The following is a 910,774-nucleotide window of genomic DNA, read 5'->3' as shown; positions in this document are numbered from 1 at the left end:
CGATGTTCGCCAATTACGGGGTGCTCGCGAGCGCGGGGCTCGTGTGCGACAAGGTAGTGAGCCGCCTCCTTACTCGTGCCGACGAAGCGCACTTTGCCGCGTGGGAACTTGCAGATGCCTTCAAATTCGACGATCTCATCCGTGATCGCTTCGACGACGAGCCACTTCGCGGTTGGCTCAATATACCCGCCGATGGCATGATCGCCGTGACCGTAAAGCCAACCACGAAGACCGCCAAAGCGGAGCGTTGGCTCCCAGCAGGGCGCTTCCGCAATCGCGCCTATACGCGGCCATGTGTATCCATAGTCGGTCGACATGTCAGCGCGAGATATGCAAAGCAGCAGCGACTTATTCAGATGGACTTGTTTCGGCGGATCGTCTTTAAATGGGAAACCAAGTCGGATGGCGGTTTTGGGATACTGCAGTCGGGGGAAGATTGTCTCTATCATTGGACGCCCAGTTAGTAGACCATAATTTAAAAGATGCTTGATGCAGGTGGAGATCGACGAGTCAGCGCATTATCGCCAGAGCGCGCCCGCTGGTGCCGCTAAGCAGAGGAACCAGATAACCGCAATGCCGACCGCGTACAGCACTATAGAGATGCTTTCCTTGATGCGCGTGTGTGCCTTGACGGAAACGGTTCGGGTGTCGACTTGCAAGATGTTGCGGAGAAGAGCGTTGTCTTTGGCAGCGCGGTTCATTGCGGTCCTCGCATTGATGACTATGTGTATTTCGCAAGGCACAGCCTCTTGCACATTAATTCGAAGCCAGCCGATGAAGAAGTTACTACGCGAAGTCAAATGCCTTGACTGCGAACCGGACAGGCGCATGGACAGTGACAAAAACATCAATCTGGAGGAAAGCTCACAGACCGATAGTCAAGTAAATAACTTCGAGATGTTCATTACTTACTTTGGCGTCAGATCTTCGGTGTGCTCTCATTGAGGCAAGTCCGTTGACGCACTGACAAGTCCCAAAGGTTAACGCGGGACAGGGCGCTTCAAGGATTGCCCGCTGCTTCAAAGCTTGGCGAGACGCCTCGTCACGTTCAAGTGACGCCAATACCTCGTAATCAGTCCATGCCGAAGATTAGCGTAGCGCGAACACGCATGTCAATAGCGTTACGCGAACTCTAAGTCTGGTTTTATCGGAACAATGAATGTGGGCTTTTTGGCTGACTGTATGGATATACAGTATTATTGTCTGAGGAAATATTACCGGAGACGTCAGTGAAGCAAAATCCAACGCGCGAGGAACCCGACGCAGTTTGGTCCCTGTCCATCTCAAAGAGAAACGCGGCCCGCCTAAACGTTGTGGACGCGTCAGATAGATTCAAGCCGAGAGGGTTGTCTACGCTGTCGATTTCGTGGGGGGACGGCGAGATGTCGCAACGGGTAGAAATACGACCGGAGCATCGCAGGGAAATCGCCTTTTGGCTAACTAACCTCGCCAGACGGATTGGGGCGCCCGACTAGCATGCTTTACTTCTTCTGGTCCACGCTTTTGATTGCGCAGGTGCTGGAGTCTCTGTGTTCTCTATGAATGCTTCTGTATGAGAAACGTGCTGCGCTTGCGCTAAAAGTCCTTGAATAAAGCCGATCACTTTCGCTTGCTGCATGGACCCCAGCTCATCCCATCCAGGAACTTCACAGCGGGCGGGGTCGTTGTCCATCCATCCTACTGGCTTGCCAGTCGCCTTTTCAATATACCGTGCCATGTCATCGGCGATGCCGCGCGGCTTCCCTGTTCGCGAGTCTTTTGATGCGTTCAGCCATTGGCGAACTTGAGTTTCGCTTCTTGAGATTATCGAGGCGAGTTCGATGACTCCTCCTACCTCCTCCGCAAGGACGCGTAGCTGATCTTTTCTAATTTCGTGACATGTTTTCATAGGCGTATTGCAACCCATTCCATGCACTGACGGAATTCGCGTAACGCTATTGACACCGTCGTTCGCGATACGCTATTGTTGGCCGATGGACCTTGACGCATTCTTATCTTGTTCTCGCTCGCCAAAAGCCAAGCATTTCGCCGAGATGCTTGGCGTCCCGTCGACGCTTATAAGCCAATGGCGTAACAGGACGCGAGAAATACCAATAAAGCGCTGCGTGGTCATTGAAAGAGCAACGGGTGGGCTAGTGAGCAGACGCGATCTTCGACCTCACGATTGCGAAGAAATCTGGCCGGAACTTTCAGACTGTCCAGGACAAGATAGAACCTATGAAAGCCGCATCAATAACGTTTGAAGCACGTCCGGATGGCGACGATCTCGTGGACGCGGCAGATCGCGCGGCTATCGACGGCAACAAGATTGCCGGCGTTTCGCGCGCCCAAGGTGTCTCGGTCGATGACGTACCTGTGGTGCCTCTGGTTTTGTGTTTCGGTCGCGATGTGGCGATGCAAAAGCGTTCAATCAACGTTAGCGTGAAACGGAGATGCCGCCAATCGTGGACCTTGCCCTGTCGAAACAAGTATGTTGCAGGCACGGCCTACAGATTGACGGCGCAACGCTTCAGTCCATTGAGATGTGTAGGTGGGGTGCGATGATCAGATCCTAGTGATTTGAGTGCCGCTCGCGACAATCAAAAAGGTGTTGTCGGAGAGGGGCAATAAATCGCCACCATCGATGAGTCGAAAATTTTTTGAGCCTAGTCTAGGCTGCGCTGAAAACGGCGACGACCCATAAATCGAATCCTGCGTCACGACAACTCGATAGACGTTACCAGCTCGGTCCCTTGCGTAAAACAATTCGGTGAACATGCGCCTGCACTTTTTTGAGGTTTGGGGGACCCAGATTTTGCTGTGTATCAGAAGGCATTTGGATCGGCAAGCTGATCGATTGGTGCGACTGCTGCGAATTATTGGTTCGATTGGCGGCCTTCGGCGAGCATAGCGGCCGGTGTTTTGGTATGCCATGAAGACCGCGCCATTTTTTGGTGTTTTTTGAGCGTTTGGTCATAACCACTTGAGGTGGCGTGACAGCATGAAAGGACAAAATATGAACTCTGAAAGTGACGATTGAGACCACTGGGCTGGGCCAAGGTCCCGCCACGACCATGGGTCGTGTTGCCATTCACGTAAGTAAATGCTAGGCGTGCGTCGTGTAACGACGCTCGTATCAGTCGATGAGGCGCCATGTTAAGGACCGACTTGTGCCCAGGTCACGAGGTGACAAGCGAGATCGGCTCGATCCACGTAAGCGATGCAGTGATGCCGCCGAGGGAACAAGGCCTGTGGGAGCACCTGCGACTGAAGTACGGCAGTGAGATTGACATCACAACGCTTTGCTCGCGAAACCGTCGATGAGCGCGGCGCCAAACAAATCAGACGGCACTATCAAGTTTTCGTCTGTCTTTCAATCGAACTCGCACATCGTGCAAGCGAGATCTTGCTTATGAAGAGGAGAAGCAAAGATGCATATTGAGAAACACAAGCAGATGCTTAAGCAAGCGACCAGCGAGACGCTGAACGAAGTTGTAACGCAGATCAAAGAGGAGCGCCCGAACGCCTTTCATGTCGAAGCCGGCGCGAACGAAACAGTGTCGCAACGGCGCTTTGCCTATGAACCGGCAACACCATTGCCGATGGCGGGCTTCAATGTCCCACGCAGCGAAGCAGCGGCGGCGATTCAAACCGCTATGCGGAAGTCGTCGGACCAAGGGGCGAAACGGTAGTAGCTATGCAAAGCAGTCTCCAAGATAGCTTTTTGATTTAGTCGTACTACAGACAGGCACGAACGCTAGTGTGCGTCATCAACGCAGTAGACCTTGCGTTTAGATGTCTGCCTAAGAGCGAGAACTGATCGACACGACCTATGGCAAAGAATTCAATTGACGCTTATGGCGCGGCGGGGAAGACAAACCCTGCTGTTCTTCGACCCGGACAAGCTGGTGCTGGTCACGGATACGGATTCACCGTTGTACGACCCACGCGTTGATTTACCCGTGAACGTCGATCTTGCACGGAACATCGACTTCCAAGGCGTGCTTCAACCAATCTCGGTGATGAAGAACACCGAGACCGGCGAAACGGAAGTCGCGGTCGGTCGCCAGCGTACCAAGGCAGCTCGACTCGCCAATGAGTGGCGACGATTGCGTGGGGAGCAACCCATCCAGATCCCTGCACAGGTCTATCGCGGCGAGCGGCGAACCGCGCTCACCGCGATCATCGGCGAAAACGAGCTGCGCGACGCTGATACACCGCTCGGTCGAGCGGAAAAGATGCGGCGTGTGATGGCACTCGGCTATAGCGAGGGTGAAGTGGGGACGATATTCGGATGCTCGACGGCTACTGTTCGCGCCACGATCGCTCTTCTCGAATGCTGCGGCGATGTCCGTCGAGCGGTCGAGAGCGGGCGCATCAAAGTCACCCACGCTCGCCAGCTGTCGCGCCTAGAGCCGGATGCACAGCGTGAAAAGGTGCGGGAATTGATTGCCGCTGGCGAGAATGTGACGGGCCATGCGCGCGCTCGCGCTCAACGCGCCGCTATTGGCGAGCGCTCAACTCGGATGCGAAGCCGCAAGGAAGTCCTGAAGGAACTGCAGGTTTCGTCGGGTGAGCGTGCGGAAGCGTTGCGCTGGGTGATGCAGGTTGCACAGCAGGAGGACGGTGAATGACGACATTGGAGCACGAAGCCCAGTCCAACGTGCAGTCAGAGGCCGAGACCCAACGAGACCAGCGCGCGTCGGAGCCTCGAAAGATTTGCATTAGCTGCGGAGCAAAGCAAAACGACGACGGCTCTCTGCCGTGCGGTCACGACAACAACCTGTGAGGTCATCGATGACTCAAGTCACCCCGTTCATCTTCGATGGCGCGCCTGTGCGCGTCGTCCCCATCGACGGAGAAGCTTATTTTGTCGCACGCGACGTCGCGTTGACACTGGGCTACGTTAAGCCAGAGAACGCCATTCCGACGCATTGCAAGGCTACCCTGAAACGGGGTATCCCCACGCCGGGCGGTATCCAAGAGATGACGCTCATTCCCGAGCGCGATGTCTACCGTCTGATCATGCGCTCACGACTTGCGTCTGCCGAGCGATTTGAGGAGTGGGTCGTAGGAGAAGTTCTCCCGTCAATCCGCAAGACGGGGGTTTACTCACACGAGGCAACCACTTCGGCAAAGCTGGCCGGCGAGTTGGCGATCGCCGAATGCTTCACACGGCTTCTTAAGCCGTCTCCGTCCAGCCAGATCGCAATGCTGTCTCATATCGCAAAGAACCACGGCCTGGAGCCGGCATTCCTTCCTGCCTCCGCCGTTGACGCTACCCCGGATTCGACAATGGGCAGTTCGATGGAGACGAGGCCAATAACGGATTTGCTCGTCGCGCATGGAATCTCAATCTCGCCTCGCACGTATAACCGTCTCTTGGCGGATGCTGGGATGCAAGCCGAGCGCACGCGCCGCAGCTCCTCTTCTCGTGCAGTCAATGGAACGAGGCGCTTTTGGGCGATCACCGAGGCGGGGCTGTTGTACGGCAAGAACATCACCAACCCGAATAGCCCGCGCGAAACCCAGCCGCATTGGTACGTGGATCGGTTCACCGATTTGCATGCGCTCGTCTCGTCACGGGTCGTTGGAGCTTCCACGTGAGTATCAAAGTTCAAACAATGGTCTGGGATCGTTACCCGGGCGAGGATCACGAGCTCCTACTCGCTCTGAAACTCGCGGACTACTGCGACGACAACGGCGAGCATATTTTCCCGAGCATCGAAACGTTGGCTCAAAAGACTCGTCGTTCAGCACGGGCGGTTCAATACCAGATAAAGAGCATGGTTCAGCGCGGTTGGTTAGTTCAGGTCGCGAACGCTGGCGGAGGTCGGGGAAAGACATGCGAGTACCGCATTAGTCCTGGTTGGATAAACGGTGCAGAGATTGCACCCTTAGTCGGCCCCAAAAAGGGCGCAACGGTTGCATCGTTTTCAAAGGGTGCAAAGGATGCACCCAATGCAAAGGGTGCAATGAGCGGCAAAAAGGGTGCAACGAACGACGTAAAGGGTGCAACGAACGACAGTAAAGGGTGCAACGGGTTGCACCCGATTCACCAAGAACCATCAGAACCATCAGAGAACCACCAACCTGCGCGACGTGCGTCGCGAGTTGCGTCGCATGAGCAGATCCGAAATCTCGAACTGCCCGACGAGATCCCATCGGCCGTCTGGGCAATGTGGTGCGAGCACCGCGAGGCGAAGCACAAGGACGCCCCATGGACGCGAGTAGCGGCTGCTGTCTCGGTCAAACGTTTGCTTGCGCTCGCAGCGGGCGGCCAGTCGCCCGAGGTGACGGTCGAGGAGGCTGTGCTTCGTGGCTGGACGGGGCTCTTCCCCGTGCGAGCTGAGACGCTCACGCAGGCATCGCCCGGCGGCGCGAGAACGATCGCTGCGGACTGGTGGCGAACATCAGGGGGCATCGAGGCGCGCGCCGAGCAGCTTGGCGTACGGCAGGGCGATGGTGAACTGTTCATGCGCTTCAAGGCGCGCGTGTTCAAGGCGGCCGGTCCGGGCGAATGGATGGAGGACATGCTGCGGACAGTGGGGCGGGAGAGCGAGGAGCGCTACGAGGCGCTTTACGCTTACTTCAATGATATCCCGCGCGATCGCAATGGCAACACGGAGGCGGCATGAGCGAGTCCGGCCAAGACCGCTCCGCCATGGATCCGCAGCGTGACCTCCTCGGGGCAGAACTCGGTGCGAACCAATGCCAAACCTGCCGATTCGCAGTCACGAATTCGGCCCGCGAGCGCATGCATCAACTGGCCTTTCAAAACTGTTTGCTACTGCCCGACTGGCACTACGTGTCCGGACATTCGACGTGTCGTTTCAATCCTGTTCGTTGGAGTTCAACATCATGAACGCTCAAAAGCTCGCGCGCGCGGTCGTGTTCGACGTGTTGCTCGTCATCTGCCTGTACCTGTGGATCGAGGGTGGTCATGCTTTCGCACGGGATGTCGCCATCGCCTATCTTTGCGTCATCGCTGAAATCATGTGGATCGCTGCCTTGCTCGTGCCTGCGACGGATTACGAGCACGGCTATCCCGTAAATGCCTTCTACGACTTCGTGTCGACGACGGCCATCTTGGGCATTCTCGCCTGGCAGCGCGAATTCATCGTAGCGATGCTACTCGGCATCCCGTACTTTCTCACCTTGGCAAAGCGGGAGGTGGCGCAAGCATGGTGAAACGCTGCTCATCCTGGCCCGTGTACGTGCCCGCAGGTACAAAGAACGTCGGCACGGCGCGCGTACGCGAGGACATGACTGTCGGTCGAGATTCGCAGCAGCGCGCACTTGCGCAGAAGTACGGCACACAGCCAAACAGCGAAGTCGACGAGATCATGTCCGGTTTCGATCCGGTAGTGTCTCAAGTATTGGCGGCGCGCGGCGCGGCGACATCAGGCGAGGCCGCAAGAAAGGCACTCCAGGCGCTGGGCCGGCTTCGCGACGGCGAGCAGAACGCAACCGAGCGCCGTTACGAGGCGCATCTTGAACAGCAACGGCGCTCAGGCGAAATCCAGTGGTACATGTTTGAGGGCATCAAGCTGAAACTTGCGCCGAGGACCTTTCTGACTGTGGATTACGTGGTGTTGCCTGCGTCCGGGGTGTTGGAGATGCACGACGTGAAGGGTGCGCGTGCCATCTTCAGCGATGACGCCAAGGTCAAGATGAAGGTCGCTGCATGGATCTTCCCCCTCGTTTTCAAGGTGGTATATCCGAGAAAAGCGCGCGACGGCGGCGGTTGGGATGTGGAGGAAATTTGATGAACAACTCGCAACCGGAAGCGTTCTGCATACGCAAACACGGTGGTTTGCGCATCCAAAGGATGGAATCGGTGCGCGCAGTACGAATGGGTTTGGCAGAGGAAATCGCATGAAAGCGATGCAAGCGATGGTACTGACGGTACAGATTCCCGTTGTCGGTCTCGTAACAGAAAAGGGAATGCGCGGCCGCTACACCTATATGACGAACAAGACGTCATTAGAAACGATGGTGCATGGCTTGCGCCGTGTGCGGCATCTTGATCACAGCGGTGAGGAATACAAGGTCAAGGCGCTGGCTTTTATTCCTGTGGGATACCGCGGCTCGATCCAAAGATCTGATTGGGTCAATCACGAATACGCATGGGTCGATTGCCTTTATGCGAGTAACTGGAAGTCGCTTGAGGCGTTTCGCGATAGCGGCGATCACACATGGATGGCGCCGGATGCGCCGATATCGGAAGGAAGCAAGGTATGACACCAGCAAGATTTCAAGCGGCGCTGAGCGGGCAATCTGCGATTGCGAAGAAAGTGCTGGAGATGGTGCCGAAGCAAGACGCATGGTCGCGCAACGAGATCGCGATGCATCTGCGGCGAGTGACGAAGAGCTCGCCTGATGTCGCGGTGCTCGATGGGTGCTTGCTTCGGTTGCAGGAAGCTGGTTTGGTCCGTGAGAAGTTCAAGGGGCGCTTTCAGCGCGTGGAAGTAAGAGAAAAGGAGAGCATGGTGACCGTAGCAGCGAAACAAATCGAATCCAGTTCAGCGGGTAGCGTGCCGAGCCATTCGGTGCTCGACATTCTGTCCGCGCTTTCCGGTCGCGCGCGCAAGCTCGCCGGGGATCTGACGGAGCTAGCCTCTGACGTGGAGACCGCGGCGCTGACGATCGAACAGCGGCAAGCACAAGACAGCGCCGACCTGGCGAAGCTGCGTCAGTTTCAGGCGCTCTTCAAAAGTCTCGCCTAGGAGCCGCCATGAAGACGCCGCACACCTGCTGCGCCCGAGGGACGCGCGTTCGCGTAGTGCTGCGCAATGGAGACGTGATCGTCGATCGCTTCGTGGAACGCACGGGCAAGTTCGTCGTGCTGGCCAAGCACCGGATTCGTGGGGGTGAATTGAAGTCGTTCGGGATCTATAAAGGGGCGAGCCGGTGAGCTATCAATTATTCCGCGTTGGAAAATGCTGGCATTTCCGCTTCCAGGTGAACGGCGCGCGGGTGCAACGCAGCACACGCGAGAGCGTCAAGCACAAGGCCGAAGTCGTGGCGGCGCGCGCCTACCACGACGCCAAACTATGGTCGAGAGGACGCGAGCCGGTGCCGACGCTGCGCGAGTTGTTTGTGAAATGGATCGGGGCTAACGAGCCGATCGTGAGCGGCGCGCATATTAAATCGATGCGAACCGTCGCCCGTTTGCATCTGTATAAGCTCGGCGATGTTTCAATCGATCAGTTGACGAACGAGGCAATCGAGCAGGCGCGTCTTGAGTATTTGAAGACGCACAGCCGGGCAAGCGCGAACCACTGGCTCAAGTCGATCAAGGTCGTGTGCAACTGGGCGGTTCGGCGCAACATCCTGCCGATGGTGCCGTGGTCGGTGAAGCTGATCAAGCTGCAGAAGCGGCCGCGTACGACTTTGCCTATTTCGATGACCGCGAAGTGGCTGATCGAAGTCGATGCTGCGGCCGCTCGGCGGCCGGGTGTTTCGTTCGCCGTGCGGTTGATGCTCGGACTAGGGTTGCGCGAAATGGAGACCATCACGGCGCGTTGGGAGTGGCTCGATTGGGAGCGCGGCACCTATACGCCAGGCCGGACCAAGGGGCGCGAGGCGGACCCCGTGCCTGTCCCGCAATGGTTGCTCGACTATCTGCAACCCACGCGCCAGGCGTGCGGACTGATCGTCACGCGCACGAACGGCGAGGCGTTCAAGCCGGGTTTTACGCGTCGAGCGATGTTCGCCGCAAACGCCGCATGTGAAGTGGTCGGGCTCACACCGCACCGACTGCGAGGCACGTTCGCCACGCTTTTGAGCGAACAGGGTGTTCCCATCCAAACCATCCGGCGCGTGATGCGCCACAAGGATGCGCGTACGACGATGGTGTACCTGGAAGCTGACCTGGGCTCGGTTGTCGATGCGCAAGCACGATTGAGCGAACGAATGGGCTTGGTCGATCTCGCGAAACGCAAAGTAAGTGGCGAAAAAGTGGCGAAGAGCATCGCTCAAACCCTTGTCGTTACTGAGTTGTCGAATTCCTGTGAGTCATCCGCTCAGGGTGCGCACGACGAGACTCAAGCCATCACGAGGTCGTCGACAACATGAGCGCATACACATACATTGAAATGTCTGCGATTCCGCAACCGCTTCTGCGGATGGCCGTGCGACGGCTGGAAGGATCGCAGAGTTGGATCTCAATTCCAGGCTGCCCATTCGCTGGAATCGAAGAAGAAGGTCAGATCCAGTTTCCGTATCCGCGCAACCGGGAACTGCGCAAGCAGTTGCTTGCCTGGTTAGATCACTGGAACATTTCTTACGGCGTTGAGCAATAGCGAGATCGGTGGAGAGGCTATGAGTGAACAGGGCTTGAATGAAGGTGCGCGAAACGCGGCAGACGACAAGGTTCATCGTTGGGTTGCTTGGTGTCTGACACGCCGCATCTTCGCGCCGTATGTAAAGTCGAATGTGCTTGCACGTCTGCAGCCCGCCCGTCGAGCAATGGCGCGCGAGCCGGACTCGTTTTTGGATCCTGAGATGCCGTTCTTCAATATGGCGATCCATGCGCTATGCGAACAAGGCGGTCGCGCGCACGAGGCGGAGTGCTTCCTTGGAGTCTATTGGTACAACGCGAACATTAAGACATTGGCCTACGAGCAGAATTGCGCTCGCGGCACGATCTATAACCGCGCCCGTCGGTTTGCGGAACGCGCCGAATCGCTCAGCAAATCAATCCGCCGGGCAAGTGAAAGCTTCATGTCCGAAAAGTGTTCAAGAATTATTGAACAAAATAGTTCTACTGCTGATTGAACACTTTCATATAAAATCGGCTCTTAATCGATAGGCTGCATCACTGTCTTCAAAGCCCGCATGGCTCAAACCGTGTGGGCTTTTTGCATTGGTGCGCGTCTTGCGCGATAGCCTCGTTCGAGGCTAGTTCATCCATCTCTGTGTTGCAACCTGCGAATGGCGAGACTGAGGACCCTTAAGCTCCGACTGAGTAACGTGAAGGCCAATAGGCTTTCGTTGTTAAAGGTGAAAGCTGGATCCACGGTGCGCATTCGTGGGCGCAGATGGATGACGACGCGCATGCGCATCGCCGCGCGTGACAGCTTTTGCTGCGCGCAGTGCGGCCGAGCTTGGAACGAGCATATCGATCACGTCGATCATCGCGTTCCGCTCGAAGCTGGCGGCAGTAACGACGACGCCAATCTGCAGTTGCTCTGCGTTGACTGTCATGCGCGCAAGACGGCGGCGGAGGCTGCGGGGCGGTTTGGACGTTGAGCAAGTGTTTGGGGGGGAGGGGGTGTCGAAAGTCTGGTGGGTTCGAGGCTCGGACACCGAGCGTTCTCTCACGCGCACAAAATTTCCCCTTTTACGAGAGTTGCTAATGTCGCTAACGAATAAGCAACGGCTGTTCGTAGAGGCGTATCTCGTTGATGGAAAAGGGAAAGACGCCGCAGTCGCAGCCGGATACAGCCAACGTACCGCTAGCATCGAAGCTAATCGGTTGCTAAAGAACCCGCGGGTGTTAGCGGAGATCGAGCGTCGAAAAAAGTTGCTTGATCGTCCCGCGAAGGTCGATGCGAATTTGGCAAGTGTGGCCGCGGCCGCAGGATTCGACATATCTAAAGCGGTCGCGACGCGCGACGCGCTGGAGTTTTTAATCGCCGTGTTTAATGATCCGATGACCGAGCCGAAACTACGCGTTGATTCGGCGAAAGCGGTTGTTCCGTATCAACACGCGAAGAAGGGCGAGGGCGGGAAGAAAGAGCTGCGTGATGAAGCCGCAAAGAAGGTCGCGAGCAAGTTTGCACCTGCCGCGCCGCCCAAGCTCGTCGCGGCAGGCGGCAAGAAGGTGTAAGTATGGAGTGGACGACAGCCTGTCCCGATTGGGAAGCTCGTTTGATCGACGGGAGGTCGATCATTCCGGCTCCGATCTTTCCTGATGAAGCAGAGCAGGCGCTGGCGATCTTCAAAGAGCTGCGCGTTGTCGATCTGCCGGGCAAACCGACGTTCGGCGAATGTAGTGAGCAGTGGGTCTTCGACTTTGTCTCTGCCATTTTCGGAGCCTACGATGCGCAGAGCGGTGCGCAGTTGATTCGCGAGTTCTTTCTGCTTATCAGCAAGAAGAACACGAAGTCGACGATCGCTGCCGGGATCATGTTGACGGCCGTTATTCGCTGCTGGCGTGAAGAGGAAGAGCATCTGATCCTGGCGCCCACGAAGGAAGTCGCCGACAACAGCTTCAAACCGGCCGCCGGCATGGTTCGAGCCGATGATGAATTGTCGACGTTGTTTCACGTCCAAGACCATGTTCGAACCATCACACATCGCGTGACGCGTGCGTCGTTGAAGGTCGTCGCTGCCGATACTGACACGGTTTCCGGCAAGAAATCAGGACGCGTTCTCATCGACGAGCACTGGTTGTTCGGCAAGAAGTCGAACGCTGAAAGCATGTTTATGGAGGCGACGGGTGGTCAGATCTCGCGCGACGAGGGATGGGTCGTCATCCTGACCACGCAGAGCGACGAGCCGCCGGCGGGTGTGTTTCGCGAAAAGCTCAACTATTACCGCGACGTGCGCGACGGAAAGATAGTTGATCGCAAGTCGTTGGGCGTGCTTTATGAGTTTCCGGAAAAACTGATTGCATCGAAAGGCTATCTTGACCCGGCGAACTTCTATGTCACGAACCCCAACATTGGGCGCTCAGTCAGCGCCGAGTGGCTCAAGGACCAGCTACGCAAGATCCAGCACAAGACGGACGGTAGCTTTCAGCAGTTCGTTGCGAAGCATCTGAACGTCGAGATAGGCCTGAACTTGCGCTCCGATCGGTGGGCGGGCGCAGATTTCTGGGAAAACGCTGCGCGCGCACGTGGCATCACGCTCGAAGAGGTGATCGAGCGAAGCGAGGTGATCGACGTCGGAATTGACGGCGGCGGACTGGACGACTTACTCGGGCTTGCTGTGATCGGGCGCGAAAGACAAACGCGTAACTGGCTTGCCTGGACGCACGCGTGGGCGCATCCGTCCGTTCTCGATCGTCGAAAGGAGATCGCGCCGCGGCTGCACGATTTTGAGGCTGAGGGTGATTTGACGATGGTCGCGCAGATTGGCGATGACGTGCGAGACGTTGCCGACATCGTTGCCACGATCTATCAGGCCGGGCTGCTCGACAAAGTCGGCGCTGACCCGGCCGGTATAGGCAGCGTTCTTGATGCACTCGCCGAGCTCGGCATTCCCGAGGACAAGGTGATAGGTATCTCGCAGGGCTGGAAGCTCTCCGGCGCGATCAAAACCGCTGAGCGGCGCCTCGCTGTTGCAGGAAACAGCAGAGTGAGCGCAGATGACGTTGTGCCTGACGGCGTGCTGATGCATGGCGGTCAGCCGCTAATGGCGTGGTGTGTGGGTAACGCGCGCGTCGTACCGGTCGGGAACGCTGTCAATATAACGAAGCAGGCCAGTGGATCAGCAAAGATCGATCCATTGATGGCGCTGTTTAACGCCGTGACACTGATGGCACTTAATCCCACAGCGCTGTACGGCGGTTCCGTTTATGACCAAGGGGTAGGCGTTTGAGTGTGATTGGACTTGCTGGCTGGATCGCTGGATTGGTCGGCTTCGGACTGCTTGTTTCCGGTGTGGCACTCTTAAGCGTGCCAGCGGGATTTATCGTAGCGGGACTGCTCCTTTTGTTCTGGGCATACCTTGCCGACCGTGCCGCGGCTCGCATCGGGCAGGCGGCGCAGGCAAAGGAGTAGGTAGTGTTTTTTAGCAAGCATCTATTGCCTAGCGCTGGTCTCTCGCAGACAGGGTCAGGCGGATGGATCTCGTCGCTTCTGGGTAGCGTGCGCTCCGAGTCGGGCCAGACCGTTACCAAGCAAAGCGCGCTATCACTCACGGTGCTGCAGGCCTGCGTCACCTTGTTGGCCGAAAGCATTGCGCAGTTGCCGATCGAGCTGTATGAGCGATTCGGCGATGATAGGAAGCCGGCGGTTGATCACCCGTTGCATTCGATACTGAAGTACGAACCGAACCCGTGGCAAACCCCGTTCGAGTACCAAGAGCAGTCGCAGCTTGCCGTCGGACTTTGCGGAAATAGTTATAGCTTTATTGATCGCGACTGCGATGGGGTTGTTCGGGGGCTCTATCCGATGCCAAGCGAATCGGTGGTAGTTATGCGCGGTGGGGATCTCAAGCCTTTTTACTTCGCCTTCGGCAGGGAGCTGATGCCCCAGCGCCTGATCCATCATGTTCGCTGGATCACGCTCGATAGTTATACAGGGCTGTCCCCAATCATGCTCCATGCGAATGCGATTGGGCATTCTCAGGCGATACAGCAGTATGCGGGAAGGTCGTTTCTGAATGGCACGGTGCTCTCCGGCGTGATTGAACGACCGAGTGCAAGCCCGCCCATCAAGGATCAGGCAGGTGTCGATCGCATTACCGAAAGCTGGAACGCAAAGTTCGCAGGCTCCGGCAATGCCAAGAAGGTCGCGCTCCTGCAGGAGGGCATGACCTTTAAGCCGCTGTCGATGACTAACGTTGACGCGGCTTTGATCGACGCGTTGCGGCTCTCCGCGCTCGACATCGCCCGCATCTATAAGATTCCGGCGCACATGGTGAACGAACTTGAGCGGGCCACGTTCAGTAACATCGAGCATCAGGAGATCCAGTTTGTGATCTATACCTTGTTGCCATGGGTCAAGCGGCATGAGCAGGCGAAAACGCGTGATTTACTGCTGCCGTCCGAGCGCAAACGGTACTTTATCGAATACAACCTGGCAGGGCTGCTGCGGGGTGATCAGGCGTCGCGGTACGCAGCTTACGCGGTCGGGCGTCAATGGGGCTGGCTGTCAAGCAATGACATTCGGCGCTTGGAGAACATGCCGCCAGTGGACGGGGGAGATACCTATTTGAGCCCGCTCAATATGGTGGACGCATCCAAGCCGCTGCCCATGCCGCCGAGCAAAGCTCAGCCCACTAAAGCGCAAGTTGCAGACGTCGAAAGGATTCTGTCTTGAAGTCACATCTCAGACTCGCGAGCCTAATTTTCAATCAGCCGCAACTCGTTAGTGATCACATGATGTCGCTGGCGGTCCAATGGGCTAATCAGGCCCTGTATCTGAATATCGTGAATTTGAGCGTGCACGGCACGCAGCCGAAAGTCACCGACGACGGAGACTTTGGCGGCAGCGCGCAGATGGCGGCGGCATCCGAGCGCCGACGCACAGTGGTTGCCGATACTGGTCTGGACATCATTCCGGTCGCCGGCATCCTTGTATCGCGCTCCGCGCACATGAACCCGTGTGAGCCGATGACGAGCTATGAAGGACTGCGCGCGTCGCTGAACCAGGCTGTCAGCGATCCCGCGGTCGAGCACATCATTCTTGACATCGACAGCAACGGCGGCAGCGCGACGGGTGCGTTCGAGTTAGCCAACGACATCCGTGCTGCCACGAGAGTGAAGCCGATCACGTCGATCGTCAATTTCTCCGCGTTCTCGGGCGGCTACCTGATCGCGGCGGCCGCGTCGAACGTGATCGTCAGTCAGAGCTCTGGTGTCGGTTCGATCGGCGTAATCGCCAAGCATCTGGACATGTCCAAGCGCGACGAGCAGCAGGGCATCAAGGTTACCTCGGTGTTCGCTGGCGACCGCAAGAACGATCTTACGCCCCACGAGCCATTGAGTGACCAGTCACTCCAGCATCTAACTAGCGTAGTGCAAACAAACTACGCGCAATTCGTCGATGCAATCGCGAACTTCCGAGGCCTCACCACTCAGGCGGTCAAGGACACGCAGGCGGGAATTTTCTTTGGGAAGCAAGGAGTAGAGGCGGCACTGGCCGACAGTATCGAAACGCCTCAGTCTGCTGTGAATCGGATAGCCGCAGAGATACGAGCGTCGCGTGGCGAGCGCAAGGCGAGCACGGCTTCACGGCGAAGCGTTGCCGCGCAGGCCGCTGCGATGAGGATGCGAAGTACCTACTGACATACACGAGTTTCGCACGTCAGCGCGTTCGCGGCTGAACGAGTACTGCCGCCTTCAGGCGGCTTTTTTTGGAGATCGATCTTGAATATCAACGAACTTCGCCGCGAACGCGCGAACATTAACCAGCAGGTCCAAGCGCTTGCGGCGAGCGAAGCGGGAGGCGTTGCGCTGTCTGCCGAGCAACATGTCGAATTTGCTAGTTTGAGTACGAAGTTCAGCGAGATCACCGCACAGATCGAACGGGCAGAGATGGCCGAGCGCATGGCGGCCGCGGCGGCAGTTGCAATCGATCCGACGCCGGCAGCGGTGGCGAGCGGCGGGGCACCGAGCGTTCCGGCGCAGCCGAAGATGCCGGAGGTGAAAGGCGCGAAGGTGGCGCGTATGGTGCGCGCGCTGGCCGCAGCGCGTGGCGACACGCAGTTGGCTTCCAAGTTGGCGCTGGAGCGCGGTTTTGGTGAAGACGTCGCCATGTCGCTAAACACCCTCACCTCGAGTGCGGGTGGCGTCCTGGTGCCGACAAACCTCTCGAGCGAAGTGATCGAGTTGCTGCGTCCGAAGTCGGTTGTTCGCTACCTAGGAGCACGCACGCTGCCGCTGTCGAACGGCAACATTACGATTCCACGCTTAAAGGGCGGTGCTGTAGTCGGCTATATCGGCGCAGACACGGATATCCCGGCCGCACAACCGAAGTTCGACGACTTAAAGCTTACGGCGAAAAAGCTTGCCGCGCTGGTGCCGATCGCAAACGATCTGCTCAAGTATGCGGGCGTGAATCCAAATGTCGACCAGATCGTTGTTAGTGACTTGACCAGTGCTATCGGCTCTCGAGAGGATAAAGCATTCATTCTCGACGACGGAAATTCGAACACACCGAAGGGCCTCCGTCACTGGGCGGTTCAGACAAACAAGATCGCCGCAAGTGACGGGTCGTCCGTGCAGAAAGTCGACATCGACTTGAATAAGGTAATTCTGGCACTCGAGGGTGCGGACGCAAACATGATCACGCCGGGATGGATCATGGCGCCGCGCGTGTTCCGGTTTCTGACGAGCTTGCGCAACGAAACCGGTAATAGGGTCTATCCGGAGCTCGACAAGGGCATGTTGAAGGGTTATCCGGTCGGGCGGACGACGCAAGTTCCGATTATTGGCGATCCTGATGGCAAGCCGGCCGATAAGACCAATGCGTCGGAGGTCTACTTCGCTGACTTCGGCGACCTGTTCATCGGCGAAGAAGATTCGCTTGAGATCGACTACAGCAAGGAGGCCACCTACAAAGATTCGGATGGTCAGGTAGTCAGCGCTTTTCAACGTGACCAGACGTTGATCCGGGTGATCGCCAAGAACGACTTTGGTCCGCGCCACGTCGAATCTATTGCCGTGCTCATCGGCGTACGCTGGGGTTTGTAACAACCCTCGATGAGTTCACTCGCCGGTTAAACTGAATGGCCGCTTTGCTGCTTAAATACTTGGATGCCGAACCACTGACGTTCGAAGATGTCGCTGCGCAATGCCGAATTGACGACGAGGATGAGCGCGATTTCATTGAGCGAACTGTGATCCCAGGCGCGCGGCAGGCGGCGGAAAGTAAGTCGGGCGCTGCGATTCGCCACGCGCGGTACGTCGAGCGTTTTGCTAGCTTCCCGCGAGGCGAAATCCCGTTGTCAACTGGACAGGTCCTAACCGTCGAAAGCGTGCAATCGCGCATTGCTTCGGAAGAGTTGACAACTCTGGATAGCAATACCTATGAGGTTGTGCAGCTGGGTCGTGAGACGCTTCTCGCGCCCAAGGCCAATAGAGCCTGGCCCGATGCCAGTACGGTTTTGATCACCTACCAAGCGGGCATCGACCTGTCGCGCTATCCATCGGTGCGTTCGTGGATGCTTCTGGCGGCCGCATGGGCATATGACCATCGCGAACTGTATGCACGGGGACAAGCCATCGGCGAGATGCCAGGTGGCTATGCCGACGTGCTGCTCGCGCCGATTTGCGTGCCATCGAGATTTTGATGCCGGCAGGAGTGTTCAATCGGACCGTGCGCATCGAGCGCCGTGTACGAGATCCAAATCGTGAATCGATCGCGTGGGAGCTTGTCATTAAGACGCGCGCGTTTGTGATTATGCAAAGCGGCAAGGAGATCATTGCGGCCGATGCGCCCGTCAGCATCACGCGAGCAAGCGTGCGTATTCGGTATAGCCGGATAGCTTGCAAGGCCATCCGGCAGGGCATGTGCTTGACGGTTGATGGCCTCGTCATGCGCATTGAGCAAGTGCAGCCGGATGTTGCTCGGCGCGAGTACATCCAACTTATCTGCGTCACCGATGAGCGCCGGGAAAATCGTTCGTAATGCGCTCGCGCATCTGGCCGACGGGCGCGTGTTCGAAGACGTGGTGGATGACGATGTTCGCCCCCCGTGGATCGTTTATCAGATGGCCGGCGGACGTTTTCCCGTCGGTCTGAGCGGCAAACCTTTGGGCGTAATCCGAGCACGAGTGCAGATTTCCGTGTGGAGTACTACGTCTGAGGGTCGCGCGAAACTGATGCATCAAGTCGTCTCGGCGATCGTCAACCCTACGGTTGGCGCGGTGCCTCTAGGCGCACCTGAGGATGTCTTTGAACACGAGACCCGCCTCTTTGGAAGTCATCTTGATGTGAGTATCTGGGGCAAGTTTTATTAGAACGTGATGCAGGACCGCCGCGGCGATTTTTGAATAACGGAGTAAAGGCAATGGCAGAGAAAACCACGCCGGAAGATATTTTTCGCGCAGATAACGACTCAAATAAACAGCAGTCGACCGCAGTTCCATCGCAAGGCACCACGCTGGCGTATAAGGACGCAAGCGATGACAACGCTTCGTTTGCCGAAGTAGCAAATTTCACAGACATCTCAAGCTTCACGGGTTCGGCAAACCTGGTTGACGTCACGCGTTTGAATAGCACCGGTCGAGAGAAAAAGCGCGGTATGCAGGATTGGGGGCAAGTGACGCTCGCACTTCACGTGAATATGACCGAGAAGTCGCATCAGGCATTGTTCAACGCGAGAAAAAACGGAACGCTGCTTGAGTTTCAACTCACTTTGTCGGAAGGAACGGTGATCAATTTTAAAGCGCATGTGAAGGATTTCCCGATCGCGGCGAAGGTCGATCAAATGCTGACCAGCTCCGTCAACTTGGAGGTGAGCGGCGAGATCGTGATTGCGTTCGGTAAAAAGTCGAATTCGCAGTAAGGCTCTATCTAACGTTTATCTCATTCGCAAAACCAATCGAAAGAGGCATGACATGCAACGAGAACAAATTTTATCGGCTCTTCAGCCCAATATCGTCGATGAGAACGTCATGGCACTCGGAGGTGAGCGAGTACGCTTTCGCGAGCTCACGGGCGCGGCGCGCGACGCGCTTTACGACAGCGTTAAAGATCGCGCTGGAAACAGCGCATTTGAAGCGACGCTGATCGCCGCCACTGTGGTTGATGAAGCCGGTGAGCCGCTGTTTTGTCGAGACGACATTGAAGCGCTTCGTGCGGGGCGCAAGCCGCTCCTCGAAGAACTCGCGCAGATCGCGATGCGGCTGAACGGTCTCGGTAACCGCGCCCAGGAGGAAGCCACAAAAAACTGAAAGCCAGCCCGCAGAAACTGATGTGGATGCGCATTGCCATGGTATTGGGTATGTCGGTGCGGCGCGCCAAGCTCGAGGTGTTCAGTGCCGAATATTCGGATTGGGTGGCGCTGTTCGAACTCGAACCGTGGGGCGGCCACATTGAAGATCTGCGGGCCGGCACACTTATGAGTCTGTTGTACAACATCCATCGTGGCAAGGAAGCACCGCTCGCGACGGCGGCAGAGTTCACGCCTTGGTCTGGTTGGAGCCGCGAAAATTCAAAGCCTAGTGGGCGCAGCGCCGAGGAGATTGTGGCCAACACGTTTGGTGTCAATCTGGACGCAGCCAAACGCTTCGGCGCAAAGCGCCTCGTCGTGCGCAATGGGGAGGTGCTTGAGAGTGAGTAAAAACTATCGTGTTGAGAATCTTGAGGCGTTGACTGAGATGTTCGCCAAGCTCGATGACGCGGCAAGTGAAAGCACGCTCCGCCAAGCGGCGGTGTCCGGCGCTCGCGTGATTCATGACGAAGCGAAACGGCGCGTGCCGGTAGGCGATCGCATCGGCACGCGTTTCGGCCGCCCCCATTCTCCTGGATTCCTGCGAGACCATCTTCTGATCGCATACGATCAAGAGGAATCAGTGCCCGGCAAGCTTGCCTCCTACATTGTCACCTGGAGCTCGGATGCCTTTTATGGCCGCTTTGTGGAACTGGGCAAACGGAACGCGGTGCCGTTGACGAAGCGCACGCTCGCGCGCGCCATTCACGACATCGAGTTCGGTAGTTCGCGAACGCCAGCGCAGCCGTTCATGCGACCCGCGTTCGACGCCAAGAAGTCAGAGGCGGCTCGAAAGATGGCTGAGGTCGTCGAGCAGAAGCTGATGGAGGCAAATCGTGGCTAATGAGGTCGTCACTCGCATTAGCGCCGATGCGTCCGGTTTCGAAACGGGCATGGAGCGGGTAAAACGAGCGAGCAAGGGCTTCGTCGCTGATCAGCAAGCGAGCGCCCGAAGGTTCGAAGCCTGTCAGAAGGATATGGCTGCAAACAGCACGCTTGTAGCACGTGCGCTTGAGGAGGCGGCCAATAGCGGCGCTGCGGCGAGCGTGCGTCAGGTGAATGCTGCGGTGAAGGGCTTTCAGAAAGTGGCCGAGACCGCAGGTAAGACACGGTTCGATCTGATGCGATTGAGGGCAGCGAATCTTGGAATTGCCGAGTCCGCGGAGCCATTGATTGCGAAGGCCGAGGCGGCATCACGCGCCATGAATCACCTCGGAGCTGGATCGGCGGCTGCTCGGCGTGAAATATTTGTGCTTGGGCACGAAGCCATGCAAGGTAGCTGGAAGAATTTCATGGGCTCGCTCATGGTGCTAGGTGAGCGCATCGATGTCCTGCCGATGCTGTGCGGGCCGGCGGGCATCGCCTTAGGCGCCTTTTGTGCAAGCGCATACGTTGCTTATCATGCCATCCACGCACTCAGCGAGCAGCAAGAGAAGCTCGATCATGCGATGGTTGTTACTGGCGACTATGCAGCGCTCACGCAGGGCAAATTGCTGGTGTATTCCGATACTCTCTCGCACCGCGTAGGCGTGTCGACGAACGACGCACGCCAGGCGTTGATGACTCTCGCGCAGTCTGGGCGCGTCGCAGCGGCAGATCTCTTGCAAGTCGCCGAGGGTGTGGCGGCCTATGCAAAGGTCTCGGGGCACTCGACAGAGGACGTAGTGCGTCAATTCGAGCAGGCGTATGGACATGCTGCCCAAGCCGCGCGGAACTGGGCTGACACGCACCACGACCTGAGCCGGGCGCAGATCGAGCAGATCCGTACAGTCGAACAATCCGGCGACAAAGCGGGCGCATGGGCGCAGTTCGTACAAGCGGCGAGCGAACGCGCGCGAGAAGCCGTCGTGTCCGACAACAAGGCAATGACGGATAGCTACGAGACTCTTGGCCAACGGTGGGAGCGTTTTTGGCGGGGTGTGACAGGCAAGGGCGACGAGCTCGCGAAGTTGCAGGATGCGATCGCTTCCCAGCGAGGCATGCTGTATGACGCCGATGCTAATCCGTTCGGGACGAACACGGAGGCGATTGAAAGGGAAATCGCGGCGCTTGAGCGCCGCAAGCGTGCTCTGCTTGACCAAGCATCTAAAGCAGACGCGCACAAGAAGAGTGTCGACACGTTGGGATCCATGATGGCGCATCACGACGAAGAGATGAAGTCAATGCGCTCGTGGAAGGAAAAGCTTGACGATGCGAACGCCAGCGCACGCGCAGCCAAGGATGCGATCCTGGGCGTCGCCAGAGCGGCTGGCAAGAGTCATCAGGAGCTTCGCGAGCTTGGGGCACGGCTCGATGCGGATCTGAAGAAGACGCTTGCTCACAATGAGTCGCTCTACCATGCGCCAACGGCCGACAGGCGGGCGTCACACACAGATGATGCCGCAAGGCGTTATCTCGATCGGCTTCGTGAGCAGGCTGCTGCGCTTCGGGCGCAGATGTCGACGACCGGCAAGCTTAGCGACGCGCAAAAGGAGCTCGCGCGATTCAACGAGAAGATGGCCGCATTAAAGGCCCACGCCGCGAATAGGGAAGAACAAAGTCTCGCGCATGCCCAATCAGCCATTCGATTACAACTTGAGCGCAATATTGGCATCGAGAAAGAATTGAAGCTGCGCGAGGCGACAGCGAAGATTGCCGTGCAGGCGCGGCATGCGCGTGAGAGCCTACGCGAGTACGGCGAGGAGCAAGCTGGCCGTTACGCGCGCGCGCTCAGTGAGCGCGACGCGGCTCCAGTGCGCCAAGACGAGCAAGCTGATCTGAACGAAATCACGCGCAAGCACCAACGCGAGCTTGATGAGTTGCGAAGGAGCGCAAGCTCAGACGTATTAAACAGCGATGGGTATCGACGAGCGGTGGCGGATGTTCAAGCGAGTCTCGTCGCATCGATCGCGAACCATGACCGGTATTACGCGGAGCTCAGGAGGCACCAAACCGATTGGCTCGAAGGTGCAAACCACGGCATGGCGGAGTTCTTCAAGGACACGCAAGCTCACGCGGAAACTGCACGCCACGCGGTGGTCAACGTCATGAGCCGGATGGAAGACGCGGTGACGAAGTTCGTGACAACGGGCAAGCTCGGTGTGAGAGAGTTTGTCGCCAGCGCGCTCGCTGATCTGTCGAAACTTGCATTGCACCAGGCAATGGGCGGAATTCTTGCAAGTCTCATAGATTGGTCACCGACCACAGGGGTGGTTGCGCAGCTTCTGAAGCTGCTGCCCCACCGCGCACAGGGCGGATCCATCTCTGGGCCGGGCACGGGCACAAGCGACAGCATTCCTGCGATGTTGTCCAACGGAGAGTACGTGGTGAACGCCGCCTCAGCACGTCGGCATTATGCGCTGCTCGAGGCAATCAATTCCAATCACTTGGCGCATTTCTCCTCGAGCGGCCTCGCGGGCGGGTCGACCGCGGTCGCGGCGCGATCGGAAGGCGCACAGGTTCACTTGGCTGTTCACCATCATGGAGGCTTGAGTCTGAGCGATCATGACCTTCGCGCGCTGCAGGAATGGGTGGGGGCGTTCTTTGACCAGAAGCTTGCGCGCAAAATGGGCGGGCAGGGCGGAGTCGGTTATTTGATGTCGCAAGGGGTGCTTGCGTGAGCATATCAGCTATGCATCGCACCTTTACCTGGTCACCTTCTGTTGGTGCGGAGGGAATCACGCACTTTCGAGTGCACACGGTGCAGTTCGGCGACGGCTACAGCCAGGCGTTGGCCGACGGCGTGCGTAACGTCACGGAGTCGTGGCCGCTTCGGTTTGTTGGTGACGGGCAAGAAATCGGCGCAATCCGCGCGTTTCTCGAAGCCACGCGCGGTAGTGCCCCCTTTTACTGGACACCGCCATTACGCACGCGTGGTCTTTTCAGGCTCGACGCGCAGCAGGGTGTGCAAACCCGCGCGCTCGGCGGCGATCTTTACGCATTGAGCGTGACATTCAAAGAGGTCTTCGACGCATGAGTGAAGTGATCAATGCTGCACGTGCGGATGTGCAGCGACTGGAGCCGGGTGCGTTGATCAATCTATTCGAGCTCGATCTGACAAGCCGAGGCGGTGAAGTTCTGCGGTTTCACGCGCATCAGCACGGTGGCTTAATCAAATGGCAAGGGCAGCAGTACCATGCGTTCCCCGTGCAGATTATGGGCTTTGGACGAACGGGGGGCGCCGCACAACCCACGCCTACGCTGAGCGTTGCAAATCTGGATGGCGCGATCTCGAAGTTGTGCGAGCGGTTTGCCGATCTCGTGGGCGCGCCGGTGCGACGACGCAGAACGCTTGCGCAGTATCTTGACGATAGCGCGCAGGCAGACCCGCATGCGGAGATGCCCGTCGAGGTGTGGCTAATTGAGCAAAAGACGCTTGAAACGGCGGCGGTGGTCGAATTCTCTTTGAGTTCACCCTTGGATCTGTCGGGGCGCAAACTGCCTGCACGCCAGATTATCAGTGCGGTGTGCGAATGGGAGTACCGCGGTGCTGAATGCGGTTATCGTGGAACGGATTACTTCACGCGCAACAACATCAACACGAAGAATCCGGAAGAGGATAGGTGCGGTAAGCGATTGTCGAGTTGCCGAAAGCGCTTTAAGGACGTGCCGCTGCCTTTTGGCGGCTTTCCCGCTGCGGGCGCGGATGGCGCGCTTTCGCGAGGCGGATAGGTGATGCTTGCCGGGTGCACGCGTGCGGCAATTGAATCGCACGCGCTTGCGTGTTATCCAAACGAATCGTGCGGGCTAATCGTGAACGGCGATTACCTGCCGTGCGCCAATGTTTCGAATCTTCCGTCTGAGCACTTTTCCATTTCAGCGGCCGCCTATTCTTGCGCAGAAGATGTGGGGTCCGTGCAGGCCATCGTTCATTCGCATCCTGATGCGAGTGCTCTGCCAAGCCTTGATGACCTGTTGGCATGTGGGGCGTCAGGCGTTCCAGTGTGGTTTATTCAAAGCGTGCAGCGCGACCAGCACGGGGCCGTCCACGCTGGCCGCCTTCATCACATCACGGCGCAAGTAATCGCCCGAGCGACTGCCACAGCGCCGCTGATCGGCGCGCGCTTTGTGCACGGCATGGACGATTGTTACGGCGTCGTGCGTCGTTATTATCACGCCGCACTTGGGCTGGAGTTGCCGGACTTCGAACGCGCCGGAAAGTGGTGGACCGATACTGCGTGCTCGCTGTATCTCGACAACTACGAAGCGGCGGGCTTCATCAGCCTGGGGTTCGACGCGCGTTTGCATACGGGCGACGTCTTACTTATGGCAATTGCGAGCCGATACGGCGTGCCCAACCACGCCGCGGTCTATCTTGGGAACGACGAGATACTGCATCACCTTTGGGGTCAGCTCTCGCGACGCGAGCTGCTGCCACGCTACCGCAAACACGTGACGCATGTGCTGCGTCATCGGGAGACACTCAATTGGAAGATGTAGTGCGCCCAATCAGGCTCTATGGGAGTCTGGGGGCCAAGTTCGGTCGCGACCACGCCTATGTTGTGCGTTCTCCTCGCGAAGCCTTGCGAGCGCTCAGCACGATGATTCCCGGATTCTGGCAGGAGCTCGTCAGAAGCGGCCAGCGGGGCGTGCGTTATGCGGTATTCGTGGGCCAACGCAATGTCGATAAGACGCAGCTCGATTGGCCCTCGGGCGGCGAGCCGATCCGCATCGCTCCGGTGATTGCGGGCAGTAAGGCCGGCGGGATATTCCAGACGATCGCAGGCGTGGCGCTTGCCGCCGCCGGGGCCGCCTCGATGTGGCTCATCCCGGGCAATAAATTTGGCATCGACATGATGCTCATGGGCGGCTCCTTGGCGCTGGGGGGAATTGCGCAGATGCTCTCGCCGCAGACGCCGACTCCGAGCCCGGTAAGTCAACACGGGATGCCAGGCATCCAGAACGTCGTCGCTCAAGGTGGTCCGGTGCCTTTGCTATACGGGCGCATGCGCGTTGGATCAACAGTGATCAGTGCGGACATCCAGGCCATCGATGCTCCGGCGCGTGCGGCCGAGCAGGACATTGCGCCGGTCGCGACGCAGACGTCAGGCGGCATTGAAGGGCAAGAGAAGACGGTTATCAACAGTCGCCTTTGCTGCACCATTGTCGATCTTATTTCGGAAGGAGAGATAGAGGGATTGGCCAACAACGTTGGTCCATTTCCCGCTAAAGCTGTTCAGCGTCGCTCTGTGTATCTGGACGGCGTTCGAGTCGAAAATGACGACGGGAGCTTGAATTTCGAAGTTGAAAAATTCGATTTTGTCGAGGGGAAGGTTCGGCAGGACTCCATCAAGTGGGTCACGGCGGCTTCAAGTGAGGTGCAAGTGGGCGTCGAGCTTCAGCGTCGTCTTGCCGACGATTATAAGGACGGAAAGAAGATCAAGGTTACGCAATTCACGCCCTGTAAGATCGAGGTCGCAGAGCCGGACGTGGATGAGGTGGATGTTACTGTCCGGGTAAATGATCTGTGGTGGGATTCGAATAAGGGGCACACCAACGCGACGATCAAACTTCAGTTCGCACCATCGTACGAACCGGCGAGCGAGAACGTTCCTGCGCCCGAACCAGAGATTAGAGAGATTACTGGCATCTGCCAGAGCTATTGCAAGACATTCACGTTTCCAGTAAAGCTGGTCGGAAGTGCGCGTTTTGTGCTGAAGATCTCGCGTGCGGACGAGATCAATCAAGATAAAAACCCCGGAAAGGAGCACGGTACGGCACATGTAGTGAGCTACACAAAAAAGCGAACCGGCGAGTTCAAATATCCCACTAGCGCAGTGGCGGCGATGCGCATCACCTCCGATAAATTCGACCGAATTCCAGCCCGCTCATACGACGTGAAGGGGTTGCTGGTTGAAGTACCGGACAACTACGATCCGGTCGACCGCAAGTACGGCGAGGAGTGGACCGGGAAGTTTAAGCGCGCGTGGACAGACAATCCGGCATGGATCTTTCGAGATCTCCTTCTCAATGGCCGCTACGGCGCTGGTGCCTGGCTGCGGGATTCCCATGTCGATCGCTTCGCGTTATATGCGATTGCGAAGTACTGCGACGAGAAGGTTCCAAGTAGTGGCGGCGGCACAGAGCGGCGGTTCACCTGCAATTGCTACATCACGACACGTTCGCACGCGTTCGCCTTGTTGCAACAGCTTGCGAGCGTATTTCGCGGCATTGCCTACTGGAGCGCGGGCAGTGTGCTGACGTCGGCAGACATGCCGTGCGATCCGGCATATATCTACAACCCGAGCAATGTAGTGGAAGGGGTGTTCAAGTACACCGGGAGCACGCTGAAGTCACGCTACACGGCCGTGATGGTCACATGGTGTGACCCGAACAATGGCTTTCAGCGCGCCGTCGAGAGCGTCGAAGACCTTGATGGCATCGCTCTATACGGTTACAACACGGCAGAAATCACAGCGTTTGGCTGTACCAGCCGATCGCAGGCGCAACGGGCTGGGCATTGGCTTCTTGAGACCTCGCGCTTGGAGACCGACACCGTGACATTCGGTGTCGGTCTGGATGGAGCGCTTGCGCTTCCAGGACAGGTGATCGAGATTGCCGATCCGTTGCGCTCGCAGCGTTCGATAGGTGGGCGAATTAAGGGTGTGACGGATACAGGCCGTGTGATCCTGGACCGGGAGGTCGAGGCCCTTCCTGGGAGTTACCTTACGTTGATGCTGCCGGATGCGCAGATTCAGCGCGTGGAAATTGAGAGTGCGCACGGCGCGGAGGTTACGCCTTGCAGGCCACTCTTGCAGACGCCGGTTTGTGATGCCGCATGGACGATTCAGCCGGCAGCCGAGGTACGGCAGTTGTATCGCGTGGTCAGCATATCTGAATCGCATGACGGAACGTCTTTCACGATCACGGCGACGCGGCACGCGCCAGAAAAGTTTGCGCTCGTCGACAATGCGGCGTCGACTGACATGACCGATCAAGCTTACGTGCCGATTGCCGCGCCAAGCGCGCCGCGCATTGAAGCACTCGCGGACTACGGTGCCAGAATGTCGGCCAAGATATCGTGGGGCGCGGTGGCCAGCGCCAAGCAGTATTTGATTGAATGGCATGAGCCGGGTCACGAAGTAAAGAAAGAACGGCTTGCAAACACGAAGTGCGAGTGGGTCGTGCACGACTTAAAGCCCGGCAACTACAAAGCGCGCGTTCAGGCCGAGGTGTGGGACGGTCGCTTGTCGGAGGTGGCTGAGGTGGGCCGGACGCTCAATGGATTGGTCTCAATCAAGGACCTGCGCCTGGGACGAGATCGTAGAGCGTTGAGGATCGACTGCGAGCTCGAAGGCGCAACGAACACACTGCAATGGCGCGTTGAGGTTCGCCTAGGTGAGACGGACAAGTTCACTGATGCCAGGGGCAACCTATACGGCGAAACTGGCTCCGCACGGATGCAGATACACGCGCGCCGTTCAGGATATTGCTGGGTCCGGGTGATCTATGCGATCCCCTCTCCATCTGGCGACTTCGATAGCCCTCATTCAAGCGCCTGGTTTCCGAGTGAAGTCGGGCCTGGCATGCGATACGAAATGGATTGACGCGATGAAAGCGAACGGGACCGGGTGGGATCTTTTACCTTGGAATAAAGGTTTCGACTATAAGAATCGCCGAACGGGCAAACTGATCCTCACGCAAACCGACAGTGAATTTCGAGATTCGCTGCGTGAGGCTGTTTCCAAAAAGCGTGATCTCAGCCATATCGACTTGGGTAGAACAACAATATTTAGTGGCGCTCCGCTATCAAATTCGCAGCTGCGCGCAGCGCGCCTGGCCGACGCAAATTTGGTGGGGGCGAATCTGGAACGAGCTACGATTGAGCAAGCCGATATGCGCAGTGCCGATCTAGAGGAGGCAGTGCTCGTTGGCGCGCAATTGAGCGGTTCCGTTCTGTGCGGCGCTAATTTGGTCAATGCCAAGATGGCTGGGGCTGTATTGCGTGGCGCGGATTTGACGGGCGCTAACTTGTACGGCGCTGACTTGAAAGGGGCTGATTTGCGCGATTGCAACCTGAGCGGCGCGATGCTTGAGGGCGCGAACCTCGACGGCGCAATTCGCAGCGACACGTCATGGAAGGGTGGTACTGAGATCAAAAACCGTCATACCGGCGCGGTCATACTGACCACGCAGAGCGACAACCTTGCTGACGATCTCAGTCATGCCGCGAACAGGAATTTAAGTCACGCAGATCTTGGCGGCGAGCATCGGGGCAGTGCGCCGCTCGTGAATGTGAAGCTCGCGAACGCCTCGCTTTGCGATGTCGACTTCACTGGAGCAAAGCTCACATGCGCGGACCTAAGTCGGGCCGATATGCGGGGTGCGATTCTTGTGCGAGCTGCGCTTGAGGGCGCGAATCTGAGCGGAGCATGTCTGCGCAGCGCGGACCTGTCCGAAGCTGACTTGCGCGGAGCGGACCTAAGCGGCGCGGACCTGGACGGAGCGCGTTTTGAAAAAGCGAAGCTTCGGGGAGCGGACCTAGCAGGCACGAATCTGCGCGGTGCGCACATGGAAGGCGTTGTGCGATAGCGATCAACGTTCACAAATCTCTTAGCGGGATATCCAATGAAAGACGAGTGGGGCGCCAGCGCGGCGAAGGCTGTGCCCGTGGCGGGCGGAAACTTTTGGTTGTGGCTGAGCAGTCACGACATCAACTGGTGGGTCGCGGTGGCGACGCTTGCCTATATTGGCGCGAGTTTCGTGTTCGCCTGGAGAAAAGACCGGCGCGACCAACGCGCGCGCGAACGCGAGTCGGCTCACGCCTGATTTGCCTGAGCATGGATGAAGCCCCGCTTGCCATCGGCAGTCGGGGCTTTGTTGTTTCTGGAGATCATTGAATGGCAAACCTTGGGAAAGCAGCGCTCGCGGGCATAGTTGGCACCGTAGCTGCAACCACGCTGTATTGCATCGTGCCTCGCTTCGAAGGGGTTGTGCATCGCGGTTACCTCGACCCTGTGGGCGTTGCGACGAAATGCAGCGGCGACACGCATGACGTCGTTGTCGGCCAGTCGTACAGTCCGGACGAGTGCTGGGAGTCGTTGAACCGCCAACTTATGACGCACGCCGATGATGTGCTTCGATGCACGCCGGGCCTCAAGGACCATCCTAACCAACTCGCGGCCGCGGTGAGTTTTGCCTACAACATAGGCAGTCGCAACTATTGCGCGAGCGCGACTGCAAAGCGATTCAATGAGCACGATTGGAGGGGCGCTTGCCGGGCGATGAACGAATCGGACGATGGTCGCGCGCAGTGGGTGAGCTCGCGAGGGAAAGTGCTTCCCGGCCTCGTGAAGCGTCGCGCCGAAGAGCGTTCGCTTTGCGAGCGGGACCTGTGAGTCACGCACCGTACCTCATCATATGTGTGGTCGGCGTCGCAGTCGGCGGCGCTGCCGTCCACGTATTTGATCGCAGCCAACTTGCCAAGGAGCAGGCTGCTCACGCGCGCGACAACGAGGCGAACGTACGAAATATCGCGACCCTCTCGGAGCGTGCCGCGAAGGCAGCGAGCGACGCGATCGCGGCTCACAACACGGCAGCCGCCCGTATCGCAGCGCTCGACGAACAGTTCCACCGTGAGAGGATTTCCCATGAAGCTGACAACGCCAAAAATCGCGCCGCTATTGCTGACGGCACTCGTCGGCTGCGCATCGCAATCGCCGACGCGGGCTCCACAGACCACAGCGGTGCCGCAAATCCAAGCTCCGCCGCCGGCGGCATGGGCGATGGAGCCAGTCGCTACGCCGAGCTATCACCGACGGTTGGAGCAGCTCTTTTTGAAATAGTCGACGATGCTGATGGCGACGCCCGAATGAAAGCAACTTACTTGCAGCATTACGTGCTCATGCTGCAGCGGCGAGGTCTGATCACCGGAGGCGAGCCGTCGGGTAACGCGGCCAAGAATTTGATTAGCGAGGCGGGATACTCGGTATTCCTCCGTCAATAATGCGTCGATCCGCCGGGGCGCTGAACGACGGGTCAGGTTCTAGCGAATAACTAACCAATTCAGGTTGTATTGGCGAATGTGGTGTTCGGTCGTTCCGGAGGGACGCTTGCTCGACGACACCGTTCGCGCACAAAATTGAACGTCACGGAAAATGACAACACGGCTTTGCTTTTGAACGACCTACACGACGTTGTTGTCACGTCAGACGAGGCGCAGACATTCGAGATTTCATATGGATCAAACGGCATCAGGCAGCACACGGAATGCAGACAGAAAACTCCCGGCATTCGGCGGGGAGCGGCACGATGCATTTAGCAACGCCTACCACCTGGGTAACGGGTACAGAGCCTACGCAATGAGTCGCAGCGCCACGTGTCCGATCAGGATTGAGTCTACTAACTGAGGAAGGACGCACTATGGAGCAGAACGCAGCCTGGGAACAGGTCACAGCCCTTACCACTCTCAATATCGTGTCGCACGACACGAGTCAGCCTCAAATCTATGCCAACGGCAGGCATCAGGCTGTTGTTGACGTGTTCCTAACTCCCATTAACGTGGATCGGGAGGTCATCGAGATCAGCTCTAAGGAACTGCTCGATCATGTCACGCTGGTGGATTACGAGACCGGCGGGCGACTCGGCGGCTCCTCCAGTGAAGGGTGGGGCTGGTCGGCGAAAAACGGAAATTATCCGGTACTTAATACGCGCGGCGATGTGGGTGTTGCTGAATCGATTGATGCAGACAGAGGCAATTTCGTCAGGTTGTACGTGACATGCTCGAACTCCGCTCAGATGCAGAGTATGGACGTGGCTGTGACGATCACTCTGTCAAACGGCAAACAGGTCTCGACTCGCCGTGGAGAAATGACGGGAGATCGCAATAAAGTACATGTAGCAACGATCCCCCCGGTCGACTATGGCCGACCGGAAATATGGGATATCCAGCAAGGAAGCTTTGACGTCGTAGCAAAAGATATCAACTGCCTCTCATATCAAGCATCGCCAGTCGATCCAACCCCTACATGGGTTGATGACTGGATAGGCGAAAGTCGCTGGAAAAAGATCGCGGTCAAACTTATACAGGCGCCCACCCGCTTCAAGCTATCAGCAACGCCCGATCCGAAGCACCTTTTTGAGAAGATTCATTCGGAGATGTTCCGTAGGGGGGCCAGTTTGCCGCTGCTTGGCAAGGCTCAAGCTTACGCCGGATGTAATCGCGGAGAAGCATTCGACGTGTTGATCTGGTACATCGACCCGGACAGTCCCTTTGGGATCAAACCCAACGCTGACTTGCTGCTGAAGAGATCGAGCCTAGCCAGCACAAACCGCTGGATACATATCGATAAAAATGACCTCTTGCACAAGGCGTCGCCGTCCACGCGTCATAAAGGGGAATTTCACATTTACCTGTGGAATCTGCGCGTCCCAGTTTCCGGGCTCGAGCATTCCGGCTGGAACAACGAGGACGGAGTGAGGAAAGTGTTGGTCAGTGACAATTTTGGAAACCAAAGCATCCTGAAGATGCGGTTCGACTACGACAGTCTGCTTCCAGCGCTTATCGATTGATTGGATAGCCGATAACGCTGTGGAAAGATCTCAGGAATTGATTTTTGGTTGAATTTTCGAGGGCGTATGAGCTCAGGTTTTACAACACAAGCGCAAAATTTTGGTAGCGCCGTGAGTGGTGGAGTAGATCCGCGCACCGGGCTGTTCAATGTACAACTGGTCGTGGGTGAACTCACGGGAAATCACAATCAGGGCCCCTGTTTCAAAGCCACATTAGGGTACTCCCCGCTTCAGCGCCATAACCTCGGATATGGTATCGGATTCTCTCTGGGGTACTCCCATTTTGACTCCGACGGGGGAGTGCTCGTTCTTTCAAACGGCGAGCAGTATCGGGTCGCGGGCAAAGAAGATCCCGTCATCCTGCAAAAACACACAGACCACTTTCGGTTTGATTGTGTGGTTCTTGGGGGTAAGCGTTTCTACCGCATTCGCTGGAAGGACGGGTCCGTAGAAATCCTAGCGGGTCCTGATGTAGGCGACGTGCTCAAGATGCCCCTTCATACGTTCACGCCAGCTGGTCACGGGTTGACTTGGACATGGAGCTCGGTCGAGGTTAATCAGTCCCCTCGGCTAGAGGCAATCACCGATGACACGGGCGCGAGCTTAATGGAGGTGGCATACAAGAACAATGTTTCCTCGACATTGACGTTATGGCCGCGCACGCCTGATCAGTTCGAAGTCGTTCTCTCGTTCACCAACAATTATTTGACGGAGATCCTACGAGCTGATTTGCGTACGATACTGGGCTATGACGCAGTCGGCTCGTCTGCCGACAGTGAAACGATGAGTTACCTGAATCGCATTGAGCACTCAACGGGTTTGGTTGAAGAGGTGACCTATCTTAGTGAGGCGATGCATTTCCCGCAGGGAGCTCAGTTGACGGCGCTCCCTGCGGTCGTAAAACACACTCTAATGCCGGGGGCAGGGCAGCCTGACATCAACCGGGAGTTTGCATATTCAGAAAATAACTATCTCGCCGGCGGGTCCGGCGGCGATTGGTCATCCGAACTTGACGCGCTGTACGGCGTGGCCTCCGAGTATGAATACTGGAGCCAGGAAAAATTAATGGTTGACGGAGAGGAGCACACCGCCACCACCCGAACTTACAATCATTTCCATCTGCAAACGCGGGAAGAAATTCGTAGCGGACATTGTGTCACCCTCCATGATACGAAATATAACGTGCGGCTTGGTCAGCCACTGGAGCAACAGCCAAAAACTTTCCTGCTTCCAATGCAGCAAATCGTTACTTGGAGAGACGAGTCGAATCCTCTCGAAGAGCAAAGCCGTTCAGAGACGATCACCTCGACGTTCGATGACGCGGGAAATCCGCTCACACATGTCCGGCCCGATGGCACTAGGACGGAATATACGTATTATCCCGCTGGAGGTGAGAAGGATCAGAATGGAGAAGAGCTTTGCCCTGGGGAACCCAATGGTTTCGTGCGCCTGCTCAAGAGCGTGACGGTGCATGCACCGGTCGTGATGGCAAACGCCGGCAAACTTCCCTTGAGTGTACCGGTTACCCAAACTCGGTATACCTATTGCTCGCATCGCACGCGTAAGGGCGCTCCTTTGACCTCAGTCGTGTTGCAGTCGAGCGAGCAGCATCTTGTCGACGGCCAACTAATTCGGAAGATTGAGCGCGAGTATGTCGACGACCCGAGTAAGGACGAACACTGTCGACTAAAAAACGAGGCGGTCGCCCTCTATCATTACAGCGCTGAAGGCCAGCATGTGTACGAAACTCGGCGGACATTTGATTTTGCAGTGCGGCCACATGATCAGCATGTATTGGCGCAAACCGTAACCTCAGTTGCACACGATGGTTTGCAGATTTGCGAAAAACGCATTCAGTCACTTCAAAGCGGCAGGCTTCTCGAAAAGGAAGATCACCAAGGGCTGCGAACGACCTATGTGTACGATGCGCTCGGCCGGCTGGTGTGCGAAACCCGAAACGCGGGCACTACTTATGAGCTCGTCACGCGATATGCCCACGAGAAGACCGATGAGGGTTTATTTACTACACACGAGGATGCGCTTGGCAACAAGACGAAATCGAGATTTGACGGACTGGGTCGCGTCGTTCAATCGTGGCAATGGGATATTGATGGTCCGTCGAGGCGGTGGGTGGAAATTGGTAAGTGCGGCTATGACGCCGCTGGTCGGCTTGCGATGCGAGAGGCGTACGACTGGACCGTGCATGATGCAGACCGTCCGGGCATCAACCTAACAGAACGGTTTGCGTACGATCAGTGGGGACAAGCTGAAACTGTAAAAACGGGCGATGGATTGAGGCACGTACGTCAGTATGATCCTGTTACCCGCACGCAAACAGTCTATGTGCAAGGTACAGATGGTACGCAAACTGCGATCCATGAGACCGTGTACGACGTGCATGGTCGACCTCGACAGGAGTGCCTATATCTCGTTGACGGCGCGGCGCGGACGTTATACAGCGAACGCCAGCACATGCACGATGCTTGGGGGAGGCTGCGACAGGATGTCGACGAACTCGGCCAAATGACGCTCTATGAATACGACGCACACAGTCGCGTGAGTCGGATTAAGCTCGCCGACGGAACCGTGGTATTTAAAAATTACGGATCGTTTTCGGAGCAGACGCTCGTTCGAGAAATCGGCGTAGAAATCGGGGAGCCGCCAGATGTTCGACGTATCACCTTGGGTGAGCAAACATTTGACGGCCTGGGTAGAGTGACGCACAGTCAATGCGGCCCTCGCTCGTGGTTCTATGAGTATATGAATCCAGGAGCCGCGACTCCTTCGAAGGTCACGGCACCCGATGGGGTGACGCTAGAGTACACGTATATTCCGGAACTCGATAACGCAGTTTCTCGTGTTCGCGCAAAACGCGAGCGGTGGCATATTCTCAGCCCTGGCATTGAACAAAATTTCAAGCACGATCGACGAAGCGGCGCGGTCACTGAAGCTCAGGCGACGCCAAATCCAGTCCTAACCCGTCTGGAATATCACCCGTCCGGCCGTCTTAAAGGCGAAGCGCAAACCGGTGTCGATGGGCGGACGCGTTCCACCGTGCACGACTTTTCGTCGGGCGGCAAACTCATGCATTGGACGGACGTCGCAGGCGCGCAGCAAAAGTACGATTACGACGAGCACGGCCGTCTGATCACAATTGCGGATCCGGCGGTACGAGTTAACCTAAGTTACGACGTCTTCGGGCGCATAGAGAGATGGGTCGCCACAGACCTATCGTCAACCCAATGCCATACGCTCACAACGATCTTGAGGTTGGACGCGCTTGGCCGTGAGATTGAGCGAACGATTAGCAGCAGTCGGGGACAGACATGGGCGATCGCTCAGACGTGGAAAGCCAATCATCAAGTGCGCACGCGCACATGGAGTATTGGCGGGCAGACTCGACGAAAGGACGCTTATGAATATGACGCGCGTAACCGGCTTGTGACCTATACCTGTTCCGGAGCCGACGTACCCATGAACGAATTCGGTAAGAGGGTCACACGGCAGACGTTCGCGTTTGATGCGCTCGACAACATCACGCAGTGCGTCAGTGAGTTCGAAGGTGGCGCTAATATCGCGACCTTTGACTATGACAAGAAGGATCCGTGTCTGCTTGTAGGCGTCGCCAACACGCATGATGGGTGGCCTCGGCGGCTCCGCTTTGAATATGACGATGCTGGACGAATGCTCCTCAACGAGTGCGGTCAAGAGCTCTCATACGACGAGCTTGGACGACTTGTGTCGACGGAATCGGGCGAACAAAAAAGCGAATACGGTTACGATGCGTGGGATCGGTTGGTCTCACAAAAGACGGGCGACGAAACCGAAATGCTCTACTACCGGGCAGAGAAACTTGTAAATCGGATTCCAGACGCCGCCGCAGAGCAGCAGCGACTTGTGCGCCTGGGTTCGGTCACTTTGGCTCAGGTTAGCGAAGGCGCGCAGCAGACGACGTGGCTCACTGGTACTAGCGATGGCCATGAAGTCGTTGCTGCGTTTAATGGAACTGAACATGTGGAGTATGTATATGGCCCGTATGGTGAAAAGAAGTGAGGCGCCGGGCCTCCCGGGTTATGGCGGAGAACGTCGAGACGCCGTGAGCGGCGCTTACCATCTTGGTAACGGGTACAGAGCCTACAGTCCCAGCTTGATGCGCTTCACATGTCCAGATAGTTTGAGCCCTTTTCAAGCGGGTGGCATTAATCCGTACGCATATTGCGCGGGCGACCCCATTAACAGGCTGGACCCTTCCGGGCATCTCAGTTGGCAGGCGTGGATGGGTATCGGTTTGGGGGTAGTGGGACTAGGGCTCGCGGCATTCACCGCAGGCACTTCCATCGCTGCTGCAGGCGGCGTCATAGCCGCAATCGAAAGCGCTTCCGCCGTGGGACTGGCTGTTGGAACGGCGGGAGTGTTTGCAGACCTTACGGCAATCGCGAGCGGCGCTTTTGAGGATAGCCATCCGAAAGCGTCAGCCGTCCTAGGTTGGTTGTCGTTGGGAGCCGGGGTGTTTGGATTTCTAGGTTCATCGGCAATCGCGATACGGAGGCGGGCTGGCTATGGCCGAGTTCGAGCAATGTCAATAGAATTGCATGACTTAAGTTCTGTTCCTGGTTGCTTCGTGGAACATGGCACGGCGTCCATAATTCCATCTTTTAGTCCGTTTGTTTATGTCGATCTCTGCCGGCGGATGCATCGGCTGAATGTTGTTGCGCAGAGCCGTATTGTAAAAGGGAAGGTCTGGCTACAAGCGTCTGGGACGAGGTTTGTGAATCCAAGAGGCCTAGCTGAAGCATTGAGGAGCTCGAAAGATTTCGAGGTACCAGAGTTTGCGCGCTTTCGACTGGTAGCGGGGTACACTGCTTTGCACGGGAGTGCTTCTTTTGCGGCTCGGCTGGCACGAGATATCCAAAGGCCAGTAGAAGGTTATGAAGGCACTGTGCGTCTAAGCCGCCCCTTAAGCCAAGGTAAGTTCAGGGATATAATGGAAGCCTTCTGGAATCGTTCAGAGGGCATAGAGGAACTAGAGCCTTTCAGATTTATAGGGGAGGCCGAAGAGGGTCACGAAATTCTCGATGTTTGCTGTTCTAGTTACGCGGAAGCGAAAACATTCTACCCATAAACACGGCGCGGTATTCCTTACCTTCGCCGCTGAAAGAGTTGGATCACGACTGCAGACGGCGGGAAGCCAGCATGTGGCGACTCCAGCGTCGCACCAAGCGTAGGGCTAACCTGCGTATTTCGGCGGACGTGATCACGTATTCCGACGGATCGTGATCATAGATTCCGAATGATCGTGATCACCCGTTTCAGTTCATCGTGATCGCCGATCACAGGTTTCCGAAATGCGTGATCGCAATGCCGGAATGAGCGATCACGGGACCGAAACGGGTAATCACGTAACCGGAATGTAATCCGGGTTTAAGTCTAGCGGTGGGTAATAGTCCGATCGACACCGTGTTGACAATGCAGCGGCTTTAATCAGCATCCACGGACTAGCAAAAACTATTGACCCTCAGGTCAGTGATAGTGAGGGCTCCGATTGGTGGGCATCCACCGAAGTGCAGGAAGTCTTTTCTACCGAGAGCGACGGCACGTAAAGCGCGTTCGGCTGCGTTGTTGTCAATTTCCACAGCACCGTCATCGATGTACAGCGTGAGCGCTGCCCACTGATTCAAAGCGTAGTTGATGGCTTTGGCGGTGTCGCCTTTCTGCGAAACCGTCGCCAACGTCGAGCGCAGCCAGATCTCGAAGGCATCGAGTAACGGCCGCGCCTGCTCCTGCCTGACACGTCTTCGTTCGTCCGGTGGCTTACCTCGAACTGCGGCCTCAATTGCGTACAGTTCGCCGATCCGGCGCAACGCTTCAGTGTTGACTTCGTTTTTGCGCGCGACGAACAAATCGTGGAATTTGCGACGTGCATGCGCCATGCACGCAGCCTCCCGCACATCACCGCTTTCGTAGATCGCGTTGTACCCCGCGAACGCATCGGCCTGCAACGTTCCCCTGAAGTCCTTCAGATGGGCCTGCGGATATTCTCCAGCCCTTGTAGGACTGTATGCAAACCAGACTGCTGGCGCGTCCTTGGAGCCCGCTGGCCGGTCGTCCCGAACGTATGTCCAGAGACGTGCGGTATGGGTCTTGCCATTGCCGGGCTCGAGCACCGGTACCGGGGTGTCATCCGCGTGGATCTTCGAGGCGCCATCACGTATCGGCGAACGACATCTACTAGTGGCCGGAGCAACGCACTGCACTGGCCGACCCAGTCCGCGAGTGTCGAACGGCTGAGCTGCACGCCGTCGCGCGCGTAAATCACTGACTGTCGATACAAGGGGAGGTGGTCACAGAATTTAGCGACCAAGACATGCGCGAGCAACCCCGGACCCGGCATGCCGCGATCGATTGGCCGGCTGGGCGCAGCCGCCTGCACGATGCAGTCGCAACAGGTACAGGCCTTCTTGAGTCGGCGGTGACGAATCACTCGCCAATGCCCCGGCACATAGTCGAGTTGCTCGGAGACGTCCTCGCCGAGGTCGCCAAGCGCACCGCCGCATTGCGGACAGCACGCGTCCTCGGGCTGATGTATAACGTCTTCGCGCTGAAGATGTTGCGGAAGCGGCTTGCGTCCCGTCGACTTGCCGGTCTCAGAGCGAGGCCTTGTTGGTGCGTCGACCGTTGCCGCGCCATCGTCGGCCTGCAAATCTTCGAGACGCAATTCGAGTTGCTCGATCTGACGATCAATCTTCTCCGACTTGCGCCCGAACTGCAGGCGCTGCAGCTTCGCAATCCACAGCTTCAGGTGCTCGATCTCGAGCGCCCGGTCGGAGAGTGTCTTCCGGAGCATCGTTACAGTGTCGCGCAGATCCGTAAGCTCGCCTTCGTGCTCACGTAACGCCGCCTCGCGCTCGATCAGGAGCGCCTTCAAAGCCTCGATATCGTCCGGAAGGATAGCGTCGCTGGATGCCATGCACGCAGTTTACGCGCGTGCATTGCCCCATGCGTGCGTTGTCACATACGTTTACAAAGCGCTGGAGGGTCGCGCTGCATCGACGGGCTGTCGCCAGTCGAAACCTTCAAGTAGGAGGCCAAGTTGAGCGCTGGTCAGCGAAACAACACCGCCGTCAGCACGAGGCCACGCAAAGCGCCCGTGCTCCAGGCGTTTGGCGAAAAGGCATAGGCCGCCGTCGCGCCAGTACAAGCATTTGATGAGGTCGCCACGTTTGCCCCTGAACACGAAGATGTGACCAGAGAATGGATCCTTCGCCAGCACAGTCTGCACCTTCGCGGCCAGGCCGTCGAAGCCGCAGCGCATATCCGTAAATCCGGCGGCAACCCAGATGCGCGTGTTTGTCAGCGGACCAATCATCGGCTAAGGCACTGGATCACAACGCGCAGCGCGTCGGGATCGACGCTCCCTTCCACGTGTACCTCGCCTCGTGGCAACTGGATCCGGATCGTGCCGAGCGCCTGTGTCAAAGGCGTAGAAGCGGCCTGTTCGGCCGCGCCGCTGTCGCTGGCCTCATTCAAAGTGATCGGCAGCAAGGCGCATTCGCGATCGTTCACACCAAGGCGTCCCTCCAGATACTGCTTGCGCCAGTCAAACAGCTGATTCGCGTTCACTTCGTGACGGCGTGCAATCTCCGCCACCGAACGTTTACCGGATAACGTCTCTTCGACGATCCGGCGTTTCTCGTCCACGGTACGCCGGTGATATTTCCGGGCGCCTTTAACTTCGGTGAATTCAGTCACTGTGTCCATGATTCCCTTATGGACACAGTCACATCTGTGCCCCGGGAAAGCATGGCTTCGCCTTCATCAGCCGTCTATACGGTCAGGGTCGGACGGTTACAGCGGTGCGTTGCGCATGTATTCACCGGCGGCGTTAACCTGCTCCCTTTCTTGCGGGGGAAGCGCTGATGCCGACACCTCGGATGAGCATGCGCAACTTGAAGGAAGTCCTGCGACTCAAGTGGGCGTGTGGCCTGAATGCGGTCGCAAGCGCGCGCGACCTCAGTCACATTGGGCTAGAGCCGGACAGGTTGAATAGTGGCGCGCCGCTCGCGCGGGCGCGGCTGCCGAAAGCGCTACTCGCCGATGCCAATCTAACGGGCGCGATCCTTGAGCAGGTTAATCTTGAGAAGGCGGACTTGCGATGCGCATGTCTGGATGAGTCGAATCTCCAAGATGCGCAGCTTAGCGGTGTGCGCTTGTCTGGCGCGAGTCTAGTTAAGGCAAAGATGGCTGGGGCTGTCTTGAGCGGTGCGGATCTGACCGGTGCCAACTTGTATGGAGCGGACTACTCGTGTCCTCAACTTTCGGCGGCATAACTCTCCTTTTGGTCTTTGGCGTCGCAATCGGTGCGACGGCAATGCATGCATTCGACGGTCCTCAACTCGTTCTCGAGCAGGCTGCGCATGCACGCGATAACGAAGCGAATGCGCAAAAGCTTAGCGCGCTATCTGATGCTACGGAAAAGGCCGCAAGCGGGGCGATCGCCTCGCATAACGCAGCGGCCGCGCAAATCGCAAAGCTCGACAAACGATTCTTTAAGGAGGTTGCATCTCATGAAGCTGATAACGCGAAAAGTCGCGCTGCTATTGCTGACGGCTCTCGTCGGTTGCGCATCGCAACCGCCAATGCCTCCGCAAACCATAGCGGTGCCGCAAATCCAAGCCCCGCCACCGGCCGCGTGGGCGATGGAGCCCGTCGCTACGCCGAGCTACCACCAGAGATTGGAAGAGATCTTTTTGCAATAGTTGACGATGCTGATGGCAACGCCCGAATGAAGGCAACTTACTTGCAGCACTACGTGCTCATGCTGCAACGGCGAGGTCTGATCACCGGAGGCGAGCCGTCTAGTAACGCGGCCAAAGAATTTGATTAGCGAGGCGGGATATTCGGTATTCCTCCGTCAATAATGCGTCGATCCGCCGGGGCGCTGAACGACGGGTCAGGTTCTAGCGAATAACTAACCAATTCAGGTTGTATTGGCGAATTCGGTGTTCGGTCGTTCCGGAGGGACGCTTGCTCGACGACACTGTTCGCGCACAAAATTGCACGTCACGGAAAAGGACAACACGGCTTTGCTTTTGAACGACCTACACGACGTTGTTGTCACGTCAGACGAGGCGCAGACATTCGAGATTTCATATGGATCAAACGGCATCAGGCAGCACACGGAATGCAGACAGAAAACTCCCGGCATTCGGCGGGGAGCGGCACGATGCATTTAGCAACGCCTACCACCTGGGTAACGGGTACAGAGCGTACAGTCCCGCATTAATGCGCTTCCGATGCCCGGATAGCTTGAGCCCGTTTGGAGCGGGCGGCATTAATCCCTACGCATATTGCGCGGGCGACCCCATTAACAGGCTGGATCCCTCCGGGCATCTTAGTTGGCAGGCGTGGATGGGTATCGGCTTGGGCTTCGCGGGATTGGGACTGGCGGGCTTTACAGCAGGCGCATCAATCGCGGCTGCGGGTGGTATCTTGGCCGCGATAGAAAGCGCGTCCGCAGTGTCGCTTGCAGTTGGGACCGCTGGTATTGTTGCAGATGCAGCTGCGATCGCGAGCGGCGCTGTCGAAGATTGCGATCTGAAAGCTTCGGGCGTTTTAGATTGGGTGTCGCTTGCGGCAGCCGGGATCGGCTTGTTATCCGGTGGCATCAGAGCTGCAAAATTGAGTGGTCCGAAGACCCGGTACCGCAACGCGTCAATCACTTGGGGCGGTCCCATGCGACTAAAAGGAGTCGGCCCTTCAAGTTATATCTTTGAAGATACATACAAGGGGGAGGCCCGACTCAATGTTATTGGTCACTCGCGTATTGTCGCCGACACCCTCTATTTAGATGTGACCCACGAATATGCCGCATCACCTCTCGGGTTAGCAAATTTCCTATATGAGCGTTTTTCTCTGAACCGCTTTAGCACGGTACGTCTTATTACTTGCCACGGAGCAAATGGCGGCGAGCATTCCTTTGCCGCGCAATTCGCGCGAATAATCCGTAAGCCTGTAAAAGCGTATGAGGGTTGTGTCAGTACGACAATCGGTTATCTACCGATGGCTATGGTCAGTTTATTCAAGGGGGATATTGGACTGACCTTGTGGCCCCATTACAACTTAACGAGAAGGATCGCAATTTTCAACAACGCTGAATTCTCTTTCTTAATGAACAAGGCAAATGGGTTCTACCATCCTGTGCGATTTGATAGCGGAGGAAGGGTATGGAATCAGGCGGAGGCCAGCCGATTTCCGATGCCTTAAGCTTGACACCGCGGGCGGCTGTTCCGAAGCAATCAACAACGATGTCAGCGCTTGCAACATCACCGTGTCACCCAGAGAGCGCAGCCGCTTGCAGCTGGCAACGCGCTCAGCTTTCTTCGTATTCAGAAGACGTTCGCGGATGTCCTGCGGCGCGCTCACCAGCAAGCTCCGCAACTGGTTGATGGCCTGAGTCCAGGCCTTGATGGCACTGCGATGAACAACGCAAACGGCTCGCATCGCTTCGGCTGCGCCAGATCGCTCTTTGGGAAGCGCGGTTGCTTTTCCGGCGAAAACCGCATGCGCTGCATTTTCCGCATCGATCGGATCAGACTTCCCCCGTGATCGACGGTAAGCGCGAATTTACGTAAACATAGCGTCTGGGTTGAGAACAAGGCAAGCTGCGTCCACTGATATTCTGTGGACACATCATATAACTCAGCCTCGCTCAGATACGGCGCTTCTTGCGGTGGCCCACGTCGGATGCTCCTGCAAGCGTCGCTACGACGCGCAATCTAAACATAGGCTTATCGAGCCCTGCCATTGAAACACCGTAAGCGCAGATTAACACGCACCACGCGGACCACTTGATGATCTGTGCTCGATCACGTTGACGCGAATGCGTCGTTCGACTTCACGAAGTTGAATAGGAGCAGGTTACGGACATCGTGATCCGCTGCGCGTTGCGGAAGCTTCGTCAGCACGCGTAGCGAAACGCATACACGAAACGTCAGCATCATGCTGCATGTCGCGCTCGAGCAGATTGTTGTCAATGGATAAGCTGCCATCATCGACGTAGCGTTGCAAGTAATGCCACCGATTGCGTGTATAGCTGCCATCACTACATAGACCGCTTTAGTTCTTGACTCGTTGATTTCGTTTCATTGACGTTAGTGCAGTTATACCGGCGCATCGATCATGCGCCGCCGACGCCTTGTGCGTTTTGCGAGTTTTCGCACCCAAACTCGGCATGGGAAAGTCGGGTGATCTGCTCCCCGAGGTTAGGACGCTAAAGATGTCGAGTCCTTTGCATTAACGAGCGGTCATGAAAAAGCGATTCACCGAACAGATTATTGGTGTTCTCTAGGAAGGCGAGGCAGACTTGAAGCACAGCGGAACTGTGCCGCAAGTACGGCCTCTAGGAGGCGACCACTTTAACTGGAATGCGAAATGGGCCTAGACGGTGTTCGACGTAAAGCGCCTAAAGGGGCTGCGACGAAGCAGCAACAAGAACGTGCGATCCCATATCATTCGAAGAACAAACACACCGTCTACGCCTTGTTGTCGCGGGCAGGGGCCGTTCCACCTGCGCGCATGCCAGAACTCTGAGTCCGCCACTCTTGCTTAGGCTTCTGTCCGCACTTGTCGTTATCGACGACAGTCGGTTTGACGTAGCCGTGTGATCGCAAGCCGACAAAGTACAGCCGCCGTCAGCAGCATTCCGATGGCAATCGAGAACCAATAAAGAAAGACCACACTTGATGACGACGGCTGGATGTCAGAGGGGAAAGCGACCAATAGGCTTCCCAAAAAGACACCGCAGAGCCATAGACCGAAAATTTGTATGCAAGTTGGAAGCAGGTTAAATCCATTTGCGCGAAGTATCGACGCCGCGGTCGACTGTAACGAATCGAACAAAAAGACGCATGCCACAATTGGAAGCACTCGATTCCCTATCGCCGAAACAGTGACCACCGACGTATAGGAAGATACGATAACAGGCCGCACGGCTAGGCATAACGCCATCAAAATCAATCCCAGGCCTGCAGATAGAAACAGTGCATGAACGATCCGATCATCTAACATTGCCGCTATTGCGACACGACGTGACCGACTAATGTAGACCGAGGTCACGATAGCGAACGCCGATATGAATGAGTATCCGACGTTCATAACGTTGCTAGCAATCTGATGTGCCGCAAGCGCTACAGCTCCACGATGGCTAATTTCCCCAGAAATGAAAGCAAACGCAGAGAGTTCTGCGAACGCTGAAAGGCCGAATGGGATGCCGCTGCGAAGGAAAAGTGCATAGCTTCGCAAACGGAGTAATTCCTTTATCCATCTTGGTCGATAGCTATGAAACCGCGATCGTCTGTGAAGCAAGACTACACCCAGTAAGCCAATGAGGAGAAAGCTGCCCGCGGTTGATATTCCGCAAGCATCGATCACGGTAAGCCTATCAGGTAGCTTGATCAACTCGCGCAAAATGATGCACTTCGTGACTAAGCCGAGCGCCTGAAGCGCTGTGCCGTATCGAGAGAGAAGCGCTCCATGGCATATCGCAGCAGTAACGCGGAACAACATTGAGGGCAACACGCCGATAGAAAGCCAATTCAAATACATACTTGCGCTAACCTGCAAGTGTAAAGGCGCTCCTCGCCAGATGCTTGCATGGGCAGCCATCTGTAGTATGGCGATATCAAAGGCCCCAAGTACGATCGCGATCACAAATGATCGTGCAACGAGTGCGCCCAGGCTATCACTGGTCGCCCGATGCTCTCGTGCAATCAAGAAAGTCGTCCCAGACAACACAGCAGTCGATGTGACCATAATTGGAACATAGAGGGAATTTCCAAGCGTTAAGGCACCTAGATCGAGCGGAGCCACATGTCCAACGACAAGCGAGTCTAGTAATGCATAACTAATCAAAAGCAATTGTCCAAGCCATACGTTTAGGTATAACCATAGCGCTGCTAGCCGCGGTGACGCGCTTATTCTCCGCCTTTGAGCTAATAATCTCATACTTCAGTAATTCGATATCCTCGCGAATGGAATGCCGCTTCCAATCGATGGCGGTCATGGTTTCCGGTCAATATTAGATATGGCGTTGGCTGATCACGCGGCTCTACGCTTGGCAGCGGTGCGAGCAGCTGCAAGAGTTCGTCCGCCACGGCCATAGCGGGATCATAGACCGCCGACGTCTCCAATCTTAGGAGACGACATATTTCATGACGTATGGCCCAGAAATGCGTGCATGCAAGAACCACGGTGTCGATAAGTTGAGCCGCCGAATTGTTCATGAGCGAAGACATTTGATGTGCAATAGCCGATTCACTGATAAATCCAGTAAGCATTTTTTCCTGAGATGATGCGACAAGACCGATCGATGCATGACAGATAACATTGGCGTGCTTCCTATGTTCATGGATGGACTTCCTTATGAAATCTCTTTGCAGCGTCGATGGAGTAGCTATTAGTGCTATGTTCTTGGTATGCGATCTAACCACTGCAGGTCCGAGATCGGGAATCACACCATAGACTGGCACCGGACTCAATTTCCGCATTTCTGATAGACATGCTGTCGCGGCAGTATTACAGGCAATGACTATGAAATCTGCGTTGTACTTAGATTGCAGCGGCAACAACGTTGAAATGCAACGGTCGCGCACTTGGGCTTCAGTAAAGCGGCCGATCGGGAACACCGCATTATCTGCTACAAATATTTTTTTAATTTTTTTTGCACTTATTCCTAAAAGATCGATGACGTTTAGTCCCCCAAGTCCGGAGTCGTAAAAGATGATTGACAGCGGTTGCCCGCAGTTCATGCCGCGTTGACTCATATCTTTTTCTTAAAACTTTGTTTTATTTCTATTTCCGTAGTTAGCGCTCTCGAAAGCCGAGCAGAGCAAACGGTGCATTTGCTCTTGTCGGTTAATTCCGCTCTCTTCGAATAATCGCGGGAAGTTGCTTTCTCGGCCCTGCCCGGGAAGGCAATTAATTTCGCCAACAAGAATGGTATTGTCGGCTGTCACGAAAAAATCTAATCGCAAAGCGCCACTCGCCCCCAGTCGGCGAGTGAGTTCGCGGGCGAGAGCTTGCAACTGCTCACATACTTCAGCGGAAAGGTCGCTGGGCACAATTATTCGGGAGAGATCCTTTGCGGCGTACGTGTGCCAGCGTACCTCAGGCGGGAGCTTTACAATTCCTGGCTGGCTCGCAATGACTTCGGTGGCACCCGCAATGACTGCTACCTCTGCCTCGTGCCCGACGACGGCTTCTTCAATGACAAGCTCCGAATCAAACTCTCTTACGCGCGCGATGACCGATAAAATCTCTGTCGAGTCTTCGACCTTCTCGATACCGAGGGACGCGCCTAGCCGCGCAGGTTTTACAAATAGTGGGTACTTAAGATGTTCAATGCTTTGAGCGCTAAATGATTCGCTTCCGAGTAGACGCGCATACCTGGTTTTCCCGAAACCCCAGACGACAAGAAGATCATTGAGAATCCCTTTATTCGCCGCGATACCTGCCGCGGTAGAGTCGGACCCAATATACGGAATACCGATCGCTTCTAAGAGGCCCTCGATACCGGAGATCAGCGGAAATGCCGCTTGGCATGAGCATAGCTCTGCGAGGCATTGCGGAGCATCGCTTAACGTTGGATGCCAATGGATAATTGTTGTGCTGTGGTCGAGCTGACACAGCGTAGTTTCGATGAGTCGCGCCGAGCTCATGATATCGCTTGCCTCGGGGGTGCCAGAGCCAACGATAATTGCTACTTTCATAAAGGCTTCCTGGAGATGGCCATACCGCGTCCGGCCGAAAATCGGTAAAGGGTTTCGTAATCGAGTTTGACCCAGCTTTGGTAGGGTTCGATACCTGAAGGGTTATGAAAAATACAGGCATCGCGATCAGCGGCCATAACAAGTATCAGATGACCACCGGTACGTTGATTGGGCAGATGCGGCGACCGTATTTCACTGCTCACTGACCATATAACGAAACCGTCCGAAGGTAGAACCGTTGCAATTCGTGATGCGGGCGTGTCGACGACTATTTTGCCGCTTAGACCGAATTGACTGTCGATCATCTGCACGAATGGTTCGTAGAGCAGGCCTTCCACCGTCCCGTCGCCTCGTTTTCGATATGAACCCGACTCAAGAGCCAGCTCTAACAACTGAAACGTAGTAGGCACATGCACGCGATAGGCAGACAAAATCGATTTAAGACAAGCAATACCGCACAGTCGTCGAGCCCAGAAACGGTAATCGTCCGCGTCAGCAAATCCGGATGCAGACCAGGTAGGATCGAAACATGGGTCCTCTCCTTCAATGATTCTTCTGTTATACAAGGGGTCAGCCCATTGACTAAAATAGCGGACATCATTGAGAGAAACCATGATGATTTCTAAGGCTGATAGGAAAGAGCAGCGCTTGACGTCTCCAGCATTGTGTCTATCAGCTGTGAATATGACATTCCGTAACTCGCTGCCATCGTTGCAAAGTTGCCAGCCTCAGAAAGACCGGGAAGCGTATTAGCTTCAAGGAACCATTCACGCCCCTGCCGATCTACGATGTAGTCGAAGCGAGCAAAGCCGCGACACAGAAGCATCTGGAACAACTTTCGAGAATGATGCTCTAACCTTTTGGCCGTCTCGCGAGGAATCGCCGCCGGGCACTCATGACGTCGTAAGTGTGTAGTGTGCTTCACATCATAGTCGTAGAAAGGTGCGTCGTAATACGTGGCTAATGGTGGCAAGCAGCATAGTTCGCCGTTTATTTCGAGAATACCTACTGTCACATCTGTTCCGCGTATGTACTCAGACACGACACAGGGCTGATCGCGCTGGGTGGTCGCGATCATGGATGCCAATTTAGCAGCGCTTTGCGCGATGCCAGCACCAATGCTCCCACCGCCAGAAGCGGGCTTGATGAAGATGCATGGTTCAAGCTCATCATAAATTTCGCCAGTCGTCTCGGACTTAACGGGGCCCGCTTCTAGAAGTCTCCACCTAGGGTGAGGGATGCCCAGCAGATGCGCCAATCGCAGAGTTGCTGGCTTATACATTGCGGTAGCACTGGCTAAAGACCCCGAACCGAGATAAGGAATACCTAGAATATCAAGCGCACCTTGAAGCTTACCGTCCTCACCGAACCACCCATGGGTGGTAAGGAATGCGACATCGCAGTCGTGGACTTCCGTCAAAAATTTCGGGGATACAAGGTCAAAAACCACTACTTTGTGCCCGAGCGATTCCAGCGCGCGCTTGACATCTCGCCCGGACGCTAATGAGCCTTCTCGTTCGGGGCCTGGGCCTCCAGTTATGAGATTTATAAGCATAGTTTAAATTTTGGGTAGCAACTGGAAATCAGTTTAGCAACCGTTAAGTCTTAGCGTAATCGGACGGATACGAAAGTGCGTTTTGTGTGCGATGTAAGCGTCACCCCGCCGAGAATTTAGCTGTCTTGAAGGAGGTTGTTGACATTCTGGACATTTGGTCGTTTCTGGAGGCGGCCTTTGAGAAGTTGCCGCCGGCAGATAAGGAGAAGGTGGCGAAAGACGGGGTCGTCTACGGTGACACCGTCGAATTTGCCGGGTTTGATAGCAACAACGGGGATCATTACTCGGTTGCCCCGTTCTTGGTCCCCGATCTTGGACGGTTTCAGCAGTTCGCCGGCGTGAGTTGAACTCTCATAGCGAGTCCGTCCCCAGCTACAAAAGAATGCTCCGGGTCTCCCTGCCAATTCGCAAGAATCGCCACATCGGCATAATGACCGCCGATCAGATCATCGAAGTGATGAAGGCGCGGTTCGTTCGCTAGACAGGCATCTGCACTGCCGGAAGTAACCGCGCTTTAGGTTGCGCAGGGTGTCTGGAGTAGCGTGCGCGCCGGGCTCAGGACGTTTCGGCGCGTCGTCGATTGTCCCGATGCGTTCGGTCTCCCGCAGGGCCAGTCGCTCGGCTCTCTGGAAAGGCGAGTGCTTCTCGCGCAGATCGTCGAGGCCGAGGTGCCGCAGCTTCTTATCGTGCTCGGCCAACAGCGCTCGCACTTCGTCGAGCCGAATGCGCGCGTGTTGCACTTCCGGGATCAGGCGGCGTAGGTCTTCGATCTCGGGCGTCCGTCTCAACCACAGTTGCCGAAGCTCGTCGAGGGTGGGCGGGTTCGGCGCCAGCGGCTTCACGACACTTCGGCGCGTTCGATCCAGTCGGGCTGCTCGTACTCGTCGTCGTGTTCGTTGACCGCGCAATTACAATCGCCGCACATCCACCGGTTCGGCATGTCGCCCACCGCCGGCTGGAACTCGTCGCGCTCGAGCCGCCGCGCAGAGCGGGCACCACATCGACGTCTCCGCCAATTCTCGCCAACTTCGAGATACTGTATCGATGTACAGTATAGCGCGGAGCGTCAGCAAGGTCGGTTGTCCCCCAGGCGAGGCTCTCGTACGTTCTCGCTGCCGCACAGTAGCAACTGTGGGTAGCAATGGGGGTAGCCGATTGGTGTCTCCGTGGGATCCTTACCTAGCAACGCATTCAGCCGATAGATAGAGTCGGCTGCCTTCCGCCAATGCCTTTCCTCGCGCCTCTTTGCGTGCCGTTAGCGACGCTCGTACGACAACGTCGCCGGATCGCTGTTTCTGAAGACCGCAAACCACGGATCGACGAGGCCTCCGCCAACCGGAACGACGACGTCGCATTTCTTCGTGCGCGTGTCGCATCGGCGCAATTCGCCTGTCGTCTCCGCTGCGCTCCCAGAGATCGGAATGTACAGCTTTCCTTCGGGACCGAAGATCAGTGCCTGCGCGGATGCTCGCGGTTTATCGAAGTCGGATAGCGGCAAGGAGTCGACGACTTTCCCGCTCCTCACGTCGAACTTCAGAATGCGGTCGACGTTGTTCTTATCCAGCGGATCAGTGCTGCTGGTGGTATCGCGAAAACTCGTGACCCAAAGGTAGCCCTTGTCGTCGAACACCAAGCCTTCTGGCCGATGGAATCCGAACTTCAAGCCCTGACTTTGCACCGATGCATTGGTCGCAATTACCTTGTCCAGTTTATGGGTGTAGGGATTGAAGCGAAGGATGTACGCGAGCAGCGATAAGGGGTCCGTCGGCGCCACCGCCGGACAGCCGTGCGCCGCGACATACAGCATGCCGTCCGGCCCGAACACGACGCCACGCGGATAGAAACCCGCCGAGAATCCGACACGGTCCAGCGTGCGAACGAACGCGCCCGATTCGCTGTATTCCCGCACATCGCCTTCGTCCACCTTCGTGCAGGTTTGCCCGCTCTTGATGACGTTCGCGACGTAGTAATGGTCCGGCTGATAACCGTAATGCCAGTCGCGCGTGCCGCCGCCGAAAACGATGCCTTGCGGCGCATAAGGTACGTTTCGCGATTTTGGATTCACGAGGTACTGCTCGAACATGCCCGTGCGCCCATTCAGCTTGATGACGTCGCCGCTCGCCGTAGGATCGATGCTGAAGTTTTGAATGCTTGCGATCAAGGAGGCGTCGTTGAAGATGATGCCCATGACGCCGTTCAACTCGCCACCGAAGGTAGAAGATGCGAAAACGCGCACGGCTCCGGTACGGAGGTCGACCTGCTTGATGGTGTCGTCGTTCGTGTCATTCGGGTCGCCGATATCGCCGACGAAGATGCTCTCACTTCTGTTGCCGCCTCCTCGCGAGAACGAGTCATCGGCTTGCGCCCAATGCGTCGTGAACATGCCGCCCGCGACGGCCGCACCCAAAAATAATGAACGAAGAATCTTCGACGCGAATACCGCTCTTGCGTGCCGTGTCTCGCTTGAGACCGGGAAAGCTGGTTTCATTGCCGCCTCCATGGATGAGCTTGATGTGTTCCTCGTATGCGCCACGGTCCGATCGCGCATCTGTGTCGTGACATGTGTGTACGGCCGTGGCTTTCATCGACGTCGCGTGCGGCGTCTGGTCTTGCTGAATTGCGCGGACAAAAGGAGAGGCGTGCTCGTGTCCGTCGAGCAGCATGAATTCGTTTGGAGTCGGAAATATACCGAACGGTCGGATGCGCGATTGCTTTCTGGCGCGCGCTGGGACGCTGGCGATGACCTGACTTAGCATAGTCGGAACGAAGCGGAATGCAAGGCAATGACAAGACGCTCGTCGGATGCGTCCGGTGGGTTTCGGGCACAGCCAATTCAGCGCGAATCTTCGAGCCATGCGGAATTCACAATTCAGACTTGCTTTGACCTCTGTATAGATTTTGGCTAACATCCAATCACTTGGTGTGTTCGTTTCGGGTTTTTGCAGCTCTTGCCCGCGCTTAAAAGTGCATATGCACTTCAGCCGGCCAACCTGGAACGGACGTGCTTAACCACGAAACAGGAGAGGCATCATGGGACAGCAACGAATTTTGGTTACGGCAGCGGCGGGCAAGACGGGCGTGCATACCGTTCAGAACCTCCTCGACAGCGGACATGCAGTCCGCGCGCTCGTGCGAACAGTGGATGCGCGCAGCGAGGCGCTTCGGCAGGCCGGGGCGGAAGTCGTCGTCGGAGACTTGCTCTCGCACGACGACGCCATTCGTGCGACGGATGGCGTCTCTGCCGCGTATCTCTGTTTTCCCGTGCGTCCGGGCTTCATCCAGGCGACCGCGTATTTCGCCGATGCAGCGCGTCGCAACGGACTCGATGTCGTCGTCAACATGTCGCAAATCTCCGCGCGAGAAGATTCGAAGAGCCACGCTGCGCGCGACCATTGGATTGCCGAGAGAGTGCTCGACTGGTCGGGCGTGCCGACGGTGCATATCCGTCCGACGTTTTTCTCCGAGTGGATGGTTTTTCCGTGGGTGCGCGATACGATCGTGCAGGACGGCAAGATTGCGCTGCCATTCGGCAACGGACGTCACGCGCCGATTGCCGCCGAAGATCAGGCGCGCTTCATCGCGACAGTGCTCGCGAAACCCGCAGGTCATATCGGCAAGACGTACGAGCTTTGCGGTCCCATCGAGCTGAGTCAGAAGGAAATTGCCGAGAAGATCGGCACGGTGCTCGATCGCAAAGTCGTCTACGACCCGATGACGCTCGACGCTTATCGCGAGCATCTGAGCCAATACAAGCTGCCCGAATTCATGATCCAGCATTTCATCGAAGTGGCGGTGGACTATCAGAACGGCGTATTCGAAGGGCGCGGCGAGATCATCGGCCGGGTCACCGGGAAGGCGCCGCAGACCGTCGAGGAGTTTGTGGAAGCCAATCGGGCTGCGTTCGAAAAGCGCGGCATTTAAGGCGCGTGCTCTGTAGCGTTGCCGTGGCGCGTTTAGTGTAAGAGCGCGTCACCGGCCCGCTTCAGCATCACGGACGTGTGCCGTTTGCAGATGTTCTCTGCATTAACGCGTCGCATGCGTTCCGACCCGTAGCGGTCTTTGGGTACGCTGGCTTATTCGCTGCAGAGCGCGTACCGCGTCGTCCGCGCCATGTACGGCCGAATAGCTTGAGTTTTGCAACCGGTCTAAATCGTTACCGGCCGACTGGCAGCGCAACGTATATGCGTCTTGCCAAACGACAGACATATTTAGGACGTTTAATAAAGTATCTTTCGTGCAGCTTGGTTACGATTGGGGTTCCGCTTGCTTTCGAACGACCGAGCCTGGTGGCTCCGGTTGTCGACAGCTTAAGTATCTGGCGACAGCATGTTTGCTGAAAGCGGACTGTCGCCCCACATAACCAGAAAAGGTTTGAAATGATCAAGATCGATCGCATTGCACTGGCACAATCGAATATCGCTGGCGGCGCTGTGAAGCAGGGAACGGGCACCGGCCCGTACTCGCCGAGCACGCCTGCCGCACCGACGCAAACGGGCACTGCCAGTTCCGTCATCATCGTCAACGGTCAGACGGTCATCAGTCAAAGCGTCACGTTCTAACGAACGCTGCGGCTGACAGTCGACAAAGGCGGATCGCACGATCCGCCTTCCTTCGAGTGTGTAACTGCCGTTCAACCTGCCTGCGCGGGTTGCACGCTGTCTTTCTGCCTGCGCTGCAGTTCCTGCGTCGTCTCGCCTTGACCGTTCGGCAACCAACCCGGCGGGCGAAGCACGAAGGAGACAGCATCCGAAACACGCTTTGCACCGGCCATGTCTTTTGCAAGGCTCACCCAGTGCTCCGTCTCCACGACGATCGGGTTATGCGAAGTGGTCGGCGTTGTCAGGCCGTAGCGGCAGGGTTCATCGGCGCGTTCCTCCACGTAAGTGCCGAACAGCCGGTCGAAGATAATCAGCACACCGCCGAAGTTGGCATCGAGGTAAGTGGCATTCGAAGCATGATGAACTCGGTGTGAAGAAGGCGTGTTGAACACGTATTCGAGCCAGCCGAGCTTGGGTATCCACGTAGCGTGCAACCAGAACTGATAGAGCAGATTGATGGACACGACGGCTATCACCACTTCCGGTTTGACGCCGAGCCACGAGAGCGGCGTGAAGAAGATGGCCGAACCCGTGAGCTTGGTGGTCCAGCCGAGCCGATAAGCGGATGACAACGTCAACTGGTTCGGCGAGTGATGAACCGCGTGGCTCGCCCAGAAGAAGCGCACCGTATGCGCTATGCGGTGATACCAGTAGTAGCAGAACTCCTGGCCAATGAAGAGCAGGAAGATCGTCAGCATGTCGTTGGTCGCGACGGTATGAATACGGTGTTCCCACGCGAAATGAAACACAGGCGTTGCTAGCGAAAGCGGCAAGAACGCGAGCAGCTTTCGGCCGATCAGATCGGCGAGCGAAATCCAGAACTCGTGCCAGTCAAACGCGCGGTCGGTGCCTTTGTACTTGCCATGCAGCACGAACGCTTCGGTCATCGATGCAACAAGCACGATGGCCATCATGTACGTCGTGATTTTGCCGATCAATTCCATGATTTCACTCGGTTCCAGTGGGTTGCGAATGAAGTCACTTTAGCGATCGACTTCGTTGAAAACCATGCAGAAGTTATTTCGCGGGATGTCACGTCAACGACCTGCACCGGGCCTGCCGAAAAATCGAATTTAGATGCGCTTGCCTTTGGACAGCCGTCTGAATGTTGCGTCGCTACAAATTTTCCATGCGGTTAATGATAACGAATCGCATTTACACTATAATGCCGGCGACAATAGAACAGACCGAACGTGCGTGAGCCTTTCGGCGTTCGCCAAAATAATCCCGCCCGGATTCCCCTTGCCCTGGGACGGTAATCGACCATCACCGACGTTCTTCCGATTCATGCCCGTGTTCCGTTCGAATTCCGCGCAGGCCTTGCCTGCCAAGGCGCTTGTTCATCGCGCCGCTATCGTTGCCGCTATCGCCGTCGTGTTTTCCGTGTCGGCCCAAGCTCAAACTGCCGACGCTCCATCCAGCACCGATAACAGTGCTTCTACCGCCAATACTTTGCCTGCGGTCAAGATTCAGGCATCGAAAGAAGCGTTGCCCGGTTCGCTCGAACCGACTTATGCAGGCGGCCAAGTCGCGCGCGGCGCAAGTTTTGGCGTGCTCGGCCAGCAGAAGATGCTCGACGTGCCGTTCAGCATGACGACTTACACGTCCAAGCTGATCGAAGATCAACAAGCGCGCACTATCGGCGACGTGCTGATGAACGACCCGTCAGTGCGCACGTCTTACGGCTTCGGCAACTTCGCCGAGACCTACGTCATTCGCGGCTTCCAGTTGCAGGGCGACGATGTGTCGCTCAACGGTCTCTATGGCATCACGCCGCGCCAGCTCGTCGCGACCGACGCGCTCGAACGCGTCGATGTCTTCAAGGGCGCAAATGCGTTTCTGAATGGCGCATCGCCGGGCGGTTCGGCGGTGGGCGGTGGTTTGAATCTGCAGTTGAAGCGCGCGGACGATAAGCCGCTTACGCGCGTGACGGTGGAGGAAACCGCTTCGGGCGATTTCGGCGCGCATGTCGACGTGGGTCGCCGTTTCGGCAGCGAAGGGCAGTTCGGTATTCGCGTGAACCAGGCGAATCACGACGGCGAGACGAGTATCGACGGCGAACATCGGCGCGACAATACGACGGCCGTGTCGCTCGACTGGCGCGGCGAAAAGCTGCGTCTCTACGGCGATTTTCTGTATCAGCGCCAGCGCGTGAACGGCGGCCGGCCGACGGTCAACGACTCGGCGAACTACATCCCCGAGCCGCCCTCGGCCACGTATAACTATGCGCAGACGTGGAGCTATTCATCGCTCGAAGATACCGTCGGCATCCTGCGCGCGGAATACGATTTTCTGCCTGGCTGGACGGCTTACGTGACGGGCGGCACGCGTCACACCAACGAGCACGGGGAGTATTCGTCGCCCACGGTGAGCGCGACTGGCGTGACGGCCACGCGTCTCGGCGTGCCGCACCAGGAGGACAACACGTCGGCGGAAGCGGGTGTGCACGGTCATTTCAACACGGGACCGGTGTCGCATTTCGTGGCGGCGGGCGCGTCGATCGTACGGACGGATTCGCAGTCGGCCTACACGCTTTCCGGTTCGTTCCCGACGAGTCTGTATGACACGCCGCAAGTCGGCTATCCGGCTAACGCGTTCACGGGCGGCAATCTGCAAGATCCGCAGACCACCGCGCTGAATCTGCTGCGCAGCATTTCCGTGTCGGATACGCTCGGCTTCCTGAACGATCGCGTGCTCTTCACCATCGGCGCGCGGCACCAGGAATTGCTGTCGAATTCTTACTCGTACACCGGAGCGCAGACGGCGAACTATAACCAGTCGATCACGACGCCGGTCTTCGGCCTGGTCGTGAAGCCGTGGGAAAACGTGGCGCTGTTCGCGAATCGCAGCGAAGCACTGACCATCGGCGACACGGCGCCCAACACCGCGCTCAACTTTGGCCAGCAACTCGCGCCCGAGAAGTCGAAGCAATACGAAGTCGGCGCGAAGTACGACAACGGCAAGTACGGCGCATCGCTCGCGCTATTCCAGATCGAAAAGCCGATGACCTACACCAACACCGCGGGCTTCTTCGTCGCGGACGGTGACGAGCGCCATCGCGGCGTGGAGGCATCGGTGTACGGCGAGCCGGTAAAGGGCGTGCGCCTGATCGCGGGCGCGACTTACATCAACGCGACGCAGCAGGACACGGGCACGGCCGTGACCAACGGCAACAAGCCGATCGGCGTGCCGACCATGATGTTCAACCTGAACGCGGAATACGATGTGCCGATGCTGAACGGCCTCACGCTGACGGCGCGCTGGATCCACACGGGCTCGCAGTATCTGAACGTGAACAACACGTTGTCGATCCCGGCGTGGGATACCTTCGACCTCGGCGCGCGCTACTCGACGGCGGTTTTCGGCCGTCCGACGACCTTCCGCGCAAGCGTGCTCAACGTGGCGAACAAGTCTTATTGGTCGTCGACGAGCGGCGGGTATTTGCTGCAAGGCGCGCCGCGCACGGTGCTGTTGTCGGTAACGACGGATTTCTGATGCTCACGTAAAAACGCCGCCGGTTCGCAGGGAGACCGGCGGCGTTTTCGTTTGCGCGATACACGTCAGGCAATCAGGCGTTCAGGCACTTATGCAGCGAAACCCGGCGTAGACGTACTGGTAATGCCCTTGAAACCAGTTGCGAAAACTTGGTCTCAACATGCATGCCGCGGTACGCGGTGAGCCGCCCTTCATGATGAAGTGCTTGCCGTCGAAGAAATTGGCCGAATAGCCGAGATAGAACGGGAAGGGCTCGAAGCCTTCGAGCGGCCCGAATACCGTCGAAGTCCATTCCCAGCCATTGCCGAACTGGCCTTCGACGCCAAGGCCGCTGCGATTCTCCGGATAGGCCTGCACGGGTGAGGGATCCCAGCGCCGGAAGTCGAAGTTGCCTTCTACTTCGTGCGGCGCGCCTTCCGCCGCGCGCTGCCATTGCGCCTCGCTCGGCAGCGCCTTGCCGGCCCAGCGCGCATAGGCGTTCGCCTCGGCATAACTCACGTACACCGGCCAGTCGAGCGGCAACTCGATTTCCTCGAACATCGTGCGCAGTCGCCAGCCATCGGAGCTGTCGCTTTCGGCGGGAATCCAGAACGCCGGATGCGCCACGCGTTGCTCCTCCTTCCACGCCCAGTCGGCATCGGTCCAATAGGCACGATTCCAATAGCCGCCGGCATCGATGAAGCGCAAATAGTCGCCGTTCGTCACCATGTGGCGGTCGATCTCGAACGCAGGCACGTCCACGCGAACCTGGCCGAACTCGTTGTCCCAACCGAACATGCCGCCTTCGCGTGTCAGCCCCAGTGTCGCCGTTCCGGCCGGCACGCTCACCGTCTCGTGGGAAAGTTCACGTTCGGAGTTTCGCTGCGAAATCGCATTGGCCGGCGCGATTTTTCTATCGACTGGCAATTGATGCAGCATGTAGGCAAGCGTTTCGGCGTGCATCAGCCGATGTTCGATTGCGACTTCCAGCAACTGCGCGGGCGACTCGTCGGCGGAAAGCGGCCGTGCGGCAATGGTCACCGGGTCGAATTGCGCGTCGATATCCGCGCGCACGCGGTCGCGATACGCCCGCACTTCGGCGAGCGTGGGCCAGTCGGCGGGCTGATCGGTCGGCAAGCCGCCATCGACCGGATCGATGCCGAAAGCAAACAGTTGGTCGTAGGCAGGATTGAAGTCCGGCAGGTCGAAGAGCCGTTTGTCGAGCAGATTACGGTCGAAGGCTTCGAGATGCCCGATGTAGAAAACGATGCGATGCCGTTCGGCAATCGGCCGGTCGTAAAGATGCTCCGGCTTGACGATATCGAACAATTCGTCGGTCACGCGACGCGCCTCGGCGAGCCGGTCGAGCAACGGGTGACGCAGGGAAGGTTCGCGATTCATGTCGCCCAATCTCCGTGGCTTGGCCAATCAGAAAGATTAAAGCGTAGCGAACCGCGTGCCAACTGAAAAATCCACGCGGTTTATGCGCGTTTTGTCTAACAATCGCGGCGCAAGGCGCGCCGCGTAAGGCTTTGGCGTCAGATGCTGCGCAGGCGTTCGAAATCGTTGATGCGAATGGACTTGCCCTTCGCTTCGATGAGGCCGAGCTTGTCGAAACGCGAGAGCGTGCGGCTCACGGTTTCAAGCGTCATGCCGAGATAGCTGCCGATATCGTCCCGCGTCATGCGCAACGTGAACTCCGCCGTGGCATACCCCCGCTTGGCGAGCCGCATGGATAGATCGAGCAGCAAGCGTGCAACGCGCTCTTCGGCGCGCAGCAGGCCGAGTTGCAGGACATGATCCGCCTCGCGATTGATAGCCTGTCCGAGCATGCGAAGCATCCGCTTTTGCAGAGTGTCGGTTTCGCGGCACATGCGCTCGAAAAGCGCATACGGAATGACACACACGGAACTGTCTTCGAGCGCGATCGCGTCGCAGGCATGCTCGCCTTCGCCGATACCGTCGAGCCCGAGCGCGTCGCCCGCCAGCAAGAGGCCCGTGACCTGTTCGCGTCCGCCTTCGCGGATGACCACGGTCTTGATCGACCCCGAGCGCAACGCGAACAGCGAATCGAACGGAGTGCCCGCCCGGTAGAGCGCTTCGCCACGCCGCACCGAACGCGTAACCGAGATCACATGTTCGAGCTTGGCGATGTCACGAGCGTTCAGGCCTTCGGGCATGCAGAGATGGCGCATGGCGCAGGTCGAGCACTGAGCCAGATTGCGCCGTGAGGGAAAAATGTCGGACATGGCGGCCGCTTTTGTTGATGGATGACAAAAACCATTGTCCCATCGCGGGATTGTTAACCCTGGCGACAAAATGCCGCGCATCCGTTTGCGCTAGTCCATGGTTAGGCGCTCTCGTCGCCTTCCGGGCTGGCTGCCGAGGGAATCAGCAGAACGGGCAGCGTGGCTTGCCGCAGGCATCGCTCAGCAACGCTGCCAAGAAGCAGGCGCTGAAAGCCTTTGCGCCCGTGCGTGCCCATGATCAGCACATCGGCGTTGAAGTCGACGGCGGCCTTGGTGATAAGCATCGCGATGTCGTCGCTCGCGGTGGCCTCGACGGTCACGACCTGCCCTTCGATGCCGCGTTGCCTGAGCGCGTCCGCCGCCTGTCGAGCAAGGTCGGAGCTTTCCTCCGCCAGCGTTTTCTGCAACTGGCTCGGATCGTAGCCGGGCACGTCGAAGTACACGGCCCCGCTCTCGACGACGTAATACGGCTGCACGACGGCCTGATGCGTGACAGCGAGATCGAGCGCGATTTCGAAGGCGCGCTGTGAAGTGCGGCTTCCGTCGATGGCGACGACAATGCGTTTGAACATGACGTTTTCCTCATTCCCGGTCGATGTTTCACCGTGGATTGCACGGCGAGAAGGCGCTTCCAGCATAGCGCGCGAGTAGTCCGAAGACGTGCGGTTAATTTTGCGCTGAGTCGATCTGCCGCAAGCTAACCCGTACAATTCGTCTTTCTGACATCAGCGCCCGCTTAAAAATTCCATGGGCGTTCCTCCGACTCGTTTTCCCAGCCCGCCGCATGACCGAAACCCAGCCGCCAGCACTCGCCTTCAGAACCGCGCTTTACGCGATGCTCGGCATCGGACTCGTCAACATGCTCGTGGCGCTCGATCAGACCGTGGTGAGCACCGCGCTGCCGTCTATCGTCGCGGAACTGCACGGCTTCGAGTATTACGCGTGGATCGCGAGCGCGTATCTGCTGGCGTCGGTGGTGACGGTGCCCGTGTTCGGACGTCTCGGCGATTACTTCGGGCGCAAGCGTTTCGTGATCGCCGCGGTGATCACGTTCACCGTGGCGTCGGTGCTGTGCGGACTCGCGCCGGACATGCTGTTTCTCGCGCTTGCGCGCGGCTTGCAGGGCGTGGGCGGCGGCATGATGGTCGGCACCGCGTTCGCCGCGATCCCCGATCTCTTCCCCGATCCGCGTGCCCGCGTGCGCTGGCAGGTGGTGCTGGCGGCGGCATACGGCATAGGCACGGCGGCGGGGCCGTCGCTCGGCGGCTGGATGAGTCAGCACTGGGGCTGGCGCTCGACCTTTCTCGTGAACTTGCCGGTCGGCGCGCTGGCGCTGTACTTCATCTGGGCGCATTTGCCGAATCTGCATCGGCCGCGTGAAGGTGGCGTGAAGATCGACTGGCCCGGCGCCGTGCTCGTCGCGCTCGTGCTCGGCGGTTTCCAGGCGTTGATCGAGGCACTGCCGAAGGGCGGACTGTCGGCTGGCAATCTCGCGCTCGGCGGCGCGGTGATCGTGGGCGCGGCGGCGCTTCTGATTTGCGAGCGGCGCGCGACGCATCCGATCATCCCGCTCGATATTTTTCGTGAGCCACAACTCGTCACGTTGTTCACGCTGTCGTTCCTCGCCGGCTTCGTCATGTTCTCGCTGATCTTCTTCGCGCCGCTTTTGCTGCAGGGCGGCTTCGGCCTTTCGCCGCAGGAGGCGGGGTTGCTCGCCACGCCGATTGCCGCGTGCATTGCGCTTGGCAGCTTCATCAACACGCGTATCGTCATTCATTTGCGCAAGCCGACGATGATCCTCACCATCGGCTTCACGCTGCTGATGCTGGCGTCGGTGGCGCTTGCCTTCGCGCAGGAAACGACGCCCTATTTGTATATCGAGCTGCCAATGGGCGCGGTCGGCATTGGTTTGGGCTTCGTGCTCAACAACATGAATATCTTCGGGCAGGAGATCGCGGGGCGCGAGCGTTTCGGCATCACAACGGCGCTCTTGCAGTCCACACGCATGGTCGGCGGCATGCTCGGAACGAGTATCGTCGGGACGATCGTCGCGCATCATTACGCGAGCGTGGTTTCGCGCACGATCAGCGTTCTGGGTACGAGCGCGGCGTCGCAGTGGCGGCCGCGTTTTATCGACCCGCGCATTCTCGTCGATGAAGCGTTGCGCGACACACTGCTGTCCGAACTGCGCACGGCCGGGCTCGATGCTCCCGCGCTCTTCGATGCGGCCCGCGATGCGCTCGTGCAGTCCATTCACATCGGCGTGATGTTGACCGCAGTGGCCGCGCTGGTGGCGGCGTTGCTCGTGCGGCGGATTTCGCATATCACTTTTCGGCGGGCTGGGGCTTCGGCGAAAGACGCGGCGTAAGGCGCGGCGGTCAGGCTGAACGGCTGCCGCGCTTTAGTACGATCGGCTGCGCCTTCCACGGTTTGGTACCTTTCTGGCGCCAGTGTGCTAGCTTTTCGACGCGATCACCGCAGCTACGACACGCGTCGCTCATGCATTCGCGGAACGCTTCCCTCGCGTCGCCGGTCACTGAAATCAAGACGCGCAGCGCCGCACGCGGCACGCTTACTGCGCCCGTTCGTCGACACGTTCATTGCCGCGCGCCCTCGGATTTAGTGAACGAAGGCGCATCCGGCCTCATCGATACAAGGAGCTGACATGAAGATCACCGGCGAAATGCTGATCGGTTCATCGGCCGTACGAGGCACCGACGCCACGCTGCGCGCCTTCGATCCCGCACGCGACATCGAACTCGAACCCGTCTTCGGCGGTGGCGGCGACGCCGAAGTCGCGCGTGCCTGTGAACTCGCGGATGCCGCATTCGACGCGTATCGTCTCGCGCCGCTGGAAACCCGCGCGCAGTTTCTCGAAGCGATCGCGGACAACATCATCGCGCTCGGCGATACGCTGATCGACCGTGCGCACGCGGAATCCGCGTTGCCGAAGGCGCGAATCGAAGGCGAACGCGCGCGCACGGTCGGACAACTGCGGCTCTTCGCGTCGCTCGTGCGTGAAGGCCGATGGCTTGCCGCGACGCTCGATTCCGCCCAACCCGACAGAAAGCCGTTGCCGCGCTCCGATCTGCGTTTGCAAAAGATTCCGGTCGGTCCGGTTGCCGTGTTCGGCGCTAGCAATTTTCCGCTGGCGTTCTCGGTCGCGGGCGGCGACACGGCGTCGGCGCTCGCGGCGGGGTGTCCTGTCGTCGTCAAGTCGCATCCGGCTCATCTCGGCACGTCGGAACTCGTGGGACGCGCGATCCAGAAAGCCGTTGCCGACAGTGGCCTGCCCGAAGGCGTGTTCTCGCTGGTGGTCGGCGCGGGCAATGCCATCGGCGAGGCGCTGGTGGCGCATCCCGCGATCAAATCGGTTGGTTTCACGGGCTCGCGCCGCGGCGGCCTCGCGCTCGTGAACATCGCGGCGAAGCGCCCCGAGCCGATTCCCGTTTTCGCCGAAATGAGCAGCGTGAATCCGGTCTTCGCTTTGCCGGGCGCGCTCGCCAAGCGCGGCGATACGCTCGCTTCGGGCTATATCGATTCGGTGACATTGGGCGTCGGCCAGTTTTGTACGAATCCCGGCCTCGTGATCGCGCTGGCGGATTCCGATCTCGACGACTTCATCGATCACGCGGCGGCCGCGCTCGAAAAGAAGGGCACGCAGACAATGCTGACCGCGGGCATCGCCGACGCCTACGCGAACGGCGTGAAGGAACGCGACGCGACGGGAGCGGAACGCATTGCAACGGGCAAGCAGGAAGGTGGCGCAGGTGGCAAGGGCGGCGCGTTGCCGGCGCTGTATCGCGTGACGGCGGAGCAGTTCTTGACCGTGCCGCAGCTCGCCGACGAGATTTTCGGGCCCACGTCGATCATCGTCGTGTGTCAGGGCGAGGACGAGATGATCGACGTCGCGCGTCGTTTGGAAGGCCAGTTGACCGCGACCTTGCTGATGGACAACGACGACATCGAGCTCGCGCGCCGGCTCATGCCCGTGCTCGAACGCAAAGTGGGCCGCATTTTGGCGAACGGCTTTCCGACCGGCGTCGAGGTGTCGTATGCGATGGTGCACGGCGGCCCGTACCCGGCGACTTCCGACAGCCGTGCGACTTCGGTCGGCGCGATGGCAATCGAACGATTCCTGCGGCCGGTCTGCTATCAGGATTTGCCGGCAGCGCTCTTGCCCGAATCGCTTGCCGATGACAACCCGCTCAATCTCTGGCGCCTGCGCGACGGCGAGCTGGGACCGAATTGATCCACTTGAGCCAAACCGAGGAGACCCCAAGCATGACAAGCAACGAGCGCCGCTATCCCGACCCTGCCGTCCGTGTGCTGGACCCGCGCTTCAATGCGTTGAGGCTGGCATCGGCGTCGGTGGAATGTCTGTATCAGGGCGCGCGATGGTCGGAAGGCCCGGTCTGGTTCGGCGATGGCCGCTATCTGCTGTGGAGCGACATTCCGAACAACCGCATCCTGCGCTGGGACGAAGAAAGCGGGCAGGTCGGCGAATTCCGCAAGCCGTCGAATAATGCCAACGGCAACACGCGCGATCGCGAAGGGCGGCTCGTCACGTGCGAGCATCTCACCCGGCGCGTGACGCGCACCGAGTACGACGGTTCGATCACCGTGCTCGCGGATCAATACCAGGGCAAGCCGCTCAATTCGCCGAACGATGTGGTCGTGAAGTCGGACGGCTCGATCTGGTTCAGCGATCCGCCTTTCGGCATCGACGGCTATTACGAAGGCGAAAAGCAGACGGCGCAATTGAAGCCTGCGGTGTATCGCGTCGACGGCCAAAGCGGCGAGGTCACGCTTGTGTTCGATGGCTTCATCGGGCCGAACGGGCTGGCTTTTTCGCCCGATGAGTCGGTGCTGTATGTCGTCGAATCGCGTTCGTCGCCACGCACGATTTACGCGTTCGATGTGCTCGACGACGGCCGGAAGCTAGGCGAACCGCGCCTCGTCATCGACGCCGCACGCGGTACGCCGGATGGTTTTCGCGTGGATATCCACGGCAATCTGTGGTGTGGCTGGGGTATGGGCGACGCGGAACTCGACGGCGTGCGCGTCTTCACGCCGCAAGGCGAGGCGATCGGACATATCGATTTGCCGGAGCGTTGCGCGAACGTGTGTTTTGGGGGAAGGCATCGCAACCGGCTGTTCATGGCGGCAAGTCACGGCCTGTACGCGCTTTATGTGAATACGCAGGGCGCAAAAGGCGGTTAAGCCATTCAGAATGCGCCGTGTGTGAGCGCGGCGCGTTCAAACCGATGCTTACTTGAAACCTGAACGGGTTCCGGCATCGAGCGCAGGGCCTACGCAATTCAGGCTGTAGCGCGCAGCGGCATCCGCGAGACGAGATAGAGCGATGCCGCGAGCTTGCATACCAGTGCCGCACCGCAAATGATTGCGCCGGTCGGCAACGCATGCCATTGCAGGGCGATGGTCGGCGCCACGAACATGACGGACACGAAGCCGAGCGCGACAGTCATCCAGCGCGCCCACTGCAGTCGCGCGGCGACGCACAGATAAAGCAAGCCGACAAGCAAGCGCGAGACAATCGATGCAGCGAGCGGATGACTCGACGCATCGCCGGGAAATCCAATCGCGATAGCTAGCGCGAGTTCGGCCCATGACAGCGCGTACGCCGCGCCAAGGCACACGAGCGCGGATCTGAAGCGCTGTTCGGCCGCCGTGCGCGGCTCAGGACGACGCGTGTTATCTGTTGGGACGGATGCGGCGGTGTCGCTCGCGTAGCTTTCGTAGGCTTCGATCGTGGCCATTTGTTCTTCCCCTTGGTCGCGCTTCAGTCGATTAACGCGGTATCCGCGCTGTCGTTCTCATACCTGTTCACAGGCGTTTTTTTGCTGTGTGACTTGAGCATACGGCGTGCCTGAGCGATCATCGTTCGTCGGAGGAACACGCGTTGCTCGTTGAACATCAGCTTTCACCACGACAGGAGCCGAACATGAGCAACCAGAAAGAGCAAAATCCTCACTCCGAGCGCGACGAGGAAGACGTCGACAAAGCCGTGGAAGATACTTTCCCGGCGAGCGACCCGCCAGCGACTGGCGGCGTCACGCGTATCGAGCCGGATGAAGAGAAAGATCAGAAGAAATGAAAAAAGCCACGCTTCGCGCGTGGCTTTTAGTGGCGTCACGCCAGCGTGGCGTCGCGCTACGTTACGACTTGTCGATTTCGAAAAGCCGCGAAGGCCGCATGTGATTCAGGGCGTAATGCTTACGGCCACGCAAGGTGTTGCCATGCGCGTCGCCGCTTACATAAACCTGATTTTCCTCGACGGCGCGAATGCTTGGCGGCACCATCCCGCGGTCGATCACGCGATAACCGTGATCTAGCGCCAGCAATATTCCGTTGCGACCTGGCCGGCTGTCGAACCCGCCAAAGCCGTCGCCTTGCTCGGCGACATGGTTAGCATGCGTCGCGTTCGAATTGATGACGGCATCCGGATCGGTGGCCTGCATCTGCTCAAAGCGCTTCGCCTGGATGTTCTTGCCATCGGCATCGACGGTGTCGTCGAGGGTCTCGTCGTTGGCGACGTCGATGCCGCGCGGCCGCGACTCCGGCGTGCCGAGCGGTCCGATATTGCGGTCGGCCTGGCCCGCGCTTTCCTGCTTCGCGCCCGCGCCCGCGCCTGCATGCGCCTCGCGGCCGGACTCGGCCTTCTTCGCATCGCTCATGTTCACGCGCGCAGTCTCTGTGCTCGGCGTCTTGATCGGGCTGTCGGCGGCGCGATCCGCTTGCTTGTCTTGCGACTCGTTGGATTCGGCGTTATTCATTTCCTGCTCCTTGGGAACTGGCTAAACCGTTTTTCCTCACGCAAGACTCGTTCCGGAAATTTGGCGACGGAACTCCAGCCCTTGCAGGCGGGACACTCAATCGTCATCGAATTTTTAAGGCTTTTTTTTTCAATGCCAAGCGGATTTCCTGCAAGTATTATTTGGAACCTGCTGGCAGCAAAGCGCGAATGCGGGACGCGAGCAACAAGGAGGGCGTGTCCAGTACGGCTGCTGGTTGAGCAAGTCATACGAACGAGCAGGGCACTTCACACAGGTGACTCATGCAACAAGATGCAGCCTTTTCACATCGAGGCTATCTACTCAACTGTGCGCCAGCCAGGACGGGGGATGGCAATTATCAGCCGTACGTCGTGATTTCGCGATCCAGCGACGGCGAGCTCGTTGCGAACCGATTCTTCCCTGCGGACTTGCGATTTCGCAACGAGGGGGAAGCCATCGCGCACGGCCGCGATTGGGCCGTCCGATGGATTGACGCAAGTCACGTTACCGTTTAATCCGCAGGCCGTACACGCAGCACGCTTGCGCAAAACCGTTTACGCTTAGTGTTCATCCGCCGCCACTGCGCGGCCTCCGAACGCCAGCCCAGAAGACATGCAGAACAAGTCCTTACCCGAGCAGGCAGCGCCATCCGATTCTTCCACTCACGCGCCCCACGAATGGGGCTTGTCGCGCATCGTCGCCGACTTACGCCAATCGCGCGAGGAACTGCATCGCACGCGGCATCCGCTTGGCATACGTGAGTTGCCTTCGCGCGAGGCGATCGTGAGGATCGTCAACGGCCTGCGCTCCGCGCTCTTTCCCACGCACTACGGCGCGCCCGATCTGACCGATGAAAGCGTCGACTACTATGTCGGCCAGACGCTGGAAACCACTCTGCGTCTCTTGCATGAGCAGATTCGCCGCGCGCTGCGCTTCTTGCCCGAGCATCGTGAGACGGGCGAAGCGGAGGTCACGGCGCAAGCGTTCGCCATTGCGCGCGAGTTCGGCTCGCAGTTGCCGGAGATTCGCGCGCTGCTCGTCAGCGACATTCAGGCTGCCTTCACGGGCGACCCCGCCGCGCAGCACATCACCGAGATTCTGCTGTGCTATCCCGGCATCTGGGCGATGACGCATCACCGGCTCGCGCATGCGTTGCATCGGTTGGGCGTGCCGCTGCTCGCGCGCTTCATCAATGAGATCGCGCATTCGCTGACGGGTATCGACATTCATCCGGGCGCGACCATCGGGCCGAGCTTCTTCATCGATCACGGAACGGGCGTGGTGATCGGCGAAACGGCCGTGATCGGCCGGCATGTGCGCGTGTATCAGGCCGTGACGCTGGGCGCAAAGAGCTTTCCCTCCAGCAGCGACGGCGTGCTCGTGAAAGGCAACGCGCGGCATCCGGTTGTCGAGGACGATGTCGTGATCTACGCGGGCGCGACCATTCTCGGGCGCGTGGTCATCGGCAAGGGCTCGGTAATCGGCGGCAACGTTTGGCTCACGCACAGCGTGCCGCCGGGCAGCAGCGTTTCGCAGGGCAAGATCCGCGAAGGCAGCGGCGCCGATTCACCGGGCAACGGTTACGGCGCCTGATAGCTCTAAGTGTTCGAGACGTTGAACACGCTTTGAGTGCCGACGATAGACAAGAACTCACGCCGCGTCGATGGGTCGTCGCGGAACGAGCCGAGCATGCGCGACGTAACCATCGACACGCCCGCCTTGTGCACGCCGCGCGTCGACATGCATTGATGCGCGGCTTCCAGAATCACGCCGACACCGAGCGGTTGCAGCACTTCGTTGAGCGTATCGGCAATCTGCGCGGTCATCTTCTCTTGAATCTGAAGGCGCTTGGCGAAGGCGTCGACCAGACGCGCGAGCTTGGAAATGCCAACCACGCGTTCTCGGGGCAGATACGCGACGTGCGCCCGCCCGATGATCGGCACCATGTGATGCTCGCAATAGCTCTCGAAGCGGATGTCCTTCAGGACGATCATCTCGTCGTAGCCCTGCACTTCGGAAAAAGTGCGGGCAAGGATTTCATGCGGGTCTTGCTGATAGCCGGCGAAGAACTCTTCATACGACCGCACGACACGCGCCGGGGTGTCGAGCAGGCCTTCGCGACGCGGATCGTCGCCCGCCCAGCGCAAGAGAACGCGCACGGCGGCTTCGGCTTCCTCGCGGGACGGACGATCGGCCGGTTTAGCGTGGATGTCCGAATCGGAAAAATGGGTTTTGCGCGGGGCGCTCATTATTAGCTCCTTTCACATCGAAAGTGCGGATAGCACCCCTGTATTGTTCCATGTTTTCGGACCCTATCAGGGGTCAGGTCTTTCCTCCACCGTCGATGCCTGAGCCCGTCCGCCAGACTTGCTTGCCGTCTTCGGTGAGCGTGCCGCTACTGTTGTCTTTGTCAGGCTCGGTGCCCGGTTCGGCCAGATGGCCGCCCGGTTGCTCCTGCGCAGGCTGCTTCTCGCCCTTGCGCTGCTCGATGCGCTCCTCTTGCGAACGCCCCGCGTAATTGTTGCTGCCTGCATTAGTCATGGCGCTTCTCCTCGATTAAGTTACGACCAGAGGCGCGCAAGAGCTATACCTAAGCGGGTTTGTTTTCCGCGCCGCCAACCACCATCCACGACACGCCGAACTTGTCCTGCACCATGCCGAAGCGCTTGGCGAAGAACGTCTGCGTGAGCGGCATCTGCACCTGTCCGCCGTCCGATAGTGCGTGGAAGAACTTTTCGGCTTCCTGCTCGTCTTCCGTGGAAATGGACAGCGACACGCCCTGGAAATTCGGCTTGCCGCTGCACATGCCGTCGGACGCCATCAGCATGGACTGGCCCACGGTGAAGGCCACATGCATGACCTTGTCTTCCGACCCAGGCGGCATGCCGCAACCGCTCGCGGCCTCGTTGCCGCCACCGGATTTTCCGGCGTCAGGGTTGTCGCGAAAGCGCATCATCATCAGCACTTGTGCGCCGAGACTCTCGCGATAAAACGTGATCGCTTCTTCGCAGCGGCCTTCGAAGAACAAATAGGGTTGCACTTGCATGTCTGCTCCTTGAGTAATGCGTGAGTTGCCAGGTGAATTACTGGGACTCGTCGGGGTCCATATCCATTGTCAATGGCACCGACGCGTGTTCGTGCACGACGCGCCAGTCGCCGTCGATTCTTCTGAAGCACACGGTTGCACGCACGACGTCGTCGCGCCCGCCCGCGGCCACGCGATTCACCGCATGCGCGAAGGCGAGATCGCCGCTCACCGCCACGTGCAGATCGCGCACCTCGAACACGAGCGGGCCGCTGATGCTGTCGAACCACCGCTGCCAATGCTCGCGATACAGCTCGACGCCTTTGAAGGATGCAGGCGGCACGACATCGAACACGACGACATCCGTCGCGTAATGAGTCACCAGCGCAGCCGCGTCTTTTGCAAGCACAGCCTGACGCCACGATTCCGTGAGTTCACGGATGCGTGCTTCATCTTGCGCACGTTCGTTCTTGACGACCATGACCTTCTCCTCGATGACGTTGAACCTGAGTCGTGACAATGCAACGACACAGCCTTTGTTTCAGGCGATATTTTTGTTTGTGTACACCGTCCACAAAAAATAGCAGAGATAATGGACAGTGTCCACATAGGTAAAGCCTCGCTTATAAAAATGACAAAAGCCAAGCCGCGCAGCACGTATCGACATGGCGATTTGCGCCGCGCAATGATCGATGCCGGCATTGCGCTCGCACGCGACGGCGGGCCGGACGCCATCGTGCTGCGCGAAGTCACGCGGCGCGCGGGCGTGGTGCCGAACGCCGCGTATCGTCACTTCGGAAGTAGACAGGAGTTGTTGACGGCCGTGCGTTCCGCGGCGTTATCGGCGGTCGCGCAAGCAATGGAGGAAGAACTCGCCGCGCGGCCAAAAAAGCGCAAGCGTGCCGATGCCGCGAAGGCGGGGCTACGCGCGGTCGGCGTGGGTTATCTGCGTTTCGCGCAGACCGAGACGGGTCTCTTTCGCACCGCGTTCACCGCGCCGCCAACCGAGTGGGGCGAGCATGAAGCCTCGTATGGCGTGGGGCCGGGCGGGCTCGATCCCTTTCAGTTGCTGAGCCGCGCACTCGATGAGATGGTGGATGCCGGCGCGCTCGATCCGTCAAGCCGGCCAGAAGCCGAGTATCTCGCGTGGAGCGCGGTGCATGGCTTCGCGCTCTTGCTGATCGAAGGGCCGTTGCAGGGATTGCCCGGCAAAGCCATCGAACCGCTTGCCGAGCGCTTGCTCACGATGGTGGAGAACGGTTTGTAATCGCCATGAAAAAGGCCGCGAGACAATCGCGGCCCTTGGCAGAAGCGAACGCTGGTTACACTCGTTCTATCTTTCCGGACGCAGGCTCGACCACGCTGAACAGCAGCAACAGACAAAGCAGCGACGTTCCGAGCATGTAAAGGAATACACTGGTCCAGCTATAGCTGTCGAGCAGGAAGCCCACCGCGAGCGGTGCGCACGCGCCGCCTATCTGCCCGAGCGAATTGACGATACCGAATGCAGTCGGATACGTCGCCTTGCTTGCAAGTCCCATGGGATACGCCGAGTATCCCGCGAAGCCGATGCCGAGCATGAGGCCCGAGAGAATCAACGCTGCGCCGAGATAGACCACGCTGTCCGGCGCGTCGATGAGCGCGAACATCATGAGCATGGTGCCGAGCGCGCCGAGCATCATCATCGGCTTGCGGCGGCCGCCGAGCAGACGGTCGGAGATCAGGCCGCCGAGCATGTTGCCCGCCACCGCGCCGATGAACGGCGCCGAAGCGAGAAAGCCCATCTTCACCGAGGCAAAACCCTTCACGGTGACGAGATACGTGGGGATCCACGAGATGAAGATGTTGCTGATGCCGATCATGCAGCCATAGCCCAGCGCAATGCCGAAGATATTCCACGAGCGGAACACTTGCCCGACCGTTTCCAGCGGCGCCACGCGCTTCGTGCGATTGATGCCGTCGAGCCAGGGCATGGGCTCCATTTCGCCACGGCGCACGAGCTTGCCGGTCGAGCCATCGGTGGCGGATTCATCGAGAATATAGCGGCGTTCCGCAGGCGAGCAGAAGCGGTTTTCGCTCGGCGAATTCGTGACGAGAAACATCCATGCGACGGCAAAGAGAATGCCCGGAATGGCGAACACATAAAAGATTTCGCGCCAGCCCCAGAGCTGGATCACGATGATGCACACCGAAGGCACGATCAACGGCCCGAGCTTCGATGCGGCGATCCAGAGTCCTGCTGCCGTGCCTTTTTCGCGCGTCGGGAACCAGCGGTTGATGACGTTCGTGCAGCCAATGCCGAGCGGCCCTTCCGACAGCCCCAGACCCACGCGATACGTCATCAGAAGCAATACCGAGGACGTCGTTCCCATCAAGCCCGTGAAGACCGATGTCAGCAGCATGAAGACGGAAAACAGAATGCCCGTGGTGCGTTCACTGAGCCGTTTGTAAAGCAGGCCAACCGGAATCTGCACGAAACCGTAAGCGAAGGAAAAGAGACTGACGATCATCCCCGCTTCCGAATTGGAGATGTGATATTCCTTCTTGAGATACGGCAAAGCGAAGCCGAAGTTGGCGCGGTCCGCGCACGCGATGGCCCAGATGCAGAAGATCAGGCCCATCACTACCCAGCGATGGCTGGTTCGCTTCTCCGCGATCGGTTCTGCTTTCGCCGCGCCCGCGACGCTGTCAGCATTGTTCATTCGTCTTCCTCCGGTTCATACGGCTTCAGCGCTTCGACGCCTTTTCCGCGCGATGCTGCAACAGATGAATTTCAGCGCGCGTTGCCGCCGAGATGGACCGACTGGGTGGAATGCGATGCAGAAGGGGAAAAGAAGCGGCGTGTTTTCAAGCTGTGTCTCCGATCTGTATGCAAGGCTTTTTTATGGTGTTCCTGCCGGTGAACCCATTGTCGGGGTGGTGATTTTGGGCGTCCAATCTTTTATTGCTATTACCTGATTCCCGGATTGAATCGATCGAGCGATACCTCTGAGAGCACGCCAATAACGGTATCAGTTGATAGCGCTTTGGGATTGGACGCGCCATGCAAAAGACGACATGATCCGTCAACATCGCGGCCTGGCGCATGGCAGGCGAGACACGACCCAAAGGAGCCACCCAATTGAAGCCGACGAAGCCGAGCATTCTGCAACTGAACCCCATCCTCGTTCCCGCGATCAACGAGACGCTGGAGTCGCTCTACATCATGCATCGTCTCTTTCAGGTGGACGATAAGGACGCGTATATCCGCGAGCATGGCGCTGCGATCGAAGGCGTCATCACGGGCGGCCATACGGGCATCTCCAACGATCTCGTCGACAAACTGCCCGCGCTCAAGGTGATCGCGGTCAATGGCGTGGGCACCGATGCCGTCGATCTCGCGTACGCCCGTTCGCGCGGCATTCCGGTCACAGCCACCTTCGGCGCCTTGACCGAGGACGTCGCGGATCTCGCCATTGGCCTGATTCTCGCGGTGTTGCGTGAAATCTGTCCGGGCAACGACTTCGTGAAGACCGGCAAGTGGCCTGAAAACCCGAGCCCCGCTGCGATTCCGCTGTCACGCCGTTTCAGCGGCAAGCGCGTGGGCATCGTCGGCATGGGCAAGGTCGGACGCGCCATCGCCGTGCGCGCCGCGGCGTTCGGCTGTCCTGTCGCCTATACCGATGTACGCGCCATGGACGACATTGCGCATCGCTTTGTGCCCGACCTGCTGCAACTTGCGCGCGACAGCGACATCCTCGTGCTTGCCGCAGCCGCCGATAAAGCGCAAGGCATCGTCGATGCAGCCGTGTTGGACGCCCTGGGCCGCGACGGCTATCTCATCAACATCGCGCGCGGCAAGCTCGTGGTGGAAAGCGATCTCGTGCAGGCGTTGCAGGGCGGCGTGATCGCGGGCGCGAGTCTCGACGTATTCGTCGATGAACCCAACGTGCCCGCCGAACTCTTCGGCATGGACCGCGTGGTGTTGCAGGCGCATCGCGCGAGCGCGACGGTGGAATCGCGCACGGCCATGGGCGAGATGGTTCTGTCGAGCATCGCGCAGGCGCTTGCCGGGCAGCGTCCCGAAGGCAGCCTGACGACCTGATGCATGCACGGCCGTAAAGCAACGCAGGAGCCACTCGCGAGCCTCGACCTATAATGATCGGCTATTTCGTCAAAGTCGATTCCGCATGCTCGATCTCGGACAAGTGCGTTGCTTCGTCGCCGCCGCGACGGAACTGAACTTCAGGCGTGCGGCTGCGCTGCTCAACATGACGCAGCCGCCGCTTTCCAGGCAGATTCATCTGCTTGAAGAGAATCTCGGCGTCATGTTGTTCGAACGCGTTGGCCGCACGGTCAAGCTGACGCCGGAAGGGCGCGTCTTTCTTGCCGATGCCGCGCGTCTGCTCAATCTCTCCGAGCAAGCGGAAAGCACGGTGCGGCGCGCGAGCAAGGGCAAGACGGGACGCGTGCGGCTCGGCTTCACGGGCGCGGCCGGCTACGAGTTGATTCCGCAACTGCTCGTCGCGGCCAAGCACGCGCTGCCCGATATCGATGTCGTCCTGCTCGAACTCGTTTCCGTCGCGCAGATCGAGGCCTTCGCGGCCAATACCATCGACCTCGGCTTTCTGCGGCCCTTGCCTTCGCGGCAACAGCTCGAATTTCTGCTCATCGACAGAGAGCCGCTGATCGTCGCGCTGCCCGCCGGTCACGAGCTATGCGCTTATGACGAGATCGCCCTGCCGCAACTCGATCAAGAGCCGTTCATCATGCACTCGCCGGTGCACGGCAAATACTTCTGCGACCGCATCATGGGCATGCTCGCGAGGGAAGAAGTGAACCCGCATTTCACGCAATATATCGACCAGACGCCCACCATTCTCTCGCTCGTGCGCGCGGGGCTTGGTCTTAGCATCCTGCCGGCGTCGGCGCAGCGCTTTCATTACGACAACGTCGAGTTCAGGCATATCGCCAACAATCACGTGCAGGCGGAAATGAGCATGGCATGGCGCGTGGATCAGGATAATCCCGCTGTGACGGCCTTCAGACTCATGGCCGCGGATCACTTCGCGAGCCGGGTGCAGGACTGATCGACGCTTGCGCCCCAAGCGCCCATGCGAGCTTCAAAAGCAGCGCTCGAACCGGTTTCCCGCGCGCTGCTTTTTGATGCAATAAGGCCGAAGCGTGCATTTCATCGATAATGACGGCTCGCTCGCCCAACGCACGACTCAGCCCGATTCAAGCCGACTCCCGACCGCGCCCGATGCTCGCCAACTTGCTCGTCCAACTCGTCAACGGTCTCGCCGATGCCTCCGCGCTCTTTCTCGTCGCCTCGGGTTTATCGCTGATATTCGGGGTGACGCGCATCGTCAACTTCGCGCACGGCTCGCTCTACATGCTCGGCGTGTACGTCGCGTACAGCCTGACGAGCCGCTTCGGACAGAGCGTCGCGGGCTTCTGGATGTCGGTGCTGGCGGCGGCGCTCGTCATCGGCGTGCTTGGCGCGCTGATCGAAGTCGGCGTGTTGAGGCGCATCTATCGCGCGCCCGAGTTGTTCCACCTCCTCGCAACCTTTGCGCTTGTTTTGATCTTTCGCGATGCCGCGCTCTATCTCTGGGGCCCCGAAGACCTGTTCGGTCCGCGCGCGCCGCATCTCGCGGGCGCCGTGCAATTGCTCGGTCACGCGTTGCCTTCGTATGACATCGCGCTGATGTGCATCGGCCCGCTCGTGCTCGCGGTGTTGTGGTGGGCGCTGACGCGCACGCGCTGGGGCACGCTCGTGCGCGCGGCAAGCGCCGACCGCGAGATGCTCGGCGCGCTCGGCGTGAATCAGGCGTGGCTTTTCACCGGTGTCTTTTTCGCGGGCGCGTTTCTCGCGGGGCTGGGCGGCGCGCTGCAAGTGCCGCGCATGTCGGCGAATCTCTCGCTCGATCTGGAGACTATCGGCAACGCGTTCGTCGTGGTGGTCGTGGGCGGCATGGGTTCGATACCCGGCGCGTTCGTCGCTGCCTTGCTGATTGCGGAGATCAAGGCGCTATGCATTGGCATCGGGCATGTGTCGCTCGGCGGTATCGACTTTTCCCTGTCGAAGTTCACGCTCGTCGCGGAGTTCGTCGTGATGGCCGTGGTGCTCGTGTTGCGTCCGTGGGGACTCTTCGGCCGTCCGCAAGCCATCGCGCGCACTGCCGCGCCCGCCGATACGCCGCTTCGTCCCGCCACGCGCCGCCTGAAAATCGCAGCAGCGGGCGTCATCGTCTTGCTGGCGCTTGCGCCGCTCGCCGCTGGCGCGTTTCCCTACATGCCCGTGTTGCTCGTCGAAATCTTTATCGCCGTGTTGTTCGCCGCGAGCCTGCATTTCATCATGGGACCGGGCGGCATGCATTCGTTCGGGCACGCGGCTTATTTCGGCTTAGGCGCTTATGGCGCGGCCCTTTTCCTGAAGCTCTTTTCGTGGCCGATGGAAGTGTCGCTCGTGCTCGGCCCGCTCATGGCAGGCGTCGGCGCGCTCGTGTTCGGCTGGTTCTGCGTGCGCTTGTCTGGCGTCTATCTCGCCATGCTCACGCTCGCGTTCGCGCAGATCGTGTGGTCCGTCGTGTACCAATGGGATGAAGTCACCGGCGGCAGCAATGGTGTGCTCGGTATCTGGCCAGCGGCGTGGCTGGCGTCGCCGGTTGCGTTTTACTATTTGACGCTCGGGTTCGCGATCATCGGCGTATGGCTGTTGAGGCGCATGCTGTTCGCGCCGCTCGGCCTCGCCATGCGCGCCGGCCGCGATTCGCCGTTGCGTGCGGAAGCAATTGGCATCGACGTCATGCGCGTTCAATGGATGGCGTTCGTCGTCGCGGCGCTCGTGTGCGGTCTCGCCGGATCGCTCTATGCCTTTTCCAAAGGCAATATCTCGCCGGATGCGATCAGCGTCTCCCGATCCGTCGATGGTCTCGTCATGGTCCTGCTCGGCGGCATACAGACGCTATCCGGGCCTGTCGTCGGCGCCGCGCTCTTCACGTGGCTGCAGGACACCGTCGCGCGTCAGACCGACTACTGGCAGGCGCTGCTCGGCGGCGTGATTCTGCTGCTCGTGATCGCGTTTCCGCAGGGCATCGTGGGCTTTGCGCGCGAACGTTTCGGGAAGGCGCAATGATGCTCTTGCGCATCGAGCATCTTTCGAAAGCGTTCGACGGCGTCAAGGCTGTCGATAGCGTGTCGTTCGATCTCGCGGCGGGCCAGTTGCTTGCGCTCATCGGGCCGAATGGCGCGGGCAAGTCGACGTGCTTCAACATGATCAACGGGCAGTTGAAGCCTTCGTCGGGATCGATCCGTTTCGACGGTCACGAGATCGCGGGCAAGCGTCCGCGCGATATCTGGCGGCTGGGCGTCGGGCGCACGTTTCAGATTGCCGCCACGTTCAATTCGATGACGGTGCTCGAAAACGTGCAAATGGCGTTGTTATCGCGCGAGCGTCGCGTGTTCAATCCGTTTGCGCGCGTGGCCGCGTGGCGCGAGGATGAAGCGCTCGCACTGCTCGAACTCGTCGGCATGACGTCGCACGCGAACCGTAGTTGCGCGGTGTTGGCGTATGGCGATGTGAAACGCGTCGAACTGGCGATCGCGCTTGCGAATCGACCGAATCTGCTGTTAATGGATGAGCCCACCGCAGGCATGGCGCCGCAAGAGCGTCACGCGCTAATGGCGTTGACGGCGCGGCTTGCAAGGGAGCGCGATATCGGCGTGCTGTTCACGGAGCACAGCATGGACGTGGTGTTCGAATATGCGGACCGGTTGATCGTGCTGGCGCGCGGCAAGCTGATCGCGGCAGGCGACGCGCGCACCGTACGCGACGATCCGCGCGTGCGCGAAGTCTATCTCGGGGAGGGCAGCGAATGAGTCGATCGAACGCGCTCCTCAAGGTCGAGGCTTTGAACGCATACTATGGCCGCGCGCGGATTCTGTTCGATGTCGGCTTCGAAGTGGGGCGCGGCGAAGTCGTCGCGTTGATGGGCCGTAACGGCGCGGGCAAATCCACGACGATGAAAGCGGTCATGGGCATGCTCGCGCGGACATCGGGCACCATTCGCTTCATGGGCGAGGACATTGCGGGCGTGGCGCCTTACCGTATCGCGCGCTTGGGGCTTGGCTACGTGCCGGAAGACCGGCGCGTGTTCGGCGATCTCACGGTGATGGAAAATCTCGACACGGGACGCCAGCCGGCGCGCGAAGGTGCGCCGCAGTGGACGCCGGACAAGCTTTTTCGCGTATTTCCGAACCTCGGCGAGATGCGCGAGCGGCGCGGCAGCCGCATGAGCGGCGGCGAGCAGCAGATGCTCACGGTTTCGCGCACACTGATGGGCAATCCGCGCCTCGTGTTGCTCGACGAGCCATCGGAAGGCGTTGCGCCGGTGATCGTGCGGCAAATGGCCGACATGATCCTCGAACTGAAGCGCGAGGGCTTGTCGATCCTGCTGTCCGAGCAGAATCTGAACTTCGCGGAACGCGTCTGCGACCGCGCGTATGTGCTGGAGAAAGGGCAAGTGCGCTATGCGGGCGCGATGCGCGATTTCGTGCGCGACGGCACCGCGCGACGCGACTTGCTCGGCGTCTGACGGAATGAATCGACCAAAGGAGAACGCTTGATGATTACCCGAGCAGGCACGCTGATTCGCCTGACCCTGACTTCCGCCGCCGTGAGCGTGACCCTCGGCGCGCACGCCGACACCATTCGCATCGGCGAGATCAATAGCTACAAGGCGCAGCCTGCGTTCCTCATGCCTTACAAGAACGGCTGGAATCTGGCGCTCGACGAGATCAACGCGGCGGGCGGCATCAACGGCAACAAGCTCGAAGTCGTCTCGCGCGACGACAACGGTAATCCGGGCGATACGGTGCGCGTCGCGCAGGAACTCATCGCGCGCGAACAGGTGCAACTGCTCTTCGGCGGCTACTTGTCCAACACTGGCCTCGCGCTCTCGGACTTCGCCAAGCAGCGGCGCATTTTCTTCCTCGCCGCCGAGCCCCTGACGGACAAGATCGTCTGGCAAGATGGCAACAAGTACACGTATCGGCTGCGGCCATCGACCTATATGCAAGTGGCGATGCTCGTGCCCGAAGCCGCGAAGCTCAAGAAAAAGCGCTGGGCGCTGGTGTATCCGAATTACGAGTACGGACAATCGGCCGTGGCGACCTTCAAGCGTCTGCTCAAGGCCGCGCAGCCGGATGTGGAGTTCGTCGCCGAACAAGCGACGCCGCTCGGCAAGGTGGATGCCGGCGCGGTGACGCAAGCGCTCGCCGACGCCAGGCCCGACGCCATCTTCAACGTGCTCTTTAGCGCCGACCTCGGCAAGTTCGTGCGCGAAGGCAATACGCGTGGCTTGTTCAAGGATCGCGCGGTGGTGTCGTTGCTGACGGGCGAGCCTGATTATCTCGATCCGTTGGGCGCTGAAGCGCCGGTCGGTTGGGTGGTGACGGGCTACCCGTGGTATTCAATCGATACCCCCGCCAACAAGAAGTTCGTCGCGGACTACGAGGCGAAGTATCACGACTATCCGCGGCTCGGTTCCGTGGTCGGTTATACCGCGATGATGTCGCTTGCCAACGGCCTGAAGAAAGCCGGTTCCGCCGATCCCGACAAGCTCGCGGCCGCCTTCAAGGGCCTTGGCGTCGATTCGCCGTTCGGACCGATCACCTACCGCAAGCAGGACAATCAATCGACGATGGGCGCGTATGTCGGCGTCACCGCGCTCAAGGACGGCAAGGGCGTGATGACGTCGTATCGTTATATCGACGGCGCGAGCGTGCAGCCATCCGACGACGAAGTGAAGAAACTGCGGCCCGCCGACTGACGCATCGACATTAAAAATGGACTACCTGACAAGCCTGAAGATCTTTCGCACGGTAGTGGAGGCGCGCAGCTTCGCGCGCGCGGCGGATATTCTCGGCTTGTCGCCGCCGGTCGTTTCGCGCGCGATCGCGGGCCTGGAGCAGCGCCTGGGCAGCAGGCTTTTCAATCGCACGACGCGGCAGATATCGCTGACCGAAACCGCCGAGCGCTTCTTCACCGACTGCTCGCGGCTTCTCGACGAGCTTCAGGCAATGGAGGAACGCGCGTCCAATCGCGCGAGCGAGGCGACAGGCCTCTTGCGGCTCGTCGCGCACACCACGGTGATGATGAGCCGCTATGTCCCGCTGATCGCGAGCTTCAGACGCGAGCATCCGCAAGTGCGGCTCGATGTGACGCTGACCGAGCGTCCCGTCGATCTCGTCGGCGAAGGCTACGATCTGGGTATCGTCATGCCGTTCATGTTGTCGAGCGATACCGTGGTCACGCGTCTGCTCGAAACCATTCCGCTTGCGCTCGTCGCCAGTCCCACGTATCTTGCGGCTCATCCGGCGCCGCGTCATCCATCCGAACTCATCGATCACGACTTCGTGCCGATGTCCGCGTCCATCCGCAAACCGGCGCTGACGTTTCGAATCGGCGGCGAGGACGTGATCGTGCCGCTGCGTTACGATACCTCGTCGAACAGCGCCGTCTTCAATCGCGCGATGGTGCTGGAAGGCTTCGGCATCGGCATGTTGCCTGTCGCGCTCGTGCACGAGGAAGTGCAAGCCGGCCGGCTCGTGACGTTACTCGATGCCTACGAACTCGTCGATGGCGCCATCGAATTCAAGCTTGCCTTCAGCACGCGTACGCTCTTGCCCGCCAAGGTGCGCGCCTTCGTCGAACATGCGGTGCGTTTCTGCTCGGACCAAAGCGCAACAGCCCGCCCGCACGCCTGATCCCCGATTCTTTCTCTCCGCGTTATTCACTCATGTCGGCCGCGCAGGTTGACCGGGTGCATATGCACATATAGTCTTTCGAGTCATCATGCGCGGCTCGAAACGCGCGCTATTCCATTCACTTTCGTGCATATGCACAACGACTCGCAAATGACGACTCCATCGACCAATCTTCCTTCGGCCACTTCGCCCGCAGCGGCCGCGAAGCCGCGCCGGATACCGTGGATGCTGCTCTCGCTAGGGCTTGTCGCGATCATCGTGATTGCGGCTGCGGCGTACTGGGCGCTCGTGCTGCGCTTCGTGCAGACCACCGACGACGCTTACGTCGGCGGCGATGTCACCGTGCTCGCCCCGAAGGTCAACGGCTTCGTGACGGATGTGCTCGTCACGGACAATCAGCCGGTGAAGGCAGGCCAGGTGCTGATTCGCCTCGATGCGCGCGACTACGACGCCCGCCTGGCGCAAGCGAACGCGGAAGTGTCGAGCGCGCGGGCCGCGGTCGATGAACTGCGCGCCAAGGACGCGTTGCAGGCGGCGGTCATCAACCAGCAGCAGGCGGAAGTGCGTGCTTCGTCGGCGGAATTGTCGCGCAGCACGTCCGACCGTTCGCGTTATCGGGAACTCGTCAAGGACGACGCGGTGTCGAACCAGATCGTCGAACGCGCCGATGCCGACTATCTCAAGGCGCAAGCGGCGATGGATCGGAGCGGCGCATCGCTCGTCGCGGCAAAACGCCAGTTGACGGTGATCGAAGCGCAGATTGCAGACGCGCAAGCGCGCGTGCAGACCGCCGAAGCCGCGCGGCGCGTGGCCGAACTCAACGTCGAATACACGACGATCCGTTCGCCTGTCGATGGCTACGTGGGAAATCGCACGGCGCGCGTCGGCGTGCTCGCGAACGTCGGGACATCGTTGTTGACCGTGGTGCCCGCCACGGGCCTCTGGGTCGACGCCAACTTCAAGGAAGACCAGCTCAAGAAAATGCGCGCCGGCGATGAAGCCGATGTGAACCTCGACGCATCGAGCGTGCCGCTGACGGGTCACATCGAAAGTCTCGCGCCGGCCACGGGCGCGACCTTCAGCGTGCTTCCCGCCGAAAACGCCACCGGCAACTTTACCAAGATCGTTCAGCGTGTGCCGGTGCGCATTCGTCTGGACGTACCGAAAGGCATGGAGCACGTGTTGCGGCCCGGCCTTTCCGCGACGGTGAAGGTTCATCTCGACAAATCGCGCGGATAAGACGATGACACAGACCGCTCCCTTGGACCCGGCAAGTCAGCCCACGCGTCAGCGCGTGCTCGCGTTCGCGCTGATGTGCCTCGGCTTTTTCATGGCGACGCTCGATATTCAGATCGTCGCGTCATCGCTCAAGGATATCGGCGGCGGTTTATCGGCGAGTCAGGACGAGCTTTCGTGGGTGCAGACGTCGTATCTGATCGCGGAGATTCTCGTCATTCCGATGTCGGGCTGGCTCTCGAAAGTGTTCTCCACGCGCTGGCTATTCGTGGCATCCGCGGTGGGCTTCACCATCACGAGCATGTTGTGCGGCATGGCGTGGGACATCAATTCGATGATCCTCTTTCGCGGCATGCAGGGCGCGCTCGGCGCCGCGATGATCCCGACCGTGTTCACGACCGCCTTCGTGCTGTTCCCCGGCAAACAGCGACTGATTGCATCGACAACTATTGGCGCGCTGGCCTCGCTCGCGCCTGCAATCGGACCGGTGATCGGCGGGTGGATTACCGATCAATGGTCATGGCACTGGCTCTTCTATCTGAACGTCGTGCCGGGAATCGTGGTCGCGGTGCTGGTGCCGAAATACGTGCATATCGATTCGCCCGATCTTTCGCTGCTCAAGAAGGGCGATTACGTCGGCATCGCGCTGATGTCCGGCTTCCTCGGCTGTCTGGAATACGTGCTTGAAGAAGGGCCGCGCAAGAACTGGTTCGGCGACAACGTAATCGTGGCCTGCACCTGGATTTCGGCGATCTGCGGTTTCCTGTTCCTCGTGCATGCGTTCACCGCGAAAGAACCGATCGTCGATCTGCGCGCGCTCGCGGTTCGCAACTTCGCAATCGGCAGTCTGCTCTCGTTCGTGACGGGCATCGGCATCTTCGTGTCAGTGTTTCTGACGCCCGTGTTCCTGAGCCGCGTGCGCGGCTTCGACTCGTTGCAGACGGGTCTCGCGCTGCTTTCCGTCGGCTGCTTTCAGTTGATCGCGCTCGGGGCTTACGCGTTCGCCACGCGCTTCTTCGACATGCGCATCTTGCTGGTTTTCGGGCTCATCTGCTTCGGCGCGGGATGCTTTCTCTATACGCCGCTCACGCATGACTGGGGCTGGCAGGAACTGCTTCTACCGCAGGCGTTGCGCGGCATCGGGCAACAGTTCGCGGTGCCGCCCATCGTGACGATGGCGCTCGGGTCGTTGCCACAGTCGCGGCTCAAATCGGCGAGCGGACTGTTCAATCTGATGCGTAATCTGGGCGGCGCGATCGGCATTGCAGTGAGTGCGACCATGCTCAACGACAGGCTGAACCTGCACTATCTGCGGCTGAGCGAGAGCGTGACCGTTGGCCGGCCCGTCATCGAGCAGATGCTCTCGCGCAGTTCCGCACATCTCGCCGCCGCCGCCGGCGATGCGCTCGATGCATCGCAAGCCGGGCTCGCTTCGCTGCATGCGCTCGTGTTTCGCGAAGCACTCGTTCTGACTTTCGCCGACTGCTTCTATCTGCTCGCGCTGTGCTTTCTCGTCGGTATCGTCAGCGTGATTTTTTCGAAGCCGATTGCAAGCGCGCCGCCTTCGTCCGATGCGCATTGAGTGAATACGACCATGAAGAAGCTTCTCATCGAATTTCTGGCCTTGAGCGCGTTGAGTGCTTGCGCCGTGCAACCCGCGACGCACGCCGATCTTCCGGCGACGGTTCAGACGACGGCTCCTGTCGATTGGAACGTGGAAGTGCCCGCCAATACCGCCGATCCAGCCGCATGGTGGAATCAGTTCAACGACCCGGTGATGCATGAACTCGTCGCGTCGGTGCTGAACGGCAATCTCGACCTCCAGGCCGCAGTGGAGCGCGTGAAGCAGGCCGAGGCGCTCACCACGCAACGCCGCGCTGCCTTGCTGCCGCAACTCGATGCGAACGCCACGGCGTCCGATACGCGCCAGAACACGCCGCCGCCGCTTGGCTATGTGCGTCAGGCGGGCGTCGGTCTCGCACTGAGTTGGACGCCGGATGTGTTCGGCGGCGAGCGGCTCGAATTGCTGGCGGCGCAGGCGCAACTGGTCGGCCGCGAACACGCGTCGGATCAACTGCGTCTTGCACTCGCTGCCGATACGGCCGCCGCTTACGTCGACTTACGTTGGGCGCAGGCCGAACTCAAGATTCTGCAAGACAACGAGGCGATCCGCGAACGCGCGCTGAAGCTCACGCAACGCCGCCTGCAATTCGGCTTGTCGACGAAACTCGACGTGGCGCGCGCGCAGAATCAGCTCAGTGATCTGCAATCGCGCATGCCGCGCACGCAGTCGACCATTCAGCATCAGTTGAGCCTTATTGCCGTGTATTCGGGCCGCACGCCGGAGTCCATCGACCAACTGATGCTCGCCAATCCCGGCGCATTGCCCGCAATTCCCGTCCCTGCCGATGGCGCGCCGCAATTGCTGCCTTCCGAAGCGCTGCTGCGTCGACCCGATGTGCTGGTGGCCTACGCGACGCTTCAGCAACGCGCGGCGGAAGTGGGCGTGGCGCGCGCGGAGCGCTATCCGAAGTTCTCGCTGCGCTTGTCGGATGGCTTGCTTGCATCGTCTTATCTCGGCTTGCCGACGCTCACCGACAACCTGTTTTTCGGCCGCGCTCAACGCCACGAGTCCGATCTTCAACGCGGGGCGTATCACGGCCGAGATCGAACAGAACGAGAGCAGGATGCGCGAGTCGGAACTGCATTTGCGGCAGACCCTGCTCGAAGCGCTCAAGGACGTGGAAGATACGCGCAGCGACCTCGTCAGCACGACCGAGCAGAGCGCGAGATTGACCGACGCGCTCGGTGCATCGGGGCAGTCGCTTACGCTTTCGACGCAGCTCTACAAGGGAGGCGCGGCAAGCTTTCTGGATGTGCTCGATGCCCAACAGTCCTATCTGCGCGACGCCGATGCGCTGAACCAGGCAAAGCGCGAGCACGCGCTCGCGGCGGTGGCGCTGTATCGGTCGCTCGGCGGCGGCTGGAGCGTGACTAACGATGACGATCCCATCAAGACAGCGAGTCTCAAGGAGAACACGAAATGAGCTTGATCGACGAAACCGCACCCGGCCTCGACGGCCTCGCTCAATTGCGCCGGCTGATCGCTAGCGGCCGCAAGCCCGGCATATTCGAGTCGCTCAGGCTCGACTTCGTGGAAGTGGAAGCGGGCAGGGCCGTGTTCGAAGGCATACCGGGCGATCATGCGTATAACCCGATCGGCACGGTGCATGGCGGCTACGCGGCCACCTTGCTCGATTCGGCATGTGGATGCGCGGTGCATTCGTGTCTGACCGCGACACAGGCCTATACGACGCTCGAGCTGAAAGTGGCCTATCACAAGGCCGTGACGCGCGATTCCGGTTTGGTGCGCGCCGAAGGACGCGTGCTGACGATGGGGCGGCGCGCGGCGTTTGCCGAAGCGACGCTCAAGGACGCGAGCGGAAGGTTGTTGGCTTCGGCGACATCGACGCTGCTGGTCATCGAGCGGTGAGAAGGCCCGGCATCCTCGAATCGGGATGCCGGGCAATGGCGCTTACTTCACGCTCTGCAACACCTTGCGCACCGTGCCGAAGATATGATCGATCTGATCGTCCTCGACGATCAGCGGCGGCGAGAACGCGAGGATATCGCCGGTGTAGCGCACGAGCACGCCTGCCTCGAAGCACTTCACGAACACTTCATAAGCACGCGCACCCGGCGCGCCTTCACGCGATTCCAACTCCACGCCCGCGACGAGTCCGAGATTGCGGATGTCCTTCACATACGGCGCATCGCGCAACGCGTGCACGGCGCTTTCGAACTTCTCCGCCTTCGACGCCGCGCGCTCGAACAACTTGTCACGCGCGTACAGATCGAGTGTCGCGACAGCCGCCGCGGTTGCAACAGGGTGTGCCGAATACGTATAGCCGTGGAACAGTTCGATCGCGTTCGCCGCGCCTGCATCGACGATTGCGTCGTGCACCTTGCGATGCGCCGCGACCGCGCCCATGGGAATGGTGGCGTTGTTGATGGCTTTCGCCATGGTGATGAGGTCCGGCGTCACACCGAAATACTCGCTCGCCGTGGCCTTGCCCAGACGCCCGAAGCCGGTGATGACTTCGTCGAAGATCAGAAGAATGCCGTGCTTCGTGCAGATTTCGCGCAGCTTCTGCAAGTAGCCCTTCGGCGGCACCAGAACGCCAGTCGAACCCGCGAGCGGCTCGACGATGACCGCGGCAATCGTCGATGCATCGTGCAGCGCGACGATACGTTCCAGTTCTTCCGCGAGATGCTCACCCCACGCGGGCTGACCCTTGGAAAACGCGTTGTGCGCGAGGTCGTGCGTATGCGGCAAGTGATCGATCGACGGCAACAGCGCGCCCGAGAACGTTTTGCGATTCGGCGCGATGCCGCCCACCGAGATGCCGCCGAAGCCGACGCCGTGATAACCGCGCTCGCGGCCGATGAGACGCGTGCGCTGACCTTCGCCGCGCGCGCGATGGTAGGCAATCGCGATCTTCAGCGCCGTATCGACGGATTCGGAACCGGAGTTCGTGAAGAAGATGCGATCCAGTCCTTCGGGCATCAGGCCCGCGACCTTGGTGGCCGCCTCGAAGGCAAGCGGATGGCCCATCTGGAAGGTCGGCGCGAAATCGAGCGTCGAGAGCGCCTTCTGCACCGCTTCGACGATCTCGTCGCGGCAATGGCCTGCGTTCACGCACCAAAGGCCCGCGCATCCATCGAGAATTTCGCGGCCGTCCGTCGAGCGGTAGTACATGCCTTTCGCGCTTTCGAGCAGGCGCGGTGCGGCCTTGAACTGGCGGTTGGCGGTGAAGGGCATCCAGAACGACGAAAGGTCTTCGATGACGGGGCGGGCATTCATATCAAGTCTCCTCAAGGAACGGTCACTCTATTCCTCGACAAAATGGCGAGGCATAGACAGTTGGTTCACTGCATTGCCAACTGTGCTGGCAAAATGATGCAAACTGTAGTGGCGAGCGCGGCGCATATTCATCCAGTCCCGCGTGTTTCGACTATCCATACACATGATAGAACTCAGGCTCGAACGCGGCTCGCGTCATGCGCCGACGCTCGTCGAACAACTCGTGCAGGCTTTTTCGGGCGCTATCGAGGCCGAGACGCTGCGCGCGGGCGCGCTTTTGCCCTCGGTGCGCCGGCTCGCCGAGTCGCACGCGCTCAGCACGTTCACGGTGACCGAAGCGTATGGCAGGCTCGTGTCGATGGGTCTTGTCATCGCGCGGCGCGGTTCGGGGTATCGCGTGGCGGTGCGCCAGAAAAGCGAGCGCGTGCGGGCCGTCGAATGGCAGCCGCCTAGTCTCACGGCGACCTGGCTGCTCTCGGATGTCTTCGCGGATCATTCCGTGCCGATTAAATCCGGCTGTGGCTGGCTGCCGAACGAATGGGTCAACGAAAGCGGTTTGCAGCACGCGTTGCGCGCGGTGAGCCGCGTGCCGGCGGCGCGCATTGCCGATTACGGGCGGCCTTATGGATTTGCGCCTCTGCGCGAACGCATTGCGGAGCAGCTCGACCGGCACGGTTTGCCCGTCGATGCCGCGGCGAACGTACTGTTGACGGCCGGCGCCACGCAGGCGCTCGATCTGATCGTGCGCACGCTGCTGCGACCGGGCGATGCGGTCGTCGTCGAAGATCCCGGCTACTGCAATCTGCTGCAGATTCTGCGGCTCGCGGGTCTCGACGTGCATGGCGTGCCGCGCACCGTGGCGGGCATCGATACGGAAGCGTTCGAGCGGATTGCAATCGAGCATCGGCCGAAAGCGGTTTTTCTCAATACGACTCTGCAGAACCCGACGGGCGCGACGTTCAGCATGGCGTCGGCGTTTCGTTTGATGCAGATTGCGGAGCGCCACGGCATGTGGGTCGTCGAGGACGATGTCAATCGTGAACTTGCGCCGCCGGGCGCGCCCTTGCTCGCGGCGATGGAAGGGTTGCATCGCGTGCTGTATGTCGGCGGTTTCGCGAAGACCATCACGCCTTCGTTGCGATGCGGTTATGTCGTCGCCGAGCGCGAAGTGCTGCGCGAACTCGCGCGCACGAAGATGGCGGTGGGACTGACATCGTCGGAGACGACTGAACGAATCGTCGAGAAAGTGCTGACCGAAGGCCGCTACGCGCGGCATGTCGAATTCGTCGTGGAAAAACTGAAGGACGCGCACGCGCTCGTGGAGGAGCGCATGGATGCGCTCGGCATAGCGCTGTTCCGCCGGCCGCGCGCGGGGCTGTTCGTATGGGGCGAATTGCCGATCGATCCCGCCGATGCAGGCGACATCGCAACGCGCGCGTTATCGCATGGAATCTGGCTCGCGCCTGGCTCGTACTTTCGCCCGGGCGACGCCGAGAGCGCGTCGTTCCGCTTCAACGTCCCGTATTCGATGGACGATTTGCTGTGGTCGTTCCTAGAAGGCGCGATTACGTAGGCACCCGCGATGCAGCCTCAAGCACTTCCGCTGGACTCATGCGTGCGCTGCCTCGCGATGTTCGCGTTGCGTGGCGGCGTCACCGCTGCGCTTACGTCGGAAGGATTGCGCAGACCATGCCGTGTCTCGCGCGACGCGGCCAAATGCGCCTGTAGCCGCTCACACACGTCTTTTCTGCGTACGGGATTGAGCGGATCGCACAGACGAATGGTGAGCGTGCAAGCGTCGATATGCTTGAGACGATTGGTGGCGTGCTCGGGCGCCTCCCACAGCACGACGGTGTGCGTGCCATCGGAAACCTGCACGACCTGAAAACGTGCAAGATCGATCTTGGTCAATTCATGCGGTTCGATCGCCTGATGCATGGTGTCCTCGACATTAGCCGGCTGGGTGAGCGAGAGCAATGCAAGCACCATGCCGAGATGCGCAAAGCACGTCGGATGGTCGAGCGCGTTTCGAGGCGCATTCGCCCGCGTGCAAAAAGGACAATGCGCGCTTCAAACTACGCGCCCCGTCTTCGTGCACGCGTCATTTCCTGACCGCAACGAAGGCCGCAGTCGTGTAGGGCACGGTGACGACATCCTTGCCGCGCAACTCCGGTTCGGCTTCGATCAACGCGCGTACTTCATCGTCGATGAGCACGCGTTCCGCTTCCGGCAACGCCGCGATAAAACTGGTCGAGCGCACGCGATGCACGATTACATCGTCGGGGGAACCGGTGTGTCCGATCGAAAAATGGGTTTCGGCGAGCGCGTCGAAACCTTTATGCGGAAACGCGTGGCGCCATTCGCCTGTATAAAAGCGCGGCGCATCGCCCTCGTAGCGGTTCACGATGGCGTCGAGCTTCGCCACCCACGGCACACGAAAGTCGCGCAGATTCCAGACGAGGCCGAGCTTTCCGCCCGGCTTCAACACGCGATGAATCTCGCTCAACGCTTCGCCGTTCGCAAACCAGTGGAACGACTGTGCGCACACGACGGCATCCACCGATGCATCGTCAAGCGGAATGGCTTGCGCGGCGCCTTCGAGCACTTCCACACTCGGCTGGGCGGCGGCGAGCTTCGCGCGCATCGAAGCGACGGGTTCGACGGCAATCACGCGCGCGCCGGTTGCAACGAGGCGCGGCGTGAACTTGCCCGTGCCCGCGCCCAGATCGACGACGCTCGCGCCCGGCCGCAAGCCGAGCGTCTCGGCGAGCCAGCCCGCGAGTTCGGGCGGATAGTCGGGCCGTCCGCGCACGTAGCTATCCGCGTTCGCCGTGTAGCCGACGCTTGCGGCCTGATGAACGTTGGTCATGGCAGCTCCTTCATTCGCCATAGATATCGAAATCGAAATACTTTTGCTCGATGCGCTTGTACGTGCCGTCCTTGATCATCGCGGCGATGGCGCCATCGAGCTTCTCCTTCAAGTCGGTGTCTTCGCGACGCAAGCCGATAGCCGTGCCCGGTCCGAAGATCGCGGGGTCTTCGAGCGCGCCGCCTGCGAATGCGTAGGGCTTGCCGCGCGGGGTATCGAGAAAGCCGCGTTCCGCTTGCACCGCGTTTTGCAGCGACGCGTCGAGCCGGCCCGTGAGCAGATCCGCATAGACCTGATCCTGATCCGCATACGACACGATGGTCACGCCCTTCGCGCCCCAATGCGCCTTTGCGTATGTCTCTTGCATCGACCCTTGTTCGACGCCCACGGACTTACCCGCGAGCGATTCGGCCGTAGGCTGGATGTTCGCATCGCGCTTCGAGACGAGACGCGTGGGAACGTGGAAGAGCTTGCTGGAGAAGGCGATCTGCTTGACGCGCGCGGGCGTCATCGACATGGTCGAGAGCACGCCGTCGAACTTGCGCGACTTGAGGCCGGGAATCATGCCGTCGAAGGCGTTTTCGACCCACACGCATTTTGCTTCGAGCCGCCGGCAGAGTTCGTTGCCGACATCGATATCGAAGCCGACGAGCGTTCCATCGGGCGCTTTCGATTCGAACGGCGGATAGCTCGCGTCCGTGCCGAAGCGAATGGTCGACCAGTCTTTCGCATGCGCGCTGACGGCTACAGTCAGCATGGAGCCCAGCAACACCGTCAACAGCCTCTTCACGATTAAGTCCCTTGTTTGAGTTTGATTGCTTGTGACCGCCCTGGGATTATAGAGGCTCGTGCAGGCGAAAAAACGGCCGCGTGATAGCGGCCGTTCGTTATTGCTGAGACATCGAAGCGCTCAACTCGCGCGCACTTCCACGCGACGCGGACGCGCTTCTTCACGACGCGGAATGGTCAGCTTCAGCACGCCGTTCTGCAGGTTGGCATCGATCTTCGCGGTGTCGAAGTCGTCGCTTATCGTGAATGCGCGTGCAAAGCGCGGCACGCGCAATTCGGCGTGATGCACACGCAGCGACGCCGTGACAGGGACGATTGCCTCGGCTTCGATGGTGAGACGCGAGTCATGCACTTTCACATCGAGTTTCTCGCGGGGCACGCCGGGCAGGTCGGCCCACAGCGTGATGCCCTGACTATCCTCGACGATATCGACCGCAGGCGTGACCGTCGTGCGGCGCACGGTGTCTTCCTTCTTGCGTGTAACTTCGTTTGCCTGACGCTCGGTGATTTGCGTGGTGTCGTTCATCATTTTCTCCCTGTGCCTTACTGAATGGTGATGGCGCGCGGCTTGGATGCTTCGCGCTTGCCGATGACGATAAACAAGGTGCCGTTTTCATAACGCGCTTCGACCTTGTCGGCATCCGCGTTTTGCGGCAGTTCGATCACGCGGCGAAACGCGCCCGTGAAGCGTTCCCTCGCGTAGGTGCGCGAGCCTTCGGTCAATGCTTCGGCGCGCCGTTCGCCGCTGATGGTGAGCAGGCCTTTGTCGACCGTCACGTCGAGCGATGCCGGCTCGACGCCCGGCACGAATGCCACGACTTCGATGGCTTCGTCGGTGCTGCCGACGTTCAGCGAGGGAAACGCATCCGCGCGGCTGGCACGAATGCTGGAAGGCAGATTGCCGAGAAGCGAAGACATCTGCCGTTGCACGCGGTTCAGATCGCTCAGGAAGTCGCCGCCAAAATAAAAGTCACTCATGATTCGGTCTCCGATGTTACGGCCGTCAAGCCGGCAGCAGGAAGTTGAGATATGTCACCATGACAGCGCGCTGGTTCGCTGCCTCTGCATGCAAGGTAGGTGCGACGGCTATCGTTTCAATATCGAAAAGCGTATTTTGGACGGGAATATTTATTCGTTTTCGTGCTCTTGAAATGCGCGTCGGCGCGCCTAGATTGAATCGTTTCGGCATGCGCCAAGCTCTTACAATGAAGTCCGACAGTTCAGACGAGGAGACGAGACATGAAGGTGTGCATTTATGGCGCAGGCGCGATCGGCGGCTGGATCGGCGTGAAGCTCGCGCAGGCGGGTTGCGATGTCAGCGTGGTCGCACGCGGCGCGACACTAAACGCCATTCGCGCGCACGGTCTGCAACTCGTCGAGAAAGATGCGACGCATGCCGTGAAGGTCGCGGCGAGCGCATCGCCCGAAGAACTCGGTGCGCAGGATCTCGTCGTGGTGGCGGTGAAAGCGCCCGCGATGGAAGCCGTGGCCGTGCAGATCGCGCCGCTTTTGAGCGAAAAGACCACGGTTCTGAGCGCGATGAACGGCGTGCCGTGGTGGTTCTGCGAAGGCCTGGGCGCCGATTTCGCGGGCAAGCGGCTGAGCTCGATCGATCCGCACGGCGCCATCGCCGCCGCCATTCCGGCCGCGCAAACGGTGGGTTGCGTGGTCCACGCGAGTTGCTTGGTCGAAGCGCCGGGCGTGATCCGGCATCATCAAGGCAAGGGTCTCATTCTCGGCGAGGCGGCGGGGCAGTCGGGCACGCGTGCCGAAGCGCTCGTTTCGCTCTTCACGAAGGCCGGTTTCGACGCGACGCTCTCGCCGCAGATTCAGCGTGACGTGTGGTTCAAGCTCTGGGGCAACATGACGATGAACCCGATCAGCGCGATCACCGGCGCGACCACCGACCGCATCCTGAGCGACGATCTCGTGCGCGGCTTCGTCACGAACATCATGCTGGAAGCGAAGGAAATCGGCGCGCGCTTCGGCATTCCGATCGAGCAGAATCCGGCGGATCGCCATGCCGTGACACTCAAGCTCGGTGCAATGAAAACCTCCATGCTGCAAGACGTGGAAGCGCGCAAGGCCGTCGAACTGGATGCGCTCGTGGCGTCGGTACGCGAACTGGGCGCCATGACCGGCGTCGCCACGCCTTTCACCGACGCCTTGCTCGGCCTCGCGCGTCTGCATGCGCGCACGCTGGGCCTTTATCCCGCATAACGACACAACGGCATAACGGCATGACGACACGTCAAAGGATGGCGATGGATCAGCACAACGCGCCGGAAGGCCGAAGCGAACTCACCGAACTGCGCGACATGCTGCGCGAGTTCGTGCGCGAGCGGGACTGGAGCCGCTTTCACTCGCCGAAGAATCTGGCGAGCGCGCTTTCAGTCGAAGCGAGCGAATTGCTCGAACCGTTCACATGGCTGGCCAGCGGCGACAAGAGCGAGCTGGACGAGACGAAGCTCGTGGCGATTCGCCACGAAATGGCCGACGTGCTCGCGTATCTCGTGATGCTCGCCGATTCGCTCGACGTGGATCTGCATCGCGCGCTCATCGAGAAGATGGCGTTGAATCGCGCGAAGTATCCGGCGGACATGGTTCGCGGCGATGCCCGCAAATACTCCGAGTACAAAGCCGCAGATAACAAAGCGGATAAAAACAAAGCGGCCGGGTACAAAGCCTGATGACGCGCCGTTTCGCGCGCGGTTAAGCTTGTGGATCACCGCCTTCAAAGGATTTGCCGATGGACTTCTCCCTCACGCCCGAGTTGACCGAATTGCAGGCGCGCGTGCGTGCCTTCATCGCCGAAGAGATCGTGCCGCTGGAAAGCGATGCGCGCTGCACGCCGCATGGCCCGGACGAGGCGCTGCGCGCGGAACTGATCGCCAAGGGCCGTCGTGCGGGACTTCTGTCGAGTCACGTATCGCCGGAATTCGGCGGCCTTGGGCTCAATCATGTCGCCAAGGCGATCCTTTTCGAGGAAGCGGGTTATTCGCCGCTCGGCCCGGTCGCGCTCAATATCGCCGCACCGGACGAAGGCAACATGCATTTGCTCGAAGCCGTCGCGACGCCCGAGCAGAAGGAGCGCTGGCTGCGTCCGCTCGCCGCGGGCGAGATTCGTTCGTGCTTTTGCATGACCGAACCGCCGCCGGGCGCGGGCGCCGATCCTTCCATGCTGCAAACGCTTGCCGTGCACGATGGCGACGGCTACGTGATCGACGGCGGCAAGTGGTTCATCACGGGCGCACATGGCGCGTCGGTCGCGATCATCATGGCGCGTTTCGAGGACGGCCCCGCGACCATGTTCCTCGCCGATATGAGGAGCCCCGGCATCGTGGTCGAGCGCGCAATGGATTCGCTCGATACATGCTTTCCCGGCGGCCACGGCGTGGTGCGTTTCGAAGGCTTGCGCGTGCCCGCGCAAAACGTCCTTGGCGAAGCGGGCGAGGGGTTCCGATATGCGCAGGTGCGCCTGTCGCCCGCGCGTCTCACGCATTGCATGCGCTGGCTCGGCGCGGCCCGGCGTGCGCACGATGTCGCCACGGCGTATGCGCGTCAGCGTCAGGCGTTCGGCAAGTCGCTCGGCGAACACGAGGGCGTTGGCTTCATGCTCGCCGATAACGAAATGGATCTGCACATCACGCGCCTTGCCATCTGGCATTGCGCGTGGGTGCTCGACCAGGGCGTGCTCGGCAAACACGAATCGAGCGTCGCGAAAGTGGTGTCGTCCGAGGCGTTATGGCGTGTCGTGGATCGTTCGGTGCAAGTGCTCGGCGGACAAGGCGTCACGCACGAAACGGTCGTCGCGCGCATTTTCAGCGACATGCGCGCATTTCGCATTTACGACGGTCCGTCCGAAGTGCATCGCTGGAGCATCGCGCGGCGTATCTTGCGCGGTCAGCGGCCGCGCGCGGAGTAACGCGCGAGTACCGTGCTCAGGCAGCAGAAACGCTACCTAGTTCGCACCGGTCGCGCGTTGCGCTTGCCGTTGCTGGGAGACAATCTGTCCCGCGCGCATGGCATTGTCGGGATAGTTCAGCCAGTCGTTGGGATCGTAGCCGGCCGCGCGCCAGGCGAGAAACTCCTGCTTGACCTGAGCGCGTGTCTTCGGCGCGGAAGGGTCGCCGATCGGCGCGACCGGCTGGGCGAGCGCGCTCGCGGCACATGAGACGACGGTCGCAAAAAGTATCAGATGGGAAAGACGAAATTTAGATGCCATGGCGATCACCTCGCATCGCGTCGAGCGGTTATTCCATTCTAGGCGACGGACACACGGCGGACACGTTAGAAGCGCCACTTATCCGCATCGAATAGAGGTGTTTTTGGCGAGATAGCCTTGAGTCAATACGGGTGCTTCATTGTCGATCTTCCGTCTATCTCGTGTAAAAGGTTCCGCAATGATCGGCCTCGTCGGATCGGTACCACGCCTCGGGAAACCCCGTGTTGCAATGCAGCATCCCATTGCGTATGCTGTTCTGAGCGGGGCGGCTCACAGCCGCTCAAGAATATCAACAGACATCGACGCAATAACAAAGCGCCCGTTTTCGAGGGCGTTCGTCGAGGAGGCAGGTTAGCCTTACGAACGTCAGCTTGAAGGAGCCGCAAACATGGACTTGACCTTATCGTCTCTGCCGACGCTGCATGTTTTTTATCAGGAAGGCGGCTGGCATTGGGCCATCACCGTCGAACGTGCCGCGGGTGTCGGCATGAAAATCGCCGCTTATAGCGACGAAGGTTTTGATACGGAAGAGGAAGCGCGCGAGGACGGCGAGCAAGTGCTTCGCTCCGACGACTGGCGTTCGCGTCAAATCTTCAGCCGCGGTGAGCGGCAGCAGGGTTGCACATAACGGACAATCGTCGGGCCTCGTTGCTTCTCTGTCTTCTAGCTTCTCTGCGTTTTATCTTCGGCCGCGTTATGCGTGACACGCTGCGCGTCGTTATCGACACGAATCGCATGGGTCGATGTCTCTCTGCTTCTCTCTCTCGATGCACTCCGCTTCGCGATGCCTTTCATGAATTCGCTTCGCCGTGCGGTAGTCTGCGTTTCATCGATCCGCCAAGTCGAGCGCGGTAAAGTTCAAGATGCAACGTGCGTCTTCAGCGCATGCTTTCTCAGCCGCCGATTCGCGGATTACCTACATGAACCACGACGAGCACCAACGGATTCAGCCCAGCCCGAGCCTTTTGGACGCGACGCGAGATAGTTACCGCGAGGCGATTTATCGCATCGATATCGAGCCGGTCGTGGAGATGAAAATCGGCGAGCATAATGCCGATGTTGCTTCACTTCTTTCAAGGCATCATGTCTTTAGCGCGGTGTTCGTGACGGCCTTCAATCCATTCGGACACGTGCTTGAACCGGCGCATAACGCAAAGCGGCAGTGCTTGCTGATTGACCATATCGAACGAGCGGGCTTGCATGCGCTGCCCGGAGCCGGCATCGATCCGAAGGGAAAGTGGACCGCCGAAGCAAGTCTCTTCGTCCTCGGCACGACACCCCAATTCGCAGATGCGCTTATGCAAAAGTTCGAGCAGAACGCCGTGGTTTATGTCGATGCTGCAGGTCTGCCTTGTTTGCTGTGGCATCCGGTTTATCGTTGATATCGGTATTAGCGGTTGATCTCCATCACTGGGTTTTCTGACTGACCACATCGCATGATTCGGACAGGTGGTGCTATGTGCACGCGCCAGTTGCTAACGTGATCGTCCATAAGACACGCAACGCAATTGCAAGTAATGCGTGGCACGCGCGACAAACGTAGACAGTTTTCGACACCTTCGTCGACGATGTCTGCGTGCCTTCTGCCCGATCGATTTGCCAACACTACCGAACGCTTCGGACCCGATACCGCGTTTGCAATCCGCGTCTTGCAAGCGTGTGACTTTGTTCTGCTTTTCGTTCGCGACAAGTCCTTTTGTCGAATGTCCGGCGTCCCATCAAAGTAGGAACATTCTGATTGTTACGAACGGTTAATCCGCGAGTAAATAGCGGCCTTCCGCTTCGGGCGTTACCTGCGTTTTGAAATCTTTATAAAACTATAAGAAAATGAATAAGCATTCCTACCGGCTGGTTTTCAGTCGCGTGCGACGTATGTTGGTGGTAGTAGCTGAGTTTGCATCGGCCCACGGTAATGGTGCTGCACGGGGAGAAGGTCTTGCACGGCGCACTCCCGTCGCCTCGATGTTTCAAACAGCTTTTAGCGCAATGGCTTGGGCGGCCGTGCTGCTGCTCGGTTCGGCTTCCGGGCTGACGTTTGCACAGATCGTCGCAGCGCCAGGCTCCGGCGCGCAGGTCATTCAAACTCAGAATGGTTTGAATCAGGTCAATATCGCAAGACCGTCCGGCAGCGGTGTTTCCGTCAATAATTTTTCACAATTCGACGTACCTGCGAAGGGCGCGATTCTCAATAATTCGCCGGTCAATATCCAAAGCCAGCTAGCGGGATATATCTCGGGTAATGGGAATCTGACACCCGGCAATTCAGCGAAGATCATCGTCAATCAGGTGATGAACAATGCGCCTTCGCAGCTGCACGGGTATTTGGAAGTTGCGGGGCCTAAAGCAGAGGTGGTCGTCGCCAATCCGAATGGCTTGGTAGTCGACGGCGCGGGCTTCATCAACACTTCGCGCGTCATTCTCACCACCGGCACGCCGAATTATGGCCCGAACGGCAGTCTCGCGGGCTTCAATGTCACGGGCGGCAATATCACCGTGCAAGGCGCGGGGCTGAATGCGACGAACATCGATCAAGTTGATCTTCTGGCTCGCGCGATTCAAATCAATGCGGCGGTGTACGCCAACAATTTGAACGCCATCGCAGGTTCAAATCAGGTTGATCACGACACCCTTGCCGCCCATGCGGCCCGCGCTTCTTCTACTTCTCTACTCCAGATTCATTCTCCATACTGCTGCGCCTGAGCCAGCACGGTGTCCAACATCTCGAACACGAAACGTTGCCGCGCCTTCGGTAGCTGACTGGTGGTTATGCTGGTGGAATGAGTGGCGCCTATGATTTATTTGGTGGCGGTTTGATGTATTCGCCGGGTAACGGGGGCGCGACTGTGATTGGTGTCGGTGCCGGGGTGAATGCCGGTAAGACCAATAATATCGGCACGGTTGGAGGCGGATATACGGTGGACCAAGGAAAAACTGGAATCACATGCCAAGCTTCCCATTCTCGTCATCGGCTAAGACTCGTCGAAGCCGCGTTGTTGCTGCAATCGGATTTACGATTGTCTTCGGTTTCATTGCGTACATATTGATAAAGAACATCTTCTTCCGCTAAAGCAACGAACCCGGCTGAGGCCGGGTTCGTTGCTGGGAGCTGTTCAAGCAGGCGTAATGATGAGCTTGCCGTCGTGCTGCACGCGCCGTCAGACACGGCTAGTCGACAACACTTCGTCATGCCATGTATTTGAGATGAGGGCAGTTCGTCATCTGGCACAATCGCGTCTTTAGGGCAAGAGTCGCGTCAGGGCAAAATGCTGTTGGGTCAGAAATGTGTCGGGCGAAATTCGGTTGCAAGTGCTTGGCGCGCAAAGCGGCATCTTCGCGGGCAGTGGGCTGTTTGTGCTGTCTTTTGGATACATTTTCTTTTACGACGTGTTGCTTACGAATCCAACGGATGTCTCGCGTAAGTTCAATATGATGAAGTCTGACATGGACTATATGCTTGGGATTGGCGGAAACATTGTATTCCGAAAGGATGTGAATCGCGGAAGCGTGGCGTCCCTAACGCGCAACATCGCTGCCGACTCATGGACGGATCAATTATTTGATAACTACCAGACAGCGCTTCAGAGCCGGGGATGGGAAGAGAGGTCGCACACCGACAACGAAAAGTGGGAGGCCTGCAAACTCGGTGCACTAGCCACGCTCGACAAAAAGGCAGAATTTTTCCCAGCGCTTTCCGCCACGACGTATGGAGTGCGCTTTGAGTACAGCGCAGCATCGATTAATGAGTGTGGTCCGTAAGCAATAACCGTCCGACATGTACATTCGGCATTAGCAATATCAAGAGCGGTATGGCTCAGTCTATTTGTAAGTGAGGGGCTTACCGAAATGAATTTGCGTACACGAATTTTTGCGATGAGCGCAGCTTTTTCAGCTTCGCTGACTGTGCTTGCTGCATTCTTTTTCAAAGAGACGTTTAACGCAATAAGTTCTGTGCCAATCAGAGTGTTTGTCAGCGCTGCAACGTCTGTCTTCGTTATTCTTTGTGCGCTAGCCGCCGGAGCACTCTTCACGGCAGCCTATTTCTTCCTGCAAATGGTAAATAATCCGCAACCAGGGCAAACCGTTTTCGACGCTCGATTGCTAAAGAGAAAGTCGCTAGTCTCTGAACGTTACCTAAGTGAGGAAGGCAAGAAAGCTCGATTTCGTTTGTTTCGAGCACTTCGATGGTTCGGAGCGTGCTGGGTGGGCTGTTTGTGCTTTGGCCTATTCGCAGGCTGGCTGGTCAAGATTGGTTGAAGTCGTGGATTTGTACAATCGGCAGTTGCATCCGGGTGAGAAGAAGGCCATCAAGGATTTAGCCAACGGCGACGCTGACAAAGAACATCGACTAGAGGCGGCTGGCTGCGCTCTTGTTCACTGCGCGGCCGAATACGCACCGGGCACCGCTGATTACACGAAGTTGGCAGAAGCATTTGCTGATAAGGCCGACCTAACTAACCAATTTCTTGGAGGGTATTCGTATGGCGGAAACGGATGCCTTTTTGGAATTTGCGGCGGGCTTAACCACGCTGTCGGAGGTCAGACGGCTATCGAGGCCGGGCTTGGAGTAGGGGCGTGACCAAAACGCCCAGTCCCGATGGAAACGCGAGCGGCGGCGATAGCTTTCCTGTCTATACAATTTTAGGAATGGGAGGCACAAATGCATAGCGGTAAGTGGAACGCCCGGAGGACGACATGTGTGGCACTTATGGTTGTCTTTGGTTTAACAGCGATGATTGTCGCCGACATAAAGAATCCCTCGAAAGGACAGAGTGAAGACCATCTAGCCGTAATGGCTGCGGATATGAGTCATGCTCTTGTGGCAGGCGGTGACGTCAATTCAGTCTATTCAAATGCGAAATCCGGAGGGGCGTTGCTGATTAAGAACATTACCGCAGAATCATGGACGCCGGAATTAACTGTCGAGTATCAGAAAAAATTAAGAGAGAGCGGTTGGGCTACTTTGGAATCGAAAAAACTGAGAGAGGTCCTGCTTTGCAAGAATGGGATGCTTGCGCGGATCGATACCAAGCCATCAACCGATGCGTCACATGGAATACCCCGAATGATCTACGGATTTTCTATGTCATATAGTGCAAATTCGCTTAGAACCTGCGGCTCCTAGGAGTTTGCGCACGGGCAGCCACTCCATCAATCAGGTTCAGACCTCGAGTCTGGACACCAGCAGTGTGAAAGTGACGGCAGTTAAGAATAGCTCGCAACGACAATTAGGCAGGCATCGCGTACGGCTAAATACATTGGTTTGGCAAAAGCAATATCAAGAGCGGCGATGTTGGACTCAACAGTACCACGTCTCGGAGTAACCAGCCCGGAACACGGTTGCTTTACTCAAGTGACGGGCTGCTGTACATAACTACCAATCACTACAAAACTGCCGCGCCAGTGGGAAATGGAAGTAACTATGAAGATCGAGCTTGATGGCGAGAGGGTACTGAGTGAGCAGGATTTCCATCAGCAGTTGGCGTCAGCTCTCGATGTGCAAGCGTTTTATGGGTGCAACTTGGACGCACTGTGGGATTTGTTGAGCACAAGTGTGGAGCGGCCCGTTACCCTGGTGTGGAACAACTCGCAGATATCGAAGACAAGTATGGGGAGGGCGTTCGAAGAGGTTCGAGGGATTCTTGAACGTGTAAAGCAACAAGATGAGAAGTTTGGGTGGGAGGATAAGTTCACTTACCTACTATGCTAGCAACAAACCCGGCCGCGGCCGGGTTTGTTGCTAGGGGAGTAATCAAGTAGGCGCTAGATCGCCACCTCCAAGACACAACATACGAGAGCCATCGTCCGACGAAGTGATTTCGAGCTTAAATGGTGAGCGAAGAAAGCTTGCGAAGGCGAAGGCATGCGAAGTAAAAGTGAGTATTTGAGCATTATGAGAATCAGAAAGTGGCTGACGGCTTTGCCGCTTACAGCCTTCGCATCACTAGGGATACACGCACAGCAAGCACCAAACTCCGCAAATGAAGCGGCAGCAGCGCGCGCCAACGCCCAGCAAGAACAACAGGTCCAGCAGCAACGCGAAGCGCAGCAACGTGAGACGTCAGTTCAAACGCCCGCCGTGCGCTCAAGTGTTCCCGGCGATCAGGGCTTTCCAACCCTGCCAACCGAATCGCCGTGCTTCCGCATCGACGCGTTCACGCTCGACGTTCCACCAAGCCTGCCCGACGCAATACGAGCCAAAGGCGCATCAGCCTTACCGCTCGATCCGTTCGCGTTCGCGCGTGAATGGCTCGGCCACTACACCGATCAATGCATCGGAAAAGAAGGCGTGAACGTGCTGACCAAAGGCCTGCAGCAAGCGATCCTGAGTCGCGGCTACATCACCACGCGCGTGTTGTTACCCGAGCAAGACCTGTCGCATGGCACGCTCAAGTTCGCGCTGGTCCCCGGCGTCATTCGTGACATACGGTTCGCCGAACCCATGTCACGGGGCTCGTGGAAAACCGCTTTCCCCACAAGACCCGGTGACGTCCTCGACTTGCGCGATCTTGAACAAGGCATCGAACAGATGAAGCGCGTCGCCAGTCAAGATGCGGACATGAAGATCGAGCCGACCGACATCCCCGGCGAGAGCGATGTCGTGCTCACGGTCAAGCGCGGCAAGCCTTATTCGTTCGTCGCATCGGTCGATAACTCAGGCAGCCGCGCAACGGGCAAGCTGCAAGGCAACCTCAGTCTCGGCATCGACAATCTCCTTGGCCTGAATGACGTCCTCACTGTCGGCGCAAATCAGGACCTCGAATTCGGCGACAAGGGCCTGGGCTCGCATGGCTTCAACGGATCGTATTCGATGCCATGGGGCTATTGGACCGCGACCGTCTTCGGCAACACCAACACGTACTATCAACAGATCGCGGGCGCCAACCAGACCTTCGTGTCGAGTGGCAACTCACAGACCGCCGGCGTCAAACTCGCGCGCGTCTTACATCGCGGACAAAGCGACGTGTTCGGCACCTACGTGCAACTGTCGAAGCGCTTCGGCGCGAGCTTCATTGACGACACCGAGATCGAACTCCAGCACCGCAACAACACGTTCCTGGAACTCGGTCTGACGGATCGGCATTACCTGGGTGGCGCGCAGTTCGACGGCACGCTTGCGTTTCGCCAGGGCATCGGCGCATTTGGCGCGACGCCCGATCCATCCTTGCCGCCCGACCCGAATATCGCACCGACGCCGGCGACCAAGCCGAGCGGCCCGACTTACCGCTTCCACATGGCCGTGCTCGATGCGAACCTCTCGGTGCCGTTCGCCATCGCAAATCAAGCGCTTCGCTACGTGACGACGATCCACGGCCAGTACACGAACGACACGCTCAACTACATCGACGATCTGACCATCGGCAGCCGCTATACGGTGCGTGGCTTCGACGGTGAACAGATGCTCGCGGCCGAGCGCGGTTTCTACTGGCGCAACGAGTTGCAAGCGCCGATCGGAAAGACAGGACAAGCGCTCTATGCCGGCATCGACTATGGACGCGTGTTTGGCCCGAACACGGCATTTCTCGCGGGTACGCAGCTCGTGGGCGCGGTAATCGGCATTCGCGGCGGCGTCCCAACGAAATATGCTGGATTGAGTTACGACCTTTTTGCCGGCACGCCAATCTACAAGCCGTCACGGTTTCCAACCTCACGCGTAACGGTTGGATTCCAGATGACGGCCCAACTCTAAGTCATCGCGAAGGGGCGTACTTGAAAGTACGCCCCCTCGCTCGGGCACTGAGCGAGCAGGCGTCGCACCCTTAGCCTTCTTCCTGATCATCCTCCCCGCACCAAATCCCGATGCGTCAAATAAAGCCGTAGATCGAACTCGATTTGGTGATACCCCGGCTGCATCAATTCGCAAAGCCGGTAAAACGCCTTGTTGTGATCGTTCTCTTTCAGGTGCGCGAGTTCATGCACGACAATCATCCGAAGAAACTCGGGAGCCGTATCCTTGAAGAGCGATGCGATCCGTATCTCTTTCTTCGCCTTGAGCTTGCCGCCCTGCACACGTGAAATCGCCGTATGGAGTCCGAGCGCATGACGCAGCACATCGAGCTTGCTGTCGTAGATGACCTTATCGATGGAAGGCGCCACGCGCAGAAACTCGCTCTTGAGTTCCGCACAGTATTGATAGAGCGCGCGGTCGGACTGCACCGCGTGCTTTTGCGGATAACGCGCTTCGAGATAGCTGCCGAGCTGTTGCTGGGCAATCAATCGGCGCACTTTGTCCTGTAGCGTATTCGGATAAGCGCTCAGGTATTTCAGCTGTTGCATGACGATAAAAGTCGATAGATAAAGATGCACGAAGGCGCGCACGCGCAGCGTTGTTTTATTCATTCTAGTCAACGCTGCGCCATCTCGCCGCCGAAAGAACCATGAGCGGTGTTGCAGGTCCCGCATTTACGTAAGTTTCTGTATCCGCCCGCTCCGGCAGACGCGCGCCATGCGAACATCTGCGCTCTTCATTGCAAGCAGGACAAGGCAGTCATGGCATCGAGCAAGGCCCATCACGCGACCGGGTGGGCTGCGGGAATCATCGCGGCGGCAATCGTTGGCCATATGGGCAACATCGGCAGCGCGCAAGGCATCGACAAGACCAGCGGCGGCATGTATTACCTTTACCTTGCGCTGGCGTTACTCGCTGGGGTAGCCGGTGCAACCGCGCCGGACTGGCTCGAAGTCGCCTGGTGGAGCAAGAGGCGCAAGCTCTGGATCACGCATCGCACGCTGACGCATTGGGGCATCGGCTGGGTCGCCTTGCTCGCGCTTTCGTGGCATCTGCTGAGACAACATCCCGCCGCGGCGGTCGGCGTCGGGTTCGCGTGCGGCGGCATCATGCATTTGCTCGCGGACTGGCCCAACCCGCTCGGCGTGCCCTGGATCGGTCCGCGTCATTCGCTCAATCTCTGGACGAGCGGAACCTGCGACCTGATCGTGGTCGGCTTGTCATGGGTTGCCGCGTTCTATGTCGTGGACGATCTCTGGTTCCATCACGCGCATGTTCGCATGCTGCTGAACGCGGTGCATGTGCTGACCGGTCCGGCATGAAGGCATCACCCCGTTAGAATGTCCGTTGCCTAATCTCTCGCAACAGGAGCCCTTGCCGATGCAACCGAATCACGCGCGAAGCCGTTTCCTTTTCCTGATCACCGCTCTCGTGATGCTGTTCGCCTTCTCCGGGTGCGCGAGTCTGCTCAACCGCGACAGCCTGCGCGTGAGCGTCGCGGGCATCGAACCGCTCGAAGGGCAGGGGCTCGAAATGCGCTTCGCCGTGAAGCTGCGCGTGCAGAATCCGAACGATACCGCCGTGAACTTCGACGGCGTCGCGCTCGATCTCGATGTCAACGGCCGTTCCTTCGCAAGCGGCGTCAGTCCGCAAAGCGGCACGGTGCCGCGCTTCGGCGAAGTCGTGGTGTCGGTGCCGGTGACGGTGTCGGCGGTATCGGTGGCGCGTCAGGCGCTCGGCTATGCATCCGGCGACTCGGTCAGCAAGGTCTCCTACGTCGCGCGCGGCAAGCTCGCGGGCGGTCCATTCGGCGGCACGCGTTTCTCCGACTCCGGCACCATCGACTTTCCCGGCGGCAACGGCGCGTTGGGTTACTGAGCAGCCCGTCTTCGGGCTGTCGCGCGTTCGTCATCGTGACGGAATAAGGTGCCCTGACGAGCGCTCGCGCATTGTGCATCCGCACATGGTCCATCCAAGGCTTCCGCACGACGGGGCGCATAATCCTGCAGAGCATCCGACAGACTCGAAAAGACTGAGGAGGGCACCATGCTGGTCAGGAACGAAGCGCAGGTCGAACATCTCATCAAGGATCTGCTCGAATTCGCACACGGGCGTCTGCCTGACGCCGCCTTCCAGCTCATCGAGCCTTTCCTGCGTCATTACTACGACCAGGTGGATATCGAGGATATCGCGAGCCGCGATATCGCCGATCTCTACGGCGCGGCCATGGCGCACTGGCAAACGGCGCAGCAGTTCGCGGGCGGGCGCGAGGTCCTGCGCGTCTACAACCCCAATCTCGAACAGCACGGCTGGCATTCCGACCATACGGTGGTCGAGATCGTCAACGACGACATGCCTTTCCTCGTCGATTCCGTGACCATGGAGCTGAACCGTCTCGGTCTTGCGCTGCATTCGGCCATTCATCCGGTGTTTCGCGTGTGGCGCGCGGATGCCGGGCCGCACGCCGGCGACATCGTGCGTATAGGACAAGGTCACGCCGATGCAGGCGATGGCCGCTCGTCGCTCGAATCGTTCATTCATTTCGAAGTGGACCGCTGCAGCGAAGGCGAGCGGCTCGAAGAAGTGCGCGAGAGCATTGCGCGGGTGCTCGGGGACGTGCGCGAGGCGGTCGAGGACTGGCCGAAAGTGGTCGATGCGGCGCGCGCGTCCATCGCCGATCTGAAAACGCGCGATACGTCTCCCGACGGTCTCGAAGCGCGCGCCTTTCTCGAATGGATGGTGGCCGATCACTTCACGTTCCTCGGCTGCCGCGATTACGACCTCGTCGAGCACGAAGACGGTCTCGCGCTGCGCGGCGTGCCGGGTTCGGGCGCGGGCATTCTGCGCGAGCCGGCGGGCGGCGATCTCACGCCGCTGCCACCGGGCGCGGCCGCTATCGTCGAAGGCGCGGCGCCGATCTTTCTGACCAAGGCGAATTCGCGTGCCACGGTGCATCGGCCGGGCTATCTGGATTACGTCGGCGTGAAGCGCATCTCGCCCGACGGCAAGGTCACGGGCGAACGGCGCTTTCTCGGGCTTTACACATCGACGGCTTATCTCGTGCCGACCTCCGAGATTCCTATCGTGAGGCGCAAGTGCGCGAACATCGTGCGGCGCGCGGGCTTCCTCGAAAAAGGGCATCTCGCGAAGTCGCTCATCTCCGTGCTCGAACAATATCCGCGCGACGAACTTTTCCAGGCCGATGAAGACGTGCTCTTCGACATCGCGCTCGGCGTGCTGCGTCTGCAGGAACATCAGCGCACGCGTCTGTTCGTGCGGCGCGATCGCTTCGACCGCTTCGTGTCGTGTCTCGTGTTCGTGCCGCGCGACAAGTTCAACACCGACCTGCGCCGCCGCATTTCGAAAGTGCTGATGGAGGCGTTCAACGGCAAGAGCATCGAGTTCACGCCGCTGTTGTCGGAGTCGCCGCTGGCGCGAATTCATATCGTCGTGCGCGCGGATCGTGGCGCAATGCCCGAAGTCGATACGCGCGAACTCGAAGCGCGCGTCGTGCAGGTCGCGCGCCGCTGGCAGGACGATCTCGCCGATGCGCTCATCGACAGTCACGGCGAGGAAGAGGGCAACCGGCTGTTGCGCCGTTATGCGGATTCGTTTCCCGCCGGTTATCGCGAGGATTATCCGGCACGCACGGCGGTGCGCGACATCGAACTGATCGAGGCGACGCATTCGCGCCCCGGCGGTCTCGCAATGAGTCTTTATCGGCCGATCGAAGCGGCCATAGAACCGGGACGGCGCGCGTTTCGCTTCAAGGTGTATCGCGTGGGCGAGCCGATCGCGCTGTCCGCAAGCTTGCCGATGCTCGAACATCTCGGCGTGCGCGTGGACGAGGAGCGGCCGTATCTGATCGAGCCGAACGGCGCGCCTACCGCGTGGATTCACGATTTCGGTCTCGAATTGCAGGACGACGTGGAGTTCGATATCGACCGCGTGAAGCCGCTCTTCGAAAACGCGTTCGCGAGCGTCTGGACGGGCGAAACCGAGAGCGACGACTTCAATCGCCTCGTACTGCGCGCGCAGTTCGGCGCACGCGACGTGACCATCATGCGCGCGTATGCGAAGTATCTGCGGCAGGTCGGCTCGAATTTCAGCGACGCGTATATCGAACGCGCGCTCACCGGCAATCCGAAAATCGCGACGAAGCTGCTCGAACTTTTCATGGTGCGTTTCGATCCCGCACGCGGCGGCTCGGCCGAAGAGCGCGAACCGCACGTCGAACGCGTGCTCGCCGATATCGAAGCGGCCCTCGACAAGGTGCCGAATCTCGATGAAGACCGCATTCTGCGGCAGTTCCTCGGCGTCATCACGGCGACCGTGCGCACGAATCATTTCCGCCGCGAGCCGAACGGAGAACCGCGTCCGTATCTGTCGTTCAAGCTCGATCCTTCGAAAGTGCCGGGTCTGCCCGAACCCAAGCCGATGTTCGAGATATGGGTTTATGCGCCGCGCGTGGAAGGCGTGCATCTGCGCGGCGGCCGCGTGGCGCGCGGCGGCTTGCGCTGGTCGGACCGGCGCGAAGACTTCCGCACCGAGGTGCTTGGCCTCATGAAGGCGCAGATGGTGAAGAACGTGGTGATCGTGCCGGTCGGTTCGAAGGGCGGTTTCGTCGTGAAGAATCCGCCGCCGCTCACCGACCGCGAAGCGTTTCTCGCGGAAGGCGTCGCGTGCTATCAGATGTTCCTGCGCGGCCTGCTCGATGTCACCGACAACCGCAAGCCCGATGGCATCGTGCCGCCGCCCGATGTCGTGCGCCACGATCCCGACGATCCGTATCTCGTCGTGGCGGCGGACAAGGGCACGGCCACCTTCTCCGATTATGCGAACGCCATTGCGCATGAATACGGCTTCTGGCTCGACGATGCCTTCGCCTCGGGCGGCTCGGTTGGTTACGATCACAAGAAGATGGGCATCACGGCGCGTGGCGCGTGGGAGTCGGTCAAGCGGCATTTCCGTGAGATGAACTTCGATACGCAGACCACCGACTTCACCGTGGTCGGCGTCGGCGACATGTCGGGCGATGTGTTTGGCAACGGCATGTTGCTGTCGCGGCATATCCGCCTGATCGCGGCGTTCGATCATCGGCATGTGTTCCTCGATCCGAATCCGGATGCGGCCACGAGCTTCGAGGAACGTCAGCGTCTCTTTGCGTTGCCGCGTTCGAGCTGGGCCGATTACGACACCGCGTTGATCTCGGCGGGCGGCGGGATCCATGCGCGCACGGCGAAGGCCATTCCCGTGTCGCCGCAAGTGCAGAAGGTGCTGGGCATCACGGCATCGAGTCTTGCGCCAGTCGAACTGATCCGCGCGATTCTGCTCGCCGAAGCCGATCTGCTCTATAACGGCGGCGTCGGTACGTACGTGAAATCGAGCATCGAGACCAACGCGCAAGTCGGCGATCGCACCAACGACGCCGTGCGCGTGAACGGTGCGGAACTGCGCTGCAAGGTCGTCGCGGAAGGCGGCAATTTGGGCTTCACGCAACTGGGGCGCATCGAGTTCGCGCAGCGGGGCGGACGCATCAATACGGATGCCATCGACAATTCGGCGGGTGTCGACTGCTCGGATCACGAAGTCAACATCAAGATTTTGCTCGGCCTCGTGGTCGCGGACGGCGAGATGACCGAGAAGCAGCGCAACGTGCTGCTCGCGGAAATGACGGACGAAGTGGGCCTGCTCGTGTTGAAAGACAACTACGCGCAGACGCAGGCGTTGTCGATTGCTAACCGTCACGTTGCTGAAACGCTCGATGCCGAGGCGCGCATGATGCGTTATCTCGAACGCGCGGGCCGGCTCAAGCGCAAGATCGAGTTCCTGCCATCCGACGACGAAATCGCCGAGCGCGCCGCTGCAAGGTTAGGACTGACATCGCCCGAGCGCGCCGTGCTGCTTGCCTACGGCAAGATGTGGCTCTACGACGAATTGCTCGAATCCGACGTGCCGGAAGATCCGCTCGTCGCCGATCTGCTGCCCGCGTATTTTCCGAAGCCGCTGCAGCGCCGTTTTAGCGCGACCATGCAGCATCATCCGCTCAAGCGCGAAATTCTCGCCACGCATCTGACCAACGTGCTCGTGAATCGCACGGGTTGCACGTTCGTGCATCGGCTGATGGAGGAAACCGATGCGCGGCCGAGCGATATCGTGCGCGCCGCATTGATGGCGCGCGACGTCTTCAGCCTCGATGACTTGTGGCGCAATATCGACGGACTGGACAATCTCGTCGCGGATGAAGTGCAGGCACGCATGTTCGTCGATGTCGTGCGTCTGCTCGACGACACCGCACTCTGGTTTCTGCGAACGCTCGAACAAAGTCCGAACGATACGGCGGGCGTGCTCGCGCGTTGCCGTGAAGCCGCGCATAGGCTCGCGCCGCAACTGCCCGCGCTCTTGCCGGCCACGCAACTCGATGCCTGGTACGCGCGCCGTCGTGAACTCGAAGACGCCGGCGTGGAAAGCAGTCTCGCCGCACGTGTCGCGAGTGGCGAGATTGCCACGGCGGTGCTCGATAGCGCGGAAGTGGCCGCCTGCTCGGAGCGTGGTCTCGAAATCGTGGCGAGCGTCTACTTCGGCATCGGCACGTTGCTGGATTATCGCGGTATCGCCGAGCGCGCGATGGCTTTGCCCATCACCACGCACTGGGACTTGTTGGCCCGCGCCGCCGCGCTCGAAGAGCTCGGCCGGCTCAAGCGTGCGCTGACGGTGAGTGCGCTCGAACAGTCGAGAGGCATCGACAATCCGGATGTGATCGTGGAGAGTTGGCGCGCCAAACGCGAGGCGGCGCTCGACCGCTACACGCGCTTGCTCACCGAGCTTCGAGCGAGCGGCGGCACGAGTCTGTCGATGCTGCTCGTCGTGGTGCGCGAAATGGCGGTGCTCGAACGCGCCTGAATCAGCGGCGCTTTTTCCTGGTGGCTTTCGGTGGCGTGAGCGCGGCGGTCCAGAAGTCGGCTACTTGCTTCTGGCTGCGGCGCGTCGCCGTTTTCGTCTGTCGCCTGGCGGCCGCCGTTGCGTGGCCGCGCACCGATCCGGCCACGGCATTGGCGCCGGACAACCACATGCTCAGAAAAGGGTTCTTCATGGCGTTTGCCTGATGGTTGCGTTCGTTGATTCGTTTTTAACGCATCTCGAACGCACGGGACGTGCCCGCGCGGTGCGGTTGTGGTATTGCTTGGACGAAGCCTTGACGATCGAGGTTTTCGGTGAACGCAACATTCGCGCTGCGCCTTGCAGATGGCGGGTTGGCGCTGCGACCTTGATCGGCAAGAGAAGAAAGTAGCGACGCGCTTGGCAAATGCCGGGGCATCGTCTACGTCCTGCATGCCATTTCACGCCGCCGCGTTTGTAACGGGCGACGGACTGACAGGAGCACGGGGTCATGGCTATCGTGCACGCCACAGCGGCCTTCGCGGCCGCGTTGATGGGACTGACGCTCGCGCCCTTCGGCAAGCGCGCGCCGGCGCGGGACATTCGGGTGGCGCGCGCGTCGCTCTCGCTTCGTTTCAGCTCGCTGTTCTCCGTGCCGCCGTTCAAGCGGCATGCGCATGGTGCCGCATCGCAAGCCATTGCAGTGCCCGCGAGCATCGAACCCAATTCGTCCTTGCGCGATACGCTCGAATGCCTTCCGCTCGCGATCCTGATTCTGCAAGCCGATGGCCGTATCGAGTTCGTGAACGGCAGCGCCGAAAAGCTGCTCGGTTATGCGCGCTGCGAGCTGATCGGCGAACTCGCGGAACTCGTCGTGCCCGGCTTGCAGATGGCGAGCCTGCAGCAGCCTGGCGATATCGGCACGACCGTCGCGCAACTCTTCGCACGCCGCAAGGACGGCACGCAGTTTCTGGCCGATGTCGCCCTCAACGCGATGCACGGCAGCGACGCCTGCCTCACGCTTGCGGTGGTCATCGACCGCACGGACCGTTACGAGCTGCAGCGCAATCGCCAGGAACTCGCGCATATGACGCGCGTGTCGATGCTCGGCGAACTTGCAGCATCGCTTGCGCATGAATTGAATCAGCCGCTCACAGCCATACTCAGCAACGCGCAGGCGGCGCAGCGCTTCATGAGCCGCGAGCCGATCGACCTCGACGAAATGCGCGAGATTCTGCGCGATCTCGTCGCCGACAACAATCGTGCGAGCGAGATTTTGCGACGCATTCGCGCGCTCGTGAAAAAGGGCGAGCTGGAAGTCACGCCCTTGTCGATGGCTGGCGTGATCGGCGATGTCGCGTTGCTCGTGCATAGCGACGCCATCGTGCGCGGCATTCGCGTCGTGCTCGAATTGGCGCCCGACTTGCCGCAGATCCACGGCGACAAGATTCAGCTGCAACAGGTTGTGCTGAACCTGCTGCTGAACGCCTTCGACGCGATGAACGATTGCACCGGCAAGCGCGTCGTGACCGTATCGGCTGCGCGTGATGGCGATGCGTGGCTGCAAGTCACCGTGCGTGATGAAGGCGAGGGCTTGCCCGCTGCTTTCACGGACGAACTCTTCAAGCCGTTTCATACGTCGAAGCGCGATGGTCTCGGGCTTGGGCTTTCCATCAGCCGCACTATCGTGGAGATGCACGGCGGGCGCATCTGGGCGGAGAGCAACAGCGGACATGGGGCGGCGTTTCATTTCAGGTTGCCGATTCGGGATCACGTAAGGACCGCGCCATGAGCGAAGTCTTCATCGTCGACGACGATGCTTCCGTGCGCCGCGCGCTCGAGCGTCTAGTGGGCGCGGCGGGTTATCGCGTGGAGGCGTTTGCATCGGCGCAAGCGTTTCTCGATCGTGCGCGCAAGCGCGCGGACCCCGCCTGTCTCGTGCTCGATGTGCAGTTGCCGGGCGTGAGCGGACTCGACTTGCAACGCGCGTTATGCAACACGAGCGAGACCTTGCCGATCATCTTCATCACCGGTCACGGCGATATTCCGATGACGGTGAGCGCCATGAAAGCGGGCGCGACGGATTTTCTGTCAAAGCCCGTTGGCGATACGGCCTTGCTCAATGCAATCGATGCCGCGCTGCTTCGTTCGGCCGCGGCGCTAGCCAGCCGCGATGAAATGGCCGGAATTCAACGCCGTATCGAACGACTCACGCCGCGCGAACGCGAAGTGCTGATACTCGTGGTGAACGGCTGGCTAAACAAGCAGGTGGCGAGTGAACTTGGCACCGTCGAAAAGACCGTGAAGGTGCATCGCGCACGTGTGATGGAAAAGATGGAAGCGCATTCGCTCGCGGAACTGGTGCGTCTGTCCGACAAGGCGGGCATCTTCGCTTCGGTCGGCGCATGCGCGGGGTACGCGAGCCGTGATCGTGGCGAGCGTGGCGCTGGCAATGCAGAGGTTCATTGAGCCGCGCCGGAAACTCAGGCGCGACTTCTTGCCGTTACGGCTTAGTGCGGGAAAGCGCCGTGTTCCGGTGCTTGCATCGGCGCGTGCTCGTGGTCGCGATTCTGCTCCATGCCGCGGTTGTCGGCGTGAAGCTCGTCCCGACGGCGTGCGTCCGGACGGCGTTCGTCGTGACGACGCGAATCGACGCGGCGTTCGTCGTGACGCTCTTCGTGACGGTACTCGTGCTTTTCATGCTTGTCGTGCTTGTCGTGCTTGTCGTGCGCGGCGAACGCGCTCAGCGACAGCGAAGCCATGACGATCGCGGCGAAAATCTTCTTCATTTAAAGCGCTCCTGATTCCATGACCGCAAGCCGGATGGCTCGCGTTGCGGAATCAACGTGCGCTTGGGTCTTTCGTTGACCCTTAGTATGCCGTTGTAAGGACTTTCAACATTTGTTCACAGATGTCGGCATGAGCGCGCGCCGTCAGAAGGGGCGGCGCGCGCTCATGCCGGCTGAGTCTTCGCTGGCATCTTCATGGACGAGCTTTTGAATCTCGATGCTCAGATACTCACGCAAGGTGCCGAGAAAACGCGGTTCCACTGCCAGCCGCAAGCGATCGAAGCGATGATTCACACGGCTGCGTTCGAGCATTTCGGCAACGGTTCGGGCGAATTGCCGGTCGCGTTCATTGGACTGCGGGGCGCGAGGCGCCGGGTTACGAAGCTCCTCGATTTGCCTGAGGTCAAGCTTGAGCCCTCTGGTTTCGAAGATCCGGGCACGGCTGTCATCGGCGGCCAGAACCCAGGTGATGGCGGTCATGTTGCTCCTCCTCCTCGCGGCCTTGAGCGCGAAGTCCCGACATTGTGCGCTTTCTCTCGCGCGTCGTCAGACATGTCTGTCACGCAGTGCAGCAAAGCGCGCGGCGGGTTCCAGGAGGAGCAACGATGTGAGGCAGCGTCATGCAATTTCGATGCGCCATGCACCGCAACGTAGGCGCATGGCGTCGAGTCCGCATCAATTCGCGAACGACAAATACGGCGAGCTGAAAGCCTGCGGCGGGAAGAGCGGCTGCACGCTGGTTTGCCGCGTGAAGCTGTATCGAACGTACACGGCAGCGAGCCATTCGCGATACTGATACGCGTTGCCGAACGAAGCCGTCGCGCCGATGGCGAGTTGCGGCGCAAGCTGGTATTCGCCCGTCGCGTTGAGCGAGTAGGACACGCCCGTCTTGCTCTGACTCGGATAGACCGCGCCGGCATCCGGTGCAAGGTTGGCCGCCGCGAACGCCGCCTGATAATTCGGCTCCGTCGGGAAGTAGTTCGACGCGTCCTGCCGATAATGCTGCACGCCGATCGAGCCCTTCAGGTCGTATGTGAAAAGCCCGGTGCGGCCCATGTATTCGACCGGAAAGTTGAGAATGACGTACTGCTGCGGACTGAAGTAGCCGCCTTGTCCGTAGGTGAAGTACGAAAGGTTTTTGTCGTAGTGCATCAAGGTGGTATTCGCGCCGATGGTCAGCGCCTGATCCGCGTCCTTGATGATGCGCGTGTACACACCGCCGCCGCCCTTGACCGCGTTGTTCGTGGCGACGTTCTTGCCGTCGAGGAACTGGTACATCGCGTTGACATAGACACCGCTCGTGCCGTCGTCCCAGGCGAGGTCGCCGCGCGCACCGCTCGATGTCACGCCGCCCCAGGTCGCGCCCGCAAGCTGATCGCGCGCGCCGGCATAGGACAGCAGGCTGTCCGTGACCGCGCGTCGTGCGACGGCGAGCGAGTACGAGACTTTATCGGTGATGGCGTTCTGATACTGCAAACCGCCGACGACGTTGGTCTCGCGAAAGCCGAGCGGCGTCGTGCCGACGTCGCCCTTGAAGTTGCGGTTCTCGTAACCGACCGCGAGTCCCACGCCGGTCGCCGTCTGAGAGCCGTACTGGTTGCCGGCGGCCGGAGCGATCGCGTTGATGCCGGAGCCGAAGCGCGCGAGCGTGTTCTGCTCGCTGCTGGCGGTGCCGGCGTCGAGCGTGACGGGCGTCGCGCGCACGATCACGTGGCCGTTGCCGGCCTTGATGCGGCCTTCGATGGGCGCTTCGATATCGGTGAGGTTCGAGAGACCGTCCTCGCCGTTTCGATTGCGGAAGATGATCCCGCCCGACACCGTGCTGGCCTGTTCCCGCTCGATCTGCGCGAGTTCATCGGCGACGCCTGCCGTCTGCGGATTCGCGACGGGCGCGGGCATGCCGCCTGTGTTCATCGTGGCGGCGGACGCGGCGCGCTGCCCGGCTTGCGCGGCTTGCGGATAATACGGCTGCGGATAACCGGCGGGTGGTTGCGGCACGTACTGTTGCTGGGCGTATTGCGGTGGATAGGGTTGTTGATATTGCTGTTGCGGATACTGTTGCTGCGGGTAGGGCTGCTGATATTGCTGCTGCGCATAAGCTTGCTGCGGATACGCTTGCTGATACGGCGGCTGATATTGCTGCTGCGGATAGCCTTGCTGCGCATAAGCCTGCTGACCATACGACGCCTGCGCGTACTGCTGCTGCGGCGCGTTGGCGGCTTTACGCGATGCCGAGCGCTTCGCCGTCGATGTACCCGCCCGAGTGCTCGCGCTTTGCGGCGCATAAGCTTCCGACTGCGCGGCTTGCGCCGCGGGCGACATCGGCCAGGGCGAACTGTTATACGCGTCCTGAGCGGCAGACGGCGCGCCTTGATACATCAGCGCTTGCTGCGGATACGGCGCGGGCTGCGCGTATTGACCTTGTTGCGGATATGAAGCGGGTTGCGCGTACTGCGCTTGCTGAGGATACGAAGCCGGCTGCGCATACTGAGTCTGCTGACCCGGATAAGCCTGCTGCGCGCCACCCGCGCCCTGATCCTGTCCCGGGTACGGCTGCAACGGCGCACCGGATTGCCCCGAGCCATAACTGTCGGGACCATAGCCGCCCTCGACCGGACGCGGCACCCTGACAGGGACGACCCCGCCACCCGACTCCCCCGACCCATCCGCCGCACCGCCATACCCACCGCCCGCAACCGGACGAGGCACATTGGCAGGCGCCCCCGGCGCGCCGTTATAAGGACTCACATAAGGCGCGGAATAAGGCACGGTCTGAGGAGGCGGCAAATAGTTCGGCACGGGCTGCGAATAAGTCGGTGTGATGTTCTGGCGATACCCCGGAAACGCGTTCGATCCGGCGGCAAGCGCGGACGGCGCCGTATCGACGGCGGTCTTGCCTTCGAATGGATTGGTGCCCGGCAACGGCATCGTGCCGATACGGCTCATCGCGGTCTGCCAGTCGCGCGGCAGGTTGCTCGCTGGCTGACCGGGAGCAGGCGCGAGCGGCGTATTGGCCGCAAGCAGCGAGCGCTGCAGGAACTGCGCGGCGAGATCGAGCTTGCCTTCTGCCCGATACATCCTCCCGATCGATGCAAGCACGCCCGGATCGTTCGGCGCGGTGTCGTACGCCTGTTTGGCGAGCGTCTCCGCCAGCTTGAAATCGAGCACGCCGGTGGCGGCCGACATTGCGGCGGCTTGCAGATTCACGTCGTCCGGACGGCGCGCGAGCGCAGTTCGATAGCAGTTGAGCGCGCTGCGGTCGTCGCCCGCCGAGGTGTACATGCGGCCGAGCGCGGCCTGCAAGTCGGCGTTGTCGGGCATCGCGGCGAGCCAAGGTGCGATCACGTCGTAAGCCGCCGCGAGATTGCCGCTCTGGCGCACGTTGTCCGCCCGCGCGATCACGATTCCGACGTTCAGATTGTTGAAGTCGGCGCGTTGCTGCGCGGTGAGCGGCATCGACTGCAGCCGGCGCATCACGGAACCGAGTTCGGCGTCCTGCTGGGTCTGCGAGAGAATGCCCGCGTATTGCAGCAAGAGACCGGGATCGTTCGGCGAATTGGCGATCGCGCCGCGCGTGAGCGAGAGTGCGCGCGATGCATCGCCCGCTTTCAGATACGCCGACGCTACCGCGCCCGTCAGTTCCGCGTTGCCGGCAGCAAGCGGCTCGGCGCGACGCAGAATCGCATAGGCCTGCTGGCGCTGACCGGCCGCGGCGGCGCGCGTCGCGAGTTCGGTCTGCTGATGCACCCAAAGACGATGCTGCAACGCGCCCATCGCCGGCGTGCGCTGCGCGGCAGGAATCCGGTCCAGTTGAGATAGACCCGTCGACCAGTCCTGTGTTTCGGCGGACAGAAGGGCGCTCGCGTAGAGCGCGTCGGTCATGTCGGGGTGCGCCGCGAGCAAGCCGTCCATCATGCTGCGCGCATTGCCGACCGCGCCCTGACGCACGTAAATGCGCGCGAGGTCGAGCCTAAGCCACGGATCGTCGGGGCTATTGAGCAGCGCGTCCTCGAAGAGACTGCGCGCCGTACCCAGATCGCCGCGTGCTTCGGCGGCGCGTGCCTGCGCGGCTTGCGCATCGCCACGCAGCTTGTTGATGCCGCCGGCTTTCGCCTGTTGCTCCGAGTTCAGCTTGTTGGCGAATTCGAGCGCTTCATCGCCGCGCCCCTGCGCCGCGAGCGCGCCGACGAGTCCGCGAATGGCATCGGGATTGTCCGCCTGACGCCGCAACGCCATGCGGTACGCCGCTTCCGCGCCCTTCGGATCGCCATTCGCGAGCAGCATTTCGCCGAGCAGCGTCTGCGCGGTGACATCGGCGGGACTCGTCGCGATGGCGCGTTCGAAGAGCGCTTTGGCCTTCGCGATCTCGCCGTTGCTGCGTGCGCCGATGGCATCGCTCGTATAGGTCCAGTACGTCGCGCTCGTCAGCGCGTCCTTCCAGCGCGCCGGATTGCCCGGCCCGCGACGCGCGTTCGAGATAGCTGCGCGCTTCCGCGAAACGCTCCTGTTTCAGCGCGATGACGCCGAGGCCGCCGAGCGCGTCGGCATCGTTCTGATCGCTTGCGAGCACCGACGAGAAACGCGCCTGCGCCGCGACCAGATCGCCGCGATCCACGGCAGCGAAACCTTCTGCGACAGTGCGACCGCGTGCATCGACGACTGCGCCCGCCTGCGCGCGTTCGCGTGCTTCCTTGTCCTGCAGCACCATCGAATCGAAACGCGCCTTGACGGCGGCATCGTCGGGCGAACCTTGCAGATACGCCTGAAACAGCGGTGCGTCCGATGCGCGCGCGCCGAGCCACAGCAGCGCCTGCCGCCAGCTCTTCTTCGCCTGCGCGCCGACCGTGCTGTCGTTCGACAACGCCGCCAGCCGGGCGATGCCATCGCGCCGCGTCGAATCGCGATACGTCAGATGCTGCGCATAGGCGAGGGTGTAGCGCGGATCGTCGGCGTTCTGGCGCGCGAGTTGTTCGAGGCCGCGTCGCGCTTCGTCCCAGCCTTGCGGCGTCGCGGCGAGCGCCTGGTAATACTCGAGCTGAAGTTCGGGCGTCGCGGGCTTGCCTCCGATGGCACGCTTGTATTCCTGCACCGCCGACGCGCTCTGTCCGCTCTGCGCGAGACGGCGCGCGTCGTTGACGGTCTGATCGCGCGCGCTGGTTTCGCCGAGCCGCCGCCCCAGATCGTCGATGTTCGGATAGTTCGGCGCGACCTGACGCAGTTGCGCGAGATACTGCTGCGCGCCGCTGCCGTCCTTGCGATCGGCGAGCACCATGCCCATGCCGAAGAGCGCATCGGGCTGCTTCGGGTCGAGGCGCAGCACCTTCTGCCACGCCTGCTCCGCGAGGTCGCCGCGCTTGTGCGACTGCCAGTATTTGCCCTGGTCGATCAACACGTTGAGCGGATCGGCACTCGTCTGCGCGATGGCGATGGCCGGCGCCGCCGCCGCGAACAATGCCGCGATGCGGATGGCCAAGGTACGTTGTCTGGCCCGCATCAGCATGCGCTTCTCCAGTTCGGCACGAGACGGCCGGATTCGTCGAAGCGATAGCGGCCTTCGACAAAGCCGCCACCGAAGAGACCGAGCACGCGGTCGTAATACACCGGTTCGCGGCCCGCGCCCGGCGGCGCGACGAGTGCTTCGAGATGCGTGCGCGCGAGGCCCAGGCCGTGCTGGTCGTTCAGCGCCTTGAAGTATGGCGCGAGCGCGCCCCAATACGAGAGCGGGCCTTCGCCGCTGGCCGTACCGGTCGTCGAAGAAACCTTCTCCGGCGGAAATCCCGTCTGCGCCACGCTCTGGCGCATGCCGCCGAGCGCGTCGAGCCAGGGCTTCGCGAGCGGATCGCCCGCTGCCGTCATGCCGGCCCAAAGATAGACGCGGATCGCGTCGTAGCTGCCGGTATCGCCGCTTTTTGGATCGACCACGAACTGGCCGTTCTGACTCGTTTGATACGCCGCCCAGTCGGGCGCATAGCCGCGCGGCGCGGTGATCTTGATCATGCGCGCGGCGCTTTGCGCGAGCTTCGCCCACGGGCCGTCGGGCATGTCGCGAGCCAATGCGCGCAGGAGCGGCAGCGGCAGATAGCTCGGGTTCAGACGCGTGACATCGCCCGTGCGAAAGCCTTGCGGACCGGGCAGCAGCATCGGCCCGAGGCCCGGCAGATCGACCACTTCCTGCTTGGCGATCTGCGCCGCGAGCGCCTGGCCGAGCTTCGTATAAGCCGGCTCCTTCCACAGCCGTCCGGCTTGCAGCAAGTCGTATGCAATCCACAAGTCCGAATCCGATGCCGAGTTCGGGTCCATCACGCCATAGCTGCCGTCCGGCTTCTTGCCCCATTGCCACGAAGGCAGACGCACGTTGTTCGCATCGAACTGATTGCCGGCCAGATTGGCGCGCGTCCAGTCGAGCAGACGGTCGAAAGTCGCGCGGTCGTTGGCGACCAGCGCGAAGAAGAGAGCGTAGGACTGGCCTTCTGAGGTGGTCTGCTGCGCGTCGGTGGAATGGTCGACGACTCTGCCATCAGCCTGCACGACGCGCTCGACGAACAACCGATACGCCGGCCATTCGCATTGCTGTGCAGCTTGTGAACTCAACGCCGCGCCGGCAAGAACACCCGCGACGGCGGCCTTCGAAATTGAACCCCGCATGTCAGTCCCTCAGACGCCGCGCGGCGAGCGAGCGCAGCGCACGATAAAAGACGGCAGCGATGATGAGCGCGGCGATCACGGCGGAAAACACCAGCAGCACCGGATGCGCGGACAAGGCCCAGCGCATGTAGTGCATGGGCGAAAGCTGGCCGACGTAATAGGCTTCGCCGTTGGACGTGACCGCGACCGTGCGGCCGTGAATCACCGCCATCGCGCCTTGAATGGATGGCAACAAGTCGTTGTCGAGCAGGGCGGCGGACAAATCCGCATCCGACTGTCCCGCCGCGCTGATGAGCGCCACCGCGCTGCGCCCGCTCTTCAACGGCGACTCGAAGCCGGTGAGAAGCGCGTCGCCGTTGGAGCTCACGAGCGACAGATCGGCGCGCGCCGGAGAACGTTCCGGGCCATGCTCGCCATGCCACCAGTCGACCAGCTTGAACGCGACATCGCTCAGCTGGAAGGTGCGCGCGTCGCCGTCGCCGGAAAAGGGCATGTTCTTCGCCCAGCGTTGCAGAAGCGGCTGGCGGCCCGGCGAGCCGAGGACCAGCAAGTCCTTGTCGGCGAAGCGGTCGACATCGTTCGCGCTCGTCACCGTGACGCCCGTGACCGGATAACCCGTCGACGCCCCCATGCGGCCCATCTCCAGCAGAAAGAGACTGTAGTCCGCCGAGTTCGGATCGTTCGGCAGCACGACCGCCGTCTGCGACAAGTCGGCCATGCGCGTGAACGGGAAACCGCCGTTGGCGAACGCGGCCAGATCGGGCAGCGCCATGTAATGCGGGAAGCTCGAAAGATCGATGGTCGAATTCGGATCGATGGCGCCGACGACGTTATCGAGCAGACGGCCGGTGCATTCGCCGGTCTTCGGAATGTCGTAGTAAAAGTGCATGCGCAACTGCGCGCGCGGCGAGATCAGAAGCGGCGGCAGATAAACCTCGCGGCGCGCGGCCACGGTCTTGTCCGGCATCACGCGGCTGAAGTACTGGCCGAGATCGAACGTCGAAGTCGATACCGCCGGGATGCGCAGCGACTGCACGAAGCCATTGTTCACGCTGATATTGAGCGACGAACGGTCCGGCGCCGGACGCACGGTGTAGCGATAGCTCAGATCGACCGGCACGCCCTTGGTCTGCCACATGAAGAGATCAGGCGGCACACGCAGGTTCACGCGCACGGCGTCGGCGTCGTAACCGCGCGCGGTCAGATCCTGCGCTTCGGCCAATTCACCGAAACGCACGGCGCGGTCGGACGGCAGCCAGTTCGGCGCATCGTAGGGGCGGCGCGGTTGCAGATCGGCGAATTGCGTGATCGTCGCGCTCGTGCCGGAGAACGCGTTGCGACCGACACCCAGCGCTTTCGCGGCGGTCTTCAACTCGTTGTCGTCGCGTCCCATCACGAGCAGCAAGCGGCCGCGCGCGGCGGCATCGCGTTCGACGACCGCAATGGTCGGACCGGAAACCGGCGGCAGATCGACGCCCGCGATTTTCGTATCGCCGGTGGCAAACACGACGGCGTTGCCCGCGAGCGGGACGTTATCGGACTGTGCCGGGAAGATCGCGCCGCGATAGCCCGCGAGCGAGCCGAAGTACGACGCCACGGTGCCCGCCGCTTCGAGCGCGGGCAGGCTCGGCTTGCCCGCGAAGACAAACGGCAGTTCCAGGCGACGCACGTCGCGCCGGTCGAAGAACGGCGCGGGCAGCGCGGCGAGATCGGGCTTGCTGGCAAGCGACGCATAAGTGAGATCGAGCGAACTCGCGTTGCTGACCGTCGCCCACAGCGTCGAATTCGACGGGTCCTCGCACTGCTGCGTGTAATGGCCGATCAGCTGAACGTTGAGGTGATTGAACTCGGTGATGAAGCGCGGATCGATGGCGATATCGCGCGCCACGAGCGTGCCGGCCTGATCGCGCGGCACGGGCAGGGTCGCCGCGACTTCGCCGTTGACGAGCACCTTCAATTGCGAGATGGACGGCAACAGCGACGGCGAATAGCTATAGATCAGATGCAGGACCGCGGCCGTCACGACTTCGTCGCCGCGCACGGAAAACGCCACGCCGTTCTGGCCATCGGTGCCGCGCATTTGCAGCGGGTCCTGCGCGCCGAGGTCCACGAAGGTAAGCGTCTGACGACGGCCGCCGGGAACGAGCGTGCCCGGATCGGCGGTAGTCGGAAGACGCGCGGCGAGCGGCGAGGACGGCTTGCCGGAGAACGCGGGAACCGGCATGGCGAGCGCGGGCTGGACGATCGTCGCGGAGTTGTAGATCACGGCCGGGCTTGGCGCGGGCACGCTGCCGACGCCGGTGGCCTGCTGCGTCGGCGCACCGTTGGCCGCGACGGCATCCGCCGCTGCCGCGATGGACGCGAGCAGGGCCGGCAAGCGCGGTCTGCAGTGCCGCGAGGAACGCCAGCGCCCGCACCAGCGGGCGTTCGCAAAAACGCGGCGCGCGCTCGCCCGCATCGTGATCAACACGCAACTTCGCCATGCCGGTGCCTTTATTGGTCTTTGGTGTTCAGCTTCTTCATGTCGACTGAACGCTTGCTCGTCCAGGTCCGAAGGTCGCTGTAGAGATGCTCGAAAAGCCCCGCGATACCGCGCGTGCCTACCAGCAGCACGTGCGAAAGGCCGCGCAGCGGCGTATCGGGGCGGCGTCCTTCGGACCAGCCGGTCCACGCGTCCGCGCGCGCAAAAGTGGTTTTCACGAAGTCGTATTCCTGCTCGCGCGTGAGTTGCGAGAAGCGCAGGCCAACGCGGCCCTTCGCCGTGAAGCCGACCGTGGCCGGGAATGCGTATTCCTCGTCGCCTCGAAAGAGCGAGACGGTGACGCGTTCGTGCATCGGCACTTCGATGTCGTTCGGCAGCTTTACGCCGACGCCGCCTTCCGAATAGTCGATGGTCTCGCAAGCCAGCGTGCGCCCCGTCGAGAACTTGAGCATGACGGGCATCTTCATCGTCACGCGATGCGTGCTGCGCACCTGACGCCGCTCGCTAGCCGCCGCCACGCTCGCGCCGAGAATCAGCATGTTGTAGACGGTCCAGCAGAGATTCAGCACGGTGGTCTGCACTTCGCTGCGGATATGCCAGTTGATGACGATATGCACCACGCCCGCGATGAAGCCGAGCAGGTTCAGCAGCAACAAGAACAGATACGGACGCGAGATGCCCCAGTCGAAGTAATCCTTCGCGATCTGGCCGCCCTTGGCCGTGACGTTGAACTTGCCGAGCTTCGGGTTGATGACGGCCAGCAGCGTCGGCGCCGTGATGTACGACGCCAGCACCGACTCATACACTTCGGCCCAGAACGAATGGCGGAACGAACGCTGCATGCGCGAATTGGTGATGCTCGCGTGCATCATGTGCGGCAGCGCGAAGATGGCGATGGTGCCCGCCGCCGCCTCGATCACGTGCGCGCCGAAGAACAGATACGAGAGCGGCGCGGTAAGGAACACGAGACGCGGCACGCCATAGAAAAAGTGCAGCATGCCATTGAGATAACACAGCCGCTGGCCGAGCTTCAAGCCCTTGCCGGTGAGCGGATTGTCGATCCGGAAAATCTGCGTCATGCCGCGCGCCCAGCGAATGCGCTGACCGATGTGGCCCGAAAGACTTTCCGTGGCGAGTCCGGCTGCCTGCGGAATCGCGAGATACGCCGTGGTATAGCCCAGCCGATGCAGCTTGAGCGCGGTATGCGCGTCTTCCGTCACGGTCTCGACCGCAATGCCGCCGATCTCTTCGACCATCGAGCGGCGCAGCACGGCGCACGAGCCGCAGAAGAACGTCGCGTTCCACAGGTCGTTGCCGTCCTGCACGAGACCGTAGAACAGTTCGCCTTCGTTCGGCACCTTGCGGAACGTGCCGAGATTGCGCTCGAACGGATCGGGCGAGAAGAAATGGTGCGGCGTCTGCAGCATCGACATGAGCTTGTCGCGCAAAAACCAGCCGAGGCAGATTTGCAGGAACGAGCGCGTCGGAATGTGATCGCAATCGAAGATGGCGAGGTATTCGCCCTTCGTGATCTTGAGCGCTTCGTTGATGTTGCCGGCCTTCGCGTGGCGGTTATGCGTGCGGATCGTCCAGTTGACGCCCACTTCCTCGCAGAACGCCTTGAACTCGGGACGGCGGCCGTCGTCGAGCACGTGGATCGCGATCTTGTCGGTCGGATAGTCGAGCGCGAGCGCCGCGTAGATGGTCGGCTTCACCACCGAAAGCGGTTCGTTATAAGTCGGAATGAAGACGTCGACGGTCGGCCAGTCGTTGCGATCGGCGGGCAGCGGCAGCGGCTTGCGCTTGAGCGGCCATGCGGTCTGGAAGTAGCCGAGCAGCAGCACGAGCGTGGCGTAGACCTCGGCTGCGACGAGCAACAGGCCCCACGCGGCGTCGAGCGGACGCTCCCAGTAGGTCGTCTCGGTCAGACGCCAGAACATGTAGCGTCCCGACGATACGACCGACAACATGATCATGACGAGCGTCGCGTACTGGCCTTGCAGACGCCGGAAGCCGAGCGCGCAGGCAAAGCAAACGGTTGCGAAAGCGAGCTGCTGACCGAACGCGAGCGGCACCGTCACCACGAAGTAGAGCGAGAACAGCGCGAACAGCGTGAGCAACACCGTGAGGATGCGGCTGCCCCAGATGCGCGCATCGACGAAACGTTCCAGCCGCGACGTGGCGACGCTGACTTCCGTTTCCTGCGAGGGAATCTTGGCGGAGCTCATGCGACGTTCCTCGAAGCGGCCATGGAATCGACGGTGGCGAGAAGCCAGTCGCCGCACGCGCGCAAATCGGCGGCGGCTTGCGAGAGCGGGTCGTAGTGGATGAGTGTCGTGTCGCACGCAAGCGACTCGGAGACGCCTTCGTCCTGATGGATCACGCCCGGAAAGAGCTTCGTGCCGAGCATGTTGCGCAAGACCTTGAGCACGTCCTTGCTCAACTGGCGCGATTGGTCAACCTGATTCACCACGTAGCCCTGTCCGCCGAAGTCCTGACGCGGCGCGGCGTAGGCGTCGATCATGCGCTCCATGCCGGGAATCGCGGCGTAGGAAGCGGCATCCGCGAGCACGACGTTGAGCGCGAAGTTCGCGGCGCACAGCGCGGTGCGCGTATAGACCGACGAGCCCGGCGGGGTATCGACGATAACGATGTCGTTGATATCGAGCGCAAGCGATTCGAGCGAGCGCGCGAGCCACGCGGGGTCCTGGTCGACGAGCGCCTCGAAGCGGCGGCGATCGTCTTCCAGCACCGCGCCGTAGGGCAGCACGGTGACGCCGTCGACGCCATCGAACATCACGGTCTGCCACGGGTCGCCCGCGAGCGTTGCACGCGAAATGCCGTCGATGCTGTCGAGCGGAATGCCGAAGTGCAAGCGCAGCGCGTTTTGCGGATCGAGATCGACGACGATCACGCGGCGATGGCGCGCGGCGAGCACCGAGGCGAGGTTCGCGGCGAGTGTGGTCTTGCCGACGCCGCCTTTCGCGGAAACTACCGTGATGACTTTCATGAGCGTGTGAGGCGGGCAGCGAAGAGGGCGCGGTTCGGCTGCGCGGCATCGGATGCGCCGGATGACGGGCTCGGTTGGCGCAGGCGGTCGAACATCGCGGTGAGCGAGCCTTCGGCGGCTTGCGGTGCTTGTGGCTCTTGTGGCTTGAAGAGCTTGCCGAGAATGGAAGGCGCGGTGCTTTCCTGTTCGCGCGGGCCGGTGCGGGTTTGCACAGCCGGGTCGAGCGCGGCGGGTATTTCGCGTGCGCGGAAGGTCGAGGCGCCTTCCTGAGCAAGGGAGTTCGAAGCGGTTTTGATGCTGCCGCTCGCTTCCGCCGCAAGAATGGCCGGAGGTGTCACGGCACCAGCGTTCCCCTGTTCAGACGCTAAGGGCGACGCCGAAAACCGCGCCGGCGCGCTCGGACGCGCAAAGACAGGCGCTGGAGCGGAATCGGGAATCGGTGCCGCGCTTTCGGGCTTCGCCTCGACGGCAACCGGCGCGGCGTCGGCGAGCGCCGAAAAGCGCAAGGCGCTCAGCGAATCGAGCGCGGCGGGCGGCGTGACGGGCGGAATCGTGCGGCGATGCGCACGCGCGAAAAGCGGCGGCTTGGCGCGATTGATCGGCATTGGCGTGGGCGCGGCCGTGGCACGGTCGGTATCCGCTTGTGCCGCAAACTCGCGCTTGTGCACCGGACTCGCCTGCACATCACGACGCGGCGCGATTTCCGGGATGGCCGGTTGCGCGAAATCGAGCGTGGCCAGGAGCGGCCAGCGCGTGCGGGCATTCCTGGCCTCGTTTTCGCGGCCGATTTCCTGGTAGTCGCCTGCATTGCCGCCGAAATGATCGAACAGCTTTTCGATGTCGCGTGATGTATTCATGTTGCCGCATCCTCGTCGTGCCTTGCGTCGAACTGGCCTGATGCAATATTTTTGGCGCTGTCCGTTGCATGGACAGTCGATATCGCCGTTGCCTTCCTATTTAACGGCGGTCGTTGAAATTGATTGAATCCTTGCAGCGCCGCTTCAGTTGCGTCGCTTATCTCGTTGCGGCGCGCGCGAGCCGGAACTCGACTGCACCCTCACTGCTCAATTCGCTTGCCTGGGAAATAGCAAGCCCTTGCGCGCCCAAACCGCTCAACCAGTGCTGATACGCGCCTTCGAGAAAAGCCGGTGTCCATGCAAGCGCGCTTTCTCCGAACGCCGGCAACGGCGCGCAGTAGTGAACGATGCTCAGATACTCGCGCTCGTCGGCTAATTCGACGAAGCCCCATTCCGAATCACGCCACAAAACATTCAGCGCGTGTGCGAGGTCGGCGGTCGAATCGCATTGAGGAAGCGGCCGGGCATCGGCGAATCGGCTGCCGACTCGATGCATCAACTGTCGAAGTTCCGCACGACCGATCTGCGCTTCGAACTCCTCGGCAAGCGCGCCAAGAAATCCACGCCATTGCCTGGAAATCGTGTGGTCGAAGAGGTAATCGAAAGTAGCTGACATGGTTGCCGTTCAGAATGGCCTAAGGGAGTCTGCAAGAATTCTTGCAATGTCGTCGGTTCTTTTTACCTGGAACGCTGCGACTGTTTAACTGCGCGAGAGAGCACCGATCCGGTGGTTTGTCCAGTCGATAACACACGTCTGAAGGTATCCCACTGGGTTTTTTTTCGCCAGTGGAAAGACTATCAGCGCATTTTTTTATCGCATTGAGCGAATAGGCATGCGATTGCGGCTTAGTTCGAGCATTCGAATAAACCTGCCCTTATTGACAAAATTTAGACAGGCTCGGGCGGAGGCCCGCCCGCTATGGCTCTGCGGTCGCGGACGCGAGAGTGTACCATCTTGTTAATATTATCAAACGACAAAAGTCAGGCCTGATTCATACGGATTGACAATCACAGGAATGGTTAATCCTCTTATTAATTGCGTTGAGACAAAATGCATCTTTTTGTCTGACATTAGTGTTTCGAGGCAATTAAAAATGTCTGTAGATTGAATTGATTTCGGTCAATGTGACCGATTACGACGCGGCTCAACGCAAGCCTCTAAGGCGCAACAGGCGAAAAAAAACGCCCCGAGCGGGGCGTTTTTTTCTTGGCCAATCAACGATCACGGATTTGCGCGCACTGCGTCTCGAACTGCATCCATGACGATGCCGTAGTCGAGCGGAATGTCTAGCGCATCGGAATAACCGTTTTCGTCGGCGGACTCTTCGGGCGCGGCACTGACCGGAAGCGACTCGTAGGCGGTTTCGCCAGACGGATTGTCGCGTCCTTCGATGGCACCCTGTAATTGCGGATTCTTCACGATTAACTCCTTCCGGTAATGGAGCGGCGAGGAAATGCAATATAAACCAATGACATGACAAATTGACGAATCGATGGAAGCTCTCGATGAGCGTGCTTCGCGCGGTGCGCCGATGACCGCTGCAGTTGCATGTTCCCAAGAGCACGGGGCCCTACAGTGTAAGGGCGACGCGCTCGTGTGAATGTGCGTTCTGATTATGACGAAGCATGTTCTGAATTGTCTTGCAAATCTGTTTTTCGGCTCGAAACTTGCGTCCTTTTTAGCGAGAAAAATGTAGCTAAACACGCGGCGAAAAACGAGATCGCCGTGTGACGCGACTATGATGAAGAATCGTTGCGAAACGCCTTGCGAATGAGCGATTTATTGCGAAGTGGGGTAAGTTAAACGCAGGCTCGATCGCCGGCGAAAGCGGTGTCACAAAGGAGAACCAACAATGAGCAAAATAGCGATCATTGGCGCGACCGGACATGCCGGCAGCAAGTTGCTGGAGGAAGCGTTGCGGCGCGGACACACGGTGACGGCGCTTGAACGCAACACGTCGGAGATCGCCAAGCGTCCTGAAGTCACCGCGAAGAATGTAGACGCATCGGATGCGGCCGCGCTAAGCGAAGCCGTCGCCGGTCACGATGCCGTCTTCAGCGCCGCGCATTTCGCTTCATTGTCGGAGAGTGCGATCACCGAGCCGCTTCGACGCGCGGGCGTCAGGCGCTTGCTCGTGGTGGGCGGCGCGGCGAGCCTTTATGTCGGGCCAGGCCAGCGCGTGTTGGATCTGCCCGATTTCCCGGAAATGTACCGTTCAGAGGCAGCCGCGGGCGCGGCATTTCTCGACGCGCTGCGTCGCGAGCGCGAACTCGAATGGACGTTCGTTTCACCGTCGGCGGAATTCGTCGACGGTCCGCGCACGCGCAAATTCCGTATCGGCGTGGACGAATTGCTCGTCGATAACAATGGCCGAAGCTGGATCTCTTTCGCTGACTTTGCCATCGCGTTTCTCGATGAATTCGAGAGCGGAGCGCATATCAAGCAGCGTTTCACCGTCGGTTACTGACAGCAACCAATAGACGCAAGGCGGCAACGATCCCGACACCCTGGGGTGCCGGAACCCGTCGCCGTCGTCGCTGCGCGACCGAGCGGTCAGCTTAGTCGTGCACGTCGCATTCGACTTCCTCGCTGTTGGCCGGCATGGCTGCGGCGAGAATCATCGCGGAGGCATTCTGCGGTTTCGGATCGCGCTGTGACGGGCGATACACCTGATCGCCGCGATGAATCGGCATCCCCGAGAGCGAGCAGATGCCTTCGGCGCTCGCCGTCGTCGCGCGCCAACCTTGATAACCATAGTGGCAGGTACCTGGGTCCGACCAGTAGACGAGCGCCGTCGCGCTGGACGGCCGCTCGATCACGCGCACGACTGCCTGTGGGAAAGGCAGGCGGTCATCCGACGGGCGCGGATGCGGGTGCGCGCGGTTCCAGTCGCGCGTCAGGCGGTCGAGGAAACTATCTTCGATACGCGCGGTTTTTTGCGAGGGGCTGGTGTGGGCGGCGTCATGCGGCGCGGCCTCGAGCAGGTGAACCGTCTGTGACCACGGGTCTGCAATTTTCGAAAAAGCTGTCATGGCATTGTTCCAGGCTTTGACTCGACCTAGAACGTACGCTATTAAGCATATTCCGATAAATAGTGCATCGGTGAAAACACTGTCCCGTTGCCGCGAATAATCGCGCGCTGGCGAAGCGAAGGCTTGCTGGATATGGGTTTGAGCGCCGGACGTTTGCGATCGCGGACCGCCGGTATTGTACGATCGTTTTCCGAAGTGGCGGCCTTGGCGGCTTAATTGGCCGACATAGCAATGAGGCAAGCGGGTAAGCGGGCGCTTTACGCGTCCTTCGTCCCGGAAGCGACGATGCGCCGGGCACGCGCTTCCACGCGTCGCGCTAAATGCGAATCTGCCGGAAAGCGACAGCTTTATCTGACGGTCGGCGAAGCGTCAACACGCCGGAAGTGGCCATCTTTGGGTCTGTGGCGTGGCGCAATGAAGCCGGCGTGGGACGCAAGCAGTGCGTGCCGCGTCTCACGTTGCCGTTGTCGCTGTCGCACGACCATCGTGTCACATTTTCACGCGCGCTGTGAGTCAGTTGCCGCGCGATGAATGAAGTATCTACAAGCAGCGCCTCGGCGGAAAGGCGTTCAGCGTTAGCAAACTGCATGTCGTTCGGCGGTCGCGGGCCCAATCGAAGGCGCAGCCCGCAAGCGCCTCACGCCAACCGTGGGCACGCTTGCGGACTGGCGTAGCAGCGAAAACATTGCGGATAAAGCGTCGACATTCATAGAAGCACACCGAACTCTCGCTTATCGCCGACCGAAACCTGAAAATACGGAGTTCGGCGATATCGCATTGCAGTGCTTTTCGCGGCCGAGGCCCCACTCGAAGCCTCAGCCGGTAATGCTTTGCCTCGATCTGGCGAGCCATCTCGGACCGCTTGCAGATCATCACTCCGCAACCGCACGCGCCGCCGCACGACCCCGCAACCACTCCAGCGCCAGCAATAAACTCGTCGAAAACACGATCAGAATCGTGGCCAACGCGGCGATCGTCGGGCTGATGTTCTCGCGGATGCCCGTGAACATCTGACGCGGTAGCGTCGTCTGATCGGCGCCAGCGAGAAACAGCGTGACGACCACTTCATCGAACGATGTCGCGAACGCGAACAACGCACCCGAAATCACGCCCGGCGCAATGACCGGCAGCGTCACGCGAAAAAACGTCCGCAGCGGACTTGCGCCAAGCGACTGACTCGCCCGCACGAGATTCATGTTGAAGTTTTGCAAGGTCGCCGCAACCGTGGTCACGACGAACGGCACGCCCAACGCCGCATGCGCCAGAATTAACCCAAAATATGTGTTGGCGATGCCGAGCGGCGCAAAGAACAAATACATGCCGACGCCGACGACGATCACCGGCACGATCATCGGCGAAATGAGGACGGCCATGAGCACGCTCTTGCCGGCGAAATTCGCCTTCGTCAATCCAACCGCCGCGAGCGTTCCAAGAATAGTCGCGACGAGCGTTGCCGAGGGCGCGACGATAAAGCTGTTCTTTGCCGCCATGCGCCACTCGTCCGACATGACGAGATTGTGATACCAGCGCATCGAATAGCCCGGAATGGGATAGACGAGAAACGTGCTCGACGAAAACGAAAGCGGCACGATGGCAAGTACCGGCAGAATTAGATAGAGCAACGTCAGCACGCAAATGATGCGCAAAGCGAAATACCAGATGCGCTCGATAGCGGACGTATGCGGCGCGAACATCGGTTTGGCGAGTTTCATGTCTTACCCCAGGCTTACGTTCGAGCGCGTGAATCGACCGTAGACGACATAAAGCACGAGCGTCGCGGCAAGCAGCAGCGCGCCGAGCGCGCAAGCCATGCCCCAGTTGATCGTTACGTTCGTGAAATACGCGATGTAGTAGCTGACCATCTGGTCGTTCGGCCCGCCGAGAAGCGCCGGCGTGATGTAGTAACCAATCGCCAAGATAAACACCAGCAGCACGCCGGCCCCGATGCCTGGATAAGTCTGCGGCACATACACGCGCCAGAACGCCGCGAACGGATGACTGCCGAGCGAAACAGCCGCGCGCTGATAAGTCGGCGGCACGGACTTCATCACGCTATAGAGCGGCAAGATCATGAAGGGCAGAAGAATGTGCGTCATCGAGATATAAACGCCCACGCGATTGAACAGCAGCGCGAGCGGCGAACCAATCAGCCCGCTCGCGAGCAGCGCCTTGTTGACGAGCCCTTCGCTTTGCAACAGCACGATCCACGCGGCGACACGCACCAGCACGGAGGTCCAGAACGGAATCAGCACGAGCACCATCACGAGATTGGCACGGCGCGCGGGCAGCGTGGAAATCCAGTACGCGAGCGGATAACCGAGCAGCAGCGCGAAAAACGTCACCGCGACGCCGATCACGAACGTGCGTCCAAAGACATTCAAATAGATGGATTGATCCGGACCTGCATGCTCGATGTCACCGAAACCGTCCTGCCGGTGATCCAGCGAAGCGAGCAAATAAAACGGCGAATATCGACCGGCGTTTTTCGCGATTGCCTGCCAATACGCGGGATCGTTCCAGCGCTCGTCGAGTTCGACGATCTTCGCGCGAATCTGCGGTGCGGCGAGCGACGTGCCGTCGTCTGCGGCGAGCGGCATCGCGCGGGCAGTTTTTGCAACCAGCGAGCGATAGCCCGGAATCTCGGTGTTGAGCCGGCGAGCGAGCGCGCCCATCGATTCGCCGTCCTGTATCGCGGTGAGATCTTGCGCGAGCGCGGCATAAGCGGCATCGGGCGGCGCGGTTTTGCGATCCCAGTTTGCGAGCGCCGCGCCCGTGTGCGGCAGCGCGTTCGCGACTTCGGGGTTCTGCACGGCGCGCGTGAGCAGCGCACCGATTGGCACCACGAAGATCAGGAACAGAAAAATGGCGAGCGGCGCAATCAGCGCGAGCGCCATTGCGCGCTTTTTCGCATCGACGAGCTTCAGTTCGCGCTTGAGTCGCGCGCTCGATTCGCGCGTGTCGTCCGCGGCGATCGTCAAGGTGTTCACGCTTTCTGTCTCCTATCCATGCAAAGGCTTGGCGTTGGCTGCGGTTCGCATTGCACGAAACGCAGCCGTGCTTTCACCAAAAAACGCTTACTTCGACGACCACGCCGTGAAGCGCTGTTCGAGCTCGTCGCCGTGATCGGTCCAGAACGCCATGTCCTGCAGCACGGCATTCTTCGCGTTGGCGGGCGAATTCGGCATGTCGGCCTGGATCTTCGGATCGAGCGCCGCGATGGCCGCCTTGTTCACCGGACCATAGGCGATGTTCTTCGCGTACGTTTCCTGCGGCTGCTGCGACACCGAATACGCGATGTACTGCGTCGCGACATCCTTGTTCGGCGATCCCTTCGGAATGGCCCAGTAATCGAGGTCGTAAATGCTGCCGTTCCAGACGACCTTCAGATTCTTGCCTTCCTTGCGCGCGGCATCGATACGTCCGTTATAGGCCGTCGACATCACGACATCGCCCGCGACGAGGAATTGCGGCGGCTGCGCGCCCGCTTCCCACCACTGGATATTCGGCTTCAGTTCTTCGAGCTTCTTGAACGCACGATCGGCGCCGGCTTTCGTGCCGAGCACCTTGTAGACATCCTTCGGCGGGACGCCGTCGGCCATCAGCGCGAATTCGAGGTTGTAGCGCGCACCCTTGCGCATGCCGCGTTTGCCGGGGAATTTCTTCGTGTCCCAGAAGTCTGCCCAGCCGCGGCGCGCCCTTGAGCTTGTCGGCGTTATAGGCGAGCGCCGTCGACCAGACGAAGAAGCCGGCTCCGCAAGTTTGCGGCGATTCGGTGACGAGTTCCGACTTCTTAGCGATCTTCGACCAGTCCAGCTTTTCGTAGAGACCTTCGTCGCAGCCGCGTCCCAGATCGCCCGATTCGACTTCGACGACATCCCAGTTGACGTGCTTCGCTTCGACCATCGCTTTGACCTTGGCCTGCTCGCCGTTGTATTCGACGGCCGTGACCTTGTTACTCGATGATTTTTCGTAAGGCTGATTGAATGCGGCCTTTTGCGCATCGCCGTTCGCGCCGCCGAAATTGACGACGGTCAGTTCCGCCGCGAATGCGGATGCGCCCGACATGCACACGAGCGCCGCCGACGCCATGGAGCACAGTGCGAACTTCTTCATGGTGGTTTCCTCTCTTCCTTTTTGGCTTGGTGTTAGCAGTGGACTTGCGAGTAGACAAAGCAAAAGCGATGAAGCGCGCCGCTTTAGGCAAACACGCGCAAATGCTCGGGAGCGAATTCAAGCGCGACGGGCGCGCCGGGCGTGAAGGTATCGAGCAACGCATTGCCGAGTGGCACTTTCACGAAGCATTCGTCCTGTTCGCGCACGCCGCAGCGCATGCGTACGTGATCGCCGAAATAGATGAGGCTCTTGGCCTCGCCAGCGAGCGCGTTATGTGTCGCATGGTTCTGTTCGCGGATGGCCGCGAGCTTCATGCGCTCCGGCCGGATGCAGGCAATAGCCGACGCACCCGCCTTCGCCTTCGCGACATTCAGCCCGGAAAGCCGCGTGCCGTCGGCTAGGCGGATATCGCAGAACTCGCCTTGTGTTTGCTCGATGGTGCCGCGCAAGCGGTTGCTATCGCCGATGAAGTTGGCGACGAACTCGTTGCACGGCGCTTCGTAGAGATGGTCCACGGTATCGAGTTGCTGCACGATGCCTTTGTCGAATACCGCGACGCGGTCCGACATGGTGAGCGCTTCGCCCTGATCGTGCGTGACATATACGAAGGTCACGCCGAGCTTCTCGTGCAACGACTTCAGTTCGTACTGCATGTGCTCGCGCAGTTGCTTGTCGAGCGCGCCGAGCGGCTCGTCCATCAGCACGAGCTTGGGCTCGAATACGAGCGCGCGCGCGAGCGCGATGCGCTGCTGCTGACCGCCCGACAATTGCGCCGGGTAACGTTTCGCGAAGCTCTCCATGCGCACCATCCTGAGTGCGTTGTCGACGCGATGCGCGCGTTCCTCGGCGGACATCTTGCGAACCGTCAGCGGATATTCCACGTTCTGCTGCACGGAAAGATGTGGAAACAAGGCGTAGTTCTGAAACACCATGCCGATGTCGCGCTTATGCGGCGGCACCTTGTTGAGCAACTTGCCGTCTAGCCAGATCTCGCCGCCAGTCGGGAATTCGAAGCCAGCGAGCATCATCAGGCAAGTGGTCTTGCCCGAACCCGATGGCCCGAGCAGCGTGAGGAATTCGCCCTGGTAGATGTCGAGGTCGAGCGATTTGACGACTAGGGTTTCCCCGTCATAAGTCTTTCTAACGCCGCGAAAACTGACGATCACCTGATCGGATTTCATCTTCCGTGTCTCCTTCGGAAATCGATGCGTTGTAGCTGGGAGCGGCCTGTATGAAGCCTCTACGGCGCCTGACCGGCGCCTTTGCGGCGCTCGGAAATTCTTCCACTGCCTGCGATGACTATAGCCCGTGACGGTTCTACAATGTGGAGCCATTTCAATATTCAACTTGGAACCACTTTGCCTTCTGGCGAGGTTCCTGAGGGCTCGGGGAAATTCATGGATACCATCATCCTCGCGGACTGGCTGAGTACGCGACTCGTCGAACGCTCGCAGGCGGAGCCGATGTACCGGCAGATGCTGGAACTCATGCAGCAGGCCATCCTGACCGGTCAACTTGCGCCCGGCACCAAGCTGCCGAGTTCGCGCATGCTGGCAAGCGATCTCGGCATCGCGCGCAATACCGTGCTGCACGTGTACGACCAGTTGACGGCCGAAGGCTATGTCACGTCGACGACCGGCAGCGGCACCTATGTGGCCGATACGGCGCCGCGCGAACGCGCCGCTGCGAAGCCGGGCGCCAAGTCGAGCGCCGACGCCGCTCAGAAGCCCTGCGCGATTTCGCAACGCGGCGCGCGCTTGATCTCGCAGGCGGGGGTATCGCCGAAACAGTGGGGCGCGTTCATGCCCGGCGTGCCCGATGTACGCGAGTTTCCCGCGCAAACTTGGAGCCGCTTGCAAGCGCGGCTCTGGAAGCGCGCGAATCCCGATTTGCTGACCTATGCGCCCGGCGGCGGCTACCGGCCGCTGCGGCGCGCGTTGTCGGACTATTTGCGTGTCGCGCGCTCGGTCAAGTGCTCGCCCGATCAGATCATCATCACGACGGGCATCCATCAGTCGATCGATCTGACCGTGCGTCTGCTCACCGATTTCGGCGACCGCGCGTGGGTCGAAGAACCGTGTTACTGGGGCGTGCGAAGCGTCCTGCAGTCGTCCGGGCTGTTGCTCGTGCCCGTGCCCGTCGATGACGAAGGCTTGAATCCGAACGCGCGTGACATGGCCACGCCGCCGCGTATCGCGCTGGTTACGCCTTCGCATCAGTATCCGCTCGGCATGGTGATGAGTCTCGCGCGGCGTCGCGCTTTGCTCGAGTTCGCGCGGCAACATGGCACGTGGATCATCGAGGACGATTACGACAGCGAGTTTCGCTATGGCAGCCGGCCGCTTTCGTCGCTGCAGGGACTCGACGACGCCGGACAGGTGATCTATGTCGGCAGTCTCGGCAAGATGCTGTTCCCCGGTTTGCGCATGGGCTATATGGTGGTGCCGGAAAATCTCGTCGATACGTTTCGCACGGGCGTCGCGGAGCTGTATCGCGAAGGGCAACTGATGCAGCAGGCCGTGCTCACCGAATTCATTCTCGACGGGCATCTCACCTCGCACGTGCGGCGCATGCGCGGGCTATACGGCGAACGAAGGGAATTGCTCATCAACGCCATTCGCGCGCGGTTCGGCAATACGCTCGCGGTGCACGGCGATCAAGCCGGACTGCACTTCGTCCTGGGCATGCCGGAACACGTCGACGACCGCGAAATCACGCGTCACGCAATGACGGCGGGCGTGGTGACACGGCCGCTAGCCAATTACTACATGAACGCGGATGCCGCGCGTTCCGGTCTCATGCTCGGCTACGCGTGCGTGCCGAACGATGAGATCGCGCCCGCGTTTGCGAAGCTCGCCGAATCGATCGAGATGGCGCTCTCGCTGGCGATGCAGCTGTGATGACGGCTCGTTGGCACCATTGCGCCGCGTTACCGCGGCGGGGCGGTCAAGATAACTGCTGAAGCGCAATCGAAGCAGGCGAGCGCCTTGCATGCCGTCGGATGTTCGCTGACTAAAGTCACGTCGAAGATAGCTGCTGCTTGCGTCAGGCAGCATTTATCGCATCACTAACTATTCCCTGACAAATTAGGAAAAATCGAGTGCCGTTTCTCGACTGTCTCGATTATCGTTGCGCTTCGCATTTCAACCAGACGAGATAAACGTAGCGCGCAAGCGGATGTCTATCTGTAGCAAACCTGGAAGCCGAGATGCGGCATTTGGGCGTCAAGTTCGAGGAGTGGGCGACCGCCTTTCGCGGCCGAACGTTCAGCTTGATCTGACGACCCATCCTTGTCAATTTTTATAAGCACATCCAAATGAAAAAATCCTTGATCTCGGCGATGGTCGCCGCAGCACTGGGCCTCGTAGCAAGCGCCGCGTTCGCGTCGGACGGCACCATCACGTTCAATGGCGCGCTGACGGCCACGACCTGCACGATCAACGGCAACGGCACCAGCAGCAAGGACTTCACGGTCACGCTGCCGACCGTTTCCACCTCGACCCTGACGGCATCGGGCCAGACGGCCGGCACGACTTCGTACAACATCGCGTTGACGGGTTGCGCGCCGGTTACGGCAACGAGCGAAGCGGGCGTGTTCTATGAAGCCGGTGCAACGGTCGATGCGAACGATGGCCGCCTGATCGTGGCCACGGGCGGCGCAGGCAACGTCAAGCTGCAACTCTTGAACGCCGATGGTTCGATGATCAAGGCAGGCTACTCGCGTGAGCTGCAGAACGTGAAGTCGGCCGACATCTCCAGCGGCGCGGCATCGCTCAGCTATCAAGTTCAGTATTACGCGACGGGCGCGACGACCGCTGGCGCAGCCAACTCGTCCGTGATCTACAGCATCGACTACATGTGATCTTGCGGTAGTGGAACGGGGTCTTCGGCGCGATCATCGGTTGAAGACCCGTACATATGCGGGCGCGAGCCCGCTTTATCTTTACACTCGCGCTCCGTTTCGGGCATTACGTCAACATGAAAGTGGCAAAGAGACTCATAACGACCGCGGCATTTATCGTCGCGATGCAAGGGTTCATTCCTACCGCGAATGCGTCGGTGGTGATTGCCGGCACGCGGGTCGTCTTCAATCAAAGCGATTCCGAAGTCACGGTGAAGCTGACCAACAACGGCAAGCTTCCCGGCCTGACCAAGGTGTGGATGGACAAGGGCGATCCGAATATCAAGCCGGACGCCATCGACGTGCCGTTCACCATCACGCCGCCGATCATGCGTATCGATCCGAGTAAATCGCAGACCTTGCGGATCATGTCGACGGGCGAGCCTTTGCCTGCGGACAAGGAGAGCATCTTCTATTTGAACGTGCTCGAAGTGCCGCCGAAACCCACGGGCGACGAAGCGAGCGCGAACCAGCTGCAGCTTGCATTTCGCACGCGCATCAAGTTTTTCTATCGCCCGAGCGGCCTCAAAGGCCAGGCAACGGACGCGCCAGGACAGATCGTGTGGCATCTCAAACACGATGGCGGCAAGAACTCGATCGAGGCGAGTAACCCCACGCAGTATCACGTGTCGTTCGACCGCGTGCAGGTTAGCAACGGCGCGAGTGCATCGGAGTTCACTGACGGCGGCATGGTAGGCCCGGGCGAAAGCAGGGCTTTCCCGCTCAAGGGCGAGGTGCCCGCGAACAGCACGAAGATTCGCTATACCGCGATCAACGACTACGGCGGCCCGCAGGACGGCGATGCCAGTTTGGCGCCCTGAGTCATTCGCAGGCTTTTCGGCGGGCCTGCCCAGCAGGCCGATTCCCCGCGATAGCGCAGCGTTGCGCTGAACGTCGCCATCACTCGTTAAGGATGAACTCGGAGCATGCCGCATAGCGTGCCGAGTCACGCTGTTGCCGTAATTTCGGAACACTAAATGAATATGCAATACCGAAGCGCTCATGTGTCCGGCATGCGCCTGAGACCCATCAGCCTGTTCACGCTTCAGGCATTGGCCGCAATGGGCGTGAGCGCTCACGCATGGGCCGATTCCACCCAGCAGATCGCGGCCGTCGAATTTAACGAACAATTCCTCGAAAACGGCAGCGGCGAAAAGCTGGACATATCGCGCTTCAACAAGGGACAAGAGATTCTGCCCGGCACGTATCGCGCGGATACCTACGTGAACGCCGTCTGGAAAGGCAAGTTCGATATCGATATCCGCGAGGCGGGCGCAGGCGCGGGTGTTGTCGCCATGCAGCCTTGCGTGAATGCGGACCTGCTCGATCGCATGGGTGTCGATCTGCGCAAGCTCTCGCCGGAGGCATCGGCGAAGCTCGATAACGCGGGCGATGCCTGCCTTACGTTGCCCGATCTCATTGCTGGAGCAACCGCGTCGTTCGACAACGGCGAGCAGCGTCTCGACGTCTCCGTTCCGCAAATCGCGATGAATTCGCGCGCACGCGGCTACGTCGATCCGAAGTACTGGGACGACGGCATCAACGCGGGCACGCTGCAGTACAACGCGAACGTTTATCACAGCTCGTCCGGCGGATACAACAACGACTCGCAGTATCTCGGGCTGATCGGCGGCATCAATGCGGGACCGTGGCGCTTTCGCTATCAGGGCAACCTGACGCACAACACCATCGGCGGTCAGCACTATCAGAGCGTGCAGACTTACGTGCAGCGTTCGTTCAGGGACATCAAGAGCCAGCTTACCGCCGGCGATACCTTCACGGACGGCGCGCTGTTCGACAGCTACGGAGTGCGCGGCGTCACACTCGGCACCGACGACCGCATGTATCCCGAGTCGCAGCGCGGCTATGCGCCCGTGGTGCACGGCATTGCAAACAGCAACGCGCGGGTGCAGGTCAGGCAGAACGGCAACATCATCTACGAGACGACCGTCGCGCCCGGCGCATTCGAGATCAACGATCTTTATCCGACGGGTTACGGCGGCAATCTCGATGTCATCGTCACGGAAGCCGACGGCTCGCAGCACATTTCCACCGTGCCTTATGCGGCGGCGGTGAACGCGTTGCGACCCGGCGTCACCCGCTATAGCGCGACCATCGGTCAGTACCGCGATCCGAGCATCGATATTCATCCGTTCGTCTCGCAGGCAACGGTGCAGCACGGCGTCAACAATCTCGTGACGCTCTACGGCGGCATGATCGGCGGAGATATGTATTTCTCCGGCATGGTCGGCGCCGCGCTGAATACGAGCGTCGGCGCATTCGGCCTCGACGTGAGCCACGCCACCGCGAGCTTCAAGGGCTACGGCACGCACAATGGCGCGAGTGTGCGCTTGAGCTTCAGCCGTCTGTTCGAGCCGACGAATACGAATATCGCGGTCGCGGCCTATCGCTATTCGACCAATGGCTTTTACACGCTGCAGGATGCCGTCGCGCTGCGCCAGTTGTACGAAGACCATCAACCAGGTTTTCTCGATGCTCGCCAGAAGTCGCGCGTTCAGTTCGTTCTGAATCAGAGTCTGGGCGAGGGCGGCAAGTACGGCTCGGTGTATGCCGTGGGATCGATTCAAAACTACTGGAACCGGTCCGATCACGACACGCAATTTCAGATCGGCTACAGCAATAGCTGGCGACGCCTGACGTATGGCGTATCGGCGGTGCGTCAGTATCAAGTGAACACGAATCGCTGGGATAACCGCATCATGCTCAACCTCATGGTGCCGCTCGGCTTCGGCGCGCACGCACCGCAATCGTCCACGACCTTCCAGCACGATACGAGCGATAGAAGCTCCACGTTGCAGGAATCGGTGACAGGAACGCTCGGCGCGGACAACGCGTTCAGCTACGGCGTCAACGCCAACTACAGCGACGGCGGAAATGGCTCGGGCAGTTCGACGAGCGCTGGCGGCAACGTCGGCTACATGTCGCCATTCGCGTTGATGACCGCAAACGCCAGTACCGGACGCCACTATTCGCAGGTCGGCGCGGGCATTTCCGGCGGAGTGGTCGCGTGGCGCGACGGCGTGGCGTTCACCCCGAATATGGGCGATACGGTCGCCGTGGTCGAAGCCAAGGACGCGGCAGGCGCGCGCCTCGCGAATGGTGCGGGCTTGCGCGTCGACCGTTGGGGGCATGCGGTCATCTCGGGCATGCAGCCTTATTCGAACAACGAGGTCGAAATCGACCCCAAGGGTCTGCCGCTCAACATCGCGCTGAAGTCGACGGTGCAGCGCACGGCGCCGACCGCCGGTGCGGTGGTCGCCCTGAAGTTCGAAACCGAAAACCTGGGCAAGCCAGCGGTCATGCGCGTGACGCAGGCCGATGGCACGCCGCTGCCGTTCGGTGCCGAGGTATTCGACGGCGACGCCCACACCGTCGGTACCGTGGCGCAAGGCAGCCGCATCATCGCTACCGGGTTGAAGGCGGACGCGGGCGCGTTGAACGTGAAATGGGGCGACGGAGCCAGCCAGCGTTGCGTGGTGCGTTATCAGCTGCCGCAGTCCGTCGACGCAACCAAACCCAATTCGATCTCCATCGGCGATGGCGTGTGTCAGTGAGGAGAAGACGCGATGATTAATCAAGAAAACCATATGGGTACGATCGACAAGGTCGCCTCGGCGCTGGTGCGCGCTCTGCTGTGCTGGCTCGTCGCGTGGGCGCTGTTACCGGCGAATGCATATGCGGATTCCGCTACTTGCCGGTCGAACTACAGTGCGTTCACGCTTTCGATGCCCGCCGCCGTGGCCGTGGCGCGGGATCTGCCAAATGGGTCGATCTTGACCGCATGGTCACTGTCGCCATTGAAGAGCGACTATTACACGTGCACCGTGGTTGGCTCCGTGTACACGGGGACCGACTTCGAGACCGCGGGAGTGACGACGGACAGTCGAACCACATATACCGTGACCTACAACGGCGTTGCGTTCGCTGTGTACCCGACAACTGTGCCGGGTATAGGCATCGCGATGGGCGGTTACGTCGTCCCCGATGGCAGACAGACGAACCTTCGCTCGTTCGAAAAGATGGGTTCGCAGTGGAACTACCCGGGCACGATCTACAACGGCGGGCAATTGATCGTGGCTTTGGTGAAGATCGGAGACGTGACACCCGGCACACTTTCGGGAACGATCGCCCAGGCTTTCTCCTGGCAGACCTTGACACCACCGCCCGCTGGCAACGTGCTGTCCGCCGGGGTGATCGACTTCAACATCACGCCGGTCGTGATCACCGTTCTGACCTGCGAGACACCGGACGTGACCGTGCCGATGGGAACGCAGGGACCAGCCGACCTGCCATCCGTCGGAGCCGCGCCTAGCAAGGTCATCGGCTTCAATCTGAGCTTCAACAATTGCCCGGCCGGTGCGGCGGTGCCGAATACGTCGGCTGGATTGATCCACAGCGTGCAGTACCGGATCGATCCGACTAACGGAACCATTGCCGGCTTCACCGACGTGGCGGCGCTGAATGGCAGTCCGAGTGCGGGCGGCGTGGGCATCCAGCTGTATGACAGCACGGGCTCGGTATTCGGCTTTGGCGTCAATCGGACGTTGAGCGGATTCGACGGCACGCGCAATGGCAGTTACTCGCTTCCCATGACGGCCCGTTATTACCGCACCGGCGCGCTGAGTGCGGGACCCGCCAACGCCACGATGACCTTGACCGTGCTCTATCTGTGACAACGCGCGGCGAATTGCCTGAGATTTCGCCGCGCATTGTCTGACCGCTCATCAACACAAAGGAGAAACTCGAATGAAGCTTTTGAAAACCGGCGTGGCCGCGCTTGCACTCGTTGCCGCGCATTCGTCATTTGCCGCCGATGCCACGCTCAATTTCACCGGAACGATCATCTTGCCGACATGCACGGTGGATACGGATTCCGTTAATCAGACAATCACGCTTCAACAGGCTAAAACGACCGACTTTGCAGCCGTTGGCGCAACCAACTCCGCGCAGGCGTTCAATGTCAAGCTGGTCAGTTGCGCGGCCGGCACGAATATAGGAATGACCGTCAATGGAACCATCGACACGGTGGCAAGCGTCCTGAAAAACACGGGTACTGCTGCGCAAGTGGGCGTGCAATTGCTCAAGGCCACGAATGTGGGTGACAGTACGGGTTCGCCTCTCGCGTTGAATAGCGCGCTCACGCTGGGCGCAGCGGACGCTTCGGGTTCGATGACCGTTCCGATGGTCGCCCAATACTATAGGCTCGGCACGATGACCGGCGGCACGGTGACGGCATCGGCTACGGTGAACTTCACTTATAACTAAGGTTTCAATCGCTTCGTTAAACATAGCTGGCAAAACTACTTATTTGATTCCGCGGAGTCTGTATGTAGTCTCTGATTGCCGGATAAAGCCGGCTCAAAGAAAACCCTCTACTTAGCAACAAGCAGGATCATATCTATGCACAAAATCGATCGAGCAGCGTTGAGCGAATGCTACGTCGCCGGTGGTGAAGCCAAGGCGTCGAGCAACTCCAGTTCAAATACTAACGTTTCTATTTCCATTACGTCTGGGAACCATAACGACAAGGCAAGAATCTCTGTTGCGGCCAACTAACGTTTCCAGTCTGTCCGAAGAAGCGATTGAACGACGGGGCCAGTGGCCCCGTTGTCGTTTGCCTTTAAAAAACAGTCCACGATGACAATGAAAGCTCAATTGAAGCAACTGATAAGGGCTTCTCGGCAATCACAAACTTTATTTGATTGCCTGTGGGCATGTATATACTCCTATGACCAGTTTTATTTTTCGGAATTATCGAAGTTTAAATTCGTTTCGGGATGCCGTATCATTCGCCTTCCTTTGATATTCAGCAAGATTCGGATATCAAAGGCAATGTAATTCGCAAGAACCTCATACTTGAATTCTTGCGCGTATCGTCAATCTAAAAATAGTTTCAAGGCAATCATGCAAAAAATCGAACGTAACGCACTCCAACACGCTGACATCGCAGGCGGCTGCAACAAGGGTTCGTCGGCTCAGTCGCAAACCGTGATCAACATCTACATCACGGGCTAAATCGAATATCCGCTTAGCACTTCCCGGACGGCGGTAAGTGGTGGCCAACAGGGTAGTGCTGGCGGTTGATCGCTTGGCTTTTGACCTCTCCTGGTTTGCTCTCCGCGAGAGGTCATCGCAAGGGTAAAGAACGGATTATCCGCGCTGTATCCAATCTCGCCGAAGAGTGCGAGATCCGCTTTCTCATTATCTGACAGAAAATACCATGGCATCGTTGCGCCCAATGCTGAGAAAGTGGCTCGCGGTGTGTCGACATCGCGTAAAGCGCGCGGTGATTGGACGTATCCCGATGACCAAAGCGGAACAGCTCGCGAATATCATGCTGCGCGTCAACGGTTTATTCAATGCCGTCTGCCGCGCGCACGGAAACATTCGCGCAGAGATTGCGCGCGATATCCTGCATTTGCCAGCCGCGCAAATAAAGCGTTCACGCGCGGCAGCGCAACTGGAAAAGTTGATCGACCAGCGCATTTATTTCGGTCGCGATATTCGCAAGCACGAAGCCCTGCCCGAGTTAGACGCAATCGCGGAGAAGTTGGCGGCGCGAATCAGGCAACTCAAACGCGATGTGCCGAATCAGCCCGTGTTTGTCTCGCCCTTTCACTATGTCTCGCAATACGCGAATATCTATATCGTCGAGCGGCTTGTCGCCTTGCTCGACCTGAAGTCGCTTTCGGTGGTTTCGGGCGTGCCAAGGAATCAATATGGCGACGATCACAAGCTCATTCCCGGCATTAAAGTGCTTTACACCTATGGTGATGCGAATCGCAATGGACTTGGCGTGCGCGTGGCGCGTGCGCTGAAACGCGATGGCGTCGTCGTGCTGTTCTCCGACGTGCCGCCATTCACCATGCATCGTTATCCCATGGAGACCGCCGAGGTCAGAATGTTCGGACGCAGCGCGCGTATTCATAACGGCGTGTTCCGCATGGGCGAGAGTTTCAATGCGCTGTTGCTGCCGTTTTATTTGCGCTTCGAGCGCGGACATTTCGAGGCGCATATCTTCGACCACATTCCGCTCGCCGCGCCCGACGCGCCCCAGCGGCTCGCAAATTACATCGAAAGCGCGCTGACCGATAACTATCAGCAGTGGACTCCGGGCGGTCATCCCGCCATGTATTCGTTCGCTCCCAATCGCTAATCAGCGCAACCGAATCTGCGCGTCACGCACCCGGTGCAGACCGGGCCAGACCACGCAGCGAAGCCAGCCTTCATTCTCATGCAGCCGACCGATCTTCCCGAATTCAAAGACGTCCCGTGGCGATGGATAGCCTACGCGACGTCCATTTTTACTGTCGCCGCCGTCGCTTTCGCGTTCTTCCATCAGGTCGAACTGAAGCAGGATGTCAGTGGCGAAGTCATGTCTCCGTCCGAGGTCAAGATTCAAGGCTTGAGTGGACTGGTGTCGGGCATCTACGCGCGCACGGACGAAAAGGTGCAGCCCGGCACGCCGCTCTTTCGGCTGCAGCGGGATTTCTCGCTGACGACAGACGGACGTCGCCGACAAGTATTCGACGAGCAAATGCGCGATGACCAGATTCGCTCCATCGACGCGCAGTACAACGAGCGCCGCATCCAGTTGAATGCGCAGCGCGAATCGGCGCGCCTGACAGCAGTAAGCCGCCGCGCCGAGCTTGGGGCGCTCAACGCGCAGATCGCGCAGAACAATCAACTGGTCGGCGAGTTCCAGCAGCGGCTGGCGCGTCTGGATTCGGTGGCGGATTACGTTGCCGCCGACAAGGTCGAACAGGCTCGCGCGGATGTTCATCAGGGCAAGGCGACGGCCGCGCAAAGCGTCGCGCGTCAGCAGCAACTGGCGGGCGAAGTCAGCGCGTCGAGCAGCACGCAAGCCGATCTCGAAGCGCAATTGCGCGGCCTCGACGCGCAACATGAGCGCGACGTGCAAGACGTGCGCACGCGCTTCGAACGCGAACGTCAGGACGCGACCGTGTCCGCGCCGAAGGGCGGCACGGTCACGTTTTCGGGCCTCGTCGCGGGCCGCATGTTGACGACGGCCGACGTGGCGATGGTCATCGCGACAGACGAGAGCGGGCCCTTGCGCGCCGCGTTGAGCATTCCTTCTCGGCGTCGCGGTTTCGTGCGCGAAGGCCAGATCGTGCGGCTCAAGTTCGATGCATTCCCGTACGCCAAATTTGGCACGTACGAGGCGCGCATCGACTCCATCTCCGGCACCACCGTGCTGCCGGCGAGCCCGCCCAGTCCACCCGGCACACCAGGCGCGCCCGATCCGACCGAACAGACGGATAGCTCGAAAGAAGGCGAAGGCGATTACCTCGCATGGGCCACGCTGCGCGGCAATACCTTCGACTTCGAGGGACAGCATTTCAAGATTTTGCCGGGGATGCGGGCGACGGCGAGCATCGTCGTCGAGCGAAGGACGATTGCCGAATGGGTGCTGGCGCCCTTGTTCCGAATGCTGAGAGGTTGATGGTGCGGGTTATTTATCAGAATGAAGTGGCCGAATGCGGCTATGCGTGTCTGGCCATGGTGCTGTCGCATCTCGGCCGGGCGACCGAAGTACGCGAGTTGTCGAGCTACAAGCCCATTTCGGCGAACGGGCTGAGCTTGATGGACCTGTACGATGTCGCCACCGATTTCGGCCTTGCAGTGCAGGCATACCGGTTCGATCCCAACGATCTCTCGCAGGTCAAGAGGGGCTCGCTCATGCATTTCGGCGGCTCGCACTTCGTGGTGTTCGAAAAGGCGAGTCACGGCTACGTGCGCGTGCTCGATCCGGCAAGCGGCCGCCGGCGTATCTCGATGGACACGTTCCGCTCCGCCGTCTCCGGCTTTCTGCTGGAGTTCGCGCCTACGCCGCAAATGCCGCGCATCCGCGCGAAATCGCGCGTGCCCGCAGCGTTGAAGCGCGTGCGCGCACTTAATCCGGACCTCACGGCGCTCATCGCCAAGGTGCTGTTCGTCGCGCTCGGCAGTCAGTTCGCCATTCTCGCCGCGCCGTACTTCGGCAATCTGGTGCTCGACTACGTGGTCGCCGCGGACAATCGCAACTTGCTGAACGTGCTGATCATGACGTTCGCAAGCATCTTCGTGCTTGGCGCGCTGAGCGAATTCGTGCAGAAGTATCTGACCGAATTGCTCTACAACGTCACGCAGATCAACATGACCGAAGGGCTGATCGGCCATTTGCTGCGCAATCCCATGTCATGGTTCGAGAAGCGTCACGTCGGCGACGTCTTCGCGCGCGTGAAGGCGCAGGACGAGATCAGCGTGTTCGCCACGCGCTCCGCCATTTCCTTGCATATCGATCTGGCAGTCGGCGCACTCGCGCTCGTGCTCATGTTCATTCAGAGCCGCCAGCTTGCCGTGGTCGCGCTCGTCGTTTTCGCCGTGTATGTGGCGGTTGCGCTCAGCATGTTCGCGGCCATGCGCGACAATCACGCGCTCGTGCTCGAAACCTCGGCCCGTTGCGACGACTCGCTGATCGAGACCATCCGCGCGGCTTCGCTGCTCAAGCTCGCGCAAGGCGAGACCCGCCGCACGGCTATCTACATGACCGTCTACAAGGCTTACGCAGCGGCGCTTCTCAAGAGCAGCCGGGCTGACCTGCACGCGCGACGGCATGCTCAAGCTCGTCAATTATGCCGATACCATCATCATCACGTATCTGGCGGCGCGTCTCATGCTGGGCGGCAAGGTGTCGGTCGGCGTGTTCTATTCGTTTCTGATCTACAAGTCGCTGATGTCGGAGCGCTTTGCGAGCGCCATCAACGCGATGTTCCAATACTTCATGCTGAGCGTGCCGACCGCGCGGGTGGACGATATCGCCGAGAACGAGAACGAACGCTATACGCCGCTCGCGGATGCGCAGCGTGCCACCGAAGTGCGTCATTTCGAGCGTATCGACGTGCGCGATGTGACGTTTAGCTATGGCATTTCGGACCAACCGGTTCTGAAGAACGCGAGCTTCGAAGTGCGCAAGGGTGACAAGATCGTCATCACGGGGCCGTCGGGTAGCGGCAAGTCCACGCTCTTCAAGTTACTGTCGGCGGCCGAGCCGTTGCAGGAAGGGCATATCGCGCTCAACGACATCGCCTGGCCGAATCTCGCCGTCGATGAAATCCGCCGGCATCAGGCGCATATGCGTCAGGGCGACATCATCCTGCACGGATCGATCGCGGACAACATCACGCTCTTCACGGGCCAGGCGGACGAGGAGCGCATCCACAAGCTGCTCGACGACGTCGGCTTGTTACCCGACATCATGCGTTTGCCAATGCGAACGCGCACTGTCATCAGCGACACCATCGCGAATATTTCAGCGGGGCAGCGGCAGCGTCTGTTGCTGGCGCGCGCGCTCTATCAAAATCGAGAGTTATTGCTACTCGACGAACCGACCTCGAATCTCGATCCTGCATCGGTGAAGCATATCGCCGGATTGTTGCGCAATCTCGATCGCACCGTCGTCGTGATTACGCACGATATGTCGCTGGCTTCGGCTTTCGATACGCGCTATCGCTTCGAGGATGGTGGACTCGTGCGCGAAGGCCAAGCGCCTGTGGTTGCGACGCCGGAAGAAGAAGCTCATGCATAAATCGTTGAAGCGCAGCTTGCTGCTCGGTATGTTGATACACGCGTCGTTCGCCCATGCCGACGATCTCATGGCGGTCGTTCAACAATCGCTCGGTCACGACGCCGAATTCGCGCAGGCGCGCGCAAGCTTCGAGGCCGCGAAGCAAGCGGTGCCGATCGCGCGCGCCGCATTGCTGCCGCAAATTGGAGGTGGCTGGGGACGCGCGTATAACCGCATCGTCATGGACGGTTTTCCGCGTCAGGACTATTGGCAGAACGGCTGGATGGTGACCGTCTCGCAACCGCTCTTCGACTGGAGCAAGTGGACCGCGTATCGTCAGGCGGATTTCACGGTGGCGCAAGGCGCGGTGGACTTCGCGGGGGCGCAACAGGCGTCGATCCTTCGCGCGGTGCAGGCTTATTTCGATGAACTCGCCGCGGAAGACGAGCAGAAGCGCACGGCGGACTATCTCGCGGCCATCGACTTGCAGCTCGATCAGGTGCGTCGCAAGCGGGCGGCGGGTGAGGCCACGCTCATCGACCAGCGAGAAGCCGACACCGCGCGCGAACAAGCCCAATTGCAGCAGGCGGATGCGCAGGAAGATGTATCGACGAAACGCCGCGCGGTCGAGCAAGTCACCGGCCAGCCGTTCTCGGCGTTACTTGCGTTGCCCCCAGGCATGACCTTGCCCGCCCTTTCCGACGGCGAAGAGTCGTGGACCGAGCAGGCGAAGGCGTCCAACTATTCGGTACAGTCGAAGCAACTCGGCTGGGAGATCGCGAAGTTCGATACCGCGAAGGCGCGCGCCGCGCATTATCCCGTCGCAAGCATTACGGGCACTTATCAGCCTGCGGGCGCTGCATCCGGCTACTCACGGCCTACGACTACCACCACGGCCATGTTTCAGGTGCAGATACCGTTGTTCTCGGGCGGCGAGGTTCAGGCGCGCGTGAAGCAGACGCTCGCGCTCGCGGACAAGGAGGAGCAGGCGTATCTGCTGGCATCCAGGCAAGCAGAAGCGTCCGCGCGCGACAACTTTGCTCGCTATACGCGTCAACGGATTCGGGTGGATTCGCTCACGCATCTCGTGCAATCCTCGCGAGACACGCTGGATGCCACGCAGATCGGCTACAAGGTCGGCAGCCGTTCGGGCACGGATGTGCTTCGATCCATCGACGCGCTTTACACCGCGCGCCGCGATCTGCTGCGCTCTCGCTACGATGCCATCGTCGCGTTCCTGAAACTGAAGGCCGATGTCGCGACCTTGAGCACGAACGATATCGAGGCCATGAACGCGAAGTTGTGTTGCAGCGCGCAGACGGCGCTCACGGAATCGGCGAAAGCGAGCGGCGGGTCGTTCTAGTCCGCGCTCGCTCCGCGTTTCACCGCTCGCACCACGCGTGCGAGCGCCTTCAATGCATCGGCGGGGGAGTCGGCGAATTGCGCGGCGACTATGGCGCCATCCACGGCGAGCGCCAGCGCTTGTGCATCGGCCTTGGCTGTGCGCGATGCCGGCATGAGTGCGCGAATTGCCGCTGTCATATCCCGCTTGTGCCGCCGCGCGATATCCACGGCCGGCGGCAACGTGCCGCCCACTTCCACCACCGAATTGATGAACGCGCAGCCGCGATACGTGTCGCCGCCGAACCACTCGGCAAGCGCGGGCACGAGCGCTGAGAGCGAGCCGCCGTGACGCGCGAGCGCGTCGCGAAACCACGTCATCCAGTTCTCGTGACGGAACGCGAGGAACGCGACGATCAGATCGTCCTTGCTCGGAAAATAACGGTAGAACGTTTTCTTCGCGACGCCCGATTCCGCAATCACCCGGTCAATGCCGGTCGCGCGAATGCCGTCGCGATAGAAGAGATCGTGAGCCGTTTGCAGGATGCGCGCGTCGGGCGTGAGTTCCGTGACTTCGTTATGCGTGTTCATGCAATCGATTGTAGACAGGTTCGTCTACCTGCGCTAGAGTAGGCCGCAGGTAGACAGACCTGTCTCCCTATATCGACTACACGTCAGAGCGCAAAGGAGAGTTCGCCATGGAAAGCAAACCGCCGTTCCCGCCGTTTACCGCCGAAACCGCCGTGCAGAAAGTCCGTGCCGCCGAAGATGGCTGGAACACGCGCGACCCGAAGAAAGTCGCACTGGCTTATAGCCAGGACACCCGCTGGCGCAATCGCGCGGAATTCGTCGACGGGCGCGCTGCCGTGGAAGCGTTCCTGCAGCGCAAGTGGGATCGCGAACTGGACTATCGACTCATCAAGGAACTGTGGGCGTTTACGGGGAATCGCATTGCCGTGCGTTTCGCTTATGAATGGCACGACGATTCGGGCCACTGGCATCGCAGTTATGGCAACGAGAACTGGGAATTCAACGAGGCGGGTCTCATGACGCACCGCCACGCGTCGATCAACGACTTGCCGATTCGGGAAGCGGATCGCAAATATCATTGGCCGCTCGGACGTCGGCCGGACGACCATCCCGGCCTGAGCGATCTCGGCTTTTAACACGCGCGTACGCTCACATGTTGCGACGGCGGCGAAACGCCCACCATCCCGCGAGCACGGTAAAGCTCGCGACGATCAACACGAGCAGCCAGAAGCCGTGATGATTTTCCGCGAGCGGAATGCCGCCCACGTTCATGCCGAAAAAACCCGCGACGATATTGATCGGCAACGCGAGCACGGTCACGAGCGTCAGCGTGAACAGCGTGCGATTGCTCTGCTCGTCCATGCGCGTCGCGATCTCTTCCTGCAAGAGCTTGATGCGCTCGACGAGTCCCGCGAGATCGTTGAGCACGAGCGAAAATTCCTCGGTGGCGTCGCGCAATTCCTGAATGTCCTGCGCGTGCAGCCAGCGCGGCGGACGCGCAAGCAGCCGGAATACCGAGCCCGGTTCCGGCGCGAGCAGGCGTTGCAGCCTGACGAGCACGCGTCGCAACGCGCCGAGATCCGAACGGCTCGTGGGCGAATGCAGCGACAGAAAGCGGTCTTCTATGCCGTCCACTTCCACGCTCGTGCGCCGCACGATCTGCACGAGCAATTCCGCCTGATCGCGCAGCAGATGCGCGAGTAATTCCGCGGGCGAACGAAACAGCTCGCCACGTCGCACCGATTCGCGCAGGGAGTCCACGGAACGCAGCGGCTTCATGCGCGCGGTGACGAGAATCTTGTGATGCGTGTACGCCCACAAGGTGGCGATCTCGGACGGCGTCAGTTCGAAGTTGAAGATCACATCGTTGATGACGGCGAACAACGCGCCTTCCTTATGCTCGATGCGCGTCGAGTGCGAGCCTTCGCTGAGCGTCTCGAAGAACGCGTCGGGAAGGCCGAGCCGCGTGCGCATCCAGCGTTCGCACGCGCTATTGGCGAGATCGAAGTGCAGCCAGATGAATTCCTTCGACGTATCGTCGCGGGCGAGCCAGGCGCTCGCGGTGTCGGCGTCGATGGCAACGCCCGGCTGGTCGAGATGAAACCGGAAGCCGCAGACGAGGCCGGAGAAGTCAGAGCCGTAGGACGGTCTATGCAGGGTAGCGGGATTCATGCGGGCGGTCGGTGGCAGTGGCTAAACGGCGTCATCGATATCGACTGGCGTGACAGGGCGGCAGGCGTTAGTGTGCCATTGCTCGCGCGTCTGTCGATTGGGGCGCGCGAGCCAGGTTCTTCATACCCGTGCAAATATGGCTGTCACAAAGCGGGCGTATCATGGCGCAACGCAAGAAGGGCGCGGCGCGCCCTCGCATCGGACGATATCGACGCGAATCATTTGCCCAAACCGGGGAGAGGCAAGAGTGGACGACCGTGATGAACTGGATGGCGATACGCAAACCACGGCAGCAGGCGTGGTCCGGCTGGCTTCGGTGATCGCTGTTCTCGTGCGCGAAGGCGCGGTGGATACGCGCTTTGGCGGCAAGCTTTTCAAGCGGATCGACAAGGAAGCCCGGCGCGTGGCGGAAAACGAAGAAGCGGAGCGGGACGCGGTTTTCGCAGCGCTCGGCGAACTCGATCTGGCCTTGCGTCAGCACGACGCCGCATCGCTCGTGGAAGCAAACGCGCGCCTGCGTGACCGCGAAGAAGTGGTCGCGGGCAAGCGTCGCAAAAGCAAAAAAGACTGACCGCGCACGCCGAGAAGCGGCGGCGCGCGTCTCTGGTCCGAAACCTGCTGGCTGTTCGGCAAAATGAATTTGCCGGATTGCCATGCCTCTGACTTCGCTGACCTCGTCTTCTCAACCGTGTTCGCTGTGGACCAACCGCAGCGTCGACGTCGACCGTAAGCAATGGCGCATTCTTATCGTGGATGACAACGCCACGAGCGCCGAGGCACTCTCCGCCGCCTTTCTCGCCGATGGCTTCGACACGCGCGTCGCGCTCGGCGGCCTGGAGGCGCTGCACGCGGTGGATCGTTGGAGCCCGCACATCGTCATTCTCGATATCACCATGCCCGAGCACGACGGTTTCGCCACCGCCCGTGTCTTGCGCCGCGTGGCTCAGACGCGCGACGCCGGGATCATTGCGTTTACCGCGCTCGGTGAAGAACTCGTCAGGACGCAAGGGCTTCACGCCGGCTTCGACGGATATTGTCAGAAGGGCAGTTCGCCGGCCGCGCTCGTACGGCTCATCGAAAAGCTCGTGCAGGTGCATTGAGAGATAACGCCGGAAATCAGCCCGAGTTACCCGCTTATTGCACGCTCGTGCGATAAATAATCGTTTTGCCCCCGCTAAACAAAGCTCGCGCCGCTGCTGGACTGCATCGTCCGCAAACCCTTGTCCGAAAAAGCTGCTCAGAACTTAAGCACAATCGTGCTGCCAGCGATTGTTGGTTCAGCGTGAAAAGTGTATTGAAAGATATCGAGATAAAAAAACGATAGTAGGGGTATACACTGCATTTCATCGACGTAGCAGACAGTTTCTCGCAAGACCGCTGCGGCGCTTTCTGATTGAACGTCAACCGTCTTTGGAGCTCACCATGAAACGCAATCTTATCGCTACTCTTTTGATCGCCGCTTCCGCCACGCTCGCAGCACCCGCATTTGCAAGCGGCTACGGCCCGGCTCCGTTCTACCGTCCGGCAGTCGGCGCGCCGAGCTCGCAACAAGGCCCGAGCGCACAAACCATTGCTGCTGAAGAAGCGGCTCATGGCGACAACCGCGCTTTCGGCGGTTCGCGTGACTCGCTGGCTCAATCGGGCAATCGTGCGCAAGCCAACGGCGATAACAACGCAAACTCGGTTTTCTTCGGTCACTGATCGAAGCAGTCCGGCCGGATTATCATTCGGCTGAACGGACTGACCAGTACGCAATAAGCAAAGAAAACGGCGCCCGGAGAAACAGACTCACAAGGTCTGTTTTCTCGGGCGCCGATTTCGTTTGATCGCTCGGTTTTCAGGCCGCGTTGGCCAATGCGCCGCGCATGACGGTTGCGAGTTCGGAAGCCTCGAACTTCGACACATACGCATTCGCTCCGACTTTGCGAACGTGCTGCTCGTTCGCGGAACCCGAAAGCGACGAGTGGATCACCACCGGAATATGCTGCAAACCGGATTCCGCCTTGATCCGTCGCGTGAGCGTGAAGCCGTCCATTTCCGGCATTTCCAAGTCCGTCAGCACGAGCGCGATCTGATCCGAAACTTCCGTGCCGTCCTTCTGCGCCTTTCTGAGCGCCGATTCCAGCACGTCCCACGCTTCCTGACCGGTCTTGGTCATGACGAAGGGCACGCCCATCGCGGTGAGGCTCTGTCCGATGAGCGAGCGCGCCACGCCCGAGTCGTCCGCGGCGAGCACGCGCGCGCCGGGCTTGAGCCGCAGGCGGCCGGTGCTTTCCTCGGTGATATCCGATTCCTGCCCCGGCAGCACTTCTCGCACGATGCGCTCGACATCCAGCACTTGCGCAAGACGCGATCCGTCGACGTTGCCGTCCAGCCGCGCGAAGCTCGTTACCGTGCTGCCGCCCGAATGCGATTCCGCCGACAGCACCTGATTCCACTCCAGCCGCACGATGTCATCGACTTCCTCGACCGCGAAGCCCTGCGTGGTACGCGCGAACTCGGTGACGAGCAGGATCTTCGGACCGTTTTTCGGCCGGCATCCGGTGATGCGCGCCAGATCGATCACGGGAATGATCTGCCCGCGAATGTCGGCGACGCCGAGAATTTCCGCGCTCGATCCCGCGACGGCGGTGATCGTCGGCATCGCGAGAATCTCGCGCACCTTGAACACGTTGATGCCGTAGAGCTCGCGCTGTTCCGAACCCGGCGCCTCGCCGAGCCTGAACAGAAGCAGCTCGAACATGTTGCTGCCCGCGAGCCGCACGCGCTGCTCGATATCCTGTTGTGAACTGCTCACCTTTGTCATCTCCATGAGCGGCGCCTCATTGCGCCGCTTGATGCGCGCATCGCGGCGCGCGTGTCTGATTAGCGGCACGAATCGACAAAACTGAAGGCGACGCGGCTTGCGTGCGCAAACGCAAGTCCAGCGGGCCTGCAAAAACATGCGAGCGGACGGGCGCATATCCGCGAGCCGGGGTTGATCTATACTTTTTCCACGGTCGGACTTTCGCCGATGCAGCCGGTCACTTTTAAGCCCGCGCTACATGTCGCACGACGAGCTGCCTCGCCCGTTACGCGCAACATCGGTTCCGCACAACAAAAGCGCGTGTTCATCGGCCGGTGAGCCGCGCGAAGCCAGACGGAGGCGCTCGATGGCAACAGTCGCACAGGTACTCAGTTCCAAACCCGATCAGACGGTCATCACGATCGCGGCAACTGCATCGGTCTACGATGCAATCAGATTGATGGCCGACCGCCATATCGGCGCGGTGATCGTCACGGAGAACGAGGAGATCGTCGGGATCGTGACCGAGCGCGACTATGCGCGCAAGGTCGTGCTGATGGACCGTTCGTCCAAGCAGACGCCGGTGCGCGACATCATGACCTCGCACGTGCGTTACGTCCGCCCCGACCAGACCACGGACGACTGCATGGCGCTCATGACGGAAAAGCGCATGCGCCATTTGCCGGTGATCGAAGACGGCAAGCTGACCGGCATGATTTCCATCGGGGACTTGGTGAAGAACATCATCTCCGAGCAGCAGTTCACCATTCAGCAGCTCGAGTACTACATTCGCGGCGGCGAACATACCTGATCTGCCTTGAGCGATGGCGCACGCTTGCGCGTGCGTCTCGTCATGCAGCTGTAAGCATTTTGTTATGATTCGGCAGATACTCGCCGGGCTTAGTTGCGTGCGTGTCGGCGGGACGTGGCGTCTTAAGCGCGCTTCCACGGCACGTCGGCGGCCAGGCGGGACGAATCGCACGATGCCAGGAGCGCTGCCGATGACCCCGACCGCCACACCCGTCATACCCGCCGAACCTGCTCGAGGCGCGGAACAAGGGCAGACACTTGCGCCGCACGCGCCGTTTTTTATCGTGATGAACGCGGGATCGGGCCGCAAGCAGGCCGATGAAACTCGCGCCGTGCTGGACCGCGAACTTGGCGCGGCGGGCCGGCGCTTCGAAATGTGCGTCGTCGATGACCCCGGCCGTCTGCCCGCCGCCGCGCGCGAGGCGGCACAACTGGCGCTCGATCAGGGCGGCGTGCTGGTCGGTGCCGGTGGCGACGGCACGCTATGCGCCGTGGCCGAAGCGGCGCTTACGCGCGGCGTGCCATTCGCGGTGCTGCCGCGCGGCACGTTCAATTACTTCAGTCGCGATCACGGTATTCCCGCCGATCTCGAGCTTTCCACCCGCCTGTTGCTCGAAGCGCGCGTATTTCCCGCGCAGGTGGGCTACGTGAACGGCCAGATGTTCATCGTCAATGCGAGTCTCGGGCTTTATCCCAAGCTGCTGGAAGATCGCGAAACCTACAAGCAGCAATTCGGCCGCAGCCGTTTGGTCGCGCTGTGGTCCGCGCTCAACACGCTATTGCGGCGGCATCGGCATTTGCGGCTGCATATCGAGCATGAAGGGCAAGTGCGCGACATCCGTTCATCGACGCTCTTCGTCGGCAACAACCGGCTGCAACTCGAACAGATCGGCATGGCCGAAGCCGGCGCACTGGAACATGGCTTGCTCGTGGCCATTGCGCCGCGCCCGGTCGGGCGGCTCGCGCATCTGCTCCTGTCCTTGCGCGGCGCGGCAGGGCGGCTAGCCGACTCCGATCACGTGACAAGTTTCACATTCGAGCGCATTACGGTGACGCATCCGTCCGGACGACGCCGTCGCGTGAAGATCGCAACCGATGGCGAAGTGGCGTGGCTGCAGATGCCGCTGGAATTCCGCGTTTCCGACAAGCCATTGCTGCTGCTCAAACCCGAGCCGGCCGTGGCCGAAGCCAATCGCTCATGAACGTTTTGCTGCAAATATCCGATCCGCATTTCGGCACCGAACGCCCGACGGTGGTGGCGGCGCTCTTGCGGCTTTCCGATGCCATCTCGCCCGATTTAGTCGTCGTCTCGGGCGACATCACGCAGCGCGCGCGGCGTTATCAGTTCGCGCTGGCGGGCGCCTTCTTCGATGCCCTCGGCACGCGGCCCCGGCTCGTCATTCCCGGCAATCACGACATTCCGCTCTTCAATCCGCTCGCGCGGCTTTTTCGTCCGTATGCGAATCATCAGCGCGTGTTCGGCGCGGAGCTCGAGCCGTCGTTCGAATCGGACACGCTGCTCGTGCTCGGCGTGAACACCACGCGTCCGTTCCGACACAAGGACGGCGAAATTTCGATGCAACAGGTCAAACGCGTTTCCGCGCGGCTCGAAGCGGCAAGCGCGAAGCAATTGCGCGTGGTGGTCACGCATCAGCCGGTCGCGGTCACGCGCGCGAAAGACGAGGCCAACCTTCTGCATGGACACGAGCGCGCCGTGCAGCGCTGGGCGCGTGCGGGCGCCGATCTCATTCTCGGCGGGCACATTCATCTGCCCTACGTGTTGCCGCTGCACGATACCTTCGCCGGCCTGCCGCGCAAGCTGTGGGTGGTGCAGGCGGGCACGGCGCTGTCCCGGCGCACGCGCGGGACCATCGACAATTCGGTGAACGTGATTCGCTACGACGGGTCTTCGGGTACGCGCAGCACGACCGTCGAGCGCTGGGACTATGTGGAAAAGAGCGAGCGCTTCGAGCTGATCGCGCGTCACGATCTCGCGCTGGATAGCGCCGCCGCCGAACCGGCAACAGTCGCATCCGCCTGATCGACGCTCTTGGAGCGCTTAGTGCTGCTGCAACTCAGGAAGCTATGTACGCCGGATGACGAGTTCCGCGAAACCTGTCGCGGGATCGTGCTCACGCGTGTAGCGTTCGTCCGGCAACTTTGCGATCAGCACTTCCGCCGTCGTGCGCACGATGCATCCCGCCGTGACGTGGCCGCCGAAGACGCGGCCATCGGCATCGGAGATGCTCATGTGCAGATGCGGCCCATCCGCCGATAGCGATCCCGCCAGCGTCAAGATTTCGAGGTCGCCGCGCAGAACGGTTGCCTCGTCGCGCCCGGCATAGCGCAAGGCAGCCACGCTCAAGCTGCCAATGCCTTGCAGGACGAACGCCGCGCCCGCTTCTTGCGCGCTTTTTTGCGAGCGTACTGCGAGATCGAGCGCGAGGCGCAGGTCATCGCCGGGAGAAAGACGCAGGGTAAGCGTGTGCATGGAAGATTCACCGCGAGCTTGAGCGTGAGAACGAGCGTAAGTCGAAGGAATGCCAACAAGCGTACACGTTCGCACGGCCCGATGGCATGATGGACCGTCGCTTGCATCGCCAACAAACCGATTGGAGACGCCATGAGTTTCGAACTGACGATGCTGGCCTGGACGCTCATCCTCGCCCTCGTGCAAGTGCTGCTGCCCGCGTTCTTGCGCAACAAGGAGACGGGCCTCAGATACAACGCCGGTCCGCGCGACGGCCCGGCGCCGCCGCCGCGCAAGCTCACCGGGCGTCTGATGCGAGCGCAATCGAACCTTTTCGAGACCTTGCCGATCTTCGCTGTCGCGGTGCTGATCGTGCATGTCGCCGGGCGCGAAAATGCGCTTACGCACTATGGCGCGCTCATGTATTTCGTCGCGCGCCTGTGCTACGTGCCGCTTTATGCGGGCGGTGTGCCGTTCGTGCGCTCGCTGGTGTGGCTCATTTCCATCGTGGGTATCGTGTTATTGCTCGTGCCCATCATCTGACGCGTGATTGAAACGTGATCGACCTCAAGGGAGTGATTGCATGTCCGCACAACCGTACGATCCATCGGTAGTGGAAGTCGAAACCGCGCCGGACCCCGAGTTCGCGGTGATCCTCATGCACGGACTGGGCGCGGATGCCAACGACTTCGTGCCGCTCGTGCCCGAACTGCGTCTGGCCGATGCCCCCGCCATGCGCTTCGTGTTTCCGAACGCGCCGGAGATTCCCGTAACCGCGAACAACGGCTACGTGATGCGCGCGTGGTACGACATCCTGTCGTTCGAAGGTATCAACCGGCGCGTGGACGAGGCGGGCATCGAGACGTCTGTGGCCTTCGTGCGCGAACTCGTCGCGCAGCAGAACGCGCGCGGCATCGCCTCCGAGCGCATCTTTCTTGCCGGCTTTTCGCAGGGCGGCGCGATGACCTATCAGGCGGGACTCACGCATCCGGAAAAGCTCGCGGGGCTGATCGTGCTGTCGGGTTATATCCCGTCGAAAGGCTTGATCGATGCCTCGTTCAGCGAGGCGAACCGCGACACGCCGATCTTCGCCGCGCACGGCAGCTTCGACGACGTACTCAACGTGCGGCTAGGCGAGGAAGCCGTGGAATTCGCGCGCGAGCAGGGCTGCACGGTTGAATGGAATACGTATCCGATGCCGCATTCGGTCTGCATGGAGGAAGTGGAAGCGCTGCGCGAGTGGCTGGGTGCGCGGTTGCGCGAGGGTTGAAGCGCCGCGTTGGTATGCCCGCCGATCCGCTTCGGCAAGGTGCAAGCCGCAGCGCGTCGGCATTGCCGCGGCGCGCGCCGGTTGCATGAAAGAAGCGGCGCACTAGACGAGCACGTCAGCCGCGCAATGTCCGAGCAAAGAGTTCGAGCACCGCGTCCGCATTGACGCCGATACACGCGTCGCACGATGGCCGCGTGTCCCAATCCGGCGCGCTGGCACGCATCGACGTGGGCTTTTGCACAGTCAAACCCGCCGCGATACCTTCGGTCAGCACGCGCACCGGCCCGCTTCTCGTCGTGAACAGTTCGCGCGCGACGACGAAAGCGGCCGCCGAATAATCGTGCGCGTAGATGCCGCGCGTCTCGCCGTCGTTCGCGTGAAAGCGCTCGTAAAAGCGCGAGACGTTCCATACGAACCGGCCGGCATCGCCTGCGCTGTCCCGCACATCGGCGAGAAACGCGTTCGTCATCACGGTTTCATGCGTTACATCGAGCCCGACGATCGACACCTTCCACGGCGCGCCGAAGACGATATCGGCCGCTTCCGGGTCGCCATGGATGTTCGCCTCGGCGGCGGGCGTCACGTTGCCGAGCGCGCCGTTGTAACCGAACGCGCCGCCCATGACGACGACCTCGCGCACGAGCGATGCAATCTCCGGATCGTCTCGCAACGCGAGCGCGAGATTCGTGAGCGGCCCGACCGCGAGCAGCGTGATTTCGCCCGGCTCCGCGCGCACCTTCTCGATGATGAACCGATGTGCCGCGCGCCCGTCCTCCTTCACCGTGACGGCTTCCGTGCGCTCGACGTTGCCGAGCGCATCGTCGCCGTGGATATGCGGAATAGGTTCGGGCGCGGCGCGTTGCAAAGGCGCCGCCGCGCCGCGCGCGACCGGCACGTTCGGCGCGAAACGCGATGCAAGATAGAGCGCGTTGGCGGTCGTCGTATGGATGTCGGCATTGCCGAACACGCTCGTGATGCCGATGAGTTCGATCCGCGGATGCAACGTCTGAAACAAGAGCGCGATAGCGTCGTCGATACCGGGGTCGGTGTCGTAGATGACCTTGTGCACACTCATGCGATGGCTGCCTCGCAAGCGCTCTGGCCGGCGGCTGCGTTCGGCATCAACGCGACCATGCCGCGGCGCAATTCCGCCGGGCTCACGGGCTTGCTCAGCACATCCTGCTCGCACGCGAGCGGCACGATGGTGGCCGACGGTTCGCCCGTCACGACCAGACACGGACACGGACGGCCGAGCCTTGCGGTGCCCAGCATGGCCACTTCGCGCGCGGTCTTGGAGTCGCGCAGGCGGTAGTCGGTGATGATGAGATCCGGGAAGCGCTCGATGTCCGCGAGAATGGTTTCGAACTCGTCGAAGGTCGCGGCGGAGTCGTAAAGCACGCCCCATTGCGAAAGCAGCGCCTCGGTGGATGCGCGCACGAGGCCGTCGTCTTCCACGAGCAGCACGTAGCGCCCGCTCAGCGCCGCCGCTTCGTTCGCCTCGGACAATGCAGGCGCGCGCGTGGACGGCTTGTCGAGCGTCGGTCCGCACTGCGGCATTTCCAGCGAGAAACGCGAACCGCGCCCTTCGGTGGACTTGAGCTCGATGCGGTGTTCGTCCAGCATCGAAATGACCGCATTGACGATAGACAGGCCGAGTCCCAGCCCCTTGTCGCGATCTTGCTCCGGGTTGTCGACCTGGAAGAAGGGCTGGAAGATGGCGTCGAAATAATCGGCCGGAATGCCGATGCCGTTATCCAGCACGTCGATGCGCGCCCGCGTCGGCGAGCGCACCACGCCGACGATCACGGTGGGCTTGGCGGTCTTGCTGGCGGTCTTGCTTTGATCGGCGTACTTGATGCCGTTCGAGATCAGATTGGCGATGGCGCGTCCGAGCCAGTGCGCGTCGCTTCGCACGCAGACGACTTCCGACTTCGGCAGCCGCAGCCGCAAGTCGACGCCACGGCTCATGGCGAACGGACGCAATTGTTCGACGGCTTCCTCGATGGTTCGCCGCACGTCGAACACGTGATAGCGCGGCACCACGCGGCCCGATTCGAGCCGCGAGAGATCGAGCACGGCATTCAAGAGCCGCGCCAGAATGATCGACGAGCGCCCGCATTCGTCGATGAGCCGTTCCGCCTGCTCGAACTCGCCGTTGCGGATGGCCTCGGCGGCGGCTTGCAGGAACAGGTTGAGCGCGTGCATTGGCTGGCGCAGATCGTGGGTCGCGGCGGCGAGGAAATTGGACTTCTCGCGGCTCGCGGTTTGCGCGGCGATCATCTGCTGTTCGCGCAACGCGAGCAATGCCGTGGTCTTGTTCTCCTGGTCCTTCCTGGAGATCTCCAACTCGTCGTTCTTGCGCGCGAGCGAGCCGTTCGCGGCGCGCAGTTCGTCGTTGAGCGAGGCAAGCGCGCGTTCGGCGGAAAAGCGTTCGCGCGAGACGCGTTCGGCGTGCACGCAGACGCCGTGGCCGACCACGATCACGTTGAACATATAGAACAGTCCGGCAAAGAAATTCTCCGGATTGAGCAGATGCGCGGTGAGCTGCAGCACCACGATCGACGCCATGGTGACGATGCCCGCCGTCAGCACGACCCGCGAGCGCAGATAGAAGAAACTGAACTGCACGAAGAGCGCGAGGCACAGCCCCGTGAAATGCTGCGTGTAGTTATAGGGCGAGGGCGTGATCGCGAAGAGCGCGAGGATCAGACACAAGAGCCCGTAGATGCCCGTGAGGATGACCTTCTCGGACATCGCGTGCGAGCGGAACGAGGGCCGCAGGACGAGACAGCATTCGAGAATCAGCAACACGATGCCCGCAAAGCGGATTGCCAGAATGTCGGACAGGCGCCCGTTCAGCGCGCTGTTGCCTTGCGAGAAACTGAAGTCCCACCAGAGGAAGCAGGTCCAGATGACGAGCGCGAGCAGCGCGGATGCGCGCCTGAACGCGCAGAAGCGCTGCGCGTGATCTTCGAGGAATTGCGCTTCCAGCGCGCGGTCGGCGAAAGCGGCCGGAATGGAAAGATTGCGAACGAGACTGAGCCCCGCTTCTCGCGCGGCGGAGAAAATCTCGGGAGTGCGCACACGTTCGGCGCGTTGAGGGACGGCCATCGCTTGTTCGAGTCGCGGTTTCGGGGATATCTACTGTAGGCCAACTTGGTCTTACCAATACGCCTTTTTTTAGGCATCAACCGTTAAAAACGGAAATTAATGCGAGCTTTTGGCGGGCAGACGCTGAAAAAAGATGGCTTTGGACGGCAGCGGCGGGGAAGGAGAAGAGAGTCGACGCGCAAAGCAACCGGTGTATCTCGAACCGGATCAGTCGAACGGCGAGCCGGGCATGCCTGCTCGCCGTATCGAAGGACAGCCACGACCGATGCCCCCCGCGCGATGACCAGGGCTATCCGTACCGCGCGAGAGTGCGCGATACCGCGCCTCGCGCATTCACGATTTCGGTTTGGCCTTGGTACTGCGTTTGGCGACCTGCGTTTCCTTGGCGCCCGCTGCCTTGGGCGGCGATGCTTTAGGACCGGCCGTTTTCTTGCGGCTCGACATTTCGGTTTCGGCGGGATTGCTCGCTTGAGCCTTGCGTGGGGATGGCATGATGACCTCCTTCAGTGTGTGTCCAGGACGAACACACTGATAACCATAGGACGCGCATAGCCGGGAATCAAGACGGCGCAAGGCTTTCGCGCCGTCTTTCGCAAAAAGCTTCTGAGAGCGAAGCAATTCGCGGTCTCGACGCGCCGCATCGACGCCAGTTCAGCCGATGAGCTTGAGCCCCGCCGGCAACGCCTCGCCGAACACACGGCCTTCGTCGGCACGATCGAGCGTGACGACTTCGCGGACCATGGCGATCCACGCTTCCGCCGCGCCCATCGTCTCCAGGCGCTGCACGACGGCGGCGCGGATGTCGTCGGGAAGGTCGCGCGAACGGTCGCCCGTCATGCGCGCGATCTGCACGGCCGCGAACGCCGCCGGATCGACCTTCTTCCAGTCGAGCGCGAGGATCGCGCCGAGCCAGGCGGTCGCCGTCTCGGGCGGCACGACGCCATGCGCGCTGCCGTAGAACGGCTGCCGCGCGCCGATCCGCCCGACCGCCCACCAGCTCTGCACGTTCTCCGAAGGCTTCTTCAGCCGCGTGAGCAGCCATTCGCCGGTTTCGATCTTGCGCGCGACCGGCACGCGTTCGAGCGATGCCGCGAGCCGCACCATGTCTTCATAGCCCGCGCGCGCAGCGCCCGCCGCGCGCCGATAGCGGCTCGTGCCGGGCGGCTGAAGCACGAAGGCCATGTCGTCGAGCAGGCGCAGTTGCGCGGCTTCGGGCAGACCGCCTGCCGCGCGCCGCCATAGCGTCCACCATTCGGACCAGATCTGGCTTTCGTTGCCGTACTGGATGCCCTGGTCGAAGAGCGTCCACAATTGCTCGACGCGCCAGCCATCCAGCGGATGACCGAAGCCCGGCCGCAAGCAGTAGCCCGTCAGGTTGAGCCACAGCCGTTCGTGATCGGCGGAGCGGCGGCGGCGTTTCGCGCGGTTCCACAGCGCGCCGTAAAGCTCGCGCAAGAGCGCGAGATCCCAGCTATCGCGCGGGCCGAGCGCCTGTTCGAGCAGCGCGCGCAGGCGCTTGATCTCCTTCGGGCTGACGTCCTGCGAACGCGCGCCGAAAGTGCGGTCGATCAGATCGATGGCTTTTGGCAACGCAGGATGCGTTTCGCTTGCCGCCGCGTCGTTCGACGCATTCTCCCGGCGCAATTGAAATTCGAGCAGCCAGCGTTTGGCGGGATCGTCGGTGGCGATGCAGTGCATCTCCAGCGTGCCGACTTCAGTGAGCGAAGTCGTCAATTGCACGGGCGTCTCGTTGGGCTTGTGCGCGTGATTCGCCTCCTGGCCGCGCGGATCGACGACCGTGGCGATGGGCGGCAAGCGCACGAAGTCGCCGGCCGAGGCGCTGACATCGGCGATCTCTCCTGCCTTGAACGTCGCATCCGCCACCGAAGACACCAGGTGAAAGCGCACCGGCGCGCCGAGCCGCAACGCGAAGGTGCGGTCCGCCAGATGGATGGCCTGACCTTCCTCAGTGCCGCGCGGCAGCACGCAGACGCCGCGCTCGCCAGCGTCGCTCGTGTCTTCGTCGAGCAGCAGGAAGTAGCTGCGTGCAGAGCCGCCGCCGATCTTCGGTGCGCGGCCCGCGCGCGCGAGCGCATAGGCGACCGCGCCGCGCGCCACGGCAACGTCCGGATCGTGATTGGCGAGCACGTGGACCGGCGCGCCGCGCCATGAACCGAGCGCCTCGGCGATACGGCTCGCAAGCGGTTCGGCGCGAAACACGCCGCCGTTCAGGAGCAGCGTGTCGGGAACGGGCAAGCTGGCTTGGTCAGATGCCGCTTCGCCCAACGCCTCGCGCGCCTGCGTGGCGTGTTGTGCGAGAAACGCCGCGACGTGCCGCGTGACGCCGGCATCGCTTGCATAAGGCAGCCCGAATTCGACGATACCCCCGCGCGCGCGACGCGGACGCTCGTCGGGCGCGACCATCGGAAAGAAGCCATCGACGATGATCCGCGCGATCTCCTCGCGCGTCACTTCCGTGGAACGCGCGCCGCCTATCAGCTTCGAGCCCGCGCCGAGCAGCGTGATCGTGGCCTTGTCCGGCGCGTTGGCGCCGAGCAATTGCTCCTTGGCCGCGCGGCAACGTTCGACGAGTTGCGAAAGACGCGCGGCGGAGAGGCGCTCCTGATCGTTGCCGGCAAGGCGCCGCTCCACCAGATGCGCAAGCGCCAGGTCCATGTTGTCGCCGCCGAGCATCAGGTGGTTGCCCACGCCGATGCGCGTCAGGCGCGGCTCCGGGCCGTCCATCGCGACCTGGATCAGCGTGAGGTCGGTCGTGCCGCCGCCGACATCGCAGATGAGCACGAGCCGCGTGGCCGCGAGTTCATCGGCGAGCTTTTCGCGATGGTGAAACAGCCAGTCGTAGAACGCCGCCTGCGGTTCCTCCAGCAGGCGCAGCGCCGTAAGCCCGGCCATGCGCGCCGCTTCGAGCGTGAGGGCGCGCGCGCCTTCATCGAACGATGCGGGCACGGTGAGCACGAGGTCCTGCGCTTCGAGCGGCGAGCCCGGAAAGCGATGGTTCCACGCCGCGCGCACATGCGCGAGATAACTTGCGCTCGCGGCGACGGGCGAGATCTTTTCGATGTCGTCGCCCGCGCCCCACGGCAGAATTGGCGCGACACGATCCACCGAAGCATGCGACAGCCAGCTTTTCGTGCTCGAAACGAGCCGGCCCGGAACCTGCGCGCCGAGCACGCGTGCGAGCTGGCCGACCACTTCGGGCCGTGCCCCGGCGTTTGCGTCACGGGGCCACGGCAACTGCAAGTCGTTCGCGTTCAGTTCTCCCGCTGCCGCGTGATACCGCAAAGACGGCAGGAGCGGGCGCGCTGCCACTTCGCCCGGACTCACGAGCTGTTCCATCTCGAAGACGCGAATCTCGTCCGAGCCCGCTTCGGCATAGGCGACGACGGTATTGCTCGTCCCCAGATCGATGCCGACGCGATAGCGCGCGCCCGCCGCCCTCTTGCGCGCCGGCACTTACAGGCCCATGCCCGAGTCGGCGCTCACGCCGCCGCGCATGTCGAACTCGACCTTCCAGCGCTCGGACGATCCGCGCGGCACGGCTTCGAGTTCGAGCGTGCCGGCCTCGGTGATGCGCGCGTGTAGCTTGACCGGCACGACTTCGCCGGGCGTGCGCCCTTCCGATGGCAGCGATGCCTCGATCTCCTCGAGTTCCTGCAGTTCGTCCGGCTGCCAGTATTCGAGCAGCGTGCCCACCTCGTCCTGACGGCGCACCGACGAGCCGAAGAAGCGGAAATGCACCGGCTCTCCGACCACGAGCCCGAACTCCTGCGCGGGCAGCGCGGCCTCCGTGCCTTCCTCCATGCCGAAAGGCGCCACGCACAGTGCCTGCACGGGCGGTTCGAGTCCGGGCACGGCAGGCATTGCCGACTCGACCGCGACGTAGTATGCGCGTGCCGTGCCGCCACGAATGCGCACGCCCTTGCCGCGCCGAACATAGCCGTAATAGGCCGCGCCGCGCGCCACCGCCAGATCGAGGTCCGCGCCTTCGAGCAGACGCGCGGCGGGCGCGTTCTCGGCGGCGAGCCATGAATTGAGCGTGGACATGACGCGCTCGACCAGGAGCGGCGACTTGAACACGCCGCCGTTGAAGAGCACCGCGGTCGGATGCAGCAGCGTCGCGCCTTGCGGGGCTTCGTGCTGCAAGCCTTCGATTTCCGCGAGCGCGTTCACCTGACGGCCAAGGAACGCGGCGAGGTGACGCGTCACGGCGGCATCCTGCGCATAGGGCAGACCGAGTTGCGTGAGACCGGCGCGTGCGCGGCTGACCGGGCGCGCGCTGCCATCGACTTGCGGGAAGAAGCCTTCGAGCAAGATCTGCGTGAGTTCGGCGCGCGTGAGCTCGGTGCGCAGCGAGCCGCCGATCAGCTTCGAGCCACGGCTCGGCACGACGAGCGGCACGGTTTCCGTGTCCGGATGGGTGAGCAGCGTTTCCTTGGCCGAACGGCACGCATAAGTGAGCGCGCGCAGTTGCCACGGATCGGGTTGCGTGCCGGCGGCCGCGAGCTTGCGCGCGACGATATGCGCGAGCGCCAGGTCCATGTTGTCGCCGCCCAGCAGGATGTGTTCGCCGACCGCGACGCGATGCAGTTCGAGATTGCCTTCACGCTCAACCACGGCGATCAGCGAGAGATCGGTGGTGCCGCCGCCGACATCGACGACGAGAATCACATCGCCCACTTTCACTTGCTTGCGCCAGCCGCCCGTCGACTTCTGAATCCAGCTGTAGAGCGCGGCTTGCGGTTCTTCGAGCAGCGTCATGCGCGCGTAGCCGGCCGCCGCCGCAGCTTCGGCGGTGAGTTCGCGGGCGGCGGGGTCGAAGGAGGCGGGAATCGTCACGGTGACGTCCTGCTGATCGAAAGGCGCGTCCGGATGCGCGTGATTCCATGCCTCGCGCAAGTGCGTGAGATAGCGCACCGAGCTTTCGAGCGGCGAGACGCGTTCGACTTCCTCGGGGGCATCGGCGGGAAGGATGGCCGCGCGACGATCCACGCCCGGATGGCAGAGCCAGCTTTTCGCGCTGGAGACGAGGCGGATGGGCGTGCCAGCGCCCCGGCTGCGCGCCAGCTCACCGACGATAAACGGCCGCTCCTGCGTCCACGGCAAGGTCAGATCGCCGGGCGCGAGTTCGCTCGGATGCGGCAGATACAGAAACGAAGGCAGCAACTCGCGCTCCTCGGCCGCGCCAGGCGCCGTCAATTGCGCGATGGACAGCACGCCTTGCGCGGTCTTCTCGCCGTCGCTTGCGGACAAGTCGACGTAGGACAGCGCGCAGTGCGTGGTGCCGAGATCGACGCCGATGGAATAGCGCGGCGCGTTCTCTTCGTGATGATCGCTCATAGCTCCACCTCGGCCGGTGCGACGATGCTCGCGTCGTGTTGGTCCGCGAGCTTCGGCAGACGTGTTTCAGCGACCTTCCAGCCGCGATGGCTGAGATTGCCCGAGAACGGCGGCTTGCCGACGACGTTGCCGGTCACCCGCACGGCGCTGGCGTCGAAACCTTCGGGCAGCGTGATGCGGCTGCCTTCGGCTTCGTTGCGCACAGGCTGGACCGTGAAATGTTCGCGCAGCACCGAGCGGCAGCCGTCGTGCACGAGACGCGCGGCCGCGCCGATATCGGCGTCGCTGTAGTTGGCGATGTCTTCCTCGACGAAATCGATGAAGCGGGCGTCGCGCTGCAAAAGGCCAAGCAATTGCAAGGCGGCGACGGGGCTCGATTCCTTCAGCGGCGACGGCGCGGGCTTGGGCGCGACCGGCGCGGTTGCCACCGGCGCGGTTGCCACCGGCGCGGCGGCGGGCACGGGCGCTTCCGGCGCATGCGGGGCTTCGCGCAGGCGCTGCACGCGGCCGGCGAACGCGCCGTTGCCGAGCACGCCGAAGAACGCTCCGAAGGCAATGCCTATCCTGCCGAAGAAGGACGGATTCATGTCGGTCATGTGTTTGATGCTCCTTGTGGCTGCTTGCGAGGACGACCTATCCTCGGCGGCGCTGGTGGCCGGTGGCGGCGCGGTTCTGGTGTGCGGAAAGCGGCAGCCGATGCCGCGAGCGGCGCACGGCAGGCCGTTTGAGCGCGGTTGCGTGAGCCGAAGCACGCGACGAGAACGTCAGCGCGTTTCGATCCGTATCCCGATATTGTCCATGATGTTGGCGCCGGGGCGCTAAAACCCGCCCGCGAGGGTCGCGCGGCGGCGCCCATTCTCTTGATTTAGGCGCTTAAGTCAAGGCTTGGCGGGATCGAGACGGCTTGATCGTGGCGCGGAGGCCGAGTCGCCACTGAACCTTGCGTTGGCTGGCGTGCTCACGACCGGGTCGAACCGACGTGCATGCAAGCTGGCGTACGGCGTGTCTTGGTCGCTTGCGACGTTTGCGCCTGGCCCTCGCACCGGCCGATGCAGTTTCGCGAGACGAGACAACAGCCCGCGCTCAAGCCTTCACATCGAAGCCCGCGAGATAACCGGCCGTATCGCCGCCATCCCAAACGCGTCCATCGCACAAGGTCGCTTTCCGATACTCGTCCGGCACACTTACGCCTGCCGCCAGCGCCGCCTCGCGATACAACGCCGTCTGGTTCACTGCCGACGCAATGGCGGCATCGTCGTGTTCACCGGAAAGCATGCCCCAGCGCCGATACTGCGTGATGAACCACGAGCCATCCGACACGCGCGGAAAGTTCACCGCGCCATTGTCGAAGAAGCGCACGGGAAGCGCGCGCGCGTCGCCGCCATCGGCAGCAGCCAGCCGGCTTTCGATGAGCGCCGCCGGGACGCCAAGCAACTCCGCCGAAGCCAGCGCCTGCGAAATCTCCACGCGATGCTCGCGCGCGTCGAGCCACGCGCATGCGTCGAGCATCGTACGCACCAGCGCCCGCGCGCTATTCGGATACAGCGCGACGAAATCGCGCCGGCACGCAAGGACCTTCTCCGGATGATCCGGCCAGACTTCGCTCGTGTACGCAACCGTGCGTCCCACGCCGCGCGCTTCGGCCACCGCATGCCACGGCTCGCCCGCGCAGAAGCCGTCGAGCATGCCTTCGGCCATCGCATCGGCCATGCGCGGCGGCGGAATCACGACGCTTTGCACGTCGCGCAGCGGATGCACGCCATTCGCCGCCAGCCAGTAATACAGCCACATCGCATGCGTGCCGGTCGGGAAAGTCTGCGCAAGCACCGGCGGGCGGTCGAGCGACGCCAGCGCATCTTTCACGCTCGCGCCATTCCGAATGGCATCGGCGAGCGGGTTTGAAAAGGTGATCGCCTGACCGTTGCGGTTGAGGACCATCAAGACGCCCATGTCCGCCTGCGGCCCGCCGATGCCCAGTTGCACGCCATACACGAGCCCATATAGCGCGTGCGCGGCGTCGATCTCGCCGGAAAGCAGCTTGTCGCGCACGGCGGCCCACGAAGGCTGACGGCACAGTTCGATACGGATGCCGTGGCGCCGCCCCATCTCGTGGATGGCCGCGACGGCAAGCGGCGCGGCGTCGCTCAACGCGACGAAGCCGAGCCGCAAATGCGTGCGTTCGGGCAACGCGGACGGGGATGTATTCGTTTCGGGCAAGTTCATGGTCTGTGCAATGTGCTTGGTCAGGGCAGCAAATCCGCGACCGAGAGAAGCTGGCGCGCGATCTCCGCGACTTTCACGCCCTGGTCCATCGCGCGTTTGCGCAGCATGGCGTAGGCGTCGTTCTCGGACAGGCCGCGGCGATCCATCAGCAGCCGCTTCGCGCGGTCGATGATCTTGCGCTCCGCAAGCTCGTTCTCCACTTGCGCGAGCCGCTGCCGCAACTGCGCCTCGTGTGCGAAGCGAGCAAGCGCGACTTCGATGATCGGTGCGAGCCGCGCGGGTGCGAGCCCTTCCACGGAATACGCTGTCACGCCCGCGCCGACGGCGGCGCGAATGAACTGCTGATCGGCGTCGTTGCTGAACATGAGCACGGGACGCGGCGCGGCCTTGTTCATCACCGCGAGCTGTTCGAGTGTGTCGCGCGAAGGCGAATCGGTATCGATGATGACGACATCCGGCTTCTGGCTCTCCACGGCCGCATGCAGCGCGGAAGGCGCGGCGACCTCGGCGAGCATGTCGTAACCGAGACGCGCCAGCTGCTCGCGCAAGTCGCCGATGGGCTTGGCGGTGTCGGTGACGAGCAAGACGCGCAACATGGATGGAGCAGGAGTCATGCGGGAAACGGTCGGAACGAAGGCATACGCGATACCTTCGACTCTAACGTGCGCCAGGCCGCTTGAGAACCTGGCCGAATGGCATAGGCAATACGGCGTGCGAATGTGCGCGACCAGCGTCTTTCGTTGCGACGAACGCGCGGATTCAACGTTGCATCGCGAGCTATTCGTTCAAGCGGCATGCGCGAGACCTTGCTTGGAATAGCACGCGAATTCGACGGCTTCGCCTATCGCGCCGCCAATCAGAATGACGGCGGGGCTGCCGAGTCCGGCGGCGGTGGCGTCGGCGGCGAGACGATCGAGCGTGGTGACGAGGCGCTTCTCATCGGGCGATCCCGCGTGCTGCACGACCGCGGCCGGTGTATCGGCTCGCAGCGCCAGGAGCAACGCCTGAGCGATGCTCGCAATGCGGCTCATGCCCATGTAGATGGCGAGCGTCGTGCCGGTGGCGGCGAGCGCGGCCCAGTCCGGTTGACTGTGATCCTGCATGTGCGCCGTGACGAAGGTCACGCCCTGACAATGATCCCGATGCGTCAGCGAAATGCCGAGCCCCGCTGCCGCCGCGAATCCCGACGACACGCCGTTCACGATATCCACGGCAATGCCTGCATGGCGTAGCGCCGAAATTTCCTCGCCCGCGCGGCCGAACAGCAGCGCATCGCCGCCCTTTACGCGCACCACGTGCAGGCCCTTTCTCGCATAACGCTGCATCAGACGTTCGATGAACGCTTGCGGTGTCGACCGGCAACCGCCGCGCTTGCCGACGCGAATCACGCGCGCGTTGGGCGCAAGCGTGACGATCTCTGGATTGGCGAGGTCGTCGAGCATGAGGATGTCGGCGGCGGCGAGCGCCTTGGCCGCGCGCAAGGTCAGCAAGTCGAGATCGCCGGGACCCGCGCTCAGGAGGGTGACTTTGCCTTCAACGTGATTCATCGTGTTCTCTTTCGGCTTGGGGCGAGATGACTCGCCTGTATCGGTGGGGCGCATCGGCGCGGCGGGACGAAATGCAAAAAGCGTCCGCCCGTGTCGTTGCACGAGGGGACGCCGTTGTCCTTGGGCCTTGGTCGATGCACGCATCGGTCGATGTATGCATGCTTTGCGCTGCTGCCAGCGCCGTTGCCGGCAGCGCTTCGAGCAATGCAATAAGCGGGCCATTTGCGCCGGGAACGCGCTTGCGTAGATGTCGCAAGGGCTTGCGCCTCGACGCGCGCATCACGTCGCACCGCAAGAAGGCACTGTCGATGTGCAGCCGGCACCCGAACAGCGCGCGCATGCTTCGATGCGTTGCCAAACGCATGGCGTGCATGGCGTCCCGCGTTCATTCGCACGATTAACCAGACGGTTCAAATATAAGCGACGTTAGCACGCCATCAGTGCTGCGCCGCACCAGCGATGTGCCCGCACGCATCAAAACGCGACGCAGAGCCAATGCGCGTTGCCGGTGCAGGATCGCTCGAACGCTTATGCCGCATGGTTGTGAGCTGCACGCGTTCAACATGGCATATCCCTTGCCTTATGTCCCGCCATCGGATCAACGGCGATCCGTCCTGATTACAGCGCCCGGCAGGTTAAAGCCATGCGGGCATCGGACAACGGCGTCCCCCGCATCGGCTTTCCGGCTGATGCGCGGGACGCCTTTCTTTTTTGGCGGAAAGACGATGGACAAAGCCACCCGGATCGATCTCTTCAGCATGCGCACGGCGCCGATGCGCGCCTTCCATCTCACATGGATGGCGTTCTTCGTATGCTTCTTCGCATGGTTCGCTTGCGCGCCGCTGATGCCGCTCATCAAGCGCGAATACGGCCTCTCCAACGACCAGGTCGCCAACCTCAATATCGCGGCCGTGGCCGTGACCATTCTCGTGCGTCTGATCGTGGGCCCGATGTGCGACCGCTTCGGCCCGCGCAAGGTCTATAGCGCGCTGTTGCTCGCAGGCGCGGTGCCGGTGTTCGGCGCGGCGCTTTCCACGGGCTACGACAGCTTCCTGTGGTGTCGTCTTGCCATCGGTGCAATCGGTGCGAGCTTCGTCATCACGCAATACCACACCTCGGTGATGTTCGCGCCGAACGTCGTCGGCACCGCGAACGCCACGACCGCGGGCTGGGGCAACGCAGGCGCAGGCGCGGCGCAAGCTCTCGTGCCGATGCTGGTTGCCGCCGCGATCGCGTTGGGCGCAGGCGCGGCATCGTCGTGGCGCATCGCGCTGATCGTGCCGGGTATCGCCATGCCTGTGATGGCGTACTTTTACTGGCGCTATACGCAAGACTGTCCGCAAGGCAACTTCACGCAACTGCGCGAACTGGGCGTTGCCATCGACGGCGGCAAGAAGGGCGGCTGGCAGAGTTTCGTGACCGCATGCTCGAACTATCGCGTGTGGATGCTGTTCGTGACCTACGGCGCGTGCTTCGGCGTGGAAGTGTTCATCCACAACATGGCGGCCGTGTATTACGTCGATCACTTCAAGCTCTCGCTCGGCGCGGCAGGACTGGCGGCAGGCAGCTTCGGTCTGCTCGCGCTCTTTGCCCGCGCGCTCGGCGGCTGGCTTTCCGATAAAGCGGCCGCGCGCCGCAGCCTCGATATTCGCGCGACCTTGCTGTTCGTACTGATCGCGGGCGAAGGCATCGGTCTCTATGCGTTCGCGCATGCCGAAGGCGTCGCGCTCGCCATCGTATCGATGCTCATCTTCGGGCTCTTCACGCATATGGCTTGCGGCGCGACCTACGCGCTCGTGCCGTTCATCGACCGCAAGGCGCTGGGCGGCGTGGCTGGCGTGATCGGCGCGGGCGGCAACGTCGGCGCGGTCGCGGCGGGCTTCCTCATGAAAGGCGTGGGCAATGCGCAAGCCACGCTCTCGATGCTCGGCGTGATGGTCGGAGGCGCTGCACTGTGCGCGCTGGCCGTGCGCTTTACCCCGGAACACAAGGCACGCGAAGCCGCGTTGCGTGAAAGCGCGCTCGCGGGCAACAACCGTGTAGCTGGTTAAGTCATCACTCAGGCAGAGTCCCCATGAAAATCGTCGTCATCGGCCACGGCATGGTCGGCCACAAGTTCCTCGAATGTCTCGCCGAAAGCGGGCATGACACGCTGCAAGTCACCGTGCTCTGCGAAGAACCGCGCGCGGCCTATGATCGCGTTCATCTGACCGAATTTTTTTCGGGCAAGTCGGCCGATGAGCTTTCGCTCGTGCAGGAAGGCTTCTTCGATCGCTCGGGCTATGCGCTTCAGCTCAATGCGAAAGCCGTCGCGATCGATCGCGCGGCGCGTACCGTGACGGCATCCACGGGCGAAGTGCTGCCCTACGACAAGCTGGTGCTCGCAACGGGTTCGTATCCGTTCGTGCCGCCCGTCGAAGGCAAGGAGCGCGCGGGATGCTTCGTGTATCGCACGATAGAAGATCTCGAAGCGATGCGTGCCTTCGGTGCGAAATCGAAAGTCGGTACGGTCGTCGGCGGCGGTTTGCTTGGTCTCGAAGCGGCGAAGGCGTTGCGCGATCTCGGGCTCACCACGCATGTCGTCGAATTCGCGCCGCGTCTGATGGCCGTGCAAGTGGACGACGGCGGCGGACGCGTGCTGCGCAGCAAGATCGAGGAACTGGGCGTGACGGTGCACACGGGCCGCAACACGCTTGCCATCGTCGATGGCGAGGGTGCTGCGAATCGCATGAATTTTGCCGATGGCGCGCATCTCGATACCGACATGATCGTGTTCTCCGCGGGCATTCGTCCGCGTGACGATATCGCGCGTGCGGCCGGTCTCGAGATCGGGCCGCGCGGTGGCATCGTGATCGACGACGCATGCCGCACGAGCGATGCGGATATCTACGCCATCGGCGAATGCGCGCTGTGGCAAGGGCAGTTGTTCGGCCTCGTCGCGCCGGGTTACGACATGGCGCGCATCGTCGCGAAGCAGGTCATTGGCGCGGACGACGCCATGTTCGCGGGCGCGGACATGAGCACCAAGCTCAAGCTGATGGGCGTGGACGTGGCGAGTATCGGCGACGCACATGGCAAGACGCCGGGCAGCCGCTCGTATCAGTTCAGCGACGAGCGCAAGCAAATCTACAAGAAGCTGGTCGTGTCGGATTGCGGCAAGTTCCTGCTGGGCGGCGTGATGGTTGGCGACGCCACTGAATACGGCACGCTTTTGCAGATGATGCTCAACAAGATCGAGCTGCCGGAAGCACCCGAATTCCTGATCCTGCCGCAAAGCGACGGCAAGGCGAAGCCCGGCCTCGGCGTCGAAGCCTTGCCCGATGCCGCGCAAATCTGTTCGTGCAACAACGTGAGCAAGGCGGAAATTTGCGCGGCGGTGTGCGCGGGCGCGACCAGCATCGGCGCGTTGAAGAGCGCATGCAAGGCGGGCGCATCGTGCGGCGGCTGCGTGCCGCTCGTTACGCAGGTGCTGAAGAGCGAGATGAAGCGCCAGGGGCTCGCGGTCAACAACCATATCTGCGAACACTTCCCGTATTCGCGCCAGGAGCTTTATCACATGGCGCGCGTGGAAGGACATCGCACGTTCGGCTCGATGCTCGCGAAGCATGGCAAGGGTCTGGGCTGCGATATCTGCAAGCCTGCCGTGGCCAGCATTCTCGCTTCGTGCTGGAACGAGTTCGTGCTGAAGAAGGAGCATGCGGGCCTGCAGGATTCGAACGACTACTACCTCGCCAACATTCAACGCGATGGCACGTATTCCGTCGTTCCGCGCATGCCGGGCGGCGAAGTCACGCCCGATGGTTTGATCGCGGTCGGACAAGTGGCGAAGAAGTACGGGCTCTATACGAAGATCACGGGCGGCCAGCGCGTCGACATGTTCGGGGCGCGCGTGGAGCAGTTGCCCTTCATCTGGGAAGAGCTGATCGCCGCGGGCTTCGAATCGGGACATGCCTATGGCAAGTCGCTGCGCACGGTGAAGTCGTGCGTCGGTTCGACATGGTGCCGCTATGGTGTCGGCGATTCGGTCGGTCTCGCCATCGCGCTGGAAAACCGCTACAAGGGGCTGCGCACGCCGCACAAGATCAAGTTCGGCGTCTCGGGTTGCACACGGGAATGCGCGGAAGCGCAGGGCAAGGATATCGGCGTCATCGCGACGGAGAAGGGCTGGAATCTCTACGTCTGCGGCAACGGCGGCATGAAGCCGCGTCATGCCGAACTGCTCGCATCCGATCTCGACGAAGTCACGCTCATTCGTTACGTCGACCGCTTCCTGATGTTCTACGTGCGTACGGCGGACCGCCTGCAACGCACGAGCGTGTGGCGCGACAACCTCGAAGGCGGCCTCGATTATCTCGTCGATATCGTCGTGAACGACAAGCTCGAACTCGCCGCCGAACTCGAAGCGGAGATGCAACTCGTCGTCGATACGTACGAAGACGAATGGAAGAAGGCCGTCACCGACCCCGAAACGCGCAAGCGCTTCCGTCACTTCGTCAACAGCGACAAGAGCGACGAGAACGTGACCTTCGTGGAAGAGCGCGGCCAGATTCGTCCCGCGACGCCCGAGGAACGCAAGCTGAAGCTGATCGACATTCCTGTCGTCGTCGAAACCGTTTGAGCGCTGGAGACCACCATGAATGACCGCATTGAACAGGACTGGACCGAGATCTGCGAACTCGATGACATCGTGCCCGACACCGGCGTCTGTGCGCTTTTCAAGGGCGCGCAGGTGGCCGTGTTTCATGTGGCGGGCGACGAGCAGAGCGTCTTCGCCATCGACAACTTCGATCCGCATTCGCAGGCGGCGGTGCTCTCGCGCGGTATCGTCGGCAGCTTGGGCGAGCGCATTGTCGTGGCATCGCCGATCTACAAGCAGCACTTCGATCTGCGTACCGGCGAATGCCTCGAAGCGCCGGAGCGCTCCGTGACCGCGTATCGCGCACGCGTGGCGGGCGGCAAAGTGTGGATTGCCGCATGAAGACGGAATATGCGGTTGCGGCTGGTGCGGCCGATGTACCGATGGTGCAGGCGCGTCAGCGTCTCGTCGTGATCGGCAACGGCATGGCGGGCATGCGCACGGTCGAGGAATTGCTGAAGATCGCGCCCGAGCTGTACGACATCACCGTGTTCGGCGCCGAGCCTTACGGCAACTACAACCGCATTCTGCTTTCGCCCGTGCTTGCAGGCGAGAAGAGCGTGGACGACATCATCCTCAACACGCGCGAATGGTATCGAGCCAATGACATCACGCTGCATGCAGGCGACGCCGTGGTCCAAATCGATCGCGTGCGGCGCATCGTGCGCTCGGCAAGCGGTATCGAGGCGCGCTACGACCGACTTCTGATAGCGACGGGTTCGAAGCCTTTCATCATTCCCGTGCCGGGTTGCGATCTTCCGGGCGTGATCGCGTTTCGCGACATTCAAGACGTGGAAAAGATGCTGGCGGCATCGCGCGATCATCGTCACGCGGTGGTGATCGGCGGCGGCTTGCTCGGTCTCGAAGCGGCCAACGGTTTGCAACGTCAGGGCATGTCGGTGACGGTCGTGCATTCGAGCGAAAGCCTGATGGACCGTCAACTCGATGCGAGCGCGTCCACGTTGCTCAAGCGTTCGCTGGAAGCCAAGGGTCTGCGTTTCGCGATGGCCGCTAAGACGACGGAGATCGTGGGCGATGAACGCGTGACGGCGGTGCGTTTTGCCGATGGCCGCGAGATCGAAGCCGATCTCGTCGTGATGACCGCGGGCGTGCGTCCCAACATCGCGCTCGCGAAGGAAGCGGGACTGCACTGCGAGCGCGCGATCGTCGTCGACGACACCTTGCAGACTTACGATCCGCGCGTCTATGCAGTGGGCGAATGCGTGCAGCATCGCTCGGCTACATTCGGTCTCGTGGCGCCGATCTGGGATCAGGCGCGTGTGGCCGGCGCGCATCTCGCGGGCGCGGGACATCGCCGTTATGTGCAGCGCGCGACCGCGACCAAGCTGAAAGTCACGGGCGTCGATCTTTACTCGGCGGGCGATTTCATCGGCGACGATTCGTCCGAAGACCTCGTGCTGCGCGATCCGCGTCGCGGCGTCTACAAGCGTCTCGTGTTGCAGGCGGGCTGTGTGATCGGCGCGGTGCTGTATGGCGACGTGAAAGACGGCGCATGGTATTTCGAGTTGATTCAGAACCGCACGGATGTCTCGCATCTGCGCGGACGTTTGTTGTTCGGCAAGACGCTTTGCGAAGCGCAAGCATAGATATGAACGCGAGAATCCCCATCATTCCGGTTCAGGCCGCTGCCGTTCGCACGACGTGTCCTTATTGCGGCGTGGGTTGCGGCGTAATGGCGACACCGCGCACGGCTATCGACGTGGCGATTGCTGGCGACGAAACACATCCGGCCAACTTCGGCCGCTTGTGCGTGAAAGGCTCGGCACTCGGCGACACGGTGAGCCTCGAAGGACGTCTGCTCAAACCGAAGCTGCGCGAAGGTAAAACCGGCGCGCTCGCCGATGTCTCCTGGAGCGATGCCATCGGCACCGTGGCGAGCGGATTCGCTCGCATCGTCGAACGTCACGGTCCGGATGCGGTCGCCTTCTACGTATCGGGGCAATTGCTCACGGAAGACTATTACGTCGCCAACAAGCTGATGAAGGGCTATATCGGCAGCGCGAACATCGATACGAACTCGCGGCTTTGCATGTCGTCGTCGGTGGCGGGACACAAGCGCGCGTTCGGCGAAGACCTCGTGCCGCTGAATTACGAAGACCTCGAACTCGCCGATACCATCGTGCTCGTCGGATCGAATACGGCATGGTGTCATCCAATCCTGTTTCAGCGCATCGTGAAGATGAAGGAAGCGCGGCCAGACGTGAAGATCGTCGTGATCGATCCGCGCCACACGGCAACGTGCGAGATGGCCGATCTGCATCTGCCGCTCAAGCCCGGCAGCGATGTGCGGCTGTTCAACGGCCTGTTCGCGTTTCTGGCGGAGCATGGCGCATCCGATTCCGCTTTCGTCGATGCACACACCAACGGCTTCGATGCCGCGCTCGCGGCAGCAGGACCGTCCGATCTCGCGCAGACCGCGAAGGACTGCAAGCTCGACGCGCACGATCTGATGACCTTCTATCGGCTCTTTGCGCGCACCGAACGCGTGGTGACGGTTTATTCGCAAGGCGTGAATCAATCGAGCGCGGGGACGGACAAAGTCAACAGCATCATCAACTGTCATCTGTTGACAGGACGCATTGGCAAGCCAGGCATGGGACCGTTTTCCTTCACGGGACAACCGAACGCGATGGGCGGGCGCGAAGTGGGCGGCCTTGCCAACACGCTGGCGGCGCATCTCGAACTGGATAGCCCGTTGCATCGCGAGATCGTGCAGACGTTCTGGGCGTCGCCTGCGATTCCCGAACGCGCCGGATTGAAGGCTGTCGATCTGTTCGACGCCATCGAAGCCGGCCGCGTGAAAGCACTGTGGATCATGGGCACGAATCCGGTCGTGAGTCTGCCGGACGGCGACCGCGTGAAGCGCGCGCTTGCAAAGTGTGAACTGGTGGTGAGCTCGGACATCATCGAGCATACGGATACCAACGCTTGCGCCGATGTGTTGCTGCCCGCGCTCGGCTGGGGCGAGAAGGACGGCACCGTGACCAACTCGGAGCGCCGTATCTCGCGGCAGCGCGCATTTCTGCCGGCACCGGGCGAAGCGCGCGCCGACTGGCGGATCATGTGCGATGTCGCGCGTCGCATGGGCTTTGCGGGCTTCGACTTCCAGGCGCCGCATGAAATTTTCGATGAACACGCGCGTTTGAGCGCGTATCGCAACGACACGGAGACGGGCGTTTATCGCGCATTCGACATCGGCGGACTAACGCAACTCGGAGAGCAAGGTTACGACCTGCTCGAACCCGTGCAATGGCCGCTGCGCTCGAAAGACGACACCGGCAGCGCGCGCCTTTTCGAGCAACGACGCTTCAGTCATGCCGATGGGCGCGCGCGTTTCATCGCGACGCCGCCGCGCGATCCGGTCAACGCGCCCGATGCCGACTATCCGCTCATTCTCAACACGGGCCGCGTGCGCGACCAATGGCACACGATGACGCGCACCGGGCGTTCGGCGAAGCTCGCCGGGCATATCAGCGAATCGTTCATCGACATGCATCCGCAGGACGCGCTTGCATACGGCGTGCGCGAAGGAGAGCTCGCGCGCGTGACGAGCCGCTGGGGTTCGATGATCGCGCGTGTTCAATTCGGCGGCGGCATGTCGCGCGGCAGCGTGTTCGTGCCGATCCACTGGAACGATCAGGTTGCCTCGGATGCGCGCGTCGGCGCGGTGGTGAATCCGGTCGTCGATCCGGTATCGGGCGAGCCCGAGTTCAAGCACACGCCTGTGTCGATCGAGCAATTCCACGTGACATGGCACGGCTTCGCGCTTTCGCGACGCGCGCCCGCGCTCGATTCCGTTACGCAATGGACGCGCGTGCACGGCGCGCGTTTCGTGCGCCATGAACTGGCAGGACGCAATCGTTTCGATGCCGCGCATGACGATCATCACGACTGGGCGCGCGCGCTCTTTCGCATTGACGATCCGCATGCGGACTGGATCGAATACGAGGACAAAAGTGCGGGCGTGTATCGCGCGGCGCATGTGGTGAACGATCGCATCGAGAGCTGCGTGTTCGTTTCCGAGCGCCCCGACTTGCCTGCGCGCGCTTGGCTTGCGAGTCTCTTCGATAAAGAGCGTCTCGACGATGAAGACCGCGCGAGCCTTTTGCTCGGCCAGCCGATAGGCAAGGGCGAGGACACAGGACCGACAGTCTGCTCGTGCTTCGGCGTCGGGCGCAATACGATCTGCAAGGCGATTCAGGACAAGGGTCTGAAGACGGCCGCGGAGGTCACCGCTTGCGTGAAGGCCGGCGGCAACTGCGGATCGTGCGTGCCGGAGTTGAAGAAGCTGATCGTCGAAACGGAGATGGCTCGGTTGAGCACGGGTTGATTTGTCATTGACGGCTGCGGCAAGAAGCGGGCGCCTCGGCGCCCGTTTTTACTTCATGCCGTCTTCCAATAAGCGCCCTGTGAGCGTTGTCGAACCAAACATCTGATAATCAGCTCGATTTCAGCGCATATGTTGGTTCCCCCGCCAATTCCTTTCGCGATTCTCCTTACAGTCCTTTCCCACAGGCGCATCGACAAAAATGAGCGTCAGCGGGCATCGTCGAATGGCTATAGGGATTGAAACGAAGGCACGGTTATTTCGGATGGCGAATGAGTTTCTTGGTGACGCTTCCACGCTATAGGGCACACGAAGCGAAGCTTGCCGCCATTGCAATAGCCATTGCCATTGCCATTGCCGCGACGAAACCGACGTCGCAAACCGCTCAGTAACACCGTTGGAACTCCGGAGGCAACCAGGCAAGGTGGCGTTTCTGGAGCATGGAGATGTGCTTCACAGCCGTCTCTTCTTTTTGGGTTGGCTCGGATGTGGATACATCGGAAGGGCCAACCCTTTTTTTTGACATCGCGGGAAAGCACCGCGAGAACAATCAGCCCGTGGAATGCCGCTCCGAAAGGCCCATCGCAATGCGCGCCTGCTGCGCATGCTCGGCGGATAACGGCGCCCCGGCCGATGCCCCGCCTTCGCTCATGGGCCGATGCTCATTGCCGAATCGCGCCACCGAGAACGCGAACGTGTTGATGCCCTTGGCACTCGTCGCCGATACCGTGCCGCGATGCATTTCCGCCACGGCCTTCACGATAGCCAGTCCCAGCCCGTGATTCTCCCGGCTGTTGGTGCGCGAGCTTTCGGCGCGATAGAAACGATCGAACAGATGCTGCATGACAGGCGGCGCGATCTGCTCGCCGGGATTAGCCACCGCGATCCGCACGCGCCCATGCTCGCGCGCGATGTTGACCGAGATAGTCGCGCCCGGCGCGCAGTGCTGAATGGCGTTCATCACGAGATTGGAAAGCGCGCGGCCGAATAGCGACGTGTTGACGAAGGCGCGTGCATCGCCGCTTGCCGTCGCGCGCACTTGCGCTTCTTCGAGCGGTATCTCCAGAAACTCCAGCGTGCGGCTCACTTCCGCCGCGAGCGACACTTCGACGAGTCCCGTTGCGCGTTCGCCCTGATCGGCACGCGCGAGGAACAGCATGTCGTTGATGATCGCGCGCACGCGCTCGAACTCTTCGAGATTCGACTGCAACGTATGACGCAATTCTTCGATCGGCCGGTCGCGCGTGAGCGCCACTTCCGTCTGGCCGATGAGAATGGTGACGGGCGTGCGCAACTCGTGCGCGACATCCGCATTGAACGATTCGAGCCGTCCATACGCGTGATCGAGCCGTTCTAGCGCGCCGTTGAATGACTTCGCGAGGTCTTCGAGTTCAAAGGGCAACGAGCGCGTGTTGAGCCGCTGCGAGCGATTGTTCGGACTTACGTTCTGCGCGTCGCGTGTCAGACGCGTCAAGGGCGCAAGGCCCAGTCGCGCCACCGAATAGCTGAGGAACAACACGGCGACCGTGGCGAGCGCCGTCAATGCGGCAAGCGCAAGCCCGAAGGCGCGCATGGTCCGCACGTTCGGCGAACAGTCCACGGCCACGAAAAGCTGCAACGGCGGACGGTCCATATACGGCGGAATGGTCAGCGTGGTCATGAGCATTTCATACGCGCGGCCTTCGGGCTGGAAGTGCCCGTAATGGTCCTGCACGCGCTTGATCTGATCGCGCAAGGGCGGTGCGCCGTAGTTATAAAGGCCGTCGTTGCTGGCCACGGCGAACATCGTGGAGCCGTCACGCGGCGTGATGTCCGCGAGCTTCTCCTTGGCCATCTTCCACTTGTCGGGGTTCGATACGTGCGAGACGATCAGCCGTGCGATCTCCGCGCGATTGTCGAGCGAGTCGCGCAGATGCTGTTCGAGCTGCACACGCAGCACGAGAAAAAGCCCGGTGCCCACGAGCGCGAACACGAACAACGCGACGACCGCGAACATGACCGCAAGCCGCCGCGCAATGGATCGCTGCGAGCGCGGTTCGCCGTCGCCGGATTTGGCCCACTGCACGTTCATGATGTTCTCGCGTCTTCCCTGGTTTCCCGCGTGTCGCGTGCTTCGCGCACTTCGAGCACGTAGCCCATGCCGCGCACGGTATGCAGGAGTTTGGTGCGAAACGGCCCGTCGAGCTTGGCACGCAGCCGCTTGATGGCGGTTTCCACCACGTTGGTATGACTTTCGAAATCCACTTCCCAGACGAGTTCGGTGATGGCCGTCTTCGACAGGATATCCCCATGACGGCGCGCGAGCACGCTCAGCAGCTGAAATTCCTTCGCGGTGAGATCGAGGCGCACGCCGTCACGCGTGGCGCGTCTGCCGATCAGATCGACGTAAAGATCGCCCACGGAAATGAGCGTGGATTCCTGCGCGCGCGTGCGCCGTGCGAGCGCGTGCAGTCGCTCGACGAGTTCGAGAAACGAAAAAGGCTTGGTGAGATAGTCGTCCGCGCCCTCGCGCAGACCGCGCACACGGTCATTGATATGATCGCGCGCCGTGAGCATGATGACCGGCGTCGACTTCTGCAGACGCAGCGCCTTCAGCACCGCGAAGCCATCGCGGCGCGGCAGCATGACATCGAGCACGACCACGTCGTAATCGTATTCGATGGCCAGATGCGTGCCTTCCTCGCCGTCCATCGCCACATCGACGACCCAGCCTTGCTCGGTCAGTCCGGAACGCAGGTAATCGACTACCTTGTGTTCGTCTTCCACTATCAGGACTTTCATGCCTGCCTCTTCAAGGGGTTTGCTTACCGCTCGCTTGCTTATTGTTATAGGTGATTACTATACGATCCTCACGTCTAACATGCTTGCATCGAACCGCCATTCAACGCGATGATTCCTCGACGCTCTGATTCGATGCACCCTGTTCCTGCGCCGCGTCATGCACGTCCCATCCGCCGCCCAGCGCCTTGACGAGCGCGACAGACGTGGTGTGTTGCTGGCCACGTATCTGCACATCCTGGCGCTCGCTCGTGAGCAATTGCTGCTGTGCGGTGATCACGTCGAGATAAGCGACGAGGCCGCCCGAATATCGATCATTGGCAAGCGAAAGCAGACGCTGCGAGTCGACGACGGCTGCATGCGATTGCTTCGCCGCGCCATCCAGCACCGATAACCCGACGATACCGTCCTGCACCTGCTGGAACGCGCCGAGAACGGTCTGACGATAATTCGCCTCAGCCGCCACGTAGCCTTCGCTCGCGAAGTCGACGGCAGCGGAACGCCGGCCGCCATCGAACACGACCTGGCTCGCCATGGTGCCGATGGTCCACAAGAGGCTTGGCGCGGAGATGAGACTCGAGAACGCCGTGCTCTCCCAGCCGACGTTACCGTTCAAGGTCAGGCTCGGAAAGAATGCAGCCTTCGCGACGCCGATCTGCGCATTCGCCGACGCCATCGAACGCTCCGCCGATGCCACATCCGGCCGGCGTTGCAGCACGTCACTCGGCAGGCCGAGCGGTATCGACGGCACCGGACGATCCTTGATGTCCGCCGCGATGGAGAACTGCGGCGCGGGCGTGCCGACGAGCGCCGCAATGGCGTGTTCGTATTGCGCGCGCTGGTTCAGCAGCAGTTGCGCCTGCACGCGTGTCGAGTCGAGTTGCGACTGCTGTTGCAGTACGTCGAGACCGGATACCGCGCCCAGATCGTGCTGCGAGGTCACGTAATCGAGCGCTTTCTTCTGCAGCCCCACGGAGCGATTCAGCACGTCGATCTCGGCATCGAGTTCGCGCATCGAGAAATAGCTGCTCGCGAGTTCCGTGGTGAGAACGAGCCGCGCGTTGGCGAGGTCGTCGCGCGATTGTTCCGCCGTTGCCTGTGCGCCTTCCACTTCGCGGCGAATGCGTCCGAACAGATCGAGGTCATAGCTCACGGAAGGCGCGAGCTTGATGTCGTTCTGAACCGTGCTCATGACCGGCGTGTTGTAGCTCGTGACCGGACGATTCTTCGATACGCGCAGACGGTCGGCCTGTGCGCCGAGATCCACCTCGGGCAGCGCGAGCGATGAGGTTTGCGCGAGCGTTGCGCGGGCCTGTTCGTAATGCGCGACGGCGGCCGCGAGCGTCTGATTCTGCGCGAGTGCTTGCGTCTCCAGCGTGTTCAGCGTGGCGTCGTCATAGCTCGTCCACCAGTCGAGCGCGAGCGGCGCGTGCGAAGGTTCGCCGACTCGCCAGTACGAGTCGGTTTGCCAGTCGGGCGGCGTCTCGGCGACGGGGCGCTTGTAATCGGGGCCGACGGTGCACGCCGCAAGCATCGTCAACATGCCGATGGCAACGATGCCTCTCATGACGCGGCCTTCTGATTCGGAGTCTGCGGATCGTGCTGATTCTGCTGCTTCTGCGGCTGGACCACGACATGATCGCCGTCCGCAATGGAATCGCTCGGATTGATGATGATCTTGTCGGTCGGCTCGATACCGCTCTCGATTTCGAGCGACTGCCCAAGATCCTGCGCGATCACGATCTTGTTCAGATGCACATGGCCGTTCGAGTCGACCACCGCGACGCGCGGTCCTTCCGCACGGAAGAGCAACGCATTGCCCGGCACGAGCAGGCGTGCATGGACGACGGCTGGCACCGCGACCTGCACATAGGCGCCGGGACGCAGGCGCTGATCGGCGTTGGGCAGCGTGACTTCGACTTGCAGCGAACGCGTGGGCACGTCGATCGCGCCGGAGATATGCGTGATCTTGCCGTGGAACTGCTGACCGGGAAGCTCGGCCTGCATCACGACCACCGACTGACCGACCGACACGTTTTGCGCATACGCCTGCGGCAACTGCACGAACACGCGCAGCGGGTCTGACTGCGCGAGCGCAAAGAGCGCGCGGCTCGCGCCACTGCCCGCGTCGATGAGATCGCCGACATCGACGTTGCGCTGCGTGACCACGCCTGCAAACGGCGCGACGATGCGCTTGAACGATTCGAGCTGACGCAGACGCTTCACGTTGGCGTCCGCGGCGGCGAGATTGGCCACGTCCTGGTTATACGTGCTCTGACGTTCGTCGAGTTCCTGCTGCGAGACGGCATCGCGCTGACGCAGTTGTTGCCAGCGTTGCAGCGAGCTTTTCGCAAGGCCCAGGCTCGATGCTGTCTGATCGCGTTGCGCGACCGCCTGCGCGAGCTCCTGATCGATTTCAGGGGTATCGAGATCGGCGAGCAACTGGCCTTGCTTCACGCGTGTGCCGATATCCGCATACCAGTGCAGCAGATAACCCGTCGCGCGCGCATAAATCGGCGATTCGACGAAGCCGCGCAGCGTACCCGGCAAGGTCGTGTTGCCGCCGCCATCGGTCTGCGTCGGCGCGACCACGTTGACGTATTGCTGGGCGTTCTGTTGCGTGCGCGTGACGACCGAGCGGTTGTGGATCATGTCGCTGATCACGGTGCGCGCCGCGCCGAGCGCGAGCAGCGCAAGCACGATCACGAGCGCGATCTTCGCGCGTTTCCATTCGACATGGCGCGGTGGCAGCGCGGGTCCTTCATTCGGATCACGCGCGGGAATCGCGAGCGAGGCGTGGTTCTTTTCAGTCATGTTCGTCGGAGTGCCTGGATTGAATTCAGTGCTGCGTGTTCGTGTCGTCGGACTGCGCTTCGCCGTGCGGTTTCTGGCCTTTGCGTTCCGCGCGTTTAGCAAGGCGCGCGTGAATACCCGCGAAGACGAGCGGCACGAAGAACAGCGTGGAAACCGTGGCAAACAGCAAGCCGCCGATCACCGCGCGGCCGAGCGGCGCGTTCTGTTCGGCGCCTTCGCCGAGACCGAGCGCCATCGGAATCATGCCGATGATCATCGCGAAGGCCGTCATCAGCACCGGGCGAATACGGCTTGCGCCTGCTTCGAGCGCGGAGGCGAGCGGCGGCACGCCCGCTGTCAGACGTTGCCGCGCGAACGACACCATCAAGATACTGTTGGCGGTGGCGACGCCCATCGTCATGATCGCGCCCGTGAGTGCGGGCACGGACAGATGCGTGCCGGTGAGAAATAGCATCCAGACGATACCCGCGAGCGCCGCCGGCAACGCGCTCACGATGATGAGCGGATCGACCCACGACTGGAAGTTGACGACGATAAGCAAATACACCAGCACGATCGCCATGGCCACGCCAACGCCCAGCCCGAAGAACGATGTACGCATGGTCTCGACCTGACCACGCACATTGATCTGCGTGCCGCGCGGAAGCGTGCGGCGCGCTTCATCGACGAGATGATTCACCTGACGCGCCACGCTGCCGAGATCGTTTCCTTCCACGCTCACGAAGAGATCGATCACGGGACGGATGTTGTAGTGCGAGACTTCCGCGAACTGATTCTGCGGCGAGACACGCACGAGGTTGCCGAGCAACTGCGTCGGTCCCGTGAGCGAGGCAGACACAGGCGTGCGCAAGAGTTCGTCGACCGATGAAACCTGATACTGCGGCGTCTGTACCGCGAGGTTGTATTCCACGCCATTCTTCGGGTTGAACCAGAATCCCGGCGACGTTTGCGAACTGCCCGATAGTGAAACGAGCACGTTCTGCGCGACATTGCTTGCCGAGAGATTGAGCTGCTGCAGACGCGTGCGGTCCATGGTCAGGTTGATGACGGGTTCGTCGAGCTTCTGCTGGATGTGCGTATCCACGTTGCCGGGAATCATGCGGATCTGCTTCATCAGCTTGGCCGCGACCTGAAAGTTAGCTTGCTGATTTTGGCCTTGAATCTGCACGTCTACGGCGGCGGGCAAGCCGAAGTTCAGAATCTGCGTGACGATATCCGCGGGCTGAAAGAAGAACTCCACGCCGGGGAATTTCTGCGGCAAGAGCGCGCGCAGTTCATCGATATATTTTTCGGTCGGCGCGTGATCTTCTTTCAACGCGACCTGTATCTCGCCGTCGAGCGTACCGATGGTGCCCGAGTTGCTGTACGAGAGATTGATACCGCTATAGGGCAGGCCGAGATTGTCGAGGATGGTATCGAGCTCATCGGCGGGCACGACCTGACGCACGACCTTCTCGACTTCATCGGCGAGACGCGCGGTTTCCTCGATACGCGTGCCCGTTGGAGCACGCATGTGCATGCGGATGTCGCCGGCATCGACCGTGGGAAAGAAGTCCTGGCCGAGCACGAACACCAGCGCGGTGGAGATGAGACAGAAGCCGAGAAAGAGCGAACCGTAGAGCCGCCGCTTCACGAGCAGGCTGCTCAGAATCACGATGTATGCGGCGCGCATGCGCTCGAAGCCGTGATCGAACCGGCGATGCAGCCGCATGAAGAGATTCGGCTTCTTCTTGGCATCGGGTGCATGCGCGTGGCCCATCAGCAGCATGGCGAGCGTCGGCACGAGCGTCCGAGAAAGAATGTACGACGCGATCATGGCGAACACCACGGCTTCCGCGAGCGGCACGAACAGGAACTTCGCCACGCCGGTCAGGAAGAACATCGGCACGAACACGATACAAATACACAGCGTCGAGACGAGCGCGGGCACGGCAATTTCGCCCGCGCCTTCGAGAATCGCTTCGTGCAGATCGGTGCCCATGTGCAGATGGCGTTCGATGTTCTCGATGGTGACGGTGGCGTCGTCGACGAGAATGCCCACCGCGAGCGCGAGCCCGCCCAACGTCATGATGTTGATGGTTTGCCCGAGCGCATGCAGCACGATCAACGACGAGAGAATGGACAACGGAATCGAGATCGCGATGATGCAGGTGCTGCGCCAGTTGCCGAGGAAGAGCAGGATCATGGCGGCCGTGAGCGCGGCGGCGATCAGCGCTTCGCGCACCACGCCCTGCACGGCGGCTTTCACGAACACCGATTGATCGAAGAGCGCGGTGATCTTGATGTCTTCCGACAACGACGAACGCGCTTGCGGCAAGAGACCCTTCAACGTGTTGACGATAGAGAGCGTCGATGAATCGCCGTTCTTCAGCACCGAGATCAGCACGCCGCGCCGGCCATCCTGACGCACGACGTTGGTCTGCGGCGAGAAGCCATCGCGCACGTGCGCCACTTCACGCAGATAAGTCGTCGCGCCGTTCACGGTTCGCACGGGCAGGTCGTTGAGGCCTTCCACGGTGGTCGGTGAACCGTTCATGTTGATGGTGAATTCTTTCGGCCCGATCTTCGCCGTGCCGGTCGGCAGAATCAGGTTCTGCGCGTTGACGGCGCTGACCACATCGGTTGGCGTCAGGCCTTTGGCGAGCAGCGCGCGCGTGTCGAGGTCGATGGAGATGAGACGCGACTTCCCGCCATACGGATACGGCACCGATGCGCCGGGAATGGTCACGAGCTGTGGGCGCAGGAAGTTGAGCGCCGTATCGTTGAGCGATTGCTCCGACTCCTTAGGACTCGACAATCCAAGCTGGATCACCGGAATGCTCGACGCCGAATAACTGATGACGAGCGGCGGCGTTGCGCCGGGCGGCATCTGCTTGAGCTGCGCCTGTTCGACGGCCACCGTCTGCGCGATCGCCGTCTGAATGTTCGCGGTCGGCTGCAAAAACAGCTTGATGATGGCGATACCCGGCAACGACTGCGACTCGATATGCTCGATGTTGTTGACGGTGGTCGTGAGACTGCGTTCGTTCACGGACGTGATGCGGTTGGCCATGTCCTCGGACGAGAGGCCCGTGTACGTCCAGATGATGCTGACAACCGGAATGTTGATCTCCGGAAGTACGTCCACCGGCGTCGTCAGAATGACGAATGGCGTGGCCAGCAGGATCATGATGGCCATTACGATGAACGTATAAGGCCGCTTCAGCGCTACGTTGACAATCCACATTGAGGCGTTCGGAAGAGCGAGGGAGGGACGCAGGTGCTTTCACGCGCGGGACGAGTCTCGAAGGCGGGTCGGTGAGTCGCCTTCGGTGCCCTATGGTAGTGGCAACGTACCAACGAGATAATGACGCGAAAATGGCGATTTCGTCATCTTGCGTGAAATGAAAGGCGTGTGTAATCCTAAGCGCTCGAAAGGAAAGCCGGCAGCGCGCAATGGAAGGTGAACGTAATCGGAAAGTACGTCGATGCATCGCGCGAAAGGCAATGCGAGTACCGCAGTGAGACGGCGCGGGATCGCTTCAATTCAGCGGAAGCCGCGCTGGCCTCGTTCGGAATGGCGTGACTGTTGAATGACGTTATTGCGGAGTCTGGCCGAGCGGCGTGGTCGTCATGGTCGGTTGTCCCGACGCGGACGAGCCTTCCGACGATGCGCCATACGACGGGTTCGAGACCTTCTGTTCGGCGGCCTGGATATCGTTCGGGTAAAACGCATCGCGCTCCGACGGGTTGTAGCCGGCTTGTTCGACCTTGACGAGATCCTGTCTGACCTGTGCACGGGTGAGTCCTTCGCTTTGAGCAAAGGCGGCAAGTGGCGCTGCGGCCAACGTAACGATAGCGATGCGAGCGAGTAGTTTCATGGCGAACTCCCTGAAAAGTTAAGGACGATTCGCGGCGTGCGGTTTCGTGGTTTCGAGCGTCATGAAGCTCGTTACACCCACCACCGCCACGGCACCGATTCTATGTCTGGCACCGTGACGAGATGCTGGCGGTCAAATGGCGCTTTGGTCAGATTGAAGCGGGCGCTGTCACAAACGTTTTCGCCTGTGGCGGCAAGCGCCCGATGATAGACTCGCGAGCTTCGAGCGTCCTGTAAGACAAAGGCATGATTCGTTTCAGTGACGCTCGCTTTCGTTCAAACATCTTTCGTTCAAACATCGACACCGGGACCGTCAATTGCCGTTCAAGCTGCCGACCACGGCCACCGCGCCATTCTGTCCGTCTGAAGTCAAAGGCTCCGTCGCCGTCGCGCCTGGCGCGTCGTTCTGGAAAAAGCTGCTGCAGTTCGCGGGGCCGGGGCTGCTCATCTCCATCGGTTATATGGACCCGGGCAATTGGGCCACCGATATCGAAGCCGGATCGCGCTATGGCTACGACCTGCTTTTCGTCGTCGTGCTTTCGAGCCTTGCGGCGATGGTGCTGCAATGTCTGTCGATGCGCCTCGGCATTGTCACCGGACGCGATCTCGCGCAGCTATCACGCGAACGCTACGCAAAGCCCGTCGCTCATGCGCAATGGGCGCTCGCCGAACTCTCGATCATCGCGTGCGATCTCGCCGAAGTGCTCGGCGGTGCGCTCGCGTTTCACTTGCTATTCGGCTGCTCGCTGATGTGGGGCGTGATCTTCACCGCGTTCGATACGCTCATCGTGCTCGGTCTCAAGGGCAAGAACTTTCGCGATCTCGAAGCCATCATGCTGGGTTTGATTGCGACCATCGGGCTTGGTTATATTGTCGAGCTCGTGCTCGTGAAGCCGCATTGGGCTTCGGTCGCCGCAGGTCTCGTGCCTTCGATCAGCCTCTTCTCGCAGCGCGAGCCGCTGTATCTCGCCATCGGCATTCTCGGGGCAACCGTGATGCCGCATAACCTCTATCTGCATTCGTCGATCGTGCAAACGCGCGTGGTTCAGCGCGATAAGAAGAGCCTGGCGTCGGCGATCGGCTTGTCGCGCATCGACACTATCGTCGCGCTCGTGCTTGCGTTGCTCATCAACGCGGCAATTCTGATTCTCGCGGCATCGGCGTTTCATGCGACAGGGCATACCCAAGTCACCGAGATCGAAGATGCCTACAAGCTGCTGGCGCCTATCGTCGGCACCGGGCTGGCCGCGGTTCTATTCGCGGTGACGCTATTCGCTTCGGGACAAAGCTCGACGTTTACCGGCACCATCGCGGGCCAAGTCATCATGGAAGGCTTCCTGCACTTGAAGATTCCGTGCTATCAGCGGCGTTTCATCACGCGTGCGCTCGCGCTCGTGCCCGCGCTGATCGGCGTGTATGCGATGGGCAACGGCGCGGTCGGCAAGCTGCTGGTCGCGAGTCAGGTCGTGCTGAGCCTGCAATTACCGTTTGCATTGTGGCCGCTCATTCGCATGACGAGCGATCGGACGCTGATGGGCGAGTTCGCCAATGCCATGACCACGAAGCTGCTGGCGTGGCTCTTGTTCGTCGTGATCAGCGTGGCGAATGTGTGGCTCGTCGTGCAGACCGTGAGCGACTGGCTTTCCTGAGCGCACAAAAGAAAGCGCCATGCACGCGTGATTCGTGCATGGCGCATCTGTCGATGAAGGCTGGAGGTTACTTGACCACCGCTGCCGGTGCGGTCGATTTCGCCGCCACGGCCGCCGGAATCGCGGTTTCGGGAGGCAAGGTCTGATCCACCGTCGTGCGGCCGCCATCGCGGAAGAATGCCTGTTCCGCAGCCTTGTTCAGCACGAGAATACTGATACGGCGGTTGGTCGGTTCGTCGGCAACGTCCTTATTGAGCGGCAGTGCATCGGCGAGACCGCGCACCTGAAGAATCTTGCTTTCCTTCATGCCGCCGCTGACCAGCGCCCGGCGCGCGGAGTTGGCACGCTCGCTCGACAGCTCCCAGTTCGAGTAGCCCGTCTGATTGCCGGAATAGGGCACGGCGTCCGTGTGACCGGCGATAGACACGCGGTTATCGACGTCATTCAACGACGCGCCGATATTCGTGAGAATCGTCGTCACGTAGCTTTCGAGCTTGAAGCTGCCCGACGCGAACATGGGCCGCTTGAGCGAATCGACAATCTCGATACGCAAGCCTTCGCTCGTGATCGCGATCCGAATCTGATCCTTGAACGCTTTCAATGCAGGCGTCTGTTCGATCAGCGCTTGCAGCTTCTGCTTCAGTTGCTGCAGGCGCTGCATGTCGTCCGCGGCGACGGCGGCACGCGCGATTTGCGGCGGCACTGGCTGCGTCTGGCTCTTCTTGCCTTCGCCGGGACGCGTGCTCGACAGATCGCGTCCGCCGCCTGGAATCACGCTCGTGTGCGCGGATGCGCCGCCGTCGTTGCCGAAGAGCGCGGAGAGCGGTGTGTTGAAGTAGTCCTCGATGCCTTCCTTGTCGTACTTCGACGTGGAGCCCAGCAGCCACATCAAGAGAAAGAAGGCCATCATCGCGGTGACGAAGTCGGCGTAAGCAATCTTCCATGCGCCGCCATGATGACCGTGTCCGTGCGCCTTCTTTTTGCGGCGCACGATGATGGTCGGCGCGAGCACGGATTGCAGCGGATCGCGTGAAGGTTTCTCAGCCATGAACGTGTTTTCCGGTAATGAGCGCGAGCGGCTTTAAGCGGACTTCGGCATCTTGGTGGCGCGCACGGCGTCGTCCAGTTCCTTGAAACTCGGACGGTCCGCCGTGAAGAGCACCTTGCGGCCGAACTCGACGGCGATGGTCGGCGCGTAGCCGTTCATCGACGCGAGCAACACGGACTTCACGCACTGGAACGGCTTGGCTTCGGCCGCGCCCTTTGCGTTGAGCAAGTCAGCGAGCGGTCCGAAGAAACCGTATGCGAGCAAAATGCCGAGGAAGGTTCCGACGAGCGCACCCGCGATCATCTCGCCCAGCACGGCGGGCGCGGCGCCGACCGAGCCCATGGTGTGCACCACGCCCATCACCGCCGCGACGATACCGAACGCCGGCAAGCCGTCCGCCATCTTCTGAATTGCGTTACCGGCAATCGCGCTTTCGGTGTGATGCGTTTCGAGTTCTTCGTCCATCAGGTCCTGCATTTCCATCGCGTTGACGTTGCCTGCGGACATCATGCGCAGATAGTCGACGATGAATTCGAGCAGATGATGATCGTTCATCACGTGTTCGTACTTCTGGAACACGGGGCTGGCTTCGGGAGCATCGACGTCGGCTTCGAGCGCCATCATCCCTTCCTTGCGGGCCTTTTGCAGCAGCTCATAGAGCAGCGCGATCAGCGCAAGGTATTTTTCTTTCGTGTAGGCGCCGCCCTTAAAGGCCTTCGGCAGACCTTGCAAGGTCTTCTTGAGCGTTGCGGTCGGATTGGACACGACGAACGCGCCGATTGCCGCCCCGAAAATACACAGCAACTCGAACGGCTGAACCAGCGCCGCCAGATGCCCGCCGACGCCGATAAAACTCCCGATCACCGAACCGATGACCACTACCCAACCGATAATGACAAACATGATCTCTCCGCAAGAAGTCAGGGCGTCGCGAGCACTGCGAGCTCGACATGAGACACGCACGGCACGCGAAACTTTATTGGCTTGTTGATGGCTTTTAACGGCGCGGACCACCCGAGATTTAGGGTTACGCGCGCAAAGATTTCTGCGCAATGGTTTGCGAGGTAAATGTTACGACCGCATTCGACGCAACTTTGACCGGTCATTACGCGTGAGGTAATGGATCGCGGATGGACGAATCGACTAACATCGGCGGCATGAATTCGACTTTTGCGTTCGTTGCATCGAGTGTTGCGCCGCCCGCGACGGTCGGCACGCTGTTGCGTGAATGGCGCCAGAAACGGCGCATGAGCCAGCTCGACCTGGCTGGCGACGTTGAGGTGTCGACGCGTCATCTGAGTTTCATCGAATCAGGGCGATCGTTGCCGAGCCGCGAGATGCTCATGCGCCTGGCCGAGCAACTCGATGTGCCGCTGCGCGAGCGCAATACGCTTCTGATGGCGGCGGGTTATGCGCCGCTATATCGCGAACGCCCGTTCGCCGATCCGCAACTCGATGCCGCGCGCCGTGCCGTCGAACTTGTGCTCAAGGGACACGAGCCGTATCCGGCGTTGGCCGTCGATCGTCACTGGACGATGATCGCTGGCAACGCCGCCGTGTCGGCGCTGGTTGCGCTCGCGGCGGATGCGTCGCTACTCGCGCCGCCCGTGAACGTGCTGCGCTTGTCGCTGCATCCGCAAGGCTTGAGTCACGCAATCGAGAACTGGCACGAATGGCGCGCGCATCTACTGGCGCGTGTGCGTCGGCAGATCGAGGTTTCTAGAGACGCCACGCTCGCCGCGCTGCTCGTGGAACTCGAGGCGTATCCAACGCCGCCGCATGCCGGTAAGGCGAGGAGTGCCGAAGTCGATCCCGTGGTCGTGCCGCTGCGCCTTTTGACGCTGCACGGCACACTGTCGTTTCTGAGTACGACGACGGTATTCGGCACGCCGGTGGACATCACGCTATCCGAGTTGGCAATCGAGGCCTTTTTTCCCGCCGACGAATTTACGGCTACCGCGCTCGCGGAGATGTCGTTGCGCTCACGGCCATCAGCTTACAAAATTGAACCTGACGACGCGGCGCGAATCAATGAATGAGCACGCGGCGTTTTAGCGAAGCGGCTAACCATGGCTTTTGTCCAACCAACGCGGAAGACAGCGATGATTCAAACATTCGAACAAGTAATCGGCGGGCAAAGCATGCAGTTCTGCGCGAGTATCGCGGACGGCGGCGGTCCCCGGCGCGTCATCATCAGCCGGGCGGATTCGGCGGAATCGCTCGTGATCGTGGAGGCGGGCGGCATTATCGGTGCCATCAAAGCGGAAGTCGAGGCGCCGGATACGTTCGTCGCGGATGCCGTGAAGCGGGCGCAGGAGGAAGGCTTGATCGAGCGCGCCCTGCAGACGGGTGCCGTGCAAACTACGAATTTGTAATTCTGGTTTAGACGGCAACAACGCCCGCGCGGCGATCTTCGGTCGCGCGGGCGTTGTGCTTTCTGTGTTTGGATGATAGTGCGAGCCACATAGCGCGCTGCTTAGGCTCTCGGCCTGCCGTCTCTGCGGTCAGTTAGGCGTGACCTCGACCGGCGCCGGAATTCAGCGGATCCGCGCGGTCCGTTTCACGAAAGCAGCGCCGCTCGAACAACGCGCGTGTTCAAAGGCGCGGCTGCCCATTCCTCGGATCGGCGGGAACCAGTGGCGTCGCTGAATCCGGGCCATCGGGCATGTCCGGATCATCGGGATTCGGCGCCGCGTCGGGGTCGAGCAGCTTGTCCGGGTCTGGTTCCATCGGCTCTTCGGGTGAGCGGGGCATCGTCGACATGATGGGGTGTTCTCCAGAGTATGCAGTTCGTGTGTGACCGGCACGGTTTCGTCGATGCCGGGCGTCCCTCATGCGTCTGCAACGCGCGTTCCCGAGTCTCGTCGCATTATTCCGTCGCCTGCCGAGCCGCGCTCATAGGGCGATTGCCACGCGCATCGCGCACGAGAAACCCGCTGAAGCAAGCGCAGACTAGAAGCGCCACGGATATGCCCGCCGACCAGTGCACCGCGTCGACGATCTGCGCCGTTGCCGCGCCGCCTTCGCCATGTCCCGCGAGCGCGCCGAATGCCGCCACGCCGATTGCGCCCGCCGCCTGCCGCGCCGTATTCAATACTGCGGACGCCGTGCCCGCGCGCTCCTGCCCGACCGTGCCGAGAAGCGCGGTGGTCATTGCCGGAACCGCGACGCCCATGCCGGTTGGAATCAGGAGGAACGGCACGATGAGCGCGAGCGTGGGCGTGTGGGCATCGACGAAAACGAGCGCCGCGAAACCGGCGGCGTCGATAAGCGCGCCGGCGATCATCGGCGCACGCGAGCCGAAACGCGCGACGACCGGCCCGCTCGCCAGATTCGACAGCAGAAAGCCGCCCGTCAGCGGCAGAAAAGCGAGACCGGTCTGCAACGGCGTATGTCCGAGCACGCGCTGCAAGTACAGACTCAGCACGAACACCATCCCATAGTAGGTAAGATTCACGCCGATACCGAACACCACCGCCGCGCTGAAGGTGCGCTCCTTGAAGAGCGCGAGCGGAAGCATCGGCGAGCGTGTGCGGCCTTCGATCACGACGAACGACGCGCCCGCCAGCAACGCCAGCGCAACCCCGCCGAGCACGAGCGGATGCGTGAGTCCGAGCGGCCGCATCTCGATGACCGCGCCGACGAGCGCCGTGAGCGCGATCACGGCAAGCGCCTGACCGGGCAGGTCGATACCGCGCGCGCCGCGACCGGTTCCAGGTTGCGCGGGTGTTTCGCGGACCCACGCGAGCGTCGCCGCTATGCCCGCCGCGCAGATCGGCACGTTCACCCAGAAGATGCTGCGCCAGCCGAACGCCGCGATCAGCACACCGCCGACGATCGGCCCGGCCGCGATCGAAATCGAGCCCGCAGCCGTCCACAGACCCACCGCGCGCGCCCGCAAACGCGGATCGTGACCGCAGGCTGCGTTGAGCAGCGCGAGCGAATTGGGCAGCATCGCCGCCGCGCCGATTCCTTGCAGCGCGCGGGCCGCGATCAACTGCGGGGCATCGCGCGAGAACGCGCACGCGAGCGACGCCAGCGCGAACAAGGCGAGCCCGCCCGCAAACAGCCGCCGCGCGCCGATGCGATCGCCGAGCGAGCCGGCGGAAAGCATCAGCGCGGAAAAGGCGAGCGCGTAGCTGTCGATGGTCCATTGCAGACTCGCGACGTTCGCGCGCAGGTCGTGACCGATGCTCGCCAGCGCCACATTGACGATGGATACATCGAGTTGCGAGACGACGAAGCCGACGCTGGTGGCGGCAACGATGAGCACCTGACGCGCGCTCAGGCGCGCCGTTTTGGGATCGAGATCGAGGTTCGAGTTCATGCCCTCAATGCTAGACGCGGCGCGCGCTCGATGTTTCAGGCACGGGTGAAACGTGGCGGTTCAAGGCGAAAAAAGCGCACTCACGGGGAGTGCGCGTTGCGTGATCGGATCAGGCCCGCCGTTCAGGCCTCGACCGCCGCTTCCCGGATAAACAGCGTAGTCACCGCGCCCACCGCGCACAGCGCGCAGACGTAGATCACGGGCGCCATCGGACTGGATTTCATCATCAGCGAAACGACGATCGGCGTGAGTCCGCCGAAAACGGCATATGCGACGTTGTACGAAAACGAGATGCCCGAAAAGCGAATGGCGGGCGGAAACGCTTTCACCATGACGAACGGAATCGCGCCGATCACGCCAACCGTGAAGCCCGCGCACGCGTACCACGGCAAGAGCACGGACGTATCGAGCGAGACTTGCCGGAACAGCAGGTAATACGACACGCCGAGCGCAATCGCGCCGATGAAAATCGTCCTGCCCGCGCCGATGCGCCCCGCAATCGCGCCCGCCAGCACGCAACCGATGGTCAAGAACAGCGTCGCCACGCAATTGGCCGCGAGCACGGTCGCCGGCGCGATGTGGAATTGCTTCTGCAGAAGCGTCGGCGTCATCAGAATGACCACGACGATAGCCGCGGAAAGCATCCACGTGAGCAGCATCGACACGATCACGGCGCGGCCATGATCGCGCAGCACGGCTTTGAGCGGAATCTCGGCGGCAAGCGACTTGCGCTTTTGCAGTTCGGCGAACACGGGCGTTTCATGCAGCCAGCGTCGCAGATACACCGAGCACAGCCCGAATAATCCGCCGAGCAGGAACGGCAGACGCCACGCGAAGTCCGCGACTTGCGCCGGCACGAAGCTCTTGTTGATCGCGGTCGCGACCAGCGAACCGAGCAGAATGCCGGCCGTCAGTCCCGCCGTGAGCGTGCCGCACGCGTAGCCGACATGACGACTCGGCACGTGCTCCGACACGAAAACCCACGCGCCAGGCACTTCGCCGCCGACGGCCGCGCCTTGCATCACGCGAAAGAGGAGCAGCAGAACGGGCGCCATCATGCCAATCGAAGCGTAAGTGGGCAGCAGGCCCATCAGGAGCGTCGGCACCGACATCAGCAGCACGGAGAGCGTGAACATGCGCTTGCGGCCGAGCAGATCGCCGAAATGCGCCATGACGATACCGCCCAGCGGCCGGGCAAGATAACCCGCCGCGAAGATGCCGAAAGTCTGCAGTTGCCGCAGCCAGTCAGGAATCGTGGCGGGAAAGAACAGCTGGCCGATCACCGGCGCGAAGAACACGAAAATGATGAAGTCGTAGAACTCGAGAGCGCCGCCAAGTGCGGCGAGGGTGAGCGTTTTATAGTCGCCGCGCGTGAGACGGCGGCCCGCGGCGCTCGTGGTGTCCGAGGCGCCGGGCAGAGGTGTTGCGTGCATCGAAAAAAGAACCCGTAAATGAAAAGAGCCGCGCACGTGTCGGGACGTGCCGCGCAAGAAGAGGCGTTGTCCTGCGGCTTTTCAAGACGCGCCGGGTGAGCGCGAATCAAGGACCGGATGATGAGCCCGACGGACGCATTGTCCTATCGCGCCCGGCGGCCGCGCTGCGCGAACGACTCGGAGTCGCGCGGCAGCGTTCCTTTGCGAGGCATCGGTAAGAGCTCGCAAACGGGGACGTTCAAGCCAGACGCGCGATGTTACAGGATGAAAGGCCACCTCCGGCAGAACGGCCGATCTATTTTCGAGATGGTTGTGCGTGCGACACGGTGTCGAAATCGTCACATGCGTTGACAAATTCGGATGAGTCCGATGGGAAAGGGAAACAGGTCTGCCCAGAATGCCGCCTGTATTTAACCGTCTCAGTCTGTAACGAGACGTCCTGCGGTGCCCGTTCGACAAGGCATCTGCTTATTGCCCCTCAGACTCATCAGGCCAGACCCTATGCGCGTCGCCGTTTTGCAAACCGACCCAAGTTATAGAAATCTCATCAGCGACGTCGTCAAGCGGCTTGGTCACGCGTGCGTGACCTTTGGCGACGGCCTTCAGTTGTCCAAGGCGCTCTCGCGTTCCACGGTCGATCTGCTCATTCTCGACTGGAATTCATCCGGTCTGTGCGGTCTCGACCTGCTCAAATCCGTGCGCTCCAGCTTCGGCGAGCGCGTGCCGGTCATGTTCGCCACGCCCGACGGCGCCGAACACAACGTCGTTTGCGCGTTGACGGCAGGCGCGGACGATTACGTCGTTTATCCGGTGCGCCCGGGCGAATTCGGCGCGCGCATCGAAGCGCTGATCCGCCGGGCGTATCCAACCACGTCGAGCGCTTGCCTCGAAGTCGGGCCGTATCGCTTCGACTCGCGTCAGCAAGCCGTCACGGTGCGCGGCCGTCCGGTGCAGTTGAGCGGCGCTCAGTTAAATCGGCTGCAAACCCAATACCAGCAAGGCGCTTCTAATATTCCTGACTTCGTTTCTAATATCAGGCGGTTTTTGGAAGCTTCAGATGAATGTTGCTGAGCGGCGTTTTACGGTCTTTCATATAGACCTTCGTCGTCGCAATATCGCTGTGCGCGGCGGCAATCATCAGAGCATCCATCTCGTATCCCTGAGCCTTCGCGTCGGTCATTGCCTTGGCCCGAATGTCCTTGATGGTGTAGCCGTACTCTGCCAGGCCAGCAGCGCGGCAGGCGCGCTGCCATATCCTGAGCGCGTGGTTGTTTATGTAGTGACCCCCGGAACGGTTATGCACCACGTAGGGCGACTTGACCTTGCCTGTCGTGCGCGCGCGCTCGAGCACGGCTTCGATTTCGTCGGTGATCGGCCAGTCAATGGCGATGCCGCTCGACTCTCGGGTCTTCGAAGGAATGAAGTGGATGACGCCATTCTCGCGGTCTACCCAGTTCGCTGTCTTGTCGTCAGTCTTGCGCCAGCGCAAATCTCGAATCTCAGTCGAACGCTGCAACGTCAGATAGCACAGATCGACCAGGCATAGAATCATCGGCGTGTCGATCTTCGCCCGAATGGCTTCGAAATGATCGTTCGGGATATACACCTGACGCGGGCGCGGCGAGACAATGCGCATGCCCGTGAGGGGATTGGGCTGATCATAGTAGCCTTCTTCCCGGCACCATTGAAAGAACCCGCTCATGAATGCGCGCATCGCCCGCTGCATTGAGAGCTTGTCAGCCCAATTGTTCCGAAGGAATCGAGCGACGGCAGAAGTGTCCGCGTCCTCGATGTCAGCATTCGCGAAATCCTTCTTTACTGGGTTTCCGTAATTGGGCCATCCCCTCTCGCGATGTTCTACCTTTTTGGCCTCGATGTAGAGGTCAACGAGCGCGGGGATATTTCCTGTCCCCTTGTTACCTTCTCGCTTCTTCATCTCGGCCGCTAGACGCTCATGCATCTTGCGCGCGCCTTCGTCGACGCGGCAGAGCTTAATCCACGGGCCATGCTTCGGGTACCAATACCAGCTCCCGCTCTTTTGGTAGACGCGGTTTGGAAGACCGTCAGGGACGGTGCGGCGGCGTGCGTTCATGTTCAGAGTTTGCTATCGGATACGAGGACGAGGCGCTTCTTGGGAGGCTGGCCACCGGATGATAAACCAGCACGCTTGTCCATCAGTGCCTGGAACGTGGCCCACGTCATGACAGGGCTACCATCGCCACAGCGCACGATGCGCACGCCGAATTCCTCGAAAAACCATTCAGCCTGCTTGTTCGAAGTCTTCTTGCCGGTCACGCGCGCGAGGTCTTCGGCGCTCATTAATCGATCGCTCATGTCTAACCCTCTTTGCTCTCATTCAAAGCGCGGATTGCGTCAATACATTCGTCAGCACCAACGAGGTCAATTTGATCGCATGCTGCAATTGCTCTTGCGAACGCTTGTCGCTCGGCTGCTTGCCATGTGCTCCAGTGCGTCGGCATATGGCCCGTCGTGAGAAGGTGCTGGTTCATCCATTCTTGATAGGTCATCTACTTCTCCTTCGTGTCGGTGGATGCGCTCAATTCCCCGCACTCGATACATACGCCGTCCGACCGCTTATAGTCGTGCGAACCCCCTTCCTCGGATGCGCGGTTAGCTGCGATGGCGGCGTCATATTCTTTCCCGGATGAAAAAAATGTCCCATTTTCTCGGAGCAACTTTTCCAACTTGCGTTCGTTATATGTCTCAGCTTTGAAGTCCCCATAAGCAAAAATGCTCGCAATCAACCATGCAATTTTTCGCAGTCGATCAATCTCCCTTTCCTCATCAGCGGATGCGATGGGGTGGGCGACAATAATTCGGGCTTCCCTCATCGTAAGACCGCACGAAGAGCACGCAATCTCGTTATCATCCGCCTCTTGCTTGTCGCTCGTTTCGAATGGTCCACACGGATCGTTGCAGTTCTCAGGATCACCGCAGCAATGCGGAACGTCCGTTGTGAATGGCGCGCTATACGGAGCCTCTTGCTTGTCGCTCGTCTCGGCAAGGATGGACTCGATATGCGGAATGTATTTGCGCATATCAGCGATTTGGAAAGCCGCTATTGCCATTCGCAACGCATATTTCTGCTCTTTAGTCATTTCAAATCCTTGTCGGGAGATGTGACAAGTGCACGTCGGTTTGCTCGAACGAATGCTTCCTGTACGGCGCTGTCGTTGAGAACGACCCGCGCATATCCGACGACCTTGTCGTTCACTTCCTTTACGCTGTACGCGCCGATAAGACCGCACATGTTCGCCAGTTCGAACAGGTGTTCGTAGCTGATGCCGTCAGGCGATTTCGTTTCCGCTTTCGGGACATATACAAGCATGTGATCCCACGCGCGCGGATCGACGTTCTTAGCCTCGCTGCCGAGCCGGTCTACTAAATCCATCATGGCATCGCTTATCGGCTGTGCCGCCTCTTGCTTGTCGCTCTGTGCGAACTCGCGGGCCGTCTTTACAAACGACTCCCAGGAGCCTTGATAACGAGCGACGTTCCATAGCTTGCCAAGCTGCTCATCAGTCATTTCGAATCCTTGTCGAAAGCGTAGAGCGGCCGAACGTCGGCCCACTCTTTAACCCATCTATCAGCTTCTTCTGCATCGGTCGTGACATATTTCGCGTAGCCGTTTTTGCTAAACACAGCCCACGCCACCACCTCTAGCTTGTCGCTCTCCTGCCGATCTTCGATAGCGTGAATCGCACGAAATATCGGATTGTTATTGCTAGTCCATTCGCCCACGTCGACGCCAAGGAGTTCGCTAACCCGGTTAGCCAGCACAGTGCCCATATGTTCGAAGCTGTCACGCTCGTCAATCAACTGCGTGATTTCCGCCTCTTGCTTGTCGCTCTCAGCAATACCACCGGCCCCAATTTCATGGCTGGACTCTTGACGCATCAAATCGAGTAGCTTCGGAGCCACCTCTTGCTTGTCGCTGTTTTCGACATAACGACATGCTCCGCCCTTGTCTTCGCACGTAGGACCGCAATCGCAACCGGCTTGCTTGCCGCTTTTAGCCATTTTTTCGGCTCCCTTGGCGATAGCGGCGTCGATAGCTCGTTTTTCAAGGTCGGTGACGTATTTGTACTTCCTCGCCATTTTCCACCGCTTTGCATCGCGAACAATGCGCCATAAAAAATCGATCTGTTCGTCAGTCATTTATTCATCTCCGTAATGATTGCGTGTGCGAAACCAAGTGTTCTACTTTCAGACCATAATTCATGATCAATTGCATAGTGCCGAACTAGCGCTAAGATTTTTTCGTTGCTCAACGTCTTTTCCTCTGGTGTGCATATCTTCTGTATCGCCAAACGGAATGTATCTTGGCACTGTTTAGCGAAATTCTCGGGCACCATGCGAGCGCTTGATCCGTCCGGGCAGCAGTCTCGAAATTTCGGGCTTACTTCACCGACACTGCCGCATCCTGGGCAGTAACGAACCATTGGCTCCGCGCTCACTGCCTGCATAACTTCAAGCGAACGACGCGGCTTCGCCTCTTTCTTGTCGCTCATTACGCGCTGATTCCACAAGGCCATCGAGGTATCCATGTCGTCGCTCGTTACGCAAGGGCGAACGTGGCAACCTTCGTTTTCGCAACGAACGATTTCCTCGCCAGCGTAGATATGCAGACATTCGGCATCACGTCCGCAGAACGGGCAGGGCTTTAGGTCTTTAGTCATTTATTCATCTCCGCAATTGTTGGATGCGCTCTCGTCTTCCGGAATGTCTGAAACGTCAGATAGCTCGAACGTTCCAAGGTCTTCAACGCTGAATTCTTCGAATACAAAAACACCGCCGCCTTGTTGAACTTCTGTGCGCGCATCATCCTCGTTGTCCGCGTCTACGTAATAAACTTGATAGCCGCTAACGGAAGTCACATCGACGGTAAATGTGTATCTCTTCACGATTTCTCTCCTTCCTCGGATGCGCGGTTAGCTGCGATGGCGGCGTCAATTTGCTCCACATCTTCAAACTCAAGCAGACCAAGCTGAACTGCCATATGGAATCGTTTTGCTTGCAACTCATCCGCACTTCCTTTGGCTCGATGCCGGATCAATTCATCGCTAGCCCAACTTACCCAACTTTGCTTAGGGGTCTCCGCATCGCGCACATCAGCGGATGCGATGGGGTGGGCGTAGAGCTTTGTTCCGACAGGCGGCATCTTGCCCTTGCGCCACGCGACTTCCTTCAGGTCGGCATCCTTTCCGATTAGCAAGACTTCGCCAACCGCCTCTTGCTTGTCGCTCTCTGCTAGTACGCGGGATTCGATGGCTGCTTTGAATCCCTCCTGAAAGAATGTCTGAACGTTCATATCCAGCCAATCGTTGGATTCATGGTCGTAACGATTCGCAAAGGCGTCAAACGCTTTCTCGGCGGTTTTGTCTTTGTTAGTCATTTGCTCGCTCCCTTGGCGATCTGCACCAGATAGTCAAAAGCGGCAGGGGCTTCAGTAACGCTCACGACCCGATAGGTCATCGCCGCATCGTGGAACTGCTCTAGCCAATCCTCATCGATCCTGTCTTGCTTGTCACTCGTCACGTCCGGATCGCCTTTCCAGCCATCCTCGCGGGGTTTGGTTGCGTCTTGCTCTCGCAAACGACGCATTTGATCGTCTAGGCCGCGCTGCTTCATTGCGTCCCGTTCCGCTTCTTGCTTGTCGCTCTCCTTGGAAATACCTGCGCCATTGTTCCAAAGCATCATGCAGAAGTTAGCCACGTCGCGCGGGTCGCCTTTTTCGACGTGCTCACGGAGCATGCGTGACAAATCATCCGGCGAGCATTGCTCCCATCCGCCGCGACCTTTAGCGCGTGCTGCTGCCATCTTCTCTTTCATTGCTTGGGCGAAGCGGTCGACCGATTTATCGTCTGTATGCATCGCCTCTTGCTTGTCGCTCGTCGCTCGAATATCGCTAAGAGCCTCAAGCACGTCGTGGTATTGGCCGATGGGTACCACGCTAAACAGAAGTTGTCGAACCTCTTCAAATTCTCGGTCAGTCATTTATTCATCTCCGCAATGATTGCGCGTAGTCGCTCGGCATGCTTGCGATTGCCAATGTCTTCTGATCGAGACAGCCATTCGGCTGCATAGATAATCGATTCCTCTTGCTCATCGCTCAACGTCTTCTTATTTGTGCGAGTGAAGAGCGGTTCAAACTTACGCCCGTAAAGCGATGCGTGATAAACGCTCGAATCGCTTGGAGCATCTTCGCAATACTGATAATTTCCTTCCCCATCGAAATATCGCCAAACCACAGGCTCCGCGCTCGCGTCTAGGGCAGCGCGGCCTCTAGAGGCCAGTTCCTTCGCATCGCTTTCGTAACCTTTCAAAGCAAGCCACCCAATGGCGATTTTAAAAACATCGAGCAGCGTTTCCCGCTCTGCGTCTTGCGTCTTCTCGCTCGCGTCTAGGGCGTACTTCTCTGCTAACGCATACGCTTCATCGACCTTCTCTTTAGAGACGTGCCCCGCTGCAATTAGCGCATCAATCACGTATGCATCTTGCGTCTTCGTGTTCATCTTGTTCTCCTTAGGCAATAAGGCCTATTTGCTTCAGCCGCTCTCGCAGCTCAGATGTGTCTTTCAAAAGCCACGTTGGGCTGCACCATATCTGTCTTACCTTGCGCTCTCGCCCCCGAGGTTGACACTCGATCAAAACGAGCGACGGATGTGGATGCTCTTGCTGGATTACGACGCCAAACCTCCACGCGTCGGGATGCCCCTCTCGAAATTGACGGCCATCGATAACTACGCTGGCACTCATTTCTCACCTCGTGCAATAAAAGCTTGTCCGATCACGTTCTTCTCCTTTATGGGCGCGGGTGCGATACGCGCCCGGTGGTCTTAGGCTTCTACCTTGTCGCCCTTCGCCAAGCCAGGTGCGGACAGGCATTGGTTCAATCCATTGTTAGCAAACTCGCCATGAAAATTAGGCGCTGCTTTCGAGTAAGCTTCATGCGCAGCGGCGGCAGTGTCGAAGTACCCAAGGTGGATTTGCTTCGATCCTGAAACGTTGATGGTTGCTCTATAACGTCCGGTGGCTTTGCAAAGGCAAACGCCCTTAAAACCAGTTTTGTTGTTCTTTGGCGCTAATCGGTTTCTGCTGTTTTCAGATTTGTTGCATATCCGAAGATTTGATTTCTGATTGTTCAACCTATTCCCATCACGATGATCGATTAGTCTTTTGTCATCGGAGGGGAGGCGAAGTATTTCTCGATGCATGAGCCGTTGAACAGTGTGTCCTGCGACGGTAGTGCCACGGAGGGCGTAGCCACAACTCATACACCAGCGATGTTTTGCTATTCGCTCATAGTCTTCGTCATCAACCAAGGCGATTGCCCCCTTGGTCAGTCGTATCTCTTTCATACTTCAACCCCCAATTCGGTTTGAGCCCAAGCACGGACTATTTCGATAAGGTTGGAAAAGTCCCCAACTCCAAGCGTTTTTGTACTCATGCCACGCTCGATACGCGTTCCATCTGGAAGACTTATTTCTTCGGTGCCGATGAATTTGCAACGTACGATCTCTTTCCAGACATCGACTTCGTATTGCTTGCCGCCGATGACGGCTTGCTGCGCAATGTCATTGAGTAGAGCATGCAGAAGTCGGTTCTGATCTGCAGACCTGGCTTGCTTATGCGTGGCAACCGTCACTGCAAGCGGATGCCCCGCGCTTGCATTCGGACCGGCGTGAGCCTTCAGGAACGCGATCAACTCATGCGCGATGTCCGGATTCCTGAGGACGAACGTCTTACTCACGCTGGCACCGCTTCGCGCAACACGCTCTCGTTCTCATCGACGAGTTTTGCGAAGCTGACCAAGTCTTTTTCGAGCTGCTCGATGAATGCTTCATCACGCTCGACGCGACGGTGGAAAATCTGCTTGCCGATCGATTCGAGTTGCGGGCAGTACATAACGAAGTCGGCCCATTTGCGACCAGTGATCCACAGGCCGCCCTGAATCTGATGCATGTAGTCGGACATATCGCCGTCGCGCCACATCGCAACGATCTTTTCGGCGCTCGCCAGGCTCTTGATTTCGATCAATCCGTCGTCGCCAATGAACCCATCGGTTGAGTATCCGAAGAGGCGATCGTCGGTGAGCACAACGCCGGACTCAGTTGCGAAGTTGCCGGTGAGTGCTTCGTACTCCATGCGTGCGGCCGGCTCTAGCTCGGTACCGCGCTTCATCTGCCACGTGACAAAGGTTTCGTCGTTGGCAACGCCGCTGATGCGCTCAAGCGCAACTTGGGCGGCATACAGCGTCGATTTCGCAGTGCGCTCGCCTTTCTTCGTGACGTCGACCGCGCCGCGGAATTTGCTGGCAGTGATAACGCCGCAGCGCGCCTTGTGCCATTCCTCTGTGCCTTGCATGCATTCGATCAGGATCATTGCTGTTCTCCCGGTTGCTCATCGTCCGAGCCAGGCTCACGTCCTGGCATGTCGATCGTGTTGCTGTCTTGCGCCTTCAGTTCGCTTCCTCGTGCCGCCACGGTCGCCTTGAAGCGCTCATAGGCCCGCATGTCTTTCGTCGGCTTGATGGCGGCCAAGCCTTGCGTCCATACGCTTTCGAGATCGGAGGAACTCTGTGCGGTCTTTGCCTTTGAACACCATGACGACAGAATGTCTTCGGGGCAGCCAGTCTGTGCCTGCTGGCGAATCGATTCGAGCCCTTCATTTCCTTCCGTGTTGAGAAAGTCGACTGCTTGATCAAGACGCTCAGTCTTAGGCCACGTCTTATAAGCGCGCTTGATAACAGTCTTTTTCGCCATCTCACCCGGATCGGTTACCCAAGGGCAGGACTTTTGTTTGGTAATCCATGCCTTCCATGCGCTCGAACGGTCACGGATGGCATTGACTTCGTCGATCGTCATTGTTTCTGTCAGATAGTCGCTGCTATGCGTCTTGACGACGACGTACACGCCGATGACTTCGCCGCGATCCTTGGCGAACGGGTTACGCTCGTGCGCAGGAGGCTTGTCAAAACCGTTCAGACGGAAGTCGTCAGATTCACGAACGAGCTCTGCCTTACCCCACATGATCGAGCCTGATGCGACAGCAAGATCCAGCAAACCCATGTAGCTGATATCGAGGCAAATCTTGCGATCGCGTGGCACCAGATACGCTTGCTTCTTGGCCGGATTTAGGCTGATGCCGATTGCCGAAATATTCGTCACGGCATCGATAACGGACTGGCGATTGTTCATCGCGACGCCAAGCGCGTATTCGTTGGCGCCGAGAATCTGGATTGCGAAACCCGCTTCGCGTTCGAAGTTGATGGAACGATCGACCGACACCGACTCAAAGTCGGCACGCACGCCGTAGATGTCGTTGCTGATCGTGGTGATTGCGGTGCTCATGCTTCTACTTCCTCGCCGATTGGTTGTTGTTCTGTCGGCGAGTGGGTCGCGCCGCGAATGAAGAGGAAAAGAGAGCACGGCGGCAGCCAGCCAAGCGCTCAGAACGATTTGAAAGGTACTCATGCTGCTCTCCTCAAGGTCATGCACAGGGCCGTCCTGCGCTCAAATTCGGCCACGTAGCCAGTCAATTCGCCAGTCATCGTGATGCCGATTAACGGTGTTGCAACTTCGAATTCACCGTTTGCGATCTGCTCTTGCTTCGTCGGCAGGAAGTACTCGAAAAACGAGTTCGAGTTGTTCTCACGCTTCCTGGCCACCTTGCCGTGCGACAACATGCGAATCAGCTTTACGCGCACGCGGTCATCGGTTTCTTGAAGACGGTTCGCTAGTTGATGAACCGTTGCTTTGCCGATGATCTGCAGGCGAGCGATAATATGGTCATCGGTTATTTCGGGCTTGTAAGGGCGGCTCATTTGGCGCTTCCGTAAGGAGTCGTGCGGCGTTGCACGCGGTTGCTAGGGTGGAGCAGCCACTTGCTACCGAGCTGCTTGATCGCTTCTTCCCGAGCGATCATGTGCGGGTCAAACTCGGCTGCATCAACCAAGCGCGCCATCTCGCGCAGGGCTAGCTTCCGTTGCTGTTCGTAGGCGTCGCGCATGGTCGGTCTCCTTAGTTGCCAGCGATGCGGGTGGATTCGGGTTGCGTATCAGTGCGGCTCTCGTCGGACTTTGGCTTGCGTTTGCAAACAAAGCCCGCATCCATCATCGCGTTGTAGACCTCTTCACTTACTTGGCAACGCACTCCGATTGATGCATTCATAAGCTTCTGGCGATTCTCGGGATCGTTGAAAGCCTGGCGCGCCATCTCAGCTGCAGCGACTTCCAGCACGCACGACTTGCTTTCAGTAGACGTCCCGCCTGCTACGCTGAAGCCGGCGATTGCAAAGCCTCCTTGCGTCGTACTGGAGCAATTCATTTGTGAAAATGACGAGGCGTAGGCGCCGAGAACCGGGGCAGACACATTGCGAACCGTCTCGCTAAGGTGCTGATCGGCGGGCGACTGAGACATGTTGAGCGTCCCGAAACTCGCAGCTTGCGACGTGCTTTGCTGCGTCGCTGATGCGTTGCTTTGCGCATATGCATGGCTGATACTGAGTGAGAGTAAAATCACTGCTGCCGTGGATTTATTCATGGCGACTTCCATCCTGAGTGGGGGTCTGGCCTTGGGTGTTGGTAGCGCCCAAGGCCTCTCTTGCTTCAAAAGATTTAACGAGACAGCAAGCTTCAAAAAAGTCGTGGGTCGTGACATCAATCAGCTTGATGTCGTGGCGACGAAGCACGACGCGGAAAGCGCCGCTCTCCGGTCGACAGAAGATGCCGGTGATTCCGATCTTGTTAGATCGACGTACGCGCTGGTTAATCCTCTGTTCGAATGAACTGGCCCACCGGCAGTTTTCAGGCGAATAGCCTTTGTCGTTGTCGATACGGTCCATGCTCATGTCAGAAGGAGCTTCCCCCATATCAGCTAGGAAGTTTTCGAAGGACTTCCAGCGATCGCATACGTCTATTCCACGCCCACCGTACGACGCGTAATGAGCCACGCGCGGGTTTGTGCAACGGGTAAGCATGTTTTGCCAAATGCGGTAAGTCCTTGTTGATGACATACCGTGAGACCTTCGACTGTCGCCCTTTACTTCTTCACGGAAACATCCGCAACTTCTCGTGTCGCCTCGGCTTAAATCTGATCCCATTACTTCTTTCTCGCGTCCGCAGTCGCAGCGGACAGCCCAGTTCACGAGCCGCCGCCCAGATGACAAAACACGATCAGGCGCACGGTGCAATACGACTAGTCGCCCGAACCTCTGACCAGTCATCTCTTTGACTGTGGACATGTCGAACCTCAGTAGGCGTAAGAGCCGTTCAGGCCAGACCAGCCGCCGGCCGAGTAGTCAACTCCCGACCCCCCTTTGGTAGCGCCGTACCCGTCGCCAGACGTGTAGCCGTTGCTCGTCGACGTCGTGTTGCTTCCGCCGACCGCACCCGAGAACGAGCCGCCCGCGCCGATAGCGCCAACGCCGTTGTACGCATACGAACCGACTGCGCCGCCGCCCATCGCCGTGCCGCCAGCGGCGTAACCCGATGCGGCGCTGTTCGACGACTGCTGCGAGAAGCCATTTCCGTTCGAGCCGCTCGATGCCATTGAACCGCCCGAGAGCGTGACCGAGCTGCTGAAGCCGGCGCCAACGTTGAAGCTGTCGGTTGCGTGAGCAACGTTGAAGGTCGATGCGACTGCCAGTACCACGATTGCTTTGCGAAACATGTGAATCTCCTCGTTTGATGCGCGAAACCGTCGCGCTGCGGTTAATTCAAGAAAGCCGCGATCAAGCCAGCGAAGAAGACAGCAGCGACGCTGACTGTTACGTAAGCCGCAATGCGGTGAGCGTCTTCAAGTTCCTTTTCGGTGACGGCTCTCATGCGATCACCCTTTGCGCTTCACGAAGGTCAGTGCGGATCATTGCAAGGCGAAGAGGAATAACGACCTTCCTTAAAAGCTTTGTTTCCTCTTCTCCCAAATCTCCTTTGAAGTACTGATCCATCATTTCAAGCGCATCGATCATTGCCTCCATCATTCGAATCTGTTTCATTTCAATCTCCGTCTTTCGGTAAGCAGACACGGCAGATCGGAAGACCGCATATGCCGTAGTAGAAAAGTCTGTGAGCTCTGCAGTCCTCGCACCAATAGCGCGGAGGTTCAGCAAGGTCGTCGAAGTCGTTCTCGTAGTCGGGGGCTAACACCAGACCACCTCGTCGTAGTGAATCGTGCGAAAACGTTCATGAATCGCGTGCCCTGTAGTGCAGATGAAGTCGAGCGACTCGACGATTCCGTACTTGAAATCGTGATAGGTGTGCTTCCACATGGCGTCACACCTTCAAGGCACGCCACACGGCGCCGAGGACTACGAAGGGAAGCGAAAACAGCCATACAACTGCGCCCATGAGAAACGCACCGATCCAGAACAGCGTGCCGATCGCTGCGGGCAAGAGAGCCAGAAAAATCACAAGCTGGAGCATTTGGTCACCTCAGGTCTGTGGTCGACTTGTTCTGCGACCGTGAAGTGATGATAGACAATCTGTCGCGACGATGCAAGAGAATCTGTCGTCAACGATAGAAAAAATATCCACGACCTTGCGGTGGTGGATATCGGTGTCTTGCTAAGGTAGAGCCGTCAGTGGCAGGGGAAGGCTTTGATGAAGGCGGACCATACTAATTGAGCTCCCGCGAAAGCTCGTTCTTCAGGGTGATCCCGGAGGTATTTCACCACGACGTCTACGCCCTGAGCGGCGGTCGCGTTTTTGGGTAGGCAGTAGCGTGGGACCACGCTATTTTCGCCAACAAGGCCCTGTGATCGTTGTTGGAAAAACCCATTTTCAACGGCGCCTGATATGTACCCCAACAACAAGCCTTTTTCCACAGGGCTATCTGAGGTACCCCATTCGTACAGCGTGTTTCCATCTGTCGCTGAAGCCGTCGAGGAAGCAAGCAGCAATGCCGTAGCAACCAATTTTTTGGGGTTCATTCGTCGAGGTCAGTTTCCAACCGTGTCCGAATTGATGCTTCGGTAATGAAGCCAAGCATTATCAGCTCTAGTTCTCGCATGCGATGAGGCGGAACTTTATCCAGGACCGATCGAGGAAAACTAAAGGGCCAATCAGTCACCTCTCGTGCCGGCTTTTTGGTTTGGGTGAACGCGGAGGCGATGAGAGGACTTCGGGTTGCTCATCTGGCTCCGGGGTATCCCAATCGAATCCCGGTGGAGCGTCACCATGGGCATTCGACATCAACATATGCCAGTCGATATTCAACAGCTTCGACAAACGGAAAAGCTGTTTGATGTTCGGACGATGTAGGCCGTTCTCCCACGCAGAAATATTTGCTCGTGTTAGGTCCATCGCATCAGCCAACTGCTGCTGCGTCAGGTGACGTTTCCAACGTGCGTCTTTGAGCAACGTTCCAAGCGGGTCATTTTTACTCATCTCTGAATTGTAAAGATTATCTATCTTGCGTTGTGACAGAAAAGCTTGCGTTTCAGCGACAGAATTTCTATCATTACCGTCAGGCTCATTCTTAACGGAAACAGACATGGAACATCCCCTCGACCGCGCAATTAGGGCGGCCGGCCTGACGGTCAAAGGCCTCGCCGATAAGTTGGGCGTTTCTCGCGCAGCCGTCCAGCAATGGAAGGATGCGGATCGACGTGTGCCTGCTGAACATTGCCCAGAAATTGAAAAGCTCTGCCATGGCGCAGTGCGCTGTGAAGAGTTGAACGAACGAGTTGACTGGGCTTTTTTGCGCTCAACAACTCACGAAATACAGGTGACGGCATGAAAAAGACCATGCCGCGTCTTGACCGTCGTTGCGTCATGTGTGAATGCGACATCAGCGCCCAACACGTTCAAGCCGCGTTTTGTTTCGACTGTCGCGCTAAGCGCAACGCACAACGGGCGAAAGATCGAATCAATGCGCTCAAGCAAATCCAACGTGAGTTAGCCAAAGAGCTGACCGCCTAAATCAAAACCACCGAGACAAGAACAACACCGGGGTGAACCGTGGAAGCAGTTTCCAGTGAAGTGAACACAAAGGCACGCATCTTCATGTCGCTCGCTATGCAACGCGCTGCACGCATTGGACAAAACGACATTGCTCTTGCAGTGGGCGTGGACGGATCAACCGTCTCTCGCTTCATGAGCGATGAGAAAGACATGACGCGCGCGCTGACGATCATTGCCGCGCTCGGGCTGAAGGTAGTCCCGAGCGAGATGCAATGTTTTCCGCCGCGCAAGGTTCAGCTACTTCTGGAACTGGCCCGCGACCATCTCGCACAGCTCGAAAACGTCGAGCAACTGACGTGGGATTGAATGTGAAGACGATCTTTAAGCGCGATGCGATTTGGTCGCACCTCGGCAAGCTATTCGGCCTGTCGAATCGCATTGAAGGCATGGCCGAGAAATGAAATGGACGACTGGATAAAAATGAGCACAGACCTTTCAGAAGACCCGATCGTCATCACGATCGCGGCACGTCTCAACGTCGACGAATTCAGCATAGTCGGTCGTCTTCACCACATTTGGAGTTGGGCCGATCGCCATCTCTCGGATGGGCTCGCGCTTGGCATCACGTGTGAATGGATCGACAACTTCGTTCGTCTCGAAGGTTTCTCGAAAGCGCTTCTCGATGCGGGTTGGTTGGTGAAAATCGAGAAAGAAATCGAGAAAGGTAGTCTTCTCGAATCCAACGAAAATCTTCTCGATTCCTTCTCGGAAACCTTTCTCGATTCTTCTCGATTCCTTCTCGAAAAAACGGATGGGGGGGGGTTTGGGGGGGGTTGTATTTCCAAGGTTTTTTAGGTTTTTAGGTGGTAAAACAACCAAAACCAATACAAAAACCAAAACCAAAACCACATCAACGTGCGCGCGAGAAAACCCGATCGAGAAAGAATCGAGAAAGGAAATCGAGAAAGAAATCGAGAAGAAACCTTCTCGAATCGAGAAAGAAGAAGCCTTCTCGATTTTCTGGAAAAACTACCCTCGCAAGGATTCAAAGGTGCCTGCTCAAAAGGCGTTCGAGAAGGTCGTTGTCTCTGAAGACATGCTTCAAACCGTGATGGCTGGATTGGATAAGTTCAAGGTCTGCGAGCAGTGGGTTCGTGATGGAGGCAAATTTATTCCGTTCGCTTCGACGTGGCTTAACCAACGACGGTGGGAAGACGATCCATTGCCAGCATCTGCTGCTTCTCGTTCTGCGACATCTTCGGATGCAAAAAGCGACTCAAGACGCAATGCCTATGAAGTTCTCACCGGCCGATCGGTCGCCCGCGAAACCCAGTTCCCCGAGGTCATAAATGGACATGTCAAATTCCTCGGCTGAAACGTGGCCGGCAGATGCTGCCCCTGAGCATTGGGTTACAGCGTTGTTCGAAAAAATGTCTCGTATGTGGGGGAACACCTTTCTCGATAAGTGGCGCGACGTCGATCTAGCTGGCGTAAAGGTGGAGTGGGGAAAGGGCTTGAGACGGCTTTCGAACGCCGAACTTAAAGCAGGCGTGGATGCCATGCTGACTCTGAAATTCCCGCCAACCCTGCCAGAGTTTTTTGCGCTGTGTAAGCAGATGCGTGCGAACGAAACTCCGGTCGCGCCGGTTCTTACAGATCAAACCAAGGCAGAGGCAGCGGTTGTCCAGGCAAACATGCGGCGGATGCGTGCGCTGATAGCTGATGCCATGGCGCCAAAGGAACGAACAGCAGAGTGGGCTTATCTGGTCCTCATGCGAAGCACATCCAGATCTGGATCTGCGTTGCCGTTCGAAGTAATTCGATGCGCTACGGACGCGATTTCTTCGAAAGAAGGGAAGCTGGTAATTGACACGTGCGAAGACGATGAACTTCGTGGCGCATACGCAAAGATCCGGGCCGGTGTTCTTGAAGGTTATAGAAACGCCGGCCGCAAACCTTGGGAGACGAAATGACGTCAGGAGAAATGAGACGCTGCGCAAATTCCGGGATTCGTACAGTGGACTGGTCAAAAGTTATGCGGCACTTCGAGCGCGGATTCGAATATCAGCCAATTTCTGCGCATATGTCATTGAGTGAGCGCTTTAAAGCTATCAGGGCGAATTACAAGACATATCAACTTGAGGTCGACGAGGGATTTTCTTCGTGGATGGACTGTGATCCGTACCGTATAGCTGACTGGATCCATCTCTTCACGCCGATCGAAGCGGATCTTTGGTGTGACATTCGAGCTAACGGCCTGCCTCTATGGCCTCAATTTCCGGTCGGTCGGTATTTTGCGGATTTTGCAAATCCTATTGCGCGTGTCGCCATCGAATGCGACGGCGCGGCATACCACGACGCAAAGAAAGACGCCGTTCGCGATCGCGATTTTGCACGCATGGGCTGGCGCGTCATTCGCATTCCAGGTTGGCGCTGCTCGAAGATCATCGATTCACCTTCCGATCTCATCGAGAAGGGCGAAGAGATGCCTGAGGACTATGAGAACTATTGGTTGCAAAACACCACGGCTGGTGTCATGCGACAGCTTCGTGACGAGTTCAAGGATCTGCAAGAGGAGACCGCGTAATGCTGCCCGAAAACTTCGATGCCTATTTCGCCGTCATGGGCGTTCCTCGTCGGCAGTGGGTGCCGCCGCAACCGCAACCCGTGAAGGTGGCGCGATGACCCTGATCGTTGCCGTAGACCCGGGAGTCCGTGGCGCCATCGCTTTCATGCACGGCGAATCGCTCAAGGTTGACGACATGCCGATCCGGCAGGCGATGCGCACCGGCAAGGTCAAAAATGAAATTGACCCGGTGGCGCTGCAAAAGCTGATCCGAGCGCGCGTGCCGGCCGATGAGACGGCGCTCGTGGTTATGGAAGACCTGAACACGTTTGCGGGCGGCAGCGTTCAGACGATGGGCTCTCTCGAAGCCACGAAGGCGGTTATCCGCACGGTCATGGAGTTGAACCGGCTGGACGTCGCGTTCATCTCGCCGCGCGCTTGGCAGGCGACGTACGGCATCAAGAAAACGGCCGCGTCGAACACGAAAGAGCAGAGCCTGAAGATCGCACGCGAGCTGTATGGCCGCGATTACTGCCCGCTTGCCAAGCATGACGGACGGGCCGACGCAATTCTGATTGCACGCTACGCCGCGAGGAACCTCGTATGACTCTCTGCATGCCAGAAAGAAAACCTGCGATTCGAAAAATCGGCGGAGTTTGGTATTGCAGTACGGGGCTGATCACCGGGCAAGGCCCCACGCCGTTCGTCGCTTACCTGATGTGGAGACGGGACAAGACAGTTATGGACCGTTGGCATCACACCGACCCTCACACCTACGGAAGGAATTGACCATGCCAGACACCGTTCTTTACTTTGACCCGACCAAGAACCGCATCACGGCCGTTTATACGCCGCAGTCGCACGAAATCACCAAGGCTGAAGTGCCGGCGCTCGTGCGCAAGGGTGCTGAAGTCGATCAATCCGCGCGCGATCTGAACGATTTGATGCGGCGGGCAGGTCAATGATGACCTATCAGCAAGCTCGGCAGATTGTGGATGCTTTGCCAGTCTGGCATCCGCTGCGAAAAGAAGCACAGAAGACGCTTAACGAGTTCTACAGAAACGTCTTGGAAAAGATGGTCGCCAGATAACAACCAGGTCCGCGCACGTCGCGGCGAGTCGTTCACGAAACGAGCGCTTTCACGCAGGGCGGTTGATGCCGTGCTAGCCGGTAGGAGCGATCCTCCCAGCCGCCCGCCGTGAAGGTTCCCGAATCCCCTCACTTATCCGGAAAGACCATGAAAATCATCAAAACACGCCGTGGCGAAGAGATCAAAGTGGACGACGCTGACTTTGAGGAACTCTCGGTATTCACGTGGTCGATCAGCTCTCGCGGTTACGCGCGGCGCAATGTGAGGTCAAACCGGAAAAACGGCGTTGAATACATGCACCGGCGACTTATGTGGCTTACCCCCGGCGGTAAGGTCGAAGTCGATCATATAAACGGAGACCGGTTAGACAATCGCCGGGAAAACATGCGGCTCTGTACGCGTCAGCAGAACTTGTGGAACAGAGGGCGACTTTCGACCAACACCAGCGGCTTCAAAGGCGTGACTCGTGCGTCTTATGGCAGTCGCTGGGTGGCACAGATCGATGCCCATGGAAAGCACTATTACATCGGCACCTACGACACTCCTGAAGAAGCTCACTTGGCATATTGCAGTAAGGCACGCCAGTTCTTCGGGGAATTCGCGTACCCCTCGGCACAGACTTCCGTGTGAATGTGGTGGATGACCTCGATCAGGCGGTCGACTGGTTCCGTGTTCTCACTGATCTTTGTGAGAGCGGCGGGTCGCTTTATCAAATCTCTCGAATCACATCTATCCCGCGCAGCACTCTCCAGAGCTATCGCATGGGGGTAGAGCCATCTCATCGAATCGGCGTATGTCTCTTGCGACTTTGGTCTATCAGAACGGGTAAGGATCGAGATGACGCCCCGATGGTTGAAAGAACTCCTTCTTTGTCCGTCTTCAAGCGCTTATAAATTTCACGAAAAGTACAATTAGCCAATATTTCGTCTAATAAAAACCGAATAATGCGTGTCAAGCGCATATCGCGCAATTTTCGACAGTAGCGCAACGGTAGAAATGGACGACGCGACTCAGCAGCCTAAGAAACGAGGAAGAAAGCCAGGCACGCCGAAAACAGGTGGCCGTCAGAAAGGCACGCCGAACAAAGCCACGGCTGAAGTCAAATCGCTCGCGCGCCAATACGGGGCAGACATGATCGACGTGCTCGCCAAGATCGCGATGGATGACGAAAGGCCTGAGTCGGCGCGTGTATCGGCCGCCAAAGAGCTGCTCGATCGCGGGTATGGCAAGTCGATCCAGCAAATCAGCGGACCGGATGAAGGCCCGATTCAGCAGCACATCGAACACTCCTACGCACAAGACCTGACTGACGATGAACTCGCCAATATCGTTGCCCGAGGCGGCCGCTGAGCTGCTCGCGCGTCGAATGGCGCGCAAAAACCTCATCGACTTCACTGTCTACACGAAGCCGGACTTCGAAGTGGGCGAGCATCACCGCATCATTGCGCGCGAGCTTGAGGCTGTTGAGCGTGGCGAGGTCGATCGGTTGATGGTGTTCGCACCACCGCGTCACACGAAGTCTGAGCTTTCGTCACGACGCTTCCCTGCCTGGTATCTCGGGCGCCATCCAAATCACCAGCTGATCTGCGCGACGTACTCGGGGGAGTTCGCGCTTGACTTCGGGCGTGACGTTCGGGGGATCGTCGCCGCACCGATGTTCCGTAACGTGTTCCCGGAAGTGTTCCTGCGTGGTGATTCACGCGCGGCGAACGTCTGGCGCACGTCGCATGGCGGCATTTCGGCATACGTGGGTGTTGGCGGCGCAATCACTGGTCGCGGCGCGCATCTGACGATCATCGACGACCCGTTCAAGAACCGCGAGGAGGCCGACAGCGAGGTTCGCAGAGAAACGGTATGGCGTTGGTATTCCTCGACCCTTCGTACCCGTCTGATGCCAGGCGGCAAGATCGTGATGGTGCTCACGCGCTGGCACGAAGATGACTTGGCAGGGCGCATTCTCGCGCAGCAAGGTCGGATCGAGGACGGCGGCCAGTGGAAGGTCGTAGAGCTGCAGGCAATCGCCAATGAAGGCACGGATGACGAGCAAGCCTTGTGGCCAAGCTGGTATCCGCTCGAAGACTTGCGTCGTGTGCGGCAAGACATCATGCCGCGCGACTGGTCGGCGCTCTATCAGCAGAAACCGTCGCCCGACGAAGGCACGTACTTCCAGCGCTCGTGGATCCAGCATTGGCAGACGCTGCCGACCAATCTCGCCATCTACGGCACGAGCGACTACGCCGTGACCGAAGGTGCAGGCGACTTCACCGTGCATCGCGTGTGGGGCATTGATCCGCACGGCGACATTTACCGCATTGCTGGCTGGCGCGGTCAAGGCACGGCCGACGAGTGGATCGACAAGAAGATTGACCTGATGGCGCGGTGGAAGCCGATCGCGTGGTTCGGTGAGTCTGGCGTGATCCGCCGTTCAATCGAGCCGTTCCTGATTCGTCGCATGCGTGAACGCAAGGTGTTCTGCCGCGTCGAGTGGATCACGCGCACGGCCAACAAGACCGCAAGTGCTCGTGGCTTTCAAGCACGCATGGCAATGGGCGGCGTGTATTTCGAGCCTGGCGCGAACGTCGACGAGTACCTCTCTTTCCCGACTGGCAAAGACGACGATGACGTCGACACAGGCGCGCTGCTAGGCATGGCGCTCGATGAAGCGCATCCGGCGATTGCTCCCATCAAAGACAAGCAACCCGTCATTCGCGACAGATGGGCGGCTGCCTTCGCGCGCGGCGATAACGAAGAAGATTCACACTGGAAAACCGCATGAGCACCGTTCTCGCCCAACCCGCGCAACCTGTCGTCGCTGTCGAAGTGGACGTGATCGAAGCGCCGGACGTCTCGCGTCTGTGCCGCTGGTTCGAAGAAGCCGAAGACATGACGCGCGAGGCTCGTGAGTTGTCGGAGCGCGACCGAGACTATTACAACGGCTCGCAGTGGACGGATTCAGAGTTGGCGACGCTCAGAAAGCGCGGGCAGCCTGCGCTGACGATCAACTACATCAAGCGCAAGGTCGAGTACCTGCGAGGCTTCGAGCGCCGCATGCGCAGCGATCCGAAGGCTTTCCCGCGCAATCCGGACGATGACCAGTTGAGCGAGGCTGCGACCGACGCGCTGCGTTACGTGGCCGATCGCAACGACTTCGACGTGATCCGATCGGACGTGTACGAAGACATGCTAGTCGAAGGCTACGGCGGCGTCGATGTGACGGTCTACAACGGCGTGGACGGCCCGGAGATCGATCTGACGCGCGTTCCTTGGGATCGCATCGTCTATGACGCGTACAGCCGCGAGAAAGACTTCAGTGACGCGATGTACATGGGAATTGTCATCTGGATGGACAAGGACGAGGCACTCGAAACGTTCCCAGGCTACGAATACGCCATCGAAGGCACGCTCAATAGCGCGTCGTTTAGCCAGACCTACGATGACCGGCCGAAGTTCTCGACGTGGAGCGACAACCGCCGTACGCGTGTTCGCATCGTGCAGATGCAATTCCAATGGAAAGGCACGTGGATGATCGCCACGTACACGAAGGGCGGTTATCTGACCGAGCCGATTCCTTCGCCTTACGTGGACCGCGAGAACAAGCCGGCATGCTCGCTCAAGCTGCGTAGCGCCTATGTGGACCGCGAAAACAACCGCTACGGCCACGCGCGCGACATGATCAGCCTGCAAGACGAGGTCAACAAGCGACGCTCGAAGGCGCTGCACCTGATGAGCGTGCGTCAGACGTTCGGCAATCGGCAGGCTATCTCGGACGTGGACAAGGCTAAGCGCGAGCTTGCAAAGCCTGACGGTCACATCGAGATCGAAAACGCCGGCGTGCTGAATCAAGACTTCGGCATCTTGCCAACGGGTGACATGGCGCAATCGCAAATGGCGTTACTGCAGCATGCGACTGGCGAATTGCAGGCAAGCGGCCCGAATGCGGCGATGGCAGGAAAGGATCCGCGAATCCAATCCGGCCGAGCAATCCAGTCTCAGCAAGCCGGTGGCGCCATCGAAGTCGAGCCGATCATCGACGACCTTCGCCAGTGGACGAAACAGGTCTATGAGGCTGTGTGGCTGCGCGTGCGCCAGTTCTGGACCGAAGAGAAGTGGATTCGCGTGACCGACGACGAGAAGAACGCGAAGTGGGTCGGTCTGAATCAGCCGGTGACGCTGAGTCAAGCGCTCGGCGAGTTGCCGCCCGAAGAAGCCGCGCAATACGCGCAGCAGATGGGATTGCAGCCTGGTGATCCGCGCCTCGATCAAATCGTGCGCGTCGACAACGACATAGCCGGTCTCGATGTGGACATCACCATCGAAGAAGGTCCGGACGTCGCGAACATTCAAGCCGAGCAATTCCAGATGCTCACGCAGCTCGCGCAGTCGGGAATTCCGTTCCCGCCGAACGTGCTAATCGAAGCATCGCAACTGCGCAACAAAGACAAGCTGATCGAGATGCTTGAACAGGCGCAGCAAGGTCAAGCACAGGCGCAACAGCAGGCCGCGCAGCTTGGACAAGCCAAGGCTCAAGCAGACATTCAGAAGACGACGGCTGACGCTGAAAAGAGCCATGCAGTGGCAATGAAGACGATGACCGAGGCGCAGCAAGGACCGGCACCTGTGCAGGCCACGCCGCAAGACACACCGAGCGAACTTGAACAACTCAAGACGGCGGCTGAGATCCGGAATTTGAATCAGAAGTCTGGGCTTTTGCAAGCGCAAGCGATCAAAACAATTTCTGACGCACAGCAGCCGCCGCGCGTCGCTGACTACGGGTGATCACATGGACGAACAAGACAAGCAGGCCCTTCTGGCAGCGCGGAAGAACCTCATGGTTTTCAACATGAGCACGAAAGAGATCGACGGGTTGCTGAAGAAGTATTTCGGCATCGAAATGCCCGAATTTGACGCCACCGCAAGCGCTTACGAGCGGCTGCACAGCAACCAACAGTCGGGCGACTGACATTGATCTGAAGTAGGCATCACGGGCCGCCGCCGATTCGGGCGTTTGTTGGACCTGCCGCCGAGGGTATCGGGCGTTTTGTAAAAGGGGATGACAGATGAGCAGCTTGGACGAAGTTCTACGTGGGGAGACGAGCGATGACGCTACCGCTAACGCAGCAGCTGATTCGGGAGAAGCAAACCACACGGGCGAAACGCAGCAAGAGGCGCAGCCAGCAGGCGAAAGCCAAGCGGCAGCACCTGAGGCTGGAAACGATGCGCCGCCGGCATCCGAACATGACAAGTTGGTCCCACTGAAAGCCCTTGAGGAAGAGCGTAAAGGCCGTCAGGACTGGAAGGAAAAGGCGATCCGCTTTGAGGAAGAGTTGAAGCACATGCGCGCGCAGCAGTCGCAACCGCAGGCACAGCAACCTCAACAGCCGTCGCAGCCGTTATCGACGGAAGTGGCAATGCTCAATGAGCGCTTCAATTTCTCGGAACTGTTGGCTCGGCAGCAGTATCCCGACCTCGACGAGAAGTTCGAAGTGTTTCAAAAGGCAGCCGCTGACAATCCGGCGCTCGGTGCCGAACTCGCGCGTCAAAAGCATCCGTACGACTGGATGTACAAGCACGCGCAGAAGCTTCAGGCACTGGCAGAGATCGGAGATGACCCGACCGCGTATGAGCAGAAGATGCGCGAAAGGATCATGGCCGAGCTGCAAGCTGCGCAACCCGCCGAAGCCCAACAGCCCGCGACACCAGCCGCTGCGCCCGTCCTGCCGAAATCACTTGCAACGAACCGATCCGCCGCGCCGCGTAGCGCGCCCGTGTGGACCGGTCCGACACCACTCGACAATATCCTGAAGAGGTAAGAAATGGCAGATACCCCAGTCCAGAAAGGCTTGACGCCCACACAGTGGGACGATCAATTCTTCGCTGAATATGTCCGATCCAATCAGTTCGCGCGCTATCAAGGTACGGACGAAGGCTCGATCATCCAACTGAAAGACGCGCTTCAACGCAAGGCTGGTGACTCAGTCGTGTTTGCAGCTGTGCGCAAACTGCGCGGCTCCGGCGTGCGTGGCAATGAGGTTTTGGAAGGAAACGAAGACGAACTCGATTCGCGTTCGCTGAAGGTTGTCGTGCAGCCGATTCGTAACGCTGTCGTGCTGACCGATTGGGACGAGCAACGTTCTGTGATCGACATGCGCAACGCCGCGAAGCCTGCGCTGCAAAACTGGATCATGGAACTGTGGCGAAACGACTTGATTTCGGCCCTCGGCCAAGTCGCGCTCAACGCCAACGGTCTACCGATTCCGTTCATCAACGCAACGGCCACGCAGCGCAACAACTGGCTGGCAGCGAACTCGGATCGCGTGTTGTTCGGTAATTCGGTGAGCAACAACACCGGTGACGCTGCAGCATCTCTTGCGACGATCAACAACACGACCGGCAAGATGACGGCCGCGACCATCACGCTCGCGAAACGTCGTGCTCGCTTGGCTGGTTCGGTGATCGGCAGCGACGGCTTCAACCGTCCGGCGATCCGCCCGTATCAGGTCAAGGAAGGCGCGAACCTCGGGCAAGAGTGGTACATGATGTTCACGAACAGCTATGCCTTCCGCGATCTGCAAAACGATCCGGTGATGGCCCAAGCGAACCGTGACGCCCGTGAACGCGACGTTGCGACCAACCCCATCTTCACCGGCGGCGATCTCGTCTATGACGGCGTGATCATCCGCGAAATTCCCGAACTGAACCAATACATGGCGGCAGGCGCGAGCGGCATTCAAGTTGGCCCGTCGTATATGTGCGGCGCGCAGGCAATCGGTGCTGCATGGGCTCAGCGCACGAAATCCACCACCGACGACCGTGACTACAACTTCCGCCACGGCGTTGGTGTTCAGGAAATTCGTGGCATGTCGAAGCTTCAGTTTGGCGTTGGCATCAATGACACCGACACCCTCGTGGATGCAGGCGTGTTCACCATCTACACGGCCGCTGTGCCGGACGCTTAAGGAGAAATCGACATGACAACGTACCAACTTCAACCGCCGGCAGGCGTCACAAGCAACAAAGCCGGCCCCGGTCCTGGTCAAGGCAGTAAAACGACCATTCGCCAGATTACTCTCACGGCCGCGCTCGCTTCCGGCGATGTGCTCGTCGGGCCGCGTCTTCAGGCAGGCGCGATTATCACTGGCGCATACAAGGTGAACGGCCCGGCTGGAAACCTTGGCACGCAAAGCACTCCTTCTGCGTTCAACACGACGCCGTTTACGCCGTATGTCGTACCGGCTGGTGGTGAAAACGTGCAGTTCGTCGCGACGGCAGCAGGCGGCGCAGCGAACGACGTGGTTTCGATCGTCGTTCACTACGTCCCGCTCAACACCTAAAACGGCGCGCGGGCGGCTTCGGCTGCCCGCCTTCAGGAGAAATCATGGCAAAGGCAAAGAAACCAGCGACCGCCACGCTGACCTATAACGGCGATCTGCCGTCGGTCATGCTCAACGACGGCCAGTACGTGCTGCCGAAGGGCGAAGCGGTCGAGGTCGATATGGATACCGCGAAGCGATTCGCGGACAACCCGTTCTTCGACGCATCGAACGTGACGACCGACGATCCGGCAACGAGTGTGGCGCCGGAAGACGCATTGGCCGCCGAGCGCGCGGCGCATGCGGCTGAACTCGACCAAGCGAAGAAGGATTACGCCGAGCAGTTGCAGAAGGCAACCGATTCGCTGAAGGCGGGTTGGGAAGAGCAGCACGCAGCCGATCAGGCGGAAATCGCGCGCCTGAATGGCTTGCTGAACAACCCGGCACCGGCTCAACCGCAACCGATCGCACCGGCACCGGATGCCGCTCAATCTGACGCCGACAAGGCAGAGGGGCAGTAATGGCCGCGACGCAGACCGATCTCGCTATCCGCGTGCTTCAAAAGCTGAAAGTGCTCGGCGTGGGTCAGTCTGCGTCCGCCGAAGACCTTCAGGTGGCGAAGCAGGCGATCAACGAAGCGCACGCAAGCTTGCGAAAGGATCGACGCGTGCGGTGGACACTTCAAGAGTTGCCCGAAGCGGCTGAGCTTCCCTATGTGATGTTGGCGGCGACGATCTGCGCGGCCGATTTTGGCGCAGCAGCGGACCCAGGCTGGGGCAGTTGGGCCGAGAAAGAAATCACCGGCGTCATTTATACCCCGCGAACTGACGCGCCTACGCGCACGGAGTATTTCTGATGGACATTCAGCTATCCGTCGCGCTCAACACGGCCACGCAACAGCGGGACTTGGAAGTTCAGGCCGGAGACAACTATCGCGTGATCGTCGACGTGTTCGCCGATGAAAACGATTCGACGGTCGATCCGATTTCACTCACCGGCAAGACGCTGACCTTCGAGCGCGTGCGCTACCCCACGACCGACGCAATAGCTGTCGGCAATACCTTCACTTTCGACCCTGGCGCGCCCGCATACGCATGGCCTCGCGTCCCCTATCGGATCGTGATGACCGATGCGGACGGCCTTCGCACCACGTTGTGCTATGGAAACATCGTCACGCGCGGCGCAAGCCTTTATGCATGGGGTCTGTACGGGAATGATTACGGCTGGGGCTGGGGGTATCCAGTATGAAGATGCCCTTGCTCGCCGGCGCATACGAAGCCCGAAGCATTATTGCCTCGGCGCAGCGGTGCGTTAATTGTTATCCGGAGCAAAATCCGAGCGACTCTGAGTTTCCGACGACTCACTATCCTCGCAGTGGTCTGATTAAACTCTCGACCGCGCCGGAAGTCGGCTTTCGGAGTATCTACCTAGCGACTGACGGAGCGTTGTATGCAGTCGTGGGAGAGACGCTTTACAGCATTGATAAAGACGATTGGTCGTTTGCGACGATCGGAACGTTGACGACGCGATCAGGCCCAGTGTCGATAGTAGATAACTCGATCACGCTGGTGATCGTCGACGGTTCGTCAAACGGCTATGTCGTCGACTTGACGACCAAGACGTTTTCGGTGATCTCGGATTCAGCCTTCTACGGTTCGAACCGGGTCGACATACTGGATGACTTCCTCATCTTCAATCAGCCCAGTACGCGACAGTTCTATGTGAGCGGCGCGCTCGCGGTGACGTTCGATCCGCTCGATATCGCATCAAAGAACGGCGCGCCTGACAAGACAGTGGGTTGCGCAGTCTCAAACCGCCGCATCTGGGTGTTTGGCGAGCGCACAACCGAGGTTTGGTACAACGCCGGCGCTGCTGATTTCGCGTTTCAACGCGATCCGGGCGTGTTCATTCCGCACGGATGCGTGTCTGCTGCTTCGATTGCGACGTCGGACACTTCCATTTACTGGTTGTCACCGCAAGGCATCGTTTTTCGTTCAAGCGATATGAGCGCGCTTCGCATCTCGACGCATGCGATGGAGAACGAGATCAGGAAGTACGCGGAAATAAGCGACGCATGGTCCTACACCTACGAAGAAAACGGGCATTTCTTCTACGTGCTGACATTCCCGACGGCCGACAAGACGTGGACCTTCGACTTGGCTACGGGGCAATGGCATGAGCGCATGTTTTTGGATCAGCAGGGCCAAGAACATCGCGACCGTCTTGCTTGTGTGATTGACATTGACGGCAAGCGCATTGGTGGCGATTGGGAGACGGGCGACCTGTACGAAGTAAGCCCCGATGCGTTCGACGATGCCGGGGCGCCAATGCTCTGCATTCGCACCTTCTCGGCCTTGTCCAATGAGAAAAAGAACGTTTTTTTGACGCGCTTCTTTGCAGATATGCAGGTCGGCGAAATTCCGGTGAATGAGGAAGAGCCGGTTGCGCGCCTTCGTTGGTCGGATACACGCGGCCGGACATGGGGCAATGCTGTATCACGCGGCCTTGGTGCGCGCGGTCAGTTCGGCGAATTGGTGCAATTCAATCGTCTCGGGCGCTCACGCGAACGCGTGTTTGAGCTGGCCTGGTCGGCCAACGTGCGAACGGCTTTAAACGGTGCCTATGTCGCGGCTGAGGGTGAGCAGTAATGGCAACCAAAACGCCTATCCCCCTCGCGCAGATCGCTTTCCTTACGCCTTCCGGGCGTGTGAGTGATCCCTGGCGGCAATACCTGCTTGCGCTTGGTGACGCAGACGGGAATGCAGGCACTGGCGATTTCGGTCCGATTCTGATTGCCCTTGCCGAACTGCGCCAACAGGACGCAGCGACCGTGAGCGTGCCATCGTTGCCGGCTGGCCGCCTCGACGAAATTGTCGCGAGCGTTATCGCGAACGCACAGCGCTCTGAACAGCGCGATTCGAGTGCTGATCTCGCCATGACTCACGGCATTCAGGATCAGTCGGACCTTCACGCAACGGCCACGCAAACAGACGCCGGATTTATGTCCGCTGCAGACAAGGCCAAGCTTGATGGCGTGAACGCAATCCCTGCGCAGTCTCTGACGGCGGATGTGACCGCGTCGAACACGGCGAGCGACGTTACGGTGCTGACGGAGACGCTGCCAGCGAATGCCGCGCGCGCGGGCATGCAGCGACGCTTCTCGATGTACTGCCTCGTGAGCAACGGCACGACGGCTGGCACGCTTCAGATATGGGTCAAGCTAGGCACGACGAAGGTATTTACGCACGCGTTCACGTCACCGACGACCGCAGCGACCAACAAGGGGCTATTCGTCGCGTTTGAATGGTGCTTTCGAACGATCGGTGCGAGCGGCTCGCTGCAAGTTTCGGGAACGCTCTTCACGAACGATACGCCTGCCGTGACGCTCACGCCTGATTCGCTTGTCACGCCCGCGTCGATCAATACGACGATCTCGCAGACGTTCACGTTTGGATTCAACTGGCTCGCGGCGAATGCCTCGAATTCCGTCACGGCGAAGTCGGCCTCTCTTGTTGGGGTGGTGTGATGGCAACAACAAACATGACCGAATTTCGTTGCGTGATCTGGCGCGATCCGACGACAAATCGAGAGGTGAAACGCGAGTTCCAGTACCGCACGCAAGCGGCAACAGTGACCGCTGGTGTTGGCAGTCTGCTGACGCTCTCTGCATTGAACGGATTCGGTGCATGGACGCCTTTCCCCATCATCGAAACCACTGCATCAACCGACACGAACCCGAGCTAACGACATGGCGACGAAATACAAAGAGATGGTGAAGGCGGCGACCCTGACGGGCACGGCTGCGACCTACTACACGGCGCCGGTTCTCACCTATGCGGCGATTCATGCGGTGAGCGCGAACAACCCGACAGCCGGCGCCGTAACGGTCAACGTCTATAAGGTTCCAACGTCGGCCGCCGCAGACGGTACAACGCGCCTCGCGAGCAAGATCGTTCCGGCCGGTCGCCCAATGCAGTTCCCCGAACTCGTCAATCACAAGCTGGAACCCGGCACGCAAATCTATGCCGACGGTAACGGCTGCTCGCTGAATATCAGCGGCATCGAGTACGTACCCGAATGAGCGCCGATATTAGTTTCATTCGTGAAGTAATGCGTGATCCGCGCGTGTGGCGTGCGGTAGCAGAAGACGGCATCGACCGCGATACGTTTCAGCCCGACCCGTCTGCGCACTACTTCCAGCATGCCAAAGGGTTCTTGATGTTCAGGCAAGTGAGTACGTGCATGTATGAGATTCACATCGCAATGCTTAGGGGCGCTCGCGACGTTGATCGGTTTGTGGCTGAGTCAATGCAAGCAATGCGCGATCGAGGTGCGGAAAAGTTTCTCGCAACGATCCCGGAATGGAACCGCGCGTCGATTGCGATCGCCAGAACGGACTGGCTTCAAGAAAGAAGGGTGCGTCGAAGATGCCTATCGGCGCGATGGCAAGTTACACGCAATGATTTTGATGGGGTCGCGATGAGCTTCATTACAAAAACTGTCGGCGGGATTCTCGGCAGCGTGACGGGTTCTACCCAAGCGGACGCCGCTAAAGATGCTGGCAATACGCAAGCTGCTGCTGCCAATCAGGCCGCCCAGGTCGCTCAACAGCAATACCAACAAACGCGCAGCGACCTTCAGCCATATCGTGATCTTGGGTCTAGCCTCGTTCCCGCGCTCCAAGATTCTCTCGTGAATCCGTGGCTTGGCGCGCAGTTCAGCTATGGAGACTATCAAGCGCCTGCGGCGTTCACCGCTCCGACTCAGTCCGAGGCAGAAGCGACGCCTGGGTATCAGTTCACTTTGCAGCAAGGATTAAAAGCAGCGCAGAACAGCGCATCTGCGAGAGGGCTTGGTTCTTCTGGAGCCGCATTAAAAGGTGCATCGACGTACGCAAATGGGCTTGCGGACAGCACTTACAACGATGTCTATAACCGGGCTCTACAGACGTACGACACCAACGCAAACAATGCGCTCACGTCCTATACGACCAATCGGAATAATGCGCTGAGCAACTTCACGACGAACTACGGCGTGGCGAGTGACGCGACGAATCGCTTGCTCGGATTGGTGAATTTAGGTCAGAACTCGGCGGCCATGACCGGGAATCTCGGCGCTCAAACCGCCTCTACCGTTGGCAACGACATCACTTCAGGTGCTGCCGCTCAAGCTGCCGGAACGGTTGGCGCAGCCAACGCATACGGTGGCGCACTGAACAACGCGCTGAGTCTCGGCACGACGCTTTACGGCATCAACACGATTGGAGCGAAAAAATAATGGCCGTCGATCCTTCTATCGCTCTTGGCGTTCAGACGCCGCAGTTCAATCCGCTCGCACAGCTTGCGCAAGTCGCTGCGCTTCGAGATGCGCAACAACGCAACCAGCTTTACGATCTTTCGATTCAGGATAAGCAACGTGAGGTTGCGCAAAACGCGGCTTTGAATAAGGCGTATGCCGACAACCTCGGGACAAACGGCACGATCAACGGCCCTGGTTTGGTGACGTCGCTTGCTCAAAACGGCGCTGGCGCGGCGATCCCGGGCGTTCAAAAGTCGCTTAGCGACGCCGCCACCGCGCGTATTGCGCAGCAGAAATCCCAAGTCGAACTTGGCCTACAGCACGTCAATGCCATCGGTCAGATTCTTGGCAGCGTGAAAGATGAGCCGACGTACCAAGCAGCGTTGCGTACGGCGGCCAACACGTTTGGCCCGGATTCGATCTCCGATCTGCCAGCGCAATACGACCCGAATGTCGTCAATCAGCATCTTGCGCAGACACTGACGTACAAGGATCAGCTCGAACAGGCCAACAAGCACTTCGACCAACAATTGCAAACGGCGCAGTTTGGCGAGACGCAGCGGCACAACACCGCGACCGAAGACAGCACCGTTCGCGGCCAAAACCTCACGGCGGCAACGGAGACGCGGGGCCAAGATCTGCGCGCAAATGAGTACGATCCAAAAACAAACATGATCGTCAACAAGGCGACTGGTCAAGCGCGGCCGGCGACAGGCCTTGACGGGCAACCGATTGCAACGCCGACTGGCAACTTGACAGGTGAACAATCGAACGCTGTTGCCTTTGGCGCTCGTGCGCTTGACGCACAAAACACGCTGCGTCAGCTTGAAGCGGGCGGGACTAACAGTGGAGGCCGCTTCGCACAGGGCCTTGAAAACCTTCCGTGGGTTGGGGGCGCACTTAGTAACGGCGTGCGTTCGACAGCAACGCTTCCGCTTGGAATTGGCGCGGCAGCGCAGGCGACGATTGCACCGAACGAGCAGCAACAAAGCTACGAGCAAGCGCAGCGTAACTTCGTGTCGGCCGTCTTGCGGAAAGAATCCGGCGCGGCAATCTCGAATGACGAATACGCGAACGAGGCAAAGAAATATTTCCCGCAACCGGGCGATACACCAGCCACGATCGAGCAAAAGGCTCGCGCACGCGACCTCGCTATTGAAGGATTGAAGGCGCAAGCAGGTCCTGGTTCATCGCTTATCGGCGGAATCATCTCTAACGCGAATCAGGATTACAGCAACCAACCGCGCCCGCAAACGCAGCAGTCTTCGCAACCAGCACAACCATCGCAATCGCAAGCGACGTTGTCCGGTTTATCAGACGAGCAGCGTATGGCACTTGCGCAACAACGTGCCGCTCGCGATCCAGCTTTTGCAGCGCGTCTTCGCGCATTGGGGCATTAAATGGCTGGCTACGACTCGATCTCTGACGATGCTCTGCTGGCCTCACTTGGGCCAGATCCGAAGGTCGCTGGCACACCTGCCGCGTTCATCGCGCAGCATCAGGGCTCAGCACAAGCTGCCGGGCAGCAACTTGGCGTTGATCCGAACTTGTTGCTTGCACAGTGGGGGCTTGAGACTGGATGGGGAAAATCCATTGTTCCGGGCACGAACAATCTCGGCAACGTGAAAGATTTCTCGGGCGGTGGTGTCGCGGCTCGCGACAACATGACCGGATCAACGGACAACTACCGGTCGTATTCATCGCCTGACGCTTTCGCCTCCGATCAAGCATCTCTGCTCGCGCGCAAGTATCCGGGTGTCGTCGGTGCTGGCTCGGACGTCCAGAAGTTCGCTAGCGGGCTTCGTGGCTATGCGGAAGACCCGAATTATGGGGCGAAGCTCGCGAGCGTCGTGCAGACCGTGCAGCGCCATCAGCCGCAGCAACAAGGCGTGCTTGCGCGCGTCGGCGACGCAGTTGCAAGCGCCATTTCTGGCACCGCGAACGCCGCGACGCCGCAAGACCTTTCTGGCATCAGCGATGAAGACCTTCTTGCGGCGCTGTCGTCGCGCGGAAAAGGGCAACCGGCCCAAGCGGCGGCGAACGCTGCAAGTACAAATCCGCCACTTCTGGATTCTGTTGGCCATCAGCTCGGGCTGACTGCGCGCGCGGCAGGTCATGGCATCGCCGATGCCGTCGGTCTCGTGGCGAATCCGGTAAATGCAGCCATCAACACGGTAGGTGGCTGGCTTGGCCATGACCCGCACTTGCAGGACGTCGACACGCTCATCAAGCGCGGTGTCGATGCCGTAACGCCCGCGCCTGCCAATGCGACAGAGAAGACGGTCGGCGACATTGCAAGCGCGGTGGCAAACCCTGTGAACGCAATCGGTGGTCCGATCATGCGCGGAGCACAGTCAGTGGGCGGCACTGTTTTGCGAGGTGCGGTCGCTGGGGGCGCTACTGCTGGAATGCAGCCCATGCATGCGGGCGATACTGTCGGAACGGAGTTGGGCCGCATCGGAGCCGGAACTATTGGCGGCGGCATTGGATCATTAGCGGGGGCAACGGCTGGCCGTGCCGTCGACGCGATAATGAATGGTGCAAATCAGATCGTGACGGCTATCAAGGCCGCAACGCCAGGCGTTCAGCGCACCGCGAACATGAATGCTGATCAGATCGTGACGGAAGTCGCGAGGCAAGAAGGCATCGATCTCGCTGCGATTCCCGACTCGATTCGCAACGGTCTTCGCCAGCAGGTTTCCGAGGCGCTTGCAAGCAACCAGACGCCCGACGCAGCGTCCTTGCTTCGTCGCGCCGAAGGTCAGACTGTGCTTGGCAACGATGCCGGCCTCACGCTTGGGCAAGCGACGCGCGATCCAATGCAGTTTGCGCAAGAGCGCAACATGCGCGGCGTCCAAGGTGCCGGCGAGCAGCTCACGCAGCGCTTCGCCGATCAAAACCGCGCGCTCATCGGCGCACTGAATGAGCGAGGGGCGGCAGCGGCGCCCGGCGAGTTCAATACCGGGCAATCTGTCATCGACGCGCTCGCAGCACGCGACGCCGCTGCACAAGGCAACGTAAGTGCGCTCTACCAGCGTGCGCGTGATCTGAACGGCGGAGACATTCCGCTTGATCACACGCAGTTCGTACAGCAAGCGAACGACGCTTTGGATCAGGGGTTGGCACATGCGCATCTCCCTGAGTGGGCGCGCGGCACCATGAACGACATCGCGTCCGGGAATTTGCCTCTGACGGTGGGTGTCGGCGAGCAATTCAAGACGCAACTCTCTCGCGCAATGCGCTCAACGGATGACGGCAACACGCGATTCGCCCTCGGCGCGGTTCGAAATGCGCTTGAAAGCGCGGAGCCGATCCAAGGATCGACGCAATTTGGCGGAAACCAACGCGTTCCATTCGGGACGCCGCTGCCGCCATCGAACCCAGGCGAAGAGGCGATACAAGCGTTCGGTCAAGCCCGCGCCGCCGCTGCGCAGCGTTTTGGCACCATCGACAGCAATCCAGCATTGCGCGCGGTCGTGAACGGCGACGCTGTGCCCGACAACTTCTTCAAGCGCTACGTGGTGAACGGCAATGTCGGCGACGTGAATTCGCTGCTTCGCCTTGTTCCGGATCAAGGCAATCAACTGCGCTCACAGGTCGTGGATTATCTGAAATCGAAGGCGCTCAACGGTGCGAGCGACGAGATCGGCACGTTTTCGCAGGCGGGATTCAACAAAGCTTTGAACTCGCTCGGCGACGCCAAGCTCAATGCGATCTTCGGGCCTGATACGACTGCGCAGCTTCGGCAGATTGGACGGGTGGCGGCGAATATTCAGGCGCAGCCGGCAGGTTCAGCAGTGAACAACTCGAATACGGGCGCAGCGGTGATGAACATGCTGAGTCAGATGAGCGGGAAAGTCGGCGGCTTCCCCGGCGTGAACATTCTGCGCAACTCAGTGAATCAGTTTCTTGATGAACGCACCGTAGCGAATTCACTCGCCGCGAACATCGTCCCGACGCCGGCGCTTGGCGTCAAAGGGAGCCTGAACGCGCTTCTCCCACTTTCGGCGCCACTTGGCGGGGTCGTTGGCACCGATTCTCGCAGAGAACGCAAGTAGGGCCGCGAATAATGCCGACGCTATGACTTGGATCTTGAAACCTTCTGAAGTCACTTCCGTGATGAACCAGTTCCAAAATTTTTCCATGTTTTCCGCCTTTTCGATTCGAGGATTCTAATATGGCTTCCATCCTGCCAGCCGCAAAAACTCAGTACCTCGATGCCAACGGTCGACCGTTGGTCGGCGGTAAAGCATATTTTTACTTCGTCGGCACCGAAACGAAGAAGGACACCTTTCAAGACCCAGACCTGTCCATCCCAAACGCCAATCCCGTGATTCTGGACAGCTTCGGCGAAGCGTCCATCTGGGGCACTGGCGCCTATCGCCAAGTGCTCAAAGACAAGGACGATCAACTCATCTGGGATCAGGTGACGCAAGAGTCTGGAGACGCTGTAGCTGGAAACTTCAACGACGACGTCTTCGTTTCTGGCACTGACTTCACGCCCGGCACGACGGATCATCTTACGCTTTCGCAGGCATACGGATCGATCGATAACCTAGACGTGCATTTCGATGCCGCCTATCAAGGACCGGACCAGATTCTCTCCCTAGTCGACAATGTTCTGACTTTCACGTCTCCTATTCCCGTTGGCGTTGAACGCGTCTATGTGAAGGGAGGACTTACGACCCCGATTGCGAAGCCCGGTTCAGGCACTGTCGGCGACAACGAGATTGCGCAGGGCTCGAAGATTTATAACCGCATAAATGATTTCATTTCGGTCAAGGATTTCGGTGCGAAGGGCAACACGAAATTGGATTCGAACGGCGCGTATATCAGTGGGGCGAACGATACCGCTTCAGTGAAGGCGGCGTTTGACTACGCGGCGTCGTGCGGCGGCGGCACCGTTTGTTTCCCTCCCGGCACGTATTTTGTGAATTCCAGCATCAACGTCGGCACTAACGTAACTGCGCTCGGTATGGGCGGGACGGTTTTTTACGCGAAGCCGTCCGCAAACTATTTTCATTGCTTCATTTTGGGAGGCAAGAATCCAAAGGTGCTTGATCTTGCTGTCACGAGCGATCCGGCCTTAATCCGTGGCGATACTGGTTTCGGTATTTGCGTGTTGAATGCGCAAGACGCGGTCGTAAGCGGAAACACGCTGTACAACTGCGCGGCGCTTATTTGGGTTACGGAATCCATCGATACGCGTGTAACAGACAACAAAATTAACAACAGCCGCGCGGACGGCATTCATTTTTCGGACGGTGCTGTCGGGGGAACGATTGATGGCAACATCATCACCGGAACGGAAGATGATGCGATAGCGGTTGTGCTTGATACGGTCGGCGCTGATTTGCCAGGCAAAGTAACGATTTCAGGTAACGCCGTGGTTGGCACGAAACGAGGCCAGGGCGTTTGTTTTATCGGTTGCTTCGATGTCTCGATTGTCGGAAATACGTTCACCAATTTGGGGGCGGCCTCTGCAATAGGCAATTACCAATGGAATGCCGACACGCGGATGGCGAGCAACATCCTAATCGCAGGAAATACGATTTCTCGGCCTGGGCTGACTGTCGGATCTTTCGTGCCAGGCAACGAGCTCAGTGTTCACGGCATCCTTATTGGCTACGCCAGTAATGTGACCATCACTGGCAATCTGATTAGTGATATTGCCGACAACGCGGGATACACCTCCGCCGCAATCGCGCTGTTCGCCTATCAGAATATCTACGTCCGTGGGAACACCATACAAAACTGCACTAGCCATGGCGTATGGGTCGTGGAAGACACGGGGCAGACAAGCACCAATCTGAAAAGCCTGCACATCGACGGGAACGAGTTCTACAACGTCGTCAAATATGCTATCCGCGCTAAGCCGGCAAGCGCATTCCTTGATGGCCTATTCATCACTGACAACAAGTTCAAAGACTGCTCGTATGACGCGAGCGTCGCGAACTATGTCGTTAGTGTCGGTCGCACTCAGGCGACACCGTTGCGTTACTACGGGAACAAGCTGTTGAACCGCGAAACGAGTTTGATTGATCTTGATCCGACTAATGCGACCGACATTCGTCAAGCGAACAATATTCCGGCCTTCTGAACCGGCAACGATTATGAATAAGTGAAGGATGTCAGGGAGGAAATGGTGGATGACTCAAAGTTAGACGTGCTTGCGGAGCGCCTGAGTGCGGCGCTTGATGACCTTAAGGAAATGAAGGGAAAGGTCGACGCTATGCACATCATCAGCACGCGTCTTGCCGGGTTAGAGAAAGACGTTGTTGCGGTGGATAGAAAAGTCGATGTCGCGCTTCGCAAGTCAGACGCGATGGACAACCTTTTCTTAACGATGAAAGACGATGTCATCCAACCTATCAAAGAAGAGATCACCGAGATCAGATCGGACACGACGAATAACCGCAAATGGTGGAGAACGATCGGTGCAATCACGGTGGCTATCCCGGCACTGACGGCTTGGGCCGGATTTCAGTGGAAGCCTTGGCAGGGTGATATCGATTCCGGCGTGAAGAAAGTACAGGACCAATTTGATGTTGCCAGGGCCAAGCGAGACGATCAGATGGCGAAGTACTCACAGGACGTCGGGCACGAGTTGCAAAGCAATGACCGACGCTTAACGGTGCTCGAATTCAGGGCCAACAACGTTGACGGCAAGGGAGCGAAATGAACCTCATACAACTCATCGCAGTGATTCTGCTGGTTGCAATTTTGTTCGGCGCGTTCCCTCTCGCGCCGTGGACTGCTACATGGGGTCTAGGCTGGTATCCAAGCGGTGCAGCGCTTGTACTGCTCGTTCTTCTTCTGATCTTCATTCTATGAACGCTTTCGATATGCCGACCCTCGTGGCTGAGTTGAAGAGGGATGAAGGGGTAAGGCTTAAGCCATACACCGATACGGTCGGAAAGCTGACCATCGGCGTTGGTCGGAACTTGACCGATGTCGGTATCAGCGATGACGAATGCACGACACTGCTGCAGAACGACATCGATAAGACGGTTGCGGCGCTTGATCGCACTCTTCCGTGGTGGCGAAATCTCAACCCCGTGCGGCAGCGAGTGCTCGTGAACATGGCATTCAACATGGGGATGGTTGGATTGCTTACGTTCAAGAACACGCTATCAGCAATGCAAAACGGCTCATACGCGGCGGCGGCGGCCGGAATGCTGGCTTCGAAGTGGGCGACTCAGGTAGGGGCGCGCGCCGAACGGTTGGCCGACATGATGCGCACGGGGGCAGTATGAGCACTTGGGGAGATGTGGCGGCAACCGTCGCCAAGGTAGCGCCGATACTTGGAAATATCCTTCCGGGTGTTGGCACGGTCGCAGGGCTTGGCGTAGGAGCAGCCGCCTCGATAGTGGCGTCAGCGCTTGGCGTATCGGCTGATCCTGACTCTGTCATGTCGGCCCTTAAGAGTGATCCTGATGCGTTGGTTAAAGTGCGCACCGCTGAACTGGATAACCAGACTCAGCTCGCGAACATCGCCATGCAGCGTGAACAGAATTCGCTCGCCGCTCAGACCGCTCAATATCAGGCTGATGCGGCAGATCGAGCCAGCGCCCGCAATCTCGCCTCCGAAGACAAAGATCACACCGCACGTAACCTCGCCTATCTCTATACCGGGGCGCTATTTGCCGTAATTGGCGCGCACCTTTTCATCATCGTTCAGGGCGTGGCAGTGGACGCCATCGCGATGTCGTTGATCTCAACGCTTGAAGGCGTCCTGATCTCGATGGTTCTTGGGTCCAAAGAGTTTTACTTCGGGTCGTCGAGCGCTGCCGTAAAGCAACAGGCGGCTATTACGAACTTCGCCACTGCACCGGGAGCAGTGACCGCAGCGGCTGGCGACACGACCACCGTTCAGACTCCGACAGATTCACAGCAAACCGTAACTGTCGGCCCTGCCGACAACACATACAAGGGCCATTGACCATGAAAAGACTCGTCGCTACAGCGCTCGCCGCATTCACCTCGCTCGCATTTGGTGCCACGCTTACACCGATCTCGCTGCTCAATCCTTCCGGCTCGACATCTGGGCAAGTGATCGCGTCTACCGGACCATCCACGGCGCCCGCCTGGACGACAGTTACGCTCTCAGGGCTACCGGGCACCGTAGCAATCTCCAACGGCGGCACGGGCGCCACGAGTGCAAGCGCCGCACGCACGAACCTCGGCCTTGGCACTGCTGCTACAGTCAACACCGGGACGAGCGGAGCAGCTGTGCCGCTGCTAAACGGCGCGAACACCTGGGCGTCGGCGCAGACGTTTTCCGTTCGGCCCACCTTCAACGGTGCCACGCCGTGGGATAGTGCGAACCTCGCAAGTCCGGCATCGACAGCCGGCAACCTTTCACAGTTCGCTTCGACCACGAGCGCGCAGCTCGCTGCGTTGCTCTCCGACGAAACGGGGAGCGGCGCGAATGTCTTCGGAACATCGCCGACGATCACGACGCCGAACATCGTCGGGGTGACGAACGGCAGTAATGCTGCTGCTGGTAGCGTCGGAGAGTATGTGACAGCGTCGCCAACTGGCATTTCATTGACGACGGGGACAACGATCAATTTGACGTCAATAAGCCTGACGGCTGGGGATTGGGATGTGTCTGGCGCGGTGGAGTTTTCGCCGGCCGGCACCACGGTTATCACAGCAGAATACGCTTCGATTTCTACGACATCGGCCACGTTGGGCGGGTTGGGTCAGCGTTCCGCCATATTGCTGAATCACTCGGCTGGAGCCGGAGATATGCTTGCAACTCCGAGCGTGAGATTGAGCCTTGCATCGACTACGACGGTCTATCTGGTCGCGAACGCATCCTTTACAACAAGCACGGCAAGCGCGTCAGGATTGATTCGCGCGCGCAGGATTCGGTGATTGCGAAAGAGGCACGACGACGGGCGTGCCTCAACCACCACCGCCGCCGCATCCGGCACAGGCCATGAGCGCGATGCTTGCGATGGAAGCAACGATTCCCTTCATGATTTTTCCGTTCATTATTTCCCCAGACGAATATTATCAGTCTTCTAAAAATTCCCCGGTTTAGGCGGCTAAGCGTTTCTAATAACGACATCGGAACATGGCGCAAACCCGCACCCAAACCTGATTAAAAGTTCGGCAAAATATTAGAAGCGACGTAGCGGAACGCCTTATTTGGCAAGGCTCTTAGGCTTATTTTTAATTTTGAGCGGCACGCAATTCCGCCTCGCCCAGTTGTTCTTCTCGAATATCGGTCGCGTGCTGTCGCGCGATCATATTTTCGCGATGGTCTGGGGTCGCGAGTTCCGCGAAACCACGCGCACTATCGACAGTCACGTGTCGCGTCTGCGTCTGGCACTGGAAATCGAGCCGGTCAATCACTTCCGACTGCAGCCGGTGTACAAGAGCGGTTATCGCCTGTTGCATCTGTATGGCGATGGCGAGGAAACCGGCGACGAGCGCGTCGAACCCGAGCATGCCCGTATTGCTGCTTAAGAGCACCAAGTAAAAATGCCGTCGCGAGACGGCATTTTTGCGTTTGCCTTGAAAGACTCACGCTTTCACATAATGGATTCCGTCGCGAGACGGCATCGCTGTGATCGGCGAAATCAGAACCGCGGCAATTCAGGCCGCGTTTCGATACTTTGCCGGATCAGCGCTTCGATCTCCTTGCGTTCGTCGCCGGCAAGCGGAAGTCGCGGCGGGCGTACCGGCTCCGTGCCAAGGCCGACGATCGTTTCCGCGAGCTTGATGTTCTGCACGAGCTTGTGCGACACGTCGAGCGCGAGCAGTGGCGCGAACCAGCGGTAAATCGCGCGCGCTTCCTCCATGCGTCCCGCCTGCAAAAGCTTGTAGATCGCCACGGTCTCGCGCGGAAACGCGCACACGAGGCCAGCCACCCAACCGTGTGCGCCCATCAGCATGGCTTCCATCGCCAGATTGTCGACGCCGCAAAAGAGCGCATAGCGGTCGCCGACTTCGTTGATCAGGTCGGTAATGCGCCGTACGTCGCCGCTGGATTCCTTGATCGCCGCGAATTTGCTGTCTTCGGCCAGTTCCGCGAACATGCGCGGTGTGACATCGACGCCATACGCGAGCGGATTGTTGTAGACCATGATCGGCAGCGGACTTGCATCCGCGACCATGCGGAAATGGTTGAGCGTCTCGCGCCGATCCGACATATAACGCAGACCCGGCAGCACCATGTAGCCCTTCGCGCCCCGGCTTGCCGCGCGCGCCGCCTGGCGGCAGCCGTCGAGCGTGCTGTTTTCTGCGATGGTCAGCAGTACCGGCACGCGTTCGCGCGCCGCGTCCACGGCGATATCGAGCACGTCGAGCTTTTCGTCGAGCGAAAGCGTCGAAGCTTCGCCGAGCGAGCCGCACACAATGATGCCGTCCACGCCAGCCTCGATCTGCGCTTCGATGTTCTTCTTCGTCCACGCGCGGTCTATGCTGAAATCGGCGTTGAACTTGGTGGTGACGGCGGGCATCACGCCTTCCCAGATATGCGACACGGCGGCTCTCCGAAAATGTTTGAACGCTGTGCAGTTTAAGCACGGCAAAACAAGGCGTCTTGCGCGTTTCGCGCGCGGCGCGTGCCGATTTCGGCACAGCGCGCGCGGGCTCCGGCGAGCGTCATCGGGCGAGGGCGGGTTATGCCGATATCGTCATCGAAATCGCGTAGCCGCTCCAAGACGCCTGCCGCGCGCATTTTTAGGATAGGCAGCATGAAAACCATCGACATCATCGATTCGCATACGGGCGGCGAGCCGACCCGCCTCGTCACCGCGGGCGGTCCGGACTTGGGCGACGGCACACTCGCGCAACGGCTGGAGACGTTTCGCACGCGTTTCGACGACTGGCGCCGCGCCATCGTCACCGAGCCGCGCGGCTCCGACGTCATGGTCGGCGCGCTTCTCTGCGCGCCCGACGACCCCACCGCGACTGCGGGCGTGGTCTTCTTCAACAACGTCGGCTATCTCGGCATGTGCGGGCACGGGACCATCGGGCTCGTGGCGTCGCTGGCGCATGCGGGACGGATAGCGGCGGGGCGGCATCGTATCGATACGCCCGTCGGTCCCGTCGATGCCACGCTCAATCCGAACGGCAGCGTCAGCGTGCGCAATGTGCCGGCATACCGGCATCGGCGCGCGGTGACGGTGGATGTGCCTGGCTACGGTCCGCTCACGGGCGATGTCGCGTGGGGCGGCAACTGGTTCTTCCTCGTCGCGGACCACGGACGCACGCTCGACGGCGCGCGTATCGCGGAGTTGACGGCATTTTCCGATGCGATTCGCGAAGCGCTGCAGGCGCAGGGCATAACGGGTGCGGCGGGAGCGTACATCGACCATATCGAACTGTTCGCGGATTCGCCTTCGACGGGCATCGACAGCCGCAGCTTCGTGCTGTGCCCAGGCAGCGCGTACCGACCGGTCGCCGTGCGGCACCGGCACGAGCGCGAAGCTCGCGTGTCTCGCGGCGGACGGATTGCTCGCGCCGGGCGAAATCTGGCGGCAGGAAAGCATCATCGGCAGCGTGTTCGAGGCGAGTTACGAGCACGCGCAAGGCGAGATCGTGCCGACGATCACCGGCTTTGCGCACGTCATGGGCGAAGGGCGGCTCGTGTTCGACGAGCGCGATCCGTTCGCGCGCGGCATTCCGGCGAGCGTTGCCGCGTGACGCACATGTCGGCGGATGTGATCGTCGTCGGCGCGGGCATCGTCGGCGCGGCGTGCGCGGCGGAACTGGCTGCGCGCGGGCTTGTGGTCGATGTCGTGGATGCGCGGGGTATCGGCGGCGGCGCGACGGCGGCGGGCATGGGGCATATCGTCGTGATGAACGATTCCGCCGCCGAATTCGCGCTGACCCGCGCGTCGCGCGACTTGTGGCTGGCGCTCGCGCCGCATTTGCGCGAACGCGACGCCTTCGTGCGATGCGGCACCGTCTGGGCCGCCGAAGACGACGAGGAACTCGACGCGGCGCAAACCATGCGCGATGCCTTCGCGGCAGGCGGCGTGCGCGCGCATTTGCTCGATGCGACCGGCTTGCGCGAGGCGGAGCCATCGCTGAGTCACGCGCTGCGAGGCGGCGTTCTCGTCGATGACGACGCCATCGTCTATGCGCCTGCAGCCGCGCAATGGCTGCTGACGCGCTCCGAAGGCGCCGCGCGCATTCGCGTCGTCACCGGCTGCGCGGTCGCTGGCGTCGCCGCGACCGACAGCGCCGCGAGCATCACGCTTCGCGGCGGCGAGCGGTGTCACGCGGCGCATGTGGTCGTCGCCAACGGGATTGCGGCGGCGGAGTTGATCGATGGCGTGTCACTCGAAGCCAAGAAGGGACATCTGCTGATCACGGATCGTTATCCGGGCACGATCAGGCATCAGGTGGCGGAACTCGGGTATATCAAGAGCGCGCATCACGCGCGCGGCGTGTCGGTGGCGTTCAACGCGCAGCCGCGGCCGACGGGACAGATTTTGATCGGCTCTTCGCGGCAGTTCGGCAATGTCGATCCGGCCATCGATGCCCGCGTGCTCGCGCTCATGCTCAGACGCGCGTCGCGGTTTTTGCCGGGCATCGGCGCGCTCAACGCGATTCGCGCGTGGACCGGTTTGCGCGCGGCGACGCCGGACGGCATGCCGCTGATCGGCCCGGCGCGGTATGCGGGCGATCGGTTGTGGCTTGCGGCCGGGCATGAAGGGCTGGGCGTCACGACTTCGCTAGGCACTGCCGCGTTGCTGGCGGATCAGATTCTCGGCGCGATGCAAGCGCCTTACGCGGCTGCGTTTTCGCCGCAGCGGTTTGCGCGGGAACCGGTCGATGGTTGAAATTGCGCGCTTGCCGCTTGCGTGGCCGCTTTGGCTTCGCAAGCTCGCAAGCAGGAATGCCTCGACGATTGCTGCCGGGCGTATCGCAAGCGACGGCGAAGCGCCGGGTCCGCTCGCGCTCTTACAAGATCATCCAGATGGCTGAAACCGTCCGCATCTTCATCGACGGTGAAGCGCTCGACGTCGCCGCTTTCACCACCATCGCCGCCGCGCTCGCGATGCGCTCGATCGCAGGCACGCGCCGCTCCGTTTCGGGCGAGCCGCGCGCCGCGCTCTGCGGAATGGGCGTCTGTCAGGAGTGCCGCGTCGTCGTGGCGGGCCGCGCGCATGTGCTCGGCTGTCAGACGTTGTGTGACGAAGGCCTCGTCATCCAGACGATGGCGACGCCGCGATGACGCCCGAAATTTTCGATATCGCGATCGTCGGCGCGGGGCCGGCGGGGCTCGCGGCGGCGCAGGAGGCCGCGCGCGCGGGCGCGCGGGTCGCGCTCATCGACGATAACCCGCGTCCCGGCGGTCAGATCTGGCGGCAGGGTCCGCAGGCAGCGCTCGCCGATCCACTTCGTCACTGGCTCGCCGATACCGCCACGCGCCCGAATCTCACACGCTTGAGCTCGACCAAAGTGGCCGCCGTCTCCGGCGACAAGCGGCTCCTGCTGGAGCAGCAGACGGCATCGCTCGAAATCGCCTGGTCGAAGCTGATTCTCGCGACCGGCGCGCGCGAGCGTCTGTTGCCGTTCGAGGGCTGGACGTTGCCCGGCGTCACGGGCGCGGGCGGCTTGCAGGCGCTCATCAAGAGCGGGATGCCGGTGCGCGGGCAGCGCGTCGTGGTGGCGGGAAGCGGTCCGCTACTGCTCGCCGCCGCCGATACCGCGCGCCGTCATGGCGCCGAAGTTCTCGCGGTCATCGAGCAGGCGCGTTTTGGGCGCATCGCGCGTTTTGTCGCGTCACTTGCGGTGACGCCCGCGAAGCTCGCGCAGGCCATGGCGCTTGGGACGGCTGGCTATCGGACGGGCGGTGTCGTCGTGAAGGCGCACGGGCGTGAGCGCGTCGAAGCCGTCACGATCCGCACTGGCAGTCGGGAGCGAGTCATCGAAGCCGATCGCATCGCGTGCGGTTACGGGCTCGTGCCGAATACGACGCTCGCACAGGCGCTAGGCTGCGCATTCGCCGATACCGCCGCCCTTTGCGTCGACGACACTCAGCGCACTTCGCTCGATGCGGTGTTCGCCGCCGGAGAATGCACGGGCATCGGCGGCATGGAGCTGGCGCGCGTCGAAGGATTGATTGCGGCGCGCGCGGCGTTGGGGCTCGCCATCGACATGCGTCTCGTGCGCGAACGCGGGCGCTGGCGTGCGTTTGCCGGGCGCGTCGAGCGCGCTTTCGAGCTGGGTGCCGCCGCACGCACGCCGCCATCCGCCGACACGCTCATATGCCGCTGCGAGGACGTGCGCTTTGGCGACGTCGCGGCGCATGCCAATTGGCGCGATGCGAAGCTGCAGACGCGCTGCGGCATGGGCGCGTGCCAGGGACGCATTTGCGGCGAGGCGGCGTCGGTGTATTTCGGCTGGGAACGCCCGATGACGCGTCCACCGTTCGCGCCAGTTCGCATCGATACATTGATGGCGGAACTCGACGAAGGCGCGGTGGATTGAGGTCTTGGCGGCCGATGAACCGCGTACTAGCGTGATGAAGCCGTGCCGCGATACGCTTCACGCCAACGCCAACGCCAACGCCAACGCCAACGCCAACGCCAACTTCAAGAACCGACGCCCGCTCACGCATGAGCCGCCATGCAAGGCAGACGCCACGCTCAATTTTGTCCCGATGCACGCGCTCCTATAATCACCCGCATCGCGTTCAAAGTCAGCCCAACCGAAAACGCATGCCAACCTCGCCCGGCCTTCCCGACGAAGAACCCGCAGCCGATGCCTCGCCTGCATCGACGCTCGGCGCCATGCTCGCGCACTTCGCGCTGCTCGCGCCGGTGTTCGACGCGATGCCCGACATCGTATTCTTCGTGAAAGATCGCCACGCGCGCTACGCGATGGTCAACCGCACGCTCGCGCGCCGCTGCGGCCACAAGGACGACAAGTCCGCGCTGCTCGGCCGAACCGCCGAGGACGTTTTTCCGAGCCGCTTCGGGCGCATCTATACGGCGCAGGATCAGGCGATCATCGCGCAGGGCACTCAGCTCATCGATCAACTCGAATTGCATCTGTATCCCGGCCGCGAGCCCGGCTGGTGCATGACCTGCAAACAGCCGCTGCACGATGCGACGGGCAAAATCGTGGGTCTCGCGGGTATTTCGCGCGATCTGCAAGCGGCCGAAGGCACGCATCCGGCCTACAGCCGGCTCGCGGCGGTCGTGCAGCACATCCAGGAAAATTTCGTGCAGCCGCTCAACATGCGGCAACTCGCGCAGATGGCAAACATGTCGATCGCGCAGCTCGAACGATATTTTCACAAGGTCTTTCACCTGACACCGCGCCAGGTATTGCTGAAGACGCGGCTCGATGCCGCCACCGCACTGCTCGTCTCAAACGACAACAAGGTGACGGACGTGGCAGCGTTATGCGGCTACACCGATCACAGCGCCTTTACGCGGCAGTTCAAGGCGACGGTCGGAATTACGCCGACGGAATATCGCGCGCTGTTGCAGACATCGCAGGCGCCGCAGCCGTTGTCCACGCGCCCCGATTCCGCCGCGAACCTAAATGTCTGACGAGAAATCGGGGCATGGCTGCGGTTTTAATTACACGGTCGTGCGGCTTTACCGGCCGGTGCGCCACTAAAAAAACGCTGAAAGCGCCGCCAGTCAAGGGTCTGCGGGCGACGCCGCAGACCGGTCCGGTTCTTGCTCGATTTCGGTGCGCCGAGACCGGCATTACCCCCGTTGTCCCGGCGCGAGACATACTGCGCGGCATTCCGCACCGGTGCACGCGCAGCATAGAACACGGTGCGTTCGGAATTCCCGCCGCGTTTTCTTGTCAACGTATGCTTGGTGCGCGCAGTCGACGCAAGGTTGCCCAGGCAGTCAGGAGCGGCGAGCCGTGGAGACCGTGCGCGAGAATTCCGTTTTAGGTAGTCGAAAAGAACATCATGAACGAAGTAGCAAGACTGGGGCACACGCGGATCGTGCTGGTCGAAGACGATCCCGAAAGCAGGGCATCACTGCAAATTTTGCTTGAAGAAGAAGGCGCCGATGTGATCGCCGTAGCCGACGCCGAAGACGGCGCGGAAGCCGCGATCCGGAATCTTCCCGATGCGGTGATATGCGATCTCGACCTTCCCGGAATGGACGGTTTCTACCTCGTGCAACGTTTGCGCGACCATGAAATACGGGGCAATCTCCCGCCTTCCGTGGCCATCGCGCTGACGGGACACGACGGCGACGAATACCGATTACGAAGTATCGGCGAAGGATTCCAGCATTTCATGACGAAGCCCGCGCATCCCGAGGAACTGGTGGCGCTGATTCAAGACGCGCTGTCGGCACGTGTGGTGACTTAACTTCGCGTTTGTCTTGCGCGAGCGGCGTCGGCTGCAAGCGCAAGACAGCGGGAAAGGGCAGGCGATAAGCGGCTACGAGCGGTCGCGATTGCGGGCGCGCGTTGCGCCGGTAATGACGGCGATGCCGAGCAGGATGACGGCTACGATGGCGATCGTATGTTGCGACACGTGCATGGCAACGAGCCCCCACGCTACGCCGCCGATGAAAATCAGCCAGCCCACCAGATAAATGATCAGCGTCACGGTTTCTCCTGTTGTCCCTGTGTGCGTGTGAAAGAGATGCGCCCTCGGGCGCGCGGACATTATCCTTCGACGTATGCTCGCGTGGTGTCGGCTTGCAAGTCGCATACCAACGCTCACGATAACAATACGAGGCAACAGCGTGCTCACCGTCCATCACCTCAATAATTCCCGCTCGCAACGCGTCCTCTGGATGCTCGAAGAACTCGGCGTCCCGTACGAGCTGAAGCGTTACGAGCGCGATCGCAACACCATGCTCGCGCCGCCCGAATTACGCGCCGTGCATCCGCTCGGCAAGTCGCCGGTCATCACGGATGGCGCGCAGACCATTGCGGAATCGGGCGCCATTCTCGAGTATCTCGTCGATCGCTACGGCGAAGGGCGTTTCTCGCCGCCGCATGGCGCATCGCCGGAACGCGTGCGCTTCAACTACTGGATGCATTACGCCGAAGGCTCGGCCATGCCGCCGTTGCTGCTCAAACTCGTGGCCTTGCGCATCGGCAGCGCGAAGATGCCGTTCTTCGTGAAGCCGATCGGCCGCCGGATCGCGCAGACCATGCAGACCAGTTTCATCGATCCGCAATTGAAGCTGCACTTCGGTTATATCGAAAGCGAACTCGCGAAGTCAGAATGGTTCGCGGGCGACACTTTCAGCGCCGCCGACGTGCAAATGAGCTTTCCACTCGAAGCCGGCAGTCAGCGCGCGGGCGCGAAGAGCTTGCCGCATGTGCGCGCGTTTCTCGAACGCATTCACGCGCGGCCTGCATATCAGCGTGCGCTCGAGCGCGGCGGCCGTTACGATCTCGCGGGATAGCGTCGGATAGCGCCCGACGCTTCGGCGCGCGCCGTTGCATACAATGAAGCGCGACTTCATCGCAGATGCAACCAAGCTCCAAGGCAAGCATGGCTCGAATCGTTCCCGACGACTGGAAGAACCTGGAAGCAACCGGCGCAGCGGCCCGCGAGCTCGAAACGCTCGCGCTGCTGGAAAAGCTGCCCGAGGACTACACGGTGTATCACGGCGTGCACTGGACGCGCGTCAACGAAGGCTTCTCCGTCTTCGGCGAAGCGGATTTCGTGGTGGTCGCGCCATCGGGCCGCGTGCTGATGATCGAGCAGAAAGCCGGTTTCCTGCGCGAGACCAGCGCGGGGCTCGTGAAGGTCTACTTGCAGAAGGAACGCAACGTCGCCATTCAACTCGCGCGCACGCTGGAAAATCTGCATCGGCGCTTCACGGCGGCGTTCGGCGCGGGAACGTATCGCATCGAGGAACTGCTGTATTGCCCCGACTACACGGTGAAGGACGCGGCCATTGCCGGCGTGCCGCCCGGACGTATCGTCGATGCAAGCCGCAAGGCGCAACTGCCGAAAGTCGTGCTGGAGATTCTGCCGCCCGACGAGCCGCGCTTCGAGTCGGCCGCGCGCATCCATCACTTTCTCGCCGATGAACTCTCGCTCACGCCCGATACCAACGCGCTCGTCGGCGCAGCCAACACGCTCGTCACGCGCCTTTCAGGCGGTTTGGCGACATGGGCGCGCCGGCTGGAGTTTTCGCCGTTTCGCTTGCGCGTGATCGCGACCGCCGGCGCGGGCAAGACGCAACTCGCCGTGCGCGTCATGCGCGACTCGCTCGCGGCGGGCAAGAGCGTGCTGTACGTATGCTTCAACCGGCCGCTCGCGGATCATATCCGCGCGATTGCGCCGAAAGAGGCGAGGATCGCGAATTATCATCAGCTGAGCGCCTCGGTGGCGCGCGATGCCGGCAGTCCGCCCGACTTCTCCCAGCCCGATGTCTTCGCGACGCTCGAAGAACGCTTCGCCGCCGTGCCCGTGCCCGAGCACTGGAAGACGGATGTGTTGATCGTTGACGAAGGACAGGATTTTCAGCCGGGATGGGTCGAACCGCTGGAACGGTTGCTGAATCCGGACGGCGCGTGGTGGTGGCTCGAAGATCCGATGCAGAACCTGTATCTGCGCGAGCCCGTGCCGCTGCCCGGCTGGACCATTCTGCGCGAGACGACCAATTACCGCAGTCCGCGCGATCTTCTGGGCTTCATCCGCAAGATCGTCGGTCCGGGCGCGCGGCTGGATGCGGGCAGTCCGTTCGATGGCTCGGACGTGACTATCGCCACCTACGAGAACGGCCATTCCGACGAAGTGATCGAGGCGACCAAGCGCGCCATCACGCAGGCGCTCTCGCTCGGCTTTCGCAAGCAGGACATCGCGGTGCTGTCGTTTCGCGGGCGCGAGGGTTCGGCGCTCACGCCCGTCGATCATCTCGGGCCGCATCGGTTGCGCGCGTTCACCGGCACGTACGATCTGTTCGGCAATCCGGAGTATCGCGAGGGCGACGTGCTGCTCGAATCGATCTATCGCTTCAAGGGACAATCCGCGCCGTGCGTGATCCTCACCGAAGTCGACTTCGACGTGCTCGATGAACAAGCCGCGCGCAAAGTCTTCGTCGGCGCGACGCGCGCGACCATGAAGCTGATCGTGGTCGCGTCGGAGCGGGCGGCAGCCGCCATCGAAACGCTGCCATAAAGCAATGTCCGTCATAGCCGCCAAACCTGCCGCGCCCGGCATGCCCGGAAGGCCGTGGTTTCGCCGTTTCTGGTACGCGGCGCTGATCGTGCTCGCGGTGGCACCGCCTATCGGCGCGGTCGGCTACATGCTGTATTCGGGGCTGTTGGCGCGCGATTCGCATCGCTTCGCGCTGCCTTACGACGGTCTCTATTGGGACGCGGCGCAATTTCAGATCGACTACGAGCGTTTCGAGAGCCAGGTGCTGCTGTTCCGTGGCGGAATCGATGAAGACGCCGATGCCGTGCGCGCAAGCTACCGGCAGCTACGCGCGCGGCTGAAGCAGGTCGCGGAATCGAACGATCTGCTCGCCGGACACGACACGCTGCGCAATCGTCAGCAGGAAATTCTCCGGCAGATCGACACCGCGCTCGGCTCGGTCGAAACCGATGTCGAGGCATTGCGCGCCGACCATCAACGCACGCTGCGCACCATCGGCGTGTTGCGGCAGAATGCGCCCGCCGTCGCGGAACTCGCGAGCGGCCGGCGTCTGATGGAAATCGTCGGGCGCGATTCCGTGGTGCGCGACTTCGAAAAGAAGCGCACGTATCTGATCTACGGTGGCATTCTGCTTGGGCTTTTATCGGCGGCGGCCACGGCGCTATTGCTGTTCAACGGCTACCGGCGCACGCGTCTCATCGAGCAGCAACGCGCCGCGCTCAGCGCCGAGCACCAGGCGACCCGCGCCGCGCGCGAGGCGGGCGTCGCGAAAGACACGTTCCTCGGCATGATCAGCCACGAACTGCGCACGCCGCTGCACGCCATCGTCTCGTCGGTCGAGCTTCTCGGGCTGAATCTGCGCGCCGAGGCGGATCGCAAGATCATTCAGCGGCTCGAAGCAGGCGCGCGCCATCTCGAAGCGCAGATGCGCGATCTCACCGACTACGCGCGTCTCGGCGCGGGCAAGCTCGAACTGCGCATGGCCGTGTTCGATCCCGCCGAACTGCTCGATTCGATCGTCGATGCCAACACGCCCGCGGCCAACGCGAAAGGTCTTGCGTTACGCGGCGGATTCGAAGGCGCGCGCGGGCCGCTCGAATCGGACCCGCATCGCGTGCGGCAGATCGTGACCAACCTTGTGACCAACGCCGTCAAATACACGGAGGCAGGTTCCATCGACGTGCATTTCGTGCGCGCCGACAAGCGCCTCGACATCTCCGTGGTGGATACCGGACCCGGCATCTCGCGCGAACAATTGCCGCTCATCTTTCAGGAGTTCACGCAACTGGATTCATCCAGCACGCGGCGCTTCGACGGCGCGGGCATGGGCCTCGCGGTCGTGCGCGGCCTGGTGAATTTGCTGGGCGGGACGATCGAGGTATCGAGCGAAGTCGGGCAGGGCGCGGCGTTTCGCGTGAGTCTGCCGGCGGTATCGGTGGACTACTTGCCGGAGCCGCGCGATGAAGCAATAGAAACGCCCGCCAGCGGCAGATCGCGCGTCCTCGTGATCGACGACCACGAAGCGATCCGCGATTCATTGACGGAAATGCTCACGCACCTGGGTTATTGGACAGTCGCAATGCCCGATGTGGACAGCGCACTCGCATGGCTGCGCGCCAACGACGCCGATGTGATCCTCGCCGACCTGCACATGCCGGGCAAGGACGGCTACTCGTTCGCCAACGAATATCGCGCGCGCCTTTCGCCGGGCGCGAGCGTGCCGATCATCGCGGTGAGCGCCTACGCGCCGGAACTCGTCGACCCGCGCGCGGCGATTCTCTTCTTCGATTATTTGCTGAAGCCCGTGCGCTATGACGTGCTGAAAGGCGCCGTGCACCGCGCCGTGACGGTGCGGCGGCGCGCGGCGTGAGCGGACTCAACTACGCAAAAGCCGCTTGGAAAGATCCGCGACGAGAATGCCGAGCCGCGCCGGTTTTTCGAAACACGTCACGTTGTAGTCGCGAATCACCTGGCTGATTTCGGACTCGCTCGCCTTGCCGGTGGTTAATTCGCCTGTCAGCACGAAGATGGGCGCATCCGGATTGTCCGACTCGCGCACGTCGCGGATGGCGCCGGCTGACGTGTGTACGCCGAACAGCCAGTCGATCACCACGGCATCGAACACCTGCACTTGCAGCGCTTCGTGGAACGCGTCGAGCCCGTAGTAAGCCATCGCCGTGAAGCCGCTGAATTCCAGATAGTCGTGCAGATTGTCGGCGGAAGCGTGATCGTCGTCGACCACGGCGATGATCGGCTTCTCAATATCCGCGCGGCGCGGCAGGATCTCGATCTTGTGGACGTCGAACGCTTCGTGAAGCAGCACGCCTTCGTGACGCGAGACGATCCAGCGGTTATTCAGCTTCTGCGCGATGAAGTCGGGCCGGCTGCCCGCGTCCAGCGCATTGCCGACCCACGTCATGCAGGGAATTTCCAGCGAGCCGATCTTGAGCACCGCGTCGTGCGCCGTGCCTTCACTCTCGTCGGCGCGCGTGTCGATGGGTTCGAAGAGCTTGAGCGCGGCTTCGTCGAACGCGTCCGCGACCTTGCGAATTTGCGCGAGCGTCCATGGGCTGTTACCGCGCAGTTTGCGGTGCCCTTGCGAAAAACTCAGGTCGAGGATGCGGCACAGTTCCGCGGTTTGCTGCCGCTTGCCAATACCGTGGCGGGCCATGAGCTCACGCACGCGCTCAGCGACGGCGAGCGATTCCGATGAAGACGTTTCAGTGACCATACAGCCAAATGCGTAGAGGGGTGTCGACAAGGAAGCGGTTCGCGCGAGGCAAGACGCCTGAGTGCCACATTGTAAAGGGCGCGGCTAAGCGAACTCAAAACGGACTGGCGGACGATCGACAATGAGCTTGCATTTTACTTTCGTGCGATTGCTGCCGTCGTTCGTTGGCGCTCATTGAAGATCGTGGTTTACGAGGCGTGCGTAAGTGTTGCCGATCGACCCGCCAGGGGCGTCGGATCGGCGTCGCGAGCCGCGACGCTCGATTGCGCAACAGGCATCGGTTGCGGCGGTTTCAGGCGAATGCGGGCGCGGTTTGCCGCGCGGATTTTTGCACGACGGGCATTTCGTCGAGCAGCGTGGAAAGCTGGCTTTCGGCGTCGCGTCCACTGAATTCGCGCAAGGTGGCAAGCAGCGTGCGCCACGGTGCGGGCCAGCGCGTCTCGCGGACGCAATGTCCGGTTGCGTCTGTGATGCGCAGTAGCGTGGTGTCGGGGAAGTACGTGAGCGTGACGGGCATTCCGTCGAGTACGCAAGTGGCAGTGCAGGCTTTCGGTGTGAACATGCTTTCTTATGTGAGTAATGTTCGGGCGCGGCCCGATTTATCGTCTGGTCAATGCGACCGTGAAGAGCTATAGCAACGCGCGTTCCCGACGATGGCTGCGAACGCTACTTGAACATTCGGAAATCGGCTCCATCCTAAAAAGTCGCTTCGATAGTTAAACGGCGTTTTGCGAAGTTGAGGATAATTTGACCGAGATTATCGCTTTATACTGCGACGTAGCCAGTTTAAGGAGTTTCTCGTGTTCGTCGCCATTCTTCTCTTTAGCCCAATCGGTATCGCCGCTTTATTTGCCTTTGCCATGTTCGCCGACCGCGCCTTTCACGACCAGCACTTGGAAAGGTCTGGGACTGCAGTCCACCCCGAGACACCTCGGCGCATGTTCAAACTTCGCTCACGCGACGCAAAACCTGCTCGTCGATAAGCCAGCCGATCCGCTTTCGCTATCGAACGATTGCCCTTTCGAATTGTTGCGCTATTGCCGTGGGACTATAGTGCGTCTCACGGCATTCATTTCTTGCATGAATGACGCAACAAAAAGGAGACGAAAGGATGAACCGGATCGATCTGGCGGGCCGCACGGTGGTCGTAACAGGCGGCGCGCGCGGCATTGGCCTCGCGGTGGCGCAACGGGCGCTCGAATCGGGCGCGGATGTCGTGCTGTGGGACGTCGACGGCGAACGGCTGCAACGCACGACTGCGGAACTCTCCGCCAAGCACGAAGACCGCAAGGTGAGCGACGCAGTCGTCGAACTCACCGATGAAGCCTCCATCGAGGCGGCCGTCCAGAAAGCGCTCGCCGCGCACGGCCATATCGATGTCCTCGTGAACAACGCAGGCATCACCGGCGGCAACGGCACGACCTGGGAACTCGCTCCCGATGTCTGGCGCCGCGTCGTCGATGTCAATCTGATCGGGCCGTATCTCACTTGCCGCGCCGTCGTTCCGCACATGCTGAAGGCGGGTTACGGGCGCATCGTCAACGTGTCGTCCATCGCGGGCAAGGAAGGCAACCCGAACGCCTCGCACTACAGCGCGTCGAAGGCCGGGCTGATCGGGCTCACCAAGTCGCTCGGCAAGGAACTCGCGGGCAAGGGCATTCTCGTCAACGCGGTCACGCCGGCCGCCGCCAAAACCGAAATCTTCGATTCGATGTCGCAGCAGCACATCGACTACATGCTGTCCAAAATCCCGATGAACCGCTTTCTTCAGCCGCAGGAAGCCGCGTCGCTGATCCTCTGGCTCTCGTCGGAAGACTGCGCGTTCAGCACGGGCTCGGTGTTCGATCTGTCGGGCGGACGCGCGACTTATTGATATCGCCGTGATTGCTCGATCGCCATCATAAAAAAGCAAGGCGACCTGGAGAGAGACATGAATGACTCCGTTAGCGCGGAAGGCGCCGTCACGTCCCGCGTGATGCGCCGGCTGCTGCCGTTTCTGCTGCTCATGTATGTGCTCGCGTTTCTGGACCGCGCGAACATCGGTTTCGCGCAGAAGGCGCTGCAGCAGGACACCGGCCTCACCAATGCCGCGTTCGCGTTCGGCGCGGGCGTGTTCTTCGTCGGCTACGCAATCTTCGAGGTGCCGAGCAATCTGCTCTTGCATCGCGTGGGCGCGAAGCTGTGGATGTGCCGCATCATGGTGACGTGGGGTCTTGTTTCGGCGGCGATGTCCTTTGCGCACAACGCCACGACCTTCTACACGTTGCGCTTTCTGCTCGGCGTGGCGGAAGCCGGATTCTTTCCCGGCATCGTCTATTACTTGACGCGCTGGTTCCCGCAAAGCGCTCGGGCGCGTGCGCTCGGCGTGTTTTACTTCGGCGCGCCGCTCGCGTTCATCTTCGGTGCGCCTTTGTCCGGATTGCTGCTGGACTTGCACGGCGCGCTCGGCTTTTCGGGCTGGCAATGGCTCTTTCTGGTCGAAGGCTTGCTCGCGTCGATCGTCGGTGTCTGGGCGTTCTGGTATCTCGACGACGACCCCGCCCGCGCACGCTGGCTCACTCAGGATCAACGCGCGCTGCTCGTCGCGCGTCTCGATGACGACGCCCGCAACGCGTCATCGCACGGACCGCGTGGCGTGCTGGCGGCGCTCATCGATCCGCGCGTGCTGGTCTTGTGCTGCGCGTATTTCCTGATCCAGGCCGCCGTCTATGGCGTGGTGTTTTATCTGCCGCAACAAGTGTCCGCGCTGCTCGGAACCAAGGTCGGTTTTCGTGTCGGACTCGTGACCGCGTTGCCGTGGGTGGCGGCCGTCATCGTCACGTGGATCGTGCCGCGTTATGCGGATCGCACCGGCAAGCATCGCGTGTGCGCTATCGCGTTGCTCGTTATGTCGGGCGTCGCGATCGTCGTGTCGGGCATCGCGGGAACGCCGGTGGTATCGCTTTTCGCGCTGTGTTGCGCCGCGAGCGGATTCATCGCCGCCCAGCCGCTCTTCTGGACGTTCCCGACGCGTTATCTCACTGGCGCGGCCGCGGCGGCCGGCATCGCGCTCATCAACTCGTTGGGCGGCCTCGGCGGATTCTTTGCACCGATGGCCCGCACCGCCGCCGAAGCTGCATTCCATTCGACCAGCGCCGGACTCATGGTGCTCGGCGCGGCGAGCGTCCTGGCCGCGCTCGTGATCGTCGCCTTCGTGCGCGTGCCGCAGCGCGACGCCTCGCGGGATGCCCGCGCCAAACCCGCCAGCGCATCCTGAACAACAACGCCTTCAAACGGAGACAGACACTCATGTCCATGCCCACCATTCGCCAAGTGCGCGCTTTCACCGTTCGCGGCGGCGGCGCCGATTATCACGATCAGGGCGCGAACCACTGGATCGACGATCACATCTCGACGCCGATGGCGCGTTATCCCGAGTATCGCCAGAGCCGTCAGTCGTTCGGACTAAACGTGCTCGGCTCGCTCGTCGTGGAGATCGAGGCAAGCGATGGCACGGTCGGCTTCGCGGTGACGACGGGCGGCGAGATCGGCGCATTCATCGTCGAGAAGCATCTGGCGCGCTTCCTCGAAGGGCAGCGCGTGACGGATATCGAAAAGATGTGGGATCAGATGTATTTCGCGACGCTGTACTACGGGCGCAAGGGTATCGTGCTCAACGCGATATCGGGTGTCGATCTGGCGTTGTGGGACCTGCTCGCGAAGGTGCGCCAGGAACCCGTCTTCCAGTTGCTCGGCGGCCCGGTGCGAGATGAACTCCAGTTCTATGCAACCGGCGCGCGGCCGGATCTCGCCAAGGAGATGGGTTTCATCGGCGGCAAGATGCCTTTGCAGCATGGACCGGCCGAAGGCGAGGAAGGGCTCGCGAAGAACATCGCCAAACTGGCCGACATGCGCTCGAAAGTCGGTGACGACTTCTGGCTCATGTTCGACTGCTGGATGAGCCTCGACCTCAACTACGCGAAGCGCCTCGCGAACGCGGCGCGCGAGTATGGCCTGAAATGGATCGAAGAGGCGCTGCCGCCCGACGATTACTGGGGCTATGCCGAACTGCGCCGCGCGGTGCCAGGCGGCATGATGGTGACGACGGGCGAACACGAAGCCACGCGCTGGGGTTTTCGCATGCTCTTCGAGATGGGCTGCGCGGACCTCGTGCAGCCGGATGTCGGCTGGTGCGGCGGCATCACGGAGCTCATCAAGATATCGGCGCTCGCGGATGCGCATAACGTGCTCGTGGTGCCGCACGGTTCGTCGGTGTATAGCTATCACTTCGTGGTGACGCGTCACAACTCGCCGTTCGCCGAGTTCCTCATGATGGCCGAGAAAGCCGATCAGGTCGTGCCGATGTTCACGCCCTTGCTGCTCGACGAACCCGTTCCGGTGAACGGCCGCATGAAGGTGCCGGAGACGCCGGGCTTCGGCGTGCGGCTGAATCCCGAATGCGCGTTGACGCGTCCGTACACTCATTGAAGGAAACGTTCATGCTGTTGAAAGACAAAGTGGTGATCGTGACGGGCGGCTCGCGCGGCATCGGCCGGGCGATCGCGCTGGCGAGCGCGCGCGAAGGCGCGAACGTCGCGATCAACTATTGGGGCGACAACGACAAGTCGTACGGCAAGGGCTACGCGGTCGAGTCGATCCTGCGCGAGATCGAGGCGCTCGGGCGCCGCGCGATTGCGGTCGAAGGCAATGTCGCCGAACACGAGACCGGCCGCGAACTCGTGCGCCGCACGGTGGACGCCTTCGGGCGCGTCGACGTGCTGTCGAGCAACGCGGGCATCTGTCCGTTCCATGCGTTTCTCGACATGCCGCCATCGGTCTATGAAACCACGGTCGCGGTGAACCTGAACGGCGCGTTCTACGTGACGCAGGCCGCGGCGAATCAGATGAAGGATCAGGGCACGGGTGGCGCGATCATCGCGACGAGTTCGATCAGCGCGCTCGTCGGCGGCGGCATGCAGACGCATTACACGCCGACCAAGGCGGGTGTGCATTCGCTGATGCAATCGTGCGCCATCGCGCTCGGCCCTTACGGCATCCGCTGCAATTCGGTGATGCCGGGCACCATCGCCACCGACCTCAACGCCGAAGACTTGTCCGATACGGAAAAGCGCGCCTATATGGAAAAGCGCATTCCGCTCGGAAGACTCGGTGAACCGGACGATGTGGCGCAGTGCGTCGTGTTTCTGGCATCGGATCGCGCGCGTTACGTGACGGGCGCGTCGCTGCTCGTGGATGGCGGTCTCTTCGTCAACCTGCAGTGACCGCGAGCGACGACGCCGAATACTTGCGCAACAGCGCGATGAAGTATTCGGCGGGTTCGGAGAGCGTCTCGAACTTGCGGCGCAGCAAGCCGAAGCCCGACAGACTCTTGCCGATTTCAATGGGCAGTTCCACCAGCAATTGCGCGCGCAGATAATCGCGCACGACGGATTCCGGCAGCATTGCGACGGCGTCGCTGTTTTGCAGCAGTTGCAGCGTCGCGAAGATAGACGCGCATTCCACGATATCGGCAGGCGTGGTGAGCCCGGCACGCGCGAGTTCATCCTCGAAGAGATGACGCGCGGGACTCGTGATCGGCTGAAGGATCCACGGCCAGCCGACGAGTGTATCGAGCGCGAGCGTCGTCTTCGAAACGAGTGGATGTCTGGCGCGCACGACGAGCCGCATGGCTTCGCGCGCAAGCGGTTCGAAATCGAAGTCGTTGTGCTGCAAAGGCGTGGTGAGACGGCCGAGCGCGAGATCGACTTCGCGGCGATGCAGCAGTTGCACGACCTGGTCGCTGGTTTCGCCGAGGATGCGCACGTTGAGCAGCGGCCGCTCCGACTTGAGTTCGGTGACGGCCATGGCGAGCACGTCGGGCGCGGCGCCCATGATCGCGCCGACCGTGAGTTGGCCATGTCCGCCACGGCGTTTGTTGTCGAGGTCGTCGGCGAAGCGGGTGAGGTCGGCAAGCGAGCGGCGCGCGTAGGCGAGCGCGGACATGCCGAGCGGCGTTGGCTGCATGCCGCGCGCGTTGCGCTCGAAGAGCAGGAAGCCGAACGCTTCCTCGATATCGGCCAGCATGCGGCTCGCGCTCGGCTGCGCGACGTTGATGGCATCGGCGGCCTGGTGCAGATTGCGCGCGTCGTCGAGCGCGACGAGCAGCGCCAGATGCTTGAATTTCAGGCGATTGACGAGCGCCACCTGTGAGACGTTCTGATTCATTGTCGGTCCGCGGTGATGCAACGCAGTAGCTTCAAACCGATACGCATTTGCGATCGGCCAATCCTTCTTTCGGATTGTCGTGTTATCGGTCGGCGAATTATAGTCGCAGCACAACGAGCCGCGAACATTCGGGCTCACTAAACAAAATCAGGCGGTCCGCCATGGAGACAATGGCATTTCGCATGACCCTAAAGCCGGGCATGCGCGAGGAATACGAGAAGCGCCATCGCGAGATATGGCCCGAACTGGCCGATGCGCTCGTTGCAGCGGGCATCCGCGACTACTGGATTTTTCTCGACGAAGCGACCGGACATCTGTTCGCCACCTACAAGCGCACCGGCACGCATTCGACCGACGCGTTGCCGCATTTGCCCATCATGCGCAAATGGTGGGACTACATGGCCGCGCTGATGGAAACGCATGCGGACAACGCGCCTGTTGCCGTGCCGCTTGCGCCCGTCTTTCATCTTCCGTAATCGCGCATTTCCAAGCTCGTGAGGAACACCATCATGCAGGTCGTCGATCCGCATATCCACTTGTGGGATTTGTCCACGCATCACTATCCGTGGCTGGCGAATCCGCAGACATCGTTCGTCGGCGACGCGCGCGATTTAAAGCATGACTATCTGCTCGCCGATCTGTTGCGCGATGCCGGCGACATCGAAGTGCTGAAGATCGTGCACGTTGATGCGAACCACGATCCCGCCGATCCTGTCGAGGAAACGCGCTGGCTGCAAGGACTCGCCGACGACACCGGCCGCGGCATGCCGAACGGCATCGTGGCGGGCGCGGATTTGTCGGCCGACGATGCGCCTGCCGTGCTCGAAGCGCACGCGGCCTTCGCCAACACGCGCGGCATCCGGCAGATTCTCAACGTGCATGAAAATCCGTTGTATGACTACGTCGGGCGGCACTTCATGCACGAGCCTCGGTGGCGCCGGAACTTCGCGTTGCTCGAGCGCTTCGGCATGTCGTTCGACTTGCAGCTTTATCCGTCGCAGATGAACGATGCCGCGCAACTCGCGCGCGAACATGCAAACACGCAGTTCATCGTCAATCATGCGGGGATGTTCGTGGACCGGTCTTCGGTCGAAGGATATCGCGCGTGGCGCGACGGCATGCGTGCGCTCGCGGCTTGTCCGAACGTCGCGGTGAAGCTGAGCGGCTTCGCCATGCTCGATCACGAATGGACAGTGGAGAGCTTCCGGCCGTATGTGCTCGAAACCATCGATACCTTCGGCGTCGGCCGCGCGATGTTCGCATCGAATTTCCCGGTCGACAGGCTTTTCGGTACTTACAAACAGCTGTGGAACGCCTACGCGCAAATCGTGAGCGACGCGAGCGACAGCGAAAAGCAAGCACTATTCGTGCGTAATGCGGAGCGGATTTACCGCATTTGATAGCAACGTTCGAAGACCGGAACTGGCGTCGGACTCGATCGAAGGCGTCGCGTGAAACCCGCGTAAGCGCTCAGGCGCAACGCCAAGGTACAGGGCGTTGCACAGGCCGGAGCAAGCGCCAGCTTCGGCCGACAAACAGGAGACAGCGCATGACAACCAACAAGCCGCCAAGACTCGAATTGCGGCACGCGAGCAAGGCGTTCGGCCGCGTGCGCGCATTGGGCGACGGCAGCCTGCAACTCTTCGCGGGCGAGGTCCACGCGTTGCTCGGCGAAAACGGCGCGGGTAAATCCACGCTCGTCAAACTGCTCGCCGGCGTGTATCAGCCGGATGCAGGCGAGATTATGGTCGATGGCGAACCGCGCCGCTTCGCCAATCCCGCCGAGGCACGCGATGCCGGTCTCGCCGTCATCTATCAGGAGCCGACGCTGTTCGCGGACCTTTCCATCGCGGAGAACATCTACATGGGCCGGCAGCCGCGCGACCGGCTCGGACGCATACGCTACGACGAAATGCATCGCGAAGTCGATGCGTTGCTCGCGTCGCTCGGCGTGAACCTGCGCGCGCAACGGCTCGTGCGAGGCTTGTCGATCGCGGACCAGCAAGTGGTCGAGATCGCCAAGGCGCTTTCGCTCGACGCCAACGTGCTCATCATGGACGAGCCCACCGCCGCGCTCTCGCTAACGGAAGTGGAGCGGCTCTTTGCCATCGTGCGTGCGCTGCGTGAGCGGGATGTCGCGATCCTCTTCATCACGCACAGGCTCGACGAAGTCTTCGCGCTGACGCAGCGCATGACCATCATGCGCGACGGCATGAAGGTCTACGACGCGCTCACCAGCGACATGACCATCGATGCCATCGTGAGCAAGATGGTCGGCCGCGATCTGGACACGTTCTATCCGAAGGCGGACGTTCAGCCAGGCGACGTGCGTCTCTCGGTCCGCAACCTGACGCGCGAAGGCGTATTCAAGAACATTTCCTTCGATGTCCGCGCAGGCGAGATCGTCGCGCTCGCGGGCCTCGTCGGCGCGGGACGCAGCGAAGTCGCGCGCGCCATCTTCGGCATCGATCCGGTCGATGGCGGCGAAGTGAAGATCGCGGGGAAGGCGCTCGCCCTCGGCCATCCGGCGGCAGCGGTGCGCGCGGGCCTCGCGCTCGTGCCGGAGGATCGCCGCGCGCAAGGGCTCGCGCTGGAACTGAGCATCGCGCGCAATGCATCGCTCACCGTGCTCGGCCGCTTGATGCGGCACGGGCTCATCTCCGCGAAAAGCGAATCGACGCTCGCCGCCGACTGGGGCAAGCGCCTGCGCCTCAAGGCCGGCGATCTCGATGCGCCCGTCGGCACGCTGTCGGGCGGCAATCAGCAGAAGGTCGTGCTCGGCAAGTGGCTCGCGACGAATCCGAAGGTGCTCATCATCGATGAACCGACGCGCGGTATCGACGTGGGCGCGAAAGCCGAGGTGTATCGCACGCTCGCCGAACTCGTGAAAGAGGGCATGGCCGTGCTGATGATTTCAAGCGAGCTGCCCGAAGTGCTCGGCATGGCGGACCGCGTGCTCGTCATGCACGAAGGCCGTATCAGCGCCGACATTGCTCGCGCCGATGCAAACGAAGAACGGGTGATGAGCGCCGCGTTGGGCGCATCGCCGCAAACCCTGGGACGCGCCGCATGATGACACGACACTCTCCCACCATGCCCGCGCTGCCTGCCGCCGAAACGAAACGCGAGAGTCTCGCGGGTTCGATCGCGAAGAGTCGCGAGCTCACGCTCTTCATCGTGCTGCTCGTGCTGATTGGCGCGACCGCTGCGGTGAAGCCGGACTTTCTGAATCTGCAGAATCTGCGTGACGTGCTGCTGAATGTGTCGATCATCGGCTTGCTGACGGCCGGCATGACGATCGTCATGCTGATGCGGCATATCGATCTGTCGGTCGCGTCGATCGTCGGCGTGAGCGCCTATGCGGTCGGCAGCCTCTTCGTGATGAACCCGCACATGCCGGTGATCGTCGCGATGTTCGCGGGCATGGGCGTCGGGCTCGTGATCGGCGCGGTGAACGGCGCGCTCGTCACCTTCGGGCGCGTGCCGTCGCTCGTCGCCACGCTCTCGACGCTGTATATCGTGCGCGGCGCGGACTACGCGTGGGTCCACGGCGGCCAGATCAACGCGACGAGTCTGCCGGATAGCTTCGCCACGATTGCAACCGGATCGCTGCTCGGCGTGCCGAATCTCGTGTTGATCGCGCTCGTCGTGCTGATCGCGTTGTCGGTGTATCTGAAGCAGTATCGCGGCGGCCGCGAGCATTACGCCATCGGCTCGAACCCCGAAGCCGCGCGTCTCGCGGGCATTCGCGTGGACCGCCGCGTGATGATCGGCTTCCTACTGTCCGGCGCGATCGCCGGCCTTGCGGGCGTGCTGTGGCTTGCGCGTTTCGGCACCGTCGATGCCAGCACGGCGAAGGGCATCGAGCTGCAGGTGGTCGCGGCGGCGGTGGTCGGCAGCGTTGCGATCACGGGCGGCGTCGGCACGGTGGCGGGCGCGACGCTTGGCGCGCTGGTGCTGGGCGTCATCAACATCGCGCTCGTGGTGTTGCGCGTGTCGCCGTTCTGGCAGCAGGCCATTCAAGGCGCGCTGATCGTCGCGGCGATCGCGCTGGATACGTTGCTCGCGCGCTCGGTCGCGCGCCGCATGATGAGGAAACGCGATCATGGCTAAACCCGACTCGGCTCTTTCCACGGCAAAACGCCGTCATCTGCAATGGGAGGCGATGCTCGCCATCGTGCTGGTCGTCTCGCTGATCGGCGGACGCGTGCTTTCGCCGATGTTCCTTTCCGGCGCGAACCTCTCGAACATGCTCGCCGATTTCACCGAGATCGCGCTGATCGCCTTGCCGATGACGCTCATCATCGTCGCGGCGGAAATCGATTTGTCGGTGGCGTCGGTGCTGGGCGTGTCGAGCGCGTTGATGGGCGTGCTCTGGCACATGGGCTTGCCGATGCCGCTCGTCATCGCCATCGTGCTCGTCGCGGGCACAATGGCCGGGCTGCTCAACGGGCTCGTGATCGTGCGCTTCAATCTGCCATCGCTTGCTGTCACCATCGGCACGCTTGCGCTGTTTCGGGGTCTCGCTTACGTGTTGCTCGGCGATCAGGCCATCGCGGACTTTCCGGCGTCGTACACGTCGTTTGGCATCGATACCATCGCGGATACCTTCCTGCCGATGCCCTTCGTTCTCGTGATCGCGGGCGCGCTCGTCTTCACGGTGCTGTTGCAGGCGACGCCGTTCGGTCGCAGCCTCTTTGCCATCGGCGCGAACCCCACGGCCGCGCAGTTTTCGGGTATCGACGTGGCGAAGACCAAGATCAGGCTCTTCATGCTGTCCGGCGCGATGGCGGCGCTCGCGGGCATCGTCTATACGCTGCGTTTCACGAGTGCGCGCGGCGACAACGGCGAAGGCTTCGAGTTGTCGGTGATCGCGGCGGTGCTGTTCGGCGGCGTGAGCATCTTCGGCGGACGCGGGTCGATGATCGGCGTGCTGCTGTCGCTCGTGATCATCGGCGTGCTGCGCAATGCGCTGACGCTCGCGGATGTATCGAGCGAAACACTGACTATCGTGACCGGGGCGCTGCTGCTGTCCTCGGTGCTGATTCCCAATCTGGTCGCGCGCTGGCGGGCCGCGCGTGAAAGACGCTTCATGGCGCAGACGTCGTAGGTGTTGAAGGCTGGTCGAGGGTGCATTGAAGAACGTTGATAACCAGCGCAACGGTTTGTCCAAAGGCAAAACTCGCGCGCAATGACAGGAGACATACATGAAAAAACCGTATCGATTCTCACGCGGGCCGGTGCTCGCGGCGGCCTTGCTGGCCGCCACCGTGGCGCTTGCCGCAAGCGCCGCCGAGCTGAAGAGCGGGCTGAAGATCGCTTTCCTGCCCAAGCAGATCAATAACCCGTACGAAGTCATTGCCGATGACGGCGGCATGGCCGCGATCAAGGAGTTCAAGGGCGATGGCAAGGTCGTCGGCCCGTCGGATGCGGGCGCGTCGTCACAGGTGAGCTATATCAACACGTTGATCACGCAGCGGCAGAACGCCATCGTGATCGCCGCCAACGACGCCAACGCGGTCGTGCCGTATCTGAAAAAAGCGATGTCGCAGGGCATCAAGGTCGTGACTTTCGACTCGGACACCGCGCCCGACGGACGGCAGATTTTCGTGAATCAGGCCGAGTCGGAAGCGATCGGACGTGGACAGATCCAGTTGCTGTCGAAGCTGATTGGCGGTGAAGGCGAATTCGCGATTCTCTCCGCGACGCCCAACGCGACCAATCAAAACACCTGGATCAAATGGATGCAGGACGAACTGAAGAAGCCGGAGTATTCGAAGATCAAACTCGTGAAGATCGCCTACGGCAACGATGACGATCAAAAATCATTCGTGGAGACGCAGGGCCTGTTGCAGGCTTATCCGAACCTGAAGGGAATCGTGGCGCCGACATCGGTGGGCATCGCGGCGGCGGCGCGTTATATCTCGAGTTCGCCGGCCAAGGGCAAGGTCACGGTGACGGGTCTCGGCACGCCGAACCAGATGCGCGCGTTCGTGAAGAACGGCACGGTCAAGGCGTTCCAGTTGTGGGACCCGGGTCAGTTGGGTTATCTCGCGGCGTACGCGGCGGCCAGTCTTGCCTCGGGCACGATCACGGGCAAGGAAGGCGATTCGTTCGAAGCCGGCAAGCTGGGCAAGCGGACCGTGGGAAAGAGCGGGGAAGTGATTCTCGGGCCGCCTACGACGTTCGATTCGGCGAATATCGATAACTTCAATTTCTGAGGTCGAAAGGGTAGTGGGAATGAGAGGTTGGCCCCGCGGTCGCGGGGCTTTTTTATTCGCGTATGCAAATGGGTCATCCACGAAACTATCCACAGTTTCTGTTGAAAGCCCTGTGGATAGCCGCTGCGTGACCCATCCAACGCATTGATCCGCAAAGGCTTTCCTGAGGATGGCGATTGCGCGTCAAGATCAGCGTAAGGGCTGCCCGTCCCTGAGCACTTGAATGGCCGTCGCCGATTCGAATTGCGCATGCACCATATCTCCGGACTTCAAGCCGTCAAGCGATAAGTCCGGCGCGACCGCAAGCGTCACCGTGTGGGTCGGGCCGCGTAGCGTGATCTCGCGCTTTTTCTTGTCGATGTGTTGAATCGTCGCCAGTATCTCCACCGTGCGCGCCTGCGCCGTCACGCCGTTCGTCGCCGGAACGGTCGCTTGCGTGTCGACGCGCTCACGAATCGCACCCGGCTTCGCCTTGACCGCGCGCATCAGCACGGCGTTGCGATACTCGATGTTCACCGTGTCGCCTATCTTGAGCTTCTTGACATCGGCGACCTGCGGATTGACGGCGACTTCCACGACGCGCCCCGCTGGCCCCTTCAGCGCGACGCTGTTCGTCACCGGGTCAATGCCAACCACATGCGCCTGCACTTGCGCCACCGCCGCCCCGGCTCGCGCTTGCGGTTCCGACGCGGCATCCTGCGCCGCAGCCGGCAAAGCCGAGACACAAGCAAGCGCGACGAGTGCGCATCCGATCCATGAACTGCCTGCACGACGCGAAGTTCGAAGCATGGTCATCTCCTTTGATATTTGAACATCACCGGCATCAGCGTCGCGACTTCGACAGCAGATGCCCAAGTCCGAGATTGGTCGCGATCTGCCACACATAGACGCGCGAATAACGCACGCCGAAGCGCCGCTCGATCAGTTCGCGCAGACGCGAGTTGGTCCACGCGTCGCTCGCAAAACCATGCACGCGCGCCGGGCCCTGCAAGGCGGCCGCGATCCATTCGAGCGCCTCGCGGTCCAGCACCGATACCCGTCCGCCCACGCCCATTTTCGCGAGCTCGTCGAGCCCGCCATCGGACACGATTGCCTTGTAACGCTTCACCGTCTGCAAGGACAGATGCAGATGCTCCGCCACGGCCTGCACCGATGCCCCTTCGAGCAACATGCGCCCGGCTGTCATGCGCCGCTCGACGCTCGGCAGGGTAGTGGGCCGGGGCAACATGGCGCTCCTCGTTCGATACGCGTTTCGCGGACGCTATACGTCAGCCGCGATGCAAGGCGAGGTCTGAGCGCGTGCTCCGCTTCCTCGTCTGTCGATGCAGCTGCCAATCAGTTTCGGTTTCGGTATCGTGGCGCGCGAGGCGTCGGTAAGCGTTCATGCGTTCCCCCCTGTCGAGCAAAGACTGCGGGACCTGTTCGGCGTACTTGCGGTGTACTAACGGTGTGCTGGATGTAACGATGAAGTGTTCGCGAAACGGCGGCGCTTTCAGGAAAGCCGGGTACTGGTCACCACCAATAAACGTTTTCCGCCGCGAAAGGGAACCATCGTCGAAATTTTTTAGGCTTGATTATTCGCGATGAATTGCCTATGCGCGAGGCTTCGCACGCGCCGAGCCGCGCAATTGCATGCGTGTGCGTTTCGAATGTGCACGGCCGGTCGGCAAATGCGGGCGCGATTAACCACGCCGTCTTTGCGAAAAACCGGCGCGCGCAGAAGCGCGCGGAGCATTCCGCTTGCATGGCCTGAGGTGACAATGACGAAGGCGAAACGCCCATGCCTTACGAATCGCGCTAAATGACTACGCATAATGATGGCGTTTATTGGCCACCGTGCATGCGTATCCGAAAGGCGGGGAAACGAGGAAGGGCGTTACACGCGATAAAACTCGATATCCTGACCGGCATGCACGGCGCGCTTCAGCCATTCGGGCATGTCGCCCAGGCCGTCCCACGTATCGCCGCTGGCGTTACGGAAAATCGGCGCTGCGCCGTCTCCGGATTGCGGCAGTGACGGCAATTGCGGCATGGCCCGAGCTGGCTTCGCCGTACCGTTGGCGCCGTTGGTCTTGGTAAAGGTGGGCGGCGGTTCGGCCGCTGGTGCGTCGGCCAATGCTTCGGCCAGCGCGCCTTCCGTAATGCCGAACTCGACCATTCGGCTGCGTAAATACGCGATGATGCTGTCTCGCTTTCTTTCGTCCACGGCTTTCCTGATTCAGCTTTTTGATTTGCGAAAGACGAACCGATGCCCCGCGCGGACCGGGGCGGCTCGATGACTAGGTTTGATATGTTTTTTCCAGCGTGACGCACAGTGAAACGTGCGTCAATTAGTGTATTTACCGCAGACCGCGCTTATCCCGTCACACGCGCCGCCCACACCGATTAATGTCCCCGCTGTGTCGGCTATATAACAGTAATACCGGCTTCGGACATTGGCTCGTGCGGGAATCGCCATGACGGACGCACGACTATAGTGCGCGCGGGAGGTCACGTCGGGAGGCTACGAACTACGGGAAAGCGACACTCGAACCGCCCGGTTTCCCGAACGGCTGATGCGTCGCCCGAACGCTATTGTATGCTGCTTGCGCCAACTATTAAATTGTTTTAACGACTATGTTGTTCACCCGGCAATTCCGCACCGTGCGCGCGAATTGCCGCAATCAGTTCGGCGGGCGTAATTTCATAACGAACTTCACGATGAATACCCGGCTTGCGCTCGTCGATCTCGATCAGCAGAACAGCCTTGCCGTCGGAAGCGGGTTCGAGCCGAAGCGAACGCACTTCCTGGCCGCTCGATTCATCGTATTCCGTCAGGAGCGTCATGGCGCCCGTGGCGGCGCTTTTCGGCATCGACATTCTTCCTCCCGTCTTGCGACGTATTTGTTGTTGTCTTGCCGCGCCTCCTCTCTCATGCACGAATTTCGGGCGCACGACGAAGGCAGACACGGCGGATAAGCAGATGCGAAGCGCGCACGCGCCCCGCCTGTCTCATTATTGCCTGTCAAAAGCGCGCGCGTAAAGCGTAGGGGCTTTCCCGAATGTCGTGCGGCCTTCGTCGTTGCGCCGATTCAACCGCCGGCGGCAATCGAATCGCGTACTTCCGCCGTGATCTCGAACGAGCGCAGACGCGCCCGATGATCGAAGATCTGCGCCGTGACGATCAACTCGTCGGCCTGAGTCTGCTCGATCACCGAGCGCAAACCCGCTTCGACATCCGCACGCGCGCCGACCACCGAACACGCGAGCGACCGCTCGACGCCTGCGCGCTCGCCCTCGCTCCACGCGATCTGGTCGACGGGCGGCGGCAACTGGCCGGGCGTGCCGCGCCGCAAATTGATGAACTGCTGCTGCAGCGAGGTAAATAGAAAGAGGGCTTCATCGACGGTATCGGCGGCGAAGACGTTCACGCCGACCATCGCGTGAGGCTTCTTGAGCGTCGCCGATGGCCGGAACTGCGTGCGATACACCTCCAGCGCGGTCAGCAGATAATCCGGCGCGAAATGCGACGCGAACGCGAACGGCAGCCCGAGCGCCGCCGCCAGTTGCGCGCTGAAGAGCGACGAGCCGAGCAGCCAGATGGGCACATGAAGACCGGCGCCGGGCACTGCGCGCACGCGTTGTCCCTCGACGGGATCGGCGAAAAAACGCTGCAGTTCGACGACGTCGTCGGGGAAGGAGTCGGCGCTGCCTTGCAAGTCGCGACGCAGCGCGCGAGCCGTGGTCTGGTCGGTGCCGGGCGCGCGTCCGAGGCCCAAGTCGATACGTCCCGGAAACAGCGACGCGAGCGTGCCGAACTGTTCGGCGATGACGAGCGGCGCGTGATTCGGCAGCATGATGCCGCCCGAGCCGACGCGAATGGTCTTGGTGCCCGCCGCGATATGGCCGATCACGACCGCCGTCGCCGCGCTGGCAATGCCCGTCATGTTGTGATGCTCGGCGAGCCAGTAGCGGTTATAGCCCCAGCTTTCCGCGTGACGGGCGAGGTCGAGCGAATGCGCGAAGGCGTCGGAGGCGGTCGAGCCGAGCGGAATCGGTGAGAGGTCTAGAAGCGAGAAGGGGATCATTGCGACGTTCCGGATGCGTGGGACGGCGAGAAGCGTGGCCGTCAGCGTTCAGGCCCGGCTGGCGGACAAGCCGCGCCGGCGCCTCGCGTTTAAAAGTCGATTGTGCCGAATGTGCGGGATTCTTGCCGAAGCGATCAGGCGAGCCGCGGATAGCCTTGCGCGATGGCATCGCGTTCGAGGTCGAGAATCGGCGCGTAGTCGGCGCGCGTGGGGCGCACGAAGCCGTCGAGCCGCAGCCGTTGCGCAAGCGCGGGATGGTCGCGTACGGAATCCGCGAGCGCGGCGGCGAGCCGCTCGATGCCGTCTCGCGGAACCCGCTTCGAGGCGATGAAAGGCAGCGCGGGCGAACTCGCCGTCACGCCGATTTCCCTGACGCCTTCGGCTAGGTCCGGCACATGTTCGCGCACGTAAGCAAAGGTCACGCAGTCGATGGCGGCGACATCCGCGCTTCGGTCCGTCGCGAGCGCTTGAAGCGAAGCCAGATGCCCGCCGCTTCGCTCGACCGAAGCGAAGAAGCGGCCCTCGCGGGCCAGCGGCGCGACCGCGTGACGCAGTAAGTTCATGCCGCTGTTGGAGTCGTCGCTGTTGTAGATGGCTCTGAGGCCGCGACAGTCGGCGAGCGTCGTCGCTTGCGTGTGCTTTCCGGCGACGATCACGCTGCGATAGCTGCCGTTCGCGCAGCCGGGGACATCGAAATTGGGCGTGGCGACGAGTTGCACGCGGCCTTCGAGCGCGTGAACGAGCGGATAACCGCAGGTTTGCGACAGGAGCAGATCGTCGCGTTGCCAGAAAGTGGTGAGATCCCCGCCCGGATCGACGATGTCGAGCGTATCAGCGCGTTCGTCCAGCCAGTCTGTCACCCGCGCTTTCACGTCCGTCAGCAGCGCGCGCCAGTCGGCAGCCAGCGCGGGCGTGACGTTGTACATCGGAAGGGCGGTGATCCATTGCATGGGCGAGCTTTGCGAGAAGCGAGAGCGCTCTATCGTACAGGGCGGCTCGGCCGCAAGCCGATCTACGAAACCTTCGCCGAGCGCGAATCACGCGTGGACGCCGCAGCCCTGACGAGCACCGGCTGCCCGAAGCGCTTGGCCGCGCCGCGTTGCATCGCGTTCGTGCGCGTCGTGACGGCGGTATCGGCGATCCATTCCACCGGCGCGCGCGTCCCGCCCGCGAACGGATGCACCGGTGAAACCGCGCGCGCGAACGCATGCTTTTTGATCCACTCGCCGTACCCGCGCACGACAAATCCGCCATTGCTCGCGCCGTATGCTTCGCGCCGCTGCCGATACACCGCGCCCAGCGCAAACCACGGCACGCCGGGCAAGTCGTGATGCACCGAATGATAATTGTTGTTCAGAAACAGCAGTCGCCAGGGCCACGCGGCCTCGTTCAGAACGGTGCGTTCGCGGGCATCGCCTTCCGCCCGATGCTCCTGAAACGATCGCACCGAAGCCAGCGCCAGCGATGCATAGCCGACGCCGAACAGAAACGCGCGCCACGGAATGCCGCAACGGGCATCGAGCCACCATGCAAGCGCGGCAAGCGACGCTGCGTGCACGAGCCAGCTCGCGACGATCCGCCATTGACCCAGCGCGACCGCCTGCGCGGCTTCGCGCCACGAGGCGGCGATCGAGAACCATGGACCGATCAGCACGCGGCCCAAGAACGTATTGCGGGCAGCGAGAGCCGCGCGCAATACGACGCCCGCATTGGCCCACTGCTCCGGCGTGACGTAATAGCTTTCCGGGTCGCGGCCGGGCTCGGTCAGATGCGCGTCGTCGTGATGACGCAGATGCGAGTCGCGATACACCGCATACGGAAACCACACGGCGAGCGGCGCCAGGCCGAAAAGCATGTTGACGAGCGGCCAGCGCGTGGGATGTCCATGCAGCAGTTCGTGCTGCAGCGACATGTACCAGCACGAGAGCACCGCGAGCAGCGTGAGCGTGACCGGCAAGCCGAGCGTGCGCGCATGGAGCGCCACGCCGAACCAGCCGCTGTACACCGCGACGATCACGAGCCACGTCGGCCACGCGCTGCGCCAGCGCCACGTCGCGCGTTGTTCCTGGAGTTGCTCGCGTTGCGCGTCGTCGAGATAGCGGGGCATGGCGAAAGTCGGGATAAGCGAAGTGCCATCCTAGCTGCGCGCTTCGATGCGCCCAACCAATGAATCCGCCTATGTTTTCCCCGCTCAGCGAATAGGAATAGGCAAAAAGTCATATATGCGGCAGGTCACGTGATTGCCGGTGAACGCGCCGAACGCGCGGGAGTGGCCGCGCCGATTATTGGCCGCCCATCGAAGCGCGGTATCCTTTGACCCTTTGTGGCCCCAAATCCACCGACATGTCCCGATTTCACGACAGAGACGCTAACCCGAGTCACAGCGCGGGCATCGAGACTGCCGGGCGAATGGGCGCTTTCAGTCTGCGACGCAAGTCGACGCGCATGTTTGCCGGGCTCATCGTCTTCAATGTGCTCGCGTGGCTCTGGGCGCTCGTCGCGTTCCGGCACTATCCGGTGCTGCTCGGCACGTCGCTGCTGGCGTATTCGCTCGGACTGCGCCATGCCGTGGATGCCGATCACATCGCCGCCATCGATAACGTCACGCGCAAAATGATGCAGCAGGGTAAGCGTCCGCTTGGCGTCGGCATCTTCTTCTCGCTCGGCCATTCGACGGTCGTCGTGGTGGCGAGCGCGCTCATTGCCGCGACCGCGTTCGCCCTGCAGGGCCGCTTTGCGCAGTATCGTGAGATCGGCGCGGTGATCGGGACGTCCGTCTCCGCGCTTTTTCTCTTCGCCATCGCGGCGATGAATCTGTTCGTGCTGGGCGGCGTCTGGCGCGCATTCAGGCGCGTGCGTCGCGGCGAAGCATGGCGCGACGACGACGCCGATCTGCTGATGGCGGGCGGCGGACCGATCGCGCGCATCGCCCGGCCGCTTTTCCGCCTCATCAGCCGAAGCTGGCATATGTATCCGCTCGGCTTTCTCTTCGGACTCGGTTTCGACACGGCGACCGAGATCGGCCTCATGGGTATCGCCGCCGCGGAAGCCGCGCGCGGCATGCCGGTGTGGTCGATCCTCGTGTTTCCGGTGCTTTTCACCGCGGGCATGTCGCTCATCGATACCGCCGACAGCATGCTCATGGTCGGCGCCTATGGCTGGGCTTTCATGAAGCCGATCCGCAAGCTCTACTACAACCTCACGGTCACGCTGGTCTCGGTGCTGATCGCGGTGCTGATAGGCGGCATCGAAGCGCTCGGGTTGATCGCCGACCGGTTGCAACTGAAGGGCGGACTGTGGGACGCGGTCGCCGTGCTTTCCGAACACTTCGGCGCGCTCGGTTATGCAATCGTCGGTCTCTTCGCCGCGTGCTGGCTTATCTCAGCGCTGATCTACAAGTGGCGCGGCTATGATTCGCTCGATGGCGGCATCGTCCGCTAGAAAATGTCTTCAAACTGACTCGTCGGGCATTCTTTCTGCTTGAAAGCTTCGCCGCCGCTCATCCGATCCCTGCATCGAGCGGCTTTCAGGGAGAAAAACATGTCACAGCCGCAACCCGGCGCGCAGCAAGAAGAAACGTCCACCGAAGCTTCTCCCAAGGAAAGTTCCGCTGGCGCACAGTCGCCCAACCTCGATAACGCCGAGCGTGAACAGGCGGCCGAGCATTCGACGCCGCATGCGCTCGTCGTTCACGAAATCGTCCGCGAAGAAGGCGAGGCGGCGATGGAGCGGACCTTCGGCGCGCTGATGTGGTCGGCGCTTGCCGCCGGCCTTTCGATGGGTTTCTCGTTTCTCGTCCAGTCGATTCTCGAAAGCTCGTTACCGGAGACGAGTTGGCGTTCGCTCGTATCGAGCTTCGGCTATACGATCGGTTTCGTGTTCGTCGTGCTCGGACGCCAGCAATTGTTCACCGAGAGCACGCTGACCGCTGTGTTGCCGGTGCTCACGCGCCGCGATATGAAGACGCTGTTCAAGACACTGCGGCTTTGGGCGATCGTGCTCGTCTTCAACCTTATCGGCACGGCAATTTTCGCGGGCATTCTGCAGATCAAGGGCGTCTTCTCGCCGGAAGTCACCGAAGCGCTTGCCCACGTCGCCGAGATGCCGTTTTCCGCCGACTTCGGCGTGACGCTCGTGCGCGGCGTGTTTTCAGGTTGGCTGATCGCGTTGATGGTCTGGCTGCTGCCGAGCGCGCGCTCGGCGCGGCTGCTGACTATTTTGATCGTGACTTATACGGTTGCCGTGAGCAAGCTGACGCACGTGATCGCGGGATCGGTGGAAGCGGCCTATGCGGTGATGATCGGTGCGGCGAGTATCGGCGATTACTTTCTGGTCTTTATGATTCCGACCGTGATCGGCAATATGCTCGGCGGGATATCGCTCGTGGCGATCGTGAATCACGCGGCCATTGCGCCGGAAATCGAGGGAACGCCGCAAGGCGAGAAGTAACGGATAGGCGGCACAGGGCATCGGGTAACCGGCAACGCCCTGATCGCTATCCGACCACACGCCTTATTTATTGTTGCCAGCTCCCGTGCCGTAGAGACCGTTGTTGAACCCGCCCGCGCCATCGGTCTTGTGATCCTTGCCGGCGCTGGGGCCTCGCGCCGCGCCCGCCGCATCCTTCGATTGCGGCTTTTGCGACTCATGCACCGTCACGCCCGCCGGATTCGCACGCGAAGTCGAATCAGAGGCGCGACTGTCTTGCGAGTCGGAGCCGGAGCCCTGGACGATCTGCGCAAAGCCGTAAGTGCTGAACACCGTCGTGCCGATGGCAACGATAGCAGCGACCATCTTCGAGGTGCGGTGTGATGTGTTGGACATGGCGTTCCCTGTATGAATCGATGACCTTTCATCGAGCAGGAACGATGCCCGGCAGTGAGCACCGGGAACCCCTCGCGCAGCTTTCGCGCGAACGGATATGACAATAGCGCGCGCCGCAGCGCGGAATTTCGCGCCGCCCGGCGCGAGTGGCGAAAGCGGTTTTTAGGCCGCTTTCGCCCACAGCCTGTTCGTGGATTTCTTGCGGCTTCCCGGGCCGCTCGGCCCTTTGCTGCTCACGGAATCGAGCGCCGTCGAAAGCGCTTCGATGCGCTGCTTCTGCGCCGGCACGAGCGCGAATCCCGCCGATACCGCCGCAAGCCGCTCGCGCCAATAGTCGACATTGAGCGTGCCGGAAGACTGGTTGTTCATCGTGCGAAGCTGCGCGACTGCGCGCTCGATATGCTGAAGTTCGAGATCCGCCATGGCCGAGGGCAAGAGACTGCCCTCGGTCTCACTTTTCTTTTTTTTCATTTGTGGTCTTCCTCTCGGCAGGCAAGCACCCGATGAAATCGCTCATCGTCGCGCTACGCCGTAGCCGCTTCACCCCGTACCCCGATCTCCCACGCCGGCTCTGGTCGAACCGTCGTGAGCGCCCCTTACTCGTCTTTGTTTTCACGACGCGTGCGGCGACGACATCCCCATGTCAACGCCTTGCGAATCGTTGAAAAAATAGTCGCAAACGGCGAGGCGGCGCTCCGTCTGGCATCGCACATTCAAGCAGGCGCGGTGCGGCGCTATGTGCGCTGCGCCGCGCAAAGGGCTGATGAGATTCGGAAGGATGCGGGACTACCCGCGAAGACGAAACTGCTACTCGGACGCGCGCTTGCCGCTGCGGCTGATCTGCGCTTCGAGCGCCTCGTCGAGCTTGCTGACCTTGCGCGGCTTGCCGGGCTCGCGCGCGTTGACGAAGGTGACGAAATCGTCCATTGGCATTGGCTCGGAGATCTTGCGCGAGCCTTCCGCCGATCGTTCGATTAGATAGAAGTAGCCGCCGGGCATGGAGACGGCCGCATAGTGCGCGTTGCCGCTACGCGTTTTAAGCCGTTCGACGGCGTTGATGGCTTTGGTCGAGCGCATTTGAATTCAGGGCGCGCACTTCTTGCCAGCGCCTTCGATCCAAAGATTCGATGCGTGGCGCTCGCCGGGATAAAAGCGGTACGTGGTTTCGCCGTTGTCGTAGCGGACCTTGACGACGTTAGAATCACCGAATTCGAGCATGGTGCCCTGCGGGATTGGCGTCGACTTGTATTTGGTGTCGTGCTTCTTTGCTTCGTCGGTGATGCACTGGACGATTTCGCCGACCCGGTTATCCGTGGATGCGGCTTCGACTTCGGGTTGCCCGGCATCGGCATTATGGAAACGGCCGCACGCGGTAATGAGCAAAGGCAGCGCTAGCGCCGCGACATATTTCTTCATGAGTCTCCCGAATGACCGTTGTTCTCTGCGAACCCGCATTAGAGCACAGGGCCTTTACAGTTCGATAAGGCGGACATGCGGCAAGGTTCGCGCTCGATGATTTGGCAGCAAAGTGCGCGCCCGCTCAAGCATCCGGCGGCACGCCCAGCAATGGCAACGTCGCGCCGACGATGCCAGAGAACACCGGCCCCGCCACTGTCCCGCCGTAATACGTCGTGCCCGACGGCTCGTCGATCATTACCGCGACGATCACGCGTGGATCGCTCATCGGCGCGATGCCGACGAACGACGCGCGATACTTGTTCGCCGCATACGACCGCCCGATCTGCTTTCTCGCCGTACCGGTCTTGCCGCCCACGCGATAGCCTTCGACCGCGGCGGCGCGGCCGGTGCCGTTCGGGCCCATCGCCATTTCCAGCATGTTGCGCACGGCCTTCGCGGTGGCGGGCTTCGTGACCTGCAACGGGTCGCGGCGCGTTTCGCCCTGAATAAGCGTGGCCGCGCGAAAGCGCCCGTCGCCGGCATAGGCCGTATAGATCTGCGCAATCTGCACGAGCGACAGCGACATGCCGTAGCCATAAGCCATGGTCGCCTGCTCGATCGGCTTCCAGCGCTCGGGCGCGCGCAACCTGCCGACCGCCGCGCCCGGAAAAGTCAGCTCCGGCGCGCGGCCGATGCCGTAATCGCGGTACTTGTCCCAGATGGTCTGCGCGGGAATCTGCAGCGCGAGCTTCGTGAGCGCGACGTTGCTCGACATCTGCACCGCCTCCGACACGGTGATGACGCCGTGATTCGACGTATCGTGGATCACGTTCGGGCCGATCTTGAGCGTGCCGGGCGACGTATCGATGCGCGTCTCCGGCCGCGTCTTGCCGAGGTCGATGGACAACGCGGCGACCAGCGGCTTGATGGTGGAGCCGGGCTCGAAGGTATCGGTGAGCGCGCGATTGCGCAGTTGCTCTCCGGTCAAATGGCTGCGGTCGTTCGGATCGAAGGTCGGATAGTTGGCGAGCGCGAGCACTTCGCCGGTCTTGGCGTCGAGCACGACGACACTGCCCGCGCGCGCCCGATGCTTCGCAATCGCCGCCTTCAAATGCGTATGCGCGAGCTGCTGAATGCGCCGGTCGATGGTGAGCGCAATGGTCTCGCCGTTTTGCGGCAAGTCGGGCTCGCCGATCTGCGAGATCACGCGCCCGAGCCGGTCGCGAATCACTTCGCGCTGACCCGCTTCGCCTGTCAGACGCGCGTTCGCCGCGAGTTCGACGCCTTCCTGACCGTTGTCCTCGTTGTCGGTGAAGCCGACGATATGCGCCGCCGATTCGCCTTCCGGATAAAAGCGCTTGGTGTCCGGCACGAGCGTGATGCCCGCGCGCCCAATCTGCGCGATCTTCTCCGCTGTCTCGGCCTCCACTTGCCGCCGGAGCAACACGAAGCTGCGGCCGGTTTCGACGCGTCTTTGCAGATCGCGCGCGGGCATGCCGAGCAGTTGGGCGATGTCGTCGCCGCGCGTGCCGTCGAAGAGTTTCGGGCTTGCCCAGACTTCATACGTCGACAGGCTGACGGCGAGCATGGCGCCGTGACGGTCCACTATCTTGCCGCGCGTCGCCTGCAAGGAGAGCGTGCGCTGATAGCGCTTCTGACCTTCGCCGATATAGAACTCGCGATCGACCACCTGCACCCACGCCGCTCGTCCGGCGAGCGCGAAAAAAGCCGCGGCAAGGCCGATCACCACGAGTTGCGAACGCCACGCGGGCAACTGCCGCGCGAGCATCGTACTGCGATGATGAGTCTGAAAATCGCTGCCGCCGCGCGTCTTTTTCTTGAGCATCGTGGTCTCGTGCGTGTGCTGGGAGTGGGATCGGCGTTGCGCTCGATGCGTTACGGAAGCCGCGCGAGCGCGCCATCGAGATCGGCGGCATCCGGCAGACGAATGGCGAACTCGTCCGACAGCACACGCCTTAGTTCTTCTATCGTCTTCAGTTCGCGATGACTTGTGCCTTCGCGGTCGTCGTGCACGCTCAGGCGCCGGTTGAAAAGCCCGTAGCGCTTGCCGGGCGCAAGACGTGCCGCGAGCAGGTTGTTCACGAAGACGGAACTCGGGTAAGTCGACACGAAATGGTTCGACATCTCGTAGTCGACGTCGTATTGCGGATCGAGGTCGAAGCGATAGACCGGCTTCCAGTCGCCGTCGATATAGGCGTTCAGGATGTAGCCCGGCAGCATGGTTCCGGTTTCGATGCCGTCGAGCCGGAACGCGCCATGCGGCGTGATCTGTTCAAGCCCGGACTTGAGCGCGAGCGGCGCGGAGAGCGTCATGCCGCCGAAACCGACATCCGTGAGGAAGGGACCTTCGTCGAGATCGACGATCAGCAGCATGTGGGCACGCGGCGGCATGGCGGGATCGTCGCGGCCCCACAGCACACGTCCCGCGTAACCTCGCGCGCGAAAACCGAGCGCTTCTAGTACCCTGCGGAACAGCAGATTGTGTTCGTAGCAATAGCCGCCGCGCGCATTGGTCACGAGCTTGCGCTGAACCGAGGCAAGATCTAGGCGAACGGGACGGCCGAGCAGGACATCGAGATTTTCGAACGGGATGGCTTGCGGGTGCAGCGCATGCAGGGCGCGCAGTGTTTCGAGCGTGGCCCCCGTATGCTGCGTTTGCTCGTAGCCAATGCGTTTGTAATAGGCGGGCAGGTCGATCTTGGTATCGTCGGCATTCATGTGAGGTCCGTGTCGCATTGATGGTTGATGATGACGCATGCCCCGCACCGCCCGTACCCACGCCGCTGGCGCGCATATTTTACGACACGTAAGGTTGCGAATTACAAAAACCATACGTCTTTATTGCTTCTACCGCAAAGCACTGCAAGCTTTTGAACTGTGCCGCGTCGCTCGGGGTCTGTCCTGAGTACTGCACAAAACGATCAAGGGGCAAACGAGTCATGCCGAACGAGAACAACGAAGCACAGCAATCGAATCCAACGCAATTGAGCGGGCAAAAGCCGGAACAGGCCACGCCGCTTGCCGGCAAGCATCCCGCGCCGCCGTGCACGCTGGTCATCTTCGGCGCGGGCGGCGATCTCACCAAGCGGCTCCTGATGCCCGCGCTCTACAACCTCGCATCGGATGGCTTGCTCGACGACGGCATGCAGATCATCGGCGTCAATCATGGCGAGCGCGAAACCGCCGACTGGCGCGATGAGCTGACGCAGTCGCTACGCAAGTTCGCCGCCGACAAAGCGAGCACGTTCCACACGTCGCAACTCAACGAAAAAGCGTGGAGCTGGGTCACCGAGCGGCTCGAATACTTCGCGGGCGAATTCACCGAAGACGAAACCTTCGAGCGCCTCAAAAGCCGGCTCGCAAAGGCCAAGGGCGGCAACGTCGTGTTCTATCTGGCGGTGAGCTCGCGGTTCTTCGGGCCTATCGTCGAGCATCTCGGCAGCGCGGGCCTGCTGGAAGAGAAGGACGGCAACTTCCGCCGCCTCGTCATCGAGAAGCCGTTCGGTACCGACCTGGCCACGGCGCAGGAGCTCAATCGCTGCATTCTTTCGTATGCGTCGGAGTCGCAGGTTTATCGCATCGATCATTTTCTCGGCAAGGACACGGTGCAGAGCATTCTCGCCGTGCGCTTCGCCAACGCCATGTTCGAGCCGATGTGGCGGCGCGAGTACATCGATCACGTGCAGATCACGGCGGCGGAAACCATCGGCGTGGAAGGGCGCGGCAGCTTCTACGAACAGACCGGCGCATTTCGCGACATGCTGCCGAACCATCTGTTCCAGTTGCTCGGCATGGTGGCAATGGAGCCGCCCAATTCCTTCGACGCCGAAACCGTGCGCGACAAGAAAGCCGAGGTGTTCGATGCAATCGTGCCGCTGCATCCTAAAGACGTCGTATTCGGCCAGTACGAGGCCGGTCCAGCGGGCAAGGGTTACAAGGAAGAAGACGGCGTCGCGAAAGACAGCCGCACCGAAACTTATGCCGCGGCGCGCGTCTATGTGGACAACTGGCGCTGGGCGGGCGTGCCGTTTTACTTGCGCACCGGCAAGCGCTTGACCGAGCGCCGCACGGAGATTTCGATCTATCTCAAGGCCGTGCCGTTTCGCCTGTTCCGCGACACGCCCGTCGATGAACTCACGCCCAACGTCTTCACGCTGCGTATCGATCCGGCGCACGGCACGAGTTTCGACTTCAACGTGAAGGTGCCGGGACCGATCATGCAGATCGGCGCGGTGCGCTCGGCGTTCAATTACGGCGATTTCTTCGCGGAGCGCGCCAACGTCGGTTACGAGACGCTGCTCTACGACTGCATGCTCGGCGACGAGACGCTGTTTCAGCGCGCGGACAGCATCGAGACGGCATGGGCCGCGGTGGACGACGTACTGCATCCGCATGACGGCGAGGTCGAGGTGCACGGCTATCCGGCCGGTAGCGCGGGGCCCGAGGAATCCGACAAGCTGCTCGCAGCCGATGGCCGCGCGTGGCGCTCGCTTACCGACACCATCAAGAAAACCGACTGATCAAGGGGACGAAAAGCGTGAGCACGACATCCGTAGCGAAAAAAACCAAGAGCCGCACGACCATCGACAAAGGCGCCGCGCGCGCCGAGCGCATTCTCGCCATCGACGTGGGCGGCACGGGCTTGAAAGCCGCAATCATCTCGGAAGAAGGCGAGATGAAGAGCGATCGCCTGCGCGTGGCCACGCCGCATCCGGCGACGCCCGAAGTGCTCGTCGATACGCTCATCAAGCTGGTCGAGCCGCTCGTTGCCGAACCGCCGACGCATATTTCCATCGGCTTTCCGGGCGTGGTGCGCAACAACGTCGTCCTGACCGCGCCCAATCTCGGCAACGAATACTGGAACGGCATCCCGCTCGCGGATTTGATCTCGCAGCGCGTCGGCGGCGTGCCCGTGCGCATGATCAACGATGCCGAAATGCAGGGGCTCGCGGCTATCGAAGGGCGCGGCCTGGAGTTCGTGCTGACGCTTGGCACCGGCGCCGGCACCGCGCTCTTTCGCGACGGCGAACTCATGCCGCATCTGGAACTCGCGCATCATCCAGTGTCGAAGAAGGGCGACGCGTATGACCAATACATCGGCGCGGCGGCGCGCGAGAAGGCGGGCAATAAACGCTGGAACAAGCGCGTTCAGAAGGTCATCGGCATTCTGTCGTCGCTCGTGAATTACGACAAGCTGTGGATCGGCGGCGGCAATGCCGCGAATCTGAAGTTCGAGTTACCGCCGAACGTGGCGGTGGTGTCGAACGCGGCGGGCATCGAAGGCGGCGCGAAGCTCTGGCATCCGCGTTCCGTGCGGGAAACGCGTCAGTTGCCGCATTTCAATGCGCAGCACGCGGACAAGGAAAAGGGAGCGCAAGCATGAGCGCCGCCGATATCCGCTACGGCCTCCATAGCGCAACCGGCGACGGCGCCGCCGCGTTCGAGGCGCTCGCGAAGGTCGAACTCGTCGTCACCGATTGCGACGGCACGCTGCTCTACACCGACAAGACGCTCGGCGACAAAGCCGTCGACGCCGTGCGGCGCCTGCGCGAAGCGGGCGTGCAGTTCACGGTGGCGAGCAGCCGGCCGGGCAAAGGCATGCGTCATATCGTGAAGACGCTCGGCGTGGATTTGCCGTTTGGGTCCTACAACGGCGGCAGTCTGGTTCAGCCGGGAACGTGGGAAACGTTCGCCGCGCACAAACTGCCGCGCGATGCCGTGCAGACCGCGCTGGACAGGCTTGCCGAAACGGGCGTGGATGCCTGGGTGTTCATCGATGATAACTGGTACTTGACCAATCCCGATGGCGAATACGTGCCGCTCGAAACGCGCACCGTGGGCTACGAAGGCGTGCGCGTACAGCGCTTCGACGAACTCGATCTGTCGGCGGTGGACAAGATCGTCGGTTCGACTTCGAATGCAACGCTGATCGAAAAGGTCGAGAAACAGTTGGAGGAGCGGCTGAAGGATCGCGCACACGCGGCGCGTTCGCAAACCTATTACCTCGATGTCACGAGCCTCGAAGCCAATAAGGGCGACGCCGTGCGCGAGCTGGCGAAGCGCGCGAATGTGCCGCTGGATCGTGTGGCCGTGCTCGGCGACATGGGCAACGATGTCGCCATGTTCGAGATCGCGGGTGTGTCGATTGCCATGGGACAAGCGTCGGAGGCCGTGCAACGGCGCGCGAGCCTGGTTTCGGCAAGCAATGACGAAGACGGTTTCGCTATCGGCCTCGACGCCATATTGGCGATGCGGGCCGCTCGATAGCTCGATTAAGCGAAACATACAGACATCGACGCGTGGCGCAGCCGTGGCGGTTTGCCCGACCGGGCTGGCTAGCGGCCGCGTCGAAGTTGTGAAGATCCGCTCAAGGTAATGCACGCGTTTGCCGCGGATCGGGCGGGCGCGTTCCTGATCAAACCGTTACCGCATGTACGACGTTGCCGCTTAACGACGGCGCATCGGCGCACGCGGGCCACCGCTGCCTGCGCGTTCGTCCTTGTGCCGGAAGTTGATACGGCCCTTGGTCAGGTCGTACACCGACAATTCCAGCGTCACGCGGTCGCCCGCGAGAATACGAATGTGATTCTTGCGCATGCGGCCCGAGGCGTATGCGCCCACGACGACGCCATTGTCCAGCGTCACGCGGTAGCGACTGTCGGGAAGCACTTCATCAACGATACCGTCGAGTTCGAGTAGTTCTTCTTTCGCCATATGGAGCTCCTGTTGAAGTAGTAATCATGGGTGCCGCGCCGTTGCCACAGTGCCTCGCCGCGGAAGTCGCCAAAAAGGCGGGCGGCGCTGCACGGGCGTGGTCGCTGCAGGGCGGCGTGCATCGCAAACAAAGCGCGAAAGCGGTGCCCGACGCGCCCCTGACGATGAGCGCGCCGCGTCTCAATTCAGGCCCGAGAGCTTGACGGACAGAGGCCGGAACGACATGGCGGCTCGGAAGTGAGCGCCTGGCCGGCATGACCGGGACGGCGACATCGGCGTGGCCAAGGCCGTGCAGGACCTTGAATTTTTGCCGACGTGCGGTTGGTGCGGTACAGGTGAAGCTTAGAGTGAACGTGTCGAATGCGCGCTGGCAACAGTCTGGAGGAGATATGAGGCCGTTTCGCGTCAATTCAAGCTACCAGCTCTGAACCGGTGAGCCTGCCGACAGACCCTGAAGCCCCTCGCGCCGACATGTTCTGTTAGACAAGTGAAATCGCGTTTTGGTTCCGTTTTGGCGCCAGGCGCGAGCTCCGCAAGACAGCATTATAGCCAACCTGCCTTCTTGAAGCGCCAATATAGTACTAAATCCACCGCTAGCATGACAGCAAGACATGCAGGATAGCCGTAAGCCCAGTCCAGCTCGGGTATGCGATGGAAGTTCATCCCGTAGATGCCGGCGATCATGGTCGGTACGGCAAAGAGCGCGGCGAACGAACCGAGACGCTTGGTCACTTCGCTTTCCGAGAGCGCGATCAGGCCGAGATTCACCTGTATCGCGGTAACGATCATTTCGCGACGTCCTTCGATGGTCTTCACGATTCGCAACAAGTGATCGTACACATCGCGGAAATATTCCTGCATGCCCGCGCACACCCCCGGAGAGCGTCCGCCATACAGTTTGCTGACTGCTTCGAGCAACGGCGCCGTGTGATGTTGCAAGATCGTCATGCGGCGCTTGAGCGAATAGAGATCTTCGATGATCTCGCGCGAAGCCGTCGAGCCGTTCTGTTCGAAGATGCGCTCCTCGACTTCATCGAGTTCCGAGCCGAGCGATTCCAGCACGGGAAAGTAACGATCGACCACCGCGTCGAGCAGCGCGTACATCACGAACGCCGGACCGTGCTTGAGCAAATGCGGCTCGCGCTCGCAGCGCTTTCTGACTTCCTGAAAGCCTTGCGTTGTCCGGTTACGCACCGAGAGCACATAGTTCTTGCCGACGAAAACGTTCATCTCGCCAACGAGCACTTCGCCTTCTTCATCGAACTCGACAGTGTGGAACACGGCGAATAGCGAATCGCCGTATTCCTCGATCTTCGGACGTTGATGCCCGTTTTGCGCGTCTTCAACCGCGAGTTCGTGCAAGCCGAACTGATGCGTCATGTGGGCGAGTTCGCCGGGACCAGGTTCCTTCAATGCAACCCAGATGAAAGAATCGGGCAGATCGCGATAAGCGTTGATATCGTCGATATGCACGTCCGCGAGCTTCCGGCCGTTTTGATAAGCCGCGCAATTGACCAGCATGGGGCGCCCTTGTTGTGTCGATGTCACGGGCCACGCGTCGATGGGCGCTCGGGCCGCGTCATGTACGAGCGACATGCGAGGGCGCGAGCGCGTGGCCTCTTCATCTCTCGAATCTTAGCGGAAATGCCTCGCCTTGCATGCTCGCTGTTTCCCTTGCTGCAAGAACGCGACGCCTTATTTCGCCGAGTAATCGAGCACGGGAATGGGTTCGGGCGCGGGCAGCGTGGCGACGAGGCCGCCTTGCATCGAATCGAGCCGAGTCAGCTTGCCTTCTACGGTCGCGCCGACATCCATGCGCAACTTTTGATAGTAGATGTTGCCGTGCACGTGAGCGTTGGACTGAAGCTCGACGAAATTCGCGACGGTGACGTCGCCGACCACGCGTCCGTTGATGATCACATCGTGCGCGACGACGTTGCCGTGAATCGCGCCCTGATCGCTCACGACGAGCAGCGACTCGTCACCCATGCGGCCCGTCACGTTGCCAGTGACCTGACCGTCCATGCGCAGGCCCTCGCTGAATTCGAGGTCGCCCGAGATATGAACGTTATGCGCGATGAGCGTGGCAAGCTTGGCTTGCTTCACGCCTTGAGTGTCTTTCTTCGATGAAAACATATCGAGTCCTTGCAATGCTGTTTGGATGTGACGAGCGACGCCGGCGGCGCTGCGAGAAGCGCATCAACGCTGTTTCTTGAGGAAGGCGAGATCGGTCTGTAATTTCTCGATCTGCGCGGTGGCCTGCGCCGCGCGTTGTTCGAGCGCCGTGCGCGTTGCGGCTTCCTGTTCGAGCGCGAATTGCGCATGCTGAAGTTGATCGCGCAACGTCTGTTCGGGGGCTGGCGGCGCGCACAGCACGTCGAGCTTGCGCGCCTGTTCGTGCGAAGTCTTGAGCGAATAGCCGGCAGCGCCGAGCGCGGCGATGGCGCAGACCGCGGCGATGACGCCCGGTACGAACGCGAGACTGCGCTTGGGCGTGAGCGAGTAGGTGTGGCGCGCGAGTTGCATCGACGCCCGTTTGGAATCAGCCTTGCGCATGAGCGATGCCCCTGAAAAGCATGAGATAGGGCTTCGGATTGATCTGCGCGCCATCGAGGATCACCTCGAAGTGCAGATGCGGTCCGGTCGAACGCCCCGTGGAACCGACTTCGGCGATCTCTTGTCCCGGCATCACGTACTCGCCCTGATGCACGAGCAGTTTCGATGCATGGCCGTAACGCGTGACGACGCCGTTGCTGTGACGGATATCCACCGCATTGCCATAGCCGGAATGCTCGCCGGCCTGGACCACGCGACCGCCCGCACTCGCGAGAATGGGTGTGCCCGTGGGCGCGACCAGATCCATGCCGGGATGGAAACTGAGCCTGCCGGTGAACGGGTCGAAGCGATTGCCGTAAGGCGAGCCGAAGTGCGAGCCCGGCGCGGGATCGCGGCCGGGGTAGGCCATGTAGGCGGCGTAGTGTGCAAAGGTCTTGTCCTGGAGCAGCGAGAGTTTGTCGCCGATACAGTCGATGATCTGCTCGGCGCGCTTCATGCGCTGCCGGGGCGAGCCGGTCGCGCTGCTGTTCATATCGCAAAGATTCGGCGGCAATTCGGGGCCGCCCGCGCCATCGAGTGCGGGGCCGCCTTCGTCGCTATCGGGCAGCGGCGGGACGTCGTGGACACCGGGTGCTCCGCCCTCGCCGCCGTTCGCGGCCTTGAGGTGAGCGTCGAAATCGTGCAGTTCGCCGACTTGCGCGGCAAGACTTTCCACGCGCGGCGCGAGTTCGATCAGCGAGGCATTGAGACGGCCGAGTTGTTCGATCTCGTAGGAATTGCGCGAGACGAGCGCGTGTTCCTCGCCGAGATGACTACGCCCGAAGATCGTGCCGATGGCAATGCCGAGCGCGAGCGCCGCGATGAGCAGCGCGATCAGCGCGACGACGGCGATTGCACGCGCGGTACGCGCTTCGACGAAGCGAATGCGCTTGCTCGATACCGATCGCCGTGACCAGATGACGAAAGCCATTAGCGAGACGCGCGAGCAGAACGGGCGTCGTGAGCCCGTGCGGATTGAAGCAGGATGAAACTAGGCGAAAGCATGAGGATAGGAGGATCGCGGCGCGGAACGAACATGGAAACCGGCCGGCGATTATGCCGCACGAATGCGCGTATTTGAGGTCTCGAATCAAAATGCTACGAATTCCGCTTTTTGGCCTTATTTATCTCGGAATTAATCAGGATGCCTTGACGTCGACCCACGTCATGTTCGAGTCGCTGCCCATGAGAAACGCGCGGTTGGCGTCCGCTGCTTCGCGCAAGTAATCCCACACTGTCGTGATGCGTCTGAGCTTGCGCAAGTCCTCGCGGCAAGAAAGATAGAACGCCCGCGTCACTTCCACTTGCTCCGGCAACACCGCCACGAGTCGCGCATCCGGCGCGGCCATGAAGCACGGCAGGATGGCGAGCGCGCGGCCCTGCAACGCGGCGAAGTACTGCCCGATCACGCTCGTGCTGCGAAAGCGCGAAACCGCGCCCGGCACCGCGCGCTCCAGATAGAGCAGCTCGTAGCTGAAGGCGAGATCGTCGATATAACTCGCGAAACGATGACGCGGCAGATCGTCCTTCGTCTGGATGCGCGGATGCGCGTCGAGATATTCGGCGGTGGCGTAGAGCTTGAGCCGGTAGTCGCAGAGCTTTGTGTAGACGTACTGGCCTTGCTCCGGGCGTTCGAGCGTGACGGCGATATCCGCTTCGCGTTTCGAGAGACTCACGAAATGCGGCACGGGCAGCAGATCGATGGAGATGTTCGGATGCGCATCTTGAAAGCGCGCGAGTTGCGGCGCGAGAAAGAAGCAGCCGAAACCTTCCGTCGAGCCGACACGCACGTGGCCGGACAGCGCGTGGCCCGTGTTGGCAATTTGCTCGGTGGCGGACTGTACCGTGGTCTCGATCGAATCGACGAAACCGAGCAGATGTTGTCCTTCCGCCGTGAGGACGAAACCGCCACTGCGCGATTTATCGAAGAGTAGCGCGCCGAGTGCGTCTTCCAGCACGCGAATGCGCCGCGCGACCGTCGTGTAATCCACGCCCAGCCGCTTGGCGGCGTGGCTCGCGCGCTGCGTGCGGGCAACTTCGAGGAAATAGCGCAGGTCGTCCCAGTTGAGTTTGCTTAGATCGAAGTTCGTGTGTTTTTGCATATCGATCGGGTGTTTTTATGGCGCGTCGATGGACTTTTGCATAACTATACTCAAGGGTACGAGTGCGCTGCATGACGGCGCGCCGATAACGATTCTGGAGACGACATGCTCATTCCCTTGCCGCTGGCCTTCTGGCGCGTCCCGTCGCTTCCGTTCGTCCTTTCTGCATGACATTCCAACAAGGAGACATTCGTGAATATTGCTGCTGAACATCCGGCTCAAGGCGCGGCTCGCGCAGACACGTCGACTCGCACGGCCAAATTGCTGATCGACGGCAAATTCATCGACTCTAAGACTGCGGATTGGCGCGATATCGTCAATCCGGCGACGCAGGAAGTCGTCGGCCGCGTGCCGTTCGCAACCAAGGAAGAAGTCGATGACGCCGTCACTGCCGCGCACAAGGCGTTTCAGACCTGGCGCACCACACCGCTCGGCGTGCGCATGCGCCTCATGCTGCGCTTTCAGGATTTGGTGCGGCAAAACCTGAAACGCGTGGCGCAGACGCTGACCGCCGAGCAAGGCAAGACGCTGGCCGATGCCGAAGGCGATATCTTCCGCGGCCTCGAAGTCGTCGAACATGCGTGTTCCATCAGCACGCTGCAACAGGGCGAGTTTTCGGAGAACGTCGCGGGCGGCGTGGATACCTACACGCTGCGCCAGCCGATTGGCGTCTGCGCGGGCATCACGCCTTTCAACTTCCCGGCCATGATCCCGCTCTGGATGTTCCCGATGGCGATCGTCTGCGGCAACACTTTCGTGCTGAAGCCATCGGAACAAGATCCGCTTTCGACCATGGAACTGGTCGAACTCGCGGTCGAAGCGGGCATTCCGGCGGGCGTGCTCAACGTCGTGCACGGCGGCAAGGAAGTGGTGGATGCCATCTGCACGCATCCGCTGATCCGCGCGATTTCCTTCGTCGGCTCGACGGCGGTCGGCACGCACGTGTACAACCTCGCAAGCCAGCACGGCAAGCGCGTCCAGTCGATGATGGGCGCCAAGAATCACGCCGTCGTCCTGCCCGACGCCAACAAGGAGCAGACGCTCAACGCGCTCGCGGGCGCGGGCTTCGGCGCGGCGGGACAACGCTGCATGGCGACCTCGGTCGCGGTGTTCGTGGGCGCGGCCAAGGACTGGGTGCCGGAACTCGTCGAACGCGCGCGCTCGCTCAAAGTCAACGGCGGCACGGAGCCGAATACGGATGTCGGGCCGGTTGTATCGAAGGCAGCGAAGGAACGCATTCTCGGGCTGATCGGCCAAGGCGTGGAAGAGGGCGCGACGCTCGCGCTCGACGGACGCGACGTGTCGATCGAAGGCTACGAGAGCGGTAACTTCATCGCGCCGACCATTTTCACGGGCGTCACCACCGAGATGACCATCTATAAGCAGGAGATATTCGGGCCGGTGCTGTGCGTGCTGGAAGCGGCGACGCTCGAAGACGCGATCGAACTCGTGAACCGCAATCCGATGGGCAACGGCGTCGGCCTCTTCACGCAAAGCGGCGCGGCGGCGCGCAAGTTCCAGAGCGAGATCGATATCGGTCAAGTCGGCATCAACATTCCGATTCCGGTGCCGGTGCCCGCGTTCAGCTTCACGGGATCGCGCGGCTCGAAGCTCGGCGATCTCGGTCCGTACGGCAAGCAGGTCGTGCAGTTCTATACGCAGACTAAAACCGTGACCGCGCGCTGGTTCGACGACGCCACCGTCAACGACGGCGTCAACACGACCATCGCGTTGCGTTAAACAGGAGACAGCGATGCATATCGGCTTTATCGGACTCGGGCACATGGGTGGCCCGATGGCGGCGAATCTCCTCAAGGCCGGTCACGCGGTGACGGCGTTCGATCTTTCCGCGCCCGCGCTCGATGCGGCGAAAGCGGCAGGCGCGACGCTCGCCGCGCGCCCGAGCGACGCGGTGCGGGATGCGGAAGTGGTCATCACCATGCTGCCCGCCGCCGCGCACGTGAAGGCGGTCTATCTCGGCGATGACGGCGTGCTCGCGGGCGTCAAGGCAGGCGTTCCGCTCGTGGACAGCAGCACGATCGACCCGGCGACGGCGAAGTTCATCGGCGCGGTGGCGGCGGAGCACGGCAATCCGTTTGCGGACGCGCCGGTGTCTGGCGGCGTGGTCGGCGCGCAGGCCGGCACGCTCACCTTCATGGTCGGCGCGGAAGAAGCGCTTTTCGAAACCTTGCGTCCCGTGTTGGCGGGCATGGGTAAAAACATGGTGCGTTGCGGCGAAACCGGAACGGGCCAGATTGCGAAGATCTGCAATAACCTGCTGCTTGGTATTTCGATGATCGGCGTAGCCGAAGCAATGAAACTCGGAGAAACGCTCGGTATCGAGCCTTCGAAACTGGCGAGTATTGTCAATACATCGACGGGGCGTTGCTGGAGTTCGGATACGTGTAATCCCTATCCGGGGATTGTCGAAACCGCGCCGGCTTCGCGCGGATATAGCGGCGGCTTCGGCGCGGATCTCATGCTCAAAGATCTCGGCCTTGCAGTCGATGCCGCGTGCGGCGCGAAACAGCCCGTCTTCATGGGCGCCCTGGCACAACAATTGTATCAGTCGATGAGCCAGCAGGGATTAGGCGGACTCGACTTTTCGGGCATTATCAGGTTATACGGAAAAACCCAGGAGCGGTAACGCAGATTAAGCAATAGGTTAATTAGGCACGCACGTGCGTGCCTAATTCGTCTTAACGTAATAATCGCTTTATTAAGCTGCACTGCACCATGTCGCTTTAAACCCCTTACTGGGTGGAATCATCGGGATAACGATGATTCGCTTTCTCGAAAATTGTCCTATTCTGAAAGCACGACGCCCTTGTACTGTTTAAACACGGCTGCAATGGCGTTACTGGATGCAGGCGATTAGCCCGGCCTGTCGGGCGCTCAGACGAGGAGTACGCGATGCAAGTAACACGACACTTAAACATGGAACTGCGGCACGCCACGCTGCCGACTTATGTAGCCAGCTACTTTTTCCCGTTGCTATTATTGGCATACGAAATCTGGCGAGTAGGGTCTTACGTTGCGGTCAACGGCTTTAATTTCATGAACTTCAACGCGATGGGTTATGAGTTCGCGCTGATGGTCGCCGTGTTCGCCATGCAGGTCATCGTTGAAATTGCTTTCCTGGCGGGCGCGGTGTTGACGAAGCATAAGGACGTGGGGCATCGCCTTGCGAATTTGTCGCTGGGGCTGTTTTGTTCGCTCGTCGTGCTCGGTTTTGACCTTGCACTGCAATATGGCTTGAGCCAAAGCTAAATCACGCATTCTTGCTCTAAGTAAAAAAGGGCCGGCTGCTTTTGCAGCCGGCCTTTCTCGTTTCAGGCGTTCAATAACCTGCGGCGCTGGGCAATCCCGGTGGCGTCTCCGAGCGTTCTTCATAGCACTTTCTATTCGCATCTTTTAACGCGGTGCGCAATCCTTCTTCGACAACCGGGTGATAGAAAGGCAGCTTCAGCGTTTCGTCCAGCGTCAAGTCGAGTTGCATTGCCCAGGCGAGTAAATGCCCGAGATGTTCCATCGCCGGGCCGCAGCCTTGCGCGCCGCGCAGCTTGCCGGTTTTGGCATCGGCGTAAATATGGAGAAGGCCGCGATTCTGCCGCATTACCCGACTGCGTCCTTGCGTCTCGAACGATACTTCGCCCGTCACCGTCATCTGCTTGTCGAGATCGTCGTAGGCTGCGCCGACGATCGCCACCTGCGGCTCGCAGAACACGATGGAAAAGGGCGCCTTGCGCTTGACCGGCTTCACGTCCGGGAAGCGCGCGGCATTGTCGCCTGCGAGCTTGCCTTCGTCGGCGGCATCCTGTAGCCAGGGACGGGTGCCGTCGCAATCGCCTGCAATGAAAATCGCGCTCTTGCCGCATTGCATGGTGTTTTCGTCGAAGAGCGGCACGCCCTTGTCGTTCAGCTCGATGCCCGTTTTGCCGAGGTCGAGCGGCTTTAGATTCGGCGCGCGTCCGGTCGCGGCGAGCACGAGATCGAAGCGCTCGATGCGCTCGTCGCCTAGGGGCGTCTTGAAGCGCAGCGTCGGTTGCCCGTCCATGAGCGACATTTCGTCGATCTTCGCATCCGCATCCAGATAGAACTCGTCGGCGAGCGCGGCGGCGAGCGCATCGCGCACGGGCGTGTCGCTGATCGCGCCGACGCCGCCGCCTTTCGCGAAGATGAATATTTCGACGCCCAGCCGCGACAGCGCCTGTCCGAGTTCCAGCGCGATCGGTCCCGCGCCGAAGATGGCCATGCGCTTTGGGAACGTGTGCAGTTCGAACAGATCGTCGCTCGTGATGAGTTTGTCCTCGAAGACCTTCAACTCGTCTGGAATCACGGGCGCCGCGCCCGTCGCGATCACGATACTTTTCGCCTCGATGCGCGTCTCGTCGCTAACGACGAGCGTCGTCGGCCCGTCGAAGCGGGCGTGGCCGCGCAGGATCGACCCGTCGGGAAACGACTTCGTTTCCTCGATCACGCTATTCACGAAGTGATCGCGCTCGTGCCGCACATAGTCGAGCACGTGCGCGAAATTGGCATCGAGCGCATGCGTGCCTTCGATACCGCGCGGAGCCAGCGCGTGCGCGTCGTGCAGGCCGTTCGCGGCGGCGAGCAAGAGCTTCGACGGCATGCAGCCGATGCGCGCGCACGTCGTTCCCAGTTCGCCGCTTTCGATCACGACGGCCTTCGCGCCAGCCTCGCTTGCCGCGCGAAACGCGGCGAGACCGGCCGTGCCCGCCCCGATCACGGCGACGTCTACTGTGATTGTCTTCATCGTATGTCCCGTTGGTTATGTGGTTGCGGCCCGCTGGCCTTCGTTTGTTGTCGGGACGAACAGATCATCCGTTGTCGGCGAAACCGGGGTAAAGCGTCATGCCGCCGTCGACGAAGAGCGTCGTGCCGATGACGTAATCGCTGTCGTCGGAGGCGAGCCAGACCGCCGCGCGCCCGATGTCTTCCACTTCGCCGACGCGCCCATAAGGCACGAGCGTGAGCAGCCGGTCGAGCGCTTCCTGCGTGTCCCACGCGTCCTTGTTGATCGGCGTGCGGATGGCACCGGGCGCGATGGAATTGACGCGGATGCGCAGCGGCGCGACTTCCTGCGCGAGCGACTTCATCATCATCTGAATGCCGCCTTTCGACGATGCGTAGTTCACGTGCCCTGCCCACGGAATGATCTCGTGAACCGAACTCATGCAAATGATCTTGCCGAGCGCCTTCGACACCGGCCGCGGCCCGCGCCGCTGAAACTCGCGTACCGCGCGCTGCGCGGTGAGAAATTGCCCGGTCAGGTTCGTGTCGATAACCCGGCGCCAGTCGTCGAGCGTGAGTTCGGTGAACCTCGCGTCCTTTTGCAGGCCGGAGTTCGCCACGACGATATCCACCGTGCCATAGCGCTTGACGACGGCATCGAACATGGCGTCGGTTTCGTGTTCGTCGGAGACGTCGGCGGCGACGGCGAAGGCATCGCCGCCATTCGCCGTAATCTCGGCGGCGAGCTTTTCGGCGGGTTCCGCGTGCGAGTGATAGTTGATGGCGACTTTCGCGCCGGCATCGGCGAGCGACTGGGCGACACCCGCGCCGATGCCGGAACTCGCGCCCGTGACGAGCGCGATCTGGCCTTCGAGGGATCGTTGCATGAGCGTTTCCGTGTGATTTGCGTCACGTGGCGGCAAGCAAGGTGCGCGCCCGGCACGTTCACGCGCCGAGCACGCCCTGATAGACCTCCGCGTAGCGCAATGCCGCCGTCTCCCAGCCGAAGTTCTGCGTCATTGCGCGTTTGACGACGGTCTTCCACTCCGTGCGACGCGCTTTCAACGCGAACGCGCGCCGGATTGCGCCGACGATTCCCGCGCGGTCGAAGACATCGAAGGTAAAGCCGGTCGCGAGTTCATCCGCGAGATTTTCCAGCGAGCAATCGACGACCGTATCCGCGAGCCCGCCCACGCGATGCACGAGCGGCGGCGCGCCATACGACAGCGCATAAAGCTGCGTGAGTCCGCAAGGCTCGAAGCGCGACGGCACCATGACGACATCGCTGCCCGCGATGATCGAATGCGAGAGCGTTTCGTCGAAAACCAGTTCGACGGCCACCGCGCCCGGATGCGCGAGCGCCGCGTTCTTCATGCCGGTTTCGAGCGCCGGGTCGCCCGTGCCGAGCACGACGAGCTGGCCGCCGCGCTGCACGATATCCGGCACGGCGGAAAGCAGCAGGTCGAGACCCTTCTGCTCGGTCAGGCGGCTGACGACGCCGAAGAGCAGGGCGTCGTCATCGCGCGTGAGGCCCATGCGCTCCTGCAAGGCGGCTTTGCATTTGCTTTTCGCCGATGGCTTCGCGGCCGTGTAGCGCGACGCGATGGAGTCATCGACGGCAGGGCTCCAGATCGAATAATCGACGCCGTTCAGAATCCCGGTGATGTCGTGGGTACGCGACTGCAACAGGCCATGCAGACCCGCGCCGTGGGCTTGCGTCTGGATCTCGCGGGCGTAAGTCGGACTCACCGTGGTAATGCGGTCCGCGTAGTAAAGCCCGGCCTTCAAAAACGAGACATGACTATAGAACTCGACGCCATCGACCGCGAAAAAGTCGCCCGGCAATTGCAGCGCGCCGAACTCGGACGCCGGAAAGACGCCCTGATACGCAAGGTTGTGCACCGTCATCACCGTGGCGACGCGCGGCGCGCCTTCACGCTCGAACGCGCGCATGTAGGCGGGCGCGAGGCCCGCATGCCAGTCGTGCGCGTGCACGATCTGCGGCTGCCAAGCGGGATCGGCGCCGCCAGCGATACGTGCCGCGCTCCAGCCGAGCAGCGCGAAGCGCCGGTCGTTGTCCGCATACGGGCGATGCGCGGCATCCAGATAGGGATTGCCCGGACGGTCGTAAAACTGGTCGGCCCGCACGACGTAGACGATCACGCCATGCGGCTGCAGCACACCGCGTTCGAGCCGCACATTGCCGGCACCGAACGCAGCGCCCAGATCCGCGACGGGCTCGATGCCGGTGAGACCTTCGAGCACGGCGGGAAAGCCCGGCAGCACCACGCGCGCGTTCGTGCCCAGTTGCGATTGCGCCGGCGGCAGCGCCCCGACTACGTCGGCGAGGCCGCCGGTTTTCAACAGCGGAAACATTTCTGCTGCAACATGCAGCACGCACACGGTCATCGGCGCTCCCGTAGGTTGAGTTGACTACTTCGTGGCTTCAACGATCCGCGAGCCGCTGCAACGCTTCGCGCGTGACGAGCGTGACGCCGGACTCCGTGCGGAAAAAGCGCGCGGCATCGTCGTCCGGATCTTCGCCGATCACGAGACCTTCCGGCACCGTGCAACCGCGATCGATCACCACGCGCTGCAATCGGCAACTCGGTCCTATCGTCACCTGAGGCAACAAGACTGCCTCATTGATGTTACAGAACGAGTGCACCCGCACCGCCGACGAGAACACCGACTTCGAAACTTGCGAACCCGAGATCACGCAGCCGCCGCAGACGAGCAGATTGGTGATCGCGCCTTGCTGGCCGTTGAGATCGCGCACGAACTTGCCTGGTGGCAACTGTTCCTGGTTGGTCCAGATCGGCCATTTGCGGTCGTACAAATCCAGTTCGGGGATGGTCGATGCAAGGTCGAGGTTTGCGGCCCAGTAGGCATCCACGGTGCCGACATCGCGCCAGTAAGCGGGCGCTTCGGGATCGGCGCTGGAGGTCACGCACGACATGCTGAACGGATGCGCGATGGCCGTGCCGCTCGTCACCACGCGCGGAATGATGTCCTTGCCGAAGTCGTGATCCGTGTTCGACGCGGCGATGTTCTCTTCGAGCAGGTGGTAAAGATACTTCGCGCTGAACACATAGATGCCCATGCTCGCGAGCGCCACGTCGGGCTTGCCGGGCATGGCGGGCGGATCGGCGGGCTTCTCCAGGAAGTCCGTCACGCGGCGATTTTCATCGACATGCATCACGCCGAAGGCGGTCGCGTCCATGCGCGGCACTTCGATGCAGCCGACCGTGCAATCCGCGCCGCTCTCCACGTGGTCGAGCACCATGCGCGTGTAATCCATCTTGTAGATGTGATCGCCCGCCAGCACGATGATGAACTCCGGCGCAATCGACCGGATGATGTCGAGGTTCTGGAACACGGCGTCGGCCGTGCCGCGATACCAGCTCGAATCGACGCGCTGCTGCGCCGGCCAGATATCGATGAACTCGTTGAACTCGCCGCGAAGGAAACCCCAGCCGCGCTGAAGATGGCGCAACAGCGAGTGAGCCTTGTATTGCGTGACGACGGCGATACGGCGGATGCCCGAGTTGAGGCAGTTCGATAAAGCGAAATCGACGATGCGGTACTTGCCGCCGAAATGCACGGCAGGTTTGACGCGCCTGTCGGTAAGCGGTCCGAGACGAGTGCCGCGCCCTCCGGCGAGGACGATTGCCAGGGTCGACTTTTGCAAATCGGTGCGATTCTTTGACGACGTCTCCATGTCAGCTCCTGATTTGACCTGCGACTAGTGAATTGATGCTGCTCTCTTGTTCGTCCTCGTATGCTGGCGGCGCGCGAGCTCGCTGGCTTGGGGTAGGTCCATGGGTTCGCGCGCACGAACAGGGTGGAAGCATTATCCGGTGCGCGTCGGCATTCGTGTACCGATGTCGCTCTTTTTTTGTTCCACCGATCCGCGCTGCCGCGCGCAGTGCACGGAAATGCTGGCGGCATTTTCGAGCAAACAGCGTGCCGAACGCCCGTGCGGCGGCCTTCTCGGGTGTTGCAGTTGCGCAATTTATCGTGCGTGGACGATGCCGCGGTGCGTTAAGGCACGGCACAATACGGCTATGCAAGCTTCGTGATCCACACGCAAACGCTTGCGAGCACGAAGAGAAGCCGCATGCCATGCGGCATTCTCCTGACCGAACAAGCCGCACCCGGGAATCAAAAACATGAACAACGTCCTGAGTATCCAGTCGCATGTGGTGTTCGGCCACGCCGGCAATAGCGCGGCGGTTTTCCCAATGCGCCGTCTCGGCGTCAACGTCTGGCCGCTCAACACGGTGCAGTTCTCCAATCACACGCAATATGGCCGCTGGACCGGAAGCGTGGTCGACGCCGACGAGCTTCAGAGCGTGATCGAAGGTATCGGCGCGATCGGCGTGCTCGGCCGCTGCAACGCCGTGCTGTCGGGCTTTCTCGGCGCGACCGAGCAAGGCCGCGCGGTGGTCGAGATCGTGAAGATGGTGAAGGCGGTGAATCCGCGCGCGCTCTTCTTTTGCGATCCGGTCATGGGCGTGACGGGCGGCTGCACGGTGGCGCCGGGCATCGAAGACTTCCTCGTGACGACCATGCCCGAAGTCGCCGATGCCATGATGCCCAATCACCTCGAACTCGAAAAGCTCGCGGGCCGGCCGATCGAGACGGTGGAAGAAGCCGTCGATGCCTGCCGCGAAGTCATCGCGCGCGGGCCGCGCACGCTGCTCGTCAAGCATCTGCTCGACCGCAACAGTCGCGCCGATACCTTCAACATGCTGGCCGTGAACGCGCACGAAGCGTGGTTCGCGCAGCGTCCGCTGTATCCGTTCGCGCGTCAGCCAGTGGGCGTCGGCGATCTGACGAGCGGTGTGTTCGTCGCGCGCACCTTGCAGGGCGATTCCTTGCGCCACGCGCTCGAACACACGCTCGCGGCCGTCAACGCGGTGGTGAAGACGACTTACGATGCAGGGCGTTACGAGCTGGAGATCGTCGCCTCGCAGGACGAGATCGCAAAGCCCACCGACTGGTTTCCGGCCATTCGCGTGTCGGGCACCGAGATGGCGCGGCGATAGTCCGGCCACGCGCCCCGTATTTACCCTTGGTTGGCTGACAGAACGCGCGGTTGCTTTTGACAAGCTGCCAGATGGGCGTCGATGATTCATCGACTCTCACTCATGGAAGCGCGACATGGCAAAGGCATTCGCATCCCAGGCGGACCTGGAAGAGAAGAAGATCACTTTCACGCAGCTCTCCGAGAACGCCTATGCCTATACTGCAGAAGGCGATCCGAACTCGGGCGTGATCGTCGGCGACGACGCCGTGCTGATCGTCGATACGACCGCGACGCCCGCAATGGCGCAGGATCTGATCGCGAAGATTCGCAGCGTCACCGACAAGCCGATCAAGTACGTCGTGCTGTCGCACTATCACGCGGTGCGCGTGCTGGGCGCATCGGCGTATTTCGCGGAAGGCGCGCAGCAGGTCATCGCGAGCCGTGGCACGTACGAGATGATCGTCGAGCGCGGCGAGGCGGACATGAAGTCGGAGATCGAGCGCTTTCCGCGCCTCTTTGCAGGCGTCGAGACGGTGCCGGGCCTGACATGGCCCACGCTCGTGTTCGATCGCGAGATCACGCTCTGGCTAGGCAAGCTCGAAGTGCGCATCGCGCATCTCGGCGCGGGTCACACGAAGGGCGATACGGTCGTATGGCTGCCATCGCAGGACGTGCTGTTTTCGGGCGATCTGGTCGAATACGACGCCGCGTGTTATTGCGGCGATGCCCAGCTCGCGCAATGGCCGACGACGCTCGAAGCCTTGCGCGCGCTGAATGCGCGGAAGCTCGTGCCGGGCCGTGGCCCCGCGTTGCTCACGCCTCAAGATGTGCACAAGGGTCTCGACTACACGAAGGACTTCGTCACGACACTGCTTGCCGCCGGGCGCGAAGCCGTTGCGCAACGACTCGACCTCAAGGGCGCGATGGCGCTCGCACGCAAGTCGATGGACCCGAAGTTCGGCCACGTCTTCATCTACGAGCATTGCCTGCCTTTCGATGTCTCGCGCGCCTTCGACGAAGCGAGCGGCATCACGCATCCGCGTATCTGGACCGCCGAGCGCGACAAGGAAATGTGGACCGCGTTGCAGGAATGATGCGCGCGGCCGTTCGCGTTTGGTCGTCAATCACGCGGTCGCGGCGGCTGCGGCCATTGCCTTGAAGTTCTCCGGCGTGGCGAATGCGAGGTACTGCGCCTGCATGTCGGGCGTGAGGAATTCGAGCATCGTCGAGTTTTCGATCCATAGTTCGATCACGTCGAAGAAATTGCGGCCGCGCGTGCAGCGCACCGCGCGCCAGCCTTCGCGTTCGCCGATGGCGATCACTTGCGCCGCGTCCATCTGCGTGGCAATCGCCATATGAAACGCGCTGTATTGCGGACGGTCGACCTTGCCCGCGCCAAAACTCACGCTGGTTTCCGCGCCGCCGCCGGGCGTGATGACGCGATCGCCCGGATAGACTTCGATGATGCTGCCGCGGTCATCGCCGGCGACGGCCATCCACGAGTCGGGAAACGATGGAAACGGCGCGGCGAAACCGTTCCAGAGTTCGGCGAGCACGTTGGCGACGTGTTGTGGATCGCGGGCGGGAATGGATGCGTGGTAGATCATCGCGAAGGTCTCCGGTGGCTTTGAGGAAGATCGACGGCGATGCTTTCATGCTTCGCAAGTGGCTGTCAATTGGCACTGCTACGAAGCGCGGATGAGTGCTTAATTTTGGCGTTATCTTGTCACTAAGCGCTGATAGAAAACGCTTGAAGTGTCTGAGGAAAATCCATCGATTAGTTAGCAAGACAGACGGATAAAAAAATGCCGCCCGGGGTAGGCGGCGAGAGCGCGTCCAGTTGAAATCCCGTTAGGGTGAACGCGTGAGGAGACAACATTGAGGAGTATGGCAAACGCCCGCGCGGCGCTCAACCTCGATTCGGAAGCACACCATTTCATGGTCGTCGTGATTCCGTTCAGGCTGAAACCTCGTCGTCGCAAGGTTCATTGCTCGAGTAAGCGCTTCGGAACGATGTGCATCATCGTTGCGCTTTCAAACATATCTTTGCGTTTCTGAACGCGCGCAACGCCATGCGTTGGCTACACTGATAATCCGCTTCGTTTCCTCGCTTCATTCATGCCTTGTCTGCTCGTTGATTCATTCGATTTCAAGCAGTATCCCGACGCGAACCACGCACTCAAGCACGCTTTGGAAATACGTGATTCCGGCGATTGGGCGTTGCTCGAGCACTTCTGTGCAAACGCGCTGCAGTGCTTTCCTGCCGATGTCGAACTGTCCTGGCAACTCAGTCATAGTCACTGGATGCGGCATGACTGCATGAAGGCCGAAGCGGTCATGCGTGATGCCGCAAGGCTGCATCCGGACAACGGTCTCGTCACGGGCGCGATCGCGATGTATCTGAACGAAGAGGCGCGTTATGAGGAAGCGGAAGCGCTTTACCGCCAGGCTATCGCGCAGAGTCCGAATGCGCCGCATCTCCCGATTGATCTAGCCGATCTCGAATTGCGTCGCGGCGCGTGGCGTGACGGCTGGACGCGCTTCGAACATCGTTTGACAAACCCGCATCATGGCGACAAGAGCGTCGTCACCCGCGTGGAACGTGAAGCGCCGCGCTGGCGCGGTGAATCGCTCGCGGGAAGGCGCGTGGTTGTGTATAGCGAGATCGGTCATGGCGACGATATCCAGTTCGTGCGTCTATATCCGCGATTCGCAGAGTTGGTGCGCGCGCACGGCGGCGAGCCGATGCTGGCTGTGCGCCACGTCCTTCACTCGCTCATCGAGCGTGTCGTGCCTGATTGCGTGCTGGTCGCGGAACATGCATTCAGCGGCTGCGATTACTCCATACCCATGATGAGCATGCCGTTCTGGCTAGGCTTAATGCCGGCGGATATCGAGGGCCGCGCGTATCTGCATGCCGATGCGGAACGCGTTGCGGCGTGGCGCTGCTTGCTCGAAGAAGAAGGCGCCGATAACTTGCGTGTCGGCATCGTCTGGGCGGGCAGTCCGACGCATCGGCGCGATGGTCAACGCAGCATTCCCGTCGATGCGCTTGCGCCGCTTTGGCGTCTGTCGAACGTGACGTTTTATCCGGTTGCTCCCGGCCGCGATGGCGATATCGCAAAGATGCGCGCGGCAGGTGCGTGTGTCGTCGAGGTTGCGCAGCGCTATCGAGACAATTTTCACGACTCCGCTGCATTGCTCACGGCGCTGGACGTATTGGTGACTATCGATAGTTCGCCCTTGCATCTCGGTGGCGCGCTTGGGCGGCCGGTGCTGGCGATGATCGATCTTGCATCGCACTGGTGTTGGGGAACCGGCGAGACGCAGCCGTGGTACGACTCGGTGCAACTGCTGCGTCAGCATGTGGCGGGCGACTGGCGGCCCGTGGTGGAACGCGTTGCGGATGAACTGGCGCAACGCGTCCGCATGCATCAAAGGACGGCGGGCAAATGAGTTGACCCGCCGTTGCCGCTCATGAGCACTCGTGGCAGGCATGGGCCGCGCATAGCCGCGCTGGGCGGAAACGATGGTGGTTACGCACTGACCGTCTTGCGGTTCAAGCGCGCTGTCGATATCGCGCTTGGCGCCGTCGTGCGTCTTCATGCTGTAGCGACTCTCGCGGTGCGCTCCGGGCTGCTACGAAGAGGCTAATGAGATCGGCACGCGCTTCGGAAGGAAGCGAATGCGCGGCCATCAAAGTGCAGCAAGGACCATGGAATTGAAACCGAAAGCCTTTATTCGGCTGGCGCGGCCTCAGCGCTTCAACAGATAGTCCACGATTTTGTCGCACACGCGCCCGAACATTTGTGTGCCGGTGACGGTGCGGCAACCTTGCGCGCGCGCCGCTTCGATGAACGGCGTAAGCGGCGGCTTCGTGACGACATCGCCGACGAAAGTCTTTGCATCGAGCTTCGATACATCGATTGGCAGCGGATCGCCTTCGCGCATTCCGGCAGGCGAGGCATTCACGACGATGTCGAAGTTCTCCGCGCCCGAGTCGCTATCGACGCTCACGGCGCCGCGACCCAGACTCGCTAAACGCGAGGCGAGGGCTTTGGTGCGCGCGGCATCGAAATCGCGGACAGCGAGCGATGCGACGCCCGCATTTACCAACGCATGACCGATTGCCGATCCCGCGCCGCCCGCGCCGATTAGAAGCGCGCGTTTTCCTTGCGGATCGCAGCCTGCGTCGCCAAGGGCCGCGACCATCGCGGCGCCGTCGGACATGCCGCCGTGCCAGGAGCCGTCCGCGTTGCGTCTTAGCATGTTGGCCGCTCCGAGGAACGCGGATTCTTCCGCGAGCGACGCGCAGAAGCCAGCGGCGCTGAACTTGTGCGGCACGGTGATGATGACGCCATCGACGTTTTGCATTGGCGTGACGCCGGCGAAGAAAGCGGCGAGGTCGGCAGGTGCGACGTGAGCCGGGATCACGATTGCATCGTGTCCTGCCTTGCGCAAGGCGGCGGTCACGCCGGAGGGCGAACGTACTTGCGCAATGGGATCGCCGACGATGAAGTAGAGGCGAGTTGCGCCGCTTAAGCCCGCATCGAGCGATGCGGAGAAGGATGTGTCCTGCGCCATGCTTTGAATGTCTCCTTTGTGCGCTTCGGTCGGTGGACGTTGCGCGGATGGGTGTCTTAGCTCAAAAGCGTTGATGAACTGTAGTCTAAATTGGAATTGGATTCAATCTTCTGTCTGCGTTGGCAACTAACGGTCTTTAATTTCGGCTTACTTGAAATATACAGAGTGAGTGGTCGGAGGAAGTGCCTCACGGCTCTCTGCGCCAGCGTGGGCAAAGTGCATGCAGTATGCAACTTGCGGGTATCTAAAATACAAATCCAATGCAAAACGAGTGTGAACGTGCCGAAGCCGAAGCCGAACGCCGAACGCCGAACGCCGAACGCCGAACGCCAAACGCCAAACGCCGAACGCCGAACGCCGAACGCCGAACGCCGAACGCCGAACGCCGCAGCCGCAGCCGCAGCCGCAGCCGCAGTCGCAGTCGAAGCCAGATGCCGAAGCCAGATGCCGAAGCCGAAGCCGAATGCCGAACTCCGAGCCCTGAGTCCTATGTGCCGAACGCGCCGCACCTCAAAGCGCCCCTGCTTCATGCGCCTCGGCACTCACCCCCGCAGCCGCAAGCGCCTCGTGCAGCGTCGCGAATACATTGGACTTGCCGATCACTTCCGTTAGTCCATGCCGATCCATGTCGAGCCGAAGAAACGGATTCACTCGTCCAAAGATCATCGCGATATCGCGATGCCGCACGCTTGCGACTAGATCGCTCAACGTGCGCGCGGCCGAGTAGTCCATATCGGTGATCGCGCCGGCATCGACGACAAAATGACGTAGTTCAAGAGGCGCCGCATTGATCAACTGCTTCACTTCGGCCGCGAAGAGATGATCGTTCGCATAAAACAGATCGGCGCCGAACCGATACACGATCAAGCCAGGCGCGGTGACGACGCCGGGACGCGTCGGTACGAACTGCCATCGGCGGTCCGGCGCGACGGGCGCGAGTACCATCGTATGCGGACGATAGCTGTGCCGCACATGCCGCATCAGCGACAACGCCACGGCAAGCAAGATGCCATGCTCGACCCCGATCAGAACGACCGCCGCCGCCGTGATCAGCGCCAGCGTGAACTCTCCCGGACTCTCGCGCCGAATGGCCTGCAGGCTTTGCACATTGACGAGCCCGACGGCGATGGTGAAGACAATCGCGGCAAGCACGCAATGCGGCAGGTACTGCAAAAAGCCGCTCAAAAACATCAAGACGACGACCACCACCGCCGCGAAGGTGAGTTGCGCGATCTGGCTGCGTGCGCCGGCGCGATCGGCCATCGCTGTCTGCGTCGGGCTGCCGTTGACCACGAAGGCGCCGCTGAACGCGGCAGCCGCATTCGCGGCGGCGAGGCCGAGCAAGTCGCCGTTGGTATCGGCGGACTCGTGGTGCTGCTGTGCGAAGACGCGCGCCGCGGCCGCGCTTTGCGCCACGATCATCACGAAGCACGACGCCGCCACGGGCACGAGATCGAGAAACTGCTGCCACGTGACGTGTGGCACGCGCAGCGGCGGCAATCCGCCTGCGACCGGGCCAAGGACCGCGATGCCGTGGGCCGCGAACCCGAACGTCTTGCTCGCGAGGATGCTGCCGATGACCGCGACGAGCGGTATCGGCACGCGCGGCCAGATACGTCTGAAGCCAAGTATCGCGACGATCACGAGTAACGAGAGAGCGAGCGTCGGCAAGTTCGCTTCGACGATATGGTCGACAACATACCAAAGCTGCGCAAGGCTGCGCGACGACGGCACCGGCACGGTCATGCCGAGGATATCGCCGAGCATGGCGATCGACACCTGTATGCCGACGCCCGCCAGGAAACCGGCCAGCACCGTGCGCGAAAGGAAATCGGCGAGAAAGCCGAGCCTGAAGAGCCGTGCGAGCAGCAACAACGCGGCAGTCAGCAGCGCGACCATGCTTGCCAGTTCGACATATTCGGCGCTCGCCATCGGCGCGATGGTCGATACGCGGCTCGCGAAAATCGTGGCGGTGGCGGAATCCGCGGCCACCACGAGATGGCGCGATGCCCCGAACAACGCGAACGCGGCGAGCGGAATGAATGCGGTATACAAACCGGTAACCGCAGGCATGCCGGCAATGCGCGCATAGCCCAAGACTTGCGGGATATCCATCGATGCGAGCGAAAGCCCCGCAAGAATGTCGCGTCCCGCAGCGAGCCGGTCGATCGGCAAGATGCCTTTCAGGAAACGCGGCGGCACGGGAGGTCGCGGAGTTGAATCTTGCATGCGTTATACCGGGTCGCGGGAAGAGCGCATCGTGCCCCATGACGGCCGCAATGCCAAGCGGCTTGATCACTCACGCCAAGCAATCTAAAAAGGTCTTTGCGCGCGATCGGAAAATGGAATAGGATTCCAATATCAAAGACAGTTCTACAGCTAAAGGCAGCTTCGAGTCGCGTATCACTGCGATCCGAATCGGAAGGAGCGAGACAAAAATGATGGAGACGCTGGTTAGATCGAATACAAGCGGCCGTATGCGCGAGCTTGTTTCCCGGCTGTCTACGCGACATCGAACGTCACCAGACAGCATGCGTTTGCTGCACGAGGACTCGTCGCCGCGTGCGCCGGCAAGCAATAGGCATCAACCCAGGCCTAGCGATGAAGCCTGACCCGGTACTGGAATGCGACGTCCTCGTGCTCGGTTCCGGTGCGGGCGGACTATCGACGGCCGTGACAGCGGCCACGCGCGGACTCTCCGTTTTGGTCTGCGAGAAGGAAGACGTCTTCGGCGGCACGACCGCGTGGTCGGGCGGCTGGATGTGGGTTCCGCGCAGTCCGCTTGCGACGCGCGCAGGAATGATCGAGGAAGCAGACGCGCCGCGAACGTATCTAAAGGCCGAACTCGGCGCGCAATACGACGCGGCTAAAGTCGACGCGCTCATCGAACACGGTCCGCGCATGGTCGAGTTCTTCGAGACAAATACGTCGATGCGTTTCATCGATGGCAACCGCATTCCGGACTTTCATACCTCGCAAGGCGCGGGAACGGGTGGCCGCTCCGTGTGCGCCATGCCTTTCGATGGTCGCGAACTCGGGGCGCTCATCGACAAGCTGCGGCCACCGCTTCTCGATACGACGATCAACGGCATGGCGATCTCTCCAGGACAAGAGCTCACGCACTTTCTGAACGCCACGCGCTCGGTGCGCTCCGCGTGGCATGTCACCAAACGCTTCGCCAAGTTCGCGCACGACAAGCTTCGCTATGGCAGATCGATGCATCTATTGAACGGCAATGCGCTCATTGCAAGACTCTTGAAGTCGGCGGCGGATCGTGGCGTCGATCTGCGCACGCGCGCTAAAGCGGTCGGTCTCTTGCGCGATGGCTATCGTGTGATCGGCGCTCATGTCGAGATCGAAGGCGTAAAGCATGAGGTCCATGCGCGACGCGGCGTGGTGCTCGCGTGCGGTGGTTATCCGCACGATGAAGCACGTCGCGCGGCTACGTTCGCTTATACGCCGACGGGCCGCGAACATTGGTCCGCGGCGCCGCGTTCCAACACCGGCGACGGCATTCGCATGGGCGAGGCCGCAGGCGCATACTTCAACGCAATGCTCGAAAACCCCGCGGCTTGGGCGCCCGTTTCGCTCGTTCCGAAGCGCGATGGTCCGCATGTCGCGTTCGCGCATCTGATCGAACGCGGCAAGCCTGGTCTGATCGCGGTGACGCGTGTGGGGAGGCGCTTTGTGAACGAAGCGTCGTCGTACTACGACTTCATGTCCGCGTTGATGGACATCACACCCGCAGGCGATGAAGTGTGCGCGTGGCTCGTCTGCGATCATCGTTTTCTGCGACGCTATGGCCTTGGTGCCGCGAAGCCGTTTCCATTCCCGTTGCGCGCGCACGAACGCTCGGGCTATCTGAAAAGCGCGCCCACGCTCGAAGCGCTCGCGCGAGTTTGCGGCATCGAGACAACTGGTTTCATCGAAACCATCGCGGCGTATAACCACTACGCTCGCGACGGCTTCGATCCGCAATTTCATCGAGGCTCGACACCCTACAACCGCATGCAGGGCGATGCATCGCATAAGCCGAATCCATGCGTTGCACCTATTGCCGATGGCCCGTATCACGCAGTGAAAGTGCTGCCCGGCAGCCTCGGTACATTCGCCGGCCTCGCTACCGATTCGAGCGCCCGCGTGCTGGACGAAGCGCACATGCCGATTGCCGGCCTCTACGCAGTTGGCAACGATGCCGCGAGCATGATGGGCGGCCACTATCCCGCAGGCGGCATCACGCTCGGTCCGGCGATGACCTTCGGTTATCTCGCGGGCCACGCACTTGCAGATCAAAGCGATGACAGCAGTGAACGCGAAGCGCATCGCATCGAAACCATGACCACTCTCTCTCAATTCAATCAGGCAAGGACATTTCAATGACCCTGTACGACACAGTCACACTCACCGTGAAGATCGGCACGAACGCGCAGGTCTTCGAAAACATCAAGTCGAGCGGCGAGCAAGCAGGCGCGCGCTTGCTCGGATGCTGGTATTCCGATATCGGTGCCTTGGGCAAGGTGATGGTCTTGCGCGGCTACGCTTCCGAAGCGGCACTGATCGATGAACGCAGGCGCCTTCTGCTCGAAGGCAATCCGTTCGGTTGCGGCGAATTCATTACGGATGTCGAAATAAATAGCTATGCGCTCTTTCCATTCCTGCCGCCGATCGAGCCTGCCGAACACAACGGCATCTATGAAATGCGCGTTTACGGCACGAAGCTCGCGAGCCTGCAGCACACCATCGACGCGTGGCAGAACGCCTTGCCCGAACGCACGAAGCGTTCGCCGTTGATCGGTGCAATGTACGCGCTCGATGGCACCGTGCCGCGTTTTCTGAACATCTGGCCGTACAAGAGCGTGGATGAACGCTCGCGTATTCGCGCGGAATCGGTGAAGGATGGCGTATGGCCGCCGAAGGGCGGACCCGCCCATCTGACGACGATGGAATCGACCATCTATGTGCCCGCACCGTTCTCGCCACTACGCTAAGGAAATCCATATGTCCACACGAAAACTTTCGCTCTCAGCTTTGACCGTGCTCGAATTGACGCCGCCGCAGATGGTCGAATGCGCGGCGAACGCCGGCTATGACTATGTCGGCCTGCGCCTTCTTCCGGCGACCGATACCGAAGTGCGGCACGACATCATCGGCGATACACCGCTCGTGCGCGAGACGCTCGCGGCGTTGAAGGACACCGGCATTGGCGTGCTCGACACGGAAATTCTTCGCCTCAAACCCGACACCGATGTAACCGCGTACGAGCCGATGCTTGCGACCGCCGCCGAACTTGGCGCGCGCTATGTGCTCGTCGCGGGCAACGATCCCGACGAGTCGCGCACCGCCGAGCGTCTCGCGCAGTTGTGCGATCTGGCGCGTCCGTATGGCCTCTCGCCATCGCTCGAACCGATGCCGTGGACCGACGCTAAGGACATCGTGCAAGCCGCGCGCATCGTGAAGGCGGCGGAACGCAACAACACGGGGCTGATCATCGATCCGCTTCACTTCGACCGCGCGGGGTCGTCGACCCAGACGCTGAGTGAGTTGCCGCGCGAGTATTTCGGCTATGTGCAGTTCTGCGACGCACCCGCCGAGCGCCCGACCGACCTCGAAACACTACTTTTCCAGGCGCGCTGCGAGCGGATGATTCCGGGTGAAGGCGGTATCGACTTGTCTGGCATTTTGCATGCACTGCCGGAAGACTTGCCGCTTTCACTCGAAATACCGACGCAACAGTGGGCCAAGACCACCAACGCGCTCGAGCGCGCGAAGCGCATGCGCGAAGCGACGCTTGCCTTGCTTGACGAGATTTATGCCGGGCATTGAACGATGGCGGTTGAATTCCGAGGTGGAATCATGTTCAAATTCCGAATCGGAACTTCGAGGTAACGAAACATGGCAGGAAATCTTGAGCGCGCGTTGTCCATCATCGAACTGCTGGCGAAGAACGGCGGACGCATGCCGCTTGCCGCCATCGCGGATACCTTGAGCATTCCCCGCAGCGGCACGCATCGTCTGCTCGCGATGTTGATCGACGAGGGCTACGTGCGCCAGGACGAGGATCACGGCGAGTACATGCTCGCGCTGAAGCTCGTGTCGCTCGCGCTGATCTATCTTTCGACGGGCGGCGTACTCGATGTGTCGCAACCGGTGCTCGACCGCCTCGCGGCGGCGTCGGGCGAACTGGCGCGGCTTGGCGTGGTGGAGGACGATCACATCACCTTCGTCGGCAAGGCGCAGGGCGCGAAGTCCGGGCTGCGCTACGACCCGGACATGGGCAGCCAGCCGCCCTTGCATTGCACGGCAAGCGGACAGGCGTGGTTGTCGTCGCTGACCGATGAGGAAGCGCTCGAACTCGTGTCGAAGCAAGGCGGACTCGGCAAGCCCGGACAAGGCGGTCCGAAGGCGCCGAAGACGATTCAGCAGTTCCTGACCGACTTGCGCGCGGCGCGCGAACGCGGTTACGGCATCGCGAGCGAAACCTACGAAGCCGGCATGACGTCGATGGCCGCGCCGATTCATCATCCTATGACGGGCGTGGTCGTGGGTGTCGTCAGTCTCGCTGGTCCGACTAGCCGTTTGCCGGAAACGCGTCTGAAAGAGCTCGCGCCCGCGCTGCTCGAAGCGGCATCCGATATGAGCGCGGCAACCTTGAGCTCGCCTTATTTCAAGCGGCCGTTGACTCAAGCTCCGGTCGTTGCCGAAGCGCCGGCGCCTGCTGGCAAGAAGCGGGCAAAAAGCGCTCTCGTTCAATAAGCGCAACGGCCGTCGCGCGCGTCGCGCTTGCACTATGCTGTGCACATCAGCGCTTGCAAGGCCGATCATGAATGCCGCGTCCGTCACAGCTTCTTTGCGCGAAATCGACGACTTGCCTTCGCCGCGCGGCTTGCCGCTCGCGGGCAATCTCTTTCAATTGCCGCCGTCGACTCATCATCTGACGCTCGAGCGATGGGCGAAGGAACTGGGCACGCCGTATCGCTTCAAGCTCGGCCGCGTGCCTATTGTCGTGTGGTCGGATTTCGAGCTGTCGCAAGCGGTTTTGCGTGAACGTCCGCATCGTTATCGGCGTTACGGTCCGCTCGAAACCTTGTTCGATGAAGTCGGCTGCAACGGTCTCTTTTCCATCGAAGGCGAAGCGTGGGGGCCGCAGCGTCGGCTCGTGATGCAGGCGCTGTCCGTGCCGCATATCAAGGCGTTTTATCCGACGCTGGCCGCGATCACCGAGCGTTTGCGGCGGCGCTGGGAGTCAGCCGCGCGCGAGGGACGTATCGTCGAGATGAACGACGATTTGAAGCGCTATACCGTCGATGTCACGAGCGCGCTCGCATTCGGCGAAGACCCGAACACGCTGGAAAAAGAACGCGGCGTCATCCAGGAGCATCTCTCGCAGCTTCTGCCGATGATCATGACGCGCCTCTCCACGCCGTTTCCCTACTGGCGCTATATGCGGCTGCCGCGCGACCGCCGATTCGATCGTGCAATGGCCGAAGTGCATCGCTATGTGCGTGGCTTGATGTCGAGATCGCGCGAGCGCATGCGTGACGAGGCATCTGCACTCGAGCCGCGCAATTTGCTCGAAGCGATGCTCGCGCTGCGTGACGCGCCCGAGTCCGGCCTCACCGATGACGAAGTCGCCGCCAACGTCATGACGATGCTCGTCGCGGGCGAAGACACGACGGTGGCATCGCTCGCATGGGGACTCCTGTTTCTCGGCGGCGATGAAGCCTTGCAGACGCGCATCGCGACGCATGCAAAATGCACGTTCGGCGACGCGCGCGTTTGTCCGAGTTATCAGGCAATGCGCGAACTCGATCTATGCGAGGCCGTCTGCACGGAGGCGAGCCGACTGCATCCGGTGGCGCCGTATTTGTCGCTGGAACCGTTGGAGGAAGTGGAGTTGCAGGGCGTACGGCTACCCGCGGGCACCAAGCTCTTTTTTCTAAATCGTCCCGCGATGCTTGACGAAAGCCACTTCAGCGATCCCGCGCGCTACGATCCGGATCGCTGGCTGCGCGAGCATCGGCTGCAGGCGGGCGAGCACGCAAATCAGGGAACGCACGATCCACGTGCTTATCTGCAAATCGGCGCGGGGCCGCGCGTGTGTCCGGGACGACATCTGGCAGCGGTCGAAATGCGGCTCGTCATTTCGATGCTCACGGCGAATTTCACGGCGCGCCTGGCTCAGGATGCCGCCGATATTCACGAAGTCTGCAACTTCACGGTGGTGCCGAATCGCATGCCGATGCGGCTCGCTTTGCGGCCCGCCTGAACCGCGTCATCGTTCATTGAGCGTCGGCGGCACCGGTTGCCATCCACAGAACTTCGGCATCTTCCGCGCTGGTCGATATCGCCGCGTGGCCCGTGCGGCTGTCGAAATAGATGCTGTCGCCCGCATTCAGATGCGTCGGCGCATAGAGTTCCGAGTAGAGGCATACGCTACCGCTGATCACGTACAAAAACTCTTCGCCTTCGTGACGGCCCCAGTCGTCGAAGGCATCCAGTGTATGCGCCGAGATGCGGATGCGAAACGGCAGCATCGCCTTGTGCGCGAGTTCAGTCGCCAGCAATTCCATCTGATAACCGCGATACGCGTGCCTTTGCCCTTCGTCGCGTCGCGTGAGTGCGCGCCGGCCGCTTGCGCTGGCAGCGGGCGCGCTGCCGAACAGTTCCGCGAGATCGATCTGCAGGCCGCGTACTATCTTCTGCAAGACATCGAAAGTCGGCGACATCAAGCCGTTCTCGATCTTCGACAACGCCGAGCGCGACACGCCGCATAGCCGACTCGCGGTTTCCAGCGTGAGATTCTGAGCGGTGCGAGCGTGCTTTACCCGTCGTCCGAGATCGGCTGCGGATTGCTCAGTCGAATTTTTGGCGGGCAAAGTAGACATGAGAGGTCGAAGGTGGTTTGTTTCCGATAATACCATCGACTTTTCGGGCGTTTGCATTCGGTATGCAAACCGAGACTGGTGAGAACCCCAATATTGACAGCGTTGTGAGCATGGGACGCTGCGCGTATAGTTTCCGAACTTGACCGTTGTTTCGCATCGGAAACAGCGAAACTAATTTTGCATGCAAAAGGAATTCACTGTGGACGCCAAGACCATTCTCTCCGACCTCGGTATCGCAGGCATCGCGAACGAGGGCGACATGACTGTCACTTCGCCCATCAGCGGCGAAATCATCGGACGCGTGAAACGCCATACTTCCGCCGATGTCGATACCGCGCTTGCGCAAGCCCGCAGCGCATTTGCCGTGTGGCGCAACGTTCCGGCGCCGCGACGTGGCGAACTGGTGCGTTTGCTCGGCAATCGCCTGCGCGAAAAGAAGGCTGCGCTCGGCCGGCTCGTCGCGCTCGAAGCGGGCAAGATCCTGCAAGAGGGCCTGGGCGAAGTGCAGGAAATGATCGACATTTGCGACTTCGCCGTCGGCCTTTCGCGGCAACTGTATGGCCTGACGATCGCCTCCGAGCGACCCGGTCATCGAATGGCGGAAACGTGGCATCCGTTCGGCGTCTGCACAATCATTTCTGCATTCAATTTTCCGGTCGCGGTGTGGTCGTGGAACGCGGCGCTTGCGCTCGTGTGCGGCAATGCGGTCGTGTGGAAGCCGTCGGAAAAGACGCCGCTTACCGCGCTCGCCGTCGATCGCATCATGCGCGATGTACTCGACGAGTTCGGCACCGCGCCCGGCCTGGCATCGGTTCTGATCGGCGACCGTGAAGTGGGCGCGAAGCTCGTCGCGGACAAACGCTCCGATATCGTCAGCGCGACCGGCAGCACGGAAATGGGCCGCGCGGTGGGCGTGGAAGTGGCGCGCCGTTTCGGGCGCTCCATTCTCGAACTCGGCGGCAACAACGCGGGCATCGTTTCGCAGACGGCCAATCGTGACCTCGCGCTGCGCGGCATTCTGTTTTCGGCGGTCGGCACGGCGGGGCAGCGCTGCACGTCGCTGCGGCGTCTTTTCGTCCATGAGAGCATCTATGACGAAACCGTCGCTCGCCTCAAGGATTTGTATGCAAAAGTCCCGGTCGGCAATCCGTTGAACGACGGCGTGTTGATGGGACCGCTCATCGATGTGCAGGCTTTTGCGCGCATGCAGGACGCGCTGGAACAGGCGAAGGGCGAGGGCGGCAAGGTGTTCGGCGGCGAACGCGTGAGCGTGACGGGTAACGAGAATGGCTATTACGTGCGTCCCGCGCTCGTCGAAATGCCCGCACAAAGCGAAGTCGTGCTGAAGGAAACCTTCGCGCCCATTCTTTACGTGATGCGCTACACCGATTTCGATGACGCCATCGCCGCGAACAACGCCGCCGCGCACGGCTTGTCCTCATGCGCCTTCACGACGGATCTGCGCGAGGCGGAGCGCTTTCTGTCGGCATCGGGCAGCGATTGCGGCATCGCCAATATCAACATCGGGCCGAGTGGCGCGGAGATCGGCGGCGCGTTCGGCGGCGAAAAGGAAACCGGCGGTGGACGCGAATCCGGCTCGGACGCGTGGAAGGCCTACATGCGGCGCGCGACCAACACGATCAACTATTCGTCGGAATTGCCGCTTGCACAGGGCATCGACTTCAATCTCGGCTAGTCCTTAAACGGAGGCGGCGTGGTGTCCAAGGTTGTGATCGTTGGCGGCGGCGTGATCGGCAGTTCGACCGCGTACTTTCTTCGCTTGATGGATCCAGGCGTGCAAGTCACGGTGATCGAGCGCGATCCGACTTACGCGCGCTCGTCGTCGGCGTTGTCTGCGGCGTCGATCAGACAGCAATTCTCGACGCCGCTTTCCGTGCGTATGTCGTTGTTCGGTATCGAGTTCTTACGGTCGATTGGCGAGCGGCTCGAAGTGAACGGCGAACGGCCTTCGGTCGATCTGCACGAAGGCGGCTATCTCTTTCTAGCGACGCCGCCGGGCCTGTCCACGCTGCAAGAGAACCATGCGCTGCAACGCGAACTCGGCGCGGATATCACCTTGCTCGATCCCGCTTCCCTGCGCGCGCGCTTCCCTTGGTTGAATACAAAAGACCTTGCGGCGGGTGCGTTCGGCGAGACCGGCGAAGGCTGGTTCGACGGCTATGGTCTCGTCCAGGCGCTACGACGCAAGGCGCAGGCGCTGGGCGCGCGTTACGTGGCGGCCGAAGTGACGGATATTGAATGCCAAGGCGGCCAGGCGAAGCGCGTGCTTGCCTCGAACGGCGAAGCGTTCGCATGCGATGTCGTCGTCAACGCAGCGGGCGCTTGGTCGCGCCGGATTGCGGCAATGCTCGACATCGATATTCCGGTGTATGCGCGGCGGCGCAGCATTTTCAACGTATCGTCGCCAGCGGTGCTCGAAGACTGCCCGTTGTTGATTGATCCGAGTGGCGTCTACTTTCGCCCTGAGGGACGCACGTTTATCTGCGGCACATCGCCTTCGGCGGACAACGATCCGGACGACCTGCCGCTCGATGAAGTCGATCACGCGCTTTTTGACGATGTCATTTGGCCGACGCTTGCGCACCGCGTTCCGGGATTCGAAGCGCTGCGCGTGGAACGATGCTGGTCTGGGTATTATGAATACAACGTGTTTGACCAGAATGCGATCATCGGGGCCCACCCGCACATCGAGAATTGCCTTTTTGCCAATGGGTTCAGCGGACACGGCTTGCAACAAGGACCCGCAACGGGACGGGGCTTGAGCGAACTTATCTTGCATGGAAAATACATCACGCTGGATTTATCTTCGCTCGATTGGGCGCGCGTGTTGACCGGCCGGCCGATCATTGAAAAAAACGTGGTTTGAAAAAGCTATATGCAGTCCAGTTGCATAAACCAGTATGGCTGCATTACCGTCTGCAAAAGCAGGCGCTAATATGGCCGTCAGAGAAATTAGCAGATTGCCGTCAACGACATGGGCACGCGATAAATAGCAATTTTTTCGAGCAAGTCACAAAAATGCCGTTCGTCCATTAATGAAATCCACTAGGGCCAATAGACGCCGATAAGCGCATGCTTAAACCGTCAGACGCAACTTGCGTTTTTAGTACGGAGACAAGACATGGAAGCCTATATGAGCGCCCGGCTCGCACAATGGCTGGAAGACGAAGCCGACACCGCGTCGGCAACAACTGCCCCGGTGTGTCACAAGTCCAGCCAGGTCAGCGGCGCACCACAGTATGTTGCGGAAATCTGCGGTCGTTTTGCAGGCGAGAAAACCGAAGAGGAACAAAAATCCTGCGTGATTCGCGGGTATAACTGATCATTTTCTTTTCCGATTCGTTGCGCGTGCGACACGCTTTACGGCACGCGTAGCGCAACTCTGCCCGATAGAAAAAGCCATTCACGCGAGAAAAGGATTTTGCTTATGATCGCTTCAGGTCATTAAGCTTCCGCGATTCACGCGCATCAATCGGCGCTGGAAAATTGTTTCCATTGCAAGCTAAAAAAATCGCGGTTGACGCATTTTGGCAATCTGGCGTCGCGTGAGAACGTGGAGCGAGTTTTTTTGATCGCCTACGCTGACGCTTGTGAATGGAGAATTCCAATGAAAGATATCGGGGAGCGGCAAGATTTGACCGCTCGGCAACCGCATGTTTTGCGAGCGTGTCATGAGCGGCGGTGACGATCCCGGGCCACTGGAACTGATGTCGCCGCCCGCCCCGCGCATGCGCGACAGACCAGCCGACTTGCCGCCGGTCGCGTTCGAGCTGCCTGTCACGCCACCGTTCGAACCGCCGTCAGGCAAGCGCTCGCTTCAAGATCTCGTGGCGGACGCGGATCGTCTGCGCCGTGCGGTTGCGGCGTCGGCGTGTGTAGTCGTTGCATGGTCGATATTCGAGGCGCCTTGGGAAATCGACGCCAACAGCAGCACGGAGGAGATTGCCGGCGTCATCTTTTCGAAGGCGATGCTCGGCGTAATCGCAGCCTTTGCGCTTGCTGGACGCAAGTCGGCGCGCTATCTGCTGCTCTTTGTATGCTTGACGAGCGTGCTGGCCATCGTGCCTGACTTGCCTGCCGAATTCGTTCATGCGCCATGGCTGGCGTTCTTATCGAGCGTCGAGTCTTTGGCAAAACTCGCGACTTTTGCCATGCTCGCGTGGTATCTCAAGCTCGTCAGCCGAATCGACGCTTTGCGCGCAGTTGCGCCGACCAGATGAAGGCCTAAGACTTGAACAACCTCCTCAAAACCCGCCTCGCGCGGGTTTTTTGATGTGCGCGAGAAACCCAACGTGGCGGCACGTTGCGCGCCTCGATGGCACAATCGAATGCAATATTCCAAACCCGCGCAGCACCCGCAAGCATCGACGATGCAAGGAGATCCGCAAACGTGGCGAACCTGGATCTGGACAATCCGTTTCTCGAAGCGCTTGGCGCGACCCTTACGGCATGGCGCGCCGGGTATGCAGAATTCAATATGCCAATTCACGCGGGGCATTTGAACCGTCAACGTATTCTTCAGGGCGGCGTGATCGCTACCTTGCTCGACGCCGCCTGCGGTTACGCGGGTCTTTTCACGAGCGGTTCCACGCCCATCCACGGGTTCACACTTTCGCTCACGGTCAACTATCTGGATCGAGGTATTGGCGACAAGGTGGTCGCCAAAGGATTCCTTGAGCGACAGGGACGCTCGGTTTACTTTGCGCGCGGCGAAGCGTGGATAGACGAGCGCGTGATGATTGCGAGCGCGCAAGGCACGTTCAAGTACGCGCGCTGAAGCACCATGCCATGACCTCTCGCAACCTGCTCCGGCGCCTCGACCTCACCACGCTGCAACTCTTTCTCGCGGTTTTCGAGGAAGGCACGCTCACACGCGCGGCGGAACGTGAAGCGATCGCGGTATCGGCGGCGAGCAAGCGGTTGCTGGAACTCGAGCAAGCGGTCGGCGCCGTGTTGTTCGAGCGCAAGGCGCGTGGAATGGAGCTCACGCCCGCGGGCGAAACGCTTCTGCACCATGCGCGCCGCGTGTTGCGCGATGTCGAGAATATCGGCATCGAACTGGCGGAACATGCGAGCGGCGTGCGCGGTTATGTGCGGATGATGGCGAATCTTTCCGCCATCGTCGAATTCCTTCCGGAAGATTTGCGCGCGTTCATCACCGTGCACGATCAGATCAAGATCGATCTGGAGGAGCGGCCGAGCGGCGGCATCGTGGAAGGCGTGCTGGATAGTCTCGTCGATCTCGGCATTTGTTCGGGCGATGCCGACACGCGCGGACTTCAATCCACGCATTACCGCCATGACCGTCTCGTGATCGTGACGCCGGGCGATCATCCGCTGAGCCAACGCGAGCACGTCACTTTCGCCGATACGCTCGACTTCGACCATATTGGCCTGCATTCGGCCAGTTCCATCAATATGCGCACGCATCTGGCCGCGCGGCAAGCTGGCAAGGCGTTGCGGCTGCGCATTCATGTGCCGGGCTTCGACGCCGTTTGCCGCATGGTTCAGGCGGGCATGGGCGTGGGCGTGTTGCCGCATCGCGTGTTCGAGGCGATGGGGCGACAGCTTGGACTCGCTGCCGTCGCGCTCGACGAGGAGTGGGCCGCGCGCAGCCTCGTGATCGTCGTGCGCGATACGGGCGCGTTGTCGCCAGTGAGCCGTCTTTTGTTCGATCATTTGCGATCGGTGGAAGCGGGCACATAAGCGAGCGTTCGTCATCCGCGAACGATGCTTGCCAAAATGCGGTTGGACGCGGTCGAGCGTTCGCCAATAAGCTTGTCTCAAGCAAATCATAAATGGAGACAAGCACCATGAGCGGACCCCTCAAGGGCATTCGCGTCATCGAGATCGGCACCCTCATCGCGGCGCCTTTCGCGGCGCGCATGCTGGCCGAATTCGGCGCCGAAGTCATCAAGATCGAAACCCCCAACGGCGGCGATCCGTTGCGCAAATGGCGCAAGCTTCATGAAGGCACGTCACTCTGGTGGTATCTACAGTCGCGCAACAAGAAATCCGTGTGCGTGAATCTCAAGTCGCCGGAAGGCGCGGACGTCATCAAGCGTCTTGCGGCGGATGCGGACGTCGTCGTCGAAAATATGCGGCCGGGCGCGCTCGAAAAGCTTGGCCTTGGCTGGGACGTTTTGCATGCAATCAACCCCAAGCTCACGATGGTACGCATTTCCGGCTACGGTCAGACGGGCCCGTACCGTGACCGGCCGGGCTTCGGCGCAATCGGCGAAGCGATGGGTGGCATTCGGTATACAACCGGCGATGCCGATGGCCTGCCCGCGCGCGTCGGTGTCAGTCTTGGCGACTCACTGGCGTCGCTGCATGGCGTGATCGGCGCGTTGATGTCCCTGTTGCGCGTCAAGACCGGACAAGGCGACGGTCAGGTGGTCGATGTCTCGCTCGTGGAAAGTGTTTTCAACCTGATGGAGAGCCTCGTACCCGAATACGATTTGCTCGGGCATGTACGCGAGCGCAGCGGCGGCGCGCTGCCGGGAATCGCGCCATCGAACACCTATCGGACCGAGGACGGCGGCTTCGTCGTGATCGCAGGCAACAGCGACCCGATCTACAAGCGTCTGATGAACGTGATAGACCGCCCCGATCTCGCCGACGATCCCGCGCTCGCGCACAACGATGGTCGTGTGCGGCAGAGTGCGATGCTCGACGAAGCCATCGCGGCGTGGACCACGCATCATGCAATGGAGGATGTGCTCGACACACTCGCCGTTGCGGAAGTCCCTGCGGGACGCATCTATTCCGTTGCGGACATCATCGACGATGCGCATTACCAGGCGCGCGATATGTTGCTGCAGGCCGACTTGCCGGGCGGTGCATCGGTGAAGATGCCGGGAATCGTGCCGAAACTGTCGGATACGCCAGGCGAAGTGCGCTGGCAAGGCCCGACGCTTGGCGAACATACGCAATCGGTGCTGGAATCGCTCGGCTTCGATGCAAGCGAAGTGCAAAGGCTTCGTGCCGAAGGAGCGGTTCAATGAACGATGATCGTTTGCTCGTTCAGGAAGTCGCGCCGCGCGACGGCTTGCAGATCGAATCGAAATGGGTCGAGACTGCCGACAAGATTGCATTGATCGATGGTCTCTCGGCGTGCGGCTTCACGCGCATCGAAGCGGGCTCGTTTGTATCGCCGAAAGCCATTCCTGCGTTGCGTGATGGCGAGGCCGTGTTCAAGCGCATCGGGCGTCAAGAAGGCGTGATCTATGTCGCGCTGGTGCCGAACGTGAAGGGCGCGCAGCGTGCGCTCGATGCGAACGCCGACGAACTGAACCTCGTGATGTCTGCAAGCCAGACGCACAATCGCGCCAACATGCGCATGAGTTGCGAGGCATCGCTTGAGGGCTTCGGGGATATCGTCGCGCTCGCGCAAGGTACGAAGGCCATGCTCAATGCAACGGTTGCCACCGCGTTCGGCTGTCCGTTCGAAGGGCATATCGATGAAGACCGAGTGCTGTCGATCGTGCGGGCATATCGCGAGTTGGGTATCGATGGCATCACGCTTGCCGATACGACGGGCATGGCGAATCCGCGACAGGTCGCGCGGCTCGTTACGCGCGTGCTGGAGCAAGTGCCGGCCGCTGCGTTGACGTTGCATTTTCATAATACGCGAGGGCTAGGCCTTGCCAACGTACTTGCCGCATACAACGCAGGCGCACGCCGGTTCGATGCCGCGCTCGGCGGCCTGGGTGGCTGTCCATTTGCGCCGGGTGCATCGGGAAACATCTGTAGCGAAGACCTCGTGAACATGTGCGACGAGATGGGCATACCCACAGGCGTCGATTTGCAGAAGCTCATCACGTTGTCACGCACTTTGCCTGCGCTCGTCGGCCATGACGTGCCGGGACAAGTCGCGAAGGCAGGACGCAACTGCGACCTGCATCCCGTTCCCGATTACGTGCGCGCAATCTGAAATCATCGACGACAAACCATACGACCGGATATCACAAAACAATCCGGCCACTTTGCTTCGAGCAAGGAGACAAACATGAGTGACTTGAGCGTAGGTGCGCCGCGTGAGCAAACGCTAGGCAATACCGCGGACATCATCCGCAAGGTGGCATGGCGTCTCATGCCGCTCATCATGCTGTGTTATCTGTTCGCGTTCTTCGACCGCATCAATATCAGCTTCGCGAAGTTTCAACTGCAAAGCACGTTGGGTTTCTCCGATACCGCCTACGGTCTCGGCGCGAGTCTCTTCGTGATCGGCTATGTGCTTTTCGAAGTGCCGAGCAACTTGCTGCTCTACAAAGTCGGTGCGCGTCGATGGATAGCGCGCATCATGATTTCATGGGGTATCGCAACGGCGCTGATGGTTTTCGTGCAGACCGAGTGGCAGTTCTATGGCTTGCGCTTCATCATCGGCGCGATGGAAGCGGGCTTTGCGCCAGGCGTGCTTTACTACCTGACGCTGTGGTTTCCGGCGAGCTATCGCGGACGTATCACGTCGCTGCTGTTTCTTGCATCGGCGTTCTCGGGTTTGTTTGGCGCCCCGTTGTCCGGGCTCGTGCTGGGGCATATGAACGGCGTGTTCGGTATCGCCGGATGGCATTGGCTCTTTCTGCTTGGCGGCCTGCCTTGCGTGCTGCTTGGCATCCTCGTTCTGAAGGTGCTGAAAGATCGTATCGACGATGCCGCGTGGCTCACGGGCGCCGAGAAAACTTACCTGAAAAGCCAAATTGCGACGCAGAGCCAACACACGGACTCCGGGCACTCGCTCTTCGGCGCGATCAAGACACCCGGTTTTCTGATGCTCGGACTGATCTACTTTCTGATTCAAGTCGGATCGTACGGTCTCAACTTCTGGGCGCCGCATTTGATTCGCGCCGCCGGGACGGAGAATCCGACGATCATCGGTCTGTTGACGGCGGTGCCTTATATCTGCGGGGCGATCTGCATGGTCGTGGTAGGGCGCATGTCGGATCGCTCCGGCGAGCGGCGCAAGTTCGTTTGTGTATTGCTTCTGATGGCGGCTGCAGGCTTCTTCGCGGCCGGCGTGTTCGACAAGCAGACGGCGTTGTTGATCGCCGCGCTCGGTGTGATGGGTGCGGGCGTGATTGCATCGATTCCGGCGTTCTGGGCGTTGCCGCCCAAGCTATTGACGGGAGCAGGCGCGGCGGGCGGGATCGCGCTTATCAATACGCTTGGACAGCTTGGAGGCATCGTGAGTCCGGTGATGGTCGGACGTATTCGTGATGTCACCGGCAGCACGACGCCTGCGCTGTATGCCATCGGTGCGATGAGCCTGATTTGCGCGCTGCTGCTCTTGTATGGGCTGCCGCAGTCGTTGCGGCAAAGGGATCATTCGGAGAAATAGGACCAAGGTGGTCCGAGGAAGGTTGAAGAAGCGCCCGGCGATGGTTGTTCACCGGGCGCTTTGCCTATTGCATGCTGCATTCGGTACGTTGAATGCAGAATGGGATTTGTCGACACGTGGCCGTTCTTCACGCTTGGTGCTTTCACGTTGTGCAGCCTTTTGCATGCAAAAGTCAAAGAAACTCGGCGTGCAATAGGATCGTGGTTAGCGCGTTGCGTTGCTTGTACGAGTGCACGCAACGTAAAGATCTACGTCTTGTCCGTTGCACTCTGCATGCAAAATGCCGCCGACCATCCGACGGCACACTGCATGCAAAATGCAACCAGTCACGCATCAAGCAACCGCCGACAATGCCTTGCAATCTGCCGTTCCTCCTCGGTCTCCACCACCCGATGCGAAGCCCCAAGAAACGAAAGCCCATCGAGAACCTGCGCACGAACCGCCTCGCTATGCTCGCCAATTCCTCCGCTGAACACGATCTCATCCAGCCCGCCGAGCAAAGCCGCATACCCGCCGATAGTCTTCCGTATCGCCGTGCAAAACACGTCGATGGCAAGCGTTGCGTTCGCATCGCCGTGACCGCGGCGTTCGATCAGCGTTTGCATATCGTCGTCCGATTCCGATAACGCCTTAAGACCGCTTTGCCGATTCACGAGCGTCTCCAGCGCATCTGCGTCGAGCGACTCCTGGCGCAAGAGATGAATCAGCACACCGGGATCGAGGTCGCCGCTGCGCGTCGCCATCGGAATGCCGCCGGTGGGCGTCATCCCCATCGACGTATCGAATGAATGGCCGTTCTGCAACGCGCACAGGCTCGCGCCGCTGCCAAGATGCGCGATGACCGTGCGCGGCTTCAGCTTCGCGCCAAGCGCGTTGACGATGGATTCATACGACAGCCCGTGGAATCCATAACGCATGACACCACGCTCGGCAAACTCTCGCGGTAACGCATAACGCGTCGCGCGCTCCGGCATCGTGCGATGGAATACCGTATCGAAGCATGCAAAATGCGGTATGCCAGTGAAGATGCCCTGCGCTTCGTCGATGAGGGCAAGCGATTGCGGCAGATGCAGCGGCGCAAACGGCACGGCGTCGCGCAACGTGTCCTTGAGCGCGGGTGTAATCTCGCGATGCTCTCGCACATCCGGCCCACCATGCACCACGCGATGCCCGACCGCTGCAAGCGGTTCGCGCATATGTTCGCGCAGGGCATCGGCGACACGCTGCAACGCGTCGTGCTGCGACTCCATCAGATGGTCCTGCGCGACATCGATCTGCTTGTCGGAAGAACGCATCGTCAAGGAACCGTTGTCGCGGCCGATGCCCTTCGCGCTGCCCGTGAGCCACGCCTCTTCATCGCCGTCGTTCGCCATGAACACACCGAACTTGAGCGAAGACGAGCCGCTGTTCAACACGAGAATGCCCTGTGTCATGGTGTCAGTCCTTCCATGTCCACTCGCGGATCTCGTCGCGGTCGATACCTTCCGCATGGGCATATTGCACGCTCTCGATGATCTGATTCTTGAGCCACTCCTTCGTATGCGCGGCGGTATCGGAGATACGTTCCACGCGGTCGATCACGTCGATGGCAAGCGAAAAGCGATCGACGCCATTGATGATCGCGAGCTCGAACGGCGTGTTGATGTTGCCGCGCTCGCAGTAACCATGCACGTGCAGATTGTCGTGATTCGTGCGGTTGTACGTGAGTTTGTGCACGAGCGACGCATAGGAATGGAAGTTGAAGATGACCGGTTTATCACGCGTGAAAATGGAGTCGAAGTCGCGATCGGAAAGACCATGCGGATGGTCCGTATCCGGCATCAGCCTGAAAAGATCGACGACATTGACAAAGCGTATCTTCAGATCGGGGCATTGCGCCTTCAAAATTTCGACGGCGGCGAGCGCTTCCATGGTCGCGATATCGCCCGCGCTGGCAATCACCACGTCGGGCTCGTGGCCCTTATCCGTCGATGCCCAATCCCAGATGCCAATGCCCTTCGCGCAATGCACGATGGCATCTTCCATGTTCAGATACTGCAGATGCGGCTGCTTGTCCGCGACGATCACGTTCACGTAATCGTGCGAGCGCAGACAATGATCCGCGACGCTCAACAAGCAATTCGCGTCGGGCGGCAGATAAATTCGCACGACACCCGGGCTTTTGTTCGTGACGACATCGAGAAAGCCAGGGTCCTGATGCGTGAAGCCGTTATGGTCCTGCCGCCATACGAGCGACGTGATCAACAAATTGATCGATGGCACCGGCGCGCGCCACGCAATCTCATTCTTTGCTTTTTCGAGCCACTTTGCGTGCTGATTGAACATGGAGTCGATCACGTGCACGAAGGCTTCGTAGGTCGCGAAAAGACCGTGGCGACCGGTCAACACATAGCCTTCGAACCAGCCTTCGAGCGTGTGTTCGGAGAGCATCTCCATCACGCGGCCATCGACGGAAAGGAAGCCGCCGTCTGCATCTTCGGGCAGCGTTTCCGCAAGCCAGCGCTTGCCCGAAACTTCATAGACGCCGTCGAGTTTATTGCTCGCGGTTTCGTCCGGACCGAAGAGGCGGAAGCGCGTCATGTTGCGACGGATCACTTCGCGCAGATAAATGGCGAGCACGGCCGTTGGCGACTGATACGTACTGGCCGCGCTTTTGAATTCGAATGCAAAATCACGAATGTCGGGTAGATCGAGCGATTGCCGCAACACGCCGCCGTTTGCATGCGGATTCGCACTGATGCGGCGCGCGCCTTCCGGCGCGAGTTCGCGCAGCGGCTCGATCAGCCGGCCGTTCCCGTCGAACAACTCCTCTGGCTTGTAACTGCGCATCCAGGTTTCGAGTACCTGCAGATTTTTGCGATTGGTCGCCGGATCGGCTACCGGCACCTGATGCGAGCGCCAGAAATTTTCGACCTTGTGACCATCCACTTCTTTCGGACCGGTCCAGCCTTTCGGCGAACGCAGCACGATCATCGGCCAGCGCGGACGCTCCACCTTTTCCTTGCTCGCGCGCGCACGCTCTTGAATTGCGCGAATCTCGCCGATGCAATGTTCCAGCGTCGCCGCCATCTTCTGATGCATGGTGTCGGGGTCGTCGCCCTCGACGAAATAGGGCGTGTAGCCGTAGCCCTTGAAGAGCGCTTCGAGCTCCTCATGCGGAATGCGCGCAAGGATGGTCGGATTGGCGATCTTGTAGCCGTTCAGGTGCAAGACCGGCAGCACGGCGCCGTCGGTTATCGGATTGAGGAACTTGTTCGAATGCCAGGACGTGGCGAGCGGTCCGGTTTCGGCTTCGCCGTCGCCGACCATCGTGGCGACGATCAGATCGGGATTGTCGAAGGCTGCGCCGAACGAATGCGACAAGCTATAGCCGAGCTCGCCGCCTTCGTGAATCGATCCCGGTGTTTCCGGCGTGCAATGCGAGCCGATGCCGCCCGGCGAAGAGAAGGCGCGAAAAAGCCGCTGCATGCCGTGTTCATCGGCGCTGCGATCGGGATAGATTTCCGAGTAATGGCCTTCGAGGTAAGAGTTGGAAAGCGTGGCGGGCGCGCCGTGTCCAGGGCCCGAGACGAACATGACGTTGAGATCGTCGCGCTTGATGAGACGGTTTAAATGCACCCATACGAACGATTGCCCCGGGTCCGAGCCCCAGTGGCCGAGCAAACGCCGTTTGATGTGTTCGGGCTTGAGGGGTTCGCGCAGCAACGGATTCGCGCGCAAATAAATCATGCCGACCGAAAGATAATTGCAGGCTCGCCAATATGCGTCGAGCTTACGCAGGAGGTCGGTGGAAAGAGGCGTCTCGGTTGCTGTCCTGCCTTGGACGTCGTCGTTCAATTGCATCTCCTTGCGGTGAAGTGAGAAATCGAGCGTCGGGATACGGCCTGGCGCGTGTACTTGCCATGTTCGAGCTTTATTGTTGCGCTTTAGTTGCAGCGCCGTGCGGGAGTGTGACGCGATGCCGCGAACATCATACTTGGGTTCGCCAGATGATGTCCGCAAGCATGCAGAGGCAGGTTAATCGCGGGCGGATTGCCTGAGATCGTAGTCCATCAGCAGCGCTTTATGGGTTTCCCATATGCCGATGTAATGCACCATGAAGCTGGTCGGCCGCTGATAAATCCAGGGTGTGTTGAAGTCGATAAGACTGGCTACCTGCGTTGCGTCGAAGTCGGGGCGCGTGGAAAATTCGGCGTTTAAATAATATTGATCGCCCTTATTTGCGTAGACAGTGGATTTGTCGTCGATGCAATTGCACGCTTCGAGTATGCGATGAAGCGAATCGTAATTACGTTGCGTGCGCTTGAGTCCCATGATGCCGGAATTGAAGCGCCAATAGCCGATATCGCGTGCAAACACCGCTTCCTTGTCGTGCATGATGGATTCGAGCGGCCGGTTCATGTCCTTGAAGAGCACGTCGGCGTCGACCCAGAAAATCCATTCGTGATTCGGGAGGGTTTCGCGCAGTAAGGCCGCCTTGAGCCAATTGCCCGAAGTTTTACCGTCGTTCAGATGCGCGGGAATTTCGCGGTGCACGTAAAGTGTATAGCCGTGGCGTTCGCAGTATCGCGTGAAATTGGCTTCGGCAATACGGCCGTAAATCGCGATGTTCGGCGTGTATAGCGTCACTATCGCGACCGACCGATTCGGCTGTCGAATACTGACGGCGGATGTATCGGTAATGCCGGTGTCGTTTAGCGAAAGCAGTGGCAGGCCGCGCGTCTGGCAGTCGTTGATATGTTCGAGGAGCGCATTGCGGAATCGCCGATGATGCTTCTGGTCACAAATCTTGACCGAGAAAGCAGACCAGTGCGCCCAGACGCTCTCGACGTTGGTGGAGGCGGGCACGACAGCCATGACATCACCAACGCGATACCGCGACGGACAATACGCAAATGCCTGCAAGAGGAGCGCTTCTTCCTTCGGAAGCACGACGCCATTGCGGCATCGCGTGACTATCTCGAACAACTCACGCATGACGTGCTCGGTCTTGCGCCAAATTTGCATGTCGAGTTGCGGCAGATCGGACTCGATGCAGGTTAGAAGCCAGTCGCGGCCCTGCATGAGTTCCGGCAAAGCGAGCGGCCTGAGAATCGCGGCATTCTCGTTCAACAGCAAGACGAGTTCGTCCTCATTCGCCAAGCCGAGCTGATGCAGCAGCGTTTCGTATTTGATGATCCAGCGTGTTTCGTCGCTGCAGCCGCTGATTTCGGACATATCGATTTCGATGTGCCGATAACCATGCCCGCGCGCATAACGCCGATGATTGGCAAGCGCGGCAGGCGCATGGTCGAAAAGCAGGCTGATGACGATCATAAGACGTAGAAATGGCCAGAAATGCGGAGCCGTAAGGATCAGTGACAGCCTACCTTTCTCGCATGGGATTCGTCCGAAAAAGCCCTGATAAACGCAGTTTCAAAACCCCTCATACAATGACCGCATGACCCGCACCGACGCCCTGAAGGGCTTTCATCCCGCCGTCGTCAACTGGTTTCGCGCGCATTTCGAAACGCCGACCGCCGCGCAGGCGCGCGCGTGGCCGCTCATCCACGCGCGCCGTTCCACGCTCGTGGCTGCGCCAACTGGCTCGGGCAAGACGCTGACGGCCTTTCTCGCCGCGCTCGACGAACTTGTGCGCGAAGGCGTGGAAAGCGCGGCAAGCGGCAAAGTGCTGCCCGACGAGACGCGCGTGGTGTATGTGTCGCCGCTCAAGGCCTTGTCCAACGACATTCGCGTAAATCTGGAAGAGCCGCTTGCGGGCATTGCGCGCGAACTTGGCCCCGACGCGCCGCTGATACGCGCCGCCGTGCGCACGGGCGACACGACCCAGCAGGAACGCAGCGCCATGCGAAAGCGCGCGCCGCATATTCTCGTGACGACGCCTGAATCGCTTTACGTGCTGCTTTCGTCCGATTCCGGCCGGGCGATGCTTTCGACCACGCGCACGGTGATCGTCGATGAAATCCATGCCGTGGCGGGCAGCAAGCGCGGCTCGCATCTGAGTCTGAGCCTCGAACGGCTGGATGCGTTGTGCGAGGCGCGCGGCGCGGCGCGGCCGGTGCGCGTCGGTTTGTCGGCGACGCAAAAGCCGATCGAGCTCGTCGCGCAGTTTCTCGCGGGCGTCGGAAAGCCGTGCGAGATCGTGGACGTCGGTCACGTCCGCGCCCGCGATCTTGCCCTCGAAATACCGCCGATGCCGCTCGAAGCGATCATGTCGAACGACATGTGGGAGCGCGTCTATGACCGGCTGGCCGAGCTTTCCGGCATGCATCGCACGACGCTCGTCTTCGTCAATACGCGGCGCATGGCTGAGCGCGCGGCGCGGCATCTGACCGAGCGCCTTGGCCGGGACGCGGTCGCGGCGCATCACGGTAGCCTTGCGCGCGAGCAGCGGCTTTCCGCCGAACAGCGCCTGAAGCGCGGCGAATTGCGTGTGTTGATCGCGACGGCATCGCTGGAATTGGGTATCGATATCGGCGATGTCGATCTCGTCTGCCAACTCGGCTCGCCAGGATCGATCGGCGCATTCTTGCAGCGCGTCGGGCGCTCGGGGCATCACGTCGGCGGCGTGCCGAAAGGGCGGCTCTTTCCGACTTCGCGCGACGACCTGATCGAGTGCGCGGCCTTGCTCGATTGCGTGAGGCGTGGCGAACTCGACGCGCTTTCCATTCCGCGCGCGCCGCTCGACGTGCTCGCACAGCAGATCACGGCGGAGGTCGCCTGTCGCGAATGGGGCGAGGATGAATTGTTCGAGCTGATTGGGCGTGCGTATCCGTACGCGCCGCTCGAGCGCGCCCGCTTCGACGAAGTGGTGCGCACGCTCGCCGAAGGCTATACGGGGCGGCAGGGCGTGCGCGCGTCGTATGTCCATCGCGATGCGGTGAGCCGCACGTTGCGCGGACGGCGCGGCGGCAAGCTGACGGCCGTGACTTCCGGCGGCGCGATTCCCGACAACGCCGACTTCGCCGTGCTGCTGGAGCCGCAGGGCTTGCAGATCGGCACGGTGAACGAGGACTTCGCGGTCGAGAGTCTGGCTGGAGACATCTTTCAGTTAGGTAATACGTCGTACAGGATCATGCGGATCGAAGGTGGCCGGGTGCGAGTGGAGAACGCGAATGGTCAGCCGCCGAACATTCCGTTCTGGCTTGGAGAGGCGCCGGGGCGCAGCAGTGAGCTTTCCTTCGCGATCGCGCGGTTGCGGGCGGGGGTGGATGCGCGGTTGGCGAGTGTCGGGGCCAAGAGCGCGAAGGATATAAGCCTCGCGCATGGCGCCAATGACGCGTACGCGGCGAACGCGGCGAAGGACGCGCGCAACGCCGACAGCGCGAAAGACGCACTTAGCGACTCGCTAGCTCCCACCATCGCATGGCTCGCCGATGAAACCGAAGGCATCGGCGCCGATGCCGCGCGTCAGATCGTCGAATATCTCGCACGCGCACGCGCCGCGCTGACCGTGCTCCCGACCCAGGACACGCTCGTCATGGAGCGTTTCTTCGACGAATCCGGCGGCATGCAACTCGTGATTCACGCGCCGTTCGGCAGCCGCGTCAATCGAGCGTGGGGTCTCGCGTTGCGCAAGCGTTTCTGCCGCACCTTCAATTTCGAACTGCAGGCGGCGGCGACGGAGGATGCCATCGTCCTGTCGCTCACGGGCAGCCACAGCTTCGCGCTCGATGAAGTCTGGCGTTATCTGAAATCGGCAAGCGCGGAACATGTGCTGATCCAGGCGCTGCTGGACGCACCGCTTTTCGGCGTGCGCTGGCGCTGGAACGCGACCAACGCGCTCGCCTTGCCGCGCTATTCGGGCGGCCGCAAAGTCGCACCGCAGTTGCAGCGCATGCGAAGCGAGGACTTGCTCGCCGCCGTTTTCCCGGATCAGGTCGCGTGCGCGGAAAACATCGCGGGCGAGCGTGAGGTTCCGCGGCATCCGCTGGTCGAGCAGACTCTCGACGACTGTCTGCACGAAGCGATGGACAGCGAGGCTTGGCTTGCACTTTTGCGTCGTATCGAAACGGGCGATGTGCGGCTCGTCACGCGCGAGTTGCCCGCGCCGTCGCCGCTTGCCGCCGAGATTTTGTCGGCGCGGCCGTATGCTTTTCTCGACGACGCCCCGCTCGAAGAGCGCCGCACGCAGGCTGTCTTGGCGCGCCGCTGGACCGATCAGCAATCGACCGATGATCTCGGCGCGCTCGATGCCGACGCTATCGAAAGCGTGCGCGCGGAAGCCTGGCCTGCGGTGACGAGCGCCGATGAGATGCACGAAGCGCTGACCGGTCTCGCGTGCATCGCGCATGGCGAGGCGGCGCGTTGCGACGGCTGGCCAGCGTGGCTCGACGCGCTCGCACGCGCCGGGCGTGCAACGCGCTTGCAGATTGCGCAGCACGACGCGCTGTGGATCGCCGTGGAGCGGCTTGCCTGCCTGCGCGCGGTCTATACGCATGCGCCGATGCATCCCGCACTGCAGCCGCCGCCCGGTTTCGACCATGCCTGGACTGAAGACGACGCGCTCGTCGAGATCGTCCGCGCGCGGCTCTCGGGGTTCGGTCCGCTAACGGTGCCGGAAATTGCGCGTCCGCTTGCGTTGCCTGCGTCGAGCGTGGCTTCGGCGTTGACGCGTCTGGAAGCCGAAGGCTATGTAATGCGTGGCTGCTTCACGCCCACGGCTAAAGACGAGGAATGGTGCGAGCGGCATCTGCTGGCGCGGATTCATCGCTACACGGTGCGGCGTTTGCGTCGCGAAATCGAACCCGTGGAGCGGCAGGATTTCATGCGTTTCCTGTTCGAATGGCAACGCGTCGCGCCGGATTCTCACGGCGAAGGCCGCGATGCGCTTCTCGGCGTGCTCGAACAGCTCGAAGGCTTCGAGGCGCCCGCCGTGGCGTGGGAGGATGAAATCCTGCCGACGCGCATCGCCGATTACTCGGGCATGTGGCTCGACGAGGCTTGCCGTGCGGGCAAGATCGTGTGGACGCGTCCGGCCGGCCGTGCGCGCGCGACGGGTGGCCCGGTGCGCGGCACGCCGATCGTACTGCTGCCGCGTCGCCATCTGAGGGCATGGAATACGCTGATGCGCCCCGACGAAGCGCCGCAGTTGTCGTCGCGCGCGCAACGCGTGTTCGAGGCCCTGAGCACGCACGGCGCGATGTTCTTCGACGAACTTCTCGCCGATGTACGGCTCCTGCGCACGGAACTCGAAGACGGGCTCGGCGAACTAGTCGCGCTGGGCCTCGTCAACGCGGACAGTTTCGCGGGCTTGCGCGCGCTTCTGGCGCCGGCCGCCAAGCGCAATGTGTTCGCGCGGCGGCAGCGGCGCGGCGGGCTTTTCATCGGCGGGATGGACGATGCGGGCCGCTGGGCGCTCTTGCGTCGAGCCAATTCCAACGATGATGCGGACATCGAGCACGTCGCGCTTGCGCTGTTGCGCCGGTATGGTGTCGTGTTCTGGCGACTGCTCGAACGCGAAGCGCAGTGGCTGCCGCCGTGGCGCGATTTGCTGCGTGTCTATCATCGGCTCGAAGCGCGTGGCGAGATTCGCGGCGGGCGCTTTGTTGCGGGACTCGCGGGTGAGCAGTTTGCATTGCCGGATGCGGTGCCGCTGTTGCGCGACGTGCGCAGGCGGGCGAAAGAGGGCGCGCTCGTCGCGCTTGGCGCGGTCGATCCGCTGAACCTCGTGGGCACGTTGCTGCCAGGCGAGAAAGTGCCGGCGATTGCGGGCAATCGCGTGTTGTTTCTGGATGGCTTGCCGGTTGGGGCGGTCGTGGCCGGTAAGACGCGATATCTCGGCGATTTCGATGGCGATACACGCGAACGTATCAGGCTTGCGCTTGTGAAGCGGAGCGGGCGGTCGATCGGTACGCCATTGACGGGCGGAATGGGCACGATCGGGATGACGGTGCGTAGTTGACGCACCGCTCGTTGGCGTTTTGCATGCATGATGCAGCGCGGTGGCATTTTGTATTACGACCACCGTGCCTCGCGTTGCTGCTTGCTTCAATGCATAAGCAGCACGCTAATAATTCACCCCGCGAACATCGACGGACGTAAGCGCCGTGTCCTCAAACGCTACTTCTTCGACACGATCTTGGTCGTGAATGGCCCAGGCTTTTCAGCGGGCACATCGTTCACCGGCACGCCTGGATAATCGACCACGCGATTTGCGTTCGCTTTCGGCCTGATACGAAAGAGCGGACGGGCACCGCTGCGTGCGCCGCCCGTGATCGCGGTCATTGCCTGACGGTCCAACTCGATGCTGTCCGCGAGATCCTTGATTTTGACGATGGCCATGACTGTGTCCTCCAAAAAAGTGAGAAGCATGAAGCCGCGCCGATCCCGGTCAGATGCGACGCGTCGACTTACCTTGCATGCAGCATGCACATTCGACGAACGCAGAACGCATTAAGTATATGCATTTCGTCTGACGCTGCCACGCAAGGCTACTCGTGCCGCCGCGACCGTTTCATTCTGACCGGATGTGCCAAGCGGCAAGACGGCGGAGGGGTGAAACCCTGCGCCGTTTGTATGATGCATGCGTGATACCAGCATCATGTACGCGCGATTCACTGAATGCACCATGCACCTAATCGAGAGTGCAAGGTCGTAGCCTTCTCGGTCATGTCATGCATCAGGTATGCCAGTCGAACGCCTTGGCATGAACGAATCGACGGACCCCATGTGTGACGTGCTTTGCACGGCGACGAGCCGCTTGGCCAACCGCGCGCAATAAGACGCAAAAGCCCGTACCTGACTTAACCGAACCAACACCCGAACCAAACATGTCGGTATCCGAACGACATGTGCGCGATGCCGCGCATCATCGAAAACGCCATTTGCGTAAGGCGCATGCGGAGGCTAGTATCAAGCGATTACTGGGTATTTGTTACGACAAGTGAATTGTCGGTCGATTTGGAGCCGCGTCGCGTCGCACAGATGACAAGCTTTGCGCAAGCGATTCGTACATATCGGGGCGACGGCGGGTCGCGCGACGAGTTCTTTGCCGGGGTCGATGGCGCGCTCGCCATCGAACGAACTCCGGCCAAGCGGCTCATGGAGATCCTCGACGAGGAGCACGCGGCTCGGCCTCTGCCACCCGATATCTACGTTGCCATTCGACGCCGCATCGAACATGTGGCGCTCGCTCATCCCGAAACAGAGTTCGGCACCGGCTTCGCGCCCGGCCGCGACGAGACACGCATGCAGACCACGCCGGGTTTCCCGGCGCCTTTGCCGCCGCGCGCATCGGGCGACGCGAGCGCATCGACGTCCGGCCACGCCACGCAGGTGCTCACGGAAGTCGTTCAGGTCAAGGGTGTCGGCGACACGCTTAACAATCGCTTCGTGCTGGAAGAATGTCTCGGCATCGGCGGGATGGGAACGGTCTACAAAGCGCTCGATCTGCGCAAGCTGGAAGCGTCGGATCGACGGCCGTACGTGGCGATCAAGGTTCTCAATCTTCAATTTCGCGGCAACCCGAAATCGCTGATCGCACTGCAGCGCGAGGCGCGCAAGGCGCAGCAACTCGCGCATCGCAACATCGTGACCGTGTACGATTTCGATCGCGATGGCTCGATCGTCTATCTGACGATGGAATATCTTTCCGGCCAGCCGCTTTCAAGAATGCTTCGGAACCCGAACTTCAAGGGTCTGCCGTTTGCCGAAATGTTTCCGATCTTCAAGGGCATGGCGAACGCGCTCGCATACGCGCACGAGCGAGGCTTCGTCCATTGCGATTTCAAGCCGCCGAACGTTTTTCTCACCGATACGGCGGAAGTGAAGGTGATCGACTTTGGCATTTCGCGTGCAATCACGCGCCCCGAGGACGAAAGCGAGGCCACGGTCTTCGATCCCGGCAGCCTGGGCGCGCTCACGCCTGCCTATGCAAGTCCGGAGATGCTCGAGCATCGCGAGCCCGATCCGCGTGACGATATCTACGCGCTTGGCTGTATAGCGTACGAATTGCTGGCGGGGAAGCATCCGTTCGAGCGCGTTCCCGCGCTGCAGGCAAAGAGCGCCAACATGAAGCCGCAGCGGCCCGAGAATCTGGGCAACAAGCAGTGGAAGGCGCTCAAGGGCGCGCTGGCGTTCGAACGCGAGGCGCGAACGCCGAGCGTCACGCAGTTCCTGGATGAGCTTAGCGAACCGCCTGCCGCTGCGCCCGCAAGCAATAAACCGAAGCGCGAAGTCGGCCCCAGGATTGCGATCGGAGCCGTGGCAGTTGCGGCGATCATTGCTGCGGGCGCGAGCTATTACTTCTTCGAGCGGTCACAAAACAGCGAACAAGCGCCACCCTCGAACGCGAGCGCAAGTCCGGTCGAACCAGTAAGACCGTCGAGCGCCGAACCCCAAGCGAGCGCGTCGGTGGTCGCGATCACGCCTGCCGTTCCCGTCGCCGCCGCACCGCAGCTTACGATGGCCGCGGTCACGCCGGTGCTGGCGAGCGCGCCGTGTTCGGCGCTCGTGGCATCGGTTCACGGTCAGACGGTCGATGTGCAGGGTTTCATATCGGAGAAATACGGGCTCGCGCGTTTGAAGGACACGCTTGGACGCGTGCCCGGCGTGAAGACCACCAACTTCGGCGTGCAGCAAGTCGTCGACGACAAATGCGATCTGCTCAAAGTCTTCGCGCCTTACTGGACGGCGAACCGGCAGTTGGGACATCCGGCATCGGTGCATACGCGGTCGAACCAGTTGCGCCTGACCGAAGGCGATCCGCTGATCGTCGATCTGATGACGCCCGCGTTCGAGTCCTACGTCACAGTCGATTACTTCATGCTCGACGGCAGCGTGGTGCATTTGCTGCCGACCGAAAGATCCCGCGACAACCAGGCGCCTGCAAACTACGCGGCCACACTCGGCTCGATGGGCGATTGGGTCGTCGGCAAGCCGTTCGGCTCGGAGATGATCGTATTGACCGTGACGCCCGCGCCGCTCTTCGATGACATCCGCCCGGACAGCGAAGCGAAGAGCGAATATCTGCGCGCACTCGACAAGCGTCTTACGGCGCTCACCGGCAAATACGGACGCGATAAAGTCGTCGTGGACATGTTCCAGATCACGACGCAGGCGAAGAAGTGAGCGTCGCCACGTAAGCGACGGCTCACCGGACCGTTGGCTGATCTCGCGCGATCAAGCTTGTGGTTTGTTGACCGACGCCTTCAGTTCCTGCAACGCATCCTCCATGCGCTTCGTGACGAGCGCATACGCTTCGGCCTGCGTCTGCTGCGTGGTGCGGGCGATGTCCTGCATATCGGCGAGCGCATTGTGCAATGCCCGTTGCACGACTTCGTTGGCGTTGAACGGCGGTTTCGCGGCCGACGATGCCATTTGCTTGGCGATATCCTCCAGATCGCCCAGCGTGCGCCGCAAGATTTCAAGTTGCTTGTCGCGCAAGGCCTCGATGCCGCCGAACGCAACGCGATTGGTGGCCGCGAGCGCCTCGACGTCTTTGCGTCGCGATTCCATGATCGCGGTGACATCGAAACCGGGAAGCTGATACTGCTGAAACATGGCGGCAAACTGGCTGAACGGATCGCTGAATTTCTGATTCATCTTGCCTCCCAGGTCGTTCGGTGGAGCGCGTTCTCATGCATGGAGCCATTCGATCGCGCGGCAACGTGCGCCGTGTGCCACGTCTTCTCGACGCGCGGACCGGCCCCTGATACTACCAATTTAACCGTGCTAAATGGGGCAAGGGAAAACACCAGAGCGATTGCATTCAAACGACCAACTGTCGGGATGCTTAATGCAAATCAAGGCGCGTCGCGCCGCAGCGAGCACGCAATAGAGCAACGGTTGACAGGCCGCGCGACTGGCGGCCGGGATCGGAGGCGAGGGAGGGTCGTTCCGACAGTCCGCGTGGTCTTCGTATAGTTGGCCGGCGCGGCACGGACATGGTGTTCGACGGCCACGCAGTTTTCCAATTACCGCGCGATAGCGATTGCGATTTGCACGACAATCTTCATCAGGCCGCTCATGCCGCTACCGAACGGCCACCCATTATCTTCGAGATGTCGTGCCTGCCCGCTTCAGAGCGCGGTCCAGTTGACCTCCTCGCCAGCGAATACGCCGTGCTCCGCCTTGATCTGCGCGCGGTCGATACATTGCACATGCCAGCGTCCCTCGCTCTGTGCGCCGGATTGATCGGTATACCAGAGCGCGCGTCCGGCGAGCCCTTCGGGCGGACCGCCCGGTACGTCGAAATCGAGTTGTTCGAGCACGCAGATCGGTTGCGGCGCATCCTGCCCGCAGATCACGGTGTCGCCCGCGCCTTTGGTCAGACCGCCCCAATCAGGCACGTCCATCGATTGGTGACCTTCGCGTGACCAGCGGCTGGATTCTCTGTCGAGCCACAAAATGGCGTAGGCGGCCGATTGAGCGCCTTCGAATCCATCCAGCTTGACGGTGATACGCATGACTTCCTCCATTACATCGATTTGGCGGACGGGACGCTCGAGCGCTTGTTCGCGCTGGCCATGAGCGTCTTCGATTTGAACGGTGGCGTCGCGCGCCACGCTGTAATACGTGTCTTTAGTTATTTTTGTATTCGGTATGCACTTAAACACTCGCGGGTTTAGGCGCAATGTCTGGTTCGAGCGCGATACTGGCGATCGGTTCGATAAGCCGAAAGAAATCGCAAATCGGTCGGTGCTGTGATGGCTCCACGCCATGAGTGCTGCGGCGCACAACAACGCGATCAACTTAAAGCAAGTGCGATGCCGACCTCAGCTCCTGCACGGTGGTGAAGCTTAGTACGCCAATCCGACGCTTCGGAGGCATGGCAGCACTTTTGCGTTGTCGATGAATGCACTACCTTGTCAGCCCGCGCCCCAACAGCATGCCTGCGTGCCCCACACCGGACTTACACGCCGAACACGCTCATTGCACTGCAGCAACTAAGAGTCGCTATGGGTATGCGGTCGACAATATGCACGGTCCATCTGTTCAGTTTGATAGCGCCTTCAAGTTGAAGCGTCGATGGCAACCGGCTGACGGTTTTTTCATTCAAGGCGATGTACGCGCGAGCCATCAGCACCTGCAGGCAGCTTGATATTGGTTCCGCTGCGCGACCGTTTCATCTTACGAGAACAGTATGGGCTCACCGGAGAATGAATGCAAAATACTGTTAAGCCGCGCATGAATTTTAAATACCAAGCGGCAAGACAATGCACGCCTCAGCGCCACCACCATCGCGCGCCCGCAAAACTAGCGTTCCGCCGTGCTGCCGAGCGATGCGCTCTACGATCGCCAGACCCAATCCCGTGCCTTTTGGCTGCGCCTCGCCGCCGCCGCGCTTGAACGGCTGTTTGAGCGCTTCCGGGTCCTGACCGCCAAGCCCCTTGCCGCGATCCGCGATCACAATGCATGCAGCATGCAATCGCGTATCGGTCCAGCTACGCACTTCGAGTCCGACGACGCCATAGAGTATGGCGTTCTGCATCAGATTCATCAGTACGCGCATCATGCCGATGGGACGGAAGGCGAACGGCTCTATGGGCTCGAGCGTAAGCGCGAACTCCTGGCCAAGGCCCGCAAAATCCGCTGCCAGATTCGAGATCAATGCGTTTATGTCTCCCACGACCGGCGCTTCCTTGGCACCGCTCCCTGCATAGTCCATGAACTGCTGGAGGATGCTGTTGATCCGATCCAGATAACTTTCCGCCGATGCCGTGAAGTGAGCGTCCGCCGCACTCGCCGAGGACATCGCCATCGCAAGGCGCAGCTTCGTCATCGGGGTGCGGATGTCATGCGAAATACCAGCGAGCATCAGTGCTCGCGTGGCGTCCGCTTCGCTCAGGGCAGCGCTCATTTGGTTGAACGCGCGACTAACCTGGGCAATCTCGGTGGGGCCGTCTATCGGCAAGACGCCGGGTTCATCGCCGGCAGAGAGGCGCCGCGCGGCATCGGCGAGGTGTTCGAGCGGGCGGTTCAAATGCCGCTGGATCAAATACGCGGTCGCGATTGCGAGCGCCCCTAGGCCGAGCGAAAGCAGCAGGGCCGTGGCGAGGCCGTCGTCGTGCGCGGCTTCCGGCACGGGCAGGGCGATCCAGCGTGGCTCACCGGACAGATGCACACGTATCCAGAGGCGCTGCTGGCCATCCGCCGCCGTCGCACCGCTTTCCCAGCGCACTAGCATGTCTGGCGGCAGATGCGCTCGCAAACTATCGATGAAAGTCTGACGCTGATACGTGCGATAGAAGCGCAAGCGCGACTCTTCGGGCGTCTCGCGCGCGTCCTCGGGCAGGGCGGCGCGCACTTCGAGATGAGCGGCGATGGAATTCGATGCTTGCGGCGGGCTTGCTTTCAGAAGGGTATCGAGCGTCTCGATGTAAGCCGCGAATGTGGTCGCCGCCCGTTCGATGCGCGGCGTCTGAATGAAATGGAGCAGCACGGCGAGCGCGCATACCTGACTCACCGCCACCAGCGCCACGAGCAAAAGAATATTGCGTGCAAAAAGGGACCGCGGCGCGAGGCTCACGTTTCCACGTCCGCAAGCAACATATAGCCGACGCCCCATACCGTCTTGATGAAACGCGGCTTGCCCGGATCTTCCTCGATGAGCTGGCGCAGACGCAGCACCTGGACATCGATGCTGCGATCGAGTGCATCGTGATCGCGTCCGCGCGTGCGGGCGATGAGGTTGTCACGACTCACGGCACGGTTCGGTGACGATCCTAGTGCATGCAATAACTGCATCTGCGCGGAATGCATTTCGAATGCATTACCGCTGCGCGTAATCTGCTGCTTGCCGAGATCGAGCCGAAACTCGCCGAAACGCAGCACTTGCGAGGTGAGCGTGGGATCGCCCGCTGCAATCTTCTGACGGCGCAGCAGCGCTCGCACGCGCGCCACCAGTTCCTGCGGCAGGAAGGGCTTGGCGAGATAGTCGTCGGCGCCTGTCTCCAGGCCGACGACCTTGTCCACCGGATCGCCCTTGGCCGTCAGCATGAGAATGGGCAGCGTGTGTCCTTCGGTGCGCAGACGCCGGCATATCGAAAGGCCGTCTTCCGGCTCCATCATCCAGTCGAGTACGAGCAGGTCGTATGGTTCGCGTTGCAGATAGCGGTCGAGCCGCTTGCCGTTTTCCACGACCCGCACCTCGAAGCCTTGCGATGTGAGGAAACGTTGCAGCATGTTGCGCAGTTCGGCTTCGTCGTCGAGCACGATGATTTTCGGAAGTGCTTCCATCGGCGATCTCCGTTAGCGTTGCGCGGCATGCTGATGCATGAAGGCTTCGATCTGCGGCAGCGTCACGTAGCCGGTTTTTTGCGTGTCGATTTCGTCGAAATGTCGAGCCACCATCGGCATGCTGGACGATGCTTGCGCGCGCGTGAGCTTGCCGTCGTGCGTGGTGTTGGCGCTTGCGAAGCGCGTCTGCAGACCGTGCATGACCTGCTCGATATGCGGACTTGCGCCCATTGGCTGCGTGGCGGTTTGTGCGAAGACCGCCGTGGCGATTGTGAAGCCGAGAATGCCGGCCACGCACGCTCGTGGAATCTTTTGCATGTCGGTTCTCCGTAAATTCGATGCAGCCAGACAGTGACGACATTTTATTGAGCCGCGTAGCGAAGGCAATCTCGGGGAAACGACGAATCATGTCGCCATGTGTCATGCATCGCCCGGCAAGTCTTTCTCGACATCCAGTGAAACATGTTTGCGCTCACGTTTTTCGCGGTCGTTCGATATCGTTCTGCTGGCCGGCATTGCTGGTCGCCGCCTTCCTCTCAAGACTCAAGGACATCGCCATGAAAGTTCGTCTGCTCAGTATCTCCGCTCTTGCCGCCCTTGCCCTCACTTGCGCAGGGAGCGCATGGGCAGGAACCTCAGTCGTCGTTTCGTATGCTGCGCCCGCGGTGATTTACGCGCCACCGCCGCGCCCGGTTTATTACTACGCGCCTCCGCCTGCTCCGACTTATTACGTGCCAGGGCATGCGGTGGTTGTGACGCCCGTCGCGGTGCCGCCGCCGCGTACGGTCGTAGTGGCGGCGCCCGCGCCGACCTATGTCGTGGCGCCGGCCGCGCGCGTGATTTATGCGCCGCCGGTTTATCGCCCGCCTGTCGTCATCGTTCGATAGGCGCATTGGATTTTGAATGCCAATGGGCCGTTGCACTTCGTCTGTGCCAAGTGCTTTGGTGGCGTTTGGTTCCCTTGAGCCGCTCGTGCGCCGCGTCAATTTGCATTCTGCATTTGGTCGATTGAATGCAGCATACGCATTGAACCGACCGTTTGAAGGTCACGGGCAAATTCACTGCGCGCGGTTATGCACCGGCACGATTAGCCGCACTAGACGTTTTTTTGCAGTCTCGCACTGTGTGACACACAATTCGCAAATTCCAAACGAGAGCGCCAAATGCGATTTTGCATGCCATATGCGGCGTCGCGGCATACAAAAGGCAACGTCACATCGACAGCTAGCAAATGCCGCCTTCTATACTGTATGTAAGCGTCAGGGCGTCTACTGGCGGAGGCGGCTATCGGATTTTTTTGCCGTTGTCTGTGGTCTCGAAGTTAGGGCGAATACGCGACCTATCGTGAACACGGCATTTTGCTGGAATCAAATGAGCTCGAACGAGCGCTTACTATAAACACGCGGCTCGCCGCCGCAAGGCGTGCGATCGCCGGAGCGCTGGCACGCAATTGGCTCGTTAAGGGTGTCGCCATTTGCGAATGCGACAGTTTCCAGTGGCTCAGGCAAAAAACGCAAGACCGGGCTCGCTTGTTTCAGGCGATTTATGGCCGGCGATTACCGACTAGTCGTTTGACAAGACGGTTGCTGGCCCAGAAGCGACAATCGCTCCACTGTCGGAGTCAGAAAAAGCACGAACGTGAGATCGATTGGGTCCATAAGAATAAGGGTTTGCGCGGCTTGCAACGCTTCGTACGATCCAGCAACATATTAAACGTACTAGTTAGTTAAAATTAACCGAACCGCCGGCGACTAGATCGGCGCCTCACAGGAGCACGAACGTGACGCAATCGCCTACAACTGATCCTTGCATCATCTCGGTCGCCATCACGGGCTCGGTACCGAAGAAAAAAGATAATCCCGCTGTGCCAACCACGATTCCCGAGCAGATTGAAAGCACGCACGAAGCCTATGAAGCCGGGGCAACGCTGGTTCATCTCCACGTACGCGATGAAGACGAGAAATCGAGCTCGGATCGTCACCGCTTCGAAGAATTGCAGGACGGCATCCGCAAACACTGTCCGGACATCATCATTCAGTTTTCGACAGGTGGACGCGGCCGATCTTTCGAGCAGCGTGGGGCGATGCTCGATCTGAAACCCGACATGGCTTCGTTGGCGACGGGTTCGGTGAATTTCCCGACCATCGTGTACGAAAATCCGCCAGACTTCGTGCGTTCGCTCGCGCAAACCATGCTCGACCACGATGTAAAGCCCGAGATCGAGATCTTCGATCTGGCGATGCTCTACAGCACTTATGAGCTCGTCAACCAAGGTTTGCTCAAGTCGCCGGTTCACGTGCAGTTCGTACTTGGTGTAAAGAATGCATTACCGGCGCGTCGCGAAATCCTCGAGTTCGAAGTGGAGCAGTTGGGCAAACTCTTGCCCGACGCGACATGGACGGCTGCAGGAATCGGCCGGCATCAACTCGAAGTGAATCACTGGACGCTGGAACTCGGCGGCCACTGCCGCACGGGTCTGGAGGACAACGTGCGTTGGGACAAAGACACGCTCGCCAAGAGCAATGCGCAACTGGTGAGCCGCGTGGCGTCGCTGTGCGCGGAGTATGGCCGGCCGGTGGCGAGCGCAAAGGAGGCGCGGCAGTTGTTGTCTCTTTGAAGTTTCAATTGCTTGAAAGGGCGCGTCGACGAGAAATCGCGACGCGCTTTTTTTGTCTCGCTTATTCATCGCAAGTTGATAGGCGATGTTGTCGCTTATGTGTGACGCATGCGCATGCGCATGCAGCATCGGTTACCGCGTGTCTTCGCATACTGGTAACGCTTTCCAATACGCAAGTTCTGTTTAATTTCCTGCTGACTCATCTTTTAACTGCCTAATGGCAATTGAATGGCCATATCGCCAGCTAGATCTTCTTCGTATTTATACATCGCTGATTTTCGGCAAATACGTCGTTCGGCACGTTCAGATATTCGATGCATTTTTAAGACTTTCTGAATGGAAAAAACGCTTCAATAAGACAAAAATCCAAGCGTGGATAGAGACTTCTTGCCGCGCCATTGAGGAATGTCAGAGGCTCCATGTCCTGGTGACACTCTGACATGCGTGATTAGGTTTTGGAAACCTAAATAATCGAAGCTCTGACGATTATTGCTTCTTCATGTTTATCCGATGGCCCCGAGCCAAGCGGTCTATGTCGCGTTTGGTCAAGCGCCGTGTTGCTCATTACGAGCACATCAGTCCGTGTCGGAAATCACGAAGAAAAAGAATTTCAACTTGAACTCGAAGAAGGTTTTGATGAATAAGACGTATCGCGTGGTTTGGAGTCAGGCATCGGAAAGCTGGGTTGCCGCAGCGGAAAATGCGCGGACCAAAAGCAAGCGTGGCCGAACAAACGCAGCAGTGTTGGCGGTGTTCGCACTCGCTGCGGGCAGCGCGCAGGCGGGGAGTGGGTATTCCGTCGGTGTGTTATCGGACGGATACACGCCGGCCAGTTGCCTGAGTGACCAAGGCGCAGGGAACGTCGTGCAAACGTCTTCCGTGGCTTGTGATGGCACCAATCACCCTGGAGCGGGTCTGGTTGCCTATTCAGCAAGCGGGGGAATGGGCGCTTACGCCGTCGCTGTCGATTCCAATACACTTGTAATGGGAGCCGGGGGCGGGACCCTCATGACAATGACTCCCGGCAATATCTCGGTCACTGCATCGACCTTCTCGATCAGTACCGGTACCACGTTCGACATGGGCAACAACAAAATTCAGAACATGGCGCCGGGGGGACTGACAGCAGGAAGTCATGATGGCGTGACCGGTGCTCAGTTATATCTGGCTCTTTCGACGACCGCGTCTAGTTTGGGCGGCGGCGCGTCCGTGAGCGGCGCAAGTATCTCTCCACCGTCTTATCCTGTAGCCGGAACGACCTATCATGACGTAGGCGGGGCGATCAACGGGCTGAACACGCAGGTCGGCTCTTTATCGACGACAGTCAGTTCGGTGTCGACAACGGTTGCTTCCCTTTCCACCACCGTAGATTCGGTTTCCACTGGTCTCAATTCGTTATCCACAACGGTTTCGACGACGGCCACTTCCTTGTCGACGAGCGTGGACTCGTTATCGACGTCGACTTCAAGTACTTTGAACTCGCTGTCTACCTCTTCATCGACGGCGGTGACGTCACTGTCCACGACCGTCGATTCGGTATCCACGAGCGTGACTTCCCTATCCACGGGTGTCGACTCGCTCTCGACCTCGGTTTCCACGGGGATGAACTCGCTGTCGACCGGGTTGACCTCGGTGTCGACTACCGTCGACTCACTGTCGACAAACGTCGGTTCGCTGTCCACCGGTCTCAATACGTTGTCGAGTTCGACATCGACTGCCGTAGGATCGCTGTCGACGGGTCTCGCGAACTCGGTTCAGTACGACAACGCAAGCCATGACTCCGTCACGCTGGGCGGTGTCGCCGCGCCTACCGAAGTGAAGCTGACCAACGTCGCCAAAGGCGATGTAACAAACTCAAGCACGGACGCCATCAACGGTAGTCAGTTGTATTCGCTTTCGACGTCTGCTTCAACGGGCCTCGACTCGCTCTCGACCTCGGCTTCGTCGAGCGTAGCCTCCTTGTCGACCTCCGTTTCGACCACGACCACCTCGTTATCGACAAGTATCGATTCCTTGTCGACGTCGGCTTCGACCACTGTAGGCTCGCTGTCCACCTCGGCCTCGACCGCGGTAACCTCACTGTCTACAACTGTCGATTCAGTGTCGACGAGCGTGAACTCGCTGTCTACGGGCGTCGACTCTCTTTCGACTTCGGTTTCCACGGGCGTGACCTCGCTGTCAACCGGGTTGACTGCAGTGTCGAGCACGGTCAACTCGCTGTCGACTAACGTCGGCTCGCTCTCCACGAGTGTGGACACGCTGTCCATCTCGACTTCGACCGCTGTCGGATCGCTGTCGACGGGTCTCGCGAACTCGGTTCAATACGACAACGCAAGCCATGACTCGGTCACCCTGGGCGGTGTCGGCGCCTCTGAAGTGAAGCTGACCAACATAGCCAAGGGCGATGTAACAGACTCGAGCACGGACGCCATCAACGGCAGCCAACTGTACTCGCTTTCGACGTCGGCTTCGACCGGCCTTAACTCGCTTTCGACTTCCGCTTCGACGAGCGTCGCTTCGCTTTCGACGAGCATCGATTCCGTGTCGACAAGTGTTGGATCATTGTCCACAACTGTCGATTCTGTGTCGACTGGCGTCAATTCGCTGTCCACGAGCTTCGACACGCTTTCGGCTTCAGTATCGACGACCACGGGCTCCATCTCGACCAGCGTCGAATCGCTTTCGGCTTCCACTTCGACCTCTGTCAATTCGCTGTCTACCAGCGTCGATACGCTGTCGACATCCACTTCGACCGCAGTCAACTCGCTCTCAACGGCGACCGCGACCAGCGTTAGTTCCCTGTCGACGAGCGTCGATTCGCTTTCGACGTCGGCCTCGACGAGCGTTGCCTCGGTGTCCACGAGCGTCGGCTCGCTTTCGACCTCGGTGGATTCGATTTCGACAAGCGTAAGCACACTGTCCACAGCTGTCGATTCAGTGTCGACGAGTGTCAGCACGCTGTCCACGTCCGTGGATTCGCTTTCGACGTCGACATCGACGAGCGTTGCCTCGCTCTCGACGGGCGTGGACACGCTCTCGACCTCCACCTCTACGGCAGTCGCCTCGCTCTCCACCGGTGTCGATACGCTTTCCACTTCGATGTCCACGACGGTCGGGTCGCTTTCAACAGGTATCGACACACTGTCGGGATCGACGTCGACATCGGTGGCGTCGCTTTCCACCGGTCTCGCGAACGCCGTCCAGTATGACAACGCGGCCCACGACTCGGTCACGTTCGGCAACGCCGGCACGCCCGTGAAGCTTCACAACGTTGAGGACGGCGTTGTAGCAGCAGACAGCAAGGACGCGGTCAACGGTGGTCAGTTGTACAACTTGTCGTCATCCGTGTCGACGGGCATGACCTCGCTTTCGACCAACATCGACGGCATTTCGACCAGCGTCACGTCGCTGTCGACGAGCGTCGATTCAATCTCGACGGGCATGACCTCACTCTCGACCGGCGTCGCCAACTCGGTTCAATACGACGACGCTAACCACACGTCGGTTCGCTTGGGCGACACCGGCGCCGCCCCGGTCAAGCTGACGAACGTTGCCGATGGCGAAGTGGCTGCGGGCAGCAATGAAGCGGTGAACGGCGGGCAGTTGTTTACGCTCTCGACATCGGTATCGACGAGCATGACGTCACTTTCGACCGGCATTGCCAACGCGGTCCAATATGACGACGGCGACCACAAGACGGTCACGCTGGGCAATGTGGGTACGCCAGTCAAAATCAAGAACGTGGACGCAGGTGAAGTGAGCGCGGACAGCCTTGAAGCGGTGAATGGCAGCCAACTCTACAAAACTGCATCGAGCACGGCCGACGCCCTCGGCGGCGGTTCGACCGTAAATCAGGACGGCACCATCACTAAGCCGACGTACACGTTCCAGGACGGTAATACCTTCAAGAACGTCGGCGACGCCCTTACCAATCTCGACGGCCGCGTCACGCAGAACACGACCGACATCTCGACGATCAACGAGACGCTCAACAACATCAACACGGGCGGCGGCATCAAGTACTTCCACGCCAATTCGGTGCTGGAGGACTCCCAGGCCACGGGCGCGGAATCAGTGGCGATCGGCGGCAATGCTCAGGCTATCGCGAACAACTCGGTGGCGCTCGGCTCGAACTCGCTGGCGGATCGTGCAAACACCGTGTCGGTCGGATCGAAGGGCGCGGAACGTCAGATCACCAACGTGGCAGCCGGTACGCAGGATACCGATGCCGTCAACGTCTCGCAGTTGAAGGGCGCCGGTCTCATTAATGGAGACGGCACGACCAATACTTCCGTGACCTATGACCACAACGCGGACGGGTCGACCAACTACTCGAGCATCACGCTTGGCAATAACGTCGCAGGCGGCACGACAATCCACAATGTTGCTGCGGGCGTTGCGAGCGACGACGCGGTCAACGTCGACCAGATGAATGCCGCAATCGATCGCGTGACGAACATCGCCACGAGCGGTGGCAACCCAATGTTCGCCGCGCAAGGCGATGTCAACACTGAAGTCGCTAGCGCGACAGGCGTGCATTCCGTTGCCATGGGCGCGAACGCCAGCGCCACTGCGGACAATTCCGTCGCGCTCGGGGCTAACTCGGTGGCTGATCGAGTCAATACGGTTTCGGTCGGGTCTGCGGGTAACGAACGTCAGATCACGAACGTCGCGGCGGGCACGCAGAGTACCGATGCGGTCAATGTGAGTCAGTTGAATCTCGCTTCCACACAGGCGCAGAACTATACCGACTCGCGTATCGCGGGCGTGCAAGGCCAGATCAACAACATGGCGAAAGCGGCTTATGGCGGTATCGCGGCCGCGATGGCTTCCGCCGGACTGCCGCAGCCTACCGCTCCGGGCAAGACCATGGTCGCGTTGGCCGGCGCACGTTACGCCGGGGCCTCCGGCGCGGCACTCGGCATCTCTCATGTTACGCAAGACGAGAGTTGGGTAATCAAGGCTTCCGGCAATACAAGCAGTTCCGGAAATGTCGGCTTCACCATCGGAGCGGGGCATCAGTGGTAACGCCCGGTGCGTAAAGTGAAGTGAAGTGAAGTGAAGTGAAGTGAAGAAGGCCGACGCAGCATGGCGTGCGTCGGCCTTCACGCGTTATCGCGACAACGCAAAAATTTGCCTTACAATCGTTCCCTACTCTGACAAGCACGTCCAGCGTACACATGAACGAGCGTAAATCGCATGGTCTCGCCGACCGAATCTACAGCGATATCCTCAACAGCATCATGGAAGGCGAGTTCAAGGAAGGCGATCGTCTTCTGACAGAACACGCCCTTGCCGAACGCTTTGCGACCTCGCGCCCGACCGTGCGCGAGGCGTTGGCGCGACTGCGCGCGGACGGCATCATCGTCACGCGGCGCGGATCGGGCACCACTGTCGGTCGTCGTCCAGACCCGGATGTGCGGCGCTTCGCTCCGTTAGAAACGCTGTCAGACATTCGCCGATGCTACGAATTTCGCGTAGTCACGGAGGCAGGCGCAGCCGAGCTTGCCGCGCTTAAGGCGGATGACGACGACATCCGCGCCATCGAAGCCGCCTGGGAACAACTCGAACGCGTGGTGGAGGCGCAAGAAGGCATTGGCGCGAAAGACGACTTCGCGTTCCATCTTGCGGTCGCAAAGGCATCGAAGAATCAGTTCTTCATTACGGTGCTCTCGTTTATCGAGGAGCAGATTGTCTTCAGCATGAACCTGTCGCGAAACCTGTCGCTCGTGAAAACAGTCGAGCGGCAGCGTCTCGTCCAGCGCGAGCATCTGGATGTGCTCGATGCGATTCGTGCTCGCGATTCGTCACGAGCCGGCGAAGCTATGAAGTCGCATCTCGAAAATGCGCTGAATCGGATGTTCGGCAGTTAGGCGTAGATGTCATACGACCGTATCGATAGGTTAAAGGGGAAACCCTAGTTAACAGAAAAGTTGTTTGACAACTTTGGGGTGCCTTGCTACTTTCGATCGTTCCAGACGACTACCGCGAGGCGCCGTGAACATCCAACCGATTACCGTAAGCGAGTTTTCTGAGTCCGTCATGGCCGTGCCGCCGCTCGCACGAAATGTCGATTACTCGTTGAATCCTCATGCAAACCGCAAGTTGGTCGAGCATATAGAAGCGGGCGGCGTGCGCACGCTCCTATACGGCGGCAATGCGAATCTTTATCACGTTGCCGTGAGCGAGTACCGCGAGTTGCTTGACATGCTTGCCGAGATTGCGGGGCAAGAGACGCGCGTAATTCCCGCCATCGGTCCGGACTACGGAAAAATGCTCGACCAGGCGCACATTCTTTCGCAGACGGACTTCCGTACCGCGATGGTGCTCCCGCTTGCCGGATTCACGACGCCACAGGGCGTGGCGACGGGCCTCAAGCGCCTGGTCGATGCAGCCGGCATGCCGTTCACGCTCTATATCAAGAGCGAAGATTATGTCGATGTCGATACGCTCGCCGCACTCATCGATGACGGTACGTTGCTGGCCGTCAAGTACGCGATTGTGCGTGCCGATCCCGCCGTCGATCCGTATCTGCTCCGCCTGCTGCAAAGCGTTCCGGCCGCGAAAGTCGTGTCCGGTATGGGCGAGCGCCCGGCGATCGCCCACGTGCGTGAATTCGGGCTCGCTGCGTGGACAACGGGCTCGGGCTGCATTGCGCCTAACGCGGTGACGGCGTTGCTGCACGCCGTGAAAACCGGTCGCATGGACGAGACTCGCCAGCTTTATAACCGCTTCCTCCCGCTCGAAACCCTACGCGACGAAATCTCGCTCATCCGCGTCCTGCATGACGCCGTGACGCTCTCGGGCATCGCGGATATGGGGCCGCTTCTGCCGCTTCTGAGCGGCTCGCCCGAGGCGGCGTTGCCTGCCGTCGCAAAGGAAGCGCGCGACCTCGTTGAAATGGACCGCGCCATCGCGCGAGTGCGTAATGCGGCGCCTTCACGGGAAACGCCAGTTAAAAGCGGTTAAACAAGTCGCTCGGGGTATATCCCGAGAGCGCGCAGCAAACATCGGCAGACAAAGCGTCAACGCCTGTTTGACCCGGTCGGGAAACAAGATCTGCTTCCGTCGATTTGCTTGACATACGATGATCGCGTTAGCTATTTTTCAACTTCCGAAGTAAAAGGAAGCATTGCGCGGCTGCGCTGCAACGTGCGGAATCGCGAAGTATCGAAAAATCTGAGCAAGCAAACCCAGGCCGGGCACCAATAAAACAACCGGCCTTGCGAAAGACGTGAGGAGACGAAATGGCTTTCAAGGCAGACTGTCAGTGAAACTGGCGGCGGTATGCGTCGCCGTCAGCGCGATATTTGCGACGGGCGGGGCGAATGCGGCCGATCCGGTATCCATCAACATCGTCGACGTTGCGGGCAATCTTCAACTGACGCAGAAGGGGTTCGAAGCCTTCAAGGCGAAGTATCCCGATCTCGTTTCCAGCATCACCTTCACGAACGCGCCCGCGCCGCAGTTGCCGGGCAAGATCAAGGCGATGCAGGGCGCGGGCCGCTCGGACATCGACCTCGTCGTGACGGGCACGGATGCGCTCGCGGCCGGCATCCAGCAAGGTCTGTGGGAAAAGCTGCTGCCCGATAACGCCAAGGCGTTCCCCGGTGTGCTCGACAAGTACGCACCGGGTCCGCGCAAGATGCAGGACATCGCGCAAGGTTACGGCCTGGAAGTCACCTACATGCCCGCAGGTCCGCTGCTCGAATACAACCCCGCAAAGGTCACCGACGTGCCGAAGACGCCGGATCAACTGCTCGCGTGGTGCAAGGCGCATCCGAACAAGCTGATCTACGCGCGCCCGGCCAATTCCGGTCCCGGCCGTACCTTCCTCATGGGTCTGCCGTATGTGCTCGGCGACAAGGACCCGACCGATCCGGTCAACGGCTGGGACAAGACCTGGGCCTTCCTCAAGCAACTGAACGACTGTATTCCCTACTATCCGGGCGGCACGTCGGCGGTGATGAAGGAACTGGGCGAGGGCACGCGTGACATGACCGTGACCGTGACGGGCTGGGACATCAACCCGCGCGCGCTCGGCATCGTGCCGGCGGAATTCAAGGTGCAAGCCTTCGACAACATGACCTGGGTGAACGACGCCCACTACATGGTGATCCCGAAGGGCGTGCCCAAGGAAAAGCTCGACGTGCTCTACAAGCTGATGAACTTCATGCTCGAGCCCGCGCAGCAGGCACTGACATACGACGACGGCTATTTCTATCCCGGCCCCGCCGTGAAGGACGTGCCGCTGTCGGCCGCGCCCGCCAAGAGTCAGGAAGTGATTCAGAAGTTTGGCCGGCCGGAATATGCGAAGTTGCTTGCCGACCGTCCGCACGTCGTGCCGCTCAACGCGCAGGCGATGGTCGCCGCGTTCCAGAAATGGGACCGTGAAATCGGCGCGGCGAAAACGAAGTAAGCATCGACGCCAGGCATCGATACCGCGTCATTGATAAAGCGGCGGCGCTCCTCATCGGACGCCGCCGCTTCGCACAAGGGTTTCGCCATGAAGCATGATTTTGAGCAGTTGCGTCTCGACTCGGTCTCGCGCAGTTTCACCAATGCGGAAGGGCAGCAGCTCGCCGCGCTGAAAGGACTCGACCTGAACATCCAGCGCGGCGAGTTCATCGCGCTGCTCGGGCCTTCGGGTTGCGGCAAGTCGACGGCGCTGAACTGCATCGCCGGTTTGCAGCCTTTGACGGGCGGCGGCATCTGGCTGGACGACAAGCGTATCGACGTGTTGCCGCCCGAGAAGCGCGGCTTCGGCATGGTGTTTCAGAACTACGCGCTGTTTCCGCATATGTCGGTGCTGGATAACGTCGGCTTCGGCCTGAAGATGCGCGGCGTCGCGAAGGCGGAAGCCACCAAGCGCGCCAAGGCCGCATTGAATCTCGTGCAATTAATCGGGCACGACGCAAAGTTGCCCGGCCAGTTGTCAGGCGGCCAGCAGCAGCGCGTGGCGATTGCGCGCGCAATCGTGATCGAGCCGCCGCTCGTCCTGATGGACGAGCCCTTGTCCAATCTCGACACCAAGTTGCGGATCGAGATGCGCGCGGAAATCCGCCGCATTCACGGCAAGCTCGAACGCGCCACCATCTACGTGACGCACGATCAGGACGAAGCGCTGTCGATGGCCGACCGCATCGTCGTGATGAAAGAGGGGTCGGTGCAGCAAGTGGCCGCGCCGAAGGAAGTCTATTCGCGGCCGAAGAACCTGCATGTCGCGCGCTTCATGGGCTTTCGCAATGTCGTGCCGTTCACGCTCGAAGGCACGCAGGGCGAATCCGTCGCGGTCACCGCGAATGGCGTGCGCTTGCTCGGCATGCCGATGGAAGGCTTCGACAGCAAGAACGTCAGCGTCGCGCTGCGGCCCGAAGACATGGAACGCGCCGCACCCGGCGAGCCGAACGCGTTCGACGCGCTCGTCGAGATCGTCGAATACGGCGGCCGCGATTCGCTCGTCATCGTAAACACGGCGTTCGGCAAGCTGTGGGCGCGCATTGCGGGCGAGTACAGCGAAGGCGAGCGCATCACGTTGCGCGTTGCGCCTTCGAAGACGCTCGTGTACGGAGAAGACAAATGATCGCCACGCTTCCCGCTCAGCGCGATCCGAAGGGTTGGCTCGTCGCGCCGGCGCTGATTTTCATCGTCGCGCTCTTCATCTATCCGTTCGCCTACGGTCTCATGCTGTCGTTCAATCCAATGAACGGCGGCGGCGCGTGGGCCAACTACATCACGTTCTTCACCGATACGTCGATGTGGCCGACGATCATCGTGACGCTCAAGCTCGCGGTGCCGGCGACGCTCATCAACGTCGGCGTCTCGGTGCCGGTCGCATTTGCGTTGCGGCGCTCGTCGCCGTATCAGAAATTCGCGACCACGCTGCTCGTCATTCCGGTGACGCTCGGCACCGTGCTGATCGCGGATGGCATGCTGACGTACTTCAGCCCGAACGGCTGGTTCCCGCAAGCCGTGCAGGCGTTGCATCTCTATGGCGATGAAGTCCGGCTCACGCATAACTACTGGGGCGTGCTGATTTCGCTCATCGTGTCGGGCTTTCCGTTTGCGTTTTTGCTGACGCTTTCGTATGTGACGGGCATCGACCCGACGCTTGCGCGCGCGGCCGCCACGCTCGGCGCAAGTCCGTGGCAACAGTTCCGGCAGATCTACTTTCCGCTGTTGCTTCCCGGTCTCACGATGACCGCGTGCCTCTCGTTCGTGCAGGCGTTCTCGGTGTTTCCGTCGGCGGTGCTGCTCGGCGCGCCTGCGGGTCCCACGCGCGTGATCTCGATCGCCGCATCCGAAGCGGCGTTCGAGACTTACGATTACTCGCTGGCATCGACCATCGCCCTCGTCATGGGCTTCGTGCAGTTGCTCGTGGTGGGCGGCATGCTCGGCGCGCGGCGCTTCTTCTATACCGGTCCTGTCACCGGAGGGAAGGGATAATGGCTACCGACAATCGCGCGACCCAGAACTGGCCGGCCGCCACCCTCGGCGAAGGATCGAAGCCAGGCAAGAACATGAAACAACGCGCTAGCTTGCCCGACCGGTTGTGGAAAGCCCTCGTCTGGGCGACGATGGGTTTCTTCCTCTTGAACGTGCTGCTGCTGATTGCGACCGTCGCGGTGAATTCGGTCGCGACGCGCTGGTTCGGCACGCTCTTGCCGCAAGGTTTCACGCTGCACTGGTACGCGCAGGCGTGGAGCGACTTTCAATTGTCGAGTGTGCTGCTCGTCACGATGGAAGTGGTGGGTGCGGTCGTGCTGCTGTCCATCGTGCTGGGTGTGCCCGCTGCGTATGCGCTTGCGCGCGTGCAGTTTCCCGGCAAGCGCTTTGCCATGCTCGTGTTTCTGCTGCCGCTGATGGTGCCGCCCGTCACCTACGGCATTCCGATGGCTACCGTGATGTACAAGTTCCATCTCGCCGGCACGCTCACAGGCGTGATCCTCGCGAATCTGGTGCCCGCGCTGCCGTTCGTGATTCTTGTGATGACGCCGTTCATCGAGCAGATCGATCCGAATCTGGAATCGGCGGCGCGCATCTTCGGGGCGAACACGACGCGTTACTTTCGCTATGTTTTGCTGCCGCTGCTCGTGCCGGGCATGCTCGCGGCCGGTTTGCTCGTGCTCGTGCGCACCATCGGCATGTTCGAGCTGACGTTCTTCACGGCGGGACCGACCACGCAGACGCTCGTCGTCGCGCTCTACTACGCGGTGTTTTCGACAGGCGTGCGAGCGCCGCAATCCATCGACGCCATGGCGATGATCTACATGGCGATCACGCTGATCTGGGTGCTGATCGCGCTGCAGTTCGTGAGTCCGACGCAACTGGTTTCGCGCGTGAAGGAGCAGCGGCAGTGATGGGACCGCGTGATGTCGTGGCGCTCGCGGCCGAGCCGCGTCTGACGATTGCGAGTGGGCCGCATGTCATCGAAGTGGCGCCGTCGGCGGGCGGGCGCATCACGCGCTTCGCCACCGGATTCGCCGGCGGTCTGCAAGACTGGCTCGTGCCGATCACGCTTTCAGGCTGGCCCGCCGATACCTGGCCGAAAGGCGGCAGCTATCCGCTCGTGCCGTTTTCGAATCGCGTGCGCGATGCGCGCTTTCCGGCACCGGATGGCGAGCGTGTCGAGTTGTCGACGTTTCCGGGCATGGCGCACGCGCTGCATGGCTTCGGGCAATACGCGGCGTGGCAGGTCGAGCGCCATGACGCGGATTGCATCGTGATGCGTTATGTGCATCGCGAGGACGAGCATGGCTGGCCGTGGCCGTTCGAAGCGGAGCAGGTCATCCAGGCGAACGCCGAGGGTGCGCGGCTGTCGATGCGCGTGTTGAACCGTTCCGCGCGGCCGATGCCGGTCGGCATGGGTTTTCATCCGTATTTTGCGGCGCAGGAAGCCGAAATGGATGCGAGTATCGACTGGCGGCATGAAGGCGAGATTGCGGTCGAGCCATCGGGGGAAGCGCCAGCGCGCCGGCATCGACGAGAAGAGGAAGGGTACACGCGCTATCTGAGCGGATGGAGCGGCCGCGCGACGCTAAATTTCGCCGACGGCCGCACGCTTTCGCTCGACGCCGGCGACACGCTCGACCACGTCGTCGTGCATTGCCCGGCCGGTGCGGGCTATCTGTGCGTCGAGCCCGTGTCGCACGTGAGCGATGGTTTCAATCTCGACGCACGGGGCTTGCGCGGGACGGGCGTCGCCGTCATTGCGCCAGGTAGTGAAAAAGCGGTGTCGCTCGTGATGGCAACCGGCGTGAGCCGGGACGAACGCCCGGCCGGCGCCGGCGCCTGACGCGCGCCGCCACGGCGTGCCGCATGCGCGATGCATTGGCCGGCAACATGCCCCCGGCTAAAAGGCAAGCATCCCTGTTCATGCGGCACCTCCCGTTTCGAGCGTCAGCGTGTGGCCGGCGCGGAGAAAAATGCCTCGACCATTTCGACGATGCGCCACGTCGAACACGGTCTGCGGCAATGCGCGTCGAAGCCGGCTTCCTTCAGCGTCTGCACCGGATCGGCGGGTAAAACGTTGCTGAGGGCGACGAGCAGCCGCCCGGTGACATCGACGTCCATGCGCAGCGTGCGGATAAAGACGTAGCCGGACTCACTGTCCAGACTCGTATCGACGATGAGCGCCTGCGGCTTCCAGCTATTCACGAGCGCGCGCACCGACTTGAGATCCTGCGACAGAATGACCTGCAGGCCCTTCAGGCGAAGCTGTACGGCGAGCGATTCACCGATCGATTTATCCTTATGAGCCACCAGCACGCGCCGAGGCGCATCGCCCGTGTGAGCCCGCTTCATTCGCCACAACGCGAACTCCCGTTCGTTGTTGGCTTGACTGCTTGACATCTCATCCTCCCGGTCTTGGTTGATCTCTTGGTTGATTCGATGCCGAGCATTTTTGACCGGCCGTGCTTTGTCCAACACCCGGCACGGGTAGGGGTTCAGGGGATTTTGGGAGACTGCCGAATGTATCCCTGCGAAGGGAGGGTGGAAGTCAATCAGCGAACGCGTAATATCGGAACCGTTCTCGGAGCTTTGCAATGGAAAACGGTTATTTCAAAAATGTATTGCTGGTAGAGGACGAAGGGCTGACCAGGAGCGCGATGAAAAGTCTCATCCTGGCGAACGAGCCTTTGCTTGAAATCGACGAAGCGGACGGTTTCGAGCAGGCTAAGGCCAAGTTGTCGGCCAACTCGTATGACCTGATGTTTCTCGACTACCACTTGCGCGGTCAGACCACGGGTATGGATTTGCTCAACTGGATCCGCGAGGAAGATCGCGAAATTCAGACGGTCATGCTTTCAGCCCAGGACGACCGCGATACGGTGCTCGAGTGCATCAAGAACGGCGCGTGCGGATTCATTTCCAAGGGTAGCGAACAGGGCGCGGGCGTGTTCCGCGAGGCGCTCAAGACTATCCTGAACGGCCGCGTCTATCTGCCGAACACGGTACTCGGCAAGGGCGGTCATAGTCCGCGTCCGGTCACGCCTCACGCTGGGATTACCGTCGAATCGCTGGACTTGCCGCCACGACTTACCGAAACCTTGCGGTATTTACTGCAGGGCCTATCGAATAAGGCGATTGCGCGGAAGATGAATATCAGCGAAAACACGGCGAAAGAGTATTCCAGCGACTTGCTGGCGCGCTTTCACGTCACGCGGCGCACGTTCCTCATCGTGGAAATGGCGCGGCGAGGAATCGAGATGCCGATGAGCAATACGTCGTCGGCTTCCTGAGGCGGTTCTCTGCCAATACTGCGCGGGCGCACTGAGAGGGCGTCCGCGTCGTCGTTTGGGTTTGGGAAAATCCGTCGCAAAAGCGCCGCGTCCCCATTTCTCAAAATTCGGACGAATCCGACGACGGTGTTAAGGTAGAGCCCGTTTATTTCAAGACGGGAATCTGCAGGTGAATAGCGGTTCGAGATTCAGCACACTCCGGCGCGGCGGCGCAGCTTACGCGGTAGCGATGGCGCTGGCCTTGGCACTTGGCGCTTGCGCGCCCCTTCCGCAACAGGCCGATGCCGATGCGGCCGCCGCGGCATCTGCCGCGTCCGCGGCTCAGGCAGCACAGGCGGCGCGTGCTGCCGCCAAGCCCGTGGCACCGTCCCCGCCGGGCGAGCAGCGTATCGTGATCGGCGGCACGAGCGGGTTCCACACGACCGTGAAGACCACGCCGCCCTCGCAAGTCTGCGATACCGACGCTTTCGCCGACGGCGTGCGCTACGGCTACGCGCTCACCTGGAATCGGCTCATCGCTGAGGCGGCGCGCAGCGGTGGCCGCGTCGACAAGCGCAAATTCGATGCATCCGCCGTGCACTCGCAGGACGACCAGTACAAGATCCAGTGGGACGGCAAGGAGCGTACTAACGCGTGCGCGTCGGATGGTTATCTGATTGGACGCATCGTCGGCACGCACCTCGCAGGCTTGAATCTGCGCGACGGCAAGCCGTCTTGAACGCCTTCTAGTTGCTTAGTCGCAAAGGTGGGCCGCAGTCACATAGCGGCTCGCGACCGCGATATCCCCGTAAATCGTGTAGCCGGTGCCGCCCGCGGATTGTTGCGCGACGGCCAGCACCGTCGATGCACCGCCTTTTCCCGCCACCGAAACCGCTTCGGTATCCGCGCTCAGCGAGTATTCGCGTACGCGCCCGCCAATCGGCATCCACCTGGCCTTGGCGCATTCCACGAAGTCGTAGGGCGCGCGCTGCGAGGTGCCAGAACCGATCGGCACGGTCTTAATGAGGGCGTCGTCCGTGCTTGCGCAGGATGCGAGGACGAGGGCAAAACACGTTGCTGCACAGGTTGTGACAATTTTTCTCATAATTCCGATGACTTTCTCTGCAGTATCCGCTTAATCTGCGCCCCGTGCGCCGAAACTGGCGTGCCGATGCGGTGGCCGTCGATCGTAACCGCAAGGCTGACGAACCGTAAACCCGCCAGTTCTTGCTATTCGAGCATGGTCGGCCGCTTGCAAAACCGCTCCAGCTCACGATTTCCACGTTCTTACCCGTGGTTGTCCCAATATTAGTCAAGTTGGGTCAACCGTCGCCGTTATACAGGCGTTTCTCGCTCTGAAGCCTTTTGTATGGCGCGAGCACGGGCGGCAAGTGTAGACGAGCCGAACGAGCGCTGCGACCGCGCAAGGTTGCGTGGTTCCCGATAACGATGATCAGCGCTCGCGCCGGGCAGTATTCCTGCCCACGCGAGCGCGGGCAAGTTCCAAAGAACGCATGTCTCGCAGAAAGTTGTTCTCCCGGCTTCGCGCCACGTCGATGCCCGCTCGTTTCAGCGGCATCGTTTCCGATCCTCAGCGGCTCGCCGCGCCTGCGCTCACGGTAATCGTCGGCGTGTTGCTGCTCGTGGTCTTCGAGCATCTTTCGCGCGCGGTCAATTATCAGTCGGTGATGCACGCGCTGCGAGCGACGACGCCGCAGGCGTGGCTCGCGGCGCTTTGCGCGACCGCGCTCAGTTTCGCCGCGCTCGTGGGACGCGACGCCGTCGGTTTGCGGCACATTGGCGTGAGCGTGCCGCGTTCGCTTCTGTGGGTCGGCGCGACGGTGGGATCGGCGCTCGGCAACGTGACCGGCTTCGGCGCGCTGACGGGTGGCGCCGTGCGCTGCCGCGTGTACGGTGCGGCCGATGTCACGCCGGCTCAGGTTGGCCGCCTTTCGGTCTTCACGGGCGTCACGCTCGCTTTGTCGCTCGCCTTCATGGCTGCGGCCGGCATGCTGTTCTCGGCGGGCACGCTTGCCGGCATGATGCATCTTTCGCCGACGATCCTGCAGATCATCGGCGCCGCGCTGCTCGCCGTGTTCGTCGCGATGCTCGTCTTTTGCGGCCGCGCGCCGCGCACCTTGCAGTCGCGCTGGAAGTGGCTCGCGTTCACGGTGCCGTCGCGCCGCGATTTCTTGGCGCAAACGGCGCTTGCCGTCGTCGATGTGTTCGGCGCCGGTCTCGCACTGTGGGCGCTGTTGCCGGGCGCGCAGGTCGGCTTCGGCGAATTCATGACGGTGTTTTCGGCGGCCATGTTGCTCGGCATGATCGGTCATACGCCGGGCGGCGTGGGCGTATTCGAAGCCGCGATGGTTTTCGCGCTCGGCAGCAGCGCCCGGACGCCGGACGTGCTCGCCGCGTTGCTCGCGTATCGTGCGATCTACTTCGGCCTGCCGCTGATCCTCTCCGCCGGTGTGATGACCGCGTTCGAAGGCCGCGCGCTCAAGGGCCGCTTCGGCTTCCTGCGTCCGAGCCGCGTTTCGCAACTCGCGCCGCTGTTTCTGTCGATCGTGACCTTCGCGGCTGGCTCCATGCTCGTCATCTCCGGCGCCACGCCCGCTTTCAAGATCCGCATCGCGTTCTTGCAGACCGTGCTGCCGCTGTGGGTGCTGGAGAGCTCGCAGCTGCTCGGCAGCGTGCTCGGCGTGCTCCTGTTGTTCGTCGCGCGCGGCCTGATGCGCCGTCTCGATGCGGCGTGGTGGCTCGCGCTCATGCTCGCGGTGGCGAATCTGGCGCTGTCCCTCGCGAAGGGTCTCGCGTTCGTCGAGGCAGGCGTGCTCGCGGTCCTGATCCTCCTGCTCGTCGCGACACGCGAGCGGTTCAACCGCCGCTCGTCGCTGTTCGCCGAGCGCTTCACGGCGACTTGGCTGTTTTCTATCGGCATGGTGATCGCGGTTGCCGTGTGGATCATGTTCTTCGCTTTCCGCGACGTCGCCTACAACACCGATCTCTGGTGGCAGTTCGCTTTCGACGACCGCGCGCCTCGCGCCTTGCGTGCAACGCTCGCGGCGGGCGTGTTCGCGTCGGCGTTCGCGGTGTGGCAACTGCTGCGTCCGGCGGCAGGCCGTTTCGAGAAGCCCGCGCCGCAAGATCTCGCCGATGCCGCGCGCATCTTCCGCGCGCAGGAGCGCAGCGACGCCGGTCTCGCGATGATGGGCGACAAGAGCTTTCTCTTCTCCGAGTCGCGCCAGGCTTTCCTGATGTATGCGAAACATGGCCGCACGTGGGCTGCGCTGCACGACCCGGTCGGGCCGCGCCACGAGTGGGCCGCGTTGATCCGTCAATTCGTCGCGCTCGCGCATTCGCACAACGGCCGCGCGGCGTTCTACCAGGTGCGCGCCGATGCCTTGCCGCTCTATCTCAACGCCGGCCTCACGCTGATGAAGCTCGGCGAGGAAGCGCACGTCGCGTTGTCGGAATTCGATCTGAAGGGCTCGCATCGGTCGCATCTGCGTTATGCGTTGAAGCGCGGCGAACGTGATGGCTTCGATACCGAAGTGATCGATCCGTCGCGTGTCGCCGAATGCATGCCGATGCTGCGCACCATCTCCGACGACTGGCTCGACAGCCGTTCCGCGCGCGAAAAAAGCTTCTCGGTGGCGGCGTTCAACGAGGATTATCTGGCGGCGCAGTCCGTGTTGCTCGTGCGTCAGCAGGGCGCGCCGGTCGCCTTCGTCACCTTCATGACGACGGACATGAACACCGAAGCGACCGTCGGCGTGATGCGCCATGTCGCCGAGGCTTCGCCGTACGCGATGGAATATCTCTTCACCAAGCTCGCGCTGCATTTGAAGGAAGCGGGCTTCAAGTCGCTGTCGCTCGGTATCGCGCCGCTGTCGGGGATGGAGCCGACGCCGCTGGCATCGCACTGGCATCGGCTGGCGGGCCTTGTGTGGCGTTTCGGCGGGCGCTTCTACAACTTCCGCGGTCTGCGCGGATTCAAAAGCAAGTTCCAGCCGCGCTGGGAACCGCGTTACCTCGCGGCGTCCGGTTCGGTTGGCGTATTTTTCACTTTGGCGGACCTCTCGCTTCTGGCGGGAGGCTGGCGTTCATGATTTTGAATAGCAAGAAACTGATTGCGGCGGCGCTTGCCGGCATGTCGCTGCTGGGCGCGGCTCACGCGGCATCCACGATTTCGGGTGGCACTTATGGCCAGGTCACGCTCACCAAGCCTTCGGGCGACATGACCGGCTTCGTCGTCTTGTTTTCCGAGAAAAGCGGCTGGAATGCGAGCGATCAGCAAGCCGCCGATGCGCTCGCCGCGAAAGGCGCGATGGTCGTCGGCGTCGATACGCCGCGCTACGCCGCCCGCCTGACCGCGGAAAAAGAGAAGTGCCATAACCTCGTCGGCGACGCCGAGAGCATGAGCCATCAACTCGAACGCACGGTGCAGGCGAGCCACTATTACTCGCCTATTTTCGCGGGCACGGGCCAAGGCGCGATTCTCGCCGAGCAGGCGCTCAAGCAGGCGCCGGACAATACGGTTGCGGGCGCGATATCGCTTGCGCCGGATACTCAACTCGACGCGCGCTTCAATCCGTGTCCGCCCGACCCGACCATCATCCACGCGAAGGGTTTGCCGGGCTTCATGGCGCGCGATGCGGTGCGGCCGGGCCGCGGCAAATCCGATGCGATCGTCGCGATGGCGGCGCCGCATCTGAAGAAGGCGGAAGTCGCGGGCGAGCATGACGTGTCCGATCTGCCGCTGATCGAGTTGCGCGCCGCGCAGCCGACGGATCTGCTCGCCATCGTCATTTCCGGCGATGGCGGCTGGCGCGATCTCGACAAGACGATGGCGCTTGCGCTACAGCGCGATGGCGTGTCGGTGATCGGCATCGATTCGCTGCGCTATTTCTGGAGCGAGAAGTCGCCGCAGCAAACGGCGGCAGATATCGCGCGCGTGGTTCGCACTTACAACGCGCGCTGGCATACGAGCCATGTGGCGCTGGTTGGCTATTCGTTCGGCGCGGACGTCATGCCGTTTGCCTACAACCGTTTGCCGGACGACGTACGCGATCAGGTTTCGTATGTCTCGCTGATGGGTTTTTCGCCGTCGGCGGATTTTCAGATTCGCGTGACGGGTTGGCTCGGCATGCCGGCAAGCGATAAGGCGCTCAAGGTACGGCCCGAACTCAACAAGCTGCCGCCGGCGCTCGTGCAGTGTATCTACGGCGAGAAGGAGGAAGATACGCTGTGTCCGTCGCTGACGAAGACGGGGATCGAGGTGGTGAAGCTGCCAGGCGATCATCATTTCGGCGGCGACTACGATGCCTTGGCGCGGCGCATTCTCGCGGGATGGCGTAAGCAGATCGCGGCGCGAGGGGAGCAGGCGCAGACGGCTTCGCGGTAGGCGGGTCGTTCGAGTTTGGTTTGAAAAGCCGAAGCGCGATGGGTCGCGTTTCGGCTTTTTTGCGTTTGCGGGCTGCGCTCTTGATTAATGCGGGCGCTTCGTTCGAGTTCGCTCGTTGGTGCGGTTCGAGAGTCAGGGCGCAAGGCAAGCGCCAGTTTCCCGAGCGTCGTCGTTCACGAGTCAGCGTCATCGTCTACCATGACCGGACCCTACACGCGGAGTCCGGCATGTCTCTCATCGATCATCTCGACCATCTCGTCCTCACCTGTGTCGACGTGGAGGCGACCAAACGCTTTTATGTCGATGTGCTGCAGATGAAGCTCGAAAGCTTCGGCGCGGACCGTCTCGCGTTTCACTTCGGCAATCAGAAAATCAATCTGCACGTGCGCGGTTCCGAATTCGAACCGAAGGCGCATCTGCCGGTGCCGGGCGCGCTCGATCTGTGCTTCATCGCCGCCGTGCCGCTCGACCGGGTGATCGAACGGCTCGCGCAGATGAACGTGCCGATCATCGAAGGTCCGGTCGAACGAACCGGCGCGACGCAAAAATTGCGCTCGGTCTATGTGCGCGATCCGGACTACAACCTGATCGAGATTTCCGAACTCATTTGAGCGGACCGAGATAGTCCAGCTTGCCGATAGGCGCGCCGAGGTGACGCAGGATGTCGTGCGTCGTCACGACATGGAAGTAGAAATTCGGCAGGCCGAAGCCGAAGAGATAATCGACGCCTGAAAACGATGGTTCGAAGTTGGGAAACTTCATCGTGACGGTGCGCGTTTCGCTGTCGGCCAGTGTCTCTTGCTGGATGCTCTTCAGAAACACGATGGTCTTCGCGATGCGCTCTTGCAAAGCGGCAAAGCTGTCTTCGTTGTCTTCGAAACGCGGAGCTTCCGCGCCTGAAAGACGCGCGGCGGAAAGCTTGGCCGTATCGCTTGCACGCTGAATCTGCGCGGCGAGCGGCAGCATGTCGGGGGCGAGACGCGCGTTGATTACATCGGCGTGGGTGAGGCCTTTTTCATCGGCGAAGGCGGCGCCTTTTTCCAGCAGGCTGGCGCAGACTTCGAGTCCGCGAATGAACACGGGAATCGACGCGCGATACATCGAGAGTGACATGGGAGAGCGCTCCTTTTTTGGTTTGTGATGCGGGTGGGGCTAGGGTAGGCGTTTTCGAGTTGCCTCAATCATGGCCGCCGCGCCGAGTATGTCGGCGGGGCATAAGCATAGCGCTGTGAGGTGCGGGCTGCTGAAGTGAATCGGCGAGCCGGCTTGGTCCGTCGTGTTGCGGACATGAAAGCTCGAACGGCTGGTTACGACGCTTTCCATGAACGGCGATTCGGCCTGCCACGCCGCCAGAACCGCCTTCTCACCCAGACGCCTCACCCTGTCTTGCGTTCCACTCCCGAAGTCGTTCTTCGTAACGCTCCAGCGCTTCTTCATAAAGATCGAACACGCAAGGATGGCAGCCGCTTTGGCAGCAGTCTTCCGGCAATGGACGTTCGGGGGCGCAGGGCGCGGGTCGTCGGTAGGGGGGCATCTCTCGCTGTGGGGAATCTCACCGGGTCATTGTGCATTGCATGTTGCATGCAACATGCCGCATGCAAGATGCTTCGTCACCCAGGAGCGCACGGTCGTCTAAATTTTGGCGGCGGCCTGCGAACGCCGAATGCGATACTTTCGCGCGAGGCATTCTAAAAACCGCGTCGATCGGACACAGGATTCTCCCGATGAACCAGACCGTCAGGCATGCGATTTCTGGTGCGCTCCTAAGCGTGTTGCTGGCCGCGTGCAGCGCGCCTCAGTCCGATGCGGGGCGAGCGCAAACCGCGCAATCGACGCAAGCCGGAAACACAGCGTATAGCGCGGAGATCCGCCGCACGGAGTCAGGCATCCCGCACGTACGCGCGGCGGATTGGGGCAGTCTCGGCTTCGGTTTCGGCTATGCGCAAGCCGAAGACAACCTGTGCACGCTCGCCGATGCCTTCGTCACCTATCGCGGCGAGCGCTCGGCCTCGTTCGGCGCGGATGCGCGTCCGCCAGCGATGTCGACGTTCGGTCAGCCGCGCAACCTCGATGCCGATTTCTTCTTCCGCATGGTTATCGATCAGGCCGCCGTCGAACGCTATCGCGCGGCGCAAGCCGTCGACCTGCGCGATCTGATCGATGGCTTCGCTTCCGGTTACAACCGCTATCTCGCCGATTTGAACGCGGGCAATTTTCCGAAGTTGCATGCTGCATGCAAAGGCAAGCTGTGGGTCGACAAAATCACATCGGACGATATTTACCGTCGGCTGATCGCGGCGAATCTCGCGGGCGGATCGACGCGCTTCGTGCAGGCGATTACGGCGGCGCAACCCCCGAAGCCGGGGGCGACGCCGCGCGGGGAGACAGCGCCGGACGCGGCGCCGGCGACAAGCAGTACATCGGCTGGTCCGCTGGATGAAAGCGGCGGGCGAATCGCGCTAACGCCATCTCCGGTGAACAAGGGCGCTCTGCTTGCTGCCGCCAGTTCGCGAATATTGCCGCGCTATCTCGGCGGCGAAGGTCCAGGCATGAGCAATGACGCAGCATCCGGCACTCCGCTTCATGCCACAAAATCGCACGATTTTTCGGGCTATTCCGCCGGTGACAATCCCGGCATTGGCACTCAAGCACCCGCATTCGGCACTCCGTTCCACGCCAACAACGCGCTCGATGCCCTGCGCTATCCCATCGGCGAAAACCCCGGCATCGGCAGCAATGCACTCGCATTCGGCGCGCCGGTAACGAGCGACCAACGCAGCATCCTCTTCGGCAATCCGCACTGGTTCTGGCGCGGCCCGGACCGCTTCTATCAGGCGCAACTGACCATCCCCGGACGCGTGAATGTGGCCGGCGTGTCGTTTCTCGGCGTGCCGCTCATCGTGCTCGGCTTCAACGAGAACATCGCGTGGACGCATACCGTATCGAGCGCGCGCCGCTTCGGCATCTTCCAGTTGACGCTCGATCCCGCCGATTCCACGCATTACATGTTCGATGGTCGAAGCCAGCCGATGACGCCCGTGCCGCTCACCGTCCGCGCGCTTCGCGCCGATGGCACGATCGAATCCGTCACGCGCACGCTGTATCGAACGCGCTTCGGTCCGGTGATGGACCTGTCCGCGCTTTCGCCGGCACTTGGATGGAACACGCAGCGGGCCTATGCGCTCGCCGATGTCAACGCCGACAACGCGCGCGCCTTCCAGAACTTCTTTGCTTGGAACCAGGCGCGCTCGCTCGAGGATTTCATGGCGATCCAGAAGCGCTATGCGGCGATGCCGTGGGCCAACACGCTCGCGATCGGCCGCAACGACGCGCGCGTCTGGTTCGCCGACATCGGCGCGATCCCCGACGTGCCCGACGCGCTCGCCGATGCATGCACGCCGCCCGCCGGCCGCGCGCTCGCGAGCCGTATGCCGGGCGTGCCGTTCCTCGACGGTTCGAAGAGCGCCTGCGCGTGGCGCGCGGATGGATCGAGCGTGCAGCAGGGCGCGCTGCCGGTCGCGCAAATGGCGAGCGTCGTGCGCGGCGATTACGTCGGCAACTTCAACGACAGCTACTGGCTCACCAACGCGAACGCGCCGCTCACGGGCCTTGCGCGCGTGGCCGGAGCGACGCGTTACGAGCAGTCGCTGCGCACGCGTTACGGCCATCTGCTCGCGGCGCGGCTGCAGCGCGAGCCGGGCGGCATCACGCGAGACGCGCTGGAAACCGCGGTGCTGGCTACCGGCTCGATGTCGGAGAGACTGTATCGCCAACCGCTGCTCGATGCCGTGTGCAACGGCAACGACGCGCAATACGCTTTGCATGATGCATGCGAAGTGCTGCGCAGCTGGAACGGTTCATCGGATATCGATGCACGCGGCGCGAACCTCTGGGACGAGTTCTGGCAACGCGTGACGCGCCTCGCGCCCGAGCGCCTCTACGCGACGCCCTTCAGCCCCGACAAGCCGCTCGATACGCCGAGCGGCTTCAACATCGACAATCCCGCCGTCGTGCAGGATCTGCGACAGGCGCTCGGCGGCGCGGCGCTCGCGCTCCGGCTGAACGGTTTCGCGCTCGATTCGCGGCGCGGCGACATTTTGTATACCACGCGCGCGGGCGAACGCGTGCCGCTCTACGGCGGTTGCGACGAAGCGGGCTACTTTACGGTGGTATGCGCGCGGCGTCCGCTGGACGCGAAGGGGTATCCGATGGACGCGAACGGTCAGGGCGACAGCTACGTACAAGTCGTCTCGTTCGCGGCCGATGGCCCGGGCGGCGTGGAGGCCGACACGCTGCTGTCGCATTCCGAGTCCGACGATCCCGCTTCGCCGCACTCGGCCGATGCCACGCGTCTTTTCTCGGCGAAACAGTGGGCGCGCTTTCCGTTCACCGATCAGGCGATCGAAGCCGATCCAGCCGTTTCGCGCACCGTAATCACGGGAACGCGCTATTGATCATACATATTGATAAAAATTGCATGATTGCCGCACGATCAAAGGCATGGGCGCAAAAGGGCCGCGAAACCCGTCTATGATGAAGGTTTTGCCCGCCTGGACACACGCTCATGACTAACGGCGACAATACGCAACACGAAGAAGCGGTACGGCTCGATTCGACGGAACTGCAGCGTTTCGTCGACCAGAAATGGAACGATGAGATCGTGCCCGCGCTGACCGACTACATCGCGGTGCCCGCGAAAAGCCCGATGTTCGACGCGGACTGGGCGCGGAACGGTTTCATCGAACGAGTAGTGACGGACGCGGTGGACTGGGTGAAGGCGCAGCGCGTCACGGGCCTGAAAGTCGAGATCGTGCGTCTGCCTGAACGCACGCCCGTGATCTTCTTCGAAGCGCCCGCAACGCGTTCGGGCAGCACCGAAACCGTCGTGCTGTATGGCCACCTGGACAAGCAGCCTGAATTCGAAGGCTGGCGCAATGATCTCGGCCCGTGGACGCCGAAGTTCGAGGACGGCCGGCTCTACGGCCGGGGCGGTGCGGACGACGGCTACGCGACCTACGCCAGCATCACGGCGCTCGCCGCGCTCGACGCCCAAGGCGTGGAGCGGCCGCGCTGCGTCGGCATCATCGAGACGTGCGAGGAATCGGGCAGCTACGACTTGCTGCCGTATATCGACGCGCTCCGCGAACGCCTGGGCGATGTCGGCCTCGTGATCTGCCTGGACTCCGGCGCGGGCAACTACGACCAGTTGTGGCTTACGACTTCGCTGCGCGGTCTAGTCTCGGGCGACCTCGAAATCCAGGTGCTCGAAGAAGGCCTGCATTCGGGCGGCTACGGCGGCATCGCGCCATCGACCTTTCGCATCATGCGGCAATTGTTCGAGCGGCTCGAAGACGCGGCCACCGGCAACCTGCTCCCGAAGGACTTTCATTGCTCGATTCCCGCGCGACGTCTGCGTGAGGCTGAAGCGACCGCCCGCATTCTTGGCGACGATGTCTGGAAGAAACTGCCGTGGAGTTGTGGCCAGGACGGCGGCAGTGTGTTGCCGACCACTACCGACCCGCAAGAAGCGCTCATCAATTCGACGTGGCGTCCGTCGCTGACGGTCACGGGAGCGGCAGGCCTGCCGTCACTCGCCGACGCCGGCAACGTGCTCGCACCGCGCACCGCGTTCAAGCTGTCGCTGCGTCTGCCGCCGCTTGTCGAAGCCGCCGAAGCGGTCGGTCAGTTGAAGTCGCTGCTGGAACTCGATCCGCCTTACAACGCCAAGGTCACGTTCAAGGCTGAAGCCGGCGCGGCAACTGGCTGGAGCGCGCCCGAGCTTGCGCCCTGGCTGGGGACGTCGTTGAACGATGCATCGCGTCGCTACTTTGGCGCGGATGTCGCATACATGGGGCAGGGCGGCACCATTCCGCTCATGAACACGTTGAAGGAAGGCTTTCCGCGCTCGCAGTTCATGGTGTGCGGCGTGCTCGGCCCGAAGTCCAACGCGCACGGGCCGAACGAATTCCTGCACGTTCCCTACGCAAGGAAACTGACGGCGGCGGTGGCGGAAGTAATCGCTGCTGCGCCCTGATTCAACGCGTCTTCCGGAATCAGAAATCGCCCGCTTCGCGCGGGCTTTTTTTCGGGCCTTTTCAGCGAATTCTTCAAAACGAACTGGTAAGGCCAGTTGATCATGGGTAAAGTAATAGGCCCTCGCCCGTCGTGCGGCATTGCGGCCGGGCCATGCACTTCACATACAGGAGACAGACATCGCGATGAACGATACCCAAAAATCCCCCGAACTGCGCATCGCCGCCGATACCCTTCACGCCTATGTGCGCGCCATCTGGGAAAGCGCCGGCAGCGCGCCGCGCGAGGCCGAACTGGTGGCGGACCATCTTGTGATGTCGAATCTCTCGGGGCATGATTCGCATGGCGTCGGCATGATTCCGCGCTATACGTCCTCCCTCGCGGATGGCCAACTCAAGCTCAACACGCATGCTGAAATCGTTCGCGATGCGGGCGCCGTCATCACCGTCGATGGTCGCAAGGGCTTCGGTCAAGTGGTTGCCTACGAGGCGATGGAATTCGGCATCGAGCGCGCGAAGAAGTTCGGCGTGTGCGCGGTCGGCTTGCGCAACGCGCATCACATCGGCCGGATCGGACACTGGGCGGAGCAATGCGCGAAGGCGGGGCTCGTGTCGTTTCACTTCGTGAACGTAGCGGGCGATCCGCTGGTGGCGCCGTTTGGTGGTATCGACCGGCGCTTCGGCACGAACCCTTTCTGCGCGGCGTATCCGCGTAAGGGCAAGAAGCCGCTGGTGCTGGATTTCGCGACGGCGGGCATTGCTTACGGCAAGACGCGCGTGGCCTACAACAAGGGCGTGCAGGTCGCGCCGGGCATGCTGCTCGACCACGCAGGCGTGCCGACGCTCGAACCGAAAGTGATGCATGAAGAGCCGTTCGGTTCGCTGACCGCATTCGGTCTGCACAAGGGCTCGGGGCTTGCCGCGCTCTGCGAGATTTTCGGCGGCGCGCTGTCGGGCGGATATACCACGCATGAGAGCACGCTGGAGAAGTCGAGCGCGATCATCAATTGCATGACTTCAGTGATTCTCGACCCGAACGCCTTCGATGCCCCGGCCGCAGAGGCCGAAGCGGAAGCGTTCCTCGAATGGATGAAGGCTTCGCCGAAAGCCGCTGGCACCGATGCGATTCACGCGCCTGGCGAACCGGAGGAAGCGCGCCGCGCCGAGCGGAATTCGAACGGCGTGCCGGTCGACCCGACTACGTGGCGGCAGATTCGCGAATCGGCTGTGAAGTCGGGGATGGCGGAGACGGAAATCGAGAAGTTCGCGGGCGCGTTGAAGTAACGTGAAACCGAAGGGCAAATTGGTCAAGCCAGTTTGCCCTTCGCGCTTTGTTTTGCTCGATGGCAGATTGCCTCTGGCCTCAGTCGCGGAATAACGGCGCGACTTTCAGAGCCGAAGCGACACCATTCACCGCACCATTTCTTTCTCGATCCAGTCAATGACCGAGGTCCGCTTCGGCTCCCAGCCCAGCAGGAAGCGCACGCGCTTGCCTCTGACGCGGCTGTTCGAGCCAAGCCCGTAGTTGGCCATCTCATAACCCCATTCCTTGACGGCATCTTCGAGCGGCCAGTCTTCGGGGCCGCGCAATTGCATCGCGCGCGCCATGGCGGTGGTCATGTCGCGATATTGCGCCTCGCCGCTTTCGATGAAATAGAACGTGCCGGCGGCGTCTTGTCGAGTGCGCGTCGATAAGCGACGACGACATCGTCGATATGCACGTTCGACCAGATGTTCAGCCCGCGTCCGACATGACGCACGATGCCGCTCTTCTGCGCCTGACGTTCGAGTCGCGGCAGTTGCACGCTTGCGGTGTTCGGAATGGCGCCGTGACCGTAGATCAGCGTGTTGCACAGCACGGCAGAGCGCACGCCACGCTTGGCGGCGCCCAGCACGAGCTTGTCGATGGCCACGCGCGGCGCCTTGTCGGCGGTCGGTTCCGGCAGATTCTCTTCGGTGTAAATGTTGTCCGATGCTTCGCCGCCCGACGCATCGCCGACAATGCTCGATCCGCTCGTATGCAGGAACGGTTTGTCGGAGCCTTCGAGCGCGGCGATCAGGGTTTCGACCGCGCCGCGATGATCGCTGCTGGCCGCGTTGATGACTGCATCGGCAGAACGGGCTTCGGCGGTGAGAAGCGCGGCGTCGTCGAGACTGCCGACGACGGGCTCGATACCCGCCTGCTTCAAGGCGTCGCTCTGCTCGGCTCGGCGGATCAAGCCGCGCACCGTGTGACCGTCGCGCGCGAGTCCCGCCGCGATCGAACCGCCGATAAAGCCGCCTGCGCCTGTGATGAAAATCTTCATGTTTTGCTCCTGTGGTCCCATGCAGTGCGATTTGCGGGAATTCGTTTGAACCGATGCAGAGAGTATGTCCCGTTTCGACTTTCGCAAAAACGATGCTCGTCTCAAATCAAACTTGACTTGAAATCAACAATCGATCCGCATCGCGCCCGCATGAAGACCAATACCGACGAACTGCAGGTTTTCGTGACCGTCATAGACAGTGGTTCGATGACCGCCGCCGCCGAAACGCTTCAGCAAACCGTATCCGGCGTGAGCCGCACGCTGACGCGCCTGGAAAAGAAGCTCGACACGACCCTCGTGCGCCGCACGACGCGCCGTCTTCAACTCACCGAGGAAGGCGAGCTGTTTCTGACGCGCGCTCGCGCCATTCTCGCCGCGATGGATGACGCCGAGGAAGCGATCTCGCGCCGGCACGAGCGTCCGGCCGGGCGCCTGCGTGTGGATGCGGCGTCGCCGTTCGTGCTTCACTGCATCGTGCCGCACGTGAAGGCGTTCGCCGCGCTTTATCCAGACATCACGCTGGAACTGACGAGCAACGAGCGCATCGTCGATCTGATGGAGCAGCGCGTCGATATCGCGATTCGCATCGGCGTCCTGCAGGATTCGACCTTGCACGCGCGCTCGCTCGGCAGCAGCCGGCTGCGTGTTCTGGCGAGTCCGGATTATCTTGCCGAACACGGCGAGCCGCGTGATGTCGATGAACTCATGCGCGCGCGGCTGATCGGCTTCACCGCACCCGAAAGCCTCAATGACTGGCCGTTGCGCGCATCGGGCAATATTCCGGGCGCGCCGTTCGTGACGATCCGGCCTGCGGTATCGGCGTCCAGCGGCGAGACTATCCGGCAATTGACGCTCGATGGCGGCGGCATTGCGTGCCTCGCCGAATTCATGACCGCCGCCGATATCCGCGCGGGCCGTTTGCGTCCGATACTTGACGACGCGCTCGAAGACGTGCGTCAACCGATCAGCGCGGTGTTCTATCAGACCGAATCGATGGCCGCGCGCTCGCGTGCGTTCCTCGACTTCCTGGCGACGAGGCTCACGCTTTGAAATCAAGCTTTGATAATCACTCGACCATGACCATGCCTACGATCAAGACCATCAACGCACCCGAACTTCCGGTTCCCGCCGGCCACTACAGCCACGCAACGCGCGTGGGCAATCTCGTCTGCGTTTCGGGCCAGTTGCCAATGCGCCCCGACGGCACGCATACCGGGGACAGGCCGTTCGAGGAGCAGGCAGAGCAGACGCTTGCCAATCTGCGGACCGTGCTGGAAGCGGCGGGCGCGCGCATCGAGGATTGCATCGAGGTGACGGTGTATCTCGTTGGCGTCGATCACTGGAAGACGTTCAACGAAATTTACACGCGCTTCTTCGGCGACTGGAAGCCAGCGCGCGCCGTCGTGCCGGTTGGCGCGTTGCATTATGGATATTTGGTCGAGATATCGGCGCGGGCGTGGGTGGAAGACGGACGATGATTTCGGGCTTGGGATCATCGCGGATTTACGGGTGTTGACTTTCGCGCGTGATCTTTGAAATGCGAGTCGGCCGTCGCCGCGCGAGTTACGCCATTTTGTTGAATCAAGAGCGGCTCCGGGCGCATCGGCTTGCGTCGCGCAACGCAGTTCCCGGCGGCTCGCTGCCTCGCGCGCTTTACGCCGAGTCCGATATTTTGTCGGATACCGGAGGGCTTCGATCGGACGCGTAATCCCTCGCGTGATGCGAAGTTCCGTCCGGCCGTCGGCACGCGAGTGTTGTCAGGCCAAATCCAGCGCTCCCGTCAAGTCGCCGAGCGGCTTCTCCCCGTTCGCCGCAAACGCCCGATCCCGCGACGCCACGCCATCGAGCGGTTCGAGATCGTGCACGCGCGAGATGAAGCGAAGAATCGAGTTGGTGTCGTAGACCGTGTGATCGACATATCCCTTTTTCGCGTACGGCGAAATCACCAGTGCCGGAATGCGCGAACCCGGCCCCCAGCGATCGCCCTTGGGCGGCGAGACGTGATCCCACCACCCGCCGTTTTCATCGACCGTGACAACGATCACCGTGTTCGCCCATTGCGGTCCGCGCTGAATATGCTCGATGACATTGGCGATATGCCGGTCGCCCGAAGCGACATCCGCATAGCCCGCGTGCATGTTGAGATTGCCCTGCGGCTTGTAGAACGTGACGGAAGGCAGGCGTCCGGCATCGATGTCCGCGAGCAGCTTGTTCGTGGATGGATCGTCGCCGAGACCCGCATCGCGCAAATGCCGGGCGCGTGCAGCCGTGCCCGGCGCGAAATTGCGAAAGTAGTTGAACGGCTGATGGTGGTACTGGAAGTCCGGCACGGAACCCGTGTCCCGATGATCGAGCGCGTACTGCCACGCGCCGCTGTACCACGCCCAGTTGACGCCCTTGGCCGAAAGCCGGTCGCCGATGGTCGCGTAAGTCTGCGGCGGCAGCACGAGCGGATTCGAAGGATCGGCGGTGAAGCTATCGCCGCCGGGCGCGGGACGCACGTTGCTCGGCTGGTACGGCGGGAACATCGTGTTGACCGCGTAGCCGTCCGCGGTGAGGGCGCCATCGCGAACGAATTTGGGCGGCCCTTCGAGCGCGGATTTCGGCGAATCCGGCGCCAGTTTCAGGCGCGGCGTGGTCGGATCGTCGCCATCCACGACGGCGAGCAATCGCGCCGCCGGAGTGTTGTGCACATCGGGATAAAAGGGCGCTTGCGCCGAGATCAGGAAGATATGGTTCAGCCACGAGCCGCCGAATGCCGACATGAAGAAGTTGTCGCATAGCGTGTATTGCTGCGCGAGGCCCCAGAGCCTGAGCGTATCGGGCGAATTCTGGTAATGGCCCATGACGAGGCCACCCGAGTCGCCCCACGCGGCGAACTGGTTATTGCGGCCCGCGTTGATCTGCATCTGGTTCTGATAGAAACGATGCACGAGGTCGCGTGTAATGACCGAATTGGGAAGCGGCGCGCCGTTCGCGTCCATGATCCGGAAGGGCGAGTTCTTGAGGCCGGAAATCTGCTGCTCGGTGATGGCGTAGCGCGTGCCATCCACTTCCTGCGCCTGCGGCACGAGCCCGCCCCAGATTTTCGGCAAGGTGGGCATGGGCGTGACGCCATCGCGGTCGAGCTGCGTGAAGCGCGACGCCGACACGGCCGACAGCGGATACTGCACGCCCGGAAAATTCCCGTACAGATTCGTGAAACTGCGGTTTTCCGCGTAGATCACGACGATCTGCCGCACGTTCGCCGTGAGCGTGCGGTCGAGCGCGACATCAGCCGCTGTTTTTGGTGTGGCAGGCTTCTGCTCGAAAAGATTGCAGCCGCCCAGCGATAAACCGGCGAGTCCGACGCCGGCCGCGAGCAAGCGGCGCCGCGCCGGATCGACAGGCGCGTCGTTCGCCGATGCTTCAGGAAGGGAAGACAACTCGTGATGCGGATGGTCGTTCTCGTTCATCGCCTGACTCCTCGTGGTCTTGTCGCACGCACCGCGCGCCGTGCATCGACGCCTTTTCACGCCGCACGCACCAAGGGCGCGCACGCTTTTCCGCTCTCCGCTGAAGAATGCGGTGACGCGGGCCCAACTGAGAGCGCATGATGCCGTATCGGCGCGCTTGGCGAAACCCGGCCAAACGGCATAAGGCGGATTGCGAACGGCTGCGTATCCGCCTATGTCATTTGGCCGACTGGAAACCGCCGGGCCGCGTGACTAACATCAACTGAATACGAGTTTGGCTCCGACCAGAATCAGCGTCGCGGCAAGCAGGTAACGCAGCACGGTTTCGGGCGCTTTCGAGGAAAGCATGCTGCCAATGGCAATGCCGGGAATCGAGCCGACCAGGAGTGAAAGCAGGAGCGCCCAGTCCACCGAGCCGAGCATCCAGTGCCCGGCGCCGGCAATGAGCGTGAGCGGCACCGCATGCGCCACATCGGAACCGACGATGCGTACCGTCGCGAGACGCGGATAAAGCAGCAGCAGAACCGTCACGCCGATCGCGCCCGCGCCGACCGACGTGATCGAAACGAGCACGCCGAGGATGGCGCCCGTCAGCACGGTCAGAGCGGTTGTGCGGGCAGGGCGTTCGGCTCGTCACTGGCCTTTGCGGTAGGCCAGTCGCGCGAGCTGCGGCCGAAACACGAGCGACACGGCCGTGATGAGCAGCGCGACGCCGAGAATCAACTGGATCAGGCGGCCGGTGTCGGGTGAAGTCATGCCGTGCCGGTGCAGGAAATACAGCGTGATGGCGGCGGCCGGCACGCTGCCTGCGGCGAGCCGGCCAGTGATGCGCCAGTCCACCGAGCCCTTGAGGCCGTGTACGAGCGTGCCGGCGGTCTTGGTCGCGGCGGCGTACAGCAGGTCGGTGCCGACTGCCGTTGCCGGATGAATCCCGAAGAGCAGCACGAGCAGCGGCGTCATCAGTGAACCGCCGCCCACGCCCGTGAGGCCGACCAGAAAGCCGACGCCGAGGCCCGAAGCAGAATAAAGTAAGTCGATATGCGGAAATGCCATGGATGCGGAGAACCCGTCAGGCCCGGTCCGGTCGAAAAACCGTCGATGATATCCGGTGAGCGGCCCGATTGCTGCGCATGAGCGGCGGGCACCCTGCAAAAACATCGGTCTGGTCGAGCTGGCCGGCCGTCGTGATTACACACTACTTTCAGTTCAGGAAGGCGCAATGGACACAAAGGATCAGACGCAGGACCAGACGCAACAGCAGCAGCAACAGGCGCAAGCGACTATGCCCGGCGCGGACGATGCCTTCATTCCGACCGAGAACGTCAACATTCCGAGCGAGCGCCAGTTCGTCCTGAAATCGGGCAACACGTTCGCCGTCTACGACGCCAACGGCGATATCCGCGGCGGCGACGACGGCCTGTTTGTCAACGATACGCGTGTGCTCTCGCAATTGGTGCTCACGTTCGGTGGACGCGCGCCGTCGCTGCTTTCAGGCAGCGTATCGAGCGATAACGCTGTCTTCACGGCGCACTTGACCAACCGGCCGCTGCCGCCCATCGGCGGAGCCCAGACACCGGAGGGCGTTATCCACGTCGAGCGCAAACGTGTGCTTTCCGGGCACGTATTGCACGAAAGCATCGTGCTGACGAACTACGGCACCGAGCCATCCACGGTGCCGATCTCCATTTCGTTCGCCGCGGACTTTCTCGATATGTTCGAGGTGCGTGGCTCGAAGCGCCAGAAGCGCGGCACTTTGCGGCCGCCCATTGTCGAGAATGGCGAGGTGGTGTTGCGCTATATCGGCCTGGACGAAGTGGAACGCACCGCGCGCATCCAGTTCACACCCGCGCCGGACGTGCTCTCGCCAACGCGCGCCGATTACGCGCTGCGTATCGAATCGGAGACGGCGATTTCGGTCTATCTCTCCGTCACGGCCGTGACACACGCGCTCAGCGACGCCAGCGAAGAGAGCAAGCGCAACGCCGCCGAAGCCGCCGAATGTGCGCCCGAATCGGGCCGTCCGGCTATCCGCGAAGCGCTCGTCGAGGCGCATCGGCGTATGCGAGACCGGCGTCGCGCCAGTGCGCGCGTGCGTTCGAGCAATCCGCTCTTCAGCGAATGGATCGACCGGTCGCTGGCCGACCTCGGGCTTCTCACCACCGATCTCGAAACCGGTCCGTATCCGTATGCGGGCATCCCGTGGTTCTCCACCGCGTTCGGGCGTGACGCGATCATCACGTCGTTGCAGATGCTGTGGCTGCATCCCACGCTAGCGCGCGGCGTGCTGCGCTTTCTCGCGGCTCATCAGGCGCGGGAGGACTCGGCGTTTCGCGACGCGGAAATCGGCAAGATCATGCACGAGACGCGCAAGAGCGAGATGGCCGCGACCGGCGAGGTGCCATTCGCGCTTTATTACGGTGGCGTCGACAGCACGCCGCTTTTCATCGTGCTCGCGGGCGCGTATGCGGAACGCACGGGCGATCAGGCGCTCATCGACGAAATCTGGCCCGCGTTGCAACTCGCGGCGGACTGGGTCGCGCGTCATTGCGACAAGAATCCGCACGGCTTGCTCGACTATCAGCGCGCGTCCGAGCATGGACTCGCCAACCAGGGCTGGAAAGATAGTCAGGACTCCGTGTTCCATGCGGACGGTAAATTTCCCATCGGACCGATTGCGCTGGTGGAAGTGCAGGCATACGCATCGACGGCATTCTCGACGATGGCGCGGCTTGGCCGCGAACGCGGCGAACACGAACGTGCGGACGAGTTCGAGCGGCGCGCGCGCCATATCCGCGAGCGCGTGGAAGCAATGTACTGGATGCCGGAGATGGACTTCTACGGCATAGCGCTCGACGGGCGTGGCGACTTGTGCCGGGTGTTGTCATCGAATGCGGGGCATCTGCTCGCGTTCGATCTGGTCGAGCGCGAGCGCGGCGAGAAGGTCGCGCGTCAGCTCGAATCCACCTTGTTCCACACCGGCTGGGGCGTGCGTACGCTCGCCGCCGGGCAGCCGCGTTTCAACCCGATGTCATACCACAACGGCTCGGTCTGGCCGCACGATACGGCGTTATGCGCGCGTGGCCTTGCGCGTTACGGCGAGCGTGGCGCGGCGGTCGGTCTGCTGCAGGCTTTGTTCGAGGCGGCCGTCACGTTCGACATGCGTTTGCCCGAGCTGTTTTGCGGCTTCACGCGTCAGCGCGGCGAACGGCCGATCGCTTATCCGGTGGCGTGTCTGCCGCAGGCGTGGGCTGCGGGCGCGCCGTTCATGGTCCTCGAAGCGTGTCTCGGCGTGACGATGGACGCGGTCAACGACGAGATACGCATCGACCGGCCGCAGTTGCCGGAGGGCATCGACTGGCTGGAGATCGGCGATCTGCGTCTCGGCGACAAGAACGTGACGATCACGTTCCGGCGCGTGGGCGGCCAAGTGGTGCCATCGGTGGAAGGGGATGCGCGGGTCGTCGCGGTGCTTTGAGTGAAGAAATGCGCAACGCGTGGGAAGCGTTGCTTGCGAGGTTTCGGGAAATGACCTCGCAAGCTGCGCCGTCCATCCGCTCGAACTGAACGCGCGGAAATCAAACCGCCACGCTGCCCACGTAGTTCTCGGCCAGCGCCGTCGCCGCCGCATGCGAAGTGGTCACATGCTCCAGCTCCGCGACCTGCAGGCGTTGCTCGAAGGGCGACGTATCGTCGAGCTTGTGCAGCATGCGCGTCATCCACCACGAGAAATGCTCCGCGCGCCACACACGCTTGAGCGCGGTCTCGGTATATTGCGCGAGCTTGTCGCTTTTGCCTTCTTTATAAAAATCGACGAGGGCGGCATTGAGCACCCGCACGTCCGACACCGCGAGATTCAAGCCCTTTGCGCCCGTCGGCGGCACGATATGCGCCGCGTCGCCGGCGAGGAAGAGCTTGCCTGACTGCATCGGCGTGGATACGAAGCTGCGCATGCCGACAATGTTCTTCTGAAAAATCTTCCCTTCCGTGATCTGCCAGCCATCGTGGGTATCGACGCGTGCGTGCAGTTCGGCCCAGATGCGGTCGTCGGACCAGGCGTCGACGGACTCTTTCGGATCGCACTGGAAATACATGCGCTGCACGCCGGGCGAGCGCGTGCTGATGAGCGCGAAGCCGCGGTCGTGACGCGCATAGATGAGTTCGTCGGACGAGGGCGGCGCTTCGATCAGAATGCCGAACCAGCCGAACGGATACACCCGCTGATAGTCCTGCCGCACCGCTTCCGGAATGCACGGGCGCGAGACGCCCTGCGAGCCATCGCAGCCGACGATGAAATCGCACTCCAGCGTTTCGGCGCGCCCTTCATGCGTGTACTCGATGCGCGGCTTGCCGTCGCTGTTCTCCGCGAAATCGTGCAAGCTCACGTTCGACACGTTGAACTTGAGCGCACCGTTCGCCGCAAGGCGCGCCGCGACCAGATCCTTGATGACTTCATGCTGCGCGTAGACCGTGATCGAATGGCCCGTCAGTTCTGTCAAGGCGATACGGCGCCGCTGTCCCTCGAACGCCAGTTCGAAACCGTGATGCAATGCGCCTTCGGCCTGCATGCGCGCGCCGACTCCCGCCTGATTGAGCAAATCCATCGTGCCTTGTTCGAGGACGCCCGCACGAATGGTAGATTCGATGTCCTGCTGACCGCGCGCTTCGAGTACGACCGACTCGATGCCGCGCAAATGCAGAAGATGGGAAAGCAGAAGCCCGGCCGGGCCCGCACCGACGATGCCGACTTGAGTACGCATGATGTCTCCTTGATTGCGTCGAAATGTTGTGCGTACAGTCTCGTTGCAACCTCGGTATGTCGCAACGCGATACGGAACATAGCGCCTATCCCATTTCGAGATAAAGGCCCGAAAATGCCGCGATCACGGGTCCATCCCTTGCTGACTCAGGGTAAATCCCGAGCACGCAATCGAATGGAGAGACAGATGAGCGCGAAGAATTACCCCAAGCCGCCGTTTCCTGAACAGCAGCAAGAACGCCGTCCCGGATTAACCAAGCCGCTCGATCCGCAGCCCGACCACGGCGAGGAGAGTTACAAAGGTAGCGGCAAACTTGCCGGCAAGACTGCGCTCATCACAGGCGGCGATAGCGGCATCGGGCGGGCGGTGGCGATTGCATTCGCGCGCGAAGGCGCAGACGTGGCGATCTCTTATCTCGACGAACACGACGACGCCAAGGAGACGGCCCGCTGGGTAGAAGAAGCGGGACAAAAGGCGCTGCTATTGCCCGGCGACATCACCGACCGCGCGCATTGCCGCGAACTCGTCGCGAAGACGGTGGAGGCGTTCGGCCATCTCGAAGTGCTGGTAAACAACGCCGCTTACCAGATGACCTACGACGGCCTCGAAGACATCAGCGACGACGAGTGGGACAAGACCTACTCGACCAACATCGGCGCGATGTTTCGCATTACCAAGGCGGCGCTACCGCATCTGAAGGAGGGCGCGGCGATCATCAACACGACGTCGGTGAATGCGGACGCGCCGAATCCCGGTTTGATTGCGTATGCGAGTACGAAGGGGGCGATCCAGAACTTCACGGGCGGCCTCGCGCAATTGCTGGCCGAGCGCGGTATTCGCGCAAATTGCGTGGCGCCGGGACCGATTTGGACGCCATTGATTCCTTCGACGATGCCCGTCGAGAAGGTCAAGAATTTCGGCTCGCAAGTGCCCTTGAAACGCGCCGGCCAGCCTGCCGAACTGGCCGCCGCTTACGTGCTGCTCGCCTCGGACGAGGCGAGCTACATTTCGGGCGCCACCGTCGCGGTGACGGGCGGCAAGCCGATCATTTGAAGCCGCGCGTCACTCGCTCAACTGCTTGCGACGATACTCGCCCTGCCGCGTCAGCATCCAGCCGGGATATTCGGCGGGAAGCTGGCTCACTTCGTCGAGCGCGGCGAGCTCGTCGGCGTTGAGCGTTACCTTGGTCGCCGCGATGTTGTCATCGAGTTGCTCGATACGTTTCGCCCCGACAATCACGCTCGTCACCACCTTCTGGTGCAACAACCAGGCAAGCGCGATCTGCGCCACCGAAACGCCCTTGGCTTCGGCGACACGACGCATTACGTCGATACAGTCATACGCGCGGTCCACGTTCACGGGCGGAAAATCGAACTTCGTGCGGCGGCCGCCTTCTTCCTTGCCGCCTTCGCGCGTGTACTTGCCCGACAAGAGGCCGCCCGCGAGCGGACTCCACACCATCAAGCCGACGTTCTCGCTTTGTAGCAACGGGACGAGTTCGCGCTCCAGGTCGCGCCCGGCGATCGTGTAATACGCCTGCAACGACTCGAAACGCGCCAGGCCCAAACGCTCCGAAATGCCAAGCGCCTTGGCAATCTGCCACGCGGCCCAGTTCGACACGCCGATGTAGCGCACGTGGCCGTGCTGCACCAGATTGTCGAGCGCGCGCAGTGTTTCCTCGATTGGCGTGGCGGGATCGAATCCGTGAATCTGATACAGATCGACGTGATCGAGTTGCAGCCGCTTGAGACTCGCCTTCACGCCATCGATGATATGAAAGCGCGACGCGCCGCGCGAATTCACGCTCTTGGTTCCCGCCTCGCCCAGAATCTTGGTCGCGACGACCACGTTCTCGCGCGGCACCTTGAGGTTCTTCAACGCCTGGCCCGTGATGATTTCGGACTGGCCGTCGGCATAAACATCGGCGGTATCGATGAAATTGATGCCCGCGTCGAGCGAGCGGCCGACGAGCTTGTCGGCGTCCGCCTGCTGAAGCTGACCGATGTTGTCCCAGATGCCGCCGCCGCCTCCGCCGAAGGTCATGGTGCCGAGGCACAGTTCGGAGACGAATAGGCCGGTATTGCCGAATTTCCTGTAGCGCATGGAAGGCTCCAGAGTGACGATGCGGTGATCGGAAGGCGCGAAGTGTCGATGTTTCGACCGGTCGACGCGTCGCGCCGGCAATGCAGTATCTTCCCGCGCCTCTTGCGTGTCATAGCCTGATCCTGTCGAATCCTTGCCAATTCCTGCAAAGCGGGCGCGCGACCCTAAGCACAACCGCGCCCGCGCGAGTAAGCTAACGAGACTCCTTCGAACGCTAAATTCCTCGGAAAATCATGGCGCTGAACGACACACCCGGCCTTGCCGACAAAGATCCGCACGAGCATCCCAGAGAGATGCGCAATAACAATCAGACGCTCGATCCCGCGCTGGATCAGGCGCGTCTCGAACTCGTCTCGCTACTCGACCGCTTGACGGCGGGCTGCGAGGGTTCCATCGAAACCTGCGTGCCAGGCGTCTTCGTGCACCGCATCATGAATCCGGGCGGGCCGAAGCCAGGTATTCAAACGCCCGCGCTCGCGCTGATCGCGCAAGGCACGAAGCGCATCATGGTTGGCGACGACGTCTACGTCTACGACCCCATGCATTACCTCGTCTCGTCGGTGGATCTGCCGGTGATCGGGCAAGTGACGGTGGCAAGCGAAACGGAGCCCTATCTCGGCATGCGGCTCGATCTCGATGTCGAAGAGATCACGTCGCTGATACAGGACCAGCATCTGCCGCCCGTCACGCAGTCGGACGCCACGCGCGGCGTGTATGTGAATCGACTCGGCAATTCCATGCTCGACGCGGTGCTGCGCCTCTTGCGCCTCATCGACACGCCGGACGACGTGCCCATTCTCGCGCCGCTGGTGAAGCGCGAGATTCTGTATCGGCTGCTGATGAACGGTTCCGGCGCGCGGCTGCGCCAGATCGCCTTGCAGGACAGTCAGACGCAGCGCATCGCGAAGGCCATTCTTCTGCTGCGTCAGAACTTCGATCAACCTTTGCGCGTCGAAGATATCGCGCGGGACGTGCATATGAGCGTGTCTTCGCTGCATCATCATTTCAAGGCCGTGACGGCGATGAGTCCGCTGCAGTATCAGAAGCAGTTGCGCCTGCAGGAAGCGCGGCGTCTGATGCTGCTCGATATCGCCGATGCCGCGACGGCCGCGCATCGCGTCGGTTACGAAAGCGCGTCGCAGTTCAGCCGCGAGTACAGCCGCCTTTTCGGCGCGCCGCCGCTGCGCGACACTCGGCGCTGGCGCGATGCCGCCGCAACCGGCGCCTGAACGAAGCGAAGCGCGCCGCACGGTCGAACAAAGCTTGCCGCATGGCGATGCGACGGCGCTGCCGCATCGGTTTATTTCATCGTCCGCGGAATAGCGCAGCGCTGCCGAACGTTCTACGGATACTTCTCCAATAAGGAAGATGAAATGAAGAAGCGCATCCTCACGATCGTCACGGCCGCGGTTGCGGCGGCGTGTCTGGCATCGCCCGCGTTCGCCGCGGCGCCGAAAGAATCGAACGGCATGTTCGTCGATGACAACGGCATGACGCTCTACACCTTCGACAAAGACACCAAGGGCGGCGCGAGCGCCTGCTCCGGCGGCTGCGCGCAGGCGTGGCCAGCCGCGATGGCGGGCGCCTCGGATCAGCCGAGCGGCAAGTGGACCACCGAAACCGCCGACGGCGGCAAGCAATGGGCGTACGACGGCAAGCGCGTATACCGCTTTGCCAAGGACACCAAGCCCGGCGATAAAAACGGCGACAACTTCAAGGATGTCTGGCACGTCGTGAAGCCGTAAGCGTTTCTGCGAGCGGGCTCGCGGGAATAAACCGGCGAGCCTGCGAGTCTTCTTTCTGACGGGACACGAACATGAAACGACTGTCCGGAGCAGCGTTGCTCCTGGCTGCGCTCGTCTGCGCGCTGGCGTCGAGCGGCTGCGCGAGCGGCACGGCGGGTGCTTCGGGTAATGAGAGAGCCGGCGCCGCCGATCCGGTCATGAAGGGCAGCTACTGATGCCGAATCGTCCGGTTCTATGGCCGTGAGTTTCGAGAGCGATCTCCTTGCGCATCTTCCGCAATTGCGCCGCTATGCGCGCGCGTTGACGGGCGACCGCGCCTGGGCCGACGATCTCGTGCAGGACGCGACCGAGCGTGCGTTGAATCGCATGCGGTCGTTTCGCGCGGGGACCAATCTGCGCGCGTGGCTGTTCACGATCATGCGCAACTTGTATATCGACCAGTTGCGCGGACGGCGCGACATTGCCGTCGACGATGAAACCGCGCCGTGGCGGCAGATGGCCGCGCCGCGTGGCGAAGTGGACGGACTCGTGCTGCGCGACGTGCAACGCGCGCTTTACTGCCTGCCGGTCGAACAGCGCGAAGTCATGTTGCTCGTGTGTGTCGAGGAAATGAGTTACCAGGAGGCCTCCGTGGTCTTGAACGTGCCAGCCGGAACCGTGATGTCGCGCCTCTCGCGGGCGCGAGAACACATGCGCGTTCTGCTTGGCGAGGAACCGGGGCGCCGTGCGTCGTCGCTGAAAGTGGTGAGCCGGACATGACCCACGACGAACGACCGCCGGATCGCGACCTTCAGGCGCTCTCTGCCTGGCTCGACGACGAGCTTCACGGCGATGAGCGCAAGGCCGTCGAAGCGCGCCTGGCCGATGACCCCGCGCTGCAGGCGACTGCGACCGACTATCGCGCGCAGGACAATGCGTTGCGCGCGCTCTTCGCGGCGGAGCAGGCCGAGCCGCAGATCGTCGTCATGCGTGCGCGAAAGCGCGAGCGCTTTCTCCTGGCCGCGTGCTTTCTCGTGGTGGGCGTCGCGTGTGGATTCATGATGCACATGCTGCTGCCTTCGTTCGGCGAGCCGCGTGCGCGCTTCGCGGAACGCGCAGACATTGCCTATGCGGTGTATGCGCCGGAGCAACGTCACGCGGTGGAAGTGGCGGCGTCGCAGCAGGACCATCTCGTCAATTGGCTGTCGAAGCGGTTGAATCGAACGTTGACGATTCCATCGCTCGTCGAGTATGGCTTTCAGCTCGTGGGGGGCAGGCTCTTGCCCGGTGAACGGGCCGGCCGCGCAGTTCATGTATCAGAACGCAGCGGGCGAACGTCTCACGCTTTACATGGCGACGGTACGACGCAACGACGCTCAGATCCGGATGCTGCGCGACGGCCCGCGCAGGACGTATTACTGGGCCGCGGACAGCGTGGGTTATGCGCTCTCGGGGCAGATCGGGGAGGCCAAGCTGCAAGCGATTGCCTACGACACCTGCAAGGAACTGGGCGGCAACCCCAAGGACTGGTGAGGCTCAGGCTCACCAGGCAAAAAAAGCCGCAGCGCTTCGAGTCGCTGCGGCTTTTTCTTCTAAAGCCGATCAATAACGATGCGGCTCTTCGTGGTGCGGACGATGGTGACGTTCCCACTCGTTACGCGCCCAGTAGCGATGACCGTCCCAGTAGCGCTCGCCATGCCAGCCGACCTTCACCACATGATGCGGACGATGATCGTCCGCCGATGCAACGTTCATCATGCCCAAGCCAAGCGACGCTGCAAGGGACGCGATCAAGAGGCTCTTCTTAGTCTTGTTCAACATGATTTGCTCCTTCGGTATTCGTGGTCTTCCGTTGGCTCGCTTCGTAACTACGAGCCCGGTGGTAGTAGTTATGGATTTTTGTCATGCCAGTGTTCTAGCGGTAGTAATCGTGATGATGGTGGTAACCGCCACCGTCCGGCAGGATGATGCAGCCCGAGAGTGAGCCCGCGAGCGCCACGCCCAGTGCTACAAGTATCGCCAGCTTCTTCATGGATTTCTCCTTGGTGAGTCCATGAAGAGCAATTTAGCGGTTCGTAAAATGACAAGCCGTGTTCGTTTGTAAGCAAAGGTGAAGCTTGAAATATTTGGAAGCACGCTTATTAATTTGAGATTGCCGCTGTCGGCCCGCGAGCGTGGCACTATCCTGAACTACGATAACGCTTATCGGAGTAACACATGGCGCATATCAGCACGGGCGTGGAGTACGCGCTGCACTGCATGCTCTATCTCGCGGAGCCGCCGCACGGTGTGAGCGGCGCCAGCGTGCGCGATCTGGCGGGACTGCAAGGCGTGCCGGCGGAGTTCGTGGCGAAGCTGTTCACGAAGCTGCACAAGGCGGGGCTCGTCACCGCGACCGAAGGCGCGCGCGGTGGTTTCTCGCTGGCGCGGCCATCGCGAGAGATCAGCGTATTGGATGTCGTGCATGCCATCGATGGCGACAAGCCGCTCTTCGAATGTCGCGAGATTCGCGCGCGTTGCGCGGTGTTTGGCGAAGAAGCGCCGCCGTGGTCGACGAGCGGCGTGTGCGCCGTTCACGCCGTCATGAAGAACGCGGAGAAGCGCATGCGCGAAGCGCTGGCCGCGGACAAGCTGTCCGATCTCGCAGGCCGGGTGAATGCAAAGGCGCCGCGCAGTTTCGGGCCGCAGGTCGTCAAATGGCTGGGCGGAAAGAACGTGGGCAAACGCGCCGCGCGAGGCTAGTCTGCACCGTCGCCAATCAACGCACGATGGTCGGCTTTATGTTCGGCGTAAGCGATACGCCCACGACGTGCCCGTCGCGCACGCCGCATCGGCTGTCCACGCGCGTCCATTTCGTCTTGCCGCGCGCCTTGGCGAACGCGCGCATCACGATGACCTGATCGACTGGAATCGGATTGCCCACGCTAAACACGGGCGTTTCGCTGTCGATTCTGGCTGACAACACGCGGCGGTCGGGCACGATGAGCGCGTCGTACTTCGGCGCGTCCGCAACCCATCGGTCGAAGGCCGCGACGCATTGCGCGACGCTCTCCGGCACATGCAGCCGCGACAGATACGAATAGTCTTCCGTCACGTTATCGGGCGCCTCTTGGGCCTGCGCGATCTGAACCATCGACGCGGACAAGAGCAATGCAAACAAGGCGGGAACGAAGGCGGTTTTCATGCGATGAGTCATGAGCGGCGAGAGCGAAGAGGCGGACAAAGACGAGCCTGCGCGACGAACGGCAATACGCTGGCGCCTGTCACGTGGGCTCGGGCGACATCGCCAACGTCGGCACGGATCGGGCGCGTCTTTTTGAGATTTCGCGAAGTATACCGTGTGATGTTTCGGCGCGTCGAGCGTGCGGCGCGTGTCGAAGGTGGATCGATGGCGTTTAAGCTGCGTTGTATGCTGCGCTTTCGAACTCACAACGAGGCGCGCGATGAAAACAGTGAGATGGTCGCAAGTGGACGGCACAGGACTGGAACATCTCGTACTGGACGATGAAGCGTCGCCGATCGTGATCGAGAGCGTGGTCGCTGGCGAAAGCGAGGCGGGCGCGTTCGGCCTCGTCTATCGCATAGAGTGCGATGCGCGCTGGCAGGTCACGCGGCTTGCCGCGAAGCTGGCGGGCGGTGCGACGCTCGATCTGCATCGGTCAGATGGAGACGACGGAGACGAACACGCATGGATCGACGCCGACGGCTCCGCACGCGATGAACTCCGCGGTTGTATCGACGTCGACCTGAGCGCGACGCCTTTCACGAACACGCTGCCCATTCGCCGGTTGAAGCTGCAACGCGGTGAGCGGCGCGTGATTCGCGTCGCTTATGTGAACGTGCCGGCGTTGACTGTCAGCGCGGTCGAGCAGGCTTATACGTGCCTGGAAGATGGGCGCCGCTATCGCTACGAAGGGCTCGATACGGGCTTTACGGCCGAGATCGATGTCGATGAGAACGGGCTCGTTACAGCGTATCCGGGGCTATTCAAACGTACTGCCTGAGCGCGCGTTTGTTCCCGAGCGGCGATAATGCCGCATCGATCGCACTTACCGGATGAAACCAAGATGACCGCCCATTTCAGCGCATCACCCCGCCTGACCAGCCTCTCGCACGGCGGCGGCTGCGGCTGCAAAATCGCGCCCGGCGTGCTCGCCGACCTGCTCAAGCGCAGCACGCCATTGCCCGCGTTCCCCAATCTCCTCGTCGGCAACGACACCGCCGACGATGCCGCCGTCTACAAGCTCAACGACGAACAGGCTATCGTTGCGACGACCGACTTCTTCATGCCGATCGTCGACGATCCGTTCGACTTCGGCCGCATCGCCGCGACCAATGCGCTCTCGGATGTCTATGCCATGGGCGGCAAGCCAATTCTTGCGCTCGCACTCGTCGGCATGCCGATCAACGTGTTGCCGCATGACGTGATCGCGCAAGTCCTCAAGGGCGGCGAGTCGGTATGCGCCGAGGCGGGCATTCCCGTCGCGGGCGGGCATTCAATCGATTCCGTCGAGCCTATCTACGGGCTCGCCGCGCTCGGTATCGTGCATCCGTCGCGCGTGAAGCGCAACGCGGCAGCGCGCGCGGGCGACGTGCTCGTGCTCGGCAAGCCGCTCGGCGTCGGCATTCTGTCGGCCGCATTGAAGAAGGATCAACTCGATGCCACGGGCTACGCCGCGATGATCGCCGCGACGACCAAGCTCAATCGCCCCGGCGCGGAACTCGCTCTGCTCGATGGCGTGCATGCACTCACCGACGTGACGGGCTTCGGCCTGCTCGGCCACGCGCTCGAACTCGCACGCGGCGCGCAACTTACCGCACGTATCGACTATGCAAGGCTGCCGTGGTTGCCACAGGTGCGCGAGTTCGTGCGCGCGGGCATTTACACCGGCGCGTCGGGACGCAACTGGAACGCGTATGGCGCCGATGTATCGCTTGCCGCATCCCTCGACGCGCCTCAGGACGAGGCTCGCAACTTGCTTACCGATCCGCAGACTTCGGGCGGTCTGCTCGTTTCGTGCGCGCCTGAAGCCGTGAACGACGTGCTCGCGATCTTCCGCGCGGATGGCTTCTCCGACGCCGCCGTGATCGGCGAGATGGTGGACGGCGCGGGCCGTATCGAAGTGGCCTGAGACGCATCCGCGTAACCCAGCTCTTACCATCCACCGGGACATCAATCGCAGATGAAGGAAGAATCTCCGAAAGCGATTCTCTATGCGCTCGCCGCCAACTTCGGCATCGCCGTATGCAAGTTCGGCGCGGCTGCTTTCACTGGCTCAGGCTCCATGTTCGCCGAAGCCATTCACTCCACGGCCGATTGCGGCAATCAGTTGCTGCTGCTCCTCGGGCTCAAGCGCGCGCAGGCGCCCGCCAACGCGCTGCATCCGCTCGGCTCGGGGCGCGAGATTTACTTCTATGCGCTGATCGTGGCGCTGTTGCTGTTCTTCGTCGGCGGCGCGTTTTCGGTGTATGAAGGCACGCATCGTTTGATGCATCATGAGCCGCTAACGAACCCGATCGTCGCGCTTGTCATTCTCGGCATCTCGGTCGTGCTCGAAGCGTTTTCACTGGCGGGCGCGGTGCGCGAGATTCGCAAGACGGCGGGCAACAAGACCATGTGGCGCTGGTTCCGCGAGACGCGCGAGTCGGAGTTGCTGGTTGTCGCAGGCGAGGATGTGGCCGCGCTCGCGGGTCTCGCCATCGCGTTCGCTGCCGTGCTCATGACGATGATCACCGGCAACCCCGCATGGGACGCGGCGGGCTCGGTCGGCGTGGGCGTGTTGCTGATGCTGATTGCGTTTCTCGTTGCGCGCGAAGTGAAGTCGATGATCGTCGGTGAATCGGCCAGTCCCGAAGTGCGCAAAGCCATCGAAGCGCATTTGCGCGCGCGGCCCGAGATTACGCGCATCATCAGTTTGATCACACTGCAGTGGGGCAAGGATGTCGTTGTCGCCGTGCAAGCCGAGATGATCGACTATGCCAGCGGCCGCGCGATGATCGATGCAATCAACATCGTCGAGGAAGATTTGCAGCAAGCCTTTCCGCAGGTGCGCTGGGTGTTCTTCGAACCGGACGTGCCGCGCGAAGCCAGCAAGCCCGCCGCCGCGGCTTGAAACATGTCGTCCGTCGTCCGGCTCACGGCAAGTCAGCCGGCGGTCGCGCGTTGTGCGGCCTCGGTGTGACAGGCGTGTCCGGAACTTGCGTATTGCCGCGCGCGGGCACTTGCGTCACGCCCATTTCCGGCAAGGACGATGCATCGTCCGGCAATTCCGCTGAAGCCGCCGACGCCGCTCGTCCACCCCGCATGAGCGGACTTTGCGCTGCAAACGGCAGGGCAGGCGCGGCAAGTGCTACCCAGAGCACGGTCAATTTCATTGCAGGACGCGTGAGCCAGTTGGAGCGACGGTCCGGATTATCGTCGCGGCGAGCTTGCGGGAGCCTGTCTCCAGAATCATTGAGTCTCGCGTTCATTTCAATTCGCGTCGTTTCAATGTCTGCATATCAGCAGACTTCATTCCGGCCCCGCGTCGAGACCCGGCCATGCCGTTACTGCGTTGGACCGGGGCATCGCGTTAGGATAGGGCGTGCGCGTCGTCCGCATCGAGTCCCAGCAATTTCGTGATTTTCATTCGACCCATGCGCAAACTCATACTCTTAGTCTGTCTGCTCGCCTTCACGAGTCTCGGCTCGCTTCTTTCGGCGGCCGCCATTGCCGCCGGTTCGGCGCAAGGCGCGTCGCAACCCGCGGTCGCGCTCACGCCGCAACAGGCGCGCGATGCCCTTGCGGTGCTCAACGATCCGCAACGCCGCGCACAGGTCGCCGATACGCTCCGCGCAGTGGCGGCGGCCGGCGCGCTTGCCGCACCGACGGCCGCGAGCGCCACGGCGGCGAGCGGCGCGGAAACGGCTGCGCTTGCTTCGGGCGCGTCGGGCGTGCTTGCGAAATCGCTGACGGCGAACGGGCTTGCCTCGCAGCTATCGCATCAGGCGGGCAACTGGGTCGTTCAGTTCGCAACCGAGATGCGGCATACGCTGGCCGAGTTGCTGAACATTCGTTCCGTGGTGCATTGGTGGAGCCAACGCATGGCGACGCCGGAATCGCGCGCGCAGTTCGGTCACGTGCTCTGGATCGTGCTCGTGTGTCTCGTGCCCGCGTTTTTGCTTGAAATCGTCGGCGGCCGTCTGCTGCGTAAATCGCGTGCGAAGATCGCCGCGCGCGGTGTCGCCGATGCCGAGGTCACCGATCCCGAACTCGTGCAGAACGAGCATGCGGCGGAACGCGCCGAGCACTTCGCCGAGCGCACCGGCGACGAAGCCGCGCAGCACGCAGCCGAGCGCAAGGTGGAAACGGCGCGCGGCCAGCGGCACGCGGCACGTCACTGGACCCTGTTGCAGCGTCTGCCCAATGCGCTTTTGTATCTGCTGTTCAAGTTCATTCCGCTTGGCGTGTTCATCGGCGTGGCGACGCTCCTGGTGTCCGTCTTTATCGACGACAACTCGATCGAATCGCACGTCGCGAGCGAGTTTATCGATGCCTACCTCGTCTGCCGGATCATCATGCTCGTGAGCGGCTTTCTGCTGGCGCCGCATGCCACCGGCTTGCGGCTTTTGCAGATGCGCGATCAATACGCGCTCTACACGTATCGCAAGCTGCGCAGCATGGTGATCATCGCGGGTATCGGCATCGCGCTGGCCAACGGCGCGGAGCCGCTCGGACTGTCGGAAGCGGCGCGCATCGCCATTCTGAAGATCGTCACGCTCGACATCCATCTGATGCTCGCCTACACCATTTTCGACTGCCGCAAGCCCGTGGCGGAGCGTATCCGCGAACGCATGCGCAGTCATAAATCGACCGCGCTATTCGGTGGCTGGATCGCCGATATCTGGGCCGCCGTCGCCATCTTCTTCGTGCTCGCGCTGTGGTTCGTCTGGGCGCTGGACGTGCAGAACGGCTATCGCACGCTGTTCCATCTCGGCGGCGTGTCCATTCTCGTGCTGGTCGGCGCGCGCGTCGCGGCAATCGTCGCGTTCGGTGCGCTCGGCCGCGTGTTCCACGAAAACGATGACGACGACTTTGCGGCGAAGTCCATCGCGCATCGTCATGCTTATCGCTATTACCCGCTCTTGCGCCGCGCCGTGCAGACGATCATCGCCGTGGTGACGGTCGTGGCGCTGCTCGAAGTGTGGGGCGTGCATATCGTGCAGTTCTTCACATCGGGAGGCATTGGCAACCGGCTGGCATCCGCGCTCGTGACCATCGCGGTCGCGGCGGTGTTCGCGGTCATCGTGTGGGAGACGGCCAACGTAATGGTCGAGCAGCGTCTCGATCAATGGAACGCGAGTGGCGACCGCGTGCGCGCCGCACGCCTGCGCACGCTTTTACCGATGATGCGCTCCGCGCTGTTCATCGTCATCGCCATGGTCGTCGTGCTCACCGGTCTCTCGGAAATCGGCGTCAACACCGCGCCGCTTCTGGCGAGCGCGAGCATTTTCGGCGTGGCGCTCGGCTTCGGCTCGCAAAAGCTCGTGCAGGATTTCATCACCGGCATCTTCCTTTTGATGGAAAACGCCATGCAAGTGGGCGACTGGGTGACGGTCGCGGGCGTCTCGGGCACGGTCGAATATCTGTCGATTCGCACGGTGCGTTTGCGAGGCGGCGACGGCTCGCTGTTCACGGTGCCGTTCAGTTCGGTATCCACGGTCAACAATACGAATCGCGGCATTGGCAACGCGGCGGTGCGCGTGTCGGTCGCGCTCGGTCAGGACGTGGATCTGGCCATTTCGACGCTCAAGGAAATCGGCACCGCGCTACGTGAAGACGACGCCTTCAAGGACGGAATTCTCTCCGACTTCAGCTTCTGGGGCGTCGATGCCGTCGATGGTTCCACCGTCACGCTCGCCGGTCAGATTCAATGCCGCGACAGCACGCGCTGGCCGGTGCAACGCGAGTTCAACCGGCGCATTCTCAACGAGTTCACGGCGCGTGGGATCGAGATCGCCAATCCGCAGCGTAACTTTGTGATCGTCAACGGCACGCAGGACGCGGCGCACGATCCGGCGCATCCAGCCGACGTCGATGGTGACGCCCCCGCCGATCAGCGCGGCGAACCGTCGAAGGCGGCGCAGCATCCGACGGGCGAGGCGGCTGCCGGACAGGGCACGGCGTCCAGTGCGCCGCCGCCGCGGACATCGCAGGCTTGAGCGTTTTTAAGGGTTGGCGCGGGGCTTGTTTTGTTATTGACGCTTCTATAATCGGTCGGGCCGGCCGCGCCCCTCAAAACGAATGGCAACAGGGCGCGGCTTTCTTCGAAGTTCGAACCTTATCGAGGAGCACGCCCCCCATGAACATTGCCGCCCGGTCACGTTCAAAATCCGCTTCACGCTTCCCCTCACGTTCTTCTTCACGCGCGTTAAGCACGACTGTCCGCAAGGGCCTGTTTGCGTTAGGACTCGCAAGCCTCACGGCCGCAACGGGATGCGCCTTCGCCCAACAATCCGACGATCACGACAGCGATGACCGCTACGGCGGCGGTGGCGGCGGTGGCCGTCAGGTCAAGGTGATGATCGTCAGCATGTTCGGTCCGGAAGGCCAGGTGTGGCTCGACAAGCTCGGGCCATGGCAGGCCATCAAAGTGCCGGGGCTCTCGCCGGATTATCCCGAAGTCCATTGCAACCGCGACGATGTCTGTGTGATGACAACCGGCATGGGACACACGAACGCGGCCGCATCGATGATGGCGCTCGCGTTCTCGGAGCGCTTCGATTTGCGCCGCACGTACTTTCTGGTCGCGGGCATTGCCGGGATCGATCCGGCGCGCGGCACGCTCGGCTCGACGGCGTGGGCGAAGTATCTGGTCGATTTCGGCATTCAATGGGAGCTCGACGCGCGCGAGAAACCCGCCGACTGGCCGAGCGGTTTTCTCGGTATCAACACGAAGGGGCCCACCGAAAAGCCGCCGCTCGATTACCGCACCGAAGTGTTTGCCCTCAATGCATCGCTGACGGATGCCGCCTATGCCATCTCGCGCAACGTCACGCTCTCCGACAGCGACGACGCCAAGGTCGCGCGCGCCAAGTTCAACTACGCGCCGGCCAACCGTCCGCCGCACGTGATCCAGTGCGACACGCTCGCGGGCGATACCTGGTGGTCGGGTAAATACATCGGCGAAAGGGCACGCTACTGGACGCGCCTGCTGACCGATGGCAAAGGCATCTACTGCACGACGCAGCAGGAAGACAACGCGACATACGAGGCGCTCAAGCGCGCGGCCAGCATCAAGCGGGTCGATCTGTCACGCATTGCGGTTTTGCGCGCCGGTTCGGACTTCGACCGGCCGTACGAAGGACAAACCGCCTCCGACAACCTGTTGAATTACTCCGCGCAAGGCGGTTTCGTACCCGCAATTCAGAACTTGTATCTGACCGGTAACCCATTCGTGCAAGAAGTCGTTACACATTGGGGCGCTTGGCGTAAAGGCGTGCCGCAACACTAGTCGCGAGTGGTGCTCAAACGGCGTTGCAAACCTGTAACTGCATAAAAGTAAATATTGCCACTTATGCCGCGACTCGGTAAAAACCGGATTCGCGGCATTTTTACTAATTTTTACCGCTTTCTCATCGTCTCAAAAATACTTGTGACCAGTGTCAACCGAACCGCCGGAAGCCCCGTTCTTGGGGCATCGGCGATTAATCCTACAAAAAATCAGCCGTTCGTATTAAGCGCTCAATCCAAAAGAATGACAAAAACGGCGCGGTCAATATTGCCGCTTTTTTAGGCGCGAAAAAGTTACCGATGCAAAGTGTTGTTTGCAACAGAATATTATTGAGATGCTCTTGCGTTCGCTTCAGAGTCTTCTTAGAATCCGTTTCACAGTGTCTGTTACAAGATGTAACGCACTGAAACAAAATCAGATGGACGTAGCCGGGCAGAGTTGAGTCCGGTGAGGCAAAAAAATATATCGGCACAAAGCCGGCGGGAAATCGGGGATTTACTGGAAGTTGCAACCATGAACGGTCGCGAAACGTTGGAATCGATCCGGGAAATCAACTTGTCGTACATCATGCTCGCGCAGCGTCTGTTGCGCGAGGACCGCGCCATCGGCATGTTCCGGCTCGGTCTTTCGGCGGAACTCGCCGATCTGTTGTCGGGCCTCACGCTCGCTCAGGTCGTCAAGCTCGCCCAGTCGGACAACCTGCTGTGCGCATTTCGCTTCAACGATCACTCGATGCTGTCGGCTTTGACGCAGCCCGCCAAGAACGCGGAAATTGCGCCGACGCACGCGGCAATCCTGCTGGCTGGCCAGCCGGCTGAACAGTTCGCTTAAGTAAAGACGGAGCGAGCCATGCTGAAGAAGAGCCTCACTGAAGATGCCCAGGAAGTGTTCCGCGCCATCGCGCTGATCGAGCTCGGTGCACGCATGCAAGTGCTCGAGAGCGAGCTGACGCTCTCGCGGGATCGCATGATTCGTTTGTATCGCGAAGTGAAGGGCGCGTCGCCGCCCAAGGGCATGCTGCCGTTCTCGGCCGATTGGTATATGACGTGGCTCGCGAACATCCACGCATCGCTGTTCTACAACACCTACACGTTCCTCAAGAACGAGGCCGGCTGCTCGCATCTCGACGCGCTGACCAAGGGGTATCGCCTGTATCTCGAGCACTGCAACCATAGCGGCGCCGAAGCGGTACTCGATCTCACCCGGGCCTGGACCCTTGTGCGCTTCTTCGACGCGGGCATGCTGCAGATGACCAAATGCTGCCGCTGCACCGGGAAGTTCGTCGCACACAAGCATGATTTGCAGAACAACGTGGTGTGCGGGGCCTGCCAGCCGCCGTCACGCGCGGGGAAGACCAAGAAAGCGGCGGCCGCTAAACAGGCCATTCAAGAAGCCGCGCTGGAGGCTGTGTCTGTCAAGAACGAAGTGCCAGCCGAGCTTGAAGAACTGGTACTCGACAACGTAGCGGCTTTGCAGCCGCAACGGGCTGGCCTGGTCGCACAGGCCGCTTAGGCGGTAGCGGCGCTGAACTGATCCTCCGGGGGCCGTCCGGAAGGACGGTGGACAATCAGCATGCCGCTACCGCTTTTTACTTTTCTGGTTCTCGTAGCTCATTTTCATCTCAATGCCGGCGCGCTGACTCCATGGTCATCGCGCCGTTCGTTTTTTTAGCTCGCCATTAAAATACTTCGATTGCATGCCTTGCCGCATGCGCTTTTCGAAGGGACGGGCTTTGTCATCCGCACAACAGGGATTTTTGCTGACGCGCCACTGGCGCGATACGCCTGCCGGCACGGAGGTCGAGTTCTGGCTCGCCACCGATGACGGCCCACGCAAAATCCGAATCGGCGCGCAGACGCCTGTTGCATTCATCCGCGCCGAAGATCGAGCGAAAGCGGAGCCGCTCGTCGCGAGCGTGCGCAACGCCGAACTGCGCGACTTGCAGCTCAAGGACTTTCGCCAAAAACCGGTATTCGGGCTGTACTGCGCACAGTATCGGCAACTGCTGGCGCTCGAAAAAACCCTCAAAAATGCGGGCATCGTTGTCTATGAGGCGGATATTCGGCCACCCGAGCGCTATCTCATGGAGCGCTTCATCACCGCGCCCGTGACCTTCGAAGGCGAAGCGCGCGACAGTTACATCTTCAGCGAACTCAAGCCTGCAACTTCGTATCGGCCAAACCTCAAGCTGGTTTCGCTCGATATTGAAACGAGCGTTCGCGGCGAACTCTATTCGATCGCGCTCGAAGGCTGCGGCGAGCGACAGGTCTATATGCTCGGCCCGGCCAATGGCGCCGATGCATCCGTCGACTTCGACCTCGACTACTGCGCAAGCCGCGCCGACATGCTGCGCCGCTTCAACGAGTGGATGGAGCGGCACGATCCGGATGCGATCATCGGCTGGAACGTGGTGCAGTTCGATCTGCGTGTGCTGCAAAAACACGCGGACGATTACGGCGTGCCGTTACGTCTCGGCCGCGATGGCAGCACGGTGGAATGGCGCGAACACGGCATCAAGCGCAATCATTTCTTCGTTTCGATTGCGGGGCGGCTCGTGATCGACGGCATCGAGTCCTTGCGTTCGGCGACGTGGAATTTTCCGTCGTTCAGTCTCGAATATGTCGCGCAGTCGCTGCTCGGCGAAGGCAAGGCGATCGACACTCCCTATGCACGCATGGACGAAATCGAGCGGCGCTTTCAGGAAGACAAGCCGGCGCTCGCGCGTTACAACCTCGTCGATTGCGAACTCGTGACCAAGGTCTTCGACAAGACCGAACTGCTGCCGTTTCTGCTCGAACGCGCAACCGTTACGGGTTTGGCCGCGGATCGCAGTGGTGGATCGGTGGCGGCGTTCACGCATCTATACATGCCGCGTATGCATCGGCTGGGCTTTGTCGCACCCAATCTCGGCGATGTCCCCGAGGAAGCGAGTCCCGGCGGATTCGTCATGGACTCGCGGCCCGGTCTTTACGATTCCGTTCTTGTGCTCGACTACAAGAGCCTGTATCCGTCGATCATCCGCACGTTTCTGATCGATCCGGTCGGGCTCGCGGAAGGCATGCACGAGACCGATGAAGCCGCCACCGTGCCCGGTTTTCGCGGTGCGCGTTTCGCGCGCGAGAAGCATTGTCTGCCCGCTATCGTCGAGCAAGTGTGGGAAGGTCGCGAGGCGGCGAAGCGTCAACGTAACAAGCCGCTTTCGCAAGCGCTCAAGATCATCATGAATTCGTTCTACGGCGTGCTGGGTTCGAGCGGTTGCCGCTTCTTCGATCCGCGCCTTGCGTCATCCATCACCATGCGCGGACACGAAATCATGCACCGTACACGCGAACTGATCGAAGCGCGCGGGTATGGCGTGATTTACGGCGACACCGATTCCACCTTCGTGTGGCTGCGCCGTGCACGCGACGAAGCAGATGCTGCGCGTATCGGCCGCGCGCTCGTCGAGCATGTCAACGAATACTGGCAAGGTCATTTGCGCGAGACCTTCGGACTCGAAAGCGCGCTGGAGCTTCAGTACGAAACGCATTACCGTCGATTTTTGATGCCGACCATTCGCGGCACGGAAGAAGGCAGCAAGAAGCGTTACGCTGGTCTCACGACGCGCGCGGACGGCAGCGAGGAGATCGTGTTCAAAGGTCTCGAAACGGTGCGCACGGACTGGACGCCGCTCGCGCAACGTTTCCAGCAAGAGCTTTACATGCGTATCTTCAAGGGCGAATCTTATGCGGACTATGTGCGCGATTACGTCGAACGCACGCGACGCGGGGAGCAGGACGAACTGCTCGTCTATCGCAAGCGCCTGCGCCGCAGCCTCGACGATTATCAGCGTAACGTTCCGCCGCATGTACGCGCCGCGCGCAGTGCCGACGAACACAACACGCGCCTCGGACGTCCGCTTCAATATCAGAACGGCGGCTGGATCAGCTATGTGATGACGCTCGCCGGTCCCGAGCCGGTTGAAGCGCGCCATGCGGCCATCGACTATGAACACTACGTGACGAAGCAGCTACAGCCGATTGCCGACGGCATCCTGCCCTTCCTGCGCGAAGACTTCGATACGCTGATGTCGGGGCAAGGCGCGCTGTTTTAGCCGGTTCATGCGGGCGCGTTCCTTGCTGCCGCATCTTCCCGAAGTCCGGCAAGAGAACGACGGACCGCGCCGCGTTTAACCGCGCTCAAGGCGCCTTCCTCCCTCAACTTCCGGGATGGTTGCATATGTCGACTGCATCAAGCGAAATCAGCCGCTCGCAATTGCGTAACCGCATTGCTGGCGATCTCTGGCAGGCAATCTGGAAATTTCGCGTACAGACGCTCGTCGCGGTGACGTTGATGATCGCGTCGCGCCTCGCTGTGGTGTCCGTGCCGCTGATGCTGAAGCACGTCATCGACGAGTTCAGCCAGCCCACGGCGAACCTCGTGTTTCCGGTGTTCGTGATCCTCACTTACGTGCTGATGCGTTATCTCGGCGACGTGCTGAACGAAGCACGCGACGTGGTGTTCAGCATCGTCACGCAACGTACAGTGGCGTCATTCACGGAGCGTACGTTCGCGCATTTGCATAACATGGGTGCGCGTTTTCATGCGCAACGCGAAACCGGTGGCGTGGTGCGCGACGTGCAGAAGGGCGCGGACGGTATCGGCTTTTTGCTGGGCGTGGCGATCTTCACGATCGTGCCGACATTGATCGAAATCGGCACCGTCGTGGCGATCATGGTAAGCCAGTATGCATCGACTTTTTTGCTGGCGATTGGCGTGACCTTCGTGTGCTATGCGGTCTATACGTTCATCTTCACGCGCTATCGCATGCGCTTTCAGCGCGCGGTCAATCGGCTCGAAGCAAAGTCCGACAGCCGTCTCGTCGATAGCCTGCTCAACTACGAAACGGTCAAGCTCTTCGCAAGCGAAGAGGTCGAACGCGGCCGGCTTTCGAGCGTGCTCGAACAATGGGTGCATGCACGCACCGCGAATCAACGCGCGTTGACCATTCTGCATGTCGGGCAAAGCACGATCATCGCGGTGGGCATTGCGGCGGTCATGCTGCTTGCCGCGCAACACGTGGTTTCGGGAACGATGAGCGTCGGCGATCTCGTGCTGGTGAACGCGTACATCGTGCAGGTGTGCTCGCCGCTGAACACGCTCGGTTTCGTGTTTCGCGAGACGAACGATGCGATCGTGAACGTCGAACGCATGTTCGAGATTCTGCTTGCGCGCGGACGGCGTGGCGAGGATATCGACGAACAGGACGCGAAATCGCTCGTGGTGAGCGCGGGCGAGATCGAGTTCCAGCACGTGGATTTCGGCTACGATCCGGCACGGCAGATCCTGCGCGATATCGACTTTCGCGCACACCCGGGCAAGAAACTCGCGGTGGTGGGCGGCAGCGGGTCGGGCAAGTCCACGTTGATGAAACTACTCTTCAGGCTTTATCAACCGACGGCCGGTGTGATCACCATCGACGGACAGAATCTCGGCGAGATCACGCAGAAGAGTCTGCGTGAAGCCATTGGTATCGTGCCGCAGGATACGGTGCTCTTCAACGATACGATCGCCTACAACATCGCGTATGGCCGCCCATCGGCGACGCGTGCCGATGTCGTGCGTGCGGCACGCGCGGCGCAACTCGACGGCTTCATCGAACGCTTGCCCGATCACTACGAGACGCGTGTCGGCGAACGCGGTGTACGGCTGTCGGGCGGCGAGCGGCAGCGTATTGCAATTGCGCGCGCCATTCTGAAGGACCCGCGCATCATCGTATTCGATGAAGCCACTTCTGCGCTCGATACCCGTTCGGAACGCGCAATTCAGAGCGAACTCGACCGGCTCGCGCAAGGGCGCACCTCGATTGTGATCGCGCATCGGCTCTCGACCGTGGTCAATGCAGACTGGATTCTCGTGATGGAGCACGGGCGCATCGTGGAGCAGGGGCAGCATGCTGAATTGATCGAACGCGCGGGCGTCTATGCACGCATGTGGTCGCTGCAATCGCAGCAAGGCGAACTCGCGCACGCGCAACGCAAGGTATCGTCGCAACCGGTGGGACTCGGCTCGTTGATCGCCGGCGTGGTGGATGGACTGCATGAAGAGATCATCGAGCACGGCGTGCATCTCTTCACGGTGATGACAGAGCCGGATCTTCGCGTGACGGGCGATCCCGGCGTGCTGCAGTTCGTGATCGCCGATCTGTGCCGCACGGAAGTTCGCGCGGCAACGCGCGGCGCGCGTGTCGAACTGCGAGTGGAGCGCGAAGACAATCAGGTGCGCTTGTGCGTGCTCGGCCCGGGCAATAACCCCGCGCCGCTGACCGAGGAACAGGCGGCGCGGCTCGAAGAGGCGCTTACCAGCACGGGCGGCAGTTTCACGGTGAATTACGTCGATGGCCATCTCGCGTATGTCGCCGTCATGCCGTTGCGGCCTGTCGTCGAGGCCGACGATGCATCGAGATTGGCCGAGCCGAAAGCGAACGTTGCCGAAGCGCTCAAAGGCCTTTCGATCATGGTGCTCGACGATCAGGAAGATGCCCGCGAAGCGCTCGAAGCCGTTCTGGAAACGGCTGGTGCACAAGTGCGGTTGGCCGCGTCGGGAACGGAAGCGCTCGACTGGCTTGAAGCGACGCCTGCCGAGGCGTGGCCGAATGCGTTTCTATGCGACATCGTGCTTGGCGAGGAAGACGGTTATCAAGTGCTGCGTCAGGTGCGCGAACTCGAAGCGTCGCGGCGGGTGTCGCTGGATCGGCGCATGCCGGCAATCGCATTGACGGGACATACGCAGACGGATGACCGCTTGCGCGCGCAGCTTGCGGGCTTCCAGTTGCACATGACGAAGCCCGTGCCTGCGGAAAGGCTTATTGAAGCGATTCTGCAAGTCGCCGCGCGGCTGGAGGGCGCGGGGCGTTGAGCGCGCTGGCGCGCGTCCGGCACGCTTCGATCGCGTCGTGAGCCCGAGCGCTCTGACTGAGCCCGCGGTGCCCGGGCGATGAGACGCGATTGCACGAGGGTCGTCGGCCATGCTGGCCGCGCCGATCGGTTCAGGGATCGTCGTCGTCGTCCTTAAAGCTGGCCAGCGCCGCTCTTTCACGGGCGCGTGCGTCGTCGTGCCTCTTTATGTCACGCTGCAAGGCGGACATGGCGGAACGGACGTTCGCCTCGGCGCGCAGCAACAAGGCTTGCGCTTGCAAGACCGACGCGTTCAGCGCCGCTGCCTGAAGCCGATGCGTGTGCAAAGCGCCTCGCCATGTCGCAGCGCCGCCATGCTCGTGCGAGCAAAAGGCGAGTAGGCGCGGCAGTTGTGCGGCATGGTTGCGCAGCAGTTCCGTGCGACGGGCTACTTCGTCTCGTGCCTCGCGTGCGGCCTGTCGCGCCTGCGCGAGCGTTGCCTCGCCGCGCCGCACCCGCAGCCTGCGTACGCGCGCAAGCACCGCCCAGCGACGCAGATCTCCGGCGCGGCCCGTCACGTGGATGTATCGGCGCCTTCGCCGAGCGCCTGCAATGCCGCGATTGTCTTATCGAAAGCGACGTGGCTGTCATGACGCTGCCGAAGGAAGGCCGTGATGGCCGGATGACGGTCGATGGCCCGGTCGCTCGCGGCATCGCTGCCGCGCCGGTATTCGCCTATTTGCAGCAGCAGCTCGACGTCCCGATACCGCGCGAGCCACTCACGCACGCGCTGGGCGCATGCGCGATGCGATTCCCCGGCGACCCGCGTCATGAGCCGGCTCTTGCTCTGCAAGATATCGATGGCGGGATAGTGTCCCGCGGCGCCTAAACGCGACGAGAGCTGGATATGACCGTCGAGCAGCGAGCGCGCTTCTTCCACGATGGGATCGGCGAGATCTTCGTCCTCGGCAAGCACGGTAAAAAACGCAGTGACGCTGCCGCGACCGAGCAGGCCGCCCATTTCGACGATTCTCGGCAGTTCCGCGAACACGCGTGGCGGATAGCCCCGCCGCACGGGCGGTTCGCCCACGGCGAGGCCGACTTCGCGCAGGGCGCGCGCGTAGCGCGTCAGCGAGTCGAAGAGCAGCAGGACGTGGCGACCTTGGGAACGCAGCGCGGCCGCGATCTCGCAGGCTAGACGCGACGCGCGGATACGTTCGGCCGCTGGACGATCCGATGTCGACGCGACGACGACAATCCGCTCGCGTTCATGCAGATGGTCATGCACGAACTCATTGACCTCACGCCCACGCTCCCCGACGAGCGCGATCACGATGGCATCGGCTTGTGCGCCGTTCGCGATCATGCCGAGCAGCGTGCTCTTTCCGCCGCCCGCGGTTGCGAAAATGCCGACACGCTGTCCAACCCCGCAAGTGAGCAATCCGTCTATCGCCCTGACACCGGTAACGAAGGGTTGCGCGATCAACGGGCGGTCGAGCGGATTGATCGCGGTCGTTGCGTCGAAGCGCGCGCTCGAATGGGCAAGCGGCGCGGGCGGCCCGCCATCGAGCGGCTTGCCGAGGCCATCGAGAATGCGCCCTTGCAAGCGCGTTGCATCTAGCCGATTCCAGTCGAGCCCGCATCCCTCCACGCGCGTGATGTCGGAGAGTCCCGCGAGTCCGGATAGCGGCATGACGAGTGCGCCGTCCGGAGCAAAACCGACTACTTCGCCTGTTTGCTCCTCGAGTGTGTCGGGCCGCACGAGTCGCACACGTTCGCCGATTCGCAGCGACGCGCCGACCACGCGGACGATCACGCCACGCGCCTCCACTACGCGGCCGTGAAGCGTCGGTCCGGCCATCAAGCTGCCGACCGGCTTTGCGTTTTTATCAGTCGTCTTGCGCATTATGGCCTCGTGAAGGTAACCGAAGCGTTGATGCGGTAGACGTCGCGCGGAATCTCGTCTATGGCGAGCACATCCATGCGGATGCCGATCGCTCCCAGCACCTGCGATAAATGCGGCCGTAGAATCGCCGATGTGAGCAGCAGCCTCACGGGCGTGGCCGCACCGCTCAAAACGCGGCGCAACGTATCCAACTGCATGAAATCGAGCGGGCAATATGGCTCGCCGTCCGAGCCGTGGCGAATGCTGGCTTCGAGCTCGTTCTCCCACTCGGCTTCGAGCACGCCGCCGCGAATCTCCCAGGTATCGAGGTTCGCATGGGTACGCGCGATTTGATGGCCGAGTTCGATACGGCTTTCGCGCACCATGCGTTCGAGCGTTTGTTCGTTTGCGGACACGCGCAGAATGGCTTCGAGGATGCCACGCAGATTGCGGATCGACACGCGTTGCTGCAGCAACTGCCGCAGCACGGCCGCGAGCCGGGCTGTCGTGATCCGTTGTTCAATCTGCGCGACGAGTTCGCGAAACTCGGGGCTCAGACGATTGAGCAGAAAGCGCACCTCTTGCGTGCCGATCAGGCGCGGTGCGCACCGCTCGAATATCTCGATGAGGTGTTGAGCAAGGACGTCGTCGGGCGTGGCGGTATTCAGAACGGAGGCATCGAGCGACGCAGCGGCGCCGGCCGCGATCCACACTGACTTCTCGAAGCCCGGTCGATACCCCGACGGGCCTTCGGCCGGCACATCCGCCGGGCGTCCGCTCGCCAGGACGTGCTGGGGCATGAGCGTGCCGCTCGCGAACGGTACATCGTCGACATCGATGATGTAGCGCTCGGCGGCGAGCCGCTCGTCGATCACGACGGCAAGGCCGGGAAAGGGCAGGCCGAAGCGCGTGTTGAGATGATGGCGCAGCGTGCCGAGCACGCGGTTGAACGCATCGCGCGGCACGGCTTTGAAGGCGTCGTTGCCAAGTCGAAGGCGCAGCACGGTGCTCGTTCCAACCTCGGCCTCGTCGAGCAAATGAGGCATGTACCGGCTGCCGTCGCGCGCAAGCGCGGGCATGGGAGCGCGTGCCTCGTCGCGCGCCCGTTGCGCCGCGCGCATGAGCACGAAGCCAAGTCCTCCGAGCAGCGCGGCCAGCAGCGCAAACTGCGCATGCGGAAAGCCGGGAATGAGCGCCAGTGCCGCGCAGCACGCGCCCGCCATGACGAGTGCGTGAGGCCGAAGCGTCAACTGCTCGTAAAGGTCCGTGCCGAGATTGGTGGCGCCGCTCGCGGGCGATACTCTCGTGACGAGCAGGCCGGCCGCGATCGACACGACGAGCGATGGTATCTGCGAAACGAGGCCATCCCCGATAGTCAGGATCGTATAGACCTGCAAGGCGTCGCCGAACGGCATGCCGCGCTGCCCGATACCAACCGCGAGCCCGCCCACGATATTCACGAGCGCGATCACGAAACTTGCAATGGTGTCGCCCTTGACGAACTTCATGGCGCCGTCGAGCGATCCGTAAAAATAGGTTTCGCGTTCGAGTCCGGCGCGCAGCAGCGCTGCCTGCTCGGCGGTGATGAGCCCGCTTCGCGAATCGGCGTCGATACTCATCTGGCGTCCTGGAATGCCATCCAGCGTGAAGCGCGCCGCGACTTCCGCGATGCGGTCTGCACCCTTCGCGACCACGATGAACTGAATCGCACAGAGCACCAGGAAGACGACGATGCCGACTGCGACGTTGCCGCCCGCGACCAGCTCGCCGAAGGCCTGGATGATGCGCCCGGCGTGCGCCTGGAGCAGGATCATCTTGGTGGATGCGATGGCCAGCGCGAGACGCAGCAGCGTGGTCATGAGCAGAAGCGCGGGAAAGCCCGGAAGATCCGCCGCGCGCGACACATAGATCGTAGAGAACAGCATGACGAAACCCGCGCAAAAGCTCATGCCGATGAACAGATCGAGCAGGAACGGCGGGATGGGCAGAATCAGCAACGCCAGCACGCTGATGAAACCCGCGGCTGCCGCGATGTATGCGTGGCGCGCGATCTGTCGGGGCAAGCTGGCAAAGAGAGGAACGGATGGGCGGCTCATGATTCCAGATTCGGGGTTTAACGGTTCAGATCGCGATGAAGCGCGCGTCGCCGGCCTTTGACGTAGGGGTCGCCGTGTTCGTCGCGGTATTCGCGTTTGAGTTCTTCCTTGTCCATGCGCAAACGGCGCTTTCTCAGCACGTGCTGCATGGCATAGTCGGCTACCGCGGGCGCGGCCTGCGAAAGCGCAACCAGCGCGAGCAGACGGGAATGGCTGAGAGACGCGAGCGCAAGCTGGGATAGCGGATCGAGCGAATACGCCGGCTCGATCTGCACGAGCCATTCTGCCGTCACACGCCAGGCCACGAAGATGAGCACGGCGAACTGGAACAGCATCAGTACGGTCTCGAACGCGACCTTCAAGCCGAACAGATTCTTCAGCCCTTCCACCGGGTTCAGACGCTTGAGATCGGGCGCGATCCGCCTGAACGACACGAGTCCACGCGTTTGAACGAGTTCAGGTATGACGTTGGCAAGCATGCCGGCACTGAGCATGATCAGCGCTCCCTTGCCCGGTTCGAGCAGCGCATTCAATACGGCCTTGAACTGCCACGCGAACGAACGGCTAGCGTCCAGTCCCGACACGGCGTCGATCATGTGGACGAAACCGGAGAACGTGTGTGGCGCTTCGAACGCCAGCAGCAGCCACCACAGCGCGGCGCTCATCGCGGTGCTCAAATGGGCGCTCTTCGCAATGTCGCCGTCGGTTCGGGCGCGCAGCAGCCGGCGAGGCGTGGGCTTTTCGGTTTTGTCGCTCATATCGACCGGTGCCTCCTATTCGAGATTCAGCGAGAAGGCGAAAATGCGCGCGAGTCGATCGAGGATCGCTGGAACGCACGCCATCAGCGCGAAGGAGAGCACCATTGCCTTGAACGTACGCGCAGTGGAAAACGGATTGAGACGCTTTGCATGCCGCGACGCGAGTCCGAGCGAAACGTCGGTGAGCAGCATCAAGGCCAGTAACGGGGCCGAAAGCTGCAAGCCCTGCGCTAAAGACTGCGGCAAACGCGTTTCCGAGAACATGGAGAGGAGGCGCGCGAATCCACCGGGATACGGACCGCCCGGTGGCCAGATCGACCACGCGTCGGCGAAGACTCCGCACAGTGCGACAAGACCGTGGCCCGTAAAGAGCGTGAACGCCGCGAATTGAGTGAAAAGCGTTTGAAACGCGGCGGATTCTTGCTGAAAGTTCGGGTCATAGACCGCGCCCACGCTATAGCCGCCTTGTTGATCCAGGATAGCGCCGGCCGTGGAGGCCGCATGAAAGACGACGCCGAAACCGAGTCCTAGCAAAAGACCGATGCCAGCTTCCATGACGCTTGCCGCAAGCGGTTCGTGCGGCAATCCCGCTTGCGCGGGCAGCACCGCGAACATCAGCACGAGCGGAGCACGCAGTGTCACACCGAGCGCTCCGTCGTTACCAAACGGAATCAGGGCGAGCGCCACGGCTGGACGAATCATGCAGAATGCGAAGCCGCTCAATTGATCGAGGATGTTCATGGTCAATGCGTGCGGCCCGAGGCGATCATCGTGAAGATATGGCTCAAAAGACGCGCGACTTCCCGGTTTGCCCACGGCGCCGTCACGATCAGCACGAGTCCGACGCACACGATCTTTGCACCGTACGGCAGACTCTGATCTTGGATCTGCGTGACCGATTGCAACAGACCGAGCAAAAGACCGACCGCGGTCGCGACGGCGAGCATTGGCAACGAAAGCCAGAACACGAGCAACAGCGCGTCGGTTGCGAGCGAGGTAAGGGAAGGAAGCGAATTCACTTGGCGTAACCGAGAATGAGTGCATGCATGAGTCTGGGAATGCCGGAGGCGGCCACCAGCACGAAGAGCTTGAGTGGAATGGAGACGGTGCTCGGCGAGAGCATCATCATGCCCATGGCGGTCAGCACGTTCGCGACCACCAGATCGATGACGAGAAAGGCGATATAGAGCAGGAAGCCCGCTTCGAAGCCGCTCGAAATCTCGCTGATCAGAAACGCCGGAACGAGCAGCGTGAAGTCGCTTTCTTGCGCGTCGCGAGCGGGATCGGTGCGCTTTGCTGCGTCGAGCAGGAACGCACGTTCTGCCGGGTGCGAGTGCGCCAGCATGAATTCCCCGAGCGGTCCACGAACGGCGTCGATCATCTGCGGGAGGGGCGGCAATTGCCCGCTTTCGACGCGCTCGTCGAGGGAGAGCGCGTCGCCGATAGCGTGCAGGGTAGGCGCCATCACGACCAGTGTTGCCGCGAGCGCGAGACCGGATATCGCCAGGTTGCCGGGCGCTTGCTGCACTCCGAGCGCGGAGCGCAACAGCGTAAGGACGATGCTGAACTTCGTGAACGAGGTGCACATGATGACGACGAGCGGCGCCACGCTCAGTAGAAAGAAGACGCCGACGAGTTGCAGTTGCCCGGTTTGCGCTCCGATCATGACGCGACATCCGGATGGGCGGATTGCAGCACGCTCGTGATCCGCACGGCCAGCACATCGTCTATGTTCACCAGTTCTCCCTTGGCGAAGGGCAATCCCTGGCACAACAGCGTGACCGAGCGCTCGCGCACCGAAAGCTGCAGCGACACCAGCGAACCCTGTCGCAAGCGGCTGAGTTCGTATAAGGACAGGCGCATCGAGCCGATCACGGCGTCGAACGGAAAAGTGAGGGCTTCGACCGGAATGAATTCGCTGGTCAGTTCGGACGGCTGATTGTCTTCGTTGAGAATGGGGCGATCTAGCACGATCTGATCTCCAAGAGTTTTCAAGAGAATGCGCTGTGTGCCGTTTCGAAGCGGCAAGCGCAGGTATTGAACTGACTTGTCGAGCACCAGCGCGTCACCGGCGCGAATGCGCCGCAAACGCAAGAGCGTGAGCGTTGGCCCGGCGACGCAGACCGGAATGCTGACGACGATCTGGCGCGCAAGCGCTCTCGAATTGCACTGCGGATCAGGCTGGCGCCGCAGCCAGCGATCCACCGCCTCGCAGTGAAATGACAGGCTCGCCGTGCGTCCGCTTTGGACGTGCGTAAGCGCGAGGCCATAGGCGCCCGGCGCGGGCGACGCGTCATAGGAAACGCCGGTTACATCGAGCGCGAAGCCGAATGCGCCTTCCAGCGCGCCAAGCCAGTCCTCGCACGCGTCGGCAATCAGCTTGTAGGCGAGCTTCCCTGTCTTTTCCAGACTCTGGCGCGAAAGTTCGGGGATAAGCGCCCGCGCATCCAGATCGAGTACCAGCGGCTGACCGCAGGCCATGCCGTGCAGCCGCAGCGGATAGTGCGAGCGACACGGCTCGAACGCGAGCGTGTAGCGCCGATGGCCTACGCTCACTGGCACGTCGGAGCCGAAATGCAAGGCAGCGATGTTCTGCCGCTCCGCCTGTTCACGTGTGAGCCGTTCGAGGCCGGCGAACGGATTCATATCGCGGCGCCCCCGCTCGTGGCATTGAACGCGATCCAGCCGGCCGGCGCGGCATCGCGGGAAAGGACGTCGAGCGTGTCGCGCAGTCCTTGCTCGATGACATCGAATTGCCTGAGAAGACGGTCGTCCAGGCGCGTGTATTCGTCGAGCACGGCGGCGATCGCATCGCGGATGCCGCGTTCGAGTGCGGCGAGCTGCTGCCGCAAGCTGCCATCGATTACGCCGATATCGGTTTCGACCACGCACGAACGCGGCGGCAGATCGGCGTCGCCAAGAACGGTGATAAGCGTCAGGCCCAGCTCGTCTTCCATCGCGCTGACTGCTTGCCTGGCTTCCTCGTAATCGCATGCCGAGACGCGCACGGAGAGCGGCCGTTGCCCAGGCGCCGCTTGCAGACTGCGGCGAAGTTGATTCGGAAAGATCGCGCCGGCAGGCATGTCGCCGACGACGTCGCGTACGGCCTCGACGACGATCTTCACGAGGCGATCGTTCAAGCCACGAAGCGCAAAGGCGGCCGCGGCGGCCGGCATGGCGAGGTCATGCACCGCCGCCGCGCGGCCCGCGATGAAACCGCGTGCGAGCGCCTGCCGTCTGACACGCCGGGCGCGTTGCGCGAGGTCGGCTGCCTCTTGCCTCGCGCGTTGGGCATTCACGCGCTGCAGCGCGGGCAGGTCTTGCAGCAAGGCGAGATCGTTGGCGCAAATATAGCCGTCCGATTCGACCCGCCAGTCGGAAACTCGCCAGATCAGCATGGCCGCCTCTCTGTGTCGAGGAGTTGCAGTGCATCGCCGATCAATTCGAGCGCCGCTCGCGCCGACACGAAAGGCAGGCGCCATTGCGCCGCGGCCGTGGCGTACTCGCACGGCAGGCGCACTTTCATCCACAGCCGTTGTGCGTGGCCGCTCGTCGCCCGCAGTGCGAGCGCGATCCCGGCTATGCACAGGCTGCGCCGGTTGAAGAAGTCGACAGGGGAGTCGAGCCTCAGGTCGGGCTGCTGTCCGCGCCGATGGCACTGGAGCCGCGCGAGCGGCGGCAAGCCCACCGCGCCCGAGAACTGCGTGTGCGCGGCGGCGCTCACGAGAAGGCGCAGCGAGCGCGCGCACGCCAGCGCGGCGCACAGGCGCAAGAGTCGTCCGCACGCCGGGCGCGCGAGCGGCGCGGCGAACCACGGCAATTGCTTGGCGCCGGCCTCGGCGAGCGTCGGAAAGCGCGCGAAAAGATGCAAGGCGGCTGCGGCGCGGGCGCGCTCGCTGCGTGCGGGCGTGGCTCGTCCGCACCAGCTGTGATGCGCCCAGCCTGCGACGTCGAGAATGGGTAGGGATTTCATGTGCGGTCTTCGCGAGAGTGGGAGGAGTCGTTGGCGGCTGCGCCCGGCTTCGGCTTCGCCGGCACGGCCTGGCGGGTCCGCCGCCTGAAAAACGTCACACCGGGTATGCGTATCCGCGGCAATGCGCGAATGCCCGAATCCCACACCCAGACGGCCAGGATCAACAGCAGCGCCATGACGGTCAGAACGATGAGGACACGCTCGACCTTGCGCTGATCGGCAAGCGGTGGCGGACAGTGGCCCGTCTGCGCGCACAGATCGATTTGCGTGACGACCGGCATGACGGGAACGAGCGTCACGTAGACCTTGTCTTGCGTGAGCCCCTGCACCGCGCCGGCGACGAGCGCGCGGATCTTCTCGCGCATGGGCTCGAGATTCGCGTCGCTGCGATATCGCACCATGACAGACGCGCTCGGCAGCATCGGGGGGCCGAGTAGCGGATCTCGCTGCGGATCGACGATATGCACCCGCGCCACCAGCACGCCGTCGATCGTTTCGAGCGTGGCGGCCAATTCTTCGGTGAGACCATAGACGTAGCGCACGTGGTCTTCTTCGGGGCTCGAGATCAATCCCTGGCGGCTGAAGAGTTCACCGAGATTGGCATGACTGGCGTGGGGCAAGGCATACGCGCCGGTCAGCTCGGTCGCGGTGACGGCTTCGTCTTCATCGACGGATACGGTCCACGTCTTGTCGGCGTTGCGCTCCTTCGAGCTCTCGACACCGTGTTGACTGAGGACCGCGACGATGCGGTTGGCCTGGTCCTCGTCCAGCCCCTCGTATAACGAGGTCTTGCATGCGCCGAGCAGGACGAGCGGCAGAAGAATGAGCGCGCGACGCATTACGTTCTCTGAGTGATGGATTGGATGGCGCTGCCTACGCTCTGGGCAAGATGCGACAGCGTAATCAGCGTGACCGAGTAATCGCTGACGGCGGCTTGCAGCGTGAGCATCTCGCCTGTCGTAAGCGGCCGTCGGCGGGTGGGATCGAGCAACGCGCCGAGGGGCGCTGCCGCTCCTTGCAAGGCGAACTGAGCTTGCTCGGCAAGGCGCGTGATCCCTTCGCCTCCCGTGCCGGCATCCAGTTGCGCCGGTGTGGCGGCGATCGCTGGCGGCGTCGCGTCGACCTGAAAAGATTGGATGGCAACTGCTTGCGAAAGCATCATCGTGAATATTCTTGGTTGGACAGGAAAATCCGGCGCGCGGGAGCCCCCGCATTGGAGGCCCCGCCGGTGTGTGCGTTGGCTTACTTCGTGTTCTGCGCGACGGATTTGTGTGTTTCCGCCAGGCTGCTCAAGATGGACGTCCCTTGTTGCAATGAAGACGTGTACTCGCCGACCTTCTTCTGCATGTCGAGCATGCTGGCGCTGCCCACGCCTCCGGCTCCGCCTTGCCCTCCTTGACCGTTTTGGCCGCCTTGCGCGCTCTGCGCGCTAGCGTCTTGCTCCGATTGATTGATCGACTGGGCCTGCTGTTGCAGGTTTCGCTTGACGGCGTCCGCCACGCTTCCGAGCGACAGCGTGCCGTCGGGTGCGATCATGCTGCCGCCCTGGGCGCCGCCCATGCCATAACCGAACATGGCAGGGGTGTAACCGATATTTGCCGCTTGCATCGACATATTCTGCTTTCCTATATAAGTGATGGCGCGCTAAAAGGATCGTGCAGACTCCATGAACCTTCGTGCGGCGCGCCGACGCGCGAAGGGCAGCGCACCGGTAAGGGGCTGTCGGGTGCGGGTCCGGCGGCGTGAGCCGCTAGCAGGACTTGCCGAAACTCGTGCGTTGTGCAATCAGGACATAGATGCTTCCGTCATCGCGAATCACCGATGCGCCGCATGGGTCGATTCGCTCGATCCGTCCTATCGACAGATGCGCTCCCGCGAAATATCGGGCTCCTTGCTGGTCGGCGAGCCACGCGGCGTGCGGAGAATTCAGCAGATTCAATCCGAGCGCTTCGAGCGGAACACGCACGGGGCCGCTGTTGTTCTCGTGACCGTCGAAGCGCAACGCCTCTAATCCATCCACCTGTCCTTGCGCGAGCCGGTCGACCCGCGCGTAGTCCCATGACTCGGGTTGCAGATAGGCGTCCGCTGCGGGAAGTGTCGCGACGAACACGCCGGGCCGTTCGCCTGCACGCAAACGGACGCCGCGGTAGTACTTGTCGAGAAAATCGCTCAGTTGCTCCCGCATGCTGTCGATCACGGCGACGCGCACACGCACCGCGCCGCCGCGTGCGCGCGCGACGAGGGAAACGGCGCCAAGGTCGGCGGCGGTCTGTACGTAAGCCGCCCTCGGTGGTTTGAGTTCGCTGCTCGGCGGCCTCGCGCAACCATTGAGTAGCTTGCTTGGCGGCCTCATGAAGAACCTGGGCGCAGGCGGTGGTGCTGGTGCAGGCGGTGGCGCAGGCGCAGGCGGTGGTGCAGGTACAGGTGCAGGTACGGGCGGCGGTGGCGCAGGTGGCGGCGGCGCGACGCCTGCACTCGGTGGCAACACTCCATCCGCGCCTGCGCAGGCCGATAATGCATCCCTGGCAACGGCTGACACGGGTGGCGATGCCGCGGCTGGCGATGCGGCATCTGGCGACAGTTAAAGGTAAGGGCCGGTAACACTAATCGACGTAGGCGCACTGCATCGCGATGCAGTGCGCCTTAAGCACCACATTGCCACAGCCCTACCGTTGCGACTTTCGCCGACAGCTCGACTCGTACGCAATGCTCCTGTTGTACGAAGATCGACGCGTTAATCGCATTTGCTTTAGGCAAGCGCGACCTTGATCAATTCGAGCAGCGCCAAGCTCCATTTTGCCTCGATAGCCTAAGAGCTCAATCCTATCACGGATAAATTCCGCCATCCTAACAATTAGAGCAAGAGACGCTTCGTGCTCGGCGCGTGTCCATCGCTTTCAATACCCAGTCATTTCCCACGGCGATGCCGGCGATTCATATTGGAGTCACCGTGCTCCAGCGCGGTCATGCCGCGAATTCACCGCCGCGAAGTAGGGCATTGCAACGCGGGGCGGCATGTCCTTGGTCAACGAAAAATGGATGTCATCATGGATACGAATACACAACCCATCACCGGTAAGGAATCGCTTTGGGGCGACTATCAGCCGTCGCAGAGTCAGCTCAAGCTGATCAACGCGAGTCCGACTTTCATCTCGGACATACATACAGCGAGTGATCGGATCGATAGCGGATCCACCCCGTGCCGCTTGAGCTCGCGAAGAGGTTCATCCCATCGCGCGGAGTCTGCTGTGCCAGCGCGAAGCCGTCCTGACTGCGCTGCACGCTGAGCGGGGCGCTGTCTTGCTCGCTCAACCCCTTGACGACATATGCCCGATTACCCTGCGTAACCGTCACGTTATCGGCGAAGGATACGTTCGAATTGCCGTTAGCCGGTGTCGTGCCGATGCTCACGCGGGTGTGATCCGGCAAGTTGAAGTCGATCGAGCCATTGAACATCCCGCTCGTCTGGTTCGGTGTACCCGAATTGAGATCGATATGCGGATCGCCCCAGACCTTGGTTTGATTACCCGTCTTCTCATCGGTAAGGTTGATCGAGGACTTGGATTTGTCGAAGTCCAGCTTGTAGTCACCAAGGTCGATGGACGATTTGCCGTCGTGTACGCCCGTGTCCGACCATTGGCTTTGTTGACCCGCCGCGCCGTCACAGGCGTCCCCACGCATCCGGTTCAGATAGCTGCTTGATTGCATGCTGCTGTATTGCATGTCCTGTCTCGGACTCTCACGCTCGAAGTACGAGTAATTGGCCGAACTCGCCGACCGGCTGAATCCGTCCGGGCCGCGTGACATCTGCTGCGAAGAATCACGAAAGTCGCCGCGCATCTGGTTCGAAAAGCCGCTCGGTAGCATGCTGTTGTACTGCATGTCCCGGCCAGGACCCTGACGCTCGAACGACGAGTAGCTGGCCGAAGTCGCCGACTGGCTGAATCCGTCCGGGCCGCGCGACATCTGCTGCGTCGAATAACTGAAGTTCGAACTGGACATGCTGCTGCCACCGAATGCACGCGGCATGGCCGGCTGATTGAAGGGCTGACTGAAAGACTGGTTGAACGGCTGATTGAGCGACATGCCACCGTAGGGCATGGACATCATCTGAAGCGGCCGGTTGCTCGAGAAAGACGAGTTCTGTTCGAAACCGGTAGTAGAGGACGGAAACCTCGGCAGGTTCATCGAGAACGAGGCACGGCTGTCGAAATTTGCTTGCATGGTTAGATATCCTTGTAAATAGACGGATGTACATGACTGACTATCACAGAGCATCGGCGACCAATTTCGTGATGGCTTGAAATTGCCCTGCAGAGGCAGTGTAGGTTTCGCAGATCTGCCCATGCACTAAATATTCAACGCGCGCGAAAGAATCCGACACCGGGGGTCCCCGTCGAACGACATCGCTCGCATGTCTTGCCCAAAAAACGCACAAGTAATGAAGGAGTATCACCTTCGTCGCGTCCGGGATTTGTACGCTTCAGTCATGTGAATCACCTTCATGTTGGATGCCGCGTGCATTCGAGAAGTCGACCAAAATCTAATGAGGAAAACGAGTGACGTCATCCCGCGAATCGATCCACGTCGAACCAGCGCATGCCGCGGGTGTCGTCAAGACGGGCAGAGTGCGTAATGTCAGGCTCTTCAATCCGCGTGCGCTAGCCGGTGCCGCGAAGGCTTTGCTCGTCGTGGGAATTGGCGGCACGGTTTCGTACGCTTCGGCGCAAGCCAGTGGAGACGCAGGTCACGAAAACGCAAGAGCAGCCAGGACGCGCGGTGATTATTCGTCGGTGGGCATGGACGATTCGAAATCGTTGAAGGCAGGTGCCATCGGCTCAGGCGTGTTGCAAGTCGAGTCATCCGAGCCGCTTCGATTATTCGATTCTCCCAAGGTTAAGTTGCGCCGCGGGCCGCACGATTCATCATTCGCGCAACGCTTTGCGAATAGATCCGATGCGACGGCAAGCAACGAGCTGCTGGCTAATACGATGCATACGCGGCCTCAACATGCCGTCTTCTTCGCCGCCCCATTCGTGAGCAATGGGCTTGATAAAACCTCCGATTACGGCAAGGTAGTCGACACACGCATGACCGTGCGTTCGTCCACGCCTTTATCGCACGACGCATCAAAACGACGCGCGCCACCGGACAAGCTTGCGGGCCATGTGCAAAGATTTACTAAGCGGCGCGCCGCCCACGCGCGAGTTCATCAAGGCGTTGGGACACCGATGCATTCCAACCGAACGCGGCGGGTTGCACCGCGCGTCGCGCATCACGCTGCGGGTGCATGGAAGCATCATCACCACGCAGTCGTTTCGGGCAGCGACATGGTCACCGCGCGGGTTGATGACATCGCCGCGCACTTGGATCACACGCGGCACGACGCGCCGGAAACGTCGCTTTACGCACTGGGACAGCAGCGCGCTGCGCAGATGCCACAGATGACGCCAGCCTTGATGGCAGACGTCGCCAATGTCACCACGGCCGCAGCCCATCCCGCGAGTCGACTCATCGCCACCATGTTGAGAGCGGATGAACCGGAAATCGTTCTCGGCGATGTGGTGAGTCGTTCCCTGGATCGAAAGCCAACAGTACGTTTGGAGGAGGCCAGAAGCCCCATAACGAGTCTTGCCTCGCTGCCTGACTCAACGCCTCGGAATGCCGTAGATGTAAGCCATGCCGCGCAACGACCCGAACTGGCAGAAGGGCCACCCGCTGCAATGCGGGCATCGATTGGCTCTCCTTCGACCAAAAAGACGGCAACCGTAGCGGTGGGCAGCGATGCAATCGCCCTTGGCGCACATGCGAGCGCTCTCGGCGATTCCGCGATGGCAAGCGGCGAAAATGCCGTGGCAATAGGTGCGAATTCGCTAGCCGACCGGGATAACGCGGTGTCGGTCGGCAGCACGGGCCACGAGCGCCAGATCACGAACGTCGGGGCTGCAACGACGCGCACCGACGCAATCAACCTTGGACAACTCAACGACGCCATCGGCGGCGTGAACGGTCGTATCGACGATGTCGATCGCGCCGCGCGACGAGGTATTGCAGCGGCTTCAGCACTCAACATTGCCACGCCGTATTTGCCGGGGCGGACCACGTTCAATGCAGGCATGGCGAGCTATCGCGGTCAGGCGGCGCTCGGTATAGGCGTTTCAAGCTGGAATCGTAAAGGAACGGTGAACTATAACCTTGGCGTTTCTACAGCAGGCGGCAATAGCACCATCGTGCGCGTCGGTATGGGCATCGTACTAGGCGCGTGAGCGAAGAGGAACTGCGAATCTTTATAACATCGAGGAGGAGCCGGGGTTGGCCAGATGACCCAACGATCCATTCGGAATCGAACTGGCAGTTTATGTAGTACTACCAATATCGCAAGAAATTCAGGTTACGTGGAGAATTTATCAAATGAAGAAATCTGTTGTCGCAACGCTTTTCGCGGGTGTCTTTGCCGTGTTTACCGGCAGTGCTTTCGCATCTGACGGAACCATCACGTTCAACGGCGCGCTGACTGCCTCCACCTGCGCCATCAACGGCAATGGGACTTCGGCCAAGGACTTCACGGTCAAGCTGCCGACGATCTCGACCAGTACGCTGAAAGCCGCAGGCGAGACAGCCGGAACGACGTCCTATCAGATCGCTTTGACGGGATGCACCCCGGTGACGAGCTCCAGCAAGGCAGCGGTCTTCTACGAAGCCGGCACCTCGGTCGATCCCGCCGACGGCCGACTGACCGTCACGGCTGGCGGTGCCAGCAACGTCAAGATGCAGTTGTTGAACCTGGATGGCAGTCGAATCAAGGCGGGCTATTCGACCGATCTCCAAAACTCGAAGGCTGCCGACATCTCGTCCGGTTCGGCAACGCTTAGCTACAACGTTCAGTACTACGCAACTGGCGTAACCACCGCCGGTGCGGCCAACTCTTCTGTCGTTTATAGCATCGACTATCAGTAAAGCGACACGCGGGCCACGGAGATCGTCATGTCATCGCGGCCCGCCGTTCACTGCAACGTCTTGACGACGAGACACAACGCCAATGAAACTCGCGATAAAGATCCTCACGATTGCAACCCTGGGCACGGTGATGCTCGCGCGCACGCACGATGCTGAAGCATCGGTGGTTATTGCAGGAACTCGCGTCATCTATAACCAAAGCGACTCCGAGGTCACGGTCAAGTTGACGAACAACGGCAAGCTCCCTGGCCTGGTGAAGGTGTGGATCGACAATGGTAATCCGGACACCGCGCCGGACACCATCGAGGTTCCGTTCGCCATCACACCGTCCATCATGCGGATCGATCCGGACAAGTCTCAGACTTTGCGGATCATGTCATCAGGCGAGCCTTTGCCCGCGGATAGGGAATCGATCCTTTACTTGAACGTGCTGGAGGTTCCGCCCAAACCAACGGGCGATGAGGCGGACGCGAATCAGCTACAACTTGCGTTCCGCTCACGTATCAAGTTCTTCTATCGGCCAAGCGCACTGAAGGGTCAACCTGATAGCGCGTCCGGACAGGTCGTGTGGCAAATAAAGCCTGGCGACGCCGCCAACAAGATCGCGGCATTCAATCCCAGCCAGTACTTCGTCTCTTTCGATCGAATCACGCTAACCGACGGTGCGCGCACCGCCGTGTTCGATGAGGGCGGGATGGTTGGTCCAGGTGAGACCCGAGTCTTCGCGCTAACCAGCGACATTTTGGGTCCAGGCGCGAAGTTGCACTACACAGCAATCAACGATTACGGCGGACCACAAGAGGGTGAGGCCGACTTGCAGCCGTGAGCAGGAGATATCGAAGCTGCTGACACACAAACGGCAATGCGGTTTTGTAGCGAACCAAACGCCAATCATACAGACAGGACGCGTTGATGCAGGCCAGGTCTCATGCGTAAGGCTTGCCTCTGAGATGGAATTTCGGAATCCGTAATGAAAGCAAGAAAATATAAAAGCAATGAGCCTCAACCCAGGCTCAAGCCAATAAGTGTCTGTACGATACAGGCATTGGCGGCGATTGGTGTAAGCGCTCATGCGTGGGATGCATCCGCGCAAGTTGCAGCGGTCGAATTCAACGAGCAATTTCTCGACACGGGCGACGGCGGGAAAGTCGACATCTCTCGCTTCAACCAGGGACAGCGCGTATTGCCTGGCACCTATCGCTCCGACCTCTACGTGAACGATGTCTGGAAAGGCAAGCTCGATATCGAGCTACGCGAATCCACGCCCGGGACCGGGACAGTGCATCCGTGCGTCACGACCGGATGGCTCGAAAAGTCCGGCGTGGACTTGAGGAAGCTCTCGTCCGAGGCATCCGCAAGGCTAGAGAACGACAGCGGGGAATGCCTCGAACTTCCCGACTTGATACAGAACGCGACTGCAACGTTCGACAGCGGTGAACAGCGACTCGATGTAAGCGTGCCGCAGATCGTCATGCTCAAACGTGCGCGTGGCTATGTCGATCCGAAGTATTGGGATGATGGCGTGCCAGCCGCATTGCTTCAATATTCCGCAAACGCTTATCACAGCGAGTCGGGAAGCGCCCGAACCGACACGCAATACCTCGGTGTCAACGCCGGTCTCAACGCCGGACCGTGGCGCTTTCGCTATCAGGGAAACCTTACGCGCGGGAATCTCGGCGGGCAGCATTATCAAAGCGTGGAGACTTACGTACAGCGCGCGTTCAAGGACATCAAGAGCCAATTCATTGCAGGCGACACCTTCACCGACGGCGCGCTGTTCGACAGCTACGGCGTGCGAGGCGTGACGCTAGGCACGGATGACCGGATGGTTCCCGAGTCGCAGCGCGGCTATGCGCCAGTCGTTCGGGGCATTGCAAGCAGCAATGCGAAAGTGCAGATTCGCCAGAACGGCAACGTGATCTACGAGACGACGGTCGCGCCCGGTGCGTTCGAAATCGACGATCTCTACCCCACGGGCTATGGTGGAAATCTGGAGGTACTTGTTACGGAGGCGGACGGTACGACCCACGTTTCCTCGATTCCATATGCCGCTGCCGTCAACGCGCTGCGCCCCGGTGTAACACGCTATAGCGCGGCAATTGGCGAGTATCGCGACCCGGCCGTGAGAATTCATCCGTTCGTATCTCAGTTCACGGTTCAGCGCGGCATGAGTAACCGTGTGACGCTGTATGGCGGTATCACCGGTGCGGACATGTATTTCTCCGCGCTCGCCGGCGTGGCGCTCAATACAAAATTCGGCGCATTCGGGTTCGACGTGACGGAATCGAGCGCGAGCTTCAAGGGCTTCGGAACACGGAATGGGACGAGCGCTCGCCTAAGCTATGCCCGAATGTTCGAGCCGACCAACACCAACATTGCAATCGCGGCCTATCGATATTCGACTGGCGGTTTTCTGAGCCTGCCAGATGCGGCCACGACGCGTCAACTGATCAGCGATCATCAGCTCGGTTCGATGTCCGCTCCTCAAAAGTCGCGCTTGCAGTTCACGCTGAATCAAGGACTAGGCGATAGCGGACGCTTTGGCGCCATCTACGCGGTGGGCTCGCTCACGACATACTGGAACCGGACATCGCGCGATACGCAGTTTCAGCTCGGCTACAACAATAGCTGGAAGCGCCTGACCTACGGGGCGTCGGTCATCCGTCAATACCAGGTGGACAACAAGCGATGGGATAACCGCTTCATGTTGACGGCGATGGTGCCGCTCGGTTGGGGCTCGCACGCTCCTCAGTCTTCGACCAGCTTTCAGCACGACACCGGCAACGGCAACTCCAGCCTTCAGGAATCGGTGACGGGCACGCTTGGCTCGGACAGCGCGCTTTCATATGGCATGAATGCGTCGTTCAGTGATGGCGATCGAACGAGCGGCAATACCGCCAGCGTGGGTGGAAATCTAGGCTATGTATCGCCATTTTCCTCGCTGTCGGTCAACGCAAGCAAGGGACGCGACTACTCGCAATACGGCGCGGGCATTTCCGGTGGCGTGGTGGCCTGGAAAGGCGGCGCGGCATTCGCGCCAAACATGAGCGACACCGTCGCCGTCATCGAAGCGAAAGACGCGGCGGGCGCAAGGCTCGCGAATGGCGCAGGTCTTCGTGTTGATCAATGGGGACACGCCATCGTCTCCGGCGTGCAGCCTTATTCCGACAACGAGGTCGAGATCGATCCTAAAGGGCTACCGCTCAACGTGCAACTCAAGTCGACCGTACAACGCGCTACGCCGACTGCGGGCGCCGTGGTGAAACTCGAGTTCGACACTGAGAACACCGGCAAGCCCGCCCTGATGCATGTTCTTCAGGCAAGCGGCAAGCCGCTTCCGTTCGGCGCGCAAGTTTCGGATGGCAAGGACGACACCGTGGGCACCGTGGCGCAGGGCAGCCGCATCATTGCCACCGGACTCAAGAGCGATGAGGGAACGCTCAATGTCAAATGGGGAGACGCTCCAGAGCAGCGTTGCGTGGTTCGCTACGCGTTGCCAAAAATGCCGCTGGCCAGCACGCCTAATTCACTTAGCATAGCTGATGGAGTCTGCCGATGATCCTCGACAGATCACTTGAGATCATAACTTCGATGAACCGTTTAAACACAATCGTCCGTGCCGTTGCACGGCATGCAGCGGCCTGGCTTATGCTGGCCGGATTGATTCCTTCCGCCGCATGGGCCAGTGCGTCTTGCCATTCCAACTACAGCGCATTCACGCTTTCTTTTCCGTCTACGATAGCCGTGGCGCGCGACCTGCCCGACGGATCGCTTCTGAGTGCATGGTCCGTGTCTGCGGCCACCCCAAACTATTGGACCTGCACTGTGTCCGATGGCTGGTACACCGGCACCGATTTCGAGCTGGCAGGTATCGTCGCCGGTGCGCCAACCCGCTATAAAGCCTCCTACAATGGCGTCGAATTTTCGGTCTATGCGACTAATGTGCCTGGCATCGGGATCGCACTTGGAGGAACAGTCTATGCCGCTAAAACGCAATACGGCCCGTGGGACTTTCCGGTTCTAGGATACGAGAGAAACAATGTCGGTAGCCCGGTGGACAATGGCGGCCAGCTCATAGCGGCCCTCGTGAAGATCGGTGACGTTACCCCGGGTACAGTTTCCGGATTGATCGCGAGGGCCTTCTCGTGGGAGACCGCCGGGAAAAGTCCTCCTGGATACAACGCGGCTTCGGGTTCGATCGACTTCAACATGACGCCGGTGATCATCACCGTTCTGACATGCCGCACACCCGATGTAACGGTGCCAATGGGAACGCTAGCCCTGACGGACCTGCCGGCATTGGGACCCGCACCGCGCAAGTCGGCATCTTTCAATCTGAGCTTTGACAACTGTCCCGCAGGCACGTCCGTGGAGGGCACTTCGGCGGGCATGATCCATAGTGTTCAGTACCGGATCGATCCGGCGAATGGGACGGTGTCGGGCTTCAGCAATGTTGCGGCACTAAGCGGCACGCCTTCGGCAGGAGGCGTCGGCATTCAGCTATTCGACGGCGCGGGCGCGGCAATTCCGTTTGGAACGAACCTTACCTTGAATAGTTTCAACGGAGCATTCGCTTCGAGTCACACCGTCGCAATGACCGCACGTTATTACCGGACAGGTCCGTTATCCCCCGGTCCGGCCAACACGACAATGACAATGACCATGTACTACCAGTAGTAATGCGATCGACGTGAAGATGTGCGCTCCCCGACCTCGCGGAAGGGGTAGATCGGCTCACTTGCGGGCCACGTTCATTTACTTGTTTAACCGAAAGGAGTTTCAAATGGAATACATCAAGCGCGACGCCTTGGCTTACGCGTCGGTGGCCGGTGGCAGCGCGAAGGCGTCGAGTAGTTCGTCTGCGTCGACGAACGTGAGCATCGTAATCAGTGCACCGGTTCCACATGGCAACCAGAAGGGATGATGCATCAGCCCATCCGTAAAGCAGGCAAGACCTGCGTTTCGCTTGTCTTTAAAGCGAAGGCCGCCCTTGATTCTCTGAAAGCGGCCTTCGTCCTACCTCGCATTCAACTGGCGAACGTCGCCATCGTGCGTTGCGCCTCGGTGATCTGGCGGAAGTACCGCGCCGTACGCTGCAAGCCTTCATCGAGTTCTGTCACGGGTTGCCAGTCGAGCAGCGTGCGCGCCTGCGTGATATCCGGTTGACGATGCCACGGATCATCCATCGGCAATGGATGAAACACGATCTCGGAACTCGAACCCGTCAACGCGATGATGCGTTTGGCAATGTCCAGCATCGAAAGTTCGTGCGGGTTGCCTAGATTGACTGGACCCGTGACGTCATCGGGCGTGTTCATGAGGCGGATGAAGGCGTCGACCATATCGTCGACATAACAGAAGGAGCGTGTCTGCGTGCCTTCGCCATAAACGGTGATCGGCTCGTTGGCGAGCGCCTGCATCATGAAGTTGGACACCACGCGGCCATCGGCGGGATGCATGCGCGGCCCATACGTATTGAAGATTCTCGCGATCTTGATGTTGAGGCCATGCTGCCGCCGATAATCCATGAAGAGTGTTTCGGCGCAACGCTTGCCTTCGTCATAGCAAGAACGCGGACCGATAGGATTTACATTGCCCCAATAGGCTTCTTGTTGCGGATGCACACGTGCGTCACCGTACACTTCACTCGTCGATGCCTGAAAGATGCGCGCCTTCACACGCTTGGCGAGACCCAACATGTTGATCGCGCCATGCACGCTCGTCTTCGTGGTCTGAACGGGATCGTACTGGTAATGAATGGGCGAAGCGGGGCATGCGAGGTTATAGATCTGGTCCACTTCCACATAGAGCGGAAACGTCACGTCGTGGCGCATTAGTTCGAAATTCGCGCTGTCCAGCAGATGCGCGATGTTGTCCTTCGTGCCGGTATAAAAATTGTCGACGCACAAGACATCGTGTCCTTGAGCGAGCAGGCGTTCACATAGATGCGAGCCGAGAAAGCCCGCACCTCCCGTGACCAGAATGCGCTTGCGAAAGGCTTCCTTCATGGATGTTCTCTAAAATGATGTTTAGCTGCAGACGTGACGCAGCGTGGCTTCCCACTCGGCTGCGAAGCGATCGATATGAAAGCGTTCCAACGCCACCTTGCGTGCACCTTCACCGAGCCGGCGGGCCTCGGCGGGATCGCGTAGAAGGTGTTGCATGGCATCGATCAACTGGTCCGTATCGGTATGGATGAAGCCGCTCTCGCCGTTGCGAATGACGGTCGCAAGCTCGGTCGTCGCGAGGCCGACAATAGGCATGCCTATCGTCATCGCCTCGACGATTGCGAGACCGAGGCTCGTCCAGCGAATCGGATTAAAAAAGAAACGGTATTGCGCGCTGAAAGACGCGAGATCAAGATTGCCGATCTCGCCGAGTCCTCCCGCTGCGTGAGCATCCATGCCGACTAGGTCGAGCGGCACACGCCGCGCGGCTTCGGTGAATACATCGTGACCGAGCCTGCGTCCACGCTGCTTCAGATGATTGATGATGACAATGCCGCGTTCTTTCTCGCCGCTATAGCGCACGCTGTCGGGCACCACAACACCATGTTCGATCACCTGCGTCGGCGTCTCGCCGCTGTCCCACATGAGGCGGTTGAAGTGGGTCACATGCACGAGCAGGGTGTCGCGGTCTTGCACCCAATGCCGCTGTTCGAAGGCATTTTCCTGCGGCGGATCATGCTCGATATAGACGCGCGGCAAGCGGCGTTGTGCGTTGCTCAAGAGGTTCAAGCGGTCGTCGTCCCAATGCGTGCGATGCTGAAAGAGCACGACATCGAAATCTTGCGAAGCCAATTCGTCATAAGGCACTTCGTGGACATTGCCGCCCCACGGCAAGACGCCGACCTTGCCCGCGTAGCCCGGAGTATGGCCGGGCTTCGTGACGAGATAGAAGTCGTGCTTCGCTTGACTCAAGTAGTACATGTAGTTGCCGTGCACGTGCCATGTCAGAACACGCAGGCGTCGGTTGTCAGCAGTGAGCATGGATCGGGGCCGTATGAAATCGAGGTTCGGGCAGCTGCGCATGTGCGACATCCAGTACCTGTGCAACACTGATATTCAGCGCGCATGGATGCCCATATGGGCAGTCGCGAAACGAGCAGGGACGACAGGACGGATAATCCGCCAGCACGCGATGACGTTCATGGTCGAGCGGCGCCCAGCGGCGCGTGTCGCTACCTGACGCGATGACGACGCTTTTCGTGCGCATTGCCGCCGCGATATGCGATATGCCGGTGTCGTTGCAGACAACGAGTTGCGCCTTCGCTACGAGCGCGGCGAGGCCGCCTAGCGATGTCTTTCCGGTCAGGTCGATTGCATCGCAGCCTTCCAGTGCCCGCGCTATATGCGACGTGATCGGCGCTTCTCCCGCGCTGCCAGTCAATGCGATCTGCCAACCCGCATGGGCAAGCGATAAAGCCACTTGCGCAAAGCGTTCGGCGGGCCAGCGGCGTGAAGGCAGTTGCGAACCCGCATGCACGAGCACGAGTCGCGTGGAATCGAGTTCATAAGCATCGAGCAATCCGGCGCACTCTCGGATGTCTTCGTCGCTCAATGGGATGTCGAGATCGGTATGGCTTGCATCGATACCGAGCGCATCCATCAGCGCGTTATAGCGTGCTATCTCGGGTAGCGTATCGGGCCAGGGAATGAAGACGCCTTCGCGCATCGCTTCATCAGGCTTCAGATAGCCGGCGTTCAAACGCGCGCCCATTCGTTCGACGATATCGTTCGCTACACCGCCGCTGCCATGCAGCTGAATCGCAAGATCGAAGCGGCGCTCCTGCATCGCGCTCCAGAATGACGGCAAACCCGCATCGGTTTCTTCCTGCTCGGGAAACCCGACAGCGCCGGGAAAGGGAACGAGTTCATCGATCAGCGAACGATAGCGCGTCACGAAACTGCTTGCCCACGGTAGCCCTATCAGCACGATATGCGCACGCGGATGAGCAGCTCGTAACGCGCGCAACGCGGGGACGCAGCAGAGCATGTCGCCAAGCTGCAAAGCCCTGAAAATAGCGATGCGTTCGATCATACGAACACCACGCGAAATTTGAAGGCGCCGTATAGCCGCCAGTAGATCGAGAGAAACGGAATCCACAGCGACGTCCACGCCATTTCGAGCACGTGCGATGGCGTAAGCGCTGTCTTCATCAGGCGCTTGACACAGAACCAACCGCTCATGGCGAGCCATGCAATTACGCAGGCAATGGCGAGCGAGTCGAAACGCAGTGCGTAAGCGACGATGGCCGCCACGACCACCGCGAGGATCATGTAATACAACACGGGCGGCGTGCTGCGTATGCGCGTTCTGAACAGCGCAGGATGCTTCTTGTAAAGCAACGCATCGAACTGACTCTTCTTCTGTTGCGACAAGCTCACGCCCCAACGTGCGGGGCGCACGGGGTGCAACACCATCGCATCGTGCGAACGGACGATATGCGCGCCGCTGCGCAGGAGTTGAAATTGCAGATCCGAATCTTCGCGCCACGCAGATGTAAAACGCGCATCGAATCCGCCTATACGGTCCATCGCGGAGCGCTTGACGAAGGTATTGGCCGTTGCGAACTCTGCGCTCGAAAGACCTGCCGCGTCCTGCTCGTAGTCGGTCGGCCGCGCGGGAAGCGGCACGACGATGCGTCCCGACACCGCATCCGCGCCGGCATCGAGCGCGGCGACGCCCGCACTTAGCCACTGCGCATCGGGGATAGTGTCGTCATCGGTGAATGCGATGAAACGTGACTGCGCCGCACGCCATCCCGCGTTGCGCGCACCCGCAGGCCCTTGCGTCGCGGTGACGGGAACATAGCGAATACGCGGACCGCGCGGCTCGGTTGTCTCGCATTCGCGCGCAAGCGCCATGACCTTGGCGCGCGTGGCATCATCGGGACCGTCGTCGCAGACGATGATCTCGTAACGCGATGCGCGCATGTCCTGCGCCATCACCGCGCGCAAGCATCGTTCGAGCATGTCGGGACGACGATAAGTCGGCACGACTACGCTCACGTCGTACGCGAACGATGATGGCGTTACCGCGCTCTCGCTCCTTTCGAAAGCGTCGGCGCCATCGAAGCTAAAGCCGCCGGAAACCGTGCTCATGCATGTGCTCCGGGTTTTTCGATTAAGAAAGAACCGATGACGAGCGCATCCAGCGGCGACGTCCAGAAAGATTCGAGCGCATCGCGCGGCGAGTTGACCATCGGTTCGCCACGCGTGTTGAACGACGTGTTGACGAGCACCGGTACGCCCGTGCGTGCCTTGAATGCGGCGAGCAGGTCGTAATAGAGCGGATGTTGCGAGCGGTTCACGGTCTGTACGCGCGCCGTGCCATCGATATGCGTCACGGCCGGAATCTTCGGCTTCATCTCTTCGCGCACGTCGAAGACGAAGAGCATGAAAGGCGCCACGCATGCATCGACGAACCAGTCGACCGCGTGTTCTTCCATGACCACCGGCGCAACAGGACGGAAGTCTTCACGATCCTTGATCTCGTTGAGCTTCGCTTGCATGGACGGATCGATCGGCGATGCAAGTATCGAACGTGCGCCGAGTGCGCGCGGTCCGAATTCCGTGCGGCCCTGATACCAACCGATCACGCGATTCCGCGCGAGCAGATCGGCTGTTTCGCCCGCGACGTTATCGAGCTTCCGATACGGCGCCTTGGCCCACTTGAGAAACTGTTCGACTTCGTTGTCGTCATAACGCGGGCCGAGATATGCGTGATCCATGCGCCATTTGCGGCTGCGGTCGCCTTGCTTCTCTCGTTCGCGATAGTCCGTCCAAAGCGCCGCGCCCAGCGCGGTACCGGCATCGCCGGCCGCAGGTTGCACCCAGATCTCTTCGAACGGGCCACGGTCGCGCAGACGCGCGTTCATCACGCAATTGAGTGCCACGCCGCCTGCCATCGCGAGCTTCGATAAACCAGTTCGCTCGTGCAACCACTTTGCCAATTCGAGCGCCGTGTCTTCGAGCACGACTTGCAACGAATGCGCGATATCGTAATGATGCTGATCGAGCGGACCGCCGCGCTCACGACGCCGACCGAAGCGTTCTTCCAGGCGCGGGGCATCGACGGTATAAGTGCCGTCATGCCGATATTTCACGATCTCGCGAAACTGGTCCACGTAAGCCGGCTTGCCGAACGAAGCCAGCGCCATGACCTTGTACTCGTCCGAGGAATGCAGAAAGCCCAGATAGTCGGTGACGGTCTCATACAGCAGCCCGAGCGAATGCGGCAGTTCCACCTGTTTGACGCGCTCGTACTGTCCGTTGACGAATTGCCCGAGACTCGTTGTTACGCCTTCACCGCGTCCGTCCATGGTAAGCACGGCGGTATCTTCGAAGGGCGCAGCGAGAAACGCGCTCGCTTCATGCGACAGATGATGATCGACGTGATGCCAGTCGAACCGCGGCGCGCGTCCGCCGCTTGCGAAACGCTTCTTCAGATGATGCGGCGCTCCATCCACCAATTGACCGCGCGCATTGACGATATAGCTTAAAAAAAGCGGGTCCCAAGGCGATTCGGATGGGTTGCCGCTCGAATGCTCGGACGGCATGAACGGCAACGCAATGCTCGCTTTAGGCTGCCGTGGCATGGCGGAAAGCAAATGCGGGTCGTATGAATAGGCGACATGATCGACATCCGCCAGTTCGATACCAGCCTCTTTGAGGCAATAGTCGATAGCGTCGAAGGGCAATTGCCATGTCGAAAACGGCACCGGACGCTTCGCATGCTTGACGTGCGTGAAGCGTTCGTCTTCCGCTGCCGCAACGACGACACCGTCCTTGATCAGCGCAGCCGCGCTGTCGTGATAGACCGCATTGATTCCGAGGGTGTACATGGAAAGCGAACCTTATGGATGGATCGAGAGAGGGGCGGCAGCGTCTGCGCGGGCATCGCAAAGCGACATGACAGCGTCGATTACTTCATCTACGCTCACGCCGAGGAGGCACAAATGATGTCCTTCGGGACAGATGCTGCGATAGCACCACCGGCACGGCACATCGTGATTGAGCACGCTATGCGGCGTCTGCCATGGCGTATGTTGCGGATTGGTGAGTGCATAGAGATCCACTACAGGCGTGCCGAGCGCAGAGGCAATATGAACGGGACCGCTATTGTTTGAAACAAGGACGCGTGCGTGCTTCACGAGAGCGGCCAGTTCGCCGAGGTCGAGTGCGCCCGACAGGTCGCTGATGCCGCCGTGACCGCCGCTTACCTCGCGACACAATTCCGCTTCGCTTGCCGAGCCCGTGACGACGACTGGCCAGCCCGTGCGCGCGTTGAGCGCTTGCGCGACCTCCGCGAAGCGGTCCGGCGGATAACGACGCGATGCTGCCGTTGCACCTGGATGCATCATGAAAAAAGGCCCATGAAGATCGATACCGCGCGCATCGAGCTTCTGCGCAAGCGATGCCTCATCGCCGTCGCGAACCGTGAAGCGCATGCGTCTGTCATCGGCGCGTGCGCCTACCTGAGCGACCAACGCAAGCTGACGCTCGACCTCGTGACGTGTGCCGTTCTGCGGTTCAGTTTCGGCGACCCAGTCGGTGAGCAAACCGTAGGGATTCTCGCGGCAATGCGCCAACCTTCGAGGGATACCCGCAAGATGACAAAACATTGCGGCAGGCAAAGGATTCTGGCTATAGACCGTGAAGATCACGGCGGCATCGAAGCCGAGCGTTCGAATGCGTTCGAGCATTGCAAGATCGCGACTCGCGTCGATGGGCGTGTGATGCTTGACCCACGGCGCGTCATACTCGATCACGTCATCGATATCTTCGATGAAGCGCGCGGCCATCGCACCCGAACGCGAAGCAAGCAAGCTCAGATGCCGTCCGGGATACGCATGTTTGAGAGCGTGCAGAGCAGGCGTCGTCATCAGCACGTCGCCTAGATTGTCGGTACGTACGCAGAGGATGCGCTTGACGTTCTCGCCCCAGACGCCTTGCGGACGCGACTCCGGTGCGCGCGCGTGAGGCGCGATGGCGACGACAGGGATTCGCTCGCGCTTCACGCTGCAAGCTCCCCATGCCATGCCGCTTCGATCATGCGCGCTGCTTCGTGCATGTCTTTCGCAATGGCGTCGGGCTCGCGCAGTGGGCCACGCTGCCATAACGTTTCGTTGCCATTGTCTATAAGCACGGCGCGGCAACCTGCACGATGACCCGCTTCGACATCGTCGAGTATGTCTCCGACGAACCAGCTTCGTGCAAGATCAAGACCGAGGTCACGCGCCGCGCGTTCGATCATGCCGGGCGCTGGCTTGCGGCATTCGCATATTTTCCGGTATTTCGCCACCGTTCCTCGTGGATGGTGCGGGCAGAAGTACACGCCAGCGAGTCGCGCGCCTGCGCGCGCCGCAAATTCATGCAGCGTGCGTTCGACATCGACGAGCGCCGCTTCATCGAACTTGCCAAGCGCCACGCCGCTTTGATTGCTGATGACGACGACCGGTACGTCCATGCGTGCGAAGAGCGCGAGTGCATTGACGGCGCCAGGTTCAAGACGCATCTTCAGCGGGTCGACGTTGTAAGGCACATCGTCGAGCAAGGTGCCGTCCTTATCCAGAAACACGGCAGGGCGAAGGAGTCTCGGCTTCATGCGGAAGCGCCACCGTAAGCACTGCGCTCATCGAGCACGGTGTTCGAAAATTCCACTTCCGCCACGCGCGCATAGACGCGTTCGAGCGCTTGCGCGACGCCGGTCCATGTGAACATCGAACGCGCACGTTCCAACCCCGCCGCGCCCATGCTTTCGGCGAGCGCGGGATCGCGCTTGAGCATGGCAAGCGCGACCGCCAGTGCATGCGGGTCTTTCGGCGGAACGAGCAGGCCAGTCTCTTGATGAGCGACCGAGTAGCGAATGCCGCCCACATCCGCGCCGATTACAGGCGTGCCACAGGCCATGGCCTCGAGCGGGGTAATGCCGAAGGGCTCGTACCAAGGCGTCGTGACGAAGACATCCGCCGCGTTATAAAACTCCTTCAAACGCTGGCGTCCATGACGTCCGAGAAAATTGACGCGGTCTTCCACGCCGCATTCGCGGGCTATTCCGCGCAGTCTGCCGATTTCCGGTGTCGCGATTTCGTTGGCCTCATCCGAGTTGCCGCCGATCACGTAAAGATGCGCGTCTTCGTTCAACTCGCGATTGCACACGCCAATCCCGCGCACGACATTATCGATCCCCTTGCGCGGCACCATGCGCCCGAGTTGCAATGCAATGAACTTGTCCTGCGGCCAGCCGAGCCGCTCGCGCGCTTCCTGCTTGTTGATCGGATGAAACTCCGCGCTGTCGAAGCCGCATGGCACGAGGTCGATCCGCTGACGCTCCGCCTGATAGAGCGCGATGAGATCGGCAGCATCTTGCGGACATTCGGCGATAACGGAATCCGACTCGCGAACGAGCGCATCTTCTATGTCGAAGCGCTCGTCGGGAAAGCCATCGCCTGCGCCTTGATGAATGCGTCGCACGCGACCGAGCGCGTGGAACGTGGTGACGAGCGGCGTGCCGAGCGCAGCCTTGATCTGCATGCCGACGAGTCCCGACATGAAAAAGTTTGCATGGACCACGTGATAGGGCGTTTCCTCTTTCTCGAAGAACCCGATCATGAAGCGCGCGAATTCGTCCATGAACGGAAGTAATTGCTCCTTGGGCAATTGCACGGGCGGCCCTGCCGGAACATTGATTACGCGAATTCCTTCGAAGCGCGAGACAAGCGGAAGTAAAGAACGATCGCGACGCGTGAACACATCGACTTCATGACCGCTGCGTGCAAGTTGCCGCGCTACGTGCGCGACATAGATGTTTTGTCCGCCGCTATCGACGCCGCCCGCCACTGCGAGTGGAGAAGCGTGTTCACTGATTAGTGCGATCTTCACTGTGCCCGTCCCCATCACGAAGGTCCAAAGTAGGCTCGTCGCGCTTGATCGTGCGAGTCCTTCGGAGTCGTGGAGTAAGAGCATTCGTTGTGCCACTGAAATGGAAATACGCAGAATCGTTTGTTCGTTGTCGGACGAAAGCAATTTCGTTTTGGGTTCGCACACGGCCGAATCCGTGCTGGTGCGCTTCTATATCGCGCTGGCAGTGGATGAGCGGCGCTGGTCGTCATCGCGGACGACGGCGCGCATCAGCAGGACGCTGCGTGCAACCACGCGCCGTTTCGACAACGCCCACGGCAAACCGCGCAACATTGCGAGCGAGTCGCGTAAGAGCGTGCGTTCACGTCGCATGATGAAGAAGGCATTCAGACTTGAACGCAGCGCTTCGGCAAGCGGCAGGCGCAACCATGCGACCCATGCCTCATTCCGCGCAAGCAGACGCCTGCGCAGCGCACTGTCACGTATTTCCGATGGATGGTGATGTAGCACGAGCTCATCGGCATAGACGAGCGCATGGCCGCTGCTCAGAATATCGAGTGCTAGAAGCGACTCTTCGCCGCCAATGAAAAGCTTCGGCTCATATCCGCCCGTTTCGCGGTAGACGCTTGTGCGGAATACGCTCGCACCCGCCATGAAGCCGATCAGCGCGGGCCCCGGCAGCCCATGCGACCCGAGCGGACTCACGCGCATGCGCTCGCAGGTTTCGTCCGTCGATTCGGCATCCCCGACGACCACGCGAGCGCTTAAAACAGCCACGCGAGGCGACGCATCGAGTATCTGTACTGCGCGCGAAAGCGAGCCAGCTTGCCACCAGGTGTCGTCATCGCAGAAGGCAACGTATTCTGTCCGCACACGCGCCACGCCGAGATTGCGTCCAGCCGCGCCCATGTTTTTGGACGCAATCACGAGCTCGACCGAGGGAAATTTTTCTGCAATACGGCGGGCCGTATTATCGGAGGAGGCATTGTCGACCACCACGATACGAACGGGATCGGGCAGGGCGGCAAGTTTTGCGATCGTGCGCAGTACGACATCGGCACGATTATAGGTAAGGACGACAACGCTAAGGCGTACGGACGAGACGTCGTGCGCGCTCATCGGCCATCCTCGCTACGTTCGAGCGTCCAGTAGCGCTCAGGAAGAAAAACGTCGTCATAGCCGCCGGGGCCGAAGGCCTTCAGTTGGCTCGTATAAGCCTGCACGGCGTTTCTCTTGGCTGCATGCGCGCGTTCGGCATCCGCGGGATTCGTCGTGGCGGCTTCATAAGGCGTTGCATCGATGCCGATGCCATGCAGATCGAAGAGACGCCGCTGCACCAGACCGCGCATTCGCCGATATAACCCTTCCTCATAGCCGATGCAGGCGAGCGCGGGATGTTCGAGCCATGCATCGCAAGCGGCAAAGTGCGTGAGCGCATGGTCCGAATGGAACAGGCCGAGTGGAATCAGCAGAAGATCAGGGCGATATTCGCGCACGACATGCAGCAGTGCATCGCGAATCGCCGCGCGCGTCGGTTTTGCCGACTCCGGCGCATGCGGCACATATTGCGAATCGAGAAAGCCGAGATTGACTGAACGCGCGCTTAGCAATCCGAGCGCCCGCTCGTCCTCGTCGATGCGTGAGCGCATCGCTTCGTGAGCGCTACTGAAACCGCAATGCTGGTCCCAGTCCGTCGTCAAATCTTCTTCGGGGCTGCCGGTGAAGACATTGCAGACGATAGTCTCGTTGGATGCAGCGAGCAGGGCGCCGCAACCGAAGACGGCGTCGTCGAGATGTGGTGAGACCAGGAGAACACGGGAGCGCATTTCAGGCATGGGGACAGGTCCACTTGCGAATGACGGCAGCTGCGCCGCAATCGCCGGACCCGCCCGCCTTGCGTTTGCGCCATGTCAGAAGCGCATGCCGATACCCGCTTCGATGATGTCCGAATCGCGGTCATAACGCGTGACCATGCGATTCCATGTCAGCCGCGCGAGCCATCGGTCGGTAAAGCGATAACTCGCCGATGCCGACACCACTCCCGCGAAACGGCCATCGCCCGTGCGGTTTTGCGGCAAATCGTCGTTCTGCGTGATCGACAAATAAGGACCCGCGCCCACGCCGAGCGTGAGTCTGTCGTTGAAGAATGCGCGCGTGGCCCAAAGCTGTGCCGCAATGCCATCGCGACGCGACTGCACGTGACCGCCTTCGTGCAGATACGACGCGGTGAAGTCGACGTAATGCCACAGTCCGCGCCTGTACTCGACGCTCTCCGAGAGATTCGATTCCGAGTCTAGACTGTTGAGGATCGTGCGCCCGAGCATGACCGTAACTTCGTTATTGGTGACGTTCGTGCTGCGCGACGGCGCGTAGGCGCGCGGACCGCGACCATCCGGCGCGTCGAGCTGGTAGCCGATACCGAACAGAAGCGCGGTCGTGTCCGGACCGCCGAACGCCTGCACGCGGTTGAGCTTCATCTCCGCGATCCACCGGTTATCGAAGTAGTACGCGGCGCGCAACGTGAACATGCCGCCCCAACCGTGCGAATTCGAATAGCCGCTGCCGGCTTCCGCTTGGCTCGTATCGAAGTAACGGTAGGGACCGGCGCCCGCGGAAAGTTCGAGCCGGTTGTTCCAGAGCGGCAAACGGCCCCACAACTGCACGGCCTGACCATCGCGATGATGATCGGGAATGTGGCCTTCGTTGAGCCACGAAAAACTCCAGGCCGCATAGCGTCCAAGGCCTTCCCGATAGTTCGCTTCCCATGAATAGCTGTTCTGGCTGCTGCTCTTGAGCGGCCCGGCGAGCACCGAAAATTCCTGAGCTTGTGCGCTTGTGACCGTGCCCGCAAGGGCAGCGCCTGCAATCGTCCAGGCAGCTAACTTGCGAGATCGTCTTTTGATCGAAGTAGTAGTCATCGGGTGGAGTTAAATGCGCATTGTTTGCATTGGCAGCATAGCGGCTATAAGCGGCTTTTGCCCAGATGACGCTTTACCGAATGTTCTTGCATTGAGTCGATGGCTCGACGCGGTGCCTTTGGAAGCTGTCCTCGGCATTGTAAAACGTTTGCGGCGGCGAATTCACGCGCGCTGCGGGCTTCCGAGCATTGTGGTGAGCCATGATTCAAGCGTCGTCGCGCTAGCGCGTCTGAAGCCGATATGACCATCTGGACGCAGGGCCCAGATCATGCCGCTGCGCGCGCCGAAAAAAGCCGCGAATTCACCCGCCGCATCTGCGAGAACGGCGTACGTCTCGCTGCATTCAGGCGATTTTCCCGCCGTAATCAGCACCGCATTGCCTGCGTCACCCAGCATGTCGCGCCACGTTTGAAACGCTGCGTCGAACGATTCGCGTGAGTCGCCGTTCATGTCGTGATCCAGATACCCGATGAGCGTATGCCGCCCGCGACCGATATGGTCGCGCAGCCGCACGGCATGCCCGACGAACGCTTCAGCGAGCCCGCCGCATTCCGGTACGCGATCCCCAGGCGCGGGAAAGCCGGGCGCAATCTGCGCGCTGATCTCGTCGTTTGCATCCGCCACGATTGCACTGCCGCGATATCCGACGAGCAACTGTGTTTCGCGCATCGCGGGCCGCACTTCGCCATGCACGAGCACGGTGTTCAAGGCGCGGCTCGTTGCTTCGACCACATCCAGTCCGACCGGCCGACGTTCGGCTTCGTAGCTCGACAACAGTGTTTCGTTCGCGATACCGCGCGCCACGAGCGCGAGTTTCCACGCGAGATTGTGCGCATCCTGCAAGCCTGTATTCATGCCCAGGCCACCGACGGGCGGATGAATGTGCGCGGCATCGCCCGCAAGGAACACGCGTCCGCTCGTGTACTTTTGCGCAATGCGATGACTCACGCGGTACACGGACGACCACCGCATCGACGAAAGCCTCGTTCCCGGTGGAAGTAACGGCAGCATGATGCGTTCTACGTCGGCGAACGCGGGCGCGGTTTCATTGACGAGGCGCGCGGCATCGTCGTCGCCTAGGATCATGGAGAGGCGATAACGGCGGGCCGAACCGCGCACCGGCAGCGCGGCAATCGTCGTCGCACCACGAACGCCTTCCACTGCGGACAGGTTGAAACGCAGCATCGGTCCGCGCTGAACGTGCCAGTCGACATCGAGATCGGCGAGCATGAACGTCTGCGGATACTGCCCGCCTTCGAACGGTACGTTCAGATGATGCCGCACGGTGCTGCGTGCGCCGTCGCAACCGACCAGCCACCGGCAGCGGATTTCACGCATGGTGCCGTCGGCGTCTTGCATGCGAGCGAGGACGCTGTCGCCGGTATCGTCGAAATCGATGAGGGTTGTCCCGTAGTGCACGTGTCCGCCCATACGCGCGAATGCCGCTTCCAGAATGCGCTCGGTTTCATATTGCGCGAGAGAGAGTGCGCCATAAGGCAGGCCCTCGCGCGGCACTTCGACGCTGAAAGCTAGCGTGCCGTCTTTATAAGTATCGGCGCCAGTGAGCCAGACACCCGCATCGATGGCTTCACGCGCGATGCCCAGATCGTCGAAGACTTCGAGCGTGCGCGCGGTCACGCCCAGCGCCTTTACGAAGAACGCGCGGTTGGCGCGCGCGTCGATCACTCGCGCGTCGATGCCGTCGCGGCGCAGTTCGGTTGCAAGGAGGAGACCGACAGGTCCCGCGCCGGCGATAAGAACGTCGATGGTATCGGGCATGGCGAGCGTTCTCCTGAGCGTTCAGCCGAGGTCGTTCTGCGAGGATAACCGTGCATGCGTCGCCGCGGCTAGTGATTTATGGCGCATGAAAGGAGGGCATGTATTCGCACGCGTCCTACACTTTATTTGAAGCACGCGGCTCGCTCAATAATTTGCAATTTCGACCCGACGGTTGGCTATGCTCATGCCTTCATTTTCATTTACGCTGGTTTAGCAATCATGGTCACGCTGGTCAGTTGTTTCTTCGATCGCAACGCTCACGAATCGCTCGTCAATCACGCGGAATATTGCCGTCGCGCGGGTGCTCGTCACCGCTTCGAGCCGGTCGCGGCGGGGGCTGCATCGCTTGAACTGAGGATCGTTTATAAATATCAGTTGCTATGCGATCTCATGGTCCGCGCAGCCGATAACGAGCTCTTGATCTTCGCTACCGAGAACGCGCTCTTCCTGCGCTTCGACGATTTCGAATCGATGATGGCCGGACGCGATGCGCTCGTGACGACAGGCCATTTCGGCATCAACAGCGAGATAGTGGTGCTGAGAAATACCGAAGGCAATCGCGTCATTGCAAGGAGCATGGCCGCGAAGGCTCGGGCGTATTACGACTATGGCCAGTTCGTCACGGAAGATCAGTTGCTCGAAGCGCTGCCCGTACAGAGCGAAGCCGGTAGCGTCAACGAAAGATTCCCGATCGTCTCGGCGTGTTCGACTCAGTTTCCCGAGTTGAACGCTTCCCCGATCGTGGCGTTGTCGCTTGTCTTCACCCCGCGCCTTTATAGCAAGTACGGGCCGCGCTGGGGAACGACGCTCGCTCGGCATGTGAACGCGTGTCACGCTAGCGCACAGCGGTTCTTCGAAATAGCGCCGCCCGAAGGGGTGTCGTCTGAAGCGCTGTCGGTCTATCAGCCAGGCCAGCGTATCGCCGTGGTCATGCTGTACACACCGAACATAGCGAATTACGCATGTTTTGGCGAAGCGAGCCTGCGCGATTACTGCGAACAGCACGGCTACACCTTGTACATGCATCGCGAGGTGCCGGCTGACTTCGCTCGCGAAGCGTGTGGCAACTGGGCCAAGCCATTTCTGCTCAGCAAGTACTTGCCGCATCACGACTGGGTCTTCTGGATCGATGCCGATATTCTCGCGACCAGTCGCACCGTCAAGCTCGAAGACTTCATGGACGGACGCGAGCGCGTGCTGAGCGCGGATATCGCCGGATGGCCTTTCAACTCCGGCGTCATGGGCTTTCGCAATACCGACGTCAACGCGCGCGTGCTACAGGGCACGCTCGACCGTATTCGCGGGCTGGACGATCTAAGCTGGACCTTTTCCAATCATGGCGATCAGGCGCACTTCATGTTCGAACTGGAAGCGAACGGCGTCTTGCCAGCGCGGGAATCGACCGAATTGGTCAGTTTCCGTGAACTGAATACGCCTTGGTATTACGCAGACCAGAACACGTTCCTCTGCCATTTTCATGGCATCGGCAGCGAGTTGCGGATGCTGTTCATGTCCATGAAGGGCGTGCCCGAAGGCGGGTTCGACTGAAGTCTTTCGCGCACTTCAAGCGGGAGCCGCGCACCAACTTGAACGCTGCGCGAACCATGTTGGGACGTGATCAGTCCTCTTGCATGAGACACCACACCACGCACGAAGCCCCATGGATAAAGGCTTTTGAGCGTCATGGCGTTGACTGGCACAGATGCTGCACAGTGACGTTCAACTTGTATTCAAGATTGAACTCATGTCCTACGACCCGCTTTCAGGCGTGTACGCGCTTATCGAATCGTATAGGCAAGGCAGCACTGATCCAATCGCCATGATCGAAGAAGTGCTGCGCAGGCTCGATGCAAGCAACCGGCCCGAAGCCTGGCTGCTGCGCGTGCCTCAGGCCGACCTTCGTGCGCGTGCCGCGAGCCTTGCGCATGAACTCGCCGAAGAGGGCGGCGCGATCTTCGCGCGCAAGCCGCTTCTCGGCGTGCCCTTCGCGGTGAAGGACAACATCGACGTGGCAGGCTTGACCACCACCGCCGCGTGCCCCGCATTTGCCTATACGCCGCAAGAGACGGCGTTCGCCGTGCAGCGTTTGCTCGATGCGGGCGCGGTGCTTATCGGCAAGACCAATCTCGATCAGTTTGCAACGGGCCTCGTCGGTACGCGCTCGCCTTTCGGCGCGGTACGTCAGGTCGATCACGACGCATACATCTCGGGCGGATCGAGCTCGGGTTCGGCGGTAGCGGTCGCGGCGGGCATCGTCGCGTTCTCGCTTGGAACCGATACAGCGGGCTCCGGCCGTGTGCCAGCAGGCTTTAACGGTCTCGTCGGTCTCAAGCCGACGCTGGGTTTCGTCAGCAAGCGCGGCGTGGTGCCCGCATGCAAGAGCCTCGATACGATCTCGATCTTCGCGCATGACGTAGCCGACGCCTGGCACGTCCTCTCGACGATGGCCACGTTCGACGCAGCCGATGGCTATTCGCGCCGCATTCCTTCCTTGCCGGTTTTGCCGCTTGCGCCGCAAGCCTTGCGCGTCGCCATTCCCGACACGCTGGAATTCTTCGGCGATACCGCCGCCGCCGATGCCTTCGCCGCGACACTCGAAAAGCTCGCGCTCAAGCCGTCGACGTTCGCCTTTGCGCCAATGCAGCAAGTCGCTGCGCTGCTTTACGACGGTCCGTGGGTCGCCGAACGGCGCGCCGCGTTAGGCGACTTCTTCGAGACGAATCACGACGATATCGACCCGGTGGTCGCAAAGGTGATCGGCAAGGCCGACAACTTCAGCGCCGCCGATGCCTTCGACGGCCAGTATGAACTTGCACGCTTGAAGCGCCACGCCGAAGCGCTCTTCGAAAGCGTGGACGTGTTGATCGTGCCGACCACACCGACGCATCCGACCATCGATGAAGTGCGCGCGAACCCTATCGAAGTGAATAGCCGTCTCGGGCTTTACACGAACTTCGTCAACCTGCTCGATCTGTGCGCGCTCGCGGTGCCGGGCGTCCCGCGCGCCGATGGCTTGCCCGCCGGCATCACGTTGATCGCGCCCGCTGGCGCCGATCAGCGGCTCGCCATGCTCGGTGCGCAGTTCGAAGGCATGCAGAAGCAAGATGCCGTTGCAGCGAAGCCATTGCCGTTCAACGAGCCGACCGTGCAGCTTGCGGTGGTTGGCGCGCATCTACGCGGCATGCCGCTCGAATGGCAGATGCGCAAGGCCGGCGCGCGCTTCGTCGAAGCGACGACGACCTCGGCTAACTATCAGCTATTCGCGCTTGCGAACACGCAGCCGCCGAAGCCGGGCCTCGTGCGCGCGAATTCTGCGGGGCAAGCCGGGCAAGCCATTGCCATCGAAATATGGGACATGCCCGTGCGCACCTTCGGCGCGTTCGTCGAAGCGATTCCGGCGCCGCTTGGCATTGGCAGCATCGAGACGGCGGATGGCCGCATCGTCAAAGGCTTCATCTGCGAACCGCTTGCCGTCACTGCCGAAAGCGGCGCGCGCGACATCACGCGTTTTTGCGGCTGGCGCGCCTGGCTCGACAGTCAAACCTCCAACGACCCAACCACACAGGAATTGAGACCATGACCAACCGCCGTGAGTTCATCAAGGGCGCGGGCGCGCTTGCGCTCGGCAGTGCATTGCCGTTCGATCTGGCGTTCGGCGCGAGCAATCTCACGGTCGGCGTGATCTACGTCGGCGCGCGCGGCGACTACGGCTACAACCAGGCGCAGGCGCAAGCCGCCGCAGTCATCAAGAAGCTACCCAACGTGAAAGTGGTCGAGGAAGAGAACGTGCCCGAAACCGTGGCCGTGCAAAAGACCATGGAAGCGATGATCGAGCAGGACGGCGCCACGCTCATCTTCGCGACCTCGTTCGGTTATTTCGATCCTCACGTCCTGAAGATGGCCGCGAAGTATCCGAAGGTGCGCTTCGCGCATTGCGGCGGATTGTGGAAGCAAGGCAACCCTTCGAATATCGCGAGCTACTTCGGTTATATCGACGAATGTCAGTATCTGAACGGCGTCGTCGCGGGTCATATGAGCAAGAGCAAGAAGCTCGGCTTCGTCGCGGCCAAGCCCATTCCGCAGGTGCTGCGCAACATCAATGCGTTCACGCTGGGCGCGCAATCGGTCGATCCGGCTATCACGACGAACGTGATCTTCACCGGCGACTGGTCGATGCCCGTCAAGGAAGCAGAAGCGACCAACAGTCTCATCGATCAAGGCTGCGATGTGCTTACGTGTCACGTCGATGGTCCCAAGGTCGTCATTGAAACAGCGGAGAAGCGCGGTGCGATGAGTTGCGGCTATCACGCGAGCCAGGCCGCGCTCGCGCCGAAGGGTTATCTCACGGGCGCGGAATGGGACTGGGCGACGCCTTATAAGGAACTCGTCACGGATGCGCAAAGCGGCAAGCCGCAGCCCAACCTTCTGCGCGGCGGCCTCAAGGAAGGCTTCGTGAAGATGTCGCCATACGGCGCGAAGGTCACGGCCGATGCGAAGACCAATGCAGACGCCATCAAGACGAAGATGGTCGCGGGCGACTACGCCATCTTCAAGGGGCCGATGAAGGACAACAAGGGCGGCACGGCAATCGCGGCGGGCACGAGTCATCCGCAGACGGACATCGCGCTCGAGAGCATGAACTATCTCGTGGCGGGTGTGGTGGGGCAAATCTGATTATCTGCAATCGATAGGAGCCGCGGATGTCCACTGTGATCGGTTCGAATTCAGGCGCGCTCGGTCCACGGCTCCTGCTCGGCGTCTTGCCCGCGCTGCCCACGTTGTGCGCGCTCGTCGGCACGCTGGTGCTGTTCTCGCTCTTTCTGCTGGTGCAGGGACAGCCTGCGCTGGATGCGCTCGGGCTCATCGTGCAAGGCGCATTCGGTTCGTCGTTTGCATGGCAGAGCACGTTGCTGCGCGCGGCGCCGCTCATGCTGACCGCGCTGTGTGTCGCGTTGCCGGCTCAAGTCGGTTTGATCGTGATTGGTGGCGAAGGCGCGCTGGCGCTCGGCGGTCTCGGCGCGGCCATCGTGCCGTCCATCGTTCCCGCATCGTTGCCGTGGTTCGTCGCCACGCCGCTGATGGCGGTCGCCGGCATGCTCGCGGGCGCGCTCTGGATCGGTGCCATCGGCGCGATGCGGCAATGGCGCGGCGTCAACGAGACCATCAGCAGCCTTCTGATGTCGTATATCGCCATCGCGCTCTTCAAGCATCTCGTCGAAGGCCCGTTGCGCGATCCGGCAAGCCTCAACAAGCCCTCCACGCCTCCCGTTCCCGATGCCTTGATGATCGGCTCGCTGCCCGGCCTCGACGTCCACTGGGGCCTGCTATGGGGCGCGCTGGCATGTGTGGCCGCGTGGGTCTTCGTGCGCCAGAGCACCAAGGGCTTCGCGATGCGTGTGGCAGGCGGCAATCATCACGCGGCGCGTCTGGTCGGCTTGCCGGTGACGAGGCTCGCGCTCACGGCTTGCATGCTCGGCGGCGCGGCGGCGGGACTCGCGGGCATGTTCGAAGTCGCGGCCGTGCAGGGCAGCGCGAATGCGTCGCTGCTCGCGGGTTATGGCTATGCGGGCATTCTCGTGGCCTTCGCCGCGCGTCAGAATCCGCTCGCGATCATCCTGTGCGCGGTGCTCGTCGGCGGGATTGAAGCAAGCGGTAGTTTGCTGCAACGGCGCCTCGGCCTGCCCGATGCCACCACGCTCGTTCTACAAGGTCTGTTGTTCGCCAACCTGCTCGCGTGGGAAGCGCTCGGCGGCAGGATTACCGCGTGGCGCGTGAAGTTGCAGGCAGCGGCGCTCGCGCGTTCCACGGTTCGACTGGAGGGGACTCATGCCTGATGCTCAATCGCCCGCTGTCGTGCTGTTGCTCTCGCTGTTCGCGGGCGCCATTCGCGTGAGCACGCCTTATCTTTTCGTGAGTATCGGCGAATGTCTGACCGAGAAGGGCGGGCGCGTCAATCTCGGGCTCGAAGGCATTCTCGTCTCCGGCGCAATGACGGGCTACGCGGCGGCTTATCTGTCGGGCTCGCCGTGGATCGGCGTGCTTGCGGCAGCGGCCACGGGCTTCGTGCTCGGTTGCCTGCATGGTCTCGTCTGCTCGTTGCCGCGCGTGTCGGATATCGCGTTCGGCATTGCGTTGATGCTTGCGGGCACCGGCCTCGCGTTCTATCTCGGCAAGCCCTTCATCGAACCGCAAGCGCCGATGCTGCCTTCCATCGATCTCGGCGGCTGGAGCGCATCCGCGCAATTGCATAACGCGCTGCATATCAATCCGCTCTTCGTGATCGGTGTGGTGCTCGCGTTCGCGTTGCAATGGGGCTTGCGTCATACGCGCTGGGGCATGGCCCTGCGGCTCGTCGGCGAGAACGCGGAAAGTGCGCGCGCCATGGGCTATCCGATCACGCGTGTGCGTATCGTTGCCACGGCCGTTGGCGGCTTGCTGGCGGGCGTGGGCGGCGCGTATCTGTCGCTCGTCTATCCCGGCAGCTGGAACGAAGGCCTGTCGAGCGGCCAGGGTCTCATGGCCGTCGCGCTCGTGATCTTCGCGCGCTGGCAGCCGCTGCGCTGCCTGTGGGCCGCGCTCATCTTCGGCGCGGCAGGCGCGCTCGGTCCCGCGTTGCAGGCCATAGGCGTGACGAGCGGCTATTACCTCTACAACGCAGCGCCCTATGTCCTCACGCTCGCGATCATGGTCATCAACTGCCGTCCCGACCGAACCCTTGCCGGCGCGCCCGGCGAACTGAGCCTCACACGCTGATGTCATCTTCCGGAGAAACGCTCATGACCCGCTTCATCGAGGCTCGTCCCTATCCGTGGCCCTACGACGGCAACCTGCGCGCCGATAACACCGCGCTCATCATCATCGACATGCAGACGGACTTCTGCGGCATCGGCGGCTATGTCGACAAGATGGGCTACGACCTGTCGCTCACGCGCGCGCCTATCGAGCCGATCGGGAACGTGCTCAAGCTCATGCGCGAACAGGGCTTCACGATCATTCATACGCGAGAGGGGCATCGGCCGGATTTGTCGGATCTGCCTGCCAACAAGCGCTGGCGCAGCCGGCAAGTAGGCACGGGTGGCGTGGGTATCGGCGACGACGGTCCTTGCGGCAAGATCCTCGTGCGCGGCGAACCGGGCTGGGAAATCATCGAAGAACTCGCGCCAGTGGCGGGCGAAATCGTCATCGACAAGCCGGGCAAGGGCTCGTTCTGCGCCACCGATCTCGAACTCATCCTGCGCACGCGCGGCATCGTGAATCTCGTGCTCACGGGCATCACCACCGACGTGTGCGTGCATACGACGATGCGCGAGGCCAACGACCGCGGCTTCGAATGCACGCTGCTCGCCGATTGCTGCGGCGCCACCGACAAGAGCAATCACGACGCCGCGCTCAACATGGTGCTCATGCAGGGCGGCGTGTTCGGCACGGTATCGGACTCGGCGTCGATGCTCGCCACGCTCGGACGCTAACGCCATGACGCCCGCTCGCCAAGCTCTGGGAGTCGAAGTGGTCGGTGCGACCAAGCGTTTTGGCGCGTTTACCGCGCTCGACGATGTCACGCTAAAAGTGCGACGCGGCACCGTACATGCGCTGCTCGGCGAGAACGGCGCGGGCAAGAGCACGCTCGTGAAGGGACTCGTGGGATACGGCGTGCTCGATCAAGGCGAGATCATCGCGGATAGCCGTCAAGTGAAGATCGCTTCGCCCCGCGACGCGCAGGCGCTTGGCATCGGCATGGTGTATCAGCATTTCACGCTGGCAGCGGGGCTTTCCGTTGAAGAGAATCTACTGCTCGCGCGGGGCCGGTTGTCGTGGAAGATCGACTGGCCGAAGGAACGCGCCGCGCTCGATGCCTTCATGCGCGGCATGCCGTTTCGTCTTGCGCTCGATACGCCCGTCGCGAGTCTTGCCGCTGGTGAAAAGCAGAAGCTGGAGATACTCAAGCAACTCTATTTGCAGCAACGCTTCTTGATTCTCGACGAACCCACTTCGGTGCTCACGCCGCAAGAAGCCGACGAAGTGCTGGGGTTGATGCGCGATCTTGCTTCGAGCGGCGCGTTGACGGTCCTCATGATCACGCACAAGTTCCGTGAGGTGATGTCTTATGCCGATGACGTCACCGTGCTGCGCAAAGGCAAACTCGTCGGAACGAGCCGAGTGGCGTACACGAATCGCGACAGCCTTGCCGCGATGATGATGGGCGGCGACGCGCCTCATGCCGCAACGGATGTCGAGCGTCCACCGCGCAAGCCGCTCGCTGTCGATGCACCCGTGCGTCTCGCGTTGTCCGGCCTATGCGTCGTGGATGATCGCGGACATATGGCCGTGCGTGAAGTGTCGCTTGCGGTGAAGTCGGGCGAGATACTCGGCATTGCAGGCGTGTCGGGCAATGGACAGAAGGAACTGATCGAAGCGCTCGTCGGCCAGCGCCGTGTGCATGCAGGCGAGATGCGCATGCATGGCGAACCCTACACGGCGACACGCGACGAGATGACCCGTCTGCGGGTTTTTGCGTTACCCGAAGAGCCGCTGCGCAATGCATGCGTGGCGGGCATGAGTATCGCGGAGAATCTTGCGCTGCGCGATTTCGATCGCGCGCCGATGAAGCAAGGCGGCTGGCGTCTGGACCGCCGTGCTATGCGTGAACGCGCGGAACGCTTGATTGCCGACTTCAACGTGCGCCCGCCCTTGCCTGCGCGCGCCATCGGCACGTTGTCGGGCGGCAATGTGCAACGCGCGGTGCTGGCACGTGAACTGGGGCAAGCGGTGGATGTGCTGATCGTCGCGAATCCTGTGTTCGGGCTGGACTTCGCATCGGTCGCGGATATCCATGCGCGCATTCTCGCCGCGCGCGACACGGGCGCCGCCGTGCTGCTCGTGAGCGAAGACCTCGATGAACTGCTGGAACTCGCGGATCGCATCGCGGTGATCGCCGAAGGGCGGCTCGTGCACGAAAGCGCCGCGAGCACCGCGGATCGCGTCACGCTGGGGCGGCACATGGCCGGTCACGGTGACAGCACGGATAGCGGTGTGGCCGAACCCGTCACCGCGCATGCGTGAACAACAAGGAGCGTAACGAATGAGTTCGAGCGGACTGGGCGGTCTCAACAAATCGCCGCAAGGAATGGTGATAGGTCTCGTGCAATTGCAGAATCCCGACGTTGCGACGCCCGCGGATCTTGCGGCGCAGACGCGACGTATCGTCGAGATGGTTGGCAAGGCGCGGCGCAACAATCCGGCGATGGACCTCGTCGTGTTCCCCGAATACGCGCTGCACGGCCTCTCGATGCGTATCGACGACGACATCATGTGCGATCTCGATGGTCCAGAGGTGCGGGCTTTCAAGGACGCGTGCATCGAACATCGCATATGGGGCTGCTTTTCGATCATGGAGCGCAATCGCGGAGGCAATCCTTATAACAGCGGTATCGTTATCGACGAACAAGGCGAGATCAAGCTCTATTACCGCAAGCTGCATCCGTGGGTTCCGGTCGAACCGTGGGAACCGGGCAATGTAGGCGTGCCGGTTTGCATCGGACCGAACGGTGCGAAACTTTCCCTGATCATCTGCCATGACGGCATGTTTCCAGAGATGGCGCGCGAAGCCGCGTATAAGGGCGCTGAAATCATTCTGCGCACGGCGGGCTACACCGCGCCCATTCGCCACGCATGGCGCATCACGAATCAATCGAACGCATTTCAGAACCTCGCGCAAACGGCAAGCGTTTGTCTCTGCGGTACGGATGGTTCGTTCGATTCCATGGGCGAAGGCATGTTCTGCGACTTCGACGGCACCATCATGGTCGAGGGCAGTCATCGGCCGGATGAGATCATCACTTGCGAAATGCGCCCGGACCTCGTTCGCGAAGCGCGCGTGCATTGGGGCGTGGAAAACAACATCTACCAGTTCGGGCATCGCGGTTATGTCGCCGTGAAAGGCGGTGCGCGCGATTGTCCCTACACGTTCATGCAGGACATGGTGCGCGGCGAATATCATCTGCCGTGGGAAGACGAAGTGAAGATCACGGACGGTCAATCGTGCGGTTTTCCCGCACCCGCACGCCATTACAAGGGCTGACCACATGCCGACCTTGAACGGCGCAAAGCCGTCCCCTTACACGTTCGAAGCGAACACGACCGCGCTCGTCGTCATCGACATGCAACGCGATTTCATCGAGCCCGGTGGCTTCGGGGAAGCGTTGGGCAACGACGTGTCGCTGCTGTCGTCCATCGTGCCGACGGTGCAGCGTCTTATTGAACATGCGCGCGAACAAGGCTGGTCTGTGGTGCATACGCGCGAATCGCATGCCGCCGATCTGTCGGATTGCCCGCCCGCGAAGCGCTTGCGCGGAGCGCCGCAAGCACGTATCGGCGATGAAGGACCGATGGGACGCATCCTCGTGCGCGGCGAGCCGGGCAACGCGATCATCGATGCACTCGCGCCCGTCGAAGGCGAGCTCGTCATCGACAAGCCGGGCAAGGGCGCCTTCTACGCGACGCGCCTCGCCGAAGAACTCGCAGAGCGTTCGGTCACGCATCTCGTGTTCGCGGGCGTGACGACCGAAGTCTGCGTACAGACCAGCATGCGCGAGGCCAATGACCGCGGCTATGAATGTCTTCTTATCGAAGACGCGACCGCGAGCTACATTCCCGCGTTCAAGGACGCGACCATCGACATGATTCGTTCGCAAGGCGGCATCGTGGGCTGGACCGCGACGCTCGCCGACTTAACGGAGAACCGAGCATGACGCTTGCGGTGAATCGCGCCGAGGTGGTTGCGGAAGTAAGCGCCGCGTTCGTCGCATACGAACGTGCGCTCGTCGATAACGATGTCGAGACCATGAACATGCTCTTCTGGAATGCGCCCGAGACGGTGCGTTACGGTATAGCCGAAGTTCAGCACGGCGGCGAAGCGATTCGCGCGTGGCGTAAAGCGGCCGCGCCGGTGCCGCCATCGCGACGGCTGCATGGCACGGTGGTGACGGCTTTCGGGGACGATCTCGCGACCGTGAGCACCGAATTCACGAGCGACGTCACGCCCTTGCTCGGTCGCCAGATGCAAACGTGGGCGCGGCTGGGCGACGCATCGTCCGCGTTCAACGGATGGATCATCGTGGCGGCGCATGTCAGCCTCATCGACGCGCCGTAAAAGGGCGATAATCGTTGCATCATGATGGAGACACGGCATCGGCTCGCTTAAAACTCGCGGAACCGCAGCGCTCGCATTCGAGGCACCGGACGCGACGCTCACGCGGACTGTCCAGAGCGCCAACCCGCTAGCGGAACAGGTGTACCAGCTTCTCAAGCAGGACATCTTCAATTTCCGGCTATTCCCGGGCGATCGCTTTTCGGAGACCGACATCGCGCAACATTACGGCGTGTCGCGCACACCCATGCGCGACGCGCTGTTCCGCCTGCTGCGCGAAGGTTATCTCGAAGTTGGTTTCCGGCGCGGCTGGAAAGTGTCGGACATCAACTTCGACCAGCTAGACCAGTTGTATGACTTGCGTATCGTTCTCGAAGTCGCCTCGCTCGACAAGCTCGGTAATACGCCGCCGCCTTATCCTCATATCGATGCACTGAAGGAAGTGTGGTGCGTCTCGCCCGAAGCGCGCGAAAGCGATCCCGTCGCCATGTTCAACATGGACGAGAATTTTCATCGCGGCATTGTAAGCGCGACGGGCAACGCGGAAATCCTGCGCGTGCACGACGAAGTGACGGAGCGGATCAGGATCATGCGGCGGCTGGACTTTCTGAAGGCACACCGCACCAGCGCGACTTACGAAGAACACTCGACCATGCTGAATTACATCGATCGCGGCAGACATGGCGAAGCCGCTATGCTGCTGCGCGCGCACATCACGCAGAGCAAGCTCGAAGTGCGCAAGATCACTGTGTCGATGCTATCCGAGGCGCGTGACCGAAAGCTGCCCTTCGTGAACTGAAGTACCTCAAGAAGCCATTCGATCTCACGGGAACGGCCAATGACGGAGGTCGTGCTGAAGACGGCCGCCCAAGCGCCTACTGGTATCGCGGGCCTGGCGTTTGCTGCATTTTCGTGCCGACCTTTTTCAAAGGAGCTCGACATGACATCCGTTCCCCGCGCAACTGCCGACGACATGGACGAACCGCAGGGTAAGCCCGCGACCCCCAACACCACACAGACGGACGTCGACACAGCAGAGAAGCAAAAGCACGAGGACAGCGAGAACGCACTGCCCTCGTCACAGGACAAAAATCCTGTGCCGCCCGACTCGACGCGCTGATCATGCGCCAGCAGGCGTGAGCGCTTGATCTGCTGATTCGTCCGGCGCAAGCTTGTAGGCAACACTACGCGCACGCACCCGCCGCGCGAGCTTCGCGCTTTGGCGCTTACGCACCAGCGTGCGCGCCGCGCGTGCCAAGGCAAGATCGATTGCGCCTCGCCAGTCACGCGCTATCGATGTTGCCACCACGGTATTGCTCCGGTCTATCTGCACCTCCACCTGACAGCGCTTGTCGACGCCGCCACGCGGGCCGTTGATATCGGAGAGACTGACGGTGGCCTTCGAAATCAGCCATGCAAGCCGGCGAAACACGAACTCACTGCGCGTCTTGGCGAGTTCGTGCATGGCGATAGCTTCAGGTTCACGCGATTTGAAAAGGACCTTCATGTATGCCTCCTCGTTGGATGTGAACCAGCGTAAGGTTTGGCAAGCGTAAGAAAAAGCAGGGTGAGCAGAACTCGAACTTCGGAAAAACCGAAGTTGCATTAGTCTAGGAAGCTGCCCGAGCCAGCACTTCCTGAGTCAAAGGATGATGCCTTCCACGTCGCGACACGATCGCGTAAATCTCTTCTTTCACTTCCTCGGAACGGCCTAGCCAGCGAAGACCGCGTAACAACGGCGTCTCGCCCGCACCGAATTCGGCCAGCGGAAACACGCCGAGCCCACGCGCACCGAACACGGCCATCAAGGCGCTATCCTCGAATTCGCCGACAATGCGCGGCACGATACGCTCCGTCTCCAGCCATCTGTCCAGACGCGCTCGCAACGACGAGTGTCCGGTTGGCAAAAGCATGGGCAATGCGGCGAGGCTGCCGGGAAATTGATCGACCGCGCTCTTGCGTACGACAGACGCCGGCCCATACCAGTCAACGGGCGAGGCGATCAACCGCTCGCTCGTCAAACGCAGATTGTGATTGTGCGGTGCAGGCTGGCTTGCAAGCACAAGATCCAGCCGATGCAGCGCAAGCTCGCCGAGCAGTTCGTCGGTCTCGCCTTCGTGACACAAGAGACGCAGCGCCGGATTGCCGAGTACGGGTTCGAGCAGCGCATGCGCCGCCAGCTTGGATATGCCATCCGACAAACCCACGGCAAGCCGCGCAAGCTTTCCGCTTGCGGCCTCGCGCACTTCGTCCGCAATATGCTGGCCAATCTGAAAAATTTCCTCGGCGCGAGCGTAGGCCGCATGGCCGGCTTCGGTCATCGTCACGCCGCGTCCCGATGGCTTCAGCAACTGATGACCGAGCGATTTCTCGAGTTCGCGCACTTGTGCGCTGATGGTCTGCACGGCCATGTCGAGCCGTTCCGCCGCGCGTGCAAAACCGCCTTCCTTGACCACGACCCAGAAGTAATGCAGATGTCGATAGTTGAGCATGCGAGTAATGCCTCCATCCATGTGTTCGAAAAAACCGAAGTATGGATTCGATTATCACTGATTTTTCCGATCACGTATTTTCGCCATCATCGGGGCTCGGTCACCTATCGACAACAATATCCCACTGCTCATGGAATACCTTCTCGCGCTCGCTTACGACCCCGCCGTCTGGGCCGCACTCGTCACGCTCATCGTGATGGAAGTGGTGCTCGGCATCGACAATCTGGTCTTCATTTCGATACTCAGCAACAAGCTGCCCGAAGCGCAACGCGCACGCACGCAGCGTCTCGGCATCATGCTTGCGCTCGTCATGCGGCTCGTCTTGCTCGGCACGGTGGCGTGGATTGCGCAACTGACTCAACCGGTGTTCACCGTGTTCGAGCACGCGTTTTCATGGCGCGATCTGATCTTGCTCGCGGGCGGTCTCTTCCTGGTATGGAAGGCCACCACCGAGATGCGTCATCACGTGAACAAGGACGTGCATGCGCCGGGCGCGGTATCGGGCGTAGCCAGTCTGACGGCATGGGCGGCCATCGGTCAGATTCTGTTGCTCGATCTCGTGTTCTCAGTCGACAGCATCATCACGGCGGTCGGCATGACGGAGCATCTGCCGATCATGTTTATCGCAGTGATTTCCGCGGTCGCCACCATGCTGTTCGCCGCACAACCGCTGTCACGCTTCATCGAGCGCAATCCGACCGTGGTCACGCTGGCCTTGAGCTTCCTGCTCGTGATTGCGATGACGTTGATCGCCGAAGGCTTCGGCACGCACGTACCGAAGGGTTATATCTATGCGGCGATGGGTTTTGCGGGCTTCGTCGAAGGCTTGAATCTGCTGTCGAGGCGCGGCAAGAAGAAGCCGCGCGAAGACGCGGCGCGGCTCGATGGCGTGTCGGGCTAAGCGACACGATACGAGGCTTCGCGGCGGTTTATCCTCTTGCGAGCAACGCCGAGACTTCCTGCAGATCGAATTCGCGTTCGAGCGAATGCAGCAGCGAATCGTGGATCAGGCCGCCGCGATGCATCTTGAGTAGCTCGGCGCGACCGGCCGCCAGGCCCGCGAGCACGACATCGTAATGAGCACGGCGGGCATCGACCGGAAAATCATCCAGCGACTGGAAGCGTTGCGAGAGGCTCGCCCGATACGAGTATTGCTCGAAGAGACGCGGATGGATGACGTTGCCCTGCGCATCGTGGACAAGCGGGCGGATTGCTTCGAGTTGCGCCGCTTCCAGGCGCGACCACGCTTGCGGCTCGCTCAGATGACGCTTCGAGCGCTCGGGGCCGCCTTGAATGGCGAGGAGGGCGATCAACGGGCCGATAGTCGTGCCCTGCAGCAGCACCGTGACCAGAATGACGGCAAAGCCCGCGAAGAGAATGAGGTCGCGTCCGGGCATCGAATCGGGCAAGGACAACGAGACAGCCAGCGTTACCACGCCGCGCATGCCTGCCCAGCCGATGACCGTGGCCGCGCGCCGGTTCGGAACGATAGCGTTCGGCTCACCGTCCTCGTTGCGGTCCTTTCGCCCGGTGGCGTGCCATATCGCGCTCTTGACGGCTTCCACGGCATAGACCCACACGAAACGCGACAAGACCACGACGGCGATCACCGCGCCCGTCGCTGGCGCGAGCAATTCGAAGGCGTTGCCTGCGCCGCCCAGACGCGTCACGATACCGCGCAGCGACAGTCCGATCAGCACGAACACGAGCGATTCCAGCACGAACACGACCACTTGCCAGAACGCCGTGCCGCGCATGCGCTGCGCCGCCGAGAAGACGTCATGCTGATGCCAGCCGACCACCATCCCGCACGTGACGGTCGCGATCACGCTCGAAACGCCCAGCTCTTCCGCCGCGATGTAGCTGACCCACGCGGTGAGCATCGATGTCGTGATGACGAGGTAATCGTCCTCGAGCGCGCGCAACAGCCGCACCGCGATGAATCCCGCCACCACGCCCACGATCACGCCGCCGACCGCGAGCACGGCAAAGCTGCCGAGCGCACGCGGCGCGCTGAACATGCCGCTCAATGCGGCGGCCACCGCAAAGCGAAACAGCACGAGACCCGCGGCGTCGTTGAGCAGACTTTCGCCTTCGAGCAGCACCATGAGCCGTCGAGGCAACGCGACGCGTTCCAGCACGGCCTTCGCGGCGACGGCATCCGGCGGGGATACCACGGCACCGAGCGCGAAGCACGCGGCCCAGGGCAGGGCGGGCACGACCAGATGCACGGCATAACCGACCGCGAAGGTCGTAAAGGCGACCGCGCCTATGGCGAGCAGCATGATGCCGCTGAGATTACGCTTGAAGTCGTCCCATACGAAGAAATACGCACCATACATCAAGAGCGGCGGCAGAAACACGACGAGCACGAGTTCCGGGTCGAGCTCGAAATGCGGCGTGCCGGGAATGAATGCCATGGCCGCGCCGCCCACCAACAGCGCGGCTGCGGGCGGCAGATTCAGGCGCCGCGCCAGCACTTCCAGCGCGATGATGGCGATGAGCGAGACAAGCACCAGATTGAATGCCGACACAGCATGCATGGGTAGATTCCTGGCGGATGGTGGCTATGTTGTGCCTTGCACGGACGGAAATCCGTTAATCGGCTATCTTCGAGTCTTGGCGACCGGGCGTTTTCGCGTGCCGGCAACATCGTATCCGATTGGGAGCCTGGATGAAGCGAAACACGTCTGGAGTGGCAGTGGTGGCGGTGCTCGTGGCCGTCGTCGTGGCGGCAACGGTTTATATCGCGAGCTTCGGCAAGTCGTCGCGGCATGCCGAACTAAATGCCGAGCCGGCGCAAGCTCTCGCCATCGAAGCGTCCGCGCCGATGGCCAGCGGTGCGTCGGAGGCCGACGCGCGCACTGCGGCGCGTTAGATGTCGACCGACATACGACAGAAAGACGACAAACACGGGAACGTGTCTTGCGTGTTCGGCGTGATCAGGCAGACCGACCGACTCGCATTACACACAGGCTGAAGTCAGGCCAAAGGCATTCTCATGGGCCATCCATCCCAAGAAGTTCCGCCTAAAAAGATTCCCATCGATGCACGCGGCATGATCGGCAACATGAAGACGGCCGCTCTCGTGTCGTTGCGCGGCGCCATCGACTTCATGTGCTTTCCGCGCATCGATTCGCCGACGCTCTTTGCCGAGCTTCTCGATGGCGAGCACGGCGGCGCATTCGCGATCACGCCAAGAGAGGAGCAGGCGAACGTCAAGCAGATGTATCTGCCCGAAACGAACGTGCTGCTCACGCGTTTCATGACGCACGATGGCGTATGCGAATTGCTCGATCTCATGCCGGTGCCATCGGGCGAGGCGAGAGTCGATGCCGTGCCCAACTGCGTCATGCGTATCGTGCGGCTCATTCATGGAACCATGACGCTCGATGTGCGTTGCGCGCCGCGCTTCGATTACGCGCGCATTCGCCATGGCGCGCGCGCAGTGAAGAAGGGCATCGAGTTCATTCCGGACGACAAGACCGCGTCCGTCCAGTTGCTGGCAAGTGTCCCGCTGGACATCCAGAATAACGACGCTCACGCCACGCTCGAATTGAAGGCTGGCGACTCCGCATGCTTCGCGCTCGGCGCAGGCGACGACTTGCAAAAGCTCGAATCGAACTTCGAGAGCATCCTTGCCGAGACCATCGATTATTGGAAGGAGTGGTCGTCGCGATCGACGTATCGCGGACGTTACCGTGAAGTCGTGTTGCGTTCGGCCCTCACGTTGAAGCTGCTCAGCTCGGACGAGTTCGGCGCTATCGTTGCCGCACCGACCTTCGGCTTGCCGGAGTCGCAAGATGGATCGCGTCGCTGGGACTATCGTTTTACATGGATTCGCGATGCCGCGTTCTCGGTCTATGCGCTGCTCAGACTCGGCTACACGGGCGAAGCGGAACGCTTCATGAAATGGATTGGCGAGCGCAATCGCGATTGCGGTTCGGACGGCTCCTTGCGCGTGATGTATGCCGTCGATGGTGAAACCGCGCTCGAAGAGGCGGAGCTCAGGAACTTCGCCGAGGCCACGCAGGCGAAGGTCGTGGTCGGCAACGAGGCGCGCGAGCAGATGCAGCTCGATGTCTACGGTGCGTTGCTCGATTCGCTCTATCTCTACAACAAGTACGGCGCGGCTATCTCGTATGAAGGCTGGAAGCATGTGACGCGTACCGTCGACTATGTGGTCGAGCACTGGCGCGAAGCCGATCACGGTATCTGGGAGTTTCGCAACGGCACGCGTCCGTTGCTGCATTCGCGGCTCCTGTGCTGGGTCGCGGTGGATCGCGCGTTGCGGCTCGCGGAGAAGCGTTCGCTGCCTGCGCCGCTTGCAAAGTGGTTCAAGACGCGCGATGAGATTCATCGCGACATTCACGAGGAGTTCTGGAACGAGGAGTTGAAATCGTTCGTGCAGACGCCGGGTTCCGCGACGCTCGATGCCTCCACGTTGATGATGCCGCTCGTGCGTTTCATCGGTCCGAAAGATCCGCGCTGGGTCGGTACGCTCGATGCAATCGGCCGCGAATTACGTGTCGATCCGCTGATTTTTCGCTATACACGCGGCTCGACGCTCGATGGATTACCGGGCCTGGAAGGCGGCTTCAGCGCATGTTCGTTCTGGTATGCGGAAGCGTTGGCGCGCTCCGGCCGTGTGGATGAAGGCCGGCTCGTGTTCGAGAAGATGCTCGCATATGCGAACCATGTGGGGTTGTTTTCGGAGGAAGTGGCGACCAATGGCGAGGCGCTGGGTAATTTTCCACAAGCGCTGACGCATCTGGCTTTGATCAGCGCGGCTTATCAGTTGGATCGGGATCTGGACCGGGTGCATGTGGCGTGGACTTGATGCTAGCTTGGCCACGGCGCGGCATCTGAGCGTGTGGCCAGCAACCAATGTCGAGGCTAGATTCAAATGATTGCCGCAGCCCCTGAGCAGGACATCAGGATATCGCCCATACAACAAAAAAATTTGCTAATTTGTGTTATGTAAAGTTTCGTTGACTGTGGTCAGAGGTTGATTTATTAGACAAAATGCGCTGCATGCGTTAGCGTATCGCCACTCACTTAATCTCCTCAGGGAATCTAAGTGCCCACACAAGCACGACACGCCTCCATCGAGGATTTCCTCGCCCTCACAGATGGGCTCTGCTTCAAGGATATTGCGCGATTACTTCGTTGCTGCCTGCGTACCGTCAAAAACTATGTCGCTGGCCGCTCGCCGATTCCATGGCATCGAATCCAAATTCTTCGTACATTGCTCGACGATTCATGCGATGCGCCTAAATGCGAATGCGTGCCCGAAACGCCGAACGATGATGTGAGCGTGGTCGCGAACATTGACGAGGGCCTGGCGACCGAAGACGTTCCGCCTGAAGAGCTACTCGCTTGGGTCGGAACGCATGCGCCGCATTACCTTTCCAGCAAACGCAGCTTCTCTCTGTACATCAAAGGATGGGATGTCGTTAATAAAATTCGGCGCGCTAAGCACGAAGGTTCATTTCAGTTAGCTCTATATGAATGGCGACGCCTCGTCCGCGAGTTACCGACATCGTGGCGTTCAGGCAAGTTGTTCTCTGATCCACCGGCTTATCTGCGTAGAACAGCCTAGCTGCATTCAAGCCTCAAGCGAGACTAACGCTTTAATTAGAGGTGTAGCGAATCCGCTCGCATTGTTGTTACGGCGGTGCTGTAGACGGGTCCGAAGCTAGGCCGGGAGCATCGGACCCGATTAAATCACAAACGTTTGAGTTGACGTTAGATGTAGGCGTTAATGACGTTCGAGCTCAGACACTTGATCAACCTTCCTATCCCTGTTCCACGTGACGTAGACCGCGACAGCGTGATCGAGTAAGGAAGCCGCTTTGTCGCACATCCAACGGTCCGATAAAAGGAGCCACTTGTCCGAGTACTCTGGCTGACTTTTATCGTCGACTTGTATGTAACACGGAGCCCCAGAATAAACCGTTGCTTTCCATCCGGTGAGGGAACCATGTAGCATGTATGCGGCCGAACATGTCGACGACATGAACAGAAGGAATGCGGACAGAAGCGAGATTGTGGAGAAATTTTTCATGAGTGGAAAAGAATCGATAGACGCAGAGACGTAGGCGCACACCCGCACTCCTGAATTCGAAATCAGTCGTAGGCGCGGCCGGTGCACGGAACGTCGATACGGGTGACTGCGATGACCGCAGGCGCACAAATGCTCAAGCTAAAGCTAAAGCTCATGGCTAGGCTGGTTAGTAAACGTCCATGCCGACTCCTAAATTCACTCGGTTCAACGGTGTGCGATGCTCGGTACCGCCGATTGGAAAAAGGGTTTTAGTTATCGTGTCCGGCAGAATGAAAGTGCCTACTGGCGAGACTGCCATCCCGAGAGCGGCTCTACTCAAAGCGAAATACGTGTGTAATTTATCGCCAACAATCGATGATCACGCTTAAAATTTTCTAACGCTTCATGCATCCGTTAGATTGTTTTAATCCCGTTGAGTCTGCGGCCACCGAGAGCGGCGCATTGGTTGGTTTGAGTACGCTATCTTCGCGGGGGACAAGTTTATTGGCGGCCGCGTCTACTAAAATGCGATCGATGCCGCTTAGAAGCCGGATCGTCGCGCACTTCGAGCTCGATCGAAGTGGCGAAACCAGCGTCGCCCGTCAGCGTGTGCACCACCCTTTTGACGAGCCAAGGCGTGTCATCAATTTCAGGCTTGAAGCCTTTGATCGTCACTGGCAGCTCGGGAAACACCTCCGCGCGGCCGCGTGCCAATGTGTAATCCATCGTTGCCTGACTGCGCTGCACTCGTGCATATTCCGCCTTCGCTGCTGCTCGTGCCTCAGGCTCGCTCGCGTAGTCTTCGGGCAGGACTTTCACATTGCGATTGTTTTCTCCGCCGATCACAACGGACCGCCGTTTGCCGGCGCCGTTGGAATGCCAATGCGCTCGCACGGCAGAATAGCTCTCGCGCTGCGCGACGTGGTAGCGATGGCTATCCCCGTCTTTGCGCGTGAGTGTGACCTCGGCAAGCGCCCGCCCGCTCGCCGTCTTGCCGGTGCCGATCGGCATGAAGAGCAGATGCAGATCTTTGACGTTCATCACCGCGTCAAAGCGCCGCGCAAGCCGCGTGAGAAACGACATATCGCTCTCATGTGTTTGATCGATATGGGCAATCGCGACCGAGGCGAGCACCTCACTCACCGCCGCTTTCAGCGAATGCCGTGATGCAATGGTGCGCACGATCGCGCCGAGTGTCTGGCCATGCCAGCTTTGTTCGCGCCGCTCGTGCATGGCATGGGTCATGGAAGCGGATCGTGCGCGGATCGTGATGATATCTGGCGCGCCGCTGTGCTCGATCTCATCGACCGTGAAGACTCCCTTGTCCACAAGCGATTCGCCTACCCACCCGATCGCCACTCGGATGTTTGCGCCACGTTTCGGTATGGCAAAGGTGTTTTTCGAATCATCGATGACGAGATCAAGCGTGTCAGATTCTTCAGCGCGTGACTCCGAGAGCGTCAAGCTGATGAGCTTGGGCGCGATCTGGCGCGACAGATCACGGCCGTCGAGCGTGATGCGGTAGTCGGCTTGAGGCTGCGAGCGTGCGTGCACGGTCATGCTCAGGAACCTTGCGCATTGGCCAACGCATCGTCATCGACACGCTTGATCGATAGATTGAACTCGATCTTGCGGGCAACACCATCACGCGTGTGATACGTCGCCGTCTCATTGAGACTCTCAATGACGAACGCACCATACACCGTGCCCGCGCCGTCAACAAGCACATACGCGTCACCTGCGTCGCCCATTTTCGCGAGCTCATCCAACGATGCGATGGTCCCGATTGCATTGTCTTGCGCGACCATGCCGTTGAGCGTGATCGTGTCGTCGCCCACGCCGACGTATTGACTTGCGTCACGCGCGCCAATGCGCGAACTGGTTCGATGCTTCCAGTTGCGCTGCCGTTGCAGCTCCTTGAACGGCGCAGTTTTGAGACTGAAGACGAACTGTCCAAGCGACATCATCATGACGACTCTCCGGTGCTCACGAACGGTCCAGGAGGCTTGAGCCCAAGCGCGACTGCTTCGCGCGCTCACGGCGATCGAGCTCAGCCGCAACGGCTCGCGCGATGGCTTGCGCGCCCATGCCCGGCTGCGGATAGATGTTGATCGTGACCGCATCGGTAGCGTTCCTTGCCGCACTACCCGCTGCCGTCGCCGCCAATGGTCCGCGCGTGTCGATCGGCACGCGCGGACGTGTCAGCGCGACGGTAGGCTCAACAGACTTGATGAGCTGCGGCACTGCCGCGATCGCAGGGGATGCGAACGAGCTTGCCGCGACCGCCGCCAAGCCGACGGCCGCGCGTGCGACACGTCCCTGAGCGCGGTCGATGCCGAGCGCCGCGCCCTCTCCAACGAAGTGGCCCAGTGCGCTGAAGACGCGACTTGGGCTATGGATGCCGAGCTTCTCCTTGAACCAACCGACAGTCGAGCTCGCCACGTTCATGATCGAATCCTTGACCGACCCCATGCTGCTCGTGATGCCGCTCACCAGGCCAGAGATGATGTTCGCTCCGATCGCTGCCATCGACGCTGGAAGGGCTTTGAGCCAGGCTACGCCGCCGGCGAACGTCGATCGGATATGCGCCCAGAGCGATGACGCGCTTGATTTGATGGTGTCCCAGTGCGTGTAGATGGCGTACGCAGCGACGGCGACAATCGCGACAAGGGCCGTGATTGCAAGCCCGATCGGGCTCATCAACAGCGCACGCCCGGCGAACATGGCGGCAGAGCCAAACATCCGAAACGCGCCGACGGCAAGCCCCAGCCCTCGCGTCAAGAGACCGCCCTTCATGCCGAGCACCGCCATGCTAAAACGCAGCAACGCGAGCGGCCCAAGGATGGCCGCCAAAGCAATCGTCAACGTCCCGCACACGGCAAGTAGCGCGGCGAATACCGCTAACACGGTAATGACGGCCTTCGCCGCGCCCGGATGCGCTTTGACCACGGTGAGCAACCGTTCGGCTAGCGAGCGCGTTTTGTCGAGCCCCGCGTTATACAGCGGCGTGACGCGCTGACCAATCTCATTTTTGAGGTCACGCAGCTTGGCCATTGCGGCAAGCTCTTTGCCGCTCGTTTGCTCCTGCGCAATGCCGCTCAGCGTATCAATGTCCGCCGCCCCCTTGTTCTGGCGCTCGTTCTTTGCAATCTGATTGCGTTGCAAGAACATCGTGGTGAACAAGTTCGAGGCGGTCGAGTTCGTGAACATCGAGCCGATCGTGCTGACGATCGCTTTCTCGTCGGTGATCCCTTTCTTCGCAAGCGCTGGTAGCAACGTCTTCTTCATCCACTCATAGGGCGAGGACTTGAACTGTTCCGAATTGAGCAGCGCGCCATCGGCGAATGCCTTGACGTGGCCGTTCTTGTCGTATTCGACTTTTTTGGAATCGAGCAGTCCGAGATTCATCAGCTTGCGCGCGGCGCGTACGGTCGTGCGCCCCTCGATCAAGTTCTGGTAGCCCGACATGAGGCCCTTACCGGCGCTGCCGCGCATCTCCTGAATGAGCGGCTCCATCTGATAGAAGAACGCATCTTTGGAAAGCGACTTGGCGGCCACGCCGCCGCGCTGAATAAACTCCATCCATTGATCGCCGCCGACGCGCCCGCCGGTCGCCGATATCACTTTCTGAACGCGGTTAGCCTCATCCAAAAACGTCGTTTGGTCCTTCGTCCCGCCTCGCAGCTCGATCACCTTGAGCATGTTCATGAACTTGCGCTCATTGTCTTCGGCATGCTCTCCACCGTACACGGCGTCGTTCGCAAACTTCATTTTCGACAGGATCGGCGCGGCCACTTTCGCATGATGCGAATCGGCAAAGACTGACATCGAGTCGCGCATCATCGTCATGTTGTCGGCCGTGCTCGCGCCGTACACCTTCATGCCGCGAGCGAAATTCACGGCGTCTTGCGTTGCGCGCTCGCCCAAGCCGAGCGCTTGAATTCGCGCGATCTCGTTCTGGACCTTCTTGGCCTCGCCGAGCGTCTGACCCAGGCCGCCCAGAATGTGCGTGCCCGTGCTCCTGGCCGCATAGCCGCCGATAGCCATGTTGACCCCGACACCCTGCATGGCCTGCATCTTTGTGCGGGCGGCCGCGACCCGCCTTTCACGCTCCGCAAGCTGTTCCAGTTGCCTCTGCTGTTGCGCGATCGATGCCTTGGTCGCGTCGATGCTGGTCTTGAGTTCGCGCTCGTGCCGAGCCAGGCTCGATGTCGCGACACCCGCGTCCGATAGCTTCGTTCGCAACTCGCCCAACTTCGCGACCTGCTGACTATGCTTGGCGGTGAGCGTCACGGCGGCCTGCTTGGCCCGCTCGAAATCAGCAATCATGGCTTTCGACGGCGGCCCCGATGCATGCAGCGCGCGTGTGAGTTCTCCCACGGTGGCGTGAGCGGACTTCATTTCAGCCGTCGTCTTGGCAACGCTACCGGAAAGCTCGCGAAACGCGGCGATGTTCTTCTGCGTGTTGCTCAATTGGGTTAACTGCGCACGCGTTTCTTTGAGCGATGAGGCGAGCGCTTTGTTGCCTGCGAGCATGGTCTTCAAGGGCTTGGTGATCTTGTCCACCATGTCGAACATGACCCGAAGTTTCAATGCGTTGTCCACCGCTATTCGCTCCCGCTACGTTGCCGCGCCCGCTCGCGCCACGCCATCAGCTCCACTAGACCAAAGTCATCCATTACCGCAGGCGTCCAGCCAAAGACCACGGCGATGTCGGCCATCGCATCTTCTACCCTTTCAGGGATTCCAGTTTCGATTTGACGGCCTTCGACATCAAAAAACCCGCAAAGATGCCTCCTAACTCGACCAGATCAGCGGGATCGATGTTGGCGACATCGTGCTCGGTGAGCGTAGGCATGCTGATGCGCGGCAGCACCTTCGAGAGCGCCGCGACATCGAGGTTCACGAGGTCGGACAGCGACACGCCGCGCAACTCGCCCGACTTGGGTTTTCGCAGCGTGACAGTGGTGATGGTCTGCTCGCCGCGCACCAATGGCGTGTCGAGCGTGTGCGTGTTTGCATCGGCCTTCGGTTCGTTATCGATTTGATTGGTTTCCATATTCGTTTCTGTCAGTCAAAGTGGTGAAGGAATTGTGAGCGCTGCGCCCCAGCTCAAATGCCGATCGCTTTGCGCAGCGCGGCCAATAGATCCTTGCCGTTGATCTTTTCGATCGAGTTGATGAAGTCGATCTCGATGAGCTCTTGCCCGTTGATCGTCAGCTTGTAATAACTCGCGACGGTCGTGACCTTGAACGCGGTGTCGTCTTTGGCCTTCGCTGTGCCCATCTCGATCTCGCTATGCCGACCCTTGATGACGATTTCGACTGAATCGACACTGGTTGCGTCTTCGGACTGGTAGCCGCCGGAAAAGCGCAGCAACACGCCATCGTGCGTGGTCACGCCATACTGGGCGAGTACAGGACGCATCAAGCCGCCGCACGTCCATTCCATCTGGATGCCCTCTTGACCGAAATCAATCTTGATCGGCCCGCTCATGCCTGCGCCCTGATAGTCCTCCATCTTGCGGGTGAGCTTGGGCAGCGTAACCTCGGCAACTTGCCCGATAAAGCTTTCGCCGTTGTGAAACAGGTTGAATCCTTTGAGTTTGCGAGGCATACCCATGTTTTTAGCTCCTTGAAGGGGTCACGCAGCTGGTCACGGTGACGCCAACGGTTAAGGCAAATCGTTACGCGCTCACGCGCGAGGCGAAGTCTGCGAGATACCGGTCGGTGATGCGCTGACGCAGCACAAGGTTTTCAAGCGGCGGCACGGGCGTATAGTCGTAGTCGATGAACGACTGCCCAGACTTCAACGTGTCGGTTGTGTTGGGGGCAGGATCGAACCAGGCCGAGCCGCCGATCAGATAGCCTTGAGAAATCCACGCCCTGAATTTGCCGTTGATCGTCTCGATGATGTCGCGCGGCAACGACGGATGAAGCGGCCCGTCGACGACGGGCATTTGTGCTTCCGCGATCGAATCGGCGAGCACCTGTGCGGTGCGCGTCGAGTTCTCGAACGCAAAGAGCGGATCGCTGGAGCAGGTACGCGAGCCCCAGAACCGGAAGCCGTCCTTGTTGATGAGCGTCGTGACGCCTTTTTCATTGAGATAACCCGCGTCGGTAGCCGGATCTTGCAGACCCCACGAGACGTCAGCCGAGATGCCCACCACGCCATTGACGGCGACGTTCGAGAGCGTCTTGTGCCAACCGATTTGCTCGTCGATCTTCGCACGCAGACCTAATGCGTACGCCACTGACGGAACCTCGACGTTTTTCTTCGCATCGCTATCCCAGGCGATGAAGTTAGGCCAAAGGAGCATGATCTCGCGCTGGCCGAATTGGTCTCGATACGCGGCGACCTCCTCCTTGGTCTTGCACCCCCAAGCGAACGCATACGTCATCGCGCGCAACGATTGCGCAATCGGCAGCATGGCGGCGGCGACTTCCGGCCGGTCCAGTCCCGGCACACCGATAATGCGCGGCGTGACATGAAGCTTCGCGTTTGCGGCGAGAAAAGCTTTCATGCCGGTGTAGCGGCCGTCGCTCGTCACGGTCCCGATCACATTGCCGACCGTCTCGTCCTGGTCCTTACCTTCGGCCACCCGCACGACAACAGTAAGGGCCTTCGTCTGCGCGCCGATGGCGCGAAGCGTGGTAGAGAGCGTGCCCTTCTTTCCAGCTTTACCTAGCGCGTCGACGACGTTCGTGAGCAGAACCGGTGTATTCAAAGGAAAGGCGTTTTCGTCCGCATCGTCTGCCGTGCACACCACGCCGATCACAGCGGTGGCCACGGTGCGAATGGGTCGCGTGCCCTGATTGATTTCGATAACACGAACGCCGTGGTGATAGTAGGTTGGCATGGTGCGAAACTCCGATGATGAGGGTGAGTAAATACGGGAGATGAGGCTTACGGTACTGTGATGTCAGGCACCACATCGGCGTCGCTGAACACGAACCGATTGGGCGGGAGCGCGGACGGGTCGATGCGCTCGGGGGGCGGCTCGATCAGCACTCGCTCGGCAAACCGAGTCAGGTCTTCGCCCTTACCAGGCACGCCCTCCACCTGAACGGTAGCGATACCGATGGACTGCGCGCCTTGTTGCGCGACCTCGCGGTTGTAGAAGCTTGCGACCTCGACGATGCTCTGCTTCAACTGCAGATCAACAGTCACTCGGCGGACAACATGAAACGATGCGGGGACACCGATCGAGGCGATTTCAACGTTTTTTTTCAGCGGCATATGTGGATTCCAAATGAGAGATTTACAGGGGTGACACCGGCCACTCGATGTGCTTCGGGAAACCGGGTTGAGCGGTGACTGCGCGAAGCGCCTGGCGATAGACGACGAGCGCTTTGAAAGTGGAAGCATCCAACGTCGTCGGCACGCCCGCGTCTTGCTCGTCACGATGCCGATCGACTAGCCACTGTGTCGCGGCGAGCCGTTCGTTGCGTTGCTCGCGCGCTTGGGCTGCGATGACTTCCATATCCTCCACGTAACTCGCAATTGGACCGAACTCGCCCGCGACCAATCGGGCGAATAACGCCCGACCGTGCGCTTCAACATCAGTGGGCATAGCAAAGAAGACCTGTGGTTCCGTGATGCCCATCGGATGATTGGGGAACGTCACAGTGCAGCGGATGCATTGCTTTTGCTCGGGATCCATCCATTGAGGGTTCGTGACGGTGCCGATCTCATACGGATCGCGGATCACCGGCGCTTCGTGCAATATCGCGCTGGTGCTGCGAGCTGAATGCGCGGCATGACGGTTGGCATTGGTGTCGAAAAGGATTGGAATCTTCATGATTAGCTGATGCGTTGCCAGAGGTAGACATACAGCGAATGGTTGCCACCGACCTTGCACTGATCCTGCCGACGCCAGTTCCCCGAGTACGCGGCAAAGCCGCCATCAGAGGGTTGAGTCGGCGAGATATAGCCGGGACGCGAGGTGCGAAGGCAAAACGAGCCGACGCCGCCTGGATCAAGGATCGTGCGGGGCGCAGCCCAGTTGCCGAAATTAGTGTGCGTAAGGATCGCGCCGATGTAGGTGGTATCGACATACATGTCGACATTGGCGCCCCAGTTAAGCGTTACCTTGTGGGCGGTATCACTCACGACATAGCCATACCCGCCGTTGCCATTTCGGATCGGCGCGCGTGCGTTGATGCCGTTATCACGCGCAGCGAATTGAGTGTTCAGCCAGTTGGACAGCCATCCACCCCAAACACCGCCGGAGAGGTTGCCGTCGCTGGCGAGAGAGGCGTGCCCACCGCCTGCGTAGACATAGCCCAAAGACACAAGATCAGCGCCTTGCACACGCTGATTCGAATACAGTGGCCCGTTGATCGAGCCTCCGTTCGTCGTCAAGGGATTGGGCAGATTGCCAGTGTCCCAGGGCGTGACACCCGCCCATGTCGGGCGCGCGCGCGGCAAAGACAGCACGCCGCTGTCGGACAAGGTCGCGTTAATCGCGCGATTCGCGCTATTGACGAATTCGAGTTGCCGTTGCGTCGCGTTCGAACGTACAAAAGGCGAGAAGCCGTTCGCATCGAATAAGAGCGCCGGACTATAGGGAGAGCCCGCAGACTTCAGACGAACATCGCCGCCTACCGGTCCGCCCGTAGTCGAATATTTGCCGTCTAGCGCGGCCTGCAACCCGTCAATCTCGAGAATTGCGTGGTGGTGCCCACGATTGGATTTGTCAACGATGGCGTGACCGATCGCCGCTTGAACACCGGCCGGTGTCGCCGCGCGGCGAGTATCCGTGCCCGCGACGGTCTCAGCACTGGTGGCAAGCTCCACCACGCCTTGCCGTTCCGTGGTCGCCGGCGGATTGAGGAACGACGTTTCGCCAAAGACCAACTGCGTAGCATCGATCGCCGCGAACTGCATGTCACACGAGAGCAACAGCAAGGCAGCGGGCGACTTTTCCATGATCGGCGTGTCCTGCCCGTACGCGGCTAGCAGCGTGCCGTCTTCGAGATACAGCCCAAAACCGTAAAGCGAATATTGGTCTTCGCTATCGTCCGTAAGCGTCGCGTGAATCGTGTCGGGGGCCACGTTCGTGCCGCCGAAGGTGATGATGCGCTTGAGCTCGTTCGGCAGCGACTTAAGCGCCTTGCTCGACTCGAATGCCGCGGTCGCAAGACCGATCTCGACAATCTTGTGCGCATTCGTACCGTCCTTATTCGGTGCAACGAGCGCCGCGCGGCCAGCATCGGTTAGGGTGAGAAGATTTGCCATCGTCTGCTAGTCGATTCGTTATTCACATAAATTGAGTCGGCGGTACACTGCCACGCGCGCCGCAGCGCCGATCGGTTGCTGAACCTGCTTCGAAAATCCCTGCTTGAACGTGTAGTGCGCCCGCAGGGGCTTGGTGCGGTCGATCTCTGCACGGATGTCGGCTACATACTCGGCGCTCGGCACCTTGCCCTCATGACCGCTGACGGTCATCAGGATTTCGAACGTGCCTGGCCTGCCCTCCGGCTGGAGCTCGAACCACTCGCGCAGGATGAGGTTGCCACCGAAGGCTGCAACCACCTCGCGCACCGCGGCGGCCGTCCCCTTGCGACGCGCTACGGGTATAGCCTGCTTCACACGCGCGCGTTTCACGTGTTCGGGCCAATACCCTTTCCACGTATCAACGCCCAACTGCCACGCGAGCCACGGCAGGAGATCGAGACGAATCGCATCAGGATCGATGAGCGTGGCAAGCGGCGTCGGAATGTCGTCAATAGATGCGCTCGTATCGGCAAACCGGCGTTCGAGCCGAGTCGCATTGGGCGGAAGCAATCTATTCAAGGATGTACACCCCGTCGTCGATCAGTTCGATGCTGGTGCAATAAGGCGCTTGCGTCTTGGACGCTTTGATACTTTGGAGCGGCTGCTCAAGCACGACCTTCTGAACGCCCGGTGCGCGTGCGGCCGCATAGATTCCATCGAGCGTGACTTCCATCCCAAGCCGGTGCATCTGCTCGGCGTAGCCTTTCATGGCTTTGTTGGCCTCTTCAAGCGCGACCGCGCGATCGGGGCCGGAGAAGAAAGTCAACCTCGCGCGCACCTCATATTTGATGACTTCAGCTGACTTGACCGTGACCTTATCGGTGAGCGGTCGCACGTCGCTCGCACTCAACGCGGCGGCGACGGCATCAATCAAGCTCGCTTCGGCCGCGCCATCATCCAAGCGAGACAGGATCGTGACGAGCACCTCACACGGCGCGGGACTGATGGCGGTCGCGTCGAGCACATGAGCGTGCGCGTTGCGCGCAAGCGAGATATAAGCGCCTTCGGGACCTGCCACGGAGAAACGCTGTGGCGCGAGCTGCACCCGCGCACGCAGATCGGCATTGCCCTCCATCTTGGCCTTGGTCCCCTTCTCGGCGTTCGCCGGCGTGATCGTCTGCCGTTTAATGCCGACGAGCGCGGCCAGATGATCCAGGTCTGCATCGATCGCATACGCGAGCATGATTCGGCGCGCGGCATCGTTCACGCGCTGGCGCAGCGTCATTTCGCGATAGGCCAGCAGCTGCAACAAGCGCACAATCGGCTCCGATTCGAGCTTGAGTGTCTCCGATATCTCCGCCTGTTCCTCCTTGGCATGCAGCGAGACGAATTTCGCTTTCAAAGTCGACAACAAGGTGTCGAAATCGATCGTCTCGATGATGTCTGGCGACGGGAGCTTAGAAAGATCGATAGGTGTTGCGCTCATGCTACTTTTCCACTCAAGACGTCAACGCGCGCACGCACGGGCGTGCCGCTCACACCGGTCCAGCCCTCAATTTCAAGATAAAGCACCCCTTGCGCGGCCTCGTCGGCGACAAGCAGCACCCGAGTCAACGTGAGACGCGGCTCCCAGCGCATCAGCGCAGTCGCAACGGCCGCATACAGGCGAGTTCGCATCGCGCCGTTGGCCGGTGCGTCGATCAGATCGGTCAATTCGGAGCCGAAGTCGCGACGCTTGATGCACGAGGCAAGCGGCGTCGAAACGATCTTGCCGATCGACTGGTAGAGATGATCGAGGCCGGAGATCCAACGGCCGTTGAGTGCGTTCATGCCTTTCATACGGTCCTCCTCAGTCGGCTCGTTCGTCGGCTCGCCCGTCGGCGTATTGCCGACTTTCCGACCCTTCCTCCAGCGGCCGCATTCATGCCTCTGAAGTTCGCGCCCTTGATCGGCTTACTCGTCGGCGCATTAGAGCCTTGGGCACGATGCAGATGGCTTTCCACACTCACACCGGCCGCCGTCACGTCCTTCGAGAAGTGAGCACCGCCGTCAATGCGCATCGCATGGCCACCGCTCCCGCCTCCACCCTGTCCGCTCATACCGGACTGGAATGCAAATGCGCCTACGACCGTCATTGATCTGCTGACCACGACATCGCCGTCGAGCAAAATGTGCTTCGCGTCCAGCGTCGCATCATCGCTGCGAACGGTGACCGCTTTGCTTTCGACGACGACGGCGCCAGGCGCGCTCAGGTTCACCGATGCGCCGTCCGGAAGACGGACTGAGAGTGAATGCTTGGCGTGGTCGTATTGCACGAGCGCGCCATCGGGGTAGGCGATCGCGTGAACGTCGGGACTGCGACTCGGCGGCGTCACTGCATCACAGAAGACACCGCCCCAAGCCACACCTTGCGCAAGATCGCCCATTGGACAGAGCAGGATCACTTGCTCGCCGACGCTCGGTGGATTCCAGGCACGGGTCTTACCGGCGCGCAAGGTGACGAATGGCAACCAGTTCGTCATGAGCCCAGGCGCATGCTCATCATCGGGGTCGCCCACCGACACCCGCACGCTGGGCGGGTTCGTCGAGAGGTCAACCTCGGCCACTGATCCTCGGCGGATCAGGTTGATGAGAAGGCGGCGAAATTCATTGGCGTGCATGTCGCCAATCTTGCCAAGCAAGCGCGCGCGAGACGAGTAATCACCGATGTTTCGCGCCTGGACACAAAATTGTCCGCCGAGGAAAATGCTAATCGTGTGAGATATGTTTGAGCAGCATGTCGCGGATCAACTCGCGATCGTCGCGGGTGAAGCCAAGCAGCTCACGTGCGGGATAGCGATACTCCGGGCCACCGGGCGCGACATGATCCGTCTCACCGAATTGATGCACACGCGCGATCCGCGCCACGCGACCGATGAAGCCGATGGCGAGCCCGTTCGCATCGGCTTCAATGCGCATATAACGCGTCGTGCGAAGCTTGGAGAACATTGCCGAGCGCTTGATTCGGCCTCGCTTGCCGCGCAGCTTCTTTGTTCCAGACTTCAAGCGCGGCTTGCGGGGTTCATAAGCACTGCCGTCCGGATTGCGTTGCGCGGCGATGCGCGCTTGCTGGCTGCGGCGCAGCTCGCGGGCGATATCGCGCATCACCGCGCGCCGAGCAGCGGGATCAAGCTTGGCAAGCAGCGTGCTGGCCCACGTCTCCAGGCTATCGAGTTGAGATTGTGAGTCCATCGTCTGCTAACCATTCAAACAGCAACCTGTTCGCCCCCGGCATCGTCGACCTTGAGGCGCTTGCTGATAAGCTTTTCCGCCAAGCGCAACAGATAGTGCGTAAGCGGCCACCTCTGGCGGCGTCTCGCTCAGTAACCTTACCCACTCACCGTATGCGCTGATATCGCCTACATAGCCCACAGCTTGGCGACGGATCAGATTTGCGATCGCATCGCTTTGTTCCATGCGATTCATTGAGGTATTTGAGGACATGACTTGCTCCAACATCGAATGTTTCAACGAAGCGAGCGGACGGATTCAATTCAGCTTTCCCAAGGCTGCTGGGCGGATTGTGAATCATCAACATGTGTCACTGTTCGCGCGCCATTCTCAACCGTCACGACGACACTTTCGGTGAGTTGCAGCTTGATAGACACGTCGGCGGTGCTGTTGCCAAGAATGTCGATCTCGTAAGTGATGCCGCTTTCACGCTGATCCCAGTTCGTTACAAGGTCAGGCTGATGCGCGCGGACCCAATTAATCACCGCGATGAATATGTCGTCTGCCTGGCCCGCGTAATCAAGCACTAGCACATTGAGCACGTATCGGTATTCGAACGAGCTCGACTTCGCGCCGGTCGCGGCAATCGATCCTTGATCGATAAATACCGTCAGCTTGTCCGGGTTTTCAGCAAGCGTCGGAATAGCGGCTGCGAGCGCCCCGCGCAAACTGCCAGGTTTAATCATGCTTTGCATCCTTGCTCTGCGCGGCGTTCCGCGTCTGCGCGCGAGCCTGACACTCGACGATCAGATCGACTTTCGCGGCGCACGTGGCCCACGCGCCCTTCGCTGTTGTCAGTGCGTCCTGTAACTCGCCGTTAGTGCGTGGTGACATCGCCGGTAGACCGCACGGCGTGATCGTCTGGCACTGCTGCACTAAAATCTGCGGAGCCGGTGTAGGCTGGATTGGCTGACAAGCGCACAACATCATCAGGCAAAGCAGTGTCGGCCCAAGCGTGAACGGTCGGACTGTCATGGATGGCTTCCCTCATCGCTTGGCGTTGCGTCGAGATAGTCTTCTCGGCAGCGGCCGTCGCCCTGTCGAGCTGCGCTTGCTGCCGCGCTTTTTCAAGAGCGTCACGTTGAAGATCGCGAATGGTCCTATCGCGATCTTCAATGCGCTGGCTCGCGGCGCGCAGTAGTCCACTTTCCACCCCGAGCTGCGCACGCAACGCTCGGACATAAAGCACGGCGCTGACCGACGCTGCAATGAGCAGTGCGCAGACAGCGAGCTTAAATTTGATCGCGAGAAAGTTCATGCAGTCGCTTCGGCTGGCGTTGGCTTAGGCGCGAGCGTAGGCGTAGGCGCATAGCGCTCATACGCGCGCGCAAGCTTCACGTCATAGAGGTTCGCCTTGTACGCCTTGCCGTTATAGCCTTCAGCAAACGCCTCCCAGCGGCGCGATTTCAACGCCGCGAGCAGCTTGGCGTCAGCGGCAACGAAACGCACGAATGCATCGAGCTGCTCCCTTTCGCTCGCCTCCATACGCGACACGAACTCTTGCGGGCTTTGATAATCGAGTCGCTTCCAGTGTTCGCCCATGACCTGGAAGGCGCCCCAGCTCGTTGCCTCCCAGGCGGCGACTGGTGCGAGCATCTGAGCCCACGCGAGCCGCACATATTCCGCCGATCCGCCTTCATAGCCGCCACGGGTTTCCGACACAATGTTCGGGTAGCGAGCCGCGAGCGGATTGGGGTCGATCCCGTGGGTCACCAACCGCTCCCAGAATACGTGGCGCTCGAACAGGATGACGGGTCGGCCATCAGCAAGGAAGCCTTCGCCGCGAGACTCGACCTCGTTCACCGCACGCACGCACTCGACAGGAACATCGAGTGAGGCGGCCGCTTTAACGATATCCGCATCAGCAAGATGCTTGGCATCTCGCTTTCCGGTTGCAAGCGCAAGCATGGTCTTCGGCCCTGCAAGGCCGTCGATCACGAGACCCGCGTCGGCTTGTAACTTTTTGACGGCAGTCTCGGTAGACTCATCAAATACATGCGTCACCGCGAGCTCGAAACCTGCGCGAAGCAATCGGTGCTGCAAAAGCGCCACCTCATCGCCCATCGAGCCAAATCGAAGGATCCTCATTGTTCGCCACTCCATAAAAGGCGCGCCACGTTGCCGCGCGCGCAGAACACAAAAAACGCGAGCAAAACCGACCGCGCGGCTTCGAGGAAGTCCACGTGCCGGGGATGCAGCGCCAGCTCGATTGCCGAACATCCAAGTACGCTCACGAGCGACCAGGCAAGCCATGAGACGTGAGCTCGGTGCCGAGCGCCGTTGCGCCGGAAGAACACGATGCGCAGCGCCGCCACGACGTGCGCCATCAAGGCGATGCTGGCAAAAGAGAGGTTCATGTCACTTGCCCCGCTTGAGGAGCGCAAGCAGATCCACGCTCTTGACCCGCTCGATAAGCTGCAACGTCACGGTGATAACCAACGAAGCCGCGAAGAAAGCGGCGACACCGCTTGATCGCACCGGCGTCGAATCGATGATCTCCGGGGCAGTCATATAACCCATGATGAGCGAGATGATCATGTAGGCCGCGCGCTGGACGATACCGATATCTTTCGATGTCACGACAACGAGCGCTGCGCCCGCGAATGCTCCGATCAGCGCATTGCCGTCGATTCCCGGTGCAAGGCTCGCAAGTCCAATCACAGCGGACAGCGCCATCGCAGTGGTAGTGTTGGGCTCGGCCATGGGCCAGTTCCTCAATCAATCGAACAATTGCAATAAAGGCGTCGTGCTAGCGACTTCACCGAGTTCGGGCATGCTCACGAGCGTGCCAAGAGGAAGCATCAGACCCAGATCGGCAAGACCCGGGTTCGCTTCGAGCACCGCCTCGACCGTGCCGTTGGTGCGACCATAAAATCGCCAACACAACAAATCGACCGTATCGCCCTGCTGCGAGCGCACCTTCATCAAATCGCCTCGACCGTTAATCTGCGCCGCCCGACGATATCGCCCAAGGCCCAATAGGCATCCCGGCGCGCCTCGTCCGGCGACAACGCCACGGCATCGACGCGGCGCGTTCCGCTCTGTGATGTGTCGTAGCCCCGATATCGCTCCAACACCAACGCATGCGCCCAGCCGTACACGGCGCGCCGATAGCGGCGCACCTGGACGCTTTCGCCTGCGACCTGGCGAGGATGGGTCGCCGCCAGATCGGCCGCCCCGCTTGCCTCACATTTGACGCGCCACGCATGCAAGACGTCGGCCGCATGGGCGATGCCTTCGACTACCGCATCGAAAAGCCGCGCGTCCGTCACCGTGCCGTCCAGGCGCAAGACGACCCGCACGTCTCGTAGATCGATGTCCGGGTACCAACCGTCGCCCTTGAGGATCGGCTCGACGCGCGGCGGGTTCGGATCATGGGCCGCGTGCGCTGAAATCGGAGCGACCGATACGAAATCGTTCATCGCCGCCTCGTCGTGCAAGGGTGACGGTAGGGTGGGCGGTGGACGCGCGTCGTTCGGCCAAGTGCAATACCTGCCGCTCGGCGCGCGTGCCGCCCTGTCGCGAGGGACGCGTTACTCATCCGATTCGCTCCCCGCCGAATCGGATAATGGCGCTCGAGCCGCGAGCGCCGCCTCGATGCGAGCGATGTCGCGTTTCACGCCAATCCGGTTGTTCAGTTCGAACGCGACGCTCAACGCATCGAGTGCAGCCACCGGGTTGCTCGCCTCGATCGCCAGCCCGTATGCCTTGTTGAGCTTCGCCTTGATCTGGTCGACCATATCGAACGGCGCAACCAGCGCAATCACTTCGGCGAGCATGTCCGCGTCGACGCCCTGCGCGTCGGCGAATCCTTCGGCCACCGTCGCCGCAAGCGTGCGCTCGAACGTGGCGGGCATCTGCAACCCATGACGGATTGCATAGGCGGCAACGTCGAGTGCGCCGCGCCAGTCGCCGGCGTCGATCATCCAGACCATCACCGTCACCAGTACATCGTCTTGGCCGCCTTCGTCGCTCGACAGCGCTTGAGCGATGTATGGGGCGTAGTCCGGCAAGACTTCGCGCTTGATCTCGATCTTGCGTGCCATCGAGCGCGTATCCTTCAGGCGCATCTGATCGGCCGCGAGTTTCGCGCGCATCAGGTCTTGCGCGCGGGCCTGTTGCCGACCTGCGCTGACCGATACGTTCGACGTGCGCAGCGCCGCGATCTGCTTCAGATGACGGGAAATCGGCGTGTCTCGTTCCATGGCGCGCTTAATCCGCCTGATTCTGAGCGGGCTTGGTCTCGCTGCTCGCAAACTTCACGTTGTCGATCAGACAGCCCGCGCTGTAGTCCTCGACCACGTACGCTTCGTTGCTCGATTCGAAGAACTCGTAGCGGTCGCGCTTCGGATTGTCGATGATCGAGCGGCGTCGGCCGCCAATCTGCCAGTAAATCGACAGATTTTTCTGCGGCGTGATGAACAGCTTGCCGCTCGGCATGAACGGCGCGCGCACGGCCTTGATGCCGCCCATGCGCTGCTGGCTCACAATCAGATTGGCCGCGATCTGGTCGACCGGACGATTGTCTGCGTTGAGCGTAACGAAGTAGCGGTCGAGCATCGTTTCGCGGCCGCACAGCACCACCAGATCGGGGTTACTCGCGTGCCACGGTGCGACCAGCGAATTCACCGCTTCGAAGACGAGCGCGTCCGGCGAGTGATAGTGCGAGTCCTTCCCGCCCACCACGATTTGGTCTTTCATGACCTGATGGGGCGCGTACAGACGGTATTTCTCAAGCCAGCCGACGTTCACGTCCTCGCACACCGGGTTTTTCGACCGGTCCGACGTGGCCGCACGCGACTTGCCGTTAAAGCCGATGCGAATGCGATCCAGCGCTTGCTGACGAATCAGCATGTCGCGCAGCTTCGCCTGAAAGCCGTTGAGGTGCGCCCACGCATCGAGCAGGTCGTAACGCATCTGCGTATCGAAATTCGTCTGCGTCGCAAAATATCCGTTCGGATCGAAGTCGTGCGGATCGATCGGCTCGCGCTCTTTCTGAGTGGTGTCCGTCGTGCTCGCGATCGTCGCGCCGATCAGCAGGCCCAACTTCTCGCCTTTCTGCGCGGTGACGCCGATCATGTTGATGCCCTTCAGAAAGTCATCCGACTCCTGAATGCGTTTTTCGATCGTTTGCTGGACGGACGGCGTAACGGCAAACTTCTTTGCCGCGTCAGCGACGCCGCTCAATCGTGCGACCTGCTGCGAATAAGCTTCGATCGCGGCGCGTGCAATCGGTGTCATATCGTTTCCTTGTGTGCGATGCGTGGGTTCTTCGGTAAGCGGCTGCCGCGATCAGCAGTCGGTCAATTCGCCAGTGCCGCCGGTGCCGCCACCACCGGTGACGGGCGGGCGCGGCGCACTGAACTGCACCGATTCCATCTTCTTCACGAAATCGGAGAACTGTTGTTCGAATCGGTCGAGGCGTTCCGTTACGGCTTTGTCTGCCGCTTCGCCCTGCGCCTCACGCTGAGCCTGATGGAACGCTTGGGCGAGTTGCTCGGCCGTGAACGTCTGCGGTGCGCCCTTCCCCGAGCCCGCTGCTGGCGAGTTGGCTGGAGAGTTGGATGGCGACACTGCGTCGCCCACCTGAGCGCCGCCGCTCGATTGCGCGCTGAAACCGAGCTTGGCGAGCACGTTGCCGAAGAACGTCACCGGATCAGGCGCACCGCTCGCACCGCTCGCATTACCCGCTTGGTCGGCCTCGCCGAAGTCCGTGTCGATCTCGACACTCGCCGAGAACACGTTTTCGGGACGCTGTTTCTTCGACCGAAAGTGATCGGGATGCTGCTGAGCGAACGTCAACACGTCGGTGCCGAAGCTGGCCGGACTGTCGGTCACGCCCAGACCCACCAGATATGCCTTGCCAGAGCCGCCAAAGTTCGTATCGATTTCGACGCTCGAATAGATTTTCTGACGGCTCTTCGCCATCGCTTTTAGATCGTCCGTCGGATCGATCTGCGCGAACAACGCCAACTTGCCGTCCTCTACCGCTTCGGCCTTCAACGCGCGCACATCGCCGAATGCACGGAATGGGCTATCGGGCGCCATGCCACGAATGTGCTCGCAGAACACGCGTGCGCCGATCTTCGTTTTCGGGTCGTACGTGCTCGCCATGTCTTCAATCTGCTGACGCGTGATTTCGCGCCCGTCCGTCGTCGCGCCTTGCGTCGCCACGCGCTTCCAATTCAACGGCATCGTGTTTCCTCCCTGATCCAGTCCGGTGTCGTTGCATGGTGCGTGAGCCGCGAGCGCACTTCAATGCGCCGCGTGGCGCGTGAGCCTCAGCACAAATTCAAGGGCTCACGCCTGCGCTCCCGCGCGCGATACGCTCGACACATGACCACCGCAAACCCGTTTTCCGCGTTCCCCGACCGATCACAAGTTGTCGAACTAGCCGTTCGCCGCGCCGCACGCGACCTGTTCTGGTCGGGCTGGACGATCACGGCCATTGCCGAACACATCGGGCACAAGCGCTCGACTGTCGAGACATGGAAGCAACGGGGGAAGTGGGATCAAGCGACGCCCGTCGACAAGATCAGCGACGCGCTTGACCAGCGCATGCGCGTGCTCATCACCAAGGAGAACAAGGACCCCAAAGACTTCAAGGAAATCGATCTGCTCGGCCGCGAGATCGAGCGAATGTGCAAGATTCAGGCACGCAGCGCACGCGCTTCTGCCCAGGTTGGACATGAAGAAACCGCCGCCCCGCGATCACCGACACGCAGGTCCAAACGCAACGCGATGAGCGACGAGCAGCGCCAAAAGCTCATCGATGCCGTGAAGGATTGGCTAATCGGCCATCAACGCATCTGGTACATGAACCGCGCGATGCGTCGCCGCAACATCCTGAAGTCGCGGCAGATCGGTGCGACATTTTATTTCGCGATGGAAGCGCTCGAGCGCGCGCTTGAGACGGGCTATAACCAGATTTTTCTGTCGGCCAGCCGCGCGCAGGCTCACGTGTTCAAAAGCTACATCCAGAAGTTCGCCTGGAAAGCGGCCGAAGTGGAATTGACGGGCGATCCGATCATTCTGCCCAACAGCGCGGAACTGATTTTTCTTGGTACGAGCTCGCGCACCGCACAGAGCTATAACGGCGATCTGTACTTCGACGAGTATTTTTGGGTCGGCAATTTCGCGACGCTTAACAAGGTGGCGCAAGGCATGGCAACGCACAAGCACTTGCGCATGACGCACTTCTCGACGCCATCGACGACGACACACGAGGCGTATTCATTCTGGACGGGCGCGCACTATAACAAGGGGCGCGCAGCCGATCAACGCGTTGAAATCGATGTCTCGCATACGTCGCTTGCACGTGGTCTGACATGTCCAGATGGCCAATGGCGGCAGATCGTTACGGTGGAGGACGCCGTCGCCGCAGGCTTTGACAAAATCGATATCGAGGAGCAACGCAACAGCAATAGCCCAGCTGACTTCGCCAACCTGTATATGTGTGAATTCGTCGACGACACGGCCTCAGTGTTCCCGTTCGACGCAATGAAACGCTGCATGGTCGATAGCTGGGAAGCGTGGACCGATGTGAAGCCGCTTGAGGCGCGTCCGTTTGGCGTGCGACCCGTCTGGATCGGCTATGACCCCGCACTGTCGAGCGAAGGGGACGCCGCCGGATGCGTGGTGATCGCACCACCCACCCAACCGGGCGGCAAGTTCCGCGTGCTCGAACGTCACCGCTGGCGCGGCGAGGACTTCGAGACACAGGCGCAATACGTGCGCGAGATCACCCGGCGCTATAACGTCACCAAGATCACGGTCGATGCAACCGGCGTCGGTTACGGGCTGTATCGGCTGGTTCAGCAGTTCTTTCCGCGCACCTACGCATTGCAATATTCGCCCGAGCTCAAGACGCGACTGATTTTGAAGGCGCAGTCAGTCATCACAAACGCACGACTCGAATTCGACGCCAGCTACACGGACCTGGTGCAGTCATTCATGTCGATTCGGCGATCGATGACCCCGAGCGGCAGCAAACTCACCTACACCGCCGCACGCAGCCAGGAGATCGGCCACGCCGATTTGGCCTGGGCCTGCATGCATGCGCTCGACAACGAACCGCTTGAAGGCGCGACTCGCGCTCGCAGCACTGTGGAGTTCTATTAATGCTTGTCACCTCGATCAGCAGCGCCAGCGAAATCGCCGCGCGCGACTCACTCAGCTCAATTACCACATTCGAGTTTGGCGACGCCGCCACCGCGCTTGAAGCGCCCGACATCTTCGACTATCGCGAACTGTGGACGATTAACGGCTTTTTCGAGCCCCCCATTTGTCGAACTGGACTGGCGAAATCGCTTCGCGCGGGCACCCATCACGCCTCCGCCCTGTACTTCAAGCGCAACGTACTCGCCTCGACGTTCATCCCGCATAAGAGGTTTTCGCGCGAATCGTTCAGCCGCTTGGCGCTGGATTATCTGACCTTTGGCGATGCCTACCTCGAACGCGAAACCAATTTGTTAGGCAAAGCACTCAACTACCGGCCGACCGTCGCGAAATACACGCGCCGGATGACGGATCTGGAGCACGTGGCGCTGATCGACGGATACCAGATCGCCCATACTTTCGAGCGTGGGTCAGTGTTTCAGCTCGCCGAGCCCGATGTGAACCAGGAGGTGTACGGCATGCCTGAGTACATCGCGTCACTTCAAGCGGCGTGGCTCAACGAGTCCGCGACGCTGTTCCGCCGTCGCTACTACGCTAATGGTTCACATGCCGGTTTCATCCTGTACCTGAACGATCCATCGGTCGATCCAGAGGATGTGGACGCAATCCGTCAGCAGCTGCGCGAGACCAAGAACCTCGGCAACTTCCGAAATTTGTTCGTGCATTCGGCCAGTCGCGACGGCAACGGGAACAAGGGCTCGCTCGAGTTAATTCCGATATCGGAAGTGGCCGCCAAGGATGAATTCTTTAATATCAAAAATATCACGCGCGACGACAGTCTCGCCGCCCACCGCGTACCACCGCAACTGATCGGTATCGTGCCAAGCAACACCGGCGGATTCGGTGCGGCCGACACTGCCGCGCGCGTGTTTGGCTACAACGAAATCCGACCTTTGCAGCAAAAATTCCGGGCGATCAACGAATGGGCCGACGAGGAAATCGTGCGATTCGAGGACTACGCTGTGCCGCCTGCAACAACATCTAATCACGCTTAGGAGCGAAACATGAGCAGTTTGAAAACGCAATTCGAATACGCCGAACCGGTCGCCATCGGCATGAACACGGCGGGACTGAACGAGTCCGCGACGCTGTTCCGCCGTCGCTACCACGCCAATGGTTCACATGCCGGTTTCATCCTGTACCTGGATGATCCATCGGTCGATCCAGAGGATGTGGACGCAATCCGTCAGCTGTTGCGCGAGACCAAGAACCTTAGCAACTTCCGAAATCTGTGCGTACATCCGGCCAGTCGAGACGGCAACGGGAACAACGGCTCGCTGGAGTTGACTCCGATATCGGAAGTGGCTGCCAAGAAGTAATTTTCTAACATCGGAAATATCTCGCGCGATGATAGCCTCGCCGCCAACTCCCCCGAGATGATGAACGACGAGTCACCGATTGTCGCACTGACACCGGTCGAGCGTGATTTTTCGAGCCTGCGTCTGGACGCGCACACCGCGCGTCAAAGTGCGTCTGGAAATATCCTCCGAAAGTCGCCGAAACCCGCGTCGCGTCGGCCTGCGCCCGTCCAACCTTTTGCGTCTGAAAACGCCATTTTGTTTTGGATGGCAGGCGCGGAGGGGACTGCGATTTTCGAGGTCTCGCGAGCGGCTTCTCCCGTCGCCCTCCTCACGCGAAACGGCACCATCCGCTGTGTGTGAGCGTCTTGCCCTGGCGGCGACGCTTGAGGTGTACTTGGATCGAGTGAAATTGTCGGCAGCGAGATGGTTTGCGTTAATGTCGTTTGTGACGCGCTTAACTTTAGATGGGTGGCAAGGTGCGGTAGACGTGGCTGAAATCGCCCAACTTCGGTCACTCGACAAGCACTCGTACATCGCTGACAATTAACTACCTACTACAATCTAAGGTCACTTCATGATTCGATCCGCAGAGAGCTTCTACGATGACATGGCATCCTCTTATCACCTGATTTTCGACAATTGGGATGAGGCGATCGAGCGTCAACGTGCGGTATTGGCACCGCTCATAAGCGAATCCGGTGTCCTCGGCACCATCCTCGACTGCGCATGCGGAATCGGTACGCAAGCGTTGAGTCTCGCACGCGCGGGGTATAAGGTTGAGGGTACAGATATATCGAAGACGGAAGTTGAGCGAGCGGCGCGGGAGGCTGCTCTGCGAAATCTGAGCGTCGAATTTCGCGTGGACGATATGAGGCTGCTCGTCACGTGCAAGGCGCAATATTACGGCGCGGTTGTGGCTTTCGACAACGCCATTCCGCACCTGGATAGCGACGAGGAGATCGCCCAAGCGCTGACGGCAATGCTCAGATGTCTAAGAGCGCGGGGTAAGATTTTTGTTAGCTTGAGGGACTACGGCACGTTGCTGACTCAGCGACCGATTGTGCTGCCACCATCACTGTTCATGGACAACGGTCTTCGCCGCATTGTGCATCAGGTGTGGGACTGGCAAGACGCTCGGCGTTACACGGTCCATTTGTATATCACCCGTCAGACAAGCGGTCTTGACTGGCAGTTGAGCCATTTCGTTGGTCGCTATCGGGCTATCACGCCCGAGGAGTTAGCGACTCTTGCTATGCAGGTCGGATTCAACGACGTACAGGTCCTGTCACCAACTGTCACTGGCTATTACCAACCGATTGTTACGGCGACGGCCCCGTAGTCTGCCCTGTTCGGTTGAGCTTCGAATGGCGGCTGCCGTGAACGATGACCGTCCCTTGTGGGTGGCGTGCCGCCGGTGAGCGGCAGCGGTCGCTTAGGCATGCATGAGGCGCATGCTGGCCAGATGCGGACATACGACCAGCACCGGCGACCAGCGTTTAGCGGCTGCTTCGCTTCGCGAGCAGCCATCGATTTGTCCTTCACTTTTGCTTGGTTTGAGCGACCGCCGCCCGCCAGGCGAGCAGATAGCTCTGCACGCCAAAGCCGCAAATCTGCCCAGCGACGACTTCGGCGAACACCGAGTGATGCCGGAACAGCTCGCGTGCGTGGATGTTCGCCATATGCACTTCCACGACCGGGCAGGTGAGAATCGCTAGCGCATCGCGGATGCCGTAGCTCGTCGGCATCTCAGTTCTCGATGCCGAGGACCTCAGAGTGTTTTGCTCGGACGAAAGATTCGTTCACTTGACCCACGATGCGGCTACTCAGTATGGCCGGAATGTTGCTCGCGCCGCGATCGCGTCCGGTATCAACTCCGTCTGAGGGTGTCGCGATCGCTCCAGGCGAACTCTTACCCCCTTCGGATCGCATGCATTGGGCGGTTAGCGCGTCGGTGTTGGTTTGAGTCATCGTGCTTTCGACTGCTTAAATTACAAAATGTAATCTAACCGCGCGATGTACAGGTTAGCCGGGCCCGTCACGACCGCCACATCGCCAGCGACTTATGCGGTAGAATTGGCTACACACGCGTGTATCCATGCAGGTTTTCTGTCCAATGCACAGCAAAGACGTAGGTCTCCGTATTCGCGTTGAGAAGGAGCTCCGCGCTGACTTCCAGCGCGCGTGCGACGAGGACGAGCGCGCCGCTTCGGAAGTGATACGGCAATTTATGCGTGAGTTCGTAGAACAGCACGCTAATCGAAGACAGCAGAGCTTGTTCGCGGAGCAGCACAAGCCTGAGAATTCACAACAGAGAAATACATGAGCGACTTCTCGTCACTAGAAATGTGCGCGGGCGCTGGAGGTCAAGGCCTCGGGATCGAGATGGCCGGCTTCGACCACGCCGCCTTGATCGAGATTGAACCTCCCGCCTGCGCAACGCTTCGATTAAACCGTCCCGACTGGAACGTAATCGAAGGGGACCTCCGCAAGTTCAGCGGGAAACCCTACAGAGGCATCGATCTGGTAGCAGGCGGCGTCCCCTGTCCGCCGTTCTCCAAAGCTGGCAAGCAGCTCGGCGCAGACGACGAACGTGACTTGTTTCCAGAGGCTATCCGATTGGTGGACGAGTGCAGGCCGCAGGCCGTGATGTTAGAGAACGTCCGAGGATTGCTCGATCCCGTATTTAGTGATTATCGCTTGAATGTCGAGAAGCGTCTCAAGAAGTTGGGGTACGTCGCGGGGTGGCGCCTGCTCAACGCTTCCCACTACGGGGTCTCCCAATTGCGCCCGCGGGTGATTTTCGTGGGTATCAGAAAGGAACTAGCAGACGCATTTGCTTGGCCAGAGCCGCTTAAAGCAGAACCGCCGACGGTTGGCGCGCTCTTGCACGACTTGATGAAGGCAAAAGGCTGGCGCGGTGCGGACCGCTGGCGCGAGATGGCAAATGCGATTGCCCCGACGCTGGTCGGTGGCTCCAAAAAGCACGGGGGTCCGGATTTAGGGCCGACGCGCGCCAAACGTGCTTGGGCGGCCATTGGAGTTGACGGAATGGGACTATGGGACGAAGCGCCCGACCGCGACTTCGTTGGAATGCCGCGGCTTACGCCTCGCATGACTGCACGAGTACAGGGATTCCCGGACGATTGGGCGTTCGCAGGAAAAAAGACGGCGGCGTACCGGCAAATTGGGAACGCGTTTCCGCCGCCAGTTGCAGCAGCTGTCGCGCGCCAGATTCATGCCGCGCTGTCGGTGCAACGCATATTCAAGGTTGCGTGATGACCAACAACGATTCAGCAAACAACAATTTGTTTAGTCCAACGCCCGAAAAGGTTGTTGAGACGATTGCGTCCGATTTCGCATACTTCGCGGAAGCACGCAAGTCTTTCCATGCCTCGCTGCTCAAATCAATCCTGACCATCAGTAGCGATGGCATAGTTAGCAACGCCGACGGGAGCAATGTCGGGAGCAAAAAGATTGCATTGAGCATCGCAGAACAACTTAAGGCAGAGACGATCCAGGAACGTAGCGCAGGACAAACCGCAGGCAACAAGTTCGAGGACTTCGTCGCCGCATTTGTGCGTCAAACTTTCCCGAAGCTTGACCATTTGCGGCCGGGCAGCTGGGATGTGCGTAGGGTCAGCGGTCGGAATCGCTTGGAGATCGCAAAATATGATCAGTATGCTCATCTAATCGCGCTAAACAAGGCTGCAAACGATAATCCGGAACTGGCTGCAGCGTTGGGCAGTGACTACACGATTACGCCCGATATCGTCGTGGAGAGAGCCACGGTTGACGACGAATTGATCAATGCGTCCGAATTGCTGGTGGACGAGAACGTCACGACGCGTGCAGGTCTCCGGAAGAGGAACGGCGGTAAGGCACTCCTGCACGCGAGTATTTCGTGCAAGTGGACAATTCGGAGCGACCGAGCGCAGAACTCGCGATCCGAAGCATTGAATTTAATTCGCAACCGAAAGGGTCGTCTACCCCATGTCGTCGTCGTTTCAGGAGAGCCAACGCCGAATCGGCTCGCGTCAATTGCGCTTGGCACTGGTGACATCGATTGCATGTACCACTTCGCTCTATACGAGTTGCAGGCTGCGGTGGCAACCTTAAACATGACTGACGCTGCGGACCTGCTGGCTATCATGGTCGAAGGCAAGCGGCTCAAGGACATCTCAGATTTGCCGCTTGACTTAGCGGTTTGAGGGCTTAGCGATGGCAATGAGCCGCAATGAGAATATGCGGCGCATCCGCAGCAAGGACACTGCGCCTGAGATGAATGTGCGACGACTGCTGTACTTGCTCGGTTATCGCTACCGCCTCCACCGGAAGGACGTCCCCGGCAAGCCTGACATCGTTTTCATCGCGCGCAGGAAAGCCATATTTATTCATGGATGTTTCTGGCACCAACACGCAGCGTGCAGAGAAGGGCGTCTTCCGAAAAGCAATGCCGGATATTGGCAGCCGAAGCTTGAAAGGAATCAGGAGCGCGACCGGCAAAACCAAGATGCCCTCGCGACACTAGGATGGGATGTAATGGTCGTTTGGGAATGTGAAATCGCTAGCGACCCGACTTTGTCCGAGCGGCTTGTAAATTTCCTAGGGCCGTCCACCTTCAACGACAGGGAGGCAAACTCAGGCAATCAATGAAACTTCCGCTTATTGCGTTCGCCGCATGTCTTATCAACATCGATACGGCCGCTGCCGACTTCACGCCGCCGGTATCCGAAACTTTGCTTTGTACCGTCACGTCGATCTACACCAGTAATGACGACGGCAGCATGCGGAAGATCACAACACTTTCAGAGTTATCTCCTCCCCCGACAAATCATCGGCTTAAAGTTCATGATTGACCGCCCGACGGGCGCGATGGTCGACAAATATCATTCAAAGAAAGGGCTGAACGTCTCAGTGCTCGAATACGGCGATAGTCAGATAGTCAGCAGTCGCACACAGCGATTGAACGAAATAGCAGCGGCTACTTTTGGGTGTCTTATATGGTTATCGACGTATATACCCGCGGACCTCGAAAGCCGTTTAGATACGCGGATACGAATCAGATCGACGCCAGCTTCTGCCAATGAGCGAACAAGCGATGACTTAAACACTATTCCAATACGCTCTGTGTTGAAGCCAACTTTTTTACACCAGCACCGCCTTTACAGATCAATCGACAATGCCGCATCAACTGCATTCCCGTCTAGGGAATAACGGGAATGCAGTCAGCGTGATAGGCGGGCCGTAAGCATCGCTATTCGTTAGCCGTTCTGCTCGAGCCCAACCGCTTTCATGAACGCGGCTAGTGTAATTTCTTCTCCGGTTGCCCATTCCCGGTGTTTCGCTGCGTCATAACCAGAACTAGCCAGCAGACTCGCGGATCTCTCAAGGCATTCCCGATCCGGACGTGCGGGACGCCTGACGCTCTTCGGTTGCGCGAGTCTGGCGGTCGCGGCTATCGCCATGTTCGCGTCGGCCGGCGCCTCGCCGCTCGTCGCAGTGGTCGCGCTATGCGCAGCCATCGCGGGACGGTTCAACGGTTCAACGGTTCAACCAATCTTTTGGACGATGCTCACGAACCGCATCGGCGGAATGGCGGCGGTCCGGCGTGGCGATGGTAAACACGATCGGCAACATCGGCAACTTTGTTTCGCCAAAGGTGAAGGCGTGGGCCGATGCGAGCTTCGGATCCGGCGTGGCGGGTCTGATTCTGCTGAGCGGTGTCGTCGTGTTTGCCGCGGTGCTCTTTATCGGCGCGCCGTTCTCCGCAACTGGCCGTTGAGAAGGCTCTGCACCCGTAGAGCGGAAGCGTCACGGCGGCAAAGATGAATGGCGGTGTGTTTATGCTTTCGCCGTTTCCTGGCGATTATCAAAACGATCATTCGAGCGAGCAAGTTCCAATAGAGGGCAACTCTTGGTGCTTCTTTCGACTGGTCGTCCAACAATTGAGTCGACCGATCGAAAGTCCGATGTGCCGTCGGAAGCAGTCGGCCGAGGGAACGCCGACCGGACAGCTGAATGGGGTCGATTTCAGCCGCTTTGTGCTACTCCGACGTTGGAAGCGTAGCCCGGATAGTTCAGAGTGACGCGGGTCGCAAGCTGGATGTTAAGGGACCTGCAGTTCGAACTCGAATGAGCGCGGTTATTAGCAAGCACTGCGCTCATTGATGCGCGATTTCGGCGTCATTGTCCTTCTTCATATCGGTGTGTTTCGCGCCCGCTGACGAAAACCGCCTCTTCGCCCAGATCTACATCGGCGAATAGCGGCAGCGACTGCCGTCGCCCGAGCTTGGGAATCGGGACGACGGACGGAATCAAATCAATACGTGTGCGGCACGCGTGACCACACCGCACGTTGTCGCACTGAAAATCGATTAACCACGCTGTTTCCGAAAGCTTCTCCATCGCGCGTGCGATCGAGCGCGAGCCACAATGCGGGCATGCAATCGAAAATCTCACGACACCCCCCGTACGCGTTTGGTTGTGCGCGAATTGACTGGCCCACGCAGCCCAGGCGCAACCCCGGTGTGAATCTCCAGCACGACATGTGGATTCGGAGCCTGCGCGGGCGACAGCGAGAACAGGATTTCGAAACTGGCCGGAGCACGGTATCCGCACGACTCACAACAGAAGTACAGGCGACGCAACAGGACACCGAGTTGCTCGCTGTGCCGCACTTCCAATTCTTCGCCACACGATGGGCACTCCATGACCATCGTGCGCGGCTGATCGACGCATTCGCTCATGACGCCACCCATCGCGTTTCGCGTGTCCAAATCGAGGGGCGGCCTCTCGCTTCCGCAAGCGCGTAGTCCGCAAGCCAATCCCCTACGTCATCGGGACTCACGTGAATTTGCTCGACCGCACGTGCAACCGGCCGTGCGTGCAGATCGGAACGCGCATGCCTATCCGGGACATCGGCCGTGCGCCACGAATTCGTCGTCGGCGCACCCCTTCCCGCAGGCTCGCTGTTATCGGCGCGATCGTAGTCAGCGATCCAGTCGTCTAAGTCGCTCGAATCAGGCGTTTGACTCTGCGTACAGTTATTGACACAAGTCCAAGGGCGCGCTTCGCGCGCTAACCCCAATCCCAACTCCCAACTCTTGCGGCTCGAATGACGCGTGAGGTCGTTCTCGGCATCGCTCGCCACACGCGGCGCGATCGTCCATGTATGCCGGTTCGTGCGCACCACGATGCTCACGAACTTCTCACGCAACACGATCCCGTCTTGCTCAAACCGAATGCCGCGAGCCTCCAGGCCCTTGACACAATCGCCCACTGGCTCCCCATACTGGCCGAGGTGCGCATCGTATTCACGGTAGATCTGCACCGGACGGTCGCCGCGAGGACAGAAAATGCCGCCATTGGACTTCACGTACTTCGCCCAGGATGCGGACTCGACCTCACCATCGCTGTACTGGAATTTATTCACGGCCGCGTACATTTCATCGAGCACGCAAGGCGCGCCATCAGGCACCTTGTCGAGTCGGCGCGCCTCGCGCCATACGGTTACAGGCGGACCACCGATCGGCTGGAACTGACGGATGCCCCACGTCGATGCCCACGCATCAACCCGCATCGCCGTCTCAAGACCAGCGTTGCCAAACATGTCGTCTTGCACGCCGTAACCGTCGATATTCTTCGCGACGTATTTCGCGATGTAGCCCGCCGCTGTTCCTCGCTTCCAATCGATCGGCCTGAAATCGACGCGGTGATGTTTCGCGCCTCGCTCATCAGGCGAATCCTCCAGCGCGTAACGTCGTATCCATGCGCACAAGCGCGGCAACAGCGCCGCACGCTCGTCTCGTACGAACACGTCTTTTACGCGCCCGCGCTGACCCGGAGCGCGCACGCCTTTGCGGCGACGGAACAAGGCGGGATCGAAGAAGACAAGAAAATGCCAATGCGGGGTGCCGTCGTGATTGGGCTCCGCGATACGAAAGCCGTACCACTTTACGCCGTGATTGCCAAGGAACGCGCGCAGACGCGCGAACATACTCGAAAGATAGGACTGCGCTTCGTTCGGTAGCGTGCCGTCGTATCGCGGGTTCTCTCGCACGTTCTTCACGTACCACCGGCCTTTCGATCGAACGGATCGCTTGCCCTTGGTGAACTTGTGCATGCGTGATGGGCATGTCACCGTAAGGAACAAGCCGATGTGCCCGAGCTCGCGTGCGATTGCCTCGCATCCATTGATGCGCGTCATGAGTTCGCCGCGCTTGATCGCAGGGTTCGATACTGAGCGGGCGCGTAAGTCAGCCAAAGAAAGACACGCGCCTTCTTCGTTTGTTGCAACTATCCGTTCAAGCATTCGTTGGGTCCGCTTGTGCTGCTGCACGCGCCTTTTGAGGGATTCATCGCTCACGTACGAACCCATCTTTGCGTTGATAAACCCAAGTTGCATCGCCGCGGCTTCGAAGAACTTGCGGTGCATGACGCGAATCACCTTGCGCCACCACTTCGCGCAGGTCATGCGCAAAATTGCCGGCTTATCCATCGCGCCCGCGATCGTGCCGTTACGCGTGATGCGCATCGGCTTGGGTGGCTCGCAATTGAACCTGCGCACGATGTCTTCCAACACCGCGCGCCGATTCTTCACATCGGTAATCTTGGAGGCCATCGTCAAACATTCGCGAGCCTTCCTTTTGGCCGTTTCGCGAATCAAATCGTCGTCAGCATTCAGCGGCAAACGTAGCGCGTTGAGGCGCTCCGTGATATTCAGCAAAAACAGGTTTGCAGTGCGACGCGCATCGATCTGACGTGACGCGTGCCGCTCACGCCACTGCTGTGTGATGTGGTCACGCCAACGAACCGGGAAGTTTCGGAGTCGCTTCCCGGCCCACTCTTCATCAGTCGAAAGTCGGAGGTACGCCATACAATATATAAGCGAGGCTATTTTCGTCTTCGATATGCAGCTTCTACGGTCGACCCGCCCTCATATTGCGCACCGCAGTCGTAAGCCGCACGCATTGCAGCGCCTTGGTCAACCATCCACTGCCTGCGCAATGCGCAGCACTTGAGCTTCAAGACATCGACGCGCGCCTGCGTGTGCTCCAAAGCGATGGACCTGCCGGCGTGCGCGCCCTTGATTGGATTGCTTACAACCGAAACCTTCTAACTCATGGATACGGAGACAATCTCGTCAAGATGCCCCTCCTAAGCAAAGCCCTGTCGTTGTTTGTTTAGCCTTGCGTAATAGGTCTCGCGACGAGACATCAGTCGGCAATGGGCTTATCTGGTTGGAACTGCTATGTGGTGGGAGCTCTCCCGCTTCAGAACCGACATCGGCTGCCAAGCCACGTCATCAGCACCTTGCGCTACGAGAGCTCCCGTTGGCCTATACATTTCCATTCAACCTCGCTACACCCGCCGCACGCTTTAGCTGGCCATACTGGTAGCGAACCATCTTCATCCTCTGGTTGGGCGCCGCACCATGTGAGCATGCCGACTATGGCGATTAGCCAGATCGCCCACCATGGCATAAAGTTCTTCTCGGGCTTCAGGTTCATAGGGTTGTTTTCCTAGTTGGCAACATAACGGCTGCGCTTTGAAAGGTCGCGCAGCAATGGACGCAGTATTCGCATTGCTGCCGCTTCGGCTTGATCCGATAACGCCGTGCGCCGCGGGCTCGACAGCTCAGGAGCCGTAGCAAGCACGCCCGCACCAATGCCAAGAACAGCTAAATCCTCGATCAGCAGTTCGCGCGTTGAATACACCTCATCGTCGCGGCGGTGATCCATGTCAGCCCCGCGTCGCGCCAACCGCGAACAGGGGCATGTCCGTTGCATCGTCGCCGAGACATACTGACGTGCTCGGCTCGATGCCGGTTGCTGCGCAAGCCGCAGGTGAAACCCAAATCACTTCCTCGCGCGCCACAGTGCCGACCTGCCCGCTCCCACGCGTGCCACGAGTGAACCGCGCCCACTCACCTAAGGCGCGGTCGTACATTCCCGACGCATAGCCGCTGACGACGGCCATACCATGCAGATTCGCGAGCATCGCCAGCAGATCGGCATGTTCTAACGTGGACATTTCGCAGCGATAGTCGCGGCCGAGCCCACGCGATACGCTTTTTCGCACTTCGGGTAGGTACGGCGGATCGACGTAGAACAGGACATTCGGCGCGTCGTATTTCGCGATCAGTTCGACAGCGGGCATATGCTCGATCAGGGTTCCGCGCAAACGGGTACCAATAGCCGCGAGGCGCGCGGGGTACCGAAGCCATTGCCCCGCCCCATCCGACCAAACGTCCGCAGCAAACCCGGTCGGAGCGTGCAGCGGGCGAGCCGATCCACTGCTACCGAAACCCATCTGCGCCCGGACGCACAACCGCCGCGCGCGCTCAACCGGCTCATCCGTCTTAAGCCATGCATCGTCAAACTCGGCGCGCGCGTACGGTGTCGCCTCCAATGCGGCGATCAGACGTGCGCGCATTGCATCGTCTCGGACCACGCGGAACAGATTCACAATCTCGCCATCGAGATCGTTGTAAATCTCGACTCGGCTACAAGGTTTTCGCAGAAGGACGGCCGCCGAGCCACCAAACGGCTCAATGTAGGTTTCATGGGGCGGCAGGTGTGCCAGTACCCACTCAGCGATTCGAAATTTGCTGCCGAAATATGAGAGAAACGGGGTCTTGATAGCCGCCTCAGGCAAGCCGCTCCTCATGCGATCACCTGCTCGGAATGGCGCACGTGATCGCGAGCATCTTGCAATGCCCACTCGCGGGTTTTGAAGTGCTCGGATATGTCGTGCCCCGCCTCTTCATACCAGTGAAACTCGACTTCGCGCGCAACGAAATAGCCGCCGCGCGCGGCTTCCGTGTTGTAGTACGGGCCAAATTCGGTAATGCCCGGTTCTATCTGACGGCCGGGTTGCATGGTCAAACTGCCCGAACGAAGGAGAGCTTGCACTCGGAGCGGCTTGCAACGACTGCATGCCGGTGCGCCGCTTCAGACTCATCAAGCGCCCGCCGACGCGCCATCTGCTCCGCGTTACTTGCACGGATCACTCGCGCAATCGCGATCCTCTCTTCGTTTTTCCAGTTAGTACTGCTATATATAGTCATCACTTAAGCTTCCAAAGATGCCGACGCCTTAATGCGCCAGCGATGTCAGAATGGAATTTTGTTGTAGCGTAGCGTTCTCATGCGACGCGCTCAGTGCCTGGAAGATGCGCGTTGCCATCGAGCATTACGAGCAGCGACACCCCGGGAATTCCGTGGAATGGGACCGGCAGAGGCGAAGCTCAATGGGAAGCAAATCAGATTGGTCCAATCCAGCAAATCGCGCCACATATTCCAGCGACGGCATCTGATCGACTGCAGCACTCAGCACTTCCCGTAACGGGACGCTAGTGCACGATGCGCCGACAGCGATGTCGATCCTTAGACCCGCCCACTCTTCGCGCGCCCGTGAGCCGTTTACGCAAATCGAGGCAATCGCCTCCAACTTCGAGGCTTGCTGTTTAACGTCAACATAAAGCAATACGTTTTTCATTGGTTCACGCGGTTTATTGCGCGAGTTGGATGTGCATGAAAGAACGTCGGCGATCGGGACCGAGACCAGCGTTGAAACCCCATCAGCGTGCTGGCGACCACTGCAATTCATAGAAACCTCCGAAGTTGTGCCAGTAGCGGCAGTGCGTCGGTCGTCACACCTTATTCGCATCCGCGTTCGGCAAAAGAATTCCTCAGACAATATGGCAAAATTGACGTCTCTTACCTCGTCAACGTTCCATCCAAGGAGAAAACATGACGACACCTTCAACTAGAGCCTTCATCATCGCTACCTTCGATCCGGCTGAGTACCGGGACATCAAATCGATGTTGGTCGACGGCGATGCGTTGCCAGAAACATTCGAAGAGTGGGACTCGAATCTGAATCAAAAGGCTATCGAGTTGCTGAGTACATCTTCCTCGACAGCCATCGACACTCCAATCGTAAGACTCACCAAACTTTCGGAATGGTGTCGCGCCAGACAAGTACCGCTGAGTCGCGCCGCGTGCGACCAACTCGCATTGGAACTTGTTCAAAAAACCGCGCATTAGCCCGCGATCGACGATAGGAGATTGCAGCTCGGCGGAATTTTGCGCGTTCGAATTCATGCCGAGCGCAATCCGCTTTGAGGTCGATGTTTGATCGCACAGATTCATGCCGTGCCCCTAGAATCATCAAGCTCCCGCACGGGCGGGCGCTTTCTTGCGGCGCAATCGTTCACGACTCGCGGACGCCATTCCATTTCGAACGCGCGATGCAATACATCACTGCGCGCACGGAAGCGCACCGGATCCTGAGTTTCGGCAACGCCATCCTGATGATTCGCGATATTCCAAAACGAAGTCTGATGCCACGACAACAATCGCGAAACGTTCGCGATCGTGACGTGTGCCCGATGAAGTTCTAGGCACAGCGTTGCGTGTGCCCGATGAAGTTCCTGGCACAGCGTTGAATCGTAAGTGGCTTCGATCACTGCCCTGCGCTCTTGGGAGCGGACAAAGCCGCCCCCATCCTCGATAACAGCGGCGTGATAGTTCGCCGTTCGCCACATAAGCTTCTGCTCGAAAGTCACAACACCGAGCGCATTGCGGATGATGATGTCCGCAACGCGCAGCTCGCCGCGCAGCTCGTTGACGCAATCGGCCCACACGGCGGGATCGCTAGAGGATGCGGCGCGATCTTTAACCGAAAAGCGTGATTGATCGCTCATGCTGCCCGCCTGTCGCACTGTGTTTCCGTCATAGAAGTCCAAATATGGACTTTGACGAGCACTCCGTCCATCCATGCGCGGAAATCCAACGTAAGCGCTCGGCGCAGAAGTTTCAAAGCTTCGAGAGTTCTCTGAATCGAAACGTGCATTTGACTACCCCTTTGTTTCTACCCGTTGGTGGATGCTGCTAGTGAAGCGTCGCCCCGGCGACTAGCGCCGTCGCACTAGCACCGGTGGGTAAGGTCGGTTGCCGGGGTGACAAGCGAAGAATAGTTCGAGCCCTCGACATATGTCAAGAGCTCGATATATCGAGACTCTCGATCGTTGCATGTTCTCGAACATCGAACTACCCTTGGCTCTGGGTTGTTTTTATGGGGAAAGAAATGAAGTCAACGATTGACTATCTCGACGAGGCGAAGCGTTGCCTCGGCATCGAATCCGATTACGCACTTGCTAAGGCGGTGAACATTCGCGCTTCGACGATAAGCGGCTATCGAGCGGGACGTAGCCATTTCGACGAAACAACTGCTTTGAAGATTGCCCAAGCGTGCGGTATCGAACCGATGGAAGTTATCGCTGCTGCTGCTTATGAGCGCGCGAAGTCTGCTGACGTCCGGACGATTTGGTTAGGTGCTTGGGAAAAATTTTCCAAGGGTTTTCGGTGGCTGGCGCTACCCGCTAACGCTTGTGGGGCTTGGCTCCCGCAGGTGTAACGCCAGCTGCAGTTAGCGAAACTTTTTGTGTTATGTAAAGTAATGAGTTGCCCGCCGTATCAGCTCGTCTGTCTTCAGCCAAAGCACCACGACAACCGCCAGCGCAAATCAACCTCGTCGCGCCGAAGCGGACAAATCCATCATCAAAACGGTCGCGCGAAACGTCAGCGACACGCCGATCACCCACAAACCGTAACCGACGTGCCGAAGCCCCAACCGCATCACCGCGATTCATCAAACGCCAGCCTCAAATCCCGCGCACTTTGCGGCAGATCACGACTGAACACCGCACTGCGCGGCGACAAAAAGTACCGCACGTAAGCAATAGCGGCAATTTGCCGGTCCCGTCCAGGCGTCACGTTGACATCGGCAAGCGCACCCACTTGCCAGCGCGAAGTCACCTGCAGCGCGCCCGCAAGTTGAACGTGCGCGTAAGGCCCGCGATCGTTGCTGCCGCTGCAATCGATCACCACGCCCAGTTTCGCGGCCTCGGTCGTCGAGCACGACCCCATCGATTGCTTCGAATAATTCCAGCCGCTTTCGATGTTTCCCGAGACCTGCCAAGACCGGCCTTCCTTCGATAGAAACTGAAGCGCCGCGCCCACGCTGGTCGATCTCTGCGGACTGTAATAGCCGCCCTGCGTCGGCACGAAGAAGTTCTCGTTACGCCGATAGCCCAGGTAATGCAGCGCAGGCCCGATGCTCAAATAGTCGAAGCCCGGCGCACGCAAATCGTAGCTCGCCGCGACATCGACGCCTAAGCCTTCGTTACCTTGGACCTCATGGCCCGTCAGCCAGTCCAGATGACCGCCCGCGCTGACGTTCCAGCGCTCACCGATCTGCCAGCGCGCGCTGCCGCCCGTCGTGGCACGCGTGACGCGGCCCCATTCGAAGACGTTCGCGTTGGGATTCGTGCCGTCAAGACGCACGGTCTCGCCGCGCCACGAAAGCAGCGAATCGCGCACCGGCAGCGCCGCGGCATAGGCCGACCACGCGCCCCACGACGTCGTCTGGCCGACGCCCGCCTCGCCCTGCAACGATGCGCCGAACGGTCCGCCCTGCGTGGCGCCCGCCATCGCATGGACGTCGAGGCGATCGTCGCCCAGACGCACGGTCTGTGTGAGCTTGCCCTGCAATTCTTCGGCGTTGACGTTGCCCGTGCCGCTGTTCAGAAACAACTGGCGATAGCGCAGTTCGTATGAGCGCGATGCGTCGAACCATTCGGCATCGAGCGTCGGCGAAAACACCGTCAAGCGGTTCTCGCCGCGCGTGCCCGCGTGATTCGCCCAGCCCAAACCGGCGGTGATCGACGGCGCGTCGATGCCGGTGAGATCGGCGGGCAGATAGTGCGCGATGCGCTGCGCGTCGGCGTTGCCCGCAATCGCATTGCGCCACATGCGCTCTGCTTCGACGAACTGCTTCTGGTAATAGAGATGCTGCGCGTCGAGCGCCGCGGTGTAAGCGGGCAACGGCCCCGTATCGGCGCTTTCGGTACGCGTCGCGCGATGACCACGCCCTTGCGCTTTCGCACTCAGCGCAATGCCCTCGGCGCTGTCGTCGTCATGATGTTGCTGATAGTTCGCCTCGAACACGCGCTCCGCTTGCGCATAGTCGCCCAGCGCAAAGAAATTCCAGCCGCGCAACGGCTCGACGCGTTCATCGGCCGCGCCCGCGTCTTGCGCGGCGTCGAGCGCCGTCAGACTATCGCGATAGCGCGCTTGCCGGTACGCATCGCTTGCACGCGCCATGGCAACTTCCGCGCGCAGCGCACGCGTACGCGAATCGGTTGCGAGCGAGGGTGACTCGATCAGGCGCTCGGCATCATCGAGATCGCCTTGCGCCATGCGTACTTGCGCGAGGCCCAGCATCGCGTCGTTCAAGGTCGCTTTGTCGCAGTCGCTCGCGAATTCGAACCATTGCGCGGCTGCGACGTAGTCGTTCTGTGCGAGTTCGAGCCAACCCGCGCGCATGGCGGACGGGCCATCGCGCGAGTCGCGGATCGACGGCGCGAGTTCGGCGAGCGTGCGCTTCGTGCTTGCCGCGTCCGTCGCCCATGTCGATGATGCATCGAGCACGCGCGCATTGCGCAGGCGCGCGAAATCGCGTGCGGCGGGCTCGCCGCGACTCCCTTGCTTCCATTCGATGTCGATCAATGCGTCGGCCTGTGCGGCGGGCAACTGCTGCGTCGCGCGCTGCAGCGTGACCACGCGATTCACATCGGACGTGCAAGCGGCGACTATCGGCCGATAGAGCGCGTAGACCGCTCCGTCATCGCCCGCGGCGGCAAGCAGTTCGCCCGCTCGCCATGCACGGTCGATGTGCGCGCAGCCGAACGCATCGGGGTCGCTGGCAATCTGCGCGCGCAGCAAGGCGACATCGCCCGCGAGCGAGCGCTGGATTTGCGCGTCACGCTGCTGACGGGTGCGTTCGGCGACGAGGCTCGCGGGCGGTGACCACGCAGGAAAACGCCGCTCGACGCGTGTGAGCATCGCGTCGAAATCGGCGAGGCGCCTTGCGTGCAAGAGGTTCCAGAGCGGACGCTCGTCGGGCGCGCCGGGCGCTTTGGTGGCGGGCGTGCGCATGCTTGAAGCGTGAGCCGCCGTCGGATCGCCGGACGGCGTGCGCGGCATTGCGTGCACGAGAACGTTCGTTTGAGCTTGTTGCTGGACTTCCTTGATGGTGCTCGTCGAGTTCGCGCTGTTCCTTGCGTTTGCCGCACTCGCTGCGCCCTTCACGCCTGGCGCACGCGTTGAACTGGCCGCGTTAGCCGCACTCGCGGCCACTCCCGGCATGACGCCACGCTCCGCCGAAACCACGTTCCCCTGCCCGTCTGCCGCGACCGCGGCGGACGGTAACGCGGCAACGCAAAGCAATGCCGTCGCGAGCCGCGCACCTACGGCCGGTGTAAAGCGCGCACGGTGGCGCGGGATGTCGCGGCCCATCCTGTATGGATCGCGCGGACCGATGACGCTCATCGACATGGCCGTTTCCCGCACGAGCAATCTGGCGAGCGCTTTGCGCCGATCAGCTTCTCGAATCGACATGATGCTTGCGGTGATAACGACGCAACAGCAACGCCGTGAGCGCCGCGAGCATCGCAAGCGCCCCGGCCAGCACGCCGTAAGCCATCCACGGATGCGCCGACACTTCGTAGCCGATATGATCGAACGCGCCGATCTCGCCGACTTCGTAGCGACGGCTCACGCGCGTCGTCCAAAGCGCGTCGCTGTCGAAGCTGACGACGCTCACGTCGCCATCGAGCGATCCCCAGTGCTGCGGCGCGATCAGCTGCTGCACGCCATGCAGCAGTTCGGCAGGCGTCGCGGCCGTCAAAAGCGTGGTCGTCGCGGTGGTTTTGCTCGCGGCGCTGCGATACTGCATCACGAGCAATTGACGCGACAACTTCATGTCGCCGTCGAGCACCATGTCGGGCGCGATGTCCGCCGCGTAGGCCGGCTTGCCGAACACGCCCGCCACGCGTGCCCAGATGCTGTCGGCGAGCGTGGGCTCGGCCGGTGCGGGCTCGTTGCTCGCAAAGCGCATGGACTTGCCCGGCGCCCACGGTGCGCCGTTGAGCGCCGCGCGCGGCAACTCGGCGCCCGCGCCGACGACGATGGTCTGCCGGCCCACGCCCGGCACGCCCGCCGTGATCTGCGCGGCGGTCAGCGGCCTGCCCTGTTTCTGCGCGAGCTTGCCGAGGAGCGACCACGCGGCGTTCAGCGTGTCGTCGTCGCGCGCGTTGAGCTGAATCGCGAGATCGGCGCCATTGGCGCGGCGCGTGTATGGAAAGCCGCTTTCCGCGAAACGCCGAAGGTCCGGCAGATTCGTGAAGTGCAGCATGGGCGGCAGCTCGATGGTGGAATCGTCGAACAAGGACAGTTGCAGATTCGCCGACTGACGCAGCGTGCAGCGATCGGTCACGAGCGGCACGAGCACCGGGCGCAGCGAGAGCACGTTGGCGCCCGGCTGGAAGCGCTGCAACGGCACGGACACGCGATAGCGGTTGACCACCGCGCCCTGCTGCTGATCCAGCGCGACGGCCTGCACGAAGCGGTCGTTCAGGTACAGGTTCAGCACCGAGTCCGAACGCATGCGCGCGCCTTCGGCAAAGTTGAGCGTCAGCACGGCCTGCGCGTTTTCCGGCGCGTAGGCATCGGCGGGTAAGGTCAGCGTCACATCGGCGCTCGAGCCCACACCGAGCGTCGTGCTGCGGAAGCCCAGATCGCGCAGCGAGTACGGCTTCGTGCCGGACAGCGCGTCACCACCCTTCGCGCCGTCCATGCGCGCTTCCGTCAAACCGTCGGCCGTCATTTCGGCGCGGCGCGGCAGCGGCAGTTCCGCGTGCGAGAACACGCGCGCGGCCAGATTCACTTCTTCATCGGTACGTCCCGCGACGAGCAGCACGAAATGTCGCGGATCGTCGGGCTTCGGATAGACGCCGAGAAACGCGCCGCCGATACGCTCCAGCATGGCTGCATCGAGATACGGCGCAAGCGTGTCGCGCTTGCCGATCAGGAGTACGTCGGCGTTGGCGAGCGACGCGAGATCGAGGCCTCGCAACATGCCCGCGCCCTCGCCCGCTTGCGCATCGAGCACGCGCAGATCGGCATTCCTGTAACGCAGCCGCAACGCGACGCCCTGAGCAAGCAGACCGCCGCTCGAAAGCTGCGAGTCCGTCACCGGATGGACTGCGTTGACGATCGCGATGGAGCGCTGCGCATTCTGCTTCGGATCGATCAGATCGTCGAGCGTGGCAAGCTGCGGCGGCGTGCTGGTGAGCGGGCGCAATTCCGTATCGACGGCAAAGGTCGACGCGCTGGTATCGACTTCGGTCCATAGTTCCGGCGCATTCGGTTCTTCGCAGTTCTCGGTCGAATGCTGCGCGACCTGGAAGGTCAAATTGTTATAACCGGCGCGCAGCAGTTCGGCGGGCACGCGAATGTCGGCAGTCAGTTCCGGCTGACGCGGCGAAAGAGGAAACTGTGCGATTGCGCGATCGTTGACGCGCACGACGAGCTGCGAGCGTTCCCCGAGCAAGGACACCGAGTTGGACGCGACCAGATGCAGCGTCGCGCCGCGCACCGCTTCACGAGCAGACACGGGCACGCTGACCGAACGTGAAGCGGACGCGCCGACGATACGCATCGGGCCCGACAGATTCGCGTAGGTCGCAAGCGACACGGGCGACGATGCCGCCGTCGCGTTGGCGGTGGCGTCGGCATTGGCCGCGAGCGGCGCGGATGCGGCTTTCGGCGCATGCGATGCCGCCTCTGCCGTCGCGCCGAAAATCGCGCACGCCGCCCAGCCGGCAATCATGGTTTTTCGAATGGCAAACATGGTGAAGATCCAGTCAAGACTTCGCTTGCGTGACGACGCCACGCAGATCACGCCGTCGCTGCGACAACCGTTTCGCGACATAGCGCAGGAGCGCGGTGAAAAAGGTCCGGTAGTGCGCGAGCGCGTGCACGGTGCCGAGCCGCACGACGAGGCCGAGACCTCGCCGGATGCCGATGCGTTTGTTGCGGCCGTCGCGGAAGCTGCGCCAGCGGCCGCTGTCGCCATAGACGAGCGACACGCGGTCGCTCAAGCCTTCGACGCTGCGATCGGCGAACTCGACGCCGACCGCGCACGTGCCGTCGCCGCGCTCGAACACGCCGCGCACGATTACCGGCAACTGGCTGTGGCAACCACGCGCGGCATCGAAGGCATCGAGCGTCGCGGGCGACCCGCGCGGAATGGAAGACTCGGCGTCGAATGGCACGATGAGCTTCGCGCCGCCTGCCGAGAGATCGACGATATGGCAGCCGAACGCCGGAGAAAACGAGCGGACGGGTGTTGCCGCATCCGTGTTGGCGGACTTCGGCAGCAGAAGCGTGCCGGCAATGTCGGCGGGTACACGCGGCGCGACGCGGCGCTGACGGCGTTCGTATAGCACGCCGATACACGCATTGAGCAGCACGAGATTCAGCACGCTCCACGCAACCGACGAAGCGATCACACCGCGCTGCGTGTCGCCGTCGATCAGACGCCATACGCCGACGATGGCGGAAATCAGCACGCCGAGATACATCGCGTAGAACGGCCCGGCGAGTTCGGAAATCTGATCCGCGTCGCTTTGCTCGCCCTTGGGCGTCACGTTGAAGGTGGGCGCGCGCGGATTGAGCAGCACGGCGATCACGCCGCGCAGCGAGAACAACGACAGCAGCATTTCGTAGACTTCGGAGATGAGCGTCCAGCGATACTTGCCGAAGAGATAATCCGTCGTGAGGATCACGCCGGCCATCTGCGGCAGACCGTATGCAAAGAACTCGGGCAGCGTCGCGTTATAGAACTGCAAACCGAACAGCAGATACAGTGCGGGCGCGAGCAGAAACACGACGCGCGCATAGCAGAAGAACCAGAAGAACGCGTTTGAAAAGTAACAGATGCGCTGCGCGAGCTTGAGCCCTTTCATGCGCAACGGATTGCGAAAGAGAAGAAGCTGGATCATGCCCTGCGCCCAGCGCACGCGCTGAACGACGAAGCTCGCGAAGGTTTCCGGCTGCAATCCGGCGATCAGCGGTTCGTTCAGATAGGCGCTCCGATAGCCGCGTGCGTGCAGCACCAGCGCCGTTTCCGCATCCTCGGTAATCGACGTGCCCGTAATGCCGCCAATCTCCATCAGACACTTGCGGCGCAGCACCGCCGCCGAACCGCAGAAGAACGATGCGTTCCAGAAGTCGAGACCGCGTTGAATCACCGAGTAGAACATCTCGTTCTCGGGCGGCATCTTGCCGAACATGCCGAGGTTCTTTTCGAGCGGATCGGGATTGCTGAAAAAGTGCGGCGTCTGCAACAGGAACAGCTCACTGTCGCGCTGAAAATGACCGACGGTCTTTTCGAGGAAATCGGCGGTCGGCACGTGATCGGCGTCGAAGATCACGATGAGTTCGCCGCTGGTTTTGGCGAGCGCCGCGTTGATGTTGCCCGCCTTAGCGTGCTCGTTGCGCTCGCGGCTCAAGTACTGTGCGCCATGCCGCGCGGCGAGCAGGGAGAGCGTCAAGGCGCGTTCCTGCGCGGCTGCAGCCTTGACCGGATCGGTCTGCGTGCGCTTTTGTTCGGTGCCGCCATCGTCGAGTAAGTAAACGTTCACGCGCTCGCGGTCATAGCGCATGTCGAGTGCGGCGCGCAGTGTTATCTCGAGCATCTCCGGCGGCTCGTTGTACGAAGGCACGTAGACGTCGACGGTCGGCAGCGGGCCGGCCGAGCGGTTCAACAGCACGCCTGGGCGCTCCAGCGCCCGGCTATTGACGAACAGACCGCCCAGCGTCAGCACGATGCCGTAGAGTTCCGCGCCGTACATCATCATCATCAGGATGAAGTCGGCGAAACCGTTATAGCCAAGTGTCGAGGTGGTGCGCCAGCAGACGTAGCGCATCGAAAGGAAAGCGGAACACAAGAGGAAGAAGAGCCGCGTATGTTCGATGAAACGCGAGCGGCGCAGCACGACCATCACGGCGAGCGTGGCGAACGCCAGGCAAAACTGCGCTTCGAGGTCGATGCGAACCATCGCCAGCACGGCGACGACCGCGAACGCCGCGACGCATGCCACGACGATGACCCAGGTCGGCAAGCCGCCGGGCCGTCGAGGCGGCGGCGCGTGTTCGACACCGACGCTCGGCATCTCGCGCGCGGGCGGCCGCAATGCACGCGGCGTGAAATTCAACCTGGTCGTTACACTCATTAATCTCGCCCGCGTTGATTCGATTCAAGGCACGGGTCCTTAAGACCGTGCGTTGCCCCATTGGCATCGGCGCGTTCCGCCCACACGGAGAAGAACCAAGGAGAACAAGGCGCCTGATTCACTTAACGGCAGGTCGCAAGAAATCCTGAGCAAACGTTTCCTGGGAAAGAGCGGTTTCGGTTTGAAAATGATTTTTATATGAAAGAAGTACCGACATCGGCTTGTGAAAAGCGTGGAAAGCACCTTTTCGGTGCTCTCGATATCGGGGGGGCGCGCAGGTCGAATCGCAAACGCGCACTTTCGACGATCGGCCTGCCTAGTCAGCCCGCGCGTTATCATTGCCATCTCTCGAATAACAATGAAGACGACCGCCGATCATGGCTTCAGGCAGACAAGATGAAACCGACGCGGACTTCCGCCCCGACGGGGAAGCGGACGCGTCCACGGCAGGCGCCAACTATCTCGTGCCAGGGCTCGAACGAGGCCTGCGCATTCTTGCTGAATTTTCGGCGCGTGAGCCGGTGCTCGGCGCGCCGGAATTGTCGCGCCGCATCGGCATTCCGCGCACGACCACGTTTCGCCTCTTGCAGACGCTCGAATCGCTCGGCTTTCTCGAACGCGTGAATGGCGACCGCAATTTCCGGCTGGGCGTCGCGGTCTTGCGACTCGGCTTCGAATATGTGAACTCGCTCGAACTGACCGACTTTGGCACACCGTTGCTTGAACGCCTGCGCGATGCCACCGGCCTTTCCACGCATCTGCTGATCCGCGATCAGCGTGACGTGGTCTTTATCGCCAAGGCACAGAGTCACGAGCGCATGTTCAGTTCGGTGAAGGTGCAGGTCGGCACGCGCCTGCCCGCTCATGCGACCGTGCACGGTCACGTACTCATGGGCGACCTGACGCGCGAGGCGCTTCGCACGCTTTATCCGGAAGAGCGGCTCGAGCAGTACACGGACCGCACGCCCGTTACCGTCGATGAACTGTACGAGCGCGTCCGCGAGTGCGCGACGCTTGGCTATGGTCTGAGCGAGGCGTCGTTCGAGCGCGGCATTTCGGTGGTCACGGCGCCGGTGCGCGACCGCGCGGGTGCCATCGTTGCGGCCGTCACGGCGACCGTGCCGCGCTCAGACATCGGGCGGGACGAGGAGAAGCGCCCGCTTATCGAAGCGGTGTGCGGCGCGGCCATCGACCTGTCCGCGCGGCTGAACTACCGCCCATCGCCCGACGACCCGACCGCGCGGCTCCTCTCCCGCTAGAACGAGTGATGAATGCCCGCGAGCACGATCACCTGATTGGCCGTGCTCGACACGCCCGCCGTGAAGAACGCCGCCTTGGCGCCCGACGTGGCGTGCTCGTAGAGCGCATTGACGTATAGCTGCGTGGACTTCGACAGCAAATAGATCTCGCCGATTTCGAATTGCGTCCAGCGTCCGCCCGCGAAAGTCGTGGTGGCCGCGCCGCCCGCGATCCAGTTGTCGGGCATGAGCTTGTAGGTGAGACCGGCATCGTAGGACTGGAAGGTGTTCGAGAAGCCATTCGATTCCAGCTTCACACGCGTATAAAGCCCATGCACGAGAAACTTGCCGATCTCGTATGACGCGCCCGCGCCCATCACTTCCTGCTTGTCCGCCACGTAACTCGCGGATGCAACGCCCTGGAAGGTGTTGATGCCCGTCGTGACGATGGACGGGGTGCGGTTATGCTCGTTCGCGTAAGTCGCGGCCGCCTTGAACGGACCGTTTGCATACGAGACGCCAAAACCGAGGTTCCTGCCCGTGGAAAAGTTCGTCGTGTTGCCTAGGCCCATCATCGCGCCGGCGGAAAAGCCATAGAAGTTCGCCGAGCGGAATTTGACCGAGTTGTCGTACGGCACCACGCCCGTATCGGCGAGTTCGTCGAGATTGCCCGGATGGAACGCGTACCAGCTTGCCGCGAGATAGGCCGTCGAAAGCGGTCCGAGCATGTCGAAGCTGAATGGCGTCTGATGCCCGAACGTCAGCGTGCCCACGTTGTTCTGATCGAGACCGAGGTAGGCTTGTCGATTCCACAGCGTGTTGGCCTTCGCGAAGGTTCCGGTATTCGTATAAAAGCCGTTTTCGAGTTGCGCCACCGCCTTAAGCCCGCCGCCCAGATCCTCGACGATCCGAAAGCCCCAACGATCCGGCTGCATGTTGCCCTGCTCTTCCATCCACTTTGGATGTCCGCCCACGTTGTTCACGTACGCGATCCCGGCATCGAGGCTGCCGTAAAGCGTCACTGTACTTTGCGCCGCCGCGCCGGTTGCGATCCCGGCTCCGAGCAGCCCCGCTGCGATGATGTGCTTCACCCTTCGTCCTCCTAACCGTGTGGTTCAAGAGCGGACCCGTTCCGCTTCTTTCCTTTGCCGTTTCGTAGCGCTTGACCGCATCCCGGACGGCCTTCGATGACCGTGCTTCGGAAGGCATCGCGCTGATCGATGGTTGTGTTCCATATATGGATCAACGTCCTGCCTATGGAAAGTATAGTGAGGTTTTTAGCGCGGAAATAATAATTTTGCGACGCGGTCGGCAACGTCAAACGGGGCTGAAGAACCGTAATTCCGGCAGGAAAAATGCTTCTGAATCAAGGTCAAATTGCACTCTAGGCGCGTTGCTAGTGAGAGGGGATGCACATTTTTAAGACGCAGCTTCAGTGTTTTCACCTAGAGCGGCGGATTTTTATTTTGTCGCAGCAAAAGCACTCCTATAATGCCCATACATAAACTGATGTTCCTTAGGTGGAACGCAATACGATCCCAAGGAAGGTGAGAGATGGCAGAACAGTGGCGTTGCGCCGGTCATGCCGGCGACCTGTCGGAAGACGCGCCGATCGAGTTCAAACTCGACGACGGCGCGGAAATCGGCATCTACAAAGTCGGCGATGAGGTGTATGCGCTCGAAAACGTCTGCCCGCACGCGTATGCGCTGCTGACGCAGGGTTTTATCGATGGCGACACCGTCGAATGTCCGCTGCACGAAGCGGTGTTTCACATCCCCACGGGCAAATGCATGAAAGAGCCCGGCGGACGCGACCTGAAGATGTATTCGGTGCGTCTGGCCGGTGAAGAAATCCAGATCAAGGTGGCGTGACATGGAAAAAATCGTGAGCTTCAATCCGCATCTCAAGCCGTGGCTCGCGCCGCAACCGAATAACGTCGCGGGCAAGGGCGTGATCGAGCAGCCCGGACAAACCGAAAACTTCGTCTGGCAGACGCGCAAGGCGGAACCGACCCAGTACGAGAACGATTTCGGCGATGCCCTCGAACACGTGTTCGAAGCCGGTGCGCTGGAACTCGATCAAGTGGCCGCAGGCTTGAACAAGGATGGCTTTCGCACGCCGGAAGGCGCGGCCTGGACCACCGAGCGTCTCGCCGCCGAGTTGCGCACGCTCGCGGAATGACGCGGCGGCACTGACAAAACGACATCGAATCCGGAGCAGATCCCCATGACGTCCCTCAAGCAAATCTCGACCGCCGATCCCGTCCAGCGCTATCTGGATCGCGGTCTGCGTAATTACTGGTATCCCGTGGCGCCGAGCTGGCAAGTGGCGAATGCGCCTATCGGGCTCACGCGTCTCGGCGATCAGATCGTCCTGTGGCGCGATAACGAAGGCCATGTACATGCGCTCGAAGATCGCTGCCCGCATCGCGGCGCGCGGCTGTCGCTCGGGTGGAATCTCGGCGGCAGCGTGGCGTGCTGGTATCACGGTATCGAAGTGGATGGCAGCGGCACCGTGCAGAAAGTGCCGGCCGTTTCCGCGTGCCCGCTCGAAGGACAGAAGTGCGTGAAGTCGTATCCGGTGGAAGAGCGCGCCGGCGCGATCTTCCTCTGGTTCGGCGACGACGCCAATCAGGAACCCGCGCCGCTCGTGCTGCCGGAAGAACTCGTCGGCGAGGAATACGCGAGCTTTCTTTGCATGTCGCACTGGAAGTGCAATTACCAGTACGCCATCGATAACGTCATGGACCCGATGCACGGCGCATATCTTCACGCGACCTCGCATTCGATGGCCGAAGGCGACAAGCAGGCCGACATGCGCGTGCGCAAGACCGACACCGGTCTCATGTTCGAAAAGGTGAATCAGCGCGACGTGAATTTCGACTGGGTGGAACTCGGCGAAACCGGCTGTCTGTGGATGCGCCTGGCTATTCCCTACAAGAAGAAGTTCGGCCCGGGCGGCAACTTCGGCATCATCGGTTTTGCGACGCCCGTGGACGAAGACAACTGCCAGGTCTACTTCTGGCGCACACGCAAGGTGTCCGGCTGGCAGCGCGACGCATGGCGTTTCCTGTATCGCAATCGTCTGGAAGGGCTGCACTGGGCCGTGCTGGAACAAGACCGCTACGTGCTCGAAAGCCTTGCGCCCAACGCGCGCGATCACGAATTTCTCTATCAGCACGATGTCGGCATGACGCGCGTTCGGCGTCTTTTGAAGCAACGCGCGCAGCAGCATTTGGCCGCGCTGGAAACGAGTGCAAAGGACGCGGAGCACGTTCATGCGTGACGCGCTCAAAGGCCGCCGCGTACTCGTGACCGGCGGCGCTCGCGGACTCGGCGCAGCGTTCGTCACGGCGCTCGCCAAACAAGGCGCGCGGGTCGCTTTCGGCGATGTCCTGCATGCCGAAGGCGAAGCGCTCGCGCGATCGCTCAGAGAAGCGGGCCACGACGCGCATTTCATCGCGCTCGACCTGGCAGACCCGTCAAGCATCGAAGCGTGCGTGGCGGCGAGCGTGCAGACGCTCGGCGGTATCGACGGCCTCATCAACAACGCCGCGATCACCAACTCGGGCGGCAGGTCCGCGGAAGAGCTGACGCCCGCGACCTGGGATGCCGTCATGAACGTCAACGTGCGCGGCGCATGGCTGATGAGTGTGGCATGCCTGCCGCATCTCGCGGAGTCGGGGCGCGGAAGCATCGTCAATATCGCTTCGGATACAGCGTTGTGGGGCGCACCGAAGCTTCTTGCCTACGTTGCGAGCAAGGGCGCGGTGATTGCGATGACGCGTTCCCTCGCCCGCGAATTCGGCGGCCGCAACGTGACGGTCAACGCCATTGCGCCCGGCCTCACCGAAGTCGAGGCGACCGCCTACGTTCCCGCCGAGCGTCACGAGTATTACCTAAAGGGCCGCGCGCTCACGCGTGCGCAAGTACCCGACGACGTGAACGGCCCTGCGCTGTTCCTGCTCTCGGACGCCGCGCGTTTCGTGACGGGCCAGTTGCTGCCGGTCAACGGCGGCTTCGCGATGAATTGACTTCTACCTCATTCGAACACCTGGAGATTGACGATGGCCGATGCAGATATCGAACGCAAATCGTGGGAGCAGCCCGCTGGCGCGAGCTTCGATCAATGGATGACCACGCGCGTCGCGCGCCTCGACACGCGGCGCTACGACTGGGACGCGCTCAAGTTTCAGGCTGACTACGACCCGAAGTATCGCCGTGCGCAGATGCGCTATGTCGGCACGGGCGGCACCGGTGTCGCCAAGGACATGAACACGGTTCCGGCAGGCGGCTTCACCTTCTCGACGATGGTCATTCCCGCCGGCAACATCGGACCGAGCCATATCCACATGGACGTCGAGGAAATCTTCTTCGTATTGCGCGGCAAGATGAAAGTGGTTTGCGAGAAGGACGGCGAAACCTGGGAAACGGTGATCGGCGAGCGCGATCTCATTTCGGTGCCGCCGGGCGTGTATCGCACGGAGATCAACATCGGCGAGGAAGACGCGCTCATGTGCGTGATGCTCGGCGCGGCCAAGCCCATTACGCCGACGTATCCGCCGGACTCGCCGCTCGCCAAGCTCAAGCGTTGAGACCCGCCATGACCGCTCGCACGCTCACCTACCTCGACGCGCTCGCGCAGTTTCCCGAAGTGCGTATCCATACCGCACATGGTGTCACGGGTTATCGCAAGGCAGGTGCCGCGCACCTGCGCACCCTGCCCGTGGTGCTTCTGCATGGTATCGGTTCGGGCGCGGCGTCGTGGCTCAGGCAACTCGACGCACTCGGCGCGCATCGCCGTGTGTTCGCATGGGACACGCCGGGTTATGGCGTATCGACGCCCGTGGCAAGCGCGCAGCCGCATGCGGCGGATTATGCGCAAGCGCTTGCGGCATGGCTCGATGCGCTCGATATCCCGCGTTGCGTGCTTGTCGGTCATTCGCTCGGCGCGATCATCGCGGGTTCGTTTGCAGCGCGCATGCAAGGGCGCGTCGCGGGCTTGCTGCTGATATCGCCGGCGGCGGGATATGGCGCGGCATCGAAGGAAGAGCGTGAAAAGAAACGCGACGCGCGTCTGGCGATGCTCGCCGAACTGGGTGCGCAAGGCCTTGCACGCGAACGCAGCGCCAACATGCTGTCGCCCGATGCGGACGATGCCGCGCGCGACTGGGTGCGCTGGAACATGGCGCGCATCGTTCCTGCCGGCTATGCGCAAGCGACGCATCTGCTCGCCAACGCGGATCTTGCAGCGGACGTTGCACGTTATGAAGGACGCGTGGCCGTGGCCGTCGGCGCGCATGACGCGATCACGCCGCCGGTTGCGTGCGAGCGCATCGCGCAAGCGGCACGCGTGAGCTTGCAGGTGATGCCGCACGCGGGCCACGCAGGTTATGTCGAAACGCCCGGCGCTTATACGGCGCTGATCGAATCGTTTTGCACTAGCGCGGATCGACCATGAAAGACGAAGGACAAACAATGAAACCGGAGACGTTCGGCGCAGACGACGCCGACAAGGCCGAACCGACTTACATCGTGCCGGGACTCGAACGCGGCCTCAAGATTCTCACGGAGTTTTCGCCGCGCGAGCCGGTGCTCGGCGCGCCCGAGCTGTCGCGGCGTCTAGGCATTCCGCGCACGACGGTGTTTCGCCTCTTGCAGACGCTCGAATCGCTGGGTTTTCTGGAGCGCGCGGACAAGGATCGCAATTACCGGCTGGGCGTGGCCGTATTACGCCTCGGCTTCGAATACCTCAGCTCGCTCGAATTGACCGATCTCGGCTTGCCCGTGATCGAAGCCTTGCGCGATGCAACCGGCCTCACGAGCCACATCCTGATTCGCGATGGCCGCGATGTCGTGTTCGTGGCGAAAGCGCAAAGTCACGCGCCGATCTTCAGCTCGGTGAAGGTGAATGTCGGCACGCGTCTGCCCGCTCATGCGACCACGCACGGTCATGTGCTGATGGGTGATCTTTCGCTCGACGAGCTACGCGCGCTTTATCCCGAGCCGCATCTGGAACGCTTTACGAAGGCGACGCCAGAAACGGTCGAGGAACTCTTCGAACGCGTGAAGGAAGACGCCGAACGCGGTTTCGCCACCAGCCAGTCATCGTTCGAGCGCGGCATTTCGGTGGTGACCGCGCCGGTGCGTAACGATACCGGGCGCATCGTTGCCGTCATCACGACGACGATCCCGCGTCCGGAGATCGATGCCGCGCTGCTCGAAAGCGGTCTCATCGACCGGGTCCGCGAAGCCGCCGATGCGCTCTCCATGCGTCTGAATTATCGTCCGGCCGCGCAGACCGCCGCGTCGAGCCGCTATATGAAGTCTCTGGGGTTGCAATGATTCAGATCGATCTCACGGATAAGGTTGCGGTAATCACGGGCGGATCGTCTGGTATCGGCTTCGCGACGGCGCAACTCTTCCTGCGCGCGGGCGCGGCAGTCGCCATCTGCGGGCGCGACGGCGAACGCCTCGACGCCGCGCAGGCCGAACTCGAGCGCCAGTTCCCCGATGCGCCGTTGCTCGCGGCCCGCTGCGACGTGCTTGATGCCGAACAGGTGAACGCTTTCGCGGCGCGCGTCATGGAGCGCTTCGGCCGCGTCGACATGCTGGTGAACAACGCGGGACAGGGCCGCGTGTCCACCTTCGCCGATACCACCGACGACGCCTGGCGCGACGAGCTCGACCTCAAGTACTTCAGCATCATCCGTCCGACGCGCGCTTTCCTGCCGATGTTGAAGGATGCGCCCTCGCCCGCGATCGTCTGCGTGAATTCGCTGCTCGCGCTGCAGCCCGAGGCGCACATGGTCGCGACGTCATCGGCGCGTGCGGGCGTGTTGAGTCTCGTCAAGTCGCTAGCGACCGAGCTTGCGCCCGAGCGCATCCGCGTGAATTCGATCCTCATCGGCATCGTGGAATCGGGACAGTGGAAGCGCCGCTATCGACACTATCTCGATGCGCAGCCCGAACCGCGTCAGAGCTGGGAGCAATGGACCGCCGAGCTCGCGCGGAAGAAAAACATTCCGCTCGGCCGCTTCGGTCTTCCCGAAGAAGCCGCGCAAGCGCTCTTTTATCTTGCTTCGCCGTTGTCGTCCTACACGACCGGCAGTCATATCGATGTTTCCGGAGGCTTTGCCCGACATGTCTAAAACCACCACGGTCGGCGAACTGATCGCCGCGTTTCTCGAACAATGCGGCGTGCGCACGGCGTTCGGCGTCATCTCGATCCACAACATGCCGATCCTCGACGCCATCGGCCGGCGCGGCAACATCCGCTACGTCGGCGCACGCGGGGAAGCCGGCGCGCTCAACATGGCCGACGGTCTTGCGCGCGTGTCGGGCGAACTGGGCGTGGCGTTCACCTCGACCGGCACGGCGGCGGGCAATGCAGCAGGCGCGATGGTCGAAGCGCTGACGGCGGGCACCGCGCTCTTGCATATCACCGGTCAGATCGAAACCGAGTATCTCGACCAGGACCTCGCGTATATCCACGAAGCGCCGGATCAATTGGCGATGCTGCATTCCATCTCCAAGGCGGCGTTTCGTGTACGCACCGTGGAGACCGCGCTGCCGACCATCCGCGAAGCCGTGCGCGTCGCGCTGACCGCGCCTGCGGGTCCGGTGAGCGCCGAGATTCCCATCGACATTCAGGCGGCGCAGATCGAATGGCCGGCGGACCTAGCCGCACCGCACGTCGGCATGCTCACGCACGACACTCTGCGCGTGCATCAACTCGCCGAAGCGTTGACGCAAGCGAAGCGCCCGCTCCTGTGGCTTGGCGGCGGCACGCGTCACGCGCGCGCGGCGGTCGAGCGTCTGGTGAAGCTGGGCTTCGGCGTGGTCACGAGCGTGCAGGGGCGTGGCGTGTTGCCCGAGGATCATCCGGCCACGCTCGGCGCGTTCAACGTGCATCCTTCCGTCGAAGCGTTTTACAAGACGTGCGACGCGCTCGTGGTCGTCGGCTCGCGTCTGCGCGGCAACGAAACGCTCAAGTACAAGCTCGCGCTGCCACAGCCACTCTATCGTATCGATGCCGACGCACTCGCCGACAACCGGGGTTACCGCAACGAACTCTTCGTGCATGGCGATGCCGCCACCGTGCTCGACGAACTCGCCGCGTTGCTCGAGGGCCGCTTGCGCGTCGATCAGACGTTCGCGGGCGATCTTGCCGCCGCGCGGGAAGTCGCGGTGGCGGAAGTATCGAAGGGACTCGGGCCGTACAAGCGTCTGGTGGATTCGCTGCAACGCGCGGTAGGCCGCGACTACAACTGGGTGCGCGACGTCACCATCTCGAACAGCACGTGGGGCAATCGGCTGCTGAAGATTTTCAACCCGCGCGCGGGCGTGCATGCGCTAGGCGGCGGCATCGGTCAGGGCATGCAGATGGCCATCGGCGCGGCGCTTTCGTGCGCGGCGAAGAAAACCGTCGCGCTCGTCGGCGATGGCGGTTTGATGGTGAACGTAGGCGAACTCGCCACCGCCGTGCAGGAAAAAGCCAACGTCATGATCGTACTGATGAACGACCAGTGCTACGGCGTCATCCGCAACATTCAGGACGCGCAGTACGGCGGTAGGCGCATGTTCGTCGATCTGCATCAACCGGATTTCGCGCAGTTTTGCGCGAGTCTCGGCCTCGCGCATCGCCGCATCACGTCGCTCGATCAGGCCGATGAGATCGTGCGCGAAGGGCTTGCCATCGACGGTCCCGTGCTCGTGGAAGTGGACATGCTTTCGGTCGGCTCGTTCGCGACCGCGTTTGCCGGGCCGCCCGTGAAAAAGGAAGAGCCGAAGGAGCCGGAATATGCGTGATCCCCGACATGTCCATCAAGCGATCGATGTCGCGATGATCGGCTTCGGCGCGATCGGCCGCGCGGTGTATCGCGCGCTCGATCACGATCCGCATGTGCGCATCTCGCATGTGATCGTGCCGGAGCGCGATCGCCACGATGTGCGCGCCTTGCTCGGCGACGGCGTCGATGTCGTATCGCATGTCGATGCGCTTTCGCATCATCCCGAGTTCGCACTCGAATGCGCGGGCCATGCGGCGCTCGTCGATCACGTGGTGCCGCTGCTCAGGTCGGGTACGGACTGCGCGGTGGCGTCCATCGGTGCGCTGTCCGACGTGAACCTGCTCGCCGCGCTCTCGCACGCCGCCGACGAAGGCGCGGCCACGCTCACGCTGCTTTCCGGCGCGATAGGCGGTGTGGACGCGCTGGCATCGGCGAAAGAAGGCGGCCTCGACGAAGTGCAATACACCGGCCGCAAGCCGCCGCTCGGCTGGCTCGGCACGCCCGCCGAAGGCGTCTGCGACCTGCACGCGCTGACGGTCGAGACCGTGATCTTCGAAGGCACGGCGCGCGATGCGGCGCGGCTCTATCCGAAGAACGCGAACGTCGCGGCAACCATCGCGCTCGCGGGCCTCGGGCTGGATGGCACGCGCGTCACGCTGATCGCCGATCCGACAGTCGAACGCAACGTGCATCGCATCGTGGCGCGCGGCGCGTTCGGCGAGATGTCGCTCGAAATGTGCGGCAAACCGCTGCCGTCGAATCCCAAGACGTCCGCGCTCACCGCGTTCAGCGCGATTCGTGCGTTGCGCAATCGCGCTGCACGCTGCGTCATTTGAGGAGCATGTAGAACCATGAATCATCCCGACACTTCGATCGTTTCGTCTGGCGAGATTTTTCTCGGCGGCGAGTGGCGCAAAGGCCGCGGCAACGGTTACGCGAGCATCTATCCGGCCGATCAATCCGTCAACGCGGAGATCACCACGGCGAGCGCCGACGATGCGCTCGAAGCCGTGGAGATTGCAGATCGCGCGTGGCGCCGCGACGACTGGGCCGGCCTCAAGCCGCATCAGCGCGCGGCGGTGCTGCATCGCATCGCTGCCCTGATCGAAGCGCGCCACGAAGCGCTCGCGCAATTGCAGCGCCGCGACAACGGCAAGCCGATCAGCGAAACGCGCGCGCTCGTGGCGAGCGCCGCCAGCACGTTCCGCTATTTCGCATCGTGTCTCGAAACACTCGAAGAAGCGCTGACGCCCCCACGCGGCGACTATCTGACGATGAGCGTGCACGAACCGCTCGGCGTTATCGCCGCGATCACGCCGTGGAATTCGCCCATCGCCTCCGATGCGCAGAAGCTCGCACCCGCGCTCGCCGCCGGCAACGCGGTCGTGCTCAAACCCGCCGAAGTGACGCCGCTTGCTTCGCTGGCGCTGGCGCGCATCTGCGAGGAGGCGGGCGTGCCGCGCGGCGTGGTGAGCGTGTTGCCGGGCAAGGGATCGGTGATCGGCGACGCGCTGGTGCGCCATCCGCTCGTCAGAAAAGTCGCGTTCACGGGCGGCACTGAAGTGGGCCGTGGCATCGCGCGACTCGCGGCGGAGAAGTTGATGCCGGTATCGCTCGAACTCGGCGGCAAGTCTCCGACCATCGTCTATGCCGATGCGGACCTCGATCACGCGGTCAACGGCGTGCTATACGGCATTTTCAGTTCGTCGGGTGAATCGTGCATCGCGGGTTCGCGCTTGTTCGTCGAACGCAAGGTATATGGCGAATTCATGGCGCGCCTCGTGGAAGGCGCGCGCAAGCTGCGTGTCGGCGACCCGACGCGCGAGAACACGCAGATGGGTCCGCTCATCACGGCGCAGCATCGCGAGACCGTGGAACGCTTCGTCGCGCTCGGTCAGTCCGAAGGCGGCCGCGTGTTGTGCGGCGGCGAACGTCCCACGGGCGAAGGCCGCGAAAAAGGCTTCTTCTATCTGCCGACGATCATCGAGGGTTTGAGCAACGACGCGCGCATGTGCCAGGAAGAGATCTTCGGCCCGGTGCTCGCCGCCCTGCCCTTCGACGACGAAGACGCGCTCATCCGCGCTGCGAACGACAGCGTGTTCGGTCTTGCCGCAGGCATCTGGACGCGCGACTACAAGCGCGCGTGGCGCACGGCCCGCACGCTTGCAACCGGCACCGTGTGGATCAACACCTACAAGCAATTCTCGATTTCGACGCCATTCGGCGGCTGGAAGGACAGCGGCATGGGACGCGAAAAAGGCCATTTGGGCCTGCGCGAATACATGCAGCAAAAGAGCCTTTACTGGGGCTTGAACGACGCCCCGCTGCCGTGGGCGAACTGAAAAGAACTGAAGAGGCGGCTATGACCATCCTTGGCATTGAAAGCATCACTTACGGCGTGAACGATCTCGACACCTGCCGGCGCTTTTTCGCGGATTGGGGTCTGCGCGAAGTCGCCCACGACGAGACGGGCGCGCGCTTCGAAACGCTCAACGGTTGCGCCGTGCAACTCGCGCTCGCCGACGACCCCGCGTTGCCGCCCGCCTTCGAAGCCGGTCCAACGCTGCGCGAAGTGACCTGGGGCGTCGCCACGCGCGAGGAGCTCGACGCATTGCGCACACGCTTCGCGGGTCAGCCGGGTCACTTCGAGACCGATGACGCGGTCGGCTGTATCGACCCGAACGGCATGTCGATACGCGTGGTCGTCACGACCAAACGCGCGCTCGACGTGAGGGGTTCGCCTTCGAACGTGTGGGGACAGACGCTGCGTGTCGATACACCGAGCCCCGTCTACGATCGCGCCGAACCCGTGGAAGTGGGACACGTCGTGTTCTTCACGAACTGCGTGGCCGAGCAGGAGAAGTTCTATCACGAGCTGCTCGGCTTCGAGACCTCCGATCGTTACCCGGGTCGCGGCGCGTTCATGCGTTGCGCGCCGCACGGCGGGCACCACGACATTTTTCTTCTGCAATTGCCCGATGGCAAACGCGGCCTGAATCACGTCGCCTTCACCGTTCGCGACATCCACGAAGTCTTCGGCGGCGGCCTGCATATCAGCCGCTGCGGCTGGGCCACGCAGCTTGGACCGGGGCGGCATCCGGTTTCATCGGCGTACTTTTGGTACTTCAAAAATCCGGCGGGCGGTCTCATCGAGTATTACGCCGATGAAGACATGCTCACGCCCGAATGGCAGCCGCGCGATTTCGAGCCAGGTCCGACGGTCTTCGCCGAATGGGCCGTGGATGGCGGGCTGGACGGCCACACGCGCCGTCAGAAGGAGGCGAAGGCGCCGGAAGGCAAGTTCATGACGGAGCGTAAAAATGGCTGATTCGAACGTGCTCGACGCGCCACGCACCGTGGTCGTCATCGGTGGCGGACAGGCGGCCGGCTGGATCGTCAGGACCTTGCGCAAGGAAGGCTTCGATGGCCGGCTCGTGATGATCGCCGATGAAATCCATCTGCCGTACGAGCGTCCGCCGCTTTCGAAGGCCGTGCTCTCGGGCGATGCGGACATAAGCACCGTGCGTCTCGTCGATCACGATGCCTTCGCTTCGCTCGTCGAAGCGTGGCAGCCGGAATGCGCGGCATCGATCGATCGCGAAGCGCGCGTCGTGCGGACGGCGAGCGGCCGCGAAGTGCATTACGACCGCCTGGTGATCGCGACCGGCGGCGCGGCACGCCGTCTGCCGGACGCGCTGGTGAAGACCTCGCATCTTGCCTACTTGCGCACACTCGACGACGCCGTCGCGCTCGGCACGCGTATGCGCGAGTCGCATGGCAAGCGCCTGCTCATGATCGGCGGCGGCTGGATCGGTCTCGAAGTGGCGGCGACCGCGCGCAAGCTCGGCGTCGATGTGACGGTGATCGAAGGTGCGTCGCGTCTATGCGCGCGCTCGGTGCCCGAAGCGGTATCGGCGTTTCTGTTGCGTCTGCATCGCGATAGCGGTGTCGACGTGCGTTTGAATGCATCGCTCGTATCGCTGGACGATCATGCAGGCGGCGTGCGCGCGCATCTCGCCGATGGCAGCACGCTAGACGCCAATTTTGCGGTAGCGGGCATCGGCCTGAATCCGCACACGGCGCTTGCCGAACATGCGGGTTTGGACGTGAACGATGGCATCGTCGTCGACGAATTCGGCGCCACGTCGGACGCTTGCGTGTTCGCTTGCGGAGATGTCGCCAATCATCCAAATGCGTGGCTCAAGCGTCGCGTGCGGCTCGAATCGTGGGCCAATGCGCAAAATCAGGCTATTGCCACGGCACGCGCCGTACTCGGGGTGCGCGCGCCGTATGCGGAAATTCCGTGGTTCTGGTCGGATCAATTCGACGTCAATCTGCAGATTCTCGGCGATATCGCGCCCGGCTACACACATGTCGTACGTGGCGATCTCGAAGCGCGCCGAGCTTCGCTCTTCTTCTTCGATGGCGACGCGCTGCGCGGCGTGATTGCGATCAACGCGGCGCGCGATCTCAAGGTCGCGAAGAAATGGATGAGCCAGGGACGCGCGGTGGACCTCGCCGCCCTCGCCGACACCGCGAAAGCGCTCGCCTGAGACAACCATCACCCCTTTACCGAATCACCCAGGAGCAGGCATGAGGACCATGGGCAATACGGTCGCCGAGCACGGCGGCACCGCCACCACTGCCGAGGGCGCGGCCGCAGCCGCCGCTTCCCCGGTGACGAAAGGATCGATCATCGCGCGCATCGAGAGGCTGCCCGCCAATGCGATGCAGGTGCGCGCCCGGATTCTGATCGGTGCGGCGACTTTTTTCGATGGCTTCGATGTCATCGTCATTGCGGCCACGTTGCCGCTTCTGATACAGAAGTGGGGGCTGACGCCGGGGCAAGTGGGCTTTCTGATTGCGTCGGGATCGATCGGGCAACTCGTAGGCGCGTTCCTGTTTCCATCGCTCGCGGAACGTTACGGGCGTGTGCGTTCCATTGCGTGGAGCTCGGGCATCATCGGGCTGACCAGTATCGCGTGCGGCTTCGCGCCTTCGTTCGCGGTGTTCGTGGCGTTGCGTATCGTGCAGGGGCTGGGATTGGGCGGCGAATTGCCGGTGGCGGCGACCTACATCAACGAGATCACGCGTGCGCATGGACGCGGACGTTTCGTGCTGTTGTACGAGATCGTGTTTCCCATCGGACTATTGGCATCGAACGGGCTTGGCGCGTGGATCGTGCCGCGCTTCGGCTGGGAAGCGATGTATATCATCGGCGGCGTGCCGCTCTTGCTGTTCTTCCTGTTGCGCACGCTGGTGCCGGAATCGCCGCGCTGGCTCTCGGAACGCGGCCGCATGCGCGAAGCGAGCGATGCGCTCGGCGCCTTCGAGGCCTCGGTGAAAGGCCCGTTGCCGCCGCTTGGCAACGTCGCCGAATTCGATGCCATGGCGCTGCGCCATCCGAAGCGCCGCCGTCTCGATCTGATCGGCCCGGCGTATCTAAAACGCACCATCGCGGTCGCGATGTTATGGATGACGTGCGGGGTGATTCAGTACGGTCTCTCGACGTGGCTGCCTACCATCTACAAGACGGTTTATCACGCACCGCTGCAACTCGCGTTGAACCTGGCCGTCGCGGCTTCCGTGCTCGGCGTGATCGGCTCGCTCACCTGCGCGTTGATCGTCGACAAGGTTGGGCGCAAGCCGGTCATCAACTGGTCGTTCGTTCTGTGCTCGATTTCACTGGTGCTTGCGGGCGTGTTCCAGCATGAATCCGTCTACGTGGTCGCGACGTTCTGCGCGCTTGGGCTTGGATTCATGGCGTGCGGCTTCATCACCGCTTATGTCTATACGCCGGAACTGTATCCGACCAGCATCCGCGCATTCGGCTGCGGACTTGGCGGCGCATGGCTCAAGGTGGCCGCGATCTTCGCGCCGGCGCTCGTCGGCAAGACGCTGCTCGGCGGCCAAATGGACCTCGCCTTCTATGCGCTCGGCGCGGTGCCGTTGCTGGCCGCGCTGGCGGTGCATTTCCTCGGAATCGAAACCAAGGGCCAGGTGCTGGAGCAGTTGGAGGCGTGAGGCGCTCAGGCGGCGGTCATTGGCTTGAGATTCGCCATCGAATTCCAATGCCCGCCAGTCGGTGAAACGAATCAACGGCCGCAGATGGAAGCGGCCGTTGCGTTTAATCGTCGAACCAGCAGTGCTCGTTCGGATCGACGCTCAGAAAATCGATCATATCCCTCAGGAAATCCAGTTCAAGCGCTTCGAACTCGCGCGTGCCTGCCGTGACGTCGTCGGGATTGAGCTTGCCTCGCGCCTTTCGCAGCGCGGCGACAGCTAAAGCGACGGATTGAGTAGTCCCGTGCAAGGCGCTGCCGGGAGCGAATGGGAGAGAGGTTTTTGAGTTCATGTTCACGATTACGGCAGGCTCGCGTGAAACGTGAGGCCTGTTTTCTCGAAGGCGCTGATTTTTTACGGCACCCGATGCGGTAAGTCTAACTTGGCGCGCATCGTCGGCTTTACTTGCTTGCGTTCGACGCGACGGTTTCTTCGCCAAAGGCCGCATCTGCTTCAATAGATAAAGCTTTGATGGTTACACAGATAATTGGCTCACGTTCTACAACGTAAAGCGATAAAAATGTGATCCATCGTTGGTCGCTATTAGACATTAGTTTTATTATGTTGGACGCTCGGCTATAAATCCGAGCAGCGACACTACTTCCCCGATCAGCGCATCACGCAATTACGCTCGACGACTCAGAAGCCAATCCCTTGCTAAAGTACGCCTCATCCACTCATCTCCATCCCAGAGAGGCACAATGGTTAAAGCTCCGACTCGAAGAAGCGCACGCGCCCTGTGCGGTTTTGCCGTCTCCCTTCTCGCCGCGTTCATCGCCACGCCGCAGACCGCATCGGCTCAAAGCAAGACCCTCGTCTTCTGTTCCGAAGGCAGCCCCGCCGGATTCGATGCCGCCCAGTTCACCACCAGCACCGACTTCGACGCCAGCGCGCACGCCGTCTACGACACGTTGGTCGAATTCAAACGCGGCACGCTCGACCTGACGCCGGGCCTTGCCGAAAAGTGGGACGAGTCGCCCGATGCCAAGACCTTCACCTTCCATCTACGACGCGGCGTGAAATTCCAGTCGACATCGTGGTTCAAGCCCACGCGTGATTTCAACGCCGACGATGTGGTCTTCACGTTCAAACGCATGATCGACCCGAACGATCCGTTCCAGAAGGCGCACCCGGTGAGCTTTCCGTATTTGACCGATCTCGGCTACGACAAGAACATCGCATCGGTCGAGAAGCTCGACGACAACACCGTGCGCTTCACACTAAAGACGGCCGATGTCGTTTTCGTGCGCAACATAGCCATGGAGTTCGCGTCCATTCTTTCCGCCGAATATGCCGCGCAATTGCTCAAGGAAGGCCGGCCGGAGGACATGAATCAGAAGCCTGTCGGCACCGGCGCTTTCGTGTTCCGCGATTATCAAAAGGACGCGACCATTCGTTACGACGCGAACCCAAGCTATTGGAATCGCAAGGACGTGCATATCGACAAGCTCGTCTTCTCGATCACGCCCGATGCCGCCGTGCGCGAACAAAAGCTCGCGAGCGGCGAGTGCCAACTCACCTCGTTCGCGCGCCCTGCCGACATCGTCGAGGCGAAAAAAAATCCGAAGCTCACGGTGTTGTCGGGCGTGGGCTTCAACGTTGCCTATGTGGGCTACAACACGACGCACAAGCCGCTCGACAACGTGACGGTGCGCCGCGCGCTGGACATGGCGATCGACAAGCAGGCGATCATCAAGACCGTCTACGAAGGCGCGGCCACGCTGGCCACGAACCCGATGCCGCCTTCGCAATGGTCGTATAACAAGGCGCTGAAAGACGCACCGCACGATCCCGCGAAGGCGCGCGAGTTGTTGAAGCAAGCGGGCTTTCCCGATGGCTTCACCATTACGCTATGGGCCATGCCCGTGCAGCGCGGCTATAACCCGAACGCGCGACTGATGGCGCAACTGATTCAATCGGATTGGGCGAAGATCGGCGTAAAGGCGAATATCGTCAGCTACGAATGGGCCGAATATAACAAGCGCGCAAAGACCAATGGCGAGCACGACGCCATTCTCTACGGCTGGCTAGGCGATAACGGCGACCCCGACAACTGGCTTGGCACCACGCTGGGCTGCGATGCAGTGCATGGCAGCAACATGGCGAAATGGTGCAACAAGCAGTTCGACGATCTCTTGGCTAAAGCGCGCCTCATAACAGATCAAAGCGCGCGCACGAAGCTTTATGAAGAAGCGCAAGTCGTCTTCAAGGATCAGGTGCCGTACACACCGCTTGCGCACGCCAATACGTTTCAGCCGATCTCGAAACGCGTGCACGGCTATCTGATCAGTCCGCTTGGAGGCCATCGTTTCGACGGCATCACGCTGGATTGATTCAACTGGCGACCGCTTCGCGCAAGGCCTGCAAAAAGCGCACGTAAGCGGTCGCACCAGGGTCAGCGTGGCCGATGCTGCGTTCTTGCACCCATAACGCGCGACCCTTTTGCGATTGCTTCGAGGCCGTAGCCGTTACCTGCGCTTGCGCAGTCGCGATCATGGCATCGAGCAACTCAGTCGCGCTGCCTTGCAATGCTTCGAGCGTATCGAGACTCGGCACGAGTGCATCGAGCACGGTCTTGTCGCCGACCTGACTCTTGCCACGTTCGATGATGCGCGCAGCCACCGCGCGTCCGATGCCAAGCGCCTCGTCGCGGCTCACCGTGTCCTTGCCGTTCATCGCCTTGCCTGCCGCGAGCAAGCCGCCGCCGACGAGCGCTGCAAACGTAGATGGATTCGCTGTCGAGAACGCCTTGCCCGCAGCGAACAATACGTCGGTAAGCGAGGCGTCATCGTTCAAAGCGGCAAGCGCCTTCACGATGGCAATGGACCCTGATTGCACCGTGATGCCGAGATCGCCGTCGCCCAAAGCGGCGTCGAGGTCGCGTAACTCGTCGGCATGCGCGGGCAGCGCGCTTAGCGCACGCGTCAAAATGGCGCGCAGTTCCTGGTTCGATACGCTCATTGCGCACTCCTCTTACGATGCGGTGCCGTCGCGGAAAAATGGCGAACTCGCGGGCGCTTCGAGCAGCGCTTCGAGTTCGTCGTCGAGCAGCATCACCGTGATCGATGCCCCCGCCATTTCCAGACTCGTTACGTATTCGCCGACATACGAGCGCGCTATTTTCAGGCCCTGATCGGCGATGAGTTGCGAGGAACGGCGATACAGCAAATACAGTTCTTCGAGCGGCGTCGCGCCGAGGCCGTTCACGAGTATCGCGAGCTTCGATCCCTTAGGCGCGTTCAAATCGCCGAGAATCTGACCGATAAGCCGCTCGGCGATGGCATCGGCCGTTTCGAGCTTGCCGCGATGCGTTCCCGGTTCGCCATGAATGCCGATACCGATTTCCATCTCGCCATCGGGCAATGTGAAGGTCGGCTTGCCTGCCGCGGGAAGTATCGTCGGCGAGAGGCCCACGCCCATGGTCCGGCAATGGGCATTCGCCTTGCCGCAAATGCGCGTGACCTCATCGAGCGAATCGCCGCGTTCAGCGGCGGCGCCCGCGCATTTGAACGCGAACAACATGCCCGCGACGCCGCGCCTGTCGGCCGCACGTTCCTTCGGCGCGGATGCTACATCGTCGGTCAACACCACTGTCTTGATGTCGATGCCTTCGGGTTCGGCCAAGTCGGCGGCAAGGTCGAAATTCAGGACGTCGCCGCCATAGTTGCCGTATACGTAAAGCACGCCCGCGCCGCCATCCACTGCCTTGGTCGCTTCGAATATCTGTTCCGCCGAGGGCGATGAAAACACGTTGCCCACGGCCACGCCACTGCAAAGCCCCACGCCGACGTACCCGAGAAAGCCGGGCAAATGCCCCGAGCCGCCGCCTGTCACGATTCCCACTCTGCCTTCCTTGGGCGCGTCCTTGCGCACGAGCGCGCGTTTGTCGTCCGTCGCGCTCTTGATCCACGCGGGATGAGCGATAAGCAAAGCCTCGATGATTTCATCGACGAAGACATCGGGCTGGTTAATGATTTTCTTCATGTTGTGCTCCTCCGGTTTTAGGGTGCGTTGCAAGAACACGTCTAACGCTTGCGCCGCTGACTAAGCGCGTCGAGCAAGACAGCCGCGAAAATGACCCCACCTTGAATGAATTGCGTCCAGAAGGGATTCACGCCGAGTAGCGACAAACCCACGTTGATCACGCCGATCAGCACGACGCCGATAAAGGTGCCCACGATCGAGCCACGTCCACCCGCAAGCGATGTCCCGCCAATCACGATAGCGGCAATCACCTGCAATTCGAGTCCGTTGGCCGCGGACGGCAAGGCGGAATTGAGCCGTCCGGCAAGCACGATCCCAGCGATGGCAGCAGTTACGCCGGCCAGCATGTAGGTGAAAAAAACCACGCGGCGCACGGGAATACCGGCAAGACGCGCAGCTTCCTGATTGCCGCCGACTGCAAAGACCTGATGCCCGAACGTGGTCTTGCGCAAGAGCACATGGCCTATGGCGAAGATCACGAGCATGACGATCATCGGCATGGGCAAGCCCGCGATGGTCTTCGCGCCGAAGGCCGTGAAGGCGGTGGGGAAATCGAACTTCGTGCGACCATCGGAAATGGCGAGCGTGAGGCCGCGCGCCATGGCCATCATCGCGAGCGTGACGATGAAGGGCACGAGGCGCAACCACGACACGGCAAGGCCGTTGAGCGCGCCTGCCGTGGCCCCGACCGCAATTGCGACGCATAACCCTCCAACGCCGAGACCGACGGCGCCTGGGCTCGATCCTGCCATGACCGTTGCCGCGACCATGCCGCTCAACGCAACGAGCGATCCGACCGAGAGATCGATCCCCGACGTGATGATGACGAACGTGCCGCCTACCGCCGCAATGCCCACCACCGAGACCTGCACCATGATGTTGGTGAGCGTGCTGGTCGTCAGAAACTCGGGCGATGCAATCGACAAGGCGATGCAGATGATGACGAGTGCGGCAAACAATGGCCCGATGCCGCTCCTCAGTTGGCGAATCACGCGGCGCGAGAGCGCCTCCGAGTCCTCGCGGTTGGCTGCCGTGGAGGTCATGCGCCTGCTCCTGTTGTAGCCCATTGAATGACAGTTTCAGAGTCCGCTTTATCGCGCGGTAGCTCCGTCACGATGCTGCCGCGATACATCACGAGCACGCGATCCGACATGCCGAGCAACTCCGGCAACTCGGAACTCACCATGACGACCGCTGCGCCCGCACGCGCCATGGACACCATGTGTGCGTAGATTTCGGTCTTCGCACCCACGTCGATGCCGCGTGTGGGTTCATCGAGCATGATGACCACGGGTGCTGTCGCCGTTGCGCGGCCAAGAATGACTTTCTGCTGATTGCCGCCGGAAAGCGTGCCGGTGATCTGCAACACCGAAGACGAGCGAACGCCGAAGCGCGTGCTTGCTTCCTGCGCCAGCTTGCGTTTCTTGGCGCGGCTCACGAAGCCGCCGCTCGCAAGCGCTTTAAGGCTCGACAGTGCGATGTTCTCTTCGATGTTGGCATCGAGCACGAGCCCTTCGAGCTTGCGGTCCTCCGACGTATAAACGAGGCCGTGACGCACGCCTTGAGTGGGCGAATGGTTCGTGACCTTCTTCCCCTTCACGAAAATCTCGCCACCGGTCGCGGGCAGCGCGCCAAAGATCGTCTTGAGCAATTCGGTGCGTCCTGCCCCGGCAATGCCCGCTATGCCCAGGATTTCGCCCGAGCGTACCGTAAAGCTCGCATTGCGCAGCAACGGCGCGCTAGCGAGATTGCGCACTTCGAGCACGACATCGCCATAAGGACGCGGCTCCCACGGATAGAACGATTCGAGATTGCGCGCGACCATTGCCTGCACGAGTTCGGCTTCGGTCCATTGCGACATCGGACGCGCGCCGACCGTCGCGCCATCGCGCATTACGACGGCGGAATCGGCGAGTTCGAACACCTCTTCCAGATGATGCGAAATGAAGATGATGCCCATGCCCGAGGCACGCAGCCGCCGCACCACGGCATAAAGATTGGCGATGTCCTGGCTCTGCAGCGCGGCCGTGGGTTCGTCCATGACGAGAATTCGGGCATCGCGCGCCACGGCTTTTGCTACTTCCACGAGCTGCCTCTTGTTGAGCGGCAGATCGCCGAGGCGCATCCACGGCGGCACGTTGTCGAGTCCCACGCGATCCAGCGCTTCGCGCGCAAGCTGGTTGGCCTCGCGTTGCTTGACGAAGCCGTTCCTTGCAGGCATGCGGCCAAGGAATAAATTTTCCGCGACCGTCATGTCGTTGATCAGCGAGAGCTCCTGATAAATCACGGCCACGCCTGCATCGATCGCCGCGTTGGTGCCGCGCGCAAGCGGTACGCCGTCGATCTCGATCGTGCCTTCGTCCGGCTCATACGCGCCAGACAAGGTCTTCACGAGCGACGATTTGCCCGCGCCATTCTCGCCGACGATAGCGAGCACATGGCCCGTTCGCAGTTCGAGGCTGACGCCGCGCAGCGCCTTGACGCCAGGAAAGCTCTTGACGATGCCTTGCATGCGCAATAGCGGCGCGGACGCTTCGAGCGGCGCCTGCGCTTGCGCTTCCGTTTCGACTGTCATGTCGTGCATTCCGTTAGCGGGCAACGCGCTAGAGCTCAAACGCTTGAACGCTTGAAGTCTTAAGCGTGTGCCCGCGGCTTGCCTTACTGTTTGACTTCCTCTGACCACAGCCCGTACTTCTTGGTCTCATCCGAATCGATATTCGATTTGTCGATGAGTAAAGTCGGCCAGGCATAATTCGCCGGAACGTCCTTCTTGGCGTTGTAGTCCGCGATGAACTGCAGCGACTTGGCGGCCATCTGAATGGGGTTCTGCGAGATGGTCGCGTCCTGCTTGCCCGAGCGAATGGCGGAAAGCGCCTGCGCCGTGCCATCCGCGCCGATCACGAGAATGTGCGCTTTATCGCCGAGCGGCTTATAGCGGCCCGCATTGTCGATAGCCTTTTCCGCACCCACGGTGTTGTCGTCGTTGGCGCCGAATACCGCGTCGATTTGCGGATATTTCTGCAGGATATTGGTCATCGCGTTAAGCGACTTCTCCTGATCGAATGCGCCTTCCTGACGCGCAACCACCTTGATGTCGGGATACTTCGCCATTTCGTCGCTAAAGCCTTTCTCACGGTCGGTGGCGGCGGTCGTGCCGACAAGGCCGATCAAATCCACCACATTCCCTTTAGCCGAACCGTAGCGTTTGGTCAGTTGATCGGCAATCCACTTGGCGCCGGTTTGACCGAGCGCGACGTTATCCGACGCAACGAACGAAGTTACCTTGCCGCCATCCGACCCACGATCGAGCGTGAAGACCGGAATGTTCATCGAGTTGGCTTTCTCGACAGCCGGAATGATGGCCTTGGAGTCGATAGGATTCAGCACGAGGGCAGTCACGCCTTGACTCAGCAAGTTGATGGCGTCGTTGACTTGCTGTTGCGCGTCGCCATTGGCATTGGTCTGGACGAGATCGAAGCCTTGCTCCTTGGCGCCCTTCTCCACGCCGGCCTTGAGCCCGACAAAGAACGCATTGTTAAGCGTTGCAATCGAAAAGCCTATTTTCGCCTTGCCGCCCGCGGCAGCGGCCGGCGCCGGTGCGCTTGCGGGAGCGCTCGCGGCTTCGCTCGAACTCGCGCCCGAACTGCTGGCGGTCGAACTGTTGTCGCTCTTGGAACAACCGCTAAGCGCGGCCGCCGCGCATAAAAAAACCGCGCCGGTCGATTTGCCGAACGTGCCCCATCCGTCGAATCTTGCTGAATTCCAGGCCATAGCTGTCTCCGTTGTAGGATTTATTCATTACGATGCAAACGACTATTTCCTCAAGGCAAGCGCGCTAAGAATCTTTCTTGTCGCGCCGGCCATAAGTCTTGAACTTCTCCAGCACTTCATCCATCTGCTCCTCCGAAAGAAGCGGCGGAGCACCCAACTGACAGGCGAGAAGATATTGCTTGGCAAGCACTTCCACTTCATGCGCGAGCCACACGGCGCGCGCAAGATCGGTGCCGAGCGCGATCACACCATGATGCGCGAGCAGACACGCTCGCCGGTTCAGAAGCGCGGCTAAGGCGTGATCGGAAAGAGTTTGCGTGCCAAAGAGCGCATAAGGCGCGCAGCGAATGGAATGTCCGCCGGCGGCCGCGACCATGTAGTGCACGGCGGGAATATCGCGTTCATGAATGGCAAGCGCCGTGGCCGCTATGGAATGCGTATGCACGACCGCGTGCATGTCTTGCCGTGCTCGAAGAATGTCGCGATGAATGCGCCATTCCGAAGACGGGCGAGCCGTGCGCAGCACGCTCGCGTCATCACCGACATTTAACGGCAGCCACACCATCATGTCTTCGTGCATTTCACGCGCAGGAACGCCGCTGGGCGTGATGAGAAAGCCGTCGTTGAAGCGGGCGCTGACGTTACCCGAGGTTCCCTGATTGATAGCGAGCCGCTCCATTTCGAGCGAGGTCTCGACAATACCCCGGCGCAGCGCGCCTTCATCCACCGTGCTCATGCGGCATTACCTTCGGCTGCGAAGAAACCACGCAACGAACGTTCGAAAGGCGCTTTCACGATACCGCGCTCCGTGATGAAGCCCGTGACGAGTTCATGCGGCGTGACATCGAATGCGGGATTGCGCGCGTTGATGGCTCGCGGCGCAATAGGTTGCCCTGCAAGCGATGTCACCTCTTCTTCGCGACGTTCTTCTATCTCGATCTGCGCGCCGGTCGGTGTGCGGAAGTCCAGTGTGGACGAAGGACAAGCCACGTAGAACGGTATGCCGTAGTAATTCGCTGCGATGGCCACGCTCAGTGTGCCGATCTTGTTGGCGAAGTCGCCATTTGCCGCAACCCGGTCCGTGCCGACGATCACGAGGTCCACCAGTCCATGCGACATGATCGACGCGGCCGCGCTATCCACGATCAGCGTTACATCCACGCCCGCCTGCTGCAGTTCGAACACGGTCAGGCGCGCGCCTTGCAAAAGCGGCCGCGTCTCGTCCGCGAACACCTTGAACGCAATGCCTTCGCGATGTGCGGCATAGATCGGCGCGGTGGCCGTGCCTAAGCCTGTGGTGGCAAGCGCACCTGCATTGCAATGCGTGAGCACGCCGCTGCCCGGTTCGATAAGCGGCAGACCATGCATGCCGATGCCTTCGCATAGCGCCTGATCTTCCGCATGAATCTGTTTGGCCTCATCCACCAAAGCTTCGTAAAGCGCCTTCGAGTCGCTTGCGTTGCATGCGCGCGCGCATTGCAGCATGCGTCTCAATCCCCAACTCAGATTCACCGCCGTGGGGCGCGCGGTATCGAGCCAGCCCGCGCGCCGTTCAAGCTCAGCACGAAATTGCGTCAAGGGCAAGTCGCGCGCGTCCTGCATGGCGACGCACAATCCGTATGCTGCCGCGACGCCGATGGCGGGCGCACCCCGCACGCGTAATTCGTGAATGGCTCGCCAGACGGCGGCTGCATCGGCGACATGCTCCACCACGATTTCATGCGGCAGGCGCGTCTGATCGAGCAGCAGGAGATCGCCATCGCGCCATTCGATCGTCGGGGCAAGCGTGGGGAACAAGGACTGCGCAACCATGGAAGCTCCGAGTGGACTATGCATGTGTGATTGTTTCGCGCTGAACCTCGCGCGCAAGCATGACGACCTGTTCGATACTGCCAAGCGTCGCGCGCTTGACCAGCAGGTCTTCCGCGCAACGCAGACAGCGCACTTCGATACGCGCCCTCGCCTGAGCATCTGGAATGCGCGTGATGTCCGCGACCTTCGCCATGCCGACGATGCGCCGAATCATCTTGCAGCCAGCGAAGCCGAGCGTATCCGCTAGCAGCCGACGCATGAAGTGCGTGCGATAACCTTCGACAGATCGCGCTTCTGCGTGACCGCCTATAAAGCCGCGTTCGCCACGGCTTTCGTGCTCGCGCCACAGCTTTAAAAATTGCGCGCTAAAGCCATTCCAGACCTCGGCCACTTGAACGAGCAACCATTCCTGATAGCCGGAAGGATCTCGATCGTCTATACGGCCATGCCAGTCGCGCGAAAAATACGCGAGCAGCAGGTTTGCGAGCACCGCGCCGATATCGAAGCCAATCGGTCCGTAGAACGAGAATTCCGGATCGATCACGAAGGTTTCGTCTTCGTTGACCATGATCGAGCCGGTGTGCAGATCGCCATGCAGCAAGGTCTCGGCGTGATTCATGAACGCCCATTTCATGTCGCCCGCGGCAATGCGCAACGCTTCGCTGGTCCTCAGTCGTTCAAGCGATGACGCAGGCAATGCGGCGCTGTACACGTTCGACGGATGATCTTCGAAAGGAAACGTAAAGACGAGGTCCTCGGTGATTTTGCACAACTCGGAATTGACCGCCGCGCTCATGGCCTCTTTCTTGATGTCCGGCGCAAGAAACAGATCGGACCCGTGGAAAAGCGTTTGCGCAAGATACGTCGACAGATGCGCGGCGAGCTTCGGATAGACGACGCCATCCATCAGGCCTTGCCGCAAAATGCGATGCGAGGCAAGCCTTTGCATCACCATCAGAAAGCGCTTGCTGTCAGCGTGATACACCTTCGGCACATGCCGCGGACATAGCGCACCGAAGCGGCGTAACGCCGCTACCTCATGCTCCATGCGCTGACACGACAACGGCCACGTCTTGCCGACTAGTCTTAAAAAAGGCGGCGCCTGCTTGACGACGACGCTGCGTTCCGGCGCCTTCGTGTTCGTCACGAAGTACACATAGTTCAGGTTGCCGTCGCCGACTTCGGCCACTTCCAGATCGTGCGGCTCGCCAAGCAGCGCACGTATCTCGGGAATTGCGCCGAGATACGCGGCAAGCTCGCTTGCGGTAAAAGCCTCGAACTCCATCGGTGTCTCCTCCGATGTTGCTTCTGGTGCGCGTCTAAACGCAAGATTGTCTTAGCGACGCTTGCGCACCAGATCGAATTTGAAAATGCTCGTGTTGTAGTAGTCGTTGCTATAGCAGAGCGGTTCCCCGCTCTGATCGAAATCCACTTCGTCCAGCAGGAGAAACAAACCGAAGCCGTCTCCGAGTTCCGGCAGATCGCGCGGCGTGAGGATGGTCGGCTGTATCGACGTATGCGTATGCGACAGACGCCGGCCCGTGCGCGCAAACATGCCGAAAAGCGATTCGCCGACTTCACCGTCCGCTGCATCGAAGAGCGTCTTCGGAATGGTGTCGATGCAATAGGCGGCTACGGCGTCGTCCGCGCGGCGAACGCGTTCGATACGTACGCACGGCGCCCCAAGCTCGATGCCGAGTCTTTCTGACAAACTCTCCGATGCCGCAATGGTATCCATCTGTATGCGACTCGTTGAAGGCACGGCGCCGACGCTCTTGATCATGTCGGTTACGGACATCAGATCATCCAGACCGCCCTGCAACTTCAGCGAAATTTGTCTGATGAAGGTGCCGCGACCTTGTACCCGAGACAGCAGACCGTGCGAGATCATCTGAGCAACGGCTTCACGCAAACTCGAACGGCCTACCCCGAGCAATTCGCAGAGTTCCAGTTCCGTAGGAATCTGATCGCCTGGCTTGAGCTTGCGCTCACGGATCATGGTCAGGAGCGACTCTTGAATCTTGTCGCTCATTGAGCGCTCTACGCTTAGACGCATGTTGCTCTCTTAGGTAGCATGCAGTCAAATATACATCAGACATCAGATGTTTTTCTTAGGACTTTCCCTTGGATATCTTGTAGGCTCAATAGCTGGCGATACCGATGAACGGCCATGCGGTTGCAGCAAGACCATATTCATTTGCTTGCCGCGTCTGACTTGTTGGCGCGTTGCACTGCGCCAAGAATTCATGGCTTCCACTGGTACATCAGAATCTTGGCGCGTGCATCGTCTTCCAAAAGAATGTCGTATTCACCATTGGCCCTTAGCGTGGCGCTGATACCCAGTTCCACATCGACATAGCCGCTAGTCCAGCCTACGTTCGCGCCCGGCGACATGCAGCCAACGTGTGCGCCGGTGCGCGCGTCGTACACATACACCTTCTGCGTAAAGAGGCCCGCGACAAAGAGGTAATTGCCCGCTGTCGCAAGTCCCACGGGCGTGATCACGGGGTTGGTCGTCGTGTCCCAAGGGAGCGCGATGAGATAGGTCATGACGCGCGGCCCGCGAGTCCAGTTGTCGTAACGCGCGAGATATGGGCCGGCCTCTTTCCAGCGCGCGGCATCATAGGGAATGGTTTGCGTGAAGCCCGAGATATACATCGTGTCGGTCTCAGGCACGTAAAGCACTCGGCCAATGCGCGTGAAAGGCGCTGGCATCGTATAAGTCTTCGCCGATGCATAGGTGTAAAGCGGATTGCCCAAGGCATCGAAGCCCTGCAGCGGCATTTCTCGTATGCCGCTCGTCGGGGTACCGAACCATACGTTGCCAAGGGAATCGACCCAGATGAAGCTGTTGCCTATCAGACTCCCCGTCGATGGATTGCCTATGAATTCGCTCGTGTCGAGATGGCCATCGCCATTGATGTCGCGCCACATCCATTCGCCATAGGCCGGTTGATTCGCTGGAAAACCGCCTGAAATATAGGACTCGGCGAACATGACCGATGGTATTGCCGTATAACCGTGCGCGGCGTCGAAGCGATGCACATAGAGCTGATGCGAATATGGATCGAGCGTGAATAGATACGGCCGGTTGCCGTTCAGGCGCCGTACCATCGGCTGGCCACGCACCGCGCGTCCGATGTGAATCGAAGGGTCATCAGGAAAAGTGAAGCGGTCCACGGTATGCGCCGTGTACGTCCATTGCTTGCCGGGCGCCTTGCTCCAGTCCATCGTAAAGACTTTCGAGCCGGTATAGATGGTGTTCGGCGCGCCGGGATCGAAGCTCGCGCCATCGACGAACACGAGACCGTCCAGTTCCCATGTAATAGAACGTGTGACGCCTTTGAAAGCCTGCAGCACCGCGCCCGTTCCTACCGAGGCAGAGTTGAGAACTCGCGGGCCTTCGCCGTTTTGTCCAACGTACAAATTGCCGGCCTGATCGAAACCGATACCCGTGACCGAGTTGAAGCGCCCTGCTTCGATCGTGCCAGCGGTCGCATGATTCACGCCCTTGAGCGTGCCGACCGCAGTTAGCGCCGCGTTCTTTCGGAAAGGCAAGATCTGCTGGCCCACGCCGTTATCCGCGATATAAAGATCACCCGATGGAGTGACCGCGATATCCGCGGGTATCGTTCCTATGGGGAGTATCGGCACGCCGCCGAGTATCGCGCCTGTCGTCGAATAATGTGCAATGGCGGGGTGTCCGTTGAACGTGCCTGTAATGACCCAAAGCGTGCCGTCTATATCGAGTGCCATGCGTCCCGGTGATGTCACGTTGAACGCGCGATTACGCCTCATCGTGTTGGCATCGAACACGACGATCTGATTGCTCGACGCGTCGGAAACAAAAAGCTCGCTATCGTTAGCGGCCAGGCCGCGAATGCCCGCGTCCGTTCCGGCCGGCACAGTCGCCACGATCAGGAAACTGTTCTTGGTAGCATTCGCGCTGTTGCCGGCGCCGCCCGTAAAAGACGCGCCCTTGGCGATGTTGGCGATCGTGCGTCGCGTAATGCCGAACCACGTATAACCGTTGGGCGGATAATCCGCGCCGACGAGGCCACCGCCTTGATTGCCGATGGACATCGCCGCATAGAGGTATGTGCTGTTCGATGCAATGGCGTCGCCGCCCGCCGCGCCCCAACCATGCGTCGCGCCCGCCACCGCGATGCGGTCGCCATTGCGATACGCCGCGATCTCGGCGCCGCTTTCATCCCACGGACTATTGGTATAGACGGTTCCGTCCGGTGCAACGCGGATGGCTTGTATGTCCTGCTGCATCCACTTGCCATCGCCGAAGCCGAAAGTGTTGCCTATCCAGGACGTGGTGTAATTGAGCGGCGACGTAGCCGCGCGCGCGCCGCTGGCAAGGCTGAACACCATTAGCCATACCGCTAGGAAACATGAAACGTTCATCACTTGCACCCAGGCAAACCGCTGCAAAGCGAAATCGAGTTACGACCCTAATGATATGAAGAAAAGGCCTGTTTTCTTCTTAACGGCGGTCGGTACGAATGCTTGAATCCGGTTTATTGAGGCGTGTTCAATGTGCAAGAAGGCGAGCAAACAACGGAGAGGTCGAATGATAGATAGCGTGGACAGGAAACATCTCGAACGATGCATCGAACTGGCTAAAGAAGCGCTCGACCAAGGCGATGAACCCTTTGGTTCGCTACTGGTGGCGAGCGACGGTCACGTGCTCTTTGAGGATCGTAACCGCATCAGCACGGGCGACAAGACCTTGCATCCTGAGTTCGCTATTGCAAAGTGGGCTGCGGAAAATATGAGCGAGCCCGCGCGCAAGAATGCCGTGGTCTACACATCGGGCGAGCATTGTCCGATGTGCTCGGCGGCGCATGCGTGGGTGGGGCTTGGGCGAATCGTCTATGCGAGTTCGACCGCGCAGTTCACGCGCTGGCGTGAGGAACTCGGTGCTGGGACCAGCCCTGTTCGCGCGCTGCCCATTGAAGAGGTGATCGACGGAGCAATCGTGGATGGCCCCGTCGACGACCTTGCAGAACGCGTGCGTGCACTACATGTCGCTTATATGCAGAAGCATCAAACGCGTTGATCGGTCAGTGCGCTGCTATGGTTTCGCTGTTGCGACACGCCTGGAACTTCGGTCTGCACGTTCGTCTGCGTGATGACCGACTCGCACAACGCGATCACTTGCGGAAGACTTGCGGCATTGAACAACGAATGATCGACATCGGCGTAAGTTGCGACACGCACTGAACGAAGCCGCTTGAGTCGGGCGCCCAGCTTGCCGCAATGCGCGGCGAGCAAGTCCAGGCCCGCATCGTAGGCGCCGTAGACCAGCACCGTGTTCACGCCTCTAGCGTCGAGCGCGCGAATGATCGGCATGGGTGTAGTGGCCTGCTCGGGCGGCGTTTTGCTCAAGCTGTCGAGCCTCAATACATCGACGACACGTGAACGCGCACGCGTGAGCATGTAGCCGCCGATAAAGCCCATTACGCGAAGCAGATTCTTATCGCCGCGCAAAATGGCTTTCCACTTCTGCGGATCGAGCATGGAGAACGCATAACCCGCCATGGAGTTGCGTGTGGATTCGCGCAACGCTTCGGGCGTTTTGTCCTCGGGACGCTTGAACGTAGGGATATTCACCGAAATCACGCCGGTAATAACGCTCTCGCTGACCGCTGCCTTCAAAGCGTGATACGCACCTGAACAAATGCCGAACGCATAGATCGTCTTGTAGCCTTGCCGGGACAACCAACGCGCGGCGACGCCAGTGTCTTCGGTTGCGACCACGTTATAGATTCTGCCGAAGGGCGTGTCTGACTGCACATCGCCCGAAGGAAGCGGACTGTCGCCACGGCCGCGTGCATCGAACCGCAATGAAGCAATACCACGTGATGCTAGCTCGCGTGCAATCCGCACGGAAAGCCGGCTATCGCCTACGCGTGAACTCGCCGCCGTATTCGTCATGACAAACACAGGGCCACGCGCTGCACCATGACGCGGCTCGCACAGCACGCCTACGAGTCCTTGTTCGTCCATTCGCACGGGACGCTCGACAGCCTCCGGCGTTTCGATGACGAGATCTGGCCACACGTCATGTGCCGCAGCCGATGTATTAACGGGGCCTGCTTCGAGCGCGCCGTTTGCAATCCACTCAGTGGCCGTTGCCAAAGCAGCCTTGGGCAATACCGTGAATGCCGACTCTTGAATGAAGCCGAGCAAATCTTCAAAGGGTTGTGTCTGCGTATCGACGCCAAGCCCACTGAGCGCATCCAGCAGCGGGTCTTTCGAGCTCGTTCGTGCGTGCATCAGCAATACGCGATTGGCGGGCGCAATGGCCGCACTTTTCACTTGCGACGCGAGATCGATCTTTTCAAGCCGGTCCCTGAAGGTATCGTCATAAACCTGACCCAGCACGTTGAGCGGACCAGTCTTGGGTTGCGCTTCGCGAAGGGGCGGTGCGAGCTGGTCGAGCCAGGTCTTGCGCACTGCGCCGAGTTCGCGGATATAGGTGCGTCCGCTCACGACTGGCGCAAGCAAGGCGAGATCGTCGACGGGACGCTTGAGCGCCGCAGCCAAAGCGAACGCGGCACCGACCCGAAAGCCCGCTAGCGTGACGTGTTCGATACCCGTCTGTTCCTTGAGGAAATCGACGGCTGCACCGATGTCATCCACCGCCGAATCGAACAGGTCTTGTCCTGCCTCTAGATCGGCTGAATCCCCCGTGCCGAGATAGTCGAAGCGCAAGACCCACAAGCCGCGGGCCGCAAGAGCGTCTGCCAGGTGACGCAGGCCGCTATAAGTCCACACATATTCGTGGCCATAGGTGTTGCAGAGAACGACGCCGCGCGTGCCGGCGCCTGCGTGCAGCCATCCGAATCTTTTGCCGAAAACCACCGGTCTCATTTGTATTTTCCTCGTCTTTGGCGGTGTTCAGACGTAAGCAAGGAGTGCCTTCGAAACCGCCAGCCTGCATGCGTCATTATTATGCTTGGACAACTGCAGGCACAAAGGGAACGGGCAGCAAGTGCTATTCCCATCGACACGGGACTCCAGCTAGTCCTAGTCGGGCGTTGCGCAAAGCTTCTCTCCGGGCTTTGCGCCGCCATGCAGCGAGGGTTACTTGTCACCAATTATATTAAGCCCGCTTAGCACTTGCGATGTGCCGACGCGAATTTTGTTCAAACGGACTATCTATTGGCGATCATTGCATGGGGTGCATGATGTCTTGTCTGGCAAATGCGCTTAACTGCAAACAATCCGCGCGGCATCGCACAGAGCTTTTTAGGGTTTGCTTATATTTTTTTGGCTTTTGGCTTTTCGCAAAGCGGCGAGTCATCCCCGCCTATGAGGTTGCGATAAGGCGCGTGCCGAGCGAATGAGGTCGTCAAGCATGAGATCGCGTTTCTCTGGAACGGTGTCGCGACTTGTCATGAAGCAGAGCGCCGCGACGGCCAAACCAGAACGATCGCGAACGGGCGCGGCCATGCAATAGCGAAACGTATGCGACAAGCCTGTCGTGCAGCAGAAGCCCTGCTCCCTTGCACGTTCCACATCGGCGAGGAAGTCTTTGAAATCTACTCGCTTGCCGTTGTCCAGAACGAAGTCTTCATCAGGAATGAGCGCGCGAATTGCGTCGCCGCTCAAATGACCTAGCAGCAGCCTGCCCGATGCCGTCCAGGGAATGGGGACCTTGACGCCAATACCCGAACTGATATTGAAAGGTCGAGAACTGTTTTCTGAAAGCACGACCGTGTATTTGTCGCCTTCAAGCATGCACAGTTGCGCGGTCTCGTCGTGGCTGCGCACGAGCGCGAGAATGGACTGATGCGCGCGGCTGATCAAATCGTTGTGCACCGCGTAATCGGAGCCGTAGTAATGCATCTCGCGGCCAAAGAAGATGCTGCCGTCGGGGCCCGCTTCCAGTAGACCCGCCTCGCTTAAAATTGCAACCAGTTCGTAGATGCTTGAACGCGGCGCGCCAGTCGCTTCGATCAATTCGCGCATCGCAAGCGGCCTGCGAGCTAGATGCAATTGCTTCATGATCGCCACGACCCGATCCACCCCGCGCGCACGCGACGTTTCCACTGTCGACATCGGCCGGGCTCCGCTCAATGATCCAGCACGCGATGCAGAAACTGCCGCGTGCGTTCGTTCTGCGGATTCACGAAGATTTGCTCGGGTGCGCCCTGCTCTGTAATCACGCCCTTGTCCATGAACACCACGCGATCCGCCGTCTTGCGCGCAAAACCCATTTCGTGCGTGACCACGACCATCGTCATGCCATCGCGCGCCAGTCCGCGCATGACTTCGGTCACTTCGCCGACGAGTTCCGGATCGAGCGCGGAAGTCGCCTCGTCGAAGAACATGATGCCTGGCTCAACGGCGAGTGCGCGTGCAATGGCAACGCGTTGTTGCTGGCCGCCCGACAATTGACTCGGATAATGCGTCGCACGATCGGCGAGGCCGACACGGTCGAGCGCATCCATGGCGCGCTTCTTAGCATCGGCGGGACTCATTTTGCGCGCCTTGATGAGTGCAAGCGTGACATTGCCGAGCGCGGTCTTGTGCGGGAACAGATTGAACTGCTGAAACACCATGCCCACATGTCCACGAATTTCTTTAGCGCGACGTGCATCGTGCAGCGGCACCTGGTTGACCCACACTTCGCCCGCATCCGCGGTTTCAAGGCCGCTCATGATACGCAACACGGTGCTCTTGCCGGAGCCCGATGCGCCGATCAAGACGAGCACTTCGCCAAGCCTCACATCGAGATTGATCTCCCGCAGCACTTGCGTGGCACCGAACGACTTGCTCACGCCCGCGAGGTTGATGATCGACGCTTCACTCATGACAGCACGCTCCTTCTACGGTCGTGACGGCGCACCCACTGCGACAGCGGAAAGCACACGATGAAATACAGTATGGCGACGAGGCCATAAATCTCGACTGGCTTGCCCACGCGATCGACGATCGCCTGGCCGCCGTGCATCAACTCCGACATGCCGATCATGCTAACGATCGACGTGTCCTTGATAAGCGAGAGATATTGCCCGACCAGCGGCGGCAAAACGATCCGGCCGGTCTGCGGCAAGACTACGGAGAAGAACGCTTGCGCTTTGGAGAGACCGAGAATCTGCGAGACTTCCCACTGTCCTTTAGGGACCGCCTCGATGCCTGAGCGAAATACTTCGGCGATATACGCGCCTTGATAAACGCTCAAGCCGACGACTCCGGCGGCAAAGACATCGATGGCATAGCCGAAGTAGGACACGCCGAAATAGATGAACATCAGTGTGATGAGCACTGGCGTGCCGCGGAAGAGTTCGGTGTAGAGCCTTGCAATCTTGTCGGTGCCCCAAGGCCCGAAAGAACGAAGCACGGCGGCCAGAAGACCGATCACCGTACCGCCCACGATCGACGCGGCCGACAAGGCCAGCGTCATCAAGAGCCCTTGCAAAAGGATCGACAGGCTCGTCGTCAATAAATCGCTCGACATGTCTCGCTCTCCGATTAAGTGCGCGCGGCAGGACGGCGCAGCATGAACGATCGGCGCGAAGGCTTCCTGATGACGAGCGGCGGGTGAAAGAGCCTCAAGCCAATCTGCCCTGCAGCCCAGGAAAGCAGGTTGCTGAGCACGAGATAGGCAAGAAGCGTGACCGTGAAAGTCTGTACGTAAAGCAGCGTACGCGAATTGATGACGGTCGCCGTACCGCTCAACTCGGGCAGTGCAATCGCGGAAAGCAGCGACGTGCCGAGCAAAAGCTGGATCAGGTTGTTGACGATAGCCGGATAAACAGCGCGTGCCGCTTGCGGCAAGACCACTTGCGTGAAGATCTGCGAGCGCTCTAGTCCGAGAATCGATGCCGCTTCGAGCTGACCCTTGGGCACCGACTGGATGCCCGCCCGAAACACTTCCGCCAGATAAGCGCCTACGTTCACCCCTAGTGCGATCACGCCTGCTGTATAAGCATCGAGCGTAATGCCAAGGGACGGCAAGCCGAAGAACACGATGAATATCTGCAGCAGGACCGGCGTGTTGCGGATGACTTCGATATAAACGCTTGCGATTCCGCGCAGCACGCGGCTCTTGGACCCGCTTGCAAGCGCCGTCAAAAGACCGAGCGCCATCGCAAGAATGAACGCCAGCAGCGTGATTTGCAGCGTGAGCCATGCGGCATGCAGGAAGTCGCTGAAATAGCCAGCAAGCGTCAACCATTCATAGCCCATGATTTTTCCTCACGTTGGACGTCACGCAACCGGCGTCACGGTTAAATTAATATTGCGGGTGGAGCGGGAAACGCGGCTCTTGCCCAAACCATTTTTTATAGAGCTGCGCGTTCTGCTTGGACGCGTTGATCTGGAACAGGAACAGGTTCAGATAGTTGAGCCAGACCTGATCGCCGGCCTTGACGCCGAACGCGTTGTATTCAAGCGGCACGAGGGCTTCGTCAGTGACGGTAAGTTCCTGATCGAGCGATGCCTGGTATGCGAGAAAGTTGTTGTCTTCGATCATCGCGTCAGCCTGGCCTTGCTTGACGGCGAGAATGGCGGCTTGCGAGCTGTCGAATTCCTGAATCTTCACCTGCATGTTGAGTGAGCGCACTTCGTCGCCGTTGGTCGAGCCTTTGACGGTGGCAATCGTGCGGTTGCTCATGTCCTTGATGGATTTGATCCCGCTCGATTTCTTGACCAGCAGCGCTTCACTCGCCACCACGTACGGATTGGTAAAGGCAATTTCCTTGGCCCGTTCGAGATTGCGAGTGAAATTGCAGAACACGACATCCACCTTACTCGTCTGCAGATTTGGAATGCGGTTGGCGCTGGTGGTGTTGACCACTTCGAGCTTTACGCCCATTTGTTTAGCGAGTTCCTTAGCGAGATCGACGTCGTAGCCGTCCGGCTGGCCGTCCTTGTTATAGAAACCGAAGGGCGCAAAGCTCAAGCAATCGCCTACGCGCAAGGTGCCGCGTTGCAAAACGGTCTTAAGCGTTGAGCTTGCCGCCCCATCCTGCGCTGGTGCTTCGACTTTCGAACAGGCCGCCAACGCGACAAGGCCGGCAATTGCAACCCAACGAGCAAAGCGCGCGCTTTCTCTAACAAGTTTCATGTGTGCATCTCGCAAGAGGAAAATCCGTTTGAGGCTTGTCCGATATATCGGACACGTATCCGACGCGGCAGATGGGAGGCAAGTCTTCCACTAAAAAAAACTTGAGGCAAGCGGGTTTACGCGTGGACGGATTAGACGCTCGCAAAGAAAAAGGGCAGACAAATTTCTTTGTCTGCCCTTCGTGGTGGTTCAAGCGCTTGCTAAAGATCCAGCACCAGCACCCTGCTCGTCGCACGCGATACACACGCCGTGAGAAATTCGGTCTTTTCGTCGTCGCCGAGAATGCAGTCGTTGTGTTCGACTTCGCCTTCGAGATAGCGCACTTTGCAGGTGCCGCATAGACCTGCGCAACAAGAGGTTTCAATCGGTACGCCTGCCAGTGCCAACGCGTCTGCAATGCTTTCTTCCTTAGATACCTCGATCTCTTGTCCCGTACTCGCAATGCGCACGGTGAAACTGTCAAGTGCATCGTTGGCGGCTTCATCGTCGAGATTGCGCTCCGGCGCCTTGAAATGCTCGAAGTGCACCGTGCCGGTGGGCCAGTGTCCGGCGGCATCGGCGCATGCCTTCATGAAGCCGCCTGGGCCGCAGTAATACACATGCTCGCCTTCGCGCGGCGCGTCGAGCAACCGGCGCAGATCGAGGCCCGTGGCCGGGTCGCCGCCATCGAAATGCAGGTGCAGCTTTCCGCTTGCGCGCATCGATTCGAACTCGTCGGTAAACGCGGCGCAGCTTGCGTCCCTGGTGCAGTAATGCATCTCGTAGTCGATGCCGGCGTCGTCCAGTTCATGCGCCATCGCCTTGAGCGGCGTGACGCCGATACCGCCTGCGATCAGTAACACGCGACGCGCGCCATCGACGAGACTAAAGTTATTGCGCGGAAGACTCACCTTCACGATGTCCTGTACGCGCAGTTGCTCGTGCAGTGCTTTCGAGCCACCGCGTCCGCGCTCATCGCGCAGAACGGCAATCACATAGCGATGCCGTTCGCGCGGCGCATTGCAGATGGAATACTGACGGATCACGCCGCCTGCAAGATGGATGTCCAGATGCGCGCCAGCCGTGAACGGCGGCAATGCATGTCCCTCAGGGTCGACGAACTCATAGGAGTTGATGCCGCGTCCTTCGAAGCGGACTTGTCGCACCATCAATTGCAGCGTCTGTGCCTGGCGGTCGGTTGATATGGGTTGTGTCGACATGGTTGCGTCTCCTCGATCGATGAGCGGCGGGCCTGCGAAAGCGCTCGGCATTGGTCAAAGCGCCTTCGCCATAAGCCGCTATTGCTTCATCGATTGCTCGAGTTCCTCGAAGCTTTGCCGCACGAAGTTAGCGCGCTCATCACCCTTCATCGTCTCGCTCTGCGCGATAATGGCGACGATCTTCTTGGTGACGGCGCGACGACGCGTGACTTCTTCTTCAACGGTCTTGCCCTCGGGAATTTCGAACACGTTGCCCGAGCAGAAGCTGTTGGGCGAGCCGGCGTTCTCGCGAAACCAATCGGCGAAATTCTGCGCGGATGCCGCCGGGTTCGAACCGCGCACCGCATCGCGCAACATCTTGCGGAAGAGGAAGAGGCCCGCATCAAACTTCGTCGGATTCTCGAGCGCGTGCACGGCAATGGGCCGCTGCGAAATGATCGCTTCGTAATCGCCCGGTGCGTATTGCGCTTCCTTATAAGTCTCGCGCTCGCGATGGTTCGGCGGAATCGGTACGATATCTTCGATCTTGTACTTGCCAAAGCGCTCTGGACGACGCATGGCGACTTGCCCTTCGAGAAAGTCGATCGACTCGTAGCCGACCATTTCCTTCTTGCCCACACCGCGTGTGTCGATGCCCGGACCCATCACGCGCCAGCCGATCATCTTGCTGTTTTGATCGTCGACAGGCACGGTCCAGCGCACGATATGAAAGCGGCTAAAGAGCTTCTTCTTCGAACCGTCCTCCGACGTATATGCGTGCAGACTCAAGTTCGGCAGCACCTGATGCTGCACACGCACGAAGAGCCGATCCTTGTTCACGCGGCGCGCGCCCGCGCAAGCGAGGCTTCGGCCTTGCTGCACCGGTTGAAAATGCATATCGGGAGCGACTTCCATCGAGGCCGCGCCGACTTCATCGAACGTCGTGCCCTGGAAGTTGCCATTGACGACGTTCTTGGCCGCATGCAGCGCGGTCGGGTGATAGTTGTCGGCGGCGTTGTCCTGCACTTGCAGCCAGTTGCAATGCTGGAAGTTGCTGTATGGGACGAGTTCATCGCCGGGCAGCACCGTGTAGTCGCCTTCCCATTCAGGGAACGGCGGCTCGTTCTCGGGCGGCCCCATATAAGCGAACACCAGGCCGTTACGTTCGACGGCTTTATAAGCGCCTTGACGAATCGAACAGGCATACTTCTCGGCCTCTTTTTCTTCGCCCTTAGGGAACGGTACGTGAAGACACGCGCCATCCACATCGAACACCATGCCGTGATAGCAGCACATGATGCCGTGTTCTTGAATGGCACCGTACTCGAGCGATGCGCCGCGATGCACGCAATGCGCGTGCAGCACACCAATCCTTCCGCTGCCGTCACGGAACGCCACGAGTTCTTCGTTGAGTATTTTCAGGTAACGCGGAGTATCGGTCAGTTCGATCGACATGCAGATGGGATGCCAAAACGCGCGCATGTACTCGCCCATCGGCGTGCCGGGACCGGTCTCGGTCAACTCCGGATCGTGGCCCGGCACCTTGCTCGTGTAGTACCCGCCGAAGGGAATCAGCTTCTTGACGGCGGGCGTGGCGCCGCCACTGCTCTTCTGCCCTTCCAGCTTGTCTGATTTGATCGTCATGGAGAGTCTCGTCCTGATGTGGGGATGGATATGGTCCGCTGCTTTTGATAGTTGAAGTCCGAACTCCGGTTACCGAACTCCGTACTCTGTATACAAAGATTAGCGGACGGACTGCTGCGTTGTCTCTATGGGTAAACGCGAATGTTGACTAGCGTGCGTGGCTTCGTTCGTTGACCGCCGCACTGGCGGGCTGTAACCTTGTCGTATTCTGTATCCAGAGATTGAGCTCGACATCATGCCCGCCAAACTTCTCAAGCTTCAGGCCCGCACGGACTACGTGGACGAGGTCTACAAGGTCTTGCTCGATGCCATCAGTTCCGGCTCGCTCGCGCCTGGTACGCGCATCACGCAGGAAGAGATCGCCGAGCAACTCGCCGTATCGCGTTCACCCGTGCTGCAGGCGCTGCGGCTCCTAAAAAAAGATGGACTCGTGCAGGACGCGCCCGGTCGCGGTTTGCTCGTCACCCCGCTCGATCCCGCGTGGATCAGCCATCTCTACGAGATTCGCGGTGCACTGGATTCGCTTGCCGCACGCCTCGCGGCGGAACGTGGAGCGAAGCTCGACAAGTCGCTGATCGCGAACGGCCGGCGCGCGTCGAAAAGCGACGATGTTAAGGCGATGATCGATGCGGACATGGCGTTTCATGGCGCCATCTACGAAGCCTCGGGCAATCCGCTGATCGCCGATACCGCGCAGATGCATTGGGTACATCTGCGTCGCGTGATGGGCGCGGTCTTGCAGGCATCGGGACAGCGCAAGTCGATCTGGGATGAGCACGCTGCCATTGCGGCGGCAATCGCGGAAGGCGACGCGCAACGCGCATCCGAACTCACGGATCTCCATACCGCGAACGCGCGCAAGAATCTGGTCGAGCGTCTGGGTCTTGTACTGAATGAACAGAGGCAGGCGGAAGCAACGTGAACATGAATCGGCATCGCGCGAGAAAGCCCTGCATTTGCAGGGATTTTCGTGTTGAACTGCTTTCATCGGTCCGTGCGACGGCGGCTATTCACCAACGCAGCCGGTATCGTAAAGACCATGAGGGCGCCTATCACGCAACTTACCGCAAGACCAAGCACACCATTGCCGGTCGAACCCGAATGCGTCTGGATGATGCCAATCAGCCACGGGCTCACGACACCCGAGATGCTGCCCACCGAATTGGCAAGCGCGAGCCCTGCGGCTGCCGCACCGCCGCTGAGAATCGCGGGCGGCAAGACCCAGAACTGCGAGATGGTCGTGACCACGCCCATGGTCGCAATCGTGAGCGCGATCATGCCGAAGAAGGTCGAGTGCGCATACACCACGCTGAAATACAGACCGATTGCGCCGACAATGCCCGCGCCCGCCAGATGCCAGCGACGCTCGCCGAGCTTGTCCGAGCTATGACCGACTGCCAGCATGGCGATGGCGCCGGCCGCATATGGAATTGCCGTCAGGAGACCGATGTTGAGCGGATCGGAAACGCCGCTTGCCTTGACGAGCGTCGGCAGCCAGAAGCTCACGCCGTAGAGGCCCATCGTGAAGAAAAAGTAAGTCACGCTCAGCAGCAGCACCTTGGGATGCAAGAGGCCATCCTTCACGGAATGCAGTGCATGTGCGGGCTTCTCATCGCGAAGATTCGCTTCGAGCATGGCCTTTTGCGAGTCACTGAGCCACTTTGCATCGGCGACTTTATCATCGAGATAAAAGAACGCGACAATGCCGAAGAGCGCAGTCGGAATGCCTTCGAGCAGAAAGAGCCATTGCCATCCCGCAATGCCGTGCATGCCGCCCATATGACTCATGATCCAGCCCGACAGCGGTCCGCCAACGACGCCCGACATCGGAATGCCAGTCATGAAGAGCGCGGTCACCTTGCTGCGCCGCGAGGCCGGAAACCAGTACGTGAGGTAGAGCAGGATGGCTGGAATGAAGCCAGCTTCGGCCACACCGAGCAAAAAGCGCATGATGTAGAAGCTCGTCGGGCTGGTCACGAACATCATGCCGGCGGAGATGACACCCCACGTCACCATGATGCGCGCAATCCAGCGTCGAGCGCCTACGCGCAAGAGGATCAGATTACTTGGTACTTCGAACAGAAGGTAGCCGATAAAGAATACGCCCGCCCCGGCTCCATAGACCGCTTCGCTGAAATGCAGATCATTGAGCATCTGCAGCTTGGCAAAGCTCACGTTGATGCGATCGAGATAAGCGCAGAGATAACACACGAAAAGAAATGGCAGCAGGCGCCATGTCACCTTTGCATAGGTGGACGACTCGTCGCCCGCCAGGTACGCAACCGGACTATGGGAACTCATTGTTGTGTCTCCGTTGTGGGGCAGGTGCGGCGTCGCATGCATCGCGTGCCTCTTGCCAGTGTCGTGGCCTTGAACGACCGTTATGGATATGTCTCGACGGCTTCCATGTTCGTGGCGCGCACAACGAAAGACAAACGATGCCTGTTCATAGAACCATGACACGCATTCATGCATAAGGAATTGCCATGAGGCGCATCCCCAACTTCGTTCTCTTGCGCGCATTCGAGGCGGCCGCGCGGCTGGAGAGCTTCACGCTTGCCGCAAGCGAACTGCACCTCACGCAATCGGCCATCAGCCATCAGGTGAAGGAGCTGGAGCAGTACTTCGGCAGGCCGCTTTTTCATCGACGCAACCGGCGGGTCGAGACGACCTCCGAAGGACGCCGGCTTCATGAGAGCCTTGGACGCGTGTTCGATGTGATCGAAGCCGCGTGTGGTGAGGTCGCGCTCGAACCCCAGGCGCAAGTGCTAGCCGTGCACTGCGCGCCGAGCTTTGCGGCGAAGTGGCTCGCGCCCCGTCTGCCCGAGTTCATGAGCGAGCATCCGATGGTGACCATTCGCCTGTCATCGGATGCGGAGCCGGCCGATCTCGCGCGCGTGCGTGAAGTCGATGTCGCGATCTCTTATGGCTTCGCGCATGAGCGTCCCGGTGTGATCACGCGCGCGCTCGGAGCGGAGCGCATCGTGCCGCTTTGTTCGCCTGCACTCGTGCGCGACGACGTGCCCGTTGCCGAGCAGATCCGCAAGCTGACGCTCATCGACTCGCAACTCAGCCGCGTGACCTGGCCGGGATGGTTTGCATTGAACGAACTGGAAATGCCGCGCGGGCCGAGACCATCGTTCGACCGTGCCGCACTCGCGATATCGGCGGCGGCGGATGGCATGGGTGTCGCGCTGGAAACGACACGGCTCGCCGAACGCGAGCTTGCGCGTGGCGATTTGATTGAACTCGGGGCAGGCATCTTCGCGCCGCTTGCGAGAGAAACGCACTTCCTTTCCTATCGCGTAACCGAGCGCAATGTCGAAAAGGTGAAATGCTTTCGCGACTGGGTGCTGATGAAAGCAGGCCTCGACGAAACTGTCGAAGCCTGAGTAAATCGAGCCGCTTGTTTCAGGCTGCGATAGCCTGCTTCTCGCCTTTTTCCTCGATTGCTCGCGCATGTTCGAAAACGCGCTCGCGTTCACGCGCAACCAGCGCCCGTTTGCGCGCGAGAGTTTGTCGCTGATACTTCGGGTCGCCCATCAAGGTGACGTACTCGTTGTATCGATGCCTGAGATAACGCTGGAAAAACTCAGCGCCGGGCAGGCCGCAATCAAGCGCCATAAGCACGCCGTAGTCCATATCCCTTAGATCGGCCAGGGCGCTTATGGCCGTTTCAAGCGCGGCGTAGCGTTCTGCGAGCGGTAAGCCTTTACCGCATAACGCGTGAAAGCGTTGATAGGGAAATACACAGCCATGCGACGCGCAGCGCCGCAAAGCTCTCGCAAGCCGTAGACTCAGTTCGGTTTCCACATGCCCTCCCTGTCTGTTGCGCGGATCGCAAGCGCAAGATTTCGCCGCCATTATTCGAGCTATCGAGAATGGCGAACCTTTGCCTGAAAATCATTCTTTAAGCCAAGAAAACGCGCGGCATTCACTTCGGGCCGCATTTTTTCGCGATTAGAACGGCGAAAAAATACCATGCAGGCATTTGCACTGGCTTACGGAAATAAGCTTGACACGCAATATCCCATAGTGTGCGTGCGCGTTGCCAAAGATCTAGATGGAAAGCACAACGTTGTCGATTGCCAATGCGCCTAAAGAAAATCAGGCGCAAAAAAGACTTATTAAGGTAACGGGTGACCGCTTTGAGACTCGGAGCGCTAGTTTAAACATGCAGATGCAGTACATGCTAGCAAACATATTGTCGAATACCAAGAAAACTTTTGCCGAGGAAAGTACCAATGGCTTACACGAAAATGTCATCCGGAATGTTTTGCTTGCTGCATCTTAGACGCGTGCGCCAAGGTTCATGATTATGCGGGGAATAAGACGAAGGCCGGGGGTCTGCTTTAGAAAATCACCTGACTAAAAACGTAACCAATGTCAACCGCCGCAGGCGATCTTAAGGATGGTTTAAGGGTTCCGGGCTAAAACCATCACGAAACACGTTCAGTCAAGCAAGGTCCACGCGGATGGTCAAACCGGGCAACGCTCAAAGCGCTTTGCTTCAGGCTTAAGAGCGTAGGTGATGACCGTCCCATTTGGCCCGGCAGCGATGCCGGGCTCTTTTTTAAGCGTTTTTATTCGATGGGTCGGGCAACTGCGGAGCATGCTCGCCGCTCCTGGCACTGCTTGCGGGAAGCTCGAAGCTAAACGCCGCGCCCGCTTGATCCAAATCGATGAGTCGAATCTGGCTGCCATGCAACTGAAGCATGCGCTGCACGATCAGCAAGCCAAATCCGCCGCGATGCCTGCCTCCCGAAGCGAAAGCGCGCTGAAAGAGCACGCCGCGCACGTCGGCTGGAATGCCGGGACCTGTATCGCTTACCGTGACTTCCACGTGGCCGTTTGAATGTGCAAGCCTAACCGTGACCGTACCGCCTTCCGGCGTGTGATAAATCGCGTTGTCGAGCAAATTCGTGAGGATTCGCTCGATCATGCCAAGATCAGCCGATACATTAGGCAGGCGCGGCTCGATATGCGCATCGAGTCGCACTTTGCGCGCATCGGCGGGCAGTTCGAATTTCTCGAACACATCTTGCAGCAGATCGGCGAGCGAGAACGACTCCGCTTCGGGATGCACCATGCCGTGTTCAAGCCGCGCTAGTTCAAAAAGCGATTGCGCGAGATGCCCGACCTTCGCGCTTTGCGTAAGTGCGATCGACAGATAACGGCGGCGGTCTGTGTCGGCAAGAACATCGGCCTTGAGCGAAAGCGTTTCCAAGTAGCCATGCAAGGAAGAAAGCGGCGTGCGCAAGTCATGTGAAATATTGACGACGAGTTCGCGTCTTTCACGATCCTGCCGCTGCAATTCGCGCCATTGTTCGCCAATGCGCGCGGCCATTTGGGAAAAGGCGCTTTCGAGCACCACGATTTCGTCCCGCTCGTTCTCGCGTGCCGCCACGTGCAACGGTACAGGCGATGGCTCGGCCGATGCCCCGCTTGCATCGAACCTGCGCATGGCATCGGTTAAGCGGCGCAACGGACGCGTAATGAGCCCGAAAGCGATCACGCCCGCAACGAGTCCGAGCATGGTCACGAGTCCCATGGACAGAAGCGTAGTGCGCAAGACCGCGCTCGCCGAGGCTTTGGCCGCAAGCTCGTCGTGCTCTTCGCCAAGCAAAACCACATAGACATAACCGAAAGGCGGCTTGCCGGGCGTGGCAAGCGGCGCGGCGCTAAAGACTTTGCGCTTGTCGATGCTGCGTGGATCGTCGCCCAGAATAGGGAGCGGCGCGCCATTGATCAGACGATGCACGGGCGCAAGATCGACACGATCGCGCTTCAGATGACCGGGAGGCGCATCGTCGGCACGAACGCGGCCTTCGTTGTCGAGCAGATAGACTTCGACGCTCGGGTTCACCACCATCAACTGGCTAAAGAGACGGCGCACGGCGGGCGCGTCGATATCGCCTGCGTCCATCAGCGCGCCATCGTGGGCGATATGCGCTGCGAGCCCGCGCGACAGGCTCTGAATGACTTCCTTCTCGCGCAAATCGCTTGCGCGAATCTGCAACCATGCCGATGCGCCGCAGCATGCAAGCAGCAGCACGCAGAACACAGCGAAAAGCCGTTGCGACAGGGTGAGCTTCATGAACTTCACGATGCGCTGTCCGTCGCGAGTTTGTATCCGCGTCCCCAGACGGTCACGATCCGGGCAGGCTCGGTGGCATCTTTTTCGACCTTGGCGCGCAAGCGGTTGATATGCGTATTGACCGTGTGCTCATAGCCTTCATGCGCATAACCCCAAACCGCATTGAGCAGATCCATGCGGGAAAATACTTTACCGGGATGCTGGGCGAAGTAATAAAGCAAATCGAATTCGCGTGGTGTCAGTTCTATGCGCAGCTCATCTACCCACGCTTCGCGCGCAAGCGGATCGATAGCGATACCCGCGACTTCGAGACGGCCTGTATCCAGGCGCGAATTCTTGGCGACTGCATCCACGCGACGCAAAAGCGCCTTCACTCGCGCCACCAGTTCAAGCACCGAAAAAGGCTTGGCAAGATAATCGTCCGCACCGAGTTCGAGACCGAGAATGCGATGCACCTCGCTGGAACGCGCGCTAGTGATGATGATCGGGGTATAGCGCGTCATGGCGCGCGCACGCCGGCAGATTTCGAGGCCATCCACGCCGGGCAGCATCAGATCGAGAATCAACGCATCCCACCCGCCTTGTTCGAGCAAGCGCAAGCCCTCGGCGCCATCCGCGGAATGCACGACCTCATAGCGCTCGTCGCGCAGATGCAGGCTCAGCACATCGGCGATATGCATGTCGTCTTCCACGATCAAAATGCGTTTAGGCTGGTCCATGAGGAAATGCAAAAGAATTAAAGCGCTAGCCCGGATATTGTGCAGAAAAGCGGCGCGGCCAAGTATCACATTTAATTTAACTTTCGGTGAGGACTCGGTAAGCCGCGCACGCCTAAGATGGGCCTCATCTGATCGAGCGAAGGAAAAGACATCATGCTAAACCGCCGCCGCTTTCTGCTGACAGGCACCGCTGCCGCAGCCGCGTTTGCGTTGACGGGCCGTCTGCGTGCGCTGGCCGCGCCTTCGCCGCAAGAAAAGTTCGAAATCTCGCATAGCGACGACGAATGGCGTCGCATGCTCGATTCCATGCAATACGACGTCCTGCGTCGCGAAGGCACCGAGCGGCCCTACACGAGTCCGTTGAATGGCGAGCATCGGGCCGGCACCTTCGCGTGCGCGGGTTGTGCCCTTGCGGTGTTCTCTTCAAGCACCAAATTCGAAAGTCACACCGGATGGCCGAGCTTCTGGGCGCCGCTCGATCACGCTATTGCCACGCGGCAGGACGGCTCGTTCGGCGTCTTGCGCACCGAAGTGCATTGCCGCCGCTGCGGTGGACATCTGGGCCACGTGTTCGACGATGGACCCAAGCCGACCGGTCTGCGCTATTGCATGAACGGCGTCGCGATGAAGTTCACCGCTGGCGCTGCTTGATTGGCCTCCTCGACGCTTATTAACTTTCTAAAAAGACACGACCATGCTGCTCATCGTTCTTGCCTATCTTGGCGGCGCGCTGACGATACTCAGTCCGTGCATCCTGCCTGTCCTTCCCTTCGTGTTTTCTCGCGCGGATCAGCCGTTTGCTAAAAGCGGCTTGCCGTTGCTGCTCGGCATGGGCATCACGTTCGCGTTGGTGGCGACGCTCGCCGCGCTTGGCGGCGGCTGGGCCACGCAAGCAAATCAATATGGACGCTGGGCCGCCATCGCACTTCTCGCCGTGTTCGGACTTGCTTTACTGTTGCCGCGCCTGGCCGATCGCATCATGCATCCGCTCGTCAGCGCCGGTAACCGACTGACGGCTTTCGCCCAGCGCGGCGATGGCAAGGCGAGCTTCGGCGGCTCGTTCCTGCTCGGCATAGCAACGGGTCTTCTGTGGGCACCGTGCGCAGGTCCGATTCTCGGACTCGTGTTGACGGGTGCCGCATTGAACGGCGCAAGCGTAGGCACCACGCTGCTCCTGCTCGCTTATGCCGCGGGCGCCGCGACTTCGCTTGCCGTGGCGCTGCTCATCGGTGGCCGCGTATTCGCCGCGATGAAGCGCTCGCTCGGCGCGGGCGAATGGATACGGCGCGGCATCGGCGTCGCGATGCTTGCAGGCGTCGCCGCTATCGCATTGGGCCTCGATACGGGCGTGCTTGCAAGGGTATCGACAGTAGCGACGGCGGGCATCGAACAAAAGCTGGTCGACCGGTTTTCGCCTCGCAATAACGCCATGAAAGCCGCTAATACCACTGCCGATGCCGATGCACCGCGCATGATGCGCGCGAGCGCGGCGCCTTCGACTGCGCCGACGGCTTCGTTGCCCGTGGAAGGCACGCTGCCCTCGCTCGATGGCGCGGTGCAATGGCTCAACACGCCGCCGCTCACGAAGGACGCGCTGCGCGGCAAGGTCGTGCTCGTCGACGTGTGGACGTATTCATGCATCAATTGCCTGCGTACCTTGCCTTATGTGAAGGAGTGGGCAAAAAAGTATCGTGACCAAGGGCTCGTGGTGATCGGTGTGCATGCGCCTGAGTTCGCATTCGAACGAAACGTCGACAACGTGAAGAAAGCCGTGCATGACCTGGGTGTGGACTATCCGGTAGCCATTGACAATAACTTTGCGATCTGGCGCGCGCTCAACAATGAATATTGGCCGGCGCATTATTTCGTGGATACCGAGGGCAAGATCCGCTATCACCACTTCGGCGAGGGCGACTATGCGCATTCGGAAGAGGTGATCCGCCAGTTGCTGGCGGAAGCGGGTCACGGTAATGCGCCCGTGGCGAAGCAGCCCGACACCAACGAAGATATCGCGGCACAAGGCGCGATGATGCAAGCCGATAACGCGGACGTGCGCTCACCCGAAACTTATATTGGCTATGCGCGCGCCGAGCAGTTCATGTCGCCTGGCGGCCAGACGCAGGATCGTGTGCATGACTATGCCCCGCCCAAGGCGCTCGATGTGAACGACTGGGGTGTTGCCGGCCCGTGGAAGATCGGCTCCGAGCACGCGACGCTCGCGGGCAAGTCGGGACGAATCGTTTATCGCTTCCATGCGCGCGATCTGCATCTCGTGCTCGGGCCTTCGCTGGATGGCAAGCCCGTGCGCTTTCGCGTGAGTATCGACGGCGCGCCTCCCGGTGCTTCGCATGGTAGCGATGTCGCAGCCGATGGAAGTGGTACCGTGACGCAACAGCGCCTTTATCAACTCGTGCGGCAAGCGGGGCCTGTCAAGGACCGCACGTTTAGCATCGAATTTCTGGATTCGGGTGTCGAGGCTTATGCCTTCACCTTTGGTTGATTCATCGAGGAGCCATCATGGCGAATAAATTCAGCAAGACAGGCAAGGCCCTTAGCGTGGCTGCGCTGGCTGCAGGTGCTTTCGCGTTGCAGCAAACCGCGCATTCGAGTGAAGACGCCAAGGTCATTCCTGCACCCGCGCATGACGAGAGCGTAGGCGCCACCCACACGGAGACGGCGGTATTTGCCGGCGGTTGCTTCTGGGGCGTGCAAGGCGTGTTTCAGCACGTGCGTGGCGTTAAGGAAGTCGTCTCGGGCTATACGGGCGGCAATGCCGATACCGCTCAATACGAGCGCGTAAGCGAAGGCGATACGGGCCATGCGGAGTCGGTGCGCATAACCTACGATCCTGCCGAAGTGACTTATGGCCGGCTCTTGCAGATTTTCTTTTCGGTCGCGCATAACCCCACCGAGTTGAATTACCAGGGACCGGATCACGGCACGCAATATCGCTCGGCAGTCTTTCCGCAAAATACGACTCAGCGCAATGTCGCTACCGCATATATCGCGCAACTCGATGCGGCGCATGTTTATTCCGGCAAGATCGTGACTCATGTCGACAATTACAAAGGCTTTTATCCGGCCGAGGCTTACCACCAGAATTACTTGACCGAACATCCGGAAAGCACGTATATAGCGATTAACGATCTGCCTAAGGTGGGAAATCTCAAGCAATTATTCCCGCAGGCTTATAGAAACGACGCGGTGCTCGTGGCGGTCGCATCGAAATAAACGTTTTAGCGCGGTGCGCGCGTTTCGAGCCAGGCGTCGACGTAATCGAGAACGGCGGGCATATTCCGCCTGCCGAAGCCAATGCGAAAATGTGCGTCGCCGTAATCGAGCAAGGTCGAAGGAAGCAGCAGCACGCTCGTGTCCTGCAGCAACTCGGCGCAAAAGCTGCTGGCGCGCTCCTGCCTGAGCCGCACGAAGCCGATCGTGCCCGCACGCGGCCGATGCCATTCGAAATTCATGGCGTGGCGTGCCATGAATTTATCAAGCACCCGTAGATTTTCACGGACGATAGAGACATTCCGCTCGATGAGCGTGCCCGAATGACGCGCGGCGATGGTTGCAAGATACTCGCTCGGCGCGCTGTTACTAATCGTCAGATAGTCCTTGAAGATGCTCATGCGTTGCAGCACTTGGGCGCTTTGCGTTGCAATCCAGCCGATGCGCAAGCCCGCCAGTCCATGCGTCTTCGATAACGCACCGAGCGTGATTGCACGCTCGTAGACATCGCATGCGGCGGGAAGGCGGTCGGCACAGTCGTGTTCGAGGCCGCGATAGACCTCATCGCTGAAGAGCCACAGTCCGTGCTTGCGCGCAAACGAAACGGTAGCGTCGAACACCTCGCGCGATGGCAGATACCCGGTCGGATTGTGCGGCGAGCAAAGGACGATGGCGCGCGTTTGCGGCTTCAGCAGCGCTTCGAGATCGGCCGGATCGAGCGCCCAGCCGCCCGCTTCGTTTGCTCGCCACGGCGATACACTTACGCCCAGCGCTTCAACCACCGAGTAATGCGATTGATAGCCGGGCATGTGCACGATGACATGATCGCCCGCCTCAAGCATCGTGTTCATGAACAAAAAGATCGCTTCCTGAGCGCCCGTATGCACGATGATCCCGCTTGCATCGATGCACTCATACATGGCCGCCAGCTCGGTTCGCAAGTCCGATGCGCCCGGATATTCCGTGTAGCCGAGCCAGGTATCGAACAAGCCGTCGCTTGCTTGCGGTTCGAGCGCGAGCAGGTCACGCACCGACATCGATTCGGGATCGGAACTGCACAGCAAATGCCGTGCGGTGAATTCGTGCTGTGCGAAGTAACGTTCCAGCTTGAAAGGTGTGGGATTCATGGCGTGGGCTTGATCATGGTCGACGAAAGCCGTAGTCTCTCGCAGTAAAGGCCCATGAAGCCAGCTAATCTTTCTAAGTTCGATTAAGGAACGCTAATGCTCGACTACGCCTCGCTCGATGCCTTGCTCGCGGTCGTTCGCACCGGTTCGTTCGAGCGCGCGGCAGCGTTATTGAGCGTCACGCCTTCGGCTGTCTCGCAGCGCGTGAAGTTGCTGGAAGAACGCGTGGGCAGCCTGCTCGTGCGACGCGGACAGCCGTGCGAGGCAACCTCCTCAGGCGCGCTATTGTGCCGCCATACCGAACGCGTGCAATTGCTCGAAGCCGAACTGGGCGGTCGCATGCCCACACTACCCGGCACGACGAGCGGGAGCCGCGCCAGGCTGCGCATCGCGGTGAACGACGACAGCATGAGCACATGGTTCATCGACGCCACCGCTGACTTCTGCATCGAACGTGCGCTGTTGCTCGATGTGGTCGTGGACGATCAGGATCACACCGCAGAGCGTATCCGTGCGGGCGATGTACAAGGCGCCGTCACCACGCAAGCCGATGCCGCACCGGGCTGGCGGTCGGTCAAGCTTGGTCGCATGCGTTATCGAGCGGTGTGTTCGCCCGGTTATTTCGAGCGCTATTTCGCGGAAGGACTGACACGCGAGGCATTGCGTCGCGCGCCGTGTGTGAATTTCAACGAGAAGGACGAATTGCAAAAGCGCTTTGTTCGCCGCGTTGCTCGTGCCGATATTGCACCGCCCGCGCATTTCGTTCCGCACGGCGAAGGTTTCCTGCGCGCGTGCACGTCCGGACTTGCATGGGGCATGTGCCCGCAGCGGCTGGTCGAGTCGCGGCTCGAAAGTGGCGAACTGGTCGAGCTATCGCCGGGGACGCGACTCGATCTCGATCTTTACTGGCAAAGCTGGCGCTTGGCCTTAGGCTGGCTCGACGACTTCACCGCCGAGCTACGCGCCCGGGCGAAGTCGTCGCTGAGTTGAGTATTAAGCGCCCTGCTTTTCGATGGAATCGACACGGTCGGGATAGAACGCGAGATGGTCCTTGATACCGGCGACGGCATCGTAGGGTTGCTCGTAGGTCCAAACGGCGTTGACGCCTTTTTCGCCCAGGCTCGTGATGCTGTAGTAGCTGCAAACGCCTTTGTAAGGACAGTACGTCTCGTGTGAAGTGCGCGTGAGTTGCGACATGTCGGCGTCATCGCGTGGCAGATAAAGCACTTCACCATATGAGGCTTCGCGCAAGGATAGCGCTTTGCTGGTATCGGCGATTACGCGGCCGCCCGCCTTCACAACGACATGCGCGGGACTGGGCTGGACAGTAATCGGATGATCGGGACCGGGAATCTTGACGGTACGTTCCATGGCTTCTTCCTGCCGTTTTCGAGGAGAAAGCCATGGTAGCGCGGTTGTATGAACCGCGCAGAAACGGACGGCGGTAGCGCCGTTAGAGCGCTACCGCGAGCATCGCTTAGTGGCCGAAATAGGTCGGCTTGGAGCCGTCGTTATTTACGGGCGGCATGGCGCGCGAGCCGGTGGATGCACGGTAGTAATCCGAGCCGCCATAAGCGCTATCGTTGGTCGACGCTGCACCATTCTGGCGCGCGGCGCGGCCTTCGGCGGCCTGTACATCGGCCGGATACGTCGTGCGGTCGCCTGCTGCGGGGTTATAGCCCGCCGCTTCGACCTGTTGCAGGTCTTGCTTGACTTGCGAGCGCGTCACGGCCGAATTGGTGTCCGACTGAGCGAAAGACAGAACCGGCGCCACCACAACGGCAGCAACGGCCACGACTTTGATGATCGACTTCATGGTGAACCTCCGGGAGTTGTAGCGCTGACAGTTCTGCGCCTGCTACATTTGAGCATCAGGCGTGCCTGGCTCCCTTCGGCATTCAATCTGCCTTGCTCTCCACGAGCTTCACCAAAACATGCAGCATGCGATTAGCTGGCGTCGCTACACCGAGCGCATCGCCACGTCGCACGATCAACCCGTTCAGATGGTCGATTTCGCTGCGCTTGCCGCGCATCACGTCCTGAGCCGTCGACGAAAACTGGTTCGGCATGGTCTCCGCAATACGGCGCACGGCCGCATCCACATCGCCAGGTAAGGTCACGCCTTCGGCACGAGCGACGGCCGTGCATTCATCGACGATATCGCGCATGACGCGCGTCACGCCCTCGCCCTTCACAATGCGTCCATAAGGCAATTGCGAAAGCGCTGAAAGCGCATTGTAGGTGCAGTTCAAGACGAGTTTGACCCACAGCGCGCCGCGCACGTTGTCGGAGATGTCGGTGGGCACGCCAGCGGCCACGAAGGCGTGCGCGACTTCTTCGCTCGTACTCGATGGCTCGATCACCAGTTCACCACGCCCGTGGTGCTTCATATGTCCTGGCCCTGCCATTTCGGACGCGACATAGACCATGGCCGCCGCCACTTCTTGCGGCACATACTCACGCAAGCGCTCGGCGTTCTCGACGCCGTTTTGCAACGACAAAACCAGCGCATCGCGTTCGAGATGCGGTTTGAGTAACGCGGCGGCGCTTTCGGTATCGGTGGACTTCACGCAGAACAGCACGAGCTTCGCTCCTCGCACTGCGCTCGCTTCGGTGCTTGCCGCAATCTGCACACGTTCATCGAAGGTTTGTGTTTCGAGACGCAGACCATCGCGCGTAATGGCCTCGACGTGCTGCGGCCGCGCGATCAGCACGACCTCATGACCCACGCGCGCGAGCATGCCGCCGTAATAGCAGCCCACTGCGCCTGCGCCCATGACGGCTACTTTCATGTCCTTTCCTCGCTCTGTTGCGTTGTCGTTGACCGGTGACGCCGAGCAAATGCAGCGTCTATCGGTTCGGAAAATAACACATCGGCAAGCGTTGGCGTTCCATGTCGATACATGGCGGCAAGCCACTCGAATGCTTCGCAGACCGCATCGAGCTTGCCGACACGCTGTTCCTCGCAAACGCTTGCGCGAAAAACACTGTGTGCGGACGCACTATAGTCAGTCGTTTTCGTGATGAACCATATTGTTAAAACGTATGTGCGGGAGATACGCTCCGTCAAGCGGATCGACGATGCTGTTCATAAAAGGACGACCGCTACGGGATGGCTGATAACGGGGAGACCAGGTTGCGGCGAAGAAGCCGTGATCACCCAACGAAGAGTGGTACCGAGAGCAGAAACAAAAAGCAAAGCGGCAAGCCGCTCGGCGACGGGCGAGGCGCGGCAGAGGCTTGGGCGTTTTCACGAGAACAAAAACATGAATCATGGATATGAAACATCGCTCGTCAAGCGCGTGGTGAATCAGCTTGTCGCGAGCATCGTCAGCGGGGAATACAAGGACAACGTATTGCCTCCGCAAGTGATTCTTTCGAAGAAGCACGGGGTAAGCCGGACCATCATGCGCGAGGCGCTCAGCATTCTGATCTCGCGACGCATGCTCGATGTGCGGCCCAAGACCGGCACGCGTATCAAGCCCGCGAAAGAATGGCTCGTGTTCGATGAAGAAGTCGCCGACTGGCGTTTGCGCGCCATGCCCGATCAGGAATGCATGCGCCGTCTGATCGAGTTTCGCGCACTCGTCGATCCGCCCGCTGCCGCGCTCGCCGCCATACGCGCGAACCGGCATCAGCGTATTGGCATCAACGCGGCCTTTCAGCGGCTCGTCCATGCAGGCCCTTCGGAAAGCCTGCAATCTTCCGCTGAAGAAGCGTTGCAAGCCGCCATCATCGAAGCGAGCGGCGACGAACTGCTGCAGCAAATGGGTTGCGTGGTGCGCGTCGGCATCCGTGCGATGAAGGCAACCGTTCGCACGCAGACTGTCTCCACCGATGCGCAACTCGGCGATTATGGCAAGGTCGTGCGTGCCATCGAGACCGTCGATGGCGAAGGCGCGCGCTCCGCCATGTCGCAGGTGCTTTCGCGTGCGGCGTCGGTCTGGCTGGAAGAGACCGTCTGAGGCATAGCAGGAAGTTCGAAAGCCGTTGCCTTCCCGTGGACCGTATCTTGCGCGCGATTCGTGCGGCTTACATACGGCGTCGGCGTGACTACAATGGGTGAATGCCCTTTTCACGCTGAGCGTTCCATACTGGAAACACGGAGGCAAACATGGCGGAACTCGATAAGGAAGCAGTCGTCGGCGTGCTCAACCGGATTCTCGAATCCGAACTGGCGGGCGTCGTGCGATACACCCACTACTCCTTCCTGGTCTTCGGCTTCGGCCGGATACCGATCGTCTCGTGGCTGCGCGAACAGGCGGACGAATCGTTACTGCATGCGCATCAGGCGGGCGAATGGATCACCACGCTCGGGGCCTATCCGTCGCTTGAAATCGGTCCGTTGCTCGACAACCATACGTTCGATATCGCGACCATTTTGCGCGAATCGCTGCAATCGGAAAAACTCGCGTTGGATCTGTATCGCGATCTGCTGAAGATCGTGGAAGGTCGGTCGGTCGCGCTCGAAGAATATGCGCGACAGATGATTCAAACCGAGGAACTGCATGCCGGGGAAGTGGACAAGATGTTGCGCCGTCCCGGTGAAGTGGATACCGCGCCCGAACGGAGAACGGGACACGCATAAAAGAAAACGCGCCGGCCGCATCCACATGCATGCAGCCAGCGCGGTGTCGGCTCGTGTGCTTATTTCGGCTGCGCGACCGTGCGCAGATATGGCTTGAGCGTCTTGAAGCCTTCCGGATACTTTTTCTTGGCGTCATCGTCCGACACGGAAGTCGGGATGATCACGTCTTCGCCCGGTTTCCAGTTCACCGGCGTGGCGACCGTGTGCTTCGCGTTGAGTTGCAGTGCGTCGAGCAGGCGCAGCACTTCGTCGAAGTTGCGTCCCGCGCTCATCGGGTACGTAAAGGTTGCCTTGATCTTCTTGTCCGGACCGATTAGAAACACCGCGCGAATGGTCGCGTTATCGACCGCGGTGCGCGGGCCACCGCCGCTCGCGTTTGGATGAATCATGTCGTAAAGCTTCGCGACATTCAGGTCCGCGTCGCCGATCATCGGATAGTTGACGGCCGTGCCCTGCGTTTCCTCGATGTCCTTCGCCCATTGCGAATGGTTCGTTACCGGGTCGATGGAAAGGCCGATGACCTTGGTGTTGCGCTTGTCGAACTCGGGCTTGAGCTTTGCCATGTAGCCCAGCTCGGTAGTGCAGACAGGCGTGAAGTCCTTCGGATGCGAGAACAGAATGGCCCACTTGTCACCAATCCATTCATGGAAATGAATCGTGCCTTGGGTGGTTTCCGCGGTGAAATCGGGGGCTTCGTCGCCAATGCGGATGGACATGTTTGATCTCCGTGTTGAAGTAATTCGAAGCGCGCCTCGCTCGTCGTGATGACCGTGACGAAACGGCTTTCGATACGAATACGCAATTCACTCGATGATTATAGTGTGCTTGCGATTCTCCTCGCGCGGCGGCCGATGGTCGCTCATCGACGTTTTCAAGCTTTGGTTATCTGTGCGCGAGCAAAGGCGTTCCAATCGAACGGCGAACGTGCGTTCCTTAAGTGTTTATCGCGAGACGATATAAGCTAATAACCGCTTCAAGCCTGGCGGCTTTCGTGATCGCGCGCCTCCTCGGCGCTTTCGTAGATATAAGGCGCGACGCCGCGACGCTTGAGCGCATCGCCGAGTTTCATGCGCAGGAAACTGCTCGTGGTATAGCGCGTGACGCCGTCGTAGTGGTCGCCCACGAGTTTCGTCACCATCTCCGAATAGGCATCGAGCATATCGGGGCGAATCGAGAAATTGTCGTAGTTGACGATCGCATGTGGGCGCACCTTTGCGTTCGCCAGTTGCTTGGCAACTTCGCGGCGAATAGCTTCGACATCGCCAAGATTCTTCACTTCGTGCCCCTCGAAATTGATGAAGAACAGGTTCTTGCGCGCGTCGTAGCTGAAGCGCTCCGCGAGGTTCAGACCGAGCAGCGTATCGCGCAATCCCATGGGCGTATCGCGGAAAATGCGTTCGTCCATGAGGCGCGGCGGCGCGTCGATCACCGGCGTAAAACCCATCTGCGCGACGATGTCCCGCTCGATATCTACACCGGGCGCCACTTCGATCAGCGCGAGCCCGTCTTGCGTCAATTCGAACACGCAGCGCTCGGTGATATACAGCACCGTCTGCCCGCGCTCGAACGCATATCGGCCGCTGAACGTGCGATGCTCCACGGCATCGACGAACTTGCGGCAATCGCCTTCGTGGCGAATCACGAGCTTGCCGTCCTCCAAGCCGACATCGAGCTTGCCTGCGTTGAACGTGCCGACGAACACGACTTTCTTCGCCGCCTGGCTGATGTTGATGAAGCCGCCCGCGCCCGCGAGTTTCGGCCCGAACTTGCTCACGTTCAGATTGCCGTCGCGGTCCGCCTGCGCAAGGCCGAGGAAGGCGATATCGAGTCCGCCGCCATCGTAGAAGTCGAATTGATACGGCTGATCGATGATTGCCTGCGTATTGGTCGCCGCGCCGAAATTGAGTCCGCCTGCGGGAATGCCGCCGATGACGCCGGGTTCGGTCGTCATCGTGAAGAGGTCGATGACCTGCTCTTCGTTCGCCACGCTTGCAATGCCCTCCGGCATGCCGATGCCGAGATTCACCACGCTATTGGCCATCAATTCGAACGCGGCGCGCCGCGCGATGATCTTGCGCTCGGTCAGCGCCATGGGTGCAACCGAACTTGCCGCAACCCGCAGTTCGCTCGAATAAGCCGCGCTATAAGGCTCGCCGAAGGTCTGCCAGTGATTGTCGGAACTCGCCACCACCACGCAATCGACCATGACGCCGGGAATCTTCACCTGCCGCGAGTTGAGGGTATTGGACTCCGCGAGCCGCTCGACCTGTGCGATCACGATACCGCCAGAGTTGCGCGCGGCCATCGCAATGCTGAGCGCTTCGAGCGTGAGCGCTTCCTTTTCCATCGTGACATTGCCGTTGAGATCGGCGGTGGTGCCGCGCACGATGGCGACATCGATCGGGAAGGTCTTGTAATACAGATACTCCGCGCCGTCGATCGACATGACGCGCACGATATCTTCCGTGGTGCGCGCGTTGAGCTTGCCGCCGCCATTGCGCGGATCGACGAAAGTGCCGAGGCCGACCGTGGAGAGTTGCCCCGGCCGATGCGCGGCAATATCGCGAAAGAGCTGTGAAATCACGCCCTGCGGCAGATTGTAAGCTTCGATGCGGTTATCGATGGCGAGCTTCTGCAACCCCGGCACGAGTCCCCAGTGACCGCCGATCACGCGCTTGACGAGCCCTTCGTGCGCGAGATGATTGAGGCCCTTGCCACGGCCATCGCCCTGACCTGCCGCATACACGAGCGTGAGATCGGCAACCGGTTCGCTGCCCTCGGCGTGATCTTCGAGAAAGCGCGCTTCGAGCGCAATTGCCACTTCCTCCGCGAAGCCGATACCGACAAAGCCGCTCGTCGCGATGGTGTCGCCCGCATGAATCAGGCGCACGGCCTCGCGCGCGGTGACGATCTTGCCGCGCTCGACAAGCCGCGTGGACGAGGGAAACGGATGGCGTGTCGGTGCGCTGCTGGCGGTCATGGCGTCTCCTCGCTTGAGTCTTTCCCGGCGCGCGTCAGTGTTCGCGCGCTCGCTCGTCTTCTGCGTCTAAGCGTACTTGATCTGGGCGACGGCACGCAATTCATCGGCGGTCGCCGTGCCATAGCCGAAGAATTCCAGGTACGCCGGGATCATCTCGAACAGCATGTCGGTGCCGACCTGCACCGAGCAGCCCTTGTCCTTGGCCGCGCGCAAGAGCGGCGTGTACTCCGACTTCATCACCACTTCGCCGACAAAGGTCGTGGGCGCGATGCGATCGATATCGAACGGCAACGGATCGCTCTCTTTCATGCCGAGCGGCGTTGCATTGACGATGACATCGAAGCCTGCGGGATCTCTCGTGTCCGTACGCACGATGAGTTCCGGATAGTGATCGCGCAAACGCCCGGCGAGCCCTTCGACCGAAGCGGTGTTGGTGTCGAAGATGGCGAGTTCCGCCACGCCCGCCGCCGCGAGAGAAGCCGCAATCGGCGAGCCCACGCCGCCGCTGCCCAGCACCAGAACGCGCGCGCCCTTCAACGCGCGGCCCTTGCGTTCGACGCCGCGCACGAAGCCGGCGCCATCGAACTGGTCGCCGAGCAGCGTGCCGTCTTCGCGTTTGAGAATGGCGTTGCATGCGCCCGCAATGCGCGCGGTGGGACTCACTTCGTCCATCAGGCCGACGGTCGTGATCTTGTGCGGCATGGTGACGAGCGCGCCGCGCAGGTTGGTCAGCTTGAACAACTGCGGCACGAAAGCGACGTAATCTTCCGGTTTCACGCCCATGGGGACGACCACGGCATCGATGCCCTGTTTGTCGAACCAGGGGTTGTAGATCATCGGCGCCTTGAACGCTTCGGTCGGAAAGCCGAGATGGGCAATTACGGTGGTCTTGCCGCTGATCATGGCGACGCTCCTTCGAAGATGAGCGCGCAACGGTGCGCGCGACGCCTCCATGATAGTGCGACTTGCCTGCCCGCGGTTCTTTAATGGCTCGCGCCGAGATAGGCCGCCTTGACCGAAGGATCGTTCTTCAGTTGCTCGGCGGGGCCGTGCGTGGCGACGCGGCCGTTCTCGAGCACGTAGCCGTAGTCCGCTACGTTGAGCGCGGCGGCGGCGAACTGTTCGACGAGCAGCATGGTCACGCCCTCGTCTTTCAGGCGCGCGATGATGCGGAAGACTTCATCGACGAGAATGGGCGCAAGGCCCATCGAAGGTTCATCGAGCAACACGAGGTCGGGGTTCAGCATGATGGCGCGGGCCATCGCGAGCATTTGCTGTTCCCCGCCCGAAAGCGTGCCCGCCAGCTGATTGCGGCGCTCCTTCAGGCGCGGAAACAGTTCGATGGCGCGTTCGAGATCGGCGGCCACGTCGCCTTTCGGACGCGCCCAAGTCAAGCGCGGAAACGCGCCGAGCAGCAGATTGTCCGTGACCGACATGGTCGCGAAAACGCGTCTTCCCTCCGGCGAATGAGCGAGGCCGAGGCGCGCGATCTTGTGCGAATCCATGGCGTCGATGCGCTTCGCGTCGCTGCCGATGCCCATGGTGATCTCGCCTTCCGTCGGCCGGATCATGCCGGAGATGGCGCGCATGGTCGTCGTCTTGCCCGCGCCGTTCGAGCCTATCAGCGTGACGACTTTCGCCTTCGGGACATCCAGGCTGATGCCGTGCAGCACTTTGACCTTGCCGTAGCCTGCGTGGAGATTCTTGATTGTCAGCATCGCGTGTCGCTTCGTCGGATTGATCGGTTTGGCGTGATTGGCGCGTTGCGTTCAGACGGCTTCCGCCGCTTGTCCGCCGAGGTAAGCCTCGATCACCTTCTCGTTGGCCTGTATTTCGGCGGGCTTGCCCTCCGCGATCTTCTGCCCGAAATCCAGCACCGAAACCGTGTCGCAAACACTCATGACCACATCCATATGATGCTCGATGAGCACCACGGTAATGCCGTGATGCCGCACCTTGCGAATGATCGCGACCAGTTCGCGGATATCCGGCGCGGTCAGGCCCGCAGCGGGTTCGTCGAGCAGCAGCAGTTGTGGATCGAGCGCGAGCGCGCGGGCTATTTCAAGCAGACGCTGCTTGCCGTATGGAAGATTGCGCGCTTCCTCGGCCGCTGCATGTTCGAGTCCGACGAAGCGCAGCATATTGAACGCCCGTTCGCGCGCCGCGCGTTCTTCACGCTTGTAGCGCGCACTCATCAAACCCACATCCGCGAAGTTCGAACGGAAGGTGTGATGCAGGCCGACGAGCACATTCTCCAGCGCCGTCATCTCGCCGAAGAGCTGCACGTTCTGAAAGGTCCGCGCGATGCCCGACAGCGCGATCTTCGACGACGTGCGTCCCGCAAGCGACTCGCCTCGATACTCGATTGCACCCGCGGTCGGCACGTAGATGCCCGTGAGCACGTTCATCATCGTGCTCTTGCCCGAACCGTTCGGACCGATCAGGCCATGGATGGTGCCGCGCCTGACGGTCATGTTCACATCGTTGAGCGCCTTGAGACCGCTGAATTGCATGAGCACGCCGCGCACGTCGAGAATGGTGCTTGCTCCTTCGGTCGTGACGGCGGCGACGGCGTCGTCCTGCTGGGTCTGCATCGCCAGTTCCTGCGTGTCGACCTTCGTCACGCGCACGCGGCCCAGATTGAGCGTCTTGCGCACGAAGCCGACAATGCCATCTTGCAGGTAATACACGACGAGCAGAATCATCAGGCCGAAGATGGTGAGACGCCAGTCGGTGAGCGCTTCTATCCAGAAGGAAAACGCCGCAAGACCGGCTGTACCGATGACGGGAATCGCCACGCGTTGCAGCGTCGTGGTTTTGCGAGCCAGGGCGAGCGCCGCGCCCGCAACGACGAGCACCGCAAGCGCGGTTGCCACGACGCGGAAGTTGGAGATGTCGTCGAGCAACTTCGGCAACAGCACGATCACCGTCGAACCGATGATCGCGCCCGTGCGTGTCTTGCGCCCGCCCATGATGATGGCGAGCAGGAACAGAATGGTCAGCTCGAAGTTATACGTGTTCGGCGAGATGTACTGCTCGGAGTACGAGTAGAGACAGCCCGCGAGCCCCGCGAATCCCGCGCTGATGACGAACGCATAGACCTTGTGCCGATACACCGACACGCCCATGCAATCCGACGCAATGGGGCTATCGCGCAAGGCTTCGAAGGCGCGCCCGAGATGCGACTTGAGCACGCGATGCACCACGATCAGCGACACCACCAACAGTGCCGCCACGAGCCAGTAGTACTGGATTTCGTCGAGCTTGTGACCGGCAATGGTCGGCTTGGGAATCTTGAGACCCATCGGACCATTGGTGAGGAAGTCCATCTCGTTGATAAGAATTTGGATGATGGTGCCGAACGCGAGCGTCACCATGGCGAGGTACGGACCCGACACGCGCAACGCGGGCAACGCCAATATTGCGCCGAAAGCCGCCGTCACCACGATGGCAAGCGGCGCGGTCAGATAGAACGGCAAGCCGAGCTTGATGAAAAGCACGCCTGCCGTATAAGCGCCCACGCCGAAGAGCCCCGCATGGCCAAGCGACACTTGCCCCGTGTAACCCACCACGATATCGAGCCCGAACAGAAGGATCGCGTAGATCATGATGGTTTCGACGAGGTGGATGTAATACGGATTGCCCGATACCACCGGAAAGATCGCGACTGCGGCGAGTCCTGCGAGCGCCGCGACTATATTCTTTGCTTTCATGTAGGCGGCCTCAGACTTTCTTGATCGCGGTCTTGCCAAAGAGGCCCGCAGGCTTCACCGCAAGCACGATCAGCAACAGCACGAGTCCCGGCACGTCCTTGTAGCCGGTCGAGATATAGAAGCCCGTCGTCGTCTCCGCTATACCCAGGATCATTCCGCCGACGATGATGCCCATGCCGCTCGACAAGCCGCCGATGATCGCGACAGCGAACGCCTTGAGGCCGAGCACCGCGCCCATGGTCGCGCCGGTAAGTGTGAGCGGCGCGATCAGCACGCCTGCGAACGCCGCCGTCAGCGACGACAACGCATACGAGAACGTGATGACGAGCCCCGTGTTGATGCCCATCAGCGCGGCCGCATCGCGATCGTTCGCGGTGGCCACCACGGCCTTGCCGAAGATCGTCTTGCGGTTGAAGAACTCCACCGCGAGCATCATCACGAGCGCGCCGCCGACCACGAGCAGTTCCATCGGCAACACGTTTGCGCCAAACACCTTGAGCGGCGCTTCGGGCAAGGGCGACGGAAAGCGCAGATCGTCGCGGCCCCATACGTTTTCCGCGACGTTCTTGAAGATGATGCCGAGCGCGATGGTCGACATGATCCAGCCGAACTCCGACTTGATCTTGATGGCGGGCCGCACGCCGATGCGCTCCACGAACGCGCCCTGCACGAGCCCGAAAAGACACACGAGCGGGATCATGAGCCAGTAGTTCACGCCCGCCGAAACGAGCGTGAGGCCGACGAGCGCGCCGAGCATGAGAGCATCGCCCTGGCCGAAGTTCAGCGTGCCGGACGTGGCGAACGTCAGTTGATAGCCGAAGGCGATGACGGCGTAGATCATGCCGAGCGCGATGCCGCTATATATGAGCTGGAGAAGGATCATCGTCGGGCGTCAGGGCGGCGGGGGATGCTCGATTGAAAAAGAGCCCGATCTGCGACCGGGCCCTGGAGAGACAACAGCGGCGGCACGGCGTTAGTTCGACGCCGTCGTCTGCTTGGTGCGAAGCGTGCTGCCGCCCTTCTTGTCCGCGTCGTAGGCGTAGATCACGCGGCCGGCCTTCACTTCGCCGATCACCGGAACGTTCGAACTGATCGCTTCGTGATCGGTCTTGGTGAAGGGCTTGTCGTAGACCATGACCACGCCTTCGACCTTCGTCGTGAGGTTTTCCAGCGCTTCCTTCACCTTCGGACCATCGGTCGAGCCGGCTTGCTTGATGGCCGCCGCGAGCAGATAGATCGAGTCGTAGCCTTGCGCCGCCGACACCGGCGAATCGATACGATCGCTCTTCGGCTTGAACTCCTTCACGTAAGCGTCGATGAAGGCTTTGCGCTTGGGTGTGTTGGCTTCCTGGATGAAGGTCTGCGGCATGCGCGCGCCTTCGCCGTTGTTACCCGCGTTGTCGATGTAATTGGCCATCGAAAGCGTCCAGCTGCCGATGAGCGGCACCTTCCAGCCGAGCTTGGCCATGCCGTTCGCGATCTGCGCGAGTTCCGGCCCGATACCGTAAGTCAGCACCGCTTCCGCGCCCGCTTCCTTCGCCTTGAGCAACTGGGCCGTCATATCGACGTCCTTGATGTTGAACTTCTCGACCGCGACGGGCTTCACGCCCTTGGCCGACAGCGCCTTTTCCAGATCCTCGCGGCCGAGCTGACCGTAGTTGGTCGAATCCGCGAGAATGGCGACCTTCTTGAAGCCGCGCTTGGTGATGGCTTCCTCGACGATCATCGGCGCCTGGATGCGGTCGGCGGCGGCGTTGCGGAATACGTAGTTGTCGGGCTGATCGTCGAATTGCTTCGTCACGACCGTACCTGTCGCCACGTTGTTGAAGACCGGAATCTTCGCTTCCTGGAAGAAGCGTTGCGAGGCGAGCGCCACGCCCGTGTTGATATAGCCCACGACCGCGACCACTTTCTCCTTGTTGATGAGTTCCTGCGCGATCTGCACGCCGCGTTCATTCTTCGCTTCGTCGTCGCGTTCCACGAGCACGATCTGCCGTCCCAGCACGCCGCCCGACTTGTTGATCTCGGCAGTGGCGAGACGCACGCCGTCGCGCATGGAGACGCCCATCGAGGACGAACCGCCGGTAAAGGGACCGTCGACGCCGATCTTGATCGGATCCGCGGCCTGCGCGAGGCTCGCGCTCAATGCAAAGACGCCGAACGCGAGCGCACCTGCGATGCGCTTCATCTGCATGCCCATATCTGTCTCCGTCGCTTGAATCGTTATGTGATGAGGTCGGCTTTGCGCATGCCCTCGCCGCTCGTTCGTTTCGGTGCATCGCTCGAACGGCAATTTACGAATGCGGTGATCGATATTAGAAAATTGTAAGGATCAGACCATATTCGGACATACCCGAACAGCACGAGCGTTAGCGCACTCCCGACGCGACGTAATGTGCGACGGGATGGAATAAACCCTTAGTCAGGTAGATTTCAGATGCGTAAGCGCATCAGCGCGTGCCGCAAAAAAAACGCGCGGCGTCCCTAAGGAACGCCGCGCGCAACTTGCGCACGATTGCTCGTTTGATCGCGGCCCGGCTTAACGTGGCGAGCCTGCCTCGATAGCCTGCACGAACTGACGCATGACCGAGCCGGAGGCATCGGTGACGGCCCAGAAGGTCATGCCGTCGCGATTCCAGCGTGCGAGCGCATAACCGTCGTCGGATTGCGTGACGGCCGCCGCCCCTTCCTTCGTATCGAGCGATGCGCCGCCCTTGCCCGAGGGAAACACGTACACGTCGATCGGATGCTTCAGATAGCGATACACCACCACCGCCACCGGCCGATGATTGACGTAATCGAGCCTGCCGCCGACCAGCGCGAATCCCGGCCCGGCCGGATCGATGACGGGCGGCGCATAGTCGATACGTCCGTTGAACCAAGGCTTCACCGTGTGCTTGTCGCTCGACAGCACGTCGATAGGCCGGTCCGACATCAGTGAACGCACGTGACTCGCGACGATCTCCTGTGCAAGCGGATCGCCCGCACCACTCACGCCATGCGGCACGGCCTGAAACCACAGCATCGCGCCGAGCACGAGCGCGGCCAGCGTGCCGCCCGCGAACGCGCCGCCGAAGAACGGCACGGGCGTGGCGAACCATCGCCATGAACGGGCCGAGCGTTCGCTCTGCTCGTCCTGCTGGTTTCGTTCGCGCGCGCGTTCCCGCACCTTGACGTCTTCCGCTTCGGCCCGGATGCGCGAGAGCACCTGAGCACGCAAATGCGCGGGCGCGCGATGAGTCAGCGAGCCGTCGATGAGCCTCGTTGCGAGCGAGGCGGTGTCATTATTGTCCATTGCCCGACTCCTCAAGACCCGGCCCCGTGCGACGCACGAGCCGCATGCCCGGTTTGTCCTGCGCGGCGTGCACGGCGAGCGCCAGCAACTTGCGGCCGCGCGCGAGCCGTGACATCACCGTTCCTATCGGCACGCCCGTCACGGCGGCCACTTCCTTGTAACTCATGTCTTCCAGCTCTCTCAGGACCAGCACTTCACGAAACGGAATGGGCAAGGTTTCGAGTGCGCGATGCACGATATGCACCTCGTCCTTGCGTACCGCAAGCGTTTCCGGGTCTATGCCCGCTTCCTCGGACCAGCCGGGCAGCGCTTGCTCCCCGGCGATTTCTTCGTCGTAGGGCGTCGCGTCGGCGAGCTGCACGCGGCGGCGCCATTCCGTGAACCACGTATTTCGCACGATGGCAAAGAGCCATGCACGCGCGTTCGCTTCCTCGCCCTCCTCGAAGCCGCTGAAGAAACGAAAGGCGCGCAGATAGGCTTCCTGCACGACATCGTCGGCGTCGCTCGGACTGCCGGACAGCCAGCGCGCGAGGTTGTACGCGGCATCGAGATGCGGCATGAATGTCGCCTCGAAACGCGCGTCCACGCCCGCCGCCTGTGTTCGGCTTTCCGCGGACTTATCTGCTTTCGACCTGGGCCACATCGCGCGGGTCTCCTTGGGAACAGGGTTCGACGTTTTCGTTACCTTGCAACGCCCTCGTCACATGTACTCGCCCTGGGCGCGGTTTATTCCCGCCGAAGCGGCGTAATCGAAAAAATAAAATCGACAAGATGAATCGGGAATATCGCGACGCTCTCGCCGGTTCGATGGACGGATGCCGCGCAGCTTCAGCACTCGAACATGAACGCGCCGGCTTCACGCCCATGCATCGTGCCGCCATGCGCGTGAGCTTCAGGAAACCATGAAACGCGGCCGCATTGTTCGTATTCAAGGAGTGCGCATGACACACGACCCGAAAGACCTGCCCGACGCGCAGGAACTCGACGACCACGGCAAGCGCCGGCGCACTGCATTGTCCTGCATGGCCTGGGCCGGCGCGGGCGTGCTGTGGACGGTGAGCGGCGGCGTGCCGGTGTCGAGCATCATTTCATCGGCGCAGGCGGCCGAGAAGAAGACGAGTTCGTTCAGCTTCGTGCAGATCAGCGACAGTCACATTGGCTTCAGCAAGGACCCGAACACGGAACCGACGAGCACGCTGGAAGAAGCGATCAATCGCGTGAGCGCCATGCCGAAGCAGCCCGCGTTCATGATTCATACCGGCGACGTCACGCATCTGTCGAAGCCCGCCGAATTCGATACCGCCGACCAGATCATCCGCAAGGCGGGCATGCAGGTGCACTACGTGCCGGGCGAGCATGACGTGCTGGTCGAGGACGGCAACCCGTTCTTCTCGCGTCTTCCCGCGCAATACGGCAGGAGCGGCGACCGGCACTGGTACAGCTTCGACGAAAGCGGCGTGCATTTCATCGGCCTGACCAATGTCATCGACCTCAAGGGCGGCGGTCTCGGCTTTCTCGGCGATGCGCAACTCGCCTGGCTCAAGGCCGATCTGCAAGGACGATCGAGCAGCACGCCGATCGTCGTGTTCGCGCATATCCCGCTGTGGGCGCTTTATCCGCAATGGGGCTGGGGCACCGACGACAGCGCACAAGCGCTCGCGCTCTTCAAACGCTTCGGGTCCGTCACGGTGCTCAACGGCCATGTGCATCAGGTAGCGCAAAAAGTGGAAGGCGACATGCGCTTCTATTCGGCCATGTCCACCGCGTTTCCGCAGCCTGCGCCCGGCGCCGCATCGGGGCCCGGACCGATGAAAGTCGGCGCGGACAAGCTGCGCTCCATGCTCGGTCTGCGCGAAGTCACGCATGTGCAGGGCCGCGAATATCTCGCCGTCGTCGATACCCCGCTTGCAGGAGATAAGGCATGAACGTCGCCACGCTCGCGAGCTATGTCTCGCCTTCCAGATTGCGTCCTCTTGCCGGACGCGTTGCGCGTCAGGCCGCGCTTGCGCTCGTCGTCAAGGGACTCGTCGGCATCATTCCCTCGGCGTGCGCGGAGGAACCCGCGCAGCAGACGGTAGCGATGAATACGCCGACCATCAGCATCGACAATTTCGCTTTCAGCCAGCCGAGCGTCACCGTGCCGGTCGGCACCAAGGTGACGTGGGTGAATCATGACGACATGCTGCATACGGTCGCGGACGAAGCGAAGTCATTCAAGTCAGACCCGCTCGACAGCGGCCAAAGCTACTCGCATGTGTTCGACAAGCCCGGCACTTACAAGTACTTCTGCTCGCTGCATCCGCATATGACGGGGACAATCGTCGTGCAATGAGCGCGCGGGCACGTTCGCCTGACGCTCAACCGCGTGCCTTCGCGATGGCGCTCAGATTGCCTTCGCCGAAGCCGTGATGCCCGCGACGCTCGACGATCTCGAAGAACATGTCGCCCGGTTCACGCTCGGCGAAGGTTTGCAGGAAGAGTTGCGGCGTGCCGTCCGGCAGAATCTCGCCGTCCACGAGAATGCCGCGCGCACGCAGCTTGTCGATATCGAGTCCGTGTCCGGGCAGGCGTTCGTCGATCTGATCGTAGTAACGCGGCGGCGGATTCAGAAAGCGCATGCCGCGCGCCATGAGGGCATCGACGGAAGCGAAGATGTCTTGCGATGCCAACGCGATATGCTGCACGCCTTCACCTTCGTGATCGGGCAGATACTGCTGCATAAGATCCGTGCGATACGTGCCTTCCTCGTACACCGGAATGCGGATGTTGCCGCACGGCGAAACCGTGACCGCGGAGTCCTGCGACACATGCCAGTCTGGATGCACCTGATGAATCTCCGAGAAGTGCAGCACTTCGCGGTAGAAATCGAGCCATTCGCGGATGCGGCCCGCGCCGACCGTCTGCGTGAAGTGATCCACTTCGAAGAGACCGGTGCCGCCTGGCTCGGCCTTCGCGCCGGCAATGGGCCGGAAATCGATGTCGTAGATCGTGGACACGCCGCTATCCTTGCCTGGCCAGTGATCGACGAAATAAATGTGCGAGTCGCCAATACCCTGAATGGCCGGAATGGCCAGCTCGTTCGGGCCGATCTTCTCGCCTTCGAAATCCCAGGCGCCGAATTCGACCGCGCGCTCGTGAGCAAGCGCCGCGTCCACCACGCGAATGCCGATGGCGGCAATGCCCACACCATGCGATTCGGCGAAGCGCGACGCGAAGGAATCCGGCTCTGCGTTCAGGAGGAAATTCATGCTGCCCTGACGAAACAGCTTGACCGCCTTGCTGACATGCTGCGCGACCGGCACGAAGCCCAGCCGCTCGAATAAAGCGGCGAGGCCCTGCGGGTCCGGGCTGGAAAACTCGACGAACTCCAGCCCCGCGATGCCGAGCGGATTGTCGCCGACTTCGCAATCGGGCGTCGCGCGGGCGGGGGAAGTGGAGTCGGGCTGGGTCATCGGCAAAGTCCTCAATGGTCGGGCGGGTTCTCGGACGTGAAACTACCACAGCGATGGCTGCCTGTGCTCACGGCCGATAAACCTGCCGCTAGAGTAGCGGCAGCGCGATCATCGTGTCAAAGCCGGGACTTCGCGCGGCTCGGGCGCTTTCGCTGTATCAGGCGGCAAGCCGTTGCGGGCTCATCGACGGGCGTCTTGCTTGCGGGGGAAACACGTTCCAGGTGCCGTCGTCGTGCCGGAAGAAGATGATCGCAAGCGGTCCGTTCGCGTGCCACGCCTCGATGCAGACGTAGCGCGAGCCCGTGACCTGCGAGCGACACAGCCGCACGACGCGTGCCGGATGCGCCGCGCTCGGGGCGAGCCATTTGTCGACGGCCCAGTGCAGCGAGTTTTGAATGGTGTGCATGATGGTCTCCTTTCTGGTCAGGCCGTTCAGGCGGCGAGTGCGGCGTTCAAGCGGCGTTGCCGATCGGCAGCGACATAGGCGCGAAACAATCCCGTCACTGCGCGCCACGCCACGCGCGGATGGGCGAAGCAGGCGCGAACCTGGCGGCTTTGGCTTTGGCCGAACAGGCACCACGTCACGAAGTGCTCGCAGTTGTTGGTCAACAAGCGATACCGGTCTTCACCGAGCCGGCTGCGGGCGCGGCGCACTGCTTCCAGGCCGACGAAGCACGCGGTCGGGTTTTGGCGGATGGTCACTTCATGGCCGCCCGCGAATTGCGCGAGACTGACTTCTTCCACCGGACCGCGATGCAGCGACTTGGCAAATCCCGCGTAATGGATAACCCGGTCGTTGCCCGCATAGAGTCCGTGATGCTCATAGCCCGAGCGGCGCGTGACGAGTTCGGCGCCTATGGCCGGTTCGTCATCGAACGACAGGCTGCACGCGGCAGCTTGGGTATCGTTCGGTCCGGACGGTTGGGTGTTCGACATGGCTCGCTCCGATTTTTGGTCTCGTCGCGCCGAAGTGTCTGTTCGGCGGCTTGTTGCGGAGTCTTTTGCAGGTTTCTTGCCAGTCTTCGTAAATGTTTGATTTATAAAGAAAATCACCGTTTTACGTTAGATTCTTGATAGCGGTTGTTGATTATCAACCAACAGTCTGGGAGAGCGATGTGTTGGCTCCAGAGCATCAATAGAGCGCCCGTGCGCGTTCGGTTCGTAGTGTTGGTCGTTCGGTTGTCTGCCAACAGCGGTTGTTGGCGACGGTCCAACTGATGGCGCAAGGCGCGGGCATCGACATAGGGCGAAGGCCGCATCGAATAAGCCGATGGCGGAGGCGCATGCAAATCGGCATAGCCCTTGCATAAGTGCCCGCATCGAATTCGAGCAAACAAGGAGAGCCGCAATGAGCGCAATCACCATCACCGATCTGGATCACGACCGCGAACTCGATCGCGCGGCGATGTTGGCCATCAGTGGCGGCGGTGGCGCGCCTTGGCTCTTCGGCTGGATCACGCCATATGTCGCGGACCGTCAGCAAGGCGGTGGCGGCAGCAGCGTGGTGAACATCTACGACATCACGAACAACATCAGCGTCGGTCAGATGGTCAACCAGTATCAGAGCGTCGATGTGAACAACACCGGTGCGGGCGCGACGCTCACCGTCAGTCCCAACGCGCTGTCCAGCAATCGCGCGGGATAAGCTCCGCGGTTGGGTGCACAATGACCGGGGCCGGGCGCCTCGGCCGACCGCATGACGCGCCAGTCAGGACCTTGGGAGGTTGCCGTGACCTTCAGCAACGAGTTTCGATGGACATCCGCTGCGCGCACCGACGCGGGCCTCGTGCGTCAGATCAACGAAGACGCTCTGCTCGATGCGCCCGAACGTGGCCTGTGGGCCGTCGCAGACGGCATGGGCGGTCACGCAGTCGGCGATCTGGCGAGCCGCATGGTGATCGAGAGCTTGGCGAGCATGACGGCACAAAGCGCACTGGCGGATGCACGGGCGCATTTGCTCGATATCAACGCGCGCTTGCGTGCGGAAGCGGCGCGACGGCAGGTATCGCGAATCGGCAGCACGGTGGTGTTGCTGGCTGCGCGAGACGGCGTATGCGCCTATCTGTGGGCGGGCGACAGCCGTATCTATCTACTGCGGCGCGGGCGGCTGCGGCAACTCACGCGCGATCACAGTCACGTGGAAGAACTGAAGGCGCGCGGACAATTGACGGCGGAAGAGGCGCTGCATCATCCGGCGCAGCATCTCATCACGCGTGCGGTTGGCGCGCTCGACTTCCTCGATCTCGACGAAGATTCCATCACGCTGCACGATGGCGATACGTTCCTGCTTTGCAGCGATGGTCTTTCGAACGAAGTGAGCGAGGACGAGATGGTGGCGCAGCTTGCGTTGAGCAGTTGCGACTTCGCGGCGCAGAGGCTGCTGGAGATTGCGCTGGAACGCGGCGGGCGCGACAACATTTCGGTTGTCGTCGCGCGTGCGGAGGATTTGATGGCTTTGGATAGGACGCAGGTTAATCCTGGCCTGTAAGCGCTTACGAATGGCGCTGCTGATGCATCTGCATATACGCGCGCAGAAGCCGATTGATGCGTGTTTGATACCCCTTCCCTTGCTCACGAAACCATTCGAGCACGTCTGCATCCAGCCGCATGGTGACGGCCTGCTTCGGCGGCACATGCAGTTGAGCCTGTTCGAAGAAGGTGTCGTCAAGCTCCGGGATTTCAGTCAGGTCGATATCAGCGTCTCGTGCCTGCTCGAGCCGCTTCCAGTCAGTTGCCGATTTTTTGCTCATAGCGCTTTGCCTCATGTCTGGTTGCCTTGCGCGCCGAGATGATTCGCACCGCGTCTGCGCACCGCTCGACATACACTACGACGCCCACCGTGGCGCTCATCCAGCCCAGCGCAATCCAGCGCTCCTCGCCGTAGTCTTCCCGCGAATCCAACCAGGTCAGAACCGGATGGTTGAATACGTCTACTGCGTCTCGAAAATCAATGCCGTGCTTCCGGATGTTGGTCTGGTTCTTGGCTTCGTCCCACTCGAAATGCACGCATCACCCGTATTGACAATTGTATGTACAGTCTAACACGGACGATCACTACATTGAAGCTACTGTCCTTCCCTGCTCTTTTGCGCCGCAAGCCTGAAGTCCTTCGAATGCAGCCCGTGTTTCTTTAAAAGCATCTGCAGATGCGACCGGTTCATCTCATACCGCCGCGCAAGTTCGGCCACCGTGCCGCCCACTTCATGCAACCCACGTTCGAGAAATGCGCGCTCCGCTTCGTCACTCGCAACGCGCTTGGCTTCGCTCAGCGAACTCGCCGTCGCAATGCCGTTGCCATTCGCGGCAGGACCGCCCATCGCCAATGAGAGCGATGTCTTCGGCCGGATGTCCAGCGGAAGATGCTCGATATCCGCCATCTCGCCTGCAAGACAAGCGATGCGATAGATGATGTTGCGCAACTCGCGGATGTTGCCGGGATAATCGTAATTGCGCATGAAGTCCCTTAAACGTGGGGACATCTTGATGGGCCGGCGCTTGAGCGTGGCCGCCGCTTCATCGCCGAAGTAAGACAGCAAGAGCGGTATCTCGTCGCGGCGTTCACGCAGCGCGGGCAAGGTCAGATGAATCACGCTCAAGCGATAAAACAGGTCTTCGCGAAAGCGACCTTCATCGCAGAAGCGCCGCAGATTGCGATTCGTCGCCGCGACGATGCGCGCATCCACCGAAATGGCTTCATCCGAACCCACGCGCTGAATCTCGTGCGCTTCGAGCACGCGCAACAGCTTCACCTGCCCAACCAACGGCAGCTCGCCAATTTCATCGAGAAATATGGTGCCCGTATGCGCGCTCTCGAACTTGCCCTTGCGGTCGTTGGTCGCGCCCGTGAACGCGCCCTTGCGATGCCCGAATAGTTCGGATTCCAGCAGATTATCCGGAATGGCCCCGCAATTCACGGAGATATAGGGCTTGTCCGCGCGCGAGCCATTCGCATGAATGACCTTGGCCATCAGCTCCTTGCCCGTGCCGCTCTCGCCGTCGATCAGCACGGGAAGATCCGTAGGCGCGGCTTTTTCCGCTATTTCCAGGGCTTCGAGCAGCTTCGGGTTATCGCCGAACGTGCCTTCGAATACGAAGCTGCGTTCGATCAAGGCCTGACGCCGCGAGCCCGGCGACATGTCGCGTCGAGGTTCGGCGGCAGCGGCCTGAATGAAGCGCTCCTTGTGCGAAAGCTGCATGACCTCATCGCGCAAGGAACTCGCCTGACGCAGAAGCTTTTCGATCTCGGGCCGCTCCAGCCGCGATGTCCATCGCAAGGTGGAACGCAAAATCTCGATCTTCTCGATGATGCCCGCATACGATATGGCCGATGCGGGCACGCCGCTGTCGCTTTCCGGTTGGTCTAGTATTTTCATGCTGCGCTCAGTTGCTTCTGCACGAGTTGGTAATACATGCCCTTTCTTGCGACCAGCTCATCATGCCTGCCCTGCTCCACGATACCGCCTTCATACAGCACCAGAATCTTGTCGGCACGCATGATGGTGGAAAGCCTGTGCGCGATGATGACCGCGGTGCGTCCCTTGAGAATCTCCTGCATGTTGCCGAGGATATTGCTCTCGGATTGCGTATCGAGCGCGGACGTGGCTTCGTCGAAAACCAGCAGACGTGGGTCGTGATACAGCGCGCGCGCGATACAGAGCCGCTGAATCTGTCCACCCGACAAACCCACGCCACGTTCGCCCACCACCTGCTCATACCCTAGCGGCAGCTTGACGATGAACGCATGCGCATCCGCCATCTTGGCCACTTCCTCGATACGCCTTCTATCCGGCGACTCCTCGCCGCTCGCGATGTTCTCCGCTATCGTGCCCGAGAACAGCAAGTTGCTCTGCATGACGTAACCAATCTGCGCGCGATAAAATCCCTTGTCGATGACGCTCAGGTCGTAGCCGTCCACTGTCATCTTGCCTTCGCTCGGCGCATAGAAACCAACGAGCAGCTTGGCAAGCGTCGTCTTGCCTGAACCGCTTCTTCCGACTACCGCGATGAGTTCGCCGGGCTTGATATCGAAGCTGATATTTTCCAGCACGTAAGGCGTGTCGCCTTCGCCATAGCGAAAATACACGCCGTTAAAGCTGATTTCGCCCTGCAAGTCGGGCAACATCACGCGCTGCTCCATCTCCGAAGGCTTCTGCTCCGGGTCTATGTCGAGCACATCGCCGAGACGCTCCATCGCCACGCCGGCATCGTTCACGAGACTCCATAAGTTGATGAGGCCCATGAGCGGCGACAGCACGCTACCCATGAAAGCATTGAACGCAATCAACTGGCCAATGCTCAGTTCGCGCGAAAGCACGAGGTTTGCTCCGACCCACAATACGGCGATAGTCGTACCTGCATTCAGCAACTGGCTGCACAAGCCTACGCCGATATTGAAGCGTTGCGACTTGTATTGCACTTCGAGCGACTTTGCGTACTTCTTTTCCCACTTGAGCCGCACCGCACGCTCGATGCCCATCCCCTTCACCGTTTCGACGCCGCCCAAGGCTTCCATGAGAAACGAACGTGCGTCTGTAGCCGAGGAAAACGCTTCGCGCGCATTCTGCTTGATGCGCGGCGTGGCGAGGATGGTAAGCGCCATCATCGGGATGACGAAGGCAATCAGCAACAAGGTCAGCTTCACGTTGTAGAGAAACATGATCGTGAAGTAGATGAAGATCATCAGCAGATTGAGTACCGTCGTCACCGTGGATTCGGTGAGAAAAGCGCGAATGGTGTGGTTTTCCTGGAAGCGCGCGAAAACGTCGCCGGTCTTGCGCTTGGCGAAAAAGCTGAAGGGCAGCGAGAACGTGTGCCTGAAGAACTGCGACATCATCGCGAAGTCCATGTTGCGCACCATGAAGTTTGCAAGATAGGCGCGAATGGTCGACATGAGCTGAGTGAACAGGTTCGAGATGATCAACCCGCCTATCAGCACATGCAGCAAGCTGACGTTCTGATGCACGATCACGCCATCGAGAATGTTCTGGATAATGAGCGGCGGAATCACGCCCAGCACTTGAATCACGAAGGTCGCTAGAAACAGATGCAGCAGGACCTTCTTGTACGGCTTTAGATACCCCACGAAGCGAATCCACGGCGAACGCGATACCGCTTGCTGCGCCATGTCCTGCACCGGAGAAAAGAGCAGACATGTGCCGCTCCAGCCGCGCTCGAACTCGCCCACGGTCATCTTCTTGAAGCCGATGGCCGGGTCCGCGACCCACACGTTGTCTTTCGAAATGCCGTAGACGATGATGTAGTGATATCCCTCCCAATGCGCGATGAACGGCATCTCGAAGCCGCGTAGCGACTCGAACGTGCACTGCACGCCGCGCGTGGTGAAGCCGAGCGCATCGCCGGCGCGCGCAAGACTGTCGAGCGTTGCGCCTTGCGTCGTGACGTTCGCCAGTTCGCGCAGTTTGCCGAGCGTCATGTTGATGCCGTAGTGCTTGCAGATCATCGCAAGACACGCGGCGCCGCAATCCATTTCCTCGGCCTGCTCGACCCACGCAAAGCGCTTGATGACGCGCTCGCCCATCTCGGGCTTGGTGTGGAGATCGAGCATCGACGGCAGTCTGCGACGCTCAGCGAGTTTCTTCTGACGCTGCAGTTCGCGCTCGCTGAAACGAATGCGTTCTTCCAGCACTTCGCGCAGCTTCACATTGCGCTCGATGATGAAATGCACCGTCTTTTCAGGGATCACGAGCAGGCGCGTGTCCGTGAGCGCAATGGCCGACGCCATCTGCTCCTGACGCATCACGCACGCCTTCTCGCCGAAGATTTCACCAGGCCCGAGCGTGGCGAGCACATGCTTTTTGTTGCCGTCTTCGCGCACGATCCGCACTTCGCCCTGCCGCACGACATAGAGGCGCCGGTCGTCGCGCGAGTCTTGCTTGAAGATCTCCTTGCCTTCGCCGACGCGCTTGACGCCCACGCTGCGCACGCATTCCTCGAGTTCCGCCTTGTTCAATTTGCCGCGCAGATCGAACAGTTTCGCGACGAAGCCGCCCGCCGAACTGATCGCGACGAAGCTCGTGACGAACGCGAGCGCAGCCGGGTTTCTTGCGATAATCGGCTCGATCGCATTGCGCGGGATGAACAGCAGTTCTGTCTTGCCTGAAGAACGCACCGACGATTCATGGCGATACTCGCGCAGCATGGCGATATCCGCGAACGTCTCGCTCGCCTTCTTCACTCCCATGCTGATTTCCTTGCCGTGCTCCTCGGTAAAGATGCGCACAGAGCCGGCCTTCACGACATAGAGCCCGTCGGCGGAATCCCCCGCATTGCACACGGTTTCACCGAAGCCAAAGCGGCGCGACTGAGCATGTTCCGCGAGTTGCGCGATCTCCTCGCGCGTGAACGGCGAAAGAATCTCCACGGTCGCGAGAAAGTCGGCGGGCGCATCCAGGCTCGAAGGGGCGTCCATATCGTTCGCTCTGTTGTAGTTTCGGCTTGGTTCTGGCTTAACGTGCTTCGATCACATGTTCCTGCGCGCGCGCCACCAGCCATTCCTCGCGTAATAGCCGGCGAATCTCGGCTGCAACGTCCTGATCGAGCTTCGCGGGATACTTCGACGTAACCGAGAAAATCTCATAGGAAGAGCCATCGGCGGAGATGAACGGGCCGAGCAGATCACCGGCTTCTGCATTGAAGACCTTCGCTTCGATCTCCGGCTTGAGTTGCCCGCGCATCACGCGGCCTATTACGCCGCCTTCTTCGCGCGTATCGGCGAGCGAATGTTCGCGGGCCATGTTCGCAAAGCTGTCTGGGTCGTCGTTGAGATACGAGATCATTTCGCGCGCGCTGCCTTCGGTATCGAGCAGAATGTGGCTCACTTCGATACTGTCGAACTTCGGCGAATTGAGCTGAAAATATTCTTCGACCTCGCGCTCCGTACCGATGTTTTCAAGCATTTTTTCCTGATACAGCGTGTCGGTGATGAACACTTCGAATTCGTCGAGACTCACGGAAAGCGCATCGAGATAGTTGTTCATGTCGGCCGCGCGATGCAGCCCGCGAATACGACGGAACTGGTCGGCGCGCGTCTGGATCTCATCGTCGCTTAGTTTGACGCCCGCCTTCTTCGCCGCGCGCACGGTCAGCTTGTCGCGCACCAGTTGCTCCAGCAGGCCGTCGAACTGGCCGTTGAGCTTCAACAGCCTGATCAGTTCGCCGACATCGACCACTTCGTCGTCGATTCGCACTATCGCCGTCATGTCGTTCTCCGTTGATTTGAGGATGCATCTCGCAGCATGTCCGACCGGTTCCGCGTGCGTAACCCTCCTTCCCTATCCCGCCACATTGCGGAAGGGGTCGAGCCCGAGGTCGATGAGCCGGCGCTCGCGCACGACGATCTCGGCAGTGGCGGTCATGCCGTAACGCAGCGGATATTTCGTGTCGGCCACCTGATAGAAGTCGCGATCGAGTGTCACGCGTCCTTCGTAGACAGGCTGCTTCGTGCCAGGGCTCGGCTTGGTCGCGGGCGAGATGAACGCGAGCGTGCCGTCGATCACGCCATAGCGTTGGTAAGGAAACGCGTTGAACTTGAGCTTGACGTGCTGTCCCTCGCGAAGAAAAGCACGATCGTGTTCCGCAATTTCGATCTTCAATACGGGCCTGGCGTTGGCGGGGGCAATGCCGCCCAGCGGCGTGTTTGCCTGAATCTTGTCACCGGTCTGCGTGGATGTGACATCGGTGACGACGCCCGATACCGGCGCGAGTATCACCAGAAAATTATCCTTGTCGATATTTTCGAACTTGATGCGCGCGGCAGCATCCGCCACGAGCCGCGCGGTCTGTAGTTGCAGACGCAACTTGTCTTCCGTGCTCGCCACTTCGCGCATGGCCGATTCATATTGCAAGCGCAGATTGGTCGATTCCTGTCCGCTTGTTTCGAGTTGCGCCTTCGCCTGCGTGAATTCGTGGCTCAGACGAAAATCCAGTTCTGCGAGTTTCGACTGTTCCACGCGATAGCCGCCATCGGCTTCGAGATACGCGTTGCGTTTGACTTCCACTTGCGATTCCGACACCCCGCCGCCGCCCGGCAAGGCAAAGAGCCGCGTGAAGCGGTCGAGTTCGGTCTTCGCGGCATCGCGTGCGCGGCGGGCGTTTTCGAGCACGCTGCGTTGTTCCTGCAATTGCGCCTTCTGTCCTTCCGCGAGCTTGCTCGTGCCTTCGTTCACGCGCTGTTGATGCTGATGCTCTTCCACTTCCATCTGATTCTTCAGCGCGACGATCTTGCGCTGCATGAGCAGCTTCTTCTCGGGGAACTGCTTCCATTCGCGTTCCGCATCGTCGAGCTTGAGTTGCGCTTCGAGCGCATTGGTCGCCGCTTCGATTGCACCACGTGCATTGAGGCGCGCGACGACGTCATCTTTGCGTACGGGCTGGCCTTCCGCGATGAAAAGCTCGGCAAGCTCGCCGTCGATCGGCGCGTAGAAGCGCCGCACTTCAGACTCCGGCGCGAGCGTGCCTTGCGCGGCCACGGTGACATCCGCATGTCCCACGAACGACCAGACGAGCGCGGACGCGACCAGCGCGACCATCGTATAGATGAGGGCTTGCGTCAGGCGCAGCGGCTCGGCCGTGAGTATGGCGATACCTTCCGCGCCATGATCGACCAGCGCTTCCGATAAAGGTTTAAGGTGCGCGTCTTTCTTCACCGCTCGTGCCTCCCGTGGTTGCCGTCGTGATGGTGTTGGCACCGATCAAGCCGAGCTTGGTCTTGAGCAACTGCGGTTCGAGCACCATGCGCAGATCCTGCAGCGAGCGGCGCTGCAGGCTCGCCTCGTTGTCTATCTCGCTTGCAAACGCCGCCCACTTACCGTTGTCGGCCTTCACTTGCCGGAAGATGCGCATGCCGCGTGTGGCCGCATCCTCGGCATCGGTGAGAAGCCGCGCCTGACTGCGGAACGTGTCCGACACGCCCGATTCGAGCCGTTGCGATCCGCCGATGCCACCGTTCGTCCGATACTGATTCCATAGCGTCTGTGCTTGCGACATGAGGCTTTGCGCGCGGGCAGCAGCCTTATCCCGGAGCGAAGCGACATCAGGCGCGACCTTGTTTGCGAACCACGTGTCGCTATCGAGATCGAGCGTTTCGTAGAACGACAGCAGCGCTTCGTCATAAGCTTTCGTGCCGCGCGCCTTTTGCAGATCGGCGTATTGCGCGGCCACGGCTTTCTTGTGCGCGAGTTCCTTTTGCGCAGTCGCGGACCATGAGCCTTGCGGCAATTTCTGCAACCCGTCCAGCGCATCCGGCGTCTTGCCGTCGCGCCAGGCATCGGCGATTGCAGCGTATTGTCTAAGCACCTCAGGCGGCGGCAGTTGATCCGCACTGATCAGTTGATACCGCTCCTGAAAAGGCGGCGTCGAAAAATTCGCCGTATTTACGGATGCGGCAAGCGGTGCGAGGCTCGTGCCGCTCGCCGCGCTGCGCAGATCCGCATAGCGCTTGAGATCGGCTCGCACGCGATCGAGGCCGCCCAGTCGGGGATATTTGTCCGCATAATCCTTGAGCGCGCCGTCGATGGAATCGAGATCGTCTTGCGCAAGACCTTTAACGATGGTCGCATTCAATCGCTCGATAGCCGCGAGGTAGACAGAGTCGTCGCTCTGCAGCTTGCGCAGATGACTAAGTGCAAGCGCATACGGCTCGCGAAACTCGGGCGCGTAGCCCGCAAGCCGGTCGAGATCGCGTTGGTGCCCCGACGCATCCGCTTCCCAGTGCTTCAGAATTGCGCCGATCCGCCCTTCATCGTCATACATGCGAATGGGCGCATCAGGACCTCCGCGGCTCATCACGAAGCTCTCCAGTTTGCCTATCCAGTCGAGCTCGTCGATCATGGAGCGCACATCGGGATTGTTCTGACCGAGGGCTTTCATCTGCGCGATGACGGCGTCGGCGTTCGCGAAGTCACCATGTTGCAATGCGGCCAGCCAGCGCGGAACATTTCCCTTGAGCACGGCTTCCGTGTTCATCGCGGCGAATTGCGTGTCTTGCGGATGCGTGAGCAGATAGTCGCTAGTGACGCTCGCAGCTTGTGCATAGTCGCCCTGCGCCAGCAGCGATTTCGCCTGACGTTCGTTCAATCCGCTGTAAAAGAGCGCCGCACCACCGGCGAGCATCGCGATCAGCACACCCGCTCCAATCATGCGCGTGCGGCGCGTTGTACGACGGTCATCGCCTGCGAAGGCCGTATGCAATTCGGAAACGAAAAGCGCCGTCTTGCCACGCCGCTTCTTTTCAGGAGCGGCTTCTTTTGCGGGGACAGGCTGCGAATCCAGATTGATTTCGTCTTCGATCGCCGCAGCTTGATCGACGCAAAAGATATCGAGGAACGAGTGCGCCGATCCGACGAAGGTCGTCTTGTCGCTGTCGAAGTTATTGTCGGCATGCGAGGCAGCCATTTCCGTGAGCGTCGATTCGCTCTCTTCGCCATGCAGATGCACGACATAGACGAAATGCGTGCCTCCGAAGGCAAGCGTGTCGCCATTCTTCAGTTCGACTGCTGACTCGCCTAGGCGCGCGCCATTCACGAAGGTGCCGTTGGTGCTGCCAAGGTCTTCGACGAACGGCGCCGCGCCCTTGACGAACACGTGCGCATGCCGCCGCGATACGTAATTCACCTGATGTGGATACTGCTCTCGATGACGCGCAAACGTAGCGTCGCTCTTGCTCACGAGAAACGGGAATTGCAGCAATTCGACTGGCTGCAAGTTCAGGTCGTTGCGCTGCGGAACGAGCGTGATGCTCAAGGGCTTGACGGCCACGTTGCGGCGCTTGCGCGGTGCAAATTGCACGCGGTATGCGAGACGGTTGCCGAACCCGATCTCATCGCCCGCACGAACGCGCACGGGCATTTCGCGCACGGGTGTGCCATTCACGGCGGTGCCGTTCTTGCTGCCGAGATCGGCGATATAGACGAGGCCATGCTCGATGAAGATGCGCGCATGACGACGCGAGAGTTGGGCGACGGCTTCGGGCGGGGTGGTATCGAACGGTGCTTCCGCGCGGCCAATGGCGAAGAGATTTTCGTCGATACGAATCTCCGCCAAATTCTCGCCGATTCCGTTACGAGCGAGCGGCTTCAGGACGACATCGAACGCTTCGCCCACGTTCGGCTGCTGTTCCGCTATCGGATCGCCTGGAGCCATGTCCATGTCACGAAGTGAGTCCACGAGCCTTGAGCGGCGCATGGAGCGGATGGGTCGTCCCGCCAGCCGAGCTATGCGACGGCGGGTGTTGAAAGTTTAAGTCACGCATTATCGTAGTCAATCATGCAGCACTGGCTTAAAACGCCATACGCGAGCCGCTTGAGGCGATATGGAACGAGCGTTAGCAAAGCTTGAGGATTGCTCACTGAGGCGTATCCGTGGATGCGTTCTGAACATTCACCGTTGGCCATCCGCCGCCGAGCGCCTTATAGAGCGTCACCGTATCCGACAGGATCTGCTGATGATTGGCGAGCAGCGCGAGCTGTGCGGCAAGCAAGGTGCGCTCGGTTTCAAACACTTCCAGCTGAGAAATCACGCCTTCCTTGAGCTGCGCGTCGATCTGCGCCGCGACGATGGTCAGATGCTCTACTTCCTGTTGCAACTCGACGCGCTGCTTCGTATGCGAATCGAGATTCACGAGCGCATTCTCTACTTCCTCGAACGCGCTCATGACGGTGCTGCGATATTGCTGTTCCGCGACCGTGGTTTGCGCTTCGGTGGTCTTCACGTGAGCACGAACGCTCGGATCGAGAACCGGGATGTTGATGCTTGGCAGAAAGCTGAAGGTGAAAGTTTTGAGCAGGTCCGTCAGCGCGAAACTGGCGCTGCCGCCGCGCCCGGTGAGACTGATGGTCGGCAATTGCGCGAGCTTCGCCTGACCGACGAGGTCATACGATTCGAGCACGCGATACTCCGCCGCGACGAGATCGGGACGCCGTGCGAGCAACTGCGATGGCAGCCCCGACGGCACCGGCGGCGCCTGCACACGCGTTTGCAGATGCCCTTCCGGCAGCTTGAATTCGCCTGCGGGAACGCCTGTCAATGTAGCGAGCGCGTTATTGGCAAGATCGCGCGAACGGCGCAATTCCAGCAGATCGCGCGTGAGGCGGTTCAATTCCGCGCGCTGCGTCAAAACCTGCGTATGGGGCACGAGACCGTTCTTTTCCATGCCCTCGAAGATCGTCAGGATTTGCCGGTTGGTCGCGATGGTCTTCTTCTGCTGCTCGATCTGATCGTCGAACTGAAGAATCTGGAAGTAAGTGGTCGAAACGTTGGCGACGAGTTCGAGATAACCCGCGCGCCAGTCGGCCTCCGTCGCGCGAAATTCGGCCTTCTGGGCTTGCACGCCTTTTTCCACCGCGCCCCAGATGTCGATGTCCCAGTTCACTTGCGTGCCCAGGTTGTATTGCTTCGAAAACATCTGGCCAGTGGTCTTTTCGAAGCTCGCGCCCGCACCCGCATCCATGGAAGGCAACGCGCCCGCACGGGCCTCGCCGATCTGCGCGCCCGCCACGTTGATGCGCGCGGCCAGCACCTTGATATCGAAGTTGTTGTCGATAGCCTGGCCGACGAGCGTATCCAGTGCGGGATCGTGGAACTGCTTCCACCAGTCGGGCTGAATGGTGGCAGCCGCTGCGACCTTGGGCGCGTCGATCTTGGTGAAGGCGGTCTTCTCAGGCGTGTCCGGGCGTTGATAAGTCGGCACCTTCACGTCGATGCAACCGGCGAGCAGAGCAAGCCCGCTTGCAAGGCCGACGCGTAGCAGCCCAAAGCGCAAAGAGCCTAAGCGCATAGAGCCAAAGCGCAACGATGGCAACAAGGCTTGCACGATCTCGCTCCCGGTGAACGCGCACCGACGGTCAGGTTGAGTGTGGAGGCGTCGCGGCCCGGCTCGTCGATTCATCGAGTAAATCACAAGGCGGAACGGGATGCCATACGGATCGAATCGGAGGCCGCCCGCCGTCTTGCGAACGGCGGGCGGGTATTGCAAGCGAGACTCCCCGTGCCTCGCCTTTACCGCGTAACCACATTGATGCTTTACCGCGTCACTGCCGCTTTTATTCCCGGCTTCACGAAACAAACGGCGTGAACACGTTGATGTTGCTGACGTTGTGTGCGTCCTGCTTCGGCTTGACGTTCGAGGTCATGTCGCTTGCGAACGCAGCGTTGAGGCCGTTCTGGTTGAACGTGTTTTGCGTCTGGTTTGCGAGTTGTTCCGTCGTACCGCTCAGATCGAACGCGCTGCTGCTATAGAACGGCATGAGGAAATTCATGCCGCCGCGCACGGCCGACATTTCGTCACGGTCCATTTCGGCTTGATGGGAAAGATCGCGGATGGTCAGAGTGGACATGATCGAAGGCTCCTGGATAAGGTTGATTTAGCTCAGTACGGGACTGGCGCCAAGGTTGACGGTGCTGATGTTCTGCGCTTCCTGCTTTGGCATGACGTTCGACATCATGTTGCCGCCGAAGGCCACGCCCACGCCGTTTTGATTCACCGTGTTCTGGGTCTGGCCGATCAGTTGCTGCGTGCTGAACGAAGATTCGAACTTCGTGATGTCGATGCCGGGAAACAGGAACGACATGCCGCCGCGCACGGCCGACATCGTCTGGCGATCGAGCTCTTCGGTAACGGGCAGGTCTTGAATGGTCAGCGTGGTCATGGCGGTTCTCCTTGGGACTTCGCGCTTTGCGCATCGGGTGGTGGTTGGCGACAACTTGTTTGCGTGAGCTGTTAAATGCATAGGGTGTGCCAGTCGTCGTTCGATGCGGAAAAATATCTAGCAAAGCCTTGTCGCACATAAGCACGGTCGACGTAATGCGCTCTCAAACTCGACCCACTGATGATGGTCTTCTACCAACACTTCGGACTCCAACTGTCCGTTATCGAACGACATCGCTTTTCTCGGGCCCGAGACGAACGCTCTTATCCGCGAAACGTCTGCGGATATGGCGTATCAACAGGGAAAGGCGGCGCTTAAGGCATGCGCGCGCCGCTTACTTGACGTAGATCGTGATCTTCTTCGAGTACACAGGCGGGTCGGTCGGGATGTGCCGGTCATCGCCCATCAGGAGCTGAAGTGTGTGCTTGCCCGGCGGAAGTTCGATAGTCGTTTCCGTTTCGCCCGCGCCGTAGTGCAAGTGATTGCGGTCGGACGGAATCTCCTGATCCATCGGCGGCAAGTCCGTATCGATCAACAGGTGATGATGCCCCGTGTTGGGGAATTTGACGCCGCGCGGCGCCACGCCCATGTACCGTAGACCGAACCACACCTTGATAGGCTTGCCCGCCGCGAAGGTCTGGCCATCGTTTGGATAGCCGATATAGGCGTAAGCGTTGGCGGGCGCCGGCGTCGGCCCCGCTACGGCGAATTGCACTGCAAACACAGCGGCAAGCAATGCAAAACGTGATAGCGCGATTGCGCTGACGGTTCGGTTCTTCATGTCACTCCCCTGGGCTGCGCGGTTGCCGTGCATGCTTCATTTCATCGTGATGGTGATCTTCTTGGAATAAACAGGAGGATCGTGCGGTACGTGGTTGTAGTCGCCCATCAGCAGCTGTAGCGTGTGCTTGCCCGGCGGAAGCTCCAGGCGCGCATCGGTCTCGCCCGCGCCATAGTGAAAGTGATTGCGGTCGGAGGGAATCTCCTGATCGAGCGGCGGCAGGTCAGTATCGATCAGCAAGTGGTGATGTCCGACGTTGGGCATGTCCACGCCCTTCGGACAGACGCCCATGTTGCGCAGTCCCATGCGTACCCAAAGTTTGCCGCCCGAGATCACGGCGCCGTCGGGCGGCCAGATGATGTATGCCTCGGCGTTCGGCGGAGCGGGAGTGCGCTGACGCGCGGCGGAAAAAGACGTATCGGCGGCGACGGCGGCGAGTGAAGCCAGTGCGCCAAGCACGGTTCTTCTCAACATGTTGTGCATGCCTCTTGATGAACAGTCACATGAAGGACTGACGAATGTGCGAGCGCTGAAGATACTGTCGTACGCTCGTGCGTGGAGCGATCAAGCCGTCGTCAGGTTTTTAGATTAGAACGTAACGTTTAAAAAAGATACTTACGAGAGACCGGAAGCGCACTCCTCATCACGCATACCTGCTTAATGGGGATTTAAGTGCCGACTGACCGCGTGCTATCTTTGTTTGTGCTGCAGATGCACGAGCGCGACGGCAAATGCATGGTCCTCGCATGCGCCGACTTCGCATGAGCATCCAGGCGACAACGACAGACGCGCGAACGGCGCGCCCCTAATCAAGCCGGACCGAAAGGGTGTGAATATGTGGCGAACTCTCTTCATCGCAGGCATGTTCGTGACGATGGGCGGCGCGTTCGCAGCGCCTTCCGATCCACCGCTTGAGAGACCTTCGGTCGCGGCCGCCGACACTCATGCGAATCGCATGGCGCTCGTTATCGGCAATACGCACTACGGCGACGCCCCGCTGCCGGCCGCGGAGCACGACGCATACGATATGAGCGTTGCGCTCACGTCGCTCGGATTCAACGTGACGCGCCGTATCGATCTCAACGAGACCGCCATGCGCGACGCGCTCGACACGTTCGTCATGCAACTGGGTCCACACGATACCGCGCTCGTCTACTTTGCGGGCCACGGTCTGCAGGCAGGCGGCGATGCCCTGCTCGCCCCGCTCGATGCCCGCGCCGATGCGCCCGTCACGCTGGTCGAGAAAGGTATTCCGGTGAAGGATGTCGTGGCGCGCATGGTGCAACGCCGTCCGGACGCCGCGAACATCGTCGTGCTCGACATGTGTCTGAACGATCCCTTCGGTGCCGCGCCCACCGAGAGCATGTCTTCGCCCGCGAACACACTGGTTGCGTACGCAACTACTTTTGCGACCGAAGCCGCCGAGACGGAACGCAACGGCCTTTACACCGCCGCGCTGTTACGAGCGATGTCCGGCGGAGCACGCGCCACATCCAGAATATTCGAAATAGCCGCCGCAAATGTCGCGCAGTCGACGCACGATAGCCAACGGCCGTGGATCGCATCGACACTCGATGCCGCATTCACACTCGCACCGATGTCGTTAGCTTCCACGGACGCCATCGATGCGACGCAATCCGCCACGGGTACCCGTACGCGCGGCATTCTTCCCAAGGACAGCAGCGAGCAATACGAACTGACCTTCTGGGATTCGATCAAGGACAGCACGTACCCAAGCGATTACGAAGCCTATTTGAAGGCGTATCCGAACGGACGATTCGCCACGCTTGCCAAGGCACGCATCGATCGCTTGCGGGCGGCCGCCGCAAGCTCGAAGCCCGCGGCATCGCCGCAGTTGCCAGCTTCGCCTACTCCGGCGCCAACGCCGAAGCCCGCGCCGCCTATCGTCGCTGAAAAGCCGCGTCAAACCGCGCCCACGCCTGCACCGGCAACCACGACCGCCCCTGTCGCAGTTGCATCCAAACCCGCAGCGAAGACTTCCGCTGGGGCCGAAGTAAAAGACTGCCCGTCTTGTCCCGCGCTGGTCCCGCTCTCGGCTGGCAGCTTCACCATGGGCAGCAACAACGACGATCCCGCAGAAAAGCCGCCGCATCGCGTGGCCATTGCGCAGCCGTATCTCATCGGCAAATACGAGGTGACGATCGAACAATGGAATGCATGCGTCGATGCCGGCGCCTGCACACGTATCTCACCCGATGGCGACGCCGGCAACGCGCCGCCCGCCAATGCGCCGATGCGCAACGTCAGTTGGGACGACGCGCAGGTCTACGTCAAATGGTTGAGCAAGGTGGGCGGCAAGGCATATCGCCTGCCGACCGAGGCCGAATGGGAATATGCGGCGCGCGGCGGCACGCAGAGCACTTACTGGTGGGGCGATCAAATGAAGAAAGGCAACGCCGACTGCAAGGATTGCGGCGAGCCTTATCGTCCCGAAGCGCCGACGCCCGTAGGCTCATTTGCCGCGAATCCGTATGGTCTCCACGACATGAACGGCAGCGTCTGGGAATGGGTCGCCGACTGCTGGCACGGCAACTACAAAGGCGCACCGGCCGATGGCCACGCGTGGGACGATCCATCATGTTCAGTGCGCGTGATTCGCGGCGGCTCGTGGCGCGAAGGCGCGAGCTATATGCAATCGGCCACGCGATTCAAATACAGCTCGAGCGTGAGGCAATCGCAGAACGGTTTTCGTGTAGCGCGTGACGCGCAGTGAAGGCACGCAACGCAAGCGTGATGACGAATGAATTTTGTGCTATCGCTTAATCGTCCAGGGCAGGATTCATCCGCAACGATCGGCATACTCATTGACCCTTCCGATCATCGTGAAAGCCATGCGTTTTTTCACTTCGTCACCGTACGCCACAGCGCGCTTTTCGTCGGCCAGAGTGGCCATTGCCGTTGCAGCGCTGCTAGGTTCGAACGTGGCGCACGCAGCCTGCACCTGGATAAATGGTCAGAGCACGCAGACTTACGTCTTCGCAATTCCCAGCGTCAGCGTTGGACGCGATACCGCGGTCGGTACGTTGCTGTATAACGCTCCGCAGCAAACCGCCATCCCGGCTTCAGGTAATTTCGCCACGTGCGCGAGCAACGGGATCGTCAACCGGAGCGTCACCGGCGGCGCCCAGGTCTCCGCGAGTCCGTACACTTTCGCCACCAACGTGCCGGGCATCGGTATGCGCTTTTACGACAGCTACGGCGGCGTGCGGCGATACTGGGGCGCTGGCGACGGGGAGACCTTCAATGGTCAGTGGGCCTGGAACGGAACGACGCTCGGCGTGGAGGTTGTCACAACCGGACCGGTAGGGAACGGTACAGTGAATGGCGCCTTGACCGCGCAGATGATGCTTGGAGGAACGCTCGTCGACGCCATTCTGAGCACCTCGCCATTCGCGGTAGTCGGCGCGACTTGTTCGGTCAAGTCATCGGTAATTTACGTCACGATGAAAACGGTGAATACATCTGCATTGAAGGCGGTCGGTGCATCCGCCGAGCCAACACCGCTGTCGATCAACCTCGACTGCGCGTCGAACATACGCGTATTCGTGACCCTAACTGACAGCGTGGCGCCAGGCAACCGCTCCAACACACTGACGCCGACTAGCGATTCGACCGCGCAAGGTGTTGCATTGCAAATCCTCAACGGCGATACAGCGGTGAATTTTGGCGCCGATACATCCGTGGCTGGCAACCCGGGCCAATGGATGGTCGCCACGTCGACAGGCGGCCCAATGAGCATTCCGCTCGTCGTGCAATACATCCGGGTGGCATCGACCGTGTCGCCTGGCAGCCTGTCCGGGCTCGTCACCTTCACCATGTCTTATCAATGACGCGCCTTCACGATGATCTGCCCTTGCGTATCGCGCTCGATCTTCTTAAGCACCGGCTGCGCCGCCTGAAAGTCCTCGGGCGTGCAGACCTGCTTGCCGAAATTCGCGGTGAAAGTGCGCGAGATCTGAATCGTGTTGGTCGCTGCATCGAACAGATAGCGCGATGAAAAGCGGAAGAAGCCGCTATCGAGGTCGAGGTTGTCGGGCACTTCGACCACGTGCATCGTACGAGGAAGCACGATCTGCGATACCTCGTCGAACACGCCGCCTACGCACAGATAAGGTTGCGTACGCACGCGCTCCGCAAGCCAGTTGCGCGCCTGCGTCGCGATGCCGCCCGAGAGACTCGTCAACGCGGGCAACGCGGTCGTGCCAGTGGGCCAGACCACGTCGTCAAGCGTGCCGTTCACGGTCGTGGCGAAGGGGCCGCTCGTGGCATCGACATCGCTGGTCGTGAGCGCGCCCGCGCCACGCAGATTCGTATAACGCAGACGGTCCGTTGCGATCTGCTCGCGCCGCTCCGTATTCGCCGAACGCAAATTCATACGCTCGATCTCGGCACTCCATCCTGCATCCTCGACCCAGTACGCAAAGTTGGCGACGCCTCCGGGCGCCACGTCGATCTGCAATCGCGCCGCGCGCGACAAGGGCTGCGTGGATGCGTGTGCGAAAGCTTGCCGGCATTCACGAGCACGGTCGGGCGATCCATGTCCGCGAGTGGCAGATAGCCGAACTCGACGCTCGCCGCCGTGCTATCCGCATATAGATTCAGATCGGGCATCCATGTGATGACGTGATTGATCGCGCCCGCGCCGTAGCCTGGCACCGAAGGCAGCGAATACACCGCGCCCAGGCCGATCAGCGCGGGCTCGTTGCGAATGCCCACGGCATCGAGCAACGCGCCGAACAGCGCGACGTGGTCCTTGCAATCGCCATAACGATTCGCAAGTACCTCGGTCACGCGATGCGGCACGGCGGGACTTTGACCGATGAACATCGCGACATAGCGGATATTGCGACGTACCCAGTCGTAGAGCGTCTTTGCTTTGGCGCGCGCGTCGGCGTCGTTGCGTGTGAGCGATTGCGCGAACGCGATCACGGCGGGATCTTTCGTGCTCGGGTCCACGGAAGGTTCGCGATAGCTCGCGGCGAAGCTCGCGTAATCGGGAAACGTCGACACCATCAGACGGTCGCCGTATTGCGCGTAAGCGACCGAGCCGGTTTCGATGCGCGCAATGTGTTCGCGACGGTAATCGAACGCATAGCGCGTGCGGCCATTCGCGGTGACGGGCGGCTCGGCTTCATAGCCGCGCGCATCGGCGAAGAGCGGCTTGGTCGCGGGCAGATCGAAGATGAGCCGCTGTGCAAGCACCGGCCGCGAACCTGGATCGACGTAATAGTTGAACTGCCCCGCGATGACAGGACTCGCCTGGCTCTTGCGAAACCGCAGATGCACCGTCGAGCCGATGCCCACCGCCGGAAAAATCACCGCGCGCAGCTTGGCGTCCTGAAACGTGGGCGCGCCTGCCGAACGCGGCTCCTGGATGTCACGGATCTGCTCGGGCGAAACATCGTGACGCGCGCCGTTGGCATCGACGGAATAGGCTTCGACGATTTCCACGTTCGACACGCTGCGGTCGTACCAGACGTAACGCTGCGCAATTTCGTCGATGCCGGCCGACGTGTTCGCGCGCAACACGGTGGTATCGTCCTCCGTCACCGAACCGTCTTCGGCCACGACGAACTCGTGGCTGTCGCTGATAACGGTCGATGGATCGTCGTCGCCGGATGCGGCATGCGCAATGCCAGTCAGCGCGATCGCCAAGACGAGCGCCAGGACGAGAACCAAACGGATCGATAGACGAGTCATGTCGCGGGCGCATGTGGGAGCTGCGTCAATCGTACATGAAGCGCGCCGGGGTCGAGCGGCGTCAGCGTGCAGCGAGTTGCGCCAGATCGGCCTGCAATTCGTCGAGCGGATGAGATCAGTCGCCGAGTTGCGTCTGACGATAAAGCCGCATAGACGGATACCAGGGCGTGAAGCGCTGACAGTCATACCAGCGGCAATCGCACGCGTTTGCAAGCAGCACCCACACGGGACGATTCAACGCGCCTGCAAGATGCGCGGGCCCGGAATCGATGGTAATGAACAAATCGAGTTCGTCGAGGACGTATGCCGTATCGCCGAAATCCGCGAGATACGGCGCCATGTCGATGACATCGTGTGCCTGCATCAACGCACGTTCGTCATCGGTCAGCGCGCCGACCTGAAGCGAGTAGAAGCGGCAATCGGGATTGGCGAACAACGCGGCCAGTTGTTGGAGTTGCATCGACCGGTACGGCTCATGGCGCACGTTGCTGGCGCTGCGCCAGCCGATACCGACCTTCATCCGCTTCGGTTCGCGTGGCATCGATGCAAGCGCTTCGTGCGGCAAGCCGCGATTGGGATTGCATGCGATCATGCCGCCGGGATTCTCCATCGGAAAATATGGCGAATGCTGATAGCGCGCGAAGAGATTGAACACGTACGTGATGCGGTCGCAATGCTGCATCTCGTGCGCACGTTGCTCGGCCGTCGGGATGACAAGACGCACGCCTTCGCGCGGGCGGACGACATCGCGCCACTCGTCGAAGACTTCGATGACCAACTCGCGTGCGCCTTCCCGCAGCAAGGCATCGACGTAGCGCGAATAGAGCACGAAATCGCCGAAGCCGCCTTCGATGGAGATCAAGATCGACTTGCCGGCAACGGGTTCGTCTATGCCGAGCAGCTTGGGACGCGCCAAGTCGATCCACGGCATGTCACCGCTAAAGAGCACGTGGAGAAGCGACTCGCCGCGTCCGACATCGCGGTTGATGCGATGCAGTGCATGCGCTTCGTGATACTTGCCGCTCGAGTAAAGCACCATCGCGAGTTCTTCGGTGAGCTGGTAGCGCACTAAGGGAGACATGTCATGCGTAAGCGCTATCCTGAGACAACGTTCCGCAAGCTCGCGCATGCCGAGATAGTTCAAGTCGATGCCGAGTTGTCCGATCCATATGCCCGGATCGGGCAAGGCGGCGAGTCGAGTGATCATGGCCTGCGCTTCGACGGCGCGCCCGGCCACGCGCAAGGCGCGCACGCTGTCTATGTTGAGCGGTAAGTTCTGGGCGTCTGGGAGACTCATTTTTGTTTTGCAAGGTGCGAAGAGCGAAGCCGCGAATGCCGGCGCTCGGGCGCACATGCTAACTGCACGGTTCGCCTTAGCTGCAAAAAAATGTCAGATCGAGCTTTCGTTGCCGGGTACGACTTCCGAGCATAGACGCAAGCGTATCGATCAGGCGAGCACGTACGTGAAACAAACGCGCCGGTTATGGTAACCGTTTCCGAGTCTGTCTCGACGAGCCCAGGAAGAAGAAGCGCCGGCATCGTTCGTTTCGGTATCGGGTTATCCTGCTGCGAGACGCGGGTTGCACCGGACATTGCGTCTGTTCTTGCATGTCTTCGCCAGGAGCCTGATCGATGATGCCTTTGCCTAACTCGAACCATGCACTGCGTCATGGTTCTTCTCTGCCATGAACGGCCGTTCACCGGATCGCCGACGGTTCCTGCGTGTCGCGGCCACGGCGGCGCTCGCCGGAGCGACAAACCCGCTCATCGCGCAGATCGCGCCCTCGCAGTCGACGCCCATGCACAAGCGCCCGATTCCATCGAGCAACGAAGCGCTGCCTGTAATCGGCTGCGGCACGTGGCGCACATTCGACGTCGGCGACGACGCCGCCCGCCGTCGCGAACTCGCCGAAGTGCTGCGCGTGCTGTTCGCGGCGGGCGGCTCGGTGATCGATTCATCGCCCATGTATGGCTCGTCCGAAGCCGTCGCGGGCGACCTGCTCGCCGAATTGCACGCACGCGACAAGGCGTTCATCGCCACCAAGGTGTGGACCGATGGACGCGAGGCGGGCATCGCGCAAATGGAACAGTCGATGCGCCTTTTCAAAACGCCGCGCATCGACCTCATGCAGATCCACAATCTGCTCGACTGGCGCACGCAACTCGCCACGCTGCGCGATTGGAAAGCGGCCGGGCGCGTGCGCTATATCGGCGTTACGCATTACACGTCGAGCGCGTTCGGGCAGGTCGAAGCGGTGCTGCGATCCGAGCGTGTGGACTTCGTGCAAATCAACTACGCGGCCAACGACCGCGACGCCGAGGAACGGCTGCTGCCGCTTGCCGCCGAGCGCGGCGTCGCGGTGCTCGTCAATCAGCCGTTCGGCGGCGGCTCGCTGCTCGCCTCGCTTCGCGCAAAACCGCTGCCCGCGTTCGCGGCCGATTTGGGCTGCACGAGTTGGGCACAGCTTCTGCTCAAATTCGTGTTGGGAAACCCCGCCGTCACTTGCGTGATTCCGGGCACCGGACGGCGCGAGTACATGATCGACAACGTGCGCGCGGGCATTGGCGATTATCCGGATGCGGCGCTGCGAAAGCGCATCGCGGATGCCGTCGCGTGACTACAGAGCCAGGACATGCCATGAGCGATACCTTCGATCTCCAACGCTTCGTCGATGGACAAGAAACCGTCATCGACGACGTGCGCGCCGAGTTGTCCGCCGGCCGCAAGCGCACGCACTGGATGTGGTTCGTGTTCCCGCAAATCGCAGGTCTCGGCCATAGCCACATGGCGCGGCATTACGCTATCCAGTCCCGCGCGGAAGCCGAAGCCTATATCGCGCATCCTGTGCTCGGCGCGCGGCTCGTCGAATTGACGGGCATCGTCAACGGCGTGAAGAATTCGAGCGTCGAGCAAATTTTTGGGTATCCGGACGACATGAAGTTTCATTCGTCGATGACGCTCTTCGCGCGCACCGCGCCCGATCCCGCGATCTTTAACGACGCGCTGCAACGCTTTTTCGATGGCCACGAGGATGAAGGGACGCTCGCCCGCTTGAAGTAGCCGTGCGTGGGCATGGCCGTTGCGCTTTCGTTGGCACTTTAACGATGGAGAGACGCGATGACTCAATCCCTCAAGCTGCACGATCACGTTAGCTGGAGTACGCCGCAGGGCGAGACCACGGGCCATGTCGTGAAAGTGATCCACGAACGCACGACAGTCGATGGCCATACGGTCAATGCATCGAAGTCCGATCCGCACTACGAGGTGGAAAGCGACAAGAGCGGCAAGCATGCCGTGCACAAAGCGGAAGCGCTGAAACGCATTTCACACTGAATTTTCTTCGATTTCCGCGTCACGGCGTGCGCCCCAAGCGGGTGCACGCCGTGCGTATGAGCACGTTCCCTGCAAAATTCGCAATAAACGTTCACACTTCTACCGCGCTAGATTCGCGCAATTCCCAAGAACTGATTTGCCAAATCTTTTGAGGATTGGAAGATGAACTCGAAACTCGTGGCACTGCTCTTCGCCGCATCGGCCATTGGCCTGACTTCCACCGCGTCCTACGCGCAAGTTGCGGGCGCACAGACGCTCGGCGTATCGGTCGAGGTATCGACCGCCATCATCGACGGCTGGAGCGTCAGGAAGTCGATTCTCAACAAGCCCGTCTTCAATGAACAGGGCGCGAAGGTCGGCGTGATCCACGACATCATCGTGGCGCCAGACCGTTCGGTTTCGTTCGCGATCATCGCGGCAAACCAGTTCCTCGGCGTCTCGCATCACGACGTCGCCATTCCAGTCGAGCAACTCGATTTCCAGGGCGGCAAGCTCGTGCTGCCCGGCGCGACGAAGGACGCGATCAAGGCCCTGCCCGAATTCCAGTACACGAAGGTCAAGGCAACGCCGAAGCCGCGTGCGGAGTTCGAACATCATTGATGCTTGGCAGGCAGCGGCGTGAGGTTTGCGCCGCTGCAGGTCGCTTGCGAGTTCGTCGTATCGAAGTAAGCACGCTTCAAAGCCGTGGCGGCGTTCGTTCGACGCCGCTACGCACGGCATCGGTCCGACGCAGCTTCAACGCGCTAATGCGCGCGATCGGTCAGAACGAACTCCACTCGTCGCCATGCGTCGCCGCAGCGGTCGCCACGGGCGCGGCACGCCGCGTACGCGCGGGTGCGGCAACGCGCGCGGCAGTACGCGCCACGGGCGCGGCAGGCGCATACGACCGGGGCGCAATACCACCGCCTTCGACCACGAAGAACGCCATGACTTCGTTCAGGCGACGGCCCTGCTCTTCCAGCGCCTGCGATGCGGCCGCGGCTTCCTCGACGAGCGCCGCGTTCTGTTGCGTGACCTCGTCCATCTGCGTGATGGCCTGATTCACCTGCTCGATGCCGCGTCCCTGCTCCGCCGATGCTGCCGCGATCTCCGACATGATGTCGGTCACCTGAGCCACGGCCTGCGTTACTTCGGTCATGGTCGTACCGGCTTCGCTCGCGAGTGCCGAACCGTCCTTCACCTTTTCGACGGAATCGGCGATCAGTTCCTTGATCTCCTTCGCCGCCGACGACGAGCGCTGCGCGAGGCTGCGCACTTCGCTTGCCACGACCGCAAAGCCGCGTCCCTGTTCACCCGCGCGCGCCGCTTCAACGGCCGCGTTGAGCGCCAGAATGTTGGTCTGGAAAGCGATGCCTTCGATGATGCCCGTGATCTCCGCGATCTTCGACGAGCTGTTGCTGATGCCGTGCATGGTGTCGACCACGCGACCGACCACATCGCTGCCCTTTCGCGCGACATTCGAGGCATTCGACGCGAGCGAACTCGCCTGATGCGCGTTGTCGGCATTCTGACGCACCGTGGACGTCAATTGCTCCATGCTCGCCGCCGTTTCCTGCAACGACGCCGCCTGCTCTTCGGTGCGCTGGCTCAGGTCCGTGTTGCCTGTGGCCAGTTCCTTGGCGGCGCCGCCCACCGCGCCGCTGCTGTCGCGCACACGGCTCACGGTTTCGGTCAGGCGTTCGTTCATCTCGGCAAGCGCACGCAGCAAGTCGCCAGTCTCGTCCTTCGAATCGGCGATGATCGTGCTGCGCAAGTCGCCACGCGCCACGGTTTGCGCGATCTCGACTGCGTCCTCGATAGGCCGGGTGATCGAACGCGTGATCGCAAAGCCCGCAGCCACCGCGAACAGCGTGGCGAACGCGCACAACGCGATCAGCACGTTGCGCTGCATTTCGTACTGAGCTTCGAAATCACGCACGATCTCTTCGCGACGCGTGGCCGTGTAGCTCGCGTAGTCGTCGGTGGCCTTGACCAGTTGGGCGAGCAGCGGACGGCATTCGTCGTCCATCTTGGAGATCGCCTGGTCGTGCTTGCCGGCGAGCGCGAGGCCGACGATATCCGTCGCCACCGGGCCGTACAAGCCTTCCACGCGCGCCATTTCGGCGACGAGGCCACGGGCCTTCTCGCTCGTGTCGCTCGCCGAGGCGATCATGTCCTTGAGTTGTTTCAGGCGCGCCTGCACGTCTTCGTGAGCGCGCGTGACCTGGGCTTTTTCCAATTCGAGATCGGCGGGCTTGCTGACGAGCACGAGATTGCGTGCGGCAATGGCGCGGCGATCGACTGCGGTGCGCAACTGACTGGCCACATCGGCGCGCGCGTTGATGCCGTTGACGTAGTTCGCGAAGCCGTCGGTCGCCTGGGAAAGCGAGCGCAGCGACATGCCTGCGACGAGCACCACGAGGACGGCAAGAATGCCGAAGCCGGCGACCAGTTTGTTCTTGATCGTGATGTTTCTAAGGTTCATTTGAAGGTTCTCTCAGTCAGTTCGTGGAACTGTTTCGGCGTCGTATGTTCGACTCGTGCGCCTTACGCGGCGTACAAGCGAACGTTTGCCCTCATCCGGGGCTTGGCGCTCTAGGAACTATTACGGCGGGCGGTTGCGAAGTCTGAAGGGGCGGAAATACGATTAGTCGGCATTTTGTCCATACCTTCGTCGCAACGGCGGTAACTTTGTCCAATCGATACTTCATCGGCGATACTTGATGCTCCTCACGCGATCAAAAGACCGATGACCGAACATCTCGACTTCCGCACGCCTGAATTCAACGCCGCCCTGGCCGCGTTACCCGTCGCGCCTGCCACGAACATCGCTCATGCCGAAGACTGGTGGGACGCGGTGCGCGGGCTGTATAGACAGTCCGACGACCTGATCAATCTGGAAAACGGCTACTGGGGCGCCATGGCCGAGCCGGTCAAGTCGATGTTCCATTACTGGATCGATCGCCTGAACCACGAAACCACGCTGCTCGTGCGTCCGCATTGGATGACGATCCACGACGGCCTGCGTCAGCGTCTTGCTGGCGCCATGGGCTGTTCCGCCGACGAGATAGAGCTCACGCGCAACGCGACCGAGGCGCTGCTTGCGCTCATCAGCGGCTATAACGGCCTCGAACCGGGCGATACCGTGCTCTACAGCAACCTCGACTACCCGTGCGGACGCGATGCGATGGAATGGCTGCGCGAACGGCGCGGCGTCGAGCCAGTGCGCATGACGATGCCCGAGCCTGCCACGCGCGAGGCCGTGCTCGACGCTTACACGTCGGCGTTGAAAGCACATCCGCGCACGAAGCTCGTGCTGCTGTCGCATGTCTGTTTTGCGACGGGGCTGGTGCCGCCGGTTCGCGAGATCGCGGCGCTCGCGAAAGCTGCGGGCGCAGACGTGATCGTCGATGCCGCGCATTCCTGGGGCATGCTCGACTTCGACGTGCCGACGCTCAACGCGCCGTTTGTCGCGTTGAATCTGCACAAGTGGATCGGGGCGCCGCTCGGTTGCGGGGCGATCTACATCAAGAAAGAGCGTCTCGATTCAATTAGTCCCTATCTCGGCGATACGACCTGGCCCGCCGACGATATCCGTTCGCGCGTGCACACGGGTTCGCCGAACTTCGCGGCTTGGCTCACGTTGCCGGCGGCGCTGGAGTTGCATCAGCGCATTGGCGCGCGCTCGAAGGAAGCGCGTCTGCGGGCCTTGCGCGACGCCTGGGCCGAACCGGCGCGCGCGCTGCCGGGCGTGCGGATCATGACGCCAGCGGATGCATCGATGACGGCGGGTATCACTGCGTTTCGCATCGAAGGACTGGCGAGCGATGTCATCGTGAAGACGTTGAAGGACAGGTTTGGCGTGTTCACGGTCGCGCGGCCGATTCTAGATGCAAGCGATGTCGTGCGTGTGACGCCGGGGATTTTTACGCGGATGGAGCAGGCGGAGAGGTTGCTGGAGGGGATTGATTCGATGGCGGGTGAAGCGGGCTGAGTGGATACGTGGGGACGCTCGTTCAACGCATCGAGCGTCCCCGCTCACCCCCCATCCAGCCCCTCGATCAACGCCTCGAGCGTCTCCGAACAAGGCGCCTCGACCTTCAACGCAAGCAATGCATCCGCGCGCGTCTTGCCGATATTGATCGCCGCAATCGGCTTGCCGCTCTTCGCCGCCCATTCGCAGAATCGATAGCCCGAATACACCATCAACGATGACCCGAGCACGAGCATCGCGTCGGCGGCTTCGAGCGAGCTTGCCGCGTCCTGCACCAGCGCGCGCGGCACGCTCTCGCCGAAAAACACCACGTCCGGCTTGAGCACGCCACCACAACGCGTGCAGCCCGGCACATTGAACGAAGCGAAGTCGATATTCTCGATTTGCGCATCGCCATCCGGCACCGACGGCGCCGTGTAATTCGTAAAATCCGGGTTCGCTTCTTCCAGCATCCGCTGCACCGCCACGCGCGTAAGCGCCGCGCCGCAAGCCATGCAGCGCACGCGGCCGAGATTGCCGTGCAGCTCGATGACATCGGGATTTCCAGCACGCGTATGCAAGCCATCGACATTCTGCGTCACCAGCCGATGCACCCGCGAACGCGCCGCCAGCGCCCGCACGGCGTGATGCGCCGCGTTCGGTTGCGCATCCGCCACCACCGGCCAGCCAATCAGGCTGCGCGCCCAGTAACGGCGGCGCGCGTAGTCGTTGCCTAGAAACTCTTTCAGAAGAATCGGCTGACGGCCCGTGCGCTGGCCCTCACGATCGCGATAACAGGGAATACCCGACTCGGTGCTGATACCCGCGCCCGACAGCACGAATAGCCGCGGATGCCGCTCGACAAAATCCTGAAGTGCAAGCACGTGCCGTCCTGAAACCTTATTGAGATGCTCAGAATATAAGGCGAAACGCGCCGCCGCGCCGACGCACAATCCGGCCTTACCACTTTATCGAATACCAAATTGGCTTGACCAGATCGCCGCGTATCGCTAAATTAATGCGCTGTCGCCCCCACACGAACCACATAAAGAGACACGCCATGCTGACCGTCATCTGCGAAACCCCCGGAACTCTCAAGGCCGAACAGCGCGAGAAGCCCGCGCGCGGCGACAACGAAGTGCTGCTGCGCGTGAAGCGCGTCGGCGTGTGCGGGACCGACCTGCATATCTTCACCGGCAATCAGCCGTTCTTGTCGTATCCGCGCGTGATGGGGCATGAACTCTCCGGCGTGATCGAAGAGGCGGATGCATCGAGCGGACTCAAGGCGGGCGACACCGTCTATGTCATGCCCTATCTGTCGTGCGGCAAGTGCATTGCATGCCGCCAGGGCAAAACCAATTGCTGCGTGAACATTCAGGTGCTCGGCGTGCATCGCGACGGCGCGTTCACGGAGTATCTGAACCTCCCCGCGCAATTCGTCCACAAGGCCGAAGGCGTCACGCTCGATCAGGCCGCGATGGTGGAATTCCTCGCGATCGGCGCGCATGCGGTGCGCCGCGCGGATGTGCAACCGGGACAACGCGTGCTGGTCGTCGGCACGGGGCCGATCGGCATGGCGGCGATCACCTTTGCGCGTCTGCGCGGCGCAAACGTGACCGCGCTCGACACGCGTGAAGATCGCCTGAACTTCTGCCGTCGCGAGTTGAAGGCGGACGCGACCGTGCAAATCGGCGAGCGCGACAAGGAAGAGTTGTCGAGCCTCACCAACGGCGAATTCTTCGATGTCGTCTTCGATGCCACGGGCAACTCGCGCGCAATGGAACGCGGCTTCGAATTCATCGCGCATGGCGGCAAGTACGTGCTGGTGTCCATCGTGCCGGACCGCATCTCGTTCGCCGATCCCGAGTTTCACAAGCGCGAAGCAACCTTGCTCGCGAGCCGCAACGCAACGCCCGAGGACTTCGAGACCGTGCTCGATGCCATGCGTCGCGGCGAAGTGCCGACCGATGCGCTCAACACTCACCGGCTCACGCTCGCCGACGTGCCCGAGCGCTTCTCGTCGCTACTCGACCCGAAGGCGGGCGTGGTGAAGGCAATCGTCGAGTGCTGATGAACTAGTACTGCCGGCCGCGTGCGAAGCGCGGCCTGCCCTGCGCGTCGTGCCACGGCTCGGCGTTTTTGCACCAGATTTCGTAAGTGGGCGGAAAGAGGCCGGTTTCGTCGAAGATGCCGGTTGGCACTTCGATTTCCGGCACGCGGTCGAAGGCGAGATAGATAGGCGAGCCGCATGTCAGGCAATGATGCCGATGCCCGGTCTCCGAGCTTTGCCAAGCGACGGTATCGCCCGTGATCTGCACGGCGTCGCGCTCGAAGATGGCATATACGCCGAACGGCGCGCCGTGAATGCGGCGGCATGTCATGCAGTGGCAGAGATTGACTTGCAGCGGCCGCGCGAAAACCGCAAGGCGCACCGCGCCGCACGCGCATTGGCCTTCGTGAAGGGACGTCATGGCGTTCATCTGAAGTCTCCGTTTCGCGCTGCAAGGAGCTTCTAATCGCTTGGCCCTCGGGCGCGTTCGTTATGAGCGTAGGTCGCACGATGCAGACTGCCTGGGCCGTGTTGTCTGGCCGCGTCCGCAAGAGTTGAATACTCTTTCACCGTCTGCTTCAGCCGTATAGCCACGAGCGCGACAAGCGCCCTGCATTAGCCGATGCAACGAGCGCACTCGAGCGAATGCGCTCATCGGCGGCCCTCGGCTTCAGCGAACGTAGTAACCGCGATTTTGCATGCACTCGCCGTACGCGCGCCAGTAGCGCACCATTGGCGGCTCGGGCGGCGGCATCGGCGGCATTTTCATCTCGGCGTAATTTGCATCCGATGCGCCCGAGGCCGCCACGGCGCCCGATGCGCCCGAAGCACCTGCAGCGACCGCGGCTCCGGATGCGCCCATCGGCGCCGATGCGCCCGCGGCAACCGTCGCCGAAGCGCCTGCGGGCCGGCCCGCCATCGTCGCGGATGCGCCCGATGCCGGCGCCGCCGACGCGGCCAGCGCGCCCGATGCAACCGGCGGCAACGGCGGCTCAACCGGGCGCGGAGCCCCGAGCGTGCGCGTCTCGATGGCGTTGTTCTTGGGTGCGGTCTGCGGCTCGCGCGCCATCACGACCTTGGTCGTCTGATTGGCATAGGCGTAGCAGGCCGCGTTGTCGACGCTCTGCTGCCCCGTGCTCTGACTGCGGCCGGGCAAGGCGAGCGGTTGTTGCGCGAAGGCCGCGCCACAACTGACGAGCAAAGCGAATCCCGCGTAAGTGGAAGGTCTCATTGGCTTGCGTTTCCCCGATGCGGTGTTATTAGTCGTTGCAGCGCGCACGGGGTCACGCCGGCCTCAGGCGGCAGGTGACCGCGCGCGTCTGCGCCGGGCCTGCTGCAAGAATACCGTGCCGGCAAAGTGTTCCACGCCAGAAGCACCGGCTTCATCCGCCAAATTTCGATAAAACGGGTCGGTCGCCGCCTGTTTCGCCCTTAGAACTTCATGCCCACGCCAACGCCGAACACCCACGGGTCGATCTTGAGCGAGCCGAGATCGACGCCGCCCGCCGACGCGCTCGTGCGCATCCAGATCTTCTTGACGTCCGCGTTGACGAACAGATTCTTCGCGACCTGCACATCGACGCCCGCCTGAAGCGCGGGGCCGAAGCTGCTGTGCTTGATGGAGACATCGGCGTCGCCCGCTTTCAGTTTGTCGTTGTAGAAGAGCGTGTAGTTGATACCCGCGCCGACATAGGGCCGCACGCGTCCCGCATGATTGAAGTGGTATTGCAACAGCAAGGTCGGCGGCAAAACACCCACGCCGCCCAGCCCGCCTATGCTCGATGTCACCTGATGCCGCGAGGTCGCGAGAATCAGCTCGACGCCGATGTCGTCGCGAATCATGTAGGTGAAGTCGAGTTCGGGAACGATGGAGTTGTTCACGTTGGTGTTGAGCGTGCCGAGCGCCCCGCCCGCGCTCACTTGCGGCTCGATGCTGATGGCGCGCAACCGCACGAGCACATCGCCTGCATGGATGCCGCTCATCGAAACGTTCGACGACGAATCTTCCGCCGCGTGTGCCATGCCCGCGCACAATGCCGCGCATGCCACGACGATGGCGCTAATGCCTGCTTTCACTGTTTTCATTGCTGGTTTTCCCTGTTCTGGATCGATGTCCTGCACAGGAATTGTCCCGAGCGCAGCACAGCCCGGCGTTGATGCGCGTCAAGGCAAGACGCCGTGGTCTGCTCTCCTGCGGGGGACTTTGCGCGAGAACAAGCTATGTTCGCGGGTCCGTTGTTTGCTGGCTACAGTCGGGCGCACAACAACGGGAGGCGATACATGAAACCGATAATCGGCGCACTCAGCCGCACGGCGGGGATACTGCTCGGCGGCACGATCGCAGTCGTGGCAAGCGCCCAGCAACCGAACAAGCTGCACTACGACAGTACTCCGGCTTATCAGGAACACAGCTCGACGACACCTGCCGCAGCGGCGGCATCGGCGAGCGATGCGCTCAAGACGACGCCGGGCAAGACCTCGGCGGGAAAGGGACCAGCGCCGGATCGGCCGAATGGCTTGGGGATGGATGCGGGCGCGGGCAGTATGAGCAAGAAGCCCTGAGCTTCGTGCGGGGTTGGGAGGATCGCAGAACGCGGACGTGTTCGTAGGTCCGCGCGCCTCGATGCGCTACGAACAGGCTGCCAATGTCCTCGCCCCGCAAGACCATTGCTTGGCACGCTATGACGCATCCTTCGCCTTATGCGGCCACGGCCAGGTCGCATACCGCGACGTCTTCGCTGAATCGCTGGACTCGGCTGCATCCAATGACGCTGTGTTCTGCTCGACCTCCGGCAAGTCCTCGCCAAACCAGACCACCTCGCGGCGTCGTTCCTCGACGTACGCATCCCAGCCTTTCGCGTTGTCTTCGAATAGATCGTGACGCACGGTATTCGCGAGCATCGGCCGATTGAGCGTCTCGTCGAGCAGCGCCTTCGGCCACACGAAAAACGCGCCCGACGCGCGCCGGATAAACTCGCGCGGCGTCATGTCGCCCGCGACGAAGCCAAGCAGCGTGAAGTCCGCGAGCGCATCGGTGCCACGCACCGCATCGGCGATGCTCGGATAGTCATCGGCGCATTGACTCAGGCAGAACACGGTTTCCAGCACATCGCCGAGATGCAGCAGCAATGCGCGCCGCTCGAAGGGGTCCTGCACGGGGGACGCTTGTGTCGTCATTCGATCTTCCGTCTGTCGATTTAGTTTGCGATGCAGCGTGCCCGCAGCAAGAAAAGCCGCAACAGCGGCACGCCTCGTTATCCCAATTTTAACGAACGCACGGCGACGCCTGTTCCATCACTTTGAAAAGCGTGTCCTAAAGCTCAGCCGATAGTCGTTCGGCGATACCCCGAGCCGCCGCATGAACACGAGGCGCATGCGGTCCGCGGTGCCGAAGCCGCATTCGTAGGCCACGGTCTTGAGCGGCGTATCCGTGCTTTCGAGCGCGTTGCGCGCAGCATCGACCCGCGCGCGCTCGACGAACTCGTGCGGCGTCATCTGCGCGAGCTGCACGAAGGCCCGCGCGAAATTGCGCTCGCTCATGCCCGCGACCTTCGCGAGTTGCGACACTGCGAGCCTTTCGCCGATGTGCTCCATCACATAACCCTGCACTTTCGCCACCGGCGATGTCTCGTCGGCAGGCGCGCTCAGATAAGGGCTGAACTGCGACTGTCCGCCGCGCCGCTGCGCGAACACGACGAGGCGCTTCGCCACCGCAAGCGCCACGCGCGGCCCGTGATCTTCCGCGACGAGCGCGAGCGCCACATCGATACCCGCCGTCACTCCGGCCGACGTCACGAGCCGCCCATCGCGCATATAGATGCGATCCAACTCCACGCGCGCCTGTGGAAAGCGCTCGGCCAGACGCGGCGCATTCTGCCAGTGCGTGGTCACTCCGCGCCCGTCGAGCAGACCGGCATGACCCAGCGCAAACGCGCCCGTGCAGATCGAGCCGTAACGCTCGCATTTTGCGGCGACATCGGCGAGCCAGGCGGTGAGATCGGGATCGGGTTCATCGAAAGGCAGACCCGGACCGCCCGCGACGAGCGCCGTGTCGTAGCGCCCGCGCGCTTCATGCCATGAGACGTCCGCCAACAGCCGCGTGCCGTTCGATGCGCGCACCGCAAGCGCTTCGGGGCCGACGAGCGTGATTGCGTAGGCATCGGCCGCGGGCACGAACATGTTGGCTTCCGCGAAGACATCGACGGGGCCGGCTACGTCCAGCGCCTGCACGCCGGGAAAGATCGCGAGGGCAACGGTGGGCATCGGCGAAGGCGGTTTTTAGCTCGTTGAAAACACATGGCAGAAGACAGCGTGCGACTGGCAGAGTTCGACGCGTCGTTTTCATTGTCGCGACCGCGCGTTTTGCCGACACTGATACTCATCGAAACGCAATGCAACGCAATGTCTCACGCCACGGAGGCGAGTGCAATGGACACATCAGCAAACACCCGCGTCGATATCGAACGCGGCGCGCATGCCGACTTGCAGGAGTATCTGCTCGATGAAGCGCTGGCCGAAACTTTTCCGGCAAGCGATCCCATCTCGCCGAGCCACATCAGCTGAACAACCTTCAAGGAGTAATTGAAATGAACGAAATCATCGCTGGCATTCGCATTCCCGACAGCAAGATGGCGCGCGAAGCCACGCAACTCGTGCGCGATACGGAACCCGACTTGCTCTATCACCACTCGCGCCGCGTGTTCCTGTTCGGTGCGCTCGCGGGCGAACGCAAGCAACTGAAGTATGACGCGGAACTCTTGTATATCGGCGCGATGTTCCATGACATGGGACTCGTCGATGCCTACAGCAGCGCGCACGACCGCTTCGAAGTGGATGGCGCGAATGCGGCGCGCGACTTCCTGCTCGGCTACGGCATCGGCGAAGGCGAGATCGAACAAGTATGGGATGCCATCGCGCTGCACACGACGCCGGGCATTCCGCAGTACAAGAAGCCGGTCGTCGCGCTCGTGACGGCAGGCGTCGAGATGGACGTGCTCGGGCTTGCTTACGACGAATTCACGGCGGATCAGCGCCGGCTCGTGGTGGCGGCACATCCGCGGGAAGCGAACTTCAAGGAAGGCATCATCGATGCGTTCGCGCAAGGCACCATCAAAAAGCCCGAAACGACGTTTGGCAACGTGAAGGCCGACGTGCTCGCGCTGAAGGACCCGAGCTACAAGCGGCTGAACTTCTGCAGCATCATCCTCGGCTCGGCATGGAGCGATGGTTCTCACGATCATTCGACCTGCCGTAATCCGGCGCATCAGCACGCGTGACGTGAACGCATCAGCGGCAGATGCGATACGGGCCCATGTCGACGTGAAAGTGTGTCTTGTGGAGCGCGTTGTAATCGGGGCCGAGGGTCGTGTCGAACGACTGGCATGCGCCTTCGTGGACGCGTCGCAGGAAGCTCGCTTCGGGCGATGCAGAATCGTCCCAGCGCGCGAGCGTGATGCGCTTGCCGTCGGCGAGCACGAAACCCGTGAGGTCGATGGCATTGGCGCTTGCATGCTGACTGAGCGCGCCGTCTTGCCGATGATTCACGTTGCGGCACGCGTAGCTGCCAACATGCTCGATGCGCGTCACGCGTTCGCCGAAGAGTTCGACGGCGGCGCTCTGCAGGTATCGATGCTCGAGGAACGCCATCGAGAGCGCGAGCGGACACGTGGCGAGATACGGCGAGCTGTAGCGAACTTCGGCGGATTGCGTCACGCGCACCACGTCCTTGAGTCCGCAGCCGCCGGGGGCCGATGAATCCGCCATCGGCCGATAGTCGAGCCAAGATTGTTCGAGCGCGGCCCGGCACATGTCGGCATCGTGCAGCGTGCGCCAACGTCGGAACGTGGTGAAGAAGTCGGGTGGCGCGCGAACATCGAGCGGCGTGAAAGGATCGTATTGCGCGGGTACGCTAATGCGGCGCGCATAGACCGCATAGCCCAGGCCGAGCGCCGCGACGCACGCCACCAGCAGCAGCCACGCGACGAATCGACCGATCAAGACGCGCGCCCTGGTCGAAGCGGATCGACGCGCAACCGTCAGCTCCCTTCCGCCGCGCGCGTGCCGCCTGACTGCACGCGCTGCGCGAGCTTCGCGTCGTAACTCGAATGAACGTGCACGCGCTTCTTGTCGGGGTAAGCGTACGAGTAAGCCTTGCGCAATGCGAGCGATGCCTCGTGAAAGCCCGACAAGATGAGCTTCTGCTTGTTCGGATAGTTGGCGATATCTCCGACCGCGAAAATGCCCGGCCGCGACGACTCGTAATACGAGGTATCGACTTCGATACGTCCGCCGCGCACATCCAGGTTCCATTGGGCGATAGGCCCGAGATCCGCCACCAGGCCATACAGCGCGACGAGCTTGTCGGCGGCGAGATCGGTGGTGCCGTCAACGTGCTTGATACGCACGCCGCGCAAGGTGTTGCCGGGCGCGTCGAGCGAATCGATCATGCCGACGACGAACGCCATCTCGCCCGCCTCCACGGCGCGCTTCATTGCCGCCACGGATGCCGCCGCCGCCGAAAACCCGTTACGCCGATGCACCAGCGTGAGCTTCTTCGCGACGCCGCGCAAAGCCAGCGCCCAGTCGAGCGCGGAATCGCCGCCGCCCGCGACGATGACCTCGCGGTCCGCGAAATCTGCCAGACGCGCGACGCTGTAGTGCACGCCGTTGTCTTCGAGCGCGTCCGCTTGCGGCACTTGCAGGCGCTGCGGCACGAACGCGCCATTGCCCGCGGCGATCAGAATGGCGGCGGCATCGAAACGCATGCCCTGCTCGGTCTCGACAGTCCAGCGATGATCCTCGCGTTGCGCCACCGATATCACGCGCTGATCGAGGTGGATCGGCACGTCGAACGGACGAATCTGTTCGAGCAGACGATCCACGAGTTCGCGCGCGGTGCACGACGGAACGGCGGGAATGTCGTAGATCGGCTTGTCGGGATAAAGTTCGATGCATTGCCCGCCGATGCGCCCGAGCGTGTCGACAATCTGGCACGAAAGGCCGAGCACGCCGGCTTCGAAGGCGGCGAAAAGCCCGACGGGGCCTGCGCCGACGATGAGGACGTCGGTGGTGTGGATGGCGTGATCGTTCATTGCGGGGTCCGGTGCCTGCTGCGCAAAACGCAGCATTGAACGGACCACGATACAGAAACCGAACCAGCGCGGCAACGAAACCCCTGCTTTCCGAACGGCGATAGCGTGCAGTTGCAGCCGCTCAATGCCCGTCCAGCTCCCGCGCATAATAAGCCGCCGCGGCTTCGATCTCGTCCGGCGTCATGTTGCGCGCCACGTTGCGCATGACTTCGTTGATATCGTTGGTGCGCGTGCCATTGGCAAAAGCGGTCAACTGCGCCTTCGTATAAGCGGCCGGCAAGCCGTCGAGCCACGGGCTGCCCGCCTTGCTGTCGATACCGCCGTGACACGTCGCGCAGGGCGCGATGTTGCGCATCGGCGCACCGTGGGAAACGATCGAAGGCGCGAGCGACGCGCTCACCTTGCGCTGCGCGGGCGGCCTCGGCAAGCTCGCGTAGTAAGCGGCAAGATCGCGCATGTCTTGATCGGAGAGATTCACGGCCATCGGCGACATCACCGCGTTATTGCGCGCGCCCTTCTGAAAATCGATCAACTGTTTGTAGATCACCGACGCATACTGGCCCGCGAGATTCGGCGAATTGGCCTCGCTCATGCCGCGCTCGCCGTGACACATCGTGCAGCGCAGAGCCAGCGTCGCGCCGCGTCCAACCGCGCTCGCGTTGACGTTCACGAGCAACTGCGGCGTGACTTCGACACCCGTGAGCGTGACGGTCGGCTCGACGGTCTTTCCGCCCTCGCCCGCGTACCAGCTGCGCGGCACGCCCGCCGCGCTGCAGATGGCGTTCCAGACGCCCGTGAACGGCTCGTCGCGATGCACCGAAGGCAGCCACACGAAGCCGATCAGCGCCGACACCACCGCGATGCCGATCATCCCCAGCACGCTCGTCGCGAACCAGCGGTTCCTGAAGGTGAAGAGGCGTTCGTCGCTCATCGCTGCGCTCCGATGGGAACCGCGGGCACGGCGGTATCCGGCCGCGAGAGAAGCTGCGCGATGGGATAACCGTAGTTGACGAGCGTGAGGCCGATCATCAGCACGAGCCACAGCGCGAAGCTGTTCAACGCCACCGGTATGCTGCGCGGCTCATGCAACGCGCGGCTGAAGCGGAATTCCTCGACCGTCACGCGCGGCGCGCGATGCGCCTGTATGAGCACGATGAAGAACAGCACCGCCGAGACCACGAGAATGAACCCGCCGATCACCGAGACGATCACGGACACGGCCTGCGCCGCGATAGCAGGGTCCGTGTAATCGTAGAAGGCCATGCGTCGCGGCATGCCGAGCACGCCGACGTAATGCCACGGGAACGTCAGCACGATCATGCCGACGAACCACAGCCACAACTGCCAGCGCATCAGCTTCAGGTTTTGCAGCGCGCGGCCGGTGAGATGCGGCCACAGATCGTAGGCGATCGCGAAGTACATGATGACGATGGCGCCCGCGAAGATCAGATGAAAATGCCCCGTCACCCATTGCGTGTTGTGCACGGTCGAGTCGAGCTGATAACTCATGTTGATGAGCCCGCCTGCGCCGCCGAAGCCGAGCATCACGAAGGAGAAGGCGACGGCGAGCATCATGGGATTGGACCAGGGCAGCGCCTTGATCCACCCGAGCGCGCCCTTGCCGCCGCGTAACCGCGCCGCGATCTCCACCGACGCGCAGATGGTGAACACGGTCAAGAGCGTCGGCACCGCGACCAGCGCCGTGAACACCGAATGCATGAACTTGAAGCCCGAGCCGACTTGCGGATCGGCGAACAGATGGTGAATGCCGATGGGCATCGACACCACGAGAAACAGAATGAAGGAGATGCGCGCCATCGCATCGCTGTAAAGACGCCCGCCGATGGCGCGCGGAATGATCGTGTAATACGCGATATATGCCGGCATCAGCCAGAAATAGACGATAGCGTGCAGCGTCCACGAGAAGAACACGCGCGCAAGTCCCGCGTCGATGGTGTGCTTGAGGCCGAGCGCCACCGGCAGAATCATGAACAGCACTTCGATGGCCGCGCCCACCGCCGTCCAGCCCCACAAATAAGCGCCCGCGACGGTCGCGAACATGGCGAGCGGCACCGGCTTGCCGCGATTGTCGCGCTTCCACGCCGCGAGGTTCACCGACATCAGCGCGACCCAGATCCACGAGCCGACGACCACCAGCACCACGCCGATGTAATAGAACGCGTTGCCGATCATCGGCGGATAGAAGGTGTAGAGCACCGACGCAAGACCCATGGCGACAGGCGCCATCGCGGTGACGGAGCCTATGGCGACGAGCCAGAAGCCGAGCCACGCCCAACGCTTTCCGACGAGCGGGCGCTTCAGCGCCAGTTCGCTTACCGCATAGCCGAAGCCCATGGCGATCAGGGTCGGAAACACGTAGCCCATGGCCGAGCCGTGCGCCGTCACCGAGCGGTAGTACAGCTCCGGATTCTGTAGCCACGGATGCAGCGGACTGCGCACCAGCATCTGCCACGCGCCGAGCAAAAGCGCGACACCGAAGGCGATGAACGCCAGCCAGAAATGCGCGAGGACGAGGCGCTTGCTATTTAACACAGGACACTCTCCGCGAATTGGCCGGCAATTGCACGGCCATCTGCATGAACTCGGCGCGATCCACCACTTTCACATGCGCCCACATGTTCTGATGCCCGGTGCCGCAGTATTCGTGGCATGGCATCAGGTGCTCGCCGGGTTGGTTGAAGGTCGTCTTGAAGGTCGAGACGTAACCGGGTTCGAGCATCGAATTGATGTTGGTGTTCTCGATCAGAAAGCCATGCACCACGTCCGAACTCGTCGCGCGGAACGTAACCGGCACGCCTGCGGGCACCACGAGACATTGCGGCGTGAACGAATACTGCTGCGCGACGATCCGCACCGTCACCGAGCCATCCGCCTCGGGCGCGCTGCCGAGATTGCTTTCGATGAATTCGCCCGATACATGCAGCGATTCAGGGCGCACGGTCTCGACGCGCGAAGGCGGCATCATTGCCCAGTGGATGCCGGTGTAGACCACCATCGCGACGAGCACGACGACGATCGCCATGACAAGCATTGCCCAGCGTTTTTCGACGCGCTCGGCGACTTCATGCGAACCGGGGGAAATGGCCATTTATCTGCCGCCTCGACGAATCACGATCACTGAATCACCCCGCGCGGCAAGAACACGGCGAAGTAAAAGACGAACCACAGTCCGATGACGATCGCGGTGGAGATACCCGCGAGCGCGAGCGCGCCGGCGGGGCCGCTCTTGACTATTTCATCGAGCCGCGCGTCTTCGTTCGGGTCTTCGTTCATGTGTCGTCGATCCTCAATAAAGCGGCGCGGAGCGCAGCTCGTTGACTTCCTTCACCGTCACCGGCGCGCCGCGATTGCCCCACGCCGTGCGGATATACGTGACGACCGCCGCGACCTCCACGTCGGACAGCGACTGCGCGAACGGCGGCATGCCGTACGGACGCGGATTCTTGAACGTGCCGGGCGGATAGCCGCCGTTCAGCACCATGCGGATAGGGTTCACGGCCGAGTTCATGACGATGGACTGATTGTTCGCGAGCGGCGGAAAATCGGGCGGCTTGCCCTGGCCCTGGGCCGCGTGACATTCGGCGCATTGGGCGTCATAAATCTTCTTGCCGAGCGGCGAGAGATTCGTGCGCTGTTCGACCACGGCCTGGGTCGGCGGCTCGGACTTGTCGCCGGAGCGCGCGGGCAACGCCTTGAGATAGACGGCCATCGCGCGCACGTCGTCTTCGGAAAGATATTGCAGGCTGTCGTAGACCACTTCGGCCATCGGTCCATACACCGCGCCGCGATGCGAGACGCCCGCGTGCAGCAAGCCCACGATTTCGTCGATACTCCAGTCGCCCAAGCCCGCTTCCTTGTTCGACGTAAGCGAGGGCGCGTACCAGTTCTGAATCGGGATCAGGCCGCCTTCGAATGCCTTCGACGCGACATTGCCGCCGAGCGCGTTGATCGCGGTATGGCACATCGAGCAATGCCCGAGTCCTTCGACGAGATACGCGCCGCGATTCCATTCCACCGATTGCTTTGGGTCCGGCCGATATTCGGCCTCCCTGAAAAAGAGCGAGCGCCAGCCGATCAGCAGTTCGCGCCGGTTGAACGGAAAGCGCAGTTCATGCGGCCGGTTCGGCTGATGCACGGGCGGCGTGGACATGAGAAACGCATAAATGGCGTCGGAGTCGGCGCGCGTGACCTTGGTGTAGGACGTGAACGGCATGGCCGGATAGAGCAGCGAGCCGTCCTTCGAGCGGCCGGTGTGCATCATTCGGTAGAACTCGTCGGCGGTCCAGTTGCCGAGTCCGGTCTCCTTGTCCGACGAAATGTTCGGCGTGAAGAGCGTGCCGAACGGCGTATCCATGGGACGGCCGCCGCCAAAGGTCTTGCCAGCGGGCAACGTATGGCACGCGATGCAATCGCCCGCGCGCGCGAGGTATTCGCCGCGCTGGACCGTGGCGGCATCGGCACTCTTCGTCTGTGCAGACGCGTTGCCCGCCGATACGAAGCAGGCCGCAAAGAACACCGCCAAGGCAAGCGTCCCAAGTTGTCGGAATCGAAGCACGTCGGTTCCTCGGTTAGTTATGGACGCTGCCGCAAGCGAGCGGCATCTTGAGGCTTCCGGCCGCGACCGGCGACACATCGGGCGGCGCGGGCAACGACGCGAGGAACGCGGCGATGGCGGTGATATCGCGCTCGCTCAACTGCTGCGCGACGTGGCGCATGCAGTCGGGCGCGATGGTCGTGCGCGTGCCGTAGCGCCATGCCCCGAGTTGCGCGCTGATGTAGTCGGCGTGCAAGCCGAGCAAGCCGGGAATGGCGGGCTCCATGCCGGTCATCGCGCCGCCGTGGCAACTCACGCATGCGGGCACGTTGCGCGCGGAATCGCCCTTCGTGACGAGCGCCTTGCCGTAATCGAGCGTCTTCGTATCGGCCGTGACGGCGCTCGGCGGCGGGAATGGCGGACGCTCGCCCGCGAAGTAATCGGCGATCTGCCTGAGATACGCATCCGGTAGATACGCGAGCAGATAGTTCATCGGCGGATACTTGCGGCGCCCGTCCCGAAACGCGAGTAACTGGTTGTACAGATAGCCTGCGGGCTTGCCCGAAAGACGCGGGAAGTAGTCGTTGCCGGTGCCTTCGCCCTGCGCGCCGTGACAGGCGGCGCAGCCCATGACGCGGGCCTGCATGGTGTCCGGGGCGCGCTCGAGCGCCGGCTCCGCCGCGAATGCGCCCATGCTCGCGAATGCCAATAGCGTGGACAACAGGAGTGCGGTGCGCTTAGTCACGTATCCCACGTTTCCCACGTATCCCCCGTTTCGAGTTGCCGTGTTCGATCAGCCGGACGTGCACGTCAATGCGGTCGCCGGCGCTTGTTGTTCAGTGCAATGCAATGCTCGTACTGCTGATGATTGTCGGGTGGTTGTATCGGTGGATCGTCGTTTTTGCACTTCTGATCTTAGAAGAGCCCAACCGTTTTTCCCAGCCTGCAGATTGTCTCAATCCGCGCGTTTGCTGCGTGCGGAACGAGTGATCGTTGTTTGCGCCAGATCAATGAACCGCATTATTTTGAGATGCGTAACCACGCCATGCCGTCTTGCCTAGCCTCACCAATAAACGCTTTGCGCGTCCGCGTGAAGATTTTCGAGAAAAATATTTGCGCGCTTACTTGAGCCCGAGGCGGCGCGCGAGACGATTCAGATTTGCCCGGTCGACGCCAAGCTCACGCGCCGTCGATGCCCAGTTCTGCCCGTTACGCGCGAGCGCATCGAGGACGATCGTGCGTTCGTAGGCGGTGACGGCTTCGCGGAAATCGACGCCGGCGGCAGGCGTCGGCGGCGCGCCCGGTGACGCGGTGCGCGTGGTGTCGGCGAGACCGAAGTCGGCGGCGGTAAGCGTCAGGATGCGCGGACGTTCGCGCACGCCCGCGAGCGCCTTCAATGCGCTGCGCGCGATCAGATGCTCGAGTTCGCGGACATTTCCCGGCCAGTCGTAAGCGAGCAGCGCGGCTTGCGCATCGGCGGAAAGGCGCAGGCTCAGAAGGCCGAGGCGCGCGCGGTTCTCCTCCAGAAAGAAGCCCGCGAGCAACAGGACGTCGCGTCCGCGCTCACGCAACGGCGGCACGACGAGCGGATAAACCGACAACCGATGATAAAAATCCGCGCGAAACCGTCCCGCCCGGACTTCCTCGACGAGATCGCGATTGGTCGCGGCGATGAGCCGCACATCGACCTTATGCTCGCTGTCCGACCCAATGCGCTGCAACTGCCCGTTCTGCAGCACGCGCAAGAGCTTGGCCTGCACGGCGAGCGGCAGTTCGCCGACTTCATCGAGAAAAAGCGTGCCGCCGTCGGCCAGTTCGAACTGCCGCGCCGGTCCGACGACGCGCCCGAGAACGCACCGCGCACGTGCCCGAAGAGTTCGCTTTCGACGAGCGTATCCGGCAGCGCCGCGCAATTGAGGCTCACGAGCGGCTTGTCGGCCCGCGACGAGAGCGCATGAATCTCGCTCGCGACGAGTTCCTTGCCGACGCCCGTTTCACCGGTAATGAGCACGGTCAGCTCGCTCGTAGCGACGATCGCGATGTCTTCCAGCAAGCGCTTGTGCGGCTCGCTATTGCCGATCATCTCGCGGCGACGCGTCCCGTTCGCCTGCCGATACGACTCCGCGCGCTGCCGTTCGGCTTCGCCCGTGCGCGCGAGCGTATCGATGCGTTCGGCCACACTCACGGTCGCCGCCGCGAGACTGAGAAACGCCTGAAGCGAAGCCATGTCGATGTCGTCGAAGCGCGCGGGATCGAGTGCGTCGAGTGTGAGCAAACCCCAAGGCCGTTCGTCGATGAAAAGCGTGCAGCCGAGGCAATCGTGTACTTCGAGATGACCGTCCACGCCCTTGACCAGGCCGTCGTAAGGATCGGGCAGATCGGAGTTGGCGGCGAAGCGCGTCGGTTCGCTGCGCGCGAGGATGCGGGCAAAACGCGGATGATCGCCGACGCGGAAGCGCCTGCCGAGCGTATCGCCAGACAATCCGTCGATCGCGAGCGGCACGAGCATGTCGCCATCGAGTCGCAGGAGCGCGGCGGCGTCGCCCGGAAAAAGCGCGCGCAGCGTACGCAAAAGGCGACGATAGCGCTCGGTGTCCGGCATCTCGTGCGAGAGGTCTTCGATCAGCGGAACGAGCGCGTCGAGCAATACACGCGAAGTCATTGCGACTACTTCAGCAGTCTTTCTGACTAGAGTCGAATCGACCATGTGCGAAGGTAAGCAATTGATTTAACGATAATTCTACTCTGGCACGGAACCTGTATTGCAAATTGCGAGACGAAGCGCTCCCTGCTTCGCCCTGGAACGAGGACTCCGACCATGCTGTCACCCGAACACCGCGCCATCGTCAAAGCCACCGTGCCGCTTCTGGAAAGCGGCGGCGAGGCGCTCACCACGCACTTCTACAAAATGCTCATCGACGAGAATCCCGAAGTGCGTCCGATGTTCAACCAGGCGCATCAGGCGAGCGGCGCGCAGCAGCGTGCCCTTGCCAACGGCGTCTTGATGTACGCGCGGCACATCGACCAACTGGAACAGCTCGGCGGACTCGTCGGGCAGATCATCAATAAGCACGTCGCGCTCGATATCCGCCCGGAACATTATCCGGTCGTGGGACGCTGCCTGCTCAGGTCGATCCGCGAAGTGCTCGGCGAGCAAATCGCCACCGATGCCGTGATCGAGGCATGGTCCGCCGCGTATCGGCAACTCGCGGATCTTTTGATCGGTTTGGAAGAAGGCATGTACAGCGAACGCGAGAAGGCGCCGGGCGGCTGGCGCGGCACGCGGCGATTCGTGGTCACGCGCAAGGTCGCGGAGAGCGAGGAGATCGTGTCGTTCTATCTCGTGCCCGAAGATGGCGGCGCCCTGCTCGACTTTCATCCAGGTCAATACATCGGGCTGCGCGTTTATATCGATGGCGAAGAAATGCGCCGCAACTACTCGCTGTCCGCCGCGCCGAATGGTCGCGAGTACCGCATTAGCGTGAAGCGCGAAGCGAACGGCCGCGTGTCCGGCTTTCTGCATGCGAACGTACGTGAGAACGATGTCATCGAGCTTTATCCGCCCGCTGGCGACTTCAGGCTCGAACATAACGAGAAGCCGCTCGTGCTGATCAGCGGTGGCGTCGGGATCACGCCGACGCTTGCCATGCTGCAGGCCGCGCTCGTCGCCAATCCGAATCGACCGGTGCACTTCATTCATTCGGCGCGCCACGGCGGCGTGCACGCGTTTCGCGAGGTGGTGGATCAACTGGCGGCACAGCATCCGCAATTGAAGCGTTTCTACTGCTATGAACAGCAGCGCGATGGCGACCAGGAAGCGCACGGCACTGGTTTCGTCGATGAAACGCTGCTTGCGCGATGGCTGCCCGTGACTCGCGACGTCGATGCCTATTTTCTCGGGCCGAAGCCCTTCATGAAGGCGGTGAAAAAGCATCTGAAGACGCTCGGCGTGCCGGATGCGCAGAGCCGCTACGAGTTTTTCGGACCGGCTTCCGCGCTGGATTGAGCGCTGTCATCGAGCCCGCGACTGATCGTCTCGGGCTTTTTTTCACCGGTTACTGGTCACCTGAAATTACCAAAAATCGGCCATTTCATAAAACCAATCCGGCGACTAATCTACATCTGTCGCGTCACTCATGACGCTCTTTCAAACCCTAAGCGAAGAGGAAATCATCATGGAATCACGTCTCGACTTCTACAAAGCCAGCCCCGCCGCGATCAAGGCGCTCGTTGGTGTCGAAGAGCGCATCGCTAAATGCGGACTCGAGAAATCGCTGACCGAGCTGGTGCGCTTGCGCGCATCGCAGATCAACGGCTGCGCGTTTTGCGTCGACATGCACACCACCGACGCGCGCAAGGGCGGCGAAACGGATCGCCGGCTGGCGACGGTCGTCGTCTGGCGCGAAACGCCGTTCTTCACCGACCGCGAACGTGCCGCGCTGGAATGGACCGAGGCGCTCACGCTCGTGTCCGAGGATCACGTACCCGATGCCGTCTGGACCGCCGTGAAGCCGCATTTCAGCGACGAGGAAATCGTCGACCTGACGCTTCTCATCGCCGCGATCAATAGCTGGAACCGCTTTTCGATCGCGTTCCGCAAGATTCCCGCGTGAGGTGAGAGCCATGAACCTTCGCAAGATCATGATGTTGACGGCGGCGCTGGCGTTGAGCGCGTCCAGGGTGTTCGCGCACGATGCAGCCGCGGAAGTCATCACGCCCGTGATGAAGCAGGCGATTCCCGAGATCGCGGGCAAGAACGTGCTGATGGCGACTGTCTCGTATAAGCCGGGGCAGGCATCCGAGGCGCATATGCACCCTGGCTCGATCTTCGCGTATGTGCTGGAAGGTCATGTCACGTCACAACTCGAAGGGTCGTCCGCGAAGACCTACGGGCCGGGCGAATCGTGGTACGAGCCACCCGGCGCGCATCACCTCGTATCGAAGAATGCGAGCGCGACCAAGCCGGCGAAGCTGCTGGTCTTTGCGGTGGCAGGCGACGGCGATCCGGTCAAGCTGCCGATTCCGCATTGAGCGATGTCCTGGCGGTTAAGCGTGATTCATTCGGCATTCACGCTTTGTGACAAACGTGCCTAGCCATTGAGCGACAATCGCGGCGCCACGTTTATTTCGTTTCGACATCATGAAGCAGGTTCGTACTTTTCTTGCCGCCGCCGCGGTTTTCGCAGTCTTATCCGCGCTTGGCGGATGCGGCATTCTGGGATGCGCCGGCTTCGCCACCAATGGCATTGGCTTCGGCATGTGCAACATGGGCATGCGGTTCTAGCGTCGGCGCGGGTGCGCCGACTTGGCGCTTCATTCGCTTCTTTGAGAGGCGCCCGAAGCCGTCGCCGCCATGCTGATGCACCATGCGATAAAGCACCAACGAGACGAGACGGGCGACGCCTAACGCCACCCGCCCGCGCCTTGCGCTCTACTCCTTCACCGGCGAATACCCCATCTCCAACCCCGCCGCGCGCGCATGCTTCTGCGAATGGGCATTGCGCATCGGCTTGAGTACGAAGAGCGCGAGCAGCGCGGATATTGCCGCCATGCCCGCCGCCAGCATGAAGACCGCGTGCCAGCTTCCCGTCATCGATGTGATCACGCTCGAGAACGGCACCAGCAACGCAGCCGTTCCCTTCGCCGTGTACAGCAATCCGGCATTGGTGGCCGCGAACTTCGGGCCGAAGGTATCGCCGCACGTCGCGGGAAAGAGGCTGTAGATTTCCCCCCACGCGAAGAACACGATGCCCGTCAGCACCACGAACGCCACCGGACTCTGCCCGTATCGCGATAACGCGACAATGCCCACCGCTTCGATCGCAAAGGCGATGAACATGGTGTTCTCGCGTCCGATACGGTCCGATACCCAACCGAAAAACGGTCGCGTCAAGCCATTGAGCACGCGGTCGATGGTCAGCGCAAAAGTCAGCGCCGGCAACGTCAGGCCAAGCAGCGACACGGGCGAATCGTGCAACCCGAAATCCTTCGCGATTGGCCCGAGTTGCGCGGTCGCCATCAATCCGCCGGCGGCCATCATCACGAACATGATGTACATTACCCAGAAGATCGGCGAACTCAACACCTGCTTCGGGCTCGCGTTGTAGACGGCGCGCTTCAACTTGCTCTTGACCGCGGCGAGCATCTGCGCGGGCGGCGCGTAAAGCGCCATGCCGAGCAGGAACACCACGAGTCCCTGACCGAGTCCGAACCATAGGAACGTGGCTTCGTATCCGCTTGACTTGATCATGTGCGCAATCGGCACGACAGTCGCGGCCGACCCCATGCCGAAGCCCGCCGCCGTGATGCCCGCCGCGAGGCCGCGTCGCTCGGGGAACCACTTGAGCGCGTTACCGACGCATGTTCCATACACCGCGCCCGCGCCGATGCCGCCCACCGCCGCCGCGAAGTACAAGAGCGGCAGTGACGACGCCACCGAGTTGATCGCCCAGGCAATCGCGCACAGCAAGCCGCCGCACACGACGACAGGACGCGGACCGTATTTGTCGACGAGATACCCCTCCACGGGCACGAGCCACGTCTCGGTAACCACGAAGATAGTGAACGCGACCTGAATCGACGCGCGGCCCCAGTGATACTTCTCGTCGATCGGATTGACGAAGAGCGTCCACCCGTACTGCATGTTGGCGATCATCGCCATGCAAATCACGCCGAACACCAACTGCACCCACGGCGACGCCAGGCGCGACGTCTCCTTCTCGCGATCCATCCGGTCGGTTCCCATGCATGTCTCCTTGCCTTGTGTAATCGGACGCCGAGCGGCGCCTCCTGCGATGACGCTTCGACCGCCATCGCATATACACAGTATTTGATATATCAAGTAAGTCAAGCGAAAGAAACGGCGGGGTTTTCACTTAGGACGATGCATACCGTAAGCGCATGAAAGCTAACCGCCGCACATTGAACGGACGAAAAAAAGCCCGGCAGTCACGAGGCTGCCGGGCGATGGGCGTGGGCGAGACATGGCAATCCGCAACACGCACTCTCTTTATATATGAAAGCTATACGTAATGTAAAGAGGAGATTTTGTAGGATTCTCGCTTCGCGTCAGAACACGTTCACTGGGACGTTGACCATGAGTCGATACACGTCGCTCGTTCCGTCCGAATAGTATTGGCTGCCGTGATGGTGCATGTAGTAAAACTTGACCGACGTGTTCTTGAACTTGCCGTCCGGCACCGTATAGCTCGGGATTACGCCAATTTCGTAGTGCGTGCCATGCACCGGCTGCCCGTCCTTCCAGTAGAGCCCGTGCTGGCTGCTATCCGGGTTGGAATATTGGTTGGCCATGGCTGTCGCATCCGCGTCCCAGCCATACGCGCCCCACAGCGTGAACTTCAGGCCGGGCACGCCGTACTCCTTCATGTTGAGCGAATACGACAGACTCACGGACTTTTCGTGCGGCGCGTTGTAGTCGACATCCAGCGAATTCGAGAGATAGTCGCCCGCGGATTGGCCCACGTAGTCGAAGAACTGATCGCTTGCAATCTGCTGAAACGCGAATTGAAGCGTATGCGCGCCGTGCGTGCCGGCAAGCGCCAGGCTGTACGCGTTGTTGTTGATCGAGCCTTGGCGCTTGTCGCCGATCGCGCCCGTGTAGTAGTAGTTCAGCGCGCCGGTCCAGCGCACGGTTTTCGGGTCGCCGATACTTTGCGTCGCCGAGAGATAGTACTGCTGCCACACGTTGTTCGCGACGCTGCCGTAGAGCGTGACGGCGGTATCGTCGCCATGGGTCCAGTCGCCGCCGAAATACGTGAACTGCGACATGTGCGTGCCGCCGTACTCGGTGGTCAGGCCCGTAACGCTCGCCATGCCGCGCGCGATCACGCCATCCACGGTACCGGCCTTCAAGGTCAGGTTCTTGATCTCGTCGCTGGCAAGCGAGAAGCCGCGATATGTCGGCGGCAGCGCGCGATTGTCGTGCGGCACGAGGAACGGGTTATCGAAGAGTTGCTGGCCATACTTGAACACGGTGTTCGAAACACGCGCCTTCACGTCCCACACGCCGGGATACGCCCACGCGAGTTGCGTGCGCCCCGCTTCGCCCGGCGCGCCGATCCGCACGCGGTTGCCCGCGCCGCTGCCGCCGTTGAGCTTGAGCGCGCCGAACATCGTCAGATCGAAACCGAGACCGACGAGACCGCGCGTGTAACCCGATTCGAATACCGCTTGCTCGCCGAGCACCCACGCGTCCTTCTTCTCCGCGCCCTTCGCTTCGAAATGCTCGGTGTAAGAGCGCGTGAGCAAGTTCAGATGCGAGTCTTCGATCAGCCCTTTCGATTTCGCCTGATTGCTCACGGGCGCATCTGCCTCGGTATTGGGCGGCGATGAAGGCGGCGCCTCGGTGTGCCGCGACGGCGGGTCGGTATCGTCGGTCTGTGCCGGGGCTTGTTGCCCGTAGGACGCGACCGAAGCGGCCATGAAGCCGCTGAAAAGCAAAATGGAAAGCGCGAGGGAACGTTTTTGTTTTTTCATGAAAAGTATCTCCAACTACTGACTCAACCTGTTGATTGCTCCATCGAAATCCATGAAGGATTCCGAAACGAACGGATGCGAAAAGCCACGTCCGGCGATACAAACGGTCGGGACGAACGTGGCAAACGGCTAGGGCGAACAGAAGACGCGCCATGCTGCGCGCGAGCGAATTGATAGTGCTTTATGACGAGTTTCCGGGTTCCTCTATTCGACGTGTTTAGATGTAATCAAGCAAAGAAGCAGGCGGCGGAGGATTTCTCCGCCAACGCGCGCAACGTGGGCGTCTCGAGCGAACAACGCGACTCGGCCATGGGACAGCGTGTATGAAACACGCAGCCCGATGGCGGGTCGATCGGGCTCGGAATATCGCCGGAAAGAATCTGCACGACCTTGGCGCGCTCGACCGACGGGTCCGGCACCGGCACGGCCGAAAGCAGCGCGCGCGTGTACGGATGGCGCGGCGTTTCATAGAGCGCGTGTTTGTCGGCAAGCTCCATCACGCGGCCGAGGTACATCACCATCACGCGGTCGGAGATATGGCGCACCACGGCGAGATCGTGCGCGATGAAGATCAGCGAGAGCTTCATCTCCTTCTGAAGCGACTTCAGCAAATTGACGATTTGCGCCTGGATGGAGACATCGAGCGCGGACACCGGCTCGTCGCAGATCACGAGTTTCGGCTCGACGATCAACGCGCGCGCAATGCCGATGCGCTGACACTGCCCGCCCGAAAACTCGTGCGGATAGCGGTTGATCATCTGCTCGCGCAGACCCACTTTCGCCATCAACGCGCGCACCTTAACGTCGATCTCGTGCCGGCTCATGCCCGGCCGATGTTCGAGCAAAGGCTCCGCGATGATCTGCCCGACCGTCATGCGCGGATCGAGCGATGCCAGCGGGTCCTGAAAGATCATCTGCACGTCGCCGCGTACGCGATGCCATTCGCGCGTCGATGCTTCGCGCAATGGCGCGCCCATCCACACGATATCGCCGGCGGTCGCGGGAATGAGGTTGAGAATGGCGCGCGAGAGCGTGGACTTGCCGCAGCCCGATTCGCCGACCACGCCGAGCGTTTCGCCCGCCTTCAGATCGAAGCTCACGCCGTCGACGGCCTTGAGCGTGCGCGACGGCGCCCACGGCAAGCGCTTCTTCGACTTCACCTGAAAATGCACGCGGACATCGCGCACGGAAAGTATCGTCGGGGCCGATGCATCAGACATGGCTCGCCTCCTGGTAGCGGGTGATCATGTCTTCGGCGGAACGATGGCAGGCGCGCAGCCAGTGCACGCCATCGACCGGCCGCAACGCGGGCACGTGCTGCACGCAGTCTTCGGCGGCATGCGCGCATCGTTCGTGAAACGGGCAGCCCGCGGGCGGATGCGCCATGTTCGGCGGGTTGCCCGGAATGCCGGTCAGTTCGCCGCCGCTCTTGTCGAGACGCGGCAACGCGCGCAAGAGCCCGATGGTGTACGGATGCGACGGCTTTGCGAACAGGCTGCTCGCATCGCACTGCTCCATCACGCGGCCGCCGTACATCACCATGACTTTTTCGCAGAGACCGGCCACCACGCCGAGGTCGTGCGTGATCAACACGATCGACGTGCCGAAGTCGCGCTGCAGATCGCGCAGCAATTGCAGCACTTGCGCCTGCACGGTGACGTCGAGCGCGGTGGTCGGTTCATCGGCGAAAAGCACTTCGGGCTCGCAGAGCAGCGCCATGGCGATCATCACGCGCTGACGCATGCCGCCCGACAACTCATGCGGATATTGTCCGATACGATGCGCCGCTTCCGGGATGCGTACCGCTTCGAGCATGCCGATGGCGCGCTTTTTCGCCGCGCGGCGCGTCATGTTCTTGTGCAGTTCGAGCACTTCGGTCATCTGCCGTTCGATGCTCAGGTACGGATTGAGCGAACTCATCGGGTCCTGAAAGATCATCGAGAGACGGTTGCCGCGAATGCGGTTCAGCGCCTTGCCCGACAGCCCGAGCAAATTTTTCCCGCGATACAGCGCCTGCCCGCTTGCGCGTCCGTTCGATGCAAGCAGCCCAAGCATGGCGAGCACGCTCTGGCTCTTGCCCGAACCCGATTCGCCGACGATACCGAGCGTTTCCCCCGCTTCCAGCGTGAAGTTAACGCCGTTGACCGCGCGCACGGTGGCGTCGTTGGTCTTGAACTCGACCTGAAGATCGCTGACTTGAAGTAGCGGCATGATTCACCTGTCCTTCGGATCGAGTGCGTCGCGCAAACCGTCGCCGACGAAGTTGATGCAATAGAGCGTGATCGAAAGCAGCGCCGCCGGACACAGCAAAATCCACGGCGAGGTTTCCATCACGCCTACGCCGTCCTGAATCAGCACGCCCCAGCTCGTCATCGGTTCCTGCACGCCAAGCCCGAGAAACGACAGCACGGATTCGGTGAGAATGACGCCGGGCACCGTGACGGTGGTATAGATCGCGACGATGCCGAGCAGATTCGGCACCACATGCCGCACGATGATGCGCGAGGTCGGCACGCCGATGGCGCGCGCCGCTTCCACGTATTCCTTCGAGCGAATGGCGAGCGTCTGGCCGCGCACCACGCGCGCCATGTCCATCCACGAGAACACGGTGATGGTGAGCACGACGAGATAGAACTCGCGGCCGAGCAGCGTGACCATGAGAATGGCGATCAGCAGGTACGGAATGGCGTACATCATGTCGACGAAACGCATCATCGCGTTATCGATCTTCCCGCCGATGAATCCCGCCAGCGCGCCCCACACGATGCCGAGCGTGACCGATGTCAACGTGGCGAGCGCGCCGATCACGAGCGACACGCGTCCGCCGATGAGACAGCGCACGAGCAGATCGCGCCCGGTTTCATCGGTGCCGAAGAGGTGCCAGTTTTCGAACGTGGGCGCGGCGCTCATGGCGTTCCAGTCGGCGGAATCGAACTGATTCGGCAAGAGCCACGGTCCGACTACGCAGATAAGCGTGATGACCGCGAGCAACGCGAGACTGACCACCGCCGCCTTGTTGCGCACGAAGCGCGCGCGGGCGTCCTGCCAGGGGCTTCGGCCCGCGACGGCCTGTTCCAAGAGCGGCGCTAAAGATACGGATTTCATTGGGCGCCCTTTAGTAACGGATCTTCGGATCGAGCCACGCATAGGCGAGGTCGACCAAAAGGTTGAGCAGCACGGCCACCACCGTGACGAGCACGACGAGTCCCAGCACCAGTGTGTAATCGCGGTTGGCCGCGCCGTTCACGATCAGCTTGCCGATGCCCGGCAACGAGAACACGGACTCCGTCACGACCGCCGCCGTGATCGAGGAAATCGCGAGCGGACCGAGCACCGAGACGACTGGAATGAGCGTGGGCTTCATCGCATGGCGAAGCACGATGGTGCGCATGGGCAAGCCCTTCGCGCGCGCGGTGCGGATGTACTGCGTGTTCATCACTTCGATGAGACTCGCACGCGTCACACGGCCCACGGTGGCGACGTTGATCATCACGAGCAGCGCGATGGGCAGCACCATGTAGCGCATCTGAAAGTCGTTCCAGCCGCCCGCGGGAAGCCATTTCAGCGCAATGGCGAACACGAGGATCAGTACCGGCCCGATCACGAACGAGGGAAACGCGTTGCCCGCGTTGCTCACGAACATGAGCGCGTAATCGATCATGCTGTTGCGCCGAAGCGCCGCCGCCACGCCGAAGGCGACGCCGATAATGATGGCGAGCAGCATCGACACGCCGCCGATGGAGAGCGACACCGGCAAGGCGCGCAGCACGAGTTCGTTCACGCTCCAGTCGGCATAGCGGAACGAGGCGCCCAGGTCGCCGTGCAACAAGCTGTCGAGATACAGCAGGTACTGCTTCCACAACGGCTCGCCGAGGTGGTACTTCGCCTGCAGATTCGCGAGCACTTCGGCGGAAACCTTGCGCTCGCCGTCGAACGGACCACCGGGCGTGGCGTGCAGCAGCAAATAGCACACCGTGATCACGATGAGAAGCGTAGGCAGCGTGAGCAGCACGCGCCGCAATGTATAAGACCACATAGGTATCTCAGTGCTTGACGATGTAGAGGTCCTTGCTGCCGTAGTGATCCATCGGATTCTTGAGCGAATAGCCGCCTACGTAGCTCTTCACCAGTCGCGGCAGGCCGTATTGCAGGAGCGGCAGGAACGGATAATCCTCCATCACGAGTTTCGCCGCCTGCGTCTGCAACTGCGTGCGCTTCGCCTGATCGGTCGTCTCGCTGGCTTGCTGCGCGAGCGCGTCGGCCTTCGGATTGCAATTGAAGTTGTCGTTCTGCTCGGACTTGCACTGCACGAGCGTGAGGAACGTGGTGGCGTCGTTGTAGTCGGCGACCCAGCCATTGCGCGCGATCTGATAGTCGCCCTCGTGACGCTTCTTGACCAGAACCTTGAATTCCATCGATTCGATCTGCGTGTCGAGGCCGAGCTTGGTCTTCCATTCCGACGCCGCGAAAATCGCCATTTTCTTGTTGTAGTCGCTCGTGTTCATGGCGAAACGCAGCTTCGTGCCGGGTCTAACGCCGGCTTGGTCGAGCAGCTTCTTCGCTTCCTCGACGCGCTTGGACATCGGCCAGGCAGACCAGTCATATGCCGATACATCCGCGCCCTGCACGCCCTTGGGCATCAACCCGTACATGGGCGTCTGGCCGTCGGCGGTCACGCGCTGCGCGAGCAGATCGCGGTCGATCACCATTGACAAGGCCTTGCGCACGCGCACGTCCTTCAGGAGCGGATCGCGATTGTTGAAGCTGTAATAGCGCGTGCCGAGGATCAGCGAATTGCGAATGTCGTTCGGAAACTGCTGGCGATACTTGGCAAACGTGCCAGTCGGAATCTGATAAGTCATGTCGTTATCGCCCGACTGGAAGAGCTTCACGTCCGTGTTTTCGTCCTCGACGGGCAGATAGGTCACTTGCGTCAGCTGCACATGTTCCTTGTCCCAGTAACTCGCGTTCTTCGTCAGCACGAGCTTGCTGTTGACCTGCCAGTCCTTCAACTGAAACGCGCCGTTGCTCACGAGCTTGCCCGGCTTGGTCCAGTCTTTCCCATATTTCTCGACGCCCGCGCGATACACCGGCGCGAAGTTCTGATTCGACATCAGTTCCGGGAGGAACGGCACGAGGCCGGCGGTCTTGACTTCGATCGTATAGGCGTCGATGGCGCGCACGCCGAGCGCGCTGGCCGGCTTCTTGCCCGCGACGATCTCGGCGCCATTCAGGAGAAACGGCCCGAACACGCTCGCATAAGAAGATGCCGTCTTCGGGTCGATGAAACGCTGCCAGCCGTACACGAAATCGTTTGCACTGACAGCCTCGCCATTGGACCAACGGGCGTTCTTGCGCAGATGGAAGAGCCAGGTCGTCGCGTCCTTCTGCTCCCACTTTTCGGCCACGCCCGGCACCACGGCGCCGTCCGCGTTGGCGGCGGTGAGGCTCTCGAACAGGTCGCGCGTGACGTTCGCCGCCACGACCGTTTCGACCAGCGCGGGGTCGAGCGTTTCGACTTCGGAGCCGTTATTGCGCACCAGTTCCTGCTTGGCGGCAAGCGTAACGCCCGACGGCACGATGGCAGCGTGCGCCGACATCGTGAAGGCCAGCGCCGCGAGCATCGCGAGAGTGTATTTGGGCGTAAGTGAGGTCGTGCGCATTGCGTTTTCCTTCTTGTCTCGTTGTCTTGGTTATCGTTGCTGTTGCGCCGTTCGTTTAGTTCGGCTGCACTAAACAATTGGCTCAACGAATCATCATGGCTAGATTCGTAGAGCCCGAAGCAATGCCCCCCGCGCCGCGGCCAGCCTTTGGCTTACGCCGGGCCTTTCATCGCGCTTCTAGGTTGGCGGCGAGTATTTCGTATCAATAAGACGGATGCCACTCACATGTCGTTATAGTGACTAAATTTTTCGAATACTCGTGCGAATTGTTGGCAAAACACACACGGTCGGCATGCGTCAAAGCGCATCGAAAAGGCAGTAAAGCATTGTTTCCTATAAGATCTGCGTCCTCGCAGTACCGAAACTGCACTACCAGAGCCGCTTGACAAAGCCGTCCCCAAAATGATTCGTTTTCGCCAGATCGAGGCATTCCGTAGCCTCATCATGACGGGCACCAGCGTCGGCGCCGCCCGCAAACTCCATGTGACGCAGCCGGCCATCAGCCGCCTGATTGCCGATCTCGAAGCCGATCTCGGCTTCAGCCTCTTCAGCCGTATCGGCGGCCGTCTGAATCCGACCAACGCGGGCCTGCGCTTCTATAAGTCCGTCGAGGAAAACTTCCTCGGGCTGGAGCGCCTGAAACAGGTCGCGCAGATGATCCGCGACGAAGCCTCGGACGGCCTGACCGTCGCCTGCATGCCGGTGTTGGCCACCACGTTGTTGCCGCCCGTGCTTGCCGACTTCATGGAGCGTCATCCGGGCGTGCCGATCAAGGTGGATTCGGTGAAGGTGCCCGAGGTGCTCGTCAGCCTGCAAAATCACACCGCCGATGTTGCCTTGAGTCAGGCATTTCCCGCGGTGGCAGGCATTGAAGTCGAGACCTTGCTGAAAGCGCGTGCGCTTTGCGCCATGCCCGCGTCGCACAGGCTCGCTGCGAAGAAGATCATCCGTCCGGACGACTTGCGCGGCGAGAAGCTGATCGGCTGGCTGCCCAATGCGCGGCAGCCTTACGAGGCGGAGCAATCGCTTATTTCGGCGACCGAAGAAAGGCCCCGCTATACCGTGCTCACCGACACTGCCCACACGCGCTACGCGATGGTCGCGGGCGGTCTGGGCGTGTCGATCGTCGAGCCGTTCGCGGCCAAGGTCTGGCGCTCGCACGGCGTGGTCGTGCGGCCGTTCGAAACCGATATCGAATATGAATACGCGCTGTCGTATCCGGGCAGCGGCATTCGTTCGGATCTCGTCGCGTCGTTCAGGGAATCGGTGCGGCGCGTGGTCGAGACTTATTCGTTCGATGCGTAGCGGCTTCGTTCGAGCGTGGCGCGCGGTTCACCCGCGTTTCGATGCGTAGTGAATTCTTCGCGGCGCTCGCGCTGACAAGCGCGCTTCGTAGCTGGCGAATTCATCGCGACGCGTCGTTCCGACGGACGCGTGCTCCACGCGAGCCGACTCGTCGCGCGTATCGTAAGCGCGTCAGATGGGCGTTGAAGAATCACGCCCCGCCAAACAACGCCTCCGCCCTCCGCTGCATCTCCTCCGGCGACACATCTTCGCGGTGCGTTGCCACCCACCACACATGCCCATACGGATCGCGAATCTTGCCGCCGCGATCGCCATAGAACTGGTCTTCGACCGCGCGCAGAATGGTCGCGCCCTGGTCCACCGCGCGCTGGGCAACGGCATCGACGTCATCGACATAGAGATGCAGCATCACCGGGCTGCCGCCTATGGAGAGCGGGCCTTTCACATCCATCTCCGGAAATTCGTCGCACAGATAGACGACCTTGCCACCGATAGACAACTCCGCATGCCCGATGCGCCCGCCCGGCTGTTCGAGCCGGTAGATCTCGGTAGCGCCGAACACCTTCGTATAGAACTCGATGGCCGTCACGCCGCCCGCCACCGCGATGTACGGGATCACGCCCTGACGGTCGGCGGGGATGGGATCGACTTGTGCGTTCATGTGCGTCTCCTGGTTTCACTTCGACGTGAGCAGATGAACATGTTGCCACTGTTTGCGGCCGGTTTGGGCGCGGCTTGCGCGCCGCCCGACGCCGCCCGCGAATGCTCCGTATACTCTTGGCTGGCGCAACCTGTCCCGTTCATAAAACAACCACACTGGAGCACTCATGCACGATCTGAAAGGCAAATCGATCCTCATCACCGGCGCGAGCACGGGTATCGGCGCGGCGGCGGCGCGTGCGTTCGGCCAATACGGCGCGAATGTCGCGGTGCACTACAACAGCTCGAAGGACCAAGCCGAGCAAGTCGCGAGCGACGTGCGCGCGCTGGGGGTCTCGGCCGTCACCGTGGGTGCGGACGTGCGCGATTCGAAGGCCATCGATGCCGCCGTCGCCGCGACGGTCGAAGCCTTCGGCAAGATCGACGTGCTCATCAACAACGCGGGAAGCCTCGTCAAGCGCGAGCCGATCGGCGACGTTACCGACGAACTCTTCGACGAAGTCATGCATATCAATGCGCGCTCGGTGGTTGCATTCACGCGCGCGGCGCTGCCCTCGCTGCGTTCGGGCGGCGGCGGTTCGATCATCAACGTGACGTCAGTCGCGGCGCGCAACGGCGGCGGTCCAGGCGCGCTGCTTTATGCGGCGTCGAAAGGCTTTGTCAGCACGATCACCAAGGGCATGGCCAAGGAACTGATGGGCGATCGCATCCGCGTGAACGCCGTCGCGCCCGGCGTGATCCAGACGCCGTTTCAGGAGCGCTTCACCTCGCCGGAACAGCTCGAATCCTTCCGCAAGTCAATTCCGATGGGCTTCATAGGCGAGCCGGACGACTGCAGCGGCGCGTTCCTCTATCTCGCCTCCGAGGCGATGTCGCGCTATGTGACTGGCCAGATCATCGACGTGAACGGCGGTCAGTTGATGCCTTGAGCGCATGATGCGGCGCGTGCCATTTCTTGACGCGCCGCGAACATGGTATAAGCGCTTACAACCCCGAAAAGCCTAAGGAGAACGCAGGAGATGCAGTCGAAAAGAGAACCGCGCTTTCGCACGCTCGCATTGAGCGCCATCGTTGCCTCGGCGCTTCTGGCGGCCGGTTTCGTCGAAACCACGCCCGCCGTTGCCAAGACCGCGGAAACTCAGCCGCAAGTCCTCACCGCCTCGGCCGTGGCGGTTGCCGACAAGTTCGCCGCCGACACCGCCGAGCAAATCCTGAAGCAAGGCGGTAACGCGGTCGATGCAGCCGTCGCCATCGCCTTCACGCTCGCGGTGACTTATCCGGAAGCGGGCAATATCGGCGGCGGCGGATTCATGACGCTGTACGTGGATCATCGTCCGTACTTCCTCGACTATCGCGAACGCGCGCCGCTCACCGCCACGCGCAACATGTATCTCGACGACAAGGGCGAGGTCATCAAGGGCATGAGCCTTTACGGACATCGCGCGGTCGGCGTGCCGGGCACGGTAGAAGGCATGTGGCAGGCGCAAAAGCGCTTCGGCAAGCTGAAGTGGAAGCAGGTGCTCGCGCCCGCCATCAAGTATGCGGAAAACGGCTTTCTCGTCGACGATCAACTGATTTCCCGGCGTGACGCCGCATCGAAGGATTTCGCCGGCAAGACGAATTTCGATCTCTACTTCGGCGGCATGAAGGCGGGTCAGGTATTCAAGCAACCCGATCTCGCGGATACCTTGCAGCGCATCTCCGACAAGGGCGCCAAGGGCTTCTACGAAGGCAGAACGGCCGAGCTGATCGCCACTTCCATGGCGGGCCACGGCCTCATCACGTCGCGCGATCTGAAAGACTACAAGGCGGTCTGGCGGCAACCGATCGTCGCGAGCTGGAACGGCTATCGCGTGATCACCGCGCCGCCGCCGAGTTCGGGCGGTGTCGGCCTCGTGCAGTTACTCAAGATGAAGGCGGACCTGAAGGACAAGTTCGAAGGCGTGCCGCTGGATTCGGCGCAGTACATTCACCTCGTCGCGGAAATCGAGAAACGCGTCTTCGCCGATCGTGCGCAATATCTCGGCGATCCCGAATTCTACAAGGTGCCGGTCGCACAACTCACCGACGACGACTACATCCTGAAACGCGCACAGGAAGTGAATCCCGACAAGCCCTCGGAGACGAAGAGCGTGCTGCCGGGCCTCGGTACATCGATGCCCGAGAAAGCGGAGACGACGCACTTTTCTGTCGTCGACAAATGGGGCAACGCGGTGTCGAACACGTACACCATCAACGGCTACTTCGGCTCGGGCGTGATCGCCGAAGGCACGGGCGTCGTGCTCAACGACGAGATGGACGACTTCGCTTCCAAGCCGGGCGTGCCGAACATGTTCGGCGTGGTCGGCAGCGACGCCAACGCCATCGAGCCGAAGAAGCGGCCGCTGTCTTCCATGACGCCGACCATCCTCACGCGTGACGACAAGGTCGCGATGGTGATCGGCACGCCGGGCGGCTCGCGCATTTTCACGTCGATTTTCCAGGTGCTCTCGAACGTCTACGACTTCAACTTGCCGCTACCTGAAGCCGTGGGCGCGACGCGTTTTCATCATCAGTTGCTGCCGCCGGACACGATCTACCAGGAGCCGTTCCATCAGCTCGATCCGGAAGTCGTGAAGCAGCTCGAAGACAAGGGCTATAAGTTCACGATGCAAGGCTTCAATGGCGACATTCAGGCTATCCGCATCAACGGCGACACGCCCGAGCCCATGTCCGACCCGCGCGGACGCGGTGTATCGCGAATCATGCAGTAATGGGTTTGTCAGGGCGTACGTGACGAAGCGTTCACCCCCGACGCCGGCCTAGGCATTTGCCCTAGTCCGGCGTTTATCGTTCTGGCGGGAAGCCCCAGCCAGCTTAGGACTCTCAGAAATATAAGAATGTTGGCATGAGCGGCATGTTTTCCACGGGATTGGACCTCGCGTTGCGTTCCCATAGTCTTTGTCCTGACCGAGTGCAGCCATCAGCGGCGAGCACGAGGCTACATCCAGAACTAAATACGAGACGACCCTGACGACGGACCGCAGTGCGCTTGATTGCGCGCACGGTCGACCGTTTCAGCGTGCTGATAAAGGAGCAGCTCATGTTGGAATCCCCCGCCCAGCAGCTTGGCGACATCGACATTTCCCCTATCGAACGAGAGGACACGGCACCGACCGCGAGCGGCGGCTTTCTTGACCGCTACTTCGGCATATCGCTCGCTGGCAGCACGGAAAAGACCGAAGTGGTCGCGGGCATCACGACCTTTCTCGCGATGGTCTACTCCGTGTTCGTCGTGCCGGGCATGCTCGGCAAGGCCGGTTTCGATACCAGCGCGGTGTTCGTCGCCGTGTGCCTCACGACCGCGTTCGGCTCGCTGCTGATGGGCGTATGGGCGCGTCTGCCTATCGCGATTGGTTGCGCCATCTCGCTGACCGCATTCACCGCGTTCGGTCTCGTGCTCGGCAAAGGCCTCTCGCCTGCCATCGCACTGGGCGCCGTGTTCCTGATGGGCGTCGTTTTCACCGCGATCTCCGTGACTGGCGTGCGCTCGTGGATCTTGCGCAATCTGCCGACGGGCGTCGCGCATGGCACGGGCATCGGCATCGGCTTGTTTCTGCTGCTGATCGCGTCCAACGACGTCGGCCTGATCGTTAAAAATCCCGCGCCGGGCATGCCGGTTTCGCTGGGCGCGATCCGCGCGTTTCCCGTGCTGATGTCGGTGCTCGGCCTGGCGGCGATTTTCGGGCTGGAACGCCGGCGCGTGCCGGGCGGCATTCTGCTCGTGGTGGTCGGCCTGTCGGCTATCGGCCTGATCTTCGATCCGTCCGTGCGCTTTCACGGCGTGTTCGCGCTGCCTTCGCTCGCGACGCCGGGACACGCGTCGCTCATCGGCGCGATGGACATCAAGGGCGCGCTCTCGATGGCCGTGCTGCCGAGCGTGCTCGCACTCGTGATGACCGCCGTGTTCGATGCCACCGGAACGATCCGCGCCGTCGCGGGCCAGGCGGGTCAGATCGACGCCAACGGGCGCATCGTCAACGGCGGACGCGCGCTGACGGCCGATTCGCTCAGCTCGATCTTCTCCGCATGCTTTGGTGGTGCACCGGCGGCGGCGTATATCGAATCGTCGGTGGGCGTGGCGGCGGGCGCAAAGACGGGGCTTGCGGCAACGGTCGTCGGCCTGCTCTTTCTCGCGGTGATGTTCCTTTCGCCGCTCGCCGGTCTCGTGCCCTCCTACGCGACGGCGCCTGCCTTGATGTACGTCGGCCTGCTCATGCTCGGCAACGTGAGCAAGCTGCACATGGACGATACCGTCGACTCCATGTCCGGGCTCGTATGCGCCGTGTTCATCGTGCTGTCGGCGAATATCGTCACCGGCATCATGCTTGGCTTCTGCACGCTGGTGATCGGGCGGATCGTGGCGGGCGAGTATCGCAAGCTGAACGTGGGGACGGTCGCGATCGCGATCGTGCTCGCGGTGTTCTATCTCGGCGGCTGGGCGATCTAGACGTCGCCATCCGATGCGACAACGGCGCGCTCTCCGTGGGGAGGCGCGCCGTTGTCACTCTGGCGATGCGCTACGCGCTCGTAAAAGACAAACGCCCCGGGAGCCATTCGCTTCCGGGGCGTTGCTTTGAAACTTTGACCGGGTACTGTCCTACTTACTTGGTGCGGCGATACGATTCGACGAGCATCTCGCAGTTTTGCAGATGCAATTGCAGCGCGCGATTCCACTCACGGCGCGCCGTTGCCTTCGCCGAGCGCAGGAACGAACCGAACGAAACGAACAAAGATTGTTGAGCGGTGGTTTTCATGGCGTCTCTCAGGTAAAGAATCAGGGTAACTAGCTAGGGGATAACCCTAACTATACCCTTTTCATGCTGCATTGCAACCAAATCTTGAAAAAGCGTCGCTCTGGTTTGGATTTTTGCAACAGGAATTTGCTGGATAGTAGGTAAATTTAACGAACGTCGCAGCGCCGGCATGTACTGGCTCGCTTCTTGCAACCGCCCCGCGAGGCGCGGGCGTTCTCCAATGTATTCCGATTGCTCGCGCGAAAGGCCAGATAAAAAGGCCAGACAACAGAAAGCGCGAGCACATGCCAGAAAAAACCACGCAAGCCCTGCCCGCCCGCATTCCGACGGGCATCGAGGGAGTCGACGACATTCTCGGCGGCGGATTGACGCCGCATCGCATGTATCTGATCGAAGGTGCGCCGGGTGCGGGCAAAACGACTCTCGCCTTGCAGTTCTTACTCAAGGGCGCGGAAGTCGGCGAGCCAGGTCTTTATGTGACGCTTTCGGAGACGAAGGAAGAACTCGTCGCCGTGGCCGAAAGCCATGGCTGGGACACGAAGCGCTTTACCATCATCGAACTTCTATCGGACGAAGGGCTCGACCCGCGTTACGAGCAGACCGTTCTGCATCCCGCTGAAGTGGAACTGGGCGAAACCGTGCGCGATGTCATCGCGCAAGTGGATGAAGTGAAGCCCGCGCGACTCGTCTTCGACAGCTTGTCCGAGTTGCGCATGCTCTCGCAAAACCCGCTGCGTTATCGCAGACAGATTCTCGCGTTGAAGCGTTACTTCGCGACGCGCGCCTGCACCGTCATGCTGCTCGACGACAACACGTCCGAGCCGGGCGATCTGCAGTTGCACAGCATCGCGCACGGCGTGCTGTGCCTCGACAATCTCGTGCACGACTACGGCGGCGAGCGCCGGCGCCTGCGGATTGCGAAGATGCGCGGCATCAAGTTTCGCGAAGGTTTTCACGACATGACGCTGAACACCGGCGGCATTGAAGTCTATCCGCGTCTGATCGCGTCTGAACATCACGCCGATTTCTCGGCAAAGCCGCTCAGCACCGGCACGGCCGGGCTGGATGCGCTTCTCGGCGGCGGCCTCGTGCCAGGCACCAATACGCTCATCGTCGGGCCGTCGGGCGTGGGCAAGACGACCACCGTGACCTCGTGTCTGCTCGCCGCGCTCGAACGCGGCAAGCCGTGTGTCTACTATCTCTTCGATGAAACGCGCACTACGCTTTTGCGGCGCTCGACGAGCCTCGGCATCGATCTGCGGCCGCATCTCGACAGCGGCTTGCTGAACTTGCGCCAGGTCGATCCCGCCGAAATATCGCCCGGAGAGTTTACGAGCAGCGTGCGACAGAGCGTCGAACAGGGCAACGCGCGCTACGTTGCCATCGACAGCCTGAACGCGTATCTGCAAGCGATGCCCGGCGAGCGCTACCTGCTCCTGCAAATGCACGAACTGCTCACCTATCTGAACCAGCGCGGCGTCATCACGATGCTGGTGCTGGGGCAGCATGGAATCATCGGCGAAATACAGAGCGACGTGGATATCAGTTATCTCAGTGACGTGGTCCTGCTGTTTCGCTACTTCGAGCGACAAGGCGAAGTGCTGACGGCGCTGACCGCCGTGAAAAGCCGCGCGAGCGGCCATGAGCGCTCGATTCGTCAATTTCAGCTGGGCGCGGGCGGGCTGAACGTCGGCGAGGCATTGCGCGACTTCGAAGGCATTCTGAGCGGCCTGCCTTCGTACAAGGGCGGCACGGCCATGCTGGTTCCCGACACCAGTTACGCGGGCTCCTCGGGGAACTAGCGCCATGGAGTTTCGCGTTCTGATAGTGGCGCCATTCGGCCGCGATGCCGACGTAATCGCCGATGTCCTCGCATTCGATGACCGCGATTGCTTTGCGTGCGCCGATTCGGTTTGCCTCACCGCCGAACTCGACCGCGGCGCGGGCACTGCCATCGTCACCGAGGAATCGCTCAAAAGCGACAACGGCGAAGTGCTCGCCGCCTGGATCGACCGGCAACCGGCGTGGTCCGACTTTCCCATCATTCTGCTTTCAGGACGTGCAACCGAACGGCGCTCGGCCGCGAGTATCGACATGCTGGAGCGTCTTGGCAACGTGCTCGTCCTCGAACGTCCGCTGAACTCGGAGACCTTGCGCCGCGCGGTGATGTCGTCGCTGCGGGCGCGTGCGCGCCAGTACGATGCGCGCCGGCATCTCGCGGAGTCGGAGCAGCATCTGATCGCGCGCTCGAAGGCGCAGGAAGCGCTCGAACGGCTCAACGACTCGCTGGAAAGCCGTATCGCCGAACGCACCCAGGAACTGGCATCGGCAAATAATCGCCTGATGCGCGAAATCCACGAGCGCGCCAAGGTGCAGGCCGTGCTCGTGCAGTCGCAAAAGATGGAGGCGCTCGGGCAATTGACGGGCGGCATCGCGCATGATTTCAACAATCTGCTGAATGTCGTCATGGCGAACGCGGAATTGATCGCGCGAATCAGCAGCGACGAGCGCGTGCGCAAAATGGCCGCGACGACCAAGCGCGCCACCGAACGCGGCGCCAAGCTCACCGCGCAGTTGCTGACGTTTTCGCGCACCAGCAATCTCGATTTGAAAGCGGTCAACGTCGCGTCGCTTTTGCAAGGCATGCGCGACATCATCTCGATCTCGCTCGGCTCGTCGATCGCGTTCACCACGACCTCCGATTCCGAAGATCTCTGGACCCAGGCGGATGCCAATCAGCTGGAACTGGCCGTCCTCAATCTCACGATCAATGCGCGCGACGCCATGCCCGGCGGCGGGCGCCTCACGATCCACGCGGGCGAGCGCCCCGCGCCCGACGAAACCTTCACGGCTGGACGCTACGTGGTCATCCGTGTGAGCGATTCGGGCTCGGGCATCGAGCCAGGCGTGCTGTCGCGCGTGTTCGACCCGTTCTTCACGACCAAACCAGTCGGCAAAGGGACGGGGCTCGGCTTGAGCCAGGTCTACGGCATCGCGCGGCAGGCGGGCGGCGTGGCGCGTATCGAAAGCGAACCGGGCAAAGGGACGAGCGTCGAAATCTGGTTGCCGCTGGGCGCGAAGGATTTGCAGGAAGCCGACGTTGCGCTCAAACCCGAGGACAGCGCATCGGGCGCGAAGCGCATCCTCGTGGTCGAAGACGACGAAGACGTGCGCGAGATGCTCGTCGAATGTCTGCAGACGCTCGGCTATTCGGTGACGCACGCCTGCGACGGCCCCAACGGCCTCAAGCGCCTGCCACTGGACCATCCCGATCTGATGATGGTCGACTTCGCGATGCCCGGCATGAACGGCATGGAGGTGATCGCGAAAGCGCGTGAACTGCGTGCCGATCTGCCGGTGATCCTGGCAACGGGCTATGCGGACGTCGATGTATCGAAGATCAAGGAAAAGCGCTTTGCCGCGCTGCGCAAGCCGTTTCAGCTCGATGAACTCGCGCGCACGGTGCGTATTGCGCTGGACAACTGAAGCCGCCGCGACAACGTGACGGTTACACGGCGTTGAACGCTACTCGTGGATCGTATAACGGTTCTGCGGGCCGCCCGTGTAGAGACCCTTCGCCAGTTCGAGAATGCGTTCGCGATTGCGGTCGAACGTGGCGAGCAGCGCCAGCTCACCCGTGCCCATGCCGGGATTCAGCGCGGCAAGCGTCTTGTCCTCGACCAGAAAGCTGATCTCGCGCTTGCTGTCGTAACCCCAGAAGCACACGCCGTGTCTTGCGGCGTCGTAGCTGCGGCTGGGGTTCGGGAAGTTGAGGACTTCCGCGGGCTTTCCCATCTAGACACCCGGGCCCACGTAACGCCACTTGCTCGCGTTGACGTCGATAAGCGCGTCATTATCGCGGCGCTTTTGAGCGCGTTCGCTGTCCGCGTTGCTCAGCGCCGATGCACGCGACTTCTGCGCGATCGTATATTCGCTTTGTTTGACGGCCACGGCGGGATTGACTTTGGGTCTCGTTGTCATGCTGGTTCCAGTCCGGAAAGAGAAAACATCGGGACTCGGTGGTGGGCGTCTGACTTCCACTTCGATGGCGAAGTCAAAATAAAGCGTCGTCGCGCCATGCACCGAGGACAGCTTGAACGAATGTCGCGCTAAGGCTATTTCTTCTTCACGGATGCGCTGGCTTCCGCGCTTTTCTTGGGCGTGGCCCACGATACGGCCGCTGCCGGCGACTCTACTTTCTTCGGCTGTTTGGGCTTTTTAGCCTCTTTATTTCCGCGTACCTGACCTTTTGCCATGATCCTGCTCCCCGACTTGCACAGACGCGAAGGCGACTGCTGCGCCACATAGTGTGGGCGCTTTCGGAGGAACTGTCGCGATTTATTTTTTTACCGGCAGTTTTGAGAGAGTGGAAGCACGGCTCGAAGCCTTTTCGAAGCTTTTATAGCATGCCTTAATATCAAGCCGAAACGGCCTCATTCTGCTTGCTCCTCCCCGATACCGTTTGCTTTTCGCTCGCTTTGAGCGCATGGTGAGGCAGCATCACTACACGTTGAAACTGCCCTGATCCGCATTTGTCCAGTACTGGCGGCAGCGCTTATCGAGCAAGTTTTCTGAATGTCATTTCACGAGACACGTCGCACCAAGCCATGTGCATTTGACAACGTGTTCGCGTTTCATGGCGAGCAAACCTTCGACGAGTTGCCGGTCTCGAAAGAGCCGGTATCGGAAGAACTTCGCTGGCGGCGCGAAACCAGCCAAAGCCAGTTTTCCGACAACGAAGGTGAATCTATGTGGACCTGCATACGATGCAGCGGCAGGATCTCGCGCGCCAAGGCCGAAGCTAGCGTCGACAGCTTCGGCTGCTATTTTATCTGCAAGGTATGCTCGCGCCGTAATACGCTCGTGGATGTCTCGCTTCCCGCCGGGCCGACCCTGCTTGCGCAGGCGCCCGACAGAAAGCCGCGCTGGGTTGCCCGGCCGGCTATTCTGTTTTCATGATCGCGGTCAGGCGCCGCAAGCTAGTGTCAAGAAATCAGCGTGTCATTGCGCTGGCGTGTCGGGCGCGAGTTGCACGCCCTTTTTGAAGATGAAGCAGCCGTAGCCGCGCGCTTCGCTCGTCTGAATCACGCAATAAGCCTGTTTGGCGCGCTCGTAAAAAGCGAAGCGCTCGACGGGCGCGAGCGGAACGGCGCGGCCTTCGGCGTCGTCGACTTCGCGTTGTACTTCACGCTGTACGGCAGGCAGCGCATCCGGGTCGCCGACCACTTCCATGCGCTCGGCGGGATGATCGACGAACGTATCCAGCGGCAGCACAGACAACACGGCCCGCACCGCACGCGGCGCGTTGATGCCGTCGAGACGCAGCAATTGTCCGCGCACGGTCTGACGCGCGACGGAATCGCCGGGAAAGTTGGCGTCGCAGATGACGACTTCATCGCCGTGGCCCATCGCGCAGAGTGCGTGAAGGATGTCGGCGTTGAGCAAGGGATCGAGATTCTTCAGCATGTTCCTGTCGTTCTCCGTGGACATTGAAACCGGGTTTGCCGACGTATGGTAACCGCGTGGGACGACTCGTCGGCAACTTCAAGGCACGAGCAGGTCGCCCTCGCGCCGGACTTCCGCGCCCGCGATGCGCGCCACCAGCATTCCCGCCGTCGCGAACCGCGTCCAGTGCCGCGCGTACAGCACGCCGTCACTCTGCGCGATGAGCGGCACGAGTTCGTCATGGAGCGGATCGAGCACTTCAGCGACGACATCGCCCGCGCACACTCTCTCTCCAACTTCGCGCGCATGCAGAATCACGCCGGAGATCGGCGCGTGAAGGTAATCGCATCCGGCAAGCGGCGTCGGCGGATTGGCGAGCGCGGGCAGCGCGGGGGCATCGCCCGAAATAAAACCCGCGTGCGTCAGATAATCGACGATTGCCTGTGCATCGCGCGAGGCGGTTTCGCGCGATACGTCGCGCACGCCGCGCAGTTCGAGAGTGACGGTTGCCGCGCCCCGAGGAATGGGGAAGCGTCCGGCGAATGCGTCACGCAGATAACGCCACGCCGATACGCACGCTTCGTCGAACGGCTCGCCGCCCGACACGTCCGCGAGCAATTGCGCCTCGCTGCCGAGATAGCGCGCGAGCGGTTCGATCCGAACCCAGGCCTCGGGCGTCGTGTAGAGATGCGCGACGGCTTCCCAGTCGCAATGCATGTCGATGATGCGATCGGCATCGCAAGCCAGCGTCATCAGCGCGATGCGCTGCGATTCGAGTTCGGTCGCGGGCTCGAGCGCCGCGAACGCATCGCGCAAGGCGGCGCGGATGGCGCGGGCGTTGTGCGTTTCATCGCCAGTCAGGTGTTGCTTGAGTCCATCGACGAGCCCCGGCCCAAGCGCGGGAAAGCGCCGGTTGAAATCCTGTCCGGACTGCATGTCGAAGCGGCCCATTTGCGTGCCGAACCAGTGCTGATTGAGCCCGGCCGGATTCGCCACGGGCACGAGCACGATCCGCGCGTTCAGGCGCCCCGCCGCTTCCAACTCCGCGAAATGCCGCTTGAGATACCACGCGACCACCATGCCCGGCAGTTCGTCGGCGTGCAGCGACGCCTGGATATAGACCTTCGGCCCATGTTCCGCGCCGAAGGCGTAGCTCGTGATCGCGCGCCCCGTTCCAGGCGAAGCGGCGACGAGCGGATGGTGCGTGACCTGCATGGAATGAATTGCCTCGTAAAAAAAGAAAGGCACCGCAAGCGATGCCTTTTCGGTCGATACTCGGAACGCTAAACGCCAGGGCGCTTACTGAATCGAGATATCGGTGGCGAAATACTTCGCCATGATGCGCTTGAACGTGCCGTCCTTCTTGATCGCGTCGAACGCCTGGTCCAGGCCGTTCTTCAGATCGGCGTCGCCCTTGCGCAAGCCGATTGCCGTGCCCGGACCGATGATCGCCCGGTCTTCGACAATCGGCCCGACGAGCGCGAACGCCTTGCCTTGCGGCTTCTTCAGAAAGCCGATGGCGGCTTGCGCGGCATCGGTGAACATGGCGTCGATACGGCCCGCGACCAGATCGTTCTCGACCTGATCCTCATCGCCGTAAGGCACGACGGTCACACCCTGCGGTTCCCACTGTGCGCGCGCGTAGTGTTCCTGCACCGTGCCCTGTTCGACGCCGACGCGTTTGCCCTTGAGCGCCTGCGGCGTCGGCAGAATGCCCGAGCCCGCGCGCGCGACGAGTTGCGCGTGGGTATCGTAGAGCGGCTGGGTGAAATCGATCTGCTTCAGGCGTTCTTCGGTAATGCCCATGTCGGACAACACGGCGTCGAACTTGCGCGCCTTGAGGCCGGGAATCATGCCGTCGAAACTGTTTTCGACCCACACGCATTTGACCTTCATCTGCGCGCAAAGCGCATTGCCGAGGTCGATGTCGAAACCGGCCAGCTTGCCATCCGCCTGCTTCGATTCGAACGGCGGGTAGCTGGGATCGACGGCGAAGCGGATCTGCGTGAGTTCCTTGGCGTGAACGGAAACCGAGGTGACGGCGAGTGCTGCGAGCATCGCGGAGAAAGCGAACGATGCGGACTTGCTGACTGACTTCTTGAACGACATTCCAATCCTTCGAGACTTGCGGTAAAAATTGACGCCGGAGCGATTACTGCCAAGCGCGTGACGGGTCGACGAAACCCGCGGCGCGCGCCGGAAAACCGTGAATGGTAGCAAAACCGCATGCGTCGATGCTCATGGCACGACGGTCAGGAACAGGAACGCCGCGAAGATCACCAGATGCACGACGCCTTGCAGCACGGTCGAGCGCCCGGTGCCGAGCGTGATCACGGAGACGAGCAGCGTCACCGCGAGCATGGTGATCTCCTTCGGCGCGAGCCCGAGGGAGATAGGCTGGCCGATGAGGATCGACACGATCGCAACCGTGGGAATGGTCAAACCGATGCTCGCGAGCGCCGAGCCTAGCGCAAGGTTCAAACTCGTTTGCAGCCGGTTTAGACGCGCCGCGCGCAATGCCGCGAGCCCTTCGGGCAACAAAACGAGCGCGGCGATCACCACGCCGACGACCGCCTCGGGTGCACCGGCTGCCGCGACGCCCGCCTCGACCGCAGGCGACAAGAGCTTCGCCAACCCGACCACGGACAAAAGCGAAAGCACGAGCAGGCCGAGCGCGGTCCATGCGGCGGCGTTGGTCGGCGGCGGCGCATGGGGCACGTCGTCTTCCGTGGCGGTTAGCTTGACGACATCCGGCACGGCTTGCAAAAAGTAGTCGCGATGCCGGATGGTCTGCACGAACACGAACACCACATACAGCACGAGCGAGATCACCCCGACGAACACGAGTTGCGAAGTGGACAAACCCGGTCCCGGCACGGTGCTCGTGAAGTTCGGCAGGACGAGCGTGAGCACGGACATGGCGCAGAGAATGGCGAGCGCGGCGCTTGCGCCCTGCAACTGAAAATCCTGCACGTGATGCCGCATGCCGCCGATCAGCAGACACAGCCCCATGATCGCGTTGCTGCAGATCATGATCGCGGCGAATACGGTGTCGCGCGGCAAGCCGGCTTTTTCGGGGCCGCCGGACAGCATGACGGAGACGATCAGCGCGACTTCGATCACCGTCACCGCAATGGCCAGCACCAGCGTGCCGAATGGCTCGCCGACGCGATGCGCAACTACTTCGGCATGATGCACGGCCGCGAACACCGCGAACGCCAGCGCGATGGCGGCCAGCGCCATGAGCGCGGTGTTGTGAATGAGCGCGGTGGCCACGAGCACGACGAGCGCGAGAATCGGGGTGATGACGGTCCAGTCGAACTTGAGTTTCAATGGGCGCTCCATGCGAATCAGGTAAAGGGGTCGTCGGTTCATGGCGAAGTGCCACCATGTCCGACCCGCCTGCGCGACGAAGGTGCGCTGCAAGGGCGATGAAAGCGCCGTGACAAAGGGCCGCGGTCCATCGGCATGATAGCGAAAACGCCGCGCGGCGCGAGACTGTCGGTGCGAGCGCTGCGCTCGGCTTCGTGCTGAAGGATTGGCGTACTTGTCGGAGAATAAGCGCTGTTGCCGATTGCCCCGTCGTCAGCGGCCTTGCCGCCAAACCGTCTCAGGAAACGGAGATCCATGCTCGTCGCGCCCAAACCCCCGACCGAAGCCGCCCGGCTCGCCACGCTGCGCTCGCTGAATATCCTCGATACCCCGCCGGAAGAGCGCTTCGACCGTCTCACGCGCCTGGCGCGGCGTCTGTTCGGCGTGCCGATCGCGCTCGTGAGCCTGATCGATGAGAATCGGCAATGGTTCAAGTCGTGCGTCGGTCTCGATGTGCCGGAGACTTCGCGCGATGTGTCGTTCTGCGCGCACGCCATTCTGCATGACGACGTGTTGATGATTCCCGATGCGCGCATCGATACGCGCTTCCACGACAATCCGCTCGTGACTGGCGCGCCCGGCATTCGGTTCTACGCGGGGCATCCGCTGACGGTGCCCAATGGCAGCAAGTTGGGCACGCTTTGTCTCATCGATACCCGTCCCCGCGAATTCGACGGCGAAGAGCGCAGCCTCTTGCGCGATCTCGCGCATATCGCGGAACAGGAGATCGCGGCGATCGAACTTGCAACCGTCGATGACCTGACGCTCATTGCCAACCGTCGCGGTTTCGAAGCGCTAGCGCGGCATGCGCTCAACATCTGCAAACGGCTCGATCGGCGCGCGTCGCTGCTGTTCTTCGATCTCGACGATTTCAAGCGCATCAACGACACCTTCGGTCACGCGGAAGGCGACCGCGCGCTCGTCACTTTCGCCGATGCCTTGCGCGCTTCGCTGCGTGCAAGCGATGTCATCGGCAGGCTTGGCGGCGACGAATTCGTCGCGCTCCTGACCGACGCGAGCGACGAGGAAGCCGCCCACGCGCTCGAACGTCTGCGCGCAAGGCTGGCTGCCCACAATGCGTCGGCCACACGCGGTTACGAGATTCGCTTCAGCGTTGGACAGACGCAGTTCGATCCCGCGCAGCATGCGAGTTTCTTCGACCTTCTGATTGAAAGCGACAGCAAAATGTACGCGCATAAGGCCGAGAGGAAGAACGCGGCGCGGCATTAAAAAACGCGGACGGTCGAGATAACCGGTCCGCGTCTTTTCACTCAAACCACGCCTCGAACGCTCAGGAAACCAGTTCGGCGTTCAGCGTAATCTTCGCGTTGCCCGCAAATAGCTTCGACACCGGACAGCCTTCCTTCGCGGCTTGCGCGGCCTTGTCGAATGCAGCCTTGTCGGCGCCGGGAATCTTCGCCTTCAGATCGAGTTGACACGCGGTGATGGTGAAGCCTTCGCCGTCTTTATCGAGCGTGACGGTCGATTTCGTTTCCAGGCTTTCGGCCTTCAGACCCGCGAGTTCGAGTTGCAGCGAAAGCGCCATCGTGAAGCAGCCAGCGTGCGCCGCGCCGATCAACTCTTCCGGGTTCGTGCCCGGACCTTCCTCGAAACGCGACTTGAAGCCATACGGCGCTTCGTTGAGCACGCCGGTTTGCGTCGAGATGAAACCCTTGCCGTCCTTGATGCCGCCGCTCCACTTCGCCGATGCTGTCTTTTGCATGAAAGTTCTCCAGAGATGGGGTGAAATTGCGTTGACTGGCGCCAATGGCGCGTGACGCATGCGGCGCTGAGTTCGCACGCGCCGTGCCTGACGCTCGATGACGGGTGCTGTCGGACGCGGCGCATCCGCTTGTGTTTGCTCCTGGAGGCCGCGCCTGCCCTATCGTAGCGGATCGCCGGCGCATGCGCAGACGGCGTGCAACATGCGCTGGATGCCCCGATGCAACATCGCGGCAATTTCATTCATATGGTCAAAAAGAGGCGCATCCCTTAGCATGATTGCCTCCCGGCTCAACCTGACCGACACATGAACGTAACGGCACGACTTGACGAGCGCGCGTCCTGACATGGGACCGCTGACAGAACGTATCGACGAAGACAGAACGCTGCCCGAACGTGTCGACGTGGTCGTCGTGGGCGGCGGCGTGATCGGCATCAGCACCGCGCGCTCGCTGGCGGCCAAGGGCTTGTCGGTGGCGGTGTGCGAGAAAGGGCACATCGCGGGCGAGCAGTCGAGCCGCAACTGGGGCTGGTGCCGCGCGACACATCGCGACCTGCGCGAGCTCGAACTCAGTCTCGAGAGTCTGAAGCTGTGGCGTCGTATCGATGAAGAACTCGGCATCGACACCGGCTTTCGCGAATGCGGCATCCTCTATGCCGCCGACGACGCCAAAGCGCTCGCCGATCACGAAGCGTGGCTCGCGCGCGCGGTCGCAAAAGTCGGCCGCGACGCGCTCGACTCGCGCATCATCTCCGCCGATGAAACCGCCGCGCTGATGACCGGCGCGTCACGCCGCTTCGCGGGCGGCATCTACACGCCCGGCGATGGCCGCGCCGAACCGCAACGCGCCGTCCCGGCGATGGCCGCCGCGCTGCGCAAGCGAGGCGTCAAGATCCTCACGCCCTGCGCCGTGCGCGGCGTGGAAACGAGCGGCGGCAAGGTCAGCGGCGTGGCGACGGAATACGGACGGATCGCGTGCACGAGCGTGGTAGTCGCGGGCGGCGCGTGGACGCGGCTCTTCGCGGGCAACCTCGATGTCGATGTGCCACAGCTCATGGTGCGTTCGTCGGTCATGCGCACGGCGCCGCTCGAAGGCGGTCCCGACGTGAGCGCGTGCAATCACGCGATGGGTTATCGCAAGCGGCTCGACGGCGGCTATACCATCGCCAACGCATTCCGCAACTACAGCGACATCACGCCCGACAGTTTCCGGCTGCTCTTCAAGTTTTTGCCCGCGCTCAAAAGCCAGCTCGGCGCGCTCAAGCTCGGCTTCAACGCGCGCTTCTTCGAGGAACTACGCCGTCCGCGCCACTGGCCACTGAATCGGCCGACGGTATTCGAGTCCGTGCGCACGCTCGACCCCGCGCCTGTCGAGGCCTTCAACCAGCGCGCGCTCGACGAATTTCGCGCGGTTTTTCCGGCGCTTGGCGCGGTGAAAGTCGAGCAGTCGTGGGCCGGCTATATCGATGTAACGCCCGATGCGGTGCCGGTCATCTCGGGCATCGACGGAACGCCCGGGTTGTTCATCGCCACGGGATTTTCGGGGCACGGCTTCGGCATCGGTCCGGGTGCGGGTCGGTTGATGGCGGATATCGTCGCGAACGACACCCCGCTCGTCGACCCGCGCGCCTTCCGTCTGTCGCGCTTCTTCGACGGCAGCAAGATCGAGCTCGACGGCGGGTTCTAAGCCGGCGAATTTTGAACGCGCCGCGCCATGCCTACATCGACTCGCAGCACGCGCTAACATACCGGTTTTGCGGTTTTGTCCTTTCCGGGCGCGCGCATGCATCGCCCTGCATTCGAGGTTTTTTCATGGCAACCACGCCTGTTTTGTATGTCGATGTCTGGTCGGACTTCACATGTCCTTTCTGCTATCTGGAAACACCGGTGCTCGATCAGTTCGCCAAGGCGTATGGCAACGCAGTCGAGCTTCGCTGGCACGCGTTCGAACTGCGTCCCGAACCCACGCCGCTGCCTGATCCGAATAGCGAACAAGCCCAGGACGCCTGGGAAAACTCGGTGGTTCCGCTTGCCGAGGAGCGCAACATGTTGATGCGTCCGCCGCCCGTCGCGCCGCGCAGCCGCAAGGCGTTCGAGACCGCGCTTTTTGCGCAGGAATCGGGGCGCTTCGATATCGTGCATCGCGCGATCTTCAAGGCTTACTTCGAGGAAGGTATCGATATCGGCGATCCGGACGCGCTCATCGATATTGCCGCGACATGCGGCATCGATCCCGAGTTGCTCGAAGAAGCGCTCGACGAAGGCACCTACACGGACCTCGTGATCGAAGACGAAGAGTTTGCCAAGCAACTGGGCGTGAGCGGCGTGCCGTTTGCCGTGCTGTCGCGCGAAGCCGCGCCGGGCAAGGAACCGCCGCCGCCCATCGCGTTGCGTGGCGCCGCGCCGATTCAGCACTTCGAGAATGCGGTCGAGCGACTGTTTCCGGATGGCTTTCCGAGTTGATCTTCGAGGTAAGCGGGCGATGCGGGGCTGGCATGCGCTCGGCCACGACGCCGACGACGCGCAGGCTCGCGAATGTCAGCACGGCAAAGCGCACCGGCCGACGCCCCGTCTAACCGTGCTCCGCCATGAACGACTTCAACGCAATACGCTGCGCCGGTTCGAGCGATTCGAATTCAAGCCCATAAGCGGCGCTTTGCGTCGATGCATCGAAGTCGCCGACGTGACGCACGATGGCGATGGTATCGACCTGAACATCGACGCCGTCGGTCGCGAATCGAAACGAGAGTGCGAGACGATCGCCCACGCGCGCGTTCGGCGTCGCGACAGTCAAAGACATGCCGTAGGGACTGATGTCGCTCACGCGACCCGGCTGTTTGAGCGCGCCCTCTTCGCCTTCGATGGCAAAGCATGCCGCCATGCGCGTCGGCATGCGGACGAACTTGCGCGTGCGCAGGCGGCGGATCGTACCTGGCGCCGATAACACCACATAACTGAACGGCTCGCGGCAGAGCGCATCCACCGTACACGCGAAGCGGAACACGCCCTTTCCCGTCAGCGCGACGAGATCGACCAGTTCGCCACGCGTGAGGTCCAGCGGATCGAAGCCCGTCATGAGCGGCTGAGTGACAAAAAGCGAACGCTCGCCATTGCGACGTGCATTCGAAAATCCGATTACGCGACTCGCATACATCGCCAACCCCGAACCGCCTGTGACACGCACGCCAATACGGCCGCCGATCGACAAACCCAAGTCGTCGAGAACGAGCGTTTCCTCACTCGGCTCTTCCGGTTTTCGTCGAGGCGCCGCGTCGCCGGCAGTCCGGTGCGGATCGAACTGCCTGAAAATGAAATCGCGCGTCGCTTTGTCGGGAATGAGGGTGCCTGCCGCGAAAAGCGGCGTCCCATCGGCGGAAACGATCGCCCATTCGAGCGGCGCGCCCGGCACGACGTCGGCAGGTTGAAGACGCACGAAGGCCTGTCGTGCGTCAACGGCGGAGTCTTCGATCATTTATCGGACGATTCTTAAGTGTTTTCGCAATCGTCTCCGGTCGCGGAATCGCCGTCAAGGGCTATTAAGCAAAATTTACGTTCGCGCACTAATAAATGACTTCCGTGCGCCCTCTTTTGCGATCATTCTGCAAAAGTTTATGCGCATAAATCTTTTTAACGCGCTATAACGCCAGCATGCGCGTGGCGATTCGCTTCAGTGGGAGCCAAAACGCTTTGTATTGCCCCGAGCACTTGCGGTACGTCAGGCGGCGCTCCGCCATCACCGACAGAGACCGAACGGCCGGGCTCGTGGATACCGAAATGCTCGCGCGATGTCGCCGCGAACAGCATAACGGTGCGCCGCTGCAAAGCATGTGCGAGATGGACGAGCCCGGTATCGGTTCCGACGACCAGTTCCGACGCCTGAATCCAGTGCGCGCATTCCTCGACGCTCAGCTTCGGCAGCACGAGCGCCTGCGGCACGAGTGCGGCAATGGCCTGCGCTTCGCCGCGCTCGCGCTCCGTGCCCCACGGCAACGCAATCTGATAGCCGCGCTCGACGAGCCAGCGCCCGACTTCGGCCCAGTGATCCTTCGGCCACTTCTTCACATCGGCGGAGGTCGCGTGGAACAACATGGCGATGGGCGCGCCGCCGCGTGGAATGCCGAGGTCATGCGTAGGCTCGGGGAGTCGAAGATCGTAGTCGGGCGTTTCCTGAATCTCGTAGCCCAGCGCATCGGCGACGCTCACGCGCATGCCGCGCCAGGCGTCGGTGTGCGGACGCGGACCGAAGCGCGCGTTGTACGCGAACGCCGCGCCACGCTCGCCAAGGTCCTGATTCAGATAGCCGTAGCGCCGCCGCCCACGCGCTATGAACGCGATGATCGCGCTCTTGTACACGCCATGAATATCGACGATGACGTCGTATTTCTCGGCGCGCAACTCGCTGATGGACCCCGTGATTTCCTTGAGATCGTTCCAGTTGCGCGCCTTCTTGAACTTGCGCAAAGGCGCGCTCAGCACGCGGTCGACACCCTGACTCCAACGGATGATGTCAGCGAACGCGGCGTCGGCGGCCCAGTCGACCTTCGCGGATGGAAACGCCCGCCGCAAGTCGGAGACAACCGGCAGCGTTTCGACGATATCGCCGAGAGACGTGACTTTGACGATCAGAATTCGCTTCATCGACAGACCTGGATGCACCGGTGTGTGCGGCTCGATGCCGCGCCGGAAAAACAGCGATTCTAAAGAATTTGTCGCGCCACGGCTGTCAGCGTTTGTAAGTCCGCCGTCGCGTCACGTCTTCGGCGCCTAGACGGCGTTACAGGGTCTTGGCCGAAAACGTATCGCATTGACGGATATCGCCGGACGACAAGCCCTTGCGCAACCATCGCTGCCGTTGCTCGCTCGATCCGTGCGTGAACGCTTCCGGCACCACGCGTCCTTGCGATTGCTGCTGCAACCGGTCGTCGCCAATTGCGCCCGCCGCATTCAAGCCCTGCTCGAAATCGCCCGGTTGAATGAGCTTTGCATTGTCCTGCTGCGCAACCGCCGCCCACACGCCCGCAAAACAATCCGCCTGCAACTCGACGCGCACCGAAAGCGCATTCGCCTGCGCGGGCGACATGCGCGCGCGTGCGCTATCGACCTTGTCCATGATGCCGAGCACGTTTTGCACGTGATGCCCGACTTCGTGCGCGATCACGTAGGCCTGTGCGAAGTCGCCGCCCGCGCCGAAGCGATCCTTCAACTCGCGATAGAACGACAAGTCGATATAAACGCGCCGGTCGTTCGGACAATAGAACGGCCCCATCGCCGCTTGTCCCGTGCCGCAGCCTGTTTGCGTGCCGCCCGAGAACAGCACGAGCTTGGGCGCCGGATAGTCCTGATTGAACTGCGTCCTGAAGATGTGTTGCCAGGTTCGCTCGGTATTGCCGAGCACGCGACGCACGAATACGGCGCCGGCGTCTTGCGCTGGCGCCGTATTCGACGGCGCGGCTTGCTGCTGCACGGGCGCGTTGCCATGAAGCATTTGCGCGCCGTTGATGATGGTCATCGGATTGATGCCGAAGAAGTACGATGCCGCGAGCGCGACGACGATCGTCCCGATGCCGATGGATCCGCCGCCGACTCTGAATCCGCCGCCTCCGCCGCTGCCTCGCCGGTCTTCGACATTGCTGCTTTCTGCTTCGTCATCGAGGCGCATTTGGGTCTCCTTGCATAGCCGCGCGTGGCGCGTGCTCAAAAGCCATTATGGTACTCGCGCGTCTCGCAAATGAAGTCTCGCGAGGACGTGAAAGTTCGTCGAACGAGCCTGCGTCAATGTGAATCGGACGGTTCTTGATGCAGTGCGGTCGATTGTCGCGTAAAGCAGCCCGCATTCCTGCTCTCGACGAGCCATCCTCCATACCAAAAACAATGCGCATTCAAGCCACTAGCTTCGCTAAACCCTTGAAACCGCGGCATTTGCGCGCAACGCGCATTTCCTGACGCAGCGCAACAGATACGCATAAATGGCGCTACAGTGAGCTCCAGCATTACCGACGTTTCAACCCGCGCATGCCGCACGTTGCAATCCGGCACGCGTGAATTTCAAAGCAAAAGTCATCATGCATGCGACTCCCGAAGCAATCGATCTGGCGCGTATCCAGTTCGCGTTCACTGTCTCGTTTCATATCATTTTTCCCGCGCTTTCCATCGGACTTGCAAGCTTCATCGCCGTGTTAGAAGGCGCGTGGCTCAAGACCGGCAAACCCGTCTACAAGGAACTGTGCCTTTTCTGGTCGAAGGTATTTGCCGTTGCGTTCGGCATGGGCGTGGTGTCGGGCGTCGTGATGGCTTACGAATTCGGCACCAACTGGGGCGGCTTTTCGAGTTTCGCCGGTCCGATCACGGGTCCCTTGCTCACCTACGAGGTGATGACCGCGTTCTTCCTCGAAGCGGGCTTCCTCGGCATCATGCTTTTCGGCTGGAACAAAGTCGGCCCGAGAGCGCACTTCGGCGCCACCTTGATGGTGGCCATCGGCACGCTCATCTCGACTTTCTGGATTCTTGCGTCCAATAGCTGGATGCAGACCCCGCAAGGTTTTCGCATCGAAGGCGATCACGTCGTGCCGGTGGACTGGTTCGCGATCATCTTCAACCCGTCGTTTCCGTACCGGCTCGCGCATATGGCGATTGCGGCGTTCATCGTCGCGGCGCTGGTCGTGGCCGCGACGGGCGCGTGGCATCTGCTGAAGGGCCGACGCGATCCGGCCATCAGGAAGACTTTTTCGATGGCGCTCTTGCTGCTGCTCGTCCTGACGCCGATCCAGGCTTTCGTCGGCGACGCGCACGGTCTCAACACGCGCAAGTATCAGCCGGCGAAGATCGCGGCTATCGAAGGTATCTGGGAAACGGAGAAAGGCGGCACCGCGCTCAATCTCTTCGGCATCCCGGACATGGAAGCGGAAACGACGAAGTACGCCGTGCAGATTCCGCATCTCGGCAGCGTGATCCTCACGCATAGCTGGAACGGCGAGATTCGCGGCCTCAAGACGTTCCCGAAAGACGAGCGGCCGAATTCGACCATCGTGTTCTGGAGTTTTCGGGTGATGGCGGGACTCGGCGTCTTGATGATCCTCATGTCCATCGCCGGTTGGCTGCTGCATCGCAAGCGCAAGTTATTCGATGCGCGCTGGTTCCATCGATTCGTGCTGATCATGGGTCCGAGCGGTTTCATCACCTTGCTCGCGGGCTGGGTCACGACCGAAGCGGGCCGTCAACCGTGGGTGGTCTACGGCGTGATGCGCACGGCCGACGCCGTCTCGCCCGTCACCGCGCAACAGGTCGGCGTTTCGCTGCTCGCGTTCGTGATCGTCTACACGATCGTCTTCGGGACCGGCATCTACTACTTGCTGAAGTTGTTGCGTCATGGGCCGGCGTTGCCGGGCGCGCCGTCTCATACGCCCGATTCGTCCGATGGCACCGCGCGCCGTCCGATGAGTCTTCCGCATCAGTCCATCGAAGGAGCTTGAACATATGGACCTCACCGTCGCGTGGGCCGCGATCATCGCACTGGGCCTTTTCCTCTACGTCGTGCTCGATGGCTTCGATCTGGGCATCGGCATCCTGTTTCCTTTCTTTCCCGACCAGCACGACCGCGACGTGATGATGAACACCGTCGCGCCCGTGTGGGACGGCAACGAAACGTGGCTCGTGCTGGGCGGCGCGGGCCTCTTTGCCGCGTTCCCGATGGTCTATTCGACCGTGCTTTCCGCGCTCTATCTGCCGCTCGTGCTGATGCTCGTGTGCCTGATCTTTCGCGGCGTGTCGTTCGAGATTCGCGCCAAGGCGTCGCGCACGAAGTCCATGTGGGATCTTGCGTTCATCGGTGGATCGGCGGGCGCGACGTTCTTTCAAGGCGTGGCGCTCGGCGCGTTTCTCGATGGCATCCCCGTCGCCGATGGCCGCTTCGCCGGCGACGCCTTCGGCTGGTTCACGCCGTTTTCGCTGTTCACGGGCGGCGCGCTCGTCGTGACTTACGCCCTGCTCGGCGCATGCTGGCTGATCGCGAAGACCGAAGGCGATTTGCAGCGACGGCTGTATCGCGTCGTATGGCCGTTGACGCTGCTGCAGCTTGCAACGATTGTCGTGGTGAGCGTGTGGACGCCGCTGCAGGACGCGGGCATTGCATCGCGCTGGTTCGACTCGCCGTGGTTTTATCGGATGCTGCCGGTGCCGGCGCTAGTCGTGGCCTGTGCTTGGGCGATGCATCGCTCGATCCGTTCGCGGCACGAAACGCGGCCGTTCGCGGTGGCGCTCGGCTTCATGTTGCTGGGTTACGCGGGATTGGTTGCGAGCATTTCGCCTCAGGAGATTTTTCCGGGCGTGTCGCTTTGGGATGCCGCTTCGCCGCGTTCTTCGCAGCTCTTCACGATTGTCGGCGCGGCGATTATTTTGCCGGTGATCCTGGGTTACACCATGCTGAGTTATTGGGTATTCAGAGGAAAGGTGCGTCATGGCGAACATCACTATCACTGAACGCGGCGGCTCTATTGCGATGATGCGCGCGAAGAAGGTCTTCTGGTTCGTCGCGCTTTGGGTGACAGGTGTGGGCGGCGCGATGCTGCTGGCTTTGCCGTTCAAGTTGTTGATCAAGGCGGGAGCGGCGTTGCATTGATGCCGCTGGGCAAGGCGCTCACGACGGCGATCGTCGTTGAGCGCCCGAGCCCGTCTGCTCAAAACCACCAGGCCGCCACCGCCCCACTCACTACCCCGAACACGACCACCGCCGCCGTGACGAACGCGAGCACCTTCGGCGGAAACGAGCGCGCGAGCATGGCGAGCGAGGGCACGCTGACGGGCGGCAAGGTCATCAGCAACGCGCCTGCTGGGCCGGCAGCCATGCCGAGTGAAAGCATCGCCTGAATGATCGGCACTTCGCCCGCCGTCGGAATGACGAACAACGTGCCCGCAATCGCGAATGCGACGATCCACAGCATGCTGTCGTCGATATTCGGTCCGATATGCGGAAACAGCCACGCGCGCGCCGCGCCCAGCAACAACACCAGCACGATGTACTCCGGCACGAGCCGCAACGTCATGCGCCCGAGAATGCGCAACCAGCGCGAAAACGCCGTGCCCGGCTCATCTTCCTTGACGAGGTTTGCAAGCGCCTCGCGCGATTGCGCCGCCTGCGCGGGCGTCACCATGCGATTGACCGCGTAACCCAAGCCGAACACCATCAGCACACCGAGCACGAGGCGCAGCCCGGTCCATTGCCAGCCGAGCACGAAGCCCATGAACACCAGCGCCGCCGGATTGAGCACCGTGTTGCCGAGCCAGAACGCGACCGCCGCGCCCGGCGCCGCTTCCCGCGCACGCAAGCCCGCCACGACCGGCGCCGCGCAGCACGTGCACATCATGCCGGGCAAGGACATCAAGCCGCCATTCAACACGCTGCCGAAGTTTCGTTCGCCGAGCGCACGCGCGACCCAGCGCGGCGGAATCAACGCCTGCACCGCCGAACCGAGCAACAGGCCGAGCACCATCGCCTGCCAGATGGCCTTGCCGTAAGCCATGGCGTAGTCGAGCGCCGCTTGCCACGACGGTGCCGGCGCACTCGCGGACGCGCCCATCAAAATGGACTTGCCGATGGAATGCTGACTCGCCGCCACGAACGCGCGGTTGTAGTACGGAAACCATTTGACATAGAAGAGACCGACGACCGCGATCAGCAGAAAAACGATCCAGCCGGGCGCGATGCGAGGGGGTCGGGGCGCGTGAGTATTCATGTTTGACTCGAATGATGAAGATTAATCTCAGTTCGCCGCGGGCGATGTCTGCGCCAATTGCGCGAGAAGCGCCTCGGCCTGCGCGACGCTGTCGGCATCGTTGGGCCGGAAGGTCATGTGGGACGCCTTTGCCAGATGCGTATAAAGCGCGCGGCTGCTGCGGCCATACGCGGGATCGTAATGACGGTCGATGAGTTCCGCGAACAGCTCGGCGCGCGCGTTTTCATCGATCAGCCGATGCCAGCGCTCCACGCGCTCGCGGCTATGCAGCCCGATGAGTCGCGCCAGTTGCGACTTGAAGAACGCGGGATTGTCGAAAAGATGCGCGTAGTCCTGCAACAGAAACGCGATGCGATCTTCGCGGCGCGCCTCCACTTCCACGCACGCCGCGCCATGCAGCCCGTCCAGCAATGCATCCGGCACCGAAAGCGCGCCGATGCGCCGCCCTTCCGCTTCGATATACACGGGCTTGGCCGCATCGAAACCACGCAACGCACTCACGAGCGCCGACTCGAACGCCTTCTGCGAAGGCTGCGTCTGTCCCGGCAACGCGCCGAGCAACGAACCGCGATGTGCCGCGAGCCCTTCCAGATCCAGCGTTTGCGCGCCGGCCTGATCGAGCGCGTGCAACAGACGCGTCTTGCCGCTGCCGGTATGGCCCGTCAGCGCGACGTAGCGAAAACGGCACGGCAGCGTGACGAGGGAATCGAGCACTTCGCGCCGATAAGTCTTGTAGCCGCCTTCCAGTTGACGCGCCTGCCAGCCGATCATGTTGAACCAGGTCGTCATCGAGCCGGAGCGCTTGCCGCCGCGCCAGCAATAAATGAGCGGGCGCCAGTTGCGCGGCCGGTCGGAAAAGAGCGTATCCAGATGTCGCGCGATATTGCGCGCGACCATGGCGGCGCCGACGCGCGTGGCTTCGAAAGGCGAAACCTGCTTGTACATGGTCCCGACGATCACGCGCTCCTCGTTCGTCAGCACCGGCGCGTTGAGGGCGCCGGGGATGTGATCGTCGGCGTATTCGAGCGGCGTGCGGACATCGACGATTTCGTCGAAAGCGCCGATACGGTCGAGGTTCACGAGGAGATTTTTCACGGGCGATGACGCTGCACGGGCGCAACGCAAGAGGCGGGACAAGCGCGAAATTATCGCACGGGCGCGGATTTCGGCGCGGCGGGCTTTTTTGACGAGGCGCGGGCGCTGCGCGAAGCGGTTAAAGTGAGTGGCAGCACGTACGGACGACGTGGCGGCTTTCCCTTGAACGAAGGAAACGCGATGACATCTCAGGAGACGATCGGCGCCCGGCGCTACCGTTTCGACGATCTGAAAACGCTGCTCGCGCGCGCGAGTCCGCGTCGTTCGGGCGACGAACTCGCGGGCCTCGCGGCGGCGACGGAAGAAGAGCGCATCGCCGCAAAACTCGCGCTTGCACAGGTGCCGCTGCGCGCGTTTCTCGACGAACCGCTCATTCCCTACAAGCACGATGAAGTCACGCGCCTGATCGTCGATACCCATGACGCGCATGCCTTCGCGCCCATCGCGCATCTCACCGTCGGCGAGTTCCGCGAATGGCTGCTCGCCGACACCACGGACACCGCCGCGCTCGAAGGCGTCACCGCGGGCCTCACGCCGGAAATGGTCGCAGCCGTTTCCAAGCTCATGCGCAATCAGGACCTGATCCTCGCCGCGCGCAAGCGTCCGGTGATCACACGGTTTCGCACGACCATCGGCTTGCCGGGGCATCTGTCGGTGCGACTGCAGCCGAACCATCCGACCGACGATCCGAAAGGCATTGCCGCGTCCATGCTCGACGGCCTTTTCTACGGCTGCGGCGACGCGGTGATCGGCATCAATCCGGCGTCGGATTCGCCTGCCGCCATCACGGCGCTGCTCACGATGATGGACGATTTCCGCCAGCGCTACGACGTGCCGATGCAATCGTGCGTGCTGACTCACGTCACCAACACGCTCGCGGCAATCGAGCAAGGCGCGCCCGTGGATCTCGTGTTCCAGTCGGTCGCGGGCACCGAGCGCGCCAACGCGAGTTTCGGTGTATCGCTCAAGCTGTTGGAGGAAGCGCACGATGCCGCGCTGTCGCTCGGTCGCGGTACGGTCGGCGACAACGTGATGTACTTCGAGACGGGCCAGGGCAGCGCGTTGTCGGCCAATGCGCATCATGGCGTCGATCAGCAGACCTGCGAGGCGCGCGCCTATGCGGTCGCGCGCCGTTTCAAGCCGCTTCTGACGAACACGGTGGTCGGTTTCATCGGTCCGGAATATTTATACGATGGCCGGCAGATCATCCGCGCCGGCCTCGAAGATCACTTTTGCGGGAAGCTGCTCGGCGTGCCGATGGGTTGCGACATCTGCTACACGAACCACGCCGAAGCCGATCAGGACGACATGGACACGCTTCTGACTCTGCTGGGCGTGGCCAACGTGAATTTCATCATGGGCGTGCCGGGCGCGGACGATGTCATGCTGAACTATCAGAGCACGTCGTTCCATGACGCGCTTTATATTCGCCGCGTGCTGAACCTGAAGCGCGCGCCGGAATTCGAAGCGTGGCTGCAAAAAATGCGCGTGACGGATGGACGGGGCGGCTTGCTGTCGGCATCCGGCAGCGCGCAGGGACAGCCGTTGCTCGACTGGATCGATGCGTGATGGATGAGATCGATAAGCGGAGCGTGGATGCATCGGCGCGCGAGGAACGCGTCGATGAGCGCGCGGACGCGTCGGTGCAAAGACGCGACATGGCGGGCTTGCACACTGGCACGCCGAAGCACGAGGGCGACAGCGTTCGCGCGAGTGCATCTGCCAGTGGTTCGAGCTCGACCAACGGCATCGAAACCAATCCCTGGGATGCGCTCAAGCGCTTCACCAACGCGCGCATTGCTCTTGGACGCACCGGCGACAGTTTGCCAACCGCGCCGCTGCTCGCCTTCGGCCTGGCGCATGCGCAAGCGCGCGACGCCGTGCATCAGCCGCTCGATACCGCCGCGCTTGCCGCGGAACTACATGCAGCCGGCTTCGACACGCTCGAAGCGGCGAGCGCCGCGCCGGATCGCGATCATTATTTGCGGCGTCCCGACCTGGGCCGCGCACTCGACGATGCCAGCCGCGCCCGCCTTGCCGAACATGCCGCACGAACAGAAGCGGCGCCCGACATTGTTTTCGTCGCCGCCGATGGCCTCTCGGCTTTCGCCGCGCAGCGACACGCCGCCGCGTTTCTCGCCCGCCTGCGTCCGAAGCTCGATGGCTGGAAAGTCGCGCCTGTCGTCATCGCGACACAGGCGCGTGTCGCGCTCGGCGACCCGATCGGCGAGTTGCTGGGAGCGCGCATCGTCGTGGTGATGATCGGCGAGCGGCCGGGCCTCAGTTCGCCCGACAGCCTCGGGCTCTACGTGACTTTTGCGCCGAGGCAAGGCCGTCACGACGCCGAGCGCAACTGCATCTCGAACGTGCGGCCCGAGGGATTGAACTACGATGCGGCCGCGTTCAAGCTGCACTGGCTGCTGAACGAAGCGCGCCGCCTGAAGCTGACCGGCGTGGGCCTCAAGGATCATAGCGGCGCGCTGCCGTCTGCCGCGGGCGATGCAAGTTCGCTGGATCATCACGCGTAACGGCACGATCGCCACCGTCGTTTCGCGCGCACTTGCATTGCCTCGCGAGCGTTCGCAATTCGCGTGGCGGCGCGATGACCGTTCCGCTTATCGCACAGTACATGCGCACCGCGGCGACCCTGCAAATGGGCCGAGTCAGCGGCAAGGCACTCTTCACCATGTCGTATCAGTGACAAGAGCGCTATCGCCGCAACTTCCGATAAACCGTCGTCCGCGACACACCCAGCGCCCGCGCCGTCGCCGACACATTGCCGCCATGCGACTCCAGCGCCGCCGCAACCACGCTCGCGGCAATATCCGCGAGCCGCGCATCGCCAGCGGGAGCAGCGCTCGGTTCGTCGCGAACGGGAGACTCGAAATCATCGATGAAATCGCGCGGTAAATGCGTCACGCCGATGCGCGTTTCGTCATCATCGAGCATCGCCGATGCCGTGCGCAGCACGTTGCTCAACTGCCGGAAATTACCTGGCCAGCGATGCCGTGCAAACAGCGCCAGCACGTCTTCGTCGACGCTCAACACGCGATCCGCAAGACACTCGTGGCGCAAGATGCGCTCGACCGCCGCTCGCAAATCGGTGCGCTCGCGCAGCGGCGGCAAGGTCACAGCCAGGCCGTTCACGCGATAAAACAGGTCCTCGCGAAACTCGCCCTTCGCAACCTGCTCGCGCAACTTGCGGTTGCTCGCGCAGACCAGCGTGAAGTCGACCGGCACGGCGCGCGCCGCGCCGAGCGGCTCGACCACGCGCTCTTGCAGCACGCGCAAGAGCCGGCTTTGAAGCGCGAGCGGCATGTCGCCGATTTCATCGAGAAAGAGCGTGCCGCCGTTCGCCTGCACGATCTTGCCCGACGCACCGCGCTTGGCCGCGCCGGTGAACGCGCCCTGCGCATAGCCAAATAGCTCGGATTCGATCAGCGTCTCCGGCAACGACGCACAGTTCACCGCGACGAACGGTCCATCGCGCCGTGGCGAATCGCGATGAATGGCGCGCGCCAGCATCTCCTTGCCCGCGCCGGTTTCGCCGCCGATCAGGATAGGAATCTCCTTGCCGACCACTTTCCTGACTTGCTGGATGAGTTCGTACACGCGCGCATCGCCCGTACAGAGATCGGCGAGACGCGACGGCGTCTTGCTTTCAACGGGCGCAGTCGTTCTGACAGGCACCGCGACCGGCGCGACCGTGCGCTCGCGATATTCGACGCCCGCGAACACGCCGACGCCGCTGTGCAGCTGAAGGCGGCGCGGCGGCTTGCCGGCCCGCTCGATCAGTTCGTCGGGAGTCGCACCGAATAGCGATGCCAGCGTCTGCACGCGCAGATGCCCAAGCTCCAGTCCGAGTTGAAACTGCGCGCTGCGATTGGCGCTCAGAAGCCGGCCATCGAGATCGAATACGGCGATGCCTTCCATCAACGTGCCGATGAATTCCGGGCGGCTATGAAAATGAATTCGCAGACCGTCGCCGAACGCGCTTGCGATCAGGCGGTTCTCGATCATCTGGCCGGACATTTTGACGAGCGCCATCGTGTGCTGGTGATAGCCGCGGCGGTCGCCGGTGACATCGAGTACGCCGCTCAGGCCGCCGCGCGGATCGAGAATCGGCACCGACGAACACGTCAGAAAATGGTTGGCGCGCAGATAGTGCTGATCGCCGTGGACGGTGACGGCCTGCCGTTCGGCGATGGTCGTGCCGATGGCATTCGTACCCTGATGCGCCTCGCTCCACACCGCGCCCGCTTGCAGCGCGACCTTTTGCGCGCGGGCGAGGAAGTCGTCGTCCCCCAGGGAATGCAGAATCAGCCCGCTCGAATCCGTGAGCGCGATCATGCTGTGCGTGTTGGCGATCTGCGCGTAGAGCGTTTCCATCACCGGCAACGCGTGAGCGAAGAGCGCGCGGCTCTCGTCGCGCTTCAAGGCGAGTTGCGCGCCGGACAAGACTTCGTATTCGGGACGCATGGTCGCGGAAAGACCAAAAGTGGCCGAGCGCTCATGCGATTGATGGATTACGTCGTGATGCGCGGGCCGAAGCGCCGCGCCGATGGCATGCTGCATCGCCTCCTCCTCTCGAATTCAGCGCGGCGGGGTCGTCGGGCGCCCGTGCCGTCGCGTGAATGTCTCTTGACGCAGAGTAACACCGACCCGGCGACCGGGTCGATGCGAGGAAGCGCGCAGTCGTTACAAGACGAGCGAGCCCGCCGAAATGGCGACGATCAGGAAGATGACGAACAGAATCAGGAAGATGAAGAAGCAAATCTTCGCGATGCCGGCCGCACCGGACGACACGCGTCCGAAACCGAAGAAGCCGGCGATGACCGAAATGACCGCGAAAAGAATGGCAAGTTTTAACATGACGTCGATGGTTTATCGTTAAGGTTTCGCCTTGTCTGCAAGGGTTGTGCCCAATCTCTTTCAAGCTGTCGCTGAATTCGACCGTTAGTCGCTCGTACGCGCGTTAAAAAGGCGGCCTATTAGCCGCCCTTTCTTACTGCGCCCCGCCCTTCTCGGCCGCAGGAACCACGGCCGGAATCGTCCTTGGCCGCCCGCCCAGCCATCGCAAGACCGCTTGATGCACTTGAGGCACGGCAAGCAGCGTGGTTACGGCAATCGCATCCGCGGCCAGACCGGCGGGCACGTTGATGAGGCCATCGGTCAACGTGAAGAGAATGGAATCGACGACGAGCGATATCACCGTGCCGACGACGAAGCACACCATGCCGTCGCGCCCCACTGCCCCGACCCACGGCAGGCGCGATGCGATTTCCTTGATCAGACCGTAGCGCGCAAAATTCGTCGCGATCCACGCAATGGCGAGAAAATTGACGACGCGCGCGCCGGCGAGGTCACGCTTGAACGCGCTATCCAAGACGGGCGGCAGTACGAGCAGCTTGTAATACGCCATGCCGATGATCAGCGCGAGCGCGCCCAGACTGACGACCCATCCCATGCGATGCGAACTCACGCGCTGATAAACCGGCGTGCAGCGCGCCAGCACGCCGAGCACGAACATCAGTTGCCAGGCGGCGGGATTGAAGTCCCAAAGCGTGTCGTTGGCGGATGGCAAGTATTCACCGATTTGCGGCGCAAACGCCCACAGGCCGAGGCTCAGACCGAGCAGCAACCACGGCTTGCTGCGCGCGAGCGGCAGCGTAAGCGGCACGGACAGCGCGAAGAGCGCGTACATCGGCAGGACGGCGGCAAGATACGGCTGGCGCTCGAAGGTGAGAATCTGCGTCAGCGACGACACCGGCGCGGCCGTGAGACTGTCGAGGTCATGCAGCGCCAGATTCGGCGCGCTGCCGAAAAACGGCCGCAGCAGGAAGGTCGCGACGAGCATCAGCACGGCAGTGACGAGAAACGCGCGGTAGATTTCGACCGAGCGCTTGAGAAAACGCACGCGTGCGGCGCTTTCCGAGCGCCGGCTGGCCATCGCGGTATAGGCCGTCGCCGTGGCGAAGCCGCCGAGGAACACGAAGACTTCGGCGGCGTCGTTGAGCGCAAAGGCGTGCAGCGTGAAGCGCGACAACATGCTGCCGCCGATGTGATCGACGACGATGACGAGCAGCACGAGTCCGCGAAAGAAGTCCAGCTCGACGAGGCGTTGAGATTTTCCTGACATGCTGCTCAAGGAGTTTTCCTGCGGCGCGCAGGAGGTTGGCAGGCGCCGCAAACGGCGGCAAACGAGACCGAGAGTTTACCCTTAATCGTCTGCGGTGAGCATCTTCGCATAAGGAAAAAACCGTTTCAAATCCGGCGCTTGTTGTGTTTTGAGCGCAAACGCTGACACTTCGCAACGCATCTCTGTGTCTCCTCCGCTTGGTGTCTCGAAAAGTTTTCAAGTTCCTTTCATTAATCCAAGTCTGCGTTAATATCACGCGCTCAATCCACTCGATGCGGCTTTCGCACAACTCAAAGGCTTCCGACGCGCATGGACTACCTCGCCACACTGCTGACCGATCCCGCCGCCTGGGCCGCTCTCGCGACGCTCGTCGTCATGGAAGTGGTGCTTGGCATCGACAACCTGATCTTCATCTCGATCCTGACCAACAAGCTGCCCGAGGCGCATCGGGAGCGCACGCAACGCATCGGCATCGGGCTCGCGCTCGTGATGCGGCTCGGTTTGCTCGGCACGGTCGCGCTGATCGTGCGCCTCACCGCGCCGATCTTCGAGGCGTTCGGGCACGGCTTCTCGTGGCGCGACCTGATCCTGATCGCGGGCGGCGTTTTTCTCGTGTGGAAGGCGACCACGGAAATCCGCCATCACGTCACGCACGACGCCGACGATCACGCTGGCGCGAATGCGGGCGCGCGCCTCACACCGTTGTCGGCGATCGGCCAGATTCTGCTGCTCGATCTGGTGTTTTCCATCGACAGTATCGTGACGGCGGTCGGCATGACGGAACACATTCCGATCATGTTCGTTGCCGTGATCGCGGCGGTCGCGGTCATGCTGTTCGCGGCGGGGCCGCTTTCGCGGTTCATCGAACGCAATCCGACTATCGTGATGCTGGCGCTCGGCTTCTTGCTCGTGATCGGGATGACGCTGATCGCGGAAGGATTCGGCTCGCACGTGCCGAAAGGCTATATCTATGCGGCGATGGCGTTCTCCGCGCTCGTCGAAGCGCTCAACATGCTGGCGCGGCGGGCGAAGCGGAAGTCCGATCCGGCTCGGAACCGACGCGTCGAGAATTGATGCATCAGCTCGTGTAGCCGTCGCGGATCAGGCGGCATAGAACGGGCGCCATCGCGGGCTCCTCGGGTTCGCCTCGGTCGACCCATGCGGCGAATGCCTTCACGTCGTCGGTGAATGGCGGTTCGCCGCGCGCCTTGCGGATGACGTTGTGCGCGCTCAGCAAAGCTTTCGCGGGCGCCACGATCGATGCGATGAGCGGCCCCTTCGCCGGGCCGAAGTCGAAATTGTCCATGCCGTGCTTATCGGCATTGGCGATGGAGACTTGAGGCTCAGCAGGTCTGGTGGCGTCGCGCTTGCACGGCGGGGGCGTTATAAGCCATGCCTCAAAACGGCAACTCACCCTGCCGCTTTTCAACAACCGCGATCTCCGGCAATGGCTGCGCGCGCAGCCAGCGATCGATCGCGTCGACGACATGCCGACGTTCGGTTTCATCGAGTACCTTGCCCGCCGCGATGTCGTGCCATTTCGCCAGACAACCGCGGCAGCACGTCGCCGTCGCGTGCTGCGCGATGAACACCGGATGCCCGCGAAACGGCGTCTGCTTGCCATCGTTGAGCGGCGCTTGCGGCGCAAGGCGCTTCGCGATCAGCTCGTGCGCCTGCGCGACCACCGCTTCCACCCCGCGTTCGCGCAGATAGCGCCCTTCCCGCACACCCAACGCAAAACGCCTGCGAAACGCGGATTTCGCGAGCGAGGCGAAGACGGCGTCGAGATCGCGCATTGACCTTCATTCCTTGCCGTAGAGCGTGGAATCGGCGAAACCTTGGGCGTCGAGCACACGGCCCACGAGAATCAGCGCCGTGCGTTGCAGACCAACCGCCCGCACCTTCACCGCGATATCCGCAAGCGTGCCTTCCACGCGCGTTTCATCCGGCCAACTCGCGCGAAACACCACGGCGACAGGACAATCCGCGCCGTAATGCGGCAGCAGATCGTCGACAATACGCTCGATATGCCGCACGCCAAGATGAATGGCGAGCGTCGCACGATGACGCGCCAGATCCGCGAGCGATTCGCCTTCGGGCATCGACGTTTTCGCGGCATAGCGCGTGAGAATCACGGTCTGCGAGATGCCCGGCAAGGTGAGTTCGCGTTTGAGCGCCGCCGCCGATGCCGCCGTCGCCGTCACGCCCGGCACGATCTCATAAGGAATCGCGAGTGTATCGAGACGGCGCATCTGCTCGCCTGTCGCGCCGTAAAGCGAAGGGTCGCCGGAATGCACGCGCGCCACGTCTTCTCCCCGCGCGTGCGCGTTTTCGAGCAACGCGACGATCGCATCGAGATCGAGTTCCGCCGTGTTCACGACACGCGTCGCCCGATGCCCGCTCAACACTTCGTCGGGCACGAGCGAGCCCGCATAAAGAATCACCGGACACGAGCGGATGAGCCGCTGGCCCTTCACGGTGATGAGTTCCGGGTCGCCCGGTCCGGCGCCGATGAAATAGACGGTCATGGAAGAGGAAGTTCGGTTGTGAGTGCATCGAGCGCGCTTGCCGGATCGTCGAATGCGCGATCGGCTTCGGGAAGCGCGGGCCGCGCAAGCATCACGACGGGCAAGCCGCGTTCGCGCGCCACCGCGAGCTTCGCTTCGGTCGCGCGGCCGCCGCTGTTTTTGCTGACGACGACATCGATACGCGCCGCATCGAACAACGCGCGCTCGCCTTCGATACTGAACGGCCCGCGCGCATCGACGATCCGCGCACGCGCGTTGCCTTCGTGCGGGTCGAGACAACGGACAGTCCAGAATTGCGACGCGGGTATCTCGTCAAGATGCGCAAGCGGCTCGCGTCCGAGCGTGAATAACGGCTTTTCATAGGCCGCGATCGCATCGACGACGCCTGGCCAATCGCGCGCCTCGCGCCAGATGTCGCCTGCTCGCGGTTGCCATGCCGGACGACGCACGGCCCACAAGGGCACGCCAACGAGCGTACACGCTTCGCGTGCATGACGGCTCATCTGCGCGGCGTAGGGATGCGTGGCATCGAGCACGAGCGCGATGTCATCTTCACGCAGATACGTTGCCAGACCCGCCACGCCGCCAAAACCGCCGACGCGAACCTCACATGCGAGATCCGTCGGCACACGCCCGAGCCCCGCGAGACTGTAGACATGCGACGTGCCCAGCTTGCGCGCGATGACGAGCGCGTCGCCGGTGCCGCCGAGCAATAGCACGCGCTTCATTGCGCGCTCCCGACGATTTGCCCTTGCCTGTCGATGGCGAAAGTCTCCACGACGATGCCTTGCGGCACGACGTCGAGCGCCACTTCGCGGGCCCGCGCGCAGACGATATCGCCGAGCGCGATGCCTTCGCCACGCGTCAGCTTAAGCGCCTCCTGACTCGTGTTGGCCGCGCGAATCGCGTGCTGCAACGTGATGCTCGCGCCAGCATCGGCGGCCCAGGTGGCGAGAAGCGGCAAGTCGATACTCGACGTGCGGCTGTGCAGATCCATATGTCCCGCCGCGAGCTTGCTGAGTTTGCCGAAGCCGCCGCAAACACTGAGTTTTTCGACCGGCGCGCGGCGCAAGTGCTTCAAAACCGCGCCCGCGAAATCGCCCATTTCGATGAGCGCCATATCCGGCAAGCCGTAACGCGCGCGCATGGCGTCCTCGCTCTGATTGCCGGTGCACGCCGCGATATGTTGCACGCCATTGGCGCGCGCGACATCGATCCCCTGATGGATCGACGCGATATAAGCCGCACACGAAAACGGCCGGACGATGCCGGTGGTCCCGAGTATCGACAGTCCGCCGATAATGCCGAGCCGCGGATTCATCGTCTTGAGCGCAAGCGCCTCGCCATTCTCCACGCCGATGCTCACGTCGAAACCGCCCGCATAACCCGCTTGCGTGGCGAGTGCTTCGAGATGCTCGCTCATCATTTTGCGGGGAACGGGGTTGATGGCCGGCTCGCCGATCGGCAACGCAAGGCCCGCGCGCGTCACGGTGCCAACGCCCGGCCCCGCATGAAAGCGTACGCCATGCCGCGCCGCAAGCCGCACGCGAGCTATGACGAGCGCGCCATGCGTGACATCGGGATCGTCGCCGGCATCCTTGATGACGCCCGCTTCCGCTGCATCGCCGGCAAGACGGCAGAACGCGAGCGGCATGGTCACGGACTGGCCCTTCGGCAGCACGATCTCCGCGCGCTCGCTCGGCTCGCCGAGCAACAAAAGGCGCGCGGCCGCGAGACTCGTCACGGTCGCGCAGCTTCCCGTCGTGTAGCCGCTTCTGAGCGGCGCGGACTGTTCGGGCGTTTCGTCACGCATCGGGATGGTCATCCGCCGGCGAGCTCATGGCTTCTTCGCGTGCAGAAGCGTGATCGGCAGCGCTTGCCGCCACGTATCGAAACTGCCGAGCGGCTCGGCCCGTGCGATGCCGATCCGCGTCAGCTCGCCGCCATGCTCCGCGCGCCATGCAACGAGCGCCGCTTCGCTCTGCAAGGTCACGGCGTTGACGATCAGCCGACCGCCCTGCCGCACGCGCGCCCAGCACGCATCGAGGAGACCCGGCACGGTCACGCCGCCGCCGATGAACACGGCATCCGGCGCGCTCAAACCGTCGAGCGCGCCGGGCGCCTCGCCCTTGACGAGTTGCAGCGCAGGCACGCCGAGCGCATCGCGGTTATGTTCGATGAGACGCTGCCGCCCTTCGTTCGCTTCGATTGCAATCGCGCGGCAAGCGGGATGCGCGCGCATCCACTCGATACCGATGGACCCGCAACCCGCGCCGACATCCCACAGCAATTCGTCCGGTTGCGGCGCGAGACGTGCGAGCGTCACGGCGCGTACATCGCGCTTGGTGAGCTGGCCGTCGTGCCGATACGCGTCGTCGGCAAGACCCGGCGTGAGCGATGGCCCCGCGTGGCCCGCATGCGTGCGGCATTCGATCGCCATGAGATTGAGCGCCGCCACGCGCGGCTCGCGCCAGTCGTCCGCACGTTCGTCGAACCGGCGTTCATTCGTGCCGCCCAGATGCTCGAACACCGTCACGCGGCTCGCGCCGAAACCATGCAGCGTGAGAAGCTGCGTGACGGCGGCGGGCGTCGCGCCATCGGCGCTCAGGACGAGCAGACGTCCGCCGCGAAACACATGCGCGAGCAGGGACGCCACCGGCCGCCCGACGAGCGACACGCATTGCGCGTCCTGCAACGGCCAGCCCAAGCGCGCCGCCGCCAGCGACAGCGACGAAGGCGCGGGCATGACGCGCATTTCTTCCGTGGATAATTCGCGCGCAAGCGTGGCGCCGACGCCGAAGAACATAGGGTCGCCGCTCGCAAGCACGCATGTTTGGACGCCGCGCTCGGCGAGCACGGCATCGACGGAAAACGGGCTTGGCCATGGCACGCGGCGCGCCGCGATACGCGCCGGCAGAAACGCGAGGTGACGTTCGCCGCCGTGGATCGACCGTGCTTCGAAGAGCGCGCGCCGCGCCTCGCGGCCAAGCCCATGCCAGCCGTCCTCGCCGATACCCACGACGGTCAGCCAGTTCGACATGTGCGGCCTCCTACGGGCGAATTCCGCGTTTGAAGCACCCGCGCAAGGCGGGAAGCGGTCTGATGGTCGATAAAAGCGGGCATAATAGCGCGTTCGTCGGTGCCTGAAGGGTTCGATCGGTATCGAGCCTCATGGCCTAACAGGGAACACAGCAAAACTGTGGCTGCCCCCGCAATTGTACGCAGCGAGTCCGCGCTCCACTGCCACTGGTTTTTACCGGGAAGGCTAGCGCGAATGTCGACCTGCCAGCCAAGAGACCTGCCGACGTAAGCATTCACTGCTATTCAACGCTATTCAACGCAATTGCGCGTAGCCTGCCGGGCGGGGTGTACCGGTTCGCAACTCAAGCGCTTGAGCATACGGTCGAGCTTTTGGAATCGTTCTTGCCGCCTCGGTCTTCGGCCTGTCCCGGCCTCATGCGTATCGTGCCCGCACGCGATGGCGCCCTTGCGCGCGTGCGTCTTGCCGGTGGCGAGTTGCGTCGCGAAGCCGCGCATGCCGTGGCGCACGCCGCCGAGCGCTGCGGTTCCGGCACGATCGAAGTGACCAATCGCGCCAATCTGCAACTGCGCGGCATTCGCGACGACGCCCACGCGGAACTCATCGACATCGTGCTCGCGGCGGGCCTCGGTCCGACCACGGCCGGCGCCGACGATATCCGAAACGTCATGCTGAGCCCGCTTGCGAGCACGGGAACGCGTGCGCTTGCAGCGGATATCGTCGAAAGCATGCAGGCCGATGCCGCGTTGCACGCGTTGTCGCCGAAGTTCGCGTTGCAGATCGACGATGGCGAAACGCTTGCGATGCTCGATCATCCGCACGATCTTTGGCTTTCGGCGCTGGACAATGGCGCGCGCTTCGCATTCGGCTTCGCAGGATCGATGCCGCATCGTGAGGAACATGCGCCTGCCTCGGGCGCGATCGCCCGTGACGACGCGAAGCGCTTCATCCTGGCCGTGCTGCAGGCGTTTCTGGCACTGGCATCGGTGGAAGAACACCGCATGCGCGATGTGCTCGCACGCGTTGGAATAGCGGGCTTTCTCCATGCCCTCGACTTCGAAACACAGCACGACGCCGCACTTCAGTCATGGCGTCGCGCGCCTTCCAATGCAACGTTACGACTCGGCGCGCATGCGGACTATGTCGGCGCGCAAGCGCCGCTCGGCCGCCTCGATGCTAATACGCTTCACGCAATCGCCGATCTCGCCGAAGAACGCGTCGTGATGACGCCCTGGCAAAGCGTGTTGCTGCCGGACGTGCACGCGAATCGCATGACGCATGTCGTCGACGCCCTTCGCGCGCTTGGCCTCGCCACCGATCCACGCGATCCGTTCACGCGTCTGATCGCATGCGCGGGTTCTTCGGGCTGCGCGAAAAGCCGTGCCGATACGAAAGCGGACGCGCATCGATTAGCCGCCTTGCTGCCCGAGCATGCGCACGCGCATCTGAGCGGCTGCGAGCGCTTTTGTGCGGCGGCGCATCCCGTCGAAAACACGCTCGTTGCCGTTGCGCCCGGCCGCTACGACGTGCATCGAGGCACACACGTGATCGCCCATAACCTCCTCATCGAAGAGGCGGCCGCATGGCTCGCCCGGAGTCATGCCGATGTCTGACTATATCCGCGACGGTGCGGAGATTTACCGGCAATCGTTCGCGACGATTCGCGCCGAAGCCGACCTCGCCGCCATTCCCGCCAACCTCGAAAAGCTCGCCGTGCGGCTGATTCATGCGTGCGGCATGATCGATATCGTCGATGACCTGCGCTTCTCGTCCGATGCCGGTATCGCGGGCCGTGAAGCGCTCGTGAGCGGCGCGCCCATTCTCTGCGATGCGCGCATGGTCGCCGAAGGCATCACGCGCGCGCGCCTTCCCGCGAATAATCGCGTGATCTGCACGCTCGGCGATGCCTCCGTGCCGGAACGCGCCCGTGCGATGCACAACACGCGCTCCGCTGCCGCACTCGAACTATGGCGGCCCGATCTTGCGGGTGCGATCGTCGCAATCGGCAATGCGCCCACTGCGCTCTTTCATCTACTCGACATGATCGACGACGGCGCACCGAAGCCCGCGCTCATTCTCGGCTTTCCGGTGGGCTTTATAGGCGCGGCGGAATCGAAAGCCATGCTTGCCGCCGACAGCCGTGGCATTCCTTTCGTCGCGTTGCTCGGACGACGCGGCGGCAGCGCGATGGCGGCGGCCGCCGTGAATGCGCTCGCATCGGAGGCCGAGTGATGAGCGGAAGACTCCATGGTCTGGGCGTCGGTCCGGGCGATCCCGATCTCATCACGGTGAAGGCGTTGAAGCTGCTCAAGGCGGCGCCCGTGGTCGCGTATTTTGTCGCGAAGGGGAAGAAGGGCAACGCGTTCGGCATCATCGAATCTCATCTCGAAGACACGCAGACGCGCTTGCCGCTCGTCTATCCCGTGACGACGGAAGCGCTCGAACCGCCGCTTTGCTACGAGACGATCATCAGCGCGTTCTACGATGAATGCGCGCTCGCCATTGCGGATCATCTCGAAGCCGGCCGCGACGTGGCGGTGATCTGCGAAGGCGATCCGTTCTTCTACGGCTCGTACATGTATCTGCACGATCGCCTTGCCGCGCGCTTCGAGGCAGAAGTCGTGCCCGGCGTCTGTTCGATGCTGGGCGGCGTCGCAGTGCTTGGCGTGCCACTGGTTTATCGTAATCAGAGCCTTGCGGTGCTATCGGGCGTTCTTTCGGAAGCCGAACTAAAACGAAAGCTGGCGACGAGCGATGCCGCCGTCATTATGAAGCTCGGCCGCAACTTCGACAAAGTGCGTCGTGTGCTGGCGGAACTCGGGCTCGACAAACGCGCGTTGTATGTGGAACGCGCGACGATGGCGAATCAACGCATCGTGCCGCTGAACGAAGTCGATCCAATGGCATCGCCCTACTTCTCGCTGTTGGTCGTGCCGGGGACGAAATGGAGCGCATAGACTTAGCGAAGCCGCTTGCCATCGTCGTGCTCGGCAACGGTGCGCTGACTATCGCGCGCAAGATTCAGGCGTGTCGTCCGGGATCGCTCGTTCATGGACTCGCTAGTCGCGTGAACGTGGACGTCTCCTTCGACGACTTCGGCGCGCACGTGCGGGCACTCTACGCGGCAGGCTCGCCAATCGTCGCACTGTGTTCAGCAGGCATCGTAATTCGCGCGCTGGCAGCGTCGCTTGCGGATAAGGGCGCGGAGCCGCCGGTGCTCGCTGTCGCGCAGGACGGCAGCGCGGTCGTGCCGCTGCTCGGCGGCATGAGCGGCGTGAACATGCTTGCGCGTGATATCGGCCAGATGCTCGGTATCGTACCGGCCATCACGACGAGCGGCGAATTACGCTTCGGTCAATGTCTGCTTGCGCCGCCCGAAGGCTACGTACTGGCGGATATCGAACGCGGCAAGCGCTTCGTGTCCGACTTGCTTGGCGGAGCAACGACGCGCGTGGAAGGCCACGCACCGTGGCTCGATCAGGCAGCCCTTCCTCGCGCCGACGATGCGTTGCGCGCCATCCGCATCACGCCCGAAAGCGCCCACGATGAACACAGTCTCGTGATTCATCCACGTTGTGTGATTGCATGGATCGAAGACGACGCGACGAACGGCGATGTAGCCGAATGCGTACGCAAGACACTTCAAGCACGAAGCCTCGCGCCGCTCGCACTCGCTGTGCTGGTCGCGCCCACGCACGCAATGACATCGCAACGTCTCGCCGATGCCGCGCAAGCGCTCGACGTGCCATTGCGTTTCAGCTACGCCCCGCCTTTCGACGTTTCGCATAACGGCGACGTTGCATTGCACGTCGCGAACGCGCCCGTCGATGCGCAGGCGATAGGCCGTGCACGCGGCAGGTTGACCGTGATCGGTCTCGGTCCCGGCAGCTCCGAGATGATGACGCCCGCCGCGAAAGCCGCGCTTCGTGCCGCAGAAGACGTGCTCGGTTACGAAACCTACGTGCGCATGGCAGGCCCGTTTCGCGCCGATCAACGCGCGCATATGACGGACAATCGCGAAGAGTTGCAGCGCGCGCGACATGCGTTCGAACTGGCAAGCGAGGGACGCAGGGTCGTGGTCGTATCGTCGGGCGATCCGGGCGTGTTCGCCATGGCGGCAGCCGTGCTCGAAGCACTCGACAAGGAAGCGAACGCGTCATGGCATGCCGTGAAACTCGAGATCGTGCCGGGCGTATCGGCGTCGCTTGCCACGGCGGCGCGTGCGGGCGCACCGCTCGGCCATGACTTCTGCGTTTTGTCGCTATCGGACAATTTGAAGCCGTGGGGCGTCATCGAGAAACGCATTGCGCATGCGGGTCAGGCCGATTTCGTCATTGCGTTCTACAACCCACTATCGAAGGCACGGCCCTGGCAATTCGATCGCGCGATCGAAATCGTGAAGCAGCATCGCGATGCCAAAACGCCCGTCGTGCTCGGGCGCGATGTGGGACGCGCGGGCGAGACGCTTCGCATCATGACGCTTGGCGAGTTGGACAGCACGATGGTGGACATGCGAACGATGGTGATCGTCGGATCATCGACCACGCGCGTGATCGGCGATGGCGCATGGGTTTATACGCCGCGATGGTATGAATGACACGCGCAGGCTATCGCAAGTCCGCGCTCAGTTCGCTCGCATGAAAGTACTCCGCCGCCCAGCGTAGCGCCAACGTGCTCGCTTGCCCGACTCCGAATTGCCCTTCATCGAAGTCCACCAGCACGACGCGGTCCGCGCACTGCGGCGGCGCGGGCGTCTCGTTCGTGCGGCCATCGGTCAGCACCCATAGCCAGCGACGCTGCGCGGGTCTTCGACGCGCGGCTCGTGCAAGCACGGTCTGCGCACTCGAAAGACCCAACGCCAGCGGCGTGCCACCACCGCCACCGATAGGCCTCACCCAGCGCTCGTTCCACCAATGCGCGGCGCCCGGCTGACGACGCACTTCCGCACGCCCGCCACCGAAACATACGAGCGCAATTTCCGCACGCTCACGATAAGCCCGATCGAACAACGCAATCAACAAGCCCTTGGCACGCGCGAGCCGTTCACCCGTGAGCATCGATCCCGAGCAATCGAGAAGAAAGCAATGCAACGACGCCGCTTCGCCCTGCACACGTCGATAGCGAAGATGCCGTGCATCGAGACGCTCGGCACGTTTCGCGCGTAGCGTCGATATCCAGTCGAGCGTGGTGCTTTCATCGCCTTCGCGACCGGTCATGCGACCGCGTGCCCGCGCTTCACGCCATCGAAGACGATGCTCTTGAGCATCCGCTTCGTGTCTCCGATGGCTCAGGCTTTTTTTGCGGCAAGCGGTCTGACTTGCTTGACCTTCGCCGTGCCTGCTGGCTCGGGCGGCATGTAGCCCCAATCGCTTTCATTCGTGCTGCCGTTATCGCGCGGGGCGGGCTGCTGCGGCGCTTCGCCTTGCGATGCATCGGCCTCGCGTCGTCGATGCTTCAGCACGGCGTCGGCCACGCGATCGACATGAAGCGTCTGCACGTTGCTCGCGCCTTCGAATGCCGCGAGCGCTCTCGCCGCACGCAGCATCACGAGATCGGCGCGCAAGCCATCCACGTGGGCGGCGATGCAAAGCGCGCTCACGCGCGCATGCACCGCGTCGTCCGGATCGAGCGCGAATAGCACGGCACGTGCTGCATGAATGCGTTCTGCTAGCGCGGACTGTGCGTCGGCATGGCGTGCGCAGAATGCTTCAGCATCCATATCGAACGCGAGCCGCGCCCTGACGATCCGTTGCCGCACGCTCGCATCGAAGCAATTGTTCAATTCGACCGCGAGCCCGAAGCGATCGAGCAATTGCGGACGCAATTCGCCTTCTTCGGGATTCATCGTGCCGATCAATACGAAACGCGCTTCATGCCGATGCGAAATACCATCGCGCTCGATGACGTTCACGCCGCTTGCTGCGACATCCAGCAACTGATCGACGAGCGGGTTGGGCAGCAGATTCACTTCATCGACATAGAGCACGCCGAGATGCGCTTTTGCAAGCAAGCCCGGCGAAAAGGTCACGCCGCCGTCGCGCAAGGCGCTTTGAATATCGAGCGTGCCGATCAACTGCTCTTCGCTTGCGCCGAGCGGCAGCGTGACGAGCCGGCCTTCGGGCAATAGCTCGGCAAGCGCGCGTGCGGCAGTGGACTTCGCCGTTCCGCGTGGGCCGCTGACGAGCACGCCGCCAAGCGCCGGATCGATAGCCGCGAGCACGAGCGCCTGCTGCAAGGCCTCCTGCCCGACGAGCGCGGTAAAGGGAAACACCGGAAAATCAGCGTCGTTCGGGTTCAAGTCTGTCGGCCTTCGAGTTGCAGTTCGACATCGAGCAAATGGCGCGTCACGTCAGCGCGATAGCCGCCCGGCTCTTGCCATAAACCGCGCTCCATGGCTTCGAGCAGACGCTCGCATATCGATTGGAGCGCGTGTGGATTGTGCTGCGTGATGAACTCGCGCGTGTCTGCGTCGTTCACGTAAGCGTCGGTAACGAGCGCGTATTGATGATCCGATACGACGCGCGCCGTGGCGTCGTATCCATAAAGATAATCCACCGTTGCAGCGAGTTCGGATGCGCCTTTGTAGCCGTGACGCTTGACGCCGTCGATCCATTTTGGATTGACCACGCGCGAGCGCACCACGCGTGCAATCTCTTCGTTCAAGGTCCGCACGCGCGGCGCGGCGGGATTGCTATGATCCGCGTTATACGCCTGCGGTTGCAGGCCCGAAAGATAACGCACGGCCGCGACCATGCCGCCCTGAAACTGATGGTAGTCGTTCGAGTCCAGCAGATCGTGCTCGCGGTTATCTTGATTCTGAAGCACGACATCGAGCGCGGAAAGCCGCGTGCCGAAGCTCGCTCGCGCATCCACGCCGTCTTGCGCCTGCGAATACGCATAGCCTCCCGTGCTTTGATACGCGGCCGAGAGATCGGCGTCGCTCTGCCATTGCTTCGCATCGATCAGTTCCTGCAAGCCCGCGCCATACGCGCCCGGCTTTGTGCTGAACACGCGCCAGCCTGCACGTTGCCGCGCTTCTTTCGCATTCATACCGCGACCGATCAGTTCATCGCGCTCACGCATGACGCGCGCGCGAATCGGATTGATATCCTCGGACTCGTCTTCGAGTTCGGCGACGGCTTGCACCGCCGCATCGAAAAGATGCATGAGATTGGCGAAGGCGTCGCGAAAGAACCCCGATACGCGCAAGGTAACGTCGATACGCGGCCGGTTGAAGATGGAGATTGGCAGTATCTCGAAGTCCGTCACGCGATTGCTTCCCGCCGCCCACTTCGGCCGTACGCCGATCAGTGCGAACGCCTGGGCCATATCGTCGCCGCCAGTGCGCATGGTCGCCGTGCCCCACACGGAAAGGCCGATGGCGCGCGGGAAATCGCCGTGATCCTGCACGTGTCTTTCCACCAGCAGATTGGCCGACTTGAGGCCGATGGACCATGCGGCCTGCGTCGGCAATGCGCGTGTGTCGACCGAATAAAAATTGCGTCCGGTAGGCAACACGTCCGGTCTGCCGCGCGATGGAGAACCGCTCGGACCAGGCGGCACGAAGCGGCCCTCAAGCCCGCGCTTCAGTTGCTCGAGCTCTTGCGGACCACACGCGTCAAGACGCGCGAGCACATCGCCTTGCAAGCGTTCGAGCACCAGCGTCGTTTGCGGCCCCGGCGATTCGGCATCGCCTTGAAATAGTTGCAATGCTAACGATTCGAGGCGTTCGCGTGTATCGCCATGATGCCGCCAAGGCGCGTCGACCGCGTTTTGAAGCGCGTCGGGGCGAGGTCCATTCCATGGCGCCGCCCAGTCGGCATCGAGCGGATCGAACGCTTCACCGAGCGCGAGATCGCGCGCCATGGCCGTGATGAGACTTGCATTCGCGCCGCGTCCGTCGCCGGTCGGAAAACGGCCCAATGCGAGCAGCGTATCGCGCCTTTGCACGCCTTCGGGCGATACGCCGAACACATGCAAGCCATCGCGTATCTGCGCTTCCTTGAGTTCGCACAGATAGGCATCGGCACGCGTAAGCAGCGTGTCTTCGCCTTGCAAGTCGCGCGGTGCGTCGAGCCCGAGTTCCTCATGCAACCTGTTCTCGACGATGTTCGCGAGGATGGACTTGCGCAGCAGCTTCGCGCGGCGCGTATCGACCATGAGCGCTTCGTAGTATTCGTCCACTTGTCGTTCGAGATCCTGCAGCGGCCCATAGTTTTCGGCTCGCGTGAGCGGCGGCATCAGATGGTCGATGATGACCGCCTGCGCGCGACGCTTGGCCTGACTTCCCTCGCCCGGATCGTTCACGATGAAGGGATAGAGATGCGGCATGGGACCGAGAATGAGATCGGGCCAGCACGATGCCGACAACGCAACGCTCTTGCCCGGCAGCCATTCGAGGTTGCCATGCTTGCCGACATGCACGAGCGCATCGGCCTGGAAACGCAAGCGCAACCAAAAATAAAACGCGAGATACGCATGCGGCGGCACGAGCTCGGCATCGTGATAGCTCGCATAATCGTTGCGCTCGCGCGAGCGCGAAGGCTGAATGCCGATGAACACTTCACCGCAACGCAAGCCTGCAATCATGAAGCGGCCGCGCCGTATCGTCGGATCGTCTTCAGGCGCGCCCCATATATTTTCCAGTGCTTGCCGTGCATCCAGCGGCAACGCGCGATAGGCATCGAGATAATCTTCGAGCGCAAGACTTTGCAGGGCCGGGCGAAGATCGCGCACGACAGGGTCGTTCGTCACGCCTCGCGTAAGCGCTTCGATGAGCGCATCGCCATGTTCGGGAATCTGGTCTAAGCGATAGCCTTCACGCTCGAGCAACTGCAAGATGTTGATGGCCGATGCCGGCGTGTCCAGTCCCACGCCGTTGCCAATGCGCCCTTCGCTCGCCGGATAATTCGCCAAGACGAGCGCGATGCGCTTGCGCTCGTTCGGCGTATGTCTGAGCTTGCACCAGCGCGCGCTGAGTTCGGCGACGAAGCGCAGGCGCTCGGTATCGGCTTTATAACGCACCACGTCGACCTGCGTATGCGGGCATCGATAAGCAAGCCCCTTGAAGCTCACCGCTCGCGTGATGATACGGCCATCCACCTCGGGGAGCGCCACGTGCATGGCGACATCGCGCGAATTCAGGCCTTGATTGTCCTTCTGCCAGTCATCGCGATTGCCCCCGCTCAAGATCACTTGCATCACGGGCGCATCGCCGGCCACTTCGAATGCTTCGCTTTCTCCGATCACGCCCGCAGCGAACGCCGTGGTATTGAGCACGAGCGATGCACCATGCTGCGCGCACAAACGCTCCACTACTTCGCGGCTCAGACTTTCCTTGAGCGATGCAATCGCAATGGGCAGCGGATTCATGCCCTCGCGTTCGAGCGCTTCGATGAATGCATCGAACACAGCGGTGTTGCCTGATTGAAGGTGCGCGCGATAGAAAAGAATGGCAACCACCGGCGCGCCTTCGGTCCAGCGTTCGCGCCAATCGTCGCTAGAAGCGCTTTCGCGCTCGGGGTGATAGATCGCGACCGCGGGCAACGCGCTCGGCGCGTGCGCTTCGCGTCCCCAACCGAACGCGCGATGCGCAATGGCGCGTAGAAACTCTTCGGCATTGCGCGCGCCGCCTTCACGTAAATAGCGCGACAGGTCGCGGCAGAACGCGGCATCGGCCGTACTCTTGCCGATGAGATTCGGGTCTTCCGCAAGATCGCCCGAAAACATGGCGAGCATTTGCTTTTCGCGCTTTGCCAAAGCGACGAGACGCTCGATACCGTAGGGCCAATACGATTCGCCGCCGAGATGATCGACGATGACGACCTTTGCATGACGCAGAATGTCGTCGACATAAAAGTCGACCGAAGCGTTCTGGCGCAGGAACGATTGATTTGCGAGCCGCACTTCCGGAAAGCCGGGGCCGAGACGCGGAAAGACGCTTGCGAGCAGCGCGAGCGTGGTATCGGCCGAACTGAGCACGACGATGGGTGCGCGCGTCTGCTCGATCCGCATCACGCCTGCGGCGTCGTCGACGAAGCCTCCCGGAGTCGTGCGCAGCAGATGCATCGCTCAGGCCTGCACGGGTAAGTTCTGCAACGCGGAAACGAAGGCACGTTGCAGCGTTTCGCGGTCGAGGTCCTCGCCGATAAGCACGAAGCGACTCGATGCCTCGCCCTCGTTCCAGCGCCTGTCGAAGTAACTGTCGAAGCGTCGCCCCACGCCTTGCACGACGAGCCGCATGGCGGCACCCGGCAACGCCGCGAAGCCCTTCACACGGTAAATCGTGTGCTTTTCCACCAGCACGTGCAGTGCCGCAAGCAGCTGTTCGCGCGACTCGACATCCGCTGCGACCACCACGGAATCGAACTCGTCGTGATGATGATCCGCATGACCGTCTTCGTCGGGCGAGCCATGATGGTCGTGCCGCAGATGAATGGTCTCTTCCGATGCGGATTGCAAGCCGAGCAGCGCATGCACGTCGAGTTTGCCCATCTGCGCGGGAACGATCTTCACTTCGGGCGGAATCTCGGGGCGCACGAGCGCATCGACCTTTCTCAACGCGGCGGCATCCATGAGATCGGTCTTGTTGACGATGACGAGATCCGCCGACGACAGTTGGTCTTCAAACAACTCATGCAACGGCGATTCGTGATCGAGATTCGGATCGGCCTTGCGCTGCGCATCGACGGCGATAGGATTTGCCGCGAACTGACCGCTTGCCGCAGCCGGACCGTCGACCACGGTAACGACCGCGTCCACGGTGAAGGCGTTCTTGATGGACGGCCAGTTGAAGGCCTGCACGAGCGGCTTGGGCAAGGCAAGCCCGGACGTTTCGATCAACACGTGATCGATCCTGTCGCGCCGTTCAAGCAGTTGCTCCATCACCGGATAAAACTCTTCCTGCACGGTGCAACACAAGCAACCGTTCGCGAGTTCATAGAGATTGCGTTCGGCGGAACCTGCTTCGTCGTCGCAACCGATACCGCAGCCCTTGAGAATTTCTCCATCGATACCGAGCTCGCCGAACTCGTTGACGATGACCGCAATGCGCTTGCCCTGCGCGTTCGAAAGAATGTGCCGCATCAGCGTGGTTTTGCCGCTGCCGAGGAAGCCGGTCACGACCGTGACGGGGATCTTGCGCGTTTGCATCGTTGCTCCGTGCTTGATTGATGCGTGCGCCCTATGCGTGATGGTGTGCGCGATGCGGTCTATTCGACCTTTGCAGCGGCATGGACATGGAAAAGCGCACGACTCGGTGGATCTGGGGATACGCCGCAACCCCGCGGCTAAGGAAATCCCTTCGGTAATTCTGGCCGGTATCCGGGCTGACGAAAATAGCCGCTTCGCCTTCCCGCGCCGGACGCTTTGAACGCCTAGCACAGTGGCTTTGAAACCGGCTTGCCGCGCATGTCATGCGTGGCTTTCGCTTACCGTTGCGGGGGCAGCACAGGTTGGCTTGCGTTCGCCTGAACGCGCGCTTCCTGTTTCCCGTTCAACTGCGCGCTAAAGACTTGGCGCGCGAGCACCTGAACTATTGAAAGTCTAGGGCTAGCGGGGTTAGGCGTCAAGAAAGCATGGTGCCTGCCTAAGCGTCCGGTATGGTATCTTTCCTCCGCCTTAAGGCTTTTCAAGTCGACCTCCATGAATTGGCTTCGTTTAGCATGAGCGCCGCGCTCGTCATCGGCATCGGCTGCCGCCGCGGCGTAAGCGCCGAAGCAATAGAACGCGCTGTGCGTGGTGCGCTTGGCACGCTCGCATTTGCCGATATCGTCAGCGTGGCAAGCATCGACGCTAAGAAAGACGAAGCAGGATTGCTCGCATTTTGCGAGCGTCATCAATTGCGCGTGGATTTCTTTAGCGCCGATCAAATCGAGCGCGCGCCTGGGGAATTCTTATCGCAGGCGAGGCGGCATTTGAGTGTCGACGGCGTATGCGAGCCTTGCGCGCTCATTGCCAGCGGCGGCCGGCTCGTCGTGCACAAGACTATCGCGGGCGGCGTGACGGTCGCTATTGCAGAGACACCATCGAAGAAGCAAGCATGAAAACCGATACCGAATCGCATTTGCGCATGACCCAGCGGCGCAAGGAAGGCCACGAGAAAAAGCAGGCCGCCGCCGACCATGAAAAGGGCCTGTTGATCGTCAATACCGGCAACGGCAAAGGCAAGACCACCGCTGCATTCGGCATGGCCATGCGCGTGCTCGGGCACGGCATGAAACTCGGCGTGGTGCAATTCATCAAAGGCGCGCTGCATACGTCGGAACGCGATTTCCTTGGCGCAATCGCGCATTGCGATTTCGTGACGATGGGCGATGGCTATACGTGGAACACGCAAAATCGCGAGGCGGACATCGCCACGGCGCGCAAGGGATGGGACGAAGCACGACGCATGATCCAAAGCGGCGAGTATCAGATGGTCGTGCTGGACGAGCTCAATGCCGTGCTCAAGTACGAATATTTGCCGCTTGAGGAAATACTCGGCGTGCTCAAGGCACGGCCGGCCATGCTGCATGTCGTCGTGACGGGACGACACGCGGCCGATGAGCTTATAGAAATAGCCGATCTCGTCACCGAAATGCGCCTCGTAAAGCACCCTTATCGCGAGCAGGGCGTCAAGGCGCAACGCGGCGTCGAGTTCTGACGCAATGGCAGACTGTCCCGCACTCTTCATCGGCGCGAGCGCGTCGCATCAAGGCAAGACCACGGTGACGGCCGCGCTTGCACGTCATCACACGCGGCAAGGCAGGCGCGTGCGCGTCTTCAAGACCGGGCCGGATTTTCTCGATCCGATGATTCTCGAGCGGGCATGCGGGTCGCCCGTTTATTCGCTGCATCTTTGGATGGTCGGACTGGAAGCGTGCCGCGCGATGCTTTCCGCGGCCGCCAAGGAAGCCGACCTTATTTTGATCGAAGGCGTAATGGGCCTCTTCGATGGCACGCCGAGCAGCGCCGATCTCGCCGCTGCGTTCAATGTGCCCGTGCTCGCGGTAATCGGCGCGCATGGCATGGCGCAAACCTTCGGCGCGCTTGCGTTCGGACTTGCGCGTTATCGGCCCGATGTGCCGTTTCATGGCGTGCTTGCAAATCGCGTGGCGTCTGCGCGCCATGCACAGATGCTGGCCGAAGCCATCCCCGAAGGGCTGCGCTATTGCGGTCATTTTTCGAACGCGGACGATATCGCGCTACCCGAACGTCACCTTGGCCTCACTCAAGCGCGGGAAGTGGCGGACCTGGATGCGCGTCTCGACCGCGCCGCCGATGCCATTGCCGCGACCACGCTTGCCGATTTGCCGCCGCTCGTTCGCTTCGACGACGACATCACGCTAAGTGAACCGCCGCGTCTTCTCGACGGATTGCACATTGCGATCGCGCGGGACGCCGCGTTTTCATTTATTTATCCCGCGAATGTCGATTTGCTAAAGGCATCGGGCGCAAGCGTCAGCTATTTTTCCCCGCTAGCGGATGAGCCCGTACCCGCCCATGTCGATGCGCTCTACTTGCCCGGCGGCTATCCCGAGCTTCATGCCGCGACGCTTGCTTCCAATGCGTGCACGCGCGCTTCGATAAAAGAACATATCGCGCGCAATCGCGCGGTAGTCGCGGAATGCGGCGGTATGCTCTACCTGCTCGACGCACTGACGGATGTCGAAGGCAATCGTCATTCAATGCTAAGCGCCCTTCCCGGCGACGCCACCATGCAACGCCGTCTTTCGCGGCTGGCGATGCAACGAGTCGACACCGCCCACGGTCCACTCACCGGCCACACCTTTCACTATTCGACGCTCAAGACATCGATGCAGCCTTTCACGACAGCCACGCACGCAACGACAGGTGCGCAGGGCGAAGCGCTTTATCGTCATGGCGCGATAACGGCCACTTACATGCACGCTTACTGGCCATCGAATCCTGCAGCAATGGCTACGCTCTTTCGCGGCGAAGCGCTATGACGACATCGACCGAAATCGGGCCACGCGATCTCGCCGAGATGATCGAACGCGCCAGCACGCAGGAACCAATCGGCTCGCCGTGCACCGGCGTGTGCAAGCTCGATGCATCGAGCGGCCTGTGCGCGGGATGCTTTAGAAGCCGCGAGGAAATTAAATTCTTTAGAACGATGGACGATCACGCGAAGCTCGCGTTGTTCGACCAGTTGCTTGAGCGGCGCGCGGCCTCGCAATGAACGAAGGCCCGCGCTCGTGCTCAAGCGACGCGGGCCTTTTGATACCCATCGAGCATTCGATTCAGGCAGCGGCCATGCGACGCGCTGCCGGACGCTCGAGTTCACGTGACGCAAGCGCGCCGAAGAGCAGTCCAAGCGTTGCCCAGATCAATGCCTGGATACCGACGGCAGTCAGCCTGAAATTCCACAACAACGACGCGGAAAAGTCGGCGGGTACTTCGTCGACAGAAGGCAGTGCCACTTGCGCGATAACCATCAGGATGACATAACCAGCCGCCGCAATAAGCGCCGCGTTCCAGTTGCCGCGACGCGCCTGCAAGCGTCGCTGCGCATAGACCGCGAACACCGCGCCGACGATTGATATCGCCACCATGCCGAAGAAAAGCGCCGTACGCGGACCGATGGTTTCGGCATTGCCCACGGCGGGCGGGTTTGGGGGATATTTGATGAACGGCACGAGCGCAACGCTAACGAAACCAATGAGCGCAAGCAAAACCGACGTTCCGCGCGCATGCAACGAGCCGAGCCGCCCATAAGCCAAGGCAAAGATCAGCGAGAAAATACCGCCTAAAGCCGTGCCGAACACCACCACGCCCGTTAGTAAGCCCAAACCCGCTTGCGTGTCCCGGCTAACGAGTTCTTCATCATCACCGTGACTATGCGATTGCGCTGCCGCCGCTTCATCGTGATGATCGTGTGCGGGCGCTTGTGCATGCTCGTGCTGTTCCTCGAACGCGATAGCCCGAGCAACTGAAGGTTCGCCGAAGCCGCGCGCAAAGCCAAAGCCGATCAGGCCCGCGACGAGTCCCGCGACCATGCCGCGTATAAGCAAGTTGCGAATCATGCTTCGTCCTCAGTGGCACGGAAAGCCGAGCAAGTGTCGGCCATCGTGAACGAATTCGTGGACGTACATGCCCGAGATAATGGACGTTGCACCTTGCTCGGCGCCGACGAAATAAATCGCGATCAGCAGAACGAGGCCGATAAAAACGGCCCAAGGAAGGACCTCACGCACCGGAATGGGGACCGGCGCATCGTTAGCGGGCGTTGCAATGCCAGCGGAAAAAGCCGGCGCGTTGGACATATTCATTGAAATTTCTCCAGGGAAAAGCGCGTCCCGATAGACGAAGAGCATGCAGCGGGGTCTGACTCGCGGCATCGCGCTCTTAGCGCGAACCGCATACAGTGGCGCGACCGTGCCGGGCTTCCACCGGCTTCCTCGCACTGCAGGCTTGCCATTCTATGATGATTGCCGGCAAAGTAAAACGACCATGAGCTAAAGCCTATGCAATCGACATTGATTTTGCTGTGCCACGCCGCCACGCATGCCATGAAAAGCGGGCGTTTTCCGCAAGGCGACGAGCCTGTCGAACAGGCTGAATGCACGCTCGATGTCCCGGGCGAGCCAAGCCGTGTAACATCCAGCCCGGCCCGCGCTGCTTGCGAAACAGCGGCTTGGATCACGACAGATTTTTCGATCGATGCCGCATTCGACGACATCGACTATGGAGAATGGCGCGGTCGTTCCATTCGCGAGATTAGTGAGCGCGAGCCTCAAGACGTTGCGGCATGGCTTTCCGATCCCCATGCAAGGCCGCATGGCGGCGAGAGCGTGGCAATGCTGTCAAAGCGCGTTAAGAAAGCGCTTGAGGGGCTTGCTTCGAATACGGAGCACGAATGCTGCATAGTCGTAACGCACGCCATCGTCATGAAGGCGGCGCTCTGTATCGTGCGCGACGAACCGTTGTCGTCGATACTCAAGATGGATCTCGCGCCGCTATCGTCCGTCTTGCTCAAGTTCGCGGAAGGCAAATGGACAAACGTGCCCTCCTGAACTTAGATGGCCGCCCGGTGCTCAAAGCAAGCAGCGACTGGTTCGCTCAAAGGAGACAGCAATGGCGCACTATGTGGATGGTTTCGTCGTACCAGTGCCGATCGACAAGGTCGACGCGTATCGCAGCATGGCCGATGCAGCGGGCAAAATATGGCTGGAGTATGGCGCGCTGCAGTTTGTCGAATGTATTGCCGACGATGTTAAGCCAGGCGAGCTCACCTCGTTCCCTCGAAGCGTACAGCTCAAGGAAGGCGAAACGGTGGTGTTCTCGTGGATAGTCTATGAATCGCGCGAACAGCGTGACGCCGTCAACGCCAAAGTAATGGAAGACTCGCGCCTTAAGAGCATGATGGAAAACGGCGAACCGCCGTTCGATCCCAAACGCATGTTCTTCGGCGGCTTCAGGACGCTGGTCGAACTGTCAAAGGCCTGATAATTTTTCGAATGCCTAAAACCAAGGAGCCATATCGACATGTACATTGCCATGAACCGCTTCAAGATCGTTCCAGGCGCGGAAGCCGATTTCGAACATCTCTGGACAAGCCGTGACACGCACCTCAAGGAAGTGCCGGGCTTCGTGGAGTTCCATCTGCTAAAGGGACCGACGCGGGATGACCATGTCCTCTATTCGAGTCACACGATCTGGACAAACCATGCTGCGTTCGAACAGTGGACTCAGTCGGATGCATTTCGCGCCGCGCATCGCAATGCGGGCGGAGAAACCAGGCAGCTTTACTTAGGCCACCCGGAATTCGAAGGCTTCGAAGTGATTCAGACGGTTAAATAAGAGCCGCCTGTCTTACAAGACCGTGAACGAATTGCGTCGCTCGCTAAGGCCTTCCTAAGCCTTAGCGCCACGCGCCATTCGCTGCAATGTCGATGAATCGATGGCTCCGGCACAAATGCGCACGGCCTCCTTAAGCGTACGTGGACGTCCCTCGCCAAACTGCGATTCAAGCATGGCGACGGCGCGTAAGCGTTCGTCATTGCCCAGCTTCTCGCCAGTCGCAAGCTCCAGCACGGAGATAAAGTAAGCAGCCGGCGGCGCCGCGTTAGGCTGTGCGGACGCACCGCCTGATCCATCATTCCCGTCGTTGCGCGCGGGAAAACCGGGCGTCCATCTGGTGTCGTATCGGCTATTCATGGGTCTGTTCATTTGGGTGCAAAGGCGCTTGCGCCAGCTTTCGATTGAACAGACATTCAGCAAGGAACGTTCCAAGCCAGCTAGCGCCTTAAATAGCGCGGTTATTTTTGTCTAACAATAAAGCTCTAGCAACTCGACATGCAGCGAGATCCCATGCCGCGCATCCGACGGATTTAAATACGACCGGGCGTTCGTTTTTCACCCTTGCCGTGATTGCTTGTGCAAGTGAATTGACGTTCTCCCATTTCACACCGGCAAGGATGAAATCCCCCGCTTCATGGCGCGCGCCTGCCGGGTCATCGACATACAAAGCGCTTGAATCGATAATGCCCGACGCTATTTCTGCCGCATCAGGCGTAAAGGCGCCAACACCGATGACCAACCGATCTGCTCGCGCCGGCAGCGTATAGACAGGCTGCTTGCTGGTAGTCGCGGTGATGACGACATCGACAGCTTCAGGAATGTTTGAGCTTTCAAGCGCCGCTAGCTTTGGCGAAGCCGCTGCGTAGGCCTTGCAAAAGGCATTCGCACGCTCGGCTCGCGACCCCTGGACGATGATCGATGCATCGGGATAAACGCTTGCGATCGCCTCCACATGGTAGGCCGCCTGCTTGCCCGTACCGATCACCAGCACTTGTTTCGGCGGCTGCGCACTCAGAGCGCGGATAGCGAGCATCGATACCGCCGCCGTTCTGCGCCCCGTTACAGTAGGGCCATCGAGCATGAATTGCGGCACGCCGGTGACGGCATCGAATGCGGTGACCTGTCCGTGAATCGTGGGCAAACCAAGCGCACCGTTACCCGCGCACACGTTGACGAGCTTGTGCATGGCCAAGTCCGCCGCGCTTGCAGGCATCGACAACATGATCCCTCCTTGTGCAAGCGGCACCACCATGCGCTCCGGACTCACGATACGGCCCGCCGCGTAATCGAGCATGGTGGCGGCAAGCGTGTCGACCAGGCGGTCATAAGGAACGAGCTGCGCGGTGCGTTCGGCGTCGAAAATTGGAATCGCGCTTGAGGTTTGATTCATCGTGTCTTTGGCCTCGGAAGGGAAAGTTGCCATCGCAATGCCACTTAAATATCGCAACATTCTAACGGCGCAAGCGACCTCGCAATTTGCCCTCGGTGCACTAAACGCGCAAAGCGTTGCGTACGCCGTCATATGATTGCCTTCGAATACAGTCATAATCAAGCAATCTGCGCCGCAAAAATTGCAGCGGCAAGCCGCCCACGGAGCCCCCAATGAACGAGATGGACAAGCAGCGCCGCTTCCATGCCGACCTGATCGACAGCTACGACGAAGAGTTCGAAATGGAGATCGACGACCGCTTCCTGGATGGCGAGGCAGCGTTCTCCGACGAGGAACGGCAGCTTCGTAAGACCTATTTCCGCGAGCTATTTCGCTTGCAGGGCGAACTGGTGAAGTTGCAGGATTGGGTTGTGCATACGGGCCATAGACTCGTGGTGATTTTTGAAGGCCGCGATGCGGCCGGTAAAGGCGGTGCGATCAAGCGCATCACGCAGCGGTTGAACCCGCGCGTGTGCCGCGTCGCTGCTCTGCCTGCGCCGAATAATCGTGAACGCACGCAATGGTATTTCCAGCGCTACGTATCGCATCTTCCGGCAGGCGGCGAAATCGTTCTGTTCGATCGAAGCTGGTATAACCGCGCGGGAGTAGAACGCGTGATGAACTTCTGTACTGACGCCGAATACGAAGAGTTCTTCCGTTCCGTGCCCGAGTTCGAAAAGATGCTCGTGCGTAGCGGCGTTCAGATCATCAAGTACTGGTTTTCTATTACCGATGACGAACAGGAAGTGCGCTTCGAGGCGCGTATTGAAGATCCGCTAAAGCAGTGGAAGCTGAGTCCGATGGACCTCGAAAGCCGACGCCGCTGGGAAGCCTATACAGCCGCTAAGGAAGTCATGCTGCAGCGTTCGCACATTCCCGAAGCGCCGTGGTGGGTGGTTCAGGCCGTCGACAAGAAGCGTGCGCGGCTGAACTGCATGCATCATCTGTTGAGTCAGGTGCCGTATCACGAGATCGAGCACTCTGCGATCACGCTGCCCGAGCGCGTATTCAATCCGGATTATTTGCGGCAGCCCGTGCCGGAGACCATGTACGTCCCGGAGATTTACTAAAGCGCTTTAGCAGCAGTGACTGCACCCGATGTGTTCCTGACGGTGCAGCGTGCGGCGAATGGCAAACTGATACGCTTGCTGCGAACCCTTGAACACCATCACGAACATGACTTGCGCGAGGTTGAAGTCAAGGGTGACCATCAGGCGCATGAGTAGCAGCAGTGGCAGCACCACGGCTGGTTGATACAGTTGTCGGGCAATTAATGCTTTCATCTTTAGCTCCCATTTCCATATAAGAATTTTAGGGATTTGCAGGCCCGGGATAAATGGCCCGTGGATGAAGACATATGTTCCCCGATACGAACAATAAGGCCCTGCATGCTGCAGGGCCTTGAAGACGCATTACTTCTGCGCGAGACTCGGCTCAGGCACCGGCGCGGGCATCGCATCGCCCCAGCCGCCGCCTAATGCACGTATCAAGTTGACTGTGGATACCGCCTGCGTTCCCGCAAGCTGCACCGAAGTACGCTGCGATTGCAGCACAGTGCGCTCCGCATCGATCACATCGAGATAATTGACCGCACCTTCCGTGTACTGCGTTCGCGAGAGTTGTGCCGCGCGCACTGAAGCCTTGACCGCATCCGATTGCGTAGCCGTCTGATCTTCGAGAATGCGCAAGTCGGACAAATTGTCTTCTACCTCACGAAATGCAACAAGCACTTGTTGCCGATAATTCGCGGCGTCCTCTTCATAGATTGCACGTGCATTCGCGAGATTGCCCTTGCGACGGCCGCCATCGAAGATTGGAATATTCAGCGCCGTTCCCGCGAAAGGACCCAGCAGGAATGTTCTGCTCGACCATTTGAAGAGATCGCCAAGCGTTGCCGACTCGAAGCCGCCTGCGCCCGTCAACGTGAGCGAAGGGAAGAATGCAGCCTTCGCTACGCCTATGCGTGCATTTGCTGCGGCCATCGAACGTTCAGCAGCAGCAATGTCAGGACGACGCTCAAGCAAGGTTGAAGGCAAGCCCGGCGGCACGCGAACCGTCACTGGCTTAAGCGGATTTGCCGCCACGCTGAATTCAGCCGGCGTCTTGCCGAGCAGCACCGCAAGACTATGCTCGGACGATGCGCGCAGACGTTGCACGGTCATCGCATCCGAGCGCGCGGTCGCGAGCTCGGACTTGGCGCGCGCCACATCGAGTTCACTGATGTCGCCTTCATCGAAACGGCGCTGCACGAGTTTCAACGCTTGCTCACGCAACGTCACCGTGCGCGTGAAGACATCGTTCTCCGCATCGAGCTCGCGCAAATTGAAGTAGTTCTGCGCGACGTCCGCTTGCAAGGCCAACTGCACCGAGCGGAAAAGCGCTTCGCCTTGTTGCGTGTCGGCGTTGGCGGCTTTGACGGAATCCGAAACGCGGCCGAACAGATCGACTTCATACGATGCGCTCGCCTGGGCACGCCACAACGTTTGTGCAGGCACGTTGGCATCGGCCGGCAGGAACTGCGATGCCGGCGAGAACTTCTCACGCGTCGGACCGAAGCCTGCATCGAGCGTCGGGAACAGACCCGCACGCGCAGTCTGGTTGATTGCGCGCGCTTCCTTCACGCGTGCCGCTGCTGCCTTGAGGTTCTGGTTCGCTTCCTGCGCCTGACGTTCGAGGTCGTTGAGCGCGGGATCATCGAACAAGGTCCACCACTCGCCGCGCATCATTTCTTCGGAAGGTTGAGCCGTTTTCCAGCTGCCCGTTTCCGAAGGAGCAAGCGCGCTCGTATCGCTGGTTCGTTGCGGCGTTTCCTTGTAAGCGGAAGGCGCATGCACATCCGGCTTTTCGTAAGTGGGCGCGAGCGAGCAGCCCGCGACTACCAGCAGCGCCGCCATCAAACCCGGAAGGCCCAGCCATCGTTTCATATGCAACTTGTTCATGTTTGACCTCATTGCGCCTCGTAAGAGCCGCCGATACCCCGCATCTGCGGATGCGAGCCGTGCTTGTCCGTCACATGCTCCGTGCGCGAGAGCTTGCGCAGGATCACGTAGAAGACCGGCGTCAGCATCAGACCGAAGAGCGTGACACCCAGCATGCCGAAGAACACCGCAACGCCCATTGCATGACGCATCTCCGAACCCGCACCCGAAGACAGTACGAGCGGCACCACGCCCATGATGAAGGCGATGGATGTCATGAGAATCGGGCGCAAGCGCAAGCGGCTTGCTTCGATCGCGGCCTGCACGATCGAGCGTCCCTGCATCTCCAGTTCGCGGGCGAACTCCACGATGAGAATCGCGTTCTTCGCCGACAAGCCCACCAGCACCATTAGACCAATCTGCGTGAAGATGTTGTTGTCGCCATCCGTAAGCCAAACACCGAGCAGCGCCGACAGAATGCTCATCGGTACGATCAGGATCACCGCGAGCGGCAGGGTCAGGCTTTCATACAACGCTGCAAGCACGAGGAACACGAGCAGCACGCTGATCGGGAACACCCACAAAGCCGCATTGCCCGCGAGAATCTGCTGATACGTGAGATCGGTCCATTCGGACTTGATCCCGCGCGGCAACACTTCCGCGGCGATTCGCTCCGCCGCTGCCTGCGCCTGACCCGATGAATAGCCAGGAGCCGGACCGCCGTTGATGTCAGCTGCCGTGTAGCCGTTGTAGCGCACCACCATTTCCGGACCATAGGTCGGCGTCACCCTGACGAGCGACGAGAGCGGCACCATGTCGCCATTCGCGTTGCGGGTCTTCAGCAAGCCGATATCTTCAGGGTTCGCGCGGAACGGGGCATCGGCCTGCACGCGCACTTGATACACGCGTCCGAAGCGGTTGAAGTCGTTCACGTAGAGCGAGCCGAGATACACCTGCATCGTGTCGAAAACATCTGTCACGGATACGCCAAGCTGCTTGGCCTTGACGCGATCCAGATCGACGTTCAGCTGCGGCACGTTGATCTGATAGCTCGAGAACGTCGGTCCGAGTTCAGGCGTCTGCGAGGCACGCTTGATGAACGCCTGCGTCGCATCCGCGAGCGCTGCATAACCGAGCGCACCACGGTCCTCCAGTTGCATCTTGAAACCACCGAGCGTACCCAGCCCGAGAACCGGCGGAGGCGGGAACACGGCGATGAACGACCCCTTGATACCCGCATACTTCTGATTCAGCGCACCCGCGATCGCATTGGCGGAAAGTGCCTTGTCATGCACGCGGTTCTTGAAGGGCTTCAACGTCACGAACACGATCCCCGCGCTCGATGAGTTCGTAAAGCCGTTCACCGACAAGCCCGGAAACTCCACTGCGCTTTCCACGCCCGGTTGCTTGAGCGCGATGTCGCTCATCTGCCGGATCACGCCTTCGGTACGGTCGAGCGATGCGCCATTGGGCAATTGCGCGAAGCTGATCAGATACTCCTTGTCCTGCGCGGGCACGAAACCGCCCGGCACAATCTTGCCCATCAGAACCGCACCTGCAAGAAGCACGGCATACAGCACCATCATTACGGCCTTGCGGTTGATAACGCTCTTCACGCCCTTGCCGTAGGCATCCGAACCGCGATGAAAGACCTTGTTGAACTGACGGAAGAAACCGCCGAACACACGGTCCATGCCACGCGTGAGCCAGTCCTTCGGTTCATCGTGACCCTTGAGCAACATCGCAGCCAGCGCAGGCGACAAGGTCAGCGAGTTGAATGCGGAGATCACCGTTGAGATAGCGATGGTCATCGCGAACTGCTTGTAGAACTGACCCGTGAGGCCAGACATGAACGCGAGCGGCACGAACACGGCCACGAGCGTCAAGGCAATTGCGATGATCGGCCCGCTCACTTCGCGCATGGCCTGATACGTCGCCTCTCGGGCAGATAACCCCGCTTCGATATTACGTTCGACGTTCTCCACGACGACGATTGCATCGTCCACCACGATGCCAATCGCGAGGACCATCCCGAACAATGACAACGCGTTGATCGAGAAGCCGAACGCAAGCAGCAGCGAGAACGTGCCGACAATCGACACCGGCACCGCCAGCAACGGAATGATCGAAGCACGCCAGGTTTGCAGGAACACAATCACCACGAGCACGACCAAGGCGATGGCTTCAGCGAGCGTATGAATTACCGCTTCGATACTGGAGCGCACGAACTGCGTCGGATCATAGACGATCTGATACTCGAGACCCGCAGGCATATCCGCCTGCAGTTCCTTCATCGTCTTGCGCACTTCATCGGAGATTTGCAGCGAATTTGCACCCGGCTGCTGATTGATTGCGATTGCAACCGCCGACTTGTTGTCGAGCAAGGAACGCAAGCCATATTCCGATGCCGCGAGTTCGACGCGCGCCACATCGCTCAGATGCGTGACCGCACCATCGGGCGATGTCTTCAGCACGATGTCGCGGAACTCGGACTCGTTCTGCAAGCGGCCGCGTGCATTCACGTTCAGTTGCAGGGGCGTATTCGGCAGCGTGGGCGAACCACCGATCACGCCTGCCGCCACCTGCACGTTCTGTTCACGAATGGCGTTGACCACGTCGGTCGCCGTCATGCCGCGTTGCGCGACCTTTTGCGGATCGAGCCATACGCGCATCGAATAATCGCCCGAACCCCACAGTTGCACTTCACCCACACCCGAGATGCGTTCGAGCCGATCCTTCACGTTGATCAACGCATAGTTGCGCAGATACGTCATGTCGTAACGGTTGTTCGGCGAGTTCAGGTGAACCACCATAGTCAGCGTCGGCGAGGACTTGATGGTGGTCACGCCAAGCCGCTGCACGTCTTGCGGCAAGCGCGGCAAAGCCTGATTCACGCGGTTCTGAACGAGCTGCGTGTTCTTGTCCGGATCGGTGCCGAGCTTGAACGTGACCGTGGTCGTGAGGTTGCCGTCGCTATTCGCCTGCGACTGCATGTAGAGCATGTCCTCGACGCCGTTGATCTGCTCTTCGATCGGCGAGGCCACGGTCTCCGCGATCACCTTCGGATTCGCGCCCGGATACTGCGCGTGCACCACGACCGAAGGCGGTACGACTTCCGGGTACTCGGAGATCGGCAGCTTGAACATGGCGATGACGCCAGCCAGCAACACGATCACCGACAGCACGCCCGCAAAGATCGGACGGTCGATGAAAAATTTGGATATGTTCATGACGAGTTCTGTCTGTTCGAGATGCTTACGAAGCCGATGCCGTTTTCACGGGCGTCGCATTGGCGTTGCTGTCCATTGCGACGTTATTGGCCTTGATCACATCGTTGGGACGCACGCGCTGCAAGCCATTGACGACGATGCGTTCGCCCGGCTGCAATCCCTTCGTAATCACGCGCAGGCCTTCATGCGTGGCGCCTAACGTGACTTCGCGGTACTGCACGCGGTTGTCCTTGTCCACCACCATGACGTACTTCTTGTCCTGATCGGTGCCGACAGCCGCGTCATCCACGAGCACGGCCGGATGCGGCGTGCCACCGCCGACCTTGATGCGTGCATAAAGTCCCGGCAAGAGCGAGCCATCCGGATTGTTGAAGCGAGCCCGCACGCGTATCGTGCCCGAGGTCGTATCGAGGCGGTTATCGACGGAATCGACCACGCCTTCGCGCGAGTAACCGTCTTCGTTTGCAAGACCCAGCGAAACAGGCACGCTGCTGCCCGTATCGCGGCCGAGATAGCGCAAGTACGTCTGTTCGTCGACATCGAACGAGGCATAGATCGGCGAGACCGAGACCAGCGTGGTCAGAAGCGGCGCATTCGCACCCGTCGAGACGATGTTGCCCACCGTGAGCTCTGCACGCGATACGCGCCCCGATACGGGCGCCACGATATGCGTGTAGGCAAGGTTGATCTTCGCCGTTTCGAGCGCAGCCTGCGCGGCCTTCAGATTGGCGACGGCCTCGCGCGCGGCGTTCTGTTTCTCGTCGTAATCGCGCTTGGCGATGGCGTTATCGGTAAGCAAGCGCTCTGCACGCGCAGCGTCGGTGGACGTATAGCCGTTACGCGCTTGCGCCGATGCAACTTGCGCCGCCGCGCGTGCGACTTCCGCTTCGTACGGACGCGGGTCGATGGTAAAGAGCGCGTCACCCTTCTTCACGAGCGCGCCGTCCTTGAAGTGCACCGCGACGATCGTGCCGGGCACGAGCGGGCGAATGTCGACATGGTCCACCGCTTCGAGACGGCCCGAATAGCTCTGCCAGTCCGTGATGGTCTTCGAAACCACCGCGGCCACGTCCACTTCGGTGGCGGTCGGGCTATGCGCGGCGGCTTGCGCCTGGTTGATGGCGTCGCCGTGACCGCGCCAGGCGGTATAGCCGCCCGCGCCAGCAATGACGATCACCGCGCCTAGCGCCGCGTAAATACGTTTGCGAGTGAAGAACATGGTGAAGCTCCGGTTGCGTTGAGATTGTTTTTTTATGGTGCGTGGCGCGCTCATTTGGGGCGCGCGAGGCGTTTCTTGAAGAACGCGACGACATCGGCGAGCGCGTCGGGATGCGCGGCCAGCGCTTGATGCGAGGCCTTGCAATGACGCGTCATTTCGGTCGGCACGCCTGCGTTGATCAATTCCGCCGCGTATTTTTCCGCCTCGATATGCAGGAGGTCATGCTCCGCGCTCGCGATCAGCGCCGGCGGCAACCCATTGAGTCGCCGCGATTCGAGCGGCGCCGCATAGGGATGCAAACGTTGCGAAGGCACGGGCAGATACGCGCGATAGCAACGCGCGCAATCGCTCATTTCCAGATCGGGGCACAGCACTTTGCGTTCATCGGCGAGGCGCGTCATGCTCGGATCGAGCAATGGCGCAAGCAGCACTTGAGCGGACAGGCGCAAATCGCCGCGATCGCGCGCTATGGCTGCAACGCACGTCGCGAGGTTGCCGCCTGCGTCATGCCCCGCCACGCCGATGCGCAAAGGGTCTGCGCGTTGCGCACGAGCATGCGCAACCGCCCACTGTGCCGCGCGATATCCGTCTTCAGGCGCGGCGGGAAATGGAAATTCAGGCGCAAGCGAATAGCCGACCGAGATGACCCAAGCGGGCGTATCTCGCGCAATGACGCTTGCAGCCACATCGGCTTCGTCCAGACTTCCACGCACGAAACCGCCGCCGTGGAAATAAAGAACGATAGGCAACACGCTGCCATCCGACGCGGGGCGGTAACTGCGCAGCGTGATCGGTTGTACGTGTCCGGCGATACGCACATCTTCGATGCACAATCTCGGACGCGCCTCCAGATCCAACAATGTTGCCATGGTTATTTTTCGTGCGCGGCCTGAGAAATAAGGCCGTCACGCATAAGTTGCGATGCTGCGAATTCTGGATGCCACGCCTTTTTTAATAAATGCCTATAATCCGGCAACACAATTCGGACGCACCGAACAATCATCGTTAATACGCACATGACTGTTCTTAGCCAGGCGCTTAATTCCGTGCGCCGCTATGCTGGTGCCCTAAGCAGCGAAGGTGAGGAAACATGGATCGGCTACAAGCAATGCAGGTCTTCACACGGGTTGTCGACACCAACAGTTTTTCGCGCGCAGCGGATACGCTCAATTTGCCGCGCGCGTCGGTCACGACGATCATTCAAAACCTGGAAGCGTTTCTCAACGTGCGACTGCTTCAGCGCACGACACGCAGGCTCAATCTGACGCCCGATGGCGCGGCCTACTACGAGCGCTGCGTGCGCATCCTTGCCGACATCGAGGAAGCCGAGGGCACATTTTCGGACAACGGCAAGGGTCCGCACGGCAAATTGCGGGTAGACATGCCGGGGGCCATCGGCAGGCTCATCGTGATGCCGCAGCTTTGCGACTTTCACACACGCTATCCGGAAATCGAACTCATGCTCGGCTTCGGCGACAAGCCAGTCGACCTCATCCAGGAAGGCGTCGACTGCGTGATTCGCGTCGGAACGCTGCAGGATTCGAGTCTGGTCGCGCGACGCATTGGCGTGTTTCAGGGCGTGACGGTCGCAAGTCCCCAATATCTCGAACGTCATGGCAAGCCGCAAACGCTTGAAGACCTTCAGGACCATGTGGCCGTGAATTATTTTTCGAGCCGCACGGGGCGTGTGATGGATATGGACTTCGTCGTCAACGACGAATCCATCGAAGTGAAGATGCGCGGCATGATCGCGGTGAACGACGCCGAGGCCTATCTCAGTTGCGGTCTCAAGGGCGTGGGTCTGATTCAAGCGCCGCGCTTCATGGCGTTGCCGTACTTGCGTTCAGGCGAGCTTGTCGAAGTGCTGCCGCAATGGAGCCCTTTGCCGATGCCTATTTCCGCCGTCTATCCGCACAATCGCCATCTTTCGCCAAAGGTGCGCGTGTTCGTGGACTGGGTCGCGGAGCTGTTCGAGCGTTGCCCGTTGCTGCAAGGTCAGAAGGACGCGGAGGAGCGTTGCCTGCCCACCAGCACTGCCGCGCCCACGGTCGTGCGTCACGGTACACCGGAAGTTTCGGGTACTGAGGATGTCGTTGTATAGCTAACTATTGGCTAGCTATTTCGCTGGCAAAGCAAAGGCGTGTCTCAGGCGACACGCCTTTTTTTCGTCCCTATCGATGCGATAGGGAAAAATGCCGGCACATGCAAGCGTCGCCAAATGTCCGGTGGCTAAGGCTCTTAGCGATTATTCGCCGAAATCGACAAATCTATTCGCGCATCCGGCATTTATCTGCCCCTAGCGTGGCGACTACATTTCGACCTGTCGCGAAGCGCATGCAATCCTCTTCTTAGCCGATTGCATCCGCGTCGCATCCGAAGCACAAGAAACGGATCGAAAGGAGTTGCACGCATGAAAAGCTATCTCATCACGGGTTTCTCGCTCGCGGCTATCTCAGCCGTGGTTTCGAGCACGGCATTTGCCGACGGCGGTGAAGGCATTGGCCGCGCGGGAACGTATCAGACGCAAACGACTACGAGTGAAACGCCCAAGACGCGTGCGCAAGTGCGGGCTGAACTTGCCGCTGCCTATTCGAACGGTTCGTTGCCCGCGTTGAATCGCAATACGTATCCTGATCGCAGCATGTGGGGCGATGCGGTCGCTGCTCAAAGCGAAGCGCATGCTCGCGATGCCGCTCAAGCGGAAGCGCGCAATCGCCATATCGTGGAATATGCGAACGGTTCGGTCACGCGCTAAAGAATTGCAGAGGTCATCATGTTCGAAAATACTTCGCTTGAACAATATTCGGTTCTTGAAGAACTAGCCTCGGTGACGCCGGTGTGGCGCCCGTTTGTCGAATCTCGCTCGCAAGAGACCGAGCAGGACACGAGCGGGCACGGCGAGTAGCAAATCAATCAAACGCGTGTGCCTGCCGGGCACACGCGTTTGAGCTTCAGCCGCAAGCGCCTATTTCACCGCAAGCAGTGCAGAAGTCGCAACCGTCTTTCCGGATCACCGCATTCGCGCCACATGTCGGGCATTTGCGCCCATGCATCTGCGTGAGTGTATGCGGGTCGTTCGACAAGGCATCGTCGGACGAAAAATCCGTCACGTCCGCGTGTGCCACGGTCTCGTCTTCAGTCACTAGAGCGCGTGTATGGGTCACGTCGATATGCTTGCGGGCAAGTACGCGTGACGGCACCTGACTGCCTTCGGCATCGAGAAAACCGCGTCGATGAAGAATTTGCTGAATCGCAAAGGCAAGCGCGGCGACTTCCGAGTCATGCCAGCGTGGACTGCGGTGTCCATCTAAACGCTCGACATCGCCGAGACGCACCTGACCGCGATCCCACGATACCTTGCGCATGTCCTGCAGCGTACGCGCGGCAAAGCCTCCACGCGCCGCAAGCGACAATGAACGCATGGTCGCCGTGATCCATTGCTGCGATTCGTCGCTCTGCCCCGTCGGGATAAAGAATTCGATGGGTCGCTCGATGGTCACGTCATCGCCTGCAATACGCCCTGTCACTTCGATGAAGGACACCGCAAGATAGAGCGACTTCTTTCCCGCCTGCGTCAGATACTCGACCTTCTCGATAATCGCGGGCAGCTCTCCACGCGGACGGTGATCGATCGCAATACGCAAAGGATCGAGATCCAGTTCGGGATCGGGCGAGTCGCTCGGTGTCTTCTCTTCTTGTGGCGTGACTGACAACACCGCGCCCAAGGTGTCGTTAGGCCGATAGGTCGCGAGTCCCTTCAAGCCGCGTCGCCATGCCTCGAAGTAAAGGTCCTGAAATGCATCAAACGGATAATCCGCAGGTACGTTGACGGTCTTCGATATCGATGTGTCGACGAAAGGCTGCACGGCCGTCATCATTTCCAGATGATCTTGCGCGGACATATCGAGCGCACTCACGAAGTAATCGGGCAGCGCCTTGACGTCTCCGCCCATCTCTCGATAAAGCCTGTACGCGTGGTCTTCGACAGCGAAGGTCTGGCTGGAGCCATCGGCCATGCGCTTGGTGCGCTGATAGGTCCACGAGAACGCGGGCTCGATACCATTCGATGCATTGTCCGCAAACGCGAGACTCACGGTGCCCGTGGGCGCGATGGAAAGCAGATGGCTATTGCGGATGCCATGCGCGCGAATCTCGCTCTTGAGATCATCAGGCAAGCGCGATGCGAAGGTGCCCTCTTCCAGATAACGTGCTGCATCGAAGAGCGGAAATGCGCCGCGTTCGCGTGCAAGCTCGACCGACGCGCGATACGCTTCATCGCGCATGGTGCGTGCGACGCGCATGGCAAATTCGCGCCCTTCGTTCGAGTTATAACGAAGACCAAGCATTACGAGCGTGTCGCCTAACCCCGTAAAGCCGACACCGATACGTCGCTTGGCAGCCGCTTCACGTGCTTGTTCTTCGAGCGGCCACAACGTGACATCGAGAACGTCATCGAGAAAGCGCACTTGCGTGCGCGTGGTACGCATGAGACCGTCCCAATCGAAACCAGGGACGCCGCCGCGCGCTTGCGCAAAAGGGTCGCGCACGAAGCGAGTCAGATTGAGCGGGCCCAGGTTGCAGCAACCGTATGCGGGCAAGGGTTGTTCACCGCAAGGGTTCGTCGCGCGAATCGTTTCGACGGCGCGCAGATTGTTATCGTCATTCATGCGCGACATGAAAACGACGCCTGGCTCGGCGACATCGTAGGTCGATCGCATGATCGTGTTCCATACGTCACGCGCACGCACTTCCCGATACACCCACAAGCCGTCGTCACGCTTCCGGATGTCCGCCGATGCCCGCTGTGCAGGCGAAGGCTCGGCCTTATGCACGAGTTGCCAGACGGCGTCGTCGGCAACGGCCTGCATGAATTCGTCCGTTACCGCGACGGACACGTTGAAGTTGTTCCAGCGTCCCTTCGTGTGTTTAGCCGCGATGAATTCGAGCAAATCGGGGTGCGTGCAGTCGAGTATGCCCATCTGTGCGCCACGGCGTGATCCTGCGCTCTCCACCGTGCGGCATGATGCATCGAACACATCCATATAACTGCATGGTCCGGATGCAGCTGAACCCGTGGAATGCACGCGCGCACCGCGAGGACGAATGGCGGAAAAGTTATAGCCCACGCCTCCGCCGCGCCGCATCGTCTCGGCCGCTTGCAGCAGCGCAACGTAAATGCCGGGCAAACCGTTATCGTCGACGCCTTGAATGGCATCGCCCACGGGCTGAACGAAGCAGTTGATGAGCGTGGCATCGATACCCGCGCCCGCCGCGCTCATGATGCGCCCGGCGCCCAATGCACCGCGCCGGAAGTTATCGACGAACTCCGCTTCGATCTTCGCGCGTAACGCTCTGGGCTCGGCCATTGCGACACCACGCGCCACGCGCAGATAAATATCTTCGACGCGCGTCTCGTCGCCCTTGGCATATTTTTCAAGCATTACGTCGATGGAAAATTGCTGCGGAGCGACGCCTGTGCTGGGATTGTCTTCTGCCATGTTTGATCCTGTTGAATGCTTTGTCCGCTAATGCTTGACGGGGCCATGACGCGAACCGTGGGGCGCCGCCAAACGCAATGCACGACGATAGCGCGAATTCTCCCTGGCTGCTAATGAACCGTTAAACTCCTTCGATCGATCCAGCACTTTTCCTTGAGACGATCTATCGCATGAATGCGCCGCTCTTCGGTATCTCGGGCCGCTCGGGTCAGGGCAAGACCACGCTGATCGAGGCGTTGTTGCCCTGGTTTCGGGAGCGCGGTCTTGTAGTCAATGTCATCAAGCACAGTCATCATTCAATCGAACTCGAACCTCCGGGCAAAGACAGTGCGCGCTTCAGGCGTGCAGGCGCGGGCGAAGTGGTGATTGCATCGCCTTACCGCTATGCAATCGTGCGCGAGTTGCGCGAGGGGAACGAGCCTTCGCTTACGGAACTCGCTGCGCGGCTGACACATGCGGACCTCACGATTGTCGAAGGATTTGCACGCGAAGCCATTCCGCGACTGGAGGTGGTTCGGCCATCGGTTGGCCGGGAGCCGCTTTATAAGACCGACGTCGCAATTCTTGCCATTGCAACCGACGATGTCTCGGCAGTCGACAGCGCGCTGCCTCTGCTGCGGCTAGACGATATCGACCGCATTGGCGCCTTTATCTGCGAGACACTGCGCATTGCCGTTTAATCTGCTTTGACGCCGTTGCGTGCGACGGCCAATGCTTCTCCGATTACATCGTCATCGCCAATATGATTCGCGAGAAGCAGCACGAGCTTGGCGTTGAGCATGCGGCTTTCTTCGTCGCTTAGTCCGTCGTGTGTGCCGATGAGCCGTTCATAGAACGCATCCGGATCGGCAAGATTGGCTTCGAGCTTGAGCTTCATGCTGGCTTTATCCATTGCAGGTAGCGCGTTGTACGGCGTTAAATATCGCATCGGCGTTGAACGCACGCCAGCGCGCGCATACGTGCTGGTCGGGGCGCAACAAGTAGAACGTGCCGGGGCGAGCATCGAATCGATGCGCCACGATGCCATCGACGTCTTCGATATCTTCGGACGACGCGGCCATGCCCTTCGGCGCAACCAGCAATAGACGAAACGACGTTAGCCTCTGTAAAAGAGCCCTGCGCACTTCCTCCCCGTCATCGCTGCCGCAGAAGTAGATTCCTATGAAGCCTTTGCCATGCGTTTGTTGCAAGAGCCATGCAGCGCGGCCATTTACGCGTATGGGCGCATCCACGCATGCCGTCCCTGGCGTCATCGAACATGCGAAGCTGTCATCGGGCTGATCGGGCGTATTGAGCGGCGAGTCTTGCAGCACGGTCGGCACCGAGAGTCGCCCGCTATTGACGAGGCGTCGCGCAAAAGCACAGTCCTTCGATAGCTTCAACACCGCGTCCCGAAAGAGACGCGAGGCCGTACTCTTCGGCGTGATGAAATCGGTCGATCGCGTGGAATGACGAATGTTTTCATCCGCGGCGTATTCCCGTTCGGATGCATACGTGTCGAGTAAAGCGGGCGGAGCGTCGCCATGAACGACGAGACTGAGCTTCCATGCGAGATTGTCTGCATCTTGCACACCGCTATTCGCGCCGCGCGCGCCGAAAGGTGAGACGCCGTGCGCCGCATCGCCTGCGAACAGAATTCGACCGTGCCTGAAATGCTCCATGCGCTGACATGCAAACGTATAGATGCTCACCCATTCGAGTTCGAATTCCGCGTCTTCGCCAAGCAATGCCTTGACGCGCGGAATGACACGTTCGGGTGCTTTTTCCGTGACAGGGTCAGCTTCCCAGCCGAGCTGAAAGTCGATGCGCCATACGTTGTCCGGCTGGCGATGCAGCAGCACAGACTGGTTGCGATGAAACGGTGGATCGAACCAGAACCAGCGTTCCGCCGGAAACGGCGCTTTCATCTTGACGTCCGCAATGAGAAAGCGGTCCTTGAATACCCGGCCGTGACTATCGAGATCGAGAGCCTGACGAATGAAGCTGCGTGAGCCGTCGGCCGCTACGACATAGCGTGTACGTAAGGCGTATCGTCCATCGGGCGTATCCACTTGCAGTTCGACATGATCCCGATGCTGCGTTACACCGACTACACGGCTCTTCCAGCACATATGCAAGTTATCGAGTTGTGCCGCGCGTTCGACGAGATAGCGCTCGACGTAATATTGCTGGAGATTGATGAACGCGGGATGCGCATGGCCTGCTTCGGGCAGCAAGTCGAATGCATAAATCAGATCGTCATGCAGGAACACCTTCCCGACATTCCAGCGCACACCTTTTTCGATCATCTCGTCGACGCAGCCGAGACGTTCGAAGATTTCAAGCGTGCGCTTAGCAAAACAGATGGCGCGCGAACCGGCCGATACGGTGTCGTCGCTATCGACGAGCACGGTATAAACGCCGTGTTGCGCGAGATCGATTGCAGTGGCAAGACCGACCGGTCCCGCGCCGGTCACGATCACCGGATAGACCGGGGACTCGGCGGTGTCGTGTTCCGGTGCTCGCTTGTAAGCAAAGCGGACCATGTCGTTTTTGGGTTGTCTCCTGCTATTGCCTCTTTGGGCAGACCTCAAATCTCCGTTAAGGGCATTGTACAAACGGACTTTTCTGTGCGGCTATGTTTTCTTGTATTTCCTTAAGCACAAAAAAGAACGTCCGTTCTAATGAACGGACGTTTTTTTGCGTCTTAATTGCTTTCTTTAGCAAGCCGCTAAGACCGCCATAAAGCCTTCTTCAGTGAAGGGCTTGAGGTAATAGCCGTCGAATTGTTCCTGTTCGCTGTCACGGTGCCGGTCGTCACCCGTTACCGCGACGACGCAAGCAAGCTGGCTCGGCCCGGCAGCGCGCAACCGTCTGCAAAGATCGCGACCATCGAAATCCGGCAGGCCTATGTCGATAAATATCGTGTCGTAGCGATTTTCCGACGCGAGTTCAAGCGCCCGGTGTCCATCGTATGCGACATCTGCGATATGCCCGGAGGCGCGGGCAAGCGCGCTAAAAGCGTCGCAAAGACCAACGTCATCTTCAACGAAAAGCACGCGCATGATGGTTTTTTCCCGAAGCGTAAATAGCACAAGCGTCGAAGATCGAGCGCAATAACAAATAGCGCAATAAGCGGGCCTGAGGTTCGAGGTTGATGCTTTCAATCGAGCGGGTTGTCGCTCCAGGCGCTGCGTTCTTGCCAGGTATCGATATCCGCGTTAAGCGCTGCAAGCTTGGCCCGCACGGCTTGGAGCCCAATATTGCCAAGCACGAGATGCGCGGGCGGATTTTTAGCTTCCACGGCTTCGATGATGACCTGCACCGCGCGCACCGGATCACCCGCTTGTCTGCCGCTAAGCTCGGCAATCCCCGCGCGACGGCGACCGGCAACGGAATCGTAATCGTCGATCGAACGCTGGGTCTGCTTAAGCGAGCGGCCCGCCCAATCCGTGCGGAAAGGTCCCGGTTCGACGGCCGTGACCTTGATGCCAAGGCCCTCGGTCTCGCGCGCGAGCGCTTCGCCGAGGCCTTCGAGCGCAAACTTGGTCGCAGCGTAATACCCGCTGCCCGGATTACCAACTAGGCCGCCCACGGATGTGATGTTGACCACGTGCCCCGCGCGACGCTCGCGCATGCCTGGCAATACCGCGCGAATCATCGCAGCCGCGCCGAAGAAATTAGTTTCGAACATCGCGCGCACTTCATCGTCCTCGCCTTCCTCGACTGCGGCCAAATAGCCGAAGCCGGCATTATTGATCAATACGTCGATCTGACCGAACGCATCGTGCGCCGCTTTTACCGAAGCGGTGATGTCGTCCGGGCGCGTGACGTCGAGCCGAACCGCAATAGCTCTATCGCCTGCAGGCTCGACGATGTCGGCAACGCGGGCGGGATCGCGAGCGGCGACGACAGCACGCCAGCCGCGCGCAAGCACAGCGGATGCGAGTTCACGGCCAAAGCCGGTGGAACAGCCGGTGATGAACCAGACAGGCGTGTCTTGCTTCGATGCTGACATTGCGGGTCTCCGTGGTTAGCGTTGCGCTAATCATTTTGACCGCAAAGGCCGACGCTTGCTTAACGCAGACGCGGCATGCGTAACGCGCGATGTTCGCGCGGCTCGAACAAAACAGTCGTCTCCAATTTTGCGGCCATGCGCTTCCAGCCGCGAAGGTCTTGCTCCAATGCCGCGAGGGTAACGGGGCAGTAAGTTCGTTCGGGGGTGGCGTTGCCTCCAAGAACTGCGTAGTCGCGCATCGGTTGTAGGGTTGCTTCTCGCTCGGCGATTTGCCTTGCAATCTTCGCCCGCAGGCGGATAAGGGAATCGTCCATGGCGCTTTCGGTTTGCTCGTTTGCTAAGTTGCTTTTCATTTCTTAGCCGATTTACAGCAAACCGCGCGCCTGACTTTCATTTGGCTCACAGACGCTTAGGCTCTAGCCGCTCGATCAACTGGCGATGCCGTGAATAACGCGCCCCGAGCGCGCCGGGCGCGGCCAATTCGAATTCGCTGAACTCGAACCCTGGCGCCACCGTGCAGCCGACGAGCGCGGCACCGCCTGGTTCATGGCATTCGGCGGCAAACCAGTCACCCGCGTTGACGACCGCCTGAAACGCCGCCTGCGGATCTTCAAGCGCATTGCCGAGTCGATGCGTCGCCAGTTCTCCGTTCGAATGGAGCACATGGACATCGATCGAGTCACCCGCATAGAAATGCCAGACTTCATCCGACCGAATACGGTGCCAGGCGGAGTAAGCGCCATCGCAAAGGAGGAAATAGATGGCTGTCGATGCCGAACGGAGATCGTCCTCGCCCTTGCGCGTGACTCCTGAATTCGCGCGATAGGTCTCACGAAAGTAGCCGCCCTCGGGATGCGGTTCGAGCTTGAGGCGATCGATCAACTCGCGACTGTCTATGCGGGGTATCTGCATGCGTTCTCCTTTGCCAGATGGTTGGCGCATCGCGTATTCTGCATCGGATCGGTTTGCATGCAGAACGCAAGATGCCAACGTCTCTCATCGAAGGAAGACCATGACGCTAGCCGCGACCACGAAAAACGCTCTTGCTCCAACCGGCACGCTTCGCGCGGCGCTCAACCTTGGAAACCCCGTGCTCGTGCATCGCGATTCGGCGAGCAGCGAACCCAGCGGCGTCTCCGTGGATATTGCCCGCGAACTGGCCGCGCGGCTCGGCGTCGAGATTGCATTCAATTCCTTTCCCAACGCCGCGCAATCGGTGGAGACGGTGACGGCGGAACAGGCCGATGTCGGCTTCTTCGCGATCGATCCGCTGCGTGGCGCGGGCATCGCGTTCACTGCACCGTATGTGCTGATCGAAGGGTGTTATCTGGTGCGCAACGACTCGCCGCTTTCAAGCATCGAGGATGTGGATCGCGAGGGCAATCGCATCATGGTGGGCAAAGGGAGCGCATACGATCTCTTCCTGACGCGCGAGTTGCAGCATGCTCAACTCGTGCGCACTGGACTGTCGGAGGCGGTGGTCGACACTTTTCTGCGCGACGGGATCGAGGTCGCCGCGGGCGTGAAGCAGCAACTCGAGGCCGACGCCGCTCGCACGCCCGGGGTGCGGTTGCTCGACGGGCGCTTCATGGTGATCAGGCAGGCAATGGGCTTGCCGAAGACTCGCGGCGATGCGGCCACGCAGTATCTTCGCGACTTCATCGAGGACATCAAACGGTCGGGCTTTATTCGGGATGCGTTCGCGCGACACGGCATTACCGGCGTCTCGCTTGCGCCGCCGGAGCAGCTTTGATGCAGGGCGAGCGTATCCAAGTGACGGTATCCGTGACCGACTGGATCGACGCATCGTTCGAGGCCGATGTGGCAGGCGGTCTCGCCGCGTTCAATACCGGTCAACTCGGACCAAGCGATCATCGCGACTTGGCCGTTTCGCTTTATCAAGGCGACGACTTTGTAGGCGGCCTCGCGGGCTTCACCGCGTGGGAATGGCTTTTCGTCAAATGGCTCTGGGTTCGCGAAGATGCGCGCGGTCGCGGACTTGGCGCTCGCGCGCTCGACGCCGCCGAAGTCGAGGCACGCAAGCGCGGCTGCCGCGCCGCGTGGCTCGATACGCTCAATCCGACAGCCCGCGATCTCTATGCTCGCCACGGTTTCGAAGTCTTCGGCGAACTGGCGGATTTCCATGCAGGACGTGCGCGGTACTTCTTGCAAAAGCGGTTCTGAATACAGGCATTTGGCATTCAAAATGCGGCATGCCGGCATTTTGCATCAAGCATTCAATCCGAGCCGATGCACCGCGCGCTTCGTGATTTCCCTGCGCTTTGCGAGCGAAGCCGCCGAGCGCTCCCGCACGTCCGCCACTACGGCGGCAGGCGCGTGATTCGGATCGCCGGCATCGAACGGCGGCGCGGGCGCGTACTCCATTTGCAGTTGAATGGCCTGCGCCTCGTGCTCGCCGACGAGTTCAGCCGCGAGCGTCAGCGCGAAGTCGATGCCCGCCGTGATTCCACCGCCCGTGAACAAGGCGCCGTCGCGCACCACGCGGGCGTGCACGGGCGTCGCATCGAATTCGCCCAGCAGCTCGTGAAAAGCCCAATGCGTCGTCGCACGCTTGCCGCGCAGCAAACCGGCCGCGCCGAGAACGAGTGAACCGGTGCATACCGAAGTGATGAAGCGAGCGCCCTTCGCTTGCTGGCGGATGAACGCAAGCGTTTCCTCGTCTTCCATCAGAGTGCCGACGCCTTCGCCTCCGGGAACACAGAGCACGTCGAGCGTTGGGCATTCCGCGAACGATGTGTCGGGTGTGAGTTGCATCCCTGTACTGGAAGGAACAGGCGCAAGCGTTTTGCATACAAGATGCACTTTAGCGTCCGACAGATGCGCAAAGACCTCGTACGGACCGGTGAGGTCGAGTTGTTGAACGCGCGGGAAAAGCAGCAAGCCGATTTGAAGGGTCATCGCTTTCTCTCTCGTGGCAGGTTGAAGAATGAAGGTGGACGAATGCATCCTACGCCGCTACGCTATGGCGAGATGGTCGATCGCCCCACTTTTTACGCCAAGCGCCCTAGCTATCATGTCATCGCCGAAGCCACGCATCATCGACATACTCGCCTTTCCCGACGTCCAGTTGCTCGATGTCGCCGGTCCCTTGCAGGTGTTCGCGTCCGCGAACGAACTGGCGCGCGAGGCCGGCATGCCACGCCCTTATCGCCCAAGAGTCGTCGCGCCGGGCGGCACGGTGACAGCATCGGCGGGACTTGGGCTGATCGGCGAAGCGCTGCCCGATGCGCGCGAGCCGTGCGACACGCTCGTCATCGCGGGCGGCTGGGGCGTGCATGAAGCGCTGCGCGACCGCACGCTGGTCGACTGGGTGCGCGCGCGGTCCGCTCATGCACGCCGCACGGCATCGGTGTGTACCGGCGCCTTTCTGCTTGCGGCGACCGGCCTGCTGGACGAACGCCGCGCCGTCACGCACTGGACGCGCTGCGCCGAACTGGCGAGCCGCTTTCCGGCGGTGCGGGTCGAATCCGATCCCATCTTCATCCGCGACGGCGATCTCTGGACCTCCGCAGGCGTGACAGCGGGAATCGACCTGGCGCTTGCGCTCGTCGAAGATGATCTCGGACGCGCGCTCGCGCTCGATGTCGCGCGTCATCTCGTCGTGTTTCTGAAGCGCCCCGGCGGGCAGGCGCAGTTCAGCGCCGCGCTTTCGCTGCAGAAGGACTCGGGCGAACGCTTCGGCGAATTGCATGCATGGATCGCGGAGAATCTTGCATGCAATCTATCCATCGGAACGCTGGCGGCGCGCGTCGGCATGAGCGAGCGCAGCTTCGTGCGTCATTACCGGGCGCAGACCGGCGCAACGCCTGCTCGCGCCATCGAACAAATGCGGCTGGAAGCCGCGCGCCGTATGCTGGGCGACACGGACCTGCCAGTCAAGCGCATTGCGGCACGCTGCGGCTTCGGTTCGGAAGAAACCATGCGACGCGGCTTCGTGCGCGCACTCGGGGTTGCGCCTCAGACTTACCGCGAGCGCTTCGCCCGCGCGGCGGTATCGGCATAAAGTGCATGCAAAAGCCAATCCTGCCGCTTTTTTTGTCATCCATGCTCAAGGCTGTATGCTCGCTGCCGATACCAGAGTAAGAGCGATTGCATGAGGCGCTTCGGGCAACCGTGCGCGAGCCGCTTTGCTTAACCAACCGTCCGACGAGGCGGCCTGAGGGCCTGGAGCGCCGATGAGTGTGTTTTCCGCGTATAACGCGCCACTGCAGGCGGCTCAGGCCGCACAGGAAGACGTGACCGACGCTGGCGCGGACGATGCCGCGCCGGCGAACATCGCACCGTCCATCGACGCCTTGCTGCGGGACACTGCCGCGTCCGCTTGCCCCAACACATGGGCTTGGTATCGCGCGGGCGAGCAATTGCATCTTGAACGCCAGGGCAATGAATTTTGCATACCAGCGTGGCCAAGCGACATCGCTGAGGACCGCCTCGCGAAAGCCTGCGCCGCGCACGGCTGGCATGCCTGGCCGACCGGCCGCGGCGAAAGCGTGCTCGGCTGGCTGCTCGCGCCGGTGGCATACAGCGACAATGCACATCTCGCTGAACTCGCGCGCGCACTTGGTGAACGCGTGCAAGCCGATGTCCTCGCGCGGGCGCAACTCACGCAACGCGTGTTGTATGAGATCGCGTATCTCGCCAGTTCGGTGCCCGAGCGCGCGGACTTTCTGCGTTGCGTGCACGAGCGTCTCGGCACGCTCATCGACGCCGAGAACTTCTACCTCGCGCTCTACGACCGCAAGACCGGCAAGATCACCTATCCGTATTACGTCGATGTGATCGACACGGACGTGGTCGCCGCCGAGAACTACGACATTCTCGATCCCAAGCGTCTTTCGATGACAGGGCAAGTGCTCACGAGCGAGCAGCCGCTCTTCGTGACCGCAGCCGACATCTGCGCCGCCGAACGCGCGGAGCGTTTCTATTGCATCGGCGATCGCCCCGAGTTCTGGATGGGCGCGCCGCTCAAGAATGCGTCCGACGAAGTCTTCGGCATGCTGGCCATGCAGGTCTATGACGTCTCGCGCATGTACACCGCCGAGGACCGCGCGCTGTTTTTAGTCGTGGCGCGTCACGTCGCGATGGCGCTCGACCGTATCCTGCATCGCGCGGATCTGGAAGAACAGGTCGCCCGCCGCACCTCCGAATTGTCGAAGCTCAACGCTGCTTTGCGACATGGCATTGCCGAGCGCGAGCGTTCCGAACATCTGCAAGCAGCGCTATATCAAATCGCGGAATTGTCGAGCCGGCCCGGCGACATGATGGAGTTCTTTCGCAGTCTGCATGGCATCGTCGGCGAGCTGCTCTATGCGCGCAATTTTTATGTGGCGCTCTTCGAAACCGAAACATGCGAAGTCTCGTTTCCCTATTACGTCGATGAGATCGTGCAGGAGCGGCCCGAGCCGCGTCGCGGCCAGCGTGGGCTCACCGAGTATGTGATTCGCGAACGCCGCGCGCGTCTCATCGATCATCAGGAAGCGCTGCGTCTCATCGCGGAAGGGGCGTTCGAAACCGATCACGACGACGTGCGCCTGCGCTCGTGGCTCGGCATTCCGCTGTTCGATGGCGACGTCGTGCGCGGCGTGCTCGCGGTGCAAAGTTACTCGCCGCTCGTGCGCTATTCGCAGCGCGATCAGGAGTTGCTGACTTTCGTATCGCGCCATATCGATACCGCCCTCTCGCGCCGTCGCGATGCCGAAGCATTGCATGCAGCCAACCTCGAACTCGAAGCCCGTGTGCAGGCCCGTACGCGTGAACTCGACGATGTCAACGCGCGTCTGCTGTACGAGAATTCGCACGATGCATTGACCGGCCTGCCCAACCGCAGTCATCTGATGCATCGGCTGCGTGGTGCATGGCACGACTACCAGACACGCGGCGATGAGCTTTCGGTGATGTTCATCGACCTCGATCGCTTCAAGGTGGTGAACGACAGCCTGGGTCATCATTTCGGCGACATGCTGCTGGTGCAGGCCGCCGCGCGTCTGCGCGATTGTCTGCGCTCCTCTGATCTGCTCGCGCGCTTGGGCGGCGACGAATTCGCAGTGCTGTCGCCCAAGGCGCCGGTACGCGACGCGGTGGCGATTGCCAAGCGCATCCTCGCGGCTTTCGATCTGCCGTTTCATATCGAAGAACATGTGGTGTTTTCTTCGTGCAGCATTGGCATCGTGAGCGCGGACACGCAGTTTCATACCGAGCCCGCCGATCTTTTGCGCGATGCCGATACCGCGATGTATCGCGTCAAGAACGCGGGTCGCGACAGCTTCGTCGTGTTCAATCAAGAGCTGCGCCGACAGGTCTCCGATCAGGTCGAACGCGAGGGCGCATTGCGTAACGCGATCAAGCGCGACGACGAGTTGCTGCCGTATTTTCAGCCTATCGTCGATGTAGGGAGTGGCCAAGTGGTCGCGCTCGAAGCGTTGATTCGCTGGCGCCAACCCGATGGACGTATCGTGGCGCCCGGCGAATTTCTGCCTGCAGTGGAAGGGCTGCGTCTCATCGGTCGGCTCGACTTATACATGCTGGAACGCGTCGCCGCGATACTTTCCAATGCCAGCTTTGCGCACTGGCCGCCCGTGCATGTCAATTGTTCGAGCTATAGCATGACGCGCCCCGAGTTCGCCGACGATGTCCTTGCGCTGCTCAGGCGTTATCGCGTGTCGCCATCGCGTGTATGTCTCGAACTGACGGAAGGCGCGCTCGTAGCCGAGCCGGATCTTGCGCGCCGCACCATGCAAAGACTCGCGGATAACGGCATGTCCGTCGTACTGGATGACTTCGGCGCGGGCTTTTCGTCCCTGAGCTATGTGCATCAGTATCAGTTCAGCGGCCTCAAGATCGACAAGTCGTTTATTCTCGAACTGACCGAAAGCCCTCGCAGTCGCGCGATCGTGCGAGCTATCGTGCGAATGGCCGAGTCGCTCGATCTCACGCTTGTGGCCGAAGGCGTCGAGGACGCGGCCACGCTTGCAGTACTACGCGACATGGGTGCAGCGCAGGCGCAAGGCTACTTCTTCGACAAGCCTTTGCCACTAGAGTCGCTGACGCGCAGCGCGCTTGCGCCACGCACTACTTCAAGCGCCATTCTTTGATTCTTGAGCATTGGATCAGGGCATGCCGCCAAGCGAGGGCGAGATGATGCTGCCCGGTTCACCTTCCGGCACGCCGGTGTCGGTCGTCACAGCGCGCATCGATACAGGCGCATGATTAGTGGTGCACGTCTGCAACGAGTCGTTGCCAAGGCACTGCAGGAACGCGTCAGCGCGATCCTTCGTGTCGAACATGTACAACGTGTCTTCGACTTTCACTTCGAGATCGGAAATACGGTCCGCTTCGATTGACATGCTCGCTCCTTCGAGTGGATAGACATATCAATCGGCTAGCATCAAGTGCGCCTGGCGCACGCTGACCTTAGGTACAACGGTTGCTGGTTCGTCGGCCTGGTTCATCGAATGACAAGGCGACTTAAGGAAACCGTAATGACATCCGCGCGAGCAAATAACGACCTGCATGAAGAGCCGCGTACACCCGGCGGCAATCGTCTGAACGAAATCGAGCCGTCCGAAGCAGACAGGGTGATCCCTCGTCCCGGCGAAGCGCTGGAACAGAATCCCGCCACGGACCCTGACAAAGTAGGTACATCCTCTGACAATTCAGGAAACCGGCCAAGACCGCTATAAATAAATTAAATGATCTTGCGGGCAATTTCCAATGATGCAGACGCCTAAGACGCGTTAGGATTAAAGCGCGTCGAATTTTGGGCGCGGATTCGCACGGCGCTAAATCAAGCTTAGAACCGCGCATCGGTCTTGCAACCGCTTGGCCGCTTTAGCAAAAGGAGGCTTTATGAAATGGGAAACCCCTAGCTTTACCGATATGCGCTTTGGCTTTGAAATTACGATGTACATCGCCACGCGTTAATCGCCAAGCAGAAAACGGCCGCACAAAGCGGCCGCTTTCTTTTCAAGGCTTGAGCGGCTCGTGCTACGTTGCACCGTCACCTTCGCTTTTTTGTGGGCCAAGTCCACCCTTTCCTGCCGGTTCAGGTCGGCTGCCTGAACCCAAAGGCACTTCCGCCGTTTGATGCGGATCTTCGTCAAGCCGCCTGTTTTCAGGCTCGATCTCTCCCGCATTAGGCTGACGCACTCCTTGCTTTGGATCGCCTCCTGTCGCTGAACCGGGACCCGGCAGATTGCCGATAGAACCGCCACCGCTTGCTCCGCTGCCAGCATCGCCAAGCGGCTTATCCGTGCTCTTCTGTTCGCTGTCGTTAATCGTCATTGCTTGCTCCCGTTAAAGGCTGTCGGTGCCAACAACACGAGCAACGCGCATTCCACTTCGAACCTCAGCTCGCGACAGTCGATCCGATCACGTCATTAGCCACCGCGTCGACCGCCTGCTTGACGATGCCGACTATCTCATCCACTTCGGCACGCGTCGTGACGAGCGGTGGCGCAAAGCCGAGAATATCGCCGTGCGGCATGGCTCGCGCAATCACACCGCGCTCCAGAGCCGCTGCCGATACCTTCGGCCCGACCTTGAGCGCCGCATCGAAAGGTTTGCGCGCGTCTTTATCGGCCATGAATTCGAGCGCGGCAAGCATACCCGCGCCACGTACTTCGCCCACTAACGGATGCGAATCGAATGCCGCGTGAAGCTGCGCATGCAGATAAGCACCCGTTTCCGCCGCATTCTGCGTGAGGTTTTCACGTTCGAGAATGTCGAGGTTGGCCAGCGCAGCAGCCGCGCAAATGGGATGACCCGAATAGGTCCAGCCGTGTCCCATCGGACCATGCTCTCGCGAGCCCTTGTCGATCACATCCCATACACGTTCGCCCACGATCACGCCCGACAGCGGCGCATAAGCGCTCGTGAGGCCCTTAGCCACGGTGATGAGATCCGGCTTGATGCCGTAATGCTGCGCGCCCATCTTCGAGCCGAGACGTCCGAAGCCGCACACGACTTCATCGGAGATCAAGAGGATGTCGTGCTTGCTGAGCACTTGCTGGATAGCATCCCAGTAACCTTCCGGCGGCGCGATGATGCCGCCCGTGCCCATGACCGGTTCGGCGATGAACGCAGCGATGGTATCCGCGCCTTCCTTCGCGATCAGCTTCTCGAGTTCTTCCACGCAGTATGCGGTGAACTGCGCTTCACTCATACCAGCCGGTGCCTTTCGATACCAATGCGGACAAACCGTATGCTTCACACGATCGATCGGCAAGTCGAAGTGCTGATGAAAGCTCGGCAAGCCAGTGAGGCTGCCCGTGACGATGCCCGAGCCATGATAGCCCCGTTCGCGCGAGATGATCTTCTTCTTGTTCGGGCGACCCAGTACGTTGTTGTAGTACCAGACGATCTTGACCTGCGTTTCGTTGGCATCGGACCCGGACATGCCGTAGTACACCTTCTTCATGCCTTCCGGTGACCACGCGATGATGCGCGACGACAACTCGATGATCGCATCGGTCGAGTGGCCGACATAAGTGTGATAGTAAGCGAGCTTCTTTGCCTGCTCATAAATGGCTTCGGCCACTTCGGTTCGACCGTAGCCGATGTTCACGCAATACAGTCCTGCGAATGCATCGATATAAGTCCGGCCCTGATGATCTTCGATACGAATGCCCTTGGCGCCCGTCACGATCTTGCCCGGCAACGCGCCGCTTGCATGATCGTGCGCGTGCGTGGACGGATGCATGAAGTGCGCGCGATCTTCCGCGAACAAGTGTTCAATCGATTGCTGTTGCTGGCTCATGTGCTTCTCCTTGAAGCGCTATGCGTGTTCTTAACGTGGGTTGAATCAGGCTGCGCTCGAAAGCGGCAGACCCAGATTCCCTAAGCAAAAATATTTCGTTTCGACGAAGGGTTCGAAGCCCTCCGCGCCACCTTCGCGGCCGAGACCCGATGCCTTCATGCCGCCAAAGGGAATGGGCGCGCCCGTGAACTTGACGCCGTTCACCGAGACCATTGCGAAGTCGAGCCGTCGCACCAATTGAAAGATCGTGTCGATGCGCGTGGCGCAGATATAGGCGGCAAGGCCGTATTCCGTATCGTTGGCGCGTGTCACGGCTTCGTCGAGCGTATCGAACGGAGAGATCGCGGAGATGGGCGCGAAGTTCTCTTCATCGTAGATACGCATGCCAGCTCTAGCATCCGCGACAACGGTCGGCTCATAGAACCATCCACCGAGCTCATGCGCGTTGCCGCCGACAGTGATGCGCGCGCCTTGCGTCTTTGCGTTTTCGATACGCGCAACGGTCGCATCGAAAGCGGCCTGATGCATGAGCGGACCGACATCGACATTCGCTTCGAACGCGCTGCCTACCTTCAGTGCCTTGACCGCTTCGGTATAACGTTGCACGAACGCTTCGTACAAGGGTCGCGCCACGAAGATGCGATTCGCGGCGCAACAATCCTGGCCCGATGTCTGAAACTTCGCCCCAATCGCAACGCGCACCGAATGTTCGAGATCTGCGTCCTCGGTCACAATGAACGGCGCATTGCCGCCAAGCTCGAGCGCAAGCTTCTTGATGCCTGCCTGCGCCACAGCCTTTGCCACCAGACCTCCAACGCGCGTCGAACCGGTGAAGCTCACCGCACGCACGCGAGTGTCGCTCACGAGCGCTTCCATGGTCATCTGCGGCTCGCCGATCACGACGTTGAATACGCCTGCGGGAAAGCCCGCCTCCTCCGCGAGTTGTGCAAGCGCCATCGCTGAAAAAGGCGTTTCGTGCGCAGGCTTGATGACAACCGTGCAGCCCGACGCGATAGCGGCCGCGGCTTTGCGCGTGATCATCGCCACGGGAAAATTCCATGGCGTGATGAGCGCCGCAACGCCGACTGGCTCCATGACCGTGCCGAGATGCGCGCCATCGATATGCGTTGGAATGGTGCGTCCTGCAAGGCGTTTTGCTTCGTCGGCAAACCATTCGATAAAGCTCGCGGCATATGCGATCTCGCCCTTCGCTTCGGCGAGCGGCTTGCCTTGCTCCAGCGACAAAATGCCTGCAAGGTCAGACTGATGACGCAAGATCAGTTCATGCCAGCGCATGAGAAACGCGCTGCGCTTTTGCTGGGGTGTCCAGCGCCAAGCTTGAAACGCGCGGTCGGCGGCTCCGACGGCGCTGACGATCTGTTCGCGTTCGAGCATCGGCACATGCCCGATGACGTGCTGGTCGGCGGGATTGACCACCGGGATCGACGCGGCATTGTTGCTATGTACCCAACGGCCGTCCACATAGCACAGCGACTTGAAGAGAACCGGATGTCCTAACAGCATGATGTTCGCTCCTATCGGTTGATTCGCTCTTGAGTCTAATTCGATGGAGTCACTTTAAGCTCATGCAGTCGCGGAATTTTTCGTTATCGATTGCCACGCCTGGTGTTTTTTCTGTTTCGATGTTCGCGACTCAAACTTGCGCCCACTCGGGCGGACCACCGCAATCGTCCTTGATGACCTTGGTCACGATATACGTGAAGTACTTTTCGATGCTGAGTTCCTCGACCAGCAACGAGTCGATGAAGCGCTGGTAGTGGTCTATGTCCCGCGCGACTACATGCAGCACGTAATCGACACCACCACCTGTCGCCACGCACTGCACGATCTCGGACGCTTGTTGCACGCGGTCTTCGAAGCGTCTCATGTCTGACGCGGTATGCCGCGAGAGCGTAACCTCCACGACGATACGGCTTCCCTTGAACGCCGACGTCCAGTCGATATTCGCCCGATATCCCTTGACTATCCCACTTTCTTCGAGCCGCTTCACGCGCTCCCATGCAGGTGAGATCGACAGGTTCACCTTCTCCGCCAGACGCGACTTCGTAATGCGTCCGTCGCCCGCGAGGATGCGTAAGATAGCCAGATCGTATCGGTCGAGTTTGGTCAAGTCAGATCGTCACCGGTATGTTGCGTTCGATGATGTCGGCCACGACAGCCACCGTGTCCCCTGTTTGTACGAGGCCAGGAAAGTGCCTTGCCGCAAGCAGTCCCGCACGCTTTGCGCGATATTCGACCGGCGTCGCGCCAGAGCGCGTGATGTCATAAACACGCGCGAGCACGTCGCCCTCGGCCACCATGTCGCCAAGATCGCGGCACATCTCCAGCAAGCCCGCATGTTCGCTCGTCGTATAGCACGCGTCATCGGGCATATCGAGCAGCGTGGTCGTGCGCGCTTCGCCAATCACGCTTTCTTTGTCGATGATGCCCGCATGGGCGAGGAAGCCATACACGCCGCGTTCCGCGATGGCGACGCTAGCAGCAGTGGATGAACCGCCGCCACCGAGTTCGGTGGAGACGAACACCTTGCCCGCCTCTTCGGCTGCGCTGTCGTATAAACCGACGCTATCGAGTTCGAGCATGCGCATTGAATAAGGTGCGCCGAACGCGCGCATGGCGGCTTCGCAGCGAGCCTGTTGCCGTGCATCCGCCAACACGTGAGTCGCCGCGAACGGAAGAAAATCGAGCGTACGCCCGCCTGCATGAATGTCGAGAACGTAGTCTGCCAAGGGCAGCAAATGACGCTGAAAGTAATCGGCTATCTTCTGCGTCACCGTGCCATCGGGATGGCCCGGAAAGCTGCGATTGAGATTACCCGCGTCGATGGGCGACGTGCGCGTACCCGCGCGAAACGCCGGGTAATTCATGAACGGCACCACGATCACGCGGCCATTGATATCGCCGGCCTTCAACGTCGATGCGAGCTTTGACAACGCGATCGGCCCTTCATACTCGTCACCGTGATTGCCGCCCGTGAGCAACACGGTCGGTCCGTCGCCGCGCTTGATGACCGTGACCGGAATCATTACCGCACCCCACGCCGAATCGTTGCGCGAATACGGCAGCTTCAGGAAGCCGTGTTGTTCGCCGTCGGCTTCGAAGTCGACGGTCGGACTGATCGGTGACGCGCGCATCGTACTACTCCTTCACGAACAATTTGCGAGGCGTATTGCAGAAAGTCTCGACGCCGGTATTGGTAATCAGGATGCTTTCCGTGATCTCGAGACCCCAGTCATCGAGCCATAGTCCCGGCATGAAATGAAACGTCATGCCGGGTTCGAGGACCGTCTTGTCCCCCGGCCGCAAGCTCATGGTGCGCTCGCCCCAGTCGGGCGGATAACTCGCACCGATGGGATAACCGCAGCGGCTATCCTTCTCGATACCCGACTTGCGCAGCACCGCGAAGAACGCATTGGCGATGTCCTCGGTCTTGTTGCCCGGCTTCGCAGCGGCGAGTCCTGCTTCAATGCCTTCGACTACCGCCTTCTCGGCATCGATGAAATGCTGCGGCGGTTTGCCGAGATAAACCGTGCGCGATTGCGGACAGTGATAGCGCTTGAAACATCCGGCGATTTCGAAAAACGTCCCGGCATTCGAAGTGAACGCGGAGTCGTCCCATGTGAGATGTGGCGCCGCTGCATCCGAGCCAGTAGGCAAGAGCGGCACGATAGCCGGATAGTCGCCGCCATAGCCTTCGACGCCCGTGATGCCAGCGTCATAGATTTGCGCGACGAGGTCGCACTTCCTCATGCCAGGCTCGACCTTGTCGAGGATGCGCGCGTGCATCTTCTCGACAATGCGCGCCGCCACACGCATGTATTCGATCTCGCGCGGCGATTTCACCGCACGCTGCCAGTTGACGAGCGCGGTCGCGTCCTTGAACTTCGCGTTGGGCAAGTGCTGAACGAGCGACGCATACGCCTTCGCACTGAAGTAGTAATTGTCCATCTCCACACCGATATGCTTCTTGTCCCATCCGCGCGCGACGATGACTTCAATCGAGAGAAAGTCCATCGGATGACGAACCTGAGACTGCACGTAGTGATCCGGATATCCGACGATATTCTCGTGCGCCATGAACACCGTGCGCTTCGCGCCGTTCGCGTCTTGCCCGCGACCGAACCATACCGGCTCGCCATCCATGGCAAGCAGCACGCATTGATGCACATAGAATGACCAGCCGTCGTAACCGGTGAGCCATGCCATGTTGGTCGGGTCCGTCACGATCATCAGGTCGATACCTGCTTTCTCCATTGCGCGTCGCGTCTTCGCCATGCGCGCGTCGTACTCGCCGCGATCGAACGGCAAGCGCACGACCGGCGCTTCGCCTCGCTTCTCTTGCTTGATTTCGGACATCGTCCCCTCTGTCAAAGCGTCACGTCGTTGTGAAAGATGCTTCCTGCACGCGTCGCGCGTGCTCTTGCAAGCGCAAGTGCTGCAATGGCCGTGTCCTGCGCGCCGGTGCCGGTGAGATCGCATACGGTGATGTCGTCATCGCTCATGCGGCCTTGCACTTGCTGCGCGATGATCTGTCCCAATTCGGCGAACGATGCATCGGCGGCGATAACCCCTGCGCTTATCGCGTGATGTAGTTCGCCAAGCACGCGCGTTTGCTGCAAGCGGTCGCACACGTAGCGCGCCGCCTTGAACACGTCTGGCGCAATCTCGTTCTTGTGCTCGGCATCCGAACCCATCGCGGTGATATGCAAGCCCGCATGAAGATCGCGGGCGTGAATCAAGGGCTCGCGGCTGGGTGTCGTGGTGATGGCGATATCCGCATGCCTGAGCGCGTGGCTCACGCTATCGGCGACAGCGCATTCAAGGCCCGCCGCTTCACAATCGCGCGCGTAGTGCAACGCGCGCTTGCCGTCGCGTGCCCACACGGTCACGTGATCGATGTCGCGTACCAGTCGCAACGCTTTGAGTTGAAGGCGCGCCTGTTCGCCCGCACCGATGATCGCCACACGTTTGGCGTCATGTCTTGCGAGCCAGCGTGCGGCGACAGCACCCGCTGCCGCCGTGCGTACCGCCGTGAGATAGCCGTTGTCGAGCAGCACGGCTTGCGTCAGTCCCGTGCGCGCCGAAAGCACGAGCATGAGACCGTTCAAGCTCGGCAAACCCAGAGAGGGATTGTTGAAGAAGCCAGGACTGACCTTGATCGCAAAACTCAGAAGACCCGGCAAATAAGCGGTTTTTATGTCGACTTCGCCAGCGTGTTCGGGAATGTCGAGGCGAAGAATCGGCGGCATCGCCACCGCTTCTGTCGCAAGCGAACGGAAGGCAGCTTCAATCTGTGCGATCGCATCGAGGTCGAGCGGCACGAGTTCGCGCAGCTCCGCTTCGCCTAGCAAGATGGTGGAACGATCGATTGAAGACGTCATCAAAGCGCTCCAATCAGGCGGCGGTGCGTATCGATATCGATGTTGCAACCGCTCACGACGATAACCACTGGCCCACCTTCTCGCGGCCTGATGGCACCATCCAGCACAGCTGCGATGCCGACGGCCGCTGCGCCCTCCACCACGAGCCGCTCTTCGCTATACGCATGTGCAATGCCGCGAGCAATCGAACGCTCATCGAGGAGCACCATGCGATCGATCAGTTCACGTGTCATCGCGAACGTATGCTGGTTGTCGAGACCAATGCCGCCGCCGAGCGAATCCGCCAGCGTCTCGAGTTCATCGACGAGAACGGGTTTGCCCGCCTCGAGGCTCGCATGCATGGCGGCGCCGCGTTGCATGGATACGCCGATCATTTCGATGCCTGGCCTCATGCCTTTTGCCGCGAATGACACGCCGCTGAAAAGACCGCCGCCCGACAGGGGCACGGCGATAGCGCATATATCGGGAAGCGCTTCGATAATCTCCAGACCGATGGTGCCCTGCCCTGCAATGACGCGCGCATCGTCGAAAGGCGGTACGAACGCATAGCCTTCTTCGCGCACCAGGCGTTGCGCTTCGACTTGTGCATCGTCCTGGCTCTTGCCTGCAATCACGACGCGCGCGCCGAGCGCCGCGACCGCATCCACCTTGTTCGCTGGCACAAGCGATGACATGCACACTGCGGCCTCGATTCCCAGCGCGCGCGCCGCATGCGCGACCGCACGGCCATGATTACCCGTCGATGCCGTCACGACACGCGTGCACCCTGCTTCCGCGAGTTGCGCCAATGCGTTGGTCGCGCCGCGCAACTTGAAGCTGCCGGTAGGCTGAAGCGTTTCGAGTTTGAGGTAGACAGGTGCGTCTACAACGCGCGAGAGTGTCGCCGACTGCACGAGCGGCGTGACGAGCACACGCCCTTCGATGCGTTGGCGTGCGCGATAAACATCGTCGAGCGTGAGTGCGGACATGGCGCGATTGCATTGAGCAAGTGTCGATGCAACCGAGTCTAATGTCCTAAAAAATCGTTTTGAATTGTCCTAGTTCATTTCCGCGCATGCGAGATTAGTTGAAGTCGTGCACGTGCGGAAATTGCTCGAAGACTTCGCGAATGGTCTCTATGGCCGTGCGAAAGCTCGCCTCGCCCACTTCGGCGCCCACGCACAGACGCACCGCATTGGGCCGCTCAGCGCCGCGCACGAGAAACGGATCGGGCGATGTCACCGCGATATTGCGGTTGCGCAGTTCGCGCGTGATACGTTCCGCTTCCCATTCATCCGGCACGCGCAGCCACGCAGAGAGCGCGTTCGGATGGCTGCCGAGCACATATTCTCCGAGCACTTCACGCACGACACTCTGACGCATCGAAAGCCGCTCGCGTTGTATCTGCACGAGACGTTGCGCCGTGCCGTCCATGATCCAGCGCGCGGTGACTTCGGCTATCGGCGAGGTCGCCATCCAGCTCGATACGCGCAACACGCTTTCCGCGCGCAAGGCAAGACGCCGTGGCACGGTCATGAAGCCCGTGCGCAAGCCGCTTAACACTGACTTCGTCATGCTCGTGCAATAGAACGCCAGTTCGGGGATCAGGCTTGCTATCGGCGTCTGCGCCTTGGCGGGCAACGCGCCGTAGACATCGTCTTCGATGACATACACGCCGTATCGCTCTGCGATGCGCGCAATCGCGCGCCGGCGCGAGTCGGTCAAGATGGCGACCGTGGGATTATTGAGCGTCGGTGTGCAGACCAGTGCGCTTACGCGCTCGCTGTCGCACATTTCCTCGAAATGTTCGGGACGTATGCCATGTTCGTCGATTTCCAGTCCCTTGAGCGTGAAGCCGAGCACGTTCGCGGAGCCTATGACGCCGTGATCGGTGAGGCTCTCGCAGAGCACGGTATCGCCCGGTCCGACAATGGAAGCAAGCGCCAGAAAGATGCCGTGCGCAGCACCATTCGTGACAAGGAGCGTCTCCGCGGTCGCAGGCATGTTGAGCGATTCGAGCCAAGCAACACCCGCTTGCCGATGATGCTCGAAACCCGCAATCGGACGAAACGCGCGTATCCAGGGCTGATCCTCGATGGTTGCAAGCGTCGCGCAGACCTTGCGCCACATTGCATCGTGTTCGGGCGTATGGACGATACGCGCAATCGAAAAGTCGACCACGGAGCGCTCGGCCGTATCGAGCATGTAGTTGGACATGGTTTCCGTGACGCGCGCCGCGACGAAGCTGCCGCGCCCGACTTCACAGCGAATCAGCCCCTGGCGCTCGAGTTCTTTATAGGCATTGGTGACCGTCTGCACGCTGATTTCCAGATCCGCCGCGACCTCGCGTTGCGGCGGCAAGCGTGCGCCTGAAGCCAATGTGCCGTTCTCGATATCCAGCGCCATCGCCTTGACGAGCCGCTTGTATTTCGACTGTACGCCTTGCACGGTGCGTACGGCCTCGCGCCATCGCTGATTCAATTTCCACTCCTCGTGCGCTTGACTCATGCGCAATAGTGGCGCAAAAGCTCCTTGAAAAATAATTGTCCTAGAGCAATCGGAACAAATATATGGCTTTGTATTCTGCATCGGTGGCTGCGCGGTAAAGCCTGTGAAGACCGCTTCCTATAAGGGTTTTCTCCATGACCGATCTAGCCGCAGCCTTCAAGGAACGCGCGCAATCGACCATACGAACGCTACCAACGCTATAAACGGAAAACGCTATGAAGACCAAACGACTGTCTGGAATGCTGGTGGCCGCATGCGTCGCCGCGGCGAGCTTGAGTGCCTTCAGCGCGGGCGCTGCCGCGGAAACCACCTTGCAACGAATTCAACGCACCGGCGAGGTGCGCATCGGCTATGCGAACGAAACGCCCTTCGCCTATACGACGGCCGACGGCACCGTGACGGGCGAATCGCCGGAAATCGCCAAGAAGGTATTCGCCAAACTAGGCGTCAAGAAAGTCGATGCGGTGCTGACCGAATGGGGCGCGCTCATTCCGGGCCTCAAGGCAGGCCGTTTCGATGTGATTGCAGCGGGCATGTACATTACGCCCGAGCGCTGCAAGCAGGTTGCTTTCGCGGATCCGCAATATCAGATTCCCGACACGTTGCTGACGCTCAAGGGCAACCCTAAAAACCTTCACAGTTACGCCGATATCGCCAAGCAAGGCGACACGAAACTCGCAGTAATGGCCGGCACGGCGGAACTCGGTTATGCACGCGAGGCGGGCATCAAGGACGATCAGATTCTTCAGGTGCCCGATACCACCGCGCAATTGCAGGCCGTGCGCGCACGCCGCGCCGATGCGGCCGTTGGCACCTCGCTCACTATGAAGGGTCTTGCGACGAAGGGCGGCCCGCTAGTCGAAGCAACGAGCCAGTTCAACGACGACCCGAAACATACGGGCTATGGAGCACTCGCCTTTCGCCCCGAAGATACCGATCTGCGCGATGCGGTCAACAAGGAACTCCATGCCTGGCTCGGCACGGACGATCATCTGAAAACGGTGGGACCGTTCGGCTTCGACAAGACGAATCTGACGACGAAGAAAGCGCCTGAACTTTGCGGCGGTTGAGCAGAGATACATTCGGTACAGGCGCGCGTCGCGTCGTTCATTTAGCGAGGAACCGTCATGAGTGACCTCAATGAGCTACTGCCGCTGATGTGGAAAGGCACGCTCGTCACGATCCAGATCGCCGTGTTCAGCATCATGCTTGCGATCGTCATGGCGGGCATCGCAACGACGCTGCGCGAAGCGCCTTATCGTGCTCTGCGCTGGCTTGGAAATGTCTATGTCGAAATCTTTCGCGGCACGTCCTTGCTGGTGCAATTGTTTTGGCTGTTCTTCGTGCTGCCCTTGCCGCCCTTCAGTATTCAGTTGACGCCCTTTACCGTGGCCATCGTTGGTTTGGGTTTGCATTACGGCGCTTATGGCTCCGAGATTCTGCGCGGCGCATTGCACTCGGTGGCAGGCGGACAATACGAAGCAGCACTGGCACTCAACATGCCGGGCATGGGTCAGGCTACGCCGCGTCGTGTTGCCTCAAGCCATGATCAACGCACTGCCGCCCGCCACGAACCTCATGATCGAATTACTCAAAGGGACGTCCCTTGTGTCGCTGATCACGCTTTCGGACCTGACGTTCCGCGCGCGACAACTCGATGAAGCGACCTTCAAGACAGCGGAAATCTTCGGGCTGACGCTGCTGATCTACTTCGTACTGGCGCAGATCATCGTCACGGTAATGCGTCACTTCGAGCGCCGCGTAAGCAGTCACGTCGCCGTTCGTCGCGTCGCGCCGAGGGCCGCATCATGACGACATTCGGTCAACTCTTCGATGTGACATACGCGCTGCATATCCTGCCGGAACTGCTGCACGCCGCGATATACACCATCGGCATCACGCTAGTGGGGTTTGCCATCGCGCTGGTGCTGGGCCTCGTGCTCGCAATACTGCGACGCAGCGAGATCGTTTTCGTCTCGAAGGCGACGGCTTTCTTCGTCGAGTTCATTCGCAGCACGCCGCTTTTGATTCAGGTGTATGTGCTCTTCTACGTCGCGCCGCTTTATGGACTCACCATGTCGGCGTTGATGGCGGGCACGATCGGCATTGCCGTGCACTATGCGTGTTACGTGTCGGAGGTTTATCGCGCAGGACTCAACGGCGTCGCGCGTGGACAATGGGAAGCGGCCTGTGCGCTGTCGTTGTCGCCCTGGCGCACGTATGGCGGCGTGATTCTGCCACAGGCCATTCGTCCCGTGATTCCCGCGCTCGGCAATTACCTCGTCGCCATGTTCAAGGACACGCCCGTGTTGTCAGCCATTACCGTGGTCGAATTGATGCAGCAGGCGAAGAACATCGGCTCGGAAACCTTCCGCTATCTCGAACCGATCACCATGACGGGCGTCTTCTTTCTGATCATCAGCGTGACCTTCGCTTCGGGCGTGCGTCACCTCGAACGGCGGGTCAGGTTGCCATGATTTCGCGCGGAGACACGATGGCTAACCCGGCGGATGGCGCACGGTAATGGAAATCAAGGAGCAACAGATGAAACGAGACCTCGACCCGTCGTTAGGCGAAGCCGCCGACGCGCAAGCCAATACGCCGATGGTGCGCTTTCGCAACGTGACGAAGCGCTACGGCGCGCTTACCGTGCTCGATGGACTCGATCTGGATCTCGCGCGTAACGAGAAGGTCGCGATCATCGGGCCGAGCGGCTCGGGGAAATCCACGCTGCTGCGCGTGTTGATGACGCTCGATCCCTTGACCGACGGCGTAATCGAAGTCGATGGCGAGTCTCTCACGCACGAGATGCGCGGCGGCAAGCTCGTACCCGCGTCGCAACGACATGTGCGGCAAGTGCGCAGCAAGATCGGCATGGTGTTTCAGAGCTTCAACCTGTTCCCGCACATGACCGCGCTCACGAACGTCATTGAAGCGCCTACGAGCGTGCTAGGTCTTTCGAAGAAGGAAGCAATCGAACGTGGACGCGAGTTGCTATCCATGGTCGGTTTGTCGGAAAAATGCAGTCACTATCCTTCGCAATTGTCGGGTGGACAGCAGCAGCGCGTAGCCATCGCGCGGGCGCTTGCCATGCGCCCTAAAATCATGCTCTTCGACGAAGTGACCTCCGCGCTCGATCCCGAACTCTGCGGTGAGGTCCTCAATGTCATTCGGCGCTTAGGCTCCGAACATAACCTCACCATGTTGATGGTCACACATCAGATGGGCTTTGCAAAAGACTTCGCGGATCGCGTCTGCTTCTTCTCAGAAGGAAAGATCATCGAGCAGGCCGCGCCGCAGCAGTTCTTCACCGCGCCGCAACATGAACGCACCAAGCAGTTTTTGCGCGCGGTCACGGAGGCGCTCTAATCCAAGCATTCAGCTGGCAAGCGGTCCGGGAATTGCTTCCTGCTCCGGGGATAGACACCGGAGAGTGCAATGCCCCCTTCCCAGCATAAGGCCGCTCGCGTGGACGACTTGCCCACCGGGCACGGCACGCGTGTGTGCATCAAGCACGATGCGAGCGAAACACCGATTCTTCTCGTGCGCGACGGTCAGGCCGTGCACGCCTTTTCATCCGACTGTCCGCATGCAGGCGCGCCGCTCGAAGAAGGCGCGATCTCCAACGGCCGCATCGTTTGCCCGTGGCACAAGGGCACGTTTGAAATCAGTGATGGCAGTCTCGTCGAGCCGCCGGCGCTCAAAGGTCTGACGCGTTATCCGGTCACCGTGTCGAATGGCGATGTATTTGTCTCGCTCGGTGCCGAAGCGCCGAAGACGCAAGACGAGCATGGCGCGGATAAAACCATGCTCATCGTCGGCGCGGGCGCCGCAGGCGCCGCGGCATGCGCGGCGCTGCGCGAAGCCGGTTTCAGCGGGCGTATCGTGCTCGCTGGCGACGATGCACGCGAGCCTTACGATCGCACTTCGCTAAGCAAGTTCGTGCTGTCAGGCGACATGCCGCCCGACGATGTTCCACCCCTTCTCGACGACGATTTCTTCGACGCTCATAAGATCGAACGCGAATTGACACGCGCCGTGCGACTCGACGCGAGCAACAAGCAAGCCGAATTCGCCAGCGGTCGGACAGTCGATTACGACGCCGCGCTCGTTTGCACGGGCGGCACGCCCAAGCCGCTCAAGGCGCCGGGCTCGAATCTGAAGCATATCCATCTGCTGCGCAATCGCGAACATGCAAACGAGATTCTTGCATCGCTCGATGCAGTGCAATCACTTGTGCGCGTCGTGATCGTCGGGGCGAGTTTCATCGGTCTGGAAGTGGCTTCGTGTCTTCGTAAGCGCAAAATTGAAGTCACTGTCGTCGCGCCCGGCAAGGTGCCATTCGAAAAGCAGTTCGGTACGCGCATCGGCGAGATGTTCAAGCGCATGCATGAACAAAACGGGGTGACGTTCCATATGGATACGCATGTCAGCGCGTTCGAAGGCGACGACGCCGTGCGCGAAGTGCTGCTCGAATCCGGCGAACGGCTACAGGCCAATGTCGTGGTTGCGGGAACGGGCGTGACGCCGGCTACGGACTTCATCACTGGCGTCACGATGGGCGACGACGAAGGCATGGAAGTCGATGCGTCGATGCTTGCCGCGCCGAGTCTCTACGCAGCGGGCGACATCGCGCGCTTTCCGTTGCCACGTGCCGGTGCAATGGGTCGCATCGAACATTGGCGCGTCGCCCAGCAACATGCGCGCGTGGCGGCGTACAACATGGCGGGCATCGCACGCGAATACACCGGCGTGCCTTTTTTCTGGACCTTTCATTACGACAAGAACTTCGAGTATCTCGGCCACGTCAGCGAACCCGAGCGCGTCGGAATAGATGGCGATCTCGATCAGCAGCAGTTCATCGCTTACCTGCTGAAAGACGGCGAGGTTCGCGCGGTGGTCGGATGCGGGCATGAAGCCGCCATAGGCCGGCTTGCCGAAGCCATGCGCGAGCCGATCACGCTCGAAGCCGCACGGCGCGTTACGAGTAGCTAAACGGTCGATGGCGCGCCGCCCCATTGCTCGACACAACGCAGAAATTATTTGGCTTAAGAGGAATAGGCTATGGCAACTCGAAAGACCACGACGAGAACGAGCAAGGCGAAGCCTCGCGGCAAATCGAACAGCACGCGTCAGCGACACGGCCTCGCTACCACCCGTAAAAAGTCGACAGTGAAACCCTCGCCCAAACGCTGGTCGCATCATGTGATGGAGACCAGCGACGCAATGGATATCGAGGGAAGTATCTTCAAGACCGGTAACGCGGACGAGATCGCGGATTCGTTGAAGCGCTCGTCGACCAGAAGCAAGCGTCGCAAGGGCTCGCCGTTTCAATCGGCCATGGCGATGCTAAATTTTTATATCAACCGCGCCGGGCGCAATTTGCCGAAGTCACGCCGCAGCACGCTGGAGCGCGCCAAGAAGCGGTTGCGCGAAGCATTCGGACGCAAGCCTTGAAACACGGGCTAGCGCAATGCGAGCCACTGCAACACGATCGATCAAGGCTGACTTTGTCCGCCGTTATATCAACGGCTGGTGCTGCGTATTCGTCTGAGCATCAGGGCGCACCTGAGCGGGAGACCGTCCTATCGAGGGAACGACTCTTGCTCGCTCGTGGATTACCTACCGCAGCAGACAGGAGACACCATGATTGAAGACCCACCGCTCAGCCCCGGCGACGAAGCCGAGCCCGGCGTACCCGGAACCGGCGAAGACCTGTGTCCGGCTTGCAACGGATCAGGCAAGCTCGACGGCGAGAAGTGCGACACATGCGGCGGCACGGGCAAGGTGACGCAAGGTATTGGCGGCGGCTGAGACGACTCTCAGCGTTGCAGTCCCTGCCAATCTCCTGGAGACCAGCTTGAACCTGCACCCTCTCACGCGTACCGCTGCGCTGCTCGTGGCGCTTGCGGCCACGAATACTGCTGCAATGGCCGACGACTACGCGCCTGGCTTCGGCCCGGACCCGTCCCTGCCCGCGCCGCATAAGTCGATGTTGCCAACCGTGAACATCGCGCCTGCCAAGCCCTGGCAGCAAGGACAAATGCCCATTGCGGCCGCAGGGTTCAACGTTACGCCTTATGCAACCGGTCTAGATCATCCGCGCTGGCTCGCCACGCTTCCCAACGGCGATGTGCTCGTCGCGGAAAGCAATGCGCCCGCGCAGCACGATACAAACGCGGGCATCAAAGGCCTCGTGATGAAGAAGGTGATGAAGCGCGCGGGCGCGGCGGTGCCGAGTCCTGATCGCATCGTCCTCTTGCGTGACTCGGACGGGGACGGCATAGCGGAAACGCGCACGGTGTTCATCGACAAGCTGCATTCTCCGTTCGGCATGGTGCTAGTCGGTGACGATCTCTACGTCGCCGACACGGACGCCGTCATGCGCTACAAGTACGAAACGGGCGCCACGCAGATCACGACACCGGGAGAGAAGTTCATCGACTTGCCTGCTGGCCCAATCAACCATCACTGGACCAAGAACATCATCGCGAGTCAGGACGGCAAGCGGCTTTACGTGACGGTCGGCTCGAACAGCAACGCCGCGGAAAACGGTATCGATGCCGAAAGCGGCCGCGCGGCGATCATGGAAGTCGATATCGAATCGAAGCAGACCCGCCTCTTGGCCACGGGCTTGCGCAACCCGAACGGCATGTCGTGGCAACCGCAAAGCGGCGCGCTATGGACCGTGGTCAACGAGCGCGACGAACTCGGCGACGACCTCGTGCCCGACTATATGACCTCGGTCAAAGACGGCGCCTTCTACGGCTGGCCGTACAGCTATTACGGCCAGCATGTGGATGACCGCGTGAAGCCGCAGCGCGATGAGCTCGTGCTGTCGGCAATCCCGCCGGACTATGCACTCGGTGCGCATACGGCATCGCTCGGACTCACGTTTTACGATGCGAAAGCGTTCCCGCAGCATTACTGGAGCGGCGCGTTCATCGGTCAGCATGGCTCGTGGAATCGCAAGCCGAGGAGCGGCTATAAGGTCGTGTTCGTTCCGTTCGATGACGGCAAGCCGTCCGGTCCGCCCGAAGACATACTGACAGGCTTTCTCTCCACCGATGGCCACGCGCTCGGCCGTCCCGTCGGCGTCGCGGTGGACCACAGCGGCGCGTTGCTCGTCGCGGATGATGTCGGCAATAGCGTATGGCGCGTTGCGCCGGCTGCGAAGTAAATGGCCGCGCGCAAGCCCAAGGCGAAGGCCGTCACATCGAGCTTGTTCGCGCTCGCCGAACGGCAGATCGTCGGCCTTTACGACGCCGGCGTGCTTTCGCCTGCCGTGTTGCATCAGGTGATCGCGGCTTACGCGAACAGCGCGATCGACTGGAGCGAAGCCGCTTCCCTGCGTACCGTCGACGATCGCTCGGTGCACGAGGTCGTGGTGCTCACCATGATGCCGGGCCGCCCGCTGCGATCGGCGCAAAAAGACTTCATGTCGGTGGTGGAGCATCTCGCGGCGGGCGCTGGCGCGAGCGCCAAGGCCGCGGCGTCATCCGACGAAGCGCCCGAAGACGACGAAGCGCTGCTCGATCAGCTCGGTGGCAAAAGCAAAAGCTCGAGCGGGACGGCATCGCGTTCATCGAAGGCAAGCGATGAACCAAGCCAACGCAAGTCCGCAGGCTTCAATCCGCTCGTCGGCGCGCGCGGGTTCTCCACTCACGACAAGGGCTAAGATACCAGCCCGGCATCTTCAGTGCGGCACGCCCGGTGCGACCACATCGACGAGATCGTCCATGTCGAAAGGTTTCGCGAGAATCGGCACATTGAGATGCCTCGCACGGTCCAGTTCGTCCGCATAGCCTGTCATGAGAATGAGCTTCTGCGCGGGCAGTCGCTGCGTGATCTGCTCGGCCAGATCGACGCCGTTCATGCGACCGGGCATTTGCACATCGGAGAGAATCAGGTCGAAGCTGTAGCCTTCGCCGAGCAGCGCAAAAGCGGCATCCGCGCTCTCTTCGTGATGAACGACACAGCCCAGCACTTCGAGCACGGCCATCACGCCGGCAGCGACATCGACGTTGTCTTCGACAACCAGCACGGTCAAGCCACGCAGCGGATGCTCTTCGTCGTTGAACGATGGCGCCGGGCGCGGCGCTTCGGCCTTCGGCACGGGCGCCACGCTCACAGGCGGATTGTGAACCGGAACGGGCACCGACACCGATGCCGCTGCATGATGACGCGGTAGATAAAGCCGCACGGTCGTGCCCGAGCCCGGCACGCTCGTGATACGCGCGGTGCCCCCCGCCTGCTCGCAAGCCGCGAGCACCTGTGTCAAGCCGAGGCCCGTGCCCGCGCCGCGCTCTTTCGTCGTGAACAGCGGCTCGAAGGCGCGACGCAATACCTCTTCGTTCATTCCTTCGCCGTTATCGGTCACGGAAATGAGCACGTATTCGCCTTCGGGCAAGTCGCTTTCGCCGTTGCGCACGCGCGCGTTCTGGCAACGGATGACGAGACGCCCGCTATGCAACATGGCCTCGCTTGCATTGACGGCGATGTTGACCAGCGCCAGCTCCAGTTCGACCGGATCGGCCCTTACCCGCCACAAGTCCGGCGACAATTCCACCTTCACCGAAACGGACGGCGGCACCGCGCTCTTGACGAGATCGAGCGTGGTCTTGAGCCAGTTGGATGGATCGAGCAGTTCCTGCTTTTGCGGATGCTTACGCGCCACGCTCATCAGGCGGCGCGCAAGCGATTCCGCGCCCGCCGTCGCACGCTCCACCGCAATGACTTCGCTTTCCACGCCGTTGAAGTGCTTGCGCCGCGCGAGTTCCATGTTCGAGCCGACGACCATCAGCAAGTTATTGAAGTCGTGCGCGACGTTGGCGACGAGATTGCCAAGCGCGCCCATGCGCTGCAATTGCCTGCTCGACGCCTCTATCGACAGCCGCGAAGCGACTTCCGACTGCCATTGCTCCCACGCCACCTGTTCGGCGTTCAGACGGCGAATGGAGAACGCAATCAAGAGCCACACGACGATGCAAGGCAGCGCCGCGATGGCGGCCACGAGCCCGAGGTGCTGACGCCAGCGCATTTGCAAGGCGGAAGCCGCATAACCCGTCGCCACGTAGAGCGGAAAGTCGCCGACGCGCCGATAGGCAATGAGCCGCTCGACGTTATCGACCGTCGAACTCATGCGCGCTTGTCCATAGACTTCGTTATTGCGAAAGGCGTTGGTGAAGGGCGTGTTGTTGGCGGGCTGCGCGTCGACGTCGCTCAAGGGATAACGCGCGAGAATGCCGCCATCGCGCCGGTACAAGCCGATGACGAGCGCGCTGTCGCTCGCGGCGAGTTCGCGATAGAAGTCGACGAAATAAGCGCGTTTCAGGGCGATCGACACGACGCCGAGAAAGCGTCCGTCGCGACTGATGCGGCCCATGGTCGTGGTGAAGACATCGGACTTCGCGACCTTGCCGCGCAGCGGCAGCGAGAAGTACGCGACGGGCGCGACTTCGCGGGCGGACAGAAAGTCGTCACGATCTGCAATCGATACGGCGGGCGCGGGATAGAAGCGGCTGCTGACCAGCAGAACGCCATTCGCGCCGAACACGGAAATGGCCGCCACTTGGGCGAGCGTCCCGCTCATGCTGTCGAGCGTGCGATGCAGCGCTTCCTGGCGGCCCTGAATATTGGCGTCGTCGCTGTCGCCCAGTAAATCGACGATGCGCGTTTCCAGTTGCTGGTTGAGATCGACCACCTTAATGGCATGTTCGTTCGCAACGCGCGAGAGGCGCTCGGTAAGTTCTTCGGCGTCCGAAAAGCGGCGCTCGTAGTCGTAGTAGCCATAAATACTGAGGCAGACTAACGGAATGACGACCGAGCCGGCCAGCACGAGCATCAGCACCCGGCGCGTCAGGGCGAAGTTACGCGTGGGTAGCGGCAGATCGAATGTCGCGGTCTGTGTTGAGTTCAAGCGTTTCGCCCTGCGATGAAATCGACGGGTATATCGTAACCGGTGCGCGCCCGCCGTCCAAGCGAACGCGGTTCAGGCGTGGCGAAGCGCGCCCTTGCGCCAGTCGTCCTGAGGTGTTATTGGCAGTACGCGTTTGTGATGCGTCGCGTCGTGAAAGCGATAGATGGTCTTGTAGACTTCGTCGGATACCCGCTTGCCTTCGAGGAAGTCGTCGATGTCTTCGTAAGAGATGCCGTAGCTGTCTTCGTCGGGCTTTTGCGGCGTGAGCGTTTCGAGATCGGCGGTCGGCACCTTCATGGCGATTTCATCGCTTGCGCCAAGCGATCTGGCAAGCGCGCGCACGCGGCGTTTATCGAGGCCGTAAAGCGGCAGGACATCCGCGCCGCCATCGCCGTATTTGGTAAAGAAGCCCATCACGGACTCCGCCGCGTGATCCGTGCCGATCACCACGCCCACGCGCGCGCTCGCCACCGCGTATTGCGCGATCATCCGCTGGCGCGCCTTGATGTTGCCGAGCACGAAGTCCTCGTGCTTCTCGTCCATGTAGCGCGCGCCCGAGAGGTTGAGCGAAGCGAGCATGGCGTCGGCTGCGGGCTTTACGTTGACCACGAGCGTCTCGTCGGGCCGGATGAACGCAAGTGCGCGCTGCGCGTCGGCTTCGTCGCGCTGCTCACCGTAAGGAAGGCGCATGGCGATGAAACGCGCATCGGCGCCGCGCGCGCGCAATCGTTCGACCGCGAGTTGCGCAAGACGCCCCGCCGTCGACGAATCCACGCCGCCGCTGATGCCGAGCACATAGGTCTTGAGCTTCTGCGCTTCCAGATAGTCGGCGAGAAACGCGATGCGGAATTCGGTTTCGGCGGCTTCATCGAACGACGGCGAAACCTTGAGTTCCTCGATGATCGATTGCTGTCGCGCGGCGTAATCGGAATCGTTGGTCATATTCGCGGCCCGGAAAGTTTGCTGTCCTGCTGTCCCTTTGGAACACGCGCTCATGCGCCCGGCTCCGCCTTGGGTTTTATCACATCGGCACGCGTTTGACGGGCTACGCAAGCGGTTTTAACGACTATGCTTGAACTACAAGTAAGCAGCCCGCGGCACCATTGCCATGGATTCCGTCTTCAAAAGCCGTCGCGACGCAGGCCGTGTACTGGCCGCGTATCTTCGCGACTATGCCGACCGCGACGATGTCACCGTGCTCGCGCTGCCTCGCGGCGGCGTGCCGGTCGCCTTCGAAGTCGCGGATGCCTTGCGCGCCGCACTCGACGTGCTGGTCGTGCGCAAGCTCGGCGTGCCCGTGCAGCCCGAACTCGCGATGGGCGCCATCGCGTCCGGCAATGCCTTCTATCTCGACGAACGCATAGTCGCCGCCGCCGGCGTCACCGAAGACGCGCTCGACGGCGTGATCGCCCAGGAGCGCGCCGAACTCGAGCGGCGCGAGACGCTTTATCGCGGCGAACGGCCGCCGCTCGATATGAATGGACGCGTGGCGATCATCGTGGATGACGGCCTTGCCACCGGCGCGACCATGAAAGCGGCGGCGCTGTCGTTACGTCATGCGGGCGCCGCACGGCCCGCGCGCATCGTGGCGGCGTTGCCCGTCGCGCCACTGAGATCGGAAGCGCGTTTCGAGGAGGCCGTCGACGACTTCGTGTGTGTGCTGCGTCCGCCGCACTTTTTAGGCGTCGGCCAGTTCTACGCCGATTTCGATCAAACCAGCGACGACGAAGTGCGCGCCCTGCTCGCCGCCGCGCGCTCAACGTAACCAGGGCGCATCGCTCACTTCCGCACTGAGTTCGTACTTCGCACGCGCCTGTGCAAGCACGGAGCGGTCGACGGTTCCGTCATCGGCAAGCGCCTTGAGCGCCGCGACCACGATAGCCACACGGTCCACTTCGAAGAACGCGCGCAACGCCTGGCGCGTATCGCTGCGGCCAAAGCCGTCCGTGCCGAGCGTCACGTAACGGCGCGGCACGTAAGCACGGATGAGTTCCGGCACGGCGCGCACGTAATCGGTGGCCGCGATCACGGGTCCATTGGATGCCGCGAGCGCGCGCGTGACGTAGGGCTCGAGCGCGTTGTCCTCGACATCGGAAAGGCGCGCGATGCGTTCGGCCGACGCGCCATCGCGGTGCAACTCGGTATAGCTCGTCACGCTCCACACGGCGGCTTCTATGTTCCAGTCGTCCTTGAGCATGGTGCGCGCGGCGATGGCTTCGTTGAGGATCGCGCCTGAGCCCAGCAACTGGACCTGCGCCGCGCTTTCTTTACCGCCGATGCAATACATGCCGCGCAGGATGCCGTCGCGCGTCGCGTCGTCGAGCGCGCCGTTGGGCGCGGACGGTTGCGCGTAGTTTTCGTTCGTCACGGTGACGTAATAGAAGACGTCGTTTTGCCGGACCATCATTTCCTGCATGCCTTCATCGACGATCGCGGCGACTTCGTAGGCGAACGCGGGATCGTAGGCGCGGCAGTTCGGAATGGTCGATGCGCTCAGATGGCTCGTACCGTCCTGATGCTGCAAGCCTTCGCCGCCGAGCGTCGTGCGCCCCGCCGTCGCGCCGATGAGAAAGCCGCGCGAACGCTGATCCGCCGCGGCGAAGATGATGTCGCCAATGCGCTGAAAACCGAACATCGAGTAGTAGATGTAGAACGGCAGCATCGGCAGGTCGTGCACGCTGTAGGACGTCGCCGCCGCGATCCATGACGAGATCGCGCCCGCCTCCGAAATACCTTCCTCGAGAATCTGCCCGCGCGTGTCTTCGCGGTAATAAAGCATCGAGCCCATGTCTTCCGGCTCGTACAACTGCCCGAGCGGCGAATAGATGCCAACCTGCCTGAAAAGGTTCGCCATGCCGAACGTACGCGCTTCGTCGGCGACCACCGGAACCACGCGCGGGCCGATCGCGGCGTCTTTCATGAGGCTTCCGAGCATGCGCACGAAGGCCATTGTCGTGGACATTTCCTTGCCCTTGGCATCGACCGCGAACTGCGCCCAGGTGTTCAATGCGGGCGGCGTGAGCGCCTGCGACGCGCGTGCGCGCCGGCGCGGCAAGTAACCGCCGAGCGCTTTACGGCGTTCGTGGAGATAGCGCATTTCCGGCGCATCGTCGGCGGGCTTGTAGAACTTGACGTGCTCGACGTCGGCATCGGACAAAGGCAGCCGAAAGCGGTCGCGAAACGCCTTCAACTCCTCGAGATCGAGCTTCTTCTGCTGATGCGTCGTCATGCGGCCCTGACCGACCGTTCCCATGCCAAAGCCCTTCATCGTCTTGGCGAGAATCACGGTCGGCTGACCTTTGTGCGCGAGCGCTTTGGCGTAGGCCGCGTGGAGTTTGCGGACATCGTGACCGCCGCGCCGCAAGCGGTCGATGTCCTCGTCCGACATATGCGCGACGAGTGACGCGAGTTCCGGGTTCTGCCCGAAGAAGCGTTCGCGGTTGTAACGGCCGTCGTTGGCGGAGAAAGTCTGGAACTGGCCGTCGACGGTATGGGCGAAGGCGCGCAGCAAGGCGCCGGTGCGGTCGCGTTCGAAGAGCGCGTCCCAGTCCGATCCCCACAGCACCTTGATGACGTTCCAGCCCGCGCCCGTGAACTGCGCTTCGAGTTCATCGACGATACGGCCGTTACTGCGGACCGGTCCATCGAGCCGCTGCAGATTGCAATTGATGACGAAGACGAGGTTGTCGAGCTGCTCGCGCGCCGCGAGCGACAGCGCGCCGATCGACTCGGGCTCGTCCATTTCGCCATCGCCGAAAAAGCCCCAGACCTTGCGGCCTTCCGTTTGCAGCAGATTCCGGTTCTGCAGGTAGCGCATGAAACGGGCTTGGTAGATCGAGTTGATCGGACCGATGCCCATGGAGCCCGTGGGAAATTGCCAGAAGTCGGGCATCAGCCACGGATGCGGATACGAGCACAAGCCCGGCCCCGCAATCTCTTGCCGGTAATGGCGCAAATGGTCTTCGCTGAGAAAGCCTTCGAGATAGGCGCGCGCATAAACGCCCGGCGACGAATGCGGCTGAAAATAAACGAGATCGCCGCCGTTTTGCGCATCCGCCGCGCGGAAAAAATGATTGAAGCCGACTTCGAACAGATCCGCCGCCGACGCATAACTCGCGATATGCCCGCCAAGTTCGCCATAAGCGCGGTTGGCGCGAACCACCATGGCGAGCGCGTTCCAGCGCAGCACGGCGGCAAGGCGTTCCTCGACATCCAGGTTGCCGGGATACTGCGGCTGCTGCGCGAGCGCAATGGTATTGCGATACGGCGTGGCCCGCGCCCGCGCCGACTCCACGCCGACCGACCGCGCATGTTCGGCGAGCCGGTCGAAGAGATACTGCGCCCGCTCCTTTCCCACGTGCTTGACGACGGCATCGAGCGCGTCCAGCCATTCGGCGGTTTCGTCGGGGTCCGTGTCTTCACGGCCCTTGGCAAGAGAAAGAAGCTGGTTGGTTCCGCTCGATAAATCGGTCATGGCGCGACTCCAGGGTCGTTGCGTGCGCAAAGAGAGGTTTTACACAGCATATCCAGTGCTTCGCAAAATGTGCGTCTCATTTGGCTGGCTTCGCGCTTTCCTGTAGTGTAGATATTCTTCGAAAGTGCTCAATAACGGAATATTTCGACCATGAGTTCGCAGACACGGCAGCGGCTGGATCGTATCGATATCGGCATATTGAATCAGTTGCAGCAAAACGCGCGCATCACGAACGCGGAATTGGCGCGCGCGGTGAATCTTTCGGCCACGCCGTGCTTCAACCGCGTCCGCGCGCTGGAAAAGGCCGGGCTGTTTCGCCAGCACGTCACGTTGTTGAGCCCGGAAGCGCTCGGCCTCAGCATCAACGTGTTCATTCAGGTGAGTCTGGAAAAGCAGATAAAGGACGCGCTCGCGCGCTTCGAGCAAGCGATCAGCGAGCGGCCGGAGGTGATGGAGTGCTATCTGATGACGGGCGACGCCGACTATCTCTTGCGCGTCGTCTTGCCCGACGTGGCCGCGCTGGAACGCTTCATTCTCGAACGCCTGACGAAGATGCCGGGCGTGGCCAACATCCGTTCGAGCTTCGCGCTCAAGCAGGTGCGCTACAAGACGGCGTTGCCGTTGCCGGCATCGGGACTGACGCTGCCTCAATCCGGCGACGACGAAGCCGAATGGACATGAGCTAGCCGCTTAACTCCGTATGCAACGCCAGATACTCCTGCGCGAGCTTGTGACGCGGTTCGAAATAGATCATGGGCCGCGCGTGCTGGTGGCTCTCGCGAATCTTCACCGAGAGCGACAAGTGCGAATCCAGCACCGGCAGATTTTCGCCGCGCAATTCGTCCACGAGTCGTTGCGGCAGGCTGGCGCGCGGCTGAAACTGATTGATCACGATGCCTTCCACCATCAGTTCCGGATTGTGGTCGTGCTTGATCTCCTGCACGTTTTCGAGCACGGAATACAGCGCGCGGCGCGAGAAGTCGTCGCAATCGAAGGGAATGAGGCAGCGGTCCACGGCGATCAGCGCCGAGCGCGTGAAGAAGTTCAGCGCGGGTGGCGTGTCGATATAAACGGCGTCGTAGTTTTCGAGCCCTTTGAGCGCATCGCGCAACTTATAGATCTTGTAGCGCGACTCGAGCTTGCTCTGAAGCGCGTCCAGGTTCGGATGCGACGGCACGATGTCGAGATTTTCGAACGGCGTCGAGTGGACGAACGAGTCGAAGGTCGGCTCGCGAAAACTGTAACTGAGCGCGGATTCGAAGAACGTCGCCAGATTCGGGCTGGCATCCTTGGCGTCGGCGCCAAGCAAGTATTGGCTCGCGTTGCCTTGCGGATCGAGGTCGATCACGAGCGTGCGCAGACCGCGCGATGCGCTGATGGCTGCCAGATTGCAGACGATGGTGGACTTGCCTACGCCACCTTTCTGATTGAAGACGACACGGCGCAGCATCAGGGATTTTTCCTCGGGATTGTGAACGGTCGTTTGCTTTCGCCGGGCGGCGGAGTTTGCGGATGAAGCCTAGGCGTTGATCTTAGCGCATCGGGATTTTTGAACTCGCGCACGCGCCGCCCGAGACCGATTCGTCCTTTGCGGTAACGCGGCCTTCCGACGTCGCGCGCGATTTGCCTCTAACATGCTAGCGGACCGGGTGGCTTCGGCATACGCCTAGCTTCCCGCGCGAACGCTCCGTTGGCCGTCACAACAACTTTTGAGGAGACACGCATGACCACGATCAAGAATCTCACGGTACGAGACATTCGCTTTCCCACCTCGCGCTCGCTCGACGGCTCCGACGCGATGAACGCCGCGCCCGACTATTCGGCCGCCTATGTGATCCTCGAAACCGATACGCCGGACTTAGCCGGTCATGGCCTCACCTTCACCATCGGACGCGGCACGGAAATCGTCGTCGCGGCGGTGCATGCGCTGGCGCCGCTCGTCGTCGGCAAGCGGCTTGAAGACATCGCCGCAGACATGGGCGGCTTCTGGCGAACCTTCACGGGCGATAGCCAACTTCGCTGGATCGGTCCGGACAAGGGCGCTATTCATCTCGCGACCGCGGCGGTGGTCAATGCCGTCTGGGACTTGTGGGCCAAGTCGGAAAAGAAGCCGGTGTGGAAGCTGCTCGCGGACATGAGCCCGGAAGAACTCGTGCGATGCCTCGACTTCCGCTATGTCACCGACGCGATCACGCCTTCCGAAGCGCTCGCCTTGCTCAAGCGCAATCAAGAAACGCGAGGCCAACGCGAACAGGAAATGCTCGCGCAGGGATTTCCGGCGTACACCACGTCCGCAGGATGGCTCGGTTACGACGACGACAAGATTCGCCGTTTGGCACGCGAAGGCGTTGCCGAAGGTTGGACTCACTTCAAGCAGAAAGTGGGTGGCAGTATTGACGAAGACATTCGACGCGCGCGCATTCTCCGTGAGGAGATTGGTCCGCACCGCAAACTGATGATGGATGCCAATCAGGTCTGGGAAGTGGATGAAGCCATTGCGAACATGCGCCGGCTCGCGGAGTTCGACCCGTGGTGGATCGAAGAACCGACCAGCCCCGACGACGTGCTCGGTCACGCCGCCATTCGTCGCCGTGTCGCGCCGATTGGCGTTGCAACCGGCGAACATTGTCAGAACCGCGTGATCTTCAAGCAGTTGTTGCAAGCGCAGGCTATCGACTTCTGCCAGATCGACAGTTGCCGGCTGAGGCGGCCTGAACGAAGTGCTCGTGGTGCTGCTGATGGCCGCGAAGGCCGGGGTGCCGGTTTGTCCGCATGCAGGTGGTGTCGGCCTCTGCGAATACGTGCAGCATATTTCGATCTTCGATTACATCTGCGTGTCGGCTTCGCTTTCTAACCGGGTGCTCGAATATGTCGATCATTTGCATGAGCATTTTCTTGATCCTGTCGTAATCAAAAACGGCCGATATATGCCGCCTCAAAAGCCGGGGTACAGCATTGAAATGCACGCGGCTACGCTTGAACGATTTGAATTCGGCAAGGGTGAGGCGTGGCGCGAGTAGTATCGCGCAGGTGGTAACCGTGAAGTTGAATCATTACAGCAAGGGCGCGCTCACAGCGCAGCCCTTGCTGCGTCACAATCAGAAGCAGTAAGCGTGAACGCTTATGCCGTGATCGTGATGTTGACCGTCGAGGTCGAGCTGGACGACGTCGAACCCTTAGCGTCGCCGCCGGCGATGTTGGAGTACACGAGTGCTGCGCGATCGATCTTTTGCATGATAATTCCTTGATACAGGATGAATAAAACTGACTTACGAGATGATTGAAGCCGACTTGATCAATGTGCAGATTGTCCCGCTGTTGCTACAATTTGCGGCATTGGTCTCGCCAGACTCAGTACTTATTGGCCGGCGCTAATGTTGATAGTCACCGAGGTGCTCGACGACGAATCAGCCCCACCCTTGGCGGTACCGCCAGCGATGTTGGCCTGAACGAGCATGGCGCGATCGATCTTTTGCATTTTTATACCTCTTCAAAACACAAGATTTAAATTAATCACCCACTAGAAAATTACGGAGCACCAAAGTAATCCGATATCTTCTGAATAGATGAACCCCTACTTGCCCTCACATTCAACTTGAGTTGTGAAGTCAGTTCGAATGTCGGTGAACAAGGTAAGGAAATTTTATAGATTCAAACAGCAAAAATACACGCCGAATAATCCTAACAATTCGAGTTTTTTTATTTTAATTGCCTTCAAGAATGTTTAACTGCCTATTTGCATCAAGCGTTCCATTCAACTGCTAACAGGCAATTAGAAAATCATTGAAGCGAGTTCCAAGTGCCAATGAAAACTCTCTTTCCTTCGAATGCGCCTTCTTGGCAAACCGTCGTGGCGCGCACTACTCAAGCACTGTCATGCGGCGCGTTGCGTTCCTTCGATACCGTGCAGCACGTCATTGAAGACGGCGGCGTGCGCTTTCTCGTCCGGCAAGTCGCGAATCTCGCCCGGAAGGAAGAACAGTCGAAGCTCGCCGCCAAATCCATCGCCGATGCCGCGAGCCCGTGGCGCGATCCCTTTTCGCCGTGCGAGGAAGCGCTCTTCGTCGGCGATATAGGCGAGCGGCACTTTCTCTTGCTCAATAAATTCAACGTGCTCGCGCATCATCTGCTCGTCGTGACGAGCGCGTTCGAACCTCAGGAAGCGCTGCTTTGCGCCGACGACTTCGCCGCGCTCTTTGCATGCCTTGCGCAGTTCGATGGCCTGGGTTTCTATAACGGCGGCTCGGTCGCGGGATCGAGTCAGCCGCATAAGCATCTGCAAATGGTGCCGCTGCCGCTCGATGGTCACGCGTTGCCAATCGAAGCGCTCATCGAAGCGGCGCGCGGCGAAGGCGTCTTTCGTGCGCCCGGTCTTGGTTTTGCGCATGCCGCCGCGTGGCTCGACCTCGGTGTTCAAACCGGGCCGGCACGCATCCACGAAATCTATCTCGAACTACTCGATGCCATCGGCGTGAAAGCGCTCGATGTCGCCGGCAGCACGCATCAATCGGCGCCTTACAACCTGCTCGTCACGCGGCGCTGGATGCTCGTCGTGCCGCGCGGCGTGTCGCACGTCGAAGGCGTCGCGGTGAACGCGCTCGGCTTCGCGGGCTCGCTATTCGTGCGCGACGACGCACAGCGCCTGATCGTCGAATCGCTCGGCCCGATGGCCTTGCTTGCACGAGCCACGCGCGCGCCCTGAGCAACGCCATCTTGAAAAGCGCGGGCTTGCCCCGCATGTCCGCTTCCAGACGTTCATCTGGAGTCCAGCAATGGGAAGCCGACCTCAATTCATCGACGATCTTGCGCGCGGTGCGCAGGACGCCACACCTTCGCCGAACGCCCTGACGCTCGACGATACCGCTCTGCTCGATGCCTATTCGCGCACCGTGATCGGCGCGCTCGAACGCGTGCAACAGGCGGTGGTTTTCATCTCGGTCGAGCGCGATATCGACCATAACGGCGCGCGGCGCGTGGCCGGCGGCACCGGTTCGGGCTTCATCTTCACGCCGGATGGCTATTTGCTGACCAATAGCCATGTCGTGCATGGCGCGACGCGGATCACCGTCACGCTCGCCGATGGCGGCCGCTTTCACGCCGATCTCGTCGGCGACGATCCGGGCAGCGATCTCGCGGTGCTGCGTATCGGTTCGCCGGAGCCGCTGCCGCATGTCGAACTCGGCGATTCGGGCAGCCTGCGCGTCGGGCAGATCGCCATCGCGGTCGGCAATCCGCTTGGGCTTGCGCAGACCGTCACCACGGGCGTGGTGTCCGCGCTCGGGCGTTCGTTGCGCTCCACTTCAGGCCGCATGATCTACGACGTCATTCAGACGGACGCGGCGCTCAATCCCGGCAATTCGGGCGGACCACTCATCAATTCGGCGGGACAGGTGATCGGCGTCAACACGGCGATCATTTCCGGCGCGCAGGCCATTTCCTTTGCCACCGCAATCGATACGGCCAAGTGGGCGATCATGCAGATTTTCGCGCATGGCCGCGTGCGGCGCGCTTATATCGGCGTGGCGGGCACGACGACGCCCATCTCGCGGCGCGTGCAACGTTTCTTCGCGCTGACGGTAACGAGCGGCGTGCATGTGATGGAGATCGTCAAGGGCAGCCCGGCTGCGCTCGGCGGTTTGCAGGTGGGCGACCGGATCGTCGCGGTGGACGATGTCGGCGTCGATAGCGTCGATGGACTTCAGCGCACGCTCGATGCTTCGCGTATCGACAAAGCGGTCAAGGTATCGGTACTGCGCAACACGCAGAAACTCGAACTCGATGTGACGCCCGTCGAGCAACACGGCTAAACGAAGGTCCGCGGGCGGCGAACCGGCGCCGCTCGCGATGTTGCAGCTTACGGCAAGGCAACCCTCTCTCTTCCCTTCAGCGCGCTTTCTCTGTGCGCAAACCCACCCAGCGTAACTGCTCGGGCCCACCGTTTGCGCTAGACACAACGACCATCGATGACTATGTGCGCCAACAGGCGGTGGTCCAGGCGGCGCTGCGGCTAAATACGCGTAGCGACCAAAGAGCAGGCGCACCCACGGTTAAACCGTCGGACGACCTGCCCCTGTCGGGGGAAGGTCCAGGTTCAAGAAACCAGGAAAGAGGATTGCCATGACCACGAACAATAAGACGTATTGCGCGCCGCGCCGCCAGGCATTTCGATGCACCGGCCAGCAACTCGATGCCATCGTGCGCTTTGCCGAAGAACGCAAGCTCGACAACCTGCCGTTGCAGTTCGTCGTCGCCGAATATTCGCGCTGCCTCGCGAAAGCCGCTTGAAGCGCTTCACTCGCCGTTGGATATCACGCGTTCTTTCAGTACCCAGATGGCGGTCGGCACCGCGTAATAGGCGCTCACATTGCCGGTAACGAGCTTGCCGGTTAGACGGATGCGTGCATTCTCCGTCGGTATGGCGTCGATGACCTGCACCGTCGATACATTCGACTGTTGTGGCGCGGCTTGTCCCGAAGCCTGGCTCAGCACGCATATGGGGCGCGCGAGCGTAAGCACCCATGCCGGCTTGGCGTCGGCTTCGGCTTGTCGTGGCGCCTGGCGTGCGGCCGTGCCTTCGAGCGTCACGACGTCGCCATCGCTATAACAAGACGCCGCGCAAACCGGACCAGCAGCAATCGCGCACAGCAGAAGCATGCATACGCGGGCATTCGCCATCATCAAACCTCGTCAAGGGCGCGTCGCGTGACGCATGATTACCGCTCTCCAAGCCCACACACTTTATGCGATGACGCTTAGGGTCGCAACCCGGACGGTCCCGAGTATGCCCGCCCGTGAGGCTTTCGATTTGTCATGCGGGAATGCCCATTGCTGACTTCATATGAAGAATGAGTCTCGTGCATGCCGGCAAATCGAATTCGAATCAAGTGCGGCATTGCATGTCCAACAATCAGTTGCTTGAGGCTTGCTCAACCGCATGCCTTTGGAGGAAGCGACGATGAATCAAGTCATAATTGGTGTGTTCGCTTGTTATCGTGATGGGCACGAAGCACTGCGCGCCTTGCAACTTGCGGGACTGAGCCGCGACGATACGCACTTATATCGTTCAGGCCACGACGACGTCGAAATCGGTGCCTTCCCGCTTCCTGCCCACAGTGAAGACGACGCGGAATACGTCGCGCACGGTGAACATCAGGGTGTAGTCGGCGCGCACAACCGCTTCGTGCCGAACGAGCCTGCGGCGAGAAAGATCGATGATGTGCCGCGATTGCCCGAAATGCGCGAGCGCACGCTACTTGTGATCCGCATCTCGGAAGAAATCAAACCTGCTTCGGTCAGCGAAGTACTGCACGAACATGGGGCCGTCGCGGTGAAAAACCCGGCGGGCCATTGGCGCTTCTCGCCCTATCGAAACGCGGCGCGCGTCTGAATCAAATCAATGTATTCGCCGATGGAGTTTCGAGGAATCCGGCGCGACCGCATTGCGCTCTTTGTCTTCGGCTTCCTTGGCCTCTTTATCGGCTTCTTCCCGACCTTGAGCTTCGTGCGCGGCCGCCGCGCGTAACGCCCTGCAGTGCGCAGCATGCCGGAGCGTCGCCAGCAAGCGCACCATTTGCCTTGGTCCGGTTCTCATGCCCACCTCCCAGAGAGTTGAGAATCTACTTTAACTCTAGGCGGTAAATGCTCGCGTGCAAAGGTGCGAATTGAAATTAAGACGGGTTCGGGTTGGCAACTTCAAACGGCTCGGGCTTTCAGGCGCGCCGGATTCTCGGAGGCCCGGTCGCCGTTGCAAGCTCCTCCAACTTGCACGTTCACGTCAGAACGCATTTGCCGCCATCACCGTGCGCGGCAAGCAATGCGCTTCGATCGATGCATACCCCGCGTCCGCCTTGCCGCTCTTCGCAGGCAACGAATAATCGACGCTGCATTGTTCGCCCACGTGATCGCCCCACTTCACTACGAGCGTGCCTTTCTCGTCAATACCGCGCGCGAAAATGCGGCTGTCCTGCGCGACGACGCCCGCCACGCGGCCTTCGCCATCCACGACTTCCGCGCCGAATGGCAACGCTTCGCCATTCAGACGCGGCGCGCGAATCAGCGCTGCGCGTCCCGTCACCGTCTTGTATTTCAACATGACGATGGAACCGAGATGCGGCGCCGACTTCTCGGACGTCGATGCAAACTCGACATCGGTCGACGTGCCCTTCGGATCGATATCGACGCTGTTCATGTCGTATGGCGTGAGATACGGCACGACCGCGTAGCCATGCGAATCGACCTTCACGCCACTCGCGCTCGACACGCTCGCGCCTTCCGCGCCCTTTGCCTCGACGATTCCGAACGTGTCGCCGACCGTCTGCGAAAACGTCACGCCGCCGGGGTGCGCGACGATCGAACCGCTCACGCCCGCCGACACCTGCGAAGAATTGGCTCCCGCACTCGCGGATGCCGTGACCTGTCCATGCGCGCCGTGATACGCGCCGCTCGCGCCAGCGTTCATGCTCGCCGATGAACTCGCGCTCTGACCGCCTGAGCCGTAAACGTTGTATGAATACTGATTCTCGGCGCCCGCGTTGCCGCTTAGACTCGTCTGCACGCTAGCCGAACCGTTGCTCGCGCTCAGATTCGTCGTCAGTTGTGGCGAGTGTTGCGAATGACCGAGCGGGATCGTCGTGCTGACCATGATCTGGTTCGAAGGCGTGCCGTCCGCGTCGGTCGAGCGGCCCGCCGTAATGCTGTAAGTGCCGTACTTGAAACTGTTCGAGTAACCCGCCTGATAGAACACGTCGCGCCCCGGCCGATTCCAGTAGCTTTGCGCCGATGTCGTCAGAAACACCGAACCGTGATCCTTCAACGGCTGATTGATGCTCACCGGAGATAAATAAATAAATTCAATCGCTTACGCGACAATCCGTTCCGCAGCGCGAGCAATCTCATGGCCTCGAAACCCTTGCCCAATCTAGGGTGCTATTGGGCTTGCGGAACGGATTTTATGGCGAGAACGATCGATTTCGATTCGTTAGGTAAGCCTGTCATTGTGCGCATCGGCGTACGCGGCCAGGCCGGTTACCGTGTCTAGTATCTTGGCGTGACGCGCTGCACCTTGCTCGGTCCAGAGAATTCAGCTGCGTGCATTCTTTGCAACGACAGACCCTCTAAATGAAGGCCTGTCTTTGAAGGTCCGCAGCGCCTCTTCCGACAAGCGCTCGAGTCATCGTTTTAGAACGGCCATCAGGATGCTTGTCCAATTACGCCACGGGCTTGTAACACCTCAATGTAGTGCTGGAGGTATTGCGCCTTTGCACGGGCATCTCCATCGGCGTCATCGGCTATTTTAAAAAGAGCTGCTCCAACCGCTGGTGATAGCTCGGCGTAGCGACCGGCTCCATCGCCCATGCCGCCGGCGGCGGGGCTTGGATTTGCGGCACCGCTATGGTTTGCGGAGGCATTGGCGGTTGCGATGCGCAACCGACGAGAGCCGTCAGAAATAGCAGCGCGACTTTTCGCGTTATCAGCTTCATGAGATGCAACCTCCTTAAAGAATCGTTTGTCGAGCGCTGCGATTTGCGCGGCCGCTGCGTTATGCGAGGCGATCGCCTCGCTTGCGGCCTTGGCCGCAGCATCAGATAGCGCGCTGAGCTTTTGCGCATTCGCTTCGTTATCGCGTGCATGCGCAGCCTGCTCGAAAACGAGTTGAGGACCGTCGAATGCATGCATCCCCATCGCACCGATTACGACGCCAAAGACCAGAAGGAGAGTTATGCCGCCGAAAGTTGAGGACACGAGTCCTTTCCTCGCTTTGGAGTTTCAACGCGATATCGACTGCATTGTTCCAGCCGAGAAGCTCGCGTCAGTGGAGTTCAAGCGGTAGCTGCATCCGCCGATCGAGTTCGGCAATCAGCGGCTACATAACGCATTTTCCGTGTGCGACGCGCCAGCTAGTGCGTCGATATCGAAAGGTAAGGCTGTATTGTTACGACAAACTGGCATTTGCCAGGAACGCTCCACAGCTTCCAGCCAAAGTTCACGCGCGACGCCCACGCTCCCCAGCGCTTTACGGCATAAAACTGCCACGCGGCTGTACCGTCAAGATTTTCCGCCAACGCGAAGTACCATCCCGTGCGCGGCGGAGCAGCGTTCATCGGCAGCGTGCCGAATACGGACAAAATCGCGTCTTCCGTCGCGGTGAACCCAAGAACTTCAAGGTCGAACCCGTAAGAAGGATTACGCCACAGCCAAACAACCCGGTTGATATACTGCCGCCAGCCCCGTTGCGGTCCAGGAAAGGGCGCGACATTCTTCTTGAAGTTCTCGTCGCCGTCTAAGGAATTATCGGGCGTCTGGAACCATCGCAACCAATGCGGCAAAGTATCGCTACCGAGCGCAAATAACGGCAATACGGGTGCAAGAAGGCACGCCGTTAAGACAACACATAGGCTGATGATCGCAAGACAGAGCCAGCGCATGATCATGAAAGCAATACTCCGCGCCTCGCCCGTACGATCGGCGGAAGCCTTGGGCGTCTTCAGTGTTCGAAGGCCTCGCCGCAACTCGCGCACTATCGACCTTAGCCTATTCACACTTCTCATTCACAGCTCCTTTTCACACAGTGCACGCTCCTCAGCGCGCCGTTTTACGAGACCAGGAAGCACCTTGCCTCCTGAACTCACCCATTGAGCACGCCCATCGTCCGATTCGTTCATCGCCCGGCAAGCGCCCCTCCAGTCATGCTCATTGAATCGCTTGGCGGTCGTGCTCGCGCAATAGTTGCGGCCGCCTATGTTGTAGGCAAAGCTCACCGCGGCCGCGAGTTGATTTGGATGGTCCTTCAGATCTGGCGTACATCGAAGCACATCATCGGCATGCGTCATAAGTTGGCGGTTCAACGACTCCCAGCACTCGTCCGGACTGTACGACTGGCCGACAACGACGTCATGCGTGTCGCCGCTGCATTTCGTCGCAACGCCCACAGGGTCGAGGTAACCGCGATGCACAACCCCTTCGAAGCGAGGCACGATGCAATACAGCGTGGTTGCAGCTACGGTGCCAACTATGCCCGCAAGCGCTGCTTTTCCGAGATTGGCCATTCAATGGTCTCCAGAAACAACAAAGCCCCGGCTGCCGATGGCAAGCGGGGCCTCGTTCATATTTAAGCGAATCAGGCGTGAGACGACTCGCGTTCGCGCGCGCGTTGATCGCGCCGGTCTTTTCTCCAGGCGAACACGAAACTCGCGCCAATATAGGCAAGCGTCGCCACCGCGACCCACCAGTTGATGTCGTGACTGCTCAGCCACAACCAAAAGTTTCCGCCCGCCACGGGCACAGCCTTCGCCGCGCTGGCGCCCCACTCGTCTTTCATTGATTTCCCGCTAAAGAGATTTGTGAAACGTTGATCGCTATCGCTCAACGCCTTGTATGTACGCATTGCGCAGATTCGCCCCTGCCAGGTCCGCGCCGCGAAGCTTCGCTTTTTCCAGACGCGCGCCATCTAGGTCCGCGCCGCTTAGGTCGGCTCCGCGCAAATCAGCTTCGGACAGGTCCGCGCTGCGCAGACAAGCTCCGCTCAGATTCGCGCCCTCAAGCGCAGCTCGCACAAGAATCGCACCCCGCAAATCAGCCCCACGCAGGTCCGCGCATGTGAGCTTTGCTCCAGTGAAGTCGACATCGCAAAGTGAGGCGTTCGCGAGCTTCACATTCACGAGCGGCGCGCTGCCCCGATGCTCGCCGCCAAGATCTGCGTGACTTAGATTCCTGTTCGCAGCTTGACTGAGATCGTCAGCAAGATTGTCGCTCTGCGTGGTCAGTATCACCGCACCGGTATGGCGGTTCTTGATCTCAGTACCACGCTTCCACGACGTGTCGCTGCGAATTGCGCCGTCGAGGTTCGCGCCCTCAAGCATCGCGCCGCTCAGGTTGCAATCGCGCAAATCAGCCCCTTTCAAGTCAGCTCCGTACAAGTTAGCGCCTGTTAAATTCGCACCGCGCAATACAGCCCCAGCCATCTTGGCATTGACCAAATTAGCGCCGCACAGAATGACACCGCTCAATTGCGCGCCAACGAGCACTGCGTCCTCTAGATCGGCACTGCGCATATCGGCTTGTTCAATCGTAGCTCGTTCCAGATTCGCCCCCACCAGATTTGCGTCGGCCAGGCGCGCTGCGCGCAACTGCGAATCTGATAGCGGAGCGCCACTAAATATTGTTGTTTTACCCAGGTCGATATGGCTGAGATCAAGCTTTTTGGAAACAGCCTCACGCAGCGAATCTCGGAATTGATCGTCGGTTTGCGTGAGGATCAGTTTGCCCGTTCGGCGATTCTTATAGTCGAAACCTTTGTTCCAAGGTAGAAGTCCCCACCTGGTCTCGTTCGCTTGCATCCGCGTCAATCCTTTTCGTATCGCATGCCAGGCCCGGCTTCACTCGGAAACCAGGCGCTTGAATGAGGGCTATTGAAGTCGCCAGATGGCGAGGGGATCGCATAGATCGCCCGGACCCAGCAATATCCTGAACGGCGCTCGGCTACCCGCATCCGTGCGGAGCCAATTTCGCCGTATAGGTTGCCCTTGGCGTCAGTGAACTTGTCCGTCTCACCTAGGCGAATCTCAACGCGCCATTGCAGTGTGTCCGTTGCGCCTTCGAGCTCGCAGTCGATCATCAACGCTCTACGATCACGGCCCAGGCGCAGGTCCTTGATTGAGACCAATCCATTGAGCGTCCGGCTCACCTCAGCCACCTCCGACAAGCGACCGTCCCACACCTCGGCCTGAACGCGCGCCATGTAGTTGCCGGGCTTTAAGTCGTGCACGACCCACTCGCACTTCGTGTTTGCAAGCCGCTCTTTCTTTATTTCGTGACCCGGCCCATGCCATTCAATCAGATACTGCTTGGCGCTGGCCACCTCGCCCCACGATATCTTGGCCGACATTCCGGCACCGTAGTCCGCGAGTGCTTCAAGGCGTAGGGCGCTTGGCGCGGCAATCGGCACATAAGCTTGATCGGTCTTGTCAGTCGCCGCCGCATTGTCGACGAGCGCGAACTTTTCTGGCGCATGCCGCGTCGCCGTGATCGTGAAAGACGTTCCGTCATGCGATTCAGAAACGCTGACCACGCGATACAACTGCCGTACCTCGGCTGCCGGCTGAATCGTCCATGCGGCACCACAAACCGGCGTCTGCAAAAGTGGCCTGCAAGGCGTAACCTCCGCGCCGTGCGCACTCTCAATTTCCACGCGCTGAATCTGCGCATCCGGCAGCATCAACGTCAGATAGTCCCCGCCAAGCGCTTGCACCTCGCGGTCCAGGATCACATGGCCTGTCTCGCTCACCGCCTTGACACGCCCACCGGCCGAACGCTGCGAGCGCAACGGATCGGCAATCTCTATCACCTGTCCGGGAAGTGCAAGCGCCCCATCGAGCCCGACGCCGAATGTCACCGTATCGGTCTCTAGGCGCGATGTATGGAGCAACCAATGGCCGGCGCGTTGCGCCTGTGATCGGCTGGTGCAGCCAAAGGCGGTGATCTCAGCGGTGTTATACCCATACAGCGCAATACCGTCGGCATCTTCAACGCTCTCGACGGCGCGCTGAAACCCATTGTCCGGGTCACACCACGTCACCATCACGGCCGTGTAGCGTGACTTCAGCGCGCTCCCGGCGTACCTGAACACCCCTTCCACTACATTGCTCGGGTTGTAGATGTATGCCGGGTCGCACGGCATGTCCGCCGACGTCAGCACACTGCCCGCGCACCAATAAGCAATCCCCCGAAATATGCTCGCAAGCTGTTGCAGCAAAGCGAAGGCGTGCGTGCGTGATGTGACATAGCAGTTGCACGTGAACCGCGGCTCTGTGTCGCCGCCACTACTTGGAACCTTCTCGTCGCAGTATTTTGCGATGGCATACAACGCATACCGGTCTACGCACGACTCGTTCACCCAGGCCCCGGCGCCGTACCGCCGATTGAGCAGAAGATCCCTAAAAATCCAGGCCGGATTGTCGGTCCAAGCTCGCTTGAATTTCCCGGTCCACGTGCCCTTGTACTCGCGACCGGCCGGATCGTAATTGTCCGGTACCTCAACCAGCAATCCCTTCACGTCGTACGAGCGAACAGGTACCCGGTCAAATTTCTCCGAGCTGATTTGCATCGCCACCAGCGCGCTGCCCGGGTATTTGAACTTTCCGGCGCGGCGCTTGGTGTAGCTAAGCACGTGCGCTGTGCCATGCTTTTTACCTGCATTCTCACCCTGGTCAATGACGTCTGTCCGGGAGATTTTCAAGACGAATCGCGCCCCCGCGGCCAAATGCACGGGAAAGGTAAAGGTCTTGCAATAAACCTGACAGACGCCGGTGATTTTCCAGGACTCGGTCTTCGGCGGAGGCTTGTCCTTCAACCCGGTGATTTCCCAGGACTCGGTCTTCGGCGGAAGCTCGTCCTTCGACCGTGTTCTATAGGATGGTTCGAACTGCAGCTCGACCGTCGCGTTGGTGTGCCCCTTGTTCGAATCCCACCACAGATTGCTCACTTGGACAGTAACATCCACCTCACTCACGTCCGGCTCGGAGACTTCGATCGAACAAGGTGTGAAATGCGTTTTCTTCCCGCCGCTCCCGTCGTCAACCAGACGACGCTGCAGCTCGTGACCGACTTGCACCTCACTTGAGGCCGCGGTCACCCATTCAATGGCGTCTTGCTGAATCTCCCCCTTACGGGTCTCAAACTGCTCAACCTGGAAATTACGGCTTCCATCATTGTTTTCGACGGGCACGCCGTCCAAATAAACCGAGCGAAGCTTAACTTGATCTGCTTCTGCTAAACCGGAAATTTCCCCCTCGGAAATCAGGTCAACCGTCGTGCAACACAGGCGGCTCTTAATAGGCGTCTTGCTTTGCTCCGCAAGACTGCTGCTCGCTTGCGATAATGAATCTTGCCCGGGCTGCTCTTGCACGGCGCTCACATGCGCTTCGACGGCTTGCATGCTGGCGCTGATCACGGTGGAACCCACGCGCATACGGCCATAGAGCAGCGGTACGGGGCCGCCCTGAGCGACCACATTCTGTATACCTGGCATCCCATGCTGGTTTGCCGTAGGCGGTGTAGGTGTTTGCGGCGAGAGCATTTGCGCGATGCCGCCAAGCGCCAACGATCCTCCCATGAGCATCATATCGATGCCGAACTTGTTGCCTGGAATCAGCCACATCGACGCAGCGCCTGCCGCGGCAAGCGCCACGCCCGCAATCGTCTGGAAGATCCCGCCCGCCTTACTTCCTGCAAGCACCGGTGCGATACGAATCGGCTCGCCGCCAGACGGCCAGTCGAGCTGCGTCTCTGTCACGTTGCGCTGTCCGACGAACACCGCATAGCGCACGCCTTGTTCCCCGCTCTTGCGGAGCTCGCGCCAGAAGCCCGGAATCATGGCACTGAGGGCACCGATTGCTTCGCGAGGAGAACGCACGACATAGGCGTGGTCGCGACCGAACTTGGCCCCCAGACTCCCATAGAGCCTGATTGGGCGCACTACATCTTCCAATTGAGCGTCTCCCGATGACGCAGCACATGCGTCACGTGTTTGCGGTAACGGGGCAGCGGCTCACGTCGCGAGAGCTGACCCCAAAGGTGGTGCAATATCTCGTCGTGCCCGAGATAGACTGCGGCGTGGTTGGGCGCGCCGTATCGGCTCGCAATCGCCATAAGTAAGACGTCGCCCGTATGCAAGCCTGCACTGAGCTCTATGTTCGCGAAGCCCGCCGCTTCGTAGTTGTCCAGGTACAGCGAGCGGGCGGGATCGATCCACCACTTCCCAGAGCGTTCGAAGTCCGGCAGATCCAGCCCGAGTGCTGCGCGGTAATAACAACGCACGACGCCATAACAATCATGTGTGCCGTGTACGAAGCGCGCACCGAGGAGCGGCGCGGTGGCAGTCGCTTGAGCGATTGCTTGCGCCGTGATGTGATGAAGGCGGCCGGCGTGGACGGCACCGCACTGGTCGCGCTGCACGCTTTGAATAAACCACACTGGAACGCCTGACGTCCCACATGCAAACAGGTCATCAAGGCTTGGCAGAGCACTCGCATCAGGATGCGAATGAACGATGGCCTGCACGGGCCCCACATCTTCTGCGCAAGCATAGTCGGCCGCTGAAATGGAAAAGTGCTCGGATGGGTGATGAGAAGCGTTGGCGCACGGCAGGTAAGCGCCGTTCACGATTAGCCCGCACGATTCGTTCGGATAACACGCGAGCGCGTGCTTCTGAATCGCCGCACGCGTCCGATCGGCAAGCATCACTTATCCGCCGCGCGTGAGCGTGCCATCCGCGCCTGCCGCCGGAAAGCCACCAAAAGGCAGCGGCACGTCATTAAAGCGCTTTCGGCAGCACGACAATCGCCCACCGCACCTATCCTCTTTCGGATTGTCCGTCTTGATGTTGTTGCGCGTGAAGTAATCCGTTCCGCGATAACCGCATTCGGCACCGCGGTACTCCCATTGGCACACCGCACTGATAATCTGGCGTGCAGGCAGTTTGCGCCCCGACAGATCCAAGGGCGAACTCAAAGAGAATTCGACCACCGCCGCCGTTTCAAGCGTCTTTTGCTCAATTAGCCACACCTCGACGGGCATCTCCGCATGCGGGTCGGCTTGCGCGCTATCGTCAAGATACTGCGCAAGCGTTCTGCGCCGTCGCACCGGCGCGCCCACGAGATCGGCAAAGCGCTCGCACAGCTTCGAAATCGCGCCGTCGAGATTGGCGACGCTCAGCGTAGGCGTGGGTTGTGCGGCGTCCCCCGTTCGTCCAAAGCCCATAATCTGCACGGGAAATGCGTGATACTGCTGCCCTTGCCATTTGATTAGGCCACCGTGCTGATGCGCGTGAAACCGCAGAACTTCACCACCTCGGCTTGTCAGATCGAGCTCGAATAAATTAATCAGCGCACCCGGCTCCAGTCGCTGCACATCCGCACGTGCAGTATTGCTCACTTCACTCATGCGTCGAAGACCTCCTTGAATGTCACGCTCAATGCGTAAAGATCGCCGCCGAGCGCACGGGTTTGCACGCCCTGCTGAGCGTCGATTCGGAACAGACCGCGCGTGCGTAATGGCGGTGTCCAGTAAAAGGCTTCGGTACCGCGCGTGGCATCAAGAAACGCGCGGATTGCGCCGATTTCTTGCCCATCACCAACAAACCGAAGCGGCCACGACTCCGTGACGTTACGCACGCCGTCGGCCACCGCCTGGCTGTAGCCGTCGCCGAACTGCACCGTGCGCACTCGAAAGTGCGTGGTTCCCTCCGCATCAACAGAAGGTGACCAGGTAAAGGTGCGATGCGTAGCTGATATGCTCACGCAAGCAACCCCTGCGACATCAAATAACCGACTCCGCCCTGCCCGCCCATCTTGCGGGCGATTCTCTGATCCACAAATGCGCGCACCATCTCCTGCAACTCACGTGCGTCCTGTTCGCCCAAGCCCGCACCTCCATGATGGTGAACCTCCAGATGAACTTGCGCGCCCGCTGATCGTGGGGCGGCTGCAGGCGTTGCGCCCACGAGGCCACTGGAAGCGAAATGCGTAGCGTGGTTCGAATTGATCGCGTCAAGCAGCGCATGATGCTGGCGCGCCGAAGCGGCGTTCACCACATACTCCCCGTTGGACAACATCGCGGGGATGCTGTCGCTCGTGCCCGTTCCTGGCCCGGAAATGGATCCGCCCTGCGCGTGATGGGGCAGCAGCTTCAGAAGCTGCGCAATCACCCCGGTGGTCGGCGACCGATCCATGAGACTTGCAATCACGCCACCCATTGCCTGGTGCAATGCAAGCTTCGAGAGATCGGCGAGCGCGCTGGCGACAAACTCTCTCACACCAAGCTTGCCCGTCGTCACGAACTTCGCCACCGCGTCTTCCATCCGGCTCATGACACTGACCATCGCCTGTCTCGCGGTCTCAGCCCTGTCGAGCGTGTCTTTATAAAAATCAGCGACGCCATTGCCTAAGCCCGCCGCCCAATCGTCACGCAGGCGCTTGAGCGTCGCAAAGTGTTCGGTGTGCATCGCGCTCGATCGATCCAGATTCAACTTGATTTGCTCTACCGCCTTGCGGTATTCGCCGCTGCCGAGCAACTCCGTAGGCGTGGTCTGCTTGAGCGCATCGAGCGCATGCTGATAGTGGCGCACGATTTCGGCCATATCCGCCCGCTCTTGCCGACCCAAAGGGTCGACCTGTCCGCTGCCCGCGCGCTCATCGAGCACGCGCGCATAGCGTTCCTTTTGGCCCTGCTGATATTCAATCAAATTCGCGTGCGTCCGATCTGCGCGCTGCGCGAGCTTCGCCTGTGCCTCCCGCAGCCTGTTTGCCTTCTCCAGCGCCACGTTGTGCTCAAGCGCAAACCGGATTTGCTTCTCCGAATGAAGCAGGCTTCTATCGTCAGCGCTCGCAACATGCTGCTTGGCAGCAGCCACCCTCTCGTTGAACTGCGCGAGTTCCTTCTGCGCGTTCGTAAGTTTGTCCGTTGTACGCGATTGCGCCTCGAGCACAGCGCCCTGCTCTCGGATACGCTCCAGATACTGTGCCGCGGCATCGACTTGCGACACATGCAGCTTTCGGTCGTGTGGCCGGTACCGGTCTTCATTATGCGCAAGCATTTTTTGGCGCTCTGCATCGAGCGCCTTGAGCTCTTCGCGAGTCTTGCCCGCTGCCTCGCCCGCTCTTTTCAGCGTATCGAAATACTCGTTGGTCTCCTTGTTCGCGTCGGCAAGCTGCTCCTGCCGCGAGCGCGCCGATTTCATGTACTCGGCATGATGGTCCATCATCGCCTTGAACGTCTCAACGCTCTTTTGATGCGGATCGTTTTTTTCACTCGCGTTAAGCAATGTCTGCTGCAACTGCTCAAGCGCTTTGATCTTCTTGTCGAACGCCTCCGTGTTCATCCCGCCGGGATTTAACTCGGGATCGAGCAGCGCCGAGCGCGCCGCTGCCAGCTCGTCTTGCGCCTTTTGCAGAGCGTCGCCTTTGCCCGTTATGCCTCGCCAGAAACGCTCCCATTTCTGGCCGAGCGTTTCGTAGCTTTGCGCCATCTCGCGGTTGTCGGACGCCACTGCCTGGCGTGCCCTCGCGCTTGCCGCCTGCACGAACGCCGCCCAAGCTCCTGCCTTGTCGCCCGACAACTCAAGGAGGCGAATATGGTCGATCTGCGCTTGTCCAAGATCGTGATGGTCCTCGCGCCACTTGCGCGCAGCCTCCGCTGCATGACCGTACGATTGAAGGAACTGGCGAGCGACCTCTTCGACTGCCTGGCCCGAAACTTTTGCGTAGGCCGCAACGCTCTCACCCGCTTGCTGCATATCCGCGCCGGCCACATGCCCCGAACTGGCCAGCGCCATCAGCGCATCGCGCGCCTCGCTGACCGAGACGCCTACGTGGCGCGAGATCGTGTCGGAATACGCCTGCAACTTGCCCTGCGTGAGCGCTGCATAGTTGCCCGTGAGCAGCATTGCGCGATCAAGCTTTTCCTGCTGCTCGGTCAACGAATGAATCGCGTGATAGGCAGCATAGGCGCTTGCGCCCAGCGCGCCGAGCGCTACGCCCGCCGGCCCGCATAACATCGGCAACACATCGATGCGCTCAGCCAGCACCATGAGCGAACCCATGAAGTTCTTCCAGCTGCCCTGCATCGCCTCGTGACCCAGCACAAATAATTCGCGCCGGGCGGCCACCGACCCCGCGCCGAGATGATGCATGGCACGCGAGGCAGCTTCCGCCTTCGCGATCAACGGCTCCGCGGACTCGGCAATGCCGAGATTCGCCGCTCTCAATCGCATCAGATCAAAGCGCGTCTTGCCCGCCGTATCAGCAACCTTCTCAAAGCCCCTCACCGCAGCGCTTACCTGCCGTGCCGTCGCGGCACTGCCGGACCTCGCCGCTTCTTCAAGCGCGCGGGCCGTGATGGTGCTGCTTGCTGCCATCTGCTGCTGAGACGCCTCATACTTGCTCGCGCTCGCTTGCTGATGCGCCACGAACCCGTTCGCAGCTCGCTTGGTGCGCTCCATGCCCGCTTCGAAACCACTCGCATCGACACTGACACGCGTGACGACTTCATTTGTCACAGCCGGCCTCCTTTAACTCCCGCTCGACCACTTCAGCTATTTTCCGAGCTGCTTCAGACTTCTTGGCATCGAAGGCAGGGCGAATGAAGGGTTGCGCAGGCGTGCGCGAACTGCCGAACTCGATCTCTCGAATCGCGCGCGCAAGCGTGCGCTCAGTGAGCCTTACCGCGTTGCGCTTGCCCAGTTCGACGAAGCGCCCGTAAAAGGCATCCTTGCTCCAGGTGATGAGGTAGGAGGCATACTTGCCCGGCACCGACTCTTCCCTATCATAGGCAATCAGCATATGGTCCCGCAGGAAACCGGGGGCATGCGGCTGAGCTCGACGCATCCCCTCTCGGTCACCCACCGGCGCACGCCGTTTGATCTCGTCATGAATGACGCGAGCGCCGGCGACCGCCGCCTGGCGAAGCGTGCTTTCGCTCACCGCCTCGTCAAGCGAGCGCAACATCCCCGTCAACGCCTCCAGATTGTCGACACGAAAGTTTTTACTCACCTTCGATCACCTCACCGTTGCGCACGATCACGCGCTTCATGCCAGAGCGCGCGGCCGCCTCCAGATCGACACCCAACATGCTCGCTACGATCTCATGTGCGCTGCGCTTGCGCGGCTTGAGCGAATCTCGGCTCCATCCCGACCAAGGCGTGAACTGCGCGGCGCTCGCCACCGGCGCGTCTTGAGCACGACTCATGTTGTACAGCAGGCTCATCAAGGCGCCCACCCGCAGATCCTCAATGTGCTCACCCCAAGGCTCGCGCTCATACAGCGCAACCCAGTCCGCGAATTCAGCGCTGGACACCTCGAGCTTGGCGCGCCGCACTGACATGCCCAGCTTCATGGCGATGCGCATCCACATCAATTTCCGCGGGTCGGCCTTCAGTTTTTTGAGGCTTCCTCCTGCGCGTGCTGACCCAAACCATTCAGGCGCATCGCGATCTGCGATAGCTCCTCCAACAGCGGCGTGCGCGCTGCTTGCAGCGTGTCGATATCGTCTTCGCGAAAGACCGGAACCCCGTTCTCGTCAACAACGGTGGCCGCAATCAGTGCCGCTTCGAAGCCGCTGTTGCCACCACTGTTCTTTACACTGTCGTACAGTGCGTCGCGCGCTGCGCCCGAAAGCTCGCGAAACCGTATCAAACTGCCACTCAGCGCCTTAACTGGTTCCTCGACAATCAGCGGCTCCAATGCCGCCAGCATTTGTTCTCTTTTCATTGATATCCTTTTCAGCTCTCGCTGTTCATGTGGTACACCGAAGGGACGTGCGGGGAGACTCAATCGATACTTACTTACGGAAGTTGATCTCGATGTCGCCCGTCACCTCAAGGTTGACCGAGCTCGATAGCATCTGGTCGACTTTCGCGGAAATCGGGAAATCTTTCACATAGGCGTTAAAGTGAATCGACGTTCGCACTTTATCCTTCGAATCGTTTTTTTCATCAGGCAACGTGAGCCTGAAGTTAAGAAGCGTTCCGTCTTTTCTCGCATTGAACAAGTCTTGATGCGATCGCTCTGTCATATTGATGTGCAAGGCAACCGTTACCTGCCCCCAATCTGGCATGCCGCGCCTCTTCTCTCGCCCCTTGCTGTTTAGGCGCGTCACATCAACAAGATTCGCCGAACCCGTGAAACTTGAGATGTCCGTAAAATTGGCGACTGCGGCAAACTTGTCATCGCCTTCACCATTTTTTTTGTAATCCAGTTGCGTACCGATAGACGGTACGGCGCTTGAGACATCGGCGCTGTTGCTACCGTCTGGCGATGCTCGCATTTCTTCCATATCTGTATCTCCTCTTGAAGCAACAAAAGCTATCTTGCAATTCAATAGATCTGCGCGTCTCGCTACAGGTCACCACAAACGTTCACATCAACACGGCTACCGAATAGCCGCGTCTCGCGCTCAAAGACATTCGAAGGCGCGCCTAGCGGCACAGCCCCAACCTCAGGGCGAATCACCGCGCGCATGACTTGTTGCATCAGCGAGGAACGACCCTCCGGCGTCGCATGCCACACCGCGATCTGTACCCGCGCGCGATACTTATCGAACGCTTTGCCGCTCAGGTCGACGCCAATTTCACCCCCCGCCACCTGATACACGATCCAGGGCGGAGCCACGCCTTGCTTGGCGACATCAGCAAAAACGTGGCCGTGCGCCAGGTTAGCCAAAGCATCGCGAACAATGTCTTCAGCGCTCATCACTCACGCAAATGAGGATGACGTGTCGGCGCCGACGCAAATCGGGCCGCACCGCCTCCACCCGCATCCCTTGCCCATCCACCACCACGCGCATGCCTGCACGAATGTCCCGTCGATAGCGAATGCGCACACTCGCCCGGACCTCGCTGATGAGTGCATCGGAGGCGATCACCGTCCGGCCACTATCCATGAACACGTCAGCCCATACGGTGTCCACGAGCACCCATTGGATGCCATCGGCATGCGGACTTTGCGTGTCTTGCTGCTCGATGCGCACGCGCCGATTGAAGCTGCCGATGCTCATTACAGCCCCGGGCGGCGACGATAAGCCGCCAACAGCTTGCGAACACTCAGCGGCACCTCGGAAAGCGAGCCTTGCGCACTGTTTTCGCGGTTCGAATAAAGATCGGCGGCCACTTTGAGTATGGCCATGCGAACCGCTGCATTGATGACCATCGGCTGAGTGCCCGCCTCGTTCTTGGTAAGCGCCTCCTTAAGCTCGGCTTCTGTGGCGAACACCTGCCGGTTCAGGTAATCCGCCACATACTGAATCGCCCCTTCCACAAGCAACTCAATCACGCCATCTTCCACGCCTGGATCGACCCGCAGGTAGTCGAGCGCCACCTGCAAATCCACAAGCGCCACGATGAATTAGGCCTCGCTCTTCTTCGGCGCTGCACCGTCGATCTTGAGCGCACGCATCGGTTCGGGATTGAGCAAGCCGCCACCAACACGCTTAGTCGTGTAGAACATCACATACGGCTTGTTCGTGTAGGGATCGCGCAGCACGCGAATGCCGATGCGATCGACGATGAGGTACGACTGCTTGAAATCGCCAAACAGGATCGGCGTCGCAGCGGCGCTAATGTCCGGCATGTCGGGCATTTCCGTCACCGGATAACCTGCAAGCGTTGGGGGCTGACCCACCACGAACGACGGTTGCCACAAATAATTGCCCTGTCCGTCCTTGAGTTTGCGCACCGCGCGCTGCGTGTTGCGATTCATTGCAAAGCGCGCGTTGCCGGTGAAGGCCGATGGCAGATCGTAGATAAGATCGATGATTGCGTCTGACGAGATTGCGCCCGCTGTGCCCGAGCCTACGATACCAATCTCGCCGAATGGGTGTTTTTTTTTCAGCCGCACCACCCTTCACGTATCGCAGAATGCCGCAGGGCTTGTTCGCGCCGTCGCCGTTGACGAACGCTTGACCCTCTTGCTTGGCAAATTCGGTCTGCACCTCATCAGCGAGCCAGGTTTGGAGGTCGATCTCGCTGTCGTCAAGAATTTGTTGGGTGGCCGCCGGGTTCGCATAGATCTCGCCCGAACCAAACGTCAATGGCTTGAATTGCGCGGTGCCGGTCGGCTTGCGCTCCTCCGTTTCGCCCACCCAGCCACTTGCGATGCCGCCCATGTTGAACAGTTTCGAGAAGCCCGCCTTCGAAACCGGTTGGACACGACAGATCTGCCGCATCGGTGAGATCAGCACCAGCTTGTCCGTGATCGTGCGGTCCCACTCGACCGGCGTCAAATAGCCGCCTTGCTCATCGGCGCCTTTATTAAGCGCCGCGTTCACGTCGCCGCGCTTCACATGCGCATTAAACGCTTCCGTGTATTGCGCGTCGCGAAGCTGCTTGCCGCCCGCATTCATCTGCGTGGCCGCAATCTTGACGTTTGCATCGTCGATGGCCTTCTGTAGCTCCTCGACGTGAGCGTCGATCTTCGTGACCTTGGCCGCGATGTCGCTTGCCGGCAGACCCGCTTTCACGATCTCAAGCTGCTTCGTATGCTCGGCCTTGAAGTCGTGAAATGCCTTTTGCAGCGTCTCGACCAACGCCTTGACCTCAGGCATTGCGCCCTCGGCGCGTACTGACATTAGGCCGCGCGGCACGAAACCGGCGCGCGGGGTCAACGCCGCGGCGAGCGCAGCGATGAAGCTAGACGTATTCATATTAGCCTTCGATAGTGTTAAGAAGATTGCGCAGCGAAGCTGCAACCGCATCGCCAGCGCCCGGCGTGGCGGGATAACCGGCAGCGCCTGGCTTGCCGTCGTATAAAGCCTTGATCGCCTCGCGGCGTTGCGCACGCGTATATCCCGCGCGCGCCATGGATGCTTCGATGAGCGCAAGCGCCTTTCGGCTCGCGCTCATCTGCGTGCTCCTAGATTGCTGCGCCTGCTCGAGTCTGCCCGTGGCAAAGCCATCGGCGAGCGCCTGGCTCGCACCAATCCATGTTTCCTTGTCCATCAACGCCGCAGCCTCGGATTCGGTCATGCCCGTGCGCTGCGCGTAAAGTTTTGCCATCGCCCCATCAAATGGCTCAAGCACAGCGGCGGCATTGATCATGTCGTGACGATTGCCCACCGCCACCCCCCACGCGTTGTGGATCATGAGAAACGCACCATCACCCATGCGAATTTCGTCGCCCGCCATCGCAATCACTGACGCCGCGGACGCGGCCAACCCCATCACGTTGACGACCACCTTCGCCTTGTGCTCGCGCAGCAGGTTATAGATCGCTACGCCCTCGAAGAAGTCACCGCCCGGCGAATTGATATTGACCGTCACATCGCGCGCCCCGATATTACGAAGCGCGCTACTGATGCGCTTGGCCGTCGCGCCGCTACCTTCCCAGTTCTCACCAATCGCGTCGTAGATCGAAATCGTTGCCGCATCGTCGCTTGTTGCCGCGCGAATCTCAGGCTCCCAACGCTCGAGCGCGTCCGGGCGCAGTTCGAACTGGGCGGCAGCAAGCCGTCCATCCGCTCGAATCTCAGGCAGGCTGAGTAGACTCATCGCCCCTTCCTTTACGTTTCTGTGTCATGGGATTACGCAACAGATCGGCCTGCGCATCGCGAGACTTCGGCAGGTTCGACAGATCGCGCACTTCGTTCTGCGACATCCACGGCGCGTGGCCGCCCGCGCCAAGCGCCTTGGCGAAGAAATTCGCCTGGTCGTTGAGCGTGCCGCGCAGCAGCGCACCCTCGTTGAATTTGAACTGCATTTCGTCAAGTTTCTCCTCAGGCAGTAACACACGCGCAGCGGCCTGCTCCCACGCCGTGAACCAGTGCGACAGCGCGTATTGCACAAAGAAGATGGCCAATTGCTCGATCCCGCTGCCCCAGCTCGTGTCATCCATCATTAAAAGTGGGCGCGGCACGCCATACATGCGCGCTACCTCTTCGATCTGGTGATTACGGTTCTCGACCTGCTGCGCGTCGGACGCCGTGTTAGCGAACTTCACCGGCTCCGCACCTTCCTCGGCAATCAGCCATCGGCCCGCGCTTTCCGGACCACCGAACGCATCGAGCTGCTCGCGCATGCGAGCATAGGTCTGCTCAGACAGGCCCTCCTTAAACTTAAGCGCCCCTCCGGCCATGACACCTGTGCGGAACGTGCGCGATGCGGCGCGCTGCGCGGCCGAGGCCAGTTCCAAGACCTCGCTCGCAAGCGTCACCCGAGACAGCCCATTGACCCCATCGAGCGACAAGTCACGCAAATGGAATACGTCGCGCGCGCCCAGCGTGATGCTCTCGCCTGAGGCGCTCGTGTAGTCATATTTCATCTCCCACGTATCTGTCTGACGCGGCCTGGTCGAGCCTCGTGGCATCGGCACGAGCCGCACCGGCCGACCACGCGACCATATAACGCGCGCAAAACCCTGACCGTCCAACAGCGTATGCAGCTGAAGCAGGCTTTTGAACTCGTATGGCGTTTGCCAATCGTTGGGCTTGTACTTCAATAGCCGGTGCGCCGGATGGTCTCGCTGCACCTGTTTGCGATCGTCGCTGCCGATCAGATTCAAGGGCAGCGTTCCAATCGCCTCGGAAATCAGTGTCACGCATCGCAGCACCGCCATATTGCGCAAGCTGCACGATCTGCCCCACATGCCGCCACCCGACTGACCCTCGCGGATGTATTCCAGCAAACGGGGGTCGTTGAGCCCGTCGAACGTCGCTCCGGCCGAGCTCAGTGCCGCCGAGGCATGGGCGCGGGTCATCGTGGGTTCTACGCGCGCAATCGCCTCACTACGATCGACAGCACTCATCGCGTGCGGCGAGTGCGCCGATGCATCGCCGCGCCGAAAAATGTTGAGCAATCCCAATCCGTTCCTCAGATAAACAACAATCCACGCGTTTCATACACCGAGCGACGCGCCGCGGCGGGATTGAGCGCCATTAACGTAACGGCGTTAAATAGCGCCATCAACGGATCGATTTTGCCCGTCCCACTGGCCTGTTTCGTGATGTTCACCGCATTGCCAACCGGGACCACGCGTGCATTCCCAACGCACCACGCCATGAGCGGCTGACCACCGTGCATGAGCACGCCATCGGGCGCGCCTTCATCGTCTGCGCTGTGACCACTACTCGCAGTCGCGAGACGACGCTCGGCAGTCTTGATCGCGCCTGAGAGCTTCCAGCCTTGCGAGATTCCAACTACCTTGTCTTCGGGTATGCCTACTTCGGCCAGCGCATCGAGCACGCTGCCGATGCCTGCTGGGTCGGCCCCCACCTTATCGAGCAGGCCCGCCTGAAAGATCGTCGAAACGATGTCGGCGACATCTCGCACGTCATCTCCAATCTGCGCCACCATCGTCAGGTCACCATCGCCTTCGAAATCACGCAATCGCGGCGCAATCTCCTTTCGACGATCGAGCACAGACGGATGCGCCCATGCGTGCGTCCAGGCAAGCCAGTTACGCGTGTCTTTCTCGCGACCCACTACCGCAAGCCCGAGCAAGTCATCGAGCCCGCCGCCATCGATTCCCACGTCGATTACCTCTGAACGAGCCATCAGCGCCTCAAGCGTGAGACCCGACGCGAGTGCTGCTGCCTCCCAGAATTCCGCGCCCGCCCAGCGATCTGAGCGCAATGCAAGGCCGATCTCTACGTTAGCGTGCTTCGCGAGGAACCCCCGGAATGACTCTTCGCCCTCTTCGCGCGCCTTGCGGAACTCGCGCTCTAAAAACGCCTGATCAACAGAGAATCCGAAGTTCGGATTGACCATCGCCAAGTTTTCGACCTTTAGGTGTTCCTTCGAGCGCACCATTTCCGGTGGATGCTCATAAATGACCGGCACGAACTGCTTGTCGATAATCTTGCCGTCGCGAACGTCGCGCGCATACTGCAACTTCTTGGCGAACACACCTGCGGGCGGCTCGTTCGACTGCGTGGTCAGGTAGATAACGAAGCCTTCAGGGCGAGCCGCGAGACCGCCGATGGCCTCGCGCAGCATGTCCTCTGCGTTCGCCATCTTCCCGAACAGCCATAGCTCGTCAACAAGCGTGCCGACCGACTTCTTGCCCGATACCGTATTGGCATCAGCCGCCACAACCTTGAGCGTCGCGCCCGTTATGCGGTGCGTGATTGTCTTCACGTGCACCTGAACCTGAAAGATCGGCTCGAGCTCGGGTTCGTGCTTGACCATGTCACGCGATGGCGCGAAGCTGTTGTTCGCGACTTCAATGGTGGGCGCGAGAATGGCGAATTCCGCCGACTGGCGCTGATTGACCAGCATCGCGGTCATCATGATGCCCGCCGCAAGCGTCGACTTACTGTTCTTCTTGGGCAGGCACACAAACCATTCGATAATCAGCCGCCGATTGTTCGCCCGGTCGTACGCGCCAAATATCGACGCCACCAGATCAAATACCCACTGCGCCGACGCCTCACCAAACGAAGGCGAGCCGGGCGCGTCAACGATCTTTAGTTCCTTAAAGATTGACAGAGCGTACTGTGCCTCCTCGGCAAAGATAGGCGGCGGGATGATCGTGCGGCCATCCTTCAGCCGTTCGCTCCAATCCTTACATGACGTGACCCAATCGAGAACAATGTCCTCTTGTTCCGGCGTCACAGCTTCTTACCCCCGCTCGCCGCAAGGCGCGGTGCAGGTGGAGGCGCCCCGAATTTGGATGCAGCCCGCTTCGCTGCCTCTTGTTCTGCATCCTTCTTGCCGCCCTCGCCCTTTTTCGCGTGTTGATACGGAACAACCGCTTTCGCCGAATCAACGCGTAATTTCGGCTCGGTCATCGGATCATTAAACACCGCGATTAAAAACTCCAGCGCGTCGCGCGTCGCGACCGCTTTAGATATGTCGAACCCTGCGGCCGCGGCCACACTTGCCAAATTCGCATCGACCTTCGCGGGACGATCAAGCAACTTTTTTCGACGCTCGATCTCCGCTAACACCCGCGGGTTCTTTAGCAACCGATTAGCTTCGATGCTAGCGGTACGTTGGCTGTATCCGGCTGCGACTGCGGCATTTTTCCCTTTTCCGTCAACCAGATACGCCTCTACGAACAGCCGTTGCTTATTCGTTAGGGACATTAGCAACTCTCGTAAAAGGGGAAATTTTGTGCGCGTGAGAGAACGCTCGGTGTCCGAGCCTCGAACCCACCAGACTTTCGACACCCCCTCCCCCCCCAAACACTTGCTCAACGTCCAAACCGCCCCGCAGCCTCCGCCGCCGTCTTGCGCGCATGACAGTCAACGCAGAGCAACTGCAGATTGGCGTCGTCGTTACTGCCGCCAGCTTCGAGCGGAACGCGGTGATCGACGTGATCGAGATGCTCGTTCCACAATCGGCCGCACCGCGCGCAGCAAAAGTTGTCACGCGCGGCGATGCGCATGCGCGTCGTCATCCATCTGCGCCCGCGAATGCGCACCGTGGATCCAGCTTTCACGTCCAACAACGAGAGCCTATTGGCCTTCACGTTACCCAGTCGGGGCTTAAGGGTCCTCAGTCTCGCCATTCGCAGGTTGCAACACAGAGATGGATGAACTAGCCTCGAACGAGGCTATCGCGCAAGACGCGCACCAACGCAAAAAAGCCCACATGGTTTGAGCCATGCGGGCCTTAAAGACAATGATGCAGCCTATCGATTAAGAGCCGATTTTATATGAAAGTGTTCAATCAGCAGTAGAACTATTTTGTTCAATAATTCTTGAACACTTTTCGGACATGAAGCTCTCACTTGCCCGGCGGATTGATTTACCAAGCGATTCGGCGCGTACCGCAAACCGCCGGGCGCGGTTATAGATTGTGCCACGCGCACATTTCTGCTCGTAGGCCAATGCCTTAATGTTCGCGTTATACCAATAGACCCCGAGGAAGCACTCCGCCTCGTGCGCGCTACCGCCTTGTTCGCACAGCGCATGGATCGCCATATTGAAGAACGGCATCTCGGGATCCAAAAACGAGTCCGGCTCGCGCGCCATTGCTCGACGGGCGGGCTGCAGACGCGCGAGCACATTCGACTTTACATACGGCGCGAAGATGCGGCGTGTCAGACACCAAGCGACCCAACGATGAACCTTGTCGTCTGCCGCGTTTCGCGCATCTTCATTCAAACTATGTTCACTCATAGCCTCGCTCCTCATCGCGCTATTGCTCAACGCCGTAAGAAATGTTCCAGTGATCCAGCCAAGCGACCAGCTGCTCGCGCAATTCGCGGTTGCTCGGATACGGGAACTGGACCTCACCTTCTTCTTCGATTCCAGCGAATGGGCAGCCGGGAAACGAGATCCAACTCTGCAATCCTTCTACTTGTCGCACGGCCATCTGCAAGAGCGGGCGCGGGACAGAAGACATCTCAATGTAGGTGTACGCGCTCATGATGTCGATGGTTTCATGATGACCTTAGTCCCGCTTTTTGCGCCTTGAGCGGATGACTCACAGGAATTTGCAAACTCAGTAACGACAAGGGTTTGAGCGATGCTCTTCGCCACTTTTTCGCCACTTACTTTGCGTTTCGCGAGATCGACCAAGCCCATTCGTTCGCTTAATCGTGCTTGCGCATCGACAACCGAGCCGAGGTCAGCTTCCAGGTACACCATCGTCGTACGCGCATCCTTGTGGCGCATCACGCGCCGGATGGTTTGGATGGGAACACCCTGTTCGCTCAATAGCGTGGCGAACGTGCCGCGCAGTCGGTGCGGTGTGAGCCCGACCACTTCACATGCGGCGTTTGCGGCGAACATCGCTCGACGCGTAAAACCCGCCTTGAACGCCTCACCGCTCTTGCGCGTCACGATCAGTCCGCATGCGTGGCGTATCGGATGCAGATAGTCAAGCAACCATCGAGGCACTGGTACGGGGTCGGCCTCGCGCCCTTTGGTCCGACCTGGCGTATAGGTGCCGCGCTCCCAGTCGAGCCACTCCCAACGCGCCGTGATGGTCTCCATTTCGCGCAGCCCCAATCCGAGCATCAACCGCACGGCGATCGACACGCCCGGCTGCCGAGCGGCCGCCGCATCCACTTCGATCAACCACTTCGAAGCCATCGACGCCGGCAACGTCGTGCGTGGCCTTTTCTGCAACTTGATCAACTTCACCGACCACGGCACCATCGGCAGGATGTTGCGCCGAACTGCCCAGTTGCACACGACCTTGATCGACTTGAGCCAATGATTGGCGCTCGCCCGGCTGTGCGTCTGCAAATGCTCAAGACGCGCCTGCTCAATGGCCCCGTTCGTCAACTGATCGACCGAAACATCGCCGAGCCCGTACAAATGCAAACGGGCGACCGTTCGCATCGACTTAATGTGCGCGCCGCTCACAATCGGCTCGTTGGCCGCAATCCATTTGACGAACAATTCCCGCAGCGTCGGCACCGGCTCGCGTCCTCTCGACCATAGTTTGGCGTCGTGGTAGGCGCGCGCCGCCACGGCTTCGGCCTTGTGCTTGACGCTCTCGCGTGTGCTGCGTTGCACCCGCGCGCCGTTCACCTGGAACCGGTAGTGCCAGCGTTTTCCAACACGAAATAACTGATAGCTCACCGCCTCGCCTCTTTATAGATCCCGAACGACTTCAATTCACCTCCGCGAAGCCGGTTTTTGGCAAGCACGATGAATTTGCCTGTGCGTTCGACAAAGCGATCGACGATCACCTCTCCGTTACGAAGTACTATGCGAACCCGGGCCCCCCGTGCGCAGCATGTATGCGGCGTCTTCATGACGGCTCCTAGGCGAGACTTTTGAAAAGCGCGTGAAACTGACGCAGCTTCTCCAGGTCGGCGCTGTCTTGTGCTTGCTGCTGTTCGATCGTCAGCGCCGCGGTCTCCACGTCAGAGGCTAGCTCCGTCAGATCCCCGGCGAGCTTGCGCGCGCGACCGGAAAGCGCGGACAGAATGTCGAGCACCGAATGGCTCGGCACGCTACCCCCTGAGCTGGATTCGATTTGTTTCGCTGCTACGGTCACCATGCTCTCCTTTTCTCTTACTTCCACGCGCTGAAAGCGCCCCTTGAACTTCTCGCGGACCAAACCAGCGTCCTGCAACCGAAGCAAGCACCCATCGAGCACCGCGACATCAGGCGAGCTCTTCGTCACTCGCCGCAGATGCATCGCGATCTCGTTGCGCGACCATGCGTCTTGCTTCGGCACCATCTCCAGCACTTTCTTCGCAATCGCAGATTGCCCGCTCAGCGCCGCTTGAAATCTTGCTGGTGTCATACCTTGCTTCCTTCCGATATCGGCGCATCCGGCGCCATCCATGTGTGATCGCCGCTATCGCGAAACGCGGTAAGTGATTTCCGGTTATCGGCATACAGGCAATCGACCCACGCGTATTCGTGATCGACCCAATCTGATCTTGAGATCGAGCCGCGGTATCCCACTGGGATGAATGCCAGCGCGTTGACCTTGTATTGCTCGTCGCCTCGGCCGCTCGGATTGCGATGCCGCACGCGGCGCAAGCCATGAACCATCGTTGTGATCGGCGCTTTCTGCGTCATGATCGTGTAGCGGCCGCGCATGCCGCGATCTGTCACGAGACCGACAACAGGGACGCGCACGGTTAGCACTATTGGCTGCATCGTTTTCACCATGCTTGCGCCACCTCCCGCTTTGCCAAGGTGAGGAAGTACGGGATGCCCAGCAGCGCCGCAACGATGGATTCGCGTTGCCACACCAGAACGCCGAGGATCGCCATCGTGCTCACGAAATCGTAGAAGGCATTCACGGGATAGCCGTGCTCGTAATCCTTCGCGGACACGAGTAAGGCCGCAATCCACATGATTTCGGCGATGACACAGAGGTAGGCGATGGCGACATCCCGTGCGAGCGCGTGACCGCCCTCGACCCACAGGTATAGGCAGATGACGAGTAACACGTCGAACAGGACGGCGCGGGCGAGCTTTTGAGCGTTCATGAATTTTGACTCCAACGAACAGGGTTGAAACGACAGGTCGATACGCTGGACACGTATTGCCAGTCGGGCAGCAGTGCGCAATTCGCAAAGCCAAGGCGATGCATGGGCTCAAGGCCCGGCGTCTTGACCGCGTATCGGCAGGTTTGGCAGTCCTTCGCACCGAGTTCTGTACCGAGCAGGTCGCCTTGCTGATTCGAGGCGGCGCGGTTCGAGCTACGCTTGCTCATGCCGCCTCCGTGTTGCCGTGTCGATCTCGCGGGATGTCGTTGAAGTAGGCGTACAGCGCCTCGTAGTGCTCCTCGCTTTCGCGGCCGACCGTGCGCAGCATGTCCTCCATCCATCCGCCTGGGCCGGCGGCCTTGAACACGCGGGCCTTGAAGCGCATGAACGTTTCGCCATCGCCCTGTTTCACGCCAAGCTGCTCGCCACGCGCCTCGATGCCGCTCGACGTGCGCCACCAGTCCGCAACGATCGTCCTCGCGCCGCCAGGCGGCGATGACGCCCCCGTCTCAGCTTTCACGGGGAAAAGCCCTGTCCAGCCACGAAGCACAGCCTCCTCGACTGTCACCTCGGGCAACTGGCCGCCCGCTGCGAGCGAAAGCAAACGTTTGACCGAAAGCGCAGCGGCCGCTCGCGTCCACGGTGCGTCCTTGTGCTTCGCCTCTCGGTGCTCGCACCACATCGCCCAGACCGCCGGCGTGATTTCGTCCGGCAGTTCGAGATTTCGGATCTGCTCATGCAACGCAACTCGCGACGCACGTCGCGCAGGTTGCTTATCTAAGTTCTTCTCTTTCTCTTCTAAACCCTTCTTGCCCTCCACATTTGGTACCCCTTCGAGGGAAATGTGGAGGGGCTTCGAGGGAAATGTGGAGGGGCTTCCATCCGGATTTGGAGGGGCTCCACATTTGGAGGGGCTCCGTTTCTGGTCCCCCTTAGCAGTACCAAATTTGGAGGGGCTCCGTTTATGGAGGGGCTTAGCATCTAACTCCTCCACAGACGGCGGACTCAACGAGATAGCATCCCCCGTGCGCTGATCGACCGCTTGAACGACAACAGAGCCAGATGGAGCGAGCATCTGATAAACGACAATGCTTTTCGTGCCGCCCATGCGACGCGGTGTCTCAGTCAGGAAACCAAGCGACACGAGCTTCTCGCGCGCTTTCCGAATGGTCTTGACGTCGAGCTCAGTGTCGAGCACGAGCTCGTCGTTCGTGACCCACGTGGTGTAGTCTTCGGCCGCCCAATGCGCATATGTCTTCAAGAGTGTCTTGGCCGCTGAATCGCCGACGTGCTGACGTTTGGCCCATTGATATGCGTAGCCACTCATTGCTGTGCCCTCCCATGATGACGAGCACAGTCGTCTGACTGACTGACGCGCTCGATCTCCTGCAACCGGCTCGCGGCAGAGGCGATGATTTCTGGCAGGAGGCGCACCGACACAACGCCCGGCTCACCGATGAGCTTCGCAAGGGCGTCTGGCGCGATCACTACTGCATCAGGCGCTACCGGCTGCATCCGCCGACATCCGTCGTGGCCGAAGTACATCAGCCAGCGACTGTCGAGCAGTTGCGGCTTGCGCGACTCTGCGGTTTGAGCTTCACGCTCAAGAAGATCCAATACCCACCGGCGAAATGCAGCGGCTTTCGAGGTGCGAGCGAGCATGCCCAGCAAGTGCGCGCCGCGGAGCGAGAAGATGCGTACCTGCTGATCGCCACCCGCTGTGGGGAGCGTTACAACGGCGGTCATGCTAGACGTAAACTCGGCGGCGTTGCGCGTGTATAGGTCGTATAGCCGATCGGGGCGGTTGTATCCCAAGGCACCCGCAATCTGCGGGGACCTTAGCCAACGCTGCCCGTCACGGTCAATAACGTCGAAGCGGTAGTTCTGGAAGGAAAGGGATTGCGTTTGCTCAGGACGAGCGAGGGTGTTGGCACGCATGGCGGCCTCTTGTGTTCGGGTTAAAAACCCGCTCCCTACTGTCAAATAGGGTGGGCGGGCACATGACAGGGTTGACAGACCGGGAACACAAGAAACCGGCGAGCCCGAAGGCTCCCCCGCCAAGGCCCGCCCATTGAGAGAGGCGTGCATAGGCGTTACGCACAAAAAAACCGCGTTGCGCGGTTGTGCGCTTGTGTTCTCCGGGCTGTCAAACCCGACCGCTGTTGTTTCAGCGATGCTCGAAGTATAGGCAGCGCGGTGGGAAGCGGTCAAGCCCGAAATTTGCCGTTTATCGGCAAACAGCATACAATCCGCAGCATGATCCAATCGTTCCGATGCGCCGACACGAAAGCGCTTTTTGAAGGCCACCGCATCCCGCGCTTTGCAAACATCCTGACCACCGCAGAACGCAAGCTCAGCGCGCTCGATGCAGCGGTAACCTTGGATGCGCTGCGCTCTCCGCCGGGTAACCGACTGGAGAGTCTCAAGGGAAACCGAGCGAATCAGTACAGCATCAGAATTAACGGTCAGTGGCGAATCTGTTTCACGTGGACGGTAAATGGTCCCGCCGACGTTGAGATCGTTGACTATCACTGAACAGGAGCTAATGAAATGTTCAAAAATGGAATGCGCCCGGTGCACCCGGGTGAAGTTCTGCGAGAGGACTACCTTGCACCGCTCGGGATGAGCGCAAACGCTTTGGCGAACGCCCTGCATGTCACGGCCGGGCGTATCAATGACATCGTGCGTGAGCGGCGCGGCATCACCCCTGATACCGCAATGCGACTCGCGCGATATTTCGGCGGCGACGCCCAAAGTTGGATGAATCTTCAGCTCATGTATGACATGAAAATCGCGGAGCGAGACCTTGCTCGAAACATTGAGCGAGAGATTGCGCCGCGCGAATCGGCGCACTGCTGAATGTCGCATTACGCCTCCGACCGCTCAAGAACGCGTTCGTGAATTTGTCGCGCCATCCACCTGCCGGCAATCCATTCGAAGCCCTTCGGCGTGAATTTCCAGAACTTGAATGCGTATTGGCGCTCGTCATCCGTCACACCAACGCCAACTTCGACGCGGCCCGTCTCGATGTGCGTCTTATAGGGCTCCATGCGCTGCCGCTTGCCCGCGAGGAAGACCACGCCCAAGTCCACAAGGAATTGCTTGAGTTCAGGCTCCCTAGCGTGCAGCGCCTTCGCAGCATCACGGAAAGTCAGACAATCGTGCTTCGCGGCGCTCGTATAGCGCTCCACGAATTCGACCGCAGGCTTCTGCGCTTCGAGTTCGCGAGCCTGCTGCTGCGCGAGTGCGCGCGCCTTTTGCTCACGCTCCGTTGCGTCTGCCCAGGCTCGCGCCGCGGAAACGGGATCCGCGAAATTCGGCAGTGCAGGAACCGAATGGCGCTCTCGATACGCGCGAATGACTTTGAGATGGAACGCCGCACTGATCCACATCGCATACGCATAGACCAAGTCTTCGCAGACGAACGTTCCAAGTCCTTGTTTTGATTGGATAGCAGGAATTCCTGCTTTTTCAATTTCAGCCACCAGCTTCTGGGCTTGCTGATTTTCCAGCCACAAACTTGGCCGATCTTTGTTCGCGCCTCCCGATGCACGATGGAGATCATTCAAGCAAAACAAGCCGTCAGCCTCGCGAACTGAAATGTCGGTGATAACGAGATTCATGATCAAGTCACCTCGCGCCGCTCGACGCAATGGCGCATCGCCGCTTCGAGACGCCGCTGTGCGTTGTAAAGCGCAGCCCGTGCCTTGTGCAGCACGCGATACTGCTTACGCGTCGCGAGATGGAATTTCGGATCGTTCTTGTCGATATGGCCGCTGACCCTCGCTTGAGAGCGGAATTCGCGGCAAGCGTCGTGATAATCCCACCGAGCTCGACGCACCGCGTCACGGAACGAGACAAGCTCGTGCGCGCGACGCGCAACGAGATCCTTTGTCCATTTAGTGCTGTGTTTTATGGCGTTGCTCATTGATTACCTTACAGATCGTTCTCGTGACCGCATGGCAGAGCGCCGTCGTCGTTCTGCTTTGCTCTGCAACTGAGACAGATGTTTCGAGATTCCAAGGCCCCCGCTTCGTCTCGATCCTTGGCCTCCGCCGGCACATTGGCCTGGGCTTCGTTTGTCAATATCGTCATTCACCATCCTCCTGCTTTGCAGTCTGTAACACCCAGCGCAACGCCTCGGCACGCTCACCCGACGACGCGCCCAACTCCTTCAAAATTTCCTTACGGCTTCGCATCCTGGGCGTGCGTTCGCCAAGCGCCTCGCGCTGCGCTCGGGCGCGCGCGTGACCAGCGACGTTCGCGCCGGCAGCAACTAGCTCCCGGACCTTCTCGCGCTGCTGCGCCGGTGGCAGTTTCGAAAGGTGACGGGCGTGAGTGACGTTGATGCGCGCGCTTTCGATCGCTTTGCGAACATCAGCGCAGCATTCGAGCAGCGCGAGCGTTGCCCGCACCGTGGCCGCCGAACAGCCAAAGATCGTCGCGAGCTCTGTCTCGCTATAGCCGAAGGCCATCACGCGGCGCATCTTCTCTGCGCGGCCAAGAGGGGTGTCTGCCTTCCGGAGCTCGTTCTCGCTGATGATCGCGGTCAGCGCAGTGCGTCTCTCGCCTCGATGGACTTGCCCGGGGATCTGGAGCGGTGGCTCGCCGCGCGCACGCCGCCATTCATTCGCCAGGCGCGCCGCCTTGACGCGTTGTCGCCCAACCGCAACTTCCGTTTCGCCCGTCTCGGTGTTCTTCATCACCGAGATCGGCTGAAGCACGCCTTGGAAATCGATGTTCCGAGCGAGATCCTCATTCACGGGCAGATCAACGCGTGGGTCGTACAGCGGCGAAGCCGTATCCGTCACCAGCACCAGCTTGTCGGGGTCGAAGAACAGCAGGTTTGTCTTCCCCGACGCGCCGTAAGCGTCAATTGAGTTCTTTGCCATCGGTCATATCCATCAGATTCCCGCCGCTAATAAAGTGACGAACGCATGATTTGTTGCCGTGAAGGTCAACAAGGCCTGCGGCAAGCTTGAATAGTTGTACTAACCCACCAAGAAGTATTAGGCGACTAGACTCCATCCACCCTACCGTTTGACTGTCCGCTCCGACGCTTTGCGCATACTTTCCTGGATTGCCTCTGCTGCATCTTTACGTGTCACGTTGAAGCCCGCCATCGGCAGTGGCGTCGCTGGCTCGTAGGCAAAGCGCCGTTGCGACAGTGTTTCGTTTTCGCCGGTTTCAATCTGGAAGGCCTCGGGACGTTCCTGCTTCATCTGCGTGATAACCGCTCCGAGTGTTTCGCGGGTTGCATTTTTAAGCATTTGCTGGTGCCGCTCGATGTGCATTCTTGGTTTCCTCTTGCCAAGGTAGGATCTCAAGCCTCTGGCAAAATCACGCTTCCGCAACATGACACAACTTTTGCGCCGGAGACGCTGTGACTCAATCGAAATATGACGTCATTCCCTGTTTATGCTTGGGTTTCAACAAAGTTTCGATGGATTTGACGCCAAGAATAAGCTGATCGTCGGCGACGACGCGGCCCTTGGATGAGCGACCGCTGTGGGAGGCTTCAATGATCACGGTTCCGGTTTTCGAGCGATTTTCATTCGGTTTTCATGCGGTTTTTCGAACGTGTCAAGGGACTTGCATCGAAAAGCCAAAGCGTTAGCCCCACTTCTCCGTGACACTGCAGTCCCTGTAAGCAGGCGACTCGAGCGGCCGACATCGGCTTGAATTCCGTAGAAATGACCAGCGAACCGTGGGCCGCAGATCTTCACACCGCACCACACCATTGCTCTGTTCTTCGATGTTGATGCACAGCTGAACGTCGAACTCGGCCTTGGCGCTGATCGCTTTACGCAGATATCCAATGGTTGTGTTGCAGCGTCGAGCGAACTCCGCCTGCTCCTGGGGAGACTTAGAGTTGAGATATGCGCGCAGGGCTTCCATGACCGAAACCATACCCTTGGGTAAGAATCTCGTCAATACCTAAGGGGACTTTACCTGAGAGTAACATTAGGCTGAAATGATCCAATGAACAAATTTGAGCGAAGGCGACTCCGCCTTATCGAGATTCGCGACCGTTTTTGCGGTGGCACTGCAACTGGACTCGCGAAGAAACTCGGAAAATCTGATTCCTACGTTACGAGAATGCTGTGGCCAGAGGACCGAAAAGGCCGAAAACGCATTGGTGAGGCGATGGTCGACCAGATAGAAGAAGCGTTTGGTTGGAAGCGAGGCACGTTTGATTTGGAGCGACTGCCCGGTCTCACCGGTGCCGCTTCGAAAGATGATCGACGTGAAACGGCAAGGCTGGAGTGGGGTAGCCAAACGTTTGCGAAAGATAGTAAGCTCGTCGAGCGTAACGTTGAGGCGGGTCCAGACATCCGGGGCAAGGTGCCATTGATCTCTTGGGTCCAGGCTGGTGCTTGGGAGTCGTTTGTGGATGATTTAGCTGTTGGCGACGCGGAAGATTGGTTGCTCTCGCCGATCGCCACCTCCAAGAATGCTTATTTCCTCCGTGTCAAAGGGTTAAGCATGTTCAACCCCACAGGCGAGCCCTCCTTCAACGAAAACGATCTGATCCTTGTTGAGCCGCAATGCTGCGCCCACTCCGGGTCATTGGTTGTTGTACGCCTTGATGATGAATCGGAGGCAACCTTTAAGCAGCTTGTGCTTGAGGGCGGCAAGCAATACCTCAGAGCACTTAATCCTGACTGGCCAACGCGGATTATCGAAGTGCATAACAACGCCACAATCTGTGGCGTCGTGAAGTCAAAAGTGGTCCGCTACTAAGAAAGCGCCAAAAGCGGAGCATTGCTCCCCTTTATTCTCGCCGCACGCCCTCAGATCCCGCGCCCGCTCGTTGCCGCGCGATGCAAACGCCCGTACACAAACCAAAATTTACCCTAGGGTATTGCACTGATCATTCCCTTTGGGGTATTCTCTGGTCGGTTCAGCTTTTCTTTGTACGCATAACGCTTATACAGCACTGGCACGCACGCGCCTGCATGCAAGTTCGTCTAGCATCTCCGCGTGGCAGCGGCGGCTGGAGCACTCTTGGGATCGAGCCTTGAAGTCTTCTCGGACGCACCAAAACTTCGAATTACGTTGTACTAATCGGAGCAAGCAATGATCGAAACACTCTTCCCTGCGCCGCAACTTTTGAAGCGACCCAACGCCCGCGTCGGATTTGCATTCAGACCGATCCCGCCGCAGGAGCACCGCAAGCGCAAATCCTTGGTTCTGCGCGCTTGCCGAGAGGACATGTCATCTGGGCATGGCTTCAAATGGCCGCGTGCAGGCGAAGTAGCTGAAGCGCCCGATTGGCAACCAACGCATCGGTGCGGCGCAGGTTTGCACGGATGGCTTCATGGCCATGGAGATCATGCGATCGGCGGCTACATCGAACCGACAGCAAATTGGCTCGTCATCGAGGTGGATACGGACGACATTATCGAGTTGGATGGCTTCTGCAAGTTTCCACGCGGCAAAGTCGTTTTCGTCGGCACGAGCAAAGGCGCTGCCGACTATCTGCTTGCTAATGATCCATGCGCCCGTGATCTTCCTTTGATCGGCGCCCATCGCGCGGTCGGCGATCACCGTGCTGTATTTGTTGGCGCTTTGGGCTGCGCTATAGCAGGAAACTGCGGCACAGCCATGGCGGGATATCGAGGAGTTGCAACTGTGGGATATGGCGGAACGGCGACAACGGGCTTTCGTGGCGAATCCACCGCAGGTGTTCGCGGGACAGCCATTGCGGGTGATGGCGGAACTGCACGAGCCGGCAATCATGGGACGGCTATGGTGGGATTCAGCGGAAAGGCAAGCGCTGGCGAGAAAGGACAGATCAGCATCTGGTACTGGGACTTCTATGAGATGCGATACCGAATGAAGATCGGTTACATCGGCGAGGAGGATTTGGAGCCGAACACGCTATACACCCTCGACGATAATCACCGCTTCATCAAGGTGTAATCACACATCACGATTTGGTAGGGCCGCCGCTTTATTCGTTTTACGTCGCGTTGGCCTCTTCGCCATGTAGTTGTACTTATTAGGAAGCCGAGGATGCGATCATGCCGCGTAAAGCAATGTTAAGTGAACAACGCGCTGCAAAAAAGGCAGCAAAAGCTGAAGCCCTGAAAGCGAAGCGCGAGGCCCTGGAGTGCGAGGCTCGGGCCGAAATTCACTTTTTGGCAAGCCAAACCCCGGCTCATATCGCTCAGGGGGGGTGAATACAGTTCGCTGTTGGAAGGAGGCTTTGGATGCTGCTACGTCCGCCGCACAGCGTCCACGGATATCTGTCGACAGACTTCGATGCTCGCTCCATGAGCTCCGCAGGCATGTTGAATTGGTCGATGCGCCCCTTAACGAATAATGACGCCTGGTGATCTAGTGAGAACGATGAAAGAACGCCCGCTCGCATTCAGCGCGCCGATGGTGCGCGCCATTCTTGACGGACGCAAGACGCAGACGCGGCGCGTCGTGAAGTTGCCGCATGCCAACTCGCTCGGACAGTGGGAGCCGACAACCATCGGCGGCCGGAATGGTGGCTGCACGAAGGACGGTCAGGCTATCCCCGAACAAGGGGCAATTTGGCATACGCGCACAGCCGACACCCTCATGTGCCCCTACGGCCAGCCTGGTGACCGCCTGTGGGTGCGCGAGACGTGGCAAGGCCCCTTGTTCGATTCTGAAAACTGGGAGGCGTATCTCGAATGCCCTGAGGACTTTAAAAACCCAAAGTATTGCCACTATGCTGCTGATGGCGGCTCGCCGCCTGAGTTCATCAACATGGACGACGAGCTCGTCTGCCGGTGGCAGTCATCTACCTGTATGCCGCGTTGGGCGTCGCGCATCACGCTCGAAATCACCAGTGTGCGTGTTGAGCGTGTGCAGGAGATAAGCGACGAAGATGCAATCGCAGAAGGCATCGTGCCTTGGCGCTCGGACGGCAGCAAGCGCTACATGCTAGGCCCAGGCGAAGGTGCAGGCATCTTCGGAAGGCCTGGGTCTTGGAAGCCGGAAGAGACGCCACAGCTCGCATACGCGAAGCTGTGGGACAGCGAAAACCAGCAGCGTGGTCTCGGCTGGACCATCAATCCCTGGGTCTGGTCCATCAGATTTGAATTGCCGTCTGTCACGGGGTCGCGAGCAGGCTCCTTTCGTCACGCAACTTGATAAGGCTAAGGAACACGATGCGCCAGCTTTCGATAAGGCCTCCAAGAGCCGATTATTTTGTCGAAGCAGACTAAGAAACAACTACACCGCACCGGGTACTCATCGGGAATAAAAACGAAACAACTGTCGGGCTGCGGCTACTGCTATAAGGCATTACGGGTAATGACGCAAACGACATAAGTGAAAGCGCTTTTTACACTGATTTCCTAACCCCTGAAACTTTCAAAGATATTTACTCTATGGCATCCATTGAAACATCCCTCGTTCTGCGGGCTTGCGCAGAGGACATGTCGTCCAGCTACGGCTTCAAGTGGCCAAATGTTAATGGCGTCGCTGAAGCGCCCGATTGGGATCCCCGTCCCACTTGCGGAAAAGGGTTGCACGGCTGGCTTTACGGACATGGCAGCATTCCTGACGTTAAGTTAGAGAAACGCCCGCGTGACATCCCGGCATACCTACTATCAAAAGCCGCTAAATGGTTGGTAGTGGAGGTTGAGTCGGCTTCAATTGTAACGCTGCCTGGTATGTGCAAGTTTCCGCGCGCAAAGGTTCGGTTTATAGGGACCAAACACGACGCAGTTTCATATCTCCTTACTCACGAACCGAAGGCGGATAAAAGCCCGATGATGGGTGCTCGCGTGAAGGTGGGCGATGGCGGATATGGGTTCGTCTGCGACCTCGGAGAGGTAACTGCCGGATCTGAAGGGGTAGCTATCGCAGGCGATATCGGAGCCTCAACCGTTGGCCAGCGGGGTACTGCGATCGCTGGATACCGTGGCTCCGCGACCTCTGGAGACGCAAGTAATGCAATCGCTGGTCGCCGCGGGATCGCGCAAGCGGGTCAAAACGGCATGGCTCGCGCAGGCGACTTCGGATCTGCTGTCGCTGGCGACAATGGAATCGCTGTTGCTGGAAAGGATAGCGGCGTGCGCGCGGGTAACCATGGGGTTGCTGTGTCTGGCGAGAATGGTAACTCATACGTGAGCGACGATGCGCACGCAATAGTTGGAAACAAAGGTACCGCCGTCGCGGGATACAACGGCTTGGCGTGGTCTGGCGACGAAGGCAAGTCATTGGCAGGCGCTCGGGCTTTCGCACGTGCCGGTGCTTTCGGCTATGCAAATGCAGGAGACGGCGGCATGGCAATGTCTGGCCATCACGGACACTCAGTAGCTAGAGTATTTGGAATCGCAATTGCCGCGGACCATGGGAAGGCCGAGGTTGGTAATGACGCTCGCGCCATAGTCGGAGATCACGGCGAAGCGAACGCAGGTGATCGAAGTTATGTCACCGCCGGCGCTCACGGAATTGCGGTTGGAGGAAGTCATTCGAGGGCTACGGCAGGCAACTACGGCTTCGCAAAGGTCGGCGACCACGGAACAGCTACGGTCGGCCTCCGCGGACAGGCATGCGCCGGAAGGTTCGGCGAGATACGTATGACTTACTGGGATGAAGTATGCAAACGCTATCGGACCAAGTGCTGCTACGTCGGTGAGAACAATATCGCCCCCAACGTCAGGTATGCCCTGAACGACTTGAATGAAATCGTTAAGGCCGAATAGTCTCTTACAAAACAGCATTCGAATCATCACTAAGGAGCAAGATATGGAAACAGCGCCTGACCCGCGCGATCAATACGCCGCAAACTACGCCCGTTCGGTGGCTCGAAATCCAAGTAGCGCGGATTATCGGCTGCTAAGTTCTAAAATGTGCTGGGACGCCGTTCTCGAGTGCGCAGTAAAAGTTCAGATTATCACCGAGGAACAGTGTAAGACGATCTCTGGAAAGACAGCGCTTGTGAACGGTAGTGATCGGTTAGTGCCGTCAGCCGAGAGCATGAAAGCTGTTCCTCCTGGGCAATCTTTGGGATTTTTCGCTGGGTTTTATCCAATGCATATGATGCTGTCTACAGGGGGCGGAGAGGGAGCAGGCAATAAGAACGCTTGCATTGGCATTGGTCAACCCGTTGGTTGGGAATTGCTAGATCTCGTAAATGGACCAGATTGGGAGTATCGGACAGCCTTGAATACGTATCAGGGGGCGATCGTGTCTTTGCGAGGAATCCATATTCCAACTGGGGAAGTTGCTGTGGTGCGACGCCGCAGCTTATCTCTATTGGACAGATAGCTCTTATCGTAAATATGCAACGCAGTTTTCTTACCTTAGCTCATTCGACTGAGCTGGTCTTGGCCACCAGCGATCCTGACAGGGCGATGAAAACTTATACAGACGGGAGCGTTGGCGACAAACCATTTAACTTTTTGATTGCAGCCTAAACAGCATTGCCAGGTCGACCGCCGCAATAGGCAGATCTCACAGTTTAATATGCGGCGCCTCTTAGGCGAGCTCGTGAGAAGGTAAACCGGCAAGCGGAGAGTGCGGACACCAACAAAAGCAAAGCTCAAAATCTTCGAGACCTGTCGACATAAACGCCGAAGCGGTCGTCGAGGCGCATTGCGGTTATTCCACCATCTAAAACGACTTCACTCGCAGACGCGCCAGATCGGCATCGGTGCTGACCGAGGAGCGCTTGCCTGGCATGAGCACGTGAGACTTCAAAAACTGGAATGCAGCAGCAAATCGAAGAATTCATGCGGCGAAACCGCGAGTATCTTTTGGGAGTCAAGTAATGAACGCACTCGGAATCAAACAAGTCGCCGAGAAGGTGAATCTGGGGAAGTCGACGATCTACCGAATGATCGAGCGCGGCGAATTTCCGAAGCCGTTCGTGCTGACCGGTCATCGCACAGCCTGGGTCGACACCGAGATCGACGCATGGCTCGCCGCGCGCGTCGCGGCTGCGCGCGGTGAGCAGCCACAGACCGAAGCTATGCAGCAGACTGAGCCTTCGCTCCCGTGAACGGCAGTACGGCAGCCGTCTCGCCGTTGCAGAACTTCGCCCACTCGTCCATCAACCGGCGCCGCCGCTCGAGCATGTCTCCGCGGCGGTAAGCTGCGTCCGTCTTGTCTGCCACCACGTGCGCCAGCGCCATGTCCGCGATCGAATCCGGATACTCGGTGCAGTCGGCCACCCAATCCCGAAATGTCGAACGAAAGCCGTGGACAGTGATGTCCGGATAACCCATGCGCTCGAGCAAATTGAGCATCGCCATGTTGGACAGCGGCCGCCCCTTCTTCTCTCCCGGGAACAGGTATTTGCCCTCGCGCGGCTGATCGAGCGCCGCCTGCACCAATTCGATCGCGCGATCGCACATCGGCACGCGGTGCTCGCGCTTGGCCTTCATCCGCGCCGGCGGCACGATCCATAGCCGGTTACGCAGCTGCAGTTCCTCCGGTTGCAGATCGAGCGCTTCCGTCGTGCGCGCGCACGTCAAGATCGTGAGTTCCAGCACGCGCGCGGAGACGCCTTCGCGCTGGCGCAGCTCGCGCATGAACGCGGGCAGCTCGGCGTACGGCAGCGCCGGATGATGCCGGATCTTGTGCACCTTGCCCTCGGCCGGAAAGACCTTGTCGAGGTGGCCGCGCCAGCGCGCAGGGTTTTCGCCCGCGCGCTTGCCGATCGCCTTCGCGTAGTCGAGCACGCATTCGATGCGACCGCGCACGCGGCTCGCCGTTTCCGTCTTTTCAGCCCAGATCGGCTGGAGCACGCGCACGACCATCGACGTGTCGACGTGGCGCACATCGATTTTTCCGATGATGGGAAACGCGTAGGTCTGAAGGGTATTGGTCCACTGCTGCGCGTGCTTCGCGTTCTTCCAGCTCGCGCGATTGTTCTCGATGTAATCAGTCGCGGCTTTCTTGAACGTCAGGCTATCGGTTTCCTCGAGCGCGGCCCGCTCGCGATGGGCGTTCCGCACTTCGATCGGATCTCGCCCTTCAGCAAGCATCTTCCGGCACTCGCTGGCAAGCCCGCGGGCTTCGGCAAGCGAAACGGTCGCAAGCGCGCCGAGGCCCATCTCGCGCGAACGCTTCGCCAACGAAAATCGGAAGATCCAGGAGCGCGATCCGCTCTTCGAGATCTGTAGATAGAGGCCGCCGCCGTCAGCGTAATAGCCCGGCGTCGACTCCTTCGAAACCTTCAGTGCGTTGAGTTTGTGTAGCTGTCGGTTGGTCGCCATTTCTTACCCACAATCCTACCCACGTTCGATGGTTGGATTATGTGGGTAGAGACGGGACGCGACAAGAACGTTGACACCCCCAAAACCAGCGCTGGGGCGGCTCTGAGAGAGACTGGCGGGATATGTCGGGATAGCATGGGAGAACTCTGTGGCGGAGAGAGGGTCCCCGAATTTGCGTTCTCATCTATTCCTATGTGGTATCAGTAACACACTGATTTTAATACCATTTACGAAAATCGTTGCCTCAAGCGTTCTCGTCCGTTAGCATCCGTTCCTATACCCTATGTTGGGATGGATGTTGGAACGGAATGTTGGACGGACGAAAATGCCAAAAATAGCGAAAGAACTAGGTGCGCTCGCCGTGTCGAGACTCACTGAACCCGGGTTCTATTCCGTCGGGAAGGTTGCAGGACTTGCCTTAAACGTATCTCCGACCGGCTCAAGGTCATGGATCTTGCGCGCGATGGTTGGCGGGAAGCGGCGCGATATTGGCCTCGGCGCCTATCCTGCCGTCTCATTGAAGGACGCTCACGAAAAGGCCCAAGCCAAGAAGGACGAGATTGTCTCTGGCATTGATCCTGTGTTGGCCCGCAAAGAAGCAGCAAGCAGGCTACGCGCTGCACAGGCAGTCGAGGTCACCTTCGAAGAGGCCGCGAAGCGTTACATGAACGCCAAGGCCGCTGGCTGGAAGAACGCGAAGCATCGAGATCAATGGAAGAACACACTTGCCGAGTACGCATATCCGGTCATTGGCAAGATGCTCGTGCGTCACATCCACAAAGAGCATGTGTTTCAAGTGCTCGAACCCATCTGGACAACGAAGACGGAGACTGCTTCACGCCTGCGCGGCCGGATAGCCAACGTGCTTGACTGGGCCAAGGCCAGCGGCTTCAGAGAAGGCGACAACCCTGCGGAGTGGCGCGGCAACTTGAAACACCGCTTGTCCGCGCCCAGTGAAACCAAAGGCGGCCGGAACCAGCCTGCCCTACCGTTCGAGCGCGCTGCTGAGTTCATGATTGCCCTCAAGGATATGAGCGGATCAGCTGCACGGTGCCTGGAGTTCGCGATCCTGACGGCAACGCGCTCCGGAGAGGCACGCGGCGCCACGTGGACAGAGATCAACCTGAAGGACCGCGTCTGGACCATTCCGGAAGGCCGCATGAAGGCGAAGAAAGAGCATCGCGTACCGCTGTCGCCAGCGGCGATCGAGCTGCTGAACGCTATGCCCCGATTCGATGACTGCGACCTTGTGTTCCCCTCGCCCACGCTGAAGCTGCTGTCCGACATGACGCTGCTCGCGGTCATCAAGAGGATGAACGGCGTGGCCAAGATCAAACCGGGCCACGAAGCGCCGAAGCCCGTATGGTTCGATCCAAAGAACGGTGATGCCGTCGTGCCTCACGGTTTCCGCTCGACGTTCCGCGACTGGGTTGCGGACCTCACCGCGTACCCGAACCATGTCGCCGAGATGGCCCTCGCTCACACGATCGGCGATGCCGTCGAGAAGTCCTATCGTCGCGGTGACCTTTTCGATAAGCGCCGGCACATGATGGATGCATGGGCGGAGTTCCTGAGCAAGCCGTATAGCGAAGGCGTCGTGATCCCGATTCAGAGGTCCGCATGAGGCTAACCCTCGCGACGTTCGACCCGCTGAAAGGTACTGTTGATGGACGAGACATTCGCATACTTCCAGAAATTGCCAAGCGAGCAAGGCGCCTGCTGCGGGATCGAGATTCCGAACAAGTGCTTGCCGCCCAAGTCATCGTAGCGGACTGGGTTCAAGATTACTTGGACGTAACGTTCGAAGAGGAAGTAACGCGTTTACGGAACCATGCGCAGCGGGGCGACAGCTACGCTTTGGAGTTCTTCGAAACTGCCATCGAATATGACGACCCGTCCGACCGCTACGGCACCGTATTAATCGGTGATTTTAAGCAATACATGATTGACAACTTGGACTTGCTTCACCGAGGAAATGCTTCAGAAGTCGAGATACTAATGCAGTGCATGGACTCAGAAGATATGAGTTCCGACCAATTCCCGGACGGAACGGATGCGGAGTTCTTGGCCGCGCTTGCGCTAAAAGAGGTGGGACTGACCATTGAGGCGCTGGAGCGCTTTCACGACGCGTCAGAACGCGAACATGACAAGCTAGCGATGGCACTCCACCTAGCAACCGAGCGCTACATCGCGGCGGCCGGCAGACAAAGTGGCTTGCCGCCTCCACTGAGCTTCGATCTGCAAGAGGCAATTGCACGTTCTATCGAAGCGATGCAAGCCGTGTCTTTCGCAGAATCGGCAACGTCATTGGCGTGGCTTCGTGAACAAATGATCAAAAAGGCCCACCAAGCAGTTGAAGACGCGTTAAGCGCCGAAGAGCATAAGAAGAAAAAAACGCTCTTGAAGATGAACGAGAAGAGTCACGAGCGAAATCGGAAGAAGAAAAAAATGGTCTTCGACGAGCTGGACCGTCGGGGAATCAGAGAGAAATCGGCAGCGAAACATGCTGAAGAGATAACGCTGTGGATGAACAGTGAACAGAAAGTCGAAATCGCGTATAGCACCGTCTACACCTACGTTCGGGAGCGCGGCCGAGAACTTGGTATCAAGTGGTAGTTGAGCTTGCTAGGCAGACTATACGTTCTGCATCGTGGACCATATAGCGTGCGCGGCACACGTGTTTCCGACTTAAACCTCGTTCCTTAGTCTTGACTCCGTGCTCCCGGGCGTTTCCGGGAGCGTTCACTAGGAGTCAAGCATGTCCCCCGCAATTCAAACCGCCCTCACCATCCTGCGTCGCAAGCAGGTTCAGGCCGCCACCGGTCTTTCCTGCTCGACCCTCTACCGCCGGATCAAAGACAAGACCTTCCCCGCTCCCGTCAAGCTCGGCCCGAACTCGGTCGGCTGGCGCGCTGGCGACATCGACGCCTTCCTCGCGGCTCCGGCTGACTATCGCGCGGGGATCTAAGAGATGACGACCAAAAAAAACGCCGCCCTTGCACAAAACAGGAAGGCGGCGGAAAGCATCAGGACGAAGGTGAATACTACTGGCAACTCGGCGGCTGCACAACGTGCCCGTTTGATGGCGGCCCTTCGAAAAGGCCCGGTGTCGACGATCGCAGCCCGCAAGGCTCCCATAGACGCGATGATGCCTGCCGCACGCATCCATGAGCTGCGTCACCAAGGTGGTTTCAACATCGTACTTACCTGGGTGTTCGAGCCGACTGACGGCGGCCGCCTGCATCGTGTCGGGCGCTACACCCTTCAGCCTGGCAAGTGGAGGCAATCATGATGCGTTATGCGGACAATTGTTCCGCGTTCCGCCTTGCCCGTGCGACATTTCAAAGCTTTTCTTCGACACAACCATCAAGCCTCCCAACAAAAAAGCCGATATGCGTGCTGCAAGGTCGTCAATCAGTATTGACGAACGCACCCAAAGGGGCTACCTTAAGAGGTATGGGTTTCGCACTTCGCGCGACCCGAATCTCCGAAAGGACGCCCACCATGAAGACATTTCTTCGTGCGCTGCCCTGCGCGCGCAATATCAATGACAACGTACTCGCCCCCGTCTCCGGACGACATGAAGAACCTGAAGGGTCTTCTCGGCAAAAGCAGCACCGAGATGGCGGAGCTGTTCGGAGTCTCCTCGGGATCTCAGTGGCGCAAGTACATGGCTGCCGACTCGGCCAATCGGCGAGACATGGGGATGCACATGCTGTTCTTCGCGATGGCTCGGCTGGAGCTGGACGAGAAGACGCTCAATCGCGTTCTGGATCGGATGCGCGCGGTAGGCGCGACAATCGAACTGGACAAACCGTAAGGCACGTAAGTCCTGCCATCGTCGAGTTCATCGCCCGCGACGCTATTCGCCGGGCCGCGATGGCGCCTACCGCTGAAGCAGCGCTCGACATTGCTGGCGAAGCTCTCCTCGCCGTTGCCGGTATCGTCCAGCGCGAGGTGGGCCATGACTGAAACCACAACCTACGCCCGCCGAATCACGCGAAACGATATGTGGCCACGGCACTTTTACGGCGATTGGATATTTTTCGACATCAAAGAAACGCCTGAGCTCGGCTACGACGTGATTGTTAAGATGTTCGATGGCTCAGTCCACATTTGGCAGCTCGAAGACATGACCGAAGATGAAATCACGGTCTCCACGCATAACCCGCCCGAAACGGAAACCTTGCCAAGGTCGTCTGTGGCCGAAATGTACGCCGTCCTGTACTCCATGAAGGAGCGAGCCGCGCGGCTGCTGCTTGGGCAAAACCTAGATGCAGATGTCGCCGACGAGTCTCGGCAGGTTCAGGGCGATAAGCAGTCCGAAAAGGAGGCCGAATGACCTCCACGAAAGTTTATGGTGCTAGCACGATAAAACGCGAACGCAGAACGCGTGCGCGGCTCGACACGCTCGACCAGCAGATCATCGACGTGTTACGTGTCGATCATCCCCAATCGGTTCGGCATGTTTTCTATCGGATGACCGACCCGCGACTCGCCGAGCCGGTCACGAAGGACGATCGAGGCTATCGGCATGTGCAGGACCGCTGCGTGAAGCTTCGCCGATCGGGCCTTGTGCCATATCACTGGATTGCGGACATGAGCAGACGCGGTTACACCACGCGTACGTTCGCTGACGCGAGCGACTTCCTCAGCCGCATGAAGGGGCTCTATCGGGCAGACCTGTGGCAGGACGCCGAATACCGGTGCGAAGTCTGGGCTGAGTCTCGCTCTATCGCATCAGTCATCCAACGGGATTGTTCGGAACTCGCGGTTCCTCTCTATCCGTGCGGCGGGTTCTCGAGCGTGAGTTTTGTGCACTCGGCAGCAAGCGAACACAATGCACTTGATGATGACCGGCCGCTTGTCGTGCTGTATATCGGCGATTACGACCCTGCCGGCGTGCTGATTGACGTTGCGCTTGAGCGAGAGCTTCGGACACATCTAAAGCCGTCGATCGACATGAAGTTTGAGCGCATCGCGATCAACGAGGAGCAGATTGAGCAGTACGACCTTCCGACCAAGCCACGGAAGTCCGGCGACAAGCGATCGTTGCAGGTCGCATCGACCGTCGAGGCGGAGGCGATGCCCGCGCGCACACTGAGGGACATTCTCAGACTTGAGATCGAATATCTGCTGCCTGAAAACGCTTTAGCGGTCGCGAAGGTAGCCGAGCGGTCGGAGCGCGAACAGATTGCTCGTATGGCTCAGCTTCTGTCCGGAGGTCGAGAATGAACACCCTTGATCGAATTTATCGTGCTTGCACGATAAAACAGCCAGGAGGGGGCGATCATGGCGATTAAAAAGCCTTCCGATCCAAACGGACGCCACGTGAGGATTTACGTTTCGCTGCTCGGCACTCCGGCGTGGCGCGTCTTGAGCTTCTCCGGCAAAGCTCTTTTCTTGGATCTCCGGTCTGCCGTCACAGCCACGAATAACGGCAACCTGAGCGCCGCGTTGTCGGAAATGAAGCACAAAGGCTGGACGTCTCCCACGACCCTCGCCAAGGCGATCTATGAGCTTAGAGCGATAGGCTTCATCGCTGTGACCGTCGAGGGCGGTTTGCGCCAAGGTACTCGCGTGCCGTCGCTCTATCGCTTCACCGATCTCGAGGTGTTCGAACAGCCTAAGGTTAAGGTTCAGTCAGTCAAGGCGACGCACGACTATCGCCGATTTGAGTCAGTTCGAGAAGCAGAGCGCGCACTCATTGAAGGGTTGGAGAAACTACAGGAGCAAGGCCGGAAAAAGCAAAAGACGAAAAAAAAATCCCCAGTACAGAAAATGTATCGGTCCAATACAGAATCTGTATTGGAAGGCGATTTTTCCAATACAGAATCTGTACACTGAGCACTCCTTCCAATACAGAATCTGTACTCAGTGAAAATTGCGTGGAACGTCCGTTGCAAAAGGCTCGCGCGGATATTTCAGGCGCTTTTCAAAGGTGCGTTTCCCTGTACAGAATCTGTACTCCTTTTATCCTTTGCCATACCAAGGAGCTATTTAGAGGCAGCAGGAACGCTGTGGGAGGCTCCGATTGAACGCGGTCAGCCTGACGACAGGCAGAGAACTTTTCGACGGGAGCCCGGTAACGCTCGGGGCGTTAGCAAAGCGTTAGATATGCGTCTGGACGATGCTGGCGCGCATGTGAAGCAGCCCCGGCGGGGTCTCGCCAATTTTGCGCATACCCCCCGCCGGGTGTTCGCGCTGCTCGACCATAGTAGCGGTGCTGGCTAGGTGGTTGCCAAAACGACAACCGTTGTCGAATCGACCACTGTCAGCGCGCGAGGCTCCCTCAATTTTGAGGAGACCCACTCCGATCTGAGGCGGTCCGCCTTTAGCAGTTGCTAAGCACTTGCTGGCGGCGCGCGGATTTTAATGTGCTAGATAAACACAGGATGGAGTTCGTATGGATCAGTTTGAGATGCCTCCAGTCTTGAGAAGGCGGGACGCCGACCGGCTGAGATGTGGCCTTTTCGAGATCGTCGACGAGCTGTCGCGGCTGGATGGTTGGAGCGAGGCGGAACTCGACATTGTGATTGAGTGCGTTGAGCGACAGCCGGCCTATGCTCTTCGCTCCGACTTTGCGCACTTCGGCGAGCGTCTCGACAAGGCCCGCGCCGCTGCAGCTACAGGGAGAAAGAGATGAACCTTGAACAGTACCTTGATCGTAAGTACGGGAAGAACATCGCGGCGCTGACCAGTATCGAGGCGCGGCATTTCGGCATCCCCTACCCGCTCGTCTCGGGGTGGGAGCGGCGACATGGAAAGATGAGCATAACGCCTGGCATGGCCGAGCGCGTGATCGCCGCGTTTCGAAATGAGACGGTCAAAGCGGGGTCGAAGAAACACCGTGAGCGTGCGGTACAAATCCTCGAGTCGATTGTCAGAATTGAGACGCCCGCGCCCACGACTGTGCCGGCGAGCAGAAGCACGCCGGATGGCGACGTCAGGCTCACTGCCAACATTCGGAGAGATTTGCATATACGGCTGAAGATCGCCGCAGCGGAACAGAGAACGACGATCGGCGAACTGATTGAACGTTTCGTGGAAACGGCTCTGTAGTCCGGCCCTGCATTGCTGCAAGCTCACGCCCGCTTCATGCGGGCTTTTTTTAGCCTGTCTTCCGAGTCAGAGCCAGTTCGATCTCGTCGCCATGCAGCTGTACGTATCGGCGCGCCCACAAAACCGCCGCATATTCGGCTGCGGCGCCCGTCGCCATCACTGCGGGACACACAATCGTCGCGGTAGTCGCATCCGGTCCGTAGTCTTTAATCCGCGAAAATCGAACCGTGCACCTCCAGCCGTGGTCGTTCACAGGCTCAAGGAAACACTCGAAGAAATAGCCGCCGGCCTTGTACATGGCGCCCTCCTGCTTTTCTCATTTCCGTCGAGCAATCGCTGAACCCAATGGCGAAAGCGGAGATCGTTTCCGCGCTACTTTGTCTCCCATGGCTATCAATCGGCAACAGTGTCTGATCAACCCAACAAAAAACCCAACATAAAACGAACTAATGGATTGATCGTACGTCTGTATGCATATACAGTGTCTGTAGGACACCTAACCTCTAACGGAGCAAAGAACTGATGGATGATTTGAAGAAGAGCGTCGCCACGCTCAACAAACTGCTGGCCCAGCGTGACGAGATCCAGCGGAAACAGGCTGAAGTAAGCGCGGCGCTCGACAGCATCGCCGGCGAGCAGCAAGCTCTTAGCGCCCTGCGGCAGGAGCGCAAGAAAGCCCTCGGCAAAGCGGTCATCGAAGGCAAGAAGCCCGATACCGCTGATCTCGACAAGCAGATTGCGGCGGCAGAGAAGCGCATCGCGGCTGCCGGCGACAACAAGACCGCCAACGAAGCCGCAGCGGCGCAGCTCGAAGAGACGCTAGAGGCGGTCGACGCGGGCATTGAGCAGGCGCGCGACATGGCACGTGAGGCGGCCGGGGACATCGTCGCAACGCGGCTCGACGAGGACATCAAGCGTTTTGAAAACGCGAAAGCAGAACTTCGCAACTTAGCTGTTCGTGTCGCAGCGTCCGACGCCGTGGCCAGGCGCTTTCGGCGCAATCGCCGAGAAGAAACGATGGACATCATCAATTCCGCTGCAATGACTGATCGGGACTCAAGCTCCTTCTGGGCTGAGCGCATGGACGCATCGACCGCGCCGCTGATCGCGGAGATCAATCAATCGCTCGCCGACGCTGGCTGGCAGCTGTAACCGGAGACCAACATGAATCGAATCGTTGTCACTGACAGCGCGACCTTGACTGGTCCGTGGGAGTTCGTCCCGAACGAGGGCGTTACCGATCTGCGCCAGCAGCAGATCGAACGCATGGAAAACGCATGGAGAACTACGGACGCCACGCCTGCTCCGGTCGAAGCAGTGGACAGGGAGCAATGGCTCGAAAGGATCTACGACGGGATGGGTTCATCCGGGTCGCGCGGCCAAGCTCAAACCTATGCTGCCGACGAAAGCGGCCTGAGCGGTCCTGACCTGCTCGCGCATCGCATGTCCAACGCCTGGCGCTTGCCGCCGCGCGACTAAATCACATCGGGGGTGTAGTGAGCCACGAGTTCACGCGGATAAGTCGGCGAGTGCCGCACCCAATCAACCCCGACAGCCGATGGACGGAGCTCCTGCTTTACCTTCCGTCGCGATCGGCCGGTGGACCGGGGGCATCCGCCCTCGGTGTCATCGTCATGCAGCGATTCGATGCGGCCCATGTGGGCCGTTGATCGTTTACGGAGGAACAGATGTTTGAAGCATACAAAATCGGCATACGCATCGCGCTGGTGAATCACGCCAGCGCGGGCTTGTTCGCTCTGTCGAAAGACTTTGCGGCTGCAGACGCGGCTGCTAAGCGTTTCGGAGACAAGGCGAGCAGCATCGGGCGTAGCCTAAAGCTGATGGTAGGCGGCGGTATTGCGGTCGGCGCAGGGATCGCGATCGCCTCGATGTTCAAGCCTGCCCTTGAAGCGGCGAAAGAGTTCGAGACGGCGAAGGCCAATTTCGGGCTGCTTGGTCTGACGTCCGCGCAAAACGCCGAGGCCGTACGCTTTGCGAAAAACATGAATGTTGTGGGCTCGACCTATGTCGAGAACATGAACAAGATGACCGAGGCGCAGGGTGTGTTCCGCGAGGCGGGATTGTCCGGCATGGCAGCGCTGGACGGCGCGAAACTCGCCGCGCCTACCCTTGCCCGCCTGAGTGTGGTCGCAAAGATGTCTGGTCACGCGATGTCCGAAGCTGACGACAAGGAACTGCTGCGCGCGATCGAAATGAGCGGTGGGTTGAAGGATGCGGCGACGTTTAATCGTCGGGCGGACGCCATCTACAAGATGGTCGGCTCGAGCGGCGGTAACGTCAAATACACCGACATCCGACAGTTCTACGCCCGTGGTGGGGTCGCGGCGCAGAGCTTGAGTGACGAAGCGCTGATGAAGCTCGAACCGATTATTGGCGAGATGAAGGGCGCCAATGCGGGCGTCTCGCTGCGGACCGCGTTCAACCGCTTGAACGGCATCATCCGACTGCCGAATCAGGTCGCGCACGCGCTTGTCGATAACGGGCTCTGGGATAAGTCGAAAATCGTCTGGAACTCGATGGGCGGCATCAAATCGATGAAGGGCAATCCGCTCACGAGCACGATGCTGATGCAGACGGACACTCCGGAATGGGAACGTACGGTCCTCGAACCGATGTACGCAAGGATGGGCGTCACCACCCAGAACCAAAAGAACGTCTGGAACGGTCTGCTCTTCGGCAGCACAGGCGGGGCCTTCTTCACCAACTTGCAGAAAAACGCCGCGACGGTCGCGCGCTCGCCGACGGCTATCAACAAGCACCTCGGGATCAACCAGGCTCTCGACGAGCAGAGCAAGACCTTTGCGGGGCAGAAAGACATTGCGGCGTCGAACTGGACGAACATCATGACCAACCTCGGCACAGCGATCCTGCCGAAGGTCAACGATGGAATGACAAAGTTCAATGGCGTGCTCGGCAAGATTGCAGACTGGACGCGCGACAATCCGGCAGCGACGCGCATCGCGGTGTATGCGGCGGCGATAGCAGCGGGCGGCCTGGTCGTCGCCGGTGGCTTGGCGTTGATCAGCGGCGCGGTATTGCTTGCAGCACCGGCGGTAACGGCTTTGGGCACAGCAATGGCCATCGCCGGCCGGGCGATGCTGCTGACTCCGATCGGCCTGGCCATCACCGGCATCGCGACGGCAGCCTTCCTCATTTGGAAGAACTGGGACGAATACGGGCCGAAGCTACATGCCGCATGGGATTACATCTCGAACGGAGTGACCGCGTTCATCAACAAGCTGATCGGGGCATGGAACACGGTGGCGGGCTTCCTGCACCTCGGCACGATCACGCCACTGGCGAACAATCCCACTACGCCGCCGGAGACAACACCCAACCCCGCCGGGCGCAGCAAATACATTCAGCACACCGGAAGCGGCGACATCAATCTGCACGGCGATCTCAATGTGGACGGTCAAAAGCTCGCGAAAATCGTCGCCGGTCACATGGGCCGGGAAGCGACGCGACCGCAAGCCATGCCGGGCAACTTTGACGGGTCCATGACCCTGCGACCGATGGGTATGCGCTAATGAAAGACATTCTCGACCAACAGATCGACGTCCTCGCTGCTGGCTACAAGGTCATGGGTGAAGCCCTTCGGCAGCAGGACGTGCGTTTCTCTGACCTTCTGGACCAGCTCGGCGAGCAGCCGATGCCAGGTGAGGCGCGCCGGGAGGCTATTGCGCGCCTTGAGGCTTTGCCCGATTCCGAGCTTGAGCGGATCATGCGGCGCAACGGGAAGCTGGGAGGCGGTCATGGCAAAGGCTGAGAAGCCGGTTCGCACCCCAGCGGTTCGCACTCAGGTTCGCACCCAAACAGGCCCTTCGAAGCCGGTACGCAGGACATCGGTACGCACGCCGGTACGCACGGAACCCGCCCGCCAGCCGGGCGTTTCCACCCCGGTTGTTTCCAGCGGTGTTTCCACGGAAAACGCCGATCCGGCAACGGTAGCCACGCCCGCGGTATCCAGTCTGGTATCCACGGTTTTTCCTTGCTCGCGCCCGAAACGCGGGCAAGACGGCGGTCTGGTAGCCACTTTGGTAGCCACAGAAAAGCCGCTTTTGAAACGCGACTTGTCGGATCAGGTTGCCACGCAGGTTGCCACTGAAACCGGCCGTTCCGCGAAGGTTACGGGCAAGGTTTCAGGCGAAACGGGCCCCCTCAAAATTGAGGACACCCCCTCGGAAGAGATGGTTACCAACTCGGTTACCACCGAAAGCGCGGTTTCGAAGCGTGGTAACCGTGAATTGACGCTGGACGGCCATGGCGAACTCTCGGAAGAGGCTGTCATCGCTCGAGCATCGGTCAGCGCCGAGATGGGCGCGACGCTCGTTCGCTCCAAATTCCCATTGGAACCGTTCGGCCGAGTCGATCTCACCGAGCACGCACGCGAGATCCAGCGGCAGACCGAGCGTGCCCAGCGCAATGACATGGGCGGTGTCGTTTCGATGCTCGTTTCACAGGCTCACACGCTGGAGGCACTTTTCAATGCGCTGGCAACCAAGGCGGCAAAAAACATCGACAAGCCGGCCTTGCTCGACATCTTCCTGCGCCAGGCATTGCGCGCGCAGTCTCAGTGCCGATCCACGCTCGAGGCCGTAGCCGAGATCAAAAACCCTCGCCCGGTCGCCTTCATCAAACAGCAGAACAACGCGGCCGGGCATCAGCAGGTGAATAACGGCGCGCATCCGGAAGTGACGTCACGCTCGACATGAATTAGGGGGATGTAACAGCCGGTGTAATAGGGAAAGCGGCTAGTGCGCGCCGCCGCAAACTTTGCACACATCACGGTGACGAGCCGCGTGCCATTGCTCGATGACTTACACAAGGGCAACAGACTTCGAATAAAACGAACTTTTGGAGAATCGAATGGCTAACGGATGGACAGAAGCGCGCCGCGCGAAGCAAGCGGAAGCGATCAGGCGCTGGAAGCCTTGGGAGCGATCGACCGGACCGCAGACAGCCGCAGGCAAGATCAGATCAGCACAGAACGCCCTTACGCACGGCGCGACCACTGAGCAGGCGAAAGAGGATCGGCGCCGCGTGAGCGCGCTGCTTCGTGACGCTCACGACTTCCTGAGGAAGGTACGCACATGATCAATCTTGACGCCCTGCGCGGCATCAATCTGGACGACCTGAAGCGCGCGCTGTTCAATGGCCGCACTCAGCCCATGCCGGCGAACGACAACCCTCTAGCGCCTGACAGATCGGGTAAGTCGCCGCTTGACGAGATCGACAAAGCGCAAAAAATCAAATAGCTTTATGAGCGCAACTCAAACCATCGGGAGACATCATGCAGAAGGTAAAAGTGCAGCAATTTTACGAGGTGGAAGGCGATAAGCACGAGCTCGGCGAGGCTGCTGAGATCGAGGTGACGGACGAAGAACTTGAGCAATTGCAGGAAGGCGGTCCAGTGTGGATTGAACGACTTGGCGAGACCTACGGGCTTATCGAATGACCGTCGATAATGTTTGCACGCTTTCGGCGTGCTAGCCTGCTCGAGCAGCGCGAACACCCGGCGCAAATGACGCACAGACTTGTGCATCATGCCGGGGCTGCTTTTCGAGCCATTATGGACACTCTCACCCTTTCTGCCGCCCTTCGGCTCGCGATAAACATTCTCCGAGACGCTGCGGACACCCGCAGCACTCCGTCAGGTTTCGAGATGGACGCGGGGCTCGCTCAGCTACACGCCGATGCAGCGGAGCTTCTGAGTTTGTCACTGCAAGATCTCGAACAGTATTAGGTCTGTCCGCGCCAGCGGAATCGAAATGCGGATCTCTCTTCCGCCCGAGTGCCGCTCCGATATTACGTCGCCCGTTGTTGATTAAATCGTACCCAACAACCTCGCCAACAAACTGGCAGCGTCAAGACATTGCCAAATCCCAGAACTCTTGGAGATCAATCTCCGGATCGTAATCAAGCAACAAATTGTGCATGTAGTGGCTGTGCATGTCGCTGCACGCGCGGCTCAGCGGATCATTAAACCCGGTCATCGCGGTGACGATCGCGTCGGCGGCAGCGTCGACGGCCTCATGGAGGGCTTTGGCTTCGTAGGTATTCATGCAAGCGTTTACGACTACGCCACTGCGATCTTTAGACCCAGGGCGCCCAAGCTTAAAGAAAACGCTGCACAGGCCGATATGCAGACGAGCCTTCTTCTTGAGACTAAAAATGAAAACACCTTTCCGAGCCGCCGTTTCCATTATTGTCGCAGCGTCGACGCTTACTCTTTCCGCTTGTAGCGATCGGTCTACCGAAGCATCCGCCGCAGCGGCTCAACAGCCAGCCCCCACGCCGGCCGTCGTGGCCGCTGAGCCGGAAACGAGTCCTGCGCCTGCACAGCCTGACCACTTCTACGCGATGACCGAAGACGGCGAGTACGGCTATCAGCAAGCTCTGAGCGACGACGACATCAAAGCGGGACGCGCAACATCCGCGCTGCTTATGGTGCGATACCTTGGCGACGTCAAAGGCGTCCGTTCAATCAAATACGTCGACGGCGACATTTCGAATGTCCTCTCGTGCGCTGCGCCTTGCAAGTTCGTCAAAAGCAAGCTCATATACTCCGGTCGGGTGATGCGAACCGAAACGGTGCCCGTGACGGACGGCTCCGTGATTCAGGCGGTTATGAGCGATGCCTTCAATGATCGCCTGACGGTCTTCGGGCGCAAAGCCAGCTAACTTGGAGTGAATCATGGGACTCAGCTTTCGGAAGTCAGTCAAGATCGCCCCTGGCATCAAACTCAACTTCAGCAAAAGCGGCATGAGCGCTTCTCTCGGTGGACGAGGACTCACGTACACCACACGTGGCCGTGTTACTGCGAGTATTCCCGGGACTGGGATCAAGTACACATCGACATCAAGCTCCTCACGGCCGGTCCGCTCGCCTCGCCTGCCATCTCAGTTGATCGAATCAGCGTCGATGCCGAGCAAGCGCGACCAAGCTAACGCCGAGTTCTTGATGATGCTCGGCGGACGGCTATTGAAAGCCACGCAAGACTATTTCTTCTCTTGGGGAGTGTGCGTTTCCCGTGATGACTTCGAGGCTGCGGCCGAACTGCCAGAGCATGCGCCAACGTTTGAAGCCATCTCGAAGGAAATGGACATCATCTCGACTGCCTGCCGGCTCCTTTCAGACATCGGTTCCATCTCACTGATCGAGAAAGAGAAAGCAATGCGCGCGCTTTATGCCGTCGAGGAGCATTTTCAATCGGTTGCAGGAAGCGTTGATGGTCTTCGATCTGCGGTTCTTCACCTAAAGAATCAGATTTCCGCGATTCCCCCGCGCCCGAACAGCGAGAAGTACATCGGCATCACGTTCGCTTTGGTCGTTTTATCGATCTGGTGGTTGCCGTTTCTCGCTGTCGCTGCCAGTGCTGCGTTGTTCGGAGGATTGCAGTGGTGGAGTTACGTTAGAGCGAGACGAGTTTCCAACGCGGCACTCGAAGCAGCGGACAATGAGATTGACCAACTGGTCCAACTGGAATTGACGCCGCGAGACAAAACGGCGTTGCAATAGTCATTGAGCGCGCACGGTGCTCGAATTGGCCTACGGTCTAGCGCCCGGCATGATGTCAATGAGTAGAGAGCGCGCTTCCTCTCGGAGTCGCTTCTCAGCCTCTAGGTATGGGCCGGACTGCGACATCACGCCTAAATTGAACGTCGTTAGATGCTGGGCATGAAGGCTGGTGTTGCTTCCTGCTTTAGCAATTTCAGACGTGATCTTAAGGGCAAGCAAGATCCGACTATTCGCAACGGCCGTCAGTCCTGACACCGCACCCTGCAATTCTGGGAAGTACAGCGCAACAAGGTTGTCTAGGCGAAAGATAGGATCATCTTGATCGATCACCTTGCCGGTCGGCGCCGATTTCTCAACCGCAAACATATACGCTGAACGGTCTTGTGCTGCAGCCAGTAACTCCTCTAGCTTGATGCGCCTTAGGTTAGTCCATTCTCGATGAGCCCAATCTTGTCGTGAAATCTCGACTTTCACTTGCTCAACGATACCAGTGATCTTCCCAACGTCTTCCTTAGTAGCCAGTCCTTTGCCCTTTTCACGAAGGTACGCGCCGGCCCAGGCGCCTCCTCCCGCGACGACCAAAGTAATCAGGAGTTGGAGCGCTTGGGAGGCACTCATTGTTGCGATCCTTCCCCAGTGCTCGATTTGGCAGCGGGCTCCGACGTACGCTTAGCCTCTGCGGCGGCGATCAAGTCGGCATTGCGCTTACGACGTTGCTCGCGTTGAATGTACCAGTCATCAAACAACGACTCGATTAGTCCAATCAGAAGTCGCGCTTCATCAGGCTCGACGTCGACGATCACATTTACGTCGCCCTCCATGTGCGCACCAATGTTGCCGAGATCCTTCACTGCAACAATTGCTCGCCACGTGTCCTCGTCTAAACGATCTTTGATCGCTTTGATCTCGTCCCAAAGCCGGTTGCTCTTCGTGTTTGTCTTCCAGAAGTCGCGAATCATCCCCTGTAGACAGCGGCGGCATAGTGTTGCTGACGCTTTTGGACTCAGATTTGCGATAAGACACGCCTCTTCATAGTCTGCACGCAGGGCTTGGGGGATGTACTCAGGAAAAGGCTTCGCCGTCCCTCTTGGGAGCAAGTTCCATTCAGCTAAGGGAGCTTCACCGGAAACGTTAAAGTCGACGTTTCCATGATGATCGCTGATTCTTTTCAGCGACCACATGGCGGCGTACAGTTCAGGCTTATTGCACGCTGGGTTGGGACAAACCTGAGCGAGTGTATATATGAGAAAGGGGCCGGTGGAGTTCGGTATCACCACCTTGTGCTCTCGACGGGACTGGTCCGCATCTCCAAGAGTCGCGTGACTACCGCAATATGGGCACTGCCAATTCACTCGCCCGCTCACTATTTTCTCCCGATCGAAACAGCACTCTCTACTTCGTTGGGCATGATGTTGGGAAAAACAAAAACGGGCCTTGAAAGGCCCGTCTGGCATATCGCTCTGGCGGAGAGAGGGGGATTCGAACCCCCGATAGGTTTTACCCTATACACGCTTTCCAGGCGTGCGACTTAAACCGCTCATCCATCTCTCCGGAAGACCGCGATTATACCAACTTCCCGCCGCCCCGCCACCCCCTACGGATGTCGAATGTAATCGACGAGCGCGCGCGTGTAAGCATCCGGTTTCCGGTCGAGAAGACTCACGACGATCGCCACCGCAAAACCGGCCGGCACACCGAAGACGCCAGAACTGATCGGCTCGATGCCAAACCAGCGATGCCCAGCGAAGCCGGTCAGTTGCACGAAGAACGGATACGTCGACACGATGTAATACACGCACACGACAAGCCCGGCAATCATCCCGGCGACCACGCCGCGCTGCGTGGTGCGCTTCCAGAACACACCGAGCACCAGCGCTGGAAACAAACTTGACGCCGCCAGCGAAAACGCGGCTCCCACCAAAAAGAGAATATTTCCCGTATTGAGCGACGCCACCCACGATGCCAGCAACGCCACGCCCAGCAACAAGATCTTGGAAATGGTGACGCGCCGCTGACTGGTCGCGTTCTTATCGACCATGCAGTAATAGACATCGTGCGAAAGCGCATTCGCGATGGTCAGCAGCAAGCCATCCGCCGTCGAGAGCGCGGCCGCCAGCGCGCCCGCCGCGATCAATCCCGATATCACGTACGGCAAGCCCGCAATTTCCGGCGCGGTGAGCACGACCATGTCGGGCTGCATCTGGATTCCCGCCCAACGCACGATGCCATCGCCATTCACATCGCTGATATGGATGAGATACGGCTCCACGCGCCGCCATTGCGTGACCCACTGCGGCAGGTCCGCGAACCGGTGGCCGACAATGCCCGTCAGAATCTCGTGCTTGATGAGCACCGCGAGCACCGGCACGGTCAGATAAAACAGCGCCACGAAGAACAAGGTCCAGCCAACCGAGCGCCGCGCCGATGCCACCGATGTGGTCGTGTTATAGCGCGTGAGGATGTGCGGCAGACTGGCCGTGCCGATCGACAGGCACAGCAGCAGCGACAAGAAGTTGAGTTGATGCGAGCGCGGCGTCTCATCGCTCGCGGAGTCCGGCGCGAAGGCTTCGACCATCGAAACCGGAGCCGCGACGCGCTCGGTCAGAGCATCGCGTTCGCGCGCCCACTTGACTCTCGCATCCGCGGGATCGCGGGGGAACGAAGCCAGTTCGCGCTCGCGCTCGTTGATTTCGCGCAGCGGGCCGTTATGCCGGCGCAGGTCCGCGACTTCGTTGACGAGACGGCCGTGTTCGTCGAAGAACGACTTCGGTAGCGCGTCGATACGCTGCTGCATCCGCGCCGCCTGACGCTGATAATCCATCCGCACGCGCGCTTCGTCGGGTGACGCCGCGACTTCGCGCTCGAGGGCTTCGACTCGCTCCATCACGCGGCCATAGTTGAGTTGCGGCAGCCAGCCAAGGCCTTCGCGATGCGCGATCATCGACACGGGAATCAGCATCGCGCTGATCAGAATGATGTACTGCGCGACCTGCGTCCACGTCACCGCGCGCATGCCGCCCAGAAAGGAGCACACGAGAATGCCCGCGAGCCCGCAAAAGATGCCGATGGAAAACTCGATGCCGATAAAGCGCGACGCGATCAATCCGATGCCCTGAATCTGCGCGACGAGATAGACGAACGAGCAGAGTATCGCCGCGATGGCCGCGAGCGCGCGCACGAGGTTGCTGGAAAAGCGTGTGCCGAGGAAGTCGGGAATGGTGTAGCGCGCGAGTTTGCGCACGTACGGCGCGAGCAGGAACGCGACGAGGCAGTAGCCGCCGGTCCAGCCCATCACGTAGGCGAGGCCGTCGTAGCCGCTTGCGTAGATCGATCCCGCGAGTCCGATGAACGACGCCGCCGACAGCCAGTCCGCCGCGGTCGCCATGCCATTGAACGCCGACGGCACGCGCCGGCCCGCGACATAGTATTCGACGAGATCGGACGTGCGCGAAAGCAGTCCGATGACCGCATACACCGCGATCGGCACGAACAGGAACACGTAGCCTATCCACATGCCCGGCCCGGTCGTGCGCTCGATGCGCTCCATCAGAAAGATAAAGAGCAAAAAACCGAGCGTATAGAGCGCGTAGGCGAGGATCAGCCGGTTCGTGAGCTTCATCGCGCGGCCGCGTCCATTGCGTCTTGTCTCGCCGATAACGCGGCCACGCGCAACAGACGCGCATCGGCAATCTGCATCAGCACGATATAGACGAGGATCAACGCGACATAGACGAGTATCGCGCCTTGCGCCCCGAAGTAGAACGGCAGCGGAAAGCCCGCGACGCGCACGTGCGCCAGACGCTGCGCGAAAAGCGGCACGCCGAACGAGACGACGAAACCGATCGTGAGCAGCACGCCGATCAACGCGATGTTGAAGCGCCAATACGCCCGATGCGCGCGCGCCATTGCCGCCGGCACGAGCGGCGGAGCGGGAAGCGTGGGTGGCGCGGAATCGGCGGGCGGCGGCATGACCATGCGGTTATTTACCAAAACCGCATGGTATCGGCAATCGGGGACTACAGCGGGATGGGATGGGCGGACGCGGATGGAGTTCGAATCTAACTGCGTTTGCCCTGGCTGGACGAGTCCGCTGCCGAGACGACCGAATGGAATGGCACGGAGACGGAGAGGCTCACGTACCTGCCCTCGTCGATCGAGCTAAACCGCAATCACGGCATGCGGCTAAACGCGATGCGGCGCGCGCCTTGACGTGCGCGACACATCGCAAACCGTCAATCAACGCGCCTCGCCGAGCTGATCCAGAATCGCCGGATTCTCGAGCGTCGAAACATCCTGCGTGATCTGCTCGCCCTTCGCGAGCGAACGCAGCAGACGCCGCATGATCTTGCCCGAACGCGTCTTCGGCAAATTCTCACCGAAGCGAATGTCCTTCGGCTTGGCGATCGGTCCGATCTCCTTGCCAACCCAATTGCGCAGCTCGTTCGCAATCTGCTTCGCTTCATCGCCCTCAGGACGATCGCGCTTGAGCACGACGAACGCCACGACGGCTTCACCGGTCGTGTCGTCCGGACGGCCGACGACTGCCGCCTCCGCGACCATCGGGTTCGCAACCAGCGCCGATTCGATCTCCATCGTCCCGAGCCTATGACCGGAGACGTTCAGCACGTCGTCGATACGGCCCATGATCGTGAAATAACCGGTGTCCTTGTCGCGCACGGCGCCATCGCCCGCGAGATACAGCTTGCCGCCGAGTTCCTCGGGAAAGTAGCTCGACTTGTAGCGGTCCGGGTCGCCCCAGACGTTGCGCAGCATGGACGGCCACGGACGCTTGACCACCAGAATGCCGCCTTGTCCGTTTGGCACGTCCTGGCCGGTTTCATCGACGATAGCGGCCATGATGCCCGGCAACGGCAACGTGCACGACCCCGGCACGAGCGGCGTCGCGCCCGGCAGCGGCGTGATCATGTGGCCGCCGGTTTCGGTCTGCCACCAGGTGTCGACGATAGGACACTGCCCGCCGCCCACGTTCTCGTGATACCACATCCACGCTTCGGGATTGATCGGCTCGCCGACGGTGCCGAGAATGCGCAGGCTCGACAAATCGAAACTCTTCGGATGGACCTTCTGATCCGCTTCCGAGACCTTGATGAGCGAGCGGATCGCCGTCGGCGCCGTGTAGAAGATCGTGACCTTGTGGCGCGCGATCATCTCCCAGAAACGGCCGGCGTGCGGATACGTGGGCACGCCTTCGAACATGACTTGCGTCGCTCCAATGGCGAGCGGCCCGTACGCAATGTAACTATGTCCCGTGATCCAGCCGATGTCCGCCGTACACCAGAAGACATCGCCCGGCTTCATGTCGAAGGTCCACTTCATGGTCTGCGCGGCCCACAGCAACACGCCAGCCGTGCTGTGCTGGACGCCCTTCGGCTTGCCCGTGGAACCCGACGTGTACAGAATGAAGAGCGGATGCTCCGCGCTCACCCATTCCGGCTCGCACGTCGCCGGTTCATTCTCGACTACGTCGTGCAGCCAGGAGTCGCGTCCTTCGGTCCATTGCACCTTGCCGCCCGTGCGGCGATACACGATGACGTTCTTCACCGCCTCGCAGCCGCCGGCCGCGAGCGCTTCATCGGCGATGCTCTTGAGCGGCAACGCCTTGCCGCCGCGCATCTGCTCGTCGGCGGTGATGAGCGCGACCGCGCCGACATCGACGAGACGTTCGTTGAGCGACTTCGACGAGAAGCCGCCGAACACGACCGAATGCGTCGCGCCGATCCGCACGCAAGCCTGCATGGCGACCACGCCTTCCACCGACATCGGCAGATAGATCACCACGCGATCGCCCTTCTTCACGCCGCGCTTTTTGAGTGCATTGGCCAGACGGCATACGCGGTCGAGCAAGTCCTGATACGTGACGTTGGTGACCGTGCCGTCGTCGGCTTCGAAGATGATGGCGTTGTCGCCGCCGCGGCCCGCTTCGACATGGCGATCGAGACAGTTATACGAAGCGTTCAGCTCGCCGTCTTCGAACCACTTGTAGAACGGCGCCTTGGTTTCGTCGAGCACGCGGGTAAAGGGCTTGTGCCATGACAGCGTTTCGCGCGCGAGCCGCGCCCAGAAACCTTCGTAATCGCGTTCGGCTTCGGCGACGAGCGCCTTGTAAGCCTCCATGCCGGAGATGGCCGCGCCCGCCGATGCCTTCGCAGACGGCGGGAATACGCGTTTTTCCTGAAGAACCGATTCGATCGCAGACATCGACAACCTCTCTGATGGTGATTCCAAAAGCCGGCGGCGCGCTTCGTTGCTATCGCGTGCCGCATGTTATGAAGTTCGAAAGCCGGAAAGCGTGCTTCGTTCCCGGCCGAACCTTGTCTCCTTTCCAGGAACGGCTTCGCTCGTAAAGCGCTGCCATCCCGCATGTACTCCAAGATATGCCGTTCAACTTACCCGCTTCTTACGCGCGCCGGTCAAGAGGCACGGGGTATACGCGGAGTCGCGGCGGCTTCAATTACAATGCGTCCCCACAATCGTAACTGAACTCGCAGTGCGGATTCCAGCTTGAATCGCTACGCCCTTTTACTCATCGCAGCCATGCTGCTCGTCGGAAGCAACGTCGGTATCGGCAAGTCCATCGTCGCGTCCGTTCCCGTTCCGCTCTTCGCGCTTCTGCGCTTCGTGATCGCCCTCTTGGTCCTTTGGCCGCTCTTCCGGCTCCCCAAGATGAGGCAGGTCGCGCGCGGCGAATGGATCAACCTCTTTCTGCAGGCATTCTTCGGCACATTCGGCTTCACGCTTCTGATGTTGAATGGCGTCGCACGCACGAGCGCGGTCGCGGCGGGCGTCATCACGAGCACGATTCCGGCTGTCGTCGCGCTCTTCTCGTGGCTCTTTCTCAAGGAGAAGCCGAGCGGACGCGCGTTCGCATCGATCGCGCTTGCGATTGCGGGCGTGCTCGTCATCAACGTCGCGCAAAGTGGCGATGCCTACGCCGACGGCAGCGCGGGCTCGCTCACGGGCAATCTGATGGTGCTCGGCGCGGTGTGCTGCGAGTCGCTCTATGTGATCCTGTCGCGGCGTCTGACGCAAACGCTGCCGGCCATCGACATCTGCGCTTATACGCATGGCATAGGCTTCGTGCTGATGCTGCCGTTCGGCGCGGCTTCGTTTGTTGCGTTCGACTGGCGCGGCGTCGAACCGCTCACCTGGGCGCTCGTACTCTGGTATGGACTCGCGGCGAGCATCTTCTCGTTCTGGCTGTGGATGAAAGGCATCCGCCATGTCGACGGCAGTCTCGCCGGCGTGTTCTGCGCGGTGCTGCCGATTGCCGCCGCGATCTACGGCATCGCGTTTCTCGGGGAGCGGCCGAGTATCGCGCATGGCATCGCACTCGCCTGCGTGGTCGCGGGCATCGGGCTCGCGAGCATGAAGACGCGCGCGGCGGTATCGGTTGCCGAGTAGGCGCGCCGACACGAACGCATTTTGAAAGCCGGGCGGATCGTCACATACAACTTGCTACAATGGCGGGCTTCCTGAGCGCGGGTCCACGACCCGCGCGCGTTTCCTGTTCGTTGCTTCTTCCCTTTCCTCGTCCGACAGCCGACCGACAAGCCGCCCATGCCCGCTTCCAAGCACACACCCGACTCGCGCGTCCAACCCGGCTCGATGAAGGCGCTGCCGAAAATCATCTTCATGAGCCGCTGGCTGCAGGTGCCGCTGTATCTGGGCTTGATCGTCGCGCAAGGCGTGTACGTCGTGCTGTTTCTGAAGGAAGTCTGGCATCTCGTCACGCACGCAATGACGCTCGATGAAACCAACATCATGCTGGTCGTGCTCGGCCTCATCGACGTGGTGATGATCTCGAACCTGCTGATCATGGTGATCGTCGGCGGCTACGAAACCTTCGTGTCGCGTCTGGGCGTGGAAGGTCATCCCGACGAGCCCGAATGGCTCGACCACGTCAACGCGGGCGTGCTGAAGGTCAAGCTCTCGATGGCGCTCATCAGCATCTCGTCGATCCATCTTCTCAAAACCTTTATCAACCCGGACCAGCATACGTTTCATACGGTGCTGTGGCAGGTGATCATCCATATGGCCTTCCTGTTCTCGGCGCTCATCATGGCGTACGTCGACAAGCTGACCACGCATACGCATCCCGCACATTTTCACAGCGAAGTCGCGCCCCGAAGCGCGCTCGACTGAGCCTCAGGCGTTATCAGAACGCACAAATATATTCGTCCCCGAAAAGCTTAAGCCATGACCGTCATCAAGCAGGAAGACCTGATCCAGAGTATTGCCGACTCGCTGCAATACATCAGCTATTACCATCCGCTCGACTACATTCAGGCGCTCGGCCGCGCCTACGAGCTGGAGGAGAGCCCGGCCGCGAAGGACGCCATCGCGCAAATCCTGACCAATAGCCGCATGTGCGCGGAAGGCAAGCGTCCGATCTGCCAGGACACGGGCATCGTGACCGTGTTCGTCAAGGTTGGCATGGACGTGCGTTGGGACGGCGCGACGATGAGCGTCACCGACATGATCAACGAAGGCGTGCGCCGCGGTTACCTGAACCCGGACAACGTGCTGCGCGCGTCCATCGTGAGCCCGCCCGAAGGCGCGCGCAAGAACACGAAGGACAACACGCCCGCCGTGATCCACTACGAGATCGTGCCGGGCGACAAGGTCGACGTGCAGGTCGCGGCCAAGGGCGGCGGCTCGGAAAACAAGTCTAAGTTCGCGATGCTGAACCCGTCGGATTCCATCGTCGACTGGATCATCAAGACCGTGCCGACGATGGGCGCGGGCTGGTGTCCGCCAGGCATGCTCGGTATCGGCATCGGCGGCACGGCGGAAAAGGCGATGCTGATGGCCAAGGAATCGCTCATGGACCCCATCGACATTCAGGACGTCATCGCGCGCGGACCGCGGGACTGGATCGAAGAACTGCGCGTGGAACTGCACGAGAAGGTGAATGCGCTTGGTATCGGCGCGCAAGGTTTGGGCGGGCTTGCCACCGTGCTCGACGTGAAGATCATGGCGGCGCCGACGCACGCGGCGTCCAAGCCCATCGCGATCATTCCGAACTGCGCGGCCACGCGTCACGCTCACTTCACGCTCGACGGCTCGGGCGCGGCGAAGCTCGAAGCGCCGCCGCTCGACGCGTGGCCGGACGTGACCTGGGCGCCGAACACGGAAACCAGCAAGCGCGTCGATCTGAACACACTGACGCCGGAAGAAGTGGCTTCCTGGAAGCCGGGTCAGACTTTGCTCTTGTCGGGCAAGATGCTCACGGGCCGCGACGCGGCGCACAAGCGCATTGCCGACATGCTCGCCAAGGGCGAAAAGCTGCCGGTCGATTTCACCAACCGCGTGATCTATTACGTCGGCCCGGTCGACCCGGTGCGCGACGAAGCCGTCGGTCCCGCCGGCCCGACCACGGCCACGCGCATGGACAAGTTCACGGAGATGATGCTCGCGCAAACCGGCCTCATCTCGATGATCGGCAAGGCCGAACGCGGGCCTGTCGCCATCGAGGCCATCAAGAAGCACAACGCGGCGTATCTGATGGCCGTGGGCGGCGCGGCATATCTCGTCTCCAAAGCCATCCGCGAAGCGAAGGTGCTGGCGTTCGAAGACCTCGGCATGGAAGCCATCTACGAATTCGACGTGCGGGACATGCCGGTGACGGTCGCCGTCGATTCGCAAGGCACGTCGGTACACAAGACGGGTCCCGCCGAATGGCAGGCGAAGATCGGCAAGATTCCCGTCGCGACGGTCTGATCGATCGAGGCCGCACGGATCGCGGCCAATGAAGAGCCGGACCGCGCGTCCGGCTCTTTTGTTTTGGAGAAGCGGTATCGAGAAGGATTTCCATTCTCAGTTTTATCGCAATCAAAAAAGATTCACTCATCCTTGGCAGAGCCGTTAAGAACGTTTATCTTTGCGGGATGCCCCACGCTATGAAAAGGAACAATCATGAAAGGCGACGCTAAAGTCATCGAATATCTGAACGCGCAGTTGAAAAATGAACTGACTGCGATCAATCAATACTTCCTGCACGCGCGGATGTACAAGCACTGGGGCCTGGAAAAGCTCGGCAAGCATGAGTACGACGAATCGATCGGCGAAATGAAACACGCCGACTGGCTCATCCAGCGCGTGTTCATGCTCGACGGTCTGCCGAACCTGCAAGACCTGCACAAGCTACTTATCGGCGAAGAGACCAAGGAAATCCTCGAGTGCGACCTGAAGCTCGAACAGATTTCGCAGTCCACGTGCAAGGAGGCGATTGCCTATTGCGAATCGGTGCGCGATTTCGTCTCGCGCGATATCTTCGACAAGATCCTGAACGACACCGAGCAACACATCGACTGGCTGGAAACGCAACTGGATCTGATCGACAAGGTTGGCATCCAGAACTACCAGCAGACTATGATGGGCGAAGGCGAGTAAATATCTGTCCGCAATGTCAGTAGTTGTCGTACCCACAATCATGCCGAACGCGCGTGCTCCGACAAACGCGAGCGCGCCGGTCGGCATTTTCGATTCCGGTCTCGGCGGCTTGTCGGTGCTGCGTGCGGTGCGGGCGTTGCTTCCGCACGAGCGGCTCGTCTATGTCGCGGACTCGCTGTACGCGCCTTACGGCGAGCGCGATGACGATTTCATCGTCGACCGCACCATGGCCATCGGCGAATGGCTCGTCGCGCAAGGCGCCAAAGCGCTCGTCGTCGCATGCAATACGGCAACCGCGCAATCCATCGCGCTCGTGCGCGAGCGGCTTTCCATTCCGCTCGTGGGCGTCGAACCGGGCGTGAAGCCCGCCGCCGCCGTTTCCAAGACGCGCGTCGTCGGCGTGTTGGCAACCGCGGTGACCTTGCGCAGCGCGCGCTTCCAGTTGCTGCTCGAACGTTATGCGGGCGATTGCCGCTTCATCTGCCAGCCGGGACACGGTCTCGTGCAGGCCGTCGAACGCTGCGATACGTCGTCGCCGGAACTCATGGCGCTGCTCGAAGGCTATCTCGCGCCCATGCTCGAAGCCGGCGCGGATACTCTGGTGCTCGGCTGCACGCACTATCCGTTTCTCGACCGCGCCATTCGCGAGATCGCCGGCGAACGGCTGCAACTCGTCGATACCAGCGTCGCCATCGCGCGCCAGCTCGACCGTCTGCTGGAAACGAACGCGCTGAAAAACTCATCGGCTGCGGTGGAATCCATGCCGCGCTTCTGCTCGACTGCCGACGGCGAATCCCAGCGTCAGCTCGCGGCATCGCTTCTGCATCTCGACGCCAGCGTCGAACACGTGCTGATCCCTTCGCGACGCACGCGCCTTGCCGAACCCGACATCGTCTAAGGGTTTTTCCGGGGCGTCATAGCCGTCGGAGCCCCACCAGCAAACGCTCCTAAGCAATAAATCGGCTAACACACGCGCTGTGTTACAAAAAACACAGAACCCGGCTTGCCAAGAGCGTCTTACTGAATGATAATAATTCGCATTAACGCAAGCTATCGCGAACGACCATGATCGTCTGTGTCTGCAAAGCAGTTTCCGACCGTAAGATCCGCTCCGCCATCGCCGATGGAATGGAATCCTTCGACGAGCTTCAGTTCGAGCTTGGGGTCGCGCTATGCTGCGGGAAGTGCGAAGCAAGCGTGCGCGACGTCATGGCGACGAGCGGTGTCTGCGCGTCGCGCTGTGGAATGGAACAGCGCGAACATCCGCAAGTCGCGCCGCTCACGTTCTACGAACGCCAGGCTGCCTGAAGTTGCGCGGGGCGCGACCGAGATAGCGCTCGGCGCCCCGCTGTCGGCGAAGCGCGCCGCTTGGTTTCTTGATCGCTTATCGCAAGCCAGGTTCCGATCACCTACGCCAGCCACGCAACTCTTTGCCCTTAAGGAGGGAAAGATGGAATTGCTGATTGGTTTCGTGGCTACTCTATTCATATCCCTCATTATTTTCAGAAAATGATGTCGTTTGGTTTCTTCCGCGCCGAACCAGCGAACGTACGTAACTTCGATGGCCGCGCTACTGGCAACACCGCAAGCAGCGAATAAGAATGCAGTCCCCGACAACCTCTCCCGCTGTATTCGACACGACGACGCCGAGCAATTTGAACCCGCGCGTGGTGGCCGCGTGCGTCGCCGTGCTGGCGATTCACGCCGCGCTCTTCGGCGTGGCGCTCACCATGCATCGCGAGCCGCTGCCGCGCCCCGTCGAAGCGAAGACAATCACCGCGCAATTGATCAGCGAAACGCCGGCGCCCGCGCCGCAGCCTGTCGCCGTGCAGTCGCCACCGACTCCCGAGCCGCCGAAACCGGTTCCAAAGCCGCAGCCCAAACCGAAGGTCAAACCCAAGGTCGAGCCGAAGCCCACGCCGATGCCGGTGCGCGAGACGCCCTCGCAAATCGCCGCGCCCGCGCCCGATCCCACACCGCCGGCCCCGACACCGCCCGCGCCAGCGCCCGCCGCGCCGGCCGCGCCCGCGATCGGAAAACCGACGATGGATCTGGCCGCGCCGAAGAACGTCGCGCGTCTGAGCTGCAACATCGCGCAGCCGGATTATCCGGCGATGTCGCGGCGTCGCGGCGAAACCGGCACCTCGCTCGTCAAGCTGACGGTCGGTATTACGGGCAAAATCGAGAATGTGACGCTGCAAAAGAGCAGCGGCTCGCAGCGCCTCGACGACGCGGCGCTCGACGCCGTGCGCAGCAGCGCGTGCAGTCCTTACAAAGAGAATGGCGAAGCCATTCGGGCAACCGCCACGGTGCCATTCGTATTCAGTCTGAACGACTGACCGGCTTTTTTTAGAAACAGGAACTGGAAATGAACAACTACGGGATTGCGCACGTCTGGGCGCAAGGCGACTTCGTCACACGCGGTATCGCGCTGGCGCTCGTCATCATGTCGGTGCTTTCGTGGACCGTGATCGTCGTCAAGGGATGGAACGTGCTGCGTCTCAAGCGCCTCACGAAGAACGCCGATCAGGCCTTCTGGCATTCCGACGACTTCAACGACGGCATCAAGAAAATCAGCAGCCAGTCGTCGAATCCGGCTGACAACCCGTACCTCGCGCTGGCGCTGGCCGGTCAGGAAGCGTCCGAGCATCATCATCAGACGCAGCCGCATCTGCACGACCGCATGGATGTGTCGGAGTGGATCACGCGATGCCTGAAAGACGTCATGGATGAAAGCGTCGGCCGCATGCAAGCAGGGCTCGCCGTGCTGGCATCGATCGGCAGTACGGCGCCGTTCGTCGGGCTGTTCGGTACTGTCTGGGGCATTTATCACGCGCTCCTGACAATTGGCGCGACGGGCCAGACGTCGATCGACCAAGTGGCGGGTCCGGTGGGCGAGTCGCTCATCATGACGGCCTTCGGTCTCTTCGTCGCAATCCCTGCCGTGCTCGGCTACAACGCCCTCACGCGCGCGAACAAGAGCGTCGTGACGAAGCTGAACCGCTTCGCGCACGGCTTGCACGCCTTCTTCGTGACCGGCTCGAAGCTGTCGTCGTCCAAGCGCACCAAGGACGCCACGTCCGAAAGCCTGCGTCTCGCGACGCGCGCATCGTAAGCGGAGGTTCAAGATGGCCATGAGCCCTTTCGCCGGCGATGAAGACGACGGCATGATGAGCGAGATCAACATGACGCCGCTCGTCGACGTCATGCTGGTGCTCCTCATCATTTTCCTCGTGACCATCCCCGCGATGCATCACGCTGTGAAGATCGACCTGCCGCATGCAAGCAGCCAGCCGCAAGACGAAAAGCCGTCGCATGTGGACGTCGCGATTCAAGCCGATGGCACGATCGTCTGGGACGAGCAGAAAATCGACGACGCGACGCTCAAGGCGCGCATTGCGCAGGCTTCGCAGCAAAACCCGCAGCCGGAGATTCATCTGCGCGCGGATCGCAAGGTGGCGTACGAACGCGTGGCCGATCTCATGTCCGCGGCCCAGGCGGGCGGACTCACGAAGATCGGTTTCGTGACCGAGCCGAAAGCCGGCGGCAATTAAAGCAGCGCGCAACAGAGCCGCAAAAAGTAAAAGGCCTTCATCGTCGGATGAAGGCCTTTTTTATTGCGCACTCGGCGCATTCGGGCAAGGCAATTACTTGGGACTCGAATAGCCCGAGCCGGAAGAATCGCCACATGCGGCAGCCGTCGTTGACACGGACAGCGCGATCAGCCCTATCAGGCTAACTATCAGAGTAGCCGTCAGTTTCCGCATAAGAAGCTCCTTAGCGAAAGGAATTTCAATATAACGCCGGCCATTCCCGCAAACAAGGTTTCGGCGATTGAATCTGTCCATCGCAAGCGCGCGCTTCAATGACATAAATGATGCCGCGCGCCGATTGCGATCAAACCGTTTCGCGTTCCGGCTGTTCGTTGACAGGACATTCTCCGGGGAAGCGTTTGCCGCCTTCGATCGACTCCACCAGAAAATCGACGAACGCCCGTACGGCCGGGACCATGCCCTGCCGCGTCAGGAAAACCGCATAGAGTTGCGGCGACGGAAATGTCCAGCCGGGCATCACGGGCGAAAGCTGGCCGGTTCTGAGCGGCGCGCCGTACATCATCTCGGGCAGCGCCGCGATGCCGACGCCGCGCATGACGGCTTCGCGGATCATCGAGAGATCGGCGGTGACGAGACGCGGCTCGTGCTCGAACTCGTGACGCGTGCCATCGGGCGCGATCAGTCGATACACATGGCGGCCATCCGCCGATGGCACATCGAGCGTGTCGTATTGCGCGAGTTCGGCGGCGGTCATCGGCGGCGCGTTCGATTTGAGAAGCGAAGGCGCGGCGACCAGCATCTGCTCGGTGCGCCACAGCGGGCGCGCGACCACGTTCGAACTCACGGGCGGCTCGGAGCGCACGCGCAAGGCGACATCGATCGCGTCTTCGAACAGATCCACCACGCGATTGGTTACGCGCAGCACGACCCGCACTTCGGGGAATCGATGCATGAAGTCGGGCATCACCGCCGACAGAAACGTCTGCGCGATGGTCACCGGGACGCTCACGCGCACCGTGCCACGCGGTGAGTCACGCAGGCTTTGCACCACGTTGACGGCGGCCTGCGCCTCCACGAGCATTGCCTGACAGTGTTGATAGAAAAGCTGCCCCGCCTCGGTCAGCGCAAGCTTGCGCGTGGAGCGCTGCAAAAGGCGCACGCCTAGCGACGCCTCCAGCTCCGACACGCGCCGCGACAAGCGCGACTTGGAGATGCCCAGCACGCGCTCGGCCGCCGAAAAACCGCCGTGTTCGACGACGTGCGAAAAGTACATCAGATCGTTCAGATCGTGCGAATCGACTTTCATGGGACGTTCGGTTCGTTCGAGTTCGTTATCCGTGGCGGGACAATCCATTGCGCCGCGAGGTCTTTTATCGCTAAATCCGGCACATATAATATCCCCACGTTCTACAAATATCGCTATTTCCCTTTTGGTGACGCGAGGCATTCCGATCATGAGCCGTACCATTTCCAGCATCATTCCCGCAACGCGCACGGTTGAAGGCGGCGGCTTCGTCGTGCATCGCCCGTTTCCGACGCGTCTTCTGATGGACTTCGACCCGTTCCTTCTCCTCGATGAAATGGGCCCGACCGATTACGCTCCGGGCGAAGCCAAAGGCGCGCCGGATCATCCGCATCGGGGCTTCGAAACGGTCACCTACATGCTCGAAGGCGAGTTCGGTCACAAGGATTCGGCCGGCCATTCCGGCACATTACGTCCGGGCGACGTGCAGTGGATGACCGCCGGCGCGGGCGTCATTCATAGCGAGATGCCTGGCGAGGAATTCACGCGACGCGGTGGCCGCGTGCACGGCCTGCAATTGTGGGTGAACTTGCCGAAGCGCGACAAGATGACAACGCCGCATTATCAAGAGATCGCGTCGGCGCAGATTCCCGTCGCGACGAGCGAAGACGGCAAGGTGCGCGTGAAGGTCATCGCGGGCGAAGCACTCGGCGTGAAGGCGGCCATCGAAACACGTACGCCGATTCTTTATCAGCACTTTTCGCTGCAACCTGGCGCAAGAGTCGAGCATCACGTGCCGCGGGATTTTCGCGTGTTCGCGTATCCGTTGTCGGGCGTCGGTCTCTATGGGCCGCAGGGTCAACCGGTACGCAAACAGCAGATGATCTCGTTCAAGGACGATGGCGACACGATCATCCTCGCCGCCGGCGATGAACCCGTCGAAGTGTTGCTCATCGGCGGCGTGCCGCTCAAGGAACCTGTGGTGCGCTACGGTCCGTTCGTCATGAACACGGAAGATGAAATTCGCCAGGCCGTGACCGACTATCAGACAGGCCGCATGGGCGCGATCACGCACTAGGCACACCGAGCGGTATTCATCGCTGAACCGTATCGGCACGATGAAACGGCGCGGCACGAACGGGCGCATTGCGTCACAATGACCGTTCGTGCCGCGCCGCTCTTATTCGCGCCGCTATTCTTGCCGTACATCGCCATTCATAGGAGCGACGCATGTCTTCCGGATCTTCCGTGACCGCCAGCATCGGCGCTGCCGACTATCAGGTGCAATTGCGCGACGGCACGCATGGCTGGGTCGCCGATGAACCCGCAACCCTCGGCGGCGCGGACACCGGTCCGGAGCCCGCGTCGCTGCTGCTATCGAGCCTGGGTGCGTGCACCTCGATCACGCTTCGCATGTACGCGAAGCGCAAGGGTTGGCCGCTCGAAGCGGTGCACGTCGAATTGTCGATGAAGAGCACGGCGGACGGCACGATCATCGACAGGCAGATCGCGCTCACGGGCGCGCTCGATGCCGAACAGCGGGAACGCCTCTTGCAAATCGCCAATGCGTGTCCGATGCACAAGGTTCTGTCCGGAGCGGTGCGCATCGACTCGGGGCTCGCTTCCTGACTTCCTGAAAACAGCCCGCACGGGTACATCGAACTATCCAGGGAAACGTCGTTTTGAATTTCGAACATCTCATCCAGATCAACGATCCGACCAATCCGCTCGTCGAGTCGCTCACGCGCGAACAACTGTGGGAAGGACTCGTGCTGCGCGCCGAGCAGCCGCAACTTTTCGTGCTCGGCCTCGATAGCTGCGACATCCTCTCGCGCGAGGGCGACGTCATGGAGCGCGAGCTGCACTACGGTCAGGCCGTGGTGCGGGACCGCGTTACCCTCACACCGGACAGCAGCGTGCGTTACGACATCCTGCCGACTGCCGAACATGTCGGCGGCTCGTTGACCATGGCGATCGAGCAGCCCGACGAGTTGCAACTGTTTCTGCGATTCACGTACAGCACCACCCTGCCCGAGAACGACGACGCAACGCCTGACGAGCGCCAGACCAAAGAGATCGTCAAGTCGGCTTATCGGGAATCGGATATCGACACGGTGCGGCTGATTCGCCAATATGCGCACGGGCGCCACGACGAAACGCCGCTGCACTAGAAAGTTCAAGTACTACATGAAGCGCGGCTATGACGGCCGCGCACCCATAGGAAACTCTAGTTGCAAATAGGAATAGTTATCATTTACTATAGACCCATCGAATCAACGAACGCACTCAAACGACATGACCGACACGCTGCGATCCACCACGCTCAGGCTTCGCCGTCCGGCAGTTCGCGATGCAGCCATCACGCGCCCAAAGACGGCTGCCGTGACGTCGGTGCGGGCATCGACGACATCGACGGATTCAGCCGATGCAACCGGCGATCGTTCGTTGCGCAGCGATACGTTACTGCAGGGGCGCAGTCATATCGCGATCGTGCATAACGGGGAGACCTATCAGTTGCGCGCGACGCGTCTGGGCAAGCTGATCCTGACGAAGTAGGCGGCAAAGAGGTAAGGCAGAACAGCAGTACCGTGTATTGTGGGGACCACCTCGCCAAAGAGGTGTTTGGCCTTAGCCAGCGAGGACGACTTGCACGCGAGAATTTAGACCCCTTCGTGCAAACACCAGCCAGTCGTCGATAGCAAGCGAAGCCGCTTTTTTTGGTTCCCGCCGATGTCATGTGCCCGAACGAGGCCATGCATTTTGATTGATCGAACGGCACGCCTTCAATGCGAAGGCGTGCCGTTTTTATTGTGCGCGGGCTATGGCAAAAATTCGAACGCGTGCTTCGACGTTCTCGCTTCAGACGTTTTCGATGCCAAGCGCCGCAATGCCCGCCCGCGCGATCGATGCATCCTGATCCGATTTCACGCCCGACACACCCACCGCGCCGACGATATCCGTTCCGACGAAGATCGGCACGCCGCCTTCGAGCATGGCCGTCATGGGCGCGCTCAGAAACGCAGTGCGGCCCTGCTTGATCGTGTCTTCATACACCTTCGTTTCGCGCCGGCCGAGCACGGCGGTGCGCGCCTTGCCAGTCGCCATCTCGACCGTGCTCGCGCCCGTCCCTTCGAGCCGATGCAGATGCAGCAGATGCCCGCCGTCATCGACGATGGCGATGGTCACGTTCCAGTTGTGCGCCTTGGCGTGCGCCTCGGCGGCGGCGGCCATCAGCAGGACGTCTTCGTCGGTCAGTACGGGTTTGGTTCTCACTTGATTCTCACCTAATGGCGTTATCGGCTGAAGCCCCAGAACATCAGATACCAGGCGCTATCCGCGACGGCGAGCGCCGCGACAAACCATACCATCGTGAGTGCGCGCGGAACAAGCGTCGAGGAATAACGAGCCGTGACGCGCCACGCGAGCCAGGCGCTCCACAAGTTGGCGACGCCAAGCAGCCCGAGGCGCAGGTCCGTCACCCACCACAGCGGCAGATGCTCCGCGCGCAGGAGCGAGACCGTGGTCGCCGACAAGCCGAGAAACACGCCGCATCCCGCGAGCGGAATCAGCGAGAGCGTCAGGTGATGCAGCCGCGCCGCGTGCATCTTGCCGAGCATGCGCGTGCCGAGCGCCAGCAGCGCGAGCAGCGCCGTGCCGTAGACGAGACCCGTCGCGACGATATAGCCGATCACCATTGTGCCGTCGAGCCAGGAGAACACGTCGTTCTGCTCGGGATAATGCGTGAAGAGGAACCACGGCGCGTTGGTATCGAGCGGCCAGAGGATGTTGTGATCGATCAGCCAGCTCGCGAAGATCTGCTTGAGACCGACGAACCATGTGCTCACGGTCCAGTGGAACGCACCGATCGCGATGCCGAGCAAGCCGTACAGAATCAGCGCCGTGTCCCACGGATTCGCCGCCTTGTTGCCGAGCTCGACCACCTCTTCCGACGGCGAGCGCCACGTGAGCGCGATGGCATCGCGATGGCCGCTGCATCGGCCGCACATGTGGCAGTCGGCGGCGCCTTCCATCTTGCGCAGGGGCACGAGCGGCGCGCAGTTGATCGGAATCACCCGATGCCCGTGCTCGCCTTCCTTGTACGAACGGCGCCACGCGTCTTCGCTGACTTTGTAGTGAAACGGCGCAAGCCGTGCGAGCAGCGAGAACACGCCGTTTACCGGGCAGAGGTACTTGCACCACACGCGCTTTTCGCGGCCATACAGCACGCCGACGATCATCGCGCCCACGGTTGAGCCGCCGAGCACGAGCAGCACGGCTTTCGGATATTGATAGACGCTCACCATCTGTCCGTAGATGGTCGTGAGTCCGAATGCGACGAACGGCCAGCCGCCCCAGCGCATCCAGCGCGGAATCGCCCAGCCGCGGCCGAACTTGCTCGCGAACTCGGTGAGCGCGCCTTCCGGACACAACACACCGCACCACACTCGGCCGAGCATGACCATCGACAGCAGCACGAACGGCCACCAGATGCCCCAGAACACGAACTGCGCGGCGAGCGTGAGGTTATTCCACAAATGCGCCGAGCCATCGGGCAGCGGCATGACAGCCGGCACGAGAATCAGAAACGCGTACACGGCAACCACGACCCACTGAATTCCGCGGATCGCGTTGCCGTGCCGTTGCATCCATTGACCGGCCTGTTGCAGCCGGCCGGGTCGTTGCAGAACAGAGCTCATGCTGGACGGCTCGCCGCCTTTTGTTTTTGCGCCATCTGATGATTGGAACGGCGCAGGAGAAGATAAATCACGATCCAGTAGACCGCGTAGGCAACCAGGTTCATGCCCGCCGGATGCGCGCGATAACCCGTGAGGGTGGCAACGAGCGAACCGAAGGTGCTCGAGTCGTCGAGCAGCGCGGACGAGTTCCACACCTGATTGACGATGACCGGCAGCACTTCCATGTCGATCAGTTTGTCGACGCCCGTCTCGAAGAGGCCGGCGGCGAGGAACAGCAGCATGATTTCGGTCACGCGAAAGAACGAGCGCCACGAGAAGATCTTGCCGCCGAGTTGCAGCACGTAGAACGTCAGGAGCGCGAGCGCGAAGCCGAGGATGATCGCGAGATATTGCGAAGCATCGACGTGTCCCGATTGCCCGAAGCCGACGCCATACAGAAACACGGCCGTCTCGCTGCCTTCACGCGCGATAGCCAGCGCAACCAGCACCGCGATGCCCCAGAACTGTCCGTCCTGCGTGCTCTTTTGCAGCGAGCTTTCCATGTCGCGCTTGAGCGTGCGGCCGTGACGCTTCATCCACAGGACCATCTGTACAATGAGCACGCAGGCGATCAGCACCATGCCGGTCTGGAAGTAATCCTGCGCGTTGCCGGACAGCACTTCCGTGAAGCCGATGAGCGCGGCGCCCAGCGCGATGGCGGCAACCAGCCCCGCAGCCACGCCGAACCACAGATAAGGCAGGCCGCGACGCGCCTGCTGGTCGCCGTTCTTCAGCCATGCGTACAGAATGCCGACGACCAGCAAAGCTTCGACGCTCTCACGCCAGACGATGAAAAGTACCTGCCCCATTTGAACCCCTTTGCGTTGCTTCACTTGCCCGCGCGGGCGCACCGAAACACGCGCGCGGCACAGACATTTACTTGGCGACGATCACGCCTTGCGCGGTCTGATGAAAGTCGTCGAAGAACTTGTATTCGCCCGGATCGAGCGGCGCGATCACCACGAACGAATCGGCACCCGGCGCGAGCACCTTCTCCTTGCGCAACTGCACGCTTTCGAACTCGGCCGCGCCCTTGCCGACGTTATGCACTTCGATCTTGATGCGCTGCCCCGCCGGTACTTCGATGCGCGCCGGGTTCAGCTTGCCGTCGTTCATTTCGAGCTTGAAGGTCGGCAGATCGGCGGCGTGCGCCGCGCCAAGACCCGCTGCGACCGAGAGCAACATCGCCATCAGCTGGCTTTTCAATTTCATGCGGACTTCCTGATTGGTACGCGTCCGGCGGCGCAGCAAACTGCAAACCCCTGCCGGAACGCGCGAACGCCGTGCGCGAGCTTAGTACCCGCCCTTCTTGCCGATGCCCGCGAACGGGAAGTCGTATTCGATCGTGAACGGCTTGAACCACGGACCCACGCCGGTTTCCTTGTCGACGTGACGGCCGAACGCCATGTGGCCGGTTTCGGAAGGCGGCGAGATATGCAGCTTGAGGTGATATTTGCCCGGACCGAAGAGCTTGACGTTGTCGCCGTAGTGCGGGCCGTCGCTTGCGACCATCGCCATCAGGTCGCCCTTGACCGACTGCGTCGAGCCGGTTTTCGTGAGTTCATACGTCACGTTCAGATAGGGCATCCAGTCGCCTTCGGCGAAACCGGTCGGGTTGTTCTTGACCGCGTGAATATCCGCTTCGAGGTGGATGTCCGAATCCGATGCCTTGCGCATGATGCCTTCCGGCGCCATCGTGATTGGCTGCAGATAGACGGCGCCCGTTTCCATGCCGCCTTCGATATGCTGCTTGCCGATCGGATACTCAGCAGCGGAAGCCGCCATCATCGCCGTGAGGCCCGCGGCGGCAACGAGGCCGCGCATCAACGTTGAACCCATCAAACACTCCTGTTGTTATCGATGGCGCGCGTGACATTGGCGCGCCCTTTCCACCGAACTCCGGCGCTCTAAAAAGGCGCGCCGCCAGCGCAAAAAAATGACTGTGGTGCCGGTTCGTTAGCGCGAAGCAGAAAACCGCTTCCAGAATCTGGAAAACGTTAATACGAACCATTCTCAATGTTCGTCAGTTTAGCACCCTTCACCACTCGGGACAAATTAGCGCGGGCTTACAAAAGCCTGCTGCGGCAAGGCTCCGGCGTGCTTTGCAGCCAACTCGCGGTCCATTCGCGGCCGATAAAAAACGCGGTGCGCCTTCCGGCTCGCCGCGTCGCTTGAGACAGAACGATGAAAACTTGCTTTCTTTTGCCTTACTTTCCGCCGATGCCGGTGATGTGATCGCCCACGTTCGCGCCGAACACGCGTTGACGTAACAGCGCCAATTGGTCGCGGGTCTGCGCCGCCTTTTCGAATTCGAGATTCTTGGCGTGATCCATCATTTGCTTTTCCAGCCGCTTGATTTCCTTCGCGAGCTGCTTCTCGGTCATGTCCTCGAACTTCGCGCGCGTCTGGGCTTCCTTCAGTTCGGCGCGTGCGTCGTCGGCGTTGTATACGCCATCGATGATGTCCTTGATGCGCTTTTCCACTCCGCGCGGCGTGATGCCCCGCTCGAGGTTATGCGCCACCTGCTTGGCGCGGCGCCGCTCGGTTTCGTCGATGGCGCGCTTCATCGAGTCCGTCATGTTGTCGCCGTAGAGGATCGCCTTGCCGTTCACGTTGCGCGCCGCCCGTCCGATTGTCTGGATCAGCGAGCGCTCGGCGCGCAGGAAGCCTTCCTTGTCCGCGTCGAGAATGGCGACGAGCGACACTTCAGGAATATCCAGACCCTCGCGCAACAAGTTGATGCCGACGAGCACATCGAACGTGCCGAGCCGCAGATCGCGGATGATTTCCACGCGCTCGACCGTGTCGATATCGCTGTGCAAATAGCGCACCTTCACGCCGTGATCGGCGAGAAATTCGGTCAGCTGTTCGGCCATGCGCTTGGTCAGCACGGTAACGAGCACGCGTTCGTGCACCGCGACGCGCGCGTTGATCTCGGAGAGCACGTCGTCGACCTGCGAGCGCGCGGGCCGCACCTCGATTTCGGGATCGACGAGACCCGTCGGCCGCACGAGTTGCTCGGCCACTTGCCCCGCTTTCTTCTGTTCGTAGTCGGCGGGCGTCGCGGAGACGAACACGGCCTGGCGCATCTTGCGCTCGAATTCGTTGAACTTGAGCGGCCGGTTGTCCAGCGCGGACGGCATGCGGAAACCGTAATCGACGAGATTTTCCTTGCGCGCGCGGTCGCCGTTATACATGCCGTTCAACTGGCCGATCAGCACGTGCGACTCGTCGAGCAACATGATGGCGTCGGGCGGCAGATAGTCGACGAGCGTCGGCGGCGGTTCGCCGGGCGCCGAGCCCGAGAAATGCCGCGAGTAATTCTCGATGCCCTTGCAAAAACCCAGTTCCTGCAGCATTTCCAGGTCGAAGCGCGTGCGCTGTTCGAGCCGCTGCGCCTCGACGAGCTTGCCCTGGCTATGGAAAAACTCCAGCCGCTCGCGCAGTTCCAGCTTGATGGTTTCGATCGCGCGCATGACGGTGTCGCGCGGCGTCACGTAATGCGACGACGGATACACCGTGAAGCGCGGAATCTTGTTGCGCACGCGGCCGGTGAGCGGATCGAAAAGCTGCATCGACTCGATTTCGTCGTCGAACAATTCGACTCGCACCGCCATTTCCGCGTGTTCCGCCGGAAAGATGTCGATGGTGTCGCCTCGCACACGGAACGAGCCGCGCTGAAAATCCGCCTCGTTACGCGTGTATTGCATGGCGATCAGCCGCGCGATGACATCGCGCTGGCCGAGCTTGTCGCCTACGCGCAGCGTGAGGATCATCTTGTGATACTCGGACGGATTGCCGATACCGTAAATGGCCGACACCGTCGCCACGATCACCACGTCGCGGCGTTCGAGCAGGCTCTTGGTCGCCGAGAGCCGCATCTGCTCGATATGCTCGTTGATCGACGAATCCTTCTCGATGAAGAGATCGCGCTGCGGCACATACGCTTCCGGCTGGTAATAGTCGTAGTACGAGACGAAGTACTCGACCGCGTTGCGCGGGAAAAACTCGCGGAATTCGGCGTAGAGCTGCGCGGCGAGCGTCTTGTTGGGCGCGAAAACGATGGCGGGCCGGCCCAGACGCGCGATGACGTTGGCCATCGTGAAGGTCTTGCCCGAGCCGGTCACGCCGAGCAGCGTCTGGAACGAGAGACCGTCGTCCACACCCTCGACGAGCGTCTTGATGGCCTCGGGCTGATCGCCCGCGGGCGGATACGGCTGATAGAGCTGAAACGGCGAGCCTTCGAACGTGGCGAACTTCGATTCGTCCAGTGCGTCGGGCGTTTCGATAAGGGTATCGGACATGGAGAGGGGAATCTTCTTAGTCGGCGCCGGAGCAAACACCTATTCTAGCGGCTGCGGCGAAAGTGGCGCGGGCGGCCTCACGGAGGCGGAATCGAGCAGGTTGGGACCGTTGGGTGGAAGTCAAGCAATGGCGCGCAAGGCTCCGCGCTGTTCCGTCGATGCCGTCCGATCGAGGCTTGCGCGCATGCCGGACAAGGCTTTCAACCGGCCGAAGCCCCTGCGCTTATTCATGCTCGCGAGAAAAAAACGCGTACATCGAATAAGGCTCGATCCGAAATGCAGCGCCGGATTCGATACAATATGCGACTGGGCTTCGAGGGGGCGCCCCGCACGACCGCGCCGCCAACGACGTCACGCGCCGCTTTTTCGAGCGCCCAAGCATCGTTCTTCCCGCCGCACGTCTTCCTTCCACTGCCGATAGATCATGTCTCTTTTCTCTGCCGTCGAACTCGCTCCCCGCGACCCGATTCTGGGCCTCAACGAAGCCTTCAACGCCGACCCGCGCCCGACCAAGGTCAATCTGGGCGTTGGTGTCTACACCAACGAAGAAGGCAAGATTCCGCTTCTGCGCGCCGTTCGCGAAGCTGAAAAAGCACGCGTCGATGCAGCGCTGCCGCGCGGCTATCTGCCTATCGACGGCATCGCCGCGTACGACTCGGCCGTCCAGACGCTGCTCGTCGGCCGCGACTCGCCGCTGATCGCTTCGGGCCGTATCGTCACGGCGCAGGCGCTGGGCGGCACGGGCGCGCTCAAGATTGGGGCGGACTTTCTGAAGCGCGTGAATCCGGGCGCGAAAGTCGCGATCAGCGACCCGAGCTGGGAAAACCATCGCGCGCTCTTCGAAGGCGCGGGCTTCGAGGTCGTCAACTATCCGTATTACGAAGCGGCGACGCATGGCGTGAACTTCGCGGCCATGCTCGACGCGCTGAACGGCTACGCGGCCGGCACCATCGTCGTGCTGCACGCGTGCTGCCACAACCCGACCGGCGTGGATCTGACGGACGCGCAGTGGGCGCAGATCGTCGAAGTCGTGAAGGCGCGCAACCTCGTGCCGTTCCTCGACATCGCGTATCAAGGCTTCGGCGAAAACATCGAAGCCGATGCCGCCGCCGTGCGCCTCTTCGCCGCGTCGGATCTGAACGTGTTCGTGTCGTCGTCGTTCTCGAAGTCGTTCTCGCTGTATGGCGAGCGCGTTGGCGCGCTGTCCATCATCACGTCGAGTAAGGAAGAGTCGTCGCGCGTGCTGTCGCAATTGAAGCGCGTGATTCGCACCAACTATTCGAACCCGCCGACGCACGGTGGCTCGGTGGTCGCGGCCGTGCTGGCATCGCCGGAACTGCGTGCGCTGTGGGAACAGGAACTGGGCGAGATGCGCGATCGTATCCGCGCCATGCGTAATGGCCTCGTCGAGCGTCTGAAGGGCGCGGGCGTGGATCGCGACTTTTCCTTCGTCGACCGTCAGCGCGGCATGTTCTCGTACTCGGGCCTGACCGCGCCGCAAGTGGACCGTCTGCGGGAAGAATTCGGCATCTATGCGGTCAGCACGGGGCGCATCTGCGTGGCTGCGCTGAATCTGCGCAATATCGATGTCGTCGCCAACGCGGTGGCGAGCGTGCTGAAGTAAGGCATTGCACGCGCGTTTGCTGCGAAAGAAAATGGCGTCCTTCTCACGAAGGGCGCCATTTTTTGTGGCCTGTGCGCGGCGTTTCGCCGGCGTCTATATCGATTCGGGACGTGCCGGCGCGTTGGGTCTTGCGTCGTCGTCATCGACTAAGCCGTAGGAAATCGCGCGCGCCAATTCCGCGCTCACGCTTGCCACGCCCGAACGCCCGTGACGTTCGACGGCTAAGCGGGGCTCGCCCGCGTGCATGCAGAACGTCAGTACAAGCGGCAACAGGATCGCGGCGGGCCAATAGGTCGATATTGTCTTTTTCATGGGATTACCTCTGTTCGTCGTCGCATCAAGCGCATGAATGATGCCCACTAGCGACTATCGAATTTTACGGAATCGCCGACATCTTAAAAAGACGCTGAAAAGCAAAGCTTCGTTGCGTGGCGGACAACGAAAGGTAGTCAACCCACGGCTTTGAAATTGCAACAAGAACGGGCCAATCGTCATAAAACCTTACAAAGTTCTTGGGGACATCGGAGCACGCCGGGTGTCTTATTGTCATCACTGCAACGAACTAATCAACGACATGAAATCCGCAGTTGCTGGACTTTTGATCGCGTCATCGGCTTTGGTACTAGGCGGCTGCGCGGTTTATCCCGATGGATCATCCTACGGTGGCGGATATCCCGCCGCGGGCTACGCCGATCCCGGCTATGGCTACGACGCGTACGGCGCGCCGGTGGTCGTTCAGCCCGGCGTAGCGGTGGGCGGCGGCTACTACTCCGGTCCTGGCCCCGCTTACTACGGTCCTGGCCCCGGCCGCTATTGGGATGACGGTCCAGGCTGGCGTCGTCCGCCATCGGGCAACTGGAATCGCGGGGACTATCCGCGTGGGCGCCCGCCGCAAGGAAATAATCAACCGCAACAAGCGGGCGGCGGACATCAGCCGGGTGGTGGTCAGCCACCGCAAGCCGGTGGAGGCCGTCCGGTGGGCGGACCGCCGCCTCAACAGGCAGGCGGAGGCGCGCCGTTGCCGCGAGCCGTCGGCGGCGTCCCGCCGGGACGTCCGCAGGCGCCCGCCGCGAATCCTGGCGGAAACGGTGGCGGCAATGGCGGCTACCATCGCGGTGGCGATCAAGGTGGTGGCGCCGGTGGCGGTGGCGGACACGGCGGCAACCAGCGAAGCTCGCTCGGGCCGATCGGCGGATAACGCGTCGATTGCGCGGAGCGCTAAAAAGCCGCGCCGGTTCGACCCGGCGCGGCTTTTTTCACATCGCTTTCATGGAAACACGCTTACCCGAGATGCGTGCCCTTCGCCTTGTACAGTTCGCGGAAGGTGCGCCCGACCGGTGCGGGCATATCGCGTGTTTCGGTCCATCCGGCGCCGAATGGCATGCGCGATATCGTCTTTCTCTTTCCGCCCATGACTTCAAGTACGCGCACCGCGAGTTTCGTGAAAAGCGCATAAGCAATTGGCCGAAGCGCGAAGTAACCCTACACGGCGAGCGCCACGCGTTCGGTCCAGGGGCGCAGATGGCGTTCGGTCTGCTTTTCGCGCAGTTTGCGCAGCAGGTCGGACAGCGGAATACCCACCGGGCACACGCTGTTGCATTCGCCGCATAGCGTTGCGGCTTGCGGCAGATCGAGCGCCTTGTCGATGCCCACATAAGCCGGCGTCAACACCGAACCCATCGGTCCGGGATAAACCCAGCCATACGCATGACCGCCGATCTTCTGATACACCGGGCAGTGATTCATGCACGCGCCACAGCGAATACACCGCAGCATCTCCTGGAACTCGCCGCCAATAAGCCCGGTGCGCCCGCCATCGACGAGCACGAAATACATATGCTCGGGCCCGTCCCGCTCGCCCGTCGCGCGGGGGCCGGTCAGCAGTGAGAAGTAATTGGAAATGGTCTGCCCGGTCGCCGAACGCGGCAGCAGACGCATTGCGGTGGCGAGATCTTCGAGCGTCGGCAGAATCTTCTCGATGCCTGTCACCGCGACGTGCACGCGCGGCATCACGGTACACATGCCTTCGTTGCCTTCGTTCGTGACAACTGCCACCGAGCCGGTTTCCGCGATCAAAAAGTTGCCGCCCGTCACTCCCATATCGGCGGACATGAAATGCGGGCGCAGCACTTCGCGCGCCTCGCGGGTCATGTCGGGGATGTCCGTGAGACGAGGCTTGCCGTGCGTCTTCGCGAAGAGATCGGCGATCTGCTCCTTGTCTTTGTGAACCACGGGCGCAATGATGTGGCTCGGCGGCTCGTTGTCGTTGATCTGCAGGATGTATTCGCCGAGATCGGTTTCGATGGACTGCACGCCCATTTCGCCGAGCACGCGATTCAGTTGCATCTCCTCCGAGACCATCGACTTGGTCTTGATGACCTTTTTCACGCCATGCGCGCGCGCGATGTCCGCGACCAACCGCGCCGCATCCTGCGTCGATTCCGCGTAGAGCACGGTCGCGCCACGGCGCGTCGCCTCGCGTTCGAAGGTTTCGAGCCATACGTCGAGGTTGTCGAGCGCGCGATTGCGGCGCTCCTTCAGCGCGGCGCGCGTCGCCTCGAAGTCGATATCGAGCACCGCGCTCGCCCGCGCGCTCACGAATTTGGTCGAGAGCTTGGTGAGGTTCTGCTGCAGACGCTCATCGGCGAGTTTGCTGCCGGCGCGCGCCTTGAAGTGCATCGTCTGGCCTTGCATGGGCTCGCTCGTTCGTCAGTTGCGGATGGAGTCGGATGCGTCGCCGGCAAGCACTTGCGCGATATGCAGCACACGCGTGCTCGTGTCGCCGGTGCGCCTCAAGCGCCCTTCTATATTCAGCATGCAGCCGAGATCGCCCAGCACGACGGTAGCCGCGCCGCTCGCCTTGATGTTGGCGCATTTTTCATCGACGATGGCCGTCGAAATGTCGCCGTACTTCACCGCGAACGTGCCGCCGAAACCGCAGCAATGTTCGCAGCCCGCCATCTCGGTCACGGGCACGCCCGCTTGTGCGAGCAAATCGCGCGGCTGCGCCTTCACGCCGAGTTCACGCAGGCCCGAGCAGGAATCGTGATAGGTCACGGCGCCTTCGAACACACCGGGCTCCATGCGCGCCTTGGCAACATTCACGAGAAAATCGGTGAGTTCGAAGACGCGCGGTTGCAGGCGCGCGAAGCGATTCATGAGTTGCGGATCGTCGCGCAAGAGATCGCCGTAATGCGCGCGGATCATTCCGCCGCACGAACCCGACGGCACCACCACGTAGTCGAATTGTTCGAATTCCCGCAGTGTCTTTTCGGCGAGATCGCGTGCAAGTCTGCGATCGCCGGAGTTATACGCGGGCTGGCCGCAGCAGGTTTGCGCGGGCGGCACGCTCACCGTAAAACCCGCGCGCTCGATCAGCTTGATGACCGAAAAGCCGATCTCCGGCCGCATCATGTCGATGAGGCACGTGACGAATAGTCCGACTTGCATGGTGGAGCGTTTCCTGTTTTATCGAGATTTTCTAAGACGCACGCCGATTATCCGCGAAGCGGCGGTGGTTCGGGCACTCCCCAACCGCCGACCGCGTTTTCACATTATGAGATACAATTGCGCATCCGTAGTTTGACGCATCAACCGATTTCCACGATGAGCGATACGAACCCGGAATCCAAAACCTCCATTCAGGTGATCGAACGCATGATGCGTCTGTTGGACGCGCTTGCCGGCCACACCGATCCCGTCAGCCTGAAGGAACTCTCTCAAAGCACCGATCTGCATCCGTCCACGGCGCACCGCATCTTGAACGACATGGTGCTGTGCCGGCTGGTGGACCGCTCCGATCCAGGCACGTATCGGCTCGGCATGCGTCTGCTCGAACTAGGCAATCTGGTCAAGGCGCGCCTTTCGGTGCGCGAGGCCGCGATGCCGCCGATGCGCGAACTGCATCGGCAAACGGGACAGACGGTCAACCTCTCGGTGCGTCAGGGCGACGAAATCGTCTATATCGAGCGGGCTTATTCCGAACGCTCCGGCATGCAGGTCGTTCGCGCGATCGGTGGACGCGCGCCGCTGCATCTGACTTCGGTCGGCAAACTCTTCCTCGCCGCCGACGAAACCACGCGCGTGCGCGCCTACGCCATGCGCACGGGTCTTTCGGGCCACACACAGAACAGCATCACCGATCTTTCGAAGCTGGAACGTGAGCTGTCGTTCGTGCGGCAACAGGCTTGCGCGCGCGATAACGAAGAACTCGAACTGGGCGTGCGCTGTATCGCGGCGGGCATTTACGACGATACCGGGCGGCTCGTCGCGGGCTTGTCGTTGTCGGCGCCGGCCGATCGTCTCCAAGACGCGTGGCTCAAGCAACTCAGTCATACGGCGCTGGAGATCTCGCGCTCGCTGGGTTATCACCCCGAGCCGGTTGCAGCCGCATCGCGCTGAATCTTGCGTTAGACACGCTGCTTCAAAGACAAAAAGCCGGACGGGTCGAGAGACCCATCCGGCTTTCTGCTTATTCAAACGTGCTTAGGGGTTCGTGCCGCTACCCATGTCCGCACTCATGATGCGCGGTTCGCCGAGCGTATCGAGGAACGAACGCAGGCGGCCGGCATCCGCGAAACGCGAATACTTGCCGTAGGAATCGAGCAGCACGATCACGACCGGGCGGCCGTTGACCGTTGCCTGCATCACCAGGCACTCGCCCGCTTCGTTGATGAAGCCGGTCTTCTGCAAACCGATATCCCACGACGCATTACGCACCAGCGCGTTCGTGCTGTTGTAGGCGAGATTGCGCTTGCCGGTGAAGACTTCGTAGCTGCGATCCGTCGAGAACTTGCGGATGAGCGGATATTGATACGCCGCGTTCACCATCTTCACGAGATCGCGTGCGCTCGAAACGTTGAGGCTCGTGAGACCCGTGGAGTTCTCGAAATGCGTGTCGGTCATGCCGAGCGACTTCGCTTTCGCGTTCATTGCCGCGATGAAAGCCGCCGGCCACCCGGGTAATAGCGCGACAACGCGGCCGCCGCGCGATTTTCCGATGCCATGAGCGCGATATGCAGCATGTCCTCGCGATTGAGCTCCGAGCCGACGGCGAGCCGCGAGCCCGTGAACTTCTCGTAATCGCGATCTTCGTCGGTCACCGTCATTTCGTCGGTGAGCGGCAAGTGCGAGTCGAGCGTGACCATGGCCGTCATCAACTTGGTGATGGACGCGATAGGCACGACGGCGCGCGAATTCTTGTCGAAAAGCGTTTCGGACGTGTTCTGGTCCACCACATAGGCCACGCTCGAACGCAGCGCCAGGCTGTCGGGCGTTTCATGCAGACCGAACGCCGAACCGACCGAGGTGGCACGCGGCTGATACGCCACCGAGTGCACTGCGGCGCGGCGCGAGCGCGGGTCCATGCGGTAATTCACTCGACGCTTGCGGGAAGCCCGGGGTACGTCGTCGTCTTCGGCGGCGACCTTGGCTACGCGGGCGGCACGGCCCGATTTCGCCGATGTCTTCGCCACACGAGCAGGCTTTTCGGCCTTCTCGGCGGAAGCAGTGGACTTCGCGGATTTCTTGACGGATTTGGTTGCGGTGGCGGTTTTTGCGAGGGCTTCAGCCGGAGCCGCTGCAAAGGACGTCGCTACGGCGATGGAAATGGCGATCGACAACGCGGAGCGCAGCGCTACGCCATGAACCACCTTAAACGACGAAAACATTTCGGTTTTCATTAGTGTTCTGTTGGGCGGCTGGAGAGTACCGCCAAGTGTAGTGAAGCTACGAAATTTAAGCAATATTAAGCACTTATCGGCACTCGTTAAACCGAGTTGTAAGCCACGATTGCTTATCGTTACACAACGCGCGCTTTGATCGGAAAAAACGATCGCGCTTTGCAGCAGTGCTGCCAACAGTGCGCTTTTATGCGGGACGACAAGCGCACTATCGGCAAAACTTTCTGCAACTTGAGCCAGGAATCGCGGATTCGGGTCTGGAAGACAGCGAAGCGAAAATTCGAAGAAGGCTGCGTGCGGTGGACGGATGCGGCGTCAACACAACAACAACGCAACCGACAGTCGAAATGTTAACGTCTCTTCAACAATTTGGTGTACGGCGTCATCCTAAAAATAGGACTTACTACAGAAACATCTCATCTTTCTTGCCGATGCGAGTCTCCAGCATGCGCATCGACGGGACATGATTCTGTCGTCTAAGCGTGCTTACATAACGCTCCTATCCGGTTAGGAGTGTCTCGCAACGCCACGCCCTGCGGCGGTGCATAGGGTTTTCACCAAGCAGCAGCGCATGCGGATGCGATCTAACTTAAGCCATTGTTTAACAAGACCTTTCGGCGTATTGTGCAATGCACAAAAAGCGCTTGACATCTATCGGAATATCTCTAAAATGGCTTCATGTTGCGACGCACCAATCGCACTTTGCAGTAACCGGCCGCAACGGCGCGCCGGACCTACCAAACCACGACCCGCGTTGATGGGTCGACTATCAGGAGCCTGAGATGACCCTGTTGACCCCCGAGCAAATCGCCGCCGCACAAAAAGCTAACTTCGACACGCTGTTCGGCCTCACGAACAAGGCATTCGAAGGTATCGAAAAGCTGGTCGAACTGAATCTGCAAGTCGTGAAGTCGACCCTGGCCGAAAGCCAGGAGAACACCCAGCGCGCGCTGTCGGTCAAGGACGCACAAGAACTCCTCTCGCTGCAAGCAAGCCTCACGCAGCCGGTCGCCGAGAAGGTTCTGTCGTACGGCCGTCATCTGTATGAAATCGCGTCGTCCACGCAGGCTGAATTCGCTCGCGTTGCTGAAGCTCAGTACGAAGAGCAAAACCGCAAGGTGCAATCGCTCGTCGACAACGTCGCGAAAAACGCACCGGCTGGTTCGGAAACCGCAGTCGCAGTCATGAAGTCGGCCATCACCGCCGCCAACACGACGTACGAAACGGTTCACAAGGCAACGAAGCAAGCTGTCGAAATCGCTGAAAGCAACTTCAACGCAGCCGCCACGGCCGCCACGAAGGCCGCTACGCAAGCGACCGAACAAGCTACGCGCACCGCCAAGAAGACGGTTGCGTAAGTCCGAAGCCGGGTTCGCCCGGTTGACGAAGCAAGAATCACGAAAAACCCGGCCTCGCGCCGGGTTTTTTGTCGTCTGTTGGTTCGGAAAAACGGCTTTAGCTTCACGCATTCGAGCGGGCAGTTCAAAAGCAAAAGCGCGCTTCCGTGAAGAAGCGCGCTTCGCTCGACACCCTTTTGCGGCCGCTTACTTCTTGCGCTGCGGCGGCAAGTCCGTACAGACGCCTTCGTACAACTCCGCCGCCATGCCGATGGATTCGCCCAAGGTCGGATGCGGGTGGATGGTCTTGCCGATGTCCGTGGCATCCGCGCCCATCTCGACCGCGAGACACACTTCGCTGATCAGATCGCCCGCGTTCAATCCGACGATCCCGCCGCCGATCACGCGATGCGTCGCTTCATCGAAAATCAGCTTGGTGAAGCCCTCGTCGCGACCATTGGCGATCGCGCGGCCCGAAGCGGCCCACGGGAACACCGCCTTGCCGTACTTGATGCCTTCGGCCTTGCACTGGTCTTCGGTCTTGCCGGCCCACGCCACTTCCGGATCGGTATAAGCCACCGACGGAATTTGCAGCGCATCGAAGTACGCCTTCTCGCCATGCGCCGCTTCCGCCGCGACGTGGCCTTCGTGCACGGCCTTGTGCGCGAGCATCGGCTGGCCAACGAGATCGCCGATCGCAAAAATATGCTCGACGTTCGTACGCAGTTGCTTGTCGACGTTGATGAAGCCGCGATCCGTCACCGCGACGCCCGCCTTGTCCGCGCCGATCTTCCCGCCGTTCGGACTGCGGCCCACGGCCAGCAACACGAGGTCGTAACGCTGCGCTTCGGTCGGCGCCTTGTCGCCCTCGAACGTCACGTAAATGCCGTCGTCCTTGGCTTCCGCCTTGGTCGTCTTGGTCTTCAGCATGACGTTGGCGAAGCGCTTCGCGTTGTACTTCTCCCAGACCTTCACGAGATCGCGGTCGGCGCCCATCATCAGACCGTCGAGCATTTCGACGACATCGATTTCGGAGCCGAGTGACGCATAAACCGTCGCCATTTCCAGCCCGATGATTCCGCCGCCCACCACCAGCATGCGTTTCGGAATCTGACGCAGTTCGAGCGCGCCGGTCGAGTCGACCACGCGCGGATCGTCCGGGAAGAACGGCAACTTCACCGCCTGCGAACCCGCCGCGATGATCGCCTTCTTGAACTTGACGACCTTCTTGCCGCCGTCGCCCTGCACTTCCATGTGGTTCGGATCGACGAACGTACCGACGCCCGTCACCACCTGTACCTTGCGCGCCTTCGCCATGCCCGCGAGACCGCCGGTCAGCTTCTTGACGACGCCCTCCTTGAAGCCGCGCAGCTTGTCCAGATCGATGCTCGGCTTGCCGAACGTGATGCCGTGCGATTCGAGATGCTTGGCTTCGTCGAGCACGAGCGCCGTATGCAGCAGCGCCTTCGACGGAATGCAGCCGACGTTCAGACACACGCCGCCCAGGGTCGCATAGCGTTCGACAAGCACGGTGCTCATGCCGAGATCCGCTGCGCGGAACGCCGCCGAATAGCCGCCGGGGCCTGCGCCGAGTACGAGCATGTCGCACTCGACATCCGCGCTGCCCGAATAACTGCCTGCCTTCGGCGCGGGCGCGGCGCTCGCCTTTTCGGCGGGCTGCGGTTGCGCGGCCGTCGGCTTGGTCGGCACTTCGCTCACGCCTCCGCCCTGACCTTCGAGCGTCAGAATCACGCTGCCTTCGGAGACGTTGTCGCCCAGCTTGACCTTCAGTTCTTTCACGGTGCCAGCGGCGGGCGAAGGCACATCCATGGTCGCCTTGTCGGACTCGAGTGTGACGAGCGATTGCTCCTTCTCGACCGTATCGCCCGGCTTCACATGGATCTCGATGACCGGAATGTCCTTGAAGTCGCCGATATCCGGCACCTTCACGTCCTGTGCGCCGCCGCCCGACGCCGCGGGCGTGGGTGCAGCCGGCTTTGCGGACGACGCTTCCTTCGGCGCTTCGGCCTTAGGTTCCGCAGCGGCGCTCGCGCCTTCGGTCTCGATCATCGCGATGACCGAGCCTTGCGAGACTTTGTCGCCCTGTTTGACCTTCACTTCCTTGATCGTGCCTGCCTGGTCGGCGGGCACTTCCATGGTGGCCTTATCGGTTTCGAGCGTGATGACGCCCTGTTCCTTTTCGATGGCGTCGCCGGGCTTGATATTGACTTCGATGACATCGACATCGGAGAAGTCGCCGATGTCGGGTACTTTTAGTTCGACGAGACTCATATTTGTCCCCTATGTCGACCAGAGCCGGTGCCTGAAGCGCCTGACCCGGGTCCCATGCAAGATGATGGCGAAGAAGAGCGGTTGGAGCCGGCGCGCGCACCGAAGCACGCGCCGGTCCCAGCGTCTCACGTGTCTTGCCCGCACAATCGAGCGAGGAAGACACGCGCCACTTTTTTAGAGAATCACTCGGCGGAAGTCCGCCAGAATGCCCGCGAGATAGGCGTTGAAGCGCGCCGCCTCCGCACCGTCGACGACGCGGTGGTCATACGACAGCGACAGCGGCAACGTGAGGCGCGGCACGAACTGCTTGCCGTCCCACACCGGCTTCATCGCGCCACGCGACAGACCCAGGATGGCCACCTCCGGCGCGTTGATGATCGGCGTGAAGTTCGTGCCACCGATGCCACCCAGCGAAGAAATCGAGAAGCAGCCGCCTTGCATCTGGTCCGGCTTCAGCTTGCCTTCGCGCGCGAGCTTCGAGAGATCCGTCATCTCCTTCGCGATATCCATCAAGCCCTTCTTGTCGGCGTCGCGGATCACCGGGACGACGAGGCCGTTCGGTGTATCGGCCGCGAAGCCAACGTGGAAATACTTCTTGAAGACGAGGTTGTCGCCGTCGAGACTCGCGTTGAAGGTCGGGAATTTCTTCAGCGCGGAAACCACTGCCTTGATGACGAAAGCCAGCATCGTGATCTTGATGCCCGACTTCTCGTTTTCCTTGTTCAGCTTCACGCGCAGCGCTTCGAGCTCGGTAATGTCCGCTTCGTCGTTGTTCGTGACGTGCGGGATCATCACCCAGTTGCGATGCAGGTTCGCACCCGAGATCTTCTTGATGCGCGACAGCGGCTTCGGATCGACAGGTCCGAACTTCGTGAAGTCGATCTTCGGCCACGGCAGCAAGTTGAGGTCGCCACCGCCGCCAGCCGGCGCGGCGACCGCAGCGGGCGCTGCGCCCTGACCCGACATGACGCCCTTCACGAACGCGGTGATGTCGCCTTGCGTGATGCGGCCTTTCGGACCGGAACCGCGCACACGCGTGACATCGACGCCGAGTTCGCGCGCGAACTTGCGCACCGAAGGCGACGCGTGGCTCGACGTGCGTGTGCCATCGCCTGCGGGAATAGCGGGCGCCTGCGCGAGCGCGGACGGCTGGGCGGGCGCGGGCGCGGGTTTGGCGGGCGCATCGGGCGGCGCTTCGACCGGCTTCGGCGCTTCCTGCTTCGGCGCCTCCTGCTTGGGCGCGGAAGCGGCCGGGCTGCTTTCGCCGCCTTCGAGAATCAGAATCAGCGTGCCTTCTGACACCGTATCGCCGAGCTTGACCTTCAATTCCTTGACGGTGCCAGCGGCAGGCGAAGGCACATCCATGGTCGCCTTGTCGGATTCGAGCGTGACGAGCGACTGTTCCTTCTCCACCTTGTCGCCAACCTTCACGCCGATTTCGATGACCGGGATATCCGTGAAGTCGCCGATATCCGGCACCTTCACTTCCACCGATCCGCCGCCGCTCGAAGCCTGAGCGGCTTGCGCGGGTTGCGACTGCGTGGTCGTGCCGGCCGGCGCTTCCTGCTTGGCGGGCGCGTCGGTTTTGGCGGGCGCGGAAGCGCCGCTTTCCAATACGACGATCAACGTGCCTTCCGACACGTTATCGCCCACTTTGACTTTTACTTCCTTGACCGTGCCCGCGGAGGAGCTCGGTACATCCATGGTGGCCTTGTCGGATTCCAGCGTGACGAGGGACTGTTCCTGTTCAACGACATCGCCCACCTTGACCAGAACCTCGATCACGGGAATGTCCTTGAAATCGCCGATGTCCGGCACTTTGACTTCGATCGCTTGACTCATTATTAGTGTCTCCTGTGTTGCATGCGGCGCGCCCCCGCTTCGGGAGCGCGCCGCATCACAACGCACGGGGGCGATGCCTTTAGACGGTCATCGGGTTGGGTTTAGCCGGGTCGAGGTTGTACTTCTTGATCGCCTCAGCGACGACCTTGCGCTCGATCGTGCCTTCGTCGGCGAGCGCGTTGAGCGCGGCCAGCGTGACCCAGTAGCGGTCGACTTCGAAGAAGTGGCGCAGTGCTTCGCGCGTGTCCGAGCGGCCGTAGCCGTCGGTGCCGAGCACCACGAACTTGTTCGGGACATAGGCGCGAATCTGGTCGACGAGCGCGCGGATGTAATCCGTCGACGCGATCACCGGACCTTGCGCGCCCTTGAGCAGCTTGGTGACATGCGGCACTTGCTTTTCGTCGGCCGGATGCAGCAGGTTCCAGCGGTCGATTGCCTGACCTTCGCGAGCCAGTTCCGTGAAGCTCGGCACGCTCCACAGGTCGGCGGCCACGCCCCAGTCGTTCTTGAGCAAGTCGGCAGCGGCGATCACTTCGTTGAAGATCGTGCCCGCGCCCATCAACTGGACGCGCGGACCCTTTGCCGCGCCTTCGGCCTTCCTGAACGCGTACATGCCCTTGATGATGTCCGCGGCAACCGATTCACCTTGCGGAATCGCCGGATGCTCGTAATTCTCGTTCATCACGGTGATGTAGTAATACACATCTTCCTGGTCGGCGACCATGCGGCGCAGGCCGTCCTGCATGATGACCGCGAGTTCGTAACCGAAGGTCGGGTCGTAGCTCACACAGTTCGGGATCGATGCTGCCCACAGCAGCGAGTGGCCGTCTTCGTGCTGCAGGCCTTCGCCGTTGAGCGTCGTGCGCCCAGCGGTGCCGCCCAGCAAGAAGCCGCGCGAACGCATGTCGCCCGCCGCCCAGGCCAGGTCGCCGATGCGCTGGAAGCCGAACATCGAGTAGAAGATGTAGAACGGGATCATGATCTCGCCGTGCGTCGAATACGACGTCGCGGCCGCGATCCAGTCACACATGCCACCGGCTTCGTTGATGCCTTCCTGCAGAATCTGCCCGGTTTCCGATTCCTTGTAGAACATCAGCTGGTCGGAGTCTTCAGGAATGTACTTCTGGCCGTCCTGATTCCAGATGCCGATCTGGCGGAAGAGGCCTTCCATGCCGAAAGTACGCGACTCGTCCGGCACGATCGGCACGATACGCTTGCCGATGGCCTTGTCCTTCAAGAGGATGTTGAGCACCCGCACGAACGCCATCGTCGTGGAGATTTCGCGGCCTTCGCCCGTGCCCTTGAGCAGCGGCTCGAATGCCGACAGTTCCGGCACCGGCAGCGACTCCGCCTTCTCGCGGCGCGACGGCAGATAGCCACCCAGTTCCTGACGGCGGGCGCGCATGTATTCCAGTTCCTTCGAGCCTTCCTCGAAGGTGAGATACGGCACGTCGGCAATCTGTTCGTCGGTCAACGGCAGACGGAACTGGTCGCGGAACTTCTTCAGCGTGTCGATCGGCAGCTTCTTCTGCTGGTGCGTGATGTTCATGGCCTGGCCGTGTTCGCCCATGCCATAACCCTTGATGGTCTTGGCGAGGATCACGGTAGGCGAGCCCTTCGACTTCTGCGCCTGATCGTAAGCCGCGTAGATCTTGTGCGGATCGTGGCCGCCGCGGTTCAGGTTCCAGATGTCTTCATCGGACCAGTCGGCCACCAGCGCCTTCAGTTCCGGCGTGTTGAAGAAGTGCTCGCGCACGAACGCGCCCGATTCCGACTTGTAGGTCTGGTACTCGCCGTCGACCACTTCCATCATGCGGCGCATAAGCGCGCCGGTCTTGTCGCGTGCGAAGAGCGCGTCCCAGCGGCTGCCCCAGATCACCTTGACGACGTTCCAGCCCGCGCCACGGAATTCGCTTTCGAGTTCCTGGATGATCTTGCCGTTGCCGCGCACCGGACCGTCCAGACGCTGCAAGTTGCAGTTGATGACGAACACGAGGTTGTCCAGACGCTCGCGCCCGGCCATGCCGATTGCGCCGAGCGATTCCGGCTCGTCCGTTTCGCCGTCGCCGAGGAACGCCCAGACTTTGCGGCCCTGCGTCTTCACGATACCGCGCGCTTCCATGTACTTCATGAAACGCGCCTGATAGATGGCCATGATCGGGCCGAGGCCCATGGACACCGTCGGGAATTGCCAGAAGTCCGGCATCAGCCACGGATGCGGATACGAGGAGATTCCCTCGCCGCCCACTTCCTGACGGAAGTTGTTGAGCTGCGCCTCGGTCAGACGGCCGAGCAGGAACGCGCGCGAGTAGACGCCCGGCGACGAGTGACCCTGCACGAAAACGAGATCGCCGCCATGTTCCTTCGACGGTGCGTGCCAGAAGTGATTGAAGCCGACGTCGTAGAGCGTCGCCGCCGAAGCAAACGAAGCGATGTGACCGCCGACATTGGTGTCCTTGCCCGCGCGCAACACCATGGCGATGGCGTTCCAGCGCGTGTACGAACGAATGCGGTGCTCGATGTCCTGGTCGCCCGGAATCTTGGCCTGCCCGGCGACGGGAATCGTATTGATATAGGGCGTATTCGCCGAAAACGGCAGATGCTCGCCATGCACGCGGGCGAATTCGATCTGCTTTTCGATCAGGTAGTGCGCGCGATCAGGACCGACTGCCGAAATGACGCCGTCGAGTGCGTCGAGCCACTCGGCGGTTTCCTGAGGATCGTCGTCTTTGGCATTGGCGACATATTTGAGAACTTCGTCGGGTACAGCGGACATGCTCGTCTCCTGATGTGAGGATCGCTCTAAGAACCGCCGACAGTCGCCCGCCGAAAACCGGGCACTGGCCGCGTGCCGGCAATTCTAAATAGGGTCCAGACTTTGTAGCAAGGAATTTTTCGAATCATGAGAGATGATCTCATAATGCGGAAAATTGCTGCAATGCACCGTCCGATAAGGCTTTTTTAATCAGACTTTTCTCCTCCTTTTCCCGCAATTGAGCCGTCTCTAACACCTTTTTACGCTAATTAACAATCAGACGCTGCGTTACAATCGCTTCCATGTTGACCGATCGGCTTCTCGCACGCTCGGCGCGGGTCGCGCGCAAGCCGACCGACTCGTCGCCCACCCGCTGGCACCACGGACCGTGGTGGTCGAACTCCTATCTACTCACGCCGCTCATCTCGATCCTCGTTTTTCTGGTCGTCATGAGCCTGATTCTCTGGAGTCTCAACCGCCGCGAGCAGCAGCAGCAGGAAGACACGCTATATCGGAACGTCGCCTGGGCCCAGCAACAGATTCGTCTTTCGATGACGGGTGCGCAAGAGCAGATCCAGGCGTTATCGCGAGACATCGCAAGCGGTCATGGCGACCCTCAGACATTCCAGACGTCTTCCACCGACATCATGCAGGGGCATCCCGAGATCCTCTACATGAACTGGTACACGAGCCAGCACAAACCGCGCTGGCCTAATACGCCGCTGCCGGTACTCGGGTCGCGGCTCGCCAAACCCAACGACACTCAGATGGACGAAGCGGTGCAGGCCGCCTTCGAGGAAGCGCGCACGACGCGTCGCCAGGTTTATTCGCCCTTACTCTACGACGACCTCGGCAACGGCTACATCACCTTGCAAACGCCGGTGTTTCGCGACCGCGAATTCCTCGGGTCCATCGCGGCGGTGTTTTCCATCGAAGGCATTTTGAAGCACGACATTCCGAGCGAGCTGTCGGCGAAGTACAAGATCTCCATCACCGATCTGAACAATCGCGAACTCGCGACGACATCGAGCCGTCCACGCCTGCCGCGCGACATGTTCTACGATCTGCCGCTCGATCCGCCCGGCCAGGGGTTGTCGGTGCGCGTGTATTCGTATCCGCAGCTCACGAACTTCACGAACAACACGCTGGTGTGGCTCGTCGCCGGCCTGTCGTGCTTCGTGCTCTGGAGCTTGTGGAGTCTCTGGAAGCACACGCGTCAGCGCTTCGAGGCGCAACAGGCGCTTTACGCCGAAGCGTTCTTCCGCCGCGCGATGGAAAACTCCGTCTTGATCGGCATGCGCGTGCTCGACATGCACGGCCGCATCACGCACGTGAATCCCGCGTTCTGCCGCATGACGGGTTGGGACGAAAGCGATCTCGTCGGCAAGAACGCGCCGTTTCCATACTGGCCGCGCGATGCCTATCCCGAGATGCAGCGCCAACTCGACATGACGCTGCGCGGCAAGGCGCCCTCTTCCGGTTTCGAGTTGCGCGTGCGCCGTAAGGACGGTTCGTTCTTCCACGCGCGTCTTTACGTGTCGCCTTTGATCGACAGTTCGGGCCGCCAGACCGGCTGGATGTCGTCGATGACGGACATCACCGAACCCAAGCGCGCGCGCGAAGAGCTCGCCGCCGCCCACGAACGCTTCACCACGGTGCTCGAAAGTCTCGATGCCGCCGTCTCCGTTCTCGCCGCCGACGAAGCCGAACTGCTGTTCGCGAACCGCTATTACCGGCATCTCTTCGGCATTCGTCCGGACGGGCACTTGCAGCTTGCGGGCGCCGGTTTCGATGGCGCTTCGGGTTCGTCGGAGCTGAGTTCGTCGGACACCATCGACATGGTCGATACCTACGCCGGACTGCCCGCCACCGCGCTGACCGAAAGCTCGGCCGACGCGCAGGAAGTCTATGTGGAAGGCATCCAGAAGTGGTTCGAAGTGCGCCGCCAGTACATTCAGTGGGTGGACGGCCATCTCGCGCAGATGCAGATCGCGACCGACATCACGCAGCGCAAGCAGGCGCAGGAACTCGCGCATCAGCAGGAAGAGAAGCTGCAGTTCACGAGCCGTTTGATGACGATGGGTGAAATGGCGTCGTCGCTCGCGCATGAGCTGAATCAGCCGCTCGCGGCCATCAACAACTATTGTTCGGGCTGCGTCGCCTTGGTGAAATCCGGGCGCATGACACAGGAATCGCTCTTGCCCGCGCTCGAAAAAACCGCGCAGCAGGCGGTGCGCGCAGGCATGATCATCAAGCGCATTCGCGAGTTCGTGAAGCGCAGCGAGCCGAAGCGGCAGGCGACGCGCGTGGCCGATATCGTCGCGGATGCAGTCGGTCTCGCCGAAATCGAGGCGCGCAAACGCAAGATTCGCATCGTCACGGAAATCCGCTCGCGCATGCCCGTGATCTACGTCGATCCCGTGCTGATCGAACAAGTGCTCGTGAATCTGTTGAAAAACGCAGCCGAAGCAATGCATGATGCAAAACCGAATGCCGTCGATCCCGTCATCCGCGTGATCGTGCAGCGGCTCGACGGCGGCGTGGTGTGCATCAGCGTGGTCGATCAGGGCCCGGGTGTGGATGAAGCCACCGCCGAGCGTCTCTTCGAACCGTTTTACAGCACCAAGTCCGATGGCATGGGCATGGGGCTGAACATTTGCCGTTCGATCATCGAATCGCATCGCGGCCGCCTTTGGGTCGTGAACAATGTCGAATCGGACGGACACGTGACCGGCGCGACTTTCCATTGCAGCCTGCCGATCGGCGAAGTGGATGGGTCGGGCACGGACTCGGGCGGCAACGCCGGGTCGCAAAGCGAACATACGAGACAACAAACAGTTACGGGAGAACTATGAGCAGTCCAGTCACCACTCAGGAAACCGTCTTTGTCGTGGACGATGACGAAGCCGTGCGTGATTCGTTGCGCTGGCTGCTCGAGGCGAACGGGTATCGCGTGCAGTGTTTTTCGAGCGCGGAATCGTTCCTCGACGTCTATCTGCCGATCGCGCATTCGGGCGCCATTTCGTGCCTGATTCTCGATGTGCGCATGGCCGGCATGACCGGCCTCGAGTTGCAGGAAAAGCTGATCGCCGAGAATTCGCTTCTGCCGATCATCTTCGTGACCGGTCACGGCGATGTGCCGATGGCCGTCTCGACGATGAAGAAAGGCGCGATGGATTTCATCGAGAAACCTTTCGACGAAGCCGAACTGCGCAAGCTTGTCGAGCGCATGCTCGAAAAAGCGCGCAACGAAAGCAGCAGCGTGCAGCAGCAACGCGCGGCCGCCGAGCGGCTTGGCAAACTCACGGCGCGCGAGCATCAGGTGCTGGAGCGGATCATCGCCGGGCGCCTGAACAAGCAGATCGCCGACGATCTCGGCATCAGCATCAAGACGGTGGAAGCGCATCGCGCGAACATCATGGAGAAGCTTTCCGTGAATACCGTTGCCGACCTTCTGCGTCTCGCGCTTTCAAACAAGCCGCAGCAGCAATAACCGTAGTTCATTGCCCAAAGGCAACCTTTAACCATACGGCCGGCATTCGATGCTGGCCGTATGTGTATTTGCGCTTCCAATTCACGCGCCCTTCTCTCGGCATTCCTTCGTTGTCCGCGCATGCAAAACGTGATATTTCGTGGATCACGTTGACACATTACAAGGGCGGCCCGTAACTTGACCGCACCCTCCTTACGGGAACGAGGTCATGCACGACAACGCATTCGTCGCCTTTTCAAACGGTGCTTCGGCACGCGGGCAAACGTTTGAATTGAGTGCTGCCAAAAGCAGCGTGATTGCCTCGGTGCTTGCTTCGCGTCATTGCCTTTCATCGGCTTCGCTCTTAGTCTTCGTACCGCAAATCTATCCCGCTGGTTCACGCTCATCTCTCGCGCTCATGTCGCATCATGCGGCGGCGTGTGCGCGTCTGCCGGGCGCCAAGGTCGCGCCCGAAGCATCGAATACCGTGCAACGGAGGAACTGAAATTGACCGCTCATCGCACCCATTTGACCCGGCCCGCGCGGCAAGCCCGCATGCTCGCGTTGTCCGCGGCGCTTGCCGCCATGCCGCTCGCCGCGCTGCATTGCTCGTCCGTGCTTGCGCAGACTCAAGGCGCGGCCAGTACGGCGCCCAAGCTCGGCAATCAGCAACTCGACGCGCTCACCGCGCCCGTCGCGCTTTATCCCGATGCGCTGCTCGCGCAAGTGCTGATGGCGTCGACATATCCGCAAGAGGTCACCGAGGCCGCGCAATGGTCGAAGACCAACTCGAACATCAAGGGCGACGATGCCGTCAAGGCCGTGCAGTCCGAGCCGTGGGACCCGAGCGTGCAATCGCTCGTTGCTTTCCCGCAGGCGCTCGCGACGATGGCATCCAAGCCCGACTGGATGACGCAACTTGGCAACGCGTTCATTGCGCAGCCGAGCGACGTGATGGACTCCGTGCAGCGGTTGCGCCGCGCCGCGCAGACAGCGGGCAATCTCAAGAGCACGGAGCAGCAGAAGATCGTGGTCGAGCAGCAGACTATTCAGATTCAGCCTGCCAATCCGCAAGTGGTCTACGTGCCGACCTACAACCCGACGGTCGTATACGGCGCGTGGCCGTATCCCGCGTATCCGCCGGTGTATGTGCCGCCGCCGCCCGGCTATGCGATCGCCACCGGATTCGCGACGGGGCTCGCGTTCGGCGCGGGCATCGCGGTTGCGAATTCGTTGTGGGGCAATTGCGACTGGAACCACGGCAATGTGAACGTGAACGTCAATCGGTACAACAACATCAACGTGAACAATCGCCTGAACGCGAACAGCAATAACGTGAACTGGAACCGCAACGACCCGCAGTTCAACCGGAACAACGTCGCGAACCGGCAAAACAACTTCAACAATCAGAATCTCGGCACGGCCAACCGCGATCAGTATCGCGGCCGTAACGACGCCCGCGCGCAGGCCGCGCAGACGCTGCAGCAGCGCACCGGCCAGAACCTCAACCAGAATGCGAGTCAGCGCGTGCAGAACATTCGGCAAGGCGGCGGTCAGAACGCGCTCGACAACAACGACGTGCGGCAGCGTGCGCAGAGCGTGAATCGCGATAACGCGCTGCGCGGCGCGGGCGACGGCAACACGGCCCGGCAGGACGCTCAGCGCGGGCAAGCGAGCAGGCAGTCGTTCGCGAGTCAGCAGAATCGCGTGGGCGGCAACGGCGGCGGCGTGCAGCGCCCAGGCCTTGGTGCGGGCGGCGGCGGCGTGCAGCGCGAAGGCGGCTTCGGCGGCGGAGGTTTTCACGGCGGTGGCGGACTTGGCGGTGGCGGAGGTTTTCATCGCCGTTGATCGTGTCGCGCCCCATGTCCCCATCCGCTACAGGAGCCTGAGATGACGTTTAACCAAGCACTCGCACTTTCACGCGCCTTCTGCGCCGCACTCGCTTTCATGTCGTTGTCGATGCCCATGCTCGCGCACGCGCAGGCCATTTATCCGTCGCCAGAAGCCGCCGCGGAGGCGCTCACCGATGCCATCGCCTCCAACGACGAAATCGCGCTTTCCAAGGTGCTCGGCAAGGACCACGCGCAGTATGTGCCGACCGACAGCATCGGCGAGCAGGATATCTATCAGTACCTTGGCTCGTGGGCCAAGGGGCATCGCATCGTCGAAGATGCCAAGCCGCTCGGCGGCCGTCGCAGCGCGCACGTGGAAGTGGGCGACAGCGGCTGGACGCTGCCGATCCCGCTCGTGAAGGCGGCCCAGGGCTGGCGCTTCGACATGCCCGCCGCGCGCGATGAAGTGCTGACGCGGCGTATTGGCCGCAACGAGCGTTCGGTGATCCAGGTCGCGCTCGCTTTCGTCGATGCTCAAAACGACTTTCGGAAGCTCACGAACCACTACGCGCTGCGCTTTCTGAGCACGCACGGCACGCACGACGGCCTTTACTGGGACGCCGCGCCCGGTGAACCCGAAAGCCCGCTCGGCCCGCTCGCCGCCACCATGCCCGACAAGACCGACACGGCCGATGCCTACTACGGTTATCACTACCGCATTCTCACGGCGCAGGGGCCGCATGCGAAAGGCGGCGCGATGAACTACCTGCAGGACGGAAACCTGAGCCGGGGTTTCGCCATGATCGCGTGGCCGGCAAAGTATGGGCAGACGGGCGTGATGTCGTTCATCGTCAATCAGGACGGGCAGGCGTACGAGAAGAATCTGGGCGCAGCGACGCCGCGCACGGCGGCGGCGATCAAGTCGTTCGATCCGGATTCGTCGTGGCAGCCGGTCGCGCAGTGAGAAGGCCGGCCTGAACGATGCGCGCGTCGCCGAATCGGAGCGGCGGCGCGCACCGCCCAGAACGCCACGAAGCCCTCGGCGGTATAATTTCGCCCTTCCCCAGGGTGCGAAGACACCCGGCGATGCCCGCGAACAAACGCGGCATCATCGCGCCGGGCGCTGCGAGTCCGACGCCCGGACATCTCTCTCGCCCATCCTCGATCCGAATCCGATTCGCCATGACTGCCCAACTCATCGACGGCAACGCCCTCTCCAAGACTCTTCGCGCCGATGTCGCCCGGCGCGCCGCCGCCCTCACCGCTCGCGGCCACAAGCCTGGCCTCGCGGTCGTGCTGGTGGGCGACAATCCGGCAAGCGAGGTCTACGTGCGCAACAAGGTCAAGGCGTGCCACGACAACGGCCTGCATTCGGTGTTCGACCGCTTTCCCGCGACGCTCGCCGAGAACGAATTGCTCGCGCACATCGACAAGCTGAACGCCGATCCCGCGATCCACGGCATTCTCGTGCAATTGCCGCTGCCCGCGCATATCGACAGCCATAAGGTGATCGAAGCGATCGCTCCGCAAAAGGACGTCGACGGCTTCCACGTCGCCAACGCGGGCGCGCTCCTGACGGGCAAGCCGCTCTTTCGTCCGTGCACGCCCTATGGCGTGATGAAGATGTTCGAGGCGCACGGCATCGACCTGAAGGGCGCGAACGCGGTGGTGATCGGCCGCTCGAATATCGTCGGCAAGCCCATGGCGCTCCTGCTCCTCGAAGCGGGCGCGACCGTCACCATCTGCCACAGCAAGACGCGCGATATCGCCAGCTTCACGCGCAACGCCGATGTCGTCGTGGCCGCCACGGGCCGCCGCAATATCCTGACCGCCGACATGGTGAAGCCGGGCGCGACGGTGATCGACGTCGGCATGAATCGCGACGATGCCGGCAAGCTCTGCGGCGACGTGGATTTCGTGAACGTGAAGGAAGTGGCCGGCTTCATCACGCCGGTGCCGGGCGGCGTCGGACCGATGACCATCACCATGTTGCTCGTCAACACCGTCGAAGCGGCCGAACGCGCGGCGCTGGACTAAGCGACCAAGCGGCCGGAGCTGGCACGAAAAGAATTTCATCCATTAATCGGCCCGTTAAAAACAAACCATTGGATTTTGCCCACGCCGCCCTTAAATAATGCTCGAATAGAGCAAACGAACGAAGGTTTGGGCGCCTCGCGCCCGCACCCGAATCAGCATGTATTAGCAAGTAAGGGAGAGTCATGAGCGATACCATCCAAGCCACCACGAACGCCGCAGCCAATCCGCTGCTCGATTTTTCCGACCTGCCGCGTTTTGGGGACATCAAGCCCGAACATGTGACGCCCGCGCTCGACGTGCTGCTCGCCGCCGCGAAAGGCGCCGTCGATCGCGCGAGCGCGCCCGAGACGCCCGCCACCTGGACGGATATCGTGGAGGCAGTTGAACTCGAATCGGAAAAGCTGTCGCGCGCGTGGGGTGTCGTCGGCCATCTGAACGCGGTGGCGGACACGCCCGAACTGCGTGCCGCTCACGCCGCGAATCTGCCGCGCGTGACCGAGTTCTCGGCGAGCGTCGGTCAGAATCTCGCCCTCTACGAAAAGTACAAGGCGATTGCGGCCGGCCCCAACTTCGAGAGCCTTTCCCCCGAACGCAAGAAGATTCTCGAGAACTCGCTGCGCGACTTCCGTCTGTCCGGCGCGGAGCTTTCCGAGGACCGCAAGCCGCGCTTCGCCCAGTTGCAGGAAGAACAGGCCGCGCTCTCGAAGGCGTTTTCGGATCACGTGCTCGATTCGACCAACGCATATGCCTATTACGTCACGCAGCAAAGCGAACTTGCAGGCCTGCCCGACGACGTGATCGAAGCGGCACACGAAGCCGCCCAGCGCGAAGGCAAGGAAGGCTGGAAGTTCACGCTGCACTTCCCGTCGTATTTCCCGGTGCTGCAGTATTCGGAGCATCGGCCGATGCGTGAGGCGATGTATCGCGCGTATGTCACGCGTGCGTCGGAACTCGGCGAGACCTACGGCAAGGGCCGGGCCGAGTGGGACAACACGCAGAACATCGTGGAGAACCTGGCGCTGCGTCTCGAAGAAGCGCGCACGCTCGGCTACCAGAACTTCGCGGAAGTGTCGCTTGCACCGAAGATGGCCGAGTCGCCCGCGCAAGTGATCGCGTTCCTGGAAGACCTCGCAAAGCGCGCGCGTCCCTATGCCGAAAACGACTGGATGGAACTGCGCGCGTTCGCCGCCACCGAACTCGGCATGCCCGAACTGCAACCGTGGGACATCGCGTTCGCGGCGGAGCGTCTGCGTCAGAAGCGCTATTCGTTCTCCGAGAACGAAGTGAAGCAGTACTTTCCGCAGGAAGCCGTGCTCAAGGGGCTGTTCAAGGTCACCGAAACGCTCTTCAATGTCTCGATCCGCCGTGACGAAGCCGCCGTTTGGAACAAGGACGTGCGCTTCTTCCGTGTGGAAAACCAGGACGGCACGCTCGTCGCGCAGTTCTACCTCGACCTGTACGCGCGCGAAGGCAAGCGCGGCGGCGCATGGATGGACGACGCCCGCTCACGCCACAAGCGCGCGCAAGGCGGCGTGCAGACGCCGGTCGCCTATCTCACCTGCAACTTCTCGGCGCCCGTCGGCAACAAGTCTGCGTGCTTCACCCACGACGAAGTCATCACGCTGTTCCATGAATTCGGCCACGGTCTGCATCACATGCTGACGCGTATCGAGGAAATGGGCGTGTCGGGCATTAACGGCGTCGAGTGGGATGCGGTCGAATTGCCGTCGCAGTTCATGGAGAACTTTTGTTGGGAGTGGGACGTGCTGACCGACATGTCGTCACACGTCGAAACGGGCGCACCGCTGCCGCGAGAACTCTTCGACAAGATGCTGGCGGCCAAGAATTTCCAGAGCGGTCTCGGCACCTTGCGGCAGATCGTGTTCTCCATGTTCGATCTCGTCCTGCACACGTCTTACGATCCGGCGGACAGCACGCAGAACGTCAACGACCTGGCACGCGAGATCAACGAGAAGTTCCACGTGATTCCGCAAACCTCGTTTTCGCGCTGGCCGAACACGTTCAGCCATATCTTCGCGGGCGGTTATGCGGCCGGCTACTACAGCTACAAGTGGGCCGAAGTGCTTTCCGCCGATGCCTACGCCGCGTTCGAGGAAGCCGCGAAGCTCGCGAACGGTTCGGTGCTGGATGCACAGACGGGAACGCGGTATCGCCGGGAGATTCTCGAAGTCGGCGGCAGCCGTCCCGCGATGGATTCGTTCAAGGCCTTTCGCGGACGCGAGCCGAACATCGACGCGCTGTTGAGGCATAACGGCATGGCGGGATAAATCGAAAAGGGGGCTTCGGCCCCCTTCGTTTTTATCCGCGTTATTGTCCGCCTAGCGCCAGAGTTTGAAGTCGACGCTTGGCGGCCGTCCCTCCAGCGCAAGCGTTGCGCGCACGGCGGGACTTCGGCTCACGACCTTTCCTCGTCTCACCACGGCCACGCGCGCCGCGCGCAGGCGAATGGCTTCGATCGGATCGCGTGCGTCGAGCACGACGCAATCCGCGTTGCATCCCACTTCCAGCCCATAACCTTCGATGCCCAGAATGCGCGCAGGCGTCGTCGTCACCGCATCGAACGCGGCGCGCATGCCATCCTGGCTCGTCATCTGCGCGACGTGCAATCCCATGTGCGCCACTTCAAGCATGTCACCGGAGCCCAGGCTGTACCACGGGTCCATCACGCAGTCGTGTCCGAAGGCAACATCGACGCCTGCCGCCATCAGCTCGGGCACGCGCGTCATGCCGCGCCGCTTCGGATACGTATCCGATCTGCCCTGTAACGTGATGTTGATGAGCGGATTGGCAATCGCCGCGACGCCCGACTCGCGAATCAGCGGGATGAGCTTGCTCACGTAGTAGTTGTCCATCGAATGCATGGACGTAAGATGCGAGCCGGTCACGCGGCCTTGCAGACCGAGCCGGTGCGTTTCGGCGACGAGCGTTTCGATGTGACGCGACATGGGATCGTCCGATTCGTCGCAGTGCATGTCGACGCGCAAACCCTGCTCCGCCGCGTATTCGCACAGCAGTTTCACGGACGCCGCACCGTCGGCCATGGTGCGTTCGAAGTGAGGAATGCCGCCGACCACATCGACGCCGAGCGCAATCGAGCGCTTGAGATTTTCGAACGCGCCGGCGCTGCGCAGCACGCCGTCTTGCGGAAACGCGACGAGTTGCAAATCGAGATACGGCTTCACACGCCGCTTGACTTCGAGCAAGGCTTCGACCGCGAGCAGACGCGGATCGCAGACATCGACGTGCGTGCGAATGGCGAGCAAGCCGCGCCCGACCGCCCAGTCGCAATATTGCATCGCGCGTTCGACGAGCGCTTCCTGCGTGAGTTCGGGCTTGAGTTCGCCCCACAGCGCGATGCCTTCCAGCAGGGTGCCGGACGCGTTCACGCGCGGCAAGCCGTAAGAGAGCGTCGCGTCCATGTGAAAGTGGGCATCGACGAAAGGCGCGGTGACGAGCGAACCGTCGGCGTCGATTTCCTCGCGCGCGGTGGCGCTCAAATGCGGCTCGATGGCGACGATGCGCCCCGCTTCCATGCCGATGTCGACCAATTCGCGACCGCGCACGAGCGCCGCGCGGCGAATGATGAGATCCATGTAAGAACCCTCCGCTGTAAGGCTGTTCGTCCGATTGTAGCGGGACAGAAAAGCCGTGCGGGCTTGTTTGGATGACGCGCAAAGCGCGCTAGTGGGCTGTGCGTTGCGACGTTGCGGCGTTTGGAGGACAGATGCCACGTTAAGACAACGTGCCGACCTTGCCGGATGACGCGCGTTACAAGCGCGTGCTCGTCTCGCGCGGCAGAGCGGCGTACTAGCGAAAAGGCGCATCGCCTCGCATGGCAAAGCGCACGCGACGATGCGCTCACGCGCCACTTCGTCGCCTTCATGCACGCGCGGAGAAAGACCCCGCTACGCCTGGCCTTCGAGCTTGGCAAGCAACGTCGCTTTGACGCCGGGCCATTCGTCGTCGATGATCGAAAAGCGCACCGAGTTGCGCTTGCGGCCATCGGGCATGATGCGCTCGTGCCGCACGATTCCTTCCTGTTTCGCGCCGATGCCGAGTATCGCCGCGCGCGACTTCGCATTGAGTTCGTCGGTGGTGAACTGCACGCGCACGCACTGCATGGTTTCAAACGCGTGCGTGAGCAGGAGCAGCTTGGCTTCGGTGTTGATGCCCGTGCGTTGCGCCGATGCCGCGAGCCACGTATGACCGATCTCCTGCTTGCGGTTCGCGCGATCGATTTTCCAGAAGCGCGTGCTGCCGGCAACCTTGCCCGTGTCGCGGCGCACGATCACGAATGGCATGACGGTGCCGGCATCGCGACCGGCGAGCGCGGCATCGATATAGCGGGCGATGGTGTCGGCGTTCGGCACGACGGTGACCGCGAGATTCCAGAGCTCGCCGTCGGCGGCGGCATCGAGCAAGGCTTGGGCGTCATCGCGTTGCAGCGGGCGAAGCTGGACGCGCGGTCCTTCGAGCGTCGGTTGAGGATCGGTCATGGCGTTTTGTGAGCGTGGCGGCGAATGGCATGATCGCATGGAGGCGCGGGCTTCGGCACGCCACCAGACGGCCGAGGCCTACAGAAAGCCGAATGTGCCCGCTGATTCGTGGCATTCGTGAACGGCGACGACCCTATTGAGCCGGGGCAGCACCGCTCGCCGTCTGCGCGTCCGATATCGTGAGAACGCGTCCGGTTCGTCTACGGAGCCGCAAGGTAATCGTTAATCGAAAAGACCGCGCGCCCGACTCGCGAGATTCCGGCTCGAGCCATCACGCCGCTCAACCCGCCATATCGCCATCCCGTTGCGGCGCTTCAGCCTCCTCGTCCTGCGGCATGTCCCTAGGCATCGCCTCCTCCACCGGCAACGTGAACCAGAACCGCGCGCCGCCATCGGCACGATTCTCCGCGCCGATGCGCCCGCCATGCGCCTCGACAATCGCCCGGCAGATCGCAAGCCCAAGCCCGATGCCCGGTTTCGCCGACTCCTTCTCCCCACGCGTGAACTTCTCGAACAAGCGCCCTTCGCTACCGGCAGGCACGCCCGGACCGTCGTCGTCGATACACACGCGCACGACGCGGCCATCGCCATCCTGCTCGGCCGCCGCGCTTATGCGTATGGCGGAACCCGCAGGCGTGTACTTCGCCGCGTTCTCCAGAAGGTTCGCGAAGAGCCGCTCCATCAGCACGGCATCGAGCATGAGAAGCGGCAGATCGGCGGGAACGCGCACCTGCACCGGACGGCCGGCGAGCGTCCGGCGCATGACGTTGAGCGCCGCGCCGACGGTCTCCTCGAGCATCGACCACTGACGGTTCAGCCGCACCGCGCCCGCCTGCAAACGCGCCATGTCGAGCAGATTCGTCACGAGCCCGCTCATGCGCAACGCTTCCTCGTGGATAGCATGGATCAGTTCGCGCGACGACGCTTCCGACGCCCCGCCCTCCAGCAACGACGCAAAGCCGACGATCGATGTCAGCGGCGTGCGCAGATCGTGCGATATCGCGGCCAGCAAGGCATTGCGCATGCGCTCCGATTCCATGTTGACGAGCGCGTCCTGCGCGATCTCCACGTAGTGCACGCGCTCCAGCGCCAGCGCGATTTGCGCCGCGAAGGTTTCGATCATGCGCCGCTGCTCCGGCACGGCGAATTCGGCCTCGCGTCCCGTGACGAGCGCGAGCACGCCGCGCGTGCGCATCGGCGCCTTGAGCGGCAAGTAGAGCGCCGCAGCGGCCGGCAGCGTTTCCGCGCCATGTCCCGCGGGCTTTTGCTGATCGTAGACCCACTGCGCGATATCGATATCCAGACGTGCGGCATCAAGCGCCGTGTCGGGATTCGGCTCGCCCACTTTCTGGCGCACTTGTTCGGCGGCATCGGGCAGCAGAATCGCGACCTTCGCCTGAAAAATCTCCGCGACATGGCGCGTGCCGATCTCGATGATCTGCTCGGTCATCAAGGCGGCCGCAAGCTCCTTGGTCATCGCGTACATGGCGCTCGTGCGCCGTTCCCGTTGCGATGCAATGCGCGCCTCGCGCCGCAAACTCGACGTGAGATGGCTGATGGTGAGCGAAGTCAGCAGCATCACGATGAAGGTCAGCAGATACTGCGTGTCCGTCACGGAGAACGACAGCGTCGGCGGCACGAAGAAGTAATCGAACGCGGCGACGGAGAGAAACGAGAGCATGACGCCCGGCCCGCGTCCGAGCCGTACCGCCGCGAAGATCACGCCCAGCAGATACAGCATCACGAGATTAGTGATCGCGAAATGGCGCGCTTCCAGGAAGTTCGCGACGACCGTAATGGCCGCACCGATGACGAGCGCAAGAAGGTACGCATGCGGCGGCGAATGCGCGGTGAACGACATTGCGTAGTTCGTGCGCGGTTCGTCGCGTGGACCGGTGGACACGAGCGTCACGTCGATATCCGCCGCCTGCCGCACGATGCGCTCGGTCATCGGCGTATCGAAGAGGCGCCGCCATCCGCCGGGCAAGGACGCACCCGCCACGAGCTTCGACACGTTGCGCATGCGCGCATAAGCGATGAGCGTGGCCGCCGCATCGGCGCCATCCAGCGTGACGGTTTCCGCGCCGAGTTCGGCGGCGAGCTTGAGGGCGTCGAAGGTGCGTTGACGCGTGTCATCGGGAAGGCGTTGCAGGCGCGGCGTCTCCACGTACACCGCGAGCCAGTCCGCCTTCAGCGCGCTCGCGAGCCGCGCCGCCGCACGCACCAGCGCCGCGCTTTCCGGGCCCGGACCGATGCACGCGATCAGCCGTTCGCGCGCGCGCCAGATACGCTCGATGGATTGATCGGCACGATACTCGCGCATCTGCGCATCGACGCGATCGGCGGTGCGCCGCAACGCCAGTTCGCGCAGCGCGATGAGATTGCCCTTGCGAAAGAAGTTGCGCACCGCATGCTCGGCCTGTTGCGGCAGATAGACCTTGCCGTCGCGCAGACGGTCGAGCAACTCTTCGGGCGGCAGGTCGACGAGCGTGACTTCGTCGGCGCGATCGAACACGCGGTCGGGCACCGTCTCCCATACGCGAATGCCGGTGATACGCCCGACGATATCGTTGAGACTTTCGAGGTGCTGGACATTGACCGTGGTGTATACGTCGATGCCCGCATCGAGCAGTTCCTGCACGTCCTGCCAGCGCTTCAGATGCCGCGAACCTTGCACGTTCGCGTGCGCGAGTTCGTCGACGAGGATCAGTTGCGGCTTGCGGGCGAGCGCGGCGTCGAGATCGAATTCGGCGAGAAGCCGCCCGCGATACTCGATGCGCGCAGGCGGCAGAACGTCGACTCCTTCGAGCAGCGCAAGCGTCTCTTTCCGCCCATGCGTTTCGACGACGCCCGCGACCACGTCGACACCCTCTTCGCGCAAACGCCGCGCGGCCTGCAACATGGCGAACGTCTTGCCTACACCCGCCGATGCTCCGAAAAAAATCTTCAGCCGGCCGCGCTGACGCTGCGCTTCCTCACGTTGCAGTTTGTCGAGGAGTTCATCGGGAGTGGGACGGGTCATCGTGGGCGGCGGATTGCTTCAAGCGTGATCGATCATCGAACATCGTCGAGCGCGAGATTCAATTTAAGCACATTCACTCGCGGCTCTCCGAAGAGACCGAACTGTCTACCGGACGTTGCCTGCGCGACGAGCGTTTCGACCCGTGCGCGCGGCAGGCCGCGCGCCTTCGCCACGCGTTCGACCTGATACGCCGCCGCTGCCGGACTGATCTCGGGATCGAGCCCGCTGCCCGAAGACGTCACGAGGTCGACAGGCGCGGACGCCGGATCGTCGAGCGCGGTGATCCGCGACTTGATCTCATCGGCGAGCGCGGGATTCGTCGGACCGAGGTTCGAGCCGCTCGACGCGCTCGCGTTATACGGGTTCGGCGTGGTCGCCGAGAGACGGCCCCAGAAGTAGCGCGGGGCATCGAATTGCTGGCCGATCAGTTCCGAACCGACCGCCTTCCCATCTCGCTCGATGATGCTGCCGTTCGCCCGATGCGAGAACGCCGCCTGTCCGAGCGCCGTCACGATGGCCGGATAAAGCAAGCCGGTCACGACAGTCAGCGCGAGCAGCAGCACGATCGCGGGACGCAAGAGGTTCTTCATGTTCATCTCCATTATTGCCAGCCGAGTGCGCTGATGGTCATGTCGATCAGCTTGATGACCGGAAACGGCAACACGATGCCGCCCAGCCCGTAGATCAGCAAATTACGCCGCAAGAGCGAAGCTGCGCCGAGCGCGCGATACTTCACGCCCTTCAACGCGAGCGGAATCAGAAACACGATGATCAGCGCATTGAAGATCACCGCCGAGAGAATCGCCGACGACGGCGACGCGAGATGCATCACGTCGAGCACGCGCAATTGCGGATACGTCGTCGCGAACGCGGCCGGGATGATCGCGAAATACTTGGCCACGTCGTTGGCGATGGAAAACGTGGTGAGCGAACCGCGCGTCATCAGCATCTGCTTGCCGATCTCGACGATCTCGATCAGCTTGGTCGGATTCGAATCGAGATCGACCATGTTGCCCGCTTCCTTCGCGGCCTGCGTGCCGGTGTTCATCGCGACGGCGACATCGGCCTGGGCGAGCGCGGGCGCGTCGTTGGTGCCGTCGCCGGTCATCGCCACGAGCCGCCCTTCGGCCTGATGCGCGCGGATGGTCGCGAGCTTCGTCTCCGGCGTGGCTTCGGCGAGATAATCGTCGACGCCCGCTTCGGCGGCAATCGCGGCGGCGGTCAAGCGGTTGTCGCCCGTCACCATCACGGTCTTGATGCCCATCTTGCGCAGTTCGGCAAAGCGCTCGCGAATACCGCCCTTCACGATGTCCTTCAGCTCGATCACGCCGAGCGCGCGCGCGCCGCCTTCGAGCATGCGTTCCGCGACGACGAGCGGCGTGCCGCCGCGTCGCGCGATTTCATCCACGGCGCTCTGCACTTCCTGCGGAAAACGCCCGCCGTGTTCCTCGATGTACTTCTTCACCGCGAGCGCCGCGCCCTTGCGAATCTCGCGGTCGGGAAGATCCACCCCGCTCATGCGCGTCTGCGCGGAGAACGCCAGAAACGTCGCGTGCAAGCTGGCCATGTCGCGTTCGCGGATGTTGAAGCGTTGCTTGGCCAGCACCACGATGCTGCGTCCTTCCGGCGTTTCGTCGGCGAGCGAGGCGAGTTGCGCGGCATCGGCGAGTTCGCGTTCATCGACCCGCGGCGCGGGCGCGAACGAAGACGCCTGCCGGTTGCCGAGCGTGATCGTGCCGGTCTTGTCGAGCAGGAGCACGTCGACATCGCCGGCGGCTTCGACCGCGCGGCCCGAGGTCGCGATGACGTTCGCCTGCATCATGCGGCTCATCCCCGCCACGCCGATGGCGGACAGCAGGCCGCCGATGGTCGTCGGGATCAGGCAGACGAGCAAGGCCACGAGCGCGGTGATGCTCACTACGTGGCCCGCCTTCGCGGCATCGACGGCGAACATGGAGAACGGCAAGAGGCTCGCGGTGGCGAACAGCAAGACGAGCGTGAGCGCGACGAGCAAGATGGTGAGCGCGATTTCGTTCGGCGTCTTCTGACGCTTCGCGCCTTCGACCATGGCGATCATGCGGTCGAGAAACGCCTCGCCCGGATTCACGCTCACTCGCACGACGATCCAGTCCGACAGCACGCGCGTGCCGCCCGTCACCGACGAGAAGTCGCCGCCCGACTCGCGGATCACGGGCGCGGATTCACCCGTGATCGCGGATTCATCGACCGATGCCACGCCTTCGATCACTTCGCCATCGGCGGGAATCGCGTCGCCCGCTTCGACGAGCACGACATCGCCGCGCCGCAGATCCGTCGATGCGACGATGCGGATCGGCGACTTCGGATGCGGCTCGTTGAGCTTTTTGGCGACCACGTTGTGCTTGGCGTTGCGCAACGACGCCGCCTGCGCCTTCGAGCGCCCTTCCGCGAGCGCTTCCGCGAAGTTGGCGAAGAGCACCGTGAACCACAGCCATAACGCGATCGCGAGGATGAAGCCCGCGGGCGCTTCGGCCTGGCCCGCGAGCGCGGCGATCCAGAGCACGGTCGTGAGAATGCTGCCGACGTACACGCAGAACATCACGGGGTTTCGCAACTGCGTGCGCGGCGCGAGCTTGACGAACGAATCGACGATCGCGGGCTTCACGAGCGCGGGATCGAACATCGAACGGGCCGCCGTGCGCGTCTGCCCGGTATTGTCCGGACGATGCAGCGGCGCTTGATTCATTTGATTCATGCTTTCCTCGAGATTCAGTGGCCGGCGATCATGCCGAGATGCTCGACGACCGGCCCGAGCGCGAGCGCGGGGACGTACGTGAGCGCGCCGACCAGCACCAGCGTGCCGAGCAGCAACACGACGAAGAGCGGTCCGTGCGTGGGCAGCGTGCCCGCCGTCACCGCGAGGCGCTTCTTGGCCGCGAGCGATCCCGCGATGGCGAGCACCGGAATGATCGAACCGAAGCGGCCGAACCACATCGCGATGCCGAGCAGGACGTTATAGAACGGCGTGTTCACCGAAAGCCCCCCGAACGCGCTGCCGTTGTTGTTGGCGGCGGAACTGAAGGCATAGAGCACTTCGGAGAAGCCGTGCGCGCCGGGATTGGCGATACCTGCCGTTCCCGCCACGCTCAGCACGGCGATCGAGGTGCCCGCGAGCACGATGAACGGCGTGAGCAAAATGGTGATCGACACCATCTTCATCTCGAACGATTCGATCTTCTTGCCCGCGTATTCGGGCGTGCGGCCGATCATCAGCCCCGCGACGAACACCGCGAGCAACGCGAACACGAGCATGCCGTAGAGCCCCGACCCGACGCCGCCGAAGATCACTTCGCCAAGCTGGATGAGCAGCATCGGCACGAGCCCGCCGAGCGGCGTCAGCGAATCGTGCATGTTGTTGACGGCGCCGCATGAGGCCGCGGTCGTCGCCACCGTGAAGATGCCCGATTGCGCAATGCCGAAGCGCGTTTCCTTGCCTTCCATGTTGCCGCCCGATTGCAGCGCGGACGCGGTCGTATCGACATGCAGCGACGCATAGACCGGATTGCCCGACTGTTCCGCCGCGATCTCGCTCCAGCAGGCGGCGGCGAACGCGATGGTCATGGCCGCGAGCACCGCATAGCCTTGCCGCTTGTCGCCGACCATGCGCCCGAAGACGACGCATAACGCCGCCGGAATGACGAGCATGGCGAGCATCTGCACGAAGTTTGCAAACGGCGTCGGGTTCTCGTACGGATGCGCGGAGTTCGCGTTGAAGAAGCCGCCACCGTTGGTGCCGAGCATCTTGATGGCTTCCTGCGACGCGACGGGGCCCATCGGCAGCGTTTGCTTGTCGTTCTTGAGCGTTTGCGTGACGGCCTTGCCTTGCGCGTCCGTCGACTGCGCCTGATACGTCGTGACTTGCAGCGTCGAGACGTCCCGATACGCCTTGAAGTTCTGGATCACGCCCTGACTCACGAGCAACACCGACACCACGACCGCAAGCGGCGCGAGCACGTACAACGTGGTGCGCGTGAGATCGACCCAGAAGTTGCCGATGGTCTGCACCGAATGCCGCTTGAAACCGCGAATCAGCGCGATGACGACGGCGATGCCCGTCGCCGCCGAAAGGAAGTTCTGCACGGTCAGGCCGAGCATTTGCGCGAGATAGCCGAGCGTGCTTTCACCGCCGTAGTCCTGCCAGTTCGTGTTGGTCACGAAGCTCACGGCGGTGTTGAAGGCGGCGTCGGGCGTCATCGCGCCGAAGCCTTGCGGGTTGGCGGGCAGCAGATGCTGCACGCGCAGCAAGCCGTACAGCGCGAGCGTGCCGAGCGCGTTAAAGAGCAGCACGGCGAGTGCGTAGTGCTTCCACGACATTTCCGCTTCGGGGTCGACGCCGGCCATGCGGTAGATGAATCGTTCGACGGGTCGTGTCTTTCTCACGATCACCGATGAGCCATCGAGCACGTTCGCGATGTATCGGCCGAGCGGGATGGCGAGCGCGATCAGCACGACGATGAAGAGTGTTGTCTGCATCAGCGAATTGGCGTTCATTCGAGGTTCTCCGCGTCGAGAAGCGCATAAACGAGGTACGCGAAGAGCAGCAGCGTCGAAGCGGCGGCGAGCCACATCATCCAGGCGTTCATGCGCGGCCTCCCTGAACGCGGTTGCGCAGTAGCGCGCAGCCACGCGTGAGGGCCACGCACAGGGCCCAGAACAGGGCTATGCCGGCGAGGTAAAGCAGGTCCATTGAGACGTTCTCCCCTATCGGTTTCCGGATAGGGTGGAGATTAGGGGAGGACGCGTAAAGGGTTGGATAAGGTTGGAGGGGGCGGTGTAAAAATGGTGTAAAGAGGCGCTTCGACCGCAGCTTTGCGAAGCACGCGCCAGGCTGCCGAAGCCGATCCGCCATGACATGGCGGTATCATTCGGGATGGCTATCCGCACTTGAATTGCCTTGCGCACGAAGTCCGGCGCACTCGACCTCACCAGAACCAAAGATAATCGTCGTCCCCATGAAAATCGCCACCTGGAACGTCAACTCGCTCAAAGTCCGCCAGCAGCACGTCATCGACTGGCTGGCTTCCTCCAACGTCGACGTCCTGTGTCTTCAGGAACTCAAGCTCCCCGACGAAAAGTTTCCGCGCGCCGAACTCGCGGCTGTCGGTTTCAAAAGCTGGTTCGCGGGACAGAAGACCTATAACGGCGTCGGCATTCTGGTGCGCGACGGCATGGAAGTGGACGAGGTGAACGTCATTCGCAATATCCCCGGTTTCGAGGATTTGCAGCAGCGCGTAATCGCGGCGACGGTGGAAGGCGTGCGCATTGTGTCGGCGTATTTTCCGAACGGCCAGGCGCCCGGCACCGAGAAGTTCGCCTACAAGATGCGCTGGCTCGACGCGCTGCGTGAATGGCTGCGCGGTGAGATGGCGCATCATTCGAAGCTCGCGTTACTCGGCGACTACAACATCGCGCCAGACGACCGCGACGTGCACGACCCGAAAGCGTGGGAAGGACAGAATCTCGTATCGCCCGAGGAGCGCGCGCACTTCGTGCAACTCGTCGAACTCGGCCTGACCGATGCCTTCCGCAAGTTCGAGCAGCCCGAAAAGCTCTATACGTGGTGGGATTATCGAATGATGGCGTTCCGCCGGAACATGGGTCTGCGTATCGACCATATCTTGCTGTCGGCGGAACTCTCGGCGCTATGCACTTCATGCGAAGTCGATAAAGCGCCGCGCAAATGGGACCAGCCATCCGACCACGCGCCGGTGATCGCGACGCTCGGCTGACCCCATTTGCTCCAAATCACGCGTCCAAATGCAGTTCCTGAATCTTGCGCGTGATGGTATTGCGGCCAATGCCCAGACGCTCGGCCGCTTCTACTTTCCGGCCGCGCGTGAAGTCGAGTGCTTCGCGAATCACGGCAGCCTCGAAACGGCGCGCGAGTTCGTCCATGACGTCGGCCGAATTCTCACGCAAAAGGCGCGCGACTTCCGTGCGCAAGCCGTTCTCCCAAACGCCAGCCGGCGTTCCGGCCAACGGCGCCGCGACGCCGTTGGTGACTGCGGGCCCCGCCGTCATCGCGCCATCGGGCAACACCGCAATGCTCTCCGCCGACGCATAGTCCTGTCGCGGCGTGAGGTCGGGTGGCAAGTCCTTCTGCTCGATGACTTGCGCGGGCGCCATCACCGTCAGCCAGTTGCACAAGTTCTCCAACTGGCGCACGTTGCCCGGAAACGGCAGCGACGCCAGATAAGCAATCGCTTCATCCGAAACGCGCTTGGGCTCGACGCCCAAATCACGCGCGCTCTTCTGCAGAAAATGCCGCGTGAGCAAGGGAATGTCTTCGCTGCGTTCACGCAACGCGGGCAAGCGCAGGCGAATCACGTTGAGCCGGTGATACAAGTCCTCGCGAAACAAACCCTGCCGCACGCGCGATTCGAGATTCTGATGCGTCGCCGCGATCACGCGCACGTTCGCCTTGAGCGGATTGTGTCCGCCCACGCGATAAAACTGTCCATCGGAGAGCACGCGCAGCAAGCGGGTCTGCAAGTCGAACGGCATGTCGCCGATTTCATCGAGGAACAGCGTGCCGTTTTCCGCCTGCTCGAAACGCCCTTGCCGCATGGCCTGCGCGCCGGTGAACGCGCCGCGCTCGTGACCGAATAGTTCGGATTCCAACAAATCCTTCGGAATCGCCGCCGTATTCAGCGCGATGAACGGTCCGTTCGCGCGCGGGCTATGTCGGTGCAAGGCGCGCGCGACAAGCTCCTTTCCGGTGCCTGATTCGCCCGTGATGAGCACGGTCGCCGCCGAATGCGACAAGCGGCCGATGGCGCGAAACATGTCCTGCATGGCCGGCGCCTGGCCGAGCATCTCGGGCGTTTCCGTCACGCGCTCGTCGAAGGCGGACTCGCCGCGCATGGACTCGTCGACGGCGCGGCGGATCAGCTCGACGGCCTTGTCGACATCGAAAGGCTTCGCGAGATATTCGAACGCGCCGCCCTGGAATGCGGCCACCGCACTATCCAGATCCGAGAACGCCGTCATGATGATGACTGGCAAGCCCGGCAAGCGGTCACGCACCGTTTGCAGCAATTCGAGGCCCGAGCCGCCTGGCATGCGGATGTCGGAGACGAGCACTTGCGGGCTGTCGTGCTCGAGCGCGGCGAGCGCGTCGCGCACGCCGGAGAAACTGCGCGTCGTGAAGTTCTCACGTGCGAGTGCTTTCTCAAGCACCCATCGGATTGATTGGTCGTCGTCTACTATCCAGATCGGCTTCATATCGTTCGGCGAGAAGTCTTCGTGTGGTTCGGTGTGAGCCCGTCGAAACGGTCAGGCTTCAAGGCTTGGAGCGCAATCGCGTCGTAAATTAGCGGCCAGGGATGTGCGTCGTTTGGATTCAGGTCGATGATCCTCAGTTTCCGAATGGCAACAGCATGGCGAACTCGGTGCAACCGGGCTTGCTCTCCACTTCGATCAGCCCGTCGTGCTGATGCACGAACGACTGCGCGAGCGTAAGACCCAGACCGCTGCCATCTTCCCGGCCCGACACGAGCGGAAAGAAAATCCGGTCGCGAATCTCACTAGGAATGCCGGGACCGTTGTCAGTGATATGCAAGTCCAATGCCAGTTTGTGCAGCTTTTTGCCAATGGTCACCTTGCGCGCAATGCGCGTACGCAGTTCGATCTTGGCGTCGCCTTGCGAGATGCGCTCTCTCAACGCTTCGGCCGCGTTGCGCACGATGTTGAGGAGCGCTTGAATCAGTTGTTCCTTGTCGCCGCGCAGGTCGGGCACGCTCACGTCGTAATCGCGTTCGATGGTGAGGCCGCGCGGAAACTCCGCGAGGATCACCGCGCGCACGCGCTCGCAGACTTCGTGGATGTTCACATCGCCCACGATATGCGGATGCCGGTGCGGTTCCAGCAAGCGATCGACGAGCGTCTGCAGCCGATCCGATTCCTTGATGATGACCTGCGTGTATTCGCGCAACTCGTCGCGTTCGCGCGCGCCGAGTTCGAACTCGAGCAGCTGCGCGGCCCCGCGAATTCCGCCAAGCGGATTTTTGATCTCGTGCGCGAGGTTGCGGATGAGCTGCTTGTTTACCGCCGTGAGATCGTGAATGCGCTCTTCGCGGTCGGTGCGCAAATGCCGTTCGTTCTCGAAGAGTTCGAGCAGCACGTAATCGGTGGCGACTTCCAGATACGCGACGATCGCATGCACATGAAACGCCTCGCGCCCGGGGCGTTCGAGCATGGCATCGAGCCGCGTCGCGTTGAAGCGGTTTTCCGCGATGGATGCGATGGTCGTCGCCAGTTCCTCGGAGTTGGCGAAGAGATTGGGCCAGTGCGTCTGCGTGAGTTGCTTGCGCGACATCTCCAGCATCGACTCCGCCGACGGGTTCGCGTACGCGATGCGCTGCGTGCGTTTGTCGAGCACGAGCACGACGGTCGGCAACGCTTCGAGTCCCGGCAGAAGACCGGTTCCCGCGAGTTGGGTGTCGTCGGAGAGTGCGTCGGCATGCCCTTTGCGGGCCTTGATCAGATTCTTAAGCACCATCGAGCTTTAAAAAGGGTGGCCAATGAGGTCGCTCGTGAAACTCGATCTTCTTCTTTCTTTGTGACTGCATGTGACACGCGTCAGCCACGCGGCGATTAAAAAAGGGACGGCGCGCCGTCCCTTTTTCGTGTTCGCCTAGGGCATGCGCCGCGCGCTTCATCGACCAGCCGTCTACGAAGCGCATCGACGTCATGCGTTGGCGGCGCTTACAGCGAGTAGTACATCTCGAACTCGACCGGATGCACCGACTGACGATAACGTTGCAGCTCGTTCGTCTTCAGTTCGATGTACGCGTCGAGCATCGAATCCGTGAACACGCCGCCGCGCGTCAGGAACTCGCGATCCGCGTCGAGTGCGTCGAGTGCCTGATCGAGGCCGGCACACACGGTCGGGATCTTTGCATCTTCTTCCGGCGGCAGGTCGTACAGATTCTTGTCCGCGGCTTCGCCCGGATGAATCTTGTTCTGCACGCCGTCGAGACCCGCCATCATCAGCGCGGAGAAGCACAGGTACGGATTCGCGAGCGGATCCGGGAAGCGCGTTTCGATACGGCGGCCCTTCGGGTTGCTCACGTGCGGAATGCGGATGGATGCCGAACGGTTGCGAGCCGAGTAAGCCAGCTTCACAGGCGCTTCGAAGTGCGGCACGAGACGCTTGTACGAGTTCGTACCCGGATTCGTGATCGCGTTCAGCGCGCGTGCATGCTTGATGATGCCGCCGATGTAGAACAGCGCGAATTCCGACAGCCCCGCGTAGCCATTGCCCGCGAACAGGTTCTGACCGTCCTTCCAGATCGACTGGTGAACGTGCATGCCCGAACCGTTGTCGCCGACGATAGGCTTCGGCATGAACGTCGCCGTCTTGCCGTACGTATGCGCCACGTTGTGGATGATGTACTTCATCTGCTGCAGCCAGTCCGCGCGCTGAACCAGCGTCGAGAACTTGGTGCCGATTTCGTTTTGGCCCTGGCCCGCCACTTCGTGGTGGTGAACTTCGACCGGAATGCCGATCTGTTCGAGCAACAGGCACATTTCAGAACGCATGTCCTGGAACGTGTCGACCGGCGCGACCGGGAAATAGCCGCCCTTCGTGCCCGGACGGTGGCCGGTGTTGCCGCCTTCGAATTCCTTCGCCGACGACCACGGCGCTTCTTCCGAGCCGATCTTGACGAACGTGCCCGACTGATCCGTGTTCCATTGCACCGAGTCGAAAATAAAGAATTCCGGCTCCGGACCGAAGAACGCGGTGTCGCCGAGACCCGAGCTCTTCAGATATGCCTCAGCGCGCTTCGACAGCGAACGCGGGTCGCGCTCGTAGCCCTTGCCGTCGGCCGGCTCGACCACGTCGCAGGTCAGAACCAGCGTGGACTCTTCGTAGAACGGGTCGATGAACGCGGTATCCGCATCGGGGATGAGCAACATGTCCGATGCTTCGATGCCCTTCCAGCCGGCGATGGACGAACCGTCGAAAGCGTGGCCGCTTTCAAATTTGTCTTCGTCGAATGCCGAGACCGGCACGGAAACGTGTTGTTCTTTGCCGCGCGTGTCGGTGAAGCGGAAATCGACAAACTTGACGTCTTCGTCCTTGACGAGCTGAATGACGTCGGCCACGGATTTACTCATTACCTATCTCCTGATTAACAAAAGTCGGCGAAAACCTTTCGCCGCCCCGACCGAATCCTGTACCGCTGAAACAATCGTGGTTTGAAAAGCAGCTTCCATGCCAAGCGCACCAATCTTGCGCTAAGCAATTGAAGCGGCGCGCGTTTTTTGTGAAACGATGATGCTTTATCGAGCCGGCCGCTTAGTCGTAAGCCGACCGTTCGCACTAATTCGGTGCGCGACAATTCGGATCTACCGAGGCGCGCCCGATTTTCGTGCATTCGTCTTATCTTGCACCAATTTGACCCAGTAAGGTTGCCGCGATTCCAGCCCTCGGCACCGCTCAGAGTCTGGCACGCTAAAATGAATTTTTGCGCTTTACCGGAGACTACGCGCCATGAGCACGCTCGAACAACTTTATGGCCAGGCCGCGAGCCGGGCCACGGAAAACAAGCTGACCTACGCGGGCGCCTTCCTTCCCGCCGAAGCCTTCGAACTGCTGCAACTCGACCCGCGTACGCGTCTCGTCGATGTCCGCACACGCGCCGAACTCGACTGGGTCGGACGTCCCGCTGTCGATAGCGCGCAATACGCGCATATCGAATGGATTCGCTATCCCGGCTCGGTGCCGAACGGCGAGTTTATCGAACAATTGCGGCAGGTCGCCACTCCGGATACGCCGGTGCTCTTTCTGTGCCGCAGCGCCGCGCGCTCCAAGCTCGCCGCGGTCGCCGCGCAGAAAGAAGGGTTCATGAAAGCGTATGACCTGCTCGAAGGTTTCGAGGGAGACAAAAACGGGCAAGGGCATCGGAAGACGGTGTCGGGATGGTGCTTTCGCGGCTTGCCTTGGATGGGCGCATAAGCGTCGCCGTTCGTTCACTCGCCTGCGTCGAGCAACACCCGCACGCGCGCCACGCGTAATTCGTCGACCGGCTCCGAGCCTTTTCCATCCACGCGCACGCCAGAGCCGAAATGCACGGCCTTCACGCCTGTCGCGGCGGCGAACGGTGCGACCGCATCCACGATGAAACCAGCGCCCGCGAGCACCGTGCAATGCGTTTCCGCCGCTTGCGCGACGAGCGCCTTGATAACCGGTCCGGCTTCCAGCACGGATGGCTTGCCGCCCGATGTCAGCACGTTCGTGACGGCGTCGAAGCGCAAAAGCGTCTCGAACGCAGCGGGCAAGTCGCGGGCTTCGTCGATCGCGCGATGGAAGGTGAGCGGCAAACCGTCGGCGGCATCGATCACGCGCTCTAGCGCTTCGGTGTCGACATCGCCATGTGCGTTCAACATGCCGACGACGATCGCGTTGGCGCCCGTCTTCGCGATTGCGCGGACGTCGCGTTCGATGACCGCGAAATCGTCAGCATCGTAGACGAAAGAACGGCTGTGCGGCCGCACGATGACGTTCACCGGAATTCGCACCGCCTCCACCACCGACTCGATCAGGCCGATGCTCGGCGTCAACCCGCCCTCGCCGATCGCCGTGATCAGTTCAAGCCGATTGGCGCCGCCACGCTCGGCGGCGCGCGCGTCGGAAACAGTCGTTGCGATGACTTCGAGCAGAATCACGCCGCGTCCTCCGGCGGCGCTTCGACCACTTCGCCGCCCAGGGCGAGCACGCCCTCGCGCAACACTTCGAACGCGGCGTTGGCCTGATCCGGCTCGCCCTTCACGCCGAGGTCGATATGCGAACGCGCATAGAGCGCGCCGCGCGCGGCATCGCCCACGCTCGGCAGGCTGAAGGCGCGCACGCCGTCGAAATCGCGTTCGATGGTCACCATGAGCGGCGTGATGCGCGACTCCGGCAGCCCGAACACGAGCAACGAGCGCTCGATATAAGGCGTCGCGTGATGCAGATGCGCGTACTTGGTATCGAGCACCCATTCGATCATTGGCCACGCCATGACGGGAAAGCCCGGCACGAAATGATGATCGCCGACGGAAAAGCCCGGAATCTTGTTGTAGCTGTTCGGAATGATCGCCGCGCCCTGCGGAAACGTCCCCATGTTCAGCCGATGCAGATTCTCCGGCGAATCGAGGTCATACGGTTTGTCGCCGGCCGTCTCGCGGATGCGCTCGCGGATCAGTTCCGCCGCTTCCGGCTGCAGTTCGAGCGGCCGGCCGAGCGCCTTGGCCGCGCATTGACGCGTGTGATCGTCGGGTGTCGCGCCGATGCCGCCGGTCGAAAACACGATATCGCTCGAAGCAAAGGTGCGCGCGAGCGTCGCGGTGATGCGCGCGGGATCGTCGCCGACGTATTCGGCCCAATCGAGCGAGAGCCCGCGCGCGCTCAGCAATTCGATGATTTTCGGCAGATGCTTGTCCGTGCGCCGGCCTGAAAGAATCTCGTCGCCGATGATGATGACGCCAATGCCCATGAATGCTCCTTCTCAGAATGGAACGGTGATGGCCGACACTTGAGGCGCCGCATTCGCCCGTAGTCGTTCGAGCGCGTGCAGGCAGTAATGCGCGAACCAGAGCGCCGAAAACACCAGAATGAATGCGTATGCCCAGATGGTTGCCGCCGCGACCACGGGAAAGAGTGGCAAGAGCCATACCGACCAGGCCCACAACATGGTCGGCACCGAACCGAGCAGGCCGCTCACGATGCCAATGACAAGCAGCGGCCAGCGCGCATCACGCACGATCACACGGCGTTCCTCGGCGCTCGCGTGCACGGCGAGCGCATCGTAAGTCATCACGCGATAGGTGAGCCAGCCCCACAAGAGCGGTGGAATCAGCGCGAAAAACGGTGGAATGAGCCACAGCGGCAACGTGACAACGAGCGCGATCAGGCAAACGAGCGTGGTAATGACCGAGTGCCCGAGACTGCCGTACCACGAGCCGCCGTGACGCTCTTCGAGCAGCGCGTAATGACCGCCCGGCCGGCGCGTGAGCAGCTTGATGACGCCTGGCATGGAGAGCGTGGCGATCAGCAGCAGCACGGTCACGAAGATCAGCGGAATCGCCATGATGACGACGAAAAACGGCGCGATCACCGCATGCAGCGAGGAGAAGCCGACGGCATCGAACAGGCGGTACATCGTGGCGGTGAGCGCCCAGCCGTCGAGCCAACCGGTTGCCGCGCCTGTCAGCGTCTGCCAGAAGAACCAGAGCACCGCGCCCCAGCTCAGCGTGGCGACCGCAAATGGCATGAAAGTCAGCCAGAGCATGCGTGGGTGAAAGGCATGCGCAATGGCGCGCACGAACGAACGCAGCAAGTCATTCATGCGTGATTCGACGAAGAGGGAGTGGAAACGACAGCATAAACCAGCGCGCCGAACGGGCGCTGGTGATGGAGACTCAGACAGCCGCCGAGCTTTTGTCGGAAGCCGAATTCGCGCGACGCGAAGACAAACGCGCGCCGATCCGCTTGAACGCGAGCCAGTGCTGTTCGACGAAGCCGTCGCCGTAACGCACGGGCGCGACGCCCGGCGCGCCGAGTTGATCGCGAATACCGGTCGGCTCCACGGTGCGGTCGAACGAAGCCGAGCGAAAGAGAATGTCCCAGAACGCGAACAGCACGCCGAAGTTGCAGCCGTACGCCGTGCCTTCGTGGCCGAAGCCGATTGCATGATGACGACGATGAAACGCCGGGCTCACGAAGAGCCGGTCGCCCAGCCAGCCGTAATGCAAGCGAATGTTGGCGTGCTGCACGCTTTGCATGAGGTTCGTAATGGCGACCAGCACGACGAACTGCGACGGCTCCACGCCGATCACGAGCGCGACAGTGGCGAAGAACCCCGCCTGCAGGATGTCGTCGAGCAGATGGTTACGGTCGTCCGACCAAAGCGACATTTGCTGCTGGCTGTGATGCACCGCGTGCAGTTCCCACCAGATGCCGATGCGATGCTCCAGCCGGTGATACCAATAACCGGCGAAATCCAGCAGCACCAGATAAATCACGAACGTGACCATGGGTTGCGTGGTCACGCCCGGCCAGAGATTGTCGATTTCCAGATTCGGGATGTCATGCAGGCGCAGCCAGCTTTGCAGCGAATCGAAAACCGGCTGGAACGTAAAGAAGAAAAAGAGGTTCAGAATGCCGAGCTTGACGATCCACGTATAAAGCACGTCGATACGCACGCCCTTGCGATCCTGCCATTCCTCGGCCGGGCGCAGCGCTTCGAGCGGGCGCAGCACGGCGTACATCGCGAGCACTTCCAGCACGCCGACGATCACCCAGTAAAGAGCGTCGTAGGTGTCTTCGTCATAGTCCATGAGGCCGACCTTGAACAGGAACGGCTGGACCACGTCCACGTAGAGCATGGTCTGCAGGGCGGAGACGAAGCTGTCGAGCGACGAAAGAATGGAATGAAACATGATGCTCCGTGTGACTCAATACGGCCTGACTCAATCGTAATACAGGGCGCCCGCAAGCGCCCTTTTCCTACTGCTTTCGCGGGCAGCCTCAGGCGCCGTTAGGCGAGGTCACCGGCGCGCGATTGAAGAAGTAGATTCCGTGCGGCGAACGGCCAACCTTGATGGTTTGGATCAGCTTACGATCCGCAAGGTCGATCACGCCGACATGCTTCGCGAAACGGAACGTTACCCAGAGATACTTCTTGTCGGCGGAAAGTTCCATGTCATCCGGCCCCGGCAAGAGGCCCGTGATGTCGCCGACGTTCGTGAGCGTGTCTTCGTCGATGATGCTGATGGTGTTCGCCACCCGGTTCGACACGGCCACATGCTTGCCGTCCACGAGCGAGCGGAAGTTATGCGCGCCCTTGCCGGTCGTGATGGTCTTGACGATCTTCTGATTGCGCCAGTCCACCACGGCGACGTAATCCGCGCCCGTCATGCCAACGAGCAGATACTTGTCGCCCGGCGTGAACCATACGCCCGCGGGCGTCGGGCCGACTTTCATCTTCCACTTGACCGTCTGCGTCGCCAGGTCGATCGCGGCGATTTCGTTCGACACCTGCAGCGAGATGAAAGCGGTCGTGCTGTCGTTCGAAAACGCGATATGGCTCGGCATGGTGGCGAGCGGCAAGCGCTTGGCCACGGTCAGATTCTTGCCGTCGAAATGATAGATATCGAGGCGGTCGAGCCGCAGACCCGTCGACACGAACCACTTGCGATCCGGCGAAAAGCCGATCTGATACGGGTCTTCGATATCCTGAACCCAGCGCTGCACGGCGCCGGTTTTCGGATCGACGAACATGAGATTGTTCGATACCGAGTTCGCAACGATCAGCGATGACGCGTCCGGCGTGGGCATCAAGTGATGCGGTTCCTTGCCCGTGGGCACGGTGCCGACGACCTGGCGCGTGTTTTCGTCGATAAGACTCAGCGTGGCCTCCGCCGAGTTCAGGACGATGACGTTATTGGCAAATGCCGCGGTGGCGATGAAGGCCGCGCCGATAGCGAGCGCGGCGCGTGAGGCAACCGCCCGAAAGCGGCCAGACAGAAAAGATGAGCGCATGAAAAAGTAGACGTCCGAAGGCAGGCGTCATTGTAGAACGTTTGCGCTTGTCGTCGCGTTGACGAAACGCCTGTTTTTGCGCAATTTCGTTTAACGGCGCAAGAAATGCCGTTTTTTTGGCGAAAAAATCGGCATTGCGCTACTTCGTCTTTTAGCGCTGCATCGCTTCCCAGACTTTATGCAGGCGCTTCACGGAAATGGGCATGGGTGTGCGCAGTTCCTGCGCGAACAGGGACACGCGAAGTTCTTCCAGCAGCCAGCGGTATTCCGAGAGCCGCGCGTCCGCCACGCCGCCGCGTTGTGCGAGCGCGCGCTGATATTGCTGCACGAGCGGATGCAGATCCGTGGAAATACGCGCATCGCGAGCCGGATCGGCCTTCAGCTTGTCGATTCGCAGCCCGATGCCCTTCAAATAACGCGGAAAATGCGCGAGTTGCGCGTAAGGCGTGTCGATCACGAAGCGCTTGCCGATGAGCGCGTTCAACTGCGAATGGATATCGGCGTAAGCCTGGGCGAACGGCTTCGCCTGCGCGAGCTTCCTTAGAAGCGCCGCGTATTCGCCGAGGATCGCGCCGACCAGCCGCGCGATCTCCTGCGCGAGCAGCGTGCAGCCGGCCTTTCGCGGCATCGCGGCGAGCGTAAAAGCTCACGTCGTCGTCAGGTAGCGGGTCTTGCAAACATGCGCGATCCAGCGCCGTATCGACGATCTGATCGCGCAACTCGTCGGCGGTGCCGAGCGCCATGAACTGCATCGACATTTCGCGCAGCCCCGGCAGATTCTTTTCCAGATAGCGGATCGGCTCGCGCAATTGCAGCCAGAAGAGCCGCCGCAAGCCCGCGCGATGAATCCGCGCCGCCTCCTCCGGCGAATCGAACACTTCGACGTCGCAATGCGCGCCGCGATCGACGAGCGCCGGATAGCCGAACAGCGTCTGCCCGCGACGTCGAATTTCCAACAGCTCTGGTAGCTTGCCGAAATTCCACGTCGTGAGGTTTTCATAGAGCGCGGTGCCGGTGGACGCGCTCGCGGCCTGCGTCTGCGGCGCGTTTGGCGAATCGGCGGAAAGTGCATCGAAAGCCGCGCTTGCCGTCAGCTTCTGGAAATGCTGCTGCGCCTGACCGCCGAGTTCCGCTCGCAATTGCGCGAGATTGCGGCCCATCGCGAGCTGGCGGCCGTGCTCGTCGATCACCTTGAAGTTCATGAAGAGATGCGCAGGCAGCGTTTCGAGCTTGAAATCCGCGCTCTTCACGGCGACTTGCGTCTGCTCCCGAATATCGGCGATGAGCGCATCGACCAAGGCACCCGCGCCGAACCTCGGCCCCGCGTTGCGCTCGGCAAAGCCCGCCGCGTAATCCGGCAAGGGCACGACATGCCGGCGCAGCTTTTGCGGCAGCGACTTCAGGAGCAGTTGCGTCTTTTCCTTGAGCATGCCGGGCACGAGCCATTCGACGCGGCGCGCATCGATCTGATTCAGGCCATAAAGCGGCACCGTGAGCGTCACGCCGTCGCGCGGCGCGCCCGGCTCGAAGTGATACGCGAGCGTCATTTCGATGCCCGACATCATCATGCGCTTCGGGAACAGGTCGGTGGTGACGCCGGCGGCCTCGTGACGCATCAGGTCGTCGCGCGAAAGGAACAGCAGTTGTTTGCCGCCCTCCTTGCGCTGCTCGTCGCGATACCAGCGTTCGAACGCCGCGCCGGTCCAGATGCCTTCGGGCACGAGCGAATCGTAGAAGCCGTGGATGAGTTCGTCGTCCACGAGCACGTCCTGACGGCGCGACTTGTGTTCGAGTTGCTCGATGTCCGCGACCAGCTTGCGGTTGTGCGCGAAGAACGGCAGACGCGTGTCGAACTCGCCTTCCACCAGCGCGCCGCGAATGAACAACTCGCGCGCGTACTTCGGGTCCTGCTGGCCGTAACTCACGCGCCGCCGCCCGTAGACCGTGAGACCGTAGAGCGTCGCGCGTTCATACGCGACCACTTGCGCGGCCTTCTTCTCCCAATGCGCCTCGGAAAGCGACTTGCGCAACAGATGCGGCCCGACCGTTTCCAGCCATTCCGGCTCGATCTTCGCGATGGTCCGCGCGTACAGCCGGCTCGTCTCGACGAGTTCGCCCGCCATCACCCAGCGGCCCGCTTTCTTCAGCAGCGCGGAACCCGGCCACAAATGGAACTTGATGCCGCGTGCGCCGAGATAATGCGGCTCGTCGTCGGCCTTCATGCCGATGTTGCCGAGCAGCCCCGTGAGAAGCGAAAGATGCACTTGCTCGAACGTCGCGTCGGATTCGTTCAGACGCCAGCCATGTTCGCGCACGACCGTGAGAAGTTGCGAATGCACGTCGCGCCATTCGCGCAATCTCAGATGCGAGAGAAAGTTGGCGCGGCACGCATCGGTCAACTGTCGATTCGACTTCTTGTGCGCAATGGCTTCGTCGAACCACTTCCAGATGCGCGTCCATTGCAGGAACTCGGAGCGCTCGTCGACGAACTGCCGATGCGCCTGATCCGCCTGCTCCTGTGCTTCGATCGGACGATCGCGCGGGTCCTGAACCGACAACGCCGACGCGATGATCAACACTTCCGTCAACGCGTGATGATCGCGGGCGGCGAGAATCATGCGGCCCACGCGCGGATCGAGCGGCAGCCGCGCGAGTTCGCGGCCAAGCGGCGTGAGCGCGTTGTCGTCGTCGACGGCGCCGAGTTCGTTCAGCAACTGGTAACCGTCGGCGATCGCGCGACCCGGCGGCGGCTCGATGAACGGAAAGGTTTCGATCGCCGTCAGATGCAGCGACTTCATGCGCAGGATCACCGCCGCGAGCGACGAGCGCAGGATCTCGGGATCGGTGAAGCGCACGCGCGACTGAAAGTCGGCTTCGTCGTAGAGACGAATGCAGACGCCGTCCGCAACGCGCCCGCACCGGCCCGCGCGCTGATTGGCGGCGGCCTGCGAGATCGACTCGATCTGCAACTGCTCGACCTTGTTGCGATACGAATAGCGCTTCACGCGCGCCATGCCGGTATCGACGACATAGCGAATGCCCGGCACCGTCAGCGACGTTTCCGCGACGTTGGTCGCGAGCACGATACGCCGCGCGTTCGACGCCTTGAACACGCGCTCCTGTTCGGCAGCGGAAAGGCGCGCGAACAGCGGCAGGATTTCCGTATGCGGCGGATGGTGCTTACGCAGCGCCTCGGCGGCATCGCGAATTTCGCGCTCGCCGGGCAGGAACACGAGCACGTCGCCGGGACCGACGCGGCAGAGTTCATCGACGGCATCGACGATGGCTTCCATCAAATCGCGGTCCGCCTTGCGGTCGTTGCGCTTGTGCAGCGTGCCTTGCGCCGATTTGACGGCGGCGCTGTCTTCCTCCACCGGCCGGTAGCGCACCTCGACCGGATACAGCCGCCCGCTGACCTCGATCACGGGCGCGGGCTTTTCGTCGCTGCCGAAGTGGCGCGCGAAGCGTTGCGCGTCGATGGTCGCGGACGTGACGATCAGCTTGAGGTCCGGGCGCTTCGGCAGGATTTCCTTGAGATAGCCGAGCAGGAAGTCGATGTTCAGGCTGCGTTCGTGCGCCTCGTCGATGATGATCGTGTCATACGCGCTCAGCAGCGGGTCGGTTTGCGTTTCCGCGAGCAGAATGCCGTCGGTCATGAGCTTGACCGATGCGCCCGGCGCGAGGTTGTCGGTGAAGCGCACCTTGTAGCCGACCACTTCGCCGAAAGGCGTTGCGAGTTCCTCGGCGATACGTCGCCCCGTCGCCGATGCCGCGATCCGGCGCGGCTGCGTATGACCGATGAGACCGCTGCCGCCCGCGCCGAGACCGCGTCCGAGCGCGAGGCAGATCTTGGGGAGCTGCGTGGTTTTGCCGGAGCCGGTTTCGCCGCTCACGATCACGACCTGATTCCCTTCGATCGCGCGCGCGATCTCCTCGCGACGGGCGGAGACGGGAAGTGCCTCGGGAAAGGTGATCGGCGGGATGGGGTTGGCGGTGACGGCGCGCCCCTCGCGGCGCGGTGGGCGTACGTTGTGTTGCCTCGCGGGCTGAACTGCGGAGACTTCGCCTTGTTGCTTGGCGCGTGGTTCGCTGGCTCGCGCCGCGCGCGCTTCACGTGGTGAACGCTCGTCGCTTACGTGGCGAACCTGCCCGGCTTGCGCGTTGCGCGCACTCGAGTGCGTTTGCGCTGCGGCCTGCTCTCGATGGGATCGGTCGTCCGGTCGTGCGCTTCGATCGACTTGCCGCGCCTCGGCCTTGTGCCGTTCGTCGCGCGAGCTGTGTTCGGCACGCGTAGTCTCCGCGCGAGAATCGTTTTTTGAAGGTCGGGTGCCTTGTGCCTCGACCGGCCGCGCGGTTGAAGCAGAAGTCGTTTGGCGCGCCTGCGTGCTGCGCTGTTCGCCGCGAACATCGTGCGAACTACTTGCATCGCGCGAAGAGGAAGGTTTGGCGATATCGCGTGCGCTTGCCGGGCGCGCGAGCGACGTGTTCCGATCAGCCGATGCATCCAGCTTTCGCGACGACGGTTCCTGCGGCGCTTTGCGCTCCACGCGACTTTGCGGTGCGACTCCTCGCGACTCCTGCGTGACCGGAGACTGCGGCTTCGGCTTTTGCGACTTGGCGGCAGCCCCTCCGGCCGCTTGCTGCGCGCCGCGCCGAGGCTGCGAAGCCACCGGCGTCGGCGACTTCGCATTCTGCCCCTGCGAACCCGAATTCCCAACCGCTCCCTCAACCGCGCCGCCGCCCGCAAATCGCCGCGCGGCCAGTTCCTTCTTGCTGAGACCGGCAGCCTCGTCCTCGCCTGTCTGCGCGTCGCGCAGCAAGCTTTCGCGCAGTTTCTTCAACTGCTCCTGGGTATCGAGCGACTTGTCGGCGGATGGCGGCTTGCCGCCTTGGGTGGGGCGTCTGGAAACATTCGGCATAGCATCGCATTATAATCCCGGCATGAATTCCCCTACCGACCTCGCCATCCCGTCGCAGCCGGCCGCAGTCGAAGCCGAAGCGCCGAATCCCCACGCCCAGTTCGTCGACTGGATGCGTTCCGTTGCGCCCTATATTCACGCGTTCCGAAACAAAACCTTCGTGGTCGCGTTTGGCGGGGAACTGGTGCAGGAAGGCCGCCTGAATGCGCTCGTCCAGGACGTCGGACTGTTGCACGCCATGGGCATCCACGTCGTATTGGTGCACGGCTCGCGTCCGCAACTCGACGAGCAACTGAGTCTGCACGGCGTCGAATCGTCGTTCTCGCACGGGCTGCGCATTACCGACGCGCGCGCGCTCGAATCCGCGAAGGAAGCCGCTGGCGAAGTGCGCCTCGACATCGAAGCCGCCATCAGCCAGGGCTTGCCGAACACGCCGATGGCTCACGCGCACATCAGCGTGGTGTCGGGCAACTTCGTGACGGCGCGGCCGGTCGGCATTCTGGATGGCGTCGACTTCCAGCACACGGGCGTCGTGCGCAAGATCGACGGCGATTCCATCCGCCAGTCGCTTGCGAGCAACAAGCTCGTGCTCTTGTCGTCGCTCGGTTTTTCGCCAACTGGCGAAGCGTTCAATCTGTCGATGGAAGACGTCGCGTCCGCCGCGGCCATCGCCTTGCGCGCCGACAAGATCATCTTCGTGACCGAGATTCCCGGCCTCGAAGATCAGGAAAACGAACTCGTGCGGGAAATGTCGCTCGACGACGCTTACCGGCTTCACGAAAGCGGCGAGCTTCAGGGCGATACCGCGTTTTATCTCAAGCACGCCATTCGCGCCTGCCGCGGCGGCGTGGCGCGCGCGCACATCATTCCGTACAAGCTCGACGGCAGCGTGCTGCTCGAACTCTTCCTGCACGACGGCGTCGGCACGATGATCTCCTACGAGAATCTCGAAAGTCTGCGCGAAGCGACGCCGGACGACGTCGGCGGCATTCTCACGCTGATCGAACCGCTCGAATCCGACGGCACGCTCGTGCGGCGCGGACGGCATCAGATCGAACGCGACATCGACCACTTCTCGGTCATCGAGCACGATGGCGTGCTCTTCGGCTGCGCGGCGCTTTATCCGTACACGCAGGAGCGCATCGGCGAGATGGCGTGTCTGACCGTCGCGCCCGAGGCGCAAGGTTCCGGCGATGGCGAGCGCCTGCTCAAGCGCATCGAACAACGCGCGCGCGCTCGCGGTCTTACGCGCATTTTCGTGCTGACGACGCGCACCGAACACTGGTTCCTCAAGCGCGGTTTCGTGAAGGTCACGGTGGACGACCTGCCGGAAGACCGCCGGCGACTCTACAACTGGCAGCGCAAATCGCTCGTCCTGATGAAACAGCTTTGAACCGACATTGCACGCGCCGTGCGCACGAACGCACGCGCTCCGCTACTCAATAGGAGAAACAGACGATGGCCCGAATGATCCAATGTGCGAAGCTCGGCAAGGAAGCCGAAGGACTCGACTTTCCGCCGCTGCCGGGCGAACTCGGCAAGCGCATCTATGAAACCGTGTCGAAGGAAGCGTGGCAGGGCTGGCTCAAGCAGCAAACCATGCTGATCAACGAAAACCGGCTCAATATGGCCGACCCGCGCGCGCGCCAATACTTGCTCAAGCAAACGGAGAAGTACTTCTTCGGCGAAGGCGCCGACACCGCAACGGGATATGTGCCGCCGCAAAGCTGAACTTAAGCCTAATTGGCTCTCAAAAAAACCGGTCCGAGTGGCCGGTTTTTTGTTGCGCGCTCGTCCTTTTCAACAAGCGCTTAAGGACAAATTCGACTAAGCGTAATCCTAAGCCCAGCAAGGGATTGCGCGTTTTCGAGAGAGCGCCCGGACAGGCTGGTTTGCGCTTCGTCTGTCATCGTGTTATCATCTTGCTCGTTATCAACAGCAATTCACCATCATTCGCGCGGTCAGTTCGAGCTTAAAGCCTGAATCCGAACGCGGCAGTGACAGTTTCATACAAAGAGGCTTGTCGGTTTTCGAGCGACATCAAAACGTCGCGCCGGCCTTTTTCGTTTCAAGCCTTGCTTTTCGCCGACGTCGCGGCCCACCCGCGGCAACTCGCTGAGTTCGCCGTCCGCACGTCAAATTCGTTTGCTATTTCCCGAGTGCAATTTCGCGACTTCTTCCGCGAGGCACCGGCACCGCATTTGCTACGCATTTTTCAGCGCTGACTTCATTCAGGGCTGCGCGGAGCTATCGCTTTCGGCCATTGGCTGAAAGTACGCATGCGGCGCCGTCGCGAAACTGCACTATTCCGGCCGATATCGGCAGTAGTCGCCGCCCTCGGAGCGGCGCACCCGGCGCTGGCATCGCGCGCGCGGGGTTGAACACGGAGTCTCTCGCACTATGAATGCTTCACATGACGGCCTCTGGCGCAAACGAGGCGCATCGAACCAGGCGTCCGATATGACGCTCGACGACATCACCATCGTCGATCAATCGCTTCTCAAGCGCGCGGTCGGCGCCATGGCTATCGGTAACGCGATGGAATGGTTCGACTTCGGCGTGTACAGCTACATCGCCGTGACGCTCGGCAAGGTCTTCTTTCCGTCGAGCAGTCCGGCCGCGCAGTTGCTGGCCACCTTCGGCACGTTCGCGGCCGCGTTTCTCGTGCGCCCGATCGGCGGCATGGTGTTCGGTCCGCTCGGCGACCGCATCGGCCGCAAGCGCGTGCTCGCGATGACCATGATCATGATGGCCGTCGGCACCTTCTGTATCGGTCTCATTCCGAGCTACGCGACCATCGGCGTGATGGCGCCGGTGCTGCTGCTCGCCGCGCGTTTGTTGCAAGGCTTTTCGACGGGCGGGGAATACGGCGGCGCGGCGACGTTCATTGCCGAATTCTCGCCGGACAAGAAGCGCGGCTTCATGTCGAGCTTCCTGGAACTCGGCACGCTCGTGGGCTATGTGCTCGGCGCAGGCGTGGTCGCGGTGTTGACTGCCGCGTTGTCCGAACAGGCGCTCCTCAGCTGGGGCTGGCGCATTCCGTTCATGATCGCGGGTCCGCTCGGGCTGATCGGCTTGTATATCCGGATGAAGCTCGAAGAGACGCCCGCGTTCCAGCGCGAGGCGGAAAAGGCCGAAGCCGTGTCGCACGAAACGACCAAGCAGCAGTTTCGCGAAACGCTCGTGCAGCAATGGAAGCCGCTCTTGCAGTGCGTGGGCCTCGTGCTCATTTTCAACGTGACCGACTACATGGCGCTGTCGTATCTGCCGAGCTATCTCTCGGCGACGCTCAAGTTCAACGAGACACATGGCCTTTTCATCGTGCTCGTCGTGATGGTGCTGATGATGCCGCTCACGCTGTTCGCGGGCCGTCTGTCGGATACGATCGGCCGCAAACCGGTGATGCTCGCGGGTTGCGTCGGCTTGTTGCTGCTGTCGATCCCGGCGCTCTCGCTGATCCGCCTCGGCACCGTGCCTTCGATCTTCGCGGGCATGATGATTCTCGGTGCGCTTCTGTCGTGTTTCACGGGCGTGATGCCGTCGTCGCTGCCGGCGCTGTTCCCGACGAAGATTCGTTATGGCGCGCTCGCCATCGGCTTCAACGTGTCGGTGTCGCTGTTCGGCGGCACGACGCCGCTCGTGACGGCGTGGCTCGTCGACAAGACCGGCAATCTGATGATGCCCGCGTACTATTTGATGGGCGCGTCGATCATCGGCATCGTTTCGGTGCTCGCGCTGCGCGAGACGGCCAAAAAGCCGCTGAAGGGCTCGCCGCCCGCGGTGGCATCGCATTCGGAAGCGCATGCGATTCTGCGCGGTCATCGCGAGGCAGCAGAGATGGATGGCTCGTTTCCCGAGAATACCGTTCGGGCTTGAGCATCGAGGTTGAGTCGTTAGAACAAAAGCCGACGCTTGCAAGAGCGCCGGCTTTTTTTAATCGATGAGCGTAACGATGCGCGCCTTTATGTCCGTGTCCTCAGAGTCACCCGTCTCGCCGATTTCGAGCAGACCGACCGTGATCGGCAATTTGAACCTGCGCGGCCCCGCGCTACCCGGATTCACGAACAGCACGCCATTGCGCTTCTCGACGAGCGGCTTGTGCGAATGCCCGGTCACGACGACGTGGACGCCATCGAGTGCTTTCGGCACATCGGCGATATCGTGCACGACATGGATTGTCGCGCCCGCCAAGTCGATGCGCGCGTGCTCGGGCAGCATCGCGACATCGTCGCCGATATCGTTATTGCCGCGCACGACGGTCAGCGCAGCCAGTTGCGCCAGCGTATCGAGCACTTCGCGCTTGCAGATGTCGCCGGCGTGGATGATGTGTGCAGAGCCGCGCAGGGCCTCGAGCGCTTCGGGGCGAACGAGATTGTGCGTGTCGGAGATGAGGCCGATGAGGGTCATGTTTTCTCGTCGATATGCGCTCGGAGCGCGGGCCATTCACTTGCTGTCGTCGCGCTGTTTTGGCGCGCTGCATGGCAGTGGTAGAATTCGCGTCCGCCCTCTGCCGGGGTGATGAAATTGGTAAACATAGCGGACTTAAAATCCGCCGCCTAACGGCTTGCCGGTTCGAGTCCGGTCCCCGGCACCAGATATGTAGCAAGGACTTCGGCAAACACGGTACCTGAATTCAGTTAAAACTGTGTGCATTTTTCTGCCGTTCAGGAAAAGACCTTGCACTGCGCCGGAGACGCCTCTGCATGGACGGTTACAAGAAAATCACTATTAGAAATGACGAAGAAGCGTTCAGCCTGCTACGACAGGCTGTCGAGGAAGAACTAGGCAATAGTCCACTTGACCTTTCGTTCGATGGATGGCCCAAGGTCGAAATTCGACTAGATGGTGCAGGCTATGACAGTACAATCACCCCTGACATAGCTGCGGCAATTGTGGAAATGCAAGCGGCCGTCAATAGAGCTTACGCGCGCTTGGCGCGTGGAGGGCTATCGGCTCGTTCGTTAAGCCTAGCGGAAAAGGACGAGATTCGTCTCAAAGCGAAGGTAGAAAAGGGAAGCTCCTTAATCACCATCGATTTGGGAAAGTTTGGGGAAGTACTTTCACATGACCTCGTCGCAAAAATGACTCCAGAACATCTCGTGATTGCTGTCATCTCGGTCGCTGCGGTAGCAGGAGCAACGGTCGCGTTCAAGGCCTTCCTCAAGCATCGGAGCGAAGACAAAAAGGTGTCTGTCGCTGCGCAGCAGGCTGTTGCATTAAGCCAGCAGGAAACGCAGCGCCTGGAAATTTTAGCGAAGGCACTGAAGCAGAACAAAGAACTTGTTGCTGTGAAACACGATTTCGATGAAGTCAGAAACGACATCTTACGCGGTGTCGGCGACGCAAAAACGCTTTCGGTAAATGGGGTGTCGCTTGACCACGATACCGTCAAAGTCGTGGCTATGCCGAAACGTGTTGCTGCCGACGAAGCACAACTGAATGGTACGTACCATATCCTTGCTACCGACTTGAGAAATCCCGAGCTCGTAAAGCTTAGGGTGCGACGGCTTCAAGATGAGATGGAATTTCTCGCCACATTCCAGGACAGCAGCTTGGATCGAACGCAGGTTCAGCAGCTGCAAGAGGCTGAATGGGGACGACAGCCTGTCTTTTTGAGCATCAATGCCCTTATGCTGCGAGGCGAAGTCACAAAGGCGACAGTAATCTCGGTCACGCCACAACCCGCTGACAACAAGCAGAAGGACTGGCGTAATTAGTGGCGTCAGTCTTACCGACACGCCGTGTGGCAATTCATTCAGTCAGGATTGCAAAACGGGGTCGCCGCCACAAAAAACTTGATCGTAGCGCAGCGTGCCTCCTGACTTCCGCTCACGTCGAATAGACCAAAGTTCATCTCATCTCGATTTGTGTTCGAGGGTTCGTCGCGGCGTCATAGAGCTGATACAAGGCAATGTGGACGATTGTCGTCTTCGCTCCATTGGACTGACGCCCTGCTGGTTGCGCTCAAATGTGCGGTATGGGCATTACCTACCAAAAATCTAGACCCGCAAAATAGATAAACACCTATTCGACGACTGCCCGCGGCAGGCTGAGCTTCCTTTGGTGACAAGCGTGCGGCACATTAATCATTTCCCCCTCGCGCGTTACGAGTTCTCTTAATAACATTAGGTAACGCCTGCTAGTCTCTTAACCACGACGACGCTAGGTGTATGGTTCCTTGCGTCTTCAGTTCTCAATTGAACGCCACCGCGATGTGCATTCACTTTCAAAGCGATGACCATCGGCGCGACTGAGAAGCATTTTTTGAATACGCGCCGCGAAACGTGAGCACTGCGTTGAACAATCACCTTGGATTATTAAGTGGCTAACCAAAAGACTATCGCAACGGAGTCGACGATATTTTCATCGCCTAACCCTCAACAGATATGGTGCTATACACCTGCTCTCATTAAAACATCGACCGGAAGACTGATCGTGACTTTCGATGTCGGCGGCCCCGGTATTTCAAACGTTCCGCATGTCTCGAAAAAGACTAGTAAGGAAGCGATTGGAATAGTGATGGTGTCCGACGATAGAGGGGAATCTTGGAAAACGCAGCAGACCTTCCCGTTTTGGCACGCGCGGCCGTTCGCTATTGGCACACAAATATACATACTCGGTAATGCCGGTGACCTTTTTATTATTCGATCGGATGACGATGATGAAACATGGTCGGTTCCACATGCCCTTACAAGCGACGAGCTTTGGCACGGCTCAGCGACAGGATACGTGTTAGAAGGCTCCAAAGTTTACATCTGCATGGATAAACGATCCCGACTCGACATCAAAGGCTGGAATGTGGCCGGACTCACTCCTGTCGTCTTGAGAGGGAATGCTAGCTCCAACCTGCTCAACCCAGAATCGTGGACGTTTTCTAACGGTCCATCCTATGCCGATCTTTGCCCAAGTGATTGCGGGGATTTCTTCGGTGTTCCGTTCTATCCCTGCGGCACCCGAGAACCTGCGATGCTCGAATGCGGACGGGTTGCCTCTCCGCCAGGCTGGCTAGAAGGGAATGTCGTGCGAATTAGCGACGCAAGGCACATCTGGCACGACTCAACTCAATCCACTCTTCACCTTTTCCTTCGTGCGAATACCAATGGACACGGATATGCCGCGGTTGTTCGAGCCGTAGAAAAGCATGACGGAAGCATCTGCATCGAGCCGGTGTCAACACCTTCCGGCCGTAAACTCGTTCATCTACCGATGCCAGGAGGAAGTCTAAAATTTTACATTTCTTATGACGCTCAATCTGCAATGTATTGGTTGGCATGTAGCGTAGTCGATGATTCGATGTGCAAAATTTCAGCATTACCAGAGGGACGCCACAACTTACCAAGCAACCAAAGAAACAAGCTCGGTTTGTACTTTTCTCGCAACTGCGTCGATTGGATGTTTGCAGGGATGATCTCTCAGGGAAACACTGAACGCGAGGCGAGAAATTATCCCTCCTTTATCTTTGACAACGACGATCTCTTGATCGCAGCTAGGTCTGGCGACACCGAAGCCAAAGATGGGCAATACACGAACTTAATAACGCTGCATCGTGTTCTCAACTTTCGCTCTTTGTTGTATTGAACCTGATCTGCCGTCAACGAACTGGGAAGGAAGAACAATATGTCACTTACTTTAGAGGTCTCTCATCAACTGTTTCGACGTGCATGCAAATCTATACCGGGCGGGGTTTCAAGCAACAATCGCGCGAATTGGCATCCGTTTCCACTATTCTATTCGTACGGAAAAGGCGCTTACATTTGGGATGTCGACGGTAATCAATACATTGATTTCGTGCTTGGCCGTGGCCCCCTCATTCTTGGACATTCGTGTGAACCAGTAGTCGCAGCGATCGAACGACAGGCGCGAAAAGGGCAACTGTTTGCTGGCCAGACACTCGCTGAGATCGAACTTGCTGAGCTTATTAGCGAATTGGTTCCGGGCGCAGTACAAAGTCGCTTCTGCAATTCTGGATCAGAGGCCGTCCATGCGGCTCTTCGACTCGCCCGTGCAGCGACCGGAAGGACCGAAGTTATACGCTTTGCCGGTCATTACCACGGCTGGTATGACAATATCAGTTGGGGATTTAAAGGTATGGATACCGAAGGAATCGCTTCGAAACCCCTGGCATTGTCAGAGGGACAGCCTTTATGTGACCGCGAGAACATTTCTTGTCTTCAATGGAATGATTTGAGAAGCTTAGAGGCGACAATTAACGAAAGGGGCGCACGCATAGCGGCAGTCATTACGGAGCCAATCATGTTCAATGGTTACTGTAGCAACATCCTTCCGTTACCCGGATTCTTACAAGGCATGAGAGAACTTTGCCGAAGACACGGGATCCTGTTGATATTCGACGAAGTGCAGACCGGCTTTCGGACTCATATTGGGGGTGCTCAGTCTTATTTCGGAGTGCGACCTGATATCTCTGTGTTCGGCAAAGCGATGTCGGGCGGTGCTAGCTTGGCCTGCGTATCTGCCGCGGAAACGTTGATGAGTTCATTTGCGTTAGGCAAATGTATCCACAGTGGAACATCCAATGCTTCACCAATTGCTATCTCAGCGGCCCTTGCACACCTTCGAACTCTTAGCGATGTATCCGCTCGCTACTTATCAATCGTCCACGAGCTTAGCAATGTACTGGCGACTGGCCTAAGCTCAATGGCTACGATGTATGGCGGCGCCATGCAAGTCCGAAGTAGCCCCGGAGCGGTCACAACAACATTCCGCACGCATGTCGATCAGCCAAAGGACCACATAAGCGCCACGCACAATTTATCTGAAGCAACGTTGAGACGGTGGCACGCGGCGCTACAACAGGAGGGCGTGCGCATAACGCCCGAAGGCTTGTGGTATGTCTCGGCTGCGCACTCGATGGAGGATATTGAAAGAGCCTTACAAAAGGCTCAGAAAGTTTTGCCAACGGTGATTACAGCAGCGAGGCAACGTTGAGATGAACAAAAATCAAATCGCACATCTGGTCCGGCCGCGAGAATTTGTTTTGGAGACGATTACTTTACCCGACGAGCCCCAAGCTGATTTCGTCCGCGTTAAGATATCGCACTGCGGCGTATGCGGCACTGACATGTCCTTCTACCTCGGGCATCGTTGCGAAGGGTATCCGATATCCCTTGGCCACGAGCACTATGGAACGGTATGCGCGAAGGGGTCCAACGTTAATACGGTTTTGATCGGTGACACCGTCAGCATCGACCCAAACTACAGATGTGGCCATTGCCGCTTCTGCGCTCGAAGCCAAGGGCATTTGTGCGAGCATTCTGGAAGCACGCCTTACACAAATCGTGGCTATGCACAGCTGATTGACATTCACTATAGCCAACTGACGAAGCTACCCTTCCTGCACTCAGAGTATATGGGCGCGCTTGTAGAACCGCTATCCGTAGCGTTAAATGCCTTGTCACTTACAGCGAATCCATTTACAGACCGACGAGTGCTTGTGCTCGGTGCAGGAAACATTGGTACGATGCTTACATTCGCGCTAATGGAGCAAACTGATGCCGACCTTACATTACACGATCATGTGGCTGAGAAAGTTGATAACTTACGAAGTCTCTATCCAGCGCGGATCAATACATTAGCTCAAAGCAGGCATGAATCATGGGACATGATATTCGAAGCGAGCGGCGCATCTAGTGGATTCAATAGCGCATGCTCCCTACTCGACAAAGATTCGCAGATAATCGTGCTCAGCCGTTATCACGCTGACGCGCCGCGACTGCCCGACCGCCTACCTTGGAAGCAGCCCATGCTTCGTTTTTGCCACTTGAACGGCAACGGGGAATCCATGCGTGCTGCCGCGAATCTTTTGCGCGACAGGTGGACGCCCCATCACGGTTACTTAACGAAAACTTATCCGTTTGCCGAGATCAATCGAGTTTTTCAAATTGCTGATCAAGACCCAGCTAATAAGAAGATTATTGCGATGGACGACGTTTAGCGCCATCACCGTCGCGCGTAGCCGCAGTAGCTAGCAATCGTTGATATATAACTGTCGGAAAATATCTTTTGGTCCGTATCATGACAACAATTACCGTCATTCCCTCGCGTTTAGCATCTACCCGTTTACCAAACAAAGCTCTTTCAGACATCAATGGCTCTCCGATGATCGTCCACGTATGGCGCCGGGCGATCGAAGCTAATTTGGGCCCTGTGATTGTCGCGTGCGCGGACGAGCTAATTGCGCAAGCCATTCGTTCCGCCGGGGGCACTGCAATCCTTACAGACCCAGCTTTGCCAAGTGGATCTGATCGAGCCTACGCCGCGCTTAAGGAGTTCGATCCAACAGGATACTATCGAAAAGTGGTAAATCTGCAAGGAGATATGCCCACCGTAGAGCCGTGCGCGCTGCGTTCTTTGATGGTGCCATTCGAAGATCCGAAAGTCGAGATAACAACCCTGGCCACCGTTATTAAGGATGCTAAGGAGTCGACATCTGAATCAATCGTCAAAGTAAGCGCAGTATTTCGCGAAGGAACGCTTTTAGGAGCATGCGCCGACAATCAATACGCTTTTCCGATCATCGGTCGTTGCATTTACTTCAGCCGTAGCCCGATTCCTTGGGGAGAGGGCCCGGGACTGCATCATGTTGGCCTATACGGCTATCGGCGGGACACTCTCAAAAGATTTTGCAGTCTTCCCATGGGGCAGCTGGAGCAGCGTGAGCGACTCGAGCAACTGCGCGCCATCGAGGCGGGGATGCACATTGGTTTAGCAGTAATCGAGACTAACCCACTTGGCGTCGACACGTACGACGACCTTCAGCAAGCACGGCGCCTGCTGTGATCATGCGAATAACGGCGCGCCCACAGACTGTCCACACGAGAGGATGGCACCCGCCAAAGTCGTTAGCGTAGTTTCGCTGACGACAAGATCGCGAGAGGTGCGCGAAATGTAGCGAGCGTTACCTCTATCTCGGAACATTCGGCGGTTAAGCGCACACAAACTGGATCGACCGATACCGATGGAACTGCTTAAAGCAGTTAACCTACGAAGCAACACCGACAGGGCAGATAGCGATCTAAGTTTGAGAATGCGCCGATTTATGAAGAATTCCATAACGGTTTCACGCTCGCCGTGGTTCGGCGGTCAGATGCCGTAGATGGCGCCTTCAACACCTCTCCAAATATTTCCTTCGCTAAGGAGAAAGCGCAGCGTGGGCGCATTGGAAATCGCTTCTGCCCTTGACTTTAAGTGAGAATGCTTGGGGGTATGGATGCGAAGCAAAATAGAAGCATTTAGGATTCGACTGCGTCGCGTCCGCATCGAACTAGGTGAGTCTCAGCGGAAATTTGCAGCGCGAGGCGGGGTGACAGAGAAGACCCAATCCAACTATGAAAACGGCTCGCGCGAGCCGAATTTACTCTATCTCTATAATCTTGGCATATCGGGAATTAACCTCAGCTATTTGTTGACAGGTGAAGAATTTGAATCTCAACTTCACCCGAACGAACAGCATTTGATACGCGAGCTTCGAAAACACGACTGCGAGAAGCGTGACAAGCTTCTCTCTGCCGTATTAGCGATGCTCAGTGCGTCCCGCTTGTAACGACTGAGGCATCCGATCTTCGATTAAGTGTTGACTCGTGGCATGTTGCTGGATCAACGCGGTCAGGCGCCGCCTCATTTTTAGCGCAACTCCAGAAAACCACAGCAATGCGGTCTCTTACGCCGTACCCCCGCCGAGACCCTCTTGTTGTTGATGAACGGGGACTTTCTACTTAAACAGCGGTCGACCCAAAATTTTCAACAAACGAGGGGCTTCCGAAGTTGAGCATGTTCAAACACACATCTAGTGAATATCATTTTAGATCATGCCAATCCACTTACACTATCAGACCGGTACGAAATTCGCACGGTTGCAAGCACCGCTCGTTCATTTAAATGGCTCCGACGAAATCGCTATGGAATCTGGAAAGATAGCCCGATAGATAGGCTGCATCCGTATGTCTAGCATTCATTGGGCTGCGACAAACGCGTGTTCGACTTCAATCCGTGCGTCGAAATGATGCTAACGCCGTTGAGCGGCATTTTCCGATAACCCAGATAGCTGGTCGTCTCGGCTTCTCCGCAATCAGTAATCGACCCGCCCTTTCTACTCAAAGAGGAAAAGAAGCATGAGAAACGAATTAATTCTATTTAGAAATTTCGATTTCGACGGTGTCATATCGGTTCGATATATCGGTCCCACCTGCACCAAACTCAATAACTTGCAGGTTTTTCGCGATAATGTGGTTGTCGAAACGCGCCAGTCGATGCCTCCGGACCAGGATCTTTATTTCGAGAATATGCCTATCGGAAAGTACAGGGCAAAGGTAATTCGCACCCTGCCTGACGGCACAGTGTCGGCACTCGAAACAGCAGAAATCGACATCACCGGAAGCAACCTGATACCGTCCGCAATCGACACGCGCCAACCTGGAAGAAAAAGCCTCAAGGGCGGCCACCGACTCTACGATAACATCGAGGAGTACTACATCGAAGTCAAGTTCGAGCCCGGCGGCCTTAACAAGTTGAGGCGAGAGGCGGCCGCGGCGATGCCACTTTTCCTCGGGTCGAAGGGTGCGCTAACATTTTCGCCGGTTTATTCGCCCGGCACGCTGAAAAAGCGTGGACGTGAGCATTTCGCAGAATTTTATCGAATCGCCGGCTCCATTCCCAAGGACCAGTTGATCCCGCTTGCTCTCGAGCTGGAGACGCGAGATTACGTAATCTATTGCTCGGTGACACCTAACACGGCCGGCATGGCACCGCCAGAGTCCCCGCCCAGAGATGGTGCCGCGACGAGAGCGGAAAGTCCCCCGCTCGCTCCGAATAGCGCCACGCCAGATTTCGCCTCCCAGCAGACTTATCTGGAGGGCGGCATGGGAATGAATGTCCGGAGTGCCTGGAAAGCGGGGGCCACCGGCTATGCCGCAACAGTCCGTCACCTCGACTTCGGTGTGTACCGCAACCACGAGGATTTGCGCAACATTACGGTCGTCACAAGCCGTCCCGAGACTGACAACTGCAATCATGGCACCGCGTCCACTGGATGCGTGGCAGCCACCGCCAACGGTTTTGGTGTGACCGGTGTCGCGTTTGATTGCCGCTTCTACTTCTACGATATATCCGACATTGACCGCCTCGTCAGCGATGCGCGGGAGGGTGACGTGATCGGCTTGAACATCCAGTTTATGTGGAATAGCAAGCTTATTCCGGTGATCGACAACAAGTCGTGGTGGGACAAAATTTACGCGCTTTACCAGCTCGGTGCCACGGTTATTCTTGCTGCAGGCAACGGAGGGCTCGATCTGAGCCGACCCGGCGTCATCAACGACTACGGTGATTGCGGCGGCCTGCTTGCCGGGGCCTGTGATCACAGCACGGGCAGGCGAGAGTATTCCTCCAACTATGGCCATCACACGTCACTGATCAATTCGTGGGGCGACTGGAGTGTAACGACCACCGGCTACGGAGACCTGCAAGCCTTACCGGGAAATGACCGTAACTACACGTCAAAGTTTTCAGGAACTTCGAGCGCCACGGCACTATCGGTCGGCGCTGTTGCGGTGGTCCAAAGTCACTCTTTATACAAGTTCGGCGTAATGCTTCATGCTGGACGAATAGGTGCGATCCTTGCGCTGACTGGGGCGGCGCAGGCCCTAGAGGACGGCATCGGTCATCGCCCGGACGTCGGGATGGCCATTCAGTTTATTGATATGCACTTCGAATAGCGAGCCCTCAAATCCTCGGCGGGGGAAATCCACATGGAGGTGCTGTCCTTGTTGTGCCGCTGGCGCGCTTCGATGTGACGCTAAGCCGTCCCCCTCTAAGACTTATCGTACAGGACACCCATCGTAGACGAAAATCCCACGCACTATCGCTCGCGGACATTCGTTGATTAATGTCAAAGGAGATGCGCTTACTCCGCTCCTTGGTTGGTCTTTCGAAAGCTTCGATCTTTAACATCCGTTAGTCCATTTACGGCGTGCATTTTAGTGCAAAAAACTTTGGCGAACTCACAAGTCTTTTCCACGCCTACAATGCAAACGCAACCAAAAGCCACAACTCTGGGTAAAGGAATGATTAAAAACACCGAAGCCGCGAAAATGCTCTATATCGCGTTGCTTGAGGCTAGTCACGATTTGAGCGATGCGATGGTGCAGATATGGGATCTTCTCGACGAAGATGAGCGAGTACGTTGCAAGAAAGCCGTTGCTCGAATGATAGCGGAGATCTATTTCGACGGCATCGCTAGCATTGAGCAGATGCATTCAGGCTTCAGTGCGAGTAAGCACGCAAATCAGCGTGCACATGTCGGCACCAAGGCGAGTCCTGCACGCGGGAGCGCAGCGCCTATGCTCAATCGACTCGCGAGGCCCAACCATATTTCAGCCGCAAATCAATGTGAACGCTGCCCTAACTGCGCCCCGTCTCGCTCCACCATATTAGAAGCTTCGCCGTTTTCATCGGAACAACGGCCTGATACAACTCCACGCGTTTGAAGCGCGCAGATATACGCTTGAAGGTATTCGGCCTTCGCGCGAGCATCGCTATCTGCATCGTCGACTATTCCGAAAAGATCTTTTCCAACCGCTGGTGATAACTCGGCGTAGCGACGGGTTCCATCGCCCATGCCGCCGGCGGCGGCGCTTGGATCCGAGGTATGCTCATTTCCTGCGTTGGCGATTGCGATGCGCAGCCGGCGAGTACCATCAGCAACAGCGGCGCGATTTTTTGCATTTTCAGCGTCATGGGATGTCCTCTCACGGTGGTATTGATCGTCGAGCGCAGCGATACGCGCGGCGGCCGCGTTGTGAGCCACGATCGCGGCGATTCCGGCCTTCGCTGCGCCTTCCAAGAGGGACGCGAGCTTTTGCGCGTTCGCCCCGTTGTCCCGCGCATGAGCCGTCTGCTCCTCGGCGAGTTTGCTGCCGTCGAAAACGTGCATCGAGGCGCCGCCGAGCGCCATGCCGATTGCACAAGCGACGAGGTGCGGGGCATACCTCATAGGCCTCGCTCACAAAGCGCACGCTCCTCGGCCCGCCGCTTTACAAGCCCCGGGAGCACCCTACCGCGCGAGGTCACCCACTGCGCGCGTCCATCGTCTGACTCGTTCATCGCTCGACATGCACCGCTCCAGTCGTGCGTGTTGAATCGCTTTGCGGTCGCGCTGCTGCAATAGGCCTCGCCGCCAATGTTGTAAGCGAAGCTCACGGCTGCGGCGAGTTGGTTCGGGTGGTCCCTCAAGACTGGCGTGCACTTGAGCACGTCGTCGGCGTGCGCCAGAAGCTGCTCGTTCAACGACACCCAACATTCGGCATCACTGTACGGGCGTCCTACGAAGACGTCGTGGGTGTCGCCGCTGCACTTCGTGGCAATACCGACGGGATCGAAATAACCGCGATGCACAACACCTTCAAATCGGGGGACGATGCAGTACAACATCGCGGCGGCGGCCGTGCCGACCACGCCAGCAAGCACGCCGTTTGCTAAATTTGCCATCAACAGCCTCCATAAACGACGAAGCCCCGACTGCCGACGACAGACGGGGCTTGATTGCTGTTCAATCGAATCAGACGTGAGCCGACTCGCGTTCACGCGCGCGTTGGTCACGCCGGTCTTTTCTCCAGGCGAACACGAAACTCGCGCCGATGTAGGCAAGCGTCGCCACCGCCACCCACCAGTTGATATCGTGCTTGCCTAACCACAGCCACATGTTTCCGCCTACCACGGGCGCGCACCTCGCCGCGCTCGCAACAAATTCATCGTTCATCGCCTCTCCCAAATCCATACTGGTGAGCGATCGCGCAAGCCGTTCCGTTGCAATGGTTAAAAAAAGCCGCCCGGGGGCGGCTTAAAGACCATCACCATGCTTCAAGATACCTCACCGTGCGCCGCAGTCCCGACGCGGGCGAACGCACTACTGCAAGGCAAGGCCGATTTTGGCAACACAGCGTTTCTGACGCAAGCGCTTGTGGGCGCGCTTCAGATGCAAACGGTGTGGATTTTCGGCTGTACGTGATCACTCGTTCCTATTTAGCTTCATCGCCCTTCACAATTGCTAAAGAGCGCATTTCTCCTACCGCTCTATGTCCGTCATCCCGGCCCCGCGCAGATTCGCCCCTGCCAGGTCCGCCCCCCGAAGCTTAGCGTTCTGCAGACGCGCGCCATCTAGGTCCGCGCCGCTTAGGTCAGCTCCGCGCAAGTCAGCTTCGGACAGGTCCGCGCTGCGCAGACATGCTCCGCTCAGATTCGCACCTTCAAGCGCCGCTCGCACGAGAATCGCGCCTCGCAAATCAGCGCCACGCAGGTCTGCACATGTGAGCTTTGCTGCAGTGAAGTCGACATCGCAAAGTGAGGCGTTCGCGAGTTTCACATTCACGAGCGGCGCACTGCCCCGATGCTCGCCGCCAAGATCTGCGTGACTTAAATTCCTGTTCGCGGCTTGACTGAGATCGTCAGCAAGGTTGTCGCTCTGCGTGGTTAGAATCACCGCGCCGGTATGACGGTTTTTGATCTCAGTGCCACGCTTCCATGACGTGTCGCTGCGAATTGCGCCGTCGAGGTTCGCGCCCTCAAGCATCGCGCCGCTCAGGTTGCAATCGCGCAAATCAGCCCCTTTCAAGTCAGCTCCGTACAAGTTAGCGCCCATCAAATCCGCGCCACGCAATACAGCCCCAGCCATCTTGGCATTGACCAAATTAGCGCCGCACAGAACGGTACCGCTCAATTGCGCGCCAACGAGCACTGCCTCCTCTAGATCGGCACTGCGCATATCGGCTTGTTCAATCGTAGCTCGTTCCAGATTCGCCCCCACCAGATTTGCGTCGGCCAGGCGCGCTGCGCGCAACTGCGAATCTGATAGCGGAGCGCCACTAAATATTGTTGTTCTACCCAGGTCGATATGGCTGAGATCACGCTTTTTGGAAACAGCCTCACGCAGCGAATCTCGGAATTTATCGTCGGTTTGCGTGAGGACCAGTTCGCCCGTTCGGCGATTCTTATAGTCGAAACCTTTGTTCCAAGGTAGAAGTCCCCACCTGGTCTCGTTCGCTTGCATCCGCGTCAATCCTTTTCGTATCGCATGCCAGGCCCGGCTTCACTCGGAAACCAGGCGCTTGAATGAGGGCTATTGAAGTCGCCAGATGGAGAGGGGATCGCATAGATCGCCCGGACCCAGCAATATCCTGAACGGCGCTCGGCTACCCGCATCCGTGCGGAGCCAATTTCGCCGTATAGGTTGCCCCTGGCGTCAGTGAACTTGTCCGTCTCACCTAGGCGAATCTCAACGCGCCATTGCAGTGTGTCCGTTGCGCCTTCGATCTCGCAGTCGATCATCAACGCTCTACGATCACGGCCCAGGCGCAGGTCCTTGATTGAGACCAATCCATTGAGCGTCCGGCTCACCTCAGCCACCTCCGACAAGCGACCGTCCCACACCTCGGCCTGAACGCGCGCTGTGTAGTTGCCGGGCTTTAAGTCGTGCACGACCCACTCGCACTTCGTGTTTGCAAGCCGCTCTTTCTTTACTTCGTGACCCGACTCATGCCATTCAATCAGATACTGCTTGGCGCTGGCCACCGCGCCCCACGATATCTTGGCCGACATTCTGGCACCGTAGTCCGCGAGTGCTTCAAGGCGTAGGGCGCTTGGCGCGGCAATCGGCACATAAGCTTGATCGGTCTTGTCAGTCGCCGCCGCATTGTCGACGAGCGCGAACTTTTCTGACGCATGCCGCGTCGCCGTGATCGTGAAAGACGTTCCGTCATGCGATTCGGATACACCGACCACGCGATACAACTGCCGTACCTCGGCTGCCGGCTGAAACGTCCAAGCCGCACCCCGAACAGGCGTCTTTGGAAGCGGCCCGCTAGGCATTACCTCGGTACCGTGTACGCTCTCAATCCCCACGCGATGAATGCTCGCATCCGGCATCATCAACGTAAGGTAACTCCCAGGAAGGGCCTCGACCTCCCGGTCCAGGATCACACGGCCTGTATCCGTCACAGCCTTAATTCGCCCACCTATCGAACGCTGCGAGCGCAACGGATCGGCAATCTCGATCACCTGTCCTGGAAGCGCAAGCGCTCCATCCAGACCGACACCGAATGTCACGGTGTCGGTCTCCAAGCGCGAGGTCTCAAGAAGCCAATGCCCAGCCCGTTGCGCCTGCGATCGGCTGGTACAGCCAAACGCTGTGATTTCTGCCGTGTTGTAACCGTATAGAGCGATGCCATCAAGGTCTTCGACGCTTTCAACGGCCCGCTGAAATCCGTTGTTCGGGTCACACCATGTGACCATCACCGCCGTGTAACGTGACTTCAGCGCGCTCCCGGTGTACTTGAACACCCCTTCCACGACATTGCTCGGGTTGTAAATATATGCCGGATCGCACGGCATGTCGGCCGACGTCAGCACACTGCCCGCGCTCCAGTAGGCAATGCCGCGAAATACGCTCGCAAGCTGTTGCAACAAGGCGAACGCGTGCGAACGTGTCGTGATGTAGCAATTGCAGGTGAACCGCGGCTCTGTGCCGCCGCCACTACTTGGAACCTTCTCGTCGCAGTACTTCGCAATCGCATATAACGCGAAGCGATCGACATGGGAATCCCGCAGCCAGGCACCAGCGCCGTAGCGGCCGTTGAGAAGGAGATCTCGAAAGATCCATGCCGGATTGTCTGTCCACGCGCGCTTAAACTTCCCGGTCCACTCCTTGCCGTACTTGCGGCCGACCGGATCGTAGTTGTCCGGTACTTCAACCAGCAACCCCTTCACGTCGTATGAGCGGACTGGAATTCGGTCGAATTTATCGGAGGTGATGCGCATCGCCGCCACTGCGCTAGCGGGATATTTGAACTCGCCGGTTCGCTTTTTTGTGTAGCTCACTACATGTGCCGTACCGTGCTTCTTGCCGACACTTTTATCTTGATCGATCTCGTCCGCACGCGAGATCTCCAGCACAAAGCGCGCACCTCCGACCAGCTTTACTGGAAACGTAAATGTCTTGCTATAGCTCTGGCAGATCCCCGTGATCTCTTTAGTCTCAACTTTGGGTGCCGGAACGTTCTCGCGTGCCGGATCGTACGACGGTGCAAACTGAAGTTTGATCGTCGCGTTGGTGTGCCCCTTATTCGAATCCCACCACAGATCATTCACCTGGACAGTAACATCCACCTCATCCACGTCCGGCTCTGCGACCTCGATCTTACAGGGCGTGAATTGCGTGACCTTGATTTTCTTTCCGTCCTTAAAAGCGTCGGCCAGACGACGCTGAAGCTCGACGCCCACTTGCACCTCACTTGAGGCCGCCGTGACCCACTTGATGGCGTCCTGCTGAGCCTTCCCCTCGACAAAATCAAATTTTTCAACTTCGAAATTCAAGCTCCCGTCGTCATTTTCGACTCGAACGCCGTCCAGATACACAGAGCGACGCGGAACAGCTTTAGCGGGAAATGGACCAACGTTGTTGGCCAATCCCTCTATCTCTCCTTCCGAAATAAGATCGACAATGGTGCAGCAAAGGCGACTGTTGATAACCGTCTTCTCTTGCCCTTCAATGCCGCCTGACGTCTGCGTCGCGACCGGCGCAATGTCCTGCTCGGCCGCACGCGCCGGAGCATCGATGGCCTGGATGTCCGCACTGATCACTGTTGATCCAACGCGCATGCGCCCGTATAGCAAAGGCACCGGACCACCTTGAGCGACGACGTTCTGGATGCCTGGCATCCCGTGTTGACTTACCGGGCTCGGAGTCGGCGTCTGCGGCGAGAGCATCTGCGCAATTCCCCCCAGCGCCAAGGAGCCGCCCATGAGCATCATGTCGATGCCAAATTTATTGCCCGGGATAAGCCACATCGAGGCGGCCCCAGCGGCGGCAAGCGCCACGCCTGCGATCGTCTGGAATATCCCGCCGGCCTTACTGCCCGCAATCACCGGAGCGATGCGGATCGGCTCGCCGCCCGAGGGCCAATCGAGCTGCGTCTTATCGACATTGCGTTGGCCCACGAATACCGCATAACGCACGCCCCGCTGGCCGCTTCTGACGAGCTCCTGCCAGAATCCGGGAATCATCGTGCTGAGCGCTCGCAAGGCATCGCGAGGCGAACGCACGACATAGGCGTGGTCGCGACCGAACTTGGCTCCCAGACTCCCATAGAGCCTGATCGAGCGGACTACATCTTCCAATTAATCGTCTCCCGATGACGCAGCACATGCGTCACGTGTTTGCGGTAGCGTGGCAGCAGCTCGCGTCGCGAGAGCTGACCCCAAAGGTGATGCAGTATCTCGTCGTTCCCAAGATAGACCGCGGCGTGGTTGGGCACGCCGTATCGGCTCGCAATTGCCATAAGTAAGACGTCGCCCGTATGCAAACGCGCGTCGAACCCCAGGCTGATGAAGCCCGCCGCTTCGTAGTTGTCGAGATACAGCGAGCACGCAGTATCGGTCCACCACTTTCCGGCGCGTTCGAAGTCCGGCAACTCCAGCCCAAGTGCGGCGTGATAATAACGACGCACGACGCCGTAACAATCGTCCACGCCGTGCACAAAGCGCGCGCCGATCAGCGGCGCTGTGGCAGTCGCTCGGGCGATTACTTGCGCCGTGATGTGATGAAGGCGGCCAGCGTGGACGGCCCCGTGCTGGTCGCGCTGCACGCTTTGAATAAACCACACTGGAACGCCTGACGCCCCACATGCCAACAGGTCATCAAGGCTTGGCAGAGCACTCGCATCAGGATGCGAATGAACGATGGCCTGCACGGACCCCACATCTTCTGCGCAAGAATAGGCGGCCGCTGAAATGGAAAAGTGCTCAGACGGAAGATTCGAAACATTGGCGCACGGCAGGTAATCGCCGTTCACGATTAGCCCGCACGATTCGTTTGGATAACACGCAAGCGCGTGCGATTCAATTGCCGCACGCGTGCACCCGGCAAGCATCACCTATCCGCCTCGCGAAAGCGCGCCATCCGCGCCCGCAGCGGGAAAGCCGCCAAAAGGCAGCGGCACGTCCTTAAAGCGCTTTCGGCAACTCGACAATCGCTTACCGCACCTATCCTCTTCCGGATTCTTCGTGTTGATGTTGTTGCGCGTGAAGTAATCCGTTCCACGATAACCGCATTCAGCACCGCGGTACTCCCATTCGCACACCGCACTGATAATCTGGCGTGCAGGCAGTTTGCGCCCCGACAGATCCAAGGGTGAACTCAAAGAGAATTCGACCACCGCCGCCGTTTCAAGCGTCTTTTGCTCAATTAGCCACACCTCGACGGGCATCTCCGCATGCGGGTCTGCCTGCGCGCTATCGTCAAGATACTGCGCAAGCGTTCTGCGTCGTCGCACCGGCGCGCCCACGAGATCGGCAAACCGCTCGCACAACTTCGAGATCGCGCCATCCAGATTTGCAACGCTCAGCGTAGGCGTGGGTTGTGCGGCGCCCCCCGTTCGTCCAAAGCCCATAATCTGCACGGGGAACGCATGGTACTGCTGCCCTTGCCATTTGATTAAGCCACCGTGCTGATGCGCGTGAAACCGCAGAACTTCACCGCCTCGGCTTGTCAGATCGAGCTCGAATAGATTGATCAACGCACCCGGCTCCAGTCGCTGCACATCCGCACGTGCAGCATTGATCACTTCACTCATGCGTCGAAGACCTCTTTGAATGTCACGCTCAATGCGTAAAGATCGCCGCCGAGCGCGCGGGTTTGCACACCCTGCTGCGCGTCGAGCCTGAAAAGACCACGCGTGCGTAATGGCGGTGTCCAGTAAAAGGGGGCACTACCGCGCGTGGCTTCGAGAAACGCGCGGATTGCGCCGATTTCTTGCCCGTCACCAACAAACCGAAGCGGCCACGACTCCGTGACGTTACGCACGCCGTCGGCCAACGCCTGGCTGTAGCCGTCGCCGAACTGCACCGTGTGCACTCGAAAGTGCGTGATTCCCTCCGCACCAACAGAAGGTGACCAGGTAAAGGTGCGATGCATAGCTGATATGCTCACGCAAGCACCCCTTGCGACATCAAATAACCGACTCCGCCCTGCCCGCCCATTTTGCGCGCAAGCTTCTGGTCAAAGAACGCCCCCACCCATTCCTGCAGCGCGCGAAGGTCATGATCGCTCAGACTCAAGCCTCCATGATGGTGAACAGCCAAGTGAACCTGTGCGCCTTCCGATCGCGCCGCGACCGCGGTCGACCCGCCCGCGAGGCCGCTCGAGGAGAAATGCGCCAAGTGATTGGAATTGATTGCCTCGAGCAGCGCATAATGCCGACGTGCTGAGGCGGCGTTCACCACGTACTCTCCGTTGGACAACATCGCAGGAATGCTGTCGCTTGTGCCCGTGCCCGGCCCAGAGATGGATCCGCCCTGTGCGCGGTGGGGCAGCAGCTTCAGAAGCTGCGCAACCACCCCTGTGGTCGGTGACCAATCTATGAGACTTGCAAGAATTCCGCCCATTGCCTGGTGCAATGCAAGTTTCGACAGATCAGCGAGCGCGCTGGCGACAAACTCTCTCACACCGAGCTTGCCCGTTGTCACGAACTTCGTCACCGCGTCTTCCATCCGGCTCATGACGTTGACCACCGCGTGGCGTGCAGTTTCCGCGTGAGCTTGCGTGTCCTTGAAGAACTCCGCCATGCCGTGGTTTGCACCTTCGAGCCAATCGGTTTGGTGCCTCCTGAGCTCCGCGTAATACCGGTCATGGTTCGCGATCGATGCGACGAGACTCGCTTGAACATCCGCCACCGCTCGTCGATACCCATCGCTGTTTAATACGTCTGAGCTTGCGCTCCTTCGCAACTCATCAAGCTCGCGTTGGTGCTTGCGCGTGATTTCGTTCAGATCAGCTTGCTCGTCTTGGCGCACTGGAGCCGCGTCGCGCTCACTGAGCGCGCGCGCGTAACGGCCAGCTTGCTCCTCGCCGTACTCGCGTAGGCTCTCACGCGCATGCCGCGCCTGCACGGCAATCTTCGCTGTCGCCTCGCGCAGCTTCAATTCTTTCTCGATGCCAATATTGCGCTCAAGTTGTAATCGAATGGCTGATTGGGCATGCGCGAGACTTTGTTCTTCCCTATTCGCGGCGTGGGCCTTTAATGCGGCCATCTTCTCGTTGAATCGCGCGAGCTCCTTTTGCGCGTCGCTAAGCTTGCCGGTCGTCGACATCTGCGCCCGAAGCGCAGCAGCCTGCTCACGAAGCCGATCGAGATAACGCCTTGCGGCATCATCTGTGTGTGACGCCCGCCTGTCGGCCGTTGGCGCATGGTAGAGCGACTCATTGTGAGCAAGCGTCTTCTTCAGATCCGCATCGAGCCGTGCCCCAAGCTCGCGAAGCTCCTGATGACTCTTGCCAGCCGCTCTGGCGACGCCCAGGATCGCATCCTTGGCTGCGCGTGCGCTGGCGTTCGCATCGTCAAGCTTTTCCTTCCACGAGCGCATTGACTTCATCTCTTCGTCGTGATGCGCCATCATGGATCCCAACGTGTCGACACTCTTCTTGTGCGCGTCTGCTTTAGATGCTTGGTCAAGCAGAGCACGCTTGCGGCGCTCAAGCGCCGCGATTTCCCTTTCAATCGCCTCCGTGTTCGTCCCGAACGGATTAGCATCGGCGTCATACAGCATGCCTCGCTGGGAAGCGATCGCATCCTGCAACTTCGCGAGCTCGTCGCCCTTGCCTGTCACACCCCGCCAAAAACGCTCCCACCGTTGGCCAAGAGTCTCGTAGCTATCCGTCATTGCCTTGTTGTCGGACACGACGGCTTCTCGCGCGCGTTCGCTCGCCGCTTGTACGAACTGCGCCCATGCGCCCGCTTTGTCGCCGGATTGTTCGACTGTACGGATCTGCTCGATCTGCGCCCGGCTCAGGTCGTGGTGCGTGTCAGCCCAGTTCCGCGCGGCTTGGGCAGCATGTCCATACGCCTGCTCGAATTGACGCACTACGTCCTCTGTCGAGTGCCCCGAGACCTTTGCATAGGCCGCCACACCCTCGGCGACTTGCAAGAGATCTGCCGCTGCGACGCGCCCAGACTGCGCGAGAGTCATCAACGCCTGGCGTGCGTCGTTCGTCGACACGCCTACGCGGTGCGAGAGAGTATCGGAATACACCAGCAATTTGCCCTGCGTGAGCGCTGCATAGTCGCCAGTAACAACCATCGCATGATCGAGCTTCTCTTGCTGCTCGCTGAGTGCGTGGATGGCATGATAAGCAACGTATGCGCTTGCACAAAAGGCGCCTAAGGCGATGCCCGCCGGCCCGCACAGCATCGGCAGGACATCGATGCGCTCACCTAGCACCATGAGCGAGCCCATGAAATTCTTCCAGCTACCTTGCATGGCTTCGTGCCCAAGCACAAATATTTCACGCCGAGCAGCCGCCGATCCAGCTCCGAGGTGATTCATGGCGCGTGATGCCGCCTCGGCCTTCGCAATCAATGGCTCCGCGGACTCGGCAATTCCAAGATTCGCTGCCCTCAATCGCATCAGATCGAACCGTGTCTTACCTGCGGTCTCGGCCACTTTCTGAAAGCCCTTCACCGCAGCATTCACCTGACGCACGCTCGCCGCAGCGCCGCTATTGGCCGCCTCCTCAAGCGCACGTGCTACAAGCGTGCTGTTTGCAGCCATATCCTTCTGACAGGCTTCGAACCTTCGGGCGCTCGCTTGCTGATCAGCGACGAAGCCCTTGCTCGCTCGTTTTACCCGCTCCATGCCCGTTTCGAAACCGGACGCATCGGCGCTAATGCGAGTGACGACCTCATTAGCCACGATTTGCCTCCATCAGCTTCTGCTCGACGACCTCAGCCATCTTTCGAGCCGCCTCTGACTTCTTGGCGTCGAACGCGGGTCGCATGAACGGCTGCGCTGGCGTTCGCGAACTACCGAACTCGATGTCGTGAATGGCGCGCGCGAGCGTGCGCTTCGTCAACGGCACCGCGTTCCGTTTGCCCAGTTCCACAAAGCGGCCATAAAAGGCATCCGAGCTCCAGGTGACAATGTAGGAGGCAAGCTTGCCGGGCACTGATTCCTCTTGATCGTATGCGATCAGAAGATGGTCTCGCAGGAATCCAGGAGAATGGGGGCGGCCGAAACGCGTGCCGATGCGATCGCCTACCGGCACGCGCCGTTTCGCTTCGTCATGAATCACGCGAGCGCCGGACACCGCCGCTTGGCGGAGCGTGCTTTCACTTGCCGCGTCATCGAGCTTGGCGAACATCTCAGTCAACGCCTCAAGATTCTCAACACGATAGTTTTTACTCACTCTCAAGCACCTCCCCATTGCGCACGACGAGGCGCTTTGCGCCGAAGCGTTTGGCTGCGTCCAGATTGACACCAAACGTGTTGGCCACAATCTCCTCGGCGCTGCGCCCACTAGGCTTTGAATTTTCGCGGCTCCAACCAGACCAAGGCGTGAACTCTGCCGCCGTCGCGAGCGGTGCTTCCTTGCCACGATGGATGTTGTACAACAGACTCATAAGTGTGCCGGCCCGCAGATCTTCAATGTGGCCGCCCCACGGTTCGAGTTCGAACAGCGCCACCCAATCCGAATATTCGGCACTGAACACCTCGAGCTTGGCGCGCCGCACCGACATACCCAATACCATGGCAATGCGCATCCACATCAGTTTCTGCGGGCTGGCTTTCAGTTTTTTGTGGCTTCCTCCTGGGCGCGGTTACCGAGACCGTTCAGCCGCATCGCGATCTGCGCGAGTTCTTCGAGGAGCGGCTTGCGCCCCGCACGAAGCGCTTCAATGTCGTCTCGACAAAACAGCGGCTCACCGGCTTCATCAACCACAGTGGCGGCGATCAGCGTCGCTTCAAATGCGCTGTTTCCAGCGCGATCTTTAACGCTGTCGTAAAGCGCGTCGCGCGCCGCGCCCGTGAGCTCGCGAAAGCGTACTCGCTCACCTCCGAGTGCCATGACGTTCTCATCGACGATATTGGGCTGAAGAGCCGATAAAATTTGTTCTCGTTGCATGTCATGCCTCTTTCGATTGGTTTTGCGAATGAGATAAACGTTAGATAGAGCCTTACTGCGAATTCGACTTTTTACCGAACGCAATCACGATCTCGCCGCTCACCTCCAAGTTGACGGAGCTGGTCAGCATTTGATCGACCTTCGCCGCGATCGGGAAATCCTTCACATGCGCTTTAAAATTGATCACCGTTCCTTCCGACAAAGTGAGTTGAAACTCAAGCAGCGTTCCGTTTTTTCTCGCGTTGAACAATGCCTGATGCGACTTCTCGGTCATATTCACGTGAAGCGCGAGCGTCACTTGCCCCCAATCCTGCATACCGCGCTTTTTCTCTCGACCGGTGCTATTCAAACGCGTGACGTCAACCAGGTTTGCCGAACCCGTGAAGCTTGAGATGTCTGTGAAATTTGCTACTTCGGCAAACGAAGCGTTGTCATCGCTTGCGTCCTTATACGCCAGCGTGGTGCCTTGCGATGGAACTGCGGTCGACTGCTGTTTATTTGAGTCGTTATCTGCGCGAAAAATATCTTCCGGCGTGGTTTTCTCTGCCATTGCCTTTACTCCGTTATTCAAAAATCGCCGCGGCGGTCCTGCATCACGTTCTAATAAAACTTGCCCCAGATACTCACATCAAGATGACTTCCAAAGAGGCGGGTCTCGTGTTCAAAGACATCCTCAGGTGCGCCTAGAGGCACCGCGCCAACCGTAGGGTTGACGATCGCCGAGACGACTTGATGCATCAGTTTCGCGCGACCCTCAGACGTAGTACTCCACACGGAAATCTGCACTCGTGCTCGGATTACGCCCAAAGGTTTGCCGCTCAGACCGACGGGAAAACGTCCGCCGGCCATCTGATAAACGATCCACGGGGGGCGAACATCGTCATCCACCACGTCTTCGAACACGCGCCCGTCGGCCAGATGCGCGAGCGCATTACGAACGATTTTCCCGGCGCTCATCGGTGACGCAGATAAGTTGGATGTACTCGCGCCGAGCAACATCCGGCTGCACTTGCTCAATGCGCATGACGAGGCCATCAACCGTCAAGCACATGCCCTGCCGGATGGCCTTGCAAGCTATCCGGCTATACCGAATACGCACGCTTGCTCGCGTGATGCTGACGGGCGCATCGGCCGCAATGATCTCCTTGCCGCTTTGCATAATCACAAACGCGCGCGTCTTAATGACAAGCTCCCACGCGATCGATTCACGATTTGGATCTCGTACACGGCGCTCGATGCGCACGGTCCGATTGAACACTCCTGCCGGCATCAAAATCTCGATGGCACGCAAATCGGCGCGAGCAGCACGTCGGCATAGCCACCTGGCATCTCGCCGATGGCTTGTCCCCGTGCATACAGTTCGCGATGGTCATATGCCCATGCGGCCGCCAGAAGCATCCACGAACGCACCGATGGATAGCGCGACAGGTCGATGCCCGCTTGGTAGGTGATCAAAACCGTACTGGCATCGGGCCAGGCTCTATTGGCCTTGGGCGCGAGAAGCGTCTCACGACCCAGCTGCACAACCTCATAGGTATTGCTATCCAGAGTTGTCAACTCTTCCGAAGCAATGCGCGATTGCACGCTTTCGACGGTTAGGACCTGTCCAGTTGACAACGGGATTTCGCCTCGCGGGAAGCTAGCAAAACGCTCGACGTACCGCGCGTGGCGAATCGCAGCGCCCGACTTACTTTCCGCCGCCTGCCGCGCGCCTGGGATCACAGTTCGCTCAATGAAATCGCGCTCATCCTCGTCGTCAATTCGGCATTGCGCAGCGACATCTTCGAACGTCAGTGGTTCGGCATCCAAGTATTTAAGCAGCAAAGCGGCCATTCAGTTTAACCGGCGAGTGAACTCATCGAGGGTTGTTACAAACCCCAGCGTACGCCGATGAGCACGGCAATAGATTCGACGTGGCGCGGACCAAAGTCGTTCTTGGCGATCACCCGGATCAACGTCTGGTCACGTTGAAAAGCGCTGACTACCTGACCATCCGAATCTTTGTAGGTGGCCTCCTTGCTGTAGTCGATCTCAAGCGAATCTTCTTCGCCGATGAACAGGTCGCCGAAGTCAGCGAAGTAGACCTCCGACGCATTGGTCTTATCGGCCGGCTTGCCATCAGGATCGCCAATAATCGGAACTTGCGTCGTCCGCCCGACCGGATAACCCTTCAACATGCCCTTGTCGAGCTCCGGATAGACCCTATTACCGGTTTCGTTGCGCAAGCTCGTCAGAAACCGGAACACGCGCGGCGCCATGATCCATCCCGGCGTGATCATGTTTGCGTCCGCACCCTCGAGTGCCAGAATTACCTTATTCAAGTCGATGTCGACTTTCTGCACGGACGACCCGTCACTTGCGGCGATCTTGTTTGTCTGAACCGCCCAGTGACGGAGGCCCTTCGGTGTGTTCGAATTTCCGTCGTCGAGAATGAATGCTTTATCCTCTCGAGAGCCGATAGCACTGGTCAAGTCACTAACAACGATCTGGTCGACATTTGGATTCACGCCCGCATACTTGAGCAGATCGTTTGCGATCGGCACCAGCGCGGCAAGCTTTTTCGCCGTAAGCTTTAAGTCGTCGAACTTCGGTTGTGCGGCCGGGATATCCGTGTCTGCGCCGATATAGCCGACTACAGCACCGCCCTTTAAGCGTGGAATCGTAATGTTGCCGTTCGACAGCGGCAGCGTGCGTGCTCCTAGGTAGCGAACAACCGACTTCGGACGCAGCAACTCGATCACTTCGCTCGAGAGGTTTGTCGGCACCAGGACGCCACCCGCACTCGAGGTGAGGGTGTTTAGCGACATGGCGACGTCTTCACCAAAACCGCGCTCCAGCGCCAACTTGGAAGCCAACTGCGTGTCGCCACGCGCTGCGGCCAGCGCGCGCACCATACGCGCCACCTTCGCGCCTTTCACCTCCGGCATCTTCGGCTGCGCCGGAACGCTCGGTGCCCCGCCGCTCGCCACCGCTGCCGGCGTCGGATCGATTGCAACTGCCGCCGCGGCCGCCATGCGCTCGGCCATCTCTGCCCGTTCGATCTGTGCGGTGATCTCGCTGAACTTCGTACTCAAACTAGCAAATTCGACATGTTGCTCGGCAGACAGCGCAACGCCTCCCGCTTCGCTCGCCGCAAGCGCTTGGACCTGCTGGTTAATGTTCGCGCGTTCGCGGCGAAGTTCGTTGATATTCAAGATCGATCTCCAAAAAAAGCCGCCTGAAGGCGGCAGTACTCGTTCAGCCGCGAACGCGCTGACGTGCGAAACTCGTGTATGTCAGTAGGTACTTCGCATCCTCATCGCAGCGGCCTGCGCGGCAACGCTTCGCCGTGAAGCCGTGCTCGCCTTGCGCTCGCCACGCGACGCTCGTATCTCTGCGGCTATCCGATTCACAGCAGACTGAGGCGTTTCGATACTGTCGGCCAGTGCCGCCTCTACTCCTTGCTTCCCAAAGAAAATTCCCGCCTGCGTGTCCTTGACCGCCTGAGTGGTGAGGCCTCGGAAGTTCGCGATTGCATCGACGAATTGCGCGTAGTTTGTTTGCACTACGCTAGTTAGATGCTGGAGTGACTGGTCACTCAATGGCTCGTGGGGCGTAAGATCGTTCTTGCGGTCGCCAGCGAACACCGAGGTAACCTTGATGCCCTGCTGCTCGTCGCGCTTGGACATGTCCAGATGCTTGGCGATTACGCCGATCGAACCGACACCAGAGCTCTGACTGACGATCACGTTCGACGCGGCCGCCGCGATCAGGTAGCCGCCCGAGAACGCGGAGAAATTGACGATCGACGTGATCGGCTTCACTCTCGTGGCAGCACGGATGTCGTTGGCTAACTCGAACGCACCCGTCGCGCTGCCGCCGTTGCTGTCGATGTCAAGAATGATGTGCTCGACCGCGGGATCGCTGACAGCCTGGTTCAGCGACGCGCGCAGTCCTTCATAGCTCGTCATCGGCTCACACGGGTTCATGTGCGCGGAGCGCGATACAAGGATGCCGGCGACCGGAATGATGTCCAGACCAGTATCGGCAACCACTGTGCGTCGGCGCTCGGATGCCGCCGCCATCTGCGCGCTGCCGCCAAAGTCTCCGTCGTCGGTGACTTTCGGCTGCGTGCCGTGCACGCTCAAATTCACGATATTCAGATACAGGGCCTGATTAGCCCATTGGACCGCCAGCGACATCATGTGATCACTAACGAGTTGCGGCTGATTGAAAATCAGGCTCGCGAGTCTGAGATGTGGCTTCAAAACAGAATCCTTTCGACGTCTGCAACTTGGGCTTTAGTGGGCTGAGCTTCGCTCGGCGGCATGGGCAGCGGCTTGGATGCGTCCACCATATTGAGCGGGCTCAGATAGGTATCGCCGCCATCCACTGGCGGCATGTTCTCCAAGCGCCGGATGTCATTGCTTGACAACCAGCCCCATTGACGCCCAACCGCATAAGCTGCGTACCGCGACGCCTGGTCACCCCGCAGCAGCCCTGCCAGGTTGTATTCGATGAAGTACCGTTTGCGCTCGGACGGCAGGAGCAAATCACGCGTTTTCGCCTGTTCGTGCCGCTTGACCCATGGCAACAAGGTATAGATCACAAACTGAATCTCCTGGTGCTCGATGTTACTGAACGTGGCCCGCTCAAGTTCGTTCACCATGTGCGCCGGAATCTTATAGATCCGCGCGATGTCGAGCGCGGAAAGCCGCAACGCATCGATCAAAGCCGCGTCAACGTTAGTCATCGACAGCGGCTTAAAAGTCATTCCCTCCTGCAGGAGCGCAACCTTCTTTGCATTGCCGGAGCCTGCGAACTTCGCGTTCCAGCTGTCGGTAATGCGATCGACACCCGCTTGATCCTTGATGGGCGGGCTTGCACTCGGTCGCTCAATCACGCCGGAGAGCACAGTGCCATTCAGAAACGACCTTCCCGCATACTGCTGTATCGCCTGAGAATGCCCAATCGCATTCGCATGGAGCAAGATTGGGGACAGCCCTGTATAACTATCGAGCGTGATCCAGCGAACGTGATGGATCAGGCGCTGGGGCATCGGCTCCCTGCCAAAGGCAATGTAAACTGGCTTGAGATCCCCACCGCGCTTAACTACCACCGATTCGCTCGGCAGGGGATAGAGCCCTCGAACGACCCCATCGCAATCGCGATCGATAAAGCTATAACTATTGCCGCAGAGTCCGACGGCAAGCTGCGACTGCTCTTGGTACTCGAACGGGGTTTGCCACGAGTTCGGTTCGTACTTCAGTATCGAATACAACGGGTGATTAACGGCTGGCTTCCGATCATCGCCAGATCGCTCATACAGCTCGATCGGCAACTGCGCAATGCTTTCGGCCAACAAAGTGACGCAGGCCTGCAGCACCGTGAGTGATAGCGCGCTTTGCTTGGTAACGATCTGGCCCGAGTCGGAGCGCACGCTACCCAGAAGCGACGAGATCCATCCGCCTAAACCTGTCTGCGAGACACCGACGCTCGGCAATAGATGCTTGCTAAAAAACACTACCTACTCCTTTGCCTGCGTCGCCTGCCCGATGCGAGCCGCGGCACGGTCGGCAAGGTATGCCCAGAACAGAAGGAGCAGTCCCGCCACGATAAATCCCGCTGGCACACTAACAAGCGCGACACCGAAAACAAGCAGTCCAAAGCCAACCAGTCCAGCGACCCAGCCAGCAATTCCGATTATCTTCAAACGCCTACCCCTTGGTCATAAACGGAACCACCGTACAACGCTGTGGGATTAAGTGCCATCAGCGTCACAGCGTTAAACAACGCCATCAACGGATCGATCTTTGCTGATCCGCTGGCCTGCTTCGTTATATTGACAGCGTTCCCGACCGGTACGACGCGCGCGTTACCTACACACCACGCCATTAACGGCTGACCGCCATGCATCAGCACGCCGTCAGGCACAACGTCATCTGCGCTCACTCTGGTGTTTGCCGCAACAGCGAGGCGCCGCTCCGCGGTTTTGATCGCGCCGGAGAGCTTCCAGCCCTGTGAGATACCAATCACCTTGTCTTCGGGAATACCGAGCTCGGCGAGTGCATCAAGCACGCTGCCTATTCCGGCCGGGTCAGCGCCGACCTTGTCGAGCAGGCCGGCCTGATAGATCGTGGCAACGATGTCGGCAACATCTCGCACGTCATCGCCGATCTGCGCGACCATCGTCAAGTCACCCGCAGCCTCGAAATCGTGCAGCCGCGGCGCGATCTCCTTTCGACGATCAAGGACGGACGGATGCGCCCACGCGTGCGTCCAGACAAGCCAGTTGCGCGTTTGTCTTTCGCGCCCGATCACAGCAAGCCCCAGTAAGTCATCTAGGCCGCCGCCGTCAATTCCGACGTCAATCACCTCGCTTCGCTCGATCACCTCTTCAAGCGTGATGCCAGGCGCGCGCGCAGCGTTTTCCCAGAAGTCTGCGCCCGCCCATCGATCGGAGCGCAAGTTCAGGCCTATCTCGACGTTCAGATGCTTAGCAACAAATTGCTGGAAGCTGCCATCCGTCTTGTGGCGGATCTTGCGCAACTGATCCTCCAGCCACTCGGCACTGACTGAGCGCCCAACGTTCGGGTTTGTGATGTAGAAGTTCGCCGGATCCAGATAGCCTTTCGATTCGATCAGCTTTGCAGGAAACTCGTACAGCACGCCGAGCGACTTGCGATCGATGATCTTTCCGTCGCGCACGTCGCGGTGATAGTTCAGCTTTTCGCGAAAGACGCCCGCCGGCGGCTCGTCGCTCTGCGTCGTCAGGATGACAACCCACCCTTCGTCGCGCGAGATCTGACCACCCGTCGCTTCCATGAACATGCTCTCAGCGTTCGCCTTTTTGCCAAAAAGCCAGTGCTCGTCGATAAGAATACGTCCAGATTTCTTGCCCGAGACGGTGTCCGTATCAGCGGCCACCACCTTCAACGACGCACGCGTCACGCGATGCGTGATGGTTCGAACATGATCTTGCACGTGAAACAAAGCCGACAATTCATCATCGGCTCGAACCATGCCGGCGGCCGGTTTGAAGCTGTTGTCGGCGACTTCCTTCGTGGGCGCCAGGATCAGATGCTCTTCCTCTTCACGCCAGCAGCGAATAACGGCCGTCAACATGATCCCGGCAGCGATCGTCGACTTCGTGTTCTTTTTGCTGATAAGCAGAAAGAACTCGCGGATTAACTGCGCACCGCTCTGCGCGTCGTAGGCTCCGAAAATAGCAGAGACAAAGTCGAAAACCCACTGCTCGCTACACTCGCCAAACGTCGGTTTGCCCGGCAGATCGACGACGCGCAGCTCTTTGAAAATCGCCAGCGCCTGCTCTGCTTCATCAGGAAAAATCGGAGCCGGAATGATCGACCTCCCGTCGATCAAACGAGCTTCCCAATCGGGACAGGCTGTCGTCCACTCCATACTTACACCTTCTTGCCGCCTGCCGCGACGAGCTTGGGCGGCGCGGCAGGTGCAAACTTGCTCGCGACCTTCTTTGCGGCTTCATCACGCAGCTCTTTCTTGCCGCCCTCGCCCTTTTTCGCGTGTTGATACGGAACAACCGCTTTCGCCGAATCAACGCGTAATTTCGGCTCGGTCATCGGATCATTAAACACCGCGATTAAAAACTCCAGCGCGTCGCGCGTCGCGACCGCTTTAGATATGTCGAACCCTGCGGCCGCGGCCACACTTGCCAAATTCGCATCGACCTTCGCGGGACGATCAAGCAACTTTTTTCGACGCTCGATCTCCGCTAACACCCGCGGGTTCTTTAGCAACCGATTAGCTTCGATGCTAGCGGTACGTTGGCTGTATCCGGCTGCGACTGCGGCATTTTTCCCTTTTCCGTCAACCAGATACGCCTCTACGAACAGCCGTTGCTTATTCGTTAGGGACATTAGCAACTCTCGTAAAAGGGGAAATTTTGTGCGCGTGAGAGAACGCTCGGTGTCCGAGCCTCGAACCCACCAGACTTTCGACACCCCCTCCCCCCCAAACACTTGCTCAACGTCCAAACCGCCCCGCAGCCTCCGCCGCCGTCTTGCGCGCATGACAGTCAACGCAGAGCAACTGCAGATTGGCGTCGTCGTTACTGCCGCCAGCTTCGAGCGGAACGCGGTGATCGACGTGATCGAGATGCTCGTTCCACAATCGGCCGCACCGCGCGCAGCAAAAGTTGTCACGCGCGGCGATGCGCATGCGCGTCGTCATCCATCTGCGCCCGCGAATGCGCACCGTGGATCCAGCTTTCACGTCCAACAACGAGAGCCTATTGGCCTTCACGTTACCCAGTCGGGGCTTAAGGGTCCTCAGTCTCGCCATTCGCAGGTTGCAACACAGAGATGGATGAACTAGCCTCGAACGAGGCTATCGCGCAAGACGCGCACCAACGCAAAAAAGCCCACATGGTTTGAGCCATGCGGGCCTTAAAGACAATGATGCAGCCTATCGATTAAGAGCCGATTTTATATGAAAGTGTTCAATCAGCAGTAGAACTATTTTGTTCAATAATTCTTGAACACTTTTCGGACATGAAGCTCTCACTTGCCCGGCGGATTGATTTACCAAGCGATTCGGCGCGTACCGCAAACCGCCGGGCGCGGTTATAGATTGTGCCACGCGCACATTTCTGCTCGTAGGCCAATGCCTTAATGTTCGCGTTATACCAATAGACCCCGAGGAAGCACTCCGCCTCGTGCGCGCTACCGCCTTGTTCGCACAGCGCATGGATCGCCATATTGAAGAACGGCATCTCGGGATCCAAAAACGAGTCCGGCTCGCGCGCCATTGCTCGACGGGCGGGCTGCAGACGCGCGAGCACATTCGACTTTACATACGGCGCGAAGATGCGGCGTGTCAGACACCAAGCGACCCAACGATGAACCTTGTCGTCTGCCGCGTTTCGCGCATCTTCATTCAAACTATGTTCACTCATAGCCTCGCTCCTCATCGCGCTATTGCTCAACGCCGTAAGAAATGTTCCAGTGATCCAGCCAAGCGACCAGCTGCTCGCGCAATTCGCGGTTGCTCGGATACGGGAACTGGACCTCACCTTCTTCTTCGATTCCAGCGAATGGGCAGCCGGGAAACGAGATCCAACTCTGCAATCCTTCTACTTGTCGCACGGCCATCTGCAAGAGCGGGCGCGGGACAGAAGACATCTCAATGTAGGTGTACGCGCTCATGATGTCGATGGTTTCATGATGACCTTAGTCCCGCTTTTTGCGCCTTGAGCGGATGACTCACAGGAATTTGCAAACTCAGTAACGACAAGGGTTTGAGCGATGCTCTTCGCCACTTTTTCGCCACTTACTTTGCGTTTCGCGAGATCGACCAAGCCCATTCGTTCGCTTAATCGTGCTTGCGCATCGACAACCGAGCCGAGGTCAGCTTCCAGGTACACCATCGTCGTACGCGCATCCTTGTGGCGCATCACGCGCCGGATGGTTTGGATGGGAACACCCTGTTCGCTCAATAGCGTGGCGAACGTGCCGCGCAGTCGGTGCGGTGTGAGCCCGACCACTTCACATGCGGCGTTTGCGGCGAACATCGCTCGACGCGTAAAACCCGCCTTGAACGCCTCACCGCTCTTGCGCGTCACGATCAGTCCGCATGCGTGGCGTATCGGATGCAGATAGTCAAGCAACCATCGAGGCACTGGTACGGGGTCGGCCTCGCGCCCTTTGGTCCGACCTGGCGTATAGGTGCCGCGCTCCCAGTCGAGCCACTCCCAACGCGCCGTGATGGTCTCCATTTCGCGCAGCCCCAATCCGAGCATCAACCGCACGGCGATCGACACGCCCGGCTGCCGAGCGGCCGCCGCATCCACTTCGATCAACCACTTCGAAGCCATCGACGCCGGCAACGTCGTGCGTGGCCTTTTCTGCAACTTGATCAACTTCACCGACCACGGCACCATCGGCAGGATGTTGCGCCGAACTGCCCAGTTGCACACGACCTTGATCGACTTGAGCCAATGATTGGCGCTCGCCCGGCTGTGCGTCTGCAAATGCTCAAGACGCGCCTGCTCAATGGCCCCGTTCGTCAACTGATCGACCGAAACATCGCCGAGCCCGTACAAATGCAAACGGGCGACCGTTCGCATCGACTTAATGTGCGCGCCGCTCACAATCGGCTCGTTGGCCGCAATCCATTTGACGAACAATTCCCGCAGCGTCGGCACCGGCTCGCGTCCTCTCGACCATAGTTTGGCGTCGTGGTAGGCGCGCGCCGCCACGGCTTCGGCCTTGTGCTTGACGCTCTCGCGTGTGCTGCGTTGCACCCGCGCGCCGTTCACCTGGAACCGGTAGTGCCAGCGTTTTCCAACACGAAATAACTGATAGCTCACCGCCTCGCCTCTTTATAGATCCCGAACGACTTCAATTCACCTCCGCGAAGCCGGTTTTTGGCAAGCACGATGAATTTGCCTGTGCGTTCGACAAAGCGATCGACGATCACCTCTCCGTTACGAAGTACTATGCGAACCCGGGCCCCCCGTGCGCAGCATGTATGCGGCGTCTTCATGACGGCTCCTAGGCGAGACTTTTGAAAAGCGCGTGAAACTGACGCAGCTTCTCCAGGTCGGCGCTGTCTTGTGCTTGCTGCTGTTCGATCGTCAGCGCCGCGGTCTCCACGTCAGAGGCTAGCTCCGTCAGATCCCCGGCGAGCTTGCGCGCGCGACCGGAAAGCGCGGACAGAATGTCGAGCACCGAATGGCTCGGCACGCTACCCCCTGAGCTGGATTCGATTTGTTTCGCTGCTACGGTCACCATGCTCTCCTTTTCTCTTACTTCCACGCGCTGAAAGCGCCCCTTGAACTTCTCGCGGACCAAACCAGCGTCCTGCAACCGAAGCAAGCACCCATCGAGCACCGCGACATCAGGCGAGCTCTTCGTCACTCGCCGCAGATGCATCGCGATCTCGTTGCGCGACCATGCGTCTTGCTTCGGCACCATCTCCAGCACTTTCTTCGCAATCGCAGATTGCCCGCTCAGCGCCGCTTGAAATCTTGCTGGTGTCATACCTTGCTTCCTTCCGATATCGGCGCATCCGGCGCCATCCATGTGTGATCGCCGCTATCGCGAAACGCGGTAAGTGATTTCCGGTTATCGGCATACAGGCAATCGACCCACGCGTATTCGTGATCGACCCAATCTGATCTTGAGATCGAGCCGCGGTATCCCACTGGGATGAATGCCAGCGCGTTGACCTTGTATTGCTCGTCGCCTCGGCCGCTCGGATTGCGATGCCGCACGCGGCGCAAGCCATGAACCATCGTTGTGATCGGCGCTTTCTGCGTCATGATCGTGTAGCGGCCGCGCATGCCGCGATCTGTCACGAGACCGACAACAGGGACGCGCACGGTTAGCACTATTGGCTGCATCGTTTTCACCATGCTTGCGCCACCTCCCGCTTTGCCAAGGTGAGGAAGTACGGGATGCCCAGCAGCGCCGCAACGATGGATTCGCGTTGCCACACCAGAACGCCGAGGATCGCCATCGTGCTCACGAAATCGTAGAAGGCATTCACGGGATAGCCGTGCTCGTAATCCTTCGCGGACACGAGTAAGGCCGCAATCCACATGATTTCGGCGATGACACAGAGGTAGGCGATGGCGACATCCCGTGCGAGCGCGTGACCGCCCTCGACCCACAGGTATAGGCAGATGACGAGTAACACGTCGAACAGGACGGCGCGGGCGAGCTTTTGAGCGTTCATGAATTTTGACTCCAACGAACAGGGTTGAAACGACAGGTCGATACGCTGGACACGTATTGCCAGTCGGGCAGCAGTGCGCAATTCGCAAAGCCAAGGCGATGCATGGGCTCAAGGCCCGGCGTCTTGACCGCGTATCGGCAGGTTTGGCAGTCCTTCGCACCGAGTTCTGTACCGAGCAGGTCGCCTTGCTGATTCGAGGCGGCGCGGTTCGAGCTACGCTTGCTCATGCCGCCTCCGTGTTGCCGTGTCGATCTCGCGGGATGTCGTTGAAGTAGGCGTACAGCGCCTCGTAGTGCTCCTCGCTTTCGCGGCCGACCGTGCGCAGCATGTCCTCCATCCATCCGCCTGGGCCGGCGGCCTTGAACACGCGGGCCTTGAAGCGCATGAACGTTTCGCCATCGCCCTGTTTCACGCCAAGCTGCTCGCCACGCGCCTCGATGCCGCTCGACGTGCGCCACCAGTCCGCAACGATCGTCCTCGCGCCGCCAGGCGGCGATGACGCCCCCGTCTCAGCTTTCACGGGGAAAAGCCCTGTCCAGCCACGAAGCACAGCCTCCTCGACTGTCACCTCGGGCAACTGGCCGCCCGCTGCGAGCGAAAGCAAACGTTTGACCGAAAGCGCAGCGGCCGTTCGCGTCCACGGTGCGTCCTTGTGCTTCGCCTCTCGGTGCTCGCACCACATCGCCCAGACCTCCGACGTGATTTCGTCCGGCAGTTCGAGATTTCGGATCTGCTCATGCAACGCAACTCGCGACGCACGTCGCGCAGGTTGCTTATCTAAGTTCTTCTCTTTCTCTTCTAAACCCTTCTTGCCCTCCACATTTGGTACCCCTTCGAGGGAAATGTGGAGGGGCTTCGAGGGAAATGTGGAGGGGCTTACATCCGGATTTGGAGGGGCTCCACATTTGGAGGGGCTCCGTTTTTGGTCCCCCTTAGCAGTACCAAATTTGGAGGGGCTCCGTTTATGGAGGGGCTTAGCATCTAACTCCTCCATAGACGGCGGACTCAATGAGATAGCATCCCCAGTGCGCTGATCGACCGCTTGAACTACGACAGAGCCAGATGGAGCGAGCATCTGATAAACGACAATGCTTTTCGTGCCGCCCATGCGACGCGGCGTCTCAGTCAGGAAACCAAGCGACACGAGCTTTTCGCGCGCTTTCCGAATGGTCTTGACGTCGAGCTCAGTGTCGAGCACGAGCTCGTCGTTCGTGACCCACGTGGTGTAGTCTTCGGCCGCCCAATGCGCATATGTCTTCAAGAGTGTCTTGGCCGCTGAATCGCCGACGTGCTGGCGTTTAGCCCATTGATATGCGTAGCCACTCATAGCTGTGCCCTCCCATGATGACGAGCACAGTCGTCTGACTGACTGACGCGCTCGATCTCCTGCAACCGGCTCGCGGCAGAGGCGATGATTTCTGGCAGGAGGCGCACCGACACAACGCCCGGCTCACCGATGAGCTTCGCAAGGGCGTCTGGCGCGATCACTACTGCATCCGGCGCTACCGGCTGCATCCGCTGACATCCGTCGTGGCCGAAGTACATCAGCCAGCGACTGTCGAGCAGTTGCGGCTTGCGCGACTCTGCGGATTGGGCTTCGCGTTCGATTAGGTCCAGTACCCACCGCCGAAATGCAGCGGCTTTCAAGGTGCGAGCGAGCATGCCCAGCAAATGCGCGCTGCGGAGCGAGAAGATGCGTACCTGCTGATCGCCACCCGCGGTGGGGAGCGTTACAACGGCGGTCATGCTGTCGGTGAATTCGGCAGCGTTGCGCTCGAATACCTGCTGCACCTTGTGAGGATTGGCGTAGCCCAAGGCTACCCCAATCTGGCGTAGACTTAGCCAACGCAGACCCTCACGGTCGATAACGTCGAAGCGGTAGCTCTGAAAGGAAAGGGATTGCGTTTGCTCAGGACGAGCGCGGACGTTAGCACGCATGGCGGGCTCCTTTGTGTGGGACAAAGGCCCGCCGCTCATTTCGACGTGAGGGGTGGCGGGCCCGACAGCGGGGGTCGAAAACCGGCCACAAAGGCAAACCGGCCCAGCCGAAGCTGGCCCCGCCCGGCCCGCCATTGAAAGAGGCGTGCAGAGACGAAGGGACGATAAAAAAGCCGCTTGCGCGGCGGCTCGTCCGCCTTTGTGACACCGGGTTTCGACGCCCGCAGCTCGGTTGTCTACCGAGATGCGTGAAGTATAGGCAGCGGTGCGGCAGGCAGTCAAGAAAAGCGGTAGGCGGAGCGCAAGTTGAGGCTTGCCCGTTCGTATCCATTTGGATACACTCACAACATGAACACATTGCTTCGATCCGACGAATTCAACGCATGGCTTTCTAAGCTCCGCCATGCCCGCGCAAAAGCTCGAATCGCTGCTCGGCTTGTTAGCGCCCAGCAAGGAAATTTTGGTGACTGCAAGCCGGTCGGCGAAGGGGTTAGCGAAATGCGAATCGATGTGGGAGCCGGATATCGCGTCTACTACACGCGCACTGGCACCGTTATCTACCTTCTCCTGACCGGCGGCGACAAGTCGAGTCAGGACCAGGACATCAAACGTGCGATCCGAATGGCGCGCGAACTGAAGGAGTGAGCTATGACTACTTTTGCTGTTTTCGATGCTGCCGATTATCTCGACAGCGACGAAGCGATCGCCGAATTCCTTGCGGCTGCGATGGAAGACCCGAACCCTGATGTGTTCCTTTCTGCCCTCGGCGCAGTAACTCGAGCGCGTGGCGTTGCCAAGGTTGCGGCGGAAGCAGGTCTCGGACGCGAGAGCCTCTACAAAGCGATAGCGCCTGGCGCGCATCCGCGCTACGAGACGATTCAGAAACTCTTGCGCGCGCTGGGCGTTCAAATGAGCGTAAGTTCGCGTCATGCGCATTAAGCCTCCAGGAGCTGCGCGTCTCGCTCAACGAGCTGTCGCGCCATCCACTTGCCGGCAATCCATTCGAAGCCTTTCGGAGTGAATTTCCAGTACTTGAATGCGTATTGCCGCTCGTCATCCGTCACGCCAACGCCAACTTCAACGCGGCCCATCTCGATGTGCGTCTTATAAGGCGCCATGCGTTGTTGCTTGCCCGTGAGGAAGACCACGCCCAGGTCCACTCTCGGGCTATGTTTGATAGCGTTGCTCATTGGTTACCTTACACATCGTTGTCGTGACCGCACGGCAGCGTGCCGTCGTCCTTCTGCTTTGCTCCACAGCTGAGACAGATCTTTCGAGATTCCAAGGCCCCCGCTTCGTCTCGATCCTTGGCCTCCACCAGCACATTGGCCTGGGCTTCGTTTTCCAATCTCTTCATCCACCATCCTCCTGCTTTGCAGTCTGTAACACCCAGCGCAACGCCTCAGCACGTTCGCCCGACGACGCGCCCAACTCCTTCAAAATCTCCTTACGGCTTCGCATCTTGGGCGTGCGTTCGCCGAGCGCCTCGCGCTGCGCTCGGGCGCGCGCATGACCGGCGACGTTCGCGCCGGCGGCAACTAGCTCCCGAACCTTCTCACGCTGCTGCGCCGGTGGCAGTTTCGAAAGGTGACGGGCGTGAGTGACGTTGATGCGCGCGCTTTCGATCGCTTTGCGAACATCAGCGCAACATTCGAGCAGTGCGAGCGTTGCCCGTACCGTGGCCGCCGAACAGCCAAAGATCGTCGCGAGCTCTGCCTCGCTGTAGCCGAAGGCCATCACGCGGCGCATCTTCTCTGCGCGGCCAAGAGGGGTGTCTGCCTCCCGGAGCTCGTTCTCGCTGATGATCGCGGTCAGCGCCGTGCGCCTCTCGCCTCGATGGACTTGCCCGGGGACCTGGAGCAGCGGTTCGCCGCGCGCACGCCGCCATTCATTCGCCAAGCGCGCCGCCTTAACGCGTTGTCGCCCAACCGCAACTTCCGTTTCGCCCGTCTCGGTGTTCTTCATCACTGAGATCGGCTGAAGCACACCTTGGAAATCGATGTTTCGAGCGAGGTCCGCATTCACGGGTAAATCTACGCGTGGGTCGTACAGCGGCGAAGCCGTATCCGTCACCAGCACCAGCTTGTCGGGGTCGAAGAACAGCAGGTTTGTCTTCCCCGACGCGCCGTACGCGTCAATTGAGTTCTTTGCCATCGGTCATATCCATCAGATTGCCGCCCCTAAAGAAGTCACGAACGCATGATTTGTTGCCGTAAAGGTCAGCGAGGCCTGCGTCAAGCGTAAATAGTTGTACTAACCCACCAAGGAGTATTCGGCACCTTGACTCCATCCACCCTACCGTTTGACTGTCCGCTCCGACGCTTTGCGCATACTTTCCTGTATTGCCTCTGCTGCGTCTTTACGTGTCACGTTGAAGCCCGCCATCGGCAGTGGCGTGGCTGGCTCATAGGCAAAGCGCCGTTGCGAAAGCGTTTCGTTCGCGCCGGTTTCAATTTGAAAGGCCTCGGGATGTTCCTGCTTCATCTGTGTAATGACCGCTGCAAGCGTTTCGCTCGTCGCGTTTCTAAGCATTTGCTGGTGCCGCTCGATGTGCATCCTTGCTTCTCCTCTTCATACGCAAGCTATCGTTCGCCCGATGAGCCGGCTCGATTGGAAGGCGGACGAAGTCGCGTTATTGCCGCCTGATTTGTTGGTACCCGGTCATCAACGATGGCGAGAGCCGAGCGTTGAGACAACGATCTCACCGCTGTACTTCAATCGCAGGTGCTTCCAGAGGGCTCGCTCTACGCTCGACGGCATCACTACATTGTTCACGCAGATCGAGCCGTTCTTTATGGTCACGTCATGACCCAGGCCCAGGTCGAGCCTCACCATGGGCGCCTCGTCGGCCGAGATGACCGTCGTTACGCGATGCACGCAGGGGATCTCGATCCCGTCGATAGCCACGCGTCCTTCGGGTTCATTGCAATTTTTTGCGCCAGCGCCGTTCGCTTAAATTGCTATTACCGATGCAGTCATTTGAATCCTTTGTATTTCGTTGGACCGCGATCTGGTTCAGTAGTAGGGACAGCCGCGAATCACATATGCCGACAAGCCCGCCCGGCTTCGAGCACGCGGGACTTTATTTACGCGGGACCTTGTGACGATGCGGGTAGAGGATCTGCATTTCCGGCACCTCGCCATCGAAAAATTTTGCAAGGCGCTCAGCGACATCAAAAGAGGGCACTTGACACCCACGTTCGACTCGACTCAGGTTGCTGGGGTCGATGCCTATCACGCTCGCCACACGAGCGATCGTCATCCCGCGTCGCTCGCGCGCCTGGCGGAGGGGACTTTTCATACTCTGGCTTCCTTGTTTTTGCGTTACACGCATATTAAGGCCAGACGATGAATTGCGCAACACGCTTTGCGCGCCACGCATCTAAAGGAGAAAATTGAGTATGACCGTTGGATCTAATATCCGAAAACTTCGCAAAATTGCGGGGATGACAATCCTCGAACTTGCTACGCAAGTCGGCAGCGACGTAGGTAATCTATCGCGCCTTGAACGCGGTCTCCAAGGCTACAGTCAAGACGCACTTGAAAAAATCGCGGCAGCACTCGGCGTGCAGGTCGCAACGTTATTTTCTGAAGAAGTTGGCGCAAGTTCGCCGCCACCCACCGGCAAAGTGCCGCTCGTGTCTTGGGTAGCAGCTGGCAAATGGTGCCAAGTAAACCTACCGTTTGAGCCGGGCGAAGCCGAGGAGTGGCTTCCATGCCCCGTAAAACACGGGCCTCGGACTTACGCACTGCGCGTGAGGGGGGATAGCATGCATAACCCGAACGGCCGCCCCTCCTTCGATCATGGGGACATAATCTTTGTTGATCCGGACCGCGAAGCCGTACATCGATCGTTAGCTGTCATTTGCCTAGATGACGACAATCAAGCGACGTTCAAACGCGTTTTAATTGATGGCGCACACATGATGCTCGAAGCCCTCAATCCTGCTTGGCCCAACCGTATCTTCGAAGTTTCCAGCAATGCGTCCATTTGCGGTGTTGTGATCGCGCGCATGGAAAGCTTCATCTAGAAGCCCCGCCCCACTGTCTCTCCCATCCGACGCTTCTGGATTTAATCAAGGGTCGCCTTGCGTCCGCGCACCTTTGCGCTTCTCTCGGAAATGACGCAACGCATGTCCAAGGCGTGGTCGCCGTGTACAAACCTAAGATTTGCGTTTGACGCATTTTTAGTTTGCAGGTAATATGCGTCCAATGAGCCGCCGAACCAGCCGCAGTGTCAGCAGTTTGTGCACGAGGCCTGTGGCACCCGATCTTTCGTGACAGGCTTGCGCTGTGTTGGAGCATACACAACCCACATTTCCCATAGCGAGAAGGCGCCTCTCCAGGCAACGCGAAATCTAAGGATTCGGCAATAGCTCAAGAGCCATCAAAGCAGCCGCAGCGGAGTGCTCGCGATGGACATCGCAAGCACTAAGTTCCTATCTAGCAATGCGCGCCGGGGCGCCACAACCATGAACAGTTAGCAGTTGTCTGCATCACCCTAGCGCGATTAAGACGTAGCAGTACTAATTGGAGGAAATATGATCGAAGTCCCCTTCCCTGCACCGCAAAATTGGAAGCGATCCAACGCCCGCGTCGGACTTGCATTCAGACCGATCCCGCCACAGGAACGCCCAAAGAGCAAATCACTGGTTCTGCGCGCCTGCCGAGAAGACATGTCATCTGGGAATGGCTTCAAATGGCCGTGGGCAGGCGCGATGGTTGAAGCGCCCGATTGGCAACCGACGCATCGTTGTGGCTCGGGTCTGCACGGATGGCTTCATGGCCATGGAGATCATGCGATCGGCGGCTACATCGAACCGACAGCAAATTGGCTCGTCATCGAGGTGGATACGGACGACATTATCGAGTTGGATGGCTTCTGCAAGTTTCCACGCGGCAAAGTCGTTTTCGTCGGCACGAGCAAAGGCGCTGCCGACTATCTGCTTGCAAATGATCCATGCGCCCGTGATCTTCCTTTGATCGGCGCCCATCGCGCGGTCGGCGATCACCGTGCTGTATTTGTTGGCGCTTTGGGCTGCGCTATAGCAGGAAACTGCGGCACAGCCATGGCGGGATATCGAGGAGTTGCAACTGTGGGATATGGCGGAACGGCGACAACGGGCTTTCGTGGCGAATCCACCGCAGGTGTTCGCGGGACAGCCATTGCGGGTGATGGCGGAACTGCACGAGCCGGCAATCATGGGACGGCTATGGTGGGATTCAGCGGAAAGGCAAGCGCTGGCGAGAAAGGACAGATCAGCATCTGGTACTGGGACTTCTATGAGATGCGATACCGAATGAAGATCGGTTACATCGGCGAGGAGGATTTGGAGCCGAACACGCTATACACCCTCGACGATAATCACCGCTTCATCAAGGTGTAATCACACATCACGATTTGGTAGGGCCGCCGCTTTATTCGTTTTACGTCGCGTTGGCCTCTTCGCCATGTAGTTGTACTTATTAGGAAGCCGAGGATGCGATCATGCCGCGTAAAGCAATGTTAAGTGAACAACGCGCTGCAAAAAAGGCAGCAAAAGCTGAAGCCCTGAAAGCGAAGCGCGAGGCCCTGGAGTGCGAGGCTCGGGCCGAAATTCACTTTTTGGCAAGCCAAACCCCGGCTCATATCGCTCAGGGGGGGTGAATACAGTTCGCTGTTGGAAGGAGGCTTTGGATGCTGCTACGTCCGCCGCACAGCGTCCACGGATATCTGTCGACAGACTTCGATGCTCGCTCAATGAGCTCCGCAGGCATGTTGAATTGGTCGATGCGCAGCCTTAACGAATAATGACGCCTTGTGATCGAGTGAGAACGATTAAAGAACGCCCGCTCGCATTCAGCGCGCCGATGGTGCGCGCCATCCTTGACGGACGCAAGACGCAGACGCGGCGCGTCGTGAAGTTGCCGCATGCCAACTCGCTCGGACAGTGGGAGCCGACAACCATCGGCGGCCGGAATGGTGGCTGCACGAAGGACGGTCAGGCAATCAATCGCTGGGACGGCAAGCTGCCCACGTACATGGGCGCCGGTTCTCCCCTGCCTTTCTTGAACGTCACCAAATAATCTAGGAGGGCGCCGGCAATCCGGCGCGCGCACGTGGAAAAGCAAATTCAGACGTAACAGCACCCTCACTTCGACGCGTTCAACGCGATGGTCATCGACATGGTTGCAGCACAGGTCTTCACGGGCGCCGCATTCACGAATCAGCAGATCGCCAATGACTTTTCTATCGTCGCGCTCAATCACTATGACGAGCTGCCAGAAATGACCATTGCCACTCTCGCCGCGATCATCGCGACCCTCGCCGCGCGCGACATGCCTTCCGATGTTCGGACGTCGATTGAGACGGGTCAGCGGCACGGAGCGCATTGAGATGGCCGTGCCGAAACAAGACACCGAGGCACTCGCCTCATTCAGCCCCGAAAACACATGGCAGCATGCCATCGTAGGAGAAAGAGAATGAATGCCTTGCGAATAAAACAGGTCGCCACGAAGGTGGGACTCGGACAATCCACAATCTACCGAATGATCGCCGCAGGGACATTCCCTAAGCCGTTTGAGTTGGTGCCCGGTCGCGTCGCGTGGATCGAAAGCGACATCGACGCTTGGCTCGCCGAACGGGCTGGCAAGCGATACCAGCCCGGAGAGACGTCTCAGGCTATGCAGCCGATGCAGCAGTAAGTTGCTCCACCTTCTGCCGACCCGCGCAGTAATCAGCCCAATCCTCCATCATTCCGCGCCGGCGTTCGAGCATGTCTCGACGTCGGTACGCGGACACCGTCATAGACCCGATCGTGTGTGCGAGCGCCTGCTCTGCGAGCGAATCAGGGTAGTCGGTGCAATCTGCGATCCAATCCCGAAACGTTGACCGAAAGCCGTGGACCGTGATGTTGGTGCGATCCATCCGGCGCAGTAACAGCAGCATGGCCATGTTCGAGAGTGGCTTCCCCTCCTTGTATCCTGGGAACAGCCAGCCCCATTTTGCGCCTGTCTCTATCTGTTTTCGCACCAACTCGACCGCCTCATCGCAGAGCGGCACGCGTAACTCGACCTCGCACTTCATTCGGTCGCCTGGGATCGTCCAGACCTTCGCATCCAGGTCGAATTCCTCCGGACGGGCGAACCGTACTTCGTTCGTTCGAGTCGCCGTCAATATCAGTAGGCGCAGCGCGCGCGCCGCACGCTTGGGCCTCGTCTTCAACTGTGTGAAGAACGCTGGCATGTCTTCCCATGCGAGCGCCGGATGATGCTTGACCATCTGACGCTTCTTCGTGCGCGGCAACACGCGGTCGAGATGATCGACGTAGCGCGCCGGGTTGTCGCCCGAGCGATGGCCGAGCGTAGTTTCAGCATCGAGGATGGCCTTCACGCGCCCGCGCACGCGTCGCGCCGTCTCGGCCTTCTTCAGCCAGATCGGCTGGAGGATGCGCACAATCATCTCGGTGTCGATGTCGCGCACGTCGATGTGGCCGATCACTGGATAGGCATAGTGGTCGAGCGTAGCCGTCCACTGTTTCGAGTGCTTATCGTTGCGCCACGCGGATCTGCGGCCATCAATGAAAGCTTCGGCTGCTTCCTTGAATGTCACCGTGTTCGCCTCAGCCGATCGCTCGATGACGCGCTTGTCGCGCGCGATGATCGGATCAACCTTCTCTTTGACCTTCGCCCGGCACTCTGCCGCATCCTTGCGCGCGGCCGCGAGTGATACCAACGAGAGCGGCCCGAGTCCCATCTCACGAGAACGCCCGAGGATGGAGAACCGGAAGATCCACGAGCGCGATCCAGACGCGCTTATCTGGAGATACAGGCCGCCGCCGTCCGGATAATATCCCGGCTCGATTAGCTTTCCGATTCCCAAAGCGGTCAGTCGGTTCAACTGGCGTGCTGCCATTCCTTACCCCCAAAGCTACCCACGAATGATGACTGGATTCTGGGGTAGCAAGGGAGATTGAGCAAGAGTATCGGCACCCCCAAAACCCACGCATCACAACGGTCTGCGGGTTTCATCGGGAGTGTTAGAGAACGCGTGAGAGCCTTGATTGGCGGAAGGCAGCCGGAGTCGAACCGACCTGGGAATGTCTGACATCCCCAACCGGGTTTGAAGCCCGGCCGTACCACCGGATACGAATGCCTTCCTGCGGAGAACTCAGCACGCTGGCAACACTTCGACCAGGCGCGCCGCGATTATAGCGGTGATGCGTAATTCGCATACGTGCCGGCGCACCGGCCATTAACCGCTCTTGTCGCTAGGCTGATGCGGCGGCTTGCGGCGTAACAGACGGTACGCGAAGAAGATCAGCGCGAGCACCACCAGCAGGTCGATCACCGTCGCGCCGTGCAGATGCAACTCCATCAGCGTCCATTGCAGTTGCCGTTGAAAGAGCGCGCCGCCCAGCAGCCAGAACGCAGCCCACGCGATGATCCCACCCGTATCCCAGAGAAAGAATGCGGGCACGGCGATTTGCGTCGTACCCATCAAGGGCGGCGTGACGAGTCCGAGTCCCGGTATGAACTTCGATACCGCGACGATAGGCGCGCCATGCCGCTCGAAAAGAGCGCCGGTCGTACGCATGCCGTTGTCGATCGCATAGGAGCGACGCGAAAGCGCGGCAATGAGCTTGCGCCCGTGGATGCGTCCCGCCGCAAACCACACACCGTCGCCGATGAGCGCGCCCGCCACGGCAGCCGCCAGCACGGAGACGAACGAGAGCCGCCCGTTCGCGACAGCCGTTCCCGCGAACAGCAGCAACGGCGCGGAAGGCAGCGGCACACCGAGCCGCGTCAGCAGCACGTTGGCGAACACCGCCGCCCCGCCCCACTGCGCAATCGCCGATGGCGGTATCTGAATCACGCGTCTTCCTCGGTTCGTTGTGGTCTATGGTCTCGCGGCCGGACGCGCTCAATCGGCCCGCGATTCGACGAGCATCACGGGAATGCCGCCGCACCCCGCGCTATTCGCAATTTCAATGCCGCCCCACGGCGAACCCGCGCCACGGTCGAACGCCATCGGGTCGCCACGCAAGTCCGGGCGCAGCACGTTGAACGGCCAGGTCGGTCGCCTGATGCGCTCATGGACCACGGACCCGAGCCAGATCGGCATGGGCCGCGCGCGGGAGCCCATGCCCAGCGCGTAGTTCGTGGGCCAGAAACGCAGGACGTCGCGCTCCTGCGGGCCGAGATGCGAGCGCGTGAACACGAGCTTCGACGGCTCGCCGTTGTTCAGACGCGGCAGCGCGGGCAAGGCGACCGCCGGTGCGTTGGGCGACACCACCGACATCACGCTCTTCACCGACACACCCGACACCTCGGTCCAGCCGCGGCTCGTCAGTTGCGCGCGAATCTGCGCGGGCGTGGCCGCCCATTGCACGGTGATCGGCTCGCGACGGTCACCGTCCATGGCCGACCGGTAGCACGAGAACGTGCGCCAGAAGGTATCGGTCCATTGAATCGGCGTGATGACGACCGTGACGGGCGGCGCGCTGTGCGCCTCGGATGAATCGCTCAACTGCAACGCCACGCTTGCGCAGATGACGGCCAGCACCGCGAACGGCATCCACGGACGCGGCTTCGGTTTTCCGGGATTACGCCACACCGCCGTGAGCGCGATCAGAAACACCCAGATGGCCGCGAGCGCGACGCTGCCGAGCACGGCGGAAATGGTGAAGCGGCCGAAGTACAACCCGGCGAGCGCGACGGCCGTGACGATCGCCGATGTCGCCGTCGCGATCAACACACCCGAAATGGTGCCGACGCGCCGCAGCAGCAAGAACGCGAGAAAGCCGTAGATCACGACCGTGGCCGAGACGTGACTGCTCAGGAAAGAATGGTCGGCGGGCGCGAGCGTGACGAGCATCGGATCGCGCGCGGTGAAGCGGATCGCGAGCACCAGCAATTGCGAAAACACGACGGCGACGAGCCAGTACGTGACCGTGCGCCAGCGCCGCTCGAACACCATCCACACGACGACCGTCACGGCGAGCGCGGCGAGCGTCGGCGTGCTGCCGAGCGTGGCGGCGGCATCGAGGATGGAATCGGCCCAGGTCGAACGGAACGACTGCAACAGCCGGAAGATGGAGGTGTCCACCTGCACGAGCGAACTGCCGCGCGCCACGCCCGACAGCACGTAGAAGAACGCGACCGCCGAGACGAGCAGCAGCGCGGAAATCATCACGATGAGCCCGGTCGCAGGATTGCCCGGATCGAGCGCGCGTGCGAGCATCCGCGCGGCCAGACCACGGCGTTGCTGGCAGGTCGCAAGCAACATGTCGCGCGAGGCGAACGTCCATTCCTTCGCATGCGAAATCACCACGCGCGCGAGATTGAACACGAGCCACGCAAGCGCCGCGAGGATGACGAGGATCACCACGAGCCGGATCGATACCGCGCCCGCCAGTTCGATCGAAGCTCCGAAGACCACGCCCGGCAGGATGTGCAGCGGCGCCCAGATCAGCGCGGAAATGATGTTGACCGCCAGAAAGCGCGCGGGCGTCATGCCCGCGACGCCAGCGACGACCGGCACCACCGCGCGCATCGGTCCGACGAAACGCGCGAGCACCACGCTCTTCGCGCCGTGTTTGTCGAAGTATCTTCGGCCGGCGACGAGTGCGCCGGGATGCGCCCGAAACGGCCACATCTGCGCAATGCTCGTTGCATAGCGCTTGCCGAACCAGAAGCTGACCGCGTCGCCCGCAATGGCGCCAACGACCGCGCAGACCATCACCCAGCCGAGATTCAGCGCGCCGGTTCCGACGAGCGCGCCCGCGATGAACATGGCCGTGCTGCCCGGAATGAAGGTGCCGATGAATGCGAGCGACTCCAGAAAGGACGCAAGCAGCACTACCACGAGCGTCCATTCGGGATGGCTCGACAGAAGATGCAAGAGCTTGTAGTAGGAATGCTCCATCGGATTTCACGCGACAGCCTGCGCCGCGAAGGTCTCCACGTCGTAACTCGACGTTCGATAGTCAGACGGATTCGTGCAAGCGGCTGTCGGTTCGCAACAGATGAAGGTCGCGGTGAAACCGAGTGTACCCAACCCTGTCGAAGAACTCCAAAACCTGGATCGCGCGTTTGCGGCCGAGCGCGCTGGCATCGCGAAATGCGGCCGCGCCTATCGCACCGTTCGCGTTTGCATGTTCGGCAGCCAGCCGTGCAAGTGCTGCAATGGACGCGCGTCCGTAAAACAAGTCGCGCACCACCTGAAAGACATCGCCACGGCGCGAGAGCTTGCGCAACAGACGCCGCACCGCGTCTTCGGGCACGCCATGCGTGGTGGCCAAATCCCTGACCCACGGCGGGTCGAAGCGGCCTTCCTCGATCGATGAGAGCACGACGCGGGCCAGCGCGTCCTCGGCGGCATCGAGCGTAACCGTATGCGATGGCAGATGCAGCCACGGACCGCTTCGCCCAATCGTGCCTAGCGTCACGGCGTCGTCGATGAGCGCGCGCCACAGCGCTTCGGGCGCGAGCGGCGCGGCCATGCGGCGCAGGCGCGCGGTATCCGGGCCTTGCTCGTCCGCAAAGCGTTCGTGGAAGGCGGCGAGTGCATCCGTCAGACACGCGTGCAGCGCGTCCCATCGCGCGACGCTGATCAAGAGCGCATCGTCGTGGATGGGTATGCTGCGCAGACCGTCGGGCTGGGTCATCGATCCAAGCGTTCGACCTGCAAGATGCTCGACGAGCGAGCGCCGCAAGCCATACGGCGACTGCGCGAAGAGTTCGTCGATGGCGCCGGTGTCGAGCATCGCGGTGAGCGCATCGAGCCACGCGTGGCGCTGCGGCGTGCGGCGCTTGCGTGCGGGCGCAAACGGGTCGAGCACACGCCCGCCGCCTACCGTTTTATCCGCCTGCGCATTGCGAACGATGAAGCGGTCGCCCGGCAGCGCGCAAGCCGGCTTATCGAATACGAGTTGCACGCGCGCCGTCTGCCCGGCCGCGAGCGTTTCGCCGTCGAGCAAGGCGATGTGCGCGACGCGGTGCATCGTGCCCAGATGTACATGCAGCGGGCTCCAGTGCGTGAGCGCCGGCGAGGTATCGGCGAGAAGCGTGAGTTCGACGTCGATTCGCTCGGACGCTCGCGCGAGACGCGCATCGAGAATCCAGTCGCCGCGCGACAGCGCGTCCTTCTCGATGCCCGCGAGATTGAGCGCGCAGCGCTCGCCCGCGCGCCCCGTCTCCGAAGCGCGATTCTGCGCGTGAATGCTGCGCACACGAACCGGCGCTTCGCCCTCGCGCGGCGCGAGCGCCAGCGTGTCGCCGACCTTCGTCTGCCCCGCGAACACCGTGCCGGTCGCCACCGTGCCCTGGCCCGCGAGCGTGAACACGCGGTCCACGGCCAAACGAAAGAAGCCGTCGTCGCGGCGCGCGCGCCAGTACATGGCGACATCGTGCAGATGCGCGTTCAGCGCGGCCACGCCGGAGTCGTCATCGCGCGTGGCGTTGGTGTTAAAGAGCGGTGCGTCTAGCAAAGCGGTACCGGCCAGCAGCGCGGCGATTTCGGCATGGACTTCGTTCAGGCGCGCGGCATCGACACGATCGGACTTCGTCACCGCCACTGCGCCATCTTTCACGCCGAGCAACTGAAGAATCGCAAGATGTTCGCGCGTTTGCGGCATGACGCCATCGTCGGCGGCGATCACGACGAGCGCGAAGTCGATGCCGCATGCGCCCGCGGCCATCGTATGCACGAGCTTTTCGTGCCCCGGCACGTCGATGAAGCCGAGCACGCCGCCATCGCCGAGCGGCACGTATGCATAACCCAGTTCGATGGAAATGCCACGCGCCTTCTCTTCCTTCAGACGATCCGTATCCACCCCCGACAGCGCGCGCACGAGTGTGGTCTTGCCATGATCGATATGCCCCGCCGTGCCGACGATCATGCGTTGCGGCCCGTTGCCCGCATCTCCAACTGGGCGATGAACGCGGCTTCGTCCTGTGCTTCGAGACAGCGCAGATCGAGCCACAGCGCGTTATCCGCAATGCGCCCGATGACCGGGCGCGGCAGATCGCGCAGTCTGCGCTCGATGCGATTCAACTGGCCGCCCGCCTTCTTGCCGCTCGTGAGCCGCACGACGAGGCCGTAACTCGGCAGGACATCGACCGGCAACGCGCCGCTGCCGATCTGACTGAACATCGGCTCGGTGGCGACGACGAAATCCGCACCGGTCATTGCCTGCAGCACGGGCCGGATGCGTTCGGCGGCAAGGCGCATGGCGTCCGCGGGACGCGTCAGCAGGCGCAAGGTGGTGAGACGTTCGGCGAGCGTCTCCGGCGTGCGATAAAGCCGCAACACCGCTTCGAGCGCCGCGAGCGTGAGCTTGCCGACCCGCAGCGCACGCTTGAGCGGATGATTCTTGATCTTCGCGATCAGTTCCTTCGTACCGACGATCAGGCCCGCCTGCGGTCCGCCGAGCAGCTTGTCGCCGCTGAAGGTGACGAGTTGCGCGCCAGCCTCGACCGTCTCGCGAACCGTGGCCTCGCGCGGCAAGCCCCATTGCGCCAAATCGACGAGCGTGCCGCTGCCGAGATCCACGACAACCGGCAAGCCGCGCGCCCTCGCGAGCGGCGCGAGTTCCGCGAGCGTGACTTCCTTGGTGAAGCCCGTGACGGCGTAGTTGCTGCAATGCACTTTCATCAGGAGCGCGGTCCTGGCGTTGATCGCTTCGTCGTAATCCTTCAGATGCGTGCGGTTGGTCGTGCCGACTTCGCGCAGCTTCGCGCCCGCGCGGCTCATGATGTCGGGAATGCGAAACGCGCCGCCAATCTCGACCAGCTCGCCGCGCGACACGATCACTTCGCGACGCGCGGCCAGCGCGGACAGCGTCAGCAGCACGGCGGCCGCGTTGTTGTTGACGACCGTCGCGGCTTCGGCGCCCGTCAGTTCACAGATGAGTTCGTTGATGAGGTCATCGCGGTCGCCGCGCGCGCCGGTCGCGAGATCGAATTCGAGATTGGCCGGCCGCGTCAGGACTTCGGCGACGGCGCGCAGCGCTTCATCCGGCAACAGCGCGCGGCCGAGGTTCGTGTGCAGCACCGTGCCCGTGAGATTGAAGACGCTTTTCACGCTGCTTTCCGCGCGCTTGTCGAGCGTCGCGCCGACGCTTGCCGCGAGGCTCGCATCGGCCAGTGCCTCGACGGATGCGCGGCCCGCCTGCGCTTCGGCGCGCCATGCGTCGAGCGACGCGCGCAGCACGGCGAGCGTCTGCGTGCGTCCGTGCGCGGCCAAGACCGGCGCGAATGCCGCCGATGCCAGCACGCGCTCCACCGATGGCACTCGTGCCATCAGCGCGCGCAATTCGCTGTCGTTGTTGCCGGTGACATTACTCACGCTTCTATCCTCTTCCCTTCATGCTTCATCGACGTGTTCGGGCCACAGCCACGGATGCGGCGACGCACGGCGAAAACCGGCGTCGCCCATCAGAAGGTCGAGCGTGAGGCTTGCCAGATCGTCGGCGTAAGGCTCGAAGTCGTAGGCCTTGTCCTGATAGCCGATCTTTCTGTAGGTGCCGCATTCGTCGCACGACTCGGCCTTGAGCGCGGCCTGCTTCGCGCGGGCGGCGCGTTGTTCCTCGGTTTCGTCGTCCGTGGGCGTGCCCATGGCGTGATACGCAATGCCCTTGGTGGAGTCGCAATTCGAGCATTTGGCGCGCACGACGTGCCATTCGGTCGAGCACAAGCCGCACTGCACGTAGCGATATCCATCATGCGTGCCGCCGACGCGCACGATGCTCGCCACCGGCATCGAGCCGCAGAGCGGGCAGACGCCGGGCGCATCGAGATAAGGCACATCCGACACGGCGATGCGCGTGGCCAGATCGGTCCACACCACTTGCAGCGCGGCGACGATGAATGGCGCCGCCGCCGGATCGATCTCCGCGAAGCGCAGCGCGATGATCGCGTCGGCCTGCGTGTCGAGCGTGGCCGCGTCGGTCGTGCGCAGACGCGCAACGAGTTGCGCGAGCGGCGGCGTGAGCGCGCCCGCGGCTTCGATACTGTCGAGCAGCATGAACAGCACGTCGCGCCACGCGGGATCGCGCTCGTCGGTGAGCGCGGGGACGATAGGCATCGAATGCTGCTGATTGCGTTCGATCGACTCGCGCGCGGGCATCAAAGCGGTGGAGGTCGAAAGGATGCGTTGCTGCGCATCGGCGATCGCGGCCATGAGGCGCAGATAGCCCGCGATCGGATTGCTCGCTTCGGCGAGTTGCAACAGACGCGCGGCGCGGGCGGCGAACACGGTGCCGCGTTCGGGCATGCGAAGACGGGGAATGGCCGAAGGATCGAGAGACTCGATCTTGGCGGCTTCGAGAATGCGTTGGACCACGGGATTCCTTAAGGAAGGTCGGGGCGGGATCAAGAATAACAGCTTATAACGGAGCGCTCAGGGATGCTCATGCTCCGCGCGGAGGTACAAAAATGAGTTCACGCCAACGGAAATTCAAAATGGAACTTTCAATACGGAAGCAGGGAAATGGCGCGGCAGTCCGGTTGCCCGCCGCGCTGCTGGAAGGCATGAAACTGACCCTTGGCGACAAATTCAATGTCGAGGTGTGCCCGGCGGGAATCATGCCGATGCCGGCTCGTCGCGAATTGTCGCTCGAGGAACTGCAGGCGCAGTGCGACCCGAAGGCGCCTATCTCCGATGAATTGGCTGACTGGAACAATCTAAAACCGGTAGGACGTGAGCGATGGTGAAAGGCAACAAATTTGACACGGGGATATTGCGCACGTCGGCCTGAGTCCGGCAATCGGCCATGAGCAACAAGGCGACTTCAGGCGGGCTCGCGCTTTCGGCTGCGTCATTCAATGCGCTGGAGACCGCACTGGTCGCGCCTGTCACGCAGAGCGGCGGCTTCGCGCGATACGCCGGTTTCGCAGTCCCGCTCGCCGGGCTTGGCACAAGGACGCAAGGCGTCGCGCTCGTCAACATGGTCCGCACGTTAGACCTCGAAGCGCGCGGTGCGAGTCGAAAAACGCGCGCCAATCGAAGTGACGGA

Annotated in this window: 895 protein-coding genes, 3 tRNA genes, 26 pseudogenes and 3 riboswitches (2 of these 927 only partly in view); of the genes and pseudogenes, 439 read left to right on the top strand and 485 right to left on the bottom strand. The window is 60.7% G+C overall.

Features of this window, described 5'->3' with window-relative positions:
- From P9292_RS20105 to P9292_RS20095, 3 genes are all read right to left on the bottom strand, one after another.
- Positions 1-449, bottom strand: partial view of a hypothetical protein gene (locus P9292_RS20105; RefSeq protein ID WP_309854010.1) — the 5' portion only. Its footprint begins 391 nt before the window's first position; 449 of the gene's 840 nt are visible here — the first part of the coding sequence; it begins with the start codon at positions 447-449; the stop codon falls past the left edge of the window.
- A gap of 69 nt (positions 450-518) precedes the next feature.
- Positions 519-701, bottom strand: coding sequence for a hypothetical protein (locus P9292_RS20100; RefSeq protein WP_309854014.1), 183 nt, complete (start codon positions 699-701; stop codon positions 519-521).
- A gap of 770 nt (positions 702-1,471) precedes the next feature.
- Positions 1,472-1,888: a hypothetical protein gene (locus P9292_RS20095; RefSeq protein WP_309854017.1), complete on the bottom strand. Its 417-nt coding sequence runs from the start codon at positions 1,886-1,888 to the stop codon at positions 1,472-1,474.
- Positions 1,889-1,973: 85 nt separating this feature from the next.
- Here P9292_RS20095 and P9292_RS20090 point away from each other — a divergent pair, with 85 nt between their 5' ends.
- The 39 genes from P9292_RS20090 to P9292_RS19900 all read left to right on the top strand — a co-directional run bounded on the left by P9292_RS20090 (position 1,974) and on the right by P9292_RS19900 (position 37,203).
- A complete protein-coding gene (locus tag P9292_RS20090) occupies positions 1,974-2,243 on the top strand; it encodes a YdaS family helix-turn-helix protein (RefSeq protein WP_309854020.1) in 270 nt (89 codons plus the stop codon).
- The gene (locus tag P9292_RS20085; RefSeq protein ID WP_309854056.1) at positions 2,218-2,544 is read left to right on the top strand and encodes a hypothetical protein; all 327 of its coding nucleotides are present in this window, start codon (positions 2,218-2,220) and stop codon (positions 2,542-2,544) included. The genes P9292_RS20090 and P9292_RS20085 overlap by 26 nt, the downstream gene beginning before the upstream one ends.
- 866 nt (positions 2,545-3,410) lie before the next feature.
- On the top strand, positions 3,411-3,671 hold the full coding sequence (locus P9292_RS20080) for a hypothetical protein (RefSeq protein WP_309854024.1): 261 nt from the start codon (positions 3,411-3,413) through the stop codon (positions 3,669-3,671).
- Positions 3,672-3,836: 165 nt separating this feature from the next.
- Entirely contained in the window at positions 3,837-4,613 is a 777-nt protein-coding gene (locus P9292_RS20075; RefSeq protein ID WP_309964097.1) for a ParB N-terminal domain-containing protein, read from the top strand.
- A gap of 163 nt (positions 4,614-4,776) precedes the next feature.
- Positions 4,777-5,586, top strand: a complete 810-nt coding sequence (locus P9292_RS20070; protein WP_309854030.1) for a BRO family protein — start codon at positions 4,777-4,779, stop codon at positions 5,584-5,586.
- Positions 5,583-6,617, top strand: coding sequence for a helix-turn-helix domain-containing protein (locus P9292_RS20065; RefSeq protein ID WP_309854033.1), 1,035 nt, complete (start codon positions 5,583-5,585; stop codon positions 6,615-6,617). Before P9292_RS20070 ends, P9292_RS20065 begins: the two co-directional genes overlap by 4 nt.
- 223 nt (positions 6,618-6,840) lie before the next feature.
- Positions 6,841-7,170 carry a hypothetical protein gene (locus tag P9292_RS20060; protein ID WP_309854036.1) on the top strand — a complete coding sequence of 110 codons (330 nt, stop codon included), beginning with the start codon at positions 6,841-6,843 and terminating at the stop codon, positions 7,168-7,170.
- A gap of 20 nt (positions 7,171-7,190) precedes the next feature.
- Entirely contained in the window at positions 7,191-7,748 is a 558-nt protein-coding gene (locus tag P9292_RS20055; protein WP_309960935.1) for a hypothetical protein, read from the top strand.
- 109 nt (positions 7,749-7,857) lie between these two features.
- A complete protein-coding gene (locus tag P9292_RS20050) occupies positions 7,858-8,223 on the top strand; it encodes a hypothetical protein (protein WP_309854042.1) in 366 nt (121 codons plus the stop codon).
- Positions 8,220-8,708, top strand: a complete 489-nt coding sequence (locus tag P9292_RS20045) for a hypothetical protein (protein WP_309960933.1) — start codon at positions 8,220-8,222, stop codon at positions 8,706-8,708. Before P9292_RS20050 ends, P9292_RS20045 begins: the two co-directional genes overlap by 4 nt.
- Positions 8,709-8,716: 8 nt before the next feature.
- Positions 8,717-8,896, top strand: coding sequence for a hypothetical protein (locus tag P9292_RS20040; protein ID WP_309854048.1), 180 nt, complete (start codon positions 8,717-8,719; stop codon positions 8,894-8,896).
- A complete protein-coding gene (locus tag P9292_RS20035; RefSeq protein ID WP_309936395.1) occupies positions 8,893-10,059 on the top strand; it encodes a site-specific integrase in 1,167 nt (388 codons plus the stop codon). Before P9292_RS20040 ends, P9292_RS20035 begins: the two co-directional genes overlap by 4 nt.
- Positions 10,056-10,286: a hypothetical protein gene (locus tag P9292_RS20030; RefSeq protein WP_309960931.1), complete on the top strand. Its 231-nt coding sequence runs from the start codon at positions 10,056-10,058 to the stop codon at positions 10,284-10,286. Before P9292_RS20035 ends, P9292_RS20030 begins: the two co-directional genes overlap by 4 nt.
- Positions 10,287-10,305: 19 nt before the next feature.
- The gene (locus P9292_RS20025) at positions 10,306-10,761 is read left to right on the top strand and encodes a hypothetical protein (RefSeq protein ID WP_309851716.1); all 456 of its coding nucleotides are present in this window, start codon (positions 10,306-10,308) and stop codon (positions 10,759-10,761) included.
- A 267-nt stretch (positions 10,762-11,028) separates the two neighbouring features.
- A complete protein-coding gene (locus P9292_RS20020) occupies positions 11,029-11,235 on the top strand; it encodes an HNH endonuclease signature motif containing protein (RefSeq protein WP_309960929.1) in 207 nt (68 codons plus the stop codon).
- 106 nt (positions 11,236-11,341) lie between these two features.
- Complete coding sequence (locus P9292_RS20015; protein ID WP_309960926.1) at positions 11,342-11,815, top strand: terminase small subunit; 474 nt, start codon at positions 11,342-11,344, stop codon at positions 11,813-11,815.
- 2 nt (positions 11,816-11,817) lie between these two features.
- On the top strand, positions 11,818-13,530 hold the full coding sequence (locus P9292_RS20010) for a terminase large subunit (RefSeq protein WP_309960923.1): 1,713 nt from the start codon (positions 11,818-11,820) through the stop codon (positions 13,528-13,530).
- 185 nt (positions 13,531-13,715) lie between these two features.
- Positions 13,716-14,975: a phage portal protein gene (locus tag P9292_RS20005; protein WP_309960921.1), complete on the top strand. Its 1,260-nt coding sequence runs from the start codon at positions 13,716-13,718 to the stop codon at positions 14,973-14,975.
- Positions 14,972-15,943 carry a S49 family peptidase gene (locus P9292_RS20000; RefSeq protein ID WP_309960919.1) on the top strand — a complete coding sequence of 324 codons (972 nt, stop codon included), beginning with the start codon at positions 14,972-14,974 and terminating at the stop codon, positions 15,941-15,943. Before P9292_RS20005 ends, P9292_RS20000 begins: the two co-directional genes overlap by 4 nt.
- An 81-nt stretch (positions 15,944-16,024) precedes the next feature.
- On the top strand, positions 16,025-17,350 hold the full coding sequence (locus P9292_RS19995) for a phage major capsid protein (protein ID WP_309853944.1): 1,326 nt from the start codon (positions 16,025-16,027) through the stop codon (positions 17,348-17,350).
- A 35-nt stretch (positions 17,351-17,385) separates the two neighbouring features.
- Positions 17,386-17,949, top strand: a complete 564-nt coding sequence (locus P9292_RS19990; protein ID WP_309853941.1) for a hypothetical protein — start codon at positions 17,386-17,388, stop codon at positions 17,947-17,949.
- A complete protein-coding gene (locus tag P9292_RS19985; protein ID WP_309853938.1) occupies positions 17,949-18,287 on the top strand; it encodes a phage head closure protein in 339 nt (112 codons plus the stop codon). Before P9292_RS19990 ends, P9292_RS19985 begins: the two co-directional genes overlap by 1 nt.
- Positions 18,262-18,618 (top strand): DUF3168 domain-containing protein, encoded by a 357-nt coding sequence (locus tag P9292_RS19980; RefSeq protein ID WP_309853935.1) that lies wholly within the window; start codon positions 18,262-18,264, stop codon positions 18,616-18,618. Before P9292_RS19985 ends, P9292_RS19980 begins: the two co-directional genes overlap by 26 nt.
- Positions 18,619-18,668: 50 nt before the next feature.
- Complete coding sequence (locus P9292_RS19975; RefSeq protein WP_309959911.1) at positions 18,669-19,166, top strand: phage tail tube protein; 498 nt, start codon at positions 18,669-18,671, stop codon at positions 19,164-19,166.
- Positions 19,167-19,218: 52 nt separating this feature from the next.
- Positions 19,219-19,554: a hypothetical protein gene (locus P9292_RS19970; protein ID WP_309959913.1), complete on the top strand. Its 336-nt coding sequence runs from the start codon at positions 19,219-19,221 to the stop codon at positions 19,552-19,554.
- Positions 19,555-19,574: 20 nt separating this feature from the next.
- Positions 19,575-19,943, top strand: a complete 369-nt coding sequence (locus tag P9292_RS19965) for a hypothetical protein (RefSeq protein WP_309959915.1) — start codon at positions 19,575-19,577, stop codon at positions 19,941-19,943.
- On the top strand, positions 19,918-20,436 hold the full coding sequence (locus P9292_RS19960; RefSeq protein WP_309959917.1) for an HK97-gp10 family putative phage morphogenesis protein: 519 nt from the start codon (positions 19,918-19,920) through the stop codon (positions 20,434-20,436). Before P9292_RS19965 ends, P9292_RS19960 begins: the two co-directional genes overlap by 26 nt.
- Before the next feature lie 223 nt (positions 20,437-20,659).
- Positions 20,660-23,191 carry a phage tail length tape measure family protein gene (locus P9292_RS19955; RefSeq protein ID WP_309959919.1) on the top strand — a complete coding sequence of 844 codons (2,532 nt, stop codon included), beginning with the start codon at positions 20,660-20,662 and terminating at the stop codon, positions 23,189-23,191.
- A complete protein-coding gene (locus tag P9292_RS19950) occupies positions 23,188-23,547 on the top strand; it encodes a phage tail protein (RefSeq protein WP_309959921.1) in 360 nt (119 codons plus the stop codon). Before P9292_RS19955 ends, P9292_RS19950 begins: the two co-directional genes overlap by 4 nt.
- On the top strand, positions 23,544-24,242 hold the full coding sequence (locus P9292_RS19945; protein ID WP_309959923.1) for a phage minor tail protein L: 699 nt from the start codon (positions 23,544-23,546) through the stop codon (positions 24,240-24,242). The genes P9292_RS19950 and P9292_RS19945 overlap by 4 nt, the downstream gene beginning before the upstream one ends.
- Positions 24,243-24,245: 3 nt before the next feature.
- Positions 24,246-25,010, top strand: a complete 765-nt coding sequence (locus P9292_RS19940; RefSeq protein WP_309960917.1) for a Mov34/MPN/PAD-1 family protein — start codon at positions 24,246-24,248, stop codon at positions 25,008-25,010.
- The gene (locus tag P9292_RS19935; RefSeq protein ID WP_309958769.1) at positions 24,998-28,117 is read left to right on the top strand and encodes a phage tail protein; all 3,120 of its coding nucleotides are present in this window, start codon (positions 24,998-25,000) and stop codon (positions 28,115-28,117) included. The genes P9292_RS19940 and P9292_RS19935 overlap by 13 nt, the downstream gene beginning before the upstream one ends.
- A 4-nt stretch (positions 28,118-28,121) precedes the next feature.
- Positions 28,122-29,102, top strand: coding sequence for a pentapeptide repeat-containing protein (locus tag P9292_RS19930; RefSeq protein ID WP_309958768.1), 981 nt, complete (start codon positions 28,122-28,124; stop codon positions 29,100-29,102).
- Between the two features lie 36 nt (positions 29,103-29,138).
- A complete protein-coding gene (locus tag P9292_RS19925; protein WP_309849283.1) occupies positions 29,139-29,339 on the top strand; it encodes a hypothetical protein in 201 nt (66 codons plus the stop codon).
- Between the two features lie 71 nt (positions 29,340-29,410).
- Positions 29,411-29,908 (top strand): lysozyme, encoded by a 498-nt coding sequence (locus P9292_RS19920; protein ID WP_309849285.1) that lies wholly within the window; start codon positions 29,411-29,413, stop codon positions 29,906-29,908.
- On the top strand, positions 29,905-30,516 hold the full coding sequence (locus P9292_RS19915; protein ID WP_309849289.1) for a lysis system i-spanin subunit Rz: 612 nt from the start codon (positions 29,905-29,907) through the stop codon (positions 30,514-30,516). Before P9292_RS19920 ends, P9292_RS19915 begins: the two co-directional genes overlap by 4 nt.
- A 416-nt stretch (positions 30,517-30,932) precedes the next feature.
- The gene (locus P9292_RS19910) at positions 30,933-32,081 is read left to right on the top strand and encodes a hypothetical protein (protein ID WP_309849291.1); all 1,149 of its coding nucleotides are present in this window, start codon (positions 30,933-30,935) and stop codon (positions 32,079-32,081) included.
- 66 nt (positions 32,082-32,147) lie between these two features.
- Complete coding sequence (locus P9292_RS19905; RefSeq protein ID WP_309849293.1) at positions 32,148-36,134, top strand: hypothetical protein; 3,987 nt, start codon at positions 32,148-32,150, stop codon at positions 36,132-36,134.
- Entirely contained in the window at positions 36,055-37,203 is a 1,149-nt protein-coding gene (locus tag P9292_RS19900) for an RHS repeat-associated core domain-containing protein (protein ID WP_309960915.1), read from the top strand. The genes P9292_RS19905 and P9292_RS19900 overlap by 80 nt, the downstream gene beginning before the upstream one ends.
- Before the next feature lie 433 nt (positions 37,204-37,636).
- On the opposite strand, the pseudogene tnpC reads toward P9292_RS19900, so the two are convergent.
- The 3 genes and pseudogenes from tnpC to tnpA form a co-directional block, all read right to left on the bottom strand.
- A pseudogene (gene tnpC, locus P9292_RS19895) lies at positions 37,637-39,048 on the bottom strand (IS66 family transposase); the annotation flags it as partial.
- A 51-nt stretch (positions 39,049-39,099) separates the two neighbouring features.
- The gene (gene tnpB / locus P9292_RS19890) at positions 39,100-39,447 is read right to left on the bottom strand and encodes an IS66 family insertion sequence element accessory protein TnpB (protein WP_309849296.1); all 348 of its coding nucleotides are present in this window, start codon (positions 39,445-39,447) and stop codon (positions 39,100-39,102) included.
- Positions 39,444-39,839, bottom strand: a complete 396-nt coding sequence (tnpA, locus tag P9292_RS19885; RefSeq protein ID WP_404989424.1) for an IS66-like element accessory protein TnpA — start codon at positions 39,837-39,839, stop codon at positions 39,444-39,446. The genes tnpB and tnpA overlap by 4 nt, the downstream gene beginning before the upstream one ends.
- A 281-nt stretch (positions 39,840-40,120) precedes the next feature.
- On the opposite strand from tnpA, the gene P9292_RS43210 reads away from it, so the two are divergent.
- The 4 genes and pseudogenes from P9292_RS43210 (at position 40,121) to P9292_RS19875 (ending at position 42,344) form a co-directional block, all read left to right on the top strand.
- Positions 40,121-40,408 (top strand): pentapeptide repeat-containing protein, encoded by a 288-nt coding sequence (locus tag P9292_RS43210; RefSeq protein ID WP_404989442.1) that lies wholly within the window; start codon positions 40,121-40,123, stop codon positions 40,406-40,408.
- A complete protein-coding gene (locus P9292_RS19880; protein WP_309849298.1) occupies positions 40,384-40,965 on the top strand; it encodes a lysis system i-spanin subunit Rz in 582 nt (193 codons plus the stop codon). The genes P9292_RS43210 and P9292_RS19880 overlap by 25 nt, the downstream gene beginning before the upstream one ends.
- 266 nt (positions 40,966-41,231) lie before the next feature.
- A pseudogene (locus tag P9292_RS43205) lies at positions 41,232-41,459 on the top strand (RHS repeat-associated core domain-containing protein); the annotation flags it as partial.
- Between the two features lie 30 nt (positions 41,460-41,489).
- The gene (locus P9292_RS19875; RefSeq protein ID WP_309849300.1) at positions 41,490-42,344 is read left to right on the top strand and encodes a hypothetical protein; all 855 of its coding nucleotides are present in this window, start codon (positions 41,490-41,492) and stop codon (positions 42,342-42,344) included.
- On the opposite strand, the gene P9292_RS19870 is transcribed toward P9292_RS19875, so the two are convergent.
- From P9292_RS19870 to P9292_RS19840, 7 genes and pseudogenes are all read right to left on the bottom strand, one after another.
- Positions 42,246-42,665, bottom strand: a complete 420-nt coding sequence (locus P9292_RS19870) for a hypothetical protein (RefSeq protein ID WP_309964094.1) — start codon at positions 42,663-42,665, stop codon at positions 42,246-42,248. The genes P9292_RS19875 and P9292_RS19870 overlap by 99 nt on opposite strands.
- A gap of 281 nt (positions 42,666-42,946) precedes the next feature.
- Positions 42,947-43,175 (bottom strand): annotated as a pseudogene (locus tag P9292_RS19865) (transposase); the annotation flags it as partial.
- A 534-nt stretch (positions 43,176-43,709) separates the two neighbouring features.
- Positions 43,710-44,996: an MATE family efflux transporter gene (locus tag P9292_RS19860; RefSeq protein ID WP_309960912.1), complete on the bottom strand. Its 1,287-nt coding sequence runs from the start codon at positions 44,994-44,996 to the stop codon at positions 43,710-43,712.
- An 83-nt stretch (positions 44,997-45,079) separates the two neighbouring features.
- Complete coding sequence (locus P9292_RS19855) at positions 45,080-45,901, bottom strand: aspartate/glutamate racemase family protein (RefSeq protein WP_309849304.1); 822 nt, start codon at positions 45,899-45,901, stop codon at positions 45,080-45,082.
- A 9-nt stretch (positions 45,902-45,910) separates the two neighbouring features.
- Entirely contained in the window at positions 45,911-46,846 is a 936-nt protein-coding gene (locus P9292_RS19850; RefSeq protein WP_309849306.1) for an ATP-grasp domain-containing protein, read from the bottom strand.
- A complete protein-coding gene (locus P9292_RS19845; protein ID WP_309849309.1) occupies positions 46,843-47,460 on the bottom strand; it encodes a hypothetical protein in 618 nt (205 codons plus the stop codon). Before P9292_RS19845 ends, P9292_RS19850 begins: the two co-directional genes overlap by 4 nt.
- Positions 47,461-47,468: 8 nt before the next feature.
- Positions 47,469-48,401 carry a hypothetical protein gene (locus P9292_RS19840; RefSeq protein ID WP_309849312.1) on the bottom strand — a complete coding sequence of 311 codons (933 nt, stop codon included), beginning with the start codon at positions 48,399-48,401 and terminating at the stop codon, positions 47,469-47,471.
- A gap of 86 nt (positions 48,402-48,487) precedes the next feature.
- Here P9292_RS19840 and P9292_RS19835 point away from each other — a divergent pair, with 86 nt between their 5' ends.
- Positions 48,488-48,748, top strand: coding sequence for a YfbU family protein (locus tag P9292_RS19835; RefSeq protein ID WP_309849314.1), 261 nt, complete (start codon positions 48,488-48,490; stop codon positions 48,746-48,748).
- Positions 48,749-48,847: 99 nt separating this feature from the next.
- On the opposite strand, the gene P9292_RS19830 is transcribed toward P9292_RS19835, so the two are convergent.
- Both P9292_RS19830 and P9292_RS19825 read right to left on the bottom strand, forming a co-directional pair.
- The gene (locus tag P9292_RS19830; protein ID WP_309849317.1) at positions 48,848-49,243 is read right to left on the bottom strand and encodes a hypothetical protein; all 396 of its coding nucleotides are present in this window, start codon (positions 49,241-49,243) and stop codon (positions 48,848-48,850) included.
- Between the two features lie 413 nt (positions 49,244-49,656).
- Positions 49,657-50,889, bottom strand: a complete 1,233-nt coding sequence (locus P9292_RS19825; RefSeq protein ID WP_309960910.1) for a hypothetical protein — start codon at positions 50,887-50,889, stop codon at positions 49,657-49,659.
- A gap of 542 nt (positions 50,890-51,431) precedes the next feature.
- On the opposite strand from P9292_RS19825, the gene P9292_RS19820 reads away from it, so the two are divergent.
- The gene (locus P9292_RS19820) at positions 51,432-52,322 is read left to right on the top strand and encodes an NAD(P)H-binding protein (protein WP_309960907.1); all 891 of its coding nucleotides are present in this window, start codon (positions 51,432-51,434) and stop codon (positions 52,320-52,322) included.
- A gap of 455 nt (positions 52,323-52,777) precedes the next feature.
- Positions 52,778-52,960 (top strand): hypothetical protein, encoded by a 183-nt coding sequence (locus P9292_RS19815; protein ID WP_250466609.1) that lies wholly within the window; start codon positions 52,778-52,780, stop codon positions 52,958-52,960.
- Positions 52,961-53,031: 71 nt separating this feature from the next.
- Here the strand turns inward: P9292_RS19815 and P9292_RS19810 are convergent, their stop codons facing one another.
- Complete coding sequence (locus P9292_RS19810; RefSeq protein WP_250493183.1) at positions 53,032-53,943, bottom strand: sterol desaturase family protein; 912 nt, start codon at positions 53,941-53,943, stop codon at positions 53,032-53,034.
- A 343-nt stretch (positions 53,944-54,286) separates the two neighbouring features.
- Between P9292_RS19810 and P9292_RS19805 the strand changes: the two genes are divergently transcribed.
- Entirely contained in the window at positions 54,287-56,494 is a 2,208-nt protein-coding gene (locus P9292_RS19805) for a TonB-dependent siderophore receptor (RefSeq protein ID WP_309960906.1), read from the top strand.
- A gap of 81 nt (positions 56,495-56,575) precedes the next feature.
- Here P9292_RS19805 and P9292_RS19800 read toward each other — a convergent pair whose 3' ends face one another.
- From P9292_RS19800 to P9292_RS19790, 3 genes are all read right to left on the bottom strand, one after another.
- Positions 56,576-57,874, bottom strand: coding sequence for an SUMF1/EgtB/PvdO family nonheme iron enzyme (locus P9292_RS19800; protein ID WP_309960905.1), 1,299 nt, complete (start codon positions 57,872-57,874; stop codon positions 56,576-56,578).
- 137 nt (positions 57,875-58,011) lie between these two features.
- Positions 58,012-58,722 carry a helix-turn-helix domain-containing protein gene (locus tag P9292_RS19795; RefSeq protein WP_244828680.1) on the bottom strand — a complete coding sequence of 237 codons (711 nt, stop codon included), beginning with the start codon at positions 58,720-58,722 and terminating at the stop codon, positions 58,012-58,014.
- A 101-nt stretch (positions 58,723-58,823) separates the two neighbouring features.
- The gene (locus P9292_RS19790) at positions 58,824-59,294 is read right to left on the bottom strand and encodes a universal stress protein (protein WP_309849336.1); all 471 of its coding nucleotides are present in this window, start codon (positions 59,292-59,294) and stop codon (positions 58,824-58,826) included.
- A gap of 263 nt (positions 59,295-59,557) precedes the next feature.
- Between P9292_RS19790 and P9292_RS19785 the strand changes: the two genes are divergently transcribed.
- The 3 genes from P9292_RS19785 (at position 59,558) to P9292_RS19775 (ending at position 63,945) form a co-directional block, all read left to right on the top strand.
- The gene (locus P9292_RS19785) at positions 59,558-61,090 is read left to right on the top strand and encodes an MFS transporter (RefSeq protein WP_244829721.1); all 1,533 of its coding nucleotides are present in this window, start codon (positions 59,558-59,560) and stop codon (positions 61,088-61,090) included.
- A gap of 297 nt (positions 61,091-61,387) precedes the next feature.
- Positions 61,388-62,974 (top strand): aldehyde dehydrogenase (NADP(+)), encoded by a 1,587-nt coding sequence (locus P9292_RS19780; protein ID WP_309960904.1) that lies wholly within the window; start codon positions 61,388-61,390, stop codon positions 62,972-62,974.
- A gap of 32 nt (positions 62,975-63,006) precedes the next feature.
- A complete protein-coding gene (locus P9292_RS19775; RefSeq protein ID WP_250526949.1) occupies positions 63,007-63,945 on the top strand; it encodes an SMP-30/gluconolactonase/LRE family protein in 939 nt (312 codons plus the stop codon).
- Between the two features lie 98 nt (positions 63,946-64,043).
- Here P9292_RS19775 and P9292_RS19770 read toward each other — a convergent pair whose 3' ends face one another.
- Positions 64,044-64,502 (bottom strand): hypothetical protein, encoded by a 459-nt coding sequence (locus tag P9292_RS19770; protein WP_309960903.1) that lies wholly within the window; start codon positions 64,500-64,502, stop codon positions 64,044-64,046.
- A gap of 185 nt (positions 64,503-64,687) precedes the next feature.
- Between P9292_RS19770 and P9292_RS19765 the strand changes: the two genes are divergently transcribed.
- Positions 64,688-64,840 (top strand): hypothetical protein, encoded by a 153-nt coding sequence (locus tag P9292_RS19765; RefSeq protein ID WP_244828674.1) that lies wholly within the window; start codon positions 64,688-64,690, stop codon positions 64,838-64,840.
- Between the two features lie 61 nt (positions 64,841-64,901).
- Here the strand turns inward: P9292_RS19765 and P9292_RS19760 are convergent, their stop codons facing one another.
- Positions 64,902-65,519, bottom strand: a complete 618-nt coding sequence (locus P9292_RS19760) for a DUF3005 domain-containing protein (protein ID WP_309960901.1) — start codon at positions 65,517-65,519, stop codon at positions 64,902-64,904.
- A 281-nt stretch (positions 65,520-65,800) separates the two neighbouring features.
- Here P9292_RS19760 and P9292_RS19755 point away from each other — a divergent pair, with 281 nt between their 5' ends.
- Both P9292_RS19755 and epsC read left to right on the top strand, forming a co-directional pair.
- Positions 65,801-66,034, top strand: a complete 234-nt coding sequence (locus tag P9292_RS19755; RefSeq protein WP_244828671.1) for a hypothetical protein — start codon at positions 65,801-65,803, stop codon at positions 66,032-66,034.
- Between the two features lie 97 nt (positions 66,035-66,131).
- On the top strand, positions 66,132-67,112 hold the full coding sequence (gene epsC / locus P9292_RS19750) for a serine O-acetyltransferase EpsC (protein ID WP_250466620.1): 981 nt from the start codon (positions 66,132-66,134) through the stop codon (positions 67,110-67,112).
- Positions 67,113-67,117: 5 nt separating this feature from the next.
- On the opposite strand, the gene folE is transcribed toward epsC, so the two are convergent.
- The 4 genes from folE to P9292_RS19730 form a co-directional block, all read right to left on the bottom strand.
- Positions 67,118-67,768, bottom strand: a complete 651-nt coding sequence (gene folE, locus P9292_RS19745; protein ID WP_244828667.1) for a GTP cyclohydrolase I FolE — start codon at positions 67,766-67,768, stop codon at positions 67,118-67,120.
- Positions 67,769-67,841: 73 nt separating this feature from the next.
- A complete protein-coding gene (locus P9292_RS19740; protein WP_244828666.1) occupies positions 67,842-68,060 on the bottom strand; it encodes a hypothetical protein in 219 nt (72 codons plus the stop codon).
- Between the two features lie 49 nt (positions 68,061-68,109).
- Positions 68,110-68,565, bottom strand: coding sequence for a VOC family protein (locus P9292_RS19735; protein WP_309960898.1), 456 nt, complete (start codon positions 68,563-68,565; stop codon positions 68,110-68,112).
- Between the two features lie 37 nt (positions 68,566-68,602).
- A complete protein-coding gene (locus tag P9292_RS19730; protein WP_250510274.1) occupies positions 68,603-69,025 on the bottom strand; it encodes a nuclear transport factor 2 family protein in 423 nt (140 codons plus the stop codon).
- 150 nt (positions 69,026-69,175) lie between these two features.
- On the opposite strand from P9292_RS19730, the gene P9292_RS19725 reads away from it, so the two are divergent.
- A complete protein-coding gene (locus P9292_RS19725; RefSeq protein ID WP_244828656.1) occupies positions 69,176-69,811 on the top strand; it encodes a TetR/AcrR family transcriptional regulator in 636 nt (211 codons plus the stop codon).
- Between the two features lie 55 nt (positions 69,812-69,866).
- Here the strand turns inward: P9292_RS19725 and P9292_RS19720 are convergent, their stop codons facing one another.
- The gene (locus P9292_RS19720; RefSeq protein ID WP_244828654.1) at positions 69,867-71,246 is read right to left on the bottom strand and encodes an MFS transporter; all 1,380 of its coding nucleotides are present in this window, start codon (positions 71,244-71,246) and stop codon (positions 69,867-69,869) included.
- A 419-nt stretch (positions 71,247-71,665) separates the two neighbouring features.
- Between P9292_RS19720 and P9292_RS19715 the strand changes: the two genes are divergently transcribed.
- The 11 genes and pseudogenes from P9292_RS19715 (at position 71,666) to P9292_RS19665 (ending at position 84,025) form a co-directional block, all read left to right on the top strand.
- Positions 71,666-72,628, top strand: coding sequence for a 2-hydroxyacid dehydrogenase (locus tag P9292_RS19715; RefSeq protein ID WP_309960894.1), 963 nt, complete (start codon positions 71,666-71,668; stop codon positions 72,626-72,628).
- An 85-nt stretch (positions 72,629-72,713) separates the two neighbouring features.
- Positions 72,714-73,613 carry a LysR family transcriptional regulator gene (locus tag P9292_RS19710; RefSeq protein ID WP_250466630.1) on the top strand — a complete coding sequence of 300 codons (900 nt, stop codon included), beginning with the start codon at positions 72,714-72,716 and terminating at the stop codon, positions 73,611-73,613.
- 173 nt (positions 73,614-73,786) lie between these two features.
- Entirely contained in the window at positions 73,787-75,664 is a 1,878-nt protein-coding gene (locus tag P9292_RS19705; RefSeq protein WP_250466631.1) for an ABC transporter permease, read from the top strand.
- Entirely contained in the window at positions 75,661-76,407 is a 747-nt protein-coding gene (locus tag P9292_RS19700) for an ABC transporter ATP-binding protein (protein ID WP_309960892.1), read from the top strand. Before P9292_RS19705 ends, P9292_RS19700 begins: the two co-directional genes overlap by 4 nt.
- On the top strand, positions 76,404-77,123 hold the full coding sequence (locus tag P9292_RS19695) for an ABC transporter ATP-binding protein (protein WP_309960890.1): 720 nt from the start codon (positions 76,404-76,406) through the stop codon (positions 77,121-77,123). The genes P9292_RS19700 and P9292_RS19695 overlap by 4 nt, the downstream gene beginning before the upstream one ends.
- A 30-nt stretch (positions 77,124-77,153) precedes the next feature.
- Entirely contained in the window at positions 77,154-78,359 is a 1,206-nt protein-coding gene (locus tag P9292_RS19690; RefSeq protein ID WP_309960888.1) for an ABC transporter substrate-binding protein, read from the top strand.
- A gap of 16 nt (positions 78,360-78,375) precedes the next feature.
- A complete protein-coding gene (locus P9292_RS19685) occupies positions 78,376-79,296 on the top strand; it encodes a LysR family transcriptional regulator (RefSeq protein ID WP_244828644.1) in 921 nt (306 codons plus the stop codon).
- Between the two features lie 150 nt (positions 79,297-79,446).
- Positions 79,447-80,535 (top strand): HlyD family secretion protein, encoded by a 1,089-nt coding sequence (locus P9292_RS19680; RefSeq protein ID WP_250466635.1) that lies wholly within the window; start codon positions 79,447-79,449, stop codon positions 80,533-80,535.
- A 4-nt stretch (positions 80,536-80,539) separates the two neighbouring features.
- Positions 80,540-82,114, top strand: coding sequence for a DHA2 family efflux MFS transporter permease subunit (locus tag P9292_RS19675; protein WP_244828642.1), 1,575 nt, complete (start codon positions 80,540-80,542; stop codon positions 82,112-82,114).
- Positions 82,115-82,126: 12 nt separating this feature from the next.
- Positions 82,127-83,579 (top strand): annotated as a pseudogene (locus tag P9292_RS19670) (efflux transporter outer membrane subunit).
- The gene (locus P9292_RS19665) at positions 83,576-84,025 is read left to right on the top strand and encodes a PaaI family thioesterase (RefSeq protein WP_250466639.1); all 450 of its coding nucleotides are present in this window, start codon (positions 83,576-83,578) and stop codon (positions 84,023-84,025) included. The pseudogene P9292_RS19670 and the gene P9292_RS19665 overlap by 4 nt, the downstream one beginning before the upstream one ends.
- Positions 84,026-84,067: 42 nt before the next feature.
- Here P9292_RS19665 and P9292_RS19660 read toward each other — a convergent pair whose 3' ends face one another.
- On the bottom strand, positions 84,068-85,396 hold the full coding sequence (locus P9292_RS19660; protein WP_250493201.1) for an aspartate aminotransferase family protein: 1,329 nt from the start codon (positions 85,394-85,396) through the stop codon (positions 84,068-84,070).
- A 163-nt stretch (positions 85,397-85,559) separates the two neighbouring features.
- On the opposite strand from P9292_RS19660, the gene P9292_RS19655 reads away from it, so the two are divergent.
- A complete protein-coding gene (locus P9292_RS19655; RefSeq protein WP_309960886.1) occupies positions 85,560-86,969 on the top strand; it encodes a PLP-dependent aminotransferase family protein in 1,410 nt (469 codons plus the stop codon).
- 17 nt (positions 86,970-86,986) lie between these two features.
- Here P9292_RS19655 and P9292_RS19650 read toward each other — a convergent pair whose 3' ends face one another.
- The 6 genes from P9292_RS19650 to P9292_RS19625 all read right to left on the bottom strand — a co-directional run bounded on the left by P9292_RS19650 (position 86,987) and on the right by P9292_RS19625 (position 90,243).
- Positions 86,987-87,385, bottom strand: coding sequence for a hypothetical protein (locus tag P9292_RS19650; protein WP_309960884.1), 399 nt, complete (start codon positions 87,383-87,385; stop codon positions 86,987-86,989).
- 112 nt (positions 87,386-87,497) lie between these two features.
- Positions 87,498-88,265 (bottom strand): class I SAM-dependent methyltransferase, encoded by a 768-nt coding sequence (locus P9292_RS19645; protein WP_244828623.1) that lies wholly within the window; start codon positions 88,263-88,265, stop codon positions 87,498-87,500.
- A 10-nt stretch (positions 88,266-88,275) separates the two neighbouring features.
- A complete protein-coding gene (locus P9292_RS19640; RefSeq protein ID WP_309960881.1) occupies positions 88,276-89,055 on the bottom strand; it encodes an ABC transporter substrate-binding protein in 780 nt (259 codons plus the stop codon).
- A gap of 120 nt (positions 89,056-89,175) precedes the next feature.
- A complete protein-coding gene (locus P9292_RS19635; RefSeq protein ID WP_309964093.1) occupies positions 89,176-89,580 on the bottom strand; it encodes an Hsp20/alpha crystallin family protein in 405 nt (134 codons plus the stop codon).
- Between the two features lie 17 nt (positions 89,581-89,597).
- Positions 89,598-90,032, bottom strand: coding sequence for an Hsp20/alpha crystallin family protein (locus P9292_RS19630; RefSeq protein ID WP_250466646.1), 435 nt, complete (start codon positions 90,030-90,032; stop codon positions 89,598-89,600).
- Positions 90,033-90,057: 25 nt separating this feature from the next.
- Positions 90,058-90,243, bottom strand: a complete 186-nt coding sequence (locus P9292_RS19625; RefSeq protein WP_309960879.1) for a hypothetical protein — start codon at positions 90,241-90,243, stop codon at positions 90,058-90,060.
- 50 nt (positions 90,244-90,293) lie between these two features.
- On the opposite strand from P9292_RS19625, the gene P9292_RS19620 reads away from it, so the two are divergent.
- From P9292_RS19620 to P9292_RS19610, 3 genes are read left to right on the top strand one after another with little or no spacing between them, the layout of a single operon-like run.
- Positions 90,294-91,274, top strand: coding sequence for a 2-dehydropantoate 2-reductase (locus P9292_RS19620; protein WP_309960877.1), 981 nt, complete (start codon positions 90,294-90,296; stop codon positions 91,272-91,274).
- Positions 91,275-91,318: 44 nt separating this feature from the next.
- Positions 91,319-91,744, top strand: coding sequence for a nucleotide pyrophosphohydrolase (locus tag P9292_RS19615; RefSeq protein WP_309964091.1), 426 nt, complete (start codon positions 91,319-91,321; stop codon positions 91,742-91,744).
- Positions 91,745-91,803: 59 nt separating this feature from the next.
- A complete protein-coding gene (locus P9292_RS19610) occupies positions 91,804-92,979 on the top strand; it encodes an acyl-CoA dehydrogenase family protein (protein ID WP_309960875.1) in 1,176 nt (391 codons plus the stop codon).
- A 36-nt stretch (positions 92,980-93,015) separates the two neighbouring features.
- On the opposite strand, the gene P9292_RS19605 is transcribed toward P9292_RS19610, so the two are convergent.
- Positions 93,016-93,279, bottom strand: coding sequence for a DUF4148 domain-containing protein (locus tag P9292_RS19605; protein ID WP_309960874.1), 264 nt, complete (start codon positions 93,277-93,279; stop codon positions 93,016-93,018).
- 388 nt (positions 93,280-93,667) lie between these two features.
- On the opposite strand from P9292_RS19605, the gene P9292_RS19600 reads away from it, so the two are divergent.
- From P9292_RS19600 to P9292_RS19560, 9 genes are all read left to right on the top strand, one after another.
- Positions 93,668-93,907 (top strand): hypothetical protein, encoded by a 240-nt coding sequence (locus P9292_RS19600; RefSeq protein WP_244828611.1) that lies wholly within the window; start codon positions 93,668-93,670, stop codon positions 93,905-93,907.
- Positions 93,908-94,199: 292 nt separating this feature from the next.
- The gene (locus P9292_RS19595; RefSeq protein WP_309960873.1) at positions 94,200-94,661 is read left to right on the top strand and encodes a DUF3293 domain-containing protein; all 462 of its coding nucleotides are present in this window, start codon (positions 94,200-94,202) and stop codon (positions 94,659-94,661) included.
- A gap of 445 nt (positions 94,662-95,106) precedes the next feature.
- A complete protein-coding gene (locus P9292_RS19590; RefSeq protein ID WP_309960872.1) occupies positions 95,107-95,979 on the top strand; it encodes a filamentous hemagglutinin N-terminal domain-containing protein in 873 nt (290 codons plus the stop codon).
- Between the two features lie 77 nt (positions 95,980-96,056).
- Positions 96,057-96,323, top strand: coding sequence for a hypothetical protein (locus tag P9292_RS19585; protein ID WP_309960871.1), 267 nt, complete (start codon positions 96,057-96,059; stop codon positions 96,321-96,323).
- A 238-nt stretch (positions 96,324-96,561) separates the two neighbouring features.
- Positions 96,562-97,035, top strand: a complete 474-nt coding sequence (locus P9292_RS19580) for a hypothetical protein (protein WP_309960870.1) — start codon at positions 96,562-96,564, stop codon at positions 97,033-97,035.
- Positions 97,036-97,414: 379 nt separating this feature from the next.
- Positions 97,415-97,855 (top strand): hypothetical protein, encoded by a 441-nt coding sequence (locus P9292_RS19575; RefSeq protein WP_309960867.1) that lies wholly within the window; start codon positions 97,415-97,417, stop codon positions 97,853-97,855.
- A gap of 120 nt (positions 97,856-97,975) precedes the next feature.
- A complete protein-coding gene (locus P9292_RS19570; RefSeq protein WP_309960865.1) occupies positions 97,976-98,401 on the top strand; it encodes a hypothetical protein in 426 nt (141 codons plus the stop codon).
- 297 nt (positions 98,402-98,698) lie between these two features.
- Complete coding sequence (locus tag P9292_RS19565; protein WP_309960862.1) at positions 98,699-98,986, top strand: barstar family protein; 288 nt, start codon at positions 98,699-98,701, stop codon at positions 98,984-98,986.
- 183 nt (positions 98,987-99,169) lie between these two features.
- Positions 99,170-100,966 (top strand): ShlB/FhaC/HecB family hemolysin secretion/activation protein, encoded by a 1,797-nt coding sequence (locus P9292_RS19560; protein WP_309960860.1) that lies wholly within the window; start codon positions 99,170-99,172, stop codon positions 100,964-100,966.
- A gap of 86 nt (positions 100,967-101,052) precedes the next feature.
- On the opposite strand, the gene P9292_RS19555 is transcribed toward P9292_RS19560, so the two are convergent.
- On the bottom strand, positions 101,053-101,553 hold the full coding sequence (locus tag P9292_RS19555; RefSeq protein WP_244829716.1) for a M48 family metallopeptidase: 501 nt from the start codon (positions 101,551-101,553) through the stop codon (positions 101,053-101,055).
- A gap of 213 nt (positions 101,554-101,766) precedes the next feature.
- Between P9292_RS19555 and P9292_RS19550 the strand changes: the two genes are divergently transcribed.
- The 3 genes from P9292_RS19550 to P9292_RS19540 all read left to right on the top strand — a co-directional run bounded on the left by P9292_RS19550 (position 101,767) and on the right by P9292_RS19540 (position 107,908).
- The gene (locus P9292_RS19550) at positions 101,767-102,327 is read left to right on the top strand and encodes a metal-dependent hydrolase (RefSeq protein ID WP_309960859.1); all 561 of its coding nucleotides are present in this window, start codon (positions 101,767-101,769) and stop codon (positions 102,325-102,327) included.
- A gap of 58 nt (positions 102,328-102,385) precedes the next feature.
- Positions 102,386-102,883, top strand: coding sequence for an LEA type 2 family protein (locus P9292_RS19545; RefSeq protein ID WP_250493211.1), 498 nt, complete (start codon positions 102,386-102,388; stop codon positions 102,881-102,883).
- Positions 102,884-103,051: 168 nt separating this feature from the next.
- Positions 103,052-107,908, top strand: coding sequence for an NAD-glutamate dehydrogenase (locus P9292_RS19540; protein WP_309960857.1), 4,857 nt, complete (start codon positions 103,052-103,054; stop codon positions 107,906-107,908).
- A 1-nt stretch (position 107,909) separates the two neighbouring features.
- Here P9292_RS19540 and P9292_RS19535 read toward each other — a convergent pair whose 3' ends face one another.
- Positions 107,910-108,098 (bottom strand): hypothetical protein, encoded by a 189-nt coding sequence (locus P9292_RS19535; protein WP_244828599.1) that lies wholly within the window; start codon positions 108,096-108,098, stop codon positions 107,910-107,912.
- A 297-nt stretch (positions 108,099-108,395) separates the two neighbouring features.
- Here P9292_RS19535 and P9292_RS19530 point away from each other — a divergent pair, with 297 nt between their 5' ends.
- Both P9292_RS19530 and P9292_RS19525 read left to right on the top strand, forming a co-directional pair.
- Positions 108,396-109,676 (top strand): ATP-binding protein, encoded by a 1,281-nt coding sequence (locus P9292_RS19530; RefSeq protein ID WP_309960854.1) that lies wholly within the window; start codon positions 108,396-108,398, stop codon positions 109,674-109,676.
- Positions 109,673-110,353 carry a response regulator transcription factor gene (locus P9292_RS19525; RefSeq protein ID WP_250509901.1) on the top strand — a complete coding sequence of 227 codons (681 nt, stop codon included), beginning with the start codon at positions 109,673-109,675 and terminating at the stop codon, positions 110,351-110,353. The genes P9292_RS19530 and P9292_RS19525 overlap by 4 nt, the downstream gene beginning before the upstream one ends.
- A gap of 41 nt (positions 110,354-110,394) precedes the next feature.
- Here P9292_RS19525 and P9292_RS19520 read toward each other — a convergent pair whose 3' ends face one another.
- The 10 genes and pseudogenes from P9292_RS19520 to P9292_RS19475 form a co-directional block, all read right to left on the bottom strand.
- Positions 110,395-110,673, bottom strand: coding sequence for a hypothetical protein (locus P9292_RS19520; RefSeq protein ID WP_250526584.1), 279 nt, complete (start codon positions 110,671-110,673; stop codon positions 110,395-110,397).
- 144 nt (positions 110,674-110,817) lie between these two features.
- Positions 110,818-111,153 carry a host attachment protein gene (locus P9292_RS19515; protein WP_244828591.1) on the bottom strand — a complete coding sequence of 112 codons (336 nt, stop codon included), beginning with the start codon at positions 111,151-111,153 and terminating at the stop codon, positions 110,818-110,820.
- Between the two features lie 195 nt (positions 111,154-111,348).
- Positions 111,349-116,167: pseudogene (locus tag P9292_RS19510) on the bottom strand (cellulose synthase subunit BcsC-related outer membrane protein).
- Positions 116,167-117,318 (bottom strand): cellulose synthase complex periplasmic endoglucanase BcsZ, encoded by a 1,152-nt coding sequence (gene bcsZ, locus P9292_RS19505; RefSeq protein WP_244828587.1) that lies wholly within the window; start codon positions 117,316-117,318, stop codon positions 116,167-116,169. The pseudogene P9292_RS19510 and the gene bcsZ overlap by 1 nt, the downstream one beginning before the upstream one ends.
- A gap of 1 nt (position 117,319) precedes the next feature.
- Positions 117,320-119,801, bottom strand: a pseudogene (gene bcsB, locus P9292_RS19500) (cellulose biosynthesis cyclic di-GMP-binding regulatory protein BcsB).
- A gap of 10 nt (positions 119,802-119,811) precedes the next feature.
- A complete protein-coding gene (gene bcsA / locus P9292_RS19495) occupies positions 119,812-122,028 on the bottom strand; it encodes a UDP-forming cellulose synthase catalytic subunit (protein WP_244828583.1) in 2,217 nt (738 codons plus the stop codon).
- Positions 122,025-122,810 carry a cellulose biosynthesis protein BcsQ gene (gene bcsQ, locus P9292_RS19490; protein ID WP_309960850.1) on the bottom strand — a complete coding sequence of 262 codons (786 nt, stop codon included), beginning with the start codon at positions 122,808-122,810 and terminating at the stop codon, positions 122,025-122,027. Before bcsQ ends, bcsA (P9292_RS19495) begins: the two co-directional genes overlap by 4 nt.
- Positions 122,807-123,667, bottom strand: coding sequence for a cellulose biosynthesis protein BcsP (gene bcsP / locus P9292_RS19485; RefSeq protein WP_309960848.1), 861 nt, complete (start codon positions 123,665-123,667; stop codon positions 122,807-122,809). The genes bcsQ and bcsP overlap by 4 nt, the downstream gene beginning before the upstream one ends.
- Before the next feature lie 157 nt (positions 123,668-123,824).
- The gene (bcsD, locus tag P9292_RS19480; RefSeq protein WP_309849447.1) at positions 123,825-124,283 is read right to left on the bottom strand and encodes a cellulose biosynthesis protein BcsD; all 459 of its coding nucleotides are present in this window, start codon (positions 124,281-124,283) and stop codon (positions 123,825-123,827) included.
- Between the two features lie 606 nt (positions 124,284-124,889).
- Positions 124,890-125,087 (bottom strand): hypothetical protein, encoded by a 198-nt coding sequence (locus tag P9292_RS19475; protein ID WP_244828575.1) that lies wholly within the window; start codon positions 125,085-125,087, stop codon positions 124,890-124,892.
- A 433-nt stretch (positions 125,088-125,520) separates the two neighbouring features.
- On the opposite strand from P9292_RS19475, the gene P9292_RS19470 reads away from it, so the two are divergent.
- Positions 125,521-126,135, top strand: coding sequence for an NAD(P)-dependent oxidoreductase (locus tag P9292_RS19470; RefSeq protein WP_309960846.1), 615 nt, complete (start codon positions 125,521-125,523; stop codon positions 126,133-126,135).
- 91 nt (positions 126,136-126,226) lie between these two features.
- Here the strand turns inward: P9292_RS19470 and P9292_RS19465 are convergent, their stop codons facing one another.
- The gene (locus tag P9292_RS19465) at positions 126,227-126,700 is read right to left on the bottom strand and encodes a DUF3331 domain-containing protein (protein ID WP_250466687.1); all 474 of its coding nucleotides are present in this window, start codon (positions 126,698-126,700) and stop codon (positions 126,227-126,229) included.
- A gap of 320 nt (positions 126,701-127,020) precedes the next feature.
- Between P9292_RS19465 and P9292_RS43200 the strand changes: the two genes are divergently transcribed.
- Complete coding sequence (locus P9292_RS43200) at positions 127,021-127,212, top strand: 2-oxo acid dehydrogenase subunit E2 (RefSeq protein WP_409015178.1); 192 nt, start codon at positions 127,021-127,023, stop codon at positions 127,210-127,212.
- 360 nt (positions 127,213-127,572) lie between these two features.
- Here the strand turns inward: P9292_RS43200 and P9292_RS19455 are convergent, their stop codons facing one another.
- The 4 genes and pseudogenes from P9292_RS19455 to P9292_RS19440 all read right to left on the bottom strand — a co-directional run bounded on the left by P9292_RS19455 (position 127,573) and on the right by P9292_RS19440 (position 131,994).
- The gene (locus P9292_RS19455; protein WP_309960844.1) at positions 127,573-128,412 is read right to left on the bottom strand and encodes an ABC transporter permease; all 840 of its coding nucleotides are present in this window, start codon (positions 128,410-128,412) and stop codon (positions 127,573-127,575) included.
- Between the two features lie 3 nt (positions 128,413-128,415).
- Positions 128,416-129,687: an ABC transporter permease subunit gene (locus P9292_RS19450; RefSeq protein ID WP_250526590.1), complete on the bottom strand. Its 1,272-nt coding sequence runs from the start codon at positions 129,685-129,687 to the stop codon at positions 128,416-128,418.
- Positions 129,688-129,774: 87 nt separating this feature from the next.
- Positions 129,775-130,789 (bottom strand): annotated as a pseudogene (locus tag P9292_RS19445) (extracellular solute-binding protein).
- Positions 130,790-130,896: 107 nt separating this feature from the next.
- On the bottom strand, positions 130,897-131,994 hold the full coding sequence (locus P9292_RS19440; protein ID WP_250493222.1) for an ABC transporter ATP-binding protein: 1,098 nt from the start codon (positions 131,992-131,994) through the stop codon (positions 130,897-130,899).
- A 216-nt stretch (positions 131,995-132,210) separates the two neighbouring features.
- Here P9292_RS19440 and P9292_RS19435 point away from each other — a divergent pair, with 216 nt between their 5' ends.
- The 10 genes and pseudogenes from P9292_RS19435 (at position 132,211) to P9292_RS19390 (ending at position 146,665) form a co-directional block, all read left to right on the top strand.
- Positions 132,211-133,713: a PLP-dependent aminotransferase family protein gene (locus P9292_RS19435; RefSeq protein WP_309960842.1), complete on the top strand. Its 1,503-nt coding sequence runs from the start codon at positions 132,211-132,213 to the stop codon at positions 133,711-133,713.
- Positions 133,714-134,129: 416 nt separating this feature from the next.
- Entirely contained in the window at positions 134,130-134,675 is a 546-nt protein-coding gene (locus P9292_RS19430) for a fimbrial protein (protein ID WP_309960840.1), read from the top strand.
- 116 nt (positions 134,676-134,791) lie between these two features.
- Positions 134,792-135,535, top strand: coding sequence for a fimbria/pilus periplasmic chaperone (locus P9292_RS19425; RefSeq protein WP_309960838.1), 744 nt, complete (start codon positions 134,792-134,794; stop codon positions 135,533-135,535).
- Between the two features lie 156 nt (positions 135,536-135,691).
- A complete protein-coding gene (locus P9292_RS19420) occupies positions 135,692-138,289 on the top strand; it encodes a fimbria/pilus outer membrane usher protein (RefSeq protein WP_309960836.1) in 2,598 nt (865 codons plus the stop codon).
- 12 nt (positions 138,290-138,301) lie between these two features.
- The gene (locus tag P9292_RS19415) at positions 138,302-139,408 is read left to right on the top strand and encodes a fimbrial protein (RefSeq protein ID WP_309849471.1); all 1,107 of its coding nucleotides are present in this window, start codon (positions 138,302-138,304) and stop codon (positions 139,406-139,408) included.
- 73 nt (positions 139,409-139,481) lie between these two features.
- Positions 139,482-140,000, top strand: a complete 519-nt coding sequence (locus tag P9292_RS19410) for a fimbrial protein (RefSeq protein ID WP_244828555.1) — start codon at positions 139,482-139,484, stop codon at positions 139,998-140,000.
- Positions 140,001-140,955: 955 nt separating this feature from the next.
- Positions 140,956-141,891, top strand: coding sequence for a hypothetical protein (locus tag P9292_RS19405; RefSeq protein ID WP_309960835.1), 936 nt, complete (start codon positions 140,956-140,958; stop codon positions 141,889-141,891).
- Positions 141,892-141,969: 78 nt separating this feature from the next.
- The gene (locus P9292_RS19400; protein ID WP_244828543.1) at positions 141,970-143,199 is read left to right on the top strand and encodes an HlyD family efflux transporter periplasmic adaptor subunit; all 1,230 of its coding nucleotides are present in this window, start codon (positions 141,970-141,972) and stop codon (positions 143,197-143,199) included.
- Between the two features lie 2 nt (positions 143,200-143,201).
- Positions 143,202-145,323: pseudogene (locus tag P9292_RS19395) on the top strand (peptidase domain-containing ABC transporter).
- Positions 145,316-146,665: a TolC family outer membrane protein gene (locus tag P9292_RS19390; RefSeq protein WP_309960832.1), complete on the top strand. Its 1,350-nt coding sequence runs from the start codon at positions 145,316-145,318 to the stop codon at positions 146,663-146,665. Before P9292_RS19395 ends, P9292_RS19390 begins: the two are co-directional and overlap by 8 nt.
- On the opposite strand, the gene P9292_RS19385 is transcribed toward P9292_RS19390, so the two are convergent.
- Entirely contained in the window at positions 146,662-147,234 is a 573-nt protein-coding gene (locus tag P9292_RS19385; protein WP_250493230.1) for a TetR/AcrR family transcriptional regulator, read from the bottom strand. The genes P9292_RS19390 and P9292_RS19385 overlap by 4 nt on opposite strands.
- Before the next feature lie 107 nt (positions 147,235-147,341).
- Here P9292_RS19385 and P9292_RS19380 point away from each other — a divergent pair, with 107 nt between their 5' ends.
- On the top strand, positions 147,342-147,809 hold the full coding sequence (locus tag P9292_RS19380) for a nuclear transport factor 2 family protein (protein ID WP_250493231.1): 468 nt from the start codon (positions 147,342-147,344) through the stop codon (positions 147,807-147,809).
- A 13-nt stretch (positions 147,810-147,822) separates the two neighbouring features.
- On the opposite strand, the gene P9292_RS19375 is transcribed toward P9292_RS19380, so the two are convergent.
- Positions 147,823-148,845, bottom strand: coding sequence for a transporter (locus P9292_RS19375; protein ID WP_250493232.1), 1,023 nt, complete (start codon positions 148,843-148,845; stop codon positions 147,823-147,825).
- 247 nt (positions 148,846-149,092) lie between these two features.
- On the opposite strand from P9292_RS19375, the gene P9292_RS19370 reads away from it, so the two are divergent.
- The 3 genes from P9292_RS19370 (at position 149,093) to P9292_RS19360 (ending at position 150,546) form a co-directional block, all read left to right on the top strand.
- Entirely contained in the window at positions 149,093-149,416 is a 324-nt protein-coding gene (locus P9292_RS19370; RefSeq protein WP_244828535.1) for a hypothetical protein, read from the top strand.
- Between the two features lie 82 nt (positions 149,417-149,498).
- Complete coding sequence (locus P9292_RS19365; RefSeq protein ID WP_250493233.1) at positions 149,499-149,945, top strand: response regulator; 447 nt, start codon at positions 149,499-149,501, stop codon at positions 149,943-149,945.
- 322 nt (positions 149,946-150,267) lie between these two features.
- The gene (locus P9292_RS19360) at positions 150,268-150,546 is read left to right on the top strand and encodes a hypothetical protein (RefSeq protein WP_244828532.1); all 279 of its coding nucleotides are present in this window, start codon (positions 150,268-150,270) and stop codon (positions 150,544-150,546) included.
- Positions 150,547-150,682: 136 nt separating this feature from the next.
- Here the strand turns inward: P9292_RS19360 and P9292_RS19355 are convergent, their stop codons facing one another.
- Positions 150,683-151,642: a chemotaxis protein gene (locus tag P9292_RS19355; RefSeq protein ID WP_244828531.1), complete on the bottom strand. Its 960-nt coding sequence runs from the start codon at positions 151,640-151,642 to the stop codon at positions 150,683-150,685.
- A 355-nt stretch (positions 151,643-151,997) separates the two neighbouring features.
- On the opposite strand from P9292_RS19355, the gene P9292_RS19350 reads away from it, so the two are divergent.
- The 3 genes from P9292_RS19350 (at position 151,998) to P9292_RS19340 (ending at position 154,481) form a co-directional block, all read left to right on the top strand.
- Complete coding sequence (locus P9292_RS19350) at positions 151,998-152,441, top strand: CBS domain-containing protein (RefSeq protein ID WP_244828530.1); 444 nt, start codon at positions 151,998-152,000, stop codon at positions 152,439-152,441.
- Positions 152,442-152,631: 190 nt separating this feature from the next.
- On the top strand, positions 152,632-153,642 hold the full coding sequence (locus tag P9292_RS19345; RefSeq protein ID WP_309849500.1) for a diacylglycerol kinase family protein: 1,011 nt from the start codon (positions 152,632-152,634) through the stop codon (positions 153,640-153,642).
- Complete coding sequence (locus P9292_RS19340) at positions 153,639-154,481, top strand: metallophosphoesterase (protein WP_309960828.1); 843 nt, start codon at positions 153,639-153,641, stop codon at positions 154,479-154,481. Before P9292_RS19345 ends, P9292_RS19340 begins: the two co-directional genes overlap by 4 nt.
- 42 nt (positions 154,482-154,523) lie before the next feature.
- Here P9292_RS19340 and P9292_RS19335 read toward each other — a convergent pair whose 3' ends face one another.
- A complete protein-coding gene (locus P9292_RS19335; protein ID WP_244828521.1) occupies positions 154,524-154,931 on the bottom strand; it encodes a PPC domain-containing DNA-binding protein in 408 nt (135 codons plus the stop codon).
- A gap of 132 nt (positions 154,932-155,063) precedes the next feature.
- Here P9292_RS19335 and P9292_RS19330 point away from each other — a divergent pair, with 132 nt between their 5' ends.
- Positions 155,064-155,453 carry an MAPEG family protein gene (locus P9292_RS19330; protein WP_244828519.1) on the top strand — a complete coding sequence of 130 codons (390 nt, stop codon included), beginning with the start codon at positions 155,064-155,066 and terminating at the stop codon, positions 155,451-155,453.
- Between the two features lie 40 nt (positions 155,454-155,493).
- Positions 155,494-156,180, top strand: a complete 687-nt coding sequence (locus P9292_RS19325) for an alpha/beta hydrolase (RefSeq protein ID WP_250493235.1) — start codon at positions 155,494-155,496, stop codon at positions 156,178-156,180.
- Positions 156,181-156,295: 115 nt separating this feature from the next.
- On the opposite strand, the gene P9292_RS19320 is transcribed toward P9292_RS19325, so the two are convergent.
- The 9 genes from P9292_RS19320 to cobA all read right to left on the bottom strand — a co-directional run bounded on the left by P9292_RS19320 (position 156,296) and on the right by cobA (position 168,419).
- The gene (locus P9292_RS19320; protein WP_309849511.1) at positions 156,296-157,255 is read right to left on the bottom strand and encodes a nucleoside hydrolase; all 960 of its coding nucleotides are present in this window, start codon (positions 157,253-157,255) and stop codon (positions 156,296-156,298) included.
- Positions 157,252-159,291 carry a hybrid sensor histidine kinase/response regulator gene (locus tag P9292_RS19315; protein WP_244828515.1) on the bottom strand — a complete coding sequence of 680 codons (2,040 nt, stop codon included), beginning with the start codon at positions 159,289-159,291 and terminating at the stop codon, positions 157,252-157,254. The genes P9292_RS19320 and P9292_RS19315 overlap by 4 nt, the downstream gene beginning before the upstream one ends.
- A gap of 333 nt (positions 159,292-159,624) precedes the next feature.
- A complete protein-coding gene (locus P9292_RS19310) occupies positions 159,625-159,783 on the bottom strand; it encodes a hypothetical protein (protein WP_244828514.1) in 159 nt (52 codons plus the stop codon).
- A gap of 159 nt (positions 159,784-159,942) precedes the next feature.
- Positions 159,943-162,765, bottom strand: a complete 2,823-nt coding sequence (locus P9292_RS19305; RefSeq protein ID WP_309960826.1) for an Hsp70 family protein — start codon at positions 162,763-162,765, stop codon at positions 159,943-159,945.
- A complete protein-coding gene (locus P9292_RS19300) occupies positions 162,766-164,649 on the bottom strand; it encodes an Hsp70 family protein (RefSeq protein WP_309960825.1) in 1,884 nt (627 codons plus the stop codon). It abuts the gene before it with no gap.
- Positions 164,646-165,245 carry a DUF2760 domain-containing protein gene (locus P9292_RS19295; RefSeq protein WP_309849520.1) on the bottom strand — a complete coding sequence of 200 codons (600 nt, stop codon included), beginning with the start codon at positions 165,243-165,245 and terminating at the stop codon, positions 164,646-164,648. The genes P9292_RS19300 and P9292_RS19295 overlap by 4 nt, the downstream gene beginning before the upstream one ends.
- Positions 165,246-165,732: 487 nt before the next feature.
- Entirely contained in the window at positions 165,733-166,872 is a 1,140-nt protein-coding gene (locus tag P9292_RS19290) for a CmpA/NrtA family ABC transporter substrate-binding protein (RefSeq protein ID WP_309960824.1), read from the bottom strand.
- Positions 166,873-166,892: 20 nt separating this feature from the next.
- Positions 166,893-167,468 (bottom strand): ANTAR domain-containing response regulator, encoded by a 576-nt coding sequence (locus P9292_RS19285; protein ID WP_244829714.1) that lies wholly within the window; start codon positions 167,466-167,468, stop codon positions 166,893-166,895.
- 189 nt (positions 167,469-167,657) lie between these two features.
- A complete protein-coding gene (gene cobA / locus P9292_RS19280) occupies positions 167,658-168,419 on the bottom strand; it encodes a uroporphyrinogen-III C-methyltransferase (RefSeq protein ID WP_309960823.1) in 762 nt (253 codons plus the stop codon).
- Between the two features lie 725 nt (positions 168,420-169,144).
- Here cobA and P9292_RS19275 point away from each other — a divergent pair.
- The 5 genes from P9292_RS19275 to P9292_RS19255 are packed head-to-tail and all read left to right on the top strand — an operon-like array spanning position 169,145 to position 177,406.
- Positions 169,145-170,470, top strand: coding sequence for an MFS transporter (locus P9292_RS19275; protein WP_244828502.1), 1,326 nt, complete (start codon positions 169,145-169,147; stop codon positions 170,468-170,470).
- A 23-nt stretch (positions 170,471-170,493) separates the two neighbouring features.
- Positions 170,494-173,037, top strand: coding sequence for a nitrite reductase large subunit NirB (gene nirB, locus P9292_RS19270; protein WP_250466731.1), 2,544 nt, complete (start codon positions 170,494-170,496; stop codon positions 173,035-173,037).
- Positions 173,038-173,052: 15 nt separating this feature from the next.
- Complete coding sequence (gene nirD / locus P9292_RS19265) at positions 173,053-173,397, top strand: nitrite reductase small subunit NirD (protein WP_309960820.1); 345 nt, start codon at positions 173,053-173,055, stop codon at positions 173,395-173,397.
- Positions 173,394-174,662: an FAD-dependent oxidoreductase gene (locus P9292_RS19260; RefSeq protein WP_309960817.1), complete on the top strand. Its 1,269-nt coding sequence runs from the start codon at positions 173,394-173,396 to the stop codon at positions 174,660-174,662. Before nirD ends, P9292_RS19260 begins: the two co-directional genes overlap by 4 nt.
- A gap of 2 nt (positions 174,663-174,664) precedes the next feature.
- Positions 174,665-177,406 carry a molybdopterin-dependent oxidoreductase gene (locus tag P9292_RS19255; protein ID WP_309960815.1) on the top strand — a complete coding sequence of 914 codons (2,742 nt, stop codon included), beginning with the start codon at positions 174,665-174,667 and terminating at the stop codon, positions 177,404-177,406.
- A 547-nt stretch (positions 177,407-177,953) separates the two neighbouring features.
- Here the strand turns inward: P9292_RS19255 and P9292_RS19250 are convergent.
- From P9292_RS19250 to P9292_RS19225, 6 genes are all read right to left on the bottom strand, one after another.
- Positions 177,954-179,474: a heavy metal sensor histidine kinase gene (locus P9292_RS19250; RefSeq protein WP_309960813.1), complete on the bottom strand. Its 1,521-nt coding sequence runs from the start codon at positions 179,472-179,474 to the stop codon at positions 177,954-177,956.
- Complete coding sequence (locus P9292_RS19245) at positions 179,471-180,184, bottom strand: heavy metal response regulator transcription factor (protein ID WP_244828488.1); 714 nt, start codon at positions 180,182-180,184, stop codon at positions 179,471-179,473. Before P9292_RS19245 ends, P9292_RS19250 begins: the two co-directional genes overlap by 4 nt.
- A 100-nt stretch (positions 180,185-180,284) precedes the next feature.
- On the bottom strand, positions 180,285-181,748 hold the full coding sequence (locus P9292_RS19240; protein WP_309960811.1) for an efflux transporter outer membrane subunit: 1,464 nt from the start codon (positions 181,746-181,748) through the stop codon (positions 180,285-180,287).
- Complete coding sequence (locus P9292_RS19235; RefSeq protein WP_250493245.1) at positions 181,745-182,995, bottom strand: efflux RND transporter periplasmic adaptor subunit; 1,251 nt, start codon at positions 182,993-182,995, stop codon at positions 181,745-181,747. The genes P9292_RS19240 and P9292_RS19235 overlap by 4 nt, the downstream gene beginning before the upstream one ends.
- A 25-nt stretch (positions 182,996-183,020) precedes the next feature.
- Entirely contained in the window at positions 183,021-186,221 is a 3,201-nt protein-coding gene (locus P9292_RS19230; protein WP_250466742.1) for an efflux RND transporter permease subunit, read from the bottom strand.
- A gap of 352 nt (positions 186,222-186,573) precedes the next feature.
- A complete protein-coding gene (locus tag P9292_RS19225) occupies positions 186,574-186,855 on the bottom strand; it encodes a DUF4148 domain-containing protein (RefSeq protein WP_244828483.1) in 282 nt (93 codons plus the stop codon).
- A gap of 316 nt (positions 186,856-187,171) precedes the next feature.
- Between P9292_RS19225 and P9292_RS19220 the strand changes: the two genes are divergently transcribed.
- Entirely contained in the window at positions 187,172-188,503 is a 1,332-nt protein-coding gene (locus tag P9292_RS19220; protein ID WP_250493246.1) for an Nramp family divalent metal transporter, read from the top strand.
- 67 nt (positions 188,504-188,570) lie between these two features.
- On the opposite strand, the gene motB is transcribed toward P9292_RS19220, so the two are convergent.
- A complete protein-coding gene (gene motB, locus P9292_RS19215) occupies positions 188,571-189,551 on the bottom strand; it encodes a flagellar motor protein MotB (RefSeq protein WP_244828478.1) in 981 nt (326 codons plus the stop codon).
- A gap of 33 nt (positions 189,552-189,584) precedes the next feature.
- A complete protein-coding gene (gene motA, locus P9292_RS19210) occupies positions 189,585-190,454 on the bottom strand; it encodes a flagellar motor stator protein MotA (RefSeq protein ID WP_244828477.1) in 870 nt (289 codons plus the stop codon).
- A 227-nt stretch (positions 190,455-190,681) separates the two neighbouring features.
- On the opposite strand from motA, the gene P9292_RS19205 reads away from it, so the two are divergent.
- Positions 190,682-191,590, top strand: coding sequence for a helix-turn-helix domain-containing protein (locus tag P9292_RS19205; protein ID WP_409015177.1), 909 nt, complete (start codon positions 190,682-190,684; stop codon positions 191,588-191,590).
- A 63-nt stretch (positions 191,591-191,653) separates the two neighbouring features.
- Positions 191,654-191,926, top strand: coding sequence for a hypothetical protein (locus tag P9292_RS19200; protein WP_244828475.1), 273 nt, complete (start codon positions 191,654-191,656; stop codon positions 191,924-191,926).
- A gap of 220 nt (positions 191,927-192,146) precedes the next feature.
- On the opposite strand, the gene P9292_RS19195 is transcribed toward P9292_RS19200, so the two are convergent.
- From P9292_RS19195 to P9292_RS19185, 3 genes are all read right to left on the bottom strand, one after another.
- On the bottom strand, positions 192,147-192,314 hold the full coding sequence (locus P9292_RS19195) for a hypothetical protein (protein WP_244828474.1): 168 nt from the start codon (positions 192,312-192,314) through the stop codon (positions 192,147-192,149).
- Between the two features lie 106 nt (positions 192,315-192,420).
- The gene (locus tag P9292_RS19190) at positions 192,421-193,878 is read right to left on the bottom strand and encodes an MFS transporter (RefSeq protein WP_309960809.1); all 1,458 of its coding nucleotides are present in this window, start codon (positions 193,876-193,878) and stop codon (positions 192,421-192,423) included.
- A 122-nt stretch (positions 193,879-194,000) separates the two neighbouring features.
- Positions 194,001-195,311, bottom strand: coding sequence for an MFS transporter (locus P9292_RS19185; RefSeq protein ID WP_309960807.1), 1,311 nt, complete (start codon positions 195,309-195,311; stop codon positions 194,001-194,003).
- 501 nt (positions 195,312-195,812) lie between these two features.
- On the opposite strand from P9292_RS19185, the gene P9292_RS19180 reads away from it, so the two are divergent.
- Positions 195,813-196,382 carry a response regulator transcription factor gene (locus P9292_RS19180; protein ID WP_309960805.1) on the top strand — a complete coding sequence of 190 codons (570 nt, stop codon included), beginning with the start codon at positions 195,813-195,815 and terminating at the stop codon, positions 196,380-196,382.
- Here the strand turns inward: P9292_RS19180 and P9292_RS19175 are convergent.
- The 25 genes from P9292_RS19175 to P9292_RS19055 all read right to left on the bottom strand — a co-directional run bounded on the left by P9292_RS19175 (position 196,345) and on the right by P9292_RS19055 (position 208,827).
- Positions 196,345-197,403 carry a tyrosine-type recombinase/integrase gene (locus P9292_RS19175; protein ID WP_309960803.1) on the bottom strand — a complete coding sequence of 353 codons (1,059 nt, stop codon included), beginning with the start codon at positions 197,401-197,403 and terminating at the stop codon, positions 196,345-196,347. The genes P9292_RS19180 and P9292_RS19175 overlap by 38 nt on opposite strands.
- Before the next feature lie 2 nt (positions 197,404-197,405).
- Entirely contained in the window at positions 197,406-197,645 is a 240-nt protein-coding gene (locus P9292_RS19170) for a DUF4224 domain-containing protein (protein WP_309960801.1), read from the bottom strand.
- Between the two features lie 2 nt (positions 197,646-197,647).
- Positions 197,648-197,839: a hypothetical protein gene (locus P9292_RS19165; RefSeq protein WP_309960799.1), complete on the bottom strand. Its 192-nt coding sequence runs from the start codon at positions 197,837-197,839 to the stop codon at positions 197,648-197,650.
- Positions 197,840-198,430 carry a hypothetical protein gene (locus P9292_RS19160; protein ID WP_309960797.1) on the bottom strand — a complete coding sequence of 197 codons (591 nt, stop codon included), beginning with the start codon at positions 198,428-198,430 and terminating at the stop codon, positions 197,840-197,842.
- Complete coding sequence (locus P9292_RS19155; RefSeq protein WP_309960795.1) at positions 198,427-198,858, bottom strand: hypothetical protein; 432 nt, start codon at positions 198,856-198,858, stop codon at positions 198,427-198,429. Before P9292_RS19155 ends, P9292_RS19160 begins: the two co-directional genes overlap by 4 nt.
- A complete protein-coding gene (locus P9292_RS19150; RefSeq protein WP_309960793.1) occupies positions 198,855-199,490 on the bottom strand; it encodes a hypothetical protein in 636 nt (211 codons plus the stop codon). Before P9292_RS19150 ends, P9292_RS19155 begins: the two co-directional genes overlap by 4 nt.
- Positions 199,487-200,011, bottom strand: coding sequence for a Lar family restriction alleviation protein (locus tag P9292_RS19145; RefSeq protein ID WP_309960791.1), 525 nt, complete (start codon positions 200,009-200,011; stop codon positions 199,487-199,489). Before P9292_RS19145 ends, P9292_RS19150 begins: the two co-directional genes overlap by 4 nt.
- Positions 200,012-200,236: a hypothetical protein gene (locus P9292_RS19140; protein WP_309960789.1), complete on the bottom strand. Its 225-nt coding sequence runs from the start codon at positions 200,234-200,236 to the stop codon at positions 200,012-200,014.
- A complete protein-coding gene (locus P9292_RS19135) occupies positions 200,233-200,727 on the bottom strand; it encodes a hypothetical protein (protein WP_309960787.1) in 495 nt (164 codons plus the stop codon). The genes P9292_RS19140 and P9292_RS19135 overlap by 4 nt, the downstream gene beginning before the upstream one ends.
- Positions 200,724-201,329, bottom strand: coding sequence for a hypothetical protein (locus P9292_RS19130; RefSeq protein WP_309960784.1), 606 nt, complete (start codon positions 201,327-201,329; stop codon positions 200,724-200,726). The genes P9292_RS19135 and P9292_RS19130 overlap by 4 nt, the downstream gene beginning before the upstream one ends.
- Positions 201,326-201,847: a hypothetical protein gene (locus P9292_RS19125; RefSeq protein WP_309960781.1), complete on the bottom strand. Its 522-nt coding sequence runs from the start codon at positions 201,845-201,847 to the stop codon at positions 201,326-201,328. Before P9292_RS19125 ends, P9292_RS19130 begins: the two co-directional genes overlap by 4 nt.
- Positions 201,848-202,171: 324 nt before the next feature.
- Positions 202,172-202,693 carry an HNH endonuclease gene (locus tag P9292_RS19120; RefSeq protein WP_309960779.1) on the bottom strand — a complete coding sequence of 174 codons (522 nt, stop codon included), beginning with the start codon at positions 202,691-202,693 and terminating at the stop codon, positions 202,172-202,174.
- Positions 202,690-203,085 (bottom strand): recombination protein NinB, encoded by a 396-nt coding sequence (locus P9292_RS19115; RefSeq protein WP_309960776.1) that lies wholly within the window; start codon positions 203,083-203,085, stop codon positions 202,690-202,692. Before P9292_RS19115 ends, P9292_RS19120 begins: the two co-directional genes overlap by 4 nt.
- On the bottom strand, positions 203,082-203,717 hold the full coding sequence (locus P9292_RS19110; RefSeq protein ID WP_309960773.1) for a YqaJ viral recombinase family protein: 636 nt from the start codon (positions 203,715-203,717) through the stop codon (positions 203,082-203,084). The genes P9292_RS19115 and P9292_RS19110 overlap by 4 nt, the downstream gene beginning before the upstream one ends.
- Positions 203,714-204,685 carry a recombinase RecT gene (locus P9292_RS19105; protein WP_309960770.1) on the bottom strand — a complete coding sequence of 324 codons (972 nt, stop codon included), beginning with the start codon at positions 204,683-204,685 and terminating at the stop codon, positions 203,714-203,716. Before P9292_RS19105 ends, P9292_RS19110 begins: the two co-directional genes overlap by 4 nt.
- A 119-nt stretch (positions 204,686-204,804) precedes the next feature.
- A complete protein-coding gene (locus tag P9292_RS19100) occupies positions 204,805-205,158 on the bottom strand; it encodes a hypothetical protein (protein ID WP_309960766.1) in 354 nt (117 codons plus the stop codon).
- Positions 205,155-205,343 (bottom strand): hypothetical protein, encoded by a 189-nt coding sequence (locus tag P9292_RS19095; RefSeq protein WP_309960762.1) that lies wholly within the window; start codon positions 205,341-205,343, stop codon positions 205,155-205,157. Before P9292_RS19095 ends, P9292_RS19100 begins: the two co-directional genes overlap by 4 nt.
- Before the next feature lie 11 nt (positions 205,344-205,354).
- Positions 205,355-205,876, bottom strand: a complete 522-nt coding sequence (locus tag P9292_RS19090; RefSeq protein WP_309960759.1) for a hypothetical protein — start codon at positions 205,874-205,876, stop codon at positions 205,355-205,357.
- Positions 205,869-206,177, bottom strand: a complete 309-nt coding sequence (locus P9292_RS19085) for a hypothetical protein (RefSeq protein ID WP_309960756.1) — start codon at positions 206,175-206,177, stop codon at positions 205,869-205,871. Before P9292_RS19085 ends, P9292_RS19090 begins: the two co-directional genes overlap by 8 nt.
- A gap of 407 nt (positions 206,178-206,584) precedes the next feature.
- Positions 206,585-207,004: a hypothetical protein gene (locus P9292_RS19080; protein WP_309960753.1), complete on the bottom strand. Its 420-nt coding sequence runs from the start codon at positions 207,002-207,004 to the stop codon at positions 206,585-206,587.
- A gap of 151 nt (positions 207,005-207,155) precedes the next feature.
- Positions 207,156-207,329 (bottom strand): hypothetical protein, encoded by a 174-nt coding sequence (locus P9292_RS19075; RefSeq protein WP_309960750.1) that lies wholly within the window; start codon positions 207,327-207,329, stop codon positions 207,156-207,158.
- A gap of 144 nt (positions 207,330-207,473) precedes the next feature.
- Entirely contained in the window at positions 207,474-207,602 is a 129-nt protein-coding gene (locus tag P9292_RS19070) for a hypothetical protein (protein WP_309960747.1), read from the bottom strand.
- Between the two features lie 4 nt (positions 207,603-207,606).
- The gene (locus tag P9292_RS19065; protein ID WP_309960744.1) at positions 207,607-207,756 is read right to left on the bottom strand and encodes a hypothetical protein; all 150 of its coding nucleotides are present in this window, start codon (positions 207,754-207,756) and stop codon (positions 207,607-207,609) included.
- Between the two features lie 155 nt (positions 207,757-207,911).
- The gene (locus P9292_RS19060; RefSeq protein WP_309960741.1) at positions 207,912-208,262 is read right to left on the bottom strand and encodes a Rap1a/Tai family immunity protein; all 351 of its coding nucleotides are present in this window, start codon (positions 208,260-208,262) and stop codon (positions 207,912-207,914) included.
- Positions 208,263-208,398: 136 nt separating this feature from the next.
- Positions 208,399-208,827: a helix-turn-helix transcriptional regulator gene (locus P9292_RS19055; RefSeq protein ID WP_309960738.1), complete on the bottom strand. Its 429-nt coding sequence runs from the start codon at positions 208,825-208,827 to the stop codon at positions 208,399-208,401.
- On the opposite strand from P9292_RS19055, the gene P9292_RS19050 reads away from it, so the two are divergent.
- The 25 genes from P9292_RS19050 to P9292_RS18930 all read left to right on the top strand — a co-directional run bounded on the left by P9292_RS19050 (position 208,826) and on the right by P9292_RS18930 (position 225,478).
- Positions 208,826-209,071: a YdaS family helix-turn-helix protein gene (locus tag P9292_RS19050; RefSeq protein WP_309960735.1), complete on the top strand. Its 246-nt coding sequence runs from the start codon at positions 208,826-208,828 to the stop codon at positions 209,069-209,071. The two genes, P9292_RS19055 and P9292_RS19050, sit on opposite strands and share 2 nt — an antisense overlap.
- Entirely contained in the window at positions 209,068-209,253 is a 186-nt protein-coding gene (locus tag P9292_RS19045; protein WP_309960733.1) for a hypothetical protein, read from the top strand. The genes P9292_RS19050 and P9292_RS19045 overlap by 4 nt, the downstream gene beginning before the upstream one ends.
- An 84-nt stretch (positions 209,254-209,337) precedes the next feature.
- A complete protein-coding gene (locus P9292_RS19040; RefSeq protein WP_309960731.1) occupies positions 209,338-209,601 on the top strand; it encodes a hypothetical protein in 264 nt (87 codons plus the stop codon).
- Between the two features lie 96 nt (positions 209,602-209,697).
- Positions 209,698-210,090, top strand: a complete 393-nt coding sequence (locus tag P9292_RS19035) for a hypothetical protein (protein WP_309960729.1) — start codon at positions 209,698-209,700, stop codon at positions 210,088-210,090.
- Positions 210,059-210,610: a hypothetical protein gene (locus P9292_RS19030; protein ID WP_309960728.1), complete on the top strand. Its 552-nt coding sequence runs from the start codon at positions 210,059-210,061 to the stop codon at positions 210,608-210,610. The genes P9292_RS19035 and P9292_RS19030 overlap by 32 nt, the downstream gene beginning before the upstream one ends.
- Complete coding sequence (locus tag P9292_RS19025; RefSeq protein WP_309960725.1) at positions 210,585-211,208, top strand: hypothetical protein; 624 nt, start codon at positions 210,585-210,587, stop codon at positions 211,206-211,208. Before P9292_RS19030 ends, P9292_RS19025 begins: the two co-directional genes overlap by 26 nt.
- Entirely contained in the window at positions 211,205-211,822 is a 618-nt protein-coding gene (locus P9292_RS19020) for a DUF559 domain-containing protein (protein WP_309960721.1), read from the top strand. The genes P9292_RS19025 and P9292_RS19020 overlap by 4 nt, the downstream gene beginning before the upstream one ends.
- A gap of 94 nt (positions 211,823-211,916) precedes the next feature.
- Positions 211,917-212,408, top strand: coding sequence for a hypothetical protein (locus P9292_RS19015; RefSeq protein WP_309960718.1), 492 nt, complete (start codon positions 211,917-211,919; stop codon positions 212,406-212,408).
- 184 nt (positions 212,409-212,592) lie between these two features.
- Positions 212,593-212,766, top strand: a complete 174-nt coding sequence (locus tag P9292_RS19010; protein WP_309960714.1) for a hypothetical protein — start codon at positions 212,593-212,595, stop codon at positions 212,764-212,766.
- Between the two features lie 272 nt (positions 212,767-213,038).
- The gene (locus P9292_RS19005) at positions 213,039-213,521 is read left to right on the top strand and encodes an HNH endonuclease (RefSeq protein WP_309960712.1); all 483 of its coding nucleotides are present in this window, start codon (positions 213,039-213,041) and stop codon (positions 213,519-213,521) included.
- 501 nt (positions 213,522-214,022) lie between these two features.
- The gene (locus tag P9292_RS19000; protein ID WP_309960709.1) at positions 214,023-214,241 is read left to right on the top strand and encodes a hypothetical protein; all 219 of its coding nucleotides are present in this window, start codon (positions 214,023-214,025) and stop codon (positions 214,239-214,241) included.
- Positions 214,204-215,667, top strand: coding sequence for a terminase large subunit domain-containing protein (locus tag P9292_RS18995; protein WP_309960706.1), 1,464 nt, complete (start codon positions 214,204-214,206; stop codon positions 215,665-215,667). The genes P9292_RS19000 and P9292_RS18995 overlap by 38 nt, the downstream gene beginning before the upstream one ends.
- Entirely contained in the window at positions 215,664-217,667 is a 2,004-nt protein-coding gene (locus tag P9292_RS18990; protein ID WP_309960703.1) for a hypothetical protein, read from the top strand. Before P9292_RS18995 ends, P9292_RS18990 begins: the two co-directional genes overlap by 4 nt.
- A 4-nt stretch (positions 217,668-217,671) precedes the next feature.
- Positions 217,672-217,851 carry a hypothetical protein gene (locus P9292_RS18985; RefSeq protein WP_309960700.1) on the top strand — a complete coding sequence of 60 codons (180 nt, stop codon included), beginning with the start codon at positions 217,672-217,674 and terminating at the stop codon, positions 217,849-217,851.
- Positions 217,852-217,948: 97 nt separating this feature from the next.
- Complete coding sequence (locus P9292_RS18980) at positions 217,949-218,701, top strand: hypothetical protein (protein WP_309960698.1); 753 nt, start codon at positions 217,949-217,951, stop codon at positions 218,699-218,701.
- A 3-nt stretch (positions 218,702-218,704) separates the two neighbouring features.
- The gene (locus P9292_RS18975; protein WP_309960695.1) at positions 218,705-219,847 is read left to right on the top strand and encodes a DUF4043 family protein; all 1,143 of its coding nucleotides are present in this window, start codon (positions 218,705-218,707) and stop codon (positions 219,845-219,847) included.
- A 12-nt stretch (positions 219,848-219,859) separates the two neighbouring features.
- Positions 219,860-220,222, top strand: a complete 363-nt coding sequence (locus P9292_RS18970; protein WP_309960691.1) for a hypothetical protein — start codon at positions 219,860-219,862, stop codon at positions 220,220-220,222.
- 44 nt (positions 220,223-220,266) lie between these two features.
- Positions 220,267-220,722 (top strand): hypothetical protein, encoded by a 456-nt coding sequence (locus tag P9292_RS18965; protein WP_309960688.1) that lies wholly within the window; start codon positions 220,267-220,269, stop codon positions 220,720-220,722.
- A complete protein-coding gene (locus P9292_RS18960) occupies positions 220,722-221,057 on the top strand; it encodes a hypothetical protein (protein WP_309960685.1) in 336 nt (111 codons plus the stop codon). The genes P9292_RS18965 and P9292_RS18960 overlap by 1 nt, the downstream gene beginning before the upstream one ends.
- On the top strand, positions 221,057-221,449 hold the full coding sequence (locus tag P9292_RS18955; RefSeq protein WP_309960682.1) for a hypothetical protein: 393 nt from the start codon (positions 221,057-221,059) through the stop codon (positions 221,447-221,449). Before P9292_RS18960 ends, P9292_RS18955 begins: the two co-directional genes overlap by 1 nt.
- Entirely contained in the window at positions 221,446-222,849 is a 1,404-nt protein-coding gene (locus P9292_RS18950) for a hypothetical protein (RefSeq protein WP_309960679.1), read from the top strand. Before P9292_RS18955 ends, P9292_RS18950 begins: the two co-directional genes overlap by 4 nt.
- On the top strand, positions 222,849-223,727 hold the full coding sequence (locus tag P9292_RS18945; protein WP_309960676.1) for a hypothetical protein: 879 nt from the start codon (positions 222,849-222,851) through the stop codon (positions 223,725-223,727). Before P9292_RS18950 ends, P9292_RS18945 begins: the two co-directional genes overlap by 1 nt.
- Before the next feature lie 14 nt (positions 223,728-223,741).
- Complete coding sequence (locus P9292_RS18940; RefSeq protein WP_309960674.1) at positions 223,742-223,945, top strand: hypothetical protein; 204 nt, start codon at positions 223,742-223,744, stop codon at positions 223,943-223,945.
- A gap of 4 nt (positions 223,946-223,949) precedes the next feature.
- A complete protein-coding gene (locus P9292_RS18935; protein WP_309960671.1) occupies positions 223,950-224,282 on the top strand; it encodes a hypothetical protein in 333 nt (110 codons plus the stop codon).
- On the top strand, positions 224,279-225,478 hold the full coding sequence (locus P9292_RS18930) for a hypothetical protein (RefSeq protein WP_309960668.1): 1,200 nt from the start codon (positions 224,279-224,281) through the stop codon (positions 225,476-225,478). Before P9292_RS18935 ends, P9292_RS18930 begins: the two co-directional genes overlap by 4 nt.
- Here P9292_RS18930 and P9292_RS18925 read toward each other — a convergent pair.
- The gene (locus P9292_RS18925; protein ID WP_309960665.1) at positions 225,445-225,801 is read right to left on the bottom strand and encodes a hypothetical protein; all 357 of its coding nucleotides are present in this window, start codon (positions 225,799-225,801) and stop codon (positions 225,445-225,447) included. The genes P9292_RS18930 and P9292_RS18925 overlap by 34 nt on opposite strands.
- 12 nt (positions 225,802-225,813) lie before the next feature.
- Positions 225,814-226,101, bottom strand: a complete 288-nt coding sequence (locus tag P9292_RS18920) for a hypothetical protein (RefSeq protein ID WP_309960662.1) — start codon at positions 226,099-226,101, stop codon at positions 225,814-225,816.
- A 69-nt stretch (positions 226,102-226,170) separates the two neighbouring features.
- On the opposite strand from P9292_RS18920, the gene P9292_RS18915 reads away from it, so the two are divergent.
- The 9 genes and pseudogenes from P9292_RS18915 to P9292_RS18880 all read left to right on the top strand — a co-directional run.
- On the top strand, positions 226,171-226,899 hold the full coding sequence (locus tag P9292_RS18915; RefSeq protein ID WP_309960659.1) for a hypothetical protein: 729 nt from the start codon (positions 226,171-226,173) through the stop codon (positions 226,897-226,899).
- The gene (locus tag P9292_RS18910) at positions 226,900-229,557 is read left to right on the top strand and encodes a glucosaminidase domain-containing protein (protein WP_309960656.1); all 2,658 of its coding nucleotides are present in this window, start codon (positions 226,900-226,902) and stop codon (positions 229,555-229,557) included.
- Between the two features lie 119 nt (positions 229,558-229,676).
- On the top strand, positions 229,677-231,599 hold the full coding sequence (locus P9292_RS18905) for a right-handed parallel beta-helix repeat-containing protein (RefSeq protein ID WP_309960652.1): 1,923 nt from the start codon (positions 229,677-229,679) through the stop codon (positions 231,597-231,599).
- Positions 231,600-231,620: 21 nt separating this feature from the next.
- The gene (locus P9292_RS18900; RefSeq protein ID WP_309960649.1) at positions 231,621-232,181 is read left to right on the top strand and encodes a hypothetical protein; all 561 of its coding nucleotides are present in this window, start codon (positions 231,621-231,623) and stop codon (positions 232,179-232,181) included.
- Positions 232,178-232,333, top strand: a complete 156-nt coding sequence (locus P9292_RS43195; protein ID WP_409015176.1) for a DUF3309 family protein — start codon at positions 232,178-232,180, stop codon at positions 232,331-232,333. The genes P9292_RS18900 and P9292_RS43195 overlap by 4 nt, the downstream gene beginning before the upstream one ends.
- On the top strand, positions 232,330-232,755 hold the full coding sequence (locus tag P9292_RS18895; RefSeq protein ID WP_309960646.1) for a glycoside hydrolase family protein: 426 nt from the start codon (positions 232,330-232,332) through the stop codon (positions 232,753-232,755). Before P9292_RS43195 ends, P9292_RS18895 begins: the two co-directional genes overlap by 4 nt.
- Positions 232,752-233,441: a hypothetical protein gene (locus P9292_RS18890; RefSeq protein ID WP_309960643.1), complete on the top strand. Its 690-nt coding sequence runs from the start codon at positions 232,752-232,754 to the stop codon at positions 233,439-233,441. The genes P9292_RS18895 and P9292_RS18890 overlap by 4 nt, the downstream gene beginning before the upstream one ends.
- Positions 233,442-233,443: 2 nt before the next feature.
- Positions 233,444-234,382, top strand: a complete 939-nt coding sequence (locus P9292_RS18885) for a hypothetical protein (protein WP_309960640.1) — start codon at positions 233,444-233,446, stop codon at positions 234,380-234,382.
- Between the two features lie 300 nt (positions 234,383-234,682).
- A pseudogene (locus P9292_RS18880) lies at positions 234,683-234,979 on the top strand (helix-turn-helix domain-containing protein); the annotation flags it as partial.
- 113 nt (positions 234,980-235,092) lie between these two features.
- Here P9292_RS18880 and P9292_RS18875 read toward each other — a convergent pair.
- The gene (locus P9292_RS18875; protein WP_250466752.1) at positions 235,093-235,998 is read right to left on the bottom strand and encodes a dihydrodipicolinate synthase family protein; all 906 of its coding nucleotides are present in this window, start codon (positions 235,996-235,998) and stop codon (positions 235,093-235,095) included.
- A 213-nt stretch (positions 235,999-236,211) separates the two neighbouring features.
- On the opposite strand from P9292_RS18875, the pseudogene P9292_RS18870 reads away from it, so the two are divergent.
- The 6 genes and pseudogenes from P9292_RS18870 to P9292_RS18845 all read left to right on the top strand — a co-directional run bounded on the left by P9292_RS18870 (position 236,212) and on the right by P9292_RS18845 (position 241,820).
- A pseudogene (locus P9292_RS18870) lies at positions 236,212-237,163 on the top strand (4-hydroxyproline epimerase).
- A gap of 5 nt (positions 237,164-237,168) precedes the next feature.
- The gene (locus P9292_RS18865) at positions 237,169-238,308 is read left to right on the top strand and encodes an FAD-dependent oxidoreductase (RefSeq protein ID WP_309964086.1); all 1,140 of its coding nucleotides are present in this window, start codon (positions 237,169-237,171) and stop codon (positions 238,306-238,308) included.
- Between the two features lie 137 nt (positions 238,309-238,445).
- On the top strand, positions 238,446-238,703 hold the full coding sequence (locus P9292_RS18860) for a 2Fe-2S iron-sulfur cluster-binding protein (protein WP_250493354.1): 258 nt from the start codon (positions 238,446-238,448) through the stop codon (positions 238,701-238,703).
- Positions 238,700-239,962: an FAD/NAD(P)-binding oxidoreductase gene (locus P9292_RS18855; RefSeq protein WP_309960635.1), complete on the top strand. Its 1,263-nt coding sequence runs from the start codon at positions 238,700-238,702 to the stop codon at positions 239,960-239,962. Before P9292_RS18860 ends, P9292_RS18855 begins: the two co-directional genes overlap by 4 nt.
- 230 nt (positions 239,963-240,192) lie before the next feature.
- Entirely contained in the window at positions 240,193-241,032 is an 840-nt protein-coding gene (locus P9292_RS18850) for an AraC family transcriptional regulator (protein ID WP_250493253.1), read from the top strand.
- A 377-nt stretch (positions 241,033-241,409) separates the two neighbouring features.
- On the top strand, positions 241,410-241,820 hold the full coding sequence (locus P9292_RS18845) for a response regulator (protein ID WP_309960631.1): 411 nt from the start codon (positions 241,410-241,412) through the stop codon (positions 241,818-241,820).
- A gap of 72 nt (positions 241,821-241,892) precedes the next feature.
- Here P9292_RS18845 and P9292_RS18840 read toward each other — a convergent pair whose 3' ends face one another.
- Positions 241,893-242,063, bottom strand: a complete 171-nt coding sequence (locus tag P9292_RS18840) for a hypothetical protein (protein ID WP_244828429.1) — start codon at positions 242,061-242,063, stop codon at positions 241,893-241,895.
- 139 nt (positions 242,064-242,202) lie between these two features.
- Here P9292_RS18840 and P9292_RS18835 point away from each other — a divergent pair, with 139 nt between their 5' ends.
- The 3 genes from P9292_RS18835 to P9292_RS18825 all read left to right on the top strand — a co-directional run bounded on the left by P9292_RS18835 (position 242,203) and on the right by P9292_RS18825 (position 246,450).
- Complete coding sequence (locus P9292_RS18835) at positions 242,203-242,874, top strand: glutathione S-transferase (protein ID WP_250466759.1); 672 nt, start codon at positions 242,203-242,205, stop codon at positions 242,872-242,874.
- Positions 242,875-242,963: 89 nt separating this feature from the next.
- Entirely contained in the window at positions 242,964-244,601 is a 1,638-nt protein-coding gene (locus P9292_RS18830) for an ATP-dependent helicase (protein ID WP_244828427.1), read from the top strand.
- A gap of 4 nt (positions 244,602-244,605) precedes the next feature.
- Positions 244,606-246,450 (top strand): ATP-binding protein, encoded by a 1,845-nt coding sequence (locus P9292_RS18825; protein WP_244828426.1) that lies wholly within the window; start codon positions 244,606-244,608, stop codon positions 246,448-246,450.
- A gap of 6 nt (positions 246,451-246,456) precedes the next feature.
- Here P9292_RS18825 and P9292_RS18820 read toward each other — a convergent pair whose 3' ends face one another.
- Together P9292_RS18820 and P9292_RS18815 are read right to left on the bottom strand one after the other, a co-directional pair.
- Complete coding sequence (locus tag P9292_RS18820) at positions 246,457-247,311, bottom strand: helix-turn-helix domain-containing protein (RefSeq protein WP_244828425.1); 855 nt, start codon at positions 247,309-247,311, stop codon at positions 246,457-246,459.
- Positions 247,312-247,603: 292 nt separating this feature from the next.
- Positions 247,604-247,873, bottom strand: a complete 270-nt coding sequence (locus tag P9292_RS18815; protein ID WP_250493258.1) for a hypothetical protein — start codon at positions 247,871-247,873, stop codon at positions 247,604-247,606.
- A 238-nt stretch (positions 247,874-248,111) separates the two neighbouring features.
- Here P9292_RS18815 and P9292_RS18810 point away from each other — a divergent pair, with 238 nt between their 5' ends.
- From P9292_RS18810 to P9292_RS18790, 5 genes are all read left to right on the top strand, one after another.
- The gene (locus P9292_RS18810; protein ID WP_309960628.1) at positions 248,112-248,294 is read left to right on the top strand and encodes a hypothetical protein; all 183 of its coding nucleotides are present in this window, start codon (positions 248,112-248,114) and stop codon (positions 248,292-248,294) included.
- 128 nt (positions 248,295-248,422) lie between these two features.
- On the top strand, positions 248,423-249,184 hold the full coding sequence (locus P9292_RS18805; protein ID WP_250466764.1) for an SDR family NAD(P)-dependent oxidoreductase: 762 nt from the start codon (positions 248,423-248,425) through the stop codon (positions 249,182-249,184).
- A 57-nt stretch (positions 249,185-249,241) separates the two neighbouring features.
- The gene (locus P9292_RS18800; RefSeq protein WP_250493259.1) at positions 249,242-250,567 is read left to right on the top strand and encodes an MFS transporter; all 1,326 of its coding nucleotides are present in this window, start codon (positions 249,242-249,244) and stop codon (positions 250,565-250,567) included.
- 32 nt (positions 250,568-250,599) lie between these two features.
- The gene (rhmD, locus tag P9292_RS18795) at positions 250,600-251,778 is read left to right on the top strand and encodes an L-rhamnonate dehydratase (RefSeq protein WP_244828420.1); all 1,179 of its coding nucleotides are present in this window, start codon (positions 250,600-250,602) and stop codon (positions 251,776-251,778) included.
- Between the two features lie 11 nt (positions 251,779-251,789).
- Entirely contained in the window at positions 251,790-252,572 is a 783-nt protein-coding gene (locus tag P9292_RS18790) for an SDR family NAD(P)-dependent oxidoreductase (RefSeq protein ID WP_244828419.1), read from the top strand.
- On the opposite strand, the gene P9292_RS18785 is transcribed toward P9292_RS18790, so the two are convergent.
- Positions 252,559-253,515, bottom strand: a complete 957-nt coding sequence (locus P9292_RS18785) for a LysR family transcriptional regulator (protein ID WP_250509943.1) — start codon at positions 253,513-253,515, stop codon at positions 252,559-252,561. The two genes, P9292_RS18790 and P9292_RS18785, sit on opposite strands and share 14 nt — an antisense overlap.
- Before the next feature lie 161 nt (positions 253,516-253,676).
- Between P9292_RS18785 and P9292_RS18780 the strand changes: the two genes are divergently transcribed.
- The 6 genes from P9292_RS18780 to rhaS all read left to right on the top strand — a co-directional run bounded on the left by P9292_RS18780 (position 253,677) and on the right by rhaS (position 259,736).
- Positions 253,677-253,991 carry an L-rhamnose mutarotase gene (locus tag P9292_RS18780; RefSeq protein WP_250526616.1) on the top strand — a complete coding sequence of 105 codons (315 nt, stop codon included), beginning with the start codon at positions 253,677-253,679 and terminating at the stop codon, positions 253,989-253,991.
- A gap of 33 nt (positions 253,992-254,024) precedes the next feature.
- Positions 254,025-254,915: an amidohydrolase gene (locus tag P9292_RS18775; protein ID WP_250466773.1), complete on the top strand. Its 891-nt coding sequence runs from the start codon at positions 254,025-254,027 to the stop codon at positions 254,913-254,915.
- 149 nt (positions 254,916-255,064) lie between these two features.
- Entirely contained in the window at positions 255,065-256,588 is a 1,524-nt protein-coding gene (locus P9292_RS18770) for a sugar ABC transporter ATP-binding protein (protein ID WP_309960621.1), read from the top strand.
- On the top strand, positions 256,588-257,628 hold the full coding sequence (locus tag P9292_RS18765; protein WP_409015393.1) for an ABC transporter permease: 1,041 nt from the start codon (positions 256,588-256,590) through the stop codon (positions 257,626-257,628). The genes P9292_RS18770 and P9292_RS18765 overlap by 1 nt, the downstream gene beginning before the upstream one ends.
- Entirely contained in the window at positions 257,621-258,625 is a 1,005-nt protein-coding gene (locus P9292_RS18760; protein WP_250509946.1) for an ABC transporter permease, read from the top strand. The genes P9292_RS18765 and P9292_RS18760 overlap by 8 nt, the downstream gene beginning before the upstream one ends.
- 97 nt (positions 258,626-258,722) lie before the next feature.
- Entirely contained in the window at positions 258,723-259,736 is a 1,014-nt protein-coding gene (gene rhaS / locus P9292_RS18755; protein WP_244828410.1) for a rhamnose ABC transporter substrate-binding protein, read from the top strand.
- Between the two features lie 189 nt (positions 259,737-259,925).
- Here the strand turns inward: rhaS and P9292_RS18750 are convergent, their stop codons facing one another.
- The 7 genes from P9292_RS18750 to P9292_RS18720 form a co-directional block, all read right to left on the bottom strand.
- On the bottom strand, positions 259,926-260,525 hold the full coding sequence (locus P9292_RS18750; protein WP_250526617.1) for a hypothetical protein: 600 nt from the start codon (positions 260,523-260,525) through the stop codon (positions 259,926-259,928).
- 34 nt (positions 260,526-260,559) lie between these two features.
- On the bottom strand, positions 260,560-260,964 hold the full coding sequence (locus tag P9292_RS18745) for a helix-turn-helix domain-containing protein (RefSeq protein ID WP_244828407.1): 405 nt from the start codon (positions 260,962-260,964) through the stop codon (positions 260,560-260,562).
- Positions 260,965-261,612: 648 nt separating this feature from the next.
- Entirely contained in the window at positions 261,613-261,942 is a 330-nt protein-coding gene (locus P9292_RS18740; protein ID WP_244828406.1) for an H-NS family nucleoid-associated regulatory protein, read from the bottom strand.
- Between the two features lie 401 nt (positions 261,943-262,343).
- Positions 262,344-262,595 (bottom strand): hypothetical protein, encoded by a 252-nt coding sequence (locus P9292_RS18735; RefSeq protein WP_370652151.1) that lies wholly within the window; start codon positions 262,593-262,595, stop codon positions 262,344-262,346.
- Between the two features lie 212 nt (positions 262,596-262,807).
- Entirely contained in the window at positions 262,808-263,803 is a 996-nt protein-coding gene (locus P9292_RS18730; protein WP_250493262.1) for a luciferase-like monooxygenase, read from the bottom strand.
- A gap of 134 nt (positions 263,804-263,937) precedes the next feature.
- Complete coding sequence (locus P9292_RS18725) at positions 263,938-264,753, bottom strand: PhnD/SsuA/transferrin family substrate-binding protein (RefSeq protein ID WP_309960615.1); 816 nt, start codon at positions 264,751-264,753, stop codon at positions 263,938-263,940.
- 62 nt (positions 264,754-264,815) lie between these two features.
- Entirely contained in the window at positions 264,816-265,910 is a 1,095-nt protein-coding gene (locus P9292_RS18720) for a fatty acid desaturase (protein ID WP_250493264.1), read from the bottom strand.
- Between the two features lie 302 nt (positions 265,911-266,212).
- Here P9292_RS18720 and P9292_RS18715 point away from each other — a divergent pair, with 302 nt between their 5' ends.
- Both P9292_RS18715 and P9292_RS18710 read left to right on the top strand, forming a co-directional pair.
- Complete coding sequence (locus tag P9292_RS18715; RefSeq protein ID WP_309964081.1) at positions 266,213-267,244, top strand: HoxN/HupN/NixA family nickel/cobalt transporter; 1,032 nt, start codon at positions 266,213-266,215, stop codon at positions 267,242-267,244.
- 99 nt (positions 267,245-267,343) lie between these two features.
- Positions 267,344-268,252 carry a formate/nitrite transporter family protein gene (locus P9292_RS18710; protein WP_309960612.1) on the top strand — a complete coding sequence of 303 codons (909 nt, stop codon included), beginning with the start codon at positions 267,344-267,346 and terminating at the stop codon, positions 268,250-268,252.
- A gap of 63 nt (positions 268,253-268,315) precedes the next feature.
- Here the strand turns inward: P9292_RS18710 and P9292_RS18705 are convergent, their stop codons facing one another.
- The 6 genes from P9292_RS18705 to P9292_RS18680 form a co-directional block, all read right to left on the bottom strand.
- The gene (locus tag P9292_RS18705) at positions 268,316-268,627 is read right to left on the bottom strand and encodes a beta-xylosidase (protein ID WP_250466784.1); all 312 of its coding nucleotides are present in this window, start codon (positions 268,625-268,627) and stop codon (positions 268,316-268,318) included.
- A gap of 162 nt (positions 268,628-268,789) precedes the next feature.
- Complete coding sequence (locus tag P9292_RS18700; protein WP_309960610.1) at positions 268,790-269,098, bottom strand: hypothetical protein; 309 nt, start codon at positions 269,096-269,098, stop codon at positions 268,790-268,792.
- A 336-nt stretch (positions 269,099-269,434) separates the two neighbouring features.
- On the bottom strand, positions 269,435-269,704 hold the full coding sequence (locus P9292_RS18695; RefSeq protein ID WP_309960608.1) for a hypothetical protein: 270 nt from the start codon (positions 269,702-269,704) through the stop codon (positions 269,435-269,437).
- 6 nt (positions 269,705-269,710) lie between these two features.
- On the bottom strand, positions 269,711-270,043 hold the full coding sequence (locus tag P9292_RS18690; protein ID WP_250493267.1) for a hypothetical protein: 333 nt from the start codon (positions 270,041-270,043) through the stop codon (positions 269,711-269,713).
- A gap of 124 nt (positions 270,044-270,167) precedes the next feature.
- A complete protein-coding gene (locus P9292_RS18685) occupies positions 270,168-271,871 on the bottom strand; it encodes a penicillin-binding protein 2 (RefSeq protein ID WP_309960606.1) in 1,704 nt (567 codons plus the stop codon).
- 50 nt (positions 271,872-271,921) lie between these two features.
- A complete protein-coding gene (locus P9292_RS18680) occupies positions 271,922-272,764 on the bottom strand; it encodes an arylamine N-acetyltransferase (RefSeq protein WP_309960604.1) in 843 nt (280 codons plus the stop codon).
- A gap of 221 nt (positions 272,765-272,985) precedes the next feature.
- On the opposite strand from P9292_RS18680, the gene zwf reads away from it, so the two are divergent.
- The 3 genes from zwf to P9292_RS18665 are packed head-to-tail and all read left to right on the top strand — an operon-like array spanning position 272,986 to position 276,313.
- A complete protein-coding gene (gene zwf / locus P9292_RS18675) occupies positions 272,986-274,566 on the top strand; it encodes a glucose-6-phosphate dehydrogenase (protein WP_309960601.1) in 1,581 nt (526 codons plus the stop codon).
- Between the two features lie 17 nt (positions 274,567-274,583).
- On the top strand, positions 274,584-275,429 hold the full coding sequence (locus tag P9292_RS18670; protein ID WP_250526624.1) for an ROK family protein: 846 nt from the start codon (positions 274,584-274,586) through the stop codon (positions 275,427-275,429).
- Positions 275,426-276,313 carry an HAD family hydrolase gene (locus P9292_RS18665; RefSeq protein ID WP_309960599.1) on the top strand — a complete coding sequence of 296 codons (888 nt, stop codon included), beginning with the start codon at positions 275,426-275,428 and terminating at the stop codon, positions 276,311-276,313. The genes P9292_RS18670 and P9292_RS18665 overlap by 4 nt, the downstream gene beginning before the upstream one ends.
- 180 nt (positions 276,314-276,493) lie before the next feature.
- Here P9292_RS18665 and infA read toward each other — a convergent pair whose 3' ends face one another.
- The 6 genes from infA to P9292_RS18635 all read right to left on the bottom strand — a co-directional run bounded on the left by infA (position 276,494) and on the right by P9292_RS18635 (position 281,457).
- The gene (gene infA, locus P9292_RS18660) at positions 276,494-276,760 is read right to left on the bottom strand and encodes a translation initiation factor IF-1 (protein ID WP_244828391.1); all 267 of its coding nucleotides are present in this window, start codon (positions 276,758-276,760) and stop codon (positions 276,494-276,496) included.
- Positions 276,761-277,303: 543 nt separating this feature from the next.
- A complete protein-coding gene (gene corA / locus P9292_RS18655) occupies positions 277,304-278,281 on the bottom strand; it encodes a magnesium/cobalt transporter CorA (protein ID WP_244829707.1) in 978 nt (325 codons plus the stop codon).
- A gap of 174 nt (positions 278,282-278,455) precedes the next feature.
- Entirely contained in the window at positions 278,456-278,896 is a 441-nt protein-coding gene (locus P9292_RS18650) for a polymer-forming cytoskeletal protein (RefSeq protein WP_244828389.1), read from the bottom strand.
- A 63-nt stretch (positions 278,897-278,959) separates the two neighbouring features.
- The gene (locus tag P9292_RS18645; protein WP_244828388.1) at positions 278,960-279,316 is read right to left on the bottom strand and encodes a hypothetical protein; all 357 of its coding nucleotides are present in this window, start codon (positions 279,314-279,316) and stop codon (positions 278,960-278,962) included.
- Complete coding sequence (locus P9292_RS18640) at positions 279,303-280,286, bottom strand: M23 family metallopeptidase (RefSeq protein ID WP_309960597.1); 984 nt, start codon at positions 280,284-280,286, stop codon at positions 279,303-279,305. The genes P9292_RS18645 and P9292_RS18640 overlap by 14 nt, the downstream gene beginning before the upstream one ends.
- A gap of 208 nt (positions 280,287-280,494) precedes the next feature.
- Positions 280,495-281,457 carry a LysR family transcriptional regulator gene (locus tag P9292_RS18635; protein WP_250466796.1) on the bottom strand — a complete coding sequence of 321 codons (963 nt, stop codon included), beginning with the start codon at positions 281,455-281,457 and terminating at the stop codon, positions 280,495-280,497.
- Between the two features lie 192 nt (positions 281,458-281,649).
- Here P9292_RS18635 and P9292_RS18630 point away from each other — a divergent pair, with 192 nt between their 5' ends.
- The 3 genes from P9292_RS18630 (at position 281,650) to P9292_RS18620 (ending at position 284,727) form a co-directional block, all read left to right on the top strand.
- Positions 281,650-283,197: a CoA-acylating methylmalonate-semialdehyde dehydrogenase gene (locus P9292_RS18630; RefSeq protein ID WP_409015175.1), complete on the top strand. Its 1,548-nt coding sequence runs from the start codon at positions 281,650-281,652 to the stop codon at positions 283,195-283,197.
- 13 nt (positions 283,198-283,210) lie between these two features.
- Entirely contained in the window at positions 283,211-284,104 is an 894-nt protein-coding gene (mmsB, locus tag P9292_RS18625; RefSeq protein WP_309960594.1) for a 3-hydroxyisobutyrate dehydrogenase, read from the top strand.
- Between the two features lie 290 nt (positions 284,105-284,394).
- A complete protein-coding gene (locus P9292_RS18620; protein ID WP_309849624.1) occupies positions 284,395-284,727 on the top strand; it encodes a hypothetical protein in 333 nt (110 codons plus the stop codon).
- 70 nt (positions 284,728-284,797) lie between these two features.
- On the opposite strand, the gene P9292_RS18615 is transcribed toward P9292_RS18620, so the two are convergent.
- The 4 genes from P9292_RS18615 to glgC form a co-directional block, all read right to left on the bottom strand.
- The gene (locus P9292_RS18615; protein WP_309960592.1) at positions 284,798-286,234 is read right to left on the bottom strand and encodes a dihydrolipoyl dehydrogenase; all 1,437 of its coding nucleotides are present in this window, start codon (positions 286,232-286,234) and stop codon (positions 284,798-284,800) included.
- Between the two features lie 64 nt (positions 286,235-286,298).
- Positions 286,299-287,099, bottom strand: coding sequence for an SDR family oxidoreductase (locus P9292_RS18610; RefSeq protein ID WP_244828381.1), 801 nt, complete (start codon positions 287,097-287,099; stop codon positions 286,299-286,301).
- A gap of 58 nt (positions 287,100-287,157) precedes the next feature.
- Positions 287,158-288,621 (bottom strand): glycogen synthase GlgA, encoded by a 1,464-nt coding sequence (glgA, locus tag P9292_RS18605; protein ID WP_309960590.1) that lies wholly within the window; start codon positions 288,619-288,621, stop codon positions 287,158-287,160.
- A 37-nt stretch (positions 288,622-288,658) separates the two neighbouring features.
- A complete protein-coding gene (glgC, locus tag P9292_RS18600) occupies positions 288,659-289,933 on the bottom strand; it encodes a glucose-1-phosphate adenylyltransferase (RefSeq protein ID WP_244828377.1) in 1,275 nt (424 codons plus the stop codon).
- Positions 289,934-290,384: 451 nt separating this feature from the next.
- Here glgC and pdxY point away from each other — a divergent pair, with 451 nt between their 5' ends.
- Together pdxY and P9292_RS18590 are read left to right on the top strand one after the other, a co-directional pair.
- Positions 290,385-291,263, top strand: coding sequence for a pyridoxal kinase PdxY (gene pdxY, locus P9292_RS18595; RefSeq protein WP_244828375.1), 879 nt, complete (start codon positions 290,385-290,387; stop codon positions 291,261-291,263).
- A gap of 115 nt (positions 291,264-291,378) precedes the next feature.
- On the top strand, positions 291,379-292,338 hold the full coding sequence (locus tag P9292_RS18590; RefSeq protein WP_309960588.1) for an MBL fold metallo-hydrolase: 960 nt from the start codon (positions 291,379-291,381) through the stop codon (positions 292,336-292,338).
- Between the two features lie 30 nt (positions 292,339-292,368).
- On the opposite strand, the gene P9292_RS18585 is transcribed toward P9292_RS18590, so the two are convergent.
- Positions 292,369-292,851, bottom strand: coding sequence for a hypothetical protein (locus P9292_RS18585; protein ID WP_244828372.1), 483 nt, complete (start codon positions 292,849-292,851; stop codon positions 292,369-292,371).
- 511 nt (positions 292,852-293,362) lie between these two features.
- Between P9292_RS18585 and P9292_RS18580 the strand changes: the two genes are divergently transcribed.
- Positions 293,363-294,700, top strand: a complete 1,338-nt coding sequence (locus P9292_RS18580) for a hypothetical protein (protein WP_309960585.1) — start codon at positions 293,363-293,365, stop codon at positions 294,698-294,700.
- 300 nt (positions 294,701-295,000) lie between these two features.
- Here P9292_RS18580 and P9292_RS18575 read toward each other — a convergent pair whose 3' ends face one another.
- Positions 295,001-295,828 carry a shikimate dehydrogenase gene (locus tag P9292_RS18575; protein ID WP_250493281.1) on the bottom strand — a complete coding sequence of 276 codons (828 nt, stop codon included), beginning with the start codon at positions 295,826-295,828 and terminating at the stop codon, positions 295,001-295,003.
- Positions 295,829-296,338: 510 nt separating this feature from the next.
- Positions 296,339-298,057: a SulP family inorganic anion transporter gene (locus P9292_RS18570; RefSeq protein ID WP_309960583.1), complete on the bottom strand. Its 1,719-nt coding sequence runs from the start codon at positions 298,055-298,057 to the stop codon at positions 296,339-296,341.
- Positions 298,058-298,429: 372 nt separating this feature from the next.
- Here P9292_RS18570 and P9292_RS18565 point away from each other — a divergent pair, with 372 nt between their 5' ends.
- The 5 genes from P9292_RS18565 (at position 298,430) to P9292_RS18545 (ending at position 304,094) form a co-directional block, all read left to right on the top strand.
- Positions 298,430-300,208 carry an FAD-dependent oxidoreductase gene (locus P9292_RS18565; RefSeq protein WP_309960581.1) on the top strand — a complete coding sequence of 593 codons (1,779 nt, stop codon included), beginning with the start codon at positions 298,430-298,432 and terminating at the stop codon, positions 300,206-300,208.
- Positions 300,205-300,816 carry an NIPSNAP family protein gene (locus P9292_RS18560; protein ID WP_244828366.1) on the top strand — a complete coding sequence of 204 codons (612 nt, stop codon included), beginning with the start codon at positions 300,205-300,207 and terminating at the stop codon, positions 300,814-300,816. Before P9292_RS18565 ends, P9292_RS18560 begins: the two co-directional genes overlap by 4 nt.
- Positions 300,817-300,826: 10 nt before the next feature.
- Positions 300,827-301,651, top strand: coding sequence for a sugar phosphate isomerase/epimerase (locus P9292_RS18555; protein WP_309960578.1), 825 nt, complete (start codon positions 300,827-300,829; stop codon positions 301,649-301,651).
- Between the two features lie 69 nt (positions 301,652-301,720).
- Positions 301,721-302,581, top strand: a complete 861-nt coding sequence (locus tag P9292_RS18550) for an IclR family transcriptional regulator (protein ID WP_244828363.1) — start codon at positions 301,721-301,723, stop codon at positions 302,579-302,581.
- A 67-nt stretch (positions 302,582-302,648) separates the two neighbouring features.
- A complete protein-coding gene (locus tag P9292_RS18545; RefSeq protein ID WP_309960576.1) occupies positions 302,649-304,094 on the top strand; it encodes a cytochrome P450 in 1,446 nt (481 codons plus the stop codon).
- A 13-nt stretch (positions 304,095-304,107) separates the two neighbouring features.
- Here the strand turns inward: P9292_RS18545 and P9292_RS18540 are convergent, their stop codons facing one another.
- Entirely contained in the window at positions 304,108-304,713 is a 606-nt protein-coding gene (locus P9292_RS18540; protein WP_309960574.1) for an XRE family transcriptional regulator, read from the bottom strand.
- A gap of 199 nt (positions 304,714-304,912) precedes the next feature.
- On the opposite strand from P9292_RS18540, the gene P9292_RS18535 reads away from it, so the two are divergent.
- The 9 genes from P9292_RS18535 (at position 304,913) to P9292_RS18495 (ending at position 314,074) form a co-directional block, all read left to right on the top strand.
- Positions 304,913-306,409 carry an aldehyde dehydrogenase family protein gene (locus P9292_RS18535; RefSeq protein ID WP_309960571.1) on the top strand — a complete coding sequence of 499 codons (1,497 nt, stop codon included), beginning with the start codon at positions 304,913-304,915 and terminating at the stop codon, positions 306,407-306,409.
- 18 nt (positions 306,410-306,427) lie between these two features.
- Positions 306,428-307,600, top strand: coding sequence for an FAD-binding oxidoreductase (locus P9292_RS18530; RefSeq protein ID WP_309960567.1), 1,173 nt, complete (start codon positions 306,428-306,430; stop codon positions 307,598-307,600).
- A 255-nt stretch (positions 307,601-307,855) separates the two neighbouring features.
- Entirely contained in the window at positions 307,856-308,056 is a 201-nt protein-coding gene (locus P9292_RS18525) for a hypothetical protein (protein ID WP_244828357.1), read from the top strand.
- A gap of 349 nt (positions 308,057-308,405) precedes the next feature.
- Positions 308,406-308,954, top strand: a complete 549-nt coding sequence (locus P9292_RS18520; RefSeq protein WP_309960564.1) for a hypothetical protein — start codon at positions 308,406-308,408, stop codon at positions 308,952-308,954.
- A gap of 170 nt (positions 308,955-309,124) precedes the next feature.
- Positions 309,125-309,511, top strand: a complete 387-nt coding sequence (locus tag P9292_RS18515; RefSeq protein ID WP_309960560.1) for a PaaI family thioesterase — start codon at positions 309,125-309,127, stop codon at positions 309,509-309,511.
- A gap of 11 nt (positions 309,512-309,522) precedes the next feature.
- On the top strand, positions 309,523-310,440 hold the full coding sequence (locus P9292_RS18510; protein ID WP_244828354.1) for a LysR family transcriptional regulator: 918 nt from the start codon (positions 309,523-309,525) through the stop codon (positions 310,438-310,440).
- Between the two features lie 107 nt (positions 310,441-310,547).
- Positions 310,548-311,741: a CaiB/BaiF CoA-transferase family protein gene (locus P9292_RS18505; RefSeq protein WP_250493291.1), complete on the top strand. Its 1,194-nt coding sequence runs from the start codon at positions 310,548-310,550 to the stop codon at positions 311,739-311,741.
- A complete protein-coding gene (locus P9292_RS18500; RefSeq protein ID WP_309960558.1) occupies positions 311,738-312,670 on the top strand; it encodes a hydroxymethylglutaryl-CoA lyase in 933 nt (310 codons plus the stop codon). Before P9292_RS18505 ends, P9292_RS18500 begins: the two co-directional genes overlap by 4 nt.
- A 75-nt stretch (positions 312,671-312,745) precedes the next feature.
- Positions 312,746-314,074 carry an MFS transporter gene (locus tag P9292_RS18495; RefSeq protein ID WP_309960556.1) on the top strand — a complete coding sequence of 443 codons (1,329 nt, stop codon included), beginning with the start codon at positions 312,746-312,748 and terminating at the stop codon, positions 314,072-314,074.
- Between the two features lie 326 nt (positions 314,075-314,400).
- On the opposite strand, the gene P9292_RS18490 is transcribed toward P9292_RS18495, so the two are convergent.
- The 3 genes from P9292_RS18490 to P9292_RS18480 form a co-directional block, all read right to left on the bottom strand.
- Entirely contained in the window at positions 314,401-315,507 is a 1,107-nt protein-coding gene (locus P9292_RS18490) for an acetate/propionate family kinase (RefSeq protein WP_309960554.1), read from the bottom strand.
- A 4-nt stretch (positions 315,508-315,511) separates the two neighbouring features.
- The gene (locus P9292_RS18485; protein WP_309960552.1) at positions 315,512-317,917 is read right to left on the bottom strand and encodes a phosphoketolase family protein; all 2,406 of its coding nucleotides are present in this window, start codon (positions 317,915-317,917) and stop codon (positions 315,512-315,514) included.
- Between the two features lie 174 nt (positions 317,918-318,091).
- Complete coding sequence (locus tag P9292_RS18480) at positions 318,092-319,390, bottom strand: hypothetical protein (protein WP_309960550.1); 1,299 nt, start codon at positions 319,388-319,390, stop codon at positions 318,092-318,094.
- 124 nt (positions 319,391-319,514) lie between these two features.
- Here P9292_RS18480 and P9292_RS18475 point away from each other — a divergent pair, with 124 nt between their 5' ends.
- Positions 319,515-323,978, top strand: coding sequence for a DEAD/DEAH box helicase (locus tag P9292_RS18475; protein ID WP_309960548.1), 4,464 nt, complete (start codon positions 319,515-319,517; stop codon positions 323,976-323,978).
- Positions 323,979-324,136: 158 nt separating this feature from the next.
- On the opposite strand, the gene P9292_RS18470 is transcribed toward P9292_RS18475, so the two are convergent.
- The gene (locus P9292_RS18470; RefSeq protein WP_244828340.1) at positions 324,137-324,358 is read right to left on the bottom strand and encodes a hypothetical protein; all 222 of its coding nucleotides are present in this window, start codon (positions 324,356-324,358) and stop codon (positions 324,137-324,139) included.
- Between the two features lie 642 nt (positions 324,359-325,000).
- On the opposite strand from P9292_RS18470, the gene P9292_RS18465 reads away from it, so the two are divergent.
- Positions 325,001-327,145 (top strand): protein kinase domain-containing protein, encoded by a 2,145-nt coding sequence (locus P9292_RS18465; RefSeq protein WP_309960546.1) that lies wholly within the window; start codon positions 325,001-325,003, stop codon positions 327,143-327,145.
- A 51-nt stretch (positions 327,146-327,196) separates the two neighbouring features.
- Here the strand turns inward: P9292_RS18465 and phaP are convergent, their stop codons facing one another.
- The 5 genes from phaP to P9292_RS18440 all read right to left on the bottom strand — a co-directional run bounded on the left by phaP (position 327,197) and on the right by P9292_RS18440 (position 331,573).
- Positions 327,197-327,619 carry a phasin family protein gene (phaP, locus tag P9292_RS18460; RefSeq protein WP_244828337.1) on the bottom strand — a complete coding sequence of 141 codons (423 nt, stop codon included), beginning with the start codon at positions 327,617-327,619 and terminating at the stop codon, positions 327,197-327,199.
- Between the two features lie 476 nt (positions 327,620-328,095).
- The gene (locus P9292_RS18455; protein WP_244828335.1) at positions 328,096-328,482 is read right to left on the bottom strand and encodes a DUF3564 family protein; all 387 of its coding nucleotides are present in this window, start codon (positions 328,480-328,482) and stop codon (positions 328,096-328,098) included.
- A 728-nt stretch (positions 328,483-329,210) separates the two neighbouring features.
- Positions 329,211-330,545, bottom strand: coding sequence for an ATP-binding protein (locus P9292_RS18450; protein ID WP_309960543.1), 1,335 nt, complete (start codon positions 330,543-330,545; stop codon positions 329,211-329,213).
- Entirely contained in the window at positions 330,542-331,255 is a 714-nt protein-coding gene (locus P9292_RS18445; protein ID WP_250466845.1) for a response regulator, read from the bottom strand. Before P9292_RS18445 ends, P9292_RS18450 begins: the two co-directional genes overlap by 4 nt.
- 12 nt (positions 331,256-331,267) lie before the next feature.
- Positions 331,268-331,573 carry an EF-hand domain-containing protein gene (locus P9292_RS18440; protein WP_309960542.1) on the bottom strand — a complete coding sequence of 102 codons (306 nt, stop codon included), beginning with the start codon at positions 331,571-331,573 and terminating at the stop codon, positions 331,268-331,270.
- A gap of 239 nt (positions 331,574-331,812) precedes the next feature.
- Between P9292_RS18440 and P9292_RS18435 the strand changes: the two genes are divergently transcribed.
- From P9292_RS18435 to P9292_RS43190, 3 genes and pseudogenes are all read left to right on the top strand, one after another.
- Positions 331,813-332,142 (top strand): hypothetical protein, encoded by a 330-nt coding sequence (locus P9292_RS18435; RefSeq protein ID WP_244828327.1) that lies wholly within the window; start codon positions 331,813-331,815, stop codon positions 332,140-332,142.
- A gap of 893 nt (positions 332,143-333,035) precedes the next feature.
- A complete protein-coding gene (locus tag P9292_RS18430) occupies positions 333,036-333,872 on the top strand; it encodes a 3-keto-5-aminohexanoate cleavage protein (protein ID WP_309960537.1) in 837 nt (278 codons plus the stop codon).
- A 510-nt stretch (positions 333,873-334,382) separates the two neighbouring features.
- A pseudogene (locus P9292_RS43190) lies at positions 334,383-335,081 on the top strand (ESPR-type extended signal peptide-containing protein); the annotation flags it as partial.
- A gap of 53 nt (positions 335,082-335,134) precedes the next feature.
- Here P9292_RS43190 and P9292_RS18425 read toward each other — a convergent pair.
- On the bottom strand, positions 335,135-335,554 hold the full coding sequence (locus P9292_RS18425; RefSeq protein ID WP_250466848.1) for a hypothetical protein: 420 nt from the start codon (positions 335,552-335,554) through the stop codon (positions 335,135-335,137).
- On the opposite strand from P9292_RS18425, the pseudogene P9292_RS43185 reads away from it, so the two are divergent.
- The 9 genes and pseudogenes from P9292_RS43185 to P9292_RS18375 all read left to right on the top strand — a co-directional run.
- Positions 335,475-336,323: pseudogene (locus P9292_RS43185) on the top strand (hemagglutinin); the annotation flags it as partial. The gene P9292_RS18425 and the pseudogene P9292_RS43185 sit on opposite strands and share 80 nt — an antisense overlap.
- An 804-nt stretch (positions 336,324-337,127) precedes the next feature.
- The gene (locus tag P9292_RS18410; protein ID WP_309960535.1) at positions 337,128-338,900 is read left to right on the top strand and encodes a YadA family autotransporter adhesin; all 1,773 of its coding nucleotides are present in this window, start codon (positions 337,128-337,130) and stop codon (positions 338,898-338,900) included.
- A 152-nt stretch (positions 338,901-339,052) separates the two neighbouring features.
- Positions 339,053-339,745, top strand: coding sequence for a FadR/GntR family transcriptional regulator (locus tag P9292_RS18405; protein ID WP_244828317.1), 693 nt, complete (start codon positions 339,053-339,055; stop codon positions 339,743-339,745).
- Between the two features lie 124 nt (positions 339,746-339,869).
- Entirely contained in the window at positions 339,870-340,841 is a 972-nt protein-coding gene (locus P9292_RS18400) for a dihydrodipicolinate synthase family protein (protein WP_409015174.1), read from the top strand.
- Positions 340,842-341,148: 307 nt separating this feature from the next.
- Positions 341,149-342,291 carry an ABC transporter substrate-binding protein gene (locus tag P9292_RS18395; RefSeq protein ID WP_409015391.1) on the top strand — a complete coding sequence of 381 codons (1,143 nt, stop codon included), beginning with the start codon at positions 341,149-341,151 and terminating at the stop codon, positions 342,289-342,291.
- An 87-nt stretch (positions 342,292-342,378) separates the two neighbouring features.
- Positions 342,379-343,455: an ABC transporter ATP-binding protein gene (locus P9292_RS18390; RefSeq protein WP_244828315.1), complete on the top strand. Its 1,077-nt coding sequence runs from the start codon at positions 342,379-342,381 to the stop codon at positions 343,453-343,455.
- Positions 343,452-344,318: a sugar ABC transporter permease gene (locus P9292_RS18385; protein WP_309960533.1), complete on the top strand. Its 867-nt coding sequence runs from the start codon at positions 343,452-343,454 to the stop codon at positions 344,316-344,318. Before P9292_RS18390 ends, P9292_RS18385 begins: the two co-directional genes overlap by 4 nt.
- Positions 344,318-345,232: an ABC transporter permease gene (locus P9292_RS18380; protein WP_244828313.1), complete on the top strand. Its 915-nt coding sequence runs from the start codon at positions 344,318-344,320 to the stop codon at positions 345,230-345,232. Before P9292_RS18385 ends, P9292_RS18380 begins: the two co-directional genes overlap by 1 nt.
- A complete protein-coding gene (locus P9292_RS18375; RefSeq protein WP_309960531.1) occupies positions 345,232-346,167 on the top strand; it encodes an aldose epimerase in 936 nt (311 codons plus the stop codon). The genes P9292_RS18380 and P9292_RS18375 overlap by 1 nt, the downstream gene beginning before the upstream one ends.
- Positions 346,168-346,271: 104 nt before the next feature.
- Here the strand turns inward: P9292_RS18375 and P9292_RS18370 are convergent, their stop codons facing one another.
- Positions 346,272-346,724: a histidine kinase gene (locus P9292_RS18370; protein WP_244828312.1), complete on the bottom strand. Its 453-nt coding sequence runs from the start codon at positions 346,722-346,724 to the stop codon at positions 346,272-346,274.
- Between the two features lie 194 nt (positions 346,725-346,918).
- Here P9292_RS18370 and P9292_RS18365 point away from each other — a divergent pair, with 194 nt between their 5' ends.
- Positions 346,919-347,614, top strand: a complete 696-nt coding sequence (locus tag P9292_RS18365; protein ID WP_284503325.1) for a response regulator transcription factor — start codon at positions 346,919-346,921, stop codon at positions 347,612-347,614.
- Positions 347,615-347,843: 229 nt separating this feature from the next.
- Positions 347,844-348,332 carry a hypothetical protein gene (locus P9292_RS18360; protein ID WP_309960530.1) on the top strand — a complete coding sequence of 163 codons (489 nt, stop codon included), beginning with the start codon at positions 347,844-347,846 and terminating at the stop codon, positions 348,330-348,332.
- A gap of 15 nt (positions 348,333-348,347) precedes the next feature.
- Here the strand turns inward: P9292_RS18360 and P9292_RS18355 are convergent, their stop codons facing one another.
- Positions 348,348-348,608: a hypothetical protein gene (locus P9292_RS18355; protein WP_250466865.1), complete on the bottom strand. Its 261-nt coding sequence runs from the start codon at positions 348,606-348,608 to the stop codon at positions 348,348-348,350.
- 499 nt (positions 348,609-349,107) lie between these two features.
- On the opposite strand from P9292_RS18355, the gene mprF reads away from it, so the two are divergent.
- The 3 genes from mprF to P9292_RS18340 all read left to right on the top strand — a co-directional run bounded on the left by mprF (position 349,108) and on the right by P9292_RS18340 (position 353,611).
- Positions 349,108-351,705, top strand: a complete 2,598-nt coding sequence (gene mprF / locus P9292_RS18350) for a bifunctional lysylphosphatidylglycerol flippase/synthetase MprF (protein ID WP_309960527.1) — start codon at positions 349,108-349,110, stop codon at positions 351,703-351,705.
- On the top strand, positions 351,702-353,000 hold the full coding sequence (locus P9292_RS18345; RefSeq protein WP_409015173.1) for a virulence factor family protein: 1,299 nt from the start codon (positions 351,702-351,704) through the stop codon (positions 352,998-353,000). The genes mprF and P9292_RS18345 overlap by 4 nt, the downstream gene beginning before the upstream one ends.
- Before the next feature lie 227 nt (positions 353,001-353,227).
- A complete protein-coding gene (locus tag P9292_RS18340; protein WP_309960525.1) occupies positions 353,228-353,611 on the top strand; it encodes a VOC family protein in 384 nt (127 codons plus the stop codon).
- Here P9292_RS18340 and P9292_RS18335 read toward each other — a convergent pair.
- Positions 353,604-354,113, bottom strand: a complete 510-nt coding sequence (locus P9292_RS18335) for a DUF1993 family protein (RefSeq protein WP_250466872.1) — start codon at positions 354,111-354,113, stop codon at positions 353,604-353,606. The two genes, P9292_RS18340 and P9292_RS18335, sit on opposite strands and share 8 nt — an antisense overlap.
- 250 nt (positions 354,114-354,363) lie before the next feature.
- Positions 354,364-354,534: an oxidoreductase-like domain-containing protein gene (locus P9292_RS18330; protein ID WP_309960523.1), complete on the bottom strand. Its 171-nt coding sequence runs from the start codon at positions 354,532-354,534 to the stop codon at positions 354,364-354,366.
- Positions 354,535-354,724: 190 nt separating this feature from the next.
- Here P9292_RS18330 and P9292_RS18325 point away from each other — a divergent pair, with 190 nt between their 5' ends.
- The 3 genes from P9292_RS18325 (at position 354,725) to P9292_RS18315 (ending at position 360,316) form a co-directional block, all read left to right on the top strand.
- Positions 354,725-357,454, top strand: coding sequence for a penicillin acylase family protein (locus tag P9292_RS18325; protein WP_309960521.1), 2,730 nt, complete (start codon positions 354,725-354,727; stop codon positions 357,452-357,454).
- A gap of 110 nt (positions 357,455-357,564) precedes the next feature.
- Complete coding sequence (locus tag P9292_RS18320; RefSeq protein ID WP_309960519.1) at positions 357,565-359,034, top strand: M20 family metallopeptidase; 1,470 nt, start codon at positions 357,565-357,567, stop codon at positions 359,032-359,034.
- Between the two features lie 184 nt (positions 359,035-359,218).
- Entirely contained in the window at positions 359,219-360,316 is a 1,098-nt protein-coding gene (locus P9292_RS18315; protein ID WP_244828300.1) for a malate/lactate/ureidoglycolate dehydrogenase, read from the top strand.
- Between the two features lie 126 nt (positions 360,317-360,442).
- Here the strand turns inward: P9292_RS18315 and P9292_RS18310 are convergent.
- Positions 360,443-361,338, bottom strand: a pseudogene (locus P9292_RS18310) (NAD-dependent epimerase/dehydratase family protein).
- A gap of 150 nt (positions 361,339-361,488) precedes the next feature.
- Here P9292_RS18310 and P9292_RS18305 point away from each other — a divergent pair.
- Entirely contained in the window at positions 361,489-362,388 is a 900-nt protein-coding gene (locus P9292_RS18305) for a LysR substrate-binding domain-containing protein (RefSeq protein WP_250526663.1), read from the top strand.
- Positions 362,389-362,420: 32 nt separating this feature from the next.
- Complete coding sequence (locus P9292_RS18300) at positions 362,421-362,816, top strand: RidA family protein (RefSeq protein WP_244828295.1); 396 nt, start codon at positions 362,421-362,423, stop codon at positions 362,814-362,816.
- 279 nt (positions 362,817-363,095) lie between these two features.
- Here the strand turns inward: P9292_RS18300 and P9292_RS18295 are convergent, their stop codons facing one another.
- Both P9292_RS18295 and P9292_RS18290 read right to left on the bottom strand, forming a co-directional pair.
- On the bottom strand, positions 363,096-364,793 hold the full coding sequence (locus P9292_RS18295; RefSeq protein WP_309960516.1) for an acid phosphatase: 1,698 nt from the start codon (positions 364,791-364,793) through the stop codon (positions 363,096-363,098).
- Between the two features lie 258 nt (positions 364,794-365,051).
- Positions 365,052-365,846, bottom strand: a pseudogene (locus tag P9292_RS18290) (sulfite exporter TauE/SafE family protein).
- Between the two features lie 229 nt (positions 365,847-366,075).
- Between P9292_RS18290 and P9292_RS18285 the strand changes: the two are divergent.
- Positions 366,076-368,268 (top strand): amylo-alpha-1,6-glucosidase, encoded by a 2,193-nt coding sequence (locus P9292_RS18285; protein WP_244829703.1) that lies wholly within the window; start codon positions 366,076-366,078, stop codon positions 368,266-368,268.
- A 100-nt stretch (positions 368,269-368,368) separates the two neighbouring features.
- Here P9292_RS18285 and P9292_RS18280 read toward each other — a convergent pair whose 3' ends face one another.
- A complete protein-coding gene (locus P9292_RS18280; RefSeq protein ID WP_309960514.1) occupies positions 368,369-369,550 on the bottom strand; it encodes a 4-hydroxybenzoate 3-monooxygenase in 1,182 nt (393 codons plus the stop codon).
- Between the two features lie 186 nt (positions 369,551-369,736).
- Between P9292_RS18280 and P9292_RS18275 the strand changes: the two genes are divergently transcribed.
- Entirely contained in the window at positions 369,737-370,603 is an 867-nt protein-coding gene (locus P9292_RS18275) for a glucose 1-dehydrogenase (protein WP_250466884.1), read from the top strand.
- 9 nt (positions 370,604-370,612) lie between these two features.
- Here P9292_RS18275 and P9292_RS18270 read toward each other — a convergent pair whose 3' ends face one another.
- The gene (locus P9292_RS18270) at positions 370,613-371,653 is read right to left on the bottom strand and encodes an aldo/keto reductase (RefSeq protein WP_250466886.1); all 1,041 of its coding nucleotides are present in this window, start codon (positions 371,651-371,653) and stop codon (positions 370,613-370,615) included.
- 233 nt (positions 371,654-371,886) lie between these two features.
- On the opposite strand from P9292_RS18270, the gene P9292_RS18265 reads away from it, so the two are divergent.
- The 5 genes and pseudogenes from P9292_RS18265 to P9292_RS18245 all read left to right on the top strand — a co-directional run bounded on the left by P9292_RS18265 (position 371,887) and on the right by P9292_RS18245 (position 374,910).
- Positions 371,887-372,882: an AraC family transcriptional regulator gene (locus P9292_RS18265; RefSeq protein ID WP_244828285.1), complete on the top strand. Its 996-nt coding sequence runs from the start codon at positions 371,887-371,889 to the stop codon at positions 372,880-372,882.
- A 144-nt stretch (positions 372,883-373,026) separates the two neighbouring features.
- Positions 373,027-373,398 carry a hypothetical protein gene (locus P9292_RS18260; RefSeq protein WP_244828283.1) on the top strand — a complete coding sequence of 124 codons (372 nt, stop codon included), beginning with the start codon at positions 373,027-373,029 and terminating at the stop codon, positions 373,396-373,398.
- Between the two features lie 71 nt (positions 373,399-373,469).
- Positions 373,470-373,613, top strand: a complete 144-nt coding sequence (locus tag P9292_RS18255) for a hypothetical protein (protein WP_309960512.1) — start codon at positions 373,470-373,472, stop codon at positions 373,611-373,613.
- A gap of 25 nt (positions 373,614-373,638) precedes the next feature.
- Positions 373,639-374,157: an RNA polymerase sigma factor gene (locus P9292_RS18250; RefSeq protein ID WP_250466889.1), complete on the top strand. Its 519-nt coding sequence runs from the start codon at positions 373,639-373,641 to the stop codon at positions 374,155-374,157.
- A pseudogene (locus tag P9292_RS18245) lies at positions 374,154-374,910 on the top strand (anti-sigma factor family protein). The gene P9292_RS18250 and the pseudogene P9292_RS18245 overlap by 4 nt, the downstream one beginning before the upstream one ends.
- Before the next feature lie 69 nt (positions 374,911-374,979).
- Here P9292_RS18245 and P9292_RS18240 read toward each other — a convergent pair.
- Positions 374,980-375,195, bottom strand: a complete 216-nt coding sequence (locus tag P9292_RS18240; protein WP_409015390.1) for a hypothetical protein — start codon at positions 375,193-375,195, stop codon at positions 374,980-374,982.
- Between the two features lie 399 nt (positions 375,196-375,594).
- Here P9292_RS18240 and P9292_RS18235 point away from each other — a divergent pair, with 399 nt between their 5' ends.
- Entirely contained in the window at positions 375,595-376,119 is a 525-nt protein-coding gene (locus P9292_RS18235; protein WP_309960508.1) for an Rrf2 family transcriptional regulator, read from the top strand.
- 16 nt (positions 376,120-376,135) lie between these two features.
- Here the strand turns inward: P9292_RS18235 and P9292_RS18230 are convergent, their stop codons facing one another.
- Positions 376,136-376,561: a BspC domain-containing protein gene (locus P9292_RS18230; protein ID WP_244828275.1), complete on the bottom strand. Its 426-nt coding sequence runs from the start codon at positions 376,559-376,561 to the stop codon at positions 376,136-376,138.
- Between the two features lie 259 nt (positions 376,562-376,820).
- Here P9292_RS18230 and P9292_RS18225 point away from each other — a divergent pair, with 259 nt between their 5' ends.
- From P9292_RS18225 to P9292_RS18215, 3 genes are all read left to right on the top strand, one after another.
- Positions 376,821-377,381: a putative glycolipid-binding domain-containing protein gene (locus tag P9292_RS18225; RefSeq protein WP_309960506.1), complete on the top strand. Its 561-nt coding sequence runs from the start codon at positions 376,821-376,823 to the stop codon at positions 377,379-377,381.
- Positions 377,382-377,444: 63 nt separating this feature from the next.
- Complete coding sequence (selD, locus tag P9292_RS18220; RefSeq protein WP_309960504.1) at positions 377,445-378,509, top strand: selenide, water dikinase SelD; 1,065 nt, start codon at positions 377,445-377,447, stop codon at positions 378,507-378,509.
- Positions 378,510-378,560: 51 nt separating this feature from the next.
- A complete protein-coding gene (locus P9292_RS18215; RefSeq protein WP_250526666.1) occupies positions 378,561-379,490 on the top strand; it encodes a cation diffusion facilitator family transporter in 930 nt (309 codons plus the stop codon).
- A 22-nt stretch (positions 379,491-379,512) separates the two neighbouring features.
- On the opposite strand, the gene P9292_RS18210 is transcribed toward P9292_RS18215, so the two are convergent.
- Positions 379,513-379,752, bottom strand: a complete 240-nt coding sequence (locus P9292_RS18210; protein WP_309960501.1) for a hypothetical protein — start codon at positions 379,750-379,752, stop codon at positions 379,513-379,515.
- Between the two features lie 261 nt (positions 379,753-380,013).
- Here P9292_RS18210 and P9292_RS18205 point away from each other — a divergent pair, with 261 nt between their 5' ends.
- The 6 genes from P9292_RS18205 (at position 380,014) to P9292_RS18180 (ending at position 390,767) form a co-directional block, all read left to right on the top strand.
- Entirely contained in the window at positions 380,014-382,578 is a 2,565-nt protein-coding gene (locus P9292_RS18205) for a mechanosensitive ion channel domain-containing protein (RefSeq protein WP_309960499.1), read from the top strand.
- 140 nt (positions 382,579-382,718) lie between these two features.
- On the top strand, positions 382,719-383,870 hold the full coding sequence (locus tag P9292_RS18200) for a purine nucleoside permease (protein ID WP_309849779.1): 1,152 nt from the start codon (positions 382,719-382,721) through the stop codon (positions 383,868-383,870).
- 513 nt (positions 383,871-384,383) lie between these two features.
- Entirely contained in the window at positions 384,384-384,701 is a 318-nt protein-coding gene (gene flhD, locus P9292_RS18195) for a flagellar transcriptional regulator FlhD (protein WP_244828265.1), read from the top strand.
- Positions 384,702-384,719: 18 nt separating this feature from the next.
- Entirely contained in the window at positions 384,720-385,382 is a 663-nt protein-coding gene (flhC, locus tag P9292_RS18190) for a flagellar transcriptional regulator FlhC (protein ID WP_244828264.1), read from the top strand.
- A 220-nt stretch (positions 385,383-385,602) separates the two neighbouring features.
- Positions 385,603-387,963: a DNA polymerase II gene (locus P9292_RS18185; RefSeq protein WP_309960497.1), complete on the top strand. Its 2,361-nt coding sequence runs from the start codon at positions 385,603-385,605 to the stop codon at positions 387,961-387,963.
- A 125-nt stretch (positions 387,964-388,088) separates the two neighbouring features.
- On the top strand, positions 388,089-390,767 hold the full coding sequence (locus P9292_RS18180; RefSeq protein ID WP_309960495.1) for an ATP-binding cassette domain-containing protein: 2,679 nt from the start codon (positions 388,089-388,091) through the stop codon (positions 390,765-390,767).
- A 130-nt stretch (positions 390,768-390,897) separates the two neighbouring features.
- Here the strand turns inward: P9292_RS18180 and P9292_RS18175 are convergent, their stop codons facing one another.
- The 14 genes from P9292_RS18175 to P9292_RS18110 all read right to left on the bottom strand — a co-directional run bounded on the left by P9292_RS18175 (position 390,898) and on the right by P9292_RS18110 (position 401,810).
- Positions 390,898-391,323, bottom strand: coding sequence for a hypothetical protein (locus P9292_RS18175; RefSeq protein WP_309960493.1), 426 nt, complete (start codon positions 391,321-391,323; stop codon positions 390,898-390,900).
- On the bottom strand, positions 391,320-392,651 hold the full coding sequence (locus tag P9292_RS18170) for a FliI/YscN family ATPase (protein WP_309960491.1): 1,332 nt from the start codon (positions 392,649-392,651) through the stop codon (positions 391,320-391,322). The genes P9292_RS18175 and P9292_RS18170 overlap by 4 nt, the downstream gene beginning before the upstream one ends.
- Positions 392,651-394,726 (bottom strand): flagellar biosynthesis protein FlhA, encoded by a 2,076-nt coding sequence (locus P9292_RS18165; RefSeq protein ID WP_309960488.1) that lies wholly within the window; start codon positions 394,724-394,726, stop codon positions 392,651-392,653. Before P9292_RS18165 ends, P9292_RS18170 begins: the two co-directional genes overlap by 1 nt.
- Positions 394,727-394,743: 17 nt before the next feature.
- Positions 394,744-395,484, bottom strand: coding sequence for an EscU/YscU/HrcU family type III secretion system export apparatus switch protein (locus tag P9292_RS18160; RefSeq protein ID WP_309960486.1), 741 nt, complete (start codon positions 395,482-395,484; stop codon positions 394,744-394,746).
- A 15-nt stretch (positions 395,485-395,499) separates the two neighbouring features.
- Complete coding sequence (locus P9292_RS18155) at positions 395,500-396,225, bottom strand: flagellar biosynthetic protein FliR (protein WP_309960484.1); 726 nt, start codon at positions 396,223-396,225, stop codon at positions 395,500-395,502.
- A 2-nt stretch (positions 396,226-396,227) separates the two neighbouring features.
- Positions 396,228-396,503: a type III secretion system export apparatus subunit SctS gene (sctS, locus tag P9292_RS18150; protein ID WP_244828251.1), complete on the bottom strand. Its 276-nt coding sequence runs from the start codon at positions 396,501-396,503 to the stop codon at positions 396,228-396,230.
- Positions 396,500-397,150, bottom strand: a complete 651-nt coding sequence (locus P9292_RS18145; protein ID WP_309960482.1) for an EscR/YscR/HrcR family type III secretion system export apparatus protein — start codon at positions 397,148-397,150, stop codon at positions 396,500-396,502. The genes sctS and P9292_RS18145 overlap by 4 nt, the downstream gene beginning before the upstream one ends.
- Positions 397,147-398,130: a FliM/FliN family flagellar motor switch protein gene (locus tag P9292_RS18140; RefSeq protein ID WP_309960480.1), complete on the bottom strand. Its 984-nt coding sequence runs from the start codon at positions 398,128-398,130 to the stop codon at positions 397,147-397,149. Before P9292_RS18140 ends, P9292_RS18145 begins: the two co-directional genes overlap by 4 nt.
- Positions 398,127-398,882: a FliH/SctL family protein gene (locus tag P9292_RS18135; protein WP_309960478.1), complete on the bottom strand. Its 756-nt coding sequence runs from the start codon at positions 398,880-398,882 to the stop codon at positions 398,127-398,129. The genes P9292_RS18140 and P9292_RS18135 overlap by 4 nt, the downstream gene beginning before the upstream one ends.
- Complete coding sequence (locus P9292_RS18130; protein ID WP_244828245.1) at positions 398,876-399,457, bottom strand: hypothetical protein; 582 nt, start codon at positions 399,455-399,457, stop codon at positions 398,876-398,878. The genes P9292_RS18135 and P9292_RS18130 overlap by 7 nt, the downstream gene beginning before the upstream one ends.
- Positions 399,454-400,296, bottom strand: a complete 843-nt coding sequence (sctJ, locus tag P9292_RS18125; protein WP_250493340.1) for a type III secretion system inner membrane ring lipoprotein SctJ — start codon at positions 400,294-400,296, stop codon at positions 399,454-399,456. Before sctJ ends, P9292_RS18130 begins: the two co-directional genes overlap by 4 nt.
- The gene (locus P9292_RS18120) at positions 400,296-400,619 is read right to left on the bottom strand and encodes a hypothetical protein (protein ID WP_250466923.1); all 324 of its coding nucleotides are present in this window, start codon (positions 400,617-400,619) and stop codon (positions 400,296-400,298) included. Before P9292_RS18120 ends, sctJ begins: the two co-directional genes overlap by 1 nt.
- 80 nt (positions 400,620-400,699) lie before the next feature.
- Positions 400,700-401,065 (bottom strand): hypothetical protein, encoded by a 366-nt coding sequence (locus P9292_RS18115; protein ID WP_250510010.1) that lies wholly within the window; start codon positions 401,063-401,065, stop codon positions 400,700-400,702.
- A 142-nt stretch (positions 401,066-401,207) separates the two neighbouring features.
- Positions 401,208-401,810, bottom strand: a complete 603-nt coding sequence (locus tag P9292_RS18110; protein WP_309960475.1) for a hypothetical protein — start codon at positions 401,808-401,810, stop codon at positions 401,208-401,210.
- Between P9292_RS18110 and P9292_RS18105 the strand changes: the two genes are divergently transcribed.
- Positions 401,809-402,042, top strand: a complete 234-nt coding sequence (locus P9292_RS18105; protein ID WP_309960473.1) for a hypothetical protein — start codon at positions 401,809-401,811, stop codon at positions 402,040-402,042. The genes P9292_RS18110 and P9292_RS18105 overlap by 2 nt on opposite strands.
- Before the next feature lie 562 nt (positions 402,043-402,604).
- On the opposite strand, the gene P9292_RS18100 is transcribed toward P9292_RS18105, so the two are convergent.
- Complete coding sequence (locus tag P9292_RS18100) at positions 402,605-403,681, bottom strand: DUF1521 domain-containing protein (protein WP_309960470.1); 1,077 nt, start codon at positions 403,679-403,681, stop codon at positions 402,605-402,607.
- Between the two features lie 1,007 nt (positions 403,682-404,688).
- Between P9292_RS18100 and P9292_RS18095 the strand changes: the two genes are divergently transcribed.
- From P9292_RS18095 to P9292_RS18070, 6 genes are all read left to right on the top strand, one after another.
- Entirely contained in the window at positions 404,689-405,723 is a 1,035-nt protein-coding gene (locus P9292_RS18095; protein WP_309960468.1) for a YadA-like family protein, read from the top strand.
- 145 nt (positions 405,724-405,868) lie between these two features.
- Positions 405,869-406,414, top strand: coding sequence for a fimbrial protein (locus P9292_RS18090; RefSeq protein WP_250510015.1), 546 nt, complete (start codon positions 405,869-405,871; stop codon positions 406,412-406,414).
- An 82-nt stretch (positions 406,415-406,496) separates the two neighbouring features.
- On the top strand, positions 406,497-407,240 hold the full coding sequence (locus P9292_RS18085; RefSeq protein WP_309960466.1) for a fimbria/pilus periplasmic chaperone: 744 nt from the start codon (positions 406,497-406,499) through the stop codon (positions 407,238-407,240).
- Between the two features lie 219 nt (positions 407,241-407,459).
- Positions 407,460-409,973 carry a fimbria/pilus outer membrane usher protein gene (locus tag P9292_RS18080; RefSeq protein ID WP_309960464.1) on the top strand — a complete coding sequence of 838 codons (2,514 nt, stop codon included), beginning with the start codon at positions 407,460-407,462 and terminating at the stop codon, positions 409,971-409,973.
- Positions 409,970-411,091, top strand: a complete 1,122-nt coding sequence (locus tag P9292_RS18075) for a fimbrial protein (RefSeq protein WP_309960462.1) — start codon at positions 409,970-409,972, stop codon at positions 411,089-411,091. Before P9292_RS18080 ends, P9292_RS18075 begins: the two co-directional genes overlap by 4 nt.
- A 106-nt stretch (positions 411,092-411,197) precedes the next feature.
- On the top strand, positions 411,198-411,338 hold the full coding sequence (locus tag P9292_RS18070; protein ID WP_250466940.1) for a hypothetical protein: 141 nt from the start codon (positions 411,198-411,200) through the stop codon (positions 411,336-411,338).
- A gap of 103 nt (positions 411,339-411,441) precedes the next feature.
- Here the strand turns inward: P9292_RS18070 and P9292_RS18065 are convergent, their stop codons facing one another.
- From P9292_RS18065 to P9292_RS18010, 12 genes are all read right to left on the bottom strand, one after another.
- A complete protein-coding gene (locus P9292_RS18065) occupies positions 411,442-412,422 on the bottom strand; it encodes a UDP-glucuronic acid decarboxylase family protein (protein WP_250466942.1) in 981 nt (326 codons plus the stop codon).
- 21 nt (positions 412,423-412,443) lie between these two features.
- Positions 412,444-413,403 (bottom strand): glycosyltransferase family 4 protein, encoded by a 960-nt coding sequence (locus P9292_RS18060; protein WP_309960460.1) that lies wholly within the window; start codon positions 413,401-413,403, stop codon positions 412,444-412,446.
- Entirely contained in the window at positions 413,390-414,454 is a 1,065-nt protein-coding gene (locus P9292_RS18055) for a glycosyltransferase family 9 protein (RefSeq protein WP_250466945.1), read from the bottom strand. Before P9292_RS18055 ends, P9292_RS18060 begins: the two co-directional genes overlap by 14 nt.
- Positions 414,451-415,518: a glycosyltransferase gene (locus P9292_RS18050; protein WP_309960458.1), complete on the bottom strand. Its 1,068-nt coding sequence runs from the start codon at positions 415,516-415,518 to the stop codon at positions 414,451-414,453. The genes P9292_RS18055 and P9292_RS18050 overlap by 4 nt, the downstream gene beginning before the upstream one ends.
- Positions 415,515-417,260, bottom strand: coding sequence for a carbamoyltransferase C-terminal domain-containing protein (locus P9292_RS18045; protein ID WP_309960455.1), 1,746 nt, complete (start codon positions 417,258-417,260; stop codon positions 415,515-415,517). The genes P9292_RS18050 and P9292_RS18045 overlap by 4 nt, the downstream gene beginning before the upstream one ends.
- Before the next feature lie 12 nt (positions 417,261-417,272).
- Positions 417,273-418,457 carry a lipopolysaccharide heptosyltransferase II gene (gene waaF / locus P9292_RS18040; protein WP_309960452.1) on the bottom strand — a complete coding sequence of 395 codons (1,185 nt, stop codon included), beginning with the start codon at positions 418,455-418,457 and terminating at the stop codon, positions 417,273-417,275.
- Positions 418,433-419,023 carry an HAD-IIIA family hydrolase gene (locus P9292_RS18035; protein ID WP_309960450.1) on the bottom strand — a complete coding sequence of 197 codons (591 nt, stop codon included), beginning with the start codon at positions 419,021-419,023 and terminating at the stop codon, positions 418,433-418,435. The genes waaF and P9292_RS18035 overlap by 25 nt, the downstream gene beginning before the upstream one ends.
- Complete coding sequence (locus P9292_RS18030) at positions 419,020-420,300, bottom strand: glycosyltransferase family 1 protein (RefSeq protein ID WP_309960448.1); 1,281 nt, start codon at positions 420,298-420,300, stop codon at positions 419,020-419,022. Before P9292_RS18030 ends, P9292_RS18035 begins: the two co-directional genes overlap by 4 nt.
- Positions 420,301-420,489: 189 nt before the next feature.
- The gene (locus tag P9292_RS18025; protein ID WP_309960446.1) at positions 420,490-421,398 is read right to left on the bottom strand and encodes a glycosyltransferase; all 909 of its coding nucleotides are present in this window, start codon (positions 421,396-421,398) and stop codon (positions 420,490-420,492) included.
- Complete coding sequence (locus P9292_RS18020) at positions 421,395-422,114, bottom strand: PIG-L family deacetylase (protein WP_309960444.1); 720 nt, start codon at positions 422,112-422,114, stop codon at positions 421,395-421,397. The genes P9292_RS18025 and P9292_RS18020 overlap by 4 nt, the downstream gene beginning before the upstream one ends.
- A gap of 75 nt (positions 422,115-422,189) precedes the next feature.
- Complete coding sequence (locus tag P9292_RS18015) at positions 422,190-423,197, bottom strand: hypothetical protein (protein ID WP_250528529.1); 1,008 nt, start codon at positions 423,195-423,197, stop codon at positions 422,190-422,192.
- A 162-nt stretch (positions 423,198-423,359) separates the two neighbouring features.
- Positions 423,360-424,976, bottom strand: a complete 1,617-nt coding sequence (locus P9292_RS18010; protein WP_309960441.1) for an FAD-dependent monooxygenase — start codon at positions 424,974-424,976, stop codon at positions 423,360-423,362.
- A 219-nt stretch (positions 424,977-425,195) separates the two neighbouring features.
- Between P9292_RS18010 and P9292_RS18005 the strand changes: the two genes are divergently transcribed.
- The 12 genes from P9292_RS18005 (at position 425,196) to P9292_RS17950 (ending at position 437,242) form a co-directional block, all read left to right on the top strand.
- Positions 425,196-426,524 carry a hypothetical protein gene (locus P9292_RS18005; RefSeq protein ID WP_309960440.1) on the top strand — a complete coding sequence of 443 codons (1,329 nt, stop codon included), beginning with the start codon at positions 425,196-425,198 and terminating at the stop codon, positions 426,522-426,524.
- Between the two features lie 196 nt (positions 426,525-426,720).
- A complete protein-coding gene (gene atzF / locus P9292_RS18000; protein ID WP_309960439.1) occupies positions 426,721-428,556 on the top strand; it encodes an allophanate hydrolase in 1,836 nt (611 codons plus the stop codon).
- Positions 428,553-429,650, top strand: a complete 1,098-nt coding sequence (locus tag P9292_RS17995; RefSeq protein ID WP_309960437.1) for a BMP family ABC transporter substrate-binding protein — start codon at positions 428,553-428,555, stop codon at positions 429,648-429,650. Before atzF ends, P9292_RS17995 begins: the two co-directional genes overlap by 4 nt.
- Before the next feature lie 26 nt (positions 429,651-429,676).
- Positions 429,677-430,810, top strand: a complete 1,134-nt coding sequence (locus tag P9292_RS17990) for an ABC transporter permease (RefSeq protein WP_244828204.1) — start codon at positions 429,677-429,679, stop codon at positions 430,808-430,810.
- Positions 430,803-431,729 (top strand): ABC transporter permease, encoded by a 927-nt coding sequence (locus P9292_RS17985; protein ID WP_309849878.1) that lies wholly within the window; start codon positions 430,803-430,805, stop codon positions 431,727-431,729. The genes P9292_RS17990 and P9292_RS17985 overlap by 8 nt, the downstream gene beginning before the upstream one ends.
- A 23-nt stretch (positions 431,730-431,752) precedes the next feature.
- Complete coding sequence (locus P9292_RS17980) at positions 431,753-432,445, top strand: isochorismatase family cysteine hydrolase (protein ID WP_309960435.1); 693 nt, start codon at positions 431,753-431,755, stop codon at positions 432,443-432,445.
- Between the two features lie 4 nt (positions 432,446-432,449).
- Positions 432,450-434,036 carry an ABC transporter ATP-binding protein gene (locus tag P9292_RS17975; RefSeq protein ID WP_309960433.1) on the top strand — a complete coding sequence of 529 codons (1,587 nt, stop codon included), beginning with the start codon at positions 432,450-432,452 and terminating at the stop codon, positions 434,034-434,036.
- Positions 434,037-434,055: 19 nt separating this feature from the next.
- Entirely contained in the window at positions 434,056-435,054 is a 999-nt protein-coding gene (locus tag P9292_RS17970) for a formamidase (protein ID WP_250493384.1), read from the top strand.
- A gap of 4 nt (positions 435,055-435,058) precedes the next feature.
- On the top strand, positions 435,059-435,724 hold the full coding sequence (locus P9292_RS17965) for a cysteine hydrolase family protein (protein ID WP_244828197.1): 666 nt from the start codon (positions 435,059-435,061) through the stop codon (positions 435,722-435,724).
- Positions 435,721-436,125, top strand: coding sequence for an oxalurate catabolism protein HpxZ (gene hpxZ, locus P9292_RS17960; RefSeq protein ID WP_309960429.1), 405 nt, complete (start codon positions 435,721-435,723; stop codon positions 436,123-436,125). The genes P9292_RS17965 and hpxZ overlap by 4 nt, the downstream gene beginning before the upstream one ends.
- Before the next feature lie 139 nt (positions 436,126-436,264).
- Positions 436,265-436,921, top strand: coding sequence for a GntR family transcriptional regulator (locus P9292_RS17955; protein WP_250493385.1), 657 nt, complete (start codon positions 436,265-436,267; stop codon positions 436,919-436,921).
- 141 nt (positions 436,922-437,062) lie between these two features.
- A complete protein-coding gene (locus P9292_RS17950) occupies positions 437,063-437,242 on the top strand; it encodes a hypothetical protein (RefSeq protein WP_250510035.1) in 180 nt (59 codons plus the stop codon).
- On the opposite strand, the gene P9292_RS17945 is transcribed toward P9292_RS17950, so the two are convergent.
- Together P9292_RS17945 and P9292_RS17940 are read right to left on the bottom strand one after the other, a co-directional pair.
- Complete coding sequence (locus tag P9292_RS17945) at positions 437,243-437,629, bottom strand: HPF/RaiA family ribosome-associated protein (protein ID WP_309960427.1); 387 nt, start codon at positions 437,627-437,629, stop codon at positions 437,243-437,245. It lies immediately after the preceding gene.
- A 103-nt stretch (positions 437,630-437,732) separates the two neighbouring features.
- Positions 437,733-438,614 carry a LysR family transcriptional regulator gene (locus P9292_RS17940; protein WP_250466982.1) on the bottom strand — a complete coding sequence of 294 codons (882 nt, stop codon included), beginning with the start codon at positions 438,612-438,614 and terminating at the stop codon, positions 437,733-437,735.
- 130 nt (positions 438,615-438,744) lie between these two features.
- On the opposite strand from P9292_RS17940, the gene P9292_RS17935 reads away from it, so the two are divergent.
- Positions 438,745-439,515, top strand: coding sequence for a TerC family protein (locus P9292_RS17935; RefSeq protein ID WP_309960425.1), 771 nt, complete (start codon positions 438,745-438,747; stop codon positions 439,513-439,515).
- Positions 439,516-439,543: 28 nt separating this feature from the next.
- Here the strand turns inward: P9292_RS17935 and P9292_RS17930 are convergent, their stop codons facing one another.
- A complete protein-coding gene (locus P9292_RS17930) occupies positions 439,544-441,157 on the bottom strand; it encodes a Na+/H+ antiporter (protein WP_309960423.1) in 1,614 nt (537 codons plus the stop codon).
- Between the two features lie 131 nt (positions 441,158-441,288).
- Here P9292_RS17930 and P9292_RS17925 point away from each other — a divergent pair, with 131 nt between their 5' ends.
- From P9292_RS17925 to P9292_RS17915, 3 genes are all read left to right on the top strand, one after another.
- Complete coding sequence (locus P9292_RS17925) at positions 441,289-441,492, top strand: hypothetical protein (protein ID WP_250466987.1); 204 nt, start codon at positions 441,289-441,291, stop codon at positions 441,490-441,492.
- 123 nt (positions 441,493-441,615) lie between these two features.
- Positions 441,616-443,454, top strand: a complete 1,839-nt coding sequence (locus P9292_RS17920) for a glycoside hydrolase family 15 protein (protein WP_309960421.1) — start codon at positions 441,616-441,618, stop codon at positions 443,452-443,454.
- A gap of 240 nt (positions 443,455-443,694) precedes the next feature.
- Positions 443,695-444,216 carry an IS21 family transposase gene (locus P9292_RS17915; protein ID WP_309849902.1) on the top strand — a complete coding sequence of 174 codons (522 nt, stop codon included), beginning with the start codon at positions 443,695-443,697 and terminating at the stop codon, positions 444,214-444,216.
- Positions 444,217-445,161: 945 nt separating this feature from the next.
- On the opposite strand, the gene P9292_RS17910 is transcribed toward P9292_RS17915, so the two are convergent.
- The 27 genes from P9292_RS17910 to P9292_RS17780 all read right to left on the bottom strand — a co-directional run bounded on the left by P9292_RS17910 (position 445,162) and on the right by P9292_RS17780 (position 463,344).
- Positions 445,162-446,220, bottom strand: a complete 1,059-nt coding sequence (locus P9292_RS17910; RefSeq protein ID WP_309960418.1) for a phage late control D family protein — start codon at positions 446,218-446,220, stop codon at positions 445,162-445,164.
- A gap of 2 nt (positions 446,221-446,222) precedes the next feature.
- Positions 446,223-446,630 carry a phage tail protein gene (locus tag P9292_RS17905; RefSeq protein ID WP_309960416.1) on the bottom strand — a complete coding sequence of 136 codons (408 nt, stop codon included), beginning with the start codon at positions 446,628-446,630 and terminating at the stop codon, positions 446,223-446,225.
- Positions 446,631-446,646: 16 nt separating this feature from the next.
- The gene (locus tag P9292_RS17900; protein WP_409015389.1) at positions 446,647-449,229 is read right to left on the bottom strand and encodes a phage tail tape measure protein; all 2,583 of its coding nucleotides are present in this window, start codon (positions 449,227-449,229) and stop codon (positions 446,647-446,649) included.
- A gap of 38 nt (positions 449,230-449,267) precedes the next feature.
- Positions 449,268-449,339 carry a GpE family phage tail protein gene (locus P9292_RS43180; protein WP_409015387.1) on the bottom strand — a complete coding sequence of 24 codons (72 nt, stop codon included), beginning with the start codon at positions 449,337-449,339 and terminating at the stop codon, positions 449,268-449,270.
- 50 nt (positions 449,340-449,389) lie between these two features.
- Complete coding sequence (locus tag P9292_RS17890; protein WP_309958532.1) at positions 449,390-449,719, bottom strand: phage tail assembly protein; 330 nt, start codon at positions 449,717-449,719, stop codon at positions 449,390-449,392.
- A gap of 53 nt (positions 449,720-449,772) precedes the next feature.
- A complete protein-coding gene (locus tag P9292_RS17885; protein ID WP_309851341.1) occupies positions 449,773-450,282 on the bottom strand; it encodes a phage major tail tube protein in 510 nt (169 codons plus the stop codon).
- A gap of 64 nt (positions 450,283-450,346) precedes the next feature.
- Positions 450,347-451,519 (bottom strand): phage tail sheath protein, encoded by a 1,173-nt coding sequence (locus P9292_RS17880; RefSeq protein WP_309960412.1) that lies wholly within the window; start codon positions 451,517-451,519, stop codon positions 450,347-450,349.
- Between the two features lie 47 nt (positions 451,520-451,566).
- Entirely contained in the window at positions 451,567-451,899 is a 333-nt protein-coding gene (locus tag P9292_RS17875; protein ID WP_309851336.1) for a hypothetical protein, read from the bottom strand.
- 22 nt (positions 451,900-451,921) lie between these two features.
- The gene (locus tag P9292_RS17870) at positions 451,922-452,371 is read right to left on the bottom strand and encodes a phage tail assembly chaperone (RefSeq protein ID WP_309958534.1); all 450 of its coding nucleotides are present in this window, start codon (positions 452,369-452,371) and stop codon (positions 451,922-451,924) included.
- Between the two features lie 92 nt (positions 452,372-452,463).
- Positions 452,464-453,900: a hypothetical protein gene (locus tag P9292_RS43175; protein WP_409015172.1), complete on the bottom strand. Its 1,437-nt coding sequence runs from the start codon at positions 453,898-453,900 to the stop codon at positions 452,464-452,466.
- 18 nt (positions 453,901-453,918) lie between these two features.
- Entirely contained in the window at positions 453,919-454,458 is a 540-nt protein-coding gene (locus P9292_RS17860) for a phage tail protein I (RefSeq protein ID WP_309960410.1), read from the bottom strand.
- Complete coding sequence (locus P9292_RS17855) at positions 454,451-455,365, bottom strand: baseplate J/gp47 family protein (protein WP_309960408.1); 915 nt, start codon at positions 455,363-455,365, stop codon at positions 454,451-454,453. Before P9292_RS17855 ends, P9292_RS17860 begins: the two co-directional genes overlap by 8 nt.
- Positions 455,362-455,718, bottom strand: coding sequence for a GPW/gp25 family protein (locus P9292_RS17850; RefSeq protein ID WP_309960407.1), 357 nt, complete (start codon positions 455,716-455,718; stop codon positions 455,362-455,364). The genes P9292_RS17855 and P9292_RS17850 overlap by 4 nt, the downstream gene beginning before the upstream one ends.
- A complete protein-coding gene (locus tag P9292_RS17845) occupies positions 455,715-456,560 on the bottom strand; it encodes a phage baseplate assembly protein V (RefSeq protein ID WP_309960406.1) in 846 nt (281 codons plus the stop codon). Before P9292_RS17845 ends, P9292_RS17850 begins: the two co-directional genes overlap by 4 nt.
- Positions 456,561-456,627: 67 nt before the next feature.
- On the bottom strand, positions 456,628-457,110 hold the full coding sequence (locus tag P9292_RS17840; protein ID WP_309958539.1) for a phage virion morphogenesis protein: 483 nt from the start codon (positions 457,108-457,110) through the stop codon (positions 456,628-456,630).
- 6 nt (positions 457,111-457,116) lie between these two features.
- Positions 457,117-457,362, bottom strand: coding sequence for a hypothetical protein (locus tag P9292_RS17835; protein WP_309958540.1), 246 nt, complete (start codon positions 457,360-457,362; stop codon positions 457,117-457,119).
- A gap of 50 nt (positions 457,363-457,412) precedes the next feature.
- Positions 457,413-457,844, bottom strand: coding sequence for a phage tail protein (locus P9292_RS17830; RefSeq protein ID WP_409015134.1), 432 nt, complete (start codon positions 457,842-457,844; stop codon positions 457,413-457,415).
- Complete coding sequence (gene lysC / locus P9292_RS17825) at positions 457,828-458,079, bottom strand: Rz1-like lysis system protein LysC (protein ID WP_309958756.1); 252 nt, start codon at positions 458,077-458,079, stop codon at positions 457,828-457,830. The genes P9292_RS17830 and lysC overlap by 17 nt, the downstream gene beginning before the upstream one ends.
- Positions 457,967-458,407: a protein lysB gene (locus P9292_RS17820; RefSeq protein WP_309958765.1), complete on the bottom strand. Its 441-nt coding sequence runs from the start codon at positions 458,405-458,407 to the stop codon at positions 457,967-457,969. Before P9292_RS17820 ends, lysC begins: the two co-directional genes overlap by 113 nt.
- Positions 458,404-459,237, bottom strand: a complete 834-nt coding sequence (locus P9292_RS17815; protein WP_309958541.1) for an N-acetylmuramidase family protein — start codon at positions 459,235-459,237, stop codon at positions 458,404-458,406. The genes P9292_RS17820 and P9292_RS17815 overlap by 4 nt, the downstream gene beginning before the upstream one ends.
- Entirely contained in the window at positions 459,234-459,506 is a 273-nt protein-coding gene (locus tag P9292_RS17810; RefSeq protein WP_309958542.1) for a phage holin family protein, read from the bottom strand. Before P9292_RS17810 ends, P9292_RS17815 begins: the two co-directional genes overlap by 4 nt.
- A 1-nt stretch (position 459,507) precedes the next feature.
- A complete protein-coding gene (locus tag P9292_RS17805; RefSeq protein ID WP_309851682.1) occupies positions 459,508-459,852 on the bottom strand; it encodes a putative holin in 345 nt (114 codons plus the stop codon).
- Between the two features lie 15 nt (positions 459,853-459,867).
- A complete protein-coding gene (locus P9292_RS17800) occupies positions 459,868-460,074 on the bottom strand; it encodes a tail protein X (protein ID WP_309960405.1) in 207 nt (68 codons plus the stop codon).
- Positions 460,074-460,571 carry a head completion/stabilization protein gene (locus tag P9292_RS17795; RefSeq protein ID WP_309960404.1) on the bottom strand — a complete coding sequence of 166 codons (498 nt, stop codon included), beginning with the start codon at positions 460,569-460,571 and terminating at the stop codon, positions 460,074-460,076. Before P9292_RS17795 ends, P9292_RS17800 begins: the two co-directional genes overlap by 1 nt.
- Positions 460,572-460,682: 111 nt before the next feature.
- On the bottom strand, positions 460,683-461,354 hold the full coding sequence (gpM, locus tag P9292_RS17790) for a phage terminase small subunit (protein WP_309958544.1): 672 nt from the start codon (positions 461,352-461,354) through the stop codon (positions 460,683-460,685).
- Between the two features lie 7 nt (positions 461,355-461,361).
- Entirely contained in the window at positions 461,362-462,390 is a 1,029-nt protein-coding gene (locus tag P9292_RS17785) for a phage major capsid protein, P2 family (protein ID WP_309960403.1), read from the bottom strand.
- Positions 462,391-462,441: 51 nt separating this feature from the next.
- On the bottom strand, positions 462,442-463,344 hold the full coding sequence (locus P9292_RS17780; protein ID WP_309960401.1) for a GPO family capsid scaffolding protein: 903 nt from the start codon (positions 463,342-463,344) through the stop codon (positions 462,442-462,444).
- Positions 463,345-463,485: 141 nt separating this feature from the next.
- On the opposite strand from P9292_RS17780, the gene P9292_RS17775 reads away from it, so the two are divergent.
- The 4 genes from P9292_RS17775 (at position 463,486) to P9292_RS17760 (ending at position 467,967) form a co-directional block, all read left to right on the top strand.
- Positions 463,486-465,270: a terminase large subunit domain-containing protein gene (locus tag P9292_RS17775; protein ID WP_309960400.1), complete on the top strand. Its 1,785-nt coding sequence runs from the start codon at positions 463,486-463,488 to the stop codon at positions 465,268-465,270.
- Positions 465,270-466,322 carry a phage portal protein gene (locus tag P9292_RS17770; RefSeq protein WP_309960397.1) on the top strand — a complete coding sequence of 351 codons (1,053 nt, stop codon included), beginning with the start codon at positions 465,270-465,272 and terminating at the stop codon, positions 466,320-466,322. The genes P9292_RS17775 and P9292_RS17770 overlap by 1 nt, the downstream gene beginning before the upstream one ends.
- Before the next feature lie 9 nt (positions 466,323-466,331).
- Positions 466,332-466,646 carry a hypothetical protein gene (locus P9292_RS17765; protein ID WP_309854128.1) on the top strand — a complete coding sequence of 105 codons (315 nt, stop codon included), beginning with the start codon at positions 466,332-466,334 and terminating at the stop codon, positions 466,644-466,646.
- Between the two features lie 556 nt (positions 466,647-467,202).
- Entirely contained in the window at positions 467,203-467,967 is a 765-nt protein-coding gene (locus P9292_RS17760; protein WP_309854130.1) for a class I SAM-dependent methyltransferase, read from the top strand.
- 199 nt (positions 467,968-468,166) lie between these two features.
- Here the strand turns inward: P9292_RS17760 and P9292_RS17755 are convergent.
- Both P9292_RS17755 and P9292_RS17750 read right to left on the bottom strand, forming a co-directional pair.
- Positions 468,167-468,364, bottom strand: a pseudogene (locus P9292_RS17755) (type II 3-dehydroquinate dehydratase); the annotation flags it as partial.
- A 341-nt stretch (positions 468,365-468,705) separates the two neighbouring features.
- Positions 468,706-468,879, bottom strand: coding sequence for a hypothetical protein (locus tag P9292_RS17750; RefSeq protein WP_309960395.1), 174 nt, complete (start codon positions 468,877-468,879; stop codon positions 468,706-468,708).
- Between the two features lie 68 nt (positions 468,880-468,947).
- Between P9292_RS17750 and P9292_RS17745 the strand changes: the two genes are divergently transcribed.
- The 4 genes from P9292_RS17745 to P9292_RS17730 all read left to right on the top strand — a co-directional run bounded on the left by P9292_RS17745 (position 468,948) and on the right by P9292_RS17730 (position 472,410).
- Complete coding sequence (locus tag P9292_RS17745) at positions 468,948-469,904, top strand: DNA cytosine methyltransferase (protein WP_309854134.1); 957 nt, start codon at positions 468,948-468,950, stop codon at positions 469,902-469,904.
- Positions 469,904-470,836 (top strand): NgoMIV family type II restriction endonuclease, encoded by a 933-nt coding sequence (locus P9292_RS17740; protein ID WP_309854137.1) that lies wholly within the window; start codon positions 469,904-469,906, stop codon positions 470,834-470,836. Before P9292_RS17745 ends, P9292_RS17740 begins: the two co-directional genes overlap by 1 nt.
- A 10-nt stretch (positions 470,837-470,846) precedes the next feature.
- On the top strand, positions 470,847-471,281 hold the full coding sequence (locus tag P9292_RS17735; RefSeq protein WP_309936397.1) for a very short patch repair endonuclease: 435 nt from the start codon (positions 470,847-470,849) through the stop codon (positions 471,279-471,281).
- Between the two features lie 961 nt (positions 471,282-472,242).
- Positions 472,243-472,410: a hypothetical protein gene (locus tag P9292_RS17730; protein ID WP_309854140.1), complete on the top strand. Its 168-nt coding sequence runs from the start codon at positions 472,243-472,245 to the stop codon at positions 472,408-472,410.
- Between the two features lie 401 nt (positions 472,411-472,811).
- Here P9292_RS17730 and P9292_RS17725 read toward each other — a convergent pair whose 3' ends face one another.
- The 6 genes from P9292_RS17725 to P9292_RS17700 form a co-directional block, all read right to left on the bottom strand.
- Complete coding sequence (locus tag P9292_RS17725) at positions 472,812-473,087, bottom strand: ogr/Delta-like zinc finger family protein (RefSeq protein ID WP_309854144.1); 276 nt, start codon at positions 473,085-473,087, stop codon at positions 472,812-472,814.
- Complete coding sequence (locus P9292_RS17720) at positions 473,084-473,338, bottom strand: ogr/Delta-like zinc finger family protein (protein WP_309936398.1); 255 nt, start codon at positions 473,336-473,338, stop codon at positions 473,084-473,086. The genes P9292_RS17725 and P9292_RS17720 overlap by 4 nt, the downstream gene beginning before the upstream one ends.
- Before the next feature lie 32 nt (positions 473,339-473,370).
- Positions 473,371-475,248 (bottom strand): replication endonuclease, encoded by a 1,878-nt coding sequence (locus P9292_RS17715; RefSeq protein WP_309960393.1) that lies wholly within the window; start codon positions 475,246-475,248, stop codon positions 473,371-473,373.
- 901 nt (positions 475,249-476,149) lie between these two features.
- Positions 476,150-476,368 (bottom strand): hypothetical protein, encoded by a 219-nt coding sequence (locus P9292_RS17710; RefSeq protein WP_309849279.1) that lies wholly within the window; start codon positions 476,366-476,368, stop codon positions 476,150-476,152.
- A gap of 1 nt (position 476,369) precedes the next feature.
- Positions 476,370-477,284 (bottom strand): DNA adenine methylase, encoded by a 915-nt coding sequence (locus P9292_RS17705; protein ID WP_309849276.1) that lies wholly within the window; start codon positions 477,282-477,284, stop codon positions 476,370-476,372.
- Positions 477,285-477,292: 8 nt separating this feature from the next.
- Positions 477,293-477,508, bottom strand: a complete 216-nt coding sequence (locus P9292_RS17700; protein ID WP_309849273.1) for a hypothetical protein — start codon at positions 477,506-477,508, stop codon at positions 477,293-477,295.
- Positions 477,509-478,380: 872 nt separating this feature from the next.
- Between P9292_RS17700 and P9292_RS17695 the strand changes: the two genes are divergently transcribed.
- A complete protein-coding gene (locus P9292_RS17695; RefSeq protein ID WP_309849269.1) occupies positions 478,381-478,677 on the top strand; it encodes a hypothetical protein in 297 nt (98 codons plus the stop codon).
- A 101-nt stretch (positions 478,678-478,778) separates the two neighbouring features.
- On the opposite strand, the gene P9292_RS17690 is transcribed toward P9292_RS17695, so the two are convergent.
- Positions 478,779-479,336 carry a hypothetical protein gene (locus tag P9292_RS17690; protein WP_309849266.1) on the bottom strand — a complete coding sequence of 186 codons (558 nt, stop codon included), beginning with the start codon at positions 479,334-479,336 and terminating at the stop codon, positions 478,779-478,781.
- Positions 479,337-479,719: 383 nt separating this feature from the next.
- Between P9292_RS17690 and P9292_RS17685 the strand changes: the two genes are divergently transcribed.
- On the top strand, positions 479,720-480,049 hold the full coding sequence (locus P9292_RS17685) for a helix-turn-helix domain-containing protein (protein WP_309849264.1): 330 nt from the start codon (positions 479,720-479,722) through the stop codon (positions 480,047-480,049).
- 221 nt (positions 480,050-480,270) lie between these two features.
- Here P9292_RS17685 and P9292_RS17680 read toward each other — a convergent pair whose 3' ends face one another.
- From P9292_RS17680 to bcsA (P9292_RS17670), 3 genes are read right to left on the bottom strand one after another with little or no spacing between them, the layout of a single operon-like run.
- Positions 480,271-483,093, bottom strand: a complete 2,823-nt coding sequence (locus P9292_RS17680; RefSeq protein WP_309960391.1) for a cellulose synthase subunit BcsC-related outer membrane protein — start codon at positions 483,091-483,093, stop codon at positions 480,271-480,273.
- Positions 483,074-485,386 carry a cellulose biosynthesis cyclic di-GMP-binding regulatory protein BcsB gene (locus P9292_RS17675; RefSeq protein WP_309960388.1) on the bottom strand — a complete coding sequence of 771 codons (2,313 nt, stop codon included), beginning with the start codon at positions 485,384-485,386 and terminating at the stop codon, positions 483,074-483,076. Before P9292_RS17675 ends, P9292_RS17680 begins: the two co-directional genes overlap by 20 nt.
- Positions 485,387-485,399: 13 nt before the next feature.
- Positions 485,400-487,772, bottom strand: coding sequence for a UDP-forming cellulose synthase catalytic subunit (bcsA, locus tag P9292_RS17670; RefSeq protein WP_309960386.1), 2,373 nt, complete (start codon positions 487,770-487,772; stop codon positions 485,400-485,402).
- 377 nt (positions 487,773-488,149) lie between these two features.
- Here bcsA (P9292_RS17670) and P9292_RS17665 point away from each other — a divergent pair, with 377 nt between their 5' ends.
- Complete coding sequence (locus P9292_RS17665; RefSeq protein ID WP_250526692.1) at positions 488,150-489,031, top strand: IclR family transcriptional regulator; 882 nt, start codon at positions 488,150-488,152, stop codon at positions 489,029-489,031.
- Here P9292_RS17665 and P9292_RS17660 read toward each other — a convergent pair.
- The gene (locus P9292_RS17660; protein ID WP_250466999.1) at positions 489,028-490,101 is read right to left on the bottom strand and encodes a porin; all 1,074 of its coding nucleotides are present in this window, start codon (positions 490,099-490,101) and stop codon (positions 489,028-489,030) included. The genes P9292_RS17665 and P9292_RS17660 overlap by 4 nt on opposite strands.
- A 463-nt stretch (positions 490,102-490,564) precedes the next feature.
- Between P9292_RS17660 and P9292_RS17655 the strand changes: the two genes are divergently transcribed.
- The 14 genes from P9292_RS17655 to P9292_RS17590 are packed head-to-tail and all read left to right on the top strand — an operon-like array spanning position 490,565 to position 503,826.
- The gene (locus P9292_RS17655) at positions 490,565-490,882 is read left to right on the top strand and encodes a non-heme iron oxygenase ferredoxin subunit (RefSeq protein WP_250467001.1); all 318 of its coding nucleotides are present in this window, start codon (positions 490,565-490,567) and stop codon (positions 490,880-490,882) included.
- 1 nt (position 490,883) lies between these two features.
- Entirely contained in the window at positions 490,884-491,192 is a 309-nt protein-coding gene (locus P9292_RS17650; protein ID WP_309960381.1) for a recombinase-like helix-turn-helix domain-containing protein, read from the top strand.
- Positions 491,193-491,237: 45 nt separating this feature from the next.
- On the top strand, positions 491,238-492,296 hold the full coding sequence (locus P9292_RS17645) for an aromatic ring-hydroxylating dioxygenase subunit alpha (RefSeq protein WP_250467004.1): 1,059 nt from the start codon (positions 491,238-491,240) through the stop codon (positions 492,294-492,296).
- The gene (locus tag P9292_RS17640; RefSeq protein ID WP_309960379.1) at positions 492,289-493,044 is read left to right on the top strand and encodes an SDR family oxidoreductase; all 756 of its coding nucleotides are present in this window, start codon (positions 492,289-492,291) and stop codon (positions 493,042-493,044) included. Before P9292_RS17645 ends, P9292_RS17640 begins: the two co-directional genes overlap by 8 nt.
- Positions 493,045-493,077: 33 nt before the next feature.
- Positions 493,078-493,605, top strand: a complete 528-nt coding sequence (locus P9292_RS17635; protein ID WP_250467008.1) for a cupin domain-containing protein — start codon at positions 493,078-493,080, stop codon at positions 493,603-493,605.
- An 8-nt stretch (positions 493,606-493,613) separates the two neighbouring features.
- Positions 493,614-494,471: an alpha/beta fold hydrolase gene (locus P9292_RS17630; RefSeq protein WP_309960377.1), complete on the top strand. Its 858-nt coding sequence runs from the start codon at positions 493,614-493,616 to the stop codon at positions 494,469-494,471.
- 17 nt (positions 494,472-494,488) lie between these two features.
- Positions 494,489-495,355 (top strand): IclR family transcriptional regulator, encoded by an 867-nt coding sequence (locus P9292_RS17625; RefSeq protein WP_309960375.1) that lies wholly within the window; start codon positions 494,489-494,491, stop codon positions 495,353-495,355.
- On the top strand, positions 495,352-496,161 hold the full coding sequence (locus P9292_RS17620) for an SDR family oxidoreductase (protein WP_309960373.1): 810 nt from the start codon (positions 495,352-495,354) through the stop codon (positions 496,159-496,161). Before P9292_RS17625 ends, P9292_RS17620 begins: the two co-directional genes overlap by 4 nt.
- On the top strand, positions 496,154-497,821 hold the full coding sequence (locus P9292_RS17615; RefSeq protein ID WP_309960371.1) for a thiamine pyrophosphate-binding protein: 1,668 nt from the start codon (positions 496,154-496,156) through the stop codon (positions 497,819-497,821). Before P9292_RS17620 ends, P9292_RS17615 begins: the two co-directional genes overlap by 8 nt.
- Positions 497,814-498,638 (top strand): aspartate dehydrogenase, encoded by an 825-nt coding sequence (locus P9292_RS17610; protein WP_250493399.1) that lies wholly within the window; start codon positions 497,814-497,816, stop codon positions 498,636-498,638. Before P9292_RS17615 ends, P9292_RS17610 begins: the two co-directional genes overlap by 8 nt.
- A gap of 15 nt (positions 498,639-498,653) precedes the next feature.
- On the top strand, positions 498,654-500,144 hold the full coding sequence (locus tag P9292_RS17605) for an aldehyde dehydrogenase (protein WP_309960369.1): 1,491 nt from the start codon (positions 498,654-498,656) through the stop codon (positions 500,142-500,144).
- A 20-nt stretch (positions 500,145-500,164) separates the two neighbouring features.
- Entirely contained in the window at positions 500,165-501,130 is a 966-nt protein-coding gene (locus P9292_RS17600) for a VOC family protein (protein WP_309960367.1), read from the top strand.
- Positions 501,123-502,355: an FAD-dependent oxidoreductase gene (locus P9292_RS17595; RefSeq protein ID WP_309960365.1), complete on the top strand. Its 1,233-nt coding sequence runs from the start codon at positions 501,123-501,125 to the stop codon at positions 502,353-502,355. The genes P9292_RS17600 and P9292_RS17595 overlap by 8 nt, the downstream gene beginning before the upstream one ends.
- A 40-nt stretch (positions 502,356-502,395) precedes the next feature.
- Complete coding sequence (locus tag P9292_RS17590; RefSeq protein ID WP_409015171.1) at positions 502,396-503,826, top strand: MFS transporter; 1,431 nt, start codon at positions 502,396-502,398, stop codon at positions 503,824-503,826.
- Positions 503,827-503,929: 103 nt separating this feature from the next.
- Here the strand turns inward: P9292_RS17590 and P9292_RS17585 are convergent, their stop codons facing one another.
- Entirely contained in the window at positions 503,930-504,304 is a 375-nt protein-coding gene (locus tag P9292_RS17585; protein WP_309960363.1) for a hypothetical protein, read from the bottom strand.
- A gap of 262 nt (positions 504,305-504,566) precedes the next feature.
- On the opposite strand from P9292_RS17585, the gene P9292_RS17580 reads away from it, so the two are divergent.
- Positions 504,567-506,198 carry an ABC transporter substrate-binding protein gene (locus tag P9292_RS17580; protein ID WP_250510044.1) on the top strand — a complete coding sequence of 544 codons (1,632 nt, stop codon included), beginning with the start codon at positions 504,567-504,569 and terminating at the stop codon, positions 506,196-506,198.
- A gap of 1 nt (position 506,199) precedes the next feature.
- Here the strand turns inward: P9292_RS17580 and P9292_RS17575 are convergent, their stop codons facing one another.
- From P9292_RS17575 to P9292_RS17530, 10 genes are all read right to left on the bottom strand, one after another.
- Positions 506,200-506,826 carry a DAK2 domain-containing protein gene (locus P9292_RS17575; RefSeq protein ID WP_309960360.1) on the bottom strand — a complete coding sequence of 209 codons (627 nt, stop codon included), beginning with the start codon at positions 506,824-506,826 and terminating at the stop codon, positions 506,200-506,202.
- 12 nt (positions 506,827-506,838) lie between these two features.
- The gene (locus tag P9292_RS17570; RefSeq protein WP_309960358.1) at positions 506,839-507,849 is read right to left on the bottom strand and encodes a dihydroxyacetone kinase subunit DhaK; all 1,011 of its coding nucleotides are present in this window, start codon (positions 507,847-507,849) and stop codon (positions 506,839-506,841) included.
- 41 nt (positions 507,850-507,890) lie between these two features.
- Entirely contained in the window at positions 507,891-508,892 is a 1,002-nt protein-coding gene (locus P9292_RS17565; protein ID WP_309960356.1) for an ABC transporter permease, read from the bottom strand.
- Positions 508,889-510,433 (bottom strand): sugar ABC transporter ATP-binding protein, encoded by a 1,545-nt coding sequence (locus P9292_RS17560; protein ID WP_409015170.1) that lies wholly within the window; start codon positions 510,431-510,433, stop codon positions 508,889-508,891. Before P9292_RS17560 ends, P9292_RS17565 begins: the two co-directional genes overlap by 4 nt.
- 74 nt (positions 510,434-510,507) lie before the next feature.
- Positions 510,508-511,620 (bottom strand): sugar ABC transporter substrate-binding protein, encoded by a 1,113-nt coding sequence (locus tag P9292_RS17555; protein WP_250467035.1) that lies wholly within the window; start codon positions 511,618-511,620, stop codon positions 510,508-510,510.
- Positions 511,621-511,684: 64 nt separating this feature from the next.
- Positions 511,685-512,356, bottom strand: coding sequence for a class II aldolase/adducin family protein (locus P9292_RS17550; RefSeq protein WP_250493405.1), 672 nt, complete (start codon positions 512,354-512,356; stop codon positions 511,685-511,687).
- On the bottom strand, positions 512,353-513,432 hold the full coding sequence (gene mtnA / locus P9292_RS17545; protein WP_244829676.1) for an S-methyl-5-thioribose-1-phosphate isomerase: 1,080 nt from the start codon (positions 513,430-513,432) through the stop codon (positions 512,353-512,355). The genes P9292_RS17550 and mtnA overlap by 4 nt, the downstream gene beginning before the upstream one ends.
- A 16-nt stretch (positions 513,433-513,448) precedes the next feature.
- Positions 513,449-514,717 carry an S-methyl-5-thioribose kinase gene (gene mtnK / locus P9292_RS17540; protein ID WP_309960353.1) on the bottom strand — a complete coding sequence of 423 codons (1,269 nt, stop codon included), beginning with the start codon at positions 514,715-514,717 and terminating at the stop codon, positions 513,449-513,451.
- Between the two features lie 51 nt (positions 514,718-514,768).
- Positions 514,769-515,464, bottom strand: a complete 696-nt coding sequence (locus P9292_RS17535; RefSeq protein WP_250467041.1) for a GntR family transcriptional regulator — start codon at positions 515,462-515,464, stop codon at positions 514,769-514,771.
- Positions 515,465-515,676: 212 nt separating this feature from the next.
- Complete coding sequence (locus tag P9292_RS17530; RefSeq protein WP_409015169.1) at positions 515,677-517,845, bottom strand: hypothetical protein; 2,169 nt, start codon at positions 517,843-517,845, stop codon at positions 515,677-515,679.
- 166 nt (positions 517,846-518,011) lie between these two features.
- Between P9292_RS17530 and P9292_RS17525 the strand changes: the two genes are divergently transcribed.
- Entirely contained in the window at positions 518,012-518,500 is a 489-nt protein-coding gene (locus P9292_RS17525) for a nucleoside deaminase (protein WP_309960352.1), read from the top strand.
- Here P9292_RS17525 and P9292_RS17520 read toward each other — a convergent pair.
- From P9292_RS17520 to P9292_RS17485, 8 genes are all read right to left on the bottom strand, one after another.
- A complete protein-coding gene (locus P9292_RS17520; RefSeq protein ID WP_309849204.1) occupies positions 518,488-520,317 on the bottom strand; it encodes an alpha/beta fold hydrolase in 1,830 nt (609 codons plus the stop codon). The genes P9292_RS17525 and P9292_RS17520 overlap by 13 nt on opposite strands.
- 429 nt (positions 520,318-520,746) lie before the next feature.
- Positions 520,747-521,508 (bottom strand): IclR family transcriptional regulator, encoded by a 762-nt coding sequence (locus P9292_RS17515; RefSeq protein WP_309960350.1) that lies wholly within the window; start codon positions 521,506-521,508, stop codon positions 520,747-520,749.
- Between the two features lie 14 nt (positions 521,509-521,522).
- Complete coding sequence (locus P9292_RS17510; protein WP_309960348.1) at positions 521,523-522,263, bottom strand: amino acid ABC transporter ATP-binding protein; 741 nt, start codon at positions 522,261-522,263, stop codon at positions 521,523-521,525.
- The gene (locus P9292_RS17505) at positions 522,260-522,910 is read right to left on the bottom strand and encodes an amino acid ABC transporter permease (RefSeq protein WP_244829670.1); all 651 of its coding nucleotides are present in this window, start codon (positions 522,908-522,910) and stop codon (positions 522,260-522,262) included. The genes P9292_RS17510 and P9292_RS17505 overlap by 4 nt, the downstream gene beginning before the upstream one ends.
- Before the next feature lie 14 nt (positions 522,911-522,924).
- Positions 522,925-523,641, bottom strand: coding sequence for an amino acid ABC transporter permease (locus P9292_RS17500; protein WP_244829669.1), 717 nt, complete (start codon positions 523,639-523,641; stop codon positions 522,925-522,927).
- 46 nt (positions 523,642-523,687) lie between these two features.
- Complete coding sequence (locus tag P9292_RS17495) at positions 523,688-524,521, bottom strand: transporter substrate-binding domain-containing protein (protein WP_309960346.1); 834 nt, start codon at positions 524,519-524,521, stop codon at positions 523,688-523,690.
- A gap of 200 nt (positions 524,522-524,721) precedes the next feature.
- Complete coding sequence (locus tag P9292_RS17490; protein WP_309960344.1) at positions 524,722-525,720, bottom strand: PDR/VanB family oxidoreductase; 999 nt, start codon at positions 525,718-525,720, stop codon at positions 524,722-524,724.
- A gap of 78 nt (positions 525,721-525,798) precedes the next feature.
- Positions 525,799-527,343, bottom strand: a complete 1,545-nt coding sequence (locus P9292_RS17485; RefSeq protein ID WP_309960342.1) for a Rieske 2Fe-2S domain-containing protein — start codon at positions 527,341-527,343, stop codon at positions 525,799-525,801.
- 235 nt (positions 527,344-527,578) lie between these two features.
- Between P9292_RS17485 and P9292_RS17480 the strand changes: the two genes are divergently transcribed.
- Positions 527,579-528,265: a GntR family transcriptional regulator gene (locus P9292_RS17480; protein WP_244829665.1), complete on the top strand. Its 687-nt coding sequence runs from the start codon at positions 527,579-527,581 to the stop codon at positions 528,263-528,265.
- A 62-nt stretch (positions 528,266-528,327) separates the two neighbouring features.
- Here P9292_RS17480 and P9292_RS17475 read toward each other — a convergent pair whose 3' ends face one another.
- On the bottom strand, positions 528,328-529,644 hold the full coding sequence (locus P9292_RS17475; protein ID WP_250467056.1) for an MFS transporter: 1,317 nt from the start codon (positions 529,642-529,644) through the stop codon (positions 528,328-528,330).
- Between the two features lie 185 nt (positions 529,645-529,829).
- Here P9292_RS17475 and P9292_RS17470 point away from each other — a divergent pair, with 185 nt between their 5' ends.
- Complete coding sequence (locus P9292_RS17470; RefSeq protein ID WP_250467058.1) at positions 529,830-530,735, top strand: LysR substrate-binding domain-containing protein; 906 nt, start codon at positions 529,830-529,832, stop codon at positions 530,733-530,735.
- Positions 530,736-530,754: 19 nt separating this feature from the next.
- Here the strand turns inward: P9292_RS17470 and P9292_RS17465 are convergent, their stop codons facing one another.
- Positions 530,755-530,973 (bottom strand): hypothetical protein, encoded by a 219-nt coding sequence (locus P9292_RS17465; protein ID WP_309960338.1) that lies wholly within the window; start codon positions 530,971-530,973, stop codon positions 530,755-530,757.
- Between the two features lie 433 nt (positions 530,974-531,406).
- Here P9292_RS17465 and P9292_RS17460 point away from each other — a divergent pair, with 433 nt between their 5' ends.
- Positions 531,407-531,637, top strand: coding sequence for a hypothetical protein (locus P9292_RS17460; protein ID WP_309960336.1), 231 nt, complete (start codon positions 531,407-531,409; stop codon positions 531,635-531,637).
- Between the two features lie 279 nt (positions 531,638-531,916).
- Here P9292_RS17460 and P9292_RS17455 read toward each other — a convergent pair whose 3' ends face one another.
- On the bottom strand, positions 531,917-533,440 hold the full coding sequence (locus P9292_RS17455; protein WP_309964067.1) for a HAMP domain-containing sensor histidine kinase: 1,524 nt from the start codon (positions 533,438-533,440) through the stop codon (positions 531,917-531,919).
- A gap of 5 nt (positions 533,441-533,445) precedes the next feature.
- Positions 533,446-534,159 carry a response regulator transcription factor gene (locus tag P9292_RS17450; protein ID WP_244829660.1) on the bottom strand — a complete coding sequence of 238 codons (714 nt, stop codon included), beginning with the start codon at positions 534,157-534,159 and terminating at the stop codon, positions 533,446-533,448.
- A gap of 153 nt (positions 534,160-534,312) precedes the next feature.
- On the opposite strand from P9292_RS17450, the gene msrB reads away from it, so the two are divergent.
- The 3 genes from msrB to msrA are packed head-to-tail and all read left to right on the top strand — an operon-like array spanning position 534,313 to position 537,390.
- Positions 534,313-534,810 carry a peptide-methionine (R)-S-oxide reductase MsrB gene (msrB, locus tag P9292_RS17445; RefSeq protein ID WP_309960334.1) on the top strand — a complete coding sequence of 166 codons (498 nt, stop codon included), beginning with the start codon at positions 534,313-534,315 and terminating at the stop codon, positions 534,808-534,810.
- A gap of 43 nt (positions 534,811-534,853) precedes the next feature.
- Positions 534,854-536,659, top strand: coding sequence for a cytochrome c biogenesis protein DipZ (locus P9292_RS17440; RefSeq protein ID WP_309960333.1), 1,806 nt, complete (start codon positions 534,854-534,856; stop codon positions 536,657-536,659).
- A gap of 17 nt (positions 536,660-536,676) precedes the next feature.
- On the top strand, positions 536,677-537,390 hold the full coding sequence (gene msrA / locus P9292_RS17435; RefSeq protein WP_309960331.1) for a peptide-methionine (S)-S-oxide reductase MsrA: 714 nt from the start codon (positions 536,677-536,679) through the stop codon (positions 537,388-537,390).
- A 5-nt stretch (positions 537,391-537,395) separates the two neighbouring features.
- On the opposite strand, the gene P9292_RS17430 is transcribed toward msrA, so the two are convergent.
- Positions 537,396-538,514, bottom strand: a complete 1,119-nt coding sequence (locus P9292_RS17430) for an aminotransferase class I/II-fold pyridoxal phosphate-dependent enzyme (protein ID WP_309960327.1) — start codon at positions 538,512-538,514, stop codon at positions 537,396-537,398.
- A 96-nt stretch (positions 538,515-538,610) separates the two neighbouring features.
- Here P9292_RS17430 and P9292_RS17425 point away from each other — a divergent pair, with 96 nt between their 5' ends.
- On the top strand, positions 538,611-539,504 hold the full coding sequence (locus tag P9292_RS17425) for a LysR family transcriptional regulator ArgP (protein ID WP_309960325.1): 894 nt from the start codon (positions 538,611-538,613) through the stop codon (positions 539,502-539,504).
- Between the two features lie 3 nt (positions 539,505-539,507).
- Here P9292_RS17425 and P9292_RS17420 read toward each other — a convergent pair whose 3' ends face one another.
- The 3 genes from P9292_RS17420 to P9292_RS17410 all read right to left on the bottom strand — a co-directional run bounded on the left by P9292_RS17420 (position 539,508) and on the right by P9292_RS17410 (position 541,306).
- Complete coding sequence (locus P9292_RS17420) at positions 539,508-539,885, bottom strand: DUF427 domain-containing protein (protein ID WP_250467075.1); 378 nt, start codon at positions 539,883-539,885, stop codon at positions 539,508-539,510.
- Between the two features lie 106 nt (positions 539,886-539,991).
- Complete coding sequence (locus P9292_RS17415; protein ID WP_250526724.1) at positions 539,992-540,330, bottom strand: DUF4148 domain-containing protein; 339 nt, start codon at positions 540,328-540,330, stop codon at positions 539,992-539,994.
- 82 nt (positions 540,331-540,412) lie between these two features.
- Positions 540,413-541,306, bottom strand: a complete 894-nt coding sequence (locus P9292_RS17410; RefSeq protein WP_309960320.1) for a 2-dehydropantoate 2-reductase — start codon at positions 541,304-541,306, stop codon at positions 540,413-540,415.
- Positions 541,307-541,780: 474 nt separating this feature from the next.
- Between P9292_RS17410 and P9292_RS17405 the strand changes: the two genes are divergently transcribed.
- Both P9292_RS17405 and P9292_RS17400 read left to right on the top strand, forming a co-directional pair.
- Positions 541,781-542,479: a FadR/GntR family transcriptional regulator gene (locus P9292_RS17405; protein ID WP_244829648.1), complete on the top strand. Its 699-nt coding sequence runs from the start codon at positions 541,781-541,783 to the stop codon at positions 542,477-542,479.
- Between the two features lie 149 nt (positions 542,480-542,628).
- Positions 542,629-543,102 carry a bacterioferritin gene (locus P9292_RS17400; RefSeq protein WP_244829647.1) on the top strand — a complete coding sequence of 158 codons (474 nt, stop codon included), beginning with the start codon at positions 542,629-542,631 and terminating at the stop codon, positions 543,100-543,102.
- 59 nt (positions 543,103-543,161) lie between these two features.
- Here the strand turns inward: P9292_RS17400 and P9292_RS17395 are convergent, their stop codons facing one another.
- From P9292_RS17395 to P9292_RS17355, 9 genes are all read right to left on the bottom strand, one after another.
- Positions 543,162-543,818: a peroxiredoxin gene (locus tag P9292_RS17395; RefSeq protein WP_244829646.1), complete on the bottom strand. Its 657-nt coding sequence runs from the start codon at positions 543,816-543,818 to the stop codon at positions 543,162-543,164.
- A 257-nt stretch (positions 543,819-544,075) separates the two neighbouring features.
- Positions 544,076-546,082 (bottom strand): acyl CoA:acetate/3-ketoacid CoA transferase, encoded by a 2,007-nt coding sequence (locus P9292_RS17390; RefSeq protein WP_309849154.1) that lies wholly within the window; start codon positions 546,080-546,082, stop codon positions 544,076-544,078.
- A gap of 66 nt (positions 546,083-546,148) precedes the next feature.
- Entirely contained in the window at positions 546,149-546,985 is an 837-nt protein-coding gene (locus tag P9292_RS17385; RefSeq protein WP_244829643.1) for a shikimate dehydrogenase, read from the bottom strand.
- Positions 546,986-547,065: 80 nt separating this feature from the next.
- The gene (locus P9292_RS17380; protein ID WP_250467084.1) at positions 547,066-547,800 is read right to left on the bottom strand and encodes an ABC transporter ATP-binding protein; all 735 of its coding nucleotides are present in this window, start codon (positions 547,798-547,800) and stop codon (positions 547,066-547,068) included.
- Positions 547,801-547,851: 51 nt separating this feature from the next.
- Positions 547,852-549,795: an ABC transporter permease subunit gene (locus tag P9292_RS17375; RefSeq protein WP_244829641.1), complete on the bottom strand. Its 1,944-nt coding sequence runs from the start codon at positions 549,793-549,795 to the stop codon at positions 547,852-547,854.
- Between the two features lie 10 nt (positions 549,796-549,805).
- Positions 549,806-550,678, bottom strand: coding sequence for a branched-chain amino acid ABC transporter permease (locus P9292_RS17370; protein ID WP_250467085.1), 873 nt, complete (start codon positions 550,676-550,678; stop codon positions 549,806-549,808).
- Positions 550,679-550,768: 90 nt separating this feature from the next.
- A complete protein-coding gene (locus tag P9292_RS17365) occupies positions 550,769-551,989 on the bottom strand; it encodes an ABC transporter substrate-binding protein (RefSeq protein ID WP_409015385.1) in 1,221 nt (406 codons plus the stop codon).
- Positions 551,990-552,334: 345 nt separating this feature from the next.
- Positions 552,335-553,090, bottom strand: a complete 756-nt coding sequence (locus P9292_RS17360; protein ID WP_244829638.1) for an anti-sigma factor — start codon at positions 553,088-553,090, stop codon at positions 552,335-552,337.
- Entirely contained in the window at positions 553,080-553,733 is a 654-nt protein-coding gene (locus P9292_RS17355; RefSeq protein ID WP_250467091.1) for an RNA polymerase sigma factor, read from the bottom strand. The genes P9292_RS17360 and P9292_RS17355 overlap by 11 nt, the downstream gene beginning before the upstream one ends.
- A gap of 298 nt (positions 553,734-554,031) precedes the next feature.
- Here P9292_RS17355 and P9292_RS17350 point away from each other — a divergent pair, with 298 nt between their 5' ends.
- On the top strand, positions 554,032-555,015 hold the full coding sequence (locus tag P9292_RS17350) for a metallophosphoesterase (RefSeq protein WP_250467092.1): 984 nt from the start codon (positions 554,032-554,034) through the stop codon (positions 555,013-555,015).
- Positions 555,012-555,422 carry a cupredoxin family copper-binding protein gene (locus P9292_RS17345; protein ID WP_244829632.1) on the top strand — a complete coding sequence of 137 codons (411 nt, stop codon included), beginning with the start codon at positions 555,012-555,014 and terminating at the stop codon, positions 555,420-555,422. Before P9292_RS17350 ends, P9292_RS17345 begins: the two co-directional genes overlap by 4 nt.
- 25 nt (positions 555,423-555,447) lie before the next feature.
- On the opposite strand, the gene P9292_RS17340 is transcribed toward P9292_RS17345, so the two are convergent.
- From P9292_RS17340 to P9292_RS17330, 3 genes are all read right to left on the bottom strand, one after another.
- A complete protein-coding gene (locus P9292_RS17340; protein ID WP_309849141.1) occupies positions 555,448-556,542 on the bottom strand; it encodes a VOC family protein in 1,095 nt (364 codons plus the stop codon).
- A 157-nt stretch (positions 556,543-556,699) separates the two neighbouring features.
- Entirely contained in the window at positions 556,700-556,948 is a 249-nt protein-coding gene (locus P9292_RS17335; protein WP_244829630.1) for a hypothetical protein, read from the bottom strand.
- Positions 556,949-556,974: 26 nt separating this feature from the next.
- Complete coding sequence (locus P9292_RS17330; RefSeq protein ID WP_309960308.1) at positions 556,975-557,478, bottom strand: lecithin retinol acyltransferase family protein; 504 nt, start codon at positions 557,476-557,478, stop codon at positions 556,975-556,977.
- Between the two features lie 412 nt (positions 557,479-557,890).
- On the opposite strand from P9292_RS17330, the gene P9292_RS17325 reads away from it, so the two are divergent.
- Both P9292_RS17325 and P9292_RS17320 read left to right on the top strand, forming a co-directional pair.
- Positions 557,891-558,187 (top strand): hypothetical protein, encoded by a 297-nt coding sequence (locus P9292_RS17325; RefSeq protein ID WP_244829628.1) that lies wholly within the window; start codon positions 557,891-557,893, stop codon positions 558,185-558,187.
- A gap of 84 nt (positions 558,188-558,271) precedes the next feature.
- On the top strand, positions 558,272-559,030 hold the full coding sequence (locus tag P9292_RS17320) for a protein phosphatase 2C domain-containing protein (RefSeq protein ID WP_250510064.1): 759 nt from the start codon (positions 558,272-558,274) through the stop codon (positions 559,028-559,030).
- 4 nt (positions 559,031-559,034) lie between these two features.
- On the opposite strand, the gene P9292_RS17315 is transcribed toward P9292_RS17320, so the two are convergent.
- From P9292_RS17315 to P9292_RS17260, 12 genes are all read right to left on the bottom strand, one after another.
- Positions 559,035-559,292: a BrnA antitoxin family protein gene (locus P9292_RS17315; RefSeq protein ID WP_250467102.1), complete on the bottom strand. Its 258-nt coding sequence runs from the start codon at positions 559,290-559,292 to the stop codon at positions 559,035-559,037.
- Entirely contained in the window at positions 559,270-559,548 is a 279-nt protein-coding gene (locus P9292_RS17310; RefSeq protein ID WP_250467103.1) for a BrnT family toxin, read from the bottom strand. Before P9292_RS17310 ends, P9292_RS17315 begins: the two co-directional genes overlap by 23 nt.
- Positions 559,549-559,607: 59 nt before the next feature.
- Complete coding sequence (locus P9292_RS17305; RefSeq protein ID WP_250493429.1) at positions 559,608-560,915, bottom strand: sigma-54-dependent Fis family transcriptional regulator; 1,308 nt, start codon at positions 560,913-560,915, stop codon at positions 559,608-559,610.
- A complete protein-coding gene (locus tag P9292_RS17300) occupies positions 560,912-563,971 on the bottom strand; it encodes a peptidase domain-containing ABC transporter (RefSeq protein ID WP_309960305.1) in 3,060 nt (1,019 codons plus the stop codon). The genes P9292_RS17305 and P9292_RS17300 overlap by 4 nt, the downstream gene beginning before the upstream one ends.
- 37 nt (positions 563,972-564,008) lie before the next feature.
- Entirely contained in the window at positions 564,009-564,761 is a 753-nt protein-coding gene (locus P9292_RS17295; RefSeq protein ID WP_309960303.1) for a peptidylprolyl isomerase, read from the bottom strand.
- A 72-nt stretch (positions 564,762-564,833) separates the two neighbouring features.
- Positions 564,834-566,207: an HlyD family efflux transporter periplasmic adaptor subunit gene (locus P9292_RS17290; RefSeq protein WP_309960301.1), complete on the bottom strand. Its 1,374-nt coding sequence runs from the start codon at positions 566,205-566,207 to the stop codon at positions 564,834-564,836.
- Positions 566,185-568,701 (bottom strand): FHA domain-containing protein, encoded by a 2,517-nt coding sequence (locus P9292_RS17285; protein WP_309964065.1) that lies wholly within the window; start codon positions 568,699-568,701, stop codon positions 566,185-566,187. Before P9292_RS17285 ends, P9292_RS17290 begins: the two co-directional genes overlap by 23 nt.
- Positions 568,702-568,903: 202 nt before the next feature.
- Positions 568,904-570,334 carry an efflux transporter outer membrane subunit gene (locus tag P9292_RS17280; protein ID WP_309964064.1) on the bottom strand — a complete coding sequence of 477 codons (1,431 nt, stop codon included), beginning with the start codon at positions 570,332-570,334 and terminating at the stop codon, positions 568,904-568,906.
- Positions 570,335-570,611: 277 nt separating this feature from the next.
- Positions 570,612-570,893: a hypothetical protein gene (locus tag P9292_RS17275; RefSeq protein WP_250493431.1), complete on the bottom strand. Its 282-nt coding sequence runs from the start codon at positions 570,891-570,893 to the stop codon at positions 570,612-570,614.
- A 27-nt stretch (positions 570,894-570,920) separates the two neighbouring features.
- Positions 570,921-571,205, bottom strand: a complete 285-nt coding sequence (locus P9292_RS17270) for a hypothetical protein (RefSeq protein WP_250493432.1) — start codon at positions 571,203-571,205, stop codon at positions 570,921-570,923.
- 334 nt (positions 571,206-571,539) lie between these two features.
- Positions 571,540-571,986 (bottom strand): DUF4399 domain-containing protein, encoded by a 447-nt coding sequence (locus tag P9292_RS17265; protein ID WP_244829620.1) that lies wholly within the window; start codon positions 571,984-571,986, stop codon positions 571,540-571,542.
- A gap of 36 nt (positions 571,987-572,022) precedes the next feature.
- Positions 572,023-572,460: a DUF4399 domain-containing protein gene (locus P9292_RS17260; RefSeq protein WP_244829619.1), complete on the bottom strand. Its 438-nt coding sequence runs from the start codon at positions 572,458-572,460 to the stop codon at positions 572,023-572,025.
- 361 nt (positions 572,461-572,821) lie between these two features.
- Between P9292_RS17260 and P9292_RS17255 the strand changes: the two genes are divergently transcribed.
- On the top strand, positions 572,822-574,720 hold the full coding sequence (locus P9292_RS17255; RefSeq protein ID WP_309960299.1) for an SUMF1/EgtB/PvdO family nonheme iron enzyme: 1,899 nt from the start codon (positions 572,822-572,824) through the stop codon (positions 574,718-574,720).
- Positions 574,721-574,838: 118 nt separating this feature from the next.
- Positions 574,839-575,837: a fimbrial protein gene (locus tag P9292_RS17250; protein WP_309960297.1), complete on the top strand. Its 999-nt coding sequence runs from the start codon at positions 574,839-574,841 to the stop codon at positions 575,835-575,837.
- On the opposite strand, the pseudogene P9292_RS17245 reads toward P9292_RS17250, so the two are convergent.
- Positions 575,831-577,707, bottom strand: a pseudogene (locus P9292_RS17245) (DUF3857 domain-containing transglutaminase family protein). The gene P9292_RS17250 and the pseudogene P9292_RS17245 overlap by 7 nt on opposite strands.
- Before the next feature lie 115 nt (positions 577,708-577,822).
- Positions 577,823-579,004: a glycosyltransferase family 9 protein gene (locus P9292_RS17240; protein WP_309960294.1), complete on the bottom strand. Its 1,182-nt coding sequence runs from the start codon at positions 579,002-579,004 to the stop codon at positions 577,823-577,825.
- 388 nt (positions 579,005-579,392) lie between these two features.
- Here P9292_RS17240 and P9292_RS17235 point away from each other — a divergent pair, with 388 nt between their 5' ends.
- The 4 genes from P9292_RS17235 to P9292_RS17220 all read left to right on the top strand — a co-directional run bounded on the left by P9292_RS17235 (position 579,393) and on the right by P9292_RS17220 (position 581,641).
- The gene (locus P9292_RS17235; protein WP_250467122.1) at positions 579,393-580,325 is read left to right on the top strand and encodes an aldo/keto reductase; all 933 of its coding nucleotides are present in this window, start codon (positions 579,393-579,395) and stop codon (positions 580,323-580,325) included.
- Between the two features lie 20 nt (positions 580,326-580,345).
- On the top strand, positions 580,346-580,768 hold the full coding sequence (locus tag P9292_RS17230) for a DUF1810 domain-containing protein (protein WP_309960292.1): 423 nt from the start codon (positions 580,346-580,348) through the stop codon (positions 580,766-580,768).
- A gap of 57 nt (positions 580,769-580,825) precedes the next feature.
- Complete coding sequence (locus tag P9292_RS17225; protein WP_309960290.1) at positions 580,826-581,041, top strand: DUF2945 domain-containing protein; 216 nt, start codon at positions 580,826-580,828, stop codon at positions 581,039-581,041.
- Positions 581,042-581,203: 162 nt separating this feature from the next.
- A complete protein-coding gene (locus P9292_RS17220; RefSeq protein ID WP_244829612.1) occupies positions 581,204-581,641 on the top strand; it encodes a PRC-barrel domain-containing protein in 438 nt (145 codons plus the stop codon).
- A 160-nt stretch (positions 581,642-581,801) separates the two neighbouring features.
- On the opposite strand, the gene P9292_RS17215 is transcribed toward P9292_RS17220, so the two are convergent.
- A complete protein-coding gene (locus tag P9292_RS17215) occupies positions 581,802-583,505 on the bottom strand; it encodes a methyl-accepting chemotaxis protein (protein WP_309960288.1) in 1,704 nt (567 codons plus the stop codon).
- Between the two features lie 264 nt (positions 583,506-583,769).
- Between P9292_RS17215 and P9292_RS17210 the strand changes: the two genes are divergently transcribed.
- Positions 583,770-585,014 carry an aminotransferase class V-fold PLP-dependent enzyme gene (locus P9292_RS17210; RefSeq protein ID WP_309960286.1) on the top strand — a complete coding sequence of 415 codons (1,245 nt, stop codon included), beginning with the start codon at positions 583,770-583,772 and terminating at the stop codon, positions 585,012-585,014.
- Between the two features lie 44 nt (positions 585,015-585,058).
- Here P9292_RS17210 and P9292_RS17205 read toward each other — a convergent pair whose 3' ends face one another.
- Positions 585,059-585,946, bottom strand: coding sequence for an NAD-dependent protein deacetylase (locus P9292_RS17205; protein WP_309960284.1), 888 nt, complete (start codon positions 585,944-585,946; stop codon positions 585,059-585,061).
- A gap of 107 nt (positions 585,947-586,053) precedes the next feature.
- Between P9292_RS17205 and P9292_RS17200 the strand changes: the two genes are divergently transcribed.
- Positions 586,054-587,064: a zinc-binding alcohol dehydrogenase family protein gene (locus P9292_RS17200; RefSeq protein WP_250467130.1), complete on the top strand. Its 1,011-nt coding sequence runs from the start codon at positions 586,054-586,056 to the stop codon at positions 587,062-587,064.
- A 4-nt stretch (positions 587,065-587,068) separates the two neighbouring features.
- Here P9292_RS17200 and P9292_RS17195 read toward each other — a convergent pair whose 3' ends face one another.
- The 3 genes from P9292_RS17195 to P9292_RS17185 form a co-directional block, all read right to left on the bottom strand.
- Positions 587,069-587,473 (bottom strand): GFA family protein, encoded by a 405-nt coding sequence (locus tag P9292_RS17195; protein WP_309960282.1) that lies wholly within the window; start codon positions 587,471-587,473, stop codon positions 587,069-587,071.
- A gap of 240 nt (positions 587,474-587,713) precedes the next feature.
- Positions 587,714-588,274, bottom strand: a complete 561-nt coding sequence (locus P9292_RS17190) for a hypothetical protein (RefSeq protein ID WP_244829606.1) — start codon at positions 588,272-588,274, stop codon at positions 587,714-587,716.
- Positions 588,275-588,474: 200 nt separating this feature from the next.
- Positions 588,475-589,128 (bottom strand): OmpW family outer membrane protein, encoded by a 654-nt coding sequence (locus tag P9292_RS17185; RefSeq protein ID WP_309960279.1) that lies wholly within the window; start codon positions 589,126-589,128, stop codon positions 588,475-588,477.
- 195 nt (positions 589,129-589,323) lie between these two features.
- Here P9292_RS17185 and P9292_RS17180 point away from each other — a divergent pair, with 195 nt between their 5' ends.
- A complete protein-coding gene (locus P9292_RS17180) occupies positions 589,324-589,605 on the top strand; it encodes a hypothetical protein (RefSeq protein ID WP_309960277.1) in 282 nt (93 codons plus the stop codon).
- 117 nt (positions 589,606-589,722) lie between these two features.
- Here the strand turns inward: P9292_RS17180 and P9292_RS17175 are convergent, their stop codons facing one another.
- Both P9292_RS17175 and P9292_RS17170 read right to left on the bottom strand, forming a co-directional pair.
- Entirely contained in the window at positions 589,723-590,220 is a 498-nt protein-coding gene (locus P9292_RS17175) for a hypothetical protein (RefSeq protein WP_309960275.1), read from the bottom strand.
- A gap of 117 nt (positions 590,221-590,337) precedes the next feature.
- Complete coding sequence (locus P9292_RS17170; RefSeq protein ID WP_244829603.1) at positions 590,338-591,306, bottom strand: GlxA family transcriptional regulator; 969 nt, start codon at positions 591,304-591,306, stop codon at positions 590,338-590,340.
- Positions 591,307-591,471: 165 nt separating this feature from the next.
- Here P9292_RS17170 and P9292_RS17165 point away from each other — a divergent pair, with 165 nt between their 5' ends.
- Both P9292_RS17165 and P9292_RS17160 read left to right on the top strand, forming a co-directional pair.
- Positions 591,472-591,606, top strand: a complete 135-nt coding sequence (locus tag P9292_RS17165) for a hypothetical protein (protein WP_309960272.1) — start codon at positions 591,472-591,474, stop codon at positions 591,604-591,606.
- 23 nt (positions 591,607-591,629) lie between these two features.
- On the top strand, positions 591,630-592,319 hold the full coding sequence (locus P9292_RS17160; RefSeq protein ID WP_309960270.1) for an HD domain-containing protein: 690 nt from the start codon (positions 591,630-591,632) through the stop codon (positions 592,317-592,319).
- Positions 592,320-592,329: 10 nt separating this feature from the next.
- On the opposite strand, the gene P9292_RS17155 is transcribed toward P9292_RS17160, so the two are convergent.
- The 9 genes and pseudogenes from P9292_RS17155 to norR all read right to left on the bottom strand — a co-directional run bounded on the left by P9292_RS17155 (position 592,330) and on the right by norR (position 601,351).
- On the bottom strand, positions 592,330-593,040 hold the full coding sequence (locus P9292_RS17155; protein WP_309960268.1) for an extensin family protein: 711 nt from the start codon (positions 593,038-593,040) through the stop codon (positions 592,330-592,332).
- Between the two features lie 38 nt (positions 593,041-593,078).
- Positions 593,079-594,134 carry an NAD(P)/FAD-dependent oxidoreductase gene (locus P9292_RS17150; RefSeq protein WP_309960266.1) on the bottom strand — a complete coding sequence of 352 codons (1,056 nt, stop codon included), beginning with the start codon at positions 594,132-594,134 and terminating at the stop codon, positions 593,079-593,081.
- 121 nt (positions 594,135-594,255) lie between these two features.
- A complete protein-coding gene (locus P9292_RS17145) occupies positions 594,256-595,065 on the bottom strand; it encodes a c-type cytochrome (protein WP_250467147.1) in 810 nt (269 codons plus the stop codon).
- Positions 595,062-596,687 carry a b(o/a)3-type cytochrome-c oxidase subunit 1 gene (locus P9292_RS17140; protein WP_244829598.1) on the bottom strand — a complete coding sequence of 542 codons (1,626 nt, stop codon included), beginning with the start codon at positions 596,685-596,687 and terminating at the stop codon, positions 595,062-595,064. Before P9292_RS17140 ends, P9292_RS17145 begins: the two co-directional genes overlap by 4 nt.
- Entirely contained in the window at positions 596,677-597,243 is a 567-nt protein-coding gene (locus P9292_RS17135) for a cupredoxin domain-containing protein (RefSeq protein ID WP_309960264.1), read from the bottom strand. The genes P9292_RS17140 and P9292_RS17135 overlap by 11 nt, the downstream gene beginning before the upstream one ends.
- A gap of 26 nt (positions 597,244-597,269) precedes the next feature.
- The gene (locus P9292_RS17130; RefSeq protein ID WP_250493447.1) at positions 597,270-597,428 is read right to left on the bottom strand and encodes a hypothetical protein; all 159 of its coding nucleotides are present in this window, start codon (positions 597,426-597,428) and stop codon (positions 597,270-597,272) included.
- A gap of 13 nt (positions 597,429-597,441) precedes the next feature.
- Positions 597,442-598,710 carry a cytochrome c gene (locus P9292_RS17125; protein ID WP_309960262.1) on the bottom strand — a complete coding sequence of 423 codons (1,269 nt, stop codon included), beginning with the start codon at positions 598,708-598,710 and terminating at the stop codon, positions 597,442-597,444.
- 13 nt (positions 598,711-598,723) lie between these two features.
- Positions 598,724-599,383 carry a c-type cytochrome gene (locus tag P9292_RS17120; protein WP_244829697.1) on the bottom strand — a complete coding sequence of 220 codons (660 nt, stop codon included), beginning with the start codon at positions 599,381-599,383 and terminating at the stop codon, positions 598,724-598,726.
- A 427-nt stretch (positions 599,384-599,810) separates the two neighbouring features.
- Positions 599,811-601,351, bottom strand: a pseudogene (gene norR / locus P9292_RS17115) (nitric oxide reductase transcriptional regulator NorR).
- A 156-nt stretch (positions 601,352-601,507) separates the two neighbouring features.
- On the opposite strand from norR, the gene hmpA reads away from it, so the two are divergent.
- The 3 genes from hmpA (at position 601,508) to P9292_RS17100 (ending at position 603,720) form a co-directional block, all read left to right on the top strand.
- Positions 601,508-602,695: an NO-inducible flavohemoprotein gene (hmpA, locus tag P9292_RS17110; protein WP_309960260.1), complete on the top strand. Its 1,188-nt coding sequence runs from the start codon at positions 601,508-601,510 to the stop codon at positions 602,693-602,695.
- 169 nt (positions 602,696-602,864) lie between these two features.
- Positions 602,865-603,302 (top strand): carboxymuconolactone decarboxylase family protein, encoded by a 438-nt coding sequence (locus P9292_RS17105; protein ID WP_309960258.1) that lies wholly within the window; start codon positions 602,865-602,867, stop codon positions 603,300-603,302.
- Positions 603,303-603,312: 10 nt separating this feature from the next.
- Complete coding sequence (locus P9292_RS17100) at positions 603,313-603,720, top strand: cupin domain-containing protein (RefSeq protein WP_250510087.1); 408 nt, start codon at positions 603,313-603,315, stop codon at positions 603,718-603,720.
- Positions 603,721-604,120: 400 nt separating this feature from the next.
- Here P9292_RS17100 and oxlT read toward each other — a convergent pair whose 3' ends face one another.
- From oxlT to P9292_RS17065, 7 genes are all read right to left on the bottom strand, one after another.
- Entirely contained in the window at positions 604,121-605,434 is a 1,314-nt protein-coding gene (gene oxlT / locus P9292_RS17095; protein WP_309960255.1) for an oxalate/formate MFS antiporter, read from the bottom strand.
- A gap of 323 nt (positions 605,435-605,757) precedes the next feature.
- Entirely contained in the window at positions 605,758-607,185 is a 1,428-nt protein-coding gene (locus P9292_RS17090) for an OprD family outer membrane porin (RefSeq protein WP_309960253.1), read from the bottom strand.
- Positions 607,186-607,412: 227 nt separating this feature from the next.
- Positions 607,413-608,405 (bottom strand): murein tripeptide/oligopeptide ABC transporter ATP binding protein OppF, encoded by a 993-nt coding sequence (oppF, locus tag P9292_RS17085; protein WP_309960251.1) that lies wholly within the window; start codon positions 608,403-608,405, stop codon positions 607,413-607,415.
- Positions 608,398-609,396 carry an oligopeptide/dipeptide ABC transporter ATP-binding protein gene (locus P9292_RS17080; RefSeq protein ID WP_309960249.1) on the bottom strand — a complete coding sequence of 333 codons (999 nt, stop codon included), beginning with the start codon at positions 609,394-609,396 and terminating at the stop codon, positions 608,398-608,400. Before P9292_RS17080 ends, oppF begins: the two co-directional genes overlap by 8 nt.
- A 3-nt stretch (positions 609,397-609,399) precedes the next feature.
- The gene (locus P9292_RS17075) at positions 609,400-610,290 is read right to left on the bottom strand and encodes an ABC transporter permease subunit (protein ID WP_250467162.1); all 891 of its coding nucleotides are present in this window, start codon (positions 610,288-610,290) and stop codon (positions 609,400-609,402) included.
- 10 nt (positions 610,291-610,300) lie between these two features.
- The gene (oppB, locus tag P9292_RS17070) at positions 610,301-611,221 is read right to left on the bottom strand and encodes an oligopeptide ABC transporter permease OppB (protein ID WP_244829572.1); all 921 of its coding nucleotides are present in this window, start codon (positions 611,219-611,221) and stop codon (positions 610,301-610,303) included.
- A 7-nt stretch (positions 611,222-611,228) separates the two neighbouring features.
- Complete coding sequence (locus P9292_RS17065) at positions 611,229-612,848, bottom strand: peptide ABC transporter substrate-binding protein (RefSeq protein WP_309960247.1); 1,620 nt, start codon at positions 612,846-612,848, stop codon at positions 611,229-611,231.
- Between the two features lie 444 nt (positions 612,849-613,292).
- Between P9292_RS17065 and P9292_RS17060 the strand changes: the two genes are divergently transcribed.
- Complete coding sequence (locus P9292_RS17060) at positions 613,293-614,153, top strand: LysR substrate-binding domain-containing protein (protein WP_309960245.1); 861 nt, start codon at positions 613,293-613,295, stop codon at positions 614,151-614,153.
- A 190-nt stretch (positions 614,154-614,343) separates the two neighbouring features.
- On the opposite strand, the gene P9292_RS17055 is transcribed toward P9292_RS17060, so the two are convergent.
- Positions 614,344-614,814, bottom strand: coding sequence for a VOC family protein (locus tag P9292_RS17055; protein WP_244829566.1), 471 nt, complete (start codon positions 614,812-614,814; stop codon positions 614,344-614,346).
- A 166-nt stretch (positions 614,815-614,980) separates the two neighbouring features.
- Between P9292_RS17055 and P9292_RS17050 the strand changes: the two genes are divergently transcribed.
- The 3 genes from P9292_RS17050 (at position 614,981) to P9292_RS17040 (ending at position 619,302) form a co-directional block, all read left to right on the top strand.
- The gene (locus tag P9292_RS17050) at positions 614,981-615,742 is read left to right on the top strand and encodes an SDR family NAD(P)-dependent oxidoreductase (protein ID WP_250493457.1); all 762 of its coding nucleotides are present in this window, start codon (positions 614,981-614,983) and stop codon (positions 615,740-615,742) included.
- 90 nt (positions 615,743-615,832) lie between these two features.
- Positions 615,833-617,566 (top strand): gamma-glutamyltransferase, encoded by a 1,734-nt coding sequence (ggt, locus tag P9292_RS17045; RefSeq protein WP_309960241.1) that lies wholly within the window; start codon positions 615,833-615,835, stop codon positions 617,564-617,566.
- A gap of 329 nt (positions 617,567-617,895) precedes the next feature.
- Positions 617,896-619,302 carry an NCS2 family permease gene (locus P9292_RS17040; protein WP_244829561.1) on the top strand — a complete coding sequence of 469 codons (1,407 nt, stop codon included), beginning with the start codon at positions 617,896-617,898 and terminating at the stop codon, positions 619,300-619,302.
- A gap of 154 nt (positions 619,303-619,456) precedes the next feature.
- Here P9292_RS17040 and P9292_RS17035 read toward each other — a convergent pair whose 3' ends face one another.
- A complete protein-coding gene (locus tag P9292_RS17035; RefSeq protein WP_309960239.1) occupies positions 619,457-619,609 on the bottom strand; it encodes a hypothetical protein in 153 nt (50 codons plus the stop codon).
- Between the two features lie 284 nt (positions 619,610-619,893).
- On the opposite strand from P9292_RS17035, the gene P9292_RS17030 reads away from it, so the two are divergent.
- The gene (locus tag P9292_RS17030) at positions 619,894-621,411 is read left to right on the top strand and encodes an ATPase domain-containing protein (protein ID WP_309960236.1); all 1,518 of its coding nucleotides are present in this window, start codon (positions 619,894-619,896) and stop codon (positions 621,409-621,411) included.
- Positions 621,412-621,415: 4 nt separating this feature from the next.
- Entirely contained in the window at positions 621,416-623,095 is a 1,680-nt protein-coding gene (locus P9292_RS17025) for a response regulator (RefSeq protein WP_309960234.1), read from the top strand.
- A 39-nt stretch (positions 623,096-623,134) separates the two neighbouring features.
- Here P9292_RS17025 and P9292_RS17020 read toward each other — a convergent pair whose 3' ends face one another.
- Complete coding sequence (locus P9292_RS17020; protein WP_250526759.1) at positions 623,135-623,404, bottom strand: DUF1488 domain-containing protein; 270 nt, start codon at positions 623,402-623,404, stop codon at positions 623,135-623,137.
- Positions 623,405-623,779: a hypothetical protein gene (locus P9292_RS17015; RefSeq protein ID WP_309960232.1), complete on the bottom strand. Its 375-nt coding sequence runs from the start codon at positions 623,777-623,779 to the stop codon at positions 623,405-623,407. It lies immediately after the preceding gene.
- Between the two features lie 405 nt (positions 623,780-624,184).
- Here P9292_RS17015 and P9292_RS17010 point away from each other — a divergent pair, with 405 nt between their 5' ends.
- Positions 624,185-624,568, top strand: a complete 384-nt coding sequence (locus tag P9292_RS17010; protein WP_309960229.1) for a hypothetical protein — start codon at positions 624,185-624,187, stop codon at positions 624,566-624,568.
- 42 nt (positions 624,569-624,610) lie between these two features.
- On the opposite strand, the gene P9292_RS17005 is transcribed toward P9292_RS17010, so the two are convergent.
- From P9292_RS17005 to P9292_RS16990, 4 genes are all read right to left on the bottom strand, one after another.
- Positions 624,611-625,075: an RbsD/FucU family protein gene (locus P9292_RS17005; RefSeq protein WP_244829546.1), complete on the bottom strand. Its 465-nt coding sequence runs from the start codon at positions 625,073-625,075 to the stop codon at positions 624,611-624,613.
- Between the two features lie 78 nt (positions 625,076-625,153).
- On the bottom strand, positions 625,154-626,269 hold the full coding sequence (locus P9292_RS17000) for a M14 family metallopeptidase (RefSeq protein ID WP_309960227.1): 1,116 nt from the start codon (positions 626,267-626,269) through the stop codon (positions 625,154-625,156).
- 84 nt (positions 626,270-626,353) lie between these two features.
- Complete coding sequence (locus P9292_RS16995) at positions 626,354-627,163, bottom strand: ABC transporter substrate-binding protein (RefSeq protein WP_309960225.1); 810 nt, start codon at positions 627,161-627,163, stop codon at positions 626,354-626,356.
- A 129-nt stretch (positions 627,164-627,292) separates the two neighbouring features.
- On the bottom strand, positions 627,293-628,399 hold the full coding sequence (locus P9292_RS16990) for a calcium:proton antiporter (protein WP_409014897.1): 1,107 nt from the start codon (positions 628,397-628,399) through the stop codon (positions 627,293-627,295).
- A gap of 282 nt (positions 628,400-628,681) precedes the next feature.
- Between P9292_RS16990 and P9292_RS16985 the strand changes: the two genes are divergently transcribed.
- The gene (locus tag P9292_RS16985; RefSeq protein WP_309960223.1) at positions 628,682-629,656 is read left to right on the top strand and encodes a sensor domain-containing diguanylate cyclase; all 975 of its coding nucleotides are present in this window, start codon (positions 628,682-628,684) and stop codon (positions 629,654-629,656) included.
- Between the two features lie 61 nt (positions 629,657-629,717).
- Here P9292_RS16985 and P9292_RS16980 read toward each other — a convergent pair whose 3' ends face one another.
- The gene (locus P9292_RS16980; RefSeq protein ID WP_244829538.1) at positions 629,718-630,149 is read right to left on the bottom strand and encodes an OsmC family protein; all 432 of its coding nucleotides are present in this window, start codon (positions 630,147-630,149) and stop codon (positions 629,718-629,720) included.
- Between the two features lie 346 nt (positions 630,150-630,495).
- Between P9292_RS16980 and P9292_RS16975 the strand changes: the two genes are divergently transcribed.
- Entirely contained in the window at positions 630,496-631,836 is a 1,341-nt protein-coding gene (locus P9292_RS16975) for an FAD-binding oxidoreductase (RefSeq protein ID WP_309960222.1), read from the top strand.
- A 125-nt stretch (positions 631,837-631,961) separates the two neighbouring features.
- Positions 631,962-632,612: a DsbA family protein gene (locus P9292_RS16970; protein WP_244829534.1), complete on the top strand. Its 651-nt coding sequence runs from the start codon at positions 631,962-631,964 to the stop codon at positions 632,610-632,612.
- Positions 632,613-632,721: 109 nt separating this feature from the next.
- On the opposite strand, the gene P9292_RS16965 is transcribed toward P9292_RS16970, so the two are convergent.
- From P9292_RS16965 to P9292_RS16955, 3 genes are all read right to left on the bottom strand, one after another.
- Entirely contained in the window at positions 632,722-633,621 is a 900-nt protein-coding gene (locus P9292_RS16965) for a flagellar brake protein (RefSeq protein WP_309960219.1), read from the bottom strand.
- A 155-nt stretch (positions 633,622-633,776) separates the two neighbouring features.
- A complete protein-coding gene (waaC, locus tag P9292_RS16960; RefSeq protein ID WP_309960217.1) occupies positions 633,777-634,787 on the bottom strand; it encodes a lipopolysaccharide heptosyltransferase I in 1,011 nt (336 codons plus the stop codon).
- A 136-nt stretch (positions 634,788-634,923) separates the two neighbouring features.
- On the bottom strand, positions 634,924-635,808 hold the full coding sequence (locus tag P9292_RS16955; RefSeq protein ID WP_250467189.1) for a neutral zinc metallopeptidase: 885 nt from the start codon (positions 635,806-635,808) through the stop codon (positions 634,924-634,926).
- A 403-nt stretch (positions 635,809-636,211) separates the two neighbouring features.
- Here P9292_RS16955 and P9292_RS16950 point away from each other — a divergent pair, with 403 nt between their 5' ends.
- Genes P9292_RS16950 through P9292_RS16940 form a run of 3 tightly spaced genes read left to right on the top strand, consistent with a single transcriptional unit; the run spans position 636,212 to position 638,763 of the window.
- A complete protein-coding gene (locus tag P9292_RS16950) occupies positions 636,212-637,618 on the top strand; it encodes a cytochrome ubiquinol oxidase subunit I (protein ID WP_309960214.1) in 1,407 nt (468 codons plus the stop codon).
- Positions 637,619-637,622: 4 nt separating this feature from the next.
- Complete coding sequence (cydB, locus tag P9292_RS16945) at positions 637,623-638,624, top strand: cytochrome d ubiquinol oxidase subunit II (protein ID WP_309960212.1); 1,002 nt, start codon at positions 637,623-637,625, stop codon at positions 638,622-638,624.
- A complete protein-coding gene (locus tag P9292_RS16940; protein WP_250467195.1) occupies positions 638,602-638,763 on the top strand; it encodes a hypothetical protein in 162 nt (53 codons plus the stop codon). The genes cydB and P9292_RS16940 overlap by 23 nt, the downstream gene beginning before the upstream one ends.
- Positions 638,764-638,821: 58 nt before the next feature.
- Here the strand turns inward: P9292_RS16940 and P9292_RS16935 are convergent, their stop codons facing one another.
- On the bottom strand, positions 638,822-639,877 hold the full coding sequence (locus tag P9292_RS16935) for a permease (RefSeq protein ID WP_244829520.1): 1,056 nt from the start codon (positions 639,875-639,877) through the stop codon (positions 638,822-638,824).
- A 27-nt stretch (positions 639,878-639,904) separates the two neighbouring features.
- A complete protein-coding gene (gene mnmH / locus P9292_RS16930; protein ID WP_250493472.1) occupies positions 639,905-640,972 on the bottom strand; it encodes a tRNA 2-selenouridine(34) synthase MnmH in 1,068 nt (355 codons plus the stop codon).
- Positions 640,973-641,152: 180 nt separating this feature from the next.
- On the opposite strand from mnmH, the gene P9292_RS16925 reads away from it, so the two are divergent.
- A complete protein-coding gene (locus P9292_RS16925) occupies positions 641,153-642,541 on the top strand; it encodes an ethanolamine ammonia-lyase subunit EutB (RefSeq protein WP_309960210.1) in 1,389 nt (462 codons plus the stop codon).
- Positions 642,541-643,500, top strand: coding sequence for an ethanolamine ammonia-lyase subunit EutC (gene eutC, locus P9292_RS16920; protein ID WP_309960208.1), 960 nt, complete (start codon positions 642,541-642,543; stop codon positions 643,498-643,500). Before P9292_RS16925 ends, eutC begins: the two co-directional genes overlap by 1 nt.
- 181 nt (positions 643,501-643,681) lie before the next feature.
- On the opposite strand, the gene P9292_RS16915 is transcribed toward eutC, so the two are convergent.
- The 3 genes from P9292_RS16915 to P9292_RS16905 all read right to left on the bottom strand — a co-directional run bounded on the left by P9292_RS16915 (position 643,682) and on the right by P9292_RS16905 (position 647,111).
- Positions 643,682-645,547, bottom strand: a complete 1,866-nt coding sequence (locus P9292_RS16915) for a sigma-54-dependent Fis family transcriptional regulator (RefSeq protein WP_309960206.1) — start codon at positions 645,545-645,547, stop codon at positions 643,682-643,684.
- Positions 645,548-645,670: 123 nt separating this feature from the next.
- Positions 645,671-645,844 (bottom strand): DUF1328 domain-containing protein, encoded by a 174-nt coding sequence (locus tag P9292_RS16910; RefSeq protein ID WP_087628737.1) that lies wholly within the window; start codon positions 645,842-645,844, stop codon positions 645,671-645,673.
- Positions 645,845-645,977: 133 nt separating this feature from the next.
- Positions 645,978-647,111 (bottom strand): OpgC domain-containing protein, encoded by a 1,134-nt coding sequence (locus P9292_RS16905; RefSeq protein ID WP_309960203.1) that lies wholly within the window; start codon positions 647,109-647,111, stop codon positions 645,978-645,980.
- Positions 647,112-647,420: 309 nt separating this feature from the next.
- On the opposite strand from P9292_RS16905, the gene P9292_RS16900 reads away from it, so the two are divergent.
- The gene (locus tag P9292_RS16900; protein ID WP_309960201.1) at positions 647,421-648,185 is read left to right on the top strand and encodes a TerC family protein; all 765 of its coding nucleotides are present in this window, start codon (positions 647,421-647,423) and stop codon (positions 648,183-648,185) included.
- Positions 648,186-648,189: 4 nt separating this feature from the next.
- On the opposite strand, the gene P9292_RS16895 is transcribed toward P9292_RS16900, so the two are convergent.
- From P9292_RS16895 to cbiE, 6 genes are all read right to left on the bottom strand, one after another.
- Complete coding sequence (locus P9292_RS16895; protein ID WP_244829508.1) at positions 648,190-648,417, bottom strand: hypothetical protein; 228 nt, start codon at positions 648,415-648,417, stop codon at positions 648,190-648,192.
- A 91-nt stretch (positions 648,418-648,508) separates the two neighbouring features.
- Complete coding sequence (locus P9292_RS16890) at positions 648,509-648,907, bottom strand: DUF4186 domain-containing protein (RefSeq protein WP_309848985.1); 399 nt, start codon at positions 648,905-648,907, stop codon at positions 648,509-648,511.
- Positions 648,908-648,913: 6 nt separating this feature from the next.
- A complete protein-coding gene (gene cobM / locus P9292_RS16885) occupies positions 648,914-649,639 on the bottom strand; it encodes a precorrin-4 C(11)-methyltransferase (protein ID WP_309960199.1) in 726 nt (241 codons plus the stop codon).
- Complete coding sequence (locus P9292_RS16880) at positions 649,636-650,367, bottom strand: cobalt-precorrin-6A reductase (RefSeq protein WP_309960197.1); 732 nt, start codon at positions 650,365-650,367, stop codon at positions 649,636-649,638. The genes cobM and P9292_RS16880 overlap by 4 nt, the downstream gene beginning before the upstream one ends.
- Complete coding sequence (locus tag P9292_RS16875) at positions 650,364-651,452, bottom strand: cobalt-precorrin-5B (C(1))-methyltransferase (protein ID WP_309964062.1); 1,089 nt, start codon at positions 651,450-651,452, stop codon at positions 650,364-650,366. Before P9292_RS16875 ends, P9292_RS16880 begins: the two co-directional genes overlap by 4 nt.
- Before the next feature lie 24 nt (positions 651,453-651,476).
- Positions 651,477-652,679 (bottom strand): precorrin-6y C5,15-methyltransferase (decarboxylating) subunit CbiE, encoded by a 1,203-nt coding sequence (cbiE, locus tag P9292_RS16870; RefSeq protein ID WP_309960195.1) that lies wholly within the window; start codon positions 652,677-652,679, stop codon positions 651,477-651,479.
- An 80-nt stretch (positions 652,680-652,759) separates the two neighbouring features.
- A riboswitch (cobalamin riboswitch) is annotated at positions 652,760-652,960 on the top strand.
- A gap of 102 nt (positions 652,961-653,062) precedes the next feature.
- Here cbiE and cobG point away from each other — a divergent pair.
- Genes cobG through cobJ form a run of 4 tightly spaced genes read left to right on the top strand, consistent with a single transcriptional unit; the run spans position 653,063 to position 657,276 of the window.
- Positions 653,063-654,292 carry a precorrin-3B synthase gene (gene cobG, locus P9292_RS16865; protein ID WP_309960193.1) on the top strand — a complete coding sequence of 410 codons (1,230 nt, stop codon included), beginning with the start codon at positions 653,063-653,065 and terminating at the stop codon, positions 654,290-654,292.
- Positions 654,285-654,911 (top strand): precorrin-8X methylmutase, encoded by a 627-nt coding sequence (locus P9292_RS16860; protein ID WP_250467213.1) that lies wholly within the window; start codon positions 654,285-654,287, stop codon positions 654,909-654,911. The genes cobG and P9292_RS16860 overlap by 8 nt, the downstream gene beginning before the upstream one ends.
- Positions 654,911-655,636, top strand: a complete 726-nt coding sequence (locus P9292_RS16855) for a precorrin-2 C(20)-methyltransferase (protein ID WP_244829500.1) — start codon at positions 654,911-654,913, stop codon at positions 655,634-655,636. The genes P9292_RS16860 and P9292_RS16855 overlap by 1 nt, the downstream gene beginning before the upstream one ends.
- Positions 655,624-657,276 carry a precorrin-3B C(17)-methyltransferase gene (cobJ, locus tag P9292_RS16850; RefSeq protein ID WP_309960191.1) on the top strand — a complete coding sequence of 551 codons (1,653 nt, stop codon included), beginning with the start codon at positions 655,624-655,626 and terminating at the stop codon, positions 657,274-657,276. Before P9292_RS16855 ends, cobJ begins: the two co-directional genes overlap by 13 nt.
- A 10-nt stretch (positions 657,277-657,286) precedes the next feature.
- On the opposite strand, the gene P9292_RS16845 is transcribed toward cobJ, so the two are convergent.
- From P9292_RS16845 to cobW, 4 genes are all read right to left on the bottom strand, one after another.
- On the bottom strand, positions 657,287-657,895 hold the full coding sequence (locus tag P9292_RS16845) for a VWA domain-containing protein (protein ID WP_309960189.1): 609 nt from the start codon (positions 657,893-657,895) through the stop codon (positions 657,287-657,289).
- A gap of 71 nt (positions 657,896-657,966) precedes the next feature.
- Complete coding sequence (locus tag P9292_RS16840; protein WP_250467222.1) at positions 657,967-658,977, bottom strand: ATP-binding protein; 1,011 nt, start codon at positions 658,975-658,977, stop codon at positions 657,967-657,969.
- Positions 658,974-662,747, bottom strand: a complete 3,774-nt coding sequence (cobN, locus tag P9292_RS16835; protein ID WP_309960185.1) for a cobaltochelatase subunit CobN — start codon at positions 662,745-662,747, stop codon at positions 658,974-658,976. The genes P9292_RS16840 and cobN overlap by 4 nt, the downstream gene beginning before the upstream one ends.
- 3 nt (positions 662,748-662,750) lie before the next feature.
- Positions 662,751-663,830 (bottom strand): cobalamin biosynthesis protein CobW, encoded by a 1,080-nt coding sequence (cobW, locus tag P9292_RS16830; protein ID WP_309960183.1) that lies wholly within the window; start codon positions 663,828-663,830, stop codon positions 662,751-662,753.
- 144 nt (positions 663,831-663,974) lie between these two features.
- Positions 663,975-664,226: riboswitch (cobalamin riboswitch) on the bottom strand.
- Between the two features lie 116 nt (positions 664,227-664,342).
- Here cobW and P9292_RS16825 point away from each other — a divergent pair.
- The 4 genes from P9292_RS16825 to P9292_RS16810 are packed head-to-tail and all read left to right on the top strand — an operon-like array spanning position 664,343 to position 666,861.
- Positions 664,343-664,723 carry a cobalamin biosynthesis protein gene (locus tag P9292_RS16825; RefSeq protein WP_309960181.1) on the top strand — a complete coding sequence of 127 codons (381 nt, stop codon included), beginning with the start codon at positions 664,343-664,345 and terminating at the stop codon, positions 664,721-664,723.
- Positions 664,720-665,322, top strand: a complete 603-nt coding sequence (gene cobO / locus P9292_RS16820) for a cob(I)yrinic acid a,c-diamide adenosyltransferase (RefSeq protein WP_309960180.1) — start codon at positions 664,720-664,722, stop codon at positions 665,320-665,322. Before P9292_RS16825 ends, cobO begins: the two co-directional genes overlap by 4 nt.
- A 4-nt stretch (positions 665,323-665,326) precedes the next feature.
- Complete coding sequence (locus P9292_RS16815) at positions 665,327-666,628, top strand: cobyrinate a,c-diamide synthase (RefSeq protein ID WP_309960178.1); 1,302 nt, start codon at positions 665,327-665,329, stop codon at positions 666,626-666,628.
- Positions 666,625-666,861 (top strand): DUF1289 domain-containing protein, encoded by a 237-nt coding sequence (locus P9292_RS16810; protein WP_250510121.1) that lies wholly within the window; start codon positions 666,625-666,627, stop codon positions 666,859-666,861. The genes P9292_RS16815 and P9292_RS16810 overlap by 4 nt, the downstream gene beginning before the upstream one ends.
- 61 nt (positions 666,862-666,922) lie before the next feature.
- On the opposite strand, the gene P9292_RS16805 is transcribed toward P9292_RS16810, so the two are convergent.
- Together P9292_RS16805 and P9292_RS16800 are read right to left on the bottom strand one after the other, a co-directional pair.
- Positions 666,923-667,705 (bottom strand): CbtA family protein, encoded by a 783-nt coding sequence (locus P9292_RS16805; protein WP_309960175.1) that lies wholly within the window; start codon positions 667,703-667,705, stop codon positions 666,923-666,925.
- A gap of 9 nt (positions 667,706-667,714) precedes the next feature.
- Positions 667,715-667,945 carry a CbtB-domain containing protein gene (locus tag P9292_RS16800; protein WP_250493651.1) on the bottom strand — a complete coding sequence of 77 codons (231 nt, stop codon included), beginning with the start codon at positions 667,943-667,945 and terminating at the stop codon, positions 667,715-667,717.
- A 35-nt stretch (positions 667,946-667,980) separates the two neighbouring features.
- Positions 667,981-668,105, bottom strand: a riboswitch (cobalamin riboswitch).
- Between the two features lie 41 nt (positions 668,106-668,146).
- Here P9292_RS16800 and P9292_RS16795 point away from each other — a divergent pair.
- The 3 genes from P9292_RS16795 (at position 668,147) to P9292_RS16785 (ending at position 669,482) form a co-directional block, all read left to right on the top strand.
- A complete protein-coding gene (locus P9292_RS16795) occupies positions 668,147-668,695 on the top strand; it encodes a histidine phosphatase family protein (RefSeq protein WP_250510123.1) in 549 nt (182 codons plus the stop codon).
- A 61-nt stretch (positions 668,696-668,756) separates the two neighbouring features.
- Positions 668,757-669,128, top strand: a complete 372-nt coding sequence (locus P9292_RS16790; protein ID WP_250467237.1) for a DUF1428 domain-containing protein — start codon at positions 668,757-668,759, stop codon at positions 669,126-669,128.
- Between the two features lie 39 nt (positions 669,129-669,167).
- Positions 669,168-669,482: an antibiotic biosynthesis monooxygenase gene (locus P9292_RS16785; RefSeq protein ID WP_250467245.1), complete on the top strand. Its 315-nt coding sequence runs from the start codon at positions 669,168-669,170 to the stop codon at positions 669,480-669,482.
- A gap of 54 nt (positions 669,483-669,536) precedes the next feature.
- On the opposite strand, the gene P9292_RS16780 is transcribed toward P9292_RS16785, so the two are convergent.
- Together P9292_RS16780 and lhpI are read right to left on the bottom strand one after the other, a co-directional pair.
- A complete protein-coding gene (locus P9292_RS16780) occupies positions 669,537-669,914 on the bottom strand; it encodes a hypothetical protein (RefSeq protein ID WP_309960173.1) in 378 nt (125 codons plus the stop codon).
- Between the two features lie 13 nt (positions 669,915-669,927).
- Positions 669,928-670,872 (bottom strand): bifunctional Delta(1)-pyrroline-2-carboxylate/Delta(1)-piperideine-2-carboxylate reductase, encoded by a 945-nt coding sequence (lhpI, locus tag P9292_RS16775; protein WP_309964060.1) that lies wholly within the window; start codon positions 670,870-670,872, stop codon positions 669,928-669,930.
- A 212-nt stretch (positions 670,873-671,084) separates the two neighbouring features.
- On the opposite strand from lhpI, the gene ppk2 reads away from it, so the two are divergent.
- A complete protein-coding gene (gene ppk2 / locus P9292_RS16770; RefSeq protein ID WP_244829486.1) occupies positions 671,085-671,981 on the top strand; it encodes a polyphosphate kinase 2 in 897 nt (298 codons plus the stop codon).
- A 6-nt stretch (positions 671,982-671,987) separates the two neighbouring features.
- Here the strand turns inward: ppk2 and P9292_RS16765 are convergent, their stop codons facing one another.
- The 5 genes from P9292_RS16765 to P9292_RS16745 all read right to left on the bottom strand — a co-directional run bounded on the left by P9292_RS16765 (position 671,988) and on the right by P9292_RS16745 (position 679,147).
- Entirely contained in the window at positions 671,988-672,194 is a 207-nt protein-coding gene (locus P9292_RS16765) for a hypothetical protein (RefSeq protein WP_244829485.1), read from the bottom strand.
- Positions 672,195-672,323: 129 nt separating this feature from the next.
- Positions 672,324-673,850 carry an efflux transporter outer membrane subunit gene (locus P9292_RS16760; protein WP_250467247.1) on the bottom strand — a complete coding sequence of 509 codons (1,527 nt, stop codon included), beginning with the start codon at positions 673,848-673,850 and terminating at the stop codon, positions 672,324-672,326.
- Positions 673,851-673,858: 8 nt separating this feature from the next.
- Positions 673,859-677,059 carry an efflux RND transporter permease subunit gene (locus tag P9292_RS16755; protein ID WP_309960170.1) on the bottom strand — a complete coding sequence of 1,067 codons (3,201 nt, stop codon included), beginning with the start codon at positions 677,057-677,059 and terminating at the stop codon, positions 673,859-673,861.
- Positions 677,060-677,084: 25 nt separating this feature from the next.
- Positions 677,085-678,278, bottom strand: coding sequence for an efflux RND transporter periplasmic adaptor subunit (locus tag P9292_RS16750; protein ID WP_244829482.1), 1,194 nt, complete (start codon positions 678,276-678,278; stop codon positions 677,085-677,087).
- 50 nt (positions 678,279-678,328) lie between these two features.
- Positions 678,329-679,147, bottom strand: a complete 819-nt coding sequence (locus tag P9292_RS16745) for an alpha/beta hydrolase (protein WP_309960168.1) — start codon at positions 679,145-679,147, stop codon at positions 678,329-678,331.
- Positions 679,148-679,368: 221 nt separating this feature from the next.
- Here P9292_RS16745 and P9292_RS16740 point away from each other — a divergent pair, with 221 nt between their 5' ends.
- The 3 genes from P9292_RS16740 (at position 679,369) to P9292_RS16730 (ending at position 681,183) form a co-directional block, all read left to right on the top strand.
- Positions 679,369-680,379 (top strand): LysR family transcriptional regulator, encoded by a 1,011-nt coding sequence (locus P9292_RS16740; protein WP_409015168.1) that lies wholly within the window; start codon positions 679,369-679,371, stop codon positions 680,377-680,379.
- 309 nt (positions 680,380-680,688) lie between these two features.
- Positions 680,689-681,033, top strand: a complete 345-nt coding sequence (locus P9292_RS16735) for a DUF4148 domain-containing protein (protein ID WP_244829479.1) — start codon at positions 680,689-680,691, stop codon at positions 681,031-681,033.
- Between the two features lie 18 nt (positions 681,034-681,051).
- Complete coding sequence (locus P9292_RS16730) at positions 681,052-681,183, top strand: hypothetical protein (RefSeq protein ID WP_309960166.1); 132 nt, start codon at positions 681,052-681,054, stop codon at positions 681,181-681,183.
- Positions 681,184-681,229: 46 nt separating this feature from the next.
- On the opposite strand, the gene P9292_RS16725 is transcribed toward P9292_RS16730, so the two are convergent.
- A complete protein-coding gene (locus P9292_RS16725; RefSeq protein ID WP_309960164.1) occupies positions 681,230-683,776 on the bottom strand; it encodes an adenosylcobalamin-dependent ribonucleoside-diphosphate reductase in 2,547 nt (848 codons plus the stop codon).
- A 170-nt stretch (positions 683,777-683,946) separates the two neighbouring features.
- On the opposite strand from P9292_RS16725, the gene mobB reads away from it, so the two are divergent.
- Complete coding sequence (gene mobB / locus P9292_RS16720; RefSeq protein ID WP_309960162.1) at positions 683,947-684,456, top strand: molybdopterin-guanine dinucleotide biosynthesis protein B; 510 nt, start codon at positions 683,947-683,949, stop codon at positions 684,454-684,456.
- On the opposite strand, the gene P9292_RS16715 is transcribed toward mobB, so the two are convergent.
- The 6 genes from P9292_RS16715 to P9292_RS16690 all read right to left on the bottom strand — a co-directional run bounded on the left by P9292_RS16715 (position 684,453) and on the right by P9292_RS16690 (position 688,685).
- Positions 684,453-684,668: a DUF2783 domain-containing protein gene (locus tag P9292_RS16715; protein WP_370652196.1), complete on the bottom strand. Its 216-nt coding sequence runs from the start codon at positions 684,666-684,668 to the stop codon at positions 684,453-684,455. The two genes, mobB and P9292_RS16715, sit on opposite strands and share 4 nt — an antisense overlap.
- Entirely contained in the window at positions 684,661-686,301 is a 1,641-nt protein-coding gene (locus P9292_RS16710) for an FAD-dependent oxidoreductase (RefSeq protein WP_309960158.1), read from the bottom strand. The genes P9292_RS16715 and P9292_RS16710 overlap by 8 nt, the downstream gene beginning before the upstream one ends.
- Before the next feature lie 174 nt (positions 686,302-686,475).
- Positions 686,476-686,820 (bottom strand): response regulator, encoded by a 345-nt coding sequence (locus P9292_RS16705; RefSeq protein WP_244829475.1) that lies wholly within the window; start codon positions 686,818-686,820, stop codon positions 686,476-686,478.
- 98 nt (positions 686,821-686,918) lie between these two features.
- Complete coding sequence (locus P9292_RS16700; protein ID WP_309960156.1) at positions 686,919-687,773, bottom strand: oxidoreductase; 855 nt, start codon at positions 687,771-687,773, stop codon at positions 686,919-686,921.
- Positions 687,774-687,832: 59 nt separating this feature from the next.
- Entirely contained in the window at positions 687,833-688,126 is a 294-nt protein-coding gene (locus P9292_RS16695; RefSeq protein WP_309960153.1) for a hypothetical protein, read from the bottom strand.
- Between the two features lie 46 nt (positions 688,127-688,172).
- Entirely contained in the window at positions 688,173-688,685 is a 513-nt protein-coding gene (locus P9292_RS16690; protein ID WP_309960151.1) for a cupin domain-containing protein, read from the bottom strand.
- Between the two features lie 100 nt (positions 688,686-688,785).
- Here P9292_RS16690 and P9292_RS16685 point away from each other — a divergent pair, with 100 nt between their 5' ends.
- Positions 688,786-689,526 (top strand): ABC transporter substrate-binding protein, encoded by a 741-nt coding sequence (locus P9292_RS16685; protein WP_309960148.1) that lies wholly within the window; start codon positions 688,786-688,788, stop codon positions 689,524-689,526.
- Positions 689,526-689,957: a GNAT family N-acetyltransferase gene (locus P9292_RS16680; protein ID WP_309960145.1), complete on the top strand. Its 432-nt coding sequence runs from the start codon at positions 689,526-689,528 to the stop codon at positions 689,955-689,957. Before P9292_RS16685 ends, P9292_RS16680 begins: the two co-directional genes overlap by 1 nt.
- A 45-nt stretch (positions 689,958-690,002) precedes the next feature.
- On the opposite strand, the gene P9292_RS16675 is transcribed toward P9292_RS16680, so the two are convergent.
- Positions 690,003-690,692 (bottom strand): DJ-1/PfpI family protein, encoded by a 690-nt coding sequence (locus tag P9292_RS16675; RefSeq protein WP_309960141.1) that lies wholly within the window; start codon positions 690,690-690,692, stop codon positions 690,003-690,005.
- Positions 690,693-690,807: 115 nt separating this feature from the next.
- Between P9292_RS16675 and P9292_RS16670 the strand changes: the two genes are divergently transcribed.
- Together P9292_RS16670 and P9292_RS16665 are read left to right on the top strand one after the other, a co-directional pair.
- Positions 690,808-691,797, top strand: coding sequence for a GlxA family transcriptional regulator (locus P9292_RS16670; protein WP_309960140.1), 990 nt, complete (start codon positions 690,808-690,810; stop codon positions 691,795-691,797).
- Positions 691,798-691,969: 172 nt separating this feature from the next.
- Complete coding sequence (locus tag P9292_RS16665) at positions 691,970-694,885, top strand: EAL domain-containing protein (RefSeq protein WP_309960137.1); 2,916 nt, start codon at positions 691,970-691,972, stop codon at positions 694,883-694,885.
- A 15-nt stretch (positions 694,886-694,900) separates the two neighbouring features.
- Here the strand turns inward: P9292_RS16665 and P9292_RS16660 are convergent, their stop codons facing one another.
- On the bottom strand, positions 694,901-695,137 hold the full coding sequence (locus P9292_RS16660; protein WP_250467280.1) for a hypothetical protein: 237 nt from the start codon (positions 695,135-695,137) through the stop codon (positions 694,901-694,903).
- Between the two features lie 502 nt (positions 695,138-695,639).
- Here P9292_RS16660 and pqqA point away from each other — a divergent pair.
- A complete protein-coding gene (gene pqqA / locus P9292_RS16655; protein WP_008353049.1) occupies positions 695,640-695,714 on the top strand; it encodes a pyrroloquinoline quinone precursor peptide PqqA in 75 nt (24 codons plus the stop codon).
- A gap of 63 nt (positions 695,715-695,777) precedes the next feature.
- On the opposite strand, the gene P9292_RS16650 is transcribed toward pqqA, so the two are convergent.
- The 9 genes from P9292_RS16650 to P9292_RS16610 form a co-directional block, all read right to left on the bottom strand.
- Entirely contained in the window at positions 695,778-696,074 is a 297-nt protein-coding gene (locus P9292_RS16650) for a hypothetical protein (protein ID WP_250467282.1), read from the bottom strand.
- A gap of 64 nt (positions 696,075-696,138) precedes the next feature.
- Complete coding sequence (locus P9292_RS16645) at positions 696,139-697,548, bottom strand: aspartate aminotransferase family protein (RefSeq protein WP_250510139.1); 1,410 nt, start codon at positions 697,546-697,548, stop codon at positions 696,139-696,141.
- Positions 697,549-697,593: 45 nt separating this feature from the next.
- Entirely contained in the window at positions 697,594-699,072 is a 1,479-nt protein-coding gene (locus P9292_RS16640; RefSeq protein WP_309960130.1) for an NAD-dependent succinate-semialdehyde dehydrogenase, read from the bottom strand.
- Positions 699,073-699,202: 130 nt separating this feature from the next.
- Entirely contained in the window at positions 699,203-699,679 is a 477-nt protein-coding gene (locus tag P9292_RS16635; protein WP_250510141.1) for an Lrp/AsnC family transcriptional regulator, read from the bottom strand.
- A gap of 1 nt (position 699,680) precedes the next feature.
- Positions 699,681-700,703, bottom strand: coding sequence for a N(2)-acetyl-L-2,4-diaminobutanoate deacetylase DoeB (gene doeB / locus P9292_RS16630; RefSeq protein ID WP_309960125.1), 1,023 nt, complete (start codon positions 700,701-700,703; stop codon positions 699,681-699,683).
- A gap of 4 nt (positions 700,704-700,707) precedes the next feature.
- Complete coding sequence (gene doeA / locus P9292_RS16625; RefSeq protein WP_309960122.1) at positions 700,708-701,925, bottom strand: ectoine hydrolase DoeA; 1,218 nt, start codon at positions 701,923-701,925, stop codon at positions 700,708-700,710.
- Between the two features lie 11 nt (positions 701,926-701,936).
- Positions 701,937-702,950, bottom strand: coding sequence for a cyclodeaminase (locus P9292_RS16620; protein ID WP_309960120.1), 1,014 nt, complete (start codon positions 702,948-702,950; stop codon positions 701,937-701,939).
- Positions 702,950-703,918, bottom strand: a complete 969-nt coding sequence (gene eutB, locus P9292_RS16615) for a hydroxyectoine utilization dehydratase EutB (RefSeq protein ID WP_309960116.1) — start codon at positions 703,916-703,918, stop codon at positions 702,950-702,952. Before eutB ends, P9292_RS16620 begins: the two co-directional genes overlap by 1 nt.
- A gap of 94 nt (positions 703,919-704,012) precedes the next feature.
- Positions 704,013-705,437 (bottom strand): PLP-dependent aminotransferase family protein, encoded by a 1,425-nt coding sequence (locus tag P9292_RS16610; protein WP_250467292.1) that lies wholly within the window; start codon positions 705,435-705,437, stop codon positions 704,013-704,015.
- Positions 705,438-705,652: 215 nt separating this feature from the next.
- On the opposite strand from P9292_RS16610, the gene ehuB reads away from it, so the two are divergent.
- From ehuB to P9292_RS16565, 9 genes and pseudogenes are all read left to right on the top strand, one after another.
- Positions 705,653-706,507 (top strand): ectoine/hydroxyectoine ABC transporter substrate-binding protein EhuB, encoded by an 855-nt coding sequence (gene ehuB / locus P9292_RS16605; RefSeq protein ID WP_309960113.1) that lies wholly within the window; start codon positions 705,653-705,655, stop codon positions 706,505-706,507.
- Positions 706,508-706,564: 57 nt separating this feature from the next.
- A pseudogene (ehuC, locus tag P9292_RS16600) lies at positions 706,565-707,249 on the top strand (ectoine/hydroxyectoine ABC transporter permease subunit EhuC).
- A complete protein-coding gene (gene ehuD / locus P9292_RS16595) occupies positions 707,246-707,914 on the top strand; it encodes an ectoine/hydroxyectoine ABC transporter permease subunit EhuD (RefSeq protein WP_309960110.1) in 669 nt (222 codons plus the stop codon). Before ehuC ends, ehuD begins: the two are co-directional and overlap by 4 nt.
- 67 nt (positions 707,915-707,981) lie before the next feature.
- Positions 707,982-708,806 (top strand): ectoine/hydroxyectoine ABC transporter ATP-binding protein EhuA, encoded by an 825-nt coding sequence (ehuA, locus tag P9292_RS16590; protein WP_309960107.1) that lies wholly within the window; start codon positions 707,982-707,984, stop codon positions 708,804-708,806.
- A 69-nt stretch (positions 708,807-708,875) separates the two neighbouring features.
- Positions 708,876-710,432: an FAD-dependent oxidoreductase gene (locus P9292_RS16585; protein ID WP_309960105.1), complete on the top strand. Its 1,557-nt coding sequence runs from the start codon at positions 708,876-708,878 to the stop codon at positions 710,430-710,432.
- Positions 710,433-710,501: 69 nt separating this feature from the next.
- Entirely contained in the window at positions 710,502-710,894 is a 393-nt protein-coding gene (locus tag P9292_RS16580) for a DUF3175 domain-containing protein (protein WP_309960102.1), read from the top strand.
- 189 nt (positions 710,895-711,083) lie between these two features.
- Entirely contained in the window at positions 711,084-711,251 is a 168-nt protein-coding gene (locus tag P9292_RS16575; RefSeq protein WP_244829451.1) for a hypothetical protein, read from the top strand.
- Positions 711,252-711,366: 115 nt separating this feature from the next.
- On the top strand, positions 711,367-712,617 hold the full coding sequence (locus P9292_RS16570) for a sorbosone dehydrogenase family protein (RefSeq protein WP_309964057.1): 1,251 nt from the start codon (positions 711,367-711,369) through the stop codon (positions 712,615-712,617).
- Complete coding sequence (locus tag P9292_RS16565) at positions 712,618-713,115, top strand: hypothetical protein (protein ID WP_309960097.1); 498 nt, start codon at positions 712,618-712,620, stop codon at positions 713,113-713,115.
- A gap of 18 nt (positions 713,116-713,133) precedes the next feature.
- Here P9292_RS16565 and P9292_RS16560 read toward each other — a convergent pair whose 3' ends face one another.
- Together P9292_RS16560 and nadE are read right to left on the bottom strand one after the other, a co-directional pair.
- On the bottom strand, positions 713,134-715,356 hold the full coding sequence (locus P9292_RS16560; protein WP_309960094.1) for an ATP-binding protein: 2,223 nt from the start codon (positions 715,354-715,356) through the stop codon (positions 713,134-713,136).
- A gap of 72 nt (positions 715,357-715,428) precedes the next feature.
- Positions 715,429-716,298: an ammonia-dependent NAD(+) synthetase gene (nadE, locus tag P9292_RS16555; RefSeq protein ID WP_244829448.1), complete on the bottom strand. Its 870-nt coding sequence runs from the start codon at positions 716,296-716,298 to the stop codon at positions 715,429-715,431.
- 166 nt (positions 716,299-716,464) lie between these two features.
- Here nadE and P9292_RS16550 point away from each other — a divergent pair, with 166 nt between their 5' ends.
- Complete coding sequence (locus tag P9292_RS16550; protein WP_309960089.1) at positions 716,465-717,121, top strand: phosphoribosyltransferase; 657 nt, start codon at positions 716,465-716,467, stop codon at positions 717,119-717,121.
- Here P9292_RS16550 and mdeB read toward each other — a convergent pair.
- Positions 717,113-719,830, bottom strand: coding sequence for an alpha-ketoglutarate dehydrogenase (mdeB, locus tag P9292_RS16545; RefSeq protein ID WP_309960087.1), 2,718 nt, complete (start codon positions 719,828-719,830; stop codon positions 717,113-717,115). The two genes, P9292_RS16550 and mdeB, sit on opposite strands and share 9 nt — an antisense overlap.
- A 150-nt stretch (positions 719,831-719,980) precedes the next feature.
- Here mdeB and P9292_RS16540 point away from each other — a divergent pair, with 150 nt between their 5' ends.
- Positions 719,981-720,511, top strand: coding sequence for an Lrp/AsnC family transcriptional regulator (locus P9292_RS16540; RefSeq protein WP_244829445.1), 531 nt, complete (start codon positions 719,981-719,983; stop codon positions 720,509-720,511).
- A 1-nt stretch (position 720,512) separates the two neighbouring features.
- Here the strand turns inward: P9292_RS16540 and P9292_RS16535 are convergent, their stop codons facing one another.
- Positions 720,513-721,277, bottom strand: a complete 765-nt coding sequence (locus P9292_RS16535; protein WP_309964055.1) for a ParA family protein — start codon at positions 721,275-721,277, stop codon at positions 720,513-720,515.
- Between the two features lie 276 nt (positions 721,278-721,553).
- On the opposite strand from P9292_RS16535, the pseudogene P9292_RS16530 reads away from it, so the two are divergent.
- The 4 genes and pseudogenes from P9292_RS16530 (at position 721,554) to P9292_RS16515 (ending at position 726,115) form a co-directional block, all read left to right on the top strand.
- Positions 721,554-722,850 (top strand): annotated as a pseudogene (locus P9292_RS16530) (L-fuconate dehydratase).
- 785 nt (positions 722,851-723,635) lie between these two features.
- Positions 723,636-724,532: a DUF4922 domain-containing protein gene (locus tag P9292_RS16525; protein ID WP_309960084.1), complete on the top strand. Its 897-nt coding sequence runs from the start codon at positions 723,636-723,638 to the stop codon at positions 724,530-724,532.
- 70 nt (positions 724,533-724,602) lie between these two features.
- Positions 724,603-725,637 (top strand): S1C family serine protease, encoded by a 1,035-nt coding sequence (locus P9292_RS16520; protein ID WP_244829442.1) that lies wholly within the window; start codon positions 724,603-724,605, stop codon positions 725,635-725,637.
- A gap of 310 nt (positions 725,638-725,947) precedes the next feature.
- Complete coding sequence (locus tag P9292_RS16515) at positions 725,948-726,115, top strand: hypothetical protein (protein ID WP_244829441.1); 168 nt, start codon at positions 725,948-725,950, stop codon at positions 726,113-726,115.
- A gap of 6 nt (positions 726,116-726,121) precedes the next feature.
- Here P9292_RS16515 and P9292_RS16510 read toward each other — a convergent pair whose 3' ends face one another.
- Positions 726,122-726,508 carry a hypothetical protein gene (locus tag P9292_RS16510; RefSeq protein ID WP_250467306.1) on the bottom strand — a complete coding sequence of 129 codons (387 nt, stop codon included), beginning with the start codon at positions 726,506-726,508 and terminating at the stop codon, positions 726,122-726,124.
- A 244-nt stretch (positions 726,509-726,752) separates the two neighbouring features.
- Between P9292_RS16510 and P9292_RS16505 the strand changes: the two genes are divergently transcribed.
- Entirely contained in the window at positions 726,753-727,217 is a 465-nt protein-coding gene (locus P9292_RS16505) for a hypothetical protein (protein WP_309960079.1), read from the top strand.
- 9 nt (positions 727,218-727,226) lie between these two features.
- A complete protein-coding gene (locus P9292_RS16500) occupies positions 727,227-727,352 on the top strand; it encodes a hypothetical protein (protein WP_309960076.1) in 126 nt (41 codons plus the stop codon).
- A gap of 252 nt (positions 727,353-727,604) precedes the next feature.
- Here P9292_RS16500 and P9292_RS16495 read toward each other — a convergent pair whose 3' ends face one another.
- The 33 genes and pseudogenes from P9292_RS16495 to P9292_RS16335 form a co-directional block, all read right to left on the bottom strand.
- Positions 727,605-728,660 (bottom strand): fimbria/pilus outer membrane usher protein, encoded by a 1,056-nt coding sequence (locus P9292_RS16495; RefSeq protein ID WP_309960073.1) that lies wholly within the window; start codon positions 728,658-728,660, stop codon positions 727,605-727,607.
- A gap of 359 nt (positions 728,661-729,019) precedes the next feature.
- Positions 729,020-729,571: a lysis system i-spanin subunit Rz gene (locus tag P9292_RS16490; protein WP_309960070.1), complete on the bottom strand. Its 552-nt coding sequence runs from the start codon at positions 729,569-729,571 to the stop codon at positions 729,020-729,022.
- A gap of 155 nt (positions 729,572-729,726) precedes the next feature.
- Positions 729,727-730,260 (bottom strand): hypothetical protein, encoded by a 534-nt coding sequence (locus P9292_RS16485; RefSeq protein WP_309960069.1) that lies wholly within the window; start codon positions 730,258-730,260, stop codon positions 729,727-729,729.
- 117 nt (positions 730,261-730,377) lie between these two features.
- Entirely contained in the window at positions 730,378-730,875 is a 498-nt protein-coding gene (locus P9292_RS16480; RefSeq protein ID WP_309960066.1) for a lysozyme, read from the bottom strand.
- A 71-nt stretch (positions 730,876-730,946) separates the two neighbouring features.
- Positions 730,947-731,147: a hypothetical protein gene (locus P9292_RS16475; RefSeq protein WP_309958884.1), complete on the bottom strand. Its 201-nt coding sequence runs from the start codon at positions 731,145-731,147 to the stop codon at positions 730,947-730,949.
- A gap of 37 nt (positions 731,148-731,184) precedes the next feature.
- Entirely contained in the window at positions 731,185-732,165 is a 981-nt protein-coding gene (locus P9292_RS16470) for a pentapeptide repeat-containing protein (protein ID WP_309960064.1), read from the bottom strand.
- A 5-nt stretch (positions 732,166-732,170) separates the two neighbouring features.
- On the bottom strand, positions 732,171-735,314 hold the full coding sequence (locus P9292_RS16465; RefSeq protein ID WP_309960061.1) for a phage tail protein: 3,144 nt from the start codon (positions 735,312-735,314) through the stop codon (positions 732,171-732,173).
- Positions 735,302-736,066, bottom strand: a complete 765-nt coding sequence (locus P9292_RS16460) for a C40 family peptidase (protein ID WP_309960058.1) — start codon at positions 736,064-736,066, stop codon at positions 735,302-735,304. The genes P9292_RS16465 and P9292_RS16460 overlap by 13 nt, the downstream gene beginning before the upstream one ends.
- Before the next feature lie 3 nt (positions 736,067-736,069).
- Positions 736,070-736,768 carry a phage minor tail protein L gene (locus P9292_RS16455; RefSeq protein ID WP_309960054.1) on the bottom strand — a complete coding sequence of 233 codons (699 nt, stop codon included), beginning with the start codon at positions 736,766-736,768 and terminating at the stop codon, positions 736,070-736,072.
- Positions 736,765-737,124, bottom strand: coding sequence for a phage tail protein (locus P9292_RS16450; RefSeq protein ID WP_309960052.1), 360 nt, complete (start codon positions 737,122-737,124; stop codon positions 736,765-736,767). Before P9292_RS16450 ends, P9292_RS16455 begins: the two co-directional genes overlap by 4 nt.
- Positions 737,121-739,880, bottom strand: a complete 2,760-nt coding sequence (locus P9292_RS16445) for a phage tail length tape measure family protein (RefSeq protein ID WP_309960050.1) — start codon at positions 739,878-739,880, stop codon at positions 737,121-737,123. Before P9292_RS16445 ends, P9292_RS16450 begins: the two co-directional genes overlap by 4 nt.
- Positions 739,870-740,373, bottom strand: a complete 504-nt coding sequence (locus P9292_RS16440) for an HK97-gp10 family putative phage morphogenesis protein (RefSeq protein ID WP_309960048.1) — start codon at positions 740,371-740,373, stop codon at positions 739,870-739,872. Before P9292_RS16440 ends, P9292_RS16445 begins: the two co-directional genes overlap by 11 nt.
- The gene (locus tag P9292_RS16435) at positions 740,366-740,734 is read right to left on the bottom strand and encodes a hypothetical protein (RefSeq protein WP_309958894.1); all 369 of its coding nucleotides are present in this window, start codon (positions 740,732-740,734) and stop codon (positions 740,366-740,368) included. The genes P9292_RS16440 and P9292_RS16435 overlap by 8 nt, the downstream gene beginning before the upstream one ends.
- Before the next feature lie 20 nt (positions 740,735-740,754).
- Positions 740,755-741,090: a hypothetical protein gene (locus tag P9292_RS16430; RefSeq protein ID WP_309851605.1), complete on the bottom strand. Its 336-nt coding sequence runs from the start codon at positions 741,088-741,090 to the stop codon at positions 740,755-740,757.
- Between the two features lie 70 nt (positions 741,091-741,160).
- Entirely contained in the window at positions 741,161-741,655 is a 495-nt protein-coding gene (locus P9292_RS16425) for a phage tail tube protein (protein ID WP_309958895.1), read from the bottom strand.
- 62 nt (positions 741,656-741,717) lie between these two features.
- The gene (locus tag P9292_RS16420; RefSeq protein WP_309958897.1) at positions 741,718-742,071 is read right to left on the bottom strand and encodes a DUF3168 domain-containing protein; all 354 of its coding nucleotides are present in this window, start codon (positions 742,069-742,071) and stop codon (positions 741,718-741,720) included.
- Positions 742,061-742,375, bottom strand: coding sequence for a phage head closure protein (locus tag P9292_RS16415; protein WP_309958828.1), 315 nt, complete (start codon positions 742,373-742,375; stop codon positions 742,061-742,063). The genes P9292_RS16420 and P9292_RS16415 overlap by 11 nt, the downstream gene beginning before the upstream one ends.
- Complete coding sequence (locus tag P9292_RS16410; RefSeq protein ID WP_309960046.1) at positions 742,375-742,695, bottom strand: head-tail connector protein; 321 nt, start codon at positions 742,693-742,695, stop codon at positions 742,375-742,377. The genes P9292_RS16415 and P9292_RS16410 overlap by 1 nt, the downstream gene beginning before the upstream one ends.
- Positions 742,696-742,722: 27 nt before the next feature.
- Positions 742,723-744,019, bottom strand: a pseudogene (locus P9292_RS16405) (phage major capsid protein).
- A gap of 1 nt (position 744,020) precedes the next feature.
- Positions 744,021-744,863: a head maturation protease, ClpP-related gene (locus P9292_RS16400; RefSeq protein ID WP_309960045.1), complete on the bottom strand. Its 843-nt coding sequence runs from the start codon at positions 744,861-744,863 to the stop codon at positions 744,021-744,023.
- Positions 744,841-746,067, bottom strand: coding sequence for a phage portal protein (locus P9292_RS16395; protein ID WP_309960043.1), 1,227 nt, complete (start codon positions 746,065-746,067; stop codon positions 744,841-744,843). Before P9292_RS16395 ends, P9292_RS16400 begins: the two co-directional genes overlap by 23 nt.
- 113 nt (positions 746,068-746,180) lie before the next feature.
- Entirely contained in the window at positions 746,181-747,923 is a 1,743-nt protein-coding gene (locus P9292_RS16390) for a terminase large subunit (RefSeq protein WP_309960041.1), read from the bottom strand.
- Complete coding sequence (locus tag P9292_RS16385) at positions 747,920-748,396, bottom strand: terminase small subunit (RefSeq protein ID WP_309960039.1); 477 nt, start codon at positions 748,394-748,396, stop codon at positions 747,920-747,922. The genes P9292_RS16390 and P9292_RS16385 overlap by 4 nt, the downstream gene beginning before the upstream one ends.
- A 107-nt stretch (positions 748,397-748,503) precedes the next feature.
- Positions 748,504-748,752 (bottom strand): HNH endonuclease signature motif containing protein, encoded by a 249-nt coding sequence (locus tag P9292_RS16380; RefSeq protein WP_309958773.1) that lies wholly within the window; start codon positions 748,750-748,752, stop codon positions 748,504-748,506.
- Positions 748,753-748,978: 226 nt separating this feature from the next.
- Complete coding sequence (locus tag P9292_RS16375) at positions 748,979-749,434, bottom strand: hypothetical protein (protein WP_309853338.1); 456 nt, start codon at positions 749,432-749,434, stop codon at positions 748,979-748,981.
- A gap of 19 nt (positions 749,435-749,453) precedes the next feature.
- Positions 749,454-749,684: a hypothetical protein gene (locus P9292_RS16370; RefSeq protein WP_309936379.1), complete on the bottom strand. Its 231-nt coding sequence runs from the start codon at positions 749,682-749,684 to the stop codon at positions 749,454-749,456.
- The gene (locus tag P9292_RS16365; protein ID WP_309958774.1) at positions 749,681-750,847 is read right to left on the bottom strand and encodes a tyrosine-type recombinase/integrase; all 1,167 of its coding nucleotides are present in this window, start codon (positions 750,845-750,847) and stop codon (positions 749,681-749,683) included. The genes P9292_RS16370 and P9292_RS16365 overlap by 4 nt, the downstream gene beginning before the upstream one ends.
- A gap of 184 nt (positions 750,848-751,031) precedes the next feature.
- Complete coding sequence (locus tag P9292_RS16360; protein WP_309854187.1) at positions 751,032-751,520, bottom strand: hypothetical protein; 489 nt, start codon at positions 751,518-751,520, stop codon at positions 751,032-751,034.
- Positions 751,517-751,882: a hypothetical protein gene (locus P9292_RS16355; RefSeq protein WP_309854190.1), complete on the bottom strand. Its 366-nt coding sequence runs from the start codon at positions 751,880-751,882 to the stop codon at positions 751,517-751,519. The genes P9292_RS16360 and P9292_RS16355 overlap by 4 nt, the downstream gene beginning before the upstream one ends.
- Before the next feature lie 5 nt (positions 751,883-751,887).
- Positions 751,888-752,217 (bottom strand): hypothetical protein, encoded by a 330-nt coding sequence (locus tag P9292_RS16350; RefSeq protein WP_309854193.1) that lies wholly within the window; start codon positions 752,215-752,217, stop codon positions 751,888-751,890.
- Positions 752,214-752,444, bottom strand: coding sequence for a hypothetical protein (locus P9292_RS16345; RefSeq protein ID WP_309854196.1), 231 nt, complete (start codon positions 752,442-752,444; stop codon positions 752,214-752,216). Before P9292_RS16345 ends, P9292_RS16350 begins: the two co-directional genes overlap by 4 nt.
- Complete coding sequence (locus P9292_RS16340; RefSeq protein WP_309958775.1) at positions 752,441-753,544, bottom strand: helix-turn-helix domain-containing protein; 1,104 nt, start codon at positions 753,542-753,544, stop codon at positions 752,441-752,443. Before P9292_RS16340 ends, P9292_RS16345 begins: the two co-directional genes overlap by 4 nt.
- A complete protein-coding gene (locus P9292_RS16335) occupies positions 753,541-754,155 on the bottom strand; it encodes a Bro-N domain-containing protein (RefSeq protein WP_309960037.1) in 615 nt (204 codons plus the stop codon). Before P9292_RS16335 ends, P9292_RS16340 begins: the two co-directional genes overlap by 4 nt.
- Positions 754,156-754,473: 318 nt before the next feature.
- Here P9292_RS16335 and P9292_RS16330 point away from each other — a divergent pair, with 318 nt between their 5' ends.
- Positions 754,474-754,752, top strand: coding sequence for a type II toxin-antitoxin system RelE/ParE family toxin (locus P9292_RS16330; protein ID WP_309854481.1), 279 nt, complete (start codon positions 754,474-754,476; stop codon positions 754,750-754,752).
- A 15-nt stretch (positions 754,753-754,767) separates the two neighbouring features.
- A complete protein-coding gene (locus P9292_RS16325) occupies positions 754,768-755,076 on the top strand; it encodes a HigA family addiction module antitoxin (protein ID WP_309854476.1) in 309 nt (102 codons plus the stop codon).
- A gap of 8 nt (positions 755,077-755,084) precedes the next feature.
- Here P9292_RS16325 and P9292_RS16320 read toward each other — a convergent pair whose 3' ends face one another.
- From P9292_RS16320 to P9292_RS16305, 4 genes are all read right to left on the bottom strand, one after another.
- Positions 755,085-755,840 carry a KilA-N domain-containing protein gene (locus P9292_RS16320; protein WP_309854473.1) on the bottom strand — a complete coding sequence of 252 codons (756 nt, stop codon included), beginning with the start codon at positions 755,838-755,840 and terminating at the stop codon, positions 755,085-755,087.
- Positions 755,841-755,842: 2 nt separating this feature from the next.
- Entirely contained in the window at positions 755,843-756,145 is a 303-nt protein-coding gene (locus tag P9292_RS16315; protein ID WP_309960035.1) for a hypothetical protein, read from the bottom strand.
- 163 nt (positions 756,146-756,308) lie between these two features.
- On the bottom strand, positions 756,309-757,109 hold the full coding sequence (locus tag P9292_RS16310) for a ParB N-terminal domain-containing protein (protein ID WP_309960033.1): 801 nt from the start codon (positions 757,107-757,109) through the stop codon (positions 756,309-756,311).
- Between the two features lie 141 nt (positions 757,110-757,250).
- Positions 757,251-757,511: a hypothetical protein gene (locus tag P9292_RS16305; RefSeq protein WP_309960030.1), complete on the bottom strand. Its 261-nt coding sequence runs from the start codon at positions 757,509-757,511 to the stop codon at positions 757,251-757,253.
- Between the two features lie 688 nt (positions 757,512-758,199).
- Between P9292_RS16305 and P9292_RS16295 the strand changes: the two genes are divergently transcribed.
- The 7 genes from P9292_RS16295 (at position 758,200) to P9292_RS16265 (ending at position 764,209) form a co-directional block, all read left to right on the top strand.
- Complete coding sequence (locus P9292_RS16295) at positions 758,200-758,961, top strand: S24 family peptidase (protein ID WP_309960026.1); 762 nt, start codon at positions 758,200-758,202, stop codon at positions 758,959-758,961.
- A gap of 336 nt (positions 758,962-759,297) precedes the next feature.
- Entirely contained in the window at positions 759,298-760,143 is an 846-nt protein-coding gene (locus tag P9292_RS16290; protein ID WP_309960024.1) for a hypothetical protein, read from the top strand.
- A gap of 101 nt (positions 760,144-760,244) precedes the next feature.
- Positions 760,245-760,403, top strand: coding sequence for a hypothetical protein (locus P9292_RS16285; protein ID WP_309849920.1), 159 nt, complete (start codon positions 760,245-760,247; stop codon positions 760,401-760,403).
- Positions 760,404-760,572: 169 nt separating this feature from the next.
- A complete protein-coding gene (locus tag P9292_RS16280; protein ID WP_309842465.1) occupies positions 760,573-761,349 on the top strand; it encodes a hypothetical protein in 777 nt (258 codons plus the stop codon).
- Positions 761,350-761,588: 239 nt separating this feature from the next.
- Positions 761,589-762,911 carry a hypothetical protein gene (locus P9292_RS16275; RefSeq protein ID WP_309960022.1) on the top strand — a complete coding sequence of 441 codons (1,323 nt, stop codon included), beginning with the start codon at positions 761,589-761,591 and terminating at the stop codon, positions 762,909-762,911.
- Positions 762,912-762,954: 43 nt separating this feature from the next.
- Positions 762,955-763,476: a hypothetical protein gene (locus P9292_RS16270; RefSeq protein WP_309842462.1), complete on the top strand. Its 522-nt coding sequence runs from the start codon at positions 762,955-762,957 to the stop codon at positions 763,474-763,476.
- 502 nt (positions 763,477-763,978) lie between these two features.
- Positions 763,979-764,209, top strand: a complete 231-nt coding sequence (locus P9292_RS16265) for an AlpA family phage regulatory protein (protein ID WP_309842461.1) — start codon at positions 763,979-763,981, stop codon at positions 764,207-764,209.
- On the opposite strand, the gene P9292_RS16260 is transcribed toward P9292_RS16265, so the two are convergent.
- On the bottom strand, positions 764,178-765,428 hold the full coding sequence (locus P9292_RS16260) for a phage integrase central domain-containing protein (RefSeq protein WP_309960020.1): 1,251 nt from the start codon (positions 765,426-765,428) through the stop codon (positions 764,178-764,180). The genes P9292_RS16265 and P9292_RS16260 overlap by 32 nt on opposite strands.
- A gap of 283 nt (positions 765,429-765,711) precedes the next feature.
- Between P9292_RS16260 and P9292_RS16255 the strand changes: the two genes are divergently transcribed.
- From P9292_RS16255 to P9292_RS16210, 10 genes are all read left to right on the top strand, one after another.
- The gene (locus P9292_RS16255; protein ID WP_309960018.1) at positions 765,712-767,052 is read left to right on the top strand and encodes a phage integrase central domain-containing protein; all 1,341 of its coding nucleotides are present in this window, start codon (positions 765,712-765,714) and stop codon (positions 767,050-767,052) included.
- Entirely contained in the window at positions 767,049-768,044 is a 996-nt protein-coding gene (locus tag P9292_RS16250; protein ID WP_309960016.1) for a hypothetical protein, read from the top strand. The genes P9292_RS16255 and P9292_RS16250 overlap by 4 nt, the downstream gene beginning before the upstream one ends.
- 142 nt (positions 768,045-768,186) lie before the next feature.
- Positions 768,187-768,396, top strand: coding sequence for an AlpA family transcriptional regulator (locus tag P9292_RS16245; protein ID WP_309960014.1), 210 nt, complete (start codon positions 768,187-768,189; stop codon positions 768,394-768,396).
- 3 nt (positions 768,397-768,399) lie between these two features.
- Positions 768,400-768,720 carry a helix-turn-helix domain-containing protein gene (locus tag P9292_RS16240; protein ID WP_309960012.1) on the top strand — a complete coding sequence of 107 codons (321 nt, stop codon included), beginning with the start codon at positions 768,400-768,402 and terminating at the stop codon, positions 768,718-768,720.
- A 288-nt stretch (positions 768,721-769,008) separates the two neighbouring features.
- A complete protein-coding gene (locus P9292_RS16235; protein WP_309960010.1) occupies positions 769,009-769,248 on the top strand; it encodes an XRE family transcriptional regulator in 240 nt (79 codons plus the stop codon).
- A gap of 144 nt (positions 769,249-769,392) precedes the next feature.
- Positions 769,393-769,770 (top strand): hypothetical protein, encoded by a 378-nt coding sequence (locus P9292_RS16230; protein WP_309960007.1) that lies wholly within the window; start codon positions 769,393-769,395, stop codon positions 769,768-769,770.
- An 89-nt stretch (positions 769,771-769,859) separates the two neighbouring features.
- Positions 769,860-770,663, top strand: coding sequence for a hypothetical protein (locus tag P9292_RS16225; protein ID WP_309960005.1), 804 nt, complete (start codon positions 769,860-769,862; stop codon positions 770,661-770,663).
- Positions 770,664-770,720: 57 nt separating this feature from the next.
- The gene (locus P9292_RS16220) at positions 770,721-771,275 is read left to right on the top strand and encodes a hypothetical protein (protein ID WP_309960003.1); all 555 of its coding nucleotides are present in this window, start codon (positions 770,721-770,723) and stop codon (positions 771,273-771,275) included.
- A gap of 559 nt (positions 771,276-771,834) precedes the next feature.
- Positions 771,835-772,074: a hypothetical protein gene (locus tag P9292_RS16215; RefSeq protein ID WP_309960001.1), complete on the top strand. Its 240-nt coding sequence runs from the start codon at positions 771,835-771,837 to the stop codon at positions 772,072-772,074.
- Complete coding sequence (locus P9292_RS16210; RefSeq protein WP_309959999.1) at positions 772,071-772,490, top strand: hypothetical protein; 420 nt, start codon at positions 772,071-772,073, stop codon at positions 772,488-772,490. Before P9292_RS16215 ends, P9292_RS16210 begins: the two co-directional genes overlap by 4 nt.
- Before the next feature lie 49 nt (positions 772,491-772,539).
- Here P9292_RS16210 and P9292_RS16205 read toward each other — a convergent pair whose 3' ends face one another.
- Positions 772,540-772,788 carry a hypothetical protein gene (locus P9292_RS16205; protein WP_309959997.1) on the bottom strand — a complete coding sequence of 83 codons (249 nt, stop codon included), beginning with the start codon at positions 772,786-772,788 and terminating at the stop codon, positions 772,540-772,542.
- 224 nt (positions 772,789-773,012) lie between these two features.
- On the opposite strand from P9292_RS16205, the gene P9292_RS16200 reads away from it, so the two are divergent.
- The 4 genes from P9292_RS16200 to P9292_RS16185 all read left to right on the top strand — a co-directional run bounded on the left by P9292_RS16200 (position 773,013) and on the right by P9292_RS16185 (position 776,280).
- Complete coding sequence (locus tag P9292_RS16200) at positions 773,013-773,642, top strand: hypothetical protein (protein ID WP_309959995.1); 630 nt, start codon at positions 773,013-773,015, stop codon at positions 773,640-773,642.
- A gap of 12 nt (positions 773,643-773,654) precedes the next feature.
- Complete coding sequence (locus tag P9292_RS16195; RefSeq protein ID WP_309959994.1) at positions 773,655-773,969, top strand: hypothetical protein; 315 nt, start codon at positions 773,655-773,657, stop codon at positions 773,967-773,969.
- Positions 773,970-774,178: 209 nt separating this feature from the next.
- Positions 774,179-776,041: a phage tail tape measure protein gene (locus P9292_RS16190; protein ID WP_309959992.1), complete on the top strand. Its 1,863-nt coding sequence runs from the start codon at positions 774,179-774,181 to the stop codon at positions 776,039-776,041.
- Positions 776,041-776,280, top strand: coding sequence for a hypothetical protein (locus tag P9292_RS16185; RefSeq protein ID WP_309959990.1), 240 nt, complete (start codon positions 776,041-776,043; stop codon positions 776,278-776,280). The genes P9292_RS16190 and P9292_RS16185 overlap by 1 nt, the downstream gene beginning before the upstream one ends.
- A 30-nt stretch (positions 776,281-776,310) precedes the next feature.
- Here the strand turns inward: P9292_RS16185 and P9292_RS16180 are convergent, their stop codons facing one another.
- Positions 776,311-776,493, bottom strand: coding sequence for a hypothetical protein (locus P9292_RS16180; protein ID WP_309959988.1), 183 nt, complete (start codon positions 776,491-776,493; stop codon positions 776,311-776,313).
- Positions 776,494-776,572: 79 nt separating this feature from the next.
- Between P9292_RS16180 and P9292_RS16175 the strand changes: the two genes are divergently transcribed.
- The 4 genes from P9292_RS16175 (at position 776,573) to P9292_RS16160 (ending at position 777,969) form a co-directional block, all read left to right on the top strand.
- Positions 776,573-777,226, top strand: a complete 654-nt coding sequence (locus tag P9292_RS16175; RefSeq protein WP_309959986.1) for a hypothetical protein — start codon at positions 776,573-776,575, stop codon at positions 777,224-777,226.
- Positions 777,227-777,380: 154 nt separating this feature from the next.
- A complete protein-coding gene (locus P9292_RS16170; protein ID WP_309959984.1) occupies positions 777,381-777,608 on the top strand; it encodes a hypothetical protein in 228 nt (75 codons plus the stop codon).
- Positions 777,605-777,769 (top strand): hypothetical protein, encoded by a 165-nt coding sequence (locus P9292_RS16165; RefSeq protein WP_309959982.1) that lies wholly within the window; start codon positions 777,605-777,607, stop codon positions 777,767-777,769. Before P9292_RS16170 ends, P9292_RS16165 begins: the two co-directional genes overlap by 4 nt.
- 35 nt (positions 777,770-777,804) lie before the next feature.
- The gene (locus P9292_RS16160) at positions 777,805-777,969 is read left to right on the top strand and encodes a hypothetical protein (protein WP_309959980.1); all 165 of its coding nucleotides are present in this window, start codon (positions 777,805-777,807) and stop codon (positions 777,967-777,969) included.
- A 409-nt stretch (positions 777,970-778,378) separates the two neighbouring features.
- On the opposite strand, the gene P9292_RS16155 is transcribed toward P9292_RS16160, so the two are convergent.
- The gene (locus P9292_RS16155; RefSeq protein ID WP_309959978.1) at positions 778,379-778,576 is read right to left on the bottom strand and encodes a hypothetical protein; all 198 of its coding nucleotides are present in this window, start codon (positions 778,574-778,576) and stop codon (positions 778,379-778,381) included.
- A 109-nt stretch (positions 778,577-778,685) separates the two neighbouring features.
- On the opposite strand from P9292_RS16155, the gene P9292_RS16150 reads away from it, so the two are divergent.
- Together P9292_RS16150 and P9292_RS16145 are read left to right on the top strand one after the other, a co-directional pair.
- The gene (locus tag P9292_RS16150; protein ID WP_309959976.1) at positions 778,686-779,195 is read left to right on the top strand and encodes a hypothetical protein; all 510 of its coding nucleotides are present in this window, start codon (positions 778,686-778,688) and stop codon (positions 779,193-779,195) included.
- 13 nt (positions 779,196-779,208) lie between these two features.
- Entirely contained in the window at positions 779,209-780,033 is an 825-nt protein-coding gene (locus P9292_RS16145) for a DUF4236 domain-containing protein (protein ID WP_309959975.1), read from the top strand.
- 30 nt (positions 780,034-780,063) lie between these two features.
- Here the strand turns inward: P9292_RS16145 and P9292_RS16140 are convergent, their stop codons facing one another.
- The 6 genes from P9292_RS16140 to acs form a co-directional block, all read right to left on the bottom strand.
- Positions 780,064-780,651: a hypothetical protein gene (locus P9292_RS16140; RefSeq protein ID WP_309959973.1), complete on the bottom strand. Its 588-nt coding sequence runs from the start codon at positions 780,649-780,651 to the stop codon at positions 780,064-780,066.
- Positions 780,648-781,214, bottom strand: coding sequence for a DUF4145 domain-containing protein (locus tag P9292_RS16135; RefSeq protein ID WP_309959972.1), 567 nt, complete (start codon positions 781,212-781,214; stop codon positions 780,648-780,650). The genes P9292_RS16140 and P9292_RS16135 overlap by 4 nt, the downstream gene beginning before the upstream one ends.
- 280 nt (positions 781,215-781,494) lie before the next feature.
- A tRNA-Ser gene (locus P9292_RS16130) sits at positions 781,495-781,584 on the bottom strand.
- 43 nt (positions 781,585-781,627) lie between these two features.
- Positions 781,628-783,652: a sodium:solute symporter family protein gene (locus P9292_RS16125; RefSeq protein ID WP_309959970.1), complete on the bottom strand. Its 2,025-nt coding sequence runs from the start codon at positions 783,650-783,652 to the stop codon at positions 781,628-781,630.
- A complete protein-coding gene (locus tag P9292_RS16120; protein WP_409015167.1) occupies positions 783,649-784,008 on the bottom strand; it encodes a DUF4212 domain-containing protein in 360 nt (119 codons plus the stop codon). Before P9292_RS16120 ends, P9292_RS16125 begins: the two co-directional genes overlap by 4 nt.
- Before the next feature lie 261 nt (positions 784,009-784,269).
- Positions 784,270-786,252 carry an acetate--CoA ligase gene (gene acs / locus P9292_RS16115; RefSeq protein ID WP_309959967.1) on the bottom strand — a complete coding sequence of 661 codons (1,983 nt, stop codon included), beginning with the start codon at positions 786,250-786,252 and terminating at the stop codon, positions 784,270-784,272.
- A gap of 303 nt (positions 786,253-786,555) precedes the next feature.
- On the opposite strand from acs, the gene P9292_RS16110 reads away from it, so the two are divergent.
- From P9292_RS16110 to P9292_RS16070, 9 genes are all read left to right on the top strand, one after another.
- Positions 786,556-787,455, top strand: coding sequence for a DMT family transporter (locus P9292_RS16110; RefSeq protein ID WP_309842452.1), 900 nt, complete (start codon positions 786,556-786,558; stop codon positions 787,453-787,455).
- A gap of 204 nt (positions 787,456-787,659) precedes the next feature.
- A complete protein-coding gene (locus P9292_RS16105) occupies positions 787,660-788,196 on the top strand; it encodes a TIGR00645 family protein (protein ID WP_404989359.1) in 537 nt (178 codons plus the stop codon).
- A 54-nt stretch (positions 788,197-788,250) separates the two neighbouring features.
- Complete coding sequence (locus P9292_RS16100) at positions 788,251-789,774, top strand: fumarate hydratase (RefSeq protein ID WP_244827627.1); 1,524 nt, start codon at positions 788,251-788,253, stop codon at positions 789,772-789,774.
- Between the two features lie 195 nt (positions 789,775-789,969).
- Positions 789,970-790,446 (top strand): bacterioferritin, encoded by a 477-nt coding sequence (bfr, locus tag P9292_RS16095; RefSeq protein WP_309959965.1) that lies wholly within the window; start codon positions 789,970-789,972, stop codon positions 790,444-790,446.
- Positions 790,447-790,486: 40 nt separating this feature from the next.
- Positions 790,487-791,344 carry a glutamate racemase gene (gene murI, locus P9292_RS16090; RefSeq protein ID WP_244827625.1) on the top strand — a complete coding sequence of 286 codons (858 nt, stop codon included), beginning with the start codon at positions 790,487-790,489 and terminating at the stop codon, positions 791,342-791,344.
- Between the two features lie 167 nt (positions 791,345-791,511).
- Positions 791,512-791,754: a (2Fe-2S)-binding protein gene (locus P9292_RS16085; protein WP_309842439.1), complete on the top strand. Its 243-nt coding sequence runs from the start codon at positions 791,512-791,514 to the stop codon at positions 791,752-791,754.
- Between the two features lie 293 nt (positions 791,755-792,047).
- Entirely contained in the window at positions 792,048-792,785 is a 738-nt protein-coding gene (locus P9292_RS16080; RefSeq protein WP_244827623.1) for an energy transducer TonB, read from the top strand.
- A gap of 29 nt (positions 792,786-792,814) precedes the next feature.
- Complete coding sequence (locus P9292_RS16075) at positions 792,815-793,561, top strand: MotA/TolQ/ExbB proton channel family protein (RefSeq protein ID WP_244827622.1); 747 nt, start codon at positions 792,815-792,817, stop codon at positions 793,559-793,561.
- A 13-nt stretch (positions 793,562-793,574) separates the two neighbouring features.
- The gene (locus P9292_RS16070; RefSeq protein WP_244827621.1) at positions 793,575-794,000 is read left to right on the top strand and encodes a biopolymer transporter ExbD; all 426 of its coding nucleotides are present in this window, start codon (positions 793,575-793,577) and stop codon (positions 793,998-794,000) included.
- Positions 794,001-794,343: 343 nt separating this feature from the next.
- Here P9292_RS16070 and P9292_RS16065 read toward each other — a convergent pair whose 3' ends face one another.
- Positions 794,344-795,306 (bottom strand): LysR family transcriptional regulator, encoded by a 963-nt coding sequence (locus P9292_RS16065; protein WP_250464354.1) that lies wholly within the window; start codon positions 795,304-795,306, stop codon positions 794,344-794,346.
- Between the two features lie 148 nt (positions 795,307-795,454).
- Here P9292_RS16065 and P9292_RS16060 point away from each other — a divergent pair, with 148 nt between their 5' ends.
- The 4 genes from P9292_RS16060 to hemP all read left to right on the top strand — a co-directional run bounded on the left by P9292_RS16060 (position 795,455) and on the right by hemP (position 797,799).
- The gene (locus tag P9292_RS16060) at positions 795,455-796,321 is read left to right on the top strand and encodes a pirin family protein (protein WP_250464352.1); all 867 of its coding nucleotides are present in this window, start codon (positions 795,455-795,457) and stop codon (positions 796,319-796,321) included.
- A 152-nt stretch (positions 796,322-796,473) separates the two neighbouring features.
- Positions 796,474-796,872 carry an OsmC family protein gene (locus P9292_RS16055; protein ID WP_309959962.1) on the top strand — a complete coding sequence of 133 codons (399 nt, stop codon included), beginning with the start codon at positions 796,474-796,476 and terminating at the stop codon, positions 796,870-796,872.
- Between the two features lie 53 nt (positions 796,873-796,925).
- Positions 796,926-797,414 carry an SRPBCC family protein gene (locus P9292_RS16050; protein WP_244827617.1) on the top strand — a complete coding sequence of 163 codons (489 nt, stop codon included), beginning with the start codon at positions 796,926-796,928 and terminating at the stop codon, positions 797,412-797,414.
- A gap of 124 nt (positions 797,415-797,538) precedes the next feature.
- Entirely contained in the window at positions 797,539-797,799 is a 261-nt protein-coding gene (hemP, locus tag P9292_RS16045; RefSeq protein ID WP_244827616.1) for a hemin uptake protein HemP, read from the top strand.
- A gap of 303 nt (positions 797,800-798,102) precedes the next feature.
- Here hemP and P9292_RS16040 read toward each other — a convergent pair whose 3' ends face one another.
- From P9292_RS16040 to uvrB, 6 genes are all read right to left on the bottom strand, one after another.
- Positions 798,103-798,516, bottom strand: coding sequence for a heme-binding protein (locus P9292_RS16040; protein WP_244827615.1), 414 nt, complete (start codon positions 798,514-798,516; stop codon positions 798,103-798,105).
- Between the two features lie 20 nt (positions 798,517-798,536).
- Complete coding sequence (locus P9292_RS16035) at positions 798,537-799,940, bottom strand: 4Fe-4S binding protein (protein ID WP_309959959.1); 1,404 nt, start codon at positions 799,938-799,940, stop codon at positions 798,537-798,539.
- On the bottom strand, positions 799,937-800,788 hold the full coding sequence (locus P9292_RS16030) for an FTR1 family protein (protein ID WP_244827613.1): 852 nt from the start codon (positions 800,786-800,788) through the stop codon (positions 799,937-799,939). The genes P9292_RS16035 and P9292_RS16030 overlap by 4 nt, the downstream gene beginning before the upstream one ends.
- Before the next feature lie 67 nt (positions 800,789-800,855).
- Positions 800,856-801,191, bottom strand: a complete 336-nt coding sequence (locus P9292_RS16025; protein WP_244827612.1) for a cupredoxin domain-containing protein — start codon at positions 801,189-801,191, stop codon at positions 800,856-800,858.
- A gap of 81 nt (positions 801,192-801,272) precedes the next feature.
- A complete protein-coding gene (locus tag P9292_RS16020; RefSeq protein ID WP_370652099.1) occupies positions 801,273-801,818 on the bottom strand; it encodes an iron transporter in 546 nt (181 codons plus the stop codon).
- Positions 801,819-802,186: 368 nt separating this feature from the next.
- Entirely contained in the window at positions 802,187-804,283 is a 2,097-nt protein-coding gene (uvrB, locus tag P9292_RS16015) for an excinuclease ABC subunit UvrB (RefSeq protein WP_244827610.1), read from the bottom strand.
- 424 nt (positions 804,284-804,707) lie between these two features.
- On the opposite strand from uvrB, the gene P9292_RS16010 reads away from it, so the two are divergent.
- On the top strand, positions 804,708-805,907 hold the full coding sequence (locus tag P9292_RS16010; protein ID WP_244827609.1) for an amino acid aminotransferase: 1,200 nt from the start codon (positions 804,708-804,710) through the stop codon (positions 805,905-805,907).
- A gap of 93 nt (positions 805,908-806,000) precedes the next feature.
- Here the strand turns inward: P9292_RS16010 and P9292_RS16005 are convergent, their stop codons facing one another.
- On the bottom strand, positions 806,001-806,219 hold the full coding sequence (locus P9292_RS16005) for a hypothetical protein (protein ID WP_244827608.1): 219 nt from the start codon (positions 806,217-806,219) through the stop codon (positions 806,001-806,003).
- Between the two features lie 262 nt (positions 806,220-806,481).
- Between P9292_RS16005 and P9292_RS16000 the strand changes: the two genes are divergently transcribed.
- Positions 806,482-807,105, top strand: a complete 624-nt coding sequence (locus P9292_RS16000; protein ID WP_244827607.1) for a hypothetical protein — start codon at positions 806,482-806,484, stop codon at positions 807,103-807,105.
- 83 nt (positions 807,106-807,188) lie between these two features.
- Here P9292_RS16000 and P9292_RS15995 read toward each other — a convergent pair.
- Positions 807,189-808,601 (bottom strand): annotated as a pseudogene (locus P9292_RS15995) (lactate utilization protein B).
- A gap of 15 nt (positions 808,602-808,616) precedes the next feature.
- Positions 808,617-809,357, bottom strand: a complete 741-nt coding sequence (locus P9292_RS15990; RefSeq protein ID WP_309842411.1) for a (Fe-S)-binding protein — start codon at positions 809,355-809,357, stop codon at positions 808,617-808,619.
- Positions 809,358-809,513: 156 nt separating this feature from the next.
- Between P9292_RS15990 and P9292_RS15985 the strand changes: the two genes are divergently transcribed.
- Positions 809,514-810,308 carry an IclR family transcriptional regulator gene (locus tag P9292_RS15985; protein ID WP_244827604.1) on the top strand — a complete coding sequence of 265 codons (795 nt, stop codon included), beginning with the start codon at positions 809,514-809,516 and terminating at the stop codon, positions 810,306-810,308.
- A gap of 84 nt (positions 810,309-810,392) precedes the next feature.
- On the opposite strand, the pseudogene pbpG reads toward P9292_RS15985, so the two are convergent.
- Positions 810,393-811,588 (bottom strand): annotated as a pseudogene (gene pbpG / locus P9292_RS15980) (D-alanyl-D-alanine endopeptidase).
- Between the two features lie 782 nt (positions 811,589-812,370).
- Here pbpG and P9292_RS15975 point away from each other — a divergent pair.
- Positions 812,371-812,946 (top strand): phasin family protein, encoded by a 576-nt coding sequence (locus P9292_RS15975; RefSeq protein WP_244827602.1) that lies wholly within the window; start codon positions 812,371-812,373, stop codon positions 812,944-812,946.
- A 186-nt stretch (positions 812,947-813,132) separates the two neighbouring features.
- On the opposite strand, the gene lpdA is transcribed toward P9292_RS15975, so the two are convergent.
- The 4 genes and pseudogenes from lpdA to aceE all read right to left on the bottom strand — a co-directional run bounded on the left by lpdA (position 813,133) and on the right by aceE (position 819,835).
- Positions 813,133-814,875: a dihydrolipoyl dehydrogenase gene (gene lpdA / locus P9292_RS15970; protein WP_309845202.1), complete on the bottom strand. Its 1,743-nt coding sequence runs from the start codon at positions 814,873-814,875 to the stop codon at positions 813,133-813,135.
- Between the two features lie 117 nt (positions 814,876-814,992).
- Positions 814,993-815,217 (bottom strand): annotated as a pseudogene (locus P9292_RS15965) (biotin/lipoyl-containing protein); the annotation flags it as partial.
- A gap of 174 nt (positions 815,218-815,391) precedes the next feature.
- A complete protein-coding gene (gene aceF / locus P9292_RS15960; protein WP_250464331.1) occupies positions 815,392-817,059 on the bottom strand; it encodes a dihydrolipoyllysine-residue acetyltransferase in 1,668 nt (555 codons plus the stop codon).
- 79 nt (positions 817,060-817,138) lie between these two features.
- Complete coding sequence (gene aceE, locus P9292_RS15955; protein ID WP_244827599.1) at positions 817,139-819,835, bottom strand: pyruvate dehydrogenase (acetyl-transferring), homodimeric type; 2,697 nt, start codon at positions 819,833-819,835, stop codon at positions 817,139-817,141.
- A 281-nt stretch (positions 819,836-820,116) separates the two neighbouring features.
- On the opposite strand from aceE, the gene fixL reads away from it, so the two are divergent.
- From fixL to P9292_RS15925, 6 genes are all read left to right on the top strand, one after another.
- A complete protein-coding gene (gene fixL / locus P9292_RS15950; RefSeq protein WP_244827598.1) occupies positions 820,117-822,669 on the top strand; it encodes an oxygen sensor histidine kinase FixL in 2,553 nt (850 codons plus the stop codon).
- Complete coding sequence (gene fixJ, locus P9292_RS15945) at positions 822,666-823,307, top strand: oxygen response regulator transcription factor FixJ (RefSeq protein ID WP_244827597.1); 642 nt, start codon at positions 822,666-822,668, stop codon at positions 823,305-823,307. Before fixL ends, fixJ begins: the two co-directional genes overlap by 4 nt.
- Positions 823,308-823,871: 564 nt before the next feature.
- Positions 823,872-825,134 carry a DUF3300 domain-containing protein gene (locus P9292_RS15940; RefSeq protein ID WP_309964052.1) on the top strand — a complete coding sequence of 421 codons (1,263 nt, stop codon included), beginning with the start codon at positions 823,872-823,874 and terminating at the stop codon, positions 825,132-825,134.
- A 42-nt stretch (positions 825,135-825,176) separates the two neighbouring features.
- Complete coding sequence (locus tag P9292_RS15935) at positions 825,177-826,082, top strand: DUF2950 domain-containing protein (RefSeq protein WP_409015166.1); 906 nt, start codon at positions 825,177-825,179, stop codon at positions 826,080-826,082.
- Positions 826,083-826,300: 218 nt separating this feature from the next.
- Positions 826,301-827,155, top strand: a complete 855-nt coding sequence (gene folD, locus P9292_RS15930) for a bifunctional methylenetetrahydrofolate dehydrogenase/methenyltetrahydrofolate cyclohydrolase FolD (protein ID WP_309959955.1) — start codon at positions 826,301-826,303, stop codon at positions 827,153-827,155.
- Positions 827,156-827,337: 182 nt separating this feature from the next.
- Positions 827,338-829,443 carry a M3 family metallopeptidase gene (locus P9292_RS15925; RefSeq protein ID WP_309959953.1) on the top strand — a complete coding sequence of 702 codons (2,106 nt, stop codon included), beginning with the start codon at positions 827,338-827,340 and terminating at the stop codon, positions 829,441-829,443.
- A gap of 51 nt (positions 829,444-829,494) precedes the next feature.
- Here the strand turns inward: P9292_RS15925 and P9292_RS15920 are convergent, their stop codons facing one another.
- The 7 genes from P9292_RS15920 to P9292_RS15890 form a co-directional block, all read right to left on the bottom strand.
- Entirely contained in the window at positions 829,495-830,769 is a 1,275-nt protein-coding gene (locus P9292_RS15920; RefSeq protein ID WP_309959951.1) for an amidohydrolase family protein, read from the bottom strand.
- A gap of 312 nt (positions 830,770-831,081) precedes the next feature.
- Positions 831,082-831,672: a GNAT family protein gene (locus P9292_RS15915; RefSeq protein WP_309959950.1), complete on the bottom strand. Its 591-nt coding sequence runs from the start codon at positions 831,670-831,672 to the stop codon at positions 831,082-831,084.
- A 280-nt stretch (positions 831,673-831,952) separates the two neighbouring features.
- Complete coding sequence (locus tag P9292_RS15910) at positions 831,953-834,694, bottom strand: sensor histidine kinase KdpD (RefSeq protein ID WP_309959948.1); 2,742 nt, start codon at positions 834,692-834,694, stop codon at positions 831,953-831,955.
- Between the two features lie 32 nt (positions 834,695-834,726).
- Positions 834,727-835,284 (bottom strand): potassium-transporting ATPase subunit KdpC, encoded by a 558-nt coding sequence (kdpC, locus tag P9292_RS15905; RefSeq protein WP_250492141.1) that lies wholly within the window; start codon positions 835,282-835,284, stop codon positions 834,727-834,729.
- Positions 835,285-835,295: 11 nt separating this feature from the next.
- Positions 835,296-837,428 carry a potassium-transporting ATPase subunit KdpB gene (gene kdpB, locus P9292_RS15900; protein ID WP_284503046.1) on the bottom strand — a complete coding sequence of 711 codons (2,133 nt, stop codon included), beginning with the start codon at positions 837,426-837,428 and terminating at the stop codon, positions 835,296-835,298.
- A gap of 14 nt (positions 837,429-837,442) precedes the next feature.
- Entirely contained in the window at positions 837,443-839,224 is a 1,782-nt protein-coding gene (gene kdpA, locus P9292_RS15895; RefSeq protein ID WP_309959945.1) for a potassium-transporting ATPase subunit KdpA, read from the bottom strand.
- Positions 839,221-839,316 (bottom strand): potassium-transporting ATPase subunit F, encoded by a 96-nt coding sequence (locus P9292_RS15890; protein WP_244827589.1) that lies wholly within the window; start codon positions 839,314-839,316, stop codon positions 839,221-839,223. Before P9292_RS15890 ends, kdpA begins: the two co-directional genes overlap by 4 nt.
- Positions 839,317-839,685: 369 nt before the next feature.
- Between P9292_RS15890 and xth the strand changes: the two genes are divergently transcribed.
- A complete protein-coding gene (xth, locus tag P9292_RS15885; RefSeq protein ID WP_309959943.1) occupies positions 839,686-840,462 on the top strand; it encodes an exodeoxyribonuclease III in 777 nt (258 codons plus the stop codon).
- 16 nt (positions 840,463-840,478) lie between these two features.
- Here the strand turns inward: xth and ntrC are convergent, their stop codons facing one another.
- The 3 genes from ntrC to glnA form a co-directional block, all read right to left on the bottom strand.
- The gene (ntrC, locus tag P9292_RS15880; RefSeq protein WP_250492139.1) at positions 840,479-841,957 is read right to left on the bottom strand and encodes a nitrogen regulation protein NR(I); all 1,479 of its coding nucleotides are present in this window, start codon (positions 841,955-841,957) and stop codon (positions 840,479-840,481) included.
- A gap of 133 nt (positions 841,958-842,090) precedes the next feature.
- A complete protein-coding gene (gene glnL, locus P9292_RS15875) occupies positions 842,091-843,233 on the bottom strand; it encodes a nitrogen regulation protein NR(II) (RefSeq protein ID WP_244827586.1) in 1,143 nt (380 codons plus the stop codon).
- A gap of 206 nt (positions 843,234-843,439) precedes the next feature.
- Complete coding sequence (glnA, locus tag P9292_RS15870; protein WP_244827585.1) at positions 843,440-844,855, bottom strand: type I glutamate--ammonia ligase; 1,416 nt, start codon at positions 844,853-844,855, stop codon at positions 843,440-843,442.
- A gap of 376 nt (positions 844,856-845,231) precedes the next feature.
- On the opposite strand from glnA, the gene P9292_RS15865 reads away from it, so the two are divergent.
- Positions 845,232-845,696 carry a rhodanese-like domain-containing protein gene (locus P9292_RS15865; protein ID WP_250464313.1) on the top strand — a complete coding sequence of 155 codons (465 nt, stop codon included), beginning with the start codon at positions 845,232-845,234 and terminating at the stop codon, positions 845,694-845,696.
- Positions 845,697-845,710: 14 nt separating this feature from the next.
- Here the strand turns inward: P9292_RS15865 and P9292_RS15860 are convergent, their stop codons facing one another.
- From P9292_RS15860 to hrpA, 6 genes and pseudogenes are all read right to left on the bottom strand, one after another.
- A complete protein-coding gene (locus tag P9292_RS15860; RefSeq protein WP_309959939.1) occupies positions 845,711-846,406 on the bottom strand; it encodes a copper homeostasis protein CutC in 696 nt (231 codons plus the stop codon).
- A complete protein-coding gene (locus P9292_RS15855) occupies positions 846,403-847,215 on the bottom strand; it encodes a molybdopterin-binding protein (RefSeq protein WP_244827582.1) in 813 nt (270 codons plus the stop codon). Before P9292_RS15855 ends, P9292_RS15860 begins: the two co-directional genes overlap by 4 nt.
- A 12-nt stretch (positions 847,216-847,227) precedes the next feature.
- On the bottom strand, positions 847,228-848,067 hold the full coding sequence (locus P9292_RS15850) for an EI24 domain-containing protein (RefSeq protein WP_309959937.1): 840 nt from the start codon (positions 848,065-848,067) through the stop codon (positions 847,228-847,230).
- Positions 848,068-848,140: 73 nt separating this feature from the next.
- On the bottom strand, positions 848,141-849,160 hold the full coding sequence (locus P9292_RS15845; RefSeq protein WP_244827580.1) for a sterol desaturase family protein: 1,020 nt from the start codon (positions 849,158-849,160) through the stop codon (positions 848,141-848,143).
- Between the two features lie 88 nt (positions 849,161-849,248).
- A complete protein-coding gene (locus P9292_RS15840; protein WP_244827579.1) occupies positions 849,249-850,262 on the bottom strand; it encodes a beta-propeller fold lactonase family protein in 1,014 nt (337 codons plus the stop codon).
- Between the two features lie 151 nt (positions 850,263-850,413).
- Positions 850,414-854,245, bottom strand: a pseudogene (gene hrpA, locus P9292_RS15835) (ATP-dependent RNA helicase HrpA).
- A gap of 958 nt (positions 854,246-855,203) precedes the next feature.
- On the opposite strand from hrpA, the gene argA reads away from it, so the two are divergent.
- The 3 genes from argA to proP all read left to right on the top strand — a co-directional run bounded on the left by argA (position 855,204) and on the right by proP (position 859,057).
- Complete coding sequence (gene argA, locus P9292_RS15830) at positions 855,204-856,574, top strand: amino-acid N-acetyltransferase (protein WP_244827577.1); 1,371 nt, start codon at positions 855,204-855,206, stop codon at positions 856,572-856,574.
- Positions 856,575-856,639: 65 nt separating this feature from the next.
- Entirely contained in the window at positions 856,640-856,912 is a 273-nt protein-coding gene (locus tag P9292_RS15825) for an oxidative damage protection protein (RefSeq protein ID WP_244827576.1), read from the top strand.
- Between the two features lie 669 nt (positions 856,913-857,581).
- The gene (gene proP, locus P9292_RS15820) at positions 857,582-859,057 is read left to right on the top strand and encodes a glycine betaine/L-proline transporter ProP (RefSeq protein ID WP_244827575.1); all 1,476 of its coding nucleotides are present in this window, start codon (positions 857,582-857,584) and stop codon (positions 859,055-859,057) included.
- A gap of 57 nt (positions 859,058-859,114) precedes the next feature.
- Here proP and P9292_RS15815 read toward each other — a convergent pair whose 3' ends face one another.
- A complete protein-coding gene (locus P9292_RS15815) occupies positions 859,115-859,588 on the bottom strand; it encodes a metallophosphoesterase family protein (RefSeq protein WP_250464304.1) in 474 nt (157 codons plus the stop codon).
- Positions 859,589-859,690: 102 nt separating this feature from the next.
- On the opposite strand from P9292_RS15815, the gene P9292_RS15810 reads away from it, so the two are divergent.
- From P9292_RS15810 to P9292_RS15775, 8 genes are all read left to right on the top strand, one after another.
- Positions 859,691-859,775, top strand: a tRNA-Leu gene (locus tag P9292_RS15810).
- A gap of 109 nt (positions 859,776-859,884) precedes the next feature.
- Positions 859,885-860,898, top strand: coding sequence for a hypothetical protein (locus tag P9292_RS15805; RefSeq protein WP_309842353.1), 1,014 nt, complete (start codon positions 859,885-859,887; stop codon positions 860,896-860,898).
- Positions 860,899-861,616: 718 nt separating this feature from the next.
- Positions 861,617-862,759, top strand: a complete 1,143-nt coding sequence (locus tag P9292_RS15800) for a hypothetical protein (RefSeq protein ID WP_309842352.1) — start codon at positions 861,617-861,619, stop codon at positions 862,757-862,759.
- 39 nt (positions 862,760-862,798) lie between these two features.
- On the top strand, positions 862,799-864,127 hold the full coding sequence (locus P9292_RS15795) for an aminotransferase class III-fold pyridoxal phosphate-dependent enzyme (protein ID WP_309842350.1): 1,329 nt from the start codon (positions 862,799-862,801) through the stop codon (positions 864,125-864,127).
- A 1-nt stretch (position 864,128) separates the two neighbouring features.
- Entirely contained in the window at positions 864,129-865,133 is a 1,005-nt protein-coding gene (locus tag P9292_RS15790; RefSeq protein WP_309842348.1) for an alcohol dehydrogenase catalytic domain-containing protein, read from the top strand.
- Between the two features lie 80 nt (positions 865,134-865,213).
- Complete coding sequence (locus tag P9292_RS15785; RefSeq protein WP_309842343.1) at positions 865,214-865,978, top strand: 3-deoxy-manno-octulosonate cytidylyltransferase; 765 nt, start codon at positions 865,214-865,216, stop codon at positions 865,976-865,978.
- Between the two features lie 430 nt (positions 865,979-866,408).
- A complete protein-coding gene (locus P9292_RS15780; protein ID WP_309842341.1) occupies positions 866,409-866,741 on the top strand; it encodes a helix-turn-helix transcriptional regulator in 333 nt (110 codons plus the stop codon).
- A gap of 568 nt (positions 866,742-867,309) precedes the next feature.
- Positions 867,310-868,908 (top strand): S8 family serine peptidase, encoded by a 1,599-nt coding sequence (locus tag P9292_RS15775; protein WP_309959932.1) that lies wholly within the window; start codon positions 867,310-867,312, stop codon positions 868,906-868,908.
- A 285-nt stretch (positions 868,909-869,193) separates the two neighbouring features.
- Here the strand turns inward: P9292_RS15775 and P9292_RS15770 are convergent, their stop codons facing one another.
- From P9292_RS15770 to P9292_RS15615, 32 genes are all read right to left on the bottom strand, one after another.
- The gene (locus tag P9292_RS15770; protein WP_309842336.1) at positions 869,194-869,448 is read right to left on the bottom strand and encodes a hypothetical protein; all 255 of its coding nucleotides are present in this window, start codon (positions 869,446-869,448) and stop codon (positions 869,194-869,196) included.
- Between the two features lie 128 nt (positions 869,449-869,576).
- Positions 869,577-870,146, bottom strand: a complete 570-nt coding sequence (locus P9292_RS15765) for a lysis system i-spanin subunit Rz (protein WP_309842333.1) — start codon at positions 870,144-870,146, stop codon at positions 869,577-869,579.
- 35 nt (positions 870,147-870,181) lie between these two features.
- Complete coding sequence (locus tag P9292_RS15760) at positions 870,182-870,679, bottom strand: lysozyme (protein WP_309842330.1); 498 nt, start codon at positions 870,677-870,679, stop codon at positions 870,182-870,184.
- A gap of 70 nt (positions 870,680-870,749) precedes the next feature.
- Entirely contained in the window at positions 870,750-870,893 is a 144-nt protein-coding gene (locus P9292_RS15755) for a hypothetical protein (protein ID WP_309959930.1), read from the bottom strand.
- A gap of 363 nt (positions 870,894-871,256) precedes the next feature.
- Positions 871,257-872,237, bottom strand: a complete 981-nt coding sequence (locus P9292_RS15750) for a pentapeptide repeat-containing protein (RefSeq protein ID WP_309959928.1) — start codon at positions 872,235-872,237, stop codon at positions 871,257-871,259.
- 5 nt (positions 872,238-872,242) lie between these two features.
- Positions 872,243-875,362 (bottom strand): phage tail protein, encoded by a 3,120-nt coding sequence (locus P9292_RS15745; RefSeq protein ID WP_309959926.1) that lies wholly within the window; start codon positions 875,360-875,362, stop codon positions 872,243-872,245.
- On the bottom strand, positions 875,350-876,114 hold the full coding sequence (locus tag P9292_RS15740; protein WP_309936392.1) for a Mov34/MPN/PAD-1 family protein: 765 nt from the start codon (positions 876,112-876,114) through the stop codon (positions 875,350-875,352). Before P9292_RS15740 ends, P9292_RS15745 begins: the two co-directional genes overlap by 13 nt.
- A 3-nt stretch (positions 876,115-876,117) precedes the next feature.
- Positions 876,118-876,816 (bottom strand): phage minor tail protein L, encoded by a 699-nt coding sequence (locus tag P9292_RS15735; RefSeq protein ID WP_309959923.1) that lies wholly within the window; start codon positions 876,814-876,816, stop codon positions 876,118-876,120.
- Positions 876,813-877,172 (bottom strand): phage tail protein, encoded by a 360-nt coding sequence (locus P9292_RS15730; protein ID WP_309959921.1) that lies wholly within the window; start codon positions 877,170-877,172, stop codon positions 876,813-876,815. Before P9292_RS15730 ends, P9292_RS15735 begins: the two co-directional genes overlap by 4 nt.
- The gene (locus tag P9292_RS15725; protein ID WP_309959919.1) at positions 877,169-879,700 is read right to left on the bottom strand and encodes a phage tail length tape measure family protein; all 2,532 of its coding nucleotides are present in this window, start codon (positions 879,698-879,700) and stop codon (positions 877,169-877,171) included. The genes P9292_RS15730 and P9292_RS15725 overlap by 4 nt, the downstream gene beginning before the upstream one ends.
- A 223-nt stretch (positions 879,701-879,923) precedes the next feature.
- Positions 879,924-880,442 (bottom strand): HK97-gp10 family putative phage morphogenesis protein, encoded by a 519-nt coding sequence (locus P9292_RS15720; RefSeq protein WP_309959917.1) that lies wholly within the window; start codon positions 880,440-880,442, stop codon positions 879,924-879,926.
- Positions 880,417-880,785, bottom strand: a complete 369-nt coding sequence (locus P9292_RS15715) for a hypothetical protein (protein WP_309959915.1) — start codon at positions 880,783-880,785, stop codon at positions 880,417-880,419. Before P9292_RS15715 ends, P9292_RS15720 begins: the two co-directional genes overlap by 26 nt.
- A gap of 20 nt (positions 880,786-880,805) precedes the next feature.
- Positions 880,806-881,141, bottom strand: a complete 336-nt coding sequence (locus P9292_RS15710) for a hypothetical protein (RefSeq protein ID WP_309959913.1) — start codon at positions 881,139-881,141, stop codon at positions 880,806-880,808.
- Positions 881,142-881,193: 52 nt separating this feature from the next.
- Positions 881,194-881,691, bottom strand: coding sequence for a phage tail tube protein (locus P9292_RS15705; protein WP_309959911.1), 498 nt, complete (start codon positions 881,689-881,691; stop codon positions 881,194-881,196).
- 50 nt (positions 881,692-881,741) lie between these two features.
- A complete protein-coding gene (locus P9292_RS15700) occupies positions 881,742-882,098 on the bottom strand; it encodes a DUF3168 domain-containing protein (RefSeq protein WP_309853935.1) in 357 nt (118 codons plus the stop codon).
- A complete protein-coding gene (locus P9292_RS15695; protein WP_309853938.1) occupies positions 882,073-882,411 on the bottom strand; it encodes a phage head closure protein in 339 nt (112 codons plus the stop codon). The genes P9292_RS15700 and P9292_RS15695 overlap by 26 nt, the downstream gene beginning before the upstream one ends.
- Positions 882,411-882,974: a hypothetical protein gene (locus P9292_RS15690; RefSeq protein WP_309853941.1), complete on the bottom strand. Its 564-nt coding sequence runs from the start codon at positions 882,972-882,974 to the stop codon at positions 882,411-882,413. The genes P9292_RS15695 and P9292_RS15690 overlap by 1 nt, the downstream gene beginning before the upstream one ends.
- A gap of 35 nt (positions 882,975-883,009) precedes the next feature.
- Entirely contained in the window at positions 883,010-884,335 is a 1,326-nt protein-coding gene (locus tag P9292_RS15685; protein ID WP_309853944.1) for a phage major capsid protein, read from the bottom strand.
- An 81-nt stretch (positions 884,336-884,416) separates the two neighbouring features.
- Entirely contained in the window at positions 884,417-885,388 is a 972-nt protein-coding gene (locus tag P9292_RS15680; RefSeq protein WP_309958772.1) for a S49 family peptidase, read from the bottom strand.
- Positions 885,385-886,644, bottom strand: a complete 1,260-nt coding sequence (locus P9292_RS15675) for a phage portal protein (RefSeq protein ID WP_309853950.1) — start codon at positions 886,642-886,644, stop codon at positions 885,385-885,387. Before P9292_RS15675 ends, P9292_RS15680 begins: the two co-directional genes overlap by 4 nt.
- A gap of 185 nt (positions 886,645-886,829) precedes the next feature.
- Complete coding sequence (locus P9292_RS15670; RefSeq protein WP_309853954.1) at positions 886,830-888,542, bottom strand: terminase large subunit; 1,713 nt, start codon at positions 888,540-888,542, stop codon at positions 886,830-886,832.
- Between the two features lie 2 nt (positions 888,543-888,544).
- On the bottom strand, positions 888,545-889,018 hold the full coding sequence (locus P9292_RS15665; protein ID WP_309853957.1) for a terminase small subunit: 474 nt from the start codon (positions 889,016-889,018) through the stop codon (positions 888,545-888,547).
- Positions 889,019-889,124: 106 nt separating this feature from the next.
- Positions 889,125-889,373: an HNH endonuclease signature motif containing protein gene (locus P9292_RS15660; RefSeq protein ID WP_309958773.1), complete on the bottom strand. Its 249-nt coding sequence runs from the start codon at positions 889,371-889,373 to the stop codon at positions 889,125-889,127.
- Positions 889,374-889,599: 226 nt separating this feature from the next.
- Positions 889,600-890,055, bottom strand: coding sequence for a hypothetical protein (locus tag P9292_RS15655; protein ID WP_309853338.1), 456 nt, complete (start codon positions 890,053-890,055; stop codon positions 889,600-889,602).
- Between the two features lie 19 nt (positions 890,056-890,074).
- Positions 890,075-890,305 carry a hypothetical protein gene (locus P9292_RS15650; RefSeq protein ID WP_309936379.1) on the bottom strand — a complete coding sequence of 77 codons (231 nt, stop codon included), beginning with the start codon at positions 890,303-890,305 and terminating at the stop codon, positions 890,075-890,077.
- Positions 890,302-891,468 (bottom strand): tyrosine-type recombinase/integrase, encoded by a 1,167-nt coding sequence (locus tag P9292_RS15645; RefSeq protein ID WP_309958774.1) that lies wholly within the window; start codon positions 891,466-891,468, stop codon positions 890,302-890,304. Before P9292_RS15645 ends, P9292_RS15650 begins: the two co-directional genes overlap by 4 nt.
- 184 nt (positions 891,469-891,652) lie before the next feature.
- The gene (locus P9292_RS15640; protein WP_309854187.1) at positions 891,653-892,141 is read right to left on the bottom strand and encodes a hypothetical protein; all 489 of its coding nucleotides are present in this window, start codon (positions 892,139-892,141) and stop codon (positions 891,653-891,655) included.
- Entirely contained in the window at positions 892,138-892,503 is a 366-nt protein-coding gene (locus P9292_RS15635; RefSeq protein WP_309854190.1) for a hypothetical protein, read from the bottom strand. The genes P9292_RS15640 and P9292_RS15635 overlap by 4 nt, the downstream gene beginning before the upstream one ends.
- Before the next feature lie 5 nt (positions 892,504-892,508).
- Entirely contained in the window at positions 892,509-892,838 is a 330-nt protein-coding gene (locus P9292_RS15630) for a hypothetical protein (RefSeq protein ID WP_309854193.1), read from the bottom strand.
- Positions 892,835-893,065 carry a hypothetical protein gene (locus tag P9292_RS15625; RefSeq protein WP_309854196.1) on the bottom strand — a complete coding sequence of 77 codons (231 nt, stop codon included), beginning with the start codon at positions 893,063-893,065 and terminating at the stop codon, positions 892,835-892,837. The genes P9292_RS15630 and P9292_RS15625 overlap by 4 nt, the downstream gene beginning before the upstream one ends.
- On the bottom strand, positions 893,062-894,165 hold the full coding sequence (locus tag P9292_RS15620; RefSeq protein WP_309854199.1) for a hypothetical protein: 1,104 nt from the start codon (positions 894,163-894,165) through the stop codon (positions 893,062-893,064). Before P9292_RS15620 ends, P9292_RS15625 begins: the two co-directional genes overlap by 4 nt.
- Positions 894,162-894,776: a Bro-N domain-containing protein gene (locus tag P9292_RS15615; protein ID WP_309959909.1), complete on the bottom strand. Its 615-nt coding sequence runs from the start codon at positions 894,774-894,776 to the stop codon at positions 894,162-894,164. The genes P9292_RS15620 and P9292_RS15615 overlap by 4 nt, the downstream gene beginning before the upstream one ends.
- Positions 894,777-895,124: 348 nt before the next feature.
- Between P9292_RS15615 and P9292_RS15610 the strand changes: the two genes are divergently transcribed.
- Both P9292_RS15610 and P9292_RS15605 read left to right on the top strand, forming a co-directional pair.
- Positions 895,125-895,421 (top strand): type II toxin-antitoxin system RelE/ParE family toxin, encoded by a 297-nt coding sequence (locus tag P9292_RS15610; RefSeq protein ID WP_309851554.1) that lies wholly within the window; start codon positions 895,125-895,127, stop codon positions 895,419-895,421.
- A 3-nt stretch (positions 895,422-895,424) separates the two neighbouring features.
- Positions 895,425-895,715, top strand: coding sequence for an addiction module antidote protein (locus P9292_RS15605; RefSeq protein ID WP_309851551.1), 291 nt, complete (start codon positions 895,425-895,427; stop codon positions 895,713-895,715).
- Here P9292_RS15605 and P9292_RS15600 read toward each other — a convergent pair.
- The 6 genes from P9292_RS15600 to P9292_RS15575 all read right to left on the bottom strand — a co-directional run bounded on the left by P9292_RS15600 (position 895,712) and on the right by P9292_RS15575 (position 898,077).
- Entirely contained in the window at positions 895,712-895,966 is a 255-nt protein-coding gene (locus tag P9292_RS15600) for a phage antirepressor KilAC domain-containing protein (RefSeq protein ID WP_309851549.1), read from the bottom strand. The genes P9292_RS15605 and P9292_RS15600 overlap by 4 nt on opposite strands.
- An 8-nt stretch (positions 895,967-895,974) precedes the next feature.
- Positions 895,975-896,133, bottom strand: a complete 159-nt coding sequence (locus tag P9292_RS15595; protein WP_309851547.1) for a hypothetical protein — start codon at positions 896,131-896,133, stop codon at positions 895,975-895,977.
- A complete protein-coding gene (locus tag P9292_RS15590; protein ID WP_309959907.1) occupies positions 896,130-896,801 on the bottom strand; it encodes a ParB N-terminal domain-containing protein in 672 nt (223 codons plus the stop codon). Before P9292_RS15590 ends, P9292_RS15595 begins: the two co-directional genes overlap by 4 nt.
- 270 nt (positions 896,802-897,071) lie before the next feature.
- A complete protein-coding gene (locus P9292_RS15585; protein WP_309849908.1) occupies positions 897,072-897,332 on the bottom strand; it encodes a hypothetical protein in 261 nt (86 codons plus the stop codon).
- A 108-nt stretch (positions 897,333-897,440) separates the two neighbouring features.
- Positions 897,441-897,683, bottom strand: a complete 243-nt coding sequence (locus P9292_RS15580; protein WP_309849910.1) for a hypothetical protein — start codon at positions 897,681-897,683, stop codon at positions 897,441-897,443.
- Positions 897,684-897,858: 175 nt separating this feature from the next.
- On the bottom strand, positions 897,859-898,077 hold the full coding sequence (locus P9292_RS15575; protein WP_309849913.1) for a helix-turn-helix transcriptional regulator: 219 nt from the start codon (positions 898,075-898,077) through the stop codon (positions 897,859-897,861).
- 100 nt (positions 898,078-898,177) lie between these two features.
- Between P9292_RS15575 and P9292_RS15570 the strand changes: the two genes are divergently transcribed.
- The 6 genes from P9292_RS15570 to P9292_RS15545 all read left to right on the top strand — a co-directional run bounded on the left by P9292_RS15570 (position 898,178) and on the right by P9292_RS15545 (position 901,460).
- A complete protein-coding gene (locus P9292_RS15570; protein ID WP_309849915.1) occupies positions 898,178-898,807 on the top strand; it encodes an XRE family transcriptional regulator in 630 nt (209 codons plus the stop codon).
- 510 nt (positions 898,808-899,317) lie between these two features.
- Positions 899,318-900,163, top strand: coding sequence for a hypothetical protein (locus P9292_RS15565; RefSeq protein WP_309849918.1), 846 nt, complete (start codon positions 899,318-899,320; stop codon positions 900,161-900,163).
- A gap of 101 nt (positions 900,164-900,264) precedes the next feature.
- Complete coding sequence (locus P9292_RS15560; RefSeq protein WP_309849920.1) at positions 900,265-900,423, top strand: hypothetical protein; 159 nt, start codon at positions 900,265-900,267, stop codon at positions 900,421-900,423.
- A 161-nt stretch (positions 900,424-900,584) separates the two neighbouring features.
- Positions 900,585-900,842, top strand: a complete 258-nt coding sequence (locus P9292_RS15555; protein ID WP_309936285.1) for a hypothetical protein — start codon at positions 900,585-900,587, stop codon at positions 900,840-900,842.
- Between the two features lie 87 nt (positions 900,843-900,929).
- Entirely contained in the window at positions 900,930-901,151 is a 222-nt protein-coding gene (locus P9292_RS15550) for a hypothetical protein (RefSeq protein ID WP_309959904.1), read from the top strand.
- Positions 901,152-901,238: 87 nt separating this feature from the next.
- Complete coding sequence (locus P9292_RS15545) at positions 901,239-901,460, top strand: AlpA family transcriptional regulator (protein WP_309849924.1); 222 nt, start codon at positions 901,239-901,241, stop codon at positions 901,458-901,460.
- On the opposite strand, the gene P9292_RS15540 is transcribed toward P9292_RS15545, so the two are convergent.
- The 7 genes from P9292_RS15540 to fdhE all read right to left on the bottom strand — a co-directional run bounded on the left by P9292_RS15540 (position 901,438) and on the right by fdhE (position 910,101).
- A complete protein-coding gene (locus P9292_RS15540) occupies positions 901,438-902,670 on the bottom strand; it encodes a phage integrase central domain-containing protein (RefSeq protein WP_309849926.1) in 1,233 nt (410 codons plus the stop codon). The genes P9292_RS15545 and P9292_RS15540 overlap by 23 nt on opposite strands.
- Before the next feature lie 149 nt (positions 902,671-902,819).
- Positions 902,820-902,915 (bottom strand) — tRNA-Sec (locus tag P9292_RS15535).
- Between the two features lie 94 nt (positions 902,916-903,009).
- Entirely contained in the window at positions 903,010-903,630 is a 621-nt protein-coding gene (locus P9292_RS15530) for a DedA family protein (RefSeq protein WP_309959902.1), read from the bottom strand.
- Between the two features lie 48 nt (positions 903,631-903,678).
- Complete coding sequence (locus P9292_RS15525) at positions 903,679-905,682, bottom strand: VTT domain-containing protein (RefSeq protein WP_309959899.1); 2,004 nt, start codon at positions 905,680-905,682, stop codon at positions 903,679-903,681.
- A 61-nt stretch (positions 905,683-905,743) separates the two neighbouring features.
- The gene (selB, locus tag P9292_RS15520; protein WP_309959897.1) at positions 905,744-907,657 is read right to left on the bottom strand and encodes a selenocysteine-specific translation elongation factor; all 1,914 of its coding nucleotides are present in this window, start codon (positions 907,655-907,657) and stop codon (positions 905,744-905,746) included.
- Positions 907,654-909,060, bottom strand: coding sequence for an L-seryl-tRNA(Sec) selenium transferase (selA, locus tag P9292_RS15515; protein ID WP_404989446.1), 1,407 nt, complete (start codon positions 909,058-909,060; stop codon positions 907,654-907,656). Before selA ends, selB begins: the two co-directional genes overlap by 4 nt.
- A 63-nt stretch (positions 909,061-909,123) precedes the next feature.
- Positions 909,124-910,101, bottom strand: coding sequence for a formate dehydrogenase accessory protein FdhE (gene fdhE / locus P9292_RS15510; RefSeq protein ID WP_309959895.1), 978 nt, complete (start codon positions 910,099-910,101; stop codon positions 909,124-909,126).
- A 119-nt stretch (positions 910,102-910,220) separates the two neighbouring features.
- On the opposite strand from fdhE, the gene P9292_RS15505 reads away from it, so the two are divergent.
- A complete protein-coding gene (locus P9292_RS15505) occupies positions 910,221-910,472 on the top strand; it encodes a PbsX family transcriptional regulator (RefSeq protein WP_309959893.1) in 252 nt (83 codons plus the stop codon).
- A pseudogene (locus P9292_RS15500) lies at positions 910,466-910,774 on the top strand (type II toxin-antitoxin system ChpB family toxin); it runs 37 nt beyond the window's last position. The gene P9292_RS15505 and the pseudogene P9292_RS15500 overlap by 7 nt, the downstream one beginning before the upstream one ends.

This window comes from Caballeronia sp. LZ001 (assembly GCF_031450875.1).
In the GTDB taxonomy this organism is placed as follows: Bacteria; Pseudomonadota; Gammaproteobacteria; order Burkholderiales; family Burkholderiaceae; genus Caballeronia.
Note: the sequence above shows the minus strand (reverse complement) of the source record. Positions and strands in the feature narration are given on the sequence as shown.

Bases quoted from the DNA above. Each gene is read 5' to 3' on its own strand.
- P9292_RS19315 (WP_244828515.1), bottom strand. From the start codon at position 159,291: ATGGCCGTCCCTCAACGCGCCGAACGTGTGCGCACTCCCGAGATTTTC.
- P9292_RS15635 (WP_309854190.1), bottom strand. From the start codon at position 892,503: ATGCAGCCAATAGTGCTAACCGTGCGCGTCCCTGTTGTCGGTCTCGTG.
- P9292_RS17650 (WP_309960381.1), top strand. From the start codon at position 490,884: ATGGAAAAAATCGTGAGCTTCAATCCGCATCTCAAGCCGTGGCTCGCG.
- P9292_RS19650 (WP_309960884.1), bottom strand. From the start codon at position 87,385: ATGGTGCTTGCATTGCTCTCGCTCACCCAGCCGGCTAATGTCGAGGAC.
- P9292_RS17120 (WP_244829697.1), bottom strand. From the start codon at position 599,383: ATGGGCGCATTCGCGGCGGAGCCGGCGCTCGAGCGCGCCCCGGACACC.
- P9292_RS18560 (WP_244828366.1), top strand. From the start codon at position 300,205: ATGACCCTGTACGACACAGTCACACTCACCGTGAAGATCGGCACGAAC.
- P9292_RS18640 (WP_309960597.1), bottom strand. From the start codon at position 280,286: ATGGCTTTCGTCATCTGGTCACGGCGATCGGTATCGAGCAAGCGCATT.
- P9292_RS16905 (WP_309960203.1), bottom strand. From the start codon at position 647,111: ATGTCAGGAAAATCTCAACGCCTCGTCGAGCTGGACTTCTTTCGCGGA.
- P9292_RS16135 (WP_309959972.1), bottom strand. From the start codon at position 781,214: ATGTGGTCGCTGAAAAGAATCAGCGATCATCATGGAAACGTCGACTTT.
- P9292_RS15940 (WP_309964052.1), top strand. From the start codon at position 823,872: ATGCCGCTCGCCGCGCTGCATTGCTCGTCCGTGCTTGCGCAGACTCAA.
- P9292_RS16385 (WP_309960039.1), bottom strand. From the start codon at position 748,396: ATGTCCCTAACGAATAAGCAACGGCTGTTCGTAGAGGCGTATCTGGTT.
- P9292_RS16420 (WP_309958897.1), bottom strand. From the start codon at position 742,071: ATGAGCGCTGAAGACATTGTTCGCGATGCTTTGGCTAACCTGGCGCAC.
- P9292_RS16570 (WP_309964057.1), top strand. From the start codon at position 711,367: ATGGCCGACGACTACGCGCCTGGCTTCGGCCCGGACCCGTCCCTGCCC.
- P9292_RS17090 (WP_309960253.1), bottom strand. From the start codon at position 607,185: ATGAAAAAACAAAAACGTTCCCTCGCGCTTTCCATTTTGCTTTTCAGC.
- P9292_RS19975 (WP_309959911.1), top strand. From the start codon at position 18,669: ATGGCAGAGAAAACCACGCCGGAAGATATTTTTCGCGCAGATAACGAC.
- fixJ (WP_244827597.1), top strand. From the start codon at position 822,666: ATGAGCAGTCCAGTCACCACTCAGGAAACCGTCTTTGTCGTGGACGAT.
- P9292_RS19425 (WP_309960838.1), top strand. From the start codon at position 134,792: ATGAAAGTGGCAAAGAGACTCATAACGACCGCGGCATTTATCGTCGCG.
- P9292_RS17830 (WP_409015134.1), bottom strand. From the start codon at position 457,844: ATGCAAAGCATGATTAAACCTGGCAGTTTGCGCGGGGCGCTCGCAGCC.
- P9292_RS19940 (WP_309960917.1), top strand. From the start codon at position 24,246: ATGCTTGCCGGGTGCACGCGTGCGGCAATTGAATCGCACGCGCTTGCG.
- P9292_RS19820 (WP_309960907.1), top strand. From the start codon at position 51,432: ATGGGACAGCAACGAATTTTGGTTACGGCAGCGGCGGGCAAGACGGGC.
- P9292_RS18775 (WP_250466773.1), top strand. From the start codon at position 254,025: ATGCAGGTCGTCGATCCGCATATCCACTTGTGGGATTTGTCCACGCAT.
- P9292_RS17340 (WP_309849141.1), bottom strand. From the start codon at position 556,542: ATGACCCAGCCCGACTCCACTTCCCCCGCCCGCGCGACGCCCGATTGC.
- P9292_RS17990 (WP_244828204.1), top strand. From the start codon at position 429,677: ATGTCCACTGTGATCGGTTCGAATTCAGGCGCGCTCGGTCCACGGCTC.
- P9292_RS17575 (WP_309960360.1), bottom strand. From the start codon at position 506,826: ATGAGCGTATCGAACCAGGAACTGCGCGCCATTTTGACGCGTGCGCTA.
- P9292_RS16890 (WP_309848985.1), bottom strand. From the start codon at position 648,907: ATGCGCGATCTCGACGCCGTCTTCGCCTCGCTCGCGAAATCCGCGTTT.
- P9292_RS15985 (WP_244827604.1), top strand. From the start codon at position 809,514: ATGAGCGATACGAACCCGGAATCCAAAACCTCCATTCAGGTGATCGAA.
- doeB (WP_309960125.1), bottom strand. From the start codon at position 700,703: ATGCGCGCGTCACCGATCAGTCCGACCGTCGACTTCGAAGCCGACGGC.
- P9292_RS15790 (WP_309842348.1), top strand. From the start codon at position 864,129: ATGAACAAAAATCAAATCGCACATCTGGTCCGGCCGCGAGAATTTGTT.
- P9292_RS15525 (WP_309959899.1), bottom strand. From the start codon at position 905,682: ATGGAGCATTCCTACTACAAGCTCTTGCATCTTCTGTCGAGCCATCCC.
- P9292_RS19130 (WP_309960784.1), bottom strand. From the start codon at position 201,329: ATGACTGACCGAGAATTTGAAGAGGTTCGACAACTTCTGTTTAGCGTG.
- P9292_RS18495 (WP_309960556.1), top strand. From the start codon at position 312,746: ATGAGTGACTTGAGCGTAGGTGCGCCGCGTGAGCAAACGCTAGGCAAT.
- nirD (WP_309960820.1), top strand. From the start codon at position 173,053: ATGAATGACCGCATTGAACAGGACTGGACCGAGATCTGCGAACTCGAT.
- P9292_RS17195 (WP_309960282.1), bottom strand. From the start codon at position 587,473: ATGAACGCCATGACGTCCCTTCACGAAGGCCAATGCGCGTGCGGCGCG.
- P9292_RS17185 (WP_309960279.1), bottom strand. From the start codon at position 589,128: ATGAAAACAGTGAAAGCAGGCATTAGCGCCATCGTCGTGGCATGCGCG.
- P9292_RS17055 (WP_244829566.1), bottom strand. From the start codon at position 614,814: ATGAACGCACAAGTCGATCCCATCCCCGCCGACCGTCAGGGCGTGATC.
- P9292_RS19645 (WP_244828623.1), bottom strand. From the start codon at position 88,265: ATGACCAACGTTCATCAGGCCGCAAGCGTCGGCTACACGGCGAACGCG.
- P9292_RS17470 (WP_250467058.1), top strand. From the start codon at position 529,830: ATGAGGCGCATCCCCAACTTCGTTCTCTTGCGCGCATTCGAGGCGGCC.
- P9292_RS18945 (WP_309960676.1), top strand. From the start codon at position 222,849: ATGGCAACCAAAACGCCTATCCCCCTCGCGCAGATCGCTTTCCTTACG.
- P9292_RS16745 (WP_309960168.1), bottom strand. From the start codon at position 679,147: ATGGCAACATTGTTGGATCTGGAGGCGCGTCCGAGATTGTGCATCGAA.
- P9292_RS19255 (WP_309960815.1), top strand. From the start codon at position 174,665: ATGAACGCGAGAATCCCCATCATTCCGGTTCAGGCCGCTGCCGTTCGC.
- P9292_RS19535 (WP_244828599.1), bottom strand. From the start codon at position 108,098: ATGAAGAACCCTTTTCTGAGCATGTGGTTGTCCGGCGCCAATGCCGTG.
- P9292_RS17730 (WP_309854140.1), top strand. From the start codon at position 472,243: ATGGTAAACACGATCGGCAACATCGGCAACTTTGTTTCGCCAAAGGTG.
- P9292_RS17030 (WP_309960236.1), top strand. From the start codon at position 619,894: ATGCCAGAAAAAACCACGCAAGCCCTGCCCGCCCGCATTCCGACGGGC.
- P9292_RS18860 (WP_250493354.1), top strand. From the start codon at position 238,446: ATGGCTGAAACCGTCCGCATCTTCATCGACGGTGAAGCGCTCGACGTC.
- P9292_RS18510 (WP_244828354.1), top strand. From the start codon at position 309,523: ATGACCTCTCGCAACCTGCTCCGGCGCCTCGACCTCACCACGCTGCAA.
- P9292_RS18525 (WP_244828357.1), top strand. From the start codon at position 307,856: ATGGAAGCCTATATGAGCGCCCGGCTCGCACAATGGCTGGAAGACGAA.
- P9292_RS15740 (WP_309936392.1), bottom strand. From the start codon at position 876,114: ATGCTTGCCGGGTGCACGCGTGCGGCAATTGAATCGCACGCGCTTGCG.
- P9292_RS19875 (WP_309849300.1), top strand. From the start codon at position 41,490: ATGGGTATCGGCTTGGGCTTCGCGGGATTGGGACTGGCGGGCTTTACA.
- P9292_RS20045 (WP_309960933.1), top strand. From the start codon at position 8,220: ATGACACCAGCAAGATTTCAAGCGGCGCTGAGCGGGCAATCTGCGATT.
- P9292_RS15715 (WP_309959915.1), bottom strand. From the start codon at position 880,785: ATGTGGATGCGCATTGCCATGGTATTGGGTATGTCGGTGCGGCGCGCC.
- P9292_RS19660 (WP_250493201.1), bottom strand. From the start codon at position 85,396: ATGAATGCCCGCCCCGTCATCGAAGACCTTTCGTCGTTCTGGATGCCC.
- P9292_RS19120 (WP_309960779.1), bottom strand. From the start codon at position 202,693: ATGAAAGAGATACGACTGACCAAGGGGGCAATCGCCTTGGTTGATGAC.
- P9292_RS19525 (WP_250509901.1), top strand. From the start codon at position 109,673: ATGAGCGAAGTCTTCATCGTCGACGACGATGCTTCCGTGCGCCGCGCG.
- P9292_RS18705 (WP_250466784.1), bottom strand. From the start codon at position 268,627: ATGTCCAACACATCACACCGCACCTCGAAGATGGTCGCTGCTATCGTT.
- P9292_RS19040 (WP_309960731.1), top strand. From the start codon at position 209,338: ATGTCGCTCGCTATGCAACGCGCTGCACGCATTGGACAAAACGACATT.
- bcsP (WP_309960848.1), bottom strand. From the start codon at position 123,667: ATGAATACATCACGCGACATCGAAAAGCTGTTCGATCATTTCGGCGGC.
- P9292_RS18060 (WP_309960460.1), bottom strand. From the start codon at position 413,403: ATGCTCACTGCTGACAACCGACGCCTGCGTGTTCTGACATGGCACGTG.
- P9292_RS17740 (WP_309854137.1), top strand. From the start codon at position 469,904: ATGACCAACAACGATTCAGCAAACAACAATTTGTTTAGTCCAACGCCC.
- P9292_RS17190 (WP_244829606.1), bottom strand. From the start codon at position 588,274: ATGAGACCTTCCACTTACGCGGGATTCGCTTTGCTCGTCAGTTGTGGC.
- P9292_RS18760 (WP_250509946.1), top strand. From the start codon at position 257,621: ATGGCTAAACCCGACTCGGCTCTTTCCACGGCAAAACGCCGTCATCTG.
- P9292_RS17200 (WP_250467130.1), top strand. From the start codon at position 586,054: ATGCTGACCGTCATCTGCGAAACCCCCGGAACTCTCAAGGCCGAACAG.
- msrA (WP_309960331.1), top strand. From the start codon at position 536,677: ATGGCGAATAAATTCAGCAAGACAGGCAAGGCCCTTAGCGTGGCTGCG.
- P9292_RS15710 (WP_309959913.1), bottom strand. From the start codon at position 881,141: ATGCAACGAGAACAAATTTTATCGGCTCTTCAGCCCAATATCGTCGAT.
- P9292_RS19385 (WP_250493230.1), bottom strand. From the start codon at position 147,234: ATGAACACGCATAACGAAGTCACGGAACTCACGCCCGACGCGCGCATC.
- P9292_RS16755 (WP_309960170.1), bottom strand. From the start codon at position 677,059: ATGAACATATCCAAATTTTTCATCGACCGTCCGATCTTTGCGGGCGTG.
- mmsB (WP_309960594.1), top strand. From the start codon at position 283,211: ATGCATATCGGCTTTATCGGACTCGGGCACATGGGTGGCCCGATGGCG.
- P9292_RS17450 (WP_244829660.1), bottom strand. From the start codon at position 534,159: ATGGACCAGCCTAAACGCATTTTGATCGTGGAAGACGACATGCATATC.
- P9292_RS15610 (WP_309851554.1), top strand. From the start codon at position 895,125: ATGAACACATTGCTTCGATCCGACGAATTCAACGCATGGCTTTCTAAG.
- P9292_RS18585 (WP_244828372.1), bottom strand. From the start codon at position 292,851: ATGATCTACCACGCATCCATTCCCGCCCGCGATCCACAACACGTCGCC.
- P9292_RS19770 (WP_309960903.1), bottom strand. From the start codon at position 64,502: ATGGCCACGATCGAAGCCTACGAAAGCTACGCGAGCGACACCGCCGCA.
- P9292_RS18820 (WP_244828425.1), bottom strand. From the start codon at position 247,311: ATGGTCACTGAAACGTCTTCATCGGAATCGCTCGCCGTCGCTGAGCGC.
- P9292_RS18935 (WP_309960671.1), top strand. From the start codon at position 223,950: ATGGCGACGAAATACAAAGAGATGGTGAAGGCGGCGACCCTGACGGGC.
- glgC (WP_244828377.1), bottom strand. From the start codon at position 289,933: ATGGAGACGTCGTCAAAGAATCGCACCGATTTGCAAAAGTCGACCCTG.
- P9292_RS17000 (WP_309960227.1), bottom strand. From the start codon at position 626,269: ATGCAGGTCACGCACCATCCGCTCGTCGCCGCTTCGCCTGGAACGGGG.
- P9292_RS16695 (WP_309960153.1), bottom strand. From the start codon at position 688,126: ATGAAAAGCAACTTAGCAAACGAGCAAACCGAAAGCGCCATGGACGAT.
- P9292_RS19790 (WP_309849336.1), bottom strand. From the start codon at position 59,294: ATGTTCAAACGCATTGTCGTCGCCATCGACGGAAGCCGCACTTCACAG.
- P9292_RS19200 (WP_244828475.1), top strand. From the start codon at position 191,654: ATGATTCAAACATTCGAACAAGTAATCGGCGGGCAAAGCATGCAGTTC.
- P9292_RS19285 (WP_244829714.1), bottom strand. From the start codon at position 167,468: ATGTTGCGCGTCTTGCTCGTCACCGACACCGCCAAGCCCATCGGCGAC.
- P9292_RS16285 (WP_309849920.1), top strand. From the start codon at position 760,245: ATGCCGCGTAAAGCAATGTTAAGTGAACAACGCGCTGCAAAAAAGGCA.
- P9292_RS18265 (WP_244828285.1), top strand. From the start codon at position 371,887: ATGGCGCTGAACGACACACCCGGCCTTGCCGACAAAGATCCGCACGAG.
- P9292_RS19530 (WP_309960854.1), top strand. From the start codon at position 108,396: ATGGCTATCGTGCACGCCACAGCGGCCTTCGCGGCCGCGTTGATGGGA.
- P9292_RS16005 (WP_244827608.1), bottom strand. From the start codon at position 806,219: ATGAAAAAGACAATATCGACCTATTGGCCCGCCGCGATCCTGTTGCCG.
- P9292_RS15765 (WP_309842333.1), bottom strand. From the start codon at position 870,146: ATGGCGCTCGGCGGCGCCTCGATGCACGTTTTCGACGGCAGCAAACTC.
- P9292_RS17690 (WP_309849266.1), bottom strand. From the start codon at position 479,336: ATGAGCGATCAATCACGCTTTTCGGTTAAAGATCGCGCCGCATCCTCT.
- P9292_RS19275 (WP_244828502.1), top strand. From the start codon at position 169,145: ATGGACAAAGCCACCCGGATCGATCTCTTCAGCATGCGCACGGCGCCG.
- P9292_RS16765 (WP_244829485.1), bottom strand. From the start codon at position 672,194: ATGAAAGCATTAATTGCCCGACAACTGTATCAACCAGCCGTGGTGCTG.
- P9292_RS19815 (WP_250466609.1), top strand. From the start codon at position 52,778: ATGATCAAGATCGATCGCATTGCACTGGCACAATCGAATATCGCTGGC.
- P9292_RS19810 (WP_250493183.1), bottom strand. From the start codon at position 53,943: ATGGAATTGATCGGCAAAATCACGACGTACATGATGGCCATCGTGCTT.
- P9292_RS17935 (WP_309960425.1), top strand. From the start codon at position 438,745: ATGGAATACCTTCTCGCGCTCGCTTACGACCCCGCCGTCTGGGCCGCA.
- P9292_RS19735 (WP_309960898.1), bottom strand. From the start codon at position 68,565: ATGCAAGTGCAACCCTATTTGTTCTTCGAAGGCCGCTGCGAAGAAGCG.
- P9292_RS19340 (WP_309960828.1), top strand. From the start codon at position 153,639: ATGAACGTTTTGCTGCAAATATCCGATCCGCATTTCGGCACCGAACGC.
- P9292_RS16480 (WP_309960066.1), bottom strand. From the start codon at position 730,875: ATGGCCAATCTCGGAAAAGCAGCGCTTGCGGGCATAGTTGGCACCGTA.
- P9292_RS18095 (WP_309960468.1), top strand. From the start codon at position 404,689: ATGCATTCCAACCGAACGCGGCGGGTTGCACCGCGCGTCGCGCATCAC.
- P9292_RS16295 (WP_309960026.1), top strand. From the start codon at position 758,200: ATGAACAAATTTGAGCGAAGGCGACTCCGCCTTATCGAGATTCGCGAC.
- eutC (WP_309960208.1), top strand. From the start codon at position 642,541: ATGGATGAGATCGATAAGCGGAGCGTGGATGCATCGGCGCGCGAGGAA.
- P9292_RS18590 (WP_309960588.1), top strand. From the start codon at position 291,379: ATGGCAAAGGCATTCGCATCCCAGGCGGACCTGGAAGAGAAGAAGATC.
- P9292_RS17295 (WP_309960303.1), bottom strand. From the start codon at position 564,761: ATGACGGCGATAGTGCGAATCGACGACGAAGTGGTCGATGTCGGCGAA.
- P9292_RS17515 (WP_309960350.1), bottom strand. From the start codon at position 521,508: ATGTCGACAGTGGAAACGTCGCGTGCGCGCGGGGTGGATCGGGTCGTG.
- doeA (WP_309960122.1), bottom strand. From the start codon at position 701,925: ATGTCCGAAATCAAGCAAGAGAAGCGAGGCGAAGCGCCGGTCGTGCGC.
- P9292_RS19805 (WP_309960906.1), top strand. From the start codon at position 54,287: ATGCCCGTGTTCCGTTCGAATTCCGCGCAGGCCTTGCCTGCCAAGGCG.
- P9292_RS17275 (WP_250493431.1), bottom strand. From the start codon at position 570,893: ATGTCCACTCTGACCATCCGCGATCTTTCCCATCAAGCCGAAATGGAC.
- P9292_RS17820 (WP_309958765.1), bottom strand. From the start codon at position 458,407: ATGAACTTTCTCGCGATCAAATTTAAGCTCGCTGTCTGCGCACTGCTC.
- P9292_RS18960 (WP_309960685.1), top strand. From the start codon at position 220,722: ATGGCCGCGACGCAGACCGATCTCGCTATCCGCGTGCTTCAAAAGCTG.
- P9292_RS17020 (WP_250526759.1), bottom strand. From the start codon at position 623,404: ATGGGAAAGCCCGCGGAAGTCCTCAACTTCCCGAACCCCAGCCGCAGC.
- P9292_RS19365 (WP_250493233.1), top strand. From the start codon at position 149,499: ATGCCTCTGACTTCGCTGACCTCGTCTTCTCAACCGTGTTCGCTGTGG.
- P9292_RS18140 (WP_309960480.1), bottom strand. From the start codon at position 398,130: ATGAATCCGTTCGCCGGCCTCGAACGGCTCACACGTGAACAGGCGGAG.
- bcsD (WP_309849447.1), bottom strand. From the start codon at position 124,283: ATGTCAGCTACTTTCGATTACCTCTTCGACCACACGATTTCCAGGCAA.
- P9292_RS17065 (WP_309960247.1), bottom strand. From the start codon at position 612,848: ATGCGCACGACCTCACTTACGCCCAAATACACTCTCGCGATGCTCGCG.
- P9292_RS18865 (WP_309964086.1), top strand. From the start codon at position 237,169: ATGTCGGCGGATGTGATCGTCGTCGGCGCGGGCATCGTCGGCGCGGCG.
- P9292_RS17350 (WP_250467092.1), top strand. From the start codon at position 554,032: ATGACACACGACCCGAAAGACCTGCCCGACGCGCAGGAACTCGACGAC.
- ehuB (WP_309960113.1), top strand. From the start codon at position 705,653: ATGAAGACCAAACGACTGTCTGGAATGCTGGTGGCCGCATGCGTCGCC.
- P9292_RS18085 (WP_309960466.1), top strand. From the start codon at position 406,497: ATGAAACTCGCGATAAAGATCCTCACGATTGCAACCCTGGGCACGGTG.
- uvrB (WP_244827610.1), bottom strand. From the start codon at position 804,283: ATGTCCGATACCCTTATCGAAACGCCCGACGCACTGGACGAATCGAAG.
- P9292_RS17180 (WP_309960277.1), top strand. From the start codon at position 589,324: ATGAAACCGATAATCGGCGCACTCAGCCGCACGGCGGGGATACTGCTC.
- P9292_RS17335 (WP_244829630.1), bottom strand. From the start codon at position 556,948: ATGCACACCATTCAAAACTCGCTGCACTGGGCCGTCGACAAATGGCTC.
- P9292_RS15890 (WP_244827589.1), bottom strand. From the start codon at position 839,316: ATGAACGCCTGGATGATGTGGCTCGCCGCCGCTTCGACGCTGCTGCTC.
- P9292_RS16485 (WP_309960069.1), bottom strand. From the start codon at position 730,260: ATGATCATGCGCTGGCTCTGTCTTGCGATCATCAGCCTATGTGTTGTC.
- P9292_RS19230 (WP_250466742.1), bottom strand. From the start codon at position 186,221: ATGTGGATTGTCAACGTAGCGCTGAAGCGGCCTTATACGTTCATCGTA.
- P9292_RS16925 (WP_309960210.1), top strand. From the start codon at position 641,153: ATGACATCTCAGGAGACGATCGGCGCCCGGCGCTACCGTTTCGACGAT.
- P9292_RS19725 (WP_244828656.1), top strand. From the start codon at position 69,176: ATGACAAAAGCCAAGCCGCGCAGCACGTATCGACATGGCGATTTGCGC.
- P9292_RS16825 (WP_309960181.1), top strand. From the start codon at position 664,343: ATGAGCGCCGCGCTCGTCATCGGCATCGGCTGCCGCCGCGGCGTAAGC.
- P9292_RS19600 (WP_244828611.1), top strand. From the start codon at position 93,668: ATGGACTTGACCTTATCGTCTCTGCCGACGCTGCATGTTTTTTATCAG.
- P9292_RS17405 (WP_244829648.1), top strand. From the start codon at position 541,781: ATGAATCATGGATATGAAACATCGCTCGTCAAGCGCGTGGTGAATCAG.
- P9292_RS15915 (WP_309959950.1), bottom strand. From the start codon at position 831,672: ATGACCGATCCTCAACCGACGCTCGAAGGACCGCGCGTCCAGCTTCGC.
- P9292_RS15750 (WP_309959928.1), bottom strand. From the start codon at position 872,237: ATGCAAGCGAACGAGACCAGGTGGGGACTTCTACCTTGGAACAAAGGT.
- P9292_RS17485 (WP_309960342.1), bottom strand. From the start codon at position 527,343: ATGACGATCAAATCAGACAAGCTGGAAGGGCAGAAGAGCAGTGGCGGC.
- P9292_RS19760 (WP_309960901.1), bottom strand. From the start codon at position 65,519: ATGAATAACGCCGAATCCAACGAGTCGCAAGACAAGCAAGCGGATCGC.
- P9292_RS17555 (WP_250467035.1), bottom strand. From the start codon at position 511,620: ATGGCCTGGAATTCAGCAAGATTCGACGGATGGGGCACGTTCGGCAAA.
- P9292_RS19455 (WP_309960844.1), bottom strand. From the start codon at position 128,412: ATGAAACTCGCCAAACCGATGTTCGCGCCGCATACGTCCGCTATCGAG.
- P9292_RS16470 (WP_309960064.1), bottom strand. From the start codon at position 732,165: ATGCAAGCGAACGAGACCAGGTGGGGACTTCTACCTTGGAACAAAGGT.
- P9292_RS16785 (WP_250467245.1), top strand. From the start codon at position 669,168: ATGTACATTGCCATGAACCGCTTCAAGATCGTTCCAGGCGCGGAAGCC.
- P9292_RS18990 (WP_309960703.1), top strand. From the start codon at position 215,664: ATGAGCACCGTTCTCGCCCAACCCGCGCAACCTGTCGTCGCTGTCGAA.
- pdxY (WP_244828375.1), top strand. From the start codon at position 290,385: ATGAACAACGTCCTGAGTATCCAGTCGCATGTGGTGTTCGGCCACGCC.
- P9292_RS17325 (WP_244829628.1), top strand. From the start codon at position 557,891: ATGAGCGCAATCACCATCACCGATCTGGATCACGACCGCGAACTCGAT.
- P9292_RS19705 (WP_250466631.1), top strand. From the start codon at position 73,787: ATGCTCGCCAACTTGCTCGTCCAACTCGTCAACGGTCTCGCCGATGCC.
- P9292_RS19690 (WP_309960888.1), top strand. From the start codon at position 77,154: ATGATTACCCGAGCAGGCACGCTGATTCGCCTGACCCTGACTTCCGCC.
- P9292_RS19685 (WP_244828644.1), top strand. From the start codon at position 78,376: ATGGACTACCTGACAAGCCTGAAGATCTTTCGCACGGTAGTGGAGGCG.
- P9292_RS16585 (WP_309960105.1), top strand. From the start codon at position 708,876: ATGCCCCCTTCCCAGCATAAGGCCGCTCGCGTGGACGACTTGCCCACC.
- P9292_RS17910 (WP_309960418.1), bottom strand. From the start codon at position 446,220: ATGACCGTGCACGCACGCTCGCAGCCTCAAGCCGACTACCGCATCACG.
- P9292_RS17525 (WP_309960352.1), top strand. From the start codon at position 518,012: ATGATAGATAGCGTGGACAGGAAACATCTCGAACGATGCATCGAACTG.
- P9292_RS16210 (WP_309959999.1), top strand. From the start codon at position 772,071: ATGAACCTTGAACAGTACCTTGATCGTAAGTACGGGAAGAACATCGCG.
- P9292_RS19000 (WP_309960709.1), top strand. From the start codon at position 214,023: ATGATCGACGTGCTCGCCAAGATCGCGATGGATGACGAAAGGCCTGAG.
- corA (WP_244829707.1), bottom strand. From the start codon at position 278,281: ATGCTGGTCAATTGCGCGGCTTATCAAAACGGCCGGAAGCTCGCGGAC.
- P9292_RS17640 (WP_309960379.1), top strand. From the start codon at position 492,289: ATGCGTGACGCGCTCAAAGGCCGCCGCGTACTCGTGACCGGCGGCGCT.
- P9292_RS16900 (WP_309960201.1), top strand. From the start codon at position 647,421: ATGGACTACCTCGCCACACTGCTGACCGATCCCGCCGCCTGGGCCGCT.
- P9292_RS19245 (WP_244828488.1), bottom strand. From the start codon at position 180,184: ATGAAAGTCCTGATAGTGGAAGACGAACACAAGGTAGTCGATTACCTG.
- P9292_RS16795 (WP_250510123.1), top strand. From the start codon at position 668,147: ATGCAATCGACATTGATTTTGCTGTGCCACGCCGCCACGCATGCCATG.
- P9292_RS16690 (WP_309960151.1), bottom strand. From the start codon at position 688,685: ATGCAGATACCCCGCATAGACAGTCGCGAGTTGATCGATCGCCTCAAG.
- P9292_RS18610 (WP_244828381.1), bottom strand. From the start codon at position 287,099: ATGCAACGATCCCTCGAAGGCCAGATCGCGCTCGTCACGGGCGCGAGT.
- cobM (WP_309960199.1), bottom strand. From the start codon at position 649,639: ATGACCGTCTATTTCATCGGCGCCGGACCGGGCGACCCGGAACTCATC.
- P9292_RS19920 (WP_309849285.1), top strand. From the start codon at position 29,411: ATGGCAAACCTTGGGAAAGCAGCGCTCGCGGGCATAGTTGGCACCGTA.
- P9292_RS15615 (WP_309959909.1), bottom strand. From the start codon at position 894,776: ATGCGTGCTAACGTCCGCGCTCGTCCTGAGCAAACGCAATCCCTTTCC.
- P9292_RS16510 (WP_250467306.1), bottom strand. From the start codon at position 726,508: ATGATGGCGAATGCCCGCGTATGCATGCTTCTGCTGTGCGCGATTGCT.
- oxlT (WP_309960255.1), bottom strand. From the start codon at position 605,434: ATGGGAACCGACCGGATGGATCGCGAGAAGGAGACGTCGCGCCTGGCG.
- P9292_RS19800 (WP_309960905.1), bottom strand. From the start codon at position 57,874: ATGAATCGCGAACCTTCCCTGCGTCACCCGTTGCTCGACCGGCTCGCC.
- P9292_RS18940 (WP_309960674.1), top strand. From the start codon at position 223,742: ATGACCGAATTTCGTTGCGTGATCTGGCGCGATCCGACGACAAATCGA.
- P9292_RS18010 (WP_309960441.1), bottom strand. From the start codon at position 424,976: ATGCCCGATACCATCGACGTTCTTATCGCCGGCGCGGGACCTGTCGGT.
- P9292_RS19910 (WP_309849291.1), top strand. From the start codon at position 30,933: ATGGAGCAGAACGCAGCCTGGGAACAGGTCACAGCCCTTACCACTCTC.
- P9292_RS19095 (WP_309960762.1), bottom strand. From the start codon at position 205,343: ATGCGCGACGCCTACGAACAGCAACGGAAGCTAGCCCTGCGCGAGATG.
- P9292_RS18730 (WP_250493262.1), bottom strand. From the start codon at position 263,803: ATGATCCCCTTCTCGCTTCTAGACCTCTCACCGATTCCGCTCGGCTCG.
- P9292_RS17480 (WP_244829665.1), top strand. From the start codon at position 527,579: ATGCCCGCCAAACTTCTCAAGCTTCAGGCCCGCACGGACTACGTGGAC.
- P9292_RS18505 (WP_250493291.1), top strand. From the start codon at position 310,548: ATGAGCGGACCCCTCAAGGGCATTCGCGTCATCGAGATCGGCACCCTC.
- P9292_RS19105 (WP_309960770.1), bottom strand. From the start codon at position 204,685: ATGAGCACCGCAATCACCACGATCAGCAACGACATCTACGGCGTGCGT.
- glnA (WP_244827585.1), bottom strand. From the start codon at position 844,855: ATGAGTAAATCCGTGGCCGACGTCATTCAGCTCGTCAAGGACGAAGAC.
- P9292_RS17580 (WP_250510044.1), top strand. From the start codon at position 504,567: ATGGTTAAAGCTCCGACTCGAAGAAGCGCACGCGCCCTGTGCGGTTTT.
- P9292_RS17625 (WP_309960375.1), top strand. From the start codon at position 494,489: ATGAAACCGGAGACGTTCGGCGCAGACGACGCCGACAAGGCCGAACCG.
- P9292_RS19360 (WP_244828532.1), top strand. From the start codon at position 150,268: ATGAAACGCAATCTTATCGCTACTCTTTTGATCGCCGCTTCCGCCACG.
- P9292_RS18975 (WP_309960695.1), top strand. From the start codon at position 218,705: ATGGCAGATACCCCAGTCCAGAAAGGCTTGACGCCCACACAGTGGGAC.
- P9292_RS17035 (WP_309960239.1), bottom strand. From the start codon at position 619,609: ATGAAAACCACCGCTCAACAATCTTTGTTCGTTTCGTTCGGTTCGTTC.
- P9292_RS18845 (WP_309960631.1), top strand. From the start codon at position 241,410: ATGAACGAAGTAGCAAGACTGGGGCACACGCGGATCGTGCTGGTCGAA.
- P9292_RS19775 (WP_250526949.1), top strand. From the start codon at position 63,007: ATGACAAGCAACGAGCGCCGCTATCCCGACCCTGCCGTCCGTGTGCTG.
- P9292_RS18275 (WP_250466884.1), top strand. From the start codon at position 369,737: ATGAGCGCGAAGAATTACCCCAAGCCGCCGTTTCCTGAACAGCAGCAA.
- P9292_RS18995 (WP_309960706.1), top strand. From the start codon at position 214,204: ATGAACTCGCCAATATCGTTGCCCGAGGCGGCCGCTGAGCTGCTCGCG.
- P9292_RS18365 (WP_284503325.1), top strand. From the start codon at position 346,919: ATGGAAAACGGTTATTTCAAAAATGTATTGCTGGTAGAGGACGAAGGG.
- P9292_RS17240 (WP_309960294.1), bottom strand. From the start codon at position 579,004: ATGAGTCTCCCAGACGCCCAGAACTTACCGCTCAACATAGACAGCGTG.
- P9292_RS18620 (WP_309849624.1), top strand. From the start codon at position 284,395: ATGGAACTGCGGCACGCCACGCTGCCGACTTATGTAGCCAGCTACTTT.
- P9292_RS16280 (WP_309842465.1), top strand. From the start codon at position 760,573: ATGAAAGAACGCCCGCTCGCATTCAGCGCGCCGATGGTGCGCGCCATT.
- P9292_RS18260 (WP_244828283.1), top strand. From the start codon at position 373,027: ATGAAGAAGCGCATCCTCACGATCGTCACGGCCGCGGTTGCGGCGGCG.
- P9292_RS20025 (WP_309851716.1), top strand. From the start codon at position 10,306: ATGAGTGAACAGGGCTTGAATGAAGGTGCGCGAAACGCGGCAGACGAC.
- P9292_RS15640 (WP_309854187.1), bottom strand. From the start codon at position 892,141: ATGACACCAGCAAGATTTCAAGCGGCGCTGAGCGGGCAATCTGCGATT.
- rhaS (WP_244828410.1), top strand. From the start codon at position 258,723: ATGAAAAAACCGTATCGATTCTCACGCGGGCCGGTGCTCGCGGCGGCC.
- P9292_RS15575 (WP_309849913.1), bottom strand. From the start codon at position 898,077: ATGAAAAGTCCCCTCCGCCAGGCGCGCGAGCGACGCGGGATGACGATC.
- P9292_RS17075 (WP_250467162.1), bottom strand. From the start codon at position 610,290: ATGAAATCCGTATCTTTAGCGCCGCTCTTGGAACAGGCCGTCGCGGGC.
- P9292_RS19695 (WP_309960890.1), top strand. From the start codon at position 76,404: ATGAGTCGATCGAACGCGCTCCTCAAGGTCGAGGCTTTGAACGCATAC.
- P9292_RS17700 (WP_309849273.1), bottom strand. From the start codon at position 477,508: ATGCAACCCGGCCGTCAGATAGAACCGGGCATTACCGAATTTGGCCCG.
- selA (WP_404989446.1), bottom strand. From the start codon at position 909,060: ATGGCACGAGTGCCATCGGTGGAGCGCGTGCTGGCATCGGCGGCATTC.
- P9292_RS15695 (WP_309853938.1), bottom strand. From the start codon at position 882,411: ATGCCGGCAGGAGTGTTCAATCGGACCGTGCGCATCGAGCGCCGTGTA.
- infA (WP_244828391.1), bottom strand. From the start codon at position 276,760: ATGGCGAAAGAAGAACTACTCGAACTCGACGGTATCGTTGATGAAGTG.
- mobB (WP_309960162.1), top strand. From the start codon at position 683,947: ATGAATGCGCCGCTCTTCGGTATCTCGGGCCGCTCGGGTCAGGGCAAG.
- P9292_RS15855 (WP_244827582.1), bottom strand. From the start codon at position 847,215: ATGGGCATTGGCGTCATCATCATCGGCGACGAGATTCTTTCAGGCCGG.
- P9292_RS17130 (WP_250493447.1), bottom strand. From the start codon at position 597,428: ATGAACGAAGACCCGAACGAAGACGCGCGGCTCGATGAAATAGTCAAG.
- P9292_RS19320 (WP_309849511.1), bottom strand. From the start codon at position 157,255: ATGAGTGTGCACAAGGTCATCTACGACACCGACCCCGGTATCGACGAC.
- msrB (WP_309960334.1), top strand. From the start codon at position 534,313: ATGCTAAACCGCCGCCGCTTTCTGCTGACAGGCACCGCTGCCGCAGCC.
- P9292_RS16670 (WP_309960140.1), top strand. From the start codon at position 690,808: ATGTCATCGCCGAAGCCACGCATCATCGACATACTCGCCTTTCCCGAC.
- P9292_RS19065 (WP_309960744.1), bottom strand. From the start codon at position 207,756: ATGCTCCAGCTTGTGATTTTTCTGGCTCTCTTGCCCGCAGCGATCGGC.
- P9292_RS18180 (WP_309960495.1), top strand. From the start codon at position 388,089: ATGTCGACTGCATCAAGCGAAATCAGCCGCTCGCAATTGCGTAACCGC.
- P9292_RS19630 (WP_250466646.1), bottom strand. From the start codon at position 90,032: ATGAGTGACTTTTATTTTGGCGGCGACTTCCTGAGCGATCTGAACCGC.
- P9292_RS17560 (WP_409015170.1), bottom strand. From the start codon at position 510,433: ATGCACGACATGACAGTCGAAACGGAAGCGCAAGCGCAGGCGCCGCTC.
- P9292_RS19325 (WP_250493235.1), top strand. From the start codon at position 155,494: ATGTCCGCACAACCGTACGATCCATCGGTAGTGGAAGTCGAAACCGCG.
- P9292_RS17675 (WP_309960388.1), bottom strand. From the start codon at position 485,386: ATGTTTGCCATTCGAAAAACCATGATTGCCGGCTGGGCGGCGTGCGCG.
- P9292_RS17510 (WP_309960348.1), bottom strand. From the start codon at position 522,263: ATGAGTGAAGCGTCGATCATCAACCTCGCGGGCGTGAGCAAGTCGTTC.
- flhC (WP_244828264.1), top strand. From the start codon at position 384,720: ATGCTGAAGAAGAGCCTCACTGAAGATGCCCAGGAAGTGTTCCGCGCC.
- P9292_RS17695 (WP_309849269.1), top strand. From the start codon at position 478,381: ATGACGACACCTTCAACTAGAGCCTTCATCATCGCTACCTTCGATCCG.
- P9292_RS18130 (WP_244828245.1), bottom strand. From the start codon at position 399,457: ATGAAATCCCTACCCATTCTCGACGTCGCAGGCTGGGCGCATCACAGC.
- zwf (WP_309960601.1), top strand. From the start codon at position 272,986: ATGCCGAACGAGAACAACGAAGCACAGCAATCGAATCCAACGCAATTG.
- P9292_RS19150 (WP_309960793.1), bottom strand. From the start codon at position 199,490: ATGACTGACGAACAGATCGATTTTTTATGGCGCATTGTTCGCGATGCA.
- P9292_RS15990 (WP_309842411.1), bottom strand. From the start codon at position 809,357: ATGCAAGTCGGACTATTCGTCACGTGCCTCATCGACATGATGCGGCCG.
- P9292_RS16395 (WP_309960043.1), bottom strand. From the start codon at position 746,067: ATGACCCGCGCCCATGCCTCGGCGGCACTGAGCTCGGCCGGAGCGACG.
- P9292_RS17945 (WP_309960427.1), bottom strand. From the start codon at position 437,629: ATGAAGGTCCTTTTCAAATCGCGTGAACCTGAAGCTATCGCCATGCAC.
- P9292_RS18270 (WP_250466886.1), bottom strand. From the start codon at position 371,653: ATGCGCTACAGGAAATTCGGCAATACCGGCCTATTCGTCTCCGAACTG.
- P9292_RS17590 (WP_409015171.1), top strand. From the start codon at position 502,396: ATGAGGACCATGGGCAATACGGTCGCCGAGCACGGCGGCACCGCCACC.
- P9292_RS18075 (WP_309960462.1), top strand. From the start codon at position 409,970: ATGATCCTCGACAGATCACTTGAGATCATAACTTCGATGAACCGTTTA.
- P9292_RS17620 (WP_309960373.1), top strand. From the start codon at position 495,352: ATGATTCAGATCGATCTCACGGATAAGGTTGCGGTAATCACGGGCGGA.
- fixL (WP_244827598.1), top strand. From the start codon at position 820,117: ATGTTGACCGATCGGCTTCTCGCACGCTCGGCGCGGGTCGCGCGCAAG.
- P9292_RS19295 (WP_309849520.1), bottom strand. From the start codon at position 165,245: ATGACCGACATGAATCCGTCCTTCTTCGGCAGGATAGGCATTGCCTTC.
- P9292_RS17550 (WP_250493405.1), bottom strand. From the start codon at position 512,356: ATGAGCACGGTGGATGAAGGCGCGCTGCGCCGGGGTATTGTCGAGACC.
- P9292_RS15735 (WP_309959923.1), bottom strand. From the start codon at position 876,816: ATGAGTGAAGTGATCAATGCTGCACGTGCGGATGTGCAGCGACTGGAG.
- P9292_RS17080 (WP_309960249.1), bottom strand. From the start codon at position 609,396: ATGCCGCTACTTCAAGTCAGCGATCTTCAGGTCGAGTTCAAGACCAAC.
- P9292_RS20015 (WP_309960926.1), top strand. From the start codon at position 11,342: ATGTCGCTAACGAATAAGCAACGGCTGTTCGTAGAGGCGTATCTCGTT.
- P9292_RS17610 (WP_250493399.1), top strand. From the start codon at position 497,814: ATGCGTGATCCCCGACATGTCCATCAAGCGATCGATGTCGCGATGATC.
- P9292_RS19310 (WP_244828514.1), bottom strand. From the start codon at position 159,783: ATGCCATCCCCACGCAAGGCTCAAGCGAGCAATCCCGCCGAAACCGAA.
- murI (WP_244827625.1), top strand. From the start codon at position 790,487: ATGCCGAACGCGCGTGCTCCGACAAACGCGAGCGCGCCGGTCGGCATT.
- P9292_RS16910 (WP_087628737.1), bottom strand. From the start codon at position 645,844: ATGTTAAAACTTGCCATTCTTTTCGCGGTCATTTCGGTCATCGCCGGC.
- cobN (WP_309960185.1), bottom strand. From the start codon at position 662,747: ATGCATCTGCTGCGCACGACTCCGGGAGGCTTCGTCGACGACGCCGCA.
- P9292_RS16200 (WP_309959995.1), top strand. From the start codon at position 773,013: ATGGATGATTTGAAGAAGAGCGTCGCCACGCTCAACAAACTGCTGGCC.
- P9292_RS19300 (WP_309960825.1), bottom strand. From the start codon at position 164,649: ATGAGCGATCATCACGAAGAGAACGCGCCGCGCTATTCCATCGGCGTC.
- P9292_RS16165 (WP_309959982.1), top strand. From the start codon at position 777,605: ATGATCAATCTTGACGCCCTGCGCGGCATCAATCTGGACGACCTGAAG.
- P9292_RS15935 (WP_409015166.1), top strand. From the start codon at position 825,177: ATGACGTTTAACCAAGCACTCGCACTTTCACGCGCCTTCTGCGCCGCA.
- P9292_RS17760 (WP_309854130.1), top strand. From the start codon at position 467,203: ATGATTCGATCCGCAGAGAGCTTCTACGATGACATGGCATCCTCTTAT.
- waaC (WP_309960217.1), bottom strand. From the start codon at position 634,787: ATGAAGCGAATTCTGATCGTCAAAGTCACGTCTCTCGGCGATATCGTC.
- P9292_RS18825 (WP_244828426.1), top strand. From the start codon at position 244,606: ATGTCCGTCATAGCCGCCAAACCTGCCGCGCCCGGCATGCCCGGAAGG.
- P9292_RS16145 (WP_309959975.1), top strand. From the start codon at position 779,209: ATGGGACTCAGCTTTCGGAAGTCAGTCAAGATCGCCCCTGGCATCAAA.
- P9292_RS18910 (WP_309960656.1), top strand. From the start codon at position 226,900: ATGGCTGGCTACGACTCGATCTCTGACGATGCTCTGCTGGCCTCACTT.
- ntrC (WP_250492139.1), bottom strand. From the start codon at position 841,957: ATGAAGCCGATCTGGATAGTAGACGACGACCAATCAATCCGATGGGTG.
- P9292_RS15755 (WP_309959930.1), bottom strand. From the start codon at position 870,893: ATGTGGCTGTGGTTAGGCAAGCACGATATCAACTGGTGGGTGGCGGTG.
- P9292_RS16740 (WP_409015168.1), top strand. From the start codon at position 679,369: ATGGATCGGCTACAAGCAATGCAGGTCTTCACACGGGTTGTCGACACC.
- P9292_RS19435 (WP_309960842.1), top strand. From the start codon at position 132,211: ATGGATACCATCATCCTCGCGGACTGGCTGAGTACGCGACTCGTCGAA.
- P9292_RS19470 (WP_309960846.1), top strand. From the start codon at position 125,521: ATGAGCAAAATAGCGATCATTGGCGCGACCGGACATGCCGGCAGCAAG.
- P9292_RS16010 (WP_244827609.1), top strand. From the start codon at position 804,708: ATGTCTCTTTTCTCTGCCGTCGAACTCGCTCCCCGCGACCCGATTCTG.
- P9292_RS16995 (WP_309960225.1), bottom strand. From the start codon at position 627,163: ATGTCGTTCAAGAAGTCAGTCAGCAAGTCCGCATCGTTCGCTTTCTCC.
- P9292_RS17475 (WP_250467056.1), bottom strand. From the start codon at position 529,644: ATGAGTTCCCATAGTCCGGTTGCGTACCTGGCGGGCGACGAGTCGTCC.
- P9292_RS18665 (WP_309960599.1), top strand. From the start codon at position 275,426: ATGAGCGCCGCCGATATCCGCTACGGCCTCCATAGCGCAACCGGCGAC.
- P9292_RS16425 (WP_309958895.1), bottom strand. From the start codon at position 741,655: ATGGAAGAAATGCGAGCATCGCCAGACGGTAGCAACAGCGCCGATGTC.
- P9292_RS16880 (WP_309960197.1), bottom strand. From the start codon at position 650,367: ATGAAGCGCGTGCTATTGCTCGGCGGCACCGGCGACGCGCTCGTCATC.
- P9292_RS18210 (WP_309960501.1), bottom strand. From the start codon at position 379,752: ATGAAATTGACCGTGCTCTGGGTAGCACTTGCCGCGCCTGCCCTGCCG.
- P9292_RS19845 (WP_309849309.1), bottom strand. From the start codon at position 47,460: ATGGTTTCTCTCAATGATGTCCGCTATTTTAGTCAATGGGCTGACCCC.
- P9292_RS19290 (WP_309960824.1), bottom strand. From the start codon at position 166,872: ATGAACTTGCCCGAAACGAATACATCCCCGTCCGCGTTGCCCGAACGC.
- cobW (WP_309960183.1), bottom strand. From the start codon at position 663,830: ATGCAAACGCGCAAGATCCCCGTCACGGTCGTGACCGGCTTCCTCGGC.
- P9292_RS16855 (WP_244829500.1), top strand. From the start codon at position 654,911: ATGAGCGGAAGACTCCATGGTCTGGGCGTCGGTCCGGGCGATCCCGAT.
- P9292_RS15805 (WP_309842353.1), top strand. From the start codon at position 859,885: ATGGACGGTTACAAGAAAATCACTATTAGAAATGACGAAGAAGCGTTC.
- P9292_RS16140 (WP_309959973.1), bottom strand. From the start codon at position 780,651: ATGAGTGCCTCCCAAGCGCTCCAACTCCTGATTACTTTGGTCGTCGCG.
- P9292_RS18135 (WP_309960478.1), bottom strand. From the start codon at position 398,882: ATGCTGATCTGGCGAGTTTCCGACTGGCGGGTCGAATCGGACGGCTAT.
- P9292_RS16460 (WP_309960058.1), bottom strand. From the start codon at position 736,066: ATGCTTGCCGATCGGACGCGTGCGGCGATTCAGAAGCACGCGCTCGCG.
- P9292_RS17970 (WP_250493384.1), top strand. From the start codon at position 434,056: ATGAGTTCGAGCGGACTGGGCGGTCTCAACAAATCGCCGCAAGGAATG.
- P9292_RS17460 (WP_309960336.1), top strand. From the start codon at position 531,407: ATGGAAAGCACAACGTTGTCGATTGCCAATGCGCCTAAAGAAAATCAG.
- P9292_RS18320 (WP_309960519.1), top strand. From the start codon at position 357,565: ATGACTAACGGCGACAATACGCAACACGAAGAAGCGGTACGGCTCGAT.
- P9292_RS17145 (WP_250467147.1), bottom strand. From the start codon at position 595,065: ATGAGCGACGAACGCCTCTTCACCTTCAGGAACCGCTGGTTCGCGACG.
- P9292_RS19675 (WP_244828642.1), top strand. From the start codon at position 80,540: ATGACACAGACCGCTCCCTTGGACCCGGCAAGTCAGCCCACGCGTCAG.
- P9292_RS18390 (WP_244828315.1), top strand. From the start codon at position 342,379: ATGAAGCATGATTTTGAGCAGTTGCGTCTCGACTCGGTCTCGCGCAGT.
- P9292_RS18065 (WP_250466942.1), bottom strand. From the start codon at position 412,422: ATGAAGGAAGCCTTTCGCAAGCGCATTCTGGTCACGGGAGGTGCGGGC.
- P9292_RS16675 (WP_309960141.1), bottom strand. From the start codon at position 690,692: ATGACCCTTCAAATCGGCTTGCTGCTTTTCCCGCGCGTTCAACAACTC.
- P9292_RS16325 (WP_309854476.1), top strand. From the start codon at position 754,768: ATGTTCAAAAATGGAATGCGCCCGGTGCACCCGGGTGAAGTTCTGCGA.
- P9292_RS17565 (WP_309960356.1), bottom strand. From the start codon at position 508,892: ATGACCTCCACGGCAGCCAACCGCGAGGACTCGGAGGCGCTCTCGCGC.
- P9292_RS17410 (WP_309960320.1), bottom strand. From the start codon at position 541,306: ATGAAAGTAGCCGTCATGGGCGCAGGCGCAGTGGGCTGCTATTACGGC.
- folD (WP_309959955.1), top strand. From the start codon at position 826,301: ATGACTGCCCAACTCATCGACGGCAACGCCCTCTCCAAGACTCTTCGC.
- selD (WP_309960504.1), top strand. From the start codon at position 377,445: ATGACCGCCCATTTCAGCGCATCACCCCGCCTGACCAGCCTCTCGCAC.
- P9292_RS16415 (WP_309958828.1), bottom strand. From the start codon at position 742,375: ATGAGCATCGGCAGCTTCAATCGGCGCGTGCGCATCGAGCAGCAAGAC.
- mprF (WP_309960527.1), top strand. From the start codon at position 349,108: ATGTCTCGCAGAAAGTTGTTCTCCCGGCTTCGCGCCACGTCGATGCCC.
- oppF (WP_309960251.1), bottom strand. From the start codon at position 608,405: ATGTCTGATGCATCGGCCCCGACGATACTTTCCGTGCGCGATGTCCGC.
- P9292_RS19620 (WP_309960877.1), top strand. From the start codon at position 90,294: ATGAAGGTGTGCATTTATGGCGCAGGCGCGATCGGCGGCTGGATCGGC.
- P9292_RS18980 (WP_309960698.1), top strand. From the start codon at position 217,949: ATGAGCAGCTTGGACGAAGTTCTACGTGGGGAGACGAGCGATGACGCT.
- P9292_RS19005 (WP_309960712.1), top strand. From the start codon at position 213,039: ATGAAAATCATCAAAACACGCCGTGGCGAAGAGATCAAAGTGGACGAC.
- P9292_RS16955 (WP_250467189.1), bottom strand. From the start codon at position 635,808: ATGCGCCTCGATGACGAAGCAGAAAGCAGCAATGTCGAAGACCGGCGA.
- P9292_RS18295 (WP_309960516.1), bottom strand. From the start codon at position 364,793: ATGAACGAGAACGACCATCCGCATCACGAGTTGTCTTCCCTTCCTGAA.
- P9292_RS17925 (WP_250466987.1), top strand. From the start codon at position 441,289: ATGAAGCGAAACACGTCTGGAGTGGCAGTGGTGGCGGTGCTCGTGGCC.
- P9292_RS19540 (WP_309960857.1), top strand. From the start codon at position 103,052: ATGCTGGTCAGGAACGAAGCGCAGGTCGAACATCTCATCAAGGATCTG.
- P9292_RS19970 (WP_309959913.1), top strand. From the start codon at position 19,219: ATGCAACGAGAACAAATTTTATCGGCTCTTCAGCCCAATATCGTCGAT.
- P9292_RS16650 (WP_250467282.1), bottom strand. From the start codon at position 696,074: ATGACGATTAACGACAGCGAACAGAAGAGCACGGATAAGCCGCTTGGC.
- P9292_RS18360 (WP_309960530.1), top strand. From the start codon at position 347,844: ATGGCGCTGGCCTTGGCACTTGGCGCTTGCGCGCCCCTTCCGCAACAG.
- P9292_RS18725 (WP_309960615.1), bottom strand. From the start codon at position 264,753: ATGCAATGGATCACCGCCCTTCCGATGTACAACGTCACGCCCGCGCTG.
- P9292_RS17430 (WP_309960327.1), bottom strand. From the start codon at position 538,514: ATGAATCCCACACCTTTCAAGCTGGAACGTTACTTCGCACAGCACGAA.
- P9292_RS19165 (WP_309960799.1), bottom strand. From the start codon at position 197,839: ATGACCTATCAAGAATGGATGAACCAGCACCTTCTCACGACGGGCCAT.
- P9292_RS19840 (WP_309849312.1), bottom strand. From the start codon at position 48,401: ATGCTTATAAATCTCATAACTGGAGGCCCAGGCCCCGAACGAGAAGGC.
- P9292_RS18485 (WP_309960552.1), bottom strand. From the start codon at position 317,917: ATGCAATTGAACGACGACGTCCAAGGCAGGACAGCAACCGAGACGCCT.
- P9292_RS17875 (WP_309851336.1), bottom strand. From the start codon at position 451,899: ATGCCGCTGAAAAAAAACGTTGAAATCGCCTCGATCGGTGTCCCCGCA.
- P9292_RS17025 (WP_309960234.1), top strand. From the start codon at position 621,416: ATGGAGTTTCGCGTTCTGATAGTGGCGCCATTCGGCCGCGATGCCGAC.
- P9292_RS18370 (WP_244828312.1), bottom strand. From the start codon at position 346,724: ATGTCAAGCAGTCAAGCCAACAACGAACGGGAGTTCGCGTTGTGGCGA.
- proP (WP_244827575.1), top strand. From the start codon at position 857,582: ATGAATGCTTCACATGACGGCCTCTGGCGCAAACGAGGCGCATCGAAC.
- P9292_RS15505 (WP_309959893.1), top strand. From the start codon at position 910,221: ATGGAACTTTCAATACGGAAGCAGGGAAATGGCGCGGCAGTCCGGTTG.
- P9292_RS16680 (WP_309960145.1), top strand. From the start codon at position 689,526: ATGCAGGGCGAGCGTATCCAAGTGACGGTATCCGTGACCGACTGGATC.
- P9292_RS19110 (WP_309960773.1), bottom strand. From the start codon at position 203,717: ATGATCCTGATCGAATGCATGCAAGGCACAGAGGAATGGCACAAGGCG.
- P9292_RS18685 (WP_309960606.1), bottom strand. From the start codon at position 271,871: ATGCTCAAGAAAAAGACGCGCGGCGGCAGCGATTTTCAGACTCATCAT.
- P9292_RS17060 (WP_309960245.1), top strand. From the start codon at position 613,293: ATGACGGGCACCAGCGTCGGCGCCGCCCGCAAACTCCATGTGACGCAG.
- P9292_RS17785 (WP_309960403.1), bottom strand. From the start codon at position 462,390: ATGACACCGATTGCACGCGCCGCGATCGAAGCTTATTCGCAGCAGGTC.
- P9292_RS17425 (WP_309960325.1), top strand. From the start codon at position 538,611: ATGCTCGACTACGCCTCGCTCGATGCCTTGCTCGCGGTCGTTCGCACC.
- P9292_RS15850 (WP_309959937.1), bottom strand. From the start codon at position 848,067: ATGAATGACTTGCTGCGTTCGTTCGTGCGCGCCATTGCGCATGCCTTT.
- P9292_RS16310 (WP_309960033.1), bottom strand. From the start codon at position 757,109: ATGGCAAAGAACTCAATTGACGCTTACGGCGCGTCGGGGAAGACAAAC.
- motB (WP_244828478.1), bottom strand. From the start codon at position 189,551: ATGGCTGAGAAACCTTCACGCGATCCGCTGCAATCCGTGCTCGCGCCG.
- P9292_RS16455 (WP_309960054.1), bottom strand. From the start codon at position 736,768: ATGAGTGAAGTGAGCAATACTGCACGTGCGGATGTGCAGCGACTGGAG.
- P9292_RS19565 (WP_309960862.1), top strand. From the start codon at position 98,699: ATGAAGATCGAGCTTGATGGCGAGAGGGTACTGAGTGAGCAGGATTTC.
- P9292_RS16155 (WP_309959978.1), bottom strand. From the start codon at position 778,576: ATGAATACCTACGAAGCCAAAGCCCTCCATGAGGCCGTCGACGCTGCC.
- P9292_RS17135 (WP_309960264.1), bottom strand. From the start codon at position 597,243: ATGGCCATTTCCCCCGGTTCGCATGAAGTCGCCGAGCGCGTCGAAAAA.
- P9292_RS17280 (WP_309964064.1), bottom strand. From the start codon at position 570,334: ATGCGCTTAGGCTCTTTGCGCTTTGGGCTGCTACGCGTCGGCCTTGCA.
- P9292_RS15560 (WP_309849920.1), top strand. From the start codon at position 900,265: ATGCCGCGTAAAGCAATGTTAAGTGAACAACGCGCTGCAAAAAAGGCA.
- P9292_RS16875 (WP_309964062.1), bottom strand. From the start codon at position 651,452: ATGCGTGACGAAACGCCCGAACAGTCCGCGCCGCTCAGAAGCGGCTAC.
- P9292_RS19595 (WP_309960873.1), top strand. From the start codon at position 94,200: ATGAACCACGACGAGCACCAACGGATTCAGCCCAGCCCGAGCCTTTTG.
- hmpA (WP_309960260.1), top strand. From the start codon at position 601,508: ATGCTGTCACCCGAACACCGCGCCATCGTCAAAGCCACCGTGCCGCTT.
- ppk2 (WP_244829486.1), top strand. From the start codon at position 671,085: ATGAACGAGATGGACAAGCAGCGCCGCTTCCATGCCGACCTGATCGAC.
- P9292_RS17225 (WP_309960290.1), top strand. From the start codon at position 580,826: ATGACTCAATCCCTCAAGCTGCACGATCACGTTAGCTGGAGTACGCCG.
- P9292_RS17440 (WP_309960333.1), top strand. From the start codon at position 534,854: ATGCTGCTCATCGTTCTTGCCTATCTTGGCGGCGCGCTGACGATACTC.
- P9292_RS18110 (WP_309960475.1), bottom strand. From the start codon at position 401,810: ATGAGGCCGCCAAGCAAGCTACTCAATGGTTGCGCGAGGCCGCCGAGC.
- tnpA (WP_404989424.1), bottom strand. From the start codon at position 39,839: ATGGACACAGTGACTGAATTCACCGAAGTTAAAGGCGCCCGGAAATAT.
- P9292_RS15620 (WP_309854199.1), bottom strand. From the start codon at position 894,165: ATGAGTGGCTACGCATATCAATGGGCTAAACGCCAGCACGTCGGCGAT.
- P9292_RS17490 (WP_309960344.1), bottom strand. From the start codon at position 525,720: ATGTCGACACAACCCATATCAACCGACCGCCAGGCACAGACGCTGCAA.
- P9292_RS17390 (WP_309849154.1), bottom strand. From the start codon at position 546,082: ATGACCGCCAGCAGCGCACCGACACGCCATCCGTTTCCCTCGTCCACG.
- P9292_RS17300 (WP_309960305.1), bottom strand. From the start codon at position 563,971: ATGGACGCCCCTTCGAGCCTGGATGCGCCCGCCGACTTTCTCGCGACC.
- P9292_RS16550 (WP_309960089.1), top strand. From the start codon at position 716,465: ATGGATTCCGTCTTCAAAAGCCGTCGCGACGCAGGCCGTGTACTGGCC.
- P9292_RS18550 (WP_244828363.1), top strand. From the start codon at position 301,721: ATGGCAGGAAATCTTGAGCGCGCGTTGTCCATCATCGAACTGCTGGCG.
- P9292_RS19010 (WP_309960714.1), top strand. From the start codon at position 212,593: ATGCCAGACACCGTTCTTTACTTTGACCCGACCAAGAACCGCATCACG.
- P9292_RS19170 (WP_309960801.1), bottom strand. From the start codon at position 197,645: ATGAGCGATCGATTAATGAGCGCCGAAGACCTCGCGCGCGTGACCGGC.
- P9292_RS16335 (WP_309960037.1), bottom strand. From the start codon at position 754,155: ATGCGTGCCAACACCCTCGCTCGTCCTGAGCAAACGCAATCCCTTTCC.
- P9292_RS19175 (WP_309960803.1), bottom strand. From the start codon at position 197,403: ATGAACGCACGCCGCCGCACCGTCCCTGACGGTCTTCCAAACCGCGTC.
- P9292_RS16525 (WP_309960084.1), top strand. From the start codon at position 723,636: ATGAAAACTCTCTTTCCTTCGAATGCGCCTTCTTGGCAAACCGTCGTG.
- P9292_RS17365 (WP_409015385.1), bottom strand. From the start codon at position 551,989: ATGCAGATGAAGCGCATCGCAGGTGCGCTCGCGTTCGGCGTCTTTGCA.
- P9292_RS16340 (WP_309958775.1), bottom strand. From the start codon at position 753,544: ATGAGTGGCTACGCATATCAATGGGCCAAACGTCAGCACGTCGGCGAT.
- P9292_RS17975 (WP_309960433.1), top strand. From the start codon at position 432,450: ATGACGCCCGCTCGCCAAGCTCTGGGAGTCGAAGTGGTCGGTGCGACC.
- P9292_RS15705 (WP_309959911.1), bottom strand. From the start codon at position 881,691: ATGGCAGAGAAAACCACGCCGGAAGATATTTTTCGCGCAGATAACGAC.
- P9292_RS17330 (WP_309960308.1), bottom strand. From the start codon at position 557,478: ATGTCGAACACCCAACCGTCCGGACCGAACGATACCCAAGCTGCCGCG.
- P9292_RS18890 (WP_309960643.1), top strand. From the start codon at position 232,752: ATGAGCACTTGGGGAGATGTGGCGGCAACCGTCGCCAAGGTAGCGCCG.
- P9292_RS18405 (WP_244828317.1), top strand. From the start codon at position 339,053: ATGAACGAGCGTAAATCGCATGGTCTCGCCGACCGAATCTACAGCGAT.
- P9292_RS17495 (WP_309960346.1), bottom strand. From the start codon at position 524,521: ATGAAACTTGTTAGAGAAAGCGCGCGCTTTGCTCGTTGGGTTGCAATT.
- waaF (WP_309960452.1), bottom strand. From the start codon at position 418,457: ATGGCATGGGGAGCTTGCAGCGTGAAGCGCGAGCGAATCCCTGTCGTC.
- P9292_RS18785 (WP_250509943.1), bottom strand. From the start codon at position 253,515: ATGAATCAGAACGTCTCACAGGTGGCGCTCGTCAATCGCCTGAAATTC.
- P9292_RS16305 (WP_309960030.1), bottom strand. From the start codon at position 757,511: ATGCACATCGAGCGGCACCAGCAAATGCTTAAAAATGCAACCCGCGAA.
- P9292_RS19075 (WP_309960750.1), bottom strand. From the start codon at position 207,329: ATGAAACAGATTCGAATGATGGAGGCAATGATCGATGCGCTTGAAATG.
- P9292_RS17985 (WP_309849878.1), top strand. From the start codon at position 430,803: ATGCCTGATGCTCAATCGCCCGCTGTCGTGCTGTTGCTCTCGCTGTTC.
- P9292_RS17855 (WP_309960408.1), bottom strand. From the start codon at position 455,365: ATGAGCGCAACACCTATCGATCTTTCTAAGCTCCCGTCGCCAGACATC.
- P9292_RS17680 (WP_309960391.1), bottom strand. From the start codon at position 483,093: ATGTCGATTCGAGAAGCTGATCGGCGCAAAGCGCTCGCCAGATTGCTC.
- P9292_RS17685 (WP_309849264.1), top strand. From the start codon at position 479,720: ATGAAGTCAACGATTGACTATCTCGACGAGGCGAAGCGTTGCCTCGGC.
- P9292_RS19985 (WP_309853938.1), top strand. From the start codon at position 17,949: ATGCCGGCAGGAGTGTTCAATCGGACCGTGCGCATCGAGCGCCGTGTA.
- P9292_RS18015 (WP_250528529.1), bottom strand. From the start codon at position 423,197: ATGACTACTACTTCGATCAAAAGACGATCTCGCAAGTTAGCTGCCTGG.
- P9292_RS17010 (WP_309960229.1), top strand. From the start codon at position 624,185: ATGTCATTTCACGAGACACGTCGCACCAAGCCATGTGCATTTGACAAC.
- P9292_RS16060 (WP_250464352.1), top strand. From the start codon at position 795,455: ATGAGCCGTACCATTTCCAGCATCATTCCCGCAACGCGCACGGTTGAA.
- P9292_RS18615 (WP_309960592.1), bottom strand. From the start codon at position 286,234: ATGAAGACAATCACAGTAGACGTCGCCGTGATCGGGGCGGGCACGGCC.
- P9292_RS17615 (WP_309960371.1), top strand. From the start codon at position 496,154: ATGTCTAAAACCACCACGGTCGGCGAACTGATCGCCGCGTTTCTCGAA.
- P9292_RS18965 (WP_309960688.1), top strand. From the start codon at position 220,267: ATGGCAAAGGCAAAGAAACCAGCGACCGCCACGCTGACCTATAACGGC.
- P9292_RS16125 (WP_309959970.1), bottom strand. From the start codon at position 783,652: ATGAAGCTCACGAACCGGCTGATCCTCGCCTACGCGCTCTATACGCTC.
- P9292_RS17160 (WP_309960270.1), top strand. From the start codon at position 591,630: ATGAACGAAATCATCGCTGGCATTCGCATTCCCGACAGCAAGATGGCG.
- P9292_RS17835 (WP_309958540.1), bottom strand. From the start codon at position 457,362: ATGTCCTCAAATACCTCAATGAATCGCATGGAACAAAGCGATGCGATC.
- P9292_RS15815 (WP_250464304.1), bottom strand. From the start codon at position 859,588: ATGACCCTCATCGGCCTCATCTCCGACACGCACAATCTCGTTCGCCCC.
- P9292_RS19680 (WP_250466635.1), top strand. From the start codon at position 79,447: ATGACGACTCCATCGACCAATCTTCCTTCGGCCACTTCGCCCGCAGCG.
- P9292_RS16940 (WP_250467195.1), top strand. From the start codon at position 638,602: ATGGCGAACATCACTATCACTGAACGCGGCGGCTCTATTGCGATGATG.
- P9292_RS17995 (WP_309960437.1), top strand. From the start codon at position 428,553: ATGACCAACCGCCGTGAGTTCATCAAGGGCGCGGGCGCGCTTGCGCTC.
- P9292_RS18465 (WP_309960546.1), top strand. From the start codon at position 325,001: ATGACAAGCTTTGCGCAAGCGATTCGTACATATCGGGGCGACGGCGGG.
- P9292_RS19250 (WP_309960813.1), bottom strand. From the start codon at position 179,474: ATGAACGTGCAGTGGGCCAAATCCGGCGACGGCGAACCGCGCTCGCAG.
- P9292_RS15795 (WP_309842350.1), top strand. From the start codon at position 862,799: ATGTCACTTACTTTAGAGGTCTCTCATCAACTGTTTCGACGTGCATGC.
- P9292_RS18850 (WP_250493253.1), top strand. From the start codon at position 240,193: ATGCCAACCTCGCCCGGCCTTCCCGACGAAGAACCCGCAGCCGATGCC.
- P9292_RS18215 (WP_250526666.1), top strand. From the start codon at position 378,561: ATGAAGGAAGAATCTCCGAAAGCGATTCTCTATGCGCTCGCCGCCAAC.
- P9292_RS19345 (WP_309849500.1), top strand. From the start codon at position 152,632: ATGACCCCGACCGCCACACCCGTCATACCCGCCGAACCTGCTCGAGGC.
- P9292_RS17005 (WP_244829546.1), bottom strand. From the start codon at position 625,075: ATGCTGAAGAATCTCGATCCCTTGCTCAACGCCGACATCCTTCACGCA.
- P9292_RS15625 (WP_309854196.1), bottom strand. From the start codon at position 893,065: ATGAGCAAGCGTAGCTCGAACCGCGCCGCCTCGAATCAGCAAGGCGAC.
- P9292_RS16610 (WP_250467292.1), bottom strand. From the start codon at position 705,437: ATGAGTCAAGCGCACGAGGAGTGGAAATTGAATCAGCGATGGCGCGAG.
- P9292_RS20060 (WP_309854036.1), top strand. From the start codon at position 6,841: ATGAACGCTCAAAAGCTCGCGCGCGCGGTCGTGTTCGACGTGTTGCTC.
- P9292_RS18285 (WP_244829703.1), top strand. From the start codon at position 366,076: ATGCCCGGCGCGGACGATGCCTTCATTCCGACCGAGAACGTCAACATT.
- P9292_RS20095 (WP_309854017.1), bottom strand. From the start codon at position 1,888: ATGAAAACATGTCACGAAATTAGAAAAGATCAGCTACGCGTCCTTGCG.
- P9292_RS19855 (WP_309849304.1), bottom strand. From the start codon at position 45,901: ATGAGTCAACGCGGCATGAACTGCGGGCAACCGCTGTCAATCATCTTT.
- P9292_RS17370 (WP_250467085.1), bottom strand. From the start codon at position 550,678: ATGATCCTTCTCCAGCTCATATATAGCGGCATCGCGCTCGGCATGATC.
- P9292_RS17500 (WP_244829669.1), bottom strand. From the start codon at position 523,641: ATGGGCTATGAATGGTTGACGCTTGCTGGCTATTTCAGCGACTTCCTG.
- P9292_RS16315 (WP_309960035.1), bottom strand. From the start codon at position 756,145: ATGAGCAACGCCATAAAACACAGCACTAAATGGACAAAGGATCTCGTT.
- P9292_RS18500 (WP_309960558.1), top strand. From the start codon at position 311,738: ATGAACGATGATCGTTTGCTCGTTCAGGAAGTCGCGCCGCGCGACGGC.
- P9292_RS19980 (WP_309853935.1), top strand. From the start codon at position 18,262: ATGAGCGCCGGGAAAATCGTTCGTAATGCGCTCGCGCATCTGGCCGAC.
- P9292_RS17810 (WP_309958542.1), bottom strand. From the start codon at position 459,506: ATGAACCTCTCTTTTGCCAGCATCGCCTTGATGGCGCACGTCGTGGCG.
- P9292_RS18885 (WP_309960640.1), top strand. From the start codon at position 233,444: ATGAAAAGACTCGTCGCTACAGCGCTCGCCGCATTCACCTCGCTCGCA.
- P9292_RS18570 (WP_309960583.1), bottom strand. From the start codon at position 298,057: ATGCAAGATTCAACTCCGCGACCTCCCGTGCCGCCGCGTTTCCTGAAA.
- P9292_RS15650 (WP_309936379.1), bottom strand. From the start codon at position 890,305: ATGAGCGCGTACACCTACATTGAGATGTCTTCTGTCCCGCGCCCGCTC.
- P9292_RS19465 (WP_250466687.1), bottom strand. From the start codon at position 126,700: ATGACAGCTTTTTCGAAAATTGCAGACCCGTGGTCACAGACGGTTCAC.
- P9292_RS16330 (WP_309854481.1), top strand. From the start codon at position 754,474: ATGATCCAATCGTTCCGATGCGCCGACACGAAAGCGCTTTTTGAAGGC.
- P9292_RS19590 (WP_309960872.1), top strand. From the start codon at position 95,107: ATGAATAAGCATTCCTACCGGCTGGTTTTCAGTCGCGTGCGACGTATG.
- kdpB (WP_284503046.1), bottom strand. From the start codon at position 837,428: ATGAATCAAATGAATCAAGCGCCGCTGCATCGTCCGGACAATACCGGG.
- P9292_RS18025 (WP_309960446.1), bottom strand. From the start codon at position 421,398: ATGAGCGCGCACGACGTCTCGTCCGTACGCCTTAGCGTTGTCGTCCTT.
- P9292_RS17305 (WP_250493429.1), bottom strand. From the start codon at position 560,915: ATGAAAATACTAGACCAACCGGAAAGCGACAGCGGCGTGCCCGCATCG.
- P9292_RS15600 (WP_309851549.1), bottom strand. From the start codon at position 895,966: ATGAGCAACGCTATCAAACATAGCCCGAGAGTGGACCTGGGCGTGGTC.
- P9292_RS18985 (WP_309960700.1), top strand. From the start codon at position 217,672: ATGGACGAACAAGACAAGCAGGCCCTTCTGGCAGCGCGGAAGAACCTC.
- P9292_RS17150 (WP_309960266.1), bottom strand. From the start codon at position 594,134: ATGAACGATCACGCCATCCACACCACCGACGTCCTCATCGTCGGCGCA.
- P9292_RS15585 (WP_309849908.1), bottom strand. From the start codon at position 897,332: ATGCACATCGAGCGGCACCAGCAAATGCTTAGAAACGCGACGAGCGAA.
- P9292_RS17360 (WP_244829638.1), bottom strand. From the start codon at position 553,090: ATGGACAATAATGACACCGCCTCGCTCGCAACGAGGCTCATCGACGGC.
- P9292_RS19335 (WP_244828521.1), bottom strand. From the start codon at position 154,931: ATGCACACGCTTACCCTGCGTCTTTCTCCCGGCGATGACCTGCGCCTC.
- P9292_RS15700 (WP_309853935.1), bottom strand. From the start codon at position 882,098: ATGAGCGCCGGGAAAATCGTTCGTAATGCGCTCGCGCATCTGGCCGAC.
- P9292_RS16565 (WP_309960097.1), top strand. From the start codon at position 712,618: ATGGCCGCGCGCAAGCCCAAGGCGAAGGCCGTCACATCGAGCTTGTTC.
- P9292_RS19185 (WP_309960807.1), bottom strand. From the start codon at position 195,311: ATGCACGCAACACCTCTGCCCGGCGCCTCGGACACCACGAGCGCCGCG.
- P9292_RS16290 (WP_309960024.1), top strand. From the start codon at position 759,298: ATGATCGAAACACTCTTCCCTGCGCCGCAACTTTTGAAGCGACCCAAC.
- P9292_RS17720 (WP_309936398.1), bottom strand. From the start codon at position 473,338: ATGGAGTGCCCATCGTGTGGCGAAGAATTGGAAGTGCGGCACAGCGAG.
- P9292_RS19740 (WP_244828666.1), bottom strand. From the start codon at position 68,060: ATGACTAATGCAGGCAGCAACAATTACGCGGGGCGTTCGCAAGAGGAG.
- P9292_RS18005 (WP_309960440.1), top strand. From the start codon at position 425,196: ATGGTCACGCTGGTCAGTTGTTTCTTCGATCGCAACGCTCACGAATCG.
- P9292_RS17900 (WP_409015389.1), bottom strand. From the start codon at position 449,229: ATGGTGGACAAGATCACCAAGCCCTTGAAGACCATGCTCGCAGGCAAC.
- P9292_RS16810 (WP_250510121.1), top strand. From the start codon at position 666,625: ATGACGACATCGACCGAAATCGGGCCACGCGATCTCGCCGAGATGATC.
- P9292_RS16025 (WP_244827612.1), bottom strand. From the start codon at position 801,191: ATGAAATTGAAAAGCCAGCTGATGGCGATGTTGCTCTCGGTCGCAGCG.
- P9292_RS18575 (WP_250493281.1), bottom strand. From the start codon at position 295,828: ATGGCGCAGGACACATCCTTCTCCGCATCGCTCGATGCGGGCTTAAGC.
- P9292_RS16235 (WP_309960010.1), top strand. From the start codon at position 769,009: ATGAAGAACCTGAAGGGTCTTCTCGGCAAAAGCAGCACCGAGATGGCG.
- P9292_RS16105 (WP_404989359.1), top strand. From the start codon at position 787,660: ATGAAGGCGCTGCCGAAAATCATCTTCATGAGCCGCTGGCTGCAGGTG.
- P9292_RS18710 (WP_309960612.1), top strand. From the start codon at position 267,344: ATGTCACAGCCGCAACCCGGCGCGCAGCAAGAAGAAACGTCCACCGAA.
- P9292_RS19400 (WP_244828543.1), top strand. From the start codon at position 141,970: ATGCAGCCGACCGATCTTCCCGAATTCAAAGACGTCCCGTGGCGATGG.
- P9292_RS15665 (WP_309853957.1), bottom strand. From the start codon at position 889,018: ATGTCCCTAACGAATAAGCAACGGCTGTTCGTAGAGGCGTATCTGGTT.
- P9292_RS17635 (WP_250467008.1), top strand. From the start codon at position 493,078: ATGGCCGATGCAGATATCGAACGCAAATCGTGGGAGCAGCCCGCTGGC.
- P9292_RS16205 (WP_309959997.1), bottom strand. From the start codon at position 772,788: ATGTACAAGGCCGGCGGCTATTTCTTCGAGTGTTTCCTTGAGCCTGTG.
- P9292_RS16260 (WP_309960020.1), bottom strand. From the start codon at position 765,428: ATGGCGACCAACCGACAGCTACACAAACTCAACGCACTGAAGGTTTCG.
- P9292_RS17285 (WP_309964065.1), bottom strand. From the start codon at position 568,701: ATGGCTCCAGGCGATCCGATAGCGGAACAGCAGCCGAACGTGGGCGAA.
- P9292_RS16640 (WP_309960130.1), bottom strand. From the start codon at position 699,072: ATGCTGTTAGGACATCCGGTTCTCTTCAAGTCGCTGTGCTATGTGGAC.
- P9292_RS19055 (WP_309960738.1), bottom strand. From the start codon at position 208,827: ATGTCTGTTTCCGTTAAGAATGAGCCTGACGGTAATGATAGAAATTCT.
- P9292_RS18165 (WP_309960488.1), bottom strand. From the start codon at position 394,726: ATGAGCCGCCCATCCGTTCCTCTCTTTGCCAGCTTGCCCCGACAGATC.
- P9292_RS16500 (WP_309960076.1), top strand. From the start codon at position 727,227: ATGTATTCGCCGATGGAGTTTCGAGGAATCCGGCGCGACCGCATTGCG.
- P9292_RS15630 (WP_309854193.1), bottom strand. From the start codon at position 892,838: ATGAACGCTCAAAAGCTCGCCCGCGCCGTCCTGTTCGACGTGTTACTC.
- P9292_RS20030 (WP_309960931.1), top strand. From the start codon at position 10,056: ATGAGCGCATACACATACATTGAAATGTCTGCGATTCCGCAACCGCTT.
- P9292_RS16350 (WP_309854193.1), bottom strand. From the start codon at position 752,217: ATGAACGCTCAAAAGCTCGCCCGCGCCGTCCTGTTCGACGTGTTACTC.
- P9292_RS15775 (WP_309959932.1), top strand. From the start codon at position 867,310: ATGAGAAACGAATTAATTCTATTTAGAAATTTCGATTTCGACGGTGTC.
- P9292_RS17420 (WP_250467075.1), bottom strand. From the start codon at position 539,885: ATGGAACGTACCGTCAAGATTCCCGGTCCCGATCATCCGATTACTGTC.
- P9292_RS16030 (WP_244827613.1), bottom strand. From the start codon at position 800,788: ATGGGGCAGGTACTTTTCATCGTCTGGCGTGAGAGCGTCGAAGCTTTG.
- P9292_RS16250 (WP_309960016.1), top strand. From the start codon at position 767,049: ATGAGGCTAACCCTCGCGACGTTCGACCCGCTGAAAGGTACTGTTGAT.
- P9292_RS16020 (WP_370652099.1), bottom strand. From the start codon at position 801,818: ATGGGTTCAACGTTGATGCGCGGCCTCGTTGCCGCCGCGGGCCTCACG.
- P9292_RS17255 (WP_309960299.1), top strand. From the start codon at position 572,822: ATGTGGCGAACTCTCTTCATCGCAGGCATGTTCGTGACGATGGGCGGC.
- P9292_RS16000 (WP_244827607.1), top strand. From the start codon at position 806,482: ATGAAATCCGCAGTTGCTGGACTTTTGATCGCGTCATCGGCTTTGGTA.
- argA (WP_244827577.1), top strand. From the start codon at position 855,204: ATGAATTCCCCTACCGACCTCGCCATCCCGTCGCAGCCGGCCGCAGTC.
- P9292_RS16950 (WP_309960214.1), top strand. From the start codon at position 636,212: ATGCATGCGACTCCCGAAGCAATCGATCTGGCGCGTATCCAGTTCGCG.
- P9292_RS17315 (WP_250467102.1), bottom strand. From the start codon at position 559,292: ATGAGCAAAAAATCGGCAACTGACTGGAAGCGGCTCGAGCAGGCACGA.
- P9292_RS19260 (WP_309960817.1), top strand. From the start codon at position 173,394: ATGAAGACGGAATATGCGGTTGCGGCTGGTGCGGCCGATGTACCGATG.
- P9292_RS16075 (WP_244827622.1), top strand. From the start codon at position 792,815: ATGAACAACTACGGGATTGCGCACGTCTGGGCGCAAGGCGACTTCGTC.
- cobA (WP_309960823.1), bottom strand. From the start codon at position 168,419: ATGAATCACGTTGAAGGCAAAGTCACCCTCCTGAGCGCGGGTCCCGGC.
- P9292_RS19330 (WP_244828519.1), top strand. From the start codon at position 155,064: ATGAGTTTCGAACTGACGATGCTGGCCTGGACGCTCATCCTCGCCCTC.
- P9292_RS19780 (WP_309960904.1), top strand. From the start codon at position 61,388: ATGAAGATCACCGGCGAAATGCTGATCGGTTCATCGGCCGTACGAGGC.
- nadE (WP_244829448.1), bottom strand. From the start codon at position 716,298: ATGACCAACGATTCCGATTACGCCGCGCGACAGCAATCGATCATCGAG.
- P9292_RS19900 (WP_309960915.1), top strand. From the start codon at position 36,055: ATGGCCATGAAGTCGTTGCTGCGTTTAATGGAACTGAACATGTGGAGT.
- P9292_RS19015 (WP_309960718.1), top strand. From the start codon at position 211,917: ATGACCCTGATCGTTGCCGTAGACCCGGGAGTCCGTGGCGCCATCGCT.
- P9292_RS16620 (WP_309960120.1), bottom strand. From the start codon at position 702,950: ATGACGTCTTCAATCGATCGTTCCACCATCTTGCTAGGCGAAGCGGAG.
- P9292_RS18970 (WP_309960691.1), top strand. From the start codon at position 219,860: ATGACAACGTACCAACTTCAACCGCCGGCAGGCGTCACAAGCAACAAA.
- motA (WP_244828477.1), bottom strand. From the start codon at position 190,454: ATGTTTGTCATTATCGGTTGGGTAGTGGTCATCGGTTCGGTGATCGGG.
- P9292_RS17520 (WP_309849204.1), bottom strand. From the start codon at position 520,317: ATGAGACCGGTGGTTTTCGGCAAAAGATTCGGATGGCTGCACGCAGGC.
- P9292_RS17905 (WP_309960416.1), bottom strand. From the start codon at position 446,630: ATGATGATGTCGCTTGGACAGTTCGTCTTCAGTCTCAAAACTGCGCCG.
- hemP (WP_244827616.1), top strand. From the start codon at position 797,539: ATGACCGACACGCTGCGATCCACCACGCTCAGGCTTCGCCGTCCGGCA.
- P9292_RS19085 (WP_309960756.1), bottom strand. From the start codon at position 206,177: ATGGACCGTATCGACAACGACAAAGGCTATTCGCCTGAAAACTGCCGG.
- P9292_RS19925 (WP_309849283.1), top strand. From the start codon at position 29,139: ATGAAAGACGAGTGGGGCGCCAGCGCGGCGAAGGCTGTGCCCGTGGCG.
- nirB (WP_250466731.1), top strand. From the start codon at position 170,494: ATGAAAATCGTCGTCATCGGCCACGGCATGGTCGGCCACAAGTTCCTC.
- P9292_RS16080 (WP_244827623.1), top strand. From the start codon at position 792,048: ATGCAGTCCCCGACAACCTCTCCCGCTGTATTCGACACGACGACGCCG.
- P9292_RS19180 (WP_309960805.1), top strand. From the start codon at position 195,813: ATGCGCGTCGCCGTTTTGCAAACCGACCCAAGTTATAGAAATCTCATC.
- P9292_RS18145 (WP_309960482.1), bottom strand. From the start codon at position 397,150: ATGATCGGAGCGCAAACCGGGCAACTGCAACTCGTCGGCGTCTTCTTT.
- P9292_RS19035 (WP_309960729.1), top strand. From the start codon at position 209,698: ATGGACGACTGGATAAAAATGAGCACAGACCTTTCAGAAGACCCGATC.
- P9292_RS18375 (WP_309960531.1), top strand. From the start codon at position 345,232: ATGGGACCGCGTGATGTCGTGGCGCTCGCGGCCGAGCCGCGTCTGACG.
- P9292_RS17765 (WP_309854128.1), top strand. From the start codon at position 466,332: ATGAGCAGTTTGAAAACGCAATTCGAATACGCCGAACCGGTCGCCATC.
- P9292_RS16160 (WP_309959980.1), top strand. From the start codon at position 777,805: ATGCAGAAGGTAAAAGTGCAGCAATTTTACGAGGTGGAAGGCGATAAG.
- P9292_RS16700 (WP_309960156.1), bottom strand. From the start codon at position 687,773: ATGTCAGCATCGAAGCAAGACACGCCTGTCTGGTTCATCACCGGCTGT.
- P9292_RS15780 (WP_309842341.1), top strand. From the start codon at position 866,409: ATGCGAAGCAAAATAGAAGCATTTAGGATTCGACTGCGTCGCGTCCGC.
- P9292_RS16430 (WP_309851605.1), bottom strand. From the start codon at position 741,090: ATGAAAAGAGAACAAATGCTGGCGGCATTGGAGCCGCTGATTGTCGAG.
- P9292_RS16070 (WP_244827621.1), top strand. From the start codon at position 793,575: ATGGCCATGAGCCCTTTCGCCGGCGATGAAGACGACGGCATGATGAGC.
- P9292_RS19700 (WP_309960892.1), top strand. From the start codon at position 75,661: ATGATGCTCTTGCGCATCGAGCATCTTTCGAAAGCGTTCGACGGCGTC.
- P9292_RS16575 (WP_244829451.1), top strand. From the start codon at position 711,084: ATGATTGAAGACCCACCGCTCAGCCCCGGCGACGAAGCCGAGCCCGGC.
- P9292_RS17215 (WP_309960288.1), bottom strand. From the start codon at position 583,505: ATGAACCTTAGAAACATCACGATCAAGAACAAACTGGTCGCCGGCTTC.
- bcsQ (WP_309960850.1), bottom strand. From the start codon at position 122,810: ATGAAAGTCATCACGGTAGTTTCCGCGAAAGGCGGCGTCGGCAAGACC.
- bcsA (WP_309960386.1), bottom strand. From the start codon at position 487,772: ATGAGTGTAACGACCAGGTTGAATTTCACGCCGCGTGCATTGCGGCCG.
- P9292_RS17040 (WP_244829561.1), top strand. From the start codon at position 617,896: ATGTTGGAATCCCCCGCCCAGCAGCTTGGCGACATCGACATTTCCCCT.
- P9292_RS16935 (WP_244829520.1), bottom strand. From the start codon at position 639,877: ATGAATACTCACGCGCCCCGACCCCCTCGCATCGCGCCCGGCTGGATC.
- P9292_RS18745 (WP_244828407.1), bottom strand. From the start codon at position 260,964: ATGTTGCCCCGGCCCACTACCCTGCCGAGCGTCGAGCGGCGCATGACA.
- xth (WP_309959943.1), top strand. From the start codon at position 839,686: ATGAAAATCGCCACCTGGAACGTCAACTCGCTCAAAGTCCGCCAGCAG.
- P9292_RS16860 (WP_250467213.1), top strand. From the start codon at position 654,285: ATGTCTGACTATATCCGCGACGGTGCGGAGATTTACCGGCAATCGTTC.
- P9292_RS17400 (WP_244829647.1), top strand. From the start codon at position 542,629: ATGGCGGAACTCGATAAGGAAGCAGTCGTCGGCGTGCTCAACCGGATT.
- P9292_RS18020 (WP_309960444.1), bottom strand. From the start codon at position 422,114: ATGCCTGAAATGCGCTCCCGTGTTCTCCTGGTCTCACCACATCTCGAC.
- P9292_RS19560 (WP_309960860.1), top strand. From the start codon at position 99,170: ATGAGAATCAGAAAGTGGCTGACGGCTTTGCCGCTTACAGCCTTCGCA.
- P9292_RS19930 (WP_309958768.1), top strand. From the start codon at position 28,122: ATGAAAGCGAACGGGACCGGGTGGGATCTTTTACCTTGGAATAAAGGT.
- P9292_RS43195 (WP_409015176.1), top strand. From the start codon at position 232,178: ATGAACCTCATACAACTCATCGCAGTGATTCTGCTGGTTGCAATTTTG.
- P9292_RS19440 (WP_250493222.1), bottom strand. From the start codon at position 131,994: ATGAAATCCGATCAGGTGATCGTCAGTTTTCGCGGCGTTAGAAAGACT.
- P9292_RS18915 (WP_309960659.1), top strand. From the start codon at position 226,171: ATGATCGTCAACAAGGCGACTGGTCAAGCGCGGCCGGCGACAGGCCTT.
- P9292_RS19710 (WP_250466630.1), top strand. From the start codon at position 72,714: ATGCTCGATCTCGGACAAGTGCGTTGCTTCGTCGCCGCCGCGACGGAA.
- P9292_RS18050 (WP_309960458.1), bottom strand. From the start codon at position 415,518: ATGAGCACGGTTTCCGGCGGCTTTAGCTTCGATGGCGCCGACGCTTTC.
- P9292_RS19060 (WP_309960741.1), bottom strand. From the start codon at position 208,262: ATGAACCCCAAAAAATTGGTTGCTACGGCATTGCTGCTTGCTTCCTCG.
- P9292_RS17980 (WP_309960435.1), top strand. From the start codon at position 431,753: ATGACCCGCTTCATCGAGGCTCGTCCCTATCCGTGGCCCTACGACGGC.
- P9292_RS16760 (WP_250467247.1), bottom strand. From the start codon at position 673,850: ATGAACAAGTTGCATATGAAACGATGGCTGGGCCTTCCGGGTTTGATG.
- P9292_RS17455 (WP_309964067.1), bottom strand. From the start codon at position 533,440: ATGAAGCTCACCCTGTCGCAACGGCTTTTCGCTGTGTTCTGCGTGCTG.
- P9292_RS19160 (WP_309960797.1), bottom strand. From the start codon at position 198,430: ATGACTAAAGAGCAGAAATATGCGTTGCGAATGGCAATAGCGGCTTTC.
- P9292_RS17235 (WP_250467122.1), top strand. From the start codon at position 579,393: ATGAACGGCCGTTCACCGGATCGCCGACGGTTCCTGCGTGTCGCGGCC.
- P9292_RS18750 (WP_250526617.1), bottom strand. From the start codon at position 260,525: ATGCTTCGAACTTCGCGTCGTGCAGGCAGTTCATGGATCGGATGCGCA.
- P9292_RS16515 (WP_244829441.1), top strand. From the start codon at position 725,948: ATGACCACGAACAATAAGACGTATTGCGCGCCGCGCCGCCAGGCATTT.
- P9292_RS15770 (WP_309842336.1), bottom strand. From the start codon at position 869,448: ATGCATCTGCTCAATGCTAGCGATGCCGTCGAAATAGATCTCCGCTAT.
- P9292_RS18715 (WP_309964081.1), top strand. From the start codon at position 266,213: ATGGGCGCTTTCAGTCTGCGACGCAAGTCGACGCGCATGTTTGCCGGG.
- P9292_RS19240 (WP_309960811.1), bottom strand. From the start codon at position 181,748: ATGAGAGGCATCGTTGCCATCGGCATGTTGACGATGCTTGCGGCGTGC.
- P9292_RS16520 (WP_244829442.1), top strand. From the start codon at position 724,603: ATGGGAAGCCGACCTCAATTCATCGACGATCTTGCGCGCGGTGCGCAG.
- P9292_RS17605 (WP_309960369.1), top strand. From the start codon at position 498,654: ATGAATCATCCCGACACTTCGATCGTTTCGTCTGGCGAGATTTTTCTC.
- P9292_RS19410 (WP_244828555.1), top strand. From the start codon at position 139,482: ATGAAGCTTTTGAAAACCGGCGTGGCCGCGCTTGCACTCGTTGCCGCG.
- kdpC (WP_250492141.1), bottom strand. From the start codon at position 835,284: ATGAAGAACCTCTTGCGTCCCGCGATCGTGCTGCTGCTCGCGCTGACT.
- P9292_RS15910 (WP_309959948.1), bottom strand. From the start codon at position 834,694: ATGACCCGTCCCACTCCCGATGAACTCCTCGACAAACTGCAACGTGAG.
- P9292_RS18650 (WP_244828389.1), bottom strand. From the start codon at position 278,896: ATGTTTTCATCGAAGAAAGACACTCAAGGCGTGAAGCAAGCCAAGCTT.
- P9292_RS16375 (WP_309853338.1), bottom strand. From the start codon at position 749,434: ATGAGTGAACATAGTTTGAATGAAGATGCGCGAAACGCGGCAGACGAC.
- P9292_RS15920 (WP_309959951.1), bottom strand. From the start codon at position 830,769: ATGGATCTCATCATTCGCCGCGCGGCGCTCGTGCGCGGTCGCGAATTG.
- P9292_RS19390 (WP_309960832.1), top strand. From the start codon at position 145,316: ATGCATAAATCGTTGAAGCGCAGCTTGCTGCTCGGTATGTTGATACAC.
- P9292_RS16975 (WP_309960222.1), top strand. From the start codon at position 630,496: ATGGGACCGCTGACAGAACGTATCGACGAAGACAGAACGCTGCCCGAA.
- P9292_RS17165 (WP_309960272.1), top strand. From the start codon at position 591,472: ATGGACACATCAGCAAACACCCGCGTCGATATCGAACGCGGCGCGCAT.
- P9292_RS18475 (WP_309960548.1), top strand. From the start codon at position 319,515: ATGACCCGCACCGACGCCCTGAAGGGCTTTCATCCCGCCGTCGTCAAC.
- P9292_RS17415 (WP_250526724.1), bottom strand. From the start codon at position 540,330: ATGAAGTCGATCATCAAAGTCGTGGCCGTTGCTGCCGTTGTGGTGGCG.
- P9292_RS18300 (WP_244828295.1), top strand. From the start codon at position 362,421: ATGCCTACGATCAAGACCATCAACGCACCCGAACTTCCGGTTCCCGCC.
- P9292_RS18955 (WP_309960682.1), top strand. From the start codon at position 221,057: ATGGACATTCAGCTATCCGTCGCGCTCAACACGGCCACGCAACAGCGG.
- P9292_RS16120 (WP_409015167.1), bottom strand. From the start codon at position 784,008: ATGGTCATGCCGCCGCCCGCCGATTCCGCGCCACCCACGCTTCCCGCT.
- P9292_RS17595 (WP_309960365.1), top strand. From the start codon at position 501,123: ATGGCTGATTCGAACGTGCTCGACGCGCCACGCACCGTGGTCGTCATC.
- P9292_RS17880 (WP_309960412.1), bottom strand. From the start codon at position 451,519: ATGCCAACCTACTATCACCACGGCGTTCGTGTTATCGAAATCAATCAG.
- P9292_RS19350 (WP_244828530.1), top strand. From the start codon at position 151,998: ATGGCAACAGTCGCACAGGTACTCAGTTCCAAACCCGATCAGACGGTC.
- P9292_RS19785 (WP_244829721.1), top strand. From the start codon at position 59,558: ATGCTCGGCATCGGACTCGTCAACATGCTCGTGGCGCTCGATCAGACC.
- P9292_RS18090 (WP_250510015.1), top strand. From the start codon at position 405,869: ATGAAGAAATCTGTTGTCGCAACGCTTTTCGCGGGTGTCTTTGCCGTG.
- eutB (WP_309960116.1), bottom strand. From the start codon at position 703,918: ATGTCCGCACTCACGCTCGACGATGTTTATCGCGCACGCCAACGCATC.
- P9292_RS18325 (WP_309960521.1), top strand. From the start codon at position 354,725: ATGAACCAGACCGTCAGGCATGCGATTTCTGGTGCGCTCCTAAGCGTG.
- P9292_RS18055 (WP_250466945.1), bottom strand. From the start codon at position 414,454: ATGATCGAACGCATCGCTATTTTCAGGGCTTTGCAGCTTGGCGACATG.
- P9292_RS19965 (WP_309959915.1), top strand. From the start codon at position 19,575: ATGTGGATGCGCATTGCCATGGTATTGGGTATGTCGGTGCGGCGCGCC.
- P9292_RS16360 (WP_309854187.1), bottom strand. From the start codon at position 751,520: ATGACACCAGCAAGATTTCAAGCGGCGCTGAGCGGGCAATCTGCGATT.
- P9292_RS17380 (WP_250467084.1), bottom strand. From the start codon at position 547,800: ATGCTGACAATCAAGAATCTCCACGCAGGCTACGGCAAGGTCAAAGTG.
- oppB (WP_244829572.1), bottom strand. From the start codon at position 611,221: ATGTGGTCTTATACATTGCGGCGCGTGCTGCTCACGCTGCCTACGCTT.
- P9292_RS17230 (WP_309960292.1), top strand. From the start codon at position 580,346: ATGAGCGATACCTTCGATCTCCAACGCTTCGTCGATGGACAAGAAACC.
- P9292_RS18520 (WP_309960564.1), top strand. From the start codon at position 308,406: ATGAGCGGCGGTGACGATCCCGGGCCACTGGAACTGATGTCGCCGCCC.
- P9292_RS19135 (WP_309960787.1), bottom strand. From the start codon at position 200,727: ATGACTAACAAAGACAAAACCGCCGAGAAAGCGTTTGACGCCTTTGCG.
- P9292_RS19070 (WP_309960747.1), bottom strand. From the start codon at position 207,602: ATGTGGAAGCACACCTATCACGATTTCAAGTACGGAATCGTCGAGTCG.
- P9292_RS16255 (WP_309960018.1), top strand. From the start codon at position 765,712: ATGTTGGGATGGATGTTGGAACGGAATGTTGGACGGACGAAAATGCCA.
- P9292_RS16710 (WP_309960158.1), bottom strand. From the start codon at position 686,301: ATGGTCCGCTTTGCTTACAAGCGAGCACCGGAACACGACACCGCCGAG.
- P9292_RS19945 (WP_309959923.1), top strand. From the start codon at position 23,544: ATGAGTGAAGTGATCAATGCTGCACGTGCGGATGTGCAGCGACTGGAG.
- P9292_RS17890 (WP_309958532.1), bottom strand. From the start codon at position 449,719: ATGGAAACCAATCAAATCGATAACGAACCGAAGGCCGATGCAAACACG.
- P9292_RS19420 (WP_309960836.1), top strand. From the start codon at position 135,692: ATGAATATGCAATACCGAAGCGCTCATGTGTCCGGCATGCGCCTGAGA.
- P9292_RS19585 (WP_309960871.1), top strand. From the start codon at position 96,057: ATGAGTGGCGCCTATGATTTATTTGGTGGCGGTTTGATGTATTCGCCG.
- P9292_RS19195 (WP_244828474.1), bottom strand. From the start codon at position 192,314: ATGTCGACGATGCCCCGCTCACCCGAAGAGCCGATGGAACCAGACCCG.
- P9292_RS18800 (WP_250493259.1), top strand. From the start codon at position 249,242: ATGAATGACTCCGTTAGCGCGGAAGGCGCCGTCACGTCCCGCGTGATG.
- P9292_RS18280 (WP_309960514.1), bottom strand. From the start codon at position 369,550: ATGCGTACTCAAGTCGGCATCGTCGGTGCGGGCCCGGCCGGGCTTCTG.
- P9292_RS17775 (WP_309960400.1), top strand. From the start codon at position 463,486: ATGACCACCGCAAACCCGTTTTCCGCGTTCCCCGACCGATCACAAGTT.
- phaP (WP_244828337.1), bottom strand. From the start codon at position 327,619: ATGAATCAGAAATTCAGCGATCCGTTCAGCCAGTTTGCCGCCATGTTT.
- P9292_RS18790 (WP_244828419.1), top strand. From the start codon at position 251,790: ATGCTGTTGAAAGACAAAGTGGTGATCGTGACGGGCGGCTCGCGCGGC.
- P9292_RS19605 (WP_309960874.1), bottom strand. From the start codon at position 93,279: ATGGCATCTAAATTTCGTCTTTCCCATCTGATACTTTTTGCGACCGTC.
- P9292_RS18345 (WP_409015173.1), top strand. From the start codon at position 351,702: ATGATTTTGAATAGCAAGAAACTGATTGCGGCGGCGCTTGCCGGCATG.
- P9292_RS17175 (WP_309960275.1), bottom strand. From the start codon at position 590,220: ATGACGACACAAGCGTCCCCCGTGCAGGACCCCTTCGAGCGGCGCGCA.
- P9292_RS17800 (WP_309960405.1), bottom strand. From the start codon at position 460,074: ATGAAGGTGCGCTCGCAGCAGGGCGATACGGTCGATTTGTTGTGTTGG.
- P9292_RS17710 (WP_309849279.1), bottom strand. From the start codon at position 476,368: ATGGATCACCGCCGCGACGATGAGGTGTATTCAACGCGCGAACTGCTG.
- P9292_RS16580 (WP_309960102.1), top strand. From the start codon at position 710,502: ATGGCAACTCGAAAGACCACGACGAGAACGAGCAAGGCGAAGCCTCGC.
- P9292_RS18645 (WP_244828388.1), bottom strand. From the start codon at position 279,316: ATGCGCAAGGCTGATTCCAAACGGGCGTCGATGCAACTCGCGCGCCAC.
- P9292_RS18255 (WP_309960512.1), top strand. From the start codon at position 373,470: ATGAAACGACTGTCCGGAGCAGCGTTGCTCCTGGCTGCGCTCGTCTGC.
- P9292_RS18205 (WP_309960499.1), top strand. From the start codon at position 380,014: ATGCGCAAACTCATACTCTTAGTCTGTCTGCTCGCCTTCACGAGTCTC.
- P9292_RS19850 (WP_309849306.1), bottom strand. From the start codon at position 46,846: ATGAAAGTAGCAATTATCGTTGGCTCTGGCACCCCCGAGGCAAGCGAT.
- P9292_RS18540 (WP_309960574.1), bottom strand. From the start codon at position 304,713: ATGTCTACTTTGCCCGCCAAAAATTCGACTGAGCAATCCGCAGCCGAT.
- P9292_RS17770 (WP_309960397.1), top strand. From the start codon at position 465,270: ATGCTTGTCACCTCGATCAGCAGCGCCAGCGAAATCGCCGCGCGCGAC.
- glgA (WP_309960590.1), bottom strand. From the start codon at position 288,621: ATGACCGTGTGCGTGCTGCATGTTGCAGCAGAAATGTTTCCGCTGTTG.
- P9292_RS19615 (WP_309964091.1), top strand. From the start codon at position 91,319: ATGGATCAGCACAACGCGCCGGAAGGCCGAAGCGAACTCACCGAACTG.
- P9292_RS19665 (WP_250466639.1), top strand. From the start codon at position 83,576: ATGAGCTTGATCGACGAAACCGCACCCGGCCTCGACGGCCTCGCTCAA.
- P9292_RS18950 (WP_309960679.1), top strand. From the start codon at position 221,446: ATGAAGATGCCCTTGCTCGCCGGCGCATACGAAGCCCGAAGCATTATT.
- P9292_RS16370 (WP_309936379.1), bottom strand. From the start codon at position 749,684: ATGAGCGCGTACACCTACATTGAGATGTCTTCTGTCCCGCGCCCGCTC.
- P9292_RS16270 (WP_309842462.1), top strand. From the start codon at position 762,955: ATGGAAACAGCGCCTGACCCGCGCGATCAATACGCCGCAAACTACGCC.
- P9292_RS16895 (WP_244829508.1), bottom strand. From the start codon at position 648,417: ATGGACAATTTCGACTTCGGCCCGGCGAAGGGGCCGCTCATCGCATCG.
- P9292_RS16845 (WP_309960189.1), bottom strand. From the start codon at position 657,895: ATGACCGGTCGCGAAGGCGATGAAAGCACCACGCTCGACTGGATATCG.
- P9292_RS16055 (WP_309959962.1), top strand. From the start codon at position 796,474: ATGTCTTCCGGATCTTCCGTGACCGCCAGCATCGGCGCTGCCGACTAT.
- P9292_RS17815 (WP_309958541.1), bottom strand. From the start codon at position 459,237: ATGAGGATCCTTCGATTTGGCTCGATGGGCGATGAGGTGGCGCTTTTG.
- P9292_RS19905 (WP_309849293.1), top strand. From the start codon at position 32,148: ATGAGCTCAGGTTTTACAACACAAGCGCAAAATTTTGGTAGCGCCGTG.
- P9292_RS18335 (WP_250466872.1), bottom strand. From the start codon at position 354,113: ATGTCACTCTCGATGTATCGCGCGTCGATTCCCGTGTTCATTCGCGGA.
- P9292_RS15840 (WP_244827579.1), bottom strand. From the start codon at position 850,262: ATGCGCTCATCTTTTCTGTCTGGCCGCTTTCGGGCGGTTGCCTCACGC.
- P9292_RS17385 (WP_244829643.1), bottom strand. From the start codon at position 546,985: ATGATCAGCGGCAAGACCACCGTAATTGCCCATCTCGGCTTTCCGACC.
- P9292_RS16705 (WP_244829475.1), bottom strand. From the start codon at position 686,820: ATGCGCGTGCTTTTCGTTGAAGATGACGTTGGTCTTTGCGACGCTTTT.
- P9292_RS18695 (WP_309960608.1), bottom strand. From the start codon at position 269,704: ATGCGCTCGACCAAAGCCATCAACGCCGTCGAACGGCTTAAAACGCGT.
- P9292_RS18115 (WP_250510010.1), bottom strand. From the start codon at position 401,065: ATGCAAGCGGCAAATATCGGTTACACCCCTGCCATGTTCGGTTATGGC.
- P9292_RS18720 (WP_250493264.1), bottom strand. From the start codon at position 265,910: ATGCCCCGCTATCTCGACGACGCGCAACGCGAGCAACTCCAGGAACAA.
- cbiE (WP_309960195.1), bottom strand. From the start codon at position 652,679: ATGTCGAACTGGCTGACCGTCGTGGGTATCGGCGAGGACGGCTGGCAT.
- P9292_RS18340 (WP_309960525.1), top strand. From the start codon at position 353,228: ATGTCTCTCATCGATCATCTCGACCATCTCGTCCTCACCTGTGTCGAC.
- P9292_RS17100 (WP_250510087.1), top strand. From the start codon at position 603,313: ATGAACCTTCGCAAGATCATGATGTTGACGGCGGCGCTGGCGTTGAGC.
- P9292_RS16715 (WP_370652196.1), bottom strand. From the start codon at position 684,668: ATGGATAAAGCCAGCATGAAGCTCAAGCTCGAAGCCAATCTTGCCGAT.
- hpxZ (WP_309960429.1), top strand. From the start codon at position 435,721: ATGACGCTTGCGGTGAATCGCGCCGAGGTGGTTGCGGAAGTAAGCGCC.
- P9292_RS17050 (WP_250493457.1), top strand. From the start codon at position 614,981: ATGCACGATCTGAAAGGCAAATCGATCCTCATCACCGGCGCGAGCACG.
- P9292_RS19225 (WP_244828483.1), bottom strand. From the start codon at position 186,855: ATGAAACTACTCGCTCGCATCGCTATCGTTACGTTGGCCGCAGCGCCA.
- P9292_RS18160 (WP_309960486.1), bottom strand. From the start codon at position 395,484: ATGAGCGACAAAACCGAAAAGCCCACGCCTCGCCGGCTGCTGCGCGCC.
- P9292_RS16985 (WP_309960223.1), top strand. From the start codon at position 628,682: ATGCTCGTCGCGCCCAAACCCCCGACCGAAGCCGCCCGGCTCGCCACG.
- P9292_RS17630 (WP_309960377.1), top strand. From the start codon at position 493,614: ATGACCGCTCGCACGCTCACCTACCTCGACGCGCTCGCGCAGTTTCCC.
- lysC (WP_309958756.1), bottom strand. From the start codon at position 458,079: ATGATGTTGTGCGCTTGTCAGCCAATCCAGCCTACACCGGCTCCGCAG.
- P9292_RS15690 (WP_309853941.1), bottom strand. From the start codon at position 882,974: ATGGCCGCTTTGCTGCTTAAATACTTGGATGCCGAACCACTGACGTTC.
- acs (WP_309959967.1), bottom strand. From the start codon at position 786,252: ATGTCTGCGATCGAATCGGTTCTTCAGGAAAAACGCGTATTCCCGCCG.
- P9292_RS19655 (WP_309960886.1), top strand. From the start codon at position 85,560: ATGATAGAACTCAGGCTCGAACGCGGCTCGCGTCATGCGCCGACGCTC.
- P9292_RS17570 (WP_309960358.1), bottom strand. From the start codon at position 507,849: ATGAAGAAAATCATTAACCAGCCCGATGTCTTCGTCGATGAAATCATC.
- P9292_RS20010 (WP_309960923.1), top strand. From the start codon at position 11,818: ATGGAGTGGACGACAGCCTGTCCCGATTGGGAAGCTCGTTTGATCGAC.
- P9292_RS15605 (WP_309851551.1), top strand. From the start codon at position 895,425: ATGACTACTTTTGCTGTTTTCGATGCTGCCGATTATCTCGACAGCGAC.
- P9292_RS16355 (WP_309854190.1), bottom strand. From the start codon at position 751,882: ATGCAGCCAATAGTGCTAACCGTGCGCGTCCCTGTTGTCGGTCTCGTG.
- P9292_RS19145 (WP_309960791.1), bottom strand. From the start codon at position 200,011: ATGACTAAAGACCTAAAGCCCTGCCCGTTCTGCGGACGTGATGCCGAA.
- P9292_RS19795 (WP_244828680.1), bottom strand. From the start codon at position 58,722: ATGTCCGACATTTTTCCCTCACGGCGCAATCTGGCTCAGTGCTCGACC.
- P9292_RS17655 (WP_250467001.1), top strand. From the start codon at position 490,565: ATGGCAGAACAGTGGCGTTGCGCCGGTCATGCCGGCGACCTGTCGGAA.
- P9292_RS19405 (WP_309960835.1), top strand. From the start codon at position 140,956: ATGGCATCGTTGCGCCCAATGCTGAGAAAGTGGCTCGCGGTGTGTCGA.
- P9292_RS15595 (WP_309851547.1), bottom strand. From the start codon at position 896,133: ATGAAGAGATTGGAAAACGAAGCCCAGGCCAATGTGCTGGTGGAGGCC.
- P9292_RS17940 (WP_250466982.1), bottom strand. From the start codon at position 438,614: ATGCTCAACTATCGACATCTGCATTACTTCTGGGTCGTGGTCAAGGAA.
- P9292_RS17850 (WP_309960407.1), bottom strand. From the start codon at position 455,718: ATGAAAGGCATGAACGCACTCAACGGCCGTTGGATCTCCGGCCTCGAT.
- P9292_RS17780 (WP_309960401.1), bottom strand. From the start codon at position 463,344: ATGCCGTTGAATTGGAAGCGCGTGGCGACGCAAGGCGCGACGACGGAC.
- rhmD (WP_244828420.1), top strand. From the start codon at position 250,600: ATGTCCATGCCCACCATTCGCCAAGTGCGCGCTTTCACCGTTCGCGGC.
- P9292_RS16790 (WP_250467237.1), top strand. From the start codon at position 668,757: ATGGCGCACTATGTGGATGGTTTCGTCGTACCAGTGCCGATCGACAAG.
- P9292_RS16800 (WP_250493651.1), bottom strand. From the start codon at position 667,945: ATGTCCAACGCGCCGGCTTTTTCCGCTGGCATTGCAACGCCCGCTAAC.
- P9292_RS15975 (WP_244827602.1), top strand. From the start codon at position 812,371: ATGACCCTGTTGACCCCCGAGCAAATCGCCGCCGCACAAAAAGCTAAC.
- P9292_RS18455 (WP_244828335.1), bottom strand. From the start codon at position 328,482: ATGCGTATCACCGTCAAGCTGGATGGATTCGAAGGCGCTCAATCGGCC.
- P9292_RS18330 (WP_309960523.1), bottom strand. From the start codon at position 354,534: ATGCCCCCCTACCGACGACCCGCGCCCTGCGCCCCCGAACGTCCATTG.
- P9292_RS19515 (WP_244828591.1), bottom strand. From the start codon at position 111,153: ATGACCGCCATCACCTGGGTTCTGGCCGCCGATGACAGCCGTGCCCGG.
- glnL (WP_244827586.1), bottom strand. From the start codon at position 843,233: ATGGTGCTTAAGAATCTGATCAAGGCCCGCAAAGGGCATGCCGACGCA.
- P9292_RS17395 (WP_244829646.1), bottom strand. From the start codon at position 543,818: ATGTCCATCCGCATTGGCGACGAAGCCCCCGATTTCACCGCGGAAACC.
- sctJ (WP_250493340.1), bottom strand. From the start codon at position 400,296: ATGCGTCGCGCGCTCATTCTTCTGCCGCTCGTCCTGCTCGGCGCATGC.
- P9292_RS16645 (WP_250510139.1), bottom strand. From the start codon at position 697,548: ATGAGCCAGCAACAGCAATCGATTGAACACTTGTTCGCGGAAGATCGC.
- P9292_RS17220 (WP_244829612.1), top strand. From the start codon at position 581,204: ATGAACTCGAAACTCGTGGCACTGCTCTTCGCCGCATCGGCCATTGGC.
- P9292_RS18765 (WP_409015393.1), top strand. From the start codon at position 256,588: ATGACACGACACTCTCCCACCATGCCCGCGCTGCCTGCCGCCGAAACG.
- P9292_RS18780 (WP_250526616.1), top strand. From the start codon at position 253,677: ATGGAGACAATGGCATTTCGCATGACCCTAAAGCCGGGCATGCGCGAG.
- P9292_RS16170 (WP_309959984.1), top strand. From the start codon at position 777,381: ATGGCTAACGGATGGACAGAAGCGCGCCGCGCGAAGCAAGCGGAAGCG.
- P9292_RS15825 (WP_244827576.1), top strand. From the start codon at position 856,640: ATGGCCCGAATGATCCAATGTGCGAAGCTCGGCAAGGAAGCCGAAGGA.
- P9292_RS18470 (WP_244828340.1), bottom strand. From the start codon at position 324,358: ATGGCCATCGTCAAAATCAAGGATCTCGCGGACAGCATCGAGTTGGAC.
- P9292_RS15670 (WP_309853954.1), bottom strand. From the start codon at position 888,542: ATGGAGTGGACGACAGCCTGTCCCGATTGGGAAGCTCGTTTGATCGAC.
- kdpA (WP_309959945.1), bottom strand. From the start codon at position 839,224: ATGAACGCCAATTCGCTGATGCAGACAACACTCTTCATCGTCGTGCTG.
- P9292_RS18120 (WP_250466923.1), bottom strand. From the start codon at position 400,619: ATGATGCTTTCGCAAGCAGTTGCCATCCAATCTTTTCAGGTCGACGCG.
- P9292_RS18930 (WP_309960668.1), top strand. From the start codon at position 224,279: ATGAGCGCCGATATTAGTTTCATTCGTGAAGTAATGCGTGATCCGCGC.
- P9292_RS19190 (WP_309960809.1), bottom strand. From the start codon at position 193,878: ATGAACTCGAACCTCGATCTCGATCCCAAAACGGCGCGCCTGAGCGCG.
- bcsA (WP_244828583.1), bottom strand. From the start codon at position 122,028: ATGAGCTCCGCCAAGATTCCCTCGCAGGAAACGGAAGTCAGCGTCGCC.
- P9292_RS18565 (WP_309960581.1), top strand. From the start codon at position 298,430: ATGAAGCCTGACCCGGTACTGGAATGCGACGTCCTCGTGCTCGGTTCC.
- P9292_RS16265 (WP_309842461.1), top strand. From the start codon at position 763,979: ATGAACGCACTCGGAATCAAACAAGTCGCCGAGAAGGTGAATCTGGGG.
- P9292_RS19635 (WP_309964093.1), bottom strand. From the start codon at position 89,580: ATGAACGACACCACGCAAATCACCGAGCGTCAGGCAAACGAAGTTACA.
- P9292_RS19205 (WP_409015177.1), top strand. From the start codon at position 190,682: ATGGACGAATCGACTAACATCGGCGGCATGAATTCGACTTTTGCGTTC.
- P9292_RS19520 (WP_250526584.1), bottom strand. From the start codon at position 110,673: ATGAAGAAGATTTTCGCCGCGATCGTCATGGCTTCGCTGTCGCTGAGC.
- P9292_RS18490 (WP_309960554.1), bottom strand. From the start codon at position 315,507: ATGACACAGGGCATTCTCGTGTTGAACAGCGGCTCGTCTTCGCTCAAG.
- P9292_RS19555 (WP_244829716.1), bottom strand. From the start codon at position 101,553: ATGCAACAGCTGAAATACCTGAGCGCTTATCCGAATACGCTACAGGAC.
- P9292_RS18305 (WP_250526663.1), top strand. From the start codon at position 361,489: ATGAAGACCAATACCGACGAACTGCAGGTTTTCGTGACCGTCATAGAC.
- P9292_RS17645 (WP_250467004.1), top strand. From the start codon at position 491,238: ATGACGTCCCTCAAGCAAATCTCGACCGCCGATCCCGTCCAGCGCTAT.
- P9292_RS18680 (WP_309960604.1), bottom strand. From the start codon at position 272,764: ATGAATGCCGACGATACCAAGATCGACCTGCCCGCCTATTACAAACGC.
- P9292_RS18235 (WP_309960508.1), top strand. From the start codon at position 375,595: ATGGCGCATATCAGCACGGGCGTGGAGTACGCGCTGCACTGCATGCTC.
- cobO (WP_309960180.1), top strand. From the start codon at position 664,720: ATGAAAACCGATACCGAATCGCATTTGCGCATGACCCAGCGGCGCAAG.
- P9292_RS19730 (WP_250510274.1), bottom strand. From the start codon at position 69,025: ATGGTCGTCAAGAACGAACGTGCGCAAGATGAAGCACGCATCCGTGAA.
- bfr (WP_309959965.1), top strand. From the start codon at position 789,970: ATGAAAGGCGACGCTAAAGTCATCGAATATCTGAACGCGCAGTTGAAA.
- P9292_RS18580 (WP_309960585.1), top strand. From the start codon at position 293,363: ATGCCTTGTCTGCTCGTTGATTCATTCGATTTCAAGCAGTATCCCGAC.
- aceF (WP_250464331.1), bottom strand. From the start codon at position 817,059: ATGAGTCAAGCGATCGAAGTCAAAGTGCCGGACATCGGCGATTTCAAG.
- P9292_RS16665 (WP_309960137.1), top strand. From the start codon at position 691,970: ATGAGTGTGTTTTCCGCGTATAACGCGCCACTGCAGGCGGCTCAGGCC.
- P9292_RS15760 (WP_309842330.1), bottom strand. From the start codon at position 870,679: ATGGCAAATTTAGCAAACGGCGTGCTTGCTGGCGTGGTCGGCACGGCC.
- P9292_RS16245 (WP_309960014.1), top strand. From the start codon at position 768,187: ATGTCCCCCGCAATTCAAACCGCCCTCACCATCCTGCGTCGCAAGCAG.
- P9292_RS18105 (WP_309960473.1), top strand. From the start codon at position 401,809: ATGAAGAACCTGGGCGCAGGCGGTGGTGCTGGTGCAGGCGGTGGCGCA.
- P9292_RS19045 (WP_309960733.1), top strand. From the start codon at position 209,068: ATGAAAAAGACCATGCCGCGTCTTGACCGTCGTTGCGTCATGTGTGAA.
- flhD (WP_244828265.1), top strand. From the start codon at position 384,384: ATGAACGGTCGCGAAACGTTGGAATCGATCCGGGAAATCAACTTGTCG.
- P9292_RS18700 (WP_309960610.1), bottom strand. From the start codon at position 269,098: ATGAAAAAAAAGAAAAGTGAGACCGAGGGCAGTCTCTTGCCCTCGGCC.
- atzF (WP_309960439.1), top strand. From the start codon at position 426,721: ATGTCCTACGACCCGCTTTCAGGCGTGTACGCGCTTATCGAATCGTAT.
- P9292_RS18635 (WP_250466796.1), bottom strand. From the start codon at position 281,457: ATGCAAAAACACACGAACTTCGATCTAAGCAAACTCAACTGGGACGAC.
- P9292_RS18100 (WP_309960470.1), bottom strand. From the start codon at position 403,681: ATGCAAGCAAATTTCGACAGCCGTGCCTCGTTCTCGATGAACCTGCCG.
- P9292_RS18070 (WP_250466940.1), top strand. From the start codon at position 411,198: ATGGAATACATCAAGCGCGACGCCTTGGCTTACGCGTCGGTGGCCGGT.
- P9292_RS16475 (WP_309958884.1), bottom strand. From the start codon at position 731,147: ATGAAAGACGAGTGGGGCGCCAGCGCGGCGAAGGCTGTGCCCGTGGCG.
- P9292_RS16065 (WP_250464354.1), bottom strand. From the start codon at position 795,306: ATGAAAGTCGATTCGCACGATCTGAACGATCTGATGTACTTTTCGCAC.
- P9292_RS18380 (WP_244828313.1), top strand. From the start codon at position 344,318: ATGGCTACCGACAATCGCGCGACCCAGAACTGGCCGGCCGCCACCCTC.
- P9292_RS17170 (WP_244829603.1), bottom strand. From the start codon at position 591,306: ATGCCCACCGTTGCCCTCGCGATCTTTCCCGGCGTGCAGGCGCTGGAC.
- P9292_RS18480 (WP_309960550.1), bottom strand. From the start codon at position 319,390: ATGATCGTCATCAGCCTGCTTTTCGACCATGCGCCTGCCGCGCTTGCC.
- P9292_RS16660 (WP_250467280.1), bottom strand. From the start codon at position 695,137: ATGTCAATCGAAGCGGACCGTATTTCCGATCTCGAAGTGAAAGTCGAA.
- P9292_RS16915 (WP_309960206.1), bottom strand. From the start codon at position 645,547: ATGCAGCATGCCATCGGCGCGGCGCTTCGGCCCGCGCATCACGACGTA.
- P9292_RS16150 (WP_309959976.1), top strand. From the start codon at position 778,686: ATGAAAACACCTTTCCGAGCCGCCGTTTCCATTATTGTCGCAGCGTCG.
- P9292_RS16400 (WP_309960045.1), bottom strand. From the start codon at position 744,863: ATGAGTCTACTCAGCCTGCCTGAGATTCGAGCGGATGGACGGCTTGCT.
- P9292_RS16980 (WP_244829538.1), bottom strand. From the start codon at position 630,149: ATGCAAAAGACAGCATCGGCGAAGTGGAGCGGCGGCATCAAGGACGGC.
- P9292_RS17950 (WP_250510035.1), top strand. From the start codon at position 437,063: ATGACATCCGTTCCCCGCGCAACTGCCGACGACATGGACGAACCGCAG.
- lhpI (WP_309964060.1), bottom strand. From the start codon at position 670,872: ATGAATCAAACCTCAAGCGCGATTCCAATTTTCGACGCCGAACGCACC.
- P9292_RS19755 (WP_244828671.1), top strand. From the start codon at position 65,801: ATGCAACAAGATGCAGCCTTTTCACATCGAGGCTATCTACTCAACTGT.
- P9292_RS17250 (WP_309960297.1), top strand. From the start codon at position 574,839: ATGCGTTTTTTCACTTCGTCACCGTACGCCACAGCGCGCTTTTCGTCG.
- P9292_RS17965 (WP_244828197.1), top strand. From the start codon at position 435,059: ATGCCGACCTTGAACGGCGCAAAGCCGTCCCCTTACACGTTCGAAGCG.
- P9292_RS43175 (WP_409015172.1), bottom strand. From the start codon at position 453,900: ATGGCAAATCTTCTCACCCTAACCGATGCTGGCCGCGCGGCGCTCGTT.
- P9292_RS20075 (WP_309964097.1), top strand. From the start codon at position 3,837: ATGGCGCGGCGGGGAAGACAAACCCTGCTGTTCTTCGACCCGGACAAG.
- P9292_RS16970 (WP_244829534.1), top strand. From the start codon at position 631,962: ATGGCAACCACGCCTGTTTTGTATGTCGATGTCTGGTCGGACTTCACA.
- P9292_RS17715 (WP_309960393.1), bottom strand. From the start codon at position 475,248: ATGGCCTCCAAGATTACCGATGTGAAGAATCGGCGCGCGGTGTTGGAA.
- P9292_RS16540 (WP_244829445.1), top strand. From the start codon at position 719,981: ATGAGTTCGCAGACACGGCAGCGGCTGGATCGTATCGATATCGGCATA.
- P9292_RS18895 (WP_309960646.1), top strand. From the start codon at position 232,330: ATGAACGCTTTCGATATGCCGACCCTCGTGGCTGAGTTGAAGAGGGAT.
- P9292_RS16035 (WP_309959959.1), bottom strand. From the start codon at position 799,940: ATGAGCTCTGTTCTGCAACGACCCGGCCGGCTGCAACAGGCCGGTCAA.
- P9292_RS18690 (WP_250493267.1), bottom strand. From the start codon at position 270,043: ATGAAGAAATATGTCGCGGCGCTAGCGCTGCCTTTGCTCATTACCGCG.
- P9292_RS20070 (WP_309854030.1), top strand. From the start codon at position 4,777: ATGACTCAAGTCACCCCGTTCATCTTCGATGGCGCGCCTGTGCGCGTC.
- P9292_RS18385 (WP_309960533.1), top strand. From the start codon at position 343,452: ATGATCGCCACGCTTCCCGCTCAGCGCGATCCGAAGGGTTGGCTCGTC.
- P9292_RS18035 (WP_309960450.1), bottom strand. From the start codon at position 419,023: ATGAAGCCGAGACTCCTTCGCCCTGCCGTGTTTCTGGATAAGGACGGC.
- P9292_RS17735 (WP_309936397.1), top strand. From the start codon at position 470,847: ATGGCAATGAGCCGCAATGAGAATATGCGGCGCATCCGCAGCAAGGAC.
- P9292_RS15550 (WP_309959904.1), top strand. From the start codon at position 900,930: ATGGTCATCGACATGGTTGCAGCACAGGTCTTCACGGGCGCCGCATTC.
- P9292_RS19625 (WP_309960879.1), bottom strand. From the start codon at position 90,243: ATGCCGAAACGATTCAATCTAGGCGCGCCGACGCGCATTTCAAGAGCA.
- P9292_RS17665 (WP_250526692.1), top strand. From the start codon at position 488,150: ATGGCTTCAGGCAGACAAGATGAAACCGACGCGGACTTCCGCCCCGAC.
- P9292_RS17795 (WP_309960404.1), bottom strand. From the start codon at position 460,571: ATGAACGATTTCGTATCGGTCGCTCCGATTTCAGCGCACGCGGCCCAT.
- P9292_RS15655 (WP_309853338.1), bottom strand. From the start codon at position 890,055: ATGAGTGAACATAGTTTGAATGAAGATGCGCGAAACGCGGCAGACGAC.
- P9292_RS15865 (WP_250464313.1), top strand. From the start codon at position 845,232: ATGAGCACGCTCGAACAACTTTATGGCCAGGCCGCGAGCCGGGCCACG.
- P9292_RS18435 (WP_244828327.1), top strand. From the start codon at position 331,813: ATGAAAGTTCGTCTGCTCAGTATCTCCGCTCTTGCCGCCCTTGCCCTC.
- P9292_RS16240 (WP_309960012.1), top strand. From the start codon at position 768,400: ATGACGACCAAAAAAAACGCCGCCCTTGCACAAAACAGGAAGGCGGCG.
- mdeB (WP_309960087.1), bottom strand. From the start codon at position 719,830: ATGACCGATTTATCGAGCGGAACCAACCAGCTTCTTTCTCTTGCCAAG.
- P9292_RS16735 (WP_244829479.1), top strand. From the start codon at position 680,689: ATGAAAAGCTATCTCATCACGGGTTTCTCGCTCGCGGCTATCTCAGCC.
- P9292_RS17805 (WP_309851682.1), bottom strand. From the start codon at position 459,852: ATGGCCGAGCCCAACACTACCACTGCGATGGCGCTGTCCGCTGTGATT.
- P9292_RS18155 (WP_309960484.1), bottom strand. From the start codon at position 396,225: ATGAACATCCTCGATCAATTGAGCGGCTTCGCATTCTGCATGATTCGT.
- P9292_RS16275 (WP_309960022.1), top strand. From the start codon at position 761,589: ATGGCATCCATTGAAACATCCCTCGTTCTGCGGGCTTGCGCAGAGGAC.
- tnpB (WP_309849296.1), bottom strand. From the start codon at position 39,447: ATGATTGGTCCGCTGACAAACACGCGCATCTGGGTTGCCGCCGGATTT.
- P9292_RS15570 (WP_309849915.1), top strand. From the start codon at position 898,178: ATGACCGTTGGATCTAATATCCGAAAACTTCGCAAAATTGCGGGGATG.
- P9292_RS17210 (WP_309960286.1), top strand. From the start codon at position 583,770: ATGACCGAACATCTCGACTTCCGCACGCCTGAATTCAACGCCGCCCTG.
- P9292_RS17535 (WP_250467041.1), bottom strand. From the start codon at position 515,464: ATGAGCGACAAGATTCAAGAGTCGCTCCTGACCATGATCCGTGAGCGC.
- selB (WP_309959897.1), bottom strand. From the start codon at position 907,657: ATGATCGTCGGCACGGCGGGGCATATCGATCATGGCAAGACCACACTC.
- P9292_RS20085 (WP_309854056.1), top strand. From the start codon at position 2,218: ATGAAAGCCGCATCAATAACGTTTGAAGCACGTCCGGATGGCGACGAT.
- P9292_RS18200 (WP_309849779.1), top strand. From the start codon at position 382,719: ATGAACATTGCCGCCCGGTCACGTTCAAAATCCGCTTCACGCTTCCCC.
- mtnA (WP_244829676.1), bottom strand. From the start codon at position 513,432: ATGGTTGCGCAGTCCTTGTTCCCCACGCTTGCCCCGACGATCGAATGG.
- P9292_RS18045 (WP_309960455.1), bottom strand. From the start codon at position 417,260: ATGTACACCCTCGGAATCAATGCGGTCTATCACGACAGCGCGGCTGCG.
- P9292_RS17530 (WP_409015169.1), bottom strand. From the start codon at position 517,845: ATGAACGTTTCATGTTTCCTAGCGGTATGGCTAATGGTGTTCAGCCTT.
- P9292_RS16195 (WP_309959994.1), top strand. From the start codon at position 773,655: ATGAATCGAATCGTTGTCACTGACAGCGCGACCTTGACTGGTCCGTGG.
- P9292_RS19415 (WP_309849471.1), top strand. From the start codon at position 138,302: ATGATTAATCAAGAAAACCATATGGGTACGATCGACAAGGTCGCCTCG.
- P9292_RS16990 (WP_409014897.1), bottom strand. From the start codon at position 628,399: ATGGAGCGCCCATTGAAACTCAAGTTCGACTGGACCGTCATCACCCCG.
- epsC (WP_250466620.1), top strand. From the start codon at position 66,132: ATGCAGAACAAGTCCTTACCCGAGCAGGCAGCGCCATCCGATTCTTCC.
- P9292_RS16215 (WP_309960001.1), top strand. From the start codon at position 771,835: ATGGATCAGTTTGAGATGCCTCCAGTCTTGAGAAGGCGGGACGCCGAC.
- P9292_RS16190 (WP_309959992.1), top strand. From the start codon at position 774,179: ATGTTTGAAGCATACAAAATCGGCATACGCATCGCGCTGGTGAATCAC.
- P9292_RS18225 (WP_309960506.1), top strand. From the start codon at position 376,821: ATGAAAACAGTGAGATGGTCGCAAGTGGACGGCACAGGACTGGAACAT.
- P9292_RS19960 (WP_309959917.1), top strand. From the start codon at position 19,918: ATGGGGAGGTGCTTGAGAGTGAGTAAAAACTATCGTGTTGAGAATCTT.
- P9292_RS16185 (WP_309959990.1), top strand. From the start codon at position 776,041: ATGAAAGACATTCTCGACCAACAGATCGACGTCCTCGCTGCTGGCTAC.
- P9292_RS19545 (WP_250493211.1), top strand. From the start codon at position 102,386: ATGCAACCGAATCACGCGCGAAGCCGTTTCCTTTTCCTGATCACCGCT.
- P9292_RS17260 (WP_244829619.1), bottom strand. From the start codon at position 572,460: ATGTTGAGAAGAACCGTGCTTGGCGCACTGGCTTCACTCGCCGCCGTC.
- P9292_RS19235 (WP_250493245.1), bottom strand. From the start codon at position 182,995: ATGACTGAAAAGAACCACGCCTCGCTCGCGATTCCCGCGCGTGATCCG.
- P9292_RS20080 (WP_309854024.1), top strand. From the start codon at position 3,411: ATGCATATTGAGAAACACAAGCAGATGCTTAAGCAAGCGACCAGCGAG.
- P9292_RS17270 (WP_250493432.1), bottom strand. From the start codon at position 571,205: ATGACCACGCTGACCATTCAAGACCTGCCCGTTACCGAAGAGCTCGAT.
- P9292_RS19090 (WP_309960759.1), bottom strand. From the start codon at position 205,876: ATGAATAAATCCACGGCAGCAGTGATTTTACTCTCACTCAGTATCAGC.
- P9292_RS19020 (WP_309960721.1), top strand. From the start codon at position 211,205: ATGACGTCAGGAGAAATGAGACGCTGCGCAAATTCCGGGATTCGTACA.
- P9292_RS16230 (WP_309960007.1), top strand. From the start codon at position 769,393: ATGACTGAAACCACAACCTACGCCCGCCGAATCACGCGAAACGATATG.
- P9292_RS18905 (WP_309960652.1), top strand. From the start codon at position 229,677: ATGGCTTCCATCCTGCCAGCCGCAAAAACTCAGTACCTCGATGCCAAC.
- P9292_RS17885 (WP_309851341.1), bottom strand. From the start codon at position 450,282: ATGGGTATGCCTCGCAAACTCAAAGGATTCAACCTGTTTCACAACGGC.
- P9292_RS19825 (WP_309960910.1), bottom strand. From the start codon at position 50,889: ATGAAACCAGCTTTCCCGGTCTCAAGCGAGACACGGCACGCAAGAGCG.
- P9292_RS17745 (WP_309854134.1), top strand. From the start codon at position 468,948: ATGAGCGACTTCTCGTCACTAGAAATGTGCGCGGGCGCTGGAGGTCAA.
- P9292_RS20090 (WP_309854020.1), top strand. From the start codon at position 1,974: ATGGACCTTGACGCATTCTTATCTTGTTCTCGCTCGCCAAAAGCCAAG.
- P9292_RS20050 (WP_309854042.1), top strand. From the start codon at position 7,858: ATGAAAGCGATGCAAGCGATGGTACTGACGGTACAGATTCCCGTTGTC.
- folE (WP_244828667.1), bottom strand. From the start codon at position 67,768: ATGAGCGCCCCGCGCAAAACCCATTTTTCCGATTCGGACATCCACGCT.
- bcsZ (WP_244828587.1), bottom strand. From the start codon at position 117,318: ATGCGGGGTTCAATTTCGAAGGCCGCCGTCGCGGGTGTTCTTGCCGGC.
- P9292_RS17920 (WP_309960421.1), top strand. From the start codon at position 441,616: ATGGGCCATCCATCCCAAGAAGTTCCGCCTAAAAAGATTCCCATCGAT.
- P9292_RS18735 (WP_370652151.1), bottom strand. From the start codon at position 262,595: ATGTCGATGCCGAAAAGCGCCGCCACGGGCGCCATGACGCTCCTGACG.
- P9292_RS18445 (WP_250466845.1), bottom strand. From the start codon at position 331,255: ATGGAAGCACTTCCGAAAATCATCGTGCTCGACGACGAAGCCGAACTG.
- P9292_RS19375 (WP_250493232.1), bottom strand. From the start codon at position 148,845: ATGAATCCCGCTACCCTGCATAGACCGTCCTACGGCTCTGACTTCTCC.
- P9292_RS16320 (WP_309854473.1), bottom strand. From the start codon at position 755,840: ATGAATCTCGTTATCACCGACATTTCAGTTCGCGAGGCTGACGGCTTG.
- P9292_RS16815 (WP_309960178.1), top strand. From the start codon at position 665,327: ATGGCAGACTGTCCCGCACTCTTCATCGGCGCGAGCGCGTCGCATCAA.
- P9292_RS19155 (WP_309960795.1), bottom strand. From the start codon at position 198,858: ATGACTGATGAGCAGCTTGGCAAGCTATGGAACGTCGCTCGTTATCAA.
- gpM (WP_309958544.1), bottom strand. From the start codon at position 461,354: ATGGAACGAGACACGCCGATTTCCCGTCATCTGAAGCAGATCGCGGCG.
- P9292_RS16085 (WP_309842439.1), top strand. From the start codon at position 791,512: ATGATCGTCTGTGTCTGCAAAGCAGTTTCCGACCGTAAGATCCGCTCC.
- P9292_RS19610 (WP_309960875.1), top strand. From the start codon at position 91,804: ATGGACTTCTCCCTCACGCCCGAGTTGACCGAATTGCAGGCGCGCGTG.
- P9292_RS15785 (WP_309842343.1), top strand. From the start codon at position 865,214: ATGACAACAATTACCGTCATTCCCTCGCGTTTAGCATCTACCCGTTTA.
- cydB (WP_309960212.1), top strand. From the start codon at position 637,623: ATGGACCTCACCGTCGCGTGGGCCGCGATCATCGCACTGGGCCTTTTC.
- P9292_RS18545 (WP_309960576.1), top strand. From the start codon at position 302,649: ATGAATGCCGCGTCCGTCACAGCTTCTTTGCGCGAAATCGACGACTTG.
- P9292_RS17600 (WP_309960367.1), top strand. From the start codon at position 500,165: ATGACCATCCTTGGCATTGAAAGCATCACTTACGGCGTGAACGATCTC.
- P9292_RS43200 (WP_409015178.1), top strand. From the start codon at position 127,021: ATGCGAATCTGCCGGAAAGCGACAGCTTTATCTGACGGTCGGCGAAGC.
- P9292_RS18555 (WP_309960578.1), top strand. From the start codon at position 300,827: ATGTCCACACGAAAACTTTCGCTCTCAGCTTTGACCGTGCTCGAATTG.
- P9292_RS20100 (WP_309854014.1), bottom strand. From the start codon at position 701: ATGAACCGCGCTGCCAAAGACAACGCTCTTCTCCGCAACATCTTGCAA.
- P9292_RS16435 (WP_309958894.1), bottom strand. From the start codon at position 740,734: ATGTGGATGCGCATCGCCATGAAGCTGGGCATGTCAGTGCGGCGCGCC.
- P9292_RS15545 (WP_309849924.1), top strand. From the start codon at position 901,239: ATGAATGCCTTGCGAATAAAACAGGTCGCCACGAAGGTGGGACTCGGA.
- mtnK (WP_309960353.1), bottom strand. From the start codon at position 514,717: ATGGAGTTCGAGGCTTTTACCGCAAGCGAGCTTGCCGCGTATCTCGGC.
- P9292_RS17930 (WP_309960423.1), bottom strand. From the start codon at position 441,157: ATGCATGCTGTGTCGGCATTCAATCTGGTGCTTGTCTCGCTCATCGCC.
- P9292_RS18440 (WP_309960542.1), bottom strand. From the start codon at position 331,573: ATGCAAAAGATTCCACGAGCGTGCGTGGCCGGCATTCTCGGCTTCACA.
- P9292_RS18170 (WP_309960491.1), bottom strand. From the start codon at position 392,651: ATGCGCAAGACGACTGATAAAAACGCAAAGCCGGTCGGCAGCTTGATG.
- P9292_RS15845 (WP_244827580.1), bottom strand. From the start codon at position 849,160: ATGTTTCATTCCATTCTTTCGTCGCTCGACAGCTTCGTCTCCGCCCTG.
- P9292_RS16220 (WP_309960003.1), top strand. From the start codon at position 770,721: ATGGCGATTAAAAAGCCTTCCGATCCAAACGGACGCCACGTGAGGATT.
- P9292_RS19100 (WP_309960766.1), bottom strand. From the start codon at position 205,158: ATGAGCCGCCCTTACAAGCCCGAAATAACCGATGACCATATTATCGCT.
- P9292_RS18315 (WP_244828300.1), top strand. From the start codon at position 359,219: ATGAACGATACCCAAAAATCCCCCGAACTGCGCATCGCCGCCGATACC.
- P9292_RS19050 (WP_309960735.1), top strand. From the start codon at position 208,826: ATGGAACATCCCCTCGACCGCGCAATTAGGGCGGCCGGCCTGACGGTC.
- P9292_RS18230 (WP_244828275.1), bottom strand. From the start codon at position 376,561: ATGAAAACCGCCTTCGTTCCCGCCTTGTTTGCATTGCTCTTGTCCGCG.
- P9292_RS20040 (WP_309854048.1), top strand. From the start codon at position 8,717: ATGAAGACGCCGCACACCTGCTGCGCCCGAGGGACGCGCGTTCGCGTA.
- ehuD (WP_309960110.1), top strand. From the start codon at position 707,246: ATGACGACATTCGGTCAACTCTTCGATGTGACATACGCGCTGCATATC.
- P9292_RS17355 (WP_250467091.1), bottom strand. From the start codon at position 553,733: ATGTGGCCCAGGTCGAAAGCAGATAAGTCCGCGGAAAGCCGAACACAG.
- P9292_RS19765 (WP_244828674.1), top strand. From the start codon at position 64,688: ATGAGCAACCAGAAAGAGCAAAATCCTCACTCCGAGCGCGACGAGGAA.
- P9292_RS19125 (WP_309960781.1), bottom strand. From the start codon at position 201,847: ATGAACACGAAGACGCAAGATGCATACGTGATTGATGCGCTAATTGCA.
- P9292_RS15565 (WP_309849918.1), top strand. From the start codon at position 899,318: ATGATCGAAGTCCCCTTCCCTGCACCGCAAAATTGGAAGCGATCCAAC.
- P9292_RS16345 (WP_309854196.1), bottom strand. From the start codon at position 752,444: ATGAGCAAGCGTAGCTCGAACCGCGCCGCCTCGAATCAGCAAGGCGAC.
- P9292_RS20020 (WP_309960929.1), top strand. From the start codon at position 11,029: ATGACGACGCGCATGCGCATCGCCGCGCGTGACAGCTTTTGCTGCGCG.
- cobJ (WP_309960191.1), top strand. From the start codon at position 655,624: ATGGAGCGCATAGACTTAGCGAAGCCGCTTGCCATCGTCGTGCTCGGC.
- P9292_RS18830 (WP_244828427.1), top strand. From the start codon at position 242,964: ATGGCTCGAATCGTTCCCGACGACTGGAAGAACCTGGAAGCAACCGGC.
- P9292_RS18805 (WP_250466764.1), top strand. From the start codon at position 248,423: ATGAACCGGATCGATCTGGCGGGCCGCACGGTGGTCGTAACAGGCGGC.
- P9292_RS17105 (WP_309960258.1), top strand. From the start codon at position 602,865: ATGGAATCACGTCTCGACTTCTACAAAGCCAGCCCCGCCGCGATCAAG.
- ggt (WP_309960241.1), top strand. From the start codon at position 615,833: ATGCAGTCGAAAAGAGAACCGCGCTTTCGCACGCTCGCATTGAGCGCC.
- ehuA (WP_309960107.1), top strand. From the start codon at position 707,982: ATGAAACGAGACCTCGACCCGTCGTTAGGCGAAGCCGCCGACGCGCAA.
- P9292_RS19025 (WP_309960725.1), top strand. From the start codon at position 210,585: ATGGACATGTCAAATTCCTCGGCTGAAACGTGGCCGGCAGATGCTGCC.
- P9292_RS16100 (WP_244827627.1), top strand. From the start codon at position 788,251: ATGACCGTCATCAAGCAGGAAGACCTGATCCAGAGTATTGCCGACTCG.
- P9292_RS16805 (WP_309960175.1), bottom strand. From the start codon at position 667,705: ATGATTCGCAACTTGCTTATACGCGGCATGGTCGCGGGACTCGTCGCG.
- P9292_RS17375 (WP_244829641.1), bottom strand. From the start codon at position 549,795: ATGAAAGCAAAGAATATAGTCGCGGCGCTCGCAGGACTCGCCGCAGTC.
- P9292_RS18770 (WP_309960621.1), top strand. From the start codon at position 255,065: ATGACAACCAACAAGCCGCCAAGACTCGAATTGCGGCACGCGAGCAAG.
- P9292_RS16965 (WP_309960219.1), bottom strand. From the start codon at position 633,621: ATGATCGAAGACTCCGCCGTTGACGCACGACAGGCCTTCGTGCGTCTT.
- P9292_RS15925 (WP_309959953.1), top strand. From the start codon at position 827,338: ATGAGCGATACCATCCAAGCCACCACGAACGCCGCAGCCAATCCGCTG.
- P9292_RS17840 (WP_309958539.1), bottom strand. From the start codon at position 457,110: ATGGACTCACAATCTCAACTCGATAGCCTGGAGACGTGGGCCAGCACG.
- P9292_RS19080 (WP_309960753.1), bottom strand. From the start codon at position 207,004: ATGTTTCGCAAAGCAATCGTGGTACTGGCAGTCGCATCGACCTTCAAC.
- P9292_RS17345 (WP_244829632.1), top strand. From the start codon at position 555,012: ATGAACGTCGCCACGCTCGCGAGCTATGTCTCGCCTTCCAGATTGCGT.
- P9292_RS18815 (WP_250493258.1), bottom strand. From the start codon at position 247,873: ATGTTCACACCGAAAGCCTGCACTGCCACTTGCGTACTCGACGGAATG.
- P9292_RS17505 (WP_244829670.1), bottom strand. From the start codon at position 522,910: ATGTCGAGCGATTTATTGACGACGAGCCTGTCGATCCTTTTGCAAGGG.
- P9292_RS16730 (WP_309960166.1), top strand. From the start codon at position 681,052: ATGTTCGAAAATACTTCGCTTGAACAATATTCGGTTCTTGAAGAACTA.
- P9292_RS19380 (WP_250493231.1), top strand. From the start codon at position 147,342: ATGGAAAGCAAACCGCCGTTCCCGCCGTTTACCGCCGAAACCGCCGTG.
- P9292_RS19990 (WP_309853941.1), top strand. From the start codon at position 17,386: ATGGCCGCTTTGCTGCTTAAATACTTGGATGCCGAACCACTGACGTTC.
- P9292_RS15540 (WP_309849926.1), bottom strand. From the start codon at position 902,670: ATGGCAGCACGCCAGTTGAACCGACTGACCGCTTTGGGAATCGGAAAG.
- P9292_RS19550 (WP_309960859.1), top strand. From the start codon at position 101,767: ATGGCATCGAGCAAGGCCCATCACGCGACCGGGTGGGCTGCGGGAATC.
- P9292_RS15720 (WP_309959917.1), bottom strand. From the start codon at position 880,442: ATGGGGAGGTGCTTGAGAGTGAGTAAAAACTATCGTGTTGAGAATCTT.
- P9292_RS19720 (WP_244828654.1), bottom strand. From the start codon at position 71,246: ATGAACAATGCTGACAGCGTCGCGGGCGCGGCGAAAGCAGAACCGATC.
- P9292_RS17265 (WP_244829620.1), bottom strand. From the start codon at position 571,986: ATGAAGAACCGAACCGTCAGCGCAATCGCGCTATCACGTTTTGCATTG.
- P9292_RS16725 (WP_309960164.1), bottom strand. From the start codon at position 683,776: ATGGCAGAAGACAATCCCAGCACAGGCGTCGCTCCGCAGCAATTTTCC.
- P9292_RS16685 (WP_309960148.1), top strand. From the start codon at position 688,786: ATGACGCTAGCCGCGACCACGAAAAACGCTCTTGCTCCAACCGGCACG.
- P9292_RS19430 (WP_309960840.1), top strand. From the start codon at position 134,130: ATGAAAAAATCCTTGATCTCGGCGATGGTCGCCGCAGCACTGGGCCTC.
- P9292_RS18855 (WP_309960635.1), top strand. From the start codon at position 238,700: ATGACGCCCGAAATTTTCGATATCGCGATCGTCGGCGCGGGGCCGGCG.
- aceE (WP_244827599.1), bottom strand. From the start codon at position 819,835: ATGTCCGCTGTACCCGACGAAGTTCTCAAATATGTCGCCAATGCCAAA.
- P9292_RS16750 (WP_244829482.1), bottom strand. From the start codon at position 678,278: ATGTTCTTCACTCGCAAACGTATTTACGCGGCGCTAGGCGCGGTGATC.